Source organism: Kribbella sp. NPDC051620 (genome assembly GCF_044453825.1).
Classification (GTDB): domain Bacteria; phylum Actinomycetota; class Actinomycetes; order Propionibacteriales; family Kribbellaceae; genus Kribbella.
The window spans coordinates 1-890,905 of the sequence record NZ_JBITDB010000005.1; the positions used below are offsets into that span (position 1 = coordinate 1).

General features: G+C 68.0%; 881 protein-coding genes, 9 tRNA genes, 5 pseudogenes and 1 riboswitch (1 of these 896 cut by a window edge). Of the genes and pseudogenes, 539 read left to right on the forward strand and 356 right to left on the reverse strand.

Annotated features, from left to right (window positions below; translation table 11 throughout):
• Positions 1 to 112: 112 nt before the first annotated feature.
• The 3 genes from ACIA12_RS24525 to ACIA12_RS24535 are packed head-to-tail and all read right to left on the reverse strand — an operon-like array spanning position 113 to position 2,007.
• Entirely contained in the window at positions 113 to 871 is a 759-nt protein-coding gene (locus tag ACIA12_RS24525; protein WP_343974427.1) for an IclR family transcriptional regulator, read from the reverse strand.
• 24 nt (positions 872 to 895) lie between these two features.
• Complete coding sequence (locus tag ACIA12_RS24530; RefSeq protein WP_396369402.1) at positions 896 to 1,087, reverse strand: hypothetical protein; 192 nt, start codon at positions 1,085 to 1,087, stop codon at positions 896 to 898.
• Entirely contained in the window at positions 1,084 to 2,007 is a 924-nt protein-coding gene (locus ACIA12_RS24535) for a GNAT family N-acetyltransferase (RefSeq protein WP_396369403.1), read from the reverse strand. Before ACIA12_RS24535 ends, ACIA12_RS24530 begins: the two co-directional genes overlap by 4 nt.
• Before the next feature lie 166 nt (positions 2,008 to 2,173).
• On the opposite strand from ACIA12_RS24535, the gene hutH reads away from it, so the two are divergent.
• The 9 genes from hutH (at position 2,174) to hutI (ending at position 12,649) form a co-directional block, all read left to right on the forward strand.
• A complete protein-coding gene (gene hutH, locus ACIA12_RS24540) occupies positions 2,174 to 3,703 on the forward strand; it encodes a histidine ammonia-lyase (protein WP_396369404.1) in 1,530 nt (509 codons plus the stop codon).
• 15 nt (positions 3,704 to 3,718) lie between these two features.
• Positions 3,719 to 5,374 carry a urocanate hydratase gene (gene hutU / locus ACIA12_RS24545; protein WP_396369405.1) on the forward strand — a complete coding sequence of 552 codons (1,656 nt, stop codon included), beginning with the start codon at positions 3,719 to 3,721 and terminating at the stop codon, positions 5,372 to 5,374.
• A gap of 141 nt (positions 5,375 to 5,515) precedes the next feature.
• Positions 5,516 to 6,517: an ABC transporter ATP-binding protein gene (locus ACIA12_RS24550; protein ID WP_396369406.1), complete on the forward strand. Its 1,002-nt coding sequence runs from the start codon at positions 5,516 to 5,518 to the stop codon at positions 6,515 to 6,517.
• Positions 6,514 to 7,167, forward strand: a complete 654-nt coding sequence (locus ACIA12_RS24555; RefSeq protein WP_396369408.1) for an ABC transporter permease — start codon at positions 6,514 to 6,516, stop codon at positions 7,165 to 7,167. Before ACIA12_RS24550 ends, ACIA12_RS24555 begins: the two co-directional genes overlap by 4 nt.
• Position 7,168: 1 nt before the next feature.
• Positions 7,169 to 7,819, forward strand: a complete 651-nt coding sequence (locus ACIA12_RS24560) for an ABC transporter permease (RefSeq protein ID WP_363814513.1) — start codon at positions 7,169 to 7,171, stop codon at positions 7,817 to 7,819.
• Between the two features lie 73 nt (positions 7,820 to 7,892).
• Positions 7,893 to 8,822 carry an ABC transporter substrate-binding protein gene (locus ACIA12_RS24565; RefSeq protein ID WP_396369409.1) on the forward strand — a complete coding sequence of 310 codons (930 nt, stop codon included), beginning with the start codon at positions 7,893 to 7,895 and terminating at the stop codon, positions 8,820 to 8,822.
• An 85-nt stretch (positions 8,823 to 8,907) separates the two neighbouring features.
• Entirely contained in the window at positions 8,908 to 10,182 is a 1,275-nt protein-coding gene (locus tag ACIA12_RS24570; RefSeq protein WP_396369410.1) for an allantoate amidohydrolase, read from the forward strand.
• A complete protein-coding gene (locus ACIA12_RS24575; protein ID WP_396369411.1) occupies positions 10,179 to 11,489 on the forward strand; it encodes a formimidoylglutamate deiminase in 1,311 nt (436 codons plus the stop codon). The genes ACIA12_RS24570 and ACIA12_RS24575 overlap by 4 nt, the downstream gene beginning before the upstream one ends.
• On the forward strand, positions 11,486 to 12,649 hold the full coding sequence (gene hutI / locus ACIA12_RS24580; protein ID WP_396369412.1) for an imidazolonepropionase: 1,164 nt from the start codon (positions 11,486 to 11,488) through the stop codon (positions 12,647 to 12,649). Before ACIA12_RS24575 ends, hutI begins: the two co-directional genes overlap by 4 nt.
• Positions 12,650 to 12,670: 21 nt before the next feature.
• Here the strand turns inward: hutI and ACIA12_RS24585 are convergent, their stop codons facing one another.
• A complete protein-coding gene (locus ACIA12_RS24585) occupies positions 12,671 to 13,579 on the reverse strand; it encodes a DUF559 domain-containing protein (protein ID WP_396369413.1) in 909 nt (302 codons plus the stop codon).
• A 293-nt stretch (positions 13,580 to 13,872) separates the two neighbouring features.
• Between ACIA12_RS24585 and ACIA12_RS24590 the strand changes: the two genes are divergently transcribed.
• Positions 13,873 to 14,310 carry a phosphoribosyltransferase family protein gene (locus ACIA12_RS24590; protein WP_396369414.1) on the forward strand — a complete coding sequence of 146 codons (438 nt, stop codon included), beginning with the start codon at positions 13,873 to 13,875 and terminating at the stop codon, positions 14,308 to 14,310.
• Here ACIA12_RS24590 and ACIA12_RS24595 read toward each other — a convergent pair.
• Positions 14,307 to 14,792, reverse strand: coding sequence for a GNAT family N-acetyltransferase (locus ACIA12_RS24595; protein WP_396369416.1), 486 nt, complete (start codon positions 14,790 to 14,792; stop codon positions 14,307 to 14,309). The two genes, ACIA12_RS24590 and ACIA12_RS24595, sit on opposite strands and share 4 nt — an antisense overlap.
• Before the next feature lie 230 nt (positions 14,793 to 15,022).
• Here ACIA12_RS24595 and dnaK point away from each other — a divergent pair, with 230 nt between their 5' ends.
• The 5 genes from dnaK (at position 15,023) to ACIA12_RS24620 (ending at position 20,075) form a co-directional block, all read left to right on the forward strand.
• Positions 15,023 to 16,894, forward strand: a complete 1,872-nt coding sequence (dnaK, locus tag ACIA12_RS24600; RefSeq protein WP_396369417.1) for a molecular chaperone DnaK — start codon at positions 15,023 to 15,025, stop codon at positions 16,892 to 16,894.
• On the forward strand, positions 16,891 to 17,595 hold the full coding sequence (gene grpE, locus ACIA12_RS24605; RefSeq protein WP_396369418.1) for a nucleotide exchange factor GrpE: 705 nt from the start codon (positions 16,891 to 16,893) through the stop codon (positions 17,593 to 17,595). Before dnaK ends, grpE begins: the two co-directional genes overlap by 4 nt.
• 29 nt (positions 17,596 to 17,624) lie before the next feature.
• Positions 17,625 to 18,803 (forward strand): molecular chaperone DnaJ, encoded by a 1,179-nt coding sequence (gene dnaJ, locus ACIA12_RS24610; RefSeq protein WP_396369419.1) that lies wholly within the window; start codon positions 17,625 to 17,627, stop codon positions 18,801 to 18,803.
• Positions 18,803 to 19,261, forward strand: coding sequence for a heat shock protein transcriptional repressor HspR (locus ACIA12_RS24615; protein WP_396369420.1), 459 nt, complete (start codon positions 18,803 to 18,805; stop codon positions 19,259 to 19,261). The genes dnaJ and ACIA12_RS24615 overlap by 1 nt, the downstream gene beginning before the upstream one ends.
• Positions 19,262 to 19,538: 277 nt before the next feature.
• Complete coding sequence (locus tag ACIA12_RS24620; protein WP_396369421.1) at positions 19,539 to 20,075, forward strand: GNAT family N-acetyltransferase; 537 nt, start codon at positions 19,539 to 19,541, stop codon at positions 20,073 to 20,075.
• On the opposite strand, the gene ACIA12_RS24625 is transcribed toward ACIA12_RS24620, so the two are convergent.
• Together ACIA12_RS24625 and ACIA12_RS24630 are read right to left on the reverse strand one after the other, a co-directional pair.
• A complete protein-coding gene (locus ACIA12_RS24625; protein ID WP_396369422.1) occupies positions 20,021 to 21,193 on the reverse strand; it encodes a glycosyltransferase 87 family protein in 1,173 nt (390 codons plus the stop codon). The two genes, ACIA12_RS24620 and ACIA12_RS24625, sit on opposite strands and share 55 nt — an antisense overlap.
• Positions 21,190 to 22,374 (reverse strand): glycosyltransferase 87 family protein, encoded by a 1,185-nt coding sequence (locus ACIA12_RS24630; RefSeq protein WP_396369423.1) that lies wholly within the window; start codon positions 22,372 to 22,374, stop codon positions 21,190 to 21,192. Before ACIA12_RS24630 ends, ACIA12_RS24625 begins: the two co-directional genes overlap by 4 nt.
• A 143-nt stretch (positions 22,375 to 22,517) precedes the next feature.
• On the opposite strand from ACIA12_RS24630, the gene ACIA12_RS24635 reads away from it, so the two are divergent.
• From ACIA12_RS24635 to ACIA12_RS24660, 6 genes are all read left to right on the forward strand, one after another.
• Positions 22,518 to 24,422 (forward strand): sensor histidine kinase, encoded by a 1,905-nt coding sequence (locus ACIA12_RS24635; RefSeq protein ID WP_396369424.1) that lies wholly within the window; start codon positions 22,518 to 22,520, stop codon positions 24,420 to 24,422.
• Positions 24,419 to 25,093, forward strand: coding sequence for a response regulator (locus ACIA12_RS24640; protein ID WP_396369425.1), 675 nt, complete (start codon positions 24,419 to 24,421; stop codon positions 25,091 to 25,093). The genes ACIA12_RS24635 and ACIA12_RS24640 overlap by 4 nt, the downstream gene beginning before the upstream one ends.
• A gap of 158 nt (positions 25,094 to 25,251) precedes the next feature.
• Complete coding sequence (clpB, locus tag ACIA12_RS24645; protein ID WP_396369427.1) at positions 25,252 to 27,834, forward strand: ATP-dependent chaperone ClpB; 2,583 nt, start codon at positions 25,252 to 25,254, stop codon at positions 27,832 to 27,834.
• Between the two features lie 76 nt (positions 27,835 to 27,910).
• The gene (locus tag ACIA12_RS24650; protein ID WP_396369428.1) at positions 27,911 to 28,462 is read left to right on the forward strand and encodes a hypothetical protein; all 552 of its coding nucleotides are present in this window, start codon (positions 27,911 to 27,913) and stop codon (positions 28,460 to 28,462) included.
• Positions 28,462 to 28,815: an ArsC/Spx/MgsR family protein gene (locus ACIA12_RS24655; RefSeq protein ID WP_396369430.1), complete on the forward strand. Its 354-nt coding sequence runs from the start codon at positions 28,462 to 28,464 to the stop codon at positions 28,813 to 28,815. Before ACIA12_RS24650 ends, ACIA12_RS24655 begins: the two co-directional genes overlap by 1 nt.
• A gap of 503 nt (positions 28,816 to 29,318) precedes the next feature.
• Positions 29,319 to 29,813: a hypothetical protein gene (locus ACIA12_RS24660; protein ID WP_396369431.1), complete on the forward strand. Its 495-nt coding sequence runs from the start codon at positions 29,319 to 29,321 to the stop codon at positions 29,811 to 29,813.
• A gap of 140 nt (positions 29,814 to 29,953) precedes the next feature.
• Here ACIA12_RS24660 and ACIA12_RS24665 read toward each other — a convergent pair whose 3' ends face one another.
• Positions 29,954 to 31,105: a pyridoxal phosphate-dependent aminotransferase gene (locus ACIA12_RS24665; RefSeq protein ID WP_396369433.1), complete on the reverse strand. Its 1,152-nt coding sequence runs from the start codon at positions 31,103 to 31,105 to the stop codon at positions 29,954 to 29,956.
• Between the two features lie 313 nt (positions 31,106 to 31,418).
• Positions 31,419 to 33,425, reverse strand: coding sequence for a glycosyl hydrolase family 28-related protein (locus ACIA12_RS24670; protein WP_396369434.1), 2,007 nt, complete (start codon positions 33,423 to 33,425; stop codon positions 31,419 to 31,421).
• A 154-nt stretch (positions 33,426 to 33,579) separates the two neighbouring features.
• Here ACIA12_RS24670 and ACIA12_RS24675 point away from each other — a divergent pair, with 154 nt between their 5' ends.
• On the forward strand, positions 33,580 to 34,446 hold the full coding sequence (locus ACIA12_RS24675) for a DMT family transporter (RefSeq protein WP_396369435.1): 867 nt from the start codon (positions 33,580 to 33,582) through the stop codon (positions 34,444 to 34,446).
• Here ACIA12_RS24675 and ACIA12_RS24680 read toward each other — a convergent pair.
• Complete coding sequence (locus ACIA12_RS24680) at positions 34,443 to 34,880, reverse strand: VOC family protein (RefSeq protein ID WP_396369437.1); 438 nt, start codon at positions 34,878 to 34,880, stop codon at positions 34,443 to 34,445. The genes ACIA12_RS24675 and ACIA12_RS24680 overlap by 4 nt on opposite strands.
• Before the next feature lie 77 nt (positions 34,881 to 34,957).
• The gene (locus ACIA12_RS24685; RefSeq protein ID WP_396369438.1) at positions 34,958 to 35,656 is read right to left on the reverse strand and encodes a FadR/GntR family transcriptional regulator; all 699 of its coding nucleotides are present in this window, start codon (positions 35,654 to 35,656) and stop codon (positions 34,958 to 34,960) included.
• A gap of 180 nt (positions 35,657 to 35,836) precedes the next feature.
• On the opposite strand from ACIA12_RS24685, the gene ACIA12_RS24690 reads away from it, so the two are divergent.
• From ACIA12_RS24690 to ACIA12_RS24700, 3 genes are read left to right on the forward strand one after another with little or no spacing between them, the layout of a single operon-like run.
• On the forward strand, positions 35,837 to 37,147 hold the full coding sequence (locus tag ACIA12_RS24690) for an ABC transporter substrate-binding protein (protein ID WP_396369440.1): 1,311 nt from the start codon (positions 35,837 to 35,839) through the stop codon (positions 37,145 to 37,147).
• A 4-nt stretch (positions 37,148 to 37,151) separates the two neighbouring features.
• Positions 37,152 to 38,108, forward strand: a complete 957-nt coding sequence (locus ACIA12_RS24695) for a carbohydrate ABC transporter permease (RefSeq protein WP_396369441.1) — start codon at positions 37,152 to 37,154, stop codon at positions 38,106 to 38,108.
• On the forward strand, positions 38,105 to 38,941 hold the full coding sequence (locus tag ACIA12_RS24700; protein WP_396369442.1) for a carbohydrate ABC transporter permease: 837 nt from the start codon (positions 38,105 to 38,107) through the stop codon (positions 38,939 to 38,941). The genes ACIA12_RS24695 and ACIA12_RS24700 overlap by 4 nt, the downstream gene beginning before the upstream one ends.
• On the opposite strand, the gene ACIA12_RS24705 is transcribed toward ACIA12_RS24700, so the two are convergent.
• Positions 38,899 to 39,579 carry a pyrimidine 5'-nucleotidase gene (locus ACIA12_RS24705; protein ID WP_396369444.1) on the reverse strand — a complete coding sequence of 227 codons (681 nt, stop codon included), beginning with the start codon at positions 39,577 to 39,579 and terminating at the stop codon, positions 38,899 to 38,901. The genes ACIA12_RS24700 and ACIA12_RS24705 overlap by 43 nt on opposite strands.
• A 52-nt stretch (positions 39,580 to 39,631) precedes the next feature.
• Here ACIA12_RS24705 and ACIA12_RS24710 point away from each other — a divergent pair, with 52 nt between their 5' ends.
• Both ACIA12_RS24710 and ACIA12_RS24715 read left to right on the forward strand, forming a co-directional pair.
• Positions 39,632 to 40,399: an SDR family NAD(P)-dependent oxidoreductase gene (locus ACIA12_RS24710; RefSeq protein ID WP_396369445.1), complete on the forward strand. Its 768-nt coding sequence runs from the start codon at positions 39,632 to 39,634 to the stop codon at positions 40,397 to 40,399.
• 27 nt (positions 40,400 to 40,426) lie between these two features.
• Positions 40,427 to 42,793 carry an NB-ARC domain-containing protein gene (locus ACIA12_RS24715; protein ID WP_396369447.1) on the forward strand — a complete coding sequence of 789 codons (2,367 nt, stop codon included), beginning with the start codon at positions 40,427 to 40,429 and terminating at the stop codon, positions 42,791 to 42,793.
• On the opposite strand, the gene ACIA12_RS24720 is transcribed toward ACIA12_RS24715, so the two are convergent.
• Entirely contained in the window at positions 42,786 to 43,646 is an 861-nt protein-coding gene (locus ACIA12_RS24720; protein ID WP_396369448.1) for an NAD(P)H-binding protein, read from the reverse strand. The genes ACIA12_RS24715 and ACIA12_RS24720 overlap by 8 nt on opposite strands.
• 85 nt (positions 43,647 to 43,731) lie before the next feature.
• On the opposite strand from ACIA12_RS24720, the gene ACIA12_RS24725 reads away from it, so the two are divergent.
• Positions 43,732 to 44,103: a winged helix-turn-helix transcriptional regulator gene (locus ACIA12_RS24725; protein WP_396369449.1), complete on the forward strand. Its 372-nt coding sequence runs from the start codon at positions 43,732 to 43,734 to the stop codon at positions 44,101 to 44,103.
• 82 nt (positions 44,104 to 44,185) lie between these two features.
• Positions 44,186 to 46,570, forward strand: coding sequence for an NB-ARC domain-containing protein (locus tag ACIA12_RS24730; RefSeq protein ID WP_396369450.1), 2,385 nt, complete (start codon positions 44,186 to 44,188; stop codon positions 46,568 to 46,570).
• On the opposite strand, the gene ACIA12_RS24735 is transcribed toward ACIA12_RS24730, so the two are convergent.
• Positions 46,532 to 47,449: a LysR family transcriptional regulator gene (locus ACIA12_RS24735; RefSeq protein ID WP_396369451.1), complete on the reverse strand. Its 918-nt coding sequence runs from the start codon at positions 47,447 to 47,449 to the stop codon at positions 46,532 to 46,534. The two genes, ACIA12_RS24730 and ACIA12_RS24735, sit on opposite strands and share 39 nt — an antisense overlap.
• Positions 47,450 to 47,666: 217 nt before the next feature.
• Between ACIA12_RS24735 and ACIA12_RS24740 the strand changes: the two genes are divergently transcribed.
• On the forward strand, positions 47,667 to 48,536 hold the full coding sequence (locus ACIA12_RS24740; RefSeq protein ID WP_396369452.1) for a LysR family transcriptional regulator: 870 nt from the start codon (positions 47,667 to 47,669) through the stop codon (positions 48,534 to 48,536).
• Here ACIA12_RS24740 and ACIA12_RS24745 read toward each other — a convergent pair.
• From ACIA12_RS24745 to tdh, 4 genes are all read right to left on the reverse strand, one after another.
• On the reverse strand, positions 48,533 to 49,357 hold the full coding sequence (locus ACIA12_RS24745) for an aldo/keto reductase (protein WP_396369453.1): 825 nt from the start codon (positions 49,355 to 49,357) through the stop codon (positions 48,533 to 48,535). The genes ACIA12_RS24740 and ACIA12_RS24745 overlap by 4 nt on opposite strands.
• Before the next feature lie 62 nt (positions 49,358 to 49,419).
• Positions 49,420 to 50,505 (reverse strand): winged helix DNA-binding domain-containing protein, encoded by a 1,086-nt coding sequence (locus ACIA12_RS24750; RefSeq protein WP_396369455.1) that lies wholly within the window; start codon positions 50,503 to 50,505, stop codon positions 49,420 to 49,422.
• A gap of 5 nt (positions 50,506 to 50,510) precedes the next feature.
• Positions 50,511 to 51,692 carry a glycine C-acetyltransferase gene (locus tag ACIA12_RS24755; RefSeq protein WP_396369456.1) on the reverse strand — a complete coding sequence of 394 codons (1,182 nt, stop codon included), beginning with the start codon at positions 51,690 to 51,692 and terminating at the stop codon, positions 50,511 to 50,513.
• Positions 51,692 to 52,735, reverse strand: coding sequence for an L-threonine 3-dehydrogenase (gene tdh, locus ACIA12_RS24760; RefSeq protein WP_396369457.1), 1,044 nt, complete (start codon positions 52,733 to 52,735; stop codon positions 51,692 to 51,694). Before tdh ends, ACIA12_RS24755 begins: the two co-directional genes overlap by 1 nt.
• 108 nt (positions 52,736 to 52,843) lie before the next feature.
• Between tdh and ACIA12_RS24765 the strand changes: the two genes are divergently transcribed.
• From ACIA12_RS24765 to ACIA12_RS24790, 6 genes are all read left to right on the forward strand, one after another.
• Positions 52,844 to 53,476 carry a class E sortase gene (locus ACIA12_RS24765; protein WP_396369458.1) on the forward strand — a complete coding sequence of 211 codons (633 nt, stop codon included), beginning with the start codon at positions 52,844 to 52,846 and terminating at the stop codon, positions 53,474 to 53,476.
• A gap of 11 nt (positions 53,477 to 53,487) precedes the next feature.
• Entirely contained in the window at positions 53,488 to 54,036 is a 549-nt protein-coding gene (pyrE, locus tag ACIA12_RS24770) for an orotate phosphoribosyltransferase (protein WP_396369459.1), read from the forward strand.
• A gap of 5 nt (positions 54,037 to 54,041) precedes the next feature.
• On the forward strand, positions 54,042 to 54,725 hold the full coding sequence (locus ACIA12_RS24775; protein ID WP_396370419.1) for a hypothetical protein: 684 nt from the start codon (positions 54,042 to 54,044) through the stop codon (positions 54,723 to 54,725).
• A gap of 66 nt (positions 54,726 to 54,791) precedes the next feature.
• On the forward strand, positions 54,792 to 55,595 hold the full coding sequence (locus ACIA12_RS24780; RefSeq protein ID WP_396369460.1) for a LemA family protein: 804 nt from the start codon (positions 54,792 to 54,794) through the stop codon (positions 55,593 to 55,595).
• 281 nt (positions 55,596 to 55,876) lie between these two features.
• A complete protein-coding gene (locus ACIA12_RS24785; RefSeq protein ID WP_396369461.1) occupies positions 55,877 to 58,858 on the forward strand; it encodes an AfsR/SARP family transcriptional regulator in 2,982 nt (993 codons plus the stop codon).
• A gap of 126 nt (positions 58,859 to 58,984) precedes the next feature.
• A complete protein-coding gene (locus ACIA12_RS24790) occupies positions 58,985 to 59,389 on the forward strand; it encodes a hypothetical protein (RefSeq protein ID WP_396369462.1) in 405 nt (134 codons plus the stop codon).
• 19 nt (positions 59,390 to 59,408) lie between these two features.
• Here the strand turns inward: ACIA12_RS24790 and ACIA12_RS24795 are convergent, their stop codons facing one another.
• Complete coding sequence (locus tag ACIA12_RS24795) at positions 59,409 to 60,098, reverse strand: DedA family protein (protein WP_396370420.1); 690 nt, start codon at positions 60,096 to 60,098, stop codon at positions 59,409 to 59,411.
• Positions 60,099 to 60,131: 33 nt separating this feature from the next.
• Here ACIA12_RS24795 and ACIA12_RS24800 point away from each other — a divergent pair, with 33 nt between their 5' ends.
• The 3 genes from ACIA12_RS24800 (at position 60,132) to ACIA12_RS24810 (ending at position 62,531) form a co-directional block, all read left to right on the forward strand.
• The gene (locus ACIA12_RS24800) at positions 60,132 to 60,800 is read left to right on the forward strand and encodes a TrmH family RNA methyltransferase (protein ID WP_396369463.1); all 669 of its coding nucleotides are present in this window, start codon (positions 60,132 to 60,134) and stop codon (positions 60,798 to 60,800) included.
• Positions 60,801 to 60,935: 135 nt separating this feature from the next.
• Positions 60,936 to 61,217 carry a hypothetical protein gene (locus ACIA12_RS24805; protein ID WP_396369464.1) on the forward strand — a complete coding sequence of 94 codons (282 nt, stop codon included), beginning with the start codon at positions 60,936 to 60,938 and terminating at the stop codon, positions 61,215 to 61,217.
• A gap of 48 nt (positions 61,218 to 61,265) precedes the next feature.
• Positions 61,266 to 62,531, forward strand: a complete 1,266-nt coding sequence (locus tag ACIA12_RS24810) for an alpha-amylase family glycosyl hydrolase (protein WP_396369465.1) — start codon at positions 61,266 to 61,268, stop codon at positions 62,529 to 62,531.
• On the opposite strand, the gene ACIA12_RS24815 is transcribed toward ACIA12_RS24810, so the two are convergent.
• From ACIA12_RS24815 to ACIA12_RS24840, 6 genes are read right to left on the reverse strand one after another with little or no spacing between them, the layout of a single operon-like run.
• Positions 62,521 to 64,248 (reverse strand): FAD-dependent oxidoreductase, encoded by a 1,728-nt coding sequence (locus ACIA12_RS24815; protein WP_396369466.1) that lies wholly within the window; start codon positions 64,246 to 64,248, stop codon positions 62,521 to 62,523. The genes ACIA12_RS24810 and ACIA12_RS24815 overlap by 11 nt on opposite strands.
• Positions 64,248 to 65,120 (reverse strand): intradiol ring-cleavage dioxygenase, encoded by an 873-nt coding sequence (locus tag ACIA12_RS24820; RefSeq protein ID WP_396369467.1) that lies wholly within the window; start codon positions 65,118 to 65,120, stop codon positions 64,248 to 64,250. The genes ACIA12_RS24815 and ACIA12_RS24820 overlap by 1 nt, the downstream gene beginning before the upstream one ends.
• 8 nt (positions 65,121 to 65,128) lie before the next feature.
• Complete coding sequence (locus ACIA12_RS24825; protein WP_396369468.1) at positions 65,129 to 66,334, reverse strand: thiolase family protein; 1,206 nt, start codon at positions 66,332 to 66,334, stop codon at positions 65,129 to 65,131.
• Complete coding sequence (locus tag ACIA12_RS24830; protein ID WP_396369469.1) at positions 66,331 to 67,377, reverse strand: maleylacetate reductase; 1,047 nt, start codon at positions 67,375 to 67,377, stop codon at positions 66,331 to 66,333. Before ACIA12_RS24830 ends, ACIA12_RS24825 begins: the two co-directional genes overlap by 4 nt.
• Positions 67,370 to 68,122, reverse strand: a complete 753-nt coding sequence (locus ACIA12_RS24835; protein ID WP_396369470.1) for a CoA-transferase subunit beta — start codon at positions 68,120 to 68,122, stop codon at positions 67,370 to 67,372. Before ACIA12_RS24835 ends, ACIA12_RS24830 begins: the two co-directional genes overlap by 8 nt.
• Positions 68,115 to 68,933: a CoA-transferase gene (locus ACIA12_RS24840; protein ID WP_363814394.1), complete on the reverse strand. Its 819-nt coding sequence runs from the start codon at positions 68,931 to 68,933 to the stop codon at positions 68,115 to 68,117. Before ACIA12_RS24840 ends, ACIA12_RS24835 begins: the two co-directional genes overlap by 8 nt.
• Before the next feature lie 78 nt (positions 68,934 to 69,011).
• Here ACIA12_RS24840 and ACIA12_RS24845 point away from each other — a divergent pair, with 78 nt between their 5' ends.
• A complete protein-coding gene (locus ACIA12_RS24845; RefSeq protein WP_396369472.1) occupies positions 69,012 to 69,809 on the forward strand; it encodes an IclR family transcriptional regulator C-terminal domain-containing protein in 798 nt (265 codons plus the stop codon).
• A 13-nt stretch (positions 69,810 to 69,822) separates the two neighbouring features.
• On the opposite strand, the gene ACIA12_RS24850 is transcribed toward ACIA12_RS24845, so the two are convergent.
• Complete coding sequence (locus ACIA12_RS24850) at positions 69,823 to 70,419, reverse strand: ester cyclase (RefSeq protein WP_396369473.1); 597 nt, start codon at positions 70,417 to 70,419, stop codon at positions 69,823 to 69,825.
• Positions 70,420 to 70,526: 107 nt separating this feature from the next.
• Between ACIA12_RS24850 and ACIA12_RS24855 the strand changes: the two genes are divergently transcribed.
• Positions 70,527 to 70,904 carry a winged helix-turn-helix transcriptional regulator gene (locus ACIA12_RS24855; RefSeq protein WP_396369474.1) on the forward strand — a complete coding sequence of 126 codons (378 nt, stop codon included), beginning with the start codon at positions 70,527 to 70,529 and terminating at the stop codon, positions 70,902 to 70,904.
• An 86-nt stretch (positions 70,905 to 70,990) separates the two neighbouring features.
• On the opposite strand, the gene ACIA12_RS24860 is transcribed toward ACIA12_RS24855, so the two are convergent.
• Positions 70,991 to 72,010 (reverse strand): SIS domain-containing protein, encoded by a 1,020-nt coding sequence (locus ACIA12_RS24860; RefSeq protein WP_396369476.1) that lies wholly within the window; start codon positions 72,008 to 72,010, stop codon positions 70,991 to 70,993.
• Between the two features lie 146 nt (positions 72,011 to 72,156).
• Between ACIA12_RS24860 and ACIA12_RS24865 the strand changes: the two genes are divergently transcribed.
• The 3 genes from ACIA12_RS24865 to ACIA12_RS24875 all read left to right on the forward strand — a co-directional run bounded on the left by ACIA12_RS24865 (position 72,157) and on the right by ACIA12_RS24875 (position 75,367).
• Positions 72,157 to 72,876 (forward strand): GntR family transcriptional regulator, encoded by a 720-nt coding sequence (locus ACIA12_RS24865; RefSeq protein WP_132215972.1) that lies wholly within the window; start codon positions 72,157 to 72,159, stop codon positions 72,874 to 72,876.
• A 205-nt stretch (positions 72,877 to 73,081) separates the two neighbouring features.
• A complete protein-coding gene (fbaA, locus tag ACIA12_RS24870; protein WP_396369477.1) occupies positions 73,082 to 74,107 on the forward strand; it encodes a class II fructose-bisphosphate aldolase in 1,026 nt (341 codons plus the stop codon).
• A 447-nt stretch (positions 74,108 to 74,554) separates the two neighbouring features.
• Complete coding sequence (locus ACIA12_RS24875) at positions 74,555 to 75,367, forward strand: LLM class flavin-dependent oxidoreductase (RefSeq protein WP_396369478.1); 813 nt, start codon at positions 74,555 to 74,557, stop codon at positions 75,365 to 75,367.
• 252 nt (positions 75,368 to 75,619) lie between these two features.
• Here ACIA12_RS24875 and ACIA12_RS24880 read toward each other — a convergent pair whose 3' ends face one another.
• From ACIA12_RS24880 to ACIA12_RS24890, 3 genes are all read right to left on the reverse strand, one after another.
• Positions 75,620 to 76,174 (reverse strand): hypothetical protein, encoded by a 555-nt coding sequence (locus ACIA12_RS24880; RefSeq protein WP_396369479.1) that lies wholly within the window; start codon positions 76,172 to 76,174, stop codon positions 75,620 to 75,622.
• Positions 76,175 to 76,250: 76 nt separating this feature from the next.
• The gene (locus tag ACIA12_RS24885; protein WP_396369480.1) at positions 76,251 to 77,555 is read right to left on the reverse strand and encodes a type IV toxin-antitoxin system AbiEi family antitoxin domain-containing protein; all 1,305 of its coding nucleotides are present in this window, start codon (positions 77,553 to 77,555) and stop codon (positions 76,251 to 76,253) included.
• Between the two features lie 91 nt (positions 77,556 to 77,646).
• Positions 77,647 to 78,096 carry an HNH endonuclease gene (locus ACIA12_RS24890; protein WP_164601105.1) on the reverse strand — a complete coding sequence of 150 codons (450 nt, stop codon included), beginning with the start codon at positions 78,094 to 78,096 and terminating at the stop codon, positions 77,647 to 77,649.
• Between the two features lie 146 nt (positions 78,097 to 78,242).
• Between ACIA12_RS24890 and ACIA12_RS24895 the strand changes: the two genes are divergently transcribed.
• From ACIA12_RS24895 to ACIA12_RS24905, 3 genes are all read left to right on the forward strand, one after another.
• Positions 78,243 to 78,650, forward strand: a complete 408-nt coding sequence (locus ACIA12_RS24895) for a DUF3151 domain-containing protein (protein ID WP_396369481.1) — start codon at positions 78,243 to 78,245, stop codon at positions 78,648 to 78,650.
• Positions 78,651 to 78,663: 13 nt separating this feature from the next.
• On the forward strand, positions 78,664 to 78,948 hold the full coding sequence (locus ACIA12_RS24900; protein WP_396369482.1) for a hypothetical protein: 285 nt from the start codon (positions 78,664 to 78,666) through the stop codon (positions 78,946 to 78,948).
• 366 nt (positions 78,949 to 79,314) lie between these two features.
• Positions 79,315 to 80,526, forward strand: a complete 1,212-nt coding sequence (locus ACIA12_RS24905; protein ID WP_396369483.1) for an MFS transporter — start codon at positions 79,315 to 79,317, stop codon at positions 80,524 to 80,526.
• Here ACIA12_RS24905 and ACIA12_RS24910 read toward each other — a convergent pair.
• The gene (locus ACIA12_RS24910; protein ID WP_396369484.1) at positions 80,517 to 81,338 is read right to left on the reverse strand and encodes a DUF6597 domain-containing transcriptional factor; all 822 of its coding nucleotides are present in this window, start codon (positions 81,336 to 81,338) and stop codon (positions 80,517 to 80,519) included. The genes ACIA12_RS24905 and ACIA12_RS24910 overlap by 10 nt on opposite strands.
• Positions 81,339 to 81,426: 88 nt before the next feature.
• On the opposite strand from ACIA12_RS24910, the gene ACIA12_RS24915 reads away from it, so the two are divergent.
• On the forward strand, positions 81,427 to 81,918 hold the full coding sequence (locus ACIA12_RS24915; protein WP_396369485.1) for a VOC family protein: 492 nt from the start codon (positions 81,427 to 81,429) through the stop codon (positions 81,916 to 81,918).
• A 317-nt stretch (positions 81,919 to 82,235) separates the two neighbouring features.
• Entirely contained in the window at positions 82,236 to 83,528 is a 1,293-nt protein-coding gene (locus tag ACIA12_RS24920; RefSeq protein ID WP_396369486.1) for an adenylosuccinate synthase, read from the forward strand.
• A 93-nt stretch (positions 83,529 to 83,621) separates the two neighbouring features.
• Here the strand turns inward: ACIA12_RS24920 and ACIA12_RS24925 are convergent, their stop codons facing one another.
• Together ACIA12_RS24925 and ACIA12_RS24930 are read right to left on the reverse strand one after the other, a co-directional pair.
• A complete protein-coding gene (locus ACIA12_RS24925) occupies positions 83,622 to 85,649 on the reverse strand; it encodes a serine/threonine-protein kinase (RefSeq protein ID WP_396369487.1) in 2,028 nt (675 codons plus the stop codon).
• A 124-nt stretch (positions 85,650 to 85,773) separates the two neighbouring features.
• Positions 85,774 to 86,577 (reverse strand): alpha/beta fold hydrolase, encoded by an 804-nt coding sequence (locus ACIA12_RS24930; protein ID WP_396369488.1) that lies wholly within the window; start codon positions 86,575 to 86,577, stop codon positions 85,774 to 85,776.
• An 86-nt stretch (positions 86,578 to 86,663) separates the two neighbouring features.
• Between ACIA12_RS24930 and ACIA12_RS24935 the strand changes: the two genes are divergently transcribed.
• Positions 86,664 to 87,287, forward strand: a complete 624-nt coding sequence (locus ACIA12_RS24935) for a TetR/AcrR family transcriptional regulator (RefSeq protein WP_396369489.1) — start codon at positions 86,664 to 86,666, stop codon at positions 87,285 to 87,287.
• A 50-nt stretch (positions 87,288 to 87,337) separates the two neighbouring features.
• Here the strand turns inward: ACIA12_RS24935 and ACIA12_RS24940 are convergent, their stop codons facing one another.
• The gene (locus ACIA12_RS24940; protein WP_396369490.1) at positions 87,338 to 89,404 is read right to left on the reverse strand and encodes a sialate O-acetylesterase; all 2,067 of its coding nucleotides are present in this window, start codon (positions 89,402 to 89,404) and stop codon (positions 87,338 to 87,340) included.
• 198 nt (positions 89,405 to 89,602) lie between these two features.
• Here ACIA12_RS24940 and ACIA12_RS24945 point away from each other — a divergent pair, with 198 nt between their 5' ends.
• Positions 89,603 to 90,187 (forward strand): DJ-1/PfpI family protein, encoded by a 585-nt coding sequence (locus ACIA12_RS24945; RefSeq protein ID WP_396369491.1) that lies wholly within the window; start codon positions 89,603 to 89,605, stop codon positions 90,185 to 90,187.
• Position 90,188: 1 nt separating this feature from the next.
• On the opposite strand, the gene ACIA12_RS24950 is transcribed toward ACIA12_RS24945, so the two are convergent.
• Both ACIA12_RS24950 and ACIA12_RS24955 read right to left on the reverse strand, forming a co-directional pair.
• Complete coding sequence (locus ACIA12_RS24950; RefSeq protein ID WP_396369492.1) at positions 90,189 to 91,319, reverse strand: SAM-dependent methyltransferase; 1,131 nt, start codon at positions 91,317 to 91,319, stop codon at positions 90,189 to 90,191.
• Between the two features lie 56 nt (positions 91,320 to 91,375).
• Positions 91,376 to 91,942 carry a TetR family transcriptional regulator gene (locus tag ACIA12_RS24955; RefSeq protein WP_396369493.1) on the reverse strand — a complete coding sequence of 189 codons (567 nt, stop codon included), beginning with the start codon at positions 91,940 to 91,942 and terminating at the stop codon, positions 91,376 to 91,378.
• A gap of 99 nt (positions 91,943 to 92,041) precedes the next feature.
• Here ACIA12_RS24955 and ACIA12_RS24960 point away from each other — a divergent pair, with 99 nt between their 5' ends.
• On the forward strand, positions 92,042 to 92,902 hold the full coding sequence (locus tag ACIA12_RS24960; RefSeq protein WP_396369494.1) for an SDR family NAD(P)-dependent oxidoreductase: 861 nt from the start codon (positions 92,042 to 92,044) through the stop codon (positions 92,900 to 92,902).
• A 14-nt stretch (positions 92,903 to 92,916) separates the two neighbouring features.
• Positions 92,917 to 93,507, forward strand: a complete 591-nt coding sequence (locus tag ACIA12_RS24965) for a DUF4232 domain-containing protein (RefSeq protein WP_396369495.1) — start codon at positions 92,917 to 92,919, stop codon at positions 93,505 to 93,507.
• A gap of 3 nt (positions 93,508 to 93,510) precedes the next feature.
• Here the strand turns inward: ACIA12_RS24965 and ACIA12_RS24970 are convergent, their stop codons facing one another.
• Positions 93,511 to 94,212 (reverse strand): SDR family oxidoreductase, encoded by a 702-nt coding sequence (locus ACIA12_RS24970; RefSeq protein WP_396369496.1) that lies wholly within the window; start codon positions 94,210 to 94,212, stop codon positions 93,511 to 93,513.
• Between the two features lie 99 nt (positions 94,213 to 94,311).
• Here ACIA12_RS24970 and ACIA12_RS24975 point away from each other — a divergent pair, with 99 nt between their 5' ends.
• Entirely contained in the window at positions 94,312 to 94,902 is a 591-nt protein-coding gene (locus ACIA12_RS24975) for a TetR/AcrR family transcriptional regulator (RefSeq protein ID WP_396369497.1), read from the forward strand.
• Here ACIA12_RS24975 and ACIA12_RS24980 read toward each other — a convergent pair.
• On the reverse strand, positions 94,882 to 95,991 hold the full coding sequence (locus tag ACIA12_RS24980) for a glycoside hydrolase family 88 protein (RefSeq protein WP_396369498.1): 1,110 nt from the start codon (positions 95,989 to 95,991) through the stop codon (positions 94,882 to 94,884). The two genes, ACIA12_RS24975 and ACIA12_RS24980, sit on opposite strands and share 21 nt — an antisense overlap.
• A gap of 178 nt (positions 95,992 to 96,169) precedes the next feature.
• On the opposite strand from ACIA12_RS24980, the gene ACIA12_RS24985 reads away from it, so the two are divergent.
• On the forward strand, positions 96,170 to 97,405 hold the full coding sequence (locus ACIA12_RS24985; protein WP_396369499.1) for an alginate lyase family protein: 1,236 nt from the start codon (positions 96,170 to 96,172) through the stop codon (positions 97,403 to 97,405).
• Between the two features lie 136 nt (positions 97,406 to 97,541).
• Entirely contained in the window at positions 97,542 to 97,958 is a 417-nt protein-coding gene (locus ACIA12_RS24990) for a hypothetical protein (RefSeq protein ID WP_396369500.1), read from the forward strand.
• Between the two features lie 85 nt (positions 97,959 to 98,043).
• Here the strand turns inward: ACIA12_RS24990 and ACIA12_RS24995 are convergent, their stop codons facing one another.
• Positions 98,044 to 98,880 (reverse strand): siderophore-interacting protein, encoded by an 837-nt coding sequence (locus ACIA12_RS24995; protein WP_396369501.1) that lies wholly within the window; start codon positions 98,878 to 98,880, stop codon positions 98,044 to 98,046.
• A 121-nt stretch (positions 98,881 to 99,001) separates the two neighbouring features.
• On the opposite strand from ACIA12_RS24995, the gene ACIA12_RS25000 reads away from it, so the two are divergent.
• From ACIA12_RS25000 to ACIA12_RS25010, 3 genes are read left to right on the forward strand one after another with little or no spacing between them, the layout of a single operon-like run.
• Positions 99,002 to 100,099: a FecCD family ABC transporter permease gene (locus tag ACIA12_RS25000; protein ID WP_396369502.1), complete on the forward strand. Its 1,098-nt coding sequence runs from the start codon at positions 99,002 to 99,004 to the stop codon at positions 100,097 to 100,099.
• On the forward strand, positions 100,099 to 101,151 hold the full coding sequence (locus ACIA12_RS25005; protein WP_396369503.1) for a FecCD family ABC transporter permease: 1,053 nt from the start codon (positions 100,099 to 100,101) through the stop codon (positions 101,149 to 101,151). Before ACIA12_RS25000 ends, ACIA12_RS25005 begins: the two co-directional genes overlap by 1 nt.
• Position 101,152: 1 nt before the next feature.
• Complete coding sequence (locus tag ACIA12_RS25010; protein WP_396369504.1) at positions 101,153 to 102,139, forward strand: ATP-binding cassette domain-containing protein; 987 nt, start codon at positions 101,153 to 101,155, stop codon at positions 102,137 to 102,139.
• Here ACIA12_RS25010 and ACIA12_RS25015 read toward each other — a convergent pair.
• The 3 genes from ACIA12_RS25015 to ACIA12_RS25025 form a co-directional block, all read right to left on the reverse strand.
• Positions 102,136 to 102,753 carry a hypothetical protein gene (locus tag ACIA12_RS25015; protein ID WP_396369505.1) on the reverse strand — a complete coding sequence of 206 codons (618 nt, stop codon included), beginning with the start codon at positions 102,751 to 102,753 and terminating at the stop codon, positions 102,136 to 102,138. The two genes, ACIA12_RS25010 and ACIA12_RS25015, sit on opposite strands and share 4 nt — an antisense overlap.
• Before the next feature lie 115 nt (positions 102,754 to 102,868).
• On the reverse strand, positions 102,869 to 103,240 hold the full coding sequence (locus ACIA12_RS25020; protein WP_396369506.1) for an FKBP-type peptidyl-prolyl cis-trans isomerase: 372 nt from the start codon (positions 103,238 to 103,240) through the stop codon (positions 102,869 to 102,871).
• A 35-nt stretch (positions 103,241 to 103,275) separates the two neighbouring features.
• Positions 103,276 to 104,145 carry an alpha/beta fold hydrolase gene (locus tag ACIA12_RS25025; RefSeq protein WP_396369507.1) on the reverse strand — a complete coding sequence of 290 codons (870 nt, stop codon included), beginning with the start codon at positions 104,143 to 104,145 and terminating at the stop codon, positions 103,276 to 103,278.
• 74 nt (positions 104,146 to 104,219) lie between these two features.
• Between ACIA12_RS25025 and ACIA12_RS25030 the strand changes: the two genes are divergently transcribed.
• Positions 104,220 to 104,954, forward strand: a complete 735-nt coding sequence (locus ACIA12_RS25030; protein ID WP_396369508.1) for a hypothetical protein — start codon at positions 104,220 to 104,222, stop codon at positions 104,952 to 104,954.
• Between the two features lie 451 nt (positions 104,955 to 105,405).
• Here ACIA12_RS25030 and ACIA12_RS25035 read toward each other — a convergent pair whose 3' ends face one another.
• Genes ACIA12_RS25035 through ACIA12_RS25045 form a run of 3 tightly spaced genes read right to left on the reverse strand, consistent with a single transcriptional unit; the run spans position 105,406 to position 108,598 of the window.
• Positions 105,406 to 106,815: an ABC transporter substrate-binding protein gene (locus tag ACIA12_RS25035; protein ID WP_396369509.1), complete on the reverse strand. Its 1,410-nt coding sequence runs from the start codon at positions 106,813 to 106,815 to the stop codon at positions 105,406 to 105,408.
• A 17-nt stretch (positions 106,816 to 106,832) separates the two neighbouring features.
• Positions 106,833 to 107,684, reverse strand: a complete 852-nt coding sequence (locus ACIA12_RS25040) for a carbohydrate ABC transporter permease (RefSeq protein ID WP_396369510.1) — start codon at positions 107,682 to 107,684, stop codon at positions 106,833 to 106,835.
• Complete coding sequence (locus tag ACIA12_RS25045; protein ID WP_396369511.1) at positions 107,681 to 108,598, reverse strand: carbohydrate ABC transporter permease; 918 nt, start codon at positions 108,596 to 108,598, stop codon at positions 107,681 to 107,683. The genes ACIA12_RS25040 and ACIA12_RS25045 overlap by 4 nt, the downstream gene beginning before the upstream one ends.
• Before the next feature lie 86 nt (positions 108,599 to 108,684).
• Here ACIA12_RS25045 and purD point away from each other — a divergent pair, with 86 nt between their 5' ends.
• Positions 108,685 to 109,974, forward strand: a complete 1,290-nt coding sequence (purD, locus tag ACIA12_RS25050; RefSeq protein WP_396369512.1) for a phosphoribosylamine--glycine ligase — start codon at positions 108,685 to 108,687, stop codon at positions 109,972 to 109,974.
• Here purD and ACIA12_RS25055 read toward each other — a convergent pair.
• Positions 109,967 to 110,632 carry a TetR/AcrR family transcriptional regulator gene (locus ACIA12_RS25055; RefSeq protein WP_396369513.1) on the reverse strand — a complete coding sequence of 222 codons (666 nt, stop codon included), beginning with the start codon at positions 110,630 to 110,632 and terminating at the stop codon, positions 109,967 to 109,969. The genes purD and ACIA12_RS25055 overlap by 8 nt on opposite strands.
• Positions 110,633 to 110,709: 77 nt before the next feature.
• Between ACIA12_RS25055 and ACIA12_RS25060 the strand changes: the two genes are divergently transcribed.
• The 7 genes from ACIA12_RS25060 (at position 110,710) to ACIA12_RS25090 (ending at position 118,507) form a co-directional block, all read left to right on the forward strand.
• Complete coding sequence (locus tag ACIA12_RS25060) at positions 110,710 to 111,708, forward strand: NAD(P)-dependent alcohol dehydrogenase (RefSeq protein WP_396369514.1); 999 nt, start codon at positions 110,710 to 110,712, stop codon at positions 111,706 to 111,708.
• 222 nt (positions 111,709 to 111,930) lie between these two features.
• Entirely contained in the window at positions 111,931 to 113,376 is a 1,446-nt protein-coding gene (purB, locus tag ACIA12_RS25065) for an adenylosuccinate lyase (protein ID WP_396369515.1), read from the forward strand.
• 3 nt (positions 113,377 to 113,379) lie between these two features.
• Positions 113,380 to 113,736: a hypothetical protein gene (locus tag ACIA12_RS25070; protein ID WP_396369516.1), complete on the forward strand. Its 357-nt coding sequence runs from the start codon at positions 113,380 to 113,382 to the stop codon at positions 113,734 to 113,736.
• 1 nt (position 113,737) lies between these two features.
• Positions 113,738 to 114,136: a hypothetical protein gene (locus ACIA12_RS25075; RefSeq protein WP_396369517.1), complete on the forward strand. Its 399-nt coding sequence runs from the start codon at positions 113,738 to 113,740 to the stop codon at positions 114,134 to 114,136.
• 65 nt (positions 114,137 to 114,201) lie between these two features.
• Entirely contained in the window at positions 114,202 to 115,428 is a 1,227-nt protein-coding gene (locus tag ACIA12_RS25080; RefSeq protein ID WP_396369518.1) for a glycosyltransferase, read from the forward strand.
• The gene (locus ACIA12_RS25085; protein WP_396369519.1) at positions 115,428 to 117,461 is read left to right on the forward strand and encodes an ArnT family glycosyltransferase; all 2,034 of its coding nucleotides are present in this window, start codon (positions 115,428 to 115,430) and stop codon (positions 117,459 to 117,461) included. Before ACIA12_RS25080 ends, ACIA12_RS25085 begins: the two co-directional genes overlap by 1 nt.
• A 626-nt stretch (positions 117,462 to 118,087) precedes the next feature.
• Positions 118,088 to 118,507, forward strand: a complete 420-nt coding sequence (locus tag ACIA12_RS25090) for a hypothetical protein (protein WP_396369520.1) — start codon at positions 118,088 to 118,090, stop codon at positions 118,505 to 118,507.
• A gap of 179 nt (positions 118,508 to 118,686) precedes the next feature.
• Here ACIA12_RS25090 and ACIA12_RS25095 read toward each other — a convergent pair whose 3' ends face one another.
• Entirely contained in the window at positions 118,687 to 119,274 is a 588-nt protein-coding gene (locus ACIA12_RS25095) for a TetR/AcrR family transcriptional regulator (protein ID WP_396369521.1), read from the reverse strand.
• Positions 119,275 to 119,320: 46 nt separating this feature from the next.
• Here ACIA12_RS25095 and ACIA12_RS25100 point away from each other — a divergent pair, with 46 nt between their 5' ends.
• Together ACIA12_RS25100 and ACIA12_RS25105 are read left to right on the forward strand one after the other, a co-directional pair.
• Positions 119,321 to 120,499: an FAD-dependent monooxygenase gene (locus tag ACIA12_RS25100; protein WP_396369522.1), complete on the forward strand. Its 1,179-nt coding sequence runs from the start codon at positions 119,321 to 119,323 to the stop codon at positions 120,497 to 120,499.
• A complete protein-coding gene (locus ACIA12_RS25105) occupies positions 120,496 to 121,368 on the forward strand; it encodes a phosphoribosylaminoimidazolesuccinocarboxamide synthase (protein ID WP_396369523.1) in 873 nt (290 codons plus the stop codon). The genes ACIA12_RS25100 and ACIA12_RS25105 overlap by 4 nt, the downstream gene beginning before the upstream one ends.
• Before the next feature lie 3 nt (positions 121,369 to 121,371).
• On the opposite strand, the gene ACIA12_RS25110 is transcribed toward ACIA12_RS25105, so the two are convergent.
• A complete protein-coding gene (locus tag ACIA12_RS25110; RefSeq protein WP_396369524.1) occupies positions 121,372 to 122,220 on the reverse strand; it encodes a helix-turn-helix transcriptional regulator in 849 nt (282 codons plus the stop codon).
• A gap of 51 nt (positions 122,221 to 122,271) precedes the next feature.
• Between ACIA12_RS25110 and ACIA12_RS25115 the strand changes: the two genes are divergently transcribed.
• Positions 122,272 to 123,837, forward strand: coding sequence for a tannase/feruloyl esterase family alpha/beta hydrolase (locus ACIA12_RS25115; RefSeq protein WP_396369525.1), 1,566 nt, complete (start codon positions 122,272 to 122,274; stop codon positions 123,835 to 123,837).
• Here the strand turns inward: ACIA12_RS25115 and ACIA12_RS25120 are convergent.
• From ACIA12_RS25120 to ACIA12_RS25140, 5 genes are all read right to left on the reverse strand, one after another.
• Positions 123,834 to 124,322: a hypothetical protein gene (locus ACIA12_RS25120; RefSeq protein ID WP_396369526.1), complete on the reverse strand. Its 489-nt coding sequence runs from the start codon at positions 124,320 to 124,322 to the stop codon at positions 123,834 to 123,836. The genes ACIA12_RS25115 and ACIA12_RS25120 overlap by 4 nt on opposite strands.
• Positions 124,323 to 124,386: 64 nt before the next feature.
• Positions 124,387 to 125,007 (reverse strand): CDP-alcohol phosphatidyltransferase family protein, encoded by a 621-nt coding sequence (locus ACIA12_RS25125; RefSeq protein ID WP_396369527.1) that lies wholly within the window; start codon positions 125,005 to 125,007, stop codon positions 124,387 to 124,389.
• Positions 125,007 to 126,377: a hypothetical protein gene (locus tag ACIA12_RS25130; RefSeq protein WP_396369528.1), complete on the reverse strand. Its 1,371-nt coding sequence runs from the start codon at positions 126,375 to 126,377 to the stop codon at positions 125,007 to 125,009. Before ACIA12_RS25130 ends, ACIA12_RS25125 begins: the two co-directional genes overlap by 1 nt.
• Positions 126,374 to 127,048 carry an ABC transporter ATP-binding protein gene (locus tag ACIA12_RS25135; protein WP_396369529.1) on the reverse strand — a complete coding sequence of 225 codons (675 nt, stop codon included), beginning with the start codon at positions 127,046 to 127,048 and terminating at the stop codon, positions 126,374 to 126,376. Before ACIA12_RS25135 ends, ACIA12_RS25130 begins: the two co-directional genes overlap by 4 nt.
• Entirely contained in the window at positions 127,045 to 127,566 is a 522-nt protein-coding gene (locus ACIA12_RS25140; RefSeq protein WP_396369530.1) for a PadR family transcriptional regulator, read from the reverse strand. Before ACIA12_RS25140 ends, ACIA12_RS25135 begins: the two co-directional genes overlap by 4 nt.
• A gap of 113 nt (positions 127,567 to 127,679) precedes the next feature.
• Here ACIA12_RS25140 and purS point away from each other — a divergent pair, with 113 nt between their 5' ends.
• The 11 genes from purS to ACIA12_RS25195 all read left to right on the forward strand — a co-directional run bounded on the left by purS (position 127,680) and on the right by ACIA12_RS25195 (position 137,395).
• Entirely contained in the window at positions 127,680 to 127,934 is a 255-nt protein-coding gene (gene purS, locus ACIA12_RS25145) for a phosphoribosylformylglycinamidine synthase subunit PurS (protein WP_363814251.1), read from the forward strand.
• Positions 127,931 to 128,602: a phosphoribosylformylglycinamidine synthase subunit PurQ gene (gene purQ / locus ACIA12_RS25150; RefSeq protein WP_363814249.1), complete on the forward strand. Its 672-nt coding sequence runs from the start codon at positions 127,931 to 127,933 to the stop codon at positions 128,600 to 128,602. Before purS ends, purQ begins: the two co-directional genes overlap by 4 nt.
• Positions 128,602 to 130,707, forward strand: coding sequence for a hypothetical protein (locus tag ACIA12_RS25155; RefSeq protein ID WP_396369531.1), 2,106 nt, complete (start codon positions 128,602 to 128,604; stop codon positions 130,705 to 130,707). The genes purQ and ACIA12_RS25155 overlap by 1 nt, the downstream gene beginning before the upstream one ends.
• Positions 130,685 to 132,946, forward strand: coding sequence for a phosphoribosylformylglycinamidine synthase subunit PurL (gene purL / locus ACIA12_RS25160; protein WP_396369532.1), 2,262 nt, complete (start codon positions 130,685 to 130,687; stop codon positions 132,944 to 132,946). Before ACIA12_RS25155 ends, purL begins: the two co-directional genes overlap by 23 nt.
• Position 132,947: 1 nt before the next feature.
• Entirely contained in the window at positions 132,948 to 133,640 is a 693-nt protein-coding gene (locus tag ACIA12_RS25165; protein WP_396369533.1) for a tyrosine-protein phosphatase, read from the forward strand.
• Between the two features lie 60 nt (positions 133,641 to 133,700).
• Complete coding sequence (locus ACIA12_RS25170; RefSeq protein WP_396369534.1) at positions 133,701 to 134,198, forward strand: DUF1707 domain-containing protein; 498 nt, start codon at positions 133,701 to 133,703, stop codon at positions 134,196 to 134,198.
• Positions 134,199 to 134,352: 154 nt separating this feature from the next.
• Positions 134,353 to 135,084, forward strand: a complete 732-nt coding sequence (locus ACIA12_RS25175) for a DUF1707 domain-containing protein (protein ID WP_396369535.1) — start codon at positions 134,353 to 134,355, stop codon at positions 135,082 to 135,084.
• Positions 135,081 to 135,854 (forward strand): hypothetical protein, encoded by a 774-nt coding sequence (locus ACIA12_RS25180; protein ID WP_396369536.1) that lies wholly within the window; start codon positions 135,081 to 135,083, stop codon positions 135,852 to 135,854. Before ACIA12_RS25175 ends, ACIA12_RS25180 begins: the two co-directional genes overlap by 4 nt.
• 10 nt (positions 135,855 to 135,864) lie before the next feature.
• Positions 135,865 to 136,197, forward strand: coding sequence for a YnfA family protein (locus ACIA12_RS25185; protein WP_396369537.1), 333 nt, complete (start codon positions 135,865 to 135,867; stop codon positions 136,195 to 136,197).
• A 14-nt stretch (positions 136,198 to 136,211) separates the two neighbouring features.
• Positions 136,212 to 136,763: a GNAT family N-acetyltransferase gene (locus ACIA12_RS25190; protein WP_396369538.1), complete on the forward strand. Its 552-nt coding sequence runs from the start codon at positions 136,212 to 136,214 to the stop codon at positions 136,761 to 136,763.
• Entirely contained in the window at positions 136,760 to 137,395 is a 636-nt protein-coding gene (locus tag ACIA12_RS25195) for a hypothetical protein (RefSeq protein WP_396369539.1), read from the forward strand. Before ACIA12_RS25190 ends, ACIA12_RS25195 begins: the two co-directional genes overlap by 4 nt.
• Here ACIA12_RS25195 and dhaM read toward each other — a convergent pair.
• The 4 genes from dhaM to ACIA12_RS25215 all read right to left on the reverse strand — a co-directional run bounded on the left by dhaM (position 137,386) and on the right by ACIA12_RS25215 (position 142,272).
• Positions 137,386 to 139,923, reverse strand: coding sequence for a dihydroxyacetone kinase phosphoryl donor subunit DhaM (gene dhaM, locus ACIA12_RS25200; RefSeq protein ID WP_396369540.1), 2,538 nt, complete (start codon positions 139,921 to 139,923; stop codon positions 137,386 to 137,388). The two genes, ACIA12_RS25195 and dhaM, sit on opposite strands and share 10 nt — an antisense overlap.
• Before the next feature lie 106 nt (positions 139,924 to 140,029).
• A complete protein-coding gene (gene dhaL, locus ACIA12_RS25205) occupies positions 140,030 to 140,650 on the reverse strand; it encodes a dihydroxyacetone kinase subunit DhaL (RefSeq protein WP_396370421.1) in 621 nt (206 codons plus the stop codon).
• A 2-nt stretch (positions 140,651 to 140,652) separates the two neighbouring features.
• Positions 140,653 to 141,657, reverse strand: a complete 1,005-nt coding sequence (gene dhaK / locus ACIA12_RS25210) for a dihydroxyacetone kinase subunit DhaK (RefSeq protein ID WP_396369541.1) — start codon at positions 141,655 to 141,657, stop codon at positions 140,653 to 140,655.
• Positions 141,658 to 141,711: 54 nt separating this feature from the next.
• Positions 141,712 to 142,272: an RNA polymerase sigma factor gene (locus tag ACIA12_RS25215; protein WP_396369542.1), complete on the reverse strand. Its 561-nt coding sequence runs from the start codon at positions 142,270 to 142,272 to the stop codon at positions 141,712 to 141,714.
• A gap of 94 nt (positions 142,273 to 142,366) precedes the next feature.
• Here ACIA12_RS25215 and ACIA12_RS25220 point away from each other — a divergent pair, with 94 nt between their 5' ends.
• Entirely contained in the window at positions 142,367 to 144,058 is a 1,692-nt protein-coding gene (locus ACIA12_RS25220; RefSeq protein WP_396369543.1) for a serine/threonine-protein kinase, read from the forward strand.
• 84 nt (positions 144,059 to 144,142) lie between these two features.
• Here the strand turns inward: ACIA12_RS25220 and ACIA12_RS25225 are convergent, their stop codons facing one another.
• The gene (locus ACIA12_RS25225; protein ID WP_396369544.1) at positions 144,143 to 145,333 is read right to left on the reverse strand and encodes an MFS transporter; all 1,191 of its coding nucleotides are present in this window, start codon (positions 145,331 to 145,333) and stop codon (positions 144,143 to 144,145) included.
• A 64-nt stretch (positions 145,334 to 145,397) separates the two neighbouring features.
• Between ACIA12_RS25225 and ACIA12_RS25230 the strand changes: the two genes are divergently transcribed.
• Positions 145,398 to 146,141, forward strand: coding sequence for an ArsR/SmtB family transcription factor (locus ACIA12_RS25230; RefSeq protein ID WP_396369545.1), 744 nt, complete (start codon positions 145,398 to 145,400; stop codon positions 146,139 to 146,141).
• Here ACIA12_RS25230 and ACIA12_RS25235 read toward each other — a convergent pair.
• The 3 genes from ACIA12_RS25235 to ACIA12_RS25245 all read right to left on the reverse strand — a co-directional run bounded on the left by ACIA12_RS25235 (position 146,134) and on the right by ACIA12_RS25245 (position 148,284).
• The gene (locus ACIA12_RS25235; protein ID WP_396369546.1) at positions 146,134 to 146,841 is read right to left on the reverse strand and encodes a hypothetical protein; all 708 of its coding nucleotides are present in this window, start codon (positions 146,839 to 146,841) and stop codon (positions 146,134 to 146,136) included. The two genes, ACIA12_RS25230 and ACIA12_RS25235, sit on opposite strands and share 8 nt — an antisense overlap.
• 100 nt (positions 146,842 to 146,941) lie before the next feature.
• Positions 146,942 to 147,676, reverse strand: a complete 735-nt coding sequence (locus ACIA12_RS25240) for a hypothetical protein (RefSeq protein ID WP_396369547.1) — start codon at positions 147,674 to 147,676, stop codon at positions 146,942 to 146,944.
• Entirely contained in the window at positions 147,673 to 148,284 is a 612-nt protein-coding gene (locus ACIA12_RS25245) for a transcriptional regulator (protein WP_396369548.1), read from the reverse strand. Before ACIA12_RS25245 ends, ACIA12_RS25240 begins: the two co-directional genes overlap by 4 nt.
• Positions 148,285 to 148,419: 135 nt before the next feature.
• Here ACIA12_RS25245 and ACIA12_RS25250 point away from each other — a divergent pair, with 135 nt between their 5' ends.
• From ACIA12_RS25250 to ACIA12_RS25260, 3 genes are all read left to right on the forward strand, one after another.
• On the forward strand, positions 148,420 to 148,674 hold the full coding sequence (locus tag ACIA12_RS25250) for a hypothetical protein (RefSeq protein WP_396369549.1): 255 nt from the start codon (positions 148,420 to 148,422) through the stop codon (positions 148,672 to 148,674).
• Between the two features lie 184 nt (positions 148,675 to 148,858).
• A complete protein-coding gene (locus ACIA12_RS25255; protein WP_396369550.1) occupies positions 148,859 to 149,092 on the forward strand; it encodes a hypothetical protein in 234 nt (77 codons plus the stop codon).
• A 70-nt stretch (positions 149,093 to 149,162) separates the two neighbouring features.
• The gene (locus ACIA12_RS25260) at positions 149,163 to 150,359 is read left to right on the forward strand and encodes a Gfo/Idh/MocA family protein (RefSeq protein ID WP_396369551.1); all 1,197 of its coding nucleotides are present in this window, start codon (positions 149,163 to 149,165) and stop codon (positions 150,357 to 150,359) included.
• Between the two features lie 3 nt (positions 150,360 to 150,362).
• Here the strand turns inward: ACIA12_RS25260 and ACIA12_RS25265 are convergent, their stop codons facing one another.
• Entirely contained in the window at positions 150,363 to 151,043 is a 681-nt protein-coding gene (locus ACIA12_RS25265) for a GntR family transcriptional regulator (protein ID WP_396369552.1), read from the reverse strand.
• A 124-nt stretch (positions 151,044 to 151,167) separates the two neighbouring features.
• Between ACIA12_RS25265 and ACIA12_RS25270 the strand changes: the two genes are divergently transcribed.
• The 7 genes from ACIA12_RS25270 to ACIA12_RS25300 all read left to right on the forward strand — a co-directional run bounded on the left by ACIA12_RS25270 (position 151,168) and on the right by ACIA12_RS25300 (position 161,741).
• A complete protein-coding gene (locus ACIA12_RS25270; RefSeq protein ID WP_396369553.1) occupies positions 151,168 to 153,876 on the forward strand; it encodes a UxaA family hydrolase in 2,709 nt (902 codons plus the stop codon).
• A 117-nt stretch (positions 153,877 to 153,993) separates the two neighbouring features.
• Positions 153,994 to 154,791, forward strand: coding sequence for a fumarylacetoacetate hydrolase family protein (locus tag ACIA12_RS25275; RefSeq protein WP_396369554.1), 798 nt, complete (start codon positions 153,994 to 153,996; stop codon positions 154,789 to 154,791).
• Positions 154,788 to 156,239 carry an aldehyde dehydrogenase (NADP(+)) gene (locus ACIA12_RS25280; RefSeq protein WP_396369555.1) on the forward strand — a complete coding sequence of 484 codons (1,452 nt, stop codon included), beginning with the start codon at positions 154,788 to 154,790 and terminating at the stop codon, positions 156,237 to 156,239. The genes ACIA12_RS25275 and ACIA12_RS25280 overlap by 4 nt, the downstream gene beginning before the upstream one ends.
• A gap of 45 nt (positions 156,240 to 156,284) precedes the next feature.
• A complete protein-coding gene (locus tag ACIA12_RS25285) occupies positions 156,285 to 158,177 on the forward strand; it encodes an IlvD/Edd family dehydratase (protein ID WP_396369556.1) in 1,893 nt (630 codons plus the stop codon).
• Between the two features lie 101 nt (positions 158,178 to 158,278).
• Complete coding sequence (locus ACIA12_RS25290; protein WP_396369557.1) at positions 158,279 to 159,496, forward strand: DUF2088 domain-containing protein; 1,218 nt, start codon at positions 158,279 to 158,281, stop codon at positions 159,494 to 159,496.
• The gene (locus ACIA12_RS25295) at positions 159,493 to 160,368 is read left to right on the forward strand and encodes a hypothetical protein (RefSeq protein WP_396369558.1); all 876 of its coding nucleotides are present in this window, start codon (positions 159,493 to 159,495) and stop codon (positions 160,366 to 160,368) included. The genes ACIA12_RS25290 and ACIA12_RS25295 overlap by 4 nt, the downstream gene beginning before the upstream one ends.
• On the forward strand, positions 160,365 to 161,741 hold the full coding sequence (locus ACIA12_RS25300) for an FAD-binding oxidoreductase (RefSeq protein ID WP_396369559.1): 1,377 nt from the start codon (positions 160,365 to 160,367) through the stop codon (positions 161,739 to 161,741). The genes ACIA12_RS25295 and ACIA12_RS25300 overlap by 4 nt, the downstream gene beginning before the upstream one ends.
• Positions 161,742 to 162,027: 286 nt before the next feature.
• Here the strand turns inward: ACIA12_RS25300 and ACIA12_RS25305 are convergent.
• The 7 genes from ACIA12_RS25305 to ACIA12_RS25335 form a co-directional block, all read right to left on the reverse strand.
• Positions 162,028 to 162,116 (reverse strand) — tRNA-Ser (locus ACIA12_RS25305).
• Between the two features lie 40 nt (positions 162,117 to 162,156).
• Positions 162,157 to 163,350 carry an RtcB family protein gene (locus tag ACIA12_RS25310; protein ID WP_396369560.1) on the reverse strand — a complete coding sequence of 398 codons (1,194 nt, stop codon included), beginning with the start codon at positions 163,348 to 163,350 and terminating at the stop codon, positions 162,157 to 162,159.
• Between the two features lie 36 nt (positions 163,351 to 163,386).
• Positions 163,387 to 163,459, reverse strand: a tRNA-Gln gene (locus tag ACIA12_RS25315).
• Positions 163,460 to 163,491: 32 nt separating this feature from the next.
• Positions 163,492 to 163,938 (reverse strand): HNH endonuclease, encoded by a 447-nt coding sequence (locus ACIA12_RS25320; protein WP_396369561.1) that lies wholly within the window; start codon positions 163,936 to 163,938, stop codon positions 163,492 to 163,494.
• A gap of 89 nt (positions 163,939 to 164,027) precedes the next feature.
• A tRNA-Arg gene (locus ACIA12_RS25325) sits at positions 164,028 to 164,101 on the reverse strand.
• A 149-nt stretch (positions 164,102 to 164,250) separates the two neighbouring features.
• A tRNA-Pro gene (locus tag ACIA12_RS25330) sits at positions 164,251 to 164,322 on the reverse strand.
• Positions 164,323 to 164,474: 152 nt separating this feature from the next.
• A complete protein-coding gene (locus ACIA12_RS25335) occupies positions 164,475 to 164,618 on the reverse strand; it encodes a hypothetical protein (protein ID WP_396369562.1) in 144 nt (47 codons plus the stop codon).
• 323 nt (positions 164,619 to 164,941) lie between these two features.
• Between ACIA12_RS25335 and ACIA12_RS25340 the strand changes: the two genes are divergently transcribed.
• From ACIA12_RS25340 to ACIA12_RS25350, 3 genes are all read left to right on the forward strand, one after another.
• A tRNA-Thr gene (locus ACIA12_RS25340) sits at positions 164,942 to 165,017 on the forward strand.
• Between the two features lie 542 nt (positions 165,018 to 165,559).
• Positions 165,560 to 165,979, forward strand: a complete 420-nt coding sequence (locus tag ACIA12_RS25345) for a hypothetical protein (protein ID WP_396369563.1) — start codon at positions 165,560 to 165,562, stop codon at positions 165,977 to 165,979.
• A gap of 133 nt (positions 165,980 to 166,112) precedes the next feature.
• On the forward strand, positions 166,113 to 166,460 hold the full coding sequence (locus ACIA12_RS25350) for a hypothetical protein (protein WP_396369564.1): 348 nt from the start codon (positions 166,113 to 166,115) through the stop codon (positions 166,458 to 166,460).
• A 42-nt stretch (positions 166,461 to 166,502) separates the two neighbouring features.
• Here the strand turns inward: ACIA12_RS25350 and ACIA12_RS25355 are convergent, their stop codons facing one another.
• Positions 166,503 to 167,030, reverse strand: a complete 528-nt coding sequence (locus tag ACIA12_RS25355; RefSeq protein WP_396369565.1) for a DinB family protein — start codon at positions 167,028 to 167,030, stop codon at positions 166,503 to 166,505.
• A gap of 133 nt (positions 167,031 to 167,163) precedes the next feature.
• Here ACIA12_RS25355 and ACIA12_RS25360 point away from each other — a divergent pair, with 133 nt between their 5' ends.
• Positions 167,164 to 167,979 (forward strand): maleylpyruvate isomerase N-terminal domain-containing protein, encoded by an 816-nt coding sequence (locus ACIA12_RS25360; RefSeq protein WP_396369566.1) that lies wholly within the window; start codon positions 167,164 to 167,166, stop codon positions 167,977 to 167,979.
• Positions 167,980 to 168,142: 163 nt separating this feature from the next.
• On the opposite strand, the gene ACIA12_RS25365 is transcribed toward ACIA12_RS25360, so the two are convergent.
• Together ACIA12_RS25365 and ACIA12_RS25370 are read right to left on the reverse strand one after the other, a co-directional pair.
• Positions 168,143 to 169,138, reverse strand: coding sequence for a chitinase (locus tag ACIA12_RS25365; protein ID WP_396369567.1), 996 nt, complete (start codon positions 169,136 to 169,138; stop codon positions 168,143 to 168,145).
• A gap of 142 nt (positions 169,139 to 169,280) precedes the next feature.
• The gene (locus ACIA12_RS25370) at positions 169,281 to 169,628 is read right to left on the reverse strand and encodes a VOC family protein (protein WP_396369568.1); all 348 of its coding nucleotides are present in this window, start codon (positions 169,626 to 169,628) and stop codon (positions 169,281 to 169,283) included.
• A 49-nt stretch (positions 169,629 to 169,677) separates the two neighbouring features.
• Here ACIA12_RS25370 and ACIA12_RS25375 point away from each other — a divergent pair, with 49 nt between their 5' ends.
• The 3 genes from ACIA12_RS25375 to ACIA12_RS25385 are packed head-to-tail and all read left to right on the forward strand — an operon-like array spanning position 169,678 to position 170,993.
• Positions 169,678 to 170,061 (forward strand): YybH family protein, encoded by a 384-nt coding sequence (locus ACIA12_RS25375; RefSeq protein WP_396369569.1) that lies wholly within the window; start codon positions 169,678 to 169,680, stop codon positions 170,059 to 170,061.
• 32 nt (positions 170,062 to 170,093) lie between these two features.
• A complete protein-coding gene (locus ACIA12_RS25380; RefSeq protein ID WP_396369570.1) occupies positions 170,094 to 170,507 on the forward strand; it encodes a hypothetical protein in 414 nt (137 codons plus the stop codon).
• Positions 170,508 to 170,546: 39 nt separating this feature from the next.
• Complete coding sequence (locus ACIA12_RS25385) at positions 170,547 to 170,993, forward strand: GNAT family N-acetyltransferase (protein ID WP_396369571.1); 447 nt, start codon at positions 170,547 to 170,549, stop codon at positions 170,991 to 170,993.
• Here the strand turns inward: ACIA12_RS25385 and ACIA12_RS25390 are convergent.
• The 4 genes from ACIA12_RS25390 to ACIA12_RS25405 are packed head-to-tail and all read right to left on the reverse strand — an operon-like array spanning position 170,966 to position 174,711.
• On the reverse strand, positions 170,966 to 171,424 hold the full coding sequence (locus ACIA12_RS25390; RefSeq protein ID WP_396369572.1) for a GNAT family N-acetyltransferase: 459 nt from the start codon (positions 171,422 to 171,424) through the stop codon (positions 170,966 to 170,968). The genes ACIA12_RS25385 and ACIA12_RS25390 overlap by 28 nt on opposite strands.
• A 52-nt stretch (positions 171,425 to 171,476) precedes the next feature.
• Positions 171,477 to 173,840, reverse strand: a complete 2,364-nt coding sequence (locus tag ACIA12_RS25395) for an ATP-binding cassette domain-containing protein (protein ID WP_396369573.1) — start codon at positions 173,838 to 173,840, stop codon at positions 171,477 to 171,479.
• 5 nt (positions 173,841 to 173,845) lie between these two features.
• Complete coding sequence (locus ACIA12_RS25400; RefSeq protein ID WP_396369574.1) at positions 173,846 to 174,256, reverse strand: VOC family protein; 411 nt, start codon at positions 174,254 to 174,256, stop codon at positions 173,846 to 173,848.
• A 5-nt stretch (positions 174,257 to 174,261) separates the two neighbouring features.
• Complete coding sequence (locus tag ACIA12_RS25405) at positions 174,262 to 174,711, reverse strand: helix-turn-helix transcriptional regulator (protein WP_396369575.1); 450 nt, start codon at positions 174,709 to 174,711, stop codon at positions 174,262 to 174,264.
• Between the two features lie 121 nt (positions 174,712 to 174,832).
• On the opposite strand from ACIA12_RS25405, the gene ACIA12_RS25410 reads away from it, so the two are divergent.
• Positions 174,833 to 176,179, forward strand: coding sequence for an MFS transporter (locus tag ACIA12_RS25410; protein ID WP_396369576.1), 1,347 nt, complete (start codon positions 174,833 to 174,835; stop codon positions 176,177 to 176,179).
• Here the strand turns inward: ACIA12_RS25410 and ACIA12_RS25415 are convergent.
• Positions 176,120 to 176,407 carry a DUF1905 domain-containing protein gene (locus ACIA12_RS25415; protein ID WP_396369577.1) on the reverse strand — a complete coding sequence of 96 codons (288 nt, stop codon included), beginning with the start codon at positions 176,405 to 176,407 and terminating at the stop codon, positions 176,120 to 176,122. The two genes, ACIA12_RS25410 and ACIA12_RS25415, sit on opposite strands and share 60 nt — an antisense overlap.
• A 159-nt stretch (positions 176,408 to 176,566) precedes the next feature.
• Between ACIA12_RS25415 and ACIA12_RS25420 the strand changes: the two genes are divergently transcribed.
• From ACIA12_RS25420 to ACIA12_RS25435, 4 genes are all read left to right on the forward strand, one after another.
• Positions 176,567 to 178,468, forward strand: a complete 1,902-nt coding sequence (locus ACIA12_RS25420; protein ID WP_396369578.1) for a heparinase II/III family protein — start codon at positions 176,567 to 176,569, stop codon at positions 178,466 to 178,468.
• 86 nt (positions 178,469 to 178,554) lie between these two features.
• On the forward strand, positions 178,555 to 178,968 hold the full coding sequence (locus ACIA12_RS25425; protein WP_396369579.1) for a VOC family protein: 414 nt from the start codon (positions 178,555 to 178,557) through the stop codon (positions 178,966 to 178,968).
• 13 nt (positions 178,969 to 178,981) lie between these two features.
• The gene (locus ACIA12_RS25430) at positions 178,982 to 179,854 is read left to right on the forward strand and encodes an alpha/beta fold hydrolase (RefSeq protein ID WP_396369580.1); all 873 of its coding nucleotides are present in this window, start codon (positions 178,982 to 178,984) and stop codon (positions 179,852 to 179,854) included.
• 2 nt (positions 179,855 to 179,856) lie between these two features.
• A complete protein-coding gene (locus ACIA12_RS25435; protein ID WP_396369581.1) occupies positions 179,857 to 180,363 on the forward strand; it encodes a DinB family protein in 507 nt (168 codons plus the stop codon).
• Positions 180,364 to 180,366: 3 nt separating this feature from the next.
• Here ACIA12_RS25435 and ACIA12_RS25440 read toward each other — a convergent pair whose 3' ends face one another.
• Both ACIA12_RS25440 and ACIA12_RS25445 read right to left on the reverse strand, forming a co-directional pair.
• Positions 180,367 to 180,864, reverse strand: a complete 498-nt coding sequence (locus ACIA12_RS25440) for a DUF2199 domain-containing protein (RefSeq protein WP_396369582.1) — start codon at positions 180,862 to 180,864, stop codon at positions 180,367 to 180,369.
• A 17-nt stretch (positions 180,865 to 180,881) separates the two neighbouring features.
• Positions 180,882 to 181,853: a 2-hydroxyacid dehydrogenase gene (locus ACIA12_RS25445; protein WP_396369583.1), complete on the reverse strand. Its 972-nt coding sequence runs from the start codon at positions 181,851 to 181,853 to the stop codon at positions 180,882 to 180,884.
• A 155-nt stretch (positions 181,854 to 182,008) separates the two neighbouring features.
• Between ACIA12_RS25445 and ACIA12_RS25450 the strand changes: the two genes are divergently transcribed.
• Positions 182,009 to 183,502: an alpha/beta fold hydrolase gene (locus ACIA12_RS25450; protein WP_396369584.1), complete on the forward strand. Its 1,494-nt coding sequence runs from the start codon at positions 182,009 to 182,011 to the stop codon at positions 183,500 to 183,502.
• On the opposite strand, the gene ACIA12_RS25455 is transcribed toward ACIA12_RS25450, so the two are convergent.
• Positions 183,493 to 184,155, reverse strand: coding sequence for a response regulator (locus ACIA12_RS25455; RefSeq protein WP_396369585.1), 663 nt, complete (start codon positions 184,153 to 184,155; stop codon positions 183,493 to 183,495). The genes ACIA12_RS25450 and ACIA12_RS25455 overlap by 10 nt on opposite strands.
• Positions 184,149 to 185,441 (reverse strand): histidine kinase, encoded by a 1,293-nt coding sequence (locus ACIA12_RS25460; protein WP_396369586.1) that lies wholly within the window; start codon positions 185,439 to 185,441, stop codon positions 184,149 to 184,151. The genes ACIA12_RS25455 and ACIA12_RS25460 overlap by 7 nt, the downstream gene beginning before the upstream one ends.
• Before the next feature lie 233 nt (positions 185,442 to 185,674).
• On the opposite strand from ACIA12_RS25460, the gene ACIA12_RS25465 reads away from it, so the two are divergent.
• The 3 genes from ACIA12_RS25465 (at position 185,675) to uppS (ending at position 187,855) form a co-directional block, all read left to right on the forward strand.
• Positions 185,675 to 186,673: a magnesium and cobalt transport protein CorA gene (locus tag ACIA12_RS25465; protein ID WP_396369587.1), complete on the forward strand. Its 999-nt coding sequence runs from the start codon at positions 185,675 to 185,677 to the stop codon at positions 186,671 to 186,673.
• Between the two features lie 57 nt (positions 186,674 to 186,730).
• Positions 186,731 to 186,979 carry a hypothetical protein gene (locus ACIA12_RS25470; RefSeq protein ID WP_396369588.1) on the forward strand — a complete coding sequence of 83 codons (249 nt, stop codon included), beginning with the start codon at positions 186,731 to 186,733 and terminating at the stop codon, positions 186,977 to 186,979.
• Positions 186,980 to 187,078: 99 nt separating this feature from the next.
• Positions 187,079 to 187,855, forward strand: coding sequence for a polyprenyl diphosphate synthase (uppS, locus tag ACIA12_RS25475; protein WP_396369589.1), 777 nt, complete (start codon positions 187,079 to 187,081; stop codon positions 187,853 to 187,855).
• Between the two features lie 12 nt (positions 187,856 to 187,867).
• Here the strand turns inward: uppS and ACIA12_RS25480 are convergent, their stop codons facing one another.
• Both ACIA12_RS25480 and ACIA12_RS25485 read right to left on the reverse strand, forming a co-directional pair.
• Positions 187,868 to 188,428 (reverse strand): hypothetical protein, encoded by a 561-nt coding sequence (locus ACIA12_RS25480; RefSeq protein ID WP_396369590.1) that lies wholly within the window; start codon positions 188,426 to 188,428, stop codon positions 187,868 to 187,870.
• Between the two features lie 31 nt (positions 188,429 to 188,459).
• Positions 188,460 to 188,948, reverse strand: coding sequence for an Lrp/AsnC family transcriptional regulator (locus tag ACIA12_RS25485; RefSeq protein ID WP_396369591.1), 489 nt, complete (start codon positions 188,946 to 188,948; stop codon positions 188,460 to 188,462).
• A gap of 118 nt (positions 188,949 to 189,066) precedes the next feature.
• On the opposite strand from ACIA12_RS25485, the gene ACIA12_RS25490 reads away from it, so the two are divergent.
• The 3 genes from ACIA12_RS25490 to ACIA12_RS25500 are packed head-to-tail and all read left to right on the forward strand — an operon-like array spanning position 189,067 to position 192,418.
• A complete protein-coding gene (locus ACIA12_RS25490; protein ID WP_396369592.1) occupies positions 189,067 to 190,155 on the forward strand; it encodes a thiamine pyrophosphate-dependent enzyme in 1,089 nt (362 codons plus the stop codon).
• A 2-nt stretch (positions 190,156 to 190,157) separates the two neighbouring features.
• Positions 190,158 to 191,144 (forward strand): alpha-ketoacid dehydrogenase subunit beta, encoded by a 987-nt coding sequence (locus ACIA12_RS25495; protein WP_396369593.1) that lies wholly within the window; start codon positions 190,158 to 190,160, stop codon positions 191,142 to 191,144.
• Positions 191,141 to 192,418 carry a dihydrolipoamide acetyltransferase family protein gene (locus ACIA12_RS25500; RefSeq protein ID WP_396369594.1) on the forward strand — a complete coding sequence of 426 codons (1,278 nt, stop codon included), beginning with the start codon at positions 191,141 to 191,143 and terminating at the stop codon, positions 192,416 to 192,418. Before ACIA12_RS25495 ends, ACIA12_RS25500 begins: the two co-directional genes overlap by 4 nt.
• On the opposite strand, the gene ACIA12_RS25505 is transcribed toward ACIA12_RS25500, so the two are convergent.
• Positions 192,415 to 193,122 carry a TetR/AcrR family transcriptional regulator C-terminal domain-containing protein gene (locus tag ACIA12_RS25505; RefSeq protein ID WP_396369595.1) on the reverse strand — a complete coding sequence of 236 codons (708 nt, stop codon included), beginning with the start codon at positions 193,120 to 193,122 and terminating at the stop codon, positions 192,415 to 192,417. The two genes, ACIA12_RS25500 and ACIA12_RS25505, sit on opposite strands and share 4 nt — an antisense overlap.
• Before the next feature lie 312 nt (positions 193,123 to 193,434).
• Here ACIA12_RS25505 and ACIA12_RS25510 point away from each other — a divergent pair, with 312 nt between their 5' ends.
• Positions 193,435 to 194,358 carry a hypothetical protein gene (locus ACIA12_RS25510; RefSeq protein ID WP_396369596.1) on the forward strand — a complete coding sequence of 308 codons (924 nt, stop codon included), beginning with the start codon at positions 193,435 to 193,437 and terminating at the stop codon, positions 194,356 to 194,358.
• Complete coding sequence (locus tag ACIA12_RS25515; RefSeq protein ID WP_396369597.1) at positions 194,339 to 195,094, forward strand: class F sortase; 756 nt, start codon at positions 194,339 to 194,341, stop codon at positions 195,092 to 195,094. The genes ACIA12_RS25510 and ACIA12_RS25515 overlap by 20 nt, the downstream gene beginning before the upstream one ends.
• A gap of 57 nt (positions 195,095 to 195,151) precedes the next feature.
• On the opposite strand, the gene ACIA12_RS25520 is transcribed toward ACIA12_RS25515, so the two are convergent.
• Complete coding sequence (locus tag ACIA12_RS25520) at positions 195,152 to 195,946, reverse strand: S1 family peptidase (RefSeq protein WP_396369598.1); 795 nt, start codon at positions 195,944 to 195,946, stop codon at positions 195,152 to 195,154.
• A gap of 470 nt (positions 195,947 to 196,416) precedes the next feature.
• Between ACIA12_RS25520 and ACIA12_RS25525 the strand changes: the two genes are divergently transcribed.
• The gene (locus ACIA12_RS25525) at positions 196,417 to 197,343 is read left to right on the forward strand and encodes a hypothetical protein (protein ID WP_396369599.1); all 927 of its coding nucleotides are present in this window, start codon (positions 196,417 to 196,419) and stop codon (positions 197,341 to 197,343) included.
• 5 nt (positions 197,344 to 197,348) lie between these two features.
• Here the strand turns inward: ACIA12_RS25525 and ACIA12_RS25530 are convergent, their stop codons facing one another.
• Both ACIA12_RS25530 and ACIA12_RS25535 read right to left on the reverse strand, forming a co-directional pair.
• Positions 197,349 to 198,176, reverse strand: a complete 828-nt coding sequence (locus ACIA12_RS25530; RefSeq protein WP_396369600.1) for an aldo/keto reductase — start codon at positions 198,174 to 198,176, stop codon at positions 197,349 to 197,351.
• Between the two features lie 12 nt (positions 198,177 to 198,188).
• A complete protein-coding gene (locus ACIA12_RS25535) occupies positions 198,189 to 199,373 on the reverse strand; it encodes an MFS transporter (protein WP_396369601.1) in 1,185 nt (394 codons plus the stop codon).
• Between the two features lie 125 nt (positions 199,374 to 199,498).
• On the opposite strand from ACIA12_RS25535, the gene ACIA12_RS25540 reads away from it, so the two are divergent.
• From ACIA12_RS25540 to ACIA12_RS25550, 3 genes are all read left to right on the forward strand, one after another.
• Complete coding sequence (locus ACIA12_RS25540) at positions 199,499 to 199,972, forward strand: MarR family winged helix-turn-helix transcriptional regulator (protein WP_396369602.1); 474 nt, start codon at positions 199,499 to 199,501, stop codon at positions 199,970 to 199,972.
• 142 nt (positions 199,973 to 200,114) lie between these two features.
• Positions 200,115 to 201,395, forward strand: a complete 1,281-nt coding sequence (locus ACIA12_RS25545; protein WP_396369603.1) for a DUF1800 family protein — start codon at positions 200,115 to 200,117, stop codon at positions 201,393 to 201,395.
• Positions 201,396 to 201,403: 8 nt separating this feature from the next.
• On the forward strand, positions 201,404 to 202,654 hold the full coding sequence (locus ACIA12_RS25550; protein WP_396369604.1) for a DUF1501 domain-containing protein: 1,251 nt from the start codon (positions 201,404 to 201,406) through the stop codon (positions 202,652 to 202,654).
• Here the strand turns inward: ACIA12_RS25550 and ACIA12_RS25555 are convergent.
• Both ACIA12_RS25555 and ACIA12_RS25560 read right to left on the reverse strand, forming a co-directional pair.
• The gene (locus ACIA12_RS25555) at positions 202,644 to 203,924 is read right to left on the reverse strand and encodes an ATP-binding protein (RefSeq protein WP_396369605.1); all 1,281 of its coding nucleotides are present in this window, start codon (positions 203,922 to 203,924) and stop codon (positions 202,644 to 202,646) included. The two genes, ACIA12_RS25550 and ACIA12_RS25555, sit on opposite strands and share 11 nt — an antisense overlap.
• Before the next feature lie 17 nt (positions 203,925 to 203,941).
• Positions 203,942 to 204,604, reverse strand: a complete 663-nt coding sequence (locus tag ACIA12_RS25560) for a response regulator transcription factor (protein ID WP_396369606.1) — start codon at positions 204,602 to 204,604, stop codon at positions 203,942 to 203,944.
• 97 nt (positions 204,605 to 204,701) lie between these two features.
• Here ACIA12_RS25560 and ACIA12_RS25565 point away from each other — a divergent pair, with 97 nt between their 5' ends.
• Positions 204,702 to 204,881 carry a hypothetical protein gene (locus ACIA12_RS25565; RefSeq protein WP_396369607.1) on the forward strand — a complete coding sequence of 60 codons (180 nt, stop codon included), beginning with the start codon at positions 204,702 to 204,704 and terminating at the stop codon, positions 204,879 to 204,881.
• Here ACIA12_RS25565 and ACIA12_RS25570 read toward each other — a convergent pair whose 3' ends face one another.
• On the reverse strand, positions 204,882 to 205,751 hold the full coding sequence (locus ACIA12_RS25570) for a LysR family transcriptional regulator (protein WP_396369608.1): 870 nt from the start codon (positions 205,749 to 205,751) through the stop codon (positions 204,882 to 204,884). It abuts the gene before it with no gap.
• Positions 205,752 to 205,822: 71 nt separating this feature from the next.
• On the opposite strand from ACIA12_RS25570, the gene ACIA12_RS25575 reads away from it, so the two are divergent.
• The 8 genes and pseudogenes from ACIA12_RS25575 to ACIA12_RS25610 all read left to right on the forward strand — a co-directional run bounded on the left by ACIA12_RS25575 (position 205,823) and on the right by ACIA12_RS25610 (position 213,406).
• On the forward strand, positions 205,823 to 206,878 hold the full coding sequence (locus tag ACIA12_RS25575; RefSeq protein ID WP_396369609.1) for an SDR family oxidoreductase: 1,056 nt from the start codon (positions 205,823 to 205,825) through the stop codon (positions 206,876 to 206,878).
• Positions 206,879 to 207,352: 474 nt separating this feature from the next.
• Positions 207,353 to 207,919 (forward strand): helix-turn-helix domain-containing protein, encoded by a 567-nt coding sequence (locus ACIA12_RS25580; RefSeq protein ID WP_396369610.1) that lies wholly within the window; start codon positions 207,353 to 207,355, stop codon positions 207,917 to 207,919.
• A gap of 306 nt (positions 207,920 to 208,225) precedes the next feature.
• A complete protein-coding gene (locus tag ACIA12_RS25585; protein ID WP_396369611.1) occupies positions 208,226 to 209,383 on the forward strand; it encodes an NAD(P)/FAD-dependent oxidoreductase in 1,158 nt (385 codons plus the stop codon).
• Positions 209,380 to 210,111: pseudogene (locus tag ACIA12_RS25590) on the forward strand ((2Fe-2S)-binding protein); the annotation flags it as partial. The gene ACIA12_RS25585 and the pseudogene ACIA12_RS25590, both read left to right, overlap by 4 nt.
• Positions 210,112 to 210,119: 8 nt before the next feature.
• Entirely contained in the window at positions 210,120 to 210,329 is a 210-nt protein-coding gene (locus tag ACIA12_RS25595) for a pentapeptide repeat-containing protein (RefSeq protein ID WP_396370422.1), read from the forward strand.
• 82 nt (positions 210,330 to 210,411) lie between these two features.
• Positions 210,412 to 211,509 (forward strand): annotated as a pseudogene (locus tag ACIA12_RS25600) (FAD-dependent oxidoreductase); the annotation flags it as partial.
• Positions 211,506 to 212,408 (forward strand): dihydrodipicolinate synthase family protein, encoded by a 903-nt coding sequence (locus tag ACIA12_RS25605; protein WP_396369612.1) that lies wholly within the window; start codon positions 211,506 to 211,508, stop codon positions 212,406 to 212,408. The pseudogene ACIA12_RS25600 and the gene ACIA12_RS25605, both read left to right, overlap by 4 nt.
• The gene (locus tag ACIA12_RS25610; RefSeq protein ID WP_396369613.1) at positions 212,405 to 213,406 is read left to right on the forward strand and encodes a proline racemase family protein; all 1,002 of its coding nucleotides are present in this window, start codon (positions 212,405 to 212,407) and stop codon (positions 213,404 to 213,406) included. Before ACIA12_RS25605 ends, ACIA12_RS25610 begins: the two co-directional genes overlap by 4 nt.
• Here the strand turns inward: ACIA12_RS25610 and ACIA12_RS25615 are convergent.
• The 4 genes from ACIA12_RS25615 to ACIA12_RS25630 form a co-directional block, all read right to left on the reverse strand.
• Complete coding sequence (locus tag ACIA12_RS25615; protein ID WP_396369614.1) at positions 213,387 to 214,223, reverse strand: biotin-dependent carboxyltransferase family protein; 837 nt, start codon at positions 214,221 to 214,223, stop codon at positions 213,387 to 213,389. The two genes, ACIA12_RS25610 and ACIA12_RS25615, sit on opposite strands and share 20 nt — an antisense overlap.
• A gap of 130 nt (positions 214,224 to 214,353) precedes the next feature.
• Complete coding sequence (locus ACIA12_RS25620; RefSeq protein ID WP_396369615.1) at positions 214,354 to 214,959, reverse strand: allophanate hydrolase subunit 1; 606 nt, start codon at positions 214,957 to 214,959, stop codon at positions 214,354 to 214,356.
• Positions 214,959 to 215,711: a LamB/YcsF family protein gene (locus ACIA12_RS25625; protein ID WP_396369616.1), complete on the reverse strand. Its 753-nt coding sequence runs from the start codon at positions 215,709 to 215,711 to the stop codon at positions 214,959 to 214,961. Before ACIA12_RS25625 ends, ACIA12_RS25620 begins: the two co-directional genes overlap by 1 nt.
• Before the next feature lie 18 nt (positions 215,712 to 215,729).
• Positions 215,730 to 217,043, reverse strand: a complete 1,314-nt coding sequence (locus tag ACIA12_RS25630; protein ID WP_396369617.1) for an NRAMP family divalent metal transporter — start codon at positions 217,041 to 217,043, stop codon at positions 215,730 to 215,732.
• 170 nt (positions 217,044 to 217,213) lie between these two features.
• On the opposite strand from ACIA12_RS25630, the gene ACIA12_RS25635 reads away from it, so the two are divergent.
• The 5 genes from ACIA12_RS25635 (at position 217,214) to ACIA12_RS25655 (ending at position 221,180) form a co-directional block, all read left to right on the forward strand.
• Positions 217,214 to 217,951 (forward strand): GntR family transcriptional regulator, encoded by a 738-nt coding sequence (locus ACIA12_RS25635; protein WP_396369618.1) that lies wholly within the window; start codon positions 217,214 to 217,216, stop codon positions 217,949 to 217,951.
• A 21-nt stretch (positions 217,952 to 217,972) separates the two neighbouring features.
• Positions 217,973 to 218,743 carry a putative hydro-lyase gene (locus ACIA12_RS25640; protein ID WP_396369619.1) on the forward strand — a complete coding sequence of 257 codons (771 nt, stop codon included), beginning with the start codon at positions 217,973 to 217,975 and terminating at the stop codon, positions 218,741 to 218,743.
• A 13-nt stretch (positions 218,744 to 218,756) separates the two neighbouring features.
• On the forward strand, positions 218,757 to 220,175 hold the full coding sequence (locus ACIA12_RS25645) for an aminopeptidase P family protein (protein ID WP_396369620.1): 1,419 nt from the start codon (positions 218,757 to 218,759) through the stop codon (positions 220,173 to 220,175).
• Between the two features lie 25 nt (positions 220,176 to 220,200).
• A complete protein-coding gene (locus tag ACIA12_RS25650) occupies positions 220,201 to 220,764 on the forward strand; it encodes a hypothetical protein (RefSeq protein ID WP_396369621.1) in 564 nt (187 codons plus the stop codon).
• Between the two features lie 179 nt (positions 220,765 to 220,943).
• On the forward strand, positions 220,944 to 221,180 hold the full coding sequence (locus tag ACIA12_RS25655; RefSeq protein WP_396369622.1) for a hypothetical protein: 237 nt from the start codon (positions 220,944 to 220,946) through the stop codon (positions 221,178 to 221,180).
• An 8-nt stretch (positions 221,181 to 221,188) separates the two neighbouring features.
• Here ACIA12_RS25655 and ACIA12_RS25660 read toward each other — a convergent pair whose 3' ends face one another.
• Complete coding sequence (locus tag ACIA12_RS25660; protein WP_396369623.1) at positions 221,189 to 222,652, reverse strand: alpha/beta fold hydrolase; 1,464 nt, start codon at positions 222,650 to 222,652, stop codon at positions 221,189 to 221,191.
• A gap of 129 nt (positions 222,653 to 222,781) precedes the next feature.
• On the opposite strand from ACIA12_RS25660, the gene ACIA12_RS25665 reads away from it, so the two are divergent.
• Together ACIA12_RS25665 and ACIA12_RS25670 are read left to right on the forward strand one after the other, a co-directional pair.
• On the forward strand, positions 222,782 to 223,114 hold the full coding sequence (locus ACIA12_RS25665) for a DUF3817 domain-containing protein (RefSeq protein ID WP_396369624.1): 333 nt from the start codon (positions 222,782 to 222,784) through the stop codon (positions 223,112 to 223,114).
• 76 nt (positions 223,115 to 223,190) lie between these two features.
• A riboswitch (glycine riboswitch) is annotated at positions 223,191 to 223,283 on the forward strand.
• Between the two features lie 77 nt (positions 223,284 to 223,360).
• The gene (locus ACIA12_RS25670; protein ID WP_396369625.1) at positions 223,361 to 224,734 is read left to right on the forward strand and encodes an L-serine ammonia-lyase; all 1,374 of its coding nucleotides are present in this window, start codon (positions 223,361 to 223,363) and stop codon (positions 224,732 to 224,734) included.
• Here ACIA12_RS25670 and ACIA12_RS25675 read toward each other — a convergent pair.
• Positions 224,696 to 225,388 (reverse strand): alpha/beta fold hydrolase, encoded by a 693-nt coding sequence (locus ACIA12_RS25675; protein WP_396369626.1) that lies wholly within the window; start codon positions 225,386 to 225,388, stop codon positions 224,696 to 224,698. The two genes, ACIA12_RS25670 and ACIA12_RS25675, sit on opposite strands and share 39 nt — an antisense overlap.
• Positions 225,389 to 225,602: 214 nt before the next feature.
• On the opposite strand from ACIA12_RS25675, the gene ACIA12_RS25680 reads away from it, so the two are divergent.
• Entirely contained in the window at positions 225,603 to 226,154 is a 552-nt protein-coding gene (locus ACIA12_RS25680; protein WP_396369627.1) for a hypothetical protein, read from the forward strand.
• Between the two features lie 45 nt (positions 226,155 to 226,199).
• Here ACIA12_RS25680 and ACIA12_RS25685 read toward each other — a convergent pair whose 3' ends face one another.
• On the reverse strand, positions 226,200 to 226,898 hold the full coding sequence (locus ACIA12_RS25685) for an SDR family NAD(P)-dependent oxidoreductase (RefSeq protein ID WP_396369628.1): 699 nt from the start codon (positions 226,896 to 226,898) through the stop codon (positions 226,200 to 226,202).
• 103 nt (positions 226,899 to 227,001) lie between these two features.
• Here ACIA12_RS25685 and ACIA12_RS25690 point away from each other — a divergent pair, with 103 nt between their 5' ends.
• The gene (locus tag ACIA12_RS25690; RefSeq protein ID WP_396369629.1) at positions 227,002 to 227,844 is read left to right on the forward strand and encodes a helix-turn-helix transcriptional regulator; all 843 of its coding nucleotides are present in this window, start codon (positions 227,002 to 227,004) and stop codon (positions 227,842 to 227,844) included.
• A gap of 24 nt (positions 227,845 to 227,868) precedes the next feature.
• Here the strand turns inward: ACIA12_RS25690 and ACIA12_RS25695 are convergent, their stop codons facing one another.
• Both ACIA12_RS25695 and lysX read right to left on the reverse strand, forming a co-directional pair.
• Complete coding sequence (locus ACIA12_RS25695) at positions 227,869 to 228,831, reverse strand: hypothetical protein (RefSeq protein WP_396369630.1); 963 nt, start codon at positions 228,829 to 228,831, stop codon at positions 227,869 to 227,871.
• A gap of 119 nt (positions 228,832 to 228,950) precedes the next feature.
• Positions 228,951 to 232,304, reverse strand: coding sequence for a bifunctional lysylphosphatidylglycerol synthetase/lysine--tRNA ligase LysX (lysX, locus tag ACIA12_RS25700; protein ID WP_396369631.1), 3,354 nt, complete (start codon positions 232,302 to 232,304; stop codon positions 228,951 to 228,953).
• An 87-nt stretch (positions 232,305 to 232,391) separates the two neighbouring features.
• Between lysX and ACIA12_RS25705 the strand changes: the two genes are divergently transcribed.
• The gene (locus ACIA12_RS25705; RefSeq protein ID WP_396369632.1) at positions 232,392 to 233,129 is read left to right on the forward strand and encodes an alpha/beta fold hydrolase; all 738 of its coding nucleotides are present in this window, start codon (positions 232,392 to 232,394) and stop codon (positions 233,127 to 233,129) included.
• On the opposite strand, the gene ACIA12_RS25710 is transcribed toward ACIA12_RS25705, so the two are convergent.
• The 6 genes from ACIA12_RS25710 to ACIA12_RS25735 all read right to left on the reverse strand — a co-directional run bounded on the left by ACIA12_RS25710 (position 233,126) and on the right by ACIA12_RS25735 (position 241,364).
• Positions 233,126 to 234,355, reverse strand: coding sequence for an ROK family protein (locus tag ACIA12_RS25710; RefSeq protein WP_396369633.1), 1,230 nt, complete (start codon positions 234,353 to 234,355; stop codon positions 233,126 to 233,128). The two genes, ACIA12_RS25705 and ACIA12_RS25710, sit on opposite strands and share 4 nt — an antisense overlap.
• Before the next feature lie 204 nt (positions 234,356 to 234,559).
• A complete protein-coding gene (locus ACIA12_RS25715; protein ID WP_396369634.1) occupies positions 234,560 to 237,481 on the reverse strand; it encodes a helix-turn-helix transcriptional regulator in 2,922 nt (973 codons plus the stop codon).
• Positions 237,482 to 237,572: 91 nt separating this feature from the next.
• Positions 237,573 to 237,785, reverse strand: coding sequence for a hypothetical protein (locus ACIA12_RS25720; RefSeq protein ID WP_396369635.1), 213 nt, complete (start codon positions 237,783 to 237,785; stop codon positions 237,573 to 237,575).
• A gap of 205 nt (positions 237,786 to 237,990) precedes the next feature.
• Positions 237,991 to 238,197, reverse strand: coding sequence for a hypothetical protein (locus ACIA12_RS25725; RefSeq protein WP_396369636.1), 207 nt, complete (start codon positions 238,195 to 238,197; stop codon positions 237,991 to 237,993).
• Positions 238,198 to 238,219: 22 nt separating this feature from the next.
• A complete protein-coding gene (locus tag ACIA12_RS25730) occupies positions 238,220 to 238,444 on the reverse strand; it encodes a hypothetical protein (RefSeq protein WP_396369637.1) in 225 nt (74 codons plus the stop codon).
• A 34-nt stretch (positions 238,445 to 238,478) separates the two neighbouring features.
• The gene (locus ACIA12_RS25735) at positions 238,479 to 241,364 is read right to left on the reverse strand and encodes a type 2 lanthipeptide synthetase LanM family protein (protein WP_396369638.1); all 2,886 of its coding nucleotides are present in this window, start codon (positions 241,362 to 241,364) and stop codon (positions 238,479 to 238,481) included.
• 403 nt (positions 241,365 to 241,767) lie between these two features.
• Between ACIA12_RS25735 and ACIA12_RS25740 the strand changes: the two genes are divergently transcribed.
• Both ACIA12_RS25740 and ACIA12_RS25745 read left to right on the forward strand, forming a co-directional pair.
• Positions 241,768 to 242,847 (forward strand): MsnO8 family LLM class oxidoreductase, encoded by a 1,080-nt coding sequence (locus ACIA12_RS25740; protein WP_396369639.1) that lies wholly within the window; start codon positions 241,768 to 241,770, stop codon positions 242,845 to 242,847.
• Between the two features lie 47 nt (positions 242,848 to 242,894).
• Positions 242,895 to 244,355: an NAD-dependent succinate-semialdehyde dehydrogenase gene (locus ACIA12_RS25745; RefSeq protein WP_396369640.1), complete on the forward strand. Its 1,461-nt coding sequence runs from the start codon at positions 242,895 to 242,897 to the stop codon at positions 244,353 to 244,355.
• Here the strand turns inward: ACIA12_RS25745 and ACIA12_RS25750 are convergent, their stop codons facing one another.
• The 5 genes from ACIA12_RS25750 to ACIA12_RS25770 are packed head-to-tail and all read right to left on the reverse strand — an operon-like array spanning position 244,356 to position 248,955.
• A complete protein-coding gene (locus tag ACIA12_RS25750) occupies positions 244,356 to 245,582 on the reverse strand; it encodes a glutathionylspermidine synthase family protein (RefSeq protein WP_396369641.1) in 1,227 nt (408 codons plus the stop codon).
• Entirely contained in the window at positions 245,582 to 246,007 is a 426-nt protein-coding gene (locus ACIA12_RS25755; RefSeq protein WP_396369642.1) for a hypothetical protein, read from the reverse strand. Before ACIA12_RS25755 ends, ACIA12_RS25750 begins: the two co-directional genes overlap by 1 nt.
• Positions 246,004 to 247,359: an APC family permease gene (locus tag ACIA12_RS25760; RefSeq protein WP_396369643.1), complete on the reverse strand. Its 1,356-nt coding sequence runs from the start codon at positions 247,357 to 247,359 to the stop codon at positions 246,004 to 246,006. Before ACIA12_RS25760 ends, ACIA12_RS25755 begins: the two co-directional genes overlap by 4 nt.
• A gap of 51 nt (positions 247,360 to 247,410) precedes the next feature.
• A complete protein-coding gene (locus ACIA12_RS25765; protein WP_396369644.1) occupies positions 247,411 to 248,370 on the reverse strand; it encodes a polysaccharide deacetylase family protein in 960 nt (319 codons plus the stop codon).
• A 27-nt stretch (positions 248,371 to 248,397) separates the two neighbouring features.
• On the reverse strand, positions 248,398 to 248,955 hold the full coding sequence (locus ACIA12_RS25770) for a GNAT family N-acetyltransferase (RefSeq protein ID WP_396369645.1): 558 nt from the start codon (positions 248,953 to 248,955) through the stop codon (positions 248,398 to 248,400).
• 49 nt (positions 248,956 to 249,004) lie between these two features.
• Between ACIA12_RS25770 and ACIA12_RS25775 the strand changes: the two genes are divergently transcribed.
• A complete protein-coding gene (locus tag ACIA12_RS25775; protein ID WP_396369646.1) occupies positions 249,005 to 249,592 on the forward strand; it encodes a TetR/AcrR family transcriptional regulator in 588 nt (195 codons plus the stop codon).
• Here the strand turns inward: ACIA12_RS25775 and ACIA12_RS25780 are convergent.
• From ACIA12_RS25780 to ACIA12_RS25800, 5 genes are all read right to left on the reverse strand, one after another.
• Positions 249,579 to 251,978 carry a glycoside hydrolase family 2 protein gene (locus ACIA12_RS25780; protein WP_396369647.1) on the reverse strand — a complete coding sequence of 800 codons (2,400 nt, stop codon included), beginning with the start codon at positions 251,976 to 251,978 and terminating at the stop codon, positions 249,579 to 249,581. The genes ACIA12_RS25775 and ACIA12_RS25780 overlap by 14 nt on opposite strands.
• A gap of 152 nt (positions 251,979 to 252,130) precedes the next feature.
• A complete protein-coding gene (locus ACIA12_RS25785) occupies positions 252,131 to 254,137 on the reverse strand; it encodes a glycoside hydrolase family 36 protein (protein ID WP_396369648.1) in 2,007 nt (668 codons plus the stop codon).
• Complete coding sequence (locus ACIA12_RS25790) at positions 254,138 to 254,746, reverse strand: SGNH/GDSL hydrolase family protein (RefSeq protein WP_396369649.1); 609 nt, start codon at positions 254,744 to 254,746, stop codon at positions 254,138 to 254,140.
• Complete coding sequence (locus tag ACIA12_RS25795; protein ID WP_396369650.1) at positions 254,746 to 255,843, reverse strand: Gfo/Idh/MocA family protein; 1,098 nt, start codon at positions 255,841 to 255,843, stop codon at positions 254,746 to 254,748. The genes ACIA12_RS25790 and ACIA12_RS25795 overlap by 1 nt, the downstream gene beginning before the upstream one ends.
• The gene (locus tag ACIA12_RS25800) at positions 255,840 to 256,586 is read right to left on the reverse strand and encodes a sugar phosphate isomerase/epimerase family protein (protein WP_396369651.1); all 747 of its coding nucleotides are present in this window, start codon (positions 256,584 to 256,586) and stop codon (positions 255,840 to 255,842) included. Before ACIA12_RS25800 ends, ACIA12_RS25795 begins: the two co-directional genes overlap by 4 nt.
• Before the next feature lie 366 nt (positions 256,587 to 256,952).
• Here ACIA12_RS25800 and ACIA12_RS25805 point away from each other — a divergent pair, with 366 nt between their 5' ends.
• Positions 256,953 to 257,966 carry a LacI family DNA-binding transcriptional regulator gene (locus ACIA12_RS25805; protein ID WP_396369652.1) on the forward strand — a complete coding sequence of 338 codons (1,014 nt, stop codon included), beginning with the start codon at positions 256,953 to 256,955 and terminating at the stop codon, positions 257,964 to 257,966.
• Here ACIA12_RS25805 and ACIA12_RS25810 read toward each other — a convergent pair whose 3' ends face one another.
• The 4 genes from ACIA12_RS25810 to ACIA12_RS25825 all read right to left on the reverse strand — a co-directional run bounded on the left by ACIA12_RS25810 (position 257,967) and on the right by ACIA12_RS25825 (position 262,071).
• Positions 257,967 to 260,066 carry a molybdopterin-dependent oxidoreductase gene (locus ACIA12_RS25810; RefSeq protein ID WP_396369653.1) on the reverse strand — a complete coding sequence of 700 codons (2,100 nt, stop codon included), beginning with the start codon at positions 260,064 to 260,066 and terminating at the stop codon, positions 257,967 to 257,969.
• A 32-nt stretch (positions 260,067 to 260,098) separates the two neighbouring features.
• Positions 260,099 to 260,617 (reverse strand): AAA family ATPase, encoded by a 519-nt coding sequence (locus tag ACIA12_RS25815; protein WP_396369654.1) that lies wholly within the window; start codon positions 260,615 to 260,617, stop codon positions 260,099 to 260,101.
• Between the two features lie 69 nt (positions 260,618 to 260,686).
• The gene (locus ACIA12_RS25820) at positions 260,687 to 261,475 is read right to left on the reverse strand and encodes an Imm49 family immunity protein (RefSeq protein ID WP_396369655.1); all 789 of its coding nucleotides are present in this window, start codon (positions 261,473 to 261,475) and stop codon (positions 260,687 to 260,689) included.
• A complete protein-coding gene (locus tag ACIA12_RS25825) occupies positions 261,472 to 262,071 on the reverse strand; it encodes a TetR/AcrR family transcriptional regulator (protein WP_396369656.1) in 600 nt (199 codons plus the stop codon). Before ACIA12_RS25825 ends, ACIA12_RS25820 begins: the two co-directional genes overlap by 4 nt.
• Before the next feature lie 78 nt (positions 262,072 to 262,149).
• Here ACIA12_RS25825 and ACIA12_RS25830 point away from each other — a divergent pair, with 78 nt between their 5' ends.
• Genes ACIA12_RS25830 through ACIA12_RS25840 form a run of 3 tightly spaced genes read left to right on the forward strand, consistent with a single transcriptional unit; the run spans position 262,150 to position 263,979 of the window.
• Positions 262,150 to 262,752 (forward strand): 2TM domain-containing protein, encoded by a 603-nt coding sequence (locus tag ACIA12_RS25830; RefSeq protein ID WP_396369657.1) that lies wholly within the window; start codon positions 262,150 to 262,152, stop codon positions 262,750 to 262,752.
• Entirely contained in the window at positions 262,701 to 263,327 is a 627-nt protein-coding gene (locus ACIA12_RS25835) for a Pr6Pr family membrane protein (RefSeq protein WP_396369658.1), read from the forward strand. The genes ACIA12_RS25830 and ACIA12_RS25835 overlap by 52 nt, the downstream gene beginning before the upstream one ends.
• Before the next feature lie 7 nt (positions 263,328 to 263,334).
• Positions 263,335 to 263,979, forward strand: coding sequence for a class I SAM-dependent methyltransferase (locus ACIA12_RS25840; RefSeq protein ID WP_396369659.1), 645 nt, complete (start codon positions 263,335 to 263,337; stop codon positions 263,977 to 263,979).
• Between the two features lie 56 nt (positions 263,980 to 264,035).
• Here the strand turns inward: ACIA12_RS25840 and ACIA12_RS25845 are convergent, their stop codons facing one another.
• Positions 264,036 to 264,677: a transglycosylase family protein gene (locus ACIA12_RS25845; RefSeq protein ID WP_396369660.1), complete on the reverse strand. Its 642-nt coding sequence runs from the start codon at positions 264,675 to 264,677 to the stop codon at positions 264,036 to 264,038.
• Between the two features lie 577 nt (positions 264,678 to 265,254).
• On the opposite strand from ACIA12_RS25845, the gene ACIA12_RS25850 reads away from it, so the two are divergent.
• Complete coding sequence (locus ACIA12_RS25850) at positions 265,255 to 265,854, forward strand: response regulator transcription factor (RefSeq protein ID WP_396369661.1); 600 nt, start codon at positions 265,255 to 265,257, stop codon at positions 265,852 to 265,854.
• Here ACIA12_RS25850 and ACIA12_RS25855 read toward each other — a convergent pair.
• From ACIA12_RS25855 to ACIA12_RS25900, 10 genes are all read right to left on the reverse strand, one after another.
• The gene (locus tag ACIA12_RS25855) at positions 265,833 to 267,542 is read right to left on the reverse strand and encodes an ABC transporter ATP-binding protein (RefSeq protein ID WP_396369662.1); all 1,710 of its coding nucleotides are present in this window, start codon (positions 267,540 to 267,542) and stop codon (positions 265,833 to 265,835) included. The two genes, ACIA12_RS25850 and ACIA12_RS25855, sit on opposite strands and share 22 nt — an antisense overlap.
• The gene (locus ACIA12_RS25860; protein ID WP_396369663.1) at positions 267,539 to 269,200 is read right to left on the reverse strand and encodes an ABC transporter ATP-binding protein; all 1,662 of its coding nucleotides are present in this window, start codon (positions 269,198 to 269,200) and stop codon (positions 267,539 to 267,541) included. Before ACIA12_RS25860 ends, ACIA12_RS25855 begins: the two co-directional genes overlap by 4 nt.
• Entirely contained in the window at positions 269,197 to 271,164 is a 1,968-nt protein-coding gene (locus ACIA12_RS25865) for a prolyl oligopeptidase family protein (RefSeq protein ID WP_396369664.1), read from the reverse strand. The genes ACIA12_RS25860 and ACIA12_RS25865 overlap by 4 nt, the downstream gene beginning before the upstream one ends.
• Positions 271,165 to 271,312: 148 nt before the next feature.
• Positions 271,313 to 271,450, reverse strand: coding sequence for a SapB/AmfS family lanthipeptide (locus ACIA12_RS25870; protein ID WP_012924049.1), 138 nt, complete (start codon positions 271,448 to 271,450; stop codon positions 271,313 to 271,315).
• A gap of 4 nt (positions 271,451 to 271,454) precedes the next feature.
• Positions 271,455 to 274,016, reverse strand: a complete 2,562-nt coding sequence (lanKC, locus tag ACIA12_RS25875; protein WP_396369665.1) for a class III lanthionine synthetase LanKC — start codon at positions 274,014 to 274,016, stop codon at positions 271,455 to 271,457.
• Between the two features lie 238 nt (positions 274,017 to 274,254).
• Positions 274,255 to 275,211: a hypothetical protein gene (locus ACIA12_RS25880; protein ID WP_396369666.1), complete on the reverse strand. Its 957-nt coding sequence runs from the start codon at positions 275,209 to 275,211 to the stop codon at positions 274,255 to 274,257.
• 35 nt (positions 275,212 to 275,246) lie between these two features.
• Positions 275,247 to 276,329, reverse strand: coding sequence for an ABC transporter ATP-binding protein (locus tag ACIA12_RS25885; RefSeq protein WP_396369667.1), 1,083 nt, complete (start codon positions 276,327 to 276,329; stop codon positions 275,247 to 275,249).
• Complete coding sequence (modB, locus tag ACIA12_RS25890; RefSeq protein ID WP_396369668.1) at positions 276,326 to 277,132, reverse strand: molybdate ABC transporter permease subunit; 807 nt, start codon at positions 277,130 to 277,132, stop codon at positions 276,326 to 276,328. The genes ACIA12_RS25885 and modB overlap by 4 nt, the downstream gene beginning before the upstream one ends.
• 343 nt (positions 277,133 to 277,475) lie before the next feature.
• Positions 277,476 to 278,252 carry a molybdate ABC transporter substrate-binding protein gene (modA, locus tag ACIA12_RS25895; protein WP_396369669.1) on the reverse strand — a complete coding sequence of 259 codons (777 nt, stop codon included), beginning with the start codon at positions 278,250 to 278,252 and terminating at the stop codon, positions 277,476 to 277,478.
• A complete protein-coding gene (locus tag ACIA12_RS25900) occupies positions 278,252 to 278,647 on the reverse strand; it encodes a molybdopterin-binding protein (protein WP_396369670.1) in 396 nt (131 codons plus the stop codon). Before ACIA12_RS25900 ends, modA begins: the two co-directional genes overlap by 1 nt.
• A gap of 112 nt (positions 278,648 to 278,759) precedes the next feature.
• Here ACIA12_RS25900 and ACIA12_RS25905 point away from each other — a divergent pair, with 112 nt between their 5' ends.
• Both ACIA12_RS25905 and ACIA12_RS25910 read left to right on the forward strand, forming a co-directional pair.
• Positions 278,760 to 280,685 carry an acyl-CoA dehydrogenase gene (locus ACIA12_RS25905; RefSeq protein ID WP_396369671.1) on the forward strand — a complete coding sequence of 642 codons (1,926 nt, stop codon included), beginning with the start codon at positions 278,760 to 278,762 and terminating at the stop codon, positions 280,683 to 280,685.
• Positions 280,678 to 281,295, forward strand: coding sequence for a hypothetical protein (locus tag ACIA12_RS25910; RefSeq protein WP_396369672.1), 618 nt, complete (start codon positions 280,678 to 280,680; stop codon positions 281,293 to 281,295). Before ACIA12_RS25905 ends, ACIA12_RS25910 begins: the two co-directional genes overlap by 8 nt.
• A gap of 12 nt (positions 281,296 to 281,307) precedes the next feature.
• On the opposite strand, the gene ACIA12_RS25915 is transcribed toward ACIA12_RS25910, so the two are convergent.
• From ACIA12_RS25915 to ACIA12_RS25930, 4 genes are all read right to left on the reverse strand, one after another.
• Positions 281,308 to 282,225 carry a nucleotidyl transferase AbiEii/AbiGii toxin family protein gene (locus tag ACIA12_RS25915; RefSeq protein WP_396369673.1) on the reverse strand — a complete coding sequence of 306 codons (918 nt, stop codon included), beginning with the start codon at positions 282,223 to 282,225 and terminating at the stop codon, positions 281,308 to 281,310.
• Entirely contained in the window at positions 282,222 to 283,121 is a 900-nt protein-coding gene (locus ACIA12_RS25920) for a type IV toxin-antitoxin system AbiEi family antitoxin domain-containing protein (protein ID WP_396369674.1), read from the reverse strand. The genes ACIA12_RS25915 and ACIA12_RS25920 overlap by 4 nt, the downstream gene beginning before the upstream one ends.
• 612 nt (positions 283,122 to 283,733) lie before the next feature.
• Positions 283,734 to 284,372 (reverse strand): LuxR C-terminal-related transcriptional regulator, encoded by a 639-nt coding sequence (locus ACIA12_RS25925; protein WP_396369675.1) that lies wholly within the window; start codon positions 284,370 to 284,372, stop codon positions 283,734 to 283,736.
• A 91-nt stretch (positions 284,373 to 284,463) separates the two neighbouring features.
• Positions 284,464 to 286,290 (reverse strand): sensor histidine kinase, encoded by a 1,827-nt coding sequence (locus ACIA12_RS25930; RefSeq protein ID WP_396369676.1) that lies wholly within the window; start codon positions 286,288 to 286,290, stop codon positions 284,464 to 284,466.
• A 151-nt stretch (positions 286,291 to 286,441) separates the two neighbouring features.
• Here ACIA12_RS25930 and ACIA12_RS25935 point away from each other — a divergent pair, with 151 nt between their 5' ends.
• Positions 286,442 to 286,750 (forward strand): hypothetical protein, encoded by a 309-nt coding sequence (locus ACIA12_RS25935; RefSeq protein ID WP_396369677.1) that lies wholly within the window; start codon positions 286,442 to 286,444, stop codon positions 286,748 to 286,750.
• A gap of 4 nt (positions 286,751 to 286,754) precedes the next feature.
• Here ACIA12_RS25935 and ACIA12_RS25940 read toward each other — a convergent pair whose 3' ends face one another.
• Positions 286,755 to 289,328 (reverse strand): bifunctional FO biosynthesis protein CofGH, encoded by a 2,574-nt coding sequence (locus ACIA12_RS25940; protein WP_396369678.1) that lies wholly within the window; start codon positions 289,326 to 289,328, stop codon positions 286,755 to 286,757.
• Between the two features lie 113 nt (positions 289,329 to 289,441).
• Between ACIA12_RS25940 and ACIA12_RS25945 the strand changes: the two genes are divergently transcribed.
• On the forward strand, positions 289,442 to 289,987 hold the full coding sequence (locus ACIA12_RS25945; protein ID WP_396369679.1) for a TetR/AcrR family transcriptional regulator: 546 nt from the start codon (positions 289,442 to 289,444) through the stop codon (positions 289,985 to 289,987).
• On the opposite strand, the gene ACIA12_RS25950 is transcribed toward ACIA12_RS25945, so the two are convergent.
• Together ACIA12_RS25950 and ACIA12_RS25955 are read right to left on the reverse strand one after the other, a co-directional pair.
• Entirely contained in the window at positions 289,975 to 290,475 is a 501-nt protein-coding gene (locus ACIA12_RS25950) for a DUF2867 domain-containing protein (RefSeq protein WP_396369680.1), read from the reverse strand. The two genes, ACIA12_RS25945 and ACIA12_RS25950, sit on opposite strands and share 13 nt — an antisense overlap.
• A gap of 10 nt (positions 290,476 to 290,485) precedes the next feature.
• Positions 290,486 to 291,037 carry a TetR/AcrR family transcriptional regulator gene (locus tag ACIA12_RS25955; protein ID WP_396369681.1) on the reverse strand — a complete coding sequence of 184 codons (552 nt, stop codon included), beginning with the start codon at positions 291,035 to 291,037 and terminating at the stop codon, positions 290,486 to 290,488.
• A gap of 108 nt (positions 291,038 to 291,145) precedes the next feature.
• Between ACIA12_RS25955 and ACIA12_RS25960 the strand changes: the two genes are divergently transcribed.
• Complete coding sequence (locus ACIA12_RS25960; RefSeq protein WP_396369682.1) at positions 291,146 to 293,014, forward strand: FtsX-like permease family protein; 1,869 nt, start codon at positions 291,146 to 291,148, stop codon at positions 293,012 to 293,014.
• Here ACIA12_RS25960 and ACIA12_RS25965 read toward each other — a convergent pair whose 3' ends face one another.
• Genes ACIA12_RS25965 through ACIA12_RS25975 form a run of 3 tightly spaced genes read right to left on the reverse strand, consistent with a single transcriptional unit; the run spans position 293,015 to position 295,896 of the window.
• Positions 293,015 to 294,226: an MFS transporter gene (locus ACIA12_RS25965; protein WP_396369683.1), complete on the reverse strand. Its 1,212-nt coding sequence runs from the start codon at positions 294,224 to 294,226 to the stop codon at positions 293,015 to 293,017.
• Positions 294,223 to 294,666, reverse strand: a complete 444-nt coding sequence (locus ACIA12_RS25970; protein WP_396369684.1) for a MarR family winged helix-turn-helix transcriptional regulator — start codon at positions 294,664 to 294,666, stop codon at positions 294,223 to 294,225. Before ACIA12_RS25970 ends, ACIA12_RS25965 begins: the two co-directional genes overlap by 4 nt.
• 48 nt (positions 294,667 to 294,714) lie before the next feature.
• Complete coding sequence (locus tag ACIA12_RS25975) at positions 294,715 to 295,896, reverse strand: glycosyltransferase (protein WP_396369685.1); 1,182 nt, start codon at positions 295,894 to 295,896, stop codon at positions 294,715 to 294,717.
• Positions 295,897 to 295,937: 41 nt separating this feature from the next.
• Here ACIA12_RS25975 and ACIA12_RS25980 point away from each other — a divergent pair, with 41 nt between their 5' ends.
• Positions 295,938 to 296,417: a MarR family winged helix-turn-helix transcriptional regulator gene (locus ACIA12_RS25980; RefSeq protein WP_396369686.1), complete on the forward strand. Its 480-nt coding sequence runs from the start codon at positions 295,938 to 295,940 to the stop codon at positions 296,415 to 296,417.
• A complete protein-coding gene (locus ACIA12_RS25985; RefSeq protein WP_396369687.1) occupies positions 296,410 to 296,895 on the forward strand; it encodes a methyltransferase family protein in 486 nt (161 codons plus the stop codon). The genes ACIA12_RS25980 and ACIA12_RS25985 overlap by 8 nt, the downstream gene beginning before the upstream one ends.
• Here the strand turns inward: ACIA12_RS25985 and ACIA12_RS25990 are convergent.
• Positions 296,855 to 297,559, reverse strand: a complete 705-nt coding sequence (locus ACIA12_RS25990) for a transporter substrate-binding domain-containing protein (protein ID WP_396369688.1) — start codon at positions 297,557 to 297,559, stop codon at positions 296,855 to 296,857. The genes ACIA12_RS25985 and ACIA12_RS25990 overlap by 41 nt on opposite strands.
• Positions 297,560 to 297,628: 69 nt before the next feature.
• Positions 297,629 to 299,263, reverse strand: coding sequence for a GMC oxidoreductase (locus ACIA12_RS25995; protein ID WP_396369689.1), 1,635 nt, complete (start codon positions 299,261 to 299,263; stop codon positions 297,629 to 297,631).
• Positions 299,264 to 299,398: 135 nt separating this feature from the next.
• On the opposite strand from ACIA12_RS25995, the gene ACIA12_RS26000 reads away from it, so the two are divergent.
• The 3 genes from ACIA12_RS26000 to ACIA12_RS26010 are packed head-to-tail and all read left to right on the forward strand — an operon-like array spanning position 299,399 to position 301,897.
• Positions 299,399 to 300,025 carry a TetR family transcriptional regulator gene (locus ACIA12_RS26000; RefSeq protein WP_396370423.1) on the forward strand — a complete coding sequence of 209 codons (627 nt, stop codon included), beginning with the start codon at positions 299,399 to 299,401 and terminating at the stop codon, positions 300,023 to 300,025.
• Positions 300,025 to 301,587 carry an MDR family MFS transporter gene (locus ACIA12_RS26005; RefSeq protein ID WP_396369690.1) on the forward strand — a complete coding sequence of 521 codons (1,563 nt, stop codon included), beginning with the start codon at positions 300,025 to 300,027 and terminating at the stop codon, positions 301,585 to 301,587. The genes ACIA12_RS26000 and ACIA12_RS26005 overlap by 1 nt, the downstream gene beginning before the upstream one ends.
• Before the next feature lie 10 nt (positions 301,588 to 301,597).
• The gene (locus ACIA12_RS26010) at positions 301,598 to 301,897 is read left to right on the forward strand and encodes a thiamine-binding protein (protein WP_343975375.1); all 300 of its coding nucleotides are present in this window, start codon (positions 301,598 to 301,600) and stop codon (positions 301,895 to 301,897) included.
• Here the strand turns inward: ACIA12_RS26010 and ACIA12_RS26015 are convergent.
• A complete protein-coding gene (locus ACIA12_RS26015) occupies positions 301,894 to 302,637 on the reverse strand; it encodes an SDR family oxidoreductase (protein ID WP_396369691.1) in 744 nt (247 codons plus the stop codon). The two genes, ACIA12_RS26010 and ACIA12_RS26015, sit on opposite strands and share 4 nt — an antisense overlap.
• Before the next feature lie 99 nt (positions 302,638 to 302,736).
• Between ACIA12_RS26015 and ACIA12_RS26020 the strand changes: the two genes are divergently transcribed.
• From ACIA12_RS26020 to ACIA12_RS26050, 7 genes are all read left to right on the forward strand, one after another.
• A complete protein-coding gene (locus ACIA12_RS26020; RefSeq protein ID WP_396369692.1) occupies positions 302,737 to 303,588 on the forward strand; it encodes a helix-turn-helix transcriptional regulator in 852 nt (283 codons plus the stop codon).
• Between the two features lie 115 nt (positions 303,589 to 303,703).
• Positions 303,704 to 305,560, forward strand: a complete 1,857-nt coding sequence (locus ACIA12_RS26025) for a glycoside hydrolase family 3 protein (protein ID WP_396369693.1) — start codon at positions 303,704 to 303,706, stop codon at positions 305,558 to 305,560.
• A 23-nt stretch (positions 305,561 to 305,583) separates the two neighbouring features.
• Positions 305,584 to 306,870, forward strand: coding sequence for a ThuA domain-containing protein (locus ACIA12_RS26030; protein ID WP_396369694.1), 1,287 nt, complete (start codon positions 305,584 to 305,586; stop codon positions 306,868 to 306,870).
• 93 nt (positions 306,871 to 306,963) lie between these two features.
• Positions 306,964 to 308,037, forward strand: coding sequence for a WD40/YVTN/BNR-like repeat-containing protein (locus ACIA12_RS26035; RefSeq protein ID WP_396369695.1), 1,074 nt, complete (start codon positions 306,964 to 306,966; stop codon positions 308,035 to 308,037).
• Positions 308,038 to 308,098: 61 nt separating this feature from the next.
• Positions 308,099 to 308,938, forward strand: coding sequence for an endonuclease/exonuclease/phosphatase family protein (locus ACIA12_RS26040; RefSeq protein WP_396369696.1), 840 nt, complete (start codon positions 308,099 to 308,101; stop codon positions 308,936 to 308,938).
• A 203-nt stretch (positions 308,939 to 309,141) separates the two neighbouring features.
• A complete protein-coding gene (locus ACIA12_RS26045; RefSeq protein ID WP_396369697.1) occupies positions 309,142 to 310,491 on the forward strand; it encodes an NlpC/P60 family protein in 1,350 nt (449 codons plus the stop codon).
• A 128-nt stretch (positions 310,492 to 310,619) separates the two neighbouring features.
• Entirely contained in the window at positions 310,620 to 310,844 is a 225-nt protein-coding gene (locus ACIA12_RS26050; RefSeq protein ID WP_396369698.1) for a hypothetical protein, read from the forward strand.
• Positions 310,845 to 310,877: 33 nt separating this feature from the next.
• Here the strand turns inward: ACIA12_RS26050 and ACIA12_RS26055 are convergent, their stop codons facing one another.
• Positions 310,878 to 311,855 (reverse strand): zinc-binding alcohol dehydrogenase family protein, encoded by a 978-nt coding sequence (locus ACIA12_RS26055; RefSeq protein ID WP_396369699.1) that lies wholly within the window; start codon positions 311,853 to 311,855, stop codon positions 310,878 to 310,880.
• A gap of 84 nt (positions 311,856 to 311,939) precedes the next feature.
• On the opposite strand from ACIA12_RS26055, the gene ACIA12_RS26060 reads away from it, so the two are divergent.
• Positions 311,940 to 312,371, forward strand: coding sequence for a MarR family winged helix-turn-helix transcriptional regulator (locus tag ACIA12_RS26060; protein WP_396369700.1), 432 nt, complete (start codon positions 311,940 to 311,942; stop codon positions 312,369 to 312,371).
• A gap of 126 nt (positions 312,372 to 312,497) precedes the next feature.
• Here the strand turns inward: ACIA12_RS26060 and ACIA12_RS26065 are convergent, their stop codons facing one another.
• Complete coding sequence (locus tag ACIA12_RS26065) at positions 312,498 to 312,986, reverse strand: inorganic diphosphatase (RefSeq protein WP_396369701.1); 489 nt, start codon at positions 312,984 to 312,986, stop codon at positions 312,498 to 312,500.
• A gap of 50 nt (positions 312,987 to 313,036) precedes the next feature.
• On the opposite strand from ACIA12_RS26065, the gene dacB reads away from it, so the two are divergent.
• The 13 genes from dacB to ACIA12_RS26130 all read left to right on the forward strand — a co-directional run bounded on the left by dacB (position 313,037) and on the right by ACIA12_RS26130 (position 324,795).
• Positions 313,037 to 314,395 carry a D-alanyl-D-alanine carboxypeptidase/D-alanyl-D-alanine-endopeptidase gene (gene dacB / locus ACIA12_RS26070; RefSeq protein WP_396369702.1) on the forward strand — a complete coding sequence of 453 codons (1,359 nt, stop codon included), beginning with the start codon at positions 313,037 to 313,039 and terminating at the stop codon, positions 314,393 to 314,395.
• A gap of 39 nt (positions 314,396 to 314,434) precedes the next feature.
• Positions 314,435 to 315,529, forward strand: coding sequence for a zinc-dependent metalloprotease (locus ACIA12_RS26075; protein WP_396369703.1), 1,095 nt, complete (start codon positions 314,435 to 314,437; stop codon positions 315,527 to 315,529).
• A 100-nt stretch (positions 315,530 to 315,629) separates the two neighbouring features.
• Positions 315,630 to 316,568 carry a tRNA lysidine(34) synthetase TilS gene (gene tilS / locus ACIA12_RS26080; protein ID WP_396369704.1) on the forward strand — a complete coding sequence of 313 codons (939 nt, stop codon included), beginning with the start codon at positions 315,630 to 315,632 and terminating at the stop codon, positions 316,566 to 316,568.
• A gap of 171 nt (positions 316,569 to 316,739) precedes the next feature.
• Positions 316,740 to 317,291, forward strand: a complete 552-nt coding sequence (gene hpt / locus ACIA12_RS26085; RefSeq protein ID WP_343975419.1) for a hypoxanthine phosphoribosyltransferase — start codon at positions 316,740 to 316,742, stop codon at positions 317,289 to 317,291.
• A 205-nt stretch (positions 317,292 to 317,496) separates the two neighbouring features.
• A complete protein-coding gene (gene ftsH, locus ACIA12_RS26090) occupies positions 317,497 to 319,527 on the forward strand; it encodes an ATP-dependent zinc metalloprotease FtsH (protein ID WP_396369705.1) in 2,031 nt (676 codons plus the stop codon).
• 63 nt (positions 319,528 to 319,590) lie between these two features.
• Positions 319,591 to 320,163, forward strand: a complete 573-nt coding sequence (folE, locus tag ACIA12_RS26095) for a GTP cyclohydrolase I FolE (protein ID WP_396369706.1) — start codon at positions 319,591 to 319,593, stop codon at positions 320,161 to 320,163.
• Between the two features lie 161 nt (positions 320,164 to 320,324).
• The gene (locus tag ACIA12_RS26100) at positions 320,325 to 321,467 is read left to right on the forward strand and encodes a S1 family peptidase (RefSeq protein WP_396369707.1); all 1,143 of its coding nucleotides are present in this window, start codon (positions 320,325 to 320,327) and stop codon (positions 321,465 to 321,467) included.
• A gap of 141 nt (positions 321,468 to 321,608) precedes the next feature.
• On the forward strand, positions 321,609 to 322,406 hold the full coding sequence (gene folP / locus ACIA12_RS26105; protein WP_396370424.1) for a dihydropteroate synthase: 798 nt from the start codon (positions 321,609 to 321,611) through the stop codon (positions 322,404 to 322,406).
• Positions 322,403 to 322,864, forward strand: coding sequence for a nuclear transport factor 2 family protein (locus tag ACIA12_RS26110; RefSeq protein WP_343975429.1), 462 nt, complete (start codon positions 322,403 to 322,405; stop codon positions 322,862 to 322,864). Before folP ends, ACIA12_RS26110 begins: the two co-directional genes overlap by 4 nt.
• Complete coding sequence (folB, locus tag ACIA12_RS26115; protein WP_396369708.1) at positions 322,861 to 323,265, forward strand: dihydroneopterin aldolase; 405 nt, start codon at positions 322,861 to 322,863, stop codon at positions 323,263 to 323,265. Before ACIA12_RS26110 ends, folB begins: the two co-directional genes overlap by 4 nt.
• Positions 323,262 to 323,825, forward strand: coding sequence for a 2-amino-4-hydroxy-6-hydroxymethyldihydropteridine diphosphokinase (gene folK, locus ACIA12_RS26120; protein WP_396369709.1), 564 nt, complete (start codon positions 323,262 to 323,264; stop codon positions 323,823 to 323,825). The genes folB and folK overlap by 4 nt, the downstream gene beginning before the upstream one ends.
• Positions 323,826 to 323,827: 2 nt before the next feature.
• Positions 323,828 to 324,343 carry a DUF3180 domain-containing protein gene (locus ACIA12_RS26125; RefSeq protein WP_396369710.1) on the forward strand — a complete coding sequence of 172 codons (516 nt, stop codon included), beginning with the start codon at positions 323,828 to 323,830 and terminating at the stop codon, positions 324,341 to 324,343.
• A gap of 11 nt (positions 324,344 to 324,354) precedes the next feature.
• Entirely contained in the window at positions 324,355 to 324,795 is a 441-nt protein-coding gene (locus ACIA12_RS26130; RefSeq protein ID WP_396369711.1) for a hypothetical protein, read from the forward strand.
• 80 nt (positions 324,796 to 324,875) lie between these two features.
• Here the strand turns inward: ACIA12_RS26130 and ACIA12_RS26135 are convergent, their stop codons facing one another.
• The 3 genes from ACIA12_RS26135 to ACIA12_RS26145 all read right to left on the reverse strand — a co-directional run bounded on the left by ACIA12_RS26135 (position 324,876) and on the right by ACIA12_RS26145 (position 327,827).
• Positions 324,876 to 326,165: a type II toxin-antitoxin system HipA family toxin gene (locus ACIA12_RS26135; RefSeq protein ID WP_396369712.1), complete on the reverse strand. Its 1,290-nt coding sequence runs from the start codon at positions 326,163 to 326,165 to the stop codon at positions 324,876 to 324,878.
• Positions 326,158 to 326,493: a helix-turn-helix domain-containing protein gene (locus ACIA12_RS26140; protein WP_396369713.1), complete on the reverse strand. Its 336-nt coding sequence runs from the start codon at positions 326,491 to 326,493 to the stop codon at positions 326,158 to 326,160. The genes ACIA12_RS26135 and ACIA12_RS26140 overlap by 8 nt, the downstream gene beginning before the upstream one ends.
• Positions 326,494 to 326,633: 140 nt before the next feature.
• Positions 326,634 to 327,827 carry an NADH-quinone oxidoreductase subunit D gene (locus ACIA12_RS26145; protein ID WP_396369714.1) on the reverse strand — a complete coding sequence of 398 codons (1,194 nt, stop codon included), beginning with the start codon at positions 327,825 to 327,827 and terminating at the stop codon, positions 326,634 to 326,636.
• 26 nt (positions 327,828 to 327,853) lie between these two features.
• On the opposite strand from ACIA12_RS26145, the gene ACIA12_RS26150 reads away from it, so the two are divergent.
• Both ACIA12_RS26150 and ACIA12_RS26155 read left to right on the forward strand, forming a co-directional pair.
• Positions 327,854 to 328,342, forward strand: a complete 489-nt coding sequence (locus tag ACIA12_RS26150; RefSeq protein ID WP_363813890.1) for a PH domain-containing protein — start codon at positions 327,854 to 327,856, stop codon at positions 328,340 to 328,342.
• Positions 328,339 to 329,766, forward strand: a complete 1,428-nt coding sequence (locus ACIA12_RS26155) for a PH domain-containing protein (protein WP_396369715.1) — start codon at positions 328,339 to 328,341, stop codon at positions 329,764 to 329,766. Before ACIA12_RS26150 ends, ACIA12_RS26155 begins: the two co-directional genes overlap by 4 nt.
• Positions 329,767 to 329,864: 98 nt before the next feature.
• Here the strand turns inward: ACIA12_RS26155 and ACIA12_RS26160 are convergent.
• Together ACIA12_RS26160 and ACIA12_RS26165 are read right to left on the reverse strand one after the other, a co-directional pair.
• A pseudogene (locus tag ACIA12_RS26160) lies at positions 329,865 to 330,590 on the reverse strand (SAM-dependent methyltransferase); the annotation flags it as partial.
• Positions 330,587 to 331,165, reverse strand: coding sequence for a 2'-5' RNA ligase family protein (locus tag ACIA12_RS26165; RefSeq protein WP_396369716.1), 579 nt, complete (start codon positions 331,163 to 331,165; stop codon positions 330,587 to 330,589). The gene ACIA12_RS26165 and the pseudogene ACIA12_RS26160, both read right to left, overlap by 4 nt.
• Before the next feature lie 142 nt (positions 331,166 to 331,307).
• Between ACIA12_RS26165 and ACIA12_RS26170 the strand changes: the two genes are divergently transcribed.
• The 7 genes from ACIA12_RS26170 (at position 331,308) to ACIA12_RS26200 (ending at position 338,318) form a co-directional block, all read left to right on the forward strand.
• Positions 331,308 to 332,162: a Rossmann-like and DUF2520 domain-containing protein gene (locus tag ACIA12_RS26170; RefSeq protein WP_396369717.1), complete on the forward strand. Its 855-nt coding sequence runs from the start codon at positions 331,308 to 331,310 to the stop codon at positions 332,160 to 332,162.
• A complete protein-coding gene (gene panC / locus ACIA12_RS26175; RefSeq protein ID WP_396369718.1) occupies positions 332,159 to 332,986 on the forward strand; it encodes a pantoate--beta-alanine ligase in 828 nt (275 codons plus the stop codon). Before ACIA12_RS26170 ends, panC begins: the two co-directional genes overlap by 4 nt.
• 22 nt (positions 332,987 to 333,008) lie before the next feature.
• Positions 333,009 to 334,670, forward strand: a complete 1,662-nt coding sequence (locus ACIA12_RS26180; protein ID WP_396369719.1) for an L-aspartate oxidase — start codon at positions 333,009 to 333,011, stop codon at positions 334,668 to 334,670.
• Positions 334,670 to 335,524: a carboxylating nicotinate-nucleotide diphosphorylase gene (gene nadC, locus ACIA12_RS26185; RefSeq protein ID WP_396369720.1), complete on the forward strand. Its 855-nt coding sequence runs from the start codon at positions 334,670 to 334,672 to the stop codon at positions 335,522 to 335,524. The genes ACIA12_RS26180 and nadC overlap by 1 nt, the downstream gene beginning before the upstream one ends.
• Positions 335,524 to 336,285: a type III pantothenate kinase gene (locus tag ACIA12_RS26190; protein WP_396369721.1), complete on the forward strand. Its 762-nt coding sequence runs from the start codon at positions 335,524 to 335,526 to the stop codon at positions 336,283 to 336,285. The genes nadC and ACIA12_RS26190 overlap by 1 nt, the downstream gene beginning before the upstream one ends.
• A gap of 145 nt (positions 336,286 to 336,430) precedes the next feature.
• On the forward strand, positions 336,431 to 336,865 hold the full coding sequence (locus ACIA12_RS26195) for a hypothetical protein (protein WP_396369722.1): 435 nt from the start codon (positions 336,431 to 336,433) through the stop codon (positions 336,863 to 336,865).
• A gap of 19 nt (positions 336,866 to 336,884) precedes the next feature.
• Positions 336,885 to 338,318 (forward strand): multicopper oxidase family protein, encoded by a 1,434-nt coding sequence (locus ACIA12_RS26200; RefSeq protein WP_396369723.1) that lies wholly within the window; start codon positions 336,885 to 336,887, stop codon positions 338,316 to 338,318.
• Here the strand turns inward: ACIA12_RS26200 and ACIA12_RS26205 are convergent.
• From ACIA12_RS26205 to ACIA12_RS26215, 3 genes are read right to left on the reverse strand one after another with little or no spacing between them, the layout of a single operon-like run.
• Positions 338,306 to 339,853, reverse strand: a complete 1,548-nt coding sequence (locus ACIA12_RS26205) for a nucleotidyl transferase AbiEii/AbiGii toxin family protein (RefSeq protein ID WP_396369724.1) — start codon at positions 339,851 to 339,853, stop codon at positions 338,306 to 338,308. The genes ACIA12_RS26200 and ACIA12_RS26205 overlap by 13 nt on opposite strands.
• A gap of 12 nt (positions 339,854 to 339,865) precedes the next feature.
• Positions 339,866 to 340,426, reverse strand: coding sequence for a carboxymuconolactone decarboxylase family protein (locus ACIA12_RS26210; protein WP_396369725.1), 561 nt, complete (start codon positions 340,424 to 340,426; stop codon positions 339,866 to 339,868).
• A gap of 32 nt (positions 340,427 to 340,458) precedes the next feature.
• A complete protein-coding gene (locus ACIA12_RS26215) occupies positions 340,459 to 340,872 on the reverse strand; it encodes a TIGR03668 family PPOX class F420-dependent oxidoreductase (protein ID WP_396369726.1) in 414 nt (137 codons plus the stop codon).
• 82 nt (positions 340,873 to 340,954) lie between these two features.
• Here ACIA12_RS26215 and ACIA12_RS26220 point away from each other — a divergent pair, with 82 nt between their 5' ends.
• Positions 340,955 to 342,256, forward strand: a complete 1,302-nt coding sequence (locus ACIA12_RS26220) for a hypothetical protein (RefSeq protein ID WP_396369727.1) — start codon at positions 340,955 to 340,957, stop codon at positions 342,254 to 342,256.
• On the opposite strand, the gene ACIA12_RS26225 is transcribed toward ACIA12_RS26220, so the two are convergent.
• Both ACIA12_RS26225 and ACIA12_RS26230 read right to left on the reverse strand, forming a co-directional pair.
• Positions 342,242 to 342,949, reverse strand: coding sequence for a DedA family protein (locus ACIA12_RS26225; RefSeq protein ID WP_396369728.1), 708 nt, complete (start codon positions 342,947 to 342,949; stop codon positions 342,242 to 342,244). The genes ACIA12_RS26220 and ACIA12_RS26225 overlap by 15 nt on opposite strands.
• A gap of 86 nt (positions 342,950 to 343,035) precedes the next feature.
• Positions 343,036 to 343,614 (reverse strand): winged helix-turn-helix domain-containing protein, encoded by a 579-nt coding sequence (locus tag ACIA12_RS26230; protein WP_396369729.1) that lies wholly within the window; start codon positions 343,612 to 343,614, stop codon positions 343,036 to 343,038.
• A gap of 59 nt (positions 343,615 to 343,673) precedes the next feature.
• On the opposite strand from ACIA12_RS26230, the gene ACIA12_RS26235 reads away from it, so the two are divergent.
• The 4 genes from ACIA12_RS26235 (at position 343,674) to ACIA12_RS26250 (ending at position 349,984) form a co-directional block, all read left to right on the forward strand.
• Positions 343,674 to 344,960, forward strand: a complete 1,287-nt coding sequence (locus ACIA12_RS26235; protein WP_396369730.1) for an MFS transporter — start codon at positions 343,674 to 343,676, stop codon at positions 344,958 to 344,960.
• Between the two features lie 10 nt (positions 344,961 to 344,970).
• A complete protein-coding gene (gene lysS / locus ACIA12_RS26240) occupies positions 344,971 to 346,491 on the forward strand; it encodes a lysine--tRNA ligase (RefSeq protein ID WP_396369731.1) in 1,521 nt (506 codons plus the stop codon).
• A 277-nt stretch (positions 346,492 to 346,768) separates the two neighbouring features.
• Entirely contained in the window at positions 346,769 to 347,098 is a 330-nt protein-coding gene (locus tag ACIA12_RS26245; RefSeq protein WP_363813855.1) for an Lsr2 family protein, read from the forward strand.
• 339 nt (positions 347,099 to 347,437) lie between these two features.
• Positions 347,438 to 349,984 carry an ATP-dependent Clp protease ATP-binding subunit gene (locus ACIA12_RS26250; RefSeq protein ID WP_396369732.1) on the forward strand — a complete coding sequence of 849 codons (2,547 nt, stop codon included), beginning with the start codon at positions 347,438 to 347,440 and terminating at the stop codon, positions 349,982 to 349,984.
• A gap of 307 nt (positions 349,985 to 350,291) precedes the next feature.
• On the opposite strand, the gene ACIA12_RS26255 is transcribed toward ACIA12_RS26250, so the two are convergent.
• Positions 350,292 to 350,870, reverse strand: coding sequence for a hypothetical protein (locus ACIA12_RS26255; RefSeq protein WP_396369733.1), 579 nt, complete (start codon positions 350,868 to 350,870; stop codon positions 350,292 to 350,294).
• Entirely contained in the window at positions 350,867 to 353,527 is a 2,661-nt protein-coding gene (locus ACIA12_RS26260) for a hypothetical protein (RefSeq protein ID WP_396369734.1), read from the reverse strand. The genes ACIA12_RS26255 and ACIA12_RS26260 overlap by 4 nt, the downstream gene beginning before the upstream one ends.
• A 311-nt stretch (positions 353,528 to 353,838) precedes the next feature.
• On the opposite strand from ACIA12_RS26260, the gene ACIA12_RS26265 reads away from it, so the two are divergent.
• Together ACIA12_RS26265 and ACIA12_RS26270 are read left to right on the forward strand one after the other, a co-directional pair.
• Positions 353,839 to 356,085 carry a kinetoplast-associated-like protein gene (locus ACIA12_RS26265; protein WP_396369735.1) on the forward strand — a complete coding sequence of 749 codons (2,247 nt, stop codon included), beginning with the start codon at positions 353,839 to 353,841 and terminating at the stop codon, positions 356,083 to 356,085.
• 72 nt (positions 356,086 to 356,157) lie between these two features.
• Positions 356,158 to 357,111, forward strand: coding sequence for a hypothetical protein (locus tag ACIA12_RS26270; RefSeq protein WP_396369736.1), 954 nt, complete (start codon positions 356,158 to 356,160; stop codon positions 357,109 to 357,111).
• 343 nt (positions 357,112 to 357,454) lie between these two features.
• Here ACIA12_RS26270 and ACIA12_RS26275 read toward each other — a convergent pair whose 3' ends face one another.
• Complete coding sequence (locus tag ACIA12_RS26275) at positions 357,455 to 358,351, reverse strand: A/G-specific adenine glycosylase (RefSeq protein ID WP_396370425.1); 897 nt, start codon at positions 358,349 to 358,351, stop codon at positions 357,455 to 357,457.
• Between the two features lie 143 nt (positions 358,352 to 358,494).
• On the opposite strand from ACIA12_RS26275, the gene ACIA12_RS26280 reads away from it, so the two are divergent.
• The gene (locus ACIA12_RS26280; RefSeq protein ID WP_396369737.1) at positions 358,495 to 359,154 is read left to right on the forward strand and encodes a hypothetical protein; all 660 of its coding nucleotides are present in this window, start codon (positions 358,495 to 358,497) and stop codon (positions 359,152 to 359,154) included.
• Here the strand turns inward: ACIA12_RS26280 and ACIA12_RS26285 are convergent.
• The 10 genes from ACIA12_RS26285 to ACIA12_RS26330 all read right to left on the reverse strand — a co-directional run bounded on the left by ACIA12_RS26285 (position 359,151) and on the right by ACIA12_RS26330 (position 371,140).
• Entirely contained in the window at positions 359,151 to 360,659 is a 1,509-nt protein-coding gene (locus ACIA12_RS26285) for a DHA2 family efflux MFS transporter permease subunit (protein ID WP_396369738.1), read from the reverse strand. The two genes, ACIA12_RS26280 and ACIA12_RS26285, sit on opposite strands and share 4 nt — an antisense overlap.
• Positions 360,635 to 361,207, reverse strand: coding sequence for a PadR family transcriptional regulator (locus ACIA12_RS26290; protein WP_396369739.1), 573 nt, complete (start codon positions 361,205 to 361,207; stop codon positions 360,635 to 360,637). Before ACIA12_RS26290 ends, ACIA12_RS26285 begins: the two co-directional genes overlap by 25 nt.
• Before the next feature lie 137 nt (positions 361,208 to 361,344).
• The gene (gene disA / locus ACIA12_RS26295; protein ID WP_363813838.1) at positions 361,345 to 362,439 is read right to left on the reverse strand and encodes a DNA integrity scanning diadenylate cyclase DisA; all 1,095 of its coding nucleotides are present in this window, start codon (positions 362,437 to 362,439) and stop codon (positions 361,345 to 361,347) included.
• A gap of 256 nt (positions 362,440 to 362,695) precedes the next feature.
• Positions 362,696 to 363,634: a beta-ketoacyl-ACP synthase III gene (locus tag ACIA12_RS26300; protein ID WP_396369740.1), complete on the reverse strand. Its 939-nt coding sequence runs from the start codon at positions 363,632 to 363,634 to the stop codon at positions 362,696 to 362,698.
• Between the two features lie 150 nt (positions 363,635 to 363,784).
• On the reverse strand, positions 363,785 to 365,197 hold the full coding sequence (radA, locus tag ACIA12_RS26305; protein ID WP_363813832.1) for a DNA repair protein RadA: 1,413 nt from the start codon (positions 365,195 to 365,197) through the stop codon (positions 363,785 to 363,787).
• A gap of 271 nt (positions 365,198 to 365,468) precedes the next feature.
• Complete coding sequence (locus ACIA12_RS26310) at positions 365,469 to 366,767, reverse strand: hypothetical protein (protein WP_396369741.1); 1,299 nt, start codon at positions 366,765 to 366,767, stop codon at positions 365,469 to 365,471.
• Positions 366,764 to 368,533, reverse strand: coding sequence for a sugar ABC transporter permease (locus ACIA12_RS26315; protein WP_396369742.1), 1,770 nt, complete (start codon positions 368,531 to 368,533; stop codon positions 366,764 to 366,766). The genes ACIA12_RS26310 and ACIA12_RS26315 overlap by 4 nt, the downstream gene beginning before the upstream one ends.
• The gene (locus tag ACIA12_RS26320; protein WP_396369743.1) at positions 368,533 to 369,786 is read right to left on the reverse strand and encodes an ABC transporter substrate-binding protein; all 1,254 of its coding nucleotides are present in this window, start codon (positions 369,784 to 369,786) and stop codon (positions 368,533 to 368,535) included. Before ACIA12_RS26320 ends, ACIA12_RS26315 begins: the two co-directional genes overlap by 1 nt.
• On the reverse strand, positions 369,776 to 370,324 hold the full coding sequence (locus ACIA12_RS26325; RefSeq protein WP_396369744.1) for a hypothetical protein: 549 nt from the start codon (positions 370,322 to 370,324) through the stop codon (positions 369,776 to 369,778). Before ACIA12_RS26325 ends, ACIA12_RS26320 begins: the two co-directional genes overlap by 11 nt.
• Before the next feature lie 117 nt (positions 370,325 to 370,441).
• Positions 370,442 to 371,140, reverse strand: coding sequence for a class I SAM-dependent methyltransferase (locus tag ACIA12_RS26330; protein WP_396369745.1), 699 nt, complete (start codon positions 371,138 to 371,140; stop codon positions 370,442 to 370,444).
• 77 nt (positions 371,141 to 371,217) lie between these two features.
• On the opposite strand from ACIA12_RS26330, the gene ACIA12_RS26335 reads away from it, so the two are divergent.
• Positions 371,218 to 372,054, forward strand: coding sequence for a GNAT family N-acetyltransferase (locus ACIA12_RS26335; RefSeq protein ID WP_396369746.1), 837 nt, complete (start codon positions 371,218 to 371,220; stop codon positions 372,052 to 372,054).
• Here the strand turns inward: ACIA12_RS26335 and ACIA12_RS26340 are convergent.
• Positions 372,051 to 372,506 (reverse strand): GNAT family N-acetyltransferase, encoded by a 456-nt coding sequence (locus ACIA12_RS26340; protein ID WP_396369747.1) that lies wholly within the window; start codon positions 372,504 to 372,506, stop codon positions 372,051 to 372,053. The two genes, ACIA12_RS26335 and ACIA12_RS26340, sit on opposite strands and share 4 nt — an antisense overlap.
• Positions 372,507 to 372,516: 10 nt before the next feature.
• Positions 372,517 to 373,785: an MFS transporter gene (locus tag ACIA12_RS26345; RefSeq protein ID WP_396369748.1), complete on the reverse strand. Its 1,269-nt coding sequence runs from the start codon at positions 373,783 to 373,785 to the stop codon at positions 372,517 to 372,519.
• Positions 373,786 to 373,885: 100 nt separating this feature from the next.
• Here ACIA12_RS26345 and ACIA12_RS26350 point away from each other — a divergent pair, with 100 nt between their 5' ends.
• Both ACIA12_RS26350 and ACIA12_RS26355 read left to right on the forward strand, forming a co-directional pair.
• Positions 373,886 to 375,310: a beta-N-acetylhexosaminidase gene (locus ACIA12_RS26350; RefSeq protein ID WP_396369749.1), complete on the forward strand. Its 1,425-nt coding sequence runs from the start codon at positions 373,886 to 373,888 to the stop codon at positions 375,308 to 375,310.
• 105 nt (positions 375,311 to 375,415) lie between these two features.
• Positions 375,416 to 376,867 carry a wax ester/triacylglycerol synthase family O-acyltransferase gene (locus ACIA12_RS26355; RefSeq protein WP_396369750.1) on the forward strand — a complete coding sequence of 484 codons (1,452 nt, stop codon included), beginning with the start codon at positions 375,416 to 375,418 and terminating at the stop codon, positions 376,865 to 376,867.
• Here ACIA12_RS26355 and ACIA12_RS26360 read toward each other — a convergent pair.
• The 3 genes from ACIA12_RS26360 to ACIA12_RS26370 all read right to left on the reverse strand — a co-directional run bounded on the left by ACIA12_RS26360 (position 376,853) and on the right by ACIA12_RS26370 (position 379,067).
• Positions 376,853 to 377,566, reverse strand: a complete 714-nt coding sequence (locus tag ACIA12_RS26360) for a Type 1 glutamine amidotransferase-like domain-containing protein (protein ID WP_396369751.1) — start codon at positions 377,564 to 377,566, stop codon at positions 376,853 to 376,855. The genes ACIA12_RS26355 and ACIA12_RS26360 overlap by 15 nt on opposite strands.
• Positions 377,567 to 377,615: 49 nt before the next feature.
• The gene (locus ACIA12_RS26365; RefSeq protein ID WP_363813808.1) at positions 377,616 to 378,248 is read right to left on the reverse strand and encodes a VOC family protein; all 633 of its coding nucleotides are present in this window, start codon (positions 378,246 to 378,248) and stop codon (positions 377,616 to 377,618) included.
• A 63-nt stretch (positions 378,249 to 378,311) separates the two neighbouring features.
• A complete protein-coding gene (locus tag ACIA12_RS26370; protein WP_396369752.1) occupies positions 378,312 to 379,067 on the reverse strand; it encodes a hypothetical protein in 756 nt (251 codons plus the stop codon).
• Positions 379,068 to 379,131: 64 nt separating this feature from the next.
• Here ACIA12_RS26370 and ACIA12_RS26375 point away from each other — a divergent pair, with 64 nt between their 5' ends.
• From ACIA12_RS26375 to ACIA12_RS26400, 6 genes are read left to right on the forward strand one after another with little or no spacing between them, the layout of a single operon-like run.
• The gene (locus ACIA12_RS26375; RefSeq protein ID WP_396369753.1) at positions 379,132 to 380,064 is read left to right on the forward strand and encodes a Ppx/GppA family phosphatase; all 933 of its coding nucleotides are present in this window, start codon (positions 379,132 to 379,134) and stop codon (positions 380,062 to 380,064) included.
• 22 nt (positions 380,065 to 380,086) lie between these two features.
• Positions 380,087 to 380,950 carry a sugar phosphate isomerase/epimerase family protein gene (locus ACIA12_RS26380; protein WP_396369754.1) on the forward strand — a complete coding sequence of 288 codons (864 nt, stop codon included), beginning with the start codon at positions 380,087 to 380,089 and terminating at the stop codon, positions 380,948 to 380,950.
• Positions 380,947 to 381,549 carry a TetR family transcriptional regulator gene (locus tag ACIA12_RS26385; protein WP_396369755.1) on the forward strand — a complete coding sequence of 201 codons (603 nt, stop codon included), beginning with the start codon at positions 380,947 to 380,949 and terminating at the stop codon, positions 381,547 to 381,549. Before ACIA12_RS26380 ends, ACIA12_RS26385 begins: the two co-directional genes overlap by 4 nt.
• Entirely contained in the window at positions 381,546 to 382,091 is a 546-nt protein-coding gene (locus tag ACIA12_RS26390; RefSeq protein WP_396369756.1) for an HDIG domain-containing metalloprotein, read from the forward strand. Before ACIA12_RS26385 ends, ACIA12_RS26390 begins: the two co-directional genes overlap by 4 nt.
• A 49-nt stretch (positions 382,092 to 382,140) precedes the next feature.
• Positions 382,141 to 382,869 (forward strand): ABC transporter ATP-binding protein, encoded by a 729-nt coding sequence (locus ACIA12_RS26395; protein ID WP_396369757.1) that lies wholly within the window; start codon positions 382,141 to 382,143, stop codon positions 382,867 to 382,869.
• The gene (locus ACIA12_RS26400; RefSeq protein ID WP_396369758.1) at positions 382,866 to 383,603 is read left to right on the forward strand and encodes an ABC transporter permease; all 738 of its coding nucleotides are present in this window, start codon (positions 382,866 to 382,868) and stop codon (positions 383,601 to 383,603) included. Before ACIA12_RS26395 ends, ACIA12_RS26400 begins: the two co-directional genes overlap by 4 nt.
• Before the next feature lie 37 nt (positions 383,604 to 383,640).
• Here the strand turns inward: ACIA12_RS26400 and ACIA12_RS26405 are convergent, their stop codons facing one another.
• Positions 383,641 to 384,675, reverse strand: a complete 1,035-nt coding sequence (locus ACIA12_RS26405) for a DUF695 domain-containing protein (protein ID WP_396369759.1) — start codon at positions 384,673 to 384,675, stop codon at positions 383,641 to 383,643.
• A 72-nt stretch (positions 384,676 to 384,747) separates the two neighbouring features.
• Here ACIA12_RS26405 and ACIA12_RS26410 point away from each other — a divergent pair, with 72 nt between their 5' ends.
• Both ACIA12_RS26410 and ACIA12_RS26415 read left to right on the forward strand, forming a co-directional pair.
• Entirely contained in the window at positions 384,748 to 385,776 is a 1,029-nt protein-coding gene (locus ACIA12_RS26410; RefSeq protein ID WP_396369760.1) for an alpha/beta hydrolase, read from the forward strand.
• 176 nt (positions 385,777 to 385,952) lie between these two features.
• Positions 385,953 to 386,882, forward strand: coding sequence for a proline dehydrogenase family protein (locus tag ACIA12_RS26415; protein ID WP_396369761.1), 930 nt, complete (start codon positions 385,953 to 385,955; stop codon positions 386,880 to 386,882).
• A 306-nt stretch (positions 386,883 to 387,188) separates the two neighbouring features.
• Here the strand turns inward: ACIA12_RS26415 and ACIA12_RS26420 are convergent, their stop codons facing one another.
• Both ACIA12_RS26420 and ACIA12_RS26425 read right to left on the reverse strand, forming a co-directional pair.
• Positions 387,189 to 387,350, reverse strand: coding sequence for a hypothetical protein (locus ACIA12_RS26420; RefSeq protein WP_396369762.1), 162 nt, complete (start codon positions 387,348 to 387,350; stop codon positions 387,189 to 387,191).
• An 88-nt stretch (positions 387,351 to 387,438) separates the two neighbouring features.
• Positions 387,439 to 388,053, reverse strand: a complete 615-nt coding sequence (locus ACIA12_RS26425; protein ID WP_396369763.1) for a TetR/AcrR family transcriptional regulator — start codon at positions 388,051 to 388,053, stop codon at positions 387,439 to 387,441.
• Positions 388,054 to 388,100: 47 nt separating this feature from the next.
• Between ACIA12_RS26425 and ACIA12_RS26430 the strand changes: the two genes are divergently transcribed.
• On the forward strand, positions 388,101 to 389,540 hold the full coding sequence (locus ACIA12_RS26430) for an MFS transporter (protein ID WP_396369764.1): 1,440 nt from the start codon (positions 388,101 to 388,103) through the stop codon (positions 389,538 to 389,540).
• Here ACIA12_RS26430 and ACIA12_RS26435 read toward each other — a convergent pair.
• Entirely contained in the window at positions 389,537 to 391,615 is a 2,079-nt protein-coding gene (locus ACIA12_RS26435) for a Xaa-Pro dipeptidyl-peptidase (protein ID WP_396369765.1), read from the reverse strand. The two genes, ACIA12_RS26430 and ACIA12_RS26435, sit on opposite strands and share 4 nt — an antisense overlap.
• A gap of 142 nt (positions 391,616 to 391,757) precedes the next feature.
• Between ACIA12_RS26435 and proC the strand changes: the two genes are divergently transcribed.
• The 3 genes from proC to ACIA12_RS26450 are packed head-to-tail and all read left to right on the forward strand — an operon-like array spanning position 391,758 to position 393,673.
• Positions 391,758 to 392,567 (forward strand): pyrroline-5-carboxylate reductase, encoded by an 810-nt coding sequence (proC, locus tag ACIA12_RS26440; RefSeq protein ID WP_396369766.1) that lies wholly within the window; start codon positions 391,758 to 391,760, stop codon positions 392,565 to 392,567.
• Positions 392,554 to 393,003, forward strand: coding sequence for a hypothetical protein (locus tag ACIA12_RS26445; protein ID WP_396369767.1), 450 nt, complete (start codon positions 392,554 to 392,556; stop codon positions 393,001 to 393,003). Before proC ends, ACIA12_RS26445 begins: the two co-directional genes overlap by 14 nt.
• Positions 393,004 to 393,052: 49 nt before the next feature.
• A complete protein-coding gene (locus ACIA12_RS26450; protein WP_396369768.1) occupies positions 393,053 to 393,673 on the forward strand; it encodes a hypothetical protein in 621 nt (206 codons plus the stop codon).
• On the opposite strand, the gene ACIA12_RS26455 is transcribed toward ACIA12_RS26450, so the two are convergent.
• Complete coding sequence (locus ACIA12_RS26455; protein WP_396369769.1) at positions 393,670 to 394,104, reverse strand: PPOX class F420-dependent oxidoreductase; 435 nt, start codon at positions 394,102 to 394,104, stop codon at positions 393,670 to 393,672. The two genes, ACIA12_RS26450 and ACIA12_RS26455, sit on opposite strands and share 4 nt — an antisense overlap.
• Before the next feature lie 50 nt (positions 394,105 to 394,154).
• On the opposite strand from ACIA12_RS26455, the gene ACIA12_RS26460 reads away from it, so the two are divergent.
• Complete coding sequence (locus ACIA12_RS26460) at positions 394,155 to 394,505, forward strand: helix-turn-helix domain-containing protein (RefSeq protein WP_363813709.1); 351 nt, start codon at positions 394,155 to 394,157, stop codon at positions 394,503 to 394,505.
• A 9-nt stretch (positions 394,506 to 394,514) separates the two neighbouring features.
• The gene (locus ACIA12_RS26465; RefSeq protein WP_396369770.1) at positions 394,515 to 395,417 is read left to right on the forward strand and encodes a TIGR03560 family F420-dependent LLM class oxidoreductase; all 903 of its coding nucleotides are present in this window, start codon (positions 394,515 to 394,517) and stop codon (positions 395,415 to 395,417) included.
• A 19-nt stretch (positions 395,418 to 395,436) separates the two neighbouring features.
• Here ACIA12_RS26465 and ACIA12_RS26470 read toward each other — a convergent pair whose 3' ends face one another.
• From ACIA12_RS26470 to ACIA12_RS26480, 3 genes are all read right to left on the reverse strand, one after another.
• The gene (locus ACIA12_RS26470) at positions 395,437 to 396,186 is read right to left on the reverse strand and encodes an endonuclease/exonuclease/phosphatase family protein (RefSeq protein ID WP_396369771.1); all 750 of its coding nucleotides are present in this window, start codon (positions 396,184 to 396,186) and stop codon (positions 395,437 to 395,439) included.
• The gene (gene trpS, locus ACIA12_RS26475; RefSeq protein ID WP_396369772.1) at positions 396,183 to 397,151 is read right to left on the reverse strand and encodes a tryptophan--tRNA ligase; all 969 of its coding nucleotides are present in this window, start codon (positions 397,149 to 397,151) and stop codon (positions 396,183 to 396,185) included. Before trpS ends, ACIA12_RS26470 begins: the two co-directional genes overlap by 4 nt.
• Positions 397,152 to 397,339: 188 nt before the next feature.
• The gene (locus ACIA12_RS26480) at positions 397,340 to 397,729 is read right to left on the reverse strand and encodes a PPOX class F420-dependent oxidoreductase (protein ID WP_396369773.1); all 390 of its coding nucleotides are present in this window, start codon (positions 397,727 to 397,729) and stop codon (positions 397,340 to 397,342) included.
• A 106-nt stretch (positions 397,730 to 397,835) separates the two neighbouring features.
• Between ACIA12_RS26480 and ACIA12_RS26485 the strand changes: the two genes are divergently transcribed.
• Positions 397,836 to 399,011 carry an acetoin utilization protein AcuC gene (locus ACIA12_RS26485; RefSeq protein ID WP_396369774.1) on the forward strand — a complete coding sequence of 392 codons (1,176 nt, stop codon included), beginning with the start codon at positions 397,836 to 397,838 and terminating at the stop codon, positions 399,009 to 399,011.
• Positions 399,012 to 399,180: 169 nt separating this feature from the next.
• Positions 399,181 to 399,396, forward strand: coding sequence for a helix-turn-helix domain-containing protein (locus ACIA12_RS26490; RefSeq protein ID WP_343975667.1), 216 nt, complete (start codon positions 399,181 to 399,183; stop codon positions 399,394 to 399,396).
• Between the two features lie 97 nt (positions 399,397 to 399,493).
• Here ACIA12_RS26490 and metG read toward each other — a convergent pair whose 3' ends face one another.
• The gene (gene metG, locus ACIA12_RS26495) at positions 399,494 to 400,969 is read right to left on the reverse strand and encodes a methionine--tRNA ligase (protein ID WP_396369775.1); all 1,476 of its coding nucleotides are present in this window, start codon (positions 400,967 to 400,969) and stop codon (positions 399,494 to 399,496) included.
• A gap of 265 nt (positions 400,970 to 401,234) precedes the next feature.
• Here metG and dnaN point away from each other — a divergent pair, with 265 nt between their 5' ends.
• From dnaN to ACIA12_RS26510, 3 genes are all read left to right on the forward strand, one after another.
• Positions 401,235 to 402,488, forward strand: a complete 1,254-nt coding sequence (gene dnaN, locus ACIA12_RS26500; RefSeq protein ID WP_396369776.1) for a DNA polymerase III subunit beta — start codon at positions 401,235 to 401,237, stop codon at positions 402,486 to 402,488.
• A gap of 55 nt (positions 402,489 to 402,543) precedes the next feature.
• Positions 402,544 to 403,089, forward strand: a complete 546-nt coding sequence (locus tag ACIA12_RS26505; protein ID WP_396369777.1) for an adenylyl-sulfate kinase — start codon at positions 402,544 to 402,546, stop codon at positions 403,087 to 403,089.
• Positions 403,090 to 403,157: 68 nt separating this feature from the next.
• Positions 403,158 to 405,020, forward strand: a complete 1,863-nt coding sequence (locus tag ACIA12_RS26510; RefSeq protein WP_396369778.1) for a hypothetical protein — start codon at positions 403,158 to 403,160, stop codon at positions 405,018 to 405,020.
• A 5-nt stretch (positions 405,021 to 405,025) separates the two neighbouring features.
• On the opposite strand, the gene crcB is transcribed toward ACIA12_RS26510, so the two are convergent.
• From crcB to ACIA12_RS26525, 3 genes are all read right to left on the reverse strand, one after another.
• Positions 405,026 to 405,391 carry a fluoride efflux transporter CrcB gene (gene crcB / locus ACIA12_RS26515; RefSeq protein WP_396369779.1) on the reverse strand — a complete coding sequence of 122 codons (366 nt, stop codon included), beginning with the start codon at positions 405,389 to 405,391 and terminating at the stop codon, positions 405,026 to 405,028.
• Positions 405,388 to 405,942 (reverse strand): fluoride efflux transporter FluC, encoded by a 555-nt coding sequence (locus ACIA12_RS26520; RefSeq protein WP_396369780.1) that lies wholly within the window; start codon positions 405,940 to 405,942, stop codon positions 405,388 to 405,390. The genes crcB and ACIA12_RS26520 overlap by 4 nt, the downstream gene beginning before the upstream one ends.
• A gap of 90 nt (positions 405,943 to 406,032) precedes the next feature.
• Positions 406,033 to 406,692: a class I SAM-dependent methyltransferase gene (locus ACIA12_RS26525; RefSeq protein ID WP_396369781.1), complete on the reverse strand. Its 660-nt coding sequence runs from the start codon at positions 406,690 to 406,692 to the stop codon at positions 406,033 to 406,035.
• 123 nt (positions 406,693 to 406,815) lie between these two features.
• Here ACIA12_RS26525 and ACIA12_RS26530 point away from each other — a divergent pair, with 123 nt between their 5' ends.
• From ACIA12_RS26530 to ACIA12_RS26540, 3 genes are all read left to right on the forward strand, one after another.
• A complete protein-coding gene (locus ACIA12_RS26530; protein WP_008356322.1) occupies positions 406,816 to 406,917 on the forward strand; it encodes a 30S ribosomal protein bS22 in 102 nt (33 codons plus the stop codon).
• A gap of 100 nt (positions 406,918 to 407,017) precedes the next feature.
• Positions 407,018 to 408,010 (forward strand): NAD-dependent epimerase/dehydratase family protein, encoded by a 993-nt coding sequence (locus tag ACIA12_RS26535; protein ID WP_396370426.1) that lies wholly within the window; start codon positions 407,018 to 407,020, stop codon positions 408,008 to 408,010.
• Entirely contained in the window at positions 408,003 to 409,262 is a 1,260-nt protein-coding gene (locus ACIA12_RS26540) for a lysophospholipid acyltransferase family protein (protein WP_396369782.1), read from the forward strand. The genes ACIA12_RS26535 and ACIA12_RS26540 overlap by 8 nt, the downstream gene beginning before the upstream one ends.
• Positions 409,263 to 410,311: 1,049 nt before the next feature.
• On the opposite strand, the gene ACIA12_RS26545 is transcribed toward ACIA12_RS26540, so the two are convergent.
• The 3 genes from ACIA12_RS26545 to ACIA12_RS26555 form a co-directional block, all read right to left on the reverse strand.
• Positions 410,312 to 411,409: a DUF5667 domain-containing protein gene (locus ACIA12_RS26545; RefSeq protein ID WP_396369783.1), complete on the reverse strand. Its 1,098-nt coding sequence runs from the start codon at positions 411,407 to 411,409 to the stop codon at positions 410,312 to 410,314.
• A 209-nt stretch (positions 411,410 to 411,618) separates the two neighbouring features.
• Positions 411,619 to 412,161 carry a sigma-70 family RNA polymerase sigma factor gene (locus ACIA12_RS26550; RefSeq protein WP_020388025.1) on the reverse strand — a complete coding sequence of 181 codons (543 nt, stop codon included), beginning with the start codon at positions 412,159 to 412,161 and terminating at the stop codon, positions 411,619 to 411,621.
• A gap of 43 nt (positions 412,162 to 412,204) precedes the next feature.
• Positions 412,205 to 413,104, reverse strand: coding sequence for an HAD family hydrolase (locus ACIA12_RS26555; protein WP_396369784.1), 900 nt, complete (start codon positions 413,102 to 413,104; stop codon positions 412,205 to 412,207).
• Positions 413,105 to 413,305: 201 nt separating this feature from the next.
• Here ACIA12_RS26555 and ACIA12_RS26560 point away from each other — a divergent pair, with 201 nt between their 5' ends.
• The 8 genes from ACIA12_RS26560 to ACIA12_RS26595 all read left to right on the forward strand — a co-directional run bounded on the left by ACIA12_RS26560 (position 413,306) and on the right by ACIA12_RS26595 (position 421,217).
• Positions 413,306 to 414,754: a class I adenylate-forming enzyme family protein gene (locus ACIA12_RS26560; RefSeq protein WP_396369785.1), complete on the forward strand. Its 1,449-nt coding sequence runs from the start codon at positions 413,306 to 413,308 to the stop codon at positions 414,752 to 414,754.
• Positions 414,751 to 414,990: a glutaredoxin family protein gene (locus ACIA12_RS26565; RefSeq protein WP_396369786.1), complete on the forward strand. Its 240-nt coding sequence runs from the start codon at positions 414,751 to 414,753 to the stop codon at positions 414,988 to 414,990. The genes ACIA12_RS26560 and ACIA12_RS26565 overlap by 4 nt, the downstream gene beginning before the upstream one ends.
• A 128-nt stretch (positions 414,991 to 415,118) precedes the next feature.
• Positions 415,119 to 415,874, forward strand: coding sequence for a redox-sensing transcriptional repressor Rex (locus tag ACIA12_RS26570; RefSeq protein WP_396369787.1), 756 nt, complete (start codon positions 415,119 to 415,121; stop codon positions 415,872 to 415,874).
• The gene (locus ACIA12_RS26575; RefSeq protein ID WP_396369788.1) at positions 415,871 to 417,163 is read left to right on the forward strand and encodes a glutamyl-tRNA reductase; all 1,293 of its coding nucleotides are present in this window, start codon (positions 415,871 to 415,873) and stop codon (positions 417,161 to 417,163) included. The genes ACIA12_RS26570 and ACIA12_RS26575 overlap by 4 nt, the downstream gene beginning before the upstream one ends.
• Positions 417,160 to 418,041 (forward strand): hydroxymethylbilane synthase, encoded by an 882-nt coding sequence (gene hemC / locus ACIA12_RS26580; protein WP_396369789.1) that lies wholly within the window; start codon positions 417,160 to 417,162, stop codon positions 418,039 to 418,041. Before ACIA12_RS26575 ends, hemC begins: the two co-directional genes overlap by 4 nt.
• Positions 418,038 to 419,792: a uroporphyrinogen-III synthase gene (locus ACIA12_RS26585; RefSeq protein WP_396369790.1), complete on the forward strand. Its 1,755-nt coding sequence runs from the start codon at positions 418,038 to 418,040 to the stop codon at positions 419,790 to 419,792. The genes hemC and ACIA12_RS26585 overlap by 4 nt, the downstream gene beginning before the upstream one ends.
• A 3-nt stretch (positions 419,793 to 419,795) precedes the next feature.
• Positions 419,796 to 420,779, forward strand: a complete 984-nt coding sequence (gene hemB / locus ACIA12_RS26590) for a porphobilinogen synthase (RefSeq protein ID WP_396369791.1) — start codon at positions 419,796 to 419,798, stop codon at positions 420,777 to 420,779.
• A 6-nt stretch (positions 420,780 to 420,785) separates the two neighbouring features.
• Complete coding sequence (locus ACIA12_RS26595) at positions 420,786 to 421,217, forward strand: EVE domain-containing protein (RefSeq protein ID WP_396369792.1); 432 nt, start codon at positions 420,786 to 420,788, stop codon at positions 421,215 to 421,217.
• Here the strand turns inward: ACIA12_RS26595 and ACIA12_RS26600 are convergent.
• On the reverse strand, positions 421,214 to 422,446 hold the full coding sequence (locus ACIA12_RS26600) for an MFS transporter (protein ID WP_396369793.1): 1,233 nt from the start codon (positions 422,444 to 422,446) through the stop codon (positions 421,214 to 421,216). The two genes, ACIA12_RS26595 and ACIA12_RS26600, sit on opposite strands and share 4 nt — an antisense overlap.
• A gap of 92 nt (positions 422,447 to 422,538) precedes the next feature.
• Between ACIA12_RS26600 and ACIA12_RS26605 the strand changes: the two genes are divergently transcribed.
• Positions 422,539 to 422,916: a hypothetical protein gene (locus ACIA12_RS26605; protein ID WP_396369794.1), complete on the forward strand. Its 378-nt coding sequence runs from the start codon at positions 422,539 to 422,541 to the stop codon at positions 422,914 to 422,916.
• A 12-nt stretch (positions 422,917 to 422,928) separates the two neighbouring features.
• Here ACIA12_RS26605 and ACIA12_RS26610 read toward each other — a convergent pair whose 3' ends face one another.
• Genes ACIA12_RS26610 through ACIA12_RS26620 form a run of 3 tightly spaced genes read right to left on the reverse strand, consistent with a single transcriptional unit; the run spans position 422,929 to position 426,060 of the window.
• Positions 422,929 to 423,453 (reverse strand): dihydrofolate reductase family protein, encoded by a 525-nt coding sequence (locus ACIA12_RS26610; protein WP_396369795.1) that lies wholly within the window; start codon positions 423,451 to 423,453, stop codon positions 422,929 to 422,931.
• Positions 423,454 to 423,475: 22 nt separating this feature from the next.
• Entirely contained in the window at positions 423,476 to 424,510 is a 1,035-nt protein-coding gene (locus tag ACIA12_RS26615; RefSeq protein WP_396369796.1) for a LacI family DNA-binding transcriptional regulator, read from the reverse strand.
• Positions 424,507 to 426,060, reverse strand: a complete 1,554-nt coding sequence (locus ACIA12_RS26620; RefSeq protein ID WP_396369797.1) for an FAD-dependent oxidoreductase — start codon at positions 426,058 to 426,060, stop codon at positions 424,507 to 424,509. The genes ACIA12_RS26615 and ACIA12_RS26620 overlap by 4 nt, the downstream gene beginning before the upstream one ends.
• Before the next feature lie 163 nt (positions 426,061 to 426,223).
• On the opposite strand from ACIA12_RS26620, the gene ACIA12_RS26625 reads away from it, so the two are divergent.
• From ACIA12_RS26625 to ACIA12_RS26680, 12 genes are all read left to right on the forward strand, one after another.
• On the forward strand, positions 426,224 to 427,876 hold the full coding sequence (locus ACIA12_RS26625; RefSeq protein WP_396369798.1) for an FAD-dependent oxidoreductase: 1,653 nt from the start codon (positions 426,224 to 426,226) through the stop codon (positions 427,874 to 427,876).
• A gap of 2 nt (positions 427,877 to 427,878) precedes the next feature.
• Positions 427,879 to 429,384: an FAD-dependent oxidoreductase gene (locus ACIA12_RS26630; protein WP_396369799.1), complete on the forward strand. Its 1,506-nt coding sequence runs from the start codon at positions 427,879 to 427,881 to the stop codon at positions 429,382 to 429,384.
• 9 nt (positions 429,385 to 429,393) lie between these two features.
• Positions 429,394 to 430,986 (forward strand): extracellular solute-binding protein, encoded by a 1,593-nt coding sequence (locus ACIA12_RS26635; RefSeq protein WP_396369800.1) that lies wholly within the window; start codon positions 429,394 to 429,396, stop codon positions 430,984 to 430,986.
• Positions 430,983 to 431,978 carry an ABC transporter permease gene (locus tag ACIA12_RS26640; protein ID WP_396369801.1) on the forward strand — a complete coding sequence of 332 codons (996 nt, stop codon included), beginning with the start codon at positions 430,983 to 430,985 and terminating at the stop codon, positions 431,976 to 431,978. The genes ACIA12_RS26635 and ACIA12_RS26640 overlap by 4 nt, the downstream gene beginning before the upstream one ends.
• Entirely contained in the window at positions 431,972 to 432,853 is an 882-nt protein-coding gene (locus tag ACIA12_RS26645) for a carbohydrate ABC transporter permease (RefSeq protein WP_396369802.1), read from the forward strand. Before ACIA12_RS26640 ends, ACIA12_RS26645 begins: the two co-directional genes overlap by 7 nt.
• Positions 432,854 to 432,879: 26 nt before the next feature.
• Positions 432,880 to 435,012, forward strand: coding sequence for a hypothetical protein (locus ACIA12_RS26650; RefSeq protein ID WP_396369803.1), 2,133 nt, complete (start codon positions 432,880 to 432,882; stop codon positions 435,010 to 435,012).
• Between the two features lie 223 nt (positions 435,013 to 435,235).
• Entirely contained in the window at positions 435,236 to 436,195 is a 960-nt protein-coding gene (locus ACIA12_RS26655) for a carbohydrate ABC transporter permease (RefSeq protein WP_396369804.1), read from the forward strand.
• Positions 436,185 to 437,069 carry a carbohydrate ABC transporter permease gene (locus ACIA12_RS26660; RefSeq protein WP_396369805.1) on the forward strand — a complete coding sequence of 295 codons (885 nt, stop codon included), beginning with the start codon at positions 436,185 to 436,187 and terminating at the stop codon, positions 437,067 to 437,069. Before ACIA12_RS26655 ends, ACIA12_RS26660 begins: the two co-directional genes overlap by 11 nt.
• Before the next feature lie 21 nt (positions 437,070 to 437,090).
• Positions 437,091 to 438,395 carry an ABC transporter substrate-binding protein gene (locus tag ACIA12_RS26665; RefSeq protein ID WP_396369806.1) on the forward strand — a complete coding sequence of 435 codons (1,305 nt, stop codon included), beginning with the start codon at positions 437,091 to 437,093 and terminating at the stop codon, positions 438,393 to 438,395.
• A 20-nt stretch (positions 438,396 to 438,415) separates the two neighbouring features.
• Positions 438,416 to 439,516, forward strand: coding sequence for a Gfo/Idh/MocA family protein (locus ACIA12_RS26670; RefSeq protein ID WP_396370427.1), 1,101 nt, complete (start codon positions 438,416 to 438,418; stop codon positions 439,514 to 439,516).
• Positions 439,513 to 440,424: a PmoA family protein gene (locus tag ACIA12_RS26675; protein WP_396369807.1), complete on the forward strand. Its 912-nt coding sequence runs from the start codon at positions 439,513 to 439,515 to the stop codon at positions 440,422 to 440,424. The genes ACIA12_RS26670 and ACIA12_RS26675 overlap by 4 nt, the downstream gene beginning before the upstream one ends.
• 210 nt (positions 440,425 to 440,634) lie before the next feature.
• Positions 440,635 to 442,320 carry a hypothetical protein gene (locus ACIA12_RS26680; protein WP_396369808.1) on the forward strand — a complete coding sequence of 562 codons (1,686 nt, stop codon included), beginning with the start codon at positions 440,635 to 440,637 and terminating at the stop codon, positions 442,318 to 442,320.
• Positions 442,321 to 442,369: 49 nt separating this feature from the next.
• On the opposite strand, the gene ACIA12_RS26685 is transcribed toward ACIA12_RS26680, so the two are convergent.
• From ACIA12_RS26685 to ACIA12_RS26700, 4 genes are read right to left on the reverse strand one after another with little or no spacing between them, the layout of a single operon-like run.
• Positions 442,370 to 443,569: a cytochrome P450 gene (locus ACIA12_RS26685; protein WP_396369809.1), complete on the reverse strand. Its 1,200-nt coding sequence runs from the start codon at positions 443,567 to 443,569 to the stop codon at positions 442,370 to 442,372.
• Between the two features lie 53 nt (positions 443,570 to 443,622).
• Positions 443,623 to 444,150, reverse strand: a complete 528-nt coding sequence (locus tag ACIA12_RS26690) for a GrpB family protein (protein ID WP_396369810.1) — start codon at positions 444,148 to 444,150, stop codon at positions 443,623 to 443,625.
• Complete coding sequence (locus ACIA12_RS26695; RefSeq protein ID WP_396369811.1) at positions 444,147 to 445,103, reverse strand: GlxA family transcriptional regulator; 957 nt, start codon at positions 445,101 to 445,103, stop codon at positions 444,147 to 444,149. Before ACIA12_RS26695 ends, ACIA12_RS26690 begins: the two co-directional genes overlap by 4 nt.
• A gap of 19 nt (positions 445,104 to 445,122) precedes the next feature.
• On the reverse strand, positions 445,123 to 446,334 hold the full coding sequence (locus ACIA12_RS26700) for an aldose epimerase family protein (protein ID WP_396369812.1): 1,212 nt from the start codon (positions 446,332 to 446,334) through the stop codon (positions 445,123 to 445,125).
• Positions 446,335 to 446,563: 229 nt separating this feature from the next.
• Between ACIA12_RS26700 and ACIA12_RS26705 the strand changes: the two genes are divergently transcribed.
• From ACIA12_RS26705 to ACIA12_RS26715, 3 genes are all read left to right on the forward strand, one after another.
• The gene (locus ACIA12_RS26705; protein WP_396369813.1) at positions 446,564 to 447,163 is read left to right on the forward strand and encodes a cysteine hydrolase family protein; all 600 of its coding nucleotides are present in this window, start codon (positions 446,564 to 446,566) and stop codon (positions 447,161 to 447,163) included.
• Positions 447,164 to 447,170: 7 nt separating this feature from the next.
• Complete coding sequence (locus ACIA12_RS26710) at positions 447,171 to 448,088, forward strand: GlxA family transcriptional regulator (protein ID WP_396369814.1); 918 nt, start codon at positions 447,171 to 447,173, stop codon at positions 448,086 to 448,088.
• 595 nt (positions 448,089 to 448,683) lie between these two features.
• Positions 448,684 to 450,819 (forward strand): MMPL family transporter, encoded by a 2,136-nt coding sequence (locus ACIA12_RS26715; protein ID WP_396369815.1) that lies wholly within the window; start codon positions 448,684 to 448,686, stop codon positions 450,817 to 450,819.
• A gap of 53 nt (positions 450,820 to 450,872) precedes the next feature.
• On the opposite strand, the gene ACIA12_RS26720 is transcribed toward ACIA12_RS26715, so the two are convergent.
• Complete coding sequence (locus tag ACIA12_RS26720; RefSeq protein ID WP_396369816.1) at positions 450,873 to 454,025, reverse strand: glycoside hydrolase family 3 N-terminal domain-containing protein; 3,153 nt, start codon at positions 454,023 to 454,025, stop codon at positions 450,873 to 450,875.
• Positions 454,026 to 454,186: 161 nt separating this feature from the next.
• The gene (locus tag ACIA12_RS26725; RefSeq protein ID WP_396369817.1) at positions 454,187 to 454,858 is read right to left on the reverse strand and encodes a hypothetical protein; all 672 of its coding nucleotides are present in this window, start codon (positions 454,856 to 454,858) and stop codon (positions 454,187 to 454,189) included.
• A 266-nt stretch (positions 454,859 to 455,124) separates the two neighbouring features.
• Here ACIA12_RS26725 and ACIA12_RS26730 point away from each other — a divergent pair, with 266 nt between their 5' ends.
• Positions 455,125 to 456,840: a hypothetical protein gene (locus tag ACIA12_RS26730; RefSeq protein ID WP_396369818.1), complete on the forward strand. Its 1,716-nt coding sequence runs from the start codon at positions 455,125 to 455,127 to the stop codon at positions 456,838 to 456,840.
• Positions 456,841 to 456,934: 94 nt separating this feature from the next.
• Positions 456,935 to 457,897: an LLM class F420-dependent oxidoreductase gene (locus ACIA12_RS26735; protein ID WP_396369819.1), complete on the forward strand. Its 963-nt coding sequence runs from the start codon at positions 456,935 to 456,937 to the stop codon at positions 457,895 to 457,897.
• A gap of 157 nt (positions 457,898 to 458,054) precedes the next feature.
• Here the strand turns inward: ACIA12_RS26735 and ACIA12_RS26740 are convergent, their stop codons facing one another.
• On the reverse strand, positions 458,055 to 459,431 hold the full coding sequence (locus ACIA12_RS26740) for a lytic transglycosylase domain-containing protein (RefSeq protein ID WP_396369820.1): 1,377 nt from the start codon (positions 459,429 to 459,431) through the stop codon (positions 458,055 to 458,057).
• Positions 459,432 to 459,703: 272 nt separating this feature from the next.
• Between ACIA12_RS26740 and hemL the strand changes: the two genes are divergently transcribed.
• The 7 genes from hemL to ACIA12_RS26775 are packed head-to-tail and all read left to right on the forward strand — an operon-like array spanning position 459,704 to position 465,949.
• Entirely contained in the window at positions 459,704 to 461,026 is a 1,323-nt protein-coding gene (gene hemL / locus ACIA12_RS26745; protein ID WP_396370428.1) for a glutamate-1-semialdehyde 2,1-aminomutase, read from the forward strand.
• A 14-nt stretch (positions 461,027 to 461,040) separates the two neighbouring features.
• On the forward strand, positions 461,041 to 461,691 hold the full coding sequence (locus ACIA12_RS26750) for a histidine phosphatase family protein (protein WP_396369821.1): 651 nt from the start codon (positions 461,041 to 461,043) through the stop codon (positions 461,689 to 461,691).
• Positions 461,691 to 462,269: a TlpA family protein disulfide reductase gene (locus ACIA12_RS26755; RefSeq protein WP_396370430.1), complete on the forward strand. Its 579-nt coding sequence runs from the start codon at positions 461,691 to 461,693 to the stop codon at positions 462,267 to 462,269. The genes ACIA12_RS26750 and ACIA12_RS26755 overlap by 1 nt, the downstream gene beginning before the upstream one ends.
• Positions 462,270 to 462,310: 41 nt before the next feature.
• Positions 462,311 to 463,030: a cytochrome c biogenesis CcdA family protein gene (locus ACIA12_RS26760; protein ID WP_396370431.1), complete on the forward strand. Its 720-nt coding sequence runs from the start codon at positions 462,311 to 462,313 to the stop codon at positions 463,028 to 463,030.
• A 1-nt stretch (position 463,031) separates the two neighbouring features.
• Positions 463,032 to 464,621: a cytochrome c biogenesis protein ResB gene (locus ACIA12_RS26765; protein WP_396369822.1), complete on the forward strand. Its 1,590-nt coding sequence runs from the start codon at positions 463,032 to 463,034 to the stop codon at positions 464,619 to 464,621.
• Complete coding sequence (ccsB, locus tag ACIA12_RS26770) at positions 464,618 to 465,694, forward strand: c-type cytochrome biogenesis protein CcsB (protein WP_396369823.1); 1,077 nt, start codon at positions 464,618 to 464,620, stop codon at positions 465,692 to 465,694. Before ACIA12_RS26765 ends, ccsB begins: the two co-directional genes overlap by 4 nt.
• Positions 465,695 to 465,697: 3 nt before the next feature.
• Entirely contained in the window at positions 465,698 to 465,949 is a 252-nt protein-coding gene (locus tag ACIA12_RS26775; protein ID WP_396369824.1) for a DUF4229 domain-containing protein, read from the forward strand.
• Between the two features lie 62 nt (positions 465,950 to 466,011).
• Here ACIA12_RS26775 and ACIA12_RS26780 read toward each other — a convergent pair whose 3' ends face one another.
• Positions 466,012 to 466,521: a hypothetical protein gene (locus ACIA12_RS26780; RefSeq protein WP_396369825.1), complete on the reverse strand. Its 510-nt coding sequence runs from the start codon at positions 466,519 to 466,521 to the stop codon at positions 466,012 to 466,014.
• 269 nt (positions 466,522 to 466,790) lie between these two features.
• Between ACIA12_RS26780 and ACIA12_RS26785 the strand changes: the two genes are divergently transcribed.
• Together ACIA12_RS26785 and ACIA12_RS26790 are read left to right on the forward strand one after the other, a co-directional pair.
• Positions 466,791 to 467,402 carry a TetR/AcrR family transcriptional regulator C-terminal ligand-binding domain-containing protein gene (locus tag ACIA12_RS26785; protein ID WP_396369826.1) on the forward strand — a complete coding sequence of 204 codons (612 nt, stop codon included), beginning with the start codon at positions 466,791 to 466,793 and terminating at the stop codon, positions 467,400 to 467,402.
• A gap of 61 nt (positions 467,403 to 467,463) precedes the next feature.
• A complete protein-coding gene (locus tag ACIA12_RS26790; protein ID WP_396369827.1) occupies positions 467,464 to 469,017 on the forward strand; it encodes an MFS transporter in 1,554 nt (517 codons plus the stop codon).
• Positions 469,018 to 469,081: 64 nt separating this feature from the next.
• Here the strand turns inward: ACIA12_RS26790 and ACIA12_RS26795 are convergent, their stop codons facing one another.
• Together ACIA12_RS26795 and ACIA12_RS26800 are read right to left on the reverse strand one after the other, a co-directional pair.
• Entirely contained in the window at positions 469,082 to 469,567 is a 486-nt protein-coding gene (locus ACIA12_RS26795) for a GNAT family N-acetyltransferase (RefSeq protein WP_396369828.1), read from the reverse strand.
• A gap of 44 nt (positions 469,568 to 469,611) precedes the next feature.
• Entirely contained in the window at positions 469,612 to 470,628 is a 1,017-nt protein-coding gene (locus ACIA12_RS26800) for a M48 family metallopeptidase (RefSeq protein ID WP_396369829.1), read from the reverse strand.
• A gap of 105 nt (positions 470,629 to 470,733) precedes the next feature.
• Between ACIA12_RS26800 and ACIA12_RS26805 the strand changes: the two genes are divergently transcribed.
• A complete protein-coding gene (locus ACIA12_RS26805) occupies positions 470,734 to 471,858 on the forward strand; it encodes a PLP-dependent cysteine synthase family protein (protein WP_396369830.1) in 1,125 nt (374 codons plus the stop codon).
• 9 nt (positions 471,859 to 471,867) lie between these two features.
• Here the strand turns inward: ACIA12_RS26805 and ACIA12_RS26810 are convergent, their stop codons facing one another.
• Complete coding sequence (locus ACIA12_RS26810) at positions 471,868 to 472,740, reverse strand: 1,4-dihydroxy-2-naphthoate polyprenyltransferase (RefSeq protein ID WP_396369831.1); 873 nt, start codon at positions 472,738 to 472,740, stop codon at positions 471,868 to 471,870.
• Positions 472,741 to 472,829: 89 nt separating this feature from the next.
• Here ACIA12_RS26810 and ACIA12_RS26815 point away from each other — a divergent pair, with 89 nt between their 5' ends.
• Genes ACIA12_RS26815 through menD form a run of 3 tightly spaced genes read left to right on the forward strand, consistent with a single transcriptional unit; the run spans position 472,830 to position 476,592 of the window.
• A complete protein-coding gene (locus ACIA12_RS26815) occupies positions 472,830 to 474,029 on the forward strand; it encodes an AMP-binding protein (RefSeq protein ID WP_396369832.1) in 1,200 nt (399 codons plus the stop codon).
• Positions 474,026 to 474,955: an o-succinylbenzoate synthase gene (locus tag ACIA12_RS26820; protein ID WP_396369833.1), complete on the forward strand. Its 930-nt coding sequence runs from the start codon at positions 474,026 to 474,028 to the stop codon at positions 474,953 to 474,955. The genes ACIA12_RS26815 and ACIA12_RS26820 overlap by 4 nt, the downstream gene beginning before the upstream one ends.
• Positions 474,952 to 476,592, forward strand: a complete 1,641-nt coding sequence (gene menD, locus ACIA12_RS26825; RefSeq protein ID WP_396369834.1) for a 2-succinyl-5-enolpyruvyl-6-hydroxy-3-cyclohexene-1-carboxylic-acid synthase — start codon at positions 474,952 to 474,954, stop codon at positions 476,590 to 476,592. Before ACIA12_RS26820 ends, menD begins: the two co-directional genes overlap by 4 nt.
• Here the strand turns inward: menD and mptB are convergent.
• From mptB to ACIA12_RS26845, 4 genes are all read right to left on the reverse strand, one after another.
• Positions 476,579 to 478,015 carry a polyprenol phosphomannose-dependent alpha 1,6 mannosyltransferase MptB gene (mptB, locus tag ACIA12_RS26830; RefSeq protein WP_396369835.1) on the reverse strand — a complete coding sequence of 479 codons (1,437 nt, stop codon included), beginning with the start codon at positions 478,013 to 478,015 and terminating at the stop codon, positions 476,579 to 476,581. The genes menD and mptB overlap by 14 nt on opposite strands.
• A 70-nt stretch (positions 478,016 to 478,085) precedes the next feature.
• Positions 478,086 to 478,850: an ABC transporter permease gene (locus ACIA12_RS26835; RefSeq protein WP_396369836.1), complete on the reverse strand. Its 765-nt coding sequence runs from the start codon at positions 478,848 to 478,850 to the stop codon at positions 478,086 to 478,088.
• Entirely contained in the window at positions 478,847 to 479,833 is a 987-nt protein-coding gene (locus ACIA12_RS26840; RefSeq protein ID WP_396369837.1) for an ATP-binding cassette domain-containing protein, read from the reverse strand. Before ACIA12_RS26840 ends, ACIA12_RS26835 begins: the two co-directional genes overlap by 4 nt.
• A 67-nt stretch (positions 479,834 to 479,900) precedes the next feature.
• Complete coding sequence (locus ACIA12_RS26845; RefSeq protein ID WP_396369838.1) at positions 479,901 to 480,530, reverse strand: PadR family transcriptional regulator; 630 nt, start codon at positions 480,528 to 480,530, stop codon at positions 479,901 to 479,903.
• Positions 480,531 to 480,587: 57 nt separating this feature from the next.
• Between ACIA12_RS26845 and ACIA12_RS26850 the strand changes: the two genes are divergently transcribed.
• A complete protein-coding gene (locus ACIA12_RS26850) occupies positions 480,588 to 481,427 on the forward strand; it encodes a GNAT family N-acetyltransferase (RefSeq protein WP_396369839.1) in 840 nt (279 codons plus the stop codon).
• 362 nt (positions 481,428 to 481,789) lie between these two features.
• Here the strand turns inward: ACIA12_RS26850 and ACIA12_RS26855 are convergent, their stop codons facing one another.
• The 6 genes from ACIA12_RS26855 to ACIA12_RS26880 all read right to left on the reverse strand — a co-directional run bounded on the left by ACIA12_RS26855 (position 481,790) and on the right by ACIA12_RS26880 (position 487,287).
• On the reverse strand, positions 481,790 to 482,413 hold the full coding sequence (locus ACIA12_RS26855) for a response regulator (RefSeq protein ID WP_396369840.1): 624 nt from the start codon (positions 482,411 to 482,413) through the stop codon (positions 481,790 to 481,792).
• The gene (locus tag ACIA12_RS26860) at positions 482,410 to 483,600 is read right to left on the reverse strand and encodes a sensor histidine kinase (protein ID WP_396369841.1); all 1,191 of its coding nucleotides are present in this window, start codon (positions 483,598 to 483,600) and stop codon (positions 482,410 to 482,412) included. The genes ACIA12_RS26855 and ACIA12_RS26860 overlap by 4 nt, the downstream gene beginning before the upstream one ends.
• A gap of 22 nt (positions 483,601 to 483,622) precedes the next feature.
• Positions 483,623 to 484,390, reverse strand: coding sequence for an ABC transporter permease (locus tag ACIA12_RS26865; RefSeq protein ID WP_396369842.1), 768 nt, complete (start codon positions 484,388 to 484,390; stop codon positions 483,623 to 483,625).
• The gene (locus ACIA12_RS26870) at positions 484,387 to 485,328 is read right to left on the reverse strand and encodes an ABC transporter ATP-binding protein (protein WP_396369843.1); all 942 of its coding nucleotides are present in this window, start codon (positions 485,326 to 485,328) and stop codon (positions 484,387 to 484,389) included. The genes ACIA12_RS26865 and ACIA12_RS26870 overlap by 4 nt, the downstream gene beginning before the upstream one ends.
• Before the next feature lie 67 nt (positions 485,329 to 485,395).
• A complete protein-coding gene (locus ACIA12_RS26875) occupies positions 485,396 to 486,013 on the reverse strand; it encodes an MBL fold metallo-hydrolase (RefSeq protein ID WP_396369844.1) in 618 nt (205 codons plus the stop codon).
• A complete protein-coding gene (locus ACIA12_RS26880; RefSeq protein WP_396369845.1) occupies positions 486,013 to 487,287 on the reverse strand; it encodes an isochorismate synthase MenF in 1,275 nt (424 codons plus the stop codon). The genes ACIA12_RS26875 and ACIA12_RS26880 overlap by 1 nt, the downstream gene beginning before the upstream one ends.
• A 142-nt stretch (positions 487,288 to 487,429) precedes the next feature.
• On the opposite strand from ACIA12_RS26880, the gene ACIA12_RS26885 reads away from it, so the two are divergent.
• From ACIA12_RS26885 to ACIA12_RS26965, 17 genes are all read left to right on the forward strand, one after another.
• Positions 487,430 to 488,128, forward strand: coding sequence for a demethylmenaquinone methyltransferase (locus tag ACIA12_RS26885; protein ID WP_396369846.1), 699 nt, complete (start codon positions 487,430 to 487,432; stop codon positions 488,126 to 488,128).
• Between the two features lie 149 nt (positions 488,129 to 488,277).
• The gene (locus ACIA12_RS26890) at positions 488,278 to 489,591 is read left to right on the forward strand and encodes a geranylgeranyl reductase family protein (protein WP_396369847.1); all 1,314 of its coding nucleotides are present in this window, start codon (positions 488,278 to 488,280) and stop codon (positions 489,589 to 489,591) included.
• Positions 489,592 to 489,723: 132 nt separating this feature from the next.
• A complete protein-coding gene (locus ACIA12_RS26895) occupies positions 489,724 to 490,083 on the forward strand; it encodes an NADH-quinone oxidoreductase subunit A (RefSeq protein WP_164601696.1) in 360 nt (119 codons plus the stop codon).
• Positions 490,084 to 490,086: 3 nt separating this feature from the next.
• On the forward strand, positions 490,087 to 490,641 hold the full coding sequence (locus ACIA12_RS26900) for an NADH-quinone oxidoreductase subunit B family protein (protein WP_328329756.1): 555 nt from the start codon (positions 490,087 to 490,089) through the stop codon (positions 490,639 to 490,641).
• The gene (locus ACIA12_RS26905; protein ID WP_396369848.1) at positions 490,638 to 491,345 is read left to right on the forward strand and encodes an NADH-quinone oxidoreductase subunit C; all 708 of its coding nucleotides are present in this window, start codon (positions 490,638 to 490,640) and stop codon (positions 491,343 to 491,345) included. Before ACIA12_RS26900 ends, ACIA12_RS26905 begins: the two co-directional genes overlap by 4 nt.
• Complete coding sequence (locus tag ACIA12_RS26910) at positions 491,345 to 492,682, forward strand: NADH-quinone oxidoreductase subunit D (RefSeq protein WP_396369849.1); 1,338 nt, start codon at positions 491,345 to 491,347, stop codon at positions 492,680 to 492,682. Before ACIA12_RS26905 ends, ACIA12_RS26910 begins: the two co-directional genes overlap by 1 nt.
• Positions 492,683 to 493,495, forward strand: coding sequence for an NADH-quinone oxidoreductase subunit NuoE (gene nuoE, locus ACIA12_RS26915; protein WP_396369850.1), 813 nt, complete (start codon positions 492,683 to 492,685; stop codon positions 493,493 to 493,495).
• 2 nt (positions 493,496 to 493,497) lie between these two features.
• Positions 493,498 to 494,799, forward strand: coding sequence for an NADH-quinone oxidoreductase subunit NuoF (gene nuoF / locus ACIA12_RS26920; protein WP_396369851.1), 1,302 nt, complete (start codon positions 493,498 to 493,500; stop codon positions 494,797 to 494,799).
• Positions 494,796 to 497,222, forward strand: coding sequence for an NADH-quinone oxidoreductase subunit G (locus ACIA12_RS26925; RefSeq protein WP_396369852.1), 2,427 nt, complete (start codon positions 494,796 to 494,798; stop codon positions 497,220 to 497,222). Before nuoF ends, ACIA12_RS26925 begins: the two co-directional genes overlap by 4 nt.
• The gene (gene nuoH / locus ACIA12_RS26930) at positions 497,219 to 498,556 is read left to right on the forward strand and encodes an NADH-quinone oxidoreductase subunit NuoH (protein WP_396369853.1); all 1,338 of its coding nucleotides are present in this window, start codon (positions 497,219 to 497,221) and stop codon (positions 498,554 to 498,556) included. Before ACIA12_RS26925 ends, nuoH begins: the two co-directional genes overlap by 4 nt.
• Entirely contained in the window at positions 498,549 to 499,145 is a 597-nt protein-coding gene (nuoI, locus tag ACIA12_RS26935) for an NADH-quinone oxidoreductase subunit NuoI (RefSeq protein WP_396369854.1), read from the forward strand. The genes nuoH and nuoI overlap by 8 nt, the downstream gene beginning before the upstream one ends.
• Positions 499,142 to 499,987: an NADH-quinone oxidoreductase subunit J gene (locus ACIA12_RS26940; RefSeq protein WP_396369855.1), complete on the forward strand. Its 846-nt coding sequence runs from the start codon at positions 499,142 to 499,144 to the stop codon at positions 499,985 to 499,987. The genes nuoI and ACIA12_RS26940 overlap by 4 nt, the downstream gene beginning before the upstream one ends.
• Positions 499,984 to 500,283, forward strand: a complete 300-nt coding sequence (nuoK, locus tag ACIA12_RS26945) for an NADH-quinone oxidoreductase subunit NuoK (RefSeq protein ID WP_185448440.1) — start codon at positions 499,984 to 499,986, stop codon at positions 500,281 to 500,283. The genes ACIA12_RS26940 and nuoK (ACIA12_RS26945) overlap by 4 nt, the downstream gene beginning before the upstream one ends.
• Before the next feature lie 12 nt (positions 500,284 to 500,295).
• Positions 500,296 to 502,167, forward strand: coding sequence for an NADH-quinone oxidoreductase subunit L (gene nuoL, locus ACIA12_RS26950; protein ID WP_396369856.1), 1,872 nt, complete (start codon positions 500,296 to 500,298; stop codon positions 502,165 to 502,167).
• The gene (locus ACIA12_RS26955) at positions 502,164 to 503,690 is read left to right on the forward strand and encodes an NADH-quinone oxidoreductase subunit M (protein ID WP_396369857.1); all 1,527 of its coding nucleotides are present in this window, start codon (positions 502,164 to 502,166) and stop codon (positions 503,688 to 503,690) included. Before nuoL ends, ACIA12_RS26955 begins: the two co-directional genes overlap by 4 nt.
• Before the next feature lie 11 nt (positions 503,691 to 503,701).
• A complete protein-coding gene (gene nuoN, locus ACIA12_RS26960; RefSeq protein WP_396370432.1) occupies positions 503,702 to 505,297 on the forward strand; it encodes an NADH-quinone oxidoreductase subunit NuoN in 1,596 nt (531 codons plus the stop codon).
• Positions 505,294 to 506,310, forward strand: a complete 1,017-nt coding sequence (locus tag ACIA12_RS26965; protein WP_396369858.1) for a polyprenyl synthetase family protein — start codon at positions 505,294 to 505,296, stop codon at positions 506,308 to 506,310. The genes nuoN and ACIA12_RS26965 overlap by 4 nt, the downstream gene beginning before the upstream one ends.
• Here the strand turns inward: ACIA12_RS26965 and ACIA12_RS26970 are convergent.
• The 3 genes from ACIA12_RS26970 to rarD form a co-directional block, all read right to left on the reverse strand.
• Positions 506,263 to 506,847, reverse strand: coding sequence for an AAA family ATPase (locus ACIA12_RS26970; RefSeq protein WP_396369859.1), 585 nt, complete (start codon positions 506,845 to 506,847; stop codon positions 506,263 to 506,265). The two genes, ACIA12_RS26965 and ACIA12_RS26970, sit on opposite strands and share 48 nt — an antisense overlap.
• A 79-nt stretch (positions 506,848 to 506,926) precedes the next feature.
• Positions 506,927 to 507,409: an RrF2 family transcriptional regulator gene (locus ACIA12_RS26975; protein ID WP_396369860.1), complete on the reverse strand. Its 483-nt coding sequence runs from the start codon at positions 507,407 to 507,409 to the stop codon at positions 506,927 to 506,929.
• A gap of 50 nt (positions 507,410 to 507,459) precedes the next feature.
• Positions 507,460 to 508,368 carry an EamA family transporter RarD gene (gene rarD, locus ACIA12_RS26980; RefSeq protein ID WP_396369861.1) on the reverse strand — a complete coding sequence of 303 codons (909 nt, stop codon included), beginning with the start codon at positions 508,366 to 508,368 and terminating at the stop codon, positions 507,460 to 507,462.
• Positions 508,369 to 508,474: 106 nt separating this feature from the next.
• On the opposite strand from rarD, the gene ACIA12_RS26985 reads away from it, so the two are divergent.
• On the forward strand, positions 508,475 to 509,227 hold the full coding sequence (locus ACIA12_RS26985) for a sugar phosphate isomerase/epimerase family protein (RefSeq protein ID WP_396369862.1): 753 nt from the start codon (positions 508,475 to 508,477) through the stop codon (positions 509,225 to 509,227).
• Here ACIA12_RS26985 and ACIA12_RS26990 read toward each other — a convergent pair whose 3' ends face one another.
• The 4 genes from ACIA12_RS26990 to ACIA12_RS27005 form a co-directional block, all read right to left on the reverse strand.
• Positions 509,228 to 510,643, reverse strand: coding sequence for a hypothetical protein (locus ACIA12_RS26990; RefSeq protein ID WP_396369863.1), 1,416 nt, complete (start codon positions 510,641 to 510,643; stop codon positions 509,228 to 509,230).
• Entirely contained in the window at positions 510,640 to 511,149 is a 510-nt protein-coding gene (locus ACIA12_RS26995) for a SigE family RNA polymerase sigma factor (protein WP_396369864.1), read from the reverse strand. The genes ACIA12_RS26990 and ACIA12_RS26995 overlap by 4 nt, the downstream gene beginning before the upstream one ends.
• Before the next feature lie 64 nt (positions 511,150 to 511,213).
• Positions 511,214 to 512,641 carry a hypothetical protein gene (locus ACIA12_RS27000; RefSeq protein ID WP_396369865.1) on the reverse strand — a complete coding sequence of 476 codons (1,428 nt, stop codon included), beginning with the start codon at positions 512,639 to 512,641 and terminating at the stop codon, positions 511,214 to 511,216.
• On the reverse strand, positions 512,638 to 513,144 hold the full coding sequence (locus tag ACIA12_RS27005) for a SigE family RNA polymerase sigma factor (protein WP_396369866.1): 507 nt from the start codon (positions 513,142 to 513,144) through the stop codon (positions 512,638 to 512,640). Before ACIA12_RS27005 ends, ACIA12_RS27000 begins: the two co-directional genes overlap by 4 nt.
• 232 nt (positions 513,145 to 513,376) lie before the next feature.
• Here ACIA12_RS27005 and ACIA12_RS27010 point away from each other — a divergent pair, with 232 nt between their 5' ends.
• Positions 513,377 to 514,114 carry a D-Ala-D-Ala carboxypeptidase family metallohydrolase gene (locus ACIA12_RS27010; protein WP_396369867.1) on the forward strand — a complete coding sequence of 246 codons (738 nt, stop codon included), beginning with the start codon at positions 513,377 to 513,379 and terminating at the stop codon, positions 514,112 to 514,114.
• Between the two features lie 78 nt (positions 514,115 to 514,192).
• Here the strand turns inward: ACIA12_RS27010 and ACIA12_RS27015 are convergent, their stop codons facing one another.
• From ACIA12_RS27015 to ACIA12_RS27030, 4 genes are read right to left on the reverse strand one after another with little or no spacing between them, the layout of a single operon-like run.
• Complete coding sequence (locus ACIA12_RS27015) at positions 514,193 to 514,849, reverse strand: HAD family hydrolase (protein ID WP_396369868.1); 657 nt, start codon at positions 514,847 to 514,849, stop codon at positions 514,193 to 514,195.
• The gene (locus tag ACIA12_RS27020; protein WP_396369869.1) at positions 514,846 to 516,012 is read right to left on the reverse strand and encodes an alpha-hydroxy-acid oxidizing protein; all 1,167 of its coding nucleotides are present in this window, start codon (positions 516,010 to 516,012) and stop codon (positions 514,846 to 514,848) included. Before ACIA12_RS27020 ends, ACIA12_RS27015 begins: the two co-directional genes overlap by 4 nt.
• Positions 516,009 to 517,424 carry a nitrilase-related carbon-nitrogen hydrolase gene (locus ACIA12_RS27025; protein ID WP_396369870.1) on the reverse strand — a complete coding sequence of 472 codons (1,416 nt, stop codon included), beginning with the start codon at positions 517,422 to 517,424 and terminating at the stop codon, positions 516,009 to 516,011. The genes ACIA12_RS27020 and ACIA12_RS27025 overlap by 4 nt, the downstream gene beginning before the upstream one ends.
• Positions 517,408 to 517,989 carry a TetR/AcrR family transcriptional regulator gene (locus ACIA12_RS27030; protein ID WP_396369871.1) on the reverse strand — a complete coding sequence of 194 codons (582 nt, stop codon included), beginning with the start codon at positions 517,987 to 517,989 and terminating at the stop codon, positions 517,408 to 517,410. Before ACIA12_RS27030 ends, ACIA12_RS27025 begins: the two co-directional genes overlap by 17 nt.
• 110 nt (positions 517,990 to 518,099) lie before the next feature.
• Between ACIA12_RS27030 and ACIA12_RS27035 the strand changes: the two genes are divergently transcribed.
• The 4 genes from ACIA12_RS27035 to ACIA12_RS27050 all read left to right on the forward strand — a co-directional run bounded on the left by ACIA12_RS27035 (position 518,100) and on the right by ACIA12_RS27050 (position 522,258).
• Positions 518,100 to 519,281: an MFS transporter gene (locus ACIA12_RS27035; RefSeq protein ID WP_396369872.1), complete on the forward strand. Its 1,182-nt coding sequence runs from the start codon at positions 518,100 to 518,102 to the stop codon at positions 519,279 to 519,281.
• Positions 519,282 to 519,332: 51 nt separating this feature from the next.
• Entirely contained in the window at positions 519,333 to 520,580 is a 1,248-nt protein-coding gene (locus tag ACIA12_RS27040) for a DUF445 domain-containing protein (protein WP_396369873.1), read from the forward strand.
• A 117-nt stretch (positions 520,581 to 520,697) separates the two neighbouring features.
• A complete protein-coding gene (locus ACIA12_RS27045) occupies positions 520,698 to 522,041 on the forward strand; it encodes a hypothetical protein (RefSeq protein WP_396369874.1) in 1,344 nt (447 codons plus the stop codon).
• Between the two features lie 79 nt (positions 522,042 to 522,120).
• Positions 522,121 to 522,258, forward strand: a complete 138-nt coding sequence (locus tag ACIA12_RS27050) for a hypothetical protein (RefSeq protein WP_396369875.1) — start codon at positions 522,121 to 522,123, stop codon at positions 522,256 to 522,258.
• Between the two features lie 232 nt (positions 522,259 to 522,490).
• Here the strand turns inward: ACIA12_RS27050 and ACIA12_RS27055 are convergent, their stop codons facing one another.
• Positions 522,491 to 523,573: a 2-oxoacid:ferredoxin oxidoreductase subunit beta gene (locus tag ACIA12_RS27055; protein ID WP_396369876.1), complete on the reverse strand. Its 1,083-nt coding sequence runs from the start codon at positions 523,571 to 523,573 to the stop codon at positions 522,491 to 522,493.
• On the reverse strand, positions 523,570 to 525,537 hold the full coding sequence (locus tag ACIA12_RS27060) for a 2-oxoacid:acceptor oxidoreductase subunit alpha (protein WP_396369877.1): 1,968 nt from the start codon (positions 525,535 to 525,537) through the stop codon (positions 523,570 to 523,572). Before ACIA12_RS27060 ends, ACIA12_RS27055 begins: the two co-directional genes overlap by 4 nt.
• A gap of 309 nt (positions 525,538 to 525,846) precedes the next feature.
• On the opposite strand from ACIA12_RS27060, the gene ACIA12_RS27065 reads away from it, so the two are divergent.
• The 3 genes from ACIA12_RS27065 to ACIA12_RS27075 are packed head-to-tail and all read left to right on the forward strand — an operon-like array spanning position 525,847 to position 527,586.
• On the forward strand, positions 525,847 to 526,659 hold the full coding sequence (locus tag ACIA12_RS27065; protein WP_396369878.1) for a hypothetical protein: 813 nt from the start codon (positions 525,847 to 525,849) through the stop codon (positions 526,657 to 526,659).
• Positions 526,660 to 526,669: 10 nt separating this feature from the next.
• Entirely contained in the window at positions 526,670 to 527,038 is a 369-nt protein-coding gene (locus tag ACIA12_RS27070) for an NADH-quinone oxidoreductase subunit A (RefSeq protein WP_396369879.1), read from the forward strand.
• The gene (locus tag ACIA12_RS27075; protein WP_396369880.1) at positions 527,029 to 527,586 is read left to right on the forward strand and encodes a suppressor of fused domain protein; all 558 of its coding nucleotides are present in this window, start codon (positions 527,029 to 527,031) and stop codon (positions 527,584 to 527,586) included. Before ACIA12_RS27070 ends, ACIA12_RS27075 begins: the two co-directional genes overlap by 10 nt.
• On the opposite strand, the gene ACIA12_RS27080 is transcribed toward ACIA12_RS27075, so the two are convergent.
• Positions 527,575 to 528,480: an ornithine cyclodeaminase family protein gene (locus ACIA12_RS27080; protein WP_396369881.1), complete on the reverse strand. Its 906-nt coding sequence runs from the start codon at positions 528,478 to 528,480 to the stop codon at positions 527,575 to 527,577. The two genes, ACIA12_RS27075 and ACIA12_RS27080, sit on opposite strands and share 12 nt — an antisense overlap.
• 80 nt (positions 528,481 to 528,560) lie before the next feature.
• Between ACIA12_RS27080 and ACIA12_RS27085 the strand changes: the two genes are divergently transcribed.
• The 3 genes from ACIA12_RS27085 (at position 528,561) to ACIA12_RS27095 (ending at position 531,077) form a co-directional block, all read left to right on the forward strand.
• Positions 528,561 to 529,577 (forward strand): dipeptidase, encoded by a 1,017-nt coding sequence (locus ACIA12_RS27085; protein ID WP_396369882.1) that lies wholly within the window; start codon positions 528,561 to 528,563, stop codon positions 529,575 to 529,577.
• Between the two features lie 187 nt (positions 529,578 to 529,764).
• Positions 529,765 to 530,037, forward strand: a complete 273-nt coding sequence (locus tag ACIA12_RS27090) for a hypothetical protein (protein ID WP_396369883.1) — start codon at positions 529,765 to 529,767, stop codon at positions 530,035 to 530,037.
• A gap of 464 nt (positions 530,038 to 530,501) precedes the next feature.
• Positions 530,502 to 531,077 (forward strand): dihydrofolate reductase family protein, encoded by a 576-nt coding sequence (locus ACIA12_RS27095; RefSeq protein ID WP_396369884.1) that lies wholly within the window; start codon positions 530,502 to 530,504, stop codon positions 531,075 to 531,077.
• 395 nt (positions 531,078 to 531,472) lie between these two features.
• Here the strand turns inward: ACIA12_RS27095 and ACIA12_RS27100 are convergent, their stop codons facing one another.
• The 10 genes from ACIA12_RS27100 to ACIA12_RS27145 form a co-directional block, all read right to left on the reverse strand.
• A complete protein-coding gene (locus ACIA12_RS27100; RefSeq protein WP_396369885.1) occupies positions 531,473 to 532,285 on the reverse strand; it encodes an NPP1 family protein in 813 nt (270 codons plus the stop codon).
• A 137-nt stretch (positions 532,286 to 532,422) separates the two neighbouring features.
• Positions 532,423 to 535,347: an AAA family ATPase gene (locus ACIA12_RS27105; RefSeq protein ID WP_396369886.1), complete on the reverse strand. Its 2,925-nt coding sequence runs from the start codon at positions 535,345 to 535,347 to the stop codon at positions 532,423 to 532,425.
• A gap of 113 nt (positions 535,348 to 535,460) precedes the next feature.
• A complete protein-coding gene (locus ACIA12_RS27110) occupies positions 535,461 to 535,631 on the reverse strand; it encodes a hypothetical protein (protein ID WP_396369887.1) in 171 nt (56 codons plus the stop codon).
• Positions 535,632 to 535,646: 15 nt separating this feature from the next.
• Positions 535,647 to 535,775: a hypothetical protein gene (locus tag ACIA12_RS27115; protein WP_328329674.1), complete on the reverse strand. Its 129-nt coding sequence runs from the start codon at positions 535,773 to 535,775 to the stop codon at positions 535,647 to 535,649.
• A gap of 209 nt (positions 535,776 to 535,984) precedes the next feature.
• Positions 535,985 to 536,149: a hypothetical protein gene (locus ACIA12_RS27120; RefSeq protein WP_396369888.1), complete on the reverse strand. Its 165-nt coding sequence runs from the start codon at positions 536,147 to 536,149 to the stop codon at positions 535,985 to 535,987.
• Between the two features lie 85 nt (positions 536,150 to 536,234).
• Positions 536,235 to 537,146, reverse strand: coding sequence for a PfkB family carbohydrate kinase (locus tag ACIA12_RS27125; RefSeq protein ID WP_396369889.1), 912 nt, complete (start codon positions 537,144 to 537,146; stop codon positions 536,235 to 536,237).
• On the reverse strand, positions 537,143 to 538,132 hold the full coding sequence (locus ACIA12_RS27130) for an ADP-ribosylglycohydrolase family protein (RefSeq protein WP_396369890.1): 990 nt from the start codon (positions 538,130 to 538,132) through the stop codon (positions 537,143 to 537,145). The genes ACIA12_RS27125 and ACIA12_RS27130 overlap by 4 nt, the downstream gene beginning before the upstream one ends.
• Before the next feature lie 338 nt (positions 538,133 to 538,470).
• Positions 538,471 to 539,190, reverse strand: a complete 720-nt coding sequence (locus ACIA12_RS27135; protein WP_396369891.1) for a GntR family transcriptional regulator — start codon at positions 539,188 to 539,190, stop codon at positions 538,471 to 538,473.
• Complete coding sequence (locus tag ACIA12_RS27140; RefSeq protein WP_396369892.1) at positions 539,187 to 539,714, reverse strand: cysteine hydrolase family protein; 528 nt, start codon at positions 539,712 to 539,714, stop codon at positions 539,187 to 539,189. Before ACIA12_RS27140 ends, ACIA12_RS27135 begins: the two co-directional genes overlap by 4 nt.
• The gene (locus ACIA12_RS27145) at positions 539,711 to 541,201 is read right to left on the reverse strand and encodes a purine-cytosine permease family protein (protein WP_396369893.1); all 1,491 of its coding nucleotides are present in this window, start codon (positions 541,199 to 541,201) and stop codon (positions 539,711 to 539,713) included. The genes ACIA12_RS27140 and ACIA12_RS27145 overlap by 4 nt, the downstream gene beginning before the upstream one ends.
• Positions 541,202 to 541,339: 138 nt before the next feature.
• Here ACIA12_RS27145 and ACIA12_RS27150 point away from each other — a divergent pair, with 138 nt between their 5' ends.
• Genes ACIA12_RS27150 through ACIA12_RS27165 form a run of 4 tightly spaced genes read left to right on the forward strand, consistent with a single transcriptional unit; the run spans position 541,340 to position 544,254 of the window.
• Positions 541,340 to 542,083, forward strand: coding sequence for an SDR family NAD(P)-dependent oxidoreductase (locus tag ACIA12_RS27150; protein WP_396369894.1), 744 nt, complete (start codon positions 541,340 to 541,342; stop codon positions 542,081 to 542,083).
• Positions 542,084 to 542,090: 7 nt separating this feature from the next.
• Positions 542,091 to 542,942 carry an alpha/beta fold hydrolase gene (locus tag ACIA12_RS27155; RefSeq protein WP_396369895.1) on the forward strand — a complete coding sequence of 284 codons (852 nt, stop codon included), beginning with the start codon at positions 542,091 to 542,093 and terminating at the stop codon, positions 542,940 to 542,942.
• Positions 542,943 to 542,947: 5 nt separating this feature from the next.
• Positions 542,948 to 543,559 (forward strand): NADH-quinone oxidoreductase subunit B, encoded by a 612-nt coding sequence (locus ACIA12_RS27160; RefSeq protein WP_396369896.1) that lies wholly within the window; start codon positions 542,948 to 542,950, stop codon positions 543,557 to 543,559.
• On the forward strand, positions 543,556 to 544,254 hold the full coding sequence (locus ACIA12_RS27165; RefSeq protein WP_396369897.1) for an NADH-quinone oxidoreductase subunit C: 699 nt from the start codon (positions 543,556 to 543,558) through the stop codon (positions 544,252 to 544,254). Before ACIA12_RS27160 ends, ACIA12_RS27165 begins: the two co-directional genes overlap by 4 nt.
• Positions 544,255 to 544,285: 31 nt before the next feature.
• Here the strand turns inward: ACIA12_RS27165 and ACIA12_RS27170 are convergent, their stop codons facing one another.
• The 3 genes from ACIA12_RS27170 to ACIA12_RS27180 are packed head-to-tail and all read right to left on the reverse strand — an operon-like array spanning position 544,286 to position 545,804.
• Positions 544,286 to 544,711 (reverse strand): PIN domain nuclease, encoded by a 426-nt coding sequence (locus ACIA12_RS27170; RefSeq protein ID WP_396369898.1) that lies wholly within the window; start codon positions 544,709 to 544,711, stop codon positions 544,286 to 544,288.
• Positions 544,708 to 544,929 (reverse strand): antitoxin, encoded by a 222-nt coding sequence (locus ACIA12_RS27175; protein ID WP_396369899.1) that lies wholly within the window; start codon positions 544,927 to 544,929, stop codon positions 544,708 to 544,710. The genes ACIA12_RS27170 and ACIA12_RS27175 overlap by 4 nt, the downstream gene beginning before the upstream one ends.
• Before the next feature lie 32 nt (positions 544,930 to 544,961).
• A complete protein-coding gene (locus ACIA12_RS27180; RefSeq protein WP_396369900.1) occupies positions 544,962 to 545,804 on the reverse strand; it encodes an SDR family oxidoreductase in 843 nt (280 codons plus the stop codon).
• A 90-nt stretch (positions 545,805 to 545,894) separates the two neighbouring features.
• Between ACIA12_RS27180 and ACIA12_RS27185 the strand changes: the two genes are divergently transcribed.
• Positions 545,895 to 546,845: an NADH-quinone oxidoreductase subunit H gene (locus tag ACIA12_RS27185; protein WP_396369901.1), complete on the forward strand. Its 951-nt coding sequence runs from the start codon at positions 545,895 to 545,897 to the stop codon at positions 546,843 to 546,845.
• A gap of 28 nt (positions 546,846 to 546,873) precedes the next feature.
• Here ACIA12_RS27185 and ACIA12_RS27190 read toward each other — a convergent pair whose 3' ends face one another.
• The 4 genes from ACIA12_RS27190 to ACIA12_RS27205 form a co-directional block, all read right to left on the reverse strand.
• Positions 546,874 to 548,256, reverse strand: coding sequence for an ABC transporter permease (locus tag ACIA12_RS27190; RefSeq protein WP_396369902.1), 1,383 nt, complete (start codon positions 548,254 to 548,256; stop codon positions 546,874 to 546,876).
• 86 nt (positions 548,257 to 548,342) lie between these two features.
• Positions 548,343 to 549,008, reverse strand: a complete 666-nt coding sequence (locus ACIA12_RS27195; protein WP_396369903.1) for an ABC transporter ATP-binding protein — start codon at positions 549,006 to 549,008, stop codon at positions 548,343 to 548,345.
• A complete protein-coding gene (locus ACIA12_RS27200) occupies positions 549,005 to 550,054 on the reverse strand; it encodes a peptidoglycan-binding protein (RefSeq protein WP_396369904.1) in 1,050 nt (349 codons plus the stop codon). Before ACIA12_RS27200 ends, ACIA12_RS27195 begins: the two co-directional genes overlap by 4 nt.
• Positions 550,054 to 550,584: a hypothetical protein gene (locus ACIA12_RS27205; RefSeq protein ID WP_396369905.1), complete on the reverse strand. Its 531-nt coding sequence runs from the start codon at positions 550,582 to 550,584 to the stop codon at positions 550,054 to 550,056. The genes ACIA12_RS27200 and ACIA12_RS27205 overlap by 1 nt, the downstream gene beginning before the upstream one ends.
• Positions 550,585 to 550,723: 139 nt before the next feature.
• On the opposite strand from ACIA12_RS27205, the gene ACIA12_RS27210 reads away from it, so the two are divergent.
• The 11 genes and pseudogenes from ACIA12_RS27210 (at position 550,724) to ACIA12_RS27260 (ending at position 561,398) form a co-directional block, all read left to right on the forward strand.
• Entirely contained in the window at positions 550,724 to 551,380 is a 657-nt protein-coding gene (locus ACIA12_RS27210) for a response regulator transcription factor (RefSeq protein WP_396369906.1), read from the forward strand.
• Positions 551,377 to 552,648 (forward strand): sensor histidine kinase, encoded by a 1,272-nt coding sequence (locus ACIA12_RS27215; RefSeq protein WP_396369907.1) that lies wholly within the window; start codon positions 551,377 to 551,379, stop codon positions 552,646 to 552,648. Before ACIA12_RS27210 ends, ACIA12_RS27215 begins: the two co-directional genes overlap by 4 nt.
• 31 nt (positions 552,649 to 552,679) lie before the next feature.
• Positions 552,680 to 553,024 (forward strand): YciI family protein, encoded by a 345-nt coding sequence (locus ACIA12_RS27220; protein ID WP_396369908.1) that lies wholly within the window; start codon positions 552,680 to 552,682, stop codon positions 553,022 to 553,024.
• Positions 553,021 to 554,334: an RNA polymerase sigma factor gene (locus ACIA12_RS27225; protein WP_396369909.1), complete on the forward strand. Its 1,314-nt coding sequence runs from the start codon at positions 553,021 to 553,023 to the stop codon at positions 554,332 to 554,334. Before ACIA12_RS27220 ends, ACIA12_RS27225 begins: the two co-directional genes overlap by 4 nt.
• Positions 554,335 to 554,361: 27 nt before the next feature.
• On the forward strand, positions 554,362 to 555,123 hold the full coding sequence (locus tag ACIA12_RS27230) for a methylenetetrahydrofolate reductase (RefSeq protein WP_396369910.1): 762 nt from the start codon (positions 554,362 to 554,364) through the stop codon (positions 555,121 to 555,123).
• 217 nt (positions 555,124 to 555,340) lie between these two features.
• A pseudogene (locus ACIA12_RS27235) lies at positions 555,341 to 555,556 on the forward strand (4Fe-4S binding protein); the annotation flags it as partial.
• Between the two features lie 233 nt (positions 555,557 to 555,789).
• Entirely contained in the window at positions 555,790 to 556,290 is a 501-nt protein-coding gene (locus ACIA12_RS27240) for an NADH-quinone oxidoreductase subunit J (RefSeq protein WP_396369911.1), read from the forward strand.
• 2 nt (positions 556,291 to 556,292) lie between these two features.
• Positions 556,293 to 556,616 carry an NADH-quinone oxidoreductase subunit NuoK gene (gene nuoK / locus ACIA12_RS27245; RefSeq protein ID WP_396369912.1) on the forward strand — a complete coding sequence of 108 codons (324 nt, stop codon included), beginning with the start codon at positions 556,293 to 556,295 and terminating at the stop codon, positions 556,614 to 556,616.
• Positions 556,613 to 558,379 carry an NADH-quinone oxidoreductase subunit L gene (locus ACIA12_RS27250; RefSeq protein WP_396369913.1) on the forward strand — a complete coding sequence of 589 codons (1,767 nt, stop codon included), beginning with the start codon at positions 556,613 to 556,615 and terminating at the stop codon, positions 558,377 to 558,379. Before nuoK (ACIA12_RS27245) ends, ACIA12_RS27250 begins: the two co-directional genes overlap by 4 nt.
• Entirely contained in the window at positions 558,376 to 559,947 is a 1,572-nt protein-coding gene (locus ACIA12_RS27255) for a NuoM family protein (protein ID WP_396369914.1), read from the forward strand. Before ACIA12_RS27250 ends, ACIA12_RS27255 begins: the two co-directional genes overlap by 4 nt.
• On the forward strand, positions 559,944 to 561,398 hold the full coding sequence (locus tag ACIA12_RS27260; protein ID WP_396369915.1) for an NADH-quinone oxidoreductase subunit N: 1,455 nt from the start codon (positions 559,944 to 559,946) through the stop codon (positions 561,396 to 561,398). Before ACIA12_RS27255 ends, ACIA12_RS27260 begins: the two co-directional genes overlap by 4 nt.
• 3 nt (positions 561,399 to 561,401) lie before the next feature.
• Here the strand turns inward: ACIA12_RS27260 and ACIA12_RS27265 are convergent, their stop codons facing one another.
• Positions 561,402 to 562,508 carry a hypothetical protein gene (locus ACIA12_RS27265; protein WP_396369916.1) on the reverse strand — a complete coding sequence of 369 codons (1,107 nt, stop codon included), beginning with the start codon at positions 562,506 to 562,508 and terminating at the stop codon, positions 561,402 to 561,404.
• Between the two features lie 156 nt (positions 562,509 to 562,664).
• Positions 562,665 to 562,747, reverse strand: a tRNA-Tyr gene (locus ACIA12_RS27270).
• 101 nt (positions 562,748 to 562,848) lie between these two features.
• Here ACIA12_RS27270 and ACIA12_RS27275 point away from each other — a divergent pair.
• Positions 562,849 to 563,340: a YajQ family cyclic di-GMP-binding protein gene (locus ACIA12_RS27275; protein ID WP_396369917.1), complete on the forward strand. Its 492-nt coding sequence runs from the start codon at positions 562,849 to 562,851 to the stop codon at positions 563,338 to 563,340.
• Positions 563,341 to 563,392: 52 nt separating this feature from the next.
• Complete coding sequence (locus tag ACIA12_RS27280; protein WP_396369918.1) at positions 563,393 to 564,274, forward strand: phosphotransferase enzyme family protein; 882 nt, start codon at positions 563,393 to 563,395, stop codon at positions 564,272 to 564,274.
• Here the strand turns inward: ACIA12_RS27280 and ACIA12_RS27285 are convergent.
• Both ACIA12_RS27285 and ACIA12_RS27290 read right to left on the reverse strand, forming a co-directional pair.
• A complete protein-coding gene (locus ACIA12_RS27285) occupies positions 564,267 to 565,118 on the reverse strand; it encodes a GNAT family N-acetyltransferase (protein WP_396369919.1) in 852 nt (283 codons plus the stop codon). The genes ACIA12_RS27280 and ACIA12_RS27285 overlap by 8 nt on opposite strands.
• 4 nt (positions 565,119 to 565,122) lie before the next feature.
• Positions 565,123 to 565,908, reverse strand: coding sequence for a helix-turn-helix domain-containing protein (locus ACIA12_RS27290; RefSeq protein ID WP_396369920.1), 786 nt, complete (start codon positions 565,906 to 565,908; stop codon positions 565,123 to 565,125).
• Positions 565,909 to 566,020: 112 nt separating this feature from the next.
• Here ACIA12_RS27290 and ACIA12_RS27295 point away from each other — a divergent pair, with 112 nt between their 5' ends.
• The gene (locus ACIA12_RS27295) at positions 566,021 to 566,884 is read left to right on the forward strand and encodes a phytanoyl-CoA dioxygenase family protein (RefSeq protein ID WP_396369921.1); all 864 of its coding nucleotides are present in this window, start codon (positions 566,021 to 566,023) and stop codon (positions 566,882 to 566,884) included.
• The gene (locus ACIA12_RS27300; protein ID WP_396369922.1) at positions 566,881 to 567,192 is read left to right on the forward strand and encodes a hypothetical protein; all 312 of its coding nucleotides are present in this window, start codon (positions 566,881 to 566,883) and stop codon (positions 567,190 to 567,192) included. Before ACIA12_RS27295 ends, ACIA12_RS27300 begins: the two co-directional genes overlap by 4 nt.
• Here the strand turns inward: ACIA12_RS27300 and ACIA12_RS27305 are convergent.
• Positions 567,189 to 568,208 (reverse strand): lactonase family protein, encoded by a 1,020-nt coding sequence (locus ACIA12_RS27305; RefSeq protein ID WP_396369923.1) that lies wholly within the window; start codon positions 568,206 to 568,208, stop codon positions 567,189 to 567,191. The two genes, ACIA12_RS27300 and ACIA12_RS27305, sit on opposite strands and share 4 nt — an antisense overlap.
• 59 nt (positions 568,209 to 568,267) lie before the next feature.
• On the opposite strand from ACIA12_RS27305, the gene ACIA12_RS27310 reads away from it, so the two are divergent.
• A complete protein-coding gene (locus ACIA12_RS27310; RefSeq protein WP_396369924.1) occupies positions 568,268 to 569,107 on the forward strand; it encodes an arylamine N-acetyltransferase in 840 nt (279 codons plus the stop codon).
• A 1-nt stretch (position 569,108) separates the two neighbouring features.
• Here ACIA12_RS27310 and ACIA12_RS27315 read toward each other — a convergent pair whose 3' ends face one another.
• The 4 genes from ACIA12_RS27315 to ACIA12_RS27330 form a co-directional block, all read right to left on the reverse strand.
• On the reverse strand, positions 569,109 to 569,648 hold the full coding sequence (locus ACIA12_RS27315) for an RICIN domain-containing protein (RefSeq protein WP_396369925.1): 540 nt from the start codon (positions 569,646 to 569,648) through the stop codon (positions 569,109 to 569,111).
• Positions 569,649 to 569,746: 98 nt separating this feature from the next.
• Positions 569,747 to 570,583 (reverse strand): oxidoreductase, encoded by an 837-nt coding sequence (locus tag ACIA12_RS27320; protein WP_396369926.1) that lies wholly within the window; start codon positions 570,581 to 570,583, stop codon positions 569,747 to 569,749.
• Between the two features lie 13 nt (positions 570,584 to 570,596).
• Positions 570,597 to 571,289 carry an RraA family protein gene (locus tag ACIA12_RS27325; RefSeq protein WP_396369927.1) on the reverse strand — a complete coding sequence of 231 codons (693 nt, stop codon included), beginning with the start codon at positions 571,287 to 571,289 and terminating at the stop codon, positions 570,597 to 570,599.
• 40 nt (positions 571,290 to 571,329) lie between these two features.
• Entirely contained in the window at positions 571,330 to 571,875 is a 546-nt protein-coding gene (locus tag ACIA12_RS27330; protein ID WP_396369928.1) for an AAA family ATPase, read from the reverse strand.
• Positions 571,876 to 571,958: 83 nt separating this feature from the next.
• Here ACIA12_RS27330 and ACIA12_RS27335 point away from each other — a divergent pair, with 83 nt between their 5' ends.
• Positions 571,959 to 573,257, forward strand: coding sequence for an AlkA N-terminal domain-containing protein (locus tag ACIA12_RS27335; RefSeq protein WP_396369929.1), 1,299 nt, complete (start codon positions 571,959 to 571,961; stop codon positions 573,255 to 573,257).
• Here the strand turns inward: ACIA12_RS27335 and ACIA12_RS27340 are convergent.
• Both ACIA12_RS27340 and ACIA12_RS27345 read right to left on the reverse strand, forming a co-directional pair.
• Positions 573,246 to 574,037, reverse strand: a complete 792-nt coding sequence (locus ACIA12_RS27340) for an isocitrate lyase/phosphoenolpyruvate mutase family protein (RefSeq protein ID WP_396369930.1) — start codon at positions 574,035 to 574,037, stop codon at positions 573,246 to 573,248. The genes ACIA12_RS27335 and ACIA12_RS27340 overlap by 12 nt on opposite strands.
• Entirely contained in the window at positions 574,034 to 574,330 is a 297-nt protein-coding gene (locus tag ACIA12_RS27345) for a putative quinol monooxygenase (protein ID WP_396369931.1), read from the reverse strand. Before ACIA12_RS27345 ends, ACIA12_RS27340 begins: the two co-directional genes overlap by 4 nt.
• Before the next feature lie 144 nt (positions 574,331 to 574,474).
• Here ACIA12_RS27345 and ACIA12_RS27350 point away from each other — a divergent pair, with 144 nt between their 5' ends.
• A complete protein-coding gene (locus ACIA12_RS27350; RefSeq protein WP_396369932.1) occupies positions 574,475 to 575,269 on the forward strand; it encodes a class I SAM-dependent methyltransferase in 795 nt (264 codons plus the stop codon).
• Positions 575,270 to 575,275: 6 nt separating this feature from the next.
• Here ACIA12_RS27350 and ACIA12_RS27355 read toward each other — a convergent pair whose 3' ends face one another.
• The 6 genes from ACIA12_RS27355 to ACIA12_RS27380 all read right to left on the reverse strand — a co-directional run bounded on the left by ACIA12_RS27355 (position 575,276) and on the right by ACIA12_RS27380 (position 579,750).
• Complete coding sequence (locus ACIA12_RS27355; RefSeq protein WP_396369933.1) at positions 575,276 to 575,650, reverse strand: VOC family protein; 375 nt, start codon at positions 575,648 to 575,650, stop codon at positions 575,276 to 575,278.
• 10 nt (positions 575,651 to 575,660) lie between these two features.
• Positions 575,661 to 576,512, reverse strand: a complete 852-nt coding sequence (locus ACIA12_RS27360) for a TrmH family RNA methyltransferase (RefSeq protein ID WP_396369934.1) — start codon at positions 576,510 to 576,512, stop codon at positions 575,661 to 575,663.
• Positions 576,487 to 577,695, reverse strand: coding sequence for a hypothetical protein (locus tag ACIA12_RS27365; protein ID WP_396369935.1), 1,209 nt, complete (start codon positions 577,693 to 577,695; stop codon positions 576,487 to 576,489). The genes ACIA12_RS27360 and ACIA12_RS27365 overlap by 26 nt, the downstream gene beginning before the upstream one ends.
• 42 nt (positions 577,696 to 577,737) lie before the next feature.
• Positions 577,738 to 578,085, reverse strand: coding sequence for a VOC family protein (locus tag ACIA12_RS27370; protein ID WP_396369936.1), 348 nt, complete (start codon positions 578,083 to 578,085; stop codon positions 577,738 to 577,740).
• A gap of 24 nt (positions 578,086 to 578,109) precedes the next feature.
• Positions 578,110 to 579,297 (reverse strand): TerC family protein, encoded by a 1,188-nt coding sequence (locus ACIA12_RS27375; protein WP_396369937.1) that lies wholly within the window; start codon positions 579,295 to 579,297, stop codon positions 578,110 to 578,112.
• 93 nt (positions 579,298 to 579,390) lie between these two features.
• On the reverse strand, positions 579,391 to 579,750 hold the full coding sequence (locus tag ACIA12_RS27380; RefSeq protein ID WP_396369938.1) for a MerR family transcriptional regulator: 360 nt from the start codon (positions 579,748 to 579,750) through the stop codon (positions 579,391 to 579,393).
• Positions 579,751 to 579,826: 76 nt separating this feature from the next.
• On the opposite strand from ACIA12_RS27380, the gene ACIA12_RS27385 reads away from it, so the two are divergent.
• Both ACIA12_RS27385 and ACIA12_RS27390 read left to right on the forward strand, forming a co-directional pair.
• Positions 579,827 to 580,150 carry a DMT family transporter gene (locus ACIA12_RS27385; RefSeq protein WP_396369939.1) on the forward strand — a complete coding sequence of 108 codons (324 nt, stop codon included), beginning with the start codon at positions 579,827 to 579,829 and terminating at the stop codon, positions 580,148 to 580,150.
• On the forward strand, positions 580,147 to 580,599 hold the full coding sequence (locus tag ACIA12_RS27390) for a DMT family transporter (RefSeq protein WP_396369940.1): 453 nt from the start codon (positions 580,147 to 580,149) through the stop codon (positions 580,597 to 580,599). The genes ACIA12_RS27385 and ACIA12_RS27390 overlap by 4 nt, the downstream gene beginning before the upstream one ends.
• Here the strand turns inward: ACIA12_RS27390 and ACIA12_RS27395 are convergent.
• A complete protein-coding gene (locus ACIA12_RS27395) occupies positions 580,516 to 581,079 on the reverse strand; it encodes a helix-turn-helix domain-containing protein (RefSeq protein ID WP_396369941.1) in 564 nt (187 codons plus the stop codon). The two genes, ACIA12_RS27390 and ACIA12_RS27395, sit on opposite strands and share 84 nt — an antisense overlap.
• 39 nt (positions 581,080 to 581,118) lie before the next feature.
• Here ACIA12_RS27395 and ACIA12_RS27400 point away from each other — a divergent pair, with 39 nt between their 5' ends.
• Positions 581,119 to 581,643, forward strand: a complete 525-nt coding sequence (locus tag ACIA12_RS27400) for a GNAT family N-acetyltransferase (protein ID WP_396369942.1) — start codon at positions 581,119 to 581,121, stop codon at positions 581,641 to 581,643.
• 3 nt (positions 581,644 to 581,646) lie between these two features.
• On the opposite strand, the gene ACIA12_RS27405 is transcribed toward ACIA12_RS27400, so the two are convergent.
• The 3 genes from ACIA12_RS27405 to ACIA12_RS27415 all read right to left on the reverse strand — a co-directional run bounded on the left by ACIA12_RS27405 (position 581,647) and on the right by ACIA12_RS27415 (position 584,380).
• Complete coding sequence (locus ACIA12_RS27405; protein ID WP_396369943.1) at positions 581,647 to 582,405, reverse strand: phosphotransferase family protein; 759 nt, start codon at positions 582,403 to 582,405, stop codon at positions 581,647 to 581,649.
• Between the two features lie 282 nt (positions 582,406 to 582,687).
• The gene (locus ACIA12_RS27410) at positions 582,688 to 583,632 is read right to left on the reverse strand and encodes an aldo/keto reductase (protein ID WP_396369944.1); all 945 of its coding nucleotides are present in this window, start codon (positions 583,630 to 583,632) and stop codon (positions 582,688 to 582,690) included.
• A 10-nt stretch (positions 583,633 to 583,642) separates the two neighbouring features.
• Positions 583,643 to 584,380, reverse strand: a complete 738-nt coding sequence (locus tag ACIA12_RS27415; RefSeq protein ID WP_396369945.1) for a helix-turn-helix domain-containing protein — start codon at positions 584,378 to 584,380, stop codon at positions 583,643 to 583,645.
• A 235-nt stretch (positions 584,381 to 584,615) separates the two neighbouring features.
• Here ACIA12_RS27415 and ACIA12_RS27420 point away from each other — a divergent pair, with 235 nt between their 5' ends.
• Positions 584,616 to 585,401: an alpha/beta fold hydrolase gene (locus ACIA12_RS27420; RefSeq protein ID WP_396369946.1), complete on the forward strand. Its 786-nt coding sequence runs from the start codon at positions 584,616 to 584,618 to the stop codon at positions 585,399 to 585,401.
• Between the two features lie 14 nt (positions 585,402 to 585,415).
• On the forward strand, positions 585,416 to 585,814 hold the full coding sequence (locus tag ACIA12_RS27425; protein WP_344840179.1) for a hypothetical protein: 399 nt from the start codon (positions 585,416 to 585,418) through the stop codon (positions 585,812 to 585,814).
• 24 nt (positions 585,815 to 585,838) lie between these two features.
• Here ACIA12_RS27425 and ACIA12_RS27430 read toward each other — a convergent pair whose 3' ends face one another.
• The gene (locus ACIA12_RS27430; RefSeq protein ID WP_396369947.1) at positions 585,839 to 586,477 is read right to left on the reverse strand and encodes a M15 family metallopeptidase; all 639 of its coding nucleotides are present in this window, start codon (positions 586,475 to 586,477) and stop codon (positions 585,839 to 585,841) included.
• A gap of 88 nt (positions 586,478 to 586,565) precedes the next feature.
• Between ACIA12_RS27430 and ACIA12_RS27435 the strand changes: the two genes are divergently transcribed.
• Genes ACIA12_RS27435 through ACIA12_RS27445 form a run of 3 tightly spaced genes read left to right on the forward strand, consistent with a single transcriptional unit; the run spans position 586,566 to position 588,861 of the window.
• Entirely contained in the window at positions 586,566 to 587,228 is a 663-nt protein-coding gene (locus tag ACIA12_RS27435) for a response regulator transcription factor (RefSeq protein WP_396369948.1), read from the forward strand.
• Entirely contained in the window at positions 587,225 to 588,346 is a 1,122-nt protein-coding gene (locus ACIA12_RS27440; protein WP_396369949.1) for a sensor histidine kinase, read from the forward strand. Before ACIA12_RS27435 ends, ACIA12_RS27440 begins: the two co-directional genes overlap by 4 nt.
• A 26-nt stretch (positions 588,347 to 588,372) precedes the next feature.
• Entirely contained in the window at positions 588,373 to 588,861 is a 489-nt protein-coding gene (locus tag ACIA12_RS27445) for a GNAT family N-acetyltransferase (RefSeq protein ID WP_396369950.1), read from the forward strand.
• Here ACIA12_RS27445 and ACIA12_RS27450 read toward each other — a convergent pair.
• A complete protein-coding gene (locus ACIA12_RS27450; RefSeq protein ID WP_396369951.1) occupies positions 588,858 to 589,766 on the reverse strand; it encodes a M23 family metallopeptidase in 909 nt (302 codons plus the stop codon). The two genes, ACIA12_RS27445 and ACIA12_RS27450, sit on opposite strands and share 4 nt — an antisense overlap.
• 338 nt (positions 589,767 to 590,104) lie before the next feature.
• On the opposite strand from ACIA12_RS27450, the gene ACIA12_RS27455 reads away from it, so the two are divergent.
• From ACIA12_RS27455 to ACIA12_RS27530, 16 genes are all read left to right on the forward strand, one after another.
• Positions 590,105 to 590,191, forward strand: coding sequence for a putative leader peptide (locus ACIA12_RS27455; RefSeq protein ID WP_343238371.1), 87 nt, complete (start codon positions 590,105 to 590,107; stop codon positions 590,189 to 590,191).
• Positions 590,192 to 590,315: 124 nt separating this feature from the next.
• The gene (locus ACIA12_RS27460) at positions 590,316 to 591,302 is read left to right on the forward strand and encodes an amino acid ABC transporter permease (RefSeq protein WP_396369952.1); all 987 of its coding nucleotides are present in this window, start codon (positions 590,316 to 590,318) and stop codon (positions 591,300 to 591,302) included.
• A complete protein-coding gene (locus ACIA12_RS27465) occupies positions 591,299 to 592,060 on the forward strand; it encodes an amino acid ABC transporter ATP-binding protein (protein WP_396369953.1) in 762 nt (253 codons plus the stop codon). The genes ACIA12_RS27460 and ACIA12_RS27465 overlap by 4 nt, the downstream gene beginning before the upstream one ends.
• Positions 592,060 to 593,010: an ABC transporter substrate-binding protein gene (locus ACIA12_RS27470; RefSeq protein ID WP_396369954.1), complete on the forward strand. Its 951-nt coding sequence runs from the start codon at positions 592,060 to 592,062 to the stop codon at positions 593,008 to 593,010. Before ACIA12_RS27465 ends, ACIA12_RS27470 begins: the two co-directional genes overlap by 1 nt.
• An 11-nt stretch (positions 593,011 to 593,021) precedes the next feature.
• Positions 593,022 to 593,978 (forward strand): ABC transporter substrate-binding protein, encoded by a 957-nt coding sequence (locus ACIA12_RS27475; RefSeq protein WP_396369955.1) that lies wholly within the window; start codon positions 593,022 to 593,024, stop codon positions 593,976 to 593,978.
• A gap of 19 nt (positions 593,979 to 593,997) precedes the next feature.
• Positions 593,998 to 595,053: an NADPH-dependent FMN reductase gene (gene ssuE / locus ACIA12_RS27480; protein ID WP_396369956.1), complete on the forward strand. Its 1,056-nt coding sequence runs from the start codon at positions 593,998 to 594,000 to the stop codon at positions 595,051 to 595,053.
• Positions 595,050 to 596,123: an LLM class flavin-dependent oxidoreductase gene (locus ACIA12_RS27485; protein ID WP_396369957.1), complete on the forward strand. Its 1,074-nt coding sequence runs from the start codon at positions 595,050 to 595,052 to the stop codon at positions 596,121 to 596,123. The genes ssuE and ACIA12_RS27485 overlap by 4 nt, the downstream gene beginning before the upstream one ends.
• Complete coding sequence (locus tag ACIA12_RS27490; protein ID WP_396369958.1) at positions 596,120 to 597,433, forward strand: NtaA/DmoA family FMN-dependent monooxygenase; 1,314 nt, start codon at positions 596,120 to 596,122, stop codon at positions 597,431 to 597,433. The genes ACIA12_RS27485 and ACIA12_RS27490 overlap by 4 nt, the downstream gene beginning before the upstream one ends.
• Positions 597,430 to 599,430, forward strand: a complete 2,001-nt coding sequence (locus ACIA12_RS27495; protein WP_396369959.1) for an FAD/NAD(P)-binding protein — start codon at positions 597,430 to 597,432, stop codon at positions 599,428 to 599,430. The genes ACIA12_RS27490 and ACIA12_RS27495 overlap by 4 nt, the downstream gene beginning before the upstream one ends.
• Positions 599,420 to 600,532: an LLM class flavin-dependent oxidoreductase gene (locus tag ACIA12_RS27500; protein WP_396369960.1), complete on the forward strand. Its 1,113-nt coding sequence runs from the start codon at positions 599,420 to 599,422 to the stop codon at positions 600,530 to 600,532. Before ACIA12_RS27495 ends, ACIA12_RS27500 begins: the two co-directional genes overlap by 11 nt.
• The gene (locus ACIA12_RS27505; protein WP_396369961.1) at positions 600,529 to 601,308 is read left to right on the forward strand and encodes a DUF1684 domain-containing protein; all 780 of its coding nucleotides are present in this window, start codon (positions 600,529 to 600,531) and stop codon (positions 601,306 to 601,308) included. The genes ACIA12_RS27500 and ACIA12_RS27505 overlap by 4 nt, the downstream gene beginning before the upstream one ends.
• A complete protein-coding gene (locus tag ACIA12_RS27510) occupies positions 601,305 to 602,351 on the forward strand; it encodes an LLM class flavin-dependent oxidoreductase (protein WP_396369962.1) in 1,047 nt (348 codons plus the stop codon). Before ACIA12_RS27505 ends, ACIA12_RS27510 begins: the two co-directional genes overlap by 4 nt.
• 122 nt (positions 602,352 to 602,473) lie before the next feature.
• Positions 602,474 to 602,546 (forward strand) — tRNA-Thr (locus ACIA12_RS27515).
• Between the two features lie 49 nt (positions 602,547 to 602,595).
• Positions 602,596 to 602,669, forward strand: a tRNA-Met gene (locus tag ACIA12_RS27520).
• 51 nt (positions 602,670 to 602,720) lie between these two features.
• The gene (rpmG, locus tag ACIA12_RS27525; RefSeq protein WP_020388160.1) at positions 602,721 to 602,888 is read left to right on the forward strand and encodes a 50S ribosomal protein L33; all 168 of its coding nucleotides are present in this window, start codon (positions 602,721 to 602,723) and stop codon (positions 602,886 to 602,888) included.
• A gap of 130 nt (positions 602,889 to 603,018) precedes the next feature.
• Complete coding sequence (locus ACIA12_RS27530; protein WP_396369963.1) at positions 603,019 to 603,876, forward strand: phytanoyl-CoA dioxygenase family protein; 858 nt, start codon at positions 603,019 to 603,021, stop codon at positions 603,874 to 603,876.
• 3 nt (positions 603,877 to 603,879) lie between these two features.
• Here the strand turns inward: ACIA12_RS27530 and ACIA12_RS27535 are convergent, their stop codons facing one another.
• On the reverse strand, positions 603,880 to 604,608 hold the full coding sequence (locus ACIA12_RS27535) for a hypothetical protein (protein ID WP_396369964.1): 729 nt from the start codon (positions 604,606 to 604,608) through the stop codon (positions 603,880 to 603,882).
• 107 nt (positions 604,609 to 604,715) lie between these two features.
• On the opposite strand from ACIA12_RS27535, the gene ACIA12_RS27540 reads away from it, so the two are divergent.
• The 7 genes from ACIA12_RS27540 to ACIA12_RS27570 all read left to right on the forward strand — a co-directional run bounded on the left by ACIA12_RS27540 (position 604,716) and on the right by ACIA12_RS27570 (position 609,431).
• Positions 604,716 to 605,138: a MaoC family dehydratase N-terminal domain-containing protein gene (locus ACIA12_RS27540; RefSeq protein ID WP_343976261.1), complete on the forward strand. Its 423-nt coding sequence runs from the start codon at positions 604,716 to 604,718 to the stop codon at positions 605,136 to 605,138.
• Complete coding sequence (locus ACIA12_RS27545; RefSeq protein WP_396369965.1) at positions 605,135 to 605,545, forward strand: MaoC/PaaZ C-terminal domain-containing protein; 411 nt, start codon at positions 605,135 to 605,137, stop codon at positions 605,543 to 605,545. The genes ACIA12_RS27540 and ACIA12_RS27545 overlap by 4 nt, the downstream gene beginning before the upstream one ends.
• Positions 605,542 to 606,624, forward strand: a complete 1,083-nt coding sequence (locus ACIA12_RS27550; protein ID WP_396369966.1) for a UDP-N-acetylmuramate dehydrogenase — start codon at positions 605,542 to 605,544, stop codon at positions 606,622 to 606,624. Before ACIA12_RS27545 ends, ACIA12_RS27550 begins: the two co-directional genes overlap by 4 nt.
• Before the next feature lie 257 nt (positions 606,625 to 606,881).
• Positions 606,882 to 607,526 carry a hypothetical protein gene (locus tag ACIA12_RS27555; RefSeq protein ID WP_396369967.1) on the forward strand — a complete coding sequence of 215 codons (645 nt, stop codon included), beginning with the start codon at positions 606,882 to 606,884 and terminating at the stop codon, positions 607,524 to 607,526.
• Positions 607,526 to 608,182 (forward strand): hypothetical protein, encoded by a 657-nt coding sequence (locus ACIA12_RS27560; protein WP_396369968.1) that lies wholly within the window; start codon positions 607,526 to 607,528, stop codon positions 608,180 to 608,182. Before ACIA12_RS27555 ends, ACIA12_RS27560 begins: the two co-directional genes overlap by 1 nt.
• A gap of 5 nt (positions 608,183 to 608,187) precedes the next feature.
• Entirely contained in the window at positions 608,188 to 609,183 is a 996-nt protein-coding gene (locus ACIA12_RS27565) for a hypothetical protein (protein ID WP_396369969.1), read from the forward strand.
• Positions 609,183 to 609,431, forward strand: coding sequence for a hypothetical protein (locus ACIA12_RS27570; protein WP_396369970.1), 249 nt, complete (start codon positions 609,183 to 609,185; stop codon positions 609,429 to 609,431). The genes ACIA12_RS27565 and ACIA12_RS27570 overlap by 1 nt, the downstream gene beginning before the upstream one ends.
• 7 nt (positions 609,432 to 609,438) lie before the next feature.
• Here ACIA12_RS27570 and ACIA12_RS27575 read toward each other — a convergent pair whose 3' ends face one another.
• Complete coding sequence (locus ACIA12_RS27575; RefSeq protein ID WP_396369971.1) at positions 609,439 to 610,779, reverse strand: hypothetical protein; 1,341 nt, start codon at positions 610,777 to 610,779, stop codon at positions 609,439 to 609,441.
• 127 nt (positions 610,780 to 610,906) lie between these two features.
• Here ACIA12_RS27575 and ACIA12_RS27580 point away from each other — a divergent pair, with 127 nt between their 5' ends.
• Complete coding sequence (locus ACIA12_RS27580) at positions 610,907 to 611,413, forward strand: hypothetical protein (protein ID WP_396369972.1); 507 nt, start codon at positions 610,907 to 610,909, stop codon at positions 611,411 to 611,413.
• Here ACIA12_RS27580 and ACIA12_RS27585 read toward each other — a convergent pair.
• The 3 genes from ACIA12_RS27585 to ACIA12_RS27595 form a co-directional block, all read right to left on the reverse strand.
• On the reverse strand, positions 611,410 to 612,777 hold the full coding sequence (locus ACIA12_RS27585) for a TrpB-like pyridoxal phosphate-dependent enzyme (RefSeq protein WP_396369973.1): 1,368 nt from the start codon (positions 612,775 to 612,777) through the stop codon (positions 611,410 to 611,412). The two genes, ACIA12_RS27580 and ACIA12_RS27585, sit on opposite strands and share 4 nt — an antisense overlap.
• Positions 612,778 to 612,793: 16 nt before the next feature.
• Complete coding sequence (locus ACIA12_RS27590; protein ID WP_396369974.1) at positions 612,794 to 613,834, reverse strand: adenosine deaminase; 1,041 nt, start codon at positions 613,832 to 613,834, stop codon at positions 612,794 to 612,796.
• An 86-nt stretch (positions 613,835 to 613,920) separates the two neighbouring features.
• Complete coding sequence (locus tag ACIA12_RS27595; protein WP_396369975.1) at positions 613,921 to 615,114, reverse strand: pyridoxal phosphate-dependent aminotransferase; 1,194 nt, start codon at positions 615,112 to 615,114, stop codon at positions 613,921 to 613,923.
• 293 nt (positions 615,115 to 615,407) lie between these two features.
• Here ACIA12_RS27595 and ACIA12_RS27600 point away from each other — a divergent pair.
• From ACIA12_RS27600 to rplA, 5 genes are all read left to right on the forward strand, one after another.
• A tRNA-Trp gene (locus tag ACIA12_RS27600) sits at positions 615,408 to 615,480 on the forward strand.
• A 55-nt stretch (positions 615,481 to 615,535) separates the two neighbouring features.
• Entirely contained in the window at positions 615,536 to 615,778 is a 243-nt protein-coding gene (gene secE, locus ACIA12_RS27605) for a preprotein translocase subunit SecE (RefSeq protein WP_328329499.1), read from the forward strand.
• Positions 615,779 to 615,837: 59 nt separating this feature from the next.
• Positions 615,838 to 616,953, forward strand: a complete 1,116-nt coding sequence (gene nusG, locus ACIA12_RS27610) for a transcription termination/antitermination protein NusG (RefSeq protein WP_396369976.1) — start codon at positions 615,838 to 615,840, stop codon at positions 616,951 to 616,953.
• A gap of 12 nt (positions 616,954 to 616,965) precedes the next feature.
• Positions 616,966 to 617,397, forward strand: coding sequence for a 50S ribosomal protein L11 (gene rplK / locus ACIA12_RS27615; protein ID WP_363697556.1), 432 nt, complete (start codon positions 616,966 to 616,968; stop codon positions 617,395 to 617,397).
• A 117-nt stretch (positions 617,398 to 617,514) separates the two neighbouring features.
• Positions 617,515 to 618,237: a 50S ribosomal protein L1 gene (rplA, locus tag ACIA12_RS27620; protein WP_396369977.1), complete on the forward strand. Its 723-nt coding sequence runs from the start codon at positions 617,515 to 617,517 to the stop codon at positions 618,235 to 618,237.
• Between the two features lie 833 nt (positions 618,238 to 619,070).
• Here the strand turns inward: rplA and ACIA12_RS27625 are convergent.
• The gene (locus ACIA12_RS27625) at positions 619,071 to 620,102 is read right to left on the reverse strand and encodes an alpha-hydroxy acid oxidase (RefSeq protein ID WP_396369978.1); all 1,032 of its coding nucleotides are present in this window, start codon (positions 620,100 to 620,102) and stop codon (positions 619,071 to 619,073) included.
• Positions 620,103 to 620,512: 410 nt separating this feature from the next.
• On the opposite strand from ACIA12_RS27625, the gene ACIA12_RS27630 reads away from it, so the two are divergent.
• Positions 620,513 to 621,637, forward strand: coding sequence for a hypothetical protein (locus ACIA12_RS27630; RefSeq protein ID WP_396369979.1), 1,125 nt, complete (start codon positions 620,513 to 620,515; stop codon positions 621,635 to 621,637).
• Here ACIA12_RS27630 and ACIA12_RS27635 read toward each other — a convergent pair.
• A complete protein-coding gene (locus ACIA12_RS27635) occupies positions 621,531 to 622,136 on the reverse strand; it encodes a hypothetical protein (RefSeq protein ID WP_396369980.1) in 606 nt (201 codons plus the stop codon). The genes ACIA12_RS27630 and ACIA12_RS27635 overlap by 107 nt on opposite strands.
• A gap of 133 nt (positions 622,137 to 622,269) precedes the next feature.
• Between ACIA12_RS27635 and ACIA12_RS27640 the strand changes: the two genes are divergently transcribed.
• From ACIA12_RS27640 to ACIA12_RS27650, 3 genes are read left to right on the forward strand one after another with little or no spacing between them, the layout of a single operon-like run.
• Entirely contained in the window at positions 622,270 to 623,556 is a 1,287-nt protein-coding gene (locus tag ACIA12_RS27640) for a sensor domain-containing protein (protein ID WP_396369981.1), read from the forward strand.
• Positions 623,544 to 624,188, forward strand: coding sequence for a response regulator (locus ACIA12_RS27645; protein WP_396369982.1), 645 nt, complete (start codon positions 623,544 to 623,546; stop codon positions 624,186 to 624,188). Before ACIA12_RS27640 ends, ACIA12_RS27645 begins: the two co-directional genes overlap by 13 nt.
• Positions 624,188 to 624,898, forward strand: coding sequence for a hypothetical protein (locus tag ACIA12_RS27650; RefSeq protein WP_396369983.1), 711 nt, complete (start codon positions 624,188 to 624,190; stop codon positions 624,896 to 624,898). Before ACIA12_RS27645 ends, ACIA12_RS27650 begins: the two co-directional genes overlap by 1 nt.
• Here ACIA12_RS27650 and ACIA12_RS27655 read toward each other — a convergent pair.
• Genes ACIA12_RS27655 through ACIA12_RS27670 form a run of 4 tightly spaced genes read right to left on the reverse strand, consistent with a single transcriptional unit; the run spans position 624,891 to position 629,872 of the window.
• Complete coding sequence (locus ACIA12_RS27655) at positions 624,891 to 626,285, reverse strand: GntP family permease (RefSeq protein ID WP_396369984.1); 1,395 nt, start codon at positions 626,283 to 626,285, stop codon at positions 624,891 to 624,893. The two genes, ACIA12_RS27650 and ACIA12_RS27655, sit on opposite strands and share 8 nt — an antisense overlap.
• A 28-nt stretch (positions 626,286 to 626,313) precedes the next feature.
• Entirely contained in the window at positions 626,314 to 626,943 is a 630-nt protein-coding gene (locus tag ACIA12_RS27660; protein WP_396369985.1) for a bifunctional 4-hydroxy-2-oxoglutarate aldolase/2-dehydro-3-deoxy-phosphogluconate aldolase, read from the reverse strand.
• The gene (locus ACIA12_RS27665) at positions 626,940 to 628,571 is read right to left on the reverse strand and encodes an amidohydrolase family protein (protein WP_396369986.1); all 1,632 of its coding nucleotides are present in this window, start codon (positions 628,569 to 628,571) and stop codon (positions 626,940 to 626,942) included. Before ACIA12_RS27665 ends, ACIA12_RS27660 begins: the two co-directional genes overlap by 4 nt.
• A complete protein-coding gene (locus tag ACIA12_RS27670; RefSeq protein WP_396369987.1) occupies positions 628,568 to 629,872 on the reverse strand; it encodes an alanine racemase in 1,305 nt (434 codons plus the stop codon). The genes ACIA12_RS27665 and ACIA12_RS27670 overlap by 4 nt, the downstream gene beginning before the upstream one ends.
• A gap of 115 nt (positions 629,873 to 629,987) precedes the next feature.
• Between ACIA12_RS27670 and ACIA12_RS27675 the strand changes: the two genes are divergently transcribed.
• From ACIA12_RS27675 to ACIA12_RS27695, 5 genes are read left to right on the forward strand one after another with little or no spacing between them, the layout of a single operon-like run.
• Positions 629,988 to 631,007 (forward strand): sugar kinase, encoded by a 1,020-nt coding sequence (locus tag ACIA12_RS27675; RefSeq protein ID WP_396369988.1) that lies wholly within the window; start codon positions 629,988 to 629,990, stop codon positions 631,005 to 631,007.
• Positions 631,004 to 631,738 carry an IclR family transcriptional regulator gene (locus ACIA12_RS27680; protein WP_396369989.1) on the forward strand — a complete coding sequence of 245 codons (735 nt, stop codon included), beginning with the start codon at positions 631,004 to 631,006 and terminating at the stop codon, positions 631,736 to 631,738. The genes ACIA12_RS27675 and ACIA12_RS27680 overlap by 4 nt, the downstream gene beginning before the upstream one ends.
• A gap of 39 nt (positions 631,739 to 631,777) precedes the next feature.
• Positions 631,778 to 632,182, forward strand: a complete 405-nt coding sequence (locus tag ACIA12_RS27685) for a RidA family protein (protein WP_396369990.1) — start codon at positions 631,778 to 631,780, stop codon at positions 632,180 to 632,182.
• A 60-nt stretch (positions 632,183 to 632,242) separates the two neighbouring features.
• Complete coding sequence (locus ACIA12_RS27690) at positions 632,243 to 632,512, forward strand: type II toxin-antitoxin system Phd/YefM family antitoxin (protein ID WP_396369991.1); 270 nt, start codon at positions 632,243 to 632,245, stop codon at positions 632,510 to 632,512.
• The gene (locus ACIA12_RS27695) at positions 632,502 to 632,936 is read left to right on the forward strand and encodes a type II toxin-antitoxin system VapC family toxin (RefSeq protein ID WP_396369992.1); all 435 of its coding nucleotides are present in this window, start codon (positions 632,502 to 632,504) and stop codon (positions 632,934 to 632,936) included. Before ACIA12_RS27690 ends, ACIA12_RS27695 begins: the two co-directional genes overlap by 11 nt.
• A 10-nt stretch (positions 632,937 to 632,946) precedes the next feature.
• Here the strand turns inward: ACIA12_RS27695 and ACIA12_RS27700 are convergent, their stop codons facing one another.
• The gene (locus ACIA12_RS27700; RefSeq protein WP_396369993.1) at positions 632,947 to 633,834 is read right to left on the reverse strand and encodes an SDR family oxidoreductase; all 888 of its coding nucleotides are present in this window, start codon (positions 633,832 to 633,834) and stop codon (positions 632,947 to 632,949) included.
• A 91-nt stretch (positions 633,835 to 633,925) separates the two neighbouring features.
• On the opposite strand from ACIA12_RS27700, the gene ACIA12_RS27705 reads away from it, so the two are divergent.
• The 18 genes from ACIA12_RS27705 to ACIA12_RS27790 all read left to right on the forward strand — a co-directional run bounded on the left by ACIA12_RS27705 (position 633,926) and on the right by ACIA12_RS27790 (position 657,723).
• Positions 633,926 to 634,501, forward strand: coding sequence for a TetR/AcrR family transcriptional regulator (locus ACIA12_RS27705; protein WP_396369994.1), 576 nt, complete (start codon positions 633,926 to 633,928; stop codon positions 634,499 to 634,501).
• Positions 634,502 to 635,689, forward strand: coding sequence for an MFS transporter (locus tag ACIA12_RS27710; RefSeq protein ID WP_396369995.1), 1,188 nt, complete (start codon positions 634,502 to 634,504; stop codon positions 635,687 to 635,689).
• 239 nt (positions 635,690 to 635,928) lie between these two features.
• The gene (gene rplJ, locus ACIA12_RS27715; protein WP_396369996.1) at positions 635,929 to 636,549 is read left to right on the forward strand and encodes a 50S ribosomal protein L10; all 621 of its coding nucleotides are present in this window, start codon (positions 635,929 to 635,931) and stop codon (positions 636,547 to 636,549) included.
• Between the two features lie 68 nt (positions 636,550 to 636,617).
• The gene (rplL, locus tag ACIA12_RS27720) at positions 636,618 to 637,004 is read left to right on the forward strand and encodes a 50S ribosomal protein L7/L12 (RefSeq protein ID WP_396369997.1); all 387 of its coding nucleotides are present in this window, start codon (positions 636,618 to 636,620) and stop codon (positions 637,002 to 637,004) included.
• A 258-nt stretch (positions 637,005 to 637,262) separates the two neighbouring features.
• Positions 637,263 to 638,210 carry an ABC transporter ATP-binding protein gene (locus ACIA12_RS27725; protein WP_396369998.1) on the forward strand — a complete coding sequence of 316 codons (948 nt, stop codon included), beginning with the start codon at positions 637,263 to 637,265 and terminating at the stop codon, positions 638,208 to 638,210.
• Positions 638,207 to 638,980, forward strand: coding sequence for an ABC transporter permease (locus ACIA12_RS27730; RefSeq protein ID WP_343976361.1), 774 nt, complete (start codon positions 638,207 to 638,209; stop codon positions 638,978 to 638,980). The genes ACIA12_RS27725 and ACIA12_RS27730 overlap by 4 nt, the downstream gene beginning before the upstream one ends.
• A 2-nt stretch (positions 638,981 to 638,982) precedes the next feature.
• Positions 638,983 to 639,813, forward strand: a complete 831-nt coding sequence (locus ACIA12_RS27735; RefSeq protein ID WP_396369999.1) for an MlaE family ABC transporter permease — start codon at positions 638,983 to 638,985, stop codon at positions 639,811 to 639,813.
• Between the two features lies 1 nt (position 639,814).
• Positions 639,815 to 641,131: an MCE family protein gene (locus ACIA12_RS27740; RefSeq protein WP_396370000.1), complete on the forward strand. Its 1,317-nt coding sequence runs from the start codon at positions 639,815 to 639,817 to the stop codon at positions 641,129 to 641,131.
• A complete protein-coding gene (locus ACIA12_RS27745; RefSeq protein ID WP_396370001.1) occupies positions 641,128 to 642,159 on the forward strand; it encodes an MCE family protein in 1,032 nt (343 codons plus the stop codon). Before ACIA12_RS27740 ends, ACIA12_RS27745 begins: the two co-directional genes overlap by 4 nt.
• Complete coding sequence (locus ACIA12_RS27750) at positions 642,156 to 643,184, forward strand: MCE family protein (RefSeq protein ID WP_396370002.1); 1,029 nt, start codon at positions 642,156 to 642,158, stop codon at positions 643,182 to 643,184. Before ACIA12_RS27745 ends, ACIA12_RS27750 begins: the two co-directional genes overlap by 4 nt.
• Positions 643,181 to 644,368, forward strand: a complete 1,188-nt coding sequence (locus tag ACIA12_RS27755; protein ID WP_396370003.1) for an MCE family protein — start codon at positions 643,181 to 643,183, stop codon at positions 644,366 to 644,368. The genes ACIA12_RS27750 and ACIA12_RS27755 overlap by 4 nt, the downstream gene beginning before the upstream one ends.
• The gene (locus ACIA12_RS27760) at positions 644,365 to 645,609 is read left to right on the forward strand and encodes an MCE family protein (RefSeq protein ID WP_396370004.1); all 1,245 of its coding nucleotides are present in this window, start codon (positions 644,365 to 644,367) and stop codon (positions 645,607 to 645,609) included. Before ACIA12_RS27755 ends, ACIA12_RS27760 begins: the two co-directional genes overlap by 4 nt.
• Positions 645,606 to 646,901: an MCE family protein gene (locus tag ACIA12_RS27765; RefSeq protein ID WP_396370005.1), complete on the forward strand. Its 1,296-nt coding sequence runs from the start codon at positions 645,606 to 645,608 to the stop codon at positions 646,899 to 646,901. Before ACIA12_RS27760 ends, ACIA12_RS27765 begins: the two co-directional genes overlap by 4 nt.
• The gene (locus tag ACIA12_RS27770; RefSeq protein ID WP_396370006.1) at positions 646,898 to 647,473 is read left to right on the forward strand and encodes a hypothetical protein; all 576 of its coding nucleotides are present in this window, start codon (positions 646,898 to 646,900) and stop codon (positions 647,471 to 647,473) included. Before ACIA12_RS27765 ends, ACIA12_RS27770 begins: the two co-directional genes overlap by 4 nt.
• A 492-nt stretch (positions 647,474 to 647,965) precedes the next feature.
• Positions 647,966 to 648,433, forward strand: a complete 468-nt coding sequence (locus tag ACIA12_RS27775; RefSeq protein WP_396370007.1) for a hypothetical protein — start codon at positions 647,966 to 647,968, stop codon at positions 648,431 to 648,433.
• 273 nt (positions 648,434 to 648,706) lie between these two features.
• A complete protein-coding gene (gene rpoB, locus ACIA12_RS27780) occupies positions 648,707 to 652,192 on the forward strand; it encodes a DNA-directed RNA polymerase subunit beta (protein ID WP_396370433.1) in 3,486 nt (1,161 codons plus the stop codon).
• A gap of 68 nt (positions 652,193 to 652,260) precedes the next feature.
• Positions 652,261 to 656,121 (forward strand): DNA-directed RNA polymerase subunit beta', encoded by a 3,861-nt coding sequence (locus ACIA12_RS27785; RefSeq protein WP_396370008.1) that lies wholly within the window; start codon positions 652,261 to 652,263, stop codon positions 656,119 to 656,121.
• A 231-nt stretch (positions 656,122 to 656,352) separates the two neighbouring features.
• A complete protein-coding gene (locus ACIA12_RS27790) occupies positions 656,353 to 657,723 on the forward strand; it encodes a nuclear transport factor 2 family protein (protein WP_396370009.1) in 1,371 nt (456 codons plus the stop codon).
• Positions 657,724 to 657,784: 61 nt separating this feature from the next.
• On the opposite strand, the gene ACIA12_RS27795 is transcribed toward ACIA12_RS27790, so the two are convergent.
• Together ACIA12_RS27795 and ACIA12_RS27800 are read right to left on the reverse strand one after the other, a co-directional pair.
• The gene (locus ACIA12_RS27795) at positions 657,785 to 659,140 is read right to left on the reverse strand and encodes a DUF1501 domain-containing protein (protein WP_396370010.1); all 1,356 of its coding nucleotides are present in this window, start codon (positions 659,138 to 659,140) and stop codon (positions 657,785 to 657,787) included.
• A gap of 39 nt (positions 659,141 to 659,179) precedes the next feature.
• Positions 659,180 to 661,006, reverse strand: a complete 1,827-nt coding sequence (locus ACIA12_RS27800) for a DUF1800 domain-containing protein (protein WP_396370011.1) — start codon at positions 661,004 to 661,006, stop codon at positions 659,180 to 659,182.
• 454 nt (positions 661,007 to 661,460) lie between these two features.
• Here ACIA12_RS27800 and rpsL point away from each other — a divergent pair, with 454 nt between their 5' ends.
• The 41 genes and pseudogenes from rpsL (at position 661,461) to ACIA12_RS28005 (ending at position 687,109) form a co-directional block, all read left to right on the forward strand.
• Complete coding sequence (gene rpsL / locus ACIA12_RS27805) at positions 661,461 to 661,835, forward strand: 30S ribosomal protein S12 (protein WP_012923692.1); 375 nt, start codon at positions 661,461 to 661,463, stop codon at positions 661,833 to 661,835.
• Complete coding sequence (rpsG, locus tag ACIA12_RS27810; protein WP_328329424.1) at positions 661,835 to 662,305, forward strand: 30S ribosomal protein S7; 471 nt, start codon at positions 661,835 to 661,837, stop codon at positions 662,303 to 662,305. Before rpsL ends, rpsG begins: the two co-directional genes overlap by 1 nt.
• A 102-nt stretch (positions 662,306 to 662,407) precedes the next feature.
• Entirely contained in the window at positions 662,408 to 664,489 is a 2,082-nt protein-coding gene (fusA, locus tag ACIA12_RS27815) for an elongation factor G (protein WP_396370434.1), read from the forward strand.
• A gap of 72 nt (positions 664,490 to 664,561) precedes the next feature.
• A complete protein-coding gene (tuf, locus tag ACIA12_RS27820) occupies positions 664,562 to 665,755 on the forward strand; it encodes an elongation factor Tu (RefSeq protein WP_396370012.1) in 1,194 nt (397 codons plus the stop codon).
• Between the two features lie 334 nt (positions 665,756 to 666,089).
• A complete protein-coding gene (gene rpsJ, locus ACIA12_RS27825; RefSeq protein WP_343976410.1) occupies positions 666,090 to 666,398 on the forward strand; it encodes a 30S ribosomal protein S10 in 309 nt (102 codons plus the stop codon).
• Between the two features lie 16 nt (positions 666,399 to 666,414).
• Positions 666,415 to 667,071, forward strand: coding sequence for a 50S ribosomal protein L3 (rplC, locus tag ACIA12_RS27830; protein WP_396370013.1), 657 nt, complete (start codon positions 666,415 to 666,417; stop codon positions 667,069 to 667,071).
• Positions 667,068 to 667,763: a 50S ribosomal protein L4 gene (gene rplD, locus ACIA12_RS27835; protein WP_396370014.1), complete on the forward strand. Its 696-nt coding sequence runs from the start codon at positions 667,068 to 667,070 to the stop codon at positions 667,761 to 667,763. The genes rplC and rplD overlap by 4 nt, the downstream gene beginning before the upstream one ends.
• Positions 667,760 to 668,065 (forward strand): 50S ribosomal protein L23, encoded by a 306-nt coding sequence (gene rplW, locus ACIA12_RS27840; RefSeq protein ID WP_112243217.1) that lies wholly within the window; start codon positions 667,760 to 667,762, stop codon positions 668,063 to 668,065. Before rplD ends, rplW begins: the two co-directional genes overlap by 4 nt.
• Positions 668,065 to 668,898: a 50S ribosomal protein L2 gene (gene rplB / locus ACIA12_RS27845; RefSeq protein ID WP_363813231.1), complete on the forward strand. Its 834-nt coding sequence runs from the start codon at positions 668,065 to 668,067 to the stop codon at positions 668,896 to 668,898. Before rplW ends, rplB begins: the two co-directional genes overlap by 1 nt.
• Before the next feature lie 15 nt (positions 668,899 to 668,913).
• Complete coding sequence (gene rpsS, locus ACIA12_RS27850) at positions 668,914 to 669,195, forward strand: 30S ribosomal protein S19 (RefSeq protein ID WP_020388105.1); 282 nt, start codon at positions 668,914 to 668,916, stop codon at positions 669,193 to 669,195.
• Between the two features lie 49 nt (positions 669,196 to 669,244).
• Positions 669,245 to 669,709 (forward strand): annotated as a pseudogene (gene rplV / locus ACIA12_RS27855) (50S ribosomal protein L22); the annotation flags it as partial.
• Between the two features lie 80 nt (positions 669,710 to 669,789).
• A complete protein-coding gene (rpsC, locus tag ACIA12_RS27860) occupies positions 669,790 to 670,644 on the forward strand; it encodes a 30S ribosomal protein S3 (protein WP_396370015.1) in 855 nt (284 codons plus the stop codon).
• Between the two features lie 3 nt (positions 670,645 to 670,647).
• Entirely contained in the window at positions 670,648 to 671,067 is a 420-nt protein-coding gene (rplP, locus tag ACIA12_RS27865) for a 50S ribosomal protein L16 (protein ID WP_396370016.1), read from the forward strand.
• Positions 671,067 to 671,363 (forward strand): 50S ribosomal protein L29, encoded by a 297-nt coding sequence (gene rpmC / locus ACIA12_RS27870; protein WP_396370017.1) that lies wholly within the window; start codon positions 671,067 to 671,069, stop codon positions 671,361 to 671,363. Before rplP ends, rpmC begins: the two co-directional genes overlap by 1 nt.
• Entirely contained in the window at positions 671,360 to 671,662 is a 303-nt protein-coding gene (gene rpsQ, locus ACIA12_RS27875) for a 30S ribosomal protein S17 (protein ID WP_328329406.1), read from the forward strand. Before rpmC ends, rpsQ begins: the two co-directional genes overlap by 4 nt.
• 91 nt (positions 671,663 to 671,753) lie before the next feature.
• A complete protein-coding gene (gene rplN, locus ACIA12_RS27880; RefSeq protein WP_020388099.1) occupies positions 671,754 to 672,122 on the forward strand; it encodes a 50S ribosomal protein L14 in 369 nt (122 codons plus the stop codon).
• Position 672,123: 1 nt separating this feature from the next.
• Positions 672,124 to 672,531 (forward strand): 50S ribosomal protein L24, encoded by a 408-nt coding sequence (gene rplX / locus ACIA12_RS27885; RefSeq protein ID WP_343976436.1) that lies wholly within the window; start codon positions 672,124 to 672,126, stop codon positions 672,529 to 672,531.
• On the forward strand, positions 672,531 to 673,103 hold the full coding sequence (gene rplE / locus ACIA12_RS27890; protein WP_270136191.1) for a 50S ribosomal protein L5: 573 nt from the start codon (positions 672,531 to 672,533) through the stop codon (positions 673,101 to 673,103). Before rplX ends, rplE begins: the two co-directional genes overlap by 1 nt.
• A gap of 1 nt (position 673,104) precedes the next feature.
• Positions 673,105 to 673,290 (forward strand): type Z 30S ribosomal protein S14, encoded by a 186-nt coding sequence (locus ACIA12_RS27895; protein WP_132167346.1) that lies wholly within the window; start codon positions 673,105 to 673,107, stop codon positions 673,288 to 673,290.
• Positions 673,291 to 673,384: 94 nt separating this feature from the next.
• Positions 673,385 to 673,792: a 30S ribosomal protein S8 gene (gene rpsH, locus ACIA12_RS27900; RefSeq protein ID WP_164598719.1), complete on the forward strand. Its 408-nt coding sequence runs from the start codon at positions 673,385 to 673,387 to the stop codon at positions 673,790 to 673,792.
• 27 nt (positions 673,793 to 673,819) lie between these two features.
• On the forward strand, positions 673,820 to 674,362 hold the full coding sequence (rplF, locus tag ACIA12_RS27905) for a 50S ribosomal protein L6 (RefSeq protein WP_343976443.1): 543 nt from the start codon (positions 673,820 to 673,822) through the stop codon (positions 674,360 to 674,362).
• Complete coding sequence (gene rplR, locus ACIA12_RS27910) at positions 674,362 to 674,745, forward strand: 50S ribosomal protein L18 (RefSeq protein ID WP_020388094.1); 384 nt, start codon at positions 674,362 to 674,364, stop codon at positions 674,743 to 674,745. The genes rplF and rplR overlap by 1 nt, the downstream gene beginning before the upstream one ends.
• Positions 674,746 to 674,778: 33 nt before the next feature.
• Positions 674,779 to 675,378: a 30S ribosomal protein S5 gene (rpsE, locus tag ACIA12_RS27915; RefSeq protein ID WP_328329388.1), complete on the forward strand. Its 600-nt coding sequence runs from the start codon at positions 674,779 to 674,781 to the stop codon at positions 675,376 to 675,378.
• Entirely contained in the window at positions 675,378 to 675,560 is a 183-nt protein-coding gene (gene rpmD / locus ACIA12_RS27920) for a 50S ribosomal protein L30 (RefSeq protein WP_328329386.1), read from the forward strand. The genes rpsE and rpmD overlap by 1 nt, the downstream gene beginning before the upstream one ends.
• 1 nt (position 675,561) lies before the next feature.
• Complete coding sequence (gene rplO / locus ACIA12_RS27925; protein WP_343976453.1) at positions 675,562 to 676,002, forward strand: 50S ribosomal protein L15; 441 nt, start codon at positions 675,562 to 675,564, stop codon at positions 676,000 to 676,002.
• Between the two features lie 135 nt (positions 676,003 to 676,137).
• On the forward strand, positions 676,138 to 677,439 hold the full coding sequence (secY, locus tag ACIA12_RS27930) for a preprotein translocase subunit SecY (RefSeq protein WP_396370435.1): 1,302 nt from the start codon (positions 676,138 to 676,140) through the stop codon (positions 677,437 to 677,439).
• Positions 677,439 to 678,011, forward strand: coding sequence for an adenylate kinase (locus ACIA12_RS27935; RefSeq protein ID WP_396370018.1), 573 nt, complete (start codon positions 677,439 to 677,441; stop codon positions 678,009 to 678,011). The genes secY and ACIA12_RS27935 overlap by 1 nt, the downstream gene beginning before the upstream one ends.
• Before the next feature lie 9 nt (positions 678,012 to 678,020).
• Entirely contained in the window at positions 678,021 to 678,845 is an 825-nt protein-coding gene (gene map / locus ACIA12_RS27940) for a type I methionyl aminopeptidase (protein WP_396370019.1), read from the forward strand.
• 82 nt (positions 678,846 to 678,927) lie between these two features.
• Positions 678,928 to 679,377, forward strand: a complete 450-nt coding sequence (locus ACIA12_RS27945) for a DUF1707 domain-containing protein (RefSeq protein WP_396370020.1) — start codon at positions 678,928 to 678,930, stop codon at positions 679,375 to 679,377.
• A complete protein-coding gene (locus ACIA12_RS27950) occupies positions 679,374 to 680,186 on the forward strand; it encodes a hypothetical protein (RefSeq protein ID WP_396370021.1) in 813 nt (270 codons plus the stop codon). The genes ACIA12_RS27945 and ACIA12_RS27950 overlap by 4 nt, the downstream gene beginning before the upstream one ends.
• 156 nt (positions 680,187 to 680,342) lie before the next feature.
• A complete protein-coding gene (infA, locus tag ACIA12_RS27955; RefSeq protein ID WP_012923661.1) occupies positions 680,343 to 680,564 on the forward strand; it encodes a translation initiation factor IF-1 in 222 nt (73 codons plus the stop codon).
• Positions 680,565 to 680,598: 34 nt separating this feature from the next.
• On the forward strand, positions 680,599 to 680,712 hold the full coding sequence (rpmJ, locus tag ACIA12_RS27960) for a 50S ribosomal protein L36 (protein ID WP_008361054.1): 114 nt from the start codon (positions 680,599 to 680,601) through the stop codon (positions 680,710 to 680,712).
• Positions 680,713 to 680,899: 187 nt separating this feature from the next.
• Positions 680,900 to 681,271: a 30S ribosomal protein S13 gene (gene rpsM / locus ACIA12_RS27965; protein ID WP_012923660.1), complete on the forward strand. Its 372-nt coding sequence runs from the start codon at positions 680,900 to 680,902 to the stop codon at positions 681,269 to 681,271.
• 50 nt (positions 681,272 to 681,321) lie between these two features.
• Positions 681,322 to 681,729 (forward strand): 30S ribosomal protein S11, encoded by a 408-nt coding sequence (gene rpsK, locus ACIA12_RS27970; protein ID WP_012923659.1) that lies wholly within the window; start codon positions 681,322 to 681,324, stop codon positions 681,727 to 681,729.
• A gap of 25 nt (positions 681,730 to 681,754) precedes the next feature.
• Positions 681,755 to 682,363 carry a 30S ribosomal protein S4 gene (gene rpsD, locus ACIA12_RS27975; protein WP_328329366.1) on the forward strand — a complete coding sequence of 203 codons (609 nt, stop codon included), beginning with the start codon at positions 681,755 to 681,757 and terminating at the stop codon, positions 682,361 to 682,363.
• Positions 682,364 to 682,467: 104 nt separating this feature from the next.
• A complete protein-coding gene (locus ACIA12_RS27980; protein WP_112243143.1) occupies positions 682,468 to 683,493 on the forward strand; it encodes a DNA-directed RNA polymerase subunit alpha in 1,026 nt (341 codons plus the stop codon).
• Between the two features lie 95 nt (positions 683,494 to 683,588).
• The gene (gene rplQ / locus ACIA12_RS27985; protein WP_396370022.1) at positions 683,589 to 684,308 is read left to right on the forward strand and encodes a 50S ribosomal protein L17; all 720 of its coding nucleotides are present in this window, start codon (positions 683,589 to 683,591) and stop codon (positions 684,306 to 684,308) included.
• 74 nt (positions 684,309 to 684,382) lie between these two features.
• Positions 684,383 to 685,195: a tRNA pseudouridine(38-40) synthase TruA gene (truA, locus tag ACIA12_RS27990; protein ID WP_396370023.1), complete on the forward strand. Its 813-nt coding sequence runs from the start codon at positions 684,383 to 684,385 to the stop codon at positions 685,193 to 685,195.
• Positions 685,188 to 685,808: a class I SAM-dependent methyltransferase gene (locus ACIA12_RS27995; protein WP_396370024.1), complete on the forward strand. Its 621-nt coding sequence runs from the start codon at positions 685,188 to 685,190 to the stop codon at positions 685,806 to 685,808. The genes truA and ACIA12_RS27995 overlap by 8 nt, the downstream gene beginning before the upstream one ends.
• Positions 685,809 to 685,824: 16 nt before the next feature.
• Positions 685,825 to 686,355, forward strand: coding sequence for a SigE family RNA polymerase sigma factor (locus tag ACIA12_RS28000; protein ID WP_396370025.1), 531 nt, complete (start codon positions 685,825 to 685,827; stop codon positions 686,353 to 686,355).
• The gene (locus ACIA12_RS28005) at positions 686,348 to 687,109 is read left to right on the forward strand and encodes a hypothetical protein (RefSeq protein WP_396370026.1); all 762 of its coding nucleotides are present in this window, start codon (positions 686,348 to 686,350) and stop codon (positions 687,107 to 687,109) included. The genes ACIA12_RS28000 and ACIA12_RS28005 overlap by 8 nt, the downstream gene beginning before the upstream one ends.
• Here the strand turns inward: ACIA12_RS28005 and ACIA12_RS28010 are convergent.
• Together ACIA12_RS28010 and ACIA12_RS28015 are read right to left on the reverse strand one after the other, a co-directional pair.
• Complete coding sequence (locus ACIA12_RS28010; RefSeq protein ID WP_396370027.1) at positions 687,095 to 688,096, reverse strand: hypothetical protein; 1,002 nt, start codon at positions 688,094 to 688,096, stop codon at positions 687,095 to 687,097. The genes ACIA12_RS28005 and ACIA12_RS28010 overlap by 15 nt on opposite strands.
• Positions 688,093 to 688,515: a hypothetical protein gene (locus ACIA12_RS28015; protein WP_396370028.1), complete on the reverse strand. Its 423-nt coding sequence runs from the start codon at positions 688,513 to 688,515 to the stop codon at positions 688,093 to 688,095. Before ACIA12_RS28015 ends, ACIA12_RS28010 begins: the two co-directional genes overlap by 4 nt.
• Positions 688,516 to 688,588: 73 nt before the next feature.
• Here ACIA12_RS28015 and ACIA12_RS28020 point away from each other — a divergent pair, with 73 nt between their 5' ends.
• Together ACIA12_RS28020 and ACIA12_RS28025 are read left to right on the forward strand one after the other, a co-directional pair.
• Positions 688,589 to 690,271, forward strand: a complete 1,683-nt coding sequence (locus ACIA12_RS28020) for an ABC-F family ATP-binding cassette domain-containing protein (RefSeq protein WP_396370029.1) — start codon at positions 688,589 to 688,591, stop codon at positions 690,269 to 690,271.
• Between the two features lie 9 nt (positions 690,272 to 690,280).
• The gene (locus tag ACIA12_RS28025; protein ID WP_396370030.1) at positions 690,281 to 691,843 is read left to right on the forward strand and encodes a hypothetical protein; all 1,563 of its coding nucleotides are present in this window, start codon (positions 690,281 to 690,283) and stop codon (positions 691,841 to 691,843) included.
• On the opposite strand, the gene ACIA12_RS28030 is transcribed toward ACIA12_RS28025, so the two are convergent.
• Both ACIA12_RS28030 and ACIA12_RS28035 read right to left on the reverse strand, forming a co-directional pair.
• Complete coding sequence (locus tag ACIA12_RS28030; protein WP_396370031.1) at positions 691,836 to 692,864, reverse strand: hypothetical protein; 1,029 nt, start codon at positions 692,862 to 692,864, stop codon at positions 691,836 to 691,838. The genes ACIA12_RS28025 and ACIA12_RS28030 overlap by 8 nt on opposite strands.
• The gene (locus ACIA12_RS28035) at positions 692,861 to 693,415 is read right to left on the reverse strand and encodes a TetR/AcrR family transcriptional regulator (protein WP_396370032.1); all 555 of its coding nucleotides are present in this window, start codon (positions 693,413 to 693,415) and stop codon (positions 692,861 to 692,863) included. Before ACIA12_RS28035 ends, ACIA12_RS28030 begins: the two co-directional genes overlap by 4 nt.
• 92 nt (positions 693,416 to 693,507) lie before the next feature.
• On the opposite strand from ACIA12_RS28035, the gene ACIA12_RS28040 reads away from it, so the two are divergent.
• Complete coding sequence (locus tag ACIA12_RS28040; RefSeq protein WP_396370033.1) at positions 693,508 to 693,963, forward strand: nuclear transport factor 2 family protein; 456 nt, start codon at positions 693,508 to 693,510, stop codon at positions 693,961 to 693,963.
• 78 nt (positions 693,964 to 694,041) lie between these two features.
• Here the strand turns inward: ACIA12_RS28040 and ACIA12_RS28045 are convergent, their stop codons facing one another.
• A complete protein-coding gene (locus ACIA12_RS28045) occupies positions 694,042 to 695,328 on the reverse strand; it encodes a citrate synthase (RefSeq protein WP_396370034.1) in 1,287 nt (428 codons plus the stop codon).
• Between the two features lie 283 nt (positions 695,329 to 695,611).
• On the opposite strand from ACIA12_RS28045, the gene rplM reads away from it, so the two are divergent.
• From rplM to ACIA12_RS28075, 6 genes are all read left to right on the forward strand, one after another.
• Entirely contained in the window at positions 695,612 to 696,055 is a 444-nt protein-coding gene (rplM, locus tag ACIA12_RS28050; RefSeq protein WP_396370035.1) for a 50S ribosomal protein L13, read from the forward strand.
• Positions 696,056 to 696,092: 37 nt separating this feature from the next.
• On the forward strand, positions 696,093 to 696,614 hold the full coding sequence (rpsI, locus tag ACIA12_RS28055) for a 30S ribosomal protein S9 (protein WP_343976513.1): 522 nt from the start codon (positions 696,093 to 696,095) through the stop codon (positions 696,612 to 696,614).
• 7 nt (positions 696,615 to 696,621) lie between these two features.
• Entirely contained in the window at positions 696,622 to 697,968 is a 1,347-nt protein-coding gene (gene glmM, locus ACIA12_RS28060) for a phosphoglucosamine mutase (RefSeq protein WP_396370036.1), read from the forward strand.
• A 65-nt stretch (positions 697,969 to 698,033) separates the two neighbouring features.
• Positions 698,034 to 698,540: a SigE family RNA polymerase sigma factor gene (locus tag ACIA12_RS28065; protein WP_396370037.1), complete on the forward strand. Its 507-nt coding sequence runs from the start codon at positions 698,034 to 698,036 to the stop codon at positions 698,538 to 698,540.
• Positions 698,541 to 698,551: 11 nt separating this feature from the next.
• Positions 698,552 to 698,896, forward strand: coding sequence for a hypothetical protein (locus ACIA12_RS28070; protein WP_396370038.1), 345 nt, complete (start codon positions 698,552 to 698,554; stop codon positions 698,894 to 698,896).
• Positions 698,880 to 699,560, forward strand: coding sequence for a hypothetical protein (locus ACIA12_RS28075; RefSeq protein ID WP_396370039.1), 681 nt, complete (start codon positions 698,880 to 698,882; stop codon positions 699,558 to 699,560). The genes ACIA12_RS28070 and ACIA12_RS28075 overlap by 17 nt, the downstream gene beginning before the upstream one ends.
• 10 nt (positions 699,561 to 699,570) lie before the next feature.
• Here the strand turns inward: ACIA12_RS28075 and ACIA12_RS28080 are convergent, their stop codons facing one another.
• The gene (locus tag ACIA12_RS28080) at positions 699,571 to 700,581 is read right to left on the reverse strand and encodes a LacI family DNA-binding transcriptional regulator (RefSeq protein WP_396370040.1); all 1,011 of its coding nucleotides are present in this window, start codon (positions 700,579 to 700,581) and stop codon (positions 699,571 to 699,573) included.
• A gap of 231 nt (positions 700,582 to 700,812) precedes the next feature.
• Between ACIA12_RS28080 and ACIA12_RS28085 the strand changes: the two genes are divergently transcribed.
• From ACIA12_RS28085 to ACIA12_RS28135, 11 genes are all read left to right on the forward strand, one after another.
• Positions 700,813 to 702,042 (forward strand): ABC transporter substrate-binding protein, encoded by a 1,230-nt coding sequence (locus tag ACIA12_RS28085; protein ID WP_396370041.1) that lies wholly within the window; start codon positions 700,813 to 700,815, stop codon positions 702,040 to 702,042.
• The gene (locus tag ACIA12_RS28090; protein ID WP_396370042.1) at positions 702,039 to 702,941 is read left to right on the forward strand and encodes a carbohydrate ABC transporter permease; all 903 of its coding nucleotides are present in this window, start codon (positions 702,039 to 702,041) and stop codon (positions 702,939 to 702,941) included. The genes ACIA12_RS28085 and ACIA12_RS28090 overlap by 4 nt, the downstream gene beginning before the upstream one ends.
• Positions 702,942 to 702,954: 13 nt before the next feature.
• Complete coding sequence (locus tag ACIA12_RS28095) at positions 702,955 to 703,770, forward strand: carbohydrate ABC transporter permease (protein ID WP_396370043.1); 816 nt, start codon at positions 702,955 to 702,957, stop codon at positions 703,768 to 703,770.
• A gap of 23 nt (positions 703,771 to 703,793) precedes the next feature.
• Positions 703,794 to 704,570, forward strand: a complete 777-nt coding sequence (locus tag ACIA12_RS28100; RefSeq protein ID WP_396370044.1) for a ThuA domain-containing protein — start codon at positions 703,794 to 703,796, stop codon at positions 704,568 to 704,570.
• The gene (locus ACIA12_RS28105; protein WP_396370045.1) at positions 704,563 to 705,666 is read left to right on the forward strand and encodes a Gfo/Idh/MocA family protein; all 1,104 of its coding nucleotides are present in this window, start codon (positions 704,563 to 704,565) and stop codon (positions 705,664 to 705,666) included. The genes ACIA12_RS28100 and ACIA12_RS28105 overlap by 8 nt, the downstream gene beginning before the upstream one ends.
• Positions 705,667 to 705,797: 131 nt before the next feature.
• On the forward strand, positions 705,798 to 707,591 hold the full coding sequence (locus ACIA12_RS28110; protein ID WP_396370046.1) for a glycoside hydrolase family 3 protein: 1,794 nt from the start codon (positions 705,798 to 705,800) through the stop codon (positions 707,589 to 707,591).
• 23 nt (positions 707,592 to 707,614) lie between these two features.
• Positions 707,615 to 708,901 (forward strand): exo-beta-N-acetylmuramidase NamZ domain-containing protein, encoded by a 1,287-nt coding sequence (locus ACIA12_RS28115; RefSeq protein ID WP_396370047.1) that lies wholly within the window; start codon positions 707,615 to 707,617, stop codon positions 708,899 to 708,901.
• 35 nt (positions 708,902 to 708,936) lie between these two features.
• Positions 708,937 to 710,622: a serine hydrolase gene (locus ACIA12_RS28120; protein ID WP_396370048.1), complete on the forward strand. Its 1,686-nt coding sequence runs from the start codon at positions 708,937 to 708,939 to the stop codon at positions 710,620 to 710,622.
• 35 nt (positions 710,623 to 710,657) lie between these two features.
• Positions 710,658 to 711,560 carry a MurR/RpiR family transcriptional regulator gene (locus tag ACIA12_RS28125; RefSeq protein ID WP_396370049.1) on the forward strand — a complete coding sequence of 301 codons (903 nt, stop codon included), beginning with the start codon at positions 710,658 to 710,660 and terminating at the stop codon, positions 711,558 to 711,560.
• 32 nt (positions 711,561 to 711,592) lie between these two features.
• Positions 711,593 to 712,486 (forward strand): N-acetylmuramic acid 6-phosphate etherase, encoded by an 894-nt coding sequence (gene murQ / locus ACIA12_RS28130; protein WP_396370050.1) that lies wholly within the window; start codon positions 711,593 to 711,595, stop codon positions 712,484 to 712,486.
• 436 nt (positions 712,487 to 712,922) lie between these two features.
• Positions 712,923 to 714,284: a class I adenylate-forming enzyme family protein gene (locus tag ACIA12_RS28135; protein WP_396370436.1), complete on the forward strand. Its 1,362-nt coding sequence runs from the start codon at positions 712,923 to 712,925 to the stop codon at positions 714,282 to 714,284.
• Here the strand turns inward: ACIA12_RS28135 and ACIA12_RS28140 are convergent.
• The gene (locus ACIA12_RS28140; RefSeq protein ID WP_396370051.1) at positions 714,215 to 714,943 is read right to left on the reverse strand and encodes a 4'-phosphopantetheinyl transferase family protein; all 729 of its coding nucleotides are present in this window, start codon (positions 714,941 to 714,943) and stop codon (positions 714,215 to 714,217) included. The genes ACIA12_RS28135 and ACIA12_RS28140 overlap by 70 nt on opposite strands.
• A gap of 17 nt (positions 714,944 to 714,960) precedes the next feature.
• Between ACIA12_RS28140 and ACIA12_RS28145 the strand changes: the two genes are divergently transcribed.
• Genes ACIA12_RS28145 through ACIA12_RS28210 form a run of 14 tightly spaced genes read left to right on the forward strand, consistent with a single transcriptional unit; the run spans position 714,961 to position 728,779 of the window.
• Entirely contained in the window at positions 714,961 to 715,215 is a 255-nt protein-coding gene (locus ACIA12_RS28145) for an acyl carrier protein (protein ID WP_396370052.1), read from the forward strand.
• Positions 715,215 to 715,478 carry an acyl carrier protein gene (locus ACIA12_RS28150; RefSeq protein ID WP_396370053.1) on the forward strand — a complete coding sequence of 88 codons (264 nt, stop codon included), beginning with the start codon at positions 715,215 to 715,217 and terminating at the stop codon, positions 715,476 to 715,478. Before ACIA12_RS28145 ends, ACIA12_RS28150 begins: the two co-directional genes overlap by 1 nt.
• The gene (locus ACIA12_RS28155) at positions 715,471 to 716,499 is read left to right on the forward strand and encodes a beta-ketoacyl synthase N-terminal-like domain-containing protein (protein WP_396370054.1); all 1,029 of its coding nucleotides are present in this window, start codon (positions 715,471 to 715,473) and stop codon (positions 716,497 to 716,499) included. The genes ACIA12_RS28150 and ACIA12_RS28155 overlap by 8 nt, the downstream gene beginning before the upstream one ends.
• Complete coding sequence (locus tag ACIA12_RS28160; RefSeq protein WP_396370055.1) at positions 716,496 to 717,023, forward strand: beta-ketoacyl synthase chain length factor; 528 nt, start codon at positions 716,496 to 716,498, stop codon at positions 717,021 to 717,023. Before ACIA12_RS28155 ends, ACIA12_RS28160 begins: the two co-directional genes overlap by 4 nt.
• A complete protein-coding gene (locus tag ACIA12_RS28165; protein WP_396370056.1) occupies positions 717,020 to 718,720 on the forward strand; it encodes a class I adenylate-forming enzyme family protein in 1,701 nt (566 codons plus the stop codon). Before ACIA12_RS28160 ends, ACIA12_RS28165 begins: the two co-directional genes overlap by 4 nt.
• The gene (locus ACIA12_RS28170) at positions 718,717 to 719,976 is read left to right on the forward strand and encodes a beta-ketoacyl-[acyl-carrier-protein] synthase family protein (RefSeq protein ID WP_396370057.1); all 1,260 of its coding nucleotides are present in this window, start codon (positions 718,717 to 718,719) and stop codon (positions 719,974 to 719,976) included. Before ACIA12_RS28165 ends, ACIA12_RS28170 begins: the two co-directional genes overlap by 4 nt.
• Positions 719,976 to 721,049 carry a 4-hydroxyphenylpyruvate dioxygenase gene (gene hppD / locus ACIA12_RS28175; RefSeq protein WP_396370058.1) on the forward strand — a complete coding sequence of 358 codons (1,074 nt, stop codon included), beginning with the start codon at positions 719,976 to 719,978 and terminating at the stop codon, positions 721,047 to 721,049. Before ACIA12_RS28170 ends, hppD begins: the two co-directional genes overlap by 1 nt.
• Entirely contained in the window at positions 721,046 to 721,954 is a 909-nt protein-coding gene (locus ACIA12_RS28180) for a phytanoyl-CoA dioxygenase family protein (protein ID WP_396370059.1), read from the forward strand. The genes hppD and ACIA12_RS28180 overlap by 4 nt, the downstream gene beginning before the upstream one ends.
• Positions 721,955 to 721,968: 14 nt before the next feature.
• On the forward strand, positions 721,969 to 722,769 hold the full coding sequence (locus tag ACIA12_RS28185) for a DUF3050 domain-containing protein (RefSeq protein WP_396370060.1): 801 nt from the start codon (positions 721,969 to 721,971) through the stop codon (positions 722,767 to 722,769).
• 5 nt (positions 722,770 to 722,774) lie between these two features.
• Complete coding sequence (locus ACIA12_RS28190; RefSeq protein WP_396370061.1) at positions 722,775 to 723,725, forward strand: thiamine pyrophosphate-dependent dehydrogenase E1 component subunit alpha; 951 nt, start codon at positions 722,775 to 722,777, stop codon at positions 723,723 to 723,725.
• On the forward strand, positions 723,725 to 724,702 hold the full coding sequence (locus ACIA12_RS28195) for an alpha-ketoacid dehydrogenase subunit beta (RefSeq protein WP_396370062.1): 978 nt from the start codon (positions 723,725 to 723,727) through the stop codon (positions 724,700 to 724,702). Before ACIA12_RS28190 ends, ACIA12_RS28195 begins: the two co-directional genes overlap by 1 nt.
• Positions 724,699 to 726,045: a hypothetical protein gene (locus ACIA12_RS28200; RefSeq protein ID WP_396370063.1), complete on the forward strand. Its 1,347-nt coding sequence runs from the start codon at positions 724,699 to 724,701 to the stop codon at positions 726,043 to 726,045. The genes ACIA12_RS28195 and ACIA12_RS28200 overlap by 4 nt, the downstream gene beginning before the upstream one ends.
• On the forward strand, positions 726,045 to 727,418 hold the full coding sequence (locus tag ACIA12_RS28205; protein ID WP_396370064.1) for a hypothetical protein: 1,374 nt from the start codon (positions 726,045 to 726,047) through the stop codon (positions 727,416 to 727,418). The genes ACIA12_RS28200 and ACIA12_RS28205 overlap by 1 nt, the downstream gene beginning before the upstream one ends.
• A complete protein-coding gene (locus ACIA12_RS28210; protein WP_396370065.1) occupies positions 727,415 to 728,779 on the forward strand; it encodes a hypothetical protein in 1,365 nt (454 codons plus the stop codon). The genes ACIA12_RS28205 and ACIA12_RS28210 overlap by 4 nt, the downstream gene beginning before the upstream one ends.
• A 2-nt stretch (positions 728,780 to 728,781) precedes the next feature.
• On the opposite strand, the gene ACIA12_RS28215 is transcribed toward ACIA12_RS28210, so the two are convergent.
• Both ACIA12_RS28215 and ACIA12_RS28220 read right to left on the reverse strand, forming a co-directional pair.
• Positions 728,782 to 729,981, reverse strand: coding sequence for a methyltransferase (locus ACIA12_RS28215; RefSeq protein ID WP_396370066.1), 1,200 nt, complete (start codon positions 729,979 to 729,981; stop codon positions 728,782 to 728,784).
• Positions 729,978 to 731,231: an MFS transporter gene (locus tag ACIA12_RS28220; RefSeq protein ID WP_396370067.1), complete on the reverse strand. Its 1,254-nt coding sequence runs from the start codon at positions 731,229 to 731,231 to the stop codon at positions 729,978 to 729,980. The genes ACIA12_RS28215 and ACIA12_RS28220 overlap by 4 nt, the downstream gene beginning before the upstream one ends.
• Positions 731,232 to 731,365: 134 nt before the next feature.
• Between ACIA12_RS28220 and ACIA12_RS28225 the strand changes: the two genes are divergently transcribed.
• Entirely contained in the window at positions 731,366 to 732,619 is a 1,254-nt protein-coding gene (locus tag ACIA12_RS28225) for a cytochrome P450 (RefSeq protein WP_396370068.1), read from the forward strand.
• Here ACIA12_RS28225 and ACIA12_RS28230 read toward each other — a convergent pair.
• Positions 732,585 to 733,286: an SDR family NAD(P)-dependent oxidoreductase gene (locus ACIA12_RS28230; protein WP_396370069.1), complete on the reverse strand. Its 702-nt coding sequence runs from the start codon at positions 733,284 to 733,286 to the stop codon at positions 732,585 to 732,587. The two genes, ACIA12_RS28225 and ACIA12_RS28230, sit on opposite strands and share 35 nt — an antisense overlap.
• A gap of 65 nt (positions 733,287 to 733,351) precedes the next feature.
• Here ACIA12_RS28230 and ACIA12_RS28235 point away from each other — a divergent pair, with 65 nt between their 5' ends.
• Positions 733,352 to 734,032: a CatB-related O-acetyltransferase gene (locus ACIA12_RS28235; RefSeq protein WP_396370070.1), complete on the forward strand. Its 681-nt coding sequence runs from the start codon at positions 733,352 to 733,354 to the stop codon at positions 734,030 to 734,032.
• Between the two features lie 651 nt (positions 734,033 to 734,683).
• On the opposite strand, the gene ACIA12_RS28240 is transcribed toward ACIA12_RS28235, so the two are convergent.
• The 3 genes from ACIA12_RS28240 to ACIA12_RS28250 are packed head-to-tail and all read right to left on the reverse strand — an operon-like array spanning position 734,684 to position 738,167.
• On the reverse strand, positions 734,684 to 735,343 hold the full coding sequence (locus ACIA12_RS28240) for an SGNH/GDSL hydrolase family protein (protein ID WP_396370071.1): 660 nt from the start codon (positions 735,341 to 735,343) through the stop codon (positions 734,684 to 734,686).
• Positions 735,340 to 736,608, reverse strand: coding sequence for an MFS transporter (locus ACIA12_RS28245; RefSeq protein WP_396370072.1), 1,269 nt, complete (start codon positions 736,606 to 736,608; stop codon positions 735,340 to 735,342). Before ACIA12_RS28245 ends, ACIA12_RS28240 begins: the two co-directional genes overlap by 4 nt.
• A complete protein-coding gene (locus ACIA12_RS28250; RefSeq protein ID WP_396370073.1) occupies positions 736,605 to 738,167 on the reverse strand; it encodes a class I adenylate-forming enzyme family protein in 1,563 nt (520 codons plus the stop codon). The genes ACIA12_RS28245 and ACIA12_RS28250 overlap by 4 nt, the downstream gene beginning before the upstream one ends.
• Before the next feature lie 193 nt (positions 738,168 to 738,360).
• Here ACIA12_RS28250 and ACIA12_RS28255 point away from each other — a divergent pair, with 193 nt between their 5' ends.
• The 9 genes from ACIA12_RS28255 (at position 738,361) to ACIA12_RS28295 (ending at position 748,974) form a co-directional block, all read left to right on the forward strand.
• Positions 738,361 to 739,686 carry an SGNH/GDSL hydrolase family protein gene (locus tag ACIA12_RS28255; protein WP_396370074.1) on the forward strand — a complete coding sequence of 442 codons (1,326 nt, stop codon included), beginning with the start codon at positions 738,361 to 738,363 and terminating at the stop codon, positions 739,684 to 739,686.
• Between the two features lie 7 nt (positions 739,687 to 739,693).
• The gene (locus tag ACIA12_RS28260) at positions 739,694 to 740,911 is read left to right on the forward strand and encodes a cytochrome P450 (protein ID WP_396370075.1); all 1,218 of its coding nucleotides are present in this window, start codon (positions 739,694 to 739,696) and stop codon (positions 740,909 to 740,911) included.
• Positions 740,908 to 742,113 (forward strand): cytochrome P450, encoded by a 1,206-nt coding sequence (locus ACIA12_RS28265; protein ID WP_396370076.1) that lies wholly within the window; start codon positions 740,908 to 740,910, stop codon positions 742,111 to 742,113. The genes ACIA12_RS28260 and ACIA12_RS28265 overlap by 4 nt, the downstream gene beginning before the upstream one ends.
• A 12-nt stretch (positions 742,114 to 742,125) precedes the next feature.
• The gene (locus ACIA12_RS28270; protein ID WP_396370077.1) at positions 742,126 to 743,055 is read left to right on the forward strand and encodes an alpha/beta hydrolase; all 930 of its coding nucleotides are present in this window, start codon (positions 742,126 to 742,128) and stop codon (positions 743,053 to 743,055) included.
• Positions 743,048 to 744,241 carry an alpha-hydroxy acid oxidase gene (locus ACIA12_RS28275; RefSeq protein WP_396370078.1) on the forward strand — a complete coding sequence of 398 codons (1,194 nt, stop codon included), beginning with the start codon at positions 743,048 to 743,050 and terminating at the stop codon, positions 744,239 to 744,241. The genes ACIA12_RS28270 and ACIA12_RS28275 overlap by 8 nt, the downstream gene beginning before the upstream one ends.
• Positions 744,241 to 745,524 carry a PLP-dependent aminotransferase family protein gene (locus ACIA12_RS28280; RefSeq protein ID WP_396370079.1) on the forward strand — a complete coding sequence of 428 codons (1,284 nt, stop codon included), beginning with the start codon at positions 744,241 to 744,243 and terminating at the stop codon, positions 745,522 to 745,524. Before ACIA12_RS28275 ends, ACIA12_RS28280 begins: the two co-directional genes overlap by 1 nt.
• Positions 745,525 to 745,635: 111 nt before the next feature.
• Positions 745,636 to 746,766, forward strand: coding sequence for an MFS transporter (locus ACIA12_RS28285; RefSeq protein ID WP_396370080.1), 1,131 nt, complete (start codon positions 745,636 to 745,638; stop codon positions 746,764 to 746,766).
• A gap of 124 nt (positions 746,767 to 746,890) precedes the next feature.
• Positions 746,891 to 747,865 carry a hypothetical protein gene (locus tag ACIA12_RS28290; RefSeq protein WP_396370081.1) on the forward strand — a complete coding sequence of 325 codons (975 nt, stop codon included), beginning with the start codon at positions 746,891 to 746,893 and terminating at the stop codon, positions 747,863 to 747,865.
• Positions 747,866 to 748,017: 152 nt separating this feature from the next.
• Entirely contained in the window at positions 748,018 to 748,974 is a 957-nt protein-coding gene (locus ACIA12_RS28295; protein ID WP_396370082.1) for a hypothetical protein, read from the forward strand.
• Positions 748,975 to 749,174: 200 nt separating this feature from the next.
• Here the strand turns inward: ACIA12_RS28295 and coaA are convergent, their stop codons facing one another.
• Complete coding sequence (coaA, locus tag ACIA12_RS28300; protein WP_396370083.1) at positions 749,175 to 750,128, reverse strand: type I pantothenate kinase; 954 nt, start codon at positions 750,126 to 750,128, stop codon at positions 749,175 to 749,177.
• Positions 750,129 to 750,221: 93 nt separating this feature from the next.
• Between coaA and ACIA12_RS28305 the strand changes: the two genes are divergently transcribed.
• From ACIA12_RS28305 to ACIA12_RS28315, 3 genes are read left to right on the forward strand one after another with little or no spacing between them, the layout of a single operon-like run.
• Positions 750,222 to 750,572, forward strand: coding sequence for a holo-ACP synthase (locus ACIA12_RS28305; protein ID WP_396370084.1), 351 nt, complete (start codon positions 750,222 to 750,224; stop codon positions 750,570 to 750,572).
• Position 750,573: 1 nt separating this feature from the next.
• Positions 750,574 to 751,974: an NAD(P)H-hydrate dehydratase gene (locus ACIA12_RS28310; RefSeq protein WP_396370085.1), complete on the forward strand. Its 1,401-nt coding sequence runs from the start codon at positions 750,574 to 750,576 to the stop codon at positions 751,972 to 751,974.
• A 54-nt stretch (positions 751,975 to 752,028) separates the two neighbouring features.
• Positions 752,029 to 754,986, forward strand: coding sequence for a sugar-binding protein (locus ACIA12_RS28315; protein ID WP_396370086.1), 2,958 nt, complete (start codon positions 752,029 to 752,031; stop codon positions 754,984 to 754,986).
• Here the strand turns inward: ACIA12_RS28315 and ACIA12_RS28320 are convergent.
• A complete protein-coding gene (locus ACIA12_RS28320; protein ID WP_396370087.1) occupies positions 754,973 to 755,758 on the reverse strand; it encodes an META domain-containing protein in 786 nt (261 codons plus the stop codon). The two genes, ACIA12_RS28315 and ACIA12_RS28320, sit on opposite strands and share 14 nt — an antisense overlap.
• 177 nt (positions 755,759 to 755,935) lie before the next feature.
• Here ACIA12_RS28320 and ACIA12_RS28325 point away from each other — a divergent pair, with 177 nt between their 5' ends.
• From ACIA12_RS28325 to ACIA12_RS28370, 10 genes are all read left to right on the forward strand, one after another.
• On the forward strand, positions 755,936 to 758,389 hold the full coding sequence (locus ACIA12_RS28325; RefSeq protein ID WP_396370088.1) for a lamin tail domain-containing protein: 2,454 nt from the start codon (positions 755,936 to 755,938) through the stop codon (positions 758,387 to 758,389).
• Positions 758,390 to 758,469: 80 nt separating this feature from the next.
• Positions 758,470 to 759,117: an HAD family hydrolase gene (locus ACIA12_RS28330; RefSeq protein WP_396370089.1), complete on the forward strand. Its 648-nt coding sequence runs from the start codon at positions 758,470 to 758,472 to the stop codon at positions 759,115 to 759,117.
• Between the two features lie 17 nt (positions 759,118 to 759,134).
• A complete protein-coding gene (alr, locus tag ACIA12_RS28335; RefSeq protein WP_396370090.1) occupies positions 759,135 to 760,283 on the forward strand; it encodes an alanine racemase in 1,149 nt (382 codons plus the stop codon).
• 5 nt (positions 760,284 to 760,288) lie between these two features.
• Entirely contained in the window at positions 760,289 to 761,407 is a 1,119-nt protein-coding gene (locus ACIA12_RS28340) for an alpha/beta fold hydrolase (RefSeq protein WP_396370091.1), read from the forward strand.
• Between the two features lie 49 nt (positions 761,408 to 761,456).
• Positions 761,457 to 762,482 carry a tRNA (adenosine(37)-N6)-threonylcarbamoyltransferase complex ATPase subunit type 1 TsaE gene (gene tsaE / locus ACIA12_RS28345; protein ID WP_396370092.1) on the forward strand — a complete coding sequence of 342 codons (1,026 nt, stop codon included), beginning with the start codon at positions 761,457 to 761,459 and terminating at the stop codon, positions 762,480 to 762,482.
• 2 nt (positions 762,483 to 762,484) lie between these two features.
• A complete protein-coding gene (gene tsaB, locus ACIA12_RS28350) occupies positions 762,485 to 763,153 on the forward strand; it encodes a tRNA (adenosine(37)-N6)-threonylcarbamoyltransferase complex dimerization subunit type 1 TsaB (protein WP_396370093.1) in 669 nt (222 codons plus the stop codon).
• On the forward strand, positions 763,150 to 763,599 hold the full coding sequence (locus tag ACIA12_RS28355) for a GNAT family N-acetyltransferase (protein ID WP_396370094.1): 450 nt from the start codon (positions 763,150 to 763,152) through the stop codon (positions 763,597 to 763,599). Before tsaB ends, ACIA12_RS28355 begins: the two co-directional genes overlap by 4 nt.
• Positions 763,599 to 764,651, forward strand: a complete 1,053-nt coding sequence (tsaD, locus tag ACIA12_RS28360; RefSeq protein WP_396370095.1) for a tRNA (adenosine(37)-N6)-threonylcarbamoyltransferase complex transferase subunit TsaD — start codon at positions 763,599 to 763,601, stop codon at positions 764,649 to 764,651. The genes ACIA12_RS28355 and tsaD overlap by 1 nt, the downstream gene beginning before the upstream one ends.
• Positions 764,648 to 765,094, forward strand: coding sequence for a GNAT family N-acetyltransferase (locus tag ACIA12_RS28365; protein ID WP_396370096.1), 447 nt, complete (start codon positions 764,648 to 764,650; stop codon positions 765,092 to 765,094). The genes tsaD and ACIA12_RS28365 overlap by 4 nt, the downstream gene beginning before the upstream one ends.
• Positions 765,091 to 765,816, forward strand: coding sequence for a dienelactone hydrolase family protein (locus tag ACIA12_RS28370; protein ID WP_396370097.1), 726 nt, complete (start codon positions 765,091 to 765,093; stop codon positions 765,814 to 765,816). The genes ACIA12_RS28365 and ACIA12_RS28370 overlap by 4 nt, the downstream gene beginning before the upstream one ends.
• A gap of 135 nt (positions 765,817 to 765,951) precedes the next feature.
• Here the strand turns inward: ACIA12_RS28370 and ACIA12_RS28375 are convergent, their stop codons facing one another.
• From ACIA12_RS28375 to ACIA12_RS28385, 3 genes are all read right to left on the reverse strand, one after another.
• Positions 765,952 to 767,121 carry a methyltransferase domain-containing protein gene (locus ACIA12_RS28375; protein WP_396370098.1) on the reverse strand — a complete coding sequence of 390 codons (1,170 nt, stop codon included), beginning with the start codon at positions 767,119 to 767,121 and terminating at the stop codon, positions 765,952 to 765,954.
• A 22-nt stretch (positions 767,122 to 767,143) separates the two neighbouring features.
• Positions 767,144 to 767,635, reverse strand: coding sequence for a peptidoglycan-binding protein (locus ACIA12_RS28380; protein ID WP_396370099.1), 492 nt, complete (start codon positions 767,633 to 767,635; stop codon positions 767,144 to 767,146).
• Positions 767,636 to 767,732: 97 nt separating this feature from the next.
• The gene (locus tag ACIA12_RS28385; protein WP_396370100.1) at positions 767,733 to 768,356 is read right to left on the reverse strand and encodes a peptidoglycan-binding protein; all 624 of its coding nucleotides are present in this window, start codon (positions 768,354 to 768,356) and stop codon (positions 767,733 to 767,735) included.
• A 315-nt stretch (positions 768,357 to 768,671) separates the two neighbouring features.
• Between ACIA12_RS28385 and groES the strand changes: the two genes are divergently transcribed.
• From groES to ACIA12_RS28425, 8 genes are all read left to right on the forward strand, one after another.
• Positions 768,672 to 768,968 (forward strand): co-chaperone GroES, encoded by a 297-nt coding sequence (gene groES, locus ACIA12_RS28390; protein WP_328329211.1) that lies wholly within the window; start codon positions 768,672 to 768,674, stop codon positions 768,966 to 768,968.
• Positions 768,969 to 769,121: 153 nt separating this feature from the next.
• Positions 769,122 to 770,741, forward strand: coding sequence for a chaperonin GroEL (groL, locus tag ACIA12_RS28395; protein WP_396370101.1), 1,620 nt, complete (start codon positions 769,122 to 769,124; stop codon positions 770,739 to 770,741).
• 104 nt (positions 770,742 to 770,845) lie between these two features.
• A complete protein-coding gene (locus tag ACIA12_RS28400) occupies positions 770,846 to 771,370 on the forward strand; it encodes a hypothetical protein (protein WP_396370102.1) in 525 nt (174 codons plus the stop codon).
• Between the two features lie 125 nt (positions 771,371 to 771,495).
• Positions 771,496 to 772,107 carry an RNA polymerase sigma factor ShbA gene (shbA, locus tag ACIA12_RS28405; RefSeq protein ID WP_396370103.1) on the forward strand — a complete coding sequence of 204 codons (612 nt, stop codon included), beginning with the start codon at positions 771,496 to 771,498 and terminating at the stop codon, positions 772,105 to 772,107.
• Positions 772,108 to 772,109: 2 nt separating this feature from the next.
• Positions 772,110 to 773,618: a hypothetical protein gene (locus ACIA12_RS28410; RefSeq protein ID WP_396370104.1), complete on the forward strand. Its 1,509-nt coding sequence runs from the start codon at positions 772,110 to 772,112 to the stop codon at positions 773,616 to 773,618.
• A 528-nt stretch (positions 773,619 to 774,146) separates the two neighbouring features.
• A complete protein-coding gene (guaB, locus tag ACIA12_RS28415; protein ID WP_396370105.1) occupies positions 774,147 to 775,661 on the forward strand; it encodes an IMP dehydrogenase in 1,515 nt (504 codons plus the stop codon).
• 27 nt (positions 775,662 to 775,688) lie between these two features.
• Positions 775,689 to 776,795: a GuaB3 family IMP dehydrogenase-related protein gene (locus ACIA12_RS28420; protein ID WP_343976728.1), complete on the forward strand. Its 1,107-nt coding sequence runs from the start codon at positions 775,689 to 775,691 to the stop codon at positions 776,793 to 776,795.
• A gap of 49 nt (positions 776,796 to 776,844) precedes the next feature.
• Positions 776,845 to 777,252 carry a hypothetical protein gene (locus ACIA12_RS28425; RefSeq protein ID WP_396370106.1) on the forward strand — a complete coding sequence of 136 codons (408 nt, stop codon included), beginning with the start codon at positions 776,845 to 776,847 and terminating at the stop codon, positions 777,250 to 777,252.
• Between the two features lie 17 nt (positions 777,253 to 777,269).
• Here the strand turns inward: ACIA12_RS28425 and ACIA12_RS28430 are convergent, their stop codons facing one another.
• The gene (locus ACIA12_RS28430; protein WP_396370107.1) at positions 777,270 to 778,187 is read right to left on the reverse strand and encodes a TIGR03086 family metal-binding protein; all 918 of its coding nucleotides are present in this window, start codon (positions 778,185 to 778,187) and stop codon (positions 777,270 to 777,272) included.
• Positions 778,188 to 778,241: 54 nt separating this feature from the next.
• Positions 778,242 to 779,681 (reverse strand): hypothetical protein, encoded by a 1,440-nt coding sequence (locus ACIA12_RS28435; RefSeq protein WP_396370108.1) that lies wholly within the window; start codon positions 779,679 to 779,681, stop codon positions 778,242 to 778,244.
• 302 nt (positions 779,682 to 779,983) lie between these two features.
• Here ACIA12_RS28435 and ACIA12_RS28440 point away from each other — a divergent pair, with 302 nt between their 5' ends.
• From ACIA12_RS28440 to ACIA12_RS28535, 20 genes are all read left to right on the forward strand, one after another.
• Positions 779,984 to 781,576: a succinic semialdehyde dehydrogenase gene (locus ACIA12_RS28440; protein WP_396370109.1), complete on the forward strand. Its 1,593-nt coding sequence runs from the start codon at positions 779,984 to 779,986 to the stop codon at positions 781,574 to 781,576.
• Positions 781,577 to 781,652: 76 nt separating this feature from the next.
• Positions 781,653 to 783,362: a GMC oxidoreductase gene (locus ACIA12_RS28445; protein WP_396370110.1), complete on the forward strand. Its 1,710-nt coding sequence runs from the start codon at positions 781,653 to 781,655 to the stop codon at positions 783,360 to 783,362.
• 506 nt (positions 783,363 to 783,868) lie between these two features.
• Positions 783,869 to 784,864, forward strand: coding sequence for a biotin synthase BioB (gene bioB / locus ACIA12_RS28450; RefSeq protein ID WP_396370111.1), 996 nt, complete (start codon positions 783,869 to 783,871; stop codon positions 784,862 to 784,864).
• Positions 784,861 to 785,049 carry a hypothetical protein gene (locus ACIA12_RS28455; RefSeq protein ID WP_396370112.1) on the forward strand — a complete coding sequence of 63 codons (189 nt, stop codon included), beginning with the start codon at positions 784,861 to 784,863 and terminating at the stop codon, positions 785,047 to 785,049. The genes bioB and ACIA12_RS28455 overlap by 4 nt, the downstream gene beginning before the upstream one ends.
• A gap of 26 nt (positions 785,050 to 785,075) precedes the next feature.
• Positions 785,076 to 785,381 carry a hypothetical protein gene (locus tag ACIA12_RS28460; RefSeq protein WP_396370113.1) on the forward strand — a complete coding sequence of 102 codons (306 nt, stop codon included), beginning with the start codon at positions 785,076 to 785,078 and terminating at the stop codon, positions 785,379 to 785,381.
• Positions 785,378 to 786,394 carry a zeta toxin family protein gene (locus ACIA12_RS28465; protein ID WP_396370114.1) on the forward strand — a complete coding sequence of 339 codons (1,017 nt, stop codon included), beginning with the start codon at positions 785,378 to 785,380 and terminating at the stop codon, positions 786,392 to 786,394. Before ACIA12_RS28460 ends, ACIA12_RS28465 begins: the two co-directional genes overlap by 4 nt.
• Entirely contained in the window at positions 786,381 to 787,691 is a 1,311-nt protein-coding gene (gene bioA / locus ACIA12_RS28470; RefSeq protein WP_396370115.1) for an adenosylmethionine--8-amino-7-oxononanoate transaminase, read from the forward strand. The genes ACIA12_RS28465 and bioA overlap by 14 nt, the downstream gene beginning before the upstream one ends.
• The gene (locus tag ACIA12_RS28475) at positions 787,691 to 788,860 is read left to right on the forward strand and encodes an 8-amino-7-oxononanoate synthase (protein ID WP_396370116.1); all 1,170 of its coding nucleotides are present in this window, start codon (positions 787,691 to 787,693) and stop codon (positions 788,858 to 788,860) included. Before bioA ends, ACIA12_RS28475 begins: the two co-directional genes overlap by 1 nt.
• Positions 788,857 to 789,519: a dethiobiotin synthase gene (gene bioD, locus ACIA12_RS28480; RefSeq protein ID WP_396370117.1), complete on the forward strand. Its 663-nt coding sequence runs from the start codon at positions 788,857 to 788,859 to the stop codon at positions 789,517 to 789,519. The genes ACIA12_RS28475 and bioD overlap by 4 nt, the downstream gene beginning before the upstream one ends.
• 133 nt (positions 789,520 to 789,652) lie before the next feature.
• Positions 789,653 to 791,539 (forward strand): hypothetical protein, encoded by a 1,887-nt coding sequence (locus tag ACIA12_RS28485; protein WP_396370118.1) that lies wholly within the window; start codon positions 789,653 to 789,655, stop codon positions 791,537 to 791,539.
• Positions 791,540 to 791,629: 90 nt separating this feature from the next.
• Complete coding sequence (locus ACIA12_RS28490; RefSeq protein WP_396370119.1) at positions 791,630 to 792,628, forward strand: hypothetical protein; 999 nt, start codon at positions 791,630 to 791,632, stop codon at positions 792,626 to 792,628.
• Positions 792,598 to 792,750, forward strand: coding sequence for a hypothetical protein (locus tag ACIA12_RS28495; RefSeq protein WP_396370120.1), 153 nt, complete (start codon positions 792,598 to 792,600; stop codon positions 792,748 to 792,750). Before ACIA12_RS28490 ends, ACIA12_RS28495 begins: the two co-directional genes overlap by 31 nt.
• On the forward strand, positions 792,747 to 794,297 hold the full coding sequence (gene guaA / locus ACIA12_RS28500; RefSeq protein WP_396370121.1) for a glutamine-hydrolyzing GMP synthase: 1,551 nt from the start codon (positions 792,747 to 792,749) through the stop codon (positions 794,295 to 794,297). Before ACIA12_RS28495 ends, guaA begins: the two co-directional genes overlap by 4 nt.
• A complete protein-coding gene (locus ACIA12_RS28505) occupies positions 794,288 to 794,887 on the forward strand; it encodes a histidine phosphatase family protein (protein ID WP_396370122.1) in 600 nt (199 codons plus the stop codon). Before guaA ends, ACIA12_RS28505 begins: the two co-directional genes overlap by 10 nt.
• A gap of 186 nt (positions 794,888 to 795,073) precedes the next feature.
• Complete coding sequence (locus ACIA12_RS28510) at positions 795,074 to 795,748, forward strand: hypothetical protein (RefSeq protein WP_396370123.1); 675 nt, start codon at positions 795,074 to 795,076, stop codon at positions 795,746 to 795,748.
• A 238-nt stretch (positions 795,749 to 795,986) separates the two neighbouring features.
• A complete protein-coding gene (locus tag ACIA12_RS28515; protein WP_396370124.1) occupies positions 795,987 to 796,223 on the forward strand; it encodes a hypothetical protein in 237 nt (78 codons plus the stop codon).
• On the forward strand, positions 796,213 to 796,725 hold the full coding sequence (locus tag ACIA12_RS28520; protein WP_396370125.1) for a DUF6879 family protein: 513 nt from the start codon (positions 796,213 to 796,215) through the stop codon (positions 796,723 to 796,725). The genes ACIA12_RS28515 and ACIA12_RS28520 overlap by 11 nt, the downstream gene beginning before the upstream one ends.
• Positions 796,726 to 796,746: 21 nt before the next feature.
• Positions 796,747 to 797,601, forward strand: coding sequence for a helix-turn-helix domain-containing protein (locus tag ACIA12_RS28525; protein ID WP_396370126.1), 855 nt, complete (start codon positions 796,747 to 796,749; stop codon positions 797,599 to 797,601).
• A gap of 178 nt (positions 797,602 to 797,779) precedes the next feature.
• Positions 797,780 to 797,983 carry a hypothetical protein gene (locus ACIA12_RS28530; RefSeq protein ID WP_396370127.1) on the forward strand — a complete coding sequence of 68 codons (204 nt, stop codon included), beginning with the start codon at positions 797,780 to 797,782 and terminating at the stop codon, positions 797,981 to 797,983.
• A complete protein-coding gene (locus tag ACIA12_RS28535; RefSeq protein ID WP_396370128.1) occupies positions 797,980 to 798,177 on the forward strand; it encodes a hypothetical protein in 198 nt (65 codons plus the stop codon). Before ACIA12_RS28530 ends, ACIA12_RS28535 begins: the two co-directional genes overlap by 4 nt.
• A gap of 572 nt (positions 798,178 to 798,749) precedes the next feature.
• Here ACIA12_RS28535 and ACIA12_RS28540 read toward each other — a convergent pair.
• Entirely contained in the window at positions 798,750 to 801,413 is a 2,664-nt protein-coding gene (locus ACIA12_RS28540) for a tetratricopeptide repeat protein (RefSeq protein ID WP_396370129.1), read from the reverse strand.
• Positions 801,410 to 803,194 (reverse strand): HSP90 family protein, encoded by a 1,785-nt coding sequence (locus tag ACIA12_RS28545; RefSeq protein WP_396370130.1) that lies wholly within the window; start codon positions 803,192 to 803,194, stop codon positions 801,410 to 801,412. Before ACIA12_RS28545 ends, ACIA12_RS28540 begins: the two co-directional genes overlap by 4 nt.
• 146 nt (positions 803,195 to 803,340) lie before the next feature.
• On the opposite strand from ACIA12_RS28545, the gene ACIA12_RS28550 reads away from it, so the two are divergent.
• Together ACIA12_RS28550 and ACIA12_RS28555 are read left to right on the forward strand one after the other, a co-directional pair.
• Complete coding sequence (locus tag ACIA12_RS28550; RefSeq protein ID WP_396370131.1) at positions 803,341 to 804,291, forward strand: endonuclease/exonuclease/phosphatase family protein; 951 nt, start codon at positions 803,341 to 803,343, stop codon at positions 804,289 to 804,291.
• Between the two features lie 10 nt (positions 804,292 to 804,301).
• A complete protein-coding gene (locus ACIA12_RS28555; RefSeq protein WP_396370132.1) occupies positions 804,302 to 805,948 on the forward strand; it encodes a hypothetical protein in 1,647 nt (548 codons plus the stop codon).
• Here the strand turns inward: ACIA12_RS28555 and ACIA12_RS28560 are convergent.
• Positions 805,929 to 806,717 carry a TetR/AcrR family transcriptional regulator gene (locus tag ACIA12_RS28560; protein WP_396370133.1) on the reverse strand — a complete coding sequence of 263 codons (789 nt, stop codon included), beginning with the start codon at positions 806,715 to 806,717 and terminating at the stop codon, positions 805,929 to 805,931. The genes ACIA12_RS28555 and ACIA12_RS28560 overlap by 20 nt on opposite strands.
• Positions 806,718 to 806,813: 96 nt before the next feature.
• Between ACIA12_RS28560 and ACIA12_RS28565 the strand changes: the two genes are divergently transcribed.
• A complete protein-coding gene (locus ACIA12_RS28565) occupies positions 806,814 to 807,650 on the forward strand; it encodes an NAD(P)H-binding protein (RefSeq protein ID WP_396370134.1) in 837 nt (278 codons plus the stop codon).
• 32 nt (positions 807,651 to 807,682) lie between these two features.
• Entirely contained in the window at positions 807,683 to 808,813 is a 1,131-nt protein-coding gene (locus tag ACIA12_RS28570; protein WP_396370136.1) for an Rv2578c family radical SAM protein, read from the forward strand.
• Positions 808,814 to 808,926: 113 nt separating this feature from the next.
• On the opposite strand, the gene map (ACIA12_RS28575) is transcribed toward ACIA12_RS28570, so the two are convergent.
• The gene (gene map / locus ACIA12_RS28575) at positions 808,927 to 809,697 is read right to left on the reverse strand and encodes a type I methionyl aminopeptidase (protein WP_396370137.1); all 771 of its coding nucleotides are present in this window, start codon (positions 809,695 to 809,697) and stop codon (positions 808,927 to 808,929) included.
• A gap of 107 nt (positions 809,698 to 809,804) precedes the next feature.
• Here map (ACIA12_RS28575) and ACIA12_RS28580 point away from each other — a divergent pair, with 107 nt between their 5' ends.
• A complete protein-coding gene (locus tag ACIA12_RS28580) occupies positions 809,805 to 810,956 on the forward strand; it encodes a CapA family protein (protein WP_396370139.1) in 1,152 nt (383 codons plus the stop codon).
• A 63-nt stretch (positions 810,957 to 811,019) separates the two neighbouring features.
• Positions 811,020 to 811,577, forward strand: coding sequence for an rRNA adenine N(6)-methyltransferase family protein (locus tag ACIA12_RS28585; protein WP_396370141.1), 558 nt, complete (start codon positions 811,020 to 811,022; stop codon positions 811,575 to 811,577).
• A gap of 71 nt (positions 811,578 to 811,648) precedes the next feature.
• On the opposite strand, the gene ACIA12_RS28590 is transcribed toward ACIA12_RS28585, so the two are convergent.
• Positions 811,649 to 813,385, reverse strand: coding sequence for an ABC transporter ATP-binding protein (locus ACIA12_RS28590; protein ID WP_396370143.1), 1,737 nt, complete (start codon positions 813,383 to 813,385; stop codon positions 811,649 to 811,651).
• Positions 813,382 to 815,103, reverse strand: coding sequence for an ABC transporter ATP-binding protein (locus ACIA12_RS28595; RefSeq protein ID WP_396370144.1), 1,722 nt, complete (start codon positions 815,101 to 815,103; stop codon positions 813,382 to 813,384). The genes ACIA12_RS28590 and ACIA12_RS28595 overlap by 4 nt, the downstream gene beginning before the upstream one ends.
• Positions 815,104 to 815,236: 133 nt before the next feature.
• Between ACIA12_RS28595 and ACIA12_RS28600 the strand changes: the two genes are divergently transcribed.
• On the forward strand, positions 815,237 to 816,205 hold the full coding sequence (locus tag ACIA12_RS28600) for a glycerophosphodiester phosphodiesterase (protein ID WP_396370145.1): 969 nt from the start codon (positions 815,237 to 815,239) through the stop codon (positions 816,203 to 816,205).
• Here ACIA12_RS28600 and ACIA12_RS28605 read toward each other — a convergent pair.
• From ACIA12_RS28605 to ACIA12_RS28615, 3 genes are all read right to left on the reverse strand, one after another.
• Positions 816,202 to 817,473 carry a M48 family metallopeptidase gene (locus ACIA12_RS28605; protein ID WP_396370146.1) on the reverse strand — a complete coding sequence of 424 codons (1,272 nt, stop codon included), beginning with the start codon at positions 817,471 to 817,473 and terminating at the stop codon, positions 816,202 to 816,204. The two genes, ACIA12_RS28600 and ACIA12_RS28605, sit on opposite strands and share 4 nt — an antisense overlap.
• 21 nt (positions 817,474 to 817,494) lie before the next feature.
• Positions 817,495 to 818,247, reverse strand: a complete 753-nt coding sequence (locus tag ACIA12_RS28610; protein WP_396370147.1) for a hypothetical protein — start codon at positions 818,245 to 818,247, stop codon at positions 817,495 to 817,497.
• Between the two features lie 69 nt (positions 818,248 to 818,316).
• Positions 818,317 to 818,637: a PspC domain-containing protein gene (locus ACIA12_RS28615; protein ID WP_396370148.1), complete on the reverse strand. Its 321-nt coding sequence runs from the start codon at positions 818,635 to 818,637 to the stop codon at positions 818,317 to 818,319.
• 153 nt (positions 818,638 to 818,790) lie between these two features.
• Here ACIA12_RS28615 and ACIA12_RS28620 point away from each other — a divergent pair, with 153 nt between their 5' ends.
• A complete protein-coding gene (locus tag ACIA12_RS28620; RefSeq protein WP_396370149.1) occupies positions 818,791 to 819,135 on the forward strand; it encodes an MmcQ/YjbR family DNA-binding protein in 345 nt (114 codons plus the stop codon).
• Positions 819,136 to 819,165: 30 nt separating this feature from the next.
• Positions 819,166 to 819,744 carry a TetR/AcrR family transcriptional regulator gene (locus tag ACIA12_RS28625; protein WP_396370151.1) on the forward strand — a complete coding sequence of 193 codons (579 nt, stop codon included), beginning with the start codon at positions 819,166 to 819,168 and terminating at the stop codon, positions 819,742 to 819,744.
• Between the two features lie 50 nt (positions 819,745 to 819,794).
• Here the strand turns inward: ACIA12_RS28625 and ACIA12_RS28630 are convergent, their stop codons facing one another.
• Together ACIA12_RS28630 and ACIA12_RS28635 are read right to left on the reverse strand one after the other, a co-directional pair.
• Complete coding sequence (locus tag ACIA12_RS28630) at positions 819,795 to 820,319, reverse strand: cupin domain-containing protein (RefSeq protein ID WP_396370153.1); 525 nt, start codon at positions 820,317 to 820,319, stop codon at positions 819,795 to 819,797.
• Between the two features lie 20 nt (positions 820,320 to 820,339).
• Positions 820,340 to 821,242 carry a GlxA family transcriptional regulator gene (locus tag ACIA12_RS28635; protein ID WP_396370155.1) on the reverse strand — a complete coding sequence of 301 codons (903 nt, stop codon included), beginning with the start codon at positions 821,240 to 821,242 and terminating at the stop codon, positions 820,340 to 820,342.
• A 99-nt stretch (positions 821,243 to 821,341) separates the two neighbouring features.
• On the opposite strand from ACIA12_RS28635, the gene ACIA12_RS28640 reads away from it, so the two are divergent.
• Entirely contained in the window at positions 821,342 to 821,770 is a 429-nt protein-coding gene (locus tag ACIA12_RS28640) for a Rid family hydrolase (protein ID WP_396370156.1), read from the forward strand.
• On the opposite strand, the gene ACIA12_RS28645 is transcribed toward ACIA12_RS28640, so the two are convergent.
• A complete protein-coding gene (locus ACIA12_RS28645) occupies positions 821,767 to 822,327 on the reverse strand; it encodes a GNAT family N-acetyltransferase (protein WP_396370157.1) in 561 nt (186 codons plus the stop codon). The two genes, ACIA12_RS28640 and ACIA12_RS28645, sit on opposite strands and share 4 nt — an antisense overlap.
• Before the next feature lie 237 nt (positions 822,328 to 822,564).
• On the opposite strand from ACIA12_RS28645, the gene groL (ACIA12_RS28650) reads away from it, so the two are divergent.
• Entirely contained in the window at positions 822,565 to 824,190 is a 1,626-nt protein-coding gene (gene groL / locus ACIA12_RS28650; RefSeq protein ID WP_396370159.1) for a chaperonin GroEL, read from the forward strand.
• Positions 824,191 to 824,256: 66 nt separating this feature from the next.
• On the opposite strand, the gene ACIA12_RS28655 is transcribed toward groL (ACIA12_RS28650), so the two are convergent.
• Positions 824,257 to 824,775 carry a DinB family protein gene (locus ACIA12_RS28655; RefSeq protein WP_396370160.1) on the reverse strand — a complete coding sequence of 173 codons (519 nt, stop codon included), beginning with the start codon at positions 824,773 to 824,775 and terminating at the stop codon, positions 824,257 to 824,259.
• Positions 824,776 to 824,960: 185 nt separating this feature from the next.
• Between ACIA12_RS28655 and ACIA12_RS28660 the strand changes: the two genes are divergently transcribed.
• Both ACIA12_RS28660 and ACIA12_RS28665 read left to right on the forward strand, forming a co-directional pair.
• Complete coding sequence (locus ACIA12_RS28660; RefSeq protein ID WP_396370161.1) at positions 824,961 to 825,893, forward strand: GNAT family N-acetyltransferase; 933 nt, start codon at positions 824,961 to 824,963, stop codon at positions 825,891 to 825,893.
• Between the two features lie 681 nt (positions 825,894 to 826,574).
• On the forward strand, positions 826,575 to 827,018 hold the full coding sequence (locus ACIA12_RS28665; protein WP_396370162.1) for a hypothetical protein: 444 nt from the start codon (positions 826,575 to 826,577) through the stop codon (positions 827,016 to 827,018).
• On the opposite strand, the gene ACIA12_RS28670 is transcribed toward ACIA12_RS28665, so the two are convergent.
• Genes ACIA12_RS28670 through ACIA12_RS28720 form a run of 11 tightly spaced genes read right to left on the reverse strand, consistent with a single transcriptional unit; the run spans position 826,978 to position 840,470 of the window.
• On the reverse strand, positions 826,978 to 828,231 hold the full coding sequence (locus tag ACIA12_RS28670) for an epoxide hydrolase family protein (protein WP_396370163.1): 1,254 nt from the start codon (positions 828,229 to 828,231) through the stop codon (positions 826,978 to 826,980). The two genes, ACIA12_RS28665 and ACIA12_RS28670, sit on opposite strands and share 41 nt — an antisense overlap.
• A gap of 57 nt (positions 828,232 to 828,288) precedes the next feature.
• Positions 828,289 to 828,999, reverse strand: a complete 711-nt coding sequence (locus ACIA12_RS28675; RefSeq protein WP_396370164.1) for an FHA domain-containing protein — start codon at positions 828,997 to 828,999, stop codon at positions 828,289 to 828,291.
• Positions 828,996 to 830,273, reverse strand: coding sequence for a VWA domain-containing protein (locus ACIA12_RS28680; RefSeq protein WP_396370166.1), 1,278 nt, complete (start codon positions 830,271 to 830,273; stop codon positions 828,996 to 828,998). Before ACIA12_RS28680 ends, ACIA12_RS28675 begins: the two co-directional genes overlap by 4 nt.
• 34 nt (positions 830,274 to 830,307) lie before the next feature.
• Complete coding sequence (locus ACIA12_RS28685) at positions 830,308 to 831,381, reverse strand: protein phosphatase 2C domain-containing protein (RefSeq protein ID WP_396370167.1); 1,074 nt, start codon at positions 831,379 to 831,381, stop codon at positions 830,308 to 830,310.
• The gene (locus ACIA12_RS28690; protein ID WP_396370169.1) at positions 831,378 to 833,717 is read right to left on the reverse strand and encodes a tetratricopeptide repeat protein; all 2,340 of its coding nucleotides are present in this window, start codon (positions 833,715 to 833,717) and stop codon (positions 831,378 to 831,380) included. Before ACIA12_RS28690 ends, ACIA12_RS28685 begins: the two co-directional genes overlap by 4 nt.
• A complete protein-coding gene (locus ACIA12_RS28695) occupies positions 833,714 to 834,838 on the reverse strand; it encodes a hypothetical protein (RefSeq protein WP_396370170.1) in 1,125 nt (374 codons plus the stop codon). Before ACIA12_RS28695 ends, ACIA12_RS28690 begins: the two co-directional genes overlap by 4 nt.
• Positions 834,838 to 835,830, reverse strand: coding sequence for a glutamate ABC transporter substrate-binding protein (locus tag ACIA12_RS28700; RefSeq protein ID WP_396370171.1), 993 nt, complete (start codon positions 835,828 to 835,830; stop codon positions 834,838 to 834,840). Before ACIA12_RS28700 ends, ACIA12_RS28695 begins: the two co-directional genes overlap by 1 nt.
• On the reverse strand, positions 835,827 to 837,149 hold the full coding sequence (locus tag ACIA12_RS28705; protein ID WP_396370172.1) for a hypothetical protein: 1,323 nt from the start codon (positions 837,147 to 837,149) through the stop codon (positions 835,827 to 835,829). Before ACIA12_RS28705 ends, ACIA12_RS28700 begins: the two co-directional genes overlap by 4 nt.
• Positions 837,146 to 838,564, reverse strand: coding sequence for an AAA family ATPase (locus ACIA12_RS28710; RefSeq protein ID WP_396370173.1), 1,419 nt, complete (start codon positions 838,562 to 838,564; stop codon positions 837,146 to 837,148). The genes ACIA12_RS28705 and ACIA12_RS28710 overlap by 4 nt, the downstream gene beginning before the upstream one ends.
• Positions 838,561 to 839,157 (reverse strand): hypothetical protein, encoded by a 597-nt coding sequence (locus tag ACIA12_RS28715; RefSeq protein ID WP_396370174.1) that lies wholly within the window; start codon positions 839,155 to 839,157, stop codon positions 838,561 to 838,563. Before ACIA12_RS28715 ends, ACIA12_RS28710 begins: the two co-directional genes overlap by 4 nt.
• A gap of 32 nt (positions 839,158 to 839,189) precedes the next feature.
• Positions 839,190 to 840,470 carry a toxic anion resistance protein gene (locus ACIA12_RS28720; protein ID WP_396370175.1) on the reverse strand — a complete coding sequence of 427 codons (1,281 nt, stop codon included), beginning with the start codon at positions 840,468 to 840,470 and terminating at the stop codon, positions 839,190 to 839,192.
• Positions 840,471 to 840,677: 207 nt separating this feature from the next.
• Here ACIA12_RS28720 and ACIA12_RS28725 point away from each other — a divergent pair, with 207 nt between their 5' ends.
• Positions 840,678 to 842,510 (forward strand): hypothetical protein, encoded by a 1,833-nt coding sequence (locus tag ACIA12_RS28725; RefSeq protein WP_396370177.1) that lies wholly within the window; start codon positions 840,678 to 840,680, stop codon positions 842,508 to 842,510.
• Here ACIA12_RS28725 and ACIA12_RS28730 read toward each other — a convergent pair.
• Positions 842,507 to 842,965, reverse strand: a complete 459-nt coding sequence (locus ACIA12_RS28730; RefSeq protein WP_396370179.1) for a dihydrofolate reductase — start codon at positions 842,963 to 842,965, stop codon at positions 842,507 to 842,509. The genes ACIA12_RS28725 and ACIA12_RS28730 overlap by 4 nt on opposite strands.
• Positions 842,962 to 843,753, reverse strand: a complete 792-nt coding sequence (locus tag ACIA12_RS28735; RefSeq protein ID WP_396370181.1) for a thymidylate synthase — start codon at positions 843,751 to 843,753, stop codon at positions 842,962 to 842,964. The genes ACIA12_RS28730 and ACIA12_RS28735 overlap by 4 nt, the downstream gene beginning before the upstream one ends.
• 95 nt (positions 843,754 to 843,848) lie before the next feature.
• Here ACIA12_RS28735 and ACIA12_RS28740 point away from each other — a divergent pair, with 95 nt between their 5' ends.
• Complete coding sequence (locus tag ACIA12_RS28740) at positions 843,849 to 844,505, forward strand: peptidyl-tRNA hydrolase (protein ID WP_396370183.1); 657 nt, start codon at positions 843,849 to 843,851, stop codon at positions 844,503 to 844,505.
• On the opposite strand, the gene ACIA12_RS28745 is transcribed toward ACIA12_RS28740, so the two are convergent.
• From ACIA12_RS28745 to ACIA12_RS28760, 4 genes are read right to left on the reverse strand one after another with little or no spacing between them, the layout of a single operon-like run.
• The gene (locus ACIA12_RS28745) at positions 844,487 to 845,194 is read right to left on the reverse strand and encodes a DUF6928 family protein (protein WP_396370185.1); all 708 of its coding nucleotides are present in this window, start codon (positions 845,192 to 845,194) and stop codon (positions 844,487 to 844,489) included. The two genes, ACIA12_RS28740 and ACIA12_RS28745, sit on opposite strands and share 19 nt — an antisense overlap.
• Positions 845,195 to 845,203: 9 nt before the next feature.
• Entirely contained in the window at positions 845,204 to 845,788 is a 585-nt protein-coding gene (locus ACIA12_RS28750) for a dihydrofolate reductase family protein (RefSeq protein ID WP_396370187.1), read from the reverse strand.
• On the reverse strand, positions 845,785 to 846,267 hold the full coding sequence (locus ACIA12_RS28755; RefSeq protein ID WP_396370188.1) for an SRPBCC family protein: 483 nt from the start codon (positions 846,265 to 846,267) through the stop codon (positions 845,785 to 845,787). Before ACIA12_RS28755 ends, ACIA12_RS28750 begins: the two co-directional genes overlap by 4 nt.
• The gene (locus tag ACIA12_RS28760) at positions 846,264 to 846,602 is read right to left on the reverse strand and encodes an ArsR/SmtB family transcription factor (RefSeq protein ID WP_396370190.1); all 339 of its coding nucleotides are present in this window, start codon (positions 846,600 to 846,602) and stop codon (positions 846,264 to 846,266) included. Before ACIA12_RS28760 ends, ACIA12_RS28755 begins: the two co-directional genes overlap by 4 nt.
• Before the next feature lie 124 nt (positions 846,603 to 846,726).
• Between ACIA12_RS28760 and ACIA12_RS28765 the strand changes: the two genes are divergently transcribed.
• From ACIA12_RS28765 to ACIA12_RS28780, 4 genes are read left to right on the forward strand one after another with little or no spacing between them, the layout of a single operon-like run.
• Positions 846,727 to 846,951, forward strand: coding sequence for a hypothetical protein (locus ACIA12_RS28765; RefSeq protein ID WP_343979904.1), 225 nt, complete (start codon positions 846,727 to 846,729; stop codon positions 846,949 to 846,951).
• Complete coding sequence (locus tag ACIA12_RS28770) at positions 846,951 to 847,442, forward strand: Clp protease N-terminal domain-containing protein (protein WP_396370192.1); 492 nt, start codon at positions 846,951 to 846,953, stop codon at positions 847,440 to 847,442. The genes ACIA12_RS28765 and ACIA12_RS28770 overlap by 1 nt, the downstream gene beginning before the upstream one ends.
• Entirely contained in the window at positions 847,442 to 847,714 is a 273-nt protein-coding gene (locus ACIA12_RS28775; protein WP_396370193.1) for a DUF998 domain-containing protein, read from the forward strand. The genes ACIA12_RS28770 and ACIA12_RS28775 overlap by 1 nt, the downstream gene beginning before the upstream one ends.
• Positions 847,696 to 847,884 carry a DUF998 domain-containing protein gene (locus ACIA12_RS28780; protein WP_396370194.1) on the forward strand — a complete coding sequence of 63 codons (189 nt, stop codon included), beginning with the start codon at positions 847,696 to 847,698 and terminating at the stop codon, positions 847,882 to 847,884. The genes ACIA12_RS28775 and ACIA12_RS28780 overlap by 19 nt, the downstream gene beginning before the upstream one ends.
• On the opposite strand, the gene ACIA12_RS28785 is transcribed toward ACIA12_RS28780, so the two are convergent.
• From ACIA12_RS28785 to ACIA12_RS28810, 6 genes are all read right to left on the reverse strand, one after another.
• Positions 847,881 to 849,404, reverse strand: coding sequence for a multicopper oxidase domain-containing protein (locus ACIA12_RS28785; RefSeq protein ID WP_396370196.1), 1,524 nt, complete (start codon positions 849,402 to 849,404; stop codon positions 847,881 to 847,883). The genes ACIA12_RS28780 and ACIA12_RS28785 overlap by 4 nt on opposite strands.
• Positions 849,401 to 849,754 (reverse strand): hypothetical protein, encoded by a 354-nt coding sequence (locus tag ACIA12_RS28790; RefSeq protein WP_396370437.1) that lies wholly within the window; start codon positions 849,752 to 849,754, stop codon positions 849,401 to 849,403. The genes ACIA12_RS28785 and ACIA12_RS28790 overlap by 4 nt, the downstream gene beginning before the upstream one ends.
• A gap of 20 nt (positions 849,755 to 849,774) precedes the next feature.
• Positions 849,775 to 850,140, reverse strand: coding sequence for a hypothetical protein (locus tag ACIA12_RS28795; RefSeq protein WP_396370198.1), 366 nt, complete (start codon positions 850,138 to 850,140; stop codon positions 849,775 to 849,777).
• Positions 850,141 to 850,206: 66 nt separating this feature from the next.
• A complete protein-coding gene (locus ACIA12_RS28800; protein WP_363812911.1) occupies positions 850,207 to 850,551 on the reverse strand; it encodes a hypothetical protein in 345 nt (114 codons plus the stop codon).
• An 85-nt stretch (positions 850,552 to 850,636) separates the two neighbouring features.
• Positions 850,637 to 850,858 (reverse strand): hypothetical protein, encoded by a 222-nt coding sequence (locus ACIA12_RS28805; RefSeq protein ID WP_396370200.1) that lies wholly within the window; start codon positions 850,856 to 850,858, stop codon positions 850,637 to 850,639.
• A 76-nt stretch (positions 850,859 to 850,934) separates the two neighbouring features.
• Entirely contained in the window at positions 850,935 to 851,975 is a 1,041-nt protein-coding gene (locus tag ACIA12_RS28810) for a LacI family DNA-binding transcriptional regulator (RefSeq protein WP_396370201.1), read from the reverse strand.
• Between the two features lie 123 nt (positions 851,976 to 852,098).
• Here ACIA12_RS28810 and ACIA12_RS28815 point away from each other — a divergent pair, with 123 nt between their 5' ends.
• From ACIA12_RS28815 to ACIA12_RS28825, 3 genes are read left to right on the forward strand one after another with little or no spacing between them, the layout of a single operon-like run.
• Positions 852,099 to 852,812 (forward strand): copper homeostasis protein CutC, encoded by a 714-nt coding sequence (locus tag ACIA12_RS28815; protein ID WP_396370202.1) that lies wholly within the window; start codon positions 852,099 to 852,101, stop codon positions 852,810 to 852,812.
• Positions 852,809 to 853,066 (forward strand): DUF4031 domain-containing protein, encoded by a 258-nt coding sequence (locus ACIA12_RS28820; RefSeq protein WP_396370203.1) that lies wholly within the window; start codon positions 852,809 to 852,811, stop codon positions 853,064 to 853,066. Before ACIA12_RS28815 ends, ACIA12_RS28820 begins: the two co-directional genes overlap by 4 nt.
• Position 853,067: 1 nt before the next feature.
• Entirely contained in the window at positions 853,068 to 853,934 is an 867-nt protein-coding gene (locus ACIA12_RS28825; protein ID WP_396370204.1) for a serine hydrolase domain-containing protein, read from the forward strand.
• Between the two features lie 39 nt (positions 853,935 to 853,973).
• On the opposite strand, the gene tuf (ACIA12_RS28830) is transcribed toward ACIA12_RS28825, so the two are convergent.
• From tuf (ACIA12_RS28830) to ACIA12_RS28850, 5 genes are all read right to left on the reverse strand, one after another.
• Positions 853,974 to 855,161, reverse strand: a complete 1,188-nt coding sequence (gene tuf, locus ACIA12_RS28830; protein WP_396370206.1) for an elongation factor Tu — start codon at positions 855,159 to 855,161, stop codon at positions 853,974 to 853,976.
• 281 nt (positions 855,162 to 855,442) lie between these two features.
• Positions 855,443 to 856,105 (reverse strand): DNA alkylation repair protein, encoded by a 663-nt coding sequence (locus tag ACIA12_RS28835; RefSeq protein WP_396370207.1) that lies wholly within the window; start codon positions 856,103 to 856,105, stop codon positions 855,443 to 855,445.
• A 67-nt stretch (positions 856,106 to 856,172) separates the two neighbouring features.
• A complete protein-coding gene (locus ACIA12_RS28840; RefSeq protein WP_396370438.1) occupies positions 856,173 to 856,346 on the reverse strand; it encodes a serine hydrolase in 174 nt (57 codons plus the stop codon).
• Positions 856,268 to 856,618: a hypothetical protein gene (locus ACIA12_RS28845; protein WP_396370209.1), complete on the reverse strand. Its 351-nt coding sequence runs from the start codon at positions 856,616 to 856,618 to the stop codon at positions 856,268 to 856,270. The genes ACIA12_RS28840 and ACIA12_RS28845 overlap by 79 nt, the downstream gene beginning before the upstream one ends.
• A 52-nt stretch (positions 856,619 to 856,670) precedes the next feature.
• Positions 856,671 to 859,052, reverse strand: coding sequence for a hypothetical protein (locus tag ACIA12_RS28850; RefSeq protein ID WP_396370211.1), 2,382 nt, complete (start codon positions 859,050 to 859,052; stop codon positions 856,671 to 856,673).
• 102 nt (positions 859,053 to 859,154) lie between these two features.
• Between ACIA12_RS28850 and ACIA12_RS28855 the strand changes: the two genes are divergently transcribed.
• Positions 859,155 to 860,039 (forward strand): Gfo/Idh/MocA family protein, encoded by an 885-nt coding sequence (locus tag ACIA12_RS28855; RefSeq protein ID WP_396370212.1) that lies wholly within the window; start codon positions 859,155 to 859,157, stop codon positions 860,037 to 860,039.
• Here ACIA12_RS28855 and ACIA12_RS28860 read toward each other — a convergent pair.
• Together ACIA12_RS28860 and ACIA12_RS28865 are read right to left on the reverse strand one after the other, a co-directional pair.
• A complete protein-coding gene (locus ACIA12_RS28860; protein ID WP_396370214.1) occupies positions 860,023 to 862,335 on the reverse strand; it encodes a PQQ-binding-like beta-propeller repeat protein in 2,313 nt (770 codons plus the stop codon). The genes ACIA12_RS28855 and ACIA12_RS28860 overlap by 17 nt on opposite strands.
• A gap of 22 nt (positions 862,336 to 862,357) precedes the next feature.
• Positions 862,358 to 862,672, reverse strand: a complete 315-nt coding sequence (locus ACIA12_RS28865) for an ArsR/SmtB family transcription factor (protein WP_396370216.1) — start codon at positions 862,670 to 862,672, stop codon at positions 862,358 to 862,360.
• Between the two features lie 91 nt (positions 862,673 to 862,763).
• Between ACIA12_RS28865 and ACIA12_RS28870 the strand changes: the two genes are divergently transcribed.
• Positions 862,764 to 863,954 (forward strand): MFS transporter, encoded by a 1,191-nt coding sequence (locus tag ACIA12_RS28870; protein ID WP_396370217.1) that lies wholly within the window; start codon positions 862,764 to 862,766, stop codon positions 863,952 to 863,954.
• On the opposite strand, the gene ACIA12_RS28875 is transcribed toward ACIA12_RS28870, so the two are convergent.
• Genes ACIA12_RS28875 through ACIA12_RS28885 form a run of 3 tightly spaced genes read right to left on the reverse strand, consistent with a single transcriptional unit; the run spans position 863,951 to position 867,695 of the window.
• On the reverse strand, positions 863,951 to 864,823 hold the full coding sequence (locus tag ACIA12_RS28875) for an RNA polymerase sigma-70 factor (RefSeq protein ID WP_396370219.1): 873 nt from the start codon (positions 864,821 to 864,823) through the stop codon (positions 863,951 to 863,953). The two genes, ACIA12_RS28870 and ACIA12_RS28875, sit on opposite strands and share 4 nt — an antisense overlap.
• Before the next feature lie 16 nt (positions 864,824 to 864,839).
• Positions 864,840 to 866,849 (reverse strand): HelD family protein, encoded by a 2,010-nt coding sequence (locus ACIA12_RS28880; RefSeq protein WP_396370221.1) that lies wholly within the window; start codon positions 866,847 to 866,849, stop codon positions 864,840 to 864,842.
• Positions 866,850 to 866,897: 48 nt separating this feature from the next.
• Entirely contained in the window at positions 866,898 to 867,695 is a 798-nt protein-coding gene (locus tag ACIA12_RS28885; protein WP_396370222.1) for a phosphatase PAP2 family protein, read from the reverse strand.
• Between the two features lie 375 nt (positions 867,696 to 868,070).
• Between ACIA12_RS28885 and ACIA12_RS28890 the strand changes: the two genes are divergently transcribed.
• Positions 868,071 to 868,517: an NTP transferase domain-containing protein gene (locus ACIA12_RS28890; RefSeq protein WP_396370439.1), complete on the forward strand. Its 447-nt coding sequence runs from the start codon at positions 868,071 to 868,073 to the stop codon at positions 868,515 to 868,517.
• A gap of 707 nt (positions 868,518 to 869,224) precedes the next feature.
• Here the strand turns inward: ACIA12_RS28890 and ACIA12_RS28895 are convergent.
• Positions 869,225 to 870,865 carry a DNA repair helicase XPB gene (locus ACIA12_RS28895; protein WP_396370223.1) on the reverse strand — a complete coding sequence of 547 codons (1,641 nt, stop codon included), beginning with the start codon at positions 870,863 to 870,865 and terminating at the stop codon, positions 869,225 to 869,227.
• Between the two features lie 187 nt (positions 870,866 to 871,052).
• Between ACIA12_RS28895 and ACIA12_RS28900 the strand changes: the two genes are divergently transcribed.
• A complete protein-coding gene (locus ACIA12_RS28900; RefSeq protein ID WP_396370225.1) occupies positions 871,053 to 871,265 on the forward strand; it encodes a hypothetical protein in 213 nt (70 codons plus the stop codon).
• Between the two features lie 11 nt (positions 871,266 to 871,276).
• Here the strand turns inward: ACIA12_RS28900 and ACIA12_RS28905 are convergent, their stop codons facing one another.
• Entirely contained in the window at positions 871,277 to 871,900 is a 624-nt protein-coding gene (locus ACIA12_RS28905) for a carbonic anhydrase family protein (RefSeq protein ID WP_396370226.1), read from the reverse strand.
• Positions 871,901 to 872,004: 104 nt separating this feature from the next.
• On the opposite strand from ACIA12_RS28905, the gene pepN reads away from it, so the two are divergent.
• A complete protein-coding gene (gene pepN / locus ACIA12_RS28910) occupies positions 872,005 to 874,572 on the forward strand; it encodes an aminopeptidase N (protein WP_396370227.1) in 2,568 nt (855 codons plus the stop codon).
• 14 nt (positions 874,573 to 874,586) lie between these two features.
• On the opposite strand, the gene ACIA12_RS28915 is transcribed toward pepN, so the two are convergent.
• Positions 874,587 to 876,875: a helicase-associated domain-containing protein gene (locus ACIA12_RS28915; protein WP_396370229.1), complete on the reverse strand. Its 2,289-nt coding sequence runs from the start codon at positions 876,873 to 876,875 to the stop codon at positions 874,587 to 874,589.
• 58 nt (positions 876,876 to 876,933) lie between these two features.
• Positions 876,934 to 877,731 (reverse strand): GNAT family N-acetyltransferase, encoded by a 798-nt coding sequence (locus ACIA12_RS28920; protein WP_396370231.1) that lies wholly within the window; start codon positions 877,729 to 877,731, stop codon positions 876,934 to 876,936.
• Positions 877,732 to 877,811: 80 nt separating this feature from the next.
• Here ACIA12_RS28920 and ACIA12_RS28925 point away from each other — a divergent pair, with 80 nt between their 5' ends.
• Complete coding sequence (locus ACIA12_RS28925) at positions 877,812 to 878,588, forward strand: alpha/beta fold hydrolase (protein ID WP_396370233.1); 777 nt, start codon at positions 877,812 to 877,814, stop codon at positions 878,586 to 878,588.
• A gap of 7 nt (positions 878,589 to 878,595) precedes the next feature.
• Here the strand turns inward: ACIA12_RS28925 and ACIA12_RS28930 are convergent, their stop codons facing one another.
• The 5 genes from ACIA12_RS28930 to ACIA12_RS28950 form a co-directional block, all read right to left on the reverse strand.
• Positions 878,596 to 878,973 carry a DUF427 domain-containing protein gene (locus ACIA12_RS28930; RefSeq protein ID WP_396370235.1) on the reverse strand — a complete coding sequence of 126 codons (378 nt, stop codon included), beginning with the start codon at positions 878,971 to 878,973 and terminating at the stop codon, positions 878,596 to 878,598.
• 68 nt (positions 878,974 to 879,041) lie between these two features.
• Positions 879,042 to 879,833, reverse strand: a complete 792-nt coding sequence (locus ACIA12_RS28935; protein WP_396370236.1) for a metallophosphoesterase — start codon at positions 879,831 to 879,833, stop codon at positions 879,042 to 879,044.
• A 7-nt stretch (positions 879,834 to 879,840) separates the two neighbouring features.
• Positions 879,841 to 881,076 carry an Nramp family divalent metal transporter gene (locus ACIA12_RS28940; RefSeq protein ID WP_396370238.1) on the reverse strand — a complete coding sequence of 412 codons (1,236 nt, stop codon included), beginning with the start codon at positions 881,074 to 881,076 and terminating at the stop codon, positions 879,841 to 879,843.
• Positions 881,077 to 881,155: 79 nt separating this feature from the next.
• Positions 881,156 to 881,923, reverse strand: a complete 768-nt coding sequence (locus tag ACIA12_RS28945; RefSeq protein WP_396370240.1) for a hypothetical protein — start codon at positions 881,921 to 881,923, stop codon at positions 881,156 to 881,158.
• Positions 881,924 to 881,984: 61 nt separating this feature from the next.
• The gene (locus ACIA12_RS28950) at positions 881,985 to 882,608 is read right to left on the reverse strand and encodes an SIMPL domain-containing protein (RefSeq protein WP_396370241.1); all 624 of its coding nucleotides are present in this window, start codon (positions 882,606 to 882,608) and stop codon (positions 881,985 to 881,987) included.
• Between the two features lie 27 nt (positions 882,609 to 882,635).
• On the opposite strand from ACIA12_RS28950, the gene ACIA12_RS28955 reads away from it, so the two are divergent.
• The 9 genes from ACIA12_RS28955 to ACIA12_RS28995 all read left to right on the forward strand — a co-directional run.
• Positions 882,636 to 882,779 (forward strand): hypothetical protein, encoded by a 144-nt coding sequence (locus ACIA12_RS28955; protein ID WP_396370243.1) that lies wholly within the window; start codon positions 882,636 to 882,638, stop codon positions 882,777 to 882,779.
• A gap of 9 nt (positions 882,780 to 882,788) precedes the next feature.
• The gene (locus tag ACIA12_RS28960) at positions 882,789 to 883,577 is read left to right on the forward strand and encodes a DUF6454 family protein (protein WP_396370440.1); all 789 of its coding nucleotides are present in this window, start codon (positions 882,789 to 882,791) and stop codon (positions 883,575 to 883,577) included.
• Positions 883,578 to 883,724: 147 nt separating this feature from the next.
• Complete coding sequence (locus tag ACIA12_RS28965) at positions 883,725 to 885,347, forward strand: AMP-binding protein (RefSeq protein WP_396370245.1); 1,623 nt, start codon at positions 883,725 to 883,727, stop codon at positions 885,345 to 885,347.
• Positions 885,348 to 885,485: 138 nt separating this feature from the next.
• The gene (locus ACIA12_RS28970; RefSeq protein WP_396370246.1) at positions 885,486 to 886,781 is read left to right on the forward strand and encodes an MSMEG_0569 family flavin-dependent oxidoreductase; all 1,296 of its coding nucleotides are present in this window, start codon (positions 885,486 to 885,488) and stop codon (positions 886,779 to 886,781) included.
• 10 nt (positions 886,782 to 886,791) lie between these two features.
• The gene (locus ACIA12_RS28975; protein WP_396370247.1) at positions 886,792 to 887,610 is read left to right on the forward strand and encodes an amidohydrolase family protein; all 819 of its coding nucleotides are present in this window, start codon (positions 886,792 to 886,794) and stop codon (positions 887,608 to 887,610) included.
• A 15-nt stretch (positions 887,611 to 887,625) separates the two neighbouring features.
• Complete coding sequence (locus ACIA12_RS28980) at positions 887,626 to 888,147, forward strand: MSMEG_0572/Sll0783 family nitrogen starvation response protein (protein ID WP_396370250.1); 522 nt, start codon at positions 887,626 to 887,628, stop codon at positions 888,145 to 888,147.
• Positions 888,148 to 888,157: 10 nt separating this feature from the next.
• Complete coding sequence (locus ACIA12_RS28985; protein ID WP_396370252.1) at positions 888,158 to 889,228, forward strand: MSMEG_0568 family radical SAM protein; 1,071 nt, start codon at positions 888,158 to 888,160, stop codon at positions 889,226 to 889,228.
• Entirely contained in the window at positions 889,225 to 890,733 is a 1,509-nt protein-coding gene (locus ACIA12_RS28990) for an MSMEG_0567/sll0787 family protein (RefSeq protein WP_396370254.1), read from the forward strand. Before ACIA12_RS28985 ends, ACIA12_RS28990 begins: the two co-directional genes overlap by 4 nt.
• Positions 890,730 to 890,905, forward strand: the beginning of a protein-coding gene (locus ACIA12_RS28995) for a carbon-nitrogen hydrolase family protein (protein ID WP_396370256.1). It continues 664 nt past the right edge of the window; only the first 176 of its 840 coding nucleotides appear in the window; the start codon lies at positions 890,730 to 890,732; its stop codon lies beyond the right edge, outside the window. The genes ACIA12_RS28990 and ACIA12_RS28995 overlap by 4 nt, the downstream gene beginning before the upstream one ends.

The following is an 890,905-nucleotide window of genomic DNA, read 5'->3' on the forward strand; positions in this document are numbered from 1 at the left end:
GCGCCGATGGTACTGCGACCGGTAGGTCGTGGGAGAGTAGGACGTCGCCGGACATTCACACTGTTAAGGGCCACCCAGCAATGGGTGGCCCTTAATGCGTTCACCGACCTTTTCAGTGACTCAGCCGGCGGGTCAGCGCATCCGCTGCCTGCCGCGTCCGGCGAGCAAGCAGGAACCGCTCGCCGGCCGGGACCGCATCAGTGCGGAAGCTGATGCTGATCGCCGCCACCGGATGCCCCGCATAGTCCACCGCCGCACTCGCAACCGAGGCGACGCCAGGAGTGATGTGGGAGTCCTCCACCGCGTACCCCTGCCGCTTCTCGTCGGCGAGGATCCGACGGAGCTGACTCAAGGTCTGCGGCCCGTGGTCAGTACGGCGTACAAAGCTCTCGGGAGTGGGGAACAGGGCGCGGACCTGGGCCGGCGGCAGCGCGGCGAGCAGGGCGCGCCCGGACGCGGTCAGGGTCGCGGGGAGGCGTACGCCGATGTCGGTGACCAGGGTTACCGGCCGCGGGGGCTGTTCCTTCAGGAGGTAGACGAGTTCGCGTCCATGCAGCACGCCCAGGTGCGCTGTCTGACCGACCTCGGCGACGAGCTGGGCCAGCAACGGCCTGGCCAGCCGCTCGAGTGGGTCGTGGCGGAGGTACGCGGAGCCGATCTCGAAGGCGGCAACGCCGAGTCCGTAGCGCTTCTCCTCCGGCAGGTGCACCACGAAGCCCTCGCTGATCATTGCTTTCAGCAAGTGGTAGGTCGAAGAGCGTGGCAGTCCGACCGCGGAGGCGATGCGCTCCATCGGTACCGGTCCGGGCTGGGTGGCCAGGAACGTCAGCACCCGCAGAGTGCGGGTCGAGGCGGGAACGTTGCCGCTCACAACAGTGAGGGTAGCCCGCCCGTCTCAGATTTCGGACGATTGACGGGTTTTGGTGCGTCCGCGCCGGATCCGGAGCCGCAGCCCTTCGCCCAGGAGGGCCAGCCCGAACAGCCCGAGCGCCGTCCCCCAGTCGAAGAAGTCGTCACCCGACAGCAGGAATCCGGCCCCGATGGACAGCGCGGCGAAGAAAACCAACGACAGCAGAAATCGGCTCACCGCTGCTGCTCTGCCGGCTCGAGGGTCTTCTCGGCCGTCCAGGCGGCAGCGGCCATCCGGTAGCCGAGCCACTCGTTGACCGCGAGCATCGGCTTGTTGGCCGCGTCGTTGCCGGTGAACGCCTGCTCGAACCCCGCGTCGCGACTCCGCGTGAGCGCGGCCGACTTCACCACCTTCGCCAGCCCGCGACCCCGGTACGCCGGAACGGTACCGGTCAGGTTGGACCAGATCACCCGGCGGTCCTCGTCCGCCGTCGTGCTCACGAACGAGACGATCTGGTCGCCGGCGAGCAGCGCGATACTCAGGTCCCGTCGCAGATCCGGGTGACCCCAGTCCCTGGCGAGCCACTCGTCGTACTCCGGGGTGTGCGACAACCCGCTCGGGTCGTCGTCGCCGACGGCTGCGTTCGCCTCCCAGAGGCGCCGCGGGTCGACCTCGGTGAAGTCGGCGAGCCGCAGGTCGGCAGGTACCGGCGCCGGCTCCGGTACGGCGGTGAGGTCGGCGCGCGAGTGCGCCATCCGTCGTCCGATCTCGAAGCCGCGGTGGATCGCGAAGTCTTTCGAGGCGTCCTCGTCGTTGACCACGACCAGGAGTTTGTGGGCACCGGCCGCCGCCGCGGCGGTGCTGATCTGGTCGGCGAGTGCGCTGCCGATGCCACGCCCCCGGCTGGCAGGTGACACATGCACGGTGATCCGTACCCGTGGTGCGGGCTCGTCGGGGGCCGGCAGGTAGATGTTGCCGTAACCGACCACCGCGTCGCTGTCGTCCTCGACCGCAATCAGCACGATCCGCGAGCTACCGGTGCGGAGCTCCGCCTCGATCCCCCGAGCCGTCTTCACCAGGTGCGGCATCGCCGCAGCCCAAACCCCAGCAATCCCCACCGCGTCACCCGGCGTAGCCGCCCGCACCTCAAACCCCATCCCCCGACCCTAGTTCCACTTCGGGTCTCCGCGGCAGGTCAGCCCTGAACTGCAGGTGTCTCGGGTCTGAGACGGATGGTGGGTGGCGGTGCTGTCGGTAGGGGGCGGGGCGCGGTGCAATGGGCGGGTGACCACGCAGATAGCTCAGGGGCGAACCTCCCAGGTAGTGACAGTTGGTGTCGGGCCGCTCAGCCCGGCGGACGTCGTCGCGGTGGCGCGCTACGGGGCGCCGGTACGGATCGACGACCAGGCGCTCGAGGAGATGGCCAAGTCGCGGGCGGCGATCGAGGCGCTCGCGCATGCGGACACCCCGCACTACGGCGTCTCCACCGGATTCGGAGCACTCGCGACGCGGCACATCGCGCCCGAGCTGCGGGCCCAGCTGCAACGCAGCCTCATCCGGTCCCACGCGGCCGGCTCGGGCCCGGAGGTCGAGACTGAGGTCGTCCGCGCCCTCGCACTCCTGCGCCTCTCCACGCTCGCCACCGGTCGTACCGGCGTGAGGGTCGAGACTGCTCAGGCGTACGCCGGGCTGCTGAACGCTCAGCTGACCCCGGTCGTCCACGAGTACGGCAGCCTCGGCTGCTCCGGCGACCTCGCACCCCTGTCCCACGTCGCGCTCGCAGTGATGGGTGAAGGCAAGGTCCGTGACGCGGACGGCAACCTGCGCGACACCGCCGAGGCGCTGGCCGAGCACGGACTCAAGCCGGTCGTCCTCGCCGAGAAGGAAGGCCTCGCGCTGATCAACGGCACCGACGGCATGCTCGGCATGCTGGTGCTCGCGCTGGCAGACCTCGACCGGCTGCTAAAGACGGCCGACATCGCCGCCGCGATGAGCGTCGAGGGTCAGCTCGCCACCGATCGGGTGTTCGCCGCAGACCTGCAGGCACTCCGCCCCCACCCCGGACAGGCCGCCTCGGCCGCCAACCTGCGCGCGGTACTCAGCGACAGCGGGATCGTCGCAAGCCACCGCGGTCCTGACTGCAACCGCGTCCAGGACGCCTATTCACTCCGCTGTTCGCCGCAGGTGCACGGCGCCGCCCGCGCCACGGCGACCCATGCCGCCTCCGTTGCCGGCTACGAGCTGTCCGCCGCGATCGACAACCCGGTGGTCCTGCCGGACGGCCGCGTCGAGTCCAACGGCAACTTCCACGGCGCGCCCGTCGGCTACGTGCTCGACTTCCTCGCGATCGCCGTGGCCGACGTGGCCAGCATCAGCGAGCGGCGTACGGACCGGTTCCTCGACGTCGCCCGCAACCACGGGCTGAACGCCTTCCTGGCCGACGATCCGGGCGTCGACTCCGGGCACATGATCGCGCAGTACACGCAGGCCGCGATCGTGTCCGAGCTCAAGCGGCTCGCGGTACCGGCCAGCGTCGACTCGATCCCGAGCAGCGCGATGCAGGAGGACCACGTCTCGATGGGCTGGTCCGCCGCCCGCAAGCTGCGCAAGAGCATCGACGGTCTGCAGCGCGTACTGGCGGTGGAGATCCTCACCGCCGCCCGCGCGCTCGACATGCGAGCACCACTCGAGCCGTCGCCCGCGACGGCCGCAGTACGGAGCAAGCTGCGTGAGCATGTCGACGGACCCGGCACTGACCGGCACCTTGCCCCTGAGATCGAACACTCCGTCCAGCTGGTTGCTGACGGCACCTACTTGTCCGCTGTCGAGGCCGTCACCGGCCCACTGAACTGAGAGGCTGGATCACACATGTCCGGACCACGTCCTGTTCGCGCCCCTCGCGGTACCACCCTCACCGCCCAGGGCTGGCCGCAGGAGGCCGCCCTGCGGATGCTGCAGAACAACCTCGACCCGGAGGTCGCCGAGCACCCCGACGAGCTCGTCGTCTACGGCGGTACCGGCAAGGCCGCGCGCAACTGGAACTCCTTCGACGCGATGGTCAGAACGCTGACCACGCTGAAGAACGACGAGACCATGCTGGTGCAGTCGGGCAAGCCGGTCGGCGTCATGCAGACGCACGAGTGGGCGCCGCGGGTGCTGATCGCGAACTCCAACCTGGTCGGCGACTGGGCCAACTGGGAGGAGTTCCGCCGGCTCGAGGCGCTGGGCCTGACGATGTACGGCCAGATGACGGCCGGCTCGTGGATCTACATCGGCACCCAGGGCATTCTGCAGGGCACCTACGAGACGTTCGCCGCGGTCGCCGCGAAGAAGTTCGGCGGTACGCTCGCCGGCACCATCACCCTGACCGCCGGCCTCGGCGGGATGGGCGGCGCGCAGCCGCTGGCCGTCACGATGAACGACGGCGTCGCGATCTGTATCGACGTCGACGGCAGCCGGATCGACCGCCGGATCGAGCACCGGTACCTCGACGTACGGGCCAAGGACCTGAGTGACGCGCTGCGGCTGGCCGAGGAGGCCAAGAAGGCTCGCCGGCCGTTGTCGATCGGTCTGCTGGGCAACGCCGCGGTGATCGTGCCGGAGCTGCTCGAGCTGGGCGCCCCGATCGACATCGTCACCGACCAGACCTCGGCACACGACCCGCTGATGTACCTGCCGGTGGGCGTGGACTTCGACGACTGGGCGACCGCTCGCGAGAAGGACCCAGCCGGGTTCACCGAGCGCGCGCAGGCCTCGATGGCGCGGCACGTCGCGGCGATGGTCGGTTTCCAGGACGCCGGCGCCGAGGTGTTCGACTACGGCAACTCGATCCGGGACGAGGCGCGGAAGGCCGGGTACAGCCGGGCTTTTGAGTTTCCTGGGTTCGTACCGGCGTACATCCGGCCGTTGTTCTGCGAGGGCAAGGGCCCGTTCCGGTGGGCGGCTCTGTCGGGGAACCCCAAGGACATCCACAAGACCGACCAGGCGATCCTCGACCTGTTCCCGGACAACGAGCACCTGACCCGGTGGATCAAGATGGCGCAGGAGCGGGTGGCCTTCCAGGGGCTGCCGGCCCGGATCTGCTGGCTCGGCCAGGGCGAGCGGGACAAGGCCGGCGTACGGTTCAACGACATGGTCGCCTCGGGTGAGCTGGAGGCGCCGATCGTGATCGGCCGCGACCACCTCGACACCGGCAGCGTCGCCTCGCCGTACCGGGAGACCGAAGGCATGCTGGACGGCTCCGACGCGATCGCCGACTGGCCGCTGCTGAACGCGATGGTCAACGTCGCCAGCGGCGCCTCCTGGGTCTCCATCCACCACGGTGGCGGCGTCGGCATGGGCCGCTCGATCCACGCCGGGCAGGTGTCGGTTGCCGATGGCACCGATCTTGCGCGGCAGAAGCTGGAGCGGGTACTGAGCAACGACCCCGCGATGGGGGTGATCCGGCACGTGGATGCCGGGTACGAACGAGCAGAAGAAGTAGCCGCCGAACGAGGGGTCAGGATCCCGATGCGGGAGAACTGATCGCTGCACAGTGCGACCGAGGCAATCCGTAGCGCTAAGGTGCACTTTCTTAAGGAACGAGATACCTGCCAATCACGTGTTGGCGGGCTCTCGTTCCCCTAGGATCGGCTCCGCGATCTCCGACGAGCGCGAAGGGGCGCCATGATCGAGTTCGAAGACGTCACCAAGCAGTATCCGGACGGCACCGTGGCCGTGGACAAGCTGAGCCTGCGGATCCCGAGCAACGAGATCACCGTGTTCGTCGGACCTTCGGGCTGCGGCAAGACCACCTCGCTGCGGATGATCAACCGGACGATCGAGCGCAGCAGCGGGACGATCTCGATCGACGGCGAGGACATCAATGCCGGCGATCCGGTCACCCTGCGGCGCAGGATCGGCTACGTGATCCAGCATGCCGGGCTGTTCCCGCACAAGACCGTGGTCGACAACGTCGCCACGGTGCCGAAGCTGCTGGGCTGGGACAAGAAGAAGACCCGCGCCACGGCGATGGAGCTGCTCGAGCGGGTCGGCCTCGATCTCAAGCTGGCCGAGCGGTACCCGGCCCAGCTGTCCGGTGGCCAGCAGCAACGAGTCGGCGTCGCCCGGGCGCTCGCGGCGGATCCGAAGATCATGCTGATGGACGAGCCGTTCAGCGCCGTCGACCCGATCGTGCGGCACCAGCTGCAGGAGGAACTGCTCCGGCTGCAACGCGACATCGGCAAGACGATCGTGTTCGTCACGCACGACATCGACGAGGCGATCAAGCTCGGCGACAACGTCGCGGTGCTCAAGGTCGGCGGCAAGCTGGCTCAGTTCGCGCCGCCGGCGGAGCTGCTGGCCAACCCCGCGGACCCGTTCGTCGAGAGCTTCGTCGGTCAGGACCGCGGTTACCGGGCGCTTACGTTTCTGCAGATCAGCGAGCTCGAGTTCGGTCCGCTTCCGGCCGAGCTGGTACTCGACGAGGCCGGCCGCCCGACGGGTTGGCGCAACGGCGCCGCGGACCTGCTCCCGGTCGGCCCGGTGTTCACCAAGTCGGACTCGATGCGGGCCGCGCTCGACTCGTTGCTGACCTCGCCGACCCAGCAGGGTGTCTGCGTCGACGAGACCGGCAAGGCGATCGGCATCGTCGACCACGCCATCCTCGCCGGGGCGCTGCGGTCATGACCTGGATCGGCGACAACCTTTCGCTGATCTGGGACCAGCTCAGCGAGCACGTGTACCTGGCGATCCTGCCGGTGATCTTCGGGCTGCTCATCGCGATCCCGCTCGGCTATGTGGCGACCCGGTTCGCCTGGCTGGCCAACCCGCTGATCGCGCTCGGCGGCGTGCTCTACTCGCTGCCCTCGATCGCGCTGTTCATCGTGCTGCCGGTGATCCTCGGAACCCGGGTGCTGGACCGGATCAACATCATCATCGCGTTGACCATCTACGCGGTCTCGCTGCTGATCCGCAACGTGATCGACGGTCTGCGCTCGGTCCCGCCGGAGGTCCGGCAGGCGGCCATCGCGGTCGGCTACGGCCCGGCCCGGCGGCTGCTGACGATCGACCTGCCGATCGCCGTACCGGTGATCTTCGCCGGTCTGCGGGTCGTCACGGTCGCCAACATCTCGATGGTCAGCGTCGGCGCGGTGATCGGCATCGGCGGCTTGGGCGAGCTGTTCACGCTGGGCTTCCAGAAGGACTTCCTCACGCCGGTCGTGGTCGGCGTCGTGCTGTCCCTGCTGCTCGCGCTGCTGGCCGACCTGCTGATCGTCACCCTGCAACGCGTGCTGACCCCGTGGGCCCGCGTCATCGCTCCGGTGCGGGAGGCCTGAGATGCTCGACTACCTCTTCGACTCGTTCAACTGGTCCGGTCCGGAAGGCATCACAGCCCGGATCATCCAGCACATCTGGTACACCTTCGCCGCCCTCGGCCTGTCCGCGTTGATCGCGCTGCCGATCGGCCTGCGGATCGGGCACACCCGGCGCGGCGCGTTCCTGGCGATCAACATCGGCAACGCGGCCCGCGCGCTGCCCAGCCTCGGGCTGCTGATGATCGCCGTGTTGCTGACCAACCAGATCGGCTTCCTGCCGGTGCTGATCGCGCTGGTCGCGCTCGGCATCCCGCCGATCCTGACCTCGACGTACGCCGGGCTGTCCGGTGTCGATCCGGCCACGATCGACGCGGCGCGTGGGATGGGGATGACCGGCCGGGAGATCCTGACCAAGGTGGAGATCCCGATCGCGCTGCCCCTGATCATCTCCGGTCTGCGCGCGGCCACCCTGCAGATCGTCTCCACCGCGACCATCGCCGCGCTCGTCTCGCTCGGCGGGCTGGGCCGGTACGTCGTGGACGGACTGAAGCTGCGCGACTTCCCGCAGATGTTCAGCGGGGCGCTGCTGGTGGCACTGCTGGCGATCCTGCTCGACCTGCTGTTCGCGCTGGCCGGCCGGATCACCGTTTCCAAAGGACTGCGGGTCGACTGATGGCCGGAACCCATCCCTCGGCACCGAACACCGGCGGCGTTCGCCGGTATCCATCGAAATCCTGGAGGCTCCCGTGTTGAGAAACACACTCATCCGTACTGCGATTGCCGGGGTCGCGGTCCTCGGCCTGGCTGCCTGTGGGGGTGGGGGCGATCCGCTGTCCAGCGGCGACGGGGGCACCTCACCCGCGCCGAGCGAGGTGAAGAGCATCACCGTCGGCTCGGCCGACTTCTCCGAGAGCCAGCTGCTGGCCGAGATCTACGGCCAGGCCCTCGCGGCCAAGGGCGTCGACGTCAAGTACCAGCAGAACATCGGCAACCGCGAGACCTACATGGCGGCGATCAAGGACGGCTCGGTGCACCTGCTGCCGGAGTACACCGGCGCGGCGCTGGACTACTTCAAGAAGGGCGCCACCGAGACCGAGGACGACGCGGCGTACAACGCGCTGAAGGCGGCGCTGCCGGCCGGCCTGGAGGTGCTGGACAAGTCCCCGGCCGCCGACGAGGACACCATCGTCGTCAACAAGGAGACCGCCGCCAAGTACAACCTGAAGTCGCTGTCGGACCTGAAGGCGCACTCCAAGGAGATGGTGGCCGGCGGCAGCTCGGAGTTCAAGGTCCGCGAGGCCGGGCTGAAGGGGCTGAAGGAGAAGTACGGCGTCGAGTTCAAGGAGTACAAGACGCTGGACGCGGGTGGCCCGCTGAGCACCAAGGCGCTGCAGACCAACCAGATCCAGCTGTCGAACTTCTTCACCACCCAGTCGGTGATCGCGGACAACGGCTGGGTCCAGCTGGAGGACCCGGAGAACATCCTGCCGCCGAACAACATCGTGCCGCTGATCCGGACCGACCACAACGGCGCCAACATCAGCGACGTGCTGAACAAGGTGTCGGCCAAGCTCACCACCGAGTCGCTGACCGAGCTGGTCAAGCGGATCGACGTCGGCAAGGAGTCCGCCAAGGCGGTCGCCACCGACTGGCTGAGCAAGAACCCGCTGTCCTGATCTGAACCGCTGGGGGTCGCCGGGACAGCCGTCCCGGCGACCCCTTGCCATGTCTGTGCGTTGTCTCTGCGTCGAAGGAGTGTGCGTGACTGAGTCGTTCGAGCAGCTGTGGGCCGATCTTGCCGCGATCGGCAAGGACCCCTCGACCGGCGGCTATCACCGCGGCGGCTGGACCCCCTCCGAGCGAGCGGCGACCGCCTGGTTCCTCGACCAGTGCGCCCAGCGCGGACTGGTGGTCGAGTCCGACGGCATCGGCAACCTGGTCGCCTGGTGGGAACCGGGCGAGGTCGCGCGGTCGGCGGGTTCGACCCGGTCGCTGCCCGCGTCTGCGCAGGCGGCTGGTGTCAGCTCGGCCCAGGGAGCGCGGCTGCCCGGCGTGGTGACCGGTAGCCACCTCGACTCGGTGATCGACGGTGGGGCTTTCGATGGGCCGCTCGGGGTGGTCTCGGCGTTGTCGGCGGTGGATCGACTGCGGGCCGAGGGGTTCGTACCGTCCGTGCCGATCGGTGTCGGCGCTTTCGTCGAGGAGGAGGGGTCACGCTTCGGGATGCCGTGTCTCGGGTCGCGGATCGCTACCGGGGTGCTGACGCCCGAGAAGGCCCTCGCGCTGCAGGACCGTACGGGTGTCTCGTTGGCTGACGCGCTGAAGGACAGCGGTGCCGATCTGGATCGGGTGGGACCGTCGCCGCTGCTCTCGCGGATGGGTACGTTCGTCGAACTGCATGTCGAGCAAGGGCGCGCATTGACCGCGCCGGTGGGGGTGGCCAGCTCGATTTGGCCGCACGGGCGGTTCCGGTTCACCTTCACCGGTGAGGCCAACCACGCCGGTACGACGCTGATGGAAGACCGGCACGACCCGATGCTGACGTATGCGATGACCGCTCTGGCAGCGAACAAGCAGGCGCGGCTGGCGGGTGCGCGGGCTACCTTCGGCAGGCTTGCTGTCGAGCCGAACGGGACCAACGCAGTACCGTCGCAGGTGACCGCGTGGCTGGATGCCCGGGCCGCGTCGGCGGAGGTGCTGGAGTCGTTGCTGGCGGCAATCACCAGGCAGGCTGCCGAGCGGGCTGAGCGGGATGGGACCGCGGTTGAGATGGTGCCGGAGTCGGTGTCGCCGGTCGTGGACTTCCAGCCGGGGTTGCGGGATCGGCTGAGCGCGGTACTGGATGGTGCGCCGGTGTTGCCGACCGGGGCCGGGCATGACGCCGGGGTGTTCTCCGATGCGGGGATCCCGACGGCGATGCTGTTCGTGCGGAATCCGACCGGCATCTCGCACTCACCGGCCGAGCATGCTGAGATGGATGACTGCCTGGCCGGCGTCGAGGCGCTGGCGACGGTGTTGAAGGAGCTTGCGCGGTGACCTCCTACTGGTGCTCCCAGGCCTTGCTGCCTTCAGGTCCCGCGTCGTCTGTGCTGGTCACGGTCGCTGATGGCCGCTTCGCTTCGGTTGAGGTCGGCGCTGAGCCTGGTGATGCTGTACGGCTTGCTGGACTGGTGATTCCGGGGCTGGCGAACTGTCACAGTCACGCCTTCCACCGGGCCTTGCGGGGTCGTGCGCAGACCGAGCGCGGGACGTTCTGGACCTGGCGTGAGCAGATGTACTCCGTGGCGTCGGTGCTCACGCCGGACAGCTACTACCGGCTGGCGCGGGCGGTCTACGGCGAGATGGTGCTGGCCGGGATCACGTCGGTGGGGGAGTTCCACTATCTCCATCACGGGCCGGGCGGCCAGCCGTACGACGAGCCGAACGCGATGGGTGCCGCGTTGATCGCGGCAGCGCAGGATGCCGGGCTGCGGATCGCCTTGCTGGACACGTGTTACGTGGCCGGGGGCATCGATCAGCCGCTGAACGAGGTGCAGAAACGCTTCAGCGACGGGGATGCGGCGGGTTGGGCTGCTCGGGTCCGCGACCTTCGTGGAGCGGATGACGTGGTGATCGGGGCGGCGGCGCACTCGGTGCGTGGAGTGCCGGACGATCAGCTCACCGCCGTCGCCGACGCGTTGCCCAAGGCCCCTTTGCATGTCCATCTCTCCGAGCAGGTGGCGGAGAACCAGGCCTGCCTGGCGGCGTACGGGCGGACTCCTTCGCAACTGCTGGACGAGTCCGGATTCCTCGGGCCGCGGACGAGTGCGGTGCATGCGACGCACCTGACTCCGGTGGATGTCGGGCTGCTCGGGAGTACCGGGACGTACTCGTGTTTCTGTCCGACGACCGAGCGGGATCTTGCCGACGGCATCGGGCCGTCGGTGGCGTTGCGGGACGCGGGATCGCCGCTGACGTTGGGATCTGACAGCCACGCGGTGATCGACCTGTTCGAGGAGATGCGAGCCGTTGAGCTCGATGAGCGGCTGGCGTCGCAGGAACGCGGGCATTGGACGGCGGCTGAGCTGCTCGCTGCCGGGACGGTGGCGGGACATCGGTCGATCGGGTTCGGGGACGCGGGCGTGATCGATGTCGGCGCTCGGGCGGATCTGGTCGCGCTGCGGCTGGACAGTGTGCGGACGGCGGGAACTGGTGGGTCGGTGGAGACTGCGGTCTTCGCGGCGTCGGCCGCTGATGTGACCGACGTGGTGGCCGGCGGAGTACAGGTTGTGGCTGAAGGCAATCATGTGAAGCTGGCGGTCGGTGCCGAACTGGCTGCCTCGATCGAGGCGGTGACGCGATGAGTTCCCAGCTGCTGACCGGAATCGGTTCGCTGGTGACCAACGACCCGGCGCACGGCGGGCCGCTCGGCGAACTGCGCGACGCGGCGCTGGTGATCGAGGGCGGCAAGATCGCCTGGGTCGGCTCGCGGCGAGCAGCACCCGCGGCGGATGCGTCGACCGACTGTGGTGATCGGGCGGTCATCCCGGGGTTCGTGGACTCGCACTCGCACCTGGTCTTCGCCGGGGATCGCGCTGAGGAGTTCGCGGCGCGGATGAGCGGTACGCCGTACAGCGCGGGTGGCATCCGTACTACGGTCGCCGCGACCCGTGCGGCGGCCGACGAGCAGTTGACGGCGAACGTGGCCCGCCTGGTCGCCGAGATGCGCCGGCAGGGGACGACGACGGTGGAGATCAAGTCGGGCTACGGGCTGACGGTCGGTGATGAGGCGCGCTCGCTGGCGATCGCTTCCGGCTTCACCGACGAGACGACGTACCTGGGGGCGCACGTGGTGGCGCCGGAGTTCGCCGACGATCCGGCGGGCTATGTCGACCTGGTGACCGGTCCGATGCTGACGGCCGCGGCGAAGCACGCCAAATGGGTGGACGTCTTCGTCGAGCGAGGCGCCTTCGACGCCGACCAGGCCCGCACCATCCTGCGGGCCGGCCAGGCGGCGGGGTTGTCGGCTCGGGTCCATGCGAATCAGTTGGGCGAGGGGCCCGGCGTACAGGTCGCCTGCGAGGTCGGCGCGGCCGCTGCGGACCACTGCACCTACCTGACGGACGCCGACGTAGACGCCCTGGCCTCAGCCGGCGTCGTAGCCGGCCTCCTCCCCGCGATCGAGTTCTCCACCCGCTCGCCGTACCCGGACGCCCGCCGCCTCCTGGACGCCGGCGTAACGATCGCCCTGGCCACCGACTGCAACCCCGGCTCCGGCTACTCCTCCTCGATGCCCTTCTGCATCGCCCTCGCCGTCCGCGAAATGCACATGACGCCGGCCGAAGCCCTCTGGTCAGCCACCGCCGGCGGCGCCACCGCCCTCCGCCGCCCCGACATCGGCCGCCTCACCATCGGCGCCCGCGCAGACCTGGCCGTCCTGGACGCCCCCTCCTACCTACACCTCGCCTACCGCCCCGGCGTCCCCCTGGTGACTCGGACCTTCGTGGCTGGTCGGGAAGGGTAGGGCCGCCGAACCGCCAGGCCATCAAACCCCCCTTGCGGGGCGCCGCACACGACGTATCGCCGTCACGACGGCGGCCGCTTGATGGGGTGGCGGTCCGAGAGCCCGCAAGACGACGTCAACCACCCACCCCGGATCCAGCATCACGTCCTCCCAGGAGAACCGGAGCATGCGCCAGCCGCGGACCGTCAGGTTCGTGTGCCGCCGGCAATCCCGGGCGAGAGCGCTCCGAGTGCCGTGGTGAGCGAAGCTGTCGGCTTCCAGCGCGAGCTTCATGCGCGGATGGGCGAGGTCGATCCGCGCTGAGAAGGTCCTGTCCTGTACCACCCACTGCGGGACGAACTCCTCGATGCCGGCCTCGAGGAGCACGGCACGGAGTACGGACTCCAGAGGCGACTCTGCCCGACCGTCCGCGTCCGCGGCAACCCGCCGGGCACGCGCGCTGCCCGGGCCCGCGAGGGTCGCAGCCGCGGCAACCAGTTGGTCGCGCTGGACGACGCCCTCGCGGAGCGCCGAATCGGCCACGCAGAGGCCCTCCGCGAACGGCAGCGTGCGAGCGCAGTCGAGGACGGTCCGCAGCTTGGTGGTCCTGCCGTCGAGCGCGGGAACGTCGTCCGCCCAGTGCAGGTGGCAGGCGAGCGTACTCGCCCGTCGGTGCTGTCCCCGCGGGACCGTCACCTGTGTCGCCGGTGGCGCCTCGAGTACGTCGAATCCGTGCAGGATGGCCGCGCTCAGATGCGACACGACGCCGCCCTGGGCACGAGCGGCCGCGTCAGGGTCTCCGGCCGGCGGCAGGGCGTACACCCCCTTGGCGACGCGCTGGATCGAGCCGGCCGCGAGGGCCTTCCGGATGGCGCGGCCGGACGCCGACGCTCGCAACTCGGCGAAGGTCGCAGTGCCACCTGACAGGCGGATGAGCTGGACCACCGGCATCTGCCGATGGTGGCCGATTCCGCCGTGAGGCGTCGGCTGTTGTCCACAGGCGGACCGCCACCCCACCAATGCCTGCCGAATCCGGCGCGCCACGCCGCGCGGCCGCGGGGCCGACCCTCCTTTGATGGGCTGGCGGTCCGGGTAATTGGGGTGCGGGCCGGGCGGTGGGCAGGCACCCTGGAGGTATGTCCAAGGGTGAAGTGGGGCGGCGGCTGCGGTCCGCGTTTCGGTGGCAGACCGATGGTGGGACCTGAAGTAGCTACGCCGATCTGACCGGGTGGTGGCGGGATGCCGTGCTGCTGCGGGAGTTGGGGCCGGCGTTGGGGAGTCTGTACTCGGCGACGCCGACCGTGGTCCTGGGGCCGGTGTCGCGGGGGTCGCTGGTCGGGGCGTTGACCGCGGCGGCGCTCGGTGTCGGGTTCGTCGAGGTGCGGAAGAACGGCGGGCCGGCGCATGACAGCGATCGCTGGGTGCTGCGGACGACCGGGCCGGACTATCGGGATCGGCACGTCGACTTCGGGTTCCGGCGCGAGTTGGTGCGGGCCGGCGATCGGGTGTTGATGGTCGACGACTGGGCCGATACCGGGGCGACGGCGCGGGTGGTGCGGCAGTTGGTCGATGACTGCGGCGCGCACTGGATCGGCGCCGCCGTCATCGTGGACGGGCTGATGGACCCCCGTTTGCGCCATGACCTGCCGATCAGGGCACTGCTCGACGTACGGACCCTCTAGTCCGCGAGTTCCTTCGAGAGCATCGCGCTGGTGGTCCCGTTCGGCCTGCGGAGTTTGCCTACCTCGACGAAGCCGCGGGCGGCGTGGAAGGCCAGCGAGGCGTGGTCGGGCGGGTCCGACTGGACCCGCGCGACCAGGCGGTCGTAGGGCTTGGCGGCGCGTTCGACGGCGCGGTAGACCGCGGTGGCGACGCCCTGGCGGCGGTACGCCTCGGCGACGACGATCCGGTCGAGGTGCAGGAAGCGGTCGGCGTAGGTGTTGGCGAACCACTGGAAGTCGAGGGAGTCGTGGGCGGAGCCGGGCACGAAGGTGAGGACGAAGGCGGCGATCTCGCCCTCGATCTCCACCACGGCGGCGTGGGCGGCGATCAGCCGGAGCCAGTCCAGCCGGTCGGGGCCCAGCGGGTCCGTCTGCTCTACGGCGGCGGCGTTCAGGGCGAGCACGGCCGGTTCGTCGGCTGACGTCAGGGGGCGGAGTTTCACGAGCACACCTTCCCATGCGGAGACCCTTCCGCGGCAGGGGTCCGATCAGGGCCTTACCGGGCCCGAACCCTGAAATTCGGGGGCGGGGGTTGGGAATGGACCACCGGTGGTGCAATGTTGAGCCAGGTGAACTCAAGTCTGCAGATCTGGACCCACGGTCCGATTTGAAACCGGCGGATCCGGGAGGCAAACTTGAGTCTGTATCACTCAACTTCGTGGAGGTAACACACATGGCCCGCGCGGTCGGTATCGATCTCGGTACGACGAACTCCGTCATCGCCGTACTGGAAGGTGGCGAGCCCACCGTCATCCCCAACGCCGAGGGAGCTCGTACCACGCCCTCGGTCGTGGCCTTCGCCAAGAACGGCGAGGTCCTGGTCGGCGAGGTGGCCAAGCGCCAGGCCACCACGAACGTCGACCGCACGATCCGTTCCGTCAAGCGCCACATGGGCGAGGACTGGAACGTCTCGATCGACGGCAAGAAGTTCACCCCGCAGCAGATCAGCGCCTTCGTGCTGCAGAAGCTGAAGCGGGACGCCGAGGCGTACCTCGGGGAGCAGGTCACGGACGCGGTCATCACCGTGCCGGCCTACTTCTCCGACGCGCAGCGCCAGGCGACCAAGGAGGCCGGCGAGATCGCCGGCCTGAACGTGCACCGGATCGTCAACGAGCCCACCGCGGCCGCGCTGGCGTACGGGCTGGACAAGGGCACCGAGCAGACCATCCTGGTCTTCGACCTCGGTGGCGGCACCTTCGACGTGTCGCTGCTGGAGATCGGTGACGGCGTCTTCGAGGTGAAGGCCACCTCCGGTGACAACCACCTCGGTGGCGACGACTGGGACCAGCGGATCGTGCAGTGGCTGGTGACCCAGTTCAAGAACAAGAACGGCACCGACCTGTCCGGCGACAAAATGGCCATGCAGCGGCTGCAGGAGGCCGCGGAGAAGGCCAAGATCGAGCTCTCCAGCGCCGCCGAGACGAGCATCCACCTTCCGTACCTGAGCCTGACCGACTCCGGCCCGCTGCACCTGGAGGAGAAGCTCTCCCGGGCCGAGTTCCAGAAGCTGACCAACGACCTGCTCGAGCGCGCCCGCGCGCCGTTCAAGGCCGTCATCAAGGACGCCGGCGTGGACGTGTCGAAGGTCGACCACGTCATCCTCGTCGGTGGCTCCACCCGGATGCCCGCGGTAGCCGAGCTGGTCAAGGAACTGACCGGTGGCAAGGACCCGAACAAGGGCGTCAACCCGGACGAGGTCGTCGCCGTCGGCGCCAGCCTGCAGGCCGGTGTGCTGAAGGGTGAGGTCAAGGACGTCCTGCTGCTCGACGTGACCCCGCTGAGCCTGGGCATCGAGACCAAGGGCGGTGTCTTCACCAAGATCATCGAGCGGAACACGACGATCCCGACCAAGGGCTCGGAGATCTTCACCACCGCCGAGGACAACCAGCCGTCGGTGATGATCCAGGTCTACCAGGGCGAGCGCGAGATGGCCCGCGACAACAAGTCGCTCGGCAACTTCGAACTCACTGGTTTGCCGCCCGCTCCTCGGAATGTCCCGCAGATCGAGGTCACCTTCGACATCGACGCCAACGGCATCGTGCACGTCAACGCCAAGGACCTGGCCACCGGCAAGGAGCAGCGGATGACGGTCACCGGTGGCTCCGCGCTGCCGAAGACCGACATCGACCAGATGGTCCGCGACGCCGAGCAGTACGCCGAGGAGGACCGCAAGCGCCGCGAGGCGGTCGAGTCCCGCAACCAGGCGGAGGGCTTGGTCTACCAGACCGAGAAGTTCCTGCAGGAGAACGAGGACAAGGTCCCTGATGACGTCAAGACCGAGGTCAAGGACGGCGTCGCGGAGCTGAAGAAGGCGCTCGAGGGCACCGACGACGACGCGATCAAGGCGGCGTCGGAGAAGCTCGCCCAGTCCAGCCAGAAGATGGGTGCCGCGATGTACGCGAACGCCCAGGCCGCCGGCGGATCGGACGAGAGCGCGTCCTCGGACGACAGCAACGCGAGCAGCAACGACGACGACGGTGTCGTCGACGCCGAGATCGTCGACGAGGACCGCCCGCAGGACAGCAAGCCTGAGGACACCAAGTGACCGATCGCGATCAAGGCAGCGAGTTCGGCGACGGCGAGCCAGTCGTCCGGGACAAGCGCCGGATCGACCCGGAGACCGGGAACCTGCGGGAGCCCGCCGAGCAGTCGGCGGCCCCCGCGGGCGGTGCCGGCGCGGGTGGCGCGACAGCAGGCATGCCCGGTACTCCGGGCGCCCAGCCGCCGCGTGATCCGTCCGACCTGATCGCCGGCCCGTCGGCCCAGGAAGCCCTGCTGACCGAGGCACTTGCCGAGCGTACGGCCGACCTGCAGCGACTGCAGGCGGAGTACGTGAACTACAAGCGCCGGGTCGACCGGGACCGGGAGACGAACCGCGAGCTCGTCATCGGATCGGTGCTGACCGAACTGCTGCAGACACTGGACGACATCGGCCGAGCCCGTGAGGCGGGCGAGCTCGAGGGGGCCTTCAAGGCCGTCGCCGAGTCGGTCGAGCGGGTCACCGAGAAGCTCGGCCTGACGAAGTTCGGCGAGGTCGGGGACCCCTTCGACCCGCGGATCCACGAGGCCCTGCTGCACAACTATTCCGACGAGGTCGACGGTCCGACCGCGACGCTGGTGATGCAACCGGGGTACCGCCTCGGCGAGCGGATCCTGCGCGCGGCCCGGGTCGCGGTCTCCGAACCGACCGAGCAGCTCCCGGCCGACCAGGCCGACGCTGACGAGGCCGACAAGCCTACGGAGTAAAGGATTCTCCCCGAGGAGGTGGGGCGCCGATGAGCACGAAAGACTGGTTGGAGAAGGACTTCTACAAGGTTCTCGGCGTCTCCAAGACGGCCGAGCAGGACGAGATCAAGAAGGCGTACCGCAAGCTGGCGCGCAAGTACCACCCGGACTCCAACGCCGGGGACGCGTCGGCCGAGGCCAAGTTCAAGGAGGTCTCCGAGGCGTACGACGTGGTCGGGGACACCAAGAAGCGCAAGGAGTACGACGAGGCCCGCCGGCTGTTCGGCAGTGGTGGCTTCCGGATGCCGGGCAGCGGCGGGGCGCAGGGTGGACAGGGATTCGGCTTCGACGTCGGCGACCTGTTCAACCGGGGCGGCCAGGCCGGTGGCAGTGGCGGCGGTCTCGGCGACATCCTGGGCGGCATGTTCGGTGGTGGTGGCCGCACGACGACCACCACCTCGACGGCCCGCCCGCGGCGTGGCGCCGACATCGAGACCGAGGCGACGATCGAGTTCGCCGAGGCCGTCAACGGTGTCACCGTCGCACTCCGGATGACCAGCGACGAGCCCTGCAAGACGTGCCGCGGCACCGGGGCGAAGTACGGGACCGTGCCGAAGGTCTGCCTGAAGTGCGAAGGCACGGGTATGCAGACCTCGGTCCAGGGTGGCGTCTTCGCGATGACCGAGCCGTGCACCGAGTGCAAGGGTCGTGGCCTGGTCGTCGACCAGCCCTGCGAGACCTGCCACGGCTCCGGCCGCGGCCAGTCGAGCAAGACCATGCAGGTCCGCATCCCCGCGGGCGTGCAGGACGGTCAGCGGATCCGGCTCAAGGGCAAGGGCGCCGCAGGCGAGCGTGGGGGACCCGCAGGGGATCTCTACGTGAGCGTGCACGTCAAGCCGCACCGGATCTTCGGCCGGCAGGGTGAGCACCTGACCCTGGCGGTGCCGGTGAGCTTCACCGAGGCCGCGCTGGGCGCCGAGATCAAGGTCCCGACGCTCGACGGCCTGCCCGTCACGGTTCGGATCCCGGCCGGTACGGCGAACGGCAGCAAGTTGCGCGTTCGTGGCAAGGGCTCGGTGCGCCGGGACGGGTCGAAGGGTGACCTGTTGCTGACCATCGAGGTGCAGGTGCCGCACGAGTTGACCGACGAGCAGCGCACCAAGCTGCAGGAGTTCAACACCGCGTCGGCACAGCCGGATCTGCGCGCCGGGTTGTTCGGGAGTTCCTGATGGGCATCCCGTTCAACCAGGTGCCGACCTGGGACGACCGCACCCCGATCTACGTGATCTCGGTGGCGGCCCAGCTGGCCGGCATGCACCCGCAGACGCTGCGGCAGTACGACCGGCTCGGGCTCGTGACGCCGAGCCGGGCGAGTGGGCGCGGGCGGCGCTACTCGGCGTACGACGTGGCGAAGCTGCGGTACGTGCAGCACCTGTCGCAGGAGGAGGGGGTGAACCTGGCGGGGATCCGGCACATCCTCGAGCTCCAGTCGGAGGTCGAGGGCCTGCGCCACCGGGTGAACCAGCTCCTCGCCGAGGTCCAGCGCGGCGTCGGCGTCTCCCGCCAGCAGACCCAGCGCAGCCGGGTCTTCTCGGCGGGTCCCGCCGGCGACGTGATCGCCATGGGCCGCCAGCAGACCACCACCCGCTGGATCCGCACTCAGCCTCTTGAGCTGGGCCAGCGTTAGACGCTGGGCACTGGTACTTCCGGGCGCTCCAACCCCCGCGGGGCGCCCGGCTCGGCCGGCGGCTTCTCCCCCCAGAAGCTGCCGGTGCCCGGAGACACTGAATCCCCCCAGGTGTCTCCGGCCCCGGCCGGAGTTCGTCCCTCCCCCTCGGACGACTCCGGCCGTGCCGGGCGCCGTCACCCCGAGACGGCCCCCGGCCGGAGCCCCCGGACCACCCCAGGTCCGGGGGCTTCCTCGCTTCTTTCGCCCGTTTCCGGTCACCGCCTACGCTGGCGAGGTGACGCTCACCTTGGAGACCGACCGGTTGCTGATCCGGGACTGGGAAGAAGACGATGCCGACGCCGCGCTGGAGATCTACGGCTCGGCCGATGTGGCTCAGTGGTTGTCGCCGGCGATCGACAAGGTCACCGATGCCGCGACCATGCGGGTCATCCTGCAGGCCTGGATCGAGGCCCAGCCGAACTTCGTGGTTCCGGCCGGACGCTGGGCCGTGACGCGGAAGGACGACGGCGAGGTGGTCGGCGGGCTGCTGATCCGGCTGCTCCCGCCGTACGAGGAGGACCTGGAGATCGGCTGGCAGTTGCGGCCGAGCGCCTGGGGCAACGGGTTCGCGAGCGAGGCGAGCCGGGCGCTGATGAAGTACGCGTTCGACGAGGGCTCGACCGACGAGCTGTTCGCGGTCGCCCGGCCGAACAACAAGCGCGCGATCGCGACCGCCACCCGGCTCGGGATGGAGTGGGTCGGCGAGACCGACAAGTACTACGACCTGAACCTGCAGGTGTACCGGATTCGCGCCTCGGAGTTCAAAGGCTGAGGTAGCGCGGCGGCGACGAGGAAGGCCAGTCCCAGTACTACGTAACTGGCGCCGACGATCTGCTCGGGCCCGGACCAGTGGCGGCCTTCCGGGTCGAGGAACTGGTGCGGTCCGAGGGCGAAGACAGTGGTTGCCGCCAGCATCCACCAGCGTCGGTGGACGACGAAGTACAGAGCGGCTGGGACGATCCACACCCAGTGGTGCGACCAGCTGACCGGCGACGCGAGCAGCCCCCAGGTAGCGATTGCCAGCAGCGCGAGCACATCATCACCTGACCTGCGCGCCCGGCGAGCAACCACCGCTGCCAGGACGCCGGTCGCCGCCACCAACCCGAGCCACAGCGACGACTGGGCCGGCCCCTCGGTCAGCACGCGCTGCAGCACCGCCTTGAAGCATTGGTTGTAGGCATAGGTTGCTCCGCCGATCCGATCCGGATCGAGCAGCACCCCGAACCAGTACTTCGCGGAGTCGGCCGGGGCGAGTGCGAATCCGAGCACGCCCAAGCCCAGGAACGTTCCCACTGCGACGGCTGCCTCGCGGTACTGACGGCGTACCAGGAAATAGACGACGAACACAGCCGGCGTGAGCTTGATGGCCGCCGCGAGGCCGACCAAAACGCCGCGAGGCCAGCGGGTCTTGGGCAGTAGACAGTCCAGCGCGACAAGCGCCATCAGCATGAGGTTGATCTGCCCGAAGCCGATGGTCGAGCGGATCGGTTCGAAGGCGAAGGCCGCGACGGTCGCGGCCAGGCCGAGCATGATGGCCGGCTTGTTCCAGCCGCGCAGCCGGTAGGCGATCAGCAGCATGGTCACCGTCAGGGCCGCCGCGCTTCCCGCGCACATGGCCAGGTCGGCCAGGGGCATCGGGAGCAAGTGGAGTGGGACGAAGAGCACCGCGGCGAGTGGCGGGTAGGTGAAGGGGAGCGCGATCCAGGGGACGAGTCGCCCGAAACCCTCGGAGTACAGGCTGATGTCGTGCAGGTAGGCGTAGCCGCCGGTGCGGTAGACGTTGAGATCGACGTTGCCGGACCAGGTGAAGTACAGCAGTGGGGTGAGCAGGAGCGCCAGCATCAGCAGGTGAAGGCGGTGGCGCATGAGGTTGTCGTACAGCGCTTTCATCGCACCTCCTTCGGTTGGGTGAGAAAGCCCGTTGCCAGCAAGGCGATTGCGGCGATCGCGTAGGAGTTGCCGACCAGGGCTTGCGGGAAGGTGTGGTGAAACTCCTGGTCGTGTGCCCAGGGGGCGTGCCATGGCAGTCCGGTCAGGAAGACGACCGTCCAGGTGGCGGCGAACACCTTCATCGCCGTACTACGCGCAGCCCACGACCACACGACGGCGACGGCGGGGAGTGCCCAGACCCAGTGGTTCGACCAGGAGATCGGGGAGACGAGTAGCCCGGTGACGCCGGTCGCGACCAAGGCGTCCAGCGGTCGGCCGGCGGCGTACAGGCGTCGGGCGATCAGCAGGCCGGCGGTACCGATGATCATTGCGCCCAGCAACCAAAGCGGAGCGGTCATGGTGGAGCCTTGGGTGATCCGGGCGATCGCCCCGCGGATCGACTGGTTGCTGATGTAGTGCGCCGGGCCCGGGCGTCCCGGGTCGAAGATGTAGCGGGTCCAGAAGTCCACTGTCGGGCCGGGCATCACGAGGTAGCCGAGCAGCAGGGTGCCGGCGGTCGCGGCAGTCGCGACGGCTGCCTCGCGGAAGCGCTTGGTGACCAGCAGGAAGACGATGAAGATGCCGGGCGTCAGTTTGATGCCGGTGGCAACACCGACCAGCACACCGCGGAACCGCCGCGGGGTGTAGCCGAGCAGATCGACCAGCAGCAGTGCCAGCAGTACCAGGTTGATCTGTCCCATCCCGAAGGTCGACCGCACCGGCTCGAGCAGCAGGCCCAGCGCCGCGAAGCTCAGTCCGGCGACGAGAGCGCGGTCCCGGGACCAGAGCGGCCGGACCGTACGGACGGTGACGAAGGCGACCGTCAGGAGCGAGACGGCCGACAACATGGTCATCAGCAGCCGGGCGAAGTGCTCGCCGATCGCCAGCGGGGCCATGATCATCGCCGCGAACGGTGGATACGTGAAGCCCAGGCCCATCCCCGGGTACTTGTGGTGGATCGTGTAGATGTCCTCACCGTCGACGAGGCCCTTGGCTGCCGCGTAGTACACGCGCAGGTCGGACATCGAGGACGACGGAGGCCAGAGCGCCACACAGAGGGCGACGATCGCGACCGCCCCCATGGCGAAGTACGGCAGCAGGTTCCGGGTCTTCACCGGCTCGAGAACGGGACTTGTGGTCATGTTTTCGAGCCTCGCGGCCGGACCCCGTCGGCCACATCGCCGTCAAGAGCCCTCCTTGCTCACTGCAACGGATGACCGATCGCAACAGGCCATCACTCCAAAGAGTGACGGCCGGGCGGGTGTCGAAGCCGCAGAATGGACGGGTGACCGGTACCTCCCTGCCCACCCGCCCGTGTCGCCTCGGCGTGCGGCGGCTCGGCGCCTTCCTGGCGAGTACCCAGTCCGACATCGCGCTGGCGGTCATCGGTCTGGCGATCACGCAGGTGCAGTTGATCAAGGTGCATGGAGGATGGCCGCACGCGTCGCTGGCGGTTCAGTTGTTCATGGCGGTCGCTCCCGCGCTGATCGCCGTCCGGCGGGTGGATCCGGTGCTGGCGTCGGTGGGACTGCTGATCGGCACCTTCTGCTCGGTGGTGGTCGGGGACATCGACTTCGTGCTCCTGGCCGGAACGGCGCTCGCGCTGTGGTCGTTGGCCTCACGATGCCGGGTTGTCACGGCACTGGCGGCCGGTGCGGTGATCACCGCCCTGCCGGTCGCCGCCAAGTTCAGCTGGGCATTCGTCGCGGACTGGCTGTTCCCGGCCATCTATGACGGGGCGGTCGACTACTCCAGTCTGCCGGACTCCGCCTCGGACTCCGCTCGGAGCGGCTACAGCCGGATCCTGTCGATGGAATGGCCGGTCTGGCTCTCGATCGCGTTCTTCGCGGTGTGCGTTCTGGGCGTGCTCTACCGGCTCGTCCGCAAGCGCGTGGTGGTCGAGAGGAGTGCGCGGGAACGCCTCGAGGATGTCCGCGCCTTCGTACCTGCCACGGTCGCTCTCGATGCGGTCCTGGCCATGGCGGCAGCGTCGCTGATCCTGCTGGATCTCGGCTTGGATCTCGTCAAAGGTCTGTGGTGGAGCGCGCCCGGTCTGATGACCTATGCCATCGCGTTCTCGGCTCTGACCCTGGTACTCCGACGCAAGTGGCCGGTCGTGCCGGTGGTGGTGCTCGCGATCGGCGCCTTGCTCTCGTACTGGCAGACGTCGTTCAGCTGGAGCGTCGTCGGCGCGTTGGTGATCGCGCTGTACTCGTTGGCCGCCAACCGGCGGATCGCAGTGTCGTTGCCGGTAGCAACGGTTGTGCTGGGGACGTTGCCGCTGCTCGCCGAGCTGATCCGCTACTCCCAGATGAAGCTCATCTTCCCGGAGCTGAACGGGTATCTGACCTGGGACTTCGATCGGGTGCGCAACTTCCCGTACGAGAGCATGGTCGACCATCAGTGGCCGGTCTTGCTGTCGGCCGCGTTGGCGCTGGCGGTCGCTGCCGGCGTACTGGCCCGGCTCTATCGGCGGAACCGGGCGGCCGCCGCGCGCGAGGCCGAGCTGGAGCGGCGGAGCGAGGAGCAGGACGCGGCGCAGGTCGTGCTCACCGAGCGGTCGAACATCGCGCGGGATCTGCATGACGTGGTGGCGCACGCGGTCAATCTGATGGTGATCCAGGCGGAGACCGGGCCGGATCTGTTGCAGCGTGGGGATCGGGACGTGCTGGAAGGGTTCCAGCGGATCGGCGACACCGGGCGGCGGGCGCTCGGCGAGTTGGACCGATTGCTGTCGGCGTTGCGGGATGCTGACGGGGTGCCGGATCCGCAGTTGGCGCCGCAGCCCGGGCTGGCCGAGCTCAGGCAGTTGGTACGGGATGTGTCGCATGACCGGCTCGCGGTCGAGTTGGAGCTGGACGGTGATCCCGATGTGCCGCCGGTGGGGCACCAGCTCACGGCGTACCGGCTGGTGCAGGAGGCGTTGACCAATGTGGCCAAACACGCCGAAGCGACGGGAGCGAAGGTGGTGGTGAAGGTCAGCGCCGAGGGGATCGCTGTCACGGTGACGGATGACGGGAACGGCTTCGACCTCGCGGCGGCGCGCAAGGGCAGCAGGCACGGGCTTGCCGGTATGCGCGAACGAGTCCGCATCCACCACGGAACCCTCGACATCCGCACCGCACCCGGCACCGGCACAACCGTCGAAGCCTGGCTCCCCGTCGCTGTTGGTGCGGAGGTGGGGCGGTGAGCGACGGGGGCGTGCCGATCAAGGTGATGGTTGTCGATGATCAGGATCTGGTGCGGGACGGGATCGCGATGATTCTGGACGGGCAGCCGGATATCGAGGTGGTGGCGCAGGCTGTCGACGGGGCGGACGCGATCCGGAAGGCTGCCGCGGTGCTCGACCTCGGCGTCGTGCTGATGGACGTCCGGATGCCCGTCATGGACGGGATCGAGGCGACCCGCCGCCTGGCCGCCACGGTGAACGCGCCACGGGTGCTGATCCTGACCACCTTCGACCTCGACGAGTACGTGTACGACGCGCTGCGGGCCGGCGCCAGCGGATTCCTGCTCAAGCGCTCGTCCCGCGACGAGCTGATCAACGCCGTCCGGGTGATCGCGGCCGGCGACGCGCTCCTCGCGCCACCGGTGACCCGGCGGCTGATCGACCGCTTCGCCGACAACAGCCTCGACCCGTCCGTCGCCGCGCAGCTCGACGTACTGACCGCTCGTGAGCGCGAGGTCCTGGTACTGGTCGCGAAGGGCAACTCGAACGCGGAGATCGCCGCCGAGCTCCACCTCACCGAGCACACCGTCAAGACCCACGTCAGCCGGATGCTGGCCAAGACCGGCCTCCGCGACCGCGTCCAAGCCGTCATCCTCGCCTACGACGCCGGTCTGGTGACGGCTGGCCGCTGACGGTCGCGTTCCGTGGTCTGAACGCCACCGAGAGTGCGGATGCCTCGGGAGATCCCTGAGTTGTCCCCAGGATTTCTCAGAGTTGAGTGGAATGGACTCAAGTTTGGATAAGTTGTTCTCAGTAGGACTTGTTACTGAGCTTGAGAGGCTGGAACCAGATGGATGTTCAGCGGTTGACGACGCTGGCCCGGGAAACCCTGTCGGTCGCGATCCGTCAGACGTCTGCGGCAGGCAACCCGACCGTGGAACCGATTCACCTGCTGTCGGCGCTGCTCGCGCAGCCGGAGGGGACCACGATCGGTCTCCTCGAGGCCGCCGGCGGTGACCTGGACGCAGTGCGCCGCCGGACGGCGGAGGCGATGAGCCGCCTGCCCAAGGCGAGCGGTGGCAGCGTGCAGGCGCCCAGCCTGTCGCCGAAGACGAGCGACGTGCTCAACCAGGCCGAGCAGCGGGCGCTGGGGCTGGGGGACGAGTTCGTCTCCACCGAGCACCTGCTGATCTCGCTGGCCACCGTCGAAGGGGTCGCGCAATCCGCGCTGGGCGTCACGCCCGACGCGCTGCTGCAGGCCTTCGACCAGATGCGCGGCAATCGGCGGATCACCTCGCCCGAGGCCGAGGGCACGACGAAGACGCTGGAGAAGTACGGCGTCGACCTGACCGAGCGGGCTCGCGACGGCAAGCTCGACCCGGTGATCGGGCGCGACTCGGAGATCCGGCGCGTGGTCCAGGTGCTGTCCCGGCGGACCAAGAACAACCCGGTACTGATCGGTGAGCCCGGCGTCGGCAAGACGGCCGTGGTCGAGGGACTGGCCCAGCGGATCGTCGCGGGTGACGTGCCCGAGTCGCTGCGTGGGCGGCGGTTGATCAGCCTGGATCTGGGGGCGATGGTCGCCGGAGCGAAGTACCGGGGTGAGTTCGAGGAGCGGCTGAAGGCCGTGCTGACCGAGATCAAGGAGTCGGACGGCCAGGTCATCACGTTCATCGACGAACTGCACACGGTCGTCGGTGCGGGTGCGTCCGGCGAGGGCGCGATGGACGCCGGCAACATGCTGAAGCCGATGCTGGCGCGGGGTGAGCTGCGGATGATCGGCGCCACCACGCTGGACGAGTACCGGACCCGGATCGAGAAGGACCCGGCGCTGGAGCGACGGTTCCAGCAGGTGTTCGTCGGCGAGCCGTCGGTCGAGGACTCGATCGCGATCCTGCGCGGGCTGAAGGAGCGGTACGAGGCGCACCACAAGGTCGCCATCTCCGACTCCGCGCTGGTTGCCGCGGCCACGCTGTCCAACCGGTACATCACCGGCCGGCAGCTGCCCGACAAGGCGATCGACCTGGTCGACGAAGCGGCCTCCCGGCTGCGGATGGAGATCGACTCGTCGCCGGTCGAGATCGACTCGCTGCGGCGTACCGTCGACCGGCTGAAGATGGAGGAGCTCGCGCTGTCGCGCGAGGAGGACGCCTCGTCCCAGGACCGGCTGGCCCGGCTGCGCGCCGACCTCGCGGACCGCGAGGAGGAGCTGCGCGCGCTCGAGGCCCGCTGGGAGAAGGAGAAGTCCGGGCTGAACCGGGTCGGTGAGGTCAAGGAGCGGATCGACGAGCTCCGCGGCCAGGCCGAGCGCGCCCAGCGCGACGGCGATCTCGAGACGGCGGCGCGGATTCTGTACGGCGAGATCCCGGAGCTGACCAAGGAACTCGAAGCGGCCAGCGCCGAGCCCGAGATCACCGACGGGCCGGACGCGATGGTCAACGAGGAGGTCGGCCCGACCGAGATCGCCGAGGTGATCGCGATGTGGACCGGCATCCCGACCGGCCGGCTGCTCGAGGGCGAGACCGGCAAGCTGCTCCGGATGGAGGACGAGCTCGGCCGGCGGCTGATCGGGCAGCGCGAGGCGGTCAAGGCCGTCAGCGACGCGGTCCGGCGGGCGCGGGCGGGGATCTCCGACCCGGATCGGCCGACTGGGTCGTTCCTGTTCCTCGGGCCCACGGGTGTGGGTAAGACGGAGCTGGCGAAGGCGCTGGCGGACTTCCTGTTCGACGACGAGCGCGCGATGGTGCGGATCGACATGTCGGAGTACGGGGAGAAGCACAGCGTGTCACGGCTGGTCGGCGCGCCGCCCGGCTATGTCGGGTACGAGGAAGGCGGCCAGCTGACCGAGGCGGTCCGGCGGCGTCCGTACTCGGTGATCCTGCTCGACGAGGTGGAGAAGGCGCATCCCGAGGTCTTCGACATCCTGCTGCAGGTGCTCGACGACGGCCGGCTGACCGACGGCCAGGGCCGGACGGTCGACTTCCGCAACGTCATCCTGGTGCTGACCAGCAACCTGGGCTCGGCGTACCTGGCGGACATGTCGATCGAGGACTCGGTCAAGCGCGACCAGGTGATGAACGTGGTCCGGCAGGCGTTCAAGCCGGAGTTCATCAACCGGCTCGACGAGATCGTGCTGTTCGACGCGCTCGGCTCGGAGGAGCTGACCAAGATCGTCGGTCTCCAGATCGTCGCCCTGCAGAAGCGCCTGTCCGACCGGCGGATCACGCTGGACGTCGGCGAGGACGCGATGGAATGGCTCGCCCTGACCGGCTACGACCCGGTCTACGGCGCCAGGCCTCTGCGTCGCCTGGTCCAGTCCGCCATCGGCGACGAACTGGCCCGCGGGTTGTTGTCGGGTGCCATCCGAGACGGCGACACAGTCCACGTCCGCCTCAGCGAAGCCAAGGACACCTTGGAAGTAACCTCCGCCTGACTTCTGGCAGGGTTTCGACGGCCCAGCACTCTGTGTGCTGGGCCGTTGTCTTGTGCCTGTCTGCGAGGATCAAGGGGTGAGCGACCAGTACGGCGGTGACGATCGGCCGGGACCCTACCAAGGTGCCTTCGGCTCGTCCGGGCAGCAACCGACACCACAGCAGACGCCGTACGGCGGACAGCCTGGGGCCGGTCCTGGTCCGTATGGCGGGGCGTACGGGCAGAATCCGTACTCCTCGGTGCCGGGGCCGGGTGTGCTGCCGCCGAAGCAGGTGAATATCGCGGCGGCGATCTCCCTCGCCCTCGGCGTACTCTGCGTCCTGCTCGGCCTCTTCATGCTCACCTCGGCCGGCTCCGAGATCGCCAAGACCCTCACCGGCGACCCGTCGGCCAAGGGTGTCGTGGTCGCGGCCGTCCTGATCAGCAGCGCCTTCTACCTGCTCCCGGCCTTCTTCCTCCGCAAACGCCGCCGCTGGGCCCGCACCCTGCTGATCGTCGTCGCCGTCCTGGGCATAGCCGGCGGCATCACCGCCCTACCGGCGTCTCTCCTCGGCCTGGCTCTCCACGCCACCCTCCTGTACCTGATGCTCCAAGAACCCACCAAACGCTGGTTCCAAGGACCCCGCTGATGGAAATCTGGATCAACCCGTCCTGCTCCAAATGCCAAGCGGCCACGACCGCCCTGGACGAAGCCGGCATCCCCTGCACGGTCCGCCGCTACCTGGACGACCCACCCACCGCCGAAGAACTGGAAGCGGTCCTGACCCGCCTGAACCTGGCCCCCTGGCACATAACCCGCATGAACGAACCAGCCGCCGCCGCAGTTGCGGACCTCCCCATGGACGACTCCCACCGCCCCGACTGGATCGCGGCCCTGATCGCCAACCCCATCCTCATCCAACGCCCCATCCTCACCACCGACGACGGCACCACAGCCATCCCCCGAGACCCAGAAACCCTCACCCGCCTGATAGGCGACTAAACGCGAAAGCTGGGCCCCACCGTCCGGAGGGAATCCCAGCTTCACTTCTCCACGAGGAGCCCCCGGGAGCTGGCTAAAGCCTTACACGCAAGGCGACTACGCGCCACGCCATCTGGGAACCTGCCCCGGTCTGCCCGCATCGAAGGAGCAGATAGCGCAAAGGCTGGGTCCACTCCTCCGAGCGGTGGACCCAGTCTTCGCTCCGCGAGCACCAGGCCCCTTCATCCGGAGGGAATCCTGGCTTCACTTCTCCACAAGGAGCCCTAGGGAGCTGGCTTAAGCCTTGCATATAAGGCGAACGGGCCGCCAGGCGGACAGATGATCTGCCCCGAGGCTGCCCCACCCTGCCCACCGAGTGGCTCCCCGCAACAACGGCTCAGGCACTGCATCATCCCCAGATGCTCAGCAAACACTCGCCCACCACCGCCGCTCTCTCCGCCTGGATCGACGAGTCGATCATCGTCCGGAAGGACCATCCGGGTGCCTACACTCTCGCGTCGGTCATGACCGATCCGATCAACGTGGACGATCTGCGTTTTGCTCTACGAGCTCTGCGCGAGAAGCGGCTCGTCCGGTTGCACTGGGCAACCGAATCGCCGAAGCGCAGGGATCTGATCGCCCATGCGATCTCCGAGTTCAACATCTCGGCGGTAGTCGCTCTGGGTACCCCGGTCCACCGGGCGAAGCAGGAGCGCGCCCGACGCTGCTGCCTCGAGTGTCTCCTCTGCGAACTGCAGGTTCTGGGTGTCACCCAGGCCTGGTTCGAATCGCGGACAAATGCGGACGACCAGCGAGACCGGAGCTTGGTCGACAGCGCCCGACGCAAGGGCATCCTCTCGCGGGGCTTGTCGGTCGACTTTGCCCGGCCGCTTCAGGAACCCATGCTCTGGCTGCCAGATGCAGTGGCGGGTGCGGTGACCGCTGCGCAGTTGGGCGAGCCGCGCTGGTTGCTCACGCTCTCCGAGTCGGTTGAGATTCGGCACGTGGCCATCCGCTAGAAAAGCGCGAAAGCTGGGCCCCACCGTCCGGAGGGAATCCCAGCTTCACTTCTCACCAAGGAGCCCGTGGCGAGCTGATGTAAGTCTTGCATACGGTCAAGTGGGATGTCACGTTGGCTGGTGGGGCAGGTTGGGGCAGATCAGAGTTTGGTTAGGCGGGAGAGGGCTTCTTCGAGGACCTCGGGTTTTTTGCAGAAGGCCCAGCGGACCAGGGGGCGGCCGGCTTCGGTGCTGTCGTAGAAGACTTGGGTGGGGATGGCTACTACGCCGGTGCGTTCGGGGAGCATGCGGCAGAAGTCGATGCCGTCGGTGTGGCCGAGGGGGCGGATGTCGGTGGTGACGAAGTAGGTGCCTTGGGGGCGGTGAACGGTGAAGCCGAGGGACTGCAGACCGTCGCACAGGAAGTCGCGTTTGGCCTGCATGGTGGCGCGCAGGCGATCGAAGTAGTCGTTGCCGAGGGCAAGGGCTCCGGCAACGGCCGGCTGGAACGGAGCGCCGGAGACGTAGGTGAGGAACTGCTTGGCGGTGTTCACGGCGCTGACGACGGCCGGCGTACCGGTGACCCAGCCGATCTTCCAGCCGGTGACCGAGAAGGTCTTGCCCGCGCTGCCGATCGAGATGGTGCGGTCGGCCATTCCGGCGTACGCCGTGAGCGGCCGGTGCTGGAGTCCGTCGAAGATCAGGTGCTCGTAGACCTCGTCGGTGATGACGACGAGGTCGTGCTCGACCGCGATCGACGCGATGCCGCTCAGCTCGGTGTCGTCGAGGACGGTGCCGGTCGGGTTGTGCGGTGAGTTGATCAGCAGCACCTTGGTACGCGGGGTGACCGCGGCCCGGAGTTCGTCGAGATCGAGCCGGAAGTCGGGTGCCCGCAAGGTGACCGGTACGCGACGTCCGCCGGCCATCGCGATGCAGGCGGCGTACGAGTCGTAGTACGGCTCGAGGGCGATCACCTCGTCACCCGGCTCCACGTACGCGAGCAAGGCCGCCGCGATCGCCTCGGTGGCGCCGGTCGTCACCAGTACCTGCGTGTCCGGGTCGTACGACAACCCGTAGAACCGCTGCTGATGATCCACGATCGCCTGCCGCAACGCCGGGATGCCGCGCCCCGGCGGGTACTGGTTCGCCCCGCCCCTGATGGCCGCGATCGCGTCCTCCAGCATCGAATCGGGTCCATCGGTATCCGGAAACCCCTGCCCCAGATTGACCGACCCGGTCCGCACCGCCAATGCGGACATCTCCGCAAAAATCGTCGTACCAAGCCCTTGCAGCCGCTGAGCATGTTCACGCATGCCTCCGACCCTAACCGCCGAGCGGCAGGCTCGTCGCCTCCGGCGACCTCGCCGGCCGATGAAGGGGGGCGAGGCGTTCGCCTCCGGTCGGAGCTTCCCCACGGTCGTGGGGCTGAGGTGGCCTCCACCACCCGGAGGGTGGATTGCTTCCGGTCGGTCCCGGGTGGTGGGGCTGAGGTGGGCTCCACCACCCGAAGGGGGGCGGAGGGCCCCCGGGTGGTGGGGCTGAGGTGGGCTCCACCACCCGGAGGGGCGTCGGAGGGCTACCCCCGGGTGGTGGGCTGAGGTGGGCTCCACCACCCGGAGGGGTGGGCTAGTTCCAGGGGCTTGGAGGCGGTGGGGGGACTACTGCTGGGCGGTCTTCGCAGTGGCCGGGGGCGCCCGCGTCGGTTGTCCAGTTGCCGTCGTTGCCGCTGCCCAGGCGGACGTCGAATTCCGGCGTTCCGGTGAAGTGGAAGGTGCCGCAGTTGTTGATGAAGGGGGCGCCCACGTTGCGGGCGTCGACGTTGTCGAAGGTGGCCCAGCCGCCGACCCGGGCGTTGACCACGTTGGTCCCGGTGCCGTCCACCTTGATGTTGCGGAAGGCAACGTTCGTCAGGGTGTAGTCGTCTTTGACCGGCCAGTCGACGACGAACATGAAGGCGTTGTACGTCGAGTCGAGGAACGAACTGTCGGTGACCTCGATCCGGCCGGACATGTTCGACTGCAACGCGTAGAGCCAGATCGCGCCCAGCCCGAGATCCCAGTTGAGGTCCCGCGGCCCACCGCGCACCGTCGTGTTGCGAGCGAACGACAGCGTCCCCTCGAACGGCGTCGAACCGAACCGCGACCCGGCGTGCAACGTGCTGCCCTCGCGAATCGGGTCCGCCACCAGGTTGTCGGTCACCGCGTTGTCGCGACCACCGTAGATGGCGATGTTGTTGGCCAGTACCGGCGTCTGCACCGTGTTGTGGTCGTACACGTTGTCGTGGTTGACCAGCCCGGCCGCGTTCGCCTCCGACCACATCGCCAGCCCGTCGTCACCGCTGTTGCGGACGAAGTTGTTGGTGGCCCGCACGTTCGAGACCCCCAGGTGCAGGTTCATCCCGTCCGCGACCGCGTCGGTGATGACGTTGTTGCGGATCAGCAGCCCGCTCATCGGCCCGTCGAGCCAGATCCCCACCTTGGTGTGGTGCAGGTAGAGGTTCTGGATCGTCGACCCGCCGCCGATCGCACCGCCGATGCCGTTCACCTGGTCGGTGTCGATCCGCTCGCGCACGTCGCTCTCGATCGCGAAGTCGGACAGGTGCACCTTCGTACTGCCGCCGGCGTCGGCGTACTTGCCGTAGAAGCCCGGCGCGCTGTGCACCGACTTGTCCGGCGCGGGCTCCGCGAGCGGCAGCACCTTGCCCTTGATGATCGTCCACCAGTTGCCGGCGCCGGTGACGGTGACCTTGTCCACGACGATGTGCCGGTTGACCTGGTACGTGCCCGGCGGGATGAAGACCGTCCAGCCGAGCTTCTTCGCCACCGCGATGGTCGCGTCGATCGCCGGCGCCGCATCGCGCTTGCCGGTCGGGTCGGCGCCGAAAAGCCTTACCGACAAGGACCGAGCAGGCTGCCGCAACGGTGAAGCGACGAGCTCGAAGTCAGCGACGTCCAGTACGGTCCAAGCGGCGGGCGCACCGGCCGGAAGCTGGAAGCGGACCTTGTCGCCGGCCTTGTACGTCTTGCCGAGCAGCAGCCGTTGCTCGTCGTAGAAGTGGTTCGGCCGGAACGGCTTGGCGACCGGATCCGGCTCGGGCTTCCACCAGCCGGGGATCGGATCGACGTTCGGGTCGTTGGAGAACGGATACATGCCGTACAGCCAGGCGTACTCCGACGTCAGCGTCATCGTCTTGGTCCGCTTGCCGTTCACCAGTACGTCGAGCGGGGACCGCAGCCCGCCACCGGACGCGGTGTCCGGGATGCTGTAGCGCAAAGTCAGCGCATTGGCGGGCTCCGACAGCGTGAACTCCACATACTCACCGGCCTGATCAAGCCGTACCGCGGTACGCCCCGACGCCTCGGCGGGCAGGGTGTACGCCTCGCGGCCGGGGCCGAGCTTCTCGCCGGTGGTGACGGCGTTCTCCGCCTCCTGCTCGACGAACGGAACGGTGGCCCCCCGGCCCTGGACCAGCGCCGGGTCGAGCCCCGCGCGGGTCACCAGCGGGGCAGGTTGCGGTGGATGATGACTGGAAGTGGCGGCCGCGGACAGACCTGGTACTGCGAGTAGTGCGCCGACGACCGTACCGATCACGACCGGCCGGCGGCGGAAGAGTAGCTGGGACACGGGCGACATCCCCTCGAACTCACGGCCGCCCCACAGGCGGTGCCGTACTGAGCCCGGACACTACGCATACCGACCTTTCTCTGCAAGATCTCGACAGATGGAAGAAACTTCCGCACAAGACCTGCTCGTCGGTAGAGTGCGAAGCGATGCCTGAAGAGTCTCGGTGAACGCCCAAGCGCTGTCCCTGGTACTGGTCGCAGCGCTCCTGCACGCGGCGTGGAACTTCGCCGCCAAGCGGGTCCGCCACGGCGGGGCGACCTTCGTCTGGGCCTACTACACGGTCGCTGCCATCTTCCTGCTTCCGGCGCTCGTCATCACCTTGCTCGTCACGGATGCCAGGCCGCACTGGAACTGGTTGCTGGCCGCTGCTGTCACCGCAGTACTGCATGTGAGCTACGGGATCGTCCTGCAGCGCGGGTACGACGTGGGCGACTTGTCCGTCGTCTACCCGGTAGCGCGGGGGACTGGGCCTCTGCTGTCAGTGCTGTTCGCAGTACTGCTGCTCCACGAGCGCCCGGGGCCGATCGGCCTGGCAGGTGCCGCGCTGATCGTTACCGGAGTACTCACCATCAGTAGTGGTGGCCCCCGGCGGGCCAAGGGCTCTGCTGTGCGAGCAGGAGTCACGTACGGCGTAGCGACCGGTGCCCTGATCGCGGCGTACACCCTGTGGGACGCGTACTCCGTGACGACGCTCGCGGTGCCACCGGTCATCTACTTCGCCGGCGGCTCCCTCCTGCAGAGCGCGATGCTCACCCCGAAGGTGCTCCGCGGCAAAGACCAGCTTCGCCTGCTGTGGAAGGAGAATCGGCGCGAGGTACTGATCGTCGGCGCGCTCTCACCGGTTGCCTACCTGATGGTGCTGTTCGCGATGCGCCTGGCTCCCGTGAGCCTGGTGGCCCCGGCGCGGGAGGTCAGTATCGTCCTCAGCGGCCTGGCTGCTTGGCTAGTACTCGGCGAGGCCGGCGCGCAACGACGGCTGGTCGGCAGTGCCGTAGTACTGGCCGGCATCGTCGCAATCGCCCTTGCTTAGAGGAATTCACTGAGTCCGACGAAGATGCCGTCGGGCCCGCGGAGGTAGCAGATCCGGACGATGTCCTGGTAGTTGGCGGTCTCGCCGACGATCTCGGCGCCGTGCGGGCGCAGCCGGGCGACGGTGTCGTCGAGGTCGTCGACGGCGAACATGACGCGGTGCATGCCCACCGTGTTGTGCGGCGTCTTACCCGGTCCGTCGCCGGTCGGCGCGGGGCTCAGGTACTTCGCCAGCTCGAGCCGGCTGTGGCCGTCCGGGGTCTTCATCATCGCGATGTCGCAGCGGACACCTTCGAGTCCGACGCACTGGTCGGCCCAGGGGCCTTCGATCTGCGCCTCGCCTTCCAGCTCCATCCCGAGCTCGGTGAAGAACGCGACGGCCGCCGCGAGGTCGTCGACGACGATGCCGGTGTTGTCCATGCGCTGAAGTGCCACGGTGATGCTCCTTCTGAGGTCGAGCGGCCCGTCCTGACCGCTGCTGTACCCCAAGGACGAAGCCGACCGGACCTTCTCTACATCTGGGAGATCTGTGGATCTGGGCGGAGGGTGCGTAGCCACAGCTCGGTTTGGGCGATGTGGGCTGAGGCGGCGGTGGCGGCGGCGGCCGGGTCGCGGTGGGCGATGGCGGCGAGGATCGCGCGGTGACCGCGATCGCTGGTCTGCTTGATCGCGTCGAAGTCCGCGCCGGGTTCGAAGATCCGGTAGTGCCCCCCGCGGCCGCGGATCACGCCGGTCAGCGCGGTCACGGTCGGGTTGCCGCCCGCAGTACAGATGGCGCCGTGGAACTCCGCGTCGAGGGCCTGGATCTCGGCCGCGTCCGTGGTCTCCTCCAGCCGGTCGAGGATGTCGGCCAGTTGCTTCTCCAGCAGCGGATCCTGCCGGGCCGCTGCCGCCGCGGTGGCATGCGCTTCGAGCACCCGCCGTACTTCGAGCAGCTCCAGCACTCCCTCGAGCGGGATCAGCTCGACCGACAACGAGAACCGGCTGATGATCTCGGCCGGGTCCAGCGCCGAGACGTAGGTCCCCGAGCCGTGCCGCGACTCGATCACGCCCAGCGCCGCCAGCGAGCGGGCTGCCTCACGCAAGGAGCTGCGCGATACCCCGAGGTGGTCGCAGAGCTCCGGCTCCGGCGGGAACTTCTCGCCCGGCCCGAGCTCCCCGGACGCGATCATCTGCCGCAGGCCGGCCAGCGCCTTGTCCGTGGCTGCCATCAGCACCTCCCCTGTGAGAACACCCTCAGAGGGTAAGTCCTCAGACCACTTGCGGTCACGTCGTCGCTAAGTCCTTGTCGTCGCGGCGTGATTCTGCGTAGTGTGCTGGGATCGTTCTACAACTCATCTGATGTCAGAGCAAAGTCGTCCCTGGCCCACATCCCCTGAGGAGAAGTGCCAATGCGTTACCGACAGATGTTCGCACCGCTGGCCGCCGCCGTTGCCCTGGTCGCGGCCGCCACTGCCTGCGGCCCCGGCCCGGCCGAGAAGGCGCAGAGCGGCGGCGAGGTCAAGCTGCAGATGGTCGAGAGCCTGACCAACCCGACCAGGACCGCGCTGCTGAAGAAGCTGATCGCCGACTTCGAGGCGAAGAACTCCGGCATCAAGGTCCAGCTGATCTCACCGCCGACCAACACCGCGGACCAGAAGATCCAGCAGATGCTCCAGTCCGGCAAGGGCGTCGACGTGCTCGAGGTCCGCGACACCACGGTCGGCCCGTTCTCCACCAACAAGTGGATCTACGACATGGCCCCCGACCTCAAGGGCTGGGACGGTCTGAACGCGCTGACCGAGAACGCCCGCAAGGTCACCGAGCAAGGCGGCAAGTCGTACATGGTGCCGTACGGCTTCTACGGCCTGTCGCTGTTCTACCGCAAGGATCTGGTCCAGCAGGCCGGTTTCAGCGGCCCGCCGAAGAGCTGGTCCGAGCTGGTCGAGCAGGCCAAGAAGATCAACGATCCGTCGAAGAACCGGTACGGCTACTCGTTCCGCGGCGGCCTCGGCGCGGCCGGCAACGCGATCGCGGTGATCTCCGGCTACGTGATCGACGACCTCAACAAGGACAACGCGTTCAAGCTGACCAGCGGCAAGACGATCTTCTCGTCGCCGAAGGCGGTCGACGCGCTCAACCTGTACGTCGACCTGTTCAAGAGCGCCTCGCCGCCGTCGTCGGTGAGCTGGGGTTACCCCGAGATGGTGCAGGGCTTCACCTCCGGTACGACCGGCTTCCTGCTCCAGGACCCCGAGGTGATCGCGACGGTCAAGGAGTCGAAGACGATCAAGGAGGACCAGTGGGGTACGGCGCCGTTGCCGGTCGGCCCGACCGGCAAGGCCGCTCAGCCGCTGGCCAACGCGGGCTGGGGTGTCGCCTCGGGAAGTACCCACAAGAAGGAGGCCGTCGAACTGGTGAAGTTCCTGACCTCGGGTGACTCGGCGATGACGTTCTCCAAGGAGAACAGCCTGGTACCGATCCTGAAGAGCGCGGCTGACGACCCGTACTTCAAGGACGGACCGTGGGCCTCGTACGTCGCGATGAACTCCTCCCCGGACACCTACGTGGTGGTGACCCAGCCGCGCGGCGTGCCGTGGTCGACCGAGTGGGGCAACAAGGCGGATGCCGACGTCCAGAAACTCATCACCGGCAAGGCCCAGCCGGCCGAGATCCTGAAGAGCTGGGACGAGTACTGGACCAAGAAGTGGGCGGGGAACTGAGCCGATGGCTCTGACCGACACGGAACGCCGCGGCGCCGCGATGGCGCCGGTGCCGCGGCGGCCGGTCACCCGGCGACGCCAGTTCACCGGGCGGACGGCGCTCACCTTGTTCCTGTTCATGCTGCCGGCGATCGGGTTCGTCGGCATGTTCACCTACTACCCGCTGGCCAACGGCATCTCTATGGCCTTCCGCAACTACAACCTGAACGACCTGACCGACACCTCGTGGGTCGGGCTGAAGAACTTCAGCACCCTGCTGCACGACGAGATGTTCCGCGGGACGGTTCGCAACTCGGTTGTGTGGGTGGTCGGTTCGCTGGTTCCGCAGTTCCTGATCGGCTTCGCGATGGCCTTGTGGCTGCGGCGCAAGTTCCGGTTCCGCGGTACGTACCAGGCGCTGGTGTTCTTCCCGTGGGCGGTGTCGGGCTTCCTGATCGGCATCCTGTTCCGCTGGATGTTCAACGGCGAGTTCGGGGTGGTCAACGACCTGCTCATGAAGACGCACCTGATCAGTACGCCGGTGCCGTGGCTGGCCGATGCGAAGTACGCGATGGTCGCGGTGATCGTCGCGAATGTCTGGTACGGGGTGACGTTCTTCGCGATCATGATTCTGGCCGCGCTGCAGTCGGTGCCCGAGGAACTCTACGAGGCCTCGGCGATCGACGGCGCGGGCAAGGTCCGGACGCTGTTCAGCATCACCATCCCGTCGATCCGGACGACGCTGGCGCTGACCGTGCTGCTGCGGGTGATCTGGATCTTCAACTCACCCGAGCTGATCTTCGGGATGACCGGTGGCGGACCGGCCAACGAGACGCACATCGTCACGTCGTACATGATCCAGGTGACCCAGGAGGGTGACTACGGGCGGGCGTCAGCGATGGGCGTGATGGTGGTCTTCGTGCTGATGCTGTTCGCGATCTTCTACCTGCTGTCGATCCGGCCCAGGAAGGCGAGGCGATGATCCGCGACTACAGCACCGGCGGCAAGATCGCGCGCTTCGCCGGGCTCGGCCTGTGCCTGATCATCACGATCTTCCCGCTGTACTGGATCCTGGTGACGTCCTTCAAGGAACCGGGCACGATCTTCGCCTATCCCTTGAAATACTGGCCTTCCGACTGGTCCCTGGCCAACTACCAGGGCCTGTTCGACCAGTCGAACTTCGCCGTCTTCCTGGTCAACAGCCTGATCGTGTCGACCGTCGCGGCCGCGTTCGCGACGGTGATCTCGCTGCTCGCGGCGTACGTGCTCGCGCGCTTCGAGTTCGTCTCCAAGGGCGCGGTGATGGGGGCCTTCCTGGTCACCCAGATGATCCCCGGCTTCATCGCGCTCGGCTCGCTCTACATCCTGATGACGAGGCTGTACCTGGTCGACAACCGGTGGGGCCTGGTGCTGGTCTACGTCGCGGTCTCGATCCCGCTCTGCACGGTGATGCTGCGCGGGTTCTTCGAGAACGTGCCGGCCTCGCTGGAGGAGGCGGCGATGGTGGACGGCTGCTCGCGGCTGTCTGCTCTCTTCCGGGTCCTGGTGCCGGTGATGACGCCGGGGATCGCGGCGTCGTACATCTTCAACTTCGTGAACTGCTGGAACGAGCTGTTCTTGTCGGTCACGCTGATGAACAGTGACAGCAACAAGACGATTCCGGCGGCGCTGAACGGCTTCATCAGCAGCTACAACATCGACTGGGGCTCGATGTCGGCCGCTGCCGTGCTCTCGATCATCCCGACGATGATTCTGTTCGCCTTCGCCAGTCGCTACATCGTCGAAGGCCTGACCGCCGGCGCCGTCAAGGAGTGAAGGAAGGCCGATAAGTCCCACACCCGCCACCGTCGCGGTGCGATCACCTCGTACGGCGCGGTGCCGGGTGCGGGCTCGCCGCCGACGTGGACAGTCGCCATCCCTAGCTCCTCCGGCACCGTCAGGTTGACCGCCAGGTCGTCGAAGAACGCGGCCCGGGTGGGATCGATGGCGAACTGCTCGACGAACAGCCGATAGCTCTCCGGGTACGGCTTCGGGATCAGCTGTCCGGCCAGGATGTCGAAGACGCCGTCGAAGTGCGCGCCGAGTCCGAGGCGGGGAAGGGCCTGCTCCGCGTGGTACGCCGATCCGTTGGTGAACACGAACTTGCGCCCGGGCAGCGCCGCGATCGCGTCGACCAGGCGCGGGTCAGGGCGTAGTACCGAGTAGTCGATGCGGTGCTCGAACTGCAGGATGTCGGCCGCCTCGAGTCCCTCGGTGATCATCAGGCCGCGCAGGGTGGTGCCGTGCGCGGCGATCAGTTCGGCCTGGATCCGGCGGGCACCGGCGTCGTCGGTACCGAAGTGGTCGCTGAGCCGGCGGCGGATCAGCGCCTTCATCTGCTCGGCCAGGCCGTTGCCCGGTGCGTAGAGCGTGTCGTCGAGATCCAGCACCCAGGTGTCGACATCCGCGAACATCTCAACAGAGTAGTGACAGACTGGGCCTGTCATCGACGGGAGGACTGAAGCTGTGGCTGTCTCGCTCATCACTGGACCTACCGCCGGAATCGGGCGGGCCTTCGCGGACAAGCTCGCGGTCGAGGGCTACGACCTGGTGCTGGTGGCCCGCGACGAGGCCCGGCTGAAGGAGACCGCCGCCGAGCTCACCGCGCTGCACGGGGTCGCCTGCGAGGTGATCGCGGCGGACCTGACCGAGCCGGACCAGCTCGCCGTGGTCGAGGAGCGGTTCCGCACCGGGCCGATCGAGGTACTGGTGAACAACGCCGGCTTCGGCCAGAAGAAACCCTTCTGGGCGAACTCGATCGAGACCGAGGAGAAGCAGTTCGACCTGCTCACCAGGGTCGTACTCCGGCTGACCCACGCCGCCGTCCTGCCGATGATCGAGCGCGGCTCCGGCGCCGTCGTCAACGTGTCCTCGGTAGCGGGCTTCATGCAGCGCGGCAGCTACAGCGCCCACAAGTCCTGGGTCACCAACTTCTCCGCCGGCCTCGCGATCGAGCTGCACTCCAAGGGCGTCGCCGTGATGGCACTGTGCCCCGGCTTCGTCCACACCGAGTTCCACGAACGAATGCAGATGGACAAAACCATCATCCCGTCGTTCCTGTGGCTGGACGCGACCGCCCTGGTCGACGCCGCCTGGACCGACCTGATGCAAGGCAAGTCCATCTCCATCCCCTCCTGGCGCTACAAACTCATCGTCGCCGCCATCCGCTACACCCCCCGCACCCTGATAGCCCGCCTCTCCACCATCGGCCTCGACGGCCGCCGCCGCGCCTAGCCGACGCGCTCCGACTAGCCTGACGGCATGCCGCCCCGCATACCGTTCGCTCAACTTCTCAAGAGCTTCCGCGCGCGCTCAGGTCTGACCCAGGAAGCACTCGCAGTGGGCTCCGGCCTGAGCGTGGAAGGGGTGCGCGCCCTCGAAGGAGGCCGTCGCCGCTACCCGCGATCGGTGACCATCGAGCAACTCGCGCGTGCCTTGGACCTGTCGCCGGCCGAACGCCAGCGGTTGGAGTCGGCCGCCTCCCGCAATGCCGCCGACCACCAGGCGTCGATGGTGCCGGAGCTCCCACCCGCGCCGGACGACTTCACCGGGCGGACGAAGGAGCTGGACCAGTTGGTACGAATGCTCAGCAGCCGGACCGGCGCAGGGCCGACCTCGCCGAGCGTGATGATCTCTGCGATCGGCGGCATGGGCGGAGTCGGCAAGACCGCCCTCGCGGTGAAGGCCGGCCATCTCGTTTCCGGCCTGTACCCGGACGGTCAGCTCTGCATCGATCTCGGGGGCGGGGACAGCGAACCGGTCGCGGCCCTCGACGCTCTGGCCGCCATTCTGCGTGCTCTCGGCGTGCCCCCGAGCGACGATCCCGAAAACCTCCAGCTGGCAACGGCTCGCTACCGAACGGCTCTGGCCAGCCGTCGACTGCTGCTCCTCCTCGACGACGCCATCAGCGTGGACCAGGTAACCCCGCTGATTCCCGGAACAGCCGGCTCAGCCGTCCTCATCACCAGCCGCAAACAACTGGCGGCGCTGCCGGGGGTCCAGTATCTCGGCCTTCAGGTGATGACCGAACCCGAAGCCTTGCAGCTGTTGGCCGAAGTGGTCGGCTCAGAGCAACTCGCCGCCGAGCCCGATGCTGCCCGGGATGTCGTCCACCGCTGCGGCCTGCTCCCACTCGCCATCCGGATCGTCGGCGCCCACCCGACCAGCCAGATCCCAGGTGGGCTGGCGATCCTCTGCAGACTTCTGGCCGACGACACCACCAGGCTCGACACCCTGACGCCAGACCCGCATGGTGGGGTCAGACCAAGTATCAGGCTTTCTCTTGAAGCCTTGGCACAGTCCGGCAGCGTGCTCGACACCGTTTGCGCGAAGGCGTTCCCCGTGCTGGCTCTCTTCGAAGGAGACCACTTTCCTCTGCGGGCAGCGGCCAAGGTTCTGCAACTACCACTGGACGAGACCGAGCACCTGCTGGAACGCCTGGTCGACGTCCATCTCCTCGAGACGCCGGCACTTCACCAGTACCGGATGCACGATCTGGTTCGGGATGTCGGTCGCGAGCTACCGGCCGGAGCGGGCGCGTGGGAGCGTGAACTCGATTGCTACCTGGCCGTTCTGTGGCGGCTCAGCGTCCTCGACGGCAGCCGGCATCCTGAGTACGCCGCGGCCTGGTCGGTCGGGGCCGAGGACTACGTCGATCGCGAGGAGACGGCTCGCTGGTTGGAGTCCGAGCTCGGCAATCTCCTCCGGCTCATCCGCAAGGCAGCCGCCGGCGGACGTACTGATCGACTGACGGCCGCGCGGATGGGGTTGGGGATGTTTCAGTTCGCGGCCGTCCGGATGCGGTTCGCGGAGCCGCTCGAAGCGTTGCTGACGGTGGTCGGCATCCTCGACGAACCGGACAACGAACTCGACGATCGGCTGTGGATTTCGCTCGCGCAGCTGCATCTCGCGCTCGAACAGCCGCAGCGGGCGTCCGCCTGCTCCCGGATCGCGCTACCGCTCGCCCGGGCCCGCGGCGACCTCACCCAGGTCACCACCTGCCTGATCGAACTGGCCGCCGCGCTGGTGCGGATGGGGGCACCGGCAGATGCATTGGAGCCGATCGGAGAAGCCCTGGTTCTGGCGCCACGGCAGAAGCGAGTCCATCTCGAAGCCGCCGCTCATCTCGTTGCCGGGCACGTGGCAGGCGCATTGGGTGACGTGACGGGCCAGCGCGAGTCCTTCAGCCGCGCCACTGGCGTTCATCTCCAGCGCGGCAGTGGTCGAGTTCCCTTGCTCCACCAGATCCAGATGGCGATGTCCCTGGTGGAGAGCCGCCAGTACGACGCCGGCTGGCCGATGCTCGTCGACGCACTGGATCGGGCCCGGTCCGAAAACCTGCCGATGATCGAGTTCGACATCCTCTCCGATCTCGGGACGGGCTGGGCGATGCGCGGTGAGCATCGCCGGGCTCAGGAGTACTTCGAACAGGCGCTGCGGATCGCGATCCGCTTCCCCGCTGAGAATCGCGAGGCCACCGCTCGCCATCGCCTCGGCCGCTCCCTGGAGGCACTCGGTCTGCCCGAAGAGGCCCGTGCGCAGTGGGAGTCGGCCGTTGTGCTCTATGACCGGGTGGCGGATCCGGCGGTTGAGGAAGTTCGCGTGCTTCTGAAGGGCCTGACTAGCTGAGCAGTTTGGTGATGGTGGTGGCTATTGGGGTGGTGGGGCGGCCGATCAGCTTGGCGAGGGTGCCGGGGGTGGAGGCGAGGGCGCCGGCGGTGGTTTGGGTGTCGATGTCGGCCAGGACCTTGGCGAAGTCGGCGGGGATGCCGGCTTCGAGGAGGCCGGCCAGGGCGGCTTCTATGGGGATGGTCTGGTGGACTACCGGCTTGCCGGTCTGGCGGGTGAGTTCTTCGGCGAACTCGGTGAAGGTCCAGGCGGTGTCGCCGCCGAGGTCGTAGGCCTGGTTGAGGTGGCCGTCGGTGGTCAGTACTACGGCTGCCGCGGCGGCGTAGTCCTCGCGGGTGGCCGTGGCCAGGCGGGCTTCGGGGCCGGCGCTGTTGACGATGGCGCCCGCTTCGATGGCGGCGGGGACGTCGCGGACGGCCATTTCGGAGTACCAGTTGTTGCGGAGGAACGTGTACGGGAGGCCTGACTCGCGGATGAGTTGCTCGGTGGCGTGGTGCTCAGCGCCGAGCAGCATCGGGTTGCCGGGGCCGCCGAAGATGCCGGTGTAGGCGAGCTGGGCGACGCCGGCTGCCTTGGCTGCGTCGATCACCGCGGCGTGCTGGGGGATGCGGCGGCCGGGCTCGCTGCCGGAGATCAGCAGGACGCGGTCGCCGGCGGTGAAGACGTCGGCGAAGGTCGCGGGGTCGTCATAGTCGGCGATGGCGATCCTGACGCCCTGGGCCGCGAGATCGGCGGCCTTCTCCTTGCTACGGGCAACCGCGGTGATGCCGTCGGCGGGGACGCCCGCGGCCAGCAGATCGGCGATGACAAGCCGGCCGAGCTGGCCGGTGGCTCCAGTGATGACTGTGTTCATGTCACTTACTTTATGATGGGTACAACCTTCACAACAGTACCCACTTCAAAGTAAGGTACTTATCTCCAGGTAAGGAGGACCCGCCGTGACCGAGACCCTGCTGCCCGACGTCAACCGGGCCGACTGCCCCTCCCGGGCCATCCTCGAACACGTCACCAGCCGCTGGGGCGTGCTTGTCCTCGCCGCGCTGCTGGAGCGTTCGTACCGCTTCAGCGAGCTGCGCCGGCACGTCGGCGGCGTGAGCGAGAAGATGCTCGCCCAGACCCTGCAAGCCCTGGAACGCGACGGCTTCGTCCACCGCGACGCCAAGCCCGTCATCCCACCCCGCGTCGACTACTCACTCACCCCCCTCGGCCACGACGTAGCCACCCAGGTCCACACCCTGGCCCACTGGGTGGAGTCCAAGGTCCCCGACGTCCTGGAAGCCAACACCACCTACGACGCCACCCGCGCCTGACGAATCGGTTTCGCGGTTCTCGGTCACAGAACTCGCTCGTATGGTTGGATCACCGCCCCCGAGTCCTGGAGCCACCCTCGTCATGCCCGCCGCCCCAACCACCGACGTGGCCCACCTCCTACGTCGCTTCCGCACCCGCTCCGGTTTCACCCAGGAGGCGTTGGCCGAGGCTGCCGGTCTGAGCGTGGAAGGTATTGCAGCCCTGGAGGGCGGACGGCGACGCCACCCACGACCGGTCACCGTCGAACTTCTCGTCGAAGCTCTGGAACTGACCCCGGCAGAGGCACGCCTCTTTGAGCAGGCCGCACGCCGGTCGGTCGCAGGCCAGTTGCAGCTTCCCGACCCGATCGCCGATTTCACGGGCAGGGAAAACCAACTGGAGGACCTTGTCGGATTGCTGCGTTCGCCGTACGCCGTAGCTCCGGCGGTCGTCGTATCGGCGATCGGTGGGATGGGCGGGATCGGCAAGACGAGCCTCGCGGTCCAGGCCGCGCAGCAGGTCACAGACCAGTTCCCGGATGGCCAGTTCCTGCTGAACCTGCGGGGCGGTGGCGAGAAGCCACTCAGCGCGATGGATGCGCTCGGAGTCCTGCTGCGGGCGTTGGGTGTTCCGGCGGCTGGAGGAGTGGACAACCTTGAGCAAATGGCCGCACGCTACCGAACGGCACTCGCCGGTCGGCGGATGCTGTTGCTGCTGGACGATGCGATCGGCGTGGACCAGGTCCGGCATTTGATGCCGGGTACGCCGGGCTCGGCTGTCTTGATCACCAGCAGGCAGGAGTTGTCCGGGGTGCCGGGTATTCGCCGGATCGACCTGGATGTGTTGACCGAGTCCGAAGCGCTGCAGTTGCTGGGCGAGGTCCTCGGCCACCATCGAGTCAGCGACGAGCCTGAAACAGCACGGAGAGTGGTTCGCCTTTGCGGCTACCTGCCGCTGGCGATCCGGATCGCGGGTCAGTCTGGCCGGGCCGCGGCTGGACTGGGTGGCTTGGAAGCCCAACTGCTGGAGGATGCCGGCCGACAGGTCCTGCTGACTGGTTCGGGCGCTGGCGTAGGTCGCAGCATTCTGGTCTCGCTTGTCCAATTGGAACGCGAGGGCCAGCCCGGCGACGCCGAAGCCGCCAGGATCTATCCGACCCTCGCGCTCTTCGACGGCGACCACTTTCCCCTCCGCGCCGCGGCCAAGGTCTTGGGGAAACCAATGACCGGGACGGAGACATTGCTGGAGCGGCTGGTCGATGTCCACCTGTTGGAGAGTCCAGCTCCCCAGCTCTACCGGATGCATGACCTGGTCCGTGACGTCGGCCGGGTGCTGGCCCGTACCGAGCTCAGCGACTCCGCAATGGCCGAGGTTCGTTCCCGCGAGCTCACCTGCTACCTCGGGGTGCTGTGGCGGCTGAACGACATGATCGGCGGCCCCGACGTTTACGGCTCGCGGGCCGAGAGCCCTTGGTCGGCCGGGGCCGACGACCTGACTGAGCGTCAGGATGTTGTCCATTGGCTCCGGACCGAGCTGCCCAACCTGGTCCGGCTGATCCGGGTGGCAGCCGCCGGCGATGCAGACGAGCGGCTCGCGGCCGTACAGCTGGCACTTGGCATGCCGTCGCTCGGGGCGACATTGGCGCAGTTCGGTGAGGCTCATGCAGCGTTGGTGGCGGTTTCCAGGATTTCTGTCGAGCTGGACCCGCGGCTCCAGATCGGGCGGCTCCATCAGATGGGCGCCATGGAGCAGACTCTCGGGCTGTACGAGGTCGCTGTTCCCTGGAATCAAGAGGCGGTGACGCTGGCCCTGGAGCTGGCGGAACCCATTCAGCGGGTCGCGTGTTTGGTCGATCTGGGCTACACCCTCGGTCGCGCTGGACGGGCGGCTGAGGGCTTGCCCTTTGCGGAGGAGGCGCTCGAGGAGATCGAACGCCGGCAGATTCGCCGGTACGAGATCGGCGCCAACGTGGCTGTCGGTGCCTTGGCCGGGTGGCTCGGTGATCTGAAGCGACAAAAGGCAGCCTTCGACCGGGCAATCTCCCTGATGGAGCCGGGCCGGTCCGTAGGTCATCGGCAGCTGATCGGGCGTTCTCTGCAGGAGGCGGGGCAGTATGAGGCGTCGTTGCAGGTGTTGAACGGCGCCCTTGTCGATGCCCGTACCGCGAAGCTCGAGATCCACGAGGCAGACATCCTCCGGGAGCTTGGCTGTACCTACCTGGAGCTCGACGAGTGGGGCAAGGCCCAGGAAGTCCTCGCCCGCGGGCTGGAGATTGCCCTGCGATATCCAGCCGATCATCGGGAGCCGCCGTTGCGGCACCACCTGGGACGGACTTATGCGGGACTCGGCAGGCCCGAGGAAGCCCGGGCGGAATGGGAGCAGGCGCTGGACCGCTACCGGCGAGCCGCGGATTCCAGGGCCGACGAGGTCGTCGAGCTGCTGGCTGGGTTAGAAGGTGAGGGGGAGGGTGGTGGCGGTTTTTTGTAGGGCTGTGATGGTGGTGGTGAGGAGGGGGTGGTCGGCTCGGGCTTTGCGGGTGGCGGCGAAGACTCGGCGGACTGGGGTGGGGGCTATCAGGGGGAGCAGGACGGCGTCGGTGGGTTTGTAGTCGGAGATCGCCAGGCGGGGGACCAGGGAGACGCCGGCGTTGGCGGCTACCAGGGCGGCTACTGAGCGGAAGTCGTCGGAGGTGTGGGCTGCTCGGGGCTGGAAGCCGGCTTGTTCGCAGGCAAGCAGGACTACGTCGCGGATCGGGTTGCCGATCGAGGTCATCACCCAGTCGTCTGAAGACAGGGCGGTCAGGTCTACCGCTTCGGCGCTCGCGACGGGGTGGGAGCGATGGACCACGGCGACGAAAGGCTCGGCGTACAAGGGGATCCGGGCCAGGCGTTCGTCGTCGGGGCGAGGGGAGCCGCGGTGTTCCACGGCGATGGCCAGGTCGATCTCGCCGTCCAGGAGGCGGGCGATCGCTTGGTGGCCTTCGGCGTCGCTGACGGACAGGCGAAGGCCGGGGACGGCCTCGCGGAGTACCGGGAGGGTGGGCGCGACCAGGAGGCTGATGGCGGTGGCGAAGGCTGCGATCCGTACTTCGCCGGTGGTGCCGTTGGCGTAGGACTGCATGGCGTCTTCGGCGCGTTCGACCTCGGTGAGGATCGTGTCGGCGTGACTCAGCAGCAGGCGGCCGGCGGAGGTGATGGCGACGCGGCGGCCGCGGCGTTCGAGGAGTTCTTGGCCTACTTCGGATTCGAGGGCTGCCAATTGCTGGGACACGGCCGACGGGGTCAGGTGCAGGACCTCGGCTGCCGCGGTGACGGTGCCGTGGTCAGCAAGCGCTCGCAGGACTCGCAACCGGCGCACTTCGATCACGAGGCTCAGCTTCGCACAACGCCGACGAGGGGCGGGACCGGCGCCAGCGGCGAGGTTTCTCCGGTACTACGGGAGCGTCGGCCATCCCCGAACGGGACGACTTCGCGACGGTGCGGACGATGGTGAGGGTGAAGGGATCCATGTTTCGACGCTAGGCAGCGGCGGATGATACGTCCAATGAAAGTATTGCGCCTAGTTCATGCGTAGAGTGCATGATGTGGATCTGCGGTTGGTCGAAGCGTTCGTGGTGGTCGCCGAGGAGCTGAACGTCGGGCGGGCGGCCGCGAGGCTGCATCTGACCCAGCCGTCGCTGAGCCGGCAGGTCGCGGCGCTGGAGCGGGAGCTCGAGGTCGAGCTGTTCGCCCGGGTGAAGAAGCGCTTCGTACTGACCGCCGCGGGTGAGACGTTCCTGGCCGGGGCGCGCGAGTTGCTCAAGCAGGCCGAGCTGGCCAAGCGGGACGCGCAGCGGGTGCATCGCGGTGAGCTCGGCACGCTCAGGCTCAGGTTTGTCCAGTCCGCCACGTTCGAGGCGCTGCCCCGACTGCTCGGCGCGTTCCGCGACGCGCAGCCGGACGTCGTACTCGATCTGGAGACGATGACCACGATCCGCCAGACCAAGGCGCTACGAGAAGGCCGGATCGACGTCGGGCTCTACCGGCCGCTACCCGGGAGCGTCGACGGCCTGAACCAACGCGTGATCTCCCAAGACCCATTAGTAGCGGCCCTGCCGGCCAAACACCCGCTGGCCAAGCGCAAACGCATCAGGCTCCAAGAGCTGGCCGGCGACGACTTCGTGCTCTACACCAGAGCGACCGGCCCGTCCGTCCACGACGCGATCGTCGGCCACTGCCGGGACGCCGGATTCACGCCGCGGATCACCCAAGAGGCGGGCGACGTCCAGACGATCGTCTCGCTGGTCGCCGCCGGCCTTGGCGTCTCACTGCTGATCGCGCCGACTCCGCAGATCGATCCGGGCGCGGTCGTCTATCGCGAGTTGTCCGACGACCTGCCGCCCTGGAACCTCTGCGTCGCCTGGTCGTCCGACAACCCCTCGCCGGTACTACGACGCTTCCTGCAACTCGTCTAGTCGACGAGGTCCGGGTCCCCACCCGTACGCTCGCCTGTCTCCAGGTCGGCGATCGAGGCCATGTCCTCGTTGTCCAGCGCGAAGTCGAACACGTCGATGTTCTCGGCGATCCGGCTCGGCGTCTTCGACTTCGGCAGCACCACGTTGCCCAGCTGCAGGTGCCACCGGATCGCCACCTGCGAGGGCGTCTTGCCGTACTTCGCGCCGATCGCCGTCAGCGTCGGGTCGTCCACCAGCCCACCCGAGGCGAGCGGGCTCCACGCCTGCGTGACGATGTCGTTCTCGGCGTTGAACGCGCGCAGCTCGTCCTGCGGCAACCGCGGGTGCAGCTCGATCTGGTTGACCGCCGGGCGCAGGTCGGTCTCCGCGAACAACCGTCGCAGGGCAGGGATGTGGAAGTTGGAGACGCCGATCGCGCGCACCCGCTTGTCGGCGTACAGCTGCTCGAACGCCTTCCAGGTCTCGACGTACTTGTCCTTCTTCAGCGACTGCCAGTGGATCAGGTACAGGTCGACGTGGTCGAGGCCGAGCCGGTCGAGGCTGGCGTCGAACGCCTTCAGGGTGGAGTCGTACCCCTGGTCGTCGTTCCACAGCTTGGTGGTGATGAAGAGTTCGTCGCGCGGCAGTCCGGAGGCAGCGATCGCGCGGCCGACGCCGGCTTCGTTGCCGTACGCCGCGGCGGAGTCGACGTGCCGGTAGCCGGCCGCGAACGCCGCCTCAAGGACGCCGGTGACGACGGCGTCCTCGATCTGCCAGACCCCCAGACCCAGCTGCGGGATCTCGACGCCGTTGTCCAGGGTGATCATCGGGACTGTGCTCATCTGTCCATTCCACTGGCACAGAGCGCTCCAGCCCAGTCATCCGACGTGTGACAACAACCTCATCAACCGGCCGTAACCACTTCGTGGGTCTTCGCATCGGGCTCCAGGAAGCGCAGCAACGCATCGCCTTCACGCTCAAGCTCGGCTGCGGTCTTCTTCAGCGTCTTGCCGAAAGGCGTCAGCGTGAGAGTGGCCACACCACGCTTCTTCTCCGCCGTCCACAGCCCGGCGACCAGCCCGTCCACCAGGTACGTCGACTTGATCCGCAGGTTCTTCGTGAACACGGCCGGACGGTGCTCATCGGCAATGATTCGTTGGCGTTTCGCGTGTGCCAGCAGCAGATTGTCGAACTCCGGCAGGAATCGAACCGGTACTCCCAGGTCCTCCGACGGCCGCGGCGCACCCGGTACGTCGTACAGCGTCTTGCCGTTGGAGTCGGCGAGCACCTCGAGGTCCATCGAGTCGAACAACTGCTTGCCCCGCGGGAGCCCCGACCAGGTCTGGAAGTCGGCGGACGTGGCCGGCCCGAACGCCTCCAGATAGCGGACGGCCAGCTCCTGCGGCACCGCCTTGCGCGGCAACTTCTTGCCGATCCACTGCTCAGCAGGCGTGAACCGTCCGTTGGCGGTCCATCCCCAGCGGGTCTCGGCCGGCGCGATGATCAGCGGCACCATCATCCGCGTGCAGAACCCGAGAGCCCGGTCGTTCACCTTCGGGAACTCCGCCTGCAGGGCGTCCCGCACCTCGGTGAACGTCAACGGCTGCACCGCCAGGAGCTTGCGGGCCGCCGCAGCCACCTTCTCGGGCTCGAGCCCGGCAGCCCGGTCCCCGAGCAGCTTCAGCCCTGCCTCGAGCATGGGGGCGAGCGTCGTACGGAACCGCAGATAGTCCTCGGCGGTGACCAGATGCAGGGTGCCGCGGTAGAACGTCGCCCGTACTACCTCACGCGACTCGACGGCGGCCGTCAGATCGCTGTCGGCGAACTCGGCCAGCCGCGTCCACAACCCGACGTACGGGTGCTTCGGCTCCTGCCCCTGCATGCCCGCGAGCCGCTCGACCGCCTCGACGACAGACACCTCACTGCGCTCCACCAGGAGCTGTCGGGCGAGCGTCGCACGGTTGATGGCCCGCGGGCTGAGTGTTTCCATGCGCGTCAGGCTAGAGCAGCCCGGGCCTCGATGAAGGCGGCCACCACCCGCTCGACGTCTTCGGTCGAGTGCGCCGACGAGAGCTGGGTGCGGATCCGCGCCTTGCCCTTCGGGACGACCGGGTAGGAGAAGGCGATCACGTAGACGCCGAGCTCGAGCAACTTGTCGGCCAGCCGGCCGGCCTCGGCGGCGTCGCCGATCATCACCGGCGAGATCGGGTGGTCGCCGGGCAGGACGTCGAAACCTGCCTCGGTCATCTTCGCGCGGAACAGCTTCGTGTTGGCGGCGAGCTGGTCGCGCAGCTCGGTCGAGCCGCCGATCAGCTGCAGGGCCTTCAAGGAGGCAGCCGTGACGGACGGCGCCAGCGAGTTCGAGAACAGGTACGGACGCGAACGCTGACGCAGCAGCTCGACGATCTCGCGGCGCGCCGACACATAGCCACCCGACGCCCCACCGAGCGCCTTGCCCAGCGTCCCGGTCAGCACATCGATCCGGTCCTGTACTCCGAACAGCGACGGCGTACCCGCGCCGTCGGGCCCGACGAAGCCGACCGCATGCGAGTCGTCGACCATCACCAGCGCGTCGTACCGCTCGGCCAGGTCGCAGATCTCGTCCAGCGGCGCGACGTAGCCGTCCATCGAGAACACGCCGTCGGTGGCGATCAACCGGTACCGGGCGTCCGCCGCGTCCTTCAGCTGAGCCTCGAGGTCGGCCATGTCGCGGTTCTTGTACCTGTACCGCTGAGCCTTGGACAGCCGGATGCCGTCGATGATGCTGGCGTGGTTGAGCTCGTCGGAGATGACCGCGTCCTCGGCGCCGAGCAACGTCTCGAACAATCCGCCGTTGGCATCGAAGCAGGAGCTGTAGAGGATCGTGTCCTCCTGGCCGAGGAAGTTGCTCAGGGCATCCTCGAGGTCCTTGTGGATCTGCTGGGTACCGCAGATGAAGCGCACCGACGCCATCCCGAAACCCCAACGATCCAAGGCATCCCGGGCCGCCGCGATCACTTCGGGGTGGTCGGCCAGGCCGAGGTAGTTGTTGGCGCAGAAGTTCAGCACCTCGTTGCCCGAGGCAACCGAGATCGACGCGTTCTGCGGTGAGCTGATCACCCGCTCGGACTTGTACAGCCCGGCGTCGCGGATCTCGCCGATCGTGCTGGTCAGGTCGTCGCGCATCCGGCCGAACATCAGTGCTTCTCCTCCAGGTCGGTCCAGTCCAGGATCACTTTGCCGCAGTCACCCTCGCGGGCGACGTCGAAGGCCTGCTCGAAGTTCCCGGCAGCGAACCGGTGGGTGATCACCGGCGCGAGGTCGAGCCCGCGCTCCAGCATCACCGACATCGAGTACCAGGTCTCGAACATCTCCCGGCCGTAGATGCCCTTGATGGTCAGCATGTTGAGCACCACCGTGCCCCAGTCGATCGCGATCTCGTCAGCGGGCAGCCCGAGCATGGCGATCTTGCCGCCGTGGTTCATGTTCGCCAGCATGTCGCGCAGCGCGGCCGGCTGGCCGGACATCTCCATCCCGACGTCGAAGCCCTCGCGCATGCCGAGCTCGCGCTGGGCGTCGGCGATGGTCTGTTCGCGGACGTTCACCGCCTGGGTGACGCCGATCTTGCGGGCCAGTTCGAGCCGGTAGTCGGACAGGTCGGTGATCACCACGTTGCGCGCGCCGGCGTGCAGCGCGACGGCGGCGGCCATGATGCCGATCGGGCCCGCGCCGGTGATCAGCACGTCCTCGCCGACGACCGGGAACGACAGCGCCGTGTGCACCGCGTTGCCGAACGGATCGAAGATCGCGGCGACGTCGAGGTCGACCGGGTCGCGGTGCACCCAGACGTTGGTGGCCGGCAGCTTCACGTACTCCGCGAACGCGCCCGCCACGTGGACGCCGAGGCCGCGCGTCTTGATGCAGAGATGCCGGCGGCCGGCCCGGCAGTTGCGGCACCGGCCGCAGACGAGGTGACCCTCGCCGCTGACCAGGTCACCGACGGCGACGTCACGGACGCCGGCGCCGATCTCCACCACTTCGCCGCAGAACTCGTGGCCGGTCACCATCGGTACCGGCACGTTCTTCTGTGCCCAGGAGTCCCAGCTCTGGATGTGCAGATCGGTCCCGCATAGACCCGTCCGCTTGACCTTGATCAGTACCTCGTCCGCCTCGATCCGCGGCTCGGGCACATCCTGCAGCCAGAGCCCCGGCTTGCTCTCGGCCTTGACCAGCGCCTTCACCCCTACCTCCTGAAAGTGGTTGCTCCGCACATCGTCGTCCCGCGCAACCACCCCCGTCCATCGACACGACGTACAAAGCCTTTGCAGTACTTCTGCATACTTAGGGCCATGGGTCGGGGCGTCGTACGTGGTCTGGGAGTCGTCCTGCTGGTGGCCGGGCTGGGGTTGCTCGGGTGGGTGGGGTGGCAGTACTTCGGGACCGGGATCACCTCGAACCACGCGATGGACGACCTCAGGCGCGACCTGCACGACGACTGGCAGCCGCAAACGCAGAAACCACCGGCTGCGAAGGCGGAGGCTGGTACGCCGATCGTGCTGCTGCGGATCCCCAAGTTCGGCAAGGACTGGGAGAAGCCTGTCGTGGAAGGGGTCGGCAAGAGCGACCTGACCAAAGGCATCGGGCACTATCCACAGACCCAGTTGCCGGGGGAGCCGGGCAATTTCGCCGTCGCCGGGCACCGGGTCACGCACGGCTCGCCGTTCCGCAGGCTGCTGGAACTGAAGAAGGGCGACCAGGTCATCGTCGAGACTGCCGACACCGTCTATACGTACGAACTGGATGGCTCGCCCCGCGACCTGACCGTCGAACCCACCGCCAACTGGGTGCTCGAACCAGTCCCGGGCAAGCCTCGCGAGACGCCGGCCGGCTCGACCATCACCCTCACCACCTGCCAGGACCTCTTCCACTCCCCGGACCGCTCGGTTGCCTTCGGCCACCTGGTGAAAGCGCACAAGAAGTAAGCTGCGGCCTCATGACTTCTGATCGCGCTGCGCTGCTGGACCAGGTCAAGACCAAGGCGATCGTGCACGGGAAGGTCACGCTGGCCTCGGGCAAGGAGGCCAACTACTACGTCGACCTGCGCCGGATCACGCTGGACGCCGAGGCGGCGCCGCTGATCGGCCCGGCCCTGCTGGAGCTGACCGCGGATCTCGAGTACGACGCGGTCGGCGGGCTCACGCTCGGCGCGGACCCGGTGGCGATGTCGATGCTGCACGCGGCCGCCCAGCAGGGGCGCAAGCTGGACGCGTTCGTCGTACGGAAGGCCGAGAAGACGCACGGGCTGCAGCGCCGGATCGAGGGCCCGGACGTGAAGGGCCGCCGGGTGCTCGCCGTGGAGGACACCTCCACCACTGGTGGCTCGGTCCTCACCGCGGTCGAGGCACTGCGCGAGGCGGGCGCCGAGGTGGTCGCCGTCGCGGTGATCGTCGACCGTGCGACCGGCGCCCAGGAGAAGGTCGAGTCCGAAGGGCTGGAGTACCGCTCGGTCTTCGGCCTCGAGGAGCTGGGTCTCAACTCTTGACCGTCGTGGCGGTGCTCGCCGTTGGTCTGCTGATCGGCGGCGGGGTCGCCTACGTCAACTACCTGAACGCGAAGAAGCGCCGGGAGGCGTTCGCCGCCTTCGCTGCTCAACAAGGCTTCAGCTACCAGCCGGAGAACCACGCTCTGGCCGGGCAATGGGCCGGTACTCCGTTCCGGACCGGCGACCACCGGCGGGTCCGCAACGTCCTCACCGGCGCCCACCAGGGCCGTCAGGTCGTTGCCTTCGACTACAGCTATCAGACCCACACGACGAACAAGGGCCGGCGTACGACGACCACCCACAAGTTCGGTGTCGTGGTGATGCGGCTGCCGGGCGCGCTGCCACGGCTGGAGGTCACCCAGGAAGGGCTGTTCGGTGGGGCGGTCGCCAACGCGCTTGGCTTCGGTGACCTGCGTTTCGAGAGCGAACAGTTCAATCGCTCCTTTCACGTCCTGGCCGACGACGAGCGCTTCGGGCACGCCGTCATTCACCCGCAGATGATGGAGATGCTGCTCGCCCGCGGTGAGATCGGCTGGCGGATCGAGGGCGACTCTTTGATCGGCTGGGACGCCGGCCCCCACTCACCCACCGAGGTGATGAACCGCCTGACCCTGCTCGACCTCGTCATCGACAACATCCCCCCGTACGTCTGGCGCGACTACGCGGGCATCGACGTCCGCGTCGAGTGAGCCCCACCGGCCCCGTTCGCGGTTAGAGTCGGCTGGGAGTCTCAGCCAACACTCGGGAGCAGGGAAATGACCCTCGTCATCGTCATCATCGTCGCGGTCGTCGTGATTGCGGCCATCGCGCTGATGGTCTCGTACAACCGGTTCGTCAAGCAGCGGAACCTGATCCAGGAGTCCTGGCGGCAGATCGACGTCGAGCTGCACCGGCGCTACGACCTGATCCCGAACCTGGTCGAGACCGTCCGGGCGTTCGCCGCGCACGAGCGGCACGTGTTCGAGGAGGTCGCCCGGCTGCGGACCCAGGCGGTCAACGTGCAGGGAGCTTCGCCGGAGCAGCGGGCGGCGGCGGAGGGTGAGCTGTCCGGCGCGCTGCGGCAGATGATGATCTCGGTCGAGGCCTACCCGCAGATCCAGTCGAACCAGAACTTTCTCAACCTGCAGCGCGAGCTGACCGACACCGAGGACCGGATCGCGGCCGGCCGGCGGTTCTACAACGCCAACGTCGGGGACTACAACACCCGGGTCGAGTCGTTCCCGTCGAACGTGATCGCGGGCCGGTTCAAGTTCGAGAAGGCCGGCTACTTCGAGGTCAAGGACGAGCAGGTCCGCTCGGTCCCGCAGGTCTCGTTCGGCACCATCGGCTCGGTCGAGGGCGAGCAGGCGCAGCCGCAGATGCAGCCGGGCGCGCAGTCGTCGGGCCAGATCCAGCCGCAGATGCCGGGTCAGCCGCAGCAGCAGCCGCAGTTCCCGCCGGCCGGCGGTCAGCCGCCGTACCAGGGCCAGCCTCCCGTAGGCCAGCCGCCGGTCGGCGGGCCGCCTGCGGGATCCCCCGGTCCGCAGGACGGCCAGCCGCCCTTCACCGGCGGTCAGTAACCGACCACCAGCGGTCAGATAGGGCGCTGAGCCTCCCTCCAGCCAGTGCCCCAATGGCCGTTGCTCAGCGTCCTACGAATGGTCCCTCGAATTCAGGCCCGGGGACGACGACGGTCAGTTCGTCACCCCCGGGCCTGCCCTCCCCCCGGTACCACCGACCACGATGCCGGGCCCGGATACATCGCGCGTACATCGCGACGTACATCGCACCCGCCGAACCTTCCCGGCGGGGCGGGCGGGATGACACCATGGGGCGGGCCAACAGTTGAGAGGGCGATCAAGTGGACAGTCTGAGGTACGAGATCCTCGGACCTCTGCGTCTCTCTCACGTCCAAGGCCAGCCCCTACGCGCCAGTAAGCCGCGCCAGCTGCTCGCGACGCTCCTGCTGCACCCCAACCGGTTCGTCTCCATCGACCTGATCGCCGACGCGCTCTGGGAGGGCAACCCGCCTCGCTCGGCGACGGCGAACATCCGTACCTACGTCCGGGCCCTGCGCGGAGTCCTGGAGGACGCCGGGCTGGTCGCCCCGATCGACACCTCCGCGGCCGGCTACAGCATCGGGGTCGGCGTCGACGAGCTCGACGCGAGCCTGTTCGAGTCCCTGCTCGCAGAGGGTGGTCACTTGCGCGATGCGGGTGACAAGCGCGAGGCCATGCTCGTACTGTCGCGCGCATACTCCCTGTGGCGCGGGCACCCGCTCGAGGACCTGACCATCCCGTCCGCGTGGGAGGGCTCGATCGCGCGCCTCGACGCGCAGTACCGAGGACTGGTCGACACACTGCTCGACCTGCGCCTTGAGTACGGCGACGCCAGCGGAGCCGCGGTCCTGCTCAGCGGTCGCCTCACCGAGGACCCGTACGACGAACAGCTCTGGCGGCGACTGGTTGACGCCCTACTGGCCGCCGGGCGAACCGGCGAAGCCAGGGCGGCGTACGCGAAAGCAGTGCAGACCCTGGCCGACGAGCTGGACGTCAAGCCCGGCCCGGAGCTCCAAGCAGCCGGTGCCCGTGCAGAGAACGGCCGCTCGGCCAACTGGCCCGACCCTGGCATCCCGGCAGCGATCCGTACTACCCAACCCGCCGAGCCCGAGCCTGCCGGCCCCATGGCGTCGCCGGTGCTCACTGAGCCGCACCGCCCGCCCAGCCAGCTCCCACTCGACCTGTCCGACTTCAGTGGACGGCAGCAGCACTTGGAGCAACTGCGTGACCTGGTCTGCGGCCGGGACCCCGTTCGGCCGCCAATCGCGGTGATCTCCGGTGCTCCGGGCACTGGCAAGACCTCGCTCGCTGTCCGGCTCGGCCACTTGGTCCGGGAGTCGTTCCCGGACGGGCAGATCTACCTGGACATGCGGGGCGCTACCGAGCCGCGCGATCCAGCGGGCGCGCTGACCGACCTGCTGCTGAGTCTCAACATGCCGGATTCCGCAGTACCGGCCGATCCTGAGCGGCGGTCAGCCACGCTGCGATCGGAGCTCGCCAGCCGCCGGGTGCTGATCATCCTCGACGACGTCGCCGCGGCGAGCCAGATCGCGCCGCTGATGCCGGGCACGGGGGCATCGGCCGTCGTCATCACCAGCCGGAACCGCTTGATGGATCTGGCCGGCGCGGACAGCACGCCACTCGACACCTTTGACGACGGCGAGGCGGCCGAGCTGCTCCGCCGGGTCGCGGGAGCGGGCCGGGTCGACACCAACTCCGCGGCGGTCAACGAGATCCTCGAGGCCTGCGGCAACCTTCCGCTGGCGATCCGGATCGTCGCCAGCCGCCTTGCCCAGCGCCCCGACCTCAGCCCGGCCGAGCTGGCGCGCAGGCTTCGCGACGAGACCCACCGGTTGGATGAGCTGAGCATCGGCGAGCTGGCCGTCCGTACCAGTGCCGACCTGAGCTACGACGCACTCAGCCAGGAGGAGGCCCGGCTGTACCGGCTCATCGGGCACTTCGCAGTCGGTGAGTTCTCGGCCCGCATCCTGGAGTCGATCGCCACGCCTGCCTCCGTACGGCACAGCATGGACCGGCTGATCGAGGTCAACCTGGTCCAGATCAGCACGGTCGACGCGAACGGTACTGCGCGCTACCGCGTGCACGACTTGCTCCGCTTGCATGCCATCGGGGTCGGCGACGACGAGCAGAAGGCACAGGCCATCAAGGACCTGCGCACTGTCTTCGAATCGCTGCTGCACAAGGTCCGCCGGGCCAGTGCGGCACTACCGTTCGGGTACTTCGGCACGCTCGAGCACACCGGCCCACTGCTCGCCCCGGACCCGCAGCCGTTCACCCCGTCGGACGCGATCGCCTGGTTCGACGCCGAGCGGTCCACCTTCGCCCCGGCGATCCGGGCAGCGGCGCAGAACGGACTGCACGACTACGCCTGGCGGATTGCGGCCGCCTGGGGTCCGTACCTCGACATGCGCGCGTACTACGACGACTGGAACGAGTCGCACCAGCCCGGCCTGGCCAGCGCGATCGCTTGCGGTGACCAGCGCGGCGAGGCGATCCTGCGGCGCAACCTGGGCCAGCTCGCGATCTACCGCGACGACTGGGACGTGGCTTGGGAGCATCTCACCGAGGGCGCCGCGATCTTCGACGAGATCGGGGATCGTCAGGGAGCCGGCATCGTCGCGGTCGGTCTCGGGACCTGGCTGCGCGAGCGTGGCCGGCCGGACGAGAGCCTCGCGCAATACGAGCGAGCCGTGGAGGCGCTGGTCGAGGTCGGCGACAAGAACGGTGAGGCGGTGGCCCGCAGCGCGGCCGCGTCGATCTGGTTGAGCCGCAATGACACCGTCGTCGCCGGCCGGTACCTGGCCGAGGCGTTCCTGCTCGGCGTACGGCTCGGGGACGCGCACCGGGAGGCGAAGGTCCGGCGCCGGATCGCTCAGCTCCGGATGCACCAGGGCCGCAACGACCAGGCGGTGCGCCAGTTGCAGGCGTCGCTGGCCATCTTCAACAGCCTGGGTGACGACCACTGCGCGGCGTACGGGCGAGCTGAGCTGGGGCAGGCGTTCGTCGGCGTCGGCGACGAGGCGGCGGCCCGGCGGATGCTGCTGGACGCGATCGCGATCGGTCACCGGCTGGGGGACCGCAGCGTCGAGGGGCAGGCGGCGTACGACCTGGGCCGGCTCTACGCGAGCGCGGGGAATGTGGACTTCGCGCGCCGGTATCTCGATCGCGCGGCCCGCGTGTGGCAGCTCGTTGCCAACGACACCAAGGCCGGTCAGGCGCGCGCCGCGCTCGCGGAGCTGACCACGGATCTCGCGGCCGGCTGATTTCGCCTTCTGCGCAACGGATTCGTCGCCCTGCGTAGTTACATTACGCAATGTACGGCGGCTGTATGCGCTCAGGACAAGCTTCTACTCACCACGGCAAAGGCCGGAGGATGGGGGAGCACGGCCATGGGGGAGATTGTTGTGGAAGGCCAAGCTGTCCAGTGGGCGGCAAACCCACGGGACACCGAGGCCGCGCTGAGCTGGCAGCTGGAACGGGTGGGGTCAGGGGCCTGGCAGGACTGGTCGCTGAAGTTCCAGCGGATGGCTTTCGGCTTTGCCCAGGACAGCGGTTGGCACGATCCGGAAGACGCGTTGCGATGGCTCGACCACCACGCCCTGCTGCACGAAGGGGCTGCGCCACGGGGGGCGCTGGTCTGGTACCAGGCGGCCGACCGGGTCCGGGTGGCTTGTTCACTCGGGTCCAGCCAGGTGGTCGGGCCATTGCCTTGCGGCCAGGTCGACACCACCGACCTGCTGGAGCTCAGCACCGACTACGTCTGGTCAGACCCGCACTTTCCTTTTGGGCACTGACCGTTCGGGCACTGAGCTTTCAGTGCTTGCGACGGTGTGAGACGGGCTGCTCGAGCTGCGCCTCGATGCCGTCGGCGAGCTTGCCGCGGCCGCGGCGCTTGGCCAGCACGAACTCGACCAGCATCGGGACCAGCGAGATCAGCACCAGCAAGATCAGGGCCGACTCGAGGTGGTCGTGGACGACCTTGACCTTGCCCAGGGCGTGGCCGAGCAGAGTGATGCCGGTGGCCCACAGGACCGCGCCGATGCCGGTCCAGAGGAAGAACTTCTTCGGGTCCATCTTGCCGGCGCCGGCCACGATCGTGATGAAGGTGCGCACGATCGGGACGAACCGGGCCAGTACCAGCGCGCGTGGGCCGTACCGCTCGAAGAAGTCGTGGGTCTGCTCGATGTACTTCGGTTTCAGGAACCGGGCGTTCGGGTTCTTGAACAGCGTCGTGCCGAGCCCGCGGCCGATGTAGTAGCCGGAGACGTTGCCCAGGAACGCGGCCGCGGTCAGGATCACGCAGGCCAGCCAGAGCGGGACGTCGATGTTGCCGCGAGCGATGAACAGGCCGACCGCGAACAGCAGCGAGTCGCCCGGCAGGATCGGGAACAGCAGCCCGCACTCGATGAAGACGACCGCGGCCGTGCCCCAGAGTGACCAGTCACCCAGCCAGTTCAGCAGGTACTCGGGGTCCATCCAGTTCGGCATCAGCATCGCGACCATTCTCAGCACGCGGACAGGGTAGCGTCCCCACCCATGCAGGAAGCCAATCGAGACAACGCTCCTGACCTTGTTGGGGCCGACCTGGTCGGTACCGCGGAGGTCGGCGTCGGGCCCTGGCAGGGCGAGCTGCCGGACGATCCTCGGTACGACCCGGAGCTGCTCGCGGCCGGTGATCGGCGCAATGTGGTGGACAAGTATCGGTACTGGCGGCTGGAGGCGATCGTCGAGGACCTCGACACCCAGCGCAACCCGTTCCACGTCGCGATCGAGAACTGGCAGCACGACCTGAACATCGGCTCGGTCGTCCGGACTGCGAACGCCTTCCTGGCGCGCGAGGTGCACATCGTCGGCAACCGCAAGTGGAATCGCCGCGGCGCGATGGTCACCGACCGCTACCAGCACGTCCGCCACCATCCCCAGCTCGCGGACCTCGCCGCGTACGCCGAAGAGCACAAGCTGGCCGTCATCGGCATCGACAACCTGCCCGGCTCCGTCCCGTTGGAGACCTACGAACTGCCCACCGACTGCGTCCTGCTCTTCGGCCAGGAAGGCCCCGGCCTCACCGAAGAGGCCCACAAGATCTGTACCGACGTCCTCTCGATCGCGCAATTCGGCTCCACCCGCTCCATCAACGCCAGCGCGGCGGCGGCCATCGCGATGCACGCCTGGATCCGCCGCCACACCTTCGATCAGAAGGTCTGAAAACTTGTCGGGTCAGGGGCCGTAACCCCGACCTGGCGAGCGGCGTTGGAGGTGTTGTCAGTCCCAACTCGGGCGGGGACGACGCCATGCTTCAGCATGCGTTGGTTCGGGGTCAGGTACGACCGTGGGGGAAGTATGAGTTCGAATTTGCATGTCCGCCGGGCCGTGGAGATCGGCGAGATCGCGCAGGTCGAGATCGCGCGACCGGCGAATCTCAGCCAGCTGGAAGAGATCTGGGGCGCGCTGGTGCACGAGGTCGCCACCGTGCAGGCGATCTCGACGGCTGCCGTGGAAGCACGCAGCGACGAGTCGCGGGTGGCTTTGCTCAAGTTGCTCGAAGCGGAGACCGCCGAGGTCGTTGCCCTGGTCGAAGAAGTCGGCCGCGAATTTCCGACGCCAGTGAGCCACGCCTCCTGAAGGGCGTTCTACTGTGTGTTCCTCCAGGGGTTTCGGGAGGAGTCGTCGATGGTGCCGTGGGCCGATCATGCGATCTGGTGGCACGTCTACCCGTTGGGGTTCGCCGGGGCTGAGCCGGCGGCGTTGCCGGCCGGGTTCCGGACAGCACGGCTCGGGCGGCTGGAGAACTGGCTCGATTATGTGATCGAGCTGGGCTGCTCCGGCCTGCTGCTGGGGCCGATCTTCGAGTCGGAGACGCACGGCTACGACACGATCGACCACTTCCGGATCGACCCGCGGCTGGGCGACTACGAGGACTTCGACTCGCTGGTTGCCGCGGCCAGGCAACGCGGGTTGCGGATCCTGCTCGACGGCGTCTTCAACCATGTCGCCCGCGGCTTCGCGGCGCCGCCGGAGTGGTTCAGGCAGTTGCCGGACGGGTCAATCGCCACCTTCGAGGGTCACCAGCACCTGCTCGTGCTCAATCACGAGGAGCCGGCCGTTCGCGAGCATGTCATCGAGGTGATGTGCCATTGGCTCGAGCGCGGCATCGACGGGTGGCGGCTGGACGCGGCGTACGCAGTACCGGCTGAGTTCTGGCGTGCGGTGTTGTCGCAGGTGCGTGAGCGGTTCCCGGAAGCGTGGTTTGTCGGCGAGCTGATCCATGGCGACTACGCCGGCTATGCCGCGACGAGCACGCTCGACTCGATCACGCAGTACGAGCTGTGGAAGGCGATCTGGAGTTCGCTGAACGACCGGAACTTCTTCGAGCTGGCGTACGCGCTGGAGCGGCACCAGCAACTCGTCGACCCGCTGGTGCCGCAGACCTTCGTCGGCAACCACGACGTGACGCGCATCGCCAGCAAGCTGGACGATCCACGCCACCTGGGTCACGCGCTGGCGGTCCTGTTCTCGGTGGCCGGCATCCCCAGCATCTACGCGGGTGATGAGCAAGCCATGCAGGGCATCAAGGAGGACAGGGTCGGTGGGGACGACGCGATCCGCCCTGAGTTCCCGGACAAGCCAAGCGAACTGGCCAACCCGCACTGGGAGACGTACCGGCTGCACCAGCGGCTGATCGGCGTACGGCGTCGCAATGCGTGGCTGACACGGTCGCGGACCAAGGTCGCCCACCTGACGAACCAGGCCCTCGCACTGCGCTCCGGTGACGCGCGCGGCCAGCTACTGCTGCTCCTGAACGTAGGAGACGAGGCCTACCGCTTCCCAGTGGAAGTGGCAGGCCTCGTCATCGCAGCGCAGTCGGATCCTGGTCACCTACCGGAAGATCCATTGCTTGTACCAGCGCACGGCTGGCTAGTGCTGGCTACCGGCTGAGCAAAGCCCGGAACGCGTCGCTCAGCGCAGCAGTGGGGTCGGTAGGCAGGTCATGCGAGCGGTAGGCGATATGCGCGTCCGGGCGAACCAGTAGACAGCCGTTGTCGGTGATCTCGCGCAGCCGCGCCCAGTCGCCATACAGGTCGTCCAGCTCGCGACCAGGGCCGACCACGAACGCCTCCACTTCCACGCCGGTCTCCTCCGCGATCGCCCGGGCAGCCTTGACCCAGGCCTCGCCACCGATACCGGTGAGCAGGGTGAAGCGGCCCTTGCCGACCACGTCCAGCGTGCTGACGGTTTCGGTGCCCCTGGTCAACCAGCAGTGCGGGATCCGCGCGCCCGGCCAGGTGGTCGGGTGGTAGTAGAGCTCGGGATCCCTGGTGTACGACGGTTCCTCGGTACCGTCCGGGATGACCGCACCCGACTTGTAGCGCTGCCCCAGCTCCACACCGTGCGCGTTGAACTCGTAGTCCTTGAGCTCGATCGCCTTGCGCAGCTCCTCGCGCTGCGCGGCACCCTCAGGGGAGTCGTCCTTGCGCGAGTCGATCGTCCGGCCCGCCGGAGCGTCCGGAGTCATCCCGAGCGCGTGGAAGATCTGCCCGAACTGCGTGCGGCTCTTGTTCGCGCGATCCACGATCTGCTTGGCGATCGGGGTGCGCTCCTCGTCATAGCTGTCCAGCAGCTTCGGCGACGCCTGCCCCTTGAGGACGAGCGCGAGCTTCCACGCCAGGTTGTACGCGTCCTGGATCGAGGTGTTCGAACCGAGCCCGTTCGACGGCGGGTGCCGGTGGATCGCGTCACCCATGCAGAACACCCGGCCGACCGACGCCTTCTCGGCATACATGTGGTTGACGCTCCAGACCGAGGTGCCCTTCAGCTTCACGTCGATCGTGTCGTCACCCACCAGGTTGTGCACGATCTCGGTCGCCATCGCCTCGTCGGCGACCGGCGCGGGCTGGTTGATGTCGTAGCCCCAGACGACCAGCCACTCGTTCCACGGCCGGACCATCCGGACCAGCCCGGCGCCGATCCCACCGATCTGGGCACCTGGCTGAAGTACCCAGTAGAGAACGCTCGGCCGGTGCGCGACGTACTTCGACAGGTCGGCCTCGAAGACGATGTTCATCGAGCCCTCGATGTCCATCGCGCCGGCCATCGGCAGCCCGATGTCCTGGGCGACCTTGCTCCGGCCGCCGTCCGCGCCGATCAGGTACTTCGCCCGGATCTGGTACGTCTCACCCGACAGCCGGTCGCGGACGGTCGCGGTCACGCCGTCGTCATCCTGCTCCAGCGACACGTACTCCGTGTCGAACCGCAAACGGGCGCCGCGGCTGGCCGCAGTACTGACCAGGATCGGCTCGAACAGCGTCTGCGGGAGGTCGCAGGGGAGCGTCGGGCTCGCCTCGGTGTAGTCGGCGAGGCGCTGCGGATGCGTTCCCCAGGTGCGGATCCGGCCGATCTCCTCACCGGCGAGGCTTGTGCAGAAGGCGGTCTGGCCCATCAGCGCGTGCTCGGTGCCTTTGGTGGTGATCTGGTCCTCAATGCCCATGTCGCGCATCAGCTCGATCGTGCGCTGATTGGTGATGTGGGCCCGCGGGGTGTTCGCTGTCCAGCCGTAGCGGGTCAGTACTACGTTGTCGATCCCGTAGCTGGACAGGAACAGGGAGGCGGCTCCGCCGGCCGGGCCGGTGCCGACGATCAGCACATCGGTTTCCATCACAATGATCGGGTCTCCTCGGTGGTGGCGAGCACCAAGTCGTACTGAACGGTCGAGTAGGGCTGGTCGAGGACGCGGCCGTCAGGCGCCGTACCGGCAGGGTGCTCGGTGAACTCGGCGATCAGCGAGTCCTTCACGCCGAAGACGGCGTCGTCGTGCAGGTGCTCGTCGCCGGCGGCGAAGACATGCGTGATGAGTCTCGAGAAGCCGGGCGCCGTCACCATGAAGTGGATGTGGGCCGGGCGCATCGGGCCACGTCCGGCGGCCCGCAGCAGTTCGCCGACCGGGCCGTCGTCCGGGATCGGGTAGGCGACCGGACGGACCGCCCAGAACGAGTAGTTGCCATCGGCATCGGTCCTCAGATGACCGCGGTTCTGCGGCCCGTCGAGGTTCTTCTGGACGTCGTAGAAGCCGTCCTCGTCGGCCTGCCAGGTCTCCACCAGCGCGTTTGCGATGGGACGTCCCTGCAGGTCCAGGACGCGCCCTGTCACCAGGCAGGGCTGACCGGGCGCGCCGTTGGACAGGTCGTCGCCGAGCTTGATCTCGGGCGAACCCTCGACGAAGAACGGCCCGAACACGGTCGACTGGGTGGCGCCCTCCGGCTTCTTGTTGCCCAGGCCGACGGTCAGCATGGACAACCCGAGTACGTCGGACAGCAACACGAACTCCTGCCGCGTGCCGGTGGACTTGTGGCCGGTTCGGGTGAGGAAGTCGATCCCGGTGAACCACTCCTCCTCGGTCAGCTCGACCTCGCGGGCGAACTCGTGCAGATGGCGGACCAGCGCGCTCAGCACCGTCTTGGTGCGCTCGTCTTGACTGCCGCCGAAACTCGCGACGACCGCGTCGGTGAGCTCGTCCCCTGCCAGATCCATGTCGCTCCTCATGCCTCGATGACCATTGCGATTCCTTGACCGACACCGATACAGAGGGTCGCCAAGCCGTAACCACCGCCACGACGGCGCAACTCGTGCGCCAGCGTGGTCAGAATTCGGGTACCGGAGCTGCCGAGCGGGTGCCCGAGCGCGATCGCTCCGCCGTTCACGTTCACCTTCGTACGGTCCAGTTCGGGCCATTCGCCCAAGCAGGCCAGGCTTTGCGCGGCGTACGCCTCGTTGAGTTCGACCAGGGTGAGGTCGTCCCAGCCGATGCCGGCCTTGGCGAGAGCCTTGCGCGATGCCTCGACGGGGGCGATACCGAAGTACTGGGGTTCTACGCCGTGCACCGCCCGGCTGACGATCCGGGCCAAGGGATTGATGCCCAGACTTTGCGCCGTTGCCTCATCGGCGATCAGTACTGCGGACGCGCCGTCGTTGAGGGTGGAGGCGTTGCCCGCGGTGACCGTGCCGTCGTCGCGGAAGGCCGGCTTGAGCTTCGCCATCACTTCCGGCGTTCCGCCGTCACGGATGGATTCGTCCCGGGAGAGCGGCGTGGTCTTCTTCGGGAGGATCGGCGCGAGGTGCTCCCAGGGCACGATCTCGGCGTCGAACTTGCCGGCGGCCCAGGCTTTGCCGGCCTTCTCGTGGCTCTCGAGGGCGAAGAGGTCCTGTGCCTCGCGACCGACGTTGTAGCGGTCGGCGAGTTGCTCGGTGGCTTCGCCGAGCGAGACGGTCCACTCCTTCGGCATCCGCGGATTGACGAGTCGCCAGCCGAGGGAGGTGGACTCGGCCATCACGCTGCCGTGCGGGTAGGCCTTGTCCGGCTTGGGTAGCACCCAGGGCGCCCGGCTCATCGACTCGACGCCACCGGCCACGACGAGGGATGCGTCGCCGGTCTCGATTGCTCTTGCTGCTTGGATCGCGGCCTCCAGCCCGGAACCGCAGAGTCGGTTGACGGTGGTACCGGGAACGCTGGTCGGGTAGCCGGCAAGGAGAGCGGCCATTCGAGCTACGTCGCGGTTCTCTTCACCGGCGCCGTTCGCGTTGCCGAGGAACACATCGTCGATCAAGGCTGGGTCGAGGCCGGGGTGCCTGACCAGCAGCTCTCGGAGGGTTGCCGCGGCGAGGTCGTCGGGTCGTCCGCCGGCTAGCGCACCGCCCAGCTTGCCGACGGGCGTGCGTACCGCGTCCAACAGATAGGCGGATCTCATGATGCTCCTTCGGGGCGCTCGCCGGCCCAGGCGCGGGCGAGGATGTCTCGTACGTCAGTGCCGGTCTTGGCCTCGAAGCTTTCTGCTGCTTCAACCGACTTGGCCTCGGACAGACCGAGCTCGCGCAGGCTGGTCGGCACGTGGGCCGTGGTGAACAGGTCGAACAGCCCGGCGGCCAGGTCGGTCGTGTCCAGCGCGGCCTCGAGTCTCGCCTTCGCGCGGGGGACCTCTGGCGCCTTCACCCTGGTGACCTGCGGGAGAACGGCTGCGTGGGTCTCCGCGTGCGGGAGGTTGTAGGTGCCGCCGAGGAGATGACAGAGTTTGTGGTGCAATCCGGTTCCCGCACTGGCCAGCGCTGAGCCGGCCAGTGAAGCGCCGTACAAGAGGTTGCTTCTAGCATCTAAATCGGTAGGGCTTACCAGCACCTGTAGCAGTCCCTCGCGGAGGGCGCGCGCACCTTCGACCGCGATGACCTCGGTGATCGGATCAGCCTTCTCGGTCCAGGTCGCCTCCACACAGTGCGCCAGCGCATTGGCAACACTCGCCGCAGTCACCTTCAACGGCAACTGCTGACTGAGCACCGGGTCATAGACAACGGTCTTCGGCAGGACTTTGAGATCGGTGCCGGTTGTCTTGTCTCCGCCTTCGGTTTGACCCCAGACCGGAGTCATCTCCGATCCGGAGTACGTGGTCGGTACGGCGACGATCGGTAGCTCTGCGGTGAGAGCGATGGCTTTCGCAAGGCCGATTGCCGAGCCTCCACCGATCGCGATGATGCCCGTGGCCCCCACCTCGCGCGCTTTGGCGCGGGCGGCGTCGGCCTTTTCCTTCGGGACGTGTTGGGTGACCTCGTCGATCCGGCCGGCGAAGCTGTCAGCGAGGGAGCGCTCGACCAGGTCTGCCCAGTCGCGGGCGGACCTGGTGGCGATCAGCAGTACCCGGTCGGTACCGAGCAGGGCGACCTCGTCGGCTACCCGATCGAGCGAGCCGGCGCCGAGAACGACCCGGCTGGCCAGGCCGACGTGGGTGAAGGACTCAGGCATCGAACAGCTCCCGGTTCCGCAGTTTCCGAAGGGCATCCAGCTCGACCTCGGTCGGCTCCGCAACGAACTCGAGGCTGTCAGCAACCTTCAACGGCCAACCCGTCGCCGCGACCGCCTGCTCGACCGTCACGCCCGGGTGCAGCCGCGTCATGGTCAGCTCGTTGGTCGCCGGGTCCGGCTGAAGTACCCCGTGATCCGTGATCACCAGCGTCGGCCCCGCGCCCGGCGCCTGCCGTTCGCGACCGGTCGGCCCGTACCCGACCGACGAGATGAAGTCGACCCGCTCGACGAACGTCCGCGGCGACTGCTTCACGATCACGATCACCCGGCCGGCCGCCGCCGCGATCTCCGGCGCCCCGCCCGCACCGGGCAACCGGACCTTCGGATCCGCGTGCGCACCGATCACCGTCGTGTTGATGTTCCCGAACCGATCGATCTGCGCCGCCCCGAGGAAGCCGACGTCGATCCGCCCCGCCCCGACCCAGAAGTTGAACATCTCCGGCACCGACACCACCGACACCGCCGTCGCTGCCAGATCATCGTCACCGATCGACAGCGGCAACTTCCTCGGCTTCGCGTCGATCGCCCCCGACTCGTAGACGAGCCGGCAGTTCGGCGCGTGCGTACGCCGGGCCAGGTTGGCCGCCAGATTCGGCGGCCCGACGCCGACCAGGCACACGTCGCCGTCGAGCAGCTCGCGCGCCGCGGCGACGTTCATCATGTCCGCGCTCGTCCACTCAGACATCGCTGGTCTCCTTGAGATCGTTCTCCGCAGCCCAGGCGAGGAAGGACTCGCGATCGCGCGATACCGCATCCCATTGCTGGTAGAAGTCGTTGTCCCGCACCGAATACCCAGCGGCGTACGACGGCCAAGCGCCGTTCGGTACGACGCTCACCGCCGACAGCACCCAGTTCGGCAGGATCACCGCGCCGGTGCGCTCGGGGAACTCGTCCACCACCTCTTCCACGGTGACGATGGCTCGCTTGGCGGCGAGTACTGCCTCCCGCTGCACCCCAGTGATCCCCCAGAGCATCACGTTGCCCTCGCGATCAGCCAGCTGCGCATGGATCACCGCCACATCCGGGTTCACCGCCTTCACCGCGGCCAACTCCTCGCCAGTGAATGGGCAGGTGACCCGGCTGATGATGTCTCGCTGCTCCTCCAGGTCAGTACCGCGGTAGCCCCGCAGTACTGCGAACGGCAGCCGTGCAGCCCCAGCGGAGTAGGCATTGGCCAGCCCTGCGTGGCTGTGCTCGTGTACTACGAGCCGGTGCGGCCAGTGGTTCTCCACTGCATCGCGCAGCCGGTGCAGCGACCCGACGCCCGGGTTGCCGCCGTACGAGAAGACGATTTCGTCAGCGCAGCCCAGACCGATCAGCTGGTCGTAGATGAGGTCGGGCGTCATCCGCACCAGCGTCAGGTGCCGCCTTCCCTGCCGGGCGATCTCGTGGGCCGCCGCGAACGGGATGAGGTGGGTGAATCCCTCCAGCGCGACCGTGTCCCCGTCGTGGACGTGCGCGGCGATCGCCTCGGCGAGGGGCACTGGACTTGTCATCAGCAACTCCGCTGGAGATGTTTTCGTGCTAAGATTTCGCTCAGCGAAAGATTCTTCTTTCAACGAAAAGGCTAGCTCATGGTTGGTGATGCGTCTACAAGCCCGGGGTCCGGTGGGACGTTCCTCCAGGGTCTGGGGCGCGGGCTGGCCGTGATCCGCGCGTTCGACGCCGAGAAGCCATCGCTGACCTTGAGCGAGGTCGCCCGCGAGGTCGGCATCACGCCGGCGACCGCGCGGCGCATCCTGCTGACGCTCGAAGAGCTCGGGTACGTCCGGAGCGACGAGCGGCGGTTCGCGCTCACGCCGCGCGTGCTGGCCCTCGGCTGGGCGTACCTGTCGTCGCTGGACCTCGGCGACATCGCCGGCCCGTTCATGGAGGAGCTGAGCCTCAAGACCCGCGAGTCCTGCTCGATCGCGACGCTCGACCTGCCGGACATCGTGTACGTCGCCCGCGTCCCCACCAGGCGGATCATGACCGTCGCGCTGGGCGTGGGTGCGCGCTTACCGGCGTACGCGACATCCATGGGTCGAGTGCTGCTGGCCGATGCGCCCGCCGGGGAGCTATCGGCGTATCTGGCTGCTCTGGAGCCGGAGGCGCTGACGGAGCACACCGTGACGTCGGCGGAGGGACTGAGGGAGCTGATCAAGCAGGCGGGGGCCGACGGCTATGCGCTGGTCGACCAGGAGCTGGAGCTGGGGCTGCGGTCGATCGCGGTGCCGATCAGGGATTCGCGTGGCCGAGCCGTTGCTGCCCTCAACGTCTCGGCGCACGCATCCCGCTCAACCCGTGCGTCGTTGCAAAGCGAAGTACTGGAACGGCTGCTGGACTGCGCCGACCAGATCGGTACCGCGCTGCGCCGGCGCGGGCGAATCTAGTGGGCTCTAGCTCCTAGCCGAGGCCGATCTGGGCGTAGAAGGACTGGTTGTCCCAGAACAGGTACTCCTCGTCCATGGTGTTGCGCTTGTTCCAGATGCCGACGGTGGCCATCGTGATCGAGTAGGTCTTGCCTGTCGGCTGGATGAAGCCGCCCTTGCCGTCGGGCATCGGCTTGCTGAAGGTGCCCTTCATGACGCCGGTGACGGCGGTCAGCTGGTTGGTCGCCAGCCGGAGCGGGTGCTCATTGATCCGGGTGTCCGGCGCCCAGACGAACATCGCGGCCAGGTCGGCGATGTGCTTGTCGATGCCGTCGGTGAAGTGCCCGTCGGGCCAGTGCACCCGGATGTTGCGGGCGTGGCTCTCGTGCAGCCGGTCCCACTTCTGGCCGGTGAAGATCTCGAAGTCCAGCTCGTCGAAGATCTGCAGGTGCTTGCGTTCGGCGTGCGTGAGGTTGGCCGGGAAGCCGTCCTCGCCGCCGTGCCCGTCGTGGCTGTGGTGCTGGTCGGTCGCGCCGTAGGCCAGCTGGCTGCCGCTGCTCACCACGGCCAGCGCCAGCGCGCCGAAACTTGCCGCGCTGCTGTTCCGGATCAGAGAACGTCGATCGATCATCTGGGTCGCATCCTTCGGTGGGGGTCTGTAGTCACTTTCAGATACTGCTCTCCAGAAGGTACTACAACCTTCAAGTAACTGGTACCCCGCAGAGGTACGCTGGTGGCATGGCCAACGAGGTGGAGTACGACGTCTTCGGCGCCGCCTGCCCGTCCCGGCCGGTGCTCGAGGATGTGACCGGTCGCTGGGGAGCGCTCGCACTAGGCGCGCTCGCCGACGGCCCGATGCGCTTCAACGAGCTGCGCCGGCGGGTCGAAGGGGTCAGCCAGAAGATGCTGGCCCAGTCCCTGCAGGCGCTCGAACGCGACGGCCTGGTGATCCGGGAGGTCCAGTCGACGTTCCCCCTGAAGGTCGAGTACAGCCTCACGCCGACCGGCGAAGTACTCGCCGCCAAACTCCTCGACCTGATCGGCTACCTGACCAGCAGCATGCCCGGCATCCTCGCCGCTCAGCAGACCTACGACCAGTCCCGCGCCGAGGCCTGAAACGCAAACGTCCCCTTCGCAGGGAGGCCTGGAACGCAAACGTCCCCGCCACCCCTTCGCAGGGATGACGGGGACGTCGTGGGTTGTCAGTCGGTTTGGGTGACCTTGCGGAGGCCGCGCGGGGCGTCGGGGTCGAGGCCGAGTTTGCGGGCCAGGGCCTCGATCGCGCGCTGGGCCGGGATGATGAGGGCCAGCGGGGCGAGCGTCTCGGGCAGGTCCGGGCCGGCCAGGTTGACGTCGCAGAGGGAGGCGAAGCGGGCGTCGCCGCCGATGCCGAGGATCTTGCTGCCCTTTTCACGGACGATCGCGGCGAGCTCGGTCATCCCGGGCAGCGCGGGGCCTTCGCCCGCCGCGACCAGGATGGTGACCAGGTCGGAGTCGACGACGGCGATCGGGCCGTGCTTGAGGTCGGCGTACGAGAGGCCGCGGACCGGCTGCAGGCAGGTCTCCTCGAGCTTGAGGGCGACCTCGAGCGTCGTGCCGAAGGTCAGGCCGCGGCCGCTGGACAGTACGTCGTGGGCGCCGGCCAGCAGGTCGGCGGCGGCGTCGACCGAGCCTTCGAGCATCTTGGCGGCCGCCTCGGGGACGCGGGCGATGTCGGCGTCCAGGGTGCCCGGCTTCTGCGCCAGCGCGTCGACCGCGACGGTGATCGCGGCGAGCTGGGTCGTGTAGGTCTTGGTCGCCGGGACGGCCAGCTCCTTGCCCGCCTGGGTGATGAGCGCGACGTCGGCCACCGAGACCAGCGGGCTCTCGCCGTCGTTGGTGATGCCGACGATCGCGGCGCCGTTGCGCTTGGCCCACTCGGCCGTGTCGACGATCTCCTGGGTCGCGCCGGACTGGCTGACCGCGACGACGAGCGAGTTCGACAGGTCGAGGTTGGCGCCGTACAGGGTGGCCACCGACGGCGCGGCCAGCGAGGCCTGCCGGCCGGCGTGGATCTCGGTCAGGTAGCGGCCGTACACGCCGGCGTTGTCCGACGACCCCCGGGCCACGAAGATCACGTGCCGGCGGCCGGCGGCCAGCCGGGTGATCTCGTGCCGCAGCGGCAGCACGTGCTCGAACGTCGCGGCCAGCGCGGCCGGCTGCTCGGCGATCTCGCGTGCCATCTGGGTGGCAGGGACGGGGACGGGCGTTGACACCACGACGATCACTGGTCCTATCTGGTCTTAACAGGTATGCTGCGCACGATAGCAGTGAGCGGTGAATCGGGGCACCCCCCGAGTTCCGCCGAGGTCTGGAGGATCGAGTTTCGATGGTGGCGACCAAACGGGCCCAGGTCCGATCGGTACTGGAACGGCTGATCGACGTCGAGCTGCACCCGGGCGACCCGATCCCTTCCGAGCGCGCGCTGGTGGACAAGCTGAACGTCTCCCGGGTGACCGTCCGGCAGGCGATCAGCGACCTGGTCGAGTCGGGCGCGCTGGAGCGGGTGCACGGCAAGGGGACGTTCGTCACCGGCCCGCAGGTCGACTCCCAGCTGCACCTGACCTCGTTCTCCCGGGAGATGCGTGCCCGTGGCCTCGAGCCCGGCACGGTCGTCTTGTCGGCGACCGAGATCGAGGCCTCCGACGAGACCGCGAAGGGGCTGCGGGTGCCGAAGGGCACCAAGGTGATCCGGGTCGAGCGGCTGCGCACGGCCGACGCGTCGCCGATGGCCTACGAGGTCGGCTACTACCCGTCCGCGCTCTTCCCCGGCCTGCTCGGCCGCGAGCTCGGCACCCTGTACGACGTCTTCGCCAGCGAGTACGACGTCGTCGTCACCTCGGGTGAGCAGACCGTCCGGGCGGACAACGCCGACGGTCATGTCGCCCGGGTGCTCGGCGTGGCCAGGCGGGCACCCCTGCTGGTCCTCGAGCGCACGACCTTCGCCGGCCGCAAGGTGGTGGAGTTGTCCTGGTCGGCGTACCGGGCCGATCGTTACCGGCTGCACATGGCCCTGACACCGCGAGGGCCGCGGTCGGGGTCGGCTTGAAGCAGCCGGCCTGACTCAGCTGCCTGACGCCGGTCCACGTAACAAACTGGATCGGTCCTGTTCATCAACTGGTCTGTTCCCCTGCTGTTCGCTCCCCGGTCACCTGGCCGGCTCAGCAGGCGGGCCGCCTCGTCCGACGAAGTGTGCGGCGGCGATACTGGAGCTCAACCCACATGGAACTTTGCTGTGAGGAGTACCGCGAGACATGCCTATTGCCACCCCTGAGGTCTACGCCGAGATGCTGGACAAGGCCAAGCAGAACGCCTTCGCCTACCCGGCCATCAACGTCAGCTCGTCGCAGACGCTGACCGCCGCGATCCGTGGTTTCGCCGAGGCGGGCTCGGACGGCATCGTCCAGGTCTCCACCGGCGGCGCGGAGTACCTGTCCGGCTCGACCGTCAAGAACATGGTCAGCGGGTCGGTCGCGCTGGCGGCGTACGCGCACGAGGTCGCGAAGAACTACAACGTGAACATCGCGCTGCACACCGACCACTGCCCCAAGGACAAGCTGGACGGCTTCGTCCGGCCGCTGCTGGAGATCTCCGCCGAGCGGGTCGCGCGCGGCGAGAACCCGCTGTTCCAGTCGCACATGTGGGACGGCTCGGCCGTGCCGCTGGACGAGAACCTGGAGATCGCCAAGGAACTGCTGGCCAAGGCCGCGGCGGCGAAGATCGTGCTGGAGATCGAGGTGGGGGTCGTCGGCGGTGAGGAGGACGGCGTCGCCAACGAGATCAACGACAAGCTCTACACCACGGTCGAGGACGGCCTGGCCACGGTCGAGGCGCTCGGCACCGGCGAGCACGGCCGGTACCTGACCGCGCTGACCTTCGGCAACGTGCACGGCGTCTACAAGCCCGGCTCGGTCAAGCTGCGCCCGGAGATCCTGAAGGAGATCCAGGACGCGGTCGGCGCCAAGGTCGGCAAGGACCGCCCGTTCGACCTGGTCTTCCACGGCGGCTCCGGCTCGACGCTCGAGGAGATCCGCGCGGCGGTCGACCACGGTGTGATCAAGATGAACGTCGACACCGACACGCAGTACGCGTTCACCCGCCCAGTCGCCGGCCACATGTTCGCCAACTACGACGGCGTCCTGAAGATCGACGGCGAGGTAGGCAACAAGAAGGCCTACGACCCCCGCGCCTGGGGCAAGGCAGCCGAGGCCGGCATGGCAGCCCGAGTAGTCGAGGCCTGCGAAAACCTCCGCTCCACGGGGACCTCGCTCCTCGCCTGACCCCACCACCAGCACCCGGGGAGCTCTCCACCCACCCGCACCCCGGGTGCTGCGCACCACCCGCACCCCGGGTGCTGAGCACCACCCGCACCCCGGGTGCTGAGCACCACCCGCACCCCGGGTGCTGAGCACCACCTGCACCCCGGGTGCTGCGCTCCTATCTGCACTCCGGGTGCTGCGCTTCTACCTGCACTCCGGGTGCTGAGCACCACCTGCACCCCGGGTGCTGCGCTCCTACCTGCACTCCGGGTGCTGAGCACCACCTGCACCCCGGGTGCTGAGTAACTACCCGCACTCTGGGTGCTCGGTGCTTGCTTACTTGCTCTTTCCGGCAGGGTTCGCCGTTAGGCGGGTCCTGCCGGAACTTTGTTGGTTGGGGATGCCTGTAGTGCTTGGGTGGCCGGGTGATCGCTGTCCATGAACCCTCTGCTTTCTACGGTGGGGGACATGACCTCGCTGAAATCTGCTGTCTGGATTCCGTTGTTCGACCAGTTGGCCGATCCGCGGGTGGTGGCTTCGCTGGCTGCGGCTGCTGAGGAGGCGGGGTGGGATGGGTTGTTCGTGTGGGATCACGTGCGGTGGCGTTCGCCGGTACGCGAGGTAGGCGACCCGTGGGTTGCGCTCGCGGCGGCCGCGATGGTGACCGAGAGGCTGCGGCTGGGACCGATGGTGACGCCGCTGGCTCGTCGCCGCCCGGCCGTGCTCGCCCGGCAGACCGCATCCCTCGACGTGCTGAGCGCCGGCCGGCTGACCCTCGGCGTGGGCATCGGCAGCGACCGCTTCGGTGAGGAGTTCAGCCGGTTCGGCGACGAGCCCGACGATCGGATCCGGGCCGCGATGACGGACGAGTCGCTCGACATCCTGCGCGCCGCCTGGTCGGGTGAGCCGGTTCGGCACCGCGGCGTGCACTACACCATCGACGATGTCGAGTTCCTGCCGAAACCGGCCCAGGACGACGGCATCCCGATCTGGATCGCCGGCTTCCCCGGCAACATCCGTCCCCGCCGCCGCGCGGCCCGCTACGACGGCTTCTTCCCGGTCAACCTGACCTCCTCCGACGAACTCGCCGAAGCCGTAGCAGGCGTCCAGCAGTTCCGCACCGATCCCACCGCGCCGTATGACGTCGCGGTCTCGCTGCCGGCCGGCACCGACCCACGACCGTACGCGGACGCGGGCGCCACCTGGCTCCTGACCGACGTCGACCCAGGCGCCCGCCGCGCCGACGTCGAAGCGCTAGTTGCCGAAGGCCCCTTCCGCTAACCGGCGCACTCGACCGGCCAGGAAGATCCGCCGCCGGCCGAGCCGGTCACCGACGACCGGGGCGACCCCGTCATCCAGCTCTCCCCGCCGCCGGCCGAGCCGGTCACCGTCGGCTATTGCCGGCGGGCTCGCCCCTGGCCCGACTCTCGGCCAGGATCTTCCGGGCGCACTCTGAGTTCAGCCGGGTCGGGCGGGCTCGACGGACGTCGCCGGTAGTTCGGCGACGGTCGTTCGTGCGATCAGCACCTGCCGTCAGTACAGGAGTTCCGTGGTCACGGCCAGGTAGCTCAGAGCCGGCAGGCCGCCGACGGTTTCGCAGATCTCGGGATTCTTCGGCGCCTTCGGCCCGAAACAGCCGAGCCTCTTCGAGGTGCTGTAGGCCTTCTGGAACAGGCACAACTCGTCCGCGAAATCCTTGTACGGCTTGCTCTTCGGCATTCCCTTCATCGACGCCTGCAACTGTGCGATCAACCGGCTGGCAGCAGCGACCACCCGCCCACACTCGACTCGGCTCCCTTCGGCCGGTTGGCACAACTGCGCTCTCGCCGCCGGACCCAGCACGGCCAGCAAAGTCTCCTTGTCCTCCCCGCTGATCTCTGTTGCCACCGGAGCCGACGTGGTCTTCGGCGGTTGGCTAGCCGACGGCTGACCGGACGGCGAAGTGGCTCCCGGCGGAGGAGTCGACGTAGTGGTCGCCGAAGCGGATGCGTGCGGCTGGGCGCCCTGGTCCTCTCCGGAACCGCAGCCGGTGGTGGCGATCGCGACCAGCGCCGCGAGCATTGTGACTGCCTGCCAGCGAGCTCTCATGGCCATCAAGTTAGAGCGCGGCTCCGTGGCGGATCGGGTGCTGTCCGCAACTTGCCAGGTCGTCCGGTGGCTGGAGTCAGCTGGGTTGGTCTGGGGTGGCGGTGGAGAGGTAGAGGCGGGAGCGGCGGAAGGCTGAGCGGGGGTGGCGTTGTCGGGTGGGGTCGAAGGGGTGGACGCCGGTTTGGCGGGCGGCTCGGGCGAAGGTTGAACGGAGTTGGTCGACGACTCCACTCGGGGTATCCAGGTCGGTCCAGGAGATGAAGCAGTACTCCAGCGGCTCGGGTGGATCGGGGTCGGTGGACGGGGTTGCGCCGAATGCGCGGTCGGCGGCGTCGGACGCATAGTCGTCGAACTCCTCGCTCCAGAACGGAAAACGAGGCTCGAACTCGACGATGGTCCGCTGGTCGGGGAACCAGAGCGCGCAGGCGAGATCGACCAACTGGTCATCGGGAATCGGCGGCGGCGAGGAGGACGGCGCCGGCAGCCCCGCCTCATTAAGGATCAGCCGAAGCCGAGACTCCGCCACGGAGGCCGACTCCGTACTCGCCAATCCAAAAACCCGCATCGCCCGAGCGAGAGGATCGCCCGCCTCGCCGGGCTCACCCGTCCCACCGAGACCGTCCACGCCGCCGGGTTGGCCTGAACCGGCGGGGTCTTGTGCGCGGGAGACTTTGCCTGCGCCGGCGATGCTCCTCCCGCGAGCGACCTTCCCGGAGTCGATGGTCTTCCCGAGGTCGGTGGCGGTGCTCGCGCCGAGAAGGTGGGTGGGGGTGTCCGCGCCGCTCGTGTTGCCCCCGTCGGCGAAGTCCCTTGTGTGGGTGCCTTTGCCTGCGCTGAGGAGGTGGGTGGCGGCTCGTTTTAGGTTGGGGAGGGTGGTTAGGCCGGCGTAGAGGGTGGCTTCGGTCAGGGCTACGGCGGGGGCTAGAGGGGCGGTGGCGGCTACTTCGGCCACGGCTCGGGCTGGGGTGGTCAGGCGGAGTTTGTTCCAGGTGGTGATGCCGGGGCCGATGGGGTCTCGGACGTGGAGGTGGGTGCCTACCGGGTCGGGGCCGGGGTGGGCGCTGCGGGTGGTGAGGTGGAGGTGGGTGAGGTCCAGGCCCCAGAGGGGGAGGGCGTGGAGGGCTGCGGCCGACTGGTGGCTGGCGATGAGGCCGGGGTCGCCGCGGCGTAGTACCTGGAAGAGGCGGCGGAGGTGGAGCATGACGTCGTCGACCAGGGTGAGAGTCTGGTGTGGGGCATAGGTGCCCGGCCGGATCCGGCGCCAGCCGCCGGTGTCCAGCAGGGAGTCGATGTCAGGGTCGGGATAGCCGCACGCGCGCGCATCGGCTCGCGTGAAGACCCCGCCGCGGATGTGCGTCATCACGCTGAGTTGTGGGTTCATACCCAAGAAAGTGCACCGAACACCGCGCCGGATCGGCCGTCATTTCAAAGCTGTGGACAGCCGACCGTGAAGAGGGCATAAAAATAGCCCGTCATGTCTGTATGACGAGCTCGGCGCGGGTTGGTACCCAGGGTTGCCACAGGAGCGGCATGTTGGCCTCGGACGGCGTCCGGTTGCCTTTGCGCTCGTTGCACGAGGCATGGGCGGCGACCGCGTTCAGCCACTCCGTCCGGCCGCCTCTGGATCTGGGTTGGACGTGATCCATCGTGTCGGCGTTGGCCAGCCCGCAGTACGCGCAATGGAACTTGTCCCGGCGCAGTACGCCGTGCTTGCTGTACTTCATCCGGCCGGCCGCATAACGCCAGTGCGTGACCACGTAGCGGACCAGGCGGAGCACTCTTGGCACCGGGAAGGGACCGATGGTCCGTTCACCATGCGCCTCTTCGACCACCGCGACCTCGCGGACCAGCATCCGGATGGCGTGCTGGATCGACACGGTGTGCAGCGGCTCGTATGACGCGTTCAGGACGATCACGCTCATCCGGTGCCTCCTTCCGGCCGTAGCTGGGAACCACGGCGGTCTCGACGCAAGGTCTCAAGCATCCGTGGCCATCAGGTGAACGGTCAACGGATTTCGACAGACGGTCACGTGCCGGGATGGCGGCGTGATCGGCGAAGATGTGCTTTATGGAATTGAACAATCTGCTGTCAGGCCCACCCGAGACATTACTCCCCGTCGACCCCGCCGCCGCGGAACTCGCCGCCGGGGCCGCTGCGGTCGACCTCGCTGCCAAGTATCCGACGTCTTCACTGGCCTGGTCGGTGCTCGCCGAGGAGGCCCTCGCCGAGGGCCACACGATCGAGGCCTACGCCTATGCCCGGACCGGTTACCACCGTGGTCTGGACTCGCTCCGCCGCAACGGCTGGAAGGGCCACGGGCCGGTCCCGTGGGAGCACGAGCCGAACCGCGGCTTCCTGCGCTGCCTGGCCGTTCTCGGCAAGGCAGCGGCGATCATCGACGAGAAGGACGAGGCCGAGCGCTGCAAGACGTTCCTGCGCGACTCGTCGGCCACCGCGGCCGACGTACTTGCCTAAGTAGGTTGTGGGGGTGACCAGCCCCTATGCACAGCAGGGATTCCGCGTCGGCTTCGACTGGGGACCGGTCGGCGCGGCTGCCGTTCCCGGCAGCATCGTGGCGGTGGTGGACGTACTGTCCTTCACCACTGCCGTCACGGTGGCTGTCGACCTCGGCATCGACGTCTACCCGTACCGCTGGCGAGACGAGACAGCAGTCGCGTACGCCGAACAGCACGACGCCGTACTAGCGGTAGGCCGGTCTCAACCCGGTATCACGCTCTCGCCGGTCTCGATCCGCCAGGCTCAGGGTGTGTGACCGTGGAGTCGGCCCGCTGTCGCCGGAGGCTCGGGCGGCCGCAGCTGCGTACCGGGAGGTTGCTGGCGAGCTCCCCGAAGTAGTGCGTGAGTGTGCTGGTGGGCGGGAGCTTGCGGCGTACGGGTTCGCCGGGGATGTGGCTGTCGCGGCTGAGGTGGACATAAGCGGGCTCGTGCCGGTGTTGCAAGGTAGTAGACTCAGCGAGTCATCAAAACCCTCGAGGTTCTGCCCGGTGACATAGCCGGCAGGCGGCGTGCGTCCCCGCTTCCTGCCGAACTTGGACGGTTGTAGGCGGCAACGACGGACCGGCGTAGCAGGACGCCCACGGTCAGGTCACCGCCCCGCCGGGCAGCGGAAGGTACCACCGTGCCGGCACTCACCGGACGGATCCGCACGCCCCAACTGCAGGCACAGAGCGGCTACCAAGTCGCCCTGCGCACCCCGGGAGCGTTGAAGTTCTACCTGGCCGCCGCACCAGCGCGGATCGGCATAGCCATGACCGGCCTCGGCATCGTCTGGCTGGTCCACGGCTCCACCGGCTCGTACGCCGTCGCAGGCGCGGTCACGGGCGGCTTCGCCGTCGCCGAAGCAGTAGGAGGCCCGCAAGTAGCCCGCCTCATCGACCGCTACGGGCAACCCCGCATGCTCCCCATCACCCTGCTGCTTCATGCGACCGCCATGGCACTACTGATCGCCCTGACCCTGGCAGCGGCGCCCCTCTGGATGCTGGTACTCGCCGGCGTCCTGGCAGGCGGCTCCCTCCCACAGATAGGCGCGCAGACCGCAGCCCGCTGGTCCCATGTCCTACGCGGCAGCCCGGTTCTCTCGTCAGCCTTCGCGCTGGAGTCTCTGGGTACCAGCCTGGCCTTCCTGGTCGGGCCTGCGCTCGTCGGGACCATCAGCGCCTTGGCGTCCCCGGTAGCCGGCTCAGTGCTGGCGACGACGCTGTTGCTCGCGGGCGGCTTCTCGCTGGCCGCACAACACCGCACTGCGCCGCCGCCGGCCGTAAGGATTCGTCAGCAAGGCTCAGATCGCTTGCTGCACAAAAGATTCCTCGCGCTGGTCGGCGCCACCATCGGTATCGGCCTGTTCTTCGGAAGCATGCAGGTCTCAGTCACGGCGTTTGCGGTCAGTCGCGACTCGGCTTCGCTGGCCGGGCCGCTCTACAGCATCACCAGTCTGATCAGCCTGGTCGCCGGAATCGCCTACGGAGCAAGGCAGTGGCGCACTCCTGCCCACAGGCAGTACGTCGTTGCCTTCGCCATTCTCTTCGTCACCAGCCTTCCGCTCCTTCTGGTCGACAACCCGCTGGCTCTCGGCCTCGCCCTGGCCCTACCTGGCCTGGCGTTGGCGCCGATCCAGGTACTGGCGTCAGTACTGGTCGAGTCGGAGGTCGAGCCCGCAGTGCTCACGCAGGCCTTTACCTGGTTGAACTCTGGCAGTGCTGCCGGCATCGCGATGGGTGCGGCGGTTGCTGGGCGGGCGGTGGACACGCATGGATCGCAGCTTGGGTTCGCGCTGGCCATCGCGGCAACACTGGTCGCGACCGGGATGGCGGTCGTGGTGCGTCAGCGGTAGGTGATCTGGGATTCCGCGGCTGCTCGGGCGGCGTACTCGGCGGGGGTCAGGCCTATTTGCTCCTTGAACTCGTGGGAGAAGTGGGCCTGGTCGAAGTAGCCGAGGGCGGTGGAGAGGGTGGCGAGGTCGGTCAGCTCGCCACGGGCGAGCAGGTCGGCGCCGTCGTGGAGGCGGTAGCGGCGCAGAACCCACTTGGGTCCGACGCCGACATACCGGCGGAAGAGGCGTTGGAGTTTGCGGATCGGGAGGTCGAAGCGTTCGGTGACCTGGTCGACCCGGGTCAGGTCGCGGTCCTCGCTCATCGCCGCGATCACCGCCCGGACCAGCTCGTACTGCGCGTCCGCCGCCACCAGGTGATCGGACAGGAACGCCTCGAAGACGGCCCGGCGGCGGACGTCGTCCGGCTCCGTGAAGACCAGGTCGGCCAGCCGGTCGGCGTCGTCGAACACCTCGCGCAGGGGCAGCACCTGGTCGCGGAACGAGCCGACGTCGAGCCCGGTGAGCGCGCCGAATCCACCGGCCCAGAACTTCACCCCGAAGGCACGGCCGCGCCCGCTCAGCTCCCGCTCGAACTTGCGGGTGCAGACCCCGTTCACGAACGCGCCGCCCGGCTCCTCGAACGTCACGTTGACGCACGGATAGGGCAGCACCTCGGCCACGTACGGCTCCTGGAGGTCCCACTCGACGATCCAGTACCACTCCACGAACCGGTCGATGCCGGGGCTCGGGAGGAGCCGGCTCAGGCTGCGGTGCCGGGCCTGCTCGCGTGGATGCAGGATGCCGCGCTCGCTGTCGTACGGCTGCCTGGACACAGCTCCAAACCTACGACAGTCCACCGACAGAAACCTGCCTGTCGCGTTCTTACAAGACCGGTCCCGCCCGCTCGCGAAGACTGACGGTATGACGACGAACAAGGTGAATCCCGTCCCGCCCGGCTACCACTCGCTCACCCCGTACCTGGCTGTTTCCGACGGGCCGAAGGCGATCGAGTTCTACACGGACGTGTTCGGGGCGGAGGTGGTCAGCCGGCAGGATCTGCCCGACGGGCGGCTCGGCCAGGCGGAGTTGAGGTTCGGCGACTCGATGCTGCAGCTGAGCAACGAGATGCCGCAGATCGGGCTGCAGGCCCCGACCGGCGAGTGGGTGCACTCGTCGCTGGTGCACTACGTGCCAGATGTGGACGCGACCTTCGCGAAGGCGATCGAGGCCGGCGCCCGGCAGGTCGAGGCGGTCCAGACGTTCATGACCGGGGACCGGTTCGGCACGGTGATCGATCCGTTCGGGCACCGCTGGGCGATCATGACCAAGGTGGAGGACGTCTCCCCGGAGGAGGCCGACCGGCGGATCAAGGAGTGGTTGGCAACCAACCCCGAGGGCCTCGACGCGGACTGATTCGACGCCGGGGGCAACGAGCTTGAGCGATTGTGAACGACCTGGAATCCCTTGCAGGCATGAAGAAAGCGGCCCGCCGGAACCGTCCCCTGCGGCAGTTTCGGCGGGCCGCTGACTAAGAGTGTGCACGTGATCACCGAAAATCGCAACCCGTCGTGATGAATTGCGTGCCCGGTGTCACGTGTTGACCGCTGGGTGGCGTCCGGGCGTGGTAATGCGCAGTTCCGGTAGGGTTGGGTCGCAAGAGCCTGGACGCGTCACCGGATGAATGTTCCGTGAACGCATCTGGGCTTCACAGTTTCTAGAGGAGGGCTGAAATGCCCGCAATCGTGCTCGTCGGCGCCCAGTGGGGCGATGAGGGCAAAGGCAAGGCGACCGATCTGCTCGGAAACACCGGGGCGACGATCGACTACGTGGTCAAGTTCAACGGCGGCAACAACGCCGGCCACACGGTCGTGATCGGGGACGAGAAGTACGCCCTGCACCTGCTCCCGAGCGGAATCCTGACCCCGGGTGTGACCCCGGTGATCGGCAACGGGGTGGTGGTCGACCTCAGCGTGCTGTTCGAGGAGCTCGACGCGCTCCAGGTCCGGGGCGTCGACACGTCCCGGCTGCTGATCAGCGCGAACGCGCACCTGATTCCGCCGTACAACCGGACCCTGGACAAGGTCGCCGAGCGCTTCCTCGGCAGCCGGAAGATCGGCACCACCGGGCGCGGTATCGGCCCGACGTACGCCGACAAGATGAACCGGATCGGGATCCGGGTCCAGGATCTGTACGACGAGAAGATCCTCGAGCAGAAGGTCACCGGGGCGCTGGAGCAGAAGAACCAGCTGCTGGTGAAGGTCTACAACCGCCGCGCGGTCGAGATCGCCGAGGTGATGGACGAGCTGCTCGGGTACGCCGACCGCCTGCGCCCGATGGTCGCGGACACCCCGCTGCTGCTCGGCCGCGCCCTCGACGAGGGCAAGACGGTCCTGATGGAGGCCGGCCAGGCGACGCTGCTGGACGTCGACCACGGCACCTACCCGTTCGTCACGTCGTCGAACGCGATCTCGGCGGGCGCCTGCACGGGCTCGGGCATCCCGCCGACCAGGATCGACCGCGTGATGGCGGTCGTGAAGGCCTACACGACCCGCGTCGGCGAGGGGCCGTTCCCGACCGAGCTGCTCGATGCCGATGGCGAGTGGTTGCGGCAGCAGGGCTTCGAGTTCGGTACTACGACCGGGCGGCCGCGACGCTGCGGGTGGTACGACGCGGTGATCGCCCGGTACGCGGCGCGCATCAACGGCGTCACCGATTTCGTCCTCACCAAGCTCGACACGTTGACGGGCCGGGAAAAGATCCCGGTCTGCGTCGCGTACGAGGTCAACGGGGTGCGGCACGACGAGATGCCGATGACGCAGACCGACTTCCACCACGCGACCCCGGTCTACGAGGAGTACGACGGCTGGAGCGAGGACATCACCGGCTGCCGGACCTTCGAGGACCTGCCGAAGAACGCGCAGACCTACGTGAAGGCGGTCGAGGCGCTCAGCGGTGCCCCGATCTCCGCGGTCGGCGTCGGCCCGGAGCGCTCCCAGATGGTCATCCTGGACAACCGCTTCTGACTGCCTGGACCCCAGCCGGTCGCTGATCGGCTGGGGTTCGCCCAGTACGCCGTACTGCCCGGCGAACCGTCAGTCGGCCAACTGTGGGCCCGGTCAGCCGTTGCCGATGATCGGGAAGTGTCTGATGATCGGCCAGTCGCCGATGTCTCCCAGGCCGGGGCGGTCCGGGAGCTGAGGTGCTGAGATCGGCTGGCGGGCCCAGCCGGCGCCGTTGCCCGCGGCCGCGTCCTTGAAGGTCAGAGCCGCCGCACCGATGAGGATGGCGGCGATGAGCAGGCTCAGCCAGGCGGGGCGGCAGGCTTTGCGGAGGGTGATCTTGGCGCCGCGGCGGAGGGAAGTACCGCCTGGTCCCCACCACGCGGTGAACAGACCGGCGATGCCACCGGTGCCGAAGCCGACCGCGGACAGCGGTCCCCAGTCGAGGCCGTAGTTGTTGGCGGCGCCGGCGGTGATGATGCCGCCGACGATGAAGCCCATGATGACCGGCAGGATCAGGCAGAACACGGTGATCAGAGCTGCCGCGAGCAGGTGCATGGGGCTGGCGGCTACCGCTACCAGTCCGTCTGACTTGCCCCGACCGCCGCGGACCTGACGGCGGCGCATGATCGCCGTACTACCGCGGTCGACCGTCCGTGCGAGAGCAATCAGCAGCGCGGCCACCAGTACGCCGAAGCCCGGCGTGTAGGCAATCAACGCGCCCAGCACCAGCATCAACCCAACCACCAACACCGACCGAGCCACCTGCTGATCAGCCGACGCCGGCACATCCGCCCGAGCCACCGGCACCCCAGCATCCCGCCGAGCAACCTCACTCCCACGCTGCTCATAAGCCCGCGGCTGCGTCTGAGGCTGGTACTGCGGCTGAGGCTGCGGGTACTGAGGCTGCGCCGGGTACTGCGGCTGGTAAGCCCCAGGCTGATACCCCTGGTAGTTCAGCGGCACCCCAGCAGGCGCAGCAGCAGTAGGAGCAGGACTGTAAGTAGCCGGATGAACAGGTCCAGCGACTGCAGTACCAGCTCCAACAGCAGCACCTGCTGCTGCGGCGGCCTTCTTCGCCTTCTGCTTGGCGGCTACATCTCGGAGGATGTCGCGGGCCGGGGCGAAGGCTGATAGCGGTGGGATGACCGGTGGTACCAGCTGTGCGACCTCAGCTGGGTCGTGGTTGCCCGCAGCGGCGGCTGCGGCTTCGTTTTCTGGCATGACCCGAGTCATCAAGGCGGTTGGTGGGGTGATGAGGACGGTTTTGGGAGGTGAGTCGGTGGTTGCGTGCGGGTTGGGGATGAGGGCGTCGCGGCCTTCGGCGTAGCGGTTGAGGCCGGACATGATTTCTGTCTGGGTCGGGCGGTCTCGGCGGTCGGGGGAGAGGGCTGCCGCGAGCAGGGGCTTCAGACGGGGGTCCAGGCCTTCCAGGTCTGCCTGGCCGGTGTGGACCCGGTGCAGGACGACCTCGAAAGGGCCCTTGCCGAACGGGCGGCGTCCGGTGGCCGCATAGGCGACAGTGGCTGCCCAGCCCCACCAGTCGGCCGACTCGGAGACCATCTCGCCCGCGATGAGTTCCGGGGCGAGGTAGCCCGGCGTACCGATGACCAGGCCGGTCTGGGTGAGGCGGAGGTCGTCGGCGGCCTGGGCGATGCCGAAGTCGATCATCACCGGCTTGCCGTTGAACATCATCACGTTGCCGGGTTTGAGGTCGCGGTGCACGACACCCACCTGGTGGATGGCCTGCAGCGACTCCGCCAGACAGCCGGCCACCGGCAGCCAGCGCTGCGGCGTCAACGGCCCGCGCTCGTCCACCTGCTCGTCCATGGGTCGCCCCGGGACGAATCGCGTCACCAGGTACGGCCGGTCGCTGTGCAGGTCGTGGTCGAGGATCCCCGCGACCCCAGGGTGGTTGACCTTCTGCAGCGTCGTCGCCTCCCGCTGCAACCGGGCCCGTGCGGTCGGGTCGTGCGCGACGTGCGGCCGCAGCACCTTCAGCGCTACCTCTTTGTGTTCAGGCCCTTCCGCCAGGTAGACGACGCCCATGCCGCCCTGCCCGAGCCGCCGGATCAACCGGTACGGACCGATCCGTTCCTCCAGCACCTCCGTGGGTGTCGAAGGCTGTCCCCCTGTACCTGACATGGCATCCACCGTACGTCGAGACCAGCCCAACCGCTGTCCCGCGACGGAGTCCCTTCTCCCCGCCTTTGACGCAGACGTTCCCCCGCGGGTTGCGTCAAAGGCCGATCTCCTCCGAAGGAACGAGTCAGCTGAAGAACCGTTGCAACACCGGGGCGATCACGTCGGCCGCGACGTCGTGGGTCTGACCAGGCAGTACTTCGAGGGAGGCCGCCGGCAGCACCTTGGCGAGCAACTGGTCGCCCTCGATGATGGAGGCGTCGGTGGCATCGCCGTACGCGACCAAGGTCTCGACAGCGATCCCGGCGTACCGGTCGAGCGCGGAGGGGTCGCCTGACATCGTCTTGCCGACGATCGCGCCGTCGTTGGCGATGGTGTGCGCGATCTCCAGCATGGTCGGCCAGAACGGGCTCTCGACGACGCCGCCGATGTACTCCTCGGGCATGCCGACCGCCTTGGTCAGGAAGATCTTCGCCGCGTCGTCCCGCCGACCCTCTGCAACTGCCGTCTGCAGCTGCGTGACGTAGTCGTCCGGCAGCGGCGGGCGGACGTCGGAGACGATGAACGGTGGCTCGTAGACGGCCAGCTTGGTGATCGGCAGGCCCGCACGGGCGGCCTCCAGAGCAAGGATGCCGCCCGAGGAAATGCCCCAGACCGCGGCCGATCCGCCGGCTGCCTCGATGATCGCGGCGAGGTCGGCCAGTTCGTCGTCGAACGGCGTGGTCGAGGCGTCGTTCCAGCCGCTCTCGCCCCGGCCGCGGCGGTCGTAGGTGTAGACGGTGAACGAGCCGGACAGCAGCTCGGCGATCTGCCCCGAGGTCGGGTTGAAGGCGCGGAACGCGGTGGCGCCGTCGACCAGGATCACGGCCGGGCCGGAACCCACCTGGGTGTAGCCGAGCTCGGTGCCGTCGGACGAGTGAGTGATGGACATCGGATTCTCCTCACGATTTGAGTACTGAACCGTACCGTACCCAGAAGAGTACGGTACTGTCTAGTACTGGCGAAAGGAGACGACCGATGCCAGAACTCACCGCCCGCGCGGCGCTCAAGCGCGAGCAGATCCTGGACGCCGCGCTGGAGGCGTTCCTGGAAAACGGCTACGTCGGCGCGAGCATGGACCAGGTCGCGGCCACCGCGTCGGTGTCGAAGCAGACCGTCTACAAGCAGTTCGCCGACAAGGAACACCTGTTCCGGGCCCTCATCGTCGCGATCAGCGACCGGGTCGAGGACCCGTTCGCCGAGATCGGCCGCGAGGTCGCCGAGGCCGACGACATCGACGACGCGGTCCGCCGGCTCGCGGACGCCTTCGTCGGCGGGATCATGACCGAGTCGGTGCAGCAGATGCGCCGGCTGGTGATCGCCGAGGCGGCGCGTTTCCCCGACCTCGGCCAGGAGTACTGGAACCGCGGCTTCGGCCGGGTCATCCCGACGCTCGCCACCTGCCTTGCCAGGCTGTCCGAGCGCGGTCTGCTCGACATCAAGGACCCGATGATCGCCGCCAATCACCTGGCCGGCCTGCTGCTGTGGATCCCGAGCAACCGGGTGATGTTCTTCGGCCGGATGGATGCGAACTCACCCGAAGACCTCGCCCGCTTCACCGAGGCGGGTGTCGAGGCGTTCCTCGCTGCGTACAAGAGCTAGTACTGGCGCGGCCAATGCCTCGGGGCGGAGGGCACCGGCCGCGCCCGGCTTCAGGTGACTGGCAACGTGAAGGCGAGCAGCCCGGTCCCAGTGGCGTTGGCGATCCAGGGCCCAGCGCCGTTGTGCCCGTGGTAGGTCAGGGCGGTCACACCTGCCGCGGGTCCAGACAGAGCGAGTACTAGCTTCCCGCCGGCCTGGTACGCCACAGACGACACAGCAACCGCCGCACCCTCCACTCGGAAGTCAGCAGCCACCCCAGCGTCGACAGTGAGCACATCGGTCGACCGCAGCTGTACTACGAGCTCCGACCCGCCCGCACTAACGCGGGAAGGGTTAGGCGGCGCCACCCCAACAGTCGGCCCACCGTAAAGATCCCTGGCCAGTACTGCGAACGTGTGGTCGCCCATGTCGCGATACCCACCCAGGTACGCGTAGTGGCAGCCGTCATGCCCGGACAGCCCGTTGGTGGAGAGCACTGTGACCCCTGCGGTGTCGCCCAGCTCCCGCTGCGCCTCCCGCAAGCTCATGGCAGTCGTATTGCCACAGGGCGACGTGCGCACCTGGTACACGTAGTACCGGGTAGTGCTCCCGAAGTCGGACCGCCAATCCTGAAGCAGGGAAGTGAAACCGGCGATGTGCACCGCGGCGTTGTCGTTGTCGGACTCGCCTTGGTACCAGAGCACGCCCCGCACCTGGCCGATCACTCCAGCGGCGCTCAGGCGTTGCCGAAGCCTGCCGTAGTTGGTGGTCACGTCGTCAGGGTTCGCGTCGTTGCGCTGGAAGAAGCTGATCGGCTGCCCGCCGTGTGCTCCGTTGATGAGCGCCACCGGCACCTTGTAGGTGTCGACGATCCGGCGGCCCATCCGGATCGCCCACTGCCCGATCGAGCCGGACTGGTTGGTCACATCACCGGTCGCGTAGTGCCAGACCCGGTCCGCCGCGGAGATGCTCGCGTCTGAGGTCGGTGAGCCGTAGCTGCGCAGGTACTCCGACTCCTCCGCGTTGGCAGCACCGTTGTACTTCGCTGCCTCCGAGTTGGACTGCCCCTGCACCACATAGACGTCACCGGACACCACACTGTCCCGCCGGGCCACTACCCGGTCGAACCCGGGACCAGTAGCCCGCACCTCGAAGCTGTACTCCTGCAGGCCGGCCTTGATCCTCGGGGTGAAGCGGAAGCTGCTCGAGGAAGACGTATAGGTGTCTGTGTGCCCGTTACTGCTCACCCGCAGCTGCACCCGGCGTACTCGGGGATCGGTCACCCGCCCGGCCACCGGTACCGTCGAGCCACCCGTGGCGTCGCGCGGGATCAGCTGTCGGTCCTGAGGCGACTCGCTGAGCGCGACGACCGCAGTACGGACGTACGCGGTGAATCGGCGCTGGGAGTAGCGGTTGGCGTTGTTCGCGAAGGTCCAGTCCGGCTGGCCCGCGGCGTTGGTGCCGATGCCGAGGGACAGCGTGCTGTTGTCCGACTCGGTGAACGTGTTGATCGCGAAGACCTGCTTGGCCGCGAGGTTCGACGGCCGGGTGGGCCCGATCTGGGCGACCTGGAACGAGCCGTAGCCGAGCGGTGAGGTCGGGTTGTCGTCGACGTCGAAGGTGATCGGCGACGCGTTCGAGACCTGGGTGCTGGCGCTCTCCTGGTACTGGTTCGGCCACATCTCCAGATAGCCGGTCTGGCCGGTGCCACTCGTCACGCTGGGCACGTTCGACTGGACGTCCAGGTCGCTGACCCGCTGCCGGACGAGTTCACCAGGCCTCGTCGGCAGCCCGATCCGCCTTGCGTCGGTGGAGAACGGCTCCATCGCGGTCCATACCCACTGCGGCCCGTCGGGCCCGTTCAGCTCTACGCAGTACCCGACGCGGTCGAAGTTGGCGACCTCGGCGGTCCGGTCGAGGCTGTACGGCGGGGTCTCGTTGAGCCAGCCTGCCTGCTGCGGGATGTCCAACTGGAGGACCGGGGTGAAGCCCGTCGCCGCGGTGTCACAACTCGTCGCGGCCGCTTGCCCGGCGGAGGTTGCGACTGCCGGTGCCACCACCGCCTGCAGGGTGGCAGTGGTGGCGATCAGGGTGGTGGCGATGGTGACGATCGAGCCGGCGTTGACGCGTCGAGGCATGGGCGGACCTCCATGGGCGGGATGTCTCCACCATGGGTAGCGGGTCGCTCACCCTTCGTGCGAGCTTTGTGCGCCCAGCGGTCCGATCCCTGCGCCCAGCGGTTGTCACTTCCACTTTTTGCCCAAGGTGGCTGGAATCTAGCCAGTGATGTCTATCGAGCCACTTCCACTGACGCGGCGGTCGCGATGAGGTGTTGCATGCGAATCGAGATCCTGGTCTTCGACGGTGTGGACGAGATGGACGTGATGGGCCCGTTCGAGGTCTGGAGCCACGCGTCCCGGCGACCGGAGTTCGAGCTGGCGCTGGTCGGGCTCGACGGCCCGGCCGAGGTGACCGGTCTGCACGGCCTGCAGTTCAAGGCACCGGAAGGCCTCGGTATGCCGGACGCCTTGTTCGTCCCCGGCGGCGGCTGGATGAACCGTGCCGAGCGCGGCTCTTGGGCGCAACGCTCTGTGCTCGCGCCCAGGATCGCCGAGGTGGCGCCACACACCCAGTGGATCGGCTCGGTCTGCACCGGCTCGATGTTGCTGGCCGAGGCGGGCCTGGTGAAGGGCCGGCCGGCCACCACCAACCGCGGCGCCTGGCACGAGCTGGAGACCTTCGGGGCCGACGTGAAACACAACCGCGTAGTCGACGACGGCGACCTCGTAACGGCCGGCGGCATCACCGCCGGTATCGACCTCGCCCTGCACATCGTCGAGCGGGAAATCTCGGCCGAGGTCGCCGACGGTATCGCGGCAACGATGGAGTATGCCCGCGTGCGAGACGTCTACCAGAGCTGAATCACCTTCTGCGCAAGAGGATTCCGCGACTGCCCGGTTTGCGCAGGTAGGCGCGGTTGTTGATGACCGTCTCGAACCGGGGTGTTACGAGGTCGAGTTCCTGCTCTACCGACCATGTGGATGGCCAGACCTGGTGCGCCAGGACCTTTGGGTCCATGGACACGAAGAGCCGGTCGGTGGGGAAGCGGTCGAGGAGGGTGAGGTCCTGGCCGTAGTACAGCATCTCGATCAGCAGGTACGCCGAACCCGTCAGCCGCCGCGTGGTTGTCAGGTCCTCGAAGGTGTGGGGGTGGATCCGGACGTCGCCCTCGACGTTCTCGTGCAAGCGGGCGAGGAAGATCGGGTTCGGCTCGGTGGCGTCGACCGTGTAGCCGTCGGTGAGTAGGCGGCGGGTCAGGGCGCCCTCGCAGGCGCCGATCTCGATCACCCGTCCGGCGGCGGGGTCGAGATGCTCGCGTACCCAGGCGGCGGTCGCGTCCAGCCGCTCGATCTCGTACGCCGAAGTCGCGAACTCCCACGGATCGGGAACGATCGCCGCGTCCGAACTCGTTCTGCTCGTCAACGCGAACAGCCGGGCGCGCTCTTCGCGGCCTGCGTCGAAGAATCGCTCGACCGAGTGGATCCGGCGCGTCAGCAGCGCGTTCTCGTCCTCCTCGCCCAAAAGGAGCAGGTCGGCGCAGTGCGTGTTGACGAAGTCGAGCTTGGCGTCGATGAGCGGCTGCTCGAGCCGTACGTCCAGGTCGGTCTTCCACTGGAACGAGTGCCCGTCACCGACCGCATGCCGCACCGGCGCCTGCACCGCGTTCGCAAGGTCGAGTGCCCACCGCCGGCGGCCTGAGCGCAAGTCGGCCGGGGAGTGCGTCCAGACGGTCGCCGCGACGTCGCCGGTCTCGAGTGCGATCGCGTCGGCGGCACTGCCCGGCGAGAACGGTTTCGCGCCCTCGCCGGACGTCTGCAGCAGATCGGCCAGCGGCGCCAGGCGGCCGGCGAGCGGGACTCCCGCCGGCAACTTCAGATAGGCACCGCGGTCGGCGATGACCAGATGCACTTCACGGCCGGAGCCCGGATCGAGAACGGAGAGGAAGTCCACCACGACGTCCTCAGAACGCGTCACCGCAACGACATCAATCATCCCCAACCACTTTACGCAAGAAGTCTACGAAAAGCTGCGCGGCGCGTGTCGCCGGGCTAGACCTTGAGCAAGGCAGCCACGGCGTCGGTGACGACCTTCCGCCGCTCGGCCGTGGAGGTCCGGCTGACCATCAGTGCGTACTCCGGGGTCATGCCGGCCCACAGTGCGGCCAGGTGCAGTACGAGTCCGAGCAGCACGATCGGCTCGTAGTGCGACGGTAGGAGCCCGTCGGCCTGGGCCTTCGCGATCGCCTCGACCTTGTGTTTGTTGCTCGCCATGATCAGCTCGAGCGGGTCGTCGGCCGTCGACCGCTCCAATCGGTACCAGGTCGCCAGCCGCTGGATCTCGGGGTCCTGCTCGTAGCGGTCGAACAGCTTGCCGGCGTACTCCGGCAGGTCGAGCGGATCGATCGGCGTCTCGCTGGTGGTGCCGACGACGATCTCGTTGAAGACCGCGTCGAACAGGCCGTCCTTGCTGCCGAAGTAGTGGTAGATCTGCGCCTTGTTCGAGCCGGACTCGGCGGCGATCCGGTCCACCCGGGCGCCGGCGATGCCGTGCTGGGCGAACTCCGCGCGGGCTGCCGCCAGCAGCCTCTTCTTCGTCGCTTCCGCATCTCCGGCCATGGCTCCAGAGTAGCCGACTAACCGGATAGTTGACAGCGGGCTCCGGTCGTGATTCTCTCTAACTAACCAGTTAGCTAGACGGAAAGAGATGAGCGAACGATGGCGAAGGTCTTCCTGATCACCGGCAGTTCCCGCGGTCTGGGCCGCTCGATCGCCGAGGCGGTGCTAGCGGCCGGCCACCAGTTGGTGGCGACGGCTCGACGGCCCGAGCAGCTCGACGATCTTGTCGCGCAGTACGGCGACCAGGTCCGCGCGGTGAAGCTCGATGTGACCGACTACGCCGCCGCGCAGGGGGCGGTACAGGTCGCGGTGGAGGCGTTCGGACGGCTCGACGTGGTGGTCAACAACGCGGGGTACGCGAACTTCGTGTCCGTGGAGGACATTCCGATCGACGACTTCCGCGAGCAGATCGAGACGAACCTGCTCGGCGTCGTCAACGTCACCAAGGCCGCCCTGCCGACTTTGCGTGAGCAGGGCAGCGGGTACTTCATCCAGGTCTCGTCCGTGGGTGGCCGGTCGGTCGCGCCCGGACTGTCGGCGTACCAGGCGGCGAAGTGGGCCGTCGGCGGTTTCTCGGGGGTGCTCGCCCGCGAGGTGAACCCGCTCGGGATCAAGGTGACGGTTCTCGAGCCCGGCGGAATGAGCACCGACTGGGCCGGCTCGTCGATGAAGGTCTACCCGATCAGCCGGCCGTACGAGCAGTCCCTCGGCGCATTGCGCGACGCGATGGCCAGTGGCCTCACCGCCAGCGACCCGGCCAAGGTGGCTCAGGTGGTGCTGCAGTTGGTAGAGCTGGACGAAGTACCGCAGAAGCTCTTGCTGGGCAGCGACGCCGTCACCGTCGCCGCCGCCTTCGAACAAGCCCGCGCCGCCTCCGATGCCCAATGGATCGCCCTCTCCCGCTCCACCGACCACGACAACGTCGCCCCGGAGATGCTCGATCCGCTGGGCCATCTGTGACGTAGGTTCGCGGGATGGACCGGAGGATGCTGTTGGGGCTGTCCGCGCTGTTGCTCGCGGTGACCGGCTGCGGGGCCGAGAGTGCGACCGGTACTCGCCCGGATCCACAGCCCTACCGGACCATGCGGCCCAGCGAGACCCCGACGCTCGCGCCGACTCCGACTCCACCCCCGGCCCGCTGTCCCGCGAACGGCGCGAGGATCGCCATCGGCATCGTCGAGGCGACCATGGGGCATCGGTCGATCGAGCTGAAGCTGACCAACTGTTCCGCTGCGCCGATGACGATCGACGGCTACCCGCACGTCGACGTACTGGATCCCGAGCGCAACAAGATGGCGGTGACCGTCACCCCCGGATCCTCCTTCATGGCAAAGGATCCGGGCCCGGCCAGGATCCGGGTCGCGAAAGGCGAATCGGTCCTGGCCGTGGTCTCCTGGTTCAACACCGCGGACATGATCTCCGGTGACAAGGTGGCCGGTAGCTTCCTGTCCGTCGCCAGGGGGACGACGGAACGGCCGGTGGTCTGGCCCGTCAACACCGACATCGCCGTCAAGGCGAGGCTCTCGCTGACCGCCTGGTCCCTCAAGCTCCCGCAGCCGGCCTGACGATCAGCGCTTGAGTTCGGCGTAGACGTCGCTCAGGTCGTTGGCTGTGGAGGCCTTGGCCCAGCGGGCGGTGTCGTCGGCCAGTACTTCGTGCGCGTTGGACTCGATGCCGTCGAGGGCTGCCTTGGCGACGTCGGCCGGGGCGGTCTTCGGGCCGGGGGCGTCGGCTGCCATGTCGGTGTCGACGTAGCCCATGTGCAGGCCGGTCACGCCGATCCCACGGTCGAGCACCTCGAGCCGCAGTGCGTTGGTCGCCGACCAGAGCGCGGCCTTGGTCGCGGAGTACGCGCCGTGCCGGGCGACCCAGGACAGGGCCGAGTGGGCGTTCAGGATGTGGCCGCCGCCGTTGCGCTCGATCACCGGGACCAGCGCCCGAGTCAGGTTCAGCGGGGCGAAGAAGTTGATCTCGAAGACCTCCCGGAGCGCGTCGAACGGCACGTCCAGGTAGGTGTCCGGCGAGCTGCCGCCGGCGTTGTTGATCAGCACCGTGACGTCCTGCACCTGGGCGACCAGGGCGTCGACCGATGCCTGATCGGTGACCTCGAGCGGCAGCGGGACGACGCGTGGGTCGGTGCTCGGCTTCGGGCTGCGGGCGGTGGCGTACACCTTCTTCACGCCGCGGGTGAGCAGGTCGTCGACGAGTGCCTTGCCGATACCGCGCTGGCCGCCGGTGACGAGAACGACGGCGCCTTCGAGGGTGGTCATGTTGGTTGCTCCTGGGGAGAGATACTGGGAAACCGATCTGTTTCCAGAGCCTAAACCGATCGGTTTCCAAACGCAAGCCGAGCCGGTACGCTCGATCCCATGAGCACTCAGGCGACACCCCGCGAGCGGCTGCTGGACGCGGCGGGCGAACTCTTCTACCGAGACGGCGTCAACATCGGCGTGGACGCGCTGTGCAAGGCGGCCGGCGTCTCGAAGAAGTCGATGTACCAGCTGTTCCGTTCCAAGGACGAGTTGATCGCCGAGAGCCTCGCGAGCGTGGGCCCGTCGTACCAGCGCGCGCTCGAGCCGGACCTGGGCGAGGCCTCGACGCCGCGCGAGCGAATCCTGGTCGTCTTCGAGAAACAGGACCGGCTGACCGCCGACGGTGAGTTCTTCGGCTGCCCGTTCGTCAGTACCGCGTTCGAGCTCAAGAACCCCGAGCACCCGGGCAGCGTGGTCGCCCGTCACTTCAAGCAGCGGCTGACCGACTTCTTCCTGGGCGAACTGGTGGCCGCCGGAGTCGACGACCCGGAGATGCTCGCGGTCCAGCTGACGATGACCTTCGACGGCGCGAGCGCCCGGGCCGTCGTACGGGCCCAGGCGCTCGGCGGTCTCGGCATCAGGATGGCCGAAGCCCTCCTGGATGCGGCTGGTGTGCGGGCTCCGCAGCTAGCCGGCCAGGCCCGCTAGCTCCGAGCCGGCGAGCAGGAAGCCGCCGACACCGAAGTCCGCGGTCGAGTCGTAGGTGATCGGCTGGCTCGACTCGGGCCGGTCGCCGACCTTCTGGACATAGCCGAGGAATCCGTCCGGGTGGACCGCCGTCGTGGCCATTCCGTTCCAGGCGCGGGCCGCGGTCGGCAGATAGCCACTGGCTGTCACCAAACCGGTTTTGATCGCGTACGCGCTGGCATAGGTGAAGAATGCCGTGCCACTGGTCTCCGGGCCGGGCAGATGTTGCGGGTCGGCCAGGTTGACGTTCCAGAAACCGTCGCTCCGCTGAATCGGCCGCAACGCACCCACCAGTTGCGTCAGTGTGCTCCGGTACTCGGCGACATTGGCTTGCGTCGCGGGCAATGCCTTCAGCGTCTTCACGTGCCCCGCCGCGACCCACCCGTTGCCGCGCGACCAGAGCACCGGCTTGCCGTTCGGCGAGACGATCTTGCCGGGCAGGAACCGGTCGTCGCGGTACCAGAGTCCGCGCGACGGAACGTACAGACCGCGTCTGACCTTCGTGTCCCGGTAGAGCTGGTAGAGCTTGGTCCAGTACGCCGGATCGCCGCGCAGCTTGCCGATCCGGGCGAACGGCGGCATCGCCATGTGCAGCGCGTCGTCCCACCACCAGTCGTCGATCTTGCTGCTGGCAACCATCCGGCTCAGCGTGTCCGTTGCCGCGGTCAACTTGTCGGCGGAAGGCTCCAGCTCGTAGAGATCCAGGTACGGCTGGATGGCCGTGTGGTTGTCGGCATGCCGGGTGGTGACACCGCCCATGATTCCGTACGAATGCTTCTCGGCCCAGCCGCGGGTGTAGTCGAGATAGCGCTTCTCGCTGGTCAGTCGGTAGGCCGCCATCAGGCCGCTGAAGAAGGTCGCGCGAGCCCAGCCGTTGTCGCCGGGATCGGGATGGGTGGCGATCCACTGATCGGCGACCTTGCGGACGAGGCTGACGATCTGGGCTCTGGGTGGAAGTACGTCGGCAGGTGCGGCGAAGGCGGTGACGGACGGTAATGCCGGGGCGGCCATGACGGCGGTTCCGAGACTCAGGAAGTGGCGTCGTTTCATGGGACAGAACCTCACTTTGTTCCAGCGCTGATGGGACAAATCGGATTTTTGTTCCAAGGTGAATTTAATTCCGCTTTGGATATTGACGCCTTCACCCTGCGTCGTCAAACTTCCGAAAAGACTCTGCGGTAGTGGGGGGACCGCAGAGTCGACCGCCCCCACAAGCAAGGACCCGCCCATGAACAAGTTCGCTCTGAAGAAGAAAGTGCTGCTGCCGGCGCTGGCCGCCGCGTGCGCGGCTCTGGTCGCCGGCACGCTGACCAATCCGGCCACGGCCTCGACCGCGACCGACGCGGCGCCGGCCGCGGTACAGGCTCCGCTCGCGCCCGCCACCTTCACGCATCCCGGTGTCGGCGTCAGCGCAGCGCAGCTCGACTTCGTCCGCGCCAAGGTGAACGCCGGAGCGCAGCCCTGGACGAACGCGTTCAACCAGGCCAAGAACAGCGCGTACGGCTCACTGTCCCGGGCCCCGAAGGCCCGCGCGGTGGTCGAGTGCGGCCCGTACTCCGACCCCGACATCGGGTGCCGCGACGAGCGCGGCGATGCGATCGCGGCGTACACGGATGCTGTGATCTGGTACATCACCCGGGACGATCGCTATGCGCAGAAGGCGATCCAGTTGATGGACGCCTGGTCGGCGACGATCCGCGACCACACCAACAGCAACGCCCCGCTGCAGACCGCCTGGTCGGCATCGTCCTGGCCGAAGGCCGCCGAGATCATCAAGCACGTCTACGGCAACTGGCCGAACTCGGCCCGGTTCGGGACGATGCTGCGCAACGTCTACCTGCCGGAGATCATCAACGGCTCGAACTCCAACGGCAACTGGGAGTTGAGCATGACCGAGGCGATCCAGGGCATCGGGGTGTTCCTGGAGGACCGGACCGTCTACGACAAGGCGATCTCGCTGTACCGGGTCCGGGTGCCCGCCTTCGTCTACCTGTCCTCGGACGGCGCGTTGCCGAAGACGAAGCCGAGCCAGAACCTCAACACCCGCGACAAGATCATCGCCTACTGGCAGGGCCAGAGCACCTTCGTCGACGGCCTGACCCAGGAGACCTGCCGCGACTTCGTTCACACCGGCTACGGCATCTCCGCGATCAGCCACGTGCTGGAGACGTCCCGGATCCAGGGCATCGACCTCTACCCGGAGTTCGGGGAGCGACTGCGCCAGGCCCTAGGCTTCCAGTCCCGCTGGGAACGCAACCTGGAGCCGGTACCGTCCTGGCTCTGCAAGGGCAGCGTCAACCGAGGCCTCGGCCCGATCACCGAGGTCGGCTACAACGCCCTCCATACCCGCCTGGGCATCGCCATGGCCAACACCCAGGCCCTGACCGAATCCCGCCGCCCCGCCGGCACCAACGACCTCTTCGTAGCCTGGGAAACCCTCACCCACGCAGAAAACCCCAGCTGACCACCACCGACGTCCGGAGTACCCCGGCACTCCGGACGTCGGTGGCCGTGACCGGTCAGACACCCAAGCCCAACTCCCTTGCCGCGGACCAGCGCCACCTGCGATCATCCCGCCATGAACAGCTACCGAAAGGCCAATGCCGCGTAGACGCCCCGGCGCCGTACGCGCCGACCAGGCAGCCGTGGAGCTCCATCGCCCGATCAAGGGCTTGTCCGCCAAGACGAACGTGGCTATCGCTCGCTTCGAGCAGCGCCGCCTGTGGGCCGGGGGCGTCGCCGACGCTCTACGCGCCTACCGCAGCTTCTTGCGCCAGCCGGGTCGGTGGCTTCACGCGGATGCGATCGACTGCCCGTTCTGTGATCCGCTGGAAGCGCGCGACGACCTGCAAGCGGCGCTGCTGGCATTGCCGCCACCCGCAAGGGATGAGTTGAAGCGGATCCTCTCGCCGCTCGACGACGATTTCCTCCGTCGGACAGTGCCGGATCCGTTCAGGCAACGCGGCTACGGCCCGTACGCCGACGGCTGGTGGCGCCATCGCGTCTTGGAGCGCTGACCCGGCCAGCGCAGCCCCGAGCCCCGACGCAGGAGTGGGTGGCTTGGGCAAGTCGGCAGCCTGAGTCAGCTGCTGCGTGGGGCTGTCAGATCTGGGGTTCGCCGCGTTTCCAGTAGCCCTGGAAGGAGATGGCGGGTTTGGGGAGGCTGACCGTGTTGACCAGGTGGCGGCGGACTTGTTTGATCATGCTGGATTCGCCGGCCACCCAGGCGTAGTCGAGGTCGAAGGGGAGGGTGGCGGACTTGAGGGCCTCGGGCAACGACTTCGGTCCGTCGGTGGGGCCGCCGGTGTGCGGGAGCCAGGTGATGTCGACGCGGCCGGGGCTCGGGAGGGCACGGATGTCGCGGATGTCGGGGACCTCGACGAAGACAGTCGCCCGTACGTCGGTCGGCAGCTGCTCCAGGATGCCCGCTAGGGCAGGCAATGCGGTTTCGTCGGCGACGAGCACCCGGCTCACGCTTGTTGCCGGAGGCACGTAGTCGACGCCGGACATCAGCAGGCCCTTGATGCTCGTGGTGTCAACGGAGAAGGGCAGGATCAAGCCGATCTCGGCTCCGACGGAGACTGAGCTGACCCAGGCCGACGCCGGGCCGTTCACGCCATGCAGCACGAACTCGATGTCGAGCTCGCGCACCTCGGGACGGAGCGCCCGCACGGTGTACGTCCGCATGATGAAGCGCTCGTCGGCGGGCTGCGCGCACCACTCGGCGTACCAGTCGTCGCCGGCGGGCAGCCGCAGTTCGCCGCCATCGGGCGGGGAGAGCAGCACCTTGATGCGCTGGTCGGGGCCGGCCGTGATCACGTCCGCGATCCGCGGGGCCACGAAGGTCACCCGGCGCAGGTGCGGGCTGAGGTCGTCGACCGCCGCCACGGTGGCCAGCACCGCCTGGAAGTCGATCGGGCGCTCGAGCACTGTCGTCATGCCAGTGTCTCCGTCAGGGGAAAGTAGTGACAAAGTAGGAGTTCAGGTGCGACCCAGGAGCGAGCCGGGTTAGAGTGAAGCAACTAGAGGTTAGCCTTACCTAAGAGGATCCCAAAGTCCAATGCCCCCGCCTGCAGCAAATGACACGGTCGCCACCGACACGGTCTCCGTCGGCCGTGCGGCGAGCGGTGCGGCAGGCGGTCAGCGGCGGCCGCGCGCCCGGCGTACGACGCTGATCGTCGGGCTGGTCATCTGCGTCGCACTGTTGGTCCTGGTCACCCTGCTCAGCATCGCGGTCGGCTCGAAGCAGATCCCGCTGTCGACCGTGATCGACGCGCTGCGCCACTACGACGCCGGCAACACCGATCACGTGATCATCCGGTCGCTGCGGATGCCCAGGACGGCGATCGGCCTCATGGTCGGCGCGGCGCTCGGCCTGTCCGGTGCCCTGATGCAGGGCGTGACCCGGAACCCGCTCGCCGACCCGGGCATCCTCGGCGTCAACGGCGGCGCCGCCCTTTTTGTTGTCGCGGGCATCTATTGGTTCGGGCTGACCTCGCTGACGGCGTACGTCTGGCTCGCCTTCGCCGGTGCGGCCGCCGCCTCCGTCGCGGTCTATCTGCTCGGCTCCCTCGGACGAGAAGGGGCCACCCCGGTCAAGCTCGCCCTGGCCGGCGCAGCGCTGACCGCGATGCTGGGCTCGCTCACCACCGCGCTGCTGATCGGCGACGTCGACACCTTCGACCAGTTCCGGTTCTGGGCGGTCGGTTCGCTGGCCGGTCGCGGTTCGGACATCGCCGGCCAGGTCGCGCCCTTCATCCTGATCGGTATCGTCCTCGCGCTGGTCTCCGGCCGGGTCCTCAACGCCCTCTCCCTCGGCGACGACGTGGCCCGCTCACTCGGCCAGCGGGTCGGTCTGGCCCGGATCTTCACCGCGATCACCGTCGTACTGCTCTGTGGCGCGGCGACGGCGGCCGCGGGACCGATCGGTTTCATCGGCCTGACCATCCCGCACATCGCCCGCCTGGTGACCGGCCCGGACTACCGCTGGATCCTGCCGTACTCGATGCTGCTCGCCCCGATCCTGCTGCTCGGCTCGGACGTGATCGGCCGGGTCGTCGCCCAGCCCGGCGAGCTCCAGGTCGGCATCGTCACCGCGGTGATCGGCGCACCGTTCTTCATCGCGCTGGTACGCCGCCGGAAGCTGGCCGACCTCTGATGGCCGGTATCACCGTGGAGCACTCGCCCGCCCAGATCATCGCCCGGGCCCGCGCCCTCCGGCAGGCCCGCAACCTGGCCGTGGTCGTCGTGCTCGCCGTCATCGTCTTCGTCATCTTCTGCGTCTCGCTGTCGCTCGGTGACTACAGGATCCCCGTCGTCGACGTCGTCAAGACGCTCTTCGGAGGCGGCGACAAGGCGACCGAGTTCATCGTCAACCAGCTCCGGCTGCCGCGCGCGCTGACCGCGATCCTGGTCGGCGCGGCGCTCGGCATCTCCGGCGCGATCTTCCAGAGCATCGCCCGCAACCCGCTGGCGAGCCCGGACATCATCGGCGTCACGTACGGCGCGAGCGCCTTCGCGGTCTTCGCGATCGTCACCCTCAGCCTGACCGGCTGGGCAGTGGCCGGCTTCGCGATCTTCGGGGCGCTGGTCACCGCGCTCACCATGTACCTGCTCGCCTGGCGGCGCGGGGTGTCGAGCTACCGGCTGATCCTGGTCGGGATCGGGATCGGCGCGATCGCCACCAGCGTCACGTCGTACCTGCTGACCAAAGCCCGGGTCGAGATCGCCCAGCAGGCGTTCATCTGGCTGACCGGCAGCCTGAACGGGCGGGACTGGTCGCACGTCCGCACGATGGCGATCATGCTGGTACTGGCCGCGCCGGTGACGATGATCCTGGTGCACCAGTTGCGCATCCTGCAGCTCGGCGACGAGACGGCGTACGGGCTGGGGCTGCGGGTCGAGAGCGCCCGGCTGGGACTGATCGTGGTCGCCGTCCTGCTGGCCGCGGTCGCGACGGCGGCAGCCGGACCGATCGGATTCGTCGCCTTCGTCGCGCCGCCGATCGCTCGCTGGCTGACCCGCTCGCCGGGGCCGGCGCTGGTGGCATCGGCGCTGATCGGGGCACTGGTGATCGCGTTGTCGGACCTGGTCGCACAGCACGCGCTGGGCCATACCCAGTTGCCGGTCGGTGTCATCACCGGGGTGATCGGCGCGCCGTACCTGATGTTCCTCTTGGCCCGGACGAACCGGATCGGAAGTGGTGGCTGACATGGAGACGCACGTGGAACACAGCCTCTCGGCCGAGCACCTCGCCGTCGGCTACGACCAGCGCGAGATCATCCACGACCTGTCGGTGCGGATCCCGACCGGCAAGATCAGCGTGATCGTCGGCGCGAACGCGTGTGGCAAGTCGACGCTGCTGAAGACGCTGGCCCGGCTGCTCAAGCCGAGCCGTGGCACCGTCCTGCTGGACGGCAAGAGCATCCAGTCGATCCCGACCCGGGCCGTCGCGCTGAAGCTCGGGTTGTTGCCGCAGTCACCGACCGCGCCGGAGGGGATCACCGTCGCCGATCTGGTCGGCCGCGGGCGGTACCCGCGACAGGGCTGGATCCGGCAGTGGACCAAGGGCGACGACGAGGCGATCGCCGACGCGATGACGTCGACCGATGTGCTCGAGATCGCCGACCGCCCGATCGACGAGCTGTCGGGTGGGCAGCGGCAGCGGGTCTGGATCGCGATGGCGCTCGCGCAGGAGACGGACATCCTGCTGCTCGATGAGCCGACGACGTTCCTGGACCTGACACATCAGTTCGAAGTACTGGATCTGCTGGTCGACCTGAACAAGCGCGATCAGCGGACCATCGTGCTCGTCCTGCACGATCTCAACCAGGCCTGCCGGTTCGGCGACCACTTGATCGCGATGAAGGACGGCGCAATTGTTGCCGAAGGCAACCCGAGTGAGGTGATCACCGAGGCGGTCGTCCAGGACGTCTTCGGCCTGGCGGTCAAGGTAATCCCCGACCCGGTCGCCGGCACCCCGATGGTCGTCCCCATCGGCCGCCACACCACCCGCACCGACCAGCCCGCGGCCACCGACCACCCCGCCACCACCGACCAGCCCGCTGCCACCGACCACCCGTCGGCCGGCGGCCAACCTGCAGCGGGCGGCTCCCTCGCGACCGCGGACAACCCGGCCGCGAAGGCGCTCGCCGCCTCCGCCGCGGCAAGCGGCATCTGCCGCCCAACCGACCGCTAGGCGGTCTTGCGGCGTACCTGGTAGATGATCAGGCCGGCCAGGAGGGCGCCCAGGGTGCCGAGGGTCAGGTCGCCGAGGGTGTCGGTGTAGGCGGTTTGCAGTTCGGGGGAGTGGCGGACGAAGGCGACGTACTCGCCGAGCTCCCAGATCACCGCGGCGGTGGCGCCGAAGCCGAGGGCAACGAAGGTGGTCAGGCCACGGGTGAGCTCGCGCGGGGCGAAGGCGGTCAGCGCGCCGGCCGTGAGCAGTCCCCACAGGATGAAGTGCATCGCGTCGTCCCACCAGTTGATGGTGTCGAACAGGTTGAGCCGGTTACCAAGCAGGTCGACCAGCCAGGGCAGCGTGATCAGCAGGTCGGCATGCCACGGGAACGCCTTGTGCAGCTTGCTTTTCGACCGGCCGTACGCGAACCACCACAGCGGAAGTACCAGCGCGCCGAGCGGATAGACGACCAGCCGCGCGCCGGAGGCTTTGCCCTTGATGCCGCTGAGATCCGGCCAGATGATTGCTGTCAGCAACAAGGCGAACAGCGCGACCTTGGCCAGCAGGGCGGCGTACTTCGTCCAGTCGGCCTTGGTCCGTACCGGAGCGGTGGTGGCAACCATCGTCGTCATGCCTCCAGTCAACCCGCTGGGGGCGGCCGCGCGGATGCGTAGTACTACCTGAAAAGGCCCCCGATCGCGTCATTGTGACGCAACCGGGGGCCAGAAGGTTACTGCGGAGAACGAATCAGCTCACGCTGATCAGGTCGACCACGAAGATCAGCGTCTCGCCGGGCTTGATCGCGCTGCCCGCGCCGCGGTCGCCGTACCCCAGGTGCGGCGGGATGACGAGCTTGCGCCGGCCGCCCACCTTCATGCCCTGGACGCCGGTGTCCCAGCCCTGGATGACCTGGCCGACGCCGAGCTGGAAGGCCAGCGGCGCGCCCCGGTTGTACGAGGCGTCGAACTCCTCGCCGGTCGAGTGGGCGACCCCTACGTAGTGCACGTTGACGCGGGAACCGGCCTTGGCCTCGTCGCCGTCGCCCTCGGTGATGTCGGTGATCTCCAGATCCGCCGGCGGCGGGCCATCCGGAAAGTCGATCTCAGGCTTGTCAGTCATGTCTCCAGCTAACCAGATGGGCCGGCAGGGATCGATCAGCGGGCCAGTACTTCGTGCAGGCGCGCCGCGAACTCGGCCGGCTGGCCGGGCATCCCGTACTCGTCGCCGAGGAAGCCGCCGTGGTTGCTCGGGAACACCAGCGGGGTCAGGTCAAGCCGCTCGGCAACCGCCTTCCCGCCGCGGGCGGCGAGCTGGTTGGCCGACTCCTCGCCGATGCCGACGACTAGCTTGCCCGCGGCCTTGCCGAGGGCGTCGAAGTTCGGCTGGTACGACGTACAGCCGCGCAGGTTCTGTCCGATCAACGCGTCGTCGCGGGAGCCGTCGTCCTCGGCCGGCAACCCGAACATCGCAGGGTCGGGCGCGGGCTGCTCGGTGTAGTCGGCCGGGATCTCGCCCTCGTAGCCGACGATCGCGATGAACTTCGCCATCGCCGGCCCCATGCCGTCGCGCTGGTAGGTCTGGTAGATGTCCTCGGTGGCCTTGAGCGCTGCTTCGCTGTCGGTGAGGATCGCCGCCAGGGGTGGCTCGTGCGCGACCAGGGTGTTGATCAGTTCGGGCCGTTGAGCCAGCAGGCCCAATGCGTTGACCGCTCCGCCACTGCTCGCGAACAGGTCGACCGGTCCGGCGTCGAGGGCCTCGATCAGCGCTGCCAGGTCTGCGGCGTGGTCGTCGGGGGAGAGCTCGCCACTGCCGTCGGTGCGGGCGCTGCGCTCGACGCCGCGCGGGTCGTACGTCACCACGGTCCGGTCGGTGAAGTACGACGTCAGGGTCGGGAAGCCGCTAGCGCCCATCGGACAGCCGATCATCAGCAGTACCGGCTGTTCGCGATCGGTGAGGTCGCCGCGGACGTCGTACGTGAGAATCGCGCCCGGTACGGCGAGGGTGTGGGTGACGGGGTCCGGCATGACAACTCCTCAGGTCGGTCTCGTTGGCTGCACACTAAACCCCCTGCACCCTTCCAGGGCTAGCGTCCAGACCCATGCGGAAGAAACTCGTGGTCCTGCTCGGCGCGGCGGCGATTGTTGCCGCGGCAACAGGTGTCTCCGTGGCACGCCCTTCAGACGCGGCGCCACTGGCTGGGGAGAACTACGGCCAGTACTCACTCATGTTCGAAAAGTCCGCCGGCCAGTACTGGGCAGGCGGCACTGCCGCGGGCCAATGGGCCTGGACCCCCTTGAGCGCGACCACCTCGGACATCTCCTGGGGCGACCCCAAGGCGTGGCCGCCCAAGTCCGCCGAACACTTCATCCGCTCCGGCGACTGGCTCCTCCTAGACGGCTACAACGACGGCGCCGGCCGCCCCCTCACCCAGATCCAACGAGTAACCACCGAGAAAATCGGCCCCGCCACCTGCACCGGCATGCAACCGCTGCCATCCGCCGGCGGCCGCCAGCACTACGTCCGATGGACCATCCCCACCACCGGCTACTGCCTCGACGCCGTCGGCACCATCAAACCCCCCAACAACTCCACCACAGTCAACTTCCGCCACCTCCAAAAGTGGCTCCCCCCACACCCCTGCTCCAACGCCTACTTCACCGGCCAGACCTGCATCACCCAGTTCGAACAATGGTGGGACGACAACCACCACGCCTACTCCCTACAGCTCTCCCGCACCCTGGAACTAGCCCGAGGCAAAGGTCCAGCCTTCACCAACCACACCACAGTCCCCGTCCCTTGGAACGCCGAAGCCAGGTACTACTGGCACTACTGATCGGACCCAACCAGAAGGTTGTGGATCGCGTCGCGACCACCGGCGCCGTCTGGAGCGCCAGCCCATCAAACACCCCACCAGCCACCCGGACACGCCAAGCCAGACCTCACCGACCAGGCGATTGATGGCCTGGCGATCCGACCATGTCCCAGCAACCTCGCCTCGATCGGGCGGAATCCTCAGCCTCCTGCCCGACCGCCTTGGCAGGAGGCTGAGGTCCTGAGACCGCTGGACGCGACAGGGCGGAGCCAGCTAATTTCCCGGCGACGCCAGACGGTCGCCCATCGGTACGCGCGCAGCGCATCTCGCGCGTCAGCGCATCTCGCGCGTCAGCGTGCACTCAAAGACGGGGTGGGCGGGAGCGTCCCGGAATTGGAGCGACGGAGGAGCGGAAGTGGAGGGCGCGTGGGGAGTACTCGAGCGGCCGGGGGACCCGGCCGCTCGACTACAACTACTTCTTGACCGTCTTGTTGTACTGGTCGATTTGGGGCTTGATGGAGTCGGCGGCGTCCTTCATCGCCTTGGCGGGGTCGGTGCCTAGTACTGACTTTTCGAGGCCGTCTTCGGCGGCTTTGCGGGCTTGGGGCATTACGCCGAGGATGCAGCCCGACGAGGCGTTCGAGGGCTTGGTGTTGTGGAGTTGGGTGATGGCGGTGGTGAACTGCGGGTACTGCGCCACCCAGGCCTTGTCGGCCGGAAGGTCGAGGGCCTTGGAGTTGATCGGGAAGTAGCCGGTGCCGGTGTGCCAGGCGGCCTGCTGCTCCGGGGACGACGCGAACTTCACGAACTCCCAGGATGCGCGCTTCTCCGCGTCCGAGTGGCCGACACCGTCGACCCACAACGACGCGCCGCCGATGATCGGGCCGCCGGTGCTGTCGGCCGACAGCTTCGGGAAGGGCGCCGTCAGGACGGTGAACTTGCCCTTGGCCGCGTCCAGGTAGCCGCGCAGTGAGCCGGTCGACTCCAGGTGCATCGCGGACGTACCGGACTTGAAGACGGCCTGGGCGTCGTCGGTCTTCTTGCCCGTGTTCGGCATCAGGCCTTGCTTGACCATCTGCTGGTACCAGGTCGCGACCTTCACGCCTTCGGCGTCGGCGAAGTTCACCTGCGTCGCCAGGTCCTTGCGGCCGTTGTCATTGTCGCAGTACTGCGTGCCCGACTGCGCGATCAGCTGCTCAAGGAACCAGCCGTAGATCGCTGCGTTGAAGCCGTACTGGACCGTCTTGCCACCCTGCTTGACGGTGAGCTTCTTGGCCGCTTCCATGATCTCGTCGAGGTTGGTCGGCGGCTTCAGCGGGTCGAGGCCGGCCTTCACGAAGGCTTCCTTGTTGATGTACAGCAACGGCATCGAGGTGTTGAACGGCATCGAGTTGAGCTTGCCGTCGATCGAGTAGTAGTTCGCGATGTTCGGCTCGATCGAGCTGAGCGAGTAGCCGTCCTTGTCGGCGAAGCTCTGCGTCGGCACGGTCTGCTTGGAGTCGATCATGAACCGCGAGCCGATGTCGTAGATCTGCACCACCGACGGCGTGCTGCCCTGCTGGACGGACGTCTTGTACTTCGTGATCGTGTCGTCGTAGTCGCCCTGGTACACCGCGGTGACCTCGATCTTGCCGGCGTTGGCCGCGTTGAAGGCCTTCACCAGCTTGTCGACGGCCTCGCCGTTGGCGCCCTTCATGCCGTGCCAGAACGTCACCTTGGTGACGCCGGACGCCTTGTCCAGCGCGTCCGCGCCGGGAGCCTCCTGGGCACCGCTGGAGGAGCCGGAGTCGGAGGAGCTGCCGCCGCAACCGGTCGCCACCAGGGCGAGCACCGCGAGCAGGGAGAAAGCGGCCGCCGTACGCCGTTGTCGGACAGATCGCATCGCACTTGCCTTTCTTGTCATCGGATCGCGCCCGCGGTCAGGCCGCGGACGATGAAGCGCTGGCCGAAGATCACGATGGCCAGGGTGGGAAGGATGGACAGGGTGACTCCGGCCAGGATCAGCCCGGGATCGGCCGCCTCGGCGTCGTTGAGTTGACTGATGCCGATCTGCAACGTGCGCCGTGAGGCCGAGTCGCCGATCAGCAGCGGCCAGAAGAACTGGTTCCAGGCGGCCAGGAAGACGTACAGCCCGACCGCCATCAGCGCCGGTTTGTTCAGCGGGATCAGGATCCGGCGCATGAACCGCCAGTGCCCGCAGCCGTCGATGGTGGCCGCGTCGCGCAGTTCGGTCGGGAACTGCAGGAACGACTGCCGCAGCAGGAACACCCCGAACGCGTTCGCCAGGAACGGCAGTACCAGGGCCAGCATCGTTCCGGCGTACGACGCGGTAAGCCGCTCGCCGCCGATCGACCAGCCGGTGATGGTCAGGTAGTTCGGCAGCACGATCGACTCCCACGGCACCATCAGGGTGCCGAGGAACAGCCCGAACAGGACGGTCCGGCCCCACATCTTCATGAAGACGAACGCGTACGCCGCGAGCACGCTGGTGACGAGCTGGGCCACCGTGATGATCGAGGTCTGCAGGATCGAGTTCAGGTACTGCCGGCCGATCGGCGTACCGGACGAGCCGGCGCCCTTGTAGTTGCCGGTGAACAGCCCGTGCGGGAACAGGTCCGGCGGGTACGACGAGATCTGGCCGGGCGACATGATCGAGCCGGCGATCACGTAGTACACCGGGAAGATCACCGCGAGCGCGGCCACGATCAGGACGGCGTAGGTGATCACCCGGCCGACGGTCAGTTGCCTCACTTGTAGTGCACCCGCCTCTCGAGTACGCCGAACTGGATCGCGGTGCACGCCAGCAGGATCACCAAGAGCACGATCGCCTGCGCCGACGCGGCGCCGAAATCGCTGGCGTTGTTGGCGAAAGCGGTGTGGTAGATCGAGTAGACGAGCGTCTTGGTCGACTGCTCGGGGCCGCCCTCAGGAGTGAGGATCTTGATCTGCCCGAACCCCTGCAGCGACTGGATCGTCGAGATCACCACCAGGAAGAACAGCTGCGGGCCGAGCATCGGCACAGTGATGAACCGGGCCGCCCGCCAGCCGCCGGCGCCGTCCAGCGTGGCCGCCTCGTTGATCTCGGTGGGAATCGCGCCGATCCCCGCCGACAGTACGAGCACGTTGTAGCCGATGCTCATCCACACGGTCGTGATCGCGACGCTGACCAGCGCCCACGACGGGTCGGTCAGCCAGCCGATCCGGTCGACCCCGAACTTGCCGAGGATGCCGTTGGCCAGCCCGATCGCCGGGTTGTAGATGGTCGCGAAGATCACCGACGCGCTGGCCACCGAGAACGCGAACGGCAGCGCGAAGGCGGTCCGGAAGATCCGGATCCCCTTGATGTGCTGTTCGAGCAGCAGCACGATCGCGAGCCCACCCAGTACGCCGGGTATCACCGTCAGCAGCACGAACGCGAAGGTGACCCACAGGATGTGGCGGAACTCGGAGCTGCCGAGCATGTCCCGGTAGTGCTGCAGCCCGACGTAGGCGTCCGGCCGGCCGAACAGGTCGGACCCGTGCAGCGACAGCGAGACGGACTTGCCGAGCGGCCAGACGATGAACAGGGCGAAGATCACCACACACGGCAACAGCAGCAGCCAGGACGCCAGCGAAGCCGGTGTCGGCCGGCGGCCGGGGCGGGCCATCATGGATTTCGTAGTCAAGCGAATACCTCCAGTCACGCGCAGTCTTGCACTCGCCCAGGCCGCGCAAAACAAGCACACGCGTAAGTGCACTAGGCTCGTGGCTCGTGAAGGTTCTAGTAATCGGCTCTGGCGGCCGTGAACATGCACTCGTCTGGGCGCTGAGCCGGGATCCCGAGGTCGAGCAGGTGGTCGCGGCCCCGGGTAACCCTGGCATCGACGCCTTGCAGCCGGCGTACGACGGGCAAACGATCGTCTGCCGTCCGGTGGACATCTCGGACCACGATGCGGTCGTCGCGCTGGCCACCGAGCTGGGTTCCGACCTGGTCGTCGTCGGGCCTGAGGCGCCGCTGGTCGCCGGGCTGGCCGATCCGCTGCGCGCGGCCGGGATCGCCGTCTTCGGACCGTCGAAGGACGCGGCCCAGATCGAGGGATCGAAGGCTTTCGCCAAGGACGTGATGGCCGCGGCGAGCGTGCCGACCGGCCGGGCCTACGTCTGTACGACGCCGGAGCAGGCCGCCGAGGCGATCGATGCCTTCGGCCCCCCGTACGTGGTCAAGGACGACGCGCTTGCCGCCGGCAAGGGTGTCGTGGTCACGTCCGACCGCGCCGAGGCGCTCGAGCACGCGGCCGGTTGCGACCAGGTGCTGATCGAGGAGTTCCTCGACGGACCCGAGGTCTCGCTGTTCGCGATCACCGACGGCGTCACCGTACTGCCGATGCAGCCGGCCCAGGACTTCAAACGCCTTGCGGACAACGACGAAGGCCCCAACACCGGCGGCATGGGCGCGTACACCCCGTTGCCCTGGGCACCGGAGGGCCTGGTCGAGGAGATCACCGACAAGGTGCTCCAGCCGACGATCGACGAGCTCCGTCGTCGCGGCACCCCGTTCAGCGGACTCCTGTACGCCGGACTCGCGCTGACGTCTCGTGGCGTCCGGGTGATCGAGTTCAACGCCCGCTTCGGCGACCCGGAGACGCAGGCCCTGCTCCCGTTGCTGCAGACCCCGCTCGGCGGACTCCTGTACGCCGCTGCGACCGGCAAGCTGGCCGACGTCGAGTCGCTGCGCTGGAAGTCGGGTGCCTCGGTGGCGGTCGTCGTCGCGGCCAAGAAGTATCCGGCCAAGCCCCGCAGCGGTGACGTGATCAGCGGCATCGACCAGGCCGAGGCCGGTGGCGTCCGTGTCTTCCACGCCGGTACGACGATCGAGAACGGCGAGGTGGTCACCGCCGGCGGCCGGGTCCTCGCGGTCAGCGCTACCGGCAAGGATCTCGACGAGGCCCGCCAGCGCGCTTACGCGGGCGTCGGCCAGATCCTGATCAAGGGTTCGCAGCACCGTACCGACATCGCCCTCAAGGCGGCCCGCGGCGAGATCCAGCTCGAGCCGGTCAGCTAGTCAAGTACCGGGCGAGTCCGTCGAGGATCAGGTCGAGACCGAAGCCGAACTCGTCGCCGAAGGTGTAGCCGGGCTGGAGGACGTGATCCACCGCCAGCTCGGTCAGGTGCGGATACTGCCCTGAGCTGAACTGCTCCATCATCGCCCCGGCCACCTCGGCAGCGCCCTCGGAGCCCTCGAACGGCAACGACGCCTCCTGTACCGCGAAGCCGTACACGAACGCGTCGAGCAAGGCATAGGCGTGCGCCGTCATCGCCACCGAGAACCCGGCCGCGCGCAACGTCCCCACGTTCGCGTCGTGATGCCGCAATGTCGCCGGACCCGGGCTGGTCCGCGACTCCATCAACGCGATCGCCCACGGATGCCGCCGCAACACCGCCCGGGCCGAGTGCGCCCGCTTGCTGATCTCCGCCCGCCAGTCACCACCGGGCGTCGGCAGGTCGATCTCGCTGAAGACCAGGTCGACGATCCCGTCGAGGATCTCGTTCTTGTTCGCGACGTAGTAGTAGACCGACATCGGCTTCACATCGAGCTGCGTCGCCAGCGACCGGATCGTCAGCCCGCCCAGTCCGCCGCCGTCGGCGACTGCCACGGCTGCTCGCAGTACCCGCTCGCGGCTGAGTTGAGGGCGCTCCGCGGTCCCTTGTGAACGTGGCATCGACTGGACGATAGCAGTTTCGTACTAAGTACGCTACGCTCGCCGTACTTAGTACGAAACCAAGGGTGGGGAAGAAGATGGCGAAGATGCGCGCAGTCGTACGGGACAGCTACGGCACGGCCGAGGTCCTCCGGGTTGCCGAGGTCCCTCGGCCCGTGCCGAAGGCGGGGGAGGTGCTGGTGCAGGTCGAGGCCGCGGGGCTCGACCGGGGCGCCTGGCACTTGATGACCGGCAAGCCGTACCTTCTCCGCCTCGTCTTCGGCGTGCGCCGGCCGAGGAACCCCGTACTCGGGCGGGAGCTCGCAGGTCGCGTCGTCGCCCTCGGCGAAGGGGTGACCAAGTTCGCCGAGGGCGACGAAGTGTTCGGCATCGGCGAGGGAAGCTTCGCCCAGTACGCCGTCGCGCGCATCGACAAGTTGGCCGTCAAGCCGGCCGCGCTGAGCTTCACCGAAGCCGCGGTGCTCGGGATCTCCGCTAGTACTGCGCTGCAAGCACTCCGTGCGGGCAAGGTCCAAGCCGGCCAGAAGGTGCTGATCACGGGCGCATCCGGTGGCGTCGGCTCGTATGCGGTCCAGCTCGCCAAGGCCTTCGGCGCCGAGGTCACCGGCACAGCCAGTACTCCGAAACTCGCGCTGGTGCGGAAGCTCGGGGCCGATCATGTCCTCGACTACACCCAGGAGGACTTCGCGGACGGCGCCCACCACTACGACCTGATCATCGACCTGGCGGGCACCCCGTCGCTGAAGCGGCTGCGCCGGGCACTCGCCAGGACCGGGACGGTTGTCATCGCGGGCGGCGAGGGCGGTGATCCCATCTCGGGCGGGACCGATCGGCAGCTCCGGGCGCAACTCCTGTCCCTGTTCGTCCGGCAACGGCTGACCGGCCTGCTGGCGAAAGAGAACGCGGCGGATCTCGAGGTTCTCGCGGAGCTGGTCGAAGCGGGCAAGGTGCTGCCGAGCATCGACAGCGTGGTGCCGCTGGAGGGAGTGCAGCAGGCTCTCGTCGATCTCGCCGACGGCATGGTCAGCGGCAAGCTCGCGGTCGCCGTTACTGATCTCCGGAGAGAAGCCAGCTAAAGAAAGTTTTTACCAGAGACAACTTTTCGGGCCTCCCAGGACATGTACTGGGTATGCCGACAATGCTGGCCGTGGAAGAGGTCGCCCCGAGCGATTCCCACCCGGCCGTTCCACCGCCCCCCGCCGGCCCCACCCCACGCGAGCCCCTCGACGAGCACTTCCGCTGGCTCTGGCGCTGAGCTGTGGACGGCGGAATCGGCGTACGGGGCGGTCTGGGAGAGAATGGGGTACGTGCCGACTACTGGTAAGCCCCGGATCCCGAACGTTCTTGCTGCGCGTTACGCCAGCCCGTCGATGGCGGAGCTGTGGTCACCGGAGCACAAGATCGTCCTGGAGCGGCAGCTGTGGCTGGCCGTGCTCGGGGCGCAGAAGGAGTTCGGCGTCGACGTGCCGGACGGGGTGATCGAGGACTACCGCAGGGTGATCGACCAGGTCGACCTGGAGTCGATCGCGGCGCGGGAGCGGGTCACCCGGCACGACGTGAAGGCGCGGATCGAGGAGTTCAACGCGCTCGCCGGGCACGAGCACGTGCACAAGGGCATGACGAGCCGGGACCTGACCGAGAACGTCGAGCAACTGCAGATCCGGGCCGGCCTCGAGCTGGTCCGCGATCGCGCGGTGGCGACCGTCGTACAGCTCGGCCAGAAGGCGGCCGACCACGCGGCGCTGGTGATGACCGGCCGCTCGCACAACGTCGCGGCCCAGGCGACGACGCTCGGCAAGCGGTTCGCCTCGGCGGCCGACGAGCTGCTGGTCGCGATCGCCCGGCTCGAGGACCTGATCGATCGGTACCCGCTGCGCGGCATCAAGGGCCCGGTAGGTACTTCGCAGGACATGCTCGACCTGTTCAACGGCCAGGAGAAGCTGCTCGCCGGACTGGAGTCGGAGGTCGCCCAGCACCTGGGCTTCCGCCGGGTGCTGACCAGCGTTGGCCAGGTCTACCCGCGATCGCTCGACTACGACGTCGTCTCGGCGCTCGTCCAGCTCGCCGCGGGGCCGTCCAGCCTGGCGACGACGATCCGGCTGATGGCCGGGCACGAGCTCGTCACCGAGGGCTTCAAGGAGGGCCAGGTCGGGTCGTCTGCCATGCCGCACAAGATGAACACGCGGTCGTGTGAGCGGGTCAACGGGCTGGCCGTCATCCTGCGCGGGTACGCGTCGATGACCGGCGAGCTGGCCGGCAACCAGTGGAACGAGGGCGACGTCTTCTGCTCCGTCGTACGCCGGGTCGCCCTGCCCGACGCGTTCTTCGCGCTGGACGGGTTGTTCGAGACGTTCCTGACGGTGCTGGACGAATTCGGGGTGTACCCGGCGGTCGTGGCCCGTGAGCTGGAGCGGTACCTGCCCTTCCTCACCACCACGAAGGTGCTGATGGCCGCCGTCAAGAACGGGGTCGGCCGGGAGACCGCGCACGAGGTGATCAAGGAGCACGCCGTCGCGATGGCGCTCGACCTGCGCAAGGGGACTCCGGCGAACGACCTGTTCCACCGGCTCGGTGCGGACGGCCGGCTCGGGCTGACCGAGGAGCAGATCGTCGGCATCGTCGGCGAGCCGCTGTCCTTCACCGGAGCGGCTGTCGCCCAGGTCAACTCGGTCGTCGCCACCATCGACGCACTGGCCAAGCGCTACCCCGAAGCCGCCGCCTATACGCCGGGTGACATCCTCTAGTCCGTGTACGAACCGCTCACCTGGGTCCTGGTGGCCCTGTCCTTTGCCGCGACGATCTTCGCGCTGTCGGTGGCCGGGCTGGATCGCCGGATCAACTGGCCGTTGCTCGGCCTGACCGGCGTGGTCGAGGTCTTGCTGCTGGGCCAGTTGGTGGTGGGGATCGTCCAGCTCGTCGGCACGGATCGCGATGTGTCCGTGCCGTTCTTCGTCGGTTATCTGATCGGCTCGCTGCTGATTCTCCCGATCGGCGCGCTGTGGGCGCTGGCCGAGAGTAGTCGCTGGGGTGCGGGCGCGTTGGCGATCGCATGCATCGTGATCCCGGTGCTCGAGTTGCGGCTGCATGATCTGTGGGCGGTCTGACGTGGCGGACGCATCGGCGACCCGGCACGGTCCGGGCCGCATCCTGATCGCCGTCTACGGTCTCTTCGCGTTGTCGGCGACGGGGCGGGCCGTCGTACAGATCGCCACCCAGTTCTCCGACGCCCCGGTCGCCTACGTGCTCTCAGCCGTTGCCGCCGTCATCTACTGCGCCGCCACCTTCGCGTTGGCCAAGGCAACCATCGTCTCCCGCAAGGTCGCCACGGTGGCGATCGTGATCGAGCTGATCGGAGTCGTCGGCATCGGCGCCTTCAGCTACACCACTCCCGAGGACTTCCCCGACGCCACCGTCTGGTCCCATTTCGGCCAGGGCTACGGCTACGTCCCGCTGGTCCTGCCCATCCTCGGGCTGCTCTGGCTGCGTCGTACCGCTCGCGGCTGACTCTGCCAGGGAACTCCCAGCAGGGCGCAGGGAGTGGCTAAGGTTCACCGGACAGCATCGGTGACATGCAGACATCAGGTCATCCTCGGGTCGAGATCGTCGTACCCGTTCGCAATGAGGAGTACGACCTCGGTCCCAATATCCGGCGGCTGCGCGCGTTCCTGGACAGTGCGTTCCCGTTTCCGGCCGAGGTCTGCATCGCCGACAACGGCAGTACCGACGCAACCTGGGAGATCGGGGCGCTGCTGGCGACCGAGCTGCCGGGGGTCCGGATCGTCCGGATCGAGGAGCCGGGTCGCGGTCGTGCGCTGAAGCAGGTGTGGTCGTCCAGTACGGCGGAAGTCCTTGCCTACATGGACGTCGACCTCTCGACCAATCTCAACGCATTGCTTCCGCTGGTGGCGCCGCTGCTCGCGGGGCACAGTGACGTGGCGATCGGGTCGCGGCTGGCGCGCGGGTCGCGGGTGGTTCGGCGACCCAAGCGGGAGGCGATCTCGCGCGGGTACAATCTGTTGCTACGGGCAACTTTAGGTACTCGGTTCTCGGACGCGCAGTGCGGGTTCAAGGCGATCCGCCGCGACGTCGCCGTCGAGCTGCTGCCGCTGGTGGAGGACACGAGCTGGTTCTTCGACACAGAGCTGCTGGTACTTGCCGAGCGGGCCGGTTTGCGGATCCACGAAGTACCGGTCGACTGGGTCGACGATCTGGACTCGCGGGTCGCGATCGCCAAGACCGTCCTCGAGGATCTGCGCGGGATTGCCCGGCTGAGCAGGAACCTCGGCCGGACCCCGTTGGAGCCGGTGCGGCAGGCCTTCGGTCGCCCACCGGTCGCCGATCCACGGACGGCGCTGGCTGCCCGCGTACTGCGCTTCGCCGGGGTCAGCGTGGTCAGTACGCTCGCGTACATCCTTCTGTACTTGGCCTTACGGCACGCGATGCCGGCCCAGGTGGCGAACGTGCTCGCCCTGCTGATCACCGCCGTCGGCAACACCGCCCTCAACCGCCGCGTCACGTTCGGCGTACGGGGTGTGGAGAACCGCACGAAGCACCAACTGCGCGGACTCGTCACGTTCGGCATCGGCTGGGCGCTGACCGCTTCCGCGCTGTGGCTGTTGCACACGGCGGTCGCAGTACCGGCGCACGGCGTCGAGATCGTCGTTCTGACGGCCGCCAACCTGGCAGCGACGGTGGTCCGCTTCAGCCTCTTCCAGGGTTGGGTCTTCGACGACGAGGCGCCCACCTTCCCCACTCTCGAACCCCCGGCGGTTCTCGACAGCACCCGGAGCAATTGATGAGCACCCTGACCGAACCGACGACAGCGGCGCCGTCGCGCGCCTCCGAACGCGGCCGATCGGAGGCGCGCGTCACGGCGTACTCGATCAGCCGCGACAAGGCGCTGTTCGGCGGGCTGCTGGTACTGACTGCGATCGCGTACCTGTGGGGCCTTTCGAAGAACGGCTACGCGAACGAGTTCTACGCGGCCGCCGTGCAGGCGGGCTCGACGAGCTGGAAGGCCTGGTTCTTCGGGGCGTTCGACTCGTCCAGCTTCATCACCGTGGACAAGCCACCGGCGTCGCTGTGGGTGATGGGACTGTCCGGGCGGATCTTCGGGTTCGGTGTCTGGAGCATGCTCATCCCGCAAGCGCTGATGGGTGTGGCGAGCGTTGGGTTCGTCTATGTCTCGGTACGCCGCTGGTTCTCGGCCAATGCCGGGTTGCTCGCGGGTGCCGTGCTGGCGCTGACGCCGGTGGCGGTGCTGATGTTCCGGTTCAACAACCCGGACGCGTTGCTGATTCTGCTGCTGGTGATGGGCGCTTGGGCGGTGACCCGGGCGATCGACTCATCGAGGTATGCGTGGCGGTGGATGGCGCTGGCCGGCGCGCTGGTCGGCTTCGGGTTCCTGACGAAGATGCTTCAGGCATTTCTGGTGCTGCCGGCGTTCGGGCTGGCGTATCTGATCGCGGGCAAGCCGGCGCTCGGGAAGCGGTTGGTGCACAGCCTGGTCGCGCTCGGTGCACTGATCGTCAGCGCGGGCTGGTGGATCGCGATCGTGGAGTTGATCCCGGCGTCGGCGCGGCCGTACATCGGTGGGTCGTCTACCAACAGCATTCTGGAGTTGACCCTTGGCTACAACGGGCTCGGTCGGCTGACGGGTAATGAGACCGGGTCGGTCGGTGGTGGAGTCGGCAACCCTGGATGGGGTGGCGCGACCGGGGTGCAGCGGTTGTTCGGTGGTGAGTTCGCGAGTCAGATCTCTTGGTTGCTGCCGGCTGCTTTGCTCTCGATGGTCGTACTGATTGTTGCTGCCGGCAAGTCTGCGCGGACTGACAGAACTCGGGCCTTCGCGGTTCTGTGGGGCGGCTGGCTGGTGGTGACCGGGCTGGTGTTCAGCTTCATGCAGGGGATCATCCACAGCTACTACATGATCGCGCTGGCGCCGGCCATCGGTGCGCTGGTTGGCGCGGCGGCGATGGTGTTGTGGCGACGGCGTGGTGAGTGGCTGGCGCGGGCGGCGCTGGCGGGTGGTGCGTTGCTGACCGCCGGGTGGAGCTTCTCGCTGCTGAACGCGACGCCGACATGGCAGCCGTGGTTGCGGTGGACGGTGTTGATCATCGGCGTGATGGCTGCTGGGTTGGTGCTGGTACTGCCGGAGTTGACGCTGCATCGGGCGGCGGTACGGCGTACTGGGTTGTTCGCGGCGACGCTGCTCGCGTTGACGGCGCTGGCTGGGCCGGCGGCGTACTCGGTACAGACGATCAGCACCGCACACGCCGGCGCACTCCCTTCTGCCGGACCAGCCGGTGCCGCTGGTGGCCGGGCTGGCTTCGGCGGCGGCCGGATGGGAATGCCGCCCGGCCAGGCCGGCCAGGGCACCACTGGTCAAGGCGCTCCTGGGCAGGGCGCGACGGGGCAGGCTGCGCCGACTGGGCCTGGTCGAGGTGGCGGTGGGCTAGGTGGCTTCCTTGGTGGTGGCGGGATCAGTGGAGTGTCCAGTGAACTGGTCTCGCTGTTGCAGCAGGGTGCCAGCGGATACACATGGGCGGCTGCGGCGGTCACCTCGAATGCAGCGGCTCCGCTGCAGATCGCGGCCGAGGTCCCGATCATGTCGATCGGCGGCTTCAACGGAACCGATCCGGCGCCGTCGCTGACCGAGTTCCAGCAGTTGGTTGCCCAGGGCAAGGTCCACTACTTCGTCGGCAGCTCCGGCGGCGGTTTCGGCGGCGGGCGCGGTGGCACCTCGAGCGAGATCAGTACGTGGGTAGCCCAGAACTACACCGCCCAGACCGTAGGCACCACCACCGTCTACGACCTCACCAGCAACTGAACGGGAGCAAGCAAATGCCAGAAACAACCAACCCCAACAGCCCGGTCCCTTCCTGGGTGGCAGGCTCCGTCCACCCCGGCGGCGCAGCCCCCCAGCCGCCAGCTGGCCCAGCGGGTCCGCGCGGACCGGAAGTGCAGGGTCCGGGTGGACCGGGGCTGCAGGGTCCGGGCAGGCCGGGTTCGGGTGGGCCGGGGCTGCAGGGTCCGGGGGTGCCGGGGGATGGGCAGGGCGGTGTTGCGCCGGAGCAGGTGCAGGCGAAGGCCGGTGGTAGTCGGCCTAGTGGACTGGTGCTGGCGGGAGCTGGGTCGGTGTTGGCGGTGCTGGCGTTTCTGGGTGGGACGGCTGTGGGGCATGCCTGGGGTGGGTCCAGTGGGACTACGCCTACGCAGGTCGGGCCCGGCGGTGGGTTCCGGCAGTTCCCGGGGCAGCAAGGACAGGTGCCGGGGCAGGGGACCGTACCGGGGCGGGGTCAGCAGGGGACTGTGCCTGGGCAGGGTCAGAGCACCGTGCCGGGGCAGACCCGGACCAGTTAGTCGAGTGGTCTTTTGAGCGTGTCGTTCGTGTCTCAGGATACGGACGACACGCTCAAGCGTTCGTTCGAGTGAATTGCGGGGTAATGATCGGGCGTGGAATGGTCGAACGTCACCTGGTTCCTGACCGCGCTCGGGGCGGTTGTCGTGCTGCTGACGCGTGTCCGGCTGGGCGGTGATCCCGAGGGCACGTCGCGCTCCAGCGGTGTGGCGAGCTTCTCGGCCGCCTTCGTCAAAGTGCATACGACCGTCGGCGTGCTGACGCTGATCGCCTGGATCGTCGCCATGGTCACCGGGCGCAAGGAGATCGCGATCGGCGCGCTGGCCGGCTGGTACCTGCTCTCCCTGGTCGGATTGTTGCTGCTGGCCCGCTGGCTGCCGAGCGCGAGCAAACACGCGCGGGAGAAGGCGACCGACGCCTGGGGCAGCGGCGCCGGCCTCTCCTTGCTCGGTCATCTCGGCATGGTCGTCGGCAGCGCGTACTTCACCTTCGTCACCTTCACCGACCGCCTCTGACCCCAGGAGCAGCCGCCCCAAGCGCCGGCGCCTACGAAGGCAGCAGCCTCAGCCGGTCATCGACGTACCCGGCAACCAGTACCAGCCGACGCTCGGTGACTGACTCCACCACCGATGGCCTCAGGCGCTAAATAAGGAAGCGACTCCCAATTTAGAGTTGATGTCAGTAGTTCGCCGTACTACTCGTGGCGCAGCCCTGTCAGTAGGGCCGCCAGGCTCTGCCGTACCGAGTTCTCGAAGGCCTCGTCCGACAGGGTTGTCCCGGTGCCTGCGACGCGGTCGTACAGCAGGCCGTCCATCATCGCGGCGACCGGCCAGGCGACGGTGTCGGCGTGTGGTACGGCCAGTGCGGCGAGTAGATCCGCGAGTCCTTCGCGGAGGAGTCGGCCGCCCTGGATGATCGCGTCGCGCAGCTCTGGTTGCCGACTCGCTTCCAGGGATAGCTCATAGCGAGCGATGAGGTCGTGGGGGCGGTCGCGAGCCAGGTCAACGACCATGCGGACCAGTAGTTCTTCCAGATCCAAGTCAGTGGGGGGTGGCCCCATTGAGCTGCGGGCCAGGTCTCGCTCGAGCATGCGGTTTACGCAGGCGGTTAGTAGGGCGCCGCGGGTGCGCAGGTAGTACGAGGTGGAGCCCGGGGGGAGGCCGGCTTCCTCGTCTACCGCGCGGTGGGTGAGGCCGCGCAGGCCTCGGGTTGCCACGAGTTGGATGGCCGCGTCAGCGATGGCGGCTCGGCGGTCCTCGCCGAGCGGCACCTTTTTCGTCACGCGCCTACTCTACTCATCCGCACTCTACAGATGTAGAGTGATGACTATGAGGACAGCGATCGTGGTGGGAGCGGGGATCGGTGGGGTGACGGCGGCCGTCGCGCTGGAGCAGTGCGGCTGGCAGGTCACGGTGCTGGAGCGGGCGGCGGAGCTGGGGGAGGTCGGCGCGGGCATCTCCGTCTGGCCGGGGGCCGCGGCGGTGCTCGAGGAGCTCGGTGTGGAGGGGATCGCGAAGGCCGCGCGGCTGGGGGAGGCGGCCGGGATGCGGCGGTGGGACGGGCGGTGGATCGTCGAGGCGGCGGAGCTCGGGATCGAGTTGCCGGTGATGCTGCATCGCACGCAGCTACACCAACTGATCACCGATCGGCTCGGCCCAGCCGTCACCATCCACACCGGCACAACCGTCACCGGCCTCACGCAAGACGCAGACGGCGTCACCGTCACGGCAACCGGCGCCAGGCTGGCCGGTGCTGGGGCGGACGGCGCGGGACTGGGTCGGGTGGAGCCAGGCGCAGCGGGGGCGGGAGGGGTGGGGTCGGGTAGTGCGGAGTACCGGGCTGAGTTGGTGGTGGGGGCTGATGGGATTCGGTCGGTTGTTCGCGGGTTGCTGGCACCGGGGTACAAGGGGCCTCGGTACTCGGGCTATACGGCGTACCGGGGGATTGCCGAGCTGGAGGTCGAGGACAGTGGTGGTGAGACTTGGGGCCGTGGGCAACGATTCGGGTTCGCGAAGATGATCGACGGGCGGATCTACTGGTACTCGGCGGTCAATCGCGAACCAGGCGGTCCGGATGACGATGTGCGGGCGCTGTTCGCCGACTGGCACGAGCCCATTCCTGCGCTGCTCGCAGCGACCCCGGCTGTGCTGCGCAACGACATCTACGACCTGCAGACCCCACTGCTCCCGTTCGTCCACGGCCGCGTGCTCCTGCTCGGCGACGCGGCCCACGCGATGACACCCAACATGGGGCGCGGCGCTTGCTCAGCGATCGAGGATGCCGGCGCGCTCGCCCGCGTACTCCGCGCAGGCGACGACCTGAGCGCGTACGACGCCGAGCGCCGCCCCGCGACGACCAAGCTGGTCAAGCGCTCGCGCCAGATCGGAGTACTCGGTCAACTGGACAGCAAACTGGCTTGCACACTCCGTGACGCCGTCCTTGCGGCAGGCGGCAAAGCGGCCGGATTACTCGCCAAACGCAAGCGGGTGGAACAATCACGCGTGTGATCACCCCTCCGCAGGCTGTCGAGATCCCCGGTGCCAAACATCTCCACTCCGGCAAGGTCCGGGATCTGTACGAGCTGGAATCGGGCCACCTGCTGATGGTCGCCAGCGATCGGATGAGCGCGTTCGACTGGATCCTGGACACGCCGATCCCGGACAAGGGCAAGGTGCTGACCGCGATGAGCCTGTGGTGGTTCGAGCAGCTCGACGTGCCGAACCACATCATCTCCACCGACGTGCCGGCCGAGGTCGCGGGCCGTGCGGTGATCTGCGAGAAGCTGGAGATGCTGCCGGTCGAGTGCGTCGCCCGCGGCTACCTGAGCGGCTCCGGCCTGCTGGACTACAACGCGACCGGCGAGGTCTGCGGCATCCCGCTGCGCGCCGGACTGGTCGAGGGGTCCCGCCTCGACGAGCCGATCTTCACCCCCGCCACCAAGGCCGACATCGGCGAACACGACGAGAACGTCTCGTACGACGCGGTCGTGGCGACCGTCGGCGCCGAGCTGGCCGAGGCGTTGCGCAAGCTCACGCTCGACATCTACTCGCAGGCGCATGCGACCGCCGAGCAGCGCGGAATCATCCTGGCCGACACCAAGTTCGAGTTCGGCACCCGCGCGGACGGCACGATCGTGCTCGCCGACGAGGTGCTCACGCCGGACTCCAGCCGGTTCTGGCCGGCCGCCGAGTGGGCTCCGGGCAAGCAGCAGCCGTCGTACGACAAGCAGATCGTGCGCGACTGGCTGCAGTTCGACTCCGGCTGGGACCGGCACTCGGGCGAGGCGCCGCCGCCGTTGTCGGCCGAGGTGATCGAGCGGACGCGGTCGGCGTACGTCGACGCCTACGAGAGCCTCACCGGCCAGAAGTTCAGCTGAGACTCACCAGACAAAGTCGTCGCTGAGCTTGGCCAGCGCGCGCAGTTTCTGCTCGTCGGCGCCATCCGGATCGGCGGTGAAGACGGCCAGGAACTGCGACCGGTCCGCGTCGACGACGAAGTCGCTGTTCAGCTCCAGCGCGCCCACGTCCGGATGGTTCAGGTGCAGCCGCGGCCAGTCCTGCGCGAAGACCGGGTGCTCGGCCCAGACCTCCGCGAACTCAGAACTCTTGCCCACCAACGTGTTGACCAGCGCACCCGCCTCCGCCGCTGACGGATCGGCGCCGTGCGTCGCGAGCACCTCCGCCACGATCGCCCGGCCGATCACCCCATGGTCCTGCGCAGCGTAGAGCTCGCGCTCGTCAGGTTCGAGGAACCACCGATACGCCCAGTACCGCCGAAAGCCCCGGAATCGGGAGTGATCCCCGAAGACCGCGACCGCCAACCGATTCTGGACGAGCGTCTGGCCGAGGTGACTGCAGATCTGGGCCGGCGTGTGTTCGAGCTGGCGCATCACCCGCACGAGGTTGTCGGCGGGGCGGTCGTGCAGGTACTGCGGAGGGTTGGGATACCCGGCGATCCGGAACAGGTGGTTCCGCTCGTCCTCCGTCAGCCGCAGAGCCTCTCCCAGCGCGTTGAGCAACTGCTCCGACGGCCGCGGACCGCGCTGCTGCTCCATGCGGCTGTAGTAGTCGGTGGAGATCCCGGCCAACTCGGCGACCTCTTCCCGCCGTAGCCCATCGGACCTGCGGCGGCGGGTGCGCGGCAGGCCGACGTCCTCCGGCTGGAGTTGCTCCCGGCGGGTCCGCAGGAAGTCTGCGAGCAGTGCCCGGTTCAGAGTGGGCTGGATCACAGGACAAAGTATCCCTGGTTGCCGCCGTCGCCGATTGGTGTGGTTGGGGTCATGAAACGAATCCTCACCATCTTGGCGGCGGTTGTCCCGCTGGCCGCGCTGATGCCGCTGTCCGGCAGCTCAGCCGCGACCACCACCGCAGCCAGTACCGCCACCACCTGCTCCACTGTCTCCATCAAGGCGCCGCAGGGTGTCCGCATCGACTCACTGACCGGCGTCGACCAGCCCGGCGGCACGGTCGTCATCCCGCCCAACCCGCCCTTCCCGAGTGGCCCGGTCACCGGCGTACCGGCGTACTGCGAGGTCACTGTCCAGCTCAGCCACCCAGGGGCGGGAGACCACGTCAAGACCGTGGTGTGGCTGCCCAAGACCGGCTGGAACGGCAGGTTCCAGGCGCTCGGCGGTAGCGCCTACCAGGCCGGTGAGTTCGGCATCCCGTGGGTGAACGCAGTCAAGGCCGGGTACGCCGTTGCCTCCACCGACGCCGGCGTGGGCCCGTCCCCGTTCACCGCGGACGCCTGGGCACTCAAGGACGGCAAGGTCAACCAGGCCCTGCTGCTGAACTTCGCCTCCCGCTCCCTGCACGACCTGGCGACCGTCGGCAAGGCCGTCACCAACCAGTACTACGGACATGCCGCCAACTACTCCTACTGGACCGGCTGTTCGACCGGTGGCCGCCAGGGGTACATCGAGGCGCAACAGCACCCGGACGACTTCGACGGCATCCTCGCCCAGTCCCCTGCTGTGAACTGGGACCGCTGGGGTGTGGCCGCAATCTGGCCGGCCGTGGTGATGAACCAGGAGCACAACTACCCCACCAAGTGCGTGTTCGACGCGTTCAACGACGCCGCGGTCAAGGCCTGTGACGCGAAGGATGGCGTGGTCAACGGTGTCATCGACCAACCGCAGAAGTGCACGTGGGCGCCGGAGCGGCTGGTCGGCAAGACGGTGCTCTGCGATGGCAAGCCGGTCACGATCACTGCTGCCGATGCCCGGGTCGTCCGCAAGATCTGGGACGGGCCGCGTGGGCTCTGGTACGGGTTGACCCGCGGTTCGTCGTTCGACGGGCTGGCCGCTACGGCGGACGGGAAGGCGGTGCCGTTCGTAGTACCGGACAGCTGGGTGCGCGACTTCCTGAAGCTGGATCCTGCGTTCGACACGAGCAAGCTCACCTATCGCCAGTACGCCAAGCTGTTCCGGCAGTCGCAGGCGCAGTACAACCAGGTCATCGGTAGCGACGACCCGGACCTGTCAGCCTTCCGGCGCTCCGGTGGCAAGCTGCTTTCCTGGCACGGGCTCTCGGACGCGCTGATCCCCGCACTGGGCACTGTCGACTACCGCAAGCGAGTAGAGCGCGAAATGGGCGGCAGTGCTCGGGTGAACGACTTCTACCGCCTCTTCCTGGCGCCGGGAGCTGGTCACTGCGGCGGTGGCATCACGCCGACCGATCCGCTGGCTTCGCTGGTCAAGTGGGTCGAGCAGGGGCAGGCACCTGCCACGTTGCCGGCGGCATCCCTCGACGGCACCGAGCACCGCGACCTGTGCGCTTACCCGAGCGTTTCGAAGTACAAGGGCTACGGCGACCCCAAGCAGGCAAGCAGTTACCGCTGTAGCTAGAAGAGGCTGACACCCAGGGCAAGGGTGATGAAGCGGGCGGCGCGGCCGGCCAGGACGGACAGGGAGAACGTGACCACGCCCATCCGGCTCGCGCCCGCTATCAGCGCCACTCCGTACAGGGGTGGGATACCGACCGACGAGCTCAGCAGCGTGACCGGGATGCCCCAACGCCGGTCGCTGAGCGCGTCGAGCAGGCGCTTGCTGACATCGCGGTTCCACTGGACGAAGCGGCCGCGGCGGGTCTCGAGGTCGACCGGCTTGGGTGCCTTGCCCTTCTTCGCCGCGTAGCCCGGCCGGTACCGCACCGCCAGGAACATCGCCACCTTGCCGATCGTCTGCCCGATCGACACCCCGATCGCGGCGACCACCGGATCAAGCTTGCCGGAGGCACCGACCCCGAGCACGTAGACCTCGGCGTTCAGCACAGGGATGACCGCGGATCCGATCCCGAATCCGATCGCCAGCAGCAGTTGCCACACCCACATGTTCCCGAGGCTATGTCCCATCCCGGCCCCCGGCACGGGACTTAGCACCACCCCGCTCTGTCATCTACACCACAGCCGGTACTGCGGGCCGCCGGTCCCGCACGATCGCGACCAGCCGTTCCAGCGACACCACCTTGACCACGACGCCCGCGAGCGCCACCTCGTAGGGGAGCCAGGCGGCGTCGATCCAGGAGGCGATCAGCAGCGACACCACGACGGCTCCGGTGTTCAGTGCCTTGGCGACCTTGGACCAGTTCCAGCGGTAGATGTGCCGGTCGATCCGGTAGAAGTAGTTCGGGCTGATGCAGTCGGGCCAGAGCAGGAAGGCCAGCGACAGCATCGTGTCGAGCACCCCGAACTGGATCAGGAAGATCGCCAGCGGCCCGATCACCGCCGGATAGGTGGCCATGAACGCGGCGGCGAGCAGGAAGCAGCAGGCCCGGTCGCAGACGATGTCGAAGACGGCGCCCGCGATCGTCTCCTCGTCGCGATGCCGTGCGACCGCGCCGTCGGCGATGTCGCCGATCCAGTACGCCGCATAGCCGGCGATCAGCCAGGCCAGCTCGCCGGTCGCGAAGGCCACCGTCGCGATCAGCATCGCCAGTACGGTCCGGACCAGCGTGATCCGGTTGGGCAGCCCGAGCAGCAGGCCGGGCTTGTGCACGACCATCGCCGCGGTGCTCATCAGGCGGCCCGGAGGTTCTCGGGTGCCAACGCGTCCTGGACGTGATTCCGCAGTACGTACCCCGCCAGGTGGGCTCCGAAGAGCCCGAGGCCGGCCCCGACTGTGGCCAGCAACAAGCCGCTCACGGCCACCAGCAGTGGCCCGAAGACGCCTCTGCTCAACCCCTGGAAGCTGATGGCGGGACCCATCAGGAAGCCGAAGAACAAGCCGACCGCGAGCGCGGGACAGGCGGCGACCGCGAGTTGCCGTTCGAGCACCTGGCGGAGGAACCGGGCATCGACCCCGAACGCGGTCAGGCAGGCGAGCTGCCGACGGTGGTCGACGAGCTGGTCGGTCAGGCCGACGAGCAGGACGGTGAAGGCAGTCGCCACGATCAGCCCCAGACCGACTGCCGCGAAGGCGAAGCCGGTCAGATAGAAATCCGCATTGGTCGACTCCACCGGTACCCGACCGAGGTGCTGGCGGAGATCCTCGTCGAGCGGGATCGGTCTCACGATCAGGTCCAGGATGTTGCTCGCCAGGAATCCGACCACCAGGCCACAGCAGCCGAGCAAGGTGCTCATCCGGCCGGTCGGGCGTGAGTCTGCGATCAGCCGTGCTCCCGCGAGCACGTTGAGTGGTGCGGACGACCGGGTGAGCCGCCGCCCGACGCCGACCGTCAGCCGGGAGCCGCCCAGCAAGGCGAAGACCGGGAGTACGAGCAGGACAAGGGCATAGCCGATGCCGAACGGCCCGGTGATCAAGAGCAGCGCCAGCAGGATCGTTACGAGGGCTATCGCCAGCCGTAGTCCATTGGGGTACGGCTTCGGCTCGGCCGGGCTGCGATCGATGGTCAAAGACCAACCGGTCACCGCCGCGACTGCTGTGGTGAACAGTGCGCAGGCCACCCAGACCGGTAGATCTAACAGATCGGCTCCGGGCAGCAGCCTCGCCATCCGTGGCAGCGCGGCGAACACCAAGCTCAAGGCCAGGTAGATCGGAGCTGCCAGCAGGCCACCCGCAAGTCCGGCCAGTGCGGCGTCCACCCCGCCCAACTGCTTGATCTGCCTCGGGGTTCCGCCTGCCAGCCGTACGGCGGTCAATCGTCGCTCGCGAGCCGCTACGCCGATCCGCAATGCTTGAGCGGCCAGCCCTCCCGCCATTACGGCCAGGATCACGAACACTGTGACAACGCCGTTCCGGAGGCCTTCCTCGGCCAGGTAGTTGCTGTAAGTGGCCTTCGGCAGGTCGCCGGGGCCGAGGCGCCCGATCCGGACGGCGCTGATCACCAGTGCACCGGACAACCCGACTGCGACGGTGGCCAGCCGGATTCTGCTGCGGTCGGCCGGAGTGCGGGAGCGGGAGAGCTGGATGGCCGTCGAGAGCTTCATGTGAGCCTCACTTCGTGCTGGATCACGCCGTCGCGGATCCGGACCTCGCGGTCGGCGACTGCGGCGATCAGGTTGTCGTGGGTGACCATCACGAGCGCGGCGCCCCGGTCACGGGTCGCCTTGAGCAGTACGTCGAGCAGCTCCTGGCCGGCCCGGCTGTCCAGGCTCCCGGTGGGCTCATCAGCCAGTACGACGGCCGGATCGGTGATCAGCGCCCGGGCAACCGCAGCTCGTTGGGTCTGCCCTCCCGACAGCTCGGCCGGAGTGGCCTCTGCCTCGTCGGCGACCCCTACCTGGTCGAGCCACTCGATAGCCGACGTCCGTGCCGCTTGGCGGCTGTGGCCGTCCAGTAGCAGCGGCAGCGCGACGTTGTCGGCCAGCGACAGGTCCGGGACGAGTTGGCCGAACTGCAGGACCACACCGATTCGGCTGCGCCGGTACCTGCTCCGCTCCTCCTCGGTCAGCGCCGACAGGTCTTGCCCATCGATCGCGACCGTTCCGCTGTCAGGCTGGAGGATGCCGGCCGCGCAGTGCAGCAGGGTGGACTTGCCGCCGCCACTGGCTCCCGTGATCGCGACTACCTCGCCCGGTGCGACTGTGAGGGTTACGCCACGCAGGGCGACGTTGCGGCGGTAGCTGTACTCGACGTCACGCAGTTCCAGTGCAGTCATCGGCGGGGCTCCTTCTGCTCGGTGATGCGCTCCATGACGCTGTCGAGCCAGCGCAGGTCGGCGTCGAGATGGGCGACCGTGTACTCCCGGACCAGTGGTGAGGTGGCGTCGTCCCCGGCCGGTGTGGCGTTGAGTTCGCGGATCCGCCGCAGGTGGCTGGCCCGCTGCCTGGCCAGGAACTCGGTCGGGTCGCCGCCGGTCCGTACGGCGGCCACCAGCTTGCGGAGCATCTCGTCGGCACTGCCCCAGGCCGGTGGTACCGGATCGAGCAGCCAGTCGGCGAGGTGCTTGCGGCCCTTGTCGGTGATCGCGTAGACCGTCCGCTCGGGTCCGCCCTCGGAGCCACGGTCAACCACCTCGGCCAGGCCGTCGCGGGCCAGCCGGCCGAGCGTCGTATAGACCTGCCCGAACGCCAGCGGCCGGTTGTCCGGGAACCAGGCGTCGTGGCCGCGCTTCACGTCGTACCCGTGCGCCGGGCCGTCGGCCAGCAGGCCCAGAACAAGCTCCGCGGTTGCCATGGAGACGACTATACACACGATGTATGTACTGAGTGAATAGTCGCCGATGCGGGCAGATCGGGCGGCGGTCGGTAGGATTCAGGCGTCATCCCCGGTCCGAACCAGGAGTTTCAGTGGCTCGCGTTGTCGTCGACGTCATGCTCAAGCCCGAGATCCTCGACCCGCAGGGCAAGGCGGTGCACGGCGCGTTCGGCCGGCTCGGCTTCGACGGCGTGGCCGATGTGCGTCAGGGCAAGCGCTTCGAGATCACCCTGGACGGTGAGGCGACCGAGGAACAGGTCGCCGAGATCCGCAAGGCAGCCGACACGCTGCTGGCCAACCCGGTGATCGAGGACTACACCCTCCACGTGGAAGCCGACGCGCAGTGAAGATCGGGGTCGTCACCTTCCCCGGCTCGCTGGACGACGCCGATGCCCGCCGGGCGGCAGCCGTCGCCGGCGCCGAAGCGGTCGCGCTCTGGCACGGCGACGCGGACCTGCACGGGGTCGACGCGGTCGTCCTGCCGGGTGGCTTCTCGTACGGCGACTACCTGCGGGCCGGCGCCATCTCCCGGTTCGCGCCGGTGATGGAGACCATCATCAAGAAGGCCGGTGAGGGCCTGCCGGTGCTCGGCATCTGCAACGGCTTCCAGGTGCTCTGCGAGTCGCACTTGCTGCCGGGCGCGCTGATCAAGAACAACCACCGCAAGTTCATCTGCAAGGACCAGCCGCTGCGGATCGAGAACAACCGCACCGCCTGGACAAGCGACTACGACGCGAACCACGAGATCACCATCGTGCTGAAGAACCAGGACGGTGGCTTCGTCGCCGACGAGGCCACCCTGGACCGGCTCGAGGGTGAGGGCCTGGTCGTCGCCCGCTACCTGGACGACAACCCGAACGGTTCGTACCGCGACATCGCCGGGATCAGCAACGAGCGCGGCAACGTGGTCGGCCTGATGCCGCACCCCGAGCACTGCGTCGAGACCCTGACCGGCCCGAGCACCGACGGCCTCGGCTTCTTCACCTCGGTCCTGAAGGCCGTAGTCGCCTCCTGATGAAGTTCAGTGGAGCGCGGCGGCTGCTGTTCTGTGCCGCCGCCCTCCTCATCTCCCTCACTGCGGCAACCGGTATGGCGAATGCGGCCGGGCCGGCGCTGAGTGAGCCGGCCAAGGTGATTGTGATCGGTGTGCCCGGGCTGAGCTGGAACGACGTCAAGGCGTCGCCCGGGCTGACCGCGCTGGTCGGCCAGGCGAACGTCGGCTCGATCACCGTGAAGACGGCCGGCCCGCACACCTGCCCGATCGACGGCTGGCTGACGATCAGCGCCGGTACCCGCGCCTGGGGCAGCGTCCCGGACCAGCCCTGCGGCGAACTGCCCGCGGTGGCCGACGGCAAGATCCAGAACTGGCAGACCTACGTCGACCGCCAGGCCGAGCACCACACCGGTGCTCCGCTGGGCCGGCTGACCGCCAGCCGCGAGCGGGTCTGCAGCTTCGGCCCGGGCGGCGCGATCGCGACCGCGGCGGTCGACGGAACGGTGAGCAACTGGGTCGACGGAACGTTGAGCAACTGGCAGGCCGCCCTCGACCGAGGCTGGCTCGGTGGCACGTACTGCAGCGACGCGATCATCGACGCCGGCGCATTGCCACTGCGTGAGGGCCGCGCCGAGGCACTCGAACGGGTCGCCGGAGTGGTGCAGCAGGCAAAGGCTGCCTCGCAGGTCGCCTGGGTGCTGCTCGTCGGTGTCAGCCAGGAGACCGCCAACGCGCACCAGGAGCCCTTGGTGGCGATGCAGTTCCCGCCGGCCGACGGTCCGCGCTGGCTGACCAGTGACTCCACTCGACGCCCTGGCCTGATCCAGCTCACCGACGTGACCGCGACCGTGCTCCGCGGCGTCGGCAAGGAGCTCGACCCGGCCGGCGAGGAGCAGCCCGGCCCGCTCGACGGCAACCAGCTTGCTGTCGACGGCGACCGGCACACCGACTCGGCGGCGGTGATCGAGGACCGGCTCGACACCAACGAGCGGTTCGAGCATCCGCGGCCGATGCTGATCGCCGTCGCGATGACCTTGCTTGCGGCGCAGTTGATCGCGCTCGGGTGGTTTCTCAAGACGCGGAGCCGGCGGGCCCGGAGTACGAGCGAATTCACGTTGCTTGCCCAAGGCGGGTTCTTCATCGCGGTCTTTCTGTCCACCGCGACCGTCTGGTGGCGCTGGCCGTCGCCCGGGCTTTCCCTGTACCTCGTAGTGCTGGCCATCAGCGCGGCCTTCGCAGCCATAGCTCGGGTCGTGCTGAAGCAATGGGCCGCGCTGGGCATCCTGGCGGCGGCGTACCTGATCCTGCTGGTGGACGGAGTGCTCGGCACACCGCTGCAGTTCGGCAGCATGTTCGCCGACGGACCGGTGATCGGCGGACGCTTCTACGGCTTCGGTAACTCGACCTTCGCGACTCTTGCTGTCGCCGCACTCGTCATGGCCGGCTGGGCCGCGCAGAGGCTGCTCGACCAAGGCCAGAGCCGAGTGAAGGCGGCGCTCGCAGTACTGGCGATCGGCGGCCTCGCGATCATCGTGGACGGCAAGCCCGGCTGGGGCACCGACTTCGGCGGCATCATCGCGCTGACCCCGGCGGTGCTGCTGCTTGCGTGGCTGGCCTGGCGCGGCAGCATCTCCCTCAAGGCACTGATCGGTGTCGGGGTCGCGGGAGCGGTCGCGGTGTCAGCTGTCGCCTTCCTCGACTACCTGCGGCCGGAGGATCAGCGCAGCCACTTCGGCACCTTCGTGGCCCGGCTGCTCGACGGTGATGTCGGCGACATCCTGATCCGCAAGCTGCAGATGTCCCTCGGCTTCTTCCACACCCCGGCGGGCTGGTTCATGCTCGCCGGAGTGGTGCTGGCGATGCTGGCGACCATCCGGCCGGACAAGGTCCCGTTCGGGAGCTACCGCACCTTCTATGCCAGCCGGCCGATGGTCCGACCAACCCTGCTCGCCCTGTCGACCTGTGGTCTGGTCGGCATGTTGCTGAACGACGCCGGGGTCGCCCTGCCCGCGATCATGGCCGGCTTCACCCTGCCCTTGCTGGTGGCCCACCTGCTGGCCAGTAGCGTTGTACCCGAGTCCCACCTAGTTCAGGAGTCACAAAGTGTCGACCGACACCGTCAGTAACGCGACCAGTACGCCGGACGTGGAGCAGCCGTGGGCGGAGCTCGGGCTGAAGCCGGACGAGTACCAGCGGATCCGCGACATCCTGAAGCGGCGGCCGACCAGCTGCGAGCTGGCGATGTACTCGGTGATGTGGAGCGAGCACTGCTCCTACAAGTCGTCCAAGGTGCACCTCAAGCGCTTCGGTGAGATCCCGCAGGAGACGCCGGCCGGCAAGATGCTCGCGGGCATCGGCGAGAACGCCGGTGTGATCGACATCGGCGAGGGCTACGCGGTCACCTTCAAGGTCGAGTCGCACAACCACCCGTCGTACGTCGAGCCGTACCAGGGCGCGGCGACCGGGGTCGGCGGCATCGTCCGCGACATCCTGGCGATGGGCGCCCGCCCGGTCGCGGTGATGGACCCGCTGCGGTTCGGCCCGCTGGACGCGCCGGACACCAAGCGCGTGCTGCCCGGCATCGTCTCCGGTGTCGGCGGCTACGGCAACAGCCTCGGCCTGCCGAACATCGGCGGCGAGGTCGTCTTCGACGCGACCTACCTGGGCAACCCGCTGGTCAACGCGCTCTGCGTCGGCGTCATGCGGCACGAGGACCTGCACCTGGCCAACGCGACCGGCGTCGGCAACCAGATCATCCTGTACGGCGCCAAGACCGGCGGCGACGGGATCGGCGGCGTCTCGGTACTGGCGTCCGAGACCTTCGCGGATGGTGGGCCGACCAAGCGTCCCGCAGTACAGGTCGGCGACCCGTTCATGGAGAAGCTGCTGATCGAGTGCACGCTCGAGCTGTTCGCGGCCCGGATCGTCGAGGGCATCCAGGACCTCGGTGGCGCGGGGCTTTCGTGTGCGACGTCGGAGCTGGCGAGCGCGGGCGACGGCGGCATGCACGTCTCGCTCGACAAGGTGCCGCTGCGCGACGCATCGCTTGCTCCGGAAGAGATTCTGATGAGCGAGTCGCAGGAACGGATGATGGCGGTCGTCACGCCGGAGAATGTCGAGCAGTTCCTGAAGATCTGCGAGAAGTGGGATGTGCAGGCGGACGTGATCGGTGAGGTCACCGACACCGGGCTGCTGCAGATCGATTGGCACGGCGAGCGCGTGGTCGACGTACCGCCGCGGACCGTCGCGCACGACGGGCCGGTCTACGAGCGTCCGTACGCGCGCCCGGCCTGGCAGGACGAACTGCAGGCCGACGGCGCCGAGAAGTTGCCCCGGGCAACCAGTGGCGAGGAGCTGCGGGACACGCTGCTTCGTTTGATTGCTTCGCCCAACCTGTGCGACAAGTCGTGGGTGACGGACCAGTACGACCGGTACGTGCTCGGCAACTCGGTGCTGGCGCAGCCCGAGGACAGCGGGATGATCCGGGTCGACGAGACGAGCGGCCTCGGCGTCGCGGTCTCCACCGACTGCAACGGCCGCTTCGCCAAGCTCGACCCGTACACGGGCGCCAAGCTCGCGCTGGCCGAGTCGTACCGCAACGTCGCCACCACCGGCGCCCGTCCGGCTGCGGTCACCGACTGCCTGAACTTCGGCTCGCCGGAAGACCCGGGCGTGATGTGGCAGTTCACCGAGGCCATCCGCGGCCTGGTCGACGGCTGCATCGAGCTGGGCATCCCGGTCACCGGCGGCAACGTGTCGTTCTACAACCAGACCGGTGAGACCCCGATCCTGCCGACGCCGGTGGTCGGCGTACTGGGTGTCATCGACGATGTGACGCGGCGGACCCCGATCGGATTCACCGCCGAGATGGAGGGCCACCAGCTCTACCTGCTCGGCGAGACCGAGGAGGAGCTGTCGGGCTCGGAGTGGGCGCACGTCATCCACGGTCACCTCGGCGGACGTCCGCCGGCGGTCGACCTGGCCCATGAGCAGCAGCTCGCGGACATCCTCATCAACGCGTCCCGCGACGGGCTGATCGACGCCGCCCACGACGTCAGCGACGGTGGCGTTGCCCAGGTACTGGTCGAGTCAGCCCTTCGTGGCGGCGTCGGCGCCCGCGTCTGGGCGCCGGACGGTCTCGACCCGTTCCTCTTCCTCTTCGCCGAATCCTCGGGTCGCGCGGTCGTCGCAGTCCCGCGCACCGAAGAGGTCCGCTTCACCGACATGTGCACCGCCCGCCGCTTTCCGCACACCAAGATCGGCGTCGTCACCGGCGAATCCCTCGACGTGCAGGACCAGTTCGAGGTCTCGCTCACGGACCTTCGCACCACCTGGTCCGCGACGCTGCCGGCCGCTCTTGGCTGACGTGAGCCGCGACCTCGACTGGGACGGCGCGGTCAACGCGCGGGATCTCGGTGGACTGCCGGCTGGGTCGGGGACGATCCAGCCGGGGCGGGTCTATCGGTCCGCGCGGCCTGACCTGCTGACTGACGCCGGCTGGAAGCAACTGGCTGAGGCGGGCGTCGGTACCGTGATCGACCTGCGGAACGACTACGAGCGGCTCGAAGTACGGGTGCTCGACGTCGTGCACCACCATCCGGTCGAGGACCAGGACGACGCCGAGTTCATGGCGGTGTGGGGTGAGCGGCTGGACAGCCCGGCGTACTACGGGGAGGCGCTCCGCCGCTGGCCCGGGCTGATCACGTCCGTGTTCGCCCGGATCGCGGACGCCCCGCCCGGCGGCGTACTGGTGCATTGCAAGGCCGGCAAGGACCGTACCGGCATGATCATCGCGATGCTGCTCAGCCTGGTGGGGACGCCGGTGGCGGACATCCTCGACGACTACGAGCTCGCCGTACGGACGATGAACGCGTACTACGCGGAGCACCCCGAAGCCGGCGAGACACCGCTCAGCGACTCGGCCCTCGAGGCGCATTGCGCCGACGCGTGCCTGGCGATGGTCGCGTTCCTCGGGTCGACCGATGTCGCGGGCTACCTCACCAACAGCGGCCTGACCTTCGAACAGCTCGACCACCTCCGGGACCGCTTGCTCGCCTGACTTCTGGTTGGGTGTTGCCCTCGGGACTGGCACACTCGGGAAGAAGGAGTGGGGGTGAGGATGACCGATAGGTACAAGGGCCGTCCGCGGGCTGACCTGGCGAACCTGGCAGGCTACGCCGCGGCCGCGAGCCAGGAGGCCCGCGCTGTCGCTGCGCGCCGCCGCATGCAACCGCTCCGGCTGACCGACGAAGAACGCCACCTCGTCATCGACGAGCTTTCCGAGCAGTTCGCGATCGGCCGCCTGGACGAGCTGGAACTCCATCGCCGGGTCGACATCGTCAACGAAGCCGTCACCCACGCCGACCTCCAGCCCGCCTTCCACGGCCTGCCGCAACCCGCTCTCTACGCGCCGAAACCACGTCAGCCCGGGCGCTGGCGGTGGGCCGCGTTCATCGGCGCCGTCTGGCTGGCCCTGCCGTTCTTCCTGACCGGCCTGGTCTTCTTGGTCTTCGGCCGCGAAATCGCCGCCGCCATCTTCGGCGTGCCGGCCCTGGCCTGGGTCGCCGTGATGTGGCGCTGGGCCAAGGCTCCCACCCGCAAGTCCCGCCGGACCTAGATTTCACCCACCCGGATTGCAGCAACCGGCAGAACTGTTATCGGCCGGATGACCGTCTGAGCTGGAAAACTGGTCAAGGTGCCGACCTGGGGTGGGTGGCGGAGGCTGGGGGCGAGACGTGAGTGCTGACAGGAACGCGGTTCTGGTGGTTCTGATGGACGGACCGCTCACCCTCGATCAGGTGGCCTCGGACGCGTTGGTCCCCGAAGACACGGCCGGGCGGCTGCTGGCGGCGCTGATCGGCGACTCGCTGGTGGGGAGGCTGCAGCGGTTCGGTGAGCGGACGCAGTACGAGCTGACTCGCGCAGGGCGATCGAAGGCGCGGGAGCTCGTCGCGGCGGCCCGGCCGGCCGGGAACGACCGGTACCTGCGGATGATGCGGGTGCGGGAGAACACCGTGCCTGGTCCGCCACCACCGATGCGACGGGCGGCCGGTCGTGTCCGGCGCGTTCGGCAGCCGGCGGCGAAGCTCCGGGAGCCCCGACTGCGGCTGACCGACCAAGACCGGTCTGACTGCTCGTCCGCGTTGGCCGAGGAGCATGCCCACGGCAGGCTCACGATGGATGAGTTCAACGAACGGACCAGCCTGCTGTACGCCGCGTCGACCCGAGCTGACCTCGGCCAGGTCTTCGAGGGCCTCCAGCTGCCCGTGCTCGGCCGCACCCCCGGTATCTCCGAACCCCCGCCGCCAGAGCCGGAGCCGATTCCGGCCTGGCGCCGGACGGTGTCCGGGATCCTCGTCGCGATGTCGGTGCCGTTCTTCCTGATCGGGCTGTTGTTGCTGGACGGACCGTTCGAGGTCGACGACACCGTGGTCGGGGTGATCTTCATGGGCGGCGCGGTGCTCTGGTCGTACCTCGCCCTGTCCTGGTCCCGCCGCAAATGACCCCCGACGAGCAAGTGGTGCTGGTGGTACTCGCCGCCGGCCCGACAACCCGCGACCGGGTCGCGTCGTACCTGCAACTTCCTGAGCATCAGGCAGGCCGGGTGATCAACTCGTTGATCCGCAAGTCGCTGGTGGGCAAGGTGCCGGGAGGTCGCAGCAGACCGGAGTACGGGCTGACCGCGCGCGGTCTGGCGGAGGCGCGGCAGCTCACCGCGGGCTTGTTGCCCAATCAGATGCTGTCGGACCAGGTGGCGAGCTTCCGTCGGATCGCCGTTGCGCCGCCGCCGCGACCTGCGAGGAAGCCGCGGAAGGCAGGCGGCGTCAGCTCGTCCCAGGTGCCCCCTTCCCCCGAGGAAGGTACGGCTGACGATGCAGTACGACGCTCAGCGCTGAACGCGTTGATGCCCGGCCCGCTGACCCGGGATCAGGTGGCGTCGAAGCTGGGTCTCTCCGAGCATGCGGCCGGGCGGCTGCTGGATCGGCTGATCTGGGAGTCCCTGGCGGTCAAGCTGCCGCAGGACGTCGGCCGGCCGAAGTACGGACTGACCGCGGCGGGCCGGAAGAAGCTGGTCGGAGTCAGCGAAGTGCTGCAAGAGCTGGCACGCAATCCGACGGCAATCGAAGTGGTCGTGCCGCCACCGGATGAAGAGCCGCCGGCGATGGAGCCGCAGGAAGACGTCCCCTGGATTCAGCTCACCCCGGCCGGATGGATCTTATTGGTGGTGCTGCTGGTGATTCTGATCCGGTCTGTGCTCAACCACATCGCCTAACCTGCGAGGTATGACCGTTCTGCGTTCGATCGGGTTGTTCGGAGTGGCGGCGGTGGCTGAGATCGGTGGGGCCTGGCTGGTGTGGCAGGGGATCAGGGAGCATCGGGGAGTGTTGTGGGTGCTCGGCGGAATGGTTGCCTTGGGCGCCTATGGGTTCGTGGCGACCTTGCAGCCGGACGCGCATTTCGGCCGGATCCTGGCGGCGTACGGCGGGGTGTTCGTGGCCGGTTCGCTCGCCTGGGGGATGGTGCTCGACGGGTTCCGCCCGGATCGGTGGGATGTGGCCGGCGCGGTCGTCTGTCTCGCCGGGGTAGGGCTGATCATGTACGCGCCGCGCGGCTGAAATAGCCTAGGGTGGTGGAGCCGTTGCTGCGACTTGCCGTGCCTGCGGACGCGCCTGCCATCACGGAGTTGATGCGGGCGTCCGTGCGCAGCCTCTTCCCGGCGTACTACGACCAGGTACAGGTAGCGAGCGCCGAGGTACACATCGCCGGGCTCGACCTCGCGCTGATCGAGGACGGCACCTACTACGTGCACGAGGCCGGCGGCGAGATCGTCGCGTGCGGTGGCTGGAGCCGGCGCAACAAACTCTTCAACGGATCGGCGGCCGGCGCCGACGACAGGTTGCTCGACCCGGCCACCGAGCCGGCCCGGATCCGGGCGATGTTCGTCCGCGGCGACTGGACCCGGCGCGGGCTCGGCCGGGCCATCCTGACCGCCTGCGTCGACGCGGCCCGCGCCGCGGGGTTCAGCCAGCTGGCGCTGATGTCGACGCTGCCCGGCGTACCGCTGTACAAGTCGTTCGGCTTCACCGAGGTCGAGGCCGCCGACCTGACGATGCCCGACGGCGTCGTGCTCGGCGGCGTCGCGATGGAACGCCCAGTCGATCACATTGGAGACAAACGATGACCGCAGGTACCACCGCCCAGGCCCCCGACGGCACCGAGGTCGTGCTCGGCGAGATCGGTACCCGGGTACTGCTGGAGAATTCCCGCGTCCGCGTCTGGGAGGTCTCCCTCGCACCCGGTGAAGCCCAGGCCTGGCACCTGCACCACAACCCGTACGTCGTCCTCTGCCTGTCGACGTCGCCCTGCCACATGGACTGGCTCGACGGCAGCGCGCCCCGCGAACTCAGCGAGACCGTCGGTGGCTCGGTCTACCGCCCGGTCTCCCCGGTCCACATGCTCACCAACGACGGCGACGCGCCGTACCTCAACCGCCTGATCGAACTCCTCGACCTCGGCGAGGAAGCCTCCGGCGAGCCCTACGCCCCCGGCGAAGGCGTCGGCCGCTTCTCCGAACCCGGCGAACTCCCCACCAAGGTGGTCGTCGACGACACCGACGTACAGGTCATCCACATCACCCCCGACGCAGGCGAAACCTACACCTGGAACACCGGCGCCCACCCAACCCTGATCGCCGACCTCGACCTCAACACCCCAGACGTCACCTACCTCCAGCCCGGCGACGCCTACACCCTCCCGCCGAAGCAGTCCCGCACCAGCGGCTTCAACATCGTGGAACTCCGCTACTACAGCTGATTCCTGACAGCTGTCGCGCTGGGTAATGCGAGAGCCGCGGCGGCCAGCGTGGCGGCTTTTGCCAGATCGATCTGGCGAAGACGGGCCTTCACCGTCGGTACCTGTGGGCCGACAGCGCTCAGTTCGTGGACGCCTAGGCCGACTAGTAGGACCGCGGCGTCTGGGTCGCTTGCCAGGTCGCCGCAGACGGCTACCTCGGCGCCATTCGGTACGCCACGGACCACGTGGTCGATCAGTTGGAGGACTGCGGGGTCGAGGCCGTCTGCGAGGGCGGCGACGGCGCTGTTGCCGCGGTCGGAGGCTGTTGTGTACTGGGTGAGGTCGTTGGTGCCGATGCTGACGAAGTCCAGGCCGTCAGCCAACGTCGCGATCCGGAGCGCGGCCGCCGGGACCTCGACCATGATGCCGACCTTCAACGTCGCAGGCGGATTCAGCTCGGCCAGCTCGGCACGGGCCCAGGCGACCTCTTCGGCCGTCGTGACCATCGGGAACATCACCTGTACCGGGGTCTCTGCAGCCACCTGGCAGATCGCCGTCAGCTGATCGCGCAGCAACTCCGGCCGCCGACGGAACACCCGGATCCCGCGTTCGCCGAGGAACGGGTTCGTCTCTCGATCCTGGGGGAGGAAGGCGAGCGGCTTGTCACCCCCGACATCCCAGGTCCGGATCGTGATCGGCTTGCCTTGCAGGGCTGCTGCGATCGCCCGGAACGCCTCGACCTGCTCGTCAACAGTCGGCGCAACCCGCCACTCCCCGAACAGCACCTCAGTCCGCACCAGCCCCGCCCCGTCGGCCCCACGCGCATCCACCGCATCCTGCACCGACCCAACGTTGGCGAGCACCTCGATCGTCCGCCCGTCGAGCGTCACCGCGGCCTGCTCAGCCGCCACCAACGCCGCTTCCCGCTCAGCAGTCCGCTCCCGTACGACGCCCCGCAACCGCTCCCCACCATCGCCCGGCTCGACGACGAACTCGTGAGCCCGAGCATCAAACCCCACCAACGCCCCGTCCGGTACCTCCACATCCCCGATCCCAGTAATCACCGGAATCCCCCGCGACCGAGCCACAATCACGCCGTGCCCCGTAGTACCAGCCGCCCGCACCGCGATCCCGACGACCCGCTCAGCATCAACCGCCGCAGCAGTACCCGCATCCAACTCCCGCACCACCAACACCCCACCAGCCGCCCCACCACTGGAGGCTCCGCCGTCGGCTGCTCCGGTGCTGGCTGCTGCGTCGTCGGCTGCTCCGGTACTCGCCGCTCCGTCGTCAGCTGCCCTGTTGTCAGCCGCGCCGGCAGTCGCGGGCTCGTCCTGGCCAACCAGCGCGCGTAGTACGCGGTTGCGGACGCTGCGGACGTCTTGGGCGCGCTCGCGTTGGTACGGATCGTCCAGCGCCTCGAAGTCCGCCGCGACCGCGTCCAACGCCGCCTTCCATGCGTCTGGAGCGCTCTTGTCTTCGCCTTGTGTGATCGCCCGGAAGACCGCGTCCTGCACCACCACGTCGCCGAGCAAAGCCAACTGTGCATCGAAGATCGACGCCTCCGCAGTACCGACCGTCTTCGCCGTCTGATCCCGCAGTTCCCTCAACTGCTCCTCGGCCACCCGCAGGGCGTCCTGCGCCCGCTGCCGCTCAGCGTCAACATCACCCGCCTGGTACCCGCTCAGCTCAACCTCTTGATCCGCAACGATCGCCGTCCCGACAGCAACATCCAAACCGGACCCACTCCGCCCCCGGCCCGCGCCGCCCGCACCCGCCGCACCGCCTGTGCCCGTGGCATCCGCTGCGCCTGCGGTAGCCGATGTTGTCGACGGTGGGTCGTCGAAGTCGCGGTCAGCCAATGCGCCCAGGGCTGCCACTGCGGCGTCCGCCTCGGGGCCGCTGGCGCTGATCCGCAATCGATGGCCCTGCTGGACGTTGAGGGTCGCCACCATGCTCAGACTGCCGGCGTCGACCGGGCCCTTCCCCGTCGTCAGATTCGTCAACCTCACCTGCGCCTGGAACCGCTGAGCAACCCCGACCACCTTCGCCGCAGGCCGCGCATGCAACCCGTGCTCGTTCCCCACCACAACTTCCACAAAACTATTGCCCTCAGCAACCACCGGCTCATCGGCGACAGCATCGCCCAGATGATCCTGCTTCCCAGCCAGCCCCCGCGAAGCCTCAGCCACTACCGCATCCAGCGTCGCCCCGGTCGACGCCGTCACCACCGCCGCCACAAGTCCTTCCACCAAAGGCGCGCTGGATAACTTCACCCGCCCAGCAACCTCAGGATCCACGAACTCCAACGCCAGCTCAGCACTGAGCACCGCACTACCCAGATCAAGCAACACCAGAACGCCGTCGGCGCTGTCCGCAACCCCGATCGCCTCAGCAACCGCCGCCGCATCCGTCCCGAACGTCGTCTCATCCAGCCCGGCCGCCACCGCGATCACCGGCCGGCTGCCCTCAGCAACCATCTCCGACGCCAACCCAACAGCCGCCTCAGCCAGCGCCCGACTGTGCGAAACAACCACAATCCCGATCACGAGCTCACCACTCCAGGAGCACTCGCACGTCCCGCTCCGCTCCGCTGGCTGCGCGAGTCGCCCGACCGCTCCCGGGCTGATCCTGCAGCCGGCCCGACACCGGGCATCATGCCAGCGTGCGTGCGGCCGACTCCAGCAGGAGCGTCGTACTGGTCGCGCCCGGATCCTGATGCCCCGCGCTGCGTTCGCCGAGGTAGCTTGCCCGGCCCTTGCGTGCCACCAACGGAGTCGTAGCGTCCCGCCCCTTCGCAGCCGCCTCAGCCGCCGCCGCGAGCGCTCCACCAAGATCGGCGCCCCCGGCAACCGCTGAGTCGTACGCCTCCAGCGCCGGCGCCCAGGCGTCGTACATCGTCTTGTCGCCCAATTCCGCCTTGCCCCGCGCCAGAATCCCGCCGACGCCAGCCTTCAACGCCTCGCCAACACTCGCGACCGTGATCTCTGCCCCGGCCAGCGCCGCCCCGAAACGCAAGAAGAACGTCCCGTACAACGGCCCGCTCGCCCCGCCGACCTTGCTGACCAGCGTCATCCCAGCCTTCTTCATCAGCTCGTCAACCGAAGAAAAGCTGCTCTCATCCAGAACCGCGACAACGGCAGCGAACCCACGATCCATGTTGCTCCCGTGGTCCGCGTCCCCGATCGCCGAGTCCAGCTCGGTCAGATACGCCGCATTCTCGTGAAACACACCCGCGGCGTCCCGCATCCAGTTGGCGAAGTTCTCCACTCCCATGCTCACGCGCCCCAGCGTAGGCCGGGGGTGTTCACCGGTGCGTCCCAGAGGCGTACCAGTTCGTCGTCCACCTTCAGCAGGGTGACCGAGCAACCGGCCATCTCGAGTGAGGTGATGTAGTTGCCGACCAGCGATCGTGCGACCGTGATCCCGGCGCGGTCCAGCAACTGCTGCACCTCGTTGTACATCAGGTAGAGCTCGAGCAGCGGAGTACCTCCCATGCCGTTGACGAAGGCAATCACCGAATCGCCTTGCTGGTAAGGAAGATCCGACAGTACCGGATCGACGAGCAAGGCAGCGATGTCACGAGCAGGTGCCAGCGGCAACCGTTTCCGGCCGGGTTCGCCGTGGATGCCGATGCCGACCTCCATCTCGTTCTCGGCCAGCTCGAAGGTTGGCTTGCCGGCGGCCGGTACGGTGCACGAGGTCAGCGCCATGCCCATGCTGCGGCCGTTGTCGTTGACCCGCTTGGCCAGATCGGCGACCTGCTGCAGCGGCATGCCTTCCTCGGCCGCGGCGCCGACGATCTTCTCCAGCAGCACGGTCACGCCGACACCGCGACGCCCGGCCGTGTAGAGGCTGTCCTGCACCGCGACATCGTCGTCGGTGACGACGGACAGTACTTCGGTACCGGCGTCCGCCGCGGCGAGCTCGGCGGCCATCTCGAAGTTCATCACGTCGCCGGTGTAGTTCTTCACGATGTGCAGTACGCCGGCACCCGCGTCGACGGCCTTCGTCGCGGCCATCATCTGGTCCGGCACCGGCGAGGTGAACACCTCACCAGCACAGGCCGCGTCCAGCATCCCGAGCCCGACGAACCCACCATGCAGTGGCTCATGCCCAGACCCGCCACCGGAGATCAGCCCGACCTTCCCGGCTCTGGGCGCGTCCTTGCGGTAGACGATCCGATTCTCCAGATCGACCCGCAGGCGATCCGGGTGCGCCGCGGCCATCCCACGCAGCGCTTCACTCACAACATCGGCAGGGTCGTTGATGAGCTTCTTCATGAGCCCATCTGAGCACAACCAGCCCGCCCAGGGGAGTCCCCTGGGCGACTCAGTTCAGTCCTTCGGGCGCAACAGCGGCCGGACGACCTCGCGGGCGTCGTGGATGCGGGACTTGATCGTGCCCAGCGGGGCGCCGACCTCCTTGGCGATCTCCTCGTAGGAGAGGCCGTAGACGTCTCGTAGTACCAGCGGGGTCACCATCTGTGGGCGGTCGCGCTCGAGGGTCTCCAGGGCTTCCAGGAGGTCCAGGCGGGTACCGGCGATGACGCTGGTGGTCCGTGGGTCCGGCTTGTCCATCTGCTCGGGGTTGTGCGCCGCCTGGGCGGTCCGCTTCAGCTTGCGGTAGGTCGAGCGGGCCGAGTTCGCCGCGACCGAGTGGACCCAGGTCGAGAAGCTGCTGCGGCCGGAGTACGTGTGGATCTTGGTGGCGACGTTGAGCAGCGCCTCCTGCGCCGCGTCCTCGGCGTCGGCGGAGTACGGCAGCACGCTGCGGCAGATCCGCAGGACGCGCGGGTAGACCAGTCTGAGCAGGTCGTCCATGGCGTTCTTGTCGCCTTCGGCGGCACGCTCGGCCAGGACGGCCAGTTCATCGGTCGGGCTGCTGCTTTCGCTCATCTGCGCCTTCGTTGTCTTGGTCCTCAGGGCGTAGGACTCCGCGTGCACCATAATGCCTTGTATGGGGGTCCCATCCAGACTAGGCCGGTACGTCGTGCGCCGCCGCCTGGGCTCAGGCGGTTTCGCCACCGTATGGCTCGCGCACGACGAGCAACTTGACGCCGAGGTGGCGGTCAAGGTGCTGGCGGACAACTGGGCGCATGACGACTCGGTCCGCCGCCGCTTCCTCGAGGAGGGGCGGTTCCTGCGCCGGGTCGAGTCCGAGCACGTCGTCCAGGTCCACGACGTGGGGGAGCTGGAGGACGGCAGGCCGTTCCTGGTACTCACGTACGCCGACCGCGGCACGCTGGCGGACCGGCTCAAGAAGGAGCCGCTCGCGCTGGAGCCGGCCATCGGGGTCATCGTCCAGGTCGGGCGCGGGCTGCAGGCCCTGCACCGGCGTGGGCTGCTGCACCGTGACGTGAAGCCGGCCAACGTGCTCTTCCGTAGTACCGACGACGACGGTGAACGGGCCGTACTGTCCGACCTGGGCCTCGGCAAGTCGCTCGACGAGGTGTCGAGGATCACCATGCCCGGCGGGACTCCGTCGTACGTCGCACCCGAGCAAGCGATGGGGGAGCGGCTCGACCAGCGCGCAGACCAGTACTCGCTGGGTGCCGTCGCCTACGCAGCGTTGACTGGCAGGTCGCCGCATCAGGTGGACGGCCTCGGTGCCGCCGGCCGGGTCAAGGCAGCCCCGCCACCCAGCTCACTCGGCTTCACCGTGCCGGATCGGGTCGACGCGGCAATCGTCCGCGCCCTCGACCCGGACCGCGAAAAGCGCTGGCCCGACATCGAGTCCTTCACCCGAGAACTGGTCGGCGGCCTCGACGAAACCACCCAGAGCTTCGTCGCCGGCGCCTCGGTCGGTACGCCGGTTGCCGCGCTGGCGACGATTGCACTGAGCACCTCGTCGGCCGGTTCGGTCTCCGCCACAGACGAGACCGAGGTCGGCGAGAAGACCGCCCTGAGCGAGTCCAACGCCCCAACCGTCATCAAAACCGGTACGACGACGGTCGCAGCCGACGCCGCAGGCAACTCGATCGCCGACACCGAAGTTGCCGAGGCAACCACTGCCGGAGCCACCGCGCCAACCGCTGGAGCCGGTACCACCGCCGCAGCCACTGGAACCGCCACCACTGCGGCCGCCTCGACCTCCAGCGATTCCTCGACCTCTCCCGCAACGTCCGCTCCGGCGCCTCGGCGTCGGCGTGGGCGGTGGGTGGTGGCTGCTGTGTTGGCGTTGGTGCTGGGGGCCGGTGCCGGGTTCGGAGTTCAGCGTTATCTGGAGACGAGGAGCGGGTTCGCGCAGATCACCAAGGACCATTTCTCGGTCCGGGCGCCGCGCAACTGGATGGGCGTGGTCTCCAGCGGGAGCTGGACGCCGCCGGGCGCCAAGGCAGAGCGGCAGGCTCTGCTGGTCAGCAAGGACACCCAGTGGGGCACGCCGGGCAACGACACCCCGGGCGTCTTCATCGGCGTGCTGGCCGACCCCTTCGCGCCGGAGAAGATCTTGCCGGACCCGAAGAAGTACGGCTGCACCACGGTCGGCCCGCTCACACCATCCGCCGACGGCACGAAGACCTACCTGGACCAGATTTCGGAGAATTGCGGAAACAGCACTACGCTGCTCCAGCGAGTAGTCAGCACGGGGAATGGCAACTCGCTCCTCATCCAGGTCCAGGTGCCTGGAGCCGAGCGCGACAAGGCCATCGAGGTGGCCCGGTCGGTCACCTATTCCAGCTGAAGGATCCCCGTGAGAGTTGTCGTCGCCGAGCGACTCCGTCCGTCCCCCGCTCTGGTCCAGTCGAGCCGCCGCCGCTTCTACCGCCTACGCTCGGCGATCTTCCGCACCATCTGGCCTGTCGACGCCTGCTGACTCGACGGTCACCCAGGTGACCACGAGCCCGAGCAGCCAAAGCCCGGCCCCGATCCACGCCAGCTGATGCAGCCCACGGATGAAGCCCTCATCCGTGGGCCGACCGGCCACGGCCCCGTAGAGGCCGATCCCGAGCGCCCCGACGGCCTGCCGCGCCGTGTTGTTCACCCCACTCGCCAGCCCCGCGTACTGCGGCGGCAGCGACCCGATCGCCGCACTGACCACCGCAGCGGTCAAGAAGCCCATCCCCAACCCCAGCCCAAGCTCCACCGGTACTACGGCCGCGTACCCGCTATGCGCCCCCACCAACAGCAAGCAGACCGACCCGAGACCGCCCAGAAGCAGCCCCACGCTCATGGGCAGCCGCGGCCCGACTCGAGCCGTCACCCGCCCCGCCACCGGACCCAGCACCGCCAGCGGAACGAACAGCGGCAGCATCTCCAGACCGGCCCGCAGAGCACTGTGCCCCAGCCGCTCCTGCAGGTAGAGCGTCATCACCAGCACTGTCCCGAGCCCCACCAGGTTCATCAGCCCGGCGACCAGGTTGCTCCCCAAGAACCCAACTGTCAGCCGCGGCCGCCGCAGGTGACTGACAGGCTGCCTAGCCGACGGGATCAGCCGGTACGCGACAGGCAGCGCCACTGCGATCACCGGCAGGTTGACGAGGAACACCGCACGCCAACCAAGTGCATTGACCAGAGCTCCACCGAGTAGCGGCCCAGAGGGAAGGGCCAGCGCCCCAGCACCGGCCCAGAGCCCCATCGCTCGGGCACGCGCTGCAGCATCGGAGTACAGGCTGGTGATGAGGGCCAGCGTGCCTGGGAGCAGTAGGGCAGCACCGACGCCTTGGACCGCGCGCCAAGCGACCAGTAGCCCGATGGAAGGTGCTGCGCCGCAAGCAAGGGAGGCCAGGCCGAACACACTCAAGCCGGCCAGTACGACCCTCCGGTGGCCGATGCGATCACCCAGCATCCCGCAGAGCAGCAGCAGGCCCGCCAGCGCGAGCATGTAGCTGTCCACGACCCACTGCTGCCCCGCAAGCCCGGTCTGCAGATCCATCCGCACGGCAGGCAAGGCGACATTGACGACCGTCACGTCGAGCTGGATCAGGAAGATCCCGACACAGAGCACCGCGAGCACCATGGCTCCACCCTCGCCGCGAAACACTACGACCCAGCCCGAAGTATCGCGGTGCCACCATGGACCTATGGAGCACATCGGAGACGCCGATGTGGCCAGTACAGCCGCACTGCTGGCCGAGCCGGCCCGTGCGAAGGTGCTGATGGCCCTGGCCGACGGACGCGCCTTACCAGCCTCTCTACTCGCCACCGAGGCAGGCGTAGCGCCCCAGACGATCAGCTCCCACCTGCGCAAGCTGCTCGACGGTGGGCTGCTCGACGTCGAGCAGTCGGGCCGTCATAGGTACTACCGGCTGGCTGGACCAGAAGTAGCGGCCGCAGTGGAAGCAGTAGCCAGGATCTCCAAGCCGCAGCCGGTCAAGTCCCTCCGCCAGAGCACCCGCGCCGCCGCACTCCGCGAAGCCCGTACCTGCTACGACCACCTAGCAGGCCGCCTCGGCGTCGAACTGCTGGAAGCCCTTGTACGCCGTACTGCCCTCATCCGCACAGACGGTGGCTCCGGTGCAGAACGACGTCCCGACGACCCCCTGGCCAAGCAGTTGCCCGACTGCCCCTACGCACTCGGCCCGGCCGCTCCCGAGGTATTCGATGCCCTAGGCATCGATCTGACCGACAGCACCTCGCCTCGCCGCCTTCTGCGCTGCTGCGTCGACTGGAGCGAGCAGAAGCACCATCTGGCCGGCCGCCTGGGCGCGGCAGTCACCAACAGCCTGCTGGACCGCGACTGGCTCGAACGCCGCGCCTACCCGCGCGCAGTCACCCTCACTCCTACAGGCGAACAACGCCTGACCGAACTCCTGCCCCTCAGCTGACTGGTGAGTCCGAGCGGGTGGCCGACTCGGACGCGTGGTCGAGGATGTCGGCCAGCGCGGACTTGTCCTGCGGCAGACCGGTGACGGCGATCTCGAGCATGCAGAGTCCCTCGTCGTCGGCGAGCCAGCGGATCATGCCGAGCTTGAGGGTGTTGTTGTCGGGGTCGGCGTAGTTGTAGGTCAAGGTCGCGTTCTTGGTCGCCTTGTCGACGCCGTGGGACAGCACCGAGACCATCTTGTCCGCCGAGAGAGCCTTGAACTGGCTGATCCGGACCGCCATCGAGGCAGCCGGCGGCCGGGTGATCTTGAAGCCGCCCTGCACCCGGACCGCGCGCCTGCGCTGGGGCTCGTTGAACTTCATGTCCTTCACCGGGTCGAGCAGGATCATCTCCCAGTTGCCGGGCACCCGCACGCTGACGTGGGACCTGACCGCGCTGGTCACGTCGAAGCTGCGCGTCTTGTAGTGGATGTCCTCGGCCTGCAACGGCTCACTGTTGTCCCGGCGGAGCTTCCGCGGCGGCGTGGACGGCATCGAAGGAGAGTTCGCGGCTTCACCGGGCAGCGGCACGGCCGCCGTACCGGCGGATGCCTGCTGCCCAGTCGTCACCAGCCCGAGCCCGTAGCCACCTGCTCCCCCGAGCAGGGTGACTGCGAGCAGGCCGGAACCGAGCAGCGCGCGTCCGACACCCCTTCCGGCCACGCCCACCCCTCCTCACGGTCCGCCCCCGATACGTCTAGGACACCGTAGACCGCCAAAAGGTTGCCAACTAAATTCCCGGTGCCCGATCGGGCGGTGAGGATCAGTCTCGGACGCGGACCGAGGCGGTGGCCTCGGCGAGGATCTTCTCCAGCACCTTCTGCTCCTTCGGCAGACCGGTGACGCTCATCGAGATGGTGGCCGTGTCGCCGCCGCCGGTCGCGACGAAGCGGACGATGACGTAGCGCGAGGTCGCGCCCGGGATGTACGTGTAGACCAGCGTCGCCACCTGGCGCAGGGTGCCGTCGTCGTCCTTGACCTGGCCGGTGCCCTGGAACAGCGGGTCGACGAAGTTCTGGTACGGCTGGCTGGACTGGACGTTGGTCAGCACGTCCTCCATCGCCTGCTTCACCGACTTGTCGGGGTACAGCGCGGACTCGACCCGGACCGCCCGCTCGCCGCTGGGGTCGAGGAACTTGACCTCGCTGGTCTTGTCCTTGTTCGGCGTGAGAGTCCAGCCGGCCGGCACCCGGATCGACAGCTTCACCTGGCCGGCCACGTCCCCGGTGACGGTGAAGTTCCGCGTCTTGAACTCGAGGTCGTCGAGGTTCAGCGCCTCGAGCGGGTTCGGCTGCGGCGTCTTGCGGATCAACGGGATCGACGGTGTGGACGAAGGGGTCGGTCCCGGAGTCGGGGCGGTGGCCACGTCGCCAGGCAGCGGCCCGGCGTACCCGCCGGCTGTCACCCGCCCGTCGAACCGTTGGCCGCCCAGGTAGCCACCGGCGGCGCCGATGAGCGCAAGCAGCACGATGCCGCTCACCAGGACCGGAGTCTTCATCCGTGCACCAAGTCCCAGAAGGCGAGCTCGAAGCGCAGGACCCGGTCGAAGGCCAGCGTCATGGCCGGGGTCAGCGGTTCTCGGTCGACCAGGCCGGCCAGCTGTTCGACGTACGCCGCGAACTCCGGCGACGACCAGTTCGCGATGAATCCGGCGTACTGCGTATCCGGCCCTGTCGTGTCGCGCACCGACGCCCAAGCGTCGTAGTACGCCTTCTCGACCGCATAGAGCACGGTGATCCCGACCGGCCAGCCCTCTGCGACCGAGGTGAACAGGTACGCCGAGTAGCCCAGGTTCAGCAACGACGGCTCGGTGGAAAGGTCGACACCCCGCTCGGCCGCGGCCGCCTCGAACAGCGCGAGCTCCGGTACGAGCGCGGCCAGGCCACCCGCGAGCACCTTCCTGGCCTCGTCGTCGGGTGCCGCTGCGGCCAGCGCTTCGAGGTACCGGTGGAACGACCGGACGAAGAAGTAGTCCTCGGCGATCCACCGGTCGAAGGTGGCCTTGGGCAACGAACCGGCGGAGGTCCGGGAGACGAACGGGTGGTCCAGGATCCGCTGCCAGGCGGCTGCCTGCGCGGTCAGCAGGGCACGGGTGGTCTCGGGCACCTCGCTATCTTCTCAGGCAACGACCAGCGCGACCGTACTGAAACCTTTCAAGAAGGTCTCGATCCGGTCGAGGCCGGGTTGTCACCAGGACAAAATGGTTGGCCAGGATCCGCCGCGAGTGGAACCGTGGAGAACATGGGGGACGTCCTAGACCGCATGAAGCTCAAGGTTCGCGTGGTGCATTACCACCGTGGCGACGTGGACTGCTGGTACGCCGACATCGACGACGCCGACGACCGCCAGCCCGACGACCCGTACTGGTACGTCGACGGCTGCCGTACGCAGGCCGAGGCGCTGTCCGCCGCCTGCACCCAACTGGCCGCCTTCGACCAGGCACTCGCGGCCGGCGCCTATCCGGAACGCTTGAGCGATCGCAACCTGGCTGCCTGAGCGCTGCGTAGCCGTTTGCTCACTACCTGCATCCCTAGCCAAGCCACGGGCTGAGCCAATAATCTTTACCAAGATTTAGGCGTGACATCCACGAGAGCCGTTCGTTGATCTGTCAGACAACGTGCCGATCAAGATCGGATCTCCTGGGGAGTTGTCACCGAATCGACTGGGGAAAGGCTCGCCCGTGCACAGATTCAACCCACCGCCCAGCTGGCCCGAGCCGCCGACGGCTGCGTGGCGCCCGCCGGTCGGCTGGGAGCCCGACCCCGAGTGGCCGGACGCTCCCGCGGGCTGGGGATTCTGGCTCACCCGGCACGGCCGCAAGGCCAGCGGACCCATCGGCGCGTACGGCGCCGTCGACGCCGGCCGGCTCGAACTGGCCACTGCGGACCGCTCACTCCTGCTGATGCACGGCTGACTTCGGCGCTGCCGTCTTGGTGTGCGGAATTGTTCTTACTTGATCAGGCGATGTGTGATTGCCTTGAATCATGAGCATCAGCATCGGTGTGGTCGGAGCCGGCCAGTTCGCCCCCTCGTTCGTGCGGTTGTGGTCTGCCCATCCTGACGTCAAGGACGTCCGGCTGACCGACGTGGTGCCCGAGCGGACGGCCGAGCTGGCCGCCAAACAGGGCGTCTCACTCACGTACCAGTCGTTCGAGGAGATGCTTGCGTCCGACGTCGACGCGGTCGCGATCTTCACCCAGCGCTGGCTGCACGGCGAGATGGCGATCCAGGCGCTGGAAGCCGGCAAGCACGTCTACTCGACGGTGCCGATGGCGATCCAGGCCGACCAGATCGCGCGGATCATCGAGCTGGTCAAGGAGACCGGCCTGACCTACATGATGGGCGAGACGAGCTTCTACTACCCCTCGTCGGTGTACTGCCGCCGGCGGCTCGCGGCTGGTGACTTCGGCCGGGTGTTCTACGCCGAGGGCGACTACGTCCACGACATGGATCTGGGGTTCTACGCGGCGTACCAGTACAGCGGTGGCGAGGACTGGAAGAAGACCGCGTCCTTCCCGCCGATGCTCTACCCGACGCATGCCGTCGGCAACGTTTTGTCGGTGACCGGTCAGCACGCCACGCACGTCTCCTGCATCGGGGTGAAGGACGAGCGCGGCGACGGGGTGTTCGACAAGGAGATCAGCCAGTTCGACAACGACTTCAGCAACGCGACGGCGCTGTTCAAGCTCGCCGACGGTGGCATCATGCGGACCAACGAGATGCGTCGCGTCGGCTACCCGTCGCACCTGCGGGAGTCGCGGCTGCGGGTGTTCGGCACCGAGGGCAGCTTCGAGCAACTGGCGACGACGACGCTGTGGCAGACCAAGCAGGGCGTCGAGGACATCACCGAGCTGATGGCCACCGAACCCAGCGGCTCCCTGGACGACGCCGACCTGGCCAACGTCGACCCGGCGCTGCGCGACGCCTTCCGCTCCGGCCTGTCACCGGTCCACGATCGCGACCGGCTGCCGGCCGAGTTCGCCGGTCTGCACAACGGCCACGAAGGCTCACACCACTTCCTCGCCGACGACTTCGTCCGCGCCGTCGCCGACAAGACGCTCCCGCCGGTCAACGCCTGGGTCGCCGCCCGCTACACGCTGCCCGGCATCTACGCTCACCAGTCCGCCCTTCAGGGCGGCGTACAGCTGCAGATCCCCGACCACGGCGACGCTCCTGCCTGAGGCCTACTGTTCGTAGACCTTGCGGAGGCGGACCGACATCGAGTTGTCGAGGTGTTTGGTCATCGCGGCCTCGGCGGCGGTCGGGTCTCCGGACAGGATGGCTTCGACGATCTGGCGGTGTTCGACCAGGACTTCGGGGCCGGTGTCGCGGTCGTAGTGCAGGCGGAAGATGTGCAGGTGGCAGTGGGTCCGCTGGAAGGCGAGGCGGACCTGCTCGCTGCCGGACAGTCCGGTGATGAGGGTGTGGAACCGGTTGTCGTGCGCGGTGAGCGACTTGTACCCGGCGTAGTCGACTGATGTCGGCTCGACCGCGGTCGCGAGCTCTGTAGTCAGCAGATCGCGGCCGGTGTCGTCGATGAGCTCGGCCGCTCGTCGTGCTGCCCACGGCTCGAGGAGCAGGCGGAATCGGTACAGGTCGTCGAACTCCGCCAGTGAGAGCAGGGGAGTGGCGCGGTACCCCTTGAGCGGCTCTTTGTCGGCCAGCCCCTCGGACTCCAGCCGCGCCAGCGCCTCGCGGACCGGCGTGGACGAGACCTGGAAGTCGCGCGCGAGACCGTCGATCGAGATCCGCGCGCCCGGCCGGATCGCGTGGTCCATCAGCATCGTCTTGATCGCCTCGTACACGTCGTCGGCCAGCATCTGCCGCCGCAGCAACCGCCGATCCTGCGGCTCCACTGTCTCCATCGGGCACCCTTCGCCAGGGAGTGGTCGTGCCCTTGACCCAGCCCGCGCAGTTCGGCAGGGTGGCACTGGTAATCATGCATCATGCACGATTCCAGCCCGACCAGCCAGCCGGAGGCGGAAAACGATGCTCAGGTTCGACGAGATCGGCGTACTGCCCGAGCCGGGCGACAACGTCGCCATCTCCTCGCGCCGCCTCGAGGCCGGTACCGTGATCGACTTCGCCGGTACGCCGGTGACGCTGCCGCACACCGTGCTCGAAGGCCACCGCTTCGTCGCCCGCCCGGTCGCCACCGGCGAGCCGTTGCTCTCCTGGAACACCCCGTTCGCCCGCGCCCTCCGCGACCTGTCCGTCGGAGACTACGTCTGTACGCCGACCAGCCTCGCCGCCGTGTCAGCCCGCGGCGTCGAAGGCCTCCCGACCGAGCCGAGCGCCAAGAACGAGCCGCTCGACCCGTACGAACTCGACGAGTCGGCCCTCAACCTCGGCCGCCAGGTCACGTCGGTCGAGCAACCCGGCACCTTCCTCGGCTATCCCCGGGAGCAGGGGCCGGCGGGGACGCGCAATCACGTAGTACTGCTGGCGACGAGTTCACGCAGCAGCGGGTTCGTCACCGAGCTGGCTCGGCGCTTCGGCGACGGCGTCGTCGTGCCGGTCGCTCATACCGAAGGTGGCGAGGAAGGTACGCCGAACAACCTGGCGCTCCTGCTGGCCACGTTGGCGGGGTTCGCGCTCAACCCCAATGTCGGCGCGGTGCTGATCGTCGACACCGAGGGCGAACTCGTCTCCGGACAGGCGATCAAGGACTTCATGGCCGAGCGGGGGTATCCGGCGATCCGGGTGCCGCATGCGTACTTCACCAGGCGCGGCGGTTTCGAGGCGGATCTCACCGCGGCGGGCCGATTGGTCGAGCCCTGGTTGCCGATCGTCGCCGCGCAGGAGCGGCGGGAGGTACCGCTGGCAGATCTGTGGATCGGGTTGCAGTGTGGAGGGTCGGACGCGTTCTCGGGGGTCAGTGCGAATCCGTTGTCGGGGGCGGTCGCGCGTGAGGTGATCAGGCACGGCGGCATCGCGGTACTGGCGGAGACCGATGAGTTGATCGGGGCCGAGGGGTACGTTCTCAAGAACGTCAGAGACCTGCCGACGGCGAGGAGATTCCTCAGAACCGTCCAGTCGTTCAAGGAACGGGTCGGCTGGCACGGGCATACCGCCGAAGGCAACCCGTCCGGTGGCAACGTCTATCGCGGCCTCTACAACATCGTCCTCAAGTCGGTCGGCGCTGCCCGCAAGCTGGATCGCGACGTCCGGCTGGACCACGTGATCGACTACGCCGAGCGGATGCCCGGCCACGGTTTCGTCTTCATGGACAGCCCCGGCAACGACCTGGAATCGGTCGCCGGGCAGGTCGCCAGCGGCTGCAACCTGATCTTCTTCACCACCGGCAACGGCTCGATCACCAACTTCCCCTTCGTCCCGACGATCAAGTTCGTCACCACCACGACCCGGTACGACCTGCTGCACGCCGAAATGGACGTAGACGCCGGCCGCTACCTGACCGGCACCCCGATGGACACCCTCACGGCCGAAACCTTCGCCCTCACCGTCCAGGTAGCCTCCGGCCAACCCACCGCAGGCGAACAAGCCGGCCACAGTCAGGTCTCCATCTGGCGCAACTGGCGCCAAACCGCCCCCCGCCCCGGCATCTCCATCACCCCAGACGGCCGCACCACCCGCAACCTCCAAGACCTCCCCACCGAAGACCGAGACGCTCCGTTGGCTGGTACTCCGATCGCGACCTCGGCCGAACCTGCAGGTGAGTTGAGCGACTTGCGGTTGTTGCGGGTTGACGACCGTGTGGTGCCGGAGGCTGTTGGGCTCATCCTTCCGACGAGTTTGTGTTCGGGGCAGATTGCTTTGCGGCTGGCAGGGCAAGGGGAGTTGGAGAGGTGGGCGGGGGATGCGGTGACTCGGATGGTGGCGTTGCCGCATACCGAGGGGTGTGGGTCCAGTGGTGGGGCGTCCGAGGAGACCTTCGCGCGGACGATGCTCGGGTATTTGCTGCACCCCAACACCCGGATGGCGTTGCTGCTTGAGCATGGTTGCGAGAAGACGCATAACGACTACTTCCGGTCGCGGCTGGTGGAAGCCGGTGCTGATCCGTCGCGGTTCGGCTGGGCGAGTATCCAGGCGGACGGCGGGCTCGACGCCGTCACCGGCCGCGTGCGCGACTGGTTCGCCAGCTTCGATCTTCCCAAACCAGAAGAAGTCCAGAGCACCCTGGGCGAGCTCACCATCGCGCTCGAAGCCCGCGGTCCGCTGACCACCGAAACATCCGAGGCACTCGCCTTGACCGGCCGCGCGATCGTCAACGCAGGCGGTTCGATCGTCCTCTCCTCCCGCGGCGCACTCCTCAACGACGAGAGATTCCGGTACGCCGCCTTCGGCTCCACCAACCCGGTCGGCCCGACGATCGCCCACGGCCAGCGCTTCACCGCGAAGGGCTGGCACGTGATGCGAATGCCCGGCACCGACTGGATGGAGACCGTCACCGGCTTCGGCGCCGGCGGCGTCCAGCAAGTACTCGCTCACGTGGCGAGCGGCACCCTCTCCGCCCAACGCTTCGTCCCCGTCATCGAGTTCAGCAGCGACCCCGAGACAGTCGCGCAGTACGGCGACGACCTGGATGCAGTTGCCTCAGGCAACGCCCGCGAACAGGCAGCGGTAGCACTCGAAACCCTGGCCGCAGTAGCGAGCAGACAGCAAGTGCCGAAGGCGGTCGCATCCGGCAACGTCGGCTTCCAGATCACTCGCGGCCTCCTCGGCACCTCGATGTGACCCCAAGCTCGAAAGGTGGAACCAATGCATTTGGTCCGGTACCTGCTCCCGGGACAGCGACCGCTTGCCGGAGTCCGAACCGGTGACACGGTGGCACCGGTTCGCGGGGTCGCCACGATGGCGGAGCTCCTGCGCCTGAGCGCCGAGGAGCTCCGCTCGGCGACGGACTACCGCGAAGACGGCGTACCGGTGGCCGATGTGACCCTGCTGCCGCCGCTCGACGGCCGCGGCGAGGTCTGGTGCGCCGGCGTCACGTACGAGCGATCCCGCGGCGCCCGGATGGAGGAGAGCACCGAGCAGTCCGTGTACGACCGCGTGTACTCCGCGCCGCGCCCCGAACTCTTCCCCAAGTCGCCCGCCTGGCGACTCGTCACCGACGGCGAACAGATCGGCATCCGGGAAGACTCAGGGCACGACGTACCGGAGCCCGAACTCGCCGTCGTCGCGAACAGCCGGGGCGAGATCGTCGGCTTCACCATCTGCAATGACGTGTCCTCCCGCTCGATCGAGGGCGAGAACCCGCTCTACATCCCGCAGGCGAAGGTGTTCGCCGGCGGCTGCGCCCTGGCGACCGGGATCCGCCCGGCGTGGGAGGTCGCGGACCCCAAGAACCTGACCATCGACCTCGTCATCCGCCGCGACGGCGCCGACGTCTTCACCGGCACGACGTCGACGAAACAGCTCGTCCGGGAGCTGCCGGACCTGATCGACGTACTGTTCGCCGCCAACGAGTTCCCCGACGGCGTGATCCTGGCCACGGGTACCGGGATCGTGCCGGAACTGGACTTCGCGCTCCGGGCCGGTGACCAGGTGGCGATCTCGATCAGCGAGGTCGGCACGCTGACGAATACGGTGGCAGTTGGCCGGGAACCATTCGCCTTCCTGGCAGCGCAGACTCTGGAGGAGACCCGATGACCCCCGACACCACTCCCGCTGAACTCGAGCAGGCACTCAGCGACGCGGCGGCTGCCGCCGGACCGCTTGCCGCCTCGGAGCCCGGAGTACGAGCCGGGTGGATCCGTGCGGTCGCCGATGCGCTCGACGCGGCCGCGGACGAGCTGGTACCGATCGCGATGCGCGAGTCGTCGCTGCCTGAGGCGCGGTTGCGGGGCGAGGTCGCGCGAAGCAGCGGGCAGCTGCGGATGTTCGCCGACGCGCTGGCCGAGGCGTCGCTGCTCGAGATCATCATCGACACGGCTGACCCGCAGGCCAAGCCGGTACCGCGCCCTGACCTGCGGCGTGTGCTGGTACCGCTCGGGCCGGTGCTGGTGTTTGCTGCCAGCAACTTCCCCTTCGCGTTCAGTGTTTGTGGTGGCGACACCGCGTCGGCGCTCGCGGCTGGATGCCCGGTCGTCGTCAAGGCGCATCCCGGTCATCCGGATCTGTCGGTACGGACGGCTGAGGTGATGATCGAGGCGCTGCGTGTTGCTGGCGCGCCGGCTGGGACGCTGGGGCTGATCCAGGGGTACGACGTGGGCGTGACCGCGTTGAAGGATCCGCGGATCACCGCGGCCGGGTTCACGGGGTCGGTGCCGGCTGGCAAGGCGCTGCACGAGATCGCGGTGACGCGACCGGAGCCGATCCCGTTCTACGGCGAGCTCGGCAGCCTGAACCCGGTCTTGGTCACGCAGGCGGCCATCGATGCCCGAGGCAACGAAATCGCGGCGGGTTATGTCGGGTCGTTCACTCTCGGTGTCGGGCAGTTCTGTACCAAGCCCGGCCTGCTCTTCCTGCCGGCCGGACACGGTCTGTCAGACAAATTGATCGAGGCGACCGGCGGCGTCGCCGAAGCCCCGATGCTCAACGACCGCATCGCCTCCGGTTTCTCCTCCGGCCTCGACCGTCTCCGCAAGGTGGATGGTCTCCGCGTGCTCAGCGACGGGCCCGCCACCCTGCTCGGTACCACGGTCGCCGAGCTGCTCGAGCGCCGCGAGGAGATCCTCGAGGAGTGCTTCGGCCCCGTCTCGATCGTCGTCGAGTACTCGTCTGTTGAAGAACTGACCGCCGCGGTGGAAGCCTTCGAAGGCAACCTCACCGCCACCCTCCACGCGGAAGACGCCGACACCGACCTGGCCCGCACCCTGCTCCCGCTCCTGACCGCGCGGGCCGGCCGAGTCCTCTGGAACGGGTGGCCGACAGGAGTCGCCGTCTCCTGGGCCCAGCACCACGGTGGCCCCTTCCCCTCAACGGTCGGCTCCATCCACACCAGCGTCGGCGTCACCGCGGCCCGCCGCTTCCAACGCCCGGTCGCCTACCAGGACACCCCTGACGCAGTACTTCCTGAGGTACTGCGAAACGCCAACCCCGCCGGCATCCCCCGCCGGATCAACGGAGTCATCACCACCGCCGAAGTACCCAGCTGACCCGCCTGCTGCCAATCCCTGCGCCGCAACCACCCGGAGGTTCCCGTGAGCGACCGCCCGAACGACCCAACCCTCCCCCCGGTCGCGGACCCGGACGACTCAACCCCGACCACCCCCACCGACACCCCGGCCGGGTCGGGTGACCCCACGCCGGAGAAGACCGGTCGCCCGGCCGCCAGCCCGTCTTCCCTCAACGCCGCCGCCAGCGGCGGTACAGGGCGCCGGAGCTTCGATCACTGGTTCGGGGAGAAGGACCGCAACGGCTTCATCCATCGGTCGTGGATGCGGGCCCAGGGGTTCTCCGACGAGGTGTTCGACGGCCGGCCCGTCATCGGCATCTGTAATACCTGGTCGGAGTTGACGCCGTGCAACGCTCACCTGCGCAGGCTGGCGGAGTCGGTCAAGCGGGGGGTGTGGCAGGCCGGCGGATTCCCGCTGGAGTTTCCGGTGATGTCGCTGGGCGAGACGATGTTGCGGCCGACCGCGATGCTGTTCCGCAACCTGCTCAGCATGGATGTCGAGGAATCCCTGCGCGGCAACCCCATCGACGGCGCCGTCCTGCTGACCGGCTGCGACAAGACCACGCCGGGCTCGATCATGGGCGCGGCCTCGGTCGACCTGCCGACCTTGGTGGTGACCGGCGGCCCGATGCTGAACGGCAAGTTCCGCGGCTGCGACATCGGCTCCGGTACGGCGGTCTGGCGATTCACCCAGGATGTCAACGCCGGCCGGATGACCCAAGAGGATTACGCCGCCGCCGAATCCGGTATGTCCCGCAGCAACGGCCACTGCATGACGATGGGAACGGCGTCCACGATGGCCTGTATGGCCGAAGCGCTCGGCCTCCAACTCACGGGCTCGGCCGCCATCCCGGCCGTCGACTCCCGGCGGTACGCGATCGCCCAGCAGGCCGGCCAGCGGATCGTGCAGATGGTCGAGGAAGACCTCAAGCCGAGCGACATCCTGACCCGGGACGCGTTCGCGAACGCCGTACGGGCCAATGCCGCGATCGGCGGTTCGACCAACGCGGTGATCCACCTGCTCGCGATCGCCGGCCGCGTCGGCGTCGACCTCACCCTCGACGACATGGACGAGTGGGCTCGCGGCGTACCGTGGCTGGTCGACCTGCAGCCGTCGGGGAAGTACCTGATGGAGGACTTCTACTACGCCGGCGGACTGCCCGCCGTCCTGCGCGAGATCCTGCCGCTGCTGAAGGCCGACGCGATCACCGTCACCGGCAAATCCATTGGCGAGAACGTCGCGAACACCGAGCGCACCGTCGACACCGAGGTGATCCGAGCCGTCGGCAACCCGCTCGGCAGCGGCGCCGGAACCGCTGTCCTCAAGGGAAATCTGTCCCCGGACGGTGCCGTCATCAAGCAATCCGCAGCCTCCGAGAGACTGCTGCAGCACCGCGGCAAGGCACTCGTCTTCAGCAGCATCGAAGAGTACGACCTGGCTGTCGACGACCCGGACCTGGACGTCGACGCCGACACCGTCCTGGTCCTCCAGAACGCCGGCCCACGCGGCTACCCCGGCATGCCCGAGGTAGGCAACATGACCATCCCCCGCAAACTCGCCGAACAAGGCGTAGACGACATGGTCCGAATCTCCGATGCCCGCATGAGCGGTACGGCGTACGGAACGGTAGTCCTCCACGTAGCCCCCGAAGCAGCAGTAGGCGGCCCGCTGGCCCTGGTCCAAACCGGCGACTGGATCGAGCTGGACGTCCCCGCCCGCACCCTCCACCTGGACGTCCCCGACGAAGAACTAGCCGAACGCCGGGCGAAGTGGGAGGCGACACCCCCACTCATCGAGCCCGCCGACCGAGGCTGGGCCCGCCTCTACGTAAACCACGTAACCCAGGCCAACCAAGGCTGCGACCTAGACTTCCTAGTAGGCCGCACCGGCTCAGCCGTAGCCCGCCAGAGCCACTAATGCCCACAGATAAGGGTTGGGGACCGTTCGAAGCTGTCCGCGGCTTGCGGCCCACTGGCACCTTGCCGTTGGTCACACCCGTTCGCAGGCTCTTGCATGACGTGCCGACGGAAGAAGATCCGTACGGCGCCGCGCAGCGGGCGCTTGAGCCGTTGGCGACTGCGGTCAAGGCCGGGGACCGGATTGCGGTGACTGCAGGGAGTCGGGGGATTCATGACCTGGTGACAGTCGTGCGGGCGGCTGTCGACTGGTTGCGGGCGAAGGGTGCGGAGCCTTTCGTAGTACCGGCGATGGGATCGCATGGTGGCGCGACAGCGGACGGGCAGCGCGAGATGCTCGAAGGCCTCGGTGTCACGCCGGCGTCGATCGGCTGTCCGATCGAGGCGACCATGGAAACAGTTGTCCTAGGCAACTTGCCGGACGGTACGCCGGTACACCACGACGCCCTGGCCGCCAGGGCCGACGGTGTCCTGCTCATCAACCGGGTCAAACCGCACACCGACTTCCACGGCCCGGTCGAGAGCGGCCTGGGCAAGATCCTGGCCATCGGACTCGGCAACCACCAAGGCGCCGCCGCCCTCCACGCCGGCGGCATCCCCCTCCTTGGCTCCTCGATCGAACAAGCCGCCCGGATGATCATCGACTCCGGCAAGATCCTCGGCGGCCTGGCGATCATCGAGAACGCCTACGAGAAGACCGCCTCCGTCGAGCTGGTCACCCCCGACGGCATCGCCGGCGCCGCGGAGAACGCACTCCTGCAACGAGCCGGCAGCCTGATGGCCCGCCTCCCCTTCGACGAACTCGACGTCCTCGTCGTCGACGAGATGGGCAAGGACAAATCCGGAACCGGCATGGACACCAACGTCCTCGGCCGATGCTGGGTCCACGGCATCCCCGAGTTCGAATCGCCATCGATCGCCGCCGTCAGCGTGCACCGCCTGTCGGAGGCGTCGCACGGAAACGCCTCGGGACTCGGCCTGGCCGACGTCATCCCGGCCAAGATGCTCGAACAGATCGACCTCCGAGCCAGCTACGTCAACGCCTTGACCTCCGGCGCCGGCGGAGCACGCAGATCCCGCCTCCCGATGGTGCTGGAGGACGACGCGGCCGCGATATTGGGCGCGGTGACGATGAGCGGCCGCCGCGACTGGTCCGAGCTACGGCTCGCACGGATCGCCGACACGTTGTCACCCAACGAGCTGATGGTGACCCCGGCGCTCCTGGCCGAGGTCGGCGAACGATTCGACCTCGAGATCACCGGCACCGCACGCGAGTTGACCGACAAAACGGGATCCCTGACCAGCTGGGGCGAGTCATGAATCTGCGGGAGGCTCGTGTGTTGCTCGCCGAGCGGGGGCTGATCACCCCGGCTCAGGACTTCACCTCCACCGGGCGGTTCGGCGACGGAGCGCAGTACCGGGTGGAGATCCCGAGCTGTGAAGGACCGGCCGTGATGCGGACCGTCCTCGACGAAGCGGCGGCACGCGGCGTCACGGTGCACCGTGTCTCGCAAGGCAGCGGCGTGATGATGCTGACCGACGCCGAGATCGACGAAATGCTTGCCCTCGGCGCCGATCACGATGTCGAGGTCTGCCTGTTCCTCGGCCCGCGCGGCGCCTGGGACACCGGCGGCCAGGCAAAGGTCTCGGCCGCCGTCGGCGGAGTTGCCCGAGGCAATGAGATGGTTGCCGCGTCGCTCTGCGATGCATACCGTGCCGTCGAGCTGGGCGTACGGAGCCTCCTGGTCGGCGACATCGGCGTACTGGAACTCCTCGGCCTGCTGAAGAAAGAAGGCGAGCTGCCGGCCGACCTGGTGCTGAAGACCTCCGTCCTGATGCCGTTGCCCAACGCACCGACCGCCGCCCTCTACGAACGACTCGGCGCAACCAGCCTGAACGTGTCCACCGACCTCCCGATCAACGTGCTCGCGGAAATCCGGGCGGTGACGACAGTACCGATCGACATGTACATCGAAGTCCCCGACGACCAAGGCGGGCACGTCCGGTTCTACGACGTACCGGACGTGGTGCGCGTCGCCGCACCCGTCTACCTGAAGATGGGTTTGCGGAACGCGCCGAACATCTACCCGGTCGGCGCCCACCTGGCAGCGACGGCCGAGGCGCTCGGCCGCGAACGGGTCCGCCGGGCCGAATTGATCCTGCGACTGCTGGCTGAACAGGACGAGGAATGAGCACTGATCTGCTGATCGCGGGGCTGCGGACCGCGCTGGGGGAGAAGGCGGTCGTCACCGACCCCGACGTACTGGACAGCCATCGCAATGACCACGCGACCTTCTGCGAGGCCGGGGTGCCGGCCGTGTTGGTGCGGCCCTCCTCGACAGCGGAGGTGCAGCAGGTACTGCGTGCAGCAGGGGAGTACGGCGTACCGGTGGTCACCCAGGGTGCGCGGACTGGCTTGTCCGGTGCAGCGAATGCGCTCGACGGGTGCCTGTTGCTGTCGACCTCGCGGCTGAACAAGATCCTGGAGATCTCCGTCGAAGACCAGGTCGCCGTCGTCCAGCCCGGCGTCGTGAATGCCGAGCTTTCGCGGGCCGTGCTGGCGCAGGGGCTGTTCTACCCGCCGGACCCCTCGTCGTGGGAGATGTCCACGATCGGCGGCAACATCGCCACCAACGCGGGCGGGCTGTGCTGCGTGAAGTACGGCGTGACCGGCGACTTCGTGCGCGGGCTGGAGGTGGTGCTCGCGTCCGGCGAGGTGGTGCGTACCGGTCGGCGGACGGCGAAGGGGGTCGCCGGCTACGACCTGACCTCCCTGATCGTCGGATCGGAGGGCACGCTCGGAGTTGTCACAGAGGCGACGCTGGCGCTCCGCCCGGAGCCGGAGGCGGCGTTGACCGCGGCCGCGACGTTCCTGTCGATCGAGGCGGGAATCGCCGCGGCCGCTGCCGTGATGGCCTCGGGGTTGCGGCCCTCGCTGCTCGAGTTCCTCGACGGGCCGACGGCGCGGGCGATCCAGAACTACCGCGACATGGGGCTGCCGGCCGATGTGGGTTCGCTGCTGATCGCGCAGTCGGATCGAGGTCCGCGGGCGGCGGAGGACGTGGCGGCGATCGCGCGGATCTGCACGGAGTACGGGGCTGTCGAGGTCGCCGAGGCCTCCGACGCCGAGGAGTCCAGGATGTTGCTGGAGGCACGCAGATTGGTGAATCCGGCGCTGGAGCCGCTCGGCGCGACGCTGATCGACGACGTCGCGGTACCGCGCAGCAAGCTGGTCGCACTGTTGCAGGGGATCGCGGAGATCGGCGCGAAGTACGACGTACTGATTTGTTGCCCTGGGCACGTAGGTGACGGCAACATGCACCCGACCGTCGTCTTCGACCGCAACGACCCGGCGGCCGAGGCGCGCGCCTTGGAGGCCTTCGGCGCCGTGATGAACCTCGGCCTCGCCCTGGGCGGAACCATCACCGGCGAACACGGCATCGGCAAACTCAAGTCCCGCTGGCTGGCCCAGGAACTCGGCCCGGTAGGCCTCGCCCTGCAACGCCGCCTCAAGTCCGTCTTCGACCCAGCCAACCTGCTCAACCCCGACAAACTCTTCCTGTAAATGCCTGTACGCCGGTCGCTGTGACCGGCGTACAGGTTCACTACTACTCCTCGACCGAGACCACACGGACCCAGTCGGCGCAGTCTGTTTCACACCACACGTGATCGCCCGCGTGCGCGATCCGATCGCGCTGCACATGCCCACAGGCGAGGTGTACCCGCCGCAAGGCATGCCCCTGCTGGACCGGAGCACCGGTCCTACCGCCAGGAATCTTCCTCCGCTTGTTTCTGAGGTCGGCCACAGCCGGTCCTCCTCTCTGACTAGTTGTCGTTTCCCTTGCTGGGAGCGGTGAGAGTGAGATTCGAACTCACGGACGGGCCGGAGCCCGTCGACGGTTTAGCAAACCGCTGCCCTTGCCATCAGGCGGACCTCACCTCGGCCCGGCCGCCGTGTCCCCTGAGCACGGCGGCCGGGTTCAGCCCTTGACGCAGATGACCTGCTTGAGATGCGCGACGACCTCGACCAGATCCGTCTGGGCCGCGATCACCGACTCGATGTCCTTGTACGCCGCCGGCAGCTCGTCCAGCACGCCGGCGTCCTTGCGGGACTCCACCCCGGCGGTCTGGGCGATCAGGTCGTCGACCGTGTAGCGGCGCTTCGCCTCGTTGCGGCTCATCCGCCGGCCTGCCCCGTGCGAGGCCGAGTAGAACGACTGCTCCGAGCCGAGCCCGCGGACGACGTACGAACCGGTCCCCATCGACCCCGGAATCAGCCCGAGATCACCCAGCCCGGCCCGGATCGCGCCCTTGCGGGTGACCAGCAGGTCGAGGTCGTCGATCGTCTCCTCCGCCACGTAGTTGTGGTGGCACGAGATCGGCTTCTCGAACGTGATCTCCTGCTCGAACGACTCCCGGACCGCCTGCATCACCAGGGCGAGCATCACCGCGCGGTTGCGCGAGGCGTACTCCTGCGCCCAGGTGAGGTCCTGACGGTAGGCGTCCATCTCCGGCGTACCGGCCAGGAAGACCGCCAGGTCGCGGTCCGGCAGGTCGGCGTTGTGCGGCAGCGCCTTCGCGATCCGCATGTGCCGCTCGGCCAGCTCCTTGCCGATGTTGCGCGACCCCGAGTGCAGCATCAGCCAGACCCGGTCGTCATCGTCCAGGCAGACCTCGATGAAGTGGTTGCCGCCGCCCAGCGACCCCATCTGCTGGTGCGCCTTCTTCTCCCGGTCCTGTACGCCGTCGTGCAGGCTGCTGAACGAACCCCAGAACCGGTCCCACCCGCGATCCAGCCCGAGCTTGCGCACACTGACCGGGTACTCGTGCGCCCGGAAACCGACCGGTACCGCCGCCTCGATCCGCGACCGGATGCCGGCCAGGTCGTCCGGCAGATCCGAAGCCGTCAGCGAGGTGAGGACGCCTTCCATCCCACACCCGATGTCGACCCCGACCGCGGCCGGCGACACCGCCTGGTACATCGCGATCACCGACCCGACGGTCGCCCCCTTGCCCAGGTGCACATCCGGCATCACCCGGACACCGTGCACCCACGGCAGCGCAGCGATGTTGCGAAGCTGCTGCAGCGCCTGCGCCCCGACCTCGTGCTCCTGCGCCCACATCAGAGTGGAGCTCTTCGCCCCACTCAGCTCAACCGGGTACTGAACGTTCATCTCCACTCCTCTACTTGGTTCATGGCATGCAAAAAGCTGCCAGGGCAGGACTCGAACCTGCGGGACCCCGGGTCAGAACCGAGGGTGGGATGCCGTCACCCACCTGGCATGGCTCTGACGCCATACCCGGTGGGTACTACGTCAGAGTGCTAACTCGGCACGCGAGGGGATCCACGGCTGCCACAGCAGCGGCATACCGGCTTCCTCGGGCGTGCGGCAGCCCTTCTTCTCGTTGCAGCGCGCGTGGGCGGCCACGGCGTTCAGCCACTCGCCACGACCGCCACGGGAGCGCGGTACGACGTGATCCATCGTGGTGGCGCCGGGTTGGCCGCAGTACGCACAGCGGTACTTGTCACGCTTCAGCACGCCGGCCCGGGTGTACTGCAGCCGGCCGGACGCGTAGCGCCACTTGGTCACGACGTACCGGACCAGGCGCAGTACGCGGGGGAAGGGGAACGGGCCGATGCTGGCGCCGTCGTGCGCCTCCTCGACGACCGCGACCTCCCGGACGAGCATCCGGATGGCGTGCTGGACCGACACGACGTGGAGCTGCTCATATGAGGCGTTGAGCACTATGACACCGCTCATGCTTGGTTCCTCCTCTCCTCCAGTGTGCCCGACAGCTAGTTGCCGGGTCTCCTTCTTCGGTGCGGCATACGTGGTACTGCTTGCTCGGGTACGCCCGGCAGGATTCGAACCTGCAACCTCCTGCTTCGTAGGCAGGTGCTCTGTCCGGTTGGGCCACGGGCGTTCACCGGCCCTGCGCCGGAGTGTCCGGATTTCCGGCGCAGGGCGCGTGAGTGGGCGGCGGTGGCGGTTCGGAGCCTCCTCCGATCGCGGCCGACGTCCCAGGGGTTGGCGCTCGCTCGGCCGGTAGCTGAGCTTCCTGCGGGCGCCCGGTCGAGCTGGAGGGACTCGAACCCCCGATCCCCTCATCCCAAATGAGGTGGCCTGCCGCTGGCCTACAGCTCGCTTATTGCAAATGGCATATCCAGTTGTCATTGTCCGAATTGCCGCCCGTGGGCAGCGCGAAGCGCATTCATGGAAAATATGAAGTGAAAACAAAAGAGCCGCCTAGTTCCGGACTCTCCCGGCGCTGGCGGCTCCCGACTGATGCTCGATGATCAGTCAGGTGGACCGCCGTACGCCGGGCTCAGGCTCCCCGCGAGCTCGTCGATTTCGGCGTACAGGCGCACGGATCGCAGGCAAGCAGGCATGCTGTCGCGCTCATCGCGCCACAACTTCCCGAACTCTTGCGTGCCGGTCACGGTGCTTCTCCTAGTCTGTTAGGTCCTTGCGGGCATTAGTTTCACCCATGCCGTCAACTCAAGTCAATGCATTTCCGCCAACATCTATTCCCCGCCATTTCTGACGCTTCCCCTACCCCGCGGGTTCCGCTGAACTCGCTTACCCCTCACCCGCCGGCACCCGCCCGACAGCCCCCACAGACCCCCCCGTCCCCACCCACCTCCAGCCGCCGCCCTCCTCCACCCCTGCCCCCACCGGCACCTCCAACCTGGACCGCGTCCCGGTATCCGATTCGGAATCAGCCCGCCATCCCGCTACACTCTTGCATCGGCCCCCGGGCCACGCCGCCTTAGCTCAGTCGGCAGAGCGTCTCACTCGTAATGAGAAGGTCGTCGGTTCGATTCCGACAGGCGGCTCCACCCAAACCCCCAGGTCAGAGGCCACTCCCTCACCCGGGGGTTTCGTCGTTTCCAGGACTGTTGTTCCCCACGCGGCCCCCTACGCAGGCTCCTCCGTCGCCCGCTCCGCGGACCGCTCCCACCCACCCTGGGCGCGCGTGCTGCGCCCGCTTGTCGACAACCCCCAGGACCCGCCACCACGTACCTGCTGGGCAGACCCTGGACCCGGATAGGCCCTCCCGCGGTCCACCCCCCGACGAGTAGAAGCTCCCCCGCGCAAACCTCGAAGCAGCGCGGAACGTAATCGGCCGCCAGGCCAGAGCCGCTGGCTGCGGCGCCCCACCACGCGGGCAATCACTCGGCGCCGTCCGGACCCGCGATGCGCAGCCAGCTAGCTACCCCGTGCTGCTGCGTGCGCCACCGGCTGTCGCATGGTCTGCTCCGTCACCTAGCAGCCGACGGAGAACGGACCGTCGCTTCGGCTGTGATCCGTCAATTGATGCGCGATCATCGGACGTGTTGCCGGGCTGGGTTGTCCGGGAGCGTCGATTCTGGGAGAGCGAATGCTGGCGGAACTGCATGCGGAGATTGCCAGACAGGGTGGGTATGACGATGGGGCCGGCGCCGAGCCTGTTGTCAGTCTGGAGTTGTTCTTCGACGGAAACGAAGATCCCGCGTCGATCGGCTGCAATCTGCCGGACCACCCTGGCCCTGCTCGGTTCTACGAGGTTCTGAGCGCTATCCGTGACCGTCCGGAGGTGGACAGCGTCTGGGTAGGTGTCTCGGAGGTGACCGGACCAGACGATTGGCCCTTCAGCGATCACGTCTACGTGGTCACGACAGTCTCGCCGTTCGAGGTGGCGTCGTGGGCAGTCCCGCTCAGTCCAGGTGAGCCGGGGGACGACTGGTGGAACGGAGTACCTCCCTTACAGGAGATCGAGATTCCACCGCCCGCCCGCCTGGTCACCCTGTGGTGGGATTGAGGATCGAGCAACTGTGTCATCGTCAGCGCGGGCCTGGTAGAACTCTGCAGGTGTCTCGGACGGACGGTGGCGGAACGTGGCTGTAGACGGTGAGGATGTCGTGGGCAGTCCCCGGACGGCACCAGGTCGATCGATGGTGCGTGCACCGGGTACGGCATGGTGTCTCGCGCTGCTGCCGGTGACGTGGGTCGCGTTTGACGCCCTGGCGTTCGAAATGTTCGGCGCAAGCGACGCCGAGAGGGCGGCGCTCCTCTTCGCAACGCTCACGAACTGGGTCGTGGTCGGCGTGGACTCCGCGGCGCTACGGCGGGCCGGCGTACGGGTCTCGGCGTGGTGGGGCATCTTGCTTCTCCCCATCTACGTGATCCTGCGTGCGAGGCGGGCGGACAGATCACCGATAGTCCCTGCTGCCTTCTTCGCTCTCGCGGTGGCGTACCTGTTCTTCGGCGATCTCGCCCTGGATGGAATCGACCAGCTCTAACCTCAAACGCGCCCACCGAGACCAAGCGACGCCGGTGCTTCTTTACGCCTGGCTGGATGTGGTCGGGAGGGCGTCGGTGAGTAGGTCTAGGTGGCCTACATGGCAGGCCGTTTCCTCGAGCATGTGGACCATGACCCAGCGGAGGGTCACGGGGCCTTTGCCGAATGAGGGGCGTGGGGCGGTTGTGTCGAGGGTGGGGAGTTGGTTGGCGACCTGGCGGCTGCGGGTGCAGGCGGCTCGGTAGAGCGCGGAGATCTCTTCAACCGTGTCGTCGGCCGCGGACTCGAAGGCCCAATGCGGTTGGGTGTCGAGTGGTGCCGATGCCCAGGGCTGAGGCAGTTCGCCTCCGCCGACTCGGGCGATGAACCAGTGATCCTCCATGTGCGCCAGATGCTTCACGATGCCGCCCGGCGTCAGGTTCGTGGCGGGGAGGCTTTTCGTACGTGCTTGGGCATCTGTCAGCTGTTCGAGCCGTGACAGCACCCGCCGGCGGTACTGATCGAGAAACTGCCCGAGCGTGGTCCGCTCATCGGCGTCGAGTTCCGGGTATCCCTCAGCGTCAGCGCTCATGCCGTTCTGAGTCCCTTGAGGCGCATCGTTCGATGCTCGCACGGCAGAGGATCGGAAAGAAACCGTAAACGTCGTTCGGCAGAGTCTGGGGCAGACGGACGGGGGTCCGTACCGAGCCTGAGAGGACACAACGATGACTGAGTTGATCGCGGAACGTGCCCGGCTGGCGATTGTCGAGCACACTCGGCGGCTGGCGGATTCAGCCGTCGCGGCTGGGCCGTACGCCGCCGTACCGACTGCTCCGGAGTGGACCGTGACCGACCTGGTCGAGCACGTCGGCCAGACCCAGCACTGGGTCGCGGAGATCATCGAGCGCCGCATCACCGACCCCACTCAGTTGCCCACGGAGATGGCGGTACTTCCCGCCGACCCCGGCGAATGGCAGGCGTGGCTGGCGGAATTCGCACAGCGGGTCGCCGACGCATGCTCCGACGACGCCCTCGACGCCCCGGTCTTCAACGCGGCCGGCGACGACCGCTCCGGCACCCAATTCTGGCTGACCAGCATGCTCAACGAAGCAGTAGTACACGGCTTCGACGCCGCCAACGCGGCTGGCCGCTCGGTTGGTACCGACGTCGAAGGCGACGTCGCGGCCGCGCTCATCAGGAACCATCTCGCGATGCTCACCTCGCCCACCTGGGAGATGCGACGGTCCGAGTCTGCTCACGCCATCCGCGGTACCGGTCAGACGCTTCAATGGTTGGCCACCGACGTCGCGGGCGACGAAGGGGCATGGTTCGTCGAGCGCCGGCCCGACGGAGCAACCTGGCAACCTGGAACCGGGACCCGCCAGGCGGACGTAACGATGTCCGGCCCAGCAGGATCCCTGCTCCTGACCATGACTCGAAGGCTCCCCTTCACCGACCACCAAACCACCGGCATCACCATCGCCGGCGACATCGACCTAGCCCACCACTGGCTCGACAACACCGCCCATGTCGCAGGCTGACCGAGCCGCCATCTCTTCGGGCGCGGGATCGCGCCCAACCTCAGCGGGCGACACCGCCGCACCGGCGGCACCGGCAGAGCGGCGGGACCGGCGGGGACGGAGTACGTCGGCTTCGGTGCCTGGGTGGGCGAGGCGCCCCGGTGCGGGCCGGGGCGCTATCGGGTCAGCCGTGGAACTGGGCGGCTACTTTTGTGAAGGCGTAGGGGGTTTGGGTGATGCCGCTGCAGTCGGAGCCGGCGTCGCCGCCGCTGCTGCATTGGCGGTCTCGGTTGATGGCCCAGAAGGTGAAGCGGGCTAGGTGGTGCTGTTGGGCGTAGGTGAGCATCGCCTGGTAGTCCGAGAGGCGGACGGTCTCGCCGTCGTCGGTCTTGCCGTTCATGGACGAGATGCCCATGTGCCGGTACGCCGTGTCGTCGCTCCAGCCATACGCCGTCTTCAGCTTGCCCTTCAGGCCCTCCGACGCCTTCTGGGTCAGCGTGGCCATGTTGGCCGACCCCGCGCCGAAGTCGAACGGCATCAGCACCCAGCCGTCCGGCGTGAAGCCGGAGTTCTTCGCCTTGGTGATCAGGCCGCTGCCCCACGAGTCCGGGCCGGTCTGCTCGGTCCCCATGGTGACGTAGATCTTGAGGCCGGCGTTGTTTGCCCGGATCGTCTTCAGCGCGTCGACGACCCGCTGCTGGACGGTGTTGTTCTGGAACTCGGTGTTCTCGATGTCGATGTCGATCGCCTTCAGCCCGAACGCGTTGATCACCTTCTGGTACGCGCCGGCCAGCGCGGACGCCGACGTACACCGGAGACCGAGCTTGTCGCCGTCCCAGCCGCCGAACGACGGGATGATGTCACCGCCGGCGCCGCGGATGCTGTTGATGACGGACTGGTCGTTGCCGCCGGTGAGACTGCGGTTGCCGTCCCACTTCGGGTTACAGCTCCCGTCGGCCAGTACGAAGGCCATCGTGAACCACTGGTTGCCGGCGGCCTTCATGATGTCGGTTGCCTTCTGCGGGTTGCCCCAGCCGAGGTACAGGTACGGCGCCGCGCCGATGCTGGCGGGGTCGGCCTGTACTGCGCTGGGAGCGGCCTGCGCGGCGGCTGCCGCACCGAGGGCCAGTGAGCCGGCCGCGAAGGCGGCGGTGGCGATCTTGAGCATGCGTGAGCGCATCTCGAACCTCAATCCTGGGGCGTAGGAGTTGGGCCGAACTAAGTTAGGAAACTTTCCTATCCATTACCTGGATGATCATGACGCGCTGTCAGCGCCCGGTCAATATGCGTGACGAGGTTTCTAGAACGTGACTCCGGGCGCCTCAACCGTTGCGGACGAAGCCGAGTTCGTTGCCGTCCGGGTCGGCGATGGTGAACTTGCGGGTTCCGTACGGTGTGTCGAAGAGCGGCTCGACGACGACGGCCAGGTCTTTCACCGTTGCCCACAAGGCGTCCGGGTCGTCGACGGTGAAGTTGAAGCGGCCGCCGCGGCCCTCGGCCTCCATCACCGCGAAGGTCGCGCCGGAGCCGGTGACGAAGTGGGCGTAGTTCGGTGCCTCCGGTGGCCAGTACGCCTCCACCTCGAACCCGAGAACAGTCGTGTACCACTCGACGGCGGCGTTCAGATCAGCAACGTTCGCCCGCACGTGCTCAAGTCTCGTCCCACCCATCTTCGAAGCCTGCCACAGAATTGTCGGTGGATCCTGACAGGCTGTGGGTATGGAGCGAGCTGGGTCGGTCGGCGTCGAGCTCGAGGCGTTCATGGTGGAGTACGGCAGGCGGACCAACGCGCATGACGTCGGGCGGTTGCGGGAGCTCATCGCGGATGATGCGAGCTACTGGTTCACCGATGGGTCCTACGAGGGAGTCGAGGCGATCGCCGGTGCGGTGCAGCGCACCTTCGAGGAGATCCGGGATGAGATCTACACGATCAGCGATGTGCGATGGGTCCATGTGTCGGCGGACTTCGCCGTTGTCCGGTACAGGTTTCACTGGGTTGGGTTCGTCGACGGTCAGCGGCGCGAGGGGCGGGGGCGAGGTACTAATGCGCTGGCCAGGCGTGACGGTCGGTGGCAGGTGGTCCACGAACATTTAAGTACCTGACCCGCGATGGGTCGGGGGGTGATGATGGGGCGGTGGGACACAAGCGGAGGGGTGAGCGCGGGAAGAGCTTTGCCGCGATCTTTGCGGAGGCGGAGGCTTCGGGGTCGGGGCCGAGCGAGCCGTCTGTCGCGTGGAGTCAGCCGGTTGTGGACGGGGAGTTCACCGATGAGCATGGCGTCTGGTGGCAGTTGCGAGGTGGTGACGAGTTGATGCCGTGGAAGCGGGTTCAACAGTTGCTCAGGGATCCGGAGGTGCGGGTTCTGCGGTTCTACGCGAACGAAGCCCGCGACGTGCTCCCGGAAGAGCGCGAGAGCTTCGCGGCGGAGATCAAGCCCTATCTGACCTCCGAGATCGTCCGCCCTGCCGGCGACTGCACCGACTTCCTCGCCGGTGAGTTCAAGGACGAGCATCACAACCACCTGCTCGTGGTCGAGCAATCCTGCTAGTACGCCGTACTGCGGTGTCGCCGCGCCTAGCATTACCCGGTGCTGATCGAAGAGCGGGTCATGGGGGATGGGGAGCTGGACGAGTTGCTGGCGGCTGCCTTCCGGGAATTGGTGGCGCGGTATGGGGGTGAGGGGCGCTCGACGGTCCATGAGGGGGCGCGGTTTCTGGTGGCCTGCGTGGACGGGCGGGGGATCGGGTGTGGGGCGTTGCAGCCGACTGGGGATCCGACCGTGGGGGAGCTGAAGCGGATGTACGTCGAGCCGGCCTTTCGTGGGCGCGGGATCGCTTCGGCTGTGCTGGCCGGGCTTGAGGAGCTGGCGTCGGGGGTGGGATACCGGACGATTCGCCTGGCGACGGGGGAGCGGCAGCCGGAGGCGATCGCCTTGTACGAAAGGTGCGGTTATCGGTTGAGCGAGCCGTACGGCAAGTACATCAACGACCAGCTCGCCCGCTGTTATCAGAAGTCGCTGATCTTCCAGTCGTAGAGGAGGCCGGTCGGGTCTTCTCTTGGTGAGCCGACGAAGGTGAAGCCGCAACGGAGCGCCAGCCGTTGGGAGGGGACGTTGTCGGCTGAGGTGATGACGATCAGGCGCTGCAGGTCCAGGTGGTCGGTGACGTGACGCTGAAGGAGGCGCAGGGCTGTGGTGCCGATGCCTTGGCCACGGTTGGCGGCAGTGAAGAGGTGGTAGCCGACCAAAGCCTCGTTCATGTGGCGGTCGTGGAGGAAGATCTGGCCGACCAGGACCTCAGAGCGCAAGATGCCGAAATAGAGCATCGACGGGTCGGATGTCGCACGGTCGGCCCAGGTCAGTGAGTGCCTGACGATCGGATCTGTCAGGCACTCCTCGAGGTCAGCGGGTCGTATCGCGGCCAGCGAGATATTCCCGTCCATCAGCGGCGGCCCGTCGTACAGCATCAGCTGCCGGGCTGCGTGGAGCCGCCGGGCTGGGTCGAGCCGGTTGGCGGCATCAGGAGGCCACGTAGGCGGCCAGGTGTTTGCCGGTGAGGGTCGATTGCTGGGTGATCAGGTCGGCGGGGGTGCCTTCGAAGACGATCTGGCCGCCGTCGTGGCCGGCGCCGGGGCCGAGGTCGATGATCCAGTCGGCGTGGGCCATCACTGCCTGGTGGTGCTCGATGACGATGACCGACTTGCCGTCGTCGACCAGGCGGTCGAGCAGGCCGAGGAGTTGTTCGACGTCGGCCAGGTGCAGGCCGGTGGTCGGCTCGTCGAGGACGTAGATGCCGCCCTTCTCGCCCATGTGGGTCGCCAGCTTGAGTCGCTGGCGTTCACCGCCGGACAGGGTGGTCAGCGGTTGGCCGAGGCTGAGGTAGCCGAGGCCCACATCGGCCAGGTACGTCAGGATCTTGTGCGCGGCCGGCGTACGGGCGTCTCCTTCGGCGAAGAACTTCTCCGCCTCCGTGACCGACATCGCCAGTACTTCGCTGATGTCCCGCCCGCCGAACTGATACTCCAGCACCTCTTCGCGGAACCGCTTCCCCTCGCACACCTCGCAAGTCGTCGCGACCCCCGCCATCATCGCCAGGTCGGTGTAGATGACCCCGGCGCCGTTGCAGTTCGGGCAAGCGCCCTCGGAGTTGGCGCTGAACAGAGCAGGCTTGACCCCGTTGGCCTTCGCGAACGCCTTGCGGATCGGCTCGAGCAGTCCCGTGTACGTCGCCGGGTTGCTGCGCCGCGACCCCTTGATCCCCGTCTGGTCGATCGACACCACGTCAGCGGACGCCGGTACGGACCCGTGGATCAGCGACGACTTCCCCGAGCCCGCGACACCGGTCACCACGGTCAGCACCCCGAGCGGGATGTCGACGTCGACCGACTGCAGGTTGTGCGACGTGGCGCCGCGGATCTCCAGGTGACCGGAGGGCGACCGCAGCGAAGGCTTCAGCGACGCCCGGTCGTCGAGGTGACGACCGGTCAACGTGTCGCTGGCCCGCAGCCCGTCGAGGGTGCCCTCGAAGCAGATCGTGCCGCCGCCCGTGCCGGCGCCCGGCCCGAGGTCGACGACATGATCGGCGATCGCGATCATCTCCGGCTTGTGCTCGACCACGAGCACTGTGTTGCCCTTGTCGCGCAGCCGGAGCAGCAGCTCGTTCATCCGCTGGATGTCGTGCGGGTGCAGCCCGATCGACGGTTCGTCGAAGACATAGGTGACATCGGTGAGCGACGACCCGAGGTGCCGGATCATCTTGACCCGCTGCGCCTCACCACCCGACAGCGTGCCGGCCGGCCGGTCGAGCGACAGGTAGCCCAGGCCGATCTCGACGAACGAGTCGAGCGTGTGCTCGAGCTTCTCCAGCAGCGGCGCGACCGTCTTGTCCTTCAGGCCGCGGACCCAGTCGGCCAGGTCGCTGATCTGCATCTGGCAGCAGTCGGCGATGTTGACGCCGGCGATCTTCGACGAGCGGGCGCCCTCGTTCAGCCGGGTGCCGTCGCAGTCCGGGCAGGTCTGGAAGGTGATCGCCCGCTCCACGAAGGCGCGGATGTGCGGCTGCATCGCCTCGACATCCTTGGCCAGGAAGGACTTCTGGATCTGCGGGATCAGCCCGTGGTAGGTGAGGTTGATGCCCTCGACCTTGATCTTGGTCGCTTCCTGGTAGAGCAGCGCGTGCAGTTCCTTCTTGGTGAACTTCGCGATCGGCTTGTCGACGCTGAAGAAACCACAGCCACGCAGGATCCGGCCCTGCCAGCCGTCCATGCTGTACCCCGGGATGGTCAGCGCGCCTTCGTTGATCGTCTTCGATGCGTCGTACAGAGCGGTCAGGTCGAAGTCGGTGACCGAGCCGCGGCCCTCGCACCGCGGGCACATGCCGCCGGTGATGCTGAAGCTGCGCCGCTCCTTGGTCGTCTGGCCGCCCTTCGACACGGTGACCGCGCCCGCGCCGCTGATCGAGGCGACGTTGAAGGAGAACGCCTGCGCCGAGCCGATGTGCGGTTGGCCGAGCCGGCTGAACAGGATCCGGAGCATCGCGTTCGCATCGGTCGCCGTGCCGACCGTGGAGTGCGGGTTGGACCCCATCCGCTCCTGGTCGACGATGATCGCCGTCGTCAGCCCCTCCAGCACATCGACGTCCGGCCGGGCGAGCGTCGGCATGAAGCCCTGCACGAAGGTGCTGTAGGTCTCGTTGATCATCCGCTGCGAGTCGGCCGCGATGGTGCCGAACACCAGCGAGCTCTTGCCCGACCCCGAGACGCCGGTGAACACCGTCAGCCGGCGCTTCGGGATCTCGATGCTGACGTCCTTCAGGTTGTTCACCCGCGCGCCCTGGACCCGGATCAGGTCGTGGCTGTCAGCAACGTGTTCTTTCCTCGGCATCGTCGTCAGCGCGCTTCCTGGAGCCGGACCATGTTGCCGGACGGATCACGGAAAGCACAGTCCCGTACGCCGTATGGCTGGTCGATCGGTTCCTGCACGATCTCCACGTCGGTGGTCTGCAGCTTGGCGAAGGCCGCGTCGACGTCGGGCGTGGCGAGCAGGATGCCGGCGAACGTGCCCTTGGCCATCATCTCCGTGATGAGCCTGCGCTCCTCCTCGGTGATGCCGGGGTCGACCGCCGGCGGGTGCAGCACGATGCTGGTCCCGGGCTGGCCGGGCGGGCCGACGGTGAGCCAGCGCATGCCGTTGTAGCCGACGTCGTTGCGCAGCTCGAAGCCGAGCGCGTCGCGGTAGAACGCGAGCGCGGCATCCGGGTCGTTGTGGGGGAGAAAACTCGCGCTGATCGTGATGTCCATGGCGATCACGCTAGCCGTGACTCGGGGGCGGGTGCTTCTCGATTCCTGATCGGTCTGCTCACCTGCTTCGACAGCAGCGTCGGCATCCCGGCCAGTTCCCCCGCGGCCTGCTTGCGGTAGACGCTCGGCGGTACGCCGACCAGCTCGGTGAACCGGGTGCTGAAAGTACCCAAGGACGAGCACCCCACCTCGAAGCACACGTCCGTCACGCTCATGTCGCCCCGCCGCAACAGCGACATCGCCCGCTCGATCCGCCGCGTCATCAGATACGCGTACGGTGACTCTCCGTAAGCAAGCCGGAATTGCCGGCTGAGATGCCCACCCGACATGTTCACCCCCCGGGCCAGTGCCTCGACGTCGAGCGGCTGCGCGTACTCCCGGTCGATCCGGTCCCGGACGCGCCGCAGCAGCGCGAGATCGCGCAACCGCTGGTCGTCGTCTGTTCTGCCGCTCATGTCACCGATCGTGCCATATTCCGTAGACCGCCGGGAGCACGTTCGAGCCCACCTGTGGACAACCCAGGTCGAGACGGCCGCGGGTGTTCCGACGTACCGGGTGAGGCTATGGAAGGGGTACATGATGCGATCGACGGCAGATCATCTGTTACGGACTTACCTGACGCTGATGGTGGTGTCGACGGCTGCCTCGTCGATGATCTGGGGTATCAACACGCTGTTCCTGCTGGACGCCGGCCTGAGTGTCGGGCAAGCCTTCGCGGCCAATGCGTTCTTCACGCTGGGGCAGGTGCTGTTCGAGGTGCCGACGGGCGTCGTCGCGGACACCGTCGGCCGGCGGGCCTCGTACCTGCTGGGTACGGCGACGCTGGTCGGGTCGACCTTGCTCTACCTGTTGCTGTGGCAGGTGAAGGCTGGGTTCGCGCCTTGGGCGGTGGCGTCGGCGCTGCTCGGGCTGGGGTTCACCTTCTTCAGCGGGGCGACCGAGGCCTGGCTGGTAGACGGGCTGGCGGCCAGTGGGTACCAGGGGTCGCTCGAGTCGGCGTTTGCGAAGGGGCAGGTCGCCAGTGGTATCGCCATGGTCGGCGGCACGATCGCTGGCGGCGTACTGGCTCAGTCGACCAACCTCGGTACGCCGTACCTCGTCCGCGCCGTCTTGCTCGTCCTCACCTTCGTGGTGGCCTGGCGGGCGATGCATGATGTCGGGTTCGCGCCCAAGCCGCGTGTGTCGGTCACTGCTGAGATGCGGGACATCCTGCGCTCGTCGCTCGACCACGGGCTGCGCAATCCACCAGTGCGCTGGTTGATGCTCGCAGGCCCGTTCACCGCAGGTGTCAGCGTCTACGGCTTCTATGCCGCCCAGCCGTACCTCCTGCAGCTCTACGGCCACACCGGTTCGTACGCTGTCGCCGGGGTGTCCGCCTCCATCGTCGCTGTCGCGCAGATCCTCGGCGGGACATCCGCAGGACTCGTCAGCCGCGCATTCCGAGCCCGTACTTCGGTATTGCTGCTGACCGTGATCGTCACCGCCGTAGTGCTGGTACTGATCGGGCTGGTCGCCAGCTTCTGGCTTGCGCTGGCTCTACTGGCGATCTGGGCGACCATGTTCGCTGCAGCCATGCCCGTGCGGCAGGCGTTCCTGAACAGCCTCATCCCGTCGGCACAGCGGGCGACAGTGCTCTCGTCGGACAACCTGTTCGCGTCGGCCGGTGGCGTGGTCATCCAGCCGGCGCTCGGCCGGGCCGCCGATGCGTCGAGCTACGGGCAGGCGTACGTCATCAGCGCCGGCCTCCAACTCCTCGCGGTGCCCTTCCTCCTGCTCGCTCGCCGGGACTCCTCAGCCGCCGACCGGGGGCCGGCCAACGACAACCGGTCAGCCAACGACAACCGGTCAGCCAACGACAGCGGATCAGTCGGCGACGGTGAGCTGGATGACGACGGTGTCGCCCTCGTCGAGGGACTCGGCTGAGCGGACTACGGTCTTGAGCGGCACGATGTACCGGCCGTCCTTCGGGAACAGCGAGGTGGTCCACTCGGTCCCGCCGATCTGCGCGGTGACCGGGATCATCCCCCAGCCGTAGCTCACGTAGGCCGACGACGCCTGCAGGTCGAGGCATTCGGGCTCCGGCACCGTCACGAAGTACCAGGGCGCGGGCCCCCGCCAGAACCAGATCTCACCACTGAACTCGAGCTGCACCGGCCCAGAATATGGCCCGCCGTAACTTTCCGGCCGCTTTGCTCATCGTGCTTCGTGTATGCGGGATTCGGCGATTGGGTGGGGGAAGTCATGGCGGGTCGGCGGTCTGTGAGTGCGGCGGTGGGGTTCGCGCTTGTGCTGGGAGCGCTTGTCGCTGGTATGCCGGAGGTGGTGGCGGCCGCGCCGGAGGTGGTGGCGGCCCAGCCGGTGAGGCCGGGGATCGCGGTGCTGCCCGACCTGCCTGAGGTGGGGGTGGCGCAGTTCGAGCCGGGCGAGAGCAACGTCGTACCGGCTGTTACGCCCGCCGCGGCTGACGTGAAGAGCTTGGCCGGCCTGGCGACCGGGACTGGTACCTACGCCTGCCCGGGCTTCAACACGGTCGACGACAAGACCTCTGTGGCGATGCTCAAGGCGGACAAGTATGCGTGGGGTCCGTACGCGGCGTACAAGGTCGGCAACGGCAGCGGGAACATCAACTGGCGGCTCAATCCCTACAAGAACCGCAGCTGGTACATGTGGTTCCACTCGCTGCGCTGGCTGGGGCAAGGGATCATCGCGGCCGGCAAGGGGGATACCTCCGCGATGGCCAGGGTCGCCGCGATCAGCAAGGACTGGGTCGCCGACAATCCGTACTCCTGGAAGGGGGACGCCGGCGCCTTCGAGTCGACGATGCACCGGACCAACGTGCTGCTCTGCCTGCGCCAGGCCATCATGGCAGGGCTGGGCGTCACAGCGTTACCGGCGGCGTACAAGTGGCTCGACGTCGCGCTGGTCAACCATGCCAGGTTCCTGACCGCGAACTGGAGTGGGGCGTGGAACCACGGCACGGACGAGAGCATCGCGCTGTTCGGCGTCGGCTGCACCCTGAATCGCAACGACTACAAGGCGACCGCGCAGAACCGGCTGGCGGCCGGAATCACCACCGCGATCGACTCGCAGGGTTCGTCCAACGAGCAGTCGACGGCTTATGCCCAGTTCAACTACTACCTCTGGGGCCGTGCCGTCACCGCGCTCAAAGCCTGCGGAGCCAACCCCGGTACAACGATCACCGCGCGGCGAAAGTTGATGGCCGGCTGGCTTGCGCTCGCTACCAACTCCCTCGGCAAACTGCACCAGCTCGGCGACTCGGAAGTGGTCGCTACTGGCGCGGACCCTGGTACGCCGCTGGCTTATGCGGGGAGCCTCGGCCGTGAGGGCACTCCTCCGGGCCGGCGGATCGGTTCCTTCAGGGCGGGCTATGTGTTCGGTCGCACGGGGTGGGGCGAGACGCGTCCGTTCACGCAGGAGTCGGCGTACAGCATCCGGTTCGGGCCGTCGCGGGCCATGCACGGTCACAGCGACCACACGGCGATCACCTACACGTCGCATGGCCGGGACATCCTGATCGACGGCGGTCACTCCGGCTACCAGCCAGGCGTCTGGCGTACCTGGGTGTGCAGTCCGTACGCAGCCAGTGCCATGACGACTCCGTCGGCCGTGCAGACCAACCCGGTCACAAAGTTGACCCGGTCAGTTATCAACCCGACTACCGAATTCTATGAGTTCGCCGATGTGCCGGGAGTGGGGGTCAGCCGGTATCGCGCGGTGCTGGTGCTCAAGAATCCGGATCTGATCGTCACGCTGGACCGGGCGAGCAGCAAGAAGGCGCAGCAGTTCCAGACGCTGTGGCATCTGCCGTCCGACCAGAAGGCGACGGTCTACTCACGTACGACGGCGATCGGGATGAAGTCTGGCGACGCGAGCCGGACCATCCTGTTCCAGGTGCCGTACCGGCAGCCGCTGCCCCGCGGTGCGATCCTGGTCAAGCAGGGTCAGACCAACCCGATCCAGGGCTGGCACTACCCGAACATCTTCACCCGGAAGTCCGCCCCGACACTGATGTTCGCGCGCTCGGGGACGACGGCCTCGATCCTGTCCGTGATCGCGCCCGTACCAGCCACCAAATCCGTGCAGTACAAGGGCCGCTGGTCCGGTACGACGTACGTCGTCGACCTCGTCGTCGCGGGCGTCAAGACGTCCTTCGGGATCACTCCGGCGGGGTCTCTCTACCGCGTTCGGTGACCGTCCGGGCCGAGATCTCGAAAGTGTCCGGGGGTGGGTCTAGTGTGCGAGCGGTCAGGGGAATTTCGGGCAAAAGGGGCAGACTGATGGCATCACGACTCAATCCGTACATCGGTTTCAACGGAGATGCGCGGCAGGCGTTCGAGTTCTACCAAGGCGTCTTCGGAGGTGAGTTGGCGCTGAACACCTTCGGTGAGTTCGGGGCGCCGGACACCGAGAACGCCGACAAGATCATGCACGCGATGCTGGAGACGCCGCAGGGCTACACGCTGATGGGATCGGACACTCCGTCGCACCTGGACTTCCAGCCGGGCAACAACATCTCGGTCAGCCTCAGTGGTGACGACGGCGAGGAGCTGCACGGGCTCTTCGACAAGCTCGCCGAGGGCGGCACGGTGACGATGCCGCTGGAGAAGCAGATGTGGGGCGACGAGTTCGGCATGGTCGCCGACCGGTTCGGCATCTCCTGGATGGTCAACATCTCCCAACCGCAGAGCTGAACTGACGACGGAGTTGCTGCGTCTGCCGGATGGTCGGCAGGCGCAGTACTGGAGCGGTGGCGACCTGCTTGGGCCGGTCGTCTTCTTCCTGCACGGGTGCCCGGACACACGGCACGCGGCGTACTGCGGGGACGTGGCGGCCCGGCGTACCGGGTTGCGGTTGGTCGCGGTCAACCGGCCGGGGTACGGGTTGTCGACCGAGGCTTCGGCGAGCCATTTGTCGGTGGCGGATGATGTCGCGGCAGTGGCCGATCAGCTGGGCGTCGGGCGGTACGGCGTACTGGGGATGTCCATCGGTGGGCCGTATGCGCTGGCGTGCGCGGCGCGGGATCCCGAGCGGGTGACCGCAGTCGGGGTGGTGGCGAGTCCGGGGGAGGTTCCGGCGCTTGATCCGCCCTATCACCGTGATGATCTCGGGGTGGAGCAGAAGGGTTTGTTCCGGGCCTTGGCGCGGACGAAGCCCGGGGATGCGATGGAGCTGATTCGGCCGGACTTCGAGGCGTATGTGGCGAAGCTCGCGCCTGGGGATCCGGACGACGAGGCATTGGCTGGGAGGTTCTGCGCCGGGTTGAGTGAGCTGGACGCGGAGGTGGCCGGGCGGCAGACGGCTGCCGAGATCGCCGCGGCCGTTCGCGAGGCGCTGGTCAACACGGCCGGCTATCTGCGCGATGCCGCGATCTCCTTCAGGCGTTGGGAGTTCCGGCCTGAGGTGATCAGTTGTCCGGTGAGTCTTTGGTACGGCGAGCTCGATGCCAATGCGTCCGTCCGCAACGGTGAGTGGCTCGCGGAGCGGATTCCGGGGGCCGAATTAATCGTTCGTCCGGGCGAAGGGCATCTCGGTAGTCTGCACAACCACTGGGACGAGGTGCTCGGCAGATTGGGGTAGCCGTGAACGAGGTGCTCTTCGACGCGGTACGGCACAACAACTGGGCGACCCAGTCGTTGCTCACGTTCTGCCGGGCTCAGAACTTCACCGCGGAGCAGCTCGAGGTGACCGGGGTCGGCACGTACGGCGGCATCCTCGCGACGCTGCACCACATCATCACCTGCGACGGCAGCTATGTACGCCGCTTGGCGGACAGCGATCTTCTGCCCTGGGCCGACGGCAGCAACCCGGACGCCGACTTCGCCACCTTGGCCGAGTGGGCCGAAGAAGCCCGCCTCCTCTGGGAAGACGTCCTCAGCAAGCCGATCGACGTCGAGCGCGTCATCGTCGTCGACAACGGCCTCCGCGCCTGCCACGCCGGCATCTTCATCGCCCAGGCCCTCAACCACGCCAACCACCACCGCGAGCAGGTCTGCGCCATCCTCACCGGCTTCGGCATCGAGCCTCCCGACATCCAGGCCTGGGAGTACGCCTGGTCCACCAACCGAATCTGGGACCTCCCGAAGTAGGCCTCAGGGCAGGTGAGCGAGCACCTCGTCATGCGGCCAGCTCTCAGCCATGACCCGGCTCAGCAACGGATCAGGCGATGAGGTGCAGTACGGCGTCTCGTCCTGGTTGACGACAGTCGCGACGACCGGCTTGGTGAGCAGATCCCACGGAGCGATCCGGTTGGCGAGGACGCCCTCCAGACGCAGCTCGGCGTAGGCGGGGTTGTCACCCCACCAGACGGCGAACGCTTCCTGGAGCTGCGCAGGATGGACGCCGATCCAGACCCCGTACGTCAGCTTGTGATCGCCTTCCAGGCGGATCGGCAGCAACGCGCGAACAAACGCGCCGAACCCGTCGGCTTGCAGCATCACCGAGTCGCTGGGAGTGGCGTGGCTCATCCATAGACCGGGCAGCTGCTCCCAGTCCGGCAGGTCGAACAGCGGCGTCGGCAGCTGGAAGCGGACGTGTCGGTCGTGTGCGTCGGTAGCTCGGTCACAGGTCGGGCAGGTGTCGGTCTCCACCGGGTGAGTATGCGGGGTCAGGCGGGTGACCGGCGGACCAGGTCTGTGGATTCTTGGACTGCGGTTAGTGGGGTGCCGTGGGTGAACCAGTTGAGCAGGTTGTCGACTACTAGTTGGCCCATGGCGTTGCGGGTGGGGATGGTGGCGGAGCCTACGTGGGGGAGTAGGACTGCGTTGGGGAGGTCCAGGAGGGCGGGGTGGACTTGAGGCTCGTGTTCGAAGACGTCCAGGCCGGCGCTGAGGATGATGTTGGTGGCCAGGGCTTCGGCCAGGGCTGCTTCGTCTACGACCGTGCCTCGGGCGATGTTGATGAGGATGCCGTCGGGGCCGAGGGCTTTGAGGACTTCGGCGTTGACGAGGTGGCGGGTTTCGTCGCCGCCGGGGATGACGATCATCAGGATGTCCACGGCGGTGGCCAGTTCGAGCAGCGTCGGGTAGTAGGTGTAGGCAACGTCTTTGCGGTGACGGTTGTGGTACGCGATGTCGATGCCGAATGCCCGGGCGCGATGGGCGATCGCCTCGCCGATCCGGCCGAGGCCGAGGATGCCCATCGTGCGGCCCTTCAACGTTGCCTTGGTCAACGGGTACGCGCCGTCAGGCCAGGAGCCGGCGCGCAGGTAGCGTTCGGCGCGGGAGAGTTCGCGGGCCGTCATCAACAGCAGGCCGAGGGCGGTGTCGGCGACCTCGTCGTCCAGTACGCCGGGAGTGTTGGTGACGATCACCCCACGCTCGGCGGCCGCCACCGCGTCGATCTTGTCGTAGCCGACGCCGAAGCTGGCGACGATCCGCAACGCGGGCAAGCGGTCGAGGAACGCGCCGTCGATCGCGGTACCGCCGGTCGCAACGGCGGTGATGTCCTTGGCCCGCTCGGCCAGTACCGCGTCCGGGTCGTCGGCCTCCCACAGGCGGATCACGTCGAAGTGCTCCGCGGTACCGGTCAGCACGGTCTCGTTCATCGGGCCGGGCATCAGCACTGTGGGACGTGACATCGCAACTCCCGCGGGTCGAGGACTTGTGGCCAACCCTATTTCGCCGCCTCCGCCGTGAGACGGAGGGCCCATCCCCCGGACGGCAGAGAACTGCCGCCAGAAGGTCGTTCCGCGGCGCGATGTGCGCGTCCGCTCCGGTTCCTAGGTTTTCGGGTATGCGAAAAACCTTGGCCGCGGCCCTCGCCGCAACCATGACGATCACCACGGCGACAACCTCAACAGCTACAACGCGGGCACCCGCGCTGGATTGGCACGGCTGTAGTACCGGTTCTGCCGATGAGGTCGGGCGGCAGTTGGATGCGGTGGGCGCGCAGTGCGCCGAACTGCAGGTGCCGCTCGACTATGCCCATCCGGCCCGGCGGCAGATCACCGTCGCCATCGCCCGCCGGCTCGCGACCGACCGACCGCATCGCCAGGGGACGCTCGTCGTCAACGTCGGCGGTCCGGAGGCCTCCCGGCAAGGAGTCAACGTCTTCCTCGAGGCGTCCCCGAAGGTCGCCGCGACCTACGATCTCGTGGGCATCGACCCGCGCTTCTTCGGCCGCAGTACGCCGCTCGAATGCGACTGGCCGACCAACCGCTACCTCAACCTCGTCCAGTTCGGTACTCCGGATCGCGCGTCGTTCGAGCACAGCGTCAGCCTCGCGAAGGATCTCGCCGGCCGCTGCGCGCCGTACGCCGAGGTGCTCCCGTTCGCCTCCACCCGGAACATCGCGCGCGACCTGGATCGGGTCCGTGAGGCGCTCGGTGAGCGGCGGATCTCCTTCCTGGGTTGGTCGTACGGCACCTATCTCGGCGCGGTCTACCTCCAGCTGTTCCCAGGCAACAGCGACCGATTCGTGCTCGACAGTTCGCACGGGCCGGATTCGTACGGGCCGCGGTGGACTCGGGAGACGGCGTCGGCGGACGCCGGCGCGCTGGCGGATTGGGCGGCGTGGGTTGCGCGTCGCAATTCGGAGTACGGGCTCGGTACTACGAAAGCGCGGGTGCTCGCGGCGGTCGACCACATCGCCCGGGTGGCGAAGCGGCGGCCGCTGGCGGTTGGCACGCATCGGGTGGATGCGGCGATGCTTCCGGGGTTGTTGCTGACTGTTGCTGACACTGATGAGTTGTATGGGGAGTTCAGCGCGCAGGTTCGGGTGTTGCGGGATGCGGCGGATGGGCTGGTGGTGACGCCGACGGCGACGCAGGACGAGCGGTTCGGGCTCTATGAGTTGGGTGAGGTGATCCCGGAGTTCGGCTTCAGTGCGACTAATGCGAACCAGTGCGCGGATCGGGCGGCGCCGCGTGATCCGGAGGTCTACTACCGGGATATCCGGGCGCATCTCGCTACTGAGCCGCTGTACGGACCACTGGCTCGGCACATCACCCCATGCGCCTTCTGGCCGACCTCACCGGTCGAGCAGCCGACAGTGATCGACAACAACCGACCTGCCCTCATCGTCAGCGCCACTGGTGACCCCGCCACGCCGTACCCCGGCCAGTTAGCCATGCACCAAGCCCTCAAAGGCTCCCGTCAGCTAACCGTCACCGGCGCCTACCGCCACGGGGTCTTCCCCTACAGCCCCTGCGTAGACGACACCGTCAACCGGTACCTGGGTGAAGGCGCCCTGCCGGCGGGTGATCTGAGCTGCCGGGGTCAGCGGTGACCGGGGCGGACTAGGCCTGCTTCATAGGCGACTACTACTGCCTGGACTCGGTCTCTGATGCCTAGCTTGGCCAGGAGGTTGCTGACGTGGGTCTTCACGGTGCCGGGGGAGACAGCCAGTTGCTCGGCGATCTCGGCGTTCGAGCGGCCGCGGGCGATGGCGGTCAGTACCTCGCGCTCGCGGTCGGTCAACGCTCCTACCGCGCGTACTGCGGCCGCATCCTCCCGAGGCGCTAGGTGCTCGAGCAGTCGTCGTGTCGTGGAGGCGGCCAGTACGGCGTCTCCTGCATGCACGGTACGAATCGCCGCCAGCATCTCCTCGGGTGGCGCGTCCTTCAGCAAGAACCCGCTGGCGCCGGCGCGGATCGCGGCGAGCGCGTACTCGTCCAGGTCGTACGTCGTCAGCATGATCACCCGAGGCGAACACTCCAACGCCACCGTCTGCCGAGTCGCCTCCACGCCATCCATCCCCGGCATCCGAACGTCCATCACCACCACATCCGGCGCCAACCGCTCAGCCTCCCGTACCGCACTGACCCCATCCCCAGCCTCCCCCACGACGGCCAGGTCGTCCTGCGACTCGATCACCATCCTGAACCCAGCCCGCACCAACCCCTGATCCTCAACCAACAAAACCCGAATCGGCGTCACCACGGGAGCCGCACCTCCAAGCGCCAACCACCGCTGCCCCACGGCCCAGCCTCCACCGTCCCGCCGTACGCACCCACCCGCTCGCGCACCCCCACCAACCCATACCCGCCCACCCCGCCGCCGGGGTACCCACCGCTTGCCCCACTCTCGGCGGCCTGCTCCTTCACGCCGTTCCCGGACCTGCGCTCGCGCAGCACCTCCGCGATGGTTCGCTCGCCCACCTCGTTCCCGGAGGGGCGCTCGTCCACCTTGGCCCTGGAGGGCCGCTCGTCTACTCCACCCGTCCCTCGAGCGTTGGGTGCTGCCGCATCGGGGTCAGGTGTGCTGTCGGTGTTGGTGACGGTGATCTGCAGCTCGGTAGCACTCCAGTCGAGTGCTACCGATGCGTGTGCTTCGGGGCCTGCGTGTTTCAGCACGTTGGTGAGGGCTTCCTGGACTGTGCGGTAGGCGGTCAGTTCGCGGCCGGGGTCGGCGGCGCGGATGGCGGGTGGGGTTGGCATGGTGAGGGTGACTGCTTGGCCGGCTGCCTGGAGTTGCGTGATGAGGACGGGGATGTCCGCCAGGCCGGGAGTCGGTGGGGGCGGGGTGGTGGGGGACGGGCCGTCTCGTAGTACGCCGAGGATCTGGCGGGTCTCGGCTAGGGCTTGGCGGGCGTAGGTGGCGATTGTGGTGAGGGCCGCGGTGCCGGCTTCGGGGGAGGCGGTAGCGGCGTACCGTCCGCCATCGGCTTGCGCGATCAGTACTGCCAGCGAATGCGCCACCACGTCATGCATCTCCCGGGCGATCCGGTTCCTCTCAGCCAGTACCGCCAGCCGATCGCGCGCCGCCAACTGCTCCAAGCGCACGCGATGCAGCGTCCCGAACGCCCACGCCGCCAGTACCGTGCTGGCCATGAACGCCCCCAACAGCACATGCGCCGCCGTCGCCTCCGACAACTGCGGCCAGGACAACCCACCCAGCACAGCGCCAACCAGCCCCGAGCCCACCCCGACCCGCCCAGCCCACAGCGGCCCGTACGCCGAAAGCGCGTAAACCGCCATCGGTACGGCGACATCAGCAGGCAACGCACCAGCACTGTCACGCACCGTCAACCACTGCACGAGCGCTGCCGCCATCACAATCGCCGCGCAAACCACCGCAGCTCGCCGCCGCACCACCAGCGGCGCCACCAGGAGCACCGTCAGCACGAACGAGCCCCAGCCGCTTCCAGCGATCACCTCGAAGAGCAGGCAACCACCCAGCAGGGCCCCCGCGACGTACGCGTCGACGGCAAGTTCATGCGAGCGCACCCACGATTCCACCCGCTCGCCAAGCACACCGGCCACTGTAGTTCCCCACGGTGCACCCGCCTGTACGCCGCAATCGCGCGAGCCGTCCCACCGCGGGGGCGCCTGGCCGGTTCCGTCCGAGCCTTGAGCCGGCAATACCGCCGTACCGCGGGCGCAGTGCGGCCGGCAAAGCCGGGGGTACCGCGGGCGTCGTACCGGCGAGCACCATCGGAGGAGACAGTGAGGAGCTGAGCATGATCATCGACTGTGCTTACTACCGGGACGGCCGTCGGCAGCACGTCGGGGCGATGTCGGTGGAGGATGCCGCGTCGCATTGCCGGCTGGGTGGGTTCGTCTGGCTCGGGCTGTTCGATCCGACCACGGAGGAGCTGGCGCAGGTCAGCGAGAACTTCGGGCTGCACGAGCTCGCGGTCGAGGACGCGCAGACGTTCCATCTGCGGCCGAAGGTCGAGCCGTACGAGGGGGACATCCGCCTGGTCATCCTCCGCACCGCCCGGTACGACGACGAGCGCGAGGAGGTCGACTTCGGTGAGGTCAGCGTGTTCGTCGGCCCGTCGTTCGTGATCACCGTCCGGCAAGGCGTCGCCAGCGAGCTGCACGGTGCCCGGACCCGGCTCGAGCAACGCCCCGAGCTGCTGGAGAACGGGACCAACTCGGTGCTCTGGGCAATCCTCGACCAGGTCGTCGACACCTATGGGCCGGTGGTCGCCGAGCTCGAGCGCGACATCGAGGAGGTCGAGCGGACGGTGTTCGCCGGCTCGGTGGCGCCGACCGAGCGGATCTACTTCCTCCGGCGTGAGGTCACCGACTTCTACCGTGCGGTGCACCCGCTGCTCGCGGTGCTGGCGACGATCGAACGCGGAGCGCGGAGTACCGGATTGCTGCCGTACTTCCGTGACGTCCACGACCATCTGGTGCTGGTGAACGAGGAGGTCGCCGCCCAGCGCGACCTGCTCGCGACCGTGCTGGAGGCGAACATGGCGGTGATCTCGGTCGAGCAGACGAAGGTGAGCGTCCAGCAGAACGCGACCATCGAGCAGCTCACCATCCTCGCGACCGTCTTCCTGCCGCTGACCTTCGTCACCGGCTTCTTCGGCCAGAACTTCGGCTGGCTGGTCGACCACGTCGGCGCCTTCTGGGACTTCGCCGTCCTCGGCCTGGGCGGCCTGCTCATCCCCTGCGTCATCCTCTTCATCTGGATCCGCCACCAACGCGCCACCCGCGGCACGTAGCCGGCGTAACAACCGCACGCCGGAGGCGATCTAGCAGGTATGGGATTCGATGAGCCGATGACGCGGGACCCGCTGTTCTGGGTGGGCCTGGTGGTGGGGGCGATCGGCAGCGTGATCGGCGTGGTCGTTCGTGATCAGAGCTTCGGCTCCGCCGTCTGGGCGGTGTTCTGCGGGACGATCAGCTTCACCTGGCTCGGTGCCGGCGGCATCGGCGTGCTGATCCGCGGCTACTTCCGCCGGCGCCGCGACCGCGCGGCCGACCTCGAGCTGATCCTGAGCGACGTACCGGTCAGAGAAGTCGAGTAGAACGCCTTGCGTTGTTGAGGTTGTTGAGTATGCAAAGGGAGTTTCAAGGAGTGGGCGACGGGCTGGGCGTTACGGACCGAGACGAGTAAGTTACTCCGCATGCCCGCCACCAGTCCGCTGTATGCCTTGTACGTCCGTCGCCTCCGTTCCCAGCTCGCCGGTCGTGCGTTGCCCGAGCACATCGGTGTGGTGACGGATGGGAATCGGCGCTGGGCGCGGGGGAAGGGACACAGCAATCCGAGCGTCGGGCACCGGCGCGGCGCCGAGCACATCGAGAACCTGCTCGGCTGGTGCGAGACCGCGGGCGTACCGCACGTCACCGTCTTCCTCTGCTCCACCGAAAACCTGGCCAAGCGCGACGACGCCGAGGTCGCCTACCTGATGGAGGTCGTCGAGGAGATCGTCGCCGGCCGGCTCGCGCAACCCGGCGGCCGCTGGCAGGTCCACATCGCCGGCCTGCTCGACCTGCTGCCGGACAGCACCGCGCACGCGTTGAAGAACGCCGTCGACGCGACGAAGGACGTCGCCACCGGCAACCACATCACCCTCGCGATCGGGTACGGCGGCCGCCAGGAAGTGGTCGAGGCGGTCCGGTCGCTGCTCGAGTCCGAAGCGGATTCCGGCAACGATCTCAACGGCCTGGCCGAGACGCTCAACGCGGACGACATCACCAAGCACCTCTACAACGTCGGCCAGCCCGACCCCGACCTGATCATCCGCACCAGCGGCGAGCAGCGGATGTCGAACTTCCTGCTCTGGCAGAGCGCCTACTCCGAGCTGTACTTCTGCGAGGCGTACTGGCCGGCCTTCCGCGAGGTCGACTTCCTCCGCGCCCTCCGCTCGTACGCCGACCGCCACCGCCGCCGCGGCGCGTAGTACCGGCCGGCGCTACGAGCAGTCGTCCGGCGTGAAGTCGCCCAGCGGCGTCACGATGTACCAGTCCTGACCGTCTGCCGAGAACGTGCGCTCGATCGGCGAACCACCGGCACTAGGGCTCTCGGTCGGTGGGTGGTAGCGGACCATCCCAGGCCTCAGCCCTTTGAGGTCGGCCAGCGTGAAGCCCGCTTCCAGGGCAGCCCAATTGTGGTCATCACCCCAGATCTTGATGGTGTACTTCCGGGCTGCCTGCAAAGCCGGCGCCGGACCGGATGGCTGCCACTCGTCGGTACCCGCCAGCGGGATCGTGGCGACCGCCTTCCGCGGATCCGAATTGGTGTACTCGACCATCGGAGTACTTCCGATGGTCGGGTTCGACGGAGCAACGGAGACGTCGTAGAACTCGATCTCGTCGATCACCCCTTGGCAGTCCTGCAGCACCATCACCGGCCGGCCGCCGTCGTCCACCGACAGCCCGATCACCGCATTCGACCGCTTCGGCCCGCAGCCCGTCGCACTGCTCAGCAGGCAACAGCCGATGATCCCGACTCCGACCAGCTTCGCCCAGTTCATGCGGCAGCGTACGTCGTGGGTGGGGGCAGCGCTAAAGGCTGCCGAGGTCTTCGAAGATCAGGGCTGTGCGGGTGCCCAGTACTTCGGGGATGGCCTGGAGTTTCTCGAGGACCACTCGGCGCAGCCCTTCGTTGTCCGCGGCGCGGACGAGCAGGATCGCGTCGAAATCGCCCCCGACCAGAGCCATGTGCTTGACCTCCGGGATGGCCTGGAGCTGTTCGCGCAGCGCGCGCCAGGAGCTCTGCCGCAGACTCAGCGTGACGTACGCCGACGTGGCCAGCCCGAGTTTGAGCGGGTCGACGGTCGCGGTGAACCCGGTGATGACGCCGGTCGTCGTGAGGCGCTCGACCCGGGCGTACGCGTTGGCGCGGGAGATGTGCACCTGGTCGGCCAGGGCCCTGATCGAGAGCCGGCCGTCGCGGCTCAGGGCCGCCACGATCTGCCGGTCGATCTCGTCCAGCGCCGGGGCGACGACCATCTGTCCAGGTTCGGCCGGGCGGACCCTCACGTCATCGGACATTCTGCTCCTCCAATGGGCATCACCGGACCGAACGTCTGAGGATTCTCCCAGCTATGGATCCGAATGGCCATAAGTATGACGATGAACCATCCGTACGTCTGTCTGCGCAGGAGGGTTCATGACTACCGTCGAGGAGCGTTTGCTCCCCTCCGATCACCCCGTTCAGCTCATCGACGAGCACGGCCGGCGGCACGACAACCCGCAGTACGGGGTGCCGCCTGCCGAAGCTCTCGTCGACGGTTACGCACAGTTGGTGGTGGGCCGCAGGATCAACGACCAGGCCAGTGCGCTCGTCCGCCAGGGCCGGCTCGCGGTCTACCCGTCGTCGCACGGCCAGGAGGCCTGCCAGATCGCCGCCACCATGGTGCTCGGCGAGCAGGACTGGCTGTTCCCGACGTACCGGGACACTGTCTCCATCGTCAGCCGCGGTGTCGATCCGATCGAGACGCTGACGCTGCTGCGCGGCGACTGGCACTCCGGCTACGACCCGTACGAACGCAAGGTGGCGCCGCAGTCGACCCCGCTCGCGACGCAGCTGATCCATGCCGTCGGGGTTGCGCACGCCGCGCGGCTCAAGGGTGAGGACACCGTCGTGATGGCGCTCTGCGGTGACGGCGCGACCAGCGAGGGCGACTTCCACGAGGCGCTGAACTTCGCGGCCGTGTTCAAGGCGCCGGTGGTGTTCTTCATCCAGAACAACGAGTACGCGATCTCCGTCCCGCTCGCGCGTCAGACGGTCGCGCCATCCCTTGCGCACAAGGGGATCGGCTACGGCGTACCGGGCGAGCGGGCCGATGGCAACGACCTTGCCGGGCTGCTTGCCGTACTCGGGTCCGCTGTCGCCAAGGCGCGGGCCGGCGAGGGGCCGCAGCTCATCGAGGCGCACACGTATCGGGTACAGGCGCATACGAACGCCGACGACGCGACCCGATACCGCAACGAGGCCGAGGTCCAGCCCTGGTTGGAGCGCGATCCGCTGAAGCGGCTGGAGGCGTATCTGACGACCGAGGGTCTGCTGGATGACGCGCGTCGGGACGAGGCGGCTGCCGCTGCCGACAAGGTCGCCGAGGACCTGCGCGTCGGGTTGATGCAGGAGGTGTCGCCGGATCCGGCGGAGCTGTTCGCGCATCTGTACGCGACTCCGACGCCACAGCTGGTCGAGCAGGCCGCCTTCCTGCAGGACGAACTGTCGCGAGAGGAGGCCTGATCATGGCGCACGAGAAGCTCTCCATGGCGCAGGCGCTGAACCAGGCGCTCCGCGATGCGATGAAGGCCGACGAGACGGTGCTGATGTTCGGCGAGGACGTCGGCGCGCTCGGCGGGGTCTTCCGGATCACCGACGGGCTGACCGCGGAGTTCGGTGAGGACCGTTGCTTCGACACCCCGCTGGCCGAGTCCGGCATCGTCGGGATGGCGGTCGGGCTGGCGATGAACGGGATGCGGCCGGTCGTCGAGATGCAGTTCGACGCGTTCGGCTATCCGGCGTTCGAGCAGGTGGTCAGCCATGTCGCGAAGATGCGCAACCGCACCCGGGGCAAGGTCTCGCTGCCGATCGTGATTCGGATGCCGTACGCCGGTGGCATCGGTGGGGTCGAGCACCACTGCGACTCCTCCGAGTCGTACTACGCGCACACGCCGGGTCTGACCGTCGTCGCGCCGTCGACGGTCGCGGATGCCTACACGTTGTTGCGTCGGGCGATCGAGTTCCCGGACCCGGTGATCTTCATGGAGCCCAAGAAGCTGTACTGGGCCAAGGAAGAGGTCGACCTGAGCGTCTCGGAGCCGGGGATCGGGACGGCTGTCGTGCGGCGCGAGGGGACGGACGCGACGCTGATCGCGTATGGGCCGTCGGTGCCGATCGCGCTGGAGGCGGCCGCGGCTGCTGCTGCGGAAGGGCGGTCGCTGCAGGTTGTCGATGTGCGTTCGATCGTTCCGTTCGACGACGAGACGGTGTGTGCGGCTGTTCGGAGTACCGGCCGGGCTGTGGTGGTCGCCGAGGCGAGTGGGTTTGCGAGCGTGTCGTCGGAGATCGTCGCCCGGGTGACGGAGCGGTGCTTCCACTCGCTGGCGGCGCCGATCCGGCGGGTGACCGGGTTCGACATCCCGTACCCGCCGCCGAAGCTGGAGCGGCACCAGCTGCCCGGCGTCGACCGGATCCTCGACGCGGTGGACTCGCTGCAGTGGGAGGACTCATGAGCACCACACAGACCTTCCTCCTCCCCGACCTGGGCGAAGGCCTGACCGAAGGCGAAATCGTCCGCTGGCTGGTCGAGGTCGGCGACGTCGTCGCCGTGGACGCCCCCGTCGCCGAGGTCGAAACAGCCAAGTCGATCGTCGAGGTCCCCACCCCGTACGCCGGCGTCGTCGCCGAACTCCACGGCACCGCCGGAGACACCATCGACGTAGGCAAACCCCTGATCACGATCGGCGTCCTCGCTCCCGCCGCCGCCGAAACCTACCGAGAGGAAGAAAAAGCCGGCTCCGGCAACGTCCTCATCGGCTACGGCACCCCCGACTCAGCAGCCTCAGGCCGCCGCCGACGCCCCCGTGATACTGCGGTTGTCGTCGCACCGGCGGCACCGAAGCCACGTACTGTTCCGCTGGTGATTTCGCCGTTGGTGCGGCGGATGGCCAAGGATGCTCAGGTTGATCTGCGCACGCTGGAAGGTTCGGGTGCGGGTGGGTTGATTGTGCGGCGGGATGTTGAGGCTGCGATCTCGGCGAAGGCTGATAAGCCTGTGGTGGTTGAGGAAACGGCCGACTCGCGCACTGGGCTGGCGGAGCTTCGGCGTACTCCGGTCAGTGGGTTCCGGAAGGCTGTGGCGGCTACTTTGAGCCGGAGCCGGCGGGAGATTCCGGAGGCGACCACCTGGGTTGATGTGGATGCGACGGAGCTGCTCGAGCTTCGGGAGTCGTTGCGGACGGCAACGGACAGTGGGCCCGGGTTGCTGGCGTTGATGGCTCGGTTTGTAGTTGCTGGGCTGAAGAAGTATCCGGAGTTGAACGGGTTCGTCGACACCGAGCGCGAAGAGCTGGTGCAGTACGACGGAGTGAACCTCGGGCTGGCGGCGCAGACCGAGCGCGGCCTCGTCGTACCGGCTGTGGTTGATGCGCATCTGTTGACAGCCCGCGGGCTGGATGCGGAGATCAGGCGGCTGACCGCCTCGGCGCGCGACGGGAAGCTGACCCAGCGCGAGCTGACCGCCGGCTCGTTCACCTTGAACAACTACGGCAGCTTCGGTGTCGACGGCAGCGCGGCGATCATCAACCACCCGCAGGTCGCGATCCTCGGCGTCGGCCGGATCATCGACCGGCCCTGGGTGGTCGACGGCCAACTGGCGGTCCGCAAGCTCACCCAACTCTCCCTCGTCTTCGACCACCGGGTCTGCGACGGCGGTACCGCGGCCGGCTTCCTCCGCTTCGTCGCCGACGCCTTCGAGTCCCCGTCCTCGATCCTCGCTGACCTCTAGATCAGCTGACGGGGTCTCAACCCGATCAGAATGGCGCGAAGGCCGGTTTGGAAGCGTGCTTCCGGGCCGGCCGAGTCGTCTCGGCTCAGGTACGCGGCCAAGGTGCCGGCGCCGATTCCGAGCTGATCCCCGGCGGCGGCGGCCCATTCGGATTCTGTGAGACGGCTTCTGCGGACGGTCGCGCTCCAGGCGGCGTCGGTGACGGCGGCTCCGACGACGTAGTGGAAGACAGCAGAAACGGCCGCGTCCAGGTAGACGCCCTTGAAGCCGGCTGAGCGCAGGATCGACAGCATCCGCTCGGCGTACGCCTGATAGTTGGGGCCGAGACCCGCATGGCTCGCCATCAGCTGCGACGCCCACGGATGTTCAGCCAGTACGTCGTACGCCGCGCCCGCCAGCACCGTCAACCGGTCGCGCCAATCGCCCTCGTCAGCCGGTACCAGCGCGTCAGCCAGCACGGTGTCGACCGTCAGCTCGAGCAGATCGTCCTTGTTCGCCACTCGCCAGTAGAGCGCCGACGTGGCCGCCGTACCGAGTGAAGCCGCGAGCCGGCGCATCGACAGCTTCTCCAGCCCGTCCCGGTCGAGCATCTCGATCGTGGCCCGCACGATGTCCTCGCGACTCAGCGGCGCCCGGGTCTCATCAGGCTCAGCCCGCAGCCAGACCGACCCCAGCACAGTCTTCTCATCCGCCTCGCGCGCCATTCCGCAGACCTTACTGACACGATGTGCCAGAACCAAATACAGCGTATTAGTTGCCTCACTCATCTGGTTGTCACGACCAGAAGAGGCGGCTTTGTGGCTACGCAACGCACCCGAATCGCTCGCTGTCCGTTTTGTTATCGGAACGGCGCGGCGAGCCGCGGCCCAATGGCTTGCGTCCGGCAACAAATGCCCAGCAGAATGCCGAAGGCGTGGGCCGCGCCCACCTGTCCGGCCTGGGGAATCTCTCCGGTGGTCGATCAACAAAAGATGCCCGTCCTGTCGGACCGGTATGACGAGTGGGAAAAGAGACTTGTGAACGAGGAAGTGAAGACGGAGCGCCGTGGCGCGCTCAAGGCAGTCAGCGCGAGGAGTGGCGCGCTCCTCGGTGGAGCCGGTGCCCTCGCTTTGGTGCTGGGTGGGCTGACCGTGGCGCTCGCGCCGGGGGCTTCGGCCGACGGGATCGTGCACGACGGCAACCCGACCTGCGCCGATCTGGTCCCTGGCTCGCAGGAGATCAAGTTCGACCCGCCGGCCGCGGGGGCCAAATCCGAGAACGGCGTCACGGTCACGATGACGGTCCGCGACCTGGCGGTCGACGACCCCGCGCACGCCGGTGACCAGACCGGCAGCAACGTGATCGACTTCGTCGCCGTCGGTGGCAGCGTGCTCGGCGTGATCGTCAAGGGCGGTCCGAACGCGAACTTCTACGACTACCGGCCGGACGGTGTCCTCGCCGGTACGTCGCTGCACCCGCCGGTGAACGAGAAGAACAAGAACCTGCCGTTCTACGGTCTGAGCCACGTCGACTTCTGCTACGGCAAGCCGACCACCACCCCGACCCCGACCCCGACCCCGACGGTGACGCCGTCCGAGACCCCGTCGGAGACGCCGAGCGAGACCCCGTCGGAGACTCCTTCCGAGACGCCGAGCGAGACTCCTTCGGAGACGCCGAGCGAGACGCCGAGCGAGACGCCGAGCGAGACCCCGTCGGAGTCTCCGTCCGGGACGCCGAGCGAGTCGCCGTCTGCGACGCCGACCTCGACGCCCAGCCAGAGCACTCCGGTGGTCGTGCCGACCGAGGTCGACGCCGGTCTGTCCGGCCCGGCGTTGGCGAATGCCTCCGCCAACTCCAGCCACCAGGGTGTCTGGGGCGGAGTACTGCTGGCCTTCGGTGTCATCCTGCTCGCCGCAGGTGTGCTGAAGACCCTGAAGCGCCGTGGTAACCACGCCGCCTGACAAGCCCGGTAGGCGCCGCCGTCAGGGCCGCCGTTCACCTCGGTGGACGGCGGCGTTCCTGGCGGTCGGCGCCACACTGGTTGTTGTCGGCGGCTACGTGCAGTTCAGGGGTGGGAACTCGGCCGCCGATCAGGGTGGCCAGATCCAGCAGAGCCCGAGCCTGACCCCTCGGACTCCGTTCTCGCAGTCGGCCCCAGCGGCGAAGCCGTCGGCACCGGCCACCGGAGCGCCGACCGCACGGCCGAAGAAGGGCGCCACGGGTACGACCGAGCCGAGGACGAGATCGGCGGATCGCGCCAAGTCGGGCGCTCCGGTACGGGTGTCCGTTCCGCGCCTCGGCGTCTCGGCCCGGGTGCTCGGTATCCGGGCCCGTCGCGGCGCGTTGATCCCGCCGTCCAACCCCAGGCTGGTCGGCTGGTGGTCCGAGGGCGCACGCCCCGGGGCGGCGAAGGGCTCGGCGATCATCACCGGTCATACGGTGCACAACGGTGGCGGCGCCTTCGACGACCTCGAAGAGCTCCGTGCCGGCGATGCGGTCACGGTCTCGACCGCCAAGGGCACGATCAGCTATTCCGTCGTGGCTGTTGCCGTGTACCGCAAGGGAGCCCTGGCGAAGCAGGCCGCGCGCCTGTTCGACCAAGCGGTGCCTGGCCGGTTGGTCCTGGTCACGTGTGAGGACTGGGACGGCAGCAAGTACCTCAGCAACGCGGTGGTCATCGCCAAGCCTGTCGGTTGACCTGCGCGCAAACGAATGGCCGATCCCCGTGGGACCGGCCATTCGATCAGGGGTGAGCTAGTTGTTGATCTGAGTGGTCAAGGCAGCGGCGTACGAGGCGACCTCGGCGTACACGCCCGGGTTGCCGGCGTCGGCGCAGCCGAGGCCCCAGGAGACGACGCCGAAGAGGCGGCCGTTCAGGACGAGCGGGCCGCCGGAGTCACCCTGGCAGGAGTCCTTGCCGCCGGCCTTGTACCCGGCGCAGATCTCTCCGTTGGCGACGTAGCCCTCGCCGGCGTAGACCTGACCGCAGTACGAGTCGCCGAGGACCGGTACGAGGACCTTCTGCAGGCGGTTCGCCGGGCCGGTGCCCTCGGTCTCCCCGTATCCGTAGGTGACCGACTGGGCGCCGACGGCGTCGGCGGCGCGGCTGGTCTCCAGCGGGAGGGTGGCGACGCCGGTGAACGGCGTGGTGAGCGTCAGCACGGCGACGTCGTGGCCGCCGACCTGGCCGTACTGCGGGTCCTTCCAGATCTTGGAGATCTTCGAGGTCTTGCCGCCGGTGCTCGAGTTGAGGTTGTCGCGACCCTGGATCGCCGTGTAGGTGCTGCGCGGCTGGGTGACGCAGTGCGCGGCGGTGACGATCTTGTTCGCCTTGACCAGGGTGGCGCCGCAGTACTGGCCGACCGGGGACGACGAGTTGCTGTTGTTCAGCGCGATCATCCACGGGACGTTGGCGGTGGTCTCGGTGCTGCCGCCGACGATGTTGGTCACCGGTGGCGTCCGGGCCTCGGCGGTACCGATCGCGCCGGCCGACGCGAGGGCGACGACGGCTACGGCGAGCACTGCACGGAACTTGAGCTTTCCGGTCATGCCTCACACTCCAGAGTTGTCTCGGGCCGCTGAATGGGCGGATGCGGCCGGATACAGAGAACGATCGAGCGTTCACTGTCGGTAGCGCAAGGTATTTGCCGGGCACATCGGTGACGTCGCAGTCCGTGCCACTACTTAAGTCGCCGGACGAGCAACCGAGGACCGATGAATCCCGCGCCAGGACGGCGAAAACTCAACCCATGAAGGAAAACCTGCGAGTTACCAGAGCACAGTTCATAGCCCGAGCAGCAGCTCTCGGCTTGTTGGTCACCGGCACCGCGCCCGCCGCCGCTAGCGCGGCGGCGGGCGCGGGGAGGGAAGGCGCTGAGGCCGCAGGAGAGGTCGGGGCAGGGGGTGGAGGCGGCGGGTCTGCTGCGGCTGGGCGGGGGTTGGCGTTCAAGGGGGTGGCCTATGACGTTGGGACGGGGTTTTTGGGGGATGACAGTCGGGTGCGGTGGAGTCCGCAACTGATGCGGGGAGAAGTGCGGGCGATCAAGGAGCGGTTGAATGCTGACTGGGTGAGTGTCTATGGGAGCGATGTTCAGCGCTTGGCGGAGACCGCGGAGGAGGCGCTCAAGAGTGGGCTGAAGGTTTCTGTGCAGCCCCGGGCGTTTGATCAGCCGCAAGAAGACGCGTTGGAGCAGCTGCGGCAGACGGCTCGGGAGCTGGAACGGCTGCGGAGGAGGTACCGGCCGGAGGCGATTCTGGTGATCGGGTGTGAGTTCATGTTGTTCACGCCGGGGATCGTGCCGGGGAAGGACTTCTTCGAGCGGGTCGAGTACCTGACCAAGGGTGAGTTCGACATGGCCGAGCTGCAGCGGAAGCTCAGTACCTATGTCAAGAAGGCGGTGAAGGTTGCCAGGAGCAACTTCAAGGGCCGGATCACGTACGGCGCCGCGTCGGATCTGGAGGAGATCGACTGGAGCCTGTTCGACATCGTCGGCCTGGACTACTACTCGTACCACGCGGATCGGGCCGGGCATACGAAGGAGCTGACGCCGTTCAAGCGGTGGCAGAAGCCGATCATGATCCTGGAGTTCGGCTGCTGCACCTTCACCGGCGCCCCGGAGCTGGGCGGGATGGGCTGGGACATCGTCGACTTCACCGTCGACCCGGTCCAGATCAAGCCCGGCTACTACCGCGACGAGCAGGAGCAGGCCGACCATCTGCGGCACATGCTCGAGGTGTTCACCGAAGAGGGCTTCCTCGGCGCCTCGCCGTACACGTTCATCTCACCCGATGCCCCGCACCGCCGGCAACGCAAGTACGACGAGGACATCGCCGCGTTCAGTCTCTGCAAGGTGATCCGGCAGACCTCCTCGGACCCAGCGTCGAAATACCGCTGGGAACCGAAGAAGTCCTTCCACGCCGTCAGCAACTTCTACGCCAACTGCTGAAAGGCTCAGACGGCGTTGAAGGTGTCCGGGTCCGGACCGGTGCGCTCGCCGCGGTCGAGCCCGGCCAGCGAGTCCAGGTCCGCATCCGTCAACGAGAAGTCGAAGACCGCGAAGTTCTCCCGGACGCGCGCCGGGGTGACCGACTTCGGGATCACGATCGTGCCCTGCTGCAGGTGCCAGCGCAGTACGACCTGGGCGGCGGTCCGCTCGTACTTCGCGGCCAGCGCCGTCACGGCCGGCTCGGTCAGCAGCGAGCCGCCCTTGGCGAGCGGGCTCCACGCCTCGGTGGCGATCCCGTGTTGGTTGCCATAGGCCCGTACTTCGGCCTGCTGCAGGTAGGGGTGCAACTCGACCTGGTTGACGGCAGGCACGACGGAGGAACCCGCAGCAAGCTGCTCAAGGTGCGCCGGCTGGAAGTTGGACACGCCGATCGCGCGGACCACTCCATCGGCCGACAGCTTCTCCAGCGCACGCCAGCTGTCGGCGTACCTGCCAAGCGAGGGGGCCGGCCAGTGGATCAGGTACAGGTCGAGGTAGTCGAGCCCCAGCAGCTTGCGGCTGCGCTCGAAGGCAGCGAGCGTCTGCTCGTAACCCTGGTCGGCGTTCCACAGCTTGGTGGTGACGAAGAGCTCCTCACGGGCGATGCCGGAGACGGCGAGGGCCTTCCCGACGGCCGCTTCGTTCTGGTACGCAGTGGCAGTGTCGATGCTCCGGTAGCCGGCCTCCAGCGCGGTGGTGACCGCGGCAGTGGTCTGGTCGTCGGGCACCTGGAAGACGCCGAATCCGAGCTGCGGCATCTCGACGCCGTTGTTGAGCTTCACGGTGGGAATCATCAGATCTCTTTCTCAGACAGTGGTGAGTGCAGGTTTGGTTGTTGCTGTGGTCGGCTTGCGGCGGTCCAGTAGGCCGGAGGTTAGGGCGACGGCCAGGCCTGCGGCGGCCAGGGCGGCGCCGACCCAGTTGGGGGCCGTGTAGCCGAGGCCGTGTTCGATGGTGAGGCCGCCGAGGTAGGCGCCGACTGCGTTGCCGAGGTTGAAGGCCGCGATGTTCGCGGCGGATGCGAGCGCCGGTGCGCCGGCCGCCTTGTCCATCACCCGCTTCTGCAACGGTGCCACGGTCGCGAAGCCGGCCGCGCCGAACAGCGCGATCGTCACCGCCGCCGGCACCCGCCCGTGAGCGGTGAAAACGAAGGCCACCAGTACTACGGCCAGCGCCGCCAGGATCGCGTACAGGCTAGGCATCAAAGACCGGTCGGCCAGCTTGCCGCCGAACAGGTTGCCGACCACCAGCCCGCCCCCGAACAGGACAAGCAGCCAGGTGACGGCGCCGGACGAGAAGCCGGCCACGTCGGTCATCATCGGCGCGATGTAGGTGAAGGACGCGAAGACTCCGGCGAACCCGAGCGCCGTCATCGCCAGCGCCAGCCAGACCTGCAGGTTGCGGAACACGGCCAGCTCGCTTCGCAGTCCAGGGCCCTCGCTGACGCTTTGCCGCGGCACCAGGAAGACGATGCCGAGCAGCCCGATCACGCCGAGGGCCGTGACGGCCCAGAAGGTCGAACGCCAGCCGAACGCCTGCCCGAGCGCGGTACCACCCGGTACGCCGAACACGTTGGCGACCGTCAAACCGGTGAACATCAACGCGATCGCGCTCGCCTGCTTGGCCTTCGGCACCAGCGACGCGGCGACCACGGAGCCGACGCCGAAGAACGCGCCGTGCGACAGGGCCGCGACGATCCGGCCGGTCATCAGCACGCCGTACGTCGGGGCGAGCGCCGAGATCAGGTTGCCGACGATGAACAGGCCCATCAGCGCGACCAGCACGGTCTTGCGGGAGATCTTCGACCCGATGGCGGTCAGCAGCGGGGCGCCGACGACGACGCCGAGGGCGTAGCCGGAGATCAGCAGACCAGCCGACGGGATGCTGACGCCGAAGTCGGTGGCGATCTCCGGCAGCAGCCCCATGATGACGAACTCGGTGGTACCGATCCCGAAGGCACCGATGGCCAGCGCCAGTAACGCGGCAGGCATGGCTCTCTTCTCCTCGAATGTAGTCTTGTGACTGTTACCGGCGTCCGCGATAGTTGCAGACGCGGGCTATTGCATGAGCCCTATATTGCACCATGCAATGGTGTGGTTCAAGTCGAGGAGGAGTTGTGGGGTATTCAGACGACGCGGCCGAGGCGCGCGCCCAGGGCTGGCGGACGCTGGCGGCCCTCCATGCCCGGATCGAGGACGAGCTGGAGCGCGCGCTGCAGAAGCAGCACGGGCTCTCCGTCAGCGAGTACTCCGTACTCGACGCGCTCGCCAGGCAGGACGAGCACCACCTGCGGATGAACCAGCTGTCGAACGCGGTCGTGCTCAGCCAGTCAGCGACCACCCGCCTGGTGAACCGGCTCGAAGACAGGAATCTGCTCGAGCGGTACCTGTGCCCGACCGACCGCCGAGGCATCTACACCGAGGTCACCGAGGCAGGCCGCGCCCTCCTGGCCGAGGCTGAGCCGACGCATGACGAAGTACTGACCGCTGCCCTGCAGAAGGCCGCCGAGTTCCCCGAGCTGGCTCCTCTCGTCGACGCCCTCGCTCAACTCGCCCTGCCGCCCACCCGCCAGCTCGCTTCGAAGGTCTAGCGGTCGATCGCGCCATCGGTGTAGCTGCGGTCGCTCGTGCCTTCGGTGTAGCTGCGCTGGCCGTTGTCGGTGCGGCTGTGGGTTGGCTGAAGAAGTTGGCCTGGTGCTGGCCTGGGGACGGTCCGCTGGTCAGGATCGGGGCATGGGTGAGATCACGGAACGCGCTGCCGTGCGGCGGTTGCACGACCGCTTCGGCTTCGGGCCGAGGCCGGGCGCGCTGGACGTCGGCTTCGAGACGACAGCGGCGCGGTTGTTCAGTACTGCGGCCGAGGTCGGCGCGCCACCACCTGTGTTGCCGGCGTTGGAGATGCCGGCCAAGGGGGACAAAGAGGCGAAGAAGGCCGCCAACAAGAGTCGGGCGAAGCAGGAGCTGGGGGTCTCGACCTGGTGGCTGGATCGGATGGTTGCCGGGGAGCGGGCGACTGAGCGGCTGACGTGGTTCTGGCATGGGCATTTCGCGACCAGCAATCAGAAGGTGCGGAGCGCGCAGTTGATGCTGGCGCAGAATCAGGTTTTCCGGGCCAACGCACGAGGCAGCTTCACGGCGTTGGCGCGGGCGATGATCATGGATGCCGCGCTGATCAAGTGGCTCGACGGGAACGACAACCGCAAGGGGTCGCCCAACGAGAATCTGGCGCGGGAGTTCCTGGAGCTGTTCACGCTCGGGATCGGGCACTATGCCGAGGTCGACGTCTTCGAGGGCGCGCGGGCGCTGACCGGGTGGACGGTACGCCGTACTTCGGCGAAGCCGGTCTTCCGGGCCAAGCGTCATGACGATGACCCGAAGACCATCTTCGGCAAGACCGGCGACTTCGACGCCGAAGCCTTCGCCGAGCTGGCTCTCGCGAAGCAGGAGTCGGCGGCGTTCGTGGTCGGGCGGCTCTGGTTCCGGCTCGTTTCGCCGGCACCGCCGCCGGCCGCGACGGTTGAGCGGTTGGTTGCGGCGTACGGAAGCAAGCGGGACATTCAGGCGGTGCTGCAAGCGATCGCCGCGGATCCGGCCTTCCGGGACAGCGCTGCGGGGATGGTGAAGCAGCCGGTGGAGTGGGCTGTGGGGCTGATGCGTGCGCTCGGAATCAAGCCGTCCGCGCTCGACGACAAGACGAAGCTGAAGCTGCTCGCTGGGCTGAAGGGCATGGGCCAGGTCCCGTTCCGGCCGCCGAGTGTCGGCGGCTGGCCATCGGGGGCGAGTTGGTTGACGACGTCGGCCGGGGTAGCTCGTTTGCAGCTTGCGCAATTGCTGGCAAACCATGCTGAGGCCGGGCAGTTGGCGAGGTCGAGTGCCCGCGTGGACGGCGTACGGGTTCTGCTTGGTGTTGATGCGTGGACCGATCGGACCCGGAATGCCCTTGCAGGCTTGACGGATCCTGCGCAGTTGATCGCCGTGGCGGCCTGCGCCCCCGAATACGTAGTGAGCGGTTGAGGAGAATCATGGACAACCTGACCCGACGCCGTTTCCTGACCATGAGCGGAGTCACCGCGGCCGGAGCGCTTGCCGTGGGCGCGACTCAGGTGAGCTGGTCTGACCTGATGAGTGCGGCGGTCGAGAATCCCTTGCACAGCGAGGATTCCGTACTCGTGGTCGTCACCCTCTACGGCGGCAACGACGGCCTCAACACCGTCGTACCGGCGGGCGATCCGGAGTACCAGAAAGCCCGGCCGGACCTCGCCTACCAGCCCAACGAGGTACTCGACCTCGGCGACGGCCTCGGGCTCAACCCAGGCCTCAAGGGCCTGAAGGGGTTGTGGGACGACAAGGCGCTCGCGATCGTTCGCGGCGTCGGCTATCCACAGCCGGACCGAAGTCACTTCCGGTCGATGGCGATCTGGCAGACCGCGTCGCCGAAGACGCCGGTGCCGACGGGCTGGCTGGGGCGCTGGCTCGACGCGGCCGGCGCCGATCCGCTGCACGCGGTGTCGGTGGAGCCGACGCTGCCGCCGTTGCTGGCAGGGGCAACGACGGCGGCAGCGTCACTACCCGTCCGTGGCTTGAAGCTTCCGACCGGCAAGATCGGTACTGCGTACGCTGCGCTAGCCCACCCCAGCCCAGACGACGAGCACTGGCAGGCCACCGCGGCAAAGTCGCTCGCCGATCTCCAGAACGCAGTACGCGTACTAGGCGGCGCCGTCCACGACCAGGCCGACCGTGACGACGACGAGGACGAGGCTCGCACCAAGGGAGCCTCGGCCGGTGGTGGATCCCAGCTAGGCGCCCAACTGGACCTGGTCGCCGGACTCGTCGAGGCAGGCGTGCCGACGCGGGCGTACTCGGTCTCGCTCGGCGGATTCGACACGCACGCGGACGAGCGGGGCACCCAGGAGCGGTTGCTCGGCGAACTCGACGGAGCGCTGACGCCGTTCGTGCAACGGATGCGGAAGAGCGACCGTGGCAAGCAGGTCGTCGTGCTCGTGTACTCCGAGTTCGGCCGCCGGGTGCATGCCAATGGGAGCGACGGCACCGACCACGGGACGGCCGGACCGCTGTTCATGCTGGGCGACAAGGTGAACGGTGGCTTCTACGGAGCGCAGCCGAGCCTGACCGAGTTGTCGAACGGCGATCTGGTGGCGACGACGGACTTCCGCGATGTCTACGGGACGGTCCTACGCGACGTACTGGGTGCTGATGGCGAGAGGATTCTCGATGGGCACAGTGGCAACGTTGATGGCCTGCTCAAGGTGTGACGGTCGGCAGGGTCAGCACGAAGGCGGCGCCGCGAGTGCCATCGGGACGGTCGGTGGCGATCAGATCGCCACCGTGGGCGCGGGCGAAACCTCGGGCGATCGGCAGGCCCAGGCCGGAGCCGCGGCTGCGTTCGCCATGGACGAGCCGTTGGAAGATGCGCTCACGGTCCGCTGGTGGGATGCCAGGGCCGTTGTCCTGGATCACCACCGTGACGCCCTCAGAGTGGTTGCTGAGGGCAACTTCGATCAAACCGTAGTCGCCGGTGGCGTTGCGGGCGTTGTCGAGCAGGTTGGCGAGGATCTGGGTGATCCGGTCGGGATCGGCCTGAATCTCGACCTCGGGGCCGTTGACCTGGATGGTGTGGGCGGGTGCCATCAGGCGGACCCGGTCGGCCTGGGTCTGGGCGAGGTGTTTGAGCAGGACGGGCTGGCGGCGTAGTACCAGGCCTGCGTCGATCCGGGCGAGCTCCAGCAGGTCGGCGACGAGGGCGCCGGCTCGGCGGGATTCGCGGACGAGCAGGAGTTCCAGTTCCTCGCGGCGTTCGGCCGGGGCGTCCGGGCCGAGTTGAAGGAGGGTCTCGGCGGCGGTTTGCAGGCCGGTGACCGGAGTACGGAGTTCGTGGGCGGCGTCGGCGACGAACTGGCGCATGTACTGCTCCGCGCCGCGCGCGGTCTGCTCGGCGCCCTCGAGGGAGTCGAGCATCTCGTCGAAGGCGGCGGCGGTCCGGCCGAGCTCTGTGTCGCGGCGCGTCGGTTGCAGTCGGCCACCACGACGACCGGCCGCGATCGAGCGGGCCAGTGAAGTCATCGCGTCCAGCGGAGCGAGGGCGACACGCATGCCGAGGACCAGGGCGATGGCGGTGATGAGGAGGGCCGCGGCACCGGCGAGGAACAGAACGCGTTGCAGGGTTCGGCTTGCGCCTCGCAGCAGCGCCGTGTCGGCGGACAGGATCAGGGTGGCGCCACGGGTGCGTTGACCGGCGGTCAGGGTGGTCTTGACCTGGCGGGTGCCGTTGTCGACGTCGACCGGCGGGGCGCCGATCACTTGGCCGTTGCGCAGCGTGAGAGTCACCCGGATGCCGTCGGCGTCGATCCGGCGTACAAGGTTGTTGGGGGCAACGTTCTGTCGGGCGAGTTGCTGAGCGAGTTGCGCGCGGCCGTTGAGCAGGGTGTTGAGATTGCGCTCGGCCTGGGCGTCGAAGATCGCCTTCACCGCGAGGCCGGTGATGGGGAGGACGATCAGCAGAACCAGTAGCGCAGTGATCGTCACGCGTCTTCGGAGGGACATCATGAAGGGGCTCGCAGGATGTAGCCGGCGCCGCGGATGGTGTGCAGCAGCGGCGGCGTGCCGAGTTTGCGGCGCAGGGCGCTCACGTGGACCTCGACCAGGTTGGCGGCGTAGTCGTCGTACCCCCACACGGCGGCGAGGATCTGCGCCTTGCCGACCACCTTGTCCCGGCGTCCGGCGAGGAACGTCAGCAGCTTCAGCTCGGTCGCCGTGAGGTCGAGCTGCTTGCCGCCGCGGGTGACCGAGCTGGCCTCGACGTCGATCGCCAGGTCGCCGATCTCCAGTACTGTCCGCAGCCGGCCCATCCGGCGGAGTACCGCCTCGACGCGGGCGATCAGCTCGGCGAGTACGAACGGTTTGACCACGTAGTCGTCGGCGCCGGTCCGCAGGCCGTGCAGCCGATCCTCGACGGCGTCCCTCGCAGTGAGAAGGACGATCCCGGCATTCGAGACCTCGCGGACGACCTCGAGGAGCGCGAACCCGTCTCGCCCGGGCAGCATCACATCGAGCAGGACGAGATCGGGGCGGAAGGCTGCCAGGTCGCGTTCGAGCGTCTCGCCGTCGGCCCGGGTCAGCACCTCGCAGCCGGCCTCCTCCAGGGCGATCCCGACGGCGGTCCGGATCGCCTCCGCGTCCTCGACCACGAGGACTCTCGCCACCATCCGCCCATCGTGCCATCGACGGGCGTTTCGCCTGTACTACGTCCGCGCGGCCTTCAGCGCACCTTCAGGTTCGGCCGGTTGGTGGGAGACTGGGAGGGTGGCGAAGCGGGACAAGCACAAGGTCTACTTCTGGCTGATGGGAACCTGCATCGGCCTGATCGTGCTCGCCTGGTTCGTCGTCCGGCTGTTCTCGATCCCGGCCGCCATCGGGATGAGCGCCGTCGCCGCCGTCATCCCACCCATCGCCGCCATCGTCGGCAACCGCCCCCAGGAATAGCTAGAGCCAGGTCTCCTTCAGTACTTCGATGAACGCCGCCGCGAGTGGATCCGGGCTGCCGCGGGTGTAGGCGGTGAGCGTCCGGCGGGTGGGTGGCTCGGTACGTAGTACCTGGCCGTCGAAACCGGGCGGCAGGATGTTGGACGGGACCAGCGCCGGACCGAGACCCGCAGCCGCCAGGGCCGGGGCAGCAGCGGTCTGCTCGGTGTGGACGGCCGCCTTGGGCTCGAAACCGGCCTTCGCGCAGACCTGATTCAGCACGTCGGCCAGCCCGTGGCCGGGCGTGTAGTGGACCCAGCTGCGGTCGGCCAGGTCCTTCAACCGGATCGACTTCCGGCCCGCGACCGGATCGTCCTTGGCGACGACCACGACCAGCTCCTCCTTGCCGAGGACGTGGGTGCTGCCCGCCCAGTCCTTCGGCGTCGGGCCGACCGCGAGGTCCGCCTGGCCGGCGCTCATCGCCTCGATCAGCTCGTCGGTGTGCCGGTGCTCGAAGAGCCGGATGCCGACGTCCGGGTGGGACCGCCGCCAGGCCTTGAGCGCGATCGGGAGGATGCCGAGGCTGATCGAGTAGAGGGTCGCGATCTGCAACTCACCGACCTCCACCCCCGCGGCCTGGCGTGCGGCGCAGGTGGCCCGCTCGGCGTCGGCGAGGGCGGCTCGGGCATGCGGAAGCATCGCGCGGCCGGTCGGAGTGAGGCGGATCGCGCGGGGGAGGCGCTCGAGCAGCGGGCTGCCGGTGGAGCGCTCGAGCGCCCGGATCTGGTGCGAGAGCGCGGGCTGGGTGACGTGCAGGAGATCGGCGGCCTTGGTGAAGGAGCCCAGGTCGACGACAGCCACCAGATATTCGAGCTGCCGGAGCGTCGCCATGAACAGAGCTTATGGGATCGGTGATAACTATGCCTTGGACTTATCCACAGGGTTAGCCACAGGCTGGGGATATGGAGCAGACGAAGGTCGCGCTGGTGGTCGGTGCGCGCGGAGTGATCGGTACCAACCTGGTCGAGCATCTGGAGTCGCTGCCGGACTGGCGGGTGATCGGGTTGTCCCGGCGAGGTGGGGTCTCCAGCGATCGGGTGCGGCATGTCGCGGTCGACCTGCTGGACCCCGATGACACTCGCGCGAAGCTGTCGGGGCTGACCGACGTGACGCACGTCTTCTACGTCGCCTACCAGGACCGCCCGACCTGGGCTGAGCTCGTTGCGCCGAACCTCGCGATGCTGGTGAACGTCGTCGACGCGATCGAGCCGGTCGCGCGGGGATTGCGGCACGTGAGTCTGATGCAGGGGTACAAGGTGTACGGCGCTCACCTCGGGCCGTTCAAGACTCCCGCGCGCGAGGACGACCCGCCGCATCTGCCGCCGGAGTTCAACGTCGACCAGCAGCAGTTTTTGGAGTCACGAGCGGCTGAGGCGGGGTGGCAGTGGTCGGCGTTGCGGCCGTCGGTCGTCGGTGGGTCGGCGCTGGGCAACCCGATGAACCTGGCGGTCGGGATCGCTGTCTATGCGTCGATCTCGAAGGCGTTGGGGGTACCGTTGCGCTTCCCTGGCAAGCCCGGGGCGTACTCGTCGCTGCTTGAGATGACGGACGCCGGGTTGTTGGCCAAGGCAACCGTCTGGGCGGCGACCTCGCCGACGGCGGCGAACCAGGCGTTCAACATCACGAACGGCGACCTGTTCCGGTGGAACGAGCTGTGGCCGAAGCTGGCGGGCTGGTTCGACCTGGAGGCGGCGCCGCCGTTGCAGCTCTCACTGGCGACGGTAATGTCCGACAAGGAACCGCTGTGGAAGCAACTCCAGGCTGAGCACGGCCTCGCAGCGACCTCGTACGCCGAGGTGTCCTCGTGGCCGTTCGCGGACTTCGTGTTCGGATGGGACTACGACTTCTTCGCCGACGGGTCGAAGGCTCGACGGGCCGGCTTCCACGAGTACGTCGACACCGAGGCAATGTTCTTCCAGATCTTCGAAACGCTGCGCCGGGACCGCATCATCCCCTGACCCCACCCAACCCTCACCCTCGCCACCTCACACCGCCCACCTCACGCCCCCCGGCCTCACCCCCGCGCCCCTGCCTCGCCCACCCGCTCCGGCCTCGCCTACTCTGCCCCGGCTCGCCGACCCGCCTCACCGACGCGCCCCACCGCACGCCACCCTGCCTCGCCCAGCCCGCCGCCCCCGGCCTCGCCCACTCGCCCCGGCCTCGCCGACCCCCCCTCGTTCACCCGCCGCCGCCGGCCTCGCCGGCCCGCGCTGGCCTCAGTCGCCTTCGCCTCGGACTGGTCTTGCGAGGGGTCGCATTTCGGGGGTTAACCCCTCAGATGGGGGGTTGTCACCCGTGAATCAGGGGTGGCAACCCATCAAGTGGGGGGTTAACCCCCGAAATGGGGCGGGGCGGGGGCCGGGTGGTGTGGCATGCTCCGGGATGTGGTGGGTCAAAAGGTTGGTCAAGGGTCGGGGCAGGGCGCTGGGCGGGTGTTGGGGGTCAACCTTCGGGCTCGGCGGGATGAGCAGGGGATCTCGTTGTCGGAGTTGGCGCGGCGGTCGGGGATTGCGAAGGGGACGCTGTCGCAGCTGGAGTCCGGCGCGGGCAATCCGACGATCGAGACGGTGTTCAGTCTGTCGAACGCTCTGGGGGTGCCGGTGTCGTCGTTGCTGAACGAGCCGCCGGCCTCCGATCTGGTGCATGTGCGCTCGGTGGACGTCGAGCCGCTGAGCGGGAATGCGGTGGATCTGCGGATGCTGCGGCGGTTGGAGCATCCGGGGTCGTTGCTGGAGGTCTACGACCAGCAGATCCGGGCGGGGGCGGTGCAGCGGTCGGCTGGGCATCCGGGGACGGAGCATCACGTCGTACTGGCTGGGCGGTTGCGGATCGGGGCTGGTGGGCGGCAGTTCGAGCTGGGGGCCGGGGACTATCTGGCGTTTCGGGCGCATGGGGCGCATGAGTACGAGGCGCTCGACGGGTTGGTGCGGTCGGTTCTCCTGCTGGAGTACCCGCCGGACGTGCGGCCGGTCGGCTTGGACGGCTTGCATCTGGACTGACCGCCCTGACGTGCTGGCCGCCCTGACGCGCTAGCGGTGCTGACGCGCTGACGTGCTGACGCGCTGACGCGTTAGTGGTACTGGCGCGCTAGCGGTGCTGGCGCGCTGGCGGTGCTGGCCGCGCTGACGTGCTGACGTGCTGGCGGTGAGGGTGCTGAGGCGCTGGCTGTGCTGAGGTGCAAGCGGTGCTGACGGGGGTGACGGGCTGAGGTGCTGGCGGGCTGGGCTGGGGGTCGTTGACCTGGGGTGGGTGGCGGACGTAGGCTCGGATCGTTCATTTTAGTGAACGGTTGGGCGGAGGTTCGGATGGCTGGGGTCGACGTGGTGGTGGTCGGGGCGGGCATCGTCGGTGCCGCTTGCGCCGAGGCCCTGTCGGCTGCCGGTGTCCGGGTGCTTGTGCTGGATCGCGGGGCGCCGGCGTCCGGTACGACGGCCGCGGGCGAGGGCAACATCCTCGTCTCCGACAAAGGGCCGGGGGCTGAGCTTGACCTGGCCATCGCGTCGCGGAACGAGTGGCTCGCGGTGATCGATCGGCTGCCTCAGCGAGTTGCGGATGTCGAGTGGGAGCCGAAGGGCGGGCTGGTCGTTGCGACGGGCGAGCCCGGGCCGCTCGAGGATTTCGCTGCTGCGCAACGGGGTGCGGGGGTTGACGCGCGGGTGCTCAAGCCTGCGGAGGCCTTTGAGTTGGAGCCGTTGCTGACTCCGGCGGTGACCGTTGCGGTGCATTATCCGGATGACGCGCAACTGCAGCCGGTGCTTGCGGCGACGGCGTTGCTGGCCGCAGTACGGGCTCGTGGTGGGGTTGTGCGCGGTGGCGTGACGGTTCAGTCGGTACTCCGCTCCGCCGGCGGGCGGGTGTCTGGGGTATCGACGTCCGCGGGGGATTTCGCGTGTGGGGCCGTGGTGAATGCGTGCGGGCCGTGGGCCGGGGCGTTCAGTGTCTTGGCGGGTGGGCCGGTGGAGATCTTGCCTCGGCGGGGGATGATCCTGGTGACCGCGCCGTTGCCGGAATGCGTACGGCACAAGGTTTATGACGCCGACTACGTCGGGGCTGTCGGTAGCGGGGACGCGGACTTGCAGACGTCGACGGTGGTGGAGTCGACGCGGGCCGGGACGGTGCTGATCGGGTCGAGCCGGGAGCGGATCGGGTTCGACGAATCGGTGCGGGTCCGGGTGTTGCGGGAGTTGGCGCGGAAGGCTGTGGGGTTGTTCCCGTTCCTGGGTGAGGTGCCGGTGATGCGTGCATACGGCGGGTTTCGCCCTTATGCGCCGGACCACCTCCCGGTGATCGGAGCCGACCCGCGCGTCGACGGCCTGTGGCACGCCACCGGACACGAAGGCGCCGGTATCGGACTGGCGGCCTCAACCGGTCGCCTCCTCACGGAACTCTTCCTAGACCTCGTGCCCCATGTCGACCCCCAGCCCTTCCGCGTAGACCGCCCTGCCCTGCTAGGTGTCGCATGAGCCCCTACCTGCGGCCAACCGACGGCGACCCAGCCGAGCCTCACCCCAGCGAGCCCTTCCCGATCACGGTCGACGGCCAGCCGCTCAGCGCGCTGCCGGGCCAGACGGTCGCCGCCGCGCTGATGGCAGCCGGCCGAGACTCCTGGCGCACCACCCGCGGCGGTGAACGCGCCCGAGGCGTCTTCTGCGGAATCGGCGCCTGCTTCGACTGCCTGGTGGTAGTCAACGGCCTACCCGACGTCCGAGCCTGCCAACGCACGGCACACCCCGGCGACGCGATCAACACCCAATACGGCGCAACCCTCCCGTCACCCCCGCCCACGCCGCCGACCCCGCCGACCCCGCCGACCCCGTCACCCCCGCCGACCCCGGCGACCCCTGCGACCCTGGCGGGCGGGCAGGGCGACTTTGTGCTTGGTGTGAGTGTTTTGGGGGCGTCTGGACGCTCAGGTGGAGCACAAGGTGCCCTGGGCAACGAAGTGCGGGAGGTGCCTGTTGTTGTGGTGGGGGCTGGGCCGGCTGGGATGAGCGCGGCGGTTGCCGCGGCTGATGCTGGTTGTTCGGTACTGCTGGTCGATGCCGCTTCGAGCGCCGGTGGCCAGTTCAACCGGCAGCTACCCGCTGAGTTCCGAGCCCGCCACCCGGAGAAACTCCAACACGGCTGGTCGGCATTCACCCGGCTACGCGACCGGATCACCTCTGACCCAAAGATCACCCACCTGACCGAAACAACCGTCTGGGCGCTCGAACGCCCCACCTCTCCGGCCTCCGCCGGTGCCGCCTCCGCCGGTGCCGCCTCCGCCGGTGCCGCCTCCGCCGGTGCCGCCTCCGCCGGTGCCGCCTCCGCCGGTGCCGCCTCCGCCGATGCCGCCTCCGCCGGTGCCTCGGTTGGTGCTGGTGGGGTTGGGGGGCGGACGCGGCTTTGGTTGCAGATCGGGGCGGCTGACTCGGCGGGGAGGCGGGTGGTGGCTGTTGAGGCTTCGGCGGTGGTTTTGGCTACGGGTGCGTATGACCGGGTGCTGCCGTTCCCTGGGTGGGAGCTGCCTGGGGTGTACAGCGCGGGCGCTGCGCAGGCGCTTGCCAAGGGGCAGCGGATCGCCGTCGGCAGCCGAGTACTGGTCGCCGGTACCGGGCCCTTCCTGCTGCCCGTCGCCGAGTCGCTGGTCGGCGTCGGCGCCAAGGTCGTCGGGCTCCTGGAAGCCAACAAGCCCTCCACAGTCCTGCGCGGCTGGCTGACTGACCCGTTGGCCGCCTCCACCAAGCTCACCGAAGGCCTCGGCTACGCGGCTCTCCTTGCGCGCCACCGGATTCCCTTCCACCACGGCCGCACAGTCGTAGCCGCCCACGGCACCGATCGGCTAGAAGCCGTAACCACAGCTCGCCTGGACGCCGGGTGGGTGCCGGTACCTGGTACAGAAGAGCGTATCGAGGTGGACGCGGTCTGCCTGGGCTTCGGCTTCACACCGAACCTCGAACTGGCTGTCTCAGCCCGCTGCACTCTCGGCAGGGGCCCGGACGGCGGGCCTGCAGTACTGGTCGACCAGGACCAACAGACCACCACCCCCGGTATCTACGCGGCAGGCGAACTGACCGGAATCGGCGGCGCCATCCTCGCGGCGGCCGAAGGCCACCTGGCTGGCCTTGCCGCGGCCGATCGAGCGACGACCGATCGAGCGACGACCGGTGGCGCGACGACCGGTGGCGCGACGACCGGTGGCGCGACGACCGGGGGAGCGACGACCGGTGGTGTGACAACGGGCAGGGCGACAGCGGGCCGGGCGGCCGCGGGGCGGCGGGTGGCTCGGGGGAGGCGGTTGGCGGGGGCGTTGGCTGCTGCTTATCCGGTGCGGGAGGGGTGGCTGGAGTGGAGTGCGGCCGCGACGGTGGTTTGCCGGTGTGAAGAGGTGTCGCGGGGAGACCTCGAAGAAGCTGTCGGGGAGCGGGAGGTGGTCGGGGAGCGGAGTTTGAAGCTCAGTTCCCGGGCTGGGTTGGGGATGTGCCAGGGGCGGGTTTGTGGGCGGAACGTCGCTGGGATCACCGGCGTGAAGGATGGATACGGGCGGGCTGTCGGGGTGCCTGTGCGGATGATGGATTTGGCTGCTGCCGACGTACTGGAGGATTTGTGAGCGAGAAGCTTGATGGTGTGATCGTTGCTACCGCGTTGCCGTATGCAGAGGATGCAGGGGCGCCGGCGGGGTTGCGGCCGGACTATGAGAAGTATGCGGAGCACTGCCGCTGGCTGGTGGAGAACGGGTGCCGCGGAGTCGGGCCGAACGGGTCGCTCGGGGAGTACTCGTCGCTGACCGATGACGAGCGCCGCACGGTGGCGAAGACCGCGATCGAGGCTGTCGGCAACGACGGAATCGTGGTCGTCGGCGTCCACGGAGCCGGGGCGCATCAGGCGCGGGCATGGGCTGAGAAGGCCGCTGAGGATGGCGCGGACGGGGTGCTGTGTCTGCCGCCGACGATGTATCGCGCCAACCGGGGCGAGGTGATCCACCACTACACGGAGGTCGCCAAGGCCGGGTTGCCGGTGATGGTCTACAACAACCCGCACGACACGAAGGTCGACCTGACGCCGGACCTGCTGGCCGAGCTCGCGCAGATCGAGAACGTCGTTGCGGTGAAGGAGTTCACCGGCGACGTCAGGAGGATCCTGGAGATCCGCGAGCTGGCGCCGAGTCTGACGGTGGTTGCCGGCGCGGACGACCTCACGCTGGAAGCGCTGCTGATGGGGGCGACCGGGTGGTTCGCCGGGTTCCCGAATGTCTTCCCGGCCGAGTCGGTCCGGCTGTACGACCTCGCGCTGGAAGGAAAGCTGGCCGAGGCAAGAGCCCTGTACGAGCCACTCGTTGCCGCGTTCCGGTGGGACTCACGGGTCGAGTTCGTGCAGGCGATCAAGTACGGGATGGACTACGTCGGCCGGTACGGCGGTCCCTGCCGCCCGCCGCGCGGACCGCTCGTGCCGGAGCATCTCGCCCAGCTGGAGCAGGACATGAAGAAGGCCGTGGAGTCGCTGGTATGAGATCGATCCGGACCCTCAGCGCGATCGACTCGCACACCGAGGGGATGCCGACGCGGGTGATCACCGGTGGCGTCGGCGTCATCCCGGGCGCGACGATGGCCGAGCGTCGCGAGTACTTCCTCGCGCATGACGACGACCTGCGGCTGTTCCTGATGAACGAGCCGCGCGGGCACTCGGCGATGAGCGGCGCGATCCTGCAACCGCCGACCCGGCCGGACGCGGACTGGGGTGTGCTCTACATCGAGGTGTCCGGCTGCCTGCCGATGTGCGGGCACGGGACCATCGGCGTCGCGACGGTGCTGGTGGAGTCGGGCATGGTGAAGGTGACCGAGCCGCTGACCCAGGTACGGCTGGACACACCGGCCGGGCTCGTGGTGGCTGATGTTGCCGTGCGCAACGGCCGGGCCGAGCACGTGACGATTCAGAACGTACCGGCGTACTCGCATGCGCTCGATGCGACGGTGAAGGTGGATGGGCTCGGTGAGGTGACCTACGACCTCGCGTACGGCGGAAACTTCTACGCGATCCTGCCGCTGGAGCAACTCGGCATCCCGTTCGATCGGTCGGAGAAGGAGCGGATCCTGCGGGCCGGGCTGGACATCATGGACGCCATCAACGCGACCGATCGGCCGGTGCATCCGCTGGATCCGTCGATCAACGACTGCAAGCATGTGCAGTTCACTGCGCCTGGTACGGATGGTGCTGACTCGCGGAATGCGATGGCGATCCATCCGGGTTGGTTCGACCGCTCGCCGTGCGGCACCGGGACGTGCGCCCGGATGGCGCAACTCCACGCTCGCGGTGAACTCGACCTCAACCAGGACTACGTCAATGAGTCGTTCATCGGTACGCGCTTCACCGGCCGGCTGTTGGAGGAGACGACGGTCGGCGACCGGCCTGCCGTAGTACCGACTGTCACTGGGCGGGCATGGATCACCGGGATGGGGCAGTACTTGCTGGACCCGACTGACCCGTTCCCTACCGGGTTTGTGCTGTGAAGCGGAGGGACTGACCGGGGCGGAGCTGGGCGCAGGCGTCGAGGTCGGCGGTGGCTACGTAGGCGATGACTGGGTAGCCGCCGGTGACGGGGTGGTCGGCCAGGAAGAGGACGGGGAGGCCCGACGGTGGGATCTGGATGGCGCCGAGGGCCATGCCTTCGCTGGGGAGCTCGCCTTCGTGGATCCGTTGCAGGGAAGGGCCTTCGAGGCGTACTCCGATTCGGTTGCTGTTGCTGCTGACGGTGTAGGTGTGGCCTCGCAACGCGTCCGGGGTGAACCAGTCCGCCCGGGGACCAGGAGTCACCCGTACTACCACCTCGCCCGCCGCCGGATCGGCTACCGCCGCGAGGTCGACGCCGGGCATCGGCGCGGACTCGTCGCCGACGGGCAGGAGGTCGCCGGCGCGCAACGGTGGCGGGCCGAGGCCGGACAGCAGGTCGGTCGACCGTGATCCGAGGACTGTGGAAACGGCAAAACCGCCTCTGACGGCAACGTAGGTGCGCAGCCCGCTCCGGGGCGGGCCGAGGCGCAGGACTTCGCCCGGCCGCAGGGTGGTGGGCGCATTGAGAGGTGCGCCGGCGCAAGGAGCCCCGGTCGTCGCGATGACCACCTCGGCTTCCGCGCGCAGGGCGAGACCGCCGAAGGTCGCCTCGATCACCGCAGCGCCCGGCTTGTTGCCCACCAGCCGGTTAGCCAACTCGTACGACCGCTGGTCGCAGGCTCCCGACCGGGGTATCCCTAGCGAGGCCTGCCCTGCTCGCCCCCGATCCTGGATCGTCGCCAACGGCCCCGTCTCCAACACCATCAGCTCCGTCATCGCCACCCCCGGGCGATCGCCGCTGCGCGGCTCCGCCCTTGTGGGGAGGAAGGGAGGGGCCCTCGCCGTGTCGTGGCGTCCGCCGCTGCGTGGCCGGGCGTTCGTGGGGAGGAGGGGACGGGGCTGCACATCAGTTGTCCGCCTTGGTGAAGCGGATGTGGCGGCCGGGGTGGAAGAGGGCTGCGGGGGTGCGGTTCTGGTCGAAGATGGCGAGGTCGGTGTGGCCGATCAGTTGCCAGCCGCCGGGGGATTCTCGGGGGTAGACGCCGCTGAACTCGCCGGCCAGGGCTACGGCGCCGGTGGGGACCTTGGTGCGGGGGGATTTGCGGCGGGGGATGTCCCAGGTGCCGGTGCCGGTGAGGTAGCCGAAGCCGGGGGAGAAGCCGCAGAAGGCGACCGTCCAGTCTTCGGCGGTGTGGCGCTTGATGACGTCGTCGATGGAGCAGTTGAGGAAGCCGGCCAGGTCGGGCAGGTCTTCGCCGTCGTAGGTGACCGGGATCTCGAGGAGGTCGCCGCCGACCTGCACGCCGTCGACCGACTGGACGGCATGGAGCGCCCGGGTCAACGAGGAGAGGTCGCCGCCGTCGGTGGTAACCAGTACAGTTCGCGCGGCCGGGACGATGTCGATGACTCCGGCGGGTGGTGAATCGGCGAGCGCCGCGTAGTACCCGAGAACTGCGTCGAGGCTCTCGAGTTCGACCAGTACGGCGCGGTCGCCGGCGGGCAGGATGCGCATCAGCGGGTGAACGGGGTCAGCGTGACGCCCGCTCCCTCCAGCGCCTTGCGGACCTGCTGGGCGATCTCGACCGCGCCCGGGGTGTCTCCGTGTACGCAGATCGAGGCCGGCGACAGGCTCAAGGATCCGCCCGTACTGTCCTTGATCACCCCGCCCGTCGCCATCGCAGTACAGCGCGAAGCGATCTCCGCGCCGTCGTGCAGCACCGACCCGGCTTCACGCCGAGACACCAACGTGCCGGAAGGTGTGTAGGCGCGATCCGCGAACGCCTCGTGGACGACGGTCAGCCCGGCCTCGGCGGCGAGCCGGAGCCAGGCCGACCCGGGCAGGCCGAGCACCGGCAACGACGAGTCGTAGTCGACGATCGCGCCGACCACGGCCGCCGCCTGCTCTTCGTGCGTACCGATCGTGTTGTAGAGCGCCCCGTGCGGTTTGACGTACCGGACGCGATCGCCCGCGATCCGGGCGAACGCGTCCAGCGCGCCGATCTGGTAGACGACCTCGTCGCGCAGTACTGCGGGCTCGATGTCGAGGAAGCGACGGCCGAAGCCGGGCTTGTCGGCGTACCCGACGTGTGCGCCGATCGCGACGCCCCGCTCGACCGCCTGGCCGGTCACCCGGCGCATGATCGACGGATCGCCGGCGTGGAAGCCGCAGGCGACGTTGGCGCTGGTGACGACGTCGAGCAACGCGCTGTCGTCGCCCATCGTCCACGAGCCGAAGCCCTCGCCCAGATCGGCATTGAGGTCCATCCCACCGCTCCTAAACGACTAGCTGAAGAGTTCGAACACCGGCTTCACGGACCGGACGGCCAGGTAGATGGTCAGCAACCAGGCCGCGCCGCCGAGCGCGAGGAGCCAGCGTGGGTACGAGTACCCACGGAGCAGATCCTTGCGCTGCCATGCCACCCAGAGAAGCACACCGATGCCGACCGGCAGCAGCAACCCGTTGAAGGCGCCGGCGAAGACCAGCAACTGCGTCGGCGCGGTCCCGACGGACAGGAAGATCACCGTGCTGACCGCGATGAACGCGACCACCAGGATGGTCCGGGTCTTGTCGGTCGTCCTGGTCCGCGACGTCACGAAGGTGACGGTCGTGTACGACGCGCCGATCACGCTGGTGATCGCGGCCGCCCAGAGCACCACCCCGAAGGCGCGCAGTCCGAACTCCCCCGCCGCGTGCTGGAAGGCCGAGGCGGCCGGGTTCTTCGGGTCCAGCGCCGTACCGCCCGCGACGACGCCGAGGACGGCCAGGAAGAGCACGATCCGCATCACGCCGGTGATCAGGATGCCGGTGATCGAGCCGCGGCTGATGTCGCGGATGTGCTGCGGGCCGGACACCCCGGAGTCGAGCAGCCGGTGCGCGCCGGCGTACACGATGTAGCCGCCGATCGTGCCGCCGATCAGCGTGGTGATCGACAGGAACTGGATCTGGTCGGGCAGCACCACGTTCTTCAGCGCCGTACCGACCGGAGGACCGGACGTGATCGCGATGTAGGTGGTGAGCAGGATCATCAGCGCGCCGAGCACCAGCACGACCCGGTCCATCGCGACGCCGGCCCGCTTGGACAAGAAGATGCCAATGGCAACCAATGCGGAGAGCGCGCCGCCCAGCTTCGGATCCAGGCCGAGCATCGCGTCCAGGCCGAGCCCGGTGCCGGACACGTTGCCGATGTTGAAGACCAGGCCGCCGATGAACAGCAGCGCGGCCATCACGTAGCCGAGGCCGGGCACGACCAGGTTGCCGAGCTCCTGGGCCCGCCGGCCGGAGACCCCGATCACCCGCCACACGTTCAGCTGCAGTGCGATGTCGACCAGGATCGAGACCGCGATCGCGAACGCGAACGCGGCGCCGAGGGAGACCGTGAAGGTGGTCGTCTGGGTGATGAACCCGGGGCCGATGGCCGAGGTGGCCATCAGGAACATCGCGCCGATCAGCGTCGACTTGGTGCTCGCCTTCATCGCGGTGTCGGGCGTCTTCTTGCCGGCCGCGGGCGGCAACTGGCGGCCGGACGAATGCGCGGTAGCGCGGGTGGGCTGGCGCCGGGCCGGCTTGGAGAGGGGCTTGGTCGGGGGTTTCGACATGGCGGTGGCTCCTGGGTCTTCAGAAAGCTTTCGGGTTTGTCTCCTGCAGACGGTCGGTAGGTGTCTGAACGCCTTGAGTGACTTTGAGAGTAGAGATTGTTCAACAATCCTGCAAGACTCTTGTTGATCTAAATTTCCCACCGCACCGGGGAGTGAGCGATGATGCAGAGATGTCCATCAGTCAGCGCGGCGACGACGAGGGCCGGCAGGCCTGGCTCCGGGGTGTCGCCGCGGACGTGGCGCGGCAGGACCGCAGCAGCTCCGCCGAGCGCGCGGCGGACATCCTCCGCCGCAGCATCACCGAGGGCGCGCTGCGGCCCGGCACCCAGCTGTCCGAGATCGAGCTCACCGAGGTCCTCGACGTCAGCCGCAACACCCTCCGCGAGGCCTTCCGGTTGCTCACCCACGAAGGGCTGCTGGTCTACAAGTTGCACCGCGGTGTGTTCGTGCCGGAGCTGGACGAGCAGGACGTGGTCGATCTGTACCGCCTCCGCCGCGTCCTCGAGGTCGATGTCGTCCGCGGCCTGGCCGATCGGGAGCCGGAGCTTCCCGACGCGCGGCTCGAGCCGTTGCTGGCCGAGGTCGAGAGGGCCGAGGCCGCAGCGCTCACGGACCGCTGGGCAGCCGTCGGTACTGCGAACATGCAGTTCCACCGTCACCTCATCGGCCTGGCCGACAGCAGTCGCCTCGACGACATCACCGGCCGGCTGCTGGCCGAGCTGCGGCTGCTCTTTCACGTCATCGCGACTCCGCAGGAGCTGCACGAGCCGTACATCGCGCGCAACCGGGGCATCTTCGAGTTGCTCCAGGAGCGCAAGTACGAGCTCGCTGCCGACCAGCTCCAGGTCTACCTCCTCGACTCCGAGCAGGGCCTGCTGGACGCCTTCAAGGCTCTCCGGTCGGGCTGACCTGATTCGGGCAGGTGCCGGATGCTGACGCCGACCGAGGCCAGAGCGCGGTACCGGGCCGGGCTGGTCGCGCCGACCTCGGGACACGCGCCGGGGTTCACGCAGGCCAATCTCGTCGTCCTGCCTCGCGACTGGGCCTACGACATGCTCTTGTTCGGGCAGCGCAACCCACAGCCGGTGCCCTTGCTCGATGTCACCGACGCGGGCTCGACCAGCACGGTTCTGGCGCCTGGTGCCGACTTGCGCACCGACCTCCCGAAGTACCGGGTGTGGCGGGACGGGGAGCTGGTCGATGAGCCCGCCGATGTCGCCGGCCTGTGGCGGGACGACCTGGTGAGTTTCTTGATCGGCTGCAGTTTCAGCTTCGAGCAGGCGCTGCTCGATGCCGGCGTGCCGGTCCGCAACCTCGAGCAGGGCCGGAACGTCTCGATGTACCGGACGAACCGCGACTGCCGCCCGGCGGGACGGCTGAGCGGGCCGCTGGTGGTGTCGATGCGGCCGATTCCGGCGGCGCTGGTGACGACGGCGGTACAGGTGACAGCGCGGATGCCGAGGGTCCACGGGGCTCCTGTGCACGTGGGCTCACCCGAGGCGCTCGGCATCGCGGACCCTGCTCGACCCGACTTCGGTGACGCGGTCGAGGCCGAGCCTGGCGATGTTCCGGTGTATTGGGCTTGCGGAGTGACACCCCAAGCTGCGTTGATGGATTCGAGGCCCCCGTTTGCGATCACCCATGCCCCCGGGCACATGTTCGTGACCGACGTGCCGGATGCCGTTTATCGCGAGCCCTGAGGGGGAGCAGTAGATGAGTGAAGACCGGACCGAAGAGCAGCGGAAGTCCTACCGGCCGATCGACGCGGCCGGGTTCCGGGCGTCGATCGCACGGGACTGGGGGCCGGTCGACCGGTCGGTGGTGTTGCCGGCCGGGCTGGCGGAGGCGGCTGCTGAGCACCGGCGGAAGCTGAGTGCCGCGCTGCCGGGGCGCCGGATCGCGGTGGCCGCCGGGCGAGCGCCGGTACGGTCGAACGACACCGACTACCGGTTCCGGGCGGACAGCGACTTCGTCTGGTTGACCGGTTGCCAGGCCGAGGGCTCGGTCCTGGTGATCTCCGGTGATGGCGACGCGACGCTCTACCTGCGGGAGACGGCTGGGCCGGGTGAGGCGGACTTCTTCGCGAACGCCCGCGACGGGGAGCTGTGGATCGGGCCGGTACCAGGGCTGAAGGACTGGTCGGACGCCTTGCAGCTGCCGTGCCGGCCCATTGAGGAGCTGCCTGCGGCCGTGCGCGGCGCAGTACCGGCGATGCTGACGACGTACGGCGTGGAGCCGCTGCTGGACGCGTTCGTCGGGGGTGGCGGCACTGCCGAGCTGCGGCAGGTGCTCGGCGAGTTGCGGCGGATCAAGGACGACTGGGAGCTCGACCAGTTGCGCGAGGCCGTCGCTGCGAGTGTGCAGGCGTTCGGTGATGTGGCGAGCGAGCTGCCTGAGGCGGTTCGGGGTGGTGGCGAGCGGTGGCTGGAGGGCACGTTCGACCGACGAGCGCGTACTGCGGGCAACGGGCCGGGCTACGCGTCGATCGTTGCTGCTGGCAACCATGGGCCGGTGCTGCACTGGGTCCGCAACGACGGGGCGGTTCGCGAGGGCGACGTCATCCTGCTCGATGCCGGCGTGGAGACGCGGACGCTCTACACGGCCGATGTCACCCGGACTTTCCCGGTGACGGGCGAGTACACCCCCGCGCAGCGGCAGGTGCATGATCTGGTCCACAAGGCTCAGGTCGCCGCGCTGGCAGCGGTCCGCCCGGGTGCGCCGTACCGGGCCTTCCAGTACGAGGCGATGCGGGTGCTGATCGAGGGCCTGCAGGACTGGGGCGTTCTGGACGTCTCGCTCGACGAGGCGCTCGGGGCGGACGGGCAGCAGCACCGCCGGTACGTCGTCTGCGGCCTCGGCCACTACATCGGCCTCGACGTCCATGACTGCGACGCGGCCCGCCCGGAGACGTACTTCGCCGCAGACCTCGACGTCGGCATGGCGCTGGCCGTCGAGCCGGGCCTCTACTTCCACCCCAACGACGAGACCATCCCACCCGAGCTGCGCGGCATCGGCATCCGGATCGAGGACAACGTGGTCGTCCACTCCGACCGCCTCGAAATCCTCACCGAAGCCCTCCCCATCACCACCGACGGCCTGGAGACCTGGACCCGCAGCCATCTCCCAAAGTGACCTGGTCGGTGCGTACCGTCAGAGCATGAAGCTGATCGGCTGGGGCCTGATCGTCGTCCTCCTGGACTTCCGCTACGACAACTTCGATGTCGTCGTCGACCTGGCCGGCTGGCTGATGCTGTACTTCGGGCTGCGCCGCCACTGGCGACTCGACAACGCCTTCCGCCTGGCCGCCGGCTTCGCCTCCGTCGGCGCCATCGCCTCACTGCCCGAGCTGCTCCCGCTCCTGGGTGACCGACCCGTGTTCGGTGGCGAGCTCCGGCTGGCGGTGCTGATCGTCGTCGGCGGGATGGTCATCATCTTGACCTGCACCGGGTTGATGCGCGTGGCCGACAAGGCCGGCGACCTGTCGCTGGAGCGGCGGGCGCGCTGGTTGCGGGGTACAGAAGCTGTCTCGGTGGTGGTGAGTCTGCTCATCGGACCCCGGCAGATCGCCGTGTCCGGCGGCGATCGGATGGGCGATGTCGTCGGCTTGCTGAGCTTGTTGTCGGTCGGGCTGGCGTTCGTGGCGGTGGTCTGGTTCGTGCTGCTGGTGTTCTCGCAGAACGTGGTCGGATCGACAACTGGGAGTAGTCAAGCAATCACTTAAAATAATTCGGTCACGAGTAGTAACGCCGGGCCGTCCAGCACGATGTAACGAGCGGGGGAGGGTCAATCTCGGCCTGGTGCGCGGTAGTGGGGGGCCGCGGCTGCGCACCGGCCGAGCTGGCCCCGGCTGGGAACCCGGGGGGGATCCCAGGGACACCCGGGTACGGGGGGATTTTCGTGATGAACCTGCGAGTGCGGGTGGTGCACTGTGCGTGCGCCGGCGACCATCACTGGTACGCCGACATCGACGACATCGATGATCAGCAGCCTGACGATCCGTACTGGTTCGTCGATCGCTGCAGGTCCCAGGCGGAGGCGCTCGAGCGTGCTTGCGCTCGACTGCTCGAGCTGACCACCGAGGTGCTTCGCAGCGATTCGCTCACCCGCGTCCAGGAAGCACATCTGGTGTCCGTCTGACCCATCGTTCAGTTCTCCGGGGGTACCGCCGGACAGGCAGTGCCTCGCCGCGGAACGGTCAGTGAGATCAGGTAGCCGTCGATTGCTTGCCCGACGCAAGGACTCTTGGTGTAGCTGCCGTGTCCCCAACCTGCGTACGTCAGCAGCACCCCCTGCTTGCCGAACTGGCGCGCGACACTGGTCGCCCAGTTGTACCCGGTGGCCGGATCGTGCAGCGAGTTCGCCAGTAGGGCAGGGGTCTGCAAGCCGTGAATCTTCAGGTCCTGCTGGGGATTGACCGCCTTCGGCAGGCCGAGACAGTTGGTCACCGCAAGTAGGGTCGGCGGGATCTTCAGATCCGGGTTGTTCCGCGCAAGCCGCCGTACGTGCGCCGAGAACTCGCCATACGTGCGGACCGGCAGGCTGAGATCCCGGCAGAACGGTGCGAGCGTGTTCGGGGCCAGCCCGGTCGGTACCGGCTGTTCGCCCGTCGGAGGCGGGCTCGTCTCGAGTCGCTTCAGCAGGTCGGCCAGCCCGGACCACTGCGGGTCGTACAGCATCCGGAACACCCCGAACGTCAGGGTGAACGGCGTTGCCTTCACACTCGCCCGCCGTGGATCCGGCAACTCGCCGCGACCGGCCCTGGCGACCAGTTCCGCCCACAACGCATGGATGTCGCGCCCGTGCAGCGAGCAGGTGGTCGCCTCGGCGCACCAGTTCACGAACTCGGTGAACGAGTCCTGTGCCGTCGCCGTCTGGGCGTCGAGGAACTCACCGGTCGTCTGGTCGCCATGATCGAAGACACTCTCCAGCACCAGCGCGCGCAGCCGCTGCGGGTACCGCTCGGCGTACAGCTCACCGAGCAACGTCCCGTACGAGCTGCCGTGGAAGCTGATCTTCCTCTCGCCCAGCGCCGCGCGGATCGCATCGACATCGCGAACCGTCTGCAAGGTGTCGATGTGGTCGTAGACCGGACCGGTGTGCGCGCGGCAGTCCTGGTCCAGCTCCCGGTTGTACCGGATCGTCCGATCGAACTCGGCCCGGCTGCTGATCTGGGGCGAGGGCTGCTTGGCCAGCAATGCGGCCGAGCAGACGACCGGGTTGCTGCGGGCGATCCCGCGGGGGTCGAAGCTGACGATGTCGAACTTGTCCTCCAGGGTGTCGCTGAACCGGCTCATGCCGGTCCGGATCCGGTCGACGCCGGAGTCGCCGGGGCCGCCCGGTCCGAACACCAGGGTGCCGACTCGGGTCGACGGGTCTTTCGCAGTACGACGGGCGATGGCAAGGCCGAAGGTGGGTCCGTCCGGGTGGTTCCAGTCCACCGGGACCTGGAGGGTCGCGCATTCGGAGCCCGCGACGAGCTTGGGATCTTCTGTGGGCTTGACCTCGCAGTTCGTCCACTGCAAGGCCTTCGGTTGCACCGCGTTTGCCGGTAGCGCGGCCAGGCCGGCGAAGACGACGCCGGCGACCGCACCCCAAGTGATGAGCTTCATCCCCCGATCCTCGGCAAACGTCTTCCCATGCACATCGGGGACGGACCCGGCCCGAACCCCCGGCCGGCCTTGGGGGCACCCCCTACCAGCCTCCGGCTTTTTGGAGGGCTTGTTAGGGTCACTGGTCTGATGACTGAGACGACGACCGCTGTAGAGACTCCGGCCGGCTCCAAGCACGCGACGGTGTTCCGCGCCGTGGCGATCGCCGAGGCGATCTCCTGGACCGGCCTGCTGATCGGGATGCTGTTCAAGTACGTGCTGTCCGACAACGAGATCGGTGTGAAGATCTTCGGCCCGGTGCACGGCACGATCTTCATCGCCTACGTGATCACGGTGCTGGCGGTCCGCAAGCCGCTGCGCTGGAGCGTGCCGGTCACGCTGGCTGCGCTCGCGGCCAGCATCCCGCCGCTGTTCACCTGGTTCTTCGAGCTGTGGGCGCAGCGCACCAACCGGTTGTCCTGAGTTCACCCGCTGCCGGATTGACGCGCGCGGCCGGTCCGCCGTACCGTCGCGGCGAGTAGTGAAATCAGCAGCCGCATGAACCCGTGCGGGAGAGACCCGGGCCTGACCCGGGCGCCGTAGGAGCAACTCTCCCCAAGAATCTCTCAGGCACCTTCACCGCGCGGGCGAGGCACCTCTGGAAGGCACACTGCCTGACAGAGCGGGGAGGCATACCAATCGGTCAATGACGACCAGGAGGCCTCCAGCATGGCGATCAGCGTGTTCGACCTGTTCAGTATCGGGATCGGCCCGTCGAGCTCCCACACCGTGGGGCCGATGCGAGCCGCCCGCACCTTCGCGCTCGGCCTGGCGGCGGACGGGTTGCTCGACCGTACGACGGCCGTCGAGTCGCAGCTCTTCGGCTCCCTCGGCGCCACCGGCCACGGGCACGGCAGCAACAAGGCAGTCATCCTCGGGCTGGAGGGTGAGGACCCGGAGACGGTCGACACCCGCTCGGTGGAGAGCCGGGTCGCCGCGGTCCGGGCGGCCGGCCGGCTCCGGCTCGCCGGGCAGCGGGAGATCGTCTTCGACGAGAACAGCCAGCTGATCATGCACCGGCGCAAGGCCCTGCCGTACCACCCGAACGGGATGACCTTCCTGGCCCGGGCGGCGGACGGCTCCTGCTTGCGGGAACGGACGTACTACTCGGTCGGCGGCGGTTTCGTCGTCGACGAGAACGCCGCGGCCGGTGACCGGATCGTCGCGGACCGTACCCCGCTCAAGTACCCCTTCCTGTCCGGTAACGAGCTGCTCGTCCGCTGCCAGGAATCGGGGCTGCCGATCAGCGAGGTGATGCTCGCCAACGAGCTGGCCTGGCGGACCGAGCCCGAGATCCGCGAGGGCCTGCTGCACATCTGGCAGGTGATGCAGGACTGCGTCGAAGAGGGCTGCGAGACCGAGGGCACGCTGCCGGGCGGGCTGAAGGTGCCCCGCCGGGCTCACGCGCTGCACGCCAAGCTGAGCAGCGACAAGTACTCGGTGGATCCGCTGAAGGTGATGGACTGGGTCAACCTGTTCGCGCTCGCGGTGAACGAGCAGAACGCGTCCGGCGGCCGGATCGTCACCGCTCCGACGAATGGTGCTGCGGGCATCATTCCCGCCGTCCTGCACTACTACCGCCGATTCGTGCCGGGGGCAACGGAAGACGGGGTGGTCCGGTTCCTGCTCGCGGCCGCGGCGATCGGCGTTCTGTACAAGGAGAACGCGTCGATCTCCGGGGCCGAGGTCGGTTGTCAGGGCGAGGTCGGCTCGGCCTGCTCGATGGCGGCCGCAGGGCTGTGCGAAGTACTGGGTGGAACTCCTGAGCAGGTCGAGAACGCGGCCGAGATCGCGATGGAGCACAACCTCGGGCTGACCTGCGACCCGGTCGGCGGGCTGGTTCAGATCCCGTGTATCGAGCGCAACGCGATGGCGTCGATGAAGGCGATCAACGCGGCCCGGATGGCGATGCACGGCGACGGCGTGCACGTCGTCTCCCTCGACAAGGTGATCAAGACGATGCGCGAGACCGGCGCCGACATGAAGATCAAGTACAAGGAGACATCACGTGGCGGCCTGGCCGTGAACGTGATCGAGTGCTGACGGATCCTCCACGTGCGCGTTGTGCCCGAGCCCTTTGAGCGTGACGACCTGACCGGTTAGCGCGGTCAGCTCGGCGTCCGTGTTCATCGGGTCCAGCTCACCGCGGGCCAGTACGACCTCCGCCTGACAAGCCGCGATCAACTCACCCATCGCCGGCGCCCCGACCGCCCACGTCCCCGGATCCATCGCGAGCCGCCACCGCCCGTCGACCTCACGCAGCCCGTGGTCGACGGCATCACTCGCGGGGTCGACCAGCCCTTGCAGCCCGGACACCTTCAGGTACCGCGCAGCCGCCTCGTCACGACTGTCGAACCAGCCGACCGGCTTCTGCGCCAGCGCACCCGCCCGTCCGAGTTCATCGGCCGACCAGCTCACCTTCACCCCCAGCGCGACAACCCGATCAACCTGTACCCCGTACCGCCCACTGGCCAGCTCAAGCGCAACCACCCCACCCAGCGAATGCCCGACGACAACCAACCCACGCCGTACCGGCAATGTCGCGGCGACTCCGGCAGCCATCGACTCGAAGCTGTACCGCGACTGGCTCTCCGCCTTCCCATGCCCCGGCAGATCCGGCGCCACCCGCGGCTGCGCCCACCCATCCCAAACCCGACCAGTACCACCCAACCCATGCAGCAACACGAGAGAACCCATGTCAGACAGGCTGACAGACCCCCGCCTCCACCGCCTCGCAACGCGTGCCGCCGAAGTACCAGATGGTGCTTGGTTCGCGGTGGTGGAGAACGATTCGGCAAAGGGGTGTTTGAAACGGGTCTTTGAACGGTACTGTGCCGGTCTTGTGAGGATGTCCCGCCGGGTTGGTGTTGTGGTCGCCGTGTTGGTGGGCTGCTATGCCGTTTTGTTCTTGGTGAGTGTGTTGGGTGGGCCTCGGATCGGGGCGCCGTTGATTCCGTTGCCGGGTGGGGGTGGGCCGGAGGCTGTTGCGCCGGTTGCTGGGCCGCTGGTGGCGGGGCAGCCGGGGCAGGCGCTGCCGTCGGTGCCGTTGGGGCAGACGGTTTCGCCGGGTGCGGCTGAGCAGCCGTGTCAGCCGGGTCCGGACCATGCCTGTCGGGCGTCGAAGCCGTCGATGGCTGGTCCGACTGTTGTGCCGACAGTGGGATCGCCTACCGGTGGTTCACCGGAGGAGCCGGGGGCGACCGCCGGGCCGACTGATGTGGGGCCGACGGGTGGTACGCGTGAGCCGGTGGAGCCGACCCCAGGGGTCGCCGAGCGGTCTTTGCCTTCGATGCCTTCGGCAACCAAACTCCCGCCGCGGCCTCCGGTGACCAGCAAGCCGCCGGGAACGCCGGGACAGCCGCCTGTCACCCCGAGCGGTCCGCCGGCGCCGCCGAAGCCGAACCCGAAGCCGACGACTATCGCCGAAGCCCTGAAGGCTCTGCTGGAGACCTTGCGCCCCTGATCGAAGTCGCCAGGGGCGACGCCGGTGCCGCCAGGGCTGGTGCCGTCACCAGGGGACGAGGCCGGAGTTGCGTTGGTAGGTGGCCGTGGGGCCGGTTTTGTCGATGGTGGCCAGGCGGACGATGCTTGCGGCGCCTTCGGGGATGGACTGGTGGCCGCGGTGGCCGTTGAAGTCGGTGGCGGTGTAGCCGGGGTCCACGGCGTTGATGCGCATCTCCGGGTTCAGGTGGGCGTACTGGGCGGTGAGCATGTTGAGGGCGGCCTTCGAGGAGCTGTAGATCGGGGTGGGGATCCAGGCGGCCTCGCGGACCGTGGGGTCGGTGGCCATGCCGATCGAGCCCAGGCCGCTGCTGACGTTGACCACGACGGGGTTGTCGCTTGCCTTGAGCAACGGCAGGAAGGCGTTCAGGACCCGGAAGGCGCCGAAGACGTTGACCTCGTAGACGGTCCGGAAGTCGTCGGCGGTCAGCTGGTCGGCCGGCACGAACGGTCCGGGGATGCCGGCGTTGTTGACGAGGACGTCGAGGTGGCCGGCCTCTTCCTGCACCTGCTTGACGGCGTTCTGGACCGATTCGTCATCGGTCACGTCCAGCTGGACGAAGCGGCCGCCGAGTTCGTCGGCCGCCGCGCGTCCACGCTCGGGGTCGCGCGCACCGACGTACACCGTGTGGCCGAGGGCAATCAGTTGACGGGCTGTTTCGTAGCCGAGGCTCTTGTTGGCTCCGGTGATGAGTGTTGTGGTCATGTCTCCAATCTCGTCGCCGGGCGGTGTCGCAGGTAGTGCACGCCTTGTCCTGGGGATTGGCAGTACCCAGGCTGAAGCGGCTGTTGCGGGACATACTGGTCAGGTGGCTGAACTAGGCAAGACACTCCACGCCTGGCGGGATCGGGTGACTCCGGCGGAGGCGGGCCTGCCCGCGGGTGGACGGCGGCGAGCGCCGGGACTCCGGCGGGAGGAGTTGGCTCAGCTCGCCGGGTTGTCGGTCGACTACATCCTCCGACTCGAGCAGGGCCGGTCGTCCGCGCCGTCGGCCCAGGTACTGACCGCGTTGGCCCGGGCGCTGCGGTTGAGTGATTCCGAGCGGGACCACCTGTTCGTCCTGGCCGGTCAGACGCCGCCGCGGCCCGGTGCGATCTCGACGTACATCCCGCCCGGAGTGCAACGGCTGATCGGCCAGCTCGAAGGCGCGCCCATCTGCGTGTGCGCCGCCTCCTGGACGATGATCAGCTGGAACCCGCTCTGGTCGGCGCTGATCGGCGACCCGTCCGTACTACGAGGTCGCGAACGCAACATCATCTGGCGGCACTTCATGTTGCCCGGAACCGCGGGATTCGGCCGGGTGGCGCAAACCCCGGAGCAGACCGCCGCCTTCACCCGGGCCATGGTCACCGATCTCCGTGCCGCCACCGCCCGCTATCCCAACGATGCCGATCTCCGCGCCCTGATCCATGAACTCCGCACCGGCAGCCCCCGCTTCGCCGCCCTCTGGGACGACCACGTGGTCGGCTTCCACGAGTCCAACGTCAAGACGATCAACCACCCCGAACTCGGCGAGATGGCGCTCGACTGCGACGTCCTGACCGCCCCCGGCAGCGACCTTCGCCTGGTCATCTACACAGCCGCCCCCAACACCGAAGCCGCCGAGAAACTCCGCCTGCTGTCAGTCCTCGGCCTGCAGGCTCTCAGCTGAGGCCGAGGCTGACGTGGGAGACCTTCAGTACGGATCGACCTCGCTCGACGACGCGTTGCCCAGCACCGAGGCCTGCAGCTGGACCTCCCAGCCCTGGTTCTTGCCGAACGGCTGGTCGAACTTCTTGAAGGAGCAGTCCGAGCGGAACTGGCGCCGCTGCGGGTTCCAGTCCTTGCCGCTCTTGATGTACAGCTGGTAGCCGCCGCCGATCCGGCGGACCGTCGCGGTCTTCTTGGCCTGCACGTACATCATGATGTGCGGCTTGCTGGGCGCCTTGCCGGTGGTGACGATCGAGACCGCCACATCGGACGACGTCCCGTTCTTGACCCGCAGCGCGCCCGACCCGCCGTTGCCGGTACGCACGATGACATCACCGTTCGACGGGCGGTTGCCGGTCGGCTCGGGGCCGAGGTCCGGCAGCGTCCGGCCGACGATCAGCCCGATGGTCCGCAACTGGACCACCGCCGGGTTCAGCGTCGCCGTGAGTTGGCGCTGGAGTGCCTGCGAGACGTAGGCGAGGCCGCCGCAGCCGATGTCGCTGGTGTCGCCGTTGCGCATCGCGGTGGCCGCGTTCCTCAAGCGCAACTGAAGTACGCGGTTCGCCGGGACCGCGCGGGCCGGTGGCTTGACCGCGCCCAGCTTGAGTGACTCGGCGTTCAGTGCCTGGGTCAGGTTCTCCAGCGCGGTGTCCAGGCTGTCCTCGGTCTTGACCCGACCCAGCGCGCTGATCTCGCTGTCCAGCCGCTTGTCGAGCTCGAGCAGGACGCCTTGGTACTGCGCCTGCGTCAACGGCCCCGCGGGCTTCGGCGGCACTGTCGGCGTCGGTGCCGACGTGGGCGCCGAGGTCGGTGCGGTCGTCGGATCAGTCGACGACGTACTGGTCGTCGGTTCGACGCTGGACAACGTCTTGGCGTCGTCGGAATCGCCACAGCCCGCCATCAGCGCCAGCATCGCGATGCCGACCGAAATGGACAGAGTTCTGCGCATGAATACCCCCAGGTCCTCGATGTTCCCCTTGTCAGCAAACCCTAAGTGGCAAAGGGATCCCCCGCGACCCCAAGGCCAGAACCTGTCAGACGTATTGACGCTCTGACCGGTTCCGACGTTCAGATGCGCGGCGCCGGCCGGACGAAGGGGAAGGCGAGAGTGGCGCGGATGTTCTGGCCGGTCAGCATCATCATCACCCGGTCGACGCCGATGCCGAGCCCGCCGGTCGGGGGCATCGCGTACTCGAGGGCGCTGAGGAAGTCCTCGTCCAGCGACATCGCTTCGGGGTCGCCCGACGCGGCCTTGAGCGACTGCTCGGTGAGCCGCCGCCGTTGCTCGACGGGGTCGACCAGCTCGGAGTACGCCGTACCGATCTCCGCGCCGAAGGCGACCAGGTCCCAGCGCTCGGCCAGTCGCGGGTCGTTGCGATGGGTCCGGGTCAAGGGCGACGTCTCGAGCGGGAAGTCGGTGTAGAAGGTCGGCAGCGTCGTCGTGGGCTCGACCAGTTCGTCGTACAGCTCGAGCACGAGTTCGCCCGCGGTCAGGTCGAAGCCGGCATGCACACCGTGCTCCGCGCACAGTTCACGCAGACGATCGATCGAGGTACCGGAGTCGATCGGTACGCCGGTGGCGCGGCCGACCGCGTCGTGCACGGTGATCACCGGCCAGTCGCCCGAGATGTCGAGCTCGCCGCCGGGGCGCTTCACGATCGGCTTGCCGTGGACGGCCGTCGCGGCCTCGATCAGCAGTTCCCGGGTGAGCTCGCGCATCACGGTGTAGTCGGCGTACGGCTGGTACGCCTCGACCGAGGTGAACTCCGGGTTGTGCGTCGCGTCCGCGCCCTCGTTGCGGAAGTTGCGGTTCAGCTCGAAGACCTTGCCCATCCCGCCGACGCTGAGCCGCTTGAGGAACAGCTCCGGCGCGATCCGCAGGAACAGGTCGGTGTCGTAGGCGTTGATGTGGGTGACGAACGGCCGCGCGTTGGCGCCACCGTGCACCGCCTGCAGCATCGGCGTCTCGACCTCGATGAAGCCACGCGTCTCGAACCCGTTCCGCAACGCCCGGACCGCGGTACTGCGCTGCTGCATCATCTGCAGCGACTCGGGGTTCATCACCAGGTCGAGGTGCCGTTGCCGAACCCGCGCCTCCGGATCGGTGAAGCCCTTTCGCTTGTCCGGCAGCGGATGCAGGCACTTGGCCGCCATCACCCACTCGGTCGCCGCGACCGACAACTCGCCGCGGCGGCTGGTGACGACCTCGCCGGTGACGCTGACGTGGTCGCCGATGTCGACCAGGCGCCGCCAGTTCTCGATTGCCTCGTCACCGGTCGCGTCGGCCGACAGCATCACCTGCAGGCTGGACAGCCCGTCCTGCAGCAGGGCGAAGGAGAGCGCGCCGTGGTTGCGCATCCGCATCACCCGGCCGGTGACGGAGACCTCGTGGCCGGTGTGGTGATCGGGCGGCAGGTTCGGGTGGAGCGCGCGGATCCGTTCCAGGGTTTCCGTCCGCGGCACCGTGACCGGGTACGGATCGATGCCCTTGGCAATGAGTTCGGCGAGCTTGGCGCGCCGGATCTGCTCCTGCTCGGTGAGTCTGCGATCCGGCAGCACCGGCCGCAACAACTCATGCTCCTGCTCGCGTACGGCCGCCGCGAACTGTCCGCCGTCGGCAGCCATGATCGCGTGCCGCTCGGCGGTCTCCGCGCTGTCGACGCGGGTCCAGGGGCGAGGCGCCGGCAGGAAGCCTTCCGCAGTACCGGCGGCCAGCAGCACCTGGGCCAGCGAGGCGCCACGGGAGTAGCAGATCAGGCGGGGTGACCAGCGTGGCAAGTACTTCTCGTTGGACTGGTACAGGCTCTCCAACTGCCAGAACCTCGACGCGGCGGTCAGCAGTGCGTTGGTGAGCCGCAGCACCGGCCCGGCGCCGACGCGCTCGGCGTCGCTGAAGATCTCCCGGAACATCGCGAAGTTCAGCGAGATGTGGTGGACGCCGAGATCGCCGGACGCCTCGACGAGCGCGTTGACCATGAACTCCATCAGGCCGTTCACGGACTCGGGATCGCGCCGCATCAGGTCCAGCGACACCCCGCGCACACCCCATGGAGCGAACGAGAGCAGCCCCCGTACCGCGCCTTCGGAGTCGCGCGCGATGACCATCACGCACCGGGCGTCGGCGGGGTCGCCGAGCCGGCCGAGCGCCATCGAGAAACCCCGCTCGGTGTGCGCGCCACGCCACTTCTCGGCGAGCTTCACGTACTCCGAGAGCGCCTCGGGCGAGAGGTCTCCATGCCGAACCACCTCGGCGTGGTATCCGGCTCGCTGGGCCCGGGTGACAGCCTGCCGCACCGGGCGCATGGTCCGGCCCTCGAGGGTGAAGTCCGCGACGTCGATGATCGCCTCGTCGCCCATCGCGAGCGCGCGCAGACCAGCGTCGACGTACGCGTGCGCGGCCTCCTCACTGGCCGACAGCACGGCCGGGGACCAGCCGTAGTTCTGCGCCTCGGCCAGCCAGCGCTGGATCGCGCCGGGCCAGGCCGCTGGATCGCCGATCGGGTCGCCGCTGGCGAGGCTGACGCCGTTGACGACGCGGTAGGCGATCGCCGCCTGGTTGTCGGGCGCGAAGACGACGGCCTTGTCGCGGCGGGTGGCGAAGTAGCCGAGCGAGTCGCGTTCGCCGTACTCGAGCAGCAGCCGGCGGACCTGGAGCTCCTCGGGCTGGCTGAGGTAGCGGACCCGGCGTACCGACCGGAGGAAGATCCAGAAGGCGACCACCAGCGAGGCCGCGGAGATGGCACCGACGGTCAGACCGACCCAGCCATGGCCCTCGTGCCCCTCGCCCATCTTGCTGCGGCTCTGGCCGAGCGCGGCGATCACGGCCCAGCCGATCTTCTCCTTCTGGCCGGTGAGGGTCCGGGGGAAGGCCTGCGTCAGGGTGATGCTGACCGCGATCGAGATCATCAGGCCGGCGATCAGGGCGCCGACGGCGAGCCGGCGGGTGCCGGGTGCGAGGCGGGCCGGGAACGCGGCGCGGATCTTCCACAGCAGCAGCACCAGCGCGGCCACCACGACCACCTGGACGATGGCCAGTTCGAGGTCCTGCGGCTTGGCCTCGCCGAACTCGCTGATCAGGTCCTGGTCCCGCGGATTGGCCAGCCGGACGCCGGCCAGCCCCACCGCCGCGACCGCGGTGAGCAGCCACAGCGCCTCGAAGACCCACAGCACCCACAGCAGCGCGGCGCGCTTGCCACGCAGCAGCGCGCTGCCGACGACCGCGAGGTAGACGGCCGAGAAGAAGGTGTGTCCGGCCGGGATGCCGAAGAAGTCGAAGGCCTGGTCGACCCGCTTCACATAGGCCGGTGCGAACAGGTGCAGCGGAATCGCCAGGAACGACCAGATCGAGGCGAACACCACGACCCGCCCGACCCAGACGGCCGCGCGCTGTTGCCACTGCGGGAGGACCTGTTCCGATGACACCCGGCGATCATCCCATCCCACGGCTCTCACTTTGGTCTCGTCTGCAACTCTTTCGATTATGCCGAAGCCTGAGGCAGGCTTTCCCCGATGACCAGCAACTGGGTGGTAGTGCCGGGACTGGCCGAGGCTCCCGAGGAGTTCGGCGACGTCCTCGCGCTGCTGCCGGCCGGCGACGTGCGGGTGCTCGACCCGTGGTTGACGCCGATCACGGCACCAGTGTCCGAGCTGCGTCGGGGCGTGACGCTGCCGGTGGGGTTGCTCGGGCACTCGATCGGTGGGCTGGCGGTGCTGCGGTGGGCGCTCACTCATCCGGGGGAGGTCGAGCGACTGGTGCTGATCGACTCGAGCCTCACATCGGAGACCGGGTGGCGGTGGCTTTACCCAGGGACGGTGGGGGACCGCGTGGTGCGGGCGGTGTTGCGGGGGGTGGGGCGGTTCGGCGTACCGCAGCTGATTGGTACTGCGGCTCGGCGGGTGCTCATCCGGGTCGGGAGCATGCGGAACAACGACCTGCTGTCTAGGGCGACCGCTCGACGCCGGTACGGCGCTGCCGGCTCGTGGTTGCTGTTCTGGGACGAGCTGACCGGCAGCTGGGAGCTCGCGGCCGAGGTTGCCCGGCTACTGGAGTCTCCACCGGACGTACTGCCGCCCACTGTCGTTCTCGTGGCGACAGGCGGCAGCTCTCGCTTCACCGCCAACGGCTGGCTGGCCGGGCAGCGAGCATTGGCTGCCAGGCTGAACGCCACTGTCGAAGTACTGCCCGACTCGGCGCACCTGGTCCATCTGGACCGCCCTGACGCCATCGCCAAGGCTGTCCTGGGCTAGGCGGGTGTGGTGAGGGCGGGGGTCGGGAGCTTGCGCTGCCAGACCTCGTCGAGGGCCATCCGCATCGCACCGGTGACTACTGCGTCCTCGGCCAGGGCAGAGAGCTCCAGCTTGGGGTGGTTCAGGGTGAGCAGCCGGAGCTGGTCGGAGATGGCGTCCAGCAGCACTGCGCCGGCCCGGGCGACACCGCCACCGATGACTACAGCAGTGGGGTCCAGGACCAGTACTGCGGGCGCCAGCGCGCGGGCGAAGTCGCGGGCGACATGCTGGACGACTGCCTGGGCCACCGGGTCGCGCTCAGCCGCCGCGGCGAACACGTCTGCCGTGTCGAGCTGGTCGCGGCCGAGCTCGGCGAGGCGGGAGTCCGGGTTGGCGAGCGCGGCCTGACGACCCAGCTCGGCGATGGCCTCCGAGCCGACAGCGCGCTCCAGCGGGCCGCGACTGTCCTCGGGGTTGATCACGTCGTCCGGCGCGGTGGCGATGAAGCCGATCTCACCGGCCGCACCTGTACCGCGGTGGAGCCGGCCGTCGATCACGATGCCGGCACCGAGCCGCTCACCCCACTGGACAGCCAGGAGGGTGCCCGTCCCGCCGCGGGCCGCGGCGATGGCCAGGGCGGCCAGGTTGGCGTCGTTGTCGAGCATGACGGGGCAGTCGAGCAGGCTGCGGACGTGCTTGGTCAGGTCGATCGCGGACCAGCCCGGTACGGACGGGACCAGCTGGACCCGTCCGGTGTGCTCGTCCACGATGCCGGGGCTGGCGGCGACGGCTGCGGCGATGTCCTCGGCGGGGACCTCTGCCTCGGCGAGTGCCTCGGTGATCACCTCGCTGATGACGCCGAGCAGCTCCTGAGCCGTCCAGCCCGGGCCGGAGCGGCGTACCAGGGAGAGCTTGCGGCCGGCCAGGTCTGACACCCCGACCGTGACGCGGTGCGGGCCGACGTCGAGTCCGAGCACCGGCGCCGCGCGCCCGCGCAGGGAGACCCGGATGGCCGGGCGGCCCAGCGAGCGGTCGGCGGAGTCAGGCCCGTGCTGCTGCAGCCAGCCGGCGTCCAGCAGTTCGTCGACGGCCTGGGCCACCGTCGGCCTGGCCAGTCCGGTGCGCTCGACCAGTTCAGCGACTCGCAGCGGTGCCGGTGCCGAGCGGCGGACCGCGTCCAGCACCGCAGCGACGTTGATCCGCCGCAGCATCGTCGTACCGCCGCCGCCGACCGTTCCCTTGCTCATGTCCGACCCCTTGCCTGCCACTCGCCCATCCTATATATAAAGCGAGCGTTCATAAATTACCCGGCCAGTTGCGTGCGTGCCGCCGGAGCTCCAAGGCGGGCGGTCGCCCGGAATTTCCGTGAGTCGACAACTATCACCCGAACGGCGCCCCGGCGCCCAGCACACGCACAGGGCCCGGGATCAGTCCTGCAACGGACCCTGCCCTCAGTCTTGCAGCACAGTCCGGGCAAAGCTGCTCAACGCCTCCCGATCCGGCTGCTGAGTCTTCGTCATCAAGCTCGCGACATGCTTCTCCACAGTCCGAGGCGAAATATGCAACCGCGAAGCGATCGACTTGTTCCCGATCCGATCCACCAGCAGTTGCACAACCTCGAACTCCCGAGTCGTGATCCCCAGCTGCCGCAGATGAGCCGGCACCTGCTCAGACCCACTACGCCGCTGCGACACAGTAGCCCCCAACTGCCGCAACATACTCCGACAAGCACTAGCCACCGCCGGCACCTCAGCATTATGAAAATAATCCTCAGCCTGCCGAAGCCACACCACCGGCTCCCCCCACCCATCAGCCGCCGCCGGCTCCGCAATCAGCCGGAGTCCAAGATGCCGAGCCATCGGGTAGAGCTCCGAGGACTCCAAGGCCCGGGCAACCGCCTCATCTGCCTCGGCGGCTTTGCCGTCCCTTCCGAGCAGCACCGCGAGAGCCAGTTGTACGAACTGCCGATTCCACCGCATTTTGCTCCCGGCAGTGGCCGCGACAGCCTCGTAGTGCGGCCAGCCGTTCCTGCCTGCGAGTACGCCGAGCAACAAACCCAGCCCGTTCTTCCCGGCCATGTGGAACGTGGTCGGATTCTGTGCGTCATAGGCGAGCGCCTGAGCCATGTCGGTCTCTGCCAGGTCACGGTTCTCTTCGAGCAACGCGCAGAAGGTCCTGGCCAGTCCGTAGGACAGCGGGAGCTCGTGGGAGGCACGTTCACCCCAGCTCGTCAGTTGTGCAAGGGTCGCTTCCATTGCGGCCCGCTTGCCTTGATGACCTGCCAGGATCGCCATACTCACCAGCTCGTACGGCGCGCCGCGGCTGAGCTTGAGTCGTTGGGTCACCTCCAGACAGGCCTTGATCATCTCTTCGGCCCGGGCATATTCGGATCGAAGAATCGCTTGCAGCCCAAGCACTCCCTCGATCTCGTAGGCCATCGGCATCGCGCCGATCCGCAGTGCTTGGTGCCGAACTTGCTCCATCTCGGTGACATCGCCGTCGGCCAGACAGATGGAGCCGGCCACGAAGAGGTGGGAGGTTACCCGTTGGAGAGCCAGGTTGTTCTCGGTGGCGACTTGTCGGGCCCGCCGAAAATAGGTGATCGACTGATCCAGGTCGTGTTCCCGCGAGAGAATGCCGAGTAATTGCCAGGCGTCGATGGCGACCGAGGGGAGGTCGGCGCGCTCGGCGGCGGCAGCAGCGCGGGTGGCCAGCTCCACGGCCGACTTCAGGCGACCCGGGCTGCTTTTCGACAACTCGAGTAGGGCCGCGATCGAGTCCACAGGGGCTAGGTCGGCGTCGGCTGGGTCGTCTCCGAGCAGTGATCGTGCGACAGCGAGGTGACTGGAGGCAGAGGACCAGCGACCGGCGGTATGTTCGAGCCGGGCCAACTGCACATACAACGCGGCCACCTTGCGGGGTGCGAGTTGCCGGCTGTCCAGTTCGTCGATCACCTCGGAGTTGGCTGCCGGATGGTCGAACTGTCCGGTCTCGCCGGCGGCGAGTAGCAGGATCTCGAGGATCTCCGCGCGGTAGTCGATGTCAGGGTCGTTGGTGAGCAGCATGCGGGCACGGTTCAGTAGATGGACTGCAGACGCCATCGATCCGTCGTCGAAGGATCGTCGGCCAGCTTGGCCGAACAACCGTCCGGCCCGGGCAGTCTCTCCGCCGGTTTGGGCGAGTTCGGCGACCATCGTGCACCACTCGCCGGTCAGGGCGGGGTGAAGCTCCTCGATCGCGTTCGCGCAGCGCAAGGCCAAAGCGGACCGTTCGGCGGGTGTCAGCCCGGTCAGTAACGCCTCCGCCGTCAGCGGATGCCGGAACGCATACCAGTCGGGGACGGGCTCATCCGGACCGACCAGCTGGGCTGTCAGACCGGCTCGAAGTGTTGCCAGTAGCAACCTTTCGTCAACGTTGCCGGCACGCCGGACCACACTTAGTGGAAAGCGGTGCCCGATGACCGCGGCCAGCAGTAGAAGCTCCCGGGACTGCGCCGTGAGCTGATTGGTTCGGCTGTTGATACTGCGTACTACCGCTGCCGGAACGCCGGTCCTGAGGTCCTCGACGACCTGAACCGATCCATCGGCGCTTGCCAGCAACTGTCCTGTCCGGTCAGCTTCCTGCAGTAGTTCCTCAACGATGAAAGGGATTCCGGCGCTGTCCGCCCACAGTCGCTCGGCCAGTTGATCCGGTACCCCGGTTGTGCCGACCTCAAGGCAGCCGGCCGCGAGTTCGCGTACCTGCCGACGGTTGAGCGGCTGCAACTCGATAAGCCGGGCGGTACTGCGCTGGTTGGCTATTCGCGCCAGATCGAGGGCGGATCCTTGTTCGGGACGCAAGGTTGCGACCAGGGCGACTGGCTGGTCCTCGAGGTTGTCGAGCAGATATTCGATCACCGCGAGCGTCTCGGGATCTGAGCCGTGCAGATCCTCCAGCACGACCAGCGCACCCCGATCACGGGCGATCAGCCCGAGTAGCCGCAGAATCGCCTCACCGAGCAGGACCGCTGAGGTGCCGGTCTCGCGTGAGCTGCCGTCGTGCCAGTCGGGGATCAACCGGCCCAATATCTGACGATAGGGGCCGAGAGCCCCCGGATCAGGCATCTCACCACGCCTGATCAAGGACAGAAACGCCTCGCTGAAAGGACGGAAGGCGACCATGGTGCCCATGGCGCCCACCCGCCCACGCAGGGTTGCCATTCCGTGACCGAGCGCATTGGAAGTGGCGACGGCGCCGAGCCGGCTCTTTCCGATGCCAGGTTCGCCAACTAGGAAGATTGCTCCCCCACGCCCGTCACGGGCTTGACTGAGTAGCTCGTCGAGATGCTCGATCTCCTCGTCTCTGCCGACCACTCGGGGCGCATGGGTCTGCATGCCTGCAAACTCTATCCATGCTCTGGGGGTTAGCGCACTGAGTCCGGCCGGTCGCCGCTGTGGTGTGCTACAAGCAAACGCTTGATAGCGCTCATCGAGCGCTGACTGAGACTGTCGTCGTCACGTTGGTCTGGTCGATCAGTGCGTTGGCTCCGAGCGCGAGCACGCTCGCAGCGCCGACCAGAGCAAGCGCTCTGGACCCGATCCGGCTCCGCTTGGGTAGCGAGATGGGGCCTATCGGATCGGCTTGCTCGTCGGTGAGTTGAATGTGCGGATCTGTGGGCGGATTCTGTTGTGCGGTCATCAGGTTTTCTCCTGTCGGCGGTGATCGATCAGCGCAGGATCGTGTCGGTGCCCCGGTGTTGAGATCGTCGGCCGGGAAGCCGCCTGGCTCTGCATGCAAACTCTATCCATGCTCTGGGGCTGAGGCAGTTGGTTCGGCCGGTCGCCGCTGATTGGGACACCAAGCAAGCGCTTGGTGCAGTCGCTTCGGCGGCGACCGGCTGGAGTCACCTACTAACGGTGGGCGGCGTTGAGGTTCCAGGATCGACGATCGCGTTGATGCCGAGTGCGAGCACGCTGGCGGCCCCGATCAACGCGAGAGCTCTGGAACCGATCCAGCCGACCCCGGGCATCGTGATCGGGCCGATCGGATCGGCTTGATCGTCGGTGAGCTGGCAGTGCTGATCTTCGGGCAAGTTCTGCTGGGTGGTCATGATGGGTCCTCTGGATGTGCCGTCAGTTGATCTTGTTGCTGACTGAGCTGGTCGAGATGGTGATGCAGTCGGCGACGGCCATGATGGCCGTCGCGAGCACGGAGGCCGACCCGACGAGGGCGAGTGCCCTGGAGCCGGCGCGGCTTCGCTTGGGTAGCTCGATGTCACCGACTGAATCGGTGTCGTACGGCTCAGACGTGGTGCGCTGCTGACGGAACGGATTGTTCTGCGAGTTCTGGGCGGTCATGCTGTTCCCCTGTCGATGGTGTTCTGATCGGTGCTCAGTGCTGTGATGGGCGCTGGTCACCGGTGTTCGGTTCTAGCAGCAGCACGGACGGAATGCGGCTCCCGAAGCCCAGACGAAGAAGTCCGTAGCCGACGCCAGCCAAGCCGGTCAGCAGACCTGGCGACGTCACCCCTCTCGGAGTGCCGCATTGCGGTCCGTACTGCTGTACTGCTGCGAGCACCAGCCCGGCCCGGCGACGCCGGACCGCCTCTATAGCTGGGGCACCGCCTTCAGCGAGCCAAAGGATTGGCTCTACCGCGCCGAGCTCGCCATGACACAAACTCATGTCGGAGAGCACCGGACGTTCTGTAGCGGACTGGAGGTATGCCTCGAGGTCCGCGGGTACACCGGCGCTGAGCCGGGCAAGGGTGGCGCCGGCGTCTCCGGAGCACCAGCCAGGATTGGGTGCGGCGCCTTGTCGATCCAGGTCTGCCGCGACGATGGCCGCGGCGTGGTAACGGTCGCCTGGTGTGCCGTACCGGCCGAGGGACCATGCAAGACCCTGGTAGCCGTGTGTGAATCCAGGGTCGGGGTTGGGGTTTTCTCGGCGTGCACCGAATTCAATTGCTGCCAGCAACTCGTCGGCATAGCGGCTCGCCAGGTTCGCTGCGAGAACGTGGTCCTGGATCGCCTGCATGGCGGTGAGCCCGCCCGCCGCACCGACGGAGTAGCTACAGAACTCGGCAGGGTCGGTTTCGAGATTCCCAGCGATCTCCAATGACATCGTGAGCCAGCTGCCAAGCTCTGCATCGCCCAATAGCGATTCGAGCCGGCTGAGTCCATAGCTGATGCCGCCCAAGCCATGCATGCCCGGCCCGACGAGCTGCGCGGTTTCCGGGGAATGGGCAAGAGTTTCGAGTAGCTGCGGAAGCGGACGGATCGCATCTCTGGCGAGTTCCGAATACTTGCCGGCGCCGGTCAACGTTCCGACCTGGGCGAGGAAGAGGGCCACGCCGGTGTAGCCGTTCGACAGGCCCGCGCCCATCGGCATAACCAGCCAGTGATGGTCGTCGAGCAGTTCGAGACCCAGCCAGTTCGCACGGCCGTCACGGCCGTTCTCGGCGCGAGCCATGATCTCGTCCGCGATGTCCGTGGCCGCGGCCAGTAGTTGATCGGGATCTGCTTCCGCAGTACCCATGTCGGACCGGCTGGTGCGGCAGGCATGAACGATAGGCTCGGGACGGGTGGCGAGGGTGGCCGAGATGAGCCATTGCTGGCGGTGCTGGTCCACCTCGCTCAGGCCGGCGATCTTGGCTTCGACGGCGGCCAGGCCCTCCCGCGCCAGGAACTGGGGGATCCGCGTGCCGTCGGATGCCCAGACATCCAGACTGTCCGGGCGCGCTGTGAACAACGGGATGTCGCCTGCCCAGAGGTCGGACAGCTCAGTCGGCACCAGACGGCGGACGGACGGATCGGCATCCCAGAGCAGATCGAGCAACTCGCTGCGGCCAGCCGCGTCCCGCATGGCCGTGGGGTGGGTCGACTCTTCGAGCAGCGAGGCGTATGTCTGCGTCGCTCGGGCAACGTATCGAACCTCGTCGTTGCTACAGGCGGCGATCAGTCCGGTCGGCCCGAGCAACTCACTGCGGTGCCAGGCGATCGCCTCATACGCGGCCTGAAATCCTGCCAGCAGGGCGATCTCGTGATCGCGAGGCTCGAGGACGCTCCCATCGAGCCGCGGACGGTTCTGACTCTCGCCGGTTCGAACGGGACGGCGCACCATGCGCATGGTGTCCAGGCCCGCGTGGATCCACTCAACCGCATTGATCGGGGATATCTCGCCGCTATCGCCGCCGAGGCCCGAGATGTCGACGATGCCGTTTTCGCCGGACGATAGCATAGGGAGCAGTGCCGTTCGGTAGACCGAACTCTGTAGCGCTGCGTGAGCGGGGTCCTGCCCAGGCAGGCCGGCCAGGTGCTGGCTGGGATGGAACAACGTTTCTACGTCTACCAGGACCGGTTGGTCGCCGTGGGCGATCAGATTTTCGTGGTGCATGTCTGTGCCGTCCAGCACATACAGGAGGGCGAGCAGGCCACCTTGGCGGTGGTAGAAGCGGCGGACTTCCGTGAGGTCCTGGCAGGGGATGTGGTCGATGTACTCGAGCCAACCGTAGCCGGGTCGGCGTAGTACGTGGACTGTTTGCAGGTCCAGTCCGGTTTTGTCGTTGAGCCAGTGGACCAGGTCGTTGAAGTGGGCGTGAAGGTCCAGAGGCCTTGGTTTGTAGATGAGTTTTTGGCCGTTGGTGAAGGTGAGGGTGGCTGTGGAGCGGCCGCCTCGGTGGGGGTCGCCGCCGGGGGTGATGTGGAGGAGGGGGCCGGGGTCGGTGCCGGAGAGGAGGGTGGTGGTCAGTTGCTCGCGGTCCTCGGCGAGGCGGGACAGTAGTTCGAGGTGGCCCTCGATGGACTGTCGGCACGCCTCGCCCAGGACCCGGGCCAGCACCGGGTATGCGGCCAGGAAGTCCGCCAGCTCGCTCCCTCCGACGAGCCGGTGGGTGAAGTCGAGAAAACGTTCAGCCGGGGTTTCGCCGGCCAGTTCGCCGCGGCTGCGGGCCCGGGCGAGTTCCAGCACCAGTGTTCGGGATGCCAGCCGTAGCAGGCGCATGCCCAGCCGTTGAAGGAACTCTTCGGCCAGCGGGCCGTCCTGTCCCGCCGCGGCGAGGTCCTGCCGGGCGGTGGCCAGCAATGGTTCCAGGCACCGGATCAGCGCTTGCTGCCAGTCGCCTGTCACCGGTGCCGGAGTGACGGACAAGGCTGTACTGCGTTCGACGTATTCCGCCCAGGCGGGCATCGAGAGGCCCTGCTCGTGCGGGCCCATCCCGGCAGACCACCAGGCTGTCGACTGGTCGGTCCGGGAGGTCCCGGCGGTTGCGGAGTTGAGCACGCGCTCAGAGTGCCATCGGGACCTGGGCCTTGCCATGGGTACGGATCCCCCATATTCCGTATGGGGGCGGTAACAAGTTGGTGACGGGGAATCGAAGAGGTGCTGTACCGCGGGACGTCGACTGGGGGTAGCCATCCCGCGGTCCAGCATCGCCTGTGCCGGACGGCCTCTGGTGGAAGGTCGTTCGGCACAGGAATCGGTGGATCTTGTCAGGCGTTCGGCCACTGGTGGGTGCCGAATTCCCGACGCCATGAACGATGCCGGATGGCCGGCGCGGCCAGGAAGGGCTGTCAGTACCCAATTTCGCGGGCTTTTCCCGGGCCTCGACCGTGGGTGGGAGCCGGCGGAAACATGGGGGCCGAGCCCCCATGCGCAATGTCTTCGGGGCTGCGACGGTGAGCGGGTGTACAGCCCCGCGACTCCCGGCCTCCCGGTATCCGCCCACTCGGTGCTCGATGTGGTGCCGCAGCTGCCTGGCCAGTCTGCCGCGGCGGCGCTTCGCGAGACCGTGGAGGTGGCTCAGACCGCCGATGACCTTGGTTACCGAAGGTTCTGGGTTGCAGAGCAGCATGGCGTCCGGGGGGCCGGTGGCGCAAGTCCTGCCGTGTTGGCGGCAGTACTGGCCGCCAGGACTGACCGGATCCGGTTGGGCTCTGGCAGTGTGCTGCTCACCAACCACCAGCCGCTGGTAGTCGCGGAACAGTTCGCGGTGCTGGCTGCCGCGTACCCGGGCCGGATCGACCTGGGTGTGGGCCGGGCGCCGGTTGTTCCGCCCAGTACCGCTACTGCGCTTGGTCTGAGCGAGAAGGGATGGGACACCTTCCCCCAGAAGCTGGATGAGCTCTGCCGGTTCCTGAGGGACGGGCTGCCTGGACGTGCGCCGGTTGGGGACGTGCGGCTTGCCTTGGCTGGGCTGCCGCCGCCTGTCTTCGTGATGACGGATAACCCGGCCAGCGCGCAGGTGGCCGCAGTACGGGGGTTGCCGCTCTTTCTGGGGCACCACACTGCGCCGGCGGGGACGCTGGCGTCGGTTGCGGCGTACCGGGACAGCTTCGAGCCCACAGGGCCGACGGGGAAGTCGTACGTCGGGGTGACCGTGGCAGTGGTTGCCGCTGACACCGATGAGGACGCTGTCGTCCGGCTGTCGGAGTACGTACGGGTGAAGTCGCGCCTGCGGACTGCAGCCAACAGGGCGACCCCGGCGGAGCTCATGGAGTTGCTGGAGCCGCCGATCACCGGCCGCGAGCGGACCAAGGCCGAGCGGCTGCTCGACGAGCCCGGGTACGTCGTGGGGACCCGTGCCGGGGTTGCAGCCGGCCTGGCGTCGGTTGCCGCCAGTACCGGCGCCGACGAGCTCATGCTGGTGCCGCTGGCCTTCGACAGCCTCGTCCGGTCAGCCATCCTCCGTACTGTCGCCGCAGGCCTGACCCGGGCCATCCGCAGCATCCCCCGGCACACCCCACACTTCGTCGCGACTGCCTGAGCACACCGGCCTAAAGTGGGCGATGTCCACTACTGAAAGGCGTGCCGATGTCGCGGGAGCAGGAAGTCGTCGAGGGTTGTCCGACCGAACTCTTCATCGCCGGCAAGTGGCGACCGGCCGAGGGCGGCAAGACCCTCGCCGTGGAGGACCCAGCCACCGGTACGACGCTGTGCCAGGTCTCCGACGCGAGTCCTGCCGACGGACTGGCCGCCCTGGACTCTGCCGTCGCCGCGCAGGCCGAATGGGCGGCCACGGCCCCCAGGGAGCGCGGCGAGATCCTCCGCCGGACGTATGAGCTGATGACGGAGCGGGCCGACGACCTGGCCCTGCTGATGACGCTCGAGATGGGCAAGCCGGTCGCGGAGTCCAAGGGCGAGATCGCCTACGCCGCCGAGTTCTTCCGCTGGTTCGCTGAGGAAGCTGTCCGGATCGAGGGCGGCTACCAGGTGGCCCCGAACGGCAAGGGCAGGCTGCTGGTGATGCGCCAGCCGGTCGGGCCCTGCCTGCTGATCACGCCCTGGAACTTCCCGGCCGCGATGGGCGCTCGCAAGATCGGTCCGGCGGTCGCTGCCGGCTGCACGATGGTGATCAAGCCGGCCTCGCAGACGCCGCTGTCGATGCTCAAGCTGGCCGAGCTGATGACCGAGGCCGGGTTGCCCGCCGGAGTGCTGAACGTCGTCACCACAAGCGATTCCGGCGGCGTGATGGAGCCGCTGATCCGCGACGGCCGGGCCCGCAAGCTGTCCTTCACCGGCTCGACCCCGGTCGGCGTGAAGCTCATCGAGCAGGCCGCCGAGAAGGTGCTGAAGACCAGCATGGAGCTCGGCGGCAACGCGCCTTTCCTGGTCTTCGAGGACGCCGATCTGGACAAGGCGGTCGAGGGAGCGATGCTGGCCAAGATGCGCAACGGCGGCGAGGCCTGCACGGCGGCCAACCGGATCTACGTGCACTCGTCGATACTCAAAGAGTTCGCCACCAGGTTGACCGAGCGAATGACCGCGCTCAAGGTCGGCCGCGGCACCGAGGAGGGCGTCGACCTGGGACCGCTGATCGACGCCAAGCAACGTGACAAGGTCAAGGATCTGGTCGACGACGCGGTAGAACAGGGCGCCGAGGTGCTGACCGGCGCGACGGTTGCCGAGGGCAAGGGATATTTCTATCCGCCGACCGTGCTCACCGGCGTACCGAAGTCGGCCCGGCTGCAGAAGGAGGAGATCTTCGGACCGGTCGCGCCGCTGACTGCTTTCGAGACCGAGGACGAGGCCGTGGAGATGGCCAACGACACCGACTTCGGCCTGGTCTCCTACCTGTTCACCAACGACATCAGCCGCGCGCTGCGGGTCAGCGAGCGGCTCGAGACCGGCATGATCGGCCTCAACCAGGGCATCGTCTCCAACCCGGCGGCACCCTTCGGCGGCGTCAAGCAGTCCGGCCTCGGCCGCGAGGGCGGCACTGTCGGCATCGACGAGTACCTGGAGATCAAGTACGTCGCCGTCGCGGTGGACTGACTACTCAGCGAGCCATTTCTGGATGGTCTCCTGGTCCGGGCGGGCCTCGGTGCCGATCGCGTGCGGGACGAACCGCGCGTAGTAGTCGGTGACGGGGCCGTCCGACTCGCGGACCATCATGCCGGCCGCGACGCCGTCGACGATCCAGCTGCCGATCACTGCCCGGTTGCCTTCGTACGACGGCAGCGGACTCCACTCCTGGTAGACCATCGTGTCGGTGTCGTACGGCCCTTCGTGCACATCGTCCTCGGTGGAGGTGATGGTGTGGATCCGGATGTTGCTGCCCTCCCGGCCGTGCAGCGGCTTGGCCACCCACTCGAGCAGGTCGCCGGGCGTACCGAAGTACGCGGGCAGCAGGTTCGGGTGGTCGGGGTAGAGCTCCCACAGCACCGGCAGGATCGCCTTGGTGGACAGCATCGTCTTCCAGATCGGCTCGATCCAGCGCACCGGCTCACGCTCCAGCCCGGACACGATGTACTTGCCGAACTCGTCGTCGAGCATGTCCTCCCACGGGTAGAGCTTGAACGCGGTCCGGATCTTCCGCCCGCCGTAGTCGACGAACGCGCGCTGCTCCGACTCCCAGCCGAGGTCCTCGATCTCGTGCCCGTACGTGGCCAGGCCGGCCATCGCCGCCGTGTCGCGCATGTAGGCGACCGTCATCGCCTCCTCGCCGGTGGTCTCGCCGGCCGAGTTGAAGAAGTGCGCCTCGTTGCCGGGGAACGCGCCGGCCGCCCGCTGGTCGCTCCACCACTTGACCAGCCGGTCGTGCACGGAGTTCCACTGGTCGGCGTCGGGGAAGACGTCCTCCAGCCAGTTCCACTGGATCACCGCCGACTCCACCAGCCCGGTCGGGGTGTCGCCGTTGATCTCCAGCATCTTCGGCTCGACCCCGTTCCAGACCAGGTCGAACCGCGCGTACACCGACGGGTCGTCGCGCTTCAGTGACTCGCGGACCATCGGCAGCGTGCCGGACGCCAGGCCGAGCTGGGCGTCGCTGAAGCGGTCACCCGACGCCATCACCGAGGCGGCGTGCTTGCACATCTCGTAGAGCTCCTCGGTGACCCGTTCGAGGTGCAGCACCTCGTCCATGGTCACCTCGTACCAGGCGCTCTCGTTCCAGTACGGCGTCTGGCTGCCGTCGGGCAGGTCCGTCATCGGGAAGACCAGCCCCTGCTCGACGACCTTGTCCTTCCAACCCGGGCGGGGTCTGATCGAATGCCGCCACATCAGCCGCCGTGACCCCCTTTGCTCGCCTTGCCGAAGCCACCGCGCGCGATGGTGCCGATGTTGCCGCCCTTGGTGGACAGGCCGCCGCGCTGGATCGTCGCCGTACCACCGGAGGAGTTGCGCAGGTTGGAGCTGGTGTAGCTGCCGTCGCTGACGTTGTAGCGGCCGCCGACCGGCGGCACCAGGAACCCGCCGCGGGTGGCCATGTAGAACCAGAAGAAGCCGGCCCCGGAGCCGTGGTACTCGCGGTCGTCCTTGCACTTGTCGTCGTCGGTGCGCTGCTGGGTCTCCGGGTCGACGCAGATCGCGGCGTAGTCCGCCTTCTCGTCGTCACCGCTGCTGCACCCGGTCAGCGACGCGGCGACCAGTGCGGTCAGGCCGAGCGTGATGCCGGCACTGCGCATCCTTCTCCGCTGTTGTGTCATGACCTGCCTTCCCCCTCGGCCGGCGGTTTCATCGAGAACATGATGAGCGCGCCGACCACCATCGTTACACCCACCACAACCAGGGGCCCGGTACCCACCTCAGAGACAGCCAGGACGAGTACTACGACGAACGACGCCGCCGCGAGCAAGGGGACGACTACCCGCTGCAGCACTCGGCCTTCGATCGCGCCGGTGAAGTACACCGGTACTGCGATCGCAGTGGCGAGGTAGTAGATCGACACGAGCACCGAGACAGCCCCGACGGCATCAGCCAGTACTGCGTCCGAGGTGAGCACCAGGGCGACGTAGATGACCAGGCTGGCGCCGGCGAAGACCCAGGTGGAGACGCTCGGGGTGTGGAAGCGAGTGGAGATCCGTGCGAACTGTCCTGGGAACGCGTCCCGCCTAGCCATCGACAGCATCGTCCGGGCGGTCGGCAGGATGGTCGTCTGGGTGGAGGCGAGCGCGGAGACGAGCACTGCGCCGATGAGGAGCTTGCCGCCCGCAGTACCGAGTAGGTCGTTGCTCAGGACGGAGAAGAAGTCATCGTCGGCAATGTCGGCCAGCGGGCCAACACCTGCGTAGGCGATAGCCGACCAGGCGACTACGACGTACAGGATGACCAGGAAGCCGTTGGCGATGAGCGCCGCGATGGCAGGGGTACGCCGTGGGTCGCGGGTCTCCTCGTTGACGCTGAAGGACGAGTCCCAGCCCCAGTAGAGGAACACTGCGACCAGTACGCCGGTAGCCCACTTGCCCTGGCCGGTGTCCGTCGGGAGGCTGAGGGTGCCGGCCTCGTGGAACGCATTGATGGCGAACCACAGCAGTGCGACGACCTCTACGGTCAGCAGGATGGCCTGGGTCCACGCGGCGATCTGGATGCCGCGGTAGGCGAGCACTGCCATCACCACGATGAACACGGCGCCCAGACCGGCCTGTGCTCCGCGAGAGCCGGCTGCGTCGTCCAGGCCGAGCAGTACGTAGGTATAGATCGACGCGACCTGGGCCAGGTTGCTCATGACGAGCACGCAGGCCATGACCGTGGTCCAGCCGACCATGCGGCCGACACCCAGCCCGAACGCCTTCTCGGTCCACGGGAACGTCGTACCGCAGTTCGGCTCGGCCCTGTTCAGCTCGCGGAAGCAGAGCGTGACCAGGACGACCGGCACGGCCGCAAGCGCCAGGACCATGGGAGCGGCCGTACCGACGTACGCGACGAGTAGTCCGACCGCCACGGCCAGCGAGTACGCCGGCGCGGAGGAGGAGATCCCGATCGCGGTGGACGTGCCCAACCCCAGCGCATCCCGGCGCAGGCTCCGCCCCCGGGACCGCGAATCAGCTGTCGTCGTCATCGTCCCCCCAGAGTGCCACTCTGCGGGGCCGCCTTGCGTGAGGCGCTGTCGTCAGCCGCCCATCAGTTCGGTCACCGTGACGAACCGGAAGCCGCGGGCGCGCAGGCCGGCGATGATCGGGGTGATCGCTTCGTCGGTGTACGGGGCGTTCTCGCCGCCGTGCATGTGGAGGACGACGATGGAGCCGTTCTGGCAGTGCGTGAGCACCTGCTTGACGATCGGCTTCGGGGACTTGGCGAAGCCGTCCGCGCCCGGTACGTCGAGGCCTACCGCGGTGACGCCGGCCGGGGCGAGCTCATGCAGGGCGGTGCCGTCGTAGCAGCCGCCGGGGAAGCGGAACCATCTCGTGGCGTGACTGTCGAGCTGGTCGAGCAGGGTTACCGCTTTGCGGACGTCTTGCAGCATGTCGGCTTTGGGGACGGTGCCGAGCGTGTAGCAGTGCTTGGTGAAGCCGCGGTGGTCGTAGGTGTGGGTGCCCAGCTCGAAGAGGGGGTCGGCGGCCAGTTCGCGGACACGGTCGGGGTACTGCTCCATCCACATGCCGGTGAGGAAGAGGGTGGCCGGGACGTTCTCCTGGCGGAGCTTCGTGATCAGGGCCTCGTTGTAGTACGACTTGACCTTGCCGTGCTGGAGGCGCTTGCGCATGAGCGCGGTGAGGTCGGCGTCGAAGGTCAGCGCGACCCACTTCTTGTCCCGCGGGCCATGCTGGATCACCGGCATCAGGTTGGTCTCATGCGACTCACCCGGCCTCGTACCGGGCTTCGCTGTCGTGCCGGGCGTCGAGGGCTGGCCGGGTTGGCTCGGCTGGGTGGCCGGTGAGCTGGGCTGGGTCGGCGTTGCGCCGGTCGGAGTACTGGGTGATGGGTTGCTCGGGGTCTCGTGGGTGAGGCCGCCCAGGGTCGGCGTACCGGCTGCTGTGCCCGCAGGTGCCGTCGTGTCGCCACATCCGGCCAGTACTACGGATGCGGCCGCGGCGAGCGCGGCGATCCTGATCCCCCAGTGAACAGTCACGGTCCCCGAGTATGCCTCGCGCGCCGGTCAGGCCCAGGAGCGGTGCTCCCAGTCGTCGCGGATCATCGCCCAGACCTGGCTGTCGTGAACCTGGCCGCGGTACGGGAAGTCCTGCCGCAGGGTGCCCTCCAGCGTCATGCCGAGCCGCTTGGCGACCGCCGCGCTGCGCTCGTTGGTGGTGAAGCAGCGCCACTCGACCCGGTTCATGCCGCGCGTGCCGATGGCCCAGTCGATCAACTGCTGCACCGCCCGGGTGATCAGCCCCCGCCCCTCCGCCTCGGCCGACAACCAGGCGCCGATCTCGCAACAGCCCGTCCTCGGCTCGAAGGTCCGGAACAACAGCCCGCCGACCAGCTCGCCCGCCAGCCAGATCCCGTAGAGCCGCCCGCTGTCGGCCGCCTGCCGATCGGCGTACCGCTGAAGAAACTCCCGCGCCCCCTGCTCGTCGACGACCACGTCGACGAAGGAGACATACGGCTCGATATTCGCCCGCGCCTTGTCGATATGCGCAAGGAACTCACCCGCCTGCCACGGCTCGAGCGACCTCAGCTCGGCACCCTCGGCCAGCTCCGACGCCAACAACATGCTGCCTCCCCGGCGTACATATCAACTGTTATGTACCTACTATAGGACGATGCCGGCAAAGCTGGACCACGAGGCCCGACGACGCGACGTCTCCGCCGCCGTCTGGCGAGTCCTGGCCACCGAGGGCTTCAGCGGCCTCACCCTCCGCGCCGTCGCCACCGAACTCAACGCGACCACCGGCCTGGTCACCCACTACTTCCCCTCCAAGCAGGCCCTGATCGTCCACGCCCTGGAACTGGCCGAAGCCCGCACCCGCGACCTCGTCCCCTCCACAGAAAACTCCCGGGGCCTGGAGGCGCTCAAGCAGGCCCTGGCTGCAGTACTACCCCTGACCCCCGAAGCCACCGAACTCAACCGAGTCTGGGTCAGCTCCTGGGACGCAGCCCTGGCCGACCCCGAACTCCACGCTCTGGAGAAGGCCCGCTATGCCCGCTGGCGCTCCCGCCTCAAACCCCTGGTCATCCAGGCCCAAGCCGACGGCGACCTGCCACCAGACAACCCGGACGACCTGGTGGCAGGCCTGGCCGCGTTCACCCACGGCCTAGTAGTACAAGCTCTCTTCGACCCAAGAACCTTCACCCACAAACGCCTACTGCGGCTACTGCACTCGCACCTCGCGGCGCTTACTCCGCAATGAGGTCGTTGGCCGAGCGGAGTACCGGCTTGCCGATCGGGGTGTTCGGGGCCGAGGCGTTGGTGACGTGGAAGGTGTGTGACTCGCCTGCGCTGAGGGTGATCAGGCAGCTGTCTACCTTGGCGTTCTTTTCCAGGCGGTCCGGGAACAGGGCGAGGTCCTTGGCGAGCGCGGTGGCTGTCACAGTTACGTCGTAGCCGTCGGTGGTCGGGCTGACCTCGGACGTGTAGGCGTCGCGGACGACCTGCAGTTGGGTGTCTTCGACGAAGTACCAGTACGCCGTACCGCCACCAGCCGCCCGCACTTCGACGTACTCGGCGGCCGCGTTGCCCGGTGTGGCGACCGACTCCGGCAGGGAATTCAGCACCGCGTCGCGCGCTCCGACCTCGAGGACGAAGGTTTCGCTGGCGAGTACCTCGCCACTCGTCGCGGTGCTGCGGCGTGCCACCGTCACCTCGGTGCTCCAGGCGACGTCCGTGTCGTTGTGCGCCGCAACGACCAGCCCGTCTTCTCGTGGCTGCACGGACAGCAGGCGGTCGGAGTACACGCGCTTCAACGTGTGCCACAAGGGCTTTTGCACGCCATGCCCGTCGACCGCCGCCCACGAAACGACCGGCCAGTTGTCGTTGAGCTGCCAGACGATCGCGCCCGTGTTCAACGGGAACAGACTGCGGAAGTGTTCGACGCCATAGGCGATCGCCCGCGCCTGGTTGAGCTGCGTCGTCCAGTGCCAGTCATCCATCGACTTCCACATCGGCAGGTGATCGCCGAGTCCCCGCTCCAGCTTGAGGTTGCCCTCGAAAGCCTTCTGGTGCACGAGCATCTGCTCGCCGTACGGGTCGAGCGGCTCGTCGTGCACGACACTCGCGAGCGTCGACCAGGCGGGCGGTCCCTGGAACCCGAACTCGGAGACGAAGCGCGGCTTGTACTTGCGGTAGTACGAGTAGTCGACCTGGTTCCAGACGTCCCAGATGTGCATCGTGCCGTTGCGCTCGTCGTTCGGGTGGATGTAGCGGTCGTACGAGAACGGGCTGCCGGCCGAGTACGGCGTACGGGGGTCGAGCTCGGCAACGATGCGGGGGAGCAGGTCCATGTAGTAGCCCTCACCCCACGTCCGCCCGGCGAGCGGCTCGCGCCAGCCCCACTCGACGTACCCCCAGATGTTCTCGTTGTTGCCGTTCCAGAGAGCGAGGCTGGCGTGGCTGCTCAGCCGGGTGACGGCCTCGCGGGCCTCCGCCTCGACCTCGCTCCACAGCGGTTCCTCCTCGGAGTACGCCGCGCAGGCGAAGAGGAAGTCCTGCCAGACGAGCACGCCCAGCTCGTCGCAGAGGTCGTAGAAGTCCTCGCTCTCGTAGAGGCCGCCGCCCCAGACCCGGAGCAAGTTCATGTTGGCGTCGACCGCGTCCTGGATGCTGCGCGCGTAGGTCTCGCGGGTCTGCCGGGTGAACAGGGCGTCGTCGGGGATCCAGTTGGCGCCGTGGATGTAGATCGGCCTGTCGTTGACCGACAGGACGAACGGGCCGCCGTCCTTGTCGGGGGCGACGTTCATCGTGACGGTCCGGAAGCCGACGCGAGTTTGCCGTGCGTCGCTGTGATTGCCTGCGGTCACCGAGATGGAGACGTCGTACAAGGGCTGCTCGCCGTGGCCGCGCGGCCACCAGCGGTCCACCGCGTCGATGGTCGAGGTGACTCCGGCCTCTTCGGTGCCTGCGGCAACGGTCATCTCGGTGGTGGTACCGCCGACCTCGACGGTGATCGTGGCGTCGTCGGTGGCGCCCGCTGACCAGGCGAGACGGACCTTGCTGTCCAGTACGCCGCGATCGCGATCGAGCCCGGCCAGCGGGCGGACCGACTCGATCCGTACGCCGGTCCAGGACTCGATCCGCAGCGGCCGCCAGATGCCGGCCGTCGCGACGTCGATCCCCCAGTCCCAGCCGAAGTTGCTCGCCATCTTGCGGATCGCGTTGTAGGGATGGAGATTCGTGTGCGGCCACATCCCCGACTCTTCGCGCAACCGGTTCGCCGTCGCCACCGGCGACGCGAACTCGACCACCAACTCGTTGTGCCCGGCAATCAGCAGCCCGGTGACATCGAACCGGTACGACCGGTGCTGGTTGCAGGTCTTCGCGATCTCGTTCCCGTTGAGTACCACTCGCGCGGCCGTATCGAGGCCCTCGGCAACGATCTCCTGCACGGCGTGCTCGTCCGGCTCCCAGTCGAAGTCGGTCCGGTAGCTCCAGCTGGTCTTCCCGATCCAGTGCAGCTTGCCCTCGTTGTCCCCGTCGAACGGATCGGGAATCACCCCGGCCGCCAGCAGATCGCTGTAGACCTCGCCAGGAACGGTCGCCGCCACGGGCGCCCCGAGCAGGGCGCTGTTCCGATCCGGCACCGGCCCTTCCACTGCCCGTAAGGTCCAAGCGGCCCCGCCGTCAGTGGTCAGCGCAACGGTCCTGAGGGTCGACGTCACAGGAGGTTCTCTCTTTCGGAAGGGATAACTTAACGCGGTGCAGAAAAGCCTACGTCAGGACAAAGCCGCGGTGATCAATCGTCCGCGAACAGCGTGATGACCCGCGCGGACGGCTCGGCAACGTCGGTTGACACCTTGAGCCCGCCCGCCTGCCACAGGTAGCTCCAACCGTCGGCGGCGAGCGGGAAGAAGTCCGCGATTCGGCCCGGCGGGAGCGGCAGCTCGACCTCGGCCGGCCCGGCCTCGCGATGCCAGATCGTCAGGTACGACCGGGACTTACCGGCCAGCCCGAGGACGACCCACTCATCGGTCCATCCCGGCAGCCCGAGCGGCCAGAACGGGGTGAGCGGCTCCCCGAGCACCAGTCGATGCCGGCTGATCGCGGTACGGACCAGGTCCAGCTCGGCCGACGTCATCTTGTCGAGGTAACCCGACAGGTACATCCGGCCGAGGATCCCATTGACCAGGCAGAAGGTGAACCGCTCGGGCGAAGTACCGGTCTGTGGATAAGCCCAGTTGCCGGCCTGCTCCGGTACTACGGACGCCGGAGCGGCCGCGGCGATCGGGGCGTACAGGACCGGGTCCTGCTGGTCGGAGGTCGACTGCAGGTGAAGGCGGGAGAGAAGCGCATAGTCCATCCGCATCGCGCCGGACGCGCAGTTCTCCAGCAGCAACTCGGGATGCCGGGCCTGGATCCCGTCAAGCCAGTCGAGGTGGGCCCGATTGTGCTCCAGCAGCCCTTGGCCGAGCGACTGCCCGTCGGAGTCCGTGCCGGGACCGGTCATCGTGTTGTAGTCCAGCTTGAAGAAGCCGATGCCGTACTCCGAGACCAACACGTCGACGGTCTCGTCGAGATGACGGCGCGCCGCCGGACTGCGCAGATCGAGCAGGTGGCGACCGCCTTCAGAGACCCGGACACCACGCCTGCTGATGAAGGCGCTGTCGGGCAGTTGACGAGCCAGCGGGGAATCGATGCCGATCACCTCGGGCTCCAGCCAGAGCCCGGGGATCATGCCGTGCGCGCGGATCCGGTCGATGACCTCGCCGAGCCCGTTGGGGAAGCGGGTGGTGGAAGGCTTCCACTCGCCGACGGTGTTCCACCAGTCTCCCTCGGCGTACCAGCCGGCGTCGATGCAGAAGCCGTCGGCGCCCACGGAGGCGGCCGCATCGATCAGGGGCAGCAGCTTCTCGGTGGTCGGATCGCCCATCAGCGTGTTCATGTAGTCGTTGAAGATCACCGGCCGGCGGTCGTCGGCAGGCCGGATGGCTCGCCGTTGCCGGGTCAGCGCGGCGAAGGCCTGGTCGTGCCCGGTGGCGGTGACGATCGAGGCCGGCACGGTGCGAAACGGCTTGTCCGCCGACACCGTGACGGTCCACTGGTGCTCTTGGTCAGTCGGGCCGCTGAGCAGCAGGTATCCGCCGTACCGCGTGTCGCCGAGCTCGTAGTGCCATGGGCCGTTGTGCTCAATCTGCCAGCCGAGCGCGGCATCGGGTGACACCAGTACGCCGGTGGGCAGGACCTCACCAGTGGACCAGGAGTTGGAGGCGGTGACGGCGTGACGGCCCCTCGACTCGGGGTGGTGCGGGTCGCGCTGGATGTCCGGCAGGAGTTCTCGCAGCGGACGCCGGGTCCACCGGTTCTCCGCCATCCAGTCGTTGACTCCGGCAACCAATTCGAGCTGGTCCGGCGCGCCAGTGCGTAGTACGGCGGTGGACAGGAAGTCCAGCTCCAGCTCGCCGGGCCCGGTCAGGGTCGCCTCGGTCCAGGTCTGGAAACCGGCGACGCCCTCGGAGGCCTTGAAGACACTCGTCACCTGCAGGCCGGTGCTCGGCTCGACCTGGACGATGCGGAGCTGGTCGGCGTCGGAGTCGTGTGAGTGGTACCGGAGCTGTCGACCGAGGTGGGTTCCGACGTGCCGCAGAGTCGCGGGTGACCGGCCATGGCCTAACGCGGAGATCTCGACGAGCGGTTGGCCGGAGTTCTCACCGGCGGGCCCGGGGGAGATCGACAGCAGCCGGACCGGGCCGTCCTCGAGCGAGAACGACACGGTCACGGCCGATGTCTTCCAGATCAGCTCCATCTACTGCGCCAGCACGGTCCGGCGCCAGAGATCGGCCAGGAGTTGGTGGCCGGCTCCGGTCGGATGGACGCCGTCGTCGGCGAGGGTGGTACCGCCGACCGTGGCCGCTTGGCGGTTGAACTCGACGTCGGCCGGAACCAGGATCGCGCCGTACTCCGCCGCGAGGCGCCGGACCACCTCGATCTTGGGGTCGAGGTCCTCGCGCCACGCGTGCTGCTCTTCCTTGACCGGCAGGAGAAACGGCTCGACCAGGACGAGTTCGGCCTGCAACCCGTCCAGCAGCGCGCGGTACGAGCGCTCGAAGGACTCGGCCGAGGTCGGGTCGTCCTCGTCGTACCGGCGCCAGGTGTCGTTGATGCCGACCAGGATCGACACGACATCCGGCTCGTGCGCGAGCACGTCGGTCTGCCAGCGCGCCACGAGATCGACCGCCCGGTTGCCGGAGATGCCGACGTTGACGATCCGCGGGCGATCGGGGCCGAACGCGGCGTACAGGTTCTTCACGTAGCCGTCGCCGAGGCCGGCCGGGTCGTCCCGGCGGCCGCAGTCGGTGACGGAGTCCCCGGCGAACACGATGGTCCGCCGGGGGTCCAGAAATGCCTTCGTCATCAGATGGTCGAGGCCTGCACGTCCCAGTCGTCCGGCAGGACGGGTGGGACCTCGACGGTGCTGGTGACGTCGACGAAGGAGCCGGTGTCGATCGACTCGGTGATGGAGGACATCACGTCGACGACGTGGAACGCGAGCGCCCCGGTGGCCCGGTGCGGACGGTCCTCGCGGATCGCGCGCGCCATCTCCAGTACGCCGGTACCGCGCTCGGCCGTCGCCTCGGTGGTCTCCAGGACCTCCCAGTCCTCGGCATCCCGGCGACGGATCTTGATCTCACCGTCGAACCTATTCGGGTCCGGTACGGCGAGCGTCGCCTCGGTGCCCGTGACCTCCACGAACCCACTGCGCGACAACGGCGAGTCGAAGCTGAAGATGCTCTGCGACGACTGCCCCGACTCGAACCGCGCGATCGCGCTGACATGCGTCGGCACCGTCACGTCGAACTGCTGACCCTCCAGCGGCCCCGATCCGATCGTGCGCTTCTCCCGCGACTTCGACCCGATCCCAGCGACCGCCGCGACCGGTCCGAAGAGCTGGACGAGCGTCGTCAGGTAGTACGGGCCGATGTCCCACAGCGGCCCCGCGCCTTCCTGGAAGAGGAAAGCGGGGTTCGGGTGCCAGGACTCCGGACCGGGGGACTGCATCAGCGTCAGCGCGGTGAGCGGCTGACCGATGTCGCCGCGCTCGATGATCCGGCGCGACTGCTGCAGTCCCGGCCCGAGGATCGTGTCGGGCGCGCAACCCAGCCGGAGCCCCGCGTCGGATGCGGTGGCGAGCAGCTTGAGGCCGCTCTCCTGGTCGAGCGAGAACGGCTTCTCGCTCCACACATGCTTGCCTGCGGCAACGGCTGCCAGGGCGACCTCGACGTGCGCGATCGGGATGGTCAGGTTGACCACGATCTCCACGTCGGGGTGGCTGAGCACGGCCTCGGGACCGCCGTGGGCCTCGATCCCGTACTCCGCTGCCTTCGCCGCCGCGGCCTCCGGGCGCAGGTCGCCGATCGCGACCACCTTGAGGTCGGGGAAGCTCTGCATGCTCTTGATGTAGGCGTCGGAGATCACCCCGGCGCCGATCACCCCTACACCGACTGAACTCATGCAACGTCCTCCCCGGTGAGGTAGGTGAAGCTGCCGGAGACCGCGTCGAAGATGTCGCCCTCGAAATCGTCGAGCTCGACGACGCGCAGCGTGCCCGGCGATGCCTTGAGGATGTCGGTGACGGCGATGGAGCCGGCGCCGACCGCGACCTGCGCCTTGTTGTTCAGGGTGCCGTCGCCGTCCTTGACGTGCAGCGCCTTCACCCGGTCGCCGAGCCGGCCGAGCAGAGCCGGTACGTCGGCGCCGCCGACCGCGGCCCAGTAGGTGTCGACCTCGAGGATGACCTCGTCGGACAGGTTGTCGGCCAGGATCTCCAGGCCGTGCACTCCGTCGATCACCGACTCCAGCTCGAAGTGGTGGTTGTGGTACCCGACGGTGATGCCGTGGTCGGCGGCCACCTTGGCGGCCTCGTTCAGCGCCGCGGCCGTCGCCAGGATGTCGTCCGCGGACTGCCACCGGGCGGGATCGACGTACGGGTCGATGACGGTGCCGATGCCGAGCTTCTTGGCCACCTCGAAGATCGGGCCGGTCTCCTCGCGGAGCAGACCGGCGTGCGTGGTGGGGGCCGACAGACCGTACTTGGGCAGCGCCTCGGCCAGCTGGTCGGCCAGGCCGACGACACCGAAGGGCTCGACCTTGCGGTACCCGATCTCGGCGATCCGGGCGAGCGTGGCGTCGAAGTCCTCCTCCAGCTTGTAGCGGACCGTGTAGAGCTGTAGGGACAGATTGTCCACTGCGACCATGTTTTTCTCTCCTCGTCTTCGGGGTCTCCCGCTGCCCATGAGAGCCCCCGGACTGGACTAGCCGAACCGGTTAAGTAACTCGCCGCAGCCTATCCCAGCCTTCCCCGCCCCGACCACCCCATAACCACCAGTCGAGCCGCCTTCACCACCTGAAGGCAAGCGCTTACCCAAAGCCCCTCAAGAAGAGCGGAAAGCTGTGTAGTCGACCGGCTACCTTCCGTGTTCAGATCGTGAATGTTCGATCGGGGGGTTGCTCTGGGTGGTGGAGAGCGTTTACCTGGAGACAGGGAGTACACGGGGGTCGCAGAATGGGGGCCTACCGGACCGCCCGTCACGGTTCGGACCGCCCGTTCGAAGGAGGCCATCGTGCCCCGAATCACGATCAAGGAGATTGCCCGACGGGCCGGCGTCTCCAAGGGCGCGGTGTCGTACGCGCTGAACAACCAGCCGGGGGTCAGTGAGGCCACCCGGGCTCGTGTGCTCAAGGTTGCCGAGGAACTGGAGTGGGTGCCCAACCGGGCGGCGCGGCAGTTGTCGGCCGCGCGCAGTGAGACCTTCGGGCTGGTCCTGGCGCGGACCGCCAAGACCCTGAGTGAGGAACCGTTCTACATGGGCTTCGTCGGTGGCGTGGAGTCCGTGCTGAGCGATCGGTCGTACGCGCTCGCCCTGCAGGTCGTACCTGACCTGGCCGACGAGATGGCGACCTACCGCAAGTGGGCCGCCGAGCGCCGGGTGGACGGGGTGCTCGTCGTCGATCTGCGGGTCGACGATCCGCGGATCCCGTTGCTGCGCAAGCTCGAACTGCCCGCGGTGCTGGTCGGGGATCCGGCTCTCGCGGACGGGTTGGCGTGCGTGTGGACCGACGGTACGACGGCGATGTACGCCGCCGTCGAGCATGTCGCGTCGCTCGGTCATCGGTCGATCGCCCGGGTGGCCGGGCCACCTGGGCACGGTCATGTGTGGATCCGCGACCAGGCGTTCGCCGCGGTGAGCCGGCGACTGGGGCTGGAGGAGCGGGTCGTGCACACCGACTTCTCCGGCGAGGAGGGCGCGGCCGCGACGCGGGAGCTGATGGCCAGCAAGGGCAGGCCGACGGCGATCATCTACGACAACGACCTGATGGCAGTGGCCGGGCTGTCGGTGGTGAACGAGCTCGGGCTGCGTTCGCCGGACGACGTCACGCTGGTCGCCTGGGACGACTCGACGCTGTGCCGGCTGACCCATCCGACGCTGACCGCGATGAGCCACAACATCGTCGCCTATGGCGCCGAAGTAGCCCACCGCCTGTTCGACCTGCTCGACGGCGCCCTGCCCCAGTCACATTTGTATTCGACGCCCGCGCTCGTCGTCAGGGGCAGCTCGGGGCCGCGGCCTGCTTAGTCAGTGGCTGGCGGTGACTTTCACCGGTACGCCGTTCAGGGCCGCCGTGCCCGCGATGGGGTCGGTGAAGGCCGGGTCGGTGATGTCGTTCGCGCTCGCGCCCGCGACCAGGTTGGCGACAGAGAGCTGCGCGCCGGGGCGGCCGTGACCGAAGCCGTGGGGAAGGCTGACCACGCCGGGCATCATGTCGTTGCTGGAGGCAACTTCTACCGAGACGGTACCGGCTGCCGAGGTGATGTCGACGAGCTGGCCGTCCGTCAGCTCACGGGCGAGCAGGTCGGACGGGTTCATCAGGAGCTGGTGGCGTGGCTTGCCCTTCACCAGGCGAGCTGAGTTGTGCATCCACGAGTTGTTGCTGCGAAGGTGACGACGGCCGATCAGCAGCAGCCCGTCGTCCGGGGTGCTCGCGAAGAGCGTGGTGAAGGCACGAGGGAGATCGTCGAGGATCATCGGCTGGGCCAGGTCGATCCGCTTCGACTTGGTGTAAAGGCGTCCTGGCAATGCGGGCTGCAGCGGCCCGAGGTCCACGCCGCCGACGGACTTGCGCAACTTGCGGACGGACAGCCGGTACGGGCCGATCCGCAGGCCCAGGTCAACGATCCGGCGCGGAGACAGGCGCAGCCGCAGGGAGGTGATGAGCTTCTTGCGGCTCCGGCCGACCGGGCCCAACAGGGCAAGCCCCAGCCCCCGGAAGATCTCCCAATCATGCCGGGACTCAGCCGGCCGCGGCAGCACCGCGTCGTTCCAGCGCGCAGTGTTCCGTACTGCGAGTTGGTGGAAAGCCAGGTCGTAGTGTTCCCGTTCGAGTGGCGGCGTCGGCGGCAGGATCACGTCGGCATGCCGGGTCGTCTCGTTGATGTACGGATCGACCGACACCATGAAGTCGAGCGTCGGCAACGCCTCGTCCAGCCGCCGTCCGTTGGGGGTCGACAAGACCGGGTTGCCCGCGATCGTCACCATCGCCCGGATCTGCCCGTCGCCCGGCGTCAAGATCTCCTCGGCCATCGCCGACGCCGGCAACTCGCCACCGAACTCCGGCAGCGACCGCACCCGGCTCGTCCACGCGCCGATATGCCCCCGCCCGATCCCGCGCAACGTGTCGACGGCCGGCCGCGGAAACATCGACCCACCCGGCCGATCGAGATTGCCGGTGATGATGTTGAGCACCTGCACGGCCCATTGGCAGATCGCCCCGAACTGCTGCGTCGACACCCCGAGCCGCCCGTAGCAAGCAGCCTTGTCGGCAGCCGCGAACTCCCGCGCCAGCCGCCGGATGTCCGCCGCCGCGATCCCCGTCACCGAGGCCGCCCGCTCCGGCGTCCACTCCCGCGTCACCTCTTCGACAGTCGACAACCCATCGACGTACGGCGCTACCGAGACAGTCCCGTCAGCCAGGATGACGTGAATCAGCGCAAGCAGAAAAGCCACGTCCGTACCAGGCCTCACGAACTGATGTTCGTCCGCGACCGCCGCCGTCTCGGTCCGGCGTGGATCGATCACCACGACCCGGCCACCGCGCTTCTGTACCTCCTTGAGCCGCCGCCCGAAGCCGGGCGCCGTCATCATGCTGCCGTTGGACGCGAGCGGATTCGCGCCGAGCATCAGCAGGTACGACGTCCGGTCGATGTCGGCCACCGGGACCATCAGCTGATGCCCGTAGAGCAGGTGGACCGCGAGCATGTGCGGCAGCTGGTCGACCGACGTCGCGCTGAACCGGTTGCGGGTCTTCAAGAGCCGGACCACGGCAGGCATGTGCGTCAGAGCGCCGACGCTGTGCACGTTCGGGTTGCCGAGGTACACGCCGATCGAGTTCCGGCCGGCTGCCTTCTGCACCTCGCGCAGTCGAGTGGCGACCAGCGAGTACGCCTCGTCCCAGCCGAGCTCCTGCCAGCCGGTGGCAGTACGTCGTACCGGCTGGGTGAGGCGATCTGGGTCCTCCTGGAGGTCGCGCAGCGCGACGGCCTTCGGGCAGATGTGTCCGCGGGAGAGTGGATCCGCCTCGTCGCCGCGGATGTCGGTGACGCGGCCGCTCTCGACGGTCACGAGCACACCGCAGATGGCCTCACACAGGTTGCACGAAGTACGCCGCACGGTCGCCATCCAGCCAAACTACTCTGGAGTAGCCACGGCGACTACTCGAACTTGGCCTCGTCGAGCCGGCCGAGGATGGCGTCGACGGTCTCGTGCGGGGAGAGGTCGGAGTTGTCCAGCCAGAGACCGCGGCGCGGGCTGAAGGCGTGCAGCTCGTAGTCGAGCTCGTCGACCGAGTGCTCGTGCCCGTAGCCGAGCCGGTCGTGGATCACGTCGGGGCGCGGAGTGAGAACGACCAGATAGCGCGGGCGGGTCTCGACGCCGTCGAGGAACTCCCGCAACAGCTCGCCGATCACGACGTCCTCGAGCACCACCGTGAAGCCGCCCTGCGCATAGCTGTCAGCCACTTGGCAGGCGATCCGGTAGCGCAGCCTGAGTTGCTTCTGCGCTTCCTCGCCGTTGTCGGTCGCGGCCGAGGCCCGGCCGCTGACGATCATCCGGCGGAAGACATCACCGTGCAGATGGACGCCGTACTGGAATCGTTCGGCGAGCAGTTGGGAGACAGTGGATTTCCCTGCCGCCATGATTCCGCTGACGACGATCACCCCCTCGGTCTCCATGCAGAGGATCGTGCCACGCAGGACAACCTTTTAGTCAGGGTTCGGCGAATCTTCTCGGCACCCGGCCGATCACCCAACGAGACGATCCGGCAGGTACTCCGACCTGACGGCGAAGGCGATCCCGCGTTGCCGGGCCAGGGCCGCCAGGCAGAGCGGGCCGAGCGCGATGAAACCGAGTGGGTCTCGCGCGTTGGGCTCGCCCGGGTTCGCCTCGCAGTTCTCGTACCAGTGCCGGTGCGACCGGAGCGTTGCGGCGAGCTGCTCCTCGAAGCCTCCGTCGAGCAGCGCCTGGGCGAGCTTCAGCAACGGCAGGTCGATGTGCTCGTTCCACGGACCGAGCAACGCGTGGTCGTGGTCGAGCTCCTCGATCGCCGACCGCAGCAGCTCGCCCGCATGCGGATCGCCGGTGACGAGCGCGTGGAAGGCGTGCAACACCGTCGAGTTGCCGAGGCCGGCGGCGGTGAGCTCCAGCGATTGCTGGTCGTCGAGTGCTGCGGCTCCCAGCACGGCGAGCTTCTCCAGGAAACCGGGACTGCGTCGCTCGACGGCTCGGTCGAGCTGCAGCTCCTGGCCGGCGAGAGTGACCGTGAAGGTGCCGGGGCCGGCCGCTTGCCTGGCCAGGGTGGCGGCGCCGCTGCGGACGTACAGCTCGAAGAGATCGGTCAGTCGCTCGTCGTTCGGGCTGAGCAGGTGACGCAGGCCCAGCTCCTTGGCGACGTCGGTCAGCACGAGCTTCACGTGCTGGGGCCGGGTCCGCAGCGCCCCGATCTGCCGCTCGAGTGGGTCCAGGTCGTCCAGGTACTCCTGGAACCAGTCGAGGTCGTCGCGTGGGCCGTGGCGTTCGATGAAGGCGGTCACGGCTGGAGTTCTACCAGGTGTCTGTGGAGGATCTCGCGCACCCGGTCGGGGGTGCTGGCGGTGGGGTCTACGGCGGCGTGTAGGGAGAGGCCGTCGATGAGGGCGTGGAGGCGGTCGGTCTCCAGGTCGAGGCGTAGGTCCGGGCGGAGGACTCCAGCCTCGGACAGGGAGTTGAGCAGGGAGGCGCAGAGGTCACGGAGGCCTTGGTGGACGGGGGCGAGGACGTCGCGCAGTCCGCCGGCGCCGGACTCGGCTTGCGCCTGGGCGATGAAGGAGAGCCAGATGTCGAACTCGGCCTGCCGTTCGGGGTCGAGTGGGATCACCTCCTCCAGGAAGCGCAGCGCGACCTCGGTCGGGGGGCCGGTCGTGTCGAGCGCTCTGATCCGGTCGCCGACCCGGCGGGAGACCAGGTCCATCGCGAAGGTGATCAGGCCCGCCTGGTCCGGGAAGTAGTAGCGGACGGCGCCGGCGGACCAGCCGGCCTCGGCGGCGACGGAGCGCACCGAGGCGGCGCGGATGCCGTCGCGGCGGACCACCCGCCAGAGCGCTTGGGCGATCTCCTCGCGGCGGGTGTCGTGGTCGACGATCTTCGGCATCTGCCCTTTTTAGCACAGCCGTGTTAGAGTCGTTTGTATAAACACAAGCGTATGAAATAAACAGAGGGGTGAGTCCTGGTGCTGCTCGCTGTGATCGCCGGGTGTGAGATCGGCTTCTGGGTCCTGCTCGCCGCCGGGATGACGACCCGCTACCTGCTGCGCCTGCCGCGGCTGGGCATCGTGCTGCTCGCGATGGTCCCGCTGGTGGATGTGGTGATGCTGGTCGCCAGCGTGATCGACATCCGGTCCGGTGGGGAGCCGGCGTTCAAGCACTCGCTGGCCGCGATCTTCATCGGGGTCAGCGTCGGCTTCGGCCACCGGAGCCTGAAGTGGGCGGACGGTTGGGCGGCGTACAAGTTCGCCGGTGCGCCCCGGCCGCCCAAGCTGGAGAAGGGGACCCGCGAGAAGGCGCGGCACGAGCGTTCCGGCTGGTACCACCATGTGCTCGCGTACGTCGTCGGAGTCGGCGTGATGATCGCCCTCGGCCTGCTGTCCGGCAAGGGGTACGACGCGCTGCTCGGCCCGGCCTGGACGTGGACGATCGTGCTGGTGATCGACGGCTTCGTCTCGTTCAGCTACAGCGGTGCGACCTCCCCGTCAGACCCACCCGCAGGCCGTACATTGCCACCATGCGAATCTGGTCCGGAGTCACAGCGCTCGCCGTCTTCTTCGGTGTCCTGATCCAGCTGCTCGTCACGGGAACGTCGAACGGTGATGGCTTCTACAAAGAGAATCCCGAGCGGGTCCTCAATGTCTTCGCCTACTTCACGATCCAGTCCAACCTCTTGCTCGGCGGGACCTGCCTGCTGCTGGCCCTCGGGCTGCGCCGCGAAGGCACGCTGTTCAAGACGGTCCGGCTCAACGGCGTGCTCTGCATCGCGGTCACCGGCATCGTGTACCACCTGGTGCTCGCCGGCAGCGACAGCCTGTCCGGCTGGGCCTGGGTCGCGAACTTCATCATCCACACGGTCACCCCGGTGCTGGGCGTACTGGGATGGTTGCTGGCCGGCCCGCGCGGGCAGACCGACGGCCGGATCGTGGCGTGGTCGATCGTGTATCCGCTGCTCTGGGTGGCATTCACGCTGATCCGCGGCGAGGGCACGGGCTTCTATCCGTACCCGTTCATCGACGTCGACCTGCATGGCTACGGCCGGGTCTTGGTGAACTGTCTGTTCGTCGCGCTACTGTTCCTCGCTCTGGCAGCCGGGGCTACCTTCCTCGACCGCCGGCTCAGCAGACGCCCAGTTGAGAGGTAGTGCCCACGTGTTGGTGACATCTCGCTCGTACGCCGAGTACGAGGCGATGTTCGACTTGACCGAGTTGCCCGATTCGATCCTGGACTGCTGCGCGGGTGGCTCGAGCTTCACCGCCGAAGCGGCCGCTCGGGGCGTCGACGCCGTCGCGGTCGACCAGGCGTACGAGCTGCCGACGCCGGAACTTGTCGACACGGTACGCCGCAGCCTGCCGCAAGGCGCGCAGATCGTCGACCAGCACGCGGCCAGCTTCGTCTGGCACTGGTACGGCGATCCTGGCCGCAAGGACGACCTGCGGATCGAAGCCGCGGATCGCTTCCTGCAGGACGTGACGACGGCGCCCGATCGGTATGTCGCGGGCAGTCTGCCGGAGTTGCCGTTCGAGGACGGGCGGTTCGACCTGGTGCTGTGCTCGCATCTGCTCTTCACCTGGGCCGAAACCTACGGCTTCGAGTGGCATCTCGCGGCGTTGAAGGAACTCGTCCGCGTCAGCCGCTCCGAGGTGCGGATCTTCCCGTTGGTTCAGCAGGGCGCCGGCGAGCCGGTGCCATTCATGCAGGAGCTCCGTGCTGCCTTGCCGGTCCGATCCGAGATCCGCAAGGTGCCGTACGAGTTCCAGGTCGGCGCCGACCAGATGTTGGTGCTCAACAAGTAAGGACTGCGGCCGCGGGCGAGGGTTTGGGGGTCTGCCCGCGGGCCGCAGTGCTCAGGTCAGCGCAGGTACTTCCCGCAGACCGGCCACGGGGAGGCGCCACGCTGGGCGTAGAGCTTCTTCGCTCGCATGAGCTGCTCGGCCGCAGACGCCTTGGTCGGGTTGCCGGTGCCGCCGACGCTGCGCCAGGTCTGCAGGTCGAACTGGAACAGGCCGTAGTAGCCCGCCGGGTTCACGGCCTTGGGGTTGCCGCTGGACTCACAGTTGGCCACCTTGGCCCAGGCGCCACTGAGGTTCGCGTTGCCGCCGCCGGTCGAGGGGCGATCGTTCGAGCGGGTCGGGCGAGCCTTGTGGATCTTCTTGTGGACCGTGGACTTCTTGACCGTCCGGGTCTTGTGGGTGACCCGCTTCTTCTCGGTCTGCCGGACGGCGGTCGCGGTCACGCCGTCGAGCTTGAGGGTCTGACCGATCAGGATCAGGTCCGGGTTCTTCAGGTTGTTGAGCTTGGCGAGCTGGTGCCAGTCGGCGCCGTTGGCCTGGGCGATCTCCGACAGCGTGTCACCGGCCTTCACCTTGTAGTCGGCGGCGAACGCGCCACCCGCTCCAGCGGCGGTGATCCCGGCACCGAGGCCGGCGATCGAGAGGGTCCGGACTACCCGGCGGGTACTTCGCCGGGGGCGGGCATGTCGAGCTTTGGACATCAGGGGTGTGCTCCTCATGAGCTGTGGGCATGGTGAGTTTCTTCTTGCCCGGATGATTCAGCCGCGTGCGCACTTGCCCCGAGAACCCGTCCTCCGGGCAAGTGCAGCCGGAGCGGGTGAAGGTGGAAACGTCACCTGGGTGCGTCGGCTCGGATCGCCGGCCGCTTACGAGGGCGGCCGTACCGGGCTCCGCAGTCTGGTGAGGTACCACTCCCTTCCGGGGTGCAGGGGACGGTCATCCGGGCAGATCACGAGACAGCGTCCGAATGATCACGCATCGGTAACGACGTGACCGGCCCATCGTGCTCGAAGCAGCGGCCGAGCGCAAGAGGGATGACCGGATCCGCACAAGATTTCGCCGAGTCCGAAGATCCCGAAAGCCCAACAACAGAACGGTTTCCCGCCTGAAACAGATCTGTTTCAGGCGTGTCTTCTCAGCCTGTGGACAAGCGCTTGCTTCAGGCATCGGAGCGGATTCACCCGTGCCCTCGGTGGAGTTCGCTCGTTGACCCAAGGACGGGACCTGGCCAACGCCTGGGCGGTGCCGTGCTGAGGCAATCGATGATGGGGGCGTGCGGTGATCCGAGTAGTCCTCGGGCACCGCGGCACGATGGTGCGAGGTGCACTGGCCGCGGTGCTGTCCCGAGAGAACGACCTGGACGTGGTGGCCGAGGTGGAGTCCTCGGACGAGGTGATGGTCGCGATCGGCCGGCGGCCGCATGTGGTGCTGCTCGATCCGCAACTGCCCGGCAAGGTCGGGATCGAGGACCTGTGCCGCAAGCTGACCGGCCGCGGCGTGCTGGTGCTGATCGACCACGAGGCGATCGCCGCGACCAGCCTCGCGCTGGTCAAGCAGGCGCCGCGGATCGGGCTGATCGCGACGGACTCGTCCACCGACCAGTTGGTCGAGGCGGTGCGCGACGTCGCCAAGGGGCTGCCTGTCGTCGACGTCCGGCTGGCGGTCGCCGCGCTCAAGGCGGGGGACAACCCGCTCACCGACCGCGAGTGCGAAGTGCTGCGGCAGGTGACGACCGGCGCGACCGCGCAGGAGATCGCGCGGACGCTGAGTCTGAGCGCGGGCACAGTACGGAACTACTTGTCCCGCATCCTCGCGAAGACCGGTGCACGGTCCCGGATCGAGGCGATCCGCAAGGCTCAGGACGCGGGCTGGATCTGATCCCGCCGGAGTTGGCTGCCCTGGAGTTGCGGTTGCCAGTGGCCGAGGAGTTCGCGGTAGAGGGGTGAGGTTCGCATCAGCGTCTGGTGGGTGCCGATCGCGGCTTTGTTGCCGTCCAGGACGAGGATGCGGCGAGCGCGCAAGGCCGAGCTGATCCGGTGCGCGATCACGATCAACGTGCCGCCGCGCTTGGCGAAGGCCTCCTCCGCGCGCCGCTCAGCCTCTGGGTCGAGGAAACAGGTCGCCTCATCGAGAACGACCAGCGGAGCAGGGGACAGATACGCGCGAGCGAGCGCGATCAACTGCCGTTCGCCCGGAGACAGTTCGCCCGGTCGTACCCGCGCACCGAAGCCGCCGAGTCGTTCGACCAGCCGCTCGGCGCCAATGGCCTCAACGGCTTGCATGACCTCGGAGATCGTCGCGTCCGGCAGCAGATAGGTGAGGTTCTCCATTAACGGTCCGCTGAAGACGTACGCCTCTTGCGGAATCAGCACCCGCGTCGCGGCCAACCGCTCGACCGGTACTTCGCTGGGCGGTACGCCGCCGAGCGACAGCCGGCCACTCGTCGGCGCGAGCATGCCGCACACGAGCCCGGCCAGAGTGGACTTGCCGATACCGCTCGGCCCCACCACAGCCAGGTGCTCGCCCTCGGCCACCGTCAGGTCGAGCCCGTCGAGCACGGGATCCGCGGACGGCCCATAGGCGAAGGTCAACCCACGCAGGTGAAGCTGGTACCCGTTCACCTCATCGACCGGCCGGGGCTCGGGCGTCGGCGCCGCCGAATCGAGGATGCGGCCGAGCGTGATGACATACCGCAGCCCGCTCTCGCCAAGCGCACCCATCACCGTGCTCAGGGCGGGCTGCAGGCCGACGAGCACATAGGTGAGCCCTCCGAGCAGCGTGCCGGTACTGATCCCACGACCGACCAGCCACGGACCTGCCGCCATCAGGATCAGCAGCGGCGCCCAACCGCCCACCGCGAAGCACAACGTCCGCAGTGCAGCCACCTTCGCAAGGGACCGTTCGGCAGCCGCCTGTGCCTCGATCGGCTTCCCCACCAGGGCTTCCGCGAACTCTTCAGCCCCCGTGGCCGTGATGTCCCGTACGCCGCTGAACGTCATCCCGGCCGCCGTCGCCAACTCCTCATCGGCCTGCAACGAGGCCCGCACCCGATCAGCAGCCATCCCGAGCACTCCCAGCGACAACACAAAACCAACCAGGAACGGCGGTACGACAAATGCCGCGACCAAAGGCGCCAACGACAAGAGACCGACCAGTACTCCGAGCAGCGTGACGGCGAAGTTGCGGATCACGAGCACGAGGCCGGCGAAGGTGTCGCGGACGATCTCGACCTGACGGTTCAGTCGGGCCACCGCTGCCTCGTCGCCGGTGCGCAGGGCGCCACCGACGACGCGGCGTACCAGGTCGTCTCGCAGCGGCTCGACCAGGTGGCCGAGGCGGCCGTAGACCTGGTGGGAGCCGGCGGCGCCGAAGCAGGCCGCCACGATCAGGCCGCCGAGCCAGGCGATCCCTTGCCAGGCACGGCCGTCGAGGAAGTTGTCGGTGGCGTGGGCGACCGCGACGCCGTAGACGGCGGTCGGGAGGATGTCGGGGATCGACCAGAGCGCGAGCTTGATGGTGGATCGCTTGCGGAGGGCGGCGGCGCCGTAGCGGAGTTCACGCCTCATCCGAAGACCTCGCGGTAGGCGGCGTGCTGCCAGAGCTCCTGGTGGGTGTCGACCGCGCGGACCTGACCGTTGTCGAGCCAGACGACGAGGTCGGCGCGGGCGGCGGTCGCGGTCCGGTGCGTGACGATCAGGCGGGTCCGGCGATGCCGGTCCTCGGTGAGGGTTTTGCTGATCTGCATCTCGGTCGCGGTGTCGAGGCTCGAGGTCGCGTCGTCCAGCACCAGCAGGCGGCTTGCGGGCCAGGCCCGGGCAAGCCCGAGGCGTTGGCGCTCGCCACCCGACATAGGGGCCTTGGGCAACGGAGTGAAGTAGCCCTCGGGGAGGCGGCTGACGAAGTCGTGCGCGTGGGTGGCGCGGGCCGCGGCCAGCGTCCGGACTGGGCCGACGGCGTCGTGGGAGATGGCGTCGCCGACAGTCGTGCCGACCAGGGTCGGGCGCTCGAAGGCGCAGCCGACCGCAGTACGGAGAGCTTGGCGGTTGAGGGCTTGCAGCGGTACGCCGTCCAGCAGGACCTGCCCGAAATGGGGGTCGCGGAGGCGGGCGGCCAGGCCGGCCAAGATGGATTTGCCGGCGCCGCTGGGGCCGACGACGGCGACGGTCGCGCCGCCGGGGAGGTCGAGGTGGACATCTTGCAGCAGGGCCGATTCCTCGCCGAAGACGGTGACGCCGTCGAAGGTCAGCCGGCCGGGGCCGGGTGGTAGCGCGAGCAGGCCGTGGGCGACGGGCGTGATGGCGAAGACTTCGGCTGCGCGTTGGATGCCGGCGCGGGCTCGGGCGATCTCGCCGATGACGCCGGTGAGGCTGCCGAGTCCTGCGCCGAGTACGGCGTACTGGCTGGCGGCGAAGAGTTCGCCTGCGGTGATGCGGCCGTCGACGAGTTGAAGGCCGCCGACGGCCAGGACGGCGACCAGGACGAGCGGGCCGACGATGGCGGCCTGGGCGCTGGAGCGCGCGAGGACCTTCCAGGTCTCGAGGCCGTGCTTGTGCAGATCTGGGAGGAAGCCGAGGATACGGCGCTCTTCGCGGGCTGTGGTGCCGGCGGAGGCGATGGTGCGGAGGCCAGCCACTGCTTCGGTGAGGAGGGCGGAGATGCGGCCCTGGGTTTCCTGGTAGGCCAGGCTGAGCTCTGCGGTCCGGCGGGCGAAGACGAAGAGGACGCCAATGACGAGGACGACGCCGCCGAAGAAGGCGACGGCGAGCCAGGGGTCGATGAGGGCGAGGAGGACGAGGCTGCCGATCGGGGGTGCCGTGGCGGCGACGGTGGTGACGGCGGCTGGACCTGCTTGGGCGGCGTCGGAGGCGTTGCCGGAGACGCGGCTGACGAGGTCGCCGGGGTCGAATTCGCGGGTGCCTTCCGGGCCGCCGTTGACGACCTGGCTGACGAGGCTGTGGCGGAGCCAGGCGGTGGTACCGGCGACACACGCCGTACCGGCGAAGGCGTCGATCAAGCTGCAGATGATGCCGGTGGTGATGAGTGCTGCCGCGATGCTGAACCACTTGCCGTAGTTGTCACCAGCAACAATCGCGTCCACCGAATGCCCAAGCACAGAAGGCAAAGCAAGAGCCACCCCACTACCGGCCAGCGCGGTGACGGCGATCACCGGCAGCCACCATCCCCCATGCCGGGCGACAGCACCAAAGCTGGCGGGCGTCGTCATTGGATCAAACCGGTGTGGTGGGCTAGGAAGGCGAGCATGTCGGCGGCTAGGGCGATGCCTTTGCTGGCGGAGCCGGCGGCGTGGCCGGTGTCTTGGTCGTGGCGGAGGAGGACGGGGTTGTCGCCTTCGGTGGCGTGTTGGAGGGCGGCGCACATCTTCCTGGCGTGCAAGGGGTCTACGCGGGTGTCGCCGCCGAAGACGGTGAAGAGGACGGCGGGGTACTTAACGCCGGGCCGCACTCGGTGGTACGGGGAGTAAGACAGCAGATTGGCCAAGTGAGTCGGGTCGGAAGCTGAGCCGAACTCGGGAACCCAGCTTGCGCCGAGGCCGGAGTGTTCGTAGCGGACCATGTCGAGCAGCGGCGCGGAGAGGACCGCGGCGGCGAAGAGCTCGGGGCGTTGGGCGATGGCGGCACCGACCAGGAGTCCGCCGTTGGATTCGCCGCAGAGGGCCAGTTGGTCGGGAGTGGTCCAGCCCCCGGCGATCAGGGCTTCGGCGGCGGCGAGGTAGTCGTCGAAGACGTTCTGCTTCCGGTCGAGCATGCCGGCCTTGTGCCAGTCATTGCCGCGCTCACCACCACCGCGCAGGGTCGCCGTGACGAAGATGCCGCCGGCCGCCACCCAGGCGAGCGCGAAGGCCGAGTACGTCGGGGTCAACGACTGCCCGAAACCCCCATATCCATAGAGGATCGCGGGCCGCGGGCCGTGCTCACCCGGCTTGCCGACGACGAGCAGTTGCAGCTCGGTACCGTCCGGAGAGGTGAAGTCGACCTGCCACGACTCCGCGTCAGCGACTCCGATCGCACCCGGTGGTGGCGACCACAGCGTCGTCTGGTGCGACGTCACGTCGTACTGGTAGACGGCTGACGGCGTGACGCTGTCGGTGTAGGAGAACCAGACCTGGTTGTCGCCCTCCGGGCGGCTGGCCAACGAGCCGACCGAGCCGACGCCGGGCAACGGGACGTCATCCAGGTACCGACCGGTGACCAGGTCGTGGATCGCGATCTCACCGACCGCGTTCCGGGTCCGCCCGACGAGCACCACCTTGTCGAGGATCGCGAGGCTGCTGAGCGGAGCATCCGGATCAGCCGGAACGTAGTCGCGCCAGACGGTCGGATCCTCGGGGTCGCCGACGCAGATCTTGCCGGTCGGCGCGTCACGGGTCGTCACGACGTACAGGCGGCCCTCGCGGCTGACCGACATCACTGTGATCGCGTCGACGCCCTGCTGGACGACAGCCGGCGGACGGTCCGAGGTGAGATCGGCGAGCCAGAGATCGTTCGCGGTCCCACGAGCCGCCGAGATCGTCAGCCAGCGGCCGTCGGCACTGAGATCCAGCCCGTACGCCGCTTCGCCCGGAAGTACCCGCTCGTCGTCGGACCGGCCGAGCTCGTGACGTAGCACTTGGCGGAATCGCACGTAATAGAAGGCCTTCCCGTCCGGCAACCAGGCGACGGGGGAGTAGCGACAGCCATCGATCGGGCCGTCGACGACCGCGCCGGTGGCGACGTCGAGCACGTGCAGGATCGACTGCTCGTCGCCACCTCGGGAGATCTGGAAAGCGAGCAGGGATCCGTCGGGAGACGGCTGCCAGCTGTCGAGGGTGGTGCGGCCGGTCGGGTCGAGTTGCTGGGGGTCGAGAAGGACCGCGTCGTCGACGTACAGGACCGGATGTTCCTGCGCGGCGGAGCGGCGGACGACGAAGCAGCGGTCACCTCGCCAGACGGGGGTGGAGACGGAACCCACGCTCGACAGTGCTCGGACCCGGTTGCGGAACTTGTACCGCCCGGGGAGCGTGGTCGCGTGGTTCAGCCAGAGCTGGTCCTGGATCTCTTGCCACGCCTTCGTCTGCGGCGTGGTCGCGTCTTCCAGCCAGCGGTACGGATCGGGGATCGCTTGGCCGTGCAGATGATCGACGAGCGGCAGCCGCTCGGCATCGGGGTAGCTGAGGTCGAGGTCGTGCACGGGTGCCTCCTCCCGTCGCGGGCAGACCAAGGTGGAACACAGGTTCGGCCCTGGGTGGGAATACTGCCCACCCAGGGCCCCCGGAACCTGATGGCCGCGCCGCCGTGGTCATCACTCGACGTCCGGCGACGTTGCCTCAGTACCCGAATCAGTGGCAGAGCAGAAGGCTCAGGTTGCTCGGACGCTGGGAACCACAGCCGAGAACGGTCAGCGTGGAACCACCGTGGTGGTGGCCGCCGTGGCCGTAGCCGGGGGTCTCCAGACCCTGAAGGTCGAGAAGTGCCATTTGTTTACACCTCCTTCGAGGTGAGTAGGGACGGGGACTCGGACCACTGGGGAGGTCCGAGGAACGGGAGGGTGACGCGCCGCTCGTGCAGCGCCGCACCCAAAGCCAGCAGGACGCCGGCCGATCCGGTCGCCAGGTCCATCGAGAGACGGAGCAGCTGGTTGCCGGGGTACGCGAGGCCGCCTTCGAACGGCATCGCGTGCCAGCCGAGCCCGCGCACCAGGTCGGCGGTGTCGACCCCGAGCGCCGGAGCGGCGAGGAGAAGACCGGCGCGACCCATGAACAGGCCTGGCTGGACGTAGTAGGAGCAGCGGGTGACCTGCCGCAGGGGCTCGAGTCGCGCGGCCAGTTCCGACTCGGGCCGCAGCTCGAGGAACCGTTGCAGGACGAGCGCGATACCGGCCGAACCCTCTTCCAGATAAGGAAGTGTGCGCCAGCCCTGGTTCACCTGGACGGTGCCGTCGGGCGTCAGGACGCAACGTCGCAGATCCTGCCCGAGGGCGATCTCCGCAAGGTCCAGCAGGCCGGTGTCGCCGGTCAGCTCGTACGCTTCGAGGAAGAGCAGCGCCGGTCCGGACGAGCCGTACATCAGCCCGGCCCGCGGCTTGTCTCCACCACTGGTCTCCGGTACGTCGGTGACGTCGCCGAGCCGGTCTGCCACCAGGTCGACCACGTGGATCGCCTTGGCCCGCAGTACTGGCTCGCCGGTGAAGTGCAGCAGGTTGAGGCCGATGCCGGCCAGGCCGCTGTGCAGGCCGAGCTCTCGCGTCTCGAGTTGGTCGGCAAGCGTGCGCTCTACGAGGTCGAGTGCGTCCTGCTCATGACCCAGGCTGTTGAGGACATGGGCGACGCCGTGCAGCCCGTCGTACAGGCCAGGTCCGATCTCGCTGGTGAGGGCATGCTTGCGCAGCCAGTCCTCGTACTCCGGGAAGCGCCCGGCTCCGGTCTGGTCGAGGGCGTAGAGCACGCCGGCCGCGCCGGTCGCGAAGTTGGTGCCACCGCCGGGCTGGAACTGGGCGATGTCGCCGGGGAACAGCCGGTCGTCGCGCTCGGGAGTCGCGCTGGCGACGATCGCCTTCGTGAGCGCCGCTCGCACGTCGGCCCACTCCGCCTGACCCGGCAGCGCGAGCGACTCCATCTCGGAGTCGCTGGTCAGCTCGGGGCCGACGATCGTACGGACTGCCTGGTCGAGCGTCTGGCGCGGCACCGGGAACGTGTCGGCGATCATGTCGGCGAGCTGGAAAGCCTTGCCTGGATGGAGATTCAGCAGCATCGTCGTCTGCGGCGCGAACAGGCCGAGCGTGATGCAGGCCAGTGCGTACAGGTCGACATCGGGGCCTTGCCGGTCGCCGGGAGCGGCGTAGCCGGGGTGCGCGAGGGCTGATCGGGCCTGGTCCTCGACGAGCGTCGCGACCTCGAAGTCGATCAGCACCATTCGGTCGCCGTTGCTCAGGAGGACGTTGTCCGGGTGCAGGTCGCAGAAGACGACACCCCGGCCGTGCAGTTGAGCGACAGCGGCCTGGACGTCGGCGACCATCAGCGCGGCCCATTCGGCGTACTCGGCCAGCTCGGCCTCGGTCGCGTCCGGGTGGGTCAGCGGGTAGCGGCTGACGAGTTCGCGCTGGAGCGGGTTCGCGTCGACGAACTCCTGGACCAGGAAGTGGTGCTCGCCCAGCTCGAAGTAGTCGTGCACCTTCGGGACCACGTCGAGGCCCTCGAGACGCTGCAGGATGTCGCGCTCGTGGCCGACCCGGGCGACCGCGTCGCGGCCGCTCATGTCCAGCCCGGCGAGCGGGCGGCCTTCCTTCAGTACGACCTTGGCGCCGGTCTCGTTGTGGTGGCCGAGGTACACGCCGCCGCCGTTGGAGAACTGGATCACGCCTTCGATCGTGTACGCCAGCTCGTTGGTGGTGACCGAGTTGCGCGCTTCCAGATGCTCTTCCAGGAAAGGCGGCAGGGCCACCCACGGGGGCATCGAGAAGGTCGGCCCGCGATGATCCGGAACCAGCCGGCCGGTGTCGTCGGCGAGGGCGAGCACGCGCTCGCCACCTTCGTTGAGGCAGTACCGGCTGATGAAGGCGCCGTACCGGACGAAGAGCGGGCCTTCGGCGTACCGGAGGTCGCTGAGGATGTACGGGCCGCGGACTCCCTGCAGGAGATCGTCGAGCTCCTTGAGCACGAGCTCCAGCTGGGCCTCGTCGGTCGGGTAGATGGTGACGAGCTTGCCGCTCGAACCGCGCGGGGCGGACTTCGAGTTGACCATCAGCATCACGGGCTCGTTGCGCAGGAACTTGAACGCGATGCCGCGGGGGACGCAGTAGTCCCACACCACGGCCAGCGTCTGTTCGGCGTCCTCGAGTCCGGCGGAGACGTGGACCTTCCAGCCCTGGGCCGGCAGCTCGAGACCGTCCGGCGCGTAGTGCATCCAGGTCTCGCCGGGGACATGGCTCCAGCCGGCCGGTACCGGGCGCGAACAGAGCGCGAAGTCCGGGTGCTCGGCACCACGGTTGGTCGGGGAGTCGTAGAACCGCCGGTCGGCCAGGCAGTAGAGCTCGTAACTTTCCATGGCGATTCGTCCCCCCTCTCATTGGTGTGCCCGGCACATCTTGGGCAACGGGAGGAGGGCTGGCGTAGTGCATGACGTCACGACTAGACCGTGAAGAACTCACACCCTACGGATGGGTAAATAACCACTCTTTGTTACACCGCGATCACTTTGAGCGGTGAAAACGCTGTTACATGATGCCAGTTCGTGGCGGTGGCGTAACAGGGCGTAACTTGTTGCCGGTTTCCTCGTGCAGTGGTCATTCGGCCGACCGGTGCTGCTGGCTGGCGAAGTACGCGACCTTGCGGGCCCGCATCACCTCGCCCAGCGGACGGTGCTCGACGAGGGCGTTCCAGGGGTCGAACCTGGCCGAATCGACCTCCTTGCCGAAGGCCGGCTCGGGGTGCTGGCGGGGGATGGTCAGCTTGCCGACGGTCAGGTACGGCGCGTCCCAGATCCGCGAGGCGTCCTCGATCGGGGTGCGCTGCTCGTCGGTGAAGAACTGCACCTGGAAGTCGTAGGTCAGCGGCGCCTGGTCGAGCCGCTGGTAGATGTCGGCGGCCCAGTCTTCTTTGGCTTGGGCGTTGACCTCGGTCGAGGTTGCGGCCAGCTTCACGCGGACGGCGTACGGGCCGAAGGCGATCGGGGCGGCGCTGAAGAAGTCCTGCGTGGCGAAACCGCTGAAGGGCTCCTTGAGCGCCTTTTGTACCGTCTTGAGCTCCGGGATCATTCCGGGATCCTTGAGGACCCGCAGCAGCAGCTTGCCCGGTGTGCTGCCGCCGGTGGTGACGACCTTGGTGAAGTCCTCGCTGGTCGGCGAGCTGAACCGCTCGTGGTTGATCAGCGCGAAGTCCTGCGAGGCCGCTTCGCCGCCGAGCGCGCCCTTGCCGCTGACACCGAGCACCTTGATGGAGAAGCCGCGGATGTCCGGAGTACTGTCCGGCGCCCGGTTGAAGCCACCGTTGGAGAGCCGGAGCCAGGCGTCGTACTTGTTCGCGATCGCGAAGATGCCCTGCTTGGCGTGAGCGGGCAGGTCGCCCGGCACCTCCAGCGTCGCCCGCAACGCCGCCACCTGCTTGCGATGCAGTGCCCGTCCGACACCGAACTTCTCGTCCTTCCGCCCCTGCATCTCAGCAAAGGCCTCCCCCTGCGCCTCATGCCGCGCTGCCTCCCCGGGGTCGATCACTTCACGCCATTCAGTACTCGGCTCAGCCACGATGAGGGCTCCTTTTGGTGTCGCTGCTCGAGGTGTCAGGCGGGGTAGGTCTGGACTTCGGTTGCTTTGAGGGTGGCATGGAGTCGTTGGCCGGGGGTCAGGTGGAGGTCGGCTACGGCCGCGGTGGTGATGTCGGCCAGGAGGGTGGCGGGGGCGGCGGTCGGGGTGGGGGCTGCGGTGTCGTGGGGGGTTAGGCGGACTCGGACTGTGTGGGCGTGTTGTTCGATGCCGGCTACCTGCATGGGCCAGGTGTTGCGTGGGGTGCCGGTGGGGGGTTCGGGGTAGAGGCTTACGGCTGAGGGTGGGAAGGCTACGAAGACCTTGCCTTCGGAGGGGGTGGCGATGGTCAGCTTGCCGCCGTCTGTGAGGTTGACGGTCGTGCCGTTGGCGGTGCCTCGGTACAGGTTGAGGCCTACCAGTTGGGCTACGTACTCGGTGCGCGGGCGGCGGGCGATCTCGGTGGGTGGGCCCGCTTGGACGATCTTGCCGTGCTCGACGATGACCAGGCGGTCGGCGAGCACCATCGCGTCCAGTGGGTCGTGCGTGACGAGCAGCGTGCGTCCGTCGTACCGCTGGAGGTGCTGGCCGAGTTCGGCGCGGATGTGGAGGGTGGTGCTCGCGTCGAGGGCTGCCAGGGGCTCGTCGAGTAGTAGTAGGTCGGGTGACGTGGCCAGCGCGCGGGCCAGGGCGACGCGTTGGGCTTGGCCGCCGGAGAGTGAACGCGGGCGGGTTTTCGCGTACTCGGCCAGGCCGACCGTGTCGAGCCAGCGGGCGGCGGTGGCGCGGGCCGTGCGCTTGTCGGTGCCGCGGGCGCGCAGGCCGAAGGCGACGTTCTCGAGGGCGCTCAAGTGGTTGAAGAGCAGGTAGTCCTGGAAGACGACACCGATCGGGCGGTGATCGGCTGAGCGGAAGGTCTTCGGTGGCTCGTCCCAGAGGATGTCGTCGAGGCGGATGCTGCCGTCGGTGATCGGGAGGAGGCCGGCGATGGCGCGGAGGGCGGTGGTCTTGCCGGCGCCGTTGGGGCCGAGCAGGGCGACTACCTCGCCTGGCTCGACGGTCAGGTCGAGGTCGAGGTGGAAGGCGTCGCGGGTCACGTGCAGGTCGGCGTACAGGGTCATCGGAGACCACTGATCCAACGCTCGCGCAGGCAGGCCAGTACCACGACTGACACTGCGAGGAGCACGATGCTGAGTACTACGGCGACGTCGGGGTCGGACTCCAGCGCGAGGTAGACGGCGAGCGGCATCGTCGTAGTACGGCCGGGGAGGTTGCCCGCGAAGGTGATCGTGGCGCCGAACTCACCGAGCGCGCGAGCCCAGCACAGCACGGCCCCCGCCACGACGCCCGGCGCGATCGACGGAAGGGTGACGCGGCGGAAGGTCAGCCAACGGCCGGCTCCCAGCGTCGCGGCAGCTTCCTCGTACCGGGGATCGGCGGCTCGCAATGCCCCCTCCACCGAGATGACCAGGAACGGCATCGCCACAAACGCCTCGGCCACGATCACCCCGGCCGTCGTGAACGGCAGCGTGAACCCGAACCACAGATCCAGCCGCTCACCCACCAGCCCCCGCCGCCCGAGCACCAGCAACAACGCCACCCCACCCACCACCGGCGGCAACACCAACGGCACCGTCACCAACGCCCGGATGATCCCTCGCCCCGGCAACTCCGCCCGTGCCAGCAACCAAGCCAACGGCACCCCGAGCACCAGACAGATCACCGTCGCGGACGTCGCACAGATGAGGGATAGCTTGAGCGCCTCCCCAACCTCCGCACTGAACAACCGCTCCGGCAACGTCGACCAAGGCGCCTGAGCCAACAACCCGACAAGCGGAACCAGCAGAAAGGCGAGACCAAGCAGAGCAGGCAGCAGCAACACAGCAGGCAGTCGCCCACCGATCCGCTGCCTCCGAGCGTTCACGCCACCCAAGATCTCACCTCAGCCCACAGAACCCACCGCCCCGCGCTGCGCGCGAGGCGGCGGGGAAGAAGAAGCCGACCCTCGCACGAAAGCGAGTTGCCCCGGGCCCACAACCGTGGAGGTCCAAGCCCATGGGCTGACGGTCGTGGTGGTCTGAGCCGACCGCTCCACGGGGGTGGTCTGGGCCCACGGGTCCACGGGGTGGTGGTCTGGGCCGGGGCTGTGGTGGTGCGTGCCCGCCGGGCTACGGCTGTGCAGGTGCGTGCCCGCCGGTGCTCGGCTTTGGGCGGTTCCTCATCTTCTATCTCCGCGCTCCAGCGCGGAGCGCTGGAGCGCGGAGATTTCATGGGGCTTCGAAGCCTGCGTTGGTTAGCACCTTTGTGCCTTGGGGTGAGAGGACGTAGTCGACGAAGGCCTTCGCGGTTTCTGGGTTTTTGGAGGTGGTGAGGGGGGCTATGGGGTATTCGTTGATGGCTTGGGCTGCCTCGGGGAATTCGATGCCTTCTACCTTGTCCTTGGTGGCGAGGATGTCGGTTTTGTAGACGAGGGCGGCGTCTACCTCGTCGAGGCTGACCTTGGTCAGGGCTGCTTTGACGTCTTTCTCCAGGGTGTCGGGCTGGGGGGTTAGGCCGGCTGCCTTGAAGACCTTGTCGGCTGCGGCGCCGCACGGCACCTCCACCGCGCAGAGGGCGATCTTGCGGGTTTTGTCGGTGAAGTCCGCGAGGCCGGTGATCTTGCCGGGGTTGCCCTTGGGGACGGCGATCTCCAGTTCGTTTTTCACGAAGGTGGTGGGGGTGCTCTTGTCGGTGACCTGGTCCATGTTCTTGAGGGCGGCCGAGGCGAAGACGTCGGCCGGGGCGCCCTGGTTGATCTGTTCGGCGAGGGCGGAGCTGCCGGCGAAGTTGAAGACGACCTTGACGCCGGGGTGCGCCGCCTCGAAGTCCTTGCCGAGCTGGGTGAAGGTACCGGTCAGCGACGCCGCCGCGAACACGTTGATCGTGCCCGAGAGGTTCGTAGTACTGCCGCTCGGCGACGACGCCGCCGGAGTGTCGTCCCCGCAGCTCACCAAGGTCAGGGCGGCGACGGCAGCGGCGGCGGCTACAACAGCGCGGCGGAACATCAGGCCTCCGGGATCTCGACGACGACATGGGTGGACTTGATGGACGCGACGGCGATCACGCCCGGCTCCAGGCCGAGCTCGTCAGCCGCCTCCCGGCTCATCAGCGAGACGACCCGGAACGGACCGGCCTGCAGCTCCACCTGCGCCATCACACCGTCCTTGACGACGCGCGTGACGATGCCGCGCATGCGGTTGCGAGCCGACGCGGCCGTGGTGGTACCCGGCTCAGGCGACTCCGCCAGCTCCTGCGCGAAGGCGGCCAGCGCCGCCCCCTCGACGGCCATCCGGCCGCTCTCCTGTACTACCGGCAACCGCCCCTGGTCGACCCACCGGCGCAAGGTGTCATCACTGACTCCGAGCAGCGCGGCAGCCTCACTGATCCGCAAATTCGGCACAAACAGCATCATATCGCCGCATCTGCGCATCCTGTATGTCGTTCAAGCCTTACCGCTGCCGAACGTGAGCGTCGTTACGGACCCCGAGCGCGCCGCGGCCTACGTTTGGAGCATGACGGGGTTGCGCGAGTATCTGGACGGACCGCACAAGGCGGCACGGGATCTGGTCCGCGACGGGCTGGCGGCGAACGCCAGTCTGCTCGACGCCGGACTGGAGCTGAGCAGAGCGGAGTACCGGGACAAAGTGCTCGCGGTGATGCAGCAGATCACCGCCGAGGGCCACACCGCCCGCGGCTTCCCGAAGGAGTACGGCGGCCAGGGCGACCTGGGCGGGTTCCTGGCCGGCTTCGAGACGCTGGCCTTCGGCGACCTCTCGCTGATGATCAAGGCGGGCGTGCAGTTCGGCCTGTTCGCCGGCGCGATCCTGCACCTCGGCACGAGCCGGCACCACGACGAGTACCTGAGGGACGCGATCGAGGGCCGCCTGCTCGGCTGCTTCGCGATGACCGAGACCGGCCACGGCTCCAACGTCCAAGCACTCGGTACGACGGCGACCTACGACCCGGCGACCGAAGAGTTCGTCATCCACACCCCGACCCCCGCCGCGCGCAAGGACTACATCGGCAACGCCGCCCGCCACGGCAGGATGGCCGCCGTCTTCGCCCAGCTCGTGGTCGGCGGCGAGACCCACGGCGTGCACTGCCTACTCGTCCCCATCCGCACAGAAGACGGCGACCCACTCCCCGGCGTCACGCTCTCCGACTGCGGCGCCAAGCTCGGCCTGAACGGCGTCGACAACGGCCGGATCGTCTTCGACCAGGTCAGGGTGCCACGGACCGCGCTGCTCGACCGCTATGCGCAGGTCGATGCGGAAGGCAACTACACCAGCGAGATCGAGAATCCCGACCGGCGCTTCTTCACCATGCTCGGCACGCTCGTCCAGGGCCGTGTCTCGGTCGGCGGCGCCGCGATCAACGCGAGCAAGGTCGCCCTCACGATCGCCATCCGGTACGCCGACCGCCGCCGTCAGTTCGGCGCGCCCGGTAGCGCGGACGAGGCGTTGCTGCTCGACTACCGGATGCATCAGCGCCGGCTCCTGCCGCTGCTCGCCCGCACGTATGCGCTGCACTTCGCCCAAGCTGAGCTGGTGGAGGTGTTCGTCCGACTTTTCGGTGGCGACGGTGTGAAGGACGACCACGACCAGCGCGCGCTGGAGGCGCAGGCGGCCGGTACGAAGGCGCTGGGCACCTGGCATGCGACCGAGACGATCCAGATGTGCCGCGAGGCGTGCGGCGGCGCCGGGTACCTGGCGGAGAACCGGCTGGGGACGCTCAAGGCGGACACGGACGTGTTCACCACCTTCGAGGGCGACAACACGGTGTTGCTGCAGCTCGTCGCCAAGGGGCTGCTGACCAACTACCGGGAGTCCTTCGGCAAGCTCGACCCGCTCGGCAGCGCTCGGTTCATCGCGGCCCAGGCGGTCGAGATCGCGGTCGAGAAGACGGCGTTGCGAGCCCTGATCGAGCGGCTGCGCGACGTGGTGCCGAACCGCAACGACGCGGCCGACCCCGACGCCGGGCTGCGGGACGATGCGTACCACTCCGGCATGCTGCGCTTCCGGGAGGAGCACATGCTGGCGGGGGTGGCTCGCCGGCTCAAGCGTGGGATCGACGACGGGGTGGACGCGTTCGAGGTGTTCAACCGCTGCCAGGACCACGTCATCGCGGCCGGCCGGGCGCATGTGGAGCGGGTGGTGGCGGAGGCGTTCCTGGCCGCAGTACAGGCTGCGCCGGAAGGTGCTCCGCTGGACCGGCTGAAGGAGCTGTACGACCTGCACGCGCTCGTGACGATCGAGGCGGAGCGGGCCTGGTACATCGAGCACGGGCGGTTGTCGGGGGCCCGTTCGAAGGCGATCACGGCGCTGGTGAACGAACTTTGCGCGGTCGTCCGGCCGTACGCCGGAGAGCTGGTGGACGCTTTCGGCGTACCGGGCGCGGCAGTGGATGTGCCGATGGTTGTACCGTCTCAGCATGAGTGAGCCGATTGAGCCCGCATCGGCCGCCGAGGCCGCCCGCGAACTGGCGAAGGTGCTGCTGGCGCAAGCCGACGCGCTGGACCTGCACGACCTGCGGGCCACCACGGCGATCGAGAACGTCCGGGTCCAGGCCCGGGTGCTGGCCGACGCGGTCCACGAGCGCGGCTGGGGAGACATCTTCCTCGGCATCGACTCCTACGACCCCGACGAGCTGGACGACCTGCCGCTGGGGCCGGACGACTTCGACGACCCCGACGACTACCGCGAGATGGTCGAGCGCGGCGATCTGGACGACCTGGACGAGGTGATCGTCCCGGAGAACGGGATCCGGCTCAGCTACCAGGCCCGCTACGACTTCGTGGTGACCGATCCTGAGGCGTTCGTCGCCTACGTCCGCAGCCGCGCGGACGAGGCCCAGAACGACGAGGTGATCGAGGACATCGAGGACGCCCGCTCGGCCTTCGAACTGCTCGGCTACCTCGACGGCCTCGGCTCCAAGGACTACGACACCGTCGGCCTCACCCCGGCCGGCGGCGAAGAATCCCACAAGGTCGTCCAGTTCTCCCTCTGGGACCTGGACCCCACCCGCCGCGACGACACCTACCCGTACTAAGTCAGTCGGGTGCTACTGCCAGCGGCGCTTGGTGGCGTCCCAGGTGCCGTCGGCAAGCTCGTCACCGAGTAGCGGATCAAGGCAGGCTCCGGCGACGTTGAGGGCCATTGCGAGGTCATGGAGGTCCGCGGACAGTCCTGCCAGACCGGCTTCCCTGTGGTAGCCCGCCGGCCATTGTCCACCGGGTGAAACCAGCTTGGTGGGGAGCGAAAGATCTCGGTGGGTTGCCTCTGCCTGCAATGCGAAGGTGGTGCGGGCTGCGTCGAGACCGCTGCTACCAGTGACGATCAGGACCAGATCGACGAGATCGTGGTACCGAGTGGAGGGAGTCCCGTCTCGGTGGGTCTCGTACATCGCGCAGACCTTGTCGGCGATCTGGTCGGCCAACGGGTAGAGGGCGAACTCGGGGAGATCGGGAATGCCGGGCAGTTCGACGATCGGGGTCGGCCGAATCCAGTCGACCTGCCCGACCGGCCGCTTCTTGACGGAGACATCGATGCTGAAACGCTGGTACGCCGTAGTCCCGATGGAGGCAACGACGTGCACCTTGGCGATGGCCTTCTCAGCGCCTTCCTTGCTGTGTTCGTCGACCTTGCGGAGCTCGAAGCGGAAATGGTCAGTGCCACATGACCGGGCCATCACGGCACGGATCTCGTTGACCGGCACCCTGAGGTCGATGTTCTCGGTGGGGTAGAGCAGGTCGATGTCGTCGCTGTACCGCGCGTGCGGGAGCCGTACCAGCAGGCCAGTGCCACCCTTCAGGACCCAGGGCGCATCCGGGAGCTGGTAGACGCGGGCGAGGAACCGTTGCATGACGAACTCACGATTGACCTCCTGCGTCGGTCTGCCGGAGCTGGTGGCGATCTTCTTCATGTGCGCGTTGGCGCTGACCCGGAACTCGCGCGCAGTGGCGTACGGCTTGTCTCTCATCGGTCAGCTCGGTCCTTCGACTCGTGGAGCAGCCTCGCCCGAGCGTCGTAGGCCGTGCGCAGAGCCTCCTGTACCTCACCTGGCTCGTCTGTGATGCCCAGTACGGTTTGTACCTGCCGCAGTTCGGCCGTTGACAGGCCGATGTGCGCCGCGCGGTTGCGGAGATCCCTGGGGATCCGTGGATCCATCAACGCGAGCGCGTGGAGCAAGGCCGCGTCGGCTGGCGACGGTCTGGGCGCGACAAGCTCTGCTGCTTGCCTGGTGGCTTTGGGAACCCCCGCCTCATCGAGGAAGTTCCCCAGTAACCCGAGCCCGTGTCCGAGTTGCTGTCCATAGAGGTGTGCGTAGGGCGCGAGAGCTTCGCTGATCTCCTCCGCACTGACAGAAGCCACTGCGATTGCGTCGCGGACCACGCCACCCAGATGTCCACCGTCGGTCTGGGCCCTCGCCAGATCGCTGATGGTCTTCAGGATCGTCGTCACCGGCAGGCCGCTGACGATCTGCCACTCGTTCGGCTTGAGGGTCGCGCGATGGAACCGCACGTCCGGTCTCTTCGACTGCTTGCGGACGGCAACGGTGAACTCGAACCGATCGGCGTCCAGGTCGCCCAGTTGGTGGTAGCTCGCGGCCGAACGGTGCGACAGGACCGCGTCCGGATTCTGCAGGCGATCGACGACGAACTGGTCCGGCGCGAGGGCGAGCCAGGTCGCGCGGAGAGCGTCCAGCGGTGAGCCGGCGCCGACCACCCGATAGACGCCATGGGTCACTCGTTCCAGTACGCCGTCCTCCGCCAGCCGCGCCATGGACTGCGCGGAAACGCCGGCTGCACGCGCCTGGGCTGTCGTCACCAAACCCCATTGCTCGTCGGCGATCGCTGCGACCTTGGCTGCCAACACTTCGATACTCCTTCGGACTGCTTCGATATTATCCTACCACCGGAATATCGAAGTCTCGCCCGTGATATCTGAGTCGTCAGCTAACGGCTCGCAGATGGCTGGGTTCATGGATGAGCTGAATTGACGGTTGCCGCAGGCAACTAGCCTGTTGCTTTCACCCCTACCGGACCAGACCGGTCGGGGGTGGTTGAGTGTTGGATTGTTGTTGTGGTAGGCAACTTGTTTACTGGCGGGTACGGAAAGCGACGGTCGGTATACAGAGCGTCGCTCTGCGCTAGATCAATGCAAATGTTTGACCGCGCTCATGGCGGCGGTCAGCTACGTCGTGACAACGTTCAGTTGTCGGCGACGGACGGGTCGCTGGCACCAGGCTCCAGGCGGTACCGCGACTCCCGTCCGCGACCGGACTGTACCTCCCCTGCCGGTCACGGAATGAGTCCGCGGTTCCTCCCTCCTTCGGGCCGAACCGCCCTCTCGGGGCAAAGCAGGACGCCGGCCGTGTCGCCGGGGCGCCGGTCGCCAGTGAGGTGGTGACCGACGCCCGACACGGTCGGCGTTTCTTTTCCCGAAGTACTGGTTGTGAATCTGGGGACCAGTACTTCGGGAAACGCTTCAGCTGGTCAGATGCGCGAGGACGGCGAGCACTCGTCGGTGGCTGTCCGGGTGGTCGTCGATCCGGAGCTTCTGGAAGATGCTGCGCATGTGGGTCTCGACCGTGCGCTCGGCCAGCACCAGCCGGGCGGCGATGGCGGCGTTGGACAGCCCTTCGGCCACCAGGGTGAGGACTTCGCGTTCGCGCGCCGACAAGGCGGCGAGTGGATCGTTCGCCCGGGTCGGGGTCATCAACGCGGCCACGATCGCGGGATCGAGTGCTGAGCCGCCGTCGGCGACCCGTCGCATCGCGTCGAGGAAGTCGGCGACGCGGAGTACCCGGTCCTTGAGCAGGTAGCCGAAGCCGGCGGTGGCGACCAGGTCGACCACGTGCTTGGTCTCGATGTGCTGCGACAGCATCAGGATCGGCCGGTCCGGCGCCTCGGCCCGCAGTACGCCGGCCGCCCGGGCGCCGTCGTCCGTCATCGTCGGCGGCATCCGGACGTCGATGATCGTGAGGTCGGGCTCGGTCGCCCGGACCGCCTCGACCAGCTCGTCCGCGGTCGCCACGGCGCTCACCACCTGATGCCCGTTCTCGGTCAGCAATCCACGCAGACCCTCACGAAACAAGGCGGAATCCTCACCGATCACGACGCGCACGGGATCTCCGCCCTGATCGAGGTCCCCGCGCCAGGCGGTGACGACAGCGTCAGCGAACCGCCGACCGACCCGACCCGGTCCCGCAAGGAGGTCAACCCGAATCCCTCACTCGCGCCCCGACTCCGTCGTCCCGGACGACCACGGACAACCGCTGACCGCTCATCGCGACCTCGATCGAGATCCGGGACGCCTGCGCGTGCTTGAGCGCATTGGCGATCGCCTCGCCGACCGTGAAGTACACCGCCGTCGCCACCCCTTCACCGACCTCCAGCTCCGGTACTACGAGATCCACCGGCACCGAACTGTCCTGTACCAACCGCCGCAACGCCACCGCCAACCCGTCGTCGAGCCGACTCGGCCGGACCCCGTGCGCGATCCGCCGCAACTCGCCCACCGTCTGCTCCAGCGTCCCGACCAGCTCGTCGATCTCGTCATCATGTGTCCCACCGAGCCGATGCTGCAACGACCGCAACCGCATGCCCAGGGCAATCAACTGCTGCTGGGCGCCGTCGTGAAGATCCCGCTCGAGCCGTTGGCGCTCGGCGTTCACTTCGGACATCAACCGCGACCGGCTGGCCCGTACTTCGGCCAGCGCGTCCTGCAGCTCCAGCCGCAACCGGCTCACCTCGATCGGCAGGCGCGCCTCGACGGCAGCCTCGCGGGCTCGGCGTACGCGTCGGGCCGACGTGCTGCCGAGGACGAGCGCGCCGACGGTCGAATCCCCTGTCTGCAAAGGGATCGCGGTGTCGGGCGGCGTCAGCTGGTCGCCAGGACGCTGCAGCAGGAGCTGGAGCCCGGGGTCATCGAGTGCGTTGCGGAGTACCTGCTGGACCTGCTCCGGCTCGGCCTGTCCGTCGCGGACCTGGCGGACGAAGTCCCGGATCTGGGCCAGCGCCACCGCGCGGTCCGGATCGACGAGCCGCTCGACCGCCCGGTGCAACCACTGGTGCAGCGGTACCAGCACAAGTGCCGTGACGAAGGCCGCGCCGGCGATGCCCGCGCGCTGCCGGCCGGGAAACAAGTTGTCGACGGCAACGACGATGCCGGCGAAGATCGCGGCCGAGGTGATCGTGGTGATCAGCCAGCTGACCGTACCGCCGAGCAGCCGGTCGATGTCGAACAGGTCGTGGCGCAGGATCGCCACCGCGATCGCCGTGGGAACGAGCAGCAGCATCGCGATCAGGAAACAGGCATAGGCGAATTCGCCGGGAGCACCCAGCGCGATGGCCGCCCAGCTGCCGCCGAGCAACAGCGGCACGCTGAGCGCCGCCAGCATCAGCCAGCGCAGCCGCAGCCGGGTGACCTCGTCACCGCGCCGGAATCGCACCACCAACCCCGATGCCGCCGCCAGCGGGGCGGCCAGGAACGAGGCGAAGGCCACGACGATCAGTGCGGCCCGCACCGGCGTGGGCAGTGTGAAGGGCGGCGTGCCGAGCCTGTTGTCGATGAAGGTACTGCTGTCGGTGGAGACGGCGAAATTCACCAGGAGAGCAGTGAGCGGCACGGCGAGCGCGATCAATCGCCACCGCCGGCCTGGTAGCAATCCGTCCGGGAACAGCAGCACCATGGCGGCGAATCCCAGGAACAGCCAGGCCCACGCGCCGGCGCTGATGATCGCGACCAGACGTGCGCCCGGCCAAGGGCTGCTCGTGCCGTAGGTGGCGCCCCAGTCCTCGAGGGTGAAGACGAGCGCCGGCATGGTCGCGGTCAGGGCCAGGGCCGGGCCGACCAGGGTGCCGGGCGCCTTGACGGTCACCAGCCAGCCGAGGGCCAGCGAGGGCAGCAGGATGGCCATCGTGGCCGGCGCCTCCACCGGCGTACCGATCGAGGCAGGGCCGAGGGCCAGCAGCTCGCGCAGGACCAGCGCGGCGACGTACAGGATCGTCGCGAGCGCTACCAGGCGTTGGGCGCGGGACACCTCTTCATGATGGCGGCGGGCGGTCGCCAGCGCACCAGTGCCAGCACTTACGGGTCTGGGATGAGCGGAGTCCGGCGATGGCACCGATGTGGTGACGGTGGTCCGGGCGGCACCTTGAAGGAGTCAGCTCGACTCTTTGGAGGGGATCATCATGGTTGCCATCATCACCGTACTGTTCGCGTTCCCGCTCGGCTTCTTCGTGAGGAACCGGCTGGCGGCGTACGTCGCCTACATCGCGATCTTCGGCTACTCGTTCACATTCCAGACCCTGTACCTGCTGCGGTCCTGGGTTGGCGACAGCACCCAGGCGTTCTCCGCCGATCCGGACAAGCTGCCGCTCGACTACCTGGCCGTCACGGCCGGCATCTACCTGGTCGGCTTCGGGCTGATCACCCTCGGCCACCGGGTCGGCGCCAAGCGGCGGAATCGCACCGCCGTCGATCTCGACGCCACCCGGTGAGTTGTCAGGCCAGTTCGAGCGCCGTGTGCGAGGTCTGGGGGACCTCGCCGTAGGTGGTGGTGCGCTGGCGGGCGGGGCGGCCGGCGGCGGTGGCCATCTGGGTGAGCTCCTCGATGGACTTGCGGGAGCCGTGCTTGGAGCCGGCCATCCGGCTGATGGTCTCCTCCATCAGAGTGCCGCCGATGTCGTTGACGCCGCCGTTCAGGACGTCGACGCAGCCGTCGGTGCCGAGTTTGACCCAGGAGCACTGGATGTTGTCGATCCGGCCGTGCAGCATGATCCGCGACATCGCGTGCACCGCGCGGTTCTCGTCGTAGGTCGGACCGGGGCGGGCCACGCCGGCCAGGTAGATCGGCGAGTTGGTGTGGATGAACGGCAGCAGCACGAACTCGGTGAAGCCGCCGGTCTCGTCCTGGACGGCCGCGATCGTACGCAGGTGCTGGACCCAGTGGTGCGGGGCGTCGACGTGGCCGTACATCATCGTCGAGCTGGACGGCAGGCCGACCTTGTGCGCGGTGGTGATCACCTCGATCCAGCTTGCCGTCGGCAACTTTCCCTTGGTGAGGATCCAGCGCACGTCGTCGTCGAGGATCTCGGCGGCGGTACCGGGGATGCTGCCCAGGCCGGCCTCCTTGACGGAGATCAGGAAGTCCTCGATCGACAGGCCGGTACGGACCGAGCCGTTGACGATCTCCATCGGCGAGTAGGCGTGGACGTGCATCTCGGGGACGCGCTCTTTGACGGCTCGGACGAGGTCCGCGTACGCCGTACCGGGGAGGTCGGGGTGGATGCCGCCCTGCATGCAGACCTCGGTCGCGCCGATCACCCACGCCTCTTCGGCCCGCTGGGCGACCTCGTCCATCGAGAGCGAGTAGGCGTCGGCATCCGTCCGCCGCTGCGCAAACGCACAGAACCGGCACCCGGTGTAACAGACGTTGGTGAAGTTGATGTTCCGGTTCACCACGTAGGTCACGTCGTCCCCGACAACAGCCTTCCGCAGATCATCCGCAATCCGCGCCAACTGATCCAACGCCGGCCCAGTAGCAGTCATCAACGTCAAGGCCTGCGCATCGGACAACCCCGCCGGATCCCGCTCAGCAGCAGCCAGCGCCGCCTTCGTCTCAGCAGCAATCCGCTCCGGCGCGCTCACGCCGTTTGCAGATTCACCAGCGCGACGAGCGGCGACATCCTCACGTAGGACGTCCCAGTCGCCGTAGGCGGCGTCGAAGTCGGAGCGGGTTTCGGTGCGACGGCCTTCGGTGTCGATGGCGGTGTGGAGGTCGGTGCGGCCGACGCTGTCCCAGCCGCCGTCGGGCTCTTGCCAGGGGAGGCCCTTCGGGAAGGCGTCTTCGTTGGCTAGGCCGGTCTCGGGGTCCACGAGGGCTTCGACGTGCGAGATGAGGCGCGGGTCGAGCCACGGCTCCCGCAGGTACTCCGGGTGCGCGGTAAGCCGTTCGCGCAATGTGAAGCCAGCATCGGCGGTGACCTTGGCCAGGTCGTCGATCTGCGGCCAGGGGCGCTCGGGGTTCACGTGATCCGGGGTCAGCGGCGAGACGCCACCGAAGTCGTCGACACCCGCGTCGAGCAGCAACCGCGCCTCGGCCAGGTCGACCAGGTTCGGCGGAGCCTGGACCCGCATCCGCGGACCGAGTACCACCCGGGTGACCGCGATCGCGGCCAGCCACTCGTCCAGCGGTACGTCGGCGTCGTTGCGCATCGCCGTGTCCGGCTTCACCCGGAAGCCCTGGATGATGACTTCCTGGATACCGCCGTACTGACGCGCGATCTTCCGCAGCGCGAAGATCGAGTCGGCGCGCTCCTCGAGGTTCTCCCCGATGCCGATCAACAGCCCGGTCGTGAACGGCACGTTGGACCGGCCCGCATCCTCCAGCACCCGCAACCGGATCGCCGGGTCCTTGTCGGGCGAACCGAAGTGCGGCTGCCCCTTCTCCTCGAACAGCCGCCGCGAGGTGGTCTCGAGCATCATCCCCATGCTCGGCGCGACCGGCTTGAGCCGCTGCAGGTTCTGCCAGGACATGACGCCCGGGTTGAGGTGCGGGAGCAGGCCGGTCTCCTCGAGCACCCGGATCGACATCGCCCGTACGTAGTCGAGGGTGCTGTCGTAGCCGGCTTCCTCGAGCCACTTCTTGGCGGCGTCCCAGCGGTCCTCGGGGGCGTCGCCGAGCGTGAAGAGCGCTTCCTTGCAGCCGAGAGCGGCGCCTTGGCGGGCGATCTCCAGCACCTCGTCCGGACTCAGGTACGGCGAATGAACGCGCCCCGGCGTCGTCGCGAACGTGCAGTAGTGGCAGCGGTCCCGGCACAACCGGGTCAGCGGGATGAACACCTTCTTGGAGTAGGTGATGATCCCACTCCGGCCCGCGTCGGCCAGTCCTTGGTCACGTACCCGCGCGGCGGTCGACATCAGCTGCTCGAGGGCGGGGCCGGAGGCGGACAGCAGTACCTCGACCTCCGCCGGGTCGAGCGTCTTGCCGTCGTCGGCCCGCTTCAGCGCACGCCGCATGGCGGTGCTGATCGGGGCGTTCGGGGGAGTGGCTGTGGGCTGCTGGGGGTCAGTCACGACAAGAAGCGTAGGCCGCCTCCGGAGCGGATCCAGCCGATTCCGGGGGTGAAAAACAATCAGTACGTCTGTCCTGTTAGTTTGCTGTTCGAGCAGGTCAGGAGGGCGTGCTGGTGAAGGTTGCTGACGGGCGGCGCGTACGGGGGCGAGCGCGGCGAGTGGAGTTGTTGACGGCGACGCTGGCCGTGATCGAGCGGGAAGGTGTCGCCGGGGTCAGCCATCGAGCGGTGGCCGCCGAGGCCGGGGTCTCGCTGGCGTCGACGACCTACCACTTCACCTCGCTCGACGACCTGCTCGTGGCGGCGCTGACCTGGGCGGCCGACGACCTGGCAGCCGAACTCCATGAGCGCGTCAACGAGATGGGCGCTCGCCCGGCCGACGAGCTGGCGCGGTTGATCGAGCACTGCTTGGTCTATCGACGAGGCCGGACGCTGGCGGAGTACGAGCTGTATCTCCTGGCCGCCCGCCGCCCCGCCCTCCGCGAAGCCGCTGCTGCCTGGCTCGAGCCTCTCACTCAGATCGCGCGCAACTTCACCACGAACCCACAGAAAGCGAGCCTGCTGGTAGCAGCCCTCGACGGCATCCTGCTCCAGTCATTGATCGGTGCCCGCCCCTACAACCACGCGGACTTCACCGCCCTGCTGACTCACCTGCGGTAGTTGACGCCCGAGCGGCACATGAAGCGGATGGCGACGTGGTGGAAGGGGCGGATCAGGTTGTAATAAAGGCGGCCGGCGCCGCGGAGGTAGTGGACGAGAGTGACGACCTTGAAAGCGCGGACCGGCCCCGAGTCGTCGACGATGATCGCGAGGTAGGCGAACAGGTGGTTGTCGGTGACCTTCAGCAGGAGGTAGTGCTCTTCCTCGCCGCGGTCGACCGTGAAGAAGGCGAGCTGGTCGCCTGGGGTGAAGCTGACGTCTTCGGGCCGGAGTCTTGTCCTGGAAGGCATGCCGGTCATCTGGAGTCGCATCAGCTTGGCCACTGGGACCCGGAGTGCGAAGAGTGCTTGTCCCGCCCGGGACTCGAGGCTCAGGGCGCCGGCCGTGAACTCGCGTAGCGTCACCGGCCCGATCGCCGTCTTCACGTCGATGACGTCGGCTTCGGGCAGGAGATCGGCTAGTTCGGGGAGATCGGTGTACGTCGGCATGGCGGGCTCCTTAGGTGAGGAACGGTTTGCCGGTCGCCAGGGTCAACGTGGTCGCGTACAGCGCGCGCAACTCGGTCGCCGGGACCGGTGGTACGACCTGCTCGGCACCGATCAGGATCAGGTAGAGCAACCGGGCGAGGTGCTCGGGCTCCTTGACCGCATTGATCCCGCGGCAAAGCTCTTGTAGATAAGCGGTCCTGGCGTGGTCGACCCGCTCCTGCGCGGCTCTCGCCTCGGGATCCTGCAGAGCCCAGGCCCGGACGGCGATCTCGAGCCGGACGTGATCCGCGTCGGCCAGCACCAGCTCCATCAACTGGGTCAGCTTGGTCGCCGCATCGGCCTCGGGCCGCTGCTCCACGGTATCGATCAACCGCGTGGTGAACCGCTTCTCGAAGTACTCGAGCAAGGCGGTCCGAAAGCCGCCCGCCCCTTTGAAATGGTGATAGTACGACCCTTTGCTCAACCCCAGCTCGCTGGTGAGTCGCTCGATCGTCAACGCCGGCGACCCCTCGCTCGCCAGCACCTTCAACCCAGCCTCGAGCCACTCCTTCTGAGCCACCATGCAGGGACCATACCATACTGTTTGGTATGGTCGCGGTCGCGCGGGCGCTACCGGGGACGGGCGTTCGGGGGAGGGTGTTCGAGCGCGCCGGGCGGTTGAGTGGTCGTCGTGCTGAGGATTTCCTGGGGTGCGGTTCGTGACCGGTGGCAGTTGTTCGCCGGGGCGGTGGTTGCGGTGGCGCTCGGTGCGGGACTGGTGCAGTCGGCGCTGCAGGTGATGGCGGCGACGGACCGGCCTGTACTACCGGCTGGGCTGACGGGAGTCGAGCGGGCGCACATCCGCGACGGGTACTCGGGTGCGGCGACGTTGCTGGGGATGGCGGTGATGCTGGCGGCCTTCCTGACCGTGTTCATCGTCAGTACGACGTTCGGCTTCACCGTTGTCCAGCGGCGGCGAGAGCTCGCGTTGCTGCGACTGGTCGGCGCGCAACGCGGCAGCCTTCGGATGATGCTTCTCGGTGAGGCGGTACTGCTCGGGCTGGTGGGGACGGCGGTCGGCGTACCGGTTGGTCTGCTGGGCACCTTCGTGCAGTCGAAACTCCTTGTTTCCTTGGGGATGTTGCCGCAGTGGTTCACCGCACCTTGGGATCCGGGAGCCCTGTACGCCGCTGCGATCGTCGGCGTGAGTACAGCCGTGGTGGGTGTGTTCGCCGCAGCCTGGCGGGCGTCGCGGATCAGCGCGTTGGAGGCGTTGTCGGACCTCCCGGAGGGCAGGCCGGTGATGACCGGCTGGCGGTGGTTCTGGGGGTTGTCGGCGGCGGCGTCGACGGCGGCGCTGGTGGCCATCGCTCAGGCGGCCGGTGATCTGGTCGCTGGGTTGACCATCGCGTTGCTGGTGATGGTCAGCGGTTCGGTGGCGCTGAGCCAGCTGAGTCCGATCGTCGTACCGTGGGTCGGCCGGCTTCCCGCGCTCGTACTGCGCGGAAGCGTGGTCGCCGACCTGGCCCGCGCCAACGTCCTCCATGCCGTACGCCGAAGTGCGGCCACGGCTGCACCGCTGATCGTCCTGGTCGGCTTGCTGCTCGGCCTATGGGGGACCTTCGGGTCACTCGCCAAGGCGGTCGGCGAGGAGCAGCGCCAACTGATCACCGCGGACCTCGTAGTGCCTGGTGAGGTCCCACCCGCCGCGGACATCGCCGTCGCGTCGCCACAGACGAGCGTGCCGATCACCGTCCGCCACAACCGCAGGACCACGTACTCCGAGGCGATCGGCATCGACCCGGCCGCCTGGCAGCGCACCCACAAGCTCCGCCCTCGCAAGGGCTCACTCGACCGGCTGACCGGCGCGACGATCGCGATCGGCCCAGGCATGAGCGCCGAGGGCTACCGGCTGGGATCGGTGCTTGCGGCAACAATCCAGGGCCGCCCCGCGAAGCTGACGGTGGTCGCCGTCCTACCCGAGACCCTCGACGTCGGCGACAACTTCTTCGTCCCCCGCGCCCTGACACCGTCCGGCCGCACCGAGACCCTGGTGAAACTTGCCAACGGCACCGACCATGCGGCAGCTACCCGACGGCTGGGTGGCAGCTCAGTGGCCGACTGGGCAGAAGCTCGCGGTCAGGCCCAGCAACGCGGCAACACCGGCATCTTCGCCGTACTGATGGGCCTGGCCGGCATCTACGCCGCAGTCGCCGTCGTCAACGCGATCGTCATGGCCGCCGCCGACCGCCGCCGCGAGTTCGCCCTAGCCAGAATGGCCGGCCTGACCAGACCCCAAGTCCTCCTGGTCGCCCTGCTCGAATCCCTGACAGTCGTCCTAGTCGGCATACTCCTAGGCTGCCTGGTCGCCGCCGCCGCCCTAGCCGGCATCGCAACCGGCACCGCCAACACCTACGGCACCGCCGTAGTAGCCATCCCTTGGCACCTCTTGGCCTTGATCCTCAGTAGCTCCCTGGCCGTCGTCGGAGCGACCGCCGCCGTCACCACCTGGCTAGCAACCAAGCCACCACCCCTCAGCCTGCTCGGCGGCCGCGAGTGATCAGGCGTCGGCGGTGGTGAGGGTGGTGGCTTCGGATTCGGAGTGGGGGGTGGGGGTGCGGAGGTGGGCTAGGGGTTTCCAGCCGGTGGCCAGGACGCCTACTGCGAGTAGTACTGCGAAAGCGCCTACCCAGAAGGGGATCTGGACGTTGATTTCTTCGCCTAGTTTGCCTGCGAGCCACGGGGCTACGGCGCCGCCGGAGAAGCGGACGAAGCTGTAGGCGGCGGAGGCGGTGCCGCGTTCGACGGGGGCGGCTGCCATGACTGCTTCGGTGATGAGGGTGTTATTCACTCCCAGGAAGAGGCCGGCGACGATTACGCCTACGGCCAGTACCGGCGGGTGGTGGGCGTAGAGGCCCATGAGGGCCAGGTCCGCGGCGAACAGGAGGAGTGACGTCATCACGACGGGCAGGGTGCCGAAGCGGCGTTGCAGGCGGGGTGCGGCGAAGACCGAGGTGAGGGCGAGGCCGATGCCCCAGCCGAAGAAGATCAGGCCGATCTGGCGGGCCGACATGCCCAACGGGAACGGGGTGAACGCGAGCAGGGTGAAGAAGCCGAAGTTGTAGAGCAGCGCGGTGACCGCGACGGTGGCGAGCGACCGGTGCCGTAGTGCTTTCAGCGGTTCGATGATCGACGTACGCCGGGGAGCGGGCGGCGAAGCGGGCAGCAGGAACGCCGTGGCAGCGAGCGCGATCGTCATCAGTACCGCGACGCCGAAGAACGGTCCACGCCAGGAGATCGTGCCGAGCTCACCGCCGACGAGCGGGCCGGCCGCGATACCGACGCCGAGCGCCGCTTCGTACAGGATGATCGCCTGGGCGACGGAACCGCTGGCGGAGTTGACGATGGTGGCCAGCGCGGTGGCGATGAAGAGGGCGTTGCCCAGACCCCAGCCCGCGCGGAACGCAACGATCATGCCGATCGAGTTGGACAGGCCGGCCAACGCGCTGAAGACGACGATGATGGCCAGGCCGATCAGCAGTGTGCGCTTGGCGCCGATCCGGCTGGAGACCGCGCCGGTGATCAGCATCGCGACGCCGATCACCGCCATGTAGCTGGTGAAGAGCAGCGACACCTGGGACGGGCTCGCGTGCAGTTGCTCGGCGATCGGCTTGAGGATCGGGTCGACCAGACCGATGCCCATGAACGCGATCACACACGCGAACGCGACCGCCCAGACGGACTTGGGTTGCTTCAGGAATGAGTTGCTCACCGGTTGCTCTCCTCCGAGGGCTTGAGAATTCGGTGGATGACGGTGACCGCCGCCCGAAGGGTTTCAATGTCTTCAGGCGCCAGCAATCGGAGCCGGGCGGCAATGGCCTCGCCGGCTTCGTGGCGGGCGCGGTCGAGCTCGGCGCGGCCCGCCGGGGTGAGGCTGATCAGGCTGGCGCGGGAGTCGGCGGGGTCGGGCTCCCGGCGTACCCAGCCGTTCTCCTCCTGGCGCTGGACCAGGTTGGACATCGTCGGCTGGGAACACCGGTCCGCCTTGGCGAGCTCGCTGATCCGGGTCGGCCCGAGCTCGTCGAGCCGGCCCATCAGCCGCATCGCCGCATGCGGCAACGCGCTCACATCCCGGCTGGCCAGCCGGGTCAACCGCGCCGAGGCGACGACGACGTCGACCCCGAGCTGAGAAAGATCTGTCGAAGCGATCACGTAAGACAACTATACATAGGAATGCTATGTATATCCAGGGCGGGTGAGTCAGCTCACCGCGGCGATGAGTTCGGCGGCCTCGGCTGGGCCGTCGACGGCGGCGTACAGCTTCTGGATGCGTTCGGCCGCGGCTGCGTGCGACTTGTCGGCGAGCATCTGCGCGGCCAGGGTGGCGAGGTCGTCGGTGGGGGATGCGCGCCGGGCGGCGCCGAGGCGCTCGACCAGGGCGACGTTGAGGGCCTGCTCCGGATGCAGCGGGATGCCGAGGAGTGGTGTGCCGCTGGCCATCGCGGTCTGAACGCTGCCTTGGCCGCCGGTGGTGACGGCGAGGTCGACCTGGGGCATGACCAGGTGGCTGGGGAGGATGCCTTCGATCAAGATGCGGCCGGTCGCCAGGTCGGTCAGGTCATGGATGGTTCCGGCGACGAGGATGCGGGCGTCGAGGGTGCTGAGCGCGGCGATCGCGGCGCGGACCTGTTCAGCTGGAGTCGAGGTCATCGCGAGGTAGATGATCGGGCCGGGCTGGTTGAGGAACCTCTGGACTCGATCGGGGAGTGGGATGTCGAGGTGCGCGAAGAGCGGGCCGACGGCGGCCAGCCGGGAGTTCGGGCGGTAGCCGGGATCGCGGGCCGGATCCCAGGCGGCCAGCTCGGCGGCGGAGAGACCCAAGACTTCGGCGACCTCCGGTACCAGCGAGAGGTCGCCCAACAGCAGCGCCGCCAGGCTGGGAATGCCTTGTATGCCAAGGGAATCGGCGACCCGGTTGAAGCCGGAGCAATAGGCGTCCATCTCGCCCGGCTTCCGGTCCGGCGGAAGGTGCCGCTCGAACACCGGCGGCACGAAGCTCCCCGCATGCTCGGTCACCACCCGTACTCCGGACAGCCGCGACGACAGTAATGAGGTCAGCGTAAAACCGGTAACCACGACGCTGATCCCCTGTGCCCGGAAGTACTCGGCCTCCGCCAGCACATACGACCGGATCTCCTCATCGTCGTACATGCTCTGCCCCGGATCCCCAAGCCCCACAGCCGATCCGACGAAGCGCGCCGCCCGCCCCGGCGACAGGCCAGGACCCAATACGTCGTACGGGACCCCGGCGAGCAGGCGTTCGTGCGGACCGCCATGGGTGGCGACGCGGACCGGGACGCCGAGCTCGGTCAGAGCGCGGTGGAGCTCGAGCATCCGCGAGGTCTCGGACAGGTAGGCGCAGTGCGGCAGTAAGCAGATCACGGTCTTGCCCCCTTCGGACAATGATAGGTAATATATTGCCTATGTCACCGCGCGACAAGACCGAAGACCTGCTGGGGATCGGCCCGGACTCGGCGCTCGAGCCGTCGATCCGGGCCTTCAGGACCACGCTCACGCTGGCGCAGCGACTGCGCTACGCGATGGACGAGCGACTCCGCGAGGACGGCCTGACCACCCAGCAGGCCGCGTTGATCACCGTTGTCGTGGCAGCCGGCAAGCCATCGCTGGCCGAAGCCGCGGCAGCCCTCGGCAGTACTCATCAGAACGTCGCCCAGATCGTCGCCGCCCTGGTCCGCAAGGATCTCCTGCAGGTCGAGCCGGACCCGGCCGACAAGCGCCGCAAGTTGCTCTCAGCAACTAATCACAGCGCGGCCTTCTGGAAGGAGAGGGACGCCGGTGACTTCGCGGCGGTCGCGGACTGGTTCGCCGACCTCACGCCGGCCGAGCTGCAGACCTTCTGCGATCTCTCCGATCGCGTCATCGCGAGGCTCGCCAATGATTAAGGCGGCGCTCGGCAGCACGCTGTTCTTCTTCGCCGCACCGTGCGTGGTCGCCGGGCTGATCCCGTGGTGGATCAGCGGCTGGGAGGATCCGGCCTTCTGGCCGGCAGCCCTGCTGATCATCGCGGGCCTGCTCGTCGTAGTGCGCGCCTTCATCCGCTTCGTGCGCGAGGGTCACGGCACCCCCGCGCCGATCGCCCCGACCGAGCGCCTGGTGATCGGCGGCGACTTCCGCTTCGTCCGCAATCCCATGTACGTCGGCGTGGTGGCGATCATCCTGGGCCAGGCACTGCTCTTCCTCGACCTGGCTCTGCTCGGCTACGCGATCGCCGCTTGGGCGACGATGGCGTCCTTCGTGCGGTGGTACGAAGAGCCCGTACTACGTGAGCGCTACGGCCCCCAGTACGACGAGTACTGCAAGGCCGTCCCCGCGTGGATCCCTAGGGTGCGACCGTGGCGTCGGACTGACCGGCCCGCTTGAGCGACTCGGCCACGAACCCGCTCGCCTTCAACTCCTCGACCAGCTCGCTGAGGAACTGAACGGTCTCCGGCTGCCGGTTCTTCGTCGTACCGACCGCCTGCTGGATCTGCATGAACCGCTCCTCGATCAGCCGGACGTCGTCGTTCGCCTCGACAAAGGCCGTGATCGGCTGCCGAATGCCGGCGGCTGCCTCCAAAGACTCTGCCCGGAAGACGTCCGTACCTTCAACACCGCGGACCACTGTCGCGTGCTGCAGGGTGCGGGTCAGATAGAGGTCGTACGCCGACCCCTGCTTCACACCGATCCGCACGCCCGGGCTGTCCACGTCGGCGACCGTCTTGAGCGGCGAGTCCCGCGGCACGGCGTAGACGCCTTCGATGACGACGTACGGCGCGGTGAAGGCGACCTCTGCCTCCCGCGCCGGGTCGATGGCCAGGAAGCAGAGGTCCGCCGCACCGGACGTCATCGCCTCGAACGACTTCCGCGCCGCGTCGAAGCACAGGAACTCCACCGGCACGCCGAGGCGCGCCGCGATCTCCCGAGCGAGGTCGACTGTGATCCCAGTCGGCTCCGACGGGGTGCCCTGGGCGAGCACCGGATTACCCAGGTTGATCGAGGCGCGCAGTACGCCGGTGGGGGCCAGATCCGTGGCAGTCGAGGTCATGAGGCCCGAGCGTATAACCCGGTCACGACCGGTCGGTGGTGATCTCGTCAGGCGGCCGTGGCGAGGTCGTCAGGTCCGCAGGTCGGTGGCGATCACCCGGGCGATGTTGCGTTCGGCGAGGGCCGTGATGGTGACGAACGGGTTGACGCCGATCGAGCCGGGGATGAGTGAACCGTCCGTCACGTAGAGGTTGCGGTAGCCGCGGACCCGGCCGTAGTCGTCGGTTGCCTTGCCCAGCACGCAACCACCGAGCGGGTGATAGCAGAAGTCGGCCGCGAACTCCCGGTTGCGGCCGAACAGATCGTGCCGGTACGTCGTACCGATCGCGCGGTTGATCCGGTCGAACAGCGCCCGGGCCGTCGCGATCGACGGGTCGCTCTGCGTCGCACCCCAGTGCAGCTCGGCTCGATCGGTTGAAGAGTTGTAGCTGAACCGGCCGCGCTCGGGGCTGGCCGTGATCGCCAGGTAGAGGCTGGCCCAGGTCTCGATGCCGATCGGCAACGGCGCGATCTCCGCGAAGGCCGGGTGGATCGGGTCGTTCCAGTTGTCGATGGCAAGCGTCGGGATCGTCGACTGGAGCAAGCCGGTCGGGTCCCACAGGTGGTTGGCGCGGGACGTCATCACGTTGCCGTTGCTGCCCCAGCCGGTGCCGATCGTCGCGGAGAGGTTGGGCAGGGCGTCGGTTTCGCGGGCCCTGAGCAGGAGTTCGGTGGTACCGATGCTGCCGGCGCCGAGGAAGAGGTGTTGGCAGCCCAGCTCGCTGCGGCGCAGAACCTTGCCGGAGGCATCGATTCGCTCGATGGTCAGTACGTACCCGGTCTTGTCCTGGCGGATCGCGGTGACCCGGGTGAGGGTCTGGATCGTCACGTTGCCGGTGCCGACCGCGTCCGCTAGGTAGGTCTTGTCGAGGCTCTGTTTGCCGTGGTTGTTGCCGTAGATGACCTCGCCGGCCAGCGCGGACCTCGGCACCTGCCGGCGCTCTTCGCGTTGCAGATAACGGAAGTCGTAGACGTTCGGGATCACGGTCGTCTTGAACCCGGCCTGGTGCGCGTGCCGGCGGGACACGCGCGCATAGCGGTAGACCGGGGTCTGCTCGAGGTAGCGCGGGTCGATCGTGTTCACGCCGAGCATCCTGTTGGCGAGCGGGAAGTACCGCTTGTACATCTGGCCGGCGTCGACGCGCGGCAGCATCTTCTCGAAGTACGCGCGCTTCGGGGTCGGCGCCATCCCGCCGTTGACGAGCGAGCCGCCGCCGACGCCACGGCCGACGTAGACGCCCATGTTGGGGAAGTCGATCCGGTCGAGCACGCCGGCGTACGGCGTACCGATGTCGCGGTTGACCACGTCGAGCCACAGGAAGGTGTCGAGCGGGGCTTTGGTGCGGCGGCTGAACCACATCGAGCGGGAGTCGGGGTTCAGGGTCGAGCAGAAGATCTTGCCGTCCTTGCCGGGTTTGTTCCACAACTGGCCCAGCTCGAGCATCGTCGTGGTGATGCCGGCCTCGCCGAGGCGCAGGGCGGTGACGGACGAGCCGTATCCGGTGCCGACCACTACGGCGGGGACGAAGTCGCGCTTGGCCGGTGAGGCGGCGGCGCGGGCGGTGCTGATCCGGGTGAGGCCGAGGGCGGCGGCGGAGGTGAAGGCGGTCAGGCCGGCGAACCGGCGGCGGGACATAATGGACGGGTCAGTCTCCAAAAGGCGCATCGACGCACCGTAGCCGCTCGAATGCCTTCCGTAGCAGCCCTGGTGACCAGCGTCACGTGCCCTTTCATGCAGTTCTGCAAAGTTGCACCAATAGTAATTTGCACTAACTGCAAGTTTGAGTACGGTTGAGGCGTGATGGAGATCGAGGAGACCGCCGCGCCTGGCCGGCGGGAGCGGAAGAAGCGGGAGACCCGCGCGGCACTGACCGCGGCGGCGCTCCGGCTGGCGCTGGAGAAGGGGCCGGACAACGTCACGGTCGAGGAGATCAGCGAGGCGGCCGACGTCTCGGTGCGGACCTTCTTCAACTACTTCTCGCACAAGGAGCACGCCATCCTCGGCCGCGATCCGGAGCATCTGGCCAGTGCGCTGGAGCGGATCCGGACGGCGCCGGCCGACCAGTCGCCGTTGACGACGATGTGGCTGATCGTGCACGCGGTGCTGCGCGACCTAATCAGCGAAGGTGAGTTGTCGCGGCGCGGTGAGCTGATCATGGGCGCGCCGAATCTGCTTTACCACTTGATGTTGTCGAGCCTCGACGACGAGCGGCAGATGTCCGCCGCGCTGGCCGAGCGGATCGGCGATCCACTCCGGGCGATGCTCGTCGTCAGCACGGCCGGCGCCGCCTGCCGGGTCGCGATGGAGCTGCACAAGCAGACCCCGGACCGGCCGCCCGCCGAGCTGGTCGACCAGGCGTTCCAACTACTTGCCCAAGGCATCGACCCGGAGTTCGCGCCGGGTCCGGACGTACAGAAAGGGTCTTGATGACGACGACTTCGGCCGAGGAGACCACGTCTGCCGCGGCATTGACGCCGCGACAGACGATCCAGGCCATCTCCGGCCTGATGATGGGCATGTTCGTCGCGATCCTGGCCGGTACGGTCGTCTCGACCGCGTTGCCGCGGATCATCCACGACCTCGGCGCGAGCCAGTCGTCGTACACCTGGGTGGTCACCCTCGAACTGCTGACGATGACGGCCACCGTGCCCTTGTGGGGCAAGCTCGCCGACCTCTACAACAACAAGCTGCTGGTCCAGTTGTCGCTGAGCTTCTTCGTGGTCGGCTCGCTGGTGGCCGGGTTCGCCCCGAACATCGAAGTACTGCTCGGCAGCCGGGTGCTGCAGGGATTGGGCGCCGGTGGTCTGACGGCGCTGGTGCAGATCGTGATGGCGGCCATCATCCCGCCGCGCGAGCTCGGCCGGTACTCCGGGATCTTCGGCGCCATCTTCGCGTCGGCGACTGTCGGCGGGCCGCTCCTGGGTGGCTTCCTGGTCGATTCGCCGCTGGGCTGGCGGGCGTGCTTCCTGGTCGGCGTGCCGTTCGTGCTGGCCGCGATCGTCCTGCTGCAACGGACGCTGAAGCTGCCGACCGTACGGCGTGAGGTGAAGATCGACTGGTGGGGTGCGTTCCTGATCACCGCCGGGGTGAGCACGCTGCTCGTCTGGTCCTCGTTCGCGGGCAACAAGTTCGAGTGGGCCTCCGGCTGGAGCTTCCTGCTGGTGGGTGCGGCCGTGGCGGCCTTGGTGGCAGCCGTTCTGGTCGAGCGCCGGCACCCGGAGCCGATCATCCCGATGGACCTGTTCCGCAATCGCACGGTGACGCTGTCGATCATCGCGAGCGCGCTGGTCGGTCTGGCGATGTTCGGTGGGTCGGTGTTCCTGGCGCAGTACTTCCAGATCGCGCAGGGCTACTCGCCGACCAAGGCCGGGCTGATGAGCCTGCCGCTGATCCTCGGCATGATGGTCGCCTCCACCATCGCGGGTGGCCTGATCACGAAGTACGGCAAGTGGAAGATCTACCTGGTACTGGGCAGTGTGCTGCTGCCGATCGGGCTGGCGCTGTTCGGCACGATCGACGCGCACACATCGAAGTACATGCTGTGGACCTTCATGGTGGTGCTCGGCGTCGGCATCGGCCTGGTGATGCAGAACCTGGTGCTCGCCGCGCAGAACGACGTACCGGCGCGGGAGTTGGGTGCCGCGACGTCGGCGGTGAGCTTCTTCCGCAGTATGGGCGGCACGATCGGCGTCAGCGTGCTCGGGGCGATCCTGGCCAACAAGGTCACCGAGACGCTGAACCCAGGCGGCTCCTCGTCCGGTGGCGGCGGCACGGTGCCGAACATCGCGGACCTGCCCGAGCAGGCGCGGACGGTCGTCGAGAACGCGTACGGCGATGCCACCGCCGACCTGTTCATGATGTCGGTGCCGTTCGCGGTGCTCGCGCTGATCGCCGTCCTCTTCATCAAGGAGAAGGTCCTGCTGACCACCACCGGCGCCGAACGCCGAGCCGAAGAGGAAGCAGCAGGCAGGTTGCAGGACGACATCTAGGCTGGGCTGCATGATCGTTGCATTCAGCATCAGCCCGGCTGCCGGGGACGAGACCGGCGGCGTGAGCGAGGCGGTCGCCGAGGCGGTCCGGATCGTTCGCGCCTCCGGCCTGCCGAACGAGACCAACGCGATGTTCACCAATATCGAGGGGGAGTGGGACGAGGTGATGGCGGTGGTGAAGCAGGCCGTCGAGGCGGTCACCGCCGTCTCACCCCGGGTCAGCCTGGTCCTGAAGGCCGACATCCGCCCCGGCTACACCGGCCAGCTCACTGCCAAGGTCGAACGGATCGAGCAAGCGCTGGCGGACTAGTGGCTGTTGAGGGCCGCGATGGTTTCCGGTAGGCGGTTCTCGCGTTCGGCGTTGCGGAGGAAGCCGACTCGTTGGACGGTGACCTCCGCGACGTCGGGGTGGTCGCGGAGGATGTCCATCGTCTCGGTCAGGAAGTCTTCGACCGGCATCGCCGTCGGGGCGTCCTGCTGGCCCATCAGGGTGGTCGCGACGTGCGGCGGGATCAGCTCGATCACCTGGACGCCGGTGCCGGCCAGCTGGAGTCGCAGGCTCTGCGTGTAGCTGTGGATGGCGGCCTTCGTCGCGTTGTAGGTCGCCGTCAGCGCCAGTGGAGTGAACGCGAGGCCTGACGAGACCGTGAGGATCGTGGCGTCCTGCTTCGTCACCAGGTACGGCGTGAACTGGGCGACGGTACGGATCGTGCCGAGCAGGTTCGTGGTGATGGTCGCCTCCGCCGTGCCGAGGTGGCCGGGATCGAGCAGGTTCTCCGGACGCATGATGCCGCTCATCGTGAGCAGGGCGTTCAGGTCGGGGTAGCGGGTGGTGACCTCGTTGTACGCCGCCTCGATCGAGGCCGGGTCGTCGACGTCGAGGACGACCGTGCCGATGCCTTCGTGCTCGGCGGCGATCTGGTCGAGCAGCTCCTTGCGGCGACCGCCGACGATCACCTTGTTGCCGAGCGCGTGGAACCTTAGCGCCAGGCCCAGGCCGAGCCCCGAAGTACCGCCGGTGATGAAGATCGTGTTCCCTGTGGTTTTCATGGCTCCAGCCTCGATCGATCAGAGCCGGGCAACCAGGCTCGGTTCAGCCACTGCTTGACAAGCAGTGGCTAACTCGGCGGGCTGCTGAACAATGGAGTCATGGACTACGGGGAACTGTCGGACTTCCTGCGCAAACGCCGCGAGGCGCTGCAGCCCGAGGACATCGGCCTGCCACGCGGCCGCCGGCGCCGTACTCCGGGCCTGCGGCGCGAAGAGGTCGCTGCGCTCGCCGTGATGTCCACGGATTACTACAGCCGGCTCGAAGGCGGCCGCGGTCCCCAACCGTCGACCGAGATGCTGGCCGCGATAGCGCGGGCACTCCGGTTGACGCTGGACGAACGCGACCACCTCTACGTGCTCGCGGGCCACGGCGTGCCACCGAGGACCAGCGGTGGCGACCACGTGAACCCTGGCCTGCTGCGGATCATGGACCGGCTGGGTGACACCCCTGCCCAAGTGATGAACCGCCTCGGCGAGACCTTGCTGCAGACGCCGCTGGACATCGCCTTCGAGGGCGACCTGACGAGCTTCGAGGGGCTGGAGCGAAGCGCCGCCTACCGATGGTTCCTCCGCGGGGGCGACCGGGACCTGTACGCCGACGAGGCGACGCGCGCCAACCACAGCCGGGTGCTGGCGGCGATGCTGCGGTCCGTCCATGCCGTCGACGGCGACAAGTCGCGGGCTGGAAGCCTCGTGCGCGCCCTGCTGGACGGCAGCGAGGAGTTTCGCCGGCTCTGGGAAGAGCACGAGATCGGGGTCAGGCACGTCGGCGTGAAGCGGTTCCTGCACCCGGCAGTGGGCGAACTGGAACTGCACTGCCAGCTCCTCGACGACCTGGAGCAGCAGCAGCTACTGCTGGTTTTCACCGCGAAGCCGGGCAGCGTGAGCGCCGAGCGGCTCGAACTGCTCTCCGTCCTGGGCAGCCAGCGGCTGCTCGGCGCGGAAAACTGAAGATCTTTTCGGAAAAGGCTTGCCGAAGTCTTTACCAGGGTTCGGTCGTGGGTTAATTTAAGCCCTGAATTTCCGAACCCTACGTAACACCACGCTCACTGAGGGGATCCGCCCAATGCCCGCTCGGAAGCTGTTGCCTGCCCTCGTCGGCCTGCTGACAGGTGCCCTGGTTCTGGCTGTTCCCGCGCCTGCGCCGGCCTCGCCGGTATCGGACGAAGTACCGGCCTACAAGGACGCCGGCCAGCCGGTGGGGGTCCGGGTGCAGGACCTGATGGCGCGGATGACGCTGGACGACAAGCTCGGCCAGATGATCCAGGCCGAGCGGCTGGGGATCACCGATCCGGCCGACGTCGCGACGTACGGGCTGGGGTCGTTGCTGTCCGGCGGGAGCTCGCAGCCGACGCCGAACACGCCGGAGACCTGGGCCGACATGTACGACGGGTTCCAGCGGACCGCGTTGTCGTCGCGGCTCGGGATCCCGTTGATCTACGGGGTCGACGCGGTGCACGGGCACAACGGTGTCAAGGGCGCGACGATCTTCCCGCACAACATCGGGCTCGGCGCGACCCGCGACGGAGTGCTCGCCGAGAAGATCGGCCGGGCGACGGCCGAGGAGGTCTCCGGTACCGGCATCGACTGGAACTTCGCGCCGTGCCTGTGCGTGGCGCGCAACGACCGGTGGGGCCGGACGTACGAGTCGTTCGGTGAACTGCCGATGCTCGCCCGGACGATGGCCCCGATCATCAACGGAATGCAGGGCAAGTCCCTGTCCGATCCGGGCTCGGTGCTCGCGACGGCCAAGCACTACGTCGGCGACGGTGGCACGGTCGGCGGCAAGGACCAGGGCGAGACGAACATCAGCGAGGCCGAGCTGCGGGCGATCCACCTGCCGCCGTTCAAGGAGGCCGTCCGCCGCGGCGTCGGCTCGGTGATGATCTCCTACAGCAGCTTCAACTCGGTCAAGATGCACGCGAACAGCTATCTGATCAACGACGTGCTGAAGGGCGAGCTGGGCTTCGACGGGATCGTCGTCTCGGACTACAACGGGATCGACAAGATCGACGGCCAGTCCGGGTTCACGCCGGCCGAGGTGACCGCGTCGATCAACGCGGGCATGGACATGGTGATGGTCCCGTTCGCGTGGAAGCAGTTCATCGACACGTTGCGTGCCGAAGTACTGGCCGGCCGGATTCCGCAGGCCCGGATCGACGACGCGAACCGGCGGATCCTGACCAAGAAGTTCGAGCTTGGGCTGTTCGAGCACCCGCTGACCGATCGCAGCTTCCTCGGCACCATCGGCAGCAAGGAGCACCGCGACCTGGCCCGCCAGGCGGTCCGTGAATCACAGGTGCTGCTGAAGAACGCCGGGCGCGTACTGCCACTGGCGAAGGACAACCAGAAGATCTTCGTGGCGGGCAAGAACGCCGACGACATCGGCAACCAGTCCGGCGGCTGGACCGTCGGCTGGCAGGGCGGGAGCGGCCCGGTCACCCCCGGAACCACCATCCTGGAAGGCATCCGGCACTCGGCGGCGCCGTCGACGACCGTTGCCTACAGCAAGGATGCGACCGGGATCGACGACTCGTACGACGTTGCCGTCGCGGTGATCGGCGAGACCCCGTACGCCGAGGGCAAGGGCGACCGGCCCGCGTCCATGGGGCTCGATCAGGCCGACCTGGACACGCTGGCGCGGCTGAAGGCGACCGGCGTACCGGTGGTCGTCGTACTGGTATCCGGCCGGCCGCTCGACATCGCAGCACAGCTGCCGGACTGGGCCGGGCTGATCGCCGCCTGGCTGCCGGGCACCGAGGGGCAGGGCGTCGCTGACGTCCTGTTCGGCGACTACTTCCCGACCGGCCAACTGCCGGTGACGTGGATGAAGAGCGCCGCGCAACAACCCATCAACGTCGGCGACGGGCAGACGCCGCTGTTTCCGTTCGGATACGGACTCCGTTATCGCCCACTGAAGTAGTACTTCACGGAAGGACCCGCCCCATGCACATGGTCCGCAAGAGCAGTATCGCCCGACTACTGGCCCTCCTGGTGGTCGCCTGTCTGAGCCTGACCTCAGCCAGCGCGTTCGCCCGGGTGACCGCACCCGACCAGGTGGACGCAACCTTCAAGGTGCTCGCGTTCTACAGCGGTACCTTCGACGCCGCGCACATCGACTTCGAGAAGGAGGCGGCGGTCCGGTTCCCGCAGTTCGGTGCTCAGAACGGCTTCACCTACGAGCAGACGAACAACTGGGACCGGCTGAACTCCCTGACGACCGCGCAGGCCGCGGTGGTGATGTTCCTGGACGACTCGCCGCACAGCGACGCGCAGCGGACCGGGTTCCAGCGCTACATCGAGAACGGTGGTGGCTTCCTGGGCTTCCACGTCTCGAACTACAACGACTCCAGCGGTGGCTGGCCGTGGTTCAACAACACCCTGCTCGGCACCGGCCGGTTCGTCAGCAACACCTGGCTGCCGACCGCGGTCACGCTGAAGGCCGAGAACCGGTCGCACCCGGCGCTGGCCAACACCCCGGCGACGTTCCGCTCGTCGGTCAGTGAGTGGTACAGCTGGCAGAACGACCTGCGCAACAACCCGAACATCCAGGTACTGGCGTCGATCGACCCGTCCAGCTTCCCGGTCGGCACCACGCAGGTCTGGACCAGCGGCTACTACCCGATCGTGTGGACGAACAAGAACTACAAGGTGATCTACGCCAACTTCGGCCACAACGCGATGAACTACCAGACCAACACCCGGACCTCGTCGACCTTCGACAGCCCGGCGCAGAACCAGTTCCTGATGGACGCCATCAAGTGGCTCGGTGGCGGCGGTACGACCGTACCGCCGGTCGACCAGCCGGACGCCAACACGTGGTACTCGGCGGCCAACAAGGGCAACGGCAAGTGCATCGACGCCCGCGCGGCCGGTACCGCCAACGGCACCGTCATCCAGCAGTACACCTGCAACGGCACGCTGGCCCAGCAGTTCCAGTTCCAGCCGACGTCGGACGGCTTCACCCGGGTCAACAACCACGGCGACGCCACCAAGGTGATCGACGTGACGGGTGTCTCCGCGGCCGACAACGCCGGCCTGCAACTGTGGACGTACAGCAACGGCACCAACCAGCAATGGCAGGCGGTCTCCGAGGGCAGCGGCTACTTCCACTTCGTCAGCCGCTTCAGCAGCAAGTGCCTGACCGTTCCCGGCGGCTCCACTGCCGACAGCACCCAACTCGTCCAGCTGACCTGCAACGGAGGCGCAACACAGTCCTTCAAACTGAGCTGACCGATCACGCGCCGCGTTCGAAGTACCGGAGCTGTCCGGCACTTCGAACGAAGTGCTTCTTTTCTGTCGGCTTCGTGTATTACGTTGCCCGGCATGAAGATCCTGCGCATCGCCGCGCTTGCGGCCGGAGTTCTGCTCGCGATGTCCCAGCTCGTGCCGGCGCAAGCTGTCGGGCAGCACGGGGCGAAGTACAAGTGGGATCTGAAGCCGACAGGGAGTACGGCGCAGTTCCGCGGGCTGGCGGCGGTGAGCAAGGACGTCGCGTGGGTCGCGGGGAGTGCGGGGCAGGTACTGCGTACTCTCGACGGCGGGCGTCATTGGCAGAACGTGAGCCCGCCCGGACAGACGCTGTTGTTCCGCGATGTCGAGGCGTTCGATGCGGACCACGCCGTGATCCTGGCGATCGGTGTCGGCGAGGACTCGCGGGTCTTCCGGACCGCTGATGGTGGCAAGCACTGGGCGGAGACGTTCCGCAACACGGACCCGAACGCGTTCTACGACTGCTTGGACTTCAACAACTCGCGGCACGGGCTTGCGTTGAGCGACCCGGTGGATGGCAAGTTCCGGATCGCGGCGACCGAGGACGGTGGCAGGTCGTGGAAGGTGCAGTCGACCAAGGGGATGCCGGCGGCGTTGCCGGGTGAGTTCGCTTTCGCGGCCAGTGGGACCTGCTTGGTGGCCGGGCCCGGCCGGATGGCTTGGTTCGCGACCGGCGGTGGCGAGCGGCCGCGGGTGTTCCGCACTCTCGACGGCGGCCGGAGCTGGAAGGTGAGCGACTCCCCGATGGCTAGTGGCGGGGCTGCGGGAATCTTCAGTCTGGCGTTCCGGGGGCCGCTGTTCGGAGTGGCGGTCGGCGGCGACTTCGAGAAGCCGACCGAGGCGGTCAAGGCTGCTTCGGTCACCACCGACGGCGGCCGCAGCTGGAAGCTGGTCCCGGCGGACAAGGCGCCCAAGGGGTATCGCAGCGGTTCGGCCTTCGTGCCGTGGTCGCCGGCCACCGTGGTCGCGGTCGGCCCGTCGGGCAGCGACGTGAGCCTTGATGGCGGACGTAGCTGGACCCAGTTCTACGACGGCAGCTTCGACAGCGTCGAGTGCGCGGGCCACGGCCACCAGGCCGGCTGCTGGGCCTCGGGCGCGAAGGGTGCGGTCGCACGCCTTAGCCGTTGATTCAGCGTGGCGACACCCGTACTTCGCGCGGGTGTCGCCTGCTGACGGCCAGGATGGGGTCATGCGGAAACTTCCCACCCGGTTGCTGGCCACGTTCGCGGGGCTGTTGATGGTGCTGCCGACGGCGGCCGACGCCTCTTCGCGCGGCAGTGACCGCGCGGACAAGCCCGGGCAGCCGTTGAAGGTGCTGACCTACAACATCCACCATGGCGCCGGTACGGACGGAGTACTGGATCTGGAGCGGATCGCCAAGGTGATCGAGAACTCCGGCGCCGACCTGGTCGGGCTGCAGGAGGTCGACAACCACTGGAGCGAGCGCAGCAACTGGGTCAACCAGCCGGCCTGGTTCGCGGCCCGGCTCAAGATGCACTACGCCTATGCGGCGAACCTCGATCTGCCGCCGCTGCATCCGGGAGAGCCGCGCAGGCAGTACGGCACCGCGGTGTTGTCGAAGAATCCGATCAAGGACTTCGAGAACACGCTGCTGCCGCTCTATCCGACGGGTGAGCAGCGGGGACTGTCGGTGGCGGCGATCAAGATCCGCGGCGTCTGTCTGCGGCTCGCGAACACCCATCTGACCTCGAACAACAACGCCGAGCGGCTCGAGCAGGCGAAGAAGGTGGTCGAGCTGCTGGACGACTCGAAGCTCCCGACCATCCTGGTCGGCGATCTGAACGCGCGGCCGACCTCGCCGGAGATCGCAACGCTCACCAAGGTCTGGCGCGACACCTGGGCCGAGGTCGGTGTCGGACTCGGCTACACGATCGAGGCGGACAACCCGACCGCCCGGATCGACTATCTGCTGCACACCCGCCAAGGAGTTGAGCCGCTGTCGGCCGCGGTGATCACCACCAATGGCTCCGATCATCTGCCGGTCGTCGCGACTTTCACGGTCAAATAGCTTTCGCCTCAACCATCGGCGTCCACCTGGGAAGGTGGGCGCCGATTTTGCTGCGCGAGAATTACAAGCTTGTAGTTTGTCAAGCCGACACGCAGGTGCAACAAAGTTATTAGTGGGATTAGTGTTCCCATTGGGGCTGAAGGCAACTAGTGTCACGTACTGGGTCCAGATGGACCAAAAGGGCTCGGCGGAAGGAAGACCCCATGCGGACGATTTCGGGGGTGCTGGCGGTCTCCTTGGTAGGAACCATGGGTTTGATCGCCGTCCCGGCGCAGGCTGATCCCAAGCCGCCGGTCATTCCGTCCCAGTCCACCGTCGACGCGGCCAAGAAGGCGGCTGCGACGAAGGCCGCGCAGGTCAGCGCCATCGAGCAGCAGCTCGCCAGTGCCGGTGCCCGGCTCGAGCAGCTCGGCGTACAGGCGGCCAAGGCCGGCGAGGTCTACAACGGCGCGATGTACCGGCTGCAGCAGGCGCAGGCCGAGGCGAAGGCGGCTGGGGATCGCGCCGACCGGGCCGAGAAGACGCTGGCGGCTCAGCGGCAGCAGATCGGCCGGTTCGCGGCAGCGTCGTACCAGGGCGGTGGCGACCTGGCCAAGCTCGGGCCGCTGTTCACCGCCGACGGTGCGCAGGAGCTGCTCGACTCCGCAGGCGCCGCGCGCTCGGTGTCGCAGGCGATGCAGGGCTCGTACCTCCGGTACACCGCGAGCCAGGTGGTCACCAACGCGTTCAAGCTGCAGAAGGACCAGGCCGTCACCAAGGTGCAGGCCGCGACCGACGAAGCGGCGAAGGCCAAGGAGGCGGCCGAGGCGGCTGAGGCCGAGCAGCGGTCGGCGGTGGCGTCGATCGGCGTGCAGCGTCGGCAGCAGATCGCCCAGCTCGCCGTACTGCGGCACACGTCCGTACAGGTGGCGACCCAGCGGCAGCGCGGGCTGGAGGAGCTGGCTCGGCAGCGGGCGGCGGCGCTGGCCGCGAAGAAGGCCGAGGAACTGCGCCGGCGGATCGCCGCGCGGGAGGCGGCCGAGGCCCGTGCGGCTCGCGAAGAGGCTGCGCGCGAGGCTCGCCAAGAGGCTGCACGGAGGGCTCGCGAAGAGCGGAACAACGACAAGCAGGAGCACAAGAAGCGTCCGAAGAAGCACAAGCCGGGCAAGCACGGCGGTGGCAACGATGGTGGCTCCGGGCACAACTCGCGCGGTGCCCGAGCCGCCATCGACTTCGCCCTCGCGCAGCTGGGCGAGCCTTACATCTGGGCCGCTGCTGGTCCGAGCTCGTGGGACTGCTCGGGGCTGACGATGGGCGCCTGGAAGAAGGCCGGGGTGCAGCTGCCGCACTACAGCGTTGCGCAGTACGAGCAGATCAAGCACATCTCCGAGGACGACCTGCGGCCCGGCGACCTGATCTTCTGGGCCGAGGACTCCGACGATCCCGGCACGATCTTCCATGTGGCGATGTACCTCGGTGGTGGCCGGATGATCCACGCGCCGCGGCCGGGCCGGCCGGTGACGACGGACAGCATCTACTACTGGGAGGCCCCGGACTTCTTCGGCCGGCCCTGAGGCCGGGTTTCCTCGGGCTCCGGGTTTCCGGCCGGGTACAGCGTGGGCGATGCAGCGTGAGGCGCTTCAGTTCGTGAACGACTAGAACAGCCGATCTCCGCCGTCGGCGTGCGGGACAGGTGCCAGTGGTGAAGTCATTGCGCAGCAGTTCGATGATCGCGGCCGCGATGTCCGTGGTCCGGCCGGGTGCCCGGCGGCGAGCCGTCGCGAGGTCGGCGGCGCCGTCGGCGACGGACCGCCGGCTCGGAGCCGCCGAGCCGCCGTTGACCCGCGGCGGCCCCGACGGCCCGACCGAACTGAACCCGATCCCCGATCGCGCGGCCCCGATGTCCTACTCGCTGATCAGCTGGTAGCAACTGCCTGGTCGGTCTCGGTGATGGGCTGCTTCAGATGGTTGCGATCAGGCGGCCGAGGTTGGTGCGGGCGTCGAGTGTTTGGTGGAGGCGGCTGATTTCGGCGAGGGGGTAGGGGGTGCTGGTGACGGGGCGGAGGTCGCCGGATTGCAGGAGGCGGGTGACTTCGGTGATGTCGGCTCGCGCTTCGGCGGGCCGGGCGGATCGCCAGCCGAGCATGGAGACGCCGGTCACGGAGATCAGGCTGAAGAGGCTGCTGGCGTGGACGGTCGGGAGTTCGCCGCTGATCGCGCCGTAGGTCACCATCCGGCCGAGTGGCGCGAGTTGCTTCAAGCCTTGGTCGAAGGTCTTGCCGCCGACGGAGTCCAGGACGACATCGATCGGTGGCAGTCGCGCGGCCCAGTCACCGTCGCTGAGGTCGATGGCGAGGTCGGCGCCTTGCTCGAGGATGAAGTCGAGCTTGGCGGCGGAGGACGCGGTACCGATCACTGTCCCGGCGCCGAGTGCGCGGGCCAGTTGGACCGCCAAGTGGCCGATGCCACCGGCCGCCGACTGGATGAGCACCGTCTCACCGGGCTGCAGTCGCCCCGCCTTGAGCAACCGGAGCGCCAGCGGAGCCGGCATGGACAGCGTGGTCGCCGCGCCCGCGTCAGTGTCCTCGGGGATCGGCACCAGCCACTCGGCGTCGACCACCACCTGCTCGGCGAAGGCGTCCTCAGACAATGCCGCCACCCGCTGACCAACCTGTATGCCGGGAGGCAGGCTTGCCTGTACGCCGGAAGGCGAACCCGGCCCGAGCCGGGTGATGCGGCCGACGACATCACCGGTGAGCGCGCCGGGCAGTGACCGGGGCCACGGGGTGTTGCCGCTGCGGAAGGTGGTGTCGATCGCGTTCGCGCCGACCGCCTCGACCTCGATCAGCACCTGACCGTCGGCGGGCTCGGGGATCGCGACGTCGGCGACCTGCAGGACGTCGGGGCCGCCGTGTTCGTAGTACCGGATCGCGCGCATCTGCCGGCTCCAAATCGTGGGAGGTCTAAATGATGGGTACTTCCTACGATAAGGCACGATGGAGGTCAGCCCTAGACTGAGCAGGTGAAGTCGTCCCAGCACCGCCTCGGCGATCGGGTCGTCTGGCAGTTGGCCAGGGCGAGCCAGCAGTGGCAACGGCTGGCGCGGCGTGAGTTGGCGGCGGCGAACGTGCGGACGCAGTACTACCACGTGCTCGCCAGCCTGGCCGACGACGGGGACGCGGCGCAGGCGGCGCTGGCCGACCGGATCTCCTTCGACCGCAGTGATCTCGTCTCGGTGCTCGACGAGCTGGAACGGCTGGGGCACGTCGTCCGGCGGACCGACCCGGCGGACCGGCGGCGCAACATCGTCGCCATCACGCCGGCCGGCGAGAAGCTGTTGAGCGAGCTGCACCAGCTCATCCTCGCCGCGGAGGCGAGCTGGCTCGAGCCGCTCAGTGCGGCCGAGCAGAAGACGTTGCTGGCGCTGCTGAGTCGCCTGGCCCCCGAGGACTGAACCAGCTGGTGGGACAGCCTGAGCTGGAGGGCCGGTTGCTGGTGGGACAGCCTGAGCTGGAGGGCTGGTTGCTGGTGGAACAGCTCAGCCCCGGCCAGTGGCCGGGGCTGATGGGTCAGTGGTGCTTCAGTGGCCTTCGCGCTTCAGGCGCTCGAAGGAGGCGGTGACCTCGGCCTCGGCGTCCGCGCGGCCGACCCAGCTGGCGCCCTCGACCGACTTGCCCGGCTCGAGGTCCTTGTAGACCTCGAAGAAGTGCTGGATCTCCAGCCGGTCGAACTCCGGCACGTGGTGGATGTCGCGCAGGTGCTCCTGGCGCGGGTCGCCGGCCGGGACGCAGAGGACCTTGTCGTCCGGGCCCTTCTCGTCGGTCATCCGGAACATGCCGATCGCCCGGGCCCTGATCAGACAGCCGGGGAAGGTCGGCTCCGGCAGCAGGACCAGAGCGTCCAGGGGATCGCCGTCCTGACCCAGGGTCTCCTCGATGAACCCGTAGTCGGAGGGGTACTGAGTGGACGTGAACAGGGTGCGGTCGAGCCGCAGCCGGTTCGTCTTGTGGTCCAGCTCGTACTTGTTGCGGGTGCCCTTGGGGATCTCGATGAAGACGTCGAACTCCATACGGCAGATACTGTCATGGTTCCGACCGATGAAATGACAGGAGTAGCCAGGTGGCCCGTCCTCCCCGTGCGGTCTTCGTCACTCTGCTGACCGCTGGTGTGCTGGCCGGACTGGTCACTAGTGCACAAGCAGTACCTGGTGCATCGCAGACAGCAGCCGGTACGACGGCAGCGCCGCCGGTACTCGCGCCTGCCAAGACGGAGGGCGCTGCACCGACCGCAGCCGGAGTGGCGAAGGCAGTGGCCGCCGCCCTGGCCGACCCGTCGTTGGGCAAGCACCACGGGGTTTACGTGTACGACGCGTCCCGCGGCAAGGAGCTCTACTCGCTCGGTGCTGCGAAGCCCTACGTCCCCGCGTCGACGATGAAGCTCCTGACGACGGTGTCGGCGCTGGAGACCCTCGGCCCGGAGCACCGGTTCGCGACCAAGGTCGTGCGGTCGGGCAACTCGATCATCCTGGTTGGTGGCGGCGACCCACTGCTCGTCACCAAGCGGCAGACCGATCCGCTGGACTTCCCGACCCGGGCCACCCTGCAGGACCTGGCCGCTAGTACTGCGAAGGCGCTGAAGGCCGACGGCGTGACCAGCGTCACGCTCGGGTACGACGCGAGCCTGTTCACCGGGCCCTCCGCCAACCCGAAGTGGGAGCCGAACTACCTCACCGAGGGCATCGCTGCCCGGACCTCTGCGCTCTGGGTCAACGAGGGGCGCCTGTCGGCCGGCATGGCGAAGCGGGCCGACTCTCCCGCCGCTGCGGCCGCCACTGCGTTCGCTGCTCAGTTGGCGAAGGTGGGGATCAAGGCGACTGGGTTGAAGGCGGCGGTGGCGCCCGCGGGGGCCAAGGCTCTCGCGCAGGTGGATTCGCCGACGCTGGGGGACATCGTCGAGTACATCAACCTGCACAGCGACAACGACGGCGCTGAGGTCCTGCTGCGGCAGGTCGGGCTGGCGACCAAGAACGGTGGCTCCTATACGGGTGGCGTGGCCGGAGTACGGGCGACGCTGACCAAGCTGGGGCTGGACCTCACCGGGGCGCGGATCGAGGACGGGAGCGGGCTGTCCCGGACGAACCAGGTGCCGTTGGAGGTACTGGCTGGTGCTGTGCGGGTGGCGGCTTCCGAGGACAACCCGCAGCTGCGGCACCTACTGACCGGGCTGCCCATCGCCGGGTTCACCGGGAGTCTCAGGGAGCGGTTTGCGGGGCCGGGGACGGCCACTGGTACCGGCATGGTCCGGGCTAAGACCGGCACTCTCACCGGCGTCCACTCACTGGCTGGGTATGCCCGGGACAAGTCGGGGACGCTGCTCGTCTTCGCAGTAGCTACGGACAGTGCGCCACCCGCCAAGGCCCTGGACGCCCGCGCCGCCCTGGACCGCGTCACCTCAGCCCTGGCGGCTTGCGGCTGCTGACAGCGCGCGCATGTTGGAACATGCCACTAGGGTCGATGTATGAGTACGGCTGAAGGTAGTACCGCGACTGAGATGGTCGACTGGCAGCTGGCGATCGGGGTAGCTCGCAAGCTGCTCCGGCCGGGGCCTGCGGTCAGTCGGGCCGAGGCGGACCAGGTGGTCGCCGAGCTGAGGCAGTTCGCCGCTGACTCGGAGCACCACGTGCGTGAGTTCACCGGGCTGACGGCGACGTCGGCCACGGCTCCCGTGGTGATCGTGGACCGGCCGGGCTGGGTGCAGGCCAACGCGGACGGCTTCCGGACGGTACTGCAGCCGCTGGCCGACAAGCTGCGCGAGAAGCAGGAGCGGATGGGCGGGCTCGCCGCCGGTGTCGGGTCCCGGGTCACCGCGATCGAGGCGGGGGCGCTGCTGGCGTTCCTCTCTTCTCGGGTGCTTGGGCAGTTCGACCCGTTCTACCCGTCTGAGCCCGATCCGGCTCGGCCTGATCTGACCGGGCGGTTGTTGCTGGTCGCGCCCAATGTGATGCATGTGGAGTCGGAGCTGGGCGTAGTACCGCGGGACTTCCGGTTGTGGGTGTGCCTGCACGAGGAGACCCACCGGGTGCAGTTCACTGCTGTGCCGTGGCTGCGGGATCACCTGCGGTCGGAGATCGCGCTGTTCCTCGACCAGGCGGAGCTGGACGCGTCGGCGTACGCGGCGATGTTCCGCGAGGCCGTGCAGCGGCTCGGGCGTTCGGTGAAGGGCGAGGCGGAGCTGAGCCTCGTCGACCTGATGCAGTCCCCGGAGCAACGCGCCGTACTGGACCGGCTTACTGCGGTCATGTCCCTCCTGGAGGGCCACGCCGACTTCGTCATGGACGGTGTGGGCCCCAGCGTCATCCCCACCGTCGACACCATCCGCTCCAAGTTCACCTCCCGCCGAACCGGCGGCAACCCCGTAGACCAGCTCCTGAAGAAACTCCTGGGCCTGGACGCCAAGCTGCGCCAGTACCAGGACGGCGCCGCCTTCGTCCGCCGGGTAGTAGACCGCGTAGGCATGGAAGGCTTCAACAAGGTCTGGACCGCCCCCAACACCCTCCCCACCAAAACCGAAATCGCCAACCCCGATGCCTGGGTCACCCGACTACACGGCTGAGCAAACCCAAGGCGAGGCGGTCCCGAGCCAGCGGGCTGCTGGGGCGCGGCCTCGTCTTCATCCTGCTGTTGCGAGGGTGCGGGAGGCTACTCGGGTTGCCTTGGCTGAGCTTCCGCGCGGGACGACGGTGTTGGTTGCTTGCTCGGGCGGAGCTGACTCACTGGCGCTCGCGGCGGCGACTGCCTTCGAGGCTCCCAAGCTTGGGTTGAGCGCCGGGGCCGTTGTGGTCGATCACGGGCTGCAGGTGGGGTCTGACAAGACTGCTGAGGTGGCGGCTGGGCAGTGTCGCGGGTTGGGGTTGGAGCCTGTGGTGGTGCGGGCTGTGGAGGTTGGTACCGAGGGTGGGCCTGAGGGGGCGGCTCGGGCTGCTCGGTACGACGCCCTGCGGGATGCGGCGGACGAGTTGGGGGCGGATGTCGTCCTGCTCGCGCACACCCGGGATGACCAGGCAGAGACCGTGTTGCTCGGGTTGGCGAGGGGGTCGGGGGCCCGGTCGTTGGCGGGGATGGCTCCGACGGCGGGGCTGCTCCGGCGGCCGCTGCTGGAGGTGCCGCGGAGTGCTACAGCCGCCGCGTGCATCGCATCTGGTCTGCGCCCGTGGCACGACCCGCACAACGACGACCCGCAGTACAGACGGGTCCGGGTGCGGCACGAAGTACTGCCTGTTCTCGAGGAAGCACTGGGCCCGGGCGTGACAGAAGCCTTGGCCCGTACTGCGAGCCTGCTGCGCGCCGACGCCGACGCACTCGACGTACTGGCCGCTGACCTGGCAGAGACAGCTGTCCACCATGCTGAGGGAGAAGTCCGCTGCGACGTCTCGGTGCTGGAGGAGGAGGCCACCGCACTCCGCACGCGAGTACTCAGACAAGCTGCGCTGGAAGCAGGTTGCCGCGCCAACGACCTCACTGCCGGCCACATCTCGGCCGTCGACGCGCTCATCACCGACTGGCGCGGCCAACGCTGGATCGACCTCCCACAAGCTGTCAAAGCAGCAAGAAAGGGCGGATTCCTCGTCTTGGCCAAAGGGCGTGCCCGGTAATCCCGTGCGTGCTGCGGGGCACTCGGCACGGCACCTCGGCGTGCTGGAGCAAAGGCCACGATGGAAAAACATCGAGGCCTTCACTCCAGCACGCCGAGCTACCGCACCGAGCACCTCCTCGCGACTGCACGGGATTACCGGGCACGCCCTGCCATGTGACAGGCTGAGCTCGTGGATGCGTCGGACATCGAGAAGGACCTGGCCCAGATTCACTTCACCGAGGACCAGATCCAGGAGAAGCTCCGGGAGCTGGCCGGGCGGATCGAGCAGGACTACGAGGGCAAGGACCTGCTGCTGGTCGGCGTCCTGCGGGGCGCCGTGATGGTGATGGCCGACCTCGCCCGCTCGTTCAGCCGGCACGTCGAGATGGACTGGATGGCGGTCTCCTCCTACGGCTCGGGGACGAAGTCGTCGGGCGTGGTGCGGATCCAGAAGGACCTGGACACCGACATCACCAACCGGCACGTGCTGATCGTCGAGGACATCATCGACACCGGGCTGACGCTGACCTGGCTGGTCAGCAACCTGCAGTCCCGCAAGCCTGCCTCGGTCGAGATCTGCACGGCCTTCCGCAAGCCGGACGCGGCCAAGATGGCTGTTCCGGTGAAGTACGTCGGGCTGGAGCTGCCGGACGAGTTCGTCGTCGGCTACGGGCTCGACTACGCGGAGAAGTACCGCAACCTGCGCTGCGTGGCGACGCTCGCCCCGCACGTCTATTCCTGACCTCCGCGCCACCCCTGGCATGCTGACCCGTCAAGGACCTGAGACGGGGACTTGGTGACAGGCTGTAGACAGGGTCGTACCGTCGTTCGGTGACCCTCGTGGTGGGCACGCTTGCCCGACACGAGACACTTGAGCTGGTATTACCGTCACAAGCCCGTTATCCCGGGCCTGCTGAGCTAGGAGGGACGGGGCGCCTGCCCTGATCATGGACGTGAAGCGCATCTTCCGCGGACCCCTGTTCTGGATCGTCATCGCCTTCTTGGGCGTGCTGGTGATCGGACAGCTCCTGACCGGCTCGACCGGGTACAAGACCGAGCCCACGGGTCAGGTCGTGCAACTGATCACGCAGGCCACGTCGTCGGCCGACAAGTCGATCAAGACGGTCACCTTGATCGACCCGGATCAGGAGATCCGGATCGAGAAGACCGACGGCACCAAGGTCCGGGCGCACTGGGTGGACGGCCAGGGCAACGCCCTCGGCGGCGACCTCCAGAAGCTGTTCCAGGACGGCAAGATCGAGAAGTACGACGTGGAGAACCCGAAGCCGAGCTTCATCGGCCAGGTGTTCTCGACGCTGATCCCGTTCCTGCTGATCGCGGTCGTCTTCATCTTCTTGATGAACTCGATGCAGGGTGGCGGCTCGCGGGTGATGAGTTTCGCCAAGTCGAAGGCCAAGCTGATCACCAAGGACACCCCGAAGACGACCTTCGCGGACGTGGCCGGGTGTGACGAGGCGATCGAGGAGCTCGGCGAGATCAAGGAGTTCCTGCAGGAGCCCGGGAAGTTCCAGGCCGTGGGAGCCAAGATCCCGAAGGGCGTCCTGCTCTACGGCCAGCCGGGTACCGGCAAGACCCTGCTCGCCCGCGCGGTCGCCGGTGAGGCCGGCGTGCCGTTCTACTCGATCTCCGGTTCGGACTTCGTCGAGATGTTCGTCGGTGTCGGCGCCTCCCGGGTCCGCGACCTGTTCGAGACCGCCAAGACCAACGCGCCGGCGATCGTGTTCATCGACGAGATCGACGCCGTCGGCCGGCACCGTGGCGCGGGCCTCGGTGGCGGGCACGACGAGCGCGAGCAGACGCTGAACCAGCTGCTGGTCGAGATGGACGGCTTCGACGTCCGCGGCGGCGTGATCCTGATCGCCGCGACGAACCGGCCGGACGTGCTCGACCCTGCGCTGCTGCGGCCGGGCCGCTTCGACCGCCAGATCGCCGTGGACGCGCCGGACCTGCCGGGTCGCGAGAAGATCCTGAAGGTGCACGCCCGCGGCAAGCCGATGTCGGACAACGCCGACCTGCGCGCGGTCGCCCGCCGTACGCCGGGCTTCACCGGCGCCGACCTGGCCAACGTGCTGAACGAGGCCGCGCTGCTGACGGCTCGACTGAACAAGCAGCAGATCGACAAGAACGCGCTCGACGAGGCGATCGACCGCGTGATCGCCGGACCGCAGCGCCGGACCCGGTTGATGTCCGACAAGGAGAAGGTGCTGACGGCGTACCACGAGGGCGGACACGCTCTGGTGGCTGCAGCGCTGCCGCACTCCGACCCGGTGCACAAGGTGACGATCCTGCCGCGCGGTCGCGCGCTCGGGTACACGATGGTGCTGCCGGACGAGGACAAGTACTCGACCACCCGGTCGGAGATGCTCGACAAGCTGGCCTACATGCTCGGCGGCCGGGCCGCCGAGGAGATGGTCTTCCACGACCCGACCACGGGTGCGAGCAACGACATCGAGAAGGCGACCGCGCTCGCCCGCGCGATGGTCACGCAGTACGGCATGACCGAGCGGCTGGGCGCGATCAAGTTCGGCCAGGACTCCGGCGAGCCGTTCCTGGGCCGCGATCTGGGCAGCCAGCGCAACTACTCCGAGGAGATCGCCGCGGCGGTCGACGAGGAGGTCGGCAAGCTGATCCTGAACGCTCACCAGGAAGCCTTCGACATCCTGGTCGAGAACCGGGCGGTGCTCGACGCGCTGGTCGAGGAGCTGCTCGAGAAGGAGACCCTGGACAAGGGCGAGATCGCCCGGGTGTTCGCGCCGATCCAGAAGCGTGAGCTGCGGCCGGCCTGGACCGGGTCCTCGACCCGGGTCCCGTCCGAGCAGCCGCCGGTGATGCCGCTGCCGCGGCCCGAGCAGAACGGTTCCCTCCAGGACGTCATCCCTGGTGGTTCGATCGGACCGGACGAGGCGGCCAAGGGCCCGGACTACGGCGGCGGCCCGACTCCGCCCGTCGGAGGGTAGTACTCAGCCAAGGCCATGCCCCGGGATCCCAGCGGATCCCGGGGCATCGCTTATGTTGGCGAAATGACATCGCCGACCTTCGATCACGCGCGTGCCGAGGCTGCCGTCCGGGAGTTGCTGATAGCGATCGGCGAGGACCCGGACCGCGAAGGACTGAAAGACACCCCGGCCCGGGTCGCGCGCTCCTACGCGGAGATCACCGCCGGGCTCGGCCAGACGGCCGAGGACGTGCTGAGGACGACCTTCGACCTCGGCCACGACGAGCTGATCCTGGTCAAGGACATCGAGGTCTGGTCGGTCTGCGAGCACCATCTGGTGCCGTTCACCGGGGTGGCCCACGTCGGCTACATCCCCGGTACGGACGGGCGGATCACCGGGCTGTCGAAGCTCGCCCGGCTGGTCGACGTCTTCGCCAAGCGGCCGCAGGTGCAGGAGCGGCTGACCACCCAGGTCGCCGAGTCGCTGGTGGAGATCCTCCGGCCGCGGGGCGTGATCGTGGTGATCGAGTGCGAGCACCTGTGCATGACGATGCGCGGCGTCCGCAAACCCGGCGCCAAGACGATCACCTCGGCGGTCCGCGGCCAGCTCCGCAACCCGGTAACCCGCGCCGAGGCGATGAGCTTGATCGTCGGCTGACTCCCTGCCTGGGCAGGAAGTTTCCGGTACTCCGTAGCCTCGGCGCCCGGAGGCTCGTTGAACTTCCGAAGCCGTTACACATGGACATTCCGTGTCCGAACGCCTACGGTCCGTAGTGGCGTTCTGACTCGGGTGCAGGGCGCCGGCGTGAGGAGGATTGGATGTCAGGGCGTTTTCAGGTCGGCGCCGCACTCACCGGGATCGTCGTGCTGACGGCTGCCGGACTGATCGCGGCGAACGGCGCCCAGGCTGACGAGCACCGTGCCCCCGTGGGAGCCGCCAAGCTCCCCACAGCGGACCAGCGCGTGCTCGAGGTCCAGGACCAGGCGCAGGCGCTCGACAGCAAGCTCGGCTCGCGCGCGATCGGCAGCTACGTCGACGACACGGGGACCCTGGTGGTCGCGGTGTCGGACCTGGCGACGGCGGCGCTCGTCCGGCAGGCCGGGGCCGTTCCGCGGCTCGTCCGCTACACGGCCGAGCAGCTGTTCGGAGTACAGGCTCAGCTCGATCACCTCGCGACCAGGTCGACGGCGGGCCGGGTCAAGTCCTGGTACGTCGATCCGATCAGCGGCACCGTCGTCGTCTCCGTGCCCGAGGGTGTCCGGGACCCGATCACCAAGCGGTTCCTGCGCAAGGCGCAAGCCAACGGCGGCAAGGTCACCGTGCGCCGCACGCCCGGCGTCGTCACCACCACGGACGAGCAGTTCGGGCTGCTGGGCGGCTATCAGGTCGACAAGAACACCGGCTACACGTGCTCATTGGGCTTCAACGCCACTACGAGCGACGGCGCCCGGATCTTCGTCACGGCTGGGCACTGCACGGCCGGCAGGCCGTCCTTCTCCCGCAACGGCTACATCATCGGCAACACCCGCAGCTCCAGCTTCCCCGGCAACGACTTCGGCACGGTCAGCGTGATCGAGGGCTGGGACCAGCAGGGCCGGGTCGAGCGATGGGGCGCGACCGACGTGCAGGTCCGCGGCACCGCCGACGCGATGGTCGGGTCGGACCTGTGCAAGTCCGGCAAGAGCACCGGCTGGACCTGCGGCAAGATCGTCGCCCGGAACGTGACCGTGAACTACGGCAACAACAAAGTCGTCCGCGGACTGATCGAGCACACCGCGTGCGTCGAGGCCGGTGACTCCGGTGGCGCCAACATGACCGGTGACTACGCGCAGGGAATCACCAGCGGCGCCGCCTTGATCAGCGGGCAGTGCCTCGACAAGCACGGACAGCAGAACGAGTCCTACGCACAACCGATCGGTGAGGCGCTGTCCGCTAGCGGCGCCTCGCTGGTGCTGGGTTAGCGGCCCCGGGCGGGAGCCCGGAGCCGATGGGGGCCTGGTACCTAGGTGGGGCGGTTCGAGCAGGACCACTACGGTGGTCGGGTGCGAACTGCCCCACCGAATCATGTTGAAGGCCTGCCCAGACCGGATCGCTGTCTGGTGATGGGCGTCGTCAACGTGACCCCGGACTCGTTCTCCGACGGCGGCGAGTGGTTCGAGCCGTCGGCCGCGATCAAGCACGGCCGGGAGCTGATGGCCGAGGGTGCCGACCTGCTCGACGTCGGCGGTGAGTCGACCCGGCCAGGCGCCGAGCGGCCGGCGCCGGCCGAGGAGATCCGCCGGGTGCTGCCCGTGATCGAGACGCTGGCGGCCGAGGGCGCGTTGATCTCGATCGACACGATGCGGGCCGACGTGGCTGCTTTGGCGCTCGACGCCGGCGCGGTGATGGTCAATGACGTGTCCGGCGGGCTGGCCGACCCGGAGATGCTCGGGCTGGTGGCGGAGCGTAGTACGCCGTACGTGTGTATGCATTGGCGTGGGCACTCTGCACAGATGCAGGAGCGGGCGCAGTACCAGGACGTGGTGGCCGAGGTGGTCGCCGAGCTGGCCGGGCGGCTGGAGGCGATCAGCGCGGCTGGAGTGGACTTGAACCGGGTCGCGGTCGACCCGGGGATCGGGTTCGCGAAGAACGCGGATCACAACTGGGAGGTACTGCGGCGGCTGCGCGAGTTCGGCGTACTGGAAAGGCCGTTGCTGATCGGTGCCTCGCGCAAGGCGTTCCTGGGTAGGCTGCTCGCCGACGAGGAGACCGGCGAGCCTAGACCGGCCGTACGACGAGACGACGCGAGCGCGGCCGTCTCCGCCCTCGCCGCCGCGGCCGGAGCCTGGTGTGTCCGGGCTCACGCGGTGGCGCCGAGTGCGGATGCGGTGCGGGTGGCGCGCCGGTGGGGAGCGGTATGAGCGAAGAGCCGGACGGTACGCGCCGAGGGACCGCGACCGCGGAGTCCGTGGTGCTGAACGCGAACACGGCGTTCTACAACGCGTTCGAGGCGGGCGACCTGGACCTGATGGCCGCGGTCTGGCTGCCGGAACCCGATCCGGTCTGCATCCATCCGGGCAACGCGGCGATCTACGGGTACCCGGAGATGATGCGGGCCTGGGCGATGATCTTCGCCAACACCCCGTACATCCAGTTCTTCCTGACCGACGTGCAGGTAAGAGTGGATGAAGACGTGGCCTACGTCACGTGTACGGAGAATGTCCTGTCGTCCGGTGAAGGGGCGCCGGAGGAGGGTTTCGCCGGTGGCAAGGCACTGGCCACCAACGTCTTCCGCAAGACGACTTCCGGCTGGCGGTTGTGGATCCACCACGCCTCCCCGGTACTGTCGTCTGGGGGTCGACAAGAGGAGGCAGAGTGAGCGGTCCCGCGCTGCCCCTTGAGGTGCGGCCGCCGGACGTGATCGAGATCCGTGGCATCCGTGGATTCGGCCGGCACGGGGTGTTCGAGCACGAGCGGGCCGACGGGCAGGAATTCGTCGTGGACGTCCGGCTGGAGCTGGACACCCGGCCCGCGGCGGCGTCCGACCGGCTCGCCGACACCGTGAACTACGGTCTGGTGGCCGAGCAGGTGCACGCGGCCATCGAGAGCGACCCGGTCGACCTGATTGAGACCCTGGCCCAACGGATCGCGGACCTGTGCCTCGCCGACCGGCGGGTGACCGGTACCGCGGTGACCATCCACAAACCCTCGGCGCCGATCACGGTGCCGTTCGACGACGTTGTCCTGACCGTGCAGCGCAGAGCCGGAGAATCCTCGTGACTGAGACCCCTAGCCCCTACGTGATCGACGCGGACACCCTGAGCGGTGGCCTCAAGCCGATCCGGCAGGTGATCCTGTCGCTCGGCAGCAATCTCGGTGACCGGGAAACCAACCTGCAGGGCGGCGTCGACGCACTGCGGGACACCCCCGACGTGACCGTCTTCAAGGTCTCGCCGGTGTACGAGACCCAGCCGATCGGTCCGGAGGAGTCCGGCCCGTACCTGAACATCGTGCTGCTGGCCGACACGACCCTGTCGGTCGACACGCTGCTGGACCGCGCGCACGCCGTCGAGCAGGCGTTCGGCCGGGAGTACGAGGCACCTGGTGCGCCCCGGACGCTCGATGTCGACCTGATCACCTTCGGCAAGAAGACGATCGAGTCCGAGGAAGTGACCGTGCCGCACCCGCGTGCGCACGAACGCGCCTTCGTGCTCGCGCCCTGGCTGGACATCGAGCCCGACGCGGTCCTGCCCGGGGTAGGCCCGGTGGCCGAGCTGCTCGCCAAGGTGGGCAGCGACGGGGTGAAGAAGCTCGACGACCTCACCATCGAGCTGCAGTAGTGGTGTCAGGCGGTCCCGGTCCGGACCGGGCGCCGGGGGCCGGCCACGAGCCGCCACCCGGTACGGTCCGGCCGACCTCACGGCGGCTGCTGGTCGCGATCGTCGTCCTCGGGGCGGCGATCGGCTGGACCCTGGTCAAGGCGATCGAGTCCGGTGGTGGCGTCGCGCCGATGATCTCCTGGCTGACGCTGGTCGCCTGGAGCTTCCTGGCCGCGCTGCTGTTCGTCGCGGCCCGGAACACCCATCAGCGGATCCAGGTCCGGCGAGAACGGGTCGAGCCGTCGCGGGCGGTCTTCCTGCTGCTGATCGGGAAAGCCAGCGCGTTCGTCGGCGCGTTGTGCAGCGGTGTTTACGCAGGGTTCGCGTTATCCTTCCTGGGCGCGGTCAGCTCCTCGGGCCCGCGCAACCGTGTGATCACGGCCGGCGCCGCGGCGGTGATCTCTGTGCTGGTCGTCACGGCCGGATTGATGCTCGAACGCGCGTGTCGGATCCCCGATGACCCGGACGAGACCCCCTAACATGTCGGTCCATGGGGTCAAGGGGTAGCCGCCGTCGTACCAGGGCCACGGTTCTCGTGGTCGCCAACGTGCTGCTCGTGATGATCTGCATCGGCGTCAGCGTCTCCCTGTTCTCCCAGAACCAGTGGATCCTGCGAGTCGCCGCCGTGGCCGCTGTGGCGGTCGCGATCGGCGCCTCCGTCCTGACCCGCCACCAGCTCCTGATCGAACGCCTCGCCCACAGCGACGAGCGTGCCCACGTGGCCCAGGAGTACTCCCGCATCACCAGCGCCCGCGTCGTCGAGAACGCCGAGTTCGTCGACCTGATGCAGCGCCGCCTCGACACCATCGACCAGCGCCTCGACAAGATCGACGAAGAGGTCGCCACCGTCGTAGCCGCCGGCGACAAACACTCCCACGCCGACGCCCCCACAGTCGTCGACCTCAAGCTGCGGGGCTTGGCAGCTTCCTGACCCCCACCTGTCGCTGACCGGCCGGAGTTGAGCTTTCGTCGGCGGCAGCCGCGGAGTACCGGCCGGAGTTGAGCTGGATGTCAGCCGAGCCCGCGGGCGATCTTGGCTTGCTCGTGCTCGAAGGCTGGAGCCATCTGATCGATCTGCCTCTTGGTCTGCCCGAGTTGAGCAGCGATCTCGGACCAGCGTGCCGTCGCAGCCGCGACTTCTGAGAGTGCGGTGACAGCGGCTGCCCGATCCAGCCGGAAGATCTCCGCCACCTCGAGGGTGAGCTCGATACTCGCCTCGGTGTCGGACTCGTTGATCGCCGTCGAAAGGAACTTCGCGCCGGGCGCCGGGTCGGGGTTCAGGTCGAAGGCCGGCGACAACGTCCACGAGTTGCTGGCCCTGCGCAGAAAGCCGTGGTTTCTCAGGTGGTCGTCAAGGTTGGAGACGAGAACCGAGAAGGCGATGCGTTTCCAGAGCTGACGAAGTTCTTCACTCGCCGCCGCCGAGTGCTCCTCGATGACGGCACCGATGTCCAGATAGCTACCCGTGTCACCGTCTCTCGCCTCCAGCATCGTCATCGCGCTCACGTAGCCGATCCGGCGAGCAGCCGTTCGGTCGAACCGCTCGATCACGTGCACATCGCGCCCGGCGATCTTCAGAAGCGCCGAATTCGGTACGGCGATGCCCGCCGCACGGGCAAGGTCGAAGGCCACCTTCTCCCAGGCCATCACGTTCCAGTCGTCAGATCTGCTCGGGAACTTGGCGATGGCGATCTTGCCGTCCTCGGTGCGGACGTGCGCCTTGGGTCGAGCACCACCGATCGAACTGCCGGCCCGAAGGAGTTTGCGCAGCCCGGACAGATCGGTTTCGTCGTCTTCGGTCTGTTCTGCCAGATCGAGTAGCTCAGGCAGATCTGCGAGAGCCGGTACGCCGTCGACGTCGTCGGCGATGAATTCATCGGTGCCAGGAAGGGCAAACCTGATCGCGCCCTGCCTGAGGTCGTCGCGAACACCTAGGAGGTAGCTGAACTCGCTCAAGGTGCGCGGTGCCGACCTCGCCTCGATCGCACGACGGCGCTCGGCCTTGGTGATCAGCACCTTCCCCCAGCGATCCGGGGAGCTGTCGGCGAACGAGTGGAACATGTTGACGCCGAGCGCGGTGTGCTGTGCGCCGGCGACCTTGGGCAGAGCCGGCTCGAGTGCGTAGGCGCGTGGATCGGCGAGGTAGCCCGCGTCGTAGAGGAATGTCGCCGACTCCGCACCGCGGCCGTAGTGAGAGTTCAGCTGACCGGCTCGCAGATCCTCTCCGTCGATCTGGACGTACACGTCGACCTTGGACGGCAACGGCGCTCCGGTGGCAGCAATGATGCCGGACCTAGCCATCGGAATCCTCCGCCGAGATCTGGGCTGGTCGTACTCGGCGCGGCAGCTCCTCGTCGGCCCTCAGCCGGCCAACGTCGGTCGAGTACGGGTCGACGGCGGCGACCAGCACATCCATCACGCCGAGCGCGCGCGCGATGCGGAGCGTGCTTTCGAGACTTACGCCGTCTCCGGACTCGAGCCGTTGCACAGTTCCCCGTGAGATCCCGGCACGATCCGCGACCTGTTCGGCCGTCAGGCCCTGGAGCCTTCGCCACGTGACGAAGTGGCTGCCGATGGTGCCCAGTGCCTTGGCGACTGGGCGGGGCAGCGGCTTAGCTTGCTCAGCCATCTCCCGATCCGTTCATTGTGATCCATTTTTGGATCCTTAACCCATTTAGTGATCTAAAAATAGATCATTAAGGTCGATGGGTCTACTCCGCGTGAATGGTTCGCCGTGCCTGGCCGGCGAGTTGGAGCGTGCGCGGGCGGCTATTTGTCGATGTCGCCGACTACGAAGAACATGCTGCCGAGGATGGCGATCATGTCGGCGACGATGGTGTCGGGGAGCATTTCGGGGAGGACCGAGATGTTGTTGAAGCTGGCGGAGCGGAGTTTGAGGCGCCAGGGGGTTTTGTCGCCTCGGGAGACCAAGTAGTAGCCGTTGATGCCCAACGGGTTCTCGGTCCAGGTGTAGGTCTGGCCTTCGGGGACCTTGAGGATCTTGGGGAGGCGGACGTTGACGGGGCCGGCGGGGAGGCTGCGGAGGCGGTCGAGGCAGGCGTCGACCAGGTCGAGGGAGACCTTCACCTGTTCCAGCAGGACGGAGAAGCGGGAGAAGCAGTCGCCGTCGGTGCGGGTGACCACGCGGAGTACGCCGTCGCGGGCGAGCTCCTCATAGGCCAGGTACGGCTCGTCGCGGCGCAGGTCGGCGTCGACTCCCGAGGCGCGGGCGATCGGGCCGGACACCCCGTACGCCGCGATCAGCTCAGGTGAGAGCCGGCCGACGCCGACCGTCCGGGCCCGGAAGATCTCGTTGCCCAGGACAAGGTTCTCGATGTCGGGCAGCCGGCGCCGTACTGCGGAAGACGCCGCCCCCGCCCGATCCAGCCAGCCGTAGGGCAGGTCCTCCTTCAGACCGCCGACCCGGTTGAACATGTAGTGCATCCGGCCGCCGGACAGCTCCTCCATCACCGCCTGGATCGTCTCGCGCTCGCGGAACGCGTAGAAGACCGGCGTGATCGCGCCCAGCTCGAGCGGGTACGAGCCGAGGAACATCAGGTGGTTGAGGATCCGGTTGAGCTCGGTCAGCAGGGTCCGCAGCCAGACCGCGCGGACCGGGACCTCCAGCCCCATCATCCGCTCGACCGCGAGCACCACGCCGAGCTCGTTGGAGAACGCCGACAGCCAGTCGTGCCGGTTCGCCAGCACGATGATCTGCCGGTAGTCGCGCACCTCGAACAGCTTCTCCGCACCCCGGTGCATGTACCCGACGATCGGCTCGCAGCCGACGATCCGCTCACCGTCCAGGGTCAGCCGCAACCGCAGTACGCCGTGGGTCGCTGGATGCTGCGGCCCGATGTTGAGCACCATGTCGGTGGTCGGCAGCTCGGACCCCGGATCGGTCCCGCCACGCTCGAAGGCAGCGGCACCGGCCCCGATTCCCACCACGCGTTCCGTACTCATGACCCCTATCGTGACAGGCTTAGAGGGTGGACGACCTCTTTGCTCCTTCGGATGTCAGCTGGACGCCGGTCTCGCCCAAGCTAGCGGCGGTACGCCGGGTCAGCGCGGCAGTCATGTTCGGCGTACTGGCCGTCGCCGGGCTCCTGTTGCTCGGGATGCTGCTGGACTGGCTGTACGGCGTACTGGCGGTAGTGCTCGTCGTGCTCGGCTACCTGTGGGCCTGGGTGCTGATCGGGCGCAACCAGCGGTCCTGGAAGTACGCCGAGCGCGAGGACGAGCTGCTCGTCAGCCACGGGATCATGTTCCGCCAGCTGGTCGTGGTGCCGTACGGGCGGATGCAGTTCGTGGATGTCGCGGCCGGTCCGCTGGAGCGTTCGTTCGGGATCGCCACGGTCGAGCTGCACACGGCCACGCCGGCCACTGATGCGAAGATCCCCGGACTGCATCCGGACGAGGCGAGCCGGTTGCGTGACCGGCTGTCCGCGCTCGGCCAAGCGCAGGCGTGGGGCCTGTGACCGAGCCGTCGCCGCCCGCGTCTCAGGAGCTGGCCCAGCCGCATGAAGAGGTCATGGGTGCGCGGCTGCATCCGCTGACGCCATTCGTGAAGGGCTGGGGGTACTTCGTCATCGCGGCGTTCGCGATGGCCAACAACGAGGGCCTGCGGACCAACCTGAAGATCGCCGGCATCGGCCTGGCCGGGGTGCTGGTCGGCGGCATCCTGCTCGGCGCGCTGTCGTGGTGGTTCACCAAGTGGCAGCTCACCGGCGACGCGATCCGGGTCGACAGCGGCTTCCTGTTCCGGCGGACCCGGATCATCCGGTTCGACCGGATCCAGACCATCGACGTCGCGCAGCCGTTCGTCGCCCGGCTGTTCGGGATGGCCGAGCTGCGGATGGATGTAGCCGGCGGCGGCAAGAACGACGGCCGGCTGAGCTACTTCTCGTACGACGAAGCGCAGAAGCTCCGTGCGACTCTGCTGGTCAGGGCCAAGGGCGAGCACGCCATCCAGCACCACCCGGCTGATGAGGTCGAGCCCGAGCCGCTACTGGTCGTCCCCACCGGACGTCTGCTCGGCGCCACCCTGCTGTCGTCGACGGTGCTCGCCAGCGCCGGTGGTCTGGTCGTACTGATCGTGTCGGTCACCGTGCTGGATGCCCATGCCGGGCTGTTCGCCGGTCTGCCGCTGCTGCTCGGTGTGGTGCAGCCGATCTGGAAGCAGGTCGTCGGCAACCACGGCTTCACCCTGTCGGAGACGCATGAGGGCCTGCGTACCAAGCGCGGGCTCTTCGACGTACAGCGGCAGACCGTGCCGCCGGGGCGCGTGCAGGGCCTGCTGATCACCGAGCCGTTGATCTGGCGGCTGCTCGGCTGGTCCCGGGTCGATCTGGACATCGCTGGGGTCGCCGGCTCCAAGGGGGATGGCGAGGACGAGAACGAGGGCGCGCAGCTGCTGCCGGTCGGTCCGCATGGGGAAGTGATCGGGGTGCTCGCGCAGGTACTGCCCGGCTTCAACCTGTTCGCGGTCCCGATGCACCAGGCGCCGTCGCGAGCGAAGTGGCTGCGGCCGGTCGGCTGGCGGTACCTGGCCTACGGCTTCGACGAGCAGGTACTGGTGACCACCAGGGGCTGGGTAAGCCGCCGTACGTCGATCGTGCTCCACCACAAGACTCAATCGGTCCGCCTCCACCAGGGACCGCTCCAGCGGCGTCTACGTCTCGCCAACGTCCACGTGGACACACCTGAGGGGCCGACGGACGCCATTGCCCTCCACCGGGACCAGGAGGAGGCTGCGGCGCTAGTACAGGCTCAGGCGATCAGGGCCCGCGAAGCACGCCGTGCTGCGGACTCGGTGCCCGCCCATACCCAACCGAACGAGCCGAGGCCGGATGGGTTCAACAACTCGGCTGCCTCTCCGGCGGACGACAGCTCGGCCAGGTAGCGGAGGGGGTCGGTGTGGGCGAGCTGCTGGCTAGGGCGCTTGGCTGAGAGGCCGAGCGCTTGCAGTGCCTCGCGCTGGGTCGTCAGCTCGCCGCCGACCGCGGCAGCCAGGGAGTCGAGCGCTACGTGCGCGGTGATGTCGCAGGAGCCGTCGAGGACGACCTCGCACTCGCGGCCGCCGCGAAAGGCAGTCAGCGTCCCGTACGGCGGTCGCCCGGGCGGACTGTCGTGCGGCGGCAGCCCGGCCGCGAAGGTGTTCTCCGGCTGCTGGATGTGGCCGTAGTCGATCGCTAGGGCGACGCCTTCGTCCAGCCGGCTCACCACGTCCGCCCAGGCCGCGTCCCGAGCCAGCCCGATCTCGGCCCGGGCGCCCACCTCGGCTGTCCCGTTCACTCCACCGGCGCCGAGCGGCCACCACCTCTCCAGCCAGGCCAGGTCGTTGCCTTCGACAACATCACCCAGTGTCTGATCGGCCAGCAGGTAGCGCGCCACGCCGGTCTCATCCAGTTCGGCGACCTCGCAGGGGACGTTGTCCAGCCACTCGTTCGCGATCACGAGTCCGGTCAGCCGGGCGGGCAACTGGTCGTCCAGTTCCACGTCGACAACCTCCAGCCCGGCGGCTCGTAGTACGCGGCCTAGTTCGCCTTCGCCTGCACCGATGTCGATCACCTGCTTGGCGCCGATCTGTTCGGCCAACCGGGCTATTGCCTGGCCGAAGAGGGGTGAGGCGTGCACCGAGGTGCGGAAGTGCGCGGCGGGCCGTTCACGGCGGTAGAAGCCGGTGGGACCGTAGAGGGCCGCCTGCCAGGCCTCGCGGAACCTCACAGCGCAGGGTCCCCGCCAAGTGCGACTGAGCCGGTGAGCTGCCAGACGCCGTCGTCGCCCTCGCGCCAGATGGTCAGGTCGTCGAGGCGGATCGGCGGGATCTCCTCGGCCGCCAGGGCCGCCTGGGCCTCGGCGACCAGGCCGGGGCCGCCCCGGTCGGACGAAGAGATCGTCAAGTGGGGATGTGGGTCGGGGAACTGTCCGCCGTACGGCGGGCACTCGGGGAAGGCCGCCAGTACGGTCGCCACCAGGTCGCGTACCTGGTCGAACGGTTCGGGCCGCAGCCAGGTCGTGCCGTTCGGGAACTGACCAGCAGTCGGGAAGCACAGGTCGAACGGCTCGATGTCGACTACTGCGTCCTGCAGCCGCTGTACGTCCTCAGGAGACGGGTCCTGCAGCCAGGGCACGAGCACTGTCACGTGCGGCGGGACCAGCTCGGTGAGGGCGGCCGTGGGGCGCGCCGAGGAGAAGGAGACCGAGCGCCACCGATCGGTGAACTCGGTCAGCTCGGGTACCGCGATCAGGATCGCAGTCAGCCCTGTCTGCGGCGCCCAGGGGTCAGGTAGTCCACTCACCGCCACATCGTCCCACTTGTGACGGAGCACTCGACCCAACCCGGCAAATTGAGCACTACGCTGTCCTGAACCGCATCAATTCGTCTGGTACCTCGACAGTGTCCTCAGGGCATTCAGGGGACTGGAACGTACGAGAGTGGACATGGAACGCATCGGCATCATCGGCTCCGGCCGGGCCGGCAGCGCCTTGGGAGCAGCCTTGGCGTCCGTCGGGCATCCCGTCACCGGGGTCACAGCACGCTCGCAGGCATCGCTGGATCGCGCCGCGAGGCTCCTTCCGGACGTCCCGATCCTGTCGCCCGACGAGGTGACAGCTCGCGCGGACGTCGTGCTCGTCGCAGTACCGGACAGCGCGATCAGTGAGGTTGCCCAGAGTCTGCCGCTGACAGCAGAGCAGTACGTCGTCCACCTGTCCGGCGCACACGGGGTATCCGTCCTGCAGCCGACAGTGGCGATCCCCGTAGCGCTGCACCCGCCTATGACCTTCACTGGCGACTACCCCGACCTCAGCGCCATCACCTTCACCGCAACTGCGCCCGATCGGGCAAAGCCGGTGGTGGAGCGACTGGTGAAGGCCCTGGGTGCCGACCTCCAGTGGGTCGCCGAGGACCAGCGCGCCCGCTACCACGCGGGTCTGGTGCACGGGGCGAACCACCTGACCACTCTGCTCGTACAGGCTTTCGCAGTACTACGAGACGCCGGCATCACCGACCCGGCCGCGACACTGCGACCCTTGCTGACCGCAACTCTCGACAACACGCTGCGCTCCGGTCATGATGCGCTCACTGGGCCGATAGCGCGCGGCGACGTCGAGACGGTGGCAGCCCATCTGGCGGTACTACGAGGGCGCACCGCGAGCACGTACGCCGAGCTGGCCCGGGCGACGGTGGACCTGGCGACAGCGGACGGCCGGCTGGAGCGCAGTACGGCCGAGCGGTTCTACGAACTACTGCAAGAGGTGCTTGAGCAGGATCGAACAGGGGAGGCACCACGGTGAGACTCACCCAGACCAAGGCCGAGCTGCGAGCGGCGGCGGCGATCCGGCCGCGGGCGGTCGTGATGACGATGGGCGCGCTGCACGAGGGCCACGCGGCCTTGCTGGCCGAGGCCCGCGAACGGGTCGGGCCGGACGGCAGCGTGGTGCTGACGATCTTCGTGAACCCCTTGCAGTTCGGGCCGTCCGAGGACTTCGACCGGTACCCGCGCACGCTGGCCAGCGACCTGGCGATCGCCAAGAACGAGGGCGTCGACCTGGTCTTCAACCCGTCCCGCGACGAGCTCTACCCGAACGAGCCGTCCATCACCGTGCATCCCGGCCCACTGGCCGACGAGCTCGAGGGACAGGTCCGGCCGGGGCACTTCACCGGGGTGCTGACGGTGGTGTCCAAGATGCTGCACCTGACCCAGCCGGATCTGGCGCTGTTCGGGGAGAAGGACTACCAGCAGCTCACCCTGATCCGCGAGATGGTCTGCGACCTCGACATGGACGTCGACATCGTGCCGGTGCAGACCGTACGCGAGCCCGACGGACTAGCGCTGTCCTCACGCAATCGCTACCTGGATGAGACCGAGCGTGACGAGGCGCTCGTCCTCTACCGCGCGCTGACCGCAGGGGCGAAGGCCGGGATGAATGGACCCGATGCAGTACTCGCTGCCGCTCATGCCGAGCTGGAGGCCGTCCCATCCGTCCAGCTCGACTACCTAGCGCTCAGGGCGCCGGACCTGGGCCCAGTGATCGGCCCCGGCGAGGCCAGGATGCTCATAGCGGCTCGCGTAGGTAGTACTCGTCTCATTGACAACATTTCCATCACGCTCCGGTGAAATCGGTTGATACCGTCGCGGGATGACTGCTCCTGCTGTGCCGCAGCGGTTGGCTGCGCCTGAACCTGGCTGGACCGACACGGTCGACGTGGTGGTGATCGGCTCGGGGATAGCGGGGCTGACGGCTGCCCTGAGGGCTCGTGAGCTCGGTTCGGTACTGGTGGTGACCAAGGACGTCGTAGCCTCCGGGTCGACCCAGTGGGCCCAGGGCGGGATCGCTGCGGCGCTGAGCCCGGAGGACTCGCCTGAGGATCACTTGAACGACACCCTGGTCGCCGGGGCCGGGCTGTCGGACCCAGAGGCCGTTCGGGTGCTGGTGACTGAGGGCCCGGAGGCAGTACGGGACCTGATCGAGCTGGGAGCCGTATTCGACACCGGTGCCGGTGGAGGCCTGTCACTGACCCGAGAGGGCGGCCACCACCGCAACCGGATCGCTCATGCGGGCGGTGACGCCACCGGTGCGGAGATCGAGCGCGCACTGGTCGCCGCGGTGAAGCGCGCGCCCGACATCCGGATCATCGAGCACGCGCTGGTACTGGACCTGCTGCTGTCCGAAGACGGCGCGGTAGCGGGCGTGACCCTGCACGTCATGGGTGAGGGACAGTTGGACGGCGTCGGCGCGATCCGCAGCCGCGCAGTGATCCTTGCGTCAGGCGGACTCGGCCAGCTGTACGCCGCGACGACCAACCCGAGCGTCTCGACCGGTGACGGGATGGCGCTCGCGTTGCGGGCCGGCGCGAAGGTACGCGATCTCGAGTTCATCCAGTTCCACCCGACCGTGCTGTGGCTCGGCAAGGGCGCCAAAGGCCAGCAGCCGTTGGTGTCCGAGGCCGTCCGCGGCGAGGGCGCGTTCCTGGTCGACCACGAGGGCAAGCGGTTCATGCAGGGTCAGCACGAGCTGGCCGACCTGGCCCCGCGCGACGTCGTGGCGAAGGCGATCATGCGCCAGATGCTTGCCTCGGGCAAGGATCATATGTTCCTCGACGCCCGCGGCTTCGGCGACGAGAAGTGGCGGGTGCGCTTCCCGACCATCCTCGCGTCCTGCCGCTCGCACGGCATCGACCCGGTGCACGAGCTGATCCCGGTCGCGCCGGCCTGCCACTACTCGTCCGGTGGCGTCTGGACGGATCTGCACGGCCAGACGTCGGTGCCCGGGTTGTACGCCTGTGGCGAGGTGGCCTGCACCGGCGTACACGGTGCGAACCGGCTGGCCTCCAACTCGCTCCTCGAGGGCCTCGTCTTCGCCCGCCGGATCGCTGCGTCCCTTGCCGAGCACCTGCCGGTACTACGTGAGCCGGCCTCCGATCATCGGGTATCAGGGCTCGTGGCGGCGGACGTAGTACCGGAGTTGCAGCGGGTGATGACCGTGGGCGCCGGCGTGATCCGGAGCGCGAGCGGACTGTCGGAGGCTGGTGACAGACTCGCCAAGCTGATCGAGCAGCCGGCCGAGCAGCCTGGAACTCCCGATTGGGAAGCGACGAACCTGGCCACGGTGGCCTCCGCGCTGATCGAAGCGGCGACCACCCGGGAGGAGAGCCGCGGCTCGCACTGGCGGGAGGACCACCCGGATCGCGACGACGAGCACTGGTCGGGCAGTCTGGACCTGACGCTGCCGGCCGAGGATGATTCGGCACGGCCTGCCGCGACGTTCGTGGCGCAAGCAACACCTGAGGGGAACAAGTAATGGATGACACGCTCGACAAGCAATGGGTCGAGGACCTCGTCCGGGCCACCATCGAGGAAGACCTGGCCGGTGGGGTCGACGTGACCACCACCGCCACGGTCGAGGCGGACCAGATCTCGGTCGCCGAGTTCGTGGCCCGGGCCGACGGTGTCGTGGCCGGCCTGGAGATCGCCGAGCTGGTGGTGCGGCTGATCGCGGGCAAGGACGAGGTGGAGATCGAGCACTCCGTCGTGGACGGCGCGCACGTCAAGGCGGGCGCGGTGCTGATGACTGTGCGCGGCAAGACCCGGCAGCTGCTCACGGCCGAGCGCACTGCGCTCAACCTGCTCTGCCACCTCTCCGGCGTCGCCACGCTGACCAGTCACTGGGTCGAGGCCGTCGCGGGCACCGGGGCGGTCATCCGCGACACCCGCAAGACGATGCCGCTGCTGCGCCAACTGGAGAAGTACGCGGTCCGCTGCGGTGGCGGGAGCAACCACCGGATGGCTTTGTCGGACGCGGCTCTGATCAAAGACAATCACGTCATCGCGGCCGGCGGGGTCGCCGAGGCGTTCAAGCTGGTTCGCGAGGCCTATCCGGAGCTGTCCGTCGAGGTCGAGGTGGACACCGTCGAGGACGCGATCATCGCGGTGGAGTCGGGCGCTGAACTGGTGCTGCTCGACAACATGCCGGTCGCGCTGTTGCGTGAGGCCGTCGAGAAGGTGGCCGGCCGGGCGCGGCTGGAGGCCTCCGGCGGGCTGACGCTCGAGGTGGCCCGTGAGGTCGCCGAGACCGGCGTCGACTTCCTCGCGGTAGGTGCGCTGACTCATTCAGCACCAGTGCTCGACATCGCCATGGACCTTCAGGCTGCCTGATGCTGCTCGCCGTCGCCGTTGAGAACACCAGGACACTGGTCGGCCTGATCTTCGAGGGCACGGTCAAGCGTCACTGGTGGGTGGGGACGGATCCACGCCGTACCGCGGACGAGTGGGCCGTTCTCCTCGAAGGACTGCTGGCCGGCGAGTCCCCGGTGTCGGGGGTGGCGGTGTGTTCCGCAGTACCGCACGTGCTGCACGAGTTGCGGGATGTTGTCGCTCGGTACTACTCCGAAGTACGGAGTGTCGTCGTCGAGCCCGGTGTGAAGACCGGCCTGCCGGTGCTCGTCGACAACCCGCGTGAGGTCGGCACCGACCGCATCGCCAACGCCCTGGCCGCCGTCAACCGGTACGGCGCTCCCTGCATCGTCGTCGACTTCGGCACCGCGACCACCGTCGACGTCGTCAACGCCAACGGCGCCTTCATCGGCGGCGCGATCGCGCCCGGCATCGAGACGGCCGTCGAGGCCCTCGGCGCCTCCGCGGCCCAATTGCGCCGGATCGAGCTCGTCCGGCCGCGCTCGGTCGTCGCCAAGAACACCGTCGAGGCCCTGCAGTCAGGCGCCGTCTTCGGCTTCGCCTCGCTCGTCGACGGGCTGATCACCCGGATCATCGCGGAGCAAGGCCTCGACCAGGTCACCGTGGTCGCCACCGGCGCGCTGGCCCCCCTCATCGTCGGCGAGTCGACCCAGATCCAGCACCACGAGCCGTTCCTCACCCTGCACGGCCTGCACCAGGCCTTCGCCCGCAACCAGCACTGACGGTTACCTTCAACTCACGGCGCAAGGCTCTTGTGTACTGCCGGTCACAGGATCACGATGTGATCAGCGACACCTGGGCGGGGAGGCCCGGGGCCACAGGGGACCGTGGTCGCAGCACGCGGGTCGCGTGGTCCGGGGGAGGGTCATGAAATCCATCTATCGCGTCCTCGCGATCCTGATATCCGTCGGCGTCCTGATCCAGGTGATGGCGATCGGGCTGGCCTGGTTCACCGCTCTGAAGGACGTCGACGACGGTCTGGTGATCGACAAGAACTACGACGGCAACTTCGGCCACCACCTGCACAGCGTCGTCGGCACGATGGTGATCCCGCTGCTGGCCATCCTGTTGCTGATCGTGTCGTTCTTCGCCCGGGTGAACGGCGGGATCAAGTGGGCGCTGATCGTGTTCGGCCTCGTCGTGCTGCAGATCGCGCTGGCGTTCGCGTCCTTCTCGGTGCCGGTCATCGGTGCTCTGCACGCCGCGAACGCGTTGGCGCTGGCCGGGGTCGCGGGGATTGCCGCGAAGCAGGCGGCCGCTGTCCGGGAGCCTACGCAGGCCGGGACGGAGGCAACCTTCTAGTGCCCCGCAGACGAGACTGATGCCGCGCCGCCGCACGCTGGTCGCGATCGCGGCCACGCTGGTGGTGCTCGCTCCGATCGGCTGGTTCTGGCAGCAGAGCCTGGTGCCGGACGGCCTGTCGGCGATGGACATGGGGTACGCCGACTACGGCGGTGGACCCGCGATGCCGGCTGGGCACCACCACGGCAGCAGCAGTCTGGCTGAGCTCAAGCCGGTCGCCGATCGGGCTGCTGATGTGTCGGTGCGGCTGGTCGCGCGCAAGGAACGCTTCGACCTCCCGGGCCGCGGGCCGACGGAGGGCTACACCCTCAACCACACTTCACCCGGTCCCCAGATCAACGCGAAACAAGGCGATCTGATCGAGGTCACCCTGGTCAACGAGTCCGTGCCGGACGGGATGACGCTGCACTGGCACGGCGTCGACGTACCGGCCGCCGAGGATGGAGTAGCCGGGATCACCCAGGACGCGGTCCAACCGGGTCAGACGTTCACCTACCGGTTCGTGGCGGTCGACGCGGGCACGTACTGGTACCACTCGCACCAGTTGTCGCATGAGCAGGTGAAGAAGGGCCTGTACGGCGTACTGGTCATCTCACCCGGTACTACGGACGTAGTGGCCGCCGTGCACACCTACGACAAGGTCCGAACCGTCAACGGCGGCTACGGCGAGCGCAGGGTCGCCGCGACCGGCGCTGTGCGGCTCAGGCTGATCAACACGGACAACGGGCCGATGGCAGCCTGGGTAGACGGAACCGGGTACCGAGTAGTCGCAGTAGACGGTACTGCGGTCAACGGCCCGACCCCTGTCGAGGGCAAGTCCGTACTGGTCACAGCAGGCGGCCGAATCGACTTAGAGCTCACCCTGCCACCCGGCAAGGCCGTCCGAATCGGCCTAGGCGGCGGCCCGACCACCCTGGTGCTCGGCGACGGCAACGCACCAACCGGTCCCGAGCCGAAGGATCGGGTCGACCTCCTCACCTACGGCAAACCAGCCGCCCTGCCCTTCGACCCGGCGAAGGCGACTCGCCATTTCGACTACCGCATCGGCCGCCGCCCAGGCTTCTTCAACGGCAAACCCGGCCTCTGGTGGACGATCAACGGCCACCAGTTCCCCCGCGTACCGATGTTCATGGTCACCGAAGGCGACCTCGTCACGATGACCGTCAAGAACACCTCCGGCCAGGTCCACCCCATGCACCTGCACGGCCACCACGTGGTAGTCCTCACCCGCAACGGCGTCCCAGCCACCGGCAGCCCCTGGTGGACCGACTCCCTCAACGTAGAAGACAACGAAACCTACGAAATCGCCTTCCAGGCCGACAACCCAGGCATCTGGATGGACCACTGCCACAACCTCCCCCACGCCGCCCAAGGCCTGGTAACCCACCTCATGTACGAAGGCGTCACAACACCGTTCCACCTCAACGGCACCAACCACAATCAACCGGAGTAGGACCGCTCCAACGCCACGACGAGCCGCCGCTTCCACGATTCCGCGTTGCCTTCCACCCCTGGGTACTCGTCGAGGAAGTTCTGCCAGTCGACGGGCCATTCCAGCACGGACCTTGGTCCGAACTCCTGGCCAGGGATTTCGGGTACGACCACGGCTCGGACGAGCGCGGGGGAGATGTCGGTCCGCTCGGCCAGCAGCACGGCGTCGTACAGATCCTTGCCCTGCGGATGCAGGTCGGATTCCAGCCAGAGCAGCTTCCAGGCGAGCGAGAGCTCGGGTCCGGCCGTGAGCAGCCAGGCGTCGCCGATCGGCAGCCGCTCGGGCTCCAGCGGCAACTCTTCGTTGTAGACGAAGTCGAGCTGCACCGAACCGGTCAGGCCTTCCTGTTCGTACGGAAAGACCAGCCGCCGGCCGGGGACGCGCTCATAGGTCCAGATCTCGTCGCGGGAGACCTGACCAGCCTTCAGTCCAGGCCCCGGGTCCGCGGCGACGGCCGCGATCACGTCATCGAGCAGGCGCAGGCCCTCCCTGCTGTTGAAGCCGATGGTGTGCGGCCGGATCACGAAGTCGAGGTCACCCGGCTCCCGGGCCAGCTCCCCGAACCACTCGCGCAGGGCGACACTGCCCCGGAGTACAAGCTTGTCGGCCCAGTCGGAGCCGGCGATCAGCCCCAGCAGGTGATCGATCGCGCACCGCCGGGTGGATCGCCAGCGCGCGGTCAGCTCAGGATCGTCGAATGTCGGCTCGCCGGCGCGATAAGCGAATTGGTAGTGCGCGACCGAGGGATCGAAGGCTGCCCGCTGATGAACCGTCGGGTCGGCGGGCAGGGGCTGGTACGTCGGTGGGTAGTCCTTGGCCCCGGCCGGCGCATGCCGTGCTCTGTTCTCGCGCTCGGCCAACTGCTCCGCGTATGACGGGGGAGCCGGGGTGATCCGCAGCCAGCCCTCGTCGAGGTCGAGGTCGGTGTCGACGACGACGTACTCCTCCTCGACCTCGAGAATCTCGTACTCCCGCAGCGCCGCCAGCACCAGCTCCAGCTGCGCTTTGGCGGACGCGCGTCCGACCCCGTGACAGCGCTGGGTGACGAACCGCTCGTGCTGCCCGTCGTCGCGGTGCCGCCGGGCGTTGGCGGACAACCGGGCACCATGTGGTTCCACCAGCGCAGTGATCGCGAGCAGGCTCTCCCTGGTGGCCTCCGGCAACAGCAGCTTCACATGGTGCTCGAAGTACCGCCCTGCCTCGGCTGCCTCGTCGCCGGCCGGTACGCCGTCGTTCCACGGCGCCGCCTCGATCTTCAAGCGCGTGATGAGGGCGACTCGATGAGCCTTCTTGTGCCATTTGCGGGCGGCCTTGTGGACCTTGCCCAGCCGGCCCGACGCCCGGATGGTCAGCATCGGCTGGGCCGGATTCCGACCGCGGTCGAGCAGGATGTCGCTGAACTTGAGCCCGTGCCGCTCGGCGAAGGCAGCCAGTGACCCGGTCGACCCAGGGGTGGCGGTCAGGTGGATCTCGAAGTCGCCGGTGATGTCGCGCACCGGGTCATCGTGTCACTCGATCGGGCGGCCGACCGACAGCTTTTCGGTGAGGGTTGGGGGGAGTTGGGTTTTGAAGGCTGGGTCTGGGGTGGTGCCGGTGGCGTCGAGGGTTTTGGAGAAGAAGGCTCGGGCGGCGGCGGTCAGGGAGACGTCGAGGATGTCGTCGTCGGACAGGCCGAGGGAGCGGAGGTCGTCGATGTCGGACTGGGTCACGGTGTCGGCGGCCAGGGCTACCTTGCGGGCGAAGGCCATTACGGCGCGGTCGACGGGGTCCGGGGCCGGGGAGTCGACGAGGGCTGCCACCTCGTCGGGGGAGAAGAACTTGTCGGCCAGGACCTGGCCGTGGGCGAGGCTGCAGTAGCTGGACCGCAGGGCCGTGGCGGCGGCCAGGGTCGCCAGTTCGTACCGGCGGAGGTCCATGTTGGCCTTGATCGCGCCGTTCAACTGCTTCCAGGCGTCGAAGACGTCGGGACGGGAGGCGAAGGTCTGGACGAAGTTCGGGATGTGGCCGGCCGGTGCGCGGTTGTCGTCCAGGAAGCCGGGTGGTGGTTCGGACGGACTGATGAATGCCATCGGAATTCCCCCTCGTGAGTTGACTTACCAAGCTAGCTGAAGGACCAGCCGGACCAGGTCTCGACCGTGACCGTGATGACCGGGCCACGTGGGGGATCGGTGACGTACTGCGGGTACTTGGCTACCAGCAGTTCGATCGCGGAAGGATTCGAAGCATCGACCCGCGCCCGGCCGTCGGCTCGGACCCACCAGAGTTGGCGCCAGTCGGCGTCGTACCGGTCGCAGAGCAGCGCGACCTGGGGGTTGGCGGAAATGTTGCGGAGCCGGCGGAGGTCGGTGGTCGACTTGGGTTTCTGGTCGATGGCGATCACGACCTCGTCGGCCGAGAGGGCGAAGACGACCGGTACGAGATGGGGCCTCAGCGGGTCCCCAGGGCTGATACTGGCCAGGTACGCATGGTCGGCGGCGGTGAACCGTTCGCGGCAGGTGTCCGCAGTCAGACGCACGCTGCCGACCCTACTGCCGGAATCCGCGTTGAGGCCGGTAGGTAAGGTCTACGCGACCGTCCACGAGTTCGGGTGAGGCCAGATGGTGAGGTTCCGCAGCGTCTTGTCGGCCGCCCTGGCGACCGTCATCGGCGCGACCCTGCTGACCGCTTGCTCGTCGGATCCGGTACCGACGAACGTGACCGTGGCATGGGCCGACAGCACCCGGCAAGAGGTCAAGGTCAGCTGGGACGACTCCGACGCCCCCAACCGGATCACCATCGAGGGCGTGCTCAGCACCAGCCCGTCGTACGTGAAGTTCGTCGCCGCGGACGCCCCCAACACCTGGGCGATCCCGGTCTCGGCCTTCCCGCCGGACGGCAACTACAAGGTCTCCGTCGGCATCGGCACGTCGACCGGCGGGATGTCCAGCAAACTGGCCAGCTCCCCGGTCTTCGACACCAGCGGACCCGTCCGCCCGAGCGGCGCGTCGGCGACCCCGACAGGCAAGGGCGCCGTCCTGATCCGCTGGACGGTACCGCCGACGCCAGAGGACTTCAGCCCTCACGACCCGCTCGACGTGCCTGCCAAGACCCAGCTGTACGTGCCGGTCGTCGGCCGCCCGGGGCAACCCCTGCGCACGGCCGGGCCGGGCACCACCTCGACGCGTCAGGTGGTCAAGAACCTCAAGCCCCCGTACCTCTTCCAGTTGCGCGCCCAGAACGAGTGGTCGACGGCCGTCGGCGGCCAGATCTCGGCCCGCAGCAGTACGACGGAGGCCTCGATCCCCGCGGCCGCGCAGTACGGTCTGCCGGTCAAGATCCGTGGCCGGTCGATCCTCCAGCAGGTCGTCTGCGCCGACGAAGGTAGTTGCGTGCAGCAACGAACGACGATGTCCGGGCTGCCCGTCGTGGTGCTGACCCAGGTGAGACCGCATGCGCGCTGGACCCCGGCCGGGCGGGGCAAGACCACCTCCGGCGGGCACTACGAGATCCCGGTCGTGACGAGCGCCAGCCGGCCGTACAAGGTGATGACGGAGGACTACAGCGAGATCGGCTCGGTCGCCTCGCAGTCGACCAGCAAGGCGCGGCTGACCCAGACCGTGACCCGGATCCAGACGACCGGCTTCCTCGGCGGCGCGATGAAGAAGCGCGGCGAGACAGTGACCGCGATCGTCGTGGTCAGGCCGGCGATGAACACAGTGGTGACGTTCCAGTCCTGGAACAAGCAGACCAGGCACTGGGCGAGCCTGCGGGTCCCGATGCGGCGCGGCACCGCGGTGGTCGCCTTCAAGGTCAATCAGCCGGGCATCTACGCCTACCGCTTCGTGATCCCCACGGCGATGTCGCTGGGCCGCCCGCTGCTCGGCAAGACGACCCAGACGATGGCTCTAAGCGTCCGCTGACCCAGCCGGTACTACGCCCGCTTCGCCGCCGGCCGGTACTACGTCCGCGTCGCCGGCAGCGGGTACAGGCTGTGCCGCGTGCCGGCGCTTGCGGATCTTGTAGACCGCGTACGCCACCACGAGCGCGGCGCCGATCACCACCAGCGCCCAGACCGAGACCTCGCCGAAGATCTTGTCCGCGTTGTCGCCGATCTTGTACGCGACGACGCCGATCGTGGTCGACCAGGCGATGCCACCGGCCGCGTTGGCGGCCAGGAACCGCGGGTAGTGCATCCGCAGCATGCCCGCCATCGGGCCGGCGAAGATCCGCAGCAGCGCGACGAACCGGCCGAAGAAGACGGTCCAGACGCCGTACTTGTGGAAGTACTTCTCAGCCTTGACTATCCGTTCCTCGGAGAAGTGGTGGAACCGCCGGCCGAGCCGCTCGAACAGCCCGCGACCCGCCTTCCGGCCGATGAAGTACCCGATCGAGTCGCCGATGATCGCGCCGGCCGCGGCCGAGGCGATCACGAAGACGATGTTCAGGTCGTGTTGTGAAGCCAGCAGCGCGGCGGCGATCAGCGTCGTCTCACCGGGCAGTGGCACCCCCATCGACTCGACCCCGATCACCAGGCCGACCACCAGATAGGCGAGGATCGCGACCCCACCGGTCGGGATCGCGATCGCCAGCGCATGCATTGTCGTTGCCCCCATGCCCCCATCCTGGCACCGGCCGGCAAGCGAATAGCTGATCTGTGAGCTATTCCGGGGGAATTTCAGGGTCCCTCGGGTTGAACTGACTACTCTGCGTCATCGACCGCGGGCGGCTTGCCGGTGGGGACGATCGCGATCAAGGTGCTCACCTGGCGGGTGCCGGCCGGATGGTTGGCGGCGGAGCGACCACGGCGGTAGCGGTTGACGACCTCCATCAGGTCCTTGTCGAGCTGCTCGGTCTCCGCTTTGGTGAGCCACAGGCGGCTGCGGTTCATCGCGCTGACGCCGTCCCAGGGGTCGTCGCCGGGGAGCTCCTCGAACTGCTCCATCACCCGGTCGATGTTGCTGCGCATCATCGCCTGGCTGGCCAGCCGGCCCGCGCCGGTCGACTGCGACGAGATCACCAGGCTGGCGGCCGGGGCCTGCCAGGGGCGTTCCCGCCCGTCGGTCGAGCCTTCGGCCCGCTCGAGGATGCCCCAGCGCTCCAGTGCCCGCAGGTGATAGCTGGTCGCCGACGGAGTCAGCCCGGCGATCTCGGCGCACTCCGTCGCGGTCAGCACCCGGCCGCTGTAGAGCTCGTCGATGATCCGCTGCCGGGCCGGGTGCGCCAGGGCGCGGATCGCTCGCGGGTCGGTCAGCACCACGCGCTTCTTCTTCGCGGCCACGCCCGACAGCGTAGCCGGTCCCTTGACCATCCGATATCTGAAGCATTAGCTTCATAGTTATGAAGCAACTACTTCACATTCCCGGTACGCCGGGCGCGGCCCGGCTCTGGTCGCACCGAGACATCCGGCTGGTGCTGCCGGCCCGCGCGGTCTCGTACGCCGGCGACGCGATCGCCCTGGTGGCGTTGATGCTCCGGGTCTCGGACTCGGGCTCGGGCTCCGGCTCCACTGCGGGTGCCGGCTCTGGCTCCGCGACCGCGGCGATCACCGCCCTGCTGCTGGCCTTCGCGGTGCCGACGGTCGTGATGATCCCGTTCGCGGGCCGGATCGTGGATGCGTACGACTCGCGCCGGGTCCTGGTGTGGGCGTCGTTGCTGCAGGCGGCCGCCGGTGTCGGGATCGCCTTCTCCCACGGTCTAGCAGCCACGTTGGCTCTGGTCTGCGTGCTGCAGGTCGGCCAAGCTGTCGCCGGCCCCGCCTGGGCAGCGCTGATCCCGCGGATCGTCGGCGACGACCTGGTCGGTCAGGCCACCGGTGCGAGCCAGGCGCTCATCGGAGCGGCCACCCTGGCCGGCTCGGCCGCAGGTGGGGTGCTGGTCGGCCTGTCCGGCGATCGGATCGCCCTGCTGGTCGACGCCTCGACCTTCCTCGGCCTGGCCGTCGTCGCCCGGCTGGTGCGGACCCGGCGTACTCCGTTGCCCGGGGCCCCGAAGGAGCGAGGAGCCATGACGGCTGGGCTGCGCAGCCTCTTTGCCGACCACCTGTTGCAGGTGCTCGTGCCCGCGCTCTGGGTGTTCATCCTGGTCGGGGAGGCAGTCAACGTGATGGAAGTCCTGCTGATCAGGAACGAGATCGGCCTCGGACCGACCGGCTATGGCCTGGTGCTGGCGACCCAAGGAGCTGGTGCCATCGCCGGCGCCTGGTACACCGGCCGACTGCGGAGCGACTTGGCCCGCACCCGCGCAGTGCTCGCCGGTACTGCGGCCATCGGCATCTCCTGCGTCCTGATGGGCCTGGCCGGTGGAGTGGTCCCGCTGGTGATCGGTGCGGTGGCGGTGGGCTTCGGGAGCGGGATGCTCAATGCAGCCACGAGCACCTTGGTGGTTACCCGGTCGCTGGATGCTCTGCGTGGCCGGGTGGTGGCTGCAATGAGCGGTACGGCGCGGGCCTGCTCGCTGGTGGCTCTGTTGCTGGGGGGCGTCGTCGGGGCGCTGGTCGGGCCTCGGGCGACCTTTGTCGGCGCAGGGGTGCTCGCCGTCCTTTGCGCGCTCGTTGCGGCTGGTCTGGTGGCCCGGAGGGACGTAGTACGGACAAAGGATTCGTTGGTCGAGGGCTTAAGTCACTAGCCTTTGAGGCATGACTGAACCACGTGAGAACCCGGCGACCCCCGACAGCGGGCAGGACGACCTGCCCGAGCAGATCCGGGTACGCCGGGAGAAGCGTGACCGGCTGCTGGCCGAGGGGGTGCAGCCGTACCCGATCTCGGTGCCCCGGACGCACCTGCTGAAGGACCTGCGGGCGAAGTACGACGTGCAGGAGCTCGAGAACGACTTCCGGACCGGCGAGCTGGTCGCGGTGACCGGGCGGGTGATCTTCCAGCGCAACACCGGCAAGCTCTGCTTCGCCCAGCTGCGTGAGGGCGACGGCACCGAGCTGCAGGTGATGCTGTCGCTGGCCGAGGTCGGCGAGGAGGAGCTGGCCCGGTACAAGGCGCTGGTCGACATCGGCGACCTCATCTCCGTGCAGGGCGAGGTGGTGACCAGCCGGCGTGGTGAGCTGTCCGTGCAGGCGACCAGCTGGCAGATGGCGGCCAAGACGCTCCGGCCGCTCCCGAACGAGCACAAGCCGCTGAACGAGGAGGCCCGGGTCCGGCTCCGGTACGTCGACCTGATCGTGCGCCAGGAGGCGCGGGAGATGGTCCGTACCAAGGCAGCCGTGCTCAAGTCGCTGCGCTCGACCTTCGACCGCCACGAGTTCATCGAGGTGGAGACGCCGGTCCTGCAGCTGACCAACGGTGGCGCGGCGGCCCGGCCGTTCTCGACCCACCTGAACGCGTTCGACCAGGAGATGAAGCTCCGGATCGCGCTCGAGCTGGATCTGAAGCGGGCGATGATCGGCGGCGTCGACCGGGTGTTCGAGATCGGCCGGACCTTCCGCAACGAGGGGCTGGACTCGACCCATGCGGCGGAATTCTCGATGATCGAGTCCTATCAGGCCTATGGCGATTACGATTCGATCGCCGAAGTGACCGAGGAGCTGATCCGGAACGCGGCCCGTGCGGTCGGCCGCAGCGTGGTCACCGCGCGCGACGGTTCGCAGATCGATCTGGACCAGCCGTGGCGGCACGCGACGCTATTCGAGCTGGTCTCCGAAGCGGTCGGCGAGACCGTCGACGCGACCACCGAGACGGCCCGGCTGATCAAGATCGCCGAGCAGCACGAGGTCGAGCTGCAGCCGGCCTGGAATGCCGGTGAGATCGCGCTGGAGATCTACGAGAAGCTGGTCGAGCACACGCTGATCCAGCCCACCTATGTGCGCGACTATCCGGAGTCGGTACGCCCGCTGGCCAAGCCGCACCGCGAAATTCCGGGCCTGGTCGAGGCCTGGGACCTGATCATCAACGGGGTCGAGCTGGGCACCGGCTACTCGGAGCTGAACGACCCGGTGATCCAGCGTGAACGCCTGGTGGCACAGTCGTTGCTGGCCGCGGCCGGCGATCCCGAGGCGATGGAACTGGACGAGGATTTCCTCCGCGCGATGGAGTTCGGGATGCCGCCGGCCGGTGGCATGGGGATGGGTCTGGACCGCTTGGTGATGTTGTTCACCGGGGCCGGGATCCGGGAGACGATTCTGTTCCCGCTGCTCCGGCCGGAGTAAGTATCCGAATCGGTTCGGCGGGCTGTTGCATAGCACAACCAACCGGCAAATCCATTCCCGGGGCCGATTCTTTCCACGATCCGGCGGGTGAGCACGATGAATACCCATCGTCACGACGGATGCACAGCGTCGGCCGGGCCGGAGGCTTTAGTCACATCTTTCCTGCCCATTCCGCCTGTTGAATGACAACTTGCCGGTTTGTGCTGTAGAAATCAGTAACAAGAATTTCGGCAGGGGGATTGTGCCCGGTGGCGGGCGCGGAAAGGACTGTCACAAGATGGCGCAAAGGGTTCAGGTGGTTCTCGAGGACGATCTCGACGGCGGTAAGGCCGACGAGACCGTGACCTTCGGACTGGACGGTTCGACGTACGAGATCGACTTGTCGAAAAAGAACGCGGCCAAGCTGCGCGACGCGCTGGCCGGCTATGTCGGCGCCGGGCGCCGGGTGTCGGGCCGCCGTGGTGGCGCCGGCCGGACGCGTGGCCGTGGCCGCTCCGCGACCGACTCCGCGGACATCCGCGCGTGGGCCAAGGACAACGGCTACGAGGTCAGCGAGCGCGGCCGGATCTCGGCCGAGGTGCGCGCCGCCTACAACGACGCCAAGTAGGTTTTCCGGACTTTGCCGGTCCCGGTGCCAGTGATGGCACCGGGACCGTCCGCATTCCGGCCGTTTCACAGTGTGGACACTTCCCCGGCGGGTCGGCGCGAGCCGGTCACTGACCGGGCAGGTAAAGGGATGAATTCGCTGGTGGCGAACACTCAGCGCGTCGGGAACACCGGGGCGCCGAGCGGGGTTGTTCCCTTGTGATCCCCACTTCGCGGCCGTACCGGAGGTCGTCGCTTGTTCGCTGAGAGCGAGCCTGTCGGTGCCGGGGACTAGCATGCATGTACGGGGGTCGGCCTACACGGCACGTCCGACTCCTCTGAGGCAAGGAGCGCTTTGGCGATGTTTGAACGATTTACGGACCGCGCCCGTCGGGTAGTCGTCCTGGCTCAAGAAGAGGCCAGGATGCTCAGCCACAACTACATCGGGACCGAGCACATCCTGCTCGGCCTGATCCACGAGGGCGAGGGTGTCGCCGCCAAGGCTCTGGAGAGCCTGGGCATCTCGCTGGAGGCTGTCCGTTCTCAGGTCGAGGAAATCATCGGCCAGGGACAGCAGGCTCCGAGCGGGCACATCCCGTTCACCCCTCGCGCCAAGAAGGTACTGGAGCTCTCCCTGCGTGAGGCCCTGCAACTGGGCCACAACTACATCGGCACCGAGCACATCCTGCTCGGCCTCATCCGCGAGGGTGAGGGCGTCGCCGCGCAGGTCCTGGTCAAGCTCGGAGCGGACCTGAACAAGGTCCGGCAGCAGGTCATCCAGCTGCTTTCGGGGTACCAGGGCAAGGAGACGGCGACCGCCGGCTCCGGGGCCACCGAAGGTGCCCCGAGCAGCTCCCTGGTGCTCGACCAGTTCGGCCGGAACCTCACCCAGGCCGCCCGCGAGTCCAAGCTCGACCCGGTGATCGGGCGCGAGAAGGAGATCGAGCGGGTCATGCAGGTGCTGTCCCGGCGGACCAAGAACAACCCGGTCCTGATCGGTGAGCCGGGCGTCGGCAAGACCGCGATCGTCGAGGGCCTGGCCCAGGCGATCGTGCGTGGCGACGTGCCCGAGACCCTGAAGGACAAGCAGATCTACACGCTCGACCTCGGCGCGCTGGTGGCCGGGTCGCGCTATCGCGGTGACTTCGAGGAGCGCCTCAAGAAGGTCCTCAAGGAGATCCGCACCCGCGGCGACATCGTGCTGTTCATCGACGAGATCCACACCCTGGTGGGTGCGGGTGCCGCCGAGGGCGCGATCGACGCGGCCAGCATCCTGAAGCCGATGCTGGCCCGTGGCGAGCTGCAGACCATCGGCGCCACCACCCTCGACGAGTACCGCAAGTACGTCGAGAAGGACGCCGCGCTGGAGCGCCGGTTCCAGCCGATCCAGGTGGCCGAGCCCTCGATCGCGCACACGATCGAGATCCTCAAGGGCCTGCGGGACCGGTACGAGGCGCACCACCGGGTCACCATCACCGACCCGGCTCTGGTCGCGTCGGCGCAGATGGCCGACCGGTACATCTCGGACCGCTTCCTCCCGGACAAGGCGATCGACCTGATCGACGAGGCCGGTTCCCGGTTGCGGATCCGCCGGATGACCGCTCCGCCGGACCTGCGCGAGTTCGACGAGAAGATCGCGAACGTGCGCCGGGAGAAGGAGTCGGCGATCGACGCCCAGGACTTCGAGCGGGCAGCCTCTCTTCGTGATGACGAGAAGAAGCTGATCAACGCGAAGGCCGAGCGGGAGAAGCAGTGGAAGGCCGGCGACATGGACGTCGTCGCCGAGGTCGACGAGGAGCTGATCGCCGAGGTGCTCAGCACCGCGACCGGCATCCCCGTCTTCCAGCTGACCGAGGAGGAGTCCTCGCGACTGCTCAAGATGGAGGAGGAGCTGGCCAAGCGCTACATCGGCCAGGTCGACGCCGTGAAGGCGCTGTCCCGGTCGATCCGGCGGACCCGTGCGGGTCTGAAGGACCCGCGCCGGCCGAGCGGCTCGTTCATCTTCGCCGGCCCGTCCGGTGTCGGTAAGACCGAGCTGTCCAAGGCGCTGACCGAGTTCCTGTTCGGTGACGAGAAGTCGCTGATCAGCCTCGACATGTCGGAGTACTCCGAGAAGCACACGGCCTCGCGGCTGTTCGGTTCGCCTCCCGGGTACGTCGGCTACGAAGAGGGCGGCCAGCTGACCGAGAAGGTCCGCCGCAAGCCGTTCAGCGTGGTGCTGTTCGACGAGGTGGAGAAGGCCCACCCGGACATCTTCAACTCGCTGCTGCAGATCCTGGACGAGGGTCGGCTGACCGACGCCCAGGGCCGCGTGGTCGACTTCAAGAACACCGTGATCATCATGACCACGAACCTGGGCACCCGCGACATCGCCAAGTCGGTCAGCACCGGCTTCCAGCGAGCCAACGACGTGGTCGGGTCGTACGACAAGATGAAGGCGAAGGTGACGGACGAGCTCAAGCAGCACTTCCGTCCCGAGTTCCTGAACCGCGTCGACGAGATCGTGGTCTTCCACCAGCACGGCAAGGAAGAGATCGTCCAGATCGTCGACCTGATGGTCGCGCAGGTGGAAGAGCGGCTGAAGGACAAGGACATGGGCATCGAGCTCACCCCGGCGGCGAAGGCACTGGTCGCCGAGCGTGGCTTCGACCCGATCCTGGGTGCCCGCCCGCTGCGTCGCGCATTGCAGCGTGACGTGGAGGACGTGCTGGCCGAGAAGATCCTGTTCGGGGAACTGCGTCCCGGCCAGATCGTGCTCGTCGACGTAGCCCCCGAGGGCACCGTCAGCGAGGACGGCGTACCGGAGTTCTTCACCTTCACCGGCGCCCAGAAGAGCACCGCACCGGACCCAGACCTGGAACTGACGGAGATCGCCGGCGGCGGCACCTCCGGCCTCCAGGACACCTGAGCCCACCAGCCCCAACCGAAGGCCCCACGGACCCGTCCGTGGGGCCTTCGCTGTCCGCGATAACGCTCACCTCGCCACCTTCGCGCTCAGCGGCCGCGCGCGCCTCAACCCCGCGAGGGGCTCAGCTCCACTCCTCCGAGCGAGCCGAACCAGCACGCCCCAAGCACCTGAAATGTTCCAACCCACCTGAGGTCGCCAGGTGGGGAGGTTTCTGGCCGGCTGTGGGGAGGGTCGTACCCCCGAACAGGGCTATTTGCCTCCCCGGTCGGCGGTCGGACAGTGCGGGCGACGGATTCAGGCGGGTAAGTCAGCTTGGCCGGGTTGGCTCTGAGGTGGGTGGGCGGGGCGGCGTGGGGGCAGGGGGAAAGGGTGGGCGGTGGTGGAGGAGGCGGGTGTGGGCGGTGGTCAGGGCGTCGGTGGTGATGGGTGGGGAGTGGAGGTGGGGGGCTAGGAGGTGGGCTGAGGTGGTTAGGAGCCAGATGATGGCGGTGGTTAGGGCGAGGGTGGGGCCGGGGCCTGGCCAGGTGTCGGCTAGGGGGAGGTCCCGGGCCTGCCAGCAGCCGGTGAGGTAGAGGAGGGTGATGACGGCGGTGATCGCCGCGGTGGCTTGGGATTTCGGGCCGGGCGGTAGGGCGAGGGTGAGGATGGTGGCGAGGAGGCCGGCTGCCCAGGTGAGGGCGAGAGCTGGTTGGGTTTCGATGCCGAGTTGCCAGACGGACAGGCCGAGGCGGCGGCTGAAGGTCCAGGGGAGTAGCAGCGTGATACCGGTCGCGATGGCGGCGAGCAGCATCGCCAGGGCGAACCACCGATGCTGCTGAACGGCCAGTTCTCGTTCCAGTGCGTCGAGTTTCGGCGGGAGTTGCTCATCGGGTGGGATCTCGGTCATCGCGGATCCAGCCGGACAATGTCGTTGCCCAAGGCAAAGAACAGGGATCGGCCGATGACGGTGACCTCGTCGGCCGCCTGCGGTACACCCTGGGCTGGTCCGGCGATCGTGGTGATTCGCCCAGGACCTTCGACGCGGACCAGATGACTGCCGTCGTACCCCCAAAGCTTCCCGTCCGGACCAGCGAACCAGTCGCCGTCCGTGGTCCACTGACTCGGCGCGACACTGGTCGACGAGATCGGCCAGCCCGTGCTGGCTCCGCCGAACAGCACAGTGGTTCGCCCGCTCCGGCTCACCAGCACCAGCCGCTCGTCGAGCACCATCGCCGCATCCCCAGAACTCAGCTGGACCAGTCCATCCGGCCGCAGCCCGCCGGCGACTTGTACCCGGTTGACCTGCTCACCCGGCCCGTAGAAGTTGTACAGGTTCCCGCCGATCGCAGTGATGAGCCGATCCCCGGCAGCAGCCGCGAACTCACCCCGCTGGTTGGGCAGCCCGGGCGCAGGGTCCCGCACGACCTTGGCCGAGCCACCGACGAGATGGACGCCGATCTCGTTGGACGCGTTGCCTGGGCCGCTCATAGTCCACCAGACGCCGCCCAGGCCGTCCGGAGCCCACGCATGCGCCGCAATGGGCAGGCGGACCTGCACCAGCCGCCCATGCCCGTCCAGGCCCAGCTGAGTCGCCGTCCCCGTGGCCGCCTTCCCCGGCGGGTCCACCGGAGGCACAACGGGCACCACAGTCGCCCTGTACTCCGTACTCCCACCAGCCGGCGTCCGTCGATCGCACCGGGCGTCCGGCTCGGGTGCCGCCGGATACGACTCAGCAGCATCGGCAGCAGCCGTGATCTCCAGGACCTGGTCGCCACCACCCGGCGACGTCCCCAGCAACACCGACCCGTCCGGCCGTGCCTCGATGCTGTCCACCCCGGCGACGCCACCGGGCAACAGCCGCAATACGCCGTCGCGTGTGACAACTGCCGTCGGTGAACCACCACCCAGCCACACGTTGCCGCGTACATCGACAGCGAAGGCCTCGACCGTCAACGACGAGCTTGCCGCATCCCTACTCAGCGAACAGGCAGCAGGCGCGACTCCAGTGAGCTGCTGAGGCTTGGAGCCTGGACGGAGGACAGTCAGTCCCGTCCGACTGGTTCGCCAAGCAGTGGTGCCATCAGGCCCGGTAGACACGGCGTTGCCGGGTGCACCGGGTCCTGGGTCCACCACGTAGGCAGCGAGATCCAGGCCAGGGCGCAAGCGATCGGCCGGGATCTGCCAAGTCGTTGTGCCTCCCCAGATGACGATGGACCCGTCTGCATTGCGATGCGTGAGAGCGGGGCCCTGGCCGGTGGCAAGGACATCCACGTCTGGCGTTACGTAGTACGTGTTGTCGGGGTTCTTGTGGCTCAGGCTCACGTCAGCGGCCACTAGCGTCAGGGGGACGGCGAGGATTGCCCACGGTCGGTTGCCGGCTCCACCGGCGAGCATGACCATCTTGTTGTCCTCGACACCGAGCAATGCGGGTGGCGTCACGCCATGGCTCAAGGTGACCCGGGGGAACGCCACACCGTCCCGGTACGCGAACAGGGTCGACCCTTCCGAACCAGTACGACCGAGGAGCCACTGCCCCGGCGCACCGTCCAGCCTGCCGGCGATTGAGTCCAGCGGGTCCGACGTACCGATTGCGACGCGCATGCCGAGTCGGTCGACCAGTTGCCCGCCCTGCAGATCCAGCAGCCGATGCGGAATCCCTGCAAACGCTAGAGGTCTGTACTCCGGGCCTGCTGCAGCTGGTGCGAGTACTCCGGCCGTTGCGCCGACAGCCCCGGCCAGCAGGACTGCGAGGAGTTCGCGTCGACGAGCTTGTACGCCTAGGCCGAGCAGGACGACGCCGCATACGAGTGCGACCCATGCGCCGATCCCTGGTCGGTAGCCCACACCATCCGCTAGCTGGTCCGGTAGTTGGGCCAGAGCCGAGAGCACGCCGGCTACTGCGAGAGCGCCGGCTAGTACGGCCGCGGGCCGTAGTGCTGCCAGGTTGCGAGCTACGGCTGAGCAGAGGACGGCGACGGCGGCTAGGGCGAGTAGTACGGCCCAGGTCTCGGCGTACGGGATCTCCCAGAGCTGGACGCGGGCCACGCCGGCCTCTGCGCCGGCCGGACCGAGGGCCACGGGATCGAGGAGTTCGCGCCAGGGGAGGACGGTTGAAAGCAGCAGTGCTGCGGCCAGCGAGCCGGCGAGAACGGGGGCGACGACAGGGCGAGAGACCGGCGGAGGCTCGGTCGAAGAGGCCAGTTCGACGAAGATTGCTCGCAATTCGGACTGATCGAGACTTTCTTCGGACGAGTTTTCCCAGCCCTCGGAAGGGTCGCCGAACAGTGGTGAAACAGTCGGCAGACGGGTTGCCCAGTAGGTGGCGATGACCGCGGCCAAGGCGGCGGAGACAAGGAAACCGATCACAGCCGGTGAGGTGCCGCAGCCCGAGCGGCCCTGCCAGGCAAGGCCGGTCCATGCGGTCGCGGCGACGACGGTGACCGCCACCGCCCCCCAGCCACGGATCTGTCGGCGAAGGCCGATTCTGTCCGCAGACAAGCGATCTGCGAGTACCAGCGCGATCAGCGTCAGAGGCAGGCCGAGGGCCGCGCCGCGGCCGCTCACGGGTTGGGTCGTCGCTCGCCAGAGGTAACAGCCTGTGCTCGCGCTGTCCGGCAACAGGATGGCCACCGCGGAGACCACCGAGAGACACGCGAGGGTTACACCTTGCCACTGGGTTCGTCGTAAGGTCCTTCGGTGTGCCAGCTCCTCCGTCCGGAGCAGGGCCGCCGCGGCCTTCGATTCGGTGGGAAGATCGCGCAGCGGCATGAAAGAAAGTTAACCCGTCACTCGAACTCGCTCGTTGTAGCTACGTGACCACGGCTTTGGGACCCGGACTGTTGGAGAGGGGGCCGGAGATGGAATCATCTCGTCGCATGGACGCACCGCGTCTGCCGCTGACCCAGGAACCGGTCCCCGACGCCGGTTCCTTTGGCGTGCGGCAAGCGGGCGGGGTACTGGAGCGCGCGCAGCGGATCGCGGACACCCTGCGCGAGCAGGCGGAGTACGAGAACGACACCGCGCTGGAAGAGGCGGAGCGGATCCGCGCCGAGTCCGAGCGGCTGAAGGCCGAGGCCGAGCAGCATGCGCAGGAGCTGCGCGCGGCGGCCGAGCGGGAGACGCAGGCGCTCCGCACTGAGGTTGAGGAGCGGACGCAGGCGCTGCGCGCGGCGGCCGAGGAGGAGACGCAGGCGCTGCGTGCGGAGGCTGAGCAAGCGGTCCAGAAGCTGCGCTCCGATGCGCACTCCGGTGCCCAGCGACTGCTCAACGATGCCGAGCGTGCGGCCGAGCAGCTCCGGACCGAGTCCGAGGCCGAGGCCCATCGAGTCCGCTCCGAGGCCCAGGCCGAAGCCGAGCGGTTGCAGCACGAGTCGACGACCGCGGCCGAGAAGCTTCGCGCCGAGTCGACGGCAGCGGCTGAGTTGCTGCGGGCCGAGTCGACTGCTGCCGCCGACAAGCTGGTGGCCGATGCGACCGCCGAAGCCGATCGGGTCCGCTCGGAGGCGACGGCCGAGGCAGAGCGGGTGCGCAGCGAGGCGCAGACCGAGGCCGAGCGGTTGCGCACCGAGTCGACTGCCGAGGCGGAGCGGGTTCGGTCCGAAGCCACCGCGATGGCCGAGCGGCTCAAGGTCGAGTCGGAGAGCGCTGCTGAGGAACTGCGCAGCACGGTCGATGCCGAGGTGGCGAAGCGGCGCAGTGAGGTCGAGGCGGCCGCTGAGCAGTTGCACAGCGAGTCGCACGCGACAGCCGACCGGTTGCGCGAGGAGTCGCAGGCGGCCGCGGATCGGCGGATCGCCGCCGCCGAGGCGGAGGCCGCGCGGCTGAAGGAAGAAGCCGACGAGATCCTCGACGAGGCCAAACAGGCCCGCGAGGCGGCCGCCCAAGCGGTGGAACGAGCAAGTATCGAGGCCCAGCAGCTCGTCGCCGACGCCGGCGAGCAGGCCGCGCTGGTCTCGCAGGCAGCGGTCCGCAACGAGGCCGAGCTGATCGCCCGGGCCGAGTCCGAGGCGATCGCGCTGCGGACCACGGTCGAGCGCGAGGCCGAGACGGCCAGGGAGAAGTCCCGGGCACAGATCGCCGCCGCGCATGCCGAGATCGAGCGCCTGCGCGGTGAGAACCGGACCGAGCTCGAGCGCCGGACCGCGGAACTCGAGGAGACCGAGCGGGCCAAGCTGGCCGCCATCTCGCTCGAGATCGACAAGCTCCGCGCCGCCGCGGTCGAGGAGATCGCCGCGCGGAAGGCCGAGGCCGAGCAGGCCAACGAGCGGCTGATGGCCGACGCGCGAGCGCAGGCCAAGCTGGTCGTCGACAGCATCGAGGCAGACCGGCGTACGGCGTCCGCCGAGGCGCAGCGGATCGTCGAGGACGCCAACAAGGCAGCCGAGACCGCGCTCGCCGAGGCCGAGAAGCAGACCGCCTGGAGCAAGAAGACCGTCGACGACCTGGTCGCCACCGCCGAGCAGGAGGCCCGGGGGATCCGCGACCGGGCGGCGATCGAGGTCGCCGAACTGGCCCGCGCCAAGCGCGCGCACCTGCGCCGCGTGGTCAGCCGCTCGACCAGCCGGCTCAAGGAGACCCAGGCCGCAATCGCCAAGGAGAACGCGGAGCTGACCGCGCTCGCCGAGAAGACGCTCGCCTCCGCCAACGCGCAGGCCGAGGCGACGCTGGCCAGTGTCACCCAGCAGGCCGAGAAGGTGACCGCGCAGGCGCAGGCGAAGGCCGACCGGCTGAAGGCGAACGCCGAGGTCGAGGCCAAGGAGATCATCACCCGCGCCAACCGCCGCGAGGCGGAGGCCAAGGTCAGCACTCAGGTACTGCGCGAGCAGGCCGCGAACGATCTGGCCACCGCGCAGCGCCAGTCGCACGAGCTGATCCGCAAGGCGCGCGCCGAGGCCCAGGGCCTCGAGGCGCAGGCCCGCGAGCACTCCGACGAGCTGCGCCAGCAGGCCCGAAAACTTCTCGCCGACGCCGAGGCGAGAGTCGCGGCGCTGAACCAGCGCCGCGACGAGATCACCAAGGAGCTCACCCAGCTTTCGGGTGTGATCGAGGCACTCGCTATCCCTGGGTTCCACGCAGGTGGTGGAATGTCCGGTAGCGAGGGTTCCACGGGGGAATCAGGATGAGGGCGTGACAGTCAGATCCTTGTCAGTGACAATGTGTGATCCACCCACCCACCGAAGTGAGCATCAGAAGACATGAGCAGTGAATCCCCAACCCCGTTCCGCACCGTTCTGCGTGGCTACGAGCCTGCCCAGGTGGACCAGCACGTTCGTGAGCTGACCACCTCGCTGACCGCACTGCAGCAGCAGTCGGAGCAGCTGCAGCGCCACGTTCAGGAGCTGCAGTCCCGGACGGATGCGGCCGAGTCGGCCGTCATCACCGCCCAGGAGGACAACAAGGACCGCACTCCCACCTTCACCGAGTTCGGTGAGCGGGTCGCCAAGATCCTGTCGCTGGCCGACGACGAGGCGCGCGATCTGGTCACCCGGGCCCGTACCGACGCCGACGCGATCGTCGCCGACGCGGAGGCGCACGCCAAGAAGGTCCGCAAGGAGGCCGAGCAGTACTCGCTGGACTGGAAGAGCGAGGTCGACGCCGAGGCTGCCCGCATCCTCGAGGAAGCCCGCACCCAGGCCGATGACATGCGCGACGAGGCCGAGCGCGACGCCACCGCGCGCCGCAGCGAGGCCCAGGCGCTGTACGAGCAGGAGCGCGCCAAGTCCGCTCAGGCGGCGGCTGCCTTCGAGACCACCCTGGCCGAGCGCCGGGGCAAGGTCGAGCAGGAGTTCGCGGCCCGGACGGCACTGGCCGAGCAGCAGCTGGCGGCGGTCACCGACCGTGCGGCCCAGGTGCAGCGCGAAGCCGACCGGTCCCGGTCCGAGGCGGAGCGCCTGGCCCAGCAGCAGCTGGCCGACGCCAACCGTCAGGCGCAGGAGATCGTCGCGGCCGCGAAGGACAAGTCGGAGCGGATCCGGGCCGAGTCCGAGCGCGAGCTGGCCGCCGCGACCCAGCGTCGCGACAGCATCAACGCGCAGCTGACCAACGTCCGGCAGATGCTGGCCACGTTGTCCGGCAGCCCGGCGATGCCGCTGGACCTGCTCACCGACGACGCCGACGAGGCGACGGCGAACAGCAGCAAGAAGAACTGATCACCACCCGTACCACCCGCTGAGGCCGGCCCGACCCCGGGCCGGCCCCCAGCACCCACCCGGCCCCCGGGCCAGACGCAGCACGCCGTCCGCCTTGCGGCCGGTCGCTGCGCCCCGCCTGACCCGGGTTGGCCGCCACACCTCGCCCGATCGGCTCCAGCCGCTCGGGCTTTCGCGGCTCACCCGGCGACGGTCGGAAGCCGGTGCACCTCCGCTCGCCAGGCTTGTGTGGTTGGTGACAGCCGGGTGCCACTCGGTTAGCTCGCTTCGCGAGCGGTTGTGCGCGGCGGCTGGCCGCTTCGCGAGCAGGTGCGGGGGCTGGGCGAGCGGCTGTGGGTTGGGGTCAGGCGGGTAGGCGGTAGCTGTTTTTGGTTACTGGGTCGACGAGGCCGTCGGCTACCAGGCCGTCGAGGGCTCGTTCGCGTTGGGGTTGGTCGGGCCAGCAGGCGTCTAGGTCGGACTTCGGGACCGGGCCGTGGGCGGCTCTCAGGACTGCTAGTAGGCGGCCTCGGACCTGGCGGTCGGTGCCTTCGTAGGTTTGGCCCTTGCGGGGTGGGCCGTCGTAGGGCGGGCTGCCGGCTAGGACCCAGGCGCACTTGGCGCGGATCGGGCACTCGGCGCAGCGTGGGGTGCGGGCGGTGCAGACGAGGGCGCCCAGTTCCATCGTCGCTACGGCCCAGCGAGCGGCCGTGGGCTCGTCAGCAGGCAGTGCGGAGATTGCTAGCCGCAGGTCGGCGGCAGTGGGCGAGATGCTCGGCTGAGCCAGACCAGTGAGTGCCCGGGCGAAGACTCGACGCACGTTGGTGTCCACCACCGCATGCCGCTGCCCATACGCGAACGACGCGATCGCAGCCGCCGTATACGTCCCAACCCCCGGCAGCGCGAGCAGTGCCGCATGGTCGTCCGGTACTACGCCCCCGTGCTCCTCCACGATCGCCTTAGCAGCCGCATGGAGCCGCAGGGCCCTGCGTGGGTACCCCAGCCGGTCCCAAGCCCGCACAGCCTCACCTGGAGCCTCCGCAGCCAGGTCAGCCGGCTTCGGCCAGCGCTGCATCCACCGCTCGTACGCCGGGAGCACTCGAGCGACCGGTGTCTGCTGCAGCATGAACTCGCTGACCATCACCGCCCAGGCGCCGGCATCGGGCTCGCGCCAGGGCAGTGAGCGAGCATTCGCGGCATACCAGTCGAGCACCGGCCCATGCAGCGCCGAGGCCGAGCGCACCGCTGGGGTGGAGCGCAGCGCCGAGGCCGAGCGCGCCGCTGGGGTGGAGCGCGGTGCTGGGGCCGACGAGCGCACGGATGCTGAGCGTGGCGTGGGGCCTGGTGCGTGGGGGAGCGGCGAGTCTGACATGTCGAGCACAATCCTGACATTAAGGTTCGAACATGAGCAGCCTGCTCCGACCGGTCGGGCATCTGCCCGCCAGCGTGTACTGGTTCCGGCGCGCACTTGTGCTCGTCGTACTGGTGGCGCTGCTCTTCGTCCTGATCCGGGTGCTCGGCGGTGGCGGCGACCCGAAGAACTCCGCGGCCACGGACCCCGGCCAGAACCCTTCGTCCGGCCCGACCGCCATACCCACCCAGACGCCCAGCGCGAAGACCTCGGCGACGAAGAAGCCGACGGAGAAGCCGACGGAGACGGAGACCAACACCCCGAAGGACGTCACCTGCATCGGCAGAGACGTGAAGATCGAGGTCGTACCGGCCACCCGGACGCTCACCGCGGGCAACTCGATGAACCTGGTGATCCAGCTGAGCGCCGTCCGCGACGAATGCCGGGTCGTCGTCGACCCGACCGTGCTGTCGCTGACGATCACCTCCGGCAAGGACCAGATCTGGACCACCGAGCACTGCGAGAAGGTGGTTCCGCGAGCTACCCTGATCCTTGCCAAGGGCAAGCAGTCGACGGCGACCATCCCGTGGGACGGCCGCCGGTCGCGCCCCGGCTGCCTGCCCGGACAGTTGCAGGCCAAGCCGGGAACCTATGTGGCCAAGGCGGTCTACGACGGACGCGCCTCGACCGAACAGGCCTTCACGATCGTCTAACCCTCCACTACCCCTGTGGTAGCAGGGATGTCGGACGACTTGTTCATGAAGGACGGCTTGACGAAGAGCAGTGCCGCGGCGAACCCGATCAGCAGCACGGCCGCCGGCAGCACCATCGACTGAGCCATCGAGTCGCTGAAGCCCTGCCGTAGCGCCTCCGGCAGTTTGCCCGCGCCACCTTCGGCCGCCATCCCTTGCATAGCAGGGAGATTGGTGGCCAGACGCGACTCCATCAGTACGGCGATACCCGCGCTGCCCAGTACCGCGCCGACCTGCCGCGTGGTGTTGTAGACGCCCGCGCCGGCACCGGCCTGGTGCATCGGGAGGTTACGGGTCGCAGTACTGCCCAGCGGTGCCCACATGAAGCCGTTGGCGACACCGAGCAACGCGATCGGCAGCAGCAGCTTCCAGATCGCCACGTCCGGCTCGATCACCTGGCTGAGCCAGAACAACGAGACCGAACAGCACAGCAGGCCGAAGCCCGCGAGGTAACGCGGATGGGCCTTGTCCGTCAGGCGTCCCACGAATGGCGCGAGCATGCCGGAGATGACCGCCATCGGCACCAGCAGCAACGCCGAGCGGGTCGGGGTCAGCCCGCGAACGCTTTGCGCGTACAGCATCAGCGGGAACGTCATCGCGGTGATCGCGAAGCCGACCGTGGTGATCGCGGTGTTGGCCAGCGAGAAGTTGCGGTCCTTGAACAGCGACAGCGGCAGCAGCGGCTCGCCCTTGTTCTTCGCCTGCCAGAACAGGAAGATCCCGATCACCACCAGCCCGACGATGATCAGGCCCCAGACGGAGATCGGTCCGCTGATCTGGCCCCAGTCGTACTTCTGCCCTTCCTGGATGCCGAAGACCAGGCAGAACAGGCCGATCGACGACAGCGCGACGCCGACCAGGTCGAACTTGTGCTCGTGCGTCGGCAGGTCCGGGACCAGTCGCCAGGCCAGTACGAATCCGATGATGCCGATCGGCGCGTTGATGAAGAAGATCCACTGCCAGCCGAGCCCGTCGACCAGTACGCCGCCGAGGATCGGTCCGACCAGCGTCGCGACGCCGGCGGTCGCGCCCCACAGGCTCATCGCCTTGCCCCGCTGGTTCGCCGGGAAGATCCGGGTGATCACCGCCATCGTCTGCGGCGTCATCATCGATGCGCCGAGACCCTGGAAGACCCGGGCGATGATCAGCATCTCGATCGAGTTGGTCAGCCCGCACCAGACCGACGCGAGCGTGAACAGGGTCAGGCCGGTCAGGTAGAGCTTCTTCGGCCCGATCCGGTCGCCGAGCCGGCCGGTGATCAGCAGCGGTACGGCGTACGCGAGCAGGTAGGCGCTCGTCACCCAGACGACGTTGCCGACGTCGGTGTGCAGGTCGGTCAGGATCGAGGGGGTCGCCACCGAGACGATGGTGGAGTCGACCAGGATCATGAAGAAGCCCAGTACCAGCGCCCACAATGCCGGCCACGGCCGGACGTCGGGTGTCACTTGTTCGTGCGGTGCTGCCATGAAAGATCCTTGCTTTCTATCCGTTCGAGGAGGGTCGTCAGCCAGTCGCGTTCGGCGATCAGCACGGACCGGTTGAAGTCGGCGGCGAACCAGAACTGCTCCGGTACCTGCCGCTCGCGCGCGCCGGCGATCGCCGCTTCGAGGTCGGCGAGCTGGGCCTGGATCCCGTCCAGCCGGCGGTTCATCCGCTTGATCACGTCGTCGGTCTCGAGGTTGTGCGCCTCGCTCAGGACGACGGGGAACAGCGGGTACTCGTAGACGTAGTTCTCGATCCCGGTACGGACCCGCTCCTGTAGGGCCTCAGCCCCTGCGGTGGTGAGCTCGTAGGTCGTTCGCTCGGGCCGGTTCCCGGCGCGTTCGGTGCCGGTCGCCCGGACCAGTCCTTGGCCCGCGAGGCGTTCGACCGTGTGGTAGAGCGAACCAGGCTTGACCTTCAGCAGCCGGTCGTTCTTGCGCTGGAGCAGTAGCTGGTACATCTCGTAGGCGTGCATCTGCCGCTCGTGCAGCAAGGCCAGGACCGCGATGGCCAGTGGCGTCAGGTCGGCCAACAGATCCCCCGTTCCAACTATTCCGTGCGAACTATTCCACGTGGAGTATTGCTCAATCACGGCGGTTAGCGCAAGCACGAAAAACACGGCGCCGGCTGCAAAGGCCGGCGCCGCGTTACGGGAAGTGCGGAGAGTTTCTAGACGTAGCGCTCGAGGATGCTGGACTCGGCGAGGCGGGACAGGCCCTCGCGGACAGTGCGGGCGCGGTTCTCACCGACGCCGTCGACGGTCTGCAGGTCGTCGATGCTGGCGGCGAGCAGCTTCTGCAGGTGGCCGAAGTGCTCGATCAGGCGGTCGATGACAGCGCCCGGGAGGCGCGGCACCTTGGCCAGCAGGCGGTAACCGCGCGGGGTGACAGCCGCGTCGAGCTGCTCGGCGCCACCGAGCTGCAGGGCGCGGGCGACCTGGCCGATGTCGAGCAGATCGGTCGGGCTGACGGCGTCGAGCTCGAGCAGGACGTCCTCGGCCGTCTTCGGACGGCGACCGGCCGCGGGTGGCAGGTAGTCACGGACGACGAGCTCGCGTTCGCCGGCGACACCGGCGACGAGCTCGTTGAGCTGCAGGGTGAGCAGCCGGCCGTCGGTGCCGAGCTCGACGACGTACCCGTCGATCTCGGTGGCGATCCGGCGGACCATCTCCAGCCGCTGGGCGACGGCGGCGACATCGCGAACCGTGACCAGGTCCTCGATCTCGAGCGCGGACAGCGTGCCGGACACCTCGTCGAGGCGCAGCTTGTACCGCTCGAGGGTGGCCAGTGCCTGGTTCGCCCGGGACAGGATGGCGCCGGAGTCCTCGAGCACGTAGCGCTGGTCGTCGACGTACAGGGCGATGATGTGCATCGACTGGGAGACCGAGATGACCGGGAAGCCGGTCTGCCGGGCGACCCGGTCGGCGGTCCGGTGCCGGGTGCCGGTCTCCTCGGTGTGGATGGACGGGTCCGGCATCAGATGGACGGCGGCGCGCAGCATCTTGGACACATCGCGGTCGAGGATGATCGCGCCGTCCATCTTGCTCAGCTCACGCAGGCCGGTGGCGGTGAACTCGACGTCGATCGCGAAGCCACCGGTGGAGATGGAGTCGACCGTCTTGTCCTGGCCGAGCACCAGCAGGGCACCGGTCCGGCCCCGCAGGATCCGTTCCAGGCCTTCACGCAGTTCGGTACCGGGCGCCACGGCGGCGAGGGTCGCGCGCATCCGGGCGTCGGTGCTGTTCTTGTCGGAATTCGGGGCCACGGTCCCTGAGTCTATGCGGCGCGGCGGCGTACTGTGACCGACCCACCAGCTTTGCGGGCCGGTGGGCTCCGGCGATCCGGTCGCGTTTGCAAACGCACGTGCATCGCATCGTGCAACCGCATCGTGCAGTGGTCGGCTGAGCGTCGTTTCGGTACTCGACGGCCCGGAAGGTGATCGGGGGCGGTGGCCGATCACCAATCGGGTAACAGCCGAAGCAACTCTCGCCGTACCGCGTGTCGTTCGCGCCAGGCCGGTACTACGGGCAGCGGATGATCTGTCCCGCGTACGAAAGGCCGCCGCCGAACCCGAACAGCAGCACCGGCGCACCGGCCGGAATCTCGCGCCGCTCGACCAGCTTGGACAGCGCGATCGGGATGCTCGCGGCCGAGGTGTTGCCGGACTCGATCACGTCGCGGGCGATCACCGCGTTGACCGCGCCGAGCCGCTTGGCCAGTGGCTCGATGATCCGCAGATTGGCCTGGTGCAGGACGACGCCGCCGAGTTCCTCGGGGGTGACGCCACCCTTCTCGCAGACCTGCCGCGCGATCACCGGCAGTTGGGTGGTGGTCCAGCGGAAGACGCTCTGGCCCTCCTGGGCGAACTTACCGTCGCGGCCCTCGATCCGGACCGCCTCCGACATCTCCGGCACCGAACCCCAGACGACCGGCCCGACCTCCGGCTCGTCGCTGGCGACCAGGACGGCCGCGCCGGCGCCGTCGCCGATCAGCACGCAGGTGGTCCGGTCGGTCCAGTCGGTGAAGTCGCTGAGCTTCTCGACGCCGATCACGATCGCCTTGGAGGCCGCGCCGGCCCGGATCGCGTGGTCGGCGGTGGCGAGCGCGTGGCTGAAGCCGGAGCAGGCGGTGTTCACGTCGAGCGCGGCGGGGCTGCCCAGACCGAGCCGAGCGGCCACCCGGGCGGCGATGTTGGGGGAGCGGTCGATCGCGGTACAGGTCGCGACGACGACCAGGTCGATCTCGGCGAGGTCGATGCCGGCGTTCGCGACGGCCTTCTCGGCGGCCCGCCAGGCCATCTCGTCGACCTGCTCGTCCGGCGCCGCGATCCGGCGTTCCTTGATCCCGACCCGGCTGTGGATCCACTCGTCGTTGGTCTCGACCATGGTGGACAGCTCGGCGTTGGTGAGCACCCGCTCGGGCTGGTAGTGGCCGAGGGCGACAACTCTGGAACCGGTCATCTCGCGTGCTCCTCCGGGAGGGGACGGCCAGGGCGGTTGGCCGTTTGGTTGGGGCCCTCTCAGAATACGTTCCTTACTACTGACGCGTAGATACCCGTCTCACCGTCACACCCTCGCTGTGAACTGGACCACAGGGTCCAACTGAGGTGCTCAGGTGAGGCCGGCGGCGGTCAGGGCGGCGCGGATGTCGCCGGCGGCGAAGGTGCGCAGGCCGTACTTGGCCTCGATGTCCATCGGCTTGGACTCCTTGGAGCGGTTCGGCACGTCGGCCGGGATGATCGCCTTGGTGAAGCCGAGCCGGGCTGCCTCGGCCAGCCGCTTCTCCAGGCCGCCGACGCGGCGGACCTCGCCGGCCAGGCCGACCTCGCCGATCGCGATCAGGCCGGGGTGGATCGGCTTGTCCATCACCGAAGACGCGACCGAGATGGCGACCGCGAGGTCCGCGACCGGCTCGGTGATCTTCACCCCGCCGACGGTCGCGACGTACACCTCCTGGTCGGTCAGCTTCAGCCCCGCTCGGTTGCCCAGCACGGCCAACACCATCGCGACCCGGGACGACTCGAGCCCTGACGTCGTACGCCGGGGTTGTGGTGCCGCCGATGGTCCGACCAGGGCCTGTACTTCGGCCAGCAGCGGCCGGCGTCCTTCCATCATCACCGTCACGCAGGTGCCCGCGACCGGCTCGGCGTGCTCGGACACGAACAGGCCGGTCGGGTCGCTCACCTCGACGATGCCGGTGTCGACCATGTCGAAGCAGCCGACCTCGTCGGACGGGCCGAACCGGTTCTTGGTCGCGCGCACCATCCGGAACCCGGAGTGCCGGTCGCCGTCGAACGCGAGCACCACGTCGACCAGGTGCTCCAGCATGCGTGGTCCGGCGATTGCGCCGTCCTTCGTCACGTGGCCGACCAGGACGACGGCGATGTTGCGCTCCTTGGCGAGCCGGACGAGTGCGCCGGTGACCTCGCGGACCTGGGTGACACCGCCTGGGGCGCCGTCGACCTCGGGGTGCGCCATCGTCTGCACGGAGTCGATCACCAGGAAGGTCGGGTCGACGGCGTCCACCTGGCCGACGACTGCTCCGAGATCTGTCTCGGCTGCGAGGTAGAGCTCGTCCACCAACGCGTCCGTACGTCCAGCTCGGAGCCGGACCTGGGCTGCTGACTCTTCGCCGGAGACATACAACGTGCGTTGTCCGCGTCGCGCGGACTGTGCGGCAACTTCGAGCAACAGCGTTGACTTGCCGACACCGGGCTCGCCGGCGAGGAGGATGACGGCGCCCGGAACGACTCCACCACCGAGCACGCGGTCGAGCTCACCGATCCCGGTCGGCCGCGACTCCGCCTCGACCGCCGACACCTTGCCGATCGGCATCGCGGGTGACGACACCGGTCCTGCCGTGATCCGAGCGGCCTTGGGCGCGCCGACCTCGGCGACCGTCCCCCACGCTTGGCACTCTCCGCATCGCCCGATCCAGCGCGCGGTCGTCCACCCACACTCGCTACACGCGAACGGCGACTTCCCCGCCGCCTTGGACCTGGTCGACCCCGCTGCCTTCACCATTCCCACAACCTAATTCACCCCACCGACAAACCCGAGTTCCCCATCCACAGCCAATGGCTGGGCTTAAGGCGAGGTGGGTCCGTGCAGCCGCCGACGAGGAGTGGGCGGTGGCTCGCCGCGGTTGGTGGTTGGGTTTAAGGCGAGGTGGGTCGGAGTCGCCACCGACGAGGTGCCGGGGACAGAGGCTCGCGAGAGCTCGTGGCTGGGTTCAGGCGGCTGAGTCGGAGCGGCCGGCGACGTTGCGAGCGGCGGGTGGTGTGCGGGTGGGCGGTCAACGCAGGAGCCGGGAGAGTTGGCGGCGGAGCCAGGTGGTGGGGGTTGGGTGGGGTGGGGTTTCGGGGGGTGGTGGCTGTTCGGTGGGGTCGCGGGCTGCTTTTAGGTAGTGGGTGAGGAGGGGGTGGGCTGTGGTGCCGCCGCGGAGTTCGGCGCTTTGTTCTAGGAACGCTCGGGCGTTGTCGGGGAGCTTGTTGACGATCTCGGCCGAGCCGAGATGCTGGAGGCAGCGGGCGCGGCCTTCGGGTTCGTCCACCTCGGCGTACAGGTTCGCGGCCTCTCGCCACCACTGTTTGGCTTCTTTGGGGCTTCGCTGCATCCAGGCCGCTACGCCATGCAGCTCCAAGGCGTGGGCGCGTGCGCTGGCGTCGCCGGTGGCAGTAGCGCGCGCGGCGGCGGCTCGTAGCCGGTCCAGCGCGCTTTCAGGGTCCTGTTGGTAGAGGTGGACGATCGCCAGGTTGATCTGGATGGCGATCTCCCCGGCCAGGTCCGGCCCGGGCCGCCGCAGCCGTGCGTCGTCCAGCCGGTCCCGTGCGTTCAGTACCGCCTCATCCCGGTCGCTGCCGGCCGGCGCCTGCTCGGCCCGCGCCAGATGCAGCAGCGCCCGCTCCACCTGCCGGCGAGTGGTCAGCGCCGCCGCCGTCCGGCCACGTGTCGCCACATTGGAGGACACCCCGAGCCGAGTGCTCGCCGTCTCCAGATCACCCATCAACCGGTACGCCGTTGCCGCCCGCGCCGCTGCGAGTTCGGTCAGATCACGCCGGCCGCACCCATCACCCACCGCCGCCAGCAGCTCGCTGAGCTCCAGCAGCCCACGACTGTCCGGCCGCCGCAGGTACCAGGCCTCCAGCGCATCGCAGATCCGCGCGATGTCGTCCGCGTTCTCCTCCCGCGCCTTTTCGGCGGCCAACAGCGACCGCAGCCGCGGTTCCTCCTGCTGGAACCACTCCGACGCAGCCAGCCCACCCGTATCCGAGCCGAGCGAAACCAGCCACTGCTCAGCCTCCTCCGCGGCAACATGCAGCTCACCCGGCTCACGCGGTGTCCGGGATCGCCAGCGCCGATACCGCCGCAACCCGACCGGAGCGTTGTAGATCGCCCAGATCAGCGCCAAGACGATCGTCAGGCTGATCCCCGCCACCTTGATCCAGCCGCTGCTGTCGATGCTCTGGGAGAGCTTGTCACCGGCCAGTCCGGACAACAGCCCGGCTGCGAGCGCACTGATCCCGAGGATGTCGCCCCGTCGCCGCGGCTGCTTGTCAGACTGCTCCGCCTTGTCCGGAGGCTCAGGCGTCACGGCTTGCTCCCCACGGTCAGCCCGCGCACGACCGTCCGCCAGAACGTCAGCAGCAGCGCGACCGGCACCACCGACGCCACGACGGCCGCAGCGGCCACTGTCCCGCTGGAGGCCGAGAACTGCCGGGCCTCTCCCCACAACACCAGCGACAGCGGCGTAGTGCCGGGTCCACTGATCAGGAAGCCGACGATGAAGTCGTTCCACACCAGTGCGAACTCCAGCACGGCCACGGCAACCAGAGCTGGCCGGTACGTCCGTTGCACAGTAGCCAGTACTGCGCTCTGCCGAGCCGGCCCCTGCAACGCCTCAGCCACCAGCACCGGCGGCGCCGACGCAAACGCCGACCGCAGCAGCAGTACTGCGAACGGCAACCCCGCTGCCGCGTGTACCAAGGCCAACGCGACCCGAGACCCGGCCAACCCCGCCGCACCGATCGCATCCCGCAGTGGCGCGGCATACATCTGCACCGGCGTCACCGCGAGCACCACAAAGGATGACGAGACCAACCGCCCGAGCCAGTGCGGCAACCCACCCCAGGCCACCAGGTACGCAGTAGGCACCGCAATCACCAGCAAAACAAGGGTTGCCACCGCAGAGATCAACAGTGTCGACAGCAGCGCCCGCAGCAAGCCCGCATTGACGGCGGCCGTGAAGGACTCCACCCCGATCCCCTCGAGCGACCACCAGCCGCGCAGCCCAGCCTCCCGTGGCGAGTGCAGCGCAGTAGCAACCAGTACGACGGCCGGCAGGATCCAGACCAAGCTCACTGCGAAGCCGACCGTCCACCCGATCCGCCGCACCCGACGGCTAGGCCTGGAGCGCGCCAGGGAAGGCCGGATCACACTGACCGGCATCGCCCACCGCCGTCGCCGCAACCCGCGGACACCGATCACCGCGACAGCAGCCACGATTGCGAACAACACCACGCCCAGAGCCGCAGTACGACCGGCAGGCTCGCCCGTGCTGGTTGCGCGCCACCAGTTCAACCCCAGTACGTCGGCATCGCGCTGCATCGGCCCGGGGACGACGATGAGAACCAGGTCGAACACCCGCACCGCCGCAATGACCAGGGTCAGCGTCACCACGCCAGTGATCGGCCTGAGCAAAGGCAGCTCCAGGGCCAGCAGTCGTCGCCACCCGGTGACGCCCTCAACCGCCAAGGTCCGGCTGACGTCATCCGGGATCGCGTCCAGGCCCGCCCGGAACAGCGACACGACGTACCCGAGCCAGGTCCAGCCGAACGCCGACACCAGCACCAGCCAGAACAGCCCCGGCCCGAGCCATACCGGGCTGGAGCCGAACAGCTTGGTCCAGACCGCTGTCATCGTGCCGCGCTCGGGTGTCGCGTCGTAGATCAGCCGGAAGGTCGCGCCTGACACGAGCACCGAGACAGCGAACGGAATCACCAACGCCGGCTGGAGGAACGTCGACAACCCCGGCAGCCGGTAGCTGACCAGAGCCAGCAGGAAGCCGACCACGACCAGCCCGAGCGCCACCGCGATCCACGCCAGACTGTTGCCAACGGCATGCAATGCGGCCGGATCGCCCATCACCGCGAAGTTCCCGAGCCCGAACGAGCCATCCGGACGCTGGAACGCGGCCACTACGGTCACCGCGATCGGAACCAGCAGCAAGCAGCTCAGCAGCAGCGCCGGAAGCCCAAGCAAATAAGGGCCCAGTGGCCGTCGTGGCTTGCCAGGCACGGGACGGCCGCTGATCTCGCGCCCAACGATCTCGAGGGTCAGGCCGTTGCTCTGCAGCCCCATCAGCCCTCCACCTTCTTCAGTTCGGCCAGCGCGTCGTCAACGGCCTCCGGTACGACGTCGCTACCGCGGCCGCCGATCCGGACGAGAAAGTCGGTCAGTACTCGCCAGAGGCCGTTGATGTCGCCCAGTCGCCCGAGCCGGTCGGACAGGTCGAACTGCAGCAATGCACCGGGCGCCACCAGCTGCTTGGCGAGCCGGGTGAGCTCAGGGGAGTACCCACTGGTGACGCCGTCCGCCAGGAAGCCGCCCTCTGCGATCCACGGGTCCACAGCGGCTGGTGCGGCCAACCGGCGTACCAGGTCGCGGGCATCGTCGCTGGTCGGCTTGGGCAACACCATCACGTCGCCACCGACCACCACTGGTGGGGCTGCGCCGGGACTGATCGACGGGAAGGTGAAGATGCCGATGTCATCAGGGTCTGCGGCGAAGGAGCGCACTACTGGTTCGGCGAAGTCGGATGCGAGCACCATTGCCGCCCGGCGATGCCCGAAGACCTCCACGATCGCATCGGGGAACTGCTGCACCAGCGACCGCTCCACGCCGCCCGCCAGCGTGCCAGGTGCCGACCACATCGTCCCCAGGAGTCGCAGAGCCGCAGCAAAGCCAGGCTGCTCGGATGGCCGTGGATGCGCGGCCGTGGCCAGCGCTCGGTAGGTGGACGGCGAGGAGCCCAGCAGTACGTTCTCCAAGAAGTCAGTGAGCACCCAGCCATCGCCAGCAGCTAGTGACAATGGCCTGATGCCTTCACTCGACAAGGCCCTGTTCACCGCGAGCCACTCGCTCCACTGGGTGGGCGGCTGGAGTCCCGCCTTCTCCAGTACCGACGGCCGGTACCAGACCGCAGACTTGTGAGCTGTCTTGAAGGGCAGCCCGTACGTCGTGCCGTCGACGACCAGTAGCTCGTCCCAGAGCCGGGCCCGGCCCCGATCGGCCAAGTCTTCCGGCATCGATTCCAGATCCTTCTGGTGAGCTGGGACGAGCCCTGGCTGCGGGAGCATCACCAGGTCAGGCCGGCGAGCAGAGCGCGGTCCGAAGGCGGTGGAGATGTCGTCGCCGAGCGGGACGACCTCGACCGGGTAGTCCAGCGGCCCGAGCCTGTCGAGCACTGAGTGGAAGGCACGCAGCTCCTGACCGCTCCAGCTCACAGCGATCCGTACCGGCCGGCGTAGGCCGAGTACATCCGCGGTACCGGAGCAGCCGGTGGCCAGGAGTACGGCGGAGGCGCCCAGGAAGGCGCGGCGGCTAGTCGGCATGCTGGAACCCCGTAGTACGGGCTGGGTCGGTGGTGATGAGCAGGAGGGTCGGGAACCACAGCTCCGGGTTCTCGAACCACAGCAGTGATCCCCAGGTCGGCAGGCCGGCCGCGTCCTCCAGAACGATCGCGGTGGGGTGCGCACGAAGCGCACGGGCTACTCCAGCAAGTCGGCGACGCCCGGGGGTGATCTCGTGGGGGTAGCGGTCCAGCACGTCTCCCAGGCCGCAACGGGCTGCGGTCTCGCGGCTCTCGTCCTCTGCTGCCCGCCGGGTGACTCGGTGGGTCACGGTGTGGCCGTGGACGATGTTGCCGAGCACGTCCAGGTGAGGTAGCAGGCCACCTTCGGCCGGTACGAGCCGGATGGCGCCGCTGCACTCGATGGTCGCGTTCGGCGAGGGCTCCTCCAGCCCGCTGATCAGATCGGCCAGCAGGCGCGCAGTAGTCGCATCCTGAACGACCAGGGCTCGCTGCTCGCCTCGGACAAGCTGAAGCCGCCGCGGCAGACCAGGCAACCCCTCGAGCAGCAGTCCGTCCATTCCGGCCTGGCGCCTCCTACGTCGGTGCGACTGCTCACCGTAGTGGAGGCTTGGGTCTCTCGCAGCTTCAACGCGTGCCGCCGGCGACCGGGGTGGTGGGGTGGGGAAGGTATTGGCTCAGTAGGTCTTGCTCCAGAGGTTGATCGCGTAGTCGACCTCGAGGCCGGTGTGGGAGGCGATGTACCGCTCGGCGTCAGCAGGTTTGAACTCGATCCTGATCACAGCCTCCAGGTCCTCGCGGCGTTCGAACCGCCAGCCCATGTCGAGCGGAGTCCGTTGCCAGCCACGGCTGAGCCAGAAGCGCTCCACCTCAGCAGGCTTGATCATCGGGTAGCTCTGGCTGAACCAGCGACCGAAGGTCGACCGCGAGCCGTCGTTGTCGATCACGAACGCGGTCCCGCCGCGGCGCATCACCCGGTCCAGCTCGGCCAGCCCCGGCTCGCTGCCCGGCCCGAAGAAGTACGCCCAGCGCGCATGCATCACGTCGATCGACGCATCCGGAACCGGCAGCTTCTGCGCCGTCCCCTGCCGGACCTCGACGTTCGGAAGTTCCCTGGTACGCCGACGCGCGGCGGCCGCGAGCTCGCCGTGTGGCTCGACCCCGATCACCCGACCGGCCGTGGCGGCGAACAGCGGCAGGTGGAACCCGGTCCCACAGCCCAGGTCCAGCACGGTCGCCCCGGCCCAGTCGCGGATCGACAGCATCGCCGGCTCGATCACGCCGTCCGGATCGACAGCGCGGTTCTCCACTTCGTACACGGCCGGGTGGTGCCAGATGTTGGGACTCGGGATCCCGCCGTCCGCTATGTTCGCCACGCCGCAACCCTAATCAACCGCCCACGGAGGACCTCGTGCAGCGTCGCGACCATGCAGGATCAGCTGACTCCCGGGCGATGCAGGATCTGGTCCAGCGGATCTACGGGACCGGATCGCGCTTTCACATCGGCGACATCGGGTGGGAGCTTGCCTCGGTCCCGCCGGAGCGGCAGGCCGGTTGGCGGATCGCGTTGTGGAACGACGGTGACCAGGACGTCGCGTGGGGCTGGACAGAGGGCAACGGGCTGCTGCTCGTCGTCGATCCGGCGCGGGCCGAGGTGGCCGGCGAGGTACTCGACTGGTTCCGCGAGGTCGTCGGACCCGGGCAACGCGTAACCAGCGTGCTGGAGAGCGAGACGCACCTGATCGATGCCATCGAGAAGGCCGGCTTCACCGTCGAGAACGGGCGCCCCTACTACACCCACCACAACATCAGCCTCGACAAGCTCGGTACGCCGGTGGTCCCGGCCGGCTTCACCTTGCGCCATGTCGGTGCCGACGAGGTCGAGAAGCGGGCGGCCGTCCATCGGGCCGCCTGGTCGGACGTGGCTCCCTCGAAGATGACAGCCGAGGCGATGGCAGCGGTGATGAGCACCTGGCCGTACCGTCCCGAGCTCGACTGGGTCGTCGAGAACTCGGCGGGTGTCTTCGTGGCCAGCGCGTTGATCTGGCTCGACGAGCAGCACCGGGCGGGCCTGGTCGAGCCGGTCGGCTGCGCCCCGGAGTACCGGCGGCTCGGGTTGGGGCAGGCGGTCAACCTGGGCGCGCTGCATGCGCTGAAGGAGCTGGGTGGGGTCGAGGCCCGGGTCTGTCCCCGCGGCGACGACGGCTACCCGATCCCCGCCAAGCTCTACCAGAGCATCGGCTTCCGACCCGGTCTGCGAACCGTCAACTATGTTGCTGAGGGCAATTAGTCGAGGCAGAAGTAGTACGAGTCGGGCTCCCGGTCGATGGGTTCTTCGGACGGGGCGAGCAGCCGGAAACCGTTCTTCTCCAGCACCCGGCGGGAGCCGACGTTGCTCCGCAGCAGGTCGGCGTTCAGCGGCCGCTCGGTGATCTCCTTGAGGAACAACTGCAGGGCGGTGGTGGCGATCCCGCGGCCCCAGAACCGTTGGGCGATCCGGTAGCCGACATGCCGGCCGCCCTCGTCGGCCCAGCTGACCACGTCGCCGGCCAGCTCGCCGTCGACGACGACCGCGCGGGTCACGTTGTCGGGATTCGCCTCGACCCGCTCGCGGTGGGCGTAGAAGTCCGCTTCCTCTTTGCTCGGTACGCCGGCCATCGCCGCGCTGGCCGGGTCGTACTGATTCTCGAACAGCGCCGGCAGATCGTCTGTCGTGATCGGCCGCAGGGTCACCTCAGTCATACGAGGCACGCTAACTCGCCGTACGGACAGTTCTGGTGGTGAGCGTGAGGAGGGCGACCGGTACGAGCAGCAGGCCGCACAGTACTGCGAGCCAGTGGAAGCCGAGCGCGGCGAGGATCGGGCCTGCACCGATGCCGGCGAGTGAGGCGAAGATGCCCATCGTCAGGTCGGACAGGCCTTGCGCGGAGGTGCGGATGTCGTCCGGGACCGAGCGGGAGAGCAGCGTCGAGCCGGCGACCAGGCAGGCGGACCAGCCGAGTCCGAGCAGGAAGAGGGCGGTCGCGGTCAGGCCGTGGGCGTCGTCCGGTGCCAGGGCCGCGACCGTCATCGCGCCGGCCAGGATGACCAGGCCGGCGGCGATGGTCGGGATCCGGCCGATCCGGTCGGCCAGGTAGCCCATCACGGGCGAGAAGGCGTACATGCCGGCGACGTGGCCGCTGATCACGAAGCCGACGATGGTGAGTGAGGCGCCGTGATGGCGCAGGTGGACCGACGTCATCGACATCACGCCGACCATCACCGCGTGCGCGGAGGCGATGGCGAGCAGACCGAGTCGGGCGTGCGGAATGGCCATCACCCGCCGGAAGGTGGTGGCGAGCGGCTGGCGTTCCAGAGTGGTCCGGACGGTGACCTGCTGGAGGCGGCGCAGGCCGAACCAGACGGTGGCCAGGGCGAGACCGAAGGCGACGACGGAGAAGACGTAGGGGCCGGCCAGGGCGAGTACGCCGAGCGAGGTTCCGACCGAGCCGCCGACGCCGGTCAGGTTGGGGCCGACGATGACGCCGATGGTGGTTGCCCAGACGACGACCGACAGCGAGCTGGCGACGTGCTTGGGGTCGGCGGCGTCGGTCGCGGCGTACCGGGACTGCAGGTTGGCTGCCGAGCCGCTGCCGAACAGGCACCCGGCGAAGAGCAGCAGAGCCAGCGAGCCGATCTGCGCTGCGACGATGCTGAGCAGTGCGCCGGCAGTGGCGATCAGGTAACCGGCGGTCAGTGAGCTGCGCCGCCCCTGCGACCGGGCCAAGTGCGCCAGCGGTACTGCGAGAACCGCGGCCCCGAGAGTCGTCGAGGTGGAGACGAAGCCGGCCATCGAGGTCGACCCCGAGATGTTCTCCGCCAGCAGCCCGGATACCGCGAACCCGCTGGCGACAGCCACCCCACCCAGGACATTGCTGGCCACCAGCACCCGCAACGTCCCCCGCTGCAACGAGGCCGCGGTAGCCGGTACTACGTCCTGTACCGGCTGGGTGGGATCGGTGGAGTCTTGGTCGGCGGACACTCGCCCACCTTCTCACCCGAAAGGTGCGGGTAGGGTCGCCGCAGCGCCTTTATGTCGCCAGCCTTCGTTTGTCAGTCTGTCGTCCTCACTTGGAGTCCGGATGCCCGAACAGATCGCGATCGTCCCCGCCCCCCGCGAGCTCGTCACCACCGACGGCCAGTGGATCAGCGCCGACCCGGCCGGCGAGGCCGTCCGGACCGTCGTGGAGAACCTCGGCGACACGGAGTACCGGATCGACGTGACCGCTGACGGCGCCCGGCTGTCGGCCGGCTCGGCGGAGTCGCTGCGGTACGCCGAGCAGACCTACGCCCAGCTGCTCGATGCGGCGACCGAGGTCGAGGGCGGGCTCGCCGTACCGGCCGTGCACATCGCCGACGCGCCCCGGTTCGGCTGGCGCGGGATGATGCTCGACGTCTCCCGGCACTTCATGCCGAAGGAGTTCGTCCTCCAGGTGCTCGACGTGATTGCGCTGCACCGGATGAACGTGCTGCACCTGCACCTGACCGACGACCAGGGCTGGCGGGTGCAGATCGACGCGTACCCCAGGCTCACCGAGGTCGGCGGCTGGCGGCCGGAGACCATGGTCGGCAAGATGTTGCACGGCCAGACGGAGTTCACCTACGACGGCACACGGCACGGTGGCTTCTACACCAAGGACGACCTGCGGGAGATCGTCGCGTACGCCGATGAGCGGGGCATCACCGTCGTACCGGAGATCGACCTGCCCGGCCACATGCAGGCGGCCATCGCGGCGTACCCGGAGCTCGGCAACAACCCGGACCAGCAGCTCGGCGTCCGGCAGGTCTGGGGCATCAGCGACGACGTGCTGAACGTCAACGACGAGACCGTCGAGTTCGTCAAGACGGTGCTGCGGGAGGTACTCGACATCTTCCCTGGCCCGTACATCCACCTGGGCGGCGACGAGTGCCCCGATGTCCAGTGGCGGACCTCCGAGGCGGCGCAGGCGCGGCAGGCCGAGCTGGGCCTCTCGGACGCCGGGCAGCTGCAGGGCTGGTTCACTGAGCAGGTCTCGGCGGTACTGACCGAGGATGGCCGGCGGCTCGTCGGCTGGGACGAGATGGTCGAGACGGACTGCCCGAAGAGCGCGGTGATCATGGCATGGCGTGGACCGGACCGTGGTGAGGTCGCGGCGAAGGCCGGCCACGACGTGGTGATGGCGCCGAACCAGTCGGTGTACTTCGACTACTACCAGGGCGACCCGGAGACCGAGCCGCTGGCGATCGGGCACTTCACGCCGCTGGAGAAGGTGTACGACTTCGAGGTGATCCCGCCCGGCCTGACCGCCGAGGAGGAGGCCCGGATCGTCGGGACCCAGTGCCAGGTGTGGACGGAGTACATGGAGAGCCCGGAGCGGGTCGGCTACATGCTGCTGCCCCGGCTGTCCGCCTTCGCGGAGCGCGCGTGGGGGTCGCCCAAGACGTCGTACGACGAGTTCCTGGGCCGGCTCCGGCCGCATCTGGCCCGCGTCGAGGCGCTGGGCCTGACATACCGCCCGCTCGACTGAACCTGGTCCCTGACCTTGCAGATACTGCGGGGGTAACTAAAGTCGCCTCAGGCTGGTTAGCAGGAGTAACAGCCTGAGGCGACTTTTGGTCGGGGCGGAGGACGGATGACCGCAGTGGGGCCGCTGGATGCGATGTTCCTGCTCGGCGAGACGCGTGAGCAGGCCATGCACGTCGGCGGGCTGATGCTGTTCGAGTTACCCGAGGGCGCCCGGGACCAGGTCTTCCCCGACGGCACCCGGGACTACGTCTCGCGGCTGTACGAGGACATCACCCAGGACCAGACGGTCAATCCGCTCTTCACCCGGCGGGTACGGCATCGGGCTCTGGACCTCGGCTACTGGTCGTGGGACCAGGATCGCGACATCGACCTCGAGTATCACGTCAGGCTCTCGGGCCTGGCCCGTCCCGGCCGCTACCGGGAGCTCTTCGAACTGACCAGCCGCCTGCACGGCACGTTGCTGGACCGCCGCCGGCCACTCTGGGAAATGCACCTGATAGAAGGCGTCCAGGGCCGCCGTTTCGCTCTCTACAGCAAGATCCACCACTCCCTGATCGACGGCGTCACTGCACTGAAGTGGATGCAGAACACCCTCACCCCCGATCCGACCCGCACCGGCATGCCGGCTCCCTACGCGCTGCCGGACGCTGAACGTGAGGTGGACGAGGCTGGTGCATTGAGTGGGTTGCCGACCGCAGCCGAGCTGTTCTCCGCCGTGAGCCGGTTGCCAGGGGAGGCAGGAAAGGCCGTTGGGGGAGTTGGGCGGCTGATGGCGGATGTCGCTGGGTTGTCGCCGGTTGGGCTGCGGAGTGCGTTGCGGGCGCTGCGGCACGAGCACTCGTCGGTGGCGTTCCAGGCGCCGCAGACCGTGTTCAACCAGCCGATCAGTGCCGCTCGACGGTTCGCCGCGCAGTCGTGGCCGATGGAGCGGTTGGAGAAGGTCCGGGCGATGACCGGCGCGACGCTCAACGATGTGATGCTCGCGATGTGTTCGGGTGCCTTGCGCAACTACCTGCTCGACCTCAAAGCCCTTCCGGACAAGGGGTTGACGGCCATGGTGCCGGTTTCACTCCGAGCCGCTGACGGTTCCGGTACCGGCGGTGGCAACTCGCTCGCCACCCTCATCGCCGACCTGGCGACCGACGAGGTCGACCCCGAGCAACGCATCCGCCGGATCATGGACTCGACCAGCTACGGCAAGAGCGTCCTGTCCCAGCTCAGCCCCACGCAGAACCTCATGCTCGGCGCTCTCGGCCTGGGATCGGCCGGCCCCGCCGCCGTCATCCCTGGATTGGCCGGCCGCACGCCACCGCCGTACAACCTGGTCATCTCCAACATCCCAGGTCCGGCCGAGAGCCCCCTCTACTGGAACCGCTCCCGCCTCCTGGGCACCTACCCCGCGTCGATCGTCCTCAACGGCCAGGCCCTCAACATCAGCGTCACCAGCTACGACCACCAACTCCACTTCGGCCTGATCGGCTGCCGCCGCACCGTCCCCCACCTCCAGCGCCTCCTGGGTCACTTGGAGATGTCGCTGAGTGAGCTAGAGCTTCTCTAGGTACCGCGGCACGATCTCGGTCTCCTGGTCGCCCTCGACGTACCAGGCTCGCGCATCGGGGAGCACCGAGACAGCCTCGTGGAAACTGCCGTCGACATAGTGCAGCCCGACCCCGTCCTCCGTCGCGTAACCAGGTGGAAGGGAGCCTGAGGCAACCAATCTCCGGTACGTCGTGCGCCGCGGCTGGTCGGCGAGGTCATCGTGGACACCGTTGCTCCACGGGAGCCAGCCCAGACCGTTGCTGAAGGCATCCAGTGAACCGCTGAACGAGTCGGTGGGACCGCCGATGTGCCAGCAGAGGCTGCCGGCGCTCTGGCCGGCCATGACGACGCCGTTCTGCCAGCACTCGTGCAGGATCTCGGCGAGGTTGTGGGCCCGCCAGACCGCCATCAGGTTGACGACGCTGCCGCCGCCGACCCAGAGGACGTCCTGGGACAGGAGATGTTTGCGGACGTCCGGGACGTTGGGGCGGGTGAAGAGGGTCAGGGTGCTGGCCTCGACGGAGGGGTCGTTGCCGAAGGCACCCTTGAACCAGTCGAGCACGTACGGGTTGTCGCCCTCGGCCGTCGGGATGAAGCAGAAGCGGGCCGGGCGGTCGGTGACGGGCGCCAGCGATACGGCGTACGAGATCAGGTCGCGGGTGCGGGACCGGTCTCCGGTGAGGATGCCGGAGATCGCGAAGATCTGCGAGGAGGTCACCGGAGGCCGCCCGACGCGCGATCCGAGCTGGACGATGCCGTCTGCACGGTCAGAGGCGGACGATGCCGTCCGGGGTCTGGAAGACGGCGGCGACCAGGCCGGGCTGGCCGTTGGGGCCGACCCAGGCGACGTCGAGGTCGTCGAGCAGGTGGTCGGCCGGGTGGCCGATCCAGTCGGTGACCCGGGTGGGGTCGCCGGCGATCTCGAGGCCGGTCAGCTTGACGCCCTTGCCGCCGACGGACGGGTGCTGGGTCAGGTCGTCCCAGTGGATGAAGAAGGGCAGCTGCGGGTCGGCGATCAGCCCCTTGACGCCGATCTGGCGCCAGGTGATGTTCGCCCCGTCCGGGCGGTGGCGGTTGCCGGGGACCGCGTCACGCCCGAGGCGCTGCTCCATCCGGGCCATGTCGCGGACTGCGACCACCCAGCCGAGCCAGCCGCCGCCGAGCTCCTTGCGGGCCCGTACGGCCTGCCCGAACGGCGCCTTGTCCGAGGACGGGTGGTCGAGCACGTCGACGACCTCGATGTAGCGGTCGTTCTCCAGCGGCAGGATGTGGTTCACCGTGCCGAAGCGCGGGTGCACGCCACCGTCGACGAACTCCGCGCCGAGCACGGCGGACAGCCGTTCGACCGTTGCCTTGTACCCGTCGGGTCCGGCCGCGTAAGACAGATGATCCAGGCGCATGCCAGTCATTCTGTCCGCCAACCTCCGGCACCGCAGATCCGGGGTGTCGAAGAAAGGTAAGCCTTACCTGGAAATCAGCGGCAGCGAAGCAGGGTGCGGAAGCAACGGGCGGGTGGCTTCCAGGTGCTGCCGGCAGTACTCCGCAAGTACGTCGTAAGCCTTCAACCCCATCAGCGTCTGCAGCTCGACCTTGCTCGACTCGAAGACCGCCTCGACTGCGATGTGCGCCTCGGTGTTGCCGGTGCAGTACCAGTCCAGGTCATGCCCACCCGGCCCCCAGCCGCGCCGGTCGTACTCACCGATCCCGACCTCCGTGTACGACGTCCCGTCCGGCCGCTCGACTTCGCGGAAGGTCCGCCGGATCGGCAACTGCCAGCACACGTCCGGCTTGGTCTCGACGAAGTGCACGCCCTGCTTGAGCGCGAGCCCGTGCAGCGCGCAGCCCCCACCGCCCGGGAAGTCCGGCCGGTTCAGGAAGATGCAGGCACCCTCCCAGACGCGGGTCTTGCGGTCGCCCTCGTCGTCGGTCTCGACCCAGCCGTTCTTCTTGCCCTCCTTGCGGAACTGCCAGTCCTCGTTGCCGAGTTGTTTGACGTAGCCCTTGACCCGCGACTCGTCGTCCTCGTCGGAGAAGTGCGCGCCGAGGGTGCAGCAGCCATCGTTCGGCCGGCCCTTGTAGATGCCCTTGCAGCCACCGCCGAAGATGCAGGTCCAGTTGGAGGTCAGCCAGGTCAGGTCACACCGGAACACCTGGTCGGCGTCGTCGGGGTCGACGAACTCGACATAGGCGCGGGCAAAGTCAAGAGATACCTCAGGCACTCGCAAAGAGTACGCCGCCCGCCGCGATACAGGTGAAACCCGGGAGTCCAGTAGCGTGGAGGGTATGCGCCTCGGTGTACTCGACGTGGGATCCAATACCGTCCACCTGCTCGTGGTGGACGCGCATCGTGGCGCGGCGCCGCTTCCGGCGTACTCGCACAAGACCGAGCTGAGGCTCGCCGAGCACCTCGAGAAGGACGGCCGGATCGCCCAGTCCGGGGCGGACGAGCTGGTCTCGTTCATCTCCGAGGCGGCCGAGCTGGCCGCCGACAAGGGCTGCGAGTCGGTGATGGCCTTCGCCACCTCCGCGCTGCGCGAGGCACCGAACGGCGAGAAGGTGCTCGACCGGGTCCGGGCCAAGACCGAGGTCGACCTCCAGGTGCTGACCGGTCAGGACGAGGCGCGGCTGACCTTCCTCGCCGTCCGCCGGTGGTTCGGCTGGTCGTCCGGCCGGCTGGCCGTGTTCGACATCGGTGGCGGGTCGCTCGAGATCGCGGCCGGATCCGACGAGGAGCCGACCGTCGCGGTGTCCGTGCCCCTCGGGGCCGGCCGGCTGACCCGGGAGTCGCTGACCCAGGACCCGCCGGACAAGGACGAGGTCAAGGCGCTCCGCCGGCGGATCCGGATCGAGATGGCGGCGGTCGCCGGCGACGTACTCCGGGCAGGCAAGCCCCAGCGGGCTGTCGCGACCAGCAAGACCTTCCGATCCCTGGCGAGGATCACCGGCGCGGCCCCGTCCGACGACGGACCCTATGTGCCGCGCTCGCTCAACCGCGACGCGCTGGCCGAGTGGCTGCCGAAGCTGATCGCGATGACCAACCATGAGCGCGGCGAGCTGCCGGGTGTGTCGGCGGGCCGATCGACCCAGCTGGTCGCGGGCGCGCTCGTCGCCGACGCCGTGATGGACCTTTTCGACCTGACCTCGCTCGAGGTCTGTCCGTGGGCCTTGCGCGAAGGCGTGATCCTGTCCCGCCTCGACCAGTTGCAGCCCCGATGAACTACCACGAAGGCAAGTACTGATGACCCGCGACACCGTCAAGATCGGCCTGTCCAACGCTTCGGTGTACCCGGAGTCGACCGCCAGCTGCTTCGAGCTGGCGGCCCGGCTCGGGTACGACGGCGTCGAGGTGATGGTCGGCATCGATCCGCTGAGCACCCAGGTCGACGCGATCCAGCGGCTGGTCGACTACCACCAGCTGCCGGTGCTGGCGATCCACGCGCCCTGCCTGCTGATCACGCAGCGGGTCTGGGGCACCGATCCGTGGGAGAAGCTCGAACGCAGCGCCGAGGCGGCGACCGCGCTGAACGCCGACGTGGTCGTCGTGCACCCGCCCTTTCGGTGGCAACGCGACTACGCCCGCGGGTTCGTCGAGGGCATCGCGCGGCTGGAGGCGGAGTCCGGGATCATTTTCGCGGTCGAGAACATGTATCCGTGGCGCGCGCCCGGCAAGGGGCTGCAGGCCTATGCGCCGAGCTGGGACCCGACCGAGCAGACCTATGCGCACACCACGCTCGACCTGTCGCACGCCTCGACCGCCGAGCAGGACTGCGTCGAGCTGGCCGCGACGATGGGCAGCACGCTGAGGCACGTCCACCTGACCGATGGCACGGGCTCGGCGAAGGACGAACACCTGGTACCAGGCCGTGGGACCCAGCGGGCGGCCGACCTGCTGCAGATACTGGCGACCCAGGACTTCGACGGCCACATCATCATCGAGATCAACACCCGCCGGGCTCCCAGCCGCTCCGAACGCGAGGTCGACCTGATCGAGTCCCTCGACTTCACCCGCAAACACTTCGTCCGCACCACCGACACCCCAACCAACCGTCGCTCCGCCTTCGCCGTCACCAGCACCGGCGAGGTGTCGGAGCTCAACTCGTGAGCCCCGGCAAAACTTCCTCCCCTCGTACCCCCGGGCGTCGGCCCGGAGGTCCGGACACTCGCGGGGAGATTCTGCGTGCCGCCCGGGAATCCTTTGCTGGTAAGGGGTTTGCGGCGACCTCGCTGCGAGCGGTCGCCAGGGAAGCCGGGGTGGATGCGGCTCTGGTGCATCACTACTTCGACAGCAAGGATGCGTTGTTCGTCGAGTCGATGGCGTTGCCGATCGATCCTCGGCAGGTGGCGGCGCAGGTGCTCGACGGGCCCCGCGACGAGCTCGGCCGGCGGATCATCACCGTCTTCCTCGGCGTCTGGGAGTCGGCCGAAGGGCAGCAGCGGATGAAGGCGGTCCTGCGCAGCGTGGTCAGCAGCGACGACGTCGCCCGGATGATGCGGGAGGGCATCACCGAGCTGATCATGCAGCCGGTCGCGAAAGCTCTCGGCGTACCGGATGCCCCGCTACGGGTCTCCCTCGTCGCCACCCAGCTGATCGGCATGGCGCTGACCCGGTACCTGATCGGGCTCGAGCCGCTCGCCTCCACCGGCGCGCCCGAGCTGATCGACCGGATGGCCCCCGTCCTCCAGCACTACCTCACCGCGTGAATCTCCCCACCGACGCCGAGATCCGCGACCTGCACGCCCAGTACGCACCCACCCGCGCCGCCTTCGAACTGGTCCGCAGCCACTGCCAGATCGTCTGCGACCTCGCCGAACAAGTCCTAAAAAGCAACAATCTGCAAGTTGACGGCGATCTGGTCCGCGCCGGCGCGCTCCTGCACGACATCGGCGTCTACCGCCTCGACGGCTCCGCGTACATCCGGCACGGCGTACTCGGCTACGAACTGCTGCGCTCGCTGGACTTCCCCGAGGCGCTCAGCCGGTTCTGCTCCCACCACACCGGCGTCGGGCTGACTCGCGAAGACATCGCCGAGCAAGGCCTCCCGATCCCTCCCGGCGACTACCTCGCCGACACGGTCGAGGAGGAGCTGGTGATGTACGCCGACAAGTTCCACAGCAAGACCGACCCGCCGACCTTCCTCACGGCTGCCGAGTACCAGACCTCCGTACTGCGCTTCGGCGCCGCCAAGGCCGCCCGCTTCACCGACCTCGTCGCCCGCTACGGCGAACCCGACCTCCCCAGCTGACCCAGCCCGAGCAGTTGCCAGCGAGACACTTGCGCGCTAAATTCATCACATGATGAATAACGCGGTGGCGGTGTCCTGCCGGGACGTCGTGGTGGTGCGTGGGGACCGTGAGGTCCTGCACGGTGTCGGGTTCGACCTCAAGACCGGGTCGGTCACCGGCCTGCTCGGTCCGTCCGGTTGTGGCAAGACCACGCTGATCCGCGCGATCGCCGGTCTGCAGGCCAGAGTCACTGGCACCGTTCAGGTGCTCGGCCTGCCCGCCGGCGCACCCAAGCTGCGCGGCCGGATCGGGTATGTCACCCAGGAGCCCAGCGTGTACGGCGACCTGACCGTCACCGAGAACCTGCGCTTCTTCGCCGCCGTTCTGGGCGTCGCGGCCGCCGACATCGACCGGGTCGTTGACGCCGTCGACCTCCGCAGCCACGCGGACGCCCGCGTCGACCGTCTCTCCGGCGGCCAACGATCCCGGGCGTCGTTGGCGGCCGCCCTCCTCGGCAGCCCCGAGCTGCTCGTCCTCGACGAACCGACGGTCGGCCTCGATCCCGTACTACGCCGAGACCTGTGGGAACTCTTCCACCGCCTGGCCGCCGACGGGGCAACCCTCTTGGTGTCCAGTCACGTGATGGACGAGGCGAGCCGTTGCGACCGGCTGCTGCTGATGCGCGACGGTGACCTGCTCGCCGACGAGACCCCGGCCGGACTGCTCGACTCGGTCGGTACCGATGACATCGAGCAGGCGTTCCTCACCCTGATCGACCAGAAGGCGGATGTCCGATGACCCCACGAGTCACCTTCGCCGTCGCGGCCCGCGTCCTCGCGCAGCTGCGCCGGGACCACCGCACGGTCGCGATGCTGATCGTGCTGCCGGCCCTGCTGGTCAGCCTGATGTGGTGGATGTTCCACGACACCCCGAACACCTTCGACCGGATCGGCGGACCACTGCTCGCGGTGTTCCCGGCGATCATCATGTTCATCGTCACCTCGGTCGCGACGCTGCGCGAACGGTCCACCGGGACGCTGGCCCGGCTGTTCACGATGCCGATGGGCAAGCTCGACTTCCTGCTCGGCTATGCGCTCGCCTTCGCGCTGATCGCCGTCGTCCAGGCCGTCGTGGTGGTCTCGATCTCCTTGTATGCCTTGGATCTGGACATCCGCGGCGCTGCCTGGCAACTCGGCGTGGTGGCCGTTCTGGACGGAGTTCTCGGTACTGCGCTGGGCCTGTTCGCGAGTGCCTTCGCCGCGACCGAGTTCCAGGCGGTCCAGATGATGCCGGCCGTGATGATCCCGCAGATCCTGCTCTGCGGCCTGTTCGTCCCGCGCGATCAGTTGCCGGACGTGCTGCATGCGATCAGTACGGTGCTGCCACTCTCGTACGCCGTCGACGCGGTCGCTGAAGTTGCGCAAGGCAACGGCTTCGGCGAGGGCGCCGGGGTCGACGCACTGGTCGTCATCGGGTTCGTCTTCGCGGCGCTCGCGCTGGGCGCGGCGACGCTCAAACGGCGTACGGCGTAGTCGAGCGCCTGACTGTGAGTGGAGGGTTGCTTTCGCCTCAGCTCAGGTGGCGGACGCCTTCCCAGCCGGCGTCCTGGGAGACGTCGATCGCCACGCGGCCGTCGGGCCAGCCGGTCACCGCTGCTTCGAGCTGGGCGGCGGCAGGTGTCGTACCGTCGACGTAGTAGTGCAGGATCCGGTGGCCGTCGGCGGTCTCATGGGCGAGCAGCCGCCCGGAGTCGCCGAGGCGGTCGCTCAGATGATCCTCGAAGTCGCGCAGGTGGCTGAGCGTCTCGTCCAGCGGGAGCCCGTCCTCGCGAGCCGCCTTGTACGGAACCGACACGGCCACATGCGTGTCCAGATGCGGCAGCTGTACCGACCGCAGCGGCACCATCGCCGTCGCGACCAACCGGTGCCCGGCGGCCGTCGTACCCTCCATCAACCGCCAGCTCGGACCGCCGTCCTCAGCCACGTGATCAGCAGCGAACTGCGCCACGGCGGGCAGCAACTCAGCAATCGGTACCGCGTCCGCTGGGCGCTCGACCGCGGTCTCGATCGCGCCGACCCAGGTCTCGACGAGCTCCTCGCCAAGCACCAGGTCGAGGAGGAGGAACGTCACCCGCTTCTGCAGGTCCTCGGGCAGCTCGCTGAAGGTCGGGTGATGGACCCCGACGTGTAGCGCGGCCTCGCGGGTGTCGACCTCGATCGTGACGAGCGCCGCGTCGATCTGTACCGGCGGCATGCCCTCGAATCGGATCGTCACGTCGGGCGCCGGGCGGCGCATGTCGGCGTACTCCCAGGTCTCGTCCGACGGCGGCGCGGCCCGCAGCCAGCGGCGGGCGAAGGCGCGAGTACCGGGGTCGCCGGCTGCTGTCACCACGAGGACATGAGCAGCGTGCAGGCCCGGGCCGAGCTCCCAGTCGAGGTTGCCGTGGATCCGCGAGACGCGGCGGGACAGCTCCTCGGCGGTCGAGCTCGGATCCTGGTTGGCGACCGCGGTCGCCACCGCGGCCGCGCCGGTCGCGGTCCACCAGGCCCAGAACTCGCCGATCGGGTCACCGCTCGCGGCCTTGCGCCGCCGGAACAAAGGCATGCCCGCATCCTCTCCCGGACCCAGTCCACAGCGGAACCACGGCCCGCCCGAGCGCGATGCAATGATTGAAATATGAACCTGATGAGAGTCGCCGGGATGGCGACGGCCGGTCTCCTGGCGGCGGCCCTGGTGCCGGTCGCTTCGCCGGCCGCAGCGGTTGCCGATGCAACCACGAGGGACTGCCGGGGCGTCGACGTACCGGTTGCGACCGCGACTGTCCGGGGCACGGTGCACGGGACGCTGTGTACGCCGGCCGGGCGAACGCCGAAGACCGTGATGGTGCTCGTGCCGGGTGCGACGTACAACTCCGTCTACTGGGATTTCCCGTACCAGCCGCAGACCTACTCCTACAGTCGCGCGATGGTGGAGGGCGGCTACGCGACCTTCGCGATCGACCCGTTGGGCACGGGCCGGAGCAGTCGCCCGGCCAGCGTTCTGTTGACGTCGTTCGTCCAGGCCGATGCCGTGCACGACGTGATCCAGTCGCTCCGCCCGACCTTCGATCACGTGGTGCTCACGGGGCATTCGCTCGGCTCGGCGGTCGCCGTGCTGGAGGCTGCGACGTACCACGATGTCGACGCGCTCGTCGTGACCGGGCTGCAGCATCGGGTCAACCTGCTCACCCTGACCAAGCTCTTCACGACCGAGTTTGGCCCCGCCCCGCTCGATCCGGTGCTCAAGGATCAGGGGTACGACCTCGGTCAGCTCACCACGAAGCCCGGGCGCCGGTACGAGTCGTTCTACAGCCCGGGCGACGCCGATCCCGCGGTCGTCGCGGTCGACGAGGCGACCAAGGATGCGTTCGCCGTCGCCGGAGCACCGGATGCGGTCGGGATCGAGATCCTGACCACGTACTCCGCCTCGATCGACGTACCGGTCTTCATCGCGATGGGTCAGTACGACTCGGCCTTCTGCGGCTTTCTCGTGATGAGCTGCAGTCAGGCGGGCGTGCTGCGAACGGAGCGCCCGTACTACGCGGCCGCGCCGTCCGTCGACGCCTTCGTGCTGCCGGGGTCCGGTCACGACCTCAACCTCAACCCACGGGCTCCGCGGTTCCAGGCCGCCGTCGTCGGCTGGGTTGACGGACTCTCGCTGGGCTAGGCCTTACGCTCGTGAGCCAGGACCACTCGGGGTACTGGTGTGGTTCTGGCCACAGTCCCGGTGCGAATGAGCCGCACCATTAGGGACGGCCCGGTTCAGGCGCGTAGCCTGCTGACACCCCTGATTCATCGCGCGGCATGGGGCCGGGTGGGACGGGAAACGAGGAGGAACGCGAAGTGCTTCGGCGAGTCCTGCTGGGCGTGTCCCGCAGCCCCCAGATCAAGAAGGCCGTCTCGGCGATGCCCGTCTCCAGCGGCATCGTGGCCCGGTTCGTGGCCGGCGAGACCGCTCCGGAGGCCGTCCTGGCCACCGAGAAGCTGGTCAGCAACGGCCTGAACGTCACCCTCGACCACCTCGGCGAGGACGTCACCGACATCGCCGCCGCCACCGCGACGGCCGACGCCTACCTCGAGCTGCTCAAGCAGCTGTCCGCCGCCGGCCTGACCGCCAACGCGGAGGTCTCGGTCAAGCTGTCCGCCGTCGGCCAGGCGCTGCCGGGTGACGGCGAGAAGATCGCTCTGGAGAACGCCCGGTCGATCTGCCACGCGGCCCGCAATGCCGGTACGACGGTGACGCTGGACATGGAGGACCACACCACCACGGACTCCACGCTGAGCATCCTGCGTGAGCTGCGGCAGGACTTCCCCGAGACGGGCGCGGTGCTGCAGGCGTACTTGCGGCGTACCGAATCGGACTGTGTCGACCTGGCCTACGCGGGTTCGCGGGTGCGGCTGTGCAAGGGTGCCTACAAGGAGCCCGAGTCGGTCGCCTTCCAGGACAAGCGCGCCGTGGACAAGGCGTACGTCCGGGCGATGAAGGTGCTGATGAACGGCGCCGGCTACCCGATGATCGCCTCCCACGACCCCCGTCTGATCGCCATCGCCGGCTCCCTGGCCGACCGTGCGGGTCGCGAGCGCGGCTCGTACGAGTACCAGATGCTCTTCGGCATCCGCCCGGAAGAGCAACTCCGCCTCGCCCGCGACGGCCAAACCGTCCGCGTCTACATCCCCTACGGCGAAGACTGGTACGGCTACCTCGTCCGCCGCCTGGCCGAACGCCCCGCCAACCTCCAGTTCTTCGCGCGTTCCCTGATCAGCAAGAAGTAACCCCCACGCGGGTATCCCACGCGCCCGCCGCGCTCGCTCCTTCGTCGAGCGGTGCGGCGACGGCGGACCGCCATGCCATCAAAGCCCGGCTGAACCTCCCGCGATGCGGTGAGGCTCATCCCACACGACAGCCCATTGATGTGCTGGCGGTCCGGCCGTTGCCATCAGCAACCGAACCCGCCTCGGACGTCGTCCGCGACGGTCCGGCGTACGCGGCGACAGGACGTCCTCAGGCGGTGGGCGTGGGGCAGGCGGTGCGAGCGGCTGAAATCGGCGCTTCCACCTGTCGTCGTGTTCGGGATCGGGTTATCCGCCCCATCCTGTGTCTGGCGACCAGCCGCCGCCGCTGGGCCAGTCGCTGGATTGGGGGGTGGTGGTTGGGGCGGCGGAGGTCACCGACAGGGCGAGTGGGGTGAGGATCGCGGCGACTGCGAGGAGTTGGGCGAGCTTGTTGCGAAGGTTGGGCATCGGGTTCTCCTGGGGAACGGATGGTTTCTCAGCAGGAGAGCTGTTGGGGCCTGGAGTGGGCAAGGATTTTGCAGGTAGCTGCAAGGCGTTACTGGCTTGGGAAGGTTCCCTCGCGGAGGTGGGTGAAGAGTTGATTCAGGCGGCGGCGGTGGTTGGCCGGCGTGGTGGCTGAGGGGGATTCGGCTATTCGGTGGCGGGCTGTTTCCACCAGGACTGTGGTGTAGCCGGCGATGAAGAAGGCGGACAACAATGCCGGGTCGCCTTTGAAGGTCGGGTCTTGGGTTAGTTCGGACGTGAGGGTTTGCTGGAGGTCGGCGGCCAGTTCCCGGGCTCGGGCGATGAGGGCGGGGGAGCCGGCGACTGTGCGGAAGAACGTGACGGAGCGGTCGTTGAGGCCGGACAAGGGGTGTTTGTCGTCGGCCAGGCGGTAGGTCAGGGCTTCCAGGGAGGCCAGGGCATCGGTGTCGGGGGCTCGGTCGCGGATCGCGGCGCGGAGGAACTCGTGGGCGTCGTCCACCCGGTCGAGGAAGAGGTCTTCCTTGCGGGGGAAGTGGTTGAAGACCGTGACGCTGGAGACGCCGGCCTCGCGGGCGATCTCGGCGACGGTGACCGGGTCGTAGCCGCGTTCCAGGAACAGGCTGGTCGCGACGGCCAGGATCCGGGCTCGCGTCTGAGGTCCGCCGCGCGCGCTTGTCCGAGGCATGTTCTCACTCTCTTGTGTAACTAAATTTAGTGACATAACCTAGTGGCATGTCACCTCAACAGTCCACCGCCATTGTGGTCCGCGAGCCCCGGTCGTTGCGGGAGGCCTGGGTGGCCCTGGCGGGGCTCGCCGCGGTGTTCCTCTTCGAGATGCTCGACAACTCGATCCTGAACGTCGCGCTGCCCACCATCGGCCGCGAGCTGCACGCCTCGACCACGAACCTGCAGTGGGCGACCGGCGCCTACGCGGTGGTGTTCGGCGGACTGATGCTCGCGGCCGGCGCGATCGCCGATCGGTTCGGGCGGCGCCGGATCATGTTGATCGGACTGGTCCTGCTCGGTCTCTCGAGCCTGGCGACCGCCTTCGTCACCACGGCGGAGCAGTTGATCGCCGTCCGGGTCGCAATGGGCGTCGCCGCCGCGATGACCACGCCCGGTTCGATGGCGCTGGCCTTCCGGCTGTTCGGCGACGACGGGCTCCGGCTCCGCGCGCTGAACCTGATCTCGACCGTCGGCATGGTCGGCCTCGCGATCGGCCCGACCACCGGCGGCTTCGTGCTGGCCGTCGCGCCCTGGCAGGTGCTCCTGCTGGTCAACGTCCCGATCGCGGCACTCGCGTTCATCGGCGTCCGAACCGGTATCGCCGCCGACACTCAGGCCGAGCTGCACCGCGATCCGCTGGACATCGCGGGCGCACTACTCGGTACGGCAACGATCGTGCTGGCCCTCATCGCGCCGACGCTCTTCGTCAACCAAGGCGAAAGCTCCTGGCTCGCTTGGGCCGCGACGGCGACCGCAGTAGCAACCGCGATCGCGTACTACCTCCGCGAGCGCTCAGCGCGCTACCCGCTGCTCGACCCGAAGCTCGTCGCCCACCCACTGGTCTCCAGTGGCCTGGCGTTCAAGGCCGCCTCCGCGCTGGCCGTCGCAGGCCTCAGCTACCTGGTGACCCTGCAACTGCAGCTCGACTGGGGATGGTCACCGGCCCTGGCGGCCATCGGTATGTTGCCGCAGGTCATCGTCTTGCTGGCAGGCAGCGCGTTCGTCAACCCATTCGTCAAACTGGTCGGCCTCGAGTGGGCAGCCCGGCTCAGCGCCGCAGCAGTCGTCGCCGGGCTCGCCGTCTACGCAGTACTGGGCAGGCTCGGCTACCCCTGGATCGCCCTCGCGCTAGTACTGGTGGCGGCCGGTATGCGAGTGGTCGGCCTGGTCGCCGGTACCAACGTCCTCCGCGGTCTCCCGGAGAACCGGACCACGATCGGTGCGGCCCTGGTCGACACCGCCGGCGAGGTCACCTCCGGTGCCGGTATCGCCATCACCGGCACCGTCCTCGCCGCGCTGTTCACCGGCAGCATCGCCACGTCGCACTGGAGCGCCGAGCAGACCAGCCAGTTCCGCGAGGCGGTGATGGTCGCGGGTCTCACCATCACCGCCGTCGCGGCCGCACTCGTTGCCTGGGGCATCCTCCGTTCGAGGAAAGCCGCCTAAGAAGTAGCTGCCTTGAAAGCGTTGATCCCACCGACGACCGGCAGGTTGAACGAGCTGCCGTGCAGGTTGAGGGTGAGCTTGGTGCCCGCCGGCGGCCGGACCGTGAAGTCGTGGTCGCTGGACAGAACCATCAGGGCCAAGCGGTTGCCTGCCGGTACTACGACATCCTTCGGCTGCATGTCCACGTCGACCCGGTCGGTGGCGCCGATCCGGATCGGGGTCTCGACCCAGTCCGAATCGCGGTTGGCCGGATCGCGCCAGCCGCGGGTGAGGATCGTCGCGGTCCCGTTCGGGGCGTAGCTGACCAGTGCCACCGACAGGTTCGCCCGGCTGGCGCTGAAGGCGACCTTGAGTGACACGGTCGGCGTGCCGCTGATCCGGACGGGCTGGGTCAGCGGCCCGGTCTGGTAGATCAGCCGTTCCGGCGAAGCAGCCGCGTTGGCCGAGGTCGTCGCGTTGATCGAGGCGTCGTCGACGAGGGTCTCGCGGATGGAGCCGTCCTTGCCGACGGTGAGGCCGCCCCGAGCGTTCCCGCCCGGCGTGAACCGGAGATCGACCCCGCCAGTGGTGGGGTCGGGCCATTCGGCGTACGGGGTGGGGTTGGCGGTGCCGCAGACCAGGTTGACGACGGTGCCTCCGGCAACCTTCTGGCCGGCGCCGGTCGCGACTGCCGACGACAGCGTCAAGTGGGTGCTGTCAGGGATGTTGGAGATCAGCCGCGTGGTGCTGGTGATCGTCCCGTTTGCGGTGGTCTGCGGCACGGTCAGTGTGAACCCGATCCGGAACGCGCTGGTGTCGGCCACCGTCAGCGTCGCCGTGTTCGCCTGGTCGCCGGTCACCGTGCTCTGCCGGGCCGGGCAGGCCGCCGGTTCGCGGACGACCCAGGACCGAGGCAGCTGCTCGACACCGTTCTGTACGCCGTACAGGTACCGCGTGAACCAGTAGTTGATCAGCACGTCCGGCGGCGCGCCACCGTGGCCGCCCTGGTGGAAGTAGAACATGTGCGGCACGCCCTGCTTCTTCAGCGCTTCGTAGAACTGGGCCGCGTTCTTCGTCATCACGTTGAAGTCATTGTTGCCGTGCGCAACCAATGCGGCGGCGTGCACGTTCTGCACGTCCTTCATGTAGTTGCGTTCCTGCCAGAAGGCGCTGCGGTCACCCGTCGCCCGGTCCTGGTTCGCCTTCAGCTCGTCGAGCACCGGCTGGCAGATCGTCCGCTGGGTGGTCTCGTCCAGCCGCGAGTAGACCGCGTCGGCCAGGACGTCGAGGTCCTCACCCTGGAACCCGCCCGGCGCCCGGACCATGCCGTTGGCGCGGTAGTAGTCGTACCAGTCGGAGATCGCCGAGATCGGCACGATCGCCTCGAGCCCCTGTACTCCGGTAGTCGCCACCGCCTCAGGAATCGTCCCGTTGTAGGACGTCCCCATCATCCCGACCTTGCCGGTCGTCCAGGATGCGACCGCGGGCGTATCGCCGTCTCGAGTCGTGTACGCCGGTACGCGACCGTTCAGCCAGTCGATGACCGCCTTGCCGGCCAGCGTCTCATTGCTACCGCCCGACGTCGCGCAACCGTCCGAATGGCCGGTACCGGGCGACTCCGCGTGAACGACGGCGAACCCGCGTGGCACCCACCGCGACTCGTAGATGGTGCTGATCACCGGGCTGGTCTCACGCCCGGCCTGGAACGGGGTGGTGACCCGCGATGCCGGCGGCTGGCCGAGCGGGTGGTCGACGCCCCAGTTCGCCGCGTCGTTGAGGCCGGCGTAGTACGGGCTGTCCTCGAAGATCACCGGCACCTTGAGGCCGTCGGTCAGCACCTCGCCGGGCGCGGTGAAGTCCGCGTGGATCCGGTCGGCGCGACCGTCCCCGTCGGAGTCGAACGGCGCCTGCACCCAGACCTCGCCGCTGTACCAGTCGGCCGGGTTGGTCGAGAAGACATCCTGGGCCAAGCCGTTCACGAAAGTTGGTGTCACACCCTGCGCCTGCGCGGCCACCGGCGCGGTGGCGAGCAAGGCCCCCGCCACCAGAGCGGCCGCCGCCGCGGCGCCGGTCACCCCTCGAACACGTCGTCTCATTCGGTCCACCTCACGTTGTCGTCGGCCCCCGAACCTGTTGGCTGCATCATCCGGTGCCGCCCGGAGCCCGGCAATTAATTAACGGCCGCGAGCCGAGCACAAGGGAATTCCTTCGAACAGCCGCACCGCTAACCTGAGTGCCATGAGTGAGAACGGGCAGGTGGCCATTCTTGGCGCCGGTGTGATGGGTGAGACGTTGTTGTCCGGGCTGCTGCGCGCCGGACGGCGACCGGCCGAGCTGCTGATCACCGAGCGGCGCGAGGAGCGCGCGGCCGAGCTGCGCGAGCGGTACGGCGTGGATGTGGTGACCAACGTGGAGGCCGCGGGGAAGGCCGACACCCTGGTCCTGGTGGTCAAGCCGCAGGACATGCCCGATCTGCTGGCCGAGATCGCCCCGGCGATTCGTTCGAGCCAGACCATCGTCTCGCTGGCGGCCGGTATCACCACCACCTTCATCGAGTCGCGGCTGCCCGAGGGCGTCGCCGTCGTCCGGGTGATGCCGAACACGCCGGCCCTGGTCGACGAGGGGATGGCGGCGATCTCCCGGGGCGCCCATTGCGACGAGAGCCACCTGGTCCTGGCTGAGGGGCTGCTGGCCGCGACTGGGCGAGTCATCCGGGTTCCCGAGAAGCAGCAGGACGCGGTGACGGCGATCTCGGGTTCGGGTCCGGCGTACATCTTCTTCGTGGTTGAGTCGATGATCGAGGCGGGCGTGCACATGGGCCTGCCGCGCTCGACCGCGACCGACCTGGTCGTCCAGACGCTCTTCGGCTCGGCCAAGCTGCTCCGCGAGACGGGCGAGCACCCGACCGTACTGCGGGAGCGCGTCACCTCCCCGGGCGGTACGACGGCCGCCGCGGTCCGCGAACTCGAGGACCACAAGGTCCGAGCCGCCTTCTTGTCGGCCATCGAAGCCGCCCGCAACCGTTCCCGGGACCTTGCCGCCGAGTAGCCCGGGCGCCAGCGACCCCCAGCCGCCCGCCCGTGTCACCCCAGCCCCGCTGAAGTCGGTCCCGCCCCTGCCCTGGTCACCACGGCTGAAATATCGCCTGTACCACGGGCTGACGGTACGGACCGACGAGCTCGTGCTCCGTGGGCCGCTGCTGCGCCGCCGGTACAGCTGGAAAGCGGTCGACGGCGTGCAGCGGCGGGGCGAGAAGAAGGTCGTCATCGACCTCGGCCATCGGGGCAGGCGGACCTTCAAGTACGACGGTCTCAACGGCCGGCCGACTGCCGATCAGGTGGCGGGCGTGGTGGAGCGGCTGCGCGGTAACAACACCTCGGCGTTGACCAGTTACCGGGTGTCGTTATCCTGGGGCGCCGTGGTCTTTCTGCCTGCGGTTGTGGCGGTCGCCGTCGCGATCGCCTGGGCGTTGATCAAGGGGTAAGTCGATGTCGGATCAGCTAATCCACGCTGAGGGGTCTAGGGTCCCGCCCATGGGAAATCGTTCGAGCGGCACCGACGACGCTGCCGCGCGCCCAGCAACCGACTCCACCAGCGCCGGCGCCTTCGACGACGGCTCGTTCAGCGGCGAAGGCGCGGCCCTGCCTGCGTTGCCCTGGCGGGTGCCGCTGGATCCCGCGCCGTGGTGGGCGTGGGCGCTGTTCGTGGTGCCATTCATTGCCGTTCCGGCGCTGAACTCCTGGCTCTGGATGGGTGCCCGGGACTTCCTCGCGGTCGGCCTCTTCACCGTCATCGGCGCCTCCGTCGTCCGGGTCGCCGGCGGGGTCGTGCTGTACCGGGTCGAGATCACCGCCACCGCACTGAAGGCCCGCACCAGCCTGCTCGTCCGCAGCCTCGCCTGGCAGGACGTCGACGACATCGAGATCGTCGACGACTCCGTGGTGCTGACCAGCGGCAAGGACGAGAACGAGATCAACGGCATTGCCAAGGGCCAGACCCTCGACTCCGCCGCCGTCATGCAGGCAGCCCGCGCCGCCGCCGACAACCAGCCGGTACGCCGCTCCCGCCCACGCCCCGGCATCGGAGTCGTCTTCGTCCTGGCCTACCTCGTACTCGCAGTAGGCGCCTTCCTCCTCCGCTGGCACCTCCTCTAACCCCGTGCTGCCCATGGACCTTCGCCGGTGATCTTCTCCGGGGTGATCCGGGCGATCACCGCCGTTGCGGAGTACCGGTTCTCGAAGGGGTAGTCCTTGCCCAGGTACCGCTGCGCCTGCTTGTCCATCAACTCGGTCCACTCCTCACCGATCTCCGGCCCGGAGAGCTCCGCGCGTCCACGGATCACCAGGTACTGCGCGAGCCCGCGCCGGCTGGGCTGGTCGTCCTCGATGATCACTGTGACGCGGGGATCGCGCCGCAAGTTCGCTGCCTTGCGCTGGTACCCCTCCATCCCGATCAGCACCTGGTCGCCGTCGCGCTCGGCCCAGACCAGGGATGCCTGCGGTGAACCGTCCGCGTCGACGGTGACGAGGACGGCGTGGTTGTCGGTGGCGAACAGCCGATGAGTGCTTTCAGGCAACGAGATCATGCTTGCGACGCTAGACAGCGCAACGGGAACCTCTAAGTACCCTTGGTCACGTGGACGGCATCGGTGACGTATTCCTGGCGGACTGTCCGGCGCGGCTCGCCGTCGAAGTGATCGCCGACAAGTGGGCGGTCGTGGTGCTGTGGGGGCTCAGCGAAGGGCCGCGGCGGCATGGCGAACTGGTCGACCTGATCGGCGGGATCTCGAAGAAGGTCCTCACCCAGACCCTGCGCCGGCTCCAGACCAACGGGCTGGTCACCCGGCACGACTACGGCGGCGTACCGCCCCGGGTCGAGTACGACCTGACCGAGCTCGGCAAGACCCTGATGGAGCCGATCCGGATGCTGACCACCTGGGCCGCCGACAACGGGGAGGCCGTGCTGGCGGCTCAGGAGAGTGCATAGAGTCGGGGTATGGACTTCTCCCTCTGGCCCAGCGCCACCCGGACTTGGCAGGAAGTACTCGACGGCGCGGAGTACGCCGAACGGACGGGCTGGTCGGCCGTCTGGATGGCCGACCACTTCATGATGAACAACGGTGACTTCTCGATCCCGATGAACGAGTGCTTCGCGTTGCTGGCCGGGCTGGCGGTGAAGACCGAGCGGGTCCGGATCGGCTCGATGGTGCTCGGCAACACCTACCGGCACCCGGCAGTGGTGGCGAACCAGGCGGCGACGCTCGACCAGATGAGCGGCGGCCGGTTCGTGCTCGGCCTCGGCGCGGGCTGGCAGGTGAACGAGCACCAGGTGTACGGGATCGAGCTGCCTCCGGTGAAGGAACTGCTGGCCCGGTTCGAGGAGGCCTGCCAGGTGATCACCGGGCTGCTCACCCAGGAGCGCACGACCGTCGACGGCAAGTACTACCAGCTCACCGAGGCGCCACTGGAACCCAAGCCGGCCAAGCTTCCGATCCTGATCGGTGCCTCCGGCGAAAAGGTTGCTCTAGGCATCGTTGCGAGGTACGCCGACGAGTGGAACCACTGGGGCCTGCCGGAACTCGCCGAGCACAAGGGCGCCGTGTTCCGCGAGCACTGTGAGCGGATCGGCCGCGACCCGTCGACGGTCCGCCGCTCGACCCAGGCGATGATCGAGATCATCGAGCCGGGCGACACCGAGGCCGAGGGCCGGCGGGACAGCCTGCTCGCGGCCGGCCGGCCGACGATCATGGGGTCGGCCGAGTACGTGCTCGACGTGGTCTCCCGCTATCCCGCGGCCGGCATCGACGAGTTCCTGGTCCCCGACGGCTCCCTCGGCACCGGCTCCCAGCGCTTCGACCACCTCGAGCGGTTGAGGACAGAGGTCTTCGAGAAGATTTAGCAGCGCCGGCGGCCCGGGGTCAGAGCTCGAGCGTCGCCACCACCGGCCAGTGGTCGCTCGGGAGGCGACCACCGGGCCGGTGGTGCGAGACCTCGGCGTCGACGACGTGCCAGTTCTTGCTGATCAAGATGTGGTCGATGCGTTCCCGGTCGGTGGCGCCGGTGAAGTCGTGGAAGGTGCCACCGGCCTCGGCTGGTACGGCGTCCCGCCAGCCCGCCTCCAGGAACACCTTCACGGGAAGGGATTCCGGCTCGACGTTGAGGTCGCCGAGCACGACCCAGTGCAGCTCCGGCTCGGCGGCCGTCCATCGATCGATCAGCTTCGACGACTCCAGTTGGGCGAGCCCGCCGACGTGGTCGTAGTGCGTGTTCGCGATCCCGACTCGGGTGCCGGTGGCGTTCGACAGTCGTACCAGCGTGGCGATCCGGGTGAGATTCGCGTCCCACCCGACCGACCCCGGCGTCGACGGCTCCGCCGACAGCCACCGCGTCTCATGTGAGTCCACCTCCCAGGAGCCGCGCCGGATCATCACCACCGAGTGCTCGCCCGCGTGGACGCCGTCATCCCGCCCGGCCCCGACCATCTCGTACTGCGCGAACCTCTCGCGCAAGTACTCCAACTGGTCGGGCAGCACCTCCTGCAACCCGACCACGTCGGCCGCCAACTCCTCGATCGCCGCCGCGGTCGCCTCGCGGCGCAGTACCCACGAGTCGTCACCGTCGGGCGCCGAAGAGTTCCGGATGTTGAACGTCGCCACACGAAGTCTCACATCGTCGATCCTGCCAAACCCATCGCGACCGTCGCCGCCCGGAGTCGTGGTGCGCTCGCCTCGATCGCCCGGTCCCGTCCCTGGGCGAGGGCCGCGTCGATCGCGGCCGGGTCGGAGGCCAGCCGCGCGTACTCCTTCTGCAGCGGCTCGATGACCGCGAGCACGGCGTCCGCGACGTCGGACTTCAGCGCGCCGTACGTCTCGTACGAGCCGGCCAGTTCGACCGGATCGCCGTCGGTGCAGGCGGCCAGGATCTCCAGCAGGTTGGTGATTCCGGGCTTGGTCGCCTCGTCGTGACGCACCTCGCCGTCCGAGTCGGTGACCGCGCGCATGACCTGGCGGCGGATCACGTCCGGCGGGTCGAGCAGCCGGATCGTACCGACCGCGTTGTCCTCGTCGGACTTGCTCATCTTCGCGGTGGGGTTGGCCAGATCCTTGATCCGCATTGCCAGCGCGGCCTTCTGCAGCTCCGGTACGACGAAGGTCTCGCCGTACTCCCGGTTGAACCGGATCGCGACATCGCGCGCCAGCTCGACGTGCTGGTCCTGGTCGCCTCCGACGGGGACGCGATCCGTGCCGTACAGCAGGATGTCCGCGGCCATCAGGCACGGATAGGTGAACAGCGAGGCCCGCGTCATCGGTCTGCCCCGGCCCTTCTCCTTGTATTGGATCATCCGCGACAACTCCCCGACGTACGAGGTGCACTCGAGCAGGTACGCGAGCTGGGCGTGAGCCGGTACGTCGGACTGCACGAACACCGTCCCCGGTGGCAGCCCGGCGGCGAGCATCAGCGTCGCCATCTCCCGGGTCAGCGCGCGCAGCCGGCGTGGATCGTGCTTGGTCGTCATCGCGTGCTGGTTCGCGACGAAGTAGAACCCGTCCGGGTCGGTGAACCGGCGCAGCGCACCGAGGTGGTTCCCGAGCGTGAGCCGTCCGGACGGGGTGATGCCAGAGAGCGAGGTCATGGTCTGGTCCTTTGCCGATCGAGCCCCACCGACCGACGGACACACAAAAAAGGCCGCCTCGGCGAGGCGGCCTTTGTGGGTGCGCGTGAACGCAGCAGGGTCCGCCTAAGCGGCCCACCACTGCTGCAGATTGAAAGCGTTCACCCGAAAACCATAGCCCGTACTACGCCCGCCCCGCCACCCACCCGTCAGGAGGCGACGTCTCGGCGGCTGCTGTCCTCGAAGCCCCAGCTGAGGATGCGCTCGGGATGGATCCGGATCAGCTCGCGACTGAACCCGGGCATCGGCGGCTCGGCGTCGACGATCGCCTCCGCCCGCCCACGGATCTCGATCCCGCGCACCACCCACCCGTGCTCGGTCGACAGATCGTCGATCACCAGCGACACCTGCGGGTCGGCCTGCACGTTGTGGAACTTCCGGCTGGCTCCCATCCGGTGGCCGCCGATGTCGATGTGGCCGTCGGCGAGGAAGAACCCGACCGGGTTGTTCTGCACGGTCCCGTCCGGAACCTTGGTGGCCAGCCGGCCAAGTCGCTGCCCGGCCAGAAATTCCAGTTCACCGGCGCTGAAGATGCTCATGTCGGCAGTCTTCAACCTCAACCAACATTCAGGTCAAGTGGTTCGATAGACACAAGCGATCGGCTGAGCGGGGGACCGGACCGCGGTCGCGGGCTAAGGTCGGGGCATGAGCGGTGAGGCGATGCTGGTCTTCGACGAGGGGCTGACGGCGTACGACTTCGGGCACGGGCATCCGATGAGTCCGATCCGGGTGGATCTGACGATTCGGCTGGCGCGCGCGCTCGGCGTACTCGATCAGCTGAAGGTGGTGCCCGCGCCGGTGGCGGACGACGCGCTGCTGCGGACCGTGCACACGGCCGAGTACATCGCGGCCGTGAAGCGGGCCGGGGAGGATCCGGATCAGCCGGATCCGGAGCACGGGCTCGGCACCGACGACACGTACTGCTTCCCGCGGATGCATGAGGCATCGGCCCACGTGGTCGGGGCCTCCGTCGAGGCCGCCCGGGCCGTGTGGGAGGGCGACGTGCTGCACGCTGCCAACATCTCCGGCGGGCTCCACCACGCGATGCCGGGGATGGCCAGCGGCTTCTGCGTCTACAACGACCCGGCCATCGCGATCCAGTGGCTGCTCGACCACGGGGCGGAGCGGGTCGCCTACGTCGACGTGGACGTGCACCACGGCGACGGCGTACAGACAGTGTTCTACAACGACCCGCGTGTACTGACCGTGAGCCTGCACGAGTCGCCGACGACCCTGTTCCCGGGCACGGGCGGCCCGGGGGAGACCGGTGGGCCGGATGCGGAGGGCACTGCGGTCAACATCCCGCTGCCGCCCGGTACCGGAGATGCGGGCTGGCTCCGGGCGTTCCACGCGATCGTGCCGGACGTGGTGAAGGCGTTCAAGCCGTCGGTGCTCGTCACCCAGCACGGCTGCGACTCCCATGCGGAGGACCCGCTGGCGCACCTGACCAAGACGGTCGACGGCCAGCGCGCGGCGTACCTGGCCCTGCACGACCTGGCCCACCAGGTCTGCGACGGCAAATGGGTGTCGACCGGTGGTGGGGGCTACGCGATCATCGACGTCGTACCGCGCGCCTGGACCCATCTGCTGGCGATCGTGGCCGGAGAGCCGATCGACCCGGAGACGGCGGTGCCGGAGTCGTGGCGCGAGGACATCCGGATCAGGTTCGACCGGGTCGCGCCGTTGCGGATGACGGACGGGCGCGCTCCGACGTACGCCGACTGGTCGACCGGGTACAACCCCGACACCTGGCTGGATCGCTCGATCAAGGCGACCCGGGACATCAGCTTCCCGCTGCTCGGCCTCGATCCGACGTACTAGATCCAGCCTGGATCCGGCCACTGCGACACTCCGATCCGGCTGAACCATCCAGTCACACCAGGCACCCTCTTTCCCATTCGCACCAACAGCCACTACGCTCTGTCCATGCACGGGCGGAGGTGCCGGAGGGGAAGCCGGCGCACGATCCGTGCTGGAAGTGCGGTGCGTTATGGCATCAAAGAAGTCCGGTGGTGAGTCGCCGCTCGCCGAGGTGAAGTTTCTGACCGTGGCGGAGGTCGCCACGGCCATGCGCGTGTCCAAGATGACGGTGTACCGGTTGGTGCACTCCGGAGAGCTGCCCGCGGTGCGGGTGGGTCGGTCGTTCCGGGTGTCTGAGGGCGCGGTGCACGACTACCTCAAAGGCGCGTTCTTCCAAACCGGATAACCACGAGAAGCACAGCGGCCGGAATCCCCTCGGGGACCGGCCGCTGCGCCTTGTCCGCATCCAGCCACCGCGGGGCCGGCGCGGGGCCTGCGCTGGCTCAGGTGAGCCTGGGGAACAGTGGCGTTGCGGGTGGGAGGACGCCGTCGATCGGGGTGCACTGGGTGGTGATGCGGGCGGCCGCGCTCGGCAGGAAAGGCGACAGCTCGCCGGCCAGTGCGAGGCAGGCGTGCTGGAGGGTGGCCAGGACCTTTGCCAGCAAGGGGTCCTGGGTCTTGGCGAGCTGCCACGGCTCGGTGGTCTCGATGTAGCGGTTGGCGGACTCGACGATGTCCCACAGCGCGGTGGCCGCTTTGCGGAAGTCGTAGTTCGCCAGGGCGGCCTCGATGCTGTCGGGTGCGTTGCTGACAGCGGTTCGGAGCTCTCCGGGGGCCGGTTGGAGGTTGGGGACGCGGCCGTCGTAGTACCGGTGGATCAGGGAGACGACGCGGTTGACGAGGTTGCCGAGGCCGCCGGCGAGGTCTGAGTTGCTGCGGGCGATCAGGCGTTCGCGGGTGAAGTCCGCGTCGCCGATCCGCGGGACGTCGCGGAGCAGCCACCAGCGGACGGCGTCGACGCCGACCTCGTCGACGAGGTCGGCCGGGTCGATCGTCGTACCGGCGGATTTGCTGATCTTGCGGCCGTCGACGGTGAGGTAGTCGTGGACGAGGATCTCGGTCGGGAGCTTGAGTCCCGCTGACAGCAGTGTCGCGGGCCAGTAGACGGCGTGGAAGCGGACGACTCCCTTGCCCAGCAGGTGAATCCGGTCGTCGGAAGTCTGCCACCAATGCTCCAGGTCGGCGCTGTCGGTGCCGTAGCCGAGACTCGACACATAGTTGCCCAGGGCATCCCACCAGACGTAGACGACCTGGTCGGGATCGCCAGGGACCGGGATGCCCCAGCCCCGAGCCCGGCGCTGCGAGCGCGAGACGGAGAAGTCGTGCAGCCCACCATCGATCAGGGCCAGTACTTCGTTGCGCCGGGTGGCTGGCTCGATTCTCAGCCGGCCGGTGGTGATCAGGTCGCGGAGTTGTTCGGAGTACCGGGAGAGGCGGAAGAACCAGTTCTCCTCCGCGACGAGCTGGGGCTCGGTGCCGTGGTCGGGGCAGCGGCCTTCGGTGAGGTCCTCCGGTTGGTAGAACTGTTCGCAGCCGACGCAGTACAGGCCCTCGTAGTGCTTGCGGTAGAGATCGCCGGCGTCGGCGCACCGCTGCCAGATGCGCTCGACACCGGCCCGGTGGCGTGGGTCGCTGCTGGTTCTGATGAAGTCGTCGAAGGACAGGTTGAGTGGCTCGCGCAGGCCTTCGAAGGCCGCTGCGTTGCGGTCGACCAGCTCCTGTACTGGGATGCCTTCCGCCTCGGCGGCGAGCACGTTCTTCAGGGAATTGTCGTCCGTACCGGTGAGGAAACGGACCTCGTCGCCGCGGCGGCGGCGATGCCGGGCGAGCACGTCGGCCTGGACCAGCTCGAGGGCGAAGCCCAGGTGCGGGCGGGCGTTGACGAACGGGATGGTGGTGGTCAGATAGGAACGCGTCATCGGGATCTCCTGCTGGATGGGAAGGAGAGCCGGGACGACGCCGCCCGGTGAAACGCGAACGAGGCCCCGACTCGGGGCCTCGGATCGAATACGTCCGTCGCTGTACCCCGCGCTAGCGGGGCATCATCTGCTGCGACGGGAAGCTGTTCACGGCTTTGAGATTACCAGGCTGGTGGTTGAGCCCATAGTCGATTCGGCGGCCACGGAAACTGTCGGTGGCCGGTGTTTGAGTGGAACCCAGTGAGGAAGCTGGGAGGCGGTCGGCATGAAGGTACGGGTGGAGCGGGATCTGCTTGTGGAGTCGGTGGCGTGGGTGGGGAAGAGTCTGCCCAGCCGGCCGAGTGTGCCGATTCTGGCGGGGTTGCTGATGGAGGCGTCGGAGGGGGAGCTGACGCTGTCGGGCTTCGACTACGAGACGTCGCATCGGGTGACTCTGCCGGCTCAGGTGGCCGATCCCGGGCGCTGCCTGGTGTCCGGCCGGCTGGTCGCCGACATCGTGAAAAGCCTTCCACACCAAGCAATCGACGTCAGCGTCGACGGCGCGAAGGTCCTGCTCGTCTGCGGCACCGCGCGCTTCACCCTGCAGACCCTCCCGGTCGACGAGTACCCGGAGTTGCCGGTCCAACCGGCGGACAGTGGTGTGCTCCGCAGCGAGGTCTTCGCGCAAGCCGTCGCCCAGGTGGCGGGTTCGGCGAGCCGCGACGACACGATGCCGGTCTTCACCGGCGTCCGGATGGAGATCGAAGGCTCCACGATCACCTTGCTGGCCACCGACCGCTACCGCCTGGCCGTCCGAGAACTGCAATGGGAGCCCAACCAGCCACCAGCTCCAGCCACCGACCCAGAAGGCACCGCGGCACCGACCACCGACCAGCCCTCGCCTGCGACTCCGACCACCGATCAGCCCTCGGCCGCAGCTCCGACCACGCCGTTGGCCACCATCCTGATCCCCGCTCGCGTGCTCTCCGATACCGCCAAGGCGATGACGGGCTCGACGCTCACCCTCTCCCTTGACCAGGAGGCTGCGGGTGGTGATGGGCTGGCTGGCTTTGCGGGTGAGGTCTCCGGCGGCTCTCGATGGACGACCACGCGGCTGCTGGATGGCAGTTTCCCCAGGGTCCGCAACCTGATCCCGGATCCCGCCGCGGTGCAGACCCGAGTGCGCATCAGCACGGCCACGCTGGTCGAAGCCGTCAAACGTGTTGCTCTCGTGGCCGAGCGCAACGCCCCGATCCGCATCACCTTCAGCGACGAGGGCGCGACCCTCGACGCCGGCAACGGTGAGGAGGCCCAAGCGTCGGAGTCCATCGAGGCCCGCCTGATCGGTGAGCCGGTCACGGTCGGTTTCAATCCGACGTACCTGCTGGACGGCCTGCACGCGATCGGCACCCCCGTCGCCCAACTCGCCTTCACCCAACCCACCAAGCCGGCCGAACTGACCGGCGCCACCGACCTGGAGGAAGACCCGCTGACGAACTTCCGCTACATCCTGATGCCGGTCCGCCTCCACAACAGCTGACCACGCGCGGCAAAGTCGATCGAGTTTCCAAGGTCCGTCCCGTTAGGTTTGTTCGATGCATGCTGGACCGGCGACGCCAGAAGCACTCCTGATCACCGGCACCGTCGGCGTCGGCAAGACGACAACCGCTTGGGCGATCGGTGAGCACCTGCAGGAGCTGGGCATCCCGCACGCGGTGATCGATCTGGACGAACTGAGGCGCGGATGGCCGGCCCCGGCCGGGGACCCCTTCAACCTGGAACTCGAACTGACCAACTTGGCCTCGGTCGCGAAGAACTACCGTGCTGCCGGCGCGATCCGGGTGGTCGCTTCTGGAGTAGTCGAGAGCCGCGCCGCCGTCCGCAGGTACGAGTCGGCCGTGGCGATGCCGCTGAAGCTCTGCCGGCTCAAGACCGATCTGGAACGCGTCCGCGCCCGGCTGACCGAACGGCACCCGCCGGGACCCGATCGGGACTGGCACCTTCGGCGCAGCGGCGAGTTGGACCTGATCCTGGACGCAGGCCTCGATGGAGACTGCGAACTTGTCGACCCAGCCCTCGATGCGCCGGCCCAAGTGGCGCGACGCGTGCTGCGGGCGATCGGCTGGACGTACTCGGTGTGAAAGCAACGCTTGCATCGCCCTGACAGCTCGTACTATCGGCATCTCCGACGAGGTGGGGGAGTTCCGGGATGGGATTCGACAGGCGGAAGTTGTCGGCGGATTTCGATGACGACCTGGACGAGTACGGCGAGCCCGGTCCGCTCAACCACAGCGCGCTGGAGCGACTGAAAGCGGCTCTCGGAGACAAGCTCGACCGTGCCCGGCCCGCGGAGACAGAGCAATGGGAACAGCAACTCCAGTCCGTGCACTCCGTCGGACTCGTGCCCTTGCTCGGCTGTCTGCGGCATCCCGATCCGGTGGTACGGCGGATCACCGCCTACCTGCTCACCTACGTCGACGACGACATCACGACACAGCTGCTCAACAGGCTGGCGGACGAAGAGGACGCGGCAACCCGGATGGCCCTCCTGGTCAGCCTCGCCGACCGGGATGCCGACCGGGTGCTGGCGTTAACGGAGCCGGGCAACTCCGACACGGACCGGCTCGGCGCCGCGTACGGGCTGACGTTGAGGCACCGACAGGCTGCGCTGGCGTCGCAGTACGGACAGGTCGGTGTGCTGTCGGCGCACCGTCAGGACGATGACGGCCCAGTGATCGCCGAGCAGGTGCTCGACGCGCTGGTGCTCTGCATCGGTCCGGCCGGCCGGACGATGACGATGGAACTGCCGTGGGCGGAGGGTGGCGGCTCCTGGGCACTCTGGGCGGTCCAACCGACGCTGCCTCCGACGGCTCTGCAGTACTGGCTGCAGCGCATGCTTGACCTCCCTTGGGCGACCGACCCGACGCTGTTCGGGAACCCTGGCTCACTCGTCCTGATGGCGACGCATCTGTACCAGACGCATCCGGAGCTGGCGATCGAGCTGGTGCCGCGGATCAGCGAGCTGGTCGCGACCACCGACCTGGGGATCGTCTCGACCGGCATACCGGATCTGCTGACCTGGTTCAAGCCTCGGCAGGGACCCGACGGCCCGATCCCCTGGGACCGGAGCGATCGACGGCTGGTCGATCTGCTCGAGCAGCTGGCGAATCTGTATGACCGGACACCGACGTCCGGCCTGCGCAGGATTCTCGTCGTGGCCGGTCATGCCCGCGCGGAGCAACTCCTGCTGGAACTGGTCGACCGGCGGCTCGTGAGCAACTCGGATGACCTACTCGCGTCGGCGATCGAGCACGCGCCCGCGCTGACTCCGCCGCTGGCCGCCCGATTCCGGCAGGAGAAGCAACTCGACCAGCTCAAGCAACTGGTGAACGCCTTTCCGGACAAGCAGGCGGTGCTTCCCGAGCTGACCGAGAAGCTGCTCGCTCTGCTGCAGTTCAGCGAGGACCAGACCACCCGTGATCCCGACGTCATCAAGGTGATGGTGATGATCTGCGAGCAGCTCGGGCGGTTCGGCGGCGCGGATCAGCAGGTACGCGCCGCCCTGCTGAGGGTCTGCGCAGGGAGCGATCTGGAGTCGCGGGCCTGGGCGGCCCGGGCCTTGATGGTGCTCGAACACCCGGCCGATGAAGTGGTACCGATCCTCGTCTCGGTGATCACCGACCATCCCAGCCGATCGACCAAGGTGCCGCCGAACGAGCCGGCCTGCGGTGACGGCGGGGGCAGCCTCGACTACCTGGCCCTGCTCTGGATCGATCAGTTCGGGCCGGCCGCGCGCGCCGCGGAGCCGGTACTGCGGACGCTGCTGTCCGAGGTGGATCCGAGCCCGTGGATCGACATCCGGGTCCAGGCCGCCAAGGCCTGGTTCAAGGTGACGGGCGACGTCGATACGGCTGTTCGCGTGCTCATCGAAGTACTGGAGACCAAGTCACTCGGTGAGGGCACCATTCTGGAGATCTCGCGGCTGGCCCCGGTACTTCCGGCGCTGGACGCGCTTGCCGGTGAAGGAAGCGCACGGGCCAAGCGGCTGGCGGCGTGGTACCGAACAACTTAGCCATCTCACAAGAGGCTGAGGGTCACGCCAAGGTACGCAGCGCCGAGGGCGGCGAGGATGCTGGCTGTGAGGTTGGCGATGGCTGGGAGTCTGGCGTTCTGTTCCCAGAGGCGGAGCGTTTCGTAGGAGAAGGTCGAGTACGTCGTGAGGGCGCCGCAGAAGCCGGTACCGACGAGGAGCTGGACCCAATGCGGGGCATCGGCGGTCGTACTGGCTCCTACGACGAAGCCGAGGATCGCTGAGCCGACGACGTTGACCGTGAAGGTGCCCCAGGGGAAGTCGCCGTCGTGGCGGGACTGGATCGCACGGTCGGTCAGGTAGCGCAGCGGCGCCCCGACGACCGCACCGGCGATGACGAACAGCACCTTCATCGAGCGCTCCGGCGGCTCCGGCGGACGAGGGTGCGGGTGAAATGCGTACCGGCGAAGACAGCGGCGACGGCGCCGATGACGGTCGCGAACAGGTAGCCCAGTGCGGTCACCGGATGGCCATCGGCCAGCAACCGCTGGAGGTCGACGGCGTACGTCGAGAACGTGGTGAACCCGCCCAGGATCCCCGTCCCCACGAACGGCCGCAGCAGCCGCTGCCCGATCCACACCTCGGACACCAGCACCATCAGTACGCCGATCAGCGCACACCCCACCACATTGATCACCATCGTTGCCCAAGGCCACGATCCGTGGCCGGCCGGCCACCCAACCCCAACGCCATAACGCGCCGACGCCCCGATCGCCCCACCGATCGCAATCACCCCAAGCACCGCAACGTCGCCTCGGCGCCGCGCCTCCACGCCCGGCGCCGCGCTTGTCGCGTCCCCGCTTGGTTCTCTGCCCGTCGCGCCGGGAACTGTTCCGGCGGGGTGCCACAGATCGACATCAGAGTCGATCGGTTCCCGCGGCGACGGATCCCTCTGCACTGACACCTCCCGGCCCTGGTGACAGCACGATAGTCCAGCCGCCTTTCCCTACAGCTCCAGCGCCCAGTCGCCGACCACTGCACAAGCTGGAGCAGGTCAGTTCCGGCGGGCCTTGAGGGCGAGGGCGTGCGGGACCGGCATGCCCTCGGGCTCTTCGACGCGTTCGAGGGTCAGCTCGGGCCGGAGGAACGCGTTGAGCAGTTCGGGCAACGGGAGATGACGCATGCCGACCCGCTGGCGGATGCCGTCGTCAGCCCAGATCGGTGACTCGTCGTGCCAGCCGGGGGTCCGGTACGACGGGTGGATCAGCCGCGTACCGTCCTCGTTCCACTGGACATGCGGACCGTTGAAGGCCGGGTGGACGCCGTAGCAGACCAGCAACCCGCCAGGGCGCAGTACGCGGACTGCTTCGCCCAAAGCGCTCGGGAAGTCATCCAGGTCGGTGGAGATCCACATCGCGATCACCGTGTCGAACGAGCCGTCGGCGAACGGCAGCCGGGCAGCGTCGGACTCGATCAGCGGGCCGTCGGTGCGCGTGCGGGCCAGCCGGAGCTGGTCCGACGAGCGGTCCACCCCGACGACCGTGCGGCCGCTGTCGCGGATGGTGTCGAAGTTGCGCCCGGTACCGCAGCCGAGGTCGAGGCAGGGGCCCGAACCGGGGCCGAGCAACTCGAGCAGACCGGGCTGATGGCGGGGTGCCCCGACCACGAACCGGGCGTCGTACCAATCGGCCAAACCGTTGTAGCGTGCGCCCATCGAGGCCTCCCCAGTCGACGAGAAACCATCCTATCCAGGCGGGGGACCGGCCTCACTTAGGTCAGGGAGGTGACCTACAGGTAGTCTTTCCTGACGCTCTCTTTAAGTTTGGAAGGTCCAACTGTGGGTTCAGTAATCAAGAAGCGCCGTAAGCGGATGGCGAAGAAGAAGCACCGCAAGCTGCTGAAGAAGACGCGGGTACAGCGCCGCAAGCTCGGCAAGTAGCCCTAGCTCTAATTGCACTGTGCGCCGCTCTGGATGTCCAGGGCGGCGTTCGATGGGGTTTTTGCTGTCTGGCTGGGGGTCACTCGTGGCACAGGTAGTGATGGTTACCGGCGTCTCTCGAGATGCCGGTGCTCGCTGTGCCCGCAGGCTCGCCGCTGACCCCGAGATCGACACCGTGATCGGGATCGACGTGGTGCCGCCAAGGGCCGAGCTCGGCCGGGTCCGGTTCGTCCGGGCGGACATCCGCAACCCCGTCATCGCAAAAGTCATCGCCGGTGAGGACGTCGACACAGTCGTCCACACGGGCGTCGTGGCGACCCCTGGCAGCGCCGGGGGACGGTCGTCGATGAAAGAGATCAACGTCATCGGCACCATGCAACTGCTCGCCGCGTGCCAGAAGGCGCCCGGCGTGCGCAAGCTCGTGGTCAAGTCGTCGACCACGGTGTACGGCGCCGGTCCGCGCGACCCGGCGATGTTCACCGAGGAGATGGCGCCGCGGGCGATCCACCAGACCGGGTTGAGCAAGGACGCGGTCGAGGTCGAGGGGTATGTGCGCGGGTTCGCCCGGCGCCGCCCCGACGTCTGCGTCACCACGCTGCGGATGGCCAACTGGATCGGTCCGCAGACCGACTCCCCGATCACCCGGTACTTCGCGATGCCGGTGGTGCCGACCGTCTTCGGCTTCGACGCCCGGCTGCAGTTCCTGCACGAGAACGACGGCGTCGAGGCGATCCACCACGCGACCGCGAACGATCTGCCCGGCACCTTCAACCTGGCCGGCGACGGCGTGGTCACCCTGTCCCAGGCGATCCGCCGCCTCGGCCGGCCCGCCTTCCGGCTCCCGTCGTTCACCGCAGCCAGTACGGCGGCCGTTGTACGCCGAGCCCGGCTGGCCGACTTCTCGCCGGACCAGATCACCTTCCTGACCTACGGCCGCGCGGTGGACACCACCCGGATGCGGAGCGAGTTCGGGTTCGAGCCGGAGTACACGACCGCCGGAGCCTTCGACGACTTCCGCGCCCACCTCGGTACCGGCGCCGTCACGCAGGCCTCGCGCCTGCTCACCGCCGGCCTGGGAGCACTGCGTGGCTGACGCCGACGTCATCCCGATCGGATCGGGCGGCCGCCCAGGCCGCGGCAGCGGACGCCGTACGACGCCCTCGTCCGCGGCACGCGCCCTCGCGGGCCCCGAGGCAGCCAAGGAACGGGCCGACCGGGCCCGCAACCGGACAACCAAGGCCCGCGTTGATGCCGAAGCCGTCCAGCCCGCTGAGCTCGGCAAGGCGAAGCGGCCTGGTAAGGCTCGGGTCGGCAAGGGCGCTGCCGGCGATCGCGGTCAGGCAGCCAAGCCCGAGCCGGCCGATGATGGTGTGAGCCCGTCGGCGGCAGCGGTAGAGGAGCTGGCTGCCGGGTTCGGCCCGCAGGCCGGCGACTTCGGCCAGACCAGTGCTGAGCCGCGCGGGCCGAAGGACTTCGCGCGGTTCGAGAAGATCGTCCGGGACACGCTGGGGGCCGACGGGGAGCGACAGTTGGCTGAGTTCCTGGCCTTCCTGCGGCGGCGGTTGACGGGGGAGTACGAGGTCGACGAGTTCGGCTTCGACCCCGATCTGACCGATCACGTGATGCTGAAGTTCCTGCGTCCGCTGGCGGAGAAGTGGTTCCGGGTCGAGGTGCGCGGGATCGAGAACATTCCCGAGACCGGCAGCGCGCTGATCGTCGCGAACCACTCCGGCACGATGCCGATCGACGGGCTGATCACCCAGCTGGTCGTGGCCGACCACACCAACCGGCCGCTGCGGACACTGGCCGCGGACCTGGTGTTCAAGACTCCGTTCGTCGGCGAGCTGTCCCGCAAGGGCGGGGCGACGCTGGCCAACAACGACGACGCCGAGCGGCTGCTCCGGCAGGGCAACCTGGTCGGGGTCTGGCCGGAGGGCTTCAAGGGGCTCGGCAAGCCGTTCAGCGAGCGGTACAAGCTGCAGCGGTTCGGTCGCGGCGGCTTCGTCAGCGCGGCCATGCGGACCGGCGTACCGATCGTGCCGTGCTCGATCGTCGGCGCCGAGGAGATCTACCCGCTGGTCGGCAACATGGCGTCGCTGGCCCGGCTGGTCGGGGTGCCGTACATCCCGGTCACCCCGTTCTTCCCACTGCTCGGCCCGCTCGGCCTGATCCCGCTCCCGTCGAAGTGGCTGATCGAGTTCGGCGAGCCGATCCGCACCGACGAGTTCCCCGACGGCGCCGCCGACGACCCGATGCTGGTCTTCAACGTCACCGACCAGGTCCGCGAAACCATCCAGCAAACCCTCTACACCCTCCTCATGCAACGCCGCAGCGTCTTCTTCTAACCCCCCGCCCCCCAACCTGCGGCCCCACCCACACCTGCGCCCGCCCGCGCCACCCCCGCCCGCGCCCCGCCCGCGCCACCCCCGCCCGCGCCACCCACACCTGCGCTCCGCCCGCGCTACCGGCCCCGGGCGCGCCCCGGACGTACCGGCCCACCCTCGCGACCTTGAGCACCCGCCAGTCGCCAACACCCCACGCCGCTGACTGTCCCGTGCCCAAAGTGCAAGCCGTCCGCCCGCGCCACCCCCACCCGCGCCCGCCCACTCGTGCACTTCGCCCGCGCCGCCCCGCTCCTGCACCCCGCCGGCCCGGGCGCGCCCCGGACGTACCGGCCCACCCTCGCGACCTTGAGCACCCGCCAGTCGCCAACACCCCACGCCCCTGACTGTCCCGTGCCCAAAGTGCAAGCCGTCCGCCCGCGCAGGGCTGCTCGACTACGACTTTGAGCACCCGCCAGTCGCCAACACCCCACGCCGCTGACTGTCCCGTGCTCAAAGTGCAAGCCGTCCGCCCGCGCAGGGCTGCTCGGCTACGACTTTGAGCACCCGGCAGTCGTCGACACCTCGCGTCGTTGACTGTCCCGTGCTCAAAGTGCGAGCCGTCCGCCTGCGCGGCGCTGCTCGACTACGACTTTGAGCACCCGCCAGTCGTCGACACCTCGCGCCGTTGACTGCCCCGTGCTCAAAGTGCGAGCCGTCCGCTCGCGCAGGGCTGCTCGTCTGCGACTTTGAGCACCTGCCAGTCGTCGACACCTCGCGTCGTCGACTGCGCCGTGCTCAAAGTGCGAGCTGTCGGCCGGGGGCCGAGCTTGAGTGGGACTTTGGGCACCCGGCAGTCGTCGGTGGCCGGCTTTGGTGACTGTCCGGTGCTCAAAGTGGGAGCTGTGTTCGTGGGGGTCGGGGACCTTGGGCACGGGACAGGCAGGGGGAGGGGGGATTGGTGGCTGGTGGGTGCTCAAAGTGGGGGGATGGCGGGGTGGGACGTGCGAAGAGCCCGGCTTCCGTGGGGAGGCCGGGCTCTTCGGGGTGGTGATCTGTTCCTGGGGTGGTGATCAGTTCCAGGGGGGTAGGAGGGTCTGGAGGACGCCTGGGAGGTTGATTGTTGGGAGGTTCAGGGTTGGAAAGGGCCAGGGCCAGCTCGGGGTGCCGGGGGTGGGCAGCGTGGGGACGATGGGTCCCGACGGTGTCGTGCTCGGCTTGGTCGAGGGCTTGGGTGGCGTCTTCAGGTCGGTCGGCTTGGTGGTCGGCTCCTGGACGATGGTGGTGTCCACCGTCTCGGGGGGAACCGTGGTGACCCCGGAGCTCGGCGGCTTGGCCGACGGCGCTGTCGTGGTCTTGCCGCTCGGGGACTGGCCCGCCTTGATCGGCGTGCTCGGCTCCGTGCCGGGGTTGATCGCGGGGGCCGGGCCGCCGTTCTTGGCCGGCTTCGGCTTGTCGCACTTCGGGCACGTCGTGGCCGCTCGGTTGGCCTGCTGCTCGAGCATCGACAACGCCTCGACAGCGGGTTTGAGCGACTCGGGTGGCAACTTCGGAGCGAGCTCACCGATGGCCTGGCGGGCGCTGGTGATGAACGCGGTGACCTCCGCGATGGAGGCCGGATCGCCGTCCTGCTGGTATGACGCGACGAGCCTGGTGATGCCCTTGCGCGCCTGGATGGTGAAGTCGGCCAGGGTGCTGTTGATGGTGGCCGCCTCGCCACCGTTGTTCACCAGCGCCTGGATCTCGGACAACCGGGTCTTGGCATGGTCGAGCTCGCGCCGGCCGCGGGAACCGTCCCCGACGCTGACGTTGGTGGAGACGTTCTCGATGCCGCGCTTCATCCCGTACAGCGCGTCGCCGGGCATCGCCTGCTGAGCGGCGGCGGCAGAACCGATGCCACCTCCGAGCAGGACCAGCGCGGCGGTACTGGCCACCAGCCGGATCCGCCGGCCGTGACGATGGCGGATATCTGTCACGGACGCGTCGTCGTCCTCGCGCTCGGGCGGATCGTCCGAGTTGTCCGGAAGGCTGGGTACCACGGTCGGAGTGTTCGTCGCGGCTCGCGCCGCGGCCTGCTCGAGGAGGCGGTGCCTCAGCTCGGCAGCGAACTCCGGTCGCGGTGTCACTGCGCCGGCGGTCCTCAGCCGTCCGACCAGCTCCACAGCTTCCATCAGCTCAGGGTCATCGCTCAGTCGCGAAGAGTGACGGGGCCCGTGATCGACGGCGTGCGCGAAGGTCTCCGCGCGCGCTCGAGCCCTGTGTAGGTCACTCATGAGTTCTCGTTCTCCTCAATGGCCGATCGGGGTCACCGAAAGGTCCTCACACAGGCAAACGAGGAAACTCCCTGACGGGTTACGAAAGACATTCGTTGTCATCCTCCTCACCTCAAGTCCTTGGGGATAACCTTCGCCAAGTGCCGGACGGCCCTCAGTTGCAGTTGCTTGACGGCGCCCTCGGATTTCTCCAGCGCCTTGGCCGTCTCCGCGATCGACAGACCGGCGAAGAATCGCATCGTCAGGCAGTCGCGCTGCTCCTCGGGCAGCGCGGCCACGGCGTCCCGGAGCACCTCGGCGGTGGCCGCGGCCAGCACGTCCACCTCCGGGCCTTCGGTCTGCCGGTCGTGCGTCTCGATCTCGTCGGTGACCACTTCGAGCCGGACCCGGCCCGATTTGTAGTGGTCGGTGATCAGGTTCCGGGCGATCGTCACCAGCCAGGCGCCGAAGTCCCGGCCCTGCCAGCGGAACGAGTCCAGCGCGCGCAGCGCCCGGACGAACGTCTCACTGGTCAGGTCCTCCGCGAGCGCCGATGACGACACCCGCGCGTAGATGTAGCGATACACGGTCAGCGAGTACTCGTCGTACAGCTCGCCGAACGCACCGACGTCCCCTGCCTGGGCGCGATCGACGAGCTCTGCGCGTCTCATCCCGTCCGGGCTTGGCTCCGGCGTCGTCAAGTTCTCTCCCCGTTCAACTGACACGTCTGCGTCTGACACGTCTTTGTAAGACACTGCCGCGGATGGCCACAGCGGCTGAGACAGCACCGAGCGTTACGCCTGAAGCACCCGCTGTCAACAGCGCGCGGCGTGCCGCCTTCCGTCCGGTCCGATAATCGCGCACCTTCCAGCCGGCCACCTCGGCATGCCGGCGGAGCCTGGAATCGGGGTTGATCGCGCAGGGGTGGCCCACCAACTCGAGCATCGGCAGGTCGTTGACCGAATCCGAGTAGGCCGCACAATCGGCCAGGTGAGGCCCCTCGTGCGCCGCCAGCGCGCGGACCGCCTCCGCTTTCGCCGGACCATGCAAGATATCGCCGACCAAACGCCCTGTATAGACCCCGTCACGCGTTTCTGCAATCGTTCCCAGTGCTCCGGTCAGGCCGAGCCGGCGCGCCATCAGCCGGGCCACCTCGACCGGCGAGGCGGTCACCAGCCAGACCCGCTCGCCCGCGTCCAGGTGCGCTTGCGCGAAGGCTTTGGTGCCCGGCCAGATCCTGTCGGCCATCAGTTCGTCGAAGATCTCCTCGACCAGGATCTGTACCTCGGCCACCCGGTGCCCGGCGATGAACGAGAGCGCCGACGAGCGTGCGTTGGCGACCGATTCGGGTGTCTCGCCCTGCAGCCGGAACCTGAGCTGGTCGACCGCCTTGCTGGCGATCTCGGCGCCGGTGAAGAACTTGCGCCGGTACAGACCTCTGGCCAGGTGGTACACCGAGGCGCCCTGCAGCATCGTGTTGTCGAGGTCGAAGAACGCGGCCGCGTGGGTCACCGGCGGGGTCTGCAACGCCGCCTCGAGTTCGGCGGCGGCGGCACTCGCCTGTCCGGCCAGTACCGACCGGGCGCGCAGATCGCGCGTCGTTGGTCGAGTCACAGGTAGGACCCTAGCGCCGTGCTCCGGGCCTCCGCACGTCGTCTCCGGCGCCCAGGCAGGCGCCTCGCGGCGTTGTCGGGAGGGCACGATGGAAAGCGCATCGAGCCCTCCCTCCGCCTTGCGAGCCACCTGCCTGGACACCGGAGCCACCGCACGGACTCCCGGAGCACGACCCTAGCGCTGTCGTGACAGACTCGCCTGGTGAACTTCAACTTCGCGGATGTTCTTCGTGACACAGCGCGACGTCACGGCGAACGTCAGGCGCTGGTCGACGGGGATCGGCGGCTGACCTACGGCCAGCTCGACGAGGCCGTCGACGCTGCTGCCCGGGGGTACTCGGCGGCGGGTCTCGTACCGGGGTACCGGGTGGTGCTGCTGATGGCGAACAGCATCGAGTTCGTGACCTCCTACCTGGGATGTCTTCGCGCCGGACTGGTCGCCGTGCCGCTCAACACGGGCCTGACCAAGGGCGAGATCGGCAACGTGATCGCGCACTCCGGCGCCCGGCTGGCGGTCGCCGACGGGGATCTGGCGGACAAGCTCGACGGCATCAGGGTGGTCCGGCCCGGCGAGCTCGGCGGTGACGCTCCGCTTACGCCGCAGACCGACCCGGAGGCCCTCGCGGTCCTGCTCTACACGTCCGGTACGAGCGGCGACCCGCGCGCGGCGATGCTGACCCACCGGGCGCTCGGCGCGAACGTCCAGAACCTGGCCGACCTCGGCGAGGACCGGATGGGCCCCGACGACGTCGTGCTCGGCGTGTTGCCGATGTTCCACGCGTTCGGCCTCAACGCGGTGCTCGGCTGGGCCGTCGCGACCGGCGCGCAACTGATCATCGAGGCACGGTTCGACTCGACCGCCACCATCGACCTGATCCGGCAGTACGGCGTGACGCGCCTCCCGCTGGCGCCGCCGGCTCTCAACGCCTTCATCGCCCGGCCGGACCTGAAGGAAGCGCTCAGTACGGTCAAGGTCGTGCTCACCGGCGCGTCGACGCTCGATCGTGGGCTCGCGGACCGGTTCGAGCAGGCCACCGGCCTGTTCGTGCACCAGGGATACGGCCTGACCGAGGCCTCGCCCGGCGTCACCGCGACGCTCGGCGAGCACGACCCGAAGCCCGGCTCAGTCGGCCGGCCGCTGCCGCACGTGGAGCTGCGGATCGCCGACGAGCAGGGCGAGGACGTCGAGGGCGACGACCCGGGCGAGATCCTGATCCGCGGCAAGAACCTGTTCTCGGGCTACTGGCCGGACGGCGTCGACGGCCCGGACGGCGAGGGCTGGTACCGCACCGGCGACGTCGGCTTCCTCGACGCCGACGGCGACCTGTTCCTGGTCGACCGGCTCCGCGAGCTGATCATCGTGTCCGGTTTCAACGTGTTCCCGAGCGAGGTCGAGGAGGTCCTCGTTCAGGCGCCGGGAGTGCGGGAGGCGGCGGTCATCGGCGTACCGTCCGAGGACACCGGCGAGGCGGTCAAGGCCTTCGTCGTACCGGCGACCGGCGCGGCACTCGACCCGGGCACGATCGGCGAGTACGCCGCGACCCGGCTGGCCCGGTTCAAGTGCCCGGTCGAGATCGAGGTGGTCGACCACCTGCCGCACTCGGTCACCGGCAAGGTCGCCAAGGGCCGCCTGAGGGAGGCCGACCGATGAGCGATCGCGTCACCCTCTACGGCAAGCCCGGCTGTCACCTCTGCGACGACGCCCGGGCGATCGTCGCCGGAGTCTGCGCCGAGCTCGGCGTCACCTGGAGTGAGATCGACATCACTCAGGACGAGCAGCTCTTCAAGGAGTACGGCGAACAGATCCCGGTCACCTTCGTCGACGGCCGCCAGCACGACTTCTGGCGGGTCGACCCGGTCAGGCTGAAGAGGGCCTTGACAACTTAGTGCTCTTGACCACTTGCCAGTCTCTCGATTTTGTTCTCACGTTCACAAGCTCCTAGAGTGGGGTGGTCGCCAGCCGTGAGGCGGTGACTCGCGAACCACCCCGAGTAACAGCTCTAGCCAGGAGAATTGTGACGCCTGCCCGCAGCCGTCGCCCCGGCGCGCCGACGAGAACCGAACGCGGCATTCCCGAGGCCACTGTCGCGCGCTTGCCGGTGTACCTGCGGGCCCTGACCGCCTTGTCGGACAGTGGCATCGCCACCGCGTCGAGCGAGGATCTGGCGACCGCGGCCGGGGTCAACTCGGCCAAGCTGCGCAAGGACCTGTCCTACCTGGGCTCCTACGGCACCCGCGGGGTCGGCTACGACGTCGAGTACCTGCGCTACCAGATCGCCCGCGAGATCGGCGTCACCCAGGACTGGGCGGTCGTCATCGTCGGGATCGGAAACCTGGGCCACGCGCTGGCCAACTACTCCGGCTTCGGCACCCGCGGCTTCCGGATCGTCGCCCTGCTGGACGCGGATCCGACGCTGGTCGGCGAGCAGATCGGCGACATGATCGTCCGGGACTTCGCCGAGCTGGAGGAGATCGTCGCGGCCGACCGGGTCTCGATCGGTGTGATCACCACTCCGGCCGGTCCGGCCCAGGAGGTCTGCGACCGGCTTGTATCAGCCGGCGTCACCAGCATCCTCAACTTCGCACCGGTGGTACTGACCGTGCCGACCGGCGTCGACATCCGCAAGGTGGACCTCTCGATCGAGTTGCAGATCCTGGCGTACCACGAACAACGAAAGTCCGGAGAGGCGGCGCTCCCCGAGGTGCCCGAACTGCCAGCGATGAACGGTGTGGTCTCCGATCTGCCCAGTGTCGGCGGGGGTGTGCTGTGAGTTACCTGGTCGTCGGTATCTCCCACAGGTCAGCCGACATCTCCGTACTCGAGCGGGTGGCCCTCGATCCGGACGCCGCGACCAAGCTCGCGCTCGCGGTCCAGCACACCCCGGCGGTGACCGAGTCGGCCGTCCTGGCCACCTGCAACCGCACCGAGGTCTACGCGAACGTCGACCGCTTCCACGCCGGGATGGACGAGGTCACCGCGATCCTCTCCGACGTCACCGGCGTACCGCTGCTCGACCTGGCCGAGCACCTCTATGTGCACTTCGAGGAAGGCGCCGTCTCGCACCTGTTCCAGGTCGCCGTCGGGCTGGACTCGATGATCGTCGGCGAGAGCCAGATCCTCGGCCAGCTGAAGGAGACGCTGCGGATCGGTCAGGACCTGGAGACGATCAGCTCCGCCCTGAACCCCCTGTTCCAGCAGGCATTGCGGGTCGGCAAGCGGGCTCGGTCCGAGACCGGCATCGACGCGGCCGGCCGGTCGGTTGTCTCCGCGGGACTCGAGGCCGTCGGCGGCTACGAAGGCCGCCGTGCTCTCGTCGTCGGCGCCGGCTCGATGGCTTCGCTGGCGGCCCAGACGCTGCTCAACGGCGGTGCGGCGAGCGTGACGATCGCCAACCGCAGCTACGACCGCGCGGTCGCGCTGGCGGACCGGATCGGCGGTACGGCGATCAAGCTCGCCGACGTCCCCGGCGCCATGCGCGAGGCCGACCTGATCGTCTCCTGCACCGGCGCGCGGGGCGTGGTACTGACCGAAGAGATGGTCCGCGACGCCGCCGACGGGCGGCCGCTCGGAGTACTGGACATCGCGCTGCCACGGGATGTCGATCCCGCGGCCGCGCGGATCGAGGGCGTCACCCTGGTGACGCTGGCCGATCTCGCCGGTACGGCGGGTGGCAGCGCGGCCGACATCGACGAGGTACGCCGGATCGTCGGCGAGGAGACGGGTGCCTTCGAGGCGACCCGCCGCGCCGCATCCGTGCTGCCGACCGTGGTCGCGCTCCGGACGATGGCCAGCGAGCTGGTCGACGCAGAGCTGGCCAGGCTGGACCGCAAGCTGCCCGGGCTGGACGAGGTCCAGCGCGGCGAGGTGGCCCGGACCATCCGGCGGGTGGTCGACAAGGTGCTGCACACGCCGACCGTGCGGGTGAAGGAACTGGCCGCCGATCCGGGCGGCCCGACCTATGCCGACGCGCTGCGGGAGCTGTTCGCCCTCGATCCCGCCACCGTGGACGCGGTCACCGCTCCCAAGACTTCACAGGCAACCGGAGGTGATCCCGCATGATCAGGCTCGGAACGCGCAGGTCGGCGCTCGCGACAGTCCAGGCGAACCACATCGCCGACCGGCTGCGGGCCCTCGGTCACGAGGTCGAACTGGTCCCGATCGTCACCACCGGCGACACCAACCGCGCCCCGGTGGAGCAGATCGGCGGTACCGGCATCTTCGTCAGCGCACTGCGCGACGCGCTGCTGGCCGGTGAGATCGACATCGCGGTGCACTCGCTGAAGGACCTGCCGACGACGCCGGAGCCCGGGCTGACGCTCGGCGCGATCCCGGAGCGTGAGGACCCGCGGGACGTGCTGGTCGCCCGTGACGGACTGAGCCTCGGCGAGCTGCCGACCGGTGCGTTGGTCGGCACCGGCTCTGCCCGGCGTCAGGCCCAGCTGGAAGCGCTCGGACTGGGCCTCGAACTGACCGGGATCCGCGGCAATGTGGACACGCGGATCGCAATGGTCACGGATGGCAAATTGGACGCGGTGGTGCTCGCAAGGGCAGGGTTGGCCCGGTTGGGCCGGCTTTCGGAGGTCACCGAGACGCTGGATCCGATCCAGGTGCTGCCGGCACCGGGACAAGGTGCCCTGGGCATCGAATGCCGCGACGACGATGACGTGGTGCTCAAAGCCCTTGCGCCGTTGGAGGATCCCGCGGTACGCGCCGCGGTGACGGCCGAACGGCAGTTGCTGGCCACGCTCGAGGCAGGGTGCACGGCTCCGGTCGGCGCACTCGCGGAAGTGGTCGAAGGTGAGGACGGGCCGGAGCTGTGGCTCCGGGGAGCGCTCGGCCAGGACGGCGGCGTCCGGCGGCTGTCGGCGAACGGGTCGGTCGACGATCCACGCGCGGTCGGCCGGGCTCTCGCGCACGATTTGCTGGAGCAGACATGACACCGGCACGGGGAACGACGCACGCGAGCACGAGTACGGGTACGAGCACGAAGACGAGCAGGACAAGGGCAAAGGCGACAGCAGACGTGAGCAGCGCGAAGACAGCGGCCACCCCGGCACCCCAGAAGGTGCCGGCCAAGATCGCCGCCAGCACCACGACCGCCAAGCAGACCAGGCCACTGGGTCACGTGACCTTCGTCGGCGTCGGCCCGGGCGATCCCAGCCTGCTGACGATCGCCGGCCGGGACGTGCTGGCGAACGCCGACGCCGTCGTGGTCGAGGGTCCTGAGCACGACGCCTTCCTGGTGTACTGCAAGCCGGGCGTCGAGGTCATCGACGGCTCCGGCGCCGAGGGCAGCCGGGCGCTGCGGGTCGCGGCCCGGGCCCGGCTGGTGGTGAAGACCGCCAAGGCCTCGTCGAACGTGGTCCGGTTGCTGACCGGCGACCCGTTCACCTTCTCCAGCGGGGCCGAGGAGGCGTCCGCCTGCCGCAAGGCCGGCATCAGCTTCAACGTGGTTCCCGGGGTCAGCGAGGTGAGCGCCGTTCCGGCGTACGCCGGGATCCCGCTGACGATGAAGAGCGACCGCGAGGTCACGGTGCTCGACCTGGCCGAGGCCAAGCTCGACTTCAGCCGGCTGCACCCCAAGCAGACGCTGGTACTGCTGAACGCGACCGAGGTCCTGAAGGACACCACCGCCGCGCTGATCGAGTCCGGCTTCGACGCCGGTACGCCGGTCGCCGCGACCGTCGGCGGCACCACCACCGCGCAGACCTCGGTGGTCGGAACGCTCGGCACGATCGTGGCCGACCTGCGGGCCGCGAAGCTGGTCGGCGAGGCCGTGATCGTGGTCGGCGCGGTCGTCGAGCAGCGCGAGTCGCTGTCCTGGTTCGAGACCAAGCCGCTGTTCGGCTGGCGGATCCTGGTGCCGCGCACCAAGGACCAGGCCGGCCCGCTGATGGACCGGCTGCGCCGCTACGGCGCGATGCCGGAAGAGGTGCCGACGATCTCGGTCGAGCCGCCGCGCAACCCGCAGCAGATGGACAAGGCCATCCGTGGCCTGGTCGAGGGCCGGTACGAGTGGGTCGCCTTCACCTCGGTGAACGCGGTCAAGGCGGTCCGGGAGAAGTTCGACGAGTACGGTCTGGACGCCCGGGCGTTCTCCGGCCTCAAGATCGCCGCGGTCGGCGAGAAGACTGCCGAGGCCATCAGCGCCTGGGGCATCCGGCCGGACCTGCTGCCCTCGGGTGAGCAGTCCGCCGCCGGGCTGGTCGAGGACTGGCCGCCGTTCGACGAGGTGCTGGACCCGATCAACCGGGTCTTCCTGCCGCGGGCGGACATCGCCACCGAGACGCTGGTGGCCGGCCTGACCGATCTCGGCTGGGAGGTCGACGACGTCACGGCGTACCGGACCGTCCGGGCCGCGCCGCCGCCAGCGCCGACCCGCGAGGCGATCAAGTCGGGCAAGTTCGACGCGGTCGTCTTCACCTCGTCCTCGACCGTGCGCAACCTGGTCGGCATCGCCGGCAAGCCGCACGCGTCGACGGTGATCGCGGTGATCGGCCCGGCGACCCTGAAGACCGCCGAGGAGCACGGCCTGCGGGTCGACGCGATGGCCGAGGCCCCGTCCGCGGAGGAACTGGCCGACGCACTCGCTCGCTTCGGCGCGGATCGCCGTGACACGATGCTCGAGGCCGGTGAGCCGGTCACCCGTCCGTCCGAGCGCCGCTCGGGCTCCCGCAGGAAGAGCTAGCTGATGTCTGGTTTCCCGGAGGTTCGTCCGCGGCGGCTGCGGTCGTCGGCAGCGGTTCGGCGGCTGGTCGCCGAGACCACGATCGAGCCGCGGCAGCTGATACTGCCGATGTTCGTCCGGGAAGGCGCGCGCGAGCCGATCGCGATCAGTTCGATGCCGGGCGTCTACCAGCACACCCGCGACACCGCCCGGAAGGCCGTCGCAGAGGCGGCCGCGCTGGGCCTCGGCGGAGTGATGCTCTTCGGGGTGCCCACCTCGAAGGATGCCGTCGGTTCTGGTGCGGTCGACCCGGACGGCATTCTGAACGTGGCGATCCGGGACGCGGTGGCCGAAGCGGGTGACGACCTGCTGGTCATGTCGGACCTCTGCCTCGACGAGTTCACCGATCACGGGCACTGCGGCGTACTGGATGCCCAGGGCCGGGTCGACAACGACGCGACGCTTGAGATCTACGCGGAGATGGGTGTGGCCCAGGCTTCGGCGGGCGCTCACGTCGTCGGCCCTTCGGGGATGATGGACGGCCAGGTCGGCGTGATCCGGACCGCCCTCGACGGCGCCGGCTTCCAGGAGACGGTGATCCTCGCGTACGCCGTGAAGTACGCCTCGGCCTTCTACGGTCCCTTCCGTGAGGCCGTCGACTCGTCCCTCCAGGGTGACCGCAAGACCTACCAGCAGGACCCCGCGAACGCCCGCGACGCGATCCGCGAGGTCGACCTGGACATCGCTGAAGGTGCCGACATCGTGATGGTGAAGCCGGCCCTGGCGTACCTCGACATCATCCGCCAGGTTCGCGACCACGTGACCGTCCCGGTCGCCGCGTACAACATCTCCGGCGAGTACGCGATGGTCGAGGCCGCCGCCGCCAACGGCTGGATCGACCGCGAACGCGCCATCCTCGAAACCCTCAACTCGATCCGCCGGGCCGGCGCCGACACGATCCTCACCTACTGGGCCGCCGAGGCCGCCCAGTTGCTCGTCCGCCGCTGAGCCGTCTTGACCGCCCAGCGCGTCAGCCGGGACAACCTCGGCGCCTGGCTGTTCAAGTGCAATCCGAGGCTCACCGACCTGCCTGCGCTCCAGGAGCACGGCGTCAGCACGTGGTGTGTGCAGGACAACTACCGCTCGGCGCTCTTCGCGCCCGGCCAGCCTGCTGTTCTCTGGGTCAGCGGCTCGGCGCGCGCCACTCCGATCCCCGGCATCTGGGCGATCGGCCAAATCACCGGTCCGGCGGACTGGCAGGACCGGGGTACTGCGCCGAAGTACGTCGTACCGCTGACTCTGGAGTTCCTTCCCAGCCCGCTCCCAAGAACTGATCTGGTTGACCACCCGGCGTTGGCCGACATCGAGGTCATTCAGCAGCCGCAGATGAGCAACCCCAGCTATCTCACCACCACGGAGTACGCGCGCCTCCGCGAACTGCTCTAGCTCGCGGCCTTTGCGTCGTACCGGCGGAAGGTCTTGTTGGTGGCGAGGAGGAGGACACCGAGGACGCAGGCTGCGCCGCCGGTGAGGATGGCGGTGGCCGGGCCGAAGAGGCCGGCGACCGCGCCGGCTCGGGCGTTGCCGAGGTTGGGGCCGCCGAGGCCGATGATGAAGTCGAGGGAGTTGAGGCGGCCGCGAAGGTCGTCGGGGGTCTTGGTCTGCAGGATGGTGGCTCGGAAGACCGTGGTGATGATGTCGGCGGCGCCTGCGATGGCCAGGAACGCGACGGCTAGCCAGAGGTTGTGGGTGAGGCCGACCGAGCCGATCCCGGCGCCCCAGATCGCTACGGAGACAAGCATCGCGCGGCCCTGGTGGCGTAGGCGGGCCAGTGGACCGGAGAGGATGGCGGCGATCAGGCCACCGACTCCGATGGCCGCGAAGAGGTAGCCGACTGTTCGGGGACCGCCGCCGAAGCGGGTGGCCGCGAGGGCGGGGAAGAGCGCGGTCGGCATCGCGAGGACCGTTGCGTTGAGGTCGATCAGGAAGATCATCCCGATCAGCTTGTGGTTGACGGCGTACTTCACGCCCTCCACCACCGACCGCAGGCCGAGCTTCGACCCTCCGCTGTCGGGCGGCATCGGAGGCAGTCTCCGGACACTCACCAGCACCGCGACAAAGGTCAACGCATCCAGCCCGTACGCCGCTTCGAGCCCCGCCGCCGCGATGAGTACCCCCGCCAGCACCGGCGCGGCGATCACCGCCACCTGAAACGACAACTGGGACAACGCGGCAGCAGCCTGCAGCCGTTCCAGCGGTAGTACGCGCGGGATGAACGTACGACGAGCAGGAGTGTCGACCGCGGCCAGCGCGGCAGCTGTTGCCGTCAGCAAGTAAAGCAACCAGACCTGCCGCCAGTCGAGCAAAGCCTGCAAGGCGAACAGCAGCGAGACGACCATCAACCCACACCCGGTCAGCAACACCAGCCGCCGCCGATCCACCGCGTCGGCCAACGACCCGCCGAACAGCCCGAGCAGCAACGTCGGCACCAACGACGCCAAGCTGATCGCCCCGACCGCCACCGAAGACCCAGTGAGCTCGTACGTCTGAATGGCGACCGCCACCATCGTCATGAAACTCCCGATCGACGACAGCGACTGCCCCGCCCACAACCACCGGAACTCCACCGACTCCCGCAACGGCGTCACATCGGCGAACAACCCAGGGCCAGCCACAAACGCCGATTCTCACCCCCTGGTCCTCCGCGCGGCAACCGGATTTGGCGCGACCCGGCAGGATGATTCAATCAGCGACAGGGGAGGGCGACGTGACGACAACTTCACCAGAGCTCATCGGCAGCCGGCACCGGGGACTTGCGTGGTACGGGCTCTGGGCAGTCGTGAACACCGCCCTCGGCGTGCTGCTCGCCTACCCGCTGCTGATGCTGACCCTGATCGGCCTGCACGCCAGGGCGATGCTGTTCGACCGCCCCGACTCCCCGTTCTCGAACAACGAGATCCAAGGCGGCGAGGCCGACGGCTTCATCCCGCTCGGCATCGTCGCGGCGCTGCTGATCCTGGCCGTGGTGATCGGAATCAACCTGGCGCTGTTCCGTCGCCTCCGGCCGCCGTCCGCTGCTGCCATGGCCGGGCTGGTGCTGACGACAGTCGCACTGGTGATCGCCCCGTCGTTCCTGATCTGGTGAGGCTTCGGAGCCTCAGCGCTTGACGGTGTAGTCGGACTGGATCAGGCCGGCGCCGAGGGTGCGGGTGGCGTTGTGGGTGAGGGGGACGTCCTGGTCGAGGTCGCCGAACAGGGAGAGGCCGGAGCCGAGCAGGACGGGGACGACGGTGATGGTCAGCTCGTTGAGCAGGCCGGCCCGGAGGAAGGTCTGGATGACGCGGCCGCCGTCGGTGTAGATGCGCTTGGCGCCGCGGTCCTCCAGCGTCTGGACCAGGCCGTCGAGGGTCCGGTGCACGATGATCCGCTCGTCCGCATCGGCGTCCAGCGTCGTACTGAGCACCTCGACCTGCTTGCCCTCGTACGGCCAGAAGCCGAAGGTCAGCGCCTTCTCGTAGGTGTTGCGGCCCACGACGACGGTGTCGACGGCGGCCATGAACGCGTCGTACCCGGTGTCGCCGGCCTGCTCACCCCGCTCGGTCAACCAGTCGATCGACCCGTCCGGCCGCGCGATGAATCCGTCCAGGCTGGTGGCGATGAATACGGCCGCATGGAAGCTCACGCAACTATCTTTCCATGGTCCCTCAACGCGGCGGCGGACCCGCCGTACCGTCCAGCGAGTGCGCACAGGGCAACAGGATCTGCCGGTCGTAGTCACCGTCCGGATCGGTGAGCATCGTGGTGAGGAGCCGGACCGCGCGGCGCCCCATCGCATTCCGCGGGATCTGCAGCGTCGCCCACGGCACCGACCCGATCTCGACCTCGTCGTCGACCAGCAGGACGACGGACAGGTCACCGGGCACGGACAGTCCGCGGAGGCCGATCATTGCCGCGAGGACCCGCAGCAGGCTGACCGATTCGACCAGGATCGCGGTGGTCCCGGCGGCGAGCGCCTGGTCCAGCCAGCCCGTGGTCAGCCCGGACGGATGATCGAAGACGGGCTCCGGTACCGGCAGGTCGAACCGCTCCAGCGCTCCGGCGAAGCCGGTCCACCGATCGACCTGCGGCTCGTCCCGCTCGTGCTCACCGAGGTAGGCGAAGGCCCGGTGGCCGAGCGCGACCAGATCGTCGACGATCTCGCCGGTCGTGGTCCGGTAGTCGCCGCCGACATAACTGATCGCCGCTCCGGGCACCTCCCGATGACCGACGTAGACGAACGGATATCCCTCGTACGCCAGCCGGGCGAGATCCTCCCGGTCCGCGTGATGACCGAGCAGCAGGCTGCCGGAGGCCTGCCGGAGCCGGTTCGCGTCGTCGGCGAAGATCCGCCGGATGCCGTCCTCGTCCGGAGCGGCCGTGAACAGGACGAGGTTGCAGCCCTCCGCGGCCGCCTGCTCCTCGATCCCGCGCAGGAACTCGAAGTAGTAGTCGCGCGAACTCGTCGGGAAGATCGGCTCGAACGTGTGCACGCCGAGCAGGTGCGGCGTCGTCCGGGCGACCGCCCGCCGTGATCCGGTCGGCGCGTACTGCAGCCGCCGGGCCGCGTCCAGCACCTTGCGCTGCGTCCCCGCCGAGATCCGGCCGAGGTCGGCCGTCCCGTTCATCACCATCGACACGGTCGACTGCGAGACGCCGGCCGCTCTGGCGACGTCCGCCTGCCGTGAAACAGAACGCTTCATGCCGCCTCCCCCCTGGGCCACCCGACGATGCCACCCGATCCGGTCAGGTCGCGTCGCAGGGCGTCGTACTCCACGTCCTGGACGGCGACACCCGCCGAGATCGCGTGCGACGCCGCGCAGCCGGCCGCCTCGCCGACGGTCATGAACACCGGCTCCATCCGGACCGACGAGAACGCGACGTGCGAGGCGGACAGCGCCGCCGCGACCAGCAGGTTCGAGCACTCCGAGGCGGTGGGGACGATCGACCGGTAGGAGATTCCGAATGGCCGGGTCAGCGCCACCTGCACGTTCCCCTCGTTGCGCGGATGCCCCTCCACGAGGACCCGCTTCGCGTTGTGCGAGTCCATCACGTACGACGCGACCGCGATCGGATCGGGTCCGGCGATCCGCCCGGTGGCCTCGTGCTGGGTGATGACATGGTCGGCGATCATCCGGCGACCTTCCCGGATGTAGAGCTGATGCGGCCAGTGTGAGGTCGTACCGAACTCGCTCGGCGCCAGCCCGAACGCGCGCGTCCGCTCATGAATGGCGTCCGGCAGACCAGGATCCGTGGACAGGTAGTGCAGCAGCCCGGCCTGGTACCGGACGTGGTCCTGGAAGATCTCCTCCCGGCGCGCGTAGCCGGCCTCCGGCCACTCATCGCTCGCTCCGATGTGGTCGGAGGAGAATGCGCCGTGGTTGTTCATGTCGAACACCTTGTCATGTACCCGCGTCGTACGTCCGAACAACTCGTACGCACCGGCATCGATATACCGGCGGAGCAGCTCGTACCGCGAGGGGTCGTAGCCCTCCGGTCGGGGGAACGGCAACCGAAGAGGTCCGTCGGTCACCTGCAGGCGGAAGTTGTACGCCTGCACGTGGTGATCGCCGGACCCGATCGAGCCATGCGGTTCGGGGGAGATCCCGGCGAGCAGGCCGCTGCCCGGCCGGCCTGGTACGACGTACGGGTCGATCGGGCGCTCGAACTGGTGGTTGATGCTGCGCTGCACACCGGCGAGTGGTTCGCCGTACGTGCTGGTGGGCTCGCGGCCGACCGTGTACGAGACACCGGCCGCGGCGAGGAGATCACCTTCGTACGAGGCGTCCACGTAGACCTTGGCCTGGTAGGCCGAGCCGTCGTCGGTGCGGAGCTCGGTGATCCGGCCGGCCTGCCGCGTGACGTCGAGCAGGTGCCGGCGGCGGTGGAGCAGGACCCCGGCTTCGGCCAGCCAGCGCAGAAAGATCTCCTCGGCCACATGGGCCTCGACCCGCCAGTGCGGATCAGGAGCGTGATAGGCGGCCGACACCTCGGCGTAGAACGCGCGCGTCAGTCCGCCGATCGTGTTCGGGTCACCGACGTCGGTCTCGCCCAGGCCGGACGCGGTCATGCCGCCGACCCGGTCGTCGAACGCGAGCAGCACCACCCGGAGGCCGGCCCGCGCGGCCCGGACCGCGGCGGTGACTCCGCCGGAGGTCGCGCCGTAGACGACGACATCGGTGTCCAGCGGGTTGGCAGGTTCGGGCGCGGGCGGCAGCCGGTGGTAGTGGAGACCTTCCAGAGCGGGCGTCATGCGAACTGTTCTACCAGCTTCTCTGCTAATAATCAGCAAATACTTCACCACGCCGAAATCCGCCCGCAACAAGCTATTGACACCGGCCAGCCGTTCAAGCGTACGGTGATGCGCAGTTCGGGAAACTGATTCTTGCTGATCTATTAGCAGATATGGGGACGTTGTGACGGATCGAGAACTGAGCACCGGCCTGCTGGTGGTAGGCGGTGGTCTGGGTGGTGTCGCGGCGGCGCTGACGGCAGCCAAGCTCGGGCATCAGGTACTGCTGACCGAGGAGACGGACTGGCTCGGCGGCCAGCTGACCGCGCAGGCGGTGCCGTCCGACGAGCACCCGTGGATCGAGAGCCGGCACATCTCGTCCGGCTATCGCGACCTGCGCACCCGGATCCGCGACTACTACCGCCGCAACTACCCGCTGACTCCGGCGGCCGCGGCCGAGCCGGCGCTGAACCCCGGTCTCGGCAACGTCAGCCGGCTCTGCCACGAGCCGCGCGTCGGCGTCGCCGTGATCGACGAACTGCTCGCGCCGTACATCTCCGCGGGCCGGATCACCGTGCTGTTCAACCACGTTCCGACGGCAGCGACGACGGACGGGGACCGCGTCACCTCGGTCACGCTGGAGGGGCGCGGGGACCGGGTCACCGTGACCGCGCCGCTGGTCGTGGACGCGACCGAACTCGGCGACCTGCTTGAACTGGCCGGCGTCGAGCACGTCCTCGGAGCGGAGGCGCAGAGCGAGACGGGGGAGCAGTTCGCCGCCGAGGTCGCCGACCCGCTGGACCAGCAGGCGATCACCTGGTGCTTCCCGCTGGAGTACCGCCCCGGCGAGGACCACACCGTCGAGCGCCCGGCGTCGTACGACCACTGGAAGACCCATGAGGCTTCCTTCTGGCCGAGCCCGCAGCTGTCCTGGCGCAAGATCGACATCCGCACGATGGAGGCCCGGGAGAACCGGATCTTCGAGGTCGACATGGACCTTCCGCATGCCGCCGACCTGTGGCACTTCCGCCGGATCCGCGCCCGCAGCCAGTTCGACCCGGCCGTGATCGACACCGACATCTCGCTGGTGAACTGGCCGAACGTCGACTACTGGGAGGCCGCGCTGATCGGGCCCGGTACCGACCGGGAGCTCGCCCTGCGACGATGCCGCGAACTCTCGCTGTCCTACCTGCACTGGATGCAGACCGAGGCGCCCCGCCACGACGGCGGCCACGGTTACCCGGGTCTCAAGCTGCGCCCGGATCTCACCGGTACGACGGACGGTCTGGCCAAGGCGCCGTACATCCGGGAGTCGCGCCGGATCCGGGCCCGGTTCACGATCAAGGAGCAGCATGTCGCCGTGGTCGATCGGCCCGAGGGCGCCGGCGCGGAGTTCTTCAGCGACGGGGTCGGGGTCGGGCACTACAACATCGACCTGCATCCGAGCACGGCCGGCATCAACTACGTCAACCTCGAGGTGTACCCGTTCCAGCTCCCGCTCGGAGCGCTGATCCCGCAGCGGCTGCGGAATCTGTTGCCGGCGAACAAGAACATCGGCACCACCCATCTGACGAATGGTTGCTATCGGCTCCATCCGGTCGAGTGGAGCATCGGCGAGGCAGTCGGCGCGCTCGCGGCGCAGTGCCTCACCAACGGAACCGAACCGCACGCGGTCGCTGACTCGCCACAGCAGACCGAGGACCTGCAGCGGTTGCTCACCGGCACTCTGGGCGTACCGGTGAAATGGCCGGACGACATCGCCCGCACCCGGCCGTCGCAGGCAGCCCGCCCGACCCCGGTCCACGCCGCTCCCGAGCCCCGCGTGAAGGCGAGTTGACGATGGACTACGACGTCATCATCTATGGCGGCAGCCTGGCTGGCATCATGGCAGCGGTCCGGCTGCAGCTCAGGGGCTATCGCAGCCTGGTACTGGAGCCGACCGGCCATGTCGGCGGCATCGTCGCCGGCGGCCTGGTGAAGAGCGACACCCCGAACACGCTCGAAGCGCTGGCCGGCCTGACCCACAGCCGGTTCTTCAGCGGCATCGGAGCCGAGTACGGTGCGGACGGCCCGCAGTACCTCTTCGAGCCCAAGGTCGCCGAACGCGTCGCCCGTCAGCTCCTCGACGAGGCCAACGTCGACGTACTCGTCAACGAACGCATCCACGGACCGGCCGACGTCGAGGTCCGCGCCGACCGGATCCAGGCCGTCCGCACCAGCCAGGGATGGCGACGGGCACGCGCCTTCGTGGACGCGTCGTACGAGGGTGATCTACTCGCCGCGGCCGGCGTCCCGTACGCCGTCGGCCGCGAACCGGCGAGTCAGTACGACGAACCGCTCGGTGGATTCCTGCCCGACCGGGCGTACCGGCGGCAGGCGTTCCGGCCGAACACCTTCTATCCGGTCAGATCCGTGCCGACCGAGGCGCCGGGCGACGGCGACCTGAAGGTGCAGGCGTACAACTTCCGCGGAGTCCTGGACAAGGGCCCGGACCGGATGCCGTTCGAGCAGCCGGACGACTACGACCCGAAGCTCTACAGGTACCTGGGCCAACTGCTCGAGCAGCGCGGCATCGAGGGGTTGTCGTCGATCGTCACGCACACGGCTCTGCTGCCGAACGACAAGTACCAGACCAACCAGGCGCTGTTCTTCGGCTTCGACCTGCCCGGTGCGTCGTGGGACTACCCCGACGGGAGCTGGCAGCGCCGCGACGAGGTGATCGCCGAGCAGGTGCGGTGGCATCGGGGGATGCTCTACTGGCTTGCCAACGATCCGTCACTGCCCGAAGCCTTCCGCAAGGACGCGCAGACCTTCGGGTTGCCGCCGGACGAGTTCACCGACAGCCCTTACGGGCAAGGGTTTCCGCACGCGCTCTACATCCGCGAGGCGCGCCGGATGATCGGGCAGACCGTGCTCACCCAGCACGACCTGCGCAAGCCGGGCAACACGAAGGCGACGCCGGTCTGCTGCTGGAACTACGGCATCGACTGCCACATCGTCCAGTACTACCCAGAAGGCGACGACACGATCGTCGGCGAGGGATCGGTCACCGGAACCGAGAAGAACGGCCCGGTCGACCTGTACCAGTTGCCGGCCGAGGTGCTGTTCCCGGCCCGTGGCGGCATCGCGAACCTCGTCGTACCGATCTGTTTCTCGGCCAGTCACGTCGGCTATCTGTCCGCCCGGATGGAGCCGAACTACGGAATGCTCGGCGAGGCCGCGGGCGAGTTGCTGGCCCAGTCGTTGCGGACCGGGCAGGCCGTCCAGGACTACGACTACCCGGCGCTCGCCGCCGCCCTCACCGAACACGGCAGCGTCCTGACGCTGCCCGAACTCGACTCCTAGGAGAATGCCATGCAGTCCAACAGGCGACAGTTCCTCAAGCTGACCGGTGGGGTCTCGTTGCTCGCGGCAACCTCCGGGACGGTGCTGGCGGGCTGCGGCGACTCCGGCGACCCGGGCGACGCGGCGCGGGCCTCGAAGGCGACCCCGCCGGACTACGTACCGTACGGCCTGGTCAAACCGGACCTCCCGGGCACGGCGAACGGCGTGATGCCCGCGTTCTTCAAGTACCCACGGAAGCTGGTCGACGGGTACCACGACAAGCCCGGAGCGGGCGCGGGCGACGTCAAGATCCTCACCAACATGTTCAACCCGGCGCCGCCCGGTGTCGGCAGCAACGCGTACTGGAAGGCGCTGAACGACCGGATCGGCGCGAACCTCGACATCACCATGACCCCGGCCGCGGACTATGTCAGCAAGCTGTCGACGGTGATCGCCGGCGGTGACCTGCCGGACATCATGATGATCGCCTCGAAGCTGCCGAACCGTGGCGAGATGCTGTCGCGGCTGTGCGCGGACCTGACCCCGAGGTTGTCGGCGGCGGCGATCAAGGACTACCCGTTCCTGGCCAACCTGCCGACCGACTCCTGGTTCCCGACCATGTACAAGGGCGGGATCCACGCGATTCCGATCGCGCGGTCGGTGATCGGGACGATCATGTTCAGCCGGGCCGACCTGATCAAGGCCCGGTCGCTGAACCCCGAGCCGGCCAGCTACGCGGAGTTCGTGGAGGTGGCGAAGGGGCTGACCGATGCGAAGGGGAACCGCTGGGCATTCGGGAGCTCCAAGGGTGTGAGCACGTTCATCGGCAACATGCTCGGCGTACCGAACGTCTGGAAGCTCGACGGCGGGAAGTTCGTCTCCGAGCTGGAAGTGCCCGAACGCAAGGAAGCCGTCGCCCGGACCGCGGAGTTGTACAAGGCCGGGGTGTTCCATCCGGACGCCCTCGGCGGGAAGCTGCAGCTACGTGATCTGTTCGGCAACGGGACGATCGCGCTGAACGCCGACGGGTACGCAGCCTGGGACCTGATGGCCGACACCTACGGCGTCGACGTCGGCGGGATGCCCGTGCCCGGATTCGACGGCGGGAAGGGCGTGCAGCGGGAGGGCGCCGCGATCTTCGCGCTGACGGCGTTCAAGAAGGCGGGTGACGACCGGATCCGGCAGTTGCTCCGGATCTGCGACTGGCTGGCCGCGCCGCTCGGCACCAGCGAGTACATGTTCCGCCGGTTCGGCGTCGAGGGCGTCCACTACACCTGGCAGGACGACAAGCCGGTACGCACCTCGGTCGGCAAGACCCAGGTCAGTCTCCCCCTCGAGTACATCGCCGACGCGCCGCACGTGCTGGGTCCGTCGAACGAACAGCGCGTCCGGGTACAACGCGCGTACCAGGAGAAGATCGTGCCGAACCTGCTGGCCAATCCCGGCGCCGCGCTCTACTCCGCGACCGCCATCAGCAAGGCCGACGAGCTCGACAAGCTGGTCAACGCCGCCGAGCTGGACATCATCTCCGGCCGCAAGCCGCTCAGCTCCTGGGACGACGCCGTCCAGAACTGGAAGAAGCGCGGCGGCGACAAGATCCGCGAAGAATACGCGAACCAGTGAAGGCCGACCTGTCGCCGACCTCCAACCAGGCGGGCGCTCAGATCTACGAGACCGGTGCACGCAAGAAGAAGCCGGGACAGCAGTCGGGCTTCGACCGGTTCTGGCGTGACCGGTTCCTGCTGCTGATCGGGCTCCCTGGGATCGTGCTCCTGATCCTCTTCCACTACGTGCCGTTGCTGGGCAACGTGATCGCGTTCAAGGACTACCAGCCGTACCTCGGCATCACCGAGGCGCCGTGGGTGGGACTGGACAACTTCCGGGTGGTGATCGACGGCGACCCGGATTTCGTCAACGCGCTCGTCAACACCCTGGTGATCTCCTGTCTGCAGCTCGTGCTGGTGTTCCCGGTGCCGATCGCGTTGGCGTTGCTGCTCAACTCGCTGCTGAGCGAGCGGCTCAAGCGGGTCGCGCAGTCGATCCTGTACCTGCCGCACTTCATGTCCTGGGTGATCGTGGTCGCGATCTTCCAGCACATGCTCGGCAACGCCGGCCTGTACAACACCTGGGCCCGGGCCCATGACCTGCCGTTGCTGAGCATCATCGGCAATCCGGACCTCTTCATCGGTCTGATCACCAGCCAGGTGATCTGGAAGGACGCCGGCTGGGGAACGATCATCTTCCTGGCCGCGATGTCCCGGGTCGACACCCAGCTGTACGAATCCGTCGCCGTCGACGGTGGCGGCCGGCTGCGCCAGCTCTGGCACGTGACCTTGCCGGCGATCCGGCCGGTGATCGTCCTGCTGCTGATCCTGCGGCTCGGCGACGTGCTGTCGGTCGGCTTCGAGCAGATCTTCCTGCAGCAGGGACCGGTCGGACTGGATGCGTCCGAGGTGCTCGACACCTACGTCTACAACCGCGGCATCGTCGGCGGCGCCTGGGGCGTGGCCGCGGCGGTCGGCCTGGTGAAGGGCCTGATCGGCACGATTCTGGTGCTGGCCGCGAACAAGGTCGCCCATCTGTTCGGCGAGCGGGGGGTGTACGCGAAGTGGTAGCCCTGATCAGCGGTACGGCGCCGCCCACCAAGACGATCCGCGGCGCGAAGGGCGTCGTACTGATCTTCGCCTGCGCGCTGGTGATCGTCCCGTTCCTGGCCGTCATCTCCACCTCGCTGGCCGATCAGCAACAGATCACCAGCGCCGGCGGCTACGTCCTGTTCCCCGATCACCCGTCGTTCGCGGCGTACGAGGCGATCTTCCGCGGTGGCGTCGTCACCCGGGCGACGATCGTGTCGATCCTGCTCACCGTGGTCGGGTCCGGACTGTCGATCGTCGTCGTGGTGTCGATCGCGTACTCGCTGTCCCGGCCCGGATCGTGGGGCCAGCGGCCGCTGCTGTTCCTGGTCCTGTTCACGCTGCTCTTCAGCGCCGGCATCATCCCGAACTACCTGCTGATCAAGCAGCTCGGCCTGATCGACTCCTACTGGGCGCTGATCCTGCCCGGCCTGACCAGCGCGTTCCAGATCATCATCGTGCGCGCCTTCTTCCTCGACGTACCGGGCGAGATCATCGATGCGGCCCGGATCGACGGCGCGAACGAGCTCCAGATCCTGACCCGGGTGATGCTGCCGCTGTCGAAGGCGGTGGTCGCCGTGGTCGGACTGTTCAGCGCGGTCGGCTACTGGAACGCGTACTTCAACGCGATCCTCTACATCAACTCGCCGCAGAAGTGGCCGCTCCAGCTCGTCCTGCGCACGTACGTCGTCGACAACACCTCTGTCGGCGGCGATCTCCCCGGCGAGGTGATGCCGCCGCAGCAGTCGCTGCAGATGGCGATCCTGGTCGTCTCGCTCGTCCCGATCTGCCTGGTCTACCCCTTCCTGCAACGGCACTTCGCCAAGGGCATCGTGCTGGGGGCGGTGAAGGGCTGACTCCAGCCCTCCGAGAAAGGTCCGCCATGCCTTCCGACCAAAGACCCAGCTCTGCCCTGCCCGCCGACGAAAGTCCCAGCTCGGCCTTGCCCGCCGAAGAGTCCCGCCGCGGCTTGCTGAGCCGCCGCGCGCTCTCCGTCCTCGGCGTCACCGGCCTGGCCACCGCCGTCGCCGCTCAACCGGCGCACGCTGCCGGGAAGAAGCCGCTCGAAGTCGCCGCTTCCGGCGTCGTGACCAGCGTCGCCGACCTGCGCGCCACCCCAGGCACGGCCGACGGCGAGCAACTCCTCCTGCTCGGCTACTACGCCGACCGGCCCGGTCTCGGCGGCGGCGTCGTCCACTGGGACGCCGACGCCACCGAACCCGACGACGACGGTCTGGTCTTCGCCGTCGCCGGTACGGCCACCGGGCGCTGGAAACGGCCGCAGAGCAACGAGATCGAGCTGTCCTGGTACGGCGTCACGGGCGCGGGTACGACGAACGACTCCGGCCGGCTGCAGAAGGCGGTGAACGCCCTTCCTGGTGGTGGGACGATCACCATCGGCCCCGGCGTCGTCCGGCTCGAGAACACGATCACGGTCACCCGGGTCCCGGTGATCTTCGCCGGCGCCGGTGCCAGCGACGAGTTCAGCTCCGGCACCCAGATCCTGCTCGCCACCGGCGCCGCCGACGGGTTCGTCCTGTCCGGTGTCCACGGCGGCGGGTTCCGGGACCTCCAGATGCACGGCGAGAACCTGACCGGCGGTGCGATGATCCGCACCCAGCGAGAAGGGGAGATGGGCAACTACCTGATCTCGCTGTCGGACTGCCGGTTCATGGACGGCTACAACGGCGTGATCCTGCGCAGCGCCAACACGGTCCGCTTCCGCAACTGCGTCTGGAACGGGTTCACCGGCCAGCAGGTCATCCTGCTGAACGGCCAGAACGACGTGTCCCGGGCGGATCCGGTCGAGTTCGTCCAGTGCGCCGTCGCCGCCGGTACCGCCAACCCCGGGGTCGACAACGTGGTGATCGACGGTCAGGGCGGTTCGATCAAGTTCATCGCGACGGCGATCCTGTTCGGTCGGCACGGGATCTGGATGCGCAACACCACCGGCGCGGGGCTGCCGAAGTTCCTGTACTTCGAGGGTGGTGGGTTCGAGAACGGTCACGGCGTACCGGTGTTGCTGGAGGCGGGTGCTCAGGCGCAGTTCATCAACACCTACATCTCGGCCGACAACGCCGAGGACGCGGTCCGGGTCGGGCCGGTCTTCACCGGCAGCGCGACGTTCGCGAACTCGGTGATCCGCGGTTGCGGCCGGCACGGGCTCGATCTCGCATCCAGCCGGATCACCGTCACCGGTTGCCTGATCGGCAACAACGGCCGGATGGCGCATCCGTCCTTCGCCCAGCAGATCACCGGCATCGCCGCGTCCGCGGCCGGAGTCCGGATCACCACCGCGGCCCCGCACACGTGGGAGACCGACGACCGGGTCACGTTGCAGGAGGTCGGCGGTGCGACCGAGCTGAACGCGGCGTGGCCGATCGCCGTGGTCAGCGCGACCTCGTTCGACCTGGTGGGTGCGAGCCTCGCGCATGCGTGGACCTCGGGCGGCCTCGTGTTCCGCAACGGATCCGGCATCAACCTGCGCTCGACCGCGAGCCGCGTCGTGATCACCGGCAACGTGATCGGCGGGCTCGCGGACGGCGTCAACCGGCAGGAGTACGGGATCGTCAACCGCAGTACCGACGTACTTGCTGCCAGCAACGATCTCACCGGCAACAACGCCGGGCCGTACCAGGCGTACGCCGCCGCGAGATTCACCGGAAACAAGGGGGTCGAGCAGACCGACGGCTGGCTCACCCTGCGCATCCCCTCGGCGGTGACCGATGGCGTCTACGACTTCACCGACCTCTTGTACGTCGACGGCCGCCCGATCCGGGTGACCCGCGTCGCCCGCTCACTCGCCGCCGGTACCTGCAACGTCCGGCTGGAGGCGAACGGCACTCCGGCCGGCACCGCATCGATCGACGCAACCACCACAGTCCAGACCACCAAACTCGCCGCCCCGATCCCGATCGACGGCACCTCCGCCCCCGTCCGCCTCCAACTCCGCGTCTCCAACGCCACCGCCGCCTCCGGCCTGACGCTGCAGTTCGGCTACCAGATCCAGTCCTGAGCCGGCGGTAGCCCGTCAGGCCAGCTGGCCCGGACGCAGACCGTCGGCTTCGCCGCCGCAGAGGGGGAGCTGGAAACGGGCCCGCGTCAAGACTTCGAGGTCGTCCGGAATCGGACATGGTAAATCGCGGAAAGGTCTTGTCTGAACCGGTTTGGTCAACTAACTTCAGCCGGGTTGGGCAAACGCTTTCCACTGACCTCGAGGCACGCTGGAGGCGAGAAAGATGAGCGCGCTGGGTGAGCTGGGCACGCTCGGGCGGAAGAAACCGCCGGGGCAGAAGCCAGACCGGGGTGGTGGGGTGGGGAAGGTATCCAAGAAAGACAATCTCGCTGCTTATTTGTTTCTGACGCCGTGGCTGCTCGGGCTGTTCGTGATCACGATCGGCCCGATGCTCGCGTCGCTCTATCTCGCCTTCACCGACTACAACCTGATCCAGGCGCCGCAGTGGATCGGGCTGGAGAACTTCACCCGGATGCTGTCCGACGAGCGGCTGCACAACTCGCTCCGGGTGACCTTCACCTACGTCTTCGTCTCGGTGCCGATCCAGCTCGCGATCGTCCTGCTGCTGGCGGTGGTACTGGATCGCGGCGTCCGCGGCATGGCCTTCTACCGGTCGATCTTCTACCTGCCGTCCCTGCTCGGCTCCAGCGTCGCGATTGCGGTTCTGTGGCGCCAGGTGTTCGGCACCGAGGGCCTGCTCAACCAGGCGCTCGCCACGATCGGCATCGACGGCAAGGGCTGGATCTCCGACCCAAGTACCGCGCTCGGCACCCTCGTCGTCCTCAACGTCTGGACGTTCGGCTCCCCGATGGTGATCTTCCTGGCCGGCCTGCGCCAGATCCCCGCCATGTACTACGAAGCCGCGTCGGTCGACGGCGCCGGCGTACTGCGCCGCTTCTTCAGCATCACGCTGCCGCTGCTCACCCCGATCATCTTCTTCAACCTGGTGCTGCAGATCATCCACGCGTTCCAGTCGTTCACCCAGGCGTTCGTCGTCTCCGGCGGCACCGGCGGCCCGTCCGACTCGACGATGTTCTTCACGCTCTACCTGTACGACCGCGGCTTCGGCCATTTCGACATGGGCTACGCCTCCGCGATGGCGTGGTTCCTGCTGGTGATCATCGGCGTCTTCACCGCCGTCAACTTCTTCGCTTCGAAGTACTGGGTGTTCTATGACGACTGAGACGCTCCGAACGACCGTGTCCGCGCGGCGGCAGACCGGCCTCAGCTGGGCCAGGGTCCGGCCCGCGGTGATCCACGTCGTGCTGGCCGGCGCGGCCCTGGTGATGCTCTATCCGGTGATCTGGATGGTGGTCAGCTCACTGCGGCCGGGCAACGAGATCTTCCGCGATCCCGGCATCCTGGTGAAGGACCTGCGGATCGAGAACTACCGGGCCGGCTGGAACGCCCTGACCGAGCCGTTCACCCGGTACCTGCTGAACTCCGCGGTGGTGGTGCTCGGCGCGATCCTGGGCAACCTGGTCTCCTGCTCGATGGCGGCCTACGCCTTCGCCCGGCTGGAGTTCACCGCGAAGAAGCTCTGGTTCGCGATCATGCTGCTCAGCATCATGCTGCCGATCCATGTGGTGATCGTGCCGCAGTACATCTTGTTCTCGCAGGCCGGCTGGATCAACACGTTCCTGCCGCTGGTGGTGCCGAAGCTGCTGGCCACCGACGCGTTCTTCGTCTTCTTGATGGTCCAGTTCATCCGCGGCATCCCGCGCGAGCTGGACGAGGCGGCCCGGATCGACGGCTGCGGCCGGGCCGGGATCTTCCTGCGGGTGATCCTGCCGCTGATGGTGCCGGCCCTGGCCACCACCGCGATCTTCACCTTCATCTGGACCTGGAACGACTTCTTCAGCCAGCTGATCTACCTGACCGATCCGAAGATGTACACCGTCCCGGTCGCGCTGCGCTCGTTCGTCGACGCCACCACGAGCACGTCCTGGGGGTCGATGTTCGCGATGTCGGTCGTCTCCCTGGTCCCGGTCTTCCTCGCCTTCCTGCTCGGTCAGCGGTTCCTGATCAAGGGCATCGCGACCACCGGCATCAAGTAACCCCTCCGAAAGGTGCACATCATGAGGCTGCACATCCCACGGACCGTGGCCGCCGCCGCGCTCGCGACAGTCCTGCTGGCCGCCAGTGCTTGTGGCGGTGACTCCGGCGGCCCGTCGTCTTCCTCCGAAGGCGGCAAGACCACCCTCCGGTTCACCTGGTGGGGATCGGACACCCGGACCAAGCTGACCCAGCAGGCCATCGACGCTTACCAGAAGGATCACCCGGACGTCACCATCAAGGGTGAGTTCGGCGAGTGGTCCGGCTACTGGGACAAGCTCGCCACCACGGTCGCGGCCAACAACGCGCCCGACATCATCCAGATGGACGAGAAGTACCTGCGGGAGTACGCCGACCGCGGCGCGCTGCTCGATCTGAAGAAGGCGGACGGACTCGACACCGGCAAGTTCGAGCCGGACACCTTGGCGGCGGGCGAGTTCGACGGCGGACTGTACGGGCTGAGTGCCGGGATCAACTCGTTCGCCGTGATCGCGAACCCGGCCGTCTTCAAGGCCGCCGGGGTGGCGCTGCCTGACGACACCACGTGGACCTGGGACGACTACGCGCGGATCTCCGCCGAGCTCTCCGCGAAGCTGAACGGCAAGGCGTGGGGGACCGGCACGCTCGGGCAGAACGAGGCGGGGCTGAACCTGTGGGCCCGGCAGAACGGCGAGTCGCTGTGGACCAAGGACGGCAAGCTCGGCGTCTCCCAGGACAAGGCGACCGGCTTCTTGCAGTACGTCCTGAAGTTGCGTGACACCAAGGCGCTGCCGCCGGCCGAGGCCGTCTCGCAGGACCTGAACGCGGCGCTCGACCAGTCGATGATGGCGACCGGCAAGCTGGCGATGGGCTTCATCTGGAGCAACCAGTTGCTGGCGATGGACAAGGCGTCCGGCCAGCAGATGAAGCTGCTCCGGATCCCGAGCGTCGACGGCAAGGCGGCCGACAACGGCTCGTACTACAAGGGCTCCATGTTCTGGTCGATCTCGTCGCGGACCAAGCAGCAGAAGGCGGCGGCTGAGTTCGTGAACTATCTGGCCAATGCGAGTGCCGCAGGGAACATCCTGCTCGCCGAGCGTGGGGTGCCGCCGAACATCGAGATCCGGACCGCGGTGGCGTCGAAGCTGCAGCCGGCCGATGCCACGTCCGCGAAGTTCATCCAGGACATCGGCAAGGAGCTCGGTGAGCCGTCGCCCGCGCCGCCGGTCGGCGGTGGGCAGGCGGAGAAGATCGTCCAGCGGTACACAACCGAGGTGCTGTTCGGCCGGCAGTCGCCGGACAAGGCGGCGAAAGCGATGCTGGACGAGATCAACGGAGAGCTCAAATAGTGTCAGTGCCACGGGTAGCTGTGGTAGGCATCCACGGCCACGGCACCTCCCACGTACGCCGAGCCGCCCAACTAGCCGCGACCGGTGCCTGCCACCTGGTCGCACTAGCCGACCCCCGCCCACCGACAGAACAACTATCTTCTGAAATCCGTGTGTACTCGGAGCTTTCGGCTTTGCTGGGTGTTGAGCAGGTTGATGTTGTTGTGCTCAGTACTCCGATCCACACTCATGCATCGCTGGCGGAGTTGGCCTTGCGGGCCGGTGCCGATGTGTTGCTGGAGAAGCCGCCGTTCGCCTCGATGGCGGAGTTCGAGCGGCTGCTGCAGGTGCTGGACGAGACCGGGCGGAGTTGTCAGGTCGGCTTCCAGGCGCATGGATCCGGTGCTGTGCGGACGCTCGGGTCAATGGTTGCTGAGGGCAACTTAGGTGAGATCCGGGGGATTGGTGCGACGGGCACTTGGGTGCGCAAACAGGCCTACTGGCAGCGAGCCAAGTGGGCCGGGCGGCGGATGCTGGACGGCGTACCGGTGGTCGATGGCGTGGTGACGAATCCGTTCGCCCATTCGGTGGCGGCCGCCCTGCTGGTCGACGGATCGGGGCGTGCCGATCAGGTCAGCGGGGTGGAGACTGAGCTCTTTCATGCCAACGACATCGAGGCCGACGACACCTCGACGGTTCGGATCCGGACGACGCGCGGCACCACGATCGTTGCCGCGTTCACCCTCTGCGCCGCGGCCGACGAACCACCCAAGGTCACTGTCTACGGGTCGAAGGGCCAGGCGGTACTGCGCTACACGACCGACGAGCTCGAGGTGGCCGGCACCACAACGCAGTACGGGCGGGATGACCTGCTGGAGAACCTTCTCGATCATCGGCGCGACGGAGTGCCGTTGATCGCGCCGCTGGAGGAGACGGGGGCGTTCATGCGGGTGCTCGACGCTGTTCGGTCGGCGCCGGCGCCCGGGGAGGTGCCGGCCAGTTGGATGGGGGATGGGGATGAGCGGCATCCCGTAGTACCGGGGATCGAGAAGTGGATCGAGCAGGCGGCCGAGCGGCAGCAGTTGTTCAGTGAGCTCGGCGTGCCCTGGGCCAACCAACAGAATCGGAGCTTCGACAGATGACGCAGAACCTCGGTTGCAACCACGCCATCGGCCGGTCCATCCAGGTCACGGCGGCCGATCGCGAGTTGTTCACCTACGTGTACCGGCCGACCGACCCGCAACTGGAGTCACCGCGGCCGTACCTGCACCCGATCCGTACTCTCGAGGGCGATCTGGTATCAGTCTTCCGGCCGCACGACCACGTCTGGCACAAGGGCATGACGTGGTCCTTGCCGCACTTCGGACATGAGAACTTCTGGGGTGGACCGACGTTCTCGACAGCGAATGGTTATGAGCAACTCGACAACAACGGCTCGATGGACCACGACCGGATCGACGCGCTCGACGTCTCCGACGACCTCGTCCGGTTCTCACATCACCTGTCGTGGCATCGGCAGGACGGCGTCCACGTGGTCGACGAGCAGCGCACGCTGACCACCCGGCTGGCCGACGACGGCTGGGTGCTCGTCTACGAGACGGCGATGACGAACGTCTCCGGCGAGACGGTCCAGATCGGCAGCCCGACGACGGCCGGCCGGCCCAACGCTGGGTACGGCGGCCTGTTCTGGCGCGGACCACGGTCCTTCACCGGCGGTACGGTGCTGGCGCCTCAAGGCCTCGGCGGCGACGAACTCCGCGGCCAGCGCGCGGCCTGGATGGGTTTCTCCGGCAAACACGACAGCGTCGACCGAGCCTCCACCCTGATCATCGTCGACGCCTCCGACAACCCCAACCACCCGCCGGAATGGTTCGTCCGCTCCGAAGACTTCGCCGCCGTCTGCCCGGCCCCCTTCTTCTCCGAAGAACTCCCCTTCACCCCAGGCGAAACCCTGACCTTCCGCTACGCCACCATCGTCGCCGACGAAGCCTCCGACGACTCCCGCTCCGCGCTGCTGGCCACCCAGGCGACCAAGGCCCTCACCGCCTGAGCTGCCGTCAGGACGTGTTCTGATCTGCTTCCAGCAGGTGTGAAGTGATCGCTTGAGGGGGAGGTAGGGGTAGCGGTAGAGAATCGTTTCCGGTATCGCCTCCCCTGAAGGGCCCGGGAACCGGTAGCCTCATCCAGCCACCTGGATGGCATCGCTGTCACCACCACCGACGAACTGCCGGAGAGCCCAAACCGGTCAGGAGACCACGTCTTGCAGGAGAACACCACCAGCACCAGTACTGGCGAGCTCGCCAACGTACCCCTAACCGGTGCTGACAAAGTCGCCTACGCCTTCTACGCCACCGCCGCCACCGCCGCCCTCGTGGGTCAGGTCTGGGCCGGCGTCACCCACATCCCGTGGCCGGACGAGGGCTTCTCGCCGTTCCTCAAGATCGCGCTGGTCACGCCGGCCGTCGCGGTCATCGAGCTCGGTGGCGTCGCCACCGCCGCCCTTGCCGACCTGCGCCGGCGCAAGGGTGAGCAGGCCTACGCCTACCGGGCGATGTCGCTGTTCGCCGCGATCGTCGCGCTCGTCTTCAACGTCGTCGGGCACTGGCGGCCGGAGGAGCGCTTCCTGGCATTCGGCTTCGGCGGCCTGTCCGCGTTCGCCTACGTGCTCTGGCTGATCCACAGCTCGGCGCGCCGTCGCGACGCGCTGCGCAAGGCCGGCCAGATGGCCACCACCGGACCCGTCTACGGCGTGGTCCAGTGGGTCCGCGAGCCCAAGGTCACCTGGGCGGCGCGCTCGATCGCGCTCGAGCACGGCCTCGGTCTGTACGAGAGCATCCGGGCCGCCCGGGTGCAGCGGCGCAACAACGCGCGCCGCGACGCCATCGCCGGCACCGTTGCGGAGTACATCCGCTCCGAGCACCAGGACGAGCGGCTCGCGAAGATCGCCGAGACGACCTACGACGCCGACCGGCTGGCCGGGATGCTCGAGGACCGGATCAACTACGAGGTCATCACCAACAAGCTGACGCTGGCGATCTCACCGCCGCCGCCACCCGAGCCGGAGCCGGCGCCCGAGGAGCGTGGCGATCTGCGCGCGGCCGTGTGGGTCGTCGAGGGCACGACGCCGCCACCGGTGCAGCAGATCCCGGTTCAGCAGTTGCCGGCCCAGCAGGTCCGGCCGACCGGCGGAGTGCCGCTGCGCGACGACGAGCAGTGGGGTGAGGCGATGACCGGCGAGTTGATGGCGGTCGACTACCTGCCCTACGACCGCAGTACCGAGGAAGCCGACGAGGCCGAGGTGATCGAGGAGGCTGCCGCGGCCGAGGCAGCAGCCGTCGCGGCGTCGCAGCCGGTCGTGGCCAAGCCGCGTCCGGAGTCCCCGTTCGCTGAGCACCCGGTCGACGAGCAGCCGCCTGCCGTCGACCAGCGCCCCGCCCAGCCGAGAGCAGCCGCCAAGACGGCGAAGCCCGCGGCGGGCAGGTCCGCCGCCGCGACGCCGAACGCTGCCGTAGCCAACTCGGCTGCCACGACCTCGAACGCTGCAGCGGCCAAGTCGGCCGGCGCAGCGCCGAAGAAGAAGGCGGTCGTCCGCAACGGCGCAGCCAAGCCTGCCGCGTCGGTGGTCGAGCAGACTCAGCCCGAGCCGGTCGTCACACAGCAGGTCGAGGAGCCGGCCGTCATCGCTCGCGAGGTGACCGCACGGACGACCCCGTCCCGTCCGGCGGCGCCGCGGCCGAAGTCCAACGGTGCCGGTGGCGACCTGGAGAAGAAGCGGATGCGCGCCTGGGCGCTGCTGTCCGACTGGCCCGAGGACCGTCCGCGCACCGCGGCGACCCTCGCCTCCGCGATCGCCTCGTCCGAGTCGGACGCCGCGCGCCTGCTCGCGGAGTACGACAAGGAGAACGGCACCAGCAACCTCACGCTGGTCGCCAACTCACAGAACTGATTCGGTTTGTAGCTGAAGGGGTGGCCTCGCGGGCCACCCCTTCAGCTGTTCAGCCGAGGTTGACCGGGAGCTCCGCCAGCCCGCTCACCAGAACTCGGCGCCACTTGAGCTCTTCGGCCGGCTTGGCCAGGCTCATCCTCGGGAAGCGGCGCAGCAGTGCGAGCAGCGACTCCTGCAGCTCGATCCGGGCCAGTTGCGCGCCGAGGCAGAAGTGCGGTCCGAAGCCGAACGACAGTTGCTTGTTGTCTTGGCGATCGAGCTGCAACTCGTCGGGATTCTCGAACTGGCGCGGATCCCGGTTCGCGGAGTTGAGCGCCGCCATCACGCCCTCACCCGCCTTGATCCGTACTCCGTGCAGCTCGACGTCCTCAACCGCCACCCGCAACTGGCCGACCTCGCTGAACCGGTTGAAGCGCAGCAGCTCCTCGACGGCGGACGGTACAAGGTCATGGTTGTCGACCAACCGGGCCCAGTTCTCCGGCCAGCGCAGCAAGGTCGCGACGCAACTCGAGATCTGGTTCGCCGACGTCTCGTGGCCGGCCACCAGCAGGTTGACGCCGAACGAGATCAGCTCGTCGTGGCTGAGCCGATCGCCTTCCTCCCGCGCCCGGACAAGCTCGTCGAGCAGGTCCTCGGCGGGCCGGTCGGTGGTCGCGAGCTTGCGGGTGACCAGCTCGTCGATGTACGCCGTCAGCTCCGTCATCGCCTGCTCGACGAGATCCTTCTCCGCCATCCGCATGCTGTACCCGAGTTCCGTCCATTCGCGGAACTGGTCGCGATCGGCGTACGGGACCCCGAGCAGCTGACAGATCACCTGGATCGGCAACGGCAGCGCGACGAGCTTCCGGATGTCGGCACCGTCGCCGGCCTTCGCGACGTCATCGGCCAGTTGCGCCGACAGCTCCGCGACCCAAGGGCGGGTGCGCTCGATCCGACGGTGCGCGAACGTCGTAGACACCAGCTTGCGCAGCCGGGTGTGCTCGGGCGGGTCGGTCGTGGTCAGGCTGTTCGGCATCGGCTTGGCCAGCGCGACTCTCGGGGCGCCCTGCTTGACGACCGCCGCGCGGGAGAACCGTGGATCGGCGAGCACCATCCGCACGTCGTCGTACCGGGTCACCAGCCAGACCTCGGCCCCCGCCAGCGTCCGCACCCGCGCCACCGGCCGCCCTTCGCGCAACTCGGCGAACGTCGGCGAAGGATCGAACTGGAACGCATCCGCGAACGGGATATCGAGTACCGGTTCCGTCATACCGTCGACCCTAGGCGAGTTAGGTAACCCTTCGCTCCCCGGCCAGCGGGTCGTCAGGTCTCCCAGACCGGTACCGATGGCAGGCCGCGGAGGCGGCGGGCGTCGTCGGTCAGCTCCTGGATCAGGGTGGTCTTGGCGGTGGTGTAGTCGAAGCCGGACAGTCCTTCGGTGGCGAGTCGGCGTTTCAGTTCGGAGTACCGGCGGACGGCCTCGGGGGTGGCGCGGAGGTGGTCGCGGAGGATGCGCTGGTTGAGGGTGTCCCAGGCGTCGGCGGGGAAGACGTGCAGGTTGCTGGTGAGGATGCCGTCGACCACGCGTGTGTAGGTGCGACGGCCGGGCGGGCCGGCCGGCTCGTGCTGGAAGCCGAGGTCCGCGAGCTCCAGATCCTTGCCCGAGGCAACTTCCAGCGAGACCGCCCGGGCGGCGATGTCGATGACGGGTTTCGCGACCAGGCCCGGTACCGCCGTACTGCCGATGTGCTCCAGCTCGGTCACGGTGTCCCCGAAGGCCTCCCGCAGCTTCGCCGCCAACGCTTCGTACCGCGCAGCCCACGCCTCGTCGTACTCCGCCAGAATCGTCACCCGGGCAGGGTAATCGGGGCGAAGGTCCGCCGGTATGCCGTTGGGGTCGTCGACAGGGTTTTGGCGAAGTGCTGGCGGAGCAGGAGTGGGCTGCCGAAGCCGCAGGAGGTGGCGATCTGGTCGATGGTGAGGTCGGTGGTCTCGAGGAGTTCCTGTGCGCGGTTGATGCGCAGGCGGATGAGCCACTGGAGCGGAGTACTGCCGGTCTGCGCACGGAACTGACGGCTCAGCGTGCGGGTGCTCATCGAGGCGTGGGCGGCGATCGAGGCGAGCGACAGCGGCTCGGCGAGGTGCTCCTGCATCCAGCGCGTCACCGGCTCCAACGATCCTTCACCGGCGACGGTCGGCGCAGTGATGAACTGCGCCTGGCCGCCATCGCGATGCGGAGCCATCACCAGCCGCCGTGCCACATTGGCCGCGACCGCCGACCCATGGTCCCGGCGTACCAGGTGAAGGCAGAGGTCGAGCCCGGCCGTCACGCCGGCCGAGGTCAGCAGATCGCCGTCGTCGAGGTAGAGCACATCGGTCGCCACCTCGACCTGCGGATACTCACGAGCGAGCCGCTCCGCATGCGCCCAATGCGTCGCGGCCATCCGCCCATCGAGCAGTCCGGCCGCCGCCAACGTGAACGCACCGGTGCAGATCGACGCGATCCGGATCCCTCGCCGATGCGCCTCCCGCACGAGCGCGACCACCTCGGCCGAGGCCGGGTACGCCGCCGGCACGATGACCGTGTCAGCCTCCAACGCCTGCTCGAAGCTGTACGGCGCGTGCGCCCGGAAGATCTCGACCCGGTGCGCGCGCACCGTAGTACCGGCCTGGTCGCCGCACACCCGTACGTCGTACAGCGGCTCCCCGCTCACCGGGTCATAGGCGGCCGCGAACACCTGACACGCGCCGGCCACCTCCAGCGCGACAGCGCCTTCGATGGCCAGCACGGCGACGATCTGCATGAGCCGACCGTAGTACGGCCTACTTCGTGCCGAAGGTGTAGATGGTGGTGGAGGTGAAGGTCTGGCCGGGGCGGAGGACGGTGGAGGGGAAGGTGGGCTGGTTGGGGGAGTCGGGGAAGTGCTGGGTCTCGAAGGCGAAGGCGTCGCCCTGCCGGTACGACTTGTTGCCGATCCCCTGGAAGGTGCCGTCGAGGAAGTTGCCGCTGTAGAACTGGGCGCCGGGCTCGCTGGTGTGCACGGTGACCGTGCGGCCTTCGGTCGGCTCCCAGAAGCGGGCGGCGAAGCGCAGGCCGTCGTGGCCGGGCTTGCCGCTGAGGACGAAGTTGTGGTCGTACCCACGCCCGATCACCAGTTGGGGGTGGTCGTCACGGATCCGCTTGCCGATCGCCGTCGGGGTGTTGAAGTCGAACGGCGTACCGGCCACCGGAGCCAGTTCACCGGTCGGGATCAGGCCCGCGTCGACCGGCGTGTACTTCGCGGCCTTCAGCTCCAGCACGTGGCCGTCGATCGAGCCGCTGCCCTCACCGGCGAGGTTGAAGTAGACGTGGTTGGTCAGGTTGAGCACGGTCGGCTTGCCGGTGACCGTCGCGAGGTAGTCGATCCGCAGGTTGTCCTGCTTGTCGAGCGTGTACGTGACCGTGCTGGTCAGCTCGCCCGGGAAGCCCATCTCGCCGTCCGGGCTGACATAGGTGAAGGCGACACCGACCGCCTTGTCGGTCTTCACCACCTTGGCCTTCCAGACCCGCTTGTCGAAGCCGGTCGTGCCGCCGTGCAACGCGTTCTCGCCGTCGTTGACCGGGATCTGGTAGGTGTGACCGTCCAGGGTGAACTTGCCCTTGGCGATCCGGTTGCCGTACCGCCCGATGGTGGCGCCGAAGTACGGGCTCAGCGCCGCGTAGTCGGGGAGGTTGTCGAAGCCGAGGCTGATGTTCTCGACCCGGCCGCGCCGGTCCGGCGTCTCGACCCGCTGGATGGTCGCCCCCCAGGTCAGCATCGAGATGGTGGTCCGGCCGTTGGTGAACGTGTAGACATCCACCGCGACGCCTTCGGGAGTGGTGCCGAACGGATCCTTGCGGATCTCGAGCTTTCCATGACCGTGCTGCGCATTCATGGCGGCGACCCTATCCGGGCTTGCGTCCGCGGTGCTGCTCAGCGCACCGGCCGCGGCGGCGCCGAGTCCGAGCGCGCCGGCGGTTCGCAGTACTTGCCGGCGGGGCAGGTTGTCTGACATGGAATCCCCTCACTTGTGCTGGGCGGTTGGTCGGCCGGGAGAGCGTGCACATGGCCGACCCGGGCACTGTAAGCAGGGTTGTCCAGTGTTTGGAATAGTTTGTAACGGTTCGAATTCGTCCGATGACTGACCGATTGCGGTCAAGGCTTTGGGACTCGTGACCAGATCGGTCCGGCTCGGGGCCGGTTGAAGCCTTACCCCGGGAGACCGGAGCGCTGACGATGGAGTCATGCCTCAGACAGCTCTGCTCGTGATCGACGTCCAGGAATCCTTCCGTGTCCGGGAGAACTGGAGCGTCGTCGACCACCCCGACATCGCCGACCGGGTGAACCGCTTGGTGCACGCCGCTCGCGCGAACGGCGACCTGGTGATCTGGGTGCTGCACACCGAGCCCGGCACCGGCACCGTCTTCGACCCGGCCGGCCCGCATGTCCGGCTGATCGAGGGACTCGAGCCGGCCGAGGGCGAGCCGGTGATCTCCAAGACGGCGCACAATGCCTTCACCACGACCAATCTCCAGCAGATCCTCACCGAGAACGGTGTCCGCGAGGTCGTCGTCAGCGGGATCCGGACCGAGCAGTGCTGCGAGACGACCGCCCGGGTCGCCTCCGATCTCGGGTACGGCGTGACGTTCGTGACCGAGGCGACGGCGACCATGCCGCTGCCGCACTGGACGATGCCGGCCGACGCGTCGCTGGCCGATGTACTGGCCGATCCGCGGACGCTGTCGACGGAGACGATCGCCGAGCGGACCGAGTACGTGCTGGCCGGCCGGTTCGCCACCATCCGGACACTGGACGAGGTGGCGCCGCCGGTTCTGGCATCCTGACCGGATCATGCCTACCCGGGTCGTGTTCTTCCTGCTGCCGAAGCTGCACCTGCTGGACCTCGCCGGTCCGGCCCAGGTGTTCTCGACCGCGAACGACCTCGGGTACGGCTACGACCTGACCTACGTCGCGGAGTCGTCGGAGATCGTTACCGCGCAAGGGGTGCCGATCACGGCGCGGTTGGAGTGGCCGGAGCTTGGGTGCGCCGACCTCATCGTCGTACCGGGTTGGCGGTCGCCGCGGTTCACGCCGACTCCGCACATGTCGGCGATGGCCAAGCATCGGCTGCAGGCTCATCATGCGGCTGGTGGTTCAGTGGCGAGCGTGTGCTCCGGCGCCGACGCGCTCGGTGCGGCCGGTCTGCTCGACGGGCGGCGCTACACGACGCATCACGACCTCACGGACGAGCTTGCGGCGCGGTACCCGAAGGCGCATATGGTCCGCGATGTCCTGTACGTCGTGGACGACCGGGTGATCACCTCGGCGGGGATCGCCAGCGGGATCGACCTGGCGCTGCATTTGGTCGCCGCCGCTCGCGGAGCCGAGGCGGCGGCGCGCGTCGCTCGCCAGATGGTCGTCTACGCCCGCCGCAACGGCGACGACCGCCAAGAGAGCGCGATGCTCCGCCACCGCGGCCACCTCAGCGACCTCGCCCACCGAGTCCAGGACATCATCGACAGCCGGTACGCCGACCAGCTCCGCCTGGCCGACCTGGCAGCCGGCGTGGGGGTGAGCGAGCGGACGTTGACCCGCATCTTCACCCAGGCCACCGGCCTCACCCCCTTGCGCTACCAGCAACTCCTCCGCCTCGAGCGAGCCGAACACCTAATCAGCCACGGCACAACCGTCGAATCCGCCGCCCGATCGGTCGGCTTCGAAGACGCCCGCATGCTGAGGCGTCTCCGCTCAAGATCCATCCCCGCATGACCCTGGGGGCCGGCGTACATATCCCCACCCGTGCTCGTGTTGCGTGAGCCCACCCGACCAGTTGTGGTGTGCTGTGTTGGGTGGGCAGCTCGGATGGCCGGGCCGGGGCCGGCGTACATGGCCCCACCTTGTGCTCGGTCTGAGCGTCGGGGTGCCCGCAGGATGCTCAGGCGAAGCACAGAGTCGGCCCTGCCAGTCCGGTGTCGGACTGGATCGCTTGAGGCTGTGCGGCGTGGGCTCGCTGTTGTTGCCCCCTTGGCTCCCACTTTGTGCACCGCCCAGCCATCTACTCGCGAGTAGAACGCCCATCCCGTGCACAAGGTGCCCTAGGCAACCCGACTCGCCACAACCTAGGGCGAGATGCGCCGGACCGAGCCAGCCAATTCGAGGCCCCTACCCGACGCGGTAGCCCGCCGGTGGCTTGGGTGGGCTCAAGATGTGGGGGCGCGACACGAGTACGGGTGGGGATAGGTGCGGGTAGACCTAGCACTACCCCTTCGTGGGGGCTGACACTCCTGAGAAGTCTGCAGCTAGCCGCCAGGCTCGGGGGGAGCGGGTAGAGCGCCCGTGCGGGGACGGCGAGAGGTTGACCAGGATGAGCAGGGGATCGGTGACGGTGCGGGTCGCGCGCTGGAGTGCTACCCATCCATGGCGGGCGATCGGCTTCTGGCTGATGCTTGTCGTCGTTGCGGTCGGGTTGATGATCGCGATACCCACCCAGAAGACGAAGGCCGAGGACACCTGGATCGGGCAGTCCGGTACCGCCTCGGAGCTGATTCGGGATGCCGGGCTGGAGGGCAAGCCGAGCGAGACGGTCCTGCTGACCGACCCGGACGGTCCGCTGGACAAGGCGGCTGCTACCGCAGCGTTCGCGCAGTTGCGGCAGAAGATGACGGCGATCGACGCGGTGGCCTCGGTGGGGCAGCCGGTCTGGTCGGGCGACGGCAAGGCCGCGCTGCTGCCGATCTCGTTGAAGGGTAACGAGGACGACGCCGCCGACAACGTCGACAAGTTGCTTGCAGCAACGGGTGAGGTACAGAAGGCGAATCCGGACCTGACGATCGAGCAGGCCGGTGGCGCGTCGCTGGACAAGGGGATCTGGAAGCAGGTCGGCGACGACCTCGCCCGGGCGGAGAAGATCAGTCTGCCGTTGACGTTCGGGCTGATGCTGCTCGCCTTCGGTGCGCTGATCGCGGCCGGAATCCCTGTCCTGCTCGCGTTCTCAGCCGTCGGCGCGGCGCTCGGGTTCTATGCGCCGCTGTCCTACGCCTTCCCGGACGGCGGCTCGGTGGCGAACGTCGTGCTGCTGATCGGTATGGCGGTCGGCGTCGACTACTCGCTCTTCTACCTCAAACGCGAGCGCGAGGAACGGCGGCGAGGTCATGGCACGGTCGACGCCGTCGAGATCGCCGCAGCGACCTCGGGGCACTCGGTGGTGATCTCCGGCTTCGCCGTCATCGTCTCGATGGCCGGCCTGTACGTCGCGCAGGACCCGGTCTTCTCGTCGATGGCCACGGCGACGATCGTTGTCGTCGCGGTGGCGGTACTCGGATCGCTCACCGTGCTGCCGGCGCTGTTGGCGAAGCTGGGGCATCGGGTCGACCGCCCGCGCGTTCCGTTGCTGTGGCGGCTCAACCGTCGCATCGGGCCGGGTGGCATCAGCCGGCGGATTCTGGCTCCCGTACTGCGCTTTCCCAAGGTCGCGCTGGTGATCTCGACCGTCGCGGTGGTGGCGCTCGCAGTACCGGCGCTGGGGATGAAGACCGAGCCGGGTGGTTTGAACACTCTGCCGCAGAGCATTCCCGAGGTGAAGACGATGACGGCGCTGCAGAAGGCGTTTCCCTCGGAGGGGATGAGTTTCGACATTGTTGCGCAGGGCAATGATGCCGAAGCGGGGCTGGCCAAGCTGCAGCAGTTGGCGGTCAGCGGCGGTGAGTTCGTGGCCGGCGATGAAATGAGGCAGGCGGGAGATACCGGCGTACTGACGTTGGTGTCGGTGCGGCCGGATACGAGTGAGGATGCGCGGCTGGCTCTGGAGAAGCTGCGTGATGAGCTGGTTCCGCAAGCGCTGGGGTCGACGAAATGGGCCGTCGGTGGGGAGACGGCGCAGTCGGTCGACTACGGGCAGCACCAGCGGGATCAACTGCCCTACGTGATTGCGTTCGTGCTCATCCTGACGCTGGTGATGATGGTGTTCACCTTCCGCAGCCTGGCGATCGCGCTTGTCACGACACTGCTCAATCTGGCATCGGTCGCGGCCTGCTTCGGCGTACTGTCCCTGGTCTTCCAGCACACCTGGGCCGAAGGGTTGCTGGACTTCACTTCACCCGGCTTCGTGGTGTCGTGGATCCCGGTGTTCCTGTTCGTCATCCTGGTCGGGCTGTCGATGGACTACCACGTGTTCGTCCTCGGGCGGATCCGTGAAGGCGTCCGCGACGGACTGTCGCCACAGGAGGCGGTACGCAAGGGCATCACCGAATCGGCCGGCGTGGTGACGAGCGCGGCGGCCGTGATGGTCTCGGTGTTCGCTGTCTTCGCCTCGCTCGGGATGATCGAGATGAAGCAGATGGGCGTCGGCCTGGCGGTCGCCGTACTGATCGACGCCACCCTGGTCCGGATCGTGATGCTGCCCTCCATCATGGTCCTGCTAGGCCGGAAGGCGTGGTGGCCGAACAAGCTGTCCGCCGCTCAGCAAAAGCCCTCCAGTGACCGTGAGCTAGTGACGGTCTGAGAATGCAGAGGGGGCCGGCGAGGTGCAACTCGCCGGCCCCCTCGTCTTGGTTCTTACAGGTTGTAAGCCGCGGTCAGCTTCGCGATCGCGTTGCTGAGCTCGCCGCTCAGCGCCAGGTGCTCAGCATCGGAGGTGAGCTTCGATGCCGCCTCGTTGAGGTTCTGGCCGATCTTGTTCTGGGCAATCCAGCGGGCCCCGGTGACGACGGCGTCGTCCTCGTTGGAGGTGTCCGCCGTCGTCAGCTGCAGAGCCGCTGCCGCCTGACCGAGCTCGGCCAGTACGGTCGTTGCCTGCGGCCCCGACCAGTCCTTCACCTTCAGGGCCTGGTCGAGATGCGCCGCGGCGGCAACGACATTCACGTCAGACGAAGCCCGGCGCAGCAGGTCCCGACGCGTGTCCGAGACGTTCTCCTGGGCAGACGCCTGCGTAGTGAGACCCCAGCCGAACGGGTACTGCGGGTCGTAGGCCGCGTCGCCGACATTGATCGGCTCCTGGGCCTCCGACTTCGGCCAGGTGACCGGCAGTCGGCCGCTGAACGGCTTCGTGCCGAACAGTACGTCCGCCACGCCGGCGCCCTCGGTGCCCGGCAGCCACGACGCGACCAGCGCGTTGATCTTGCCGAGCTGGTCAGCGATCATCTGCGGCCGGCCGGAGACGACCAGCACGACACACTTCATCGCGCCGCACACCTTGTCCACGGCGGCCTTGTCGGCGACAGTCAGGCCGAGCGTCCGGCCGTTGTTGCCGACGTCGCCGATCCCTTCGGCATAAGGCTTCTCGCCGACGACGACCACGCCCACGTCGTACCCGGTCAGCGGAGCCGAGGCGTCCTGGCTGAACGTGGCCGCCGGTGCGACATGCTTGATCCCGTCGAGGATCGTCGTACCGGTGGTGGTGTTGCCGGAGCCGCCCTGCCAGGTGATGCTCCAGCCGCCCATCTGGTTGCCCAGGTCGTTGGCGTTGCTGCCGGCCACGTAGACCTTGGCGGTCGGTGCCAACGGCAACAGGTTGCCCTCGTTCTTGAGCAGTACCTGCGACTTGGCCGCCGCCTCCCGGCCGACCGCGCGGTGGGCCGCCGATCCGACAGTACCGAGCCGGGTCTTGTCGGCGTACGGGTGCTCGAACAGGCCGAGCTTGAACTTCTCGGTCAGGATCCGGCTGACGGCGTCGTCCACCCGGGCCTGGGTGACCCGGCCGGCGGTGACCTCGTCGGTCAGGCCCTGCGTGAAGCCCTGGTAGTTGGTCGGCACCATGATCATGTCGAGGCCGGCGTTGATCGACGTCCGGATGTCGCTCGGGTAGTCACCCGGCAGCTGGTCGATCGCCTGCCAGTCGCTGATCACGAACCCCTTGAAGCCCAGCTTGTCCTTCAGCGTGCCGTTGATCAGTGCGGCGTCGCCGTGCATCTTGGTCGGACCACTGATCGTCGCGCCGTTGTCATCGAGGATCTCGACGCTCGAGTACGACGGCATCACGGTGCCGACTCCGAGGTCGACCGCGGTCTTGAAAGGCGCGAGGTGGATGTCCTCGAGCTGCTTCTGCGTCACCTTGGTGATGCCCTGGTCGATCTTGTAGCTGCCCGTCGTGGACGACCCGTACGTCGTACCGCCGTCGCCGACGTAGTGCTTGGCGGTCGCGAGCACCTTGTTGTACTTGCTCAGCTCGCTGCCGTCGGCCTTGCCCTGCATACCGGTGATGACACTGGCCATCACCTTCACCAGCGCGGGGTCCTCGCTGTAGCCCTCGTACGAGCGGCCCCAGCGGTCGTCGCGGACGACGCAGAGGCAGGGGGCGAAGTCCCACGGGATGCCGGTGGCCCGGACCTCGGCCGCGGTCACCTCGCCGGTCTTCTGGGCCAGATCCTGGTCGTGGGTCGCGCCGATCCCGATGTTGTGCGGGAGGATCGTCGCGCCGATCACGTTGTTGTGGCCGTGGACCGCGTCGACGCCGTAGATCAGCGGCACCTGCAGGCGGGTCGCCTGCGCGTTCAGCTGGAAGGTGTCGATCATCGCGGCCCAGGCGGCCGGGGTGTTCGGCGACGGTACGGAGCCACCGCCGGACAGCAGCGAGCCGAGGGCGTAGGTCGCGATGTCGCTCTTGGAGCGCAGCGCGTTGCGCTCTGCCTGGGTCATCTGGCCGACCTTCTCGGCCAGCGTCATCCGGCCGAGCAGGTCCTGGACCCTGGTCTTCACGGGCAGGGCCGGGTTCAGGTACGGGAGGTCGTGCGCGTTGATGACGACCTTCGGCTGGGTGACCGGCGGCTTCGCGCCGGTGACGGTGAGGTCCAGCGGGATGGTCTCGGCGACCTCGGCCGTGGTGTCGCGCTGGGTGATGACCTTGACGGTCTGGGATGCGCCTGACGGCGTACCGGCCGGGAAGGTGATGACGCCGGAGACCGGGGTGTAGTCGCCTGCTCCGGCGGTGCCGGTTCCGGTGCGGTACTCGACCGTGACGGGCTCTTCCAGCGGTACGGAACCGGTGGTGGCGATGCTGAGCTTGACCTTCGCCGTACCGCCTTCCTTGACCGGATAGACGTCGGCGTCGGTGACGACGCTCGCCTTCAGCGCCGGGTCGGCCTTGCCGTAGACCTCGACCTGGTCGATCGCGAACTCACCAGGAGTCCCGACCGGCATGGTGATCGCGTAGCCCCACATCTTGTCGAGGTTCAGCACGTGGTCGATACCGCCGACGGGCTGGTAGTCACCGCGGTATGCCAGGTCGGCGAACGGGATCTCGACCAGGTGCCAGCCCTGCCAGTCGTCGGTGAAGCTGGTGTTCCACAGCTCCGACGCCTCGGCGTTCGCGCCGCCGTCCTTGATCTCGAAGAAGATCCGCTTGCCCGAGCCAGGCGGCAGCGGCGCGGTGTTCTGCCCGTACCACCAGAACCGGATGCCCTTGTGTGTCGACCAGTCCTGCGGGTTCTGGTCGTACTGCACGTCGTGGCTGAGACCGCCGTACCCGCTGATGTTGTACGTGCCGTGCAGCACCTTGTCGCCGGCCGGCGCGTCGGCGCGGGCCTGGAACTCCATCGTCGGCGGGTCGTCGGCATCGCTGCCCCACCCGAAGATGCCGGCGTTGGGCGGCGAGGCGAACTGCTCGCCGCCCTCGAACGCCGCCAGCACGAGCGGCGCCGGGTCATCGGCGTTGGCCTGCGCCGCCACCCCGAGCGGCAGCAGTCCGGCCAGCAACGCGACGGAGCTGACCACCGCCGTCCGCCGTCTGGAACGAATCGATCGATTGACAGGCCACCTGGGCATGGGCGACTCCTCCAGCTTCGCTGCGCGAGCCTCACGCACGCGTCGCGCCCGACTCTCAGCCCTCCGACCGATGGCGTCAATAGCCCACCGGTTCCGGAACTAGAGCGCTCTCACTCCGCAAGATTCCCCCCGCCGACCTCGTTTCTGAGGTAAGCACTGCCCAGTACTTCGGGCCGCATGTACGGCCGTGAGCCGCCCGGAACATGCCAGAACCGGACGAGCTCGGCCGTATCGATGACGACCTGCCCGTAGGAGGTGTGCCGGCGGGCCTGGACCCAGTCGATGAGTCCGGCCGGGTCGGGGATGTCGGTGGTGAAGTGGAGCAGGTTGAGGTACCAGATGTCGCGGCGGCCGTCGGGGAGTTCGTGCCAGGCGTCGGGGCCCAGTTCGAACCTGAGTTGGTCCATGAAGAGGTCGGCCTGGTCGTCGAGGGGGACGGCGCAGGCCATCACTGTGCCGCGGGTGAGGGTGAGGCCGGTGACCTCGAGCCGGGCGGGGCCGGTGGCTGCTCGTTCCATGGCGGAGCGGTAGCGCTTGATGGCCGGCTCGTCGGGGTCGACGATGGGGCGGTAGTACTCGAGCGCCCGGACCGTGAGGTGGGCTGAGCCTCGTTGGCCGGTCTGCCAGTGGCCCCCGCCGGCCAGCGCTGCAGCTTCGGTGGTCAGCTGGTCGAGGGTCCGGCTCAGTGGGGAGTCGGCCGGCGGGCGGAGTACGACGCTGACCGGCCAGCGGCCGCCTTCCTCGGGTGGGGCGTCCCGATTGTGGTTGCCGTTGGCGATCAACGGTGCGGCTTCGGTGAACAGTTGACTGAACTTGGGCGGGTGAATGGGGATTCCCCTCGTTGTCTGAGGTAGCTCTGGACAGGGTCTGGCTGGTGGGTCACCGTGGTGCGAGGTTCGTGAGGCTAGGGGAGGGGTTCTCTGTGAAGAGGTCGACGTATCTGGCGAGCAGTTTGTTGTTGATTGCTCCGACATTGGTTGCCGCGGCGGTGGTACAGCCTGCGGTGGCCGCACCGGTTGCGGCTCAACCATCGAAGATTCCGACACTGTTGAGGGACAGCGCGGCACTGGCGGCCGCTGCCTCGAAGGCGAAGGTCAGTACGGCCTCGCCCGAGGCGCGTTCGCTGGGGATCAGCAACAGTGGGCGGATCGGGGTGCAGATCTACGCTGCTTCACCGGTGACCGCTCAGCAGGAGGCGTCGCTCACCTCGCTCGGGGTGTCGGTGCTGAAGAACGCGGCCGATTTCAAGGCTGTGCCGGGGGCTGATCTACCGACGACCGGTCTGCTGTCCACGACCGTTCCGTACGACAAGCTCGACGCGGTGGCGGCGCTCGGCTGGGTCAGCGCGTTGCGGCCCTCGTTGCGGCCGGCGGTCGACGCCGGGCCGATCGAGGCCGAGAGTGTGCAGTTGCACAAGGCCGACCTGGCTCAGGCTCGGGGGCTGACCGGCAAGGGGCAGAAGGTCGGTGCCATCTCCGGCGATGTCGATCACCTGGCCGAGTCCGTCGCGCAGGGGGAACTGCCGGCCGACGTACAGGTCCTGCGGCAGGCGGCGTACGACGATGACGAAGGCACCGCGATGCTCGAGATCATCCACGACCTCGCCCCCGACGCGAAGCTCGCCTACGCCAGCACGCGGGACACCACGGCCGAGTACGTCGAGGCGTTCCACGAGCTCGCCAACGCGGGCGTGACGATGATCGCCGAGGACATCGCGCTCGACGACGAGCCGGCCTTCCAGCAGGGCATCGGCGCGGCGACCGCGGAGGGCCTCGCTCAGCACGGCATCTGGGTCAGCTCGTCGGCCGGCAACCTCGGTGGCCGGCACGCACCAAGGGTCACGGCCGTCGGTACCGGCCAGGGACCCGACGGCGCCGTCGGGCCGTTCACCGGCTGCCCGAACGCGGTCGACAACGTGGTGAAGCTGCGTGGCGAGGACACGACGTACGACCTCAACCTGCTGCCCGGTGCGACGGTCATGCCGACGCTGCAGTGGAGTGAGCCGCGCGCCGTCTTCCCGACCGCGGGCCAGGGCGGGTTCACCGACCTGAACCTGTACCTGATGGATGCCACCGGCACCAAGTGCCTCGCGGCCAGCAACGCGGTCCAGGCCGATGGGGTCGGCGACACCATCGAGCAGTTCATCTACGAGAACACGACCGGAGTGGCGCAGCCCGCCAAGCTCGTCGTGGACGTCCAGGGCACCTCGTCGGCCAAGAAGGCGCCGGTGCTCGACCTGCGCTGGCGCGCGCTGTCGGCCGGCGTACAGACGATCGACCCGCCGGAGCGGGCCGGCTCGATGAACCCGGACTCCAACTACCTGGGCTTCGCGACCAGCGCCGGCGCGGTCAACGCCAGCACCTCGGTCGACCCGAAGACGATCGCGCTGGAGGCGTTCAGCGCGGCCGGCCCGACCCAGATCATCACCACGACGCGCTGCCCGGGCAACAAGCCCGGTCCGTGCAAGGGAACCAGCGGCCCGCTGTCCCGGAGCTTCCCGGCGCCGTACTGGACTGCCTCTGACGGCGTCTCGGTCAGCGGCGTAGGACCGTTCGGCTCCGGCACCTGCCCGACCGCAGTGGAAGGCCAGTGCCGCTTCTTCGGTACTTCCGCCTCGGCCCCGTCAGCGGCCGGAGTGGCCGCCCTCACCCGGCAGGAGTTCGGCGGCAAGCTGCAGCCCATCCTGCTGAACACCATCCTCGCCGCCAGAGCCGTCCACCGCGACGGCGCCGCCTTCGGAGCCGGTGTGCTGAGCGCCCGCTAGGAGTCGGATTAAGAAGTTGGAGTGTGGTTATTCAGTGGTAATTCAGTAGGTGAGGTGCTGGACCGGCTCGGCACCTCACCTATTGGATGGAGGTATGACTACACGGTTCGGATTGTTCGTTCCCCAGGGATGGAAGATGGATCTGGCGGGGTTCAGTGACCCCGTCGAGCAGTGGGAGGCGATGACGGCCGTCGCGAAGAAGGCCGACGAGGGGTCCTGGGACTCCATCTGGCTGTTCGACCACTTCCACACGGTGCCGGAGCCGAGCACCGAGAGCACCTTCGAGGCCTGGACCGCGACTGCGGCGCTGGCCCGCGACACCAAGCGGGTGAACATCGGCCAGATGGTCGGCTGCAACGGTTACCGCAACCCGGCCCTCTACGCCAAGATCGCCTCGACCGTCGACGTCGCCAGCCACGGCCGGCTGTACGCCGGACTGGGCGCGGGCTGGTACGAGCACGAATGGAAGGCCTACGGCTACGAGTGGCCGGAGCTCAAGGACCGGATGGGCGCGTTCCGCGAGGCCACCGAGATCATCTACAAGATGTGGACCGAGGACGAGCCGGTCTTCGACGGCAAGTACTACTCGATCGACAAGCCGATCAACGAGCCGAAGGGTGTGCGCAAGCCGCACCCGAGCTTCTGGATCGGCGGCGGCGGGCCGAACGTCACCCTGAAGCTGGTCGCCAAGTACGCCGACGCGGCCAACATCGGCGGCGGCAACCCCGAGGTGATCAAGGAGAAGGCCGCGATCCTCAAGGGGCACTGCGACGCGATCGGGCGCGACTACGACGAGATCATCAAGTCGACCGGGATCAACGCGTTCCCGATCGACAAGGGCGACGACCCGGTCAAGGCGACGGAGAAGGCGCTCGGCCCGATGAACCGCGAAAAGTTCGACAACGACAACCTGATCGGCACCGAGGACGAGATCGCGAACAAGGTCGAGGCCGCGCTCGAGGCCGGCGCGGACTACGTGATCTTCTACGTCCCCGGCGTCGCCTACGACCTGGACCTGGTCGACCGGATGGAGCAGATCACCAAACGCTTCGCCTGAGCCTCGGCTTCCGAGCGGAAAGCTGAAACATCCTCAATTAAGCGCTTGATCACGTAAAGGGCGACGCCACGAAACCGGGGGGAGAGGTTCCGTGGCGTCGCCAGGGGCGCGCCCAAGGGAGGGGTGGGGGCAGGCGCGCCGGCCTTGGGGTGTCCGCTCAGCCGCCGAGGAGGCCGCCTCCGAGGACGCCGAGCAGACCGAGCAGCGAGAGCAGGTTGCGGATGACCTGGTCGACGGCCTTGGTGCCGCCGGTCTGGTACGCGGTCACGCACTTCTGCAGTTGCTGCTGGGTCGGGTGGGTGATGGTCACCTTCGCCAGCTCCGACTGGCAGTAGGTGGTCGCCTTGGTCAGCTCGGTCAGCGTGCTGCCGACCGTGCCGACGACCAGGCCGACCGAGGTCTGCAGCTTGGCGATCACCGGCGGGGCGGCCGGCGGCTGGGTCGTCGGCGGCTTGCTGGTCGGCGGGGTGCTGGGCTTGGGCGTCGGTGGCTTCGAGCTCGGCGGGGTCGACGGCTTGGTGGTCGTCGGTGGCCGCTTGGTCGGGGACGTGGTCGGCTTGCCGTCGCCGCCCTGAACCATCGTCGGCGTCGGGGTCGGCTTCACGCCCGGGTACGTCGGCAGGTTGACCGCCTGCGGCAGGTTCTGGTCGGCCGGCGCGTCGATGTTCGGATCGCCGACCACGCCACCGGCCCGGTCGACGCCCTGGTCGTCGCCCTCGGTGCCGTTGCCGACGGCGATCCAGCTGCCACCCGCGTACGCCTTGGCGATGCTGATCACCAGGTCGACGTACTGCTGGGAGTGGTTGTAGCGCAGGACTGCGGCGTTGAGGTCGGAAGCCTTGGACAGGTTCCCGCTGCCGGAGCACAGGTAGACGGCCGTCGACATCGCCGCGTCGTCGATGTCCTGCGGGTTCTTCACCCCGTCGCCGTCACCGTCGACGCCCATCAGCTGCCAGGTCTGCGGGATGAACTGCATCGGCCCGACCGCGCGGTCGTACGCCGCGTCGCCATCGAGCTTGCCGCCGTCGGTGTCGGTGATCTTCGCCGTGCCCGTACCGTCCAGCCGCGGGCCGAGAATGCCCGGCGTGACGACACCGTTCGTCATCAGCGAGTTGCCGCCGAAACGGCCGTGGTTCGACTCGACCCGGCCGATCGCGGCCACCAGGGTCCACGGCAGTTGACAGGTCGGATCGGCCTGCGCCATCACCTGTTGAGCCCGCGAGTACGCCTTCAGTGCCGCGTTGGGAATGCCGTTGCGAGACAGGCCGGAGACCACTTGGGTCGGCTGCTCACCGGGGTCGACACCATTGCCGACCACACCGGCGACCGCCACGTTCGCGGGGTCATCGATCGGCTGCTTCGGTACGACGACCGGGTTGTTCTTCCCCAGGCCCTGATCCAGCGCCGCCGTGGCGACCGCCGGATCGTCGGTGGCGCTGACGGTGAACGCGCTCGCGAACAACGCCAGCGGGATCAGTGGCGCCACCTGACGCCACCCGCTCCCGCCCATGGCGCGACGCTTGCCCTTCGCCATCGATGATCCCCTCCGTGACTCATCGACCTGCCCCGCCCCACACCGCGGGCAAATCTGCTCGTCGTGTACCGGTGCCACCGTCCGTTATCGGGTCTAACGCGCGTCCCGGGTGTGGGTTACGAGTCGGGCGCAGACAGTGCACGGACGGTCACCGGGTACCCATACTGGCGCGTAACAACCGACCTGTGAACCCCCTGGAGACTGCTTACTCCAAGAACTGCCCGATGAGAGCGTGCTCCCCGCCCACCCGGCGTACTGGTCTGTCGGGGAGAATGGCCGCCGTGCCCGACCTCACTGAGCAGTCAGCCAGCTTGTTCGACCGAGCCTCCGCCGTCACCCCGGGCGGGGTGAACTCCCCGGTCCGCGCGTTCCGGGCGGTCGGCGGCGTTCCGCGCTTCATGGCCTCCGGTGACGGATGTCACATCACCGACGTCGACGGGAACACCTACGTCGACCTGGTCTGTTCCTGGGGGCCGATGCTGCTCGGGCACGCGCACCCCGAGGTGACGGCGGCAGTCCAGGCCGCGGTCAGTCGCGGTACGTCGTACGGGACGCCGACCGAGAACGAGGTGTTGCTGGCCGAGGAGATCGTCGGCCGGACACCGGTCGACAAGGTCCGGCTGGTCTCGTCGGGCACGGAGGCGACGATGTCGGCGCTGCGGCTGGCCCGCGGGTTCACCGGTCGGGACAAGATCGTCAAGTTCGCCGGCTGCTACCACGGCCACGTCGACGCGCTGCTGGCCCAGGCGGGCTCGGGCGTCATCACCCTCGGCATCCCCGGTACGCCGGGTGTCACCGAAGCGACCACCGCCGACACGATCGTCCTGCCGTACAACGACCAGGCAGCCGTCACCGCCGCCTTCGCCCAGTACGGCGACCAGATCGCCGCCGTCATCACCGAGGCCTCGCCCGGCAACATGGGGGTCGTCCCGCCGCTCGACGACTTCAACGCTTTCCTGGCCGGTATCTGCAAGGCCAACGGTGCATTGTTCATCTCCGACGAGGTGATGACCGGCTTCCGGATCACCCGCTCCGGCTACTACGGGGTGGACGGCGTCCAGCCCGACCTGATGACGTTCGGCAAGGTGATGGGCGGCGGCTTCCCGGCGGCGGCGTTCGGTGGCCGCGCCGACGTGATGGCCCACCTCGCGCCGGAGGGTTCGGTCTACCAGGCCGGCACGCTGTCGGGGAACCCGGTCGCCACCGCGGCCGGTCTGGCCACGCTGCGGCTGGCGACCGACGAGGTCTACGCGAAGCTCGATCAGACCTCGGCCACCATCCGGCGACTGGTCGGCACGGCGCTGGACAAGGAAGGTGTGCCGTACGTCATCCAGAACGCCGGGAACCTCTTCAGTGTCTTCTTCGTGGAATCGGAGGAGGCAAGCGAGCCGATCCGCGACTTCGCCGATGCCGGAGCCCAGGTGCTGCCACGGTTCGCCGCTTTCTTCCATGCCATGCTGGACGCCGGCGTCTACCTGCCGCCGAGCGCCTTCGAGGCCTGGTTCGTGAGCGCCGCCATCGACGACGACGCGCTGGCCCAGCTCGAGACCGCACTTGCCTCCGCCGCCCGCGCGGCAGCGGCCGTAGAGAACTGAAGGGACCGGCGACGGTGACCGAAACGACGGTCGTGCACCTGATGCGTCACGGCGAGGTGCACAACCCGACCGGCGTGCTGTACGGCCGGATTCCCGACTTCCACCTGTCCGAACTCGGCCGCAAGATGGCCGACCGGGTCGCCGAGCACGTGGCCGGCCGCGACATCGTGCACCTGGTCAGCTCGCCGCTGGAGCGGGCCCAGGAGACGATGGAGCCGATCGCCAAGGTGTTCGGCCTGACGCCCGAGATCGACGAGCGGGTGATCGAGGCCGCGAACCAGTTCGAGGGCAAGAAGTTCGGCGTCGGCGACGGCGCGCTGCGCCAGCCGAGTGCCTGGTGGCTGCTGCGGAACCCGTGGAAGCCGTCCTGGGGCGAGCCGTACAGCCAGCTGGTACGCCGGATGCGCGACGCCATCGAGACGGCCCGGCAAAAGGCAGCCGGGCACGAAGCGCTGATCGTGTCGCACCAGCTGCCGATCTGGATCGTCCGGTCCGCGGTCGAGCACCGCCGGATGCTGCACGACCCACGCAAACGGCAGTGCAGCCTGGCCAGCCTGACCTCGTTCACCTTCCACGGCGACGCGATCGTCTCGGTCGGTTACGCCGAACCCGCCAAGGACCTGCTCCCGGTCAAGCAGCCCAAGAAGTTCACCGGCGGCGCGTGATGCGATTCGTCCGTACTACGTCCGTCGCGGCCGCCGTGCTGCTGGCCGCCACCGCCTGCAGTTCGGGTCAGGACGTGAAGGACACCCGCCAGGGGCAGACCGGCTTCGTCAGCGGCAGCGGCCGGGTCTCCAGCTTCGCGCCGGCCGACCGGGAGAAGGCGCCCGACTTCAAGGGCACCACGCTCGACGGCAAGGAATGGAACTTCGCCGACCAGACCGGCAAGGTCACCGTGCTGAACGTGTGGGGATCGTGGTGCCCGCCCTGCCGCAAGGAGGCGCCGGACTTCAGTGCCGCGGCCAAGGAGCTCGGGTCGAGCGTCCAGTTCATCGGCCTGAACACGCGCGATCTGGACCCGGCGCCGGCCAAGCGGTTCGTCGAGGCCTTCGAGGTGCCGTACCCGAGCATCTACGACCCGTCCGGCAAGCAGTTGCTGCTGTTCCGGGGCCAGAAGATCTCGCCGAGCTCGATCCCGGCGACGATCGTGATCGACAAGCAGGGCAAGGTCGCGTCCCGAGTGATCGGCAGCGTGACCAAGCAGACCCTGCTCGGAATGGTGCATGATGCTGCCGCGAGTTGACCAAAGAAATCGGCACAGTGGGTGAGTGGTTCGCCCAGTCGATGACTGGCTCGATGCTGGTGGCACTGCCGATCGCGGTGCTGGCCGGTGCGATCTCGTTCTTCTCACCGTGCGTGGTCCCGCTGTTACCGGGCTACCTGTCCTATGTGACCGGGCTGTCCGCGGCCGAGCTCGGATCCGAGCGCCGCGGCCGGATGCTGGCTGGGACGAGCTTGTTCGTGGCCGGCTTCTCCGCGGTGTTCATCCTGACCGGCGTGCTGTTCGGTGCCGTCGGCAACGCGCTGCTCGATCACCAGGCGGTGATCACCAAGGTGCTCGGTGGCGCGACGGTTCTGCTCGGCCTGATCTTCCTTGGTGGCTTCGGTTTCGCGCAGCGCGACGTGCGCGTGCACCGGGTGCCGGCCGTGGGGATCGCGGCGGCGCCGTTGCTCGGCGTGCTGTTCGGCTTCGGGTGGACGCCGTGTATCGGGCCGACCCTCGGTACGGTGATGAACCTGGCCGCGACCGAGGGAAGTACCGGCCGGGGTGCGATCCTGGCGCTGGTGTTCAGCCTCGGGCTGGGCATCCCGTTCATCGTCGCGGCGCTCGCCTTCCGGCGGATGCTCGGCGCGGTCGCCTGGGTGCGCAAGCACCAGGTGATGGTGATCCGGATCGGCGGCGTGCTGATGATCGCCGTGGGGCTACTGCTGCTGACAGGAGTGTGGGACTCGATGACCGCCGAGCTCAGGCAATGGGTCGCCAACTTCGGATCGGCGGTGTGACGTGACGGATGTGAAGGACCGCGTCGAGGCACCCGCCCCGCCACCCGACCTGCCCCAGCTCGGCCTGATCGGCTGGCTGCGCTGGACCTGGCGGCAGCTCACCTCGATGAAGACGGCGCTGGTACTGCTCTTCCTGCTCGCGCTGGGCGCGGTGCCGGGGTCGCTGATCCCGCAGACCGCGATCGATCCGGTCAAGGTCTCCGACTTCTTCGAGGCGCACCCGAAGCTCGGCCCGTTCTACGACAAGCTCGGGTTGTTCTCGGTCTACAAGTCGGCCTGGTTCTCGGCCATCTACCTGCTGCTGTTCATCTCGCTGATCGGCTGTGTGGTGCCGCGGCTGCAGGTCTACCTGAAGGCGATGCGGGCCCGGCCGCCGAAGCCGCCGCGCAACCTCGACCGGCTGGCGGGATACCAGTCCTTCGAGGCCGGTACCGACGGTGACGTGCTGGAGCTGGCCGCGACCGAGCTGCGCCGGCGGCGGTTCCGGGTCGAGCTGTACGACGGTGCGGTGGCGGCTGAGCGTGGCTATCTGCGCGAGGCGGGCAACCTGCTCTTCCACTTCTCCCTGATCCTGGCGCTGATCGGCGCCGCCTGGGGTGCGCTGTTCGGCTACCACGGCACCGTACTGGTTGTCGTGGGCAACGAGTTCTCCAACTCGATCGCGCAGTACGACGACTTCAGCCCGGGCCGGGTGTTCAAGCCGGACAACCTGCCGCCGTTCTCGCTGAAGGTGGACAGCTTCACGGTCAAGTTCCAGACCGACGGCCCGCAGCGGGGGGCGGCGCGCGAGTTCAAGGCGCCGATCACGTACCAGGAGACGCCGGACTCGCCGGCGAAGTCGTATGACCTGCAGGTGAACCATCCGTTGCAGGTCGACGGTACCGACGTGCACCTGCTCGGCCATGGCTATGCGCCGAAGGTGACGGTCCGGGACGGGAAGGGTGAGGTCGCCTTCTCCGGGCCGGCGCCGTTCCTGCCGCAGGACAGCAACTTCTCGTCGTTCGGGGTGATCAAGGCGCCGGACGCGCGGCCCGAACAGCTCGGTTTCGAAGGGTTCTTCCTGCCGACCGGCGTGATCGATCCGCAGCGCGGGCCGACGTCGGTCTTCCCGGACGCGCTCAACCCGGTGCTGGCGATGACGGCGTACTACGGCCGGCCGTCGGTCGAGACGGGCAAGCCGCAGTCGGTCTACCAGCTGGACAAGTCGAAGCTGACCCAGTTCGAGGGGGACGGCGGTGACAAGCTGCGGTTCCAGCTCGCGCCGGGGCAGAGCTTCAAGCTGCCGGACAACCGTGGCTCGATCACCTTCGATTCGTACGACCGGTGGGTGAAGCTGCAGATCAGCCACACACCTGGTCTGCACCTGGCGCTGGCCGGGATCCTGCTCGCCATCCTCGGGTTGATGGGCTCGCTGTTCATCCACCCGCGCCGTACCTGGGTGCGGGTCCGGACGCGGGACGGGCGTACCGTGGTCGAGGTCGCCGGGCTGGACCGGGGGCCCGAACGCGGCCTCGGGGACGAGATCCAGGCCATCGCAGTCGCCCTGAAGCCAGCGCCGCAATCAGCAGAACCGATGCAGGAGAAGCCATGAGCCCGGAGAACTACGCACACCTCTCCAACCTGGTCATCCCGACGGCAACCGTCATCTACATCATCGCGATGGTCTCCCACACCCTCGAGTGGGCCATCGGCCGGGCAGTCGTCACCAAAGCTGTCGCCGAGGATGACGCTGCTCTGGTCACGTCGGCCGTCGGCGTCGGCAACTCGGCGAGGGCTGGGTCAGCCGGCGGCGCAGATGTTGTTACGTCAGCCGGCACGCTTGCGTCAGGTTCTGGCTCGGCCACGCTGGTGTCCGGCTCCTCCTCCGCCGCCGCGGGCGGTGGGGATGCGGGGCGGTCGGAGCGGGCTGATGCTGCTAGTCGGGTTGGGTTGTTGTTGACCTGGTTGGCGTTTTTGCTGCATTTGACCGGGGTGGTTACTCGCGGGCTGGCGGCTGGGCGGGTGCCTTGGGGGAACATGTATGAGTTCTCCATCACCTCGTCGCTGGCGGTGGCGGCGGTTTATCTGCTGTTCGTGCATCGGTACAAGCTGCAGTGGCTGGGGCTTGGGGTGACGTTGTTCGTCGCCGCGGTGCTTGGGCTGGCGACGTTGGCGCTCTACACGCCGGCTGGTCCGTTGGTACCGGCGCTGCACTCCTACTGGCTGGTGATCCACGTTTCAGCCGCGGCGATCTCCGGCGGCGCGTTCACCATCGGCGGACTGGTCTCGATCCTGTACCTGGTCAAGGCGCGCGCCGAGCGGCGAGTGCTGGCCGGCGGGACGATGTCGGCGTCGCTGAAGCGGCTGCCGAGTGCCGAGGCGATGGACGGTACGGCGTACAAGGTGCTGGCGTTCGCGTTCCCGCTGTGGACCTTCGGGGTGCTCGTGGCCGGGCCGATCTGGGCGGAGTACGCCTGGGGCCGGTACTGGGGCTGGGACCCCAAGGAGGTCTGGTCGCTGGTCACCTGGGTCGTCTACGCGGCATACCTGCACGCCCGCGCGACGGCCGGCTGGCGTGGCCGCCGGGCCGCGACGATCGCGATCGTCGGCTGGTTCGTCTTCATCTTCAACTTCGTCGGCGTGAACCTGCTCGTGTCCGGCCTGCACTCCTACGCCGGGGTCTGAGCCATGAAGGAATTCGCCATCTACACCGGCCTGCGGCTGGCCCTGTTCGTGGTCACCTTCGGCATCCTCTGGGTCGCCCTCCACAGCTGGCTGAGCGCCTGGCCGCTGGCGCTGCTCGCCCTGTTCATCACCGCCATCCTGTCCCTGTTCGTCCTCCGCTCCGCCCGCGACCGGCTCGCCACCAAGATCGACGAACGAGCCACCCGGATGGCCGCCCGAATGGAAGCCGCCCGCTCGGCCGAGGACGAGGACTGACTCCACCGCGCAGCAGGCGCCGCCGGGAGGCGATTCCCCCCGGCGGCCCCACCCTCAGCCGGTCAGCCGGCGATGGTCCAGGCGGTGGTGTACCACGTGCTCGAGCTGGCTGACTTCATCCCGGTCTCGAGGTGCAGGAGCGTCTTGTGGCGGGTTCCGGCGCTTCGATCCAGCGACGTGTAGGTGAAGCTGGAGGAGTAGTACCTCACCGTCTCGGTCAGTGCGGCGCTCTTGGTGCTGTACTTGCCTGCCGACTTGGTGAGCACCTGCACCTTCAGCCGGACGACGTTCTTGTTGCCGACCGTCTTGTCGGTCTTCTTGAGATACGTGCACCACTTGTTCCGGCCGGCGCCGGACTTGCTCAGGCTCATCGTGCGGAGTTCGCCGATCTTGTTCCCGAACCCGTCCTTGCGCAGGGCGATCACGCCGACGACGCTCTTGTAGCCGAGCGCTTCACACGCCTGCGCGTGCTTGATCGGGCCGCCCGCGGCCTCGGCCGGGAGGGCGACGGCGGACAGCAGTCCCACCGGCAGTGCGAAGGTGCTGACCGCGACCAGGAGCTTCTTCTTCATGGTGACCCCGAAAGTTTGGTGAGGGCGGACATCTTCTGGCCCGCCTATGACTCGGCCGGGCCATCCTCGGTTCCCCGCCGGATCAACGCAAGCCAGGCGGGACGGAATAGGACCAGTCGTCCGCTGGTACTGAGAGTGACGTAGCCCACAGTCGGCTTCGGAAGAAAATCATTTGTGCAGGCCTTCACATGAGTCGTAACGTGGTTGATGAAACGAAACCGTTTCGTTCTATCAGCTACCAGCTGACTACCGAGGGTGATGCGAAGACCATGACGGATGTCGCCGAGACAGGGCCGCGGCAGCGGCCGCGGGTCGAGGGCGGGCGCGAGGAGGAGATTCTCGACGCGACCGTCGAGGTTCTTGCCGAGCTCGGCTACGACCGGCTGACGATGGACGCGGTGGCGACGGCCGCCAAGGCCAGCAAGGCGACGCTGTACCGGCGCTGGACGACCAAGGCGGAGTTGGTGGTCGACGCGATCAGCCGGGCCAAGGGCTGTCCACTGCCCGAGGACGTCGACACCGGCAGTCTGCGGGGCGACCTGATCTCGATGTCGTGCGGGCAGGGCGGGTTCACCGAGGAGATGCCGCTGTCGGTGATGGCCGGTCTGCTGACCGCGCTGCACCGCGACGAGGATCTCAAGGCGGCTTTCCAGGAGCAGTTCCTGGCGCCCCGGGTCGCGATCACCAACGGGGTCTACCAGCGCGCTGTCGAGCGCGGCGAGATCGGCGCCGACGTCGATGTCGAACTGCTCTCGGTGACGCTTCCGGCGATCATCATCCACCACGCGTTCGTCCTGGGTGTCACGCCGACGGACGACCTGATTCTCCGAGTGATCGACAACGTGATCATGCCTGCGGCGCGGGGGTCGCAGGCGAGCTGAGCCGGTGAGGGGCCGGCCGGCGACCTAGAAGCCAGTAACACCCAAGAGGGGATATTCCAGCATGTCTGAAGACGTCATCAAGGCCGACCCGCCAGAGGGGCGACCGGTCGACTCGGTGGCCGAACCGGCTACCCACGGCCACCGCAATCTCGGGATCGCGCTCGCGCTGATCAGCATGGCGCAGCTGATGGTGGTGCTCGACGGCACCATCGTCAACATCGCCCTGCCGCACATCCAGAAGGACCTCGGCTTCACCAACGGCTCGCTGCCCTGGGTGGTCAACGCCTACGCGCTGGCCTTCGGTGGACTGCTGCTGCTCGGTGGCCGGATCGGGGACATCCTCGGTCGCCGCAAGGTGTTCATGTTCGGCGTGGTGCTGTTCGGCGTCGCGTCGTTCTTCGGTGGTATCGCCCAGAACGAGACCATCCTGCTGGCCAGCCGGATCCTGCAGGGCCTGGGTGCCGCGGCGGCCTCGCCGAACGCGCTCGCCCTGATCACCACCACCTTCCCGGCCGGCAAGGAGCGCAACCGCGCGATGGCCGTCTACGCGGCGATGTCCGGCGCGGGTGCGGCCGTCGGCCTGATCCTCGGCGGTCTGCTGACCGAGGCGTCTTGGCGCTGGACCTTCTTCATCAACACCCCGATCGGCCTGATTGTCGCGGTGCTGGCGATCCGGTACCTGGGTGAGTCGGCGCGTCAGCACGGCAAGTTCGACCTGCCGGGCGCGATCACCGGGACGGTCGGTCTGACCTCGCTGGTCTACGGCCTGACCCACGCCGGCAGCAAGGGCTGGGGCAACAGCGCCACCCTCGCGTTCATCATCGGCGGTCTGGCCCTGATCGGTGTCTTCCTGCTGATCGAGGCCCGCTCGCGGCACGCGCTGATGCCGTTCCGGATCCTCGCGAACCGGACCCGCGGGATCAGCTTCTTCGTGATGCTGATCGTCGGCGCGGCACTGTTCTCGATGTTCTACTTCCTCGGCATCTTCATCCAGAACGTGCTCGGCTACAGCGCGCTGAAGACCGGCTTCGCCTTCCTGCCGTTCAGCTTCGGCATCGTGGTCGCGGCCCAGCTCGCCTCCACGCTGATCGCCCGGATGGATCCGCGCTGGATCTCGGGCGCCGGTGCGGCGATCGCCGCGGGTGGAATGTTCGGCTTCACCCAGCTCGAGGTGGGCTCCAGCTACGCCGCCCACCTGCTGCCGTACATCCTGCTGCTGTCCTTCGGGATGGGCCTGATCTTCGTGCCGCTCACGCTGACCGCGGTCAGTGGTGTCGCGGACGAGGACTCCGGGGTCGGCTCCGCGGTCCTGAACACGGTCCAGCAGATCGGTGGCGCGGTCGGCCTGGCGCTGCTGGGCACGGTCTCCACCAACGCGATCAAGGACAAGTTCACCGAGCTCGCGCCGGGGCTGGCCAAGGCATCGCAGGCCGCGCCGGATCAGGCCGGCGTACTGGCCAAGCAGGCCGAGGCAGTCGCCACCACGCACGGCTTCACCACCGCGTTCATGGTGTCGGCGATCATGTTCGTCGGGGCCGCGTTGTTCACCCTGGTCGGCCTCTCGGTCAAGCACCAGGACCTGGCCAACGACGGCAAGCCGGTGCACGTCGGCTGACGCCGGTACCGATCGCGAAGGGCCGTCTTCCGGAGGGGGAGGCGGCCCTTCGTCACGCCCGGGGCTACAGCGGTTTGCGCATCACGACTTCGCGGTGGATGCCATCGGGCATCAGCTCGCCCTCGATGTCGGTGTCGGCGAAACCGCTGCGCAGGTAGAGGTCGTGGGCCTTCTCGTTGCCGTCAGCAACCGACAGCTGGAGGGTGTGGGCGGCAGCCTCGTCGCGGGCCCATTGCTCGACCTCGGCCATCAGCCGGTCGCCGATGCCGCGACCACGGCCGGCCGGCGCGATCCACATCGAGATCAGCTCGACGACGCCGTTCTCGTCGGTACGCACGCCGCTGGCCATGCCCACCGGCGTACCGTCCGCGACGGCGACGAAGTTGCGGGAACCGGGCAGGTCGAGCCGGGCCCGCCAGCGTTCTTCCTCGGCGTCGACCCAGTCGGCCAGTTGCGAGCCGAAGGCGTACGGCGCTTCTTCGAGGGCGGTCAGCCGCAGCTCGCGCCAGAGCTGCCAGTCGTCGGTGGTGAGTTCGCGGATTTCGATCACCCCGCCACCTTCTCGCGGCGGGGTGATCTGTTTCAAACGACCAATCAGCGGGGCGGGAACTTCGAGGAGACCCAGTCGCGGACGCCGCCGAGGCCGTCGCCCATGTCGCGGAGCAGCTTGGCCAGCGGGTCCTGGGAGCGGCTGAAGGAGTCGGAGTACGACTTGGCCGCGTTCTTCGCCTCCTGGGTCATCGAGGCGTCGCCGTCCTCCTGCCGCTTCGGGTAGGTACCGGAGACGATCGAGGTGTACTCGCCCTCGTCCACCCAGCGGCGCAGTTCGTGCGCGCGGATGACGGCCAGCGGGTGCGACTGCGCCTCGAGCAGCAGCAGCTTGAGCACGCTGTCGCGCAGGTCGCCGGAGCTCTCGTACTCCGTGCCCTGGGCCAGGAAGGCGGTCGTGTCCAGCTGGTCGAGCTGCCCGCCGCTGGCGAGCTTCATCTGTACCCGCAGCGCGGCCGCCGGGTCCTGTACCGCGAGCAGGCCGGCCCGGTCGCCGGACAGCTCCGCCTTGCGCGACCACTCGTGCAGCGCGGCGATGATCGCCCGCAGGCCGAAGGCGCCGATCGGCATCCAGTTGACGGCGCCGGTGAGGCGCATCAGCCAGAGCAGCAGCGACTGGTACAGGGCGTGCCCGCTCTGCGCGTGGCCGAGCTCGTGGCCGAGGATGAACCGGGTCTCCTCGTCGTCGAGGCCCTGGACCAGCGCGCTGTTGAGCACGATGAACGGCTTGTCCATGCCGATCGTGACCGCGTTCCAGACCGGGCTGTTGGTGACGTACAGCTCGGGCAGTTGACGGACGTCGAGGGTCGTCGCGGCCTCGGTGTAGAGGGTGTGGATCTTGGGGAACTGGCGCTCGTCGACCCGGATCGCCGAGCCGAGGAACTGCAGCCGGAAGGCCCGCTCGTTGATCAGCCCGGACATCTTCCGCAGGATGAAGTCGAAGCCCTTGAGCTGGCGCAGCGCGACCAGGGCGCCGCGGTCGGCGGGGTGTTCCCAGGCCCGCGAGCTGATGTCGGTCAGAGTCACCCGCGGCCGCGTCGGCCGCTCTTCGTTCTCGCTCATCGTTCCCCCACGGGTCGGTCGTGTGCACCCAACCTAGCTCGCGCCGGGGTCCGGTTGCAGAGAGTAGGAATACCTAAACCGTCAGTACTGTCCTAGCCTGACCGCATGAGTAGCAACCGTCCAGTGCCGTCGCGGGAGGTTGATCGGCGCGACGACAAGGCCCGGGCCTGGGTCTCCGAGGCGATCCGGCTCGTCGAGGCCGATGCCAACCGCAGCGCCGACACCCACCTGCACGCGTTCCCGATGCCGGCCTCGGTCGGGGTCGACCTGTATCTCAAGGACGAGTCGGTGCATCCGACCGGCTCGCTCAAGCACCGGCTGGCCCGGTCGCTGTTCCTGTACGCGCTCTGCAACGGCTGGATCGGCGAGGGCACCACGGTGATCGAGGCGTCCAGCGGCTCCACCGCGGTCAGCGAGGCGTACTTCGCCCGGCTGCTCGGGCTGCCGTTCGTCGCGGTCATGCCGGCCTCGACCAGCCCGGAGAAGATCGGGCTGATCGAGTTCTACGGCGGCCGCTGTCACTTCGTCGAGCGCTCCGGGCAGATCTACGGCGAGGCCAAGCGGCTGGCCGAGGAGACCGGCGGGCACTACATGGACCAGTTCACCTACGCCGAGCGGGCGACCGACTGGCGGGGCAACAACAACATCGCCGAGTCGATCTTCAACCAGCTCTCGCTCGAGTTGCATCCGGTTCCGACCTGGATCGTGGTCGGCGCGGGCACCGGCGGCACCTCGGCGACGATCGGCCGGTACGTCCGGTACCAGCGGCACGACACGTCCGTCGCGGTGGTCGATCCGGAGAACTCGGCCTTCTTCCCCGCCTTCGAGTCGCTGGACGGCGACTTCGCGACCGGGCGGCCGTCCCGGATCGAGGGCATCGGGCGGCCGCGGGTGGAGCCGTCGTTCGTGCTCGGCGTGGTCGACCGGATGATCGCGGTGCCGGATGCCGCGTCGATCGCGGCCATGCGGTTCTGCTCGACAGTGACCGGGCGGCTGGTCGGTGGGTCGACCGGTACCAACCTGTGGGGGTCGTTGCGGCTGGCGGCGGAGATGCGGCGTACCGGCGTACAGGGGAGCATCGTGACGCTGCTGTGCGACAGCGGCGACCGGTATGGCGACACGTACTACGACGACGACTGGCTCAAGCGCAGTGGGATCGATCTGGCGCCGTATACCGAGACGCTGGAGGGGTTTGCCGAGACTGGTCGCTGGCGGGAGCCTGTGCGCTAGTTGCCTGCGCTAGTTGCCCAGGAAGAGGCCGACGGTCAGGCCGACGGCGTAGAGGAGCTCGGTGAGGCCGGTGCCTTGGAGCACTGGGATGAGTGCTGGGCCTACTGCGTCGCTCAGGACCGTCTTCACGGCCTTGGCGGCTAGTGGGAGGGCAATCAGCGCTAGGAGCGTCCAGGGGGTCGCCAGGGCTGAGACGGCTGCCAGGATGAAGGCGAGCGCTAGCAGTCCGGCGTACAGGCGTCTTGAGTTGGCGGCGCCTAGTACTACGGCCAGGGTGCGCTTGCCTGTGACTGAGTCGGTGGGGATGTCGCGGAGGTTGTTGGCGACCAGGAGTGCGCAGGCGATGCTGCCGATGGCTACTGCGCCGGCTACTGCGGTCCAGTGCAGCTTTTCGGCTTGGACGTAGGTAGTACCGAGCACTGCGACCAGGCCGAAGAAGAGGAAGACGCTGATCTCGCCTAGGGCGCGGTAGCCGTAGGGCTTTTTGCCGCCTGTGTAGAACCAAGCGCCGAGGATGGAGGCGGCGCCTAGGAGTACTAGCCACCAGGCGGTGGTCACGACCAGTACTAGGCCGAGTGCTGCGCCGATGCCGAAGCAGGTGAATGCCACTGCCTTCACTTGCTGCGGGGTGGCGACCTTGGCGCCTACCAGGCGTAGAGGGCCGACCCGGTTCTCGTCCGTGCCGCGGATGCCGTCGCTGTAGTCGTTCGCGTAGTTGACGCCGATCTGGAGTGCCAGGGCGACGCCTAGCGCGAGCACGGCCTTCCACCAGACGAAGGCGTCGAGGTAGGCGGCTGCGCCCGTGCCGACGAGCACCGGGGCGATCGCGGCGGGCAGGGTGCGAGGGCGAGCGCCTTCGATCCACTGGGCAGGGGTGGCCATGGCAACCGATTCTGTCAGCCGGTCGGTAGGGGCTTGTAGGCGGTACGGGACGCCGGGGCGCGTGGGGCGCGCCGTACGCTCGGAGGGACATGTCTACGTTGCGCCTGGTCCCTGGTACCCCGGATGCCGTGCTGTCGGCACTGACCGCCTTGCTGGACGGTACGGGTACTGCGTTCGCCCCGCTGCCGGGTGATCCAGCCGCTGCCGCACGCGTCCGCCAGGCGGTGGCCCCGGATGCGCCCCTCGAGTCATCCGACGTCGGCGTCGTCCTAGCCACCTCTGGGTCCTCCGGCGAGCCCAAAGGCGTAATGCTCTCCACCGCCGCCCTCATCGCCTCAGCCGTAGCCACCCACAACCGCCTCGGCGGCCCCGGCCAGTGGCTACTCCCCATGCAGCCGTACTTCGTAGGCGGCCTCCAGGTACTCACCCGCTCAGTCCTCGCCGGCTACGCCCCAGTCGTCGCCGGCGACTATCCGACCTTCGCCGCGGGGGTGATGGCGCTGAGCGCTCCCCGGCTCTACACGGCGATGGTCCCGACCCAGCTGGCCCGCTACCTGGAAACCCCCGAAGACCAGGACATGCTCCGCCGCTTCAACGCCATCATCATCGGCGGCGCAGCCATGTCCGCCGACCTGAAGCTGAGGGCCCGCGAGGCTGGTGTGACAGCAATCCCGTCATACGGCATGACAGAAACCGGCAGCGGCTGCGTCTACGCCGGCATACCCCTTGAGGGCACCTTGGTGCGCCTCGCCGAAGAACCGCCCGCCGGACCGCCCTCCGGGCGGTCCGGCGGGCGTAGGTGGGGAGCAGGCGGCGAGCCCGATGACGTGCTGGGCGGGGGACCGGCCGGACGTATCTGGATCAAGGGGCCGACCTTGTTCTCGGGGTATCGGTTGCAGCCGGGGCTGACTGCTGAGGTGCTGCGGGATGGGTGGTTCCGGACGCAGGATCGCGGAGAGATGGTCAATGGGCGGTTGCGGGTGGTGGGGCGGGTTGATGATGTGGTGATTTCTGGTGGGGTGAATGTGACGGTTACTGCCGTGCAGGCTCGGGTGTTGGAGCATCCGGATGTCAAGGATGCTGTTGTGCTTGGGGTTCCCGACAGTGAGTGGGGGGCTCGGGTGGTGGCGTTTGTGGTGGGGGAGGTGGGGCGTGAGGAGCTGCGGGACTTTGTGGGTGAGGTGTTGCCGCGGACTTGGGCTCCTCGGCAGGTGGTGGGGTTGAGCGCGTTGCCGATGCTTGCTTCGGGCAAGGTTGATCGGCAGAAGCTGCTGGACGGTGTGCGGTGATCACCTATGCGATCGGGTTGAAGAACAAGTTCCGCGGGATCACGGTGCGCGAGGGCATGCTGTTCGAAGGGCCGGCAGGGTGGGCCGAGTGGTCGCCGTTCCTGGACTATGACGATGCCACCTGTGTGGCTTGGCTACGGGCGGCGTACGAGGCTGCGTATGACGGGTGGCCTGCGGCGGTGCGTTCCGAAGTACCGGTGAACTGCACTGTGCCGGCGATCGGACCGGAGAAGGCTGCGGCGATCGTGCGCGCGTCCGGCTGCTCGACGGCCAAGGTGAAGGTGGCTGAGCCGGGTCAGACGCTGCAGGACGACCTGGAGCGGATCGAGGCCGTACGGGACGCTATCGGCGACGGCCAGGTCCGCATCGACGCCAACGGTGGCTGGTCTGTCGACGAGGCTCTGCGAGCGCTGAAGGAACTCCGGCGCTTCGACCTGGAGTATGTGGAGCAGCCCTGCGCCTCAGTGGAAGACCTGGCGGCAGTACGACGCCGTACCGACGTACTGGTCGCCGCAGATGAGTCCATCCGTCGGGCCGAGGATCCCCTGCTGGTGAAGAAGCTTGAGGCGGCCGATATCGCAGTACTGAAGGTGCAGCCGATCGGTGGCGTCCGAGCCTGCCTCGACATCGCCGAGCAGATCGGGCTGCCCGTGGTCGTCTCCTCCGCGCTGGAGACCTCCATCGGGATCGCTGCCGGGGTTGCGCTCGCAGCGGCTCTCCCGGAGCTGCCCTACGCCTGCGGCCTCGCCACTGTCTCCATGTTCACGGCAGAGGTCGTCGACGAACCGCTGCTGCCCATCAACGGCTTCCTGCCGGTGAAGCGCCTAGTACCAACGACAGAGTTGCCAACCGCCGACCAAGCGACCACTGCCAAGTGGGAGCAGCGGCTAGCGAGAGTCGAAGCATTGAAGGGGAGTGTGGGATGAACCCGTCCACGGCATTCGCGACTGTGGTGGTCGACGAGCTGATCAGGTCCGGCGTCCGCGAGGCCGTCCTGGCTCCCGGCTCCCGCAGCACCCCACTGGCTCTCGCGCTAGCCGCTGCCGACCGCGACGGGCGCCTCCGCCTCCACGTGCGCATCGATGAACGTACTGCGGGCTTCCTGGCGATCGGCCTGATCCGGGGCACCGGTCTGCCCGTGCCTGTGGTGACCACCTCCGGTACTGCGGTGGCCAACCTCTACCCCGCAGTGCTCGAGGCGTCCCACAGTGGCTTGCCGCTGGTGGTGCTGAGTGCAGACCGCCCGCCGGAGTTGCGGGGGACTGGCGCCAACCAGACGACCGACCAACTCAAGGTGTTCGGCGACGCTGTCCGCCTGTTCCACGAGATCGGTACGCCGAGCAAGCAGGTCGGCCAAGTCGCCTACTGGCGCTCGCAGGTCGCGCGCGCGGTGTCGACGGCTGTCGGCGCCCGCACGGCCGACCCCGGCCCGGTGCAACTCAACTGCCCGCTGGTCGAGCCGCTGGTACCAACCGACGACGGCGACTGGCCGGAGCCACTCGACGGCCGCACCACCGGCCCCTGGACGAGCGTGCACGCCACCGGAGCCCAGCCCTCCGCTGTAGCCCCCGGCCCCAAAACAGTCGTAGTAGCAGGCGACGGCGCCTCCCAGGCGGCGCGCCTCGCGGCCGAAGCCGGCAACTGGCCGCTCTTCGCCGAACCCTCCAGCCGAGCGCGCACCGGCCCAGCCGTCATCTCCACCTACCGATTGTTGCTAGCGGCAACTTCCATCGGTGAGGAGATCGAGCGGGTGATCGTGTTCGGGCATCCGACGCTGTCGCGGCCGATCTCCAAGCTGCTCGCGCGACCGGAGGTCGAGGTGATCGTGGTCGCGCCGACCGGCCTCTGGCCGGACGCCGCCCACCGCGCCGCGTCGGTCGTCACCGGCCTCGAGGTGATCGGCACGGACGGTACCGACTGGCTGGATCGCTGGCAGCACGCCGACCAGATAGCCCGGGCTGCAATGGACAAGGTGCTCACCGGCGGTCTATCCGGACCGCTGGTTGCTGCGGTGCTTGGCGAGGTGGTCGGAGCCGACGGCATGCTCGTCGTGGCCTCCTCCAACGCGGTCCGCGACCTCGATCTGGCTCCGGTCGTGCCGATTCGGACGGTGGCCAATCGTGGGCTGGCGGGGATCGATGGGACGCTCTCCACGGCAGTGGGTGCGGCGCTGGCCAACGCGGGTGCGACGTACGCGCTGGTGGGGGATCTCGCCTTCCTGCATGACTACAACGGTCTGGTGATCGGTCCGGCCGAGCCGCGGCCCGACCTGCGCATCGTGGTGCTCAACGACAACGGCGGTGGGATCTTCGCCACTCTCGAACAGGGTGGTGGCGACCACGCCGACTACTTCGAGCGCGTCTTCGGTACACCCCACAATGTCGACCTCGCAGCACTCTGCGCCGCCACCGGTACGCCACACCAAAAGGTCGAGACAGCAGACCAACTGCGGGAAGTACTAGCCCGCACAGTCGCCGGCATCGACGTCGTAGAGGTGAGGGTCGACCGCTCGGCCCACCGCGCCCTCCACGCCGAACTGCACCAGGCAGTCAGCCAGTTGTAGCGGCGACGGTGGCTGGTGCCGGGCGAGGTGGTTGCAGGGTGCGGAGCCGGCCGAGCAGGCAGCCGACTACGACCAGTACCAGTGCAGTGGTGACGAGGATGGGGATGATTGCGCCGCGCAGCGAGGAGTTGAGCGGTGAGGCGATGGTCAGGACGATGCTGACACCGATCAGAGCGGTGGTGAGCTTGCGGCCGGGACGGGCCACCGCCAGGAACGGCAGGCACCAGATGAAGTACCAGTCGTGCGCCGTCGGCCCCAACTGGACCAGTGCCAGCAAAGCGATCCCCACAGCCCGCGCAGCGTTGTGAATCGACGACCGCAACCCCAGTACTGCGATCAGCCCGATCGCGATCAGCATCGCCAGCAACCGCACGATCTGCAGCGCCTGCTGCGCCGCAGTGTCTTCCCCCAACCACGCCAGTACGCCGGAAGCCCCCAGCGCAACCAGGTTGGAGATAGACAACGGCGACTTGATCAACCCCGGTACGTCAAGCGCACTGAGCCACCCCGACCCCACCCCCGTCAGCTCGCCGATCGTCACCAGCGTCAGTACCGAGATAGCGCCCGCGATAGTCAGGCTGGCCAGCCGTAGCCGAGCCCGCCCGGCCAGTGGACTCATCACCGCGGCAATGGCAACAACCACCAACCTACCGGGCAGCTTCACCGCGGCCGCAGCCCCCGCAAGGACAGCAGCCGTTCCCCAGTGCCCGGTGAGGGCTATTGCGAAGGCAGCGCAGGCCAGTCCCAGCATGAGGATGTCGTTATGCGCAGCGCCCAGGCCATGCGCGATCAGCATCGGGTTGGCGACGACCAGCCAGGTTGCGACGGTCGGGTTGACCCGACAGGCGGTGGCCAAGCGCGGGACGGCCCAGGCGATCAGTACGAAGCCCAGTACTGCGAGCAGGCGGTGAGCCAGCATGAGCACGTACGGGTCCATGGTCAGCCGCGCCACGAGACCGCCGTACGCCAGTGGTATCGGACCGTACGGCGCAGGCGTCTGCATCCACATCGGGTCGACGGCCTCGATCACATGGCCGGACAGCACGCCCGGGCCGACGCTGTACGGGTCGTACCCCTTGGCGACCAGCGCGCCCTGTGCTGCATAACTCCAGACGTCCCGGCTGAACAACGGCGGCCCCAGCAGCAGCGGCACGCTGGTCCCCACGATGAACGGCGTCAACCGGTACCGCGCCCCGGCCAGCACCCGCCGTCCAACCGACAGCCAGGCCCACACCATCAGCCCCAGTCCGGCCACCATGAAGGCCAGTCCGGTCATCCGGCCCGGCAACGTCGACCGGAGTGCACTGGCGATCGGCAGCGACGCGACCCACGAGGACTCCGGTACCACCGACGTCACCAAGGACGAGGCGGCTACGACGCAGGAGCCGGCCACCCCACGAACCAGCGCCGACGGTACTCGCATACCGCCGACGCTAGTTCGCCAAAACGACCCCTCGATGAACATCAGACAAGGGGAAGGAGAGCTGAGAGGGCTAGGCGCTTTCCTTGCGGAACGTGCGGGCGCCGACGGCCAGGCCGACGACGGTGAGGAGCACCACCCAGAAGAGTCCCCACAGCGACGCGCTGCTGGAGATGTCGCCGCGGAAGAGGGCACGGACGCCGTTGACGACGTGCTTGAGTGGGCTGATGTCCGACAGCCGCTGCAACCACGTCGGGCCGATCTGCATCGGTAGGAGGATGCCGGACAGCAGCAGGAGCGGCATGGCGATGCCGTTGAGCAGCGGCGCCAGGGCGTCCTCGCTCTTGGTGATGAGCGCGACGGAATACGAGAGCGAGGCGAAGGTCGCGCCGAGCAGGGCGACGATCACCAGCGACAGCAGTACGCCGCCCCACGGTGCACGCAGTCCCAGTGGCAACGCGGCCAGCAGCAGGAGGATCGACTGCACGACGAGTACCAGGACGTCTCGTAGTACGCGGCCTGCCATCAGTGCGATCCGGGACGCCGGCGTGACCCGGTCGGCCTCGATCACGCCGGCCCGGTACTCCGCGATCAGCCCGAAGCCGACGAACATCGCTCCGAACATGCCGAGCTGGACGATCAGGCCGGGGATGAACACCTGGTAGGCGTTGGTGGTCGCGCCCTGGCTGATCTGCGCGGTGATCGGCTTGAGCAGCGGGCCGAACAGGAACAGGTACATCAGCGGCTGGCTGAGCATCAGGATCGACCACATCGGATTGCGCAACGACAGCCGCATCGCCCGGTTGAACACGATCCAGGTATCGGTCAGGACCTTCATGCGACCGCCTCCTCGTCCTGCGCCACCGGGGCGTCCTCGTCGCGTAGGGAGCGCCCGGTCATCGTCAGGAAGACGTCGTCCAGCGTCGGCCGGTGCACCTCGACGCCGTGCAACTCGATGCCCTGGGCATCGATCGAACGGAGCAGGGACGGAAGTACCGAACCGCCCTTGGGGATCCGGAAGGCGACCACGTCGCCGTCGGTCTCGACTGCGACCGCGCCCGGCAGCTCCGCGACGATCTTGCTCACCGGCGGCGCCTGGGTGGCGTCGGCCAGGCTCAGCCGGATGGCGTCGCCGGAGACCTGCTGCTTGAGCTCGTCGGGCTTGCCGGCCGCGACGATCTTGCCGTGGTCGATCACGAGGATCCGGTCGCAGAGCGCGTCCGCCTCGTCCAGGTAGTGGGTGGTGAGGAAGATCGTCGCGCCACGGTCGCGCAGACCGCGGATGTGCTCCCACAGGTTGGCCCGCGCCTGCGGGTCGAGGCCGGTGGTCGGCTCGTCCAGGAAGATCAGTTTGGGGTCGTGGATCAGCCCCATCACGATGTCGAGCCGGCGCCGCTGGCCGCCCGACAGGGTCTTGCATTGCCTCCGCCACAGGCCGGGCAGGTCGAGTTCGTCGAACAGCGCCTGGCCGTCGGCGGCCGCCTTCTTCTTGCTCACGCCGTACAGCCGGGCGTGGTCGACGACCTCGTCGCCGGCGATCGCCTCGGGCAGTGTCGAGCCGCTCTGCGGGACGTACCCGATCTTGCGGCGGACGCCGACCGGGTCTTTGGCCAGGTCGCAGCCGGCCACGGTCGCGGTCCCGCTGGTCGGCGTGATCAGAGTCGCCAGCATCCGCATCGTGGTGGTCTTGCCGGCCCCGTTCGGGCCGAGGAAGCCGACGATCTCCCCGTCGGCGACATCCAGGTCTACCCCCTGCACGGCCTGCACCGGCCCGCGCTTGGTCTTGAAGGTGCGGACGAGTCCGCGTGCTTCGATCATCATGCGGACCAGTCTCGGCAATCAACATTGAATAGTCAATGTTGATTAAAAACTCATTCAGATTGACCGGTCAGATGGACGGCGGCTCCGGGATGATGCCCCAGTGGGTGGCCATCCCGGGCTGCGGCTGCCAGTCCGGTGGCTCGCCCGCGAACGAGTACTCGCCGTCGGCCACCCGTTGCCGGAACGACCGGGTCCACTCCAGCTCGCCGCCGTAGCGGGCGGTGCTGATCCGGATCATCTCGACCACGTGATTCGGCGTACCGGGGTCTTCGACGATCTGGCGCTCCGCGAACGGGCTCTCCCGCTCGAACTGCTCCAGCTGGATGATCCGCGAGTCCAGCGCGACCAGCACCTCGTCGCGACGCAGCGACCAGAGGAAACTGAGGGCCGCCTGCATCTGGTCCGGCCGGAAGCCGTCAACCTTCCACAAGGCGTTGCGCAGCAGCGTGAAGTACTCCGACTCACCGTCGGTCGTCAGCTTGTACGACGTCCTGCCGGGCTTGTGGCCGGGGCCCTCCTCGAGCTCCAGCAGGTAGCCGTGCTTGGCCAGCGTGCGCAGCCCGGTGTAGATCGAGCCGGGGTTGATGTTCGCCCAGTGCTCCACCTGCCAGGTCATCAACTCGCGGCGCAACTGGTACCCGTAGGCCGGCTGGAAGATCCGAACGACTCCGAGCAGCAGCAATCGCGTGGTGGACATGCCCGCAGTGTAAATTCACCAGCCCGTACCCGGGCGCGACCCGTAGGCTGACTCGCCATGAGCGTGCGGCTGACCACCGACCCGGCGGAGTTCAAGGCAACCACTTTCCCTTTCCTGCGGCGGGATCCGGTCCTCAACTCCTACATCCTCAGCAACACTGAGGACCGGATCAGCGGCATCCTGCACGACCCCGCGCCGCCGGTGTTCTTGTCGATCCACGACGAGACGACGGACGAGGTGCTGGGCGCCGTCTTCTGCACCGCGCTCCGCGGCATCCAGCTCGGCGCGCTATCTGACGCCTTGGTCCCGGCGATCGTCGACGCCTGCGCCGCCCGAGCACCCAATCCCGACGTCATTGCCGGTACTGCGAGCGCCGCCTTGCTGTTGACCGAGCTGCTTGCCGCGCGCAGCGGCAAGACCTTCCGCCAGACGACCGGGATGCGCTTGCACAAACTCGGCACCTTCGTCGAACAGCACGCGAACGGTACTGCCCGTCAGGCGGTCGCGGCGGATGTGGAGGTTGTCGTCCCACTGCTGACCGCGTACGGAATCGAGCTCGGGCACCCCTTGCCACCCGACGAGCAGTACCGCTGGGTCCGTACCAGGATCGAGCGAGGCCGGCTCTGGCTCTGGGAAGACGACGGCCACGTGGTGAGCGTCGTCGGCCACCAGCAAACCCTCTTCAACTCCACCCGCGTAGGACCGGTCTACACCCCGCCCTTCGCCCGAGGCCACGGCTACGCCAGCGCCCTCACCGCCCACGTCACCCGCCTCCTCCAAGCCGCCGGCTCCGAGGTCTGCCTGAACACCGACCTGGCCAACCCCACCTCCAACAAGATCTACGCCGCCATCGGCTACCGCCCCCTCAACGACTTCATCGTCTACGAACTCACCTGATCCCGGGTAGCTGCCGTTGATCTCGGCGAGGTCGCTGCGGTTGGCCGCGCTGCGGCAGCCTGCTGTGGTTGGAGAGTTCCGCGGTGGATGCCGCCCAGGGGTTAACTCCTACCGAGAGGGTTCGCCCGTTGTTAGAGCAGTGGGCGAACCCTCCGGGGGCGGGTCCACTCCTCAACGGGTACCGCTGGCGTGATGCTTGACGCCAGCGGTCCGAGAACCCGCCAGCGGCCGACCCGGCAGCAGTCGCCGGCCCGGCGCCCAACCCCAGAGGACCCGCCGTGCTCGTCCCGGGCAGCAACACGGGTGCGCCTGGCGACGCGATCTGCGGTTGCCTTGCTGGTCGCCACTACTGATTCGGCTGGTTAGATCCAGCCGTGGGTTCGGGCTACCTGGACTGATTCGTAGCGGTTGGTGGTGTTTAGTTTGGTGGCGGCTGAGGAGAGGTAGTTGCGGACTGTGCCGGGGGAGAGGGAGGCGCGGCGGGCTATCTGTTCGATGGGGGCGCCGTCGGCGGCGTAGTCGAGGACTTCGGCTTCGCGTGGGGTGAGGGGGTTGTCGCCGGCGGAGATGGCTTCGGCGGCGAGTTCTGGGTCTACGTAGCGGCCGCCGGTGTGGATGGTGCGGATGACGTCGGCCAGGACCTGGGCTGAGACGGTTTTGGGGAGGAAGCCTCGGACGCCTGCGGTGAGGGATTGTTTGAGGTGGCCTGGGCGGGCGTGGCCGGTGACGATCAGGCAGCTGCAGGTGGGGAGTTCGGTGCGGAGGGCCTGTACTACGCCGATGCCGCCGATTGAGGATGAGCCGGTGACGCCGGGCATCTGGAGGTCCAGTACTGCGACATCGGGGCGGTGGCGGCGGGCCATGGCCAGGGCCTCGTCGGCGGAGGCTGCTTGGGCTACTACCTCCAGGTCGGTCTCCAGAGAGAGGAGGGCGGCCAGGGCGGTACGGATGAGGTGCTCGTCGTCGGCGAGCAGCAGGCGGATCATGAGGTCGCCGGGAGTTGGACGACGAGGATGAAGCGGCCGGGGGTGCTGCCGACGGTCAGAGTCCCGCCGAGGGAGCCGAGCCGCTCGCGCAGCCCGGCGATACCGGTGCCGCCCTCGGAGGTCTTCGGCTGCTCCGAGGTTGCCGAGACGCCGTCGTTCTCCATCCGCAAGAAGACGACGTCACCCATGCTGAGGTCGAGCTCGATCTTGCAGACGGTCGCGTTGCTGTGCTGGATGACGTTCGTGGTGCCTTCCCGGACCACCCAGCCGAGCGCCGTCTGGGTCGCGGGCGGCAGCGTCGCGCCGTCGCCGACGACGCGGCAGTTGACCCCGGCGGACCGGAGTACCGATTGGGCGCCGGCCAGTTCGGTGGCCAGGTCGGCGGCCCGATAGCCGCTGACGACGGCCCTCATCTCGCGGAGCGAGTCATGGGCGATCTGCCGGACGTCGAGCATCTGGCCGGCGGCGGTGGCGTCCCCTCGCGTCGCCAGCGCGGCAGCCAGCTCACTTCGTACCGCCACCAGGGACAGATTGTGGCCGAGCGTGTCGTGCAGATCGCGCGCGAACCGCAGCCGCTCCTCGGCGATCGCCAGCTGAGCGCTGACCGCGCGGGATCGGTCGATCTCCCAGCCCAGCCCGAGGGTCCAGGCCGAGAGGCGGCAGGTGAAGGCGACGAAGGCGACCGTGCTGAGGTAGGCGAACCCCGGCTGCACCCGAACTGCCAACGCTCCGGTCAGAACGCCGCCGGCAAGCACCACCCCGAAGAGGCTCATCCACCGCAGCATCGGCGTCAGTGCGAAGGTCAGGGCGCCGGCCAGCACCAGGATCACGCCGTCCCGGAGGTCCGAGTCGCCGGTCCAAGCGAACCTGGGGAAGGCCCACGCCGCCGCTGGGACACCGGCTACTGCCAAGGCGATCGGACCGATCAGCGCACGGTTGCTGACCTGCTCTCCATGCAGGTACCGCCCGAGACTCCCGCGGAGCAGGTAGATGTTGGCCGCGGTGTGTGCGGCGACGACGAGCAGAAAGACGGCTACGCCCAGGACGCGGTGTTGCCGCTCGCTGAAAACAGCCAGGACGGCGATCGGGATCTCGGCACAGCAAATGCCGTAGAGCGGCCAGCGCAGGGTGATGTCGAAGCGCTCAGCTCTGCTGCGCTCGAGCCACCAGCGCGGGACGGGAACCATGGTGGTCAGCCTGTCACGTCGCTCAACGACGGGGCTCCCAGCGGAACCAGCGGCGGGTCGCCAGCGCACCGACGACCACCCAGGCCAGGAGGACCAGCAGCGGCTGTACTGCGGGTGCGAACGACCCCGCGAAGCTGACTGTGTCCCCGCCTGGCGTGGTGCCCGACAGGCCGAGTCGCAGCAACTCGACTACCGGCGTGAGTGGCAGTAGCCGCGACAAGCGTTCCAGCCACTCCGGTAGCTCGGAGAGCGGGAAGTAGAGGCCACTGAAGTTCAGCGGAACGATCAGAAAGGGCAGCGTCGTCAACTGAGCCATCTCCACGCTGCGGGTCAGCGCGGTGGTAGCAGCCGCAAGCAAGGCGAACACAGCCGCGCCGAGCAACAGTGCGAGCACCACCAGCAGGAAGTTCACCGGTAGGGGCAGCCCGACCACTAGCGCGCTGGCCATGGCGGCGAGCACCGCCTGACCCCAGGCGATGACCACTGCGGGGATCGCGGCACCAGCCAGGATCTGCAGGTCGGTGGCCTCGCCGGTACGAAGCCGTTTGAGGACGAGTTCCTCGCGGCGGGCGACCAGCGAGCTGACGAGGTTGTAGTAGACGAAGAGGTTCAGCGACACGGCCGCGATCATGGTGAGGATCGCCGTGCCGGGGTCCGGGCCGACGACGGCCATCAGTTCTGCCGACGACTGCAGTCCGAGCACGACGAAGATCGGCAGACCGATGGCGACCAGCACAGCCACCGGGTTGCGGCGGAGCAGCAGAGCTTCCGACCAGGCCAGTGAGGTCATGCGACTGCTCCTTCGGTCGAGTCGGCGATCGGGTCCGACTCGGCGATCGCGAGGAAGGCCTCCTCCAGCGAGGCCGGGCGGGCGGTGAGTTCGGTCAGCTGGATACGGGCCGCTGCTGCCCAGGCCAGCAACGTGGTGAGGGTGAGCTGAAGGTCCTCGGTGTCGAGGAAGACCTTGCCGCTGCCGTTGAGGGTGGCAACAGCTCGGGGAAGATCCGGCAGGGTTGCATCGACCGGCAGGTGGAAGGAGATGCGGGCCGGACTGATGCCGGCGATCTCGGCCGGGGTGCCGAGGGCGACGATCCGGCCACGGTGCAGGATCGCGAGCCGGTCGGCCAGCTCGGCGGCTTCGGCGAGATAGTGCGTGGTCAGCAGGACGGTGGTACCCGACGACAGCAGCGCGGAGATCAGTTGCCAGGTGCGCTGCCGGTTCTCCGGATCCAGACCGGCGGTCGGTTCGTCGAGGAACAACAGGTCCGGTTGCCCGGCGATCGCGAGGCCGAGGCTCAGCCGTTGCCGCTCGCCTCCGGACAACTGGCGGACGCGGACGCCGGCTCGCGAGGTCAGCTCGACGAGTTCGAGGATCTCGCCGACCGGGCGCGGGGTGCTGAGCGTTCCGGTCCACATCCTGGTGGTCTCGGCGACGGTCAGATCGGCCGCGAAACCCCTGTCCTGCAACATGATTCCGATCCGCGGCCGAACCGCTCGCCGATCCCGGTACGGATCGTGGCCGAGCACCCGGACCGTACCGGACGTCGGCTGCGCGAGCCCTTCGAGCACCTCCAGCGTGGAGGTCTTGCCGGCGCCGTTGGTGCCGAGCAACGCGAAGAGCTCACCCCGGCGGACGGAGAAGTCGACGCCGCGAACGGCCTCGTACCCGGGCCTGCCGGCGTACCGGCGGGTGAGCCGCTCGACCTGGATGACCGCTGATTCGTCCATACGGATCAGCTTGGCGGCCGAGCGGCCCCGTACCGCGTGAAGCTGTCACCGGTACTGGTGACAAATGTCAGTTGACCTCGACCGTGGTGCCCGGGTTCAGCTGCTGGTACGGCCGGTCCTCGGCGTTGATGAAGCGCTGCATCATGCCCTGGCCGATCGGGCTGAGCAGGGCGTCGTGGATGCCGATCGTCTGGACCGCGTCGACGGCGCGGGCGTACTCGACGGCCGGCGGCAGCGCGAACCACGGACCCGAGATCGGCACCAGGTTCGTGTGCACCTTGCGGTCAGGACGCGTGAACGAATCGCCCGGGTGGTAGACCGCGTCCTCGATCAGATAGCCGACGTTCTCGCACGGAACACCCAACTCAGGAAGGATGATCGCGTGATCCTTGCCGTAGGCACGGACCGCGAAACCGGCCGCCTCGAAGACGGAGCCATCGGCAACGACATGGACCCGCTCACCCAGCTCGCCGAGCTGCGAGGCGACGCCGGCGTTGGTCCAGATCGGGGCATCCAGTGCCTTCACGCGATCGACGTCGAGGTGGTCCTGGTGCTCGTGCGTGACCAGGATCGCGTCCACGCTTTCAAAGGCCGCGTCCTCGGTGAAGCTGCCCGGATCGACCAGCAGCACCTTCCCGTCCTTCTCCAACCGGACACAAGCATGCGTGTACTTCGTGAGCTTCATCAATCTCCCAGAGCGTCTCGCATCGGAACCAATTTCGCGTTCGTCTCGGCCAGCTCGGCCTCTGGGTCGGAGCCGGCGACGATGCCGGCGCCGGCGAACAGGCGCATCCTGGTCGGGTCATCGGGGTCGGCCTGGCCGCAGCGCAGGGCGATGCACCACTCGCCGTCGCCGGCCGCGTCCATCCAGCCGACCGGGCCGCTGAACCGCCCGCGGGGCATGCCCTCGATCTCGCCGATCACGTCCCGCGCGACATCGGTCGGCGTACCGCAGATCGCCGCGGACGGGTGCAGCGCGGCGGCGAGGCCGAGTGCGGAGGCACCGTTGGCGGCGACGCCGGCCACGTCGGAGGCGAGATGCATCACGTTCGGCAGGTGCAGCACGAACGGCGTCTCGGGCACGTTCATCGACTTGCAGTGCGGCTTGAGCGCGTCGGCCACCGAGCGGACGGCGTACTCGTGCTCCTCGAGGTCCTTGCTCGATCGCGCCAGTGAGGCGGCCAGCGCGAGGTCGTGCGCGTCGTCACCGGTACGCCGGATGGTGCCGGCCAGCACCCGGGAGGTGATCAGGCCCTTCTCGCGCCGGACCAGCAGCTCCGGGGTGGCGCCGATCAGCCCGTCGACGGAGAACGTCCAGCAGTTCGGGTATGCCGCGGCGAGCCGGCGCAACGGCCAGCGCAGGTCGATCGGGTTGGGCGAGATCGCGATCAGGTCGCGGGCGAGCACCACCTTGTCGAGCTCGCCGTTGGTGATCCGCTTCACCGCGTCGGCGACGAGGCCGGACCACGCGGTACCGGACCGGGCGCCATCGGCGAAGGCGACCGCACCGACCGGCTCCGGCTCGTACGTCGTCAGCTCGGGCGGCGCCGCCAGCGAGCTGGCGCCGGAGATCGTCGTCACCCAGGTGATCCCGCCACGACGGCCGACGATCACCGCGGGCACCACCAGCTCACTGGCGTCGGTGTCGGTGAAACCGAACGAACCGAAGCAGACCAGTCCCGATCCTGGTACGCCGATCTCGTCGCGCACCACGGCGTTGGCGGTGAGCTCCTTCCACCAGGCCTGGGCCTCGGCGAACCGGTTGCTGCCGGCAACGTCCAGCCGGGCGGCGACGCCCCAGCCGACATGCCCGTCGCCACGGCGCACCCAGGCCAACCCGCCGGTCTCCGGCAGGTGGTCCATCAGCGCGGCGGCCACACCCTCGACGCGCTGGCTGCGAACCACCAGCTGCGGAGCCGGCACCGCGCCGCCGGATTGGAGCGGGTCAGACAAGCTCACAGCAACACTCCTCGCTCGCTTCCCGGCCCCGGGTCACGATGGCCGGCCGGCTCAATGGAGATTCGCTCACGAGATGCAAGCGTAGGCCGCCCCTGTAACCGGCGAATTTCGGTGCCCGTCGCAGCCGTGATGAACTAGACAGGTGACCAGGGCGGATCTCACCAAACAACCCGAAGCAGTGGCCGCGATGTTCGACAACGTGGCCGAGGGCTACGACCGGACCAACGCGGTCTTCACGATGGGGCTGGAGAAGGCCTACTGGCGGCCGCGGACGCTGGCCGAGATCGCGCCGCGGAAGGGAATGAAGATCCTCGACCTGGCCGCCGGGACCGGCGCGTCGAGCGTGAAGCTGCGCGAGGCCGGCGCCGAGGTGGTGTCGTGCGACTTCTCGGTCGGCATGCTCCGGGTCGGCAAGCGCCGCTACCCCGAGCTGGACCTGATCGCCGGTGACGCGCTGCGGCTGCCGTTCGCCGACGAGACCTTCGACGTGGTGACCATCTCCTGGGCGCTGCGGAACGTGCACGACGTCACAGTCGCGCTCGCCGAGATGCTCAGGGTGACCAAGCCCGGCGGCCGACTCGTGGTGCTGGAGAACTCACATCCGACCTGGACGCCGTTCCGGGTCGCCTACCTGGAGTACATGATGCGTGCCGTCCCCGTAGTCGCGAAGGCGGTCTCCACGAACCCCGACGCCTACGTCTACCTGGCCGAATCGGTCCGTGCCTGGCCCGCCCAGGCTCCCCTGGCCGACACGATCGCCGCCGCCGGCTGGACCCACGTCCAATGGCGCAACCTCACAGGTGGTCTGGTCGCGATTCACCGAGCCGTGAAGCCGGTCTAATTACGCAACGAAAAGGGCGCATAAATCGGTTGCTGGCAAGGGGTTCCGGGCCGGTTTCGTGTCCAAGTCAGGCAGTCCTAGACTGTCGGATGACCAGGCCTCGTGAATCCCTTCACGAGTGACACAGCCCTCCACCAGGCCGGGATGAGATGAGCCAGAGCGTGCCTAGCAGGCAGCAGGCCGAGACCGCTGATGTGATCGTCGTCGGCGCCGGGCCCGCAGGCTCGGCAGCCGCGTACCATCTGGCCAACGCCGGCCTCGACGTGCTGCTGCTCGAGAAGACCGCGTTCCCGCGCGAGAAGGTGTGTGGCGACGGCCTCACCCCGCGGGGGACCAAGCAGCTGATCAACATGGGCATCGACATCTCGCCCGAGGCCGGCTGGATCAAGAACTACGGTCTGCGGATCCGCGGCGCCGGGCACGAGCTGCAGCTCGACTGGCCCGACCTGGCCAGCCACCCGAACTACGGGCTGACCCGCAACCGGATGGACTTCGACGACATGCTGGCCCGCCAGGCCGTCAAGGCCGGCGCCCAGCTGCGCGAGCGGACCAACGTGACCGCGCCGATCCTGGACGACAAGGGCTTCATCGTCGGCGTCACCGCCAAGCCGGTCGACGACAACGGCCGGCGGGCCGGCGAGGACCTCGAGTTCCGCGCCCCGCTGGTGATGGCCGCCGACGGCAACTCGTCGCGGCTGAGCGTCTCGATGGGGCTGCACAAGCGCGACGACCGGCCGATGGGCGTCGCCGTCCGGACGTACTTCACCAGCCCGCGGCACGACGACGACTACCTCGAGTCCTGGCTGGAGCTGTGGACCGACGACCCGAAGAACCCGGGTCAGCGCAGCCTGCTGCCGGGGTACGGCTGGATCTTCGGGATGGGCGACGGCACCGTCAACGTCGGCCTCGGCATCCTGAACACCTCCGACGCCTTCGGCAAGGTCGACTACGCGGACCTGCTCAAGCAGTGGCTGAAGAACACGCCGGACGAGTGGCAGTTCCGCGACGAGTTCCAGACCATCCCGATCCGCGGGGCGGCGCTGCCGATGGGCTTCAACCGGCAGCCGCACTACACCCGCGGCCTGATGCTGCTCGGCGACGCGGGCGGGATGGTGAACCCGTTCAACGGTGAGGGCATCCCGTACGCGATGGAGTCCGGCGCGTTCGCGGCCGAGGTCGCCGCGCAGGCTCTGCGCCGGCAACCCAACCAGCGCGAGCGGGCGCTCTCGGCGTACCCGAAGGCGCTGAAGCAGGAGTACGGCGGCTACTACACGCTCGGCCGGGTGTTCGTGAAGCTGATCGGAAACCCGGAGGTGATGCGGCTGTGCACCAAGTACGGTCTGCCGCGCACCACCTTGATGAAGTTCACCCTGAAACTGCTCGCCAACCTCACCGACCCGCGCGACGGCGACGTGATGGACAAGATCATCAACGGTCTCACCAAGGTCGCTCCCGCCGCCTGATCGGTGGGGCGGGTGATCTGAGACACAGCAGTACTGGTAACACAGTGCTGCACCGCAAGAGGCAGTAACAGCACGACGAACACGACCGACCCACGCAGTACCGGACGCAAGTAAGGAGGGAGCAGCGCCAAGATGCACCCTTACGTACCGATCCTCATCCTCGGTGTGCTCGCGACGATCTTCGTGGCGGGCACCTTGGTGACCAGCGCGCTGGTCGGCCCGAAGCGCTACAACCGGGCCAAGCTCGACTCGTACGAGTGCGGCATCGAGCCGACGCCGCAGCCGGTCGGTGGTGGGCGTTTCCCGGTGAAGTACTACATCACCGCGATGCTCTTCATCGTGTTCGACATCGAGATCATCTTCCTCTACCCCTGGGCCGTCGCCTTCGACCAGATGGCGCTGTTCGGGTTGGTCGAGATGGTCATCTTCATCGTTACCGTCTTCGTCGCGTACGCCTACGTGTGGCGCCGCGGCGGACTGGAGTGGGACTGACCTATGGGTGTTGAAGAACAGCTTCCGGCCGGCGTACTGCTGACCACGATCGAGGGCCTGTCCGGCTACATGCGCAAGGCCTCGTTGTGGCCGGCAACCTTCGGGCTGGCCTGCTGCGCGATCGAGATGATGACCACCGGCGCCCCGCGTTACGACGCGGCCCGGTTCGGCATGGAGGTCTTCCGGGCGTCGCCGCGGCAGGCTGACCTGATGATCGTGGCCGGCCGGGTGAGCCAGAAGATGGCCCCCGTGCTGCGCCAGATCTACGACCAGATGCCGAACCCGAAGTGGGTGCTGGCGATGGGTGTCTGCGCCTCCTCGGGCGGCATGTTCAACAACTACGCGATCGTCCAGGGCGTGGACCACGTGGTCCCGGTCGACATGTACCTGCCCGGCTGCCCGCCGCGGCCGGAGATGCTGCTGGACGCGTTCCTCAAGCTGCACGAGGACATCCAGAACGGCAAGCTCGGCGCGAACAAGAAGGCGCTGCAGGCCGAGCAGGAGACTGCCGCCCTGGCCGCTTCCCCCACCCTTGAACTGAAGGGCCTGCTTCGGTGAGCGACACCCAACCCGAGAACCTTCCGGCGACCCAGCCGGGTTCGGACGCCCAGACGCCGGCGGCCGAGGTCATCGACCAGCGCGAGGGCATGTTCGGTGTCCGCGGTACCGGTGACACCTCCGGCTTCGGCGGTTTGCAGCGTCAGGTCGCACTGCCCGGCGGATCGGCCAAGCCGTACGGCGGCTGGTTCGACGGTGCCACCGAGAAGCTGGAGAGCCTGGTCGGCGAGGGCGCGATCGAGAAGGTCGTCGTCCAGCACAACGAGCTGACCCTGCACATCGCCCGCGAGCGGCTGGTCGAGGTCGCCCAGCAGTTGCGCGACGACGAGTCGCTGCGGTTCGAGTTCTGCTCCGGTGTCTCCGGCGTGCACTACCCGAACGAGACCGGGCGCGAGCTGCACGCGGTCTACCACCTGCTCTCGATCACGCACAACCGGCGGATCCGGCTCGAGGTGTCCTGCTCCGAGGCCGACCCGCACATCCCGTCCGTCGTCTCGGTCTACCCGGCCAACGACTGGCACGAGCGGGAGACCTGGGACTTCTTCGGCATCATCTTCGACGGACACCCGGCGCTGACCCGGATCCAGATGCCCGACGACTGGCCGGGTCACCCGCAACGCAAGGACTACCCGCTCGGCGGTATCGACGTCGAGTACAAGGGCGCCGTCATCCCGCCGCCCGACACGCGGAGGTCGTATAACTGATGACCACTACAGATCCCTACGCCGCCACCCGGGACACCACCGAGGGCAAGGTCTTCACCGTCACCGGTCAGGACTGGGACTCGGTCGTGTCCGGCCTGGGCGACGAGCCCGAAGAGCGCATCGTCGTCAACATGGGCCCGCAGCACCCGTCCACCCACGGCGTGCTCCGGCTCATCCTCGAGATCGAGGGTGAGAACGTGACCGAGGCCCGCTGCGGCATCGGCTACCTGCACACCGGTATCGAGAAGAACATGGAGTTCCGCTCCTGGACGCAGGGCGTCACGTTCTGCACCCGGATGGACTACCTGTCGCCGTTCTACAACGAGACGGCGTACTGCCTGGCGGTCGAGCGGCTGCTCGGCATCGAGGACCAGATCCCGGAGAAGGCCAACGTGATGCGGGTGCTCCTGATGGAGCTCAACCGGATCAGCAGCCACCTGGTCTGCATCGCCACCGGTGGGATGGAGATCGGCGCCCTGACGGTGATGACGATCGGCTTCCGTGAGCGCGAGATGACGCTCGACCTGTTCGAGCTGATCACCGGCCTGCGGATGAACCACGCGTTCATCCGGCCCGGCGGCGTCGCCCAGGACCTGCCGGCCGGCGCGCTGGACAAGATCCGGGAGTACATCACCTGGATGAACAAGCACCTGCCCGAGTACGCCGAACTCTGCAACGCGAACCCGATCTTCAAGGCCCGCCTGCAGGACGTCGGCTACCTGGACCTGACCGGGTGCATGGCGCTCGGCATCTCCGGCCCGCCGCTGCGCGCGACCGGGTACGGCCTGGACCTGCGCAAGACCCAGCCGTACTGCGGCTACGAGACCTACGACTTCGACGTACCGACCTGGGACACCGCCGACTCGTACGGCCGGTTCCGGGTGCGGCTGCAGGAGATGTGGGAGTCGCTGAAGATCGTCGAGCAGTGCGCCGACCGCCTGGCCAAGATGGAGGGCGAGCCGGTGATGGTGCAGGACAAGAAGATCGGCTGGCCGAGCCAGCTGGCCGTCGGCAACGACGGGATGGGCAACTCGCTCGACCACATCAAGCACATCATGGGCGAGTCGATGGAAGCCCTGATCCATCACTTCAAACTCGTCACCGAGGGCTTCCGGGTCCCGGCCGGGCAGGCCTACGTGGCGATCGAGTCGCCGCGCGGCGAGCTGGGCTGTCACCTGGTCTCCGACGGCGGCACCAAGCCGTACCGGGCGCACTTCCGCGACCCGTCGTTCGCAAACCTGCAGGCGATGCCGATCCTGTGCGAGGGCTCACAGGTCGCCGACGTGATCGTCGCCGTCGCCAGCCTTGACCCGGTGATGGGTGGAGTGGACCGATAGATGGCTGACACAACCGTTCCCTACAGCACAGGCGAGACGAAGATCGGTGACACCACGATCGCCGAGATGCGCGAGCTGGCCGCCCGGTACCCGGTCGGCCGCTCGGCCCTGCTGCCGATGCTGCACCTGGTGCAGTCGGTCGAGGGCCGGATCACCCCCGAGGGCATCGAGGCCTGCGCCCACGTGCTCGGGCTGACCGGCGCCGAGGTGTCGGCGGTGGCGACCTTCTACACGATGTACAAGCGCCGCCCGGTCGGCGACTACCACGTCGGCGTCTGCACCAACACGCTCTGCGCGGTGATGGGTGGCGACCTGATCTTCGAGCGCCTCAAGCAGCACCTGGACGTCGGCAACGACGAGACCACCGAGGACGGCAAGATCACCCTCGAGCACCTCGAGTGCAACGCCGCCTGCGACTACGCGCCGGTGATGATGGTGAACTGGGAGTTCTTCGACGACATGACGCCGGAGTCGGCGACCCAGCTCGTCGACGACCTGCGCGAGGGCACTGAGGTCAAGTCCCCGCGCGGTGCCACGATCTGCACCTGGAAGGAAGCCGAGCGCGTGCTGGCCGGCTTCCCCGACGGCCGGGCCGACGAGGGCCCGACCGGTGGCAAGGCGACGCTGGCCGGCCTGCGGCTGGCCCGCGAGCGCAACTGGACCGCCCCGGAGGGATCGCACTCCCGGAGCAGCAACGGCGCCGCCGCCGAGACAAGCGTCTCGCCGGAAGCCGCTTCCGGTCCGCGGCCGGAAGACCAGCCCGGCAAGGAATCCCAGGCTGTGCACACCGACGACAGCCGCAAGGAGGACTGACCGTGCTCACTCCAGTGCTGTCCGACAACTGGGACCAGATCCGCGCTTGGCAGCTCGCCTCGTACCAGCGTTCCGGCGGGTACGACGCGTTGCGCACCGCGCTGCGGATGCAGCCGGCCGACGTGGTCACCGCGGTCAAGGACTCCGGTCTGCGCGGCCGTGGTGGCGCGGGCTTCCCGACCGGCATGAAGTGGTCGTTCATCCCGCAGGACAACCCGAAGCCGAAGTACCTGGTGGTGAACGCCGACGAGTCCGAGCCGGGCACCTGCAAGGACATCCCGCTGATGCTCGCCTCGCCGCACACGCTGGTCGAGGGCGTCATCATCTCGGCGTACGCGATCAACGCGAACACCGCGTTCATCTACGTCCGCGGTGAGGTGCTGCACGTCGTCCGCCGGCTGCAGCAGGCGGTCGCCGAGGCGAAGGAAGCCGGCTTCATCGGCACCAACGTGCTCGGCACCGGCTACGACATCGACGTGATCGTGCATGCCGGCGCCGGCGCGTACATCTGCGGTGAAGAGACCGCGCTGCTCGACTCGCTGGAAGGTCGTCGTGGTCAACCCCGGCTGCGTCCTCCGTTCCCCGCGGTGGCCGGCCTGTACGGCTGCCCCACTGTCATCAACAACGTCGAGTCGATCGCATCCGTTCCCTCGATCATCAACAACGGCGCCGACTGGTTCGGCTCGATGGGCACCGAGAAGTCCAAGGGCCCGACGATCTACTCGCTGTCCGGCCACGTCACCCGGCCGGGTCAGTACGAGGCGCCGATGGGCATCACGCTGCGGCAGCTGCTCGACCTGGCCGGCGGGATCCGCGAGGGCCACGAGCTGAAGTTCTGGACCCCTGGTGGGTCCTCGACGCCGTTGCTGACCGCCGACCACCTCGACGTGCCGCTGGACTACGAAGGTGTCTCCGGGGCCGGCTCGCTGCTCGGCACCAAGGCGCTGCAGATCTTCGACGAGACGGTCTGCCCGGTCCGCGCCACGCTGCGCTGGACCGAGTTCTACAAGCACGAGTCCTGTGGCAAGTGCACCCCGTGCCGTGAGGGCACCTGGTGGCTGGTACAGATCCTGGAGCGGCTGGAGGCCGGCCAGGGCGACGAGAGCGACCTCGAGAAGCTGCTGGACCTGAGCGACAACATCACCGGCCGCTCGTTCTGCGCGCTGGCCGACGGCGCGACCGCGCCGATCACCAGCTCGATCCAGCACTTCAAGGACGACTACCTCGCGCACTTCACGAACGGCGGCTGCCCGTTCGACCCGATGGCGTCCACCGTCTTCGCGACCGCTGGAGCAACCGCATGACGATCCAAGCCAACCCGCCGGCGGGCCAGGTCGAAAAGGTCGACCTGGTCACCGTCACCATCGACGACGTCGAGGTGAAGGTCCCCAAGAACAGCCTGGCGATCCGGGCGGCCGAGCAGATCGGCGTCCAGATCCCGCGGTTCTGCGACCACCCGCTGCTCGACCCGGTCGCCGCCTGCCGTCAGTGCCTCGTCGAGGTCGTCGACGCGGGCAACGGCCGGGGGATGCCGAAGCCGCAGACCTCGTGCTCGCTGACCGTTGCCGACGGCATGGTCATCCGGACCCAGATCTCCTCGCCGGTGGCCGACAAGGCCCAGCAGGGGCAGATGGAGTTCCTGCTGATCAACCACCCGCTGGACTGCCCGGTCTGCGACAAGGGTGGCGAGTGCCCGCTGCAGAACCAGGCGATGACGAACGGCCGGGGCGAGAGCCGCTTCGAGGGCGTGAAGCGGACGTACCCCAAGCCGATCAACATCTCCGCCCAGGTGCTGCTGGACCGCGAGCGCTGCGTGCTCTGCGCCCGCTGCACCCGGTTCTCCCAGCAGATCGCCGGCGACCCGTTCATCGAGCTGCTCGAGCGCGGCGCGCTGCAGCAGGTGGGCATCTACGAGAAGGAGCCGTTCGAGAGCTACTTCTCCGGCAACACGATCCAGATCTGCCCGGTCGGCGCGCTGACCAGCGCGGCGTACCGGTTCCGGTCCCGGCCGTTCGACCTCGTCTCGGTGCCTTCGATCGCCGAGCACGACGCGTCCGGCGCGGCGATCCGGATCGACTACCGGCGCGGCAAGGTGATGCGCCGGCTGGCCGGTGACGACCCGGACGTCAACGAGGAGTGGATCTCCGACCGGGACCGGTTCGCGTTCAACTACGCGTACACCGGTGACCGGCTGACCCACCCGCTGATCCGCGAGGACGGCGAGCTGCGGCCTGCTTCCTGGCCGGAGGCGCTGGACTTCGCGGCGAAGAAGCTCGTCGCCGCGCGGGGCAACGCCGCCGTACTGACCGGTGGCCGGCTGACGCTCGAGGACGCCTACGCGTACTCGAAGTTCGCGCGCGTCGCCCTCGGTACCAACGACATCGACTTCCGTTCCCGGCCGTACTCGGCCGAGGAGGCCGACTTCCTGGCCGCCGCGGTCGCGGGCACCGGGCTCGGCACGACGTTCGCCGACCTGGAGAACGCCGCATCGGTACTGCTCGTGGGCTTCGAGCCCGAGGAGGAGTCGCCGTCGGTCTTCCTCCGGCTGCGCAAGGGCGTCAAGAAGAACGGCACCAAGGTCTTCACGGTCGCAGCGTTCGGATCGCGCGGGATCGAGAAGCTTTCGGGCGTCGTGGTCCAGAGCAGCCCGGGCACCGAGGCCGCCGTACTGAGTGATCTGCGCGGTACCGGCGAGACCGGGGCACTGGCGTTCGACGCACTCGGTGCCAACTCGGTCATCGTCGTCGGCGAGCGGCTCGCGTCCGTACAGGGCGCGTACTCCGCCGCGCTGCGGCTCGCGCTGGACACCGGAGCACAGCTGGTCTGGATCCCGCGTCGCGCGGGTGACCGTGGTGCGCTCGACGCGGGCTGCCTGCCGGGTCTGCTGCCGGGCGGTCGTCTGGTGTCGGACGCGGCCGCACGGGTCGACCTGCAGGCCGCCTGGGGCGTCGAGAACCTGCCCAGCACGACCGGCAAGGACGTCGGCGAGATCCTCGCCGCGGCCGGCTCGCTGCAGGCACTGGTCGTGGCGGGTGTCGAGATCGACGACCTGCCGGACCCGGCGGCTGCCCTGGCTGCGCTAGCCGCCGCGCCGTTCGTGGTCAGCTTCGAGGTTCGCAACTCGCAGGTGACCGAGCACGCCGACGTCGTCTTCCCGGTCGTACCGCCGGCGGAGAAGGACGGCACCTTCGTGAACTGGGAGGGCCGCGAGCGGTCCTTCCCGGTCGTGCTCAAGGTGCCGGCCGCGATGCCGGATGTCCGGGCGCTGGCCGCACTGGCCCAGGAGATGGACTCGCCGCTCGGCTTCAGCACCCCGCACGGGGCGAAGAAGGAGTACGACGAGCTCGGCCGCTGGGACGGCGACCGGGCCGGCGAACCGACGTACCAGGCGGGTCCGCCGCTCGGCGCGTTCGACTCGACCCGGCTGGCCACCTGGCGGATGCTGATCGACGACAGCCGCGGCAACGACGGCGAGCCGCACCTGGTCGCGACCGCCCGCCGGCCGGTGGCGCGGATCTCGCAGACCACGGCCCACCGGGTCGGCGTGAACGACGGCGACGAGCTCGTGGTGAGCACCGACGCCGGCTCGATCCGGTTGCCGGTGGCGATCACCGCGATGACCGACAACGTCGTCTGGCTGCCGGCCAACTCGGCCGACTCGCATGTCCGACGCTCGCTGCATGCCGATCACGGCTCGATCGTGACCATTGCCGGAGGGAACGCATGATGTCCATCCCGCTCGCCCTGCCGCTGGCGCCACCGCCCGATGCGGGGGTCGGCAACGACCCCTGGTGGGTGGTGCTGATCAAGGTACTGCTGATCTTCGTCTTCCTGATCGTGCTGACGCTCTTCAACATCTGGTGGGAGCGCCGGGTCGTGGCCTACATGCAGAACCGGATCGGGCCGAACGTGCACGGCCCGTTCGGTCTGCTCCAGTCGCTGGCCGACGGCATGAAGCTGATGTTCAAGGAAGACCTGATGCCGAAGGGCGTGGACAAGTTCGTCTACGTCGCGGCGCCGGTGATCGTCTCGATCCCGGCCTTCCTGACCTTCGCGGTGATCCCGTTCGGGCCGACGGTGAAGATCCCCTTCACCGACACCTACACCCGGTTGCAGCTGACCGACCTGCCGGTGTCGGTGCTGTACGTGATGGCGATCGCCTCGATCGGCATCTACGGCATCGTGCTCGGCGGCTGGTCCTCCAACTCGACGTACTCGCTGCTCGGTGGTCTGCGCTCCAGCGCCCAGATGATCTCGTACGAGGTCGCGATGGGCCTGGCCCTGGTGACCGTGTTCCTGTTCGCCGGCTCGATGTCCACCTCGGACATCGTCAACGCGCAGGCCTCGCACCAGACGCTGAACCTGTTCGGGGCGCACATCCCGATCCCGGGCTGGTACGCCGTACTGCTGTTCCCGTCGTTCGTGATCTACGTGATCTCGATGATCGGCGAGACGAACCGGGCGCCGTTCGACCTGCCGGAGGCCGAGGGCGAGCTGGTGGCCGGCTTCCTGACCGAGTACTCCTCGATGAAGTACGCGATGTTCTTCCTGGCCGAGTACATCAACATGGCGACCGTGTCCGCGCTGGCCACCACGCTGTTCCTGGGCGGCTGGCGGGCGCCCTGGCCGATCTCGCTGTGGGACGGCGCGAACTCCGGCTTCTGGCCGGTGCTGTGGTTCGTCGGCAAGATGATGTGCTTCATCTTCATGTACATCTGGCTGCGCGGAACGCTGCCGCGACTGCGCTACGACCAGTTCATGAAGCTGGGCTGGAAGATCCTGATCCCGGTATCGCTGGGCTGGATCCTGCTGGTCGCCACGGTCCGCGCGGTCGGCCGCGAGGTGGACAGCGGCAACCAGCGCAACTACCTGCTGGTGGCGGCCGGCATCGTCGCGGCCATCGCGGTGATCTCGATGTTCCTGCCGCAGAAGAAGACCGACCAGCCGGAGCCGGTGGAGGGCGAGGAGTTCGACGCCTTCGCCGGCGGCTTCCCGGTGCCACCACCACTCGTCGATTCCACGAGCACGGACGTTCGTAGCAAGGAAGGCAGCCGTGGCTAGCGTCAAAGAGTCCCTCTGGGATCCGGTCGCCGGATTCGGGGTCACCTTCCGGACGATGTTCCGGAAGACGTTCACCGAGCAGTACCCGTTCGACAAGAAGCCGACCGCGCCGCGGTTCCACGGCCGCCACCAGCTGAACCGCTGGCCCGACGGCCTGGAGAAGTGCATCGGCTGCGAGCTGTGCGCCTGGGCCTGCCCGGCGGACGCGATCTACGTCGAGGGCGCTGACAACGCTGTAGATTCAGCGGGCGGCTCCGGTCGTTTTTCGCCTGGTGAGCGCTACGGCCGCGTCTACCAGATCAACTACCTGCGCTGCATCCTCTGCGGCCTGTGCATCGAGGCGTGCCCGACCCGGGCGCTCACGATGACCAACGAGTACGAGCTGGCCGACCGCACCCGCGAGTCCCTCATCTACGAGAAGAAGGACCTGCTGGCTCCGCTGCTCCCCGGGATGGAGGAGCCGCCGCACGAGATGCAGCTCGGCAAGTCCCAGACCGACTACTACCTGGGCCTGACCGGCGCCGCGGTCGTACCGGAGAGCGCCTCGATCCACCCGGAGAGCTCGCTCAAGGGTGGTGCTGACCAGTGACCCCGCTCGTCACCGGCGGCCAGGTCGCGTTCTGGATGCTGGCCCCGATCATGGTGCTGGCCGCGATCGCGATGATCCTGGTCCGCAAGGCGGTGCACTCCGCGCTGCTGCTCGCCACCGTGATGATCTGCCTGGCCATCCAGTACGCGGCACAGGACGCGCCGTTCCTGTTCGCGGTCCAGATCATCGTCTACACCGGCGCGATCCTGATGCTGTTCCTGTTCGTCCTGATGCTGGTCGGCGTCGACGCCTCCGACTCGCTGGTCGAGACGATCCGCGGCCAGCGGCTGCTGGCCGGGCTGGCCTTCCTGGGGATCGCGGTGCTGCTGATCTTCGCGGTCGGCAACGCCAAGTACGGCGACCCGATCGGGCTCGGCCAGGCACAGCCGGACGGGAACGTGAAGGGGCTCGCGCAGCTGCTGTTCGGCAAGTACGTGTTCGCCTTCGAGGTCACCTCGGCGCTGCTGATCACCGCGGCGATGGGCGCGATGATGCTGGCGCACCGCGAGCGGCTGACCAAGAAGCTGACCCAGCGCGACCACGCCGAGGAGCGGATCCGCAAGTACGCCGAGGCCGGCGTGCACCCGGGCCCGTTGCCGACGCCGGGTGTGCTGGCCCGGCACAACGCCGTCGACACGCCGGCGCTGCTGCCCGACGGGTCGATCGCGCCGACCTCGGTTTCGCGCGTGCTGCAGGCACGTGGCACGGTGTTCCCCGAGACCGAGGAGCGCGACGAGATCGAGACGGTCCGCAAGATCGCCGACGGCGACGCGGGCGACGAGGTCCCGCCGGAACCCACCGGTACGGATCTGACCGGATTCCGTGAAGGAGACAACTCGTGAGCACCGAGCCGTACATCGTCTTGTCGGCGATGCTGTTCAGCATCGGCGCGCTCGGGGTGCTCGTCCGGCGCAACGCGATCGTCGTGTTCATGTGTGTGGAGCTGATGCTGAACGCGACGAACCTGGCGTTCGTCAGCTTCGCCCGCCAGCACGGCAACCTCGACGGCCAGATCGCCGCCTTCTTCGTGATGGTGGTGGCCGCGGCCGAGGTCGTGATCGGCCTGGCGATCATCATGGCCATCTTCCGCACCCGTCGCTCGGCCTCGGTCGACGACGCCAACCTGCTCAAGTACTGAGGTCTGAAACCGATGAGTCATGAGCTGACGTGGCTGCTGGTCGCGATCCCGGCGGTGTCCGCGGCGATCCTGCTGCTTGGTGGCAAAGCCACCAACGCGTGGGGTCACCTGCTGGGCACCGCGGCGTCGCTGGCCTCGTTCGTCTGCGGGGTCCTGCTGTTCTTCCAGATGCAGGGCAAGTCCGGCGAAGAGCGGTCCGAGACGGTCAAGCTGTTCGAGTGGTTCTCGGTCGGCAGCGTGCATGTGGATGTGACCCTGCTGGTCGACCAGCTGTCCATCCTGTTCGTGCTGCTGATCACGGGTGTCGGGTCGCTGATCCACATCTACTCGATCGGCTACATGGACCACGACCCGCGCAGGCGGCGCTTCTTCGGGTACCTGAACCTGTTCATCGCGTCGATGCTGCTGCTGGTGCTGGCCGCCGACTACCTGCTGGTCTTCGTCGGCTGGGAAGGCGTCGGTCTGGCGTCGTACCTGCTGATCGGGTTCTGGCAGCACAAGCACTCGGCCGCGACCGCCGCGAAGAAGGCATTCGTGGTGAACCGGGTCGGTGACATCGGCCTCTCGCTCGCGGTGATGAGCATGTGGGCGCTGTTCGGCTCCTCTGCCTTCGCGACCGTGAACGCCGGCGCCGAGCACGTCTCCAGCACCTGGGGCACGCTGCTCGGCCTGATGCTGCTGCTGGCGGCCTGCGGCAAGTCGGCGCAGGTGCCGCTGCAGTCCTGGCTGCTGGACGCGATGGAGGGCCCGACCCCGGTGTCGGCGCTGATCCACGCGGCGACGATGGTCACCGCGGGCGTCTACCTGGTGGTCCGCTCGCACGCGATCTACGAGGTCACCGACGCGGCCTCGACCGCGGTGGTGATCGTCGGCACGGTGACCGCGCTGGTCGGTGCGATCATCGGTTGCGCCAAGGACGACATCAAGAAGGCGCTGGCCGGTTCGACGATGAGCCAGATCGGCTACATGATGCTCGCCGCGGGCCTCGGCCCGGCGGGCTACGTGTTCGCGATCTTCCACCTGCTCACGCATGGGTTCTTCAAGGCCAACATGTTCCTCGGCGCCGGCTCCGTGATGCACGGGATGAACGACGACGTGAACATGCGCCACTACGGCGGCCTGGCGAAGTACATGAAGGTCACCTTCGTGACGTTCGCGTTCGGCTACCTGGCGATCCTCGGCATCCCGCCGTTCGCCGGCTTCTTCAGCAAGGACAAGATCATCGAGGCCGCGTTCGCGGACAACACGGTGATCGGTCTGTGCGCGCTGCTCGGCGCCGGGATCACCGCGTTCTACATGACCCGGTTGATGCTGATGACCTTCTTCGGCGAGAAGCGCTGGGAGAAGGACGTGCACCCGCACGAGTCGCCCGCGGTGATGACCGGTCCGCTGATCATCCTCGCGGCACTCTCCCTCGGTGGCGGCGCGCTGTACTTCGCCGGCCACTGGATCGTCGACTGGCTGGAGCCGGTGGTCGGTCACGAGGAGGAGCACGCTCCGGTCAGCGCCACGGTGATGACGGTGATCACCCTCGCGGTCGTTGCCGTCGGCATCGCGATCGCAGTACTGCGGTACCGCCGCGACATCCCGCGCGAGGCGCCCGTCCGGGTCTCGCCGGCCACCACCTTCGCCCGCCGTGACCTGTACGGCGACGCGCTCAACGAAGCCGTCCTGATGCGCCCGGGCCAGTACCTCACCCGGACGCTGGTCTGGCTCGACAACCGCGGAGTGGACGGCCTGGTCAACGGGCTGGCCGCACTCTTCGGCGGGCTGTCCGGCCGGCTGCGCCGGTTCCAGACGGGCTTCGTCCGTTCCTACGCACTCAGCATGGTCTTCGGCGCCGCATTCGTGGTCGTCGCCCTCCTCGCGGTGAGGTTGTCGTGAAAATCGGTTGGCTGACCCTGACGCTGCTCCTGCCGTTGGTAGGGGCCCTGGCGACGATCGCGGTGCCGAGAGCCAAGGCGCTGCTGTCCAAGCAGGTGGCACTGGTCTTCTCCCTCGTCACGCTGGCGCTGACCATCGTGATCGCTGTCGGCTACCACCAGAACGGTGCTGCTGACTACGAGGAGAACCACACCTGGATCAAGGCCTTCGGCGCGCACTACGCGCTCGGGCTGGACGGTGTCGGGATCGTGCTGGTGGTGCTCACCGCGCTGCTCACCCCGATCGTGCTGATCGCCTCCTGGAACGACGCGAAGACCGGTCGCTGGAGTGAGAAGTCGTTCTTCGCCTGGATCCTCGGCCTGGAGGCGCTGTCGATCGGCGTCTTCAGCGCCACCGACGTGTTCCTCTTCTACGTGCTGTTCGAGGCCACGCTGATCCCGATGTACTTCCTGATCGGTGGCTTCGGCGGTCCGCAGCGGTCGTACGCGGCGGTGAAGTTCCTGCTCTACTCGCTGCTCGGCGGTCTGCTGATGCTGGCGTCGGTGGTCGGTCTGTACGTGGTCTCGGCCAAGAACGGCGGCGACCCGTCGTACCTGCTGTCCGACCTGATGAAGGTCGACATGTCGCAGAACACCGAGCGCTGGCTGTTCCTCGGCTTCTTCTTCGCCTTCGCCGTGAAGGCGCCGATGGTGCCGTTCCACACCTGGCTGCCGGACGCCGCCGCCGAGGCGACGCCCGGTACGTCGGTGCTGCTGGTCGGCATCCTGGACAAGATCGGCACCTTCGGGATGATCCGGTTCTGCCTGGGACTGTTCCCGGAAGCGTCGAAGTGGGCCACTCCGGTCGTCCTGGTGCTCGCCTTGATCAGCGTCCTGTACGGCGCGCTGGTGGCGATCGGCCAGACCGACATCAAGCGGCTGATCGCCTACACCTCGATCTCGCACTTCGGCTTCATCGTGATGGGCATCTTCGCGCTCACCTCGCAGGGGCTGACCGGGTCGACGCTCTACATGTTCAACCACGGTCTCTCCACCGCGGCACTGTTCCTGGTGGCCGGCTACCTGATCTCGCGCCGCGGTTCGGCCCGGATCGCGGACTACGGCGGCGTCGAGAAGGTGGCTCCGGTACTGGCCGGCACCTTCCTGTTCGCCGGCCTGTCCAGCCTGGCGCTGCCCGGTCTGTCGCCGTTCATCTCCGAGTTCATGGTGCTGGCCGGAACGTTCAGCAAGCACAAGGTGATCGCGGTGATCGCGGTGCTCGGGATCGTGCTGGCCGCGCTCTACATCCTGATCATGTACCAACGCCTGATGACCGGTCCCGTCCGTGACGGGATCGAGAAGCTGAAGGACCTGAACTTCCGCGAGGTGTTCGCGATCGCGCCGCTGGTCGTGCTGATCATCGGGTTCGGCATCTACCCGAAGCCGATCGTCGACATCATCAAGCCGGCGGTCGAGTCGACGATGCAGCACGTGGGCGTCACCGACAAGGCCCCGCAGGTTCCCGTGACGGAGGGACAGAAGTGAGTGCAGTTCTCATGCCGCTGGCGGCGCAGGCTCTGCCGCTGGCGGACTTCGTCAAGCCGAAGATCGAGTACAACGAGCTGGCTCCGCTGCTCGCTGTCTTCGGCGCGGCCTGTGTCGGCGTCCTCGCCGAGGCGTTCGTGCCCCGCTACGTTCGGCACCTGGTCCAGCTGGCGATCGCGCTGATCGGCGTCGTCGCCGCCGGTGCCTGGACCATCCTGCTGATGAACGACAAGAAGGAACTGCTCGCGGCGCAGGGCGCGATCTCGGTGGACGGCCCCGCGCTGTTCACCTGGATCACGCTGCTCGCGCTGACGCTGGTCAGCATCCTGCTGTTCGCCGAGCGCTCGGTCGACGGCGGGCTGTCCGCGTTCGCCGGCCAGGCTGCCGCGGTACCGGGCAGTGAGGCGGAGCGTGAAGGCACCGCGCTCAAGGTCGAGCACACCGAGGTCTTCCCGCTGACGCTGTTCGCGGTCGGCGGCATGATGCTGTTCGCCTCGGCCAACGACCTGCTGGTGCTGTTCGTCGCGCTCGAGGTCTTCTCGCTGCCGCTGTACCTGCTCTGCGGGCTGGCGCGCCGTCGCCGGCTGATCTCGCAGGAAGCCGCGATGAAGTACTTCCTGCTCGGCGCCTTCGCCTCGGCCTTCCTGCTCTACGGCATCGCCCTGCTCTACGGGTACGCCGGAACCATGTCGCTCGGCGGCATCTCGGACGCGCTGGCCACCAAGACCGGTGGCGACGCGATCCTGCTCGCCGGTACCGGCCTGATCGGGGTCGGCCTGCTGTTCAAGGTCGGCGCGGTCCCGTTCCACTCGTGGACGCCGGACGTATACCAGGGTGCGCCGACGCCGGTCACCGGGTTCATGGCGGCCTGCACCAAGATCGCCGCGTTCATCGGGCTGATGCGGGTCTTCTACGTCGCCCTCGGCGGCAGCCGCTGGGACTGGGCGCCGATGATGTGGGTCGTCGCGATCCTCACCATGGTGGTCGGCTCGATCGTGGCGCTGACCCAGACCGACGTGAAGCGGATGCTCGCCTACTCGTCGATCGCGCACGCCGGCTTCCTGCTGACCGCGTTCGTCGGGCTCTCGCAGGCCGGCAGCGGGATCACCCACGGCATCACCTCGACGCAGGCGGTGCTGTTCTACCTGGTCTGCTACGGCTTCCCGACCATCGGCGCCTTCGCGCTGGTGACGCTGGTCCGCGACGCGGGCGGCGAGGCCACCCACCTGTCGCGCTGGGCCGGACTGGGCAAGAAGTCGCCGCTGCTGGCGGGCATCTTCGCCTTCTTCCTGCTCGGCTTCGCCGGTATCCCGCTGACCGCGGGCTTCACCGGCAAGTGGGCCGTGTTCACCGCGGCGTGGACCGGTGGCGCCTGGCCGCTGGTCGTGGTCGCGGTGCTCTGCAGCCTGGTCGCGGCGTTCTTCTACGTTCGCGTGATCGTGCTGATGTTCTTCTCCGACCTGCCGGCCGACGCGCCGGACGTGGCCCTGCCGGGCTGGCAGACCACCACGGCCGTCGCGCTGGGTCTGGCTGCCACGGTGGTACTCGGTATCGTTCCGGGACCGGTGCTCGACCTGGCCGCCCGGGCTGGTGAGTTCATCCGGTGAGCCAGTCCCCGCTGCCGGCCGAGAGCCTGGGCTTCGCGTTCGCCGACGAGGCGCTCGAAGCCCGGGTTCGCGCTGGGCTGGTCAAGGTCGAGCAGGCGCTGCGCGACTCCGCGCAGTCCGAGGCGCCGTTCGTCACCGCGGCCGTCCAGCACGTGATGGTTGCCGGTGGCAAGCGGTTCCGGCCGTTGCTGGTCTTGCTCGCCGCGGAGCTCGGCCCGTCGTCCTCGTCGTCTGAGGTGATCGACGCGGCGGTGGTGGTCGAGCTGACGCATGTCGCCACGCTGTACCACGATGACGTGATGGACGAGGCGGCGTTGCGTCGCGGCTCGTCGACGGCCAACGCGCGCTGGGACAACTCGGTCGCGATCCTGGCGGGGGACTGGTTGTTCGCCCGCGCGTCCGACCTGGTCGCTTCGCTCGGGCCCGAGGCGGTCCGGATCCAGTCGCGGACCTTCGGCCGGTTGGTCGAAGGGCAGATCCGGGAGACCTTGGGTGTGTCGGAGGGGCAGGATCCGCTGGCCCACTACTTGTCCGTGGTCGCGGACAAGACCGGCTCGTTGATCGCTACCTCGGCTTTGTTCGGTGCCCGCTTCGCGGGGGCGTCCGCGGAGGTCCAGGAGACCGTCCGGGCGTTCGGCGAGGAGATCGGGCAGGCGTTCCAGCTGGCCGACGACATCCTCGACATCATGTCCGAGGAGTCCGGGAAGACGCCTGGTACGGACCTCCGCGAAGGAGTTCCGACCCTCCCGGTGCTGATCTTCCGGGCCCAGGCCGATCCGTCGTCCCCGACCGACGCCCGGCTGCTCGAGTCGCTCGACTCCGACCTGACGGATGACGCCCGCCTGGCTGAGGCCCTTGGTCTGCTGCGTTCGCACCCGTCGCTCCAGCAGGCCGAGGACGACGTACGCCGGCGTGCTGATGATGCTCGCAAGTTGCTTTCGGATCTCCCGGAGGGACCGGGACGCTCAGCTCTGGAGTCCCTCTGCGATCTGGTGGTCACCCGCTCGGTCTGAGCGGGTAAAGGTGATCCGGGTCAGGCGGTCGGCTTGGTCCCGGGTCAGGATCGTCGCGGAGGTTGCCCCGGGCACGACTTGCCCGGGGTCGGTGATCGCCAGCTCCCGTAGTACCGGCCAGCGGCGGGCGTGGGTCTTCATGCTGCCTTTGCGGACGACGCGGTTGCGTTGGTGTTGGCCTTGGCGGGCCAGGTCGGCTGGTACGTCGAGCATGAGCAGGTGGACCGGGCGACCCGCGAGTTGGGCTGCCCGGCCGATCAGTTGCCTGGCCAGTGGCTTGGTCGCGCAGTCGTGGATGACCAGTGGGGTGTTGGTGCGCATGGCGCGGAGTACGCGGGCGTAGTAGGTCAGGTGGAGGGCCGGGCGCCAGATGGCGTACGGGAGCTTGCGAAGTACTGGCTTCCAGCGGTTGCGGATCGGTTCGGAGTCGAGCACCTGGACGGCGCCGGGCTCGGGGAAGAGTCGCCTGAGCAGAGTGCTCTTGCCGGACCCGGGAATGCCCGCCAGTACGACGATCGCGTTCGCTGGGTAGCGCATCCCCCGATCCTCTCCGCTCGCTCTGAGAGCCCGATGAGAATCCCCTGAGGACTACAGCCCGGCTAGCGGATGGTGGTGCTCAGGACTTGAGGTTGGCGAACCACTTGCGGGTGTTGTCGGCCGTGCCGGGGTAGGTGCTCTCGACCTGCTCGACGAGATCGGCGATCGTCTTGGCGGCGAGCTCGCGCCGGTAGGTGAGCTCGGCCTTGCGCATCGACATCGAGACTACGCAGGTCTTCCGGTAGTCGGCCTTTTCGTCGGCGCCCGGGCCGGCCTTCAGGATCTGCGTGCACCTGAAGGCGTCGTCGGATCCGTCGATCGCCACGACGACATCGAGCAAGGTGATCTTGTCGGGGGCTTTGGCTAGCTGGAATCCGCCTTTGGGTCCTGAGGTCGAGCTCAGGATGCCGGCTCGGGTCAGTGCTTGGAGTTGCTTGTTCAGGTAGGCGGTGGGGAGTTCGTAGAAGGCAGCGAGGCGCTTGGCGGTAACCGCTTCGCCGGGGATGAAGCACATGTTGACGCAACTGTGCACAGCCCACTCGACGCCTTCGTTCATCTTCATAATCTAGATAGTAAATATCCAGAAATATGCTGTCAACCGGACGCCGGACGTCAGGCTGCGGTGGTTGCTGGTTGGAGGCGGAGGGTGCGGCGGTGGTGGGTGAGGCTGTCTGTGGTGAAGACGGCGAGGGCCAGCCAGACGAGGGTGAAGCCGGCCCAGCGTACGGGGGACATGTGTTCGTGGAAGACGAGCGTGCCCAGGAGGAACTGGATGACCGGGGTCAGGTAGTTCAGCAGGCCCAGGGTTGTCATCGAGATGCGCGTGGCGGCGGCGCCGAACAAAAGGAGAGGGATTGCGGTCAGCGGGCCAGTGAGGAGTACCAATACGAAGTACCCAGGGCCGTGATTGGTGACGGTCGCGTTGCCGTGCAGGCCGAGGACCGCGATGGCGACGAGCGCGACCGGTGCGACGGTGGCTGATTCGATCGCCATGCCTTCGATCGCGCCGGCGTTGGCCTTCTTCTTGGCCAGGCCGTAGAAGCCGAAGGAGAAGGTCAGGAGCAGTGCCACCCACGGCGGGCGGCCGTTTTCGATGGTCATGCCGGCCACGGCGACGAAGGCGATCGCGACCGCCACCCACTGGACGGGGCGGAGACGTTCCTTCAGGAGGAGTACGCCGAGCAGGACCGTGAACAGCGGCGTGATGAAGTAGCCGAGCGACGCCTCGATGATCCGGTCGTTGTTGACGCTCCAGATGTACCCGCCCCAGTTGACCGTGATCAGTACGGCCCCGGCGATCAGCGGCCAGCGGCTGCGTCGGTCGGCGAGCAGGGTGCGGACCTGGCCGAAGCGACGGCGTACCAGCACCAACCCGGCGATCGTGACGAGCGACCAGAGGATGCGGTGGGCGAGGAGTTCGACCGCGCCGGACGAGCTGATCAGCTTCCAGTAGAGCGGGACGAGTCCCCAGAACAGATAGCAGCCGAGACCGAAAAGGAACCCTCTGCGCTGTTCTGGCACGCCTGCGAGTCTAGGTGAGTCGTCATTGGTGTCAACGTACTTTGCTCATGACGTGAGACGGGCTTTGCGGATGAGGTTGGATAGAGGGAGAAAGAGGAGGTACGGCGTGGGTGTGCGGACCGGTCTGGTCTCGGTGACGTTCCGGAAGTTGGCGGTCGACGAGGTCGTCGAGGTGGCCAAGAAGGCGGGGCTGGCGGCGATCGAGTGGGGTGGTGACATCCACGTCCCGCTCGGCGACCTGGCCGCCGCGCGCAAGGCCCGCGAGCTGTGCGAGGCGAACGGCCTGGCCATCGCGGCGTACGGGTCGTACCTGCGGGCCGGCAGCGTCGACCGCGAGGAGATCCGTACCGCGGTCAACACCGCCGCCGAGCTCGGCGCGCCCCGGATCCGGGTGTGGGCCGGAACAGTCGGTACTGCGGAAGCCGGCGTCGGCGACCGGATGGCGGTCACCCGGGGCCTGGCCGAGCTGGCCGACGTCGCGGCCGGCGCGGGAATCGAGATCGCGATGGAGTTCCACCGCGGCACCCTGACGGACGAGGTCGATTCCACCATCACGCTGCTACTCGATGTGGGTGCGCCGAACCTCACGACGTACTGGCAACCCCCGGTCGACCTGAGCGACGCCGAATGCCTGGAACAACTCGAATCCCTGATGCCCTGGCTCAGCACCGTCCACGTCTTCTCCTGGTGGCCCTCCAACAACCGCCTCCCCCTCGCCGGCCGAGAATCCCTCTGGCGCCCGGTCCTGGACCGCTTGTCCACCGAACCCCGAGAAATCAACGCCCTCCTCGAGTTCGTAGCCGACGACTCACTGGACCAGTTCTCCACCGACGCAGCCCAACTCCACAACTGGGTCTGATCACTCGGGCACGTAGACAGCGAGGTAAAGCTTTCCGTGCCTCGGTCGACCCTCAGTAAGGGCGAAGGTGGCAGTAGTCGCGGCCCGCTCACGCTGGTTGACAAGAACTGTCGAGAACCTGCCGCCCGATGGCTCCAACGTGACCTCGGGTCCCAGTCCGGTGAGTGTCGCGGATAGATCCATATCAGCACCTAGGGTGCTGCTTCCGTAGGCCAGCAGAAAGGGCTGCCCAGCCGGGAGAGGCACGGACACCTGATGGGTGTGCGCTGCGTCAACCTGTTCGAGGTGGGTGAGCGCGTAGGTCGATCCTGCGAATTCGCGGGTCGCAGGTAGCGAGATCTTGTTTCCGAGCACGTCGGAGATGAGATGACGTGGCTGAAGGAGATAAGCGCCGACGCCCAGGCGTGCCTTCGGCAGGTCGACCGGCCGGCCGTCGACATCAATGAGAGTGACCTCGACTTCGATGGTTTTGCCGGGTGTGCCGTGATCCGGCAGTTCGATATCGCCGTGCGCGCCGGCATCTGTCGCCTGGCCGTCGCAAACCGCGCTTCCCCGCGTTCCGGCGCTGGTCCGCAGCTTCATCAAGTACTGAACGCCCGGCCGTCCGGCGGGGACCGCGCAATACATGCGGAGACCGAGCTGAGCAGTGCTGGCCGTGGCGAAGCTGAGCTTCAGGGTTGTCTGACCCAGCTCGCCGACCGTCGCCGCGGCAAGGGTGTCGCCGGCGACCTTGGCCCGGTACCGGACCCCATCCTTGACGTAGTCGGCGGGTCCGCCGGGGAACGAGGGCTCGGTGGCGCCTTCACCGACGGTCGGCGTCGTGTAGATGCCGAGTGCGACTTGAGCCGACTCGTACTCGAATTCTCCTGTCGCGGTTTGCCGAACCTGGAAGGTGATGTGCGCCGCAGTGCCGATCGGGGTACTCGGCCAATGGATGTCGTCGGGTGGCAATGAGATCGCCTGTACCGGGGTGTGGCCGGTGTCGTTGCACGGCCGTTCGAGCAGCACCCGGTCGTTGAGCGTCACTGTCAAAGTCTTCGGCTTGCCGGTCGTCGGGCGGCAATACATCCGGAAGGTCACGCTGTCGGACGTCGGAGTCCAGGTGCTCGTGAGGAAGTTCTTGCCGACGGCCGCCGTCGTCAGGCGATCGGCGCCGACCGTACCGGGGATGGTGATGCCGTCGCGGGTGTAGTCGGCGGGCGGTTCCGCGGGGGGTGGGGTCGAGGTGTTGATGGCGTTGGGGAGGACGACGGCGATCAGCGCGATGGCGACCGCGGCGGTGGTGATGACGGTGGCGGCGCGGCGGCGGAGCAGGGTGGTTCGGCGACGGCGGATGGCCGGCAGCGGGAGGGCACTGGTGGGATCGACTTCGCCGGCCTGGTCGGTCAGGTGGGCGCGGAGGTCTTCGAGGTTCATGCGCGCCGCTCCTTCGCGGGGGTGTGGTCGACGAGGCTTGGGTCGATGCGGAGTTTGGCCAGGGCTCGGCTGGATTGGCTTTTGACGGTGCCGATCGAGCAGTTGAGGAGGCGGGCGGTTTCGGCTTCGGTGAGGTCTTCGTAGAAGCGGAGGACTATGACTGCTCGCATGCGTTTGGGGAGCCGTCTCAGGGCCTCGGTGAGGTCGGTGCGGTCCTCGACCTCGGTGCGGGCGTTGGGGGTGGGGGTGTGCGGGAGGTCGTCGGTGGGGTACTCCGAGTTCCAGCGGCGGCGCCACCAGGCTGTGTAGGTGTTGAGCATGGTGCGGCGGACGTACGGCATCGGGTTGTCGCGGGCGATGCGCTTCCAGACCAGCCAGCATTTGGCGAGGGTGGTTTGGACCAGGTCTTCGGCTGAGGCCCGGTTCTGGGTGAGCAGGTACGCAGTACGCAGCAGGGCCGCGTACTGCGTACTGGCGAACTCCTCGAAGTCCGTGGAGCCGCTCATCCCAGCCCTGGTCGTGTGCACACCTGAGATGAGCGGATGAGCGGCCCCGATGGTTGCATCCGGATCAGTCGGCGGGCAGGTAGAGGGCGAGGATGAGATGGCCGGGGCCCTTGCCCATGCCGGTGGCGGTGAGGGTTGCCGAGCCGGCTGCGCGGGCCGGCTCGCCCGCGGTGCCGTAGCCGCCGGCGCCGCTGTGAGCCGGTGAGTCGGATAGGCCGGTGACCTCGATCATGGATTTCTCGTCGACCTTGCCGGTGCTGCCGTAGGAGACCAGGAACGGGGTGTCGGCCGGGGTCTTGATCGTGAGGCGGTTGGCGCCGGGGAACGGGACCTTCTTCAGTTCGGTGAGGCGGTAGTTGCGTCCGTCGTACTCGCGGACCTCGTCGAAGCCCATGCCGTCGACGGTCTGCTGCTTGCCCTTGGAGTAGATGCCCAGGCCGATCCAGTCGTTCTCCCGGGTGACCGGCTTGCCGTTCTTGTCCTCCAGCCGGACGGTCACCTTGACCTGCTCTCCGGCCGCGGGCGGCTTGGCGCCGGTGGTGGAGCTGCTGCCGGTACCGGCGTCGAGCGAGCCTCCGGAACAACTCATCGAGGTGGCCGGCTCGCCGTTGAAGCTAATGGCCAGTTGGTACTGCGGGAACTGGCCGCTGCCGGTCACCATCGCTGTGCAGAGCGGGCTGAAGCTGAGCTGGCTGCCGGTCGCGGTGACGGTGAGGTCGAACTGGTTCTTGCCACGGTCGGCGACCAGCGCGCCGAGCAACGTGTCTCCGCCCACCTTGGCGCGGTAGCGGACGCCGTCCTTGACGTAGTCGGCATCGGAGGTCGGCGGAGTCCGTCCGGGTGGGCCTTCCGGCGGCATGGCCGCGCTGTGATAGATGCCTAGGGCAATTTGTGTGCTGCGGTCCTCGATCGGCCGGCCGGTCTCGTCAGTGAGCTGGACGACGACCCGGGCGGCTTTGCCGGGCGTTGTCGCCATCCAGAGGATGTCGTTGGCCTGGATGTTGACCCCCGCGCCGGGCTGGTCCGATTCGCTGTTCGGGAAGCACTCGCTGTTACCCACGACGTAGTCGTTGACGGTGACCTGCACGTGCTGGATCTCGTTCTTGCCTGACTGGCAGATCCCTTCGAACCTGAGGTCCTGGCGCTCCTGCGGTGTCCAGCTGAAGTCGAGCTTGTTCTCGCCGAGCTCGCCGACCCAGCCCTTCAGCAACTTGTCCTGGCCCTCGACAGCCGAGATGGACATGCCGTTCTCGATGTAGTCGCGGGGGGTGGGAGTTTCGGCCGGTTGGGGAGTTGTGGTGGTCAGGCCTGGGAGTAGGCCGGTGGCGGCGGCTGCGATGAGGGCTACGCCGGCTACTGCGCCGGCGGCTCCGGCGGTGCGGCGGCGCTTGGTTTGGGTGATCTTGCGGTGGACGCCGGAGAGGAGGTCGGGGGTTTCGTCGGTGGTTTCGGCGCGGGCGTTGAGTTCGGCGCGCAGGTCGGTGAGCTTCATCGCGTGGCCTCCCGGTCGGCGGTGATGTCGGTGGTCAGCAGCGCGGGATCCAGGCGCAGTTTGGCGAATGCCTTGCTGGTCTGGCTTTTGACCGTGCCGGGGCTGCAGCCGAGGACCCGGGCGGTCTCTGCCTCGGACAGGTCCTCGTAGTAGCGCAGTACGACGACAGCGCGTTGCCGGCGGGGCAGGCGCTGCAAGGCTCGCCACACGTCGGTACGTTCCTCGGAGCTCGTCTGTACCGCGTGCTCCGGCATCTCGTCTGTTGGCTGCTCGCCGTTCCAGCGGCGGCGCCACCAGGAGGCGTAGGTGTTGACCATCACCTTGCGGACGTACGGCTCCGGGTCACCGCCCTCGATCCGGGACCAGGCGAACCAGGCCTTGGCCAGGGCCGTCTGGACCAGGTCTTCGGCCAGCGCGTGGTCCTGGGTCAGTAGGTAGGCGGTCCGCAGGAGTCTGCGAGACCGAGCGAGTACGAACGCGTCGAACCCTTCAGCAGCCGTCACCGGTCGCCCCGTTCCCCGTGCACGCAGTGTGAGCGTGCTGTCGTCAATGGTCACATCATGGAGGACCCGCGAGCCCGGTCGATCGGTTGCCCGCCATCCACCGTTCGTCGAAAAGTTTCCATTGAGCCCTGGTCAAGCGGTGGTTGTTGCCGGGACAGTGGCGGGGTCAGGCGCGTTTCGCCCCAAATGCGTTCGGAGGTATCACCGCATGAGCAGGTACTTCAGTAGTCGCGTGATCAGAATTCTGTCCGTCCTCGGTTTGTTCGCCGCCCTGCTGTTCGGCACGGTCGCGACCCAGGCGGTGACTCCGACCAAGGCGTACGCCGACGGTTGCTACACCTGGGGCCGCACGCTCAGCGAGGGTGCCAGCGGCGAAGACGTGCGGCAGTTGCAGATCCGGGTAGCCGGCTACCCGGCATACGGCGGGCACATCGCCGCGGACGGTGCCTTCGGTCCGGCGACCAAGGCGGCAGTCCAGCGGTTCCAGTCCGCCTATGGGCTGGGCGCCGACGGGATCGCCGGTTCCGCGACCTTCAGCAAGATCTACGCGCTGCAGGATGACGACTGCACCCCGATCCACTTCACCTACGCCGAGCTCGACGACGGCTGCGGTGGCAGCGGCTGGGACGGCGGGCCGCTGTCGGCGGCTGCGACCAAGGCGAACGCTCTGCAGACGATGTGGCAGCTCGAGGCCATGCGGCACGCGCTCGGCGATCAGCCCTTGACCGTCACCAGTGGCTTCCGCAGCATCCCCTGCAACAACTCAGTCGGCGGTGCGAGCAACAGCCAGCATCTGTACGGTCGCTCGGCCGACCTGGTCGGTGTCCACTCCCTGTGCACGCTGGCCAAGCAGGCCCGGTACCACGGGTTCGGCGGCATCTTCGGTCCCGGCTACCCGGGCCACGACGACCACACCCACGTCGACATCCGCACCAGCAACTCCTGGTCCGCGCCGAACTGCGGGATCTGATCCCACACCGGAGCCGGCGCGGAAACCATCCGCGCCGGCGCGGTCAGACTGCTCCGACCAGCTGGCCGAGCGTGCGGGTCAGACTGCTCGGACCAGCTGGTTGAGCGTGATGCCGGCCGCTCGGTCGAGGTGCTCCGCGCTGAGGCCGGCCGCGCGGGCGCCAACAACGTCCTTCTCGAGGTTGTCCCCGATCATCAGCGTCTCGGCCGGGTCGACGCCGAGTGCTTCGCAGGTCAGCAGGTAGGACTCCGACGCCGGCTTGCCGAAGCCGAGCCCCTCCGAGGTCGAGACGACGTCGATGTGGCCGGCCAGGCCGATCGCGGCCAGCTTCGCGTTCTGCTGGTGGATCGTGCCGTTGGTCAGTACGCCGATCCGCCAGCCATTGCTCTTGGCAACTTCCAGTGCCGGGAGGGCATCAGGGAAGGCCGTCCAGTACTGCGGGTAGCGGTCCAGGAACCCGGAGAAGAGCTCGTCCAGCTCGGCGTCGCCGGACGGTACCGGATGGCCGACCGCCGGGAGGAAGTCGCGCAGGCGGCCCCGGCGCTGGTCCTGATGGCTCAGCTCGCCCGCCAGCCAGAGCTCGAAGTTGCGATGCTCGGCCACGAACCACTGCGCCACGTGCTCGTCGGTCAGGGCACCGCCGCCGAGAACAGGCACCCAGGCGCGCAAGGTCGCGACGACGGACGAGTAGTGGTCGAAGAGCGTGTCGTCGAGGTCGAAGATGACGGCCTTCACGCAGGCACCACCGACGTCCGGTTGAGTTCACGGTGGTTCGCGTAGCCCGACAAGGCGAGGGTGAGGTCCAGCTCGGCCAGCAAGCAGCGCAGTACGTGCTCGACCCCGGCCTGGCCGGCGAGCGCGAGACCGTACAGGAACGGGCGGCCGAGGAGGATCGCCTTGGCACCCAGCGCGAGAGCCTTCGCGGCGTCGGCACCCGTCCTGACTCCAGAGTCGAACAACACGGTCACCTGTTCACCGACGGCGTCCGCGATCGCTGGGAGCGCGTCGAGGGCCGCGATCGCGCCGTCGACCTGGCGGCCACCGTGGTTCGACACGATCAGGCCGTCGACGCCGTGCTCGGCGGCGAGCTTGGCGTCGTCAACGGAGGTGATGCCCTTGAGCACGATCGGGCCGGCCCAGTTGTCGCGCAGGAAGGACAGCTCGTCCCAGCCCAGGCCGACGTTCGGGAACATCTGCGCCCAGTGCATCACCGCGGCCGTCGGGTCCTCAGCGATCGGCTTGGCGAGCTTCGCCTGGAAAGCAGGGTCGCTGAAGTAGTTGGCCAGCCCCTCGCCCTTCAGGAACGGCAGGAACCCGCGGTCGAGGTCGGCGGGCCGCCAGCCGATCGTGCCGGTGTCGAGGGTGACCACCAGGACTGAGTACCCGTTGTCCTTTGCGCGCTGGAGGAAGCTGAGGCAGACCTCTTTGTCGGTCGGCCAGTACAGCTGGTACCACTTGCTGTCCGCCTCGATCTGCTCGAATGAGTGACTGGCCTGGGTGGAATGCGTGTACGTCAACCCGAGCGCACTGGCTGCTCGCGCGGTCGCCAGCTCGCCGTCGGGATGCGCCAACGTCTGTACGCCGACGGGCGCGATCACTACGGGCGCGGGCATCTTGGTGCCGAGGATCGTGCAGGACAGATCTCGCTCGGTACTGCCGCGCAGCATCCGTGGGACGAGCCGCCACCGGTCGAACGCGGCCAGGTTGGCGCGAGCGGTCGAACCGCTGCCCGCACTCGGGACGATGTAGCCCATCGCCTCGACGGACAGACTGCCGGCAGCCTGGGACTCCAACCGGGACAGGTCGGTGGTGATCTCGGGCAGGGTGTTCTGGAACATTCCCTGCACGTAGATGCTCAGCTGGTGATCGCCGTAGTTGGCCATGCCGGATGCTTTCATGTCTGCTTGCTCCGCCTCAACGCCCCGAGTCCCACCAGGGTGAGCAAGCACGACAGCCAGGCGAACCAGTCGCCCAACTTCGTATAGACAGTGCCGTCGATTCCAGGGTGAACCTCGCCCAGGAGGGTGACGTCGGCGTCGGACGGCGCCGCAATCTGGCTGGTGACGCGGCCGTACGGGTCGCTGAGGGTGAGCAGGCCCTTGCTGCCGTTGCGGGCGATCGGAATGCCGTTCTCGATCCCGCGCAGCAGAGCATGCCGGCTGTGCAGCCAGCCGTCGCTGCCGAAGTCGAGCGCCGGGACGAGGAGGAGATCGGCCTTCTGCTGCCCGTACTGCCGGGCCAGCGCCGGGAAGTCCAGGTCCTTGCAGATCGTCACGCCCCAGCTGCCCATCATCGCGAGGTGGTCGCCCGGCTCGAAGGGTTCGATGCCTGGGATCAAGTGGTGCTTGTCGTACGAGAGGGGAGCGCCGCCGGCCGGGTGGAAGACGAGGGCGCGGTTGTAGTCGTTGCCGTGGTCGCCGAAGACGGTGAAACCGGCGACGAGCTCGATCTTGTTGTCCGTGGCGATCTTCTGCAGTCTGTGGTCCAGCTCCGGCAGCGCGCTCGCGTCCACATCGATGAACTTCTCGGGGAGTACCACGACCTGGGCGCCCTTGGCCGCGGCAGCCTCGATCTGCTTGGTGTAGCTGGTGAGGATCGCCGGGCCGTTGACGCCGGACCAACTGGTGTCGTCGATGCCGTTGCCGGCCGACACGATGCCTATCTCGAGGGCCTTGCCGGTCGGGTCGCCGGACAGTCGCCAGGCGCCGTACGAGAAGGTGCCGACGGCAACCAAGGTGAGGGCCGTCGCGAGCTGCAGGGCATTTCGCCGTGGGGCATGTGCGATCGCGGCGATGATGGCAGCGGGGGTGAGGAGCAAGAAGCTCAGGCCCCAAACCCCTGTCAGGGAAGCGATCTGGGCGATCGGGTGAACGTCTGCCTGAGTGTAGGCCAGGCTGGTGAAGGCGCCGTGTGGTGAGACGAGGGCGATCAGGTAGTCGGCGGCGGCCCAGCTTGCGGGTGCTGCGAGCGCTGCGATCGCGTAGCGGCCCTTGAGGATGAGGGCGCGGAAGAGTAGGACGGTCAGGGTGAAGACGCCGGCCAGCAGGACGAGGAAGGCCATCGCGGCCGGTGGGAGTTCGAGGTCGTTGAGCAGGTAGCTCCAGAGGTTGGCCAGGCCGAGGGACCAGCCGATGAAGGCGGTCAAGGCGGTCAGCTTCTTGGTCAGGTGCGGCGCGACGAGCAGGACTGGCAGGGGCGCCAGCCAGGTGAGGGCGGGGATGGTGTGGAGGCCGCTTCCGAAGTACAGGAGGAGGCCGGTGAGGAGGGCGGCCGCGGCGGCGTACAGGCGGCGGCTAGTGGCGGAGTCCATCGATCATCCTTTCGCCCAGGCTCAGGCACAGCGCGCGGAAGTCGGCTTCGGGCATGCCGATCCGGTCGCCGTGGTAGAGCTGGATCAGGCCGTGCAGGAAGGCGGCGATCATCAGGCTGGACTCCCAGATGTCGTCGTCGCGGAAGAGTTGCTGCGTGATGCCGTCGGCGATCGCATCGGCCAGCAGGGTGAAGGTGGGCGAGCGGCGGGCCTGGAAGTCCGCGGGGAACTGCCGTGCCTGGTCGCGCCGCTGGGTGAACATGTAGTCGTAGAGCCGCGGCTGGGCGAGCGCGAAGTCCACGTGGTCGACGAGCATCTCGCGCAGCCGCTGGTCGGCGGCGACGCTGCGCGGCTCGGCCTCCCAGCGCCGGACCAGCTCGCCGAACGCAGCGTCGGCGACCTCGTGCAGGAGCGCGTCGCGGTCGGGGAAGTACTGGTAGATCGCCATCGGGGTGATGCCGACCGCGGCGGCCACCTTGCGCATGCTGACGCCGTCGGCGCCCTTCTCCGTCAGCAAGTAGCTCGCTGCGGCCGTGATGCGGTCCTTGGTGCTCACCGTGGTCATGGAAATCAGTTAAACGCAAATACCTATACGGCGTATAGGGGAATTACCCTGACTCGTCCCTGGTTCGGGTGACGGCATGGGGGATGCGACAATCAGGTGTGACAAGTTCGGTGACTCCTGACAGTTCGCTGACCTCGCGGCATGTCGGGCTGGCGCTGCTGGCGCTGGCCACCGGTGGTTTCGCGATCGGGACCACCGAGTTCGTGACGATGGGGCTGCTGCCGCAGATCGCCGACGGAGTGCACATCTCGATCCCGACGGCGGGGCACGTCGTCTCGGCATACGCGATCGGCGTGGTCGTCGGGGCGCCGGTGATCGCGGCCCTCGGTGCCCGTACCGGACGTAAACGGTTGCTGCTCGGGCTGATGGCGGTCTTTGTCCTCGGCAACATTCTCTCGGCCGTTGCGAACAGTTACGAACTGCTGATGGCAGCGCGGTTCCTGACCGGGTTGCCGCACGGCGCGTTCTTCGGGATCGGCGCGGTGGTCGGGGCCTCGATGGTGCCGGTCAACCGGCGCGCGTGGGCGGTCTCGATGATGATGGTCGGGCTGCCGGTGGCGAACATCGTCGGTGTGCCGGTGACCACGTTGCTGGGGCAGAAGTTCGGCTGGCAACTGCCGTTCGTTGCCGTGGGCATCCTTGGTCTGCTGACCCTGATCGCGGTCTGGTTCTGGATCGGGCCGCAGCCGGTCGGCAACGACGTCAACGTCCGCAGTGAGCTGAGCGCGCTGGCCAAACCGCAGGTGTGGATGGCGCTGCTGGTCGGCATGGTCGGCTTCGGCGGGATGTTCGCGACGTACTCCTACATCACCCCGACGATGACGGATCTGGCCGGTTTCAGCGAGGCGGCGGTGACGATCGTGCTGGCGGTGTACGGCATCGGCATGACCGGCGGCACCCTGGTCGGCGGCCGGCTGGCGGACCGGGCCTTGATGCCCAGCCTGTACGGCGGGTTGGTGGCCGTCACTGTCGTGCTGACGACGTTCGGCTGGCTCGCGCAGAGCAAGCCGGGCGCGTTGGTCGGGGTCTTCTCGCTCGGCTTCAGCGCGAGCATCCTCATCCCGGCGCTGCAGACGCGGTTGATGGATGTGGCTCATGAGGGGCAGTCGCTGGCCGCGTCGCTCAATCACTCGACGCTCAATGTCGCCAATGCCCTCGGCGCCTGGCTTGGGAGCGTCGTCCTGTCGGCCGGTTACGGGTACGAGTGGCCGAGTCGCGTCGGCGCGGTGCTCGCTGTTGCCGGGCTGGTTCTGGCTCTGGCGTCGGGGCGGATGGACCGTCGTCGGGGTTAGTACGGGGTGTTGCCTGAGCCGGATCCTTTGCCGGGTTGGTTGAATCTAGGTATGGCGACAATGGTGTTGAGCGGGCCGGATCTGGTGCGCCGGCGTGGGCTGCGGCAGATGCGGATGGTGGCGCTGTCACTGCTCGTACTGGCGGCCGTGATCTACGTGCTGACGCTGCACCGCGAGGGCGGCTGGGGGTATGTCAACGCGGCCTCCGAGGCGGCGATGGTGGGCGCGCTGGCGGACTGGTTCGCGGTCACCGCGCTGTTCCGGCATCCGCTCGGGCTGCCGATCCCGCATACCGCGATCGTGCCGACGCGCAAGGACAGCCTGGCCGAGAGCCTGGAGCAGTTCGTCACCGAGAACTTCCTGTCCGAGGAGGTCGTCGCGGAGAAGATGCGGACGGCCGAGGTGAGCCGGCGGGCCGGCGAGTGGCTGGCCGCCGGCAATCACGCCGAGCGGATCGTCGAGGAGGGCGTCCGGACGATCGGCGCCGCACTGCCGAAGCTCGGCGACGACGACGTCACCGCTTTCGTCCGGGGCTCCTTGCTGCCGCGCTTCGCCGAGGAGCCGTTGAGCCCGATCGCCGGGCACTTCCTCGGCTCGGTGGTGGACGACGGGGCGCATCATGCGCTGTTCGACCTGCTGATGGTCGAGGCGTACGACTGGCTGGCCGAGAACCGGGAGCTGCTGACCGATGTGGTCGGGCCCCGGGCGCCGCGCTGGTCGCCGCGCTGGGTCGACTCGATCGTGATCGACCGGATCCACCGCGAGGCACTGAGCTGGCTGGCGGCGGTACGGGACGATCAGCAGCACCCGGCCCGCAAGGCGATCGACCGCCTGCTGCTCCAGCTCGCCGACGACCTGCAGCACGACCCCGAGATGATGGACCGCTTCGAGGCGTTCAAGCGCCGGATGCTCAGTCACCCCGACATGGGCAACAGCCTGACCGCCGTCTGGGACGCCGTCCGTACCGCCCTGATCGACGCCATCGGCGACCCCGAAGGCCCGCTCCGCCTCCGCGCCACCCAGACCATCAAGGACCTGGGCAAACGCCTGCAGACCGACTCGACCCTGATCACCAAGATCGACACCCGGGCAGCCGAGGCAGTCGGCTACGTGGTCCGTACCTACGGCACCGAGATCGTCTCCATCATCTCCGACACCATCGAACGCTGGGACGGCCACGAAGCAGCCGCCCGGATCGAACTCCACGTAGGCCGAGACCTCCAGTTCATCCGAATCAACGGCACCGTCGTAGGAGCCCTGGTAGGCCTGACCATCCACACCCTCAGCCAGCTGCTCTAGGCGGTGTCAAAAGCTGCAACAGAGGCCTCGACACGCCGGGCGAAGTGCATCAGACGGTAATCTTTGCCGGCTGGACCTGGGTGGGCTCAGCCGGGGGGAACGGATGAGGTGGCTGTGATGGACGTCGAGCCAATGGTCGACAAGACGGGCAAGAGCAAGCGGGGGCGGATCGCCTGGATCGCCGGCGCCACCGCTGCGGTGCTGGTGGTCGCCGGCGGGACGTACGGCGTGGTCGGGCGGGACGAGAAGCCGAAGGCGACTGCCGAGGCTTCCGTGACGCCGTCGGCGAGTGAGACGGTGTCGGCCGAGTTGGTTGCCGAGCGGAAGCTGCTGGCGGGGATCGACGCCACGCTCAAGGGCCGGGCGGCGGCGCTCATGGCGGGCAAGCTGCCGGCGTACCTGGCCTTCACGGATGCGAAGAACGCCAAGCTGGTGCAGAGCGACCGGCAACTGTTCGAGAACCTGCGCAAGATCGGGGTGCGGCAGGTCGGGTACATCCTGGCGCCGACGTTCTCGCCGGAGCCGCGGCCGAAATTCGGGCCGACCGCGCGGGCGGTGCAGATCAGGATGCTGGTGCAGATCAAGGGGATCGACTCGGCGCCGTGGGTCACCCAGATCGGCTATACGTTCGCCCAGCACGCGGGCCACTGGGTGGTGGTCGACAACGACGACGTCGAGGCGGCGGATCGCGGCGACAGCCGTCAGCCCTGGGAGCTCGGCCCGATCGAGGTCGCCCGCGGGCGCGGCGTACTGGTCGTCTCGTCTCCGGGGGAAGGGAAGAACGGCCGGCGCCTGGTCGAGGAGGCCGAGGCCGCGATCCCTGCGGTCCAGGCGGCGACGAAGCGCGCCCAGGCCGGCATCCTGGTCGTCGCGATGGCTGCTCCCCGATCCTGGAACACGAACCTGATCACCGGCGGGCATCCAGCCGGCGCCGTGGCCATCCCCGAGCAGTCCCCGACGAACGCCGATGCGAGCGAGGCCAAGGTCATCGGCAGCCGGGTGGTGATCAACCCCAGCGAGCGGAAGACGGCGGACCGGTTCCTGCTCGCCCACGAGTTCACCCATGCGGCGATGGCGCCGCTCGGGTACGGGGCGCCAATCTGGCTGGTGGAGGGGTACGCGCAGTACGTCCAGATGCATCTGCTGGAGCGGAGCAACTACAGCGACTGGGTCGGCAAGCAGCGGCGCGAGCTGCGGCAGAAGCCGATCAAGTCACTCGTCGTACTCCCCATCGACGGCGTCTTCCACGGGGACTACGACGAGGACAGCTACGGCGTCGCCTGGCTGATCGTCGAGTACATCGTGAACAAATACGGCCTGTCCACCCTCAACACCCTGTACGCCGCGACCGCGGGCCAGCCCGACGACCCCGCCCTGCGCGAAGCCGCCATCCGCAAACACCTGAAGGTCACCGAACCGGCCCTGGTCGCCGCAGTCAAGAAGTACACCGGCCCCTCCTGAACCGCGACGGCCAACTTGTCGTTCCTAGTCGACGGTCCAGTCGCCGTAGCCGGGGTAGCACATGTGCAACCATCGGTTCATGGATGCTTTCCAACTGCGTGATCTACGGCAGTACGACGAGATCGCCAACGTACTGGGCGTCCAATCCGACGCTGACTGGGCAGAGGACCGGGACTTGGTCGACCATCAGTTGCGGGACCCCTGGGAACCCAGCTGAGTGGTCCTCGACAGCCATGTCTTGATCGGTGACCTCGCGGAACCGGCCGTCAACCTCGGAGCCGATCTCTCGACCTGCTGATCGCGGCCACCGCCGCGACCCACGAAGCGGCCCTCTACACCTGCAATCCCAAGGACTTCCACGGACTCGACGACTATCTGCAGGTCATCGCCGTCTGACTGGGAAGTCCACGCCCCCGCGTCGTTGGAGGCGCGTGGGCGTGTTGTGATGCCTAGTCGACGGTCCAGGTGTCGGAGCCGGTGATGAGGGACTGGAGGTCTGGGTTGGGTTGGGAAGTGTCCTTGGAAGTTTGGACTTGCTGGCGGACCAGGTCGTCGTAGGCGGGGCGGGCTACTGAGCGGAAGATGCCGATGGGGGCCCGGTGGAGGACGCCGGCATCGGTGAGGCGGGACAGGGCGAAGGCGTAGGCGGGGTCTTCGGTGTGGGCGTCGTGGATGACCAGGTCGGATTCGCCACCGGGGAGGTCGGCTACCTCGCGGACTGCCAGGGAGGCGAAGCCGTCGCGGACGACGCCCAGATGGCCGTCGGTGCCGAAGCGGATGGGTTCGCCGTGGACGAGCGGGATGATCGCGTCGTCGCGGGTTTCGGGGTTCTTGAAGGCGTCGAAGGCGTTGTCGTTGAAGATCGGGCAGTTCTGGTAGATCTCGACGAACGCCGTGCCACGGTGCTCGGCCGCTGCCCGGAGTACCGACGTGAGGTGCTTGCGGTCCGAGTCGACCGTGCGGGCCACGAACGTCGCCTCCGCGCCCAACGCCAGGGAGACCGGGTTGAACGGGTTGTCCACCGAGCCCATCGGCGTCGACTTGGTGACCTTGCCCGGCTCGGAGGTCGGTGAGTACTGGCCCTTGGTGAGCCCGTAGATCCGGTTGTTGAAGAGCAGGATCTTCATGTTCACATTGCGCCGGAGCGTGTGGATCAGGTGGTTGCCGCCGATCGACAGCGCGTCGCCGTCACCGGTCACCACCCAGACGCTCAGGTCGGGCCGCGCCACCGCGAGCCCGGTCGCGATCGCCGGCGCGCGGCCGTGGATCGAGTGCATGCCGTAGGTCGACAGGTAGTACGGGAAGCGGGACGAGCAGCCGATGCCGGACACCATCGCGACGTTCTCGCGCTTGATCCCGAGCTCGGGCAGGAAGCCCTGAAAAGCAGCTAGTACCGCGTAGTCGCCGCACCCCGGGCACCAGCGGACTTCCTGGTCCGACACGTACTCCTTGCGGTTCTGCGGCTCGGTGGCGGCCGGTACTCCGGCCAGCCCGCCCGGCAGACTCGGTAGGCCGAGATCGACGGTGCTCATCGTGCTCCCTCCGGGTGGTGGATGCCGTTCGGCTGGACGTTCAGCGCCTCGCCATGGGTCAGGCTGGCGGCCGCGACGCCGAGGTGCCGCGCGTCGTCGTCGATGCCTTCGGTCTCCTCGACCAGGTTGCCGATCACCTCGGCCAGCTCGGCGGCGCCCAGCGGCATGCCACGGACCTGCGCGTACGAGACGACGTCGACCAGGTACTTCGCGCGCAGCAGCATCGCGAGCTGGCCGAGGTTCATCTCCGGCACCAGCACCTTCTCGTACCGCGCGAGCACCTCGCCCAGGTTGGCCGGGAACGGGTTGAGGTGGCGCAGATGCGCCTGCGCGATCTTGCCGCCGACCTTGCGGACCCGGCGGACGCCGGCGCCGATCGGCCCGTACGTGCTGCCCCAGCCAAGTACCAGGACCTTGGCCGTACCGTCCGGGTCGTCCACCTCGAGCGGCGGCACCGTGATGCCGTCGATCTTGGCCTGCCGGGTGCGGATCATCAGGTCGTGGTTCGCCGGGTCGTAGGAGATGTTGCCGGTCTTGTCCTCCTTCTCCAACCCGCCGATCCGGTGGTCCAGGCCGGCAGTACCGGGGATCGCCCAGGCGCGCGCCAGCGTCTCCGGGTCGCGCAGGTAGGGCAGGTAGACCGGCTCGCCCTTGTCGTTGGTCGCGTTCGGCCCGGTGGTGAAGTTCGGGTCGATTGTCGGCAGGTCCTCGATCTGCGGGACCTGCCAGGGCTCGGAGCCGTTGGCCAGGTAGCCGTCGGACAGCACGATCACCGGGGTGCGGTAGGTGACCGCGATCCGGGTCGCCTCGACGGCGATCGAGAAGCAGTCCGCGGGGGACTGGGCCGCGACCACCGGCAGCGGCGCCTCGCCGTTGCGGCCGAACATCACCTGCAGCAGGTCGGCCTGCTCGGTCTTGGTCGGCATACCTGTCGAGGGGCCGGCGCGCTGGATGTCGCAGACCACCAGCGGCAGCTCGAGCATCACGCCGAGGCCGATCGTCTCCGACTTGAGGCTGATCCCCGGGCCGGATGAGGTGGTCACGCCGAGCGCGCCGCCGAACGACGCGCCCAGCGCCGCGCCGACGCCGGCGATCTCGTCCTCGGCCTGGATCGTGGTCACATCGAACCGCTTCAGCTTCGACAGCTCATGCAGTACGTCGGAAGCCGGCGTGATCGGGTAGGCGCCGAGCACCAGCGGCAGCCCTGCCCGCTGGGCGCCCGCCACCAGGCCGTACGCCAGCGCGAGGTTGCCGGAGATGTTGCGGTACGTGCCGGTCGCCATCCGGGCCGGCTTCACTTCGTACCGGACCGAGAACTCCTCCGCCGTCTCGCCGAAGTTGTAGCCGGCCCGGAACGCGGCGATGTTGGCGTCGCGGATGTCGGGCTTGCCTGCGAACTTGGCCTGCAGGAACTCGATCGTCGACTCGACGGGCCGCTGGAACAGCCAGGAGACCAGGCCCAGCGCGTACATGTTCTTGGCCCGGGAAGCGTCCTTGCGGCTCAGCCCGAACTCCTTGACCGATTCCACCGTCATCCCGGTCAGGTTCAGCCCGACCACGTGGTACGCCTCGAGCTCACCCGATTCGAGCGGGTTCTGCTCGTACCCGATCCGCTTCAGGTTCCGCGCGGTGAAGTCGGCGGTGTCGATGATCAGGGTGGCGCCGCGCGGTACCTCGGGCAGGTTCGCCTTGAGGGCCGCCGGGTTCATCGCGATCAGCACGTCCGGCGCGTCACCCGGCGTCAGGATGTCGTGGTCGGCGAAGTGCAACTGGAACGACGAGACGCCCGGCAGGGTCCCGGCTGGTGCCCGGATCTCGGCCGGGAAGTTGGGCAGCGTCGACAGGTCGTTGCCGAACGATGCCGTCTCTGCGGTGAATCGGTCTCCGGTGAGCTGCATCCCATCGCCGGAGTCACCGGCGAAACGGATCACCACGCGGTCGAGCTGCTTGACCTCGATGGTCACGTGTCAGTCATCTCCAAGTCGAAGCTTGGGCCGGCCACTTCTCTTGTGAAGAAGAGGACGATCCCCCCAGTGGGCGATACCTCAATCTTAGTTCGCCCCTTGTACGGAACCATGTCCGAGACCGGAAGGTCCACAGCCTGGGATCAGCCGATACCGAGTTGCGCGCCCAGCCTTTCGGTGCGGCCGGCCCAACCTTTCAGTGTGACGCAGGGCAATCGTTCGCTTGCCATCCGCAGCCAGGTCGGGAAGAGTGTCTTCATCAAGCTGTGATCTACCCCGGGACCCACCCGGGCTCGAGGGAGTTCCACCATGGGCGTTCGTCCCATCCTTGCTCTGTTGGCCGTTCTGACCCTGCCGCTGAGTGGCTGCGCCGCTTCCGCGGTGCCGGCCGAGAGCGCGATGGCGGTCCAGGACGCGCACGAGGTGCCGTCCGTGGCCGCGACCACGCCGGTGCGGACCGTGAAGATCACCAGTATCAAGACCACCGACGCGACCAAGGGCGTGCTGACGGTGGTCGGGCAGATCACCCCCGCGCCGGTCGCCAGGTCGCGGGTCTCGCTGCAGCGCTGGTCGGGCGCACGCAAGTGGGAGGAGATCGGCTACGGCGTGACAGCGGGGACGAGCATCACGATCCCGCGGAAGCTGCCCGGGTCGATCAGGACGTACCGGCTCTCGATCGGTGCCCAGGCGCCGTACGCCGCTGCCGTCTCGCCGACGGTCAGGTTCTCGCACTACGTGTATCGCGGGATCTTCAAGAAGCCGCTGCTCGCCGCGGGCGGCAAGGGGCACCCGCAGTTCAACGTAGTACCGGTGAGCGAAGGGCCGCGACGCGCCGAGGCGGAGGTGCTGGCGGACAAGGCCGGCGTCGTCTGGGGTGAGGTCGACACCACCGGGTGCCGCTGGGTGCGGACGTGGCTGGGCAACATCACCGACGGCACGATCCGCGCGTCGCTGCTGAACGGCAACAAGCTGGTCGGCACCGTCGACATGAAGCAGGAGAGCGAGACCTGGCTGAACCGGGACATCCTCGGCGTCAACCGGCTCCGTCTGCAGATCGCCGACGTGAAATCCGGCTACGGCCCGATCGTCGCCATCGACGCGCTGCTGCTCTGTACGAACTAAGCTGACGCCCATGATCGGGCTCGTGTCGCAGACCTATGGCGTGGTCGGCGCGATCGTCGTCCTCGGCCTGCTCGGCCTCCTCGGCGCCTTCGCGCTGAACAAGGCGCTGACGATCACCTACTCGACCCCCGACAAACTCAAGACGTACGAGTCCGGCGTCGACCCGGTCGGCGAAGGCTGGGCCCAGGTCCACATCCGCTACTACCTGTTCGCCTACCTCTACGTCATCTTCGCGGTCGACGCCGTCTACCTCTTCCCCTGGGCCACCGTCTTCGCCACCGTAGGCGTAGCCAGCCTGATCGAAATGTTCATCTTCCTTGCCTTCGTAGCAGTAGGCCTCCTCTACGCCTACCGCAAGGGCATCCTTTCGTGGACCTGAGCGGGCTCCCGGAACACTTCGAGAAGTACCTCGGCGAGATCGAATGCGGCTGGACCACCGACCCGGACGGCCGGCCGATGCCGTTCAGCGTCGCTCGCTACCCGGAAGGTTCAGGCTCGGGCTCGTGCGCCTTCAGCACGATCGGTCTCAGCAAGCACGAACTGCACTGGCCCAACGGCCGGACCGTTCGGCAGGAGTTGCTGATGCTCGTCACCGACGAGCATCGCGACGGGTCGATCCCGGCGGTGCTCCAGCAAGTCGGCACGATGCTGATGGCCGAGCATCACGCAGTACGACTCGGCGATCTCTTCGGTCCGAACGGGCCGGTGGTCGCAGGGTCCGCGTTGGAGGCGTTCTGGGTCCACCAGCCGGTGTATCAGCCTGATGACTTCGCCGTCTTCAAGGACACCATCGTCATCGCCTGGCTGATCCCCATCTCGCCTGCGGAAGCCGATTTCGTCCGGCGGCGAGGCTCGGATGCCTTCCAGGAACTGCTGATCGAGCAGGACCCCAACCTGATGGATCTGTTCCGGGATTCAGTCGTCTGAGCCGGCGAGGGCTTGGGTGATGGACCAGTCCTGGCAGCCGATGCCTACTGATTTGAAGATGGTGCGGCCGGTGGGGGTGGGGTTGGTGGTCAGGGCTGTGCCGAGTTCCAGTAGCGCGGTTGGGGTGAGGGCGCCTGCTGCGAGCGCGTCGATGATTTCGCCGGATTCGTCCAGCGCTGCTTCTCGTTGGTCGACCATGACGAGGTCGGCGGTGGCGAGGAGGTTGCGGGGGAGTTCTCGCATGGTGGGGCGGAAGGCGCCGATGGCGTTGATGTGGACGCGGTCGGGGAGGGCGTCGGCGTCGAAGAGTGGGGTGCTGGACGAGGTGGCGCAGCAGATGATGTCGGGAGTGGCGATCGCGTCGTCGATCGAGGTGGTGGGGGTGAAGGTGACGGTGGGGAATTCGGCGGCGAGGGCTTCGGCCAAGGCGGTGGCTCGGCCTAGGTTGCGGCCGGTGATGGTGGCCGTGGCGATTCGGCGTACGGCGAGGACGGCTCGGACCTGATCGGCTGCTTGGGCGCCGGTGCCGATCAGGGTCAGGCGGGTCGCGTCGGGAGCGGCGAGCAAGTCTGTGGCGACGCCGACGACGGCGCCGGTGCGCAGGGTCGTGATCGAGGTGCCGTCGGCGACCAGTTGCTCGCCGCGGCCGGTCCAGATGACGGTCGCGCGGATCGCCGGTACCTGGCTGAGGTCGATGCCGATCGTCTTCACCACGGCGGTGCCGGTCGGGGAGTGGTACGCCGACATCACCAGCACCGCGCCGTCGCCGAAGATCTGTCGGGCGGGCAGGACGAAGTTCCCGGCCGCCAGCTCGACGAAGCCTTCGCGGACCGCGTCGATCGCGGCCGGCATCGAGACGGTACGGCGTACGTCATCCGCGGTGAGGACCTTCATGAGCTCAGCACCTTCATGATCGGCGACGTTGTTCGGCGACGTTATAGCGTGGCGGCAGAGTCGAGAGCTGGAGGGCACCGATGACGGACCTGCATGGCGACGCGGTAGTGGCCGATGGGCACAACGACCTGCTGATGCTGGTGGCTCGGCGGCCGAAGGAGGTCTGGGTCGAGTACTTCCGTGACCGGTGGATTCCGCAGTTGCGGGCGGGCGGCATCGACGTACAGGTGCTGCCGGTGTTTCTCGACAGCGAGTTCCTGCCCGAGGGGGCGTTGCGCGAGACGCTGCGGATGATCGAGGCCGCACATCGGATCGCCGAGGGCAATGCCGACCAGGTGACGCTGTGCCGGACCGGTGCCGAGATCGACGAGACGGTCGCGGCCGGGCGGATCGCGCTGGTGCTCGCGCTCGAGGGGTGCCCGCAGATCGACAAGGACGTGGAGCTCTTCCAGACACTGGAGCGGCTCGGCGTACGGATGGCGTCGTTCACGCACTTCGGCCGGAGCGCGCTCGGCGACGGTTCGGGCGAGGACGCGACCGGGAGCCGGCTGACGAAGGCCGGGGTCGAGGCGGTCGGGTTGCTGGAGGAGCTCGACGTGCTGATCGATGTCTCCCACGTTGGCCGGCGCGGGGTCGAGCACATTCTCGAATTGGCGACCAAGCCTGTGGTCGCGTCGCACTCGAGCGCTTTCGCGGTACGTGAGCATCACCGCAACCTGACCGACGAGCAGCTTCGCGGGATCGCCGCGACCGGCGGGGTCGTCTGCGTCAACTTCTTCGCCGGCTTCCTGACCGCCGATCCGCGGCCGACGGTCGAGCACCTGGCCGACCACATCGAGTACGTCGTGAGCGTGGCCGGCGAGGACCATGTCGGGCTCGGCAGCGACTTCGTCGACGAGGTGTTCGCGGAGAAGATCCCCACCTGCGACCTGCCGCTGATCATCGAGGGCCTCGACACCGCCGTCCTGGTGCCCGGGCTGGAGGGTCCGGCCGGGATGCCGCTGGTCACCGAGGCGCTGCAGAAGCGCGGCCTCCCGGAGGCCGTCATCCGCAAGATCCTCGGTACCAACCTGGTCCGCGTTCTGCACCGTGATTGATCACCGAGAGTAATCGCCTGGACTCACTGGAGATTGTTGCCTCGTCACCCTTGGTCATTGCATCGGTCAACGGTTGTGTTCGGAAACCTCGCTCTGTAACGGATTGCGATGAGACCATCGCCATTTGCTGAGATCGGGGTTACAGTAATTACTGGGGGATACGGGGCGATCACGGGGTGGTGAGGCCATGTCTTGGCAACTCTGGGTATTGGTTGCGGCGACAGCTAGCGGTGTCGCGGCGATCCTGCTGGTGAAGTTCAGCCAGGCCCAAGAAGTCTTCGAGCGCATCACCGAGCCCGCCGCGCGACCACGCTCAGACCGGAACCCGCGACCACTGTCCGACCGGCCTGAGACCACAGTCGAGGACCTGATCAGGTACCGCCGCCGGCAGGAGCCGCGCCGCCTGACCTGGTTCCCATTACCCGCCCACCCCGAGCACCGCACACGCGGCCACCACTGACCCTGGGACGCGCCTAGCGGTGACCCGTGGGCGCTCACCTGCACAACGTCGGCTCCCGGGCCACTACCCCCCGGCCCCGGACCCAACAGTGCAGCTGGGCGCCCACCTCACATGCGATCCCACCGCCTACCCCACCCGTGCTCGCTCGTTGGGTGAGGGGAGCGTGTTGGTTGCGGGCTGGTGGTTTGGCTCCACCCGTGCTCGCTTGTCGGGCAGCAGTCTTGAGCCCACCCGAACCAGGAGGCGTCACGGCCTCTGAGGCTGCCCTCGCTGAGCGGGCGGATGGCGACCCGTTCGCGAATCGAACCGGGTGCTACTCAAAGACAAGTGACGCCCGGTTTTTCGCGGGCTCAGCGCGAAGGGGGCTCGGTTCAAGAAATTTTGGGAGCGTTGTCGATCTGCTCTGGGGCTGTTCGACCAGGGGGTGAGCAAGCAGTCAATCGACATCTTCTGAGGAGTTCACCATGACGCAGGACGCTGCCGCCGCCGGCCGGACCGGGCGCAAGGTCGTTGCCGCCTACTTTCTGTCTCTGGATGGGGTCGCTGAGGCGGCCGATCAGTTCATCACCGGGTGGGACGACGAGTTGGATGCCAGGGGTGCCGAGCTCATTGCGAGTCAGGACACGGTGATCCTCGGGCGCCGTACCTATGACGAGTGGGTCGGATTCTGGCCGGGCAGTGACATCGAGCCGTTCGCGTCGTTCGTCAACGCTGCTCCGAAGTTCGTCGCGACGTCGACGCCGCTCGCCGGCGAGTGGGCCAATTCGAGGGTGATCGAGGGTGACCTGGTCGACTTCGTGACGCGGTTGAAGGCCCAGCCGGGTGGCGACATCGGCATTCACGGCAGCATCTCGGTCACCCAGACGCTCCTGGCCGCCGGTCTGGTCGACGAGCTCCAGTTCGTCATCGCCCCGACCATCGCGCCGGCTGCCGGCAAGCGGCGGCTGCTCGACAACCTGCCGCCCATCCAGCTTGAAGCGATCAGCGGTACCACCTCCCCAACCGGCTACCTCCTGGTCACCTACCGCGTACTCCACTGACCACCCCACGTCGCGCCCGCAGCATCAGTGGGTCGGTAGAGCACAGGAGCTGGATGCCCCACCTCGCGCCGCCCCCGATCCGACTTTGGGCACCCACCAGTCGCCCGACTCACGGGTAGGCGACTAGCGGGTGCTCAAAGTGGGGCTTTGGTGAGCAGCGGCGGTCGGTCCGGCAGAGCCGACAGGAGCCCGAACGCGATGCGGCCGTCGGCGAGTGGTCGGGTGGCGTCGTTGCTGCGGGGAGCAATGTGAGTGCGGGTGCGGCCTGCCGGGTGCCACTCAGGGGACGAGTGGCACCCGGCACGGCGGCGCCCGGGAGTCGGGTCAGTAGCGCAATGCGGTCCGCGAATGGGTCGACGGGCTCAAGACTGTAGGGCGCAAGAGAGGCTTGAACCTCAGGCCCAGGGGTCGAAGGGGATGCCTGCTGGTTTGGAGGCGTTGAGGAGGTTGTGGAAGCGGTTGTCCTTGTCGGTGATCTTGATGGTGGCGGAGCCGAAGTCGGCGTTCATCAAGGTGTCGCGGAGGCCGGTGCTGGGCCAGCCGTTCCAGTCGACGAGCGGGGGGTAACGCCAGTTGTGGTAGTGGTTCTCCGGCGGCTCGTCGTTGGTGTTGGCCAGCCGGAAGAAGTGCGTGCTGAGGCCGTCCTTGTGGTAGACGACCTTCGGGTGTGAGCCGTCGAAACGGACCTGTGAGCGGGCGTACGTCACCTGGCTCGAGTGCTGCGTCGTGGTCACGTACTGGACCTCGTTGGCCGACTGGTTGATCCACGAGATGACGTGCTCGAAGTCGTGCCGGTGGCCACCGAGGCTGCTGCCGGCGACGGCCTGGTCCTTCTCGAAGTAGCTGGCGTAGACGACCGCGCACCAGCCGTTGTTGCACGACGAGCGGGCGTAGGTCTGCGAGTTGTCCAGGTCGGACTGGTCGTGGCAGTTGCCGTTGACGGCGCCGCTCGGGTTCAGGCCTGGGTTGAGGGTGCCGTCGGCTCCGATGGCGGGGGTGGCGTAGCAGCCGTCACCGTCGTAGTCGTAGGCCGGGGAGAAGGACTGCTCCCACCCGCCGGCGTTCTGCGGAAGGCCCGGGGGTGGCGCTGCGAATGCCAGGGCTGCGGAGGTGACCATCAGGGCGGCGGTACCGAGGGCGACGCCGACGGCACGGCGCCGGCGCTTGGACTGGGGCTTGGGGGCGGAAGGGGGCGACAGCTTGTCCATGCTTCGCTCTTTTCAACGATGTCGCTGGGCGATTGCGAACGTTGAAGAGGATGACACCTGAAGGGCACGTCAGTACATACTTCACGCGAATAAGAATCGACGCCGAGTGAACCTGCCCCCACAGCAAGTGAACAGTTCTACTCGAGCAACCCGTCCCGCCGAGCCACCGCGGCCGCCTCGGTACGGCTGCGCACACCCAGCTTGGCCAGGATGTTCGAGACGTGAACGCTCACCGTCTTCTCCGAGATGTACAGCTCCCGGGCAAGCTGCCGGTTGGTCCGGCCCTCGGCCAGCAGCGCCAGTACTTCGGACTCGCGCGCCGTCAGCGCCGCCGGCCCCGCGCCCGCCCCACCGCCCTCGGCCCCGCCCAACTCCTCCAGCAACGGCTTGGCACCGAGCCGGCGGGCGGTCTCCACAGCGAGCGCCACCTGCTCATTCGCGTCAGCCACCCGCCCAGCCGCACGCAGCGCGGCCGAGAAGTGCAACCGCGACCAAGCCTGCTGATGGACATCGCCGTACCCAAACGCGTCGACCGTCCGTTGCCAGGTGGCCACGTGCTCGGCCGGCGTCGGTGGGTCGATGTCGGCCAGCCAGCGGAGGCGCTCCCATTCCGCCTCCAGCCTGGCCAGCCACGCGATCCCCTCGACCCCGAGCACGCGGCCGGGCGGCATCCCCTTCTCAGCGGTCGACTGTCCGTCTGCCACCAGCTCGGCTCCGCGCGCCACCAACTCGGCCGCCGCGGACGGCTCATGGACGGCGCGATGGCACAGCACCTGCAGACCCAGCGTCGAGAACCGGATCCGGGCCATGAACCACTCGGTCTGGAAGATCTCCGCGCACAGCGACGACACGTCGGTGATCAGCTTCTCCGCCTCGGCCGGCCGGTTGAGCCTGAGATAGGCGTCGACCGCCGGTTGCAGGCCGATGATCGGCACCATGACGTCGAGCGTCCACCACTTGCGCAGCCGCTCCAGCTCCTCGGCGACCGACGTGTCGCCACGGGCGCCGCGAACATTCAGCCCCACTCCGCGCAGCGCGGCGTCCGCCGCGGCCGGTGTCATCGAGTCGGTCCGCGCGGTCGCTGCCGACTCGTCCCATTCGCCCAGTACGAACTGGGTCAGCGCCAGCGTCCGCCGAGCGTCGAACCCGTACGCCGCCCACTGACGCCCCAACTCGCCCGCACGTTCTGCCGCCAACTGGAGTGCATTCCGGGCGCTGGCGAGATCGCCCATCTCGTAGTGGTTCGACCCCAGCAAGAACCGGCTGCGTACCTCGGCCGCCGAGTCGCCAGCCAACTGAGCCCGTACTGCCGCCTCTTCCAGCTGCTTGGCCGCGGCCACGGGGTCGCCGGCCCGTCGACGCAGCTGGGCCAAGGTGATTCCGGCGTCGCTGGCCGCCGACTCCTGGCCGACTTCCCGCGCGATCTGCAACGCCTCATGGGCCCATCGCTCGGCCTCCATCGGCCGCCCGAGCGCATCCGAGACCCGCGCGTACATCGATGCCACCTGAGCCTTGAACACCGTCGCCGGCTCGTCCGAGGTCAACCGCAGCGCCTGCGAAATCGCCTCGTGCGCCTCTTGGTCGTTGTCGATGGTCAGCGCGATCTCGGCCAGCGGCATCAACAGCTCCGCTCGCTGGAGCCGCGGAGTGTCGGGCGGCAGCTCGCTCAGCGCCTTGCGCAGCAGCTTGACCGCGCGCAGGTGCTGGGCCGACAACGCAGCAGCGGTCGCCGTCTCGACGATCAGCCAGGTCTTGTCGATGCTCGCGTCGGGCGCTGCGTTAGGCAGCAGCTCCAGCGCCATCTCGTAGTGCTTCAGCGCCTCCTGCGGCGCTGCCACCGAGATGGCCTCCTGTCCAGCTCGTACCCGCGCCTCGAAGGCAGTAGCCAGGTCGTGGGACCTGGTCGCGTGCCCGGCCAGCTCTGCCGCAGTACCGGCGACGGTCTGGTCCTTCAGTGCTTTCGCGTACGCCGCGTGCTGCCGCACGCGCTCACCCGGGAGCAAGTCGTCATACACAGCCTCGGCCAGCAGCGCATGCCGGAAGTAGTAGCTCGCATTGCCTGGGTGCTCGATGATGTGCGCGTCGATGAGCTCCCGTAGCGCCGCATCCAGCTCACGGTCGGGCAGCCCAGCCACAGCAGTCAGGAGCGTGTGGGGAACGCGCCGGCCAGCCACTGCGATCACCCGAGCGACCTGCCGGGCGTCGTCCGACAGCGGGTCGAGCCGGACGAGCAGCAGGTCGGCCAGGTCGGGCGGCACTGCGTCTGCATCGCCCATCGACGCCGCAGCGACCAGCTCCTCGGTGAAGAACGCGTTGCCGCCCGCGCGCTCGAGGATGCGGAGCTCCTCCAGCTCAGACAGGGGCTCAGTGAGTAGAGCGGTCAGCAGCGTGCGGGAGTCGGTCGCGTCCAGCGGCAGCAGGCTCACCCGGCGTACGCGTGGGTTGCGGGACCACTCGGCGATCGGGCGGCGCAGCGGGTGCCGCCGGTGCAGGTCGTCGCTGCGGTAGGACACGACGAGCGCGAGCCGCTGCGAGGTGAGCCGGGTGATCAGGAACCCGATCAGGTCGCGGCTGGAGTCGTCGGCCCAGTGCGCGTCCTCGATGATCACCACCAGTGGCTCGCTGGTCGACAGCGCGGTGAAGGCGCCCAGTACGGCGTCGAAGAGCGCGGCCCGGTCGAGCTGGCCGTCCTGCGGGACGCTCTGCGCGCCGATCAGGCGGTGGGTCGGCAGCAGCCGGCCGATCGCCGGGAAGTTGGTCAGGACGCTCTCGACCACCTGCGGGCGCTCGTCGGCCAGCCGGCCGAAGATCTCGGTGAACGGCAGGTACGGCAGGCCGGCGTCGCCGAAGTCGGTGCAGTGCCCGACCAGCACGCCGAAGCCGCGCTCGTGCGCGCCGGTGGCCACCTCGTCGAGCATCCGGGTCTTGCCGACGCCGGCGTCACCGGACAGCAGGATCGCCCCGGCGCGGCGGGTCTTCGCCTCGTCCACGGCGCTGAGCAGTGCGGACAGCTCGGACGAGCGGCCGACGAGGGGTGTCGAGTTCCAGGGCACGTCGTCCATCTTCGCTCCTGGCACCGACACAAATCGACGGCATCCCGTCCGCGGTGCGTCCGCGGCGGAAAAAACGCCGTCCCCGACCGGGACTGTCCGGTCGGGGACGGTGGCCACGGCGGTCATGCCGCGGTGGTGGGTCGCAGTGCGTGGCGGGCGTGCAGCGGCTCGGGCTTCTCGGCCCGCTTCGCGCGCAGCCGGCGGCCGTTGGCCCGGCCGTACTCACGCTTGATCCGCTCCTGCCGGTAGGCGGTCTCCGCCTGGATCGACTGGGTGCTCATGAACATTGACATGGTGTGTTCCTCCCCTCAGGCGCTCTTGGTGAACAGGTGGACGATCCGGCGGGTGACCGGCTTGCCGGCGGACCGGCGGTAGTCGCGGGTGAGGCGCTCCTTGCGGTAGCTGACCTCTGCCTTGACCGACTCGTTCGTGAACATCTCGCTGCCTCCTGGCTGCCTTGGTTGATGCCCCTAATCTGCTCGTCTGAGGAGGGGCGGCACATCCGAACTAGTCCCTATCCAGGGGTCCAAGGGGCCTACTAGGTAATCCGGTTGACGCCTAGGAGCCCCTGGAACAGCAGTACGGCCGAGCCCCGGGTGAGGGGCTCGGCCGTACTGGGCTCAGGGGGTCGGTGGTGGTCGGGCGCTCACATCGCGTGCCTGGCCTGGACCACCGGCAGGCACTGTGTGGTGCTCACCGGCTTCTTGGGCGTGCGCCTGAACCACAGCAGCGGACGCTGGTAGTCACGCTTGAGTCGCTCCTGGCGGTAGGAGACCTCCGCTTGGAGCGCTGGCATCGAGAGGTTGAACATGGTGTCCTCCGGGAGCTTCGGTCGATGGCACGACTGTGCTCGCCTGAGGAGGAGGGCCACATCAGCACTACTCCCTATGCGCTGGCTACTGGTCCCTTAGATAGGCCTCTAGCTCGTCCCTAGTGGGCGCAGTGGCCGGTCCGCGCCGGGTCACCGCAAGGGCAGCCGCTGCATTCGCACGGCGGGCAGCCTCGGCCGGTTCCTTGCCCTGGGCAATCCCTGCCAGGAACGCCCCGGCATGCGCATCTCCAGCGCCATTGAGGTCCACAGCCTGTACTGCGAACCCATCCACCTGCGTAACGCCCTGACCCCGTACTGCGAGCACGCAGCCACCCGGTCCAGTGCGGACGAGCACATCGGCCCGACACGTCCTTCCCCGTACTGCGCGAGCCGAATCGACCGGATCGACCAGGCCGGTCAACAGGGTGGCCTCGCCGGCATTGGAACTCCACCAGTCGACGCGGTCGAGTACTGCCTCGAGCGCGTACTCGGGGATCTCGGCGACGAGTGGACCCGGGTCGAAGAAGACCTCGATGTCGTCGGGGAGCTTGGCGAGCCAGGGGAGCAGGGCGGCCCGGTTGGAGTCGTGCAACAGGCTGTACCCGGACAGGTACACGAGGTCGTCGTCGGCTGGTGCTGGGAGCTCGTCGCCGGTCAGAGTGGCCTCGGCTCCGCGGCTGGTGACGAAGGTGCGTTCGCCGGTCGGGTCGACGAGGGTGACGACGAAGCCGGTGTCCAGGTCTTCCCTTGCTGGGTGCAACCACTCGATACCCGCACCGGCGAGTGCTTCGCGGGCCATGGCGCCGAAGGGGCCGGTGCCGTGCGCACCGGCGTACAGGGTGGGGAGGCCCTGGCGGACGGCGGCGGCCATCACGTTGAAGCCGCCGCCGGGGGTGGTCGTGGTGCTGGAAGCGATGACGTCGCCGCCGTGGGGTGGCAGGTCGCCGACGGTCAGGACGAGGTCGATGACGACGTTGCCGAGGTGGAGGAGTCTCATCCTTCGCGGACCTTCAGGAGCTGGGTCGCGAGGGTGTCGAGGTCGAGGTTGTTGACCTCGGCAACGGTGGTGCGGGCGTGGGCGGGGAAGCCGTCGAGGCCGTGGCACGCGCCCGCGATCGCGCCGGCGATGGCGGCGATGGTGTCGGTGTCGCCACCGACCGAGGCGGCGAGGCGGACGGCGAGCCAGGGGTCGTCGGGGTAGGCGGCGAGGACGGCGAACGCGGCCGGTACGGACTCCTGGCTGGCCAGGCTGGTACCGACCAGGTCATACAGAAGTACAGACACGGCGCCCGGCCTAGGAGGGGTATCGCCAGACGCCGTGTCGAACATGGAGGCGGTCGGCTCGATGCGGGAGCCGGTCACCAGGGAGGTGGCCCATTTGATGCGGGTGGCGATGTCTGCGCCGGCTACCCAGTGGCCGCTGGTTGATGCTTTGGTGGCGGCTGCGATGGCTTGGGTGGTTGCTTCGGGGATGGTTGCGCCGTCGATGCCTGCGCTGACTGCTGCTGCGACGGCCGCGGCGGCGGAGAGGGCGAGGCCGGTGTTGTGGGTTGCGGCACTGGCGGCGATCACGCGCTCGATCAGCAGGTCGAGGTCTGTGGAAGGTGTGGCGATACCGACCGGCGTGATCCGCATCGCGGCGCCGTTGGTGGTCCCGTATCGCCCGGTCTCGTCGATGTCCTTGCCCTGCAGCAGTTCGTCGATCGCCCGCTTGGTCGACGGCCCGAGCAGATCGAGCGACCCGCGCGCCCGCATCCCGTCCTCCCACACCAGCAACCGCTGCGCCAGCTCCCGCCCGTCAACCTTCCCACCAGACTCCACCACCAGCCGCCCCAGCAACACAGCCTGCTCGGTGTCATCAGTAACCGCCCCAGCCCCCATCCCCGCCGCCAACGGCTGATCCTCAGGCGCCGGCTCGAACCCTCCGATCACCTCCCCGTACCGCTCCACAATCAACGCCCGAGGCAACGACTGAGTAGGCATCCCCAAGGCATCCCCAATAGCCAACCCATACAACGCGCCTGCCGCCCGAGACCACCTGGCGGAGTGACCGCTGATGCCCAAGGCGGAGCCGTCTGCCCCGCCCGCCCACCCCGCGGTAGAGGCGGTTGCGCTACCCGACTCCTCTTGGGTGAAGGCTTCTCCCGACTCGCCATGGGCCGGAGCGCCCGCTGCTCCCCGCCCAGGGGTGGCGCCGCTCGCGTGGGGGGCGGAAGCGTCCGCTGCTCTCCGCCCAGCGGCGGCACCGCTCGCCTGGGGGGCGGGGCCGCCCTTCCCTCCCATCCTGCCGATGCCGAAGGCGTCGGCGGGGCGCGCGGGCGTCATGGCGTGGGTCCCGAGTACGTGAGGCTCAGTTCGAAGTGTTCTGGGTCTAGGAGGCTGTCTACCTGTTCGGCGAAGCGGTTGTCGGGGGTGTAGCTGACTCGGCGGGTGTGGAGGAACCAGGTGCCTTCGGGGCGGCCAAGGAGGGTGGCTTCCCCGGGGTCCAGGGGGCGGCCGCGGAGGCGTTGTTCGCCGTGGTCGAGGTGTAGGCCGGCGCGGGCGAGGGTGGCGGTGATGGAGTTGTCGTCGAGGCCGCGTTCGGGGAGGTCGCGGAGTTCGTCCAGCGCGGGGATGCAACTGCGTTCGATCGAGATGGCCGCGCCGCCGACGATCACCCGCAGCCGCTCGATGACGATGACGTCGGGGGAGTCGAGGCCGAGCCGTTCGGCCAGTTCGTGGTCCTGTTCGTGGGCCAGCCGCAGCATCTGTACCCGCGTCTCGACGCCTTGCTGAGCCAGCGCATGCGACCACCCCAGCCGGTCGTCCAACGGCCGCCCATCAAACAGTACGAACGAACCTTTGCCGGTCCGAGTGGTGATCAATCCGTCTTCACTCAGTACTGCGAGCGCCGACCGCACCGTATTGCGGCTGACCGCAAACCGCTTGGCCAGTTCGACCTCGCCCGGCAGTTGATCGCCGTGCCCGACCCGTCCCGAGCGGATCTCCCGGGCCAGGATGGACGCGATCCGCTCGTGCTTGAGGTTCACCCCACGGATCACTGGTTGCGTACTTCCTCGACCGTCACGACCTCCAACATCGGCGAGTACAACCGCATGATGTCGAGTGTCTTCTGGTGACTGGCCTCATCGACCCCAGCGCACGCGTCGGCGACCACCTGAACCCGTACGCCGGCATCGACCGCCGCGAGTGCCGTCGTCAGCACGCAGCAGTCGGTCGTCACGCCGGACAGCACCAGCCGCCCGCCCGGCCCGACAGCCTCGGCCAACTCGGGCCCCCACTTGCCGAACGTCGTCTTGTCCAGCGTCGGCGCACCCCGGAACTCGTCCACCAGTTGATAGGCGTACGAGTCCGGCGGCTGCAACGCGAACGGCCACTGTTCGTAGTACGGGATCCAGGACCCGGCCGGCTCCGCGGGCGCGACGAAGCGGGTGAAGACAACAGTCGGGAAGATCTCGAGGAGTTGCTGCGTCGGCTTGATCACCCGCTGGAAGTCGGGTGTGGCCCAGCCGCTCTCCGGCTCGGCGAAGATCCGCTGCAGGTCGATCAGCGCGAGGACTGTCATGCGCCCACCTGCTCCCGAGCACCCACCTGCTCCTGGGCCCGCACCTGCGGCCGTGCGAGGAAGTACTGGACCAAGAAGCCGATCACCAGCGCGAAGAGCACGCCGAGGTTGGCGAACGCCCAGGCGCCTTCCTTGCCGCCCAGGCCGAGCGGCTTGAGCAGGTATCCCTGCCAGGTCAGCCAGTCGGCCAGGCCGTTGGTGACCAGACCCCATCCGATCGCCGTCCCGACCACAACGGTTGCTATCGGCAACCACTGGACATCGCCGTACCGGCCGCGCCGGTCGAACAACTCGGCCTCCGCGTAGTCGCGGCGACGGCTGGCGATGTCGGCGAGCATGATGCCGCACCAGGCCGCCACCGGGACGCCGAGCGTGATCAGGAAGCCCTGGAACTGGGACAGGAAGCTGTCGCTGGAGAAGAACACCACGTAGATCGTCCCGGCGATCATCACGATGCCGTCGATGAAGGCGGCCACGTACCGCGGCGCAGGCAGTCCGACCGAGAGCAACGCGAGGCCGGACGAGTAGATGTCCAGTACTGCGCCGCCCACGAGCCCGAGCACCGCGACGACCACGAACGGCACCAGGAACCAGGTCGGCAACGCCTCGGCCAGCGCGCCGATCGGGTCGGCCGCGATCGAGTCGCTCAGGTCCTTCGAGGAACCCGCCAGCAGGAGTCCGAAGACGAACAGTACGACGGGAGCAACCGAGGAGCCGAAGGTCGTCCAGCCGACCACACCCCGGCTGGACGCAGTACGGGGCAGGTAGCGGGAGTAATCGGCCGCGGCGTTGACCCAGCCGAGGCCGAAGCCGGTCATCAGGAAGACGAGGGCGCCGATCACCGCCTGGCTCGAGCCGCTCGGCAGGGCGCTGACGGCGCTCCAGTGGACCTGGTCGGCGACGAGGATGATGTAGACGACGGTCAGTACGCCGGTGACGACCGTGATGACCGTCTGCGCGCGCATGATCAGGTCGAAGCCGAGTACGCCGCAGGCGACGGTCAGCGTGCCGACGACGACGAGCGCGATCACCTTGGTGATGTCGCCGCCGCCCCAGCCGAGTCGCTCGAACACGGTCGCCGTGGCCAGCGTCGCGAGGATGGTCAGCACGGTCTCCCAGCCGACCGTCAGCAGCCAGCTGACCAGCGACGGAAGCTTGTTGCCCCGTACGCCGAACGCCGCCCGGCTCAGCACCAGCGTCGGCGCCGAGCCGCGCTTGCCGGCCAGCGCGATCAGGCCGCAGAGCAGGAACGAGAAGACGATCCCGATGACTCCGGCGATCACCGCTTGCCAGAACGAGATGCCGAACCCGAGCGCGAAGGCGCCGTAGCTGAGGCCGAGGACCGACACGTTCGCGCCGAACCACGGCCAGAAGAGCTGGCGCGGCGTTCCTTTGCGATCAACGTCGCTGATGACGTTCAGCCCGTTGCTCTCGACCGTGAGCGCCGTCCGTCCTTCGACAGCGTCTACCCGCAGCTGATCGGCCATTCGCGCTCCAACCCGAAATGAACCTGTCCAGTCCTGTCCATTTCACGGTAGGTCGCCGCTGTCACCGGGTCAAGGAGCCGTTGACCTAGACCATGCTCTAGGACCTAGCGTCGGGATCCCCGACGCTAGGAGCTGGCAGTGCAGAGGTTCGAGAACAAGGTGGCCTTCGTGACGGGCGCCGCCCATGGGATCGGGCGGGCGACAGTACTACGCCTGGCGGCGGAAGGGGCCGCCGACGGGGCGGCCGACATCGACGCCGAGGGGACCGCTGCCGTCGTCGCCGAAGCCGGTGGGTCCGTTGTTGCCCTCGACTGCGACATCACCTCCACTGCCTCTGTCGAGGCGGCTGTCGCGGCGACAGTGGAGCGGTTCGGGCGGCTCGACGTACTGGCGAATGTGGCCGGCCACAACCTCGCGCTGGAGGGTACTGACGACCAGTGGGGTCGGCAGTACGACTTCACGTTCATCGGAGCGACCCGCTGCATCCAAGCGTCGCTGCCGCATCTACTGGAGTCCCGCGGGTCCGTAGTACTGGTCGGGTCGATCAGTGGAGAGGTAGCGCTCGGTACTGCGCCCTATGCCGCCGCCAAGGCTGCCCTGGCCAACCTCGTCCGCAACCTGGCTGCCGACCACGGGCCGCGCGGTGTGCGCTTCAACGTGGTCGCGCCGGCCACTGTCGCTACTGATCGGTTTATCGGCAAGGAGGCGTTGCTGGAGGAGCTCAAGGCGATCTACCCGCTCGGCCGGGTCGGCACGGGTGAGGACGTGGCCGCGGCGATCGCCTTCCTCGCCTCCGACGACGCCTCGTGGATCACCGGCATCACGCTTCCGGTGGAGGGCGGACTGACAACGAGGCCCGGGCACTTGCTGAATCTGCTGTGATGGAGCCATGTCGACTAGTGCAGCCGTAGACGGGTTCTCGCTGGCTTACGACCGCGATGGGGAGGGTCCGGCCGTCGTACTGCTCCACGGCTGGCCCGGTGACAGGACTGACTATCGGCGGCTGGTGCCGTTGCTGGTGGAGCAGGGGCATGAGGTCGTCGTACCGGATCTGCGGGGGTTCGGGGAGTCGGACAAGCATGAGGCCGACCCGGCTGCGCAGTACGGGGTCGCTGGGCAGGCGCGGAGCGTACTGGGGTTGATCGAGGAGTTGGGGCTCGATCGGCCGGTACTGGCCGGGTACGACGTCGGCAGCCGGATTGCGCAGGGGATAGCGCGCAGTCACCCGGACCTGGTCGACGGGCTGGTGGTTGCTCCGCCGCTGCCGGGGATCGGGAAGCGGGTGTTCTCGGAGAAGGCGCAGGCGGAGTTCTGGTACCAGGCCTTCCACAAGCTGCCGGTGATCGAGTCGCTCGTCGACGGCCAGCCTGAGGCGGTACGGGCGTACCTGGAGCACTTCTGGACGCACTGGTCGGGTCCGGGCTTCGTACCGGAGCTGGATCACCTGGTGGAGATGTACTCGGCGCCGGGTGCGTTCACCGCCTCCATCAACTGGTACCGGGCCGGTGCCGGCTCGGTGGCGACCTCGGCGGCTGAGACGGCTCCGGCGTCGTATGACCGGATCGGCGTACCGACGGTGGTGCTGTGGCCGGAGTTCGATCCGCTGTTCCCGCGGGCCTGGTCGGACCGGCTCGACGACTTCTTCAGCGACGTCCGGCTGCGGCTGGTGGACGGGGTCGGGCACTATGCGCCACTCGAGTACCCGGAGATCCTCGCGGAGGAGATTGTCGGACTAGGCTGACCTCCATGCCTGACAGCCCTGTCCACCTGCCGACGCCAACGGTGCGACCGCAGGTGGGCGCCCTGGCCAGGCTCGCGCCCGAGCCGGTGCGCTATCTGCTGAACTGGGGCCGCAAGTACTCGCTCTGGGTGTTCAACTTCGGCCTCGCCTGCTGCGCGATCGAGTTCATCGCGGCCTCGATGGGCCGGCATGACTTCATCCGGCTGGGCGTGATCCCGTTCGCGCCCGGGCCGCGGCAGGCCGATCTGATGGTCGTGTCGGGGACCGTGACGGACAAGATGGCGCCGGCGATCAAGCGGCTGTACGACCAGATGCCGGAGCCGAAGTACGTGATCTCGTTCGGCTCCTGCTCCAACTCGGGCGGGCCGTACTGGGACTCGTACTGCGTGACGAAGGGCGTCGACCAGATCATCCCCGTCGACGTCTACGTGCCCGGCTGCCCGCCGCGACCGGAGGCGTTGCTGCAGGGCATCCTCAAACTGCAGGAGAAGATCGCCGGCGAGAACGTCACCAGCCGGTACGAGCCGTCGCCGCAGGCCTTGACCCGCGGCCTGATCGCACCGCCTTCCGCAGCAGGTCCCGAGGCGGGCGGCTCCGCTGAGGTGCGGTCGCAGTGAGCGATGATGCGCTCGGCGCGCTGACCGAGGCGGGCATCGCCGCGACCAAGGTGGACAGCTTCGGCCCGGAGACGATCGACGTACCGGCCGAGTCGTGGATCGCGACCCACGAGGTGCTGCGCGACGAGGTCGGGCTGACCTTCTTCGACTTCCTCACCGCGAGCGACGAACTCAACGACGGCTTCCGCGTCGTCACCCACCTGGCCGACTTCTGGGGCGGCGCGCACGTCGACCACCTGATCGTCCGCACCCTCATCCCCCGGGCGACTCCTTCCCTGGCGACACTTTCCGGCCTGTACGCGGGGGCGAACTGGCACGAGCGCGAGACGTTCGAGATGTTCGGCATCACCTTCGAGGACCATCCGAACCTGATCCCGCTGCTGCTGCCCGACGGTTTCGAGGGCAACCCGCTGCGCAAGGAGTTCGTACTCGCCTCGCGGATCGCCAAGCCCTGGCCAGGCGCCAAGGAGCCAGGCGAATCCGACCACGCCCCAAAGGCCGGCGCCCCCAGCCGCCGCCGCACCCTCCCCCCAGGAGTCCCCGACCCCGAGTCCTGGGGCCCGCGCCCACCGGGTTCACCCGACCCAGACCCACTGGCCCCGGCCCTGTCGGCGGCAACCCCGGCCCGCCCACGTCGAGCCGCAGGCGAGCGGCGTACGCCAAAACAAACCGAACCAAAGCCGGAAACCGAGTAGGCGACTGACTCCTCCAACCCTTCTGACCAGGTCACACGAGTTCGAGGCGCTCCAGCCGCTGACCGGTGATGGCTGCAATCAGATCGAAGTCCTTGTCGAGATGCAGGACGATCAGGCCGGCGAGTTCGGCGGTTGCCGCGATCAACAGGTCAGGCACAGATGGCGCATGATGTTCCCCGCTGGCAGCGAGCATCGCCTGAATGGCCACCGCCCGACGTTCGATCGCCGGCGTCGCGTTCTCGACCGGCATCGACGACACCGGAGGATGCTGGAGAGACAGTCGGTGTTCTTCGGCTGTCCGGGCGGAGAAGCCGACCTCGAGCAGAGTGACGGTGGCGATATGTACCAGCCCTCGGTCGATTCGGCTCGCCCATTCGTCGACCGCCGGGCTGTTCCCCAGACGTACCAGCGCTGACTTGTCCACCAGCCAGCGCCGGGTCTCGCCTTTCGGTGTCACGACCAGGCCTGGTCCATGACATCGGGATCAGCCAGATCCCGGGCTGTCTGCGAGAAGCGTTTGAGGTCGGCAACGGTCACCGGGTCATCGCTTCGGCCGGCCTCCTGACTGAGCTGGCGGCGGAGGTACTCGCTCCTCGACAGGCCGAGATGGCTGGCCCGATGGTCGATCACAGCGAGAACCTCATCGGGCACGTCGCGGATCAGTACGTCGCTCATGATCAGGCTCCTTCCTCTGATATCAGAGGATATCAGTCGCGAAAGTCGTCTGCGTGGTCTTCGGCCCATTGGTGGTAAGTGAGGGCGGGGCGAGTCAGGAGGGTCTCGACAGTGGTGGTTACTGGTTCGGGGTTGGCGACCAGGGAGTGCCAGTAGGTGAGGGCGGAGTCGATGAAGGACGGGTCGAGACCTTGGGTGAGCATTGACCGGCGGGCTTCCGGGGGTGGGGTTTCTTCGACCCGGAGTTGCCTGTTCAGGACAGTGGCGATGGTGGCCACCTGCTGGGCCTGGGTCAGGACCTCTGGGCCGGTCAGGGCGTAGGTCTGGCCGATGTGTTTGTCGTGCAGGAGGGCTTGTACTGCGACGTCGGCGATGTCGCGTTCATGGATGAGCGAACGGCCGGCGTTCGGGAAAGGCATCCGGACGACGTTGCCGGTGCGGATCTGTTCCGCCCACTCCAGGGTGCTGGCGGCGAACCCGCCAGGGCGGACGAACGTCCAGTCCGCGCCTGCGTCGGTCAGCAACACCTCGAGCTCGCCCCAAACGCCACTGGCCGACGGGTCGGCCTCGCTGACGCTCATCGACGACAGGTAGACAACTCGCCTCACCTGCTTGGTCAGGGCCGTCAGTACCGGAGCAGCGCCGTCGGCTGTGAAGGCCGGCCAGAGCAGGAACGCCGCGTCGACCTCGGCGGCGGCGCGCGAGACAGCAGCCGGGTTGTAGATGTCGCCCGGGACTACCTCCACCTCAGCAGGCAGTCCAGCGAGAGCCGGGGTGCGCACCAGCGCCCGCACGCCCACGCCCGCCTCCAGCAGACCCCGTACTACGTGACGCCCGACGCGCCCAGTCGCACCGGTGACGAGGATCGTGGTCATCTCGCGTCAACTCCGTTGGATCGGCGATTTGTCCACACCCTGGTACCTCAACTGCCGTTCAGGTCAAGCTGGAGTGGATAGGCTGCGGGCATGCTCGAATTCGTGGTGCGTGTGGTGGGGGTGCTGGTCGCGTTCCTCGTCGCGCCGCTCGTGGTCGGGCAGGCCGAGCACAAGGTGATGGCGCACATGCAGTCACGGCTCGGGCCGATGTACGCGGGCGCGTTCCACGGGTGGGCACAGCTGGTCGCTGATGGGGTGAAGTTCATCCAGAAGGAGAGCGTCACCCCGGCGGCCGCCGACAAGCGGGTCTTCGAGTGGGCGCCGATCGTCGCGATCCTGCCGTACATGGCCGCGCTCGCCGCGATCCCGCTGGCGCCGGGCATCGTCGGGGCCGACCTCGACTCGGGGCTGTTCTACGTGCTCGCGGTGATGAGCATCGGCGTACTGGGCTCGCTGATGGCCGGCTGGGCGAGCGGCAACAAGTACAGCCTGCTCGGCGGGTTGCGGGTGGCGGCGCAGTTGATGAGCTACGAGCTGCCGTTCGTACTGTCCGCCGCGAGCGTCGCGGTCGCCGCCGGCACGCTGAGTCTGAGCGGGATCGTCGGGGTCTGGAATCCGTGGTGGCTGCTCTGGCAGCTGCCGGGCATGGTGGTGTTCTTCATCGCCGGGCTGGCCGAGCTGCAACGGCCGCCGTTCGACATGCCGGTGGCCGATTCCGAGGTGATCTTCGGGCCATACACGGAGTACACCGGACTCCGGTTCGCGATGTTCCTGCTCGCGGAGTACGCCGGGATCGTGGTCCTCGCCGGGCTCACGACGGTCCTGTACCTGGGTGGCTGGAGCGGGCCGGGGCCGGACAGCATCGGTTGGATCTGGACCGTCTTGAAGGTCGCGGCCGTGTCGCTGCTGGTCATCTGGGTGCGGGTGGCGTTCCCGCGGCTGCGTGCGGACCAACTGCAGAAGCTCGCTTGGCAGGGCCTGGTGCCGGTGGCGCTCCTCCAGCTAGCGCTCACCGGCATCGGCGTCGTCCTCTTCTACTGACGGTCCCCACGTCCCAGGCATTGCCAGGTCAGGGCGTAGCTAGGGCCTCCGTGGGGGACAGGCGGGAGGCCCGGATGGCTGGGTAGAGGCCGGCCAGACCGCCGATCAGCAGGGTTGCCGCGATGCCGCCGGTCAGTGCCCAGAGGGGGAGGACCGTCAGCCAGCCCTGGTACGACGAGTAGGCGGCGGTGACTCCGCTGCCGAGGATCGCCCCGCCGATACCGCCCAGAGCGGACAGCAGCAGCGATTCGGTCAGGAACTGGGTCCGGATCTGGCCTCTGGTCGCGCCGAGCGAGCGCCGGAGGCCGATCTCGGCTCGGCGCTCCAGCACGGAGATCACCATGATGTTGGCGACGCCGACACCACCGACGACCAGTGCGACCGCGCCGAGCCCGAGCAGCAGGGCTGTGAACGCGTCACCGGCGGCCTGCTTCGCGGCGAGGGCGTCGGAGGGGCGGGAGACGTCGACCTCGTTCGGCGCCTCGGGGTTGGCGGTGGCGCCGAGTACCTCGCGGACTGATTCCACCTGGCTGTCCGGCGTACGGGTGTAGATCTTCGTCGCGTGCCCGTCGAAGCCCAGCGTGGCGTCCGCGGCGCGCCAGCCGATGAGAGCCGCGCTGTCCAGCTCCGGCGCCAGCGCGGCGGGCTCGAGGATGCCCAGGACGGTGAACCACTCATCGCCGATCAGCACCTTGGTATCCGCGCCGGACCGGTTGATCCCCAGCCGCTCAGCCGCCGCCGAGCCGAGCACCGTCGCCGGGTACGACCCGGTCGCCGCATCCAGCCACCGACCACTGCGCACCGTCGCCCCGATGGTCTCGAGCAAATCGGTCCGGGCGGCGTACGCGGCAATCCCGTTGGTCTGAACCGCCGGAATCCTGTCGCTGCGATAAACCGAAGCCCCATCCACCAACCCAATGGCCGACAACCCCTCCACCGGCCCGATCCGCCGAACCATCCCCTCCGCGGTCAACGGCAACTCGGCCGCCTCCCCGGTCAGCCGTGTCCCCGGCGCCACCGTCAGCAAATTGGTGCCCAACGCATCCAACGTCTCATCCAGCTCAGCCCGCGAAGAAGCCGAAATCCCCACCACACTCACCATCGCCGCAATCCCGATAGCAATCCCCAACGCCGACAAGAACGCCCGCAACGGCCGAGTCCGCAACCCCACCCCACCAACCCGCACCACATCCCCCACCCGCAACCGCCCACCCCGAAGCTCCCGCCCACCCCACCCCGGCGCTACCGCCCGCCCACCCCGCCCCGGCGCTGCCGCCGGTCCGCTCCGCCTGGAGCCGGCTGCCGGCCCACCTGATTCCAGCGACGCCGCTCGCCCACCCTGCCCTTGCGGCGGCACCCGCCCACCGCGTTCCGACGATGCCGTCGATGCACCCTGCTCGGGCGGTGCCATCTGTCCGCTTTGCTCAAGCGGTGATGCCGACCCATCGGCAGCTGCTTCTCGCGGCGTGGTGGGCGGTGTTGCTGGCTCGTGGTTTGTCATGCGTGGACCTCCTGGGTGATGTGGCCGTCGCGCATGTGGAGTTGGCGGGGGAGGGAGGCGGCGATGTCTCGGTCGTGGGTGATGATGACGACCGTCGTGCCGGTGGTGTGCAGGTCGCGGAGGAGTTGCATGACGCCTGCCCCGGAGGCTGAGTCGAGGGCGCCTGTTGGTTCGTCGGCCAGCAGGACGGCGGGGTCGCCGGCTACTGCTCGGGCGACCGCTACGCGTTGGCGTTCGCCGCCGGACAGTTGGTGGGGCTCGTGGTCCAGCCGGTGGCCCAGGCCGACTCGGTCGAGAGCGGCCGCGGCTTTCCTGCGACGTTCGGAGCGGCGCAAACCGGAGTACAGGAGACCGTCGGCGACGTTGTCCAGCGCCGGTACGCCGGAAGCGAGGTGGAACTGCTGGAAGACGAAGCCGATCCGGCTCGCCCGCAACGCCGAAAGGCCGGCGTCGGACAGTCGCGCCACGTCGTGCCGGTCGATCCGGACCTGACCCGATGTGGGCCGGTCAAGTGTGCCGATCATGTTCAGCATGGTCGACTTGCCCGATCCCGACGGGCCGACGATCGCGACCAATTCCCCGGCCGAGATCCGCAGCGAGACGCCGGCCAGCGCGGCGACCCCGCCGGCGTACACCTTCGTCACCTCGGTCAGCTCGATCACTTCGGCACCCCCACGGCGAGCCCCTCGACGATCCCGGGCCCGCTGACCTCGACCCGCCCAGCCGCGAACAACCCGGTCTTCACCGGCCGGTACTTCGGTGTACCAGCGACCTCGACCCCGAATCCGCCCTCCTGCAAGGCGAGCAGCGCCGAGACCGGCACGGTCAGCACACCCTTCCGCTCCGCCGCGGTGAACGTCACGTCGACCGAAGCCAGCGCATACGCCGCCACCGCCTTCTGGTTGCCCAAGGCAATGACAACGGAGATCGAGGTGGTCGGCTCCTGATCCGGCGACGCGGCCGGCACGATCACCGTCGACACCTCGGAGACCTTGCCCGCGACCGTCGTGTCGTCCGGCAACGTCACCGACACCGCCGCGCCCTTCTTGGCCAGCCTCTGGTCCGCGGCCTCCAACGAGACCGTCACGGCCTTCGTCGTTCCCGTATAGCTGAGCAACTTCTGGCCCGGAGCAACCGGATCGGACACCGCCGCCTCCAGACTGTCCACCCGCACCGCCGCAGGCGCGAACACCACCTGCCCCAGCTCAACCACCCCGGTCTCCGGCAGCCCGCGATCCTCCTGCCACTCCTCCACCGCCTCCGCGGTAGCCGAAGTGAACGAGTCGTCGACGGTAAACCCCTTGTATCCAAGAGCTCTGAGGTTCTGCTCAAGCTGCAGAACGTCAGGCCCCTCGCTGTCCTCCGCCATCCGCCGGTACGCCGGTAACGCGCCGTAAAACAGAGTCGTGGGCAAGTTATTAACCCGGTAAAGGTTTTGCCCCCGTTCGACCCGCTGCCCGCTCTCGGGCAGCCAAGTGAGCGTCCCGGCCGTCCGGTTGGTCGCCGTGGTCGTCGGGCCATAGGCGAGCTCACCATCAGCCGTCTCGGTGTCCTTCAGCGTCTGACGCGTGACCTTCGCAGTGTTGGTCAACCCAGCCGGATCCTCATCCGCTGCCTGACTGCTGTCGCTCCGACTCAGCAGCCCGGCCGTGAGCCCACCACCAGCCGCCAGCACAGCGACCGCCGTCAGCACAGTCCTCCGGGCCATCACTTACCTGCCAGGATCGGCTGGCAGGCCTCCTGCGCCTTCGGGAAGTCCGGGTCGTCCCCGGCTGACTTGTCGATCATGATGCCGCGCTGACCGGGCTTCGGGTCCGGGAACTTCTCCACCCCGTGCTCGCGCATGCAGGCGGCGAACTTCCGGCCGTTCTCCTCCAGCTTGGGGTCGGCACCCGACTCACCTTGCGGGCTGAACTCCTTGCAGGCGTCCATCGCCTTGTCCAGATCTTCTCTGGTGACTCCGCTGCTCGGATCGAGCTTGATCATCGGGCCCTTGCCCGGTTCGGGATCGGGCACGTCGACGCCGTTCTCCCGCAGGCACTGGGTGAACTTCACGCCCTTCTCGTCCCGGCTGAGCCCTTCGCCGCCGGGACTCGTACTGGTGCTCGTGGTGGGCTGGGTACCGCCGCCGGCAGCGACCTGGTTGCCCGGGCCGTCGTCAGAGCCGGAGCCGCAGCCGGTGAGGGCGATGGCCAATGCGAGCGTGGCCAGCGCGCCGAGGGAGAGCTTTCGCGTCACGGTCTTCTCCTTGAGGAATCGGGATGCTGGGCTCAAGAGAAGTCGCGACGGCGTTTCCCTGCCGTTTCCTGCTCGGGTAACACCAGGGAAACGCGGGCGTCGGCGATCATGGACAGTCACGACGGAAGGTGGCGTTGCGATGCGGGTGCTGGTGGCCGAGGACGAACCGTTGCTCGCGGCAGCGATCGCGGAGTGGTTGCGGGACGAGCCGCATGCCGTCGATGTCGCGCCGGACGGCGGGTCCGCACTCGAGCGGCTGGCGGTCAATCAGTACGACGTTCTGGTACTGGACCGCGACCTCCCCGTGGTCCACGGCGACGAGGTGTGCCGGCAGGTCGTCGCATCCGGCTCGGCCACCCGGGTGCTGATGCTCACGGCTGCAGCAGCCGTCACCGACCGGGTCGAGGGGCTAGGGCTCGGTGCTGACGACTACCTGACCAAGCCGTTCGCCTTCCCCGAGTTGGCGGCCCGCGTGCTTGCCCTGGGCCGGCGGAGTCGCCCTGCCGATCCACCCGTACTACGACGCGCCGGGCTCGCCCTGGATCCGTCGCGGCACGAGGTGTTCCGCGACGGGCGCTATGTGCCGCTGGCGAAGAAGGAGTTCGCAGTACTGGCTGAGCTGCTCCGTGCCGACGGCGCGACAGTGTCGGCGGAGCAGTTGCTGGAGAAGGCCTGGGACGAGCACGTCGACCCGTTCACCGGCGTGGTCCGGCTCACCATCCTCAAACTCCGCCGGAAGCTCGGCGAACCCGCCGTGGTCGAGACGGTCACCGGAGTCGGGTACCGGATCCCATGAAGCTGACGCTGCGAGCCCGCCTGATGCTGATCTACACGGGCCTGTTCCTGGCGGCCGGTGTTCTCCTGCTGGCGCTCACCTACGCCCTCTTCAGCAACCAGCTCTCCCGTGACCGGGTCATCATCCAGGGCACCTACCTGTCTCCGCCTTCCGCCGCTACGCCCAAGCCGAGTGGGCAACCGCCCCTCCAAGCGCAACTACCTCCCAAAGCGCTCTACGTGCTGAACAAGGCCGGGGATGTACTGACCGGGCCAGATGCCGAGCGCGCGATGCGGGAGCAGAACGCGCGGGTCAAGGCGGCTGCCACCCAGACGTTGCTGGCCCAGGGGAGCATCGCGCTGGTGCTGGTGGGCGGGCTGGCGGCTGGGTTCGGGTGGCTGGTCGCGGGGCGGGTACTGGCGCCTCTGCATCGGGTCACCGACACGGCCAAGCGGATCGCTGCTGCTCCGGCAGCCGGTCGGGGTCTGCATGAGCGGATCGCGTTGAAAGGGCCGGACGACGAGGTGAAGAACCTGGCCGATGCGTTCGACACCATGGTCGAGCGGCTCGACCACTCGTTCGACGGGCAGCGGAGGTTCGTCGCCAATGCGTCGCATGAGCTCCGTACGCCGCTGACGCTCGGTCGGGCCCTGGTCGAGGTCGCCATGCATCGCAAGACCGCGTCCGACGACGTGCGGCAGCTCGGCGAGACGCTGCTGGAGATCAACGCCCGGCATGAACAGCTCATCAGCGGGCTGCTTCTGCTGGCGGACTCGGAGAAGCAGGTTACGGCGACGTACCCGGTGAATCTTGCCGACGTGATCACGCATGTCGCCGCCCAGCTCACGCCGGAGGCCGAGACCGCTGGGGTCACCATCACCACGGAGCCTGGCGATGCGCCGACGACGGGCGATGCGCTGCTGCTCGAACGGCTTGTCCACAATCTCGTCGAGAACGGCATCCGCCACAACACGCCGGATGGCAGGGCCGGACGAGACGGTGGCGACCAGGCCGGGGGCTGGGTCCGCGTGGTGAGCCGGACGGTCGGTGACCGGGTGGAGGTCGAGGTGACTAACAGTGGGCCGAGCATTCCGCCGTACGAGGTGGAAGGGTTGTTCAAGCCGTTCCATCGGCTGGCCGACGATCGGCTGGTGGGGGCCAAGGGGGCGGGGTTGGGGTTGTCCATCGTGCAGTCGGTCGCGCAGGCGCATGGCGGGTCGGTCAGCGCGAAACCGCGGGACGCGGGCGGGTTGGCGATTATTGTGAGCTTGCCTGTCGATCCGGGCTGAGGGCGTTCGTGTAGGAGGTAAAGGAGGCAGCATGAAGCAGTACCTGCTCAGCATTTACCAGCCTGACGGACCGGTGCCGGCGCCCGAGATCCTCGAGCCGATCATGAAGAACCTCGCGGTCTGGAACGACGAGTTGCAGGCGGCCGGGGCGTGGGTGTTCAGCGCGGGGCTGCATCCGCCGGAGTCGGCGACGGTACTCCGCGCCGACGGCGACGAGGTCCTGCTGACCGACGGGCCCTTCACGGAGGGCAAGGAACATCTCGGCGGGTTCACCATCGTGCGGGCGGCCGACCTGGACGAGGCACTCGGCTGGGCCCGCAAACTGGCCGCCATCCTCAAACCGCTCTCCGTCGAAGTCCGCCCCGTCACCGAATGACCAACCACCCCGAAAGCCCCACCGAGCCCACCGGCCTCCAGCCGGCGGTTGCTGGGGAGGTGGACGGGCGGCGGCCGCCGGTTGCTGGGGAGGGGCGGGTGGCGGTTTCGGCGGGGGACGTGGCGGGGGTGTTCCGGGCGGAGCATGGGCGGGCGGTGGCCGTGCTGGCTCGGGTGTTCGGGGATCTCGACATCGCCGAGGACTCCGTCCAGGAGGCGTTCGCGAAGGCTTTGGAGAAGTGGCCGGAGAGTGGGCTGCCACCCAGTCCGGCCGGCTGGATCATCACGACCGCGCGCAACGGCGCGATCGACCGCCTGCGGCGCGAGTCCTCCCGTGAGGACAAGCACGCCCAGGCAGCGCTGCTGCATGCCCAGGACGAACCAGTGGAGGAGGGGGTTGTGCGCGACGACCGGCTCCGCCTGATCTTCACCTGCTGCCACCCCGCCCTCGCCCTGAACGTCCGCGTCGCCCTCACCCTCCGGCTGCTCGGCGGCCTCACCACGACCGAGATCGCGCACGCGTTCCTGGTCCCGGAATCGACGATGGCGCAGCGGATCGTCCGCGCGAAGGCGAAGATCCGCACCGCCGGCATCCCGTATCGCGTGCCGTACGAGGCCGACCTCCCCGAGCGCGTCCGCGGCGTACTCGCGGTCGTCTATCTGATCTTCAACGAGGGGTACGCCGCTTCGTCCGGCGACGACCTGATCCGCACGGAGCTCTGCCAGGAAGCCGTCCGCCTCGGCCGGCTGCTCGTCGAACTGATGCCCGACGAACCCGAAGCGCTCGGCCTCCTCGCGCTGATGCTGCTCCAGGAGTCCCGCCGGCCGGCCCGAGTCGACGCCACCGGCTCGATGGTGTTGCTGGCCGACCAGGACCGCGACCTCTGGGACCGCGAGCTCATCGCCGAAGGGCAGGACCTGGTACGCCGATGTCTGCGGCGCGGCCGGCCCGGGCCGTACCAGTTGCAAGCAGCCATGAACGCAGTCCACAGCGACGCCCCGACCGCCGCGGACACCGACTGGCGCCAGATCGTCCAGCTGTACGACCACCTGCTCACCCTCGACCCGACCCCCATCGTCGCCCTCAACCGCGCTGTCGCCGTCGGAGAACTCGAAGGCCCAGCCGCCGCCCTCGCCCTCGTCGACGACCTGGACCTGGGCAACTACTACCTCTTCCACGCGATCCGAGCCGAACTCCTCAAACGCCTGAACCGCCGGGAAGAGGCAGCCGTCGCATACCAAGCAGCCCTCGAACTGACCGAGAACACCGCAGAACGCAACTTCCTCCACCGCAGCCTCGAAGCCCTCTGATTCAGTGCCCGCGTAGGCTCGCGTGCCATGGGCGACGGGTTCGAACTGGTCTGTGAGGTCGAGCCGCCGACGCGGCCGGATCTGAAGAAGGTGCGGCATCAGATCGGGGTGATGAGCCCGATCGCGGATGCGTTTCTGATCCCGGACAACCACATCGGGCGGGCGACGGTCAGCAGTGTTGCCGTGGCCAACGAGGTGCAGGCGATGGGGGCGCGGGGGATCGCCTGCCTCAACTCCCGCGATCGCAACCTGCTCGGGTTCCGCCGGGACCTGCTCACCGCGGCGGCGTACGGGGTGGAGCAGTTCCTCTTCGTCCACGGCGACAACCCGACCGAGGGCGCCCGGACCAGTCAGCTCACCGTGCGGACGATGATCGACGAGGCCCGCGCGACCAGCTTCCCCGGGATCGAGCCGTTCCAGGTCGGCGCGGCGACCCGGCTGCGCGCGGTACCGGCTTGGAAGGCCGAGGCCGACTTCCTCTACGTGCAGGTCAGCTACGACCTCGACGAGCTGCTCAGGTGGCGCGACAGCGTTGAGCTGAACATTCCCGTGTACGCCGGGGTGATGGTGCTGGCGAGCGCCAAAATGGCTGCTGACCTGGCGAAACTGCCGCAGCTGACCATCCCGGACGCGCTCGTCGCCGCCGTCGAGCGGGACCGTGACGCGGGCGTCGAGGCCGCTTGCGAGCAGATCCTCAAGATCCGGGACAGCGGCGCGTTCCAGGGCGTTCATCTCATCCCCGTGAGCCGGTACCGGCAGGTTGCGGCGCGCTTGGAGCGGGAACTGTGACGTCTCGGGAGGCTGGTTGGCACCGTCACCGGCCGAAACCGACTAATGTCAGCGTGCAGAGCTGACCGAGGGAGGAGGGGGCATGGACGTACCGGGGAAGGGTCTGATCGATGGCCTGAAGGTCACCGCCAAGACGCTGGGCCGCCGTGCCGTCACCGAGCAGTACCCGGATGTGCAGCCTGAGCTGGCGCCCCGGACACGCGGCGTGATCGCGCTGATGGAGGAGAACTGCACCTCCTGCATGCTCTGCGCGCGGGAGTGCCCGAGCTGGTGCATCTACATCGACTCGCACACCGAGACCGCGCCGTCGGTCGGTGAGCAGGCCCGGGAGCGCAGCCGGAACGTGCTCGACCGGTTCGCGATCGACTTCAGCCTCTGCATGTACTGCGGGATCTGCATCGAGGCCTGCCCGTTCGACGCGCTGTTCTGGTCGCCGGAGTTCGAGTACGCCGAGACCGAGCTGCGCAACCTCACCCACGAGAAGGACCGGCTGCGCGACTGGATGTGGACCGTTCCAGCGCCCCAGCCGATCGACCCCGGCCCCTCGGTCATCGAACCGATCGACCCAGCTCCGAGCGCCATCGAGGCGGCCCCTGCCGCGGGATCCGCGAGCGCACCCGCGCCGCGCGAAGGCGGCTCGACTCCGCCCACCCCGGAGGGCGAGGAGTGACCACTGCGCTCTTCTCCATCGCGGGGGCGGTGGCGCTGCTGGCAGCGGTCATTACGGTCACCTCGCGCCGGATCGTGCACGCCGCGCTCTGGCTGGTCGTCACGCTCGGCGCGGTGGCCGGCTGCTTCGGCGCCCTGCATGCCGAGTTCGTCGCGCTGGTACAGATCCTCGTCTACGTCGGCGCGATCGTCGTCCTCGTCCTGTTCGCCCTGATGCTGACCAAGGCGCCGACCAACCCGCTGCCCGCGCTGACCACCCGCCGCAGCCCCTTCGCCGCCACGGTCGCGCTGGTTCTCGCGCTGATCCTCGGTACCGGCGTAGTTATTGCCTTCGGCAACCAAAAACTCAAGCCGGTACCGACGGGCAGCGCCGAATCCATCGGTACCGCCGTCTTCCGTACCTGGGTGCTCCCCTTCGAAGTCCTCTCGGTCCTGCTGCTGGCCGCCCTGATCGGCGCGATCGTGCTGTCCCAGCGCCCCGGGAAGAAGGGCGACTGACCATGCCGATCATCGTCCCGCTGCTGCTCGCCGTCGCGCTGTTCTGCATCGGCGTGTACGGCGTACTGGCCCGCCGCAACGCGATCACCATGCTGATGTCGTTCGAGCTGATGCTGAACGCGGTCAACCTCAACCTGGTCGCCTTCGACGCCTGGCGCGTCGACGGACTGGCGACCGGCCAGACCCTCGCGGTCTTCGTCATCACCCTCGCGGCCGCCGAGATCGGTCTCGGTCTCGCGATCATCCTGCTGCTCTTCCGGGGTCACGGCCATGTGGACGCGGATGCGGCTCGCGACCTGCTGGAGCAGAACGTGGAGGGGCAGTGATCGCCACCGCCTGGCGCGTGATCGGCGTCGGTTTCTCCCTGCTCGTCCTGCTGGCCGCCGGCCTGCTCTACGGCGTCGACCCCCAGCAGAAGCCCTTCGGCGGGACCTTCGTCGGCAACGACGTCTTCCTCGACTACAGCCTCCGTACCGACGACCTGACCGTGTTCATGCTCGCCATCGTCGGCGTCGTCTCGCTCTGCGTACAGGTCTACTCGATCGCCTACGTCCACGAACGTGTCGCCTCCTACACGGCCCTCGTCACGCTCTTCACCGCGTCGATGGTGACCGTCGTCGTCTCGGACAGCCTCTTCCTGCTGCTGATCGGCTGGGAACTGATGGGCGCCTGTTCGTATCTGCTGATCGGTCACTACTGGGAGCGCCGCGACGCCCGATCGGGGGCGATGAAGGCGTTCCTGATGACCCGGCTCGGCGACGTGGGCTTCCTGTTCGGCATCTTCGTCCTCGGTCTCGGGTACGGCACGTTCACCATCTCCGAGCTCGGCCACAGCCCGATCTCGTCCGGCACGCTGACCACCGGCACGATCCTGATCCTGGTCGGCATCGTCGGCAAGTCCGCGCAAGTCCCGCTGCAGACCTGGCTGCCGGACGCGATGCCCGGCCCGAGCCCGGTCAGTGCCCTGATCCACGCGGCCACGATGGTCGCCGCCGGTGTCTTCCTGATCGCCCGCCTGTACGACGTGTTCGCGGCGGCCGAGACGACCTTCACCGTGCTGGCCGTGATCGCCTGCGTGACGATGCTCTTCGCTGCCTTCTGCGCGATGGCGGCCGTCGAGGTCAAGCGCGTCCTCGCCTGGTCGACCGTGAGCCAGCTGGCGATCATGTTCGCCGGCCTCTCGCTCGGCACCCGCGAGGGTCGCCACGCCGCGCTCTTCCACTTGCTCACGCATGCGGCCTTCAAGGGGCTGCTCTTCCTCTGCGCCGGTGTCCTGCTGCATCAGGTCGGCAGCGCGGCTTTCGTCGTACTGCGTCGCTACACCCGGCGTGGTGCGCTGCGGAAACGGATGCCGGTCACCTTCATCACGATGACGATCGGGCTCGCCGCGCTGGCCGGCGTACCGGGTTTTGCCGGCTTCTTCTCCAAGGACTCGGTGATCGAGGCGGCCTGGGATCACGCGCGCGACGGCTCGACGACCGGCTGGGTCGTGCTCGTCTCGGTCTGCCTGACGGCTGCGCTGACCGCCTTCTACTGCGTCCGGTTGTGGTTGTGGGTCTTCTTCCGTACGCCGGCGCTGGCCGGCGCGCTCGGTGCGTTCGAGGACGACGACTCGATGGCGGATCTCGACGAGCCCGACTCGAGCAAGCTGCGGGACGGGTCCTGGCTGATGCTTGCGCCGTTGGTCCTGCTCGCTCTGGGCGCCATCGGACTCGGCTACGCGGATGGAGTCCATCTCAGGTGGCCGATCGCGTTGGTGACGACGGTGCTTGGACTGTTCGGAGCGCTGCCGGCGTACTCGTTGTGGCAACGCGGGGCTGATCCGCGACCGGTTCTGCTCGAGCGCGAGTTCGGGGCGGATTCGGCGTACCAGCGGATGTTCGTCGTGCCGGTTCAGTGGCTGGCGCGGTTGGCGGTCGGTGGGGATCGGGACGTGATCGGCGGGTATGTGCGTGGGGCTGGGCGGGCCGGAGTACTGGCTTCTGCTGGGTTCCGGAGGCTGCAGACGGGCAACGTGCAGACGTACTTGACGGCTGCTGTGATCGGAGCGGTCGCGCTCGCGATCCTGGCGGGGGTGATCGGCTCATGAGTGTGTTGCTGATCGCGTTGCTCGCGATACCGGCGCTGGCTGCCGCGATCCTGTGGGCACTGCCCGCTGATACCGGGGACCGCGTGGCGGCGATCGTCGGCTCGATCGTCTCCGGCCTCGTACTGGTCGGCTCGGCCGTGCTCTGGTGGCGGCTCCTCAGGCCCGACACCCCTGACCTCGACGGCGCCCAGACCGCCAACGTAGTCATCAGTAGCTACGGAAACGATCTGCCGCGGACCTTGCCGGGCAAGATCCATGCCTTCGCCGAGACGGACAGCTCCTGGATCCCGTCGCTCGACGTGCGGTTCCATCTCGGCGTCGACACCATCTCGCTGCCGCTGATCGTGCTGACCGCGCTGCTCGTCTTCCTCTGCTGCCTGTACTCGCTGCGGATCACCCCGCGGATCGGCCGGACCCGTTCGCTGATCGCCTTGCTGCTGGTCATCGAGACGGGGGTGATCGGGACCTTCTCGGCGCTCGACCTGGTGCTGTTCTTCCTGTTCTTCGAGGTCGTGCTGATCCCGATGTGGCTGGTGATCGACATCTGGGGCGACGATCACGACCCGGCCGGGCGCCGGCGGGCGGCGACCACGTTCGTGCTGATGACCGTGTTCGGGTCGGCGCTGATGCTGCTCGGCTTCCTGCTGGTTCATCGGCAGGCGGGGACGTTCGATCTCGAAGTACTGGGTTCGAACCCAGTCGCAGGCGGACACGGAATCGCACTGATCGCCGCCATCCTGATCGCCGTCGGGCTCGCGGTGAAGATGCCGCTCTGGCCGTTGCACATCTGGTTGCCGGACGCGCACGCCAAGGCCCCGACCGTCGGTTCGGTGCTGCTCGCCGGCGTACTGCTGAAGCTCGGCAGCTACGGCATGATCCGGATCCTGCTTCCCGTGCTGCCCGACGCGACGGCCACGATCGCGCCGTACCTGGCCGGCTTCTCGACCGTCGCGATCATCGCCGGTTCGCTGGCCTGCCTCGCGCAGACCGACGTCAAGCGGCTGATCGCGTACTCGAGCGTCGGCCACATGGGTTTCATCGGACTCGGCATCGCGACGATGTCGCCGGAGGGCCTGGCCGGCGCGCTGTACGCGAACATCGCCCACGGCATCATCACCGGCCTGCTGTTCTTCCTGGCCGGCGCGATCAAGGACCGTCACGACACCAGCGACCTGCGCGCTATCGGCCGTGCCCTGTACGCCCGGTTGCCGCGAATCGGCGGGCTGCTCACGTTCGCGTGTCTGGCGTCGCTCGGGCTGCCCGGGCTGGCGGGGTTCTGGGGCGAGATGCTGATCCTGCTGGGTGCTTACCATCCGGCCGATGTGTTGCCGCGGACAACGTTCCTGGTGCTGATGGTGATCGCTGGGCTGGGCGCAGTACTGACTGCGGCGTACTTCCTCAAGCTCATCCGCCAGCTCAACCAGGGTGATCCGGCCGAGAATCCGGCCAGCGCCTTCGCGGTGGACCTGAGCCGGATCGAGCTGATCACCTGGGCTCCGCTGGTCGTGCTGACGGTCGTCCTGGGACTCTGGCCGCCCTTCCTGCTCGACTACTGGACGTTCGCATGACGATCACCTGGACCGACTGGCAGACGATCGCCGTACCGCTGGTACTGGCGGTGGGCGCCGTCGCAGTGCTGCTGATCGACGGGTTCTGGAGCAGTGGTACCAAGCGCGCCAAGCACCTGGTGGTCACGCTGATCACCGGTGGTGTGATTCTCTTCGGTCTGGCCTTCGTGGTGGCGCAGCGCGACGCGTTCAAGCCGGCCTTCTGCCGCTTTGCCGTCGAGGGGCCGGCCGAGTGCAGCCTGGTGATCGACCCGCTGACGATCGGGTTGTGGGCGGTGCTGCTGATCGGCGGGCTCGGGGTCGTCGGGCTTTCGGCGTACCGGTTGCTGTCGGCCGACATTCCTGTAGGGGAGTACCACTTCCTGCTGCTCAGCGCGCTGGTCGGCGCGACCGTACTGGCCGGGGCGCGCGATCTGGCGACGGTGGTCATCGCCTTGGAGGTCGTCTCGCTGCCGAGCTTCGCGATGGTCGCGTTGCGGCGTGATCGGCGCGGGTCCGAGGCGGCGCTGAAGGCCTTCCTGGTGTCGGTGCTGTCGACGGCGGTGATGCTGTTCGGCATCTCGTACCTGTACGGCGTGACCGGGTCGCTGTACCTGCAGACGATCGCGAACCGGTTGCCGGGGATCGATCCGGATCTGCGGCGGGTGGCCTTCGCCGCGGGGCTGTTCGTGATCGTGGGGTTCGGGTTCAAGATCGCGGCGGTGCCGTTCCATGGCTGGCTTCCGGACACGTACGCCGGTGCGCCGGTCGAGGTGACCGCGTTCCTCGCCGTCGTCTCCAAGTCGGCCGGTGTGGCTGGTCTGCTGGTGCTGGTGACCTATGGGATCGCGCCGTCGGGGTCGGACCTGCGTCTGGTGGTGGCTCTGCTCGCTGCTGTGACCATGACCGTGGGCAACCTCGCCGCGCTGCGCCAGGTCGAGGCGGTCCGGTTGCTCGCCTGGTCGTCGATCGGTCAGGTCGGCTTCCTGCTCGCGCCGCTCGCGGTGGGGGACGCTCAAGCGGTTGTGGCGTACTTGGCGGCGTACGTCGTCGTCACGCTCGGCGCCTTCGGGGCGGTCGCCGTCGTTCAGCGCCACCGGCCGGGCGGGTTGTTGCTGTCGGACTATCGAGGCATGGTCCGCTCGGAGCCAGGCCTTGGTACGGCGCTCATCTTCTTCCTGGTCGTCCTCGCGGGCCTGCCGCCGGGGCTGGCGGGGCTCTTCACCAAGTTCGCCGCCTTCCAGTCCGTCATCGACGCCCACTATGGCTGGCTGGCGGTTGTGATGGCGCTCAACGTGATGATCGGCCTGGCCGTCTACCTGCGCTGGATCGCGGAACTGGTCCGGCTGCCGGTCGATGACCCGTTCTCCGTGGACATCGAGACCCCGGCGGTCACTGTCATCTCGCTGTGCGCCGGGGCGGCCGTCGTACTGTCGATCCTCCCCGGCACACTCTTCGCTTTGGTGAACTGACCTCTACTTGGCTGCCAGGGCGAGGCGCAGGATCGTGTCGTAGTCGACGAGCTCGACACCGGGCTCGGTCGTGGTCTCGCTGGTGGCGAGGACGAGCAGCTTGCGGGGGTCGGTGACCTCGACGTTGTACTTCGTCTTCGCGAACGCCTGGTTCTCCGCGTTCGTGAAGTACTCCCCGTACTGGGTGAGTCGTGCGACCCCGTCCTGCGCGGTGGTCGAGCGGCGGCGCTTCTTGCCGTCCTTACCCGTTTCGAGCAGCGGGAGGGCGAGGTCGCCGATGATGTGGCTGCCGTCCTCGCGCTCGAGGATGAAGTCGGGCGTCACCGAAGTACCGTCTGCTGCTTCGAGTACCGGCTCGCGGACCAGCTGGGTGGCGCTGAACGCGGACAGCAGGATCTCCTCGTGCTGCTGCAGGAACTCGCCGACCGTCGTCTTGTGCAGCCCGTGCTGGTACGTCGCGGCGAACGGCTCGGCCTTGAGCAGCTCCTCCACCTGACCGCGCGGCACGGCAAGCGTGCCGACCGGGTCGAGGTGCGCAGCCTCGTTGACCAGCTGCTGCAGGTACTGGCGGTACTTGTCGGCCGGCTCGGAGCGGTGGATCGCGATCGCCAGGAAGGTCCAGCGGACCCGCACGGAGGACTCGACGCTGGAGGCGAGCAGCACGCGCTGGAGTGTCGTGTAGTTGCCGGGGGAGAAGCTCAGCAGCTTGCTCTCACCGGTGCCGACCAGCTCACGGCCGATGATCCGCTCCGCGCTCGGGTAGCGGCTGTCCAGGGCGCTTCGCCCGTACTCGGTCGCGATCGTCGCGTCCTGGTACCGGTCGTCGTTCCGCAGCGCCACGACCGTACCGGCCTGGTCCTTGGCAGCTCCGAAGTACTCATCGATCCCAGCGGCCTTCTGCCGGCGCACGTCCAGCGACCGGAACTCCCTCGTCACCCCGACGAGCTCCAGGATGTTCCAGTCCGGCGTCTCCGTCAGCACCAGCTGCCGCGGATACAGCAACGGCCCCACCAACTCGCGCCCATGACTCCCCGGCAGGTGCTCACTCACGCTCTTGAGGTGCTCCCCCCAGAACTGACTGTTCACCTTCACGAACTCGGTGGGTTTCATCGCCCGCTCTCTCCTCGCTGACTAGCAATCCCGACACAACAGCCAACCCCCGCCGGCCAGGCCAGTATTCCCCGCCATCCCGGCACCGCCACCGCCGGGGCCCAACGAGAACAGCCCCTGACCTGTCTCCAGGTCAGGGGCTGTTCTCAGCTCCTGTGGCGGGTGCAGGGTTCGAACCTGCGTAGGCATAAGCCGACAGATTTACAGTCTGCTCCCTTTGGCCACTCGGGCAACCCGCCAGGGTGCTGCCGGTTCGTGAACCAGCGTGAGAGACGATACAACAGACAGTGCCCCTGACAGCAAATCGGTAACGACAGCTAGCTTCAGAAAGGACGTGCCCATGGCTTCGGAGTCCTCCTTCGACATCGTGAACAAGGTCGACCAGCAGGAGGTGGACAACGCCGTGAACCAGGCGGCCAAGGAGATCAGCCAGCGGTTCGACTTCAAGAACGTGGGCGCCGAGATCAAGTTGTCCGGCGAGGCGATCGACATGCAGGCCAACACCGAGGAGCGCTGCAACGCGGTGCTCGACGTGCTGAAGGACAAGCTGGTCAAGCGGCAGATCTCGCTCAAGGGCCTGGAGGTCGAGGAGCCCAAGCTGTCCGGCAAGATCTACAAGCTGCAGGCGACGATCAGCGCCGGCATCAGCCAGGAGAACGCGAAGAAGATCTCCAAACTGATCCGCGACGAGGGCCCGAAGGGCGTCAAGGCCCAGATCCAGGGCGACGAACTCCGCGTCTCCAGCAAGAGCCGCGACGACCTCCAGGCCGTCCAGTCCCTGATCAAGTCCCAGGACCTCGACTTCGCCGTCCAGTTCGTCAACTACCGCTGACCCTTTCGTGCCGGATCTGCGCAGGTGGATCGGGGACGACTTCGGTCTCGACGTGACCGAACTCACCCAGATCCACCACGGCGCCGACACCACCGCCGAGGTCTGGCGAGCCGACGGCTATGCCGTCAAGTGGAGCACCGGCGGCACAACCGCAGCACCCGAGACCACGTCGTACCTGGCTGAGGCCGGTGTCCGTGGCGCCCTAGCGCCGATCAGGACCCGCACCGGCGCCCTCTGGAGCAACCGAGCCGGCCGGCGCCTCTCATTGACCCCCTGGATCGACGGAGCCCGAGCCGCCGACACAGGCCTAACCACAGTCCAGTGGAGTCAGTACGGCGCCCTGCTGGCCGAGGTGCACTCCCAGGAGGTACCGGAGCGGCTCAAGTACCTACTGCCGCCCCTCAACCCCATCAACGCCCGCATGCTGGCCCTCGCCCGCGAACTCCGTCAGCGGTTCACCACCCAGGCCCCTGAAGACGACCTTGAGGCCGAGCTGGCCACCACCTGGCTGGCCCACCAGGACGAGATCGACGAACTCGTAGAGCGCAGTACCCGTGTACCGCCCCCTGGACTGCGCGTGATCTGCCACGCCGACCCACACCTGGGCAACGTCCTGGTCACCCCCGCGCAGCTCTACTTGATCGACTGGGACGACGCAGTGCTAGCTCCCATCGAACAAGACCTCCTCTTCATGCTCGGCGGCATGGGCGCCCTAGGCCCGGCCACCCCCGAAGCCCAACAAGCCTTCTTCACCGGCTACGGCCCAGCCGCCCTAGACCCCACCCGCCTCACCTACTACCGCACGGCCCGAGCCCTGGAAGACGTAGCCCAATGGGCCGAACAAGCCCTCACCAGCCCCAACCGCGAAGCCTCCCTAGCAATCCTCCAAGGCGTACTCGGCCCAGCCGGCCTCGCAGCACAAGCCCTCACCTGAGATGACAGATGCGTTCTGGTGTGCCGGGGGCGCCGTGGCGGATGGTTACGTGGGCGGGGCGTAGGGGGACGGCTTGCAGGCGGGGTTCGATTGCGGCGTACAGGTTGTCGGCGTTGGGGCCGTAGAGGTAGGTGACTGCTTCGCCTCCGCCGAATTCGTCGCCGTCGAAATACCCGAGGGTGCCGGCGTCGAGGATCGCTGCCAGGTCGTGCTCAAGGGCGCGTACGGTCTCACGTGCTTTGACGCTGCCGAAATGTTCTTCGCCGAGGGACAGGTTGATGATCACCGCGTGTTCAGGCATGGCGCATCCAGATGTTGGGTTCGGCGTAGAGGCCGGTGTTGGTACCGCATTCAGCGGTAGGTAGTAGACGTTGACGGCGGTGCCCTTGACGGTGTCCTTGCGGCCTAAGGTGAAGCCGAGGCGGTGGGTCAGGCGGGTGCTGGGGGCGTTGTCGGGGTGGATGACTGCGGTCAGGTAGTCGTCGGTGAGGTTGTTGCGGGCCCAGTCGATCCAGGCTTGGGCACCTTCGGTTGCCAGGCCGTGGCCCTGGGCGGACCGGGAGAGGGCGTAGCCGAGTTCGATCTCGCGCCACTCGGGCCAGGCGCTGAGGCCGATCCGTCCGATCAGTTGCCCGGTTTTCTTCCAGATCACCGCGCTCTGGCCGTGGCCTCGTTCGGCCCACTCCCGGGCGCATCGCTCGGTTTGGGCGAGGGTGGATTCGGGGGTCAGGGAGTCGCCGCCCACGTAGCGGGCGACGTCCGGGTCGGCGTAGATCGCCCACAGTTCGGCGGCGAACTCCGGGCCGAGGGGAACCAGTTCAAGCCGGGTGGTTTCCAGGATCACGCTGTCAGCCTGGCAGTCCGGAGGGTCCGGCTCGTACTGCGCGGGGGGCGCCGCCCAGTTCGCGGTGGCAGGTTTTGTTGAAGGCTTGTAGGTCGGGGATGCCTACGGTGGCGGCTATGGCGGGGATGGAGAGCGTGGTGGAGACCAGGAGGTGGCGGGCTCTGGCCATGCGGCGTTGGCGGATGTAGGCGACTACGGTCAGGCCGGTTTCGGTGCGGAAGAGTCTGGTGAGGTGGTTGTGGGAGACGCCGGCTGCGGCGGCCAGTGCGGGCACAGTCAGGGACCTGGCGAGGTTGGCCTCGATGTAGCTGATGGCTGCCGCCACTGCTGAGTGGCCGGCCGCTACGCCGCCTTCGGTCAGGGGCGCGGACAGTTGGGCGACCCGCCAGAGCGCGGCCCACACCTCGGCCACCACCCGGGGAGAGCCGCTTGGTGATGCCCCGATGGCTGAGCGGAGCATGTCGGAGAGGACCGGGGCCGTAGTACCGGCGTCCTGCACGGCCGGTACGTACAGCGGCTCGCCCACGATCCGCGGGCGGAAATGCACGAAGAGGTGCTCCGAGCGGCCCCGGTAGTCGAACTGCACCTGTACTCCGGCAGGCGTCAGGCTGACCGAGCCGGGTGCGACCGGATAGGTCGTCCCGCCGATGGTCAGGTCGGCCGAATACCCGTAGAGGTGCAGTTGCCACAGGTCGGGCAGCTGGAAGACATCCCGCAGGCTCCGCACCCCGTGTACCCCGACGCCGACGTTCACCAGCTCGGGCGGCTCGGCAAGGTGCAGCGGAATCATGGTGAGAAATTACCACCAGTGGTGAACTCAACCCACGCAAAAGCGGAACCGGCAAACCTAGCCTGGAGGAGTACCAACCACCACAGCACTAGTCGCCCCGAGAGGGAGAGACATGCCGAACCCGCATCACAAGAACCTCCTGACCTCCGTCCAGATGGCGAGTTTCGTCGCCACCGGCGCGTTCCGGATGGACGCCGTCGTACCCGACGAGATGAACCAGCAGGCGATCGAGGTCCTCAAGGCCGGCATCCCCGGCGTCCCCTACGGCACCCCGCTGTCGGAAGCGTTCGTGGACAGCGAGTTCGTCCAGCGGCTGGTGCAGCTGCCCGAGGTCGCCGGCGCCATCCACAGCCTGGTCGGCCCGGAGCCGACCGTCGACCACCACGCCGTGCACATCCGCAAGGCGCACGAGGGCGAGGCGCAGAACCTGCACGGTGACGCGATCATCGACGTCCGCGAGGACGCCTTCGATGTGCAGCTCATGTACTACCCCCAGGAGGTGACGCTCGAGATGGGCGGCACCCTGAGCGTCCCCGGCAGCCACCTGCGCCGCACCAACGAGTCCGACACCGGCCGGTACCAGAACTTGCTCGGCCAGACCCGGCTCACCTGCCCACCCGGCACGGTCGTGCTGCTCCACCACGGCATCTGGCACGGCGGCCGCAGGAACGACAGCGCCATCGACCGGTACATGTTCAAGATCCGCTTCAACCCGACCGTCCGCCAGGTCCGGCTGTGGAACACCGACGACCTGTACGACGACGCCGTCGCGCACGAGCTCGGCCAGTACTTCCCCTGGTACGAGAACGCCACCGGCCGACTGGAAATCTTTAACCGGGTCAAGCTTTGGCAGGCGTTGATCGGCGATGACACCTACGATCCGGAGTACTGGGTCACCCGGGTGACCAACCGTCCGCGCCGCGTCGTCGCCCAGCGCAGCCTCAACCCGCACGCCGCGAAGAAGGAGATGGCATGACCGCCACCACCGAGCAGCAGGCCGCAGCCGGTCAGCAAACGGTTCGCCAGCAAGTACTGGTCCTGTACCTGGCCTCGTCCGCGCTCGATTCGCGCACGGTCGGCTGGTCGACGTACGACGGGACCGGCGCGACGTCACCCACCACGGGTGACTCCGACGTCCCGCCGTACGCCAGTGGACTCGATGCGCTCAAGGACGGCTGGCGGCTCTTCCAGGCCGCGCAGTTGCTCCCACCGCAGCCGGGCCACGAGTACGACGTGTCGTTCCTCAAGCACGAGTTCTTCTTCGAGAAGCTCGTCCAGGTCTAGCAGGGCAGGACACAGACCGGTTTCGGCCAGTTCAGCGGCGTCCCCGTTGCGGTGAGGGCGCCGCTGCTCTGGTCGATGGTGAAGACCGCGATCGTGTCCGAGGTCTCGTTCGCCGCGTACAGCTGCAGACCATTCTTGCTGAAGGCGAGGTGCCGCGGACCCGTCCCTCCGGAGCCGATCGTCTGGATCAGCTCCGCCTCGAGGCCTTCCGCGCCCGTCTCGAAGACCGCGATCGTGTCGTCGCCACGGTTCGAGCCGTAGACGAACCGGCCATCCGCCGACACCAGCACCTCGGCCGGGAAGTTGTCGCCGTCGGCATCGTCCGGCCGCGTCGACACGGTCTCGGCGATCGCCAGCTTGCCCTCGGCGTGGCTGAGCACGATCAGCGTCGAGTCGAGTTCGTTGATCAGGTACGCCGCGTGGCCGCCCGGGTGGAAGACGAGATGCCGCGGCCCGGCGCCCGGGTGCGTCTGCAGCCGGCTCACCTCTTCCAACCGTCCCTCCTTGGTCAGCGTCGAGACGTACACGCTGTCCGACCCGAGATCGATGTCGAAGGCAAACGATCCGGACGGGTCGAAGGTGACCTGGTGGGCGTGCGGGCCTTCCTGGCGCTCCTCGTTCGGCCCGGTGCCCTCGCGCTGCAGGATCTGGGTCGGGTCGCCGAGCGAACCGTCGTCCTTGATCGGGTGGACCGCGATCGACCCGGAGCTGTAGTTGGCCGACAACAGGAACTTGCCGGACGGGTCGATCTCCAGGTGGCACGGGTCGGCGCCGCCGGTCGGCTGGTGGTTGATGAACTCCAGCGAGCCGCTGTCCGCGATCGCGAAGGCACTCACGCGGCCGGACGGCAGTTCGTTGGCCGCGTAGAGGTACCGGCCGTCGGCCGAGATGGTCAGGAACGACGGATTTGCGGTCGCGGCGACGACCTGCAGTTCTTCCGTGGTACCGAACCCGATGCCTTCACCGCCACCGTCCCGAAGGGTGTAACTGCCGACATAGATCTGCTCCGAGGTCATGCCCCCACCCTGCCAGCTAACTCGTCCGCAAGCACCCGTAGGCCTCGTAGGCTCAGCTCATGGACACCGCAGCCTTCCTCCGCCGCATCGGCGTCGCCTCGCATTCCGGACCGAGCGTCGAGGGCTTGTCGGAGCTTCACCAGGCCTTCGTCGGCGCGGTGCCGTACGAGAGCGTGCAGTACCAGTTCGGCCAGGGCGGATCGATGGATCCCGAGGTGGTCGCGCGGCGAATCATCGCGCGGGAGGCCGGCGGGTACTGCTTCCAGCTCAACGGTGTCCTCGCGCATCTGCTGACTTCACTCGGGTACGACGTGACGCTGCACCGCGGCGGCGTCCAGACGGCCACCCGCCCGGCCGTCGTCGACGCCAGCCACATGGTGTTGACGGTCGTACTCGACGGCGGGACGTGGCTGGTCGACGCCGGCCTGGGCGACGGCCTGCTGACCCCGATGCCGTTGCAGGCCGGCGCGACGGCGTACCAGGATCCCTTCACCCTGACCCTGCGCGAGTCGGACCTCGTCGACGGCTGGCGCCTCGACCACGACCCCCGCGCCGGCCTGATCGGCATGGACTTCGAGTCGGCCCCCGCTGCGTTCACCAACTTCGAAGCCCAGCACAAACACCTCTCCTTGTCCCCGGACTCACCTTTCGTCCGCACCTGCTCCGCATTCCTCCTCCGGCCGGGACATATGGCGTCCATCCGCTCCGTCGGCCTGACGCAAACCTACAAAGACCGAATCGACAACAAAATCATCGATTCGCAGTCCGAGTACTACGAAGTCCTCGCCGACATCTTCCAGCTACCACTCCCGCATTACTCCGCCGCCGACCGCGACGCGTTATGGCGGCGCGTCTGGACCCAGTACGAGAACTTCCTGGCCGCCCAGCAAGCCAATTAGCTCACACCGGTACCTTGTCCCACTGCTGCGATTTGCTGTCACTGCAGGTGAAGTGGATCAGGCCGACGGTGTCGTCTCTCGGGCCGCCGGGTACTGCGAGGCACTTCCCGCTCTCCTGGTTGTGCAGTCTCCAACCGCGGTCGTAGGCCCAGCGCTGGTTCCTGTTTCCCGCGATGCAGGTGTACTGCCAGACGACCCCGCCACCGGCAGCCGTCAGGCACTTCGAGGTTCTCTTGTTCTTGAAGACATAGACAGTATTACTGAAGCCGTCGATGTCCACGTCGGTGGCTTCCCACTGTTGTTCCTGATGGCTGTCGTCGCCGCACGTGAACTGGATCACCTGGACCTGGTTGGCCGGGTTGTTACCCGGAATTGCCGCACACTTCATACTCTCCCAGGTCACGAGATTCACCAGCTGGGTGAATTGAGCGGTGTCTTCCGCTGCCGAACTGGCGTTCGCCGGGGCGGCCAGGCCGGCGGTCAGGAAACTGGCGGCGGCGGCGAAGGCGATCGCTCCGGCAATTCTTTGTCGAGCGCGCACAGGTGGTCCTCCGTTGTCGGTTGCTCGGGAGTCACAGGAAAGGCGATCCGGTGCTGTGGGGTCAACGGAGGAGCGAATAATTGCAGGTTGTTGCTGAATCAGGTGTTCAGGAGGGCGAGGTCGTCCTGGGTCAGGGTGAGAGCTGCCGCGGCGATGTTCTGGTCGAGGTGGGCCGGGTTGCCGGTGCCGGGGATGGCCAGGACGTTGGGGGATTGGTGGAGGGTCCAGGCCAGGCGGATCTGTTGGGCTGTGGAGTTGTGGGACTTGGCGACGGTTTGTACCGCGGTGTCGGCCGCGCCGGTCGTACCGGCGATGGCGAAGAAGGGGACGTAGGCGACGCCGCGGTCCGCGCAGACCTGGATGAAGGGGTCGTCGGTGCGGGACGTCTCCAGCGAGTAGCGGTTCTGGATGCAGACGACCGGGGCGATCGCCTCGGCCTCGTCGAGGTGGTGCGGGCTGACGTTGGAGATGCCGAGGTGGCGGATCAGGCCGGCGTCGCGGAACTCGGTGAGCCAGTGGAAGCGTTCGGCCAGGGACTCGCCGGGCTGGTTCATGATGCGCAGGTTGACCACGTCGAGGTGGTCGACGCCGAGCCGGCGCAGGTTCTCGTCGAGCTGGTCGCGCAGCTCGGCCGCGGTCGTCGCGTTGTAGAAACCGCGCGCCGGGCTGTCCCCCGGGCCGAGCTTCGTGGTGATGACGAGGTTGTCCGGGTACGGCGAGAGCGCCTCCCGGATCAGGTCGAGCGCCGGCCCGTAGAAGGCGGCGGTGTCGATGTGGTCCACGCCGAGCTCGACCGCGCGCCGCAGGACCTGGATGGCGACCTCCCGATCCGGACTTCCCGCCAACCGCATCGAGCCGAAGCCCATCCGGTTGACGGTGAAGTCGCCGAGCTTCCAGGTCCCCGCGGCTGCCGCGGCCAAGTCAGATGAAGGCACGCGACGAGCCTACTTACTCCTCGATCGCGCCACCGACACCGCGAAGATGCTCGCGAAAGGTGAGCGACGGACGCTCCTTGCGGGCCGCGAGGTACGCGTCGAAGCCGACCTGCCGGCGCAGCGACGTACCGGCCCTGATCAGTTCGGCCTGGCGTCGTTCGGTGGCCTGGATCGAGGTGGCGAGGTCGAGCAGCTCCTCGGCCCGGTCGGCCGGGATGAAGATGACACCGTCCTCGTCACCCAGTACCACGTCAGCCCGCGTGACCGTCCATTCGCCGACGACCGCGTACTCGAGCGCGTCCGGCGTCTGGGGGTCGAGCCGCAGCGGGCCGGTCGGCAGCGCGCCCAGGCTGTACACGGGCAGACCGACCGCCTGGATGTCGACCGTGTCGCGGTGCAGACCCCAGACGACGAGCCCGGTGAGGCCGGCCGCCTTCGCTTCCTCGGCGACCAGGTCACCGACGCAGGCTTCGTCGCGACGCCCGCCGTTGTCGACGACGAGAACATCACCGGCCTCGGCCGACTCGAACGCCTCCAGGAAGATGTCGACGCTGCCGACGTGGCGTACCGGAAGCACCCGGCCGGCGACGCGCCCCGAAGTGACGGGCAGCAGCGACACCGTCCGTACCGGAACGTCCGCCCGCAGGCACGCGTCGGCGACATGAGCAGTGGTCAGATTCTCGAACCGCTTCAGCAGATCAACCATTCCCTGACCTTAGTCAGAGAGCCGGTACGAGGGGAGATGGCTAACGGTCAAGGAACTGCAAGATCCCGGCGAGGTCGGGCTGGTAGCCGTCCGTGGTGTCGACCGTGAGGGTCGGGACCGGCAGCGTGATCGGATCGAACGCGGCATGCCCGCGATGCCACGTGTCCGCCGACCGGTGACCGTCTTCATGGGCCTTGCGCAGAGTGTTCTCGGCAGCCCGGTTGGTGATCCGGTCGTGCGCGACCTCAGCCGAGACCGTGCAGTGCACGATCCGCAGTTCGGCCAGTCCCAGGAACGGTGTCAGCCCCGGCCGCCAGACGCGGTCCTGGAAGGCGGCCTCGGCGACCACCGTCGAGCCGCGCCCGATCAGCAGGCCGATCACGTCGAAGAACGTCGCGAGCGTGCGCATCGTCAACGGGTCGGAAGGACCCGGTACGAAGCCAGGCGTCGCGTGCGCCATCCCCTCCTTGATCTCGTCCCGGCAGATCGCCGGGCAACCGACGGCGGCCGCGATCCGGTGGGCGAGCGTGGTCTTGCCGCTGCCCGGCGGACCGCTGACCACGATGAGCATGGGCTTCGACGACACTCGGGCACCTTAGCGGCTGGAACTGATCAGCATCTGTCCGGATATGACTGGACGGGCCAGGCCGGCATCAGCACGATGGCTGGGTGACCACGTACTCCGCAGTCCGTACCACCGGCATCTACTGCCGCCCTGGCTGCGGCGCCAAACCCCTGGCGGAGAACGTCGAGACCTTCGAGCTACCCGCAGCAGCCGAGGCCGCCGGCTACCGCGCCTGCCTGCGCTGCCGTCCGTACCGCGTCGCCGGCACCGTCGCCGACGAAGCCCCCGAACTCGTCTGTCGCGCGGTCCAGCTGATCATCACCGGCCTGCTCGACGACGCCGACGAGACCGCGTTGGCCGCGCGACTCGGCCTGTCGGCGCGCCACCTCCGCCGGATGTTCAATGACCACCTCGGAGTCACCCCCGACCAGTTCGCCCGTTCCCGTCGCGCGCATTTCGCCCGACGTCTGCTGGACGACTCGGAGCTGACGATCGCGGACATCGCCTTCGCGTCCGGCTTCGGCAGCCTGCGCCAGTTCAACCGGGCGATGCGCGAGATCTTCCGCTCGACCCCACGCGAGCTGCGCGACCGGCGTCGGCGTACCGACCGGCTCGCGGCCGACGGAGGCCTCGTACTGCGGATGCCGTACACCCCGCCGTACGACTGGCCGGCGATGCTCGACTTCCTCGAAGCAAACGCGATTCCCGGCGTCGAGTCGGTGGTCGACGGCGTCTACCGCCGTACGATCGCTCTCGACGGCGACCCCGGCCTGCTCGAACTCACCGCTGGCGGCCCGGACCACCTGCTGCTGCGAGCCCATCTCCCTTACTGGGAAGGCGTGATCCACGTCGTGGAACGCGCCAGCACCCTGGTCGGCCTCGAAACCGAACCCGTACTCGCCACCGCGCAGCTGAGCGGCGATCCCGTCATCGGCCCGCTGATCAAGCACCGTCCCGGACTCCGGGTTCCGGGAGCTTGGGGCCCGTTCGAGATCGCTGTAGCGGCGATCGTCAGGGATCAGCTCGGCATCGGTTCTGACGACCTACTCAAACAATTGGTAGAGACGGCCGGTACTCCGGTAGCCGGGCTCGGCCACGGCCTCACTCACGCGTTTCCTTCGGCGGAGACCCTGGCGACCCGTTACGACCAGCCAGGTCGCGTCAGCGACACCCTCCGCACACTGGCGGAAGAAGTTGCTGCAGGCAACATCAAACTGGACGGCGGCGAACCGCTCGAAGTCCTCGTCCCAGCCCTCACCCGCATCGACGGGATCAGCGAGGCTGCCGCGCACCACATCGCCCTCCGCCTGGGCGCCCGCGATGCCTTCCCGGGCGAGCCCACCACGAACTCAGAAGCCTGGCGTCCGTGGCGGGCTCTCGCCTACCTTCACCTATCGCAATAGCGCGTTGTGCTTGCCCAGCTCACCCAAGAACTCGTACGTGCCACTGGTGAGCACTTCCTGCGCGGCCGCAGCCGCCAGCCCATAAGCACCCGCACTGAGTGCCGGCCCAAGACTGATCCGTGCGACTCCCAATGCGGCCAGTTCGCCAACCGACAGCCCGCCAGGCCCAGTCATCACGTTCAGCGGAAGCGGTGACCCGGCAACGAGTTCGCGGATCGCCTCCGGGTCACCGACGCCCGGTACGAAGAGCACGTCGGCGCCGGCTTCGGCGTACAGGCGTGCCCTTTCCAGCGTCCCGGTCCCGTCGCCGAACAGATGCGTGTCGGTCCGGGCGTTGATGACGAGGTCGATGCCCGAGGCAACTGCTGCCGAGCGAGCCGCCGCGATCCGTGCGGCCAGTACGGACGGATCGCCGAGCACATGTCCGACGCTGTCCTCGAGGTTGATCCCGACGACGCCGATCTCGATCGCCTCGGCGACGGTCTCGCCGACCTCGGCCGGTGTGGCGCCGTACCCGGATTCCAGATCGGCGGTGAGTGGTACCGAGATGACCGCCGCGATGCGACGCAGTACCGCGAGCGCCGCGGCGCGGGTGAGACCACCCGCGTCCGCGACGCCCTCGGCCCACGAAACCCCCGCGCTCGTCGTCGCGACTGCCTTCGCTCCGGCCGCCTCGATCGCCCGCGCCGAACCGGGGTCCCACGCGTTCGGCAGGACCAGCGGTCCGTCGGCATGCAGCGCCCGGAAAGCCCGAGCCTGTGCCTTCCGGTCGGCGCTCATACCGCGACCAGCAGCTCGTGGTCGATCTCGACGAACTCCACGATCAGGTCCGCGAACTGCCCGGCGATCAGCTCCTTGTACGCCGACGAGCCGGTGTGCGCGTCGTACGCGGCCTGATCCGCGAAGTGCTCCACGAACAGCAGGTAGTCGGGCTTGGCCGGGTCGCGGTAGACCCGGAACGACAAAGTGCCCTCCTCCTGTCCGGGGCCCTGCGGCGCGAACGCGTGGACCAGCTCCTCGGCCTTGGCCTGGTTGCCGGTCTTGAGGTGGATGGGGAATGCCTTGGCAAGCACTTTCGTCCTCCTGGTGATTGATGCGAGGAGTCAAGATTCCCTTGCGAGGCCCCTCTCGGTCTGGCCATATTCGGCCATCTGCATGATCTCGAAATGCAAGACGATATGTCTCATTAGGTAAGATTCAGGGCTAGGGTCAGCGGCATGAAGAACGTGTACACGCACGGCCACCACGAATCCGTACTGCGCTCGCACAGCTGGCGCACGGCTGAGAACTCGGCCGGCTACCTGTTGCCGCACCTGCGTCCCGGCCAGTCCCTGCTAGACATCGGAGCCGGCCCCGGCACCATCACGGCCGACCTCGCCAGGCTCGTCCAGCCCGGCCGGACGACCGCGCTCGAGGCGAACGAGAGCGCGCTCGACATCACCCGCGCCACCTTCGCCGAGCTCGACATCGCGGTCGACTTCGTCGTCGGCGACGTCCACCACCTCGACCTGCCCGACGACTCCTTCGACGTCGTCCACGCCCACCAGGTCCTGCAGCACGTGGCCGACCCGGTCCAGGCGCTCCGCGAGATGCGCCGCGTCTGCAAACCCGGCGGCATCGTCGCGGCCCGCGACTCCGACTACCAAGCCTTCGCCTGGTTCCCCGAACTACCGGAACTCACCGAGTGGATGACCCTGTACCAACGCCTGGCCCGCGCCAACGGCGGCGAACCCGACGCCGGCCGCCGACTGCTTTCGTGGGCCCTCGCAGCCGGCTTCGAAAAGGTCGAGGCGACAGCCAGCAACTGGACCTTCACCACCGACGAGGATCGAGCCTGGTGGGGCGGCATGTGGGCCGACCGCATCCTCCAGTCCGCGATGGCTGAGCAGGCCCTCGCTTCCGGCGTACCGCAGCAGACTCTCGATGAGATCTCCAAGGCCTGGCAGACCTGGGCAGCCGACCCAGCCGCGTTCATCTCCCTACTCCACGGCGAAATTGTCGCCATTGCCTGAAACTGCTCAGCCGGCGAGGACGACGAGGTAGTTGTCGAGGTCGCGGAGCCAGAGTTCTCGGTGGCCTGCGTTGGGGTTGTGGTGGATGCCGGTCTGGACGGTGGCGGCGGCGGCTGCGGCGCGGTCGGCTGCCGCTTCCAGGTCGTCGACCTCGAACCAGAGCGCGACGCCGTTGCCGAGAGGCTGGCCGGGGTCGCCGATGGTGCCGTGGTGATGGCCGAGTTCCAGCTTGTGGAGTTGGAGGATCATCGCGTCGTCGACGACGATTTGCTCGTACTCGGGGCCGCCGTGGCCGCTCGTCGCGGCCAGCACAGCGCAGTACCAGCTGCTGCTCTTCTCGACGTCGGTGACGGCGATCATGGGTTGTGCTCGAACGGTCATGCTGATCAGGCTATGAGTCGCCGCGACCGCCGGTCTTGAACGAATGGGAGCGCTGGCGGGAGGTCTCGTACAGGACGGCCGTTGCCGCGTTGGCGGCGTTCAAGGAGCTGGCCGAACCGGTCATCGGGATGCGGATGAGGTGGTCGGCGAGGTCTTTCCAGGCGGCGCTGAGACCTGAGGTCTCGTTGCCGATCAGGAGCAGGGTCGGCCGGGTGAGGTCGAAGTCGAAGATGTCGGCCTCACCGTGCTCATCCGTGCCGACCACGACAACCGGCGTACCGGCTGCGCGCTGTTCCTCGATCCACACCATCACTTCCCGCTGCGACGGCACCCGCACGGCCGGTACCGCGAACAGCGACCCCGTGCTCGCCCGCACTGCCTTCGAATCGTAGACATCGGCGGCATGCCCGGTGACGATCACGCCGTCAGCACCGAACGCATCGGCCGACCGGATGATCGACCCGATGTTGCCCGGCCCGGTCGGCCGGTCGAACACCACGCCCAGGAAGTCCGGCCCGACCTTGATCCGATCCAGGTCATCCGCGGGCATCTCGACCACAGCGATCAACTCGGGCGGCGTCTCGCCCTTCTCGCCCAGTTCCGCGAGCAACTCCGGCGCCATGCTCACCCGCTCGACGCTGCGCTGACCCTGCAGCAGATCGGCCGCCCAGCGAGACAGTCCGCGCTCCGAGTCGTACAGGAACGCACGGATGGTCCAGCCGTGCTCGATCGCCAGGCTGATCGGCCGGACGCCCTGCACCAGGAACTCGCCGGCCCGCAGCCGCTTGTTCCGGTTGGTGAGCAGCGCCTCCCACACCTGGAAGCGAGCATTCCGGCTACTGATCCGCTGCGCCGCGGTCATCGGTCCTCCGTCTGGTCAGCCGAACGAACCCCCACAGTACGAGGCTCGGCAGCCAGACCAGCACCAGCCACGGAATCCACCAGGCTCCGAATCCTTTGGTGAGCTCTGGTTGCTGTTGAGCCGCGAACGGTCGCGCGGTCGCCGACCAGACTACGAACGCGTCGCCGATCGGCATCAGCCCAAGCGCGTACCGCTTCGTATGCAACCCACTGACCGGTACGCCGAGCAGCTCACCCTCCCGAGCCAGTACGCCGGCCAGCGGATCGTGCTGCACCCGGGCCGCCCCGAGCCCGACCGTCGTCGCCGACAAGCTGACCCCGAACAACAGCGGCCCGGAGTCGACATCTCCACTCCCATCGGTCCCCTCAGGAAACTCCCGAATCGCCGGTCCGAGCCCCGTGACGAACTTCTCCCGGAACATCTCGTACTGCGACCGCGCGAACCCCGGATCGATCTCCAGCAGGAACCGATGGATCAGCGTCTGGGAAGTACCCCGAGCGCCCGTGCTGACCGGTGTCACCTGGTGCGGCATCAGCCCGGTCGCTGGATCGAGTCGCGTCTTCACCCCGTCCACCCAGCGCTCCACGGTCGGCTGGAAACGAGGGGTGACCAGGTGGTCGTACAAGGCGATCGAGGCCATCGCAACGGTTGAGTCGACCGGCCAGGCCTGACCCGGATACGCATCCAGATATGGCGTTTGCGCCGCGTCGAACGCCTTGGCCAGCTCGGTCGAGGCTTTCGTGTACTCCGTCAGGTCGCGCGACTCGGCCGGCTGCAGTGCGACGATGCCGCCGCGGAGCCAGTTGGTCCAGCCCGCGTGGAATACGCCGTACCGGGGTGTGAGTCCGGCGAGGTCGAAGGGTCTCGTGCCGTCGGCGGTGTAGAGGCGGTCGAGTGCCCATTGCGCTTGGGTTGCCGCTTCGGCCCGGCGTACCGGCGAGTCGAGCCCGACCTGCACCCAGGAGAGTCCGTAGAGCACATTCATGAAGAAGTAGCCCTCGGGCTTCAGCCCCTGCGCGTCCTGATCGGCCCCGCCTTCGATCGCTTGCCGGAGGAACTGGAGTTGCTTGACCGCGCCGTCGATCGGCTCGCCGCGCGGCAGTACCAACCGCGCGGTCCCCAGCAATGACAACAAACTCGCCAGCACGGCGACACCGATCAGCAACTTCCGCAGCACTCGCATCCCCCTACGGCTCTGGTCCCTGAACCGTAGGGGTCCGCGAGGTCAGGCGATGACCTGGATCAGTCCAAGCGTGTTGCCGTCGGAGTCGGTAGTGCTCGCCAGGCGCTGGCGACCGCTGGAGACGAGTTGCGGGTCGGTCGATGTGATCCCCGAACCGGCCAAGGTCGACAGCGTCGTGTCGAGGTCGTCGACGGTGAAGTTGACCGTCGTGCGACCGGCCCGGTCCGGGTCCTGGAAGACCTGGACCACGCCGAGATCGCTCAGGTGCCACTCGGCCAGCGTGTCCATCGGGCGCTGGTCCGCGGGACGCCCGAAGAACGACTCGTACCACTGAGCCGCCCGCTCGAGTTCATGGACCGGAATCACCGCGAGCACTGCCTTGAACGCCACTGGATCCTCACCTCTTCGGAGTACCTAGGATTTGCTGCTGGTCTGGCGGGTCTCGATCACCCGGGCGCACAGCTCCATCAGCTCGGTCTCGTTCTTCACGATCTGCTTGGCTTTGGGGCCGAGGGCAATGATGTGCTCCTTGGACTCCTGCAGCCGTCCGAACAGGCGTTCCCGCTCGTTCGCGTCGTCGGTGTAGTCCGCGTCGAGGTAGGCGAGCGCGTCGCGGCGGATGTTCGCCATCGCCGTCTGGGTCCGGCCGCGGGTGCTGAACAGCGACGCGAGGATCGTGATCACCAGCACCACCAGGATCACCACCAGCGACAGGCCGGTGCTGATCTCCATCACCTCGATCGGCTCGCCGCCGTTGATGAACGGCAGGTTGTTCTCGTGCAGCGCGTGCAGGATCAGCTTCGCGCCGATGAAGGCGAGGATCGCGGCCAGCCCGAAGGACAGGTAGATCAGCCGGTCCAGCAGGCCGTCGAGCAGGAAGTACAGCTGCCGCAGGCCGAGCAGGCTGAACGCGGTCGCGGTGAAGACGACGTACACGTTCTGGGTCAGCCCGAAGATGGCCGGGATCGAGTCCAGCGCGAACATCAGGTCGGTACCGCCGATCGCGACCATCACGAGCAGCATCGGGGTCATCACCCGGCGGCCGTTCTGGTGGGTGATCAGCTTGTCGTCGTCGTAGTACTCGGTGGTCGGGAACAACCTGCGGGCCAGCCGGACGACGACGTTCTGGGCCGAGTGGGACTCCTCGGTCTGCGGTTTCAGCATGTTGCCGGCGGTGATCAGGAGCGCCAGGCCGAACAGGTAGAACACCCAGGCGAAGGTGTTCAGCAACGCCGAGCCGAGGAAGATGAAGCCGGCCCGGGCGATCAGCGAGATGACGATGCCGACCAGCAGCACCTTCTGCTGGTTCTCCCGGGGGACGCGGAAGCTGGTCATGATGATCAGGAAGACGAACAGGTTGTCGACCGACAGCGCCTTCTCGGTGATGTACCCGGCGAAGTACTCCGACCCCATCCCGGTCCCACCGATGACGAGCGTGCCGAGCCCGAACAGGATCGCGATCCCGACGTACAGGCTCGACCAGACCGCCGCCTCCCGCAGCGTCGGCACGTGCGCGCTCCGCACATGGAAGAAGTAGTCGAAGGCAAGCAGCCCGACGATCGCCAGCACCGTCAGCACCCAGACCAACGCAGAAACGCCCATCCCCATCATCCGATCACGAGGCACCCAACCGCCCCCACCCAATCACGCCCACCCAACCCATGTCCCCAACCAACTCACATTCCCCGGGGGTGGTCAGGTTGGTGGGGTGGGGATTGTGGTTTCTTTGCGGAGGGCCTGGAGGGTTTCTATTTCTCGGGTGATGTCTCGGCGTTTGGCTTCGAGGCGTTCGAGTTGGTCGGCCAGGAGTTGTTCGAGGACGCCGGTGCGGTCTTCGGGTGGGGACTCCAGGCAGGGGAGTAGCTCGTTGATGGTGGCGCTGCAGAGGCCGGCGGCGAAGAGGTGCTGGATGAGGACTACGCGTTCGGCCGTGGAGTCGTCGAAGTCGCGCCAGCCGCCGGGGGTACGCGCGGCGCGGATCAGCCCCTGCTCCTCGTAGTACCGCAGAGATCGCGCGCTGACGCCGCTCGCGTCAGCCAGCTCTCCGATCCGCATGAGCACCATTCTTGCAGTTGACGCCGGTGTGAGGTTTCACGATGGGGGCCGGATCAGGACCACGAAAGGACGCACCATGCACTGGCTCTACCTCGGCGTCGCCGTCGTCTTCGAGATCACCGTCGCGATCGCGGCCGGCAAGGCGCAAGGGTTCACCCGGCCGGCCTGGACCGTCGCGACGCTGGTCAGCGGTGGCATCGCGACGTACTTCCTCAGCCTTGCCCTGCTCACCTTCGACGTCGGCGTCGGGTACGCCGTCTGGACCTCGGTCGCCGGAATCGGGATCGCCGTCCTCGGCGCCGTCTTGTTCCGGCAACGTCTCGGCCGGCGAAAACTGATCGGTATCGCCGTCATCATCGTCGGCGTCGCCGGACTGCAGCTCAGCGGATCGACGCTGTGACGGGGCGGGCGCGCGGATGGCTGGTACTGCTTCTCGCCGGAGCCTTCGAGGTCGGCTACGCCCTGTCCGTCGGCGGAAGCCACGGCTTCAGCGTGCTCTCCTGGTCGCTCGTCGCGGTGCTGTTCTTCCTGCTGACGCTCTTCGCGCTGAGCGTCGCCCTGCGGACGATCGACCTAGGGATCGGCTACGCGGTCTGGGCCGGGATCGGCGCGGTCGGCGCCGCGCTGCTCGGTCCCGTCTTCTTCGACGAGACCCTCACCCCGGCCAAGGCGTTCTGGCTCACCGTGATCGTCACCGGGGTCGTCTGGCTCAAGCTGTCGGACCGGTCCAGACCCTCTCCCGATCCCGCTCCGTCGGCGGCTGGTTCAGCGACTTTTGACCAAGGCAACGAGGTACCGGGTGGAGCTCTTGGTCGGGTTGATGAAGGTGCAGGGGACCGGAGCGCCTAGCTGGAGGCAGTCGCCGACCGCCAGCTCGTGGAGCACCTCACCTTCCTGAAAATGCAGGTTGCCTTCCAGGATCCAGATCTGCTGGTACTTGAAGATGTACGCGTCCGCCGGGTACGAGACGGCGGCGCCCGGCGGCAGCTCGACCTCGACCAGCTCGAGCGGGCTGTCGCTGACGGGCGAGATGGCCCGGCGCCGGTACCCGGTCGCCGGGTCGGTCCAGGTGGGTTGATCCTCCGCTCGCCGGAGGAGCTCATCGGCACCGCCCTCGGCCCGCGCGACCAGCTCGGACAGCGTCAGCCCGAGCGCTCCGGAGAGCCTGCCGAGCAGTACTGCGGTCGGCTGCGCCTCTCCCCGCTCGATCTTCCCGATCATCGCCCGGGACACCCCGGAACGGTCGGCCAGCGCGTTGACCGACAGCTCGCGACCGACCCGCGCGGCCTGCAACGTCGCCGCCAGGGAGGCGGACAGCGGATCATCCATACTTGCCACTATAGCGGCATCTGTGGCTACTATCGTGGCATGGGAAAGATTCGCGAAGCGACCGCACTGGACGCCGAGGCCTGCGCGGCGATCTACGCGCCCTACGTCCGCGACACCGCCATCACCTTCGAACTCGACCCACCTTCGGTCGAGGAAATGGCCAGCCGAATCGAGGCAGCCACCCGAACCCACGCCTGGCTGGTCCTCGAGGACGACGACGGTACGGTCGTCGGCTACGCGTACGGCGGCGTCATGAAACCCCGCCCGGCGTACCGCTGGTCCTGCGAAGTCAGCATCTACATGGAACTGGGCCGCCGTCGAACCGGAGGCGGCCGAGCCCTGTACGAAGCCCTCTTCGACCGCCTGACCACCCGCGGCTACCGCACCGCCGTAGCCGGCATGACCCTCCCCAACCCAGCCAGCGAAGGCCTCCACACGGCCCTCGGCTTCGAACCCATCGGCACCTACCGAAAAATAGGCTGGAAACACAACACCTGGCACGACGTCCACTGGACCCAACGCCCCCTGGCAACAACCGACGACCCGCCAACCGAACCGACCTGACCGCTACGAGAGCAGATTGAGAAGGCGTTTGGCATGTAGCTCTGCGGTACCGGGTGGGTTGCGACGGCTGGATGGGCCGTCAGGGCGGAGGAGGGTCAGCCAGAAGGTCGCGTAGAGGCGGCGGGCGGCCTGGAGGCGGGCGGGGTCGACCGGGAAGTGCTCGAGGAACCCCGTCCAGTCGGTGGCCCGGGACGCGATGTGTTCGACGAGGTTGGCCAACTCGATCGCGAGATCGCTTCGGCCGGCGTCTTCGAAGTCGATGATGCGGATCCGGGTTCCGTCCCAGAGGTAGTTCGCGAGGTTCGGGTCGACGTGGCCGATGATGATGGCGACAGGTTTGATCAGCTCGTCTGCTGCCGAGCCGGCTAGCCAGTCGGCGGCTGCCTGCTGAGCTTCGGCGACTACGCCCGAGCCAGTCCACGATGAGATCCCTTGACGAACCCGATCGACGAAAGCCTCGTAGTCAACCGGTTCGACGCCTGCCGGAGAGACGGACCAGAGCTCACCAAGAGCAGCCCGGAGTCCTTGCAGTTGTTCTGTGGTCAGCGTGCCGCTCAACGGCTCACCCGGAAGCTTGCTCATCGTCACCGACGGCCGCGCCCCCGTCTGCACCAGTTCGATCGGCGCCGGTACGAGGTGAGGTTTCTCGGCATGGATCACCTGCAAAGCGGTCCACTCACGCAGATGCTCACCCCGCCCCCAATCGACGTAGGTCTTGGTGACAACCTCACCACTGACGTCGATCCGATGCGTGTGCGTCATCACCCTCCGATGGACAAGATGTCAGTACAGACCCATCTTCAGGTTCAGGTCCGTCAGTTCGTCGGCGGCCTATGACCGAGCCGACGATTTACAAGTGAAGGGTCCGTACCCAATGCAGCAAACGCAAGCAGCCGCGCAGGCGTGTACCTGACAGGGAACGGGCGGCCCGGCGTTCTCACAAAGCGGGCGACGAAGGAGCCCGCGCCCTGGGGTGGGTGGGAGCTCAGCGCGGGTGAGCGACGAAGGAGCAGAGCGCCGGCGTGGGGAAAACAGTCGGCTGGGTTACCAGTCGAGATGTTGGTTGTTTAGGCGGTCGGCGTACCAGGTGTGGATTGCTTCGATGGTTTCGGAGGGGAGGGGGGTGGCGGCTGCGGTGAGGCTGGATTGTAGGTGGGGGATTGAGCGGGTGCCGGGGATGACGGTGGAGACGCCGTTGTTGGCCAGGAGGAACTGGACGGCCGCGTCTACGAGGCTGGTGCCGGTGGGGAGCAGGGCGCGGAGTTCGTCGATGAGGGCGGCGCGGAGTGCGATGTCGGCAGGGGACCAGCGGGAGCGTACGTCGGTGAAGGTGCTGTTGGCGTCGTATTGGCCGGAGAGCCAGCCGGATTCCAGGGGGACCTTGACGATGACGCCGGCGCCGTTGGCGGGAGCTTCGGAGACGCTGGGCCAGGTCTCCTGGAAGAGTGCGGACATCCGGACCTCGAGCGCTTGCGAGCTGGTGTTCGTACACACGGTCCGGACGTCCTGGTCCCAGTCCACCGAGGCGCCGAAGGCGCGGATCAGGCCCTTGTCCCGCAGGGTTTCCAGGGCGGCGTAGTGGTCGGCACTGTTCAGTACCTCCGGCGGCGGGCTGTGCAGGACGACGACGTCGATGTAGTCGACGCCCATTCGCCGGGCGCTGCCCTCGACCGACGTCGCGACCGCGCCGACGGACCAGTCGGCGCGCCCGTCGTGAGTCGGCCCGACCTTGGTGCAGAGCACGACCTGGTCGCGGGAGACGCTCTGCAGCGCGGTGCCGACGTTCAATTCGCTCTGGCCGTCGGCGTACGCCGGCGCGGTGTCGATGAAATTGACCCCGGCGTCCAAGGCGGCGTGCACGATCCGCACCGCCTCGTCCGGGTCGGGGCCGGTCGGCCAGCTGGAGGACTTGCCGAGCTGCCACGCGCCCAGCCCGATCGTGGTGACATCGATACCGGAAGTACCGAGGGGACGCGTCTGCAGGGTCATGACGCCAAACCTAGTCGAGCGACGGGTGCTCCGGAGCGGTGCGGGAGGCCAGGTGCTCGCGCCACTTTTCCATGGCCTGGGTCAGGGCTTCGGTGACCAGGACCAGGAGCTCGGCTGAGTTGTTGAAGCGGACGCCGGCCGGAGTGGTGGGGCCCAGCAGGGTGGCGGCCTGGCGGGAGGCGGCGATCAGGGCGTTGTTCATCTGCAGGGACGCCAAGAGGTTGCGGAGCCAGATCTCGTCGTCGATGACGTAGCGCTCGCGGCGTTCGCCGGGGAGGCGTTCGCGCAGCAGCATTCCTTGTTGTTCGAGGAAGCCGACGGCGTGGGAGATGGATGCGGGGCTGACGCGGAGGCGCTGGACCAGGTCGGCCGCGCTGAGGGAGCCGGAGTCGGTGATGTGCAGGCAGGCCATCACGCGGGCTTCCATTCTGGGGAGGCCTTGCTGGACCAGGAGCTCGGTGAACGACTCGGTGAAGTCCTGGACGGCCTGGGGATCGCGGCCGTAGCTGCTGTCGGTAGGGGCCGGTGCCGGCGGTTGCGGCTGGTTGTTGCGGCGGGCACGGGTGCTGGTTGCCTGCTGGGCACGATCGGCCTGGTAGTCGTCGGGGCCGCCGTTGCGGGTGACCTCTCGCATGATCGTCGAGGCGGGGCGGTCCAGGCGCCGGCCGAGTTCCGCGTAGCCGAGTCCTTCGGCCAGCCCCGCGGCGATCAGCCGCCGGTCCTCCTCGGTGAGTCTGCCTCCGGGCATCGGTACTGGTCTCCTGTCGCTGTCGGACGCCGCCAAGTATGCATTCACCCTCAGGCCATTGCAATGCAATGCGGCTACAGTCATTGCGTTCATGCTCAGACTCATTGCAAAGCAAGCCGAAATCGTCCAAAAACAAGGCGAACAAGCTCGAAATCGATGTTGCAAGATCCATAAACGCAATGTAGCGTTCTTCTTGTTCGGAGATTCCTGAACACAAAGGCGCTAGGAGATCGTGATGGGAAACATGCAGATGGTGCCGGTCGACGACACGGCGCTGGCGATGACGGACAGCGGCGGCGCCGGACCGGCGATCGTGTACCTGAACGGCGCGTACGCCGACCAGCGGCCGTGGCGGCCGGTGATCGAGGCCCTCGGCAACGAGTACCGGCACATCACCTACGACGAGCGGGCGCGCGGCAAGTCGAAGCAGTCGGCGGACTACTCGTTCGAAGGAACCTTGCGGGACCTCGACGCCATTCTCAAGGCCACCGGGGTGGAGAAGCCGATCCTGGTCGGCTGGTCCTACGGCGCGACCATCGCGGCGCACTGGGCGGCGCGGCACCCGGAGCGGGTACTCGGTGTCGTCAACGTGGACGGCGCGATGCCGTACGGGTTGACCGGTGCGGAAGGACAGGAGCGGATCCGCAAGCTCTTCCACAAGATGCGGTTCATCCTGCCGCTGGCCCGGCCGTTCGGGATGGCGGCGCGGATGAGCGCCGCGATGCACGCCGAGGTCAACATCGAGATCAACGAGATCGTCGACTCGGTGGACGTACAGCTCGGCCAGATCACCTGCCCGGTGCGGTACGTGCTGGCCACCGGTTCCAACCTCGGTGGCGGCGAGGAGGAGATGGAGGCCGCGCGGGCTTCCCTCGACCCGGTACTGGAGCGCAACCCGAACATCCAGATCAGCGCCAAGGTCCCGAGCAACCACTCGAAGATCCTCAAGAAGGACTTCCGAGCCATCGCCCAGGCGGTCCGCGAAACCATCGCGGCCGCTCACCAGCTACACAACAACTGACAAGGAGAAACACCATGACCATCACCCTCAACGACCAGGACAAGAACACCCTCCGTACCGCCGCGTACGGCGCCGTCTCGCTGATCGCCGCCGCCGCGAGCAAGCCGCACAAGGTCGCGACCGACGGAACCATCGCCCTCACCTCCGCGACCGGCCTGGTCGGCCACGTCCTCAACGAGAAGTCCAAGGGCATGAACCTGAGCGGCAAGACCGTCGCCGAACTGGCCGACAACGTTCTGCCGGCCCTGACCGCGGCCATGACGCTGCTCAAGGACCAGGCTCCGGCCGAGGCGGACAACTTCCGCAGCACCGTCGTCCTCGCCATCGAGGCATCGCAGACCCACCTGGGTGAGCCCAGCCCGGTACTGGCCGACATGGCCCGCAAGATCACCGGTGCCCTCGACGCCGCATGACCCGGGAGAAAGCACGTCCAGCGGCTACCTGCTGCTGGACGTGCTCTTCATCGGTGGGCAGGTCCCGCCCGGAGTCGTGGCCAGTTCGAAGTGCCAGATCTCGTTGGCGAGTGTCTGGCAGAGCCCGAAGCGCGCGCCCTTGCGGTTCAGCCAATCGTCCGCGTCAGTAGGCCCGACGTCGACCGCGTCGCCGGTCACGTGGTGGGATTCCTCCGGGGTGGCGACGTACTCGCTGGCCTTTTCGCGGCTGCCGTAGCGCTTGATCGCCTTCTCCAGAAACTCTTGCTGGTACTCCTTGCTCCGCCAGCCGGTCGTGAGGTGGAGCTTGATCCCAGCCTGCTCGGCAGCGCGCGCAGCATCCTGGATCGCCTTCAAGAGCTGAGGATTCAGGTTGGCCACCCCGGGCAGCGAGGTGTCGAAGGGTGAGGCGTTGTCCGGCAGTACGCCGTCCTCCGGCCCCGGGTCGCCGCGATGGTGCTTGGTCGACTTCACCGGGTCCGGGGCGCCGGAGCCCGCGGGAGCGGAGGTGGCCGAGTGCGTGTTGTCGACCGAAGTACAGGCGGCCAGGGCGAAGCAGCTGACCGCGACAACGATCGCCAGGATGACCAGCAGGTTGAGCCGGCGCATTCTCTTGCGGGTGGCAACTAGATCGTCTGGGAGCATGCCGATCAGTTCACCGTGCACGACGTTGCCGGAGCGTCAACGTTTCCGGATACGTTTTCGATACGTCCGGCCTGCTTCAATGGTGGTCATGCGGGTTCTGGTCGTGGAGGACGAGGTGTACCTCGCCGAGGCGATCCGGGCCGGGCTGCGACTGGAGGCGATCGCGGCCGACCTCGCCTTCGACGGCGAGACCGCGCTGGAGTCGATCAGCATCAACGAGTACGACGTGGTCGTACTCGACCGGGACATCCCGCCGCCGAACGGTGACGAGGTGGCTCGCCGGATCCTCGCCCAGGGACTGCCGGTACGGATCCTGATGCTCACCGCGGCCGGTGATCTCGACGACAAGATCAGCGGCTTCGAGGTGGGCGCCGACGACTACCTGACCAAACCGTTCGAGCTGCGCGAGCTGGTCGTCCGGCTGCGGGCGCTGGCCCGGCGGCCGGCCGAGTCGGCGCCGACGGTGCTCGAGTACGCCGGGGTCAGCCTCGATCCGTTCCGGCGGGAGGTCTACCGGTCCGGGCGCTACGTGAAGCTGACCCGCAAACAGTTCTCTGTCCTGGAGGTGTTGATGACGGCCAAGGGTGGAGTGATCAGCGCCGAGACGCTGCTCGAACGCGCCTGGGACGAGAACGCCGATCCGTTCAGCAACACGGTCCGGATCACGATCTCCACGCTGCGCAAACGGCTCGGCGACCCCTGGGTGATCCACACCGTGCCCGGCGTCGGCTACCGGATCGGCGAGTCATGAGTACTACGCCCGCCGTACCGGCTGAACCGTTGATGAGCTGGCGGCCGCGGTTGACCGTGCGGCTCCGGTTGACGCTCAGTTATGCGTTGCTGCTGGTGCTTGCGGGTGGGGTGATCGGCATCATCATCTACGCGGTGATGCGGTTCGTGCCGAACTACCCGCTGACGGCGGCCAACCCGCGCGACCAGACGCCCGTGGCGACCCGGGGCGAGATCCTCGACACCGTCGTCAAGCTGACCCTGTATGCGCTGGCGCTGCTGGCCGCGATCGGGATGGGCGCCGGGTGGATCATCGCCGGGCGGATGCTGCGGCCGTTGCAGGAGATCACCTCGGCGGCGCGGCTCGCGGCGAACGGGTCGCTCGATCACCGGATCAGGCTGGGTGGGCCGCGGGACGAGTTCACCGATCTGTCCGACACGTTCGACGAGATGCTCGAGCGGCTGGAGCGGGCGTTCACGCAGTACCGGCGGTTCGCGGCGAATGCCTCGCACGAGCTGCGGACGCCGCATGCGGTGATGAAGACGATGCTCGAGGTGGCGATCGCGGATCCCGATCATCAGGATGTGCGCGAGCTGGCCCGCCGGTTGCACGAGACCAATCAGCGCGGGATCGACATCGTCGAGGCGCTGCTGGCGCTGGCCGCGCTCGGCAATCGGAAGGTCGAGCTGGAGCCGGTCAATCTCGCGTCGGTCGCGCGGCAGGCGGTCGCGGAGCTGCAGCCGGAGGCGGTGGCGGCCGGGGTCACGCTCACGACGGCGATCGAGGGGTCGATCGTCGACGGCAACGAGACGCTGCTGCACCAACTCATCGTCAACCTCGGCCAGAACGCGATCCGCCACAACCTCCCCGCCGGCGGTACTGCGCTGCTGACGGTGCAGTCCGGCGGCCGCCTGACCGTAGTCAACACCGGCGAGGTGATCGACCCCGCCAAGGTCACCACTCTCACCGAACCCTTCACCCGAGGCGCCCGCCTCGCCAAACACTCTGGGGGCGGCCATGGCTTAGGACTGACCTTGGTCGCCGCCATCACTACCGCCCACGGCGGCACACTGGATCTGGCAGCTCAGCCAACCGGCGGCCTCAAAGCCTCGGTCCACCTGCACCCCCTGCGAAGTTGACCTCTGTCCCGGGTGAGGATTGGGGTATGGGTGAGGTGACTGTGCGGCGGGCCGTCGAGGCGGATGAGGCGGCGCTGCTGGCGATCGAGTTGACCGTATGGGATGCGTCATCGGGTTTCCCGTCGATGACGCCGACCGACAAGAGCGAGTTCTTCAGCGAACGGAGTGGGCCGGACGCGCACCTGGTGGCCGAGGACGACGGCGAGGTGCTGGGCTATCTGCGGCTACAGGACAAGTACACGTTCCCCGAGGGCGACGGCGTGCTGTCGATCAACGGGGTGGCGGTGGCCAAGCAGGCGCAGGGGCGCGGGATCGGGTCGATCCTGCTCACCGCGGCGGCCGACGAGGGGAAGCGCCGCGGCGCCCGCAAGATCACCTTGAACGTGCACGGTACGAACACCGTCGCAAGGCGGCTGTACGAGCGCCACGGTTACGTCGTCGAGGGAACCCACCCACGCGAGTTCCTGATCGAGGGCCAGTCAGTCGACAAGCTGACCCTCGCGAAATTCCTCTAGGGATTGAGTCCGTGCTCCCGCAGCCACGGCTTCGGGTCGATCGGGTCGCCGCCGCCGGGCAGTACTTCAAAGTGCACGTGGGGCCCGGTCGTGTTACCGGTGACGCCGATCGCGCCGACCTGCGTGCCCGCCTGGACCGTGTCGCCGACGGAGACGTCGAACTCCGACATGTGGCTGTACGACGTGACGGTGCCGTCCGCGTGGCGGACCTTCACCTGACGGCCGTACGCGCCTTCGTAGTCGGCCTGGATCACTTCACCCGCCATCACCGAGCGGATCGGCGTACCGAGCGGAGCCGCGAAGTCGAGGCCGGTGTGGTTCCTGGCCCAGCGTCCGCCTGCCTGACCGAAGCCTGCCGTCAGGTGGTAGCCGGTCGTCGGCAGCACGACCTTCGGTGCGGCCGCTGCCTTGGCAAGGGCCTCGGCCTTAGCCGCAGCCGCTGCCTTGGCGAGCGCCTTGGCCTTGGCCGCGGCCTGTGCCTTGGCAGCCGACAGTGCCAGCGCACGGCGGGCAGTCAGCGTCGCGTTCGCGGTCAGCTTCGCCTGCCGAGCCTTGGCGACGGCGGCCGCGTCGGCCTGCGCCTTGCGGGTGGAGGCGAGCGACAGGTCGAAGCGGTCGAAGTCTCGCGAGGCGAGGTCACGACGCTCGACCCGTGCCGCGGTCATTGCTTCGAGTTGGCCGGCGGTTGCGCTGGTACCTGCGCTGGCCGGACCGGCTGAGGGGGAGAGGGCGACGGCGCTGGTACCGGCGGCGGCCGCGAGGGCAGCCGTGAGGCCGACCAGCTGGACGCCACGGACGGAAGTACGGCGGGACGTCAGGCGGTGCTTCGCCACCCGACGCGCGCCGGCCGGAGTACGACGAGGTGCCGTACGTCCTGCTTCCGACACGTCATGGTGAGGGGACACGAGAGCCTTCCAGAGTCGAGTAGCCGCCAGGGTCGTCCCCAGCGGCCCACCGACCATAACGAGGAGGTCACGGTCTCTTCAAACACCGTTTGCGATCAGATCACCGAAATTCCACCACGGACAGTGATCGGATCCGAGCCTGTTGTCGCCGGTCAGGCGTAAAAGTGACCAGTGAGTAGTTGAAGATCGCAGTGACCGGGATCACCCGGGTCGCAGCCGTCCAGAGCCCTCCGGGCGCGCTAAAGGCGTCCAGAATATGAGAGGTTTGTCGACTGACTTACTTCTCTTTCATTGTCATCTCATACTGGGTTCACCAGGCCCCAAGGAAGGAGACGGTGATGACAGAACCAGCCCGGCGCGAACTCGCCTTCTACCGTCTCCACATCGACCTGCAGCGCGTCTCCAGCGCCCTCTGTCTGCTCTGACAGCTCTCCAGAGCCACCCCTTTTAAGACACCTCTACGACGGCTCGACCGTCCGCAGCGCCGTGCCCGCAGATCCTGCGGGCGCCGGCGTCACCCCCGCCTGCCCGCCGCCCGGGAGATCAACTGTGTCGACCACTTCACTGACCTCGGCCACCGCCGCCGCCGATCCACCTGAAAGCCCTGCCCTGCAGGACGCCGACCTGCCCGTGATCGGGCGCCGGCACCCCTGGCGCTGGGTCGGTGTCGCCGTCGTCCTGGTGCTGCTGGCCATGTTCGCGCACGGCCTGATCACCAATCCGGGCTGGGACTGGCCGACGTTCTTCCAGTTCTTCACCACCCGGACGATCTTCTCGGCGCTGGCCGTGACGCTCCAGCTGACCTTGTACGGAACGGTTCTGGGCTTCGCGCTCGGCGCGGTGATCGCGACCATGCGGTTGTCCACCAGCCCGTTCCTGCAAGTAGTTGCCTGGGGCTACATCTGGGTGTTCCGGTCGATCCCGTTGATCGTCCAGCTGTTGTTCTGGTTCAACCTGGCCTATCTGTACCAGGAGCTGAGCATCGGTATCCCGTTCGGACCGGAGTTCGTGCGGTTCAGCACGAACAACCTGTTCGGGCCGCTCGGCGCCGCGGTACTGGGGCTCGCGCTGCACCAGGCCGCGTACGCGGCGGAGATCATCCGGGGCGGCATCATCTCGGTCGATCAGGGGCAGTCGGAGGCGGCGGCCGCACTCGGCATCCCGCGGAGCCGGCAGTTCTTCCGGATCGTGCTGCCGCAGGCGATGCGGTCGATCCTGCCGAACGGCGCGAACGAGGTGATCCAGCTCTTCAAGGGCACCTCGATCGTCTCGGTGATGGCAATCCCGGAACTCTTCTACCAGGTACAGGTGATCTACGGCCGCAACAGCCGGGTCGTTCCACTGCTGATGGTGGCGACGGTCTGGTACATCGTGCTCACCACCGTGCTGTCGATCGCCCAGTTCTATCTCGAGCGGTACTTCGCCCGCGGTACCAGCCGCTCGTTGCCCCCGACCCCGATCCAGCGGATCCGCCGAACCTGGCGGACCGTCCAGGCCAAGGCCGCGGCACGACCCGGAGCGGCGGTCGGCTCATGACCGCCATGCTCGATGTGAAGGGCGTGCACAAGAGCTTCGGCACGCTGGAGGTACTGCGCGGCGTCGACCTGGAGGTCCGGGCCGGCACCGTGACGGTGATCCTCGGGCCGTCGGGTTCGGGCAAGTCGACGCTGCTGCGGTCGATCAACCACCTGGAGAAGGTCGATCGCGGCCTGATCCGGATCGACGGTGAGCTGATCGGGTACAAGCGGCGCGGCGACAAGCTGCACGAGCTGCGTGAGCGGGAGATCCTGCACCAGCGCTCGCAGGTCGGGTTCGTGTTCCAGAACTTCAACCTGTTCGCGCATCTGACCGCACTGCAGAACGTCGTGGAGGCGCCCGTCTCGGCGCAGCGCCGGAAGCGTCGCGAGGTGGAGCCGGTCGCGCGGGAACTGCTGGAACGGGTCGGAGTCGGCGACAAGGCCGATGTCTACCCGCGCCAGCTGTCCGGCGGGCAACAGCAACGAGTAGCCATCGCACGGGCCCTGGCCCTGCGACCGAAGGTGCTGTTGTTCGACGAACCCACCAGCGCGCTCGACCCCGAACTGGTCGGCGAGGTGCTCGACGTGATCAAGGAGCTCGCCCGGGACGGCTCCACGATGGTCGTCGTCACCCACGAGATCGGCTTCGCCCGCGAGGTAGCCGACACGGTGGTCTTCATGGACGGCGGCGTGATCGTCGAGTCCGGTCCACCGCACGAAGTTCTCGACAACCCTTCCCATGAGCGCACCCGCGCCTTCATCTCCAAGGTCCTCTGATGAAACGATCTTTGCTCGCCGTCGCCCTGCTGCCGATCGCTTTTCTGGCGGCCTGCGGTGCAGATCCGGTGAATACCCAAAACGCCGCCGCCGACACCGGCGGCATCAACACCGCGCCCGAACAGAACAGGGTGGTGGCGGCGGCCAAGAACGACGCGGCCGCCGCGCTGCTGCCAGCCAAGGTTCGCGAGCGCGGCACCCTGGTGATCGGCGGCACCGTCGGTACGCCGCCGCTCGGTTTCGTTGCTGATGACAACAAGACCCCGATCGGGATCGAGATCGACATCGCCACCCTGGTGGCCAGTGAGCTCGGGCTGAAGCCGGAGTACCAGGTGACGAGCTGGGAGAACCTGTTCGTCGGGCTCGACTCGGCGAAGTACGACGTCGGCTTCTCCAACATCACGGTGACCGAGAAGCGCAAGCAGAAGTACGACTTCGCCACCTATCGCAAGGACGACATCTCGTTCGAGGCGAAGAAGGGCGGCAGTTGGCGGGTCAACAGCGGCAAGGACGTGGCCGGCAAGACGATCGCGGTCAGCAGCGGCACCAACCAGGAGAAGATCCTGGTCGACTGGAACGAGGCGAACATCAAGGCCGGGCTGCCGGCCGCCTCGATCAAGTACTTCCAGAGCGCGTCCGACACCTATCTGGCGCTCTCGTCGGGCCGGATCGACGCGTACTTCGGGCCGAACCCGAGCGTCGCCTACCACGTCAAGACGAGCGGCCAGACCGAGACGATCGGCAAGTTCTCCGGCGCCGGCCCGTCGCTGCAGGGGCTGATCGCGGCTACCACGAAGAAGGACAGCGGGCTGGTGAAGGCATTCCAGGCTGCTCTGAACGCGGCGATCGCGGACGGCAGCTACGCCAAGGTGCTGGCCCGCTGGAACGTCTCCAACGAAGCGGTCGACAAGTCCGAGATCAATCCGCCCGGCCTCCCGATCACGAGCTGAGGACAGCTTCTATGAAGAGAACATTCGCAGCCGGCTTGCTCTTGCTGGTCCTGGCAGGCTGTGCTGATCCGGTTGCCGAGGCGCCCAAGGGTAGTGACGCATCGGCGATCGCGTTCGACACGTCGGCCGGGCAGTCGCACATCACATCGGCCAAGGTGGACAGCATCGCGGCCGAGTTGCCGGCCGCGGTACGGGAGAGCGGGAAGCTGATCGTCGGCAGCGGTTCAGCCGGTGGCGGGTTGCCGCCGCTGGCGTTCACGGCCGATGACAACAAGACGCCGGTCGGGGTCGACATCGACTTCGCCTACCTGGTCGCCAGCGTGCTCGGGCTGCAGGTGGAGATCCAGACCACCAGTTGGGAGAACCTCTTCCTCGGGCTGGACTCCGGCAAGTACCAGGCCGGCATCTCGAACATCGGCGTCTCCGAGCTGCGCAAAGAGAAGTACGACTTCGCGACGTACCGGCTCGGGCTGCACGCCTGGGAGGCGAAGAAGGGGTCGGGCTGGAAGATCACCAAGCCGGCCGACATCGCCGGCAAGACGGTCGCGGTCAGCTCGGGCACCTTGCAGGAGGCGATCCTGCTCGACTGGAACAAGCAGAACGTCGCGGCGGGGCTGAAGCCCGCGACCCCGAAGTACTACCAGTCGGCGACCGACTACTACCTCGCGCTGGATTCAGGCCGGATCAGCCTGTACCTCGGGCCGAACCCGACCGCGACCTACCACGTGGCGACGTCGGGCAAGACCGAGATCGTCGGCACCGTCTCGTCGAGCTACCCGATCCAGGGGCTGGTCGGGGTGACCACCAAGAAGGGCAGCGGGCTGGCCAAGCCGTTCGCGGACGCGCTGAACGCGGCGATCGCGGACGGCAGCTACGCGAAGGTGCTGGCCAAGTGGCACCTGGAGGCGGAGGGCGTGCAGAAGTCGCTGGTGAACCCGCCCGGACTCCCCAAGAACAAGCAGAAGTGAGAGAAGGAGCAAGGGGCTCATGGCAACTATCGCGACCATCTCCAGCAGTCCGTCCGATGTGTCCCGGACCGACGCGGTGCTCTCCTATGTGACGAAGCGGCTGCTCAGTCACGGACACCGGGTCACGCCGATCGTCCTGCGCGACCTGCCGGCCTCGCCGTTGCTGCGAGGACAGGCCGACGACCCGGCGATCGCCCGGGCGGTCGAGACGCTGGCCGCTGCCGATGCGGTGGTGGTGACGACGCCGGTCTACAAGGCGGCGTACGCGGGACTGCTGAAGGTGTTCCTCGACCTGCTCCCGCAGTACGCCTTGCGAGGCAAGCCTGTGTTGCCGTTGGCAACGGGTGGATCACCGGCTCATGTGCTGGTGATCGACTACGCGCTCCGGCCGGTACTCACCAGCCTCGGCGCGGGCTCGATCGGGCAGGGGTGGTTCGTGTTGTCGTCGCACATCCGCCTGTATGACGGCGGCGGGCTGCTGCTCGATCCGGAGGCGTCGGTACCGCTCTATCAAGTGACCGAGGCGTTCTTGTCCACGGTGGAGGGGTCGCAGGTGGTGGAGAGTTTGCCGGTCCAGCCCTCAGCGTTGGAGGTCGTCCGGGCACGACCCGAGGACCCGGAGGCCGCGCCGCTCTTGGCCGACCTGGTCGTCGAGTACAGCACGCGGTACGGGCGTTCGAACGATCACACGTTGCTGACCGAGGTACCGCCGTCGGATTTCCATGCCGAGCGGGGTGGCTCGTTCGTCCTGCTGCGGCACGGCGGGCAGACCGTTGCCGGGGGCGCCATTCGCCGGTACGACGATCAGACCGCGGAGGTGAAGCGGATGTGGACCTCGCACCTGCATCGACGGCAAGGACTCGGCCGGCGGGTGCTGGCCGAGTTGGAGGTGGTGGCTCGTGATCTCGGCTATCGGCGGTTGTACCTGACCACCGGGCCGCGGCAGCCGGAGGCCAGTGCGTTGTATCTGGCGGCCGGGTTCGAGCCGCAGTTCGACGTGAACGCCGATCCGGATTCGATCGGGCCGCTGCCGTTCAGCAAGAACCTGCCGGTGAGCTTGCAGGTGGCGTCATGAGCCGGCGACTGATCACGGCCATCGAGATCGACGGCGCCGGCAGCGATCCTGCTGCTTGGCGAGGCGCCTCGGTGGATCCGTCGGCGATTCTGACCGGGGAGCTGGCTTTGCGTGCCGTCCAGCGGGCGGAGGCGGCGGGGATCGACTTCGCGACCTTCGTGGACACGCTGGAGGCGCCGGCCGATGACCCGACGCGGGTCAGCGCGCGGCTGGACGCGTTGGGGCTGGCCGCCCGGATCGCGCCGTCGACCGATCGGATCGGGCTGATCCCGACGGTGACGGTCACGCACACGGAGCCGTTCCATGTACAGGCGTCTGTTGCCACCCTCGACTATGTCTCGGCGGGGCGGGCGGGGTGGCTCGTTGAGGTGTCGACGAGTGCGGAGGCGGCCGCGGTCATCGGTCGCCGGGAGCCGGCGGAGGCTGCCGATACCTGGCGGGAGGCCCGGTACGTCGTCGATGTGAGCCGTCGGTTGTGGGACTCGTGGGAGGACGATGCGATCATCCGAGACGCGGCCAGTGGGCGGTTCATCGATCGCGATCGCATTCACTACGTCGACTACAGCTCGCCGTCGTTCTCGATCAAGGGGCCGTCGATCGTGCCGCGGCCGCCGCAGGGGCACCCGCTGACCGCGGTACGGCTGAGTTCCTTCGAGGCGTTGCAAGCAGCCGCGGATGCGGATCTGGTGTTGTTGCCGGGGGCAATTGATTTCGACGATCGGCTGGCCGCGGTACGGGCCGCGAGTCTCACTCCTCGGGTGCTGCTGTCCGTGAGCGTGCTGCTCGATGAAGCTTCGGCGGTACGACGGGCTGCCGGTGCTCCGGTTGATTACGCCGGCGGTGTGGAGGGGCTGGCCGAGCTGATCGAGGGCTGGAACGCGGCCGGCGTGGACGGGATCCATCTGCGACCGGCCTCGCTCGAGCTCGACGTACCGGTGATCGCGGAGCAGTTGGTGCCGTTGCTGCGGGAGCGCGGGTTGCTCGAGCCGGCGGTGGAGCGGGCGATGTCGTTGCGGAACCGGCTCGGGCTGAAGCGGCCGGCCAATCGGTATGCGGGGAGTGGGAGATGACGAAGCAGATCCACCTGGCGGCGCACTTTCCGGGCGTCAACAACACGACCGTCTGGTCCGATCCGGAGTCGGGGTCGCAGATCGACTTCGCGTCGTTCCGGCACCTGGCGGAGACGGCCGAGCGGGGGACCTTCGACTTCTTCTTCCTGGCCGAGGGATTGCGGCTGCGCGAGGTCAAGGGCCGGATCCACGACCTCGACGTCGTCGGCCGGCCGGAGTCGCTGACGGTGCTCAGCGCGCTGGCCGCGGTGACGACGCACCTCGGGCTCGCGGCGACGGTGAACTCGACCTTCAACGAGCCGTACGAACTGGCCAAGCGGCTCGCGACGCTCGACCACCTTTCAGGCGGGCGCGCCGCGTGGAACGTCGTCACCTCGTGGGATGCGTTCACCGGCGAGAACTTCCGGCGCGGTGGGTATCTGGACAAGAGCGATCGGTATGTCCGGGCGCAGGAGGCGCTGCGGGTGGTCCGGAAGCTCTGGGATTCATGGTCGTCCGAACTCGTGCTCGACCAGGAAGGTGGGGTCTTCGCTCGTGAGGGCGCTGGGGCCTTCGCGGACGAGGGCGCCCACTTCACCATCCGTGGGCGGTTCGGGTTGCCGCCGTCGCCGCAGGGGCATCCGGTGGTGATCCAGGCCGGGGACAGCGATCAGGGACGGGACTTCGCGGCCGAGGGTGCGGATGTGATCTTCAGCCGGCATGGGAGTTTCGAGGCGGGGCAGGCGTTCTACAAGGACGTGAAGGCGCGGCTGCCGCAGTACGGGCGGTCGGAGGATTCGCTGAAGATCATGCCGGCGGTGACGGTGGTTGTCGCCGACAACGATCGCGAGGCGGCGGACAAGGCGCAGTACATCCGCGAACAGCAGGTATCAGGCCCAACCGCGATCGTCCTGGCCGAACTCCTCTGGGGCCGGGACCTCTCGTCGTACGACCCCGATGGCCCGCTGCCTGCCGAGGATCCCGTCGTCGGTTCTGCAGTCACGCAGGGGCGGGTCGGCTACAACGACCCCGGGCCGATCGTCGCCGAGTGGCGGGCGCAGGCCGAAGCCCACAACTGGTCCCTCCGCCAAACCGTCATCAACCAGCAAAACCGCCAAACCTTCATCGGCTCACCGTCAACAGTCGCCACCGCCATGAACCGCCACATCCAGGAAGACGCCGCCGACGGCTTCGTCCTCGTCCCCCACCTAACCCCCGGAGGCCTAGACGACTTCGTCGACCAGGTAGTCCCGCTACTCCGCGACCGAGGCGTCCTCCGCTCGGAATACACCGGTACTACGCTCCGCCACCACCTCGGACTCGACGCATGACCACCTCACCCGAGGCCTGGTCAGCCCGCTCGGCCCGACGCCAGGCATCCACACCCAGCGGAGGTTCCGCGGCGCTCCTCTCCTCCGCCCGTGCCGCCGCAGGCGGCGCGGGCGGCGATCGCGCGGCGGCGATCGTCTTCGTGGGTGGTGGACCTAGGACGGTGGGGCTGCTTGAGCGATTTGCCGCGAGTGCTGGGGAATTGCTGGGGGATCGCGAGGTGGAGATCCATGTTGTCGACCCGTATCCCGCGGGTGGGGGGCGGATTTGGCGGCGGGAGCAGTCGCGGTTGTTGTGGATGAACTCGATGGCGTCCGATGTGACGATTTTTACGGATGAGTCGGTGGTTTGTGAGGGGCCGATCGTGCCGGGGCCGGATCTGGCGACCTGGGCGAACGGGGTGGGGGCGACGATCCTCGAAGAAGCCGGGCTGGAGACGACCGGGCCGATGGATTTTCCGCCTCGGTTGTTGCAGGCGGAATATCTGAGTTGGGTCTGGGATCGGGTCATCCGTTCCCTGCCGGCTCAGGTCAGTGTCACGACCCACCTGGAACGTGCGGTGTCGCTGACCTCCGGCTGGGGCAACCGCGTAGAGCTGGCATCCGGGGAGGTGCTGGAGGCGGACCTCGTCGTCCTCGCTCTCGGCTATCTCGACCGGGTGCCGACGGCTGACGAGGCGGCGCTGGCGGACGCCGCCTCGTCAGCCGGCCTGACCTACATCCCGCCCGGCTACACCGCCGACGTCGACCTGAGCGCTCTGCGACCGGCCGAGCCCGTGATCGTGCGCGGCTTCGGCCAGGCGTTCATCGACCTGATGGTCCTTCTCACGGAGGGACGCGGCGGCTGGTACGACAGCTGCAGCGGCCGCCTTGAGTACAACCCCTCCGGCAGCGAACCGATCCTGTACGTCGGTTCGCGCCGCGGCGTCCCGTACCACGCCAAACTCGGCTACACCGTCGCAGGCACGACCCCCGTCCCCACCCGGTACCTGACCAAGGCGGCCCTCGACGACCTGGGCGACGAGGTACTCGACTACGTCTCCCAGGTCCGCCCGCTGGTCGAGAAGGAACTCACCTTCGCCCACTACCAACAGCTCTTCCTGGCCCACCCCGAGCGAACCGCATGGCCCTGGCAGCAGTTCTTCGAAGTCCTCGACCGAACCTTGCCATCGGCCCCTGAATTCGTTGCTGCCGTCAACGAGGCCGTGCCGTCACCGGACGACCGCTTCGTCCTGGCCGACGTCGACAAGCCACTCGCGGGACTCACCTTCGAAGACCCCGGCCAGCTGGACCGCGAACTGGTGCGATTGATCGAGACCGACCTGCTCCGGCGCGCCGATCCCTCCTACTCGGCCGATCTCGCCGTCTTCAACGCGTTGCTGAGCGTCTACAGCGTGCTCTCGGTGGCGATCACCGAGGGCCGGCTCTCCGACGAGGACCGGGTCCGGCACGTCGAGACCGAGTGGCACGGCTTCTTCTCCTTCGTGGCCAGCGGTCCGCCGCCACGGCGGCTGGAGGAGCTCCTCGCCCTGCATCGCGCCGGACTGGTTCGCTTCGCTGGCCCATCGCTGGATGTTGCTCTGCGCAACGATCGTTTCGTGGCGTCCAGCCCGGCCCTGCCCAGGGAGATCGAGGCCCGCGCCTTCGTGGAGGCGCGGCTGCCGCGACCGGATGTCCTCGCGACTCCCGATCCTCTCCTGAAAGGGCTGCTCAAGTCGGGGTTGCTCGCCGCCGACGAGCTGATCGCCTCGGATGGTACGAGCCTGGGCGGCGGCCAGCTCAAGGCCGACGGCGAGTGCCGCGCGATCAAGGCCGACGGCTCGGTCCATCCATCACTGTTCCTGCTCGGCCCCTCGGTGTCCGGCTCGGCCGGATCCTCTGGGTTCTCCCGCCCACATTTCAACGGTCCGGGCTTCCGCCAGAACGACGCGGTCGCCCGTCAACTCCTTCAGCTAGTCGCTGTCCAGTCCGAGAAAGCAGGTCGACGTCATGCCAGTTGAGTTCCTCGGTATCGCCGGTACGAACCCGGCCAGCGAGGTCACGCCGCGAACCGGTGGCGCCCTCGATCTCGAGTACACCGCCAAGCTCGCCAGGGCACATGAGGACAACGGATGGGACCGGATCCTGTTCGCCTACCACTCGGGTTCGCCCGATCCGTCGCAGGTCGCGGCGTACGTGGCGAGCAAGACCGAGCGGATCAACCTGGTGGTGGCGCATCGGCCCAACGTGGCTTATCCGACCTTGACGGCGAAGACCTTTGCGACGCTGGACCACCTCAGTGGTGGGCGTTTCGAAGTACACGTGATCACTGGTGGGTCGATGGCCGACCAGGCCGCGGAGGGTGACTTCCTGGCCAAGGACGATCGGTACGCGCGGACGCGGGAGTTCATCCAGATCGTCAAGCGGGCTTGGACCTCGGACGAGCGGTTCGACTTCGCCGGCGAGCACTACCAGTTCGAGCAGTTCGTGGCGGACATCAAGCCGTTGCAGCAGCCGCGGCCGCGGATCTCGTTCGGTGGCTCGTCGGCGGCGGCCTATGCCGTCGGGGCGTCCGAGGCGGACATCTTCGCGCTGTGGGGCGAGCCGTTGGCCGGTACTGCCGAACAGTTGGCCACTATCGACGCGGAGGCCGCGAAGGCCGGGCGCCCCAGGCCGACCATCCAGATCGCGTTCCGGCCGATCCTGGCTCCGACCGAGGAGCTCGCCTGGGCGAAGGCGGAGCGAATCCTCGGGCGGATCAAGGACGCACAGGCCGGTGGAGCCACCCGCGGTCGGTACCGCGATCCGCGCAAGACGCCGGAGAACGCCGGCTCCCAGCGGCTGTTGAAGGCAGTCGAGGCCGGTGAGCGGCACGACCGCGCGCTGTGGACCGCACCGACCGGCCTGACCGGTGGCGGCGGCAACTCCACCGCACTCGTCGGTACGCCGGAGACGGTCGCCGCCGCGTTGCTCGACTACTACGACCTCGGCGTACGGATCTTCTCCGCCCGCGGCTACGACATCTACGACGACGCCGTCGACTTCGGCCGCTATGTCATCCCGCTCGTCCGCGAGGAAGTCGCCCGCCGCGAGAACGCCACCAGAGAGGACCTGGCCTCATGACCATCACGACCGAGCTGGAACACGACTGGCAGACCTGGCACTCGCTGCGAGAGCAGGACCTGAACACCGACTACGGCTGGCTCACCATCGTCGCCTTCAACTGGCTGGCTGATTCACCGTCTGCGCTCCCGGGGCTGCCCGGTCAGTGGTGGACTGCTGACGGCCTGGCTCATGTGACGGCGGTTGACGGTCTGACCCTGAATGGAGAGCCGGTGAAGGGCAGTGTCTCTGCCAGCGTCGCCGAGGCCGGGTCCCTGAGCTGGCTGCTGCACGGCGACAAGCTGGTCGAGCTAGTACTGCGCGGAGGCCGCTATGCGATCCGTCAGCGAGACCCACGCGCTGCTACCCGAGCCGGTTTCAGCGGGGTGCCCACCTTTGCGGTGGACCCGTCCTGGGTGGTCACCGGCCACTTCAGCCCGTACGACGAGCCTGTGCGGGTCGAGGTGGCTACTGCTCGCCCTGACCTTCGGCAGCACGTGACGGCCATCGGGACGGTTCACCTGGCGCTGGGCGATTCGGCGTACGAGCTGGTGGCGACCGCTGCGGGGGAGGGGAAGGTGTCGCTGTCGTTCCATGACGAGACCAACGGGGGTGAGACGACTCCCTGGCGCACAGTGACGACTGGACCGGTGCAGGCCGACCGCAGCGTGGTCGTGGACTTCAACCGGACCATCAACCTGCCGTACGCCTTCACCGACTACGGCACCTGCCCAGCGCCCGTCACCGGCAACCAGTTGGCGCTGGCAGTGACAGCCGGGGAGAAGAGTCCAAGGTGAAGTTCTGTACGTACACGCTGATCGACAACTCGCCGGACCCGATCAGCGGTCGCCAGCTCTCGACGTACGAGCGGTTCCAGCACGTGGTCCGGCAGGCGCAGTGGGCGGAGGAGCTCGGCTTCGACGGGTACGGGGTGGGGGAGCGGCATGCGCAGCGGTTCATCTCCTCCTCGCCGCCGGTGGTGCTCTCCTACATCGCTGCGTCGACCAGCCGGATCAGGCTGCTCACCACTGTGACCGTGCTGTCGCTGCTGGACCCAGTGCGGGTTGCTGAGGACTACGCGACGCTTGACCAGCTGTCGGGTGGGCGGCTCGACATCATCATCGGCAAGGGCAACGACCCGGATCAGAACGCACTGTTCGGGTACGACCTCGACGGGCAGTGGGACCGGAACAGGGAGAAGTACGAGCTGCTGCGGCGGCTACTGCGAGAGGAGTCGGTGTCCTGGTCCGGTACCTACCGGCCCTCGCTTGTGGATGCCACTACTCAACCGAGGCCGCTGCAGTCGCCGCTGCCGATCTGGCACGGCTCTGCGTCGTCCACGGAGTCCACTGAGCTCGCGGCGAAGTGGGGAGAGCCACTGTTCTCCGCGAACGGCTTCCACCCGATGGAGAAGTACGCAGGGTTGATTCGGCACTACCGGGAGCGCTGGGAGGCGTACGGGCACGACCCGGCCGATGCGGTGGTCGGGGCCGGGTTCAACGGGCTCTACGTGAAGAAGAGCTCGCAGGAGGCGGTGGAGGGGTACCGGCCGATCTTCGACGCCTTCATGGACTCACCGGGGGCCAAGCACAACAAGCTGCCGTTCACCACGCTGGAGGAGTTCCTGGAGCAGGGGTCCGTGCTGGTCGGGTCGCCGGAGCAGGTGATCGACAAGTTCGGGCGGTACCAGGAGGCGTTCGGGCACGAGCTGTCCGGCGTCTCGCTGGAGGTCGCCGGCCTGTCCGACGAGGAGAACAAGGCCAGTGTCGAGACCTTCGTCACCGAGGTCGTACCGGTACTGCGGGCGTCGTACCCCTCGCGCGTCTGGAATCAGGGCTAAAACTGGTCGGAAGCACTCCCGGGAACCGGTATGCTTCTCTGGTCGGAACGAGGGGCCTGCAAGGCACTTCTTCCCCGATTTCACATCGGGGCGGGAGACCGTGTAATCTCTCTCCTCGGCCCGCCCCTTTAGCTCAGTCGGCAGAGCGTCTCCATGGTAAGGAGAAGGTCTACGGTTCGATTCCGTAAAGGGGCTCAGAGATCGCGTCCCACCCGGTTCGCCGGGTGGGATGGCGGACTTACCCGGCGGGGTAGCTCAGGTGGTTAGAGCACACGGCTCATAATCGTGGTGTCGCGGGTTCGACTCCCGCCCCCGCTACTTCGAGAACGCGATCACTCCAGTTGCGCGTTCCCAACAAAAGAGGCAGTAATGGCTAAGGCAAGCGACGTCCGCCCGAAGATCACCCTTGCGTGCACGGTCTGCAAGGAGCGCAACTACATCACCAAGAAGAACCGGCGCAACGACCCGGACCGTCTTGAGCTGAAGAAGTACTGCGCCCGCTGCAACGACCACACCGACCACCGCGAGACCCGCTGACCTCCAGCTACTCTCCGCACCAGGGCCGCTCGCATCGCGAGCGGCCTTTTTGCTGTCCTCACCAGGGTCTTGCAACGTTGTAGAAGTTCTGCACAGACTGGCTTCCGAACCGACTGGTGAGGAGGGCGAGATGGCTGATCAGGAGATTCTCGTCGCGGCCGAGCCGCTGACCCGGGAGCAGCGCGCGGCGGCGGTGGCGCAGATTTACGACCAGGGCATCACCGGTTTCAAGGGCGCCTTCAGCCGCGAGTGGGTGCGCCGCCTGGGCGAGGACGTCGAGGTCGCGTTCCACGAAGCCCTCGAGCGTCCCGGCGGGGCTGTCGGTCGCGGCCCGCACCGGTACTACGTGGAGATCCATCCCGAGCAGTTGCGCGGATTCGCGGACCTGGCCGGACACCCGTGGATCACGGCGGTCGCCGAGGAAGTGCTCGGACCGGAGTACGAGATCGTCGAGGTGGGGTTCGACGTACCAGGGCCCGGCGCGCAGTACCAGCCGTGGCACCGGGACTTCCCGATGCCGGAGCCGACGCGGACACAGCGACGGCTGACGTCGCTGGCGGTCAACGTGACGACGGTCGACACCACCGACGAGATGGGCCCGTTCGAGATCGCGCCGGGGACCCAATGGGATGACAGCGACGAGTTCGAGCACGGCATGTTTCCGCCGAAGGACCACTACGGCCGGTATCAGGAGCTGGGCGTCCGGAAGTACCCCCGCATGGGTGACATCTCGATCAGGTCGGCGCTGACGATCCACCGTGGGACCGAGAACCGCTCGCAACTGTCTCGGCCGGTGCTCGTCCTCGGGCTCGACGCGCCCGGCGCAGGCAATGCGGAGCGGCACGATCTGGCCGTCACCACCGGCTACTGGGACCGCCTTCCGCAGCAGATCCGGGAGCATCTGCATTGCCCGGTGGTCGAGCGACTCGTACCGATCAACCAGAAGCACACTATCGAGGGCCTGGTGATGGGCGAGGCCGAAGGCTGACCATCAGACGGTAAGGATGGGTTTGCCGGCCTCATAGGCGGTCAGGCGGTCTTGGCGAGGGGTTAGGCAGCAGGAGCCGCAGACCGTGCCGCAGCCTTTGGTGCTCGTGTAGTAGAGGCAGCAGGTGTTGCGGAGGTACACGAGCTTGCCGGCGGCCTCGGTGACGTCGCCCAGGCGGGCGAGGCCGGCTGGAGCTTTGGCGACGAAGGTCTGCCAGCGTTCTAGGAGGAAGGATGGGGCGACCGTCTCCTGCTCGCGGGTGGCGGCGCAGAAGGCCATCGCGCAACCAGCGGCCACGCCGCCGTGGAGCTGGCGCAGGCCGGCCCGGGTGCGGCGGTGGAGCTCGGCTGAGAGGGGGAGCAGGTGCTGCGTCAGCACCACGTCGTACAGGGTTTGCAGGCCGCCGGGGAGGAAGTCGGCCGAGCGGATGGCGACGGACGCGATGCCGTGGCCGTCGTGGGGCTTCACCCAGAGGTTGTGCGGGCGGATGTCGAGTACGCGCCCTTCGAGGGCCCAGAGCAGCAGGGCAGTCGCTGGGGCGCGGCCTGCGTAGAAGGACATCAGGCTGAGCGCGTTCGCGTGGGCGGAGACGTGGTCGCTCGCGTCGTGGTCGCGTTTGAGCAGCTCTGTCAGCTCAGGACCATCCGGTTCGAGCAACCGATCGACTCGGAGCCAGTCCGTCCCGGTCGGCTCACCGATCTCCAGCCCGTACCTCGGGGCGTAGCGCGCCAAAGCGGCTACACCTCCCCGTCGTGCCGTCACGCGTGTCCTGCCCTTTCCATCTCGGGAGGAGTGGGTGGCGGCACTCTGGTCACAGTCTGCCAGTAGGGTTACTGGACATGACGATCGACGCCACGATGGTCGGCCGGAGCTATTCGGCCGCCGAGTCCTACCAGGTCGGCCGGGAGAAGATCCGGGAGTTCGCCGACGCGATCGGCGACCCCAACCCGGCGTACCGGGGGGTAAACGCGGTCGCGCCGCCGACCTTCGCCTTCATGGTCGCCAACCCGGCGCTGCTGGAGCTGCTGGCCGACGAGGAGCTCGGGCTGCGGCTGGACCGGATCGTGCACGGCGCGCAGAAGTTCAGCTACACCCGCCCGATCAAGGCCGGCGACGAGATCGCCGCGACCGCCACCATCACCACCGTGCGCAAGGCCGGTGACGTCGAGGTGATCATGTACGAGACCGCGCTGACCACCGTCGACGGCGAGCCGATCGCCACCTCCACGTCGACGATCTCGCACAACCGGGCGGACTCGTGAGGGGCCCGGTCGAGGTCGGCACCGAGCTGCCGCCGCTGACCGTCACGCTGCGCCGCGAGGACCTGGTCCGGTACGCCGGTGCCAGCGGCGACTTCAACCCGATCCACTGGAACGACCGGATGGCCGCGGCCCTCGGGCTGCCCGGCGTGATCGCGCACGGCATGCTCACGATGGCGAGCGCGGCCCGGGTCGTCACCGACTGGCTCGACGACCCGGCGGACCTGATCGAGTACGGGGTGCGGTTCACCAAGTTCGTCGTCGTACCGGATGACGACAAGGGCGCCACCGTCACCTTCTCGGCGAAGGTCGACAAGCTGACCGACGGCCACGCCGAGATCGACATCACCGCTCTGGCCGGCGAAGAAAAAGTCCTGGGCCGAGCCCGAGCGGTAGTGCGCCTCCCGTGACCACTCCGCAGCCCTCCACCCCCGCGAGCACCGCCGCGCCTGGCACGGCATCCGTTGCCGAGGACGTCCGGCTGGCGGAGTTCACCACGTTGCGGATCGGCGGTCCCGCCGATCGCCTGGTCGAGGTGACCAGCGAGCAGGAGTTGATCGACGCGATCCGTGAGGCGGACGCCGCGGCCCAGCCGGTGCTGTTGCTGTCCGGTGGCAGCAACGTCGTGATCGGCGACGAAGGCTTCCGCGGCACGGTCATCAAGATCGCCACCCGCGGCATCCGGGTCGACGCCGACGCCTGCTCCGGCGCGATGATCCACATCCAGGCCGGCGAGGACTGGGACGCCGTCGTCCAGCGCGCGATCGCCGAGGAGTGGAGCGGCCTGGAGTCGATGTCCGGCATCCCCGGCCTGGCCGGCTCGACACCGGTCCAGAACGTCGGCGCCTACGGCCACGAGGTCGCCGAGACGATCGCCTCCGTACGCGTCTGGGACCGCGTCGACAACGCGGTCCGGACGATCTTCGCCGCCGACTGCGGCTTCACCTACCGCAACTCCCGCTTCAAGGCCGACCCGAGCCGGTACGCCGTACTGGAGGTCGCCTTCCAGCTCCCCCTGGGCGACCTGTCCGCACCGATCGGGTACGCCGAACTCGCCCGCACCCTGGACGTCGAGCCCGGCTCCCGAGCCCCGATGACCGAGGTCCGCGAAGCCGTCCTCGCCCTCCGCCGCAGCAAAGGGATGGTCCTCGACCCCGAAGACCACGACACCTGGTCGGCCGGCTCCTTCTTCACCAACCCCCTCCTCGACGCCACCGCCGACGTCCCAGCCGGCGCCCCCCAATGGCCCCAACCCGACGGCCGGGTGAAAACCAGCGCCGCCTGGCTGATCGAACACGCCGGTATCGCCAAAGGCTTCTCCATCGGCGACGCCGCCGTCTCCAGCAAACACACCCTGGCGCTGACCAACCGGGGCAACGCCACCGCCAAGGAACTCCTGGCCCTGGCCACCCACGTCCGGACCCAGGTCCACCACGCCTTCAACATCACGCTCGTCAACGAACCGGTGCTGGTGAACTGCAGCCTCTGACGCGCTGATCGATTCATCGGCGATGCGCTTGCTGCTTGTTGCAGTGCCGTGCTCTTGCGCGGGGTTTTCGCTGCAATGACGCTGTATTCGTGTGCGAGTAAGTCCGCCCGAATTCGCACAGACCCAGTCTCAGCGCAACCGGAATTCGCGGTATTGCATTGGCCGCGATTCCTTTTCGTGCCGCGCCGCAGCTGCGCCGTCGCGTGTCCCCGCGACCATTTTCTCCTCCGGGCGGAGCTGCGAGGGGTGGAAACACGATGCAGAGAAAACGAATACTCGCGCTGGCGGCGGTTGCCGCACTGGCGGTGGGCTTCACGCCGGCCGCCAACGCCATCGCCGACCTGGCGGTGGCCGACGGCGACCCGGTGGTCAAACCGGGCAGTCCGGACTTGGGGCAGGTGGACCTGCGACAGCCCCCGGATGCCACCGGCAGTGTGCCGGTCGATCCGAACGCGGGTGCGGCCAGCAGCGACATCGCGACGCTGAACCAGCGGTACGCGCTCACCGCCGCTCAACGGGTGAAGGCCGAAACGATCATGCAGAACAGCCCGGTACTGGGGAACGCGCTCAAGAAGAAGAGTGCGGCCGAGATTCCGTACACGGTCGACCAGTTCGGTGCCTGGCGAGACGACGACACCGGCGTGATGCACGGCGCGATCTACGACATCACGATGAGCCGGCCGATCAACACCTTGATGTCGCGGTTGCCGGTGCTGACCGCTGACGGCCAGCCGTCGACCATCCAGGTCAAGCTGACGAACCTGCAGAAGTTCACCATGATCGTCTCCTTCGACACCCAGACGGTGGTCGAGGTCGATCCGATCGCCACCGAAGGCGCCATCTTCACTCCTGGCCCGGAGCTGACACCGCGGCCGACCCCGACGGGAGACGGTGATCAGTGATGCGAACGCGATTCAAGCGGCTGGCCGCGCTGGCAGGCGCCCTGGTTCTGGTCAGCTCGGTTTCCGGGCCGATGATCGCCCGGGCCGCCGAGGCAGGCAACGCGCACGGGCTGCGGATGGGTACCGACCTGTTCTGGAACTACGACTTCACCACCAAGGTCGGGGCCGGCTGGGACAAGGTCGACTGGAACGTGACGCTGCTGTTCTACAACAACGCCGAGGTCGACAAGGTGAAGACCTCCTCGGCGATGCGGTATTCGTACCCGTTCTCGGGCGGCTCGATGTACGCCTACATGAACGATGGTGCCGGCGGCTACTTCGACTCCGACCGGGGACCGAAGACGGACACCCCGAGTTGCTTCGGTGACACCCGGCACTTCCGGATCTACGCCGACTCGGACGACCGGATGTACACCACCGGGCTGGGCTACTGGGTCTTCGCGACGACGCACAAGGACTTCAACGAACTCTGCGCCGACTACTACGGGGACACCAACGGCACCGAGGCCGACGTCGCCAACCGGTTCGCGAACAAGGGGTACACGGTGCTGCGGAACTACAGCTACTTCTACAACTACGAGCCGTACCACCTCGATCCGCACAACAAGAAACACCGTTGGCAGTGCGACGGGTACGCCACCTACATCCGGATGTGAGTGGCATGCGCAGAGTCCTGGCGGTACTGGTGCTCGGCCTCGTCCTGCCCTGCTTCGCCTCGGTCGCAAGCGCGGCCGAGGCGCCGGCCCCGGTGCTGATCGAGTCCTCGAAGGCGTCGTGGCCGGTCGCCGAGCTCGACCCGGCGGCGCGGAGCGGCGTCCAGCTGGTCGGCGCCAAAGGTCAGCGCTACGACGTGAAGTTCCGGCTTCCCGAGGGTGCCGCCAACGGCAAGCCGGACTGGTACCTGATCAAGCTGGACCTGCGCTTGCGGTTCGCCGCCCAGGCGCGCGGCGAATGGGCGGTACTCGGTGAGATGAACGGCTTCACCGGTGCCCGGGTGGACTACTCGGTCGAGCAGGGACAGGCGACCGTGAGCAGCCTGTCCCTGCTCGGCGGCCGGCGGACCCGGACGACGGACGCGGCCGAGGTGACCGAGCAGTTCGTGAACTACGCCCAGGACGGTGGATTGATCCCGGGCAAGGTGAACGTGCTGACGTTCCGGATCGAGGCCGAGAAGGCCGCCGGACTGACCTCGGTGGAGGTGCTGCCGACCTCCGGCCTCGAACTGACCAAGGCCCAGCCGACCGAGATCGGGCTGGGTACTCCGGACAAGGCCCTGGTGGCGGCGGTCGGCGAGACCATCGAGGTCCCGTTCGGGCTCAGCCGCCGCGGTGGGCATCCCGACGCCCCGATCGACGTCGAACTGAGTCCATTGCGATCGGGAATGTCGGTGGTCGGGGAATCCCATCAGAAATTCTCCGCGGTGGGTGCGGGAATACGCGGGAAATTCGTCATCAAGGTGGAGAGCGCGGGTGAATACCGGGTCGGTGTCCGGGCGCTGGGCAGTTACAATCCGGCGGGCGGTGAGATCACCATTCTGGCCGGTCCGCGAGGTCCCGATCGGGTACGCTGGTGGTTGATCGTCCCGGTCGCACTGGTGATGCTGACGTTCGGGCTTCGGCAGTTTCTGCGGCACCGCAAGAACAAGGCGGAGGTCTGATGATGTCGACGACGAATGCCTCGGCCGTGCGAGGACGGCCCATGCTGGTCGCCGGCGGGCTGGCGGTGCTGGCGCTGATCCTGGGCCTGCTGTTCGGGGTGATCGTCGCTCTCCCAGTGGCTCTGCTGGGTGTGGTGGTGGCTCTGGTCCTTCTTCGCAGGACCCCTGGACCGGCGATTCTCGGGGCCGGGCTGAACGTCGCCGTTCTCGTGATCCTCTATCTGATCGCCATCCTCACGGGGAACTGACAGCCGGTCAGGTCAGGGCCTTGCCGGTTTCGTGGTCCATGGGGCTGAGAAGCGTCGCCGGGGCGCGGGTGAAGTCCAGAATGAGGCTGCGCATGGACTGCGCCCGCGGCTCGTCGACGTAGCTGGAGGCGGTGGTCATCGCGGCCACCTCGCTGATCCGGTGGACGAGTGGATGCATCCGGTACTCCGTACGGGTCTCCAGGACCGGCCTCAGAGTCTCCCGGGCGCCGTCCAGCTCGCCCAGGAGGAGGTGGGCCTTGACCTGCTGGAGGCGGGTCATGCGTTCGGAGCCGTGGTTGCGCAGGGCGTGGGGAGCGGACTCGAAGAGGGTGATGCTGCGGTTGGCGTGCTCCAGGGTCAGGTCGGGCTGGCCCAGAGTCAGGTAGGTGTCGGACCACAGACCTTCGGCGCGCTCCGGTGTGCAGAGGAAGAGGCCGCCCAGCTCGGGTGCCGACGGGTCAGGGGTGGTGCGCTTGGCCTGGTCGAGCATGACGCGGGCCTCGTCGGTCCGGCCGGCCCGGGCCAGGTCCAGGGCGGCGGCCGACGCCAGGAACAGTGCGGAGGTACCAGCGGCGTACCGCAGGCCGTCCAGGGCGAAGTCCACCGCGTGGCCGATGTCGTCCTGCCAGAAGGCAGCCGTGTGCTGGGTGGCGCGGACCCAGGCGCGCAGCTCGTCGTAGCCGGAGGCGTCGGCGCACGCCCAGGCCGTCCGGGTATGGCTCTCCGCGACCTCCGGCCGGCCCAGGTCGACCGACATCCAGCCGAGCAGGGTCAGGGCCCAGCCGGCAGCGGCGTACAGGTCGCGGGTCTGCTGCGGTGGCTGCCGGCCGCCGAGCAGTTTGAAGGCACGGTCGCGGACGGCGAGGCTGCGCTGGAACAGCGCCTTGGTCGGCACCTTGAGGTAGTTCTGCGCGATCCGCTGGATGTCCGCGTGCAGCTGCTCGACGGTGAGGCCACCCACGTTCGACTCCTCGGCCAGCGCGAGCAGCGAGACCGACTGGTCGCCCGCGTCGATCAGCTCGTCCTCCATCCCGGCCATCGAGCAGCTGGTCAGCTCCGGGGCCAGCGGCCCCGACGTCCCGACCTGGCCGAAGCCCAGCTCGCTGTCGGTGGCGACGTTCAGCACCTCGCGCAGCCCGGCCCGGTACGCCGCGTTCGGCCAGCGCACCGCACCGCGTTCGAGCTTGGCGATGTAGTGCCCGTCCAGCTCGTACCGCGTGTCGGTGGTGGCCCACAGCCAGGCGCAGACCGCCTCGGCCAGTTCCGCGCGGGACAGGTGCGCGCCCGGGGTGTTGGGGGACGGGGTCCGTTCCCGGGCGGCTCGCAACAACTCGTTCGACTCTGGCATGGCGGTAACTGTAGGTGCCCGGACACGCTCCGCGACGGTCTTCAGGCCCGTTGTGGATTACCTGCCCCAAGCTGCCCCGCGATGCCCCGAGCTGCCCCGTTTCCCAACCCCGCTTAGGCTTTGGCAGATGGCCGAAGAAGCAGTCACGACGTTGCGCGCCGAGCTGCGCCGGTTCGGGCGGGCCGAGGAGGCGTTCGCCCTGCTGGAGACCTTCCTCGAGGTCGCCCGGCCCCGGCTCGAGACGGCGTCCCTGGACCCCAGACAGCTGTACCTGCCGGAGGAGATGACCGACGACCGGGCCGTCGTCCGGGACCTGATCGATGCCATCGGCAACGAACCGGAACGGCAGCGCCGGCTCCTGGTCGTCGCCGAGCGCAGCTACGACCTGGATGACCCGCAGGCCCGCTGGGACTTCACCCGGCTCGCATACTGCTCGGACCTGGCGACCGTCTGGAGTCGCGGTCGCCGGACCACCTATTTCGAGGTGACCGACAAGAGCAGGGCGACGTACTGGCTGCCGGACACCCTCAAGATCCAGTACTTCGACGCGATCGCCGCCAAGGGCTGGGCGGTCCCCGAGGACTGGCTCAGCGCCCCCTCGAAGACCCCCAAACCCTGGTGGCGCCGCTTCTAGACGGCCGGCAGCTTCTCCAGCGCGGCAGCGACCGAAGCCTGCAAGTCGGCGTCGTCCCAGGCCCGGTCCGTCATCGCGCCCGAGAGATAGGCGTCGTACGCCGCCAGGTCCAGATGCCCGTGCCCGCAAAGCGCCGTGAGGATCACCTTCTCCTCGCCGGACTCCTTACAGCGCTGCGCCTCCTCGATCGCCGCGGCCAGCGCGTGCGTCGGCTCCGGCGCCGGCACGATCCCCTCCGACCGCGCGAACAGCACGCCGGCCGCGAAACACTCCGACTGCGGCTTGGCGATCGCTTCGATCTCGCCCGTCTCGTAGAGGTGGCTGATCAGCGGGCTCATCCCGTGGTACCGGAGCCCGCCGGCGTGGATCGGGTCCGGGACGAAGTCGTGCCCGAGCGTGTGCATCTTCATCAGCGGTGTCATCCCGATCGTGTCGCCGAAGTCGTAGGCGTAGGTGCCCTGCGTCAGCGACGGACACGCGGCCGGCTCCACGGCGCGTACGACCGGAGCCATTCGGCCCGCCCACTTCTCCCGCAGGAACGGGAACGCGAGCCCGCCGAAGTTCGACCCACCACCGGTGCAGCCGACCAGTACGTCGGGAGTCTCGCCGACCATCCCGAGCTGCATCAGCGCTTCCTCGCCGATGATCGTCTGGTGCAGCAGCACGTGGTTGAGCACGCTCCCGAGCGCGTAGTGCACGTCCGGATCGGCCATCGCCATCTCGACGGCCTCGCTGATCGCGATCCCGAGTGACCCGGTGGAGTCAGGGTTCTCGGCGAGGATCTTCCGCCCCGACTCGGTCAGGTCCGACGGGCTCGGGTGCACGGTCGCTCCGAACACCTCCATCATCGTCCGCCGGTACGGCTTCTGGTCGTACGAAGCCCGCACCTGCCAGACCTCGCAGTCCAGCCCGTACTGCGCGCACGCGAACGCCAGCGCGGTTCCCCACTGGCCGGCGCCCGTCTCGGTGGTGAGCTTCCGGACCCCCGATTTGGCGTTGTAGTAGGCCTGCGGCACGGCCGTGTTCGGCTTGTGCGACCCGGCCGGTGAGACGCCCTCGTACTTGTAGTAGATCCGCGCCGGGGTATCGAGCGCCTTCTCCAGCCGGTGCGCCCGATAGAGCGGACTCGGCCGCCACAGCCGGTAGACGTCGAGCACCTCGCCGGGAATGTCGATGTACTGCTCCTGCGAGACCTCTTGCATGATCAGGTCCATCGGGAACAGCGGCGCAAGATCGTCCGGCCCGACGGGTTGCCCGGTGCCCGGGTGCAGCACCGGCGGCGGTGGCGTCGGCAGATCGTGCAGCACGTTGTACCAGCGGGTCGGCAGCTCATCCTCGGGCAACAGGATCTTCGTCGGCGTCATGCACGCAAAGTAAGGCCTACAGCCCAGCCTTTTCCAGAGTGTCGACGCCGAGCCACGTGTCGATCTCACCGAGCAAACTCTTCTGTACTTCGGGTGGCGCGGTCGACGCGAGCACCGAGCCCTTTGCCAGGCCGGCCAGCTCGACGTCGGTGAAGCCGTGCACGCTGCGGGCGGTCTCGTACTGCTCGGCCAGCCGCGATCCGAACAGCAGCGGGTCGTCGGCTCCCAACGCAATCCGGGCGCCCGCCTCGTACAACTGCCGCAGCGGCACGTCCTCCGGTCGCCGGTAGACACCCAGCGACACGTTGGACGCGGGGCAGACCTCCAGCGCGACCTGCGCGTCGACCACTCGCTTCAGCAGGTCGGGGTCCTCGACGACTCGCACCCCATGCCCGATCCGGCCGGCACCCAGCTCGTCGAGGCACGTCCGAACGGTCGCGGGACCGCACAGCTCGCCGCCATGAGGTGCGGCCAGCAGACCCGCATGATGGGCTATCCGGAACGCCGGGGCGAACTCGGACGTAGTACCGCGTCGCTCGTCGTTGGACAGGCCGAAGCCGACCACTCCGCGCCCGACGTACTGCGCGGCGAGCCGGGCCAGGGTCCGGGCGTCGAGGGGATGCCGCGTGCGATTGGCGGCGATGACGACCTGGACTGAGATCCCGGTGCTCGCGGAGGCGTCGCGGGCGGCGTCGAGTACCAGGTCGGTGAACTCGGTGATGCCGCGGAAACGGCTCGCATACCCCGACGGATCGACCTGGATCTCCAGCCAGCGGGAGCCGTCGGCGCGGTCGTCCTCGGCGGCTTCGCGGACCAGGCGACGGACGTCGTCCTCGGTGCGCAGTACCGACCGGGCGACGTCGTACAGGCGCTGGAAGCGGAACCAGCCGCGCTCGTCGGCCGCGGACAGTTGCGGCGGCCAGTCGGTGCGCAGGGCGTCGGGCAGCCGGACGCCGTGCTTGTCGGCGAGCTCGACCAGCGTGAGGTGCCGCATCGAACCGCTGAAGTGCAGGTGCAGGTGGGTCTTCGGCAGCAGCCGCAGGTCCCGATCCGTCATTACAGAAGGTTACCGACAGACCGCCCGGAGAAGAAACCGGGCGGTCTGTCAGGGGTGGCCAGCTAGGAGTGGTCAGCCTGGGATGGTCAGCCGAGCAGCTTGGCGATCCGGCCGATGCCCTCGGTCAGATCGGCGTCGCCCAGGGCGTAGGACAGCCGCAGGTACCCGGGCGCGCCGAACGCCTCGCCGGGAACGACGGCGACCTCGACCTCGTCGAGGATGATGCCGGCCAGATCGGTCGAGGTGTTCGCGACCTTGCCGTTGATCTCCTTGCCGAGCACGCCCTTGACCGACGGGTACGCGTAGAACGCGCCGGTCGGCTCCGGGCACTCGATGCCGGGGATGTCGTTGAGCAGCTGGACCATCAGCTTGCGCCGCCGGTCGAAGGCAACCTTCATCTCCTCGACCGCGCTCAGGTCGGCCGTCAGCGCGGCGATCGCGGCCCGCTGGGCGACGTTGCAGACGTTCGAGGTCTGGTGCGACTGCAGGTTCGTCGCCGCCTTGATGACGTCCTTCGGGCCGATCATCCAGCCGACCCGCCAGCCGGTCATCGCGTACGTCTTGGCGACGCCGTTCAGCACAACGGTCTGGTTGGCCAGCTCCGGTACGGCCACGGGCAGCGAGGTCGACTTGGTGTCGCCGTAGGTGAGGTGCTCGTAGATCTCGTCGGTGATCACCCAGATGTCGTGCTCCAGCGCCCAGCGGCCGATCGCCTCGATCGCCTCCGGGGTGTCCACGGCGCCGGTCGGGTTGGACGGCGAGCAGAACAGCAGTGCCTTCGTCTTCTCGGTCCGGGCCGCCTCGAGCTGCTCGACGGTGACCAGGTAGTTCTGGCTCTCGTCGGCCAGCACCTCGACCGGTACGCCGCCGGCCAGCTGGATCGTCTCCGGGTACGTGGTCCAGTACGGCGCGGGCAGCAGCACCTCGTCGCCCGGGTCGAGCAGGGTGGCGAACGTGTTGTAGACCGCGTGCTTGCCGCCATTGGTCACCAGGACCTGCGACGCCTCGATCTCGTAGCCGGAATCCCGCTTCGTCTTCTCGACGATGGCCTGCTTGAGCTCGGGCAGACCACCCGCCGGGCTGTAGCGGTGGTTCTTGGGATCGCGGGCGGCCACGACGGCGGCCTCCACGATGTAGTCCGGGGTCGGGAAGTCCGGCTCACCGGCGCCGAAGCCGATCACCGGGCGGCCGGCCGCCTTGAGAGCCTTTGCCTTCGCGTCGACAGCGAGGGTGGCCGATTCACTGATTGCACCGATACGTGCGGAGATGCGGGAGACCATGGGCCCCATCCTGGCACTGACCGGCCGGTGGTCACATCCGGGTATCGCCAGGTGACCGGAACCATGGTGGCCCCCCTGGCGTTGGCATGGGCGTGGAGACGGTAAGGTTCTGCCCGCAGTACGACGCCCGGCCCGAAGTCCACGGAGGTTCGCCGCCGTGGCGGGGACCCGGAGCAGCCTGGGGCTCAGTTCGACCAGGTGGCTCCGACCCCGTACACTCTTCTAGTCCGGGCGTTGATGGCCCTGACTCGGCATGCCCGAGATCAGGTCCAGCGGCGTTCGGAACTTTGCAGAGGGCACTAGCTCAACTGGCAGAGCATCGGTCTCCAAAACCGAAGGTTGGGGGTTCAAGTCCCTCGTGCCCTGCAAATCCTGATCGGTACAAGGCCGGTCAGGCCGCCGCTAGCGAAAGAGGTAGGTCGTGACGGAGACGCGCACCCCGGCACCGTCCGGCGCCGGCAAGCCTGCGGAGAGCAAGGGCGGGAACCGCCTGCTGCGCTTCTACCGCCAGGTGGTCGCCGAGCTCCGCAAGGTGGTCTGGCCGACCCGCAAGCAGCTGTCCACCTACTTCGTGGTCGTGCTGACCTTCGTGGTGTTCGTCATCGCGATCGTGTCGGTGCTCGACCTCGCCTTCGGCTGGGCGATGTTCAAGATCTTCGGCTGACGCCACAGCCGCCGCCCGCAGCACAGCCGGAGCCCCCGGTTCCACCACCCGATGCACAGATGACGGAGTACAACGTGTCCGACCAGCGCGACGACGAGGTCCTCGACGAGGACGAGTTCGACGTAACCGCTGACTCCGACGACGACCTCGATCTCGACTTGGGTTTCGACGACTCCGACGACGATGACGACGACGACCTGTTCAAGGACATCGAGGTCGAGGTCGGCGACGATGACGAGGTACCGCTGGCCGCCGAGAGCGAGTACGCGGCCGACGACGAGGCCGAGGACGGCGCGGCCGACGCGGACGACTCCGACGACGAGCCGGTGGTGGTCGTAGCGGCCGCCGACGACGCGGAGGACGCCGAGGTGGTCACCGAGGCCGACATCGACGACGCCGCGGACGAGCTTGCCGAGCAGACCGCCGAGACGGCTCCGGACGACACCACCGAGGCGGCGCCCGAGGTCGACGAGGTCGTCTTCTCCGCCGCCGGTGACGACTCTGCCGATGAGGCGGACGAGGACGAAGCCGAGGAGGTCGAGCCGGCCGAGCCGGGCGACCCGCTGGAGGAGCTGCGCGCCACGCTGCGCTCCCAGATCGGCGACTGGTACGTGGTGCACACGTACTCAGGGATGGAGAACCGGGTCAAGGGCAACCTCGAGAACCGGATCAACTCCCTGAACATGGAGGACTTCATCTTCGAGATCGTCGTGCCGACCGAAGAGGTCGCCGAGATCAAGAACGGGCAGCGCCGGATGGTCAAGCGCACCGTGCTCCCCGGCTACGTGCTGGTCCGGATGGACCTGACCGACGAGTCCTGGTCGACCGTGCGGCACACGCCGTCGGTGACCGGCTTCGTCGGGAACAGCCAGAAGCCGGTCCCGCTCAGCCTCGAAGAGGTCGAGAAGATGCTCGCTCCGGCCGTCGTGGCGGCGGCCGAAGCGGCGGCTGCCGAGACCGGTGCCGCACCCACCAAGACCGCGGCCAAGAAGAAGGTCGAGGTCGCCGACTTCGGTGTGGGCGACTCGGTCATGGTCGTCGACGGGCCGTTCGCGACCCTGCACGCCACCATCACGGAGATCAATGCCGACGCCCAGCGGATCAAGGCGCTGGTGGAGATCTTCGGCCGGGAGACCCCGGTGGAACTCAGCTTCAGCCAGATCCAGAAAGTCTAAGGACCCGAGAGAATGCCTCCCAAGAAGAAGATCGCTGCCCTCGTGAAGGTGCAGCTCCAGGCCGGCGCCGCGACGCCGGCCCCGCCGGTCGGTACCGCGCTCGGTCCGCACGGCGTCAACATCATGGAGTTCTGCAAGGCGTACAACGCCCAGACCGAATCCATGCGCGGAAACGTCGTGCCGGTCGAGATCACCATCTACGAAGACCGCACCTTCACCTTCATCACCAAGACGCCGCCGGCGCCGGAGATGATCAAGAAGGCCGCGGGCCTGCAGAAGGGCTCGGCCGTCCCGCAGAAGGACAAGGTCGGCAAGATCACCAAGGACCAGGTCCGCGAGATCGCCACCACCAAGATGCCCGACCTGAACGCGCGCGACATCGACGCCGCGATGAAGATCATCGAGGGCACCGCGCGCTCGATGGGCGTCACGATCGAGAAGTAGCAGTACCTCTTTCCGGTTCACCTCGGTGAGCCAGCAGGAGTGGAAGGGCGAGCAGTTCGCCCGTTTACACCACGACGCGAACGCCGAACAACGCGTTCGTACACAGGAGATTTGAACATGGCACAGCGCAGCAAGAGCTACCGCGCGATCGCGGAGAAGATCGACTTCGACCACCTGTACACCCCGCTCGAGGCGATCAAGTTCGCCAAGCAGGGTGCGACCGGCAAGAAGTTCAACTCGACCATCGACGTCGCGATGCGGCTCGGGGTCGACCCTCGCAAGGCCGACCAGATGGTGCGCGGCACCGTCAACCTTCCGCACGGTACCGGCAAGACGGCACGGGTCCTCGTCTTCGCCACCGGTGAGAAGGCCGAGGCCGCACTGGCCGCCGGCGCCGACTACGTCGGTGACGACGACATGATCAAGAAGGTCACCGACGGCTGGCTCGACTTCGACGCCGTCGTCGCCACCCCGGACATGATGGGCAAGGTCGGCCGGCTGGGTCGCGTCCTCGGACCGCGTGGTCTGATGCCGAACCCGAAGACCGGCACGGTCACCCCGGACGTGACGAAGGCTGTCACGGACATCAAGGGCGGCAAGATCGAGTTCCGCGTCGACCGGCACGCGAACCTGCACTTCATCATCGGCAAGGTCTCCTTCGACGAGGCCCAGCTGGTGGAGAACTACAGCGCCGCACTGGAGGAGATTCTCCGGCTGAAGCCCTCCAGCTCGAAGGGTCGCTACATCAAGAAGACCGTCTTCTCGACGACGATGGGTCCGGGCGTCCAGGTTGACCCCAACCTGACCCGCAACCTGCTCGAGGAGAACGACGAGGCCTGAGCCTCTCCACTCCGTCTTCACCAGAACGCCCCGGTCTGTCGACCGGGGCGTTCTGCATATCCCCACGCGCCCTCCGCTGCTCGCCCCTTCGTCGCTCGCTGCTCCGGGCGCTCCCGCCCACCCTCCTGCGAATGCACGCGTGCTTCGCCCGCTTGGTGAGAGCTAGGTGCTGTCCCGCGCAGGGGTGGGTGCCTGGTGTGGTGCTGTCCCCACGCGCCCCTGCGCTGTTCGTTTCCGGCCGCCCTCGTGTGAGTGCACGCGGGCTCATGCGTCGATTACTTGGCTTGGGCAGGGTGGCTCCGATCCCACGCAGGGGAGTGTCTGGGGGTGGTGGTGCTGGGTGCGGGGCTGGGGTGCCTCGCGGAGGTGAGCACCTGGTGGGTGACGGGGCTCGGGCGGGCTGGTTGGGGTAGCCGCGGCCTGACCGGGGTGGTGGTCTGTGTGGGTGTGACTGGAGCGGGGCAGCTGTGGGCTGGTCGGGGTGGCCGCGGCCTGACCGAGTGGTGGGTCTGCGGGGGATGGCGGGTGGGCTGTGACCGGAGCGGTGTGGCGGGTGTCGAGTGACCGGAGTGACCGGTGCGGGGTGGCGGTGTGGCGGGGTGGCGGGTGACCGGAGTGACCGGGGGGCGGTGGCTGTGAGCCGGCCGGGTGGGCGGGGTCTGGCCGGATCGTGTGGCCTGGCTGTGGCGGGTGTGGCCGGCGTAGCTGCGGGCCGGGGTGGTGTGGCCAGGCGGGGGTAGCTGCGGGGTGGGCGGGATGGCGTGGGCTGGCCACCAGGGTGGTGGGCTGGCCAGGGGCGCGGGTGGTGGTTGGGGGTGGTGTGGTGGTGGGAGCTATCTGGCGATGAGGTCTGGGGTTAGGGCTGCGAGGGTGGGGGTGCCGGCTAGGCGCATGGCGTGTTCTAGTTCTTCGCCTAGGTCGGTTAGCAGGCGGGTGACTCCGGCGGAGCCGGCGACGGTTAGGGCCCAGAGGGCTGGGCGGCCGAGTAGGACGGCTCGGGCGCCTAGGGCCAGGGCGGCGAGGATGTGTTCGCCTCGGCGGATTCCGCCGTCTACGTAGAGTTCGGTGGGGGTGCCGGCCAGGGCTGCTGCTACCTCGGGGAGGGCTTGGGCGGTGGGGATTGCGCCGTCCAGTTGGCGGCCGCCGTGGTTGGAGACGATGATGCCGGCGGCGCCGGCGTCGGAGCAGCGCTTGGCGTCGTCGCCGCGGAGTACGCCTTTGACGAGGACCGGGAGGCCGGTGCGTTCGGTCAGCCAGCCGATGACGTCGGGGGTTAGGTCGTCGGCCTTGGCGAGGTCTTCGTCGGGATAGTCGTCCGCATCTAGGTTCGCGAGCAGGTCGCCGGGCTGGATCACCTCCCAGACGGTCGGGCCGTCGTCCTCCTTGCGCCCGACCACGGGAGTGTCTGCGGTCAGTACGACGGCACGCGCGCCACCCGCGACCGCCGCGTCGAGCATCTTCAGCGTGATGTCGCGGTTCTTCACCACATAGATCTGCACCCACCACGGCGTACCGACCGAACCGATGTCGGCGAAAGTGGTTCCGGCGTTGCTGGAGACTGCGAGCAGGGAGCCGGCGTCGCGGACGCCCGCGGCCATGGCCCGCTCGCCTGATGGATCGGCCTGGCGTTGCAGGGTTGTCGGCGCGACCAGCACCGGTAGGTCGACCGGTGTCCCCAGCACAGAGGTCGAGATGTCCACCGTCGACACATCAGTCAGCACCCGCGGCCGGAACCGGTACGAACTCCAAGCCGCCACCGCCTCCCCAGCGCTGACCCCACCCGCCGACCCCTGCCGAAAGTACCGGTGCACCGGCTCCGCCAACTTCTCCCCGGCAGCCGCTTCGAGCCCGTCAATCCATCGCATGCCCCCGATCCTTCCACCCACCCAGTGCCACCTTGAGCACCGCCCAGCCAGCCTTTCGCGCCTATCGTCCCCACCCGGTGCTCAAAGTCGGCCCGCAGATCGACCTTGAGCACCGGCTAGTCGCCTCTCGGGCCAGGGGTGACTGCTCGGTGCCCAAGGTCGCCGCGTCGCCTGGGCGGCTCGCTGAGGAGCGACTCGGGTAGTGCGGGGCGCGGGTGGAATAGGCGGGCGGAGTGGTTGGGTCCGCGGGTATTGTTGGGGGCGTGAAGCAGTACGGGCGGCGATTTTTGCGCCCCGGCCGGCACAGTGGTGCCGACGGGGTGAGTCGCTGCTGCGCTCTCTCCTGAGGTGACCGCGGCCGGTCGGGGTGTGTTCGCCCTCGGACCCGCTGCTCACAGGAGAGATAACCCATGGCTGTACTCACTGCCCAAGAACTCAACGACAACCTGGCCCTGCGCGACCTGGCCGACCCGGCTCAAGGCCCGCATGGGATCCAACTGATAGTGGACCAGGTACGCACAGCACTCGCCCAGGCCTGGCCGTACACGGAGATCTCGACCCGCCGAGATCATCCCGTCGTCACCCTCGCCGACAACTACGACAACCTCGGGTACGCCGCCGGCGCGGTGACCCGCGAAGAGCGCTACACCCGGTACGCCTCGCCGACCCAAGTACTGAGAAGCCACACCTCCGCGATGATCCCGCCCGCGTTGCGGGAGCTTGCCGCTTCGAAGGAGGCCTCCGACGTACTGATGGTCTGCGCCGGCATCTGCTACCGCCGCGACTCCGTCGACTGGCAACACACCGGTACGCCGCACCAGCTCGACCTCTGGCGGATCAGCCGCAACGTCACCCTCGGCGAGCCCGAGCTGGAGGCCATGATCGCCAACCTCGTCGAAACGGTCCTCCCCGGCCAGACCTACCGCACCGTCCCCGCCGTGCATCCGTACACGATCCACGGCCGTCAGATCGACGTCCTGCTCGACGACCAATGGATCGAGATCGGCGAGTGTGGGGTCGCGGCTCCGGCGGTACTCCGCAAGGCCGGGCTGGACGAGAGCTGGACGGGACTCGCGATGGGCCCCGGTCTCGACCGGCTGCTGATGCTGCGCAAGGGGATCCGGGACATCCGGTTGCTCAGGTCAACCGATCCACGAGTCGCCGAGCAGATGCTGGATCTCACGCCGTACAAGCCGGTCTCCGCAATGCCCGCCGTACGCCGCGACCTGTCGGTCGTGGTCGGCCCCGACGTCGACATCTCCGACGAGGTGCTCGGTGACCGGGTGCGGCAGGCCCTGGGCGTCGACGCCGATGCGGCGGAGTCGGTCGAGGTGCGCGGCGAGACGACGTACGACGACCTGCCCGCGGCCGCGCGAGAACGGCTCCAACTCGAGCAAGGTCAACGGAACGTGCTGGTCAGGCTGGTCCTCAGACCGCTCGACCGGACGCTGACCGATGCTGAGGCCAATCGACTCCGCGATCTGGTCTACGAGGCGCTACATGAGGGACCCGTGCTGGAACTGACAGGCCGATAGTCGCCCGCTCGGGACGCGGCGGCTTGAGGGTCCTGCTGGCGAGAACGAAAGCGGCGATCGCCAGCGGGACCTCCAGCACCAGGCCTTGGGCGAGCGCGAGATGGTGGTCGAGACCGGGACCGGAGGTGCTGATGTCGAACCAGGCGTCCGCGACCAGCAAGGTCCCGGCCGCGACTGCGGTCAGCGCCGCACGCGGATCGTGGCGATGCAGCAGGAAGGCGGTCAGACCGGCGGTGACGGCGATGGCCAGGTCGAGCCCGATCCAGGCCAGGTTCCAGTTGTTGGCCTGGTAGGTCGACGGCAACGTGACGGCAAGGATCAGCACCCAAGGCAGCAGCACGACCGCCACTCCGCCCGCGACCAGAGTCGCGATGCCGACCGCGGACCGGCGCGGACGGATCTTCCCGTCCAGCCGCCCCTCGGCGAGGTAGTCATCCAGCGCCTCGGCGACCCGGTCGTCGATGGCGTCTCCCAGCACATTGGGTATCAGCGTCGTCATGCCTTCGAGAATTCCTTGATGTGTGCCACGGCACAGCCCGGCCAGCCCACGAACCCGACCGGGGGATAACCCCCAGGTGCCTAGGGGGTTTCCCGGCTGCCGCTCGATCACCGGGCGTCGTAGGTTGTTGCCCATGGCCAATACCCCCGGCGCCGGCGTAGTGCCCAGGACGCCGTGGGCGCTCTGGCGTTCGCCGTACCTGTGGCTGGCGACCGTGCACCTGGTACTGGACACGGCTGTCGTGGTCGGCGGGGGACTGCTGGTCCTGGCGATGCTCTGCGTCGCCGTACTCGGCCTGCCGCTGGCGTACCTCGGCCTGCCGCTCACCATCTGGGCGAACCGGGTCGTGTACGCGTTGGGCGGCATGGAGCGGTCCCGCGCGCTCCTCACCCGCAACCAGGTGATCCGCGGGCTCATCCCGCCGCAGCGGACAGGTGCGGGCATCCCCGATGCCCGGGCCGCACTGTCCGATCGGGGGCTGTGGCGTCAGGTCCTGTACTTCGTACTGCTGCTCCCGCTCGCGATGGTCGGCCTAATCGGGGTCGTGCTGGCCTGGTCGGTACCGCCGGTGCTGATGGCTCTGCCGCTGTACTTCTCCAAGTTCGCGGCTGCCCGGGCGCAGCTCGGACCGTTCACGGTCGACACGGCCGACAAAGCTCTGGCCGTCTCGGGTATCGCGTTGCTCTTCCTGCTACTCGTCTCGCCGCTGCTGATCCGGGGTCTGTCGGGGAGAGGTGGCGAACTCGCCCGGGTGTGTCTGGGTCGGTCCGAGACGGGTGAGCTGGCCGAGCGCGTCGACCAACTGGTGACGAGCCGGCAGAAGGTGGTCGACTCGGCCGAGGCTGAGCGTCGGCGGATGGAACGGGATCTGCACGATGGCGCTCAGCAGCGGCTGGTGTCGCTGGCGATGACGCTCGGCCGGGCGAAGCACAAGGCGGGCGGTGTGGATACCGGCCTGCAGGCGCTGATCGGGGAGGCGCACGCCGAGGCGCTGCTGGCGATCGCTGAGCTGCGTGATCTGACCAGAGGGCTGCATCCGCCGGTACTGACCGATCGCGGGCTCGATGCGGCGATCTCGGCCGTGGCGGCCCGCGCGCCGCTGCCCGTGCGGGTCGACGTGCAGGTGTCGCCCAGACCGTCGCTGACGATCGAGTCGATCGCGTACTTCGTGGTGACCGAGGCGCTGACCAATGTCGCCAAGCACGCCAAGGCGGCTCGCGCGGAGGTCAGCATCCAGCGCATCGACGACGTACTGCGCATCGTCGTCACCGATGACGGCAACGGCGGCGCCGACGCCGACCTCGGCAGCGGCCTGCGCGGCCTGGCCGACCGAGTCTCCGGAGTCGACGGAAAGCTCACGATGGTCAGCCCCCTCGGCGGCCCAACCACCCTGACCGTGGAGGTCCCATGCGTGTCGTGATTGCCGAGGACTCGGTGCTGTTGCGTGAAGGGCTGGTGCGGCTGCTGGAGGAGCAGGACTGCGAAGTACTGGCTGTGGTCGGTGATGGGGACGGGCTGCTCAAGGCGGTCGATGAGCATCGGCCGGATGTCTGTGTCGTCGACGTCAGGATGCCGCCGACCTTCACCGACGAGGGGTTGCGCGCGGCGTTGGTGATTCGGCAGCGGTCGCCGGAGATCGGGGTGCTGGTGCTCTCGCAGTACGTCGAGGAGCGGTATGCGAGCGAACTGATCGGCAACAACCCCGGTGGCGTCGGCTACCTGCTCAAGGACCGGGTCGCGGATGTCGACCAGTTCATCGACGGGCTGCGCCGGGTCGCGGCCGGTGGTGCCGCGCTCGATCCCGAGGTGATCTCGCAACTCCTGGTCCGGTCACGCCGGGCCGACCCACTGGCAGCGCTGAGCCCACGCGAGCAGGACGTTCTGCGCGCGATGGCGGAGGGGCGTTCCAACGCCGGGATCGCGCAGGCCCTCGTGGTCGGTGAGGGCTCGGTGGAGAAGCACATCAGCAACATCTTCGCGAAGCTCGGCCTGGCTCCCACCGACGGCGAGCACCGCCGCGTCCGCGCAGTACTGAAGTTCCTGGAGAGCTGATGAGTCTGTCCGGTCCCCAGCGCAGGCTGCTCATCCTGGGCCTGATCCCGGTCATCGCCCTCGTCCTCGGCGGGGGAGCCGTCACCGTCGCCACGATTCGCGGCAAGGTCCACTACGACGTCTCCTCGGCGTACGCGCTCCCGCGCAACGGAGTCAGCATCGTCACCGACGTTCCGGTGACAGTGACGCCGAGCGCGGACGACAAGGTGCACGTCAACGTGGGTGGGAGCTACACCGATCTCGAGCCGTCGGTCGACGTGCGCAAGTCGGCGGGCGACGAATTGCAGGTCAGTACGGCCTGTCGCGGCTCTGGCTGCCGGATCGACCTGACCGTGCGGGTGCCGAGGTCGGCCTCGGTGAAGCTCACCACCTCGGGCGTCTCGGTCGATCTGGCCGGGCTGGCCGGTGACGTGCGGCTTGTCGCCGGCAACGGCTCGATCAACGCGGTCCAGCTGCAGAGCCAGGATGTGACGGTGACTGCCCGGGGTGGTTCGGTGGATCTGTCCTTCGACAGTCCGCCGCGCAACGTCGTGGTGAACACCACGAACGGCTCGCTCCAGGTGCTCGTCCCGACCGATTCGTACGCCATCGACGCCGCCGCGATGTACGGCAGCACCCAGCTCGACCTGCCCAACGAGCTGGGTGCGCAACGCCAACTCCACCTGCGCACGACCAACGGCAGCATCAGGGTGGCGCATCGAGCTAGATGATCACCCAGAGGAGAGACGCCATGCCGAAGCCGACCAGGGAGAGGATGGTTTCGAGGACGGACCAGGTCAGCAGGGTTTCCTTGACGGTCATGTTGAAGTACTTCGCGACGATCCAGAAGCCGCCGTCGTTGACGTGGCTGAGGATGATCGAGCCGGCGCAGATGGCCGCCGCGATCAACGCGAGGTGCGCCTGCGAGTAGCCGTCGGCCGTCAGCAGCGGACCGACGATGCCGCCGGTGGTCACGATCGCCACCGTCGCCGAGCCCTGCGCGATCCGCAGACCACACGAGATGACGTACGCGAGCAGCAGTACCGGAAGCCCTGCGCTGGAAAGGCTCTTGGCGAGCGCGGCACCGACACCGGTCGCGGAGATGACCGCGCCGAAGAACGCACCTGCGCCGACGACGAGCAGGATCATGCCGACCGGCTTGAGCGAGTTGCTGCTCAGCTCGCTGAACTCCGCCGTCGTCATACCGCGCCGGGCGCCGAGCAGGTAGTACGCGAGCAGAACGGCCAGCAACAGCGCGACGGCCGGGTTGCCGAGGAACGTGAGGAAGCTCAGCAGATCGCGATGCGGGTCGAGGATCAGCGTGCCGAAGGTCGCACCGAGGATCAGTACCAGCGGTAGCAGGATGACCGCCATCACCAGGCCGAGCGACGGCTCCGGCTTCTCTTCGCCCTCAACCTCAGCAGCGAGGAACTCGTCCGGCACGGTGACCGGTACCCGGGGAGCGATGTAGAGCGGCCACAGGATGCCGGCGACGGCGAACGCGGGCAGACCACAGGCCAGGCCGATGATGATCAGCCAGCCCATGTCGACGTGCAGCAGTCCGGCGACGGCAGTCGGGCCGGGGTGAGGTGGCAGGAAGGCGTGCGTCATCGAGAGCCCTGCCAGTACGGGCAAGGCGTAGAGCACCAGCGACTTGCCGCCGCGCTTCGCGGCGACGTACACGAGCGGGGCGAGCACGAAGATGCCGATGTCGAAGAAGACCGGGATGCCGAAGATCAGGCCGACCAGGCCCATCGCGACCGGGGTGCCCTTCGGTCCGAACAGCCTCAGCAGTCGCCGGCTGAGCACGTCGGCGCCACCGGACTTCTCCAGCAGCGCGCCGAGCACGGTACCGAGGCCGATGATGACCGCGATATGGCCGAGGATGCCGCCGAAGCCCTTCTCCAGCACGGAGTCGCTCGACTTGAGCGCGGTACCGACGATGGTTCGGACGTTCAGCCCGGCCGCCAGGGCCAGGAACAGGCCGGTGGCGAGCAGCGAGATGAACGGTTCGAGCTTGATCTTGATGATCAGGAACAACAGCAGCGCGATGGCCACCAGGCACAGCAGCAGCAAGCCTGCGGTGTCATGGTGCAGCCAGTCGATGGCTCCGGACATGGGGACACTCCGAGGGGGTTGGGGCGGATCAGCTCAATGCGGCGCAGAAAGCCTTGGCGTTGCTGGTGATCTGGGACCAGTTGGCGGCGGTGATGTCGGCGGGGGAGACGACGTCGGTACCGGCGCTGACCGCGAGCGCGCCGGCTTCGAGGAACTGCTTGGCGTTGCCGGCGTTGACGCCGCCGGAGGGCACCAGCGGTACGCCCGGGAACGGGCCGTTGAGATCCTTCAGGTACTTCGGGCCGAGGTGGTGCGCGGGGAAGATCTTGACCGCGTCCGCGCCGAGCGCCAGCGCCGTCATCACCTCGGAAGGTGTGAAGGACCCGAGCACGATGGGGATCCCGGCGTCGTGCGCGGCGGCGACGATCGCCGCCGCCTCCGGGCCTTGCCCGGGCGTGACCAGGAAGGCCGCGCCCGCGTCGATGGCTGACTGAGCCTGCGCGGCGGTCTGCACGGTGCCCGCGCCGACCACGGCTCCGGTATCACCGGAAGCGGCCCGCTCGAGGTGCCGGGGCAGGTCGGGGGTGGTGAACGTCAGCTCGATCACATGGATGCCACCGGCAACGAGTGCTGAGCACAGGTCGCGGGCGTCATCGAGAGCCGGAGCGCGTACGACGCTCAGCACCCGGTCAGCGCGGAGCAGGTCAAGCGTGGTCATATATTTCCTTCCTGGGTACTACGGCGGATGGCGCGGCCGGGGAGGGCGTTGGTGCGATGGCCGTTCTCGATGACGGGCACACCGCCGACCAGCACCCAGGGGATGCCCTCGGCCTGCTGCCGGGGGTTGTCGAAGGTAGCGGTGTCCCGTACGCCGGCAGGGTCGAAGAGCACGAGATCCGCGTGGTACCCCTCGCGGACCAGCCCCCGATCGTTCAGCCGCAACCGTCGAGCGGGCCGGCCGGTCAGATGGTGGATGCAGTCGGCTAGCTCGAGAACACCCAGCTCACGGACGTACTGGGACAGGTACCGGGGGAAGGTGCCCCACGCCCGCGGGTGCGGTTTGCCGCCGACCAGGATCGCATCCGAACCACCCGTGTGCGTCGGGTGCTTCATGATCGCCTGCACGTTCTCCTCGTGGCCGACATGCTGCAGGATCGTCGTCGCGAGGTTGTCCCGGATCAGCAGGTCGAAGAAGACCCAGGACGGCGGCTTGCCGATCCCGGCCGCGATCTCGGCGACAGTGTTGCCGACCGCGCCCCTGAGGGTCGGGTTCTTCACACCGCCGATCTCGATCGTGTTCCAGTCGGTGACGCAGCCGTGGCAGCCGTCGGTGCCGACCTGCTCCAGCTCGTAGGTGATCCGCTCGCGATCGGCCGGATCCGCCAGCCGGGCGAGCAGCGCGTCCGAGCCGCCCTCGGCACTCCAGCTCGGCAGGATCGCCGACAAGGTGGTTGCCCCAGGCAAGTACGGATAGGTGTCGGTGGTGATGTCGACGCCGTCGGCGAGCGCCTCGTCGATCATCGCCAGCAGGTCGACGCCGCGGCCCTTGTTCGGCTCGAAGTTCATCGTCGCGTGGGTCAGGTGCAGGGCGCATCCCGACTGCCGGGCGATCTCGATCATCTCGCCGTACGCCTCCAGTGCGCCCTTGCCGTACGAGCGCTGATGCGGGCTGTAGTAGCCGCCGTACTCCGCGACGACCCTGCACAGCTCGACGAGTTCAGCGGTGTCGGCGAACATGCCGGGCGTGTAGGTAAGCCCGCTGCTCATCCCGACTGCGCCCTGCTGGAGCCCCTCGGCCAGTAGCCGCTTCATCTCGTCCAGCTCGGCCGGCGTGGCTGGGCGGTTCGCAGTACCGACCACCATCATCCGCAGCGTGCCCTGCGGGACCAGGTACGCCGCGTTGCAGGCGATTCCCTGGTCGAGCCGATCGAGGTAGCCGGCAACCGTCGACCAGGAGAAGTCGAAGTCGTCGGGCTCGCCGTTCCAGCCCGCGATCTGGCGTCGGACGGCGGTCCTGGTCGGATCGTCGATCGGGGCGAACGACAGCCCGTCCTGGCCGAGCACCTCGAGCGTGACGCCCTGGCTGACCTTGGCCGTGTGGTCCGGGTTGGCCAGGATCTGCAGGTCCGAGTGCGCGTGCATGTCGATGAAACCGGGCGCGACGACCAGCCCGGTCGCGTCGATCACCCGGTCGGCCGGCAGGGCGTCGCTGCCGGGCAAGTAGTCGCCGGGCAAGTAGTTGCCGACGGCCACGATCCGGCCGGCGTCGACGGCGACGTCGGCGCGGAAACCCGCGGCACCGGTGCCGTCGATCACGGTCGCGCCCGTGATGAGGAGGTCTGTCATGAGAAGAAGGTTCGGACCAGGTCGACGACCACGGGGTCGTCGGCGTCCGGGTCGTCGATGACGGGGATCAGGTCCCACTTGTCGAAGGCCGTGCACGGATGGGACAACCCGACCCGCAGCTCGTCGCCGATCACCAAGGGAACGTCTGCCGGGAAGCGCAGGAAGCCGTGCTGGTCGTTCATCTTCGTCACCGTCATGCCCTCGACCGGCCGTACATGCTCGCCGGCGGATCGCGGGCGGAGCAGCTGAGGCATCGGCAGATCCTCGTCGAATGGTAAGTCGCGCTTACCAGCATCGAAGATCGCCAGCCCTGGTTCGGGTTGCGAGGTGATGCGGATCCAGCCGTGCATGGCGGGTGTCAGCCGGTCGCCATCGGTCCGGGGCTCGGCGCCCAGCGGCGAGATGCGACGGTAGTAGCCGTCGTCATGCGCGATATAGGCGCCCGACCGCAGTACGACCCGCGCGCCCTGCTGGGTCAGCGGAGCGAGTACCTGCGCCACCTGCTCGAAGTACGCGCTGCCACCCGCACTGACGACCGGTACCACGCCCTCGTCGTACTTGAGGCTCTGGTGCACAGCAGCCAGGTCCCGCAGGTAGGAGCGGACATGCTCAAGCCCCTCCTCGTCAGCCCCGTGTGCGATAGCCCCTTCATAGCCGGCCACCCCAGCAAGTCGCAGCGTCGGCGCAGCGGCGACAGCGGCAGCAATTGCGAGCGCAGTGTTGACACCACGAGCACCAGTCCGTCCACCGACTCCACCGACCTCGACCAGTACGTCGAGTGGCCGCGCCCCCGAATCGACGTGTGCTGCCCGCGCCGCCTCCATGATCTCGACAGTGCGCACCGAATCCGCCCACACCATCACGTGGAACGCGGGGTCGGCCGCGAGCTCATCGGCGATCCACCGGAGCTGCAGCGGCGACACCACGGCGTTCGCGATCATCACCCGGCTCACCCCGTAGGCCCGGGCGACTCCTAGCTGGTAGGCGTTCGCCAGCGTGATTCCCCAGGCTCCTGCGTCGAGCTGCTTGGCCCAGAGCGCCGGAGCCATCGTGGTCTTGCCGTGCGGCGCCAACTGGACCCCGTGCTCGGCGCACCAGCGGGCGAGCGTCTCGACGTTGTGCTGCAGGCCGGGCGCGGACAGAGTGAGCAGGGGAGTTGGCAGCTCGGACAGTCGCGGCTTGGCGGCCAGTACGTCGGCGACGGTCCGGCCCCAGAAGGCGGGCGGCAGCGCCTTGTCCCGCCAGCTCACCTGCTGGTCGGCCAGGGCTGCGACGGCGGCGGCATCGTACGAAGCTGACATGACGTCCTCTGCGCTGATTGCGTTATGCGCAACGTTCGTTGCGCATTCTGACCACTCGGTTGTAGCATCGCGCCAGAACTTCCGTCAACGACAGCTCGCCCGAGAGGACTCATCGATGGCCGATCTGGTACCTCGGGCGGTCTGTCTGGGCGAGGCGATGATCATGCTCGCCGCCGAGACCGGTGCCCCGCTGGAGGATGTCGAGACCTTCCGGCGCTCGGTCGGCGGCGCCGAGTGCAATGTCGCGGGTGGACTCGCCGCGCTGGGGATCCCGACGGGCTGGATCTCGAGGCTCGGCGCCGACGGCTTCGGGCGGCACGTGCTGCGCGACCTGGCGAGCCGTGGGGTCGAGGTGGGTGGAGTCGAGGACGATCCGATCCGGCCGACCGGGCTCTACGTGAAACACACGATCAACGGCCGGACGCGGATGCACTATTACCGCTCCGGCTCGGCTGCGGCCGCTATGGACACCGACTTCCTGGACAGGCCCGCGGTGCGCAATCGGTTGGTGGGTGCTGAGCTCGTGCACACCACTGGGATCACAGCGGCCATCTCCACTACGGCTGCCGCGTTGCTGGACCGGCTGGCCGCGCTGCGGGACACCTTGGGCTTCACCTTGAGTGTGGACCTCAATTGGCGGCCTGCGCTGTGGCGTGACACCGACCCTGCTCCGCTGTGGCGACTGCTGCGCGCGGCTGACGTTGTGCTGATCGGTGCGGACGAGGCTGCTGTCTTCGCGGGCACTGGTGACCCAGACGAGTTGCGGGAGTTGTTCGGGTCGCGCGCGACCATCGTGGTGAAGTCGGATGCTCATGTGGCAGTTGCGCTGGAGCCGGGTGGGCGGCGTACCGAAGTGCCGGCGCTCACCGTCGATGTAGTGGAGCCAGTGGGTGCGGGGGATGCCTTTGCGGCCGGCTACTTGGCTGGGACGTTGCAGGGGTTGCCGATGGAGCAGCGGCTGCGGTTGGGACACCTGAGTGCTGCGGCCGTACTGGCTGTGCCGGACGACCACGCGACGCCTCCCGATGCTCGGGTGCGGCAGGCGTTGCTGGACTGCTCCGATGAGGACTGGGCCAGCACGCTGGTCGGCCCGGCCGGTATCAGGTCTCCAGCGCTGATGGGAGGTGTGGTGTGAGTCAGAGCCTGGCCAGAGCCCTGCAGATCCTGGTGAGCTTGGGGGAGGGCGACCGATCCCTGGACCAGCTTGCGACCGAGCTCGACGTCCACAAGACGACAGTGCTCCGGCTGCTGCGGACCATGGAGGTCGAGCGGTTCGTACGCCGCGACGAGTCGCACCGCTACCGGCTGGGGTCCCGGCTGTTCTCACTGGCGGACTCCGCGAGGGAGCAGCACGTAGTACGGGCTGTTGCTGCTCCGCATCTGCGACAGCTCAACCAGCGGACCGGGCAGACGGTGCACCTGGCGGCGTACGAGAACGGGCAGGTCATCTACATCGACAAGCTCGACAGCGTGCAGTCGGTGCGGATGTACAGCCAGATCGGCGTACCGGCGGCACTGCACTGCACCGCGGTCGGCAAGGTGCTGCTCGCCGCGCAGCCGAAGCGCCAGCGGGAAGGCCTGCTGAAGACCATCGAGTACCACCGGTTCACGCCGAACACGATCACCGGACCGGACCAGCTGCGCGACGAGCTCGACCTGGTCCGGTCGCAGGGGTGGGCGCACGACCGGGCCGAGCACGAGTCGTTCATCAACTGCATCGGGGCGCCGATCACCGAGCGCTCCGGCCGGGTGGTGGGGGCGGTGTCGGTGTCGGTGCCGGACGTTCTGCTCAACTATGAGCAGGTGCTGGAACTGCTGCCCGACCTGCTCGCCACCACGGCCGCCATCGGCGCCGACTACAACTAGCCGACCACGCCAACGAACCGATCGAGAGGAACCCCTCGAATGTCTGACAAGACCGCCATCTCCACCCCCGACGCGCCCGCGCCGATGCCGATGTTCTCCCAGGGAGTCCGCAAGGGCAACGTGCTGCAGGTGTCCGGCCAGGGCTCGGTCGACCCGGAGAGCGGCGCGTTCGTCAACGAGGGCGACGTGAAGGCACAGACCACCCGCGTCCTGCAGAACATCGAGGCGATCCTGAAGGCCGGCGGCGCCACCTTCGACGACGTCGTGATGCTCCGCGTCTACCTCACCACCCGCGACGACTTCGCCCCGATGAACGAGGCCTACGCCGAGTTCGTCACCCCACGCACCCCCAGCGGCATCCTCCCCTCCCGCACCACCGTCTTCACCGGCCTCCCCCTCCCCCAGATGCTGGTAGAAATCGACGCCCTAGCCGTCCTCTCCTGACCGGCGAGCACGTGGTGCTACCCGGTAGCACCACGTGCGATGTCAGGCTATCCTGACGCCATGACCGCACAGACCGAGATCACTCAGCGCGACCTGCGGACGCGGTCGAAGGAGATCATGGACGCCGTACAGGGCGGGCAGGCCTTCACTGTCACCAGGGACGGTCATCGGATCGGCGAGCTGATCCCGCTCCGCGGCCGGCGGCGTTTCGTCCCCCGCGGCGAGTTCGCCGCGATGTCGCACTCGGCGCCGGACATCCGGCTGGAAGACTTCCGCGCCGACCAGCAGGCCGACATCGACCAGGAGGCAGACGACCCGTATGGCCGCTGATCACCGCCAGGGGCTGCTCGACACGAACATCGTGATCCTGCGGAAGTGGATAGATCCCGCTGAGCTACCCGACGAGATGGCCATCTCCGCCATCACTTTGGCCGAGCTCTCGGCGGGCCCCCATCAGGTGCGCTGCGACGCCGCCTACAACGAGCATGCGGAGCGGGCCCGGCGGATGGACGTCCTCCAGCGGGCCGAGAGCGAGTTCGACCCGATCCCGTTCGATGCCGAGGCTGCCCGCATCTACGGGCGGATCTGCGCGGCCGTCGTCGCTGCCGGACGGACACCGCGACGCCGGGTCGCCGACCTGATGATCGCCAGCATCGCCGTCGCCGAGGAGTTGCCACTCTTCACGACCAATCCCGAAGACTTCGAAGGTCTCGAAGAACTTCTCGTGGTCGTCCCGGTCGCGCATCCGTCCTGACCGGCTGTTGTCAGTCCTGGAAGTAGCTGGAGGTGGCCAGGTCTTCCAGGAGGGTTGGGCCCGTCGGGGTCCAGCCCAGGAGGGTTTGGGTGGCGGTGCTGGAGGTTAGTAGGTCCATGGCGAAGAAGGGGCCCAGCCAGCCGAGGGTGGTGGTGGCCTGTTCTGGGGTGACGGAGGTGGCGGGGATGTTCAGGCCTTGGGCGATGGCTTCGGCGATGTCCAAAGCTGGTACGCCTTCTTCGGCGACGGCGTGGAGGATGGCGCCGGACGGGGCCTTGTTGATGCCTAGGGCAACTAGGCGGGCGGCGTCGGAGCGGTGGACTGCCGGCCAGCGGTTGGTGCCGTCGGCGACGTATGCCGAGAAGCCGGCTGCCCGGGCGCCGGTGACGAGCATCCGGATCAGGCCGTGGTCGCCGTCGCCGTGGACGGTCGGGGCGAAGCGTACGACGATCGGGTGTACGCCCTTGTCCTGGTAGGACAGCGCGAGGTTCTCGGCGCCACCGCGGGGTGCGTCGGGACCGTGCAACGGCGACGGGTCGGCCTCGGTCGAGGCGCGACGGGGCACCGGGTTCATACCGCTGGCGATCAGCAACCTTCGCCCGGACCCGGCCAGCTCGTCCCCGAGCGTCTGGACCGCGATCCGCTCGGCGCTGTTCGCCGCGGCGTCGAAGGTGTGCTTGTTTGCCAGGTGGATGACGGCGTCGGCGCCGGCCGCGCCGGTCCGCAGCGCCTCGAGGTCGTCGAGGTCGCCGCGCAGTACCTCCACGCCCTTGCCTGCCAGTGAAGCCGCCGAGGCTTCCGAGCGGGCGAGGCCGACGACCTGATGTCCGTCGGCCAGCAGCTCGTCGACGGTCGCGGAGCCGATCCAGCCTGATGCTCCGGTGACGAATACGCGCATGGGGTTCTCCTCGAGAAAGTTGATGTCAGTGGCTGACATCAACCACAGTAGCTCGCGATGTCAGTCGCTGTCATCATCTAGACTGTCCGGCATGGTGCGATGGGAGCCGGGCGCGACGGATCGGCTGCGCGTCGCCGCGCTGGAGCTGTACGTCGAGCAGGGGTTCGAGCAGACGACGGTCGGCGAGATCGCCAAGAGCGTCGGCCTGACCGAACGCACCTTCTTCCGGCACTTCGCCGACAAGAAGGAAGTCCTCTTCGACGGCCAGGACCAGCTGCAGCAGGCGTTCGTCGACGCCATCGCCGCCGCACCGCCAGGCCCCCCGCTGAGCCTGATCGCCACCGCGCTGACCGAGGTCACCGGGTTCTTTCCCGAAGAACGCCGTACCTGGTCGAGGCAGCGCCACCAGGTGATCCAGGCCAACCAGCCACTCAAGGAGCGCGAACTCCTGAAACTGGCCGGTCTGACCACCGCGATCACCGAGGCACTCCGCGACCGCGGCATCAAAGACCCGGCGGCGACGCTCGCGGCCCAGACCTGCGTCACGGTCTTCTCCGTCGCCTTCCGGCAGTGGATCGCTGATGGTGAGACGCGATCGCTGGCCGACGTGAGCCGGGATACCTTGGCCGAGTTCAAGATCCTCGCCCTGGAGACAGCCGAGCCTTAAATGGCAGACCCCGTCAGCCTCTGGAAGATCGCGCCCTCGGTCTATCTGCCGGCGCTGCTGTACGGCATCGGCTCGGGAGCGATCGCCCCCGTCGTCGCTCTGTCGGCACTTCAGCTCGGCGCCCCGGTCGCGGTCGCCGGCCTTGTCGTCGCCGCTGCCGGTCTCGGTCAGGTGATCGGCGACATCCCGGCCGGCACGCTGGCGACCCGAGTCGGAGAGCGCCGGGCGATGGTCCTCGCCACGGTCCTGGTCACCGCCGCGCTGGCCGGCTGCCTGGTGGTCCCGACCGTCTGGGGCCTGGCCATCGCCATCGCCCTGACCGGGGTCGCCGGAGCCGTCTGGAACCTGGCCCGCCAGGCCTACCTCAGCGAAGCCGTACCACTGAACATGCGGGCCAGAGCGCTCTCGACCCTCGGCGGCGTCAGCCGGATCGGCGCGTTCATCGGCCCGTTCGTCGGCGCCTTCGCGATGAAGTTCCTCGGTACCGACGGCGCGTACTGGGTCCACCTGGTCGCCGCCGGGCTCGCCTGCGTGGTCCTGCTCAGCCTTCCCGACATCGAGTCGGTACGCCGCAAGCGGATGGCCACCCCGGTCGTCATGCAATCGACGACCGCCGTCATCCGCGAACATCTCCCGGTACTGCGAACGCTCGGCTCCGGCGCCCTCTTGGTCGGCGCCGTCCGGGCCTCTCGCCAGGTGGTGATCCCGTTGTGGGCCGAGCATCTCGGCCTGGATGCCCAGACGACCAGCATCATCTTCGGCATCTCCGGCGCCGTGGACATGCTGCTCTTCTATCCAGCGGGCTCGGTGATGGACCGCTTCGGCCGCAAATGGGTCGCGGTGCCGTCCATGTTCGTCCTCGGGCTGGCCCACTTGCTGCTCCCGCTGACCCACTCGGTCACGTCGCTGACGGCGGTCGCCCTGCTGATGGGGGTCGGCAACGGCCTCGGCGCCGGCGTGATCATGACGCTGGGCGCCGACGCCTCGCCGCCCGTCGGGAGGGCGCAGTTCCTCGGCGCGTTCAGGTTGTTCGCCGACGCGGGGAGTGGGGCAGGGCCGTTCCTGGTCGCCGCGGTCACGGCGGTGGCCGGGCTCGGGCCGGCGGTACTGTTCATGGGGCTCGTCGGCTGGGGTGCCGCGACCGCGATGAACCGCTGGATCCCGGCCCGTCCACAGGTACCGGAGTAACCGATTTGGTGCCCGCGTCACCGGCGGTTACTCTTGAGGCTGCCGAAGACCGCTGGTCGTTGCTCCCGGAGCAACTGAAAGTCCCATGAACTTCGTGGGCGGCCCGCGCAGGTGACAAGTAAGTGAAAGCAATTACTTCACGCCCTTGCGCCTGCGCAGGGGCGTTTTCGATTTTCTGGGTCTTGGCCGGCGCGGCGATAGAAGCCAACTCTGCTGAATTGCAGAGCGGAAGGAGACCCATGGCGAGGCCGGACAAGGCAGCCGACGTCGCGGAGCTGACTGAGAACTTCAGAAGCTCAGGCGCCGCCGTACTGACCGAGTACCGCGGACTCACCGTGGCGCAGTTGCGGCAGTTGCGCACTACGCTCGGTGACGACGTGCACTACGCCGTGGTGAAGAACACGCTGACCAAGATCGCGGCCAAGGACGCGGGTGTGGAGTCGTTCGACTCCCTGCTCGAGGGTCCGTCGGCCATCGCCTTCATCAAGGGCGACCCGGTGGTCGCGGCCAAGGGGCTGCGTGACTTCGCCAAGGCCAATCCCCTTCTCGTCATCAAGGGCGGTGTGCTGGACGGCAAGGCACTCGGCTCCGACGAGATCACCAAGCTCGCTGACCTGGAGTCGCGTGAGGTTCTCCTCTCGAAGCTCGCAGGTGCGATGAAGGCGGCCCCGCAGCAAGCGGTGTCGCTGTTCGCTGCTCCGCTCGCACAGGCTGCCCGCCTGTTCGCGGCGCTGCAGGACAAGCTGCCGGCCGACGCCGCCCCCGTGGCGGACGAGGCTCCGGCTGCGGAGGCTGTGCAGGACACAGTCGACGCGCCTGCCGAGGCGAGCACCGAGGAGACCGCGTCAGCTGACAGCTGACCCGTTCGATTCACTGCAGGACCCCAGTCAGTAATCACCTAGCAACACGTGAAGGAAGGACCGCCAAAATGGCGAAGCTCAGCACCGAAGAGCTGCTCGGTCAGTTCAAGGACCTCACCCTGCTCGAGCTCTCTGAGTTCGTGAAGGCCTTCGAGGAGGAGTTCGGCGTCACCGCCGCCGCTCCCGTCGCCGTCGCCCCTGCCGCCGGCGCTCCGGGCGCCCCGGCCGAAGAGGCCGCGGAGCAGGACGAGTTCGACGTCGTCCTCGAGTCGGCCGGCGACAAGAAGATCCAGGTCATCAAGGAGGTGCGCGGCCTCACGAGCCTCGGCCTGAAGGAGGCCAAGGACCTCGTCGAGAGCGCGCCGAAGGCCATCCTCGAGAAGGTCGACAAGGCTTCGGCCGAGAAGGCGAAGGAAGCCCTCGAGGGCGCCGGCGCCACCGTCACCCTCAAGTGACCTGTGCGGCGTAGCCGCACAACGAAGTGATACCAGTTGAAGGGCGGTCCTACGGGGCCGCCCTTCGGCATGTCCGGACCAGGTCTAAGATTCCCAAGGTTCCGGTGCGTGACCGAGACGTGACTCTTCGGTCGTGATCACTTGACAGGCAGGGGTTACGCAAAAGCGTACTCGTGCGTAACCTAAGCAACCGCGCCCTCGTTGAACCGGCGAAAGCACGTCGGTCGGGGCTGCGTGACGAACCCGTGAGGAGGACCGGTGGGCGTAGAGGTCCGTGTCGAAGGGCTGTCGAAGTCCTTCGGAAGCCAGCTGATCTGGGGCGACGTGTCCCTGACGCTGCCTGCCGGTGAGATCTGCGTCATGCTCGGCCCTTCCGGCACCGGGAAGTCCGTATTCCTGAAGACGCTGATCGGTCTGCTCAAGCCAGACAAGGGCCACGTGCACATCGAGGGCGTCGACATCGCCACCTGCTCCGAGCGCCAGCTCTACGAGATCCGCAAGCTCTTCGGCGTGCTGTTCCAGGACGGCGCGATGTTCGGCTCGATGAACCTGTACGACAACGTCGCCTTCCCCCTGCGCGAGCACACCAAGAAGTCAGAGTCCGAGGTCCGCTCCATCGTGATGGAGAAGATGGAGATGGTCGGTCTGGTCGGCGCGGAGAAGAAGCTCCCCGCCGAGATCTCGGGCGGCATGCGCAAGCGGGCCGGCCTGGCCCGCGCGCTTGTGCTCGAGCCGGAGATCCTGCTCTTCGACGAGCCAGACTCCGGCCTCGACCCGGTCCGGACGGCGTTCCTGAACCAGCTGATCATCGACCTGAACGAGATGACCCAGGCGACCTGCCTGATCGTCACCCACGACATCAACACCGCCCGGACGGTGCCGGACAACATCGGCCTGCTGTACCACCGGCACCTGGCCATGTTCGGCCCGCGCGAGATGCTGCTGTCCAGCGAGGAGCCGGTGGTCCGCCAGTTCCTGAACGCGCAGCGGATCGGCCCGATCGGTATGTCGGAGGAGAAGGACGCCGACGAGCTAGCGGCCGAGGCCGACCAAGAGCTGCCACCCTTGCCGCCGATCCCGATCCAGCAACTGCCCAGTTCCGGCGTACTGCGGCCCACCCAGCGCCCACCGGGCCAGTGGTGCGTGGACAACGGCGTGACCCCACCGCCCGGCTCCTTCGCCAGTGATGTGGTGACGACTTCGTGACTGTCGACGCCACCGCCCCGCTGAAGCATGCAGGATCGCTCTTCGCTTTTGCGTTGGACACCGCCAGGGCCTCGGTCCGGCGGCCGTTCCAGCTGCGCGAGTTCCTGCAGCAGGCGTGGTTCGTGGCGAGCGTGACGATCATCCCGACGGCCCTGGTCGCGATCCCGTTCGGCGCGGTGATCGCGCTGCAGGTCGGTGGGCTGATCAAGCAGTTCGGTGCACAGGCCTTCACCGGTTCCGCGGCCGTCCTGGCCGTAGTACGGGAGGCGTCCCCGATCGCTACCGCGCTGCTGATCGCGGGCGCGGGTGGCTCGGCGATCTGTGCCGACCTCGGCGCGCGCAAGATCCGCGAAGAACTCGACGCGATGATGGTGCTCGGCATCGACCCGATCCAGCGCCTGGTCGTCCCGCGGGTGCTGGCCACCATGCTGGTCGCGTTCTTCCTGAACGGGTTCGTCAGCGTGGTCGGCGTGATGGGCGGCTACGTCTTCAACGTGGTCCTCCAGGACGGTACGCCGGGCAGTTATATAGCCTCGTTCACGGCGCTCGCCCATCTGCCCGACCTGTGGCAGGGCCAGGCGAAGGCGCTGGTGTTCGGCTTCATCGCCGCGGTGGTCGCCTCTTACAAGGGTGTGAACGCCGGCGGTGGCCCGAAGGGCGTCGGCGACGCGGTGAACCAGTCCGTCGTGATCACCTTCATGCTGCTGTTCGTCGCGAACTTCTCGATGACGGCGATCTACTTCCAGCTCGTACCGCCGAAGGGAGCCTGACGATGTCCACCCTCGTCGACACCCTGGTGAAGAAGCCGCTCCACTCCTTGGACCGGCTCGGTGAGCAGCTCGCCTTCTACATCAAGGCGCTGGCCTGGTCCGGCAAGTCGGTCACCCGGTACCGCCGCGAGATCCTCCGCCTGCTCGCGGAGGTGACGCTCGGTACCGGCGCGCTGGCCGTGATCGGCGGCACCGTCGGCGTGATCACCTTCCTGGCCTTCTTCACCGGCACCGAGGTCGGCCTGCAGGGCTACTCGGCGCTGAACCAGATCGGCACCTCGGCCTTCGCCGGCTTCGTCAGCGCGTACATCAACACCCGCGAGATCGGGCCGCTGATCGCCGGCATCGCGCTCGCCGCGACCGTCGGCTGCGGCTTCACCGCCCAGCTCGGCGCGATGCGGATCAGCGAGGAGATCGACGCCCTCGAGGTGATGGCGGTCCCGTCGCTGCCCTACCTGGTCACCACCCGGATCATCGCCGGGCTGATCGCGGTCGTGCCGCTGTACGTCGTCGGCTTGCTGTCCTCGTACTTCGCCACCCGGCTGACCGTGACGACGTTCTACGGCCAGAGCACCGGGACGTACGACCATTACTTCCATCTGTTCCTACCACCGGGCGACGTGCTCTGGTCCTTCGGCAAGGTGCTCGTCTTCTCGGTCCTGGTGATCCTGGTGCACTGCTACCACGGGTACCACGCGACCGGCGGCCCGGCCGGCGTCGGCGTCGCGGTCGGTCGCGCGGTCCGGACCTCGATCGTCGTGATCAACGTCGTCGACCTGCTGCTGTCGATGGCGATCTGGGGCACCACGACCACCGTCAGGCTGGCGGGGTGACATGACCAGACGACTGCTCGGGACCGCGTTCATCGGGATGCTCTGCTTCCTGCTCTGGCTCACCTACGCCTTCTACGCGAAGGTCTTCACCGCCACCGTCGACGTGAAACTGCAGACCAGCCACATCGGCCTGCAGCTCAACCGGCACGCGGACGTGAAGCTGCGCGGCATCATCGTCGGCGAGGTCCGTGACGTCTCCACCGATGGCGACTTCGCCACCGTCGAGCTGGCGCTGAAGCCGGACCAGGTCAAAGAGATCTCCAGCCAGGTCAGCGCCCGGATCCTGCCCAAGACGCTGTTCGGCGAGAAGTACGTGGCGCTGGTACCACCGCCCGGCCCCGAAGGTCGCGCGATCAGGGCCGGCGACACCATCTCGCGGGACAAGACCGCGGTCGGCATCGAGATCGAGAAGGTGCTGAACGACGCGCTGCCGCTGCTGCAGGCCGTCGACCCGGCCGACCTGAACGCGACGCTGAACACGCTGGCGACCGCGCTGGAGGGCCGCGGCACCGAGATCGCCGACACCCTCACCCAGCTCGACGGCTACCTGAGGAAGCTCAACCCGAACGTGCCGAACCTGGTCGCGGCGCTGACCAAGCTGACCCAGGTCGCCAAGATCTACGGCGACGTCACGCCCGACCTGGCCCGCGCGCTGCGCAACCTGACCGTCACCGGCAACACGGTGGTGGAGAAGGAGAAGCAGTTGCAGACGTTCTTCACCGACGTGCAGACGCTGTCGACCACCGGCAACGCCTTCCTCAAGGAGAACGAGGACCGGGTGATCCGGCTCGGCGAGGTGAGCCGGCCGGTGCTCGACCTGCTGGAGCGGTACTCGCCGGAGTTCCCCTGCTTCCTCAAGGTGATGACGGACACCGCGCCGGTCCTGAGCGACACCTTCCGGGACGGCCGGCTGAACATCAACCTCGAGCTGATCACCAACCAGCCCACGCCGTACCAGCCGAACGAGACGCCGAAGTACGAAGACCATCGCGGCCCGACCTGCGTCGGCCGGAACTACACCGTGCCGGGGGAGCACCCGGGCCCGTACACGCAGGACAACCCGGCGCCCTACGTCACCGGTGAGGACGGCGTGATCGGCGACCACGGCAAGAACACCAAGTTCCCGATCAACCTCCAGCTGAACCGGGCGATGCCCGGCTTCGCCAGCGACACCGGCGGTGCCGGTACGCCGGCCGAGCAGAAGGTGATCGACGCCGTCGCCGGCCCCGCGATGGGCATCCCGGCGGACGAAGTACCGGACCTGACAACCCTGATGCTGGGCCCCCTGATGCGCGGTGGGCAGGTGAATCTCAAATGAAGCTGCTGGACAAGAAGACCTCGTTCGACACCGTGCGGCTGGCGATCTTCGTCGTGGTCACCACGATCGCGACGGCGTTGCTGGCCGTGACGATCGGCAACATCAGTTTCAACGCGACCACGAAGTACCGGGCGGTTTTCACCGATGTGGTCGGGCTGAACAAGGGTGACGACATCCGGATCGCCGGCGTCCGGGTCGGGCAGGTCGACAAGATCGCGATCTACCAGGACAAGCTGGCGATGGTGACCTTCAGCGTCGACTCCGGCCAGGTGCTCGACACCACGACGCACGCGACGATGCGCTACCGGAACCTGGTCGGCAACCGCTACATCGCGCTGACCGAGGGCGTCGGCGGCGGCACCCGGATGAAGAAGAACGGGATCATCGACAAGGACCGGACCGCGCCCGCGCTGGACCTGTCGGTGCTGTTCAACGGGTTCAAGCCGCTGTTCACCGCGCTCACCCCGAAGGACGTGAACCAGTTCGCGTTCGAGGTGATCAAGGTGCTGCAGGGTGAGGGCGGCACGATCGAGAGTCTGCTGGCCCGGACCGCCTCGCTGACCACCACGCTGGCCGACTCCGACCAGGTGATCGGCGACCTGATCACCAACCTGACCTCGACCCTGCAGATCGTCTCGCAGCGGCAGCAGAACTTCTCCCAGTTGCTGATCAACCTGCAGCAGTTCATCACCGGGCTGAGCCAGGACATCAACCCGATCCTCGGCTCACTCGGCTCGATCAACTCGCTGAACACCAAGACGGCCGGCCTGCTGCAGCAGACCCGGGTGCCGCTCAAGGCGGACCTCGACCGGCTGCGCGAGGTGTCGACCACGCTCGACGACACCCAGGCGATCTGGGTGAAGACCCTGCAGAACATGCCGACCAAGCTCGAGACGCTGACCCGGACCGCGACGTACGGGTCCTGGTTCAACTTCTACCTGTGCGGCTTCGACGGCAACGTCACGCTGCCGCTGGGCGTCCGGATCCCGATCAGCCACGACGTCAACTCGGCGAGGTGCGCCAAGTGAAGCCCTTCCGCGAACAGAACCAGGTCACCATCGGGGTGGTCGGGCTGACCGTGATCGGGCTGATCATGCTGGCCGCGTTCAAGGCGCAGGACCTGCCGCTGATCGGGGGCGGCACGAAGTACTCCGCGCAGTTCTCCGAGGCCGGCGGGCTGAAGCCCAACGACGAGATCCGGGTGGCCGGTGTCCGCGTCGGCCAGGTCCGCAAGGTCGAGCTCGAGGGCACCCACGTCCGGGTCGACTTCGTCGTCGACCGGGGCGTGAAGCTGGGCGACAAGACCGGCGCCGAGATGAAGATCAAGACGCTGCTCGGACAGAAGTACCTGAAGCTCGACCCGGAAGGTGGCGGCGAGCTCAAGGAGGGCTCGGTCATCCCGCTGGCCCGGACCATCGCGGCGTACGACGTCGTCGACGCGTTCACCGACCTGGCCAACACGACCGAGCGGATCGACACCGCGCAGCTCGCGAGGGCACTGGACACCTTGTCGGCGACCTTCAAGAACACTCCGGAAGAGGTCCAAGCCTCGCTCACCGGGCTGTCCAGGCTCTCCCGCAACGTCGCCAAGCGCGACGAGCAGCTGAAGCTGTTGCTGCAGCACTCCGACGTCGTCACCAAGGTCCTTGCCGATCGCAACCAGCAGCTGATCAAGCTGATGAAGGACGGCAACACCGTGTTCCAGGCGGTGCAGGCACGCCGGGCGCTGATCCACGAGCTGCTCGTCTCGACGCAGAAGCTGGCCGCGCAGATCAGAGCGCTCGTGCAGGAGAACCGCAAGGACCTGGCGCCGACCCTGACGAAGGTGAACGCGGTGCTGGCGACGTTGCTGAAGAACCAGAACGCGCTCGACGCCAGCATCAAGGGGCTCGCGCCGTACGCCCGGGTCTTCACCAACACGCTCGGTACCGGGCCTTGGTTCGACACCTATGTGCAGAACCTGGTGCCTGTACCGGAGATCCCGTTGCCGCAGATCCCGATCCCCGGGCTGCCACCGATCCTCAGCGGACTGACCGGGGGTGCGGGCCGATGAAGGTTGCGTCCCTGTCCCGGCTGATCGCGTTCGGTGTGGTCGTGGTGATCCTCGCCGTCAGCGTCATCTCGTTGTGGCCACACCCCGAGCGGGTCTCGGCGACGGCGTACTTCCCGCGCGCGGTCAGTGTCTACCCCGGCTCCGACGTCCGGATCCTCGGCATCAAGGTCGGCGAGATCGAGAGCGTCACGCCGGCCGGGCGCGCGGTCCGGGTGAAGTTCTGGTGGGAGGCCAAGCACAAGGTGCCGGCCGACGCGAAGGCGGTGATCGCGTCGCCGTCGATCGTCGCAGACCGCTACATCCAGCTCACCCCGGCGTACTCCAAGGGCGCCGTGATGGCCGACGGCGCGTCGATCCCACTGGAGCGCACGGCCGTCCCGCTCGAGCTCGACCAGATCTATCAGAGCCTCAACGACCTGTCCGTCGCGCTCGGGCCGAAAGGCGCCAACGACCAGGGCGCGCTGTCGCGGCTGCTCGACGTGTCCGCGGCCAACCTGAACGGCCAGGGCAAGAAGCTCAACCAGACCATCACCGACGTCTCGACGCTGACCCAGACCTTGTCGAGCAACTCCAAGAGTCTGTTCAGCACGATCCGGCAGTTGCAGACCTTCGTCTCCGCGCTGGCGGCCAACGACGGTCTGGTGAAGCAGTTCAACGCGAACTTCGCCGGCGTCACGACCACCCTGGCCGGCGAACGTCAGGACCTCTCGGCCGCGCTGTCCACGCTGGCAGCGGCGCTCGGCGAGGTCGCGAACTTCGTCAAGGACAACCGGTCGCTGCTGAAGACGACGATCTCCGGCGCCACCGACGTCTCCCAGATCCTGGTCAAGGAGAAGGCCGCGCTCGCCGAGATCATCGACACCGCGCCGCTCGGCCTGGGCAACCTGGCCCGCGTCTACAACCCGCAGTTCGGCACGCTGGACCAGCGGATCAACCTGGCCCAGCTGGACGATCCGGCGACCTTCATCTGCTCGCTGCTGCTCCAGGCCAACCAGCCGCTGTCGACCTGCTCGGCGCTCAAGCCGGTCTTCAACGCGTTGCCGAAGCTTCCGCTGCTGAGCGCCATCACCGGCTCGGGCGGACCGGCCGGTACGCCGTGGGCGCCGGCCCCGCAGCCCAAGCTGCCGAGCCCCGACCCCGTCGACGACACCCTCGGCGGCCTGGTCCCAGGTGGTGGCCGATGAGGCGGCTTCGTAGTACCGGCCTGGTGGCCGGGGTTGTCGCGATGGCGACCCTGCTCAGCGGGTGCGACTTCAGCGTGTACTCCCTGCCGTTGCCGGGTGGCGCCAAGATCAAGGGTCCGTCGTACACGGTGACGGTGGAGTTCACCGACGTCCTGGACCTGGTGCCGAAGTCGTCGGTGAAGGTCGACGACGTCACCGTCGGCACGGTCGAGAAGGTCTGGCTGGACGGGTACGTTGCCAAGGTCCGGGTCAAGCTGCCGAAGAGCCTGGAGCTGCCCGACAACGCCCGCGCGACGATCCGGCAGACCAGCCTGCTGGGCGAGAAGTTCGTCTCGCTGGAGCAGCCGTCCGGGAGCGAGAAGCCACACGGCAAGCTGGAGAACGGCGAGCTGATCCCGTTGTCCCGGACGACCAGCAACGTCGAGGTCGAAGAGGTCCTGTCGGCGCTCTCGCTGCTGCTCAACGGCGGCGGCGTGGCCCAGCTCCAGATCATCACCCAGGAGCTGAACAAGGCGCTGACCGGGAACGAGCCGGCCATCCGCAGCGTGCTGACCCAGCTGAACACCTTCGTCGGCACGCTGGACCAGAACAAGCAGAAGATCGTCACCGCGATCACCGCCGTCGACCAGCTGGCCAAACAGCTGAACGCGCAGAAGACGACGATCGCGACCGCGATCGACTCGCTGCCCAAGTCGATCGCCACCCTGGACAAGCAGCGCGCCGCGCTGGTCAAGACGCTGCAGGCACTGGCCTCGCTGGGCAACACCGCGACCCGGGTGATCACCGAGTCACAGAAGGACCTGGTCGCCAACCTGCAGTCGCTCTATCCGTTGCTGACCAAGCTTGCCGAGGCGGGGGAGAACCTGCCGAAGTCGCTCGAGCTGATGCTCACGTATCCGTTCCCGGACGCCGCGGCCGGTGCGGTCAAGGGCGACTTCACCAACCTGAACATCACCCTCGACGTGAACACGCAGAAGGCGCTGCAGGGCCTGCTCGGGCTGAACCTGCCGAACGTCGGCCTGACCCTGCCGACCACCGAGATCAGCCTGCCGCTGCACAATCCACCGAAGTTCCCGACCACCAAGCCGACGGCCGGCGGCCTGCCACCGCTGCCGATCCCGACCGGCGCCGGCACCACCTGCGTCACGATCCTCGGCCTGCCGGTCTGTACGCAGAAGCTCAACCGGGCCGGCTTCGATCCGGAGCTCGCCAAGGTCCTGATGCCGGGGGTGGCCAAGTGATCACCAGAACGGTCCGGCTCCAGCTGATGGTGTTCCTGCTGATCACCCTGGTCGGCATCGCCTACGTCGGCGCCAAGTACGCGCAGGTCGACAAGCTGCTGTTCGACGACGACTACACCGTCAGCGCGAGCTTCGCCGAGTCGGGCGGGATCTTCTCCGGCGCCGAGGTCACGTACCGCGGCCAGCCGGTCGGCCGGGTCGGCGAGCTGAAGCTGCTGTCCGACGGCGTCGAGGTCAACCTCGACATCGAGAAGAAGACCAAGATCCCGAACGACCTGCTCGCGGTCGTCGCCAACCGGTCCGCGATCGGCGAGCAGTACGTCGACCTGCAACCGCGCCGCGACGGCGGACCGTACCTGCAGAACCACTCGAAGATCAGCCGGCAGAACACGGCGCTGCCGATCGACACCACCGAGCTGCTGCTGAACCTGGACCAGCTGGTGAACTCGGTCGACAAGAACAGCCTGAAGACCACCGTCAAGGAGCTCGGCGACGCGCTCCGCGGCCGGGGCAGCGACCTGCAGAAGATCATCGACAGTTCCGGCGCGCTGATCAGCGACGCGGACGCGAACATCTTGCAGACGATCAAGCTGATCAACGACGGCAACACCGTCCTCGCCACCCAGGTGGCCAGCGGCGACGCGATCAAGACCTGGGCGAAGAACCTGGCGCTGCTGTCCGACACCTTGGTCAGCTCGGACGCCAATCTGCGGGCCGTGATCGACAACGGCTCGGCCGCATCGACTCAGTTGACCGCGCTGATCCAGGAGAACAAGGCCGACATCGCGGTGCTGCTCGGCAACCTGCTGACGGTGAGCGAGCTGACCGCGGTCCGGCTGGACGCCGTCGAGCAGCTGCTGGTGGTCTACCCGGCGGTGGCGATGGGCGGGTACGTCGTACCGGGCAAGGATCCGGGGACGGGGCATTACGACGCCCACTTCGGCCTGGTGCTCGGCTTCAGCCCGCCGGCTTGCCGGGCCGGGTACAACGGTACGGACAAGCGCGTTCCGCAGGACACCACCAACAAGCCGGCCAACACCAAGGCGGGCTGTACCGCGTCGCCGGGGTCGGGGATCAACGTCCGCGGCTCGCAGAACAAGCCGACGCCGTCGACGCGGTCGTCCGACGCCAACCGGATCGGGTACGGCGTCGGGTACGACCCGGCCACGGGCGCTGCCGGTGGTACCGATGGAATGCCGTCACTGGTGCTCGGCTCGACCGGAGGACAGGAAGAGATGCTCGGCAAGGACTCGTGGAAGGCCCTCATCCTCGGACCGGTGACCGGCAAGTGAGCGGAACGGTGGGCCTCTCGATCGGCCTCGGCATCTTCCTGGTCACCGTCATCGTGCTGGGGATCAGGCAGCAGGTCCGGCGGCCGTCGGGCCGCGGGGCGATCGTGGTGGCGTGGGGCCTTAGCGTGCTCCTGCTGGTCGCGCTGGCCGGCGCGACGCTGTCCGTGATCGCTCTGCGCGGTCAGGATGCGCGGGCGAGTGAGCGCGAGGGGGCGATGAAGGCGGCTCGGCAGTTGGCGCTGGACTTCACCACCTACGACTACAGCACCTGGGACGCGGACGCGAAGCGGGTGCTGGACGACTCCACCGGGCAGTTCAAGGAGGAGTTCAAGTCGGGCTCGGACTCGGTCAAGACCGAGGTGGTCGCGAACAAGGCGACCTCGAAGGGCGATGTGAAGGAGGCCGCGGTGGTGTCGAACGACAAGGACTCGGCCCAGGTGCTGGTGATCGTGAACGCGGTCGTGACGAACACCGCCTCCAAGGACGGGGTCGAACGCCGGTACCGGATCAAGCTCGACCTGGTCCGCGAGAAGGACCGCTGGCTCACCGCCGACTTCCAGGTGGTCGGCTGATGCCCCGCAAGATCGCCGGCCAACGCCGCCGCCCCGAAACCACCCCCGAAGTCAACCCCCAAAACAACCAAATCAAGCCAGTGACTCAGCCCACACCAGACGCTGCGGACGCTCCTGCGGAGCGTCCGCAGGACAAGTTCGCCGTCACGCACGGTGACGAGAAGTCGCCTGCGCGGACCCGCGACGCATCGGCGATCGCCGATGCGGGCCCCGTTGCCACGCCCGCGACTGCCTCCGTCTCCACGCCGTGGGGGGGGGGGGGGGGGGGGGGGGGGGGGGGGGGGGGGGGGGGGGGGGGGGGGGGGGGGGGGGGGGGGGGGGTGTGGGTGGTGGGGGGGGGGGGGGGGGGGGGGGGGGGGGGGGGCGCGCGCGCCGCCCCCCCCCCCCCCCCCCCCCCCCCCCCCCCCCCGCCCGGCGCCCCCCCCCCCCCCCCCCCCCCCCCCCCCCCCCCCCCCCCCGCCGCCCCGGCGGCCGCCCCCCCCCACGGGGGTAGTGCTGTCGGCTGCTCTCGGGGTTCTGCTGGTCCTGATCTTGGCTCTGACCGCGATTCTGGGCGTGAAGGCCTGGAAGGGGAAAGAGGCCGAGGACGCTCGCGACCAGGCGGCTGCAGCGGGCAGGAAAGCGGCGGAGACCGCGCTCAGTTATGACTACCGGACGCTCGACAAGAGCTTCGCGGCGGCGCGGGCGACGATGACGCCGGAGTTCGCCGGGCAGTTCGACGCGACCGCCAAGGTGGCCGGCGAGCTCGCCACCAAGACCAAGGCGACGGTCCGCGCCGAGGTCCGCGAGGTGGGCGTCCGCGACGGCGACGCGAACCGGGTCACGCTGATCATCTTCGTCAACCAGACGACCACCAGCACGATCACGAAGGGTAGTCCCCGGGTCGACCTGAACCGGACGAGATTCACAATGGTCCGAAACGGCGATCAATGGCTGGTCCAGGAGATCGCCGGACTGTAGTCTCTAGGTGACTCCGGAGAGGTCGTCCGGGCGGCTCGCAGGCTGGTTACCTGCTGGAGAACCCGGGTCGATTCTTGACGGAGTGGGTGGTCCGACGGCATAGTGTCGGACCCCATTGGACAGACTTGCCCAGATCGGGTAGCCTATTGCTTTGCGCTGCCTTTAACCGCACCCTTGTTCATCCTCAGAACTTGACGAGGGTCGTTTGGCATGCGCTCCCAGCACCGAAGTGCCGCTTCGAAGTTACTTTGCGAGCCCGTGGAAGGACGCCCCTTGGTCGCCTCGCGCAACCCCCAGTCCGACAGCACTACGAATGTTTCCGGCGCACCCCGTCGCATCAGCTTCGCGAAGATCTCCGAACCTCTCGAGGTTCCGGATCTTCTTGCGTTGCAGGTGGACAGCTTTGACTGGCTGGTCGGAAACGAAACCTGGCAGGCCAGGGTGGCCGCCGCCGAGGCAGAGGGACGGACAGATCTGTCCTCCCCGTCCGGCCTCGAGGAGATCTTCGAGGAGATCTCCCCGATCGAGGACTTCAGCGGCACCATGTCGCTGTCGTTCCGCGACCACCGGTTCGAGCCCCCGAAGAACACGGTCGACGAGTGCAAGGAGCGTGACGTCACCTACTCGGCGCCGCTGTTCGTCACCGCCGAGTTCATGAACAACGAGACCGGCGAGATCAAGAGCCAGACCGTCTTCATGGGTGACTTCCCGTTGATGACGCGCAAGGGCACGTTCGTGATCAACGGCACCGAGCGTGTCGTCGTGTCCCAGCTGGTCCGCTCGCCCGGTGTGTACTTCGAGCGCACGCCGGACAAGACCTCGGACAAGGACATCTTCACCGCCAAGATCATCCCGTCGCGCGGTGCGTGGCTGGAGTTCGAGGTCGACAAGCGCGACATGGTGGGCGTGCGGCTGGACCGCAAGCGCAAGCAGAACGTCACCGTGCTGCTCAAGGCGCTCGGCTGGACCGACGCGCAGATCCTCGAGGAGTTCGGCGAGTACGAGTCGATCCGGCTCACCCTGGAGAAGGACCACACCTCCGGCCAGGACGACGCGCTGCTCGACATCTACCGCAAGCTGCGCCCCGGCGAACCGCCGACGCGTGAGGCTGCCCAGGCGCTGCTGGACAACTACTACTTCAACGGCAAGCGCTACGACCTGGCCAAGGTCGGCCGGTACAAGATCAACAAGAAGCTCGGCCGGGACGAGACGCACGACACCGCGGTGCTGACGATCAACGACATCGTCGCCACGATCAAGTACCTGGTGGCGCTGCACGAGGGCAAGACCGAGCTGACCGCGCCGCAGGGCGAGATCGTCGTCGAAGAGGACGACATCGACCACTTCGGCAACCGCCGGCTGCGCACGGTCGGCGAGCTGATCCAGAACCAGCTCCGCACCGGCCTGGCCCGGATGGAGCGGGTGGTCCGCGAGCGGATGACGACCCAGGACGTCGAGGCGATCACGCCGCAGACCCTGATCAACATCCGTCCGGTGGTTGCGGCGCTGAAGGAGTTCTTCGGTACTTCGCAGCTGTCGCAGTTCATGGACCAGACCAACCCGATCGCGGGCCTGACCCACAAGCGCCGCCTGTCGGCGCTTGGCCCGGGTGGTCTGTCGCGTGAGCGGGCCGGCTTCGAGGTTCGTGACGTGCACCCGTCGCACTACGGCCGGATGTGCCCGATCGAGACCCCGGAAGGCCCGAACATCGGCCTGATCGGCTCGCTCGCGACGTACGGCCGGGTGAACCCGTTCGGCTTCGTCGAGACGCCGTACCGCAAGGTCGTCGACGGCCGGGTCACCGACCAGGTCGACTACCTGACCGCGGACGAGGAGGACCGGTTCGTCATCGCTCAGGCCAACGCGGCGCTGACCGACGACGACGCGTTCGCCGAGGACCGGGTGCTGGTTCGCCGGCGCCACGGTGAGGTCGAGCTCGTGCTGGTCGACGACGTGGACTACATGGACGTCTCGCCGCGCCAGATGGTGTCGGTCGCGACGGCGATGATCCCGTTCCTCGAGCACGACGACGCCAACCGCGCCCTGATGGGCTCCAACATGCAGCGCCAGGCCGTTCCGCTGATCACCGCGGACGCCCCCCTGGTCGGTACCGGCATGGAGTTCCGCGGAGCGGTCGACGCTGGCGACGTGCTGGTGTCGGAGAAGGCCGGCGTCATCAAGGAGGTCTCGGCCGATCTGATCGAGGTCGCCGCCGACGACGGCACGTACCAGACGTACCGGCTGCAGAAGTTCCGTCGCTCGAACCAGGGCACCTGCATCAACCAGCGTCCGCTGGTCGACGCCGGGCAGCGGGTCGAGGTCGGCTCGCCGCTGGCCGACGGTCCGTGCACCGACGAGGGCGAGATGGCTCTCGGCCGGAACCTGCTCGTGGCGTTCATGCCGTGGGAGGGTCACAACTACGAAGACGCGATCATCCTGTCGCAGCGCGTCGTGCAGCAGGACCTGCTGACCTCGATCCACATCGAGGAGCACGAGGTCGACGCCCGCGACACCAAGCTCGGCCCGGAAGAGATCACCCGCGACATCCCCAACGTCTCCGACGAGATGCTGGCGGACCTGGACGAGCGGGGCATCATCCGGATCGGCGCGGAGGTCACCACCGGTGACATCTTGGTCGGCAAGGTCACGCCCAAGGGTGAGACCGAGCTGACCCCGGAGGAGCGGCTGCTCCGGGCGATCTTCGGTGAGAAGGCGCGCGAGGTGCGCGACACCTCGCTGAAGGTGCCGCACGGTGAGAACGGAACCGTCATCGGGGTCCGCGTCTTCGACCGCGACAACGGCGACGAGCTGCCGCCGGGCGTGAACCAGCTGGTCCGCGTGTACGTCGCGCAGAAGCGCAAGATCTCCGTCGGCGACAAGCTCGCCGGACGCCACGGCAACAAGGGCGTCATCTCGAAGATCCTGCCGGTCGAGGACATGCCGTTCATGGAGGACGGCACCCAGGTCGACATCATCTTGAACCCGCTGGGCGTGCCCGGCCGGATGAACGTCGGTCAGGTGCTCGAGACCCACCTCGGCTGGGTTGCCAGCCGCGGCTGGAAGGTCGACCCGGACAGCCCCGAAGAGTGGGCCCAGCGACTGATCAAGATCGGCGCCGGCGAAGCCGAGCCGTTCACGAACGTCGCCACCCCCGTCTTCGACGGCGCGCGCGAGGAAGAGGTCACCGGCCTGCTCGGCTCGACCCTGCCGAACCGCGACGGCGACCGGATGGTCGACAGCACCGGCAAGGCCAACCTGTTCGACGGCCGCTCGGGTGAGCCGTTCCCGCAGCCGGTCGGCGTCGGCTACATGTACATGCTGAAGCTGCACCACCTGGTGGACGACAAGATCCACGCCCGCTCGACCGGTCCGTACTCGATGATCACCCAGCAGCCGCTGGGTGGTAAGGCGCAGTTCGGTGGTCAGCGGTTCGGCGAGATGGAGGTGTGGGCCCTCGAGGCCTACGGTGCCGCCTTCGCGCTGCAGGAGCTGCTGACGATCAAGTCCGATGACGTGGTCGGCCGGGTCAAGGTGTACGAAGCGATCGTCAAGGGCGAGAACATCCCGGAGCCGGGTATCCCGGAGTCGTTCAAGGTTCTCGTCAAGGAAATGCAGTCCCTGTGTCTGAACGTTGAGGTGCTCTCGTCCGACGGAAGCCGGGTCGAGATGCGCGACAGCGAAGAGGATGTCTTCCGCGCGGCGGAGGAACTGGGAATCGACCTGTCCCGGCGTGAGCCGAACAGCGTCGAGGAGGTCTGAGCGGGTTGCCGCTTTCGATCAACAGTCAACTCACTCAGACCATTTTTACAATCGGGAGATAACACATCGTGCTCGACGTGAACTTCTTCGACGAGCTTCGGATCGGCCTGGCGACCGCGGATGAGATCCGCCAGTGGTCGCACGGTGAGGTCAAGAAGCCCGAGACGATCAACTACCGGACGCTCAAGCCTGAGCGTGACGGTCTGTTCTGCGAGAAGATCTTCGGTCCCACCCGGGACTGGGAGTGCTACTGCGGCAAGTACAAGCGTGTTCGCTTCAAGGGCATCATCTGTGAGCGGTGTGGCGTAGAGGTCACCCGTTCCAAGGTGCGCCGCGAGCGGATGGGCCACATCGAGCTGGCCGCGCCGGTCACCCACATCTGGTACTTCAAGGGTGTCCCGTCGCGACTCGGCTACCTGCTCGACCTCGCCCCGAAGGACCTCGAGAAGGTCATCTACTTCGCGGCGTACATGATCACCGACGTCGACGACGAGGCGCGGCACCGCGACCTCTCGTCGTTGGAGGGCCGGACCGATGTCGAGCGCAAGCAGCTCGAGGGCCGGCGCGACAACGACATCGAGACCCGGATGAAGAAGCTCGAGGAGGACCTCGCCCAGCTCGAGGCCGAGGGCGCGAAGGCCGACGTTCGCCGCAAGGTGAAGGAAGGCGCCGAGCGTGAGGTCAAGCAGCTGCGCGACCGTGCGCAGCGCGAGATCGACCGCCTCGACGAGGTGTGGAGCAGGTTCAAGAACCTCAAGGTCCAGGACCTGGAGGGCGACGAGATCCTGTACCGCGCCATGAAGGAGCGGTTCGGCAAGTACTTCGAGGGCGCGATGGGCGCGGCCGCGATTCAGCGGCGCCTGGAGACCTTCGACCTCAAGGCCGAGGCGGACAGCCTGCGCGAGACGATCAAGACCGGCAAGGGCCAGCGCAAGACCCGCGCCCTGAAGCGGCTCAAGGTCGTCACCGCGTTCCTGGCCACCAACAACAGCCCGATGGGCATGGTCCTGGACTGCGTCCCGGTCATCCCGCCGGACCTGCGGCCGATGGTCCAGCTCGACGGTGGCCGGTTCGCCACCTCCGACCTGAACGACCTGTACCGCCGGGTGATCAACCGGAACAACCGGCTCAAGCGACTGCTCGACCTCGGCGCTCCCGAGATCATCGTCAACAACGAGAAGCGGATGCTCCAGGAGGCCGTCGACGCGCTGTTCGACAACGGCCGTCGTGGACGTCCGGTCACCGGCCCGGGCAACCGGCCGCTGAAGTCGCTGTCCGACATGCTCAAGGGCAAGCAGGGTCGTTTCCGTCAGAACCTGCTGGGCAAGCGAGTCGACTACTCCGGCCGTTCGGTCATCGTCGTCGGCCCGCAGCTGAAGCTGCACCAGTGCGGTCTGCCGAAGGCGATGGCGCTGGAGCTGTTCAAGCCGTTCGTGATGAAGCGGCTGGTCGACCTCAACCACGCGCAGAACATCAAGTCCGCCAAGCGGATGGTCGAGCGTCAGCGCGCCCAGGTCTGGGACGTGCTGGAAGAGGTCATCACCGAGCACCCGGTACTGCTGAACCGCGCGCCTACCCTGCACCGACTGGGGATCCAGGCGTTCGAGCCGCAGCTGATCGAGGGCAAGGCGATCCAGATCCACCCGCTCGTCTGCTCCGCGTTCAACGCGGACTTCGACGGTGACCAGATGGCGGTGCACCTGCCGCTGTCGGCCGAGGCGCAGGCCGAGGCCCGGATCCTGATGCTGTCGACGAACAACATCCTGAAGCCTGCTGACGGCCGTCCGGTCACGATGCCGACCCAGGACATGATCATCGGCATCTACTTCCTGACGATGCTCAAGGAAGGCGAACTCGGCGAGGGCCGGGCGTTCAGCTCGATGGCGGAGGCGCTGATGGCCTTCGACCGCAAGGAGCTGTCGCTGCAGGCCAAGATCACGCTCCGGCTCGACCAGGCCGGTGCTCCGGCCGGCTCGACCGAGCGCCCGAACGGTGGGTTCTCGCTGGAGACCACGCTGGGTCGCGCCCTGTTCAACGAGGCGCTGCCGAGCGACTACACCTTCGTGGACACCGAGGTCGGCAAGAAGCAGCTGGGTTCGATCGTCAACGATCTGGCCGAGCGGTACTCCAAGGTCCAGGTGGCGTTCTGCCTGGACGCGCTGAAGGACCTCGGTTTCCGCTGGGCCACTCGTTCCGGTGTCACGGTGTCGATCGACGACTTCAGCACGCCGCCGAGCAAGCCGGAGATCATGGCTCGCTACGAGGCCCAGGCCGAGAAGGTCCAGAAGCAGTTCGAGCGGGGTCTGATCACCTCGTCCGAGCGGCGGCAGGAACTGATCGAGATCTGGACCGGCGCCAACGCCGAGGTCGGCAAGGCCATGGAGGAGAACTTCGCCAAGGCCAACCCGATCTGGATGATGGTGCACTCGGGTGCGCGAGGCAACATGATGCAGATCCGGCAGATCGCCGGTATGCGTGGTCTGGTGGCCAACCCGAAGGGCGAGATCATCGCCCGGCCGATCAAGTCCAACTTCCGCGAGGGCCTGTCGGTGGTCGAGTACTTCATCGCCACCCACGGTGCTCGTAAGGGTCTTGCCGACACCGCGCTGCGGACCGCCGACTCCGGGTACCTGACCCGTCGTCTGGTGGACGTGTCGCAGGACGTCATCATCCGCGAGGAGGACTGCGGCACCGAGCGTGGCCTGCCCAAGCAGATCGGCGAGGCCGGTCCGGACGGCAAGGTCGTGCACGCGGAGAACGTCGAGACGAGCGCCTACGCGCGGACCTTGGCGACCGACACCTTCGACGCCAAGGGCAACCTGGTGCTGGCAGCCGGCAGCGATCTGGGCGACGTGTCCATCGCGCTGCTGGTCGAGGCCGGTATCGAGCAGGTCAAGGTCCGCTCGGTACTGACCTGTGACGCCAAGACCGGTACCTGCGCGAAGTGCTACGGCCGTTCGCTGGCCACCGGCAAGCCGGTCGACATCGGTGAGGCGGTCGGCATCATCGCGGCCCAGTCCATCGGTGAGCCCGGTACGCAGCTGACCATGCGTACCTTCCACACCGGTGGTGTCGCGGGTGATGACATCACGCACGGTCTGCCGCGTGTGGTCGAGCTCTTCGAGGCCCGTCAGCCCAAGGGCAAGGCGCCGATCGGTGAAGCTGCCGGCCGGATCGCCATCGAGGACACCGACAAGACCCGGAAGCTGGTGCTCACCCCGGACGACGGTTCCGAGGAGGTCGCCTACCCGGTGTCGAAGCGGGCTCGGCTGCTGATCGAGGACGGTCAGCACGTCGAGGTCGGCCAGCAGCTGACGCAGGGTACGCCGGACCCGCAGGAGGTTCTGCGGATCCTGGGTATCCGGAAGGCGCAGGAGCACCTGGTGGACGAGGTCCAGGAGGTGTACCGGTCGCAGGGTGTGGCCATCCACGACAAGCACATCGAGATCATCGTCCGGCAGATGCTGCGCCGGATCACGGTGATCGAGTCCGGCGAGGCGAACCTGCTGCCGGGTGAGCTGGCGGACCGGCTGATGTTCGAGGCCGAGAACCGTCGGGTCGTGGCTGAGGGCGGTACGCCGGCCTCGGGTCGTCCGGTGCTGATGGGTATCACCAAGGCGTCGCTCGCGACCGAGTCGTGGCTGTCGGCCGCCTCCTTCCAGGAGACGACCCGGGTCCTGACCGAGGCCGCGATCCACGGCAAGTCCGACTCGCTGGTCGGTCTGAAGGAGAACGTCATCATCGGAAAGCTGATCCCGGCGGGTACCGGCATGGACCGTTACCGCAACATCCGGGTGGAGCCCACCGAGGAGGCGAAGGCCGCGATGTACTCGATGGTCGGCTACGAGTCGTACGACTACGACTTCGGCCCGTCCGCCGGGCAGTCGGTCCCGCTCGACGACTTCGACCTGGGCTCGTACCAGAACTGAAGTCCGTAGTACCCGCCGAGGGCGGCACTCCCATTCCGGGGGTGCCGCCCTCGCGGCGTTTCCACGTCGTTCGATCCCCTCGTTGCCCTTAGCAACAAGGGGAAACGGAGCCAGATCGTTGTACCCGCAGGGGTTGTGGAGCAGGCCGGCCGGGCGACACGCCGAGGGTGGTCAACTGGCTGCGGAGTGTTGCGAGGGGTCGGCGTGGAAGTGTCGGCGGGATGCGCGAAGATGACGCGTATGACGGACCTCCCGGCGTACCTGCAACCGTTCGTGCTGGACGTCGCGCAGGGTGCGGAGCACCGGGTCGACCGGGTCGGCGAGCTCGACTTCCACCGGCCTGCCGGGACCGCTCGCACCGGCGCGATCCTCTTGGTCCACGGTGGTCCCGGACCCGCCGATCTCGAGGTGTCGCCGCGGGACTGGCCGGTCTACCAGGGCTATGCCGCAGCCATCGCTCAGCGCGGCCAGGTGGCCGTCGTGGTCGATCACAGCCTGATCCGGGGGCTCGACCAGCTGGCCACCGCCGCGGACGACGTAGAGGCCGCTGTCGGCGTACTGCGGGCCGATCCGCAGGTAGACCCCGAGCGCGTCGTGCTGTGGTTCTTCTCCGGCGCCGGCCTGCTGGCGGGGGAGTGGCTGGACAGCCGCCCCGACTGGCTGCGTGCCGTCGCCCTGACCTATCCCATGCTCGCCACTCCGCCCGGTGTCGACGAACTGGTTTCCGCCGCCGAAGTGATCGGCAAACACAAGGACCTGCCGGTGCTGCTGACTACCGTCGGCCGCGAGCGCGAAGAGCTCGCCCGACCGGTGGCGGAGTTCGTCTCCGCCGGTGGCGCCGCGCTGGACATCATCGACGTACCGAAAGGGCAACACGGCTTCGACATGCTCGACCACAGCGAAGAGTCCCGCGCCGCGGTGACCAAGGCCCTCGACTGGGCCATCGCCCACCTGGGCGAAGACCCCACCGCACCCACCCAACTCCCCATCCCAGCCGCCACCATCCCGGCACCCACCCACCAACCCACCAAAACCCCCGCAGCAGCAACCCCAGCCACCCGCGCAACTGCCTCGCGGGGCGAGGCGGCGGTAGCGCCGGCCCGCTCAGCTGCCAGTAGCGCCGTCGCGCCGCAGGCATCGGCGGCCGCCGGCCTGGTGCCCGCACCGGCCGGCGCGGCGTCAGGTGGCACCGGCGCGACCACCCTCGGCGATGCCGAGCAGGCTGCTGTGCCCGCCAGCCAGCAGAGTGTGCAGGCGACCGCCACCGCCTTGTCTTCGCCGGTGCAGGAGGAGACTGTGGCTTCTCGGGTGGTGGGGCGGGAGCATGCTGCGTTTGAGGCACATGATCTTGAGGCGTTTTTGGCGATGTACTCGCCGACGGCTCTGCTGCAGTTTGCTGATGGGCCGGTGATGCGGGGAAGGCGTTCCCTGCGGGAGCACTACCGGCCGCAGTTCGAGGCGGGTGAGTGCAAGCGGGAGCTGGTCCAGCGGATGCTGGTCGGCGACTGGGTGATCGAGCAGACGATCACCAACCAGACCCCGACCGTCGCGCTGTATCAGGTACAGGACGGGCTGATCACCGAGGTCCGCTTCATCAGCTGAGACAGAGCTTGAAGTAGTTCGAGCGCACTGCGACCAGCCGGACGCAGTGCGCTCGACCTGTTCAGGCCATGATGCCGAGTGGCGTCGGCTTCCAACCCGGGAACACCTTGCCTGCTTGAGCTTCACTGAGCCCCAGCCGCCGCATCACGACCTCCGACAGCACGTCGCGGTAGTCGTTGGTGCCCGGCACATCACCTTGATCCAGTACGCCGGGCGCCAACCCCTCCCACTTCCCATGCACTCCACCCTTGACGCCCCCACCGAGCACCAGCGCCACCCCGCCATGCCCGTGATCCGTCCCGCTGTTCGCGTTCTGCTCCACCCGGCGACCGAACTCGCTCATGGTCACCACCGTGGTGTTGTCCAGATCAGGCCCGAGCTCAGCAGCAAATGCCGCCAGGGCCGTCGCCACCGTCTTCAGCGAGTTGGTCATGTCGCCACCATCGACCGTGCCGAGATCCGTGTGCATGTCCCAGCCACCCAGATCCACAGTGGCCACCCGTACTCCGGCCTTGGCCTTGATCAACTGCGCCAGCGTCGCCAGGGACGCCCCGAACTCCCCATCCGGATAGCCGCGCTCCTTGGCCGGCTTCTCCTGCTGCTTGGCGTACCCCTGCGCCCGCGCCGACGCCTGCAAGGCATCAAGCCCTTGCACCCCCAGCGGGTGGTCTATCCCGGTGTAGAGCGTCTTCAGCGCCGCCAGCGTCTGCGGTGCGACCCCGTCGATGCCCTTGACGGTGAAGTCCTTCAGCGAGCTCAGCATGATCGGGTTGGAGCTCCCCAGCAGCGACCGGCTCATCCGGGTGCCCAGACCCAGCCCGCGGAACGTAGTACCGGGCCCTAGCTCCTGCAGGACTCTGTCGAGCCACCCGGACTGCACGGAGGATCTAGCAGCTCCACCACGCTCCAGACAGTCCTGGGCCTGGAAGTGGCTGCGAGTCAGGTCAGGAGTAGACACAGCCGGTACTGCGGCCAGCCACCCCGTCGTCATCAGTGGCAGCAGGGGAGCAAGAGCTGGGTGCATGCCGAACCCACGCTGCAGGTTGAGCAGCGAAGCGGCCCGTACCGCGATCGACGGCCGAGCCTTGAGCAGCTCCGGGTCATCCGCAGGTACCAGCACGGACAACCCGTCCATGCCACCGCGAAGGAACACGACGATCAGCGTGCCACCCGGCGCAGCGCCGGGGTCCGCCCAGGAGACGCGGGTAGTCACCAGTTGAGTAGCAGCGACTCCCACCCCCAGGCCACCTGCCAGTAGGCGGCGCCGGGTGAAGCCCTTGCTCCACTGCGACTCTCTGTCCTCCGCATCGGCCACCACTGCCGCAGCGCTGGCCCGCAGAGCGGCGTCAGCCGGGGTAGGGCCCAGGCGCTGCCAGTCAGGGCAGTCGGGATGCAACGAAGCGAGCATGTCTCTCATGAGTGCGGTACTCCTGCTGGGCGGTGTGGGAAGAGTTGGTCAACGAGCAAGGAACTGTGGGGAGTCGAGGACCAGGGCGACTACATGGCCCGCCTGCCACTCCATCCGCCCCCGGTCGACCCGGGAGGTGAGCTTTGCTCCGACGAACGTCGCCAGAGCGGTGCGCTGCCGGGCGTCGGGCAGCTGCCCGAGCAACTGCACACCGAGTCGGTCGAACCACTCGCGGTAGGTATCGCCCTTCCGCGGTTGCAGAGCGGTCGGCAGCTTCGCCTGCTTCATCCCCTCCCACCAGCCGAACGTCATAGCGCGGTGCATCGACCAGCGCTCGAGCATCTGGCCGGCTGAGGCCCAGGCCGGTGCCACGTCCGGGTAGCCGTTGGGGGACGGCCAGGCGAGCGGTGCGTGGCCGAGGTTGTTGAGTTCCCAGTAGACGCCCTCCAGGCCCTTGGGCGTGGCCGGACCGAACGGCAGGTCGAGTGCCCGCGCACTGCTCACCACGTCTTCCAGCGGCCGCTTCGTCTTGCTGCCAAGGGAGTTCCAGAACTCACTACTGCGGAACAGAGCGCTCAGCATCGGCAGGATCGCCGTGTTGTTGCGCAGGTAGATCTGCGCCAGCCGATTGACCAGTGCAGCCGGGGGAGAGTCGTCTACGAACCGTACGACGAGCTTGCGGGCGATCGTCTTGGCAGTAGCCGGGTGCTTGGCCAGGTAGTCGAGATAGCGGTCGCCGACGGCCAGGCCCCCCTTACCCGAGCTGTTGGCCGCAGACCAGTCGAGTACCTTCACCCGCCCGGTCCGGTGCTTGTCGGCGTCGTATTCGAAGACACCGTCCTTGGTGGCGCCGCGGCCACTCAGTACATAGGCACTGGCCCGTACATCCTTCTCTGTATAGCCGGATGACACTCCAACCGTGTGCAGCTCCAGCAGCTCCCGGCCGAGGTTCTCGTTGACGCTGTCGCGGGTAGAGGCGTCGTTGTCGAGGAACCGCAGCATCGCGGGATGTCGCATGGCGGCCTGCAACATGTCGCTGTACCGCCCGAAGGCATGCCGCCTGATCACCGACACCGCGTACTGCGGCGCGACATCCCACCCGCGGTCCGACGGTGTCGCCACGTGCAGGTGGTTGGCGAAGACATCCACCACCACCTCGAACAACTGCCTGCTCCCGAAGACCTGACGACCGAGCGTCGCGATCCCGGTGTGGAACATCGCCTCCCACGAGTACTCATCGATCGACCTCCGGACGGTGGCGGGATCCGCACCCGCCAGCGGAACAGCACGCCAGACCCGGTCCCCGGCCGCATCCTTGGCCGTCGGCGACAACTGAGCCGCCAGCCACTTGTCGATCCCAAGCCGTTCAAGCGCCTGTACGTCGGCCGGCCGCGGCCCGAACGTCACGCGATTGAGCAGATGCCGCCGGGCCTGGGCACCGGTCAGGGGACCGCTCTTGCCGGTCAGCAATCCGGGGGAGGCGCGGCCGGCCTTGGCAGCGGCCGCATAACCGGCGTACTCGGTGGGCTTGCCGGTCTGCCCGGCGGCCTTGGAGCCCTTACCGGCGACGAAGCTGGAGTCGCGGTCCTCGCCGTCGGTGGCAAGACTCGGCTGCTGGGCGACCCGGGCGCGGGCCGCGACCGTAGTACCGGTTGGGTCTCCGGTCCGGGCAGAAGCCAGCACGCGGTTGCGGAGGGTGTCCGGGCGGCTGAGGATCTCGGCAGCCAACCCGCCGGCGGCCAGGGTGCCGGCGACGGCACCGATGGCCGCCCGGCGGGCTACCGGCGACAGGGTCCGTGGGGCGGGCGGACCTGGCGGCGGCTGCTCGTCCGCGGTGAGGCGGGGACGGTTCGAGGGGGCGGGACCGTGATCCACGAGCGTTTCTCCTGGCGAGAGCGGCGGCTGCGACAGATCCCCGTTACCAGGTCGTTACACCTGATGGGCGTGACTATGCCGCAAACTTCGCGGTCCGGAACCGGCCCGGGACGATGTTTACCGAGATCAGACATAAGGAATCCGAATGGCCCGGTCCGGCCGCGTCGAGAGTGCCGTCAGGGATCCGGTAGACTGGCAGTGCGGCTGCGCCTCTGCACAGCGCGGTGTTCTGTTTTGACCGTGCTTGAGGCAGCCGCTAGTCTTAACGATCGTGCCCGGGTCATCCTGGGCCGTCATGCGTGCCCCTCGTACTTTTCGGGTCAGCGCGTGGCACGGGACTTCTGCCGACAGTCAGAAAGTTTATGACTCCGGCGTGTCCGTGCCCTCGCGACACACCCGACCGCGGGGGTCAGGTGCGCAGCAACCGACCGGACGACAGAAAGAGACCTACGCGGTGCCCACCATCCAGCAGTTGGTCCGCAAGGGCCGCCAGGACAAGGTGTCCAAGAACAAGACGCCGGCCCTGAAGGGTTCCCCTCAGCGTCGTGGTGTGTGCACGCGCGTCTACACGACCACACCGAAGAAGCCGAACTCGGCGCTTCGCAAGGTCGCTCGTGTTCGCCTCACCAGCGGCATCGAGGTCACCGCCTACATCCCCGGCGTCGGCCACAACCTGCAGGAGCACTCCATCGTGCTCGTGCGCGGTGGTCGTGTGAAGGACCTCCCGGGTGTCCGGTACAAGATCATCCGCGGTTCGCTCGACACCCAGGGTGTGAAGAACCGGAAGCAGGCTCGCAGCCGGTACGGCGCGAAGAAGGAGAAGAGCTAATGCCCCGCAAGGGTCCCGCACCCAAGCGGCCGGTCATCATCGACCCGGTCTACAGTTCCCCGCTGGTCACCCAGTTGATCTCCAAGATCCTGGTGGACGGCAAGAAGCAGATCGCGCAGAGCATCGTCTACACCGCCCTCGAGGGCACCCGGACGAAGACGGGCACCGACCCGGTCATCACGCTCAAGCGCGCCCTGGACAACGTGAAGCCCAGCATCGAGGTGAAGAGCCGCCGCGTCGGTGGCGCCACCTACCAGGTGCCGATCGAGGTCAAGCCCGGTCGCTCGACCACGCTCGCCCTGCGCTGGCTCACGTCGTACTCCCGGGCCCGTCGCGAGAAGACCATGTCCGAGCGCCTGATGAACGAGATCCTGGACGCGTCCAACGGTCTCGGTGCCGCGGTCAAGCGCCGCGAGGACACGCACAAGATGGCCGACGCCAACAAGGCATTCGCCCACTACCGCTGGTGAGCCGGGGCCCGTTCCCGGGCCCCCGCGTTCACTCTTTTGAAGCTAGACAGAAGCGAGAGGTAGACCACCGAGGTGGCCGTACAAATCACCACCGACCTGAGCATGGTGCGCAACATCGGCATCATGGCCCACATCGACGCCGGCAAGACGACGACGACCGAGCGGATCCTGTTCTACACCGGTATCACGTACAAGATCGGTGAGGTCCACGACGGCGCGGCCACGATGGACTGGATGGAGCAGGAGCAGGAGCGCGGCATCACCATCACGTCCGCCGCGACGACCTGCACCTGGAAAGACCACACCATCAACATCATCGACACCCCCGGGCACGTCGACTTCACCGTCGAGGTCGAGCGCTCGCTGCGCGTCCTCGACGGCGCCGTCGCGGTCTTCGACGGTGTCGCTGGTGTCGAGCCGCAGTCCGAGACCGTGTGGCGCCAGGCGGACCGGTACGGCGTACCGCGGATCTGCTTCGTCAACAAGCTCGACCGCACCGGCGCCGAGTTCATGCGCTGCGTCGACATGATCGTCGACCGGCTGGCCGCGGTGCCGCTGGTGCTGCAGCTGCCGATCGGCGCCGAGTCCGACTTCATCGGCGTCGTCGACCTGGTCGGGATGCGCGCGCTGACCTGGCGTGGCGAGACCACGATGGGTGAGGACTACACCGTCGAGGAGATCCCGGCCACCCACACCGAGCTCGCCGCGGAGTGGCACGACAAGCTGATCGAGACGCTGGCCGAGGCCGACGACGAGATCATGGAGATGTACCTGGAAGGCGAAGAGCCGACCCAGGAGCAGGTCATGGCCGGCATCCGCCGCGCCACGATCGCCTCCAAGCTGACCCCGGTGCTGACCGGTACCGCGTTCAAGAACAAGGGCGTTCAGCCCCTGCTCGACGCGATCAACGCCTTCCTGCCGAGCCCGCTCGACGTCCCCGACATCGAGGGTCACGACATCAAGGACGGCACCGAGGTCGTGCTGCGCAAGCCGGACGACTCCGAGCCCTTCTCGGCGCTGGCCTTCAAGATCGCGGCCGACCCGCACCTGGGCAAGCTGACCTTCATCCGGGTCTACTCGGGCAAGCTCGAGACCGGCACCCAGGTGCTGAACCCGACCAAGGGCCGCAAGGAGCGGATCGGCAAGATCTACCGCATGCACGCGAACAAGCGTGAGGAGATCGCGTCGGTCGGCGCCGGCCACATCGTCGCCGTGATGGGTCTGAAGGACACCACCACCGGTGAGACGCTGTGCGACCCGGCCAAGCCGGTCCTGCTCGAGTCGATGACGTTCCCGGCGCCGGTCATCTCGGTCGCCATCGAGCCGAAGTCGAAGGCCGACCAGGAGAAGCTCGGCGTCGCGATCCAGCGCCTTGCCGACGAGGACCCGACCTTCCAGGTCCGGACCGACGAGGACACCGGCCAGACGATCATCGCCGGGATGGGCGAGCTGCACCTCGAGGTGCTGGTCGACCGGATGAAGCGCGAGTTCCGCGTCGAGGCCAACGTCGGCAAGCCCCAGGTCGCCTACCGCGAGACCATCAAGAAGAAGGTCGAGAAGGTCGACTACACGCACAAGAAGCAGACCGGTGGTTCGGGTCAGTTCGCGCGTGTGATCATCAGCATCGAGCCGACCGCGGTCGAGGCGGGTGGCGAGGGCGGTTACGAGTTCGTCAACGCCGTCACCGGTGGCCGGATCCCCCGGGAGTACATCCCGTCGGTGGACGAGGGCGCACAGGAAGCGATGGAGTTCGGCGTCCTGGCCGGCTACCCGATGGTGGACGTCAAGGTCACCCTGACCGACGGCGCCTACCACGATGTCGACTCGTCCGAGCTCGCCTTCAAGATCGCCGGTTCGATGGCCTTCAAGGACGCGGCCCGCCGCGCCCAGCCGGTCATCCTCGAGCCGATGTTCGCGGTCGAGGTCATCACACCCGAGGACTACATGGGTGAAGTGATCGGCGACCTCAACTCACGCCGCGGCCAGATCCAGTCGATGGACGAGGGCCCCGGTGGCAGCCGGGCCATCAAGGCCTCGGTGCCGTTGTCCGAGATGTTCGGGTATGTCGGGGACCTGCGGTCGAAGACCCAGGGCCGCGCGTCGTACTCGATGCAGTTCGATTCCTACGCCGAGGTTCCGAAGAACGTGGCGGAAGAGATCATCAAGAAGGCCCGCGGCGAGTAATCTCGCCCCGGACCAACCAACCCACAGCGCGTCGGCGTACGGCGTAAGTCAACATTTCCCAGGAGGGCCCCAGTGGCTAAGGCGAAGTTCGAGCGGACTAAGCCGCACGTCAACATCGGCACCATCGGTCACATCGACCACGGTAAGACCACTCTTACCGCGGCGATCACCAAGGTGTTGCACGACAAGTACCCGACCCTGAACGAGGCGTCGGCCTTCGATCAGATCGACAAGGCGCCGGAAGAGCGTCAGCGCGGTATCACCATCTCCATCGCGCACGTCGAGTACCAGACCGAGGCCCGGCACTACGCACACGTCGACTGCCCGGGTCACGCGGACTACATCAAGAACATGATCACCGGTGCGGCCCAGATGGACGGCGCGATCCTGGTCGTCGCCGCCACCGACGGCCCGATGCCGCAGACGCGTGAGCACGTGCTGCTCGCCCGTCAGGTCGGCGTGCCGGCGATGGTCGTCGCGCTGAACAAGTGCGACATGGTCGACGACGAGGAGATCCTGGAGCTCGTCGAGCTCGAGGTTCGCGAGCTGCTCTCCGAGCAGGAGTTCGACGGTGACAACGCGCCGGTCGTGCACGTTGCCGCCCACCCGGCCCTGCAGGGTGACGAGAAGTGGGGTGAGTCGATCCTGAAGCTGATGGATGCGGTCGACGCCTACATCCCGCAGCCGGTTCGCGAGATCGACAAGCCGTTCCTGATGCCGGTGGAGGATGTCTTCACCATCACGGGTCGCGGCACCGTCATCACCGGCCGGATCGAGCGCGGCGTGGTCAAGGTCAACGAGACCGTCGACCTGATCGGCATCCGTCCGGAGAAGCAGACCACCACGGTCACCGGCATCGAGATGTTCCGCAAGCTGCTCGACACCGGTGAAGCCGGCGAGAACGTCGGTCTGCTGCTTCGTGGCACCAAGCGCGAAGACGTGGAGCGCGGCATGGTCGTCATCAAGCCGGGCACCACGACCCCGCACACCAACTTCGACGCGTCGGTCTACATCCTGTCGAAGGAAGAGGGCGGCCGTCACACGCCGTTCTTCCAGAACTACCGCCCGCAGTTCTACTTCCGCACCACGGACGTCACCGGCGTCGTCACGCTGCCCGAGGGCACCGAGATGGTCATGCCGGGCGACAACACCGACATGACGGTCGAGCTGATCCAGCCGATCGCCATGGAAGAGGGCCTGAAGTTCGCGATCCGGGAAGGTGGCCGTACCGTCGGCGCCGGCCGGGTCACCAAGATCCTCAAGTGATTTCATGAGGTCCGCGAGGGCTCGTAAGTCGAGCCCTCGCGGATCTCTGCTTTAGGCGGTTTCCGCCTGAAGCCACCTCGATTGGCATTCCGATGCCGATCTCTGGCACAATATTCAGGTTGCTCAGGCGAGGTTGCCGGGGCGCGCCCCAGAGTGTTCTTCTGGCTGGTGCGCCGGACCGGAGACCATGCCGAGGTGCCGGTCCGAGACCGGGCCCCGATCTCCATCCCAGGGTCGAAAGTGTGTGGTGACGCGCGTGCCGCGTCCGCGACACACCCGACCGCGGGGGTCGGAGCGACAAAGACGAAGACAAAGAGAAGGACGTAGCGAAGCGATGGCGGGACAGAAGATCCGCATCCGGCTGAAGGCCTACGACCACGAGGTCATCGACAGTTCGGCGCGCAAGATCGTCGAGACGGTGACGCGTACTGGTGCGAAGGTTGCTGGCCCGGTGCCGTTGCCGACGGAAAAGAACGTGTTCTGCGTCATCCGCTCGCCGCACAAGTACAAGGACAGCCGCGAGCACTTCGAGATGCGCACCCACAAGCGGCTCATCGACATCATCGACCCCACGCCGAAGACCGTCGACTCGCTGATGCGTCTCGACCTGCCGGCCGGTGTCGACATCGAGATCAAGCTCTGAGGGACGCGAACAGCCAATGAGCAAAACCAAGAACACGCGCGGTCTGCTGGGCACCAAGCTCGGCATGACCCAGACCTGGGACGAGAACAACCGTGTCGTCCCCGTCACCGTGATCCAGGCCGGCCCGTGCGTGGTGACCGAGGTTCGTACCTCGGCCAGCCACGGCTACGACGGCGTGCAGATCGCGTTCGGCGACATCGACCCCCGCAAGGTGACCTCGCCGATGCGCGGCCACTTCGAGAAGGCCGGCGTGACTCCTCGCCGCCACCTGCTCGAGCTGCGCACCCCTGACGCCAGCGAGTACACGCTCGGCCAGGAGATCAAGGCCGAGGCGTTCACCGCGGGCGAGATCGTCGATGTCTCCGCCACCAGCAAGGGCAAGGGCTTCGCCGGTGTCATGAAGCGGCACGGCTTCCACGGCCTGCGCGCCACCCACGGTGTGCACAAGAAGCACCGCTCGCCGGGTTCCATCGGCGGCTGCGCGACCCCCGGTCGCGTCTTCAAGGGCATGCGGATGGCCGGCCGGATGGGCAACGAGAAGGTCACCACGCAGAACGTGACGGTCCACGCGATCGACGTCGAGCGCGGCCTGGTCCTGCTCAAGGGCGCCGTCCCCGGCCCCAAGGGCGGCCTCGTGCTGATCCGCAACGCCGCGAAGGGAGCTACCAAATGAGCACCGTTGACGTCGTCGTCGTGAAGGGCGACAAGGTCGCCAAGAAGGGCTCCGCGGAGCTCCCGGCCGAGCTGTTCGACGTCCAGGTCAACATTCCGTTGATCCACCAGGTCGTCGTGGCCCAGCTGGCCGCCGCCCGTCAGGGCACCCACAAGGTCAAGCGCCGTGGCGAGGTGTCCGGTGGTGGCGCCAAGCCGTACCGCCAGAAGGGCACCGGCCGCGCCCGTCAGGGCTCGACCCGCGCGCCGCAGTTCACCGGTGGTGGCGTCGTCCACGGCCCCACGCCGCGTGACTACAGCCAGCGGACCCCGAAGAAGATGATCGCCGCCGCCCTGCGCGGAGCGCTCTCCGACCGGGCCCGTGAAGGCCGCGTGCACGTGGTCGACCAGTTCGTCGACGGCGACGTGCCCTCGACGAAGGCCGCGAAGGCCGTCCTCGCCGAGGTCACCGAGTTCCTCAAGGTGCTCGTGGTGGTCGAGCGTGACGACGACGTCTCGCTGCTCAGCCTGCGCAACGTGCCGACCGTGCACCTGATCGCGGCCGACCAGCTGAACGCCTACGACGTGCTGTGCAACGACGCGATCATCTTCACCAGCAAGTCGCTGGAGACCTTCGTCGCCGGTACGCCCAAGGGCAAGTCCGTCAAGGCTGTCGCGACGTCGACCGAAGCCGAGCAGGAGGTAGAGGCATGAGCCACGGAGTCAACAAGGACCCGCGGGACGTGCTGCTGCGGCCGGTCGTGAGCGAGAAGAGCTACGGCCTGCTGGACGAGCAGAAGTACACGTTCGAGGTCGCCCCGGACGCCAACAAGACCGAGATCAAGCTCGCGGTCCAGAAGGTGTTCAAGGTCCGCGTGACCAGCGTCAACACGATCAACCGCAAGGGCAAGCGCCGCCGTACCCGTACGGGCTGGGGCAAGCGTCCTGACACCAAGCGAGCGATCGTCAGCCTTGCCGGCGACGACCGCATCGACATCTTCGGAGGCCAGTCGTAATGGGTATCCGCAAATACAAGCCGACAACGCCGGGCCGTCGTGGCTCGAGCGTGGCCGACTTCGTCGAGCTCACCCGTTCGACCCCCGAGAAGTCGCTGCTGCGTCCGCTGCCCAAGAAGGGCGGCCGGAACAGCTCCGGCAAGATCACCACCCGGCACCACGGTGGCGGTCACAAGCGGGCGTACCGCCTGATCGACTTCAAGCGGTACGACAAGGACGGCGTCCCGGCGAAGGTTGCCGAGATCGAGTACGACCCGAACCGCACCGCGCGGATCGCGCTGCTGCACTACGTCGACGGCGAGAAGCGCTACATCCTCGCCCCGGCCAAGCTGGAGCAGGGCACCATCGTGGAGAACGGCCCCGCGGCCGACATCAAGGTGGGCAACAACCTGCCGCTGCGCAACATCCCGGTCGGCTCCACGGTGCACGCCGTCGAGCTTCGTCCCGGTGGTGGCGCCAAGATGGCCCGCTCCGCCGGCGCCAGCGTTCAGCTGGTCGCCAAGGAGGGCCGGATGGCCACCCTGCGGATGCCGTCCGGCGAGGTCCGGATGGTCGACGTGCGCTGCCGCGCCACCCTCGGTGAGGTCGGCAACGGCGAGCAGTCGAACATCAACTGGGGCAAGGCCGGCCGGATGCGCTGGAAGGGCAAGCGCCCGACCGTCCGTGGTGTCGCGATGAACCCGGTCGACCACCCGCACGGTGGTGGTGAGGGCAAGACCTCCGGTGGACGTCACCCGGTGTCCCCCTGGGGCCAGCCTGAGGGCCGCACCCGCGGCCGCAAGGAAAGCGACCGCATGATCGTCCGGCGCCGCAAGGCCGGCAAGAAGCGCTGATAGGAGCCGGACAGAATGCCACGCAGCCTGAAGAAGGGCCCGTTCGTCGACCACCACCTGCTCAAGAAGGTGGAGGTGCAGAACGAAAAGGGCACCAAGAACGTGATCAAGACCTGGTCGCGCCGATCCATGATCATTCCGGACATGATCGGCCACACGCTCGCGGTGCACGACGGCCGCAAGCACGTCCCGGTGTTCGTCACCGACGCGATGGTCGGGCACAAGCTCGGCGAGTTCGCACCGACCCGGACGTTCAAGGGTCACGAGAAGGACGACCGCAAGGCACGGCGTCGCTGACCTCGGTCAGTGATTACGCGCAAGCAACCTACGGAGAGATTCGAACATCATGAGCGTTCAAGAGCGTAGGGCCGTCAGTGCCCGTCGCGAGAGCCTGCTGGGCGAGGAGCCCGGGGCCTTCGCGGTCGCGCGCTTCGTCCGCGTGACGCCTATGAAGGCGCGTCGCGTGGTCGACCTGGTGCGCGGCATGGGCATCGACGATGCACTCGCCACTCTGAAGTTCGCCCCGCAGGCCGCTGCCGCGACCGTGTACAAGGTCGTCGACAGCGCCGCGGCGAACGCCGAGGGCACCGAGCACCTGAGCCGGGCCGACCTGGTCGTGGTGAAGGCCTTCGTGGACGAGGGACCGACGCTGAAGCGTCACCGCCCGCGTGCACAGGGCCGGGCCACCCGGATCGACAAGCGGACCAGCCACATCACCGTCGTGGTCGGCCCCAAGGTCGAGGTCGCGCCGCCGGCCAAGAAGGCTGAGGCCAAGTTGGCCGACGCCAAGACTGACGACGCGAAGAAGGCGCCGGCCAAGAAGGCCACCGCCAAGAAGGCGCCGGCCAAGAAGGCGACCGCCAAAAAGGCTGAGAAGAAGGAGACCCGATAGTGGGCCAGAAGGTTAACCCGCACGGGTTCCGACTCGGCATCAGCACGGACCACAAGAGCCGTTGGTACGCCGACAAGCTCTACAAGGACTACGTGGGCGAGGACGTCAAGATCCGTCGCCTGCTGAGCAAGGGCATGGAGCGCGCCGGCATCTCCCGTGTGGAGATCGAGCGCACTCGTGACCGCGTTCGGGTCGACATCCACACCGCGCGTCCGGGCATCGTGATCGGTCGCCGCGGCGCCGAGGCGGACCGGATCCGGGGCAGCCTCGAGGAGCTCACCGGCAAGCAGGTGCAGCTGAACATCCTCGAGGTCAAGAACGCCGAGGTCGACGCCCAGCTCGTCGCCCAGGGTGTGGCCGAGCAGCTGTCCGGCCGCGTGGCGTTCCGCCGCGCGATGCGCAAGGCGATGCAGACCACCATGCGTGGCGGCGCCCTGGGCATCCGGATCCAGTGCTCCGGTCGTCTGGGTGGCGCCGAGATGTCGCGTTCGGAGTTCTACCGCGAAGGCCGTGTGCCGCTGCACACCCTGCGCGCGGACATCGACTACGGCTTCTACGAGGCACGTACGACCTTCGGCCGGATCGGCGTGAAGGTCTGGATCTACAAGGGCGACCTGGCCGGCACCCGCGCCGAGCGCGAGGCCCAGGCAGCTGCCCGCGCCGCGACCCAGCAGCGTGGCCGTCCGGCCCGCCGTGACGGTGGCGGTGGCGACCGCGGTGATCGCGGTGGCCGTGGCGGCGACCGTGGTGGCCGCCGTGACGGTGGCGCTGGCGCACCCCGCAACGAGGCTCCGAAGGCCGATGCAGCTCCGGCTGCGGAGAAGCCGGCCGAGACGACCGGAACGGAGAGCTGAACCGTGCTCATCCCCCGTAAGGTCAAGCACCGCAAGCAGCACCACCCGAAGCGCTCCGGCGCTGCCAAGGGCGGCACCACGCTGGCGTTCGGTGACTTCGGTATCCAGGCGCTGGAGAACCACTACGTCACCAACCGGCAGATCGAGTCCGCTCGTATCGCGATGACCCGGCACATCAAGCGTGGCGGGAAGGTCTGGATCAACATCTACCCGGACCGCCCGCTGACCAAGAAGCCGGCCGAGACCCGGATGGGTTCCGGTAAGGGTTCGCCCGAGTGGTGGATCGCGAACGTGAAGACCGGACGCGTGCTGTTCGAGCTGTCCGGTGTTCCCGAGGACGTCGCTCGCGAGGCCATGCGCCGCGCGATTCACAAGTTGCCGATGAAGTGCCGCTTCATCACCCGAGAGGCAGGTGAGAACTGATGGCTACCCTGACCGCCGCCGAACTGCGGAACCTGGGAAAGGACGAGCTTCTGGAGAAGCTCGGTAACGCCAAGGAGGAGCTGTTCAACCTCCGGTTCCAGGCTGCCACGGGTCAGCTGGAGTCCCACGGCCGGCTGCGCGCCGTCCGCAAGGACATCGCCCGCATCTACACGGTGCTGACCGAGCGTGCGCTCGGCATCACCGAAGAGGTTGACTCAGCTCCGGTGGCCGCGGCTGCCGATGACACCGCTGACGAGACCGCGGACGACAGCGAGAAGGCTGGGAGCAAGGCATGACCGAGAACGCAGCGAAGGACGAGACCGTGAGCACGACCCCCGACACGAAGCGCAGCGCCCGCAAGACGAGAGTCGGTCTGGTGCTGAGCGACAAGATGGACAAAACCGTCACCGTCGAGGTCGAGGACCGGGTCAAGCACAAGCTGTACGGCAAGGTCATCCGTCGTACCAGCAAGCTCAAGGCCCACGACGAGCAGAACGCCGCCGGGATCGGCGACCGGGTCCTCCTGATGGAGACCCGGCCGCTGTCGGCGACCAAGCGCTGGCGGATCGTGGAGATCCTCGAAAAGGCGAAGTGACCAGCGACGCCTCGCAGTACCCAATCGAAATTATTCGTTCCGCAAGGCTCACCGAGCGTGAGAACCAGCGAGACAACCAGGAGATCAACAGATGATCCAGCAGGAGTCGCGACTGAAGGTCGCCGACAACACGGGTGCCAAGGAGATCTTGTGCATCCGCGTTCTCGGTGGCTCCGGTCGGCGCTACGCCGGTGTCGGTGACACGATCGTCGCCACCGTCAAGGACGCGATCCCGGGTGGCGGCGTCAAGAAGGGCGACGTCGTCAAGGCTGTCATCGTGCGCACCGTGAAGGAGCGCCGGCGTCCGGACGGCTCCTACATCCGGTTCGACGAGAACGCCGCCGTGATCCTCAAGGCCGACGGCGAGCCGCGCGGCACCCGCATCTTCGGGCCGGTCGGCCGGGAGCTGCGCGAGAAGAAGTTCATGAAGATCATCTCGCTTGCTCCGGAGGTGCTCTGAGATGTCAGGTAAGCCCCAGCAGAAGGTGCAGCGGTCGCTGCACGTCAAGAAGGGTGATCTCGTCCGCGTGATCGCCGGCAAGTCCAAGGGCCTCGAGGGCAAGATCATCTCGGTCCTGCCCGAGGCCGAAAAGGTCATCGTCGAAGGCGTGAACCGGGTCAAGAAGCACACCAAGGTGCAGCAGGCCCAGCGCGGCGGCACCACGGGTGGCATCGTCACCCAGGAAGCCCCGATCCACGTCTCCAACGTGATGCTTCTGGTCGAGGTCGAGAAGGACGGCAAGAAGCAGAAGGTGACCACCCGCGTCGGTTACAACCGCGTCGAGGTGCAGAAGCGGCGCCCCGACGGCTCGACGTACACCGGTTTCCGGAGCGTTCGGATCGCGCGGCGTACCGGCGAGGAGATCTGATGACCACCGCAGCTCCCGAGGCGAAGACGTTGCCCCGGCTGAAGACCAAGTACCGCGAAGAGATCGTCGCGAAGCTGAACGAGGAGTTCAGCTTCGAGAACGTCATGCAGGTGCCCGGGCTCACCAAGATCGTGGTGAACATGGGTGTCGGCGAGGCGGCTCGCGACTCCAAGCTGATCGACGGCGCCATCAAGGACCTGGCCGCGATCACCGGCCAGAAGCCGTCGGTGACCAAGGCCCGCAAGTCGATCGCGCAGTTCAAGCTGCGTGAGGGCATGCCGATCGGCGCGCACGTCACGCTGCGCGGCGACCGGATGTGGGAGTTCCTGGACCGGTTGCTCTCGCTCGCACTGCCGCGTATCCGCGACTTCCGCGGCTTGTCGCCCAAGCAGTTCGACGGCAACGGCAACTACACCTTCGGTCTGACCGAGCAGGTGATGTTCCACGAGATCAACCAGGACAAGATCGACCGGGTTCGCGGAATGGACATCACCGTGGTGACCACCGCCAAGAACGACGACGAGGGGCGCGCGCTGCTGCGGCAGCTCGGCTTCCCGTTCAAGGAGAACTGACGTGGCGAAGACAGCACTCAAGGTCAAGCAGGCCCGGACGCCGAAGTTCGCGGTGCGTGGTTACACGCGCTGCCAGCGCTGCGGCCGGCCCAAGGCCGTCTTCCGCAAGTTCGGCCTGTGCCGGATCTGCCTGCGCGAGATGGCGCACCGGGGCGAGCTGCCCGGCGTCACCAAGTCCAGCTGGTGACCGTGCGTTCAGCCAGCACTGTTCTTTCTACTCAAAATCTAGTCACCGTAGGTCGCCATGAGGCGAAACCACGGCGGGAAAGAGGCCCCAGGCCATGACGATGACCGACCCGATCGCAGACATGCTCACTCGTCTGCGCAACGCCAACCAGGCGTATCACGAGTCGACCCAGATGCCGTACAGCAAGATCAAGCAGGGCATCGCCGACATCCTCCAGCAGGAGGGTTACATCTCCTCCTACCAGGTGGAGGAGCCCAAAGAGGGCACCGTCGGCAAGACGCTCGTTGTTGATCTGAAGTTCGGCCCGAGCCGGGAGCGCTCGATCGCAGGCGTTCGCCGGATCAGCAAGCCCGGCCTGCGGGTGTACGCGAAGTCGACCAATCTGCCCAAGGTGCTCGGTGGCCTCGGCGTCGCGATCATCTCGACGTCGCAGGGACTCCTGACCGACCGGCAGGCCAAGAACAAGGGCGTTGGCGGGGAAGTCCTCGCCTACGTCTGGTGACGAAGAACCGGAAGGAGGACCACTCTCATGTCTCGCATCGGTAAGCTCCCGATCACGGTCCCGTCCGGCGTCGACGTCACGATCGACGGCCAGACGGTCACTGTGAAGGGCCCCAAGGGTCAGCTCTCGCACGTTGTTGCGGAGCCCATCGTGGTCGACCGCGACGAGGACGGCACGATCGCCGTCAAGCGTCCGGACGACCAGCGCAAGAGCAAGGAACTGCACGGCCTGTCCCGCACGCTGATCGCCAACCTGGTGACCGGCGTGACGGACGGCTACGAGAAGAAGCTCGAGATCGTCGGCGTCGGGTACCGCGTCCTGGCCAAGGGACCGACCCAGCTGGAGTTCTCGCTCGGGTACAGCCACACCATCACCGTGGACGCCCCTGAGGGCATCACGTTCGTGGTCGAGGCTCCGACCAAGTTCTCGGTGCAGGGAATCGACAAGCAGTCGGTCGGCGAGGTAGCCGCCAACATCCGCAAGCTGCGCAAGCCCGAGCCGTACAAGGGCAAGGGTGTGCGGTACGCGGGCGAGCAGGTGCGCCGCAAGGTCGGAAAGGCTGGTAAGTAATGGCGATCGGATTGCGTCACAACAAGCACTCCGCCAAGAAGACCTCTTCCCGGCTGCGTCGCCAGATCCGCGTCCGCAAGAAGGTCAACGGCACGGCCGACCGGCCGCGCCTGGTGGTCAGCAAGTCGTCGAAGCACCTGTTCGCTCAGGTCATCGACGACGTCGCCGGCGTCACGCTGGTCTCGGCTTCCACGATGGAGGCCGACCTGCGCGGTGCGGAGGCGAACAAGACGGACAAGGCCAAGACCGTGGGCGGCCTGATCGCCGACCGCGCCAAGGCCGCTGGCATCGACGAGGTCGTCTTCGACCGCGCCGGGAACAAGTACCACGGCCGGATCGCGGCCCTGGCCGACGCCGCCCGTGAGGGCGGGCTCGGCTTCTGACATGGCGACACAAAGGGAAGAAGGTAGTTCGAAATGAGCGGAGGCCAGCAGCGTCGCGGAGGCGGCGCCGGTGGTGAGCGCCGTAACCGCGACGGTGGTCGTGGTGCGGCAGCTGACAAGACCGCCTACATCGAGCGCGTGGTAGCCATCAACCGTGTTGCCAAGGTCGTGAAGGGTGGTCGTCGCTTCAGCTTCACCGCCCTCGTGGTCGTCGGCGACGGTGAAGGCACCGTCGGTGTGGGTTACGGAAAGGCCAAGGAGGTGCCCGCGGCGATCGCCAAGGGTGTCGAGGAGGCCAAGAAGTCGTTCTTCAAGGTGCCGAGGATCCAGGGCACCATCCCGCACCCGGTCCAGGGCGAGAAGGCCGCAGGCGTTGTGCTGCTGCGTCCGGCCGCTCCCGGTACCGGTGTGATCGCGGGTGGTTCGGCGCGCGCGGTACTGGAGTGCGCCGGGATCCACGACATCCTGAGCAAGTCGCTGGGGTCCTCCAACGCCATCAACGTGGTTCACGCCACCGTTGCGGCGCTGCAGTCCCTGGAGACGCCGGAAGCTGTGGCCGCGCGCCGTGGCATGCCGGTCGAGCACGTCGCCCCGGCGGCGCTGCTGAAGGCGCGGGCGGAGGGGATCTCCTGATGGCACGCTTGAAGGTGACCCAGACCCGTTCCGGCATCGGTGGCAAGCAGAACCAGCGGGACACGCTGCGCACCCTGGGCGTCAAGCGGATCGGCGACACCGCCGTCCACGAAGACCGGCCTGAGGTTCGCGGGATGGTCCGTGCGGTTCGCCACCTCATCACCGTCGAAGAGGTTGACTGACATGGCGCTCAAGGTTCATCACCTGCGTCCGGCGCCCGGAGCCAAGACCGCCAAGACCCGTGTTGGTCGTGGTGAGGGCTCCAAGGGCAAGACGGCCGGCCGCGGTACCAAGGGCAGCAAGGCCCGTAACAACATCCCCGAGAACTTCGAGGGTGGCCAGATGCCGTTGCACATGCGGCTCCCGAAGCTGAAGGGCTTCAAGAGCAGGAACCGAGTGGAGTTCCAGGTCGTTAACCTGGACAAGCTCGGACAGCTGTTTCCCGACGGTGGCGAGATCGGCGTAGCCGACCTGGTCGCCAAGGGTGCGGTCCGTGACAGTCTCCCGGTGAAGGTGCTGGGCGACGGCGAGCTCACGGTTGCTCTGCAAGTTTCGGTGCACAAGTTCTCGAAGTCCGCCAAGGAGAAGATCGCGGCGGCCGGAGGAACCACTACCGAGGTGTGAGTATCCAGGGCTCGTGCGAGCCAGCGCTTGTATATTGTGCGCTGGAGTTCGGACGGGCCCTGGTTCGTCTCTTGCCCAGCTGCTTTGCTAGTGCCCTGCCCTGCCCGGGGCAAGGAAAACATGTGGGAGGACAGGGTGTTAGGCGCCTTTGCCAACGCGTTCAAGACTCCGGACCTGCGCCGGAAGATCTTGTTCGTGCTCTTTATTGTCGTGATCTTCCGGATCGGCTCCGTCGTGCCGGCGCCTGGCGTCAACGTTCAGTCGCTGCGTACCTGTATCGACGTCAGCAAGAACGGCTCGAACGCGAACCTGTACAACCTGATCAACCTGTTCTCCGGCGGGGCACTGCTGCAGCTCGCGATCTTCGCGCTCGGCATCATGCCGTACATCACCGCCAGCATCATTCTGCAGCTGCTCACCGTGGTCATCCCGCGGTTGGAGTCGCTGAAGAAGGAAGGCCAGGCGGGCCAGACCAAGATCACCCAGTACACCCGCTTCCTGACCGTCGGCCTCGCGATCCTGCAGGCGACCGCGTTCGTCGCGCTCGCCCGGACGCCCGGCCGGCTGTTCCAGGGCTGCAACGAGCCGTTGCTGTACAAGGACGGCTGGTTCCCGGTCGTCGTGATGGTGCTGACGATGACCGCCGGTACCGGCGTGGTGATGTGGCTGGGTGAGCTGATCACCGATCGCGGTGTCGGCAACGGCATGTCGATCCTGATCTTCACCCAGATCGTCGCCACCTTCCCGACCCAGCTGTGGAGCATCCGCAAGGCCAAGGGCATTCCGACCTTCGTCGTGGTGATCCTGATCGGGTTGGTGATCATGGCCGCGGTCATCTTCATCGAACAGGCGCAGCGCCGGATCCCGGTCCAGTACGCCAAGCGGATGGTCGGCCGCAAGATGTTCGGCGGCACCTCGACCTACATCCCGCTGAAGGTGAACCAGGCCGGCGTCATCCCGGTCATCTTCGCCTCGAGCCTGCTGTATCTGCCGGTCCTGGTCAGTCAGTTCAGACAGGACAAGCCATGGGCGCAGTGGATCCAGGGCAACCTGGTCAAGGGCGATCACCCGATCTACATGGTGACGTATGTCGCCCTGATCATCTTCTTCACGTACTTCTACGTCTCGATTACCTTCAACCCGAAGGAAGTTGCAGACAACATGAAGAAGTACGGCGGCTTCATCCCCGGGATCCGGGCGGGCCGGCCGACCGAGGAGTACCTCTCCTACGTTCTGTCCCGCATCACGTTGCCCGGCGCGATCTACCTGGCGATCATCTCGATGATTCCGCTGGTCGCCCTCGTCCTGCTCAACGCCAGCCAGAACTTCCCGTTCGGCGGTACGTCGATCCTGATCATGGTCGGCGTCGGACTGGACACGGTCAAGCAGATCGAGTCGCAGCTGCAGCAACGTAATTACGAAGGGTTCCTGCGCTGATGAGAATGTTGCTGATGGGTCCGCCCGGAGCGGGTAAGGGTACGCAGGCAAAGGTGCTTGCGGACCGGCTCGGGATCCCGGCCGTATCCACCGGCGACATCTTCCGCGCGAACGTGAAGGACGAGACCCCGCTGGGTCTCGAGGCGAAGCGGTACATGGACGCGGGCAACTACGTCCCCGACGAGGTCACCAACGCAATGGTGCGCGACCGGTTGTCGGAGGCCGACGCGGGTGAGGGCTTCCTGCTCGACGGGTACCCGCGGACGCTGCCGCAGGTCGGCACGCTGGACGACATCCTGGCCGAGCACGGCCACGAGCTGGACGCGGTGGTCGCGCTGGTCGCGGATACCGACGTACTGGTCGACCGGATGCTCAACCGGGCCAAGGTGGACGGTCGCAGCGACGACTCCGAGGATGTCATCCGGCATCGCCAGGAGGTCTACACCGCCGAGACCAAGCCGCTGCTTCGGGTGTACGCCCAGCGCGGTCTGCTGGTCGAGGTGGACGGCGTCGGCGAGATCGAAGAGGTCAGCGAGCGGGTGCTGACCGCCCTGAAAACCCTGGAAGGTTAAGAGCAGTCTGTGATCTTTAAGGACCGCGGGATCGAGATCAAGACCCGCGAACAGATCATCTCCATGCGTGCGGCCGGCCTGGTGGTCGGCCGCACGCTGGAACTGCTCCGCGGCGAGGTCAAGCCCGGTATCACCACCGGTGAGCTGGACGCGATCGCCGAGGACGCGATCCGCTCGGCCGGCGCGACCCCCTCGTTCCTGGGCTATCACGGCTTCACCGGCTCGATCTGCGCGTCGGTGAACGACGAGATCGTGCACGGCATCCCGGGCGACCGGGTGCTGGCCGAGGGCGATCTCATCTCGATCGACTGCGGCGCGATCGTCAACGGCTGGCACGGCGACGCGGCCATCACGGTCGGCGTCGGCGAGACCGCTCCGGAGCTGCTCGAGCTGGCCCGGATCTGCGAAGAGTCGATGTGGCGTGGGTTCGCCGCGGCCAGGCTCGGCGGCCGGCTGACCGACATCTCGGCGGCGGTGGAGAGCCACGTGCGCGCCAACTCGGCGTACGGGATCGTCGAGGACTTCGTCGGGCACGGGATCGGGACGGCGATGCACCAGCCGCCGAACGTGCCGAACTTCGGCAAGGCCGGCAAGGGCCCCAAGCTGGTCGAGGGTCTGGCGCTCGCGGTCGAGCCGATGCTCACGCTGGGCAAGCAGGACAACCACACGCTCGAGGACGACTGGACGGTCGTCACCGACGACGGCCTGGCCGCCGCCCACACCGAGCACACCTTCACCCTCACCCCGCAGGGGCCGTGGGTACTGACCGCCCTCGACGGCGGCGAGGCCAAGCTCAAGGAGCTCGGCGTCACGTTCGGCCCGCTGGCCGACTGACCTTCGATCCACTCTCCGGTTGACGCCACAGTCCATCCGTCGGGGGACGCCGTGCGCTCCCGGGCTGAGGCACACTTGAGGCATGCCCAGTCAGTACCAGCCACACCAGCGGTTCACCGAGGCCGACCGCGACAAGATCGCCGGCCGGTTGCGGGATGCCTTCGCCGACGGACGGCTGGACCAGCCCGAGTTCAGCTCGCGGCTCGACCAGCTGTACGCCGTCCAGACGTACGGCGAGCTGGAACCGCTGGTCCGCGACCTGCCCCCGGTACGGACGTACCAGACCCCCGCGATGGTGCAGAACACGACACCCGCGCCGGCTCCCGGTGAGTTCCCCGAGCGGCAGAAGCAGAAGCAGGGCAAGTCGCTGGTCGCTCTGGGTGGTGGCTTCGGCGGCATCGTCTTGCTGAACGTGGTGATCTGGTTCGTGATCGGGATCGGCAACGGCGGGCACTGGCCGAACTTCTGGCCGGTCTGGCTGTTGATCCCGTGGGCGTTCATCGTTCTCGGCCAGCTCGGAAAGCGACGTTGACAACGGCCCCGGTCAGCCGTCACACCCGGCGTCCACGGCTGCGGCCGGACTGGGTGTGGCAACTGCGGCAGGGGTCCGCCCTGGTCTTCGTACTCTGGTTCGCGATCGCGATCCCGTTGGGGATCGCCGGCCTGCTGGTCGAGCCGCGCTGGGTCGGCTGGCTGGTACTGGCCTGGTTCCTCGTCCTGGTGACCTTCACGCTCGCCATGAGGCTGTCCGACGCCAAGCAGCGGCGGGCCTGGGCGGAGACGGCCGAGCAACTCGGCTGGCAGACCGACGTGACCGACGCGACCTTGCTCGAGCGCTGGCCGTTCCCGCCGTTCAATACTGATCCCGCGGCCGAGGTCTTCGACGTCACCGCCGGCCGGCACCGTGGTCGTGAGCTGCTGACCGGCCGCTTCCGGCACCGGGTCCGCCGGCGCCAACTGGGGTTCGACTTCCTCGACCTGGCCGTCGACCGCCCGCTGCCGCCGCTGCAGGTGCTCCCGGCCCAGCTCGCTCCGGTCGCTGCGGCCAGCCTGTTGCCGCTCCGGCTCGAGATCGCAGGGCTGCCCGGTACGTACCAGCTGTTCAACGGTCGCGAGGACCTGGCCGGTCAGGTCCTGCACCCCCGCGCGGTCGAGGTGCTCGCGCAGGTTCCACCCTTCGGTTTCAGCTGCGAAGGCCGCCGCTTCGTCGTCATCCTGCCCGCCTACCGCGATACCGGTACCGCGCTCGCGCAGCTCGACGCGGCCTGCGACCTCCTCGACCTGATGCCCGAACACGTCTGGCAAGCCGGCGAGCAGTGGCTGGCCACCAGACCCCTTTAGCACACGCCGCGGGGTGCCGCTGGGACCCGATTGGGTTTTTCGTGGGTGGGTGGCGTAAACTCTTTCCTTGGCCCTTCGCGGCCTCTTCTCGTGCTGCCCATGGCGGTGCGAGTCGGTAGTACCCAATTCAGTTGTCGTCTACAGAAGTGCGAGGACATGCCCAAAAAAGAGGGAGTAATCGAACTCGAGGGCACCATCGTCGAGGCCCTGCCGAACGCGATGTTCCGTGTTGAGCTGTCCAACGGGCACAAGGTGCTCGCGCACATCAGCGGCAAGATGAGGCAGCACTACATCCGGATCCTCCCCGAGGACCGGGTAGTCGTGGAGCTGTCGCCGTACGACCTCACCCGGGGTCGCATCGTCTATCGGTACAAGTAAGACCACCACACCACCTGTCGAAGAAAGAAGCTCGATGAAGGTCAATCCGAGCGTCAAGAAGATCTGCGACAAGTGCAAGGTGATCCGCCGTCACGGCCGGGTCATGGTGATCTGCGAGAACCCGCGGCACAAGCAGCGGCAAGGCTGAGTTCAGCCTTACTCGAGCAGCACACGGCACTTTCGCACCACAGCGCGCATGCTCGTCCAGCACAGCAACAAGCTGGACGTTGCCCCCGGAACAGAGGCCGGGGCCTTGCCGGTGACAAAAAACTCACCGAGGCGGGCAAGGACGCAGCGCGCCACCACACCTCTGCCGACGAAAGGAACACCGCCACATGGCACGCCTCGTAGGAGTTGACCTGCCGCGCGACAAGCGCATCGAGGTCGCTCTCACCTACATCTTCGGTGTAGGTCGTACTCGCGCCCTGAAGACGCTCGAAGCCACCGGCATCTCCGGTGACAAGCGCGTCCACGAACTGGGCGACGAGGAACTGGTCAAGCTCCGGGACTGGATCGAAGGCAACTACAAGATCGAAGGTGACCTCCGTCGTGAGGTGACCGCGGACATCCGCCGCAAGATCGAGATCGGGTCGTACCAGGGTCGCCGGCACCGCAGCGGCCTGCCGGTGCGTGGTCAGCGCACGCGGACCAACGCCCGCAGCCGCAAGGGTCGTCGCAAGGCGATCGCCGGCAAGAAGAAGAAGTGACCCGGATGCCTGTAGACGTTTTCCGCGACCACCCCAGGAGTATCTGACCTATGCCTCCCAAGAGCCGCACCGCGGCCGGCGCGAAGAAGGTGCGCCGCAAGGAGAAGAAGAACGTGGCTGCCGGCCACGCGCACATCAAGAGCACGTTCAACAACACGATCGTGACGATCACCGACCCGACCGGCGCGGTCATCTCGTGGGCCTCCGCGGGCACCGTCGGCTTCAAGGGCTCGCGCAAGTCGACCCCGTTCGCCGCGCAGATGGCCGCCGAGGCCGCTGGGCGCCGGGCGATGGAGCACGGCATGCGCAAGATCGATGTGTTCGTCAAGGGTCCCGGCTCCGGCCGTGAGACCGCGATCCGTTCGCTGGGCGCCGTCGGCCTCGAGGTCGGCACCATCCAGGACGTCACCCCGACCGCACACAACGGCTGCCGCCCTCCCAAGCGGCGCCGGGTCTGATCCAGAGAGAGGCAGGTAACTAACAATGGCCCGTTACACCGGACCCATGACCAAGAAGTCGCGCCGTCTCGGGGTCGACCTCGTCGGTGGCGACAAGGCGTTCGAGCGTCGTCCGTACCCGCCGGGTATGCACGGCCGCGGCCGTCCCAAGGAGAGCGAGTACCTGCTCCAGCTTCGTGAGAAGCAGAAGGCTCGTTACGCCTACGGCGTGCTCGAGAAGCAGTTCAGCCTGTACTACAAGGAGGCCTCGCGGCGTCCTGGTAAGACCGGTGACAACCTGCTGATCATCCTCGAGTCCCGCCTCGACAACGTCGTGTACCGCGCCGGCCTGGCCCGGACCCGTCGTCAGGCCCGTCAGCTCGTCGTGCACGGTCACTTCACCGTGAACGGCATCAAGGTGAACATCCCGTCGTACCGCGTTTCGGCGCACGACGTGATCGACGTCCGGCCGAAGTCGGTCGAGATGACCCCGTTCATCATCGCCAGGGAGACCCACTCCGAGCGAGTGGTTCCGGCCTGGCTGGACGCGCTGCCCGAGCGGCTGCGCATCCTGGTCCACCAGCTGCCCACCCGGGCGCAGATCGACACCCAGGTCGCCGAGCACCTGATCGTCGAGCTCTACTCGAAGAACTGACCTCGTCGCCGCCGGTGGCTCCCGAGCCGCCGGCGGCGCGAGTGGTTCTTCACTCTGCGACCTCAAATAGTGGTCGTCGCGGAACCTAGAAGGAAGAAACGAAAGTGCTTATTGCGCAGCGTCCCACCCTGGCCGAAGAGGTCGTCGACGAGCACCGCTCGCGGTTCGTGATCGAGCCGCTGGAGCCGGGCTTCGGTTACACCCTCGGCAACTCCATCCGCCGTACCCTGCTGTCGTCCATCCCGGGCGCGGCCGTCACCAGCATCAAGGTCGACGGGGTACTGCACGAGTTCTCCACCGTCGCCGGGGTGAAGGAAGACGCCACCCAGCTGATCCTGAACCTCAAGGACCTGGTCGTCTCCTCCGAGCACGACGAGCCCGTCACCATGTACCTGCGCAAGCAGGGCCCCGGTGACGTGACCGCCGCCGACATCGCGCCGCCGGCCGGTGTCGAGGTGCACAACCCGGACCTGAAGATCGCCACCCTGAACGAGAAGGGCCGGCTCGAGATGGAGCTGGTCGTCGAGCGGGGCCGCGGCTACGTGTCCGCGATCCAGAACAAGTCCGCGGACGCCGAGATCGGCCGGATGCCGGTCGACTCGATCTACTCCCCGGTCCTCAAGGTCACGTACAAGGTCGAGGCGACTCGTGTCGAGCAGCGCACCGACTTCGACCGGCTGGTCGTGGACGTCGAGACCAAGCCGTCGATGCTGCCGCGTGACGCGGTCGCATCGGCCGGTAAGACGCTGGTCGAGCTGTTCGGCCTGGCCCGTGAGCTGAACGTCGAGGCCGAGGGCATCGACATCGGCCCGTCGCCGGTCGACGAGCAGATGGCGGCCGACCTGGCCCTGCCGGTCGAGGACCTGCAGCTGACCGTCCGGTCGTACAACTGCCTCAAGCGCGAGGGCATCCACACCGTGGGTGAACTGATCTCGCGCAGCGAGCAGGACCTGCTGGACATCCGCAACTTCGGCTCCAAGTCGATCGACGAGGTCAAGCTGAAGCTGGCCGAGATGGGCCTGTCGCTGAAGGACTCGCCCCCCGGCTTCGACCTGCGCGCCGCCGCTGAGGCGTACGGCGACGACGCCGAGGACGAGGACGAGAGCTTCGCCGAGACCGAGCAGTACTGATACCTTCCCCGCCCCACCACCCCGGTCACTGAGCTAGCAAGGCCCATCCAAGGCCCCGGGAACTCGGGGCCTGAGATTTCCTGGAGTAACGAGAGATGCCTACCCCTACCAAGGGCTCCCGCCTCGGCGGCAGCGCGGCGCACCAGAAGCTGATCCTCAGCAACCTGGCCACCTCGCTGTTCGAGCACGGCGCGATCACCACCACGGCCACCAAGGCCAAGCGCCTGCAGCCGCTGGCCGAGTCGATGATCACCAAGGCCAAGCGCGGTGACCAGCACTCGCGTCGTCAGGTGATGAAGCGGATCCGCGACAAGTCCGTCGTGCACGTGCTGTTCACCGAGATCGGCGAGCGCTACGCGGACCGTCCGGGCGGCTACACCCGGATCATCAAGCTCGGCCCCCGCAAGGGCGACAACGCCCCGATGGTGAAGATCGAGCTGGTCGAGGCGCTGGCCGACTCGCCGAAGGCCAAGGCCGCGGCGAAGAAGTCCGCTCCGGCCAAGAAGGCGACCGCGAAGAAGGCGGCCGCCAAGGACGAGGCCGCGGCCAAGGTCGAGGACGCCCCGGCCGAGGACGTCCAGGACACCAAGGTCCAGGACGTCGTCGCGGGCAAGTACGAGGGCTCCGCGGCCCCGCTGGACGGCGGCGCCGCTCCCGAGGGCTACGACATCAAGGGCAACGAGGACTCGATGAAGTACCACGGCCCCGACTCGCCGTGGTACGACCAGACGGTCGCCGAGGTCTGGTTCCAGACCGAGGAGGCCGCTCAGGCCGCCGGCTTCACGAAGGCCGGCGAGACCGCCGAGGACAAGTAACTCCTCAGCAGCGCATCGGCAGCGCCCTTTCGCCCCCTTGGGGGTGGAGGGGCGCTGCTGCGTTAGATTGCCCTGTGCGCTGGCGGATCGATCTCAGGTATGACGGCACCGAATTCCACGGCTGGGCCCGTCAGGAGGGCCTCAGGACCGTCCAGGGGGTGCTTGAGCAGGCGCTGGCCACCGTACTGCGGCAGCCCGAGCTCCCGTCCGTGACTTGTGCCGGCCGGACCGACACCGGCGTCCACGCCAGAGGCCAGGTCGTCCATGTCTGGCTGCCCGAGGGAATCGTCGCGCGGAACCTGGTCCACCGGCTCAACGGCGTACTGCCGGACGATGTCTGGGTGGTCAAGGCCGCGGAGGCCGCTGAGGGGTTCGACGCCCGCTTCTCGGCCCTGTGGCGCCGCTACGTCTACCGGATCTGCGACGACAACATTGCCCGGGACCCGCTGACCAGGAACCACGTACTGCGCGTCCTCCAGCCGCTCGACGTGGACCGGATGAACGAGGCGTCTGCCCGGCTGCTGGGCGAGCACGACTTCGCCGCCTTCTGCAAACGCCGGGAGGGGGCCAGTACGGTCCGCGCCCTGCAGGAGTTCAGCTGGCGTCGTACTGCGCCCGGCCTGGTCGAGGCGACCGTGATCGCCGACGCCTTCTGCCACTCGATGGTGCGGGCCTTGGTGGGGTCGGTCGTCCCGGTGGGCGACGGACGCCGGGACGTGGACTGGCCGGCCAAGGTGCTGGCAGCGGGCGTCCGGGACTCGGCAGTGACCGTTCTGCCCGCCCATGGGCTGACCCTGGAAGAAGTCGGGTACCCAGAAGACGACCAACTGGCAGCGCGGGCCATCGAGGCTCGCAACGTCAGGGGAGAGGTGCACACGCGTGGCTGACCATTTTTTCACGGCAGAGCCGACCTCAGCCGACGTACGTCGTACCGTCACCGCCCGGATCTGGGGACGTGAGTACACCTTCACCACGTCGAGCGGTGTCTTCTCCCGCGACCGCCTGGACCTCGGTACGTCGATCCTGCTGCACGAGGCGCCCGTGCCGACCACTGGCGGCACCTACCTGGACCTGGGCACCGGCTACGGCCCGATCGCGTGTGCCCTGGCAGTGGAGGACCCCCAGGCGCAGGTGTGGGCAGTAGACGTGAACACCCGAGCACTGGAGCTCACCGCCGAGAACGCCAAGGCTGCCGGGGTCGCTGGGCGAGTGCATGCCAGCCTCGTGGAGGACGTGCCGGAAGACGTGCGGTTCGACCAGATCTGGTCCAACCCGGCCATCCACATCGGCAAGCCCGAGCTGCACAAGATGCTGCTGCACTGGCTCGCCCGCCTTGCCCCCGACGGCGTGGGATGGTTCGTCGTCGGCAAGAACCTCGGTGCGGACTCGCTGCAGCGCTGGCTGGGTGAGCAGGGCTACCCCTGTGAGCGGATCGCCAGCGCGAAGGGTTTCAGAGTGCTGCGAGTGACTGCAACGAACGAGGATCCCGCGCCGTCCTGAGGGTATGGAGGCAGCCTTGGCGGCAGCAGAGGCTCATGAGGCGCAGTCCGGCGCGGTCGACTTCGAGCAGTGGGTGACGGAGAAGGCCGACGCGCTGCTGCGGTTCGCGTACGTCCTGACCGGCGACAAGACGCTGGCCGAGGACGCGGTACAGGACGCCCTGACGACTGCTTGTGCGCGCTGGGGCCGGGTCAGCCGGGCGGAGGACCCAGAGGCCTACGTGAAGCGGATGGTGGTCAACGCGCACATCTCCTGGTGGCGTCGCTTCCGCCGCCGGGAGGCCCCCGTGGAGGAGCCGACCAGGACTGCTGCCGCAGCGCCTGACGGTGCCGGCTCCCGAGCGGAGGCAGAGGCCGTCTGGGCGCTCTGTGCGACCTTGCCGGACAAGCAGCGCACCGCGGTGGTGCTGCGCTTCTACGAGGAGCTCTCGTACGCCGAGATCGCAGACCTGCTGCACTGCGCCGAGGCCACGGCCAGATCGCATGTACACCGAGCACTGGCCGTACTGAAGGACACGCTGAGCAAGGAAGGAGCCGAGGATGCCTGAGCCGGATGAGCAGGAGCTCGGCCCGCAGCTCGCCGATGCCTTCCAGAGCAAGGCCCACACCGTGCAGGGCTTGCGTAGTACCGGGTATGCGAGGGAGGCGCGCAGGCGGGTACACAGGCGGCGGCAACGGCTCACGATGGCCGCGGCGGCGGTAGTGGTGGTCGCGGCGATCGGGGGAGTGTGGGGCGTCGTCGGAGGTCCGTCACCGGTCTCTACCAGCGCGGACAGCAACGCCGCCGGTTCCGCCGTCGACAAGGGCTCGAAGGCCGCACCGGAAGCCGCGACAGACCCCGCCGCCACATGTCCTGAACAGCACGCGATCCTCACGGCCCCCACGCATGAGGCGGTGCCGTCCGGTACCGGCCTGGACCTCGACAATGCCGTCGTCCTCGGCCTCGAGGCCTGCCGCTACCGCTTGGAGGGCGCTCAGATGCTGCTCGGCTCAGCGCACTTCAACGCGACCACGGCCCAGCAGGTGGTCGACGCGATCAAGGTGCTGCCTGAGCGCAACCCGAGCCTGCCCGTGTTCAAGTGCGCGCCCCAGACAGCCCGCCCGAAGGAAGCGATCGTGCTGCGCTTCGACACCACGACCGGCATCCGCGAGGTCTGGGTCGGCTACGACGGCTGCTCCTCGGCCGGCTTCTTCACCGGCACCCGCACCTACGGCCTGTACGCCGCACCGCTCAAGCTCTTCATGACGGGCACGGTCCGCCCGTCCGGCGGCATCTACCTAGACCACCTAAAGGGATGGTGACTGCCCCTTCTCCGACCTCCCCCGCAACGCCCGCACGTTGTCCGGCACGGCGCCATCCCCTTGAGCACCCCGGTACGTACCGGCCTGCGGGGGCGGTCCGCCCAGAAACTTCCGCAGATGATCCACCTCGGGCGACTGTTCGACAGCGGCCTCGTGATACCGGTTGTCCAGCTCAGCTGTCGTCGTACTCAAAGCTGTCACCGCCCGCTGGGCACCCTGGTGACCGGCGATGGACTTCGCCACCCCGGCCATCTCCTCGCTCTGCTGGGCGGCGGCGACCTCGCCGAACGACGGCCGCATCGTCTGCACCAGTTGAGTTCTGACGGCCTGGCGATCCTGTGGCGGCATGACGTCGGCCAGCCGCTCGTCGATCACCAGATCGGCCACTGCCGCGAAGCGCTGCGTCCGGTCGGACTGCTCCATCGCTGCGCGGACCTGGCTGGGTGGTAGTCCGGTGACCTGCGCTGTCCCGCTGATCAGCTCGTCGGTGGCGGCGGTGTAAGCGGGGTAGCTGTCGACGGACTCTGTGGTGAGCAACTCGGGGTTGGCGACGTGCATACCCGCATCACGGATGACAGCGTTGACGTTGCGGTGCGCCCAGGTCTCGGTCAGCCCTTCCTCGACGGCCAGGTTTTCCGGGGAGTACACGGGGGTTGCGCCGGGAGCGTTCTCGTCGCCGAGTGGGTGACTCAGGTGGTCGGCCTCGTGGACGACGGTGAGGACGGCGTCCCGTACCTGGGTCAGTTCGTCATCGGTCAACGGCCGCCCGGCGGTGTAGGCCATGGCGATCGGCTTGAGCACCTTGTCGACGCTCAGCGTCATCGCGCCGCCGTCCTTGGCGCTCCCGAGGACTCCGTCGCGCGGCTCTTCGTACAGTTCGCCGTTCCAACGGGACGGGCGGCCGGAGAGCTTCTCGACCGAGCGGATGGCGTTGCGCACCCACTGGTACTCGTTGCTGTTCCGGGGGATCGGCTGGCCGACGTTCATCCGGTACTGCTCTGCAGGTGTTCGATCAGCCGCACCAGTGGGCTGTTCAGCCGGCGTATCGCCCCGGCCTCTCGTACCGGCGCCTGATCGGCGAGCTGGCCGATCTGCTCGATTGTCTGCTCGAGCCGCGGGATCCGGACTTCGGCTGGTCCCTGATCCTTGATCGCACGATCGAACAACAGCTGCGCCCGCGCGAACTCGGCGCTGGCGGGGACCGGTGGGCCGGCCAGCAGGCGGGGGAGCTCGGCGGCCCGGGAGAAGGCGCGTTCGCGGCCGGGGGCGTCCTGGACCTGTCCGGCCATCGCCTGCAGGCGTGCAGTCTCGGCTTCGACGGTGGCCGCGTCCGCGCCTCGGAGGTTGTCGATCAGCCGCTGCAGTTCGGCCTCGACGGTCTCGTGGGTCACCGGCTTGTCGTTCATCACGCTCCCTGTTCGGTCAGGGAAGACGATAACCGGTCGCGGGTGGCTGGGGCGGGCCGTCAGACTGGGGGGTATGGGTCACGTCGAGGTTGCGGGGATCGGGTTCGAGTTGCCGGACGGGCGGGTGTTGCTGGACGACATCACGTTCCGGGTCGGGGACGGGGCCAAGGTCGCCCTGGTCGGGGCCAACGGGTCGGGCAAGACGACGTTGACGAAGATCATCGCGGGTGACCTCAAGGCGCACAGCGGGAGCGTTGCCCGGTCCGGTGGGCTCGGAGTGATGCGGCAGTTCGTCGGCTCGGTACGGGACGAGACGACCGTCCGTGACCTGCTGCTCGGTGTCGCGCCGGAGCGGATCCGGGCGGCCGCGGCCAAGCTGGACCAGGCCGAGCTGGCGATGATGGAGGCCGACGACGAGAAGACCCAGCTGCGCTACGCCCAGGCGGTCTCCGACTGGGGCGAGGTCGGTGGGTACGACGCCGAGGTGCTCTGGGACGTCTGCACGATGAGCGCGCTCGGGATCCCGTTCGACAACTGCCGCTGGCGTGAGGTGAAGACGCTGTCCGGTGGCGAGCAGAAGCGGCTCGTGCTCGAGGCGCTGTTGCGCGGCCCGGACGAGGTGCTGATGCTCGACGAGCCCGACAACTACCTCGACGTACCGGCCAAGCGCTGGCTCGAGGAGCAGCTCAACGCCACCCAGAAGACGGTCCTCTACATCAGCCACGACCGCGAGCTGCTGGCCAACACCGCGACCCGGATCGTCACCGTCGAACTGGGTGCCGCGGGCAACACCATCTGGACGCACGGTGGTGGCTTCCAGACGTACCACGAAGCGCGCAAGCACCGGTTCGAGCGGCTGGAGGAGTTGCGCCGCCGCTGGGACGAGGAGCACGCCAAGCTCAAGGCACTGGTGCTGATGTACAAGACGAAGGCGGCCTACAACGACGGCCTCGCGTCGCGCTACAAGGCGGCGCAGACCCGGCTGGCCAAATTCGAGGAGGCCGGGCCGCCGCAGGCGATCCCGCGCGAGCAGAAGGTCAGCATGCGGCTCACCGGCGGACGCACCGGCAAGCGCGCCGTCGTCTGCGAGGGCCTGGAGCTGACCGGGCTGATGAAGCCGTTCGATCTCGAGGTCTGGTACGGCGAACGCGTGGCCGTCCTGGGCTCCAACGGCTCCGGTAAGTCGCACTTCCTGCGGCTGCTGGCCAACGGCGGCTCCGATCCGGACATCGAGCACCAACCGGTCGGCGAGATGGTCATCCCGTCGGTCGCGCACACCGGCAAAGCCAAGCTTGGCGCGCGGGTGCGGCCGGGGTGGTTCGCGCAGACGCACGAGCACCCCGAGCTGGCCGGCCGGACGCTGCTGGAGATCCTGCACCGCGGCGACGAGCACCGGGACGGGATGGGCCGGGAGCTGGCCTCGCGGAAGCTGGATCGGTACGAGCTGGCGCACGCGGCCGAGCAGAGCTTCGACTCGTTGTCGGGCGGTCAGCAGGCCCGGTTCCAGATCCTGTTGCTGGAGCTGTCCGGCGCCACCTTGCTCCTGCTCGACGAGCCGACCGACAACTTGGACGTCGAGTCCGCCGAAGCACTCGAAGAGGGCCTGGATTCCTTCGACGGAACTGTTCTGGCAGTCACCCACGACCGCTGGTTCTCCCGCGGCTTCGACCGCTACCTGGTCTTCGGCAGCGACGGCAACGTCTACGAGTCCCCCGAACCGGTCTGGGACGAGGCCCGGGTCCAGCGCGCCCGTTAGTCTTCTCCGATGGGGGAAGAGCTGGCCGAGAGGTGGCTGAACGCAGGCGTACCGAGCTGGCTCTACCGCTGGCTGATGCCGGCTGCCTGGATGGCGGCGATCGCGGTGTCGGTGATCGGGTCCGGCGACACCCCGTGCTCGGTGACGGATCCGTCCGACTGCGGTCCGGATCTGACCTTCTCGCTGGCGATGATCCCTTGCCTGGCGTCGTTTCTGGCCTGGTGGTGGCTGCCCCGGCTGGCGGCCGTCGCCGGGCTGGTGTTCCTGGTGCTCGATCTGCGGTACGACGACGTGGAGTCGGCGCACACGGCATGGACGGTCTACGGCGCCGGCTGTGTGGCGCTCCTCCTCGCGTTGACCTGGAGCCAGATCCGCAGGCGTGAGCTGCTCGCCCGGGTGCACCGGGTGCCGGTGATGATCGGCCCCGCGAACCCGATCCGCTTCACGCCCGCTCTGGCAGGAATAGCCGTCCTGGTGGTCGCAGGGTTCGCGGTGCTGGGTGTCATGCGCTGGCAGGTCGACCGGGAGCAGGTGCACCTCGACCGGGCCGTCCAGACGACCGCTGTGGTGGTGGGCTTCAAGGATGACGACCTCCTGCTGCGGCTTCCCGACGGCAGCATGCGCAGCACCTCGTCCCTGGACTACCCGAAGAAGGGGGACGAGCTGCCCGTCCTGGTGGATCCCCAGGACGCTGACTGGGTACGGCTGCAGGCAGAGCTCGCCGACTACACGATGTGGTGGACGGTCGCCGGTGGCGCCTGGCTGCTCGCGTTGCTGATCCTGCGCCACGACCTGGTACGCCGGCGCGCACGCCCCCGGCGTACCTGGTCGGCGGCTGGGTTGCCGGTGTGGATCGAGCCGGACGGGCTCATGGGGTTCAGCATCCTGCCGGGGGAGGGCAGTGAGCAGGTGCTCGGCTTCATCGCGCTGGAACTCGACGACGAGGAGGCGGCTGGGCGGCTGGGCGCCTCGTACGGAGTACTGGCCGATGACGAGAGCGATGAGCCACTGCCGCCGGCGGCTGCTCGGCTGGAGTGGAGTTGGGTGCTGAGCAGCTACCGAGGGAACGCCTTGCTGGTAGGCGATCTGGCCGAGGGGGCCTGGCCGACCATCGTCCTCGGTGCCTGGCCTACCGCGGCTCTGGGCGATCGGATCCTCCGGCCGGTGACATCGTTCCGGACACCGCGCCGCTCGCCGTGGAGAGTGGAGCAGCCGGGGCTGCGGCTGTTGGACCTGCCTGTCGACGAGGAGCCTGACCCGGAGCCAGTGCATCCGGAGCCGGTCCCCGTGCTGCAGGACCTGCCCTGGCGGATCCCGCAGTCGGCACCTTATTGGTGGCATCTCGTGGAGCGGCTCCAGCGGGTGGTGGTGACGTCGACCGGCCTGCGGATCCGGCGTGGCATCTTCACCGAGACAGTCGACTGGCGTGAGGTGGAATCCGTCGAGATCGACGATGGCGACGTGATTCTGAATACCGCCGACGATTGGCACGTCATCGGCCGCATCCCCGAGGACCGGCTGCGGGAGGTCGCGGGAGTCATGGAGACGCTGCGGCGGCAGGCGCTCAGCTGAGGTTGTCGCACCAGGTGTTGCGGTAGGTGGTCCAGTGGTCCTCGGTGGCGGCGAAGTCGACGTAGAGGGCTAGGCCGAAGTTCTGGCGCTCTGACTTGCCGAGGCCTAGTTGGGCGCCTCGGATGGCGGCTTGGACTGTTTCGGCGGAGCCGCGGTGGGAGAAGTTGTCCTCCCAGTAGAAGGGAAGGCCCATGAGGAGGTCCACGTGTGGTGGGGTGACCTCCAGGGCCATCTTGGTCTGGCGGGCGACGTAGCCGCCGTACAGGGATTCCAGTGGAGTCCAGGTGTCGTAGGACATCACGGCGATCTGCTCGACCCGGCTCGCGACGGCACCGAAGTACGACTTGGTCCACCACTTGCTCTGGCCGCTGACGCCGACCAGCAGACCGTTGAGGCCGGGCGCCGGGTTGAGCTGGGCGGCGGCGACCGAGAGCGGGACGTCGCGGGCCGACGTGATCGCGTGGACCTGGTCGAGCAGCGCGAGAAAGCCCTTGGAGCCGGAGCGGACGGGTTCCATGTCGAAGTGGATTCCATCGAAGCCCTGGGCCAGGACCTGCTCGGAGGTCTTCGTCACCCGGGTGCGGACGGCGGCGTCGTCGAGGTCCATCCCGGGGTTCTTCTCCGGTTGCAGGACATCGCCGAGCCACGCCTGGACCCGAAGCTTCGGCATCGCCCGGTGGATCGCGTCGGTGAACCACCTGGCCCGGGGCGAAACCTTTGCCAAGGGCAACGTTCCGTCGTGTTCGAGTGGGCCGGTGTGGACGTAGAGGTCGCGGATTCCGGTGCCCTGCAGCTGATTCGCGAGGGCGGTGATGTCGGTGGCGGTCTTCCGGCCGTCGACCCAGGCGTGCCCGAGCCAGATGGCGTCCTGGCCGCGGGTCTGGGCCGTGGCGTCACCGGTGTAGGCGATCCGGAGCGAGATCGCCAATGCGCCCAGTGGCAAGAAGATCAGCAGGACGAACGCCAATGCCAGGCTGATGAGCAGCCGTCGGCGGCGGGACCAGGATCGCCAGCGCCTCACGATGCCCGCAGGCCGTCGTAGAGCAGGGCGAGCATGCGGTCGCGCGCGTCGGATTCGAGGCCGGTCGCGGTGGCGCCACGGGAGGCGCCGACCAGTAGGGCGTAGACCTCGGGGAAGGCGGCGTCTCGGCGTACGGCGCCTGCCTGCTGCGCTCGATCGAGCAGCGCGCCGAAGGCTTCACGCATGCCTTGGCCTGCTGCCTTCGCCTCGTCGCCGGCGACGGTCCCCGATGCGCTGAGGGCCTCCGCGATGGCCAGCTTCGACGCGGACTCGGCGACCACCTGGCTGAAGAAGCCGAAGAAGGCGTGGCCGGCATCCGCGCTGCCAGCCAGCTCGAGAGCGCGGTCGCGCAGCCGCTCCAGCCGTTGCGTCAGGACTGCCTCGAGCAGCTCGACCTTGGTCGGGAAGTGCCGGAAGACAGTGGCGATCCCCACCTCGGCCAGCTTGGCGACCTCGTCGGTCGAGGCGTTCGGCGACCGGCCGAAGACGTCCTCGGCGGCGGTCAGGATCCGCTCCCGGTTGTCCCGGGCATCCGCGCGCAACGGCCTCATCGCACTCCTCGCTGTGGTCGTCATCAGCTTAGGAGACGTTCGAAAGGACTCCGTGGTTGTAAACGGAGTCGCAACTCCTTATATTCGGAGTCATGACTCCGGAAGACGTATTTCTTCGCCTGGTGCACGGTGTCGCCGACCGTGACCTCGAGGCGCTGCCGGCCCTGTACGCCGAACAGACCGACGTCCGGCATCCGATGTCGCCGTACGGCGATCCTCCGCTGCTCACCCGCGACGCGCTCCGCGAGCACTTCAACGGCCGCGGACCGCAGGTGGCGGAGGCGGTGCGGTTCCAGCCGGACGCGATCCGGATCCACCAGACCCAGGATCCGGAGGTGATCGTCGCCGAGTTCGACTACGCGGGCACGGCGATCGCGACGGGGGAGCACTTCCGGGTGCCCTGCGTCTTCGTACTCCGCGTCCGCGACGGCGAGATCGTCGAGTCGCGCGACTACATCGACCACGTGGCGATGGCCCGCGCCCGTGGGGCGCTGGACGAACTCATCGCAGTACTACGGGAACCGGCGCCGGCGCGGTCTGCGTCGTAGTACCCAGAAGCGCAGAAACGGCCCCGATCCCTGGCAGGTAAGCCGGATCGGGGCCGTTCCCAAGTACAGCCGATGTTGTTAGCGGTCGCCCATCGGGACGTACTGGACGCCACGGGCGCCGGTGTAGATCTGCTTCGGGCGGGCGATCTTCTGGTCGGTGTCGCCGAGCGACTCCTTCCACTGCGCCAGCCAGCCCGAGGTGCGCGGGATGGCGAACAGCACGGTGAACATCTCCGGCGGGAACTGCAGCGCTTCGTAGATCAGGCCGGAGTAGAAGTCCACGTTCGGGTAGAGCTTGCGGGAGACGAAGTACTCGTCCTCCAGCGCGATCTTCTCCAGCTCGACGGCGATCTTCAGCAGCGGGTTGATGCCGGTCACCTCGAACACGTCGTCGGCGGCCTTCTTGATGATCTTGGCGCGCGGGTCGTAGTTCTTGTAGACCCGGTGGCCGAAGCCCATCAGCCGCTCCTCGCCGGCCTTCACGCCCTCGATGAACGAGGACACGTTGTCGACCGTGCCGATCCGGCGGAGCATCTTCAGCACCGCCTCGTTGGCGCCGCCGTGCAGCGGGCCGTAGAGCGCCGCGATGCCGCCGGTGACCGCGGAGTACGGGTCGACCTGGGTGGAGCCGATCGCCCGGACCGCGTTGGTGGAGGCGTTCTGCTCGTGGTCGGCGTGCAGGATGAACAGGATCTCCAGCGCGCGCACCAGCCGGTCGTCGGCGGCGTACTTGGGCTCGCTCATCTTGAACAGCATCGACAAGAAGTTGGCCGCGTAGCTCAGCTCGTTGTCGGGGTAGACGTACGGCTTGCCCTGCGCGTGCCGGAAGGAGAAGGCGCCCAGCGTCGGCATCTTGGCGATCAGCCGGCGGATCTGCAGGCCCCGCGACTCCTCGTCGAAGATGTCGCGCGACTCCGGGTAGAAGGTGGACAGCGCGCCCACCGAGGCGAGCAGCATGCCCATCGGGTGCGCGTCGTAGCGGAAGCCCTGCATGAAGGTCTTCAGGTTCTCGTGCACGAACGTGTGATACGTCACGTCGTGCACCCAGGCCTCGTACTGCGTCTTGTCGGGCAGCGCGCCGTTCACCAGCAGGTACGCGACCTCCAGGTAGTTCGACTGCTCGGCGAGCTGCTCGATCGGGTAGCCGCGGTACTCCAGGATGCCCTTGTCGCCGTCGATGAAGGTGACGGACGACCGGGTCGAGGCGGTGTTGACGAAACCGGGGTCGTAGGTGGCCAGGCCACCGTCCCCGTCGGTTGCACTGATCTGCTTGAGATCGGCGGCACGGATGGTGCCATCGGTGATGGCAAGGTCGTAGTCCTTGCCGGTCCGGTTGTCCCGGACGGTGAGCGACTGTTCGGTCACAATGCCCTCTTCGGAAGCTGGCGCATCGCCGGAGTGAGTGAGGGTCATCGTCGCCGGCGGGACGCGGATCGGACTGCAATCTTCACCGCTAAACTAGTGCGGTCCCGGGTTGGTTCCAAGCCGGGGTCTCCGACCGGCTCAGGCTCGCTTTGACCCCGAGGCGTCCACGCCGGTATTCTGGGCTGCTGTTGTGCGTTCCTGGTCCTCGCCGGTGTGATTGCGGGCCGCTCGCCGACGTACCAGTTCTGATTTGTCAACCTCTGAGAAACGAAGGTCAACGACCGTGCGCACGTACAGCCCGAAACCTGCTGACGTCACCCGTGAGTGGCATGTGATCGACGCCACCGACGTCGTGCTCGGTCGGCTCGCCGTCCAGATCGCCACCCTGCTGCGTGGCAAGCACAAGCCGACGTTCGCCCCGCACGTCGACGGTGGCGACTTCGTCGTCGTCGTCAACGCGTCGAAGATCGCCCTGTCCGGCAACAAGCGGACCGACAAGCTGGCGTACCGCCACTCGGGTCACCCGGGTGGTCTGACGGCCACGCCGGTCGGCGAGATCCTGGACAAGGATCCTCGCAAGGCCGTCGAGAAGGCTGTCTGGGGCATGCTCCCGAAGAACCGCCTGAGCCGTCAGCTGCTGGGCAAGCTGAAGGTCTACGCCGGTCCGGAGCACCCGCACACGGCTCAGCAGCCGAAGCCGTTCGAGATCACCCAGATCGCTCAGTAGTAGCGATCGCCGAGCCAGGTAAACGAGGATTCACAGCGTGAGCGACATCACCACCGAGACCGAAGAACTCGACACCGAGGTCCCCATCGACACCGAGGGCCCGGTTGCCTACACCTCCGAGACGAACCCGAGCCCGGAGCAGCGCGCCGAGTCCGGTCGCGTCGCGGTGATCAACCCGGCCGGCGCCACCGGCCGCCGCAAGGAAGCTGTTGCCCGCGTCCGGCTGATCCCGGGCACCGGCAACATCACCGTCAACGGCAAGCCGATCGACGTCTACTTCCCGAACAAGGTTCACCAGCAGCACGTGAACGAGCCGTTCGTGGTGGCCGGCCTCGAGGGCTCCTACGACGTCATCGCCCGGATCAACGGCGGCGGCATCACCGGCCAGGCCGGTGCGCTGCAGCTGGGGATCGCTCGTTGCCTGAACGCGGCCGACGAGGAGGCGAACCGTCCGGGTCTGAAGAAGGCCGGTCTGCTCTCCCGCGACGCGCGGATCAAGGAGCGCAAGAAGGCCGGTCTCAAGAAGGCCCGTAAGGCTCCGCAGTACAGCAAGCGCTGATCACCTGATGTCGCGTTTGTTCGGCACGGACGGAGTCCGTGGCCTGGCGAACGTGGATCTCACCGCGGAGCTGGCGCTCGACCTCTCGGTCGCGGCAGCTCACGTACTCGGCGAGGCCGGTGCCTTCGAAGGGCACCGGCCACGCGCCGTTGTGGGGCGGGATCCTCGGGCCAGTGGCGAGTTTCTGGAAGCAGCCGTGGTGGCCGGTCTGGCCTCCGCCGGCGTCGATGTCGTCCGGCTCGGCGTGCTGCCGACCCCGGCCGTCGCCTATCTGACCGGCTCGACCGGCTCCGACCTCGGAGTGATGCTGTCGGCCAGCCACAACCCGATGCCGGACAACGGCATCAAGTTCCTGGCCCGGGGCGGGATCAAGCTCGACGACGTCATCGAGGACGCCATCGAGGTCCGTACCGGCGAGGAGTGGCAGCGCCCGACGGGTGCGGCCGTCGGCCGGGTCCTCGACGACGGGCAGGGCTTCGAGACGTATGTCTCGCACCTGGTCCGGTCGGCGCCCAACCGCTTCGACGGCGTCAAGGTCGTCATCGACTGCGCCAACGGCGCGGCCTCGCTGACGGCGCCGGAAGCCCTGCGCCGGTTGGGCGCAGAGGTCATCACGTACGCCGCCGCGCCGGACGGCCTGAACATCAACCTCAACTGCGGTTCGACCCACATGGAGGGTCTGCGCCGCGAGGTGATCGGGCACGGCGCCGACCTCGGCATCGCGCTCGACGGTGACGCGGATCGCTGCCTGGCGGTGGATGCGGCAGGCGAGCTCGTCGACGGCGACCAGATCCTGGCCGTGCTCGCGCTGGCGATGCGCGACTCGGGCCGGCTGTCCAACGACACCGTGGTCGCGACCGTGATGAGCAACCTTGGTTTCGTCCAGGCGATGGTGCGGGAGCAGATCGCGGTCGAGCAGACCAAGGTCGGCGACCGGTACGTGCTGGAGGCAATGAAGGCCGGCGGGCACAAGCTCGGCGGCGAACAGTCCGGCCACGTGATCCTCTCCGACCACGCGACCACCGGCGACGGCACGCTGACCGCCGTCATGCTGCTCGCCCGGATCGCCCAGACCGGCAAGAGCCTGGCCGACCTGGCCGCCGTGATGACCCGCCTGCCGCAGGTCCTCGTCAACGTCCCCAACGTCGACAAGACCCGGGCCGGCACCGACGCCGACGTACAGGCAGCCGTGGCAGCAGCCACCGCCCGCCTCGGCGACACCGGCCGTGTGCTCCTGCGCCCGTCCGGCACGGAGCCCCTCGTCCGCGTCATGGTCGAAGCCGAGTCCTCCGCCACCGCCCACGAGGTAGCCCACGACCTCGCGGGCATCGTGGAGACCTCCCTCAAGCTCTGACCCGCATGCAACCCCACCTCCTCTGCCCGACGTACTAGTGGGGACAGAGGAGAGTGGAGGGGCGGATGCCGGACCGGGATCGGGAGTATGTCGAGTTCGTCGGGGCGTCGAGTGCGGCGTTGCGGCGGACTGCGTATCTCGTCTGCGGGGACTGGCATCGGGCCGATGATGTCGTCCAGGACGCGCTCTACAAGCTGTACCTGGTCTGGGCGAAGCTGGATACCCGGACTCCGTTCGCCTATGCGCGCCGGATCGTCGTCAACGCGGCGCTCGACACTGGCCGGCGGCCCTGGCGACGGGAGACGCCGACCGACCGGTTGCCGGAGCGGGCCTGGGCTGAGGACCATACCGGCGTTCATGCCGAGCAGGACGAGTTGCGGCGGGCGCTGGCCGAGTTGGCGCCGCGGCAGCGGGCTTGCGTAGTACTGCGCTACTACGAGGATCTCTCGATCGAACAGACCGCCGAGATCCTCAACTGCTCGCAAGGCACGGTGAAGAGCCAGGCGGCGCGCGGCCTCGAAACGCTCCGGCAAGCCATCGACCGGACCCGCGCGAACGGGTGTGCGTCGTGAAGGAGACCGAGATGCCCCACGACCCGGACCTCACCGCCGCCCTCGCCCGCCTCGCGGCCGGCGATCCGCTGGACCCGATCAACCCCACCGCCCTGCTCGAACGCGGCCGCCGCGGCCGTCGCCGTCGCCGGGTCCTCTCGGTCAGCGGCGTGGTTGCGGGAGTAGCCGCCATCGCCGTCGGTGCTGCTCTGCTTCCGGGCGCCCTCGACACCACCGAGCCCGAGATCGCCCAGACGCCCAAGCCAACGACAGCCGCTTCGTCTTCGGCGGGGGCTGTTCACCCCGATTCCCGGCGTACCGCAGGGCGATGCCGCCCTGGAACCGTTGACCAGGTCGGAGATGATCCGCCGCTGTGAGTTCCGGTACGGTGCACAAAAGCTGGCCACCGCCAGTGAATACACGGCGACCACGGTCATCCCGGCGCCGGAGCCGGGCAGCAACATCCGCTGCATGATCCCCGGCGACTCGCAGCCGACCAAGGCGCTGCTGGCCGCTGCCGCGACTGATCCTGTACCGGCCGGTGCGGCGGCTCAACTCCGCAACTGCTCGGTCGTGTACTGGCATGACCTGACGAAGTGGCGGGTTGTCACCTCGGATCGGGTCCAGGGCGCCGCGGCCGTGGTGGTCGCGTTGTCGCCGAGCGGTCGCTACTCCCTCACCTGCCGGCTGAGCGTCGGCCAGGTCGACCCGGTCGTCAGCAAGTTCCAGCCCACCATCAAGCCGGTCCTCAACCAGCCGCGCCGGGTCCTGGACCAATACTTCCCGAGCTACGGCGGCACCTGTCCACCGAGGGTCTGCGCCGGTTACTTCCACCGCGACGGCGGCCGGGTCGACTCCACCATTACCCGGATCCGCCTGAAAGCCGAGAACGGCCGGACCCACGACATCCCCGTCAAGGACGGCTGGTTCGCCCTCGCCTGGGCCGACGCCACCTCCAACCCCACCGCAAGACCTCTCACCGTCACCGAGTACGGCAAGTCCGGCGAGACGCTGAGGACGTTCCAGACGCGGGATTGGTGAAGACCGCGCGCTACGGGGGTGGGGCGGTGGATTCGCCGAGGTGGAGCTTGGCGGGGATCAGGTGGGGCGGGGGGAGGGGGGAGGCGCCCTCTAGCTGTCGGATCAGGGCTTCGGTGCCTAGTTCGCCGAGTTCGGGGCCGGGGGTTCGCATGATGGTCAGCTCGGGATTGGACAGTGCGGCCGTGTCAGGGGCCATCAGCGAGAGCACCGAGATCTCGTCCGGGATGCGGCGGCCGAGGCGGTTCAGGCCGGACATCACGCCGAGGGCGGAGTACTCGTTCAGCACCAGGACGGCCGTCGTCTCCGGGTGGTCGTGAAGCAACCTGGTCGCGGCTTCCCGACCTGCGCGGGTCGAGTCCGAGCACTCCAGCACGATGGTCTCGAGGCCGTACCCGGCAGTGACCCGGCGATAGGCGGCCTCGGATCGCACGTACGGTCCGTAGGTGTGGAATCTCGGGTCGGCCAGATCACCGGAGACCAGTACCAGCCGGCGGTGCCCGAGGCCGTGCAGGTAGCCGACCGCGTCCTCGATCGTGGTGTCGAAGTCGATGTCGACGTGGATCAGGCCCTCCAGGGCGGTGGTCCGGCCGATCAGGGCGAACGGTGTCCCGGTCCGCTGGAGCACGGCGATCCGTGGATCGTCGAGCTGGACCTCCATCAGCACGACTCCGTCGACCAGTGACTGCCCGACCAGTTCGGTGAGCTCGCCGCCGTCGTTCCCGACCGGCCAGAGCACCAGGTGGTAGTCCTGCTTTCGAGCCGCTTCGGCCGCGCTGGTGAAGAACTCCGCGGCCGAGAACCCGAATCGGTGGTCCAGCGCTGGATAGGCCATCGCGATGATCCGGGTACGCCGGCTGGCCAGCGCGCGGGCGACCACGTTGCGGCGGAAGCCGAGCTCCGTCATCGCGCGCTCGATCCGCTCCCGGGTGGCCGGCGTCACCGGCTTGGTGTCGTTGAGCACGAAGGAGACGGTGGCGATCGACACGCCCGCCCGCTTCGCCACGTCCCGCATGGTCACCATCGGCCGTTCTCCACCCCGCTCTCGGCTGCCGCCCAGCCTGTCATCCGGACCGCCCCAGGGCCTTGACAGTGGTGTGACGTAGGGAACATAGTCCCTGACTACGCGGCTAGTTAACCGCTTTGCCGGGCATCCCACAACTGAATGACGGCTTCCTTTTCGTGAATGTGGTTAAGCGCTTGACCGGCGCCGGGACGGGTGGCTGTCGCCGACTCATCCAAGGAGTGCAATGTCATGATCACGCAGCGGATCGCCGCGGCCCTGGCGGGTACGACGGCTCTGTCGCTCGTCGTCGCCGGCTGCGGCGACAGCGGGAACAGCTCGCCGTCCTCGTCCGGCGGCAACGTCAGCAGCCTCTCGATCCTGGACTACTACAACAACGACCCGGACAAGGCGCTCGTGCAGAAGGGCCTCGACTCCTGCGCGGGCAAGCTCGGCATCACCGTGCAGCGCGAGACGGTGCCTGGTGACACCTTGATCGCGAAGGTCCTGCAGCAGGCCTCCTCGAAGACGCTGCCCGACGTGCTGATGCTGGACAACCCCGACGTCCAGCAGATCGCCGCGACCGGCGCGCTCGCGCCGCTGAACGACATGGGCCTGTCCGGGGACGGGGTCATCCAGGGCATGAACGACGCGACGTCGTACCAGGGCAAGCTCTACGGACTGGCGCCGGTGACGAACACGATCGCGTTGTTCTACAACACGCAGATGCTGCAGGAGGCCGGCGTTCAGCCGCCGAAGACCTGGGACGAGCTGAAGAGCGCCGCCAAGAAGCTCACCAAGCCCGGCCGGTACGGCATCGCCTTCAACGCCAACGCGACCTACGAAGGCTCCTGGCAGTTCCTGCCGGCGATGTGGACCAACGGTGGCGACGAGACGGACCTGAAGAGTCCGCAGGTCGCCGAAGCGCTGCAACTGTGGGTGGATCTGGTGCAGTCGGGCTCGGCGTCGAAGAGCGTCATCAACTGGACCCAGGGCGACGCGAAGGACCAGTTCGCGGCCGGCAAGGCCGCGATGATGGTGAACGGCCCGTGGCAGATCCCGGCGCTGGCGAAGGCTCCGAACATCAAGTGGGACGTGGTCACCTTCCCGCTGAACAAGCCGGACCAGACGCCGGTCGCGCCGCTGGGTGGTGAGGCCTGGACGGTCCCGCTGAACAAGGACCAGGCCAAGCAGCAGAAGGCCGCCGACTTCGTGAAGTGCCTCAACTCCGACGAGAACGAGATGGCCTGGGCCAAGGCCCGCTTCACCCTGCCGACCAAGACCGCGCTGCTCGACCAGTACGCCAAGGAGGTGCCCTCGATGAAGGCGTTCGCCGAACAGGTCAAGACCGCCCGGGCGCGGACCGGCAAGCTCGGCGAGAAGTGGCCCGAGGCTGCCAAGGTGATCTATCAGGCGATCGCGCTGGCGCTGACCGGCAAGGCCACGGCGCAGGACGCGTTCAGCAAGGCCTCCGGCGGGTGAGCTCCCGGGGACGGCGCCGTCGCGGCGAGGACCTGACCAAGGTCCTCTTCGTGGCGCCTGCCGCGCTGGCGATGCTCGCGCTGTTCGGGTACCCGGTGCTGAAGAACCTGATGATGAGTCTGCAGGACTACACCCTGCGGACCTTCTTCACCGGGCAGGCGCCCTGGGTCGGACTGCGGAACTACTCGACGGTCGTGCGGGACCAGCTCTTCTCGCAGGCGATGGTGAACACGGCGTTGTTCACAATCGGCTCGATCGCCTTCCAGTTCGCCGCCGGCCTGGCGCTGGCGCTGTTCTTCCGGCGCCGGTTCCCGCTCAGCAATCTGCTGCGGTCGCTGCTCCTGCTGCCGTGGCTGCTGCCGCTGATCGTCTCCAGCGCGACCTGGCGGTCGATTCTCGAACAGGATAGCGGCATCCTGAACCGCACCCTGACCGGACTCGGCCTGATCAACGATCCGGTGCCGTGGCTGAACTCGCCGTCGGTGGCGCTGATCGCGGTGATCGGGGTGAACATCTGGATCGGCATCCCGTTCAACGTGACCCTGCTGTACTCCGGTCTGGCCGAGATCCCGCAGGAGTTGTACGAAGCCGGCCAACTGGACGGCGCCACCGGCTGGCGCGCCTTCCGGTACATCACCTGGCCGAACCTGCGCGCGGTGGCCAGCGTGCTGCTGGTGCTCGGAGTGGTCTACACGATCAAGGTGCTGGACATCATCCTCGGCCTGACCGGCGGCGGCCCGGCCAATGCCACCCAGACGCTGGCGACCCAGTCGTACCAGCGGTCGTTCGTCGACTTCAAGTTCGGCGAGGGCGCGGCGCTGAGCAACATCCTGATCGCGATCTCGCTGCTGTTCGCGGTCCTGTACCTGCGCGGCACCCGCCGTGCCGTCGACGAATAGGAGGGGTACGACGATGTCCGACTCGGCTGTCCGTCGCGCGATCTACACCGCGATCGGCGTACTGATCCTGGGCATGATGCTGTTCCCCGTCTACTGGATGGTGAACGCCTCGCTCCAGCCCTCCGGCAACACCCTGACGGCCGGCTTCCTGCCGCTGGACCCGACGTTCGCCGGCTACCGGCGGGCGCTCAGCGAGCAGGGGCACAACCTGGTCACCAGCGTGCTCATCGCGGGTGGCACGGTGGTGCTCTGCCTGCTGGTCTCCGCTCCGTGTGCGTATGCGTTGTCGCAGTTCCGGTCCCGCTGGGTCGGGATCGGGTTGCTGGCGATCCTGGTCTCGCAGATGATCCCGGGCATCGTGATCGCCAACGCGCTCTACACGGCCTACGAGCGGATCGGGCTGCTGAACTCGATCCCCGGCCTGATCGTGGCCAACTGCAGCAGCGGGATCCCGTTCGCGATCCTGATCCTGCGCTCGTTCATGCTCTCGCTCCCACCGTCGCTGGTGGAGGCTGCCCGGGTGGACGGGGCCGGCCTGTTCCGGGCGTTCGTCGCGATCGTGTTGCCGATCAGCCGGAACTCCCTCATCACCGCCGGCCTGTTCACCTTCCTCTTCTCCTGGAGTGACTTCCTCTTCGCCCTCACGCTGACCACCAAGGGTGGCGTGCGGCCGGTCACGCTCGGGATCTACCAGTACCTGGGTACCCAGGTACAGAACTGGAACGCGGTGATGGCGACCGCCGTACTGTCCGCGATCCCGGCGATCGTGCTGCTGGTCGTCGCCCAGAAGTACATCGCCGCCGGCGCCATCGGTGGCGCCGTCAAATGACCCATCGACCAAGGACTACTGACATGACGCTTCGCGTACTCGTCTGGGGCGAGAACCGGCACGAGCAGGTCGAGCCGCACGTTGCCGAGATCTACCCCGACGGCATGCACACCACGATCGCGGAGGGCATCGCCGAGAACCTCGGCGACGCCGTCGAGGTCGCCACCACCACCCTCGACGAGCCCGAGCACGGCCTGACCGAGGAGGTGCTCGCCGCGACCGACGTGCTGGTCTGGTGGGGGCACGCCGCGCACGGCGAGGTCGACGACAAGGTGGTCGACCGGGTGTACCAGCACGTGCTGTCGGGGATGGGCCTGCTCGTCCTGCACTCCGGCCACTGGTCGAAGATCTTCGGCAAGCTGATGGGCACCACCTGCACGCTGCGCTGGCGCAGTGAGCAGGATCGCGAGCTGGTCTGGACGGTGAACCCGACGCATCCGATCGCGCGCGGCGTACCGCATCCGATCGTGATCGAGCAGCAGGAGATGTACGGCGAGTTCTTCGACATCCCGGTGCCGGACGAACTGGTCTTCGTCTCCACCTTCAGCGGTGGCGAGGTGTTCCGGTCCGGCTGCACCTTCCGCCGCGGCCACGGCAAGATCTTCTTCTTCTCGCCCGGCGACCAGGACTACCCCGTGTACCACCACAAGGACGTCCGCAAGGTGATCGCCAACGGGGTCGAGTGGGCCAAGAGCGACCTGCCGGAGCGGGCGCTGCCGACGCTGCTGCGCTACGACACCGGTGACTTCTTCAACGGCCAGGGGTACGCCGGGCCGATCGGAGACCCCGCCGATGCCTGAACCCCTGCGGCTCCTTCAGGTCGGCGCCGGCGGGATGGGCCGCGCCTGGCTGCGCAACATCAAGCAGAACCCGGACGTCCTCCTCGTCGGGCTGGTCGACCTCGACGTCCCGCTGGCCCGCTCGGCCGCCGGCGAGCACGGGTACGCCGATGTCCCGGTGGCGACGTCGGTCGCCGAGCTGGCCGAGCGGACAGGCGCGGACGCCGTCATCGACGTGACCGTCCCGGCGGCCCATCCGACGGTCAGCGTGGATGCCTTGCTGCGCGGTCTGCCCGTGCTGTGTGAGAAGCCGCTGGCCGAGTCGGTCCGCGAATGCCTGACGATGGTCGCCGCCGCCGAGGCGAGCGGCAAGTTGCTGATGGTCTCGCAGTCCCGCCGGTACTTCCGGACGGGCGAGGCCTTCGGGCGGCAACTGGCCGGGCTCGGCCCGGTCGGGTCGCTGTCCTGCGAGTTCTTCAAGGCGCCGCGGTTCGGCGGCTTCCGGGAGCAGATGGCCGAGCCGCTGCTGGTCGACATGGCGATCCACCAGTTCGACCTGGCCCGCAAGCTGATCGGGTCCGAACCGCTGTCGGTGTACTGCGACTCGTACAACCCGGACTGGAGCTGGTTCGCCGGCCACGCGGCTGCCGACGCGGTCTTCAGCTTCGAAGGGGGAGCCAGGTTCGTCTTCACCGGAAGCTGGTGCGCGGCCGGGCTGGAGACCTCGTGGAACGGTCGCTGGCGGGCGAGTTCCGCGAACGGCACGGCGATCTGGGACGGCGACTCCGCACCTGTGGCCGAGGATGCTTCGGGGGCCACTGTGCCGGTCGAGATCGGCGCCGGGCCGGAGGAGATCGCTGGGTCCTTGGCCGAGTTCGTCCAGGCGCTGCGTACTGGTGCCACGCCGCAGACCGAGGTGCATTCCAACGTGGTCAGCGTCGCGATGGTCGAGGCCGCGGTTCGCTCGTCGGCGTCGGGTACACCGGTCCGGATCGCCGACGTCGTCTCGGCCGCGCACGCCGAGGCGATCGAGACCGTACCGGCCGGAGTGCTGCTCGACGTGCTGCGCTCCTGGCCGTCGGTCGAGCGGGTGGTCGGGCTGCCGGAGAAGTACTGAAACGACGTTCGACCGGCAAGAACACCGTTTCAGCAGTGGTCCAAAGGCTATCCTCTTGACCCTGGCTCAGCGTGTGGGTAACTTTCGCGTGCGGGGGCACGGTTGTAATTCAATTACCTGAGGGGTCGGTTATGTCCGCCTTGCGCCGTTTCGCTGTTGCCAGCCTCGCCGTCGCGACCATCGGCTCGCTGGTGCCGGCCAGTGCCGTCAGTGCTCCACCACCTGAGCCGCCCAACAACATGCAGCTGGCCGCCAAGGCGCTCCAGAAGATGACGCTCGAGGACAAGATCGGGCAGATGTTCGTGCTGTTCGCCTACGGCCCGGACGCGAGCAAGCCCGACGCCCGCAACACCGCCTTGTACGGCGTGGCGACGCCCGCCGAGGTGGTGGCGAAGTACAAGCCGGGCGGCTGGATCTACTTCAACGCCCGGGACAACGTGACGAGCCCGACCCAGCTCGCCACGTACTCCAACCAACTCCAGGCGGCCGCTCTCAAGACGGGGCTGCACCTGCCGCTGACGATCGCGACCGACCAGGAGCAGGGCGTCGTCGTCCGCATCGGCCCGCCCGCCACCCAGTTCGGTGGCAACATGGCCCACGGCGCGACCCGCGACACCGCCGACGCCAGGACAGCGGCCGGTATCACCGGGCGCGAGCTCAAGGCGATGGGCATCCGTCAGGACTACGCCCCGGTCGCGGACGTCAACGTCAACGCGCTCAACCCGGTGATCGGCGTCCGCTCGTTCTCCAGCAACCCGCAGCTGGTCGCCGACATGACGGTGGCGCAGGTCAAGGGCTACCAGAACGACGCCGGCATCATGGCGACCGCCAAGCACTTCCCGGGCCACGGTGACACCGTCGACGACAGCCACAGTGCGCTGCCGACGATCAACCACACCCTCGAGCAGTGGAACACGATCGACGCGCCGCCCTTCAAGGCCGCGATCAAGGCCGGCATCGACTCGATCATGACGGCGCACATCGTGGTCCCGTCGCTGGACCCGTCCGGCGACCCCGCGACGTTGAGCAAGCCGATCCTCACCGGCGTACTGCGCAAGCAGCTGGGCTTCAAGGGCCTGATCATCACCGACGCGCTCGAGATGGCGGCGGTCCGGGCCAAGTACGGCGACGCCGAGGTGGCGGTCCGGGCGATCGAGGCCGGCGCCGACCAGCTCCTCCTGCCGCCGGCCCCCGACGTCCAGTTCAAGGCCGTCGTCGACGCCGTGAAGTCGGGCCGGATCAGCGAGCGCCAGGTCAACGAGAGCGTGCTGCGCGTGCTGCTGATGAAGCTCAAGAACGGCGTCCTGTTCCAGCCGTACGTCGACCCGGCGAAGGTCGCCACCACGGTCGGTACGCCGGCCAGCCTGGCCACCGCCCAGAAGATCGTCGACAAGTCCGTCACGCTGGTCAAGAACGACGCCAAGACGCTCCCGCTGACCAACGACCCGCGCAAGATCCTCGTCACCGGCTGGGGCGTCACCACCACCCAGTCGCTGGCCAACAGCCTCACCAAGCGGGGCGCGACCACCACCGTCGCCCAGACCGGCGCGGCCCCGACCGACGCCGCCATCGCCGACGCGGTCACCAAGGCGCAGGCCAACGACGTCACCGTGGTCCTCACCCAGAAGGCCTGGGACACCAAGGTCGTCGACCCCGGCGCCAAGCAGCAGAAGCTCGTGAAGGACCTGCTGGCCACCGGCAAGACGGTGATCGTCGTGGCCGTCCGCGACCCCTACGACATCGCGTACTTCACCGCTGCGCCGACGTACCTGGCCACCTACGGCTACGCGGCCGTCTCGATGGAGTCGCTGGCCAAGGTCCTGTACGGCGAGATCGCGCCGGCCGGCAAGCTGCCCGTCGACATCCCTGTCGCAGGCGACCCCGCCACCCCGCTCTACAAGTTCGGCCACGGACTGTCCTGGTGACCCGTACTTCCAAAGGAGAACCGATGAAGCGCCGCAGCCTGCTCGCCGGTGCGGGAGCACTCGCCGCCGCCCCGCTGATCGACATCCAGGGAGCCGCCGCGGCGGAGCCTGCCAAGAAGAAGGGCGTGATCACTGGCGCGCAGGCGCTGGCGAGGGACGACTGGAAGGCTCTGGCCGGCCAGAGGGTCGGCGTGATCAGCAACCCGACCGGCATCCTCGACGACCTCAACCACATCGTCGACACCATGCACGCGTCCGGCAAGGTGAACGTGGTCGCCGTCTTCGGCCCTGAGCACGGCTTCCGGGGCAGCGCCCAAGCTGGTGGGTCCGAGGGCGACCACGTCGATCCGCGGACCGGGATCATGGTCTACGACGCGTACGGCGCGGCCGCGGCCAAGCTCGCCACGCTCTACACCAAGGCCGGCGTCGAGACCGTCGTCTTCGACATCCAGGACGTCGGCGCGCGGTTCTACACGTACATCTGGACGATGTACGAGGCGATGCTCGCGGCCGTCCAGACCGGCGCCAAGTTCGTCGTACTGGACCGCCCGAACCCGACCGGCGGCTCGGCGCGTGGGCCGATGCTGAAGCCTGGGTACACGTCGGGCGTCGGCAAGCGGGAGATCATCCAGCAGCATGGGATGACGGTCGGCGAGCTGGCCCGGCTGTTCAACGCGGAGTACCTGCCGCTGGACACGAACGGCGCGCGGCTCAAGGAGCTGCAGGTGATCGAGATGAAGGGCTGGAAGCGCGACCAGTTGTACGCCGACACCGGGCTGACCTGGGTGATGCCGAGCCCGAACATGCCGACGCCCGACACCGCGTTGCTCTACCCGGGCGCGTGCCTGTTCGAGGCGACCAACATGTCCGAGGGGCGCGGGACGACCCGGCCGTTCGAGCTGATCGGCGCGCCGTACGTCGACTACAAGTGGGCGCAGGCGCTGCAGGCCAAGAACATCCCCGGCATCGACTTCCGCGAGGCCTACTTCACGCCGTTCATCTCCAAGAACGCCAACGTGCTCTGCGGCGGCGTCCAGATCCAGATCACCGATCCGGACCGCGCGGAGGCGATCGTGGCGGCGACGCACATGATCGTGGAGGCCAAGAAGCTGTACCCGGGTTTCGCCTGGCGTACTGGTGACAACCCGCCCGGCCGCTGGATCGACCTGCTCACCGGCTCGGACCGCTACCGCACGATGGTCGACGGCGGCGCCACCGCCGAGGCGATCGTCGCCGCCTGGCAGAGCGAGACCGACGCCTGGACCGCCCGCCGGGCGAAGTACCTGCTCTACAAGGGAGATCATCGGTGAAGCGCGTCCTCGTATTCACGGTAGCCTCTGCTGTCATGCTCACCATGGCCGGCCCTGCGGTTGCCTCAGGCAACAAGTCTGGACGCTTCGACCACCCGTACGACGGCTACGCGCCGAAGTCGACGCTGCTGCGCGACTCGACTCCGGCCAAGGCCGGTCTCGATCCCGCGCCGATCGACGCCGCGCTCGCCCAGGTGGCCGGCTGGACCCAACCGTCCGGCACCACCAAACCCCTGTACGCCGGTGCCGTCACGCTGCTCGGCCACGACGGCAAGATCGTCACCCGGACCGCGACCGGACTGGCGCTCAAGTACGCCGACGGCAGCGGTACCGAGTTGCCGGCCGACCAGCAGATCCCGATGCGCACCGACACCATCTTCGACATGGCATCGGTCTCCAAGCTGTTCACCTCGATCGTCGTGATGCAGCTGGTCGAGAAGGGCAAGGTCGGCCTGGACACCCCGATCGCGACGTACGTGCCGGAGTTCGCCGAGAACGGCAAGGCCGCGATCACCGTCCGGCAGGCGCTCACCCACACGACCGGGCTGCCCGCGTTCCTGCCGCTGTGGAGCGATCAGCCGACGCCCGAGTTGCGTCTGCACGAGGCGCTCACGGCGAAGCTGAAGAACCCGGTGGGCAGCACTTACCTCTACAGCGACCTGAACCTGATCTCGCTCGGCGAGGTCGCGCACCGGGTGACCGGCAAGACGCTCGACAAGCTGGTTGCGGACGGCATCACCAAGCCGCTGCAGATGCGCGACACCGGCTACAACCCGGACGCGAAGCTGAAGCCGCGGATCGCCGCAACGGAGTACCAGACGGCGCCGCCGCGCGGGATGGTCTGGGGTTCGGTGCACGACGAGAACGCGTGGTCCCTCAATGGCGTTGCCGGGCATGCCGGTGTCTTCTCGACCGCGGACGACCTGGCCGTGCTGGCGCAGACGTTCCTCAACGGCGGTAGTTATCGCGGTGCGAGGATCCTGAAGACGGACTCGGTCGCCGCGATGATCACCAACTTCAACCAGGGCTTCCCGGGCAACGACCACGGGCTGGGGTTCGAGCTGAACCAGCGCTGGTACATGGGTGGGCTGTCGGGTCCGCGGACGGCGGGGCACACCGGCTACACCGGGACGTCGATCGTGATCGACTTCGATTCGCGGTCGTTCGCGATCCTGCTGACGAATCGGGTGCATCCGAGCCGGAACTGGGGGAGTAACAATCCTGCCCGCAGGGCCGTAGTACAGGGGCTGGCGTTGTCGCTGGGGGTCGGGCCGCGGCACGGCAAGGATGCCTGGTTCTCCGGGACGACGGACGCCAGTACGACGACGCTAGGGGTCAAGGTCGCCGTACCGGCTGCCGGGGCGAAGGTGTCGTTCGATCTCTTCGTGGACACCGAGGACTCGGATCTGCTGTACCTGGAATCGTCCGCGGACGGCACGACGTGGACCAAGGTTCCTTTCACCGTGCGCGATCGGGGCACCGTCATCGACACGGACGGCTCGATCAGTGGGTCGGGGGATCGGCACTGGCATCAGGTGACCGCGGACCTCGGGGCCGGTGACCAGACGTTGCGCTGGCGCTACACCTCGGATCCGCTGTACCAGGGCCGGGGCGTCTATGTGGACGGCGTGAAGATCACCTCGGGCCACCAGGTGCTTTTCGACGGTGAGCGGACGCCTGAGTCATTTGTCGCGACTGGTTGGAGACTTTCGCGTCGGTGACCCCGCTCGGTGCTCAATCGCCGTACGGTGGCGTCATGACTTCAGTTACCTCTCCAGAACCCACGGGGCCGCTGCTGGTCCGGGTCCGCGCGGTGATGCCCGCGCTGGCGCCGGCCGAGCAGCGGGTGGCGAACGCGGTCCTCGCGGACCCGGGCGGAGTGGCGGCGATGACGATCTCCGAACTGGCCGAGGTGGCGTCCACCTCGGAGACCACGGTCATCCGGTTCTGCAAGCAGATCGGCGTCCCCGGCTATCCGCAGCTCCGCCTGCAGTTGGCGGCCCAGTCGGCGACGGAGAACATCCGGCCCGAGGTCGGCGGCGACATCGAGCCGGGTGACTCGCTGGCCGACGTGGTCGGCAAGGTCGCCTTCGCCGACGAGAAGGCCGTCCGGGAGACCGCGCAGCAGCTCGACATCGAGTCGCTGGGCAAGGTCGTCGCCGCGGTCGCCAAGGCGCCGCGGGTCGACCTGTACGGGACCGGCGCGAGCGCCTTCGTCGCGCTCGACCTGCAGCAGAAGCTGCACCGGATCCGCCGGGTCGCGTTCGCCTGGTCCGACGTACACGTCGCGCTGACCAGTGCCGCGCTGCTGGGCGAGGGCGATGTCGCGATCGGCATTTCCCACACCGGTACGACGGCCGAGGTGGTCGAAGCGCTCGAGGAGGCCGCCAAGCACGGCGCCACCACGGTCGCGGTGACCAACTTTCCGCGGTCGCCGCTGGCCCGGACCGCCGATCTTGTGCTCACCACGGCCGCGCGCGAGACGACTTACCGTTCCGGCGCGATGTCCAGCCGGATCGTCCAGTTGATGGTGATCGACTGCCTGTTCATCGGCGTGGCCCAGTCGGTGCTGCCGGACGCCCGGAAAGCGCTCGAGGAGACGGCCACCGCGGTCCGGAGCCACCGGCTGAAGACGTCTGTCAATGATCAACAGAATTGAAAAACCTTCAGTAGAAAACTAACATCATAGCTGTGATCACACCCACGGAGCAGCGCAACCCCAGGACGCTCGCGATCGATGCGGTGGGTACCACCGAGATCCTCCGGCTGGTCAACGCGGAGGATGCGAAGGTGGCCGGCGCGGTCGCCGCGGTGATCCCCGAGCTGGCGCGTGCGGTGGACGCTGCCGTCGAGGCCGTGCGCAACGGCGGTCGCGTGCACTACTTCGGCGCCGGTACGTCCGGGCGGCTCGCGGTGCTCGACGCGGCTGAGCTGCTGCCGACCTTCCACACCCCCGACGACCTGGTGGTCGCCCACCACGCGGGCGGCATGGAGGCGCTGCTGCGCGCGGTCGAGAACGTCGAGGACTCCGAGGAGGGTGGCGCCGCCGACGCCGCCTCAGTGACCGCCCGCGACATCGTCATCGGACTCGCGGCCTCCGGCAGTACGCCGTACGTGGCCGGCGCTCTGAAGGCCGCCCGAGCGGCCGGCGCGACCACGGCCCTGGTGACCTCGAACCCGTCGGCCCCACTGGCGCCGCTGGCCGACATCGTGATCGCCGCGGACACCGGCCCCGAGGCGATCGCCGGCTCCACGCGGTTGAAGGCCGGCACCGCTCAGAAGCTGATTCTGAACAGCTTCTCGACCACCCTGATGATCAAACTCGGCCGTACCTGGTCGAACCTGATGGTCGACATGGTCGCCACCAACCAGAAGCTCCGCGGCCGCATGCTCCGCATCCTGGGCGAGGCCACCGGCGCCGACCCCGAAGCCTGCGTGGCAGCCCTGGCTGAAGCCGACGGGGAGCTGAAGCCCGCCCTCGTCCACCTCCTGACCGGCTCCCCGATCCCGGAGGCCCGCCGAGCCCTGTCCCAGGCAGGCGGCCGGGTAGCCGTCGCCCTCGGACTGCTCAGCGCGTCTGCCTGAGCCTTTTGCCGGGGGCAACCGGGCAGTAGTGGCGGGAAATCTGAGAAATTTCTGCTGCCCTGGTTGTGGAACAGTGCGGAATTCAAGGGATTGAATTCGGCGGGGGGAACCCTTCGCGGGCCGGCCTTTGATCGTGAAAGCTAACCGGTCGCGGGTTTGATACCGGTTTTTGGCTTAGTCGGGTGTTTGATTTTTGTGGACCGCAAAACGGAGCAGCATGGCTGATCCGGGAGCGAAAGAAAAGCGATCTCGGCCACATCGCGAAGGGTAGCCTTTCCATCACTTTGGGTCCGTAGACCGACCGCGTGATCGTGTCGTATCGTCACGTCATCGCCAAGCCTTGGTGGGGGCTCTGGTGCTCTGAATCCTTTGTGTTCAAGGCAACCTCGGAGCTCGGATGACCATGGACGGTACTGTCGTGGTGCCCGGAACCACTATGGGCGCCCAGTGGGTCGATGAGGTGCTGCTGGCCGGTGAGGCCAGTGACATCTGCTTGCGACTCCCCACCCCAATTGATCGCGGAATGCTGCGCCGGATGGTGCTGGAACGGCAGACCGAATTAGCCGAATCGGGTTTGCGCCCGGGCGGTGCCGCCGCATTGCGGTTACCCCCGTCAATGGCATTTGTGACGCATTTGCTGGCGGTCTGGCGGCTCGGTGGGCAGGCGATCCTGCTGGACCACCGGCTGACCGACTACGAGGTGCGCCGGGCGGTCGAGCGGCTGGTTCCGCAGGTGGTGGTGTCGCCGGACGGGCCGGTCGCGGCCGGGTTGCGCACGTTCGTGGACGTCGAGACGGCCGTCGCCAGCTACTCGGGGCACCCGGCCGGCACCTCGCATGCCGTCGTCCAGCTCAGTTCCGGCTCGACCGGGCCGTCGAAGGTGATCGGACGGACCGCCGAGGACCTGATCGAGGAGGTTCACCGGTACACCCGGATCGACGGCGTACCGGTGCGCGGCGAGCGGGTGATCCTGCTGCCGTCGATGGTGCATGTGCTCGGTCTCGTGGGTGGGTTGATGTATTGCCTGCACGCTGGCGTCGAGCTGGTCCCGCCCGCGCGGCTGACCGGCGATGCCATCGTCGCGGCGATCGCGAGCGGCAAGAGCCCGGCGACGGTGCTCGGGGTGCCGTTCCACATCGGCTTGCTTGCCTCGGTCAACGAGCCGCCGCGGTTGCCGCAGTTCAAGCGGATGACGACCGGCGGCGAGCTGGTGCCGACGGCGGTCTCGGGCGCTTTCGAGGACAAGTACGGGGTGCCGCTCGGCAACATGTACGGGATGACCGAGGTCGGGGTGATCGGCACCGATCTGTTCGGCGCGCATCGGCCGGCGATCCGGCCGGCGCCGGGGATCGAGGTACGGGTCGTCGACGGGGAGCTGCACATCCGCCGGCCGGAGTCGCCGTACCTGGGGTTGTCGGATCCGGCTCGCTGGGCCGACGGATGGTTGCGGACCAAGGACGCGGGCGTGATCGACCCGGACACCGGCCTGGTGTCGATCAAGGGGCGGCTGGACTCGCAGGTGTCGGTCGGTGGGCTGAAGGTCGACCTGACCGAGGTCGAGTACACGATGAACACGCTGCGCGGCGTGGAGGCGGCGGTGGTCGTCCACGACGGGTCGATCACGGCGTACGTGCAGCTCAACGAGCAACGCGACGTGGCGCGGATCGAGGCCGATCTGGCGCAACTGCTGGCGTCGTACAAGCGCCCCCGCAGTGTCCGGGTGCTCGCTCAGTTGCCCCGGACAACCACCGGAAAGCTCGTCCGCGACACCGCGGTACTCCGCAAAGCGGCCCCGTGATGTTCACACACCTCGACGGCCGGAGTACCGACCGGCACGACAACAGCCACGACCGCGTCGGCTCGCACCGGAAGGTGCACCACGACGAGGTGCCCCTCGGAAGCAACAAGTCCACCAACCAGCGGAGCACGCGGCTCGCGGGCGGTGGGGGTGGGCAGCGGCCCAGCGATGGTGGGCGGCAGCGGGCCGGGGACGGTGGGGGGCGGCATCTGGCGGCTCAGGCCGGTGTTGCGGAGGCCGGTGCCGAGGGCCTTGCCTACCGCTTCCTTTGCCGTCCAGAGGTGCAGGAATGCCTCGAGTTCTTCGGGCTGGACGCTCATCCAGGCGAGCTCGGCCGGGGTGAACCAGCGCCGGGCCAGGGCGGTGACGGCTCGGGGGTAGCGGTCTTCGAGGTCTATGCCGACTGGGCCCGACAGGCCGGCGGCGACGGCGACCAGCCGGTCGGTGTGGCTGAGGCTCACCGCGAGCGGGTCGACGTGGGGAGCGCCGGCGGCGTCGTGCCGCAGTACCGGGGCGCCCTTGAAGCCGGTGTCGGTGTCGGTGAGCAGGGTGGTGGCGAGGTCGAGGAGGAGGGCGTGGGCGGCGGAGCGGTGGTCGCGCGCGACGGGTTTCAGCCAGACGTGCACGGGGGCCAGATCGGTGCCCGGACGCTGAATCACAGGAAGAAGGTATCCCGATGAGGCAAGAGGTTCGCGAGTTCGTCCTCGCGCAGCTGCAGGACATGAACTACGACGTCGAGGGCATCGACGACGACACGACGCTCGGCCCGGCCGGCGTCGACCTGGAGTCGCTGGCGCTGGCCGACCTGTCGGTCCGGGTCGAGGACAAGTTCGGCGTCCGGTTCTCCGACGACGAGTCCGAGGAGCTGGCCCTGATGACCGTCGGCGAGTTCACCACCGCGGTGGCCGGCCGGGTAGCGCAGCAGGTCTGATGAGCAGCGTTCCCCAGCCGTCGACCCAACCCGCGGACCTGCCCCCGCCCGGCCGGGCCGAGATCGTCGACTGGCTGGCAGCGCTGGGCGAGCGCCAGCCTGGCGAGGTCCGGGAGCGGATCGACTCGATGGAGCTCGCCTGGCTCGTGCATCAGGTCGAGCAGCGCTACGAGCTGGAGCTGGACGACGACCAGCTGGACCGGATCAAGACCATCGACGACGCCGTCACCGTGCTCGCGGAAGCCCTGAAGACTCATGTCTGATCAGGTCTCCGTCACGGGCTTCTCCGTCCTGAGCGCGCTCGGCCGTGGTGCCGAGGCGCAACTGGCCGCGGCCCTTCCCGGTGCGGCCGCCTTCGGTGAGGTACGGCGGTTCGACACCTCGAATCGCCGGGTGACCCGGGCGGCGACGGCTGCCGACGCCCGGTCGCTGGAGGAAGAACTGCTCGACGCGGTCATCGACGCCTGCGCCGACGCCGGCCTGACCGCGGCCCAGCGGGCGACGACGCCGTTGTTCCTCGCGGTCCACGGTCGGGCCGGCGTCCGCGGGCTGGCCAGCAGGGCCGCGAAGATCTACACCAGCGCGTGCGTCTCAGCCAGTACTGCGGTCGCTGACGCGGCCGCGCTGATCCGCTACGGCTACGCGGAGCGGATCGTCGTGGCGGCGGGTTACCTGGTCGAGCCGGACCAGTTCGCCCTGTTCGACGCGGGCCGGGCCTTGTCGGACGACAGTACGGTCCGGCCGTTCAGCCTCGATCGCAGAGGACTCCTGCTCGGCGACGCTGTCGTCGCGGTCGTTCTGCAAAGGGGAGAAGGCAAGGCGGAGATCGCCGGTTGGGGACGAGCCGGCGATGCGCATCACCCGTGTCAGCCTGCGCCGGACGGTCAGGGGCTGGCGGCGGCTATCGAGGCCGCGCTGCGCAAGGCGGATCTGCCGTCGGACGTGGTCGGGTACATCAACGCGAACGCCACCGGGACGATCTTCAGCGACGCCTCGGAGGCAGCCGCGATCCGGTCGGTGTTCCCGATGGATGTTCCGGTCAGCTCGACGAAGTCGGTGCACGGGCATGCGCTGGAGGCGTCGGGGTTGCTCGAGTTGGTGATGACGGTGCTGGCGTTGCGGGCCGGGAAGCTTCCGGTCAATGCAGGGTTCACCGTCGCCGATCCGATGTGCCCGCTCGACCTGATCGTCGATGCGCCGCGGCCCGCGACAGCGCAGTACGGGCTGACACTGAACGCAGCCTTCGGCGGCGCGAACACGGCTTTGCTGGTGCGTGCTGGATGAACCACCTGATCGAGATTCCCGAACTCCGCGTGATCACCGACAGCCACTGGCCGGAGGCGGGCGACGACGCGCAGGCAGGTCCGCCGGTACTGCCCGGCTTCATCGGCTCGACGTTCAGTCCGTTGGCCGCGGTCGTCGCCGATCGCTGCCTGCAGTCCCTGTACGGCGAAGTGCCGGTGAAACAAGGGGAGAACGTCGGCATCGTGCTGGTCAGCCGGACGGGGGACCGGGCCTCGGCCGAGCAGGTCCGGCAACTCGTTGCTGATGGCAAGCGAGTCGGACCGTTGTACTTCTTCCAGTCGGTCCCGAACAGCGTGGCCGGGTACGTCGCGGCGCGTTGGGGACTGCACGGGCCGGTCGTCTGTCTGAGTCCGGCAGGTGATGCGAGGCAGACCGGCTTCGACCAGGCCGCGCTGCTGATCGCGGACGGGGACGCGGACCAGGTGCTGATCGTGCTCGTGGAACAAGCAAGTCAGGGCGACACCGCCGTCGCCCTGCTGGTGAGTGGGGGAGAACCTTCATGAAGAGTCTGAGAGCAGCACTCGCCGCGGATCCGGGCATCGGAGCCGGCAACGTGCTGGCGACGGTGATCGCGCACGGCGCCGACCTGAGTGGGCCGGGGTTGACCTTCGACACGGCTGTCGACGACTTCCCGGCTGAGCATCCGCTGACGCTCGGCGAACTCGACGAGCGGGTGCAGGCCCGTACTGCGTGGCTGCACGGGCGCGGGATCGGGCGGCGGGACGTCGTCGCGATCTGGGCGACCGAGGCTGCCGACATCGTGCTGAGCTTCCTTGCGCTGACTCGGATCGGGGCGATCCCCGCGTTGCTGAACGGGAAGATGGCGCCGGCGATCGCCGAGGAGTACATCCGGCGCTTGCGGGTGACCGGGGTGCTGGTCGACGAGGCGCACAGTGGGTTGTTGCAGGAGGCATCGATCCTGGGAGCTCCGCGGGAGCTCGGTACCGGGGATCCGGCGCTGGCGCCGGCGGCGTACCGGCATCATCAGGACGATCCGGTGGTGATCACGCACACCTCCGGTACGACCGGAGTGCCGAAGGCGGTGCTGCACAGCCACAAGACTCTGTACGCCGCGTTGAAGCACCTGCTGACGATGCCGCAGTCGCAGGGGACCGACCGGATTCTGAACGCGCTGCCGATCCCGCATACCGCGACGATCCTGATGGTCAACCAGGTGCTCGGCAACCGGGCGGAGATGTTGCTGCTGTCGACGCAGGACGCTTCGACGGTGCTGGCGCAGATCGAACGGTGGAAGCCGCATGGTGTCTACGGATTCGCTGTCACCTGGGCCGGGCTGGCTCGGGAGGACTTGAGCAAGCACGATCTGGACTCGGTCCGGATGTGGTTCAACACCGGTGACTGCGCGCATGAGCCGCACATCCGCAAACTCGTTGCTGCCGGCACCCGTGAGACGGTCACCCGCTCCGGGCGGACGACTGTTCGTGGATCGCACTTCGTCGATGGGCTGGGGTCGAGCGAGATGGGGCACAACGGGTTCCACATCACGCACACCATCGACTCCGATCACTACGGGCGGTGCATCGGCAAGCCGTACCAGTTCGCCTCGGCGACGGTGCTCGACGCAGCCGGCGAAGAGCTTCCGCCTGGCAAGGTCGGGCTGCTCGGCTTCCGCTCGCCGTCGGTGTCTCCGGGCTACTGGAACGACTCGGTCAACACCTACAAGTTCCGTCTCAACGGCTGGTTCCTGACGGGTGACCTGGTTTATCGCGACGAGACCGGTCATTACTTCCACCTCGACCGGGTGCCCGACGCCGTCGCCGGCTTCGACGGTCCGCAGCTCTACACCTCGATGTCGGAGGAACGCATCCTCGCCGCTCTCCCCGAGATCCAGGACTGCACGGTGATCATCGTCCAGGAAGACGGCCAGTTCCTCACCGACGTCCTGCTCGAGGTCCCGGCCGACGCCGACCCGATCAAGGAACGCGACGAGCGGATCCTCGCAGCGGTAGGCGAAGAGGTGGCAAGCACCATCCGCCGCATCCATGTGGTCGGCGAAGACGAGGTCCCGGTCACGGTCACAGGCAAGGTCCGCAAGGTCGCCCTCCGAACGGACCGTCTCAAGGCAACGACCGCAGAAGGCAACGGCGCTTCGCCGGAAACTCCTTTTGCTGGTGAAACCAGCGGCGTCTTGCAGGGCGCGGCTGCTGGGGACGCCAGTGGAGCGGGAGGCGGGCGATGAGCGCCGTGACGATCACCGGGATGGGGCTCTTGACGCCCGTCGGGCGTGGGGTCGACGACGTCTTCGGGGCTTTGTTGCATGGGCGGTCTGGGATCAGTCGGCCTGCTGCTGATCATCCGGTGGTGGATTCGGTGGAGTTGGCGGGGTTTTTGCCGGAGTTCGATGCCGGGCGGATCGCGAGTGGGCCGGACGGGAAGGTGATGGATCGGACCGTGATACTCGCGCAGCTGACGGCTGAGGAGGCGTTGGCTGATGCGGGGCTGGTGGTGGGGGAGAACGTCGCGGCTGAGCGGATCGGCGTCATCATCGGGGGCGTCGGCGGGATGGCGACGCTGGAGAAGCAGGTGCTGGCCAGGGCTGAGCGGGGGCGGGCCGCGGTCAGTCCGTATCTGCTGACCGGGATTCTGCCGAACATGCCGGCCGCCCGGGTGGCGATCCGGTTCGGCATCCGGGGATACACCTCGTCGGTTGGTACGGCGTGTGCCTCCGGCGCGCAGGCGATCGCAGATGGCGTCCGCCTGATCCGCAGCGGCGAGCTGGACGTGGTGATCTGCGGGGCGAGTGAGGCACCGCTGTTCCCGACGTTCGCCGAGACCTTCGCCAACGCCCGGGCGCTGGCGCGCGGGTGGGACGACCCGACCGAAGCCAGTCGGCCGTTCGACCTGCGCAGGAACGGGTTCGTACTGTCCGAAGGGGCAGCCCTGCTGGTACTTGAGAGCGCCGACCATGCCGACAAGCGCGGCGCCCGTGGGTACGCCGACGTCGCGGGGTATGGCGTCAACGCCGACGCCCACCACCCGACGGCGCCGCGCCCGGACGGTACCGGCGCAGCCGCCTGCATGCGACTGGCCTTTGCCAGCGGCAACATCACCCCGGAGCGAGTCGGCTACGTCAACGCCCACGGCACCAGCACGAAGCTCGGTGACGTCGCCGAGTCGACGGCGATCGGCCTTGCCTTCAAGGGATCCAGCCCGGCCGTGAGCTCCACCAAGGCGCTCACCGGCCACATGCTCGGTACGTCGGGAGTCGTCGAAGCGGCCGCCAGCGCGATGGCGATCAGCACGGGGTTGCTGCCGCCGACGTACAACCTCGATGACCCCGATCCGGCCTGCCCGCTGGATCACGTCCGCAAGGAGCCGCGCGAGGCGCGTCCGGAGTACACGCTGTCGAACTCGTTCGGGTTCGGCGGCCAGAACGTCAGCCTGCTGTTCGGTCCTCCGAGCACAGACATCAAGAGTGAGGGGAAGGTCTGGTGATGGAGATCTACGGGATCGACCACGTGGAGATGTACGTGGGCGACGCCAAGCAGGCGGCGTTCTACCTGGCGCACGCCTTCGGCCTGCAGGTGCACGGTCAGGGGGGACCGGAGACCGGGCTGGCCGGCCAGCGTTCGCTGCTGCTGCGGGAGAGCGCCGTACAGATCGTGTTGACCTCGGGGCTGGCCGCCACCCACCCCGCGGCGGAGTACGTCCAGCGGCACGGTGACGGCGTCGCCGTGGTGGGCATCGAGGTGGACAACGCCTCGGTCGCCTACACCGAACTGCTGGCCCGCGGTGCCGAGTCGGTGAGCGAGCCGTCGACGTACACCGATGAGCAGGAGACCACCGTCGTGATCGCGGAGGTGGCCGGCTTCGGCGATGTGATCCACCGGCTGGTCGAGCGGCACGGACCGCGGCGGGAGTTCCTGCCGGGCGCGTTCACCATCACCGAGCCGTCAACAGGCCCGGACGAGAAGCTGTTCAGCGAGATCGACCACCTGGCGATCTGCGTGCCGTCCGGCCAGTTGAAGCCGACCGTCGCGTTCTACGAAAACGTCTTCGGCTTCCTGCCGATCTTCGACGAGTACATCGAGGTGGCCGGCCAGGGGATGGAGTCGACCGTCGTCCAGAGCCCGTCCAAGCACGTGACGTTCACGCTGATCGAGCCCGATCCGAACCGCCGGCCAGGGCAGATCAACGACTTCCTCACCTGGCACGCGGGCGCCGGGGTGCAGCACATCGCCTTGCGGACCAGCGACATCGTCGAGGCGGTCGGCACGCTGAAGGAGCGCGGGGTCAACTTCCTCGCCTCGCCGTCGGCGTACTACAAGGCGTTGCCGGACCGGGTCGGTGAGGTCGAGACGCCGATCGCGGACCTGGAGGAGCTCGGCATCCTGGTCGACAAGGACCACTGGGGTCAGCTGCTGCAGATCTTCACCGAGTCGATGCACGTCCGCCGGACGCTGTTCCTGGAGATCATCGAGCGGCGCGGCGCGATGACGTTCGGCAGCGGCAACATCAAGGCCCTGTACGAAGCGAAGGAGCGCGAGCTGCAGGGGGTTGAGGTATGACCATGCTCGAATTCACCTTGTCTGCAGAGGAAATCGACCTGCTGCCGTCCGACGAGGACGTCGCGTTCTACCAGGAGCACGGTTGGTACCTGTCGAAGAAGCTGCTCACCGACGAAGAGACCGACGAGCTGGTCGACGCCAGCGAGCGGTACTACGCCGGCGAACGCGACCGCAATCTCCCCGTCGCGCCGCCCAAGCTCGCGTACTGGGATCCGTCCAAGGGCGACGTCCAGCGGCACAACGACTACGTGCACTACGAGCACGACGGTCTGGCGAAGATCCTGAGCAAGCCGTTGATCGGCGCGGTCGCCGCCCGGCTCGCGCAGGTCGACGAGATCCGGATCTTCCAGTCCACGCTGATCTACAAACCGCCGATCGTGGGCGAGCCGTCGAACATCGTGCCCTGGCACTTCGACAAGCACTACTGGTCGTCCTCGTCGTCGGACCGGATGCTGACCGCGTTCATCCCGTTCCACGACTGCCCGCCCGAGATGGGCACGATCACGATGGTCGACGGCAGTCACCGGTGGAAGGAGATCGGCAGCGACGACACCGTCGTGCGGCACTTCGCCGACCGGGACAAGTCCCAGCTCGACCAGATGCTGATCGAGAACGCGCGGTACAACGGCGTCGAGGTGGTCAAGCTGCCGATCACCATCCCGCGCGGCCACATGAACTTCCACCACTGCCGGACGTACCACGGCAGCGGCGCGAACATCAGCGACCGTCCGCGCCGGGCGATCTCGCTGCACCTGCAGGACGGCGGCAACTCCTACCGGGAGTTCCCGCTCTCCGACGGCACCCTCGCGGCGTACAACCACGACGCGCTGGTCCGCCGGACCGAGGACGGCAGGCCCGACTACGCCGACCCCGACTTCTGCCCGACCCTCTGGGCCAACCGCTAACCAAGGAGAACGCCATGTCCCGTTACGACTGGGGTCAGACCCACCCCGGCATCGAGCAGTTGGAGAAGGCCGTCTCCGAGGCCCGCGACAAGGTCGTCCAGCACCCGCTCTACGCCAACCTGGACACGCACGAGTCGCTCGTCACGTTCATGGAGCACCACGTCTTCGCCGTCTGGGACTTCATGTCGCTGCTCAAGTCGCTGCAGCGCGAGCTGACCTGCGTGACGGTGCCGTGGATCCCGACCGAGCACCGCAGCAGCCGCCGGCTGATCAACGACATCGTGATGGTCGAGGAGAGCGACGAGCTGGGTGGTGACGACGGCAAGCCTGCGTTCATCAGCCACTTCGAGCTGTACGTCGACGGCATGCACGAAGCCGGCGCTGATACGAGTGCGATCGACAAGCTGGTCGGCCTGCTCCGCGACGGCGGCCAGGTGGTCGAGTCGCTCGCGGCGGCCGGCGTACCGCAGGCTTCGATCGACTTCGCCGGTACCACCTGGGCCATCATCGAGAGCGCACCGGTGCACTGCCAGGCGGCCGCCTTCGCGTTCGGTCGCGAGGATCTGATCCCGGACATGTTCACCCAGGTCGTCGCGGTGAACGAGCGGTCGAAGAAGCTGAACACCTTCGTCGACTACCTGGAACGGCACATCGAGGTGGACGGCGAGTTCCACACCCCGATGGCGATGCAGATGGTCGCCGACCTGTGCGGCGACGACCAGGACAAGTGGGATGCCTGCGCGGACACCATCAACACCGCGCTCGCCGCCCGCGCCCGGCTCTGGGACGCCATCCTCGCCGCGGTGAAGGGCTGAATCCTTTGTCGACCATCGATCTCTACCGGACGGTGCGGCTGATCCGCCGCTTCGAGGAGCGTGCGATCGAGTTCGTCCGGTCCGGCGAGATCGTCGGCGGCATTCACCCGTACGTCGGTCAGGAGGCGATCGCCGCCGGGGTGTGCGCCGCTTTGCGGGCGGACGACCTGATCACCAGCACGCATCGCGGGCACGGCCACGTGCTGGCCAAGGGGGTGAACCCGGCGCGGATGTTCGCCGAGCTGATGGGCCGGGAGTCGGGGCTGAACAAGGGGCGCGGCGGTTCGATGCACGCGGCCGACTTCAGCCTCGGCATCCTCGGGGCGAACGCCATCGTGGGCGCGGCCGGCTCGATCGCGACCGGCGCGGCCTGGGCGCACCGCAGGCTGGGCAGGTCGACGGTCGCGGTCACCTTCTTCGGCGACGGTGCGGTCAACGAAGGAATGTTGCTCGAGGCATTCAACCTGGCCGCGCTCTGGAGCGTGCCGGTGGTGTTCGTCTGCGAGAACAACGGCTACGCCACGACGATGCCGGTGGACTCCGCGGTCGCCGGCAGCATCACCGGCCGGGCGAAGGCGTTCGGTATGCCCGCCTTCACGATCGACGGTCAGGATCCGGAGAAGGTGCTGGCGGCAACGACCGCTGCCGTCGAGCGGGCCCGGGCGGGCAAGGGGCCGACCTTTCTCGAGTGCACGACGTACCGGTTCGACGCGCACCATACGTTCGAGCACCGGGCGCGGCTCAACTACCGCTCGAACGAGGAGCTCGCCGCCGGGTGGTTGCGGGATCCGGTGGAGATCCAGGGCGCCCGGCTGTCCGCGGACGACCGGGCGGCCGTCGACACCGAGATCGAGGCGCTGCTCGACGCGGCGGCCGGAATCGCGCTGGGCAGCGCCCATCCCGATCCGGAGGCGGCTCTGCAGTATCTCTACGCGTCGCCGGAGGTGTTCAGCTGATGCCCAAACTGTCCTATCTGAAGGCGCTCAACCGCGCGCTCGGCGACGAACTCGAGGCCGACGAGCGCGTCTTCGTGCTCGGTGAGGATGTGCGGGTCGCGGCCTCGAACCTGACCGCCGGGTTGTTCGGCCGGTTCGGTCCGGAGCGGGTGATCGACACTCCGCTGTCTGAGCAGGCCTTCACCAACTTCGCGACCGGCGCCGCGCTGGCTGGACTGCGGCCGGTGATCGAGTTCCAGATCCCGTCGCTGCTCTTCCTGGTCTTCGAGCAGATCGCGAACCAGGCGCACAAGCTGTCGCTGATGTCCGGCGGGCAGTGCAAGGTGCCGGTGACATACGTCGTACCGGGCTCAGGCTCGCGTACTGGGTGGGCCGGTCAGCATTCCGACCACCCCTACAGTCTGTTCGCGCATGTCGGGGTGAAGACAGTAGTGCCGGCGACTCCGTCGGATGCCTACGGACTGTTGTTGTCGGCGATCCGCGATGACGACCCGGTGGTCGTCTTTGCGCCGTCGGGAGCACTCGGCTTCCGCGACGATGTCGACTTCTCGACTCTGGCGCCGGTGCCGCTCGGTGTCGGGCGGATCGCGCGGCCCGGTGCGGACGTGACGGTGGTTGCCCTCGGCCACTTGGTGCAGGACGCGCTCGCGGTGGCCGACGAGCTGGCGGGGGAGGCGTCGATCGAGGTTTTCGATCCGCGGACGGTCTATCCGCTGGATGTCGAGGGACTGGCCGCGTCGGTGGCGCGGACCGGGCGACTGGTGGTCATCGACGACTCCAATCGGACGAGCGGGTTCGGGGCCGAAGTACTGGCTGTGGCTGCTGAGCGGTGTGAGCTGGTCGCGCCGCCGCGGCGGGTGACGCGGCCGGATGGGGCTGTGCTGCCGTTCGCGCCGGCGCTCGATCGGGCGGTGCAGCCGGGACGAGACGACTTGGTCGCGGCGATCCGCGGCGTACTGGGGAGGAATGCGACGTGACCGCTCGACCATCGGCCGCCGAGCTCTGGCCGGTTCTGCCGGAACTCGTCCGCGAGAAGTTGCTTGCCTATGGCCACAAGTACTGGCAGCAGGTCTACGACGACGTCGCGCTGCAGAACCAGAACTGGATCCCGCTCCGCTCGCCGGTCGCGACCCATGCCGGGTTCGCCGAGATGAACCGGATCACCCAACGCGTCGCGCAACTCGTACTGGACGCGTGCCGCCGGCGGGCGCGGACGGCGGGTGAGCTGCGCGCGGTACTGGGGGTTTCGGAGGACCGGATCCAGTTGCTGGACGACAGCGAGCCGCTGACGGGCCGGCTGATCAACGCGATCCGCTCCGACCTGCTGCTGGAACGCGGGGTACCGCGGATGGTCGAGTGCAACGTCGAGAGCGCGCTGGGCGGCGTACTGGATGCCGATGGCGTGATCAAGCGGTGGATGGAGGTCTATCGCGAGGAGCCCGTCTTCACCGCGATGGGGGCCGCCGCGCCGCCGTCGGCGGTCGATGGGCGGTTCGACGCGATCCGCGCGGACGTCGGGCCGGGCAAGACGACCGGGATGATCTACGCCGCCGGTGGGGGGTACCCGCGGGCGGACGATGCGGAGTACATGATCAACCGGCTGCGGCCGTTCGCCGATCGCGGGCGGGAACTGGGCGTCGATCTGATCGTCTATCCGCTCGAGTGGATCAAGCAGGACGTCGACGGCCGGCTGCTGGCGGGAGACCGGACCCTCGATGCCGTCTGGCGGATGTTCGTGCCGACGTACGACGAGGGATCCGCGGGGATGGCCGCGCTCAGGGCGGCGAACGCGGCGGGCAAGTTCCGGATGTTCCTGCCGTCGGCGGTCTGGTTGCTGAGCAACAAGACGATCTTCGCCTGGCTGTGGGACGACCTCGACGAACTGCCGGAGGAAGACGCCGAGATCGTCCGCGCGCACATTCCGCGGACCTGGCTCTACGGACCCTCGTTGCGGCAGCGGACCCTCGACGAGCGTGAGCGGCTGGTGTTCAAACCCACCGACGACTACGGCGGCCACGGAGTGTTCATCGGGCCGCTGACCTCGCCGGAGGACTGGCAGGCCGCCGTCGACGGGGCCGAGGGGCCGCACCTGATCCAGGAGCTGATCGAGGCGGATCCGCTGACCATGCAGTTCCTCAAGCCGGAGTCGGGCGAAGTGGTCGAGGCGGACGTCTCGTACTGCGTCTCGACGTACCAGTTCGACCGGGTGCCGTCCGGTGGCTTCACCCGCTTCTCGCCGCCCGGTGCGGGTGGCGTCGTCAACCTGACCCAGGGCGCGCTGACCGGCGGCCTGCTACTCGTGAACGTGGGGGAGCACTGATGGAGTTCGACTGGTGTGGCACGTCCTTCGACTACTGGGCGGAGTTGCCGCAGGCAACCAAGGACAAGGTGCTGGCGGCCGGCGCGGAGGACTGGAAGAAGGTCTTCAACGGCGTCCTCACCTTCAACAAGTCGTGGCGTCCGTTGCGGCCGGTGATGATTCACCAGCAGACGTACGACGCGCTCGGCGAGGTGATGGATCGACTGCTCCAACTATTGCTGGAGACCGGGCAGCGGCGGGCGCGGACGGCGGGGGAGTTGCGCAAGCTGCTCGGTACGCCGGACGGCCTGGTCGGCTACCTGGACGACGAGGAGGAGCTCGGCGAGCATCTGATCCAGTCCGGCCGGCCCGACATCCTGATCAGCGGCGGTGTACCGAAGTTCGTCGAGTTCAACGTCGGTAGCGAGGCCGGATGCGTCTGGGACACCGAGCGGGTGTCGACGCGGTTCCTGACGTCGTTCTCCGAGCACGGGCTGACGACGCTCGACGGTGTCTCCGGTCCGGTCGAGGTGCTGGCGCCGCCGTCGCCGGTCGACGGGCGGTACCAGGCGATCATCGACCTCCTCGGGCTCGAGCCGGGCGACCGGTTGACGACGGTACTGCGCACTGAGGGCGAGTACCCGGGCAGTGACAACCTGCCCGCGATCGTCCGGTCGCTCGATCCGTACGTCGAACGCGGTAAGGCTTTCGGGATCGACGGTGACGTCGCGCCGCTGATCTGGCTGGAGACCGACTCTGAGGGTCAACTGTTCAACCAGGGGCGGCCGGTCGAGGCGGTGTTCCGGTTGTTCGTCTGCACCGGCATGCCTGACGTACCGGGTGAGGCGGCGCTTCGGGCCGCGGTCGAGTCGGGGAAGACGAAGCTCTTCACGTCGACCGCGGGGTGGTTGCTGGCGAACAAGATCATGCTGACCTATCTCTGGGACGACATCGACCTGCTCTCGCCGGCGGACCAGGAGTTGGTGCGGCTGCACGTTCCGTGGAGTCGGCTGCTGACCGCATCGATGCTTGACGATGCCGTTGCCCAGCAGGCTTCTCTGGTGTTGAAGCCGGCCGATGAGTACGGCGGTGCCGGAGTACTGGTGGGGCATGAGACCGATCCTGGGGTCTGGAAGGAAGGGCTCGAGGACGCTCTGCGCCAGGGTGGCTTCCTGTTGCAGGACTACGTGCGGCCGGATCGGTTGACGATGGACTTCACGAACATCGACACCGGCGAGGAACTGCAGGTCGAGGTGCCGTACTCGGTGGGGCCGTACACGTTCGGGCGGAAGGCCTACGGGTGCTTCCTGCGGGTCGGGTCGCATGAGCACGGTGAGGTGCTCAACCTGAAGCGCGCGATCCATGTGACCGGGCCGCTGCTGGTGACGACGTGAGTGGTTACGACTGGGCGGGGCGTCCTGGGTTCGATGCCTGGGGCAACTTGTCTGCTGAGGTCCGGGCGGCGGTACTGGCGGCTGGATCTGATGGTTGGCAGACGGTCTTCGACGAGGTCGCGACGTACAACGAGACCTGGAAGCCGCTGCGTCCGGTGCTGATGAGCAAGCCGTGGCTGGAAGAGCTGTATGCGTTGAGCGATCGGATGCTGCAGCTGTTGCTGGAGTGTTGCCGGCGACGGGCCAGTACCGCGGGTGAGCTGCGCAAGTTGCTGGGGATCCCTTCGGGGCGGGTGGAATTTCTCGATGACTCGGAACCGCTGGGGGACCATCTGGCGATGGCTGGGCGGCCGGACATCCTGCTGACCGATGGGGTGCCGAAGTTCGTCGAGTTCAACGTGGGCAGCGATGTGGGGAGCGTGTGGGACTCCGAGAAGGTGTCGGCGCGCTTCCTGGAGCTCTTCCGTACTTCCGGAGTGGCCGCGTTGCTGCCGGTGGAGGCGCCGGCGTCGGCTGTTGATGGGCGGTTCGCGGCGATCCGGTCGACGCTCGGGTTGGAGCCGGGGGCCCGGCTGACGATGGCGTTCCGGACGGATGGCGAGTATCCGGAGTCGCATGATCCGGAGAAGCTGGTCGCGTTGCTGCAGCCGTTCGTGGAGCGTGGGCGGGCGAACGGCTATGACATGGACGTGCAGCCGGTGGACTGGCTGACGCTGGATGCCGATGGGTCGTTGGTGGGGCGTGGACGGCGGGTGGAGGCGATCCTGCGGCTGTTCGTGTGCTCGGAGATGCCGCCGACCGTTGGGTTGCAGGCGATCAAGGATGCGCTTCAGGGTGGTACGGCGTCGCTGTTCACCTCGGCTGCTTCGTGGTTGATCAGCAACAAGCTCGTGTTCGCTTGGTTGTGGGAAGACGCCTTGGATTTGCCTCCGGCGGATGCTGCGCTGGTACGGACGCACTTGCCGCGGACGCGGTTGCTCACGCCTTCGCTGGTGTCGTCGGTGGTTGCCGAGCGGGAGCAGTTGGTGCTGAAGCCCTGTGACGAGTTCGGCGGGTCCGGGGTGGTGGTCGGGCGGGAGGCGTCGGCTGGGGAGTGGCAGGGGCTGGTCGAGCGTGGGGCGGCTGACGGGCTGCATCTGGTGCAGGACTACTCGCGGCCCGACCGGATGGTGATGGACTTCGTGCACCTGACCAGTGGCGAGCACGAGCGGGCGGAGGTGCCGTTCTCGATCGGACCGTACACGTTCGGGCGGCGTGGGTCCGGGTGCTATGTGCGAATCGGCAGCCAGGGCGAGGGGGAGGTCCTCAACCTCAAGCGCAATGTGCACGTCACCGGGTCGCTGTTGCTTGGCGGCGCATGATGTCAGACGGCGTACTCCAGCACTCGTGGGCCGGCCGTGGGGTGGTAGATCGCCTTGCGGGTAAGGCCTGCGGCTGCGGCGACGTCGTCGTACTGCGCGAGGGTGCGCTCACGGCCGTGACCGAGCACGAGCATCAGCAGATCCATACTGGCGAAGACGGCCGGGCTGGCGTCGGACGCCTCACAGACGAGGACCGACCCGCCTTCGTCGAGGGCCTTCCGGCACTTGGCGAGCGCCTCGACCGCTTGCTCGTCCTCGAAGGAGTGCAGGAGGTACCGCAGTACGAACGCATCGGCTCGGGGCAGCTCCAACTCGAAGAGATCCCCTGCGAGGACTGCGCAGCCCACCCCCGCCTCGGTGAAGTGCTGTTGTGCGGTGGTGATACTCGCGGGCAGCTCGACGAGAGTGCCGCGGAGATGCGGAAAGGCGCTGAGCAGGGCGATGAGTTGCGCACCGGTACCACCACCGACATCAACCACATGCTTGAACCGCCCCCAGTTGAGCGCCTGAGCCAGCGCGGGCCCCTCAGCGCGAGCCCGCTCAGCCATCAACTCGTCGTAGGACTCAGCCGCACCCGGACTGAGGCTCATCTTGTTGCCCGCAGCAACGGGCCCACCCGCCCGAACAGTCCCCAGCAACTCGAAGAAGGCACGATCCATGTGCCCACCAAACCCCTCCAAATCCAGCCACTTCCTCGCGGACCCAGGCGCCCCATCCAGCAACCACCGCCCACCGTCACCCAACGCAAACCGACCCCGATCGCCCGACTCCACACCACCGGCCCGCTCCACCCCAGCGCCTTCACCCCGACCCACGCCAGCGCCTTCACCCCGACCCACGCCAGCGCTTTCGTCCCGGCCCGCGGCAGCGCTTTCGTCCCGGCCCGCGGCAGCGCTTTCGTCCCGGCCCGCGGCAGCGCTTTCGTCCCGACCCGCGCGCGGCTGGTCGGCTGCGCCTTCCTTCCGTTCTTCTTCGTCGCTTGCGGACTCGAAGAGTCCGCGGGCGACGAGGTATTGCATGAGCCGGGCGAGGGCGCTGGGATCTGCGCCGGCGCGTGTCGCGAGTGCTGTGGTGGTGAGGGGGCCGTCGGCGAGGTGGTCGGCGAGGTGGAGGGTGGCGGCTACTCGGATTGCCATCGGCATGATCAGGTCGCTCATCGCGGCGAGGTCGGCCGGGCCGGGGGTGGGCTGGCGGTCGGTCATCCGGGTTCTCCTGCGGGTTGTGCGGGTTCTTTGGCTGGGGGTTCTGAGGACTGGCGGTACCTGAGCAGCGGGATCAGCGTCAACGCGAGCAGGACGGCGCCGCCGACGAGGATGGTGGGCTTCAGGCCGGCGTTGGCTGCAGCTACCCCGGCGAGTGCGCTGCCGATGGGGATGCCGGAGACGGCTACCGCTGCGACGACCCCGAAGACCCTCGTCTGCAGCTCGACCGGGATGCGTTCGTACAGGATCGCGCCGACGACCGGATTCACGCTGGCTATTCCGAACCCGGCGCAGAATGTCACCACCAGCACCACCACCAGGCTGTCCGTCAACCCCAGCACCAGGATTCTCGGCGCACCACCGATCGCCGCGCCGATGAAAAAGGAAAGCATCTGCGGAAGCTTCGTCGAGAAGATCGTGAATACCACGTTCCCGGCCAGCGACCCGGCCGCAAAAGTCCCGAGGATTATCCCGATCCTGGTCGGCGACCCAAACATTTCCTGCACCCACAACGGCAGCAATACCGTACTCGCCGCCTGCTGGAAGAAATTGATCAGGAACAACGTCGCGATCATCCCGAGCAGCAGCTTGTCCGTGCGCAGGAAACTGAATCCACCGCGCAATGCCGTCAGGTACGGTTCCTTGGCCGGCGCGACCTCCTCCGGCTCCGGCGCCGGCCGCACCAGCGCCCATACGAGCACCGCCGCTGCAAGGAACGTCCCAGCGTCCAACCAGATCGTGTGCCGCGCCCCGAGCGTCGCCACCAGGATGCCCGCGAGCGGCGCCCCGATCAGCCCCGCAGTGCGGTTCATCGCCTCATACGCGCTGGTCACACGGATCATCGGGATCCCCGACTCCGCCGTCACCGGCCGCAGCAACACGTGCTTGACCCTGTCCCCGACACCCCGCATCCCGCCGCTCACGGCGATCAGCAGCACCAGCTGCCAGAAGCCGAAGTCGGGCGTCGCGGCCACGAAGCCCATCGTCACGGCCGAGCTGAGATCGCACGTGATCGACGTCCGCCGCATCCCGAACCGGTCCGCGATCGGCGCCGCCAGAACACTGGTCAGCAAATACGGAATCATTTCCGCCGCCGCGACCAGCCCCATCTTCGCGGGACTGCCCGTGGTGATCAGCACCAGCCACGGAATGGCGACCACCGAGAACCGGCTGCCGAATGCGGAGAACACATCGGCGGTGAGCAATGCGTAAAGCCCGGCTCGCCGTTTCTGAATCACAGTCTCCCCCATGCTCGTCGCGTCCTCCCCCGAGAATCAGCGTACGGCACGGATCCGGTGGGGGTAAGTGTTTCGCAGCAAGCATCAATGCTGTGGATAAAGGACACGGAATGCAATTTCGGCATGCCGGAATGTTGGGGGAGAAAATGACTTCGGACACAATCTTGCGGGCCCTCGCGGCCGGCGGGACGGCCGACCCGTACCCGCTGTACGCCGAGTTGCACCGGCTCGGCGAGGCGGTGCCGGTGACGGCGCCCGAGCTGCCGTACGCCGCGGCCGTCTTCGGCTACCGGGCCGTCGACCGGATCCTGCGCGATCCCGCGTTCGAGGTGCACGACGCGTTCCGGCTGGAGCCGATGACGCCGGGCTGGCGCGACCACGCGGTGCTCGTGACGCTGATGAACTCGATGATGTTCAGCAACGGCGACCGGCACGGCCGGATGCGCGGGCTGTTCCGCAAGGTGTTCACCCCGCGCCGGGTACAGGCGATGGAGCCGGACATCATCCGGATCACCGGCGAGCTGCTCGACCGCGTCGCCGAATTGGGGGCCGATGGCAACGAGGTCGACTACATGGCCGAGTTCGCCTACCTGCTGCCCGCGCGGGTGGTCGGCCGGCTGCTCGGGTTGCCGGACGAGGACATCGCCTGGTTCCGCTCGCAGGTCGACCTGATCAACGACTGGCTCGACTTCCGCCGCAAGGGTTCCGACGTACTGGAGGCGGCGAACCAGGCCGCGACCCGGATCACCGACTACTACCTCGACCTGATCGCGCAGCGCCGGGCCGAGCCGCGGGCGGACCTGATCAGCGACTTGGTCCAGGCGGGTGGGCAGGACGAGGTCACGGATCTGGAGCTGGTCGGCAACCTGCTGGTGCTGTTCAACGCGAGTTTCAGTACGACGATCCACCTGTTCGGCAACGCGCTGCCGCTGCTGCTCGAGCGCCCGGCGGTACGGAGTACGCCGGAGTCGATGCCGGCGTACGTGGAGGAGGTGCTGCGGTTCGACACTCCCGCGCACGTGTTCATCCGGGTGGCCGGTGCGGACACGGAGCTGCACGGAGTACCGCTCAGGGAAGGGGAGTTGGTTGCAGTACTGACTGGGGCCGCCAATCGGGATCCGCGGCGGTTTGCCGCGCCGGACCGGTTCGATCCGGCGCGGGTGGACAACCAGCCGATCAGCTTCGGGGCGGGCGTCCACTACTGCCTGGGGGCTGCGCTGGCGCGGGCCGAGGCGCAGATCGCGCTGCCGATGGTGCTGGAGCGGTTCCCGCACCTGGCGCTCGGGAGTGCCGCGGTGCGGACGGACCAGCTGATCCTGCGCGGCTACAAGTCGCTGCCGATCACGGTGACCGACCGGGTGCTGGCTACGGCCGGGGGTACTGCTGATGCATCAGAGTGATGTCCTTCAGCTCCGCGTCGTGCGGCGTCTCCAGCACGTTGCGGATGGTCCGGGCCATCGTCTCGGGCTGCACCCACGCCTCCGGCACGTACTCCTTGCCCTCCTGGGCGTGCACCTTGGCCTGCAGCGGCGTCGCCACCCGGCTCGCGAAGATGCTGCTCACCCGGACGCCGGTCTCGAACTCCTCCAGCCGCAGCGTCTCGGCGAAGGCGCGCAGACCGTACTTGCTCATCGCGTAGCCGATCCAGCCGGGCCACGGGTACAGACCGACGAGGGAGTTGACCAGTACTACGGTCCCGCGCGCCGCTCGGAGCGCGGGCAGGGCGAGGCGGGTCAGCTCGGACGGGCCGACCAGGTTGACCTCGAGGTGCTCGCGGATGATCGCTGGGTCGCTCTCGGCGAACGGCCGGCCCTGGCAGATGCCGGCGGCGTGCACGACTCCGGCCAGCCGCGCCGGGAACTCGACGTTGCCCGCGAGGGTGTCGGCGTGGCCGATGTCACCGACGAGCACTTCGGCGCCGGGCAGCTCGGCGGCGAGCTTGCCGAGGCGTTCCGGGTCGCGTCCGAACAGGACGAGGGCGCGGCCATCGGCGTACAGGGACCTGGCCAGCGTGCTGCCGATGCAGCCGGTGGCGCCGGAGATCAGGATCGGGTCGTTGTCGGCCATGGCCGGACTGTAGACGAAGTCACGACATTTCGGCAGTGTTCGGAAATCACCATCCGGGGAAGTCCGTGAGTGAGGAGCAGCCAGTGCCGAGTGCGCCAGACCCTGATGTCGTCTATCCGTTCAATGATCGACGGCGCACTGTTTTCCTGAAACCCCTGATTACGGTGCCCTATGTCCAAATCGGGGAATTCACTTATTACGACGATCCGGACGATGCGGAGGGTTTTGAGCGCAACAATGTGCTTTATCCGTTCGGGCCGGAGAAGCTGATCATCGGCAAGTACTGCCCGATCGCGGCCAAGGCCACCTTCCTGCTGTCCTCGGCCAACCACCCGCTGGTCGGCGTCTCGGCGTACCCGTTCTTCATCTTCGGCGGCGCCTGGGCCGAGCAGACGCTGGCCCCTGCCCTGGAGGCCCCGCGCAAGGGCGACACGGTCGTCGGCAACGACGTCTGGATCGGCTACGCCGCCACGATCATGCCCGGCGTCACCATCGGCGACGGCGCCATCATCGCCACCGGTTCCGTCGTCACCACCGACGTCCCCCCGTACGCCGTAGTAGGCGGCAACCCGGCCCGAGTCCTCAAACACCGCTACTCGCCCGAAGACACCACCCGCCTACTCCGAGCCGCCTGGTGGCACTGGCCCGTAGACCTGGTCACCACCCACACCCACACGATCTTCACCGGCACCCCCACCGAGGTCGAACAGATAGCCATCAACCACGGCCTGACCCAAGACCAGTAGCCCCCACCCGCCCACGCAGCCAGCCCAGCCCACGTAGACGGCCTCCCGGCCTACGGCCACCTCCCGGCCTACGGCCACCTCCCGACCACCGACCACCGGCCACCCGGCCTCAGCCACCTACCGCCCGCCGGCTGGGCTCGTGGCCTGCGGCCACCTCGCCGCCTGCCGCGTGGGCTCGTGGCCTCCGGCCACCTCGCCGGTCCTGTGCGGAGGTGGGCCGGCAGCGCGCACCCGTCTGTCGGTGGTTGGCTCGGTGGGCGCGCTGGAGGTGGTGGTGGTTGCCGCGTACTGAGTGTGGGTGGGGCGGCGGGCTCGTGGCCTGCGGCCACCTCGCCGCCTGCGGCGCGATCCGGCCGCCGCCTGCCGGCTGCCACCTGGCCTCTGGCCACCTCGCTGCCTGCCGCCCTCGCCCGCCGACGGGCTCGTGGCCTTCGGCCACCTCGCCGCCTGCGGGGACGGTGGAGCCCACCGGCGCGAACCGGTATCCCAGGGGTGGCTTCGCCTCGCTCGGGTGGCTTCGCCTCGCTGGGGTGGGTTCGCCCACTGGTCTGCCGAGGAGGAAACCCCCACGAGAGGGGCGAAGCCTGCGGATAAGTGCGCGGCGACAGCTGCTCGTCAAGATGCGGCTCCGGGGTGGGCGGTGGATCTCGCTCAGGAGAGGTGCAGGTGTGCGGCTAGGCGGCGGATGGTTTCTGCTGCGGCTACGGCGTCGCTGCGGGCTGTGCCGTGGCGGCCGTCGGGGGAGTAGAGGGTGGGGTCTGTGGAGAGGGGGTGGTCTGTTAGGTGGACGTGGATGGTGCCTAGGCGCTCGGCTAGGGAGCGGGTGCGTTCTGACAGGAGGGTCATGCGGGTGCGTAGGCCGGGGCGGAGCCAAGCGGGGATGGCGGGGGAGTAGGAGACGTTGAACATGCCTAGGGTGATGACCGCGGCGCCTGCGGACTGCAACGCCTGCACCATGGTGGTTAGTTCGGTGTCTACCTGGTCGGGGTTGTAGCGGGCGGAGAAGGCGTCGTTGCCGCCGCCTACTACTAGGGCCAGGTCGGGAGCGAAGGCTAGGGCGGGGGCCAGTTGGGTGGCTCGGATCTCGTGGGCTTTTAGGCCTGAGACGCCTAGGTTCAGGTAGTGGGGGACGGCTAGCTCGGCGGCGACGCGGTCGGCCCATTGGAGGTCGGAGTAGCCGGGGACGGGGGAGCAGAGGCCTTCGGCGACGCTGTCGCCCAGTACTACGAAGCGCCGCCAGGGGTGGCCTGCCAGGAGCTTGGCTGACTCGCCTTCGGCCAGGCAGTACTCGTCGGTGGCTTCGGTGATCATGCGGCCTCCTTGGAGCGGTAGTTGGGGAGCTCGACGGGGTTGCGCCACCAGCGGTAGACGGGGACGAGGGTGACCAGGAGGAGGATCACGCCGGAGCCGATCACGGCAGGGCGCAGGCCGAAGGTTGCGGCGGCCCAGCCGGCCAGTACGCCGCCGACGGGGATGCCGATGAACGCGATCGCCCCGGTCACCCCGAAGACCCGCGTCTGCAGCTCGGCCGGCACCCGCTCGTACAGGGTCACGCCCATCACCGGGTTGACCGCGGCGTTCGCGATCCCGCAGGCGAAGCTGACCGCGATCACGATCCACAGGTGGTGCGACAGGCCCAGCGTGAACAGCCGTGGCGCGCCTCCGATCGCGGCCCCGATCACGAAGGACGAGTACTGCGGCAGGCGCGGTCCGAGCAGCGTGAAGATCACGTTGCCGAGCAACGCCCCGGCCGCGAATCCGCCGAACAGCAACCCCAGAGCGGCCGGCGACTTGAGCACCTGTTCCACCCAGAGCGGTACGAACACCGCAGTCCCGGCCTGGTTGAAGACGTTCAGGAAGAAGATCATCACGATCATCCCGAGCAGCAACTGGTCCTTGCGCAGGTACGCGAACCCACCCCGCAGCGCCCGGAAGTACGGCTCCTTCACAGGCACCGGAGCGTCGGAGGCGACGACGGCCGGCAGCCGCACCAGGAACCCGATCAGCGCCGCGCAGACGACGAACGAGATGGCGTCCACGGTGATCGCCTTGTTCGGCCCGATCCAGCTGATCAGCAGCCCGCCGAGCGGTGCGCCGACCAGCGTCGCAGTACGGGTGAAGCCCTCGTACGACGAGGTCACCCGGATCATCTTGACCCCGGCCGCGTCCGCCATCGGCTTGAGCATCACGTGCTTGACCCGGTCGCCGCAGCCGCGCAGCGCTCCCGCGATGGCCACCAGCAGGCACAGCAGCGCGAAGGACGACCCCGGCGTCAGCACGATCGCAGCCATCGCCAGTGCGCTCCCGAGGTCCGTGACGATCGACGTCCGCCGCAGCCCGAACCGGTCGGCCAGTGGGGCAGCCAGCACGCCGGATACGACGTACGGGAGCATCTCCGCCCCGGCGACGAGGCCCATCTTCGCGGGGCTGCCGGTGGTGGTCAGGACGAGCCACGGGATCGCCACCATCGACACCCGGTCGCCCAGCACCGACAGCACATCCGCGCTGAACAGCGCGATCAGCCCAGCCCTCCGCCGGCCGGACACCGGCCCCGGCTGCGCCGACGGCTCGCTCATGCCGGCTGCGCTTCGTGTCGCGCCCGCAGAGCCACCTTGTCGACCTTGTGGGCGGACGTGAGCGGCAGCTCGTCCAGGAACTCGATCTCCCGCGGCGTCCACATCTCGTTGAACTCGTCCCGCACCATCGTCTGCAGCTCGCCGGCGGTCACCACCGCCCCGTCGTACCGAACCACGTACGCGTGCGGGACCTCCCCGAACGCCTCGTCCGGTACGCCGATCACCGCAGCCGCCCGTACCCCCGGATGCGACTGCAGCAAGTCCTCGATCGGGCGGCAGTACACGTTCCAGTTGCTCGACCCGGTGACGATCGTGTCCTGCACCCGGTCGACGACGTACAGGTACCCGTCGGAGTCGAGATACCCCAGGTCTCCCGTCCGCACCCAGTCATCGACGATGGCCCGCTCGGTGAGGTCCGGCCGCCCCCAGTACCCGGCGAAGCGCAGCCTGCTGGTCGCGTAGATCTCCCCGGTCTGCCCCGGCGCGACAGGGGCGCCAGCACTGGACCGGATCTCCACCCGCACGTCCCCGTACGGCGTACCGCTCGACCGCAGCCGCTCGGGATGCTCCGGGTCCTCGGTCAGCCCAGGCTGGGCCGTCACCACGATGACCTCGCTCAGCCCGTAGACGATCCGCAGTACCGGCCCGAAGGCCTTGATGGCCTGCCGTAGCCGTGATGGAGCGGCAGGGCCGGCCCCCACGTTGAGCATGAACAGGCTGCTGACGTCAGTGGTCGGCAGGTCCGGGTGGTCGAGCAGCTGGTAGAGCAGGGGCGGCGACACGTACGTCGAGTTGATCCGCTCGCGCTCGATCGTCGCCAGCGCACGGCCCGCGTCCCAGTCGTCCTCGAGGAACAGCACGCCGCCCATGAACAGGTTGAAGAAGCTGGTGATCTGCCCGCTCGCGAACGCCATCGGCGAGTGCGACAGGTGCCGCAGCACGGGCAGCCCGGCGGCCAGGTAGTCGGCGGCCAGCGTCAGGATCTGCTCGTAGAACGCCTGCCGGTGATGGACCAGCTTGGGCTCCCCGGTGGTCCCGCTCGTCTGCAGGCAGGTGGCAGGGGCCAGGTCGCCGTACTCCGGCTCGAAGGCCGTGGTCGGCGGGGCCAGCAGATCGGGTCCCAGCCCACCGGTACCGAGGCAGTGCACCGGTACTGCGAGGGTGACGGCCAGCCGCTCACCCAGGACGGCCTTGGTGCGGGCGTCGTAGACGAAGACGTCCGCCTCGGACAGCCGCGCGAACGCCTCGATCTCCCGGCGGCCCGCGATCGGTGCGATCCACATCGTCCGGGCGCCGACCAGGTGCAGCGCGAGCTGGAGAGCCGGCAGCTCGATGGTGTTGCCGGCCAGCACGAGCACACCGGTACCTGGGCCGACGCCGCGATCCTGCAGCGTCGCGGCCAGGTCGAGCACCTGCGCCGACAGCTCGGCGAACGTCATCCGCCGGCCACCGGCGACGATTGCCTCGGCCTCGCCGTACCGCGCGAAAAGCCGGAGTGCAGCGACCACATAGGAACCGGACCGCTCCAGGTTCCGGTCCAGCACGAAATCGACCGACATGGCGCCCCACCCTTTCGGTATCCGGGGCGACTGTACTTCCGATATTTCCCGGCGGCCAGCGGTCGGGTGAATTCAAGCGAACAATTCAAAGCGCCCGTTGACGTGTCAGGAATCCGGAACTAGGTTTCCGTCACCGCCACTCGCGCAGGGTATTTCTCACCCGCCGCGCGCCAACCCATTGGGGGGTTGTTCCATGCGCATTCCCAGTACCGTCAGATCGGCCGCACTAGCGGCCGCCGTTTCACTGGCCGGCTCGGCCCTGGTCTTCACCGGATCGTCGGCCCGGACAGCAGAGGTCCAGACAGCAGGGGTCCAGACGTCCGGTGGCCACGGCGACCGGCAGGCGTGGGTCGGCAGCTGGTCCGCCGGCATCGTCAAGCCGGAGACGGCCGGGTTCACCAACACCGGTCTCAACAACCAGAGCGCCCGCTACGTGGTCCGGCCGTCCGTGGGGGGCGACAAGGTCCGGATCCGGTTCACCAACATCTACGGCGACCGGCCGATCCAGATCGGCGCGGCGACGGTGGCGTTCGGGGACACCTCGACGCCGGTGCAGTCCGACATCGTGGTGGCGTCCAAGCGCGCGCTGACCTTCAACGGCGGCTCGCCGACCGCGGTGATGAACAAGGGCGCCGAGCTGCTCAGCGACCCGGTCAAGCTGACCGTGCCGGACCTGAGCACGCTGGTGATCAGCGTCTTCTACCCGACCGCGACCGGCCCGACCAGCTGGCACGCGTCGTCGGACCAGGAGAACTTCTTCGGTCCGGGCGACCTGACCAACGCGCCCGACGGTACGGCGTACGACCGGACCCGGGCTTGCTGCTGGACGTTCCTGTCCGGTGTCGACGTCCAGACTTCAAAGTCCGCTGGCTCGATCGTCGTGCTCGGTGACTCGATCGCGGACGGCCTGCTCAGCACGCTGAACGGCAACAACCGCTGGCCCGACCAGCTCGCCGAGCGCCTGGTCGCCGACAGTCACCACGACGCTCCCGGCGTACTGAACGTCGGCGAGGCCGGCAACCGGCTGCTGCAGGACAGCGACGGCCTCATCCTCGGTGGCCCCAGCGGCACCCAGCAGCTCGGCCCGAACGCACTGGCCCGGCTGAACGAGGACGTCTACGCCCAGACCGATGTCCGCACTGTCATCACGCACCTCGGCGTGAACGACATCTGGATGAACGGCGCCAGTTCGGACGAGATCATCGCGGCGCTCAAGCAGATCAACAGCCAGCTGCATGAGAAGGGCATCAGCAGCATCGGTGCCACCATCACGCCGTACGGCGGCTTCACCACGCCGGGCGGCTGGACGCCGGAGAAGGAGGCGACCCGGGTCGCGGTGAACAAGTGGCTGCGCAACCAGCACGTGTTCGACGGCGTCATCGACTTCGACAAGGCCGTTCGGGACCCAAGCGCGCCGGAGAAGCTGCTCGCGGCGTACGACGGTGGCGACCACATCCACCTGAACGACACCGGCTACCAGGCGATGGCCGACTCGATCCCGCTGCAGCTGGTCCGGTGAGCCGCTGATGACCACCGCCGCCGATCAAGTGCTCAAGGGACTCTTCAGCGAAGCCGGTCTGGACGATCCGTACCGGTACTACGCCGAACTCCACAAGCTAGGTCCAGTCTCCCTGTTGGGAGGCGATGGCGGATATGCGGCGGTGGTCACCGGCTACCAGGCAGCCGACGAGCTGCTGCGCGACCCGCGGTTCCACGTTGCCGACGACGTGTACAGCGATGACCGCGGCGGCCCCGGCTGGCGCGAGCATCCGCTGCTGGCGGTGCTCAACAACTCGATGATGTACAGCAACGGTCCCCGGCATCTGCGGGCCAGACGCCTGTTCCACCAGGTGTTCACGCCCCGCCGGGTGACCGAGCTGGAGCCGGCCGTCGGCCAGTTGGTCGACGGCCTGATGGATCAGCTGTCCGAGCGGTTCGACCGGGACGGGGAGGCGGACTTCATGACCGATTTCGCCTACCCGCTGCCGAGCAGTGTGGTCGCTGCGCTGCTCGGTATCCCGCAGGACGATCTGGCCTGGTTCCGGCCCAGAGTCGAACGAATCAACGACTTTCTCGATGTGGTCGGCAAGACCGACGAGGTGTTGGCGGCGGCCGACCAGGCGACCCGCGAGCTGTCCGACTACTACCGGGACCTTATCGTCGCGCGCCGGAAGACGCCGAGCGACGACCTGATCAGCCAGCTGGTCGCGGCGATCGACGCTGGGCTGCACGAGGTGTCGGACTACGACCTGATCTGCAACCTGCTGGTGCTCTTCAACGCCAGCTTCGTGACGACGATCCACCTGATCGGCAACGGGATGTGGCAGCTGCTCGACCAGCCGGAGCTCCGCGCGGTCGCCGGCTCGCCTGCCTTCGTCGAAGAGGTGCTGCGGTACGAGGCGCCGGTACAGTTCGTCGCCCGCTGGTGTGAAGAGGATGCCGCGATCGCCGGCACCGTCCTTCCAGCCAAGGAGATCGTGTTGGTGATGCTCGGTGCTGCCAATCGGGACTCGCTGCGGTACCCCTCGCCGGATGTCTTCGATGCGGGGCGGACCGACGTGAAGCCGTTGAGCTTCGGCGCGGGCCCGCACTACTGCCTCGGTGCCGCGCTGGCCCGGGCGGAGGCGCGGATCGCTTTTCCCCGGTTGCTGGAGCGGTTCCCGTCGTTGCGGTCCGCGCGGCCGCCGGTACGGAATCCACAGCAGTTCCTGCGCGGGTACAAGTCGATGCCGGTGGCAACATGACCGCCGACGAGATCCTTGCGCTGCTACAGACCGACGAGGGCCGGCGAGCGCCGTACCCCTTGTACGAAAGGCTGCACTCACTTGGGCCAGTCAGTCTGACACCGGCCAGTACTGCGTATGCGGCCGTGGCCAACGGGTACGCGGCCGTCGATCAGATCCTTCGTGATCCACGATTCGTCAAGGGTGGTCCGCCGCCCGGGCCGGATGCCGATCCGGTGTCGACGGCGCTCGGGAACTCGATGATGTTCCGGACCGAGCCCGATCACGGCCGGATGCGGCGGGCGTTTCACCAGGCGTTCACGCCGCGGCGGGTCGCGGAGCTGGAGCCGGAGATCGTCGCGTTGACGGACTCGCTGCTGGACCGGCTTGCCTCGTTGGGGGCTGACGGGCCGGTCGACTTCATCGCGGAGTTCGGGTATCTGCTGCCGGCCGGCGTGATGAGCGCGCTGCTAGGGATCCCGGCGCCGGACCTGGAGTGGTTCAGGACCCGGGTCCAGCGGGTGGAGGACTACCTGGACTTCGGCGGGCGGACTCCTGAGAAGGTTGCCGCTGCCAACGAAGCGGCGGTCGAGATGTCGGCCTACTACCAACGGCTGATCGCGGACCGACGTGTTGCTCCTGGCAACGATCTGATCAGTGGGCTGGTCCAGGTGATCGACTCCGGTGACGGTGTGCTGACCGATGAGGAGCTGGTCGGCAATCTGCTGGTGCTCTTCAATGCGAGCTTCGTCACGACGATCAACCTGCTCGGCAATGCGCTGCCACCGTTGCTCGAACGGCCGTCGCTGGTGAAGACGCTGGCTGCCGATCCGCTGGTGGCCGAGGCGTGCGTTGAGGAGGTGCTGCGGTGGGACGGGACGGCGCAGGTCGTAGTACGGACTGCTTCTGAGGATCTGTCGGTGGGCGGGGTGACGATCCCGGAGGGTGGGCTGGTGCTGGTGATTCTGGGTGCGGCCAACCGGGATCCGGCGCGGTTCCCGTCGCCGGAGGTCTTCGATGCGGAGCGGGCCGACAAGCGGCACATCACCTTCGGGGCCGGCGCGTACTTCTGTATCGGGGCGGTGCTTGCGCGTGCCGAGGGGCGGCTGGCGTTGCCTCGGTTGTTCCAGCGGTTCCCGGAGCTGGCGCTGGCCGGGGCGCCGGTACAGAGTGCCGGGTTCGCTCTTCGTGGGTTCGCGACCATGCCTGTCACGCTGACTTGAGAGGTGCTTCAGATGCCATTGGATCCTCAGGTCGAACAGATGCGTGCGAAGCGTGAGGCGGACAACGTGCCGCAGCTCTACACGCAGACACTGGCCGAGGCACGGGCTGCCGACCTTGCCTCCATCCAGGCGGGTGGCGGCGCGGTGGAGCCGGTGCACTCTGTTCGGGAGCTGGTGATGGAGGAGTCCGGGCTGACGTTGCGGGTCTACCGTCCTGTTGGGGACGGGCCGTTGCCGACGCTTGTGTACTTCTTCGGCGGGGGCTGGACGCTCGGCAGCATCGAGACCGCTGATGGCGTGTGCCGTCGGCTGGCGAACCTCGTTCCTTGTCAGGTCATCACCGTCGGGTATCGGCTGGCGCCGGAGAACCCCTTCCCGGCGGCGGTCAATGACTGTCACCGAGCGACCCAGTGGATCGCGGCTCACGCTGTCGAACTGGGCGTGGACGTCGCCCGCCTAGCCGTCGGAGGCGACAGCGCCGGAGGCAACCTGGCGGCCGCAACCACCTTACTGGCAAGGGATTCCGGCCCGTCGTTGGCTGCCCAGCTCCTGATCTACCCGAACACCCTGTACGGCTCGGACACCGCCTCGATGCGGGCGGGCGACGACCCGTTCCTCTTCAACCGCACCTCAGTCAACTGGTACTGGAAGCACTACCTGCGCGACGAGTCCGACGGCACCAACCCGCTGGCCTCGCCACTCCTGGCTCCCTCCCATGCCGGCCTTCCCCCGGCCCTGGTCATCACCGCCGAGTACGACCCGCTGCGCGACGAAGGCGAGTACTACGCCGAGAAGCTCTACGCCGCCGGCGTCCCCACCGAACTGACCCGCTACGACGGCATGACCCACGGCTTCTACACCATGTCCGGCATCCTCGACACCGCCCGCCAAGCCCTGCTCGACTCCGCCACCTGGCTGAGAAAAACCTTCACCAATGCCTGACCTCCAAGCACCCACACCGGTCACCACCCCCGGCTCGGCGCCCGCTCCGGAGGCTGCACCCGCATGCGGTCCGCCGGACGCGCTCCCGCATTCCCGCCGCCGACCTCCGCCGCCGGCGGAGGTCGGCGGCGCGTTGTGTCTTGAGGACTTCGAAGGGCTCGCGGCTGAGGTGCTGCCTCTTGAGGTTCGTGAGTTTGTCGCGGGTGGGAGTGGGAGCGAGACGACCCTTCGGCTCAACAGGTCGGCGCTGGACGGGGTGACTGTTGTGCCTCGGGTGCTTGCGGGGATTGAGGCGGCGGACTTGGGGTGTCGGCTGCTGGGCGGGCAGGTGGGGATGCCGGTGGTGGTGGCGCCGATGGCTTATCAGCGGTTGGTGCATCCGGAGGGGGAGTTGTTGCTGGCTCGGGCGGCTGCCGTTGCAGGGGTGCCGTATGTGATCAGTACCTTGAGCAGCTACCCGCTGGAGGAGATCGCCGAGGCGGCACCTTCGTGGTTTCAGTTGTACTGGTTGCGGGATCGGGCGATGGTGGAGTCGCTGGTCGACCGGGCCGAGGCTGCTGGGTGTGGCGCCCTGATGGTGACGGTGGATGTTCCGGTGATGGGTCGCCGGTTGCGTGATGTGCGGAATGGCTTCGCACTGCCTGAGGATGTCGTCGCGGCCAACCTGGTCGGCACGCGGAGTGAGGCGCACGTCGGCGTACCGGGGTTGTCTGCTGTTGCGGCGCATACTGCATCGGCCTTCGAGCCGGCGGTGTCGTGGAGTGACCTCGAGTGGTTGCGGCAGCGTACTGAGCTTCCCCTGCTGTTGAAGGGAATTCTCGACCCACGTGATGCCGTGCGTGCGGTACAAGTAGGGGCCGATGGCATCGTTGTGTCCAACCACGGCGGCCGGCAGCTGGACGGAGCTGTTGCCTCCATCAACGCATTGCCGGGAATTGTTGATGCCGTAGGCAAGGAGTGCGAGGTGTTGCTGGACAGCGGGATCCGGAGCGGTACGGACGTACTGCGTGCGCTCGCCCTCGGCGCCTCCGGAGTACTGGTCGGCCGTCCGTTGCTCTGGGCCCTCGCCGTCGACGCGTGCGGAGCAGCGCTTGACCTGCTGCGCAAAGAGCTGGCCGACGCGATGCTGCTGGCCGGCTGCGCGAACGTCGCCGCCGCCGCACACCTCACCACCGGGAGGGCCTGATGGCCGATCTGGACGTCACCGACCTGCACGGCTCACTCACCGACCGCGCGCTGAACTCGATGAACTTCCTCAACGAGATCGCCAACCACTACCCCGACGCGATCTCGCTCGCGGCCGGGCGGCCGTACGAGGAGTTCTACGCGCTCGAGGACCTGCACTCCTACCTCGACACCTTCGCTGAGTATCTGCGCGACGAACTCGGCTTCGACGAGGCGGGCGTGCGGCGGCAGATCTTCCAGTACGGCCGTACGAAAGGCATCATCCACCCACTGGTCGCCCGCAACCTCGCCGCCGACGAGGGCATCACGGTCGACCCGGACGCGATCGTGGTGACGGTCGGCTGCCAGGAGGCGATGGTCCTCGTACTCCGCGCGCTCCGCGCGACCCCCGCTGACGTGTTGCTCGCCATCTCCCCGGCGTACGTCGGAATCACCGGCGCCGCCCGGCTCGTCGATCTCCCGGTCCTCCCAGTTGCTGGGGGCAACGATGGCGTCGACCTCGAAGATCTGGTCGCCGTCGTCAAGCGCGCGCGGGCCGAGGGCCTCCGTCCCCGCGCCTGCTACGTAATGCCCGACTTCGCGAACCCATCCGGTCTCAGCCTCGACCTGGAGACAAGACGGCGACTGCTGGAGGTCGCCGCCCAGGAAGACCTCCTGCTGCTCGAAGACAACCCCTACGGCCTGTTCCCCGCAGCGGGTGTCGACCGGGTACCGACGCTGAAGGCCTTGGACACCGAGCGTCGCGTGATCTATCTCGGCTCCTTCGCCAAGACCGCGCTGCCCGGTGCCCGGGTCGGCTATGTCGTCGCGGACCAGACGGTCGCGGCTCCCGACGGCACGGTCGGGCTGCTGGCCGACGAACTCTCCAAGCTCAAGAGCATGCTGACGGTCAACACCTCAGCCGTCGCCCAGGCGGTGATCGGCGGCAAGCTCCTCCAGAACGACTGCAGCCTGATCACCGCCACCCTGCGCGAGCGCGAGATCTACGCCACCAACCTCCGCGCCATCACCGACGGCCTCGCCGCCCGTTTCCCGGCCGGCGACGTCAGTTGGACCGTCCCGTCCGGCGGCTTCTTCATCGTCGTCACGGTCCCTTTCCCGGTGACCGACGCCCTGCTGGAGAAGTCCGCCCACGAGTACGGCGTCCTCTTCACCCCGATGAGCCACTTCTACGACGGCGACGCGCCCCTCAATGCCCTCCGTCTCTCCTGCAGCGCGGTGACACCTGCCCAGATCGACGCCGCACTGAACCGCCTCGCAGCCCTGATCCACGATCAGCTCTGAGGATTGGTCCTTTCCGTGCCACAAGAACTGGACCTGTAGAGCAGACCGGTCAGTTCGTACGGTGATCCCATGACGATTTGCGAGCTTCCCGCCAGCCAGCAATCTTCAGTGATGCCGACAGCGCTGGTGACGCCCGCCTTCGCGCGGGTGTTGATGATGGTGTTCGGCTCGGGGTTGAGCATGTACCTGCTGACCTCGGTGGTGCCGCTCTACCTGGCGGCGAACGGAGCCGGCGGCATCGGGGCCGGCCTGTCGACCGGGGCGATGATGCTGGCGGCGGTAGCTGTCGAGCTGCTGGTGCCGCGGATGCTGAGGTGCTTCGGGTACCGCGGAACGCTCGCATCAGGGCTCGTGCTGCTAGGGGCGCCGGCCCTTGCCCTGGTCTTCACCTCGTCGCTCCCACTCGTGCTGGCCGTCTGTGTGGTTCGCGGCGCCGGGTTGGCGGTCATGGTCGTCGGCGCGGTCGCGCTGGTCGCCGACATCGCTCCGGCTCATCGGCGGGGCGAGGCCCTGGGGACCTACGGCGTCGTGGTCGGGCTCCCCGCGGTGATCGGGCTGCCGTTGGGTGTCTACCTCACCAACCTGATCGGGTACGACGCGTTGTTCGTGCTCGCCGCGGTTGCATCTCTGGCGGGCTTGGCGATGGTGCCGGGCGTGGCGTCTCGTAGTACCGGCGGGACAGAGCAGCACGTGCAGGTGCTGGGCGGGTTGCGGGGGAGCGGACTGCTGATGCCCACCTGCGTCTTCGCGTCCGTGACTGTTGCCGCAGGCATCAGTGTGACCTTCTTACCTCTGGGTTCCGGCAACCATCTCGTCGTCGCCATCGCCTTGCTGGTGCAGGCGATCGCCGCACCTGGCGCCCGCTGGCTGTCCGGCCGCCTTGGCGACCGCATCGGCCCGGCCCGATTGCTACCGCCCGCCATCGCACTGGCCGCCCTGGGTGCCGGCTCGCTGGTCTTCATCGGCAACCCCGCAGCCGTCATCACCGGTGCCGCGCTCTTCGGGATCGGCTTCGGCGCCGCCCAGAACCTCACCCTGGCGATCATGTACGACCGCTCGCCCAAGACCCGGTACGGCCAGGTCAGCGCCTTGTGGAACCTCGCGTACGACGGCGGCTGGGGTGCCGGCGCCATCGTTTTCGGCTTCGTCGTCGCTGGTGCCGGCTATCCGCTCGCCTTCGCGCTGACCGCCGCCCTGGTCGCCGTGGCCACTCTCCCCACCCTGCGCGCTCACTCCAGGTAACGAACGGGCGGCAATCCATTGCACGAAGATGCAAATATCGCGCGCGTCGGCTGGTGGCGAAGTTACCGTCAGTTCGGTCCCGGGGTGCCCGGGCCGAACTGCTTTGCCCGAGAGGATGACCTGAATGAAGCTGCAGCGCCTCGCAGTAGCAGTCGCCGGCATCGGAATGCTGGCTGCCACCGCCGCGTCCGGACCGGCCCTCGCCACCACCCAGAACGACCCGACGCCGTCCTGGGCGCAGCGGGCCGCCGGCGCCAAGGAGGCGACGGCGAAGTCGGACCAGTCCGTGGCCGCCGAGGCCGAATGCATCCAGTCGCTGGTCTTTCCCAAGTACACGCATGTCACCGAGACGGTCGACGTCACTCCGGCGAAGCCGCCGCGGGTGGACCAGTACGCGCCGTTCAACTTCGGCCCGTCCGACTACACGGCGACCTGGTACGCGGCGGCCAACGCCTCCGGCACCCAGTACTTCGCCTACGGCGTCTTCCTGGTCGGCGACTACCTGTACCGGCACTCGACCACCCTCCCCGCAACCGGTGAGCCGAAGACCACCAGGGTCAAGATCGGCTCCGGCTGGAACACCTTCAGGGCCATCGCGACCTCGAACTACCAGGTCGCCGCACCGACCCACGCCTACCTGTACGGCCTGAACACCAACGGCAAGCTGTACCGGTACGCCAAGAACGGCACGACCTACACCTACAAGGCGCTCGGTTCCTTCGGGGGCTACGCGTCCTTCAAGTCGATGGCCGTGATCAGCGAGACGGCGACCTACGACACGCTGCTGCTGAACACCAGGGCCGGCGGGCTCTACACGATCCGGATCCCGATCACGGCGACGGCCAGGCCGGTCCTCAAGCTGATCCGGTCGTCGGGCTGGTCGGCCTACGAATCGCTCGCGACCCAGGCCTGCGGCAACCGTGGCGGCACGCTCGTCATCGGCGTCGACCACGACACCGCCACCGGCTACCAGTACGCCTTCGGCCACGCGAACGGCACGGCGACCGCGATCACGTCGTACGGCAAGATCCCGGCCGTCCTCGACGGAAACAACCACGCCCCCTTCACCTGGTACAAGGACAACCTGAACGGCGAGTAGTACCTCGATCCGACCGGGGCCAACCGTTTCGACGGCCCGGGGCTATTGCAAGTAGCTGCAACAGATGAGGGTTCTGGCCGGTCGCGCCGCTACGGTCTGCTTGACCTCGGTGCGACCGAGCCAGAACTTGTTTTTCCTGGAGGGGAAATCTCATGAAGTTGCAGCGCCTCGCGCTCGCGATGGCAGGGGTCGGCATGCTCGCCGCCGCTGCCGCATCCGGACCGGCGATCGCCGCCACGCAGGGGGAGCCGACGCCGTCCTGGGCCAAGGCTGCCGCCGGGAAGCCGTCGGCGAAGGCCGCTACCGCCGTCGCCGAACCCTGCATCAGCTCGGTCGCGTGGTCGACCGCGGCGAACGTGATGGAGGCGGTCGACGTCACCGCCGCCAAGCCGCCGCGCTCGGCGCAGTACCCGCCTTTCACCTTCCTCCCGACCCGTACGTCGGCGACCTGGTACGCCGCGGCGAACGCCTCGGGCACCCAGTTCTACTACTACGGCCTGTACCTGCTGGGCGGAAGCCTGTACCGGCACACGACCGTCCTGCCCGAATCCGGTGACCCGAAGCCGACCAGCACCAAGATCGGGACCGGCTGGGGCAACATGACGACCATCGCCACCTCCAACTACAGCAACTTCGCGCCGCGGCACGCGAACCTTTACGGCCTGAACACCAACGGCAGCGTGTACCGCTACGTGAAGAACGGTGTCGGGTACAAGTCGTTCGGCTCGTTCCCCGGCTTCAAGTCGTTCAAGGCGATGACGGTGATCAGCGAGACCGCGACGTACGACACACTCCTGATGACCACCAAGGCCGGCGCGCTCTACACGATCCGGATCCCGCTCGCGGCCGGCTCGAAGCCCGTCGTCAAGCTGATCCGCAGCACCGGCTTCGCGGCGTACGAATCCCTCGTCGTCCAGGGCTGTGGCGAGAACGGCGGCTCCCTGGTGGTCGGCGTCGACCACGACACCGACGCCGGCTACCAGTACGCCTTCGGCAAGGCAAAGGGCACGGCAACCGCGATCACGTCGTACGGCAAGATCCCCGCCGTCTTCAACGGCCTCAGCCACGTCTCCCTGACCACCCACTACGACCAGCTGATCGGCGAGTAACTCAGCAGCCGAACGGCGGGCCATCGCACAACCTGCGGCGGCCCGCCGTTCTGTCGGCCGCCGTGGCCGGCTCGACCTCTTGGCCGGCTGTGGCGGAGTTCTCCCACGCGTCCTGCGCGCGCCCGCTCCTGCGTCGCGGGCGGGCGAGGCCGCGTGGGGGCAACTCCACCGCAGTCCGTGGGGCCGCGTGGGGAGTTGGTTCAGAGTTTGCGGAGGCGGACGTAGCGGACTGCGTGGTCGGCGCCTTTGCGGAGGACCAGGGTGGCTCGGGAGCGGGTGGGGAGGATGTTTTCGCGGAGGTTGGGGCCGTTGATGCCGTCCCAGAGGGACTCGGCCTTCGCGATCGCCTCGGCTCGGCTGAGTTCGCCGTAGCGGACGAAGTAGGACTCGGGGTTGCGGAAGGCCGTCTCCCAGAGTTTCAGGAAGCGGTGGACGTACCAGGAGCGGATGTCGTCGGCGGCCGCGTCGACGTAGACCGAGAAGTCGAAGAAGTCGCTGACCGCGAGGCCGCTCTTGCCGTCGGCATGGCGAGGAGCCGGCTGGAGGACGTTGAGGCCTTCGAGCAGCAGGATGTCCGGCTGTTCGACGGTGGTACGGACGCCTGGCATCCGGTCGTAGTGCAGGTGGGAGTAGACCGGCGCCTCGACGTTGTCCATGCCGGACTTCACCTCGACGACGAAGCGCAGCAGCGACTTGCGGTCGTACGACTCCGGGAAGCCCTTGCGCAGCATCAGGCCGCGGCGCTCGAGTTCCGAGTTCGGCCAGAGGAAGCCGTCGGTGGTGACGAGTGCGACGCGGGGGTGCTCGGGCCAGCGGGCGAGCAGTTCGCGCAGCAGCCGGGCGGTGGTGGACTTGCCGACGGCAACGGATCCGCCGATGCCGATCACGAACGGCGTCCGGGTGGCGGCCGGTTTGCCGAGGAACGCCTCGGTGTCGGAGTGCAGCGCCCGGGCGTGCCGTACGTAGAGTGACAGGATCCGCGACAGCGGCAGGTAGACCTCGCGGACCTCGTCGATGTCGATCTCGTCCCCGAGACCGCGCAGCCGCTCGACCTCCTCGGCGGTCAGCGGCGACTCGGTCGTCTCGGCCAGCTGGGACCAGGCGGCGCGGTCCAGCTCGGTGTACGGGGTCACCTCCCGCGACGGCTGCAGCATGGGGCCCATTCTTCCCACACCCGGCGGGGATACGCTGACCGGCATGTGCGGCAACGAGACTGTGGGTGTGGCAGTTGTCACACCAGGGACCCCATGATCGTCGGCGTGGGCATCGATGTGGTCGACGTGGAGCGGTTCATGAAGACGCTCGAACGGACCCCGATGCTGCGTGATCGCGTCTTCACCGAGGCGGAGGCGAAGAAGCCGCCGGCCTCGCTGGCGGCCCGGTTCGCGGCCAAGGAGGCGCTCGCCAAGGCGCTCGGCGCGCCGGCCGGGATGCAGTGGCACGACGCCGAGGTCCGGACCGACGAGACTGGCCGGCCATGGCTGGAGATCACCGGTACGGTCGCCGAGCAGGCCGCGCGGCTCGGGGTACAGAGCCTGCATCTGTCGCTGAGCCATGACGCCGGCATCGCGTCGGCGGTCGTCATCCTGGAGGGCTGAGATGCGCCGCGCCCACACCGTCGAACAGGTCCGTACCGCCGAGGCCGCGCTGATGGCGAAACTCCCCGAGGGCACCCTGATGCAGCGCGCTGCGACCGGCCTCGCCGTTGCCATCAGCAACTTCATTGGCTTCACGTATGGCGCCCGCGTGGTGCTGCTGATCGGCAGCGGCGACAACGGCGGAGACGCCCTGTACGCCGGTACGCACCTCGCCCGCCGAGGCGCAAAAGTCAGCGCCGTGCTGTTGTCGGACAAGTACGACGTAGAAGGCCTTGCGGCCCTCCAAGCTGCTGGTGGTCGGGTCGGGACAGTCGATGCAGTTGAAACGGCGGATGTCGTTGTCGATGGCATTGTTGGGATCGGAGGGCGGCCGGGGCTCAAGGCCGAGGCGCTGGCGGCGGTGAGGGTCGCCGAGGAACACCAGGTGCCGATCATTGCTGTCGACATGCCGTCGGGCGTCGACGTCGACACCGGCGAGACGCCTGCCGAGCACGTCAAGGCGGCACTCACGGTCACCTTCGGCACGCACAAGATCTGTCACCTGATCGACCCGGCCGCCGCGGCCTGCGGTCCGGTGCATCTCGTCGACATCGGCCTGGACCTGCCACCCGCGCCGGTCGAGTCCCTCCAGGATCCTGACATCCGCGCCCTGTACCCGACACCGACCGGCGAATCCGACAAGTACTCCCGCGGCGTGCTCGGCCTGATGGCCGGCTCCACCCAATACCCAGGCGCCGCCGTCATCGCCACCTCCGGCGCCCTGGCCGGCCCGATCGGCATGCTCCGGTACGTCGGCCCAGACGCCGTCGCCGAAGCGGTTCGCGCCCAGCACCCCGAGGTGGTGGCCGGCGAGGGCCGGGTCCAAGCCTGGGCAATCGGCTCCGGCCTCGGCGATGAGCTCGACACCGACAAGATCCGGGAGCTGCTCGACGCCGACGAGCCAGTACTGCTCGACGCGGACGGTCTGAAGGCGCTGGACGACTCAGGCGACCATACGAACGTCCTGATCACCCCGCACGCGGGCGAACTCGCTCGCCTCCTCGGCGTCGAGCGCCACCGGGTGGAGACCGAACGCCTGAAGCACGCCCGCGAGGCGGCTGAACGCTTCGACGTGACCGTCCTCCTGAAGGGCTCGACCACCGTCATCGCGGCGCCCGACGGCCAGGTCAGAGTCAACACCAACGCCGGCGCCTGGCTCGCGACGGCCGGCGCGGGCGACGTACTGGCCGGGCTGACCGGGGCCTTCCTGGCAGGCGGCCTGAACCCGATCGATGCCGCTGCCGTCGGCGCCTACCTGCACGCCGCGGCCGCCAACCTGGCCTCCAACGGCGGTCCGATCACCGCGATGCAGGTTGCTGCCAACGTTGCAGAGGCGACCCGGCAGGTCTTGCTTGAAGAGTGAATAGCCGGGTAGGACGGGAAGTGCCAGTGCCTCCACCGCCCGAGGAGATCGCACATGAAGCGCACGCTCGCCCTGCTCGCAGCCGCCGTCCTCTGCGCCACGGCCCTCCCCGCCCAAGCCACGCAGGCCACACGGGCTATACAGGCCGCCGGTAGGTATGTCGCCGACAAGGCGACCAAGATCGACGTGATGGGGGAGTGGGCCCACCCCGACGACGACACCAGCATCATCGGGCCCTGCGGCGTCTGGCATCAGCGCTACGGCACCAAGTGCGGGATCATCATGGTCACCCGCGGCGAGGGCGGCGGGAACTCCGCAGGCAACGAGCTCGGCCCGGAGCTCGGGCTCCGCCGGGAGAACGAGGACCGCGTCGCGCACTACCGCTCCGGCACCATCGACATCTTCAACCTCGACCGCGTCGACTTCTTCTACAACCAGAGCGCCCCGCTGACGCAGTACTTCTGGGACGAGCAGGAGACCCTGCGCCGCGTCACCCGCGTGATCCGGACGACCCAACCGGAGATCTACATCGGGTTCACGCCTACTCTGCAAGCAGGTCACGGCAACCACCAGCAGGCAGGCCGCCTCATCTGGGAAGGCGTGCTCGCCGCGGCCGACCCGACCAAGTTCCCCGAGCAACTCAAGGGCGAGAACGCGCTGAGCACCTGGCAGGTCAAGAAGGTGTTCTCGGGCGGCAGTACCGCGGGCACCGGCGGAACCACCGCGGCCGCCAACTGCACCACCGGCTTCGTCCCCACCGGACTGGACCCGGTCGCCGGCGTCTGGACCGGCTACGACTCGCCGTACCAGTGGCCGGCCGGAAACCTCCAAGGCAAACCAGCCGGTACGCCGAAGAGCTGGCAGCAGGTCGCGGACGAGGGACGCGCGGCCTACCCAACCCAGAGTCGTGTGATGTACAAGGGCGTTTCGGCGCCCGCATGTCCCCGCTTCGGGATGACGCAGTCGTTCGTACCGTTCCAGCCGAACAGCAGTCCCGCGGCCGGTCAGGACGACGCGATCCTGTTCGGCGCGACCAAGCAGGATCCGGGCGGTCTACCCAAGGGCACCCTCGAGTACCTGACCTTCTCCCGCTTCCTCAACGTCGCCGGCGAACCGTTCCAGGCGACCCTGCATCTCAAGGGCTCGCTGCCCAAGGGCCAAGCCGCACTGACAGTCCCGGCGGGCTGGACAGTCAGCGCGCCGCAGCAAACCGGCAAGATCAACGGCAGCAAGGAATTGACCTTCACGGTCACGCCGAGCGCCACCGCGGCCGTCAACCAGAACTTCAAGATCTCCGCCCTCTTCACCAGCGGCACCAAGACCGGCTACACCGACAACGTCGTCCGGATCGTGCCGCCGGTCGAGGGCCGGTTCCAGCGCTGGGGGAACTGGCAGGAGTACGACCAGTGGCTGGCGCAGACAGCGCCGCAGGCGACCAGGCTGGGGAGGTCGGCGGCGGTCCAGTCGATGGCGGTCGGATCAACGATCGCGCTGCCGGTCGTAGTGGACAACTGGTCGAGTCAGCCCCGGAGTGGCACGGTCGCGTTGACTCTTCCGGCCAACTTCACGACCGACGCGACGACGAAGCCTTACGGAAGCCTCGCCCCCGGCGCCGAGGCCACAGTGACGTTCCAGCTCACCAGTACCGACACAGCCTTGCCTGCGACGCAGAATGTGCAGATTCCAATTGTCACCGACTCGAGCAGCGAGACGCTGACGCTGTCGCTCGTACCGGCAACGGCTGTTCCGCAGGCTGCGGCGGCACCGGTTGTCGACGGCGTGGCGACGCCAGGTGAGTACGACGGGCCGACGCTCGACATCGGTCGCGTCTGGCAAGGCAGTTGCAGCGACGCCAACGACTGCGGCGCCGGAAGTACCGCCAAGGTCACCTGGTCCGACGATGCGCTGTACTTCTTCATCCACGTCCGCGACGAATACCAGTCCTACGCGGTCACCCCGCAGGAGTGCGTCGGCCACTGGCAGACCGACTCCGTCGAGATCCTTCTCGACCCGCGCGGCAACGCGTCGCAAGTACTCAAGGACACCGCGAACACCTTCAAACTCGGCATCTTCCCCTTCACCAACGACCCGGCGAACGCCAACGGCCCGTGCTGGGAGCGCGACGCCGACAACCACCAGGGATACTCGTCCGGCCCGCTCAGCATCGGCAACGCCCCCGGCGTCCAGGTCGCCACGACGGCCAAGTGGGTCGGCAGCAACGAGACGACCACCCCGCACGCGTACGCCGGTGGCGGGTACGACGTCGAGGTCAAGATCCCGCTCTCCGCCCTCCCGGCCGCCGTCGACCCGGCCAGACTCGGGCTGAACATCACGCCGTACGACAACGACGACACCTCCGCAGCCGGTACGACGACATTGCGGCACATCGACATGAGCACCCGCACCGGCTGGTCGGCGATCGGCTCGGTCCAATCCGACCCGTACCGCTGGGGCCAAGCGACCCTGACCGGCTACACCCCACCCGCCGATCGCCCGACCACCCCAGCACCGCCCAACGTGTCCAACCCCAATCTCAACGGGGCACTGTCGCCCCAGACGATCGCCCAGTCGGCGCGCAACGGCGTACCGATCTCTGGTCGCGTACCGACCAAGGACCTCAAGCTCCTGTACGCCGACCTCGGCCGCGCATCACTGGAGCTCTACACGTTCGCCAGGACCCCAGGGACGGCAAGGCTGTTCCTGTGGACGGGCGCGATCGGCGCGATCCCGGTGTACACGACGAGCTGCTCGCCGGCCGCCGACCCAGCGCCTGACTACGGCCTTACGCCATGTGCTGTCACGGATGGCGGCTACCCGCCGTGGTCGCCGGACATGAGCGGCCACGTGGTCAAGCAGACGAGCCAGCAACTCCAGAGCGGGGTCAAGCACATCTCCATCCCACTGACCAAGGCGCAACGCACCCGGCTGGCAGCGGACGGCAGACTCCTGATGTCCTTCGAGACAGCGCAGAACAAGGTGCAGGCGTTCGACGTACGGCTCAGCGGGCGGTGAGGTCGAGGCCCTTGCCGTCTGCGGCGCGAAGCTGCAGGCGGTCGGCCTCGATCGTGTAGGTCAGCTCACCGTGCAGGGCAGAGAGAACGCCCTGCTCGAGCTTGGCCGCGTCACCGGTGCAGCCCGCGGCTGTCACGGCCATCTCCCCGAGGGTGAGCTTGCCCGCCGCGCGGGCCACCACGCCCTCGAAGTCGTTGCAGCCGGTCGAGCCGGTGATGCGCTCACCGCTGATCGTCAGGTGAGCCTTCTCCGCTCCCACCAGGTGCCACTCGGTATCGCCGTCGACGACCGTTTCGAGCTTCCAAGTGGTCCCGTCGAGCGCCTTGTCGGGTTGGACGACCTTGCGATCCTGCAGGACCACCGTGGTGGCGCCACGGGTGAGGGTGAGCTTGTCGCCGTCGAGCTTCCAGGCGGGCCGGTCTTTGAGCAGCTGCTCGACCCAGTACTGCTGCTCCTGCCGAGGGGCGTCGCAGCCCATCTCGGTGCCGCCCAGGACGTCGATCGTCAGTTTTCCGCCGGCGGTGGAGACTGCGCCGCCCAGCTGGTTGCAGCCGGTCTCGGCGTGCACGTTGCCGTCCGCGAACCGCAGCCCGATCCGGGTCTTCGGCGCCAGCTCCTTCGGTTGACCGTCCTCGGTCAGCGAGACGGACAGGAAGGACCGCCCGTCGAGCGATCCACCTCCGGCAGGCGCGCTGCTGGTAGATCCACTGCCGCCTGATCCACCCGTGGACGGCTCGCTCCCACAGGCGGCCAGCATCATCACTCCCGCCACCGCCGCAACTACTATCCGCGTCCTCATAATCCAAGAACGCCGTGGGGAGTCCAGATGTTGCAGGTGAACACCTCGGATGCCAGAAGCAAACAGTCGCCAACGCTGGTTTCGGCCCGGCGTTCGTAGCACCATGCTCCTCGGTGGGAATCAATCCGATCTAAGTGGGGGAACATTCAAGTGGCATATTCCAGAGCGCGCCGGCGCATCGTGGCGGCGGCGTTGCCGCTGGCGGTCATCTCGGCGATGGTGGGGCTGTCCGGTACCGCGAACGCCCTGTCGGCCGGCGTGGTCATCTCCGGTGTGTACGGCGGCGGGGGCAACTCCGGAGCGGTCTTCAAGAACGACTACATCGAGCTCGCGAACCTGAGCGACAGCCCGGTCAGCGTCGCGGGCTGGAGCGTCCAGTACGCGTCCGCCGCGGGCACCGTCTTCCAGACCACCCCGATCAGCGGCAGCATCCCGGCGCACGGCAAGTACCTGGTCCAGGAGGCGCAGGGCGCTGGTGGCACCACGGCGCTGCCGACGCCGGACGCCACGGGCACGATCCCGATGTCGGGCACCTCCGGCGTCGTAGCGCTGGTGACCAGCACGACCGGGCTGGTCGGCTGCGGCACCACCTGCTCGACCGCGCCGAACGTCAAGGACCTGGTCGGCTACGGCTCGACGGCGAACGTCGAGACGCTCGCCGCCCCCGGCCTCAGCAACACCACGGCCGACGCGCGCACCGGCACGATGGTCGACACCGACAACAACGCGGCCGACTTCAGCTCCGGCGTACCGAAGGCGACGAACTCCGCCGGTACGACGGTCAGCGCGGGCGATGACCCGGGTAACCCTGGTGATCCGACCCCCGGCAGCGTCCGGATCCACGACATCCAGGGCCCCGGCCGGATCTCGCCGATCGTCGGCCAGAACGTCACCAACGTGCCCGGCATCGTCACCGCGGTCCGGTCCACCGGCAGCTCGCGCGGCTACTGGTTCCAGGACCCGACCGTCGACGCCGACCCGCTGACCAGCGAGGGTCTGTTCGTCTTCACCGGCACGACCACCCCGGCCGTCGCGGTCGGTGACTCCGTCCTGGCCACCGGTCGCGTCACCGAGTACCGGCCGGCCACCGGCGCGCAGACGTTGACCGAGATCGGCGGAACGGTCAGCACGATCAAGCTGACCAGCGCCAACCCGCTGCCGGCCGCGGTACCGGTTGCTTTCCCGGACCCGTACACGAAGAGCGGCAGCCTCGAGGCTCAGCCGCTGGAGCCGAGCAGCTACGTGCTGGACTGGCTGGAGACGCACGAAGGCATGCGGATCACGCTGGACCAGAGCACGCGACTGGTCAGCCCGGTCAACACCGAGTTCGGTGAGCTCTGGGTGACGCTCAAGCCGGGGCAGAACCCGACCCCGCGCGGCGGCACGATCTACAAGTCGTACGACGACCAGAACAGCGGCCGGCTGATGATCGCCTCGCTGTTCGGGGCGCCTGCGGCGAACGTCGGCTCCACGCTGGCCGCCGGTACCACCGGCCCGCTCGACTACCAGTCGTTCGGCGGGTACGCGCTGATCGCGACCCAGCTCGGCACGATCACCGAGGGCGGCCTGAAGAAGCAGATGGTGCTGCCGCCGAAGAAGGCCGGCGATCTGTCCGTCGCGACCTACAACGTGGAGAACCTGGCGGCCACCAACCCGGCCTCGAAGTTCGCGAAGCTGGCCCAGGCGGTCGTCACCAACCTCGGCTCGCCGGACATCCTCGCGCTGGAGGAGATCCAGGACAACAACGGCGCCACCGACAACGGGGTGGTCGCGGCCGACCAGACCGTCGCCAAGTTCATCGCCGCGATCCAGGCGGCCGGCGGACCGACGTACGACTGGCGCTCGATCAACCCGAACAATGACACCGACGGTGGCGAGCCGGGCGGCAACATCCGCCAGGTGTTCCTGTTCAACCCGGCCCGCACGACGTTCGTCGACCGTCCCGGCGGTGACGCGAACACGGCCGTCCAGGTGGTCCGCGCGCGGCCGACCAGCAACCAGGTCTCGCTGTCGGTGTCGCCCGGCCGGATCGACCCGACCAGCGACGCGTGGCCGTCCAGCCGCAAGCCGCTCGTCGGCGAGTTCCTCTACGACGGCAACAAGCAGCTGTTCGTCGTCGCCAACCACTTCAACTCCAAGGGTGGCGACTACCCGCTGTCGGCCGCGGTCCAGCCGCCGGTCCGCAGCAGCGAAGTACAGCGGCAGAAGCAGGCCGCCGAGGTGAACGAGTTCATCGAGGACCTCAGCACCAAGTCGGCCGGGCGGGCCCGGGCGGTCGTACTGGGAGACCTGAACGACTACCAGTTCAGCCCGTCGGTCGCGAGGCTGACCGGCAACGGGACGGTGCTGAAGACGCTGATCGACACACTGCCCGCCGACCAGCGGTACAGCTACATCTTCGACGGCAACTCGCAGGTGCTCGACCACATCGCCGTCAGCCCCGCGATCAAGGGCTACTCCTACGGCGTGGTGCACATCAACGCGGAGTTCTCCGACCAGGCCAGCGACCACGATCCGCAGATCGTCCGCATCCTGACCGGCTGTGACGTCGATCCGCTGCCGGCCCGCTGCCTGCCGGGCAGCCCGGTGGTGGACGTTCCGTAGTACCGGCGCCTGTAGTACCGACGCTGTCACGCAAACTCCCCGGTCCGTCTGGACCGGGGAGTTTTGCGTAGGGTCTCGGTGTGAGCGGACCCGGATTGGTGATCTTCGACAACGATGGTGTGCTGGTCGATTCGGAGCGGCTGGCCAATGGGATTCTGGCCGAGTTGCTGACCGAGGCGGGGCTGCCATACACGTTCGAGGAGACCGTCCGGGACTTCATGGGCGGCAGCATGGTCTCGATGCGGACGAAGGCCGAGGCCAAGCTCGGTTCGCCGTTGCCGGCTGATCTCGAGGACCGGTACCACGAACGGCTCTTCGCCGGATTCGACCGGCTGCAGCCGATTCCCGGCGTCCGGGAGGTGCTGGACCAGCTCGATGCGGAGGGCATCAGGTACTGCCTGGCGTCGTCGGGAACGCACCGGCGGATCCGCACGGCGTTGACCACGGTCGGTTTTTGGGACCGGTTCGAGGGCCGGATCTTCAGCTCGGAGGACGTGGCGCACGGCAAACCGGCGCCCGATCTCTTCCTGCACGCGGCCGCCACGATGGGCGTCAAACCCGCCGACTGCGTGGTCGTCGAGGACAGCCCGCTCGGCGTCGCGGCCGCCAACGCGGCCGGTATGAAGGTCTTCGGCTTCGCCGCGATGACCGACCCGGCCAAACTGGGCACCGCGACGGCCGTTTTCAACGACATGACCGACCTCCCGAGGCTTATCCACGAAGCCTGAGGGACACTGGTAGGGCTATGTCAGAGCTTGAAGCCCCCTCGAAGGTTCGTGCTGCAGCGGTCGTGGACCTCGGCGCGATCCGCCACAACGTGGCCACGCTGCGTGCTCGGGTGGGCTCGGCGCAGGTGATGACGGTGGTGAAGGCGGACGCGTACGGGCACGGGATGATCCCGGTCGCCAGGGCCGCGCGGGAGGCCGGCGCGGACTGGATCGGCGCCGCCGTACTCGACGAAGCGCTTGAATTGCGGGCGGCCGGGGACACCGGGCCGATCTTCTGCTGGCTGACCACGCCGGGGGAGCCGCTGGAGCGGGCTATTGCCGCGGGCATCGACCTGTCGGCGTCCGCGCCGTGGGAGATCGACGAGTTGGCCGCGGGCGTGGATGATCGGCCGGCCCGCGTGCACCTGAAGATCGACACGGGCATGAGCCGCGGGGGCGCGGTACCGGAGGAGTGGCCGACCCTGATCCGCGCCGCGCTGGCCGAGGTGGCGACCGGGCGGATCGAGATCGCGGGCATCTGGTCGCATCTGGCGTCGTCGGACGAACCGAAGAGCCCGGTCAACGAGGCGCAGCTGGCGACGTACCTGCACGCCGTGGACGTGGCGGAGTCGTTCGGGGTCGATCCGGGGCTGCGGCACATCGCGAACTCGGGTGGCACGCTGGCGCTGCCGGATACGCATCTCGACCTGGTGCGGCCTGGCATCGCGACGTACGGGCTGTCGCCGTTCGGGCATGACGTGCCGCCCGGCGAGCTGGGGCTGCGGCCGGCGATGACGTTGCGGGCGCGGTTCGCGATGGTGAAGCGGGTGCCGGCCGGGGTGGGCGTCTCGTACGGGCTGACCTGGACCGCGCCGCGGCCGTCGACGCTCGGGCTGATCCCACTCGGGTACGGCGACGGCCTGCCGCGGCACGCGTCGAACGGTGCGCCCGTCCAGGTGGCCGGCGAGCGTCGTACCATCGTCGGCCGGATCTGCATGGATCAGTGCGTGGTGAATCTCCAGGACGACCAGGTGGTCGCGGGCGACGAGGTCGTGCTTTTCGGCCCGGGTACCGACGGGGAGCCGACCGCGGACGACTGGGCGGATGCGGCAGGGACCATCAACTACGAGATCGTGACCCGGCTGGGAGCTCGCATCCCCCGCCGGTACGTCGACAGCGGGAGGTGACCGGGATGGCGAAGGTAGGACGCACTGCCGGTCTGATCGGCGCCGCGGTCGGTGTGCTCGCGGCAGGTGCTGCCGCCGGCGTGGCCGTCGAGCGGCAGGTGATCGGGCGCCGGTCGGGACAACGCGCGCAGCTGGAAGCCGAGCCGTTCGGCTCGCTGCGCGGTACGCCGCATGTCTTCACGGCCGATGACGGGGTCGAGCTGTACGTCGAGGTCGACTCGTTGAAGCGATCCCGTCGTCCGGAACCCCCTCCGAAGCGTCGACTGGGTCGCAAGGTGCCGCCGCCGTTGGAGGATCTGACGCTGATCTTCCTGCACGGCTACGGGCTGAACATGGACTGCTGGCACTTCGAGCGCCGCGACCTGGCCGGGATCGGCACGATGGTCTTCTACGACCAGCGCTCGCACGGGCGGTCCGGGCGGTCGCCGAAGGAGAACGTCAGCATCGACCAGCTCGGGCGGGATCTGTACGGGATCCTGGAGAGGTTCGCGCCGACGGGGCCGGTGATCCTGATCGGGCACTCGATGGGTGGCATGTCGATCATGGCGCTGGCCGGTGAGCATCCGGAGCTGTTCGGGGATCGGGTGATCGGGGTCGGGCTGTGCTCGACCAGCGCGGGTGGGCTGGACGGCGTACCGATCGTTTTCCCCGGTCGGGTGGGCATGCTGGCCCGGGCGCTGGCGACGCCGACGGTCGCGGCTCTGGCCCGGATTCCTGATGTGGTCGAGCGCAGCCGGAAGGCCGGGACGGACATCAGTTACCTGCTGACCCGGAAGTACTCGTTCGGGTCGGAGGTGCCGCCGGCGTACACCGAGTTCGTCAACGAGATGATCGCGGCGACGCCGATCTCGGTGATCGCGGAGTTCTACCCGATCTTCGCGCTGCACGACCGGTACGAGGATCTGGAGCCGTTGCAGAAGGTGGAGTGCGTGGTGATCGGTGGCGATTCCGACCACCTGACTCCCTTCGAGCACTCCGAGGAGATCGTCCGGCACGTGCCGGGAGCAGAACTGGTCGAGGTGCCCAACTGCGGGCACCTCGGGCTGATCGAGCATCATCGTGAGTTCACCGCCGCCCTGCTCGGGATGATCGAGCGGGCCGAACTAGCCCTGGGACAGACATGACTCGCCCCAGCTCTCGGACAGACACGACCGCACTAGCCCTGGGACAGAGATGACCGACCTGCACGTGGTGGACGCGACCGCGGAGCACGTGGACGAGATCGTCGCGGTGATCCACCACGCGTTCGCCGCCCGCCGCACCCTTGACCCGCCCTCCACCGCGTTGTCGGAGAACGCTTCGACGGTGGGTGACGCGGTTTCGACGTACGGCGGCCTGCTGGTCCGCATCGACGGCGAGCCTGCCGGGGCGATGCTGTTCGAGGTGTCGGGCGATGTGCTCGGGTTGCGCCGGGTGTCGGTCGATCCGCGCTTCCAGGGGCGCGGGGTGGCGTCGGCTCTGGTTGGTTGCGCTGAGGATGCCGCGCGGGCGCGTGGGTTGCGGCGAGTGCGGTTGATCGCGCGGGTCGAGCTGCCGGACACCGTGGAGTTCTGGCGGCGGCGCGGGTACTCCGTTGTTGCGCAGGAGGGCCAGAACCTCATCTACGCCAAGGCGATGCCCGTCTTCCTGACGGTCCCTACTGCCGACGACATGCGCGCGATTGCCGAGGAACTCGCCGGCCAGCTGCGCGCTGGTGACGTACTGGTTTTGTCAGGTGATCTGGGTGCCGGCAAAACCACCTTCACCCAGGGTCTGGGCGCGGGTCTGAAGGTCCGAGGCGACATCACCTCCCCAACCTTCGTCATCTCGCGCGTGCATCCGTCGTTGTCCGGCGGCCCCGCCCTGGTCCACGTAGACGCCTACCGCCTGGGCGGCTTCGCCGAACTCGACGACCTGGACCTGGACGCCTCCCTCGAAGAAGCAGTAACAGTCGTCGAATGGGGCCAAGGCCTAGCCGAAGCCCTCGCCCCCGACCGCCTCGACATAGTGGTCACCCGAGGCGACAACGACACCGACGAAACCCGAGCCCTCCGCATCACCCCCGCGGGCCCCCGCTGGGCGGAGACCGGGATCAACCTCACGGCGCCGGCGCAGCCGGCAGACGATCGGGGCGCGGGCTCGCCCTCCGCCCCCACCTCCGCGAGCGCCGCCGGAGGCGGCGCGATGCGGAGTGCTGACGCCGGGCTTGAGGGGAACTGACGATGCTGCTTGCGTTTGATACTTCTAGTGCTGCTGTGACTGTGGCGCTTGCCGATCCGGTGACGGGGGCGGTTGTTGCTTCGTCTTCGGTTGTTGATGGTTTGCGGCATGGGGAGTTGCTGGCTCCTGCTATTGCTGAGGCGTTGGCTGTGGGTGGGGTGTCGGTTCGGGAGTTGACGAAGATTGCTGTGGGGGTTGGGCCGGGGCCGTTCACCGGGTTGCGGGTTGGGTTGGTGACTGCCCGGACCATGGGTGAGGTGCTGGGGATCGAGGTTGCGGGGGTTTGCAGCTTGGATGTGCTGGCTCGGCAGTCGTCGTTGCAGTTGCCGGTTGCTGTGGCGACCGATGCTCGGAGGAAAGAGATCTACTGGGCTTTGTACGACGGGCCGGCGGCTGACGGGAGTCGGCGGCGGCTCGAAGGGCCAGCAGTGGATAAGCCGGCAGAGGTTGCGCACGTGCTGGCCGGGTTGCCGGTGATCGGGCGTGGGGCGGTCTTGTACGGCGAGGCGCTGGGACTCGAGACGACCGACGTTATCGAGTACCCGTCGGCCGAAGTGCTGGCTCTGGGAGTTGCGACCAACACGCTGCCGGTCGTCGCGCCGGACCCGCTCTACCTCCGCCGCCCGGATGTCACCATGTCGGGCGGTCCCAAGAGCGTGCTGCCGAAGTGAGACCTGCGATCCGCCCAGCCGTTCCCGCCGACCTCGAGGCACTTGTAGCGCTCGACAAGGTCTGCTTCGGCGACTCCGCGTGGAGTGCCTCGGCGTGGACCGACGAGTTCGCCCGACTCTCCTCCGATCGGGTGGTGCTCGTCGCCGACGAAGGAATGCAGGTCGGGTACGTCGTGCTGCTGGTGCCGCCGGTCGTCGAGGACCCGGTCGACCTGCTCCGGATCGCAGTCAGTCCGGCGGAGCGGCGTACCGGGATCGGCGGGCAGTTGATGACGGCCGCGTTGCAGCGATGCGCCGGCCGGACCGTCCTGCTGGAAGTTGCCGCAGGCAACGAGAGTGCCGGGGCTTTGTACCGCGGCTACGGTTTCGAGGAGATCAGCCGGCGGCGCGGGTACTACGCCGGCGGCGAGGACGCACTGATCATGCAGTGGCGAGAGAAGGACTAATGAGTGACGAACCCCTGATCCTCGGGATCGAGACCTCGTGTGACGAGACCGGGGTCGGCATCGTCCGCGGGCAGACGCTGCTCGCCGACGCGATCGCCTCCAGTGTCGAGGAGCACGCGCGGTTCGGCGGCGTCGTACCGGAGGTCGCCAGCCGCGCGCACCTCGAGGCGATGGTGCCGACGATCCGCCGCGCCTGCGAGACGGCCGGGATCAAACCGACCGACGTCGACGCGATCGCCGTCACCAGCGGCCCCGGCCTGGCCGGCGCGCTGCTCGTCGGCGTCGCCGCGGCCAAGGGTCTCGCGCTGTCCCTCGAGAAGCCCTTGTACGGCGTGAACCACCTGGCAGCGCACGTCGCCGTCGACACCCTCGAGCACGGCGACATCCCCAAGGGCGCGATCGCGATGCTCGTCTCCGGCGGGCACTCGTCGCTGCTCGCGGTCGAGGACATCACCGTCGGCGTGGAGCCGATGGGCTCGACCATCGACGACGCGGCCGGCGAGGCGTTCGACAAGGTCGCGCGGGTGCTCGGGCTGCCGTTCCCCGGAGGTCCATATGTCGACAAGGCGGCACGGGACGGTGGGGACGCGCTGTACGTCCGGTTCCCGCGCGGGCTGACCAGCCAGAAGGACCTGGAGCGGCACCGCTTCGACTTCTCCTTCTCCGGCTTGAAGACCGCCGTCGCTCGCTGGGTCGAGGCTCGTCGGCGTGATGGTGAGGATGTTCCGGTCAACCACGTCGCCGCGGCCTTCCAGGAGGCGGTCTGCGATGTGCTGACCCGCAAGGCGATCGACGCGTGCAAGGACCGTGGCTATGAGCACCTGTTGATCGGCGGCGGCGTCGCGGCCAACTCGCGGCTGCGGGCGATGGCCGAGGAACGCTGCACGGCGGCAGGCATCGCAGTACGGGTTCCGCGGCCGGGGTTGTGCACGGACAACGGGGCGATGGTGGCCGCGTTGGGTTCGGAGCTGGTCCGGGCCGGCAAGGAGCCGTCGCCGTTGGGGTTGCCGGCCGACTCGTCGATGCCGGTCACGACGGTGCTGAACTCGTGAAGTGGCAGCACGACGGTGGTTTCGTCGCCGATGACGACGCGGCGCGGATCGATGTCGACGTGGTGCATGGGTTCCTGCGTACGGCGTACTGGTCGCCGGGAGTGCCGCGGGAGGTGGTCGAGCGGGCGATCGCTGGGTCGTTGAACGTCGGGGTGTATGACGACGCCGGCGCGCAGGTGGCGTACGCGCGAGCGGTGACGGACCGGGCGACGTTCGCCTGGATCGCCGACGTGTTCGTGCTGGAGTCGCATCGGGGGCACGGGCTCGGCAGGTTCGTCGTCTCCACGCTCCTGGAGCACCCGGAGCTGCGTGGATTGCGGCGGGTGATGCTGGCGACGGCTGACGCGCACGAGCTGTACCGGTCGTACGGATTCGGCGACCTGCCGGACCCGAGCCGGATGTTGGTGGTGCAGCGGGACCCGGCCACGCTGTACGGCTCGTGACTTTCCCGCGGATCGACCTCCTGGTGGCGCCGCCTGACGCGACTGACTTGGTCCTGCTGGTGCACGGTGGCCAGGAGAGCTCGCGCGAAGCGGCGGGCGCTTGGCGGGCAGCGATCCTGCGCATGTGGCCGTTTGCTGTGGCAGCGCGGGCTGGTGCGCCGGGAGCTGCGGTCGGGATGATGCGTGATCGCTACCGCGGCTGGAACGGTCCTGACGCCGACCCGGTGGCAGACCTTCGGGTCGTGCTCGACCGGTTGCCGGCGCGGATCACCCGGGTACAACTGGTCGGCCACTCGATGGGCGGACGCGCGGTAGTTGCTGTCGGCAATCACCCGTTGGTCGACGGGGTGCTCGCGCTGGCGCCCTGGCTGCCGGGCGGCGAACCGCTGGTGCCGATGCGTGGACCGGTCGTGTTCGCCCACGGAACGGCCGACCGGATCACCAGCCCGGCCCAGACGGCCGCCTACGCCAGACGGTTGCGCGCTTCCGGAGTACCGGTCGCTCTGCTGTCGGTGGCGGACGACGATCACACGATGCTCCGCCGCAGCCCCGACTGGAATGCTCTGGTACGGGACTTCGCTGCCGGTACTACGTACAAGCCGAGTCTCGACCCCGACCACGTCGACCAGTTGCCGCACTCGAAGCACGCGAACAACCCCCTGCGCGGCGTACTCGACATCGCCAGAGCCCGGCTGACCCTGCGGATCGTCGGACAGCTCTGAAGGTGATGGCAAGGGCTTAGTGGCGGGCTCCTGGCCGGGGTGGCGGCAACAGACGCAGCACCTCGTCCGTCGGCGAGCCGGCCAGGAGCCCGCTCGTGGGATCGATCATATGTTCGAATCTCCCGCAAAGGCAAATCAGGGCCGAGCGACCCGCCGGCACGAGTACGCGACGGCGTCCCGGCCGATCCGGGTGACGATCAGGGTGGCGCTCTCCGGGCCCTTGGGCGCCAGCTTCTTGCGCAGTACGGCCGGGTCGAAGTCGACGCCGCGCTTCTTGATCTCCAGCGTCCCGATGCCCTGCGCGCGCACCCAGGACCGCAGCGCCTTCTCCTTGTATGGCAGCTCTTCGACCACCTCGTATGCCGAAGCCAGCGGGGTCTGGATCAGCGTGGAGGCGCTCACGTAGGCGATCCGGGGATCCAGCAGCCACCCATCGACGGCATCGGCGACTGCAGTGACCAGGCCGGCCCTCACGATGGCCCCGTCGGGCTCGTAGATGTACTGGCCGACTGGAGCGCTGTCGACCTCCGGTGCGGACGTCACTGTCGCACCGCTGGGCAGGAGGGTCGCGCGGCGCGTAGTACCGGCGTAGAGCTTGCCGGACCACAGGGCTGCCTCCTTGACCTCGCCTGCGTCGCTGACCCACTCCGCTTCGACTCCGTCCGGCACAGCCTCATGCGGGATGCCCGGGGCGACCTTCACGCAGGCAGTGCCCGCCAGTAGGTCGGTGATGAAGGACCACGGTGGTGAATAGGCGTTGTGGTCGAACACCCGCTTCCCATCCGCCCGCCGCGCCGGATCAGCAAACACCACCTCGTACTGCGAACAGTCCTGCGCCTCAGCATCGCCCACCAGGACCTGGCCGGGCAGCTCCAGGGCAGCAAGGTTCGCCCGAGCCGCGGCAGCCGTCGCCGGGTCCCGCTCGACGCCGGTGACTCTCAATCCAGCACGTGCTGCGCTGATCAGGTCTCCGCCGATCCCACAGCCGAGGTCGACCACAGTGGCACCCGGAAGCGTCGCAGCGATGCGAGCTGCTCGGTGCACCCCGACCGTCGTGCGAGTGGCCTGCTCCAGGCCGTCAGGGGTGAAGTACATGCGTGCTGCGTCCTCAGCACCGAACTTGGCGACCGCCCGGTGCCGCAGAGAAGCCTGCGTAACAGCTGCGGTGACCACAGCAGCGTCGTACCGGCGTCTGAGCTTCTCGACCAGGCGCAGCTCGCCTCCTGGCGTGAAACCGGCGCAGGCCTCGGCTAGTACTTCAGCTCCGGCCGGCGCCAGCAACAGCGAGATCGAGTCAGGTGTCACCCGGCACAGTCTGCCCCGCCGCTCACAGCGGGCTTGAGCAGGTGTTGCTCCAGGCGTGCTTCTGCAGCGAGTACATCCGCCAGTTCATCGCGGACCTGGTCTTCGGGCCGTAGATGCCGTCGGCGGTGACCTTGTGCTTGCGCTGGACCGTCAGCACTGCGGCGCGGGTCTTGCTGCCGTACTTGCCGTCGACGGTGAGCTTGCTGCCGTAGCAGAAGTTCAGATCCCGCTGCAGGGCCTTGATCGCCGACGCGGGGTCGCCGACGTAGTCCGGGCCGTAGCGCCGCGGCATGTCGCCGTACTTCAGGTTGCAGTTGGTGGAGACGTCCTCCCAGCCACCGGGCACCTGCACGGCCCAGCCCCTGCCCACCGGCTTCATCAGTGCCGACAGGCACTGCTCCAAGCCAGTGGTCTTGACCGGCGCGGCCTCAGCCGACGTGGTCGCGACGACCGCGCCGCTGAGAGCCATCACGGCCGTCGCGCCGACGGTGATGGCGGTGCGTAGAAATCTCATGGTGTTTCCCCTCGAGTTTCCGATCCCCCCACCGGGATCGATTGCTCGGTGAGACCACGCAGACCGCGCTTTAGTTCGTTGCAGGAAGTTGCAACTGTCACAGCGGGCTGGAACAGGCCTTGCTCCAGGTATTGGTCTTGGCGGCGTACAGGCGCCAGTTCATCGCCGAGCGGGTCTTCGGACCGTAGATGCCGTCGACGGCCAGCTTGTGGCGCTTCTGGACGGCCCTGATCACTCCACGGGTGTTGCTGCCGTAGATGCCGTCCACTGTGAGCTTGTAGCCGTAGCAGTAGTTCAGGTTGCGCTGGAGGACCCGGATGGCGGTGTCCGGGTCGCCTCTGTGGTTCGAGCCCCGGAACGGGTCGTCGCCGTACATCAGGTTGCAGGTGGTGCTCGGGCTGTTCCACAGCGACGGCATCGGGATGCCCCAGCCGGTCTTGCCGATCGGTACGACCCGGGCGTACAGGCACTGCGGAGTCGCAGCGGCAGCCGCTGCTGCCTGCGCGTCCGTCTGTGCGCTGCCGGCCGCGGCGTCCTTCGCCTTGAGCTGTACTGCGGGCGCGGCGCCGCCGGGGGCCGCGTCGCCGGGGCGGGCGGAGGAGGAGTGATGTGCGCCGTTGGCCGCGAGGCCTGCGACCGCGAACGGGCTGATCACCAGCAGGGCGATCACCACTGTCTTGCGCGGAGTCAGCTTGGGCAGTGCCGGCAGGCGGAGCGCCATGGTTCTCTCCTCGGGGCGGTCGATCCCGGGGCGGCCGGGAACCCTACAGAGACGACGGTCCCACGACCGGGTGGGGTTCGCCCAGCCCTTGATGGCAGAAAGCGTCCGGCCGGACACGAGCGGTACCGGCGTTCGCCGGCGGCGAGATTCTGGCACTCGAGTTGACCGAGTGCTAATCGCGGCCTAGATTCGGTGTTGGCACTCTCCACTCGAGGGTGCCAGCGGCCCGGCCTCTGATCCCCGCGACGGCAGAGGCGGAACGGTCGCTCGCAGCACCCCTTGAACACACAAGAACTCGACCGTGGAGGTCAGCAAGTGTCGGTCACGATCAAGCCGCTCGAGGACCGTATCCTCGTTGCGCCGCTCGAAGCCGAGCAGACCACGAAGTCCGGCCTGGTGATCCCGGACACCGCCAAGGAGAAGCCGCAGGAGGGCGAGATCCTCGCCGTCGGCCCCGGCCGCATCGACGACAACGGCAACCGCGTCCCGCTGGACGTCAGCGTCGGCGACAAGGTCATCTACTCCAAGTACGGCGGCACCGAGGTCAAGTACGACGGCCAGGACTACCTGATCCTGGGCGCCCGCGACATCCTCGCAGTCGTCACCAAGTGACGTCGGGGCGCGCTTCCCGCCGTGTGTGTGGAGACGCGCCCATCGTTCGCCGTTCCTGACTGACACCGCTCCGGTACCGCCCGCCGGTGCCGGGGCGGAGTCGGTTCGGGACCGCGAGCACCATTGTTGAAACTCAGAGAGGGACTTGTTTTTATGCCGAAGATCCTCGAGTTCGACGAGAACGCGCGGCGCGCGCTGGAGCGCGGCGTCGACAAGCTCGCGAACACGGTGAAGGTGACGCTGGGGCCCAAGGGCCGCTACGTCGTGCTGGACAAGAAGTGGGGCGCCCCGACCATCACCAACGACGGTGTCACCGTCGCGCGTGAGGTCGAGCTGGACGACCCGTTCGAGAACCTCGGTGCGCAGCTGGCCAAAGAGGTTGCCACCAAGACCAACGATGTCGCCGGTGACGGAACCACCACCGCGACCGTACTGGCGCAGGCGCTGGTGCACGAGGGCCTGCGGGCCGTCGCGGCCGGCGTCAACCCGATGGGCCTGAAGAAGGGCATCGAGGCCGCCGTCGAGGCCGTCTCGAAGAAGCTGGTCGAGACCGCCCGCCCGGTCGACGACAAGGGCGACATGGCCCACGTCGCCACCATCTCCGCCCGCGACGCCGAGATCGGTTCGCTGATCGCCGAGGCGTTCGACAAGGTCGGCAAGGACGGCGTCATCACCGTCGAGGAGTCGAACACCTTCGGCACCGAGCTGGACTTCACCGAGGGCATGCAGTTCGACAAGGGCTACATCTCGCCCTACTTCATCACCGACGCCGAGGGTGGCGAAGCGGTGCTGGACGACCCGTACATCCTGATCAACCAGGGCAAGATCTCCGCGGTGTCGGACCTGCTGCCGCTGCTGGAGAAGGTCGTGCAGTCCGGCAAGACGCTGCTGATCATCGCCGAGGACGTCGAGGGCGAGGCGCTGTCGACGCTGGTCGTGAACAAGATCCGCGGCAACTTCACCTCCGTCGCCGTCAAGGCGCCGGGCTTCGGTGACCGCCGCAAGGCGATGCTCGAGGACCTGGCTGCCCTCACCGGCGCCCAGGTGATCGCGCCCGAGGTCGGCCTCAAGCTCGACCAGGTCGGTCTCGAGGTGCTCGGCACCGCCCGCCGGATCGTCGTCACCAAGGACAACACCACCGTTGTCGAGGGTGCCGGCAAGTCCGACGAGATCGAGTCCCGGGTCAACCAGATCAAGGCCGAGATCGAGCGCACCGACTCCGACTGGGACCGCGAGAAGCTGCAGGAGCGGCTGGCCAAGCTGGCCGGTGGCGTCTGCGTGATCAAGGTCGGCGCGGCCACCGAGGTCGAGCTGAAGGAGAAGAAGCACCGGATCGAGGACGCGGTCTCCGCGACCCGTGCGGCCATCGAGGAGGGCATCGTCGCCGGTGGCGGTTCTGCTCTCGTCCACGCCGCCGCGGTGCTCGACAACGGTCTCGGCCTGGAAGGCGACGAGCTCGCCGGTGTCCGGATCGTCCGCAAGGCGATCGTCGAGCCGCTGCGCTGGATCGCCGAGAACGGCGGCTACGAGGGCTACGTCGTGACCGCCAAGGTCGCGGAGCTCGAGGTCGGCAGCGGCTTCAACGCCGCCACCGGTGAGTACGGCGACCTGCTCGCCCAGGGTGTCCTGGACCCGGTCAAGGTGACGCGTTCCGCGCTCGCCAACGCCGGCTCCATCGCCGCTCTGCTGCTCACCACCGAGACGCTGATCGTCGACAAGCCCGAAGACGAAGAGCCCGCGGCGGCCGGTCACGGCCACGGCCACGGTCACTGACCTCTTCGTAGTACGCGCATCATCCGGAACTGCCCGGCCGGTCCTCGGACCAGCCGGGCAGTTCCTTTGTGCGGCTGCCCCTGGGCTTTGGATAGCGTCTAGGGGTGAAGTACTGCTGCGACTACGCCTACGGCTGCCCCGAGCGGGTGGCGGTGGTTTGTTACGTCCACGGGGGTGAGGACCCGTGCTGCCTGGATGAGGGGGCGCACGAGTGCCTGGAGGACATGTACGGCGCAGAGGACGGGCTGATGCTGGGGGATGGGTTCCGGTGTCTGCGGTGCGGGAACTACGAGATGGTCGGGCTGGCGCACGGGCCGGCCACCGAGCCGGGGTTCCCGCGGAAGCAGGGGCTGCCCCGGGAGAGCTGGCTGGAGGTGCCCGACGAGGTGGCGCCGGTGGTCTTCTCGGTCGAGGAGGTCTTCGATCTTCCATCGCGGGGTGGGTTGCTCGTCGCGGGGCAGCTCGTCACCGGGAAAGTGGGGGCGGGGTCGGTACTGCGGACCGCCGACGGACGAGCGGTCACTGTGCTCGGGCTGGAGCTGAACTGGGTGGGCGGCGGACGGTTCACGCTGCTGGTCGAGCGGAGCGGAGTACCGGCGCTGGAGCCGGGAATCGTACTTACTTCTTAGTACGCGGCGCCGATCACGGATCGTGATGAAAAAAGCTCGGTTCTCACCTATTGCCACTAGGCAAAGGGGATCGCGCGTCGTATTCTCTTGCAGGCTGGTCAGTCCGTGAACTAGGGGGGCGAGGGGTGACCGAGGTCCACGTGCCGCACACCCAGGATCGCGTTGAGCTTCGTGATCTCGCCGCTTTGGCGAGTGCAGGCGACCGGAATGCCCTGAACGACCTGCTCACCCGGGTCCGGGCCGTTGCCCACCGCTACGTGCGGTCGAGGCTGTGGACCTACCCCGGTGGCGCCGACATGGTCGACGACGTCGCTCAGGAAGTGTGTGTCGCGGTGTTCGGCGCGTTGAGCCGGTACCGCGACGAAGGAAGGCCGTTCGAGGCCTTCGTCTACGGCATCGCGGCCCGTAAGGTGGCCGATGCGCAGCGTGCGTTCGCGGTGGCGGACTTGTCGACGCCGGATCTTCCGGACGGGGCGGACGAGTCGCCGACGCCGGAGGAGCACGCGGTCAGACATTCAGAGGTCCAGCACATCGTTGGGCTGCTGGACAGATTGCCGGAGAAGCTGCGGGAGATCCTGCGGCTCCGGGTGGTAGCGGGGATGTCAGCCGAGGAGACCGGCCGGGCACTGGGGATGACACCGGGGGCGGTGAGGGTCGCACAACATCGGGCGTTGAACACGCTCAGGGGGTTTGTGGGGCATGAGGCAAAGACGCAACGAGGGGCAGGGGAGGAGTGACCATGGCTGACCGTTTCGATCTAGACGCGATAGAGGCCGATGACGCACTGCTCGACCTGCTCGCAGCCGGTGGGGAGTCCGCCTGGCAGGCGGGCGAGCACGACCCGGCCCTGATGCTGCTGGCCGATCTGCGGCTGGCGGTGGAGGTCGAGGGCGAGCTCCCGGTGGAGACGATCGACGATCCGGAGAGCTTCCTGGCGCGCTGTGCCGCCCTGAACCCGGTCACCGACCCGTTCGCCCGCAAGCTGGCCGCGCGCGGCCTGGCGCTCGGCGTCGCCGCGGTGGCGGCGTTGTCGGTGTCGGGTGTGGCCGCGGCCGTCACGGGCAACCCGCTCTCGCCGTACGAGAAGGTGATCGAGAAGATCGCCGACGGGCTGCGGCCGGAGACGAGCCTGCCCAAGGAGCAGCTCGACGGGCTGCCGGCGTTCGACAAGACGAAGATCGTCAAGGTCGGCAAGGACTTCCGCGACAAGCAGGTCCAGCACAACGAGGGCGAGCAGACGGCCGCCGCCACCGACACCGACGAAACCACCGACGCGCCGGCCCAGTCGGTCCTGGGGTTGAAGCCGCCGTTCCTGGCGAAGCCGCCGGTGGTGGACAAGACCTCGCAGATCGAGACCCCGGTCGTCACGGCACCGGCGGATCCGGATCCGCAGCCGGTCGAGCCGCAGCCGTCGGGCGAGCCGACGGGGCAGCCGACGACGGAGCCGAGTGGCGAGCCGACGAGCCAGCCGACGACGGAGCCGAGTGGCGAGCCGACCGGTCAGCCGACGGAGCAGCCCAGTACGCCGGAGACGCCGCCGCCGACCGAGACGACGCCCAGCACGCCGCCGTCGAACCCGCCGACCGACAACGGCTCGACCGGCAACCCGGGCGAGAACCCGCCGGAGAACCCCGGCTCGACTCCGAGCGCGCCGTCCACCGTGCCGAGCACTGGTACCGGCGAGACCGGCACTGGCACCGACGAGACGAGCACGGGTACCGACAGCGACGACCACGGGACTCCGCCTGGTGGCGACAGCAGCGGGGACCACGAGACCGCGCCGGGTGGCCAGACGGGCGACAGTGGCGACCAGTCGGGTGACTCGAAGCCTGATGTGCCCGCGCCGGACGTGCCCACGGGCGGCCTGGCGGTGGACCTGCCGGTCAGCGACCTGCCCGGTGGCCGGGTGGGCGACCAGAGCGGAGGCAAGGGCGGCGACCCGGTCGCCGAGGTCGCCGAGGTCGCCGAGAAGCTTGTCCCGGTGGTGCTGCCGACTCCGACCGGGGCTCCGGTCGAGGAACCGGCTCGCCTGGAGCAGTACTTGAGCAAGCCGACCGGCCACGGCAAGCACTCCAGTGGCAAGCCGGCGCTGGGCTGGGCCAAGTCGCAGTACGCCAAGGGCAAGCACTCCACCGGTCACTACGCCGAGGGCCGGCACGCCGCGATCACGCGGGCGCACGGCTCGATGGCACCGGTCACCATCCGCCAGATCCTCGGAGTCCTGAACACCCCGATGTCCGACCGCTGACCCACCTTCCACCGCCCCCGCTGCCTCCGGCAGCGTCGGCGGAACAAGGCGATCGCCCAAAGCGCTGACGACGGCGCAACGCGACGCGGCGAGCGCGACAGGGGTGTCAGCCCCCGCCAGGTGCGGCGGCGGACGCGGTGCGAGCCCGCGCCGGGTGTGGAGGCGGTGCGAGCCTGCGCCGGGTGTGGCGGGGGTGGCGGTGCGGGCCCCGGCAGGGGTGTGAGCCGCGCGCCAGGTGTGGCGGCGGACGCAGTGCGAGCCCGCGCCGGGTGTGGAGGCGGTGCGAGCCTGCGCCAGGTGCGGCGGCGGACGCAGTGCGAGCCTGCGCCGGGTGTGGAGGCGGTGCGAGCCTGCGCCGGGTGTGGCGGGGGTGGCGGTGCGAGTGCCGCCAGGGGCTGGTGTGGCTGCGGAGTGGTTCTGTTCGGTTGTGGTTGGCGGGGTGGTTGGGTAGGACCGATTCGGGGTGGTGGGTGGGGGCGGCTTACCATGGGAGCCCGTTCTCGCCGTGCAAAGGTGCTTGCCTTCCTCATGGACATCACACCCGCTGGAGTTCCCGACAAGTTCGCCGTGCTCGGACTGACGTTCGACGACGTGCTGCTGCAACCGAACGAGTCCGACGTGATCCCGTCGGAGGCTGTCACCAAGTCGCGGGTCAGCCGCAACATCGAGGTGAACATCCCGCTGGTCTCAAGCGCGATGGACACCGTCACCGAGGCGCGGATGGCGATCGCGATGGCCCGCCAGGGCGGTCTCGGCGTGCTGCACCGCAACAACTCGATCGAGGACCAGGCCCAGCAGGTCGACCTGGTCAAGCGGTCCGAGTCCGGGATGATCGCCCAGCCGATCACCATCGGCCCGGACGCGACGATCGGCGAGGCCGACGCGCTCTGCGGTCAGTACCGGATCTCCGGCGTGCCGGTGGTCGACAACGCCGGCGTCCTGGTCGGCATCGTCACCAACCGCGACATGCGCTTCGAGAACGACCCCTCCCGGCCGATCCACGAGGTGATGACCCGCCAGCCGCTGGTCACCGGCCCGCAGGGCATCTCCGCCGACGACGCGATCAAGCTGCTCAGCCAGCACAAGATCGAGAAGCTGCCGCTGGTCGACGAGTCCGGCAAGCTGACCGGTCTGATCACGCTGAAGGACTTCGTCAAGCGCGACCAGTTCCCGCTGGCCACCAAGGACGCCTCCGGGCGGCTCGTGGTCGGTGCCGCGATCGGCTTCTTCGGTGAGGCCTGGAAGCGCGGCATGACACTGATCGAGGCCGGCGTCGACGTGCTGGTGGTCGACACCGCGCACGGTCACTCGCAGGCCCAGCTCGAGATCATCCGCAAGCTCAAGGCCGACCCGGCCACCCGCGGCGTCGACATCATCGGCGGCAACGTCGGCACCCGGGCCGGCGCCCAGGCGCTGGTCGACGCGGGCGCGGACGGCGTCAAGGTCGGCGTCGGACCGGGCTCGATCTGTACCACCCGGGTCGTCTCCGGCGTCGGCGTCCCCCAGGTCACCGCGATCTACGAGGCGTCGCTGGCCTGCAAGCCGGCCGGCGTACCGGTGATCGGCGACGGCGGCCTGCAGTACTCCGGTGACATCGCCAAGGCGCTCGTCGCCGGCGCGGACACCGTCATGCTCGGCTCGCTGCTGGCCGGCTGCGAGGAGTCGCCCGGCGACCTCGTCTTCATCAACGGCAAGCAGTTCAAGGCATACCGGGGGATGGGCTCGCTCGGCGCGATGCAGTCGTCCGGCGGCCTGCGCAAGTCGTACTCCAAGGACCGGTACTTCCAAAGCGACGTCGGCAGCGACGAGAAGCTGATCGCCGAAGGCGTCGAAGGCCAGGTCCCGTACCGCGGCCCACTCTCCGCCGTCGCCCACCAGCTGGTCGGCGGCCTGCGCCAGTCCATGTGGTACTGCGGCTCCCGCACCGTCCCCGAACTCCAGGAAAAAGGCCAGTTCGTCCGAATCACCTCAGCCGGCCTCCAGGAGTCCCACCCCCACGACATCCAAATGACGGTAGAGGCCCCGAACTACTCCGGCCGCTGACCACCGCCCATCACCAGAGGAACCCAGATGACCGAGATCGAGATCGGCCGGGCCAAGCGGGGTCGGCAGGCTTATGCGTTCGACCACATTGCGATTGTGCCGTCGCGGCGGACGCGGGATCCGGAGGAGGTTTCGGTCGCTTGGCAGATTGATGCGTACCGGTTCGAGTTGCCGATTCTGGCGGCGCCGATGGACTCGGTGATGTCGCCGGCGACCGCGATCGCGATCGGCAAGGCCGGCGGGCTCGGGGTGCTGAACCTCGAAGGGCTCTGGACCCGGTACGACGATCCCACGTCGCTGCTGGAGGAGATCACCAGCATCAGCAAGGACCAGGCCACCACGCGGCTGCAGGAGATCTACTCGGCGCCGATCAAGCCCGAGCTGATCTCCCAGCGGGTGCAGGAGATCCGCGACTCGGGTGTGACGGTGGCCGGTGCGCTGTCGCCGCAGCGGACCAAGCAGTTCGCCAAGCACGTCGTCGACGCGGGCGTCGACCTGTTCGTGATCCGCGGTACGACGGTGTCGGCCGAGCACGTCTCGGGTCAGGCGGAGCCGCTCAACCTCAAGCAGTTCATCTACGACCTCGACGTACCGGTCATCGTCGGTGGGTGCGCTACGCACCAGGCTGCTCTGCACCTCATGCGGACGGGCGCTGCCGGCGTACTGGTCGGCTTTGGTGGCGGTGCCGCGCACACGACGCGCAAGGTGCTCGGAGTCGCAGTGCCGATGGCGTCCGCGGTCGCGGATGTCGCAGCGGCCCGGCGGGACTACATGGACGAGTCCGGCGGCCGGTACGTGCACGTCATCGCGGACGGCTCGGTCGGTCGTTCCGGTGACCTGGCCAAGGCGATCGCCTGTGGCGCCGACGCGGTCATGGTCGGTTCACCGCTGGCCCGCGCGAGCGACGCACCGGGCGGTGGCTTCCACTGGGGTGCCGAGGCCTGGCACGCGGACCTGCCTCGCGGCGAGCGCGTCGAGGTCGGCGTCAGCGGCACGATGGAGCAGATCCTGTTCGGCCCGTCGTTCGTCCCGGACGGCACGATGAACCTCGTCGGCGCCCTGAAGCGCGCGATGGCGACCACCGGCTACACCGAGCTCAAAGAGTTCCAGCGGGTCGAGGTCGTCGTCGGCTGACCTCGCGGCGCGGGAAGCGGCGGTTTGCCGAGTCTGCGAGGATTACTTCATGGGACTGTTCAGCAGCCGCCGTACCGAGGTCGACAACGCCGCGCTCGCCGAGGCACGTACCCGGCTCACGTCGGACGACGTCGACCAGATCCGCTTTCTGCTCACCACGAAGAAGACGCTGGTCGCGGTCAAGTACGTGCACGACCGGACCGACCTGCACCTCAAGCACGCCCGCGACCTGGTCGAGGACATCCGGTACGGGCGGTACGTGCCGCCCATCACCGACACCCCGCTCATGCGTCTGCCCGGTACCAACCTGGCCGAGCGCACCCGTGCCCTGAAGGCAGCCGGCGAACTCCACCAGGCCACCGCCCTGGTGGTGAGTGAGACCGGTATGACGGAGCTCGAAGCCGGCCTCTTCGTCGGCGCCCTCCGAGCCGAGAACCAGTCGTCCCAGGACGCCTGACCTCAACCCTTGACGCCTCAACCCTTGACGTAGGAGAGCTTCTCCGCGACCTTGCCGTCGCGCAACCGCAGTACGTCGACGCCCCGAACATGGCCACGACCGCCGTCGCCGTCAGCCCAGGAGAATCTCCACCGGACGATCGCCCGGTCACCGCGCACGACCCATTCCTCGGTCTCGAAGAGCGGATCCGGCGTCTCCGCGAACAGCTTGCGCCACTGCTCCCGTACTGCGTCCGCGCCCTCGAACCGCCCACCGTCAGGAGCCGGCGAGGTCGACTCGAAGACGCAGTCCTCCGTCATCTGGGCCATGATCGCGTCGACATCACCCGCGCCGAAAGCCGCACCGAGCAAGGCGACCGCCGTATGACCAGGCGTCCACGCCGGATCGCGGCCGAAGGCGCCGATCAGCGAATCGGTAGCGCTGGAGAACCCGTCGACCCGCGGGCCGATCGCACCGCCACCGCGATAGAGCTCCTCCCGGTCCTTGAACCACGACGACACCGCCTCGACCACCTCCGGATCGAGCTGGGCGGTGCCACCGATCGCGACGGCCAGGTCCCAGCCGTGGACGAGATGGTCGGCCGCCAGTTGATATGCGTACTCCGCGGCCGACTCTTCGCCGTACGAGAGCTGCACGGTCGCAGCGCGCGGAATGCCCTCGGCCAACGCGTCCTGGGCTGCGCGGGCCGCTTGATCCGCAGCCGCGGCAGGGTCATCGCCGAGCAGGTCACCGTCGAGTGAGTCCCCGACCTCCGAGATCGTCCGGCCCGCCATCAACGGCACCGTCCAGCGTTCCTCGCCGACCACGTGGTTGACCAGCTCACGCACATCCCAGTCCTCGCAGGGCGTCGGCGCGCCCCACTGATCCGCCCGGACCGCAGCGACCTGCCGGACGAATTCCGCGACCGCCCGGCGATGCAGTTCCACAACGTCCATGACAACCTCCCCCTCAGCGCCAGAGTGCGCCTGGGGCGAGAAGCAGGTCAATGGTTACAGCTGGGCGGCCGCCTCGTGAGCGTGCTGCGAGGCGGTGAAGTCACCCTTCGCGGCCAGCAGGTCACCGTGGTGGCGCAGACAGTCGCCGGCCAGGATCTTCATCTCGAGATCCGTCATCGTGAACGGGATGAGCGCGGTCGCCACCTCGGCGCTCCAGCCGGCCAGATCGAGCGCCATCTCGGTCTGGCCGCTCGCGTGGTACGCCCCGGAGATGTCGAGCAGCACCTTCGCCCAGACCGGCGCGTACGTGCTCGTCTCGTACCGCATCCGCTGCGACTCGCGCTCCGACGAGATCGCGAACAGGTAGTGCGCTTCCAGCCCCAGCGTCAGCGCCGTCTCGGCGTCGTGTGCGAGCATCGGGCGAACCAGTTCGGCGAGCTCGGTGGCCCGTACCGCCGCCGACTCCGGATCGGTCCGGCCGGACACCGTCGCCAGCGTCATCCCCGGCGCGGGCTCGCTCAGGGCGAGCAGCCGGTGGTACTGCTCGTACGGACCGAGCTTGATCTCCGCCGTCTCCAGCGCGGTGGTCAAGGACGGCGGTACGCCGCGCTCGAGCTCCTCGGTGACGAGCGCGGCCGTCGTCGGGTCGGTCGCGTACGCGGTCCGGACGCAGTTCTCGCCCTCCAGCACCCGGCCGACGATGGCGAGGTGCTTGCCCTTGCGGGTCAGCGCGGAGACGAGCGTGCGCAGGTCGGTCGCCGACTCGGAGTCGGCCAGCGTGTCGGCGGTGTTCAGCCCGATCTCGTCAGCCTCCAGCGCGAGGTCCAGCCGTCCTTCGGCCGCGTGGATGTCGGCCGACACCGCCGTCGCCGAGCACAGATAGCGCGCGTACGACAGGGACTGCGAGCTCGCGTTGATCTGGTCGGCCAGTTGCAGGAACAACTGGATCGCCGCATCGGCGGACGCGACAGCCAGGTCGGGATCGCCGTACCGGCGGAGGACGAGCGCGTTCATCGCGAGCACCCTGGCGAAGTCCGGCTGGTGCAGGAGACCGTCGGCGCCGCCGACCAGTTGCCCGTACGCGATCACCGCGCCGTCCATCTCCAGTACCGCGGTCGCCCCGTACCCGCGATGCGCCTGCGTCATAGCGCGCCGCGCGCGCACGTCGGCGAGGAACGAGGTGCTGTCCAGTACGTCGGCATCGCTCAGCTCGGTATAGCCCAGCTGGGCCTCGTGCAGAGCGGCAAGCGCTTCCTCGTGCCGGCCCGAGGCGTTCAGCGATCCGGCCAGCTCGTACTGCGTCGCCGCCATCAGATGCTTGGCCTCGTAGTGATCCGGGCGATCCCCGGCGCGCTCCCTGGCCAGCTCGATGACGCGTTGCTGGTACGGCCCGGCCTCGTCGGCGCGGCCCTCCTCGATCAGCACCTGGGCCGTCTGCAGAGCCTCACCGAGCTCGTCCTCAGGGGGCGTCCAGAGCCCCCCGCTGTCCACCATCTTTACGTTCCACCCCTTCACAGGTTCAATCGCTCACCCTAGTGTCCTGAGTCGGAAGTTCGCGCACATCTCCGGCGCCCAGGCACGCACCTCGCGGCACTGGCGAAGCATCCACGATGCTCCGCATCGAGGACGCTCCGCCAGCACCGCGATGCACGCACCTGGACACCGGAGCTGTCTGCGCGAACCTCCGACTCAGGACACTAGCGCCAAGACCTGCCCGACCGCTCGCGTTCGGGGGCACGACATCGTGCGGACTGCAGGTACTGACACGAGCTGTTACCGACAGGTAGCCTGGCTGCATGAGCGAGCAGACCTCGATCCCTGCCGACCCCGAGCTCGACCCGACCGCGTCGTACGCGACCGACCAGTCGGTCATCCGCCGGCTGGCCGGTCTGTTGCGCGCCACGGCGGGTACCCGCACCTCCTACGCGCCGGCGACCGGGCAACCGGTTGCCGAGTTGCCGGTGTCCGGTCCGGACGACGTGGTGCGCGCGGTCCGGTCCGCGCGCAAGACGCAGCGGAGCTGGAAGGGCACCTCGTTCGCCGACCGCTCGGCCATCCTGCTGCGGTACCACGACCTCGTCCTGGACCACCGCCACGAACTCGTCGACCTGGTGATCACCGAGTCCGGCAAGGCCCGCAAACAAGCCTTCGAGGAGGTCGCGCACGTCGCGCTGACCGCCCGGTACTACGCCCGCAAAGGCCCCGAACTGCTCGCGCCACAGCGCAAACTCGGCATGTTCCCGGTGCTCACCCGCGCCGAGCAGCGCTTCGTGCCGAAGGGTGTCGTCGGCATCATCTCGCCCTGGAACTACCCGCTCAGCATGGCGATGGCCGACGGCCTGCCCGCGATCATGGCCGGCAACACCGTCGTCCACAAACCCGACAGCCAGACGCCGCTGACCGCCCTGCGCGCGATCGAGCTGCTCTACGAGGCCGGCCTCCCGCGCGACGCCTGGCAGCCGGTGAACGGCGACGGCCCGACCGTCGGCGGCGCGATCATCCAGAACACCGACTACATCTGCTTCACCGGCTCGACCAAGACCGGCAAGCTGGTCGCCCAGCAGGCCGGCGAGCGCCTGATCGGCTGCAGCCTCGAGCTGGGTGGCAAGAACCCGATGCTCGTACTACGAGACGCTGATGTCCACCGAGCAGCCGAGGGTGCCGTACGCGCCTGCTTCAACAGCGCCGGCCAGCTCTGTGTCTCGATGGAACGCCTCTACGTCGCCGACCAGATCTACGACGCGTTCATCACCGCCTTCCTCGACCGGGTGAAGAAGCTCAAGCTCTCGGCCGGCACCGGCTGGGACGTCGACATGGGCTCGCTCATCTCCAAGGCCCAGCTCGAGACCGTCACCCGGCACGTCGACAACGCCCGCGAGCACGGCGCCGTCGTCCTGGCCGGTGGCAAGCCGCGGCCAGACATCGGCCCGCTCTTCTACGAGCCGACCGTGCTGTCCGGTGTGACGCCCGAGATGGAGTGCTTCGACCACGAGACCTTCGGGCCGGTGGTGTCGGTCTACCGGTTCTCCGACGAGTCGGAGGCGATCGAGCGCGCCAACGAGGGCGAGTACGGATTGAACGCGAGCGTCTGGACCAAGGACGGCCGCCGCGGTCGCGCGGTCGCCGCCCAACTGGTAGCGGGCACGGTCAACGTCAACGAGGGCTACGCCGCGACCTTCGGCTCGATCGACACCCCGATGGGAGGCATGCGCTCCTCCGGCCTCGGCCGCCGCCAGGGTGCCGAGGGCATCCGCCGGTACGTCGACCCGCAGGCGATCGCCACCCAGCGCGTCCTGCCGATCGCCGCCTCGCACGGACTCAAGGACGAGGCCTACGCCGAGCTGATGACCGGAGCCCTGCGGGTGCTGAAGAAACTGGGCCGCGCATGACCGAGCGAAGCGAGGTCACAATCCAACACAGCGTTCTTCGAACGTCATGCCTGCCCGGAGCGAAGCGAGGACAGGCATGACGTTCGACCACGATGTCGTCGTCATCGGGTCCGGCTTCGGCGGCAGCGTCAGCGCGTTGCGGCTGGTGGAGAAGGGCTACGACGTCGCGGTGCTCGAAGCCGGGCCTCGGTTCGAGGACCAGGGGTTCGCGAAGACGTCGTGGGACAGCAAGCGGTTCTTCTTCGCGCCGCGGTTCGGGATGTACGGGATCCAGCGGATCAGCGCGCTGCGCGACGTGATCATCCTGTCCGGCGCAGGGGTCGGCGGCGGCAGCCTGGTCTACGCGAACACCCTGTACGAACCGCTGCCGGCCTTCTATACCGATCGGCAGTGGGCGCACATCACCGACTGGAAGACCGAGCTCGCGCCGTACTACGACCAGGCCAAGCGGATGCTCGGCGTCACCACCTACCCGCACTTCTCGCCCGCCGACAAGGTGATGAAGCAGGTCGCCGACGACATGGGCGTCGGTGACACCTTCCACCCGACCCCCGTCGGGGTGTTCTTCGGCGAGCCCGGCGTCGAGGTCGACGACCCCTTCTTCGGCGGCGCGGGACCCCGGCGTACCGGCTGTATCGACTGTGGCGAGTGCATGACCGGCTGCCGGCACAACGCGAAGAACACGCTCACCAAGAACTACCTGTACCTGGCCGAGAAGGCCGGCGCCCAGGTGTACCCGATGACCACGGTGACGTCGGTTGAGCAGCTGCCCGGTGGCGGCTACACGATCGAGACGCGGCGGACGTCGAACCGGAAGGCGGTCCGCAGATTCACCGCCCAGCAGGTGATCTTCGCCGCCTCCGCCCTCGGTACCGCCAAACTGCTGCACCGGCTGCGCGACGAGGGCAAGCTGCCGCACCTGTCGGACCGGCTCGGCGTGCTGACCCGGACCAACTCGGAGTCGTTGCTCGGGGCAATCGCCCTGGACCGGACGGTCGACTACAGCAAGGGGGTGGCGATCACCTCGTCGTTCCACCCCGACGACATCACCCACATCGAGCCGGTCCGGTACGGCAAGGGCAGCAACGCGATGTCGCTGCTGCAGACCGTGCTGACCGACGGCGGTGGCGACAAACCGCGCTGGCGGACCTGGCTGCGGGAGATGGGTCTGCAGCGCAAGAACCTGCGCCGGCTGTACGACCTGAAGCACTGGTCGGAGCGGACGGTGATCGCGCTGGTGATGCAGACCGAGGACAACTCGATCACCACCTACGGCAAGCGCGACCGGTTCGGCCGCTGGCGGCTGACCTCCAAGCAGGGCCACGGCGCCCCGAACCCGTCCTGGATCCCGGTCGCCAACGAGGTGGTCCGGCGGATGGCGAAGCTGATGGGCGGGACACCGGGCGGCACGATCGGCGAGCCGTTCAACGTGCCGATGACGGCGCACTTCATCGGCGGCTGCGCGATCGGCGACTCGGCCGAGACCGGCGTGGTGGACCCGTACCACCGGGTCTACGGCTACGACGGGCTGCACATCGTCGACGGCTCGACCATCTCGGCCAACCTCGGAGTGAACCCGTCCCTGACGATCACGGCCCAGGCCGAGCGCGCCTTGGCGTTCTGGCCGAACAAGGGTGACGAGGACCCGCGGCCGGCGATCGGGACGGAGTACCGGAAGGTGTCGCCGGTCGCACCGGGCAGCCCGGTGGTGCCCGCGGATGCCCCGGGTGCCCTGCGGCTGCCGATCGTGGAGATCACCAACAAGCAGGCTGTGACGAAACCGTGACCCAGCGATAACAAAGTCCCGGGACCAGTGATGGTCACGGGACTGGAATGCACTGCTGTGAAAGTGAAAAAGCCTCAGACAATGTGTCTGAGGCTTTGAATTGCTTTTAAAAGGGAGCAAGCCCCTCGGGAACGTTTCCGCCCAAATCGTTTCCCGAGGGGCTCACTCAAGCCGGGGTGAGGCGCCCGGCGCTTTGGGATCGGGTCACCAACCATAGCTGGCGACCCGAGCTCGTGATCCTCACTCTACTACCGATCCGAGCCATTTTGACCTGCTCGCGGTGACCGTAATCACTCTGCGTGCTGTTCGTAATGTGCGACCTTGCAGTCGCTCCTCGTAATCGGAAGCGGTGTTCTTGCGATCACCGCCTCTGCACACATCAACGAGCCCACTCACAAGGGGTTACGAGATCGGCCAAAAGTTTTTTCGGCGGGGTGATACCGCTCGCAGCGGGCGGTCGGCACCTGGCTTACTGTGGGCCGACCGTTCGATGAGGCAGGAGAACCATGAACGACATCCTCGATGTGGCGCGTGAGCAGGTTCTGGAGCGAGGGATCGGCCTCACCCAGGAGCAGCTGGTCGAGGTCCTGCGATCGCCGGACGAACAACTCGACGACCTGCTGGCGCTCGCGCACGAAGTACGGGTCAAGTGGTGCGGTGAAGAGGTCGAGGTCGAGGGGATCATCTCGCTGAAGACCGGCGGCTGCCCGGAGGACTGCCACTTCTGCTCGCAGTCCGGCCAGTTCACCTCGCCGGTCCGGGCGGTCTGGCTGAACATCCCCGAGCTGGTCGAGGCTGCGAAGGAGACCGCGAAGACCGGCGCGACCGAGTTCTGCATCGTCGCCGCCGTCCGTGGCCCGGACGCCCGGCTGATGGCGCAGGTGAAGGCCGGCATCGAGGCGATCAACGCCGAGGTCGACATCAACATCGCCTGCTCGCTCGGCATGCTGACCCAGGAGCAGGTGGACGAGCTCAAGGCGATGGGCGTGCACCGCTACAACCACAACCTGGAGTCGGCCCGCTCGTACTTCGGCGACGTGGTCACCACGCACTCCTTCGAGGAGCGCTGGGAGACCTGCCTGATGGTCCGCGAGTCCGGCATGGAGCTGTGCTGTGGCGGCCTGGTCGGGATGGGCGAGTCGCTCGAGCAGCGGGCCGAGCTTGCCGCGCAACTGGCTGAGCTGGAGCCTCACGAAGTACCGCTGAACTTCCTGAACCCGCGTCCGGGCACTCCCTTCGGCGACATGGAGATCATGGCCGGCAAGGACGCGCTGCGCACGATCGCCGCGTTCCGGCTGGCGATGCCGAAGACGGTACTTCGGTACGCGGGCGGCCGTGAGCTGACGCTGGGCGACCTCGGTACCCGCGAGGGCCTGCTCGGCGGCATCAACGCCGTCATCGTCGGCAACTACCTGACCACGCTGGGCCGCCCGGCCACCGCTGATCTGGACCTGCTGGCCGACCTGAAGATGCCGGTGAAGGAACTCCAGAAGACGCTATGACCACTCTGCTCTACTGCGGCCACTGCGGCCGTGACACCGCCGACGGCAGTCACGAGGACTGCCGTCGCGCGCTGGCGCTGGAACCACCCCGGTACTGCGCGGACTGCCGCCGCCGGATGATCGTCCAGGTCCATCCGATGGGCTGGACCGCCAAGTGCTCCGTCCACGGCGATTCGACCGGCTGAGCGTCATCATCGAATACCGTGCGGATATGGACACCTCACCCGAAGACAGCGTGCTGGCCAATCTGGGCCAGGCCACCTGGACCGCCGAGGAAGGCGTCTCCTACGAGGTGGCAGTGGAAGGCATCAACCTGGTGATCGGCGCCTACTCCGGTCTGATCGGCCGCGAGGAAGCCACTGCCGAGCCGGACCGGGCCAAGATCGAGAACTGGATCCAGGAACAGCACGCCTGGTCCGACCGCCGTCGCGCGCTGTCACCGGCCGACCAGGAGGCAGTACGGGCGGTCCGCCAGGAGTGCCGCGCCTTGCTGGCGACGCTGCGCGCAACCAGATGAACGATGTCGACCGCACTCGCTACCTGCTGACCGAGGCCGAGAACGAGCAGATCTTCCGGTCGCGGATCGTCCGGACAGCGCTCGACGGCACCCGGCAGGACCGGCCGGTGGTGGTGTTCGTCGCCGGCCAGACCGGCGCGGGCAAGACCTCCGTCACCGAGCTCGCCACTACCGCCTTGGCCAGGCGCGGGACGCCGGTGAACATCAACCTGGACACCTACAAGCCGCAGCATCCGCGCTACGACCAGCTGGTCGCCGAGGATGATCTCACCGCCGGTGCCTATACGAGCATCGACGGCCACAAGTGGATGGAGAAGGCGGAGGCGTACGCGATCGAGCAGCGCTTCGACGTGGTGATGGAGTCCGCGATGCGTGATCCGCGCGACTTCGAGGAACCCGCCCGGCGGTTCCGGGCCGCGGGGTACCAGGTCGAGGTACTGATCGTCGCCGTGCATGAGTCGCAGAGCCGGCTGGGGGCGCTCGACCGGTACGTCCAGCAGCAGAACGAGTTCGGCAGCGGGCGGTTCATCGATCCGCAGATCCACGACGCCTGCTACGACGGCGTACTCCGGGCGTCGGACGCGATCGACGACGAGCGGCTCGCCGACCGGGTGTTCGTCGTCCGCCGCGACGCGCAGGTCGTCTACAGCAACCAGCTCGGCCCGGACGGGCAGTGGCAACGGCCCGCTGGGACGGCGGAGGCAGTCGCTGCGGAGCGGAACCGGCCGTGGTCGCCGCAGGAGACACATCAGCACCTGAACAGCGTTCGGCGAGTGCGGAGCGGTGCGGCGGAGCTGGGCGACTCCGCGGCCAAGCAGTCGGTGGCTGCGGAGGCGAAGACGATCGAGGCGCTGGCGCGGCCGTTGCTGGACAAGGACGTGATGACGGTGCGGCTGGCCGATGCGGGGGTAGCGCCGGTCCGGGCCGGGCCTCCGGTTGGGGGCGTGGTGGCGAAGGCCGCGGTTCGGGTGACAGGTACGGAGAAGGGAACGCGGGCCCATGGGGTCGAGTGAGGAACTGCTCGGGCGGGATGCCGCGTTGTTGTGGCATCCGTATTCGTCGTTGACGGAGCCGGCGCCGATGAGGTTGGTGCGGGGGGCCGCCGGGGTGCGGCTGCAGTTGGACGACGGGGCCGGGGGCACGGTCGAGGCGATCGATGCGATGGCTTCGTGGTGGTGCATGATCCACGGGTATCGGCATCCGGTACTGGATGCGGCGTTGAAGGCTCAGGTCGACGAGTTCAGCCATGTGATGTTCGGCGGGCTCACGCATGAGCCGGCGGTGCGGCTTGCTGAGCGGCTGGTGGAGATTGCGCCGGAGCCGATCCGGCACGTGTTCTTCTGCGACTCGGGGTCGGTGTCGGTCGAGGTCGCGATCAAGCTCGCGCTGCAGTACCAGGTTGCCCGCGGCAACAACGGGCGGACCCGGATGCTGACCGTCCGGGGCGGGTACCACGGCGACACGTTCGCGCCGATGAGCGTGTGCGATCCGGTGAACGGGATGCATTCGCTGTTCACGGGTGCGTTGAAGGAGCAGGTGTTCGGTCCGCAGCCGCCGGCTGGGTTCGATCGGGCGGATGATGATCCGGAGTACCTGGCCTGGGCGGCTTCGATGCGAGCGCTGGCGGCGCAGTACCGGGATCAGGTGGCGGCGATCATCGTCGAGCCGATCCTGCAGGGGGCCGGTGGGATGTATCCGTACAGCCCGGCTTGCTTGAAGTTGCTGCGCGAGCTTGCCGATGAGCACGGCTTTCTGTTGATCCTCGACGAGATCGCCACCGGCTTCGGTCGTACCGGAACGCTCTTCGCCTCCGAGCACGCCGGCATCGCCCCCGACATCCTCTGCATCGGCAAGGCACTCACCGGCGGCTACCTCTCGATGGCGGCCACCCTCTGCACCACAGACGTAGCCCACACGGTCTCAGCCGGTCCGGGCGGCGCCCTCATGCACGGCCCCACCTTCATGGCCAACCCACTCGCCTGTGCGGTGTCGCTGGCAAGCATCGACCTGCTGCTGTCGCAGGACTGGGCCACGCGCGTCAGTGAGATCTCCACTGGCCTGACCACGGGCCTAGCGCCGGCTGCGTCATTGCCTGGTGTGAAGGACGTCCGGGTCCTCGGCGCCGTCGGCGTCGTCCAACTAGCCGGCCCTGTCGACATGAAACGCATGACAGATGCCGTACTCCGCCGAGGCGTGTGGGTCCGCCCGTTCCGCGACCTCGTCTACACGATGCCGCCTTACGTCTGCACAGATGAAGAAATCACCACCATCACCACAGCCATCACCGAAGCAATTGCCGAAGGCAACTGATGACGGTGGAAAGGGAAGGCGTGGAGGGGGAGCAGGCCGGGGCGGCTGGGCTGGCTGGGTGGCTGGCGCCGAAGGCGGCTGCGTTGGAGGCTCGGGGGTTGACTCGGCGGTTGCGGGCTCGGGCGGCTGATGAGGTGCTGATCGATCTGGCTGGTAACGACTACCTCGGGTTGGCGCGGGATCCGCGGGTGGTGGAGGCGGTGGTGGCTGCTGTGCGGGAGTGGGGTGCGGGGGCTACTGCCTCTCGGCTGGTGACTGGTACCACCGCTCTGCACGCGGAGTTGGAGTCCGAGATGGCCGCCTACGCCGGGCATGAGGCCGGGCTCGTCTTCTCCTCCGGGTACCTGGCCAACCTCGGCGTCGTCACTGCCTTGGGGGGACCTGGGACCGTGTTGGTCTCGGATGAGCATGTGCATGCGTCGATCGTTGATGCTTGCCGACTCGCGCGGTCTCGGGTTGAGGTTGTGCCGCACAGTGATGTCGAGGCTGTGGGGAAGGTGCTGGCTGAGCGCAGCGAGCCGCATGCGGTGGTACTGGTCGAGTCGGTTTACAGCGTGTTGGGGGATGCGGCGCCGCTTGAGCAGTTGGCTGCTTTGGCGTTGGAGCACAATGCGGTGCTGGTGGTTGACGAAGCGCATGGGCTGGGAGTCACCGGCGGCGGGCGTGGTTCGGTGGCTGCGGCTGGGTTGGCCGGGCTGGAGCATGTGGTCGTCACGATGACGTTGTCGAAGGCGATGGCCAGTCAGGGCGGGGTTGTGCTCGGACCGGCCGTGCTGCGTGAGCATCTGGTCAACCGGGCGCGGTCGTTCATCTTCGACACCGGTCTCAATCCGGCTGCTTGCGCGGCAGCGCTTGCTGCCCTGAGGGTTCTGCAGGACGAGCCGGATCGGCCGGCGCAGATTCATCAGGCGGCGGCTCGGTTGGCTGAGGTGTGTGCGGTCAATCCGTCTTCGGGTGCCGTCGTTTCGGTGCCGATGCCGGGTCCGCGGGAAGCAGTCGCGGCAGCGGAGGCTTGCTTGGCTGCCGGAGTACGGGTCGGGGTGTTCCGACCGCCGTCGGTACCGGATGGCATCAGCCGGCTTCGGTTGACGGCGCACGCCGGGTTGTCGGCCGAGGACCTCGAACGAGCCTGTGAAGTCATCACCAATGCGATCCGGGAGGTTTCGTGAGCGGGGTTCTGTTCGTCACCGGCACTGACACGGGCGTGGGGAAGACCGTGGTGACGGCCGCCCTTGCGGCGAGTGCTGATGGGTGTGTGGCGGTGGTCAAGCCTGCGCAGACCGGTGTGACGGCGGCTGAGCCGGGTGATCTGCAGGACGTCGAGCGGCTGACCGGGCTGAATGATCTGCATGAAGGCGTCCGCCTGCTCGAACCGCTGGCGCCGACGACGGCCGGGCGGCGGCAGGGGGTTGCGTTGCCGTCGGTCGACGAGCACGCACGGACGATCGAGAAGCTTGCGGCGGATCGGGATCTCGTCCTGGTCGAGGGCGCGGGCGGGTTGCTGGTCGGGCTGGATGACGATGGCAACGATCTGGCGGATCTGGCTGCCCGGTTGGAGATTCCGTTCGCCTTCGTGGTTGTTGTTCGCGCGGGGCTCGGGACGTTGAATCACGCCGGGCTCACGGTCGAGGCGCTGCGGGCGCGAGGGTTGCCGATCGCCGGGCTGGTGATCGGGTCATGGCCGGCCGACCCGGAGCTGGCCGAGCAGTGCAACTTGGAGGACCTGCCGACGACAACCGGTGTACCGGTGATCGGCCGGATCCCGGAAGGCGCCGGCACGCTGGAGCGAGAGGCGTTCGTTGCCGCGGCGGCCGGCTGGTTCGAATGAGTTGCAGGTTTTGACATCTCCCAAGCTGTAGGAGATCGGTTTCTCTGCGGGTAGGACAGAGCAGGGTCCGATCTACGTTGGGGGATTGATGACAGTAGTGGGGTGGCGCGTGCGTGCGCGCCGGGCGGGATCGATGGCGGTACTAGCGGGTCTGCTGGGGACGGGGATGGCGGGGCCTGCAGCCGCGGATCCGGTGGGGACGAAGAAGCTCAATGGGGTGCGGTCGGAGCAGCCGCGGATCAGGGTGCTCGGGGCTTCGGCGGCGGGCACGCTCTATCAGGTGGGGCGGGTGGGCGACCCGACGCCGGCGACGACATGGGTCAAGCCTGTCGGCGCAGCGGCGTACGGGGTGGCTTTTGGGCGGCTCTCCGGGGACAAGGTCTACAGTCCGGGGCTGCAGACGAAGTACCAGGTGATCGGTGATCCGCTGGTCAGGACGTGCCCGGTTGGTACGCCGGAGCCGGCCGACGATGGTGGCGTCGACCAGTCGGATCTTGCGGTTCGCGCGGTGACGCCGTTCGGGTGGATCAGCGCGGACGGGCGGCGGGTCGATGTCTCCGCCAGCGGTTGCGTGGTCAGCTCGCCCGGCTATCCGGCTGGGAACCAGATCGTCGCGACCGGACCGGCCGGCTATCTGATCGCGCCGGGTGAGCCGACCGATGGGAAGATCACGGTCACCTACGTCCCGTACGCCGCGCCGTCCGCGCAGGTTGTGCTGGGCGAGGTGCCGGCGGGGAGTGTCTGGGCGTACTCGCTGTCCGCGACGCATGCCGGCTGGGCGCGCTTCAACCCGGCTACGGGTGGCAGCGAGATCTGGCTGGCGACGCTCGGGGCCGCTGATTCGGGGCATGCGATCGGCGAGGTATCGGGGCGCATTTCGCGAACTGCTGTTGCCGGTACGTCGGTCGGCTGGGACGTCTGCTCACTGGGCTCTGGAGACGACTGCACCTCGGGCTCGATTACTGCGGGCGGCGCCGCGACCTCGCTGGCCGGGACCAGGACGGTTGTCTCCAACGGGACCAAGTTCGTGTACGACGTACCGGGCGAGCCGGCCTCGATCGTGAAGGCTGTGGCTGTCAGCTCAACCGCGACCAAGGCGCGGGTACAGGCTGTTCAGCGGCTCGTGCCGGTCACGGGGGCGGTTGCGCTCGGCGCTGATCGGGTGTTCTACAGCGACGGGCGCGGCAAGGACACGCTGTATCAGCGCAGCTACAAGGTGGAGGCCGGTGCGATCAAGCTCGGTGCCGAGACCACGGTCGCACCGGTTGATCGGGCGACGCAGGTGACGACGGAGAACCGGAGTACGGCGTATCTCGACGCGCACGGCGATCTCCGGCTGATCTCGCCGAACGGAAGCCAGTCGCTGGTCTTCGTCTCGAACCAGGAAGGGTTGCGCGCTTCGCCGGACTACCCGATGAGCGTGAGCGGGCGATGGGTGCGGTGGACGCGGGAGCAGTACGCCGGACCGCCTTGTCAGAATGGGGTTTGCGAGGACCTCTACTCGGACCAGACCGCGATGCTGTACGACCAGGCGACCGGGACGAACACGGTGCTGGGCGAGGAGGACTTCCTGCCTGTTGCCGATGGCAAGCTTTATCACTACGACGACGACTTCGCGATCGTGCAGAAGGATCTGGCGACCGGGACGGAGCTGGTGATGCGGCCGGCGGGGTCGGAGCTGCCGGTGGTGGCGGATGCGGACTCGCAGTACCTGGTCTGGCTGAGCTACACGGATGCGGGCTATCGGATCGGTTACCGCAACTTGGCGACCGGGGTCGTGACCGAGGGCGTGGCGCTCGGCGGGGAGTTGGGGTTCGGGCAGCTCAAGGTGGGTGGGTCCAAGGCGGCGTACACGGTCCAGCAACCTGGGGATCCGGCGCTGCGTCAGGTGCGGGTTCTTGATCTGGTGACGGGTACGCCTAGCGCAGTTGGTGAAACGCGGCTCGGGTTCGATGTCTCTGGCAACGCGCTCGCGACGATCGGCGCGGACTGGACTGCACGCATCACACCGCTGGGCTAGATCTACACTCGTTCGGTGACCCACTGCCCTGCCCGGTACGACGAATCGCTGGGTATGTGGGTCGTCGACGAGCCGGATGAGGTCCGTGAGGTGTTGCTCGATCCGGCGACGTTTCGGCCGGACAATGCGGTGGTTGCTCACACTGCGTTGAGCGTAAAGGCACTGCGGGTGCTGCAAGGTGCCGGCTTCGCGTTGCCGCCGACGCTGGCGAACAACGCCGGGGCGTCGCATCGGCCGATCCGTGCCGCGGTCGCACGCTTCTTCAGCCCGGCGCGGGTTGCGGCTATCGAGCCGTTGACGCGTCGGCTGGTCTCCGAACGGGTCGAGGCGGCCCTGGTGGCATTGGAGTCCGGTCCGGTTGATCTGGTCGAGGCGGTTGCCGCGGAGCCGCCCGCGTTGGTGTTGCTGCATTTGCTCGGGTTGAACGATGTCGACGTACCGGAGCTGAAGGCGTGGAGCCGGGAGTCGCTCGAGTTGTTCTGGGGCTGGCCGGACGAGGACAGACAGTTGGAACTCGCGCACAGTGCGGCAGAGTTCTACGGATGGTTACGTCAGCGGGTAATCGATGCACGGCGGGTGCCCGGCGACGACCTGTTCGGTGTGCTGGTCGCGCTCGGGCTGAGCGATGAAGAGATCTGCGCAGTCGCCTACTTCCTGCTGATCGCCGGCCAGGAAACCACCACCCAACTCATCTCAACCGCTTTCCACCGCATACTCACCGCCGCCGCCCCGCCTGCGGCGGGGCGGGAGGAGGAGGAGGAGGAGAGGGTGGGCCGGCCGGCCGCAGAGGGGCGGGCCAGGGTAGTGGTGTCGACACCGGTGGTGGGGAGGCTGATGCGGCTGCTCTTGTTGAGTTGGTGTTGCGGGAGGCGTCTTCGGTGCCTGCCTGGCGGCGGGTTACGGCTGGGCCTGCCAGCGTTGGTGGGGTTGAGTTGCCTGCCGGGGCGCCCTTGCTGCTGGGGTTGTCGGGGCATGGTGGGCCGGCGGATTTGGCGTTCGGGGTTGGGGTTCATCGGTGTCTGGGGGCCGGGCTGGCTCGGTTGGAGGCTCGGGTTGCGGTGGAATGTGCCGCGCCGTTGCTGGCCGTAGTACGGGCGGTGGAGGCTGAGCTGCCGATGATCGAGTTGTTGTCGTTCCGGGCGCCTGCCCGGATGCTGGTGGCGAGCGCGATTACAGCCGAGCTGACCTGCACCGATACCCTTGACAAGTGACTGAGCATGAGCTGGTTCTGGTCGTCGACTTCGGGGCGCAGTACGCGCAGTTGATCGCGCGCCGGGTGCGCGAGGCCAATGTGTACTCCGAGATCGTGCCGTCGTCGATGGCGGTCGAGGAGATGCTGGCCCGCAAGCCGAAGGCGATCATCCTGTCCGGCGGACCCCAGTCGGTGTACGCCGAGGGCGCGCCGCGGGTCGAGTCGGGGCTGTTCGAGGCCGGGGTGCCCGCGTTCGGGATCTGCTACGGGTTCCAGGCGATGGCGCAGACGCTCGGCGGCGACGTCCGGCGTACGGGGCTGCGCGAGTTCGGCCGGACCCCGGTCACCGTCGGTGCGGCCGGGACGCTGCTGGCCGGTATCCCCGAGGACCTGAGCGTCTGGATGTCCCACGGTGACGCGGTGCACGCCGCGCCCGCCGGGTTCGACGTACTGGCCGCTTCCGAGGGTGCGCCGGTGGCAGCCTTCGAGGACCTGGACCGCAAGCTCGCCGGTGTGCAGTGGCACCCGGAGGTGCTGCACTCGCAGGCCGGGCAGGCCGTGCTCGAGCACTTCCTCTACGACATCGCCGGCTGCAAGGGCGACTGGACGACCACCAACCTGGTCGACGAGCAGGTCGAGCTGATCCGCAAGCAGGTCGGCGACAAGCAGGTGCTGTGCGCGCTGTCCGGCGGCGTCGACTCCGCCGTCGCGGCGGCCCTGGTGAGCAAGGCGATCGGCGACCAGCTCACCTGCGTGTACGTCGACCACGGCCTGCAGCGGGCCGGTGAGTCCGACCAGATCGAGAAGGACTTCGTCGCGGTCACCGGCACCCGGCTCGAGGTCGTCGACGCGGAGGACCAGTTCCTCGGTGCGCTGGCCGGTGTCACCGAGCCGGAGCAGAAGCGCAAGATCGTCGGCCGCGAGTTCATCCGCACGTTCGAGGCGACCGCCCGCAAGCTGGACGCCGAGCGGCACATCGAGTTCCTGGTCCAGGGCACCCTGTACCCGGACGTGGTCGAGTCCGGCGGTGGTACCGGCACGGCCAACATCAAGTCCCACCACAACGTCGGCGGGCTGCCGGACGACCTGCAGTTCTCGCTGATCGAGCCGCTGCGGACGCTGTTCAAGGACGAGGTCCGCGAGCTCGGTATCGCCCTCGGGCTGCCCGAGTCGCTGGTCTACCGGCACCCGTTCCCGGGGCCGGGCCTGTCGATCCGGATCATCGGCGAGGTCACCAAGGACCGGCTGGAGATCCTCCGCGCGGCCGACCTGATCGCCCGCACCGAGCTGACCGCGGCCGGCCTGGACCGCGACATCTGGCAGTTCCCGGTGGTGCTGCTCGCCGACGTCCGCTCGGTCGGCGTCCAGGGTGACGGCCGCACCTACGGCCACCCGGTCGTGCTGCGCCCGGTCACCAGCGAGGACGCGATGACGGCCGACTGGGCCCGCCTGCCGTACGAAGTACTGGAGAAGATCTCCACCCGGATCACCAACGAGGTGGACGAGATCAACCGCGTCACCCTCGACATCACCAGCAAGCCGCCGGGCACCATCGAGTGGGAGTAGTCCCCACCACGGTCCAGCTCATCGTCGTCCGCCACGGTCAGTCGACCTGGAACGCGGACGGCCGATGGGCCGGGCAAGCAGATCCACCGTTGAGCCGGCTCGGCAGGCGGCAAGCAGCCGAGCTGGCTCAACGCTGCCGGGACGCCGGAATCGGGGCGGTGAGCTGCTCCGACCTGAGTCCGGCACGAGAGACCGCCGCAATCGTCGCCAAGGCCCTGGGCCTCGCCGAGCCGGCGGAGTCAGCAGACCTGCGAGAACGGTGGAGCAGAACCCTCGCCGGCCTCACCGGCACCGAGATCGAGACCGCCTTTCCCGGCGCCCTGACAGCCTGGCGAGACGGCACCTCGACTGCCCTGCCGGGTGACAGCGAACCCTTGGAGCTGTTCAGCTCCCGAGTTCAGCGAGGCCTGAAGAGTGCTGCCGTTCTCGCGCCTGTGGTCCTCGTGGTCGCCCATGCAGGCGTCCTCCGGGCCGTGGCCGAACTCACGGCAACCGCGACAGCCGGTCGGCCTCTGAACGCGGACGGTCGGCGAATCGCCTTGGCGGGGGACCAGTTGACGGACGACGGACCGGCCTTCGGCAGCGTGTAGGACCCCGCGAGTCCGGCTGCCATGTGGTGGATTGCTGAGAGTTCCTGCAGAATTCGGGGGGATCGGTTGTGAGGCCGTGAGTCGAGACGCAGAGTAGGGATTGTGGGGACGTCTGTGGGTGGGGTGAGGCTGTCACGCCGTCGTTTGCTCGGATTCGGGGCAGCCGCGGTTGCCACGGGTGCGGCGATGGTCGCGACGTCGAACTCGGTCTCGGCGGACACCTACGGCTCGGGGCAGCTCGACCCGTGGGAGGGGCTGAACACCTCGATCTCGTCCGACGACCAGATCCGCCGGGTGATCGCGGCCGACGGCATCTTCCTGTTCGGCGACAGCATCATGGTCCAGGACGGCAACCACCTGGCCCGTCGGGTGCTCACGCTGACCCACAAGCCGATGGCCATGCACAACTGGGCCGGCCAGCCGACCGAGGCTGCGGTCGACGCGTTGGAACGCTGGAAGGCGAAGTACGGACTGCCGAGCCGGATCGTGATGGCAGTCGGCTCCAACGACATCTTCAAGCCCCCCGCCTTCGGCCCCCAGGTCGACCGGGCGATGCGAATCATCGGCCCGGCCCGCGAGGTCTTCTGGGTCAACGCCTACGTATGCCGCACCCGCGAGTCCGACCTGGCCCAACGGGCTGACCGCCGCAACACCAACTGGGTCAACCGCCAGTTAGACGACGCAGAACGCCGCTACCCCAACCTCCACGTAGTCCGCTGGGCCGAATTCATCGCCACCGTGAAGTCCACCCGCCACTACGTCCGAGACGGCGTCCACACCACAGTCCCCCTAGGCCAACGCTTCCGCGACGAACTAATCACCGACGCCCTGATGTCCAACCGCCAGGTCACTGGCTCCTAACCCGCTCCTGACGTCCACAGTCGCGGCATTCTCGCGGGGCTGTGGGCGTCCAAGTGGGGCATGAGCAAGCCAGGTTGTTTAGAGCGCGCTCGTCGCGAGCATGAGCGCCGTCGTTCCGCGAGAGGGCGTCTTCTAAGACAGCGACCGCCTGAGACTCGCCGGATGAGGGCACCCGGAACCCGGATCGAACTATGCTGCAAGGGCATGCAAGCTCCGATCCTTGGAAGAGGTGGCAGCCATGGCCTTACGCTTTGTCGGCGTCGACCCGAATACGCCGAACACCGGTTCTCCCACTGTGTGGGTGGACGATGCTGACGGCAGTCTCGTGATTCAGGGCTGGAAGATGGACGAGGCTGGGATGGCTGACGTCGCTGCGACGGGGCCGAAGTGGGAGACGATCCCGGACCACGAGACGGTACTGCGCCTGCCGGCCCGCATGGTGCCGATTCTGAAGGACGCGATCGGTGACAGCTGAGCCTGCGACGTACCGGTTGTTCCGTGAGGCTGAGCGGAGCGCGATGCATCTGGAGACCCGGGACAGCTATACCCCGGATGATCCGGACTGGATCGAGTGGCGAGCAGGCGGGCGCTTCAACCCGGCTGAGCGGTGGGCCGACTGGCACGACCTGATGAAGGAGACCACCGGCCGCGGCGTCCAGGTCCGTCGGGCCAGGATCGTCTCGGAGCCGATCAGCGACTACATCCGGTTCGAGTATGACGTCACCGCTGATCACAACGTGGCAGCCGGCGAGCTCGTGCGGTGGCTACCTCGGCATCGGACTGCGGGTCTGACCGTACCGCCGACCGACTACTGGGTGTTCGACGAGCGGATCGTCGTGTGGAACCACTTCGACGGGAACGGGGACTGGGTCGGGGAGGAACGTACCGACGACCCCGAGTTGGCGAAGCTGTGCGCGGCCGCGTTTGATTCAGTCTGGGAGCGAGCGATCCCGCATCAGGAGTACCGACCCAGCTGAACCAGAGGGGCACATCCCCAATTGCCGACACCACCTCCATACTCGGGCGCCCAGCAGGCCAGGCGTGACCTAGGCGCCCGTCTCGGTGAGATCCGGAGAACATCCGGGCTCACGGGACGGGCGCTCGCTGCGCGTTGCGGTTGGCATGAGTCGAAGGTGTCGCGGATTGAGGCCGGCAAGACGGCCCCGTCGGCCGAGGACCTGCGGGTGTGGGCCGACGAATGCGGTGCCGTCGAGCAGACCGCCGACCTGATCGCCTCGATGGAGACGATCGAGGGGATGTTCGTCGAGTGGCGACGGATGGAGAAGACCGGCCTCAAGCGGTCTCAGGAGTCCGTTCTGCCGCTGTGGGAGCGGACCCGACGCTTCCGCACTTACTCGCCGTGGCTTGTCCCGGGCGCTGTTCAGACCGCCAGCTACACGCGCGCGGTGTTGCGATCGTTCATGGAGCGCCGCAACCTCCCCGATGACGTCGAGGAGGCGGTGAAGGTGCGCACGGACCGGCTGCGGCTGCTGCACGAAGGCGGTCACACCTTCGCCGTACTGATCGAGGAGTCGGTCCTGCGCAATGTGATCGGCTCCGCGGACGCGATGGCCGGCCAGCTGGGACATCTGCTCACGATCGGGGAGCTGCCGTCGGTGTCGCTCGGGATCTTGCCGATGGGGATCGTGCGGAACGCGATCTGGCCGGTCGAGGACTTCTGGATCTTCGACGACGCCCAGGTCAGCGTCGAGCTGATCTCGGGATACCTGACCATCACTCAGCCGAGCGAGGTCGCGATGTACGCCGACGCGTTCGCGAGGCTCAACGAGCTCGCCGTCTTCGGCGCTCCCGCACGCCGCCTGATCACGGCCGCCATCGACGCCCTCGAATAGCCTGTGCAAGTTCGTGCAAGCACGTAGCTCCCGCGCAATTTGAGCCCGTACGGTCGCTCTACGGTTAGGGCGGCAGGCGAGCCCCGAGCACGCGCCGGGCGGTGCGTGGCTCTCTGCCCTGTCGTCCTAGCCCATCCACCGAGGCGGGTCCGCCGCCGGGCGAACAGGGGCGCAGGAGTTGATCGATGAGAGCGGATGGCTGGACAAGGTTCGGGGCATCCTGGCGAGCGGCCGGCCGGACGCCGAGATCGTCGGAGCAATCCGTGAGGTGATCTTGCCGCCACCCAGGCCGCAGCTTGAGGTCCGGCTGGACCACCGGCGGTGGCCGATCCTTTGCTCAAGCTCGGCGGGGGAGCGCAACGGCAACCCGGAAATGCCGTGACGGCGAAGCTGCCGGTCCGTGGAACGCCGGAGTACGAGTGGTACTGGACGTTCGGAATCTGCCGTGACCGGGGCAGGTGCGGGCGCCCGAAGGACGAGGAACACGAGGTGCACATCCAGTACGACGCCGGCAACGAGGTGCTCGACACGTGGTGGGATTCTTCGCACTACAGGCCCATCGAGCTCGTCAAGTAGACCTGGAGAGGTACCACCTGCTTTGGCGGGTATCCACCCAGGTTGGTTTCACTGCCGTCGGGCATGTAGCCAGTGACGATCTGAAGCCGGTCAGCGCCTGCGCTGGCTGCGAGCGGTTCAGTAGCAGGCCGCCCGCGCTCCCGTCGCTCCTCCCGAGCTCCTCAGCCCAGTACCGGCTCGGCGTGTTCGGGCGGCAACGGGCCTGCCTGCAGGCATGGTCACGGGTTGCATGTCCTCGCCGGTTTGGCTGCGAGGTGACGCGAAGCGTCACGAGCCCGGACGGGCGGGGCAAGTACGCCTTCGTTTGGAGGTGCCGAGGTGACGCGAAGCGTCACGAGGCAGTTCTCGTTCGTTGGAGGTGGCGAGGTGATGCGAAGCATCACGAGCCCAACGCCGGCTGGGCCGGGTTGTACTCCTTCGTTTGAAGGTAGCGAGGTGACGCGAAGCGTCACGAGCCCGGACGCGGCGGGCTAGTACTCCTTCATTTGGAGGTGCCGAGGTGACGCGAAGCGTCACGAGGCTGTTTTTCGTTGGTGGAAGGTGGCGAGGTAACGCGAAGCGTCACGAGCTGGTTATTGGTTGGTGAGTTGGGCCTCTAGGGCGTTTGCCTCTTCGGTGCGGCCTTGGGTTCGGAGGCGGTCTAGTAGGAGGTAGCCGGCGCGGTACCAGAAGTCGTCGCCGGGGTGGGTTGAGTTGAAGATTTCGCGGGGTAGGGCGTCGTCTGTGGTGCCGTGCTCGGCTATGAGGAGTTTGGCGTTGGTTAGTTGGGTGTTGAAGCTGCCCCGTTCGTAGTAGCTGGCTGCTTGGTGGGCCTTGGCTACCGCTGCGGCGGGGTCGCCCTTTTGGAGTTCCAGCATGGCTAGGTCCCAGTGGATGCCGGCCTGTTGGAAGATGACCGCCTCGTCGGCTGACGGCAGGGCATCGAGTACTGGTTGGGCCTTGGCCAGGAGTTCCGGTACCAGCGGGAAGTTGCCGCAGTAGCGGGCTGACTGGCCGGCGAGACGGATCGCCTGGACGTACTCGATCGGCTGCTCGGCGGCTTCGAAGTACTCGGCCGCGGCGACCAGCGCGTCGACAGCCTCCTCGTCGCGGTCAAGCCGTTCCAGCAGCATGCCTTCGTCCTTGCGGAGCAGGCCGAGCCAGTGCGGATGCGCCTCCTCGGGAGCGTCGGTGAGCTGGGCGCGGACCTTGGCCAGCGCGGCGTCCAGTTCGCCGAGGGCGCGGTAGGCGTCGACCAGTACGCCGCGCGCGTCGGCCAGGGTCCAGGCGAAGTCGGGCTCGCTCTCCAGTACCGGCGAGGCCTCTTCGGCCGTCTCGGCTGCCTCCAGCGGGCGGCCGGACATGAGGTAGGCGCGGGCCAGGTCGACCTGGCCGAAGGCGACGTGCGGCTGCGAGACCGGGAGGCCGGCCGCGATCGCGATCGCCTCTTCCAGATCGTCGACAGCCTCCGCTGCGCGATCCAGTTTGGTTCGGACCCGGCCGCGTTGGCGGTAGGCCACCGACCGCGCCACGTCGTCGCTAGCGGTCACGCCGACAGTCGCAGCTGCCTCGGCTTCTTCCAGCCGGTCCAGTTGGACCAGGAGGTTGCTGAGGAGGATCGATGAGCTGGCCAGTTGGTCGGCGTCGGTCTCGGGGAGCTGGCGGGCGGCCTCCAGTTCGGCGACGGCATCTTCGAAGCGGCCGGCCTGGGCGTACAGCGTGGCCAGCGAGTCCTGCCAGCCCGCGCGGCGGCGGGGTTCGTCGTTGGCGATCAGCCAGCGCATCGGCTGCTCGCCGGTGGCGAGGGCCTCTTCGATCTGGCCTTGGTGGCCTAGCATCCGGGCGATCCGCGCACGGTTGCGCAGGAGCCGGGCTTCTTCGCCGAGGTCGGCGTAGAGCGCCAGGGCGGTGCGCCACGACTCCAGAGCAAACTCTGGGTTGTCCTGGGAGGTCAGGCCTTGGAGGTCCAGGAGGCGGGCCCGGTCGAGCGGAGTGCGAGCTTCCTCGGGGACCTCGGCTTCGAACGACTTGTAAGCGGCGATGGCTTCGTCGCGGTGATAGCGGTGCCAGGCCTCTTCGGCGTGGTCCAGCCATTCGCTGCCCTGGGCAACGACCGCGGGCTGGAAGGGTTCCGCCTGCTGTGGTTCGGGTTTGGTTTGGGACCGGGCCCGAGCGCGGCGGGCTGTCTCGGACAACGGTAGGTACTCGACCCAGGGCTCAGCCGTGAGTACGGACTGGATGACCTCGCTCTGATGCGTGGTCCCGTTGCGCTCGTCGAAACGGGCCGCGAGGCCGAGTGCCCGGTCAGCCAGTTCCTCGGCGAGCTGAGATGCCGGTACGTCGTCGCCCTGCGGCCGCCGGATCATCAGCGAGCCGACTCGTCGCAGGGCCAGCGACGCGGCCGCGGCGAAGTTCATCTCGGCCAGCGTGGTCGGCGGGTCGTCGAGGTCGGCCAGATGCCGCTCGACCAGCTCGATTGCCTTTGTTTCGTTGCCGGTTCGGGCAAGGAAGACGACGTGGTCGGCGTAGGCCTTCAGCTCGCCGGGGAGGTTGCGGAGCGCCCGGTACGACCGGCGATGGGCGTCGACCGCTTCCGAATACATGCCCTCGGCAACATAAGCCGGGAGCAACGCGGTCAGCATCTGCTGGGGTTGCTCGTTGCAGGTCAGCGTTCCGTCCAGTACGCCGACAGCGAGCGCCACCGCGTCGGCCGGCCAACCGATGTCGATCAGGTGGCTGACCTTCGAGGTCGGATCGCACCCGACGCAGTCCGACAACGAGTCGCGCGGAGCAGTCGACCAGAGCCGGTACTGCTCGGCCGCCGTCTCGGCATCACCGACATGACTGGCGACCAGCCACCGGTACTGGTGCACCGCATGCATGCTGTGCCCGCCCGTGCGCCACCGCCGCTCCATGTCGTCCAGTACGCCGTACGTCTGCGCCAGCGGCACCTCGGGGAACTGGCTCAACGTGCTCGGCGCGTACTTGAACGTCCACAGGAAGGTATGCGTGTGATCGCTGTACCGCTCCGGCTCCGCATCCCAGTCGGCCACGCACCGCGCGAACGGCACCAGCGACTTCCGCGCCTCGCCACCCATCACGTACGCCGTGACCAGGCTGAGCCGCGAGTAGAACGACAGCTCCCGGTTCTCGGCCGCGTCGGCCCGGCGGACGACATCCTCCAGCAACGAAGACCGTGCTTTCCCGTACGGCGTACTCTCCGCCCGCTGCAGCCGATCGACCAGGTCATCACTCATCGCGGGTCCTCCTGCGAGGGAACAGCCTGGTCGAGCAGGCCGAGGAAGGAGCGGTTCACCAGGGCGGAGTCCGCGGGGCCGATCGGGTGGTAGCCGAGCATCAACGCGTGCCCGTACAGGCCTTCCACGGCCAGCCGGGTCAGCTCGGACTGCCCTGTCTCGGAATGGGTCAACGAGACCATCCGGCGTACCAGCGGGCTGCGGTGGTTGAGCACGAGTTGCGGCCGGCTGTCGTCATGCGTGTCGAGCGCGCCGAGCACCTCGGCCCACAACGCGTCCGCCTTGCTCTTCGTACTGCGAAGCTCAGCGGCGAACTGTGCCGACCGGTCGACCAGGTAGATCGCGGGCAACCCGGCCGGGTCGAAGGCGCGCACCACGACCTCACACCCGACAGCGTCCAACGCATCCTGGGCAAGGCGAACGAACGGCCGCAACGCCAGCTCCGTCGCCGGATCCAGGCTGTCGAAGCTGGTCGACAGCTCGGTCGGGTCGAAGCGGCTCGTGGTCAGGTCCGGGACGACGTCGGGCAGCCGTTCGAGCAGTTCGCTGTCGTAGGTGTAGCCGCCGTTGACGACGGTGAGCTGCTGCGCGGCGGCGACGGCCGCGAGCTGACGGAACTCCTCGATCGTCGCGACATAACGGATCTCGCCGTGCCGTTCGTGCAGCTCGGCGGCGGTCATCCGGCCCTGGTTGGTCTCGAACCGCAGCCACCGGTAGACCAGCCGGAGCATCTCGTCGTCGTGCAGCGCGAGTGCCTTCACCCCGAGCTGGTGGATGCCGAGGAACCGGTCCAGCTTCTGCGGATCAGTACTGCCGAGCCGGACCAGCCAGCCGCGCAGCTGAGCGCCGAGCGCTCCCCGGGTCGCCTCGAGGTTTCCGTCGTCGAACAGGGCCTCCCGGCTCGCGGTCGGTCGCAGCTCGGAGGTGTCGATGACGGCGCGGACGAAGAACGCCCAGTCGGGCAGCAGCCCCTCGACACCTTCCGCGAGCAGCATCCGCTTGAGGTAGACGCGATGGGTCGCGCGCTCGGCCGGGTTGGCGGGGAAGGGCAGCACGAAGGCGACACCGGTCAGCCCGGCGGCCGGGATGTTGAGTGGAATGACATCGAAGGGGGTGAACCCCAACTTGTCCTGCGCGTATCCGACCAGCTCCGCGCGTTGCGTAGTACCGGTTGCTTCCCAGGGGGCGCGGCCGTCGGTGACGCGCTCGCCGTTGACCTTGATCTCCAACGGGAGCAGGGCTCCGAAGAGGCGGATCAACTCGATCACGGTGGCTTGCTTGTACCACTGCTCGGCGCCGCGTCTCGCGGTCAGCGTGACGGTGGTGCCGACGTCGTCGCGCGGGGTGGTCTCCTGGAGCGAGTAGCTGCCGTCCGCCGTACCGATCCAGAGCGTGGTGGGGCCGTCGACCGGGCGGGTGACCACCTCGATCTGCTCGGCCACCATGAACGCCGACAGCAGCCCGATCCCGAACTGGCCGAGGAACTCGGTCCGCGCGAAGCCGATCTCGTCCCGCTTGGAGCTCCGGCCGATCGTCGCGAGCAGCTCGGTCACCTGGCCGGGATGCAGGCCGATCCCGGAGTCGCTGACGCTGATCCGCCGGTCATCGACCTGTACGTCGATCCGCCCCGGCGCGCCGGCGTCGACGGCCCGGCGCGCGGTGATCGCGTCGACGGCGTTCTGCAGCAGCTCCCGCAGATAGACCCGCGGACTGCTGTACAGGTGATTGCTCAGCAGATCGACGACCCCGTGCAGATCGACCTGAAACTTCTCGCTACCCATCCCCACCCTTTCGATCGCCACCCCCCAGTGGCTCCCGTACAAGCTACCGGCATTCGCAGTTCATCTCCGAGTTGGTGACGAAGCGTGGCCGGGGCCGTACCTTGAGAAGCAGGGGGCGAGCCTGGGGAGGGCTGATGGTGCTCACGGTGGGGACATTCAATCTGAACAACCTGTTCGACCGGTGGAACTTCGCCGGCGCGGTCGAGGTGCTGGCGGCCGGGACGAGTTCGGTGCCGGCGACGTACACGTTCGACAACGAGGACCGGCGGCGGCTGCAGCTGGACGGGCACGGGAAGCTGCTGGTCGCGAAGCCGCCCGCGGACACCGCCCGGATCGCCGAGCGGCTGCTCGCGGCGGATGTCGACGTCTGGGTCGTGCAGGAGATCGAGAACGTCGACGTACTGCGGGAGTTCAACCGCGAGCATCTCGGCGGGGCGTACGAGCACGTGATGGTGATCGACGGCAACGACTCGGTCCGGTTCATCGACATCGGGATCCTGTCGCGGCGGCCGCTCGGCGGGGTGACGAGTTATCAGCGGGTCTTCCATCCCGACGTACCGGACCGGCCGATCTTCTCCCGCGACCTGGTCGAGGTGGAGATCCTGGACGCTCGCGGGCGCCGGATTCTGACGATCTTCGGTACGCACCTGAAGTCGAAGTTCGTCGACTTCACCGTGGCCGACCCGGTCGCGGCGGCCGCGGCGGCCCAACTGCTGCGGCAGCGGCAGGCCGAGACGATCACCCGGATCATCGCGGCCCGTACGTCGAGCCGCCAGCGTTATCTCCTCTGCGGGGACATGAACGACACGCCTGACTCGCCGGCGCTGGTGGCCTACGAGCAGGCCGGGCTGGTCAGTGCCCTTCTGTCGCCGACTGAGGTGGGGACGGTGAAGACGACGGTCGAGCTGCCCTCGAGCCCCGCGTGGACTTCTACCTTCAAGGAGACCGGTCAGCCGCGATCCTTCGACCTGATCGACCAGATCTGGCTGTCACCCGCCCTCGCCCCATGGTTGACCGGCGCTTTCATCGGGCGTCGCAAGAAGCTCGCCCGTGACGGAACGGACCACGACCCAGCCTGGATCACGCTCGACCTCTAGTCTCTTGGGGGTGGACCTCGAACTGTTGATCGCGCAGGTGGACCGGCTGGTGTTCGGTGCGGATCCGGCGCTGGCGCTGGAGCCGTTCGGGCGGGCGGTCGCGGCGTACGACGCCGAGCCGGATCCGGAGCAGCTCGACAGCTTGCTGACCACTTTCGGGTACGTCGTGCTGCAGTTCGACGAGTATTCAGGGTTGCCGCTCGACCGGACGCTGGACCTGCTCGACGATCTGGAGCGGCGTCATCGGGCGGCTGGCAACAGTCTGCGGATCGTGCACTTCTGCCGGTGGCTGGTCGCCCGGCATCTCGGTGATGCATCGGTGGCGGAAGAGCAGTACCAGGCGTGCCTGGCCGCTGAGCGGGACGACTTCGCTTGGTGTGAAGGCTGTGAGCAGATCTACCAGGTCCGGCATCTGATCGAGACCGGCCGCGCTGTCGAGGCCGTTGCCGTGACCGAGGCAGCCTTCGCCTCGCCGGTTGATGGTTGCCATCAGCAACCACAGGCGCTGCTGGCGGCGGCGCTGCCGGCGTACGTCGCGGTCGGCGATCTCGAGGGGGCCGCCGATGCTCATCGGGTGGCTTACCGGTTGGTGCGCGACGACCCCGACGAGTTGTTCGCGCATGCGCAGCACATCAGGTTCTGCGTGCTGACCGGGAACGCCGAGCGGGCTCGGGAGCTCGTGCAGCGGCATTCGTCCGGCCTCGAGGCCAGTGTCTCGCAGGCCGATGCGCTGGCCTTCTGCACCGCGGCTGGGCGGGTCGACGAATCCTTCGCCGAGCAGGCGTGGAAGCTGGCGGCGGCGTTCGACGCCAGGAACGGCAACCGGCACCAGAGCGAGCTCACCCGATCGCTGCTGGCCGAGCGACCGTGGGTGACTTCGCTGGAGCTGTTCGGCGATGGTGGTTGCGCTGAGCAACTCGCCGCGGTCGCTGCCCGGCCGGACGACCCGGTGGCCGGCTGGGCGCTCGCCAAGGCGCGGATCGAGATGGCGCATCGGATGCACCTTCAGGAGCGCAACTTGGAGGCTGCGGAGATCGGCGAGCAGGTGCTTGCCATGCTGACTGACTCGGGTGTTGGTGAGCTGGCCGAGGCGGACAGCTTGCGGGTACTACGCAATGTGCTGTTCGCCGCGTACCTGGACCTCAATGAGCCAGCGGCCGCGTTGCCCCAGGCTGAGCTGGTCCTTGCTGACGCACCGCCTGATGCCGGCTCGGATTGGCTGGGCATGGTCCTGCGCAAGAAGGGTGAGCTACTCGAACAGCTTGACCAGGACTCCGAGGCTGTTGATGCACTGGTGGCCGCGGCCGAGCAGTACGCGCTGGCTGGGGAGCTGCATGACCAGGTGGCCGCGCTGCGGCTTGCTGCGCAGTCGGCGCGCTATACCGGTTCGTTGGACCAAGCGGAGGGGTTGCTCGACGAGGCCCGGGCTGTGGTCGACGAGTTGCCTGCGGATGACCTGCGGAGCCCGACGAGCGATGCGGTGGTGCACTGGGAGCTGGCGCTGGTACGGGACATGCAGGGACGGTTGCTGGAAGCGATCGAGCTGGCCAAGGTGTCGGCCGGCCTGTATGAGTCGGTTGGGCAGCTGGAGAGTGCCTCGAATGCACGTGACTACATCGCTGATCGGCAGGAGCGGCTCAGGGCGTCCGGGTCCTGAGGGACTCGATGCCGTCCAGCAGGCGGTCCAGGCCGAAGCGGTAGGACTCGTCGGCGGCCTCGCGGGTGCCGTCGCCGTAGCCCTTGGCGTTCCAGATCGCCGTCATCGTCGGGTGGCGGTCCTGGTCGAAGTACGTCTCCCAGAGGTCCCAGCGCTCGGTCCACCAGGCGTCGTGGCTCTGGCCGGTCTGTCGCTCCAACTGGTCGCTCTCCGCCTCCAGGCCGGCTGCAGAGTCGATGTACGTCGTGATGGCGAGGGCTGCCGTGTTGGTCTGACGGGGGGAGAGGCCTAGTACTGCGCAGGCGGACAGCAGGTACTCGCGAGCGGCCAGCATGCCGGGGCCGACTGGTGGGCGGATGGTGGAGATGCTGGCCAGCCAGGGATGCCGGTGGAACATGGCGCGGGTCTGTTCGGAGTACAGGTTGATCTGGTCGCGCCAGCCGGTCGGGCGTGGCTCGCCGGGGGCGGGGAGGTCGCGCTCGGCCAGGACCTGGTCGACCATCAGGTCGAGCAGCTCCTCCTTGGAGGGGACATAGGTGTAGAGCGTCATGGTGCCGACGCCGAGTGCCTTGGCGACACCGCTCATCGAGGCGGCGGCCAGGCCTTGCTCGTCGGCCAGCGCGATGCCTGCGTCGACGACCTTGTCGAGGTCGAGGGTGGGGCGGCGGCCGAGCTTGGTCTGCTGGCTCGGCTGGGCCGGCTTGTGGTTGCGCCAGAGCAGGGCCAAGGTGCGGTCGGCCGAACCGCCACCGCTGTGCCGTACCGCCACTGTCGCCTCCCCGTTTCCTGCCGTCGAGGAACTTTCTCATATGCGCCCGCTTGCTATTCTCGTATAGCCTACGGGAATCGACCTGAGGAGTGGCGGATGACGATTCTGGTGACGGGTGCGACGGGCAGCGTCGGGCGGCTGCTGGTGGATGAGTTGGTGGCTGCTGGAGCTGCTTGTGTTCGAGCGCTGACGAATGACCCTCGGCGGGCTGCGTTGCCTGCTGGGGTCGAGGTTGCGGAGGGGTATCTGGGTCGGCCGTCGACGCTGCCGGCGGCGTTGAAGGGCGTCGACACGGTCTATCTCGCGCCGCTGCCCGCGCTGGTGGATTCCTTTGTGGAGTGCGCGTTGGAGGCGGGCGTGCGGCGGGTGGTCGTGTTGTCGGGGGAGCCTGCGGAGTACGAGGCCGCGGGGGATCCTTCGGGGTGGCACTACTACAAGTTGGAGCGGGCGATCGAGGAGGCCGGGTTCGAGTGGACGCATCTGCGGCCGGGGCAGTTCATGAACAACACGCTGGACTGGGCTGGGTCGATCAAGGCTGAGGGGGTGGTGCGGGCGCCGTATCCGGAGGCGGTGCAGACGCCGATCGATCTGGCGGATATCGCGGCGGTGGCGCGGGTTGTGCTGCTGGATGAGAGCTATACCGGGCGGAAGTTGGTGATGAGTGGGCCGGAGGCGATCACGCAGCCGGAGGAGGTCGAGCTGATCGGGGCGGCGATCGGGCGGCGGTTGCGGTTCGAGTCGTTGTCGCCGGCGGAGGCGTTGGCTTTATGGGCGCCTGCGATGGGGGCGGAGACGGCCTCGTGGTTGCTGGACGGGTTCCGGATGATGTCGGAGTACCGGATGTCGCCTGAGCCGACTGTGCTCGAGGTGACTGGGCGGCCTGCTCTGTCCTACCGCGAATGGGCTGTGCGGAACGCCTCCGCGTTCATTTGATTCTCTGGCGAACATGTGTTCGACTGTTGTCCATGCGATGGGCTGGGCAGCGAATCGAAGCAGAGGCGCCGGGTGCGCTGCCTGGGCTGGGGTCGATCGCGGGGCTGGTGCGGAGCGTGACGACCCCGGAGTTCCGGGGCGTCACGTTCCACGAGGTGCTGGCCCGGTCGGCGCTGAACTCGGTGCCGGGCTCGGGGATGCCGTTCACCTGGACGATCAACCCGTACCGCGGCTGCACCCACGCCTGCCGGTACTGCTTCGCCCGGCCGAGCCATCGCTACCTCGAGCTCGACACCGGGCTGGACTTCGACCAGCAGATCGTCGTGAAGACGAATGTCGCGGAGGTGCTGCGCCGCGAACTGGCCCGGCCGTCCTGGGGTTTCGAACAGGTTGCCCTAGGCACCAATACCGATCCCTATCAACGGGCCGAGGGCCGCTACCAGTTGATGCCCGGCATCATCGAGGCGCTCGCGGCCTCGGGCACCCCACTGTCGATCCTGACGAAGGGCACGCTGCTCCGGCGTGATCTCGCCGTCCTGGCCGCCGCGGCTGAGGAGGTCCCTGTCGGCTTGGGTGTCTCGCTCGCGTTGGCTGACGAGGATCTCCGCCGCTTGGTCGAGCCAGGTGTGCCGTCGGTGCGCGGCCGTCTGGATCTGATCCGCGCGATCCGCGACGCCGGTCTGCCGTGCGGGGTGATGGTCGCGCCGGTACTTCCCTGGCTCACCGACTCGCCCGAGCAACTCGACCACCTCTTCGGCGAACTCGCGGATGCCGGCGCGACCGGCGTCACCACCCTGATCCTGCACCTGCGCCCCGGCGTGAAGGAGTGGTTCATGAAGTGGCTGGCCGAAGAACGCCCCGACCTGGTCACCCGCTACGACCAGCTCTACTCCCACGGCTCCAACGCCCTGCAAAGCTTCCGCAACGCCTTCGAAGAAAAAGCCCGCCCCCTCCTCGACAAACACGGCTTCGGCCGAGGCTCCCGCCACCGCTCCTCCACCAACGGAGTAGTCGAAGCCCCCGGCCCAGGCTCCCAATCCGGCTGGGGCGAACCAGACCCCACCACCGCCCGCTTCCGCACCCGCCGCCAACCCACCCGCCGCCGCCCCTCAGCCCCCGTCCCACCTCTCACCCCAGACCCCAACCAACAAACACTCTTCTAGCGCAACGGGTCTTGGAGTAAGAGCAAGAACAAAGAGCAAGAACAAAGAGCAAGATGTATTGCCTTGGAAGATCCGTGCGCCGTACTCGTTGCGGTTCTCCGGCTAGCGTGCGGTCATCCGCGGGTTGTCAGGATGTCGGGGCCTTCGGGGGTGATGGCGACGGTGTGTTCGGCGTGGGCGCCTCGGGATTGGTCGGTGGAGCGGAGGGTCCAGCCGTCGTCGTCGATGACGTAGACGCTGCCGGGGCCGTGCCAGAACCAGGGCTCGATGGCGATCACGTGGCCGGGGCGGAGTTTGAGGCCTCGGCCGGGGTGGCCGCCGTTGGGGACGTGGGGTTCTTCGTGCATGCGGCGGCCGATGCCGTGGCCGCCGAAGTCGAGGTTGGTGCCGACGCCGGCCCGACGGCCGATCTCGCCGATCGCCGCGCCGACGTCGCCCAAGCGGGCACCCGGTACCGCGGCCGCGATACCGGCCGCGAGGGCCCGCTCGGTCGTTTCGATCAGCTCGAGGTCCTCGGCGCGCGGAGTACCGACGACGAAGCTGGTGGCCGAGTCGGCGCACCAGCCGTCGACCGACGCACCGCAGTCGACGTTCAGCAGGTCGCCATCGGCCAGGCGCAGCTCACTCGGCAGACCGTGCAGTACGGCGTCGTTCACCGAAGTGCAGATGACGCCGCTGAACGGTCGGGTCGCGAATCCGGGCTGGTAGCCGTCGAACAGCGACACCGCGCCCGCGGACCGGAGTACCTCGCGGGCGACCTCGTCCAGCTCGCGCAATGAGACGCCGACCGAGGCGTGCTTCTTGACCGCGATCAAGGCTGAGGCGACCACTCGTCCGGCGGCGCGCATCTGCTCGATCTGGTCCGCGGTCTTCAGTTCCACCATTCGCTGAGGTTAACGCGCTGACGGGGCTTCAACTTTTCCGGCTGTCAGGGCGTCTCCAGAGCAGGAGGGGCCGCGGGGTGCGGACCTGCCGAATCCGGGGGAGACAGATGACAGGCTTGGGATGGGCCGCGCGCAAGGCAGTTGCGGCGGTCCTGCTGGTTGCCGGCTTGGTCGCGGTCACCGGCTGCATCGCGGACACCCAAGCCGCGGAGAACCACCCCACGGCCGGTCCCAAGACGAAGCCCATCAGCGGAGCACATAAGCCGGATCAGCTCACGCTGGTCGCGACCGGCGATGTCCTGCTCCACGAGCGTCTCTGGAACACGGCGAAGCGCGACGGCAGCAACGGCGAATGGGACTTCGCGCCCCTGCTCAAAGGTGTCAGATCCCTTGTAGAACAAGCCGATCTGGCCGTCTGCCACCTCGAAACACCGCTCGGTACGCCGCCCAAGGGCTACCCGCTCTTCCAAGGCCCACCGCAGATCGTCCCCGCCCTGGTCAAGACCGGGTACGACGCGTGTTCCACGGCCAGCAACCACAGCTTCGACCAGGGAGCGGCCGGCATCGACCGTACCCTCAAGCTGCTCGACAAGGCAGGCCTGAAGCACACCGGCACGGCCCGCACCCCCGACGAGGCCGAGACCCCGACGATCGTCACCGTGCAAGGCGTGAAGGTTGCTCTGCTCAGCTACACCTACGGCTTCAACGGGCTCCCGTACCCCGACGGCCAGACCTGGCGGGCCGGCAAGCTCGACGTCGGCAAGATCAAGGCGATGGCGAAGAAGGCCCGCGACAACGGCGCCGAGATCGTCGTGGTCAGCTGCCACTGGGGTGACGAGTACAGCAAGAAACCCAACGACCAACAGCGTACGGTCGCCGGCGAACTCCTTGCCGACAGCAACATCGACCTGATCCTCGGCCACCACGCGCACGTGGTCCAGCCGATCGAGCAGATCAACGGCAAGTGGGTCGTCTACGGGCTCGGCAACCTCGTCGCCGCGCATCGGCAGCCGGACAGCACGAAGGCCGAGGGACTGCTGATGAAGTTCACCTTCCGCAAGGACGGCGACCGGTGGAAGGCCGACGCGCAGTACGCGCCGTTGCTGATGACGGACACGCTTCCGGTTCGGGTGCTCGACGTACAACGAGAACTCGCCCGGCCGGGGCTCTCCGCGGCCAAGAGGGAACGGCTCCAGCTGGCGGAGCGGCGTACCGGCGAGACCGTCACGTCGTTGGGCGCGCAGCCGAAAATGCTTTGATGGCAAGGCGATCCAGGCTCTAGGGTCGACGCATGGCTAACAACTACTTCGTAATGGTCCGTCGTGCCCGGCTCCGGGCAGGCGAGGGGTGCCTGGGGATGGCATCCGCTCGATAGTCGTTGGGCCCAACGCGTCGTCGACGCCGCCGGAGTAGAACCCGGTGATCTCGTCCTCGACGTCGGAGCCGGCCTCGGTGCGCTGACCGCGCCGCTGGTCCGGGCCGGGGCCCAGGTGGTCGCCGTAGAGCTCCACCCTGGTCGCGCCGACCGGTTGCGTCGGCGGTTCGCGGACGATCCGGTGACGGTGGTCCGTGCCGATGCCGGTGATCTCAGGTTGCCGTCACGACCGTTCCGAGTCGTCTCCAGTCCGCCGTACGGGATCTCCACCGCGTTGCTCAAGAGACTGCTTGCCCCGGGCACCCGCCTGGTCGCAGCCGACCTCGTCCTGCAACGCCAAGTGGTCAACCGCTGGACCGGCCACCAAGCACCGGCCCGAATCAGCGGCGCAGTCAGATGGAGCCGGTACTACGACCTGTCGATCGGCCTGCGTCTTCCCCGCAAGGCCTTCACACCCCCACCCCACGTCGACTCAGCTGTCCTCACCATCCGCAAACGACCCTGAACAACGGCCCCCACCTCAAGCGAGGTGGGGGACGAGGTCGGTCAAGGAGAGCCGGCTGCCTTCCGTGCGGGTCAGCCGTGCCAGGAGGCCCAGAGGGCGGCATACGAGCCTTGTCGCGCGACCAGCTCGTCGTGACTGCCCAGCTCGGTGATGCGGCCGTCCTCCACTACTGCGACCCGATCGGCATCGTGGGCCGTGTAGAGCCGGTGAGCGATCGCGATCACCGTCCGACCCTCCAGCACCGCGGCCAGCGACCGCTCCATATGCCTGGCCGCTCGCGGGTCGATCAATGAGGTCGCCTCGTCGAGCACCAGTGTGTGCGGATCGGCCAGCACCAGCCGGGCCAGCGCCAACTGCTGCGCTTGGGCAGGAGTCAACGCAATCTGGCCGGAACCGACCCGAGTATCGAGCCCGTCCGGCAACGCCTCGGCCCAGTCGCGCGCATCGACCGCCGCCAACGCGTCGAGCAGCTCGGCGTCGGAGGCGTCCTCACGGGCCATCACGAGGTTGTCCCGCAACGTGCCCACGAAGACGTGATGCTCCTGGGTGACCAGCGCGACCTGCTTGCGGAGGTCATCCAGCGGCAAGTCGGTCATCGCGACGCCGCCGACCGTCACCGAGCCGGTGCGTGGCGGGTGGATGCCCGCGACCAGCCGTCCGAGCGTCGACTTGCCCGCGCCGGACGGGCCGACCATCGCGATCCGCTCGCCCGGCTGGACGGTCAGATCGACGCCGTGCAGCACGTCGCGGCCATCGACGTACGAGAAGCGCACGTCGCGCGCCTCGACCAGTTCGCTGGCCGGGGTGCGACCTGACGGGGTCCGATCATCCGGTACGCCGCTGATGCCGAGCAGCCGCGCCAGGGAGGCGCCACCGACCTGTAGTTCGTCCAGCCAGGAGATCAGCCGGTCGACGGGGTCGATCAACTGGTTCACGTACAGCACGCCGGCCGTGACCGCGCCGAGCGAGATGTGGCCGTTGATGTGCAGCCAGCCGCCGAACAGCAGGGTGCCCAGGATCGGTACGAAGTAGCCGATCTCGACGACCGGGAAGTACAGCGTGCGCAGGCGCAACGTGTAGCGCTCGGCGTTGTACGAGCCGCGGATGTCGTCGTCGGTGCGCCGCACGCGCTCGTCGTACCGCTGCAGTGCCTCCACCGTGCGCGCGCCTTCGACCGTCTCGGCGAGCGAGCTGGTCATTTGCGCGTACGCCGCGTTCTCGCGCAGGTACCCGTCTTTGGCATACCGCAGGTACCACCGGGTGCTCAGTGCGAGCAACGGCACCATCGCGAGCAGCGGGAGCAGCACCCAGACGCCGACCAGCAGCGTCGCGGCGACCGTGAAGGCGATCGTGACGAGGGCAACGATCGTCTCCGGTACGGCGAACCGCACCGTCCTCGACAAGGCGTCGACGTCACGCGAGGTCCGGGACAGCAGATCGCCCGTGCCGGCCCGCTCGACGGTGCCGATCGGCAGCGCCAGCGCGTTGTCGACGAACTCCTCACGCAGCTCCGCCAGCACCTGCTCGCCGAGCGCGAACGAGCGGAACCGCGCCCACCGGGTCAGCAACGACTGCGCCACGATGAAGACGGCGATCACCAGGATCACCTGGTTGACCTTGCTCGCCGTCGTACCGCGCTGGACGTCCTCGACCAGCGTGCCGATCAGCCGTGGCGCCGCCAGCCCGGACACCGCGGCCAAGGCATGCAGCCCCATCGTGATGACCAGCGCCCGCGGATGCCGCCTGGCGATCCGTCGAGCATGCCGGCGAACCTCCGCCGAACTCGCCACCGGCAAAATCTGCCTCATGCGCGGACCTCCTCGTCCTCGGTTTGGCGGGTGACTGTTCTGCGGTAGAGCGGATCGGTCTCGAGCAGGTCGCGATGCTTGCCGACAGCAACCACTCGGCCGGCGGCGACGAAGCTCACCTCGTCGACGCGGTCCAGCAGCAGCGGGCTCGAGGTCAGTACCACCGTGCTCCGGCCGGCCCGGTGCTCGCGCAGCCTGTCGGCGATCCGCGCCTCCGTGTGTGCGTCGACGGCGGAGGTCGGCTCGACCATCACCAGCACCGACGGGTCGGCCAGCAGCGCGCGGACCAGAACCAGCCGCTGCCGTTGCCCGCCGGAGAACGACCGGCCCTTCTCCTCGACCTCGGAGTCGAGCCCGTCCGTCAACGCGACCAGCACGTCCTCGGCGGACGCGGTCCGGATCGCCGTCATCAGTTCTTCGTCGGTACGCCGGTGGTCCGGGTCGAGCTCCTGGCGCAGCGTGCCGGTGAAGAGTTGCGAGCCGGTGTCGCTGACCAGGATCCGGGCGCGGACATCCGCCCGGGTCGCGCTGGCCAGGGTCACCCCGCCGTACCGGACCTCGCTGGCGTCGTCGTACCGGCCGAGGCGGTCGGCCAGCTCGGCGGCGCGATCCGGCTCGGCGGAGACGATCGCGGTCAGCAGCCCGTTGCGGGCGCGGATCCCGGAGACCGGGTCGACGAGGTCGCCCGCCGAGGGCAGCCGCACGGGCTGCGCCGGATCCACGACGTCGGGGGTCAACGCCAGCACCCGATTCACCCGCTTGGCCGCGACCAGGCCGCGCATCAGCTTCTCGGCCGCCTCAGTCGCGGTCCGCAGCGGTAGTACGAGGAAGGTGGCATAGCCGTAGAAGGCGACGAGGCTGCCTGGGCTCAGCTCGCCGCGGAGGGCGAAGTGCGCGCCGAGGCCGACGACGATCACAGTGAAGATGCCGGGCAGCAACACCTGCGCCGCGTCGAGCAGCGACTGGATCCGGGCCACCTTCACGCCGGCGGTACGGACCTGTTGCGACTCGTGCCGGTATCGGCGCGAGAACGAGTCCTCGCCGCCGATGCCCCGCAGCACCCGCAGGCCCGCGACGATGTCGGAGCCCAGCGAGTTCAGCTCGCTGACCGCCTCGCGTTGCGCGGACTGGCGGGTGTGCAGCGGCCGCAGCAGCGGGCCGAGGCCGAACACCATCAGCGGTACGCCGATCAGCACGATCAGGCCGAGCAGTGTCGACGACGACAGCAGAATCACCGCGACCACGAAGAACGTGACGACGGCGCCGGCGAACCGGCCGGAGACCTCGAGCAGGTTGCCGATGTAGGCCAGGTCGCTGGAGCCGACGCTGACGACCTCACCGGTGGCGAGCTGCTTGGGCAGGGTGGCGCCGAGGTCTGCCGCCTTGCGGGTGACCACCTGGACCGTGCGGTACGCGCCGCTCAGCCAGTTGGCCACGACGAACCGGTGCCGCATGATGCCGGCCAGCGCCTGCAGCAGGCCGACCGCGAACAGCACCCCGCTCCACAGCACCAACTTCTCGGTGTCACCCACCGCGATGCCCTGGTCGATCGCTTTGCCCAGCACGGCCGGTACGAGCGCCTGCGCGCCCATCGCGAGGATTCCGAAGATCATCCCGCCGGCGAGCGTGGCCTTCTGACCGCGCGCCACCCACCACAGGTAGCGGGCAGGCGAACGGTGATCGGGGATGCCGGGATCGGCCAACGGAAGCTGTCTCATAACCCTTCGAGGCTAGGTGGCCGCACCGACAAAAGCATGTGGTTTACCAGCGGCCCTCAGATGGTGGGCGAGCTTCACCTTGCGTTGGGCAACGAGTTCCCGCGCCGCCACCTGGGCCCCCTGTGCTGGAACCATGCTGGTGATCGCGCATCGGGGAGCGAGTGGCTACCGTCCTGAACACACGCCGCAGGCCTATCGGCTCGCTGCGGCCCTAGGCGCCGACTATCTGGAGCCTGACCTGGTCCCGACGCTCGACGGCGTCCTGGTGGTCCGGCACGAGAACGAGCTGTCCGGCACGACGGACGTCGCGGAGCACGCGGTGTTCGCGGACCGGCGGATCACCAAGATCGTCGACGGCACGGCCGTGACCGGCTGGTTCGCCGAGGACTTCAGCTACGAGGAGCTGCGCACATTGCGAGCGCGGGAGCGAATGCCCGCCCTGCGCGCCGCTAACACGGCGTACGACGGCCGCGAGGGGATCCAGACCTTCGACGAGGTGGTCGCGCTGGCGCGGCAGGAGTCTGCCCGGCTCGGCCGCCCGATCGGGGTCATCCCGGAGATCAAGCATCCGGCGTACTTCCGCCGCCTCGGCCTGCCGCTGGAGGAGCTGCTCGCGGAGCGCCTGGTCGCGCTCGGCCTGCACAAGGGCGAGGCGATGATCCAGTCGTTCGAGCCGACCAGCCTGCGCCGGCTGTCGGTGATGACGGACGTACCGCTGGTCCAGCTGATCGACTCCGAGAACGCGCCCAACGACTTCCTCCGGGCCGGCGACCCCCGGACCTTCGCCGACCTGATCGAGCCGGCCGGCCTGCGCGAGATCTCGACGTACGCGCAGGTACTGGCACCGCACAAGGACCTCGTTATCCCGCGTACTGCGAGCGGCGCCCTGGGCGAACCGACCCGGCTGGTCGACCAGGCCCACCGGGCCGGCCTGTCGGTCCAGCTCTGGACCTTCCGCGCCGAACGCCGCTTCCTCCCCACCGGTCTCGACCTGACCGGCGAACTGGCCCGCTTCGCCGCCACCGGCGTGGACGGCGTCTTCTCCGACCACCCTGACATCGCCGTCGCCGCAGCCACCAAGAAGACCTCGCTGAAGGTCTAGCGCAACGCGGACCGCAGTTCCTTCAGCACGGCCCGCGCAGGCTCGGCCAGCTCTTTGTCGATGACCTGGCTCTCCTCGATCTCCAGCTCCACGAGCGGGTCCCGCGCGGGTCTGGTCCGGATCAGCTTCGCGCGGAGGTTCGTCGGCGGGTGAGTCGAGTCGCGCCGGGTCTCCCGCAACCGGCTGACCCGGAGTCTCCGCTCGACCTCACGGGCCGGGATCTCGCCCACGGCCCGGGCGGCCGCCTCTAGGGGGTCGGCGTCCGAGTTGAAGCGCAATGCCTGTTCCATCGCTCGGTACGAGGTCGAGCCGAGCGTGTACCGCTCCAGGGCGCCGGCGGCCGCCTCCGAGCCGGCGATCTCCGCCGACCGCCGGTCAGCCAGGTACTCCTCGCGCTGCCCGGCTCTCAGGTCCGCCGTCGTCAGCAACCACTGCACGCCTCTGGCCAGCGAGCCGATCGTCGCGTCGAGGAAACTGTTGATGGCGTTGTTGCTGTAGCCGTGGAAGTAGTAGGTCTGCAGCTCTAACCGGTACTCATCGGACTCGTCGTTGCGTGACGTCATCTGAATCTCCTGCAGTGCGTCCACCGCCGAGTTGACGACCCAGCGGTGCAGGCCGTCACCGTTCTTGCCGTGGCCGAGCTCATGGGCAAGTGCGGCGACTCGCTCCTGCGGTCCGAGCCCCGCCCACAGCGGCAGGCCGATCCTGATCACTGGCGTGAATCGCCACCCGACCTTGATGAAGCCGATCTGCGGATACGGACTGAGCTCGACCAGCCCAACGCTCCTGGTACCGATCTTGGTGGCGATCTCGTCGAGCAGCCCGAAGAGCCGGGGAGCCTGCTCCCGGTTCACCACATGGGTGTCGGAGCCGAGGCGATGGGCCCGGGGGCGGAGCAGGAACGTGACTCCGAACGGGATGACGGACAGCAGAATGCCGATCCAGAGCGGCCGGTACGAGACCAGTGCGTAGATGCCGCCGACCAGACCCGCCAGGGGGAGTACCACCAGGATCAGCGTCGACAGTAGATAGGTGCCGACCCGGGCAGCGGTCCAGCCGGGACGACGGATCTCGCCGTGCTCGAGTTCCCGGTACAGAGTGTCCGCCAGCTTGTGCTCGCGCCGCCGTCGCCTGGAAGCGACCTGATGGGTTGAGCCGGTCGGGTCCACATTCCAGTCGCACTCGTCACACCACGTCACGTACTGCGGATCTACGGGGATCTCGTGGTCGCACTGGGGGCAGCGGCTGGTGCCCTGGTCTGTCTGCACTTGAGGAGTGTGGCAGGAGATCTAGTCACGGAGTGCCGCGAGGACAGCTGTTGCAGGAAGTTGCAGCTCTTGGTCTATAGCGCTGCTGTCCGCATCGGTGAGCTCCAGAGTTCCCGGTACGTCGGTCAAGCGGATGCGGTGGGTGCGGAGGTGGGTGGGCGGGTGGCTGGGGTCGCAGCGGGTGTTGCGGAGGATGCTCACGCGGATGCGCCGGTTGAGCTCGTGGTCCGGTAGCGGGGCTGCGCTGCGGCGGAGGGCCTCTAGGGGATCCAGCGACGGGTTGAAGCGGAGTGCTCGCGCCAGGGACTGGTAGGTGGTACCGGCGATAAGCGAGCGTTCCAGCGCGGTCGCTGCAGCTTCGGTGCCAACCAGCCTGGCCACCTTGAGGTCGGTGCGCCATTCGGAGTGCCAGCCGCGCTTGGCGTCGTACAGCTCGTGGGCGAGTACTGCTAGGCGCTGCTGCGGTTCCAGGCCGGCCCAGAGGGGGAGGCCGATTCGCAGGGCTCGGCGGGTGATCGAGATGCGCGGGAGGGTGGTCACCCCGACTGTCTTGACGGGTCTGGCGCCGGTGGCGGCCGCCAGCTCACGTAGTACGGAGTACAGGCTTGGAGCGTTGGTGACTGGCTCTACCTGGAGGTGCCAGGTGGGGTCGTGCTCTTGGGGGTTGGGATCGAGGTTCCAGTCGCAGCGGTCGCACCATGTCACGTAGCGCGGGTCGCTGGGGAGCTGGTGGCCGCACTGAGGGCAGTAGGTCAGTGCGGCGTCGGTCGGCACGGCAGCAAGTATGAGAGCGCCTGTGGCCTATCTGTTGGCGCTGTCACCTTGCTGCCGTGCGTCCGCCCGTCACGCCGCCGGCGGCTTGTCGTCGTAGATGCGAGCGGCGATGTCGGACTCGGGGGTGGACTGCTGCTGCGGCTGGTTGACGGTCTGCCAGACCGCCTTGCCGTCGGCCTCGGGCATCACGATCCAGGCGATCACGTAGCCGATCAGCGCGGTGCCGCCGGTGATCAGGGTCAGGCCGACGATGGCCAGCCGGACCAGGGTGGCGTCGATGTTGAAGTACTCCGCCAGGCCACCGGAAACACCGGAGAGCATCCGCTGGTCACGCGAGCGGCGAAGAGACTTACCGGACAGGTTCGAGAACGGTGCAGTGGAGTTCGTCATGTCCACTACTCTGCCGCCGCGGACCCCTTTCCCACATCGGGATCGGTACCGACCCGACCCTGGTCCGACCCCTGATCCGGGTCAGCCGGAGCGGCCCTGGACCCCTGACGACTTTCGATATTTTCTGTCGGTGGCGGGTCATACCGTCGGGGGATGGATGCTGAGGCGGTGACGAAGACGCTGCTCGCCCTGCCCGGGGTGGAGGAGCATGTGGGGTGGGCCGGGCAGCCTGCGTTCAAGGTGCGGAAGAAGGGTTTCGTCTACCTGTCGGCGGACGAGACCTCGGTGATGCTGAAGGCGCTCCGGGAGGAGCAAGAGGCACTGGTCGCGGAGGATCCGGAGGTCTACACGCCGTCGTGGGCGTCAGGGCGGTTCGCCTGGCTGGAGGTCAAGCTGGCGGTCGCCGATGAGGAGGAACTGCGCGAGCTGCTGGTCGAGGCCTGGCGGCTGACCGCTCCGAAGATGCTGATCGCACAGTTGGAGGACGTTGGGGATTGATTCCAGCCACTGGCTGTAACGTTTGTGGGCATGGCGCGGCCACGGGATGCGGAGCTCGACGAGGCGATCATCCGGGCGACCCGGAACAGGCTGGTCTCGGACGGCTACGCGCGGATGACGATCGGCGACATCGCGGCCGACGCGAAGGTCAGCCGGCCGACGCTGTACCGGCGGTGGGCGACGAAGTTCGATCTGGTGGTCGACGCGCTGGACTACGGGTTCCGTCAGCAGGAGGACCTGTACACGCTGGATCTGAGCAGGTTGGCGCCGCGGGATGCTTTCGCCGAGGCGGTGCGGCGGCTGGATCCGGCGTACTACAACCCGGACGCGATGGTGTTGATGGCCGACTTCGCGGGGGAGACGATCCGAACGCCGGAGTTGCTGGAGATCCTCCGCGAGCACGCGGTCGAGCCGCGGCTCGCACTGCTCGAGAACCTGCTCGGCGAGCTTGAAGAGCTGGGCGCCGTCCGTGCCGGCCTCGACCGGAGAACCATCGCGACGCTCTGCTTCGGCAGCTACTTCGCCGCCTTCTACCGCGGCGACCCCCGCGAAGACATCGCACCGGCTGTGGTTGCGGCCCTCTGGCCCGTGCTCGCCCCACCCAGCTAGCGCTCGGCTTGCCCGGGCCAAGGCCGCTTGTTGCGCCAGGCGCGGCGGCGTCAGCCGCGGCCGTGCGTCGGTGCGCGCAGTGCGTATCGCCGCACTATGTCGTCCAGCCAGTCCGGCTCGCCGTAGGTGAGGCCGTACTTCTCCGCCAGCTCGGCGAAGCCGGGCCGGGCGGCAGTCGGTACTCCGTCGGCCGGTGTCGCCAGTAGTTCGCTCAGCTCGCGGAAGTAGCTCTCGAACCCGCCAGGGGTGATCACCTCGATGATCCGGCCGGGCTGGTCGCCGGCGTTCCACATGGCGTGCATTTGCCCGCGGGGCTTGGTGATGTAGCCGCCGGGACCGAGCACCACCTCACTGTCGTCGGAGCGGAATCCGATCTCACCTTCGAGCACGATCGAGTGCTCGTCCTCGCGGGTGTGCCGGTGCGGCGCGGTGATCGTGCCGACCGCGAACGGGTGCTCGACGATCGAGACCTCGGCGCCCGGCACCCGGCTGGCCAGCTTGAACACCGCGCCGAAGCCGGGAATGGCGACGGACTCGCCCTCACCAGCGCGCACTACGGACAACTCGGCAGCCATCGGTACCAGCTCCTTTTCCGTTACAGATCTTGATTGTAACTAATCAAGCCTCGGTAGGCGCTGGGAGTGGTGCCGACCTGGCGGCGGAAGTGGGTGCGGAAATTGGCCGCGCTGCCGAAGCCGGTAGCGGCGGCGATCCGCTCGACCGACCAATCCGAGGTCTCCAGTAGCCGGCGGGCGCTCAGCAGGCGTTGCAGTGCGACCCAGTGCATCGGTGGCATGCCTGTCTCGGTGGTGAAGTGCCGGATGAACGTCCTGCGCGGCAGGCTGGCGTGCTCAGCCAGGTCCCGCACGGTGAGCGGTTCGCCCAGGTGCTGCATCGCCCACTCGCGGGTGGTCGACAGGTCGGAGCGAGGCGGGGTCAGTACGTCGACGTACTGGCGCTGGTCGCCGCTCCGGGCCGGTCCTGCCACCACGTGCTTGCCGGCCTCGTACGCGGCCGCTGCGCCGAAGTCAGTGGTGATCACGTGCAGGCAGGCGTCGATGGCAGCGCCGCCGCCGGCCGAGGTGAGGATCTTGCCGTCCTCGACGAACAGGCGGTTCTCCAGGACGTTGACGAGTGGGTGGTTCGCGCGCAGGCGGGCGACGTACTCCCAGTGGGTGGTCGCGTCCCGGCCGTCCAGTACGCCGGCCGCCGCCAGCGCCAGGGTCCCGGTGCAGATGCCGACCAGGCGAGCGCCCCGGTCGGCGGTTGCGCGGATCACGTCCAGGTACTCGGCGGGTAGGGAGACTTCGGGGTCGTCGTACCCGGGTACGACGATGATGTCGGCATCGGCCGCGGCGGCCAGCGGATGCGTGGACATCACCTCACCGCAGACGGTCACCCGGTAACCGGCGTACCGGCCGAGGATGTGCAGCGGGATGCTGAGGTCCAGGGCGATCAGCCTCGGTACGGCCAGGATCGCCACCGTCAGTTTGGCCATGGCACCATCCTTGCTCCGTTTGGCATCGTCGCTGCTGGTGTGGCGCGGTTCTCGAATCCTACGGTTGGTTCAATATTCAGCTTCTGGATCGGGAGTGCCATGACCACGACACAGGTGGAGAGCTTCGGGGTTCCGTGGGAGAGCCAGTACGGCTATGTGCAGGCCGTCCGGCACGGGGACACCATCTATCTCTCCGGGCAGCTGGGCCACGTCGGCGAGGAGCTGATTGCGCCGGCGCCGCTCGATGCGGCCGGCGAGGTGACGGACTTCTCGGTCATGGCCGAGCAGATGCGGCAGACCTACGCCAACGCTGCCGAGTTGCTGAGCCGCTTCGGCGCGGGGTTGGCGAACGTGGTCGAGGAGGTGCTCTACGTGCTCGACATCCCGGCGGCGTTCGAGGCGGCCGGGCCGGTGCGCAAGGCGGCGTACGGCCGGGAGGACCCCCAGGTGGCGAGCACGCTGGTCGGGATCAGCCGGCTGGCGCTGCCCGGTCAGGTGATCGAGGTCAAGTTCATCGCGAAGGTCTAGAGCGCCTTGCTGACCAGCACCCACCGCGCCGACGTACGGCTGACCTCTGTGAAGCCTGCCTCCAGGTAGACGGACAGTGGGCCGCGGTAGAGGTCAGCGGAGGGGACCCTGCCCGTGTAGGAGAGGTCCACAGCGCAGGCCTCCAGTACTACGGTGCCCTGGGCGCGGGCGAAGTCGATCGCCCCGTGGAGGAGCTCACCAGCCAGGCCCTGACGGCGGTGACCAACCGGTACGACGAAACAGGTCACCACCCAGGCGTCGGGGTCGCCACCCCGCCAGTTGGGGGAGGTGACGACCCGTGGATACGCCGACCGGGGAGCGACGGCGCACCAGCCCACCGGCGTACCGGCGTCTGTCGCCAGGACGCCTGGTGGCCGGTCCGAGGCGACCTGGGCGCCCAGGGCGTCGCGCTTGGCGGTGGGGGAGGTGCCTGACCACTCCTTGCCGCGGAGGCGGAAGTACTGGCAGAAGCAGCGAGCCGGGTCGCCGCGGTCGCGCATCACCTCGACGACGTCCGGCCAGCGGTCCGGGGTGGCTGGGACGACCTCCAGAGTCATCTCAGCACGGTACTGCGGAGGGGGAGCTGGCTTGCACTCGCTTGGGTCGAGTGCTAATACTTGGTTAGCACTCGATGGGCGAGAGTGATAACTGCTCGCGCCCTGGAGCGTGACCATAGACGGCCTCGATGAGGTGCCGGAGGCGTGGCGGGACGTGACCGCCGCACTGATGGCACCGTCCGTCGCGGGCATCCGGCCGGCTGAACAAAAAACTCGACGCGGGAGGACTCGCGGAGAATGCCCAAGCTTATTGCTTTCAATGAAGAGGCGCGCCGCGGCCTCGAGCGGGGTATGAACACCCTCGCCGACGCCGTGAAGGTGACGCTTGGCCCGAAGGGCCGCAACGTCGTGCTGGAGAAGAAGTGGGGCGCCCCCACGATCACCAACGACGGTGTCTCCATCGCCAAGGAGATCGAGCTCGAGGACCCGTACGAGAAGATCGGGGCCGAGCTCGTCAAGGAAGTTGCCAAGAAGACGGATGACGTCGCAGGCGACGGCACCACCACGGCGACCGTGCTGGCCCAGGCGCTCGTGCGCGAGGGTCTGCGCAACGTCGCCGCGGGCGCCAACCCGATGGGCCTGAAGAAGGGCATCGAGAAGGCGGTCGACGCCATCAGCGAGCAGCTGCTGGCGCAGGCGAAGGACGTCGAGACCCGGGAGCAGATCGCTTCCACGGCCTCGATCTCCGCCGCCGACACCCAGGTCGGCCAGATCATCGCCGAGGCGATGGACAAGGTCGGCAAGGAAGGTGTCATCACCGTCGAGGAGAGCAACACCTTCGGTCTCGAGCTCGAGCTCACCGAGGGCATGCGCTTCGACAAGGGCTACATCTCGCCGTACTTCGTGACCGACACCGAGCGGATGGAAGCGGTCCTCGAAGACCCGTACATCCTCGTGGTGAACAGCAAGATCTCGAGCATCAAGGACCTGGTCCCGGTGCTGGAGAAGGTCATGCAGACCGGCAAGCCGCTGGCGATCATCGCCGAGGACCTCGAGGGTGAGGCGCTCGCGACCCTGGTCGTGAACAAGATCAAGGGCACCTTCAAGACCGTCGCCGTCAAGGCGCCGGGCTTCGGTGACCGCCGCAAGGCCATGCTGGTCGACATCGCCGTGCTGACCGGCGGTGAGGTCATCTCCGAGGAGGTCGGCCTCAAGCTCGACACCGTGGACCTGGAGCTGCTCGGCCAGGCCCGCAAGATCGTCGTCACCAAGGACGAGACGACCATCGTCGAGGGTTCCGGCGACGCCGACCAGATCTCCGGCCGGGTGAACCAGATCCGCGCCGAGATCGAGAAGTCGGACTCCGACTACGACCGCGAGAAGCTGCAGGAGCGGCTGGCCAAGCTGGCCGGTGGCGTTGCGGTGATCAAGGTCGGCGCGGCCACCGAGGTCGAGCTGAAGGAGCGCAAGCACCGCATCGAGGACGCCGTTCGCAACGCGAAGGCCGCCGTCGAAGAGGGCATCGTCGCCGGTGGCGGCGTGGCGCTGCTGCAGGCTTCGGTCGTTGCGTTCGAGAAGCTGGAGCTCGAGGGTGACGAGGCCACCGGTGCCGCGATCGTGCGGTCCGCGGTCGAGGCTCCGCTGAAGCAGATCGCCTTCAACGCCGGCCTCGAGGGTGGCGTCGTGGTGGAGAAGGTTCGCAACCTCGAGCCGGGCTGGGGCCTCAACGCCGCAACCGGTGAGTACGTGGACCTGATCGCCACCGGCATCATCGACCCGGCCAAGGTGACGCGCTCGGCGCTGCAGAACGCGGCGTCCATCGCGGCCCTGTTCCTCACCACCGAGGCCGTCATCGCCGACAAGCCGGAGAAGGCCTCGGCCGCTCCGGGTGGCGCGCCCGACATGGGCGGCATGGACTTCTGATCTCCTAGAAGTTCCTTCTTTGCAAGAACCTGGCCCCGGGGCACTTTGCCCGGGGCCAGGTTCTTTTTATGCGTCTGCTGCTTTGAGCAGGCGGAGCTGGCCGATCTCGGCGGCGTTCTTCATCAGCTCGGTGTTGACCCAGGCGAACTGATCGGCCGTCGAGCGGCCGGCTTCCGGCGGCCAGGGGAAGACGGCCGGCCGGGTGAGGTCGGTGGTGTCCTCGAGGATGTGGGACCACTGGTCGCGCAGCGCCCGCATCCAGCCGAGGGTCTTGGCCAGGTCGCCCGGCCACAACACCGCGGTACGGTCCGGTGGTACCGCGCCGTGAGCGTGAGCCGCCGCGGTCGACCACCACCAGCCGATGTGCCAGGTGAGCCAGCCGATGGTCGGAACCGGGATCGGGTCGAGCGCGCTGTCGGACCAGTCCGCCCGCCAGTTGCCGACGCTGTCCGGGCGGACCGTCCAGCAGAGCTTCGCCGGTTCCCAGAGCAGATCGTCGGGGGTCAGGCGCTCCAGGTGGTACTCGAACAGCGCCCAGGTGAGCTCGAACTGGTTGCGCAGCACGTTCTGGATCTCTGACGTCACCGCGCAATTCTCTCAGCCGCGGATAATCGGTGGACTGTGACCTCGGTCGGCTTCTAGTCTCTGGCCCAGCGAGAACGAACCGAGTGGAAGGAGTGACCGATGAGGATTTTTACTTCGGCGCGCCTGTTCCGCTCGTCCAGCTCGCACTGAGCGGAGCCGCGTGCCTCCTGCTGGAGGATTCGTTCGTGAAGATTCGCGCCGCCGTCGAGGCTGACCTCGACACCATCCACACGCTGATCGCCGATCAATCGCTCAACACCGTCACGCGGGAGCGCTGGGATTCGTATCTGCTCACTGGCGCCTACCGCTACGACTGGTCCTGGGTCGTCGAGGACGACGGCAGGATCATCACCCTCGCCATCTGGTGGGGGATGGAGCAGTTCACCCATCCGTTCAGCATCGACGGCCTGTACGCCGTACCGGGGATCGACCGTGTCGCTGTCTGGGGCTCGTTGATTCGGCACGCGTTGGACACTTTCCCGACGGACGGGGAGGAACCGGAGTACCACATCTTCCTTCCGAACGGCTGGCGCGATCAGCCTTCCGTCGTCGCCTCATTGGAGCCACGGCTGGCGGCTGCGGCGGCCGCTGGGTTGTCTGAGCTGACCGAGCGTTTGCGCTACGAGTGGACGCCTGACTTTGGATTGCCGGCGCGGTCGGCCCGGTTGCGTTTCGAGCCGGCCGATGACGAGGCCTTCCTCGACGTCTTCCGCCGGGTCATCGAAGGCAGCCTCGACGCTGCGACCGCGCGGGCGGTGGCTCGGGTCGGGGTCGAGGGCGCGGCGAAGGAAGAGCTGGAGATCTACCAGTCGATGCCGGGGGAGCGCTCGTGGTGGCGGCTGGCCTACAACGCTGACGGTGCTCTGGTCGGGTTCGCCCTCCCCTCAGCCAACAACGGCGGCCCGGTCGTCGGCTACCTCGGCGTACTGCCCGAACACCGAGGCCACCGCTACAGCGACGACCTCTTGGCGGAGATCACCCACCTGTTGGTCGAGACCGGCGCCGACCGCATTAGAGCCGACACCGACCTGACCAACAAACCCATGGCCGCCAGCTTCGAACGCCTGGGCTACCGCAACCACGCAGTACGAATGGTCGCCAGCTACCCCGTCAGGTAACTCCCCGCGCTGGCGCCTCGTTCGCTCCTGCGTCGCTCCTACGGCGCTGAGCTCCCACCCGCCCCGGGGCGCGGGCTGCTTCGCACGCCCGCTTGGTGAAGGCGGGTGGTTGCGGGGCGGGTGTTTGGCGTGGAGTGAGCGTGGTCGGCGTCGGTGGGTGCTGTCTTGCCGCAGGTACTCGCCCACGCTGGCGCCTCGTTCGCTCCTGCGTCGCTCCTACGGCGCTGAGCTCCCACCCGCCCCAGGGCGCGTGCTGCTTCGCACGCCCGCTTGGTGAAATCGAGGTGGTTGCCGCCAGTACCCGAATGACCTACCGCTTCCAAAGCCCACACCCATGCCGACCCGCCCGAAGCGAGCACCCCCTGATCCCAGGCTGTGCGCCCCGATAGCGAAGGGGCCCCGCGAGGTGAGCACCTTGAACGGTAAGTGACCCGGAGCCGGTCGCGGCGTCGGCGGGTGCCTCCCGCAAGACGGCACCCGCCAAGGCCGACCACGCTCACTCCACCCAAACTCCCAGGCCGCAACCACCTGCCTTCACCCAGCGGGCGTGCGAAGCAGCCCGCGCCCTGGGTGGGTGGGAGCTCAGCGCGAGGCGCCGGCGTGGGATTTCCTTGGTGTGAGGTGGAGACGTGGGGGGTGGGGAAGACTATGGTTCGCTGACATGTCAGGTTGTTTTTACTGATGCGTGACATCGCGCTGATTCTGCATGTGGTGGCTGGGCTGGTCGGGGTTTTGTTGGGGCCGCTGGCGGTTGTTGTCACGTTGCGGGGGCGGCGGCTGACCTGGGCGGGGGAGGTTTTTCACTGGGCGGTGGCGTTGGTCTGTCTGACGGCGTTGGTGATGGTGCCTTACGACTGGGGGCGGTTGTGGGTGTTCTGGCCGCTGTCGATCGCCGCCTACTTGTTCGTGTACCTCGGCCAGCGGGCCGCGGAGTCGGGCGGCGAGTTCTGGTACCGGGGTGTGCTCCGTGGCTACGGTGGTAGCTGGATTGCCTTGTGGACGGCGGTTCTGGTGGTCAACGTGCCTGATCGTCCGTGGAGCTGGCCGCTGCCGATCGTCCTCGGTGGGGTGGCGGTCGAATGGCTCAGTGCAAGGGGTGGAAGAAGGTTCGCAGGTCGGCCGTGAGCAGGTCCGGTACTTCCATCGCGGCGAAGTGACCACCGCGTTCGTACTCGACCCAGTGCTCGATCTTGCCCTCGGGATCGGTCAGGCTCTTGATCGCCGTCTCGCTCCCGAACACCGCCACCCCAGTCGGCGGCCCGTCGACCGCACCCCACGCCTCTCCCGCACCGCCGTCAGCGCCGGCCTCGCCCCAGCCTCCGCCATCACCGGCATCGCCCCAGCTGCCGGCGTCGCCGGACTGCATCGCGAGAAGGGCTTTCCAGGCGGCCATTCCCTCGTAGACGGCGTGGGCTGACGATGCGCCTGAGCCGGTGAACCAGTAGAGGCTGATGTTGGTGAGTAGGTGGTCGCGGTCGACGGCGTCCTCCGGCAGCTTGTTCGCCGGGTCGGTCCACTCCGCGAACTTCTCCACGATCCACGCCAACTGCCCCACCGGCGAGTCGTTCAGCCCGTAGGCGAGCGTCTGCGGCCGGGTCTGCTGCTGGACCAGATAGCCGAAACCCTCGTCCTGCAACGCGTTGAATCGCTCTGCCCGCACCCGGTCGGACTCATTCAGCCCGTCCAGCGGAATCGGATCCCCGAACGGCGCCGCCGCGCTCACCCCGGCCAGGTGGACCCCGATCACGTGCGCCGCGTCCACCATCGGCAGCATCCCGGCCACCCCCGACCCGACGTCCGTACCGTGTGCTGCGTACCGGTCGTAGCCCAGCCGGCTCATCAGCTCGGCCCACATCTGCGCCACCCCGAACAGGTTGAACCCGCCCTCGCCAAGAGGGTTCGAGAACCCGTACCCGGGCAGCGACGGCACGACGACATGGAACGCGTCCGCCGCATCCCCACCATGCGCTACCGGATCCGTCAGCGGCCCGATCAGTCGCTGGAACTCGACCGGCGACCCAGGCCACCCGTGCGTCAGGATCAGCGGCGTCGCGTCCGGCTCGGCCGAGCGCTGGTGGAAGAAGTGGATCCGCTGCCCGTTGATCTCCGTGACGAACTGTGGGATCTCGTTCAGCCCCGCCTCGGCAGCCTTCCAGTCGAACCCGTTCGCCCAGTAGCCGGCGAGCTCCTGGAGGTACGCCACAGGTACGCCGCGGCTCCAGTCGTCCACTCGCGGCGTGGCCGGCCATCGGGTGGCCGCCAGCCGGGTGCGCAGGTCGTCGATCTCGCTCTGGGCGATGTCGATCCGGAAGGGCTGAATCTCGCTCGAGTTCGTCATGTGCCCAACGCTAGGTTCAGTAGCGGCCAACTTCTGGCCGCTACTGAACCCAACCTGTCAGGCCTGGCCGGCTTGTTCCTCCGGTGTGGACTTCCGTACTACGAGACGCGTCCAAGCACCCACATAGACACGATCGTCGGCGTCCAGCTCCCGCCGTTGACCAGGAGTGATCGGGTCTTCGGGCAGCGGCCCGGACGACGGGCCGACGAAGGTGCCGTTGGAGGACTGGAGGTCCTCCACCCACCAGCGCTGGCCGTCCGTGGTGAGCTGCGCCTGGCGGCGGCTCACCCCGGTGTCTTCGCCACAGTCGATCTCAGGAGTGATGCCGCGACTTTTGGAGGGGCGACCGACGAGGACGCTCTTCGCGGTGACGGGGATGACTACCGGCAGGCCAGGGGACGGGCACGGGTCGTCGCTCTGCTGGACCTCGTACCAGTCGGGGTCCACCCAGCGCTCCACCACCCAGTCGGCGACCTCCTGCGGCGCAGGCGGCACCGGGGGCGGCGTACCGAGGTCCAGTGCCGAGGCTGGCCGGGGCATCGTGCCCGTGGTGAAGTCGTAGCCGCAGTTCTCGCAGAACAGCGCGTCCGGAGCGGCCGGCTCTGAGCAGTTCGGGCAGGCCTGGGTCGTGGGGCCAGGAGCGGCCACGGCCGGGGAGGGCACCGACGCGGCCGACGGTGTAGCGGCTGCCCCGATCGGCAGGCCGCAGACGTCGCAGTAGTCGGTGGAGACGGACGGGTGCCCGCTCGGACACGTCGCTGAGGTCATTTCTTCACCCGGGTGGTCTTGGTGGAGGCGGTGTCGAGCGCCATCTCGTCAGCCTTCTCGACGGTCCGCTTGAGCCGTACGGTGCCGTTGTCCTGATCGTCGATGTCGACCACCTTACGAAGCCGCGTGGTCGCTTCCTCGTTGCCGGTCTGCGCGGCGAGCTGTACCGCGCGGCCGAGCTTGGTGGTAGCGGTCGCCGTGTCACCGGCGGCCTTGGCGGCCAGGCCTTCCTGGATCGCGTCGGCCAGCTCGGTCTGCCCGGTGTAGTGGGCGACCTCCGGGCTGATGCGGGTGGTCAGAGCCTCGTCCTCGGACCACAGCGCCCGTACCAGGCCCTGCGCTACGACATCAGAGCCGATGGCCAGCTGCACCCGCGCAGCGAGCTGCTCCTGGCCGATGCCCTTGGCCGCGAGCCGGATAGCCACGTGGTAGTCACGGGACTCGTCACCCCACGAGCCGGTCGGGTAGGAGCCGGTCAGCGCGTTCACCTCGGTACGCCGGGACGTCAGGTCATCCACTGTCGGCGCAACCTGCCGCACGAACAGCACCTGCGCGCCCTGCGGAGCCCACACCCGCATGTCGGCCTGCGCGACACCCTTGCTCATCGCGTTCTGGATGATCTTGGCGAACTCGGCAGCGAGCTGGTCCTGCGCCGGGATGATGTCGACCGTGCCGAGCAGGGCGGTCGCGATCCGGCGGACCTCGTCGACCTGCCAGGCGACGCCGACACCGCGGCAGTCGCACTGGAACTGACCGGTGACCGCCTGGATCGTCTGGGTCAGGACCTCCGGCGACTCGTGCTGGTTCTCGCCGTCGGTGAGCAGCAGCGCGTGCTTCTGGGTCAGCGACGGCACGGTCGCGAAGACCCGAGAGGCCAGCCGCAGCCAGGTGCCCATCGCGGTACCGCCGTCGGCATAGAAGCGGGCCACGGCGTCCTTGGCCGCCTGCCGGGTGAACTGGTCCATCTTCACCATCACCGGCTCGGGCGACGGCGGGAAGGCGAGCTGGGCCCGGTCGTTGCCGGAGATGACGGCGAACCAGACCCCGTCGAGGATCTGGTCGAGCGCGGTCTGCGCGGCGAAGGCGGCGGCCCGGACGCCCTCGGCGCCCATCGAGCCGGAGGTGTCGACGATGATGATCTCGCCCGCGTCGCCGCTGCCGCTCTGGCCGGCCGAGCCCGCGCCGGTGCAGGACACCGTGACGATCGCGTGCACGTCGGTGCCGCCGTCGGGCAGGAACTCGTTCTGGTACACGGTGGCGGAGAACTCGGCCATCAGGCGTCCTTTCAGGAACAGTGCAGAAGCAGGATCAGATTCGAGCGAGTGCGACGGTGATGTTGTCCTGGCCGCCCTGGGCGTTGGCCCAGTCGACCAGCGCGGACGCCGTGGCCAGCGGCTCGTTGCCGTTGGCCGTAGCGGTCTGACGTACCAGGTCGGCCAGTGGTGCCGCCTCGGAGCAGTAGTTCCACAGCCCGTCCGAGCAGACGACGAGCCAGCCGGGACCGGCCACCTTCAGCGACGTAGTACGGGGTGTGTGGTCAGGAGCGTCCTTGCCCAGCCAGCGGGTGATCGCATGCGCCTGCGGACCCGTCTCCGCCTCCTGCCGCGGTACGCCGGTAGCGATCAACTCGGCCGCCCAGGAGTCGTCCACAGTCAACGCAACAGCCTCAGCGTTGTCCGGGAACCAGTACGCCCGACTGTCACCCACCACACCGGCCACCAGAAGGTCGCCCTCGAGCACAGTGGCCACGAACGTGCAGGACGCCGGGTTCGGACTGTCTGGCGACGTATTCGCCAGTACTGCGTCGCTAGCGGCATCCGCTGCAGCCTTGAGCCGCGCGACGACCGCACTGTTCCGGGAGGACTCGGTCCCCATCCCCTGCGCATGACCAGCAGCCAGTACGTCGCGCGCTGCGCGGGCAGCGGCCAGGCTGGCCACGTCTGAGTCGAGCGACGAGCTCACCCCGTCGCAGACCACCAGCATGGCGCGACTGCCCGGCTCTGGGTCAGCAGCGATCGCCGCTGCGTCCTCATTGCGGCTGTGCCGGATCCCGCGGTCGCACACCGCCGCCACCCAGGGAGCAGGCTGCTCGCTGAAGTGGTCGCGCGCCTTGGTCGCCTTGGTGCCGCAGGTCTCGCAGTACCCGTCGGCGCCGATCGTGCCGCCGCAGGAGCGGCAAGGGCCGGGTGCTGCCTCGGCACCACGCGCAGCGGCGGCGGCCGGGTTCAGCTCGATCGTCGGCTCGGTGTCGGTGTCGATCGCGGGCGTGCCAGGCGTGCTGGCGGCAGGCGTGAGCTCGGCCCCGCACGCCTCGCAGAAGCGGTCGGCGTCGGAGATCGGTCCACCACAGCTGGGGCAGGCCGTCTGGGTCGTACTCGTCATCGCAGCGTCCATCCTCGAACATCGTTGGCCAGGTCGACCAGGGCGACACGTTCCTGCCGGCTGTGCGCATGTCCGGCGAGTTCACGGTAGGCCGCCTCGAGCCCGTCCCGCAGGTCCGGCTCGACCGCCTCCCGGCCGGCGATCTTCAGCCCGGGCTGTGGGCCGCTGCCGAGTACTTCCGCCAGTGCCGTCTTGAAGATGCTCGCGGTCAGGTTCGCCCGGTCGACCGGGTCGATCGTCACGCTCTCGATGTTGCTCATGGCCTCGGCCAGCGCGGACAGTCCACGCCCTGATCCTGCCAGCAGACCGGCTCGTGCCCGGCGAGCCCGCACATACGACCCGCTGGTCGGCGGTACCAGGTCGAGCGCGGCGACCGCGCCGTCGAGGTCATCCCGGGTCGAACGGATCGCTGACAGCCCGAAGGCGGACGGGGCGATGTAGTTGGCGTCGGTACGGGCACAGGTCAGGTACAGGCCCTCGGCCACGTCGTACTCGCCGCTGGTCTCACAGGAGACGGCCAGTGCGAGCTTCGGCGCCAATTCACCCGGTACCTGGCCGTAGACCGCGTTGAAGGCCGACTGTGCCGCAGCGGCGTCGTTGCGGGCCAGCGCGACGAGTCCGGACATCCAGACCGCCCGCCACTCCCACGGGTCGTCCGCGAGCAGGTCGGAGACCGCGGTGTCGACCATGTCGTACCGCGAGGGGCCGATCTCCAGAGAGGTCTGCGCGATCTCCAGCAGGATCTGGGGAGAGGACTCAGGCGCGTCCACCAGCAGGTTGAGCCGCTGCTCCGGGTCGGGCACGCTCACCGTCTTCAGCCAACCGGCCATCTTGTCGCTCTCGTCCCGCACCAGCGACGGCAACCGCCGCCACGGCTCTGCCTGGTCTCCCAGGCCAACCGCCAGGTCGCCCGGGCTACCGAACAGCAGGGACGACGTGGAGTGCTGGGCAGCCTTCACACCCTGCTTGTCGGCCACTACCTCCCGCAGTACGCCGAGTAGCTGCACGCGGAACTCGTCGGCCGACACGAAGCGGTCGGCCGGGTCGGGCGCGCAGGCCTTCAGCAGCAGCCGGTAGACCGAGTCGTACTTCTGGAACAGCGGCACCTCCGCCACCGGAGGCAGAGTCGAGACGTACTTCGACTGGTAGCCGCGGAACTCGAAGGCGAGCACGCACAGCGTCCGGCCGAGCGTGTAGATGTCCGACGCGACCGACGGCCCGACCTCTGCCACCTCCGGCGCCTGGAACCCGACCGTGCCGTAGATGGCCGAGTCCAGGTCGTCGATCCGCCGCGCGCCGCCCAGGTCGATCAGCTTGACCGCGTCGCCGACCTGGATGATGTTGTCCGGCTTGAAGTCGCAGTAGACCAGTTCGAGGTCGTGCAGGTAGGAGAACGCCGGCATGATCTCGAGCAGGTAGGCGATCGCCTGGTCGATCGGCAGCGCGTCGTACTGGCCGTGGTTGGCCTCCATCCGCTGCTTGAGCAGGGTTTTCAGCGAGGTGCCGCCGACGTACTCCATCACGATGTAGCCGGCACCGTCGTGGGTGACGAAGTTGTAGATCTCGACGATCAGCGGGTGCTCGACCCGGGCCAGGAACTGCCGCTCGGCGATCGCGGCCGCGACGGCGTCCGGGTCCTCGGAGTTCAGCAGGCCCTTCAGGACCACCCAGCGGTCGGCGACGTTCTTGTCCTGGGCCATGTAGATCCAGCCGAAGCCACCGTGCGCCAGGCATCCGCGGACCAGGTACTGGCCGCCGACCAGGTCGCCGTCCTTGAGCTTGGGCGAGAACGAGAACGGGCTGCGGCACTTCGGGCAGAAGCCGTCGGTACGGCCCGGCTGGTCACCTCGTGAGCGGCCGACCGGGTTGCCGCAGTTGGGGCAGTTGCGGCGCTCCTCGGGGACCATCGGGTTCTTCAGGATCGCCTTGCTGGCGTCGATCGCGGGGATCGGCGGTACCTGGGTCAGCCCGGCGCCCAGTCGTGCTCCGCGCAGTCGCGTGGACGACGTACCGAGCTTGCGGGTGAGCTTGGACCCGGCCTGCGTCGCCCGGGCCGAGCCCAGTGGGGTCGAGGCCAGGCGGTTGGACGCGCGGGACACGGTGGAGGCTGTACTGATCGGGTCCAGCGTCGCGGAGCCACCACCACCGCCAGGAGTGCCGCAGACGTCGCAGTAGCCGTCTACAACAGTTCCTGAACAGCCAGGCTGAGTACAGCGCCCTGCTGTCGCTGTAGTCGAACCAGCGGTAGGAGTAGCTGCAGGTGAGCCGCAGACGTCGCAGTAGCCGTCCAGGATCGTGCCGGTACAACCCGGCTGTGTGCAGGCGTTGGTCGTCATGTCGTCACTCCCAGATACGTCTGGTACGCCGCAACGAGCGCGCCGAGCCGAACCAGGTCAACTGGTTCCGCGTCGAGCACCTCACGGCCGCGTCGATAGAGCTCTGCCAGGTCTTCGGTGGTTCCACTGCTCCGGGGGACGCTGCCGGCCTTCACCTGATACGCGTCCAGTCGCCCGGCCAACTCGTCCTTGCGCTCCAGCGCGGAGCCGTACGCCGTCTGCGCCTGCCCTAGTGCACGCCGTACCGCGTCCAGCCGGGTCAGGTACTTCTCCAACTCAGCCGGCGTGTTCGGTACCGGCCCCAACGCAGTCACATCCGGTACTGCGAGCCGCGGGGCCGGTGTGACCGTGGCGACGCAACGGTCCGCCAACGTCCGTACAGCCTGCCCCTGCGCTTCGAGCTCGGTCCGTACTGCGCGAGCCCGGGCCACGTCGGCCGCGCGCTCGCGCCGGGTGGCGGCCCCGACGATGAGGTCCCGCTCGGCATGCGCTGCGTCGATCTCCAGCGGCCCGATCAGCCCGCCGATGTCCGCGCCACGCTTGGCCCGCTCGGTCAGGTCGGTGGTACGCCGGTCGAGGTCGTGGTGCGTCGCGATCGCCGCGTTGCGGGTGGCCGCGGGCTCGATCGCGACCAGGTCTTTGATCCTCTCGATCCCCGCGCGCAGTTGGCGCAGCCGTGCGGCCAGGTCGGCGTCGCCAGGTTCGAGTGCGAGCTTGGCCCGCAATGTCGAGGCCAGCGCATCCGACAGAGTGCATGCCTCAGGCAACGAAACCGCGAGCGACCCGGCCGCGCCGCCGGTGTCCAGGCCGCCCCAGATGAGGGTCGAGATCCGTTCGGTCTCGGTGGTGCCGACCCGGCCGGAGTCCCAGGTGACCAGGATCAGCTCGTACCGGTCCGAGACCGCCTTCCAGACCGCCATCGACAGCACGATGTCGCCGCTCAGCGCGTCGGCATCGGCGGAGTTCAGCGCGGCCTGGTCGAGCTCGTCCAGCTCCGCCCGCCGCCGATCCCGCCAACTGCCCAGCGCGTCGAGGAATGCCAGCAGATCCTTTGCCGGAATGCTGCTGCCAATCCTGCCCGGAGGAGACGGCGCAGTCGCCGTCGGCGTACCTACTGTCATCAGGGTGCGACTCGGCCGTATTGAGCCACCGGCGGCTTCGCGGGGCCGAGCGCCTTGAGGAACCAGGTGTTGTACGACGTCTGCCAAGTTCCGTCGGCCTTCATCTTCGCCAGCACACCGTTGACGAACTTCACGAAGTCGACCTGACCCGCGTTCATGCCGAGTCCGTACGGCTCATCGCTGATCTGGCCGGCCGTGGTCACCCGAGCGTAGGGGTCCTGAGCGGCGTCACCGGCGAGTACGGTGTCGTCACCGGAGATGCCGACCACCTTGCCCGCCTGGAACAGCGCCAGGCAGCCGGTGTCGGTGTCCGCGGTGACCGGGATGATCTTGGGGTTGGCCTTCACCATGTTGTCGTAGCTGGTCGAGCCGGTCGGCGTGCAGATCTTCTTGCCGTCCAGCTGGTCGAGCGACTGCTCCTTCATGTCGCGCTGGAGCAGCAGCTTCTGGCCGGAGTGGTAGTACTCGGCCGAGAAGGCGATCTTGGTCCAGCGGTCGCAGTTGATCGTCATGTTGCGCGCGACGATGTCGACCGCGCCGGGCTTGCGCGGCGCCTGCAGGACGGGCAGTCGCTGCGGGCTGGAGATCACCCGCAGCTCGACCTTGTGCGGCTCTCCCGGCGCCGGTTCGCCGAAGATGGCGTCCGCGACGGCGTTGATCATGTCGATGTCGAAGCCCTGGATCTTGCCGCTGATCGGGTCGCGCGAGCCGAGGTTGAGGCTGTCCGCCGAGACGCCCGCGACGAGCCGGCCGTACTCCTGGATCTTCGCCATCGTGGTGCCGGCCGGCATCTGATTCGGCGCAGGCAGCGCGCCTTCCGGCGCGTACGACTGCAGTGCGTTCTTGCAGGTCGCGGTTGCCGGGGCGGCCGGCTTGGCCGGGGTCGGGGCCGGCTTGACCGGTACCGGGGTTGCGTCGTAGTTGCCGGAGCCGCAGGCGGTTGCTGCGAAGAGGAGGGCGATCGAGCCGGCGAGCAGGCGGGTCTTGTTCATCGGTACTCCTCCAGTCGCTGGGCGAATCCCCAGGCGGCGAGCAGGGCGGCGGCGATCCCGAGCGGCAACCCGAGCCAGCCGATCGGCGGCATCCCGTCGCGGGCGTCCTGCAGCTTGGACTGGGTGGTGTCGCTCAGGTCGGCCAGCCGGCCGCCGGAGGACTTGTCGAAGGCGGCGAAGGTGGCGTTGGAGGTCGCACCGCCAGTGCCGATCGCCTGCTGGACGGCGTCGTCCCAGTGGCCGGTGTCGTCCGCCGTGCGGATCTTGATGTGAACGTCCTTGTAGGCGTTCCACTGGTCCTGTACCGCCGCGCCGCCTTGGGCGACCTGCTCGTCGACCGTCTTGGCGGCTGCCTTCCAGTCGTCTTCGAACTGGGTACCGGAGCCGCGGGCGATCAGGGTCAGGCTCTCGTTCGATTTCGCGTCGTACGCCGCGATGCGGGCCTGCGAGAGCGCCAGCGTGTCGGCGTACGAGAACTTGCGGGTGTCCTTGGCCGCACTGGCCGCCCCGGCGAGTGAGGCGCCGCCGACGATCGTGGTGAGCAGGACGACCACTGCGGCGGCCGCGAGCGGCACGTTCAAGTAGCGGTGGGTGCGCTGGGCCAGCCACCACAGGGCGAAGATCAGGACCGCCAGAGCGAGCAGGCCGCCGGTGAGCAGCCAGATGTTGCCCTTGCTGACGCCGTTGAACTCGGTGTCGACGCGGGACTGGTTGGCCGTCACCAGTGCGTTCAGCAGCGGGAGTGAGTCGTCCTGCAGGGTCGCGCTGGCGTCCTTCAGGTACTGCGAGCCCAGCGGCAGGCCCTGCCGGTTGTTGGCTCGCGCTTGCTCGATCAGACCTTGGTACGTGAGCAGGGTGACGTTGAGCTCGCCCAGTGCCTTCTGGTCGGCGGGCTGCGCGGTGGCGGCCTCGGAGATCAGCTTGGCGGCGGTCGTCATCGCGTCGGTGAAGTGCTGGCGCTGCGCGGGCGGCTCGAGGCCGCCGACCAGGAAGGAGTTGGTGGCGTCTGCGTTGGCGCTGACCAGGTTGGTGTGGATCGCCTGGATCCGGACCAGCTGGGCAGTGTTCGCCTCTGCTCGCGTCAGCGCTCCGTCGGACTGGTTGAAGCCCTGCGCCGCGGCCAGCCCGAAGACCACGCTGAACACGGCGGCGAGGATGAGCATCGCGCGCATCCGGCCCGGCGTGCCCTCGAAGAGCTGGGCCACCCGGCCGCGCTGGCCCTGCTGGGCAGGCGGCGGGGTCGTCGGCAGGCCCGGCGCCGCGGCCTGCGGGACCACCGGCGACCTGGTCGCGGGTGGCGCACTGGCTGTCTGTGTCACGCCGTCTCTCCTTGCTCGTCCTCAGGCTCATCCGGTACTACGGGCTGCTCCGGTACTGCGCTGTCCAGCTCTGACGCCACGGCCGGCTGCTCCGGTACCGCTGTCTCCGGCTCTTCGTCGGTCAGGTCCTCGGCGAGGATCTGACGCAGTTGCTCGGTGGTCGGTGCCGTCACGTCGCGCAGCCGCCAGGCGTGCCGGCCGATCGCGGCCTCCAGCATGTTGCGGGCGAACCGCCCGTTGCCGAACGACCGGTCCCGCCGGGTCGACGCGAGGATCACCTTGAACTCGTCCAGCGCGTTCGGCGTCAGCTCGTAGTCGGCGCCCTGCGCCAGGCCGGTCAGGATGTCGGTCAGCTCGTCGTCGGTGTAGTCCTCGAACGCGATCGTGGTCCGAAACCGGCTGGCCAGCCCCGGGTTCGCGGCGATGAAGTCCTCCATCGGCTCGGGGTAGCCGGCGACGATGACGACCAGGTCGTCCCGCCGGTCCTCCATCTCCTTGACCAGCGTGTCCACCGCCTCACGCCCGTACTGGTCGGCCCCCAGCTCACCCGCCGTCAGGCTGTACGCCTCGTCGATGAAGAGCACCCCACCCGCCGCGGACGCGACCACCTCAGCCGTCTTGGTAGCCGTCTGCCCCAGATACCCGGCCACCAACTCGGACCGGTCCACCTCGACCAACTGCCCCTTGGACAGCAGCCCGAGCGCCTTGTAGATCCCACTCACAAGCCGCGCCACGGTCGTCTTACCGGTCCCCGGATTGCCCGTGAAGACCAGGTGCCGGGTGATCGTCGGACTCTTCAGCCCCGCCTCCACCCGCAACTTCTCCACCCGCAACACAGCAACCTGCCGATGCACTTCCCGCTTGACCTTCGCCAACCCAGTCAACGCATCAAGCTCAGCAAGCAGTTCTTCGACAGTTCGTTCAGGCTCAGCAGGCTTCTCTTCCACCGCAGGCTTGGCCTCTACCGCCGGAGCCGGAGCAGTAGGAGTAGCACCGACCTGTACTTGCTGCCGTGCACCTGCAGCCTGCAACTGAGCGGCGGCAGCGACCGAGGCATTGCCGATGACTCGCATGGTCGGCTCGCCGAGCGAGCAAGCGGCCGAGGCCACCTCAGCCAGCGCCACGGCGTACGGGACCTTCTCAGCAGAGCCCTGGGCAACCAGGTCCGTCAGCACGGCAGTAGGTGCTCCGCGCCACCGCCGACCCCGTACCGCCGCGTCGAAGAAGTCTTGGGTGCCAGTGCCGGGTGTGACCGCGGCCCAGTCGGCGGGAGCGCCTGGTGCTGACTCGGCCAGGGCAGCGGCCAGTGAGAGCGCCTCGGCACGGGCTACCGACTCGGCGACGCCCGCACGTGCGGCGACGGCGAGCAGGCCCGACAGTGCGTCCTGCAGCGAAGTACCCCCCGCGCCGGTCATGCCCCTCCTCGTCCTGGTGGTGGTTGCAGCGGACCCGCGCCCGGTGATTGAGGCGGGTTCAGGTCAGGTGCCGGTGTCGACCCCGTCTGGCCGAGAGCGAGACTGCCACCCGTCGACCCGGTGCCGAACTTCTCCTGCAGGAACCGGCCATGGGCGATCAGCGCCGCCGCGTCCGCCCGGTTCACCGCGTCGAACACCTTGTCCATCGTCGACCCCAAGAGGTCCAGTTGGTCGATCAGGATCATCAGCGACGTCTTGCCGCGATCCACCGGCCGGCTGTCCGCCCACTGTCGCGGCAGCCGCAGGTAGCCCCCGATGGCCTCCGGCAGGTAGTCCGTCGCGGTCGCCATCACGGAGTACGCCTGCGCGCTGCCACCCAGGTTGCCCAGCCGTGGGATGGTCTCCCGCACGATCCGGACCACCCGGTTCACCCGAGACGCCACCACGGCCGGTACGGCGCCGTCCGCGACCAGTTGCTCGACCCTGACCAGCGACTGCAACAGGTCGTCGTTGGTGGGTGCGCGGGGGATCGGGGCAGGCTCGGGCTCCGCCTTGCGACCGGTCAGTCGCGCGAAGAAATCACCCAGCGCCATGCAATACCCAATCCCCGTTCGAAGGTGTCAGCTCAGCGGCCGAGGTCGAGCGTGCCCGAGACGACCCGCTGGTCCTGCTTGGCGACCCGGTCCAGGTAGCTGCGGGACTTGGACACCTCGCCCTCGAGCGTGCCGATGGTGGCCGCCATGTTGTCCAGCGCCTCCGTCTTGAAGGTGTCGATCGCGTCCATCGTGGCGTAGATGTTCGCGAACGCCGCCTGCAGTTGCGGCAGCCCGATCGTCGCCGACGCCGCCTGCTGCTGGATCGCCACCGAGTTGTCCCGCAGCATCTGCGAGGTGCGCTCGATCATCCCGCTGGTGGTCGTGTTCAGCGCGGTGATCTGGTCGAGCACCAGCTTCTGGTTGCCCAGCGCCTGCGCGACGATGACCGCGGTCCGCAGCGCCGAGACGGTCGTCGTGGACGCCCGGTCGACACCCTTGATCAGCTCGATGTTGTTCTTGATCACGATGTCGATGGCCAGGTAGTTCTGGATCGACACGGCCAGCTGGACGAGCAGGTCCTGGTGCTTCTGGCGGACGTAGAACAAGACGTCCTCGCGCAGTGCCCGGGCCTTGTCCGGGTCGGTCGCCTCCAGCTCGGCGATGGTCGCCGACAGCCGCGCGTCGAGCCGCTCAGCGACGTACACGTACTGGTTCAGCCGGCCCATCGCGTCCCAGAGCTGCTGCTTCTCCAGGTTCAGCGCCGCGTTGTCCTTGCCGAGCTCGTCCTGGCCGTTGCGCAGCGAGTGCAGGATGCCCTCGAGGTGGCTCTGGGCGCTCTGGTACTTGCGGAAGTAGTCCTCGATCTTGTCCCCGAACGGGATCATCCCGAGCAGCTTCTTCGGCCCGGTGGCTTCCTTCGGGTCCAGGTTCTCGACCGTACGCCGGAGCTCCAGCAGCGTCTTGCCGACCGTCGAGCCCTCCGCCAGGCCACCGCTGGTCAGTGCCTTGACCGGCGACTGGAGCAGCCGGTTCGAGCTCTCCGCGGCGTGCCGGATGTCGACGTCACCCATGCTGCGGACGTCGCCGGCCTTCTGGGCGAACTCCGGTGAGCGCGGCGCGGCCGTCATCAGCGAGGTCAGGAAGGAGTCGACCTTCGAGTCCAGGCCGGGCAGTGCGGCCGGGTCGACCGCAGGGGCCAGGCTCGGCGCCGCAGTGGCAGCTACTGGCTGTGTCGGCGCCGGCGCGGTTAGTATCAGGCCAGGTGCGGTCGCGGTGGGCGGCTGCAGTGGCGACATAGCCGGTGCAGCGGCAGCTTGCTGCGCTCCTGCCGGTGTAGCTGCGCTGCCCTGTGTGTTGTCAGCTTCGGTCATCGTCGTTCCCCTCGGTGGCCTGCCGCGAGCCCGTGGCCCGCGTCCCCTGTCACACACTCCGTGACGCGCACACAATCTACGCGGTTCCCGGTCATCTGCGGTGAACCTTCCCCGATCCGTGACCCGACCCATTGCCACACGGCGTGCGGGCACCGCAGAATCGATGACTGACCGAGGGGGGCCTCGATGCGACGGTTACAGCGTGGAGTGAACAGGCGTTTGTTCACACTCGTACTCATAGGCACTTTGATCGCGGTACTGGCGACCGCTGCCGGAGGGGGAGCGGTACAGGCCGCAACTGATCCCGGCTATGACTGGGACGACGGAACACTCCAGGGGTGGAGCCTGGACTGGGGCGACGCGGCTCCGGTGAACTCCACGACGGTTGCCCGCAGTAGAGATCACTCGCTGGCGCTGCCGGTCGACGGGGACGAGTACCCCGGCTTCCAGTCGCCCGCCAGGCCGGCCGGAGTCGGAGTCGGGTCGGTGGTGACGTACCAGGTCTATGCGCCGCGCAATGCCAGGTCGCTCGAGGCCATGCCTTACGTGACCGACGATGCGTTCACTGAGCACTTCGGCGCCAAGGTGAGCCTCAAGCCGGGCGAGTGGACCACGATCGCGTTCACGGTCCCGTCGGTGGCGAACCTCCACCATCTGGGCATCGAGATCGACAGTGCCACGTGGAGCGGACGCGTGTACCTCGACGACGTGAGCTGGACGGCGCCGACCGAGTTGCCGCCCGTGGTGACGACGGGGCCGGCGCGGGAGGTTCGCAGTACGACGGCTGTGGTCACGGGGACCGTGGATCCGCGTGGACTGGCGACCACCTGTCACTTCGACTACGGCACCACCAGGCGGTACTCCGCGGCCACGCCCGACGCTGCTGCCACCGCCGACGTGTCTGCCAAGTTGACCGGCCTCACTGCCGGTACGACGTACCACTACCGCCTCAACTGTCTGAACTCTGGCGGGCGGACCACCGGAGCCGACGCGACCTTCACGACCGCCACCAAGGCGACAGACCCACGCGGCGCACTCTTCGAGGCGCAGAACCTCATCTACGGCTCGCACATCGGCGCCTGGGACATGGACGGCGGTACTGCGATCAGCAACCCGACCGCGAGTGCCAACGTCACGGCCGCCAAGATCAGGGTCATCAAGTGGCAGATGTGGAAGCCGCCGTGCGAGTTGCGCCCGACCGACTGCCAGACGGAGGCGCAGTTCAACGCAGCCATCGACGGTATCCGCCGTCTCGGCGCGGAGCCCCTGGTTGGGCTGCCACCGATCTGGGACCAGCAGTGCGCGACAGCGCCCGACCCCTGGTCGCTTGCCTGGCAGCAGTGGATCATCCGGACGGCAGGTAGCCGGGTAAAGCTTTACGAGATGGGCAATGAGCCCGACCACTACTGCGGCATGACCGGGCAGCGGTACCACGACGAGCTCTGGGTGAACGTGCCCGTGCTGAAGGCCTACGCCCGTACGCTCGGCCACCAGATCTTCATCGGTGGGCCCGGCTGGTCCAACAGCGACACGGCAGACCTGGCAGAGCTGAAGGTCTGGCTGGCCGCGGCCAAGGCCGACTACCTGGCCAATGCGCAGAACCGCGACTGGCTGCCGGACTTCATCTCCACCCACACCTACCTGGTGACGCCGACCGAGAACGACACCCAGGCGCACGCCCAGGCCCGGATAGATGCCTGGGGCACCTTCTACGACAACCTGCAGGCCTACGTGAACACCACGTTCGCCGGCCTGACCGACGAGGGCTACCCGATCGCCGACGAACTCAAGCTCGCCGACACGGAGTGGAACGACACGATCGAGCTCACCTGGCCCGGCAACGAGGACCAGGCCTGGACCGACTTCTACATGCACGCCATGTTCACCATGCTCCGCACCCACGACGTCTGGCTCTCCAACCAGTCCACCATCGCCTCCCACACCGGCCAGGCCCTGGACCTGCTCAACACGGACGGCACCCCGAAGCCGGAGTACAACTCCTACAAGGCCGAGAGCACGACCGACCCGCGCAACAACTAGCGAACGTAGGTGACGAAGGCGAAACCGTCGTGCTGGGTGCGGGCGGTTTCGCGCCAGGTGGTGCGGTCGAAGGTGGGGAAGGTGACGTCGCCGTCGGGGGACTGGTCGACCTCGGTCAGTTCCAGGCGGTCGGCGTACGGGAGGGCCTGGCGGTAGATCTCGCCGCCGCCGGCCACGTACAGATCGTTGCTATCAGCAAGCTTCAGGGCGATGTCGAGGTCGTGCACGACCTCGACGCCGTCGACCGACCAGTCGAGCTGTCGGGTGACGACGACGGTACGCCGGCCAGGCAACGGCCGGCCGATGGAGTCATAGGTCTTGCGGCCCATCACCAGCGTGTGGCCAAGGGTGAGCGCCTTGAAATGCTGAAGGTCCTCACGAATCCGCCACGGCAGATCGTTGTCCCGCCCGATCACGCCGTTGGCGCCGACCGCGGCGATCAGGATGACGGTCATACGGCGATGGGCGCCTTGATCACGGGGTGCGGGTCGTAGCCGTCCAGTACGACGTCCGCGATCTCGTACGAGTCGATCGAGTCGCGCTTGGCCAGCTGAAGCGTGGGCAGCGGCCGGGGTTCGCGGGTGAGCTGGAGCTTGGCCTGGTCGAGATGGTTCAGGTAGAGGTGCGCGTCGCCGAGCGTATGCACGAAGTCGCCGACCTCGAGACCGGTCTGCTGGGCGACCATGTGGGTCAGCAGGGCGTACGAAGCGATGTTGAACGGGACGCCGAGGAAGATGTCGGCCGAGCGCTGGTACAGCTGGCAGGACAGCTTGCCGTCAGCCACGTAGAACTGGAACATCGTGTGGCACGGCGGCAGCGCCATGCCGTCGACGTCGGCGACGTTCCAGGCGTTGACGATGTGCCGGCGGGAGTTCGGGTTGGTCCTGATCGACTCGATCAGCGCGGCGATCTGGTCGATGTGCCGGCCGTCCGGGGTCGGCCAGGAGCGCCACTGGTAGCCGTAGACCGGGCCCAGCTCGCCGTCGGCGTCGGCCCACTCGTCCCAGATCTTGATGTTGTTCTCGTGCAGCCACTTGATGTTGGTCGAGCCGCTCAGGAACCAGATCAGCTCGCCGATCACCGACCGCAGGTGCAGCTTCTTCGTCGTCACCGCGGGGAAACCCTCGGTGAGGTCGTAGCGCGACTGGTAGCCGAAGACGCTCAGCGTTCCGGTGCCGGTGCGGTCGCCCTTCTCGACTCCGGTGGTGAGGACGTGGTCGAGAAGCTCCAGATACTGCCGCATGGGGTCAAGTTAACAGTCGGGCGATCGGCGGCCGGGTGCGGCACGGCGGTCGGGCGGCGGGTGTTCGCTCAGCGGTCACTGGCAGACTCGGCGGGGTGAGTTCTGAGGAGTTCGTGCTGACGCTGGTGCTGCGGGTGGAGAAGGTGGAGCGGCCTGGGCAGACGGATGCGCTGGAGACGGCGGCGCGGGCGGTGCTGGCGATTCTGGCGGATGAGCGGTCTGTTGGTGAGGGGGAGTGGGCCGAGGCGATGCGCGGCTGGCAGGACGCGCGGATCCGGAAGGTGGTCCGCCGGGCCCGCGGTGCCGAGTGGCGACGGGCGGAGGCGCTGCCGGGGATCACGGTCGTGGGTGGGACAGCGGTAGTACGGGTGTTTCCGCCAGTACCACTGGACGAGGTGCCCAAGGACCTGGCGAAGCTGCAGGTCACCGGGACCGATCTGGAGGATCCGGAGGAGTTGCCCGCGGTGGACGACGGGTTGCCGGTGCTGTGGGTGAATCCGGGGCTTGAGATGTCGACCGGCAAAACGATGGCCCAGGTCGGTCACGGCGTGCACCTCGCATGGTTCGAGCTGCCGGACGCCGATCGGAAAGCATGGCAGGAGGACGGCTTCCGCCTCGCCGTCCGCACCGCCACCCCGGCCCGGTGGGAAGGCTTGATGGCCAGTGGGCTTCCCGTAGTACAGGACGCTGGTTTCACTGAGATCGACCCGGGCAGTTACACGGTCATCGCTGATCATCCCGCGCTGCGGTAGCCCAACAGGGTGATCTCTTCCAGCTCAGGGTCGTCGTCCAGGAGTTGGCCTTCATAGACGAACCCGAACAAGGTGCGCAGCGCGGCCTCCGACAGCTCCAGGGGATGGAAGGGCAACGGGTAGCTGTCGGCGCCTTCACTCGGCATCGGCGGAGGGCTGTCGGGCGTGGCCGGGGATCTGCCGGGCAAGTAGGCACGGCTGACGGGAACGGGATCGCCGGCCACCAGCGGATGCTCGCCGGCCCAATAGGCATGCTCGAAGGGCAGCGGCTGGCCGATGTTCTCCATCACCCCGTCGTCGGGGGCGAGGCTGAGTGAGCGAGTCAGGGTGCCGTCCGGCGCCCAGATCGCATAGGCGAACCAGTCGACGACGCTGTGCGTCGCGTGCAGGTAGACGGTCCGGCCGTTGGCCTCGGCGAGGTACTTCGCGGGCAGGGTCGACGGCCGATCGAGCGCCACCGTCCCACTGCAGAGCACGGTCAGACCGGGGTACACGCCGGCGTACACGAGGCCGTCCGGCGGGTTCGGGTTCTCGAGAAGGTTCCCGTCCGTCACCGCCGTCAGAAGCGTCTCGGGGTGGAGCCGCTCGACCAGGGCCCGGGTGGCAGCTCGATCCGGTTGCGGATGTGTGCGGAGTACTTCGGCGATGGTGCCCTCGGCGTACATCAGCATCCAGTCCTTTGCGCCCATGGGGACTTTCTACCGGATCGCGTAGTGCAGGTGGGTCACGCGGTCGCCCTCGATGACTCTGGGGTTGTTGAAGAGTTGCAGGCGGCCGGTGTAGTCGCCGAAGAACGGGCGGCCGGTGCCGAAGACGACGGGGACCAGGTTGAGGACCAGGTCGTCCAGCAGGCCGGCTTCGAGGAGCTGGCCGGTGAGGTTGCCGGCAGCAACGACCACGTCGCGGTCGCCGGCCAGCGCCTTCGCCTGGTCGACAGCCTGCTCGATGCCGTCGACGAAGGTGAACGGGGCGTCGGGGAAGGGCCAGTCGGTCGGCGGCGCGTGGGTGACCACGACGACGTGGTCACCCACCGACGGTACGCCGTTCCAGCCGTTCGTCAGGTCGAACAGACGGCGTCCGATCATCGTGACGCCGATGTCCGGCCAGACGGAGTTCAGGTAGTCGGCGGTGGCCTGGCTGACGTGGAACGGGCGGCCGGGATCGGCGCCGTAGAGCTCTACCGGCCCGTTGTTGTACCAGTCGAACAGCGGCCCGACAGCGTCCGAGGTGTCAGCGACGAACCCGTCCAGGGAGACGGCCGCGGTGGCGATGACTCTGCTCATGCTCCCTCCCCGCGGGCGAGCAGCTCGGCGAGCCGGTCCATCGAGTCGTTGATGCCGTACTCCATCCCGCTCTGGACGGCGGCGTCCCGGGATTCGACCGAGGGAAAGACGGACTGCGTGTGCAGCCGTACGCCGGTGTCAGTCTTCTCGTAGGTCGCGCGCTCCAGGCACACCTCGCCCGGCGCCCCTTCCCACTCGAAGGTCTGGATCACCAGCGTCTCGGGCTCGACGGTGTGGAAGACACCACGGAACGCGAACTCGTCGTCGCCGCGCCTGTGGATGTACCGGTACTTGCCGCCCGGCCGGACGTCGTACTCCTCGACCGTCATCTCGAGGTCGCGCGGGCCCAGCCACTGGGCGACCAGGTCGGGGTCGGTCTGGACCCGGAACAGCTGGGCCGGCGTCGCGTCGAACTCGCGCGTCACCTCGATGAACGGCGTGCCAGGCGGGGCGGTGATGGTGGTGGGGTTGGTGCTCATTTCTCCTGCTCCTTCGCGGTTTCGAGGATGGTGTCGATCTGCCGGAACCGGCGCTCGGAGGCGAGCCGGTAGCCGTCGATCCAGCTGGTCAGGCTCTCCAGAACGGCCGGGTTGAGATGGCAAGGACGGCGCTGGCCGTCCCGGCTGCGGGTGATCAGGCCGGCCGCCTCGAGCACCTGCAGGTGCCGCGAGATCGCCTGCTTGGTGATCTCGAACGGCTCCGCGAGCTCGTTGACCGTCGCCTCACCACGCGACAACCGCGCGATCAGCGCCCGGCGGACCGGATCACCGAGCGCGGTGAAGGCCCGATCCAGCGCCTCTTCGTCAACTGACATCTTTATCAACCATCCCGTTGATCAACTGATGTGTTGAATATAAACGGCTCTTCGGCGCGCGGTCAAGGGTGCTTTTTAGCAACTTGAGTTGACATGTCGGTGTTGTCAACCTAAGTTGCTAAGCATGGAGAAGCTGGTGGAGGAGGACGATCCCGGCGCCGGACTGGCGTCGGTGGTCGCGTTGCGGCGGCTGGCCGACCGGATCGAGGACAGCCAGGTGGAGCAGGCGATGCGGGCCGGCTGGAGCTGGTCCGACGTCGCCGAGGTGCTGGGCGTGACCCGGCAGGCCGTGCACAAGAAACACGCCAAGCGGCTGATCGCCGCCGGCGTCGCCCTGAGGAGGCGTTGATGACGACGAAGGTGAACGATGTCCGGTCCGTCCTGGTCCGCGGTGCCCGCGCCGAAGCGGTCGAGGACGGCTCGCCCGCGATCGAGGCCGAGCACGTACTACTCGCCCTGACCGAACTGTCCGGTACTGCGACCGCCCGCCTGCTCGCCGATGCAGGCCTGACCCACGAGACGACCCGAGCGGCGCTCGACCGCGAATGGGAACAAAGCCTCGCAAGCGCAGGCGTCGCCGTAGCCATCGCCGAGTTGCCCAAGGCAACACCGGACCGCTCTCGCAGCCCTCAGATTGGCGAGACTGCAAAGCTGCTGCTCAAGCGCGCGATGGCCACCGCCTCGGCCACCGGCGGCGGCCGCATCGGCGCCGCCCACCTACTCGTCGGCGCTCTCGACACCACCCTCGGCCGCGTCGCCCGCGCCCTGGAATTGGCCGGCATCGACCGCGAAGCCCTCCGCGCCCAGGCCTACCAAGCAGCCGCCCGCGGAGAACACTGATGACCACAACCGCCCAGCTGCCGATGGTCCGAAACCGCTTGCTGTACTGCGGATTGCTGGCCGGCCCGCTCTTCGTCCTCACCTTCCTGCTCGAAGGAGCCTTCAAAGGCGACGGCTACAGCCAACTGCGCCACCCGGTGAGTTCCCTTGCCCTCGGCAACAACGGCTGGATCCAGACCGCGAACTTCCTGGTGGCCGGCGCACTGGCGGTCGCCTTCGCCATCGGACTCTGGCGAGCGGCGGATCGGCGTCGGTGCGGAGAGCACGCCTAGGCGCAGTACTGGTCGGTGTGTGGGGCGCCGGCCTGCTGGGCGCAGGGCTCTTCAACACCGATCCGGTCAGCGGGTTTCCGCTGGGCACACCTGCCACGGTCGACTACACCACCTCCGGCGCGCTACATGACGCCTTCTCGCTGCCCGCCCTTGCTTGGCGGAGGCTCTAGATCGTTTCGAAGGCGGCCATCATGGCCATGTCCTCGTGTTCGAGGTTGTGGCAGTGGATGAGGTATTTGCCTTTGTGGGTGGAGAATCTGACCAGGACGTCGACGACCTCGGCGGGGCGGATGTCGACTGTGTCCTTCCAGCCGGTGTCGTACGGGCCGGGCTTGGCTCCCCCGCGGCGGAGTACCTGGAAGGGGGCGAGGTGGACGTGGACGGGGTGATGGACGTCGGTGACGAAGGACCAGACCTCGTACTGGTCGAGCTTCACGGAGGCCTGCATCTGCTGGGGATCGAAGGCTTTGCCGTTGATGGTCCAGCCTTGGTGGCCGTTGGCCGAGCCTCGGCGGAAGCGCCACTCGCGGTGGATGAGGCCGGACGGTTCGGGGACGGCAGCGTACGACGAAAGCCGCGCGGGCACGTTGCTGTCGTCTCGAGCCTTGCGGGCGACCTTGAATCGCATCAGCTGGCCGGCCCGGCCGCTGTCCAACTTGTTGAGCAAGGTGACTTCAGCGCCTGGCTGGTACTCCGAAAAGTCCACCACCACGTCGAAGCGCTCAGCCGGCGCGATCACCAGCGTCTTGTGTTCGACGGGCGCTCCGAGTAACCCGCCGTCGCTGCCGATCTGGACGAACGTCGCCGGGCCGGGATCGAGGGCGAGCTCGTAGCGACGCGCGTTCGAGGCGTTGAGAATGCGGAAGCGATACCGCGCCGCATCCACCTCGAGCACCGGCCACGGGGCGCCGTTGACCAGCATGACGTCGCCGATCACACCTTCCATGTACTTCGCCTCGACCCCGGGTCCGTCCTTCGCCGCCGGGTAGAGGAACGAGCCGTCGGCGGCGAACGCCCGGTCCGCCAGCATCAGCGGGATCTCGCGATCGCCACCAGGTAAGGGAAGTGCGTCCTCTTCGGCATCACGAATCAGATGCAGGCCGAACAGCCCGCGGTAGACCTGCGGAGCCGTGTAGTCCATCCGGTGGTCGTGATACCAGAGGGTCGCGGCGCGTTGCGTGTTCGGGTAGGTGTACGTCCGGCTACCCGTCCTGACGTCGCCCCCGGCCATGTGTCCGGCGTGCTCTTGGTGCTCGCCGGTGGGCATCAGCAGATCCAGTGGCCAGCCGTCGCTCGCGGCCGGCGTGTGCCCGCCATGGAGATGCACGGCCGTCGGTACGTCGAGTTGGTTGACCTGCTGGATGACTGTTGTCCGGCCGCTCGGTACGTCGAAGGTCGGGCCGGGGAGCAGTCCGTCGTACCCGAGGATCTCGGTCTTCAAGCCGGGCAGGATCTCCAGCGAGGCCTTCTGCTGGACGACGCGGTAGTAGTCGGTCCCGGCTTGCGTTCGGAGCGGTTTCTTCACGGGTGGGATCGGCAGTGGGACCTTGAAGGCTTCGGGCAGGGGCGCCTTGCTCTTCAGGAGTTCGGCGGACTGGGCGCGGGAGGCGTCGAGGCCGCAACCGGCCAGCGTGAGGGCCACGCCGGTACCACCGGCCGCTCCGAGGAATCCACGGCGGGACAGCTTCATTTCTTCACCTCTCGGCGTGCGGTGGAGCGGAAGGACCAGACCGTCATCCAGAGCACGGTGATCACGATCGCGGTGCCGAGTGGCACGTGGACGGCGAAGTTCTGCTGGTAGCCGAAGACGACCTGGGTCAGCTCGGCGACGATCAGGCCAATGGTGACGAGGGCCGGCCAGAGGCGGCCTCGGCCGGGGCGCCAGTACAGGATCGCGGCGACGAGCTGGATGAAGGCGATCAGGAACAGCGACGACCCGATCGGGCCGTGCCACGCCATCGCGTCGACCTCGCCGGACAGGAAGTACCCGGCGAGAATCGGCTGCGCTGCGACGAGTACTGCGTGCAGGAGGAGGGTCATCCTCAACAGCCACAGGGTGATCATGCGGGCCTCGCGGCCGGGCGGAAGGTCCAGATGGCGAAGGCGATGACGAGCGCGACGATGGTGATGCCGAGGGGGATGTGGACGGCGAGGTCGCGGGTGTAGCCCGTCGAGATCTGGATTGCTTCTGCGGCGAGTAGCAAGAGGGATACGAGGGCTGCGGAGCCTTTGCCGCCGGAGCGCCAGTAGATCGTGGCGAGCAGTACTTGGCCGAGCGAGAGGAAGGCGAGGCCGAGGCCGATCGGCTCGTGCAGTCGCATCGCGCTGCCCGACCCGTTCAGATAGACGCCCGCGAGCACGGGTTGCAGACAGGCCGCGACGGCATGCAGCACCGCGACAACCCGAAGCACCACCAAAGACTTCATGGTGGTGATAGTAGTAGGCTGTCTACATGTAGCGCGACCAGGTATTTCCCTGAGTGGTCCCGCGCGTTAGGTCAGGTGGCCGAGGGGAGAGACCGAGATGCCGGCTCGTTCGCAGACCCAGTGGGGGTCGGGGCCGAGCTCGGGTTCGATGCGGAGTTCGTGGTCGTTGAGGTCGTCGCAGGCGGTGCAGCGCGGCCAGCGGACGCCGGAGTCGGAGAGGCGGTCCTGAACGTCCTGGGCGACCAGGCCGGCGATGTGCTCGGCGCCGTCCGGCCATTGGTCCAGCCACCACTGCCGTCCCGCGACGGCGTCCTCCAGCAGGGACACCATGATGGCGTCGTCGAATCCCCGCGCCGCCAGGTCGTGAAGCACCTGTGCCCGGGCTGTCAGCAACACACCTGGTTCGTTCATCGCCCTTCAGAGTGCCAGACGGAACCGACAAAACCCCACGCCGATCGGCCTGGGGTTCTGTCGCCTCGGGAGAGGTCTGGGTGGATCAGCCGGCCAGCGGCTCGCAGCGCGGCGCCGGGTCGAGGCGATCGGCGAGCTTGAGCTCGCGCTCGGCGGCGGTTCGCAGTACGGCGGAAAGCCTTGCGCGGAAGGCGAATCCGCGGCGAACCGGCTCGTAGTACTCCTCCTGAGGAGCATTCGGCAGTGCGGACTGGGCGAGGGACCTCGCGTTCTCCACTGCGGTGTTGCCGGCGATGAAGTAAGTCATGGTCGTGCTCCCTTCCGAAGGGCGTGGTGATCAGAACCCATGGCCGGGCCGGCCATCGGCAGCTGAGGTGGGTGATTCAGTTGCGGGGTGCGGGACCGCTGCTCGCGCGGACGACCAGCTCGGTCGGCAGGGTGAGATGACGCTCGGTCTCGTTCGGGTCCAGCAGCATCCGGCCGACGGCGCGGCCCTTGTCCTTGATCGGCTGCCGGATCGTGGTCAGCCCGGCCGTCTCGGCGGCGGGGATGTCGTCGAAGCCGGTCACGGTCAGGTCCCGGCCCGGGGTCAGGCCGCGGATCTTCATCGCCTCCATCGCGCCGAGCGCCTGCACGTCGCTCAGCCCGGCGATCGCGGTCGGCCGGTCCTGCGAGTCGAGCACCCAGCTCGCCGCGGCCAGCCCGGAGCTGAAGGCGTTGTGACCGCCCGAGACGATCCGGAGCCGGGCGTCCGGCATCGTCTTGCGCAGCCCGGCGACCCGGAGCTCGCAGTCGTCGCAGCCGATCTGGTCGGCGTCGAGCTCGATCGGGCCGGCGCTGCTCGCCTTGTGGTTGTCGACCAGGACGACCACGTCGCGGTGGCCGAGCCGGGATAGGTGCTCACCCATCGCCGCGGCGGCGTCGCGTTCGTCGATCGCCACCCAGCCGTCGGCCAGGTCGTGCCCGCCCATCGTCGACACCATCGGGATACCGCGGTTCTTCAGCAGATCGAGCGCGGGATGGCCGTAGTCGACGCAGAAGATCGCCGCGGTGTCGATCGCCGCCTGGCGGACGGCGTTCGTCCCGGACTCGATGTCGCTGGAGCTGATCGGCATCAGCAGCAGGCTGGTGGTGAATTCCTCGGCGACCTCGGCCAGCCCGGCCAGGAAGCCGACCGCGTACGGGTCGGAGAAGGCGTAGGAGAGCTTGTCGGTGAACAGCACGCCGACCGCACCGGCCTTGCCGCTGCGCAGGGCGCGGGCAGAGGCGTCGGGACCGGCGTACCCGAGCTCCTGGGCCTTGGCCAGGACCCGCTCGCGGACCGCGGCGGAGAGCTGGTCAGGCTTGTTGTAGGCGTTGGAGACGGTCGACGGCGACACTCCGGCGGCCTGGGCGACGGTCTTGATGGTGACCCGGGGTGTCATCGGCACAGCTCCTTCTGCATCGTTCTACTAAATCGTTCTAGAAAAACGATACAGAAGACCTTCGGAGAGTGCAACAGTTATTTTCGGCGCGGTGCCGTGGCCCGATGCAGGATGATGGCGGGCATGGGTTCGTTGCTGGAGATCATCGCTCTGCATCCGGCGGATGCCGAGGCGGCTCAGGAGGGCGGCGCGGACCGGCTGGAGCTGTGCGCCTCGATGGAGGCCGACGGCTTGTGCCCGTCGGTGTCGACGGTCAGCGCGATCCGCCGGGTGACCGACCTGCCGTTGCGGGTGATGCTGCGGCTGTCCAACTCGTTCGGTACCGACGGCGCGGAGCTGAACCGGCTGACCGCGATGGCGCAGTCCTACCTGTCGGCCGGCGCGGACGGGTTCGTCTTCGGGTTCCTGAACGCGGACAACGAGATCGACGTCGACTCGGCCGCTTCCCTCGCGAGCACCTTCGCCGGTACGCCGTGGACGTTCCACCGGGCCGTCGACGCCGTGCTCGAGCAGCAGAAGGCATGGCGGGCGCTGCGAAGCCTGCCGGGGCTGGACTGCGTGCTGACGGCGGGGTCGTCGCTCGGGGTCGGGCACGGTCTCGACGATCTGCTCAAGCTGGCGTCCGGGGACGAACAGGTCGCGAAGGTGATGATGGCGGGCGGCTCGCTCCAGCCGGAGCATGTGCCGTGGCTGTACGGCGCCGGCGTCCGCCGGTTCCACGTGGGCTCGTCGGTGCGGCAGGACGGGTCGTGGACGAAGGCGTACGTGAACTCGCGCTTTGTCCGAGCGTGGCGGAATCTGCTGGATGCGCAGGACGAGAAGGGCGCCGCGCGGTGATCTACATCGATCCGCCGGCCTGGTCGGCGCACAATCGGTTGTGGTCGCATCTGGTCAGCGATGTGTCGTACGAGGAACTGCACGAGTTCGCCCGTGCCGCCGGGATTCCGGCTCGTGGCTTCGACCGCGATCATTACGACGTACCGTCCGATCGGTACGACGATCTGGTGGCGGCCGGGGCTGTACCGGTGTCGAGCCGGGTGATCGTGCAACGCCTGCTCGCCTCGGGCCTGCGCCATCGCAAGGGAACCTGAGGTGGATGTATCCGCCTTCGAGGGTCTCGGTGCAGTGGCCGGTGTATCGAACCGCGGCCAACGAGAGCTGGCAGCGACTGGCGCAACGGCCGACACACCATTCCGGATCGCGTCCCTGACCAAGACGTTCACCGCGGCGGCGGTGGTGAGAGCCCTGTGGCAGAAGGGTTTTGAGCTGACTACGCCGGTGGCCTCGGTCCTTCCGGAGCTGGCGACGGAGCTGACGGTCGAGCAGGTCCTCGCCCAGTCCTCCGGTCTGAAACAGACGGCGGAGGCCGCGGCTGTTGCGGCGTTGGGCGAGGGAGATGAGGTGTTCCTCGCTGCCGCGAAGCTGGTGGTCGCCGGCGGGCAGGAGCATCCGCCGGGGGAACGCTGGGCCTACTACAACGGCAACTACTTCCTCGCCGGTGCGTTGCTGGAGCGATTGGCCGGTGGGACCTTCGAGGACGGTCTGCAGGAATTGATTTCGGCGGCCGGGCTGAGCTCGACAGCTTTTACTTCCGGTGACTATCCAAGGGCTCGCCGGCCAAGCGGCGGGCTCTGGTCGACTGTGCCCGATCTGCTGACCTTCTGCGAGTTTCTGTTGCAGGACAAGGGATTGCTGGCGGCGATCGCCACTCCGCGAGTGTGGACGCCATTGGCGTATGGGCTGGGATGGGCGGTGGGGCCGGCGGGGATGTTGTATCTCAACGGGCGGTTGCCGGGGTACCGGGCGGCGATGCTGTTGTCGCCGGGGCACGGGTGGGCGGCTGCGATGCTGGTGGACGATACCGATGCGTTGCCGGCGATCGCGGAGTACCTGGATGGGCTGCAACGGCCGCTTACCGGCGTACCGATGGCTAGGATGATCGATGCGTTCGCGGCATAAGAAAGGTGCCCCGGGCAACTAGCCCGGGGCACCTTCTCTTCAATCGAGCAGTTCGGTGACCGTGCCGGCGGCGACGGTGTGGCCGCCTTCGCGGACGGCGAAGCCGAGGCCTGCCGTCATCGCGATCGGCTTCTCCAGGTCGACGCCGAGCTCGATCGTGTCGCCGGGCATCACCAGGGCGATGTCACCCAGGTCGATCCCACCCGACACGTCCGTGGTCCGGAAGTAGAACTGCGGCCGGTAGTCCGAGGCGAACGGCGTGTGCCGGCCACCCTCGGCGGTCGACAGCGCGTGCAGTTGCGCCCGGAACTTGCGATGCGGCTGCACCGTGCCCGGCAGTACCAGTACCTGGCCACGACGGACCTCGTCGCGCTTGATGCCACGCAGCAGTACGGCCGCGTTGTCACCCGCCTCCGCGGACTCCAGCGACTTGCCGAACGTCTCCAGCCCGATCGCCGTACTGGTGATCGTCGGGCCGAGGCCCACGACCTCCACGGCGTCGCCGAGCTTGAGCGAACCCTGCTCGACCGCGCCGGTGACGACGGTGCCACGACCGCTGATGGTGAGGACGTTCTCGATCGGCATCAGGAACGGCTCGCCCAGCTCACGGTCGGGGACCGGTACGTAGTCGTCGACCGCGTCGAGCAGGTCGCCGACGGCCTTCATCCACTCGGGGTCGCCCTCGAGCGCACGCAGACCGGAGACGCGCACGACCGGTACCTCGTCGCCCGGGAAGCCGTACTCCGACAGGAGTTCGCGGACCTCCAGCTCGACCAGGTCGAGCAGTTCGGGGTCGTCGACGGCGTCGGCCTTGTTCAGCGCGACGACCAGGTACGGCACGCCGACGCGTTGCGCGAGCAGTACGTGCTCACGGGTCTGCGGCATGGCGCCGTCCTGCGCCGACACGACCAGGATCGCCGCGTCCACCTGGGCGGCGCCGGTGATCATGTTCTTCACGTAGTCGGCGTGCCCGGGCATGTCGACGTGCGCGTAGTGCCGGTTGGCGGTCTCGTACTCGACGTGCGAGATGTTGATCGTGATCCCGCGCTGGACCTCCTCGGGCGCCCGGTCGATCCCGTCGAACGCGACGAACGAGTTGAGGCTCGGGTAGCGCTCGGCGAGCACCTTGGTGATCGCGGCGGTCAGCGTGGTCTTGCCATGGTCGACATGCCCCATGGTGCCGATGTTGAGGTGCGGCTTGGTCCGCACGAACTGGCTCTTGGCCATTGTGTTTTCCCTTGCTGGTCAGAAGATTCGACTGAGCCAGGACCCAGGGCCGTCCGTACCAGCTGGTTTCTCAGCGGTCGGAGGGGGCCGGTTGCCTGCCACCCTCCTCCGCGGGTCCTGCGTCAGCAGGAGGAGGGTCGGCTTCGCGCGCCGGTGAAGTCTTCTGACGTCCACGCGGCAGCGCCTGACAGGCCCAGGCCTGACAGGTACGCAACAGAATCCGCGCGGAACATGGTCATCACGGTATGAGTCAACGCTGCCGTCGGCAACGGATATTCCCGCTAGCTCAGCTTCTCCCGGGCGTACCGGAGGGTGGGTGTCTGCATGGCTGATTCGTGGTTGCGGAGGAAGGTTCGGAGGGATGGTTCGTCCAGTACGCCGGCGTATTTGAGGGCTATGCCTACGGGTTTCGAGACGACCGGGTTCTTGTCGGCGAGGAGTAGTTCGGCGAGGGCGTAGAGGTCGGTGAGGTCGGCTGGGGTGCCGTAGCGGGCGAAGTACAGGGGAGCTGTGATTGCTGTGCGCCGGCGTAGTGGGTCGGTGGTTCGGGCGAGGGTGAACAGTGGGGTTCTGTCGCGGGTCAGCAGGTATCGGCCGATCACGTGGGGTGCTGCTCGGTCGACCATGTCCCAGCTGTCGATGGCGTCGTGTCGCCGTAGGTAGAGCTCGTATGCCGTTCGGTGCTCGTCGTCGGTCGTCTTCTTCGCGCGCGCCTTGAAGTCGAGTATGCAGAAGGCGGCCAGTCGGCCCTCGTAGGACGGCTCGTCCATCAGGCGCTCGACTTCCTCGAAGGACATTGAGGTGAATGCCTTGGCGGTGTCGAAGGTGTTGCGCATGGGCACACCCAGTACCTCGCCGGCACCCGGGTAGTGCTTGTGCACCACCTCGCCGGCTTTCGCGTGCTCACGCAGTGCTGCCATCAAGGCGGCCGCAGTCAGCTCCATCTCCGGAGCCTAACGCCCCCGCGCTCACCCCGACGCTCCACTTGCAGCCAAGGCAACAGCGTGCTTCTCACCTCAGCGCGTCGTCTCTCTGCGCGTCCTTTACGCCTTTGGTGGACATGACGGCGAGCATGATCGCGGGGCGGTTGGGTGGGAAGAGAATTGCTACGTCGTTGCGGGTGCCGTAGCCGGCGGTGCCGGTCTTGTCGCCGACCTTCCAGCCAGTGGGGACGCCGGCGCGGATAGTGGTGGTGTCGCGGACGTCGCCGGGGGTGGCCTTGTTGAGAGTGGGTTCGGTGCGGGTGGTGTTGCTGACGTGATCGGCGAGTTGGGGAGCAGGACGGACTCGTCGTACCGGATCAGTTTGCCGAGGTCGGGGGCCTGGGCCAGCAGTACGCCGCAGGCCAGCGACTTGAAGGTGGAGGCGAAGGCAAACCGCTCGCCGGCGCGGTAGCTGACGGTCCGATGGGAGCCGGTGTCCAGGGCGAAGACGCCGAGTCGCGCGGAGTACTGCACCTCCAGCTTGCGGAACTGCTTGGCAACCGCGACTGGGCCCGACCCTAGTCGGTCAGTTCAAGGCGAAGAGGCGGGTGCCGTCGGTGAAGATGGGGCGGCCGGTGGCTACTGTGACGGCTGGTCTGTTGCAGGTGACGTTCTTGGTATCTGCTGCTGAGGCCGCGGTCGGGCCTGGGACCAGGGGGCGCGGCTGGATGCCGGTGGTGCCGATCATGACGGGGGAGCAGCTGCCGTCCGACTGTGGCATCAGGGTGAGCACCCGGCCGTCCGGGAGCAGGCCGAAGCCGTCGCGGGGGAACTCGGGCTGCTGCAGCTTCGGTGGTACCTGCAGTAGGTGGTGCCATTGCGGTGTGCCGTCGGAGGGGTTGAGGGCGGATACGTCGTACGTCTGGTCCTCGCCCTCCTCGGTGCTCGTCCGGCAGGTGATCAGCACGATCGAGTTGTGTGTCGCGGCGAGCTGGGCGTCGCAGGACGCCCGCCCGAGCCGCGGCCTCGGCGTACCGGGCACTGGGTCGGTCCACAGGATGCGGCCCGAGCCGACGTCCACTGACCACTGGTAGAGGGTGCCGCCGGCCGCGCCGATCCAGATCAGCCCAGAGACCGCACGGGTGTCGGGTACTGCGACCAGGTCGCCGATCCACGTCGACGGGTCCAGCTCGGCGCTGAGCTCGAACTGGATGCCCACGTTGGCCTCCCAGCGCTGATCCCCATCCACAAGATCCAGTCCACGTACTACCGCGCCGTTGCCACCGCATGCGTCCACCACGACTGCCTGGTCGGCCAGCAGCACGCCCTGCGTGACAGTGCACTTCAGCCGCGCCCGCCAGTGGGTCGGGCTGCTCACACCGTGCGCCACGACCTCCGTACCTTCGGCCACCAGCAGTTGGTTGGCGTCGACCGCAAGCGCAGTACCGTCCGTGTGAACCTCAGTGAGCACCTTGCCGCTCACAGCGTCCAGTACTGCGTACGTCGGCAGGTCGATCCCGCGAGGAGCGTTCCCGTTGTCGTACGGCAGATGCGCTGCGATCGTCCGGCCATCGCTGGAGACCAGTAGCCCGTCGGAGCCGTTGGCCGCGGCGTCATCGACATCTGCTCGGGTGTACCGCCACCGGGTCTGGCCAGTGGTCGCGTCCGACATCACCACCCCATCCGACCGCAGTTCGGCCACGCCACCCGCAGTACCGGCGATAGCACCCGTCGCTGGCACCTCCCGGCTCCAGGCGACGCCACCGTCGAGCTGCACCGGCTGTGTCCCGGGTGCTTCATCCGTGGTCGTGCTCACCGTGTTGGCTGTCTCCAGCCGGGCCTGTACGAACGGCTCACCGGCCGACACCGAAATCCAGGCGAGCAGTGAAGCGCACACCACGGTCACGCCGAGACTCAGCGCCCAGGGAGGAGCCAGTGCGTAGGGCGGAGCGAGCCGTAGTCGTCGCGCCAACCCGAGCAGCGCACCGGCGACCAGTAGGGCGAAGGAAGCGAGGATGAGGTACGGCCAGCGCTCACTCATGGCCGCACCGGGCTTCGCCGAGGGCCACTGCCACCAGCAGATCCCGATGGAGATCGCCCCGACGACGGCGAACACCAGCGCAGGGATCGTCACCAGTCGAGGCTGTGCCCGGCGAAACCATGCGCAGGCAAGTGCGGCAGCCACGGCCGTACCGGCGATCGGGGCCCAGACCGGGAAGCCATTGACGTCCCCGGGCTCGGCGGGCCAGCGTGCGGCCGCTCCTAGCCCGCGGCCGAGTAGTACCGAGGCAGCGATGACCACGCCGAGCGCTGCTCCCAGGTAGATCAGCGGGATCAGCCCGGCGATCGGCCGGGCCGCCTTAGGGCCCCACTGCTTCAGTTCGCGCCGGAGGTTCTCCCGGGCCGCGTGCTCCCAGTGCTCGCGGCCGTGGTCGGTCGCATAGAGGGAGGTCTCGGACAGGCCCTGCAGGAACTTCGTCCGGCCCCGGGCGAAGTCGCGGTCGGCGATGTGCGCGTACTCCGCCCGGATGCCGACCGCGTACTCGTCGTACCGGTCCGAGGACATGCTCAGCACCCGCAGGTCCGCGTCGCACAGGACGGCGCCGTTCGCGTCGCCGGGCTCGCAGTCGTGCTTGGCGGTCAGCCGGATCAGCCGGCCGATCTCGGCCACCTTGGCGGCCTCGACGCCGTACGCCGACAGTTCGAGCTCGGCCAGTTGGGCGGAGACCTCTTCGTTCTCGCCCGGGTCGGCCTGCGGGTCGTAGATCGCGTCGTGGAACCAGGCCGCCAGCCGGACCGCGTCGACGTCGGTGGCGACCGGGGCGAGCTCGTCGATGGTCTCGAGCATCTCGGTCAGGTGCCGCTGGTCGTGATAGTGGCGATGTTGCTCTGCGTAACGAGCCAGCAGATCATCGCCCAACGGCTGCGCGTGCGGCAGCAGGCGATTCCACTGGTCGCGCAGGTCCATGGCGGTGAGTCTCGCACCCGGTGACGGCCCCCACCGACCGATCCGGGCTTCCCGGTTAGGGTCGTGGCCAAAGCGATATCGGCTCGTCACAAGGGAGACACCATGCGGTTCGGATTGGTCGGAACCGGGCCGTGGGCGCATTTGACGCAAGGGCCGGGCTTGAAGGATGCCGATGACGTCGAATTGGTGGGTGTCTGGGGCCGGAACGAGGACAAAGCGAAGGCATTGGCTGCTGATCTAGGGGTCACGGCCTACACCGATTACGCAGAGTTACTCGCCGACGTGGACGCGCTTGCTTTCGCGGTACCTCCGAACGTGCAGGCGTCGATGGCGCTCGAGGCCGCGGCGGTCGGCAAGCATCTGCTGCTCGACAAGCCGGTGGCCGACTCGCTGGACGACGCCCGGGCGCTGGCCGAGGAGGTAGCCAACGAGGGCATCGCCTCGGTGGTCTTCTTCACCGGACGGTTTCAGCCGGAGACCCGGGCGTTTTTCGACCAGACCCAGCGGACCGGCGGTTGGAAAGGTGGCTGGGCGCGGATGCTCGCTTCGCTCGACGCACCCGGTAACCCCTTTGGTGGGTCGGCGTGGAGGCGGGAGGCGCGTGGGGCGCTGTGGGATGTCGGGCCGCATGCGCTGTCCAACCTGATCGGTCTGCTCGGCCCGATCGAGGACCTGCGCGCGGTAGGTGGTGAAGGCGACCTCGTGCACCTCGTCCTCACCCACGAGTCCGGTGCGACGAGTACTGCGAGCTTGACGCTGTCGGCGCCACCGGAGGGCAGCAGCTTCGAGACCGCCGTCTGGGGAGAGACCGGCACGGCGATCCTGCCGGACGCCGAGACCACGGCCGTCGAAGCCTTCGCTTTGGCCGCTACTGAGCTAGTTGCCGCCGCCGAGTCGGGCGACTCACACCCGGTCGACGTGGCATTCGGCACCCGAGTCGTAGAACTTCTTTCCAACGCCGAGTCTCAACTCAGTGCAGGGCGATGACGCCGGCTGGGCCTGAGGTGAGAACCAGGTTGCCGATGGCTACCGGGTCTCGGCTGCAGGAGATGCCGGTGGGGAGGGCGATTCGGCGGAAGCCGGTGCTGTCGATGATGTTGGCCGCGCAGCCTCCCGAGCTGCTGCCGCCCAGCGACACGACCCGGCCGTCCGCGGTCACGGCGACCCGGCTCCTCGGGTCCACCGGCGCGGTGGTCTGCCAAGCGGTCTGACCGGTCTGTGCGTCGATCGCAGTGACCACCGTCTTGGTGTTCTGCTGGCTCTCCGGTCCAGGGCAGTCCACGACGATCAGCAGCCGCCCGGCCGACTTCAGCAGCGTCCGGCAGGACCAGTTCGCCGGTACCGGCCACCGCCACTTCGTCTCGCCGGTACGCGGCTCGATGGCCACCAGTGCGACCGGTACGTCGGAATCGCCGCCCGGCTCGGCCACCACGACCAGCCCGCCGACCACGACCGGCCGTCGGTACATGTCGGTCGGCGACTTGCTCCAGAGCTTCTTGCCGCTCTTCAGGTCCAGCCCGGCCATCTCGTCGGGCTCGCTGCCACAGCTGTGCCCGAGGAACGCCACCACGGTCTGCGAGGTCGCAACGGCCCCGATGTCAGTGCAGCGGCCGGGCTCGAAGGTCCACCGGCTGCCGCCGTCCGGATCGACCCCATAGAGCTTGTCGGAGCCACGTGCGACCCGCTGGCCGGTCAGCAGCGGGTCGGCCTGCTGGATGCTGTGGTCCCGCGTACTACCCGGCCAGGCCGCCTTGCGCTTGCCGGTGTTCGCGTCCAGCAGCAGGTAGCCGACGTCGGCGAACTCGGCCAGCACGTACTCACCATTGCCAGTGGCGACGATGTCCGGCTTCTCATCAGAGTCGGACCGGCTGTAGCGCCATCGCAGCTCCCCGGTGGCGGCGTCCAGCATCTCCACCACGCCGCTCTGCCGCGGTACAGCGATCCCGTACTTCGTCCCGACGGCCTCCTCGGCGCCAGCGCTGGTCAGAGCCCGGCTGACCCAGGTGACCCCGCCGTCGAGCAGCGACGCGGGCATCTGCCCAGCCGGCCCGTGTGGACCTTCCGACCGCTCGTTGGAGCCCAGTACGTACCCCCTGGCGATCGGCTGCACGACCAGTAGGAGCAGCAGCGCGATCACCCCCGGTACTGCGAGCCACGAGAGCTGCTGGCCGAGGTTCCGGGTCGGCAGGAACCGGGCGTTTCTGGTCCGTAGTAGCGAGGCGACCAATGCCGCAGTACCGGCTAGGAGGAGTAGTAGAAGGGCGGAGATGACCAGTGGAACGCGGAGGCCGACACCGACGGCAGGGTTGGTCACTGGGACCTTCGCCCAGGCGACCAGCAGTCCGGTGACCGCGACGGCCACCACCGTGCCAGCGATCAGCCTTGCGCGTTGACTCGCGCTGCGGGACGTCCTGAAGAGCAGTGGCGCGCAGAAGAGTGAGAACACAGCCAGAGCGACTGGCGGCCAACCCGCCTCGGGCTCAACCGTCGGCACCTGCCAAGGAGCTCCAGCGGCGGCTATCGAGGCCACGGCCGCCGCAATCGCCGAGAAGGTGGCAGTAGCGGCCAGAGCAGCCTGCTGCCAACCACGCCAGGGCGCTGGTAGTTCGCTGTCGAGCCCGTTGAGCTCGGCTTCCAGGTTGGCGCGGGCGAGCGCCCCCATTCGCTGGCGAGCCAGTTGAGTTCGGTAGAGATGCCCGTCGAGCAGGACCCGCACTTCGTCGTACCGGCGTCCGATGGCGGCAGTGCGGTCGCCCGCGTCCCGGCGTACCTCGGACGCGTGGGCGGCGTAGCGGGCCGGAGCCGTCGCCAGGATGCCGTTGACCGCATCGAGCAGGACATCGCCGTTGGCGTCGCGTCGGGGCGGTGCGTAGGAGTCGGTCGGGGGAGTGGCCAGCTTGCCGGTGAGCCGGACCAGCCGGGCCACCTCGGCGATGCGGATCGGGTCCACGCCGTACGCCGGCAGTGTCTGCTCCACCAAGCGGGCCGACGACTCCGCGTCCTCGGCGGGCCCGCCACCGGGCTGGTGCACGGCCCGATGGAACCAGGCTGCCAGCCGGACCGACGTCGGATCGGTGCTCAGCTGGATCAGGGAGTCGAGAGCGTCCAGGACGGCTTCGAGGTACTGATCGCGATAGGCCCGCCGGTTCCGCTCGACGTAGCGCGCGACGAGATCGTCCGCCAGCGGCGCAGAGCCGGGCAGCAGCTCGTTCCACCGTTCACGCAGGACCACCACCGCCACAGTCTGCCAGCCCGACCACAACGGTGACCGCTCGATCGGCACACCTCTGCCTTGCGGTTGCCGATCAGCGCCGTGCGGCGAGGATTCCGTTGAGCAGACCGGGGTAGAGCTCCTCCAGGTCTTCGCGCCTCAGCTTGCTGATTCGGCGGGTGCCCTCGGTGTGGGTGGACAGTACGCCTGCCTCACGCAGCGTGCGCAGGTGGTGAGCCCGGGTCGACGCCGTCACGGGCAGCTCGATCTCGCCGCAGGCGATGCCTTCGGGGACGTCCGCCAGGGCCCGGACGATCTGCAGCCGGACGGGCTCGCCCAGTGCCTGCAAGACGGCCTCGACCCGGATCTCCTCGCGGTCGGGCTGTGGCAGGGCTTTCGAGGTGCTCATGGGTCCATAGTACGACGCCGGTCGAACTTCGACGACAATCGTAGTACGATCTACATCGAACAAGCCTCTGAGTCTTCTGGAAGGTCGTTTCATGTCCGCACGGATCTACCTGCTGGCCGCCGGCGCCTTCGCCGTCGGCACCAGCGCGTACGTCGTGTCCGGGGTGCTGCCCGCCGTCAGTTCCGAGCTGCACGTCTCGCTGACCGCCGCGGGCCAGCTCGCCACTGCCTTCGCCCTCTCGTACGCCGTCGGCGCGCCGCTGCTGTCGACCCTGACCGGCCGCTGGGAGCGCCGCACGCTGCTGATCGCCGCGCTGCTGCTGGCCGCGCTCGGCAACGGGATCGCGGCGATCGCGACGAACTACCCGATCCTGATCGTCGGCCGGATCGTGGCGGCCTTCGGCGCTGCCGCCTACACGCCCGCGGCGACACTGTTCGCGACCAAGTTCCTGCCGCCCGAGGAGCGGGGACGAGCCGTGGCCGTGGTGTTCGGCGGATTGACCTTCGCGCTCGTTCTCGGCGTACCGGCGGGGAGTCTGCTCGGCGACAGCCTCGGCTACCGCGGGGTGTTCGCCTTGATCGCCGCTGTCTGCCTCGTGGTCACGCTGGCAGTCCGGTCCGCACTACCGACAGTCGAGGCGCCCGAGGCGGTGAGCCTGCGTGAGCGCTTCGCCGGTCTGACGGATCGCCGCGTGCAGACCGTCCTGGCGATGACCGTGCTCGCGGTACTGGCGACCATGAGCGTCTTCATCTACGTAGTACCGCTGCTGGCCGAGACTGCCCACCTCAAGGGCGGCACTGTCAGCGTGCTGCTCCTCGTGTACGGCGTAGGCGCAGTGCTGGGCAACCTGGTCGGTGGTCGCGCCACTGACCGCTTCGGCAGCCTGCGGACTCTGACTGTCACCCTCACCGGCTTCACCGCGGTCATCGCCACTCTGACCTTGACCGCCACCACAGTGGCCGGCGCGGCCGTCGCACTCTTCGTGTGGAGCCTCTTCACCTGGGCGTTCAACCCACCGATCCAGAACCTGCTCCTGGAGATGGGTGAAGGCGGCGGGCTCCTGCTGGCCATGAACGCGTCCGCGATCTACCTGGGTGCAGGCCTGTCCGCCGTGGTCGGCGGCGTGATCATCAACCTGGTAGGGGTACAGATGCTGCCGCCCATCGCCGCAGTACTCGGCCTGCTCGTCATCGGCCTCCTGGTGACGCTCTGCCGCAACCCTGCGCTGCAGCAGATCGAGCACCTTGAAGAGGATACCGAGTACGTGACCGAAGCCGCCTAGCTGAAGGACAGGTGGGCCAGCTTCTCGGGGTTGAGCATCCACTGGATCTGGTCGATGCCGTCGGCCGAGGCGCTGATGCTGATGGCGACAAAGGTCTCGCCGTCGCGAGAGGCCACCGCGGACCAGCCGCCGTTGGCCTCCACGAAGGTGAGCTCCGAGCCGGTCCAGAAGGTGCCCGAGAAGGCGACCGTGACCTTCGCGATGACGTCGGCGCCGAGCAGTTGGACCTTGGTGGCGCGGACGATGCCACCGCCGTCGGAGTAGCTCACGGCGTCGGTGGCGAGCAGCTCGACCAGGGTCGCCAGGTCACCCTCCTGAGCGGCAGCCATGAAGGCTGCCAGCAGCTTGCGCTGCTCGTCCTTGTCGACCGGCTCGCGCCGCTCCTCCGCGAGCCGCTTGCGGGACCGGCTGACCAGCTGGCGGACGTTGGCCTCGGACAGCTGGACGATGTCGGCGATCTGGTCGTACGGGTAGTCGAAGGCCTCACGCAGGATGTACGCCGCCCGCTGAGTCGGCGACAGCTTCTCCAGCAGTACCAGCATGGCCAGCTCCAGCGCCTCACCGCGCTCGGCCCCCAGCGTCGGGTCGGCGCTGGTGTCGACCGGCTCCGGCAGCCACGGCCCGACATAGGTCTCTCGCCGGGCCCGGGCCGACTGGCTGGCGTTGATCGCCAGCCGGGTCGTCGTGGTGGCGAGGAACGCGGCCGGTTCCCGGACCGTACTGCGGTCGTAGGCCTGCCACTTGAGCCACACGTCCTGGACCAGGTCCTCGGCCTCCTGGACGCTGCCGAGCATCCGGTAGGCGATCCCGAACAGCCGGGGCCGTACCCGGCCGAAGTCGACAGCAGCCTCGTCCAGGTCAGTAGTCACGCACCCCAGCCTACGATCAGCGTTCCAATACCTCGGGCAGGTCCTCGCTGTGCAAGACCGCCAGCGAGGTGACCGCACGCGTCAGGCAGACGTAGAGGCGGCGCAACCCCGTCCGCTCGTCCGCCTCGCCGGCGACGATCCCAGCGGGCTCCACCAGCACCACGTGGTCGAACTCGAGACCCTTGGCCAGCCCGGCCGGTACTACGTCCACGTGGGCCTCGACGTCGTCCTCGTCGCCCAGTACCGCGTAACTCACCCCCCGGCTCTCCAGAGCCTTCCGAGCGGCCGGGACCAGCACGTCAGGCACGATCAGCCCGATCGAACCGGGCCGGTCCATCACCCGGCTGACCGTCTCGACAGCGGCCGCCATGCTGTCGGGCACCCGTGTGATGTCCAGCTCACCGCGGGACCGCCGTACCGCGGTAGGCGGGGTCAGGTGGGGTGCGATCTGTGGGAGGAGCCGCGCGGCGTACTCGATCACCTGGCCCGGTACGCGGAAGCCTGCGGTCAGCTCCTCGGTGTGGGCGCCACTCTTGCCCAGGTGTGCGAGTGCCTCGTCCCAGGAGGGTGTCGCCCACGGGGTCGTGCCCTGGGCGATGTCGCCGAGCACTGTCATCGAGCCGGTCGAGCACCGGCGTCCTACTGCCCGGAGTTGCATCGCGGACAGGTCCTGCGCCTCGTCCAGTACTACGTGTCCCAGGCTGGGCGTCCGGTCGACCAGGTCTGCGATCTCATCGATGAGGGTGGCGTCGGCAACCGACCACTTGGCGGCTCCTGCGGACCGGGGAGCCTTCTCCCAGAGCAGGAGCGCCTGCTCGTCCTCGGTGAGGATCCCTGCTGCGTGCTCGGCCAGTAGCTCGGCGTCGGTGAACAGCTGGAACAGCAGCTTGGCCGGGTCGATCGCCGGCCACAGCGCGTCGGCGTACTGTTTCACGGGTCGGCTACGGGCCACCGAGTCCTGCACGCGGTCGTCGGGGGAGTCACCGGCCGCTTCCATCCGGAGTAGGACGGCATGCGCGAGTCGCTGCGGCAGCATGGCCCGGCCGGCGCCGTACCGGACTCCGCGGGTCCGCAGCTCGTTGACCAGCTCTTCAGCCTGGTACGCCGCTACCCGCCATCGGTGGGATCCCCTAGGGACTACTAGGGGTTCCTTGGGTAGCTGGACCTGGGACCAGACCGCCCGGTGCAGTACTTCGGCCAGCCGCGCATCCCCCTTGAGTACGTCCAGCGCGGCCGGGCCAGGCCCGGCCACCTTCACCCGGGCGACCATCTCCTCGACCGTCGTCTGCTTGGCCTCGATCTCGCCCAGTGCGGGGAGCACGTCGCCGATGTAGCGCAGGAAGCTCGCGTTGGGGCCGACCACGAGGACACCCGACCGGCTGAGCTGGTCGCGGTACGCGTAGAGCAGGTACGCGGCCCGGTGCAGACCCACTGCCGTCTTACCGGTGCCCGGCGCGCCCTGGACGCAGATGGTCTCCTCGACGCCGGCGCGGACGATGACGTCCTGCTCGGGCTGGATGGTGGCAACGATGTCGCGCATCGGGCCGGAGCGGGGACGCTCGATCTCTGCGTCCAGGATGTTGCTGTGCTGCTCGGGCGCGGCCGAGCTGGTCAGGTCCTCGTCTTCGAAGGCGGTCATCTCGCCGTGCGTGAAGCCGAACCGGCGGCGCATCCCGACGCCCATCGGCTCGGTCTTGCTGGCCCGGTAGAACGGCACCGAGATGTCGGCCCGCCAGTCCACCACGAGCGGCTCGCCGGCCTCGTCGTTCACGTGCCGGCGACCGATGTGGAAGGTCTCCTCGACCGGTTCGAGGTAGTCCAGCCGGCCGAAGAACAGTGGTACGTCGGGGTCGTCCTCGAGCTCCTTCATCCGCCGCCAGATCGCGGCCTTGAGGAACTCGGTGTTGACCGGGTCGGCGCTGGCGATCTCCAGCGATCCGGTCTTCTCGCGCATCACCGCCAGCGCGGCGCGCGACGTACTGAGGTAGGTCTTCTCGGCCTGAAGGATGGGGTCGTCGGGGGGCATGCAGGGACCTCCGCACAAGCGGTCGAGGGTCGGGGAAGCCCCGTCACGTTACTTGAGAGCAAGCTCCCGAGCGACTGATTTATCCACGACCGGCCTGTCGGCATGCAACCCGGGCCGGAGCAGCACCGGAAGGGTGATGCCGAGCAGGATCAGGACGACGATGCCGTCGAGCCAATAGTGGTTCGCCGTCATGACCACCACGGCGAAGGTGATGATCGGGTGCAGGAGCCACAGCCAACGCCATTTGCTCCGGGTGATCAGGATCATCGACAGGGCGATCAGGGCGGCCCAGCCGACGTGCAGGCTCGGCATCGCGGCGAACTGGTTGGCCGGCCCGCCCGAGGCGTCCGGTCCGTAGACCGACTGGCCGAACCGCAGGCCGGTGTCGACGAAGCCCGGCATCATCCGCGGCGGGGCGAGCGGGAACAGGATGTGCCCGATCAGCGCCAGGCCGGTCAGCGCGACGATCGTCCAGCGCACGTTCGAGTAGGCCTTGGGGCGCCAGATGCTCAGCCAGATCAGCACCGCGCCGGTCAGCGGCGCGTGTACTGAGGCGTAGTACAGGTTTGCTCCCTCGACCAGATGGGGGACCTGGAGCGCGGCGTGCTGGATCGATGCCTCATCGGGCAGATGCAGCCAGCGCTGGAAGGAAAGTACTTCGCGAGCGTGGTCGAAGGCCGAGCCGGTGTGCTTGGCGGCGAACTGCCGGCCGGCGCTGTAGACACCGAACATGGTCGCCAGCAGGACTACTTCTCGCACCACCCGCCACAGCACCGGCGCCGCCCCCGATGGGGCGCGCCCCCGCTCACCAGCCAGTTCCACCTGCTCCAGTGCGTGTGTCCCCATACCCCTCGACGGTACCGGTCAAAGCCTCCGGAATGGCCCAGGCAGAACCCTGATGTTGCCCTGGGCAACCCCTGGGACACGCTTCGTGACCGCCCCGTCACCCCCCAATCCGCCGTTGTCTGCCTTCTATTACGCAACCCGGCAGACCGCCGGTCCATTCCTTTTCCCCTCAGCCCTTCACCGCCACGGCGCCGAGACCTCCTGACCACCCTCAAATCCGGCACGCCACAGCCTTCGCCAACTCAATGAAGGCTGACTTCGTCCGCATCCGCATCAGACTGGGCGTATGACCCTCCTAGGCATCCTCCTATCAGCCGGGCCAGGCACCCGCCTGGGAATGCCCGCCGTCCTGATGCGTCACCCGGACGGCACACCCTGGGTCACCCGCACCGTAGACATCATGCGCGAGCCGGCTGCGGTTCCATCGCCGTGGTCGTAGGCGCGTCAGCCTCCGACGCCATCGCACTCCTGACCGATTCAGACGTGGTGATCGTCCAGTCCGACTGGATCATGGGCCTCTCCGCGTCGGTCCGCGTGGGCCTCTCCTGGGCCCTGACCCAAGATGCCGACCTCGCCCTGCTCCACATGGCCAACAAGCCCGACATCACCACCCCGGTACTACGCCGAGTGCTGGAGGCAGCCGGCACGGGCCGCACGGGCCTGGCGCGAGCATCCATAGCCGACCGCGCCGGCCACCCCGTAGTACTAGGCCGCGATCATTGGCGACCTGCCCTGGACGCAGCCCACGGCAACCGCTCAGCCGGCCCTTACCTCAAACGAGTCCCCTGCCCCCTGATCGCCTGCGACGACCTCCTCGGCTGACACGGAGGAACTGGCGACCTTGACCAGGGACAGATGACCGTGGCCAAGAATATCTTGTCCAAGTCCACCAGATGAGGTTCAAGGTCCTCGCAACCTCCCACCCCGCAGTAGCTCCAAGGGGGCATGGACGGTCGGCTGGAGGCTGCGTCGCCGTCGGCGGCTCGGCGGCGAGCAGGTTAACGGGCGCACGCCCCATCTCAGGAAGCCTCGGTGCCGCCTAGGACGCAAGGAGCCCTCCAGAGATCAAATCCGGAGGGCCGGAAACAAAGGTAGTTGTAAGTACTAGTAGGAATAGCAAATGCTTGACAGGGGGTGTGTTAGTTGTGCTTTGCGCAACCGGTTCGAGGGCGCTACCTTGATGTGAAGGACGGTCCGAGGTGTCCGCCCTATCCACTGATGGAGGGATTGGACAATGACCGGACAGGCATCGCCGAGAGGGCGACGCGACCCCCACCGCAAGGGTTCTTGGTTTCGGTGGAGCATTGGCTCGAAGAGCTTGTTGCGCCTGCTGGAGCTTGCGATCCGTGCTGTGGGGGCTGGATTGACCGGGTATCTCATCAAGCGGTTCTTCGAGTAGCCCGACGTGCCGAACGGCGGCCGCGGATGTTCCGCGGCCGCCGTTCGGCAATCTTTTCTGGATTGTACTGGTTCGGCGATTGCCGAAAATTTAATTCCCACCAGAACTACCCGTATTTCTTTACTGCAATTCAGGCGAAGAGGTTTTCGGCGTCGACGATGGTGTAGGCGTAGCCCTGTTCGGCCAGGAAGCGTTGGCGGTGGGCGGCGAATTCGGCGTCTACCGTGTCGCGGGCGACGATGGAGTAGAAGCGGGCCGTGCGGCCGTCGCCCTTGGGGCGGAGGACCCGGCCCAGGCGCTGGGCTTCTTCCTGGCGGGAGCCGAACGTGCCGGAGACCTGGACGGCTACCGAGGCTTCGGGGAGGTCGATGGAGAAGTTGGCCACCTTGCTGACGACGAGACGGTCGATCTCGCCGGTACGGAATGCCTGGAAGAGGCGTTGGCGTTCTTTGACGGTGGTTTCGCCTTTGATGACAGGGCATTCCAGGCGCTCACCCAGCTCGTCCAGCTGGTCGATGTACTGGCCGATCACCAGCATGGGCTCGCCCTTGTGGTGGTCGGCGATGCGGCGGACCAGGCGGGACTTGGCCGGCGTGGAGGCGGCCAGGCGGTAGCGGTCTTCGGGCTCGGCGGTGGCGTAGACGAAGCGCTCGGTCTGCTCCAGGTCCACCCGTACTTCGACGCAGTCCGCGGGCGCGATCCAGCCCTGCGCCTCGATGTCCTTCCACGGGGCGTCGTACCGCTTCGGCCCGATCAGCGAGAAGACGTCGCCCTCGCGGCCGTCCTCGCGGACCAAGGTGGCGGTCAGCCCGATCCGGCGGCGGGTCTGGAGATCGGCCGTCATCCGGAAGATCGGGGCCGGCAGCAGGTGCACCTCGTCGTACACGATCAGGCCCCAGTCGCGCGCGTCGAGCAGCTCCAGGTGGGTGTAGACGCCCTTCCGGCGGGTCGTCATCACCTGGTACGTCGCGATCGTCACCGGGCGGATCTCCTTGCGCGCACCGGAGTACTCGCCGATCTCGTCCTCGGTCAGGGTGGTCCGCTTGAGCAGCTCGTCCTTCCACTGCCGCGCCGAGACCGTGTTGGTCACCAGGATCAGCGTGGTCGCCGACGCCTGCGCCATCGCGGCCGCGCCGACGATCGTCTTGCCGGCGCCACAGGGCAGCACGACGACCCCGGAGCCGCCGTGCCAGAACGCGTCGGTCGCCTGCTGCTGGTACGGACGGAGGTCCCACCCATCTTTGACCAGGTCAATCTTGTGCGCCTCGCCGTCGACGTACCCGGCGAGATCCTCGGCCGGCCAGCCGATCTTCAGCAGCGTCTGCTTCAGGTGCCCGCGCTCCGACGGGTGCACCGCGACCGTGTCGTCGTCGATCCGCTCGCCGATCATCGGCTTGACCTTGGCGGAGCGCAGTACCTCCTCCAGGACCGGCCTGTCCGTCGTGACGAGGACCAGCCCGTGCTGCGGGTGCTTCTCCAGCCGGAGCCGCCCGTACCTGTCCAGCGTCTCCGCGATGTCGACCAGGAGCGAGTGGGGGACCGGGTACCGGCTGTAGCGCAGCAGTACGTCGATCACCTGCTCGGCGTCGTGTCCGGCCGCCCGGGCGTTCCACAACCCCAGCGGCGTCAGCCGGTAGGTGTGCACGTGCTCCGGTGCGCGTTCCAGCTCTGCGAAGGGAGCGATCGCCTTCCGGCAGTCGGTCGCCTCCGGATGGGCGGTCTCCAGCAACAACGTCTTGTCGGACTGAACAATCAACGGCCCGTCAGTCACTACAGCTTCTCCCGTCACCAGCTTCAGGCAGAAGACTCCACCCGACCCTCCATTGTGCCTCGTGGTGGCAAATGCCTCGATCCGATGCCGATCCACGGACCGAACGTTTGAACCAGGCCGAAGCTGGCAAGTAGTGCTGGCGGGTACAGCAATGTCGCCCACCGCATCCACCTGAAAGCAGCTCCCCGTGCCTAGCACCGACGCCACGACGACCACCACCCTTGAGCCGGCCGCTCCGGCTCAGCACGACCCAGAGACCCAGTACGACGCCGTACCGGCCGTGTACCGAGCCGTTGCCCGCCTGCGCGCTCGCTGGCTCACCCACCCCCGCCTGGCCGACCCGGCGCTGGCACTAGTCCTCCTCGGCCTCTCAGCAGCAGCCCTAGCCGCAGCCCGCTGACCCCCGCGCGCTTAGTTGGCCTGAGGACGGTAGCTGACCGTACGGCCGTTCAGCGGCTGCATCATGCGGCTGTCGCCGGCTGGGAAACGAAGCCGGAGGTTGTGCAGCGACGCGGCCTGGATCGACCGGTGACTCCTGAGGATCAGCCAGGACACCGGCTCGCTGTACGGCGGGATGGTCAAGGAGCCCTCGTACCGAAAGGTCGAGAGGTCGTCCGGCAACCCGGTCGCCAGGGCGGCTTGGGGGACGTACACGTCCGGCCCGCCCTCCTCCGGCACCGTGGCGAGCACCTGGTCCTGTACGGTCCCGCCCTTGCCGCCGGGCGTGAGGAACAGACCGATGACAAGCGCCTCGCCGTTCGGCCCGCTGTGCACGAAGTGCTGCTCCAACGGGAACTGCCGGCCGTCCAGCCGGTGCTCGGAGAAGGTGTGGAAGTGGAAGTTGACCAGGTCGTACCGCACCGCGCCGAGCATCACCCAGGCCGCGCCGGCCGGGATCGGGGCGAGCACTGTCCTGCCGCTGCCTTCGTACCGGAGGGACAGGTCGAGGGCGGGCGGGTAGTGGACTCGTAGGGCGGGCAGGCCTGGGCTGTTCACCGCATGGATGCTGTGGATGTTGATCGGACTCTGCGGCACGGCTGAAAGGTAGCCGACCGAAGGTGGCTGATTCGTCAGCCCACTTCCGCGCGGGTTCCGGTAATTCGATGTCCCGGGAATCCGTTTCGTGGGAAGGTGCGGAGGTGGCCGTCCTGAGTCTGACGCGCGCCGAAGCCGAGGAACGCGCCCGGCTACTGACCATCCAGCGGTACGACGTCGCCGTCGACCTCACCGACCTGCCCACCGGCACGCGGGTGGTCTGTACGTCGACGATCGCGTTCAGCTGCCATCAGCCGGGCGCGACGACGTTCGCCGACTGTGTCGCGGAGATCGAGAGCGCTGTCCTCAACGGGGTCGCGCTGCCGGCTGCTGTCGATGGGCGGATCGCGCTGACCGGGCTCGCGGCCGACAACGTGCTCGAAGTGACGACGGTGATCGCCGACAGCACGGCAGCGCAGGGCCTCCGCAAGGCTGTCGATCCGGCGGACGGGCGGGTGTACTTCTGGACCGACTTCCCGCCGGATGTCACCCGCTACGTGTGGGCCTGTTTCGACCAGCCCGACCTCAAGGCGCCGCACGCTTTTACAGTCACCGCGCCGGCCGACTGGCTCGTCCTGACCAACTCCGGCGACCCGCGGATCGAGACGGTCGCGGGCGGCCGGCGGTGGGCCTTTCCGCCGACCGCGCCGCTGTCGACGTACAACCTGGCAATCAACGCCGGCCCGTACTACGAGTTGCGTCGCGAGGGTGCCGGGCATGATCTCGGGCTGTTCGCGCGGCAGTCGCTGGCGCCGATTCTCGATCGCGACGCGGATGAGCTCTTCACGCTCACCACGCAGGGGCACGAGTTCTTCGCCGAGGTGTTCGGGATGGCGTTTCCGCAGCGGAAGTACGACCAGGTGTTCGCTCCGGAGTTCGCGGGGGCGATGGAGAACTACGGCTGCGTCACCTGGATGGACTGGTTCCTGCGGCGCAGTACGCCGACCAAGGCGGAGTGGGATCTCTTCTCGCGGTATCTGCTGCATGAGCTGGCGCACATGTGGTTCGGGAACATCGTCACGATGCGCTGGTGGGACGACCTGTGGCTGAACGAGGCGTTCGCCGAGTTCGCCAGCAACTGGGCGGCGGTCCGTGTCACCTCGTACTCCGACGCGTGGGCCGCCCACCTGGCCGGCGAAAAACTGAAGGCGTACCTGGTCGACCAGGGCCCGACCACCCATCCCATCCGCCAGCCCGTCGACAACGTGGCCGAAGGCGCCGCCACCTTCGACGCCATCACCTACCCCAAAGGCGCCTCAGTCCTCCAGCAGCTGATGACGTACGTCGGTGAAACCCCCTTCTCCAAAGGCCTCACCAAGTACTTCGCCAAGCACGCCTGGTCCAACGCCACCCTGGAAGACCTGATCGCAGCCATAGCCGGTGAGACGGATCGCGACCTGCACCGCTGGAGCGCCGGCTGGCTGGACCAGTCCGGCACCGACCGGCTGACGCTGGAACAGGACGACACTGGCTGGACATTGGTTGCCGAGGGCCCCAATGGCGAACCCCGGCCCCAAGTCCTCGCCATCGGGGCGTACCGCCGGCGAAGCCGCGACGTTGGCGGCGTCAACGCCGCATCCGTCCGCTCCGACGCCGCCCCAGCGAGCGTCGCTCCCACGACTGCCGTGCCCGCCAGCACCATCACCCCAGCCGATGCCGCCGCAGGCGGCGAGGCGCGAGCGTCGGCCGCGCTGGAGCGCATTGCGCTTGTTGAGGTGGAGGTGAGCGGTCGGCGCACCCGGGTGGAGTTGCCTGCTGGGGCTGACTTGTATCTGGTCAATGACGACGATCTGACCTTTGCTTCGACTCGGCCGGACATGAAGACCCGGGACAGCTTTTTCGCCGATGCTGCGGGGCTGCCGACGCCACTGGCGCGGGCTGTCGCGATCGCGACGGCTTGGGACATGTTGATCACCGGCGAGGCTACTGCGGCTGAAGCGGTGCGCTGCTTGACCGGCGTGGTGGCGGTGGAGACGTCCGAGTCGCTTGTGGAGCCGCATCTCAATCGGGCGGTAGACGCGGCGTTGCTCTGGAGTTCGGATGTGGCACGAGGTGAGCTTGCGGCTGAGGTGGCTGCGAGCTGTCGTACCCTCTCCGCCAACCCCCGCCTTCGCAAGGTCGCGCTCCGCGGTTTCGCGAGGACCGCCGCCGATCTCGACAGCGTCGGCTGGCTTCAGACCGAAGCGGGCGATGACGCCGACCTGCAATGGCGAGCACTGGTTCGCAAGGCGCAGCTCAACGCCGACACCACCGCCGAGGTGAACGCTCTGCTCGCCAAGGACCAGGATCCCGAGTCCTGGGTGAGTGAGCTCACCGTCCGCGCGGCGAAACCCGAGCAGGGCGAGAAGCAGGCGGTTTGGGAGCGGCTGGTGAATGAGCAGGACGTGCCGCTCGGCTCGTTGCATCAGGTGACGGCCGCGTTCTGGAGCCCGGGGCAGGACGAGCTGTTGAAGCCGTTCGTCGCCAAGTTCCTCCAGCTCGTCCCCGAGATCAGCAAGTGGGGACAGATGGCTGCGACGACCTACACCCGGACCCTCATCCCGGTCTTCGGGGTCGATACCGATTTCGCCGCGAAGATCCAGGCGCTGGCCGCGGACGCCGAGCCCGTGGTCCGCGCCAATCTGCTGGAGAAGACCGACCTGATCACCCGCATGCTGCGAGCGCGCGCCTGAGCTACTACTCGACGCTACTTCTCGACCGGCCGGGCCGTCGCGATCCGGTGCAGTGCGTACGTGCGCGGCTGATCGGCGTCTTCGTCGTACGCCGTGAGCCAGCCGTCCGCCACCCGCACCGGCTCGACGATCCGCTCGGCCGGCGTGCCATTGTGGTCGACGTACGAGATCCAAGTCCGCGTATGCGCCTCGGCCGCCTCGCTGAGCACGCTGATCGTCTCGGCCGGCGCGGTCGTGTCGCCCGAGGTGTGTTCAGCCGGCCGCTCGGCCGCGACCCGATCGCCCGAGCGGACCTTCTCGATGACCGCCTTGATCTGATCCTCGGTCAGGTCGAGAGCGTTGTCGGCGAAGTCCCGGCTGGTCCGCCGACGCGGCGGCTCACCCCGTCGATGCCCAGCCGCCGTCACGTGCACAACGCCATCAAAGGTCTCACCCAGCGGAGCCAGCCCCGCATCACGCAACCGCTCCAGCACCAGATCAGGCGGCGACGGCGACACGACCACGGTCGGCGCCAGCCGCCGGAAGCGGATGCCGGGCAGATTGGCGCTCAACAGCCCGGTCAGCACGTTCTCGTCATCACATCGCAGGTACGTCGACGCAGCGCCGATCCGTAGCACGCCATGCCGCCGCGCAATGTCGTCGATCAAGTAGGTCAACGGCTGCGGCACAGGAGTCCGCGAATGCTCAGCCAACCACTTGTGCAGCTGATCACTGGTCTTCCCGAGATCGAAAGCCCGTCGCACCGAGCTCTCACTGAAGCGGTAGACCCCACCGCCACCATGCGACTCCATGTCAGCCATGGAAGCCAATTCATCCTGTACTTCGCGCACGAGCGGCCCCGGCGCGACAGCAGTCAGATCAGCCTGCAGCAGCACCTCAGAGACCGGCTCCGGTACCAGCGGCTGGATAGCAGCCGCCAGCTCATCAGTGGTCGGCTCATCCTTCAGCAGCACGGCAGAGTGCGAAGCAAGCGTGCCCAGCCCAGTCAACCCGAGCAGAGCCGCCTCAGTGATGGTCCACTCGACCAGGTCATCCCGGAACTGCCCACCACGCCGCGGCCGATGCCACGCGACCCAGGTGACCACGGACTCAACAGCGGGCGCAGTACCTGGGGCAGCCTCCGACAGCGCCTTCAAGGTGAGCTGCCGGATCTCAGGAGCCAGCAGCCGCTCCAGGTCGGGCGCCAGCGCATTCACGAGTCGCTCACGAGCAGCAGCAGTCGCACCGCCGCTGTCCCGTCGGCCGATGAGTCCGATCGCCCGCAGCCCGGTGAACCAGGCGTGGACCAGTACGGCCCAGCGGTGCGCGGTGTCGAGCTCCAGCCAGTCGTCGTAGGCACCGGTGGGCAACCACATCTCGCTGTTGCCGACCTCGACGGCTGCAACTAGCCCAGCGGAGTACGCGACCTCCAGGACGGCTCCGGCGGTCTGCTCCTCGGCACCGATCTTGGTGGCGAGGGTGCGGAGTTCACGGACGCCGATGCCGCCAGTACGGAGTACCGGAGGCGGCTCTGTGCCTAGCTGTTCGAGGGTGCGGTCCACCTGGCGCACGAGGTCCAGTGCGGCTCCGGCGGCGGCACGGTCGGCTATGGCGTTGGATACCGGCTTGCCGTCCAGCGGGGGAGGAGTGGGCCGGGTAGAAGCCAGCACCCGGCCACCGCGCAGGTGCAGGCCGATCTGCCGGGGCAGCACGACAGTGGTCGCGTCCTTCGGTACTACGAGGCCGCGCGCCAGCAGTTGCTCGATCGGGGACCGCGCAGACGCGATAGTCACCGGGCGCTCGGCCTTCTCGACCGTACCTGTGGGCGGGCCCCAGGTGAGCTTGTCGAGCACCTCACGGGCTTCCGGGCCGGCGTCCTCGATCAGCTGGTCGAGATCGCCGAAGTGCCGGGTCGTGAGCGGTCCGAGGCCGGCCGGTGTCGGCCCGAGGAGCTCGTGCACGGCCCTGATCGGGCGCAGGTCGTCCTCGGTACCCCAGACCAGCGCGAGTGCGAGCAGCTCGGTCACCCGCGGCTGAACCACCTCGACCGGCTGGTCGACGCCCTTGGCCAGCGCCTCGACGTCCACCGGCTCGGTGAGCGCCGACAGCGCCTCCAGCAGGTCGACGCTGAACTCGTCGAGCCGGTTGATCGCGCGGGCCGCCGACGCGTTGGTCGTCGCCCGGGCCGCGAGCTGGCCGGTGTCGGCCGGAATCGGGGTCGCCAGGTCAGGCCGGTGCCGGAGCAACTGGCCGAGGGCAAGGTCGTCCCAGCCGCGCAGTGCCTCGGCGAGGGTACGGGGGCGGGTCCGCTCGGTATTGCTCATCCCTCCAACGGTATGCCCATTACCCCAACCCGAACGATTCCCGCCCCAACTCTTGTCGTTATTCAGCAGGTTCGGCGGCGCCGGCGTGGCCGATCCGGCGGAAGCCGACTCGCTCGTAGACGGCGGCCACCGCGTCGTCCTCGGCGGACAGCAGGACGAGCTCGACCCCGTTGGCGAAGGCGTGCTCGACCAGGCAGCTCGTGACCGCGGCGCCCAAGCCCTGTCGGCGCATGGCCGGCAGAGTCGCTACGCCGACGATCTCGCTGGTGTCGCCGACAGGTTGGTGCACGCCGCTGGCGACGATGCCCTGGTCGCCGGAGACGCCGGCGGTGATCGAGTAGCCCGCCTTGGCCCGTTCGACCAGGACTGCGACCTTCTCGTCGCTGGAATCGGCGGCGCTGGCGTCCCGCGCCTCGATTCCGCCCTCGCCGATCGCAGTACCGGGGGTACCGAAGGCCGTGTCGGCCACTGCACGGGCCTGCCGCAGTACGTCGGGGGAGGCAGGGAGGATGCGGCAGTCGAGGGTGGTGGTGACAGGGGTGAAGTCGGCTCGCTCCAGGACGAGCAGCGGGTACTCGTGGACCTCCAGCCCAGCCTCAGCAGCGGCCGGCCCGAGTGAGGGGCAGGTCTCGACCACCCACTCCAGGCTCAGCGGCAGCTTGAGTTCCTCGCAACGAGTCCGCAGCTCCTCGAGATCGGCGGCGGTGACGGTCGCACCCGACCCTGGCACCGGGCGAGCGTAGTACGGCCAGATCGTGGTGGACCGGAACAAGGTGAACGGCCCCACGTCCAGCGCCTCAGCCCCGGACAACGGAACAGCGTGCAGGTAGTCGTCGACTCTCGAGAGGTAAGTCATCACCGCGCAGTGAAGCAGCCCCCGGGTCCACCGACAACCGAATATGTCGAGAACCCCAGCACCGCTTCGACGTCACCGGCATGGACACCACACGCTCAGCCGACGGCACCACGATCGCCTACGACCGCTACGGCTCCGGTACGCCGCTCATCCTGGTCAACGGAGCCCTCTCCGACCGCAGCGGATCCCAGCCATTGGCCGAGGCCCTCGCGCCGGACTTCACCGTCATCTCGTACGACCGCCGAGGCCGCGGCGACAGCGGAGACACCAGCCCGTACTCCGTCGCCCGCGAGATCCAGGACCTCCGAGCGCTCATAGACGCGGTCGGCGGCAGCGCAGCCGTCTACGGGCACTCCTCAGGCGCAGCACTGACAGCAATTGCCGCCAGCAGCCTTCCCATCACCAGCGTCGTGTTGCACGAGCCGCCGTACGGACCGGACGACGAGGAGTCGCAGCAGCAGTCCGACGACGACGGCGCCGTCGTGCTACGCCTGCTCCGCGAGGGCCGTCGAACCGACGCCGTCGCCACCTTCCTCGCGATGGCCGGCATGCCGTCGGACGCTGCCACCGAATACGCAAGAACGCCCGGCATGGCCGAGGTCGCGCACACACTGGCCTACGACTTCGCCGTGATGGACCACGCGTCGAAGGGCGGAGTCGTGCCGATCAGCCTGCTCGAAGGCCTTCAGCAGCCCACGCTGGTGGTCGCCGGCTCGGCGAGTCCCCCGTTCATGGTCGACGCGGCACGATCCGTCGCCAAGACGGTCCAGAACGGCAGGCTCGTCGAGCTCGACGGGCAGCATCACGTAGTACCGGCGGAGGTGCTCGCGCCGGTACTCCGTGCCTTCCTCAGTTGACCCAGCCTCAGTCCGCGATGATCTCGATCGAGACGCGGTCGGGGTAGAAGGCGACGTGGTCGCGGATGTCGGCGACGGCGTCGTAGGGGTTCTCGTAGGTCCAGACGGCGTTCACGGTCTGCTCACCGCCGGGCAGGATGCTGAAGTAGTTGGCCTCGCCCTTGTAGGGGCAGTAGGTCTCGTTGTCGGTCCGCTGCAGCTGCGTCAGGTCGACGTCCTTGCGCGGGATGTACTGGGTGGCCGGGTAGTCGGCCTCCTGCAGGGACAGCGCGTCACGAGTGTCGGCGATCACCACACCGGCGACCTTGACGACCACCCGGTCCGGGTTCTTCTCGACCGTGATGGGGTGGTCGGGACCAGGGATCTTGACCGGCTTGTCAGACATGGCTCAGCTCCAAAGGGCGTGCGGCATCTACTTCAAGCGTCAACCACCCCCGGCGCCGGGGCATTCCGTCAGATCGGCAGCAGTTTGACGACCAGGCAGGGCCCGCCGTCGAAGGTGCCGCCGTCGATGCCGAGCGCCAGGCCGTCGGCGTACAGCAGCGGACCGGTCAGGTACGCCGGGTCGATGCCGAGCTGGTCGGCCACGATGCTGTGCCCGTGCACGATCCGGCGGCCGCCGAGCCGCTCGAGCAGTTCCGCCGCGATCACCGGGCCGGCCTCGCCGCGGAACGCGTACCGCGACGTCATCCGGCGCCAGATCTCCCACCAGATGGTGATCTCGTCGCTGTGCAGCTCGGTCCGGACATTCGCGTTGATCTCGTCGATGGAGTCACCCCAGGCGAGGTACTCCTCGGTGTCGGAGTGCATCAGCAGGTGGTCGGCGTCCAGCCCGAGCATCGGCCGGTCCAGCAGCCAGGCGACGTCGTCGTCGGTGAGCAGCTCCTGGTCGCGGTCCTGGCCGCCGTTCAGCGCCCAGCTGCGCTCGAAACTCCGCGACGTGATGCCCTCGTGCGGTACGAACGTGTCGCCGAACTTGCGCATCCCGAGCGCGAGGATCTCGTGGTTGCCGAGCAGCACCCGGACCTCGCCCTGGCCCGCCTCGGCCTGCGCCACCAGCCGGCGGACCAGCGCCAGTACGCCGACACCGTCCGGCCCGCGGTCGAAGAAGTCGCCCAGGAACCACAGCCGGACGTCCTGGTCCGACCAGTTGCCCTCGGCGTCGATCAGCCCGGCCTCCTGCAGCGCAGCGGCGAGCTTGTCCGGGTGACCGTGGATGTCGCTGACCGCGTAGACGCTGGTCACGCGCGGTTCACCCCCGCAGCGTCAGCACGATCAGTACGACGTTGAGGGCCGTGACGGCGGTTGCTACCAGGCATGCCAGGAGAGTAGTCGGCAACCGGTTGACAAGCTCACCCATGACGCGCCGGGAAGCCGTGAGACGTACCAAAGGCCACAGCGCGCACGGGATGCCGAAGCTCAGCACGACCTGCGAGACGACCAGCGCGCGGCTGGGGTCGATCCCGATCGCCAGGATGATCAGCGCCGGGGCCAGCGTGATGAGCCGCCGCGTCGCCAGCGGCACGTGCCGCTTCCAGAACCCCTCCAGGATGACGGAGCCGGCGTAGGTACCGACCGACGATGACGCGAAGCCCGACGCCAGCAGCGCGAGCGCGAACAACAGCGCCGCCGTATGACCGAGCCGATCGCCAATCGCGGCGTGGGCGGCGTCGAGCGAGTCGGCCCCGGTGCCCTTCAGCGCGGCGGCCGCGAGCACGACCATCGCCAGGTTGACCGCGCCGGCGAGCGCCATCGCGACCGCGACGTCCATCCGGGTCGCGCGCAGCACCCGTTGCTTGCCCTTCGCGGACCGGATCGATTTCCAGTGCCGGTCGGTGACCAGGGCCCCGTGCAACCAGATCGCGTGCGGCATCACCGTCGCGCCGAGCATGCCGGCCGCCAGCACGATCGATTGGGTGCCGTCCAGGCGCGGTACCAGACCGCCCACCACGCCCGACGCGGACGGATGCGACTGGAACGTCGACACCACGAACCCGACCAGTACCACCGCCAGCAACCCGACGATCGCCGCCTCGAACGGCCGCTGCCCGCGCTTCGACTGGTAGATCAGCAAGGCGAACGAGACCGCGCCGGTGATCAGGCCACCGAGCAGCAGCGGTATCCCGAACAGCAGGTTGAGCGCGATCGCGCCACCGACCACCTCGGCCAGGTCGGTCGCGACCGCCACCAGCTCGGCCTGCGCCCACAACCCGGTCGAGGTGGATCGCTTGAAGTGCTCCCGGCACAGCTGCGGCAGGGTCAGCCCGGTCGCGATGCTCGCCTTGGCCGCGAGGTACTGCACCAGCACGGCCATCAGGTTCGCGCCGACCACGACCCAGCAGAGCAGATACCCGTAGGTCGCGCCCGCGGCGATGTTCGTCGCGAAGTTGCCCGGATCGACGTACGCGACCGCCGCCACGAAGGCGGGACCGAGCAGCAACAGACCCGAACGATTCAGTTGTCGCCTGAGCGGAGCCGGTGCGTACATGGCTCGACCTTAGGTAGCGGACCCCGTTCCGTCATCTGCGCAAGCGTAGGAGAGTCGTCTCAATCTGAGACGGCGCCGATCACGTTCCGGTCTTGGGCGTGCCGAGCACCTTGGACGCCTTGGTGACCGCGTCGCCGAGGGCTCCGTCCAGAACGTCGGCGCCGTCGAAGCTCATCGCCAGTACGACGTCACCGAGCCCGGTGAAGGCGAACAGCACCTCGAAGCCGTCCAGCGGACCGCCGTTCGCCACGAACCGGCCGCCGACCGGGCTCGTGCCCGCCTTCGGCACCGAGATCTCGCTGACCTCGACGGTCGAGCTTCCGGTGCCGGGGACGGTCAGCTTCGCCGACTTGCAGGACTTGATCGCCGTCCTGGTGCGGTTGAGCAGCGCGGTCGCCGCGGCGGGCGAGCCCATCGCGTCCAGTTCCTCGTCGAAGAACGGGCCCTGCTGGCCGCCGGTGTACGTGCGGGTCGCGACGACCTTCGCGCCGGGAGGGGTCTCGGCGTTGAAGAGCAGCACCAGATCCTTGCAGCGGGCATCGGTCGACGACAGCTTGGTGTCGTCCGCCTCGTCGGGGGACTTGTCGATCGAGAAGCCCGACGGGAGATCGGGGAGCTCCAGCAGGGCCTTGGTCAGCTCTGCCTTGGTACGCGCCGCGGGAACCGGGACCGGGGCTGACTGGGTGACCGAGGGGGTCGACGGGGTCGGCGTGGTGCTCGGCGGCGGGGTGGAGGACGTGCTGGTGCTCGGCGACGTAGTGGCCTTGTCCGACTTGTCGTTGCAGGCAGCCAACGACGTCGCCAGCCCGGCGGCAAGGGCGAGCGACAGGAGGGTTCGAGTGTTCACCAGGGAAACCGTATGCCCCCGCCGGCCGCTCCGCCGCCATTTTGCCGCTTTGTGCAGCGTGTCAGGCCCAGTTCCATCTGACGTCGAGGGAGATCTGGACGGTCTGCTCGCCAGGGGTGATCGACAAGGTCGAGTCGTAGGCCCCGGAGCCCTTGGCCGACAGCGACATGGCGAGCGGGATCGGGCCGTGGCCGTAGCTTTCGGTGACGGCGGAGATGGAGCCGAGGGACTGGCCGGCCAGCTCGGCCAGCTGGGCGGCCTTCTCGCGCGCCTGGGCGAACGCGAGCTGCCGCGCCTGATCCATCAGCGGCTGCTTGTCGGCGACGTCGAAGTTCAGCCCGTCCATCCCGAGATCGTTGCCGACAGCATCGACCGCGGCGTTCAGCAGATCCCCGAAGCCGGTCAGGTTCCTGGTCGTCACGGTGATCGAGTGCGACGCACGATAGCTCGCCACTGCCATCGAGTCCTTGTACTGCGGATAGACGTTGACCGTGCTGGTCTCGATGTCCTTGGCGTCCACCCCCAGCGCGCTCAACGCTGCATGAACAGCATCCGTCTTCTCGGCTACTTGTCCGACCGCGGCCGCCACATCGGCCGCATCATGACCGACACTCAAAGTCAGCCGCAGTAGATCCGCCGGCGCAGTCGCCTGCCCGGTCCCGGTAACCGTGATCCCAGTGTCCATACGGGTCAGTCTGACAGGAGAATGATGATGCGCAGGAAGACATTGCTCGCAAGCGTGTTGGCGGGAGTGCTGGTGGCTGGGTTGTCGGTGGTCGGCGCCGATGCCGCGGGGCGCGATGACAAGGTGGTCAGGGCTTTCGAGGCGACGACCCGTAGTACGGCGTGGACGTAGGTTGCCCGGATCCCGTTGAAGTTTCCGACGTACCACCCGCAGGGGTTCGCGTTGGTGGGGGATCGGATCTACCTGTCGAGTGTCGAGGTGCTGGAGGCGCCGGTGCCCTACCCGGTTCCAGTGGACGGGTACGACCGGACGCCGGGCAAGGGGATCGGGCATGTGTTCGTGCTGGATCGCCAGGGCAACCTGTTGAAGGACATCCGGGTCGGGGAGGGCACGGCGTACCACCCGGGCGGGATCGACTACGACGGTGAGAACGTGTGGGTGCCGACGGCGGAGTACCGGCCGAACTCGCGGGCGGTGGTCTACAAGATCAACCCGAGGACGTACCGGGTGAGTGAGCAGTTCCGGGTGAAGGACCATGTCGGCGGGGTGGTGCGGGACCGGCGTACCGGGCTGGTGCACGGGGTGAGCTGGGGGTCACGGACGCTGTATGCGTGGACCGCCGCTGGCAAGCAGGTGGACGCGCAGCCGAACCAGAGTCACCTGCTGGACTACCAGGACTGCGACTACGTCAGCCGGAGCAAGCAGTTGTGTGGTGGCGTCACTGGCCTCAAGACGCCGACCGGTGGCAACTTCGAGCTCGGTGGGCTCGCACTGCTCGACCTGAACGACGACAACCGGATCCTGCACGAGATCCCGTTCCCCATGTACTCCACGGCCGGCCACTCGGTCACTCGGAACCCGGTGGCGCTGGAGGTCGACGGGTCCAAGCTGCGGCTCTTCACTGCACCGGATGACGGCGAGGGTGCTACCGGTACCGAGCTACTGATCTACGAGTCCCCGATCAGCTAGCGCGCCGGACGATCCGCGCCGCGACCGAAATGACAGAGAGCTTGCACACGCACCGTGGTCAACCGCCGGAAGCCCAGCTGGGCGGTACCTCTGCGCGACTCCCGGTGTCGTCTTGTCGGTGGCGGCGCCGCGGGTGACGATGGCGGGATGAGTCTGCCTTCGTATGCGTCTGGGGTGTCTTCGGTTCCGTTGCTGGGGGAAACGATCGGGCAGAACCTGAGACGGACGGTTGCGGAGTACGGGGAGCGGGAGGCGATGGTCGAGGTCGCCAGTGGGCGGCGGTGGACGTATGCCTCGTTCGGGGCCGAGGTCGACGAGTTCGCCCGGGGGCTGATGGGGCGGGGGATCGCGAAGGGGGATCGGGTTGGGATCTGGGCGCCCAACTGTGCGGAGTGGACGATCACGCAGTATGCGACGGCGTCGATCGGGGCGATTCTGGTCAACATCAATCCGGCGTACCGGACGCACGAGCTGGCTTATGCGCTGAATCAGTCGGGGGTGAAGCTGCTGATCTCGGCGACCGAGTTCAAGACGAGTGACTACCGGAAGATGGTCGACGAGGTGCGGCCGGACTGTGCCGCGCTGGAGGATGTCGTCTACATCGGTACGCCGGACTGGGACGCGGTGGTCGAGGCGGCCGGGCAGGTCAGTCAGGAGCAACTGGACGAACGCGCCGATGAGTTGAGCTTCGACGACCCGATCAACATCCAGTACACGTCGGGGACGACCGGCTTCCCCAAGGGCGCCACGCTGAGCCATCACAACATCCTCAACAATGGGTACTTCGTCACCGAGACGATCGGCTTCGGCCCGGACGACCGGCTGTGTATCCCGGTGCCCTTCTACCACTGCTTCGGCATGGTGATGGCGAATCTCGGCTGCACGACCCACGGTTCCTGCATGGTGATTCCGGGGCCGGCCTTCGATCCGGCCGCGACGTTGCAGGCGGTTCAGGACGAGCGGTGCACGGCGCTGTACGGCGTACCGACGATGTTCATCGCCGAGCTCGGGCTGCCGAACTTCGCCGACTACGACCTCACCTCGCTGCGGACCGGTGTGATGGCCGGCTCGCCCTGCCCGATCGAGGTGATGAAGCGTTGCGTCGCCGACATGCACATGGCCGAGGTGGCGATCTGCTACGGCATGACCGAGACGTCGCCGGTCTCCACGCAGACCCGGCGCGACGACGATCTGGACCGCCGGACCTCGACAGTCGGCCGCGTGATGCCGCACGTCGAGGTGAAGCTGGTCGACCCGGCGACCGGTCTGGTCGTACCGCGAGGTGAGCCCGGGGAACTGTGCACCCGCGGGTACTCCGTGATGCTCGGCTACTGGGACGAGCCGGAGAAGACCGCCGAGGCCATCGACCAGGCGCGCTGGATGCACACCGGTGACCTCGCCGAGATGCGCGAGGACGGCTACGTCAACATTGTCGGCCGGATCAAGGACATGGTGATCCGCGGCGGCGAGAACGTGTATCCGCGGGAGATCGAGGAGTTCCTCTACACCCACCCCGACATCGCCGACGTGCAGGTGATCGGCGTACCGGACGACCGGTACGGCGAGGAGCTGTGCGCCTGGATCAAGCTCAAGGACGGCGCCGCACCCCTCGATGCGGCCGCCATCAAGGAATTCGCCACCGGCAAACTCGCCCACTACAAGATCCCCCGCTACGTCCTGCTGGTCGACGAGTTCCCGATGACCGTCACCGGGAAGATCCGCAAGATAGAGATGCGCGAGAAGTCGCTCGGCCTGCTCGGACTGACGTAGCTGAGAGATCGTGGTTACCCACCCGAAACCCGGGCGGGCGATTCGGAAACGGGAGTTTGTTCCGGGGGCAATCGTGCGGCAATCGGGCGGTTCTTCACTGGATGACATCCAGGCCGCGCCGAATCCCCGGGAGCCGACATGCCGCAGGTCAGTCTTCGTGAGGGCGCGCACTATCCGGTGGTCGTCGTCGGTGGCGGCCAGGCCGGCCTGGCGACGAGCTGGCAACTGACCTCCCGCGGCCTCGGCCACGTCGTAGTCGAGGCCGACCGCATCGGCAGCGAGTGGCGCAACCGCCGCTGGGACTCCTTCTGCCTGGTCACCCCCAACTGGCAGTGCCGCCTCCCTGGATTCCCGTACTCCGGACCCGACGCCGACGGCTTCATGCTCCGCGACGAGATCGTGGCCTACCTCGAGTCGTACGCGAAGTCCTTCGACGTACCGCTGGCCGAGGGCGTACGAGCGACGGGCCTGGAGCAGACAGCGCAGGGCTTCCGGCTTTCCACGGACACAGCCACTGTGACGGCCGACCAGGTGGTCCTCGCGACCGGTCCGTACCAACGGCCGAAGCTCCCGCGCTTCGCCGATCGACTGCCAACGAGCCTGCAGCAGCTGCATTCTTCGCAGTACCGGAACCCGGAGCAGCTCGAGTCTGGTGAGGTTCTCGTCGTCGGCACCGGTCAGTCGGGCTGTCAGATCGCCGAGGATCTCCACCTGGCCGGCCGGCAGGTTCATCTGGTGACGGGCTCGGCGCCTCGCGTCGCGCGGTTCTATCGCGGCCGCGATGTCGTCGCCTGGCTCGACGAGATGGGGTACTACGCCAAGGGGATCGACGAGTTCGACGATGTCGACGCCGTCCGGTTCCGGGTCAATCACTACGTCACCGGCCGCGAGGGCGGGCGCGACATCGATCTGCGCCGGTTCGCGCTCGAGGGCATGAAGCTGTACGGCCGTCTGGTCGACGTCGAGGGCAGCACCCTGCGGCTGAAGGCCGACCTCCGTACCAACCTCGATCACGCCGACGCGGTCTCCGAAGGCATCAAGGACTCGATCGACGCCTTCATCGACGCCCGCGGCATCGAGGCACCGGTCGAGGCTCGCTACCAACCTGTGTGGGAACCGTCGGCAGAGCCAGAAACCCTTGATTTGAACGGTATCAGCGCTGTCGTCTGGAGCACCGGCTTCACCCGGGACGACGCCTGGATCCGGGTCCCCGTCTTCGACGGCCGCGGCTACCCGACCCATCACCGCGGCGCCACGAGCGTCCCCGGCATGTACTTCGTGGGCCTGCCGTGGCAGCACACCTGGGGGTCCGGCCGCTTCGGCGGGGTCGCGGACGACGCGGCGTACCTGGCCGAGCAGATCGTCCAGCGCCGGATGCAGACCGGCGTCCGCTGGATCGCCGGGCTGCCCCGCTCCCAGAAGACGGTTGCGTAGGGCAATAGACATGTCGACAAACGACGCGCACCGGCATCTCGGTGTCCTGCCGGCCTACCCCTTCTACGGCGGCCCACCGGTCAATCCGGATATCACCGCCCGCGCGACCATCGACGAGTTGCTGGCGGATCTCGACGCCGAGGGCACCGAACGCGCTCTGGTGATCCCCAACTACGGCGTACCGGAGGTCGCGGTCTCCTTCGGCTTCAACGAGCTCGTGGTCGAGGCGGCTGCCCGCGACGACCGGATCCGGGCCGGCCTGTGGGTTTCGCCGCGACCGCAGGATGCCGAGCTGACTGCCAAGGCGCTCACGCTCGCGACGGAGCCCGGAGTGCGGGCGCTGAAGTTGAGCTTCTTGCTCGGCGGGCACCCGGCCGACGAAGAGGTCCGGCCGCAACTGGACGAGATCTTCAAGACAGCAAGGCGCAACGGCCTCGTCGTCCATGTCCACACCTCGCCCGGCGCCGCGTCCGACATCGACCACATCGGTCTGCTGGTCGAGACGTACGCCGACCAGGTACCGCTGCATCTCGTCCATTTCGGCGGCGGGATGAGCGGGCACATCAAGCTGATCGGCTCGCGCTTCTTCGACTGGATCGAGGCCGGCAAGCGCGTCTACACCGATCTGTCCTGGGCGATCGGGTTCGCCCCGGCCTGGCTGGCCGCCGAGATCGAGCGGCGGGGTATCGGCCACGACCGGGTGCTGTTCGCCAGCGACCAGCCCTGGGGCGACCACGCCGGCGAGTACGCCAAGGTGCGCGCCGCGATGGGCGACGGCGAGCTCGGCGACCACGTTTTCCACCACACCTTCAACCATCTCTACGACTGACCCTGAGGAGCACCAATGCCCGAACTGGCCGAACTGACCGACCTCGAGACCAAGAGCCTGCAGGAGATCCCGCACCCGTCCCTGGCGGAGGGTTCGAGCATCTACGGCGGCACGAAGGTCTTCCCCGACTACCAGGCCGAGGAGGGCGAGACGTACTTCACCCTCGTGCACGGCATCGCGCACGAGTCGTCGGTGAGCTTCGTCGCGATCCTGCAGGCGACCCGGGCGCAGCGCAAGGGCTTCGAGTCGGCGATCTACTTCTACGGTCCGGGCTCGCTGAACTGCCTGGCGACGCGGGGTTTCCCGACCACCGGCAACTCCGCGTTCCCCGGCGAGCACAACATCAACGAGTCACTGAAGACGTTCATCGCCGAGGGCGGCAAGGTCTACTGCTGCCGGTTCGGGCTGTCGCTGCACGGTGCGCGCGAGGAGGACCTGATCGAGGGAGTCATCCCGACGCATCCGCTCGACGTGCAGGACGCGCTGATCCACTACGCCCGCAAGGGCGCCATCATCAACTCGACGTACATGTTCTGAGGGGTTGCACATGAGCGTTGGCACCGAAGAAGCCTTGGCGGCCCGGGCCGAAATGGCCGTGTACGGCGTTCAGGTGAACGCCCCGGTCCGCCGCAGCAAGGGCGCCGGCCCGAGCGACGACGGGCACCTGGTCGTCGACGGTGCCAACGCCACCCTCCCGATCGTTGCCGACAGCCCTTATCAGGTACGGGACGGTGGGGTGTATCGCAACGGACTCAGCCTCGGTCTGTCGGTCGAGCCGGTCCGCCGGCCACGCTTCTACGACCTGACGACGGCGGAGGGCATTCCGTACCAGCAGATCGCTCTGTTGCACGGGAAGGACGTCCTGGCCACCACTGTCGTCCAGACCTGCATCCGGTACGACGAATCGACGCGTTGCCGGTTCTGCTCGATCGAGGAGTCGTTGCGGCTCGGCGCGACGGTCGCCGCCAAGACGCCTGGCCAGCTCGCGGAGGTGGCCGAAGCGGCGGTACGGCTCGACGGCGTCACGCAGATGGTGATGACCACGGGGACCACCACCGGCCCCGATCGCGGCGCTCGCAACCTGGTCCGCTGCGTCCGAGCTGTGCTGGAAACCGTTCCTGGCCTGCCGATCCAGGTCCAGATCGAGCCTCCGGGCGACCTCTCCGTCATCACCGATCTTCACAACGCCGGCGCGACCTCGATCGGCATCCATGTCGAGTCCTTGGACGACGAGGTACGCCGCCGTTGGATGCCCGGCAAATCGACGGTGCCCTTGGCCGAGTACCACGCCGCCTGGGACGAAGCCGTCCGAGTCTTCGGCCGCAACCGCGTCTCGACGTACCTGCTGATCGGTATGGGCGAAGACCCCGATGAATTGGTAGCCGGCGCCGCCGACCTCATCTCGCGCGGCATCTACCCCTTCGTGGTCCCTCTCCGCCCGATGCTCGGCACACTCGCGCGCTTGGACGGCGTCACCGCACCCAACCCCCTATTGGTGCAAGACATCACCACCCGAGTCTCCGCCCTCCTGAAGGCAGCGGGGATGCGAGGCGCCGATCAAGGCGCAGGCTGCGCCGCCTGCGGCGCTTGCAGTCTGCTCTCGGCGGCCGGCGCATGAGCAGCCCTCAAGCCCTCGGCCTGGAGCCCAGCGCGATGGCGGCTGTGCCGCCGCAGCTGACTGGGGTCCGGCGGGCGGCCGACGTCCATGCTCTGTTGGGTGATCCGCCCCCGCGGTTCCTGATCGAGCGGGCAGTTGACGCTGAGACGGTGCAGGCGTACTACGCCCTGCGCCACCGGGCGTTCGTCGAGGCGCAGGGCCTGTTCGCCGGAAGCGATCGCGACGAGCGGGACGACGATCCGCGAACCGTTGTCCTCGTCGCTCGGGTGCAGTCAGGCGAGGTGGTCGGAGGCGTCCGGCTCGGCCCGGCGGTGGACGGCCCAGACATCGGCTGGTGGCAGGGCGGCCGCCTGGTAACGGCGTCCGGCGCACACCGCGCTCAGCATGGCGCGCGCGCCGTGACACGCGGTGAGGCGGGTAGCGAGGTCGCGTCGGCTGGTGCCGCAGCGGGCAATGTGGGGGCGGCGTTGGTGCGGGCTGCGGCGGCCTGGGCTGAGGCGGCTGGGGTGTTGCGGTTCGACGCGACTGTGCAGACAGGCACCTACCGGTTCTTCCAGCGGCTCGGGTGGGAGACGATCCGGCCGGTGGAGGTTGCTGGGAGCCCGCATGTGTTGATGCGGTGGCCGATCGGCAGGATCCAGCAGTTGGCTGCGGCGACCAAGAGTGAGTTGGGCCAGCTGTTGCAGGGGATCGGGCCGCAGGGGTTCGTCGGTGACGACGGGGCTCCGGTGCCAGGGAGTGATCTGGTCGCCGCCTGTGATGCGATCGTGCCGGCGATGGTGGAGCGCGATCCCGAGTGGGCCGGGTGGTGTTCCGTGCTGGTCAACGTGAATGACCTGGCGGCTATGGGCGCTACGCCGGTGGGATTGCTTGATTCGATTGGCGCGCGGGACAGTGCGTTTGCTACGCGGATACTGAGCGGGCTGAGGCAGGCGGCGCAGGCTTACGGTGTGCCGGTGCTGGGTGGGCATACGCAGTTCGGCGTACCGGCTGCTCTCACCGTCACCGCGCTGGGGAAGGCGGAAGAGCCGGTACCTGGCGGAGGCGGCAGTCCGGGGGATGCGGTCAGGTTGACGGCTGATCTCGGCGGCGGCTGGCGGCCCGGCTATGCGGGGCGGCAATGGGACTCGACCTCACACCGAAGCAGCGAAGAGTTGCGGCACATGGTGCGCGCTGTCGGCAGAGCAAAACCCCAAGCAGCAAAGGACGTTTCGATGGCGGGCATCGTCGGCACGCTTGGCATGCTGGCCGAAGCCAGCGGCTGTGGAGCCGTCCTCGACGTTGCCGACATCCCCAAGCCAGAAGCCGCCTCGACGGGGGACTGGCTGACCTGTTTCCCCGGCTTCGCGATGCTCACCGCTGGTCCACAACAGCTCGACGCCGGCCCGGCCGAGAGCCGCGTCTGCGGTCGGCTCACGGAGGGGCAAGGCGTGAGCCTGCGCTGGCCGGATGGCGAGATCACCGAGGTCATCCCCGCCGGGGTGACCGGAATGGGAGCGGCATGACCACCTTGCGGATGGCGGCCGTCGCCGCCAACTTCGACCGCGACCTCGAAGCCGACTTCCAGCGCGTCGCGCAGCTGATCGCCGAAGCCCGCGCCGCCGGCGTACAACTTCTGGCGCTCCCAGAAGGCGCCCTCGGCGGCTACCTGCTGAGCCTCGACGGTACTGCGGACTC

Excerpts from the sequence above, each read along its gene's own strand:
- rpsG (WP_328329424.1), top strand. The coding sequence starts at position 661,835 with ATGCCCCGCAAGGGTCCCGCACCCAAGCGGCCGGTCATCATCGACCCG.
- ACIA12_RS28880 (WP_396370221.1), bottom strand. The coding sequence starts at position 866,849 with ATGCCCCCCGACGACCCCATCCTTCAGGCCGAGAAGACCTACCTCAGT.
- ACIA12_RS26270 (WP_396369736.1), top strand. The coding sequence starts at position 356,158 with ATGAGCAGTGAATCCCCAACCCCGTTCCGCACCGTTCTGCGTGGCTAC.
- ACIA12_RS24840 (WP_363814394.1), bottom strand. The coding sequence starts at position 68,933 with ATGACAAGTCCAGTGCCCCTCGCCGAGGCGATCGCCGCGCACGTCCAC.
- ACIA12_RS28920 (WP_396370231.1), bottom strand. The coding sequence starts at position 877,731 with ATGACTTACCTCTCGAGAGTCGACGACTACCTGCACGCTGTTCCGTTG.
- ACIA12_RS28770 (WP_396370192.1), top strand. The coding sequence starts at position 846,951 with ATGACGACGAAGGTGAACGATGTCCGGTCCGTCCTGGTCCGCGGTGCC.
- ACIA12_RS27265 (WP_396369916.1), bottom strand. The coding sequence starts at position 562,508 with ATGAAACCCACCGAGTTCGTGAAGGTGAACAGTCAGTTCTGGGGGGAG.
- ACIA12_RS27140 (WP_396369892.1), bottom strand. The coding sequence starts at position 539,714 with ATGACAGTCCTCGCGCTGATCGACCTGCAGCGGATCTTCGCCGAGCCG.
- lanKC (WP_396369665.1), bottom strand. The coding sequence starts at position 274,016 with ATGGAAAGTTACGAGCTCTACTGCCTGGCCGACCGGCGGTTCTACGAC.
- ACIA12_RS25000 (WP_396369502.1), top strand. The coding sequence starts at position 99,002 with ATGCCCCCGCCTGCAGCAAATGACACGGTCGCCACCGACACGGTCTCC.
- ACIA12_RS28430 (WP_396370107.1), bottom strand. The coding sequence starts at position 778,187 with ATGGACGTTGTGGAACTGCATCGCCGGGCGGTCGCGGAATTCGTCCGG.
- ACIA12_RS24800 (WP_396369463.1), top strand. The coding sequence starts at position 60,132 with ATGCAGGAAGCCAATCGAGACAACGCTCCTGACCTTGTTGGGGCCGAC.
- ACIA12_RS27575 (WP_396369971.1), bottom strand. The coding sequence starts at position 610,779 with ATGCCAGAGTCGAACGAGTTGTTGCGAGCCGCCCGGGAACGGACCCCG.
- ACIA12_RS24755 (WP_396369456.1), bottom strand. The coding sequence starts at position 51,692 with ATGTTCGGCCGGATGCGCGACGACCTGACCAGCACGATCGGCGAGATC.
- ACIA12_RS27705 (WP_396369994.1), top strand. The coding sequence starts at position 633,926 with ATGGTGCGATGGGAGCCGGGCGCGACGGATCGGCTGCGCGTCGCCGCG.
- ACIA12_RS26990 (WP_396369863.1), bottom strand. The coding sequence starts at position 510,643 with ATGAACCTCGAAGACCTCCGCGCCCACCTGACCGACCAGGCCGGCGAA.
- ACIA12_RS28975 (WP_396370247.1), top strand. The coding sequence starts at position 886,792 with ATGTCGACAAACGACGCGCACCGGCATCTCGGTGTCCTGCCGGCCTAC.
- ACIA12_RS24880 (WP_396369479.1), bottom strand. The coding sequence starts at position 76,174 with ATGAGAGCTCGCTGGCAGGCAGTCACAATGCTCGCGGCGCTGGTCGCG.
- ACIA12_RS27055 (WP_396369876.1), bottom strand. The coding sequence starts at position 523,573 with ATGAGCACCGTCGATCTCGGCCTACCGAGTCTGCCGGGCGGGCTGGCC.
- ACIA12_RS27020 (WP_396369869.1), bottom strand. The coding sequence starts at position 516,012 with ATGAAAGCATCCGGCATGGCCAACTACGGCGATCACCAGCTGAGCATC.
- ACIA12_RS24915 (WP_396369485.1), top strand. The coding sequence starts at position 81,427 with ATGACGACGAACAAGGTGAATCCCGTCCCGCCCGGCTACCACTCGCTC.
- ACIA12_RS28310 (WP_396370085.1), top strand. The coding sequence starts at position 750,574 with ATGCGCCGCGCCCACACCGTCGAACAGGTCCGTACCGCCGAGGCCGCG.
- ACIA12_RS28010 (WP_396370027.1), bottom strand. The coding sequence starts at position 688,096 with ATGAACGTCGGCCAGCCGATCCCCCGGAACAGCAACGAGTACCAGTGG.
- ACIA12_RS27470 (WP_396369954.1), top strand. The coding sequence starts at position 592,060 with ATGAAACGATCTTTGCTCGCCGTCGCCCTGCTGCCGATCGCTTTTCTG.
- ACIA12_RS27790 (WP_396370009.1), top strand. The coding sequence starts at position 656,353 with ATGACGCGTATGACGGACCTCCCGGCGTACCTGCAACCGTTCGTGCTG.
- ACIA12_RS26335 (WP_396369746.1), top strand. The coding sequence starts at position 371,218 with ATGCAGGATCTGGTCCAGCGGATCTACGGGACCGGATCGCGCTTTCAC.
- ACIA12_RS26235 (WP_396369730.1), top strand. The coding sequence starts at position 343,674 with ATGAAGCAACTACTTCACATTCCCGGTACGCCGGGCGCGGCCCGGCTC.
- ACIA12_RS28125 (WP_396370049.1), top strand. The coding sequence starts at position 710,658 with ATGACTTCAGTTACCTCTCCAGAACCCACGGGGCCGCTGCTGGTCCGG.
- ACIA12_RS25260 (WP_396369551.1), top strand. The coding sequence starts at position 149,163 with ATGAGCATCAGCATCGGTGTGGTCGGAGCCGGCCAGTTCGCCCCCTCG.
- ACIA12_RS26300 (WP_396369740.1), bottom strand. The coding sequence starts at position 363,634 with ATGACCGGTTCCAGAGTTGTCGCCCTCGGCCACTACCAGCCCGAGCGG.
- folE (WP_396369706.1), top strand. The coding sequence starts at position 319,591 with ATGACATCGCCGACCTTCGATCACGCGCGTGCCGAGGCTGCCGTCCGG.
- ACIA12_RS25280 (WP_396369555.1), top strand. The coding sequence starts at position 154,788 with ATGACCCCCGACACCACTCCCGCTGAACTCGAGCAGGCACTCAGCGAC.
- rpsE (WP_328329388.1), top strand. The coding sequence starts at position 674,779 with ATGAGCGGAGGCCAGCAGCGTCGCGGAGGCGGCGCCGGTGGTGAGCGC.
- ACIA12_RS24950 (WP_396369492.1), bottom strand. The coding sequence starts at position 91,319 with ATGATTGATGTCGTTGCGGTGACGCGTTCTGAGGACGTCGTGGTGGAC.
- ACIA12_RS27080 (WP_396369881.1), bottom strand. The coding sequence starts at position 528,480 with ATGAAGGTCCTCACCGCGGATGACGTACGCCGTACCGTCTCGATGCCG.
- glmM (WP_396370036.1), top strand. The coding sequence starts at position 696,622 with ATGTCGCGTTTGTTCGGCACGGACGGAGTCCGTGGCCTGGCGAACGTG.
- ACIA12_RS25790 (WP_396369649.1), bottom strand. The coding sequence starts at position 254,746 with ATGACGAAGGCATTTCTGGACCCCCGGCGGACCATCGTGTTCGCCGGG.
- ACIA12_RS28735 (WP_396370181.1), bottom strand. The coding sequence starts at position 843,753 with ATGCGGCAGTATCTGGAGCTTCTCGACCACGTCCTCACCACCGGAGTC.
- ACIA12_RS27120 (WP_396369888.1), bottom strand. The coding sequence starts at position 536,149 with ATGTTCAACCTCTCGATGCCAGCGCTCCAAGCGGAGGTCTCCTACCGC.
- ACIA12_RS26075 (WP_396369703.1), top strand. The coding sequence starts at position 314,435 with ATGAGTACGGCTGAAGGTAGTACCGCGACTGAGATGGTCGACTGGCAG.
- ACIA12_RS26130 (WP_396369711.1), top strand. The coding sequence starts at position 324,355 with ATGGGGTCAAGGGGTAGCCGCCGTCGTACCAGGGCCACGGTTCTCGTG.
- ACIA12_RS28835 (WP_396370207.1), bottom strand. The coding sequence starts at position 856,105 with ATGGAGCTGACTGCGGCCGCCTTGATGGCAGCACTGCGTGAGCACGCG.
- ACIA12_RS25755 (WP_396369642.1), bottom strand. The coding sequence starts at position 246,007 with ATGACACAACAGCGGAGAAGGATGCGCAGTGCCGGCATCACGCTCGGC.
- ACIA12_RS27230 (WP_396369910.1), top strand. The coding sequence starts at position 554,362 with ATGGGCGACGGGTTCGAACTGGTCTGTGAGGTCGAGCCGCCGACGCGG.
- ACIA12_RS26145 (WP_396369714.1), bottom strand. The coding sequence starts at position 327,827 with ATGAGTACGGAACGCGTGGTGGGAATCGGGGCCGGTGCCGCTGCCTTC.
- ACIA12_RS24985 (WP_396369499.1), top strand. The coding sequence starts at position 96,170 with ATGAACAAGTTCGCTCTGAAGAAGAAAGTGCTGCTGCCGGCGCTGGCC.
- ACIA12_RS28915 (WP_396370229.1), bottom strand. The coding sequence starts at position 876,875 with ATGAGCAATACCGAGCGGACCCGCCCCCGTACCCTCGCCGAGGCACTG.
- ACIA12_RS26790 (WP_396369827.1), top strand. The coding sequence starts at position 467,464 with ATGTCTGAAGACGTCATCAAGGCCGACCCGCCAGAGGGGCGACCGGTC.
- ACIA12_RS25155 (WP_396369531.1), top strand. The coding sequence starts at position 128,602 with ATGAAGTTCAGTGGAGCGCGGCGGCTGCTGTTCTGTGCCGCCGCCCTC.
- ACIA12_RS26015 (WP_396369691.1), bottom strand. The coding sequence starts at position 302,637 with ATGAAAACCACAGGGAACACGATCTTCATCACCGGCGGTACTTCGGGG.
- ACIA12_RS27580 (WP_396369972.1), top strand. The coding sequence starts at position 610,907 with ATGGCCGAAGAAGCAGTCACGACGTTGCGCGCCGAGCTGCGCCGGTTC.
- ACIA12_RS28765 (WP_343979904.1), top strand. The coding sequence starts at position 846,727 with ATGGAGAAGCTGGTGGAGGAGGACGATCCCGGCGCCGGACTGGCGTCG.
- dhaK (WP_396369541.1), bottom strand. The coding sequence starts at position 141,657 with ATGAAGAAGCTCATCAACGACCCTGCCGATGTTGTGAGTGAAGCGCTG.
- crcB (WP_396369779.1), bottom strand. The coding sequence starts at position 405,391 with ATGAAGGTGCTGTTCGTCATCGCCGGTGCGGTCGTCGGGGCGCCGCTG.
- ACIA12_RS26845 (WP_396369838.1), bottom strand. The coding sequence starts at position 480,530 with ATGTCCACCACGCGATTGCTGCTGCTCGGAGTCGTTCGGATCTTCCAG.
- ACIA12_RS26265 (WP_396369735.1), top strand. The coding sequence starts at position 353,839 with ATGGACGCACCGCGTCTGCCGCTGACCCAGGAACCGGTCCCCGACGCC.
- ACIA12_RS27660 (WP_396369985.1), bottom strand. The coding sequence starts at position 626,943 with ATGACCACGCTTGACCTGCTCCGCGCTGACCGGGTGCTGAGCGTCGTA.
- ACIA12_RS27650 (WP_396369983.1), top strand. The coding sequence starts at position 624,188 with ATGAGTCTGTCCGGTCCCCAGCGCAGGCTGCTCATCCTGGGCCTGATC.
- ACIA12_RS25135 (WP_396369529.1), bottom strand. The coding sequence starts at position 127,048 with ATGACTGCACTGGAACTGCGTGACGTCGAGTACAGCTACCGCCGCAAC.
- ACIA12_RS26065 (WP_396369701.1), bottom strand. The coding sequence starts at position 312,986 with ATGGAGTTCGACGTCTTCATCGAGATCCCCAAGGGCACCCGCAACAAG.
- ACIA12_RS24930 (WP_396369488.1), bottom strand. The coding sequence starts at position 86,577 with ATGTCCATCACTCACTCGTCCGACGGCACCGAGCTCGGCTACACCCAG.
- ACIA12_RS26220 (WP_396369727.1), top strand. The coding sequence starts at position 340,955 with ATGGTGAGGTTCCGCAGCGTCTTGTCGGCCGCCCTGGCGACCGTCATC.
- ACIA12_RS25575 (WP_396369609.1), top strand. The coding sequence starts at position 205,823 with ATGGAGCAGACGAAGGTCGCGCTGGTGGTCGGTGCGCGCGGAGTGATC.
- ACIA12_RS24820 (WP_396369467.1), bottom strand. The coding sequence starts at position 65,120 with ATGGATCTGGCAGGGGACGAGCTCACCGACGCGGTCGTCGCGAGTTTC.
- ACIA12_RS28040 (WP_396370033.1), top strand. The coding sequence starts at position 693,508 with ATGACTCCGGAAGACGTATTTCTTCGCCTGGTGCACGGTGTCGCCGAC.
- ACIA12_RS26245 (WP_363813855.1), top strand. The coding sequence starts at position 346,769 with ATGGCGCAAAGGGTTCAGGTGGTTCTCGAGGACGATCTCGACGGCGGT.
- ACIA12_RS25240 (WP_396369547.1), bottom strand. The coding sequence starts at position 147,676 with ATGAAGACTCCGGTCCTGGTGAGCGGCATCGTGCTGCTTGCGCTCATC.
- ACIA12_RS26710 (WP_396369814.1), top strand. The coding sequence starts at position 447,171 with ATGCCTACCCGGGTCGTGTTCTTCCTGCTGCCGAAGCTGCACCTGCTG.
- ACIA12_RS28275 (WP_396370078.1), top strand. The coding sequence starts at position 743,048 with ATGCCTGACCTCCAAGCACCCACACCGGTCACCACCCCCGGCTCGGCG.
- ACIA12_RS25030 (WP_396369508.1), top strand. The coding sequence starts at position 104,220 with ATGCGGAAGAAACTCGTGGTCCTGCTCGGCGCGGCGGCGATTGTTGCC.
- rplW (WP_112243217.1), top strand. The coding sequence starts at position 667,760 with ATGAGCCACGGAGTCAACAAGGACCCGCGGGACGTGCTGCTGCGGCCG.
- ACIA12_RS28065 (WP_396370037.1), top strand. The coding sequence starts at position 698,034 with ATGCCGGACCGGGATCGGGAGTATGTCGAGTTCGTCGGGGCGTCGAGT.
- ACIA12_RS25760 (WP_396369643.1), bottom strand. The coding sequence starts at position 247,359 with ATGACGACGACAGCTGATTCGCGGTCCCGGGGGCGGAGCCTGCGCCGG.
- ACIA12_RS27295 (WP_396369921.1), top strand. The coding sequence starts at position 566,021 with ATGCCGAACCCGCATCACAAGAACCTCCTGACCTCCGTCCAGATGGCG.
- ACIA12_RS25705 (WP_396369632.1), top strand. The coding sequence starts at position 232,392 with ATGACCAGCAACTGGGTGGTAGTGCCGGGACTGGCCGAGGCTCCCGAG.
- ACIA12_RS24865 (WP_132215972.1), top strand. The coding sequence starts at position 72,157 with ATGGTGGCGACCAAACGGGCCCAGGTCCGATCGGTACTGGAACGGCTG.
- ACIA12_RS28720 (WP_396370175.1), bottom strand. The coding sequence starts at position 840,470 with ATGACCGAAGCTGACAACACACAGGGCAGCGCAGCTACACCGGCAGGA.
- ACIA12_RS28690 (WP_396370169.1), bottom strand. The coding sequence starts at position 833,717 with ATGACGACCAACGCCTGCACACAGCCGGGTTGTACCGGCACGATCCTG.
- ACIA12_RS28815 (WP_396370202.1), top strand. The coding sequence starts at position 852,099 with ATGGGTTCGTTGCTGGAGATCATCGCTCTGCATCCGGCGGATGCCGAG.
- ACIA12_RS28100 (WP_396370044.1), top strand. The coding sequence starts at position 703,794 with ATGACGCTTCGCGTACTCGTCTGGGGCGAGAACCGGCACGAGCAGGTC.
- ACIA12_RS28810 (WP_396370201.1), bottom strand. The coding sequence starts at position 851,975 with ATGACACCCCGGGTCACCATCAAGACCGTCGCCCAGGCCGCCGGAGTG.
- ACIA12_RS25635 (WP_396369618.1), top strand. The coding sequence starts at position 217,214 with ATGTCCATCAGTCAGCGCGGCGACGACGAGGGCCGGCAGGCCTGGCTC.
- ACIA12_RS26810 (WP_396369831.1), bottom strand. The coding sequence starts at position 472,740 with ATGGCCACCCCTGCCCAGTGGATCGAAGGCGCTCGCCCTCGCACCCTG.
- ACIA12_RS27180 (WP_396369900.1), bottom strand. The coding sequence starts at position 545,804 with ATGACCACGATCCTCGTCACCGGTGCGACTGGGCGCGTCGGGCGTCAC.
- ACIA12_RS28955 (WP_396370243.1), top strand. The coding sequence starts at position 882,636 with ATGCGCAGGAAGACATTGCTCGCAAGCGTGTTGGCGGGAGTGCTGGTG.
- ACIA12_RS27350 (WP_396369932.1), top strand. The coding sequence starts at position 574,475 with ATGAAGAACGTGTACACGCACGGCCACCACGAATCCGTACTGCGCTCG.
- ACIA12_RS25655 (WP_396369622.1), top strand. The coding sequence starts at position 220,944 with ATGAACCTGCGAGTGCGGGTGGTGCACTGTGCGTGCGCCGGCGACCAT.
- ACIA12_RS28220 (WP_396370067.1), bottom strand. The coding sequence starts at position 731,231 with ATGGGGGAGACTGTGATTCAGAAACGGCGAGCCGGGCTTTACGCATTG.
- ACIA12_RS28630 (WP_396370153.1), bottom strand. The coding sequence starts at position 820,319 with ATGGCTGCCGAGTTGTCCGTAGTGCGCGCTGGTGAGGGCGAGTCCGTC.
- ACIA12_RS28230 (WP_396370069.1), bottom strand. The coding sequence starts at position 733,286 with ATGGCCGACAACGACCCGATCCTGATCTCCGGCGCCACCGGCTGCATC.
- rplN (WP_020388099.1), top strand. The coding sequence starts at position 671,754 with ATGATCCAGCAGGAGTCGCGACTGAAGGTCGCCGACAACACGGGTGCC.
- ACIA12_RS28625 (WP_396370151.1), top strand. The coding sequence starts at position 819,166 with ATGGCGCGGCCACGGGATGCGGAGCTCGACGAGGCGATCATCCGGGCG.
- ACIA12_RS26860 (WP_396369841.1), bottom strand. The coding sequence starts at position 483,600 with ATGGTTCCCGTCCCGCGCTGGTGGCTCGAGCGCAGCAGAGCTGAGCGC.
- ACIA12_RS26925 (WP_396369852.1), top strand. The coding sequence starts at position 494,796 with ATGACGATCCAAGCCAACCCGCCGGCGGGCCAGGTCGAAAAGGTCGAC.
- ACIA12_RS28340 (WP_396370091.1), top strand. The coding sequence starts at position 760,289 with ATGGCGAAGGTAGGACGCACTGCCGGTCTGATCGGCGCCGCGGTCGGT.
- ACIA12_RS26755 (WP_396370430.1), top strand. The coding sequence starts at position 461,691 with ATGCGATTCGTCCGTACTACGTCCGTCGCGGCCGCCGTGCTGCTGGCC.
- ACIA12_RS25025 (WP_396369507.1), bottom strand. The coding sequence starts at position 104,145 with ATGCCGGACCCCGTCACCCACACCCTCGCCGTACCGGGCGCGATTCTC.
- ACIA12_RS26865 (WP_396369842.1), bottom strand. The coding sequence starts at position 484,390 with ATGACCTCACTGGCCTGGTCGGAAGCTCTGCTGCTCCGCCGCAACCCG.
- ACIA12_RS25530 (WP_396369600.1), bottom strand. The coding sequence starts at position 198,176 with ATGATTCCCACCGTGAAGCTCAACAACGGCGTCGAGATGCCGCAGCTC.
- ACIA12_RS26665 (WP_396369806.1), top strand. The coding sequence starts at position 437,091 with ATGAGGCTGCACATCCCACGGACCGTGGCCGCCGCCGCGCTCGCGACA.
- ACIA12_RS24920 (WP_396369486.1), top strand. The coding sequence starts at position 82,236 with ATGCCCGCAATCGTGCTCGTCGGCGCCCAGTGGGGCGATGAGGGCAAA.
- ACIA12_RS27255 (WP_396369914.1), top strand. The coding sequence starts at position 558,376 with ATGAGTGTGTTGCTGATCGCGTTGCTCGCGATACCGGCGCTGGCTGCC.
- ACIA12_RS24825 (WP_396369468.1), bottom strand. The coding sequence starts at position 66,334 with ATGAGATCCGCCTATCTGTTGGACGCGGTACGCACGCCCGTCGGCAAG.
- ACIA12_RS25675 (WP_396369626.1), bottom strand. The coding sequence starts at position 225,388 with ATGGGTTCTCTCGTGTTGCTGCATGGGTTGGGTGGTACTGGTCGGGTT.
- trpS (WP_396369772.1), bottom strand. The coding sequence starts at position 397,151 with ATGACCTCGCTCTCTGGCATCACCCCGTCCGGACGGCTCACGCTCGGG.
- ACIA12_RS24630 (WP_396369423.1), bottom strand. The coding sequence starts at position 22,374 with ATGACCACAAGTCCCGTTCTCGAGCCGGTGAAGACCCGGAACCTGCTG.
- ACIA12_RS27325 (WP_396369927.1), bottom strand. The coding sequence starts at position 571,289 with ATGGTTGATCTGCTGAAGCGGTTCGAGAATCTGACCACTGCTCATGTC.
- ACIA12_RS24655 (WP_396369430.1), top strand. The coding sequence starts at position 28,462 with ATGGAAATCTGGATCAACCCGTCCTGCTCCAAATGCCAAGCGGCCACG.
- ACIA12_RS26170 (WP_396369717.1), top strand. The coding sequence starts at position 331,308 with ATGGAACGCATCGGCATCATCGGCTCCGGCCGGGCCGGCAGCGCCTTG.
- ACIA12_RS27225 (WP_396369909.1), top strand. The coding sequence starts at position 553,021 with ATGACCAACCACCCCGAAAGCCCCACCGAGCCCACCGGCCTCCAGCCG.
- ACIA12_RS25485 (WP_396369591.1), bottom strand. The coding sequence starts at position 188,948 with ATGTCCGATGACGTGAGGGTCCGCCCGGCCGAACCTGGACAGATGGTC.
- ACIA12_RS28580 (WP_396370139.1), top strand. The coding sequence starts at position 809,805 with ATGACAGGCTTGGGATGGGCCGCGCGCAAGGCAGTTGCGGCGGTCCTG.
- ACIA12_RS25365 (WP_396369567.1), bottom strand. The coding sequence starts at position 169,138 with ATGCGCTCACGCATGCTCAAGATCGCCACCGCCGCCTTCGCGGCCGGC.
- ACIA12_RS26685 (WP_396369809.1), bottom strand. The coding sequence starts at position 443,569 with ATGACGGAACCGGTACTCGATATCCCGTTCGCGGATGCGTTCCAGTTC.
- ACIA12_RS26190 (WP_396369721.1), top strand. The coding sequence starts at position 335,524 with ATGCTGCTCGCCGTCGCCGTTGAGAACACCAGGACACTGGTCGGCCTG.
- ACIA12_RS24660 (WP_396369431.1), top strand. The coding sequence starts at position 29,319 with ATGACCGATCCGATCAACGTGGACGATCTGCGTTTTGCTCTACGAGCT.
- ACIA12_RS25400 (WP_396369574.1), bottom strand. The coding sequence starts at position 174,256 with ATGGACATCACGATCAGCGCGAGTTTTCTCCCCCACAACGACCCGGAT.
- pyrE (WP_396369459.1), top strand. The coding sequence starts at position 53,488 with ATGACTTCTGATCGCGCTGCGCTGCTGGACCAGGTCAAGACCAAGGCG.
- fusA (WP_396370434.1), top strand. The coding sequence starts at position 662,408 with ATGGTGCGCAACATCGGCATCATGGCCCACATCGACGCCGGCAAGACG.
- ACIA12_RS25300 (WP_396369559.1), top strand. The coding sequence starts at position 160,365 with ATGAGCACTGATCTGCTGATCGCGGGGCTGCGGACCGCGCTGGGGGAG.
- ACIA12_RS24955 (WP_396369493.1), bottom strand. The coding sequence starts at position 91,942 with ATGGCCGGAGATGCGGAAGCGACGAAGAAGAGGCTGCTGGCGGCAGCC.
- ACIA12_RS24560 (WP_363814513.1), top strand. The coding sequence starts at position 7,169 with ATGCTCGACTACCTCTTCGACTCGTTCAACTGGTCCGGTCCGGAAGGC.
- ACIA12_RS28115 (WP_396370047.1), top strand. The coding sequence starts at position 707,615 with ATGAAGCGCCGCAGCCTGCTCGCCGGTGCGGGAGCACTCGCCGCCGCC.
- ACIA12_RS25120 (WP_396369526.1), bottom strand. The coding sequence starts at position 124,322 with ATGTGGGTGTGGCAACTGCTGCTGGCGATCGGATTCGGGATCGGATCC.
- ACIA12_RS24795 (WP_396370420.1), bottom strand. The coding sequence starts at position 60,098 with ATGGTCGCGATGCTGATGCCGAACTGGATGGACCCCGAGTACCTGCTG.
- ACIA12_RS25130 (WP_396369528.1), bottom strand. The coding sequence starts at position 126,377 with ATGAAGCTCTCGACGGCCATCCAGCTCTCCCGCTCCCGCACTCCGGCC.
- ACIA12_RS25490 (WP_396369592.1), top strand. The coding sequence starts at position 189,067 with ATGACTACCGTCGAGGAGCGTTTGCTCCCCTCCGATCACCCCGTTCAG.
- ACIA12_RS28410 (WP_396370104.1), top strand. The coding sequence starts at position 772,110 with ATGGCTGACCGTTTCGATCTAGACGCGATAGAGGCCGATGACGCACTG.
- rpmC (WP_396370017.1), top strand. The coding sequence starts at position 671,067 with ATGGCTACCCTGACCGCCGCCGAACTGCGGAACCTGGGAAAGGACGAG.
- ACIA12_RS24980 (WP_396369498.1), bottom strand. The coding sequence starts at position 95,991 with ATGAAACGACGCCACTTCCTGAGTCTCGGAACCGCCGTCATGGCCGCC.
- ACIA12_RS26395 (WP_396369757.1), top strand. The coding sequence starts at position 382,141 with ATGATGAATAACGCGGTGGCGGTGTCCTGCCGGGACGTCGTGGTGGTG.
- ACIA12_RS27490 (WP_396369958.1), top strand. The coding sequence starts at position 596,120 with ATGACGAAGCAGATCCACCTGGCGGCGCACTTTCCGGGCGTCAACAAC.
- ACIA12_RS25845 (WP_396369660.1), bottom strand. The coding sequence starts at position 264,677 with ATGTCCAAAGCTCGACATGCCCGCCCCCGGCGAAGTACCCGCCGGGTA.
- ACIA12_RS27435 (WP_396369948.1), top strand. The coding sequence starts at position 586,566 with ATGCGGGTTCTGGTCGTGGAGGACGAGGTGTACCTCGCCGAGGCGATC.
- ACIA12_RS28265 (WP_396370076.1), top strand. The coding sequence starts at position 740,908 with ATGACCGCCGACGAGATCCTTGCGCTGCTACAGACCGACGAGGGCCGG.
- rpsJ (WP_343976410.1), top strand. The coding sequence starts at position 666,090 with ATGGCGGGACAGAAGATCCGCATCCGGCTGAAGGCCTACGACCACGAG.
- ACIA12_RS25810 (WP_396369653.1), bottom strand. The coding sequence starts at position 260,066 with ATGGCGACCGTGCGGCGTACTTCGTGCAACCTGTGTGAGGCCATCTGC.
- ACIA12_RS27185 (WP_396369901.1), top strand. The coding sequence starts at position 545,895 with ATGCTCGAATTCGTGGTGCGTGTGGTGGGGGTGCTGGTCGCGTTCCTC.
- rplR (WP_020388094.1), top strand. The coding sequence starts at position 674,362 with ATGGCGATCGGATTGCGTCACAACAAGCACTCCGCCAAGAAGACCTCT.
- ACIA12_RS26285 (WP_396369738.1), bottom strand. The coding sequence starts at position 360,659 with ATGGCAGCACCGCACGAACAAGTGACACCCGACGTCCGGCCGTGGCCG.
- ACIA12_RS28850 (WP_396370211.1), bottom strand. The coding sequence starts at position 859,052 with ATGGACCTGCGCGACCAGTGGAATCGCCTGCTGCCGCACGCGCAGCCG.
- ACIA12_RS24550 (WP_396369406.1), top strand. The coding sequence starts at position 5,516 with ATGATCGAGTTCGAAGACGTCACCAAGCAGTATCCGGACGGCACCGTG.
- ACIA12_RS25800 (WP_396369651.1), bottom strand. The coding sequence starts at position 256,586 with ATGGTCGCAGTGGACAATCTGTCCCTACAGCTCTACACGGTCCGCTAC.
- dnaK (WP_396369417.1), top strand. The coding sequence starts at position 15,023 with ATGGCCCGCGCGGTCGGTATCGATCTCGGTACGACGAACTCCGTCATC.
- nuoK (WP_396369912.1), top strand. The coding sequence starts at position 556,293 with ATGCCGATCATCGTCCCGCTGCTGCTCGCCGTCGCGCTGTTCTGCATC.
- ACIA12_RS28025 (WP_396370030.1), top strand. The coding sequence starts at position 690,281 with ATGGGGGAAGAGCTGGCCGAGAGGTGGCTGAACGCAGGCGTACCGAGC.
- ACIA12_RS28150 (WP_396370053.1), top strand. The coding sequence starts at position 715,215 with ATGAGCAGCGTTCCCCAGCCGTCGACCCAACCCGCGGACCTGCCCCCG.
- ACIA12_RS25630 (WP_396369617.1), bottom strand. The coding sequence starts at position 217,043 with ATGTCGAAACCCCCGACCAAGCCCCTCTCCAAGCCGGCCCGGCGCCAG.
- ACIA12_RS27045 (WP_396369874.1), top strand. The coding sequence starts at position 520,698 with ATGGACGTCGAGCCAATGGTCGACAAGACGGGCAAGAGCAAGCGGGGG.
- ACIA12_RS28645 (WP_396370157.1), bottom strand. The coding sequence starts at position 822,327 with ATGACTCTGGAGGTCGTCCCAGCCACCCCGGACCGCTGGCCGGACGTC.
- ACIA12_RS26900 (WP_328329756.1), top strand. The coding sequence starts at position 490,087 with ATGGGTGTTGAAGAACAGCTTCCGGCCGGCGTACTGCTGACCACGATC.
- ACIA12_RS24815 (WP_396369466.1), bottom strand. The coding sequence starts at position 64,248 with ATGGAAACCGATGTGCTGATCGTCGGCACCGGCCCGGCCGGCGGAGCC.
- ACIA12_RS25855 (WP_396369662.1), bottom strand. The coding sequence starts at position 267,542 with ATGAGGCGTGAACTCCGCTACGGCGCCGCCGCCCTCCGCAAGCGATCC.
- ACIA12_RS24765 (WP_396369458.1), top strand. The coding sequence starts at position 52,844 with ATGGGTCGGGGCGTCGTACGTGGTCTGGGAGTCGTCCTGCTGGTGGCC.
- tuf (WP_396370206.1), bottom strand. The coding sequence starts at position 855,161 with ATGGCCAAGAGCCAGTTCGTGCGGACCAAGCCGCACCTCAACATCGGC.
- ACIA12_RS27025 (WP_396369870.1), bottom strand. The coding sequence starts at position 517,424 with ATGGACTCCGCCACTAGCCGCCGCCTGTACGCCGCCGCGGCCGCCCTC.
- ACIA12_RS24715 (WP_396369447.1), top strand. The coding sequence starts at position 40,427 with ATGCCGCCCCGCATACCGTTCGCTCAACTTCTCAAGAGCTTCCGCGCG.
- ACIA12_RS24585 (WP_396369413.1), bottom strand. The coding sequence starts at position 13,579 with ATGCCGGTGGTCCAGCTCATCCGCCTGTCAGGTGGCACTGCGACCTTC.
- ACIA12_RS25140 (WP_396369530.1), bottom strand. The coding sequence starts at position 127,566 with ATGGCAACCGCGGAGCTTGTTCTGGGCCTGCTGGCCGACGGCCCGGCG.
- ACIA12_RS28750 (WP_396370187.1), bottom strand. The coding sequence starts at position 845,788 with ATGAGCAGAGTCATCGCCACCGCGGCCGTCTCCCTGGACGGGTTCGTC.
- ACIA12_RS24830 (WP_396369469.1), bottom strand. The coding sequence starts at position 67,377 with ATGCCTGAGTCCTTCACCCACGTCGGCCTGGCCAGCCGGGTCGTTCTC.
- ACIA12_RS26785 (WP_396369826.1), top strand. The coding sequence starts at position 466,791 with ATGACGGATGTCGCCGAGACAGGGCCGCGGCAGCGGCCGCGGGTCGAG.
- ACIA12_RS27630 (WP_396369979.1), top strand. The coding sequence starts at position 620,513 with ATGGCTGTACTCACTGCCCAAGAACTCAACGACAACCTGGCCCTGCGC.
- ACIA12_RS28435 (WP_396370108.1), bottom strand. The coding sequence starts at position 779,681 with ATGGTGGACAGCGGGGGGCTCTGGACGCCCCCTGAGGACGAGCTCGGT.
- ACIA12_RS28680 (WP_396370166.1), bottom strand. The coding sequence starts at position 830,273 with ATGGCCGAGTTCTCCGCCACCGTGTACCAGAACGAGTTCCTGCCCGAC.
- ACIA12_RS27645 (WP_396369982.1), top strand. The coding sequence starts at position 623,544 with ATGCGTGTCGTGATTGCCGAGGACTCGGTGCTGTTGCGTGAAGGGCTG.
- ACIA12_RS25010 (WP_396369504.1), top strand. The coding sequence starts at position 101,153 with ATGGAGACGCACGTGGAACACAGCCTCTCGGCCGAGCACCTCGCCGTC.
- rplJ (WP_396369996.1), top strand. The coding sequence starts at position 635,929 with ATGGCGAGGCCGGACAAGGCAGCCGACGTCGCGGAGCTGACTGAGAAC.
- ACIA12_RS26975 (WP_396369860.1), bottom strand. The coding sequence starts at position 507,409 with ATGAAGATGAACGAAGGCGTCGAGTGGGCTGTGCACAGTTGCGTCAAC.
- ACIA12_RS28285 (WP_396370080.1), top strand. The coding sequence starts at position 745,636 with ATGCCGACAGCGCTGGTGACGCCCGCCTTCGCGCGGGTGTTGATGATG.
- ACIA12_RS25100 (WP_396369522.1), top strand. The coding sequence starts at position 119,321 with ATGAGGACAGCGATCGTGGTGGGAGCGGGGATCGGTGGGGTGACGGCG.
- ACIA12_RS28255 (WP_396370074.1), top strand. The coding sequence starts at position 738,361 with ATGCGCATTCCCAGTACCGTCAGATCGGCCGCACTAGCGGCCGCCGTT.
- ACIA12_RS28035 (WP_396370032.1), bottom strand. The coding sequence starts at position 693,415 with ATGAGGCCGTTGCGCGCGGATGCCCGGGACAACCGGGAGCGGATCCTG.
- ACIA12_RS24850 (WP_396369473.1), bottom strand. The coding sequence starts at position 70,419 with ATGATCGATCGACGTTCTCTGATCCGGAACAGCAGCGCGGCAAGTTTC.
- ACIA12_RS27505 (WP_396369961.1), top strand. The coding sequence starts at position 600,529 with ATGACCATCACGACCGAGCTGGAACACGACTGGCAGACCTGGCACTCG.
- ACIA12_RS27595 (WP_396369975.1), bottom strand. The coding sequence starts at position 615,114 with ATGGTCTCCCGCATCTCCGCACGTATCGGTGCAATCAGTGAATCGGCC.
- ACIA12_RS27065 (WP_396369878.1), top strand. The coding sequence starts at position 525,847 with ATGGGCGTTCGTCCCATCCTTGCTCTGTTGGCCGTTCTGACCCTGCCG.
- ACIA12_RS27935 (WP_396370018.1), top strand. The coding sequence starts at position 677,439 with ATGAGAATGTTGCTGATGGGTCCGCCCGGAGCGGGTAAGGGTACGCAG.
- ACIA12_RS25950 (WP_396369680.1), bottom strand. The coding sequence starts at position 290,475 with ATGCCGACGTACACCGATCTCCCCGAACTAGCCGATCTCCTGCCCGAA.
- ACIA12_RS25990 (WP_396369688.1), bottom strand. The coding sequence starts at position 297,559 with ATGACCTCGACTGCCACGGATCTGGCCCCCACCGGCGTACTGCGCGCC.
- ACIA12_RS26890 (WP_396369847.1), top strand. The coding sequence starts at position 488,278 with ATGAGCCAGAGCGTGCCTAGCAGGCAGCAGGCCGAGACCGCTGATGTG.
- ACIA12_RS28005 (WP_396370026.1), top strand. The coding sequence starts at position 686,348 with ATGCCTGAGCCGGATGAGCAGGAGCTCGGCCCGCAGCTCGCCGATGCC.
- ACIA12_RS24700 (WP_396369442.1), top strand. The coding sequence starts at position 38,105 with ATGATCCGCGACTACAGCACCGGCGGCAAGATCGCGCGCTTCGCCGGG.
- ACIA12_RS27425 (WP_344840179.1), top strand. The coding sequence starts at position 585,416 with ATGACCATCACCCTCAACGACCAGGACAAGAACACCCTCCGTACCGCC.
- ACIA12_RS28155 (WP_396370054.1), top strand. The coding sequence starts at position 715,471 with ATGTCTGATCAGGTCTCCGTCACGGGCTTCTCCGTCCTGAGCGCGCTC.
- ACIA12_RS27275 (WP_396369917.1), top strand. The coding sequence starts at position 562,849 with ATGGCTTCGGAGTCCTCCTTCGACATCGTGAACAAGGTCGACCAGCAG.
- rpsK (WP_012923659.1), top strand. The coding sequence starts at position 681,322 with ATGCCTCCCAAGAGCCGCACCGCGGCCGGCGCGAAGAAGGTGCGCCGC.
- ACIA12_RS26855 (WP_396369840.1), bottom strand. The coding sequence starts at position 482,413 with ATGATCCGCCTGCTGCTCGCCGACGACGAGCACCTCATCCGTACCGCC.
- ACIA12_RS28020 (WP_396370029.1), top strand. The coding sequence starts at position 688,589 with ATGGGTCACGTCGAGGTTGCGGGGATCGGGTTCGAGTTGCCGGACGGG.
- ACIA12_RS27340 (WP_396369930.1), bottom strand. The coding sequence starts at position 574,037 with ATGAGCGCCGACCGGAAGGCACAGGCTCGGGCTTTCCGGGCGCTGCAT.
- ACIA12_RS26035 (WP_396369695.1), top strand. The coding sequence starts at position 306,964 with ATGAAGATCCTGCGCATCGCCGCGCTTGCGGCCGGAGTTCTGCTCGCG.
- ACIA12_RS28640 (WP_396370156.1), top strand. The coding sequence starts at position 821,342 with ATGACCACGACACAGGTGGAGAGCTTCGGGGTTCCGTGGGAGAGCCAG.
- nuoE (WP_396369850.1), top strand. The coding sequence starts at position 492,683 with ATGGCTGACACAACCGTTCCCTACAGCACAGGCGAGACGAAGATCGGT.
- ACIA12_RS26410 (WP_396369760.1), top strand. The coding sequence starts at position 384,748 with ATGAACCTGATGAGAGTCGCCGGGATGGCGACGGCCGGTCTCCTGGCG.
- ACIA12_RS26320 (WP_396369743.1), bottom strand. The coding sequence starts at position 369,786 with ATGCCGACTAGCCGCCGCGCCTTCCTGGGCGCCTCCGCCGTACTCCTG.
- ACIA12_RS24835 (WP_396369470.1), bottom strand. The coding sequence starts at position 68,122 with ATGTCTGAGTGGACGAGCGCGGACATGATGAACGTCGCCGCGGCGCGC.
- ACIA12_RS28565 (WP_396370134.1), top strand. The coding sequence starts at position 806,814 with ATGACGATTCTGGTGACGGGTGCGACGGGCAGCGTCGGGCGGCTGCTG.
- ACIA12_RS25125 (WP_396369527.1), bottom strand. The coding sequence starts at position 125,007 with ATGAGCACCGCGGCGATGGTCGTGCACAAGCCCGGCCTGCTGCTCGGG.
- ACIA12_RS27085 (WP_396369882.1), top strand. The coding sequence starts at position 528,561 with ATGACGGACCTGCATGGCGACGCGGTAGTGGCCGATGGGCACAACGAC.
- ACIA12_RS26045 (WP_396369697.1), top strand. The coding sequence starts at position 309,142 with ATGCGGACGATTTCGGGGGTGCTGGCGGTCTCCTTGGTAGGAACCATG.
- ACIA12_RS26200 (WP_396369723.1), top strand. The coding sequence starts at position 336,885 with ATGCCGCGCCGCCGCACGCTGGTCGCGATCGCGGCCACGCTGGTGGTG.
- ACIA12_RS25885 (WP_396369667.1), bottom strand. The coding sequence starts at position 276,329 with ATGACCCTGTACGCCGACCTGCACGTGACCCGCGACGCCTTCCACCTC.
- ACIA12_RS26135 (WP_396369712.1), bottom strand. The coding sequence starts at position 326,165 with ATGGCTAGGTCCGGCATCATTGCTGCCACCGGAGCGCCGTTGCCGTCC.
- ACIA12_RS24615 (WP_396369420.1), top strand. The coding sequence starts at position 18,803 with ATGGGCATCCCGTTCAACCAGGTGCCGACCTGGGACGACCGCACCCCG.
- ACIA12_RS24855 (WP_396369474.1), top strand. The coding sequence starts at position 70,527 with ATGGCCAACGAGGTGGAGTACGACGTCTTCGGCGCCGCCTGCCCGTCC.
- ACIA12_RS26840 (WP_396369837.1), bottom strand. The coding sequence starts at position 479,833 with ATGATGATCGAAGCACGCGGACTCGTCCGCACCTTCAAGACCAAGCGC.
- ACIA12_RS28985 (WP_396370252.1), top strand. The coding sequence starts at position 888,158 with ATGAGCGTTGGCACCGAAGAAGCCTTGGCGGCCCGGGCCGAAATGGCC.
- ACIA12_RS28205 (WP_396370064.1), top strand. The coding sequence starts at position 726,045 with ATGGAGTTCGACTGGTGTGGCACGTCCTTCGACTACTGGGCGGAGTTG.
- ACIA12_RS26565 (WP_396369786.1), top strand. The coding sequence starts at position 414,751 with ATGAGCGATCGCGTCACCCTCTACGGCAAGCCCGGCTGTCACCTCTGC.
- ACIA12_RS27755 (WP_396370003.1), top strand. The coding sequence starts at position 643,181 with ATGAAGGTTGCGTCCCTGTCCCGGCTGATCGCGTTCGGTGTGGTCGTG.
- ACIA12_RS28315 (WP_396370086.1), top strand. The coding sequence starts at position 752,029 with ATGAAGCGCACGCTCGCCCTGCTCGCAGCCGCCGTCCTCTGCGCCACG.
- ACIA12_RS28110 (WP_396370046.1), top strand. The coding sequence starts at position 705,798 with ATGTCCGCCTTGCGCCGTTTCGCTGTTGCCAGCCTCGCCGTCGCGACC.
- ACIA12_RS27555 (WP_396369967.1), top strand. The coding sequence starts at position 606,882 with ATGCAGAGAAAACGAATACTCGCGCTGGCGGCGGTTGCCGCACTGGCG.
- menD (WP_396369834.1), top strand. The coding sequence starts at position 474,952 with ATGAACCCGTCCACGGCATTCGCGACTGTGGTGGTCGACGAGCTGATC.
- ACIA12_RS24940 (WP_396369490.1), bottom strand. The coding sequence starts at position 89,404 with ATGCCTCGACGCGTCAACGCCGGCTCGATCGTCACCATCGCCACCACC.
- ACIA12_RS26650 (WP_396369803.1), top strand. The coding sequence starts at position 432,880 with ATGCCTTCCGACCAAAGACCCAGCTCTGCCCTGCCCGCCGACGAAAGT.
- ACIA12_RS24895 (WP_396369481.1), top strand. The coding sequence starts at position 78,243 with ATGGAATTGAACAATCTGCTGTCAGGCCCACCCGAGACATTACTCCCC.
- ACIA12_RS24720 (WP_396369448.1), bottom strand. The coding sequence starts at position 43,646 with ATGAACACAGTCATCACTGGAGCCACCGGCCAGCTCGGCCGGCTTGTC.
- ACIA12_RS27560 (WP_396369968.1), top strand. The coding sequence starts at position 607,526 with ATGCGAACGCGATTCAAGCGGCTGGCCGCGCTGGCAGGCGCCCTGGTT.
- ACIA12_RS25480 (WP_396369590.1), bottom strand. The coding sequence starts at position 188,428 with ATGAACTGGGCGAAGCTGGTCGGAGTCGGGATCATCGGCTGTTGCCTG.
- ACIA12_RS26005 (WP_396369690.1), top strand. The coding sequence starts at position 300,025 with ATGACGACGACTTCGGCCGAGGAGACCACGTCTGCCGCGGCATTGACG.
- ACIA12_RS25355 (WP_396369565.1), bottom strand. The coding sequence starts at position 167,030 with ATGAGCGCTGACGCTGAGGGATACCCGGAACTCGACGCCGATGAGCGG.
- ACIA12_RS26835 (WP_396369836.1), bottom strand. The coding sequence starts at position 478,850 with ATGAAGGTCCTGACCGATACCTGGATCGTGTTCAACCGGGCGATGCGG.
- ACIA12_RS25730 (WP_396369637.1), bottom strand. The coding sequence starts at position 238,444 with ATGACCGCCCAGAACTCGCAGAACAATCCGTTCCGTCAGCAGCGCACC.
- ACIA12_RS26225 (WP_396369728.1), bottom strand. The coding sequence starts at position 342,949 with ATGGGGGCAACGACAATGCATGCGCTGGCGATCGCGATCCCGACCGGT.
- ACIA12_RS25295 (WP_396369558.1), top strand. The coding sequence starts at position 159,493 with ATGAATCTGCGGGAGGCTCGTGTGTTGCTCGCCGAGCGGGGGCTGATC.
- ACIA12_RS27570 (WP_396369970.1), top strand. The coding sequence starts at position 609,183 with ATGATGTCGACGACGAATGCCTCGGCCGTGCGAGGACGGCCCATGCTG.
- ACIA12_RS24995 (WP_396369501.1), bottom strand. The coding sequence starts at position 98,880 with ATGACGACAGTGCTCGAGCGCCCGATCGACTTCCAGGCGGTGCTGGCC.
- ACIA12_RS28685 (WP_396370167.1), bottom strand. The coding sequence starts at position 831,381 with ATGACGAGTACGACCCAGACGGCCTGCCCCAGCTGTGGTGGACCGATC.
- ACIA12_RS25745 (WP_396369640.1), top strand. The coding sequence starts at position 242,895 with ATGTCGCGGGAGCAGGAAGTCGTCGAGGGTTGTCCGACCGAACTCTTC.
- ssuE (WP_396369956.1), top strand. The coding sequence starts at position 593,998 with ATGGCAACTATCGCGACCATCTCCAGCAGTCCGTCCGATGTGTCCCGG.
- ACIA12_RS25720 (WP_396369635.1), bottom strand. The coding sequence starts at position 237,785 with ATGACCGCACAACAGAATCCGCCCACAGATCCGCACATTCAACTCACC.
- ACIA12_RS25710 (WP_396369633.1), bottom strand. The coding sequence starts at position 234,355 with ATGAGCAAGGGAACGGTCGGCGGCGGCGGTACGACGATGCTGCGGCGG.
- ACIA12_RS27455 (WP_343238371.1), top strand. The coding sequence starts at position 590,105 with ATGACAGAACCAGCCCGGCGCGAACTCGCCTTCTACCGTCTCCACATC.
- coaA (WP_396370083.1), bottom strand. The coding sequence starts at position 750,128 with ATGCTGCAGCCGTCGCGGGAGGTGACCCCGTACACCGAGCTGGACCGC.
- ACIA12_RS28120 (WP_396370048.1), top strand. The coding sequence starts at position 708,937 with ATGCTCACCATGGCCGGCCCTGCGGTTGCCTCAGGCAACAAGTCTGGA.
- ACIA12_RS28745 (WP_396370185.1), bottom strand. The coding sequence starts at position 845,194 with ATGGGCGCAAAGGACTGGATGCTGATGTACGCCGAGGGCACCATCGCC.
- ACIA12_RS27145 (WP_396369893.1), bottom strand. The coding sequence starts at position 541,201 with ATGGCCGATCAGCTGCGGGTAGACGCTGTCGAAGGACGGACGGCGCTC.
- ACIA12_RS27675 (WP_396369988.1), top strand. The coding sequence starts at position 629,988 with ATGGCCGATCTGGTACCTCGGGCGGTCTGTCTGGGCGAGGCGATGATC.
- ACIA12_RS26020 (WP_396369692.1), top strand. The coding sequence starts at position 302,737 with ATGGACTACGGGGAACTGTCGGACTTCCTGCGCAAACGCCGCGAGGCG.
- ACIA12_RS25670 (WP_396369625.1), top strand. The coding sequence starts at position 223,361 with ATGGCGATCAGCGTGTTCGACCTGTTCAGTATCGGGATCGGCCCGTCG.
- ACIA12_RS28305 (WP_396370084.1), top strand. The coding sequence starts at position 750,222 with ATGATCGTCGGCGTGGGCATCGATGTGGTCGACGTGGAGCGGTTCATG.
- ACIA12_RS24965 (WP_396369495.1), top strand. The coding sequence starts at position 92,917 with ATGGACCGGAGGATGCTGTTGGGGCTGTCCGCGCTGTTGCTCGCGGTG.
- mptB (WP_396369835.1), bottom strand. The coding sequence starts at position 478,015 with ATGCGAGTACCGTCGGCGCTGGTTCGTGGGGTGGCCGGCTCCTGCGTC.
- rplL (WP_396369997.1), top strand. The coding sequence starts at position 636,618 with ATGGCGAAGCTCAGCACCGAAGAGCTGCTCGGTCAGTTCAAGGACCTC.
- ACIA12_RS26815 (WP_396369832.1), top strand. The coding sequence starts at position 472,830 with ATGTCTACGTTGCGCCTGGTCCCTGGTACCCCGGATGCCGTGCTGTCG.
- ACIA12_RS25505 (WP_396369595.1), bottom strand. The coding sequence starts at position 193,122 with ATGGCGCGCGAGGCGGATGAGAAGACTGTGCTGGGGTCGGTCTGGCTG.
- ACIA12_RS27665 (WP_396369986.1), bottom strand. The coding sequence starts at position 628,571 with ATGACAGACCTCCTCATCACGGGCGCGACCGTGATCGACGGCACCGGT.
- ACIA12_RS28515 (WP_396370124.1), top strand. The coding sequence starts at position 795,987 with ATGGCCTTACGCTTTGTCGGCGTCGACCCGAATACGCCGAACACCGGT.
- ACIA12_RS26775 (WP_396369824.1), top strand. The coding sequence starts at position 465,698 with ATGAAGGAATTCGCCATCTACACCGGCCTGCGGCTGGCCCTGTTCGTG.
- ACIA12_RS27695 (WP_396369992.1), top strand. The coding sequence starts at position 632,502 with ATGGCCGCTGATCACCGCCAGGGGCTGCTCGACACGAACATCGTGATC.
- ACIA12_RS27565 (WP_396369969.1), top strand. The coding sequence starts at position 608,188 with ATGCGCAGAGTCCTGGCGGTACTGGTGCTCGGCCTCGTCCTGCCCTGC.
- infA (WP_012923661.1), top strand. The coding sequence starts at position 680,343 with ATGCCCAAAAAAGAGGGAGTAATCGAACTCGAGGGCACCATCGTCGAG.
- lysS (WP_396369731.1), top strand. The coding sequence starts at position 344,971 with ATGACTGAACCACGTGAGAACCCGGCGACCCCCGACAGCGGGCAGGAC.
- ACIA12_RS27030 (WP_396369871.1), bottom strand. The coding sequence starts at position 517,989 with ATGACCACGGTGAGCACCAAGGACCGCATCACGGCCGCAGCGAGCTAC.
- ACIA12_RS25795 (WP_396369650.1), bottom strand. The coding sequence starts at position 255,843 with ATGAGTTCAGTCGGTGTAGGGGTGATCGGCGCCGGGGTGATCTCCGAC.
- ACIA12_RS24875 (WP_396369478.1), top strand. The coding sequence starts at position 74,555 with ATGACCTCGCTGAAATCTGCTGTCTGGATTCCGTTGTTCGACCAGTTG.
- ACIA12_RS28670 (WP_396370163.1), bottom strand. The coding sequence starts at position 828,231 with ATGACGAACTCGAGCGAGATTCAGCCCTTCCGGATCGACATCGCCCAG.
- ACIA12_RS24970 (WP_396369496.1), bottom strand. The coding sequence starts at position 94,212 with ATGACCACCCTCGAAGGCGCCGTCGTTCTCGTCACCGGCGGCCAGCGC.
- ACIA12_RS25375 (WP_396369569.1), top strand. The coding sequence starts at position 169,678 with ATGGAGCGAGCTGGGTCGGTCGGCGTCGAGCTCGAGGCGTTCATGGTG.
- ACIA12_RS28215 (WP_396370066.1), bottom strand. The coding sequence starts at position 729,981 with ATGACCGACCGCCAGCCCACCCCCGGCCCGGCCGACCTCGCCGCGATG.
- rplX (WP_343976436.1), top strand. The coding sequence starts at position 672,124 with ATGTCAGGTAAGCCCCAGCAGAAGGTGCAGCGGTCGCTGCACGTCAAG.
- ACIA12_RS25525 (WP_396369599.1), top strand. The coding sequence starts at position 196,417 with ATGCGGGGAGAAGTGCGGGCGATCAAGGAGCGGTTGAATGCTGACTGG.
- ACIA12_RS28385 (WP_396370100.1), bottom strand. The coding sequence starts at position 768,356 with ATGGCGCTCCGCCTGCCGGCACTGCCCAAGCTGACTCCGCGCAAGACA.
- ACIA12_RS25425 (WP_396369579.1), top strand. The coding sequence starts at position 178,555 with ATGGCATCACGACTCAATCCGTACATCGGTTTCAACGGAGATGCGCGG.
- ACIA12_RS28980 (WP_396370250.1), top strand. The coding sequence starts at position 887,626 with ATGCCCGAACTGGCCGAACTGACCGACCTCGAGACCAAGAGCCTGCAG.
- ACIA12_RS25585 (WP_396369611.1), top strand. The coding sequence starts at position 208,226 with ATGGCTGGGGTCGACGTGGTGGTGGTCGGGGCGGGCATCGTCGGTGCC.
- ACIA12_RS25980 (WP_396369686.1), top strand. The coding sequence starts at position 295,938 with ATGTCACCGCGCGACAAGACCGAAGACCTGCTGGGGATCGGCCCGGAC.
- ACIA12_RS26800 (WP_396369829.1), bottom strand. The coding sequence starts at position 470,628 with ATGAGCGAGAACGAAGAGCGGCCGACGCGGCCGCGGGTGACTCTGACC.
- ACIA12_RS27735 (WP_396369999.1), top strand. The coding sequence starts at position 638,983 with ATGTCCACCCTCGTCGACACCCTGGTGAAGAAGCCGCTCCACTCCTTG.
- ACIA12_RS25360 (WP_396369566.1), top strand. The coding sequence starts at position 167,164 with ATGACTGAGTTGATCGCGGAACGTGCCCGGCTGGCGATTGTCGAGCAC.
- ACIA12_RS28225 (WP_396370068.1), top strand. The coding sequence starts at position 731,366 with ATGACTTCGGACACAATCTTGCGGGCCCTCGCGGCCGGCGGGACGGCC.
- ACIA12_RS25905 (WP_396369671.1), top strand. The coding sequence starts at position 278,760 with ATGACGGGGTTGCGCGAGTATCTGGACGGACCGCACAAGGCGGCACGG.
- ACIA12_RS27685 (WP_396369990.1), top strand. The coding sequence starts at position 631,778 with ATGTCTGACAAGACCGCCATCTCCACCCCCGACGCGCCCGCGCCGATG.
- ACIA12_RS26630 (WP_396369799.1), top strand. The coding sequence starts at position 427,879 with ATGGACTACGACGTCATCATCTATGGCGGCAGCCTGGCTGGCATCATG.
- ACIA12_RS28290 (WP_396370081.1), top strand. The coding sequence starts at position 746,891 with ATGAAGCTGCAGCGCCTCGCAGTAGCAGTCGCCGGCATCGGAATGCTG.
- ACIA12_RS27530 (WP_396369963.1), top strand. The coding sequence starts at position 603,019 with ATGGCTGATCAGGAGATTCTCGTCGCGGCCGAGCCGCTGACCCGGGAG.
- ACIA12_RS26760 (WP_396370431.1), top strand. The coding sequence starts at position 462,311 with ATGACTGGCTCGATGCTGGTGGCACTGCCGATCGCGGTGCTGGCCGGT.
- ACIA12_RS26100 (WP_396369707.1), top strand. The coding sequence starts at position 320,325 with ATGTCAGGGCGTTTTCAGGTCGGCGCCGCACTCACCGGGATCGTCGTG.
- ACIA12_RS27945 (WP_396370020.1), top strand. The coding sequence starts at position 678,928 with ATGCCCAGTCAGTACCAGCCACACCAGCGGTTCACCGAGGCCGACCGC.
- ACIA12_RS28590 (WP_396370143.1), bottom strand. The coding sequence starts at position 813,385 with ATGAGGCAGATTTTGCCGGTGGCGAGTTCGGCGGAGGTTCGCCGGCAT.
- ACIA12_RS27445 (WP_396369950.1), top strand. The coding sequence starts at position 588,373 with ATGGGTGAGGTGACTGTGCGGCGGGCCGTCGAGGCGGATGAGGCGGCG.
- ACIA12_RS26315 (WP_396369742.1), bottom strand. The coding sequence starts at position 368,533 with ATGGGGCTGCAGAGCAACGGCCTGACCCTCGAGATCGTTGGGCGCGAG.
- hppD (WP_396370058.1), top strand. The coding sequence starts at position 719,976 with ATGGAGATCTACGGGATCGACCACGTGGAGATGTACGTGGGCGACGCC.
- ACIA12_RS24555 (WP_396369408.1), top strand. The coding sequence starts at position 6,514 with ATGACCTGGATCGGCGACAACCTTTCGCTGATCTGGGACCAGCTCAGC.
- ACIA12_RS27300 (WP_396369922.1), top strand. The coding sequence starts at position 566,881 with ATGACCGCCACCACCGAGCAGCAGGCCGCAGCCGGTCAGCAAACGGTT.
- ACIA12_RS26325 (WP_396369744.1), bottom strand. The coding sequence starts at position 370,324 with ATGGACGGACTGCTGCTCGAGGGGTTGCCTGGTCTGCCGCGGCGGCTT.
- ACIA12_RS28260 (WP_396370075.1), top strand. The coding sequence starts at position 739,694 with ATGACCACCGCCGCCGATCAAGTGCTCAAGGGACTCTTCAGCGAAGCC.
- ACIA12_RS25785 (WP_396369648.1), bottom strand. The coding sequence starts at position 254,137 with ATGGAGCTGATCTGGAAGACATCGGCCGTGACCGTGTCGTTCTCGCTC.
- ACIA12_RS28295 (WP_396370082.1), top strand. The coding sequence starts at position 748,018 with ATGAAGTTGCAGCGCCTCGCGCTCGCGATGGCAGGGGTCGGCATGCTC.
- ACIA12_RS28455 (WP_396370112.1), top strand. The coding sequence starts at position 784,861 with ATGACCACTCTGCTCTACTGCGGCCACTGCGGCCGTGACACCGCCGAC.
- ACIA12_RS27160 (WP_396369896.1), top strand. The coding sequence starts at position 542,948 with ATGCCTGACAGCCCTGTCCACCTGCCGACGCCAACGGTGCGACCGCAG.
- ACIA12_RS24535 (WP_396369403.1), bottom strand. The coding sequence starts at position 2,007 with ATGGGGTTTGAGGTGCGGGCGGCTACGCCGGGTGACGCGGTGGGGATT.
- ACIA12_RS25320 (WP_396369561.1), bottom strand. The coding sequence starts at position 163,938 with ATGAGCGGTGTCATAGTGCTCAACGCCTCATATGAGCAGCTCCACGTC.
- ACIA12_RS26510 (WP_396369778.1), top strand. The coding sequence starts at position 403,158 with ATGGGATTCGACAGGCGGAAGTTGTCGGCGGATTTCGATGACGACCTG.
- ACIA12_RS25185 (WP_396369537.1), top strand. The coding sequence starts at position 135,865 with ATGACCGTTCTGCGTTCGATCGGGTTGTTCGGAGTGGCGGCGGTGGCT.
- ACIA12_RS28165 (WP_396370056.1), top strand. The coding sequence starts at position 717,020 with ATGAAGAGTCTGAGAGCAGCACTCGCCGCGGATCCGGGCATCGGAGCC.
- ACIA12_RS26550 (WP_020388025.1), bottom strand. The coding sequence starts at position 412,161 with ATGAGACGCGCAGAGCTCGTCGATCGCGCCCAGGCAGGGGACGTCGGT.
- ACIA12_RS25645 (WP_396369620.1), top strand. The coding sequence starts at position 218,757 with ATGAGTGAAGACCGGACCGAAGAGCAGCGGAAGTCCTACCGGCCGATC.
- ACIA12_RS26365 (WP_363813808.1), bottom strand. The coding sequence starts at position 378,248 with ATGCGCCTGGATCATCTGTCTTACGCGGCCGGACCCGACGGGTACAAG.
- ACIA12_RS26435 (WP_396369765.1), bottom strand. The coding sequence starts at position 391,615 with ATGAGACGACGTGTTCGAGGGGTGACCGGCGCCGCGGCGGCGGCCGCT.
- ACIA12_RS25345 (WP_396369563.1), top strand. The coding sequence starts at position 165,560 with ATGCTGGCGGAACTGCATGCGGAGATTGCCAGACAGGGTGGGTATGAC.
- dnaJ (WP_396369419.1), top strand. The coding sequence starts at position 17,625 with ATGAGCACGAAAGACTGGTTGGAGAAGGACTTCTACAAGGTTCTCGGC.
- ACIA12_RS25560 (WP_396369606.1), bottom strand. The coding sequence starts at position 204,604 with ATGGTGGCGAGAGTCCTCGTGGTCGAGGACGCGGAGGCGATCCGGACC.
- ACIA12_RS27125 (WP_396369889.1), bottom strand. The coding sequence starts at position 537,146 with ATGAGACTCCTCCACCTCGGCAACGTCGTCATCGACCTCGTCCTGACC.
- ccsB (WP_396369823.1), top strand. The coding sequence starts at position 464,618 with ATGAGCCCGGAGAACTACGCACACCTCTCCAACCTGGTCATCCCGACG.
- ACIA12_RS26870 (WP_396369843.1), bottom strand. The coding sequence starts at position 485,328 with ATGGACGAATCAGCGGTCATCCAGGTCGAGCGGCTCACCCGCCGGTAC.
- hemC (WP_396369789.1), top strand. The coding sequence starts at position 417,160 with ATGATCAGGCTCGGAACGCGCAGGTCGGCGCTCGCGACAGTCCAGGCG.
- ACIA12_RS28485 (WP_396370118.1), top strand. The coding sequence starts at position 789,653 with ATGGCGGTACTAGCGGGTCTGCTGGGGACGGGGATGGCGGGGCCTGCA.
- ACIA12_RS26420 (WP_396369762.1), bottom strand. The coding sequence starts at position 387,350 with ATGCCCAACCTTCGCAACAAGCTCGCCCAACTCCTCGCAGTCGCCGCG.
- ACIA12_RS27590 (WP_396369974.1), bottom strand. The coding sequence starts at position 613,834 with ATGACGGATCGGGACCTGCGGCTGCTGCCGAAGACCCACCTGCACCTG.
- ACIA12_RS27155 (WP_396369895.1), top strand. The coding sequence starts at position 542,091 with ATGTCGACTAGTGCAGCCGTAGACGGGTTCTCGCTGGCTTACGACCGC.
- ACIA12_RS28420 (WP_343976728.1), top strand. The coding sequence starts at position 775,689 with ATGACCGAGATCGAGATCGGCCGGGCCAAGCGGGGTCGGCAGGCTTAT.
- ACIA12_RS26025 (WP_396369693.1), top strand. The coding sequence starts at position 303,704 with ATGCCCGCTCGGAAGCTGTTGCCTGCCCTCGTCGGCCTGCTGACAGGT.
- ACIA12_RS26010 (WP_343975375.1), top strand. The coding sequence starts at position 301,598 with ATGATCGTTGCATTCAGCATCAGCCCGGCTGCCGGGGACGAGACCGGC.
- ACIA12_RS25495 (WP_396369593.1), top strand. The coding sequence starts at position 190,158 with ATGGCGCACGAGAAGCTCTCCATGGCGCAGGCGCTGAACCAGGCGCTC.
- ACIA12_RS25825 (WP_396369656.1), bottom strand. The coding sequence starts at position 262,071 with ATGCCGAAGATCGTCGACCACGACACCCGCCGCGAGGAGATCGCCCAA.
- ACIA12_RS28695 (WP_396370170.1), bottom strand. The coding sequence starts at position 834,838 with ATGACAGTAGGTACGCCGACGGCGACTGCGCCGTCTCCTCCGGGCAGG.
- ACIA12_RS27700 (WP_396369993.1), bottom strand. The coding sequence starts at position 633,834 with ATGCGCGTATTCGTCACCGGAGCATCAGGCTGGATCGGCTCCGCGACC.
- ACIA12_RS27110 (WP_396369887.1), bottom strand. The coding sequence starts at position 535,631 with ATGTCAATGTTCATGAGCACCCAGTCGATCCAGGCGGAGACCGCCTAC.
- ACIA12_RS27540 (WP_343976261.1), top strand. The coding sequence starts at position 604,716 with ATGACGATCGACGCCACGATGGTCGGCCGGAGCTATTCGGCCGCCGAG.
- ACIA12_RS26195 (WP_396369722.1), top strand. The coding sequence starts at position 336,431 with ATGAAATCCATCTATCGCGTCCTCGCGATCCTGATATCCGTCGGCGTC.
- ACIA12_RS26910 (WP_396369849.1), top strand. The coding sequence starts at position 491,345 with ATGACCACTACAGATCCCTACGCCGCCACCCGGGACACCACCGAGGGC.
- ACIA12_RS27365 (WP_396369935.1), bottom strand. The coding sequence starts at position 577,695 with ATGCGAGTGCTGCGGAAGTTGCTGATCGGTGTCGCCGTGCTGGCGAGT.
- ACIA12_RS26780 (WP_396369825.1), bottom strand. The coding sequence starts at position 466,521 with ATGAAGAAGAAGCTCCTGGTCGCGGTCAGCACCTTCGCACTGCCGGTG.
- ACIA12_RS25005 (WP_396369503.1), top strand. The coding sequence starts at position 100,099 with ATGGCCGGTATCACCGTGGAGCACTCGCCCGCCCAGATCATCGCCCGG.
- ACIA12_RS25520 (WP_396369598.1), bottom strand. The coding sequence starts at position 195,946 with ATGACCGGAAAGCTCAAGTTCCGTGCAGTGCTCGCCGTAGCCGTCGTC.
- tsaB (WP_396370093.1), top strand. The coding sequence starts at position 762,485 with ATGCTGCTTGCGTTTGATACTTCTAGTGCTGCTGTGACTGTGGCGCTT.
- ACIA12_RS25225 (WP_396369544.1), bottom strand. The coding sequence starts at position 145,333 with ATGGTGCTCGCGGTGCTCTGTGTCGGGATCTTCCTGATCCAGCTCGAC.
- ACIA12_RS25410 (WP_396369576.1), top strand. The coding sequence starts at position 174,833 with ATGATGCGATCGACGGCAGATCATCTGTTACGGACTTACCTGACGCTG.
- ACIA12_RS25915 (WP_396369673.1), bottom strand. The coding sequence starts at position 282,225 with ATGAGAGACAAGCCGTACGCCACTGCGCGCGAGTTCCGGGTCAGCGCC.
- ACIA12_RS27070 (WP_396369879.1), top strand. The coding sequence starts at position 526,670 with ATGATCGGGCTCGTGTCGCAGACCTATGGCGTGGTCGGCGCGATCGTC.
- radA (WP_363813832.1), bottom strand. The coding sequence starts at position 365,197 with ATGGTGAAGGCAGCGGGGTCGACCAGGTCCAAGGCGGCGGGGAAGTCG.
- ACIA12_RS25625 (WP_396369616.1), bottom strand. The coding sequence starts at position 215,711 with ATGGACCTCAATGCCGATCTGGGCGAGGGCTTCGGCTCGTGGACGATG.
- ACIA12_RS26995 (WP_396369864.1), bottom strand. The coding sequence starts at position 511,149 with ATGAGCGGCTCCACGGACTTCGAGGAGTTCGCCAGTACGCAGTACGCG.
- ACIA12_RS24695 (WP_396369441.1), top strand. The coding sequence starts at position 37,152 with ATGGCTCTGACCGACACGGAACGCCGCGGCGCCGCGATGGCGCCGGTG.
- ACIA12_RS28195 (WP_396370062.1), top strand. The coding sequence starts at position 723,725 with ATGCCCAAACTGTCCTATCTGAAGGCGCTCAACCGCGCGCTCGGCGAC.
- ACIA12_RS26805 (WP_396369830.1), top strand. The coding sequence starts at position 470,734 with ATGAGTAGCAACCGTCCAGTGCCGTCGCGGGAGGTTGATCGGCGCGAC.
- rpmG (WP_020388160.1), top strand. The coding sequence starts at position 602,721 with ATGGCTAAGGCAAGCGACGTCCGCCCGAAGATCACCCTTGCGTGCACG.
- ACIA12_RS28865 (WP_396370216.1), bottom strand. The coding sequence starts at position 862,672 with ATGAGCACCTCGAAAGCCCTGCCACAGCCCGACCGCGAGGAGATCCGG.
- ACIA12_RS25570 (WP_396369608.1), bottom strand. The coding sequence starts at position 205,751 with ATGGCGACGCTCCGGCAGCTCGAATATCTGGTGGCTGTCGTCGACCTG.
- ACIA12_RS27105 (WP_396369886.1), bottom strand. The coding sequence starts at position 535,347 with ATGGACGACGTGCCCTGGAACTCGACACCCCTCGTCGGCCGCTCGTCC.
- ACIA12_RS24690 (WP_396369440.1), top strand. The coding sequence starts at position 35,837 with ATGCGTTACCGACAGATGTTCGCACCGCTGGCCGCCGCCGTTGCCCTG.
- rplO (WP_343976453.1), top strand. The coding sequence starts at position 675,562 with ATGGCGCTCAAGGTTCATCACCTGCGTCCGGCGCCCGGAGCCAAGACC.
- ACIA12_RS28620 (WP_396370149.1), top strand. The coding sequence starts at position 818,791 with ATGGATGCTGAGGCGGTGACGAAGACGCTGCTCGCCCTGCCCGGGGTG.
- ACIA12_RS25815 (WP_396369654.1), bottom strand. The coding sequence starts at position 260,617 with ATGGAGACCGAGGGGGTGATCGTCGTCAGCGGAATCATGGCGGCAGGG.
- hutI (WP_396369412.1), top strand. The coding sequence starts at position 11,486 with ATGAGTTCCCAGCTGCTGACCGGAATCGGTTCGCTGGTGACCAACGAC.
- rpsS (WP_020388105.1), top strand. The coding sequence starts at position 668,914 with ATGCCACGCAGCCTGAAGAAGGGCCCGTTCGTCGACCACCACCTGCTC.
- ACIA12_RS27760 (WP_396370004.1), top strand. The coding sequence starts at position 644,365 with ATGAGGCGGCTTCGTAGTACCGGCCTGGTGGCCGGGGTTGTCGCGATG.
- fbaA (WP_396369477.1), top strand. The coding sequence starts at position 73,082 with ATGCCTATTGCCACCCCTGAGGTCTACGCCGAGATGCTGGACAAGGCC.
- ACIA12_RS28280 (WP_396370079.1), top strand. The coding sequence starts at position 744,241 with ATGGCCGATCTGGACGTCACCGACCTGCACGGCTCACTCACCGACCGC.
- ACIA12_RS28785 (WP_396370196.1), bottom strand. The coding sequence starts at position 849,404 with ATGAAGCTGTCCCGCCGTGGATTCCTCGGAGCGGCCGGTGGTACCGGC.
- ACIA12_RS25420 (WP_396369578.1), top strand. The coding sequence starts at position 176,567 with ATGCCGGAGGTGGTGGCGGCCGCGCCGGAGGTGGTGGCGGCCCAGCCG.
- ACIA12_RS28800 (WP_363812911.1), bottom strand. The coding sequence starts at position 850,551 with ATGAACGAACCAGGTGTGTTGCTGACAGCCCGGGCACAGGTGCTTCAC.
- ACIA12_RS26485 (WP_396369774.1), top strand. The coding sequence starts at position 397,836 with ATGAGCGGTGAGGCGATGCTGGTCTTCGACGAGGGGCTGACGGCGTAC.
- ACIA12_RS28970 (WP_396370246.1), top strand. The coding sequence starts at position 885,486 with ATGCCGCAGGTCAGTCTTCGTGAGGGCGCGCACTATCCGGTGGTCGTC.
- ACIA12_RS28675 (WP_396370164.1), bottom strand. The coding sequence starts at position 828,999 with ATGACCTCAGCGACGTGTCCGAGCGGGCACCCGTCCGTCTCCACCGAC.
- ACIA12_RS27400 (WP_396369942.1), top strand. The coding sequence starts at position 581,119 with ATGGGAAAGATTCGCGAAGCGACCGCACTGGACGCCGAGGCCTGCGCG.
- ACIA12_RS24945 (WP_396369491.1), top strand. The coding sequence starts at position 89,603 with ATGCGAATCGAGATCCTGGTCTTCGACGGTGTGGACGAGATGGACGTG.
- ACIA12_RS26450 (WP_396369768.1), top strand. The coding sequence starts at position 393,053 with ATGGGAAATCGTTCGAGCGGCACCGACGACGCTGCCGCGCGCCCAGCA.
- ACIA12_RS25450 (WP_396369584.1), top strand. The coding sequence starts at position 182,009 with ATGCGAAAAACCTTGGCCGCGGCCCTCGCCGCAACCATGACGATCACC.
- ACIA12_RS28460 (WP_396370113.1), top strand. The coding sequence starts at position 785,076 with ATGGACACCTCACCCGAAGACAGCGTGCTGGCCAATCTGGGCCAGGCC.
- nuoL (WP_396369856.1), top strand. The coding sequence starts at position 500,296 with ATGAGTCATGAGCTGACGTGGCTGCTGGTCGCGATCCCGGCGGTGTCC.
- ACIA12_RS27670 (WP_396369987.1), bottom strand. The coding sequence starts at position 629,872 with ATGTCAGCTTCGTACGATGCCGCCGCCGTCGCAGCCCTGGCCGACCAG.
- ACIA12_RS26455 (WP_396369769.1), bottom strand. The coding sequence starts at position 394,104 with ATGATCTCGTTGCCTGAAAGCACTCATCGGCTGTTCGCCACCGACAAC.
- ACIA12_RS27375 (WP_396369937.1), bottom strand. The coding sequence starts at position 579,297 with ATGGGCGTTTCTGCGTTGGTCTGGGTGCTGACGGTGCTGGCGATCGTC.
- ACIA12_RS27210 (WP_396369906.1), top strand. The coding sequence starts at position 550,724 with ATGCGGGTGCTGGTGGCCGAGGACGAACCGTTGCTCGCGGCAGCGATC.
- ACIA12_RS26400 (WP_396369758.1), top strand. The coding sequence starts at position 382,866 with ATGACCCCACGAGTCACCTTCGCCGTCGCGGCCCGCGTCCTCGCGCAG.
- rpsD (WP_328329366.1), top strand. The coding sequence starts at position 681,755 with ATGGCCCGTTACACCGGACCCATGACCAAGAAGTCGCGCCGTCTCGGG.
- ACIA12_RS28700 (WP_396370171.1), bottom strand. The coding sequence starts at position 835,830 with ATGAACAAGACCCGCCTGCTCGCCGGCTCGATCGCCCTCCTCTTCGCA.
- uppS (WP_396369589.1), top strand. The coding sequence starts at position 187,079 with ATGCCCGCCACCAGTCCGCTGTATGCCTTGTACGTCCGTCGCCTCCGT.
- ACIA12_RS28425 (WP_396370106.1), top strand. The coding sequence starts at position 776,845 with ATGGGACTGTTCAGCAGCCGCCGTACCGAGGTCGACAACGCCGCGCTC.
- ACIA12_RS25215 (WP_396369542.1), bottom strand. The coding sequence starts at position 142,272 with ATGAGCGAAAGCAGCAGCCCGACCGATGAACTGGCCGTCCTGGCCGAG.
- ACIA12_RS26430 (WP_396369764.1), top strand. The coding sequence starts at position 388,101 with ATGTCACCTCAACAGTCCACCGCCATTGTGGTCCGCGAGCCCCGGTCG.
- ACIA12_RS27380 (WP_396369938.1), bottom strand. The coding sequence starts at position 579,750 with ATGCGGATCGGAGAGCTGGCTGACGCGAGCGGCGTCAGCGCGCGATCT.
- rplB (WP_363813231.1), top strand. The coding sequence starts at position 668,065 with ATGGGTATCCGCAAATACAAGCCGACAACGCCGGGCCGTCGTGGCTCG.
- ACIA12_RS28135 (WP_396370436.1), top strand. The coding sequence starts at position 712,923 with ATGGGCGCCCAGTGGGTCGATGAGGTGCTGCTGGCCGGTGAGGCCAGT.
- ACIA12_RS27745 (WP_396370001.1), top strand. The coding sequence starts at position 641,128 with ATGAAGCTGCTGGACAAGAAGACCTCGTTCGACACCGTGCGGCTGGCG.
- ACIA12_RS26280 (WP_396369737.1), top strand. The coding sequence starts at position 358,495 with ATGAGCAGCCTGCTCCGACCGGTCGGGCATCTGCCCGCCAGCGTGTAC.
- ACIA12_RS24730 (WP_396369450.1), top strand. The coding sequence starts at position 44,186 with ATGCCCGCCGCCCCAACCACCGACGTGGCCCACCTCCTACGTCGCTTC.
- ACIA12_RS28665 (WP_396370162.1), top strand. The coding sequence starts at position 826,575 with ATGCGTGACATCGCGCTGATTCTGCATGTGGTGGCTGGGCTGGTCGGG.
- bioA (WP_396370115.1), top strand. The coding sequence starts at position 786,381 with ATGGGGTCGAGTGAGGAACTGCTCGGGCGGGATGCCGCGTTGTTGTGG.
- ACIA12_RS27475 (WP_396369955.1), top strand. The coding sequence starts at position 593,022 with ATGAAGAGAACATTCGCAGCCGGCTTGCTCTTGCTGGTCCTGGCAGGC.
- ACIA12_RS25500 (WP_396369594.1), top strand. The coding sequence starts at position 191,141 with ATGAGCACCACACAGACCTTCCTCCTCCCCGACCTGGGCGAAGGCCTG.
- ACIA12_RS27625 (WP_396369978.1), bottom strand. The coding sequence starts at position 620,102 with ATGCGATGGATTGACGGGCTCGAAGCGGCTGCCGGGGAGAAGTTGGCG.
- ACIA12_RS27795 (WP_396370010.1), bottom strand. The coding sequence starts at position 659,140 with ATGAGAGACATGCTCGCTTCGTTGCATCCCGACTGCCCTGACTGGCAG.
- ACIA12_RS26250 (WP_396369732.1), top strand. The coding sequence starts at position 347,438 with ATGTTTGAACGATTTACGGACCGCGCCCGTCGGGTAGTCGTCCTGGCT.
- rplK (WP_363697556.1), top strand. The coding sequence starts at position 616,966 with ATGCCTCCCAAGAAGAAGATCGCTGCCCTCGTGAAGGTGCAGCTCCAG.
- ACIA12_RS26850 (WP_396369839.1), top strand. The coding sequence starts at position 480,588 with ATGAGCGTGCGGCTGACCACCGACCCGGCGGAGTTCAAGGCAACCACT.
- ACIA12_RS26620 (WP_396369797.1), bottom strand. The coding sequence starts at position 426,060 with ATGACGCCCGCTCTGGAAGGTCTCCACTACCACCGGCTGCCGCCCGCG.
- ACIA12_RS26635 (WP_396369800.1), top strand. The coding sequence starts at position 429,394 with ATGCAGTCCAACAGGCGACAGTTCCTCAAGCTGACCGGTGGGGTCTCG.
- ACIA12_RS25935 (WP_396369677.1), top strand. The coding sequence starts at position 286,442 with ATGGTTGCCATCATCACCGTACTGTTCGCGTTCCCGCTCGGCTTCTTC.
- alr (WP_396370090.1), top strand. The coding sequence starts at position 759,135 with ATGTCAGAGCTTGAAGCCCCCTCGAAGGTTCGTGCTGCAGCGGTCGTG.
- ACIA12_RS28510 (WP_396370123.1), top strand. The coding sequence starts at position 795,074 with ATGGTCGCGACGTCGAACTCGGTCTCGGCGGACACCTACGGCTCGGGG.
- ACIA12_RS25015 (WP_396369505.1), bottom strand. The coding sequence starts at position 102,753 with ATGACGACGATGGTTGCCACCACCGCTCCGGTACGGACCAAGGCCGAC.
- ACIA12_RS25550 (WP_396369604.1), top strand. The coding sequence starts at position 201,404 with ATGGACAACCTGACCCGACGCCGTTTCCTGACCATGAGCGGAGTCACC.
- ACIA12_RS25650 (WP_396369621.1), top strand. The coding sequence starts at position 220,201 with ATGAAGCTGATCGGCTGGGGCCTGATCGTCGTCCTCCTGGACTTCCGC.
- ACIA12_RS27415 (WP_396369945.1), bottom strand. The coding sequence starts at position 584,380 with ATGCCCGGAGGCAGACTCACCGAGGAGGACCGGCGGCTGATCGCCGCG.
- rpsQ (WP_328329406.1), top strand. The coding sequence starts at position 671,360 with ATGACCGAGAACGCAGCGAAGGACGAGACCGTGAGCACGACCCCCGAC.
- ACIA12_RS25085 (WP_396369519.1), top strand. The coding sequence starts at position 115,428 with ATGAGCACCCTGACCGAACCGACGACAGCGGCGCCGTCGCGCGCCTCC.
- ACIA12_RS28160 (WP_396370055.1), top strand. The coding sequence starts at position 716,496 with ATGAACCACCTGATCGAGATTCCCGAACTCCGCGTGATCACCGACAGC.
- ACIA12_RS27200 (WP_396369904.1), bottom strand. The coding sequence starts at position 550,054 with ATGGCCCGGAGGACTGTGCTGACGGCGGTCGCTGTGCTGGCGGCTGGT.
- ACIA12_RS28855 (WP_396370212.1), top strand. The coding sequence starts at position 859,155 with ATGCGGTTCGGATTGGTCGGAACCGGGCCGTGGGCGCATTTGACGCAA.
- rpmD (WP_328329386.1), top strand. The coding sequence starts at position 675,378 with ATGGCACGCTTGAAGGTGACCCAGACCCGTTCCGGCATCGGTGGCAAG.
- rplD (WP_396370014.1), top strand. The coding sequence starts at position 667,068 with ATGAGCACCGTTGACGTCGTCGTCGTGAAGGGCGACAAGGTCGCCAAG.
- nadC (WP_396369720.1), top strand. The coding sequence starts at position 334,670 with ATGGATGACACGCTCGACAAGCAATGGGTCGAGGACCTCGTCCGGGCC.
- ACIA12_RS28635 (WP_396370155.1), bottom strand. The coding sequence starts at position 821,242 with ATGGCCAAACTGACGGTGGCGATCCTGGCCGTACCGAGGCTGATCGCC.
- ACIA12_RS24925 (WP_396369487.1), bottom strand. The coding sequence starts at position 85,649 with ATGTCAGGTACAGGGGGACAGCCTTCGACACCCACGGAGGTGCTGGAG.
- ACIA12_RS25835 (WP_396369658.1), top strand. The coding sequence starts at position 262,701 with ATGCGAATCTGGTCCGGAGTCACAGCGCTCGCCGTCTTCTTCGGTGTC.
- ACIA12_RS25665 (WP_396369624.1), top strand. The coding sequence starts at position 222,782 with ATGACTGAGACGACGACCGCTGTAGAGACTCCGGCCGGCTCCAAGCAC.
- ACIA12_RS26535 (WP_396370426.1), top strand. The coding sequence starts at position 407,018 with ATGGTTACCGGCGTCTCTCGAGATGCCGGTGCTCGCTGTGCCCGCAGG.
- ACIA12_RS25180 (WP_396369536.1), top strand. The coding sequence starts at position 135,081 with ATGACCCCCGACGAGCAAGTGGTGCTGGTGGTACTCGCCGCCGGCCCG.
- ACIA12_RS25275 (WP_396369554.1), top strand. The coding sequence starts at position 153,994 with ATGGCGGAGCTCCTGCGCCTGAGCGCCGAGGAGCTCCGCTCGGCGACG.
- ACIA12_RS27465 (WP_396369953.1), top strand. The coding sequence starts at position 591,299 with ATGACCGCCATGCTCGATGTGAAGGGCGTGCACAAGAGCTTCGGCACG.
- ACIA12_RS28180 (WP_396370059.1), top strand. The coding sequence starts at position 721,046 with ATGACCATGCTCGAATTCACCTTGTCTGCAGAGGAAATCGACCTGCTG.
- ACIA12_RS25910 (WP_396369672.1), top strand. The coding sequence starts at position 280,678 with ATGAGTGAGCCGATTGAGCCCGCATCGGCCGCCGAGGCCGCCCGCGAA.
- ACIA12_RS26735 (WP_396369819.1), top strand. The coding sequence starts at position 456,935 with ATGACTACACGGTTCGGATTGTTCGTTCCCCAGGGATGGAAGATGGAT.
- ACIA12_RS25640 (WP_396369619.1), top strand. The coding sequence starts at position 217,973 with ATGCTGACGCCGACCGAGGCCAGAGCGCGGTACCGGGCCGGGCTGGTC.
- ACIA12_RS28790 (WP_396370437.1), bottom strand. The coding sequence starts at position 849,754 with ATGACCCTCCTCCTGCACGCAGTACTCGTCGCAGCGCAGCCGATTCTC.
- ACIA12_RS28105 (WP_396370045.1), top strand. The coding sequence starts at position 704,563 with ATGCCTGAACCCCTGCGGCTCCTTCAGGTCGGCGCCGGCGGGATGGGC.
- ACIA12_RS24665 (WP_396369433.1), bottom strand. The coding sequence starts at position 31,105 with ATGCGTGAACATGCTCAGCGGCTGCAAGGGCTTGGTACGACGATTTTT.
- ACIA12_RS26895 (WP_164601696.1), top strand. The coding sequence starts at position 489,724 with ATGCACCCTTACGTACCGATCCTCATCCTCGGTGTGCTCGCGACGATC.
- ACIA12_RS26255 (WP_396369733.1), bottom strand. The coding sequence starts at position 350,870 with ATGACCGAGATCCCACCCGATGAGCAACTCCCGCCGAAACTCGACGCA.
- ACIA12_RS28950 (WP_396370241.1), bottom strand. The coding sequence starts at position 882,608 with ATGGACACTGGGATCACGGTTACCGGGACCGGGCAGGCGACTGCGCCG.
- map (WP_396370137.1), bottom strand. The coding sequence starts at position 809,697 with ATGGTGGAACTGAAGACCGCGGACCAGATCGAGCAGATGCGCGCCGCC.
- ACIA12_RS24990 (WP_396369500.1), top strand. The coding sequence starts at position 97,542 with ATGCCGCGTAGACGCCCCGGCGCCGTACGCGCCGACCAGGCAGCCGTG.
- ACIA12_RS27000 (WP_396369865.1), bottom strand. The coding sequence starts at position 512,641 with ATGAAGCTCACCGACCTGCGCGCCGAACTCAACGCCCGCGCCGAAACC.
- ACIA12_RS24805 (WP_396369464.1), top strand. The coding sequence starts at position 60,936 with ATGAGTTCGAATTTGCATGTCCGCCGGGCCGTGGAGATCGGCGAGATC.
- ACIA12_RS25955 (WP_396369681.1), bottom strand. The coding sequence starts at position 291,037 with ATGGTGGCTCAGAAGGAGTGGCTCGAGGCTGGGTTGAAGGTGCTGGCG.
- ACIA12_RS27495 (WP_396369959.1), top strand. The coding sequence starts at position 597,430 with ATGACCACCTCACCCGAGGCCTGGTCAGCCCGCTCGGCCCGACGCCAG.
- ACIA12_RS25535 (WP_396369601.1), bottom strand. The coding sequence starts at position 199,373 with ATGCCTGCCGCGTTACTGGCGCTGGCCATCGGTGCCTTCGGGATCGGT.
- ACIA12_RS24885 (WP_396369480.1), bottom strand. The coding sequence starts at position 77,555 with ATGAACCCACAACTCAGCGTGATGACGCACATCCGCGGCGGGGTCTTC.
- ACIA12_RS24860 (WP_396369476.1), bottom strand. The coding sequence starts at position 72,010 with ATGGCACGCGAGATCGCCGAGCAGCCGGCCGCGCTGGCCGCGACGTTC.
- ACIA12_RS27395 (WP_396369941.1), bottom strand. The coding sequence starts at position 581,079 with ATGGATGATCCGCTGTCCGCCTCCCTGGCGGCGACGTTGCAGGCCGCG.
- ACIA12_RS26705 (WP_396369813.1), top strand. The coding sequence starts at position 446,564 with ATGCCTCAGACAGCTCTGCTCGTGATCGACGTCCAGGAATCCTTCCGT.
- ACIA12_RS27355 (WP_396369933.1), bottom strand. The coding sequence starts at position 575,650 with ATGACCGTTCGAGCACAACCCATGATCGCCGTCACCGACGTCGAGAAG.
- ACIA12_RS24960 (WP_396369494.1), top strand. The coding sequence starts at position 92,042 with ATGGCGAAGGTCTTCCTGATCACCGGCAGTTCCCGCGGTCTGGGCCGC.
- ACIA12_RS25370 (WP_396369568.1), bottom strand. The coding sequence starts at position 169,628 with ATGGGTGGGACGAGACTTGAGCACGTGCGGGCGAACGTTGCTGATCTG.
- dhaL (WP_396370421.1), bottom strand. The coding sequence starts at position 140,650 with ATGGGAGTGGAGAACTTCGCCAACTGGATGCGGGACGCCGCGGGTGTG.
- ACIA12_RS24790 (WP_396369462.1), top strand. The coding sequence starts at position 58,985 with ATGGGGGAGATTGTTGTGGAAGGCCAAGCTGTCCAGTGGGCGGCAAAC.
- ACIA12_RS25060 (WP_396369514.1), top strand. The coding sequence starts at position 110,710 with ATGGCGAAGATGCGCGCAGTCGTACGGGACAGCTACGGCACGGCCGAG.
- ACIA12_RS27100 (WP_396369885.1), bottom strand. The coding sequence starts at position 532,285 with ATGGACAAGCTGTCGCCCCCTTCCGCCCCCAAGCCCCAGTCCAAGCGC.
- ACIA12_RS25615 (WP_396369614.1), bottom strand. The coding sequence starts at position 214,223 with ATGACGGAGCTGATGGTGTTGGAGACGGGGCCGTTGGCGACGATCCAG.
- ACIA12_RS25080 (WP_396369518.1), top strand. The coding sequence starts at position 114,202 with ATGCAGACATCAGGTCATCCTCGGGTCGAGATCGTCGTACCCGTTCGC.
- ACIA12_RS28930 (WP_396370235.1), bottom strand. The coding sequence starts at position 878,973 with ATGTCTGACAAGCCGGTCAAGATCCCTGGTCCCGACCACCCCATCACG.
- ACIA12_RS25230 (WP_396369545.1), top strand. The coding sequence starts at position 145,398 with ATGGAGCACATCGGAGACGCCGATGTGGCCAGTACAGCCGCACTGCTG.
- ACIA12_RS28015 (WP_396370028.1), bottom strand. The coding sequence starts at position 688,515 with ATGAACGACAAGCCGGTGACCCACGAGACCGTCGAGGCCGAACTGCAG.
- ACIA12_RS24705 (WP_396369444.1), bottom strand. The coding sequence starts at position 39,579 with ATGTTCGCGGATGTCGACACCTGGGTGCTGGATCTCGACGACACGCTC.
- ACIA12_RS25685 (WP_396369628.1), bottom strand. The coding sequence starts at position 226,898 with ATGACCACAACACTCATCACCGGAGCCAACAAGAGCCTCGGCTACGAA.
- ACIA12_RS25995 (WP_396369689.1), bottom strand. The coding sequence starts at position 299,263 with ATGCGCCTTTTGGAGACTGACCCGTCCATTATGTCCCGCCGCCGGTTC.
- ACIA12_RS28250 (WP_396370073.1), bottom strand. The coding sequence starts at position 738,167 with ATGTCGGTCGATTTCGTGCTGGACCGGAACCTGGAGCGGTCCGGTTCC.
- ACIA12_RS28615 (WP_396370148.1), bottom strand. The coding sequence starts at position 818,637 with ATGACGAACTCCACTGCACCGTTCTCGAACCTGTCCGGTAAGTCTCTT.
- ACIA12_RS25310 (WP_396369560.1), bottom strand. The coding sequence starts at position 163,350 with ATGAACGTTCAGTACCCGGTTGAGCTGAGTGGGGCGAAGAGCTCCACT.
- ACIA12_RS27485 (WP_396369957.1), top strand. The coding sequence starts at position 595,050 with ATGAGCCGGCGACTGATCACGGCCATCGAGATCGACGGCGCCGGCAGC.
- ftsH (WP_396369705.1), top strand. The coding sequence starts at position 317,497 with ATGGACGTGAAGCGCATCTTCCGCGGACCCCTGTTCTGGATCGTCATC.
- ACIA12_RS27655 (WP_396369984.1), bottom strand. The coding sequence starts at position 626,285 with ATGTCCGGAGCCATCGACTGGCTGCACCATGACACCGCAGGCTTGCTG.
- ACIA12_RS28755 (WP_396370188.1), bottom strand. The coding sequence starts at position 846,267 with ATGAGCACCAACCCCACCACCATCACCGCCCCGCCTGGCACGCCGTTC.
- rpmJ (WP_008361054.1), top strand. The coding sequence starts at position 680,599 with ATGAAGGTCAATCCGAGCGTCAAGAAGATCTGCGACAAGTGCAAGGTG.
- ACIA12_RS26615 (WP_396369796.1), bottom strand. The coding sequence starts at position 424,510 with ATGAAGCGTTCTGTTTCACGGCAGGCGGACGTCGCCAGAGCGGCCGGC.
- ACIA12_RS27500 (WP_396369960.1), top strand. The coding sequence starts at position 599,420 with ATGCCAGTTGAGTTCCTCGGTATCGCCGGTACGAACCCGGCCAGCGAG.
- ACIA12_RS27690 (WP_396369991.1), top strand. The coding sequence starts at position 632,243 with ATGACCGCACAGACCGAGATCACTCAGCGCGACCTGCGGACGCGGTCG.
- ACIA12_RS24780 (WP_396369460.1), top strand. The coding sequence starts at position 54,792 with ATGACCCTCGTCATCGTCATCATCGTCGCGGTCGTCGTGATTGCGGCC.
- ACIA12_RS28925 (WP_396370233.1), top strand. The coding sequence starts at position 877,812 with ATGGACACCACACGCTCAGCCGACGGCACCACGATCGCCTACGACCGC.
- ACIA12_RS24935 (WP_396369489.1), top strand. The coding sequence starts at position 86,664 with ATGCCAGAACTCACCGCCCGCGCGGCGCTCAAGCGCGAGCAGATCCTG.
- ACIA12_RS27635 (WP_396369980.1), bottom strand. The coding sequence starts at position 622,136 with ATGACGACGCTGATACCCAATGTGCTGGGAGACGCCATCGACGACCGG.
- ACIA12_RS28805 (WP_396370200.1), bottom strand. The coding sequence starts at position 850,858 with ATGACTTACTTCATCGCCGGCAACACCGCAGTGGAGAACGCGAGGTCC.
- ACIA12_RS28540 (WP_396370129.1), bottom strand. The coding sequence starts at position 801,413 with ATGAGTGATGACCTGGTCGATCGGCTGCAGCGGGCGGAGAGTACGCCG.
- ACIA12_RS28730 (WP_396370179.1), bottom strand. The coding sequence starts at position 842,965 with ATGACCGTCATCCTGATCGCCGCGGTCGGCGCCAACGGCGTGATCGGG.
- ACIA12_RS28085 (WP_396370041.1), top strand. The coding sequence starts at position 700,813 with ATGATCACGCAGCGGATCGCCGCGGCCCTGGCGGGTACGACGGCTCTG.
- ACIA12_RS28715 (WP_396370174.1), bottom strand. The coding sequence starts at position 839,157 with ATGGCGCTGGGTGATTTCTTCGCGCGACTGACCGGTCGCAAGGCGGAG.
- ACIA12_RS28545 (WP_396370130.1), bottom strand. The coding sequence starts at position 803,194 with ATGGGTAGCGAGAAGTTTCAGGTCGATCTGCACGGGGTCGTCGATCTG.
- ACIA12_RS26490 (WP_343975667.1), top strand. The coding sequence starts at position 399,181 with ATGGCATCAAAGAAGTCCGGTGGTGAGTCGCCGCTCGCCGAGGTGAAG.
- ACIA12_RS24975 (WP_396369497.1), top strand. The coding sequence starts at position 94,312 with ATGAGCACTCAGGCGACACCCCGCGAGCGGCTGCTGGACGCGGCGGGC.
- ACIA12_RS27215 (WP_396369907.1), top strand. The coding sequence starts at position 551,377 with ATGAAGCTGACGCTGCGAGCCCGCCTGATGCTGATCTACACGGGCCTG.
- ACIA12_RS25445 (WP_396369583.1), bottom strand. The coding sequence starts at position 181,853 with ATGTCACGTCCCACAGTGCTGATGCCCGGCCCGATGAACGAGACCGTG.
- ACIA12_RS24845 (WP_396369472.1), top strand. The coding sequence starts at position 69,012 with ATGGTTGGTGATGCGTCTACAAGCCCGGGGTCCGGTGGGACGTTCCTC.
- ACIA12_RS28570 (WP_396370136.1), top strand. The coding sequence starts at position 807,683 with ATGCGATGGGCTGGGCAGCGAATCGAAGCAGAGGCGCCGGGTGCGCTG.
- ACIA12_RS27310 (WP_396369924.1), top strand. The coding sequence starts at position 568,268 with ATGGACACCGCAGCCTTCCTCCGCCGCATCGGCGTCGCCTCGCATTCC.
- ACIA12_RS27710 (WP_396369995.1), top strand. The coding sequence starts at position 634,502 with ATGGCAGACCCCGTCAGCCTCTGGAAGATCGCGCCCTCGGTCTATCTG.
- ACIA12_RS28270 (WP_396370077.1), top strand. The coding sequence starts at position 742,126 with ATGCCATTGGATCCTCAGGTCGAACAGATGCGTGCGAAGCGTGAGGCG.
- ACIA12_RS25985 (WP_396369687.1), top strand. The coding sequence starts at position 296,410 with ATGATTAAGGCGGCGCTCGGCAGCACGCTGTTCTTCTTCGCCGCACCG.
- tsaE (WP_396370092.1), top strand. The coding sequence starts at position 761,457 with ATGACCGACCTGCACGTGGTGGACGCGACCGCGGAGCACGTGGACGAG.
- ACIA12_RS27175 (WP_396369899.1), bottom strand. The coding sequence starts at position 544,929 with ATGAGCGACGTACTGATCCGCGACGTGCCCGATGAGGTTCTCGCTGTG.
- ACIA12_RS25195 (WP_396369539.1), top strand. The coding sequence starts at position 136,760 with ATGACCGCAGGTACCACCGCCCAGGCCCCCGACGGCACCGAGGTCGTG.
- ACIA12_RS27585 (WP_396369973.1), bottom strand. The coding sequence starts at position 612,777 with ATGACGCCGACGAAGATCCTGTTGCCCGAGGATGAGCTGCCGACCCGC.
- ACIA12_RS25610 (WP_396369613.1), top strand. The coding sequence starts at position 212,405 with ATGAGATCGATCCGGACCCTCAGCGCGATCGACTCGCACACCGAGGGG.
- ACIA12_RS27290 (WP_396369920.1), bottom strand. The coding sequence starts at position 565,908 with ATGATTCCGCTGCACCTTGCCGAGCCGCCCGAGCTGGTGAACGTCGGC.
- ACIA12_RS26655 (WP_396369804.1), top strand. The coding sequence starts at position 435,236 with ATGAGCGCGCTGGGTGAGCTGGGCACGCTCGGGCGGAAGAAACCGCCG.
- ACIA12_RS25725 (WP_396369636.1), bottom strand. The coding sequence starts at position 238,197 with ATGACCACCCAGCAGAACTTGCCCGAAGATCAGCACTGCCAGCTCACC.
- rpsH (WP_164598719.1), top strand. The coding sequence starts at position 673,385 with ATGACGATGACCGACCCGATCGCAGACATGCTCACTCGTCTGCGCAAC.
- purB (WP_396369515.1), top strand. The coding sequence starts at position 111,931 with ATGGGGTACGTGCCGACTACTGGTAAGCCCCGGATCCCGAACGTTCTT.
- ACIA12_RS26375 (WP_396369753.1), top strand. The coding sequence starts at position 379,132 with ATGCGCCTCGGTGTACTCGACGTGGGATCCAATACCGTCCACCTGCTC.
- ACIA12_RS28245 (WP_396370072.1), bottom strand. The coding sequence starts at position 736,608 with ATGAGCGAGCCGTCGGCGCAGCCGGGGCCGGTGTCCGGCCGGCGGAGG.
- ACIA12_RS26210 (WP_396369725.1), bottom strand. The coding sequence starts at position 340,426 with ATGGCATTCATCAGTCCGTCCGAACCACCACCCGGCTTCCTGGACGAC.
- ACIA12_RS25660 (WP_396369623.1), bottom strand. The coding sequence starts at position 222,652 with ATGAAGCTCATCACTTGGGGTGCGGTCGCCGGCGTCGTCTTCGCCGGC.
- ACIA12_RS25470 (WP_396369588.1), top strand. The coding sequence starts at position 186,731 with ATGACGCGGGACCCGCTGTTCTGGGTGGGCCTGGTGGTGGGGGCGATC.
- ACIA12_RS24625 (WP_396369422.1), bottom strand. The coding sequence starts at position 21,193 with ATGAAAGCGCTGTACGACAACCTCATGCGCCACCGCCTTCACCTGCTG.
- bioB (WP_396370111.1), top strand. The coding sequence starts at position 783,869 with ATGAACGACATCCTCGATGTGGCGCGTGAGCAGGTTCTGGAGCGAGGG.
- ACIA12_RS27040 (WP_396369873.1), top strand. The coding sequence starts at position 519,333 with ATGGCGACAATGGTGTTGAGCGGGCCGGATCTGGTGCGCCGGCGTGGG.
- ACIA12_RS25115 (WP_396369525.1), top strand. The coding sequence starts at position 122,272 with ATGAAACGAATCCTCACCATCTTGGCGGCGGTTGTCCCGCTGGCCGCG.
- ACIA12_RS26660 (WP_396369805.1), top strand. The coding sequence starts at position 436,185 with ATGACGACTGAGACGCTCCGAACGACCGTGTCCGCGCGGCGGCAGACC.
- ACIA12_RS28185 (WP_396370060.1), top strand. The coding sequence starts at position 721,969 with ATGTCCCGTTACGACTGGGGTCAGACCCACCCCGGCATCGAGCAGTTG.
- ACIA12_RS28795 (WP_396370198.1), bottom strand. The coding sequence starts at position 850,140 with ATGAAGTCTTTGGTGGTGCTTCGGGTTGTCGCGGTGCTGCATGCCGTC.
- ACIA12_RS27420 (WP_396369946.1), top strand. The coding sequence starts at position 584,616 with ATGGGAAACATGCAGATGGTGCCGGTCGACGACACGGCGCTGGCGATG.
- dnaN (WP_396369776.1), top strand. The coding sequence starts at position 401,235 with ATGAAGGTACGGGTGGAGCGGGATCTGCTTGTGGAGTCGGTGGCGTGG.
- ACIA12_RS27385 (WP_396369939.1), top strand. The coding sequence starts at position 579,827 with ATGCACTGGCTCTACCTCGGCGTCGCCGTCGTCTTCGAGATCACCGTC.
- ACIA12_RS26700 (WP_396369812.1), bottom strand. The coding sequence starts at position 446,334 with ATGTCAGACAACCTGCCCCGCCGGCAAGTACTGCGAACCGCCGGCGCG.
- ACIA12_RS26405 (WP_396369759.1), bottom strand. The coding sequence starts at position 384,675 with ATGCCTTTGTTCCGGCGGCGCAAGGCCGCGAGCGGTGACCCGATCGGC.
- ACIA12_RS28240 (WP_396370071.1), bottom strand. The coding sequence starts at position 735,343 with ATGATCACCGAAGCCACCGACGAGTACTGCCTGGCCGAAGGCGAGTCA.
- ACIA12_RS28775 (WP_396370193.1), top strand. The coding sequence starts at position 847,442 with ATGACCACAACCGCCCAGCTGCCGATGGTCCGAAACCGCTTGCTGTAC.
- proC (WP_396369766.1), top strand. The coding sequence starts at position 391,758 with ATGAGTGAGAACGGGCAGGTGGCCATTCTTGGCGCCGGTGTGATGGGT.
- rplF (WP_343976443.1), top strand. The coding sequence starts at position 673,820 with ATGTCTCGCATCGGTAAGCTCCCGATCACGGTCCCGTCCGGCGTCGAC.
- ACIA12_RS28595 (WP_396370144.1), bottom strand. The coding sequence starts at position 815,103 with ATGAGACAGCTTCCGTTGGCCGATCCCGGCATCCCCGATCACCGTTCG.
- ACIA12_RS28075 (WP_396370039.1), top strand. The coding sequence starts at position 698,880 with ATGATCCGCCGCTGTGAGTTCCGGTACGGTGCACAAAAGCTGGCCACC.
- ACIA12_RS24890 (WP_164601105.1), bottom strand. The coding sequence starts at position 78,096 with ATGAGCGTGATCGTCCTGAACGCGTCATACGAGCCGCTGCACACCGTG.
- ACIA12_RS25265 (WP_396369552.1), bottom strand. The coding sequence starts at position 151,043 with ATGGAGACAGTGGAGCCGCAGGATCGGCGGTTGCTGCGGCGGCAGATG.
- ACIA12_RS26055 (WP_396369699.1), bottom strand. The coding sequence starts at position 311,855 with ATGCGCGCGATCCGGTACTACGAACACGGCGGCCCCGACGTCCTGCAG.
- ACIA12_RS28940 (WP_396370238.1), bottom strand. The coding sequence starts at position 881,076 with ATGTACGCACCGGCTCCGCTCAGGCGACAACTGAATCGTTCGGGTCTG.
- ACIA12_RS28465 (WP_396370114.1), top strand. The coding sequence starts at position 785,378 with ATGAACGATGTCGACCGCACTCGCTACCTGCTGACCGAGGCCGAGAAC.
- groL (WP_396370159.1), top strand. The coding sequence starts at position 822,565 with ATGCCCAAGCTTATTGCTTTCAATGAAGAGGCGCGCCGCGGCCTCGAG.
- ACIA12_RS28475 (WP_396370116.1), top strand. The coding sequence starts at position 787,691 with ATGACGGTGGAAAGGGAAGGCGTGGAGGGGGAGCAGGCCGGGGCGGCT.
- ACIA12_RS27410 (WP_396369944.1), bottom strand. The coding sequence starts at position 583,632 with ATGACCCTGCAGACGCGTCCCCTCGGTACTTCCGGTATCGATGTCACC.
- ACIA12_RS25750 (WP_396369641.1), bottom strand. The coding sequence starts at position 245,582 with ATGTGGCGGCATTCGATCAGACCCCGCCCGGGTTGGAAGGACAAGGTC.
- ACIA12_RS26545 (WP_396369783.1), bottom strand. The coding sequence starts at position 411,409 with ATGGAAGCTGTGGAGCTGGTCGGACGGCTGAGGACCGCCGGCGCAGTG.
- modA (WP_396369669.1), bottom strand. The coding sequence starts at position 278,252 with ATGTTCCGCCGCGCTGTTGTAGCCGCCGCCGCTGCCGTCGCCGCCCTG.
- ACIA12_RS28145 (WP_396370052.1), top strand. The coding sequence starts at position 714,961 with ATGAGGCAAGAGGTTCGCGAGTTCGTCCTCGCGCAGCTGCAGGACATG.
- ACIA12_RS25545 (WP_396369603.1), top strand. The coding sequence starts at position 200,115 with ATGGGTGAGATCACGGAACGCGCTGCCGTGCGGCGGTTGCACGACCGC.
- ACIA12_RS26715 (WP_396369815.1), top strand. The coding sequence starts at position 448,684 with ATGAGCAGGGGATCGGTGACGGTGCGGGTCGCGCGCTGGAGTGCTACC.
- folP (WP_396370424.1), top strand. The coding sequence starts at position 321,609 with ATGGGCGTCGTCAACGTGACCCCGGACTCGTTCTCCGACGGCGGCGAG.
- ACIA12_RS26525 (WP_396369781.1), bottom strand. The coding sequence starts at position 406,692 with ATGGGCGCACGCTACAACGGTTTGGCCGATTGGTACGACGCCCGGTTC.
- ACIA12_RS26030 (WP_396369694.1), top strand. The coding sequence starts at position 305,584 with ATGCACATGGTCCGCAAGAGCAGTATCGCCCGACTACTGGCCCTCCTG.
- ACIA12_RS26000 (WP_396370423.1), top strand. The coding sequence starts at position 299,399 with ATGGAGATCGAGGAGACCGCCGCGCCTGGCCGGCGGGAGCGGAAGAAG.
- ACIA12_RS27220 (WP_396369908.1), top strand. The coding sequence starts at position 552,680 with ATGAAGCAGTACCTGCTCAGCATTTACCAGCCTGACGGACCGGTGCCG.
- rplQ (WP_396370022.1), top strand. The coding sequence starts at position 683,589 with ATGCCTACCCCTACCAAGGGCTCCCGCCTCGGCGGCAGCGCGGCGCAC.
- ACIA12_RS25270 (WP_396369553.1), top strand. The coding sequence starts at position 151,168 with ATGCTCAGGTTCGACGAGATCGGCGTACTGCCCGAGCCGGGCGACAAC.
- ACIA12_RS25350 (WP_396369564.1), top strand. The coding sequence starts at position 166,113 with ATGGTGCGTGCACCGGGTACGGCATGGTGTCTCGCGCTGCTGCCGGTG.
- metG (WP_396369775.1), bottom strand. The coding sequence starts at position 400,969 with ATGACGCGTTCCTATCTGACCACCACCATCCCGTTCGTCAACGCCCGC.
- ACIA12_RS28870 (WP_396370217.1), top strand. The coding sequence starts at position 862,764 with ATGTCCGCACGGATCTACCTGCTGGCCGCCGGCGCCTTCGCCGTCGGC.
- ACIA12_RS25250 (WP_396369549.1), top strand. The coding sequence starts at position 148,420 with ATGGGGGACGTCCTAGACCGCATGAAGCTCAAGGTTCGCGTGGTGCAT.
- ACIA12_RS25020 (WP_396369506.1), bottom strand. The coding sequence starts at position 103,240 with ATGACTGACAAGCCTGAGATCGACTTTCCGGATGGCCCGCCGCCGGCG.
- ACIA12_RS27095 (WP_396369884.1), top strand. The coding sequence starts at position 530,502 with ATGACGCAGGACGCTGCCGCCGCCGGCCGGACCGGGCGCAAGGTCGTT.
- ACIA12_RS24670 (WP_396369434.1), bottom strand. The coding sequence starts at position 33,425 with ATGTCGCCCGTGTCCCAGCTACTCTTCCGCCGCCGGCCGGTCGTGATC.
- ACIA12_RS24810 (WP_396369465.1), top strand. The coding sequence starts at position 61,266 with ATGGTGCCGTGGGCCGATCATGCGATCTGGTGGCACGTCTACCCGTTG.
- ACIA12_RS26340 (WP_396369747.1), bottom strand. The coding sequence starts at position 372,506 with ATGACTGAGGTGACCCTGCGGCCGATCACGACAGACGATCTGCCGGCG.
- ACIA12_RS28095 (WP_396370043.1), top strand. The coding sequence starts at position 702,955 with ATGTCCGACTCGGCTGTCCGTCGCGCGATCTACACCGCGATCGGCGTA.
- ACIA12_RS25715 (WP_396369634.1), bottom strand. The coding sequence starts at position 237,481 with ATGCAGACCCATGCGCCCCGAGTGGTCGGCAGAGACGAGGAGATCGAG.
- ACIA12_RS24745 (WP_396369453.1), bottom strand. The coding sequence starts at position 49,357 with ATGAGCACAGTCCCGATGATCACCCTGGACAACGGCGTCGAGATCCCG.
- ACIA12_RS28070 (WP_396370038.1), top strand. The coding sequence starts at position 698,552 with ATGCCCCACGACCCGGACCTCACCGCCGCCCTCGCCCGCCTCGCGGCC.
- ACIA12_RS28080 (WP_396370040.1), bottom strand. The coding sequence starts at position 700,581 with ATGGTGACCATGCGGGACGTGGCGAAGCGGGCGGGCGTGTCGATCGCC.
- ACIA12_RS28600 (WP_396370145.1), top strand. The coding sequence starts at position 815,237 with ATGCTGGTGATCGCGCATCGGGGAGCGAGTGGCTACCGTCCTGAACAC.
- ACIA12_RS26040 (WP_396369696.1), top strand. The coding sequence starts at position 308,099 with ATGCGGAAACTTCCCACCCGGTTGCTGGCCACGTTCGCGGGGCTGTTG.
- ACIA12_RS25775 (WP_396369646.1), top strand. The coding sequence starts at position 249,005 with ATGCCGGCAAAGCTGGACCACGAGGCCCGACGACGCGACGTCTCCGCC.
- ACIA12_RS26740 (WP_396369820.1), bottom strand. The coding sequence starts at position 459,431 with ATGGCGAAGGGCAAGCGTCGCGCCATGGGCGGGAGCGGGTGGCGTCAG.
- ACIA12_RS27115 (WP_328329674.1), bottom strand. The coding sequence starts at position 535,775 with ATGTTCACGAACGAGTCGGTCAAGGCAGAGGTCAGCTACCGCAAGGAG.
- ACIA12_RS26675 (WP_396369807.1), top strand. The coding sequence starts at position 439,513 with ATGACGCAGAACCTCGGTTGCAACCACGCCATCGGCCGGTCCATCCAG.
- rpsM (WP_012923660.1), top strand. The coding sequence starts at position 680,900 with ATGGCACGCCTCGTAGGAGTTGACCTGCCGCGCGACAAGCGCATCGAG.
- ACIA12_RS26480 (WP_396369773.1), bottom strand. The coding sequence starts at position 397,729 with ATGAGCATCTTCAGCGCCGGTGAACTGGAATTTCTGGCCGGGCAGCGA.
- ACIA12_RS27640 (WP_396369981.1), top strand. The coding sequence starts at position 622,270 with ATGGCCAATACCCCCGGCGCCGGCGTAGTGCCCAGGACGCCGTGGGCG.
- ACIA12_RS26875 (WP_396369844.1), bottom strand. The coding sequence starts at position 486,013 with ATGAAGCTCACGAAGTACACGCATGCTTGTGTCCGGTTGGAGAAGGAC.
- ACIA12_RS28445 (WP_396370110.1), top strand. The coding sequence starts at position 781,653 with ATGACGTTCGACCACGATGTCGTCGTCATCGGGTCCGGCTTCGGCGGC.
- tsaD (WP_396370095.1), top strand. The coding sequence starts at position 763,599 with ATGAGTGACGAACCCCTGATCCTCGGGATCGAGACCTCGTGTGACGAG.
- nusG (WP_396369976.1), top strand. The coding sequence starts at position 615,838 with ATGACGGAGTACAACGTGTCCGACCAGCGCGACGACGAGGTCCTCGAC.
- ACIA12_RS27405 (WP_396369943.1), bottom strand. The coding sequence starts at position 582,405 with ATGACGCACACGCATCGGATCGACGTCAGTGGTGAGGTTGTCACCAAG.
- ACIA12_RS28380 (WP_396370099.1), bottom strand. The coding sequence starts at position 767,635 with ATGAGATTTCTACGCACCGCCATCACCGTCGGCGCGACGGCCGTGATG.
- ACIA12_RS25695 (WP_396369630.1), bottom strand. The coding sequence starts at position 228,831 with ATGCGCAGAACTCTGTCCATTTCGGTCGGCATCGCGATGCTGGCGCTG.
- ACIA12_RS25870 (WP_012924049.1), bottom strand. The coding sequence starts at position 271,450 with ATGGCACTTCTCGACCTTCAGGGTCTGGAGACCCCCGGCTACGGCCAC.
- ACIA12_RS27430 (WP_396369947.1), bottom strand. The coding sequence starts at position 586,477 with ATGCTCCCAGACGATCTAGTTGCCACCCGCAAGAGAATGCGCCGGCTC.
- ACIA12_RS25390 (WP_396369572.1), bottom strand. The coding sequence starts at position 171,424 with ATGCTGTACGACGGGCCGCCGCTGATGGACGGGAATATCTCGCTGGCC.
- hutU (WP_396369405.1), top strand. The coding sequence starts at position 3,719 with ATGTCCGGACCACGTCCTGTTCGCGCCCCTCGCGGTACCACCCTCACC.
- ACIA12_RS25405 (WP_396369575.1), bottom strand. The coding sequence starts at position 174,711 with ATGAGCGGCAGAACAGACGACGACCAGCGGTTGCGCGATCTCGCGCTG.
- ACIA12_RS28760 (WP_396370190.1), bottom strand. The coding sequence starts at position 846,602 with ATGTCAGTTGACGAAGAGGCGCTGGATCGGGCCTTCACCGCGCTCGGT.
- ACIA12_RS27190 (WP_396369902.1), bottom strand. The coding sequence starts at position 548,256 with ATGGCACCGCCCGAGCAGGGTGCATCGACGGCATCGTCGGAACGCGGT.
- rplA (WP_396369977.1), top strand. The coding sequence starts at position 617,515 with ATGGCACAGCGCAGCAAGAGCTACCGCGCGATCGCGGAGAAGATCGAC.
- ACIA12_RS24750 (WP_396369455.1), bottom strand. The coding sequence starts at position 50,505 with ATGGAAACACTCAGCCCGCGGGCCATCAACCGTGCGACGCTCGCCCGA.
- ACIA12_RS28965 (WP_396370245.1), top strand. The coding sequence starts at position 883,725 with ATGAGTCTGCCTTCGTATGCGTCTGGGGTGTCTTCGGTTCCGTTGCTG.
- ACIA12_RS28710 (WP_396370173.1), bottom strand. The coding sequence starts at position 838,564 with ATGACCGGCGCGGGGGGTACTTCGCTGCAGGACGCACTGTCGGGCCTG.
- ACIA12_RS26140 (WP_396369713.1), bottom strand. The coding sequence starts at position 326,493 with ATGGCTGAGCAAGCTAAGCCGCTGCCCCGCCCAGTCGCCAAGGCACTG.
- ACIA12_RS26505 (WP_396369777.1), top strand. The coding sequence starts at position 402,544 with ATGCATGCTGGACCGGCGACGCCAGAAGCACTCCTGATCACCGGCACC.
- ACIA12_RS27050 (WP_396369875.1), top strand. The coding sequence starts at position 522,121 with ATGGATGCTTTCCAACTGCGTGATCTACGGCAGTACGACGAGATCGCC.
- ACIA12_RS26380 (WP_396369754.1), top strand. The coding sequence starts at position 380,087 with ATGACCCGCGACACCGTCAAGATCGGCCTGTCCAACGCTTCGGTGTAC.
- hemL (WP_396370428.1), top strand. The coding sequence starts at position 459,704 with ATGGCCGCCGTGCCCGACCTCACTGAGCAGTCAGCCAGCTTGTTCGAC.
- ACIA12_RS26585 (WP_396369790.1), top strand. The coding sequence starts at position 418,038 with ATGACACCGGCACGGGGAACGACGCACGCGAGCACGAGTACGGGTACG.
- ACIA12_RS27360 (WP_396369934.1), bottom strand. The coding sequence starts at position 576,512 with ATGACCGCGGCGCAGCGGATCAGTAGCCGGAATGCTCGCTTCCAGGTG.
- rplC (WP_396370013.1), top strand. The coding sequence starts at position 666,415 with ATGAGCAAAACCAAGAACACGCGCGGTCTGCTGGGCACCAAGCTCGGC.
- ACIA12_RS25170 (WP_396369534.1), top strand. The coding sequence starts at position 133,701 with ATGACCGATAGGTACAAGGGCCGTCCGCGGGCTGACCTGGCGAACCTG.
- clpB (WP_396369427.1), top strand. The coding sequence starts at position 25,252 with ATGGATGTTCAGCGGTTGACGACGCTGGCCCGGGAAACCCTGTCGGTC.
- ACIA12_RS25395 (WP_396369573.1), bottom strand. The coding sequence starts at position 173,840 with ATGCCGAGGAAAGAACACGTTGCTGACAGCCACGACCTGATCCGGGTC.
- ACIA12_RS27305 (WP_396369923.1), bottom strand. The coding sequence starts at position 568,208 with ATGACCTCGGAGCAGATCTATGTCGGCAGTTACACCCTTCGGGACGGT.
- ACIA12_RS28440 (WP_396370109.1), top strand. The coding sequence starts at position 779,984 with ATGAGCGAGCAGACCTCGATCCCTGCCGACCCCGAGCTCGACCCGACC.
- ACIA12_RS26350 (WP_396369749.1), top strand. The coding sequence starts at position 373,886 with ATGCCCGAACAGATCGCGATCGTCCCCGCCCCCCGCGAGCTCGTCACC.
- ACIA12_RS27440 (WP_396369949.1), top strand. The coding sequence starts at position 587,225 with ATGAGTACTACGCCCGCCGTACCGGCTGAACCGTTGATGAGCTGGCGG.
- ACIA12_RS28170 (WP_396370057.1), top strand. The coding sequence starts at position 718,717 with ATGAGCGCCGTGACGATCACCGGGATGGGGCTCTTGACGCCCGTCGGG.
- guaB (WP_396370105.1), top strand. The coding sequence starts at position 774,147 with ATGGACATCACACCCGCTGGAGTTCCCGACAAGTTCGCCGTGCTCGGA.
- nuoN (WP_396370432.1), top strand. The coding sequence starts at position 503,702 with ATGCCGCTGGCGGCGCAGGCTCTGCCGCTGGCGGACTTCGTCAAGCCG.
- ACIA12_RS26110 (WP_343975429.1), top strand. The coding sequence starts at position 322,403 with ATGAGCGAAGAGCCGGACGGTACGCGCCGAGGGACCGCGACCGCGGAG.
- ACIA12_RS26695 (WP_396369811.1), bottom strand. The coding sequence starts at position 445,103 with ATGCAGATCGTCGCCGTGCTGGCCATCGAAGGCGCTGTCGCGCTGGAG.
- ACIA12_RS26425 (WP_396369763.1), bottom strand. The coding sequence starts at position 388,053 with ATGCCTCGGACAAGCGCGCGCGGCGGACCTCAGACGCGAGCCCGGATC.
- ACIA12_RS25770 (WP_396369645.1), bottom strand. The coding sequence starts at position 248,955 with ATGTTGTTGGCGTCGGAGCTGGCCGAGGGTGCCGAGCTGAGGTCGCTC.
- ACIA12_RS25175 (WP_396369535.1), top strand. The coding sequence starts at position 134,353 with ATGGACGGACCGCTCACCCTCGATCAGGTGGCCTCGGACGCGTTGGTC.
- ACIA12_RS28990 (WP_396370254.1), top strand. The coding sequence starts at position 889,225 with ATGAGCAGCCCTCAAGCCCTCGGCCTGGAGCCCAGCGCGATGGCGGCT.
- rplE (WP_270136191.1), top strand. The coding sequence starts at position 672,531 with ATGACCACCGCAGCTCCCGAGGCGAAGACGTTGCCCCGGCTGAAGACC.
- ACIA12_RS27260 (WP_396369915.1), top strand. The coding sequence starts at position 559,944 with ATGACGATCACCTGGACCGACTGGCAGACGATCGCCGTACCGCTGGTA.
- groL (WP_396370101.1), top strand. The coding sequence starts at position 769,122 with ATGCCGAAGATCCTCGAGTTCGACGAGAACGCGCGGCGCGCGCTGGAG.
- ACIA12_RS25860 (WP_396369663.1), bottom strand. The coding sequence starts at position 269,200 with ATGACGACGCCCGCCAGCTTTGGTGCTGTCGCCCGGCATGGGGGATGG.
- ACIA12_RS28885 (WP_396370222.1), bottom strand. The coding sequence starts at position 867,695 with ATGGGGACACACGCACTGGAGCAGGTGGAACTGGCTGGTGAGCGGGGG.
- ACIA12_RS24685 (WP_396369438.1), bottom strand. The coding sequence starts at position 35,656 with ATGGCAGCCACGGACAAGGCGCTGGCCGGCCTGCGGCAGATGATCGCG.
- ACIA12_RS25620 (WP_396369615.1), bottom strand. The coding sequence starts at position 214,959 with ATGCGCATCCTGCCCGCCGGCGACCGCGCCGTACTGGTCGAACTCGAG.
- ACIA12_RS27740 (WP_396370000.1), top strand. The coding sequence starts at position 639,815 with ATGACCAGACGACTGCTCGGGACCGCGTTCATCGGGATGCTCTGCTTC.
- ACIA12_RS25465 (WP_396369587.1), top strand. The coding sequence starts at position 185,675 with ATGATCATCGACTGTGCTTACTACCGGGACGGCCGTCGGCAGCACGTC.
- ACIA12_RS26180 (WP_396369719.1), top strand. The coding sequence starts at position 333,009 with ATGACTGCTCCTGCTGTGCCGCAGCGGTTGGCTGCGCCTGAACCTGGC.
- ACIA12_RS27130 (WP_396369890.1), bottom strand. The coding sequence starts at position 538,132 with ATGCCTACTCAGTCGTTGCCTCGGGCGTTGATTGTGGAGCGGTACGGG.
- ACIA12_RS26465 (WP_396369770.1), top strand. The coding sequence starts at position 394,515 with ATGGACTTCTCCCTCTGGCCCAGCGCCACCCGGACTTGGCAGGAAGTA.
- ACIA12_RS25055 (WP_396369513.1), bottom strand. The coding sequence starts at position 110,632 with ATGCCACGTTCACAAGGGACCGCGGAGCGCCCTCAACTCAGCCGCGAG.
- ACIA12_RS26355 (WP_396369750.1), top strand. The coding sequence starts at position 375,416 with ATGACCGCAGTGGGGCCGCTGGATGCGATGTTCCTGCTCGGCGAGACG.
- nuoH (WP_396369853.1), top strand. The coding sequence starts at position 497,219 with ATGATGTCCATCCCGCTCGCCCTGCCGCTGGCGCCACCGCCCGATGCG.
- ACIA12_RS25035 (WP_396369509.1), bottom strand. The coding sequence starts at position 106,815 with ATGCGATCTGTCCGACAACGGCGTACGGCGGCCGCTTTCTCCCTGCTC.
- hemB (WP_396369791.1), top strand. The coding sequence starts at position 419,796 with ATGTCTGGTTTCCCGGAGGTTCGTCCGCGGCGGCTGCGGTCGTCGGCA.
- ACIA12_RS26970 (WP_396369859.1), bottom strand. The coding sequence starts at position 506,847 with ATGCGCTACCCAGCGAACGCGATCGTCGTACTGGCGGGCATTCCCGGG.
- ACIA12_RS27090 (WP_396369883.1), top strand. The coding sequence starts at position 529,765 with ATGTCTTGGCAACTCTGGGTATTGGTTGCGGCGACAGCTAGCGGTGTC.